The organism is Streptomyces huasconensis (assembly GCF_021028635.1).
Taxonomy (GTDB): Bacteria; Actinomycetota; Actinomycetes; order Streptomycetales; family Streptomycetaceae; genus Streptomyces; species Streptomyces huasconensis.
On record NZ_CP086119.1, the window covers coordinates 2,084,854 to 2,997,170 of the forward strand.

Consider the following 912,317-nt stretch of genomic DNA (forward strand, 5'->3'; position numbering starts at 1 on the left):
TGACCGTCCGGGTCACCAGGAACGACCCGACGAAGGACAGCAGCGCGAGCAGCAGCGGCAGCTTCCCCGGCTCGACGACGTTCCGGTACCACCAGTCACCCATGCGGCCATCCTCTGTCCGCGAGCAGTGATCCGCAGGGCGGGAGACGTGCCGGGGTAGCCTTCCGCGGTGTCCAGAACCTCCCCCGCCGACGGCATACGTTTCGCCTTCGGCACCCTCACCGCGCTCCCCGTCAGGGTGACCCGCTGGGACCGCGAAGCCGCGCGCGCGGGCATGCAGTGCGCTCCCCTGGCGGGCCTGGTGGTCGGCCTCTGCGCGGCCGGCCTCGGCGGCGCCCTGACGCTGCTCGGCGCCGGGCCGCTCCTCGCCGCCGTGGCGACCGCGGCCGTCCCCGCCGCCCTCACCCGCGGCCTGCACCTCGACGGCCTCGCGGACACCGCCGACGGCCTCGGCAGCGCCAAGCCCGCCGATGAGGCGCTGCGCATCATGAAGCAGTCCGACATCGGCCCCTTCGGCGTCATCACCCTGCTCTTCGTGCTGCTCGCCCAGGTCGCCGTGCTCTTCGAGCTGTACGAGCGGTCGTGGGCGGAAGGTGCCGTCGCCGCCGTCGTCTCGGCCGCCGCCGCCCGCCTCGCCCTCACCCTGGCCGCCCGCACCGGAGTGCCCCCGGCCCGCCCCGGCGGCCTCGGCGCCGCCGTCGCCGGGGTCGTCCCGCGCGGCCGTGCGCTGCTGGTCGCGGCGGTCGTCACGGGCGCGGCGGCGGGCGCGGGCGCGCTGCTCGGGCCGTACGGCATGGCGCGGACGGCGGCCTGTGTGGTCCTCGCGGTCGGCGCCGCCGAACTGCTGCTCCGCCACTGCGTACGGCGGTTCGGCGGGGTCACCGGGGATGTCTTCGGCGGCCTCGCGGAGATCGCGGCGACCACCGCTCTCGTGGTGCTCGCGCTCGGCTGACGCCCAGGGCGCCGAGACCCCGGCGTTCGCGACACCGCATCGAACACGCACGGTCAGGCGCACCGCAGCGCTCACGGGCGTAGGCTCGCGACGGGCTCACCCCTCAGCCCGTCGAAACTCAAGCGAAAGAGGACCTCACCACCGTGACTGCTCTGACTCTCAGCACCGCCGCCGCGTCCGGCCTGCGTGCCGACGCGATCGTCGTCGGTGTCGCGAAGGGCTCTGGCTCCAAGAGGGCTCTGGTCGTCGCGCCCGGCGCCGAGTCCGTCGACAAGGCGTACGACGGCAAGCTCGCGTCCGTCCTGGAGACCCTCGGCGCCTCGGGCGGTGAGGGCGAGGTGACGAAGCTGCCCGCGCCGGCCGGCTTCAAGGCCCCGGTCATCGTCGCGGTCGGCCTCGGCGAGGTCCCGGAGAAGGACGAGACCTACGGCACGGACGCGCTGCGCCGTGCCGCGGGTGTCGCCGCGCGCGCCCTGACCGGCGTCAAGAAGGCGGCGTTCGCGCTGCCCGTCGAGGACGCCGACGACATCTGCGCCCTCGGCGAGGGCGCGCTGCTCGGCGCGTACTCCTTCGTCGCCTACAAGGACCAGGGCGACGCCAAGTCCGCGAAGAAGAACGGCAAGGACGCCAAGGCGCCCCTCGCCGAGGCCGTCCTGCTCGGCGGCAAGCCGCGCGACAAGGCGTACAAGGCCGCGGTCGAGCGCGCCACCGCCGTGGGCGAGGAGCTGAACCGCGCCCGCGACCTCGTCAACACCCCGCCGAACGACCTCGACCCCGAGGCCTTCGCGGCGGTCGCCACCGCGGCCGCCAAGGAGCACGGCGTCAAGGTGCAGGTGCTCGACGAGAAGGCGCTCGCCAAGGGCGGCTACGGCGGCATCCTCGGCGTCGGCGCGGGCTCGGACGCCCCGCCGCGCCTGGTGAAGCTCTCGTACACGCACTCCAAGGCGAAGAAGCACCTGGCCTTCGTCGGCAAGGGCATCACCTACGACTCGGGCGGCATCTCGCTGAAGCCCGCCGGTCACAACGAGACCATGAAGTGCGACATGGCCGGTGCCGCGGCGGTCTTCGCCGCCGTCGTCGCCGCCGCGCGCCTCGGCCTCGAAGTGAACGTCACGGGCTGGCTGGCGCTCGCCGAGAACATGCCGTCCGGCTCCGCCACCCGCCCCGGCGACGTCCTGCGGATGTACAGCGGCAAGACCGTCGAGGTGCTCAACACCGACGCCGAGGGCCGCCTGGTCCTCGCCGACGCCATCGCCAAGGCCTCCGAGGAGCAGCCCGACGCGATCGTCGACGTGGCGACGCTGACCGGCGCCATGATGGTGGCGCTCGGCAACCGCACCTTCGGCATCATGGCCAACGACGACGCGTTCCGCACGTCGGTCCATGAGATCGCCGAGGAGGTCGGTGAGCCGGCCTGGCCCATGCCGCTCCCCGCCGAGCTGCGCAAGGGCATGGACTCCCCCACCGCGGACATCGCCAACATGGGCGACCGCATGGGCGGCGGCCTGGTGGCCGGCCTCTTCCTGAAGGAGTTCGTGGGCGAGGGCATCATCTGGGCCCACCTGGACATCGCGGGCCCCGCCTTCCACGAGGGCGCGCCGTTCGGCTACACCCCCAAGGGCGGCACCGGCACCGCCGTGCGCACCCTGGTCCGTCTGGCGGAGCGCACCGCCGCGGGTGACCTGGGCTGATCCGGGTACGTCGAGCAGGGCTCCGGACGACAGACGTCCGGAGCCCTGCTCGATTTCGCCCACAACGAAATTCGTACATTCGTACGCGGCAGAACCGCTGGAGACGGCTGATCGGACGTCTCACAGCCTGGCCCGGCGTCCCGCCTCCCCTCGACAAGTGCGAAGATGGGTTCTCGGCAGGACAGGGCCCCCACCAAAGGGCCGAAACAAGAGCGGCCGAATACCAGCCGACCGACCGGTCGTCCCCCACGCAGAGGGGTCCGGCGTACGGCGCACATGCATGGAGGACGTGACGTGGCGAACGACGCCAGCACCGTTTTCGACCTAGTGATCCTCGGCGGCGGTAGCGGCGGTTACGCCGCGGCCCTGCGCGGAGCGCAGCTGGGCCTGGACGTCGCCCTGATCGAGAAGAACAAGCTCGGCGGCACCTGCCTGCACAACGGCTGCATCCCCACGAAGGCGCTGCTGCACGCCGGCGAGATCGCCGACCAGGCGCGCGAGGCCGACCAGTTCGGCGTGAAGGCCACCTTCGAGGGCATCGACATCGCGGCCGTCCACAAGTACAAGGACGACGTGATCTCCGGCCTCTACAAGGGCCTCCAGGGACTCGTCGCCTCCCGCAAGGTGACGTACATCGAGGGCGAGGGCAAGCTCTCCTCCCCCACCTCGGTGGACGTGAACGGCCAGCGGATCCAGGGCCGCCACGTGCTCCTCGCGACCGGCTCCGTGCCGAAGTCGCTGCCGGGCCTGGAGATCGACGGCAACCGCATCATCTCCTCGGACCACGCGCTGACCCTGGACCGCGTCCCGGAGTCCGCGATCATCCTGGGCGGCGGCGTCATCGGCGTCGAGTTCGCCTCGGCGTGGAAGTCCTTCGGGACCGACGTCACGGTCATCGAGGGCCTCAAGCACCTCGTGCCGGTCGAGGACGAGAACAGCTCCAAGCTTCTTGAGCGCGCGTTCCGCAAGCGCGGCATCAAGTTCAACCTCGGCACGTTCTTCGAGAAGGCCGAGTACACCGAGAACGGCGTGCGCGTCACCCTCGCGGACGGCAAGACCTTCGAGGCCGAGGTCCTCCTGGTCGCCATCGGCCGCGGCCCGGTCTCCCAGGGCCTCGGGTACGAGGAGCAGGGCGTCGCCATGGACCGTGGCTATGTCCTGGTCGACGAGTACATGCAGACCAACGTCCCGACCATCTCGGCCGTGGGCGACCTGGTGCCGACCCTCCAGCTCGCGCACGTCGGCTTCGCCGAGGGCATGCTGGTCGCGGAGCGCCTGGCCGGTCTCAAGCCCGTCCCGGTCGACTACGACGGCGTGCCCCGGGTGACGTACTGCCACCCCGAGGTCGCCTCCGTGGGCATCACCGAGGCCAAGGCCAAGGAGATCTACGGCGCGGACAAGGTCGTCGCCCTCAAGTACAACCTCGCGGGCAACGGCAAGAGCAAGATCCTCAAGACCGCGGGCGAGATCAAGCTCGTCCAGGTCAAGGACGGTGCCGTGGTCGGCGTCCACATGGTCGGCGACCGCATGGGCGAGCAGGTCGGCGAAGCCCAGCTGATCTACAACTGGGAGGCCCTGCCGGCCGAGGTCGCCCAGCTCATCCACGCCCACCCGACGCAGAACGAGGCGCTCGGCGAGGCCCACCTGGCCCTCGCGGGCAAGCCGCTGCACTCCCACGACTGACCTCGGTCTCCGGCTGACCCCAGTCTCCGGGCGCGACGAGACGACGACCAGACTTCCGCAATTCTTGTAAGGAGCAACTGAAACCATGGCGGTTTCCGTATCCCTTCCGGCGCTCGGCGAGAGCGTCACCGAGGGCACTGTCACCCGTTGGCTGAAGGCCGAGGGTGAGCGTGTCGAGGCCGACGAGCCGCTGCTCGAGGTCTCGACCGACAAGGTCGACACCGAGATCCCCTCCCCGGCCGCCGGCATCCTGGCCTCCATCAAGGTCGCCGAGGACGAGACCGTCGAGGTCGGCGCCGAGCTGGCCGTCATCGACGACGGCTCGGGCGACGCGGGCGGCTCGGCCGCCCCGGCGCAGGAGGAGGCCCCGGCCGCTCCGGCCGCCCCCGCGCAGGAGGAGGCTCCCGCCGCCCCCGCGCAGCAGGAGGCCCCCCAGCAGCAGGCCCCCGCCCAGTCCGGCGGTTCCGCCGAGGGCACCGAGGTCACCCTGCCCGCGCTCGGTGAGTCCGTCACCGAGGGCACCGTCACCCGTTGGCTGAAGGAGGTCGGCGAGGAGGTCGCGGCCGACGAGCCCCTCCTTGAGGTCTCGACGGACAAGGTCGACACGGAGATCCCCTCCCCCGTGGCGGGCGTTCTCCTGGAGATCGTGGTCGGCGAGGACGAGACCGCCGAGGTGGGCGCCAAGCTCGCAGTCGTCGGCGCGCCCGGTGCCGCCCCGGCCCCGGCCGAGGAGGAGGCCCCGGCCGCCCCCGCGCAGCAGGAGGCCCCGAAGCAGGAGGCTCCGAAGCAGGAGGCCCCGGCCGCCCCCGCGGCTCCGGCCGCCGCTCCCGCCGCTCCGGCCCAGCCCGCCGCTGCCGCCCCGGCTCCGGCCCAGCCGGCCGCCCCGGCGCAGCCCGCGACCCCGGCCCCGGCCGCTCAGCCGGCGCCCGCCGCCCCGGCCCAGCAGTCCGCCCCGGCCGACGACGGCGCCTACGTGACCCCGCTGGTGCGCAAGCTCGCCTCCGAGAACGGCGTCAACCTCTCCGAGGTCAAGGGCACCGGCGTCGGCGGCCGCATCCGCAAGCAGGACGTCATCGCCGCCGCCGAGGCCAAGCAGGCCCCCCCGGCACCGGCCGCCGCCGCTGCTCCGAGCGCTCCCAAGGCCCCGGCCCTTGAGGCGTCGCCGCTGCGCGGCCAGACCGTCAAGATGACCCGCATGCGCAAGGTCATCGGCGACAACATGATGAAGGCCCTGCACTCGCAGGCCCAGCTGACCTCGGTCGTCGAGGTCGACATCACCAAGCTGATGAAGCTGCGCGCCAAGGCCAAGGACGCCTTCGCCGCCCGCGAGGGCGTCAAGCTCTCCCCGATGCCGTTCTTCGTCAAGGCCGCCGCCCAGGCACTGAAGGCCCACCCGGTCATCAACGCCCGGATCAACGACGACGAAGGCACCATCACCTACTTCGACGCGGAGAACATCGGCATCGCCGTCGACGCCGAGAAGGGCCTGATGACCCCGGTCATCAAGGGCGCGGGCGACCTCAACATCGCCGGCATCTCCAAGAAGACCGCCGAGCTGGCCGGCAAGGCCCGCGGCGGCGGCCTCACCCCGGACGACATGTCGGGGGCCACCTTCACCATCTCCAACACCGGCTCGCGCGGCGCCCTGTTCGACACGGTCATCGTGCCGCCGAACCAGGCCGCCATCCTCGGCATCGGCGCCACCGTCAAGCGCCCGGTCGTCATCAACCACCCCGACCTCGGCGAGACCATCGCCGTACGGGACATGACGTACCTCTCGCTCTCCTACGACCACCGCCTGGTCGACGGAGCCGACGCCGCCCGCTACCTGACCGCCGTCAAGGCGATCCTGGAAGCCGGCGAGTTCGAGGTCGAGCTCGGCCTGTAGTACCGGCGCCCGGTGAGGCTGTAACACTCGTCTCATCAGCACGTACGCCCCCGTCCGGAGTTATCCGGGCGGGGGCGTCGCCGTATTGTCTAGGGGTCACACGCCCTTGGGGCCCGCAGCCCCTGCCGGAGGAGCTCTCATGACCGCGCCCGTCGTTCACTCGCTGCGCGAACAGATCCGCGAGCACATCGTCGAGGGGATCGTCAGCGGGCGCTGGAAGCCGGGCGAGCGCATCGTGGAGCGGCGGATCGCCGTGGAGCTGGAGGTCTCGCAGACCCCGGTGCGCGAGGCGCTGCGGGAGCTGGAGACGCTGCGGCTCATCGAGTCCGCGCCCAACAAGGGTGTGCGCGTACGGAACTTGACCGCCGCCGACCTGGAGGAGAGCTACCCCGTGCGGGCGGGCCTGGAGGCGATCGCCGCCGAGCTGGCGGCCGAGCGGCTGGCCGAGGACTGCTCGGCCCTGGAGCCCCATGTCGCGGCCCTCTACGAGGCGGACCGGGCCTCGGACGGCACCGGCCAGGTGCGGCACACCGTCGCCTTCCACCGGGAGCTGGTGCGGGCCGCGGACAACTCCGTCCTGCTGCACACCTGGGAAGGGCTCGGCATCGAGGTCTTCACCGCGCTGTCGATCCGCTGGCTCGGCACGGTCCAGCAGTCGTACGCGGAGGAGCACGAGGCCCTGGTCTCCGCGTTCCGGCGGCGTGATCCGGCCATCGCGGAGCTGGTGAAGGCCCACGTCCTCGGCTGCGCCCCGCGCGCCTGAGCCACCCCCGCGCGCTCATCTGCGGGGTGCGTGCTCAGACGTGCTCCCACCTGCGCAAACCCTTCAAATCGAAGGCACCGCGTGCCCTCTTGCATGGCACCGGATGCCGACTTTCTCGATCCGGAGAAGTTTTTCCCTCAACGCTTTGATCGATCATCGATCAGGGGCTTACAGTCGACGACGGTCCTGCGACGGAGCCACACCAACGTTTCCGCGGCAGAGCCACACGCCCTGTCCTGCCAAAGACAACGGGCACCCCCACCCCTTACCGAACAGGGGACCCCCTCCGACTCAGGAAGGCGGCGCAATGACCGACCCCTCCGCAATCCAGCCGAGCGAGCTCGACCAGCTCCCGGACCGCGACCCCGAGGAGACCGCCGAATGGCAGGCCTCCCTGGACGCCGTTACTCAGGCGGCCGGGCCGCACCGTGCCGCGTACCTGATGCGCCGCACGCTGGAGCGTGCCGAGGGCGCGGGCCTGGCGCTGCCCAAGCTCCTCGAGACCGACTACGTCAACACCATCCCCACCTCCGCCGAGCCGTCGATCGACGGTGACGAGGAGATGGAGCGGAAGATCACCGCGTGGAACCGCTGGAACGCGGCCGCGATGGTGACCCGCGGCTCCAAGCACGGCGTCGGCGGCCACATCGCGACCTTCGCGTCCGCGGCCTGGCTGTACGAGACCGGCTTCAACCACTTCTTCAAGGGCAAGGAGTCCGGCGAGGCCGCCGGCTCCGGCGACCAGCTCTACATCCAGGGCCACGCCTCCCCCGGCATCTACGCCCGCGCCTTCCTCGACGGCCGTCTGAACGAGGCGCAGCTCGACAACTTCCGCCGCGAGTCGGGCGGCGACGGCCTGCCGTCCTACCCGCACCCGCGCCGCCTGCCCTGGCTGTGGGAGTTCCCGACGGTGTCGATGGGCCTCGGCCCGCTCTCCGCGATCTACCAGGCGCGCTTCAACCGCTATCTGACCAACCGCGGCATCAAGGACGTCTCCTCCTCGCACGTGTGGGCGTTCCTCGGTGACGGCGAGATGGACGAGCCCGAGTCGACGGCGGCCCTCGCACTGGCCGCGCGTGAGGGTCTCGACAACCTCACGTACGTCATCAACTGCAACCTCCAGCGCCTCGACGGCCCGGTGCGCGCCAACTTCCGCGTGGTGCAGGAGCTGGAGGCGCAGTTCCGCGGCGCCGGCTGGAACGTCATCAAGGTCCTGTGGGGCAACGCCTGGGACGAGCTGTTCCAGCTCGACACCACCGGTGCCCTGGTCCGCCGCCTGCGCGAGGTGCCGGACGCGCAGTTCCAGACGTACGCGACGCGCGACGCCGCCTACATCCGCGAGCACTTCTTCGGCTCCGAGCCCGCCCTCGTCGAGCTGGGCAAGCTGCTCAGCGACGACAAGATCAGCGAGTGCTTCCACCTCTCGCGCGGCGGCCACGAGGCCCGCAAGGTCTACGCGGCCTACCGTGCGGCGCTCACCCACAAGGGCGCGCCGACCGTGATCCTCGCGCAGACGGTCAAGGGCTTCACCCTCGGCAAGGGCTTCGAGTCCAAGAACGCCAACCACCAGATGAAGAAGCTGACGGTGGACGAGTTCAAGGACATGCGCGACCTGCTGGACCTGCCGATCCCGGACAGCGCGTTCGTCGACGGCCAGGTGCCCTACGGCCACCCCGGCGCCGACTCCCCCGAGGTCCGCTACCTCCAGGAGCGCCGCGCGGCCCTCGGCGGCCCGGCCCCGGCCCGCCGCACGCAGCCGCTGGCCCCGCTGCCCGCCGCCGCGGACAAGACGTTCGCCTCCTTCGACAAGGGCTCCGGCTCGCAGAACGTGGCGACGACCATGGCGTTCGTACGCCTGGTCAAGGACCTCGTACGCGACAAGGAGACCGGCAAGCGCTGGGTGCCGATCGTCCCCGACGAAGCGCGCACCTTCGGCATGGAGTCGCTCTTCCCCTCGCTCGGCATCTACTCGCCGAAGGGCCAGACGTACGAGCCGGTCGACCGCGACCAGCTGATGTACTACAAGGAGGCCAAGGACGGCCAGATCCTCAACGAGGGGATCACCGAGGCCGGTTCCATGGCGGACTTCATCGCCGCGTCCACGTCGTACGCGACGCACGGCGAGGCCATGATCCCCTTCTACATCTTCTACTCGATGTTCGGCTGGCAGCGCACCGCCGACCAGATGTGGCAGCTCGGCGACCAGCTCGGCCGCGGCTTCCTCGTCGGCGCCACCGCCGGCCGTACGACGCTGACGGGCGAGGGCCTCCAGCACGCGGACGGCCACTCGCCGGTGATCGCCGCGACCAACCCGGCCGCGCTGACGTACGACCCGGCGTTCGCCTACGAGATCGCGGCGATCGTCAAGGACGGTCTGCGCCGCATGTACGGCGAGGCGCTGCCGGGCGAGGACCCGAACGTCTTCTACTACCTCACCGTCTACAACGAGCCGATGCCGCAGCCCGCGAAGCCCGCGGGTGTCGACGAGGGCATCATCAAGGGCCTCTACCGCTTCAACACGGCGGAGTCCGCGGGCCTGTCCCCCGCTGCCAACGCCGCGCGCATCCAGCTGCTCGGCTCCGGCACCGCCATCCACTGGACGCTGGCCGCCCAGAAGATGCTCGCCGAGGAGTGGGGCGTGGCCGCCGACGTGTGGTCCGCGACGTCCTGGACCGAGCTGCGACGTGACGCCCTGGAGGCGGACGAGGCGCTGCTGCGCGGCGAGGAGCGCACCCCGTACATCCGTACGGCGCTGGAGGGCGCCCAGGGTCCCGTCCTGGCCGTCTCCGACTACATGCGCCAGGTCCCGGACCAGATCGCGCAGTGGGTCGAGCAGGACTACTCGTCGCTGGGCGCGGACGGCTTCGGCCTCTCCGACACGCGGGACGCGGCCCGCCGCCACTTCGGCGTCGACGCCGAGTCGATCGTCGTCGCGGCGCTCGCGCAGCTCGCCCGCCGGGGCGAGGTGCCCGCCTCCGCGGTGAAGGAGGCGCGGGCCAAGTACGGCCTGTAGGAACGCGGTACATGAGTGCGGGCCCCCGCTGTCGGCGGGGGCCCGCACTTTGTATGTGTGGCGGCATCATGGGGCCATGCGCGCTGCCCGCCTCATCAAGATGGTGCTCCTGCTCCAGTCCCGGCCCTCCATGACCGCCGCCGAGCTGGCCGCCGAGCTGGAGGTGTCGGAGCGGACCGTCACGCGGGACGCGCAGGCCCTGTCGGAGGCGGGCGTGCCCGTCTACGCCGACCGGGGGCGGACCGGCGGCTACCGGCTCATCGGCGGCTACCGCACGCGGCTCACCGGGCTGGGCCGCAGCGAGGCCGAGGCGCTGTTCCTCTCCGGGGTGCCGGGCGCGCTGCGGGAGATGGGCCTGGAGGACGCGGCCTCGGCGGCCCGCCTGAAGGTGTCGGCGGCGCTCATGCCTTCGCTGCGGGACGCGCCGCGCAGTGCCTCGCAGCGGTTCCATCTGGACGCGCCGGGCTGGTTCAAGGAGGCGCCCGCGCCCGAGCTGCTGCCTGCCGTCGCGGACGCGGTCTGGGACGACCGGCGGATCACCGCCCGCTACCGCCGCGAGGAGGCCGAGGTGGAGCGGGAGTTGGAGCCGTACGGGCTCGTGCTCAAGGCGGGCGTCTGGTACTTGTGCGCGCGGGTGCCCGACTCCCCCGGCTCGGGGCCGTACCGCGTGTACCGCATCGACCGGTTCACCGCGGTCGCCGTCGGCGAGGACCGCTTCGTACGGGAAGAGGCGTTCGACCTGCCCGGCTTCTGGGAGGAGCGGGCGGCGCAGTTCGCGCGGGCGATCCTGCGGGCGGAGGTCGTGGTGCGGCTCACCGGGGCGGGTGTGCGGCAGCTGCCGTACGCCACCGACCGGGCGGTGGCGCGGGAGGCCATGGAGAGCGCCGGTGAGCCCGACGCGTCGGGCAGGGTGACGGTCACCCTGCCCGTCGAGAACGAGGACGTGGCGTACACGCAGCTGATGGCGCTCGGCCCGGAGGCGGAGGTGCTGGAACCCGCCGCGCTGCGCGCCCGGTTCGCCGAAGCGGCGGCCCGCTCGGCGGCGCTCTACCGGTAGCCGGTGACGTCCGCCGTGTCGCTCTCCTGGTCGACCTCCGCGATGTACCGCCAGGCGTCGGGCGCGGAGCCGTCGACGTCCGTGAAGCCGTACTCCTTGGCGAGGCCGCCGCTGGAGAGCGAGGCGCCGTTGTGGCGTGCCACGTCGGGGTCGGCGGCGAGGGCGACGAGCGCCCGGCCGACGAAGGCGGGCGTCTCGGAGATCGCGAAGTGGGGGTTCTGCTTACAGCCCGCCCGCCAGTTCTCCTCGGTCACCTTGAAGTACGTGTCGAGCATGGCTTCGGAGCGCAGCCAGCCGGGGGTGAGGCAGAGCGCCGTGCAGCCGTACTCCTTGACCTCCTCGGCGAGACCGTGGGCCATGCGCAGCGGGGCGGCCTTGGCGAGGTCGTAGTAGAAGGGCTTGCGGTAGTGGGCGTCGTTGTACTCGGCGGTGCCGTCGGTGACCTCGACGACCAGGCCGCCGGGGTTCTTGACGAGCAGCGGCAGCGCGTACCGGCTGGTGATGATGTGCGTCTCGATGCCGAGGCGCAGGATGCGCAGCCCCTTGTCGAGGTCGTGCTCCCACATCCTCTTGTCCCACTCGACGTGGAGGTCGCCGCCCCAGATGTCGTTGACGAGGATGTCCAGACGGCCCTGTTCGCGGTCGATCCGCTCGACGAGGGCCTCGACCTGGGCGGGTTCCAGGTGGTCGGTGGGTACGGCGATGCCCGTGCCGCCCGCGGCGTCGACCAGCTCGGCGGTCTCCTCGATGGTCTCGGTGTCGCGGCCGACCTCGCTGGTGCGCTCGCGCGTGGTGCGTCCCGTGACGTAGACGGTGGCTCCGGCGCGGCCCAGTTCCACGGCCATGGCGCGGCCCGCGCCTCGGGTGGCACCGGCGACGAGGGCGATCTTGCCGGTCAGGGGCTGTGCGGGGCCGCCTGTGTGCTGTGTGGTCTCCATGCCCCTGAAGCTTCCACCAAAAGGCGACAACTCCTGTCGGTTTTTCCATGGGCATGTGCGCGCATAACGAGACAGCCGCATTCCGGCGTACTCCGCATGCGCCCCCACTCCCGAGGCCCGATGCTGGACCCGTGATGGACGAGACGGAGTTCTGGGAGATCGTGGACAGCACCCGCGAGGCCGCCAGCGGCGACCCCGAGGACCACGCCGAGCTGCTCGTCGAGAGACTGCTGGGGTACGACCCCGAGTCCGTCCTCGACTTCGCCCGCCACTTCGAGGCCCGCTACAACCGTGCCTACCGCTGGGACCTGTGGGGCGCCGCCTGGGTGCTGCTCGGCGGCGCGAGCGACGACGCCTTCGACTTCTTCCGGTGCTGGCTGATCGGTCAGGGCCGGGAGGTCTTCGAAGGCGCGCTGCACGACCCGGACGCGCTCGCCGACCTCCTGGACGACTTCGACGAGGAGCTGGACGGCGACGGCGAGGAGCTGGGGTACGCCGCGGAGGAGGCGTACGAACAGCTCACCGGCCTCGTCGCCCCGGACCTCGGCATCCTGCCCGCGCCGCCCGAACCGGCGGGCACGCCCGTCGACTTCGAGGACGACGCGTCGATGGAGCGCCGCTACCCGAAGCTGTGGGGCCGCTTCATGACCGACTGAGCCGGGGCCGTGCGGCGCGGCAGTGTGTGCCGCCGCCGATCCGCGCCTCGGGGCGCGTGGTGAACCGGGGGTCGGGGGGCTGGTGGGCCCGGGTCTCAGGTCCGGTCCTGGAGGCGGCCGGTCCGGTCCCGGGGTCTGCTCGTCCAGCCCCGGAGGCTGCTGGTCCGGCCCCGGGTCTGATAGTCCGGTCCCGGGGTCTGCTGGTCCGGTACCAGGGTCCGCTGGTCCCGTCCCGGAGGCCGCTCCTTCGGTCCCGGAGACTGCTAGTCGGGCCCCGGTGTCTGCTGGTCCGGCCCGGGAGGCTGCTCCCTCGATCCCTGAGGCTGCTCGTCCGGTCTCGGTGTCTGCTCGTCCGGCCCGGGAGGCTACCCCTTCGGCCCCGAAGGCCGCTCCCTCGATCCCGGAGGCTTGTCCGACCCCGATGTCTGCTCGTCCGGCCCGGGAGGCTACCCCTTCGGCCCCGAAGGCCGCTCCCTCGATCCCGGGGTCTGCTCGTCCGACCCCGATGTCTGCTCGTCCGGCCCGGGAGGCTGCTCCTTCGGCCATGGAGGCTCCTGCGGTCCTGAAGGCCGCTCTTCCGGCCCCGGAGGCTGCTCGGTCAGCCCCGGAGGCTGCCCGGCCACCCCCGGCAGCTCCCCCGCCCCCGGAACCCGCTCCCCCGCCCCCAGAGGCTCCTCCTCCGGTGCGAACACCATCATCGTCACGTCGTCCCGTACCGTGCCCGCGTAGCGCAGCACGTCCGACCACACCCGCTCCGTGAGGTCGGCCGGGTCGTCCAGGACGGTCGGGTCCGCCTTCACCATCGCGCTGATCCGGTCCGCCAGGGGATAGAACGTGCCGGACGCGTCGCGCGCCTCGCTCACCCCGTCGGTCAGGCCGAACAGCCGGTCGCCGGCGAGCAGCGGCACCGTCAGCTGTTCGGGCGGGGCCAGCCCCGCGATGCCGAGGCCGAGCGGTGGGCTCGACGACACCGGCAGCTCGGTGACCTCGGCTCCGCGCAGCAGCAGGGGCGGCGGATGGCCGCAGGAGACGACGCGGACGACGGAGGAGTCGTCGGGGAACTCCAGCAGCACGGCCGTGGCGAACAGCTCGGCGTTTTCGTCGTCCTCCGAGTCGACCACGAGCCTGCGGTCGAGGCGGGCCGCGACGCCCTTCAGGTCGGGCTGGTCGAGGACCGCCTCGCGAAAGGCGCCGAGCAGTGCGGCGACCGTGCCGACGGCGGCGAGCCCGTGCCCCCGTACATCGCCGATGAGGGCCCGCACGCTCCCCGGCCCCCTGCGTACGTCGAAGAAGTCGCCGCCGACCAGCGACTCGTGCTGCGCCGCCTGGTAGAGGCCCGCGAACCGCACCCGCCCCACGCGTTCCGGCAGTGGCGGCAGGACCGCGAACTGGGCCGCCTCGGCGACCGTGCGGACCGTGACGAGCTGGGCCTCGCGGCGGCTGCGCACCCAGGCGAAGACCACGCTGAGCAGGGCGATGAAGGCGATGGTCAGCTCGTCCCTGTTGCCGGGACGGCCGAGCCCGACGTCCGGCAGCGCGAGCAGCATGATCACCGTCCCGCCGAGCAGCGCGGTGGCGGCGGGCCCGTACGACAGGGCGGCCAGCGGCGGGGCCGCCGCGACCAGGAAGGTCAGGTCCACCGTCTCGGGGGTGATCCACTGGAGGAGGGCGGCCGCGACCAGGAGCAGCGGCGGGGGCCACCGCAGCCATGGCGGGGGCGGGGTACCGCGCAGTAACCAGTCGTTCTGCTCCGCGTCGCGTCGTCTGGCCGCAGCCCTGATCATCTGTTCACGCTCCTACGCGCACCACGACACCGCACGCCGGGCCGGTCCGTCGGGTGCGGGGTCCGGCAGTCCGTGCGGGGTCCCTCGGGTCACTGTGACGGGGTCTGGCAGGTCACAGCGGGCGGCCCATCAGCACGTCGTCCACGAACACGCCGTCCAGCAGGAACTCGCCCGGCAGTACGCCCTCGATCTCGAAGCCCTCCGCTTCGTAGAGCCTGCGGGCCGGTGTGTTGTGCCCGAGCACGCGCAGCGTGATGCGGACCGCGCCCTGCCGGCGCGCCTCGTCGACGGCCGCCCGGATCAGCCGGCGGCCGATCCCCCTGCCACGTACGTCCTCGGCGACGGCCAAGCCCTGGATCTGGCGGACGTGGGCGTTGGTGAGCAGCGGGGTCGGGTACCCGAGCTTCACATAGCCGACGAGCCGCCCGGCCAGTTCGGCGACGAGGTGGTCGTGGGGGCCGAACCGGTCGTTGAAGAAGGGCTCGTAGGGAGGCTCGGGACGAGGCTGCACCGCGTGCAGGGTGGACCACAGGGCGCGGTCGAGACGGGCGAGGGTGGCGTCGTCCTCGGGCAGCGCGGTACGTATGTGCATGTCCGTCATGGCGCCACTGTACGGCGGGACCGGCGCCGCCCACCGGGCCGTCCCCGGCAGCCGCCACCCGGTCCGTGACAGGCCCCGGCACGCCGTTCAGAGGCAGGATGGACCTATGGAACCCACACAGCCGCAGCGTTCCCCGCAGTCGTCAAGGGTGGCCGTCGCCGGTGCCTCCGGGCTCGTCGGCACCGCGCTCACCCGCTCCCTCGCCGCGGACGGGCACGAGGTGGTCCGGCTGGTGCGCAGGGCGCCCCGCGGCAAGGGCGAGGTGCGGTGGGACCCCGAGGAGGGGTACGTCGACGCGGTGGGCCTCACGGGCTGCACGGCGGTCGTCAACCTCGCGGGCGCGGGCATCGGCGACCACCGCTGGACGGATGCCTACAAGCGGGAGCTGCGCGACAGCCGGGTCCTGGGCACCGGCACCCTCGCCGCCGCGGCGGCCGCGCTCGACGTACCGCCACGGGTCTTCCTGAACGCCAGTGCGATCGGCTACTACGGGGACACCGGCCGCCGCGCGGTGGACGAGAGCGCCCCCGCCGGGGAGGGCTTCCTGCCGTCCCTGTGCGTGGAGTGGGAGGCGGCCACCGCGGCCGCCGAACGGGCGGGCATCCGCACGGTCCTGGCCCGCACCGGCCTGGTGGTGGCGCGCGAGGGCGGCGCCTGGGCGCGCCTGTTCCCGCTCTTCAAGGCGGGCCTCGGCGGCCCCCTCGGCAACGGCAGGCAGTACTGGAGCTACATCTCCCTGTACGACGAGGTCGCCGCGCTGCGCCATCTCCTCGACACGGAGTCGTTGGCGGGCCCGGTCAACTTGACGGCGCCCGAGCCCCTCACCAACGCCGAGGTGACGGCCGCGATGGGACGGGTGCTGAAGCGCCCGACGCTGCTCACGGCACCGGCACCGGCGCTGCGGCTGGTGCTCGGCGAGATGGCCGGCGACGTCCTGGCCAGTCAGCGGGTGCTGCCGAGGCGCCTGCTGGAGTCCGGCTTCACGTTCAGGTATCCCGGCATCGAGGAGACGCTTCGGGCGGCGCTGGAGCAAGACGGGGGCGCGGCACCAAAATAGAACGGAGGTTCTGACGTGTGCGACCGGCGTGCGACCGTGCCCGGGGGCATGCGCGACTGCCGTCGGCCCGGCCCGCTCCTACCCTCGTCCCGAAACCGCCGGGATTCCGGAGCCTCGCCGGGGGCATCAGCTTCCCACCAGCCCGCGCAACCTCTGGGAGGGGCACGTGCTAGAGCCAGCGCACCATGCGGATGTCGTCATCGTGGGGGCCGGGGCCGCGGGGCTCTCGGCCGCGCATCGGCTGACCAGCGCCGGTGTAACGACCGTTGTCCTGGAGGCCGCCCCTTACGTCGGCGGCCGTATGTCGACCGAGAAGGTCGACGGCTTCCGGCTCGACAGGATCGGGCAGCTGCTCTCCACCTCGTACCCGGAACTGCGCCGCACGCCGGGGCTGGACGCCCTCGTCCTGCGTCCCTTCGCACCCGGCCTGCTCGTGCACAGCGACGGCCGCCACCATCGCGCGGCCGAGCCGCTCCCCGGACGGAGTGGTCGGCACGGACGGAACAGGCGGAGTGGACGGAACGGGCGGAGCACAAGGGGCGCACTCACGGCAGCGCGCGCCCTCGCGAGCGCCCCCCGCGTACCGCGGCCCATACGCTCCGCCCCCGGCACGGCGCCCCGCGGCGCCACCCCGCTCGGCGGCCCCCTCGACCAGGCCCGGCTCGGCGCCGCGCTCGCCCGCCTCGCGGCGACCCCCGTCGAGCGCCTGCTGTCCCGCCCCGAACTCCCGGCGGCCCGCGCCCTGTCCGCGCGCGGACTGCCCTCCCGCACCATCGACGGCTTCCTGCGTCCGCTGCTCTCCGCCCTGCTCTGCGACCCCGGCCTGACCACCTCGAGCCGGTGCGCCGACCTCGCCCTGCACGCCTTCGCCCGCGGTCGGCTCTGCGTGCCGGAGGGCGGCGCGGAGGTCCTGCCCGACCTGCTGGCCGCCACGCTGCCGCCGGGCACGGTCCGCACCGGCGTGCGCGTCACCTCGGTGGCGACCACGTCCGTCACCACCGCCGAGCACGGCGAGATCGCCTGCCGCGCCGTGCTGCTCGCCACCGACGCCCGCGCCGCCGCCGAGCTGCTGCCCGGCCTGCGCGTACCGGCGTTCCACGAGCTGACGGTGTTTCATCACACCGCCCCGGAACCGCCGCTCGACGGGCCCGCGCTGCTCCTGGACGCCGACCGCGCGGGCCCGGTCGCCCACACGTCCGTCATCAGCCGCGTCGACCCCTCGCGCGCGCCCGCCGACCGGGTCCTCGTCTCCTCCACGGTGCTCGGCCCGCCGCCGGACGAGCGGAGTGTCCGCGCGCACCTCGCCACGCTGTACGGCGCCCCGACCGACCGCTGGGAACCCCTCGCCGTCCACCACACCCGCGAGGCCGTGCCCGCGATGCCGCCGCCGCACGACCCGCGCCGCCCGGTCCGCCTCCTCTCGGGGCTCTACGTCTGTGGGGACCACCGGGACACCAGCACCGTGCAGGGCGCCCTGCACTCGGGCCGCCGCGCGGCGCACGCCGTACTCGCCGACTTCGGCATCACACCGGCGCACGCCGAGGAGTCGGTGGCGACCGCGGCCTGAGCGGCCCGCCCCGAAACCGCCCTCCGGCAAAGCCCCCGCACCCCCACGCGGGGGCGTCCGCCCGCTCACCGCGACGCCCGGTCAGCCGAGGGCCGCGACCCGGTCGCGGTACCCCCGCACCGGCGCCGCGTCCCTGTATGGCTCAAGGCGGCGCTCGAACTCGCGTACGTACTCGTGGGCCCGGACCGACCGCATCTCCGCCGCGCCCTGCGCCGCCTCCGCGCCGAGCTGGCAGGCCTGTTCCAGCTCGCCGAGGCCGAGTCGCGCGGTGGCGAGCACCACCCGGCAGAACAGGCGGCTGCGCGCGAAGCCGGGCGCGCGCAGCTGGAGGGAGCGCTCGGCGTGCTGGGCGGCGGCGCGGTACTGCTGGAGGTCGCGGTAGCAGTGCCCGAACTCGTCCGCCAGCTGCGCCTCGTCGAAGAACCGCGCCCAGTACGGCACCTCGTCACCGGGGCGCGCCGCCGCCAGCGACCGCTCAGCCCGCTGGAGCGAGGCCGTGCAGGCCCGCGCCTCGCCCAGCACCCCGTGCCCGCGCGCCTCGGCGGCGTACAGCAGGGACTGCACGACGGGCGGCGCCGAGGAGCCGACGCCCTGCTGGGCGACGCGCGCGAGCTGCACGGCCTCGCGCCCGTGCCCGAGGTAGACGGCCTGGCGGCTCATCGTGACCAGCACATAGGAGCCGTAGGCCCGGTCGCCCGCCGCCTGCGAGAGGCGCAGCGCCTGCACGAAGTACCGCTGGGCGAGTCCGTGGGCCGCGATGTCGTACGAGGTCCAGCCCGCGAGGCGGGTCAGGTCGGCGACGGCCCCGAAGAGCCGCCGCCCGGCCTGCTCGCCGTAGGTGCCGCGGAGCATCGGCTCGGCCTCGTGCTCCAGGTAGCGGACGAGGGCCTGGCGGGCGTGGCCGCCGCCGTAGGCGTTGTCGAGCGCGCGGAACAGCTCGCCGACCGAGCGCAGCGCCGCGATGTCGCCGTTGGTGACGCGCTGCCCGGGGCCGCGGTCGGGCTCCCTGCGCCGACGGGGCACGCCGGGTCGGCCCTGGGCGGGCACGCGGGCGTGGCCCGGGTCGGTCTCGCCGCGCCCCACGCGCTCGTCGGGCCGGCCGATCAGCCAGTCCCTGCTGGGCACGACGAGCCCGGCCGGGGTGAACGCGATCTTCCGCAGTTCGGCGTGGCTGCCGGAGTCCTTGCGCCACAGGCCGCCGACGATGTCGACGGCTTCCTCGGGCGTGGCGGCGAACTCCAGCCCCGCGTAGACCGGCGCGCACGCGTCGAGGCCCAGGTCCTGGGCGGACAGGCGCCGCCCGAGGCGCCGGGTGAAGACCTCGGCGATCAGTGCGGGGGTGGTTCCTCGGGGCTGCTGGCCGCGCAGCCATCTGGTCACGGACGTCTTGTCGTAGCGCAGGTCGAGGCCGTGTTCGAGGCCGAGCTGGTCGACGCGGCGCGCGAGGCCCGCATGGGAGAACCCGGCTTCCGAGATGAGCGCTGCTAGCTGGCGGTTGGGAGTGCGCTGCGGGGGTCGTTCCGTCATCGGCTGTGCGGTCTCCTGCCTTCCGGGCCTGCCTTCTGAGCAGCCCTTATGGCCTCGTGAACGGCGCGAATGTAACGGCCATCACAGCCCCTGGATGCGGCTTCTCCAGCTGTTCATCCGATCGTGTGAGGAACCCGGGCCCGAGTTGCCCGCGCGGGTGGCCCGTACAGTGGCAGGGGCGCGATATGTGCACGGTGAATGTTCAGGGAGGCACCTGCCGTGAGTGAGTTCCGGTTCGTCCGCATGGGCTTCGGCCCGGACGCCGTGGAGTACCAGGAGGCGTGGGACGAGCAGCGCCGCGTGCACGCGGCCCGCTTCGCCGACGAGGTGCCCGACACCTGCCTGCTCGTGGAGCACCCGCCGGTGTACACCGCGGGCCGGCGCACCGAGGACAGCGAGCGCCCGCTGGACGGCACGCCCGTCATCGACGTGGACCGCGGCGGCAAGATCACCTGGCACGGCCCGGGTCAGCTGGTGGGCTATCCGATCCAGAAGCTGCCGCGCCCGGTGGACGTCGTAGCACATGTGCGGCGCCTGGAAGAGGCTCTTATCCGTACGTGTGCGGAGTTCGGCCTGGAGACCTCGCGTGTCGAGGGCCGCAGCGGCGTATGGGTCCTCGGTGACCCGGTGGAGCGGCGCCCGGCGCTCGGCGGCCTCTCCCTGGACTTCGACCCGCGCCTGACGGACGACGAGTTCGACGCCCGGTTCAACGGCCCGGAGTACGCCCCGTCCAACGCGGGCCAGCGCCGCGAGGACCGCAAGATCGCCGCGATCGGCATCCGCGTCGCCAAGGGCGTCACGATGCACGGCTTCTCGCTGAACGTGAACCCGGACAACACCTGGTTCGACCGGATCATCCCGTGCGGCATCCGCGACGCGGGCGTCACCTCCCTCGCGTACGAACTGGACCGCGACATCACCATCGCCGACGTGCTGCCCGTCGCCGAGCGGCACCTGCGGGACGTACTGGAGAACGCTGAGCTGAAGCCGCGGGTGGTGGAGCGGCAGGCGGAGGCGCAGGCCGAGCCCGCCGGGGCCTAGGGACACCCAGGGGGAATGCACCCCGTTGGCCAGAGGTTGGCGGGAAGTAAGCCCCACGACATGACGGGCGTACCCTGGTGGACGCCGAAGAATCGAAGCTACAGGAGCCGATGTGTCCGCAGTCGCACCCGACGGACGCAAGATGCTGCGCCTGGAGGTCCGGAACGCCCAGACCCCCATCGAGCGCAAGCCCGAGTGGATCAAGACGCGGGCGAAGATGGGCCCCGAGTACAACGCCCTGCAGAAACTCGTGAAGAGCGAGGGGCTGCACACGGTCTGCCAGGAGGCGGGCTGTCCGAACATCTACGAGTGCTGGGAAGACCGCGAGGCCACGTTCCTCATCGGCGGCGACCAGTGCACGCGGCGCTGTGACTTCTGCCAGATCGACACCGGCAAGCCGCAGGCCCTCGACCGCGACGAGCCGCGCCGCGTCGGCGAGTCCGTCGTCACGATGGACCTGAACTACGCCACGATCACCGGCGTCGCCCGCGACGACCTCGAGGACGGCGGCGCCTGGCTCTACGCCGAGACCGTGCGCCGGATCCACGCCATGACGGCTCAGCGCGCCGAGGGCTACACCAAGGTCGAGCTGCTCATCCCCGACTTCAACGCCGACCCCGACCAGCTGGCCGAGGTCTTCTCCTCGCGCCCCGAGGTCCTCGGGCACAACGTGGAGACGGTGCCGCGCATCTTCAAGCGCATCCGCCCCGGCTTCCGCTTCGAGCGCTCGCTGGAGGTCATCACGCGGGCCCGCGAGGCCGGCCTGGTCACCAAGTCGAACCTCATCCTCGGCATGGGCGAGGAGCGCGCGGAGATCAGCGAGGCGCTGCACGCGCTGCACGAGGCGGGCTGCGAGCTGATCACGATCACGCAGTACCTGCGCCCCACCCCGCGCCACCACCCCGTGGAGCGCTGGGTCAAGCCGGCGGAGTTCGTGGAGCTGAAGGAGGAGGCCGAGGAGATCGGCTTCTCCGGCGTCATGTCGGGCCCGCTGGTCCGCTCCTCGTACCGCGCCGGCCGCCTGTACCAGATGGCGATCGAGAAGCGCGGGGCGTACGTCGCCTCGCAGGCGGTGTGAGACCGGCACACGACGGCCGCGCGGGCACTGTGTGAATCCGCGCACAAGGAGCTACTGACTGGTACAGCCCGCAACGACGCGGTTCGTGCGATCCCCGCAGGTGAAGGGGGTCGTATGGACCGCGTCAGTGTTTGGGGGCGGGGCGTCGCGTGGCGTCAAGGTTTCATCGGCGTTTGACCACTCAGTCACGCCCTGGTAACACCAATCAGTGACCCTGGAGTCACCGCACGTACAGCCTTACCCCCAGCATTTGCGCCACCCTTACCCATAGCGCTCGCCCCCCCGAGCCGCTCCCCAGGAGGGCCCCATCATGCAGGCCGCGCCCGTACGCGCCACCGCCATCCCGTCCGTCACCGACGCCCTGCGCGCCGTCGAGTCCCTGTTGATGAGCGGCGGCCAGCGCACCGCTCGCCGCAACGCGTGGACTTCCGTCCTCGAGGACCGGCGCCGCGCCAAGGACCGGGTCGAGGCGCTGCGGGTCTTCGAGGACGGCGTGGCAACCCGCACGTCGTAGTCGGCCCCGGGGCCACGTAGACTTCACGACATGGCGAGGAAGGAAACCACCGCGGCGGATGCGGCCGCGGAGCCAGGGCGACTCAAGCAGATCGCTCTGACCTACAAGATGACCCGACGGGCCGACTCCAAAATCGGTCTCATCATCGCGGCTGTGGGAATCGTCACCTTTGGTGTCTTCCTCGCGATCGGCTTCTTGATCGGTCACCCGGTCTATCTGGGCATTCTCGGCTTCCTGCTCGCCTTCCTCGCGATGGCGATCGTCTTCGGACGCAGGGCCGAGCGTGCCGCCTTCGGACAGATGGAGGGCCAGCCCGGAGCGGCGGCCGCGGTGCTCGACAAGATCGGCCGCGGGTGGACGACGACCCCCGCGGTCGCGATGAACCGCAGCCAGGACGTGGTGCACCGCACCGTCGGCAAGGCCGGCATCGTCCTGGTGGCCGAGGGCAACCCGAACCGGGTGAAGGGCCTGCTGGCCGCCGAGAAGCGGAAGATGGCGCGCATCGTCTCGGACGTCCCGGTGCACGACGTCATCGTCGGCACCACCGAAGGCACGGTCTCCCTGAAGAAGCTGCGCACGACGCTGCTGAAGCTGCCGCGGGTGCTCACGGGCCCGCAGGTGACGGCGACGAACGACCGGCTGCGGGCGATGGGCGACCTGATGTCGAACATGCCGCTCCCCAAGGGCCCGATGCCCAAGGGCATGCGGATGCCGCGCGGCGGCCCGAAGGCACGCTAGTTCTTCCCTCTTCTGCCCTACGACGAGGAAGGCCCCGGAACCGAGTCGGTTCCGGGGCCTTCCTCGTCGTAGGGCAGTCGTAGGTCAGTTGCCGTCGTCCCGGTCAGATCCTGACCTGCACGGCGCGGGCGAGGCGGTCGTGGAGGCCGCGGCCGTCGCGGTCCCAGATCAGGGCGGGAATGGCGACGCACAGCAGGAGACTGCGGGCCAGCACCCGCCCGAAGCCGAGCCGGCCGCCGCCCTCGGCGACGACACGCAGCCGGAACAGGGCCTTGCCCGGGGTGCAGCCGACCGTGCCGACGGTCAGCAGGCTCATCACGAAGAAGATGCCGAGGGCCCAGTTGCCCATGGCCTGCTGGTCACCGCGGGCGAACAGACCGTATGCGATCACCATGCACTGGCCCCAGTCCACGGCGATGGCGCCGATGCGGCGGCCGGGGCGCGCGATCGATCCCGGCCCCTCCTCCGGCAGTCCGAGCTGCTCGCCCCGGTACCCGAAGTCGACTCCGGCGTCCTCCGCGGCCGCGCGCGGGCCGGACAGCCACGATCCGATTGCTTGCCTGTTGTCCACCCGTCCACGGTACTGCGCCCGGTTTCGTACGGGGACGCTCGGGTCAGATGTACGTGGGGCGGGCGGGGCCGGTGCGGGTCCCGGCCGCCGGGCATTCACCGCCGGGCCGGTTAACTTCGGCGAAACAAATGGGTCATGCTTGAGAAATCCCCCGTCCCTATGGTCGGGTCCCAGCGTGTGCCACCGCACTGGCCGCACCACGAGCTGCAACCCCGTCCCGCCCCGGGCGGGAGTAGGAGGAGTTGGATGTTGTTCCAGAACGCCGACGACGCGAAGAAGTACATCGCGGACGAGGACGTCAAGTTCATCGACGTCCGCTTCTGCGACCTGCCCGGTGTCATGCAGCACTTCACGATCCCGGCGGCGGCGTTCGACCCGGACGAGGAGCTGGCCTTCGACGGTTCGTCGATCCGTGGTTTCCAGGCCATCCACGAGTCCGACATGGCGCTGCGCGCGGACCTGTCGACGGCGCGCGTGGACCCGTTCCGCCGCGACAAGACCGTCAACATCAACTTCTTCATCCACGACCCGATCACCGGCGAGCAGTACAGCCGTGACCCGCGGAACGTCGCGAAGAAGGCGGAGGCGTACCTCGCCTCGACCGGCATCGCGGACACGGCCTACTTCGGCCCCGAGGCGGAGTTCTACGTCTTCGACAACGTCCGCTTCCAGACGTCGGCGAACGAGAGCTTCTACCACATCGACTCCGAGGCCGGCGCCTGGAACACCGGTGCGGTCGAGAACAACCGCGGCTACAAGGTCCGCTACAAGGGCGGCTACTTCCCGGCCCCGCCGGTCGACCACTTCGCCGACCTGCGCGCCGAGATCTCCCTGGAGCTGGACAAGAACGGCCTCCAGGTCGAGCGCCAGCACCACGAGGTGGGCACGGCGGGCCAGGCCGAGATCAACTACAAGTTCAACACGCTGCTGGCCGCGGCCGACGACCTGATGCTCTTCAAGTACATCGTGAAGAACGTCGCCTGGCGCAACGGCAAGACCGCGACCTTCATGCCGAAGCCGATCTTCGGCGACAACGGCTCGGGCATGCACGTCCACCAGTCGCTGTGGTCGGGCGGCACCCCGCTCTTCTACGACGAGCAGGGCTACGCCGGTCTCTCCGACACGGCGCGCTACTACATCGGCGGCATCCTCAAGCACGCGCCGTCGCTGCTGGCGTTCACCAACCCCACGGTGAACTCCTACCACCGCCTGGTCCCCGGCTTCGAGGCCCCGGTCAATCTGGTCTACTCCCAGCGCAACCGCTCCGCGGCCATGCGCATCCCGATCACGGGCTCGAACCCGAAGGCCAAGCGCGTCGAGTTCCGCGCGCCGGACCCGTCCTCGAACCCGTACCTGGCGTTCTCGGCGCTGCTCCTGGCGGGCCTCGACGGCGTCAAGAACAAGATCGAGCCGGCCGAGCCGATCGACAAGGACCTCTACGAGCTGGCCCCCGAGGAGCACGCGGGCGTCCCCCAGGTCCCGACCTCCCTCCCCGCGGTCCTCGACGCCCTGGAGGCGGACAACGAGTACCTCCAGGCGGGCGGGGTCTTCACGTCCGACCTGATCGAGACGTGGATCGACTACAAGCGGACGAACGAGATCGCGCCGATCCAGCTGCGGCCGCATCCGCATGAGTTCGAGCTGTACTTCGACATCTAGGCATCACTGTGAGGGCCGCTACTCCCGGGAGGGGTAGCGGCCCTTTCGGCTGAAGAGGCTCAGATGCCGTCGTACACCCATGAGCTGCCTGTCTGGCGGTACTCCTCCACGGGGATCGGTTCGACACCAGATCGCATGCGGGCGGAGTAGAGCAGGCCGTTGAGGTGGTCGACCTCATGGGTGAACGAGGCGGGCGAGACCGCGTTCGTACGCGGTCGTGATGGTCTCGCCGGCCAAGACCGTCGTCTCCACCGTGATCATCAAGGGGCGGGTACGAGGCCGCGTACGTCGAAGAAGCTCAGACAGCCCTCGTACTGTTCATCCACCTCTTCGGAGCGGGCGGTGATCCGCGGGTTGAAGAGGACCACGGCGGGGGCGTCACCGGGCGGCTGGACGACGGCGGCAGCACGTCCGATGCCGAGCTGCGGGGCCGCGATGCCCATGCCCTTGGCGAAGGGGTGGACCCGGCCGATCCGTTCCACGGCGGCGAAGAGTTCGCCCGTGATGCGTGCGGCCTCGTCGCATTCGGCGGGCAGGTCGAAGGCGCGGGCCGGTTCGACGAGGATGCCGGCGCCGTGTTGGACGATGCCGAGGTCTCGCATCTGCTGGTTGGGGCGCACGTCGATCACCTGCATTTCTCTCGAGGTGGACTGAGTCTCTTCTGAGGTGTTTTCGGGCCACTCGTACCGTCGGCGTGCGGCGGTGCTCACCGACCTGGCTGCCATCGGCGCCAAGCGGCGGGACGCCGAGCAGGTCCTGGCGTACGGCGAAGAGGCTCTCCGCCTGGCCCGAGCCTCCGGGTCCGGGTATGTCGCCCGTAGACTCCAGGCCCTGTGCGACGAGTTCGGTTCTTTGGGCCGCGACCCACGCGTGGCGGAGCTGGGGGTCGAGATCGCCGCTCTGAGCGCGCCGTGACGAGAGGGGTAGGCATGTCGCAGACCGAGGGTGCACGACTGTTCCGGGAAGCCTGGATCACGGGAGTTCGCCAGCACTTTCCGGGAGAGCCGAAGGCCGGCTACGTCACGCCCTGGGACGACACCCCACAGTGGGAGCGTGAGGCGGCGGGCTCCGTGTACGAGCAGGTCCGCCACTTCGTGGAGATCAGCGGAGGCACCACGGCCCGGCTGTCGCGGGAGCAGAAGAGCCGCTTCGTCGCCACATGCTGGACAGCCCAGATGTTCAGGCATTTCGATGAGCCGAAGCCGGGGTATGTGGCCGACTGGCCTGACCTTCCGACCTGGCAGCAGGAGACTGACGCGGACATTTTCGAGGCCATCGAGAAGTCGCTGGGCTGACTACCGGCGCCGTCCCGGATGGATGGCCACCGGGCCCCGCAGAAAGCGGACCGACGGGACCGGCGGGCCGCCGGTCGGGGTGGGGTCGCCCGGGGTCACCACCGCGCGGACGCCGTAGACCTCGGCGATCAGCTTCTCCGTGATCACCTCCGCCGGTGTGCCCGCCGCGTACGCCGTGCCCTCCTTGAGGATCAGTACGTGGTCGCAGAACATCGCCGCCAGGTTGAGGTCGTGCAGGGCGATCACGCTGGTGACGGGGAGGTCGGCGACCAGGGAGAGCAGATCCAGCTGGTGCTGGATGTCGAGGTGGTTGGTGGGTTCGTCCAGGAGGAGTTCGCGGGGTTCCTGGGCCAGGGCGCGGGCTATCTGGACGCGTTGGCGTTCGCCGCCGGAGAGGGTGTGCCAGGACTGGGCGGCGCGTTCGGTGAGGCCGGTGCGGGCCAAGGCCTCGCGTACCGCCTGCTCGTCGTGGGGCGTGGGGGCCGACCAGGCGCGGCGGTGCGGGATGCGGCCGAGCCGTACGACGTCTCGTACGGTCAACTCGGTCTGGGTGGTGGCGTGTTGTTCTACCACCGCGATACGGCGTGCCACCGCGCGGCGCGGTGTGGCGGCGAGCGGGTTGCCGTCCAGGGTGACCACCCCCGAGGCGGGGGCCAGGACGCCCGCCAGGATGCGCAGGAGTGTGGACTTGCCGGAGCCGTTGGGGCCGAGGAGGCCCACGGTGGCACCGGGTGGCGGGGCGAGGCTGACCCCGTCGACGATGAGCCGGCCGCCGGCCGCCCGGGTGACCCGGTCGGCGCGCAGTCCCGCCTCGGCCGCAGCCGTGGTTCCGTACGTCATGTCGTCGCCCCCCGTGTCCGGTACAGCACCACCACGAACGCCGGTACGCCGATGAGCGACGTCACGACGCCCACCGGGACCTCCTGCGGGTCCAGGGCCGTGCGGGCCAGGGTGTCCACCCAGACCAGGAAGACCGCACCGGTCAGCGCCGTGACCGGGAGCAGCCGGGCGTGACCCGAGCCGGTGAAGGCGCGGGCCGCGTGCGGCAGGACCAGGCCGACGAAGCCGATGGCGCCCGCCGAGCTGACCAGGACGGCGGTCAGCAGCGCCGTCGCGCAGAGCAGGACGAGGCGGGTGCGGGCCACCCGTACGCCGAGTGTCGCCGCCGCCTCCTGGCCGAACGCGAAGGCGTCGAGTGTACGGGCGTGACCGAGGCAGACGAGCAGGACCGCGGCGAGGACGGCCGCGCACAGCCCTACGTCCGTCCACCCCGCCCCGCTGAGCGAGCCGAGCAGCCAGAACAGCACGCCGCGGGTGGTCTCCGCGTCGCCCGCGGTGAGGATGACGAATGACGTCAGGGCGGAGAAGAGCTGCATCGCCGCGACGCCCGACAGGACGACGCGGTCCGTCGTGCCGCCGAGCGTGTGGCTCAGCAGGAGGACGAGCGCGAAGGAGCAGAGCGCGCCCACGAAGGCGCCCGCCGAGATCGACAGCGCTCCCCCGCCGACGCCGAGGACGACGACCGCGACCGCCCCGGTCGACGCCCCGGAGGAGACCCCGAGGACGAAGGGGTCGGCGAGGGGGTTGCGGAGCAGGGACTGCATGACGGCGCCGCAGACCGCGAGGCCCGCGCCGCAGACGGCGGCGAGCAGGGTGCGGGGCAGCCGCAGGTTCCAGACGATGCCGTCCCGGAGGGGGGTCAGCCCTGCCTCGCCCCAGCCGAGGTGCGCGGCGAGGGCCGAGAACACGTCGGGGACGGAGATGTCGGCGGGGCCGATGGTGACGGCGACCGCCATCGAGAGGACGAGCGCGGCGCCGCCGGCCAGCCACAGCAGCCCCTGCCGGGCGGCGGGGGCGGCCGGGCTCACTTCGCCAGTCCGAACTTCCGCAGCCCGGCGGCCACTTGCTCGATGCCGTCGACCGTGCGGATCGTGGGGTTCATGGCCTGACCGCTGAGGAGGATGTAGCGCTTCTTCTTCACGGCGGTGAGGTTCTTGGTCGCCGGGTTGGACTCCAGGAACTTGATCTTCGCCGCCGCGCTCTCCGCGGACTGCGACTTGCGGGTGAGGTCGCCGATGACGAGGACGTCGGGGTCGCGGTCGGCGACGGTCTCCCAGTTGATCTGGGGCCACTCCTCGCGGGTGTCGTCGAAGACGTTCTGCGCGCCGAGCGCGCGGGTGATGATGCCGGGGGCGCCGCAGCAGCCCGCCATGTACGGGGCGTCGGAGTTGGCGAACCAGTACAGGAGCGTCGCGTCGGAGGCCTCGATGTCCTTCGTGGCCTTCGTGACGCGGCTCTTCAGGTCCGCGATCAGCTTCTCGCCGCGCTTCTCGACGCCGAACACCTTGGCGAGGTCGCGTACTTCGCCGTAGACGGTGTCCATGGTGAGGGTCTTGACGCGCTTGCCGTCGCCGCCGCCGTCGTTGTCCTTGCCCGCGCAGTCGGTGGGCGAGACGTAGACGGGCACGCCGAGTTCGGTGAACTTCGTGCGGTCGGCGACGCCGCCCTTGCCGACGGTGTAGAGGAAGGAGGCGCTGACGAAGTCCGGTTCCTTGGAGAGGACCTTCTCCAGGGAGGGGTAGCGGTCGGCGAGCCGCTCGACCTTGGCGTTCTCCTTCTCCAGGTTCTTCAGGACCGGGTCGGTCCAGGTGCCGGTGCCCGCCATGCGGTCGGCGAGGCCGAGGGAGAGCAGGATCTCCGTGGAGCCCTGGTCGAGGGAGACGGCGCGCTGCGGCGGGGCCTGGACCGTGGCCTCCTTGCCGCAGGAGGCGACCGTGACGGGGTAGCCGTCGGCGCTCCTGCCCTCGGACTTCTGCGCGGCGCCGCCCCCGCACGCGGTGAGCGCGAGCAGTGCGGTACAGAGGGCGGCGGACATACGGGCTGTCGAGGACACGCGATCCCTTGAGTCTCACGGCTCATACGCGGAGCCTGGTCTGCGTCACGACCTCCGCCGCCCGGTGTGCGAGCGGAGGCGCCAGCAGGTCTTCGGACTCGGGATCGGCCGGGCGGGGCGCCTTCCCAGACGTCCGAAGACGCCCAGTGGCCGTGGCCCCGCCCGTCCCCCTCACCGCTGCGCGTCAGTTCCGGATTCGCACCGGATTCCCTGGCCCAGGTGTGGGTTTGACTGGCTTGCGCAAGTTATCACGCGCCCTCACCGGCCCTGCCCCGGCCTGGGCTCCCCCCGGTAGGTGCCGAAGGACCAGCGGTTTCCCTCCGGGTCCTGGATGCCGAACTCGCGACTGCCGTACGGCTTGTCCTCGATCTCCGTGGTGATCTTCACGCCGGCCGCGCGGAGGCGCTCGTACAGGTCGTCCACCCGGTCGGTGACGACGTAGGCGCCGGCGGTGCCGGGCTTCCCGCAGGCGGCGGTGGCGCTCTGCGGGTCGTACGAGCCGAGCATGACGCCGCCTCCCTCGGGCCAGTCGAGCTGGGCGTGGGCGATCCGGCCGCCGTCCTCGTAGACGGCCGTACGCAGGAAGCCGACGGTGTCGACGAGGAAGTCGATGAGGGCGGGGGCGTCCTGTGCCTGGAGGGCCGGCCAGATCGTGGGGGCGGGGGCGGTGAGCGGCTCGTGCCGCGGGGCCTCGGACATGCCGTCAGTGGTGTCGGTGGTGTCAGGTGTGGTGTTCATGGCTTCCACTCTTCGCCGTCGCCGTGCGCCCCGGCTTGGATATTCCGGCACTCCTCGGCCAGCCAGCCGGTGGGGCTCACCCCCGTGTACTGCCGGAAGTCCCGTACGAGGTGGGAGTGGTCGTAGTAGCCCGTGTCGGCGGCGACCCGGGCGAGGTCGGGCGGGCCGCCCGCCGCGACGGCGCGGGTCACGGCGCTCTTGGCGTGCTGGAAGCGCATCAGGCGCGCGGCCTGCTTGGGGCTCAGCCCGGTCTCGGCGCGGAAGAGGGCGGTCAGGCGGCGCTCGCTGAGGGCGACGTGCCGGGACAGGCCGCCGAGGGTGCCAGCGCCGCGGTGCCGGGCGAACCAGGCCCAGGCCTCGGCGACCTCGGGGCGCACGGCTCCGGCGGGCCGGTCCGCGCGCTGCCGCAGGTAGGCGGCGAGGGCGGCGAAGCGGTCCTCCCAGGTGTCCAGGGCACAGAGCCGCTCCCGGACCTCTGCGGCGCGGGCGCCGAAGACGTCGGTGCCCGCGGTGACGAGCTGTCCGGCCAGTTCGGCGGCGGGCAGGCCGAGGAGCGTGCGGGCGGCCAGCGGGTGCACGGCGAGCTGGATGCCTGCCTCGTGCTCGGGCTGGCGGACGTAGGCGGGGCTCTGGTGCAGGCCGCCCACGACGATGTCGGTGCGGACCGCGTCGGCGCCGGTCGCCTGGGCGGGCGTGCCGCCGGTGGCGATGGCCCCGTCCAGCGAGAAGATCACCGTCAGGTACGGCGAGGGGAGGCCGCGGTGCAGGGCGGGCTGCTGCCCCGCGGTGCGGTAGCCGACCGCGGAGACGACCATGCCGTCGAGCCGGGGAACGGCCCGCACGAACTCACGGGTGCCCATGCGTCCCAGTATGCGCGGCCCGCCCACCTCGCGATCGCCCGATGCGCGGCCCGCCCACCTCGCGACCGCCCGGTACGCCCCCGGCGACGCGGGGCCCTCTCCGCTACCCCTCACCACCCGCCCCATGCCCTCCCCGCCCGGTGACTTCGATCATGGGAATCGCGTGGCATCGCCCATAGCATGGCGCGCCGCTCCGGACGGGGCCGCACATCGCACTCAGGAACGGCGGGACACGGGAAACATGGCAGTACGAGCCAAGAACAGGCGGGCCTTCATCGTCGGTGGCGCGGGGGCGCTCGTCGCCGCCGTCCTCGCGGGCGGCGCGCTGTGGCCCGCGGGCGAGGCGACGGCGGCGGACGGCTCGGCCGCCACCGCCCGCGAGCTGTCGCACTGGCCGAAGCCGGTCGCGAGGAAGCTCGGCAAGGTCATCGCCGCCAACGACCACAAGGGCGCGTACGCCGTCTTCGACGCGGACAACACCTCGTACCGCAACGACCTGGAGGAGTCGCTGCTGCCCTTCCTGGAGATGAAGGGCGTGCTGACCCGCACGACCATGGACCCCTCCCTGAAGGTCGTCCCGTTCAAGGACACGGCCACGCACAAGGAGAGCCTCTACAGCTACTACAACCGGCTGTGCGAGGTGGACGACCAGGTCTGCTATCCGTGGGCCGCGCAGATCTTCTCCGGGTTCACGCTGAAGGAGCTGAAGGGGTACGTCGACGAGCTGCTGGCGTACAAGAAGCCGATCCCCGCTGAGTACTACGAGGACGGGAAGGTCACCAGGACCGAGGTGAAGCCGCCCGAGCTGTCGAACGGCATGCGGCAGCTCTACAAGACGCTGCGGGCGCACGGCATCGAGGTGTACGTGGTCAGCGCGGCCGGCGAGGACCTGGTGCGCATGGTCCTCGCCGACCCGAAGTACGGCTACGGCGTGCGGCCGCGGAACGTCATCGGGGTGTCGATGCAGCTGAAGGACCGCGAGACCGGCGAGGTCACCAGCTCCCGCAAGGAGATCGCCGAGGGCCGCTTCGGCGAGAAGGACCGCGCGAAGCTCGCCGGACGCGAGCTGACGCCGCACCTGTGGGCACCGCTGACCTGGTACGAGGGCAAGCCCGCGGCGATCAACACGTACATCGACGAGTGGAAGAAGCCGATCCTCGTCGCCGGTGACACCCCGGTCAGCGACGGTCCGATGCTGTTCCACTCGGCGGACGTGGAGCACGGCGGGGTACGGGTCTGGGTCAACCGCAAGGACGCGTACATGAAGCAGCTCGACGGGATGAAGCGGAAGAACGCCGAGCGGCAGCGCGAGCTGGGCCAGCAGGTGACCGCCGACAAGCGGTGGCTGACGGTCACCCCCGAGCAGATCCGCTAACCGCTAGCCGCGGGCCGCCCGGCCCCGCCCCGGGCGCTCCTCGGCCGTCGCCCACGCCGCCACCTGCTTGGCGAGCGGCCCGCCCGCCCTGGTCCAGGCGAAGTGGTCGAGGCGGGCGCCCGCCTCACGCGCCGTGTAGTGGCGCCTGGTGAGCCGGGCCCGGGGGACCTTGCCGAGCAGGTGGTCGAGGGCGGAGGCGGGGGCGAGGGTGTCGTGCTCGACGGAGACCGCGAGGACGGGCAGCTCCAGGGCGGCCAGGGCCGCTTCGTAGTCGCGCGCGGAGCCCTTGGCGGCGTAGCGGCCGGTGAGCCCCTGGTGGGCCCAGTCCCGCATGACGCCCTTGGGCTGGTTGCCGCCGAAGCCGAGGCGGGCGCCGGGCCAGCGGCCGAGCGCGGTCGCCGTCGCGGCGATCAGCACCTCGCCGAGGAGGAGACCGGGGGCGCGCAGCGGGCCGTACGCGCGGAACCAGACGGAGCCGGAGGCGACGAGCGCGACGCCGTCGACGGCCGGACCGGCGCCCAACGCTGCGTACAGCAGGGAGAGTTGGCCGCCCAGGCTGTGGCCGAGGAGGTACAGGGGCGGCTCGGGGCCCAGCTCGGCGCGGACGGCCCTGAGGATGGCGGGCAGGTCCTCCTCGACGAGCGTGCGGTACCCGTGGTCGTGCGTGCGGTAGCCGGGATCGCGCACGCGGTAGCCGTGGTCGCGTGCGCCGCGGCCGGTGGCGCGCGGTGTCGCCGCCTCGCCCTGGCCGCGCAGGTCGGCGGTGAGCACGGTGAGGCCCTCGCCGTGCAGGTGGCGGGCGAAGCCGCGGTAGAAGCGGGCGGGGGTGCCCATCGCCGGGAGGATGAGCACCGCGGGGGCCGGGGGCGGCCCGGGCGCCGGGCCCGAGCCGGACGGCAGGAAGCGTTCCGGGGCGGGCGCGCGCAGGGCGCGCACCGGAACACGGACGCCGTCCGGGAGTTCGGCGGTCGTCAGGAGCGGCAGTTCACCGACGGGTTCCGGCTGGGTCATGGGGCCCAGCATGTCCCATCGCACACATGAGCGCACGGGGCCACGCCGAACGGGCCCGTGGCGGTCAACTCCCGCCACGGGCCCAGGACTTGCTCACCGGTCAGAGTACATCCGGCCGGCGGCCTAGATGTGACCGGTCAGCGGCTGTAGCGCATCAGCGCGCGCACCATGTGGCAGGTGATGTCGGAGGGCGGATGGATGCCGACCTCCTCGGCCATGCTCCTTATCGTGGTGTTCTTCGCCTGGTTCGGCAGATGGACGCCCGAGTCGAGCAGGGCGATCGCCAGGCGCATGGCCTTCAGGCGGCGGTTGTGGTTGACGTACCACTCGCGGGGGCGTCCGGCGGGGAGCGCCTTCTTCTCCAGTGGTGCGTACGGCAGGTCGAGCAGTACGGGTCGGGAAACACGCTTGGTCGTCAGTGCGGCAGCGGGCACGGGCATCCTCCTGTCGCGGTCGGGACCCCCCGTCGGGCGCCCTCGAACACTACTGTGATTCTACTGCGGGGCACTGACAATCGCCGCTGGCCAGACGGCCTTTGGGGTGTTCGAATAAGGGCGTGCCGGGCGGCCTGGGGCGGGTGTTCCGGAGGTAGCGTGTGGGCATGGAGATCTGGATCAACCCCGCCTGCTCGAAGTGCCGGAGCGCCCTGACGCTGCTCGACGCGGAGGGCGCCGACTACACCGTGCGGCGCTACCTCGACGACGTGCCCACCGAGGACGAGATCAGCGCCGTCCTCGATCGCCTCGGCTTCGAACCGTGGGACATCACGCGGACCCAGGAGCAGGCCGCCAAGGAGCTGAACCTCAAGGACCGCGAGGCCTGGCCGCGCGACGCCTCGGGCCGCGCGCGCTGGATCAAGGCCCTCGCCGAGCACCCGAAGCTGATCCAGCGCCCCATCATCACGGCGGACGACGGCACGGCGGTGGTGGCCCGCACCGAGGAGGCGGTGCGGGACGCGCTCTCCCGCTGACGCCCCCGGGGACGCGCCCTCCCGTCGGCTGCCGTCACGCCGCCGCCGTACGGGAGAGGAACTCGGCCACAGCACGGTCGAGTTCGGCCGGGCGCGCGTGCGGGAGCGCGTGGTGCGAGACGCCGGGCAGGGTCGCCACCGTCGCGTCCGGGAGCAGGGCGGCGGCACGGGAGGCGACCTTGCGGACGTCGTGGGCACGGCTGCGGTCCCCCAGGAGGACCAGCGTGGGCGGGCGCAGGGTGCGCAGGGCGGCCGGGGCCGGGCGCGGGCCCATGACCGGCCTGGCGGCGGGGAAGGCGGCGGCGCGCTCCTGGAGCGCCAGCCAGTCGGCGTCGAGCGGGGCGCCGCCGGTCTCCCAGTCGAGGAAGGCGCGCGTCGCCCGCGCCGAGGGGCGCAGCAGCGTGGGCAGGGCGCGCAGCAGGTAGCCGGGGCGGAACCCGGCGAAGCACCGCGTGGGGTCGACGAGCACCAGGCGCCGCACGCGGCCGGGCGCGCGCAGGGCGTGGTGGAGGGCGATCCAGGCCCCGTACGAGTGGCCGCCCAGGTCGGCCGCCGGGATGTCGAGCCCGTCGAGCAGGGTGTCCAGCCAGGCCGTCAGGTCGGTCACGGTACGGACCGGCCGCTCGGCCACCGGGACGCTGCGCCCGGGGTCGCCGACCAGGTCGACGGCGAACACCCGGCGCGTGCGGGCGAGTTCGGCGGCGTTGGCGAACCAGCTCAGGCCGGTCGCGGCGCCGCCGGGCAGCAGCACGAGCGGGGCGCCGTCGGCGGGGCCGTGGACGGTGACGTGCGTGTGCCCGTAGGGGGTGGGCACGGTCCGCGTGGTGGTGCCCTCGGGCCACTTGGCGAGGACGGTGTCGTAGGCCGCCTGGAACGCCTCGGGGTCAGCCGGATCAGTCATGGGTGGGTCGGCCTCCTCGTATTATCTCGCCGAGCGAGAGAATATGCGAGGGAGACCATGCCGGACAGCCCGGACGCGGAGCTGGAGATCGTCCACCTCCTGCGCGCCGTCACCGTCGAACTGAGCCTGCGCACCGCCGACTTCGCCGTGCGCAACGGCATGCACCCCACCGACGTACGCGCCCTGATCCGCCTGATGGACGCGCGGCGGGAGGGCGCGGCCGTGACGGCGGGACGCCTCGGCGCGGAGCTGGGTCTTCACTCGGCGGGCACGACCGGCCTCATCGACCGCCTGGAGCGGCTCGGCCACGTCCGCCGCGTACGGGACGCGCGCGACCGGCGCCGGGTGCTGATCGAGATCGAGGAGCGGGCGGTGGCGCTCGGGCAGTCCTTCTTCCACCCCCTCATCGGGCGGACGGTGGACCTGCTCCAGGGGTACGACGAGCAGCAGCTCGCGGCGGTCAAGGGCTTCCTGGGCGGGGTCCTCGGCCATGCCCGGGAACCAATGTCCGGGGACCGATGGGGCATATAAGGCAAACCGTTACATAGACCCGCATAGCGTTGACAGCTCCGGAAGACGCAGAGCGAGAACGCGGAGAAAGGAGCGCGCCGTGCGGAGCTGGATGTTCGGGGGTGTATACGGAACGGTCCTCGCGAGCGCGCTGCTGGCGGCGCTGCACTCGGAGGGCGCCGCCTACACGCCCTGCTACGACGCGGCCTGGGTCATGGTGACCGCGGGCACGGCCGCGCTCGCGCACGGCTACGCCCACCACATGTCCACGCACCGGCCTGGCTCCGCCCTCCGCCGCTGGCGGCAGCTGGCCCGGGCGCTCCTCGACGAGTGGCCGGTCATCGTCGCCTGCTGGCCGACCGTGGCCCTGCTGCTCCTCGCCGGTGCCTTCCACTGGCCCGAGCCGGCCGTCACGTCCACCGGACTGCTGCTGAACGCCGCGCTCCTCTTCGGTTGGGGCACCCTCGCCGCGCTGCGGGCGGGCTGCCGGCGGCGCTCGGCGGTCCTGCTCGGCGTCGCGGACGCGGCGATCGGCGTCGCCATCGCCGTCGCGAACGCGGTCATCAAGTGACGTGAGCCACACCCGGCGCAGGTAACACGGGGTTCACATGAGGGCAACGGCCGGGAAATCGCGGATTGCCAGGCTGCCGCTCATCACCACGGCACCGCAGCACCCGCACGTTCTGCGCCGTACCGAACGTTTCAAGGATGAGGCCCCCGTGACCTTCAAGGCTGAGTACATCTGGATCGACGGCACCGAGCCGACGGCGAAGCTCCGTTCGAAGACGAAGATCCTCGGGGACGACGCGAAGGGCGCCGAGCTGCCGCTGTGGGGCTTCGACGGCTCCAGCACGAACCAGGCCAAGGGCCACGCCTCGGACCGGGTGCTCAAGCCGGTCTTCACCTGCCCGGACCCGATCCGCGGCGGCGACGACGTACTCGTCCTGTGTGAGGTCCTCAACACGGACATGACGCCGCACGAGTCCAACACCCGCGCCGAGCTGGCCGAGGTCGCGGGCCGCTTCGCCGCGCAGGAGCCGATCTTCGGCATCGAGCAGGAGTACACCTTCTTCGAGGGCGACCGCCCGCTCGGCTTCCCCGTCGGCGGCTTCCCCGCCGCGCAGGGCGGCTACTACTGCGGTGTCGGTTCGGACGAGATCTTCGGCCGCGACGTCGTCGAGGCGCACCTGGAGAACTGCCTCAAGGCGGGTCTCGGCATCTCCGGCATCAACGCCGAGGTCATGCCCGGCCAGTGGGAGTTCCAGGTCGGCCCGCTCGCTCCGCTGGAGGTCTCCGACCAGCTGTGGATCGCCCGCTGGCTGCTCTACCGCACCGCCGAGGACTTCAAGGTCTCCGCGACCCTCGACCCGAAGCCGGTCAAGGGCGACTGGAACGGCGCGGGCGCGCACACCAACTTCTCCACCAAGGCCATGCGCGAGGGCTACGACGCCATCATCACCGCCTGCGAGTCCCTCGGCGAGGGCTCCAAGCCGATGGACCACGTCAAGAACTACGGCGCCGGCATCGACGACCGCCTCACCGGCCTGCACGAGACCGCCCCCTGGAACGAGTACAGCTACGGCGTCTCCGACCGCGGCGCCTCGGTCCGCATCCCGTGGCAGGTCGAGGTGGACCGCAAGGGCTACATCGAGGACCGCCGCCCGAACGCGAACGTCGACCCGTACGTCGTGACGCGTCTGCTCGTCGACACCTGCTGCACCGCCCTGGAGAAGGCCGGTCAGGTCTGATCCCGCCGTGACCGTCACCGACGGGGGGCGTCCACCGATCGCGGTGGGCGCCCCCGCCGTCATCGCTCCATCTGCTTCAATGGGGGGCATGGGCAGCAGCAACCAGAACTCCGCGACGGGTCGTCATGACCTCGAGCCCTTCTGGCCCTCCCGGCAGCATCACGACTTCGACCGGATGTGTTGCCGCGCGACGAACGCGCGGGCCCTCTAAAGCCGTTCCCACGGCCTTCGCCCCGCGCGAGCACGACGTACGTCTGTTTCTCGACGACTCGACTCCTTCTTCGCGCGAAAGAGCTGACCTCACATGGCGAACTCCCGTACCTTCACCGCCGCCGCGACCGCCACCGCCGGTTCCGTTCCCGCCGCCCGGGGACGTCTGCGGGCCGTCGACCCCGACGAGCCCCGTCCCGCCGTGCCGATCGCCGACTTCCTGCCGCCGGGCGCCACGTGGCTGCCCGCACCGCAGCACACCCTGCCGACCCTGCCGGGTCAGCCGCCGATGGTCGGCTACCTCGTCCTCGTACCGGCCGGGCAGGCGCCCGCGGCGGTGCCGGGGCCACCGGAGCCGCGGGTGGCCAGGACGCCGGCCGACGGGCCGATCAGCGTCGATCCCGTCCAGCGCTCCGCCGAGGTCGCCGGACGCCCGCTCGACCTCACGTACCTGGAGTTCGAACTCCTCGCGCACCTCGTGGCGCACCCCCACCGGGTGCACACCCGCGACCAGTTGGTGTCGACGGTGTGGGGGTACGGGCACGTGGGCGACGGGCGCACCGTGGACGTCCACGTCGCGCGGCTGCGGCGCAAGCTCGGCGCCGAGCACCGCGGGACGATCCAGACGGTGCGGCGGGTGGGGTACAAGTACGCGCCGCCGACGCCGCGTTGAGCGAGGGTGCCGCCGCTCGCGCTCTCCGCTGGGAGCGGAAGGCGTTCCCCTGACCCCGTGACCAGGGCAGAGTCCTCCCCATGAGACTTCTGATACTGGGTGGTACCGAGTTCGTGGGCCGTGCCGTCACCGAGGCGGCGCTCGCCCGTGACTGGGAGGTGACCGTCTTCCACCGCGGCCGCCACGCGGCGCCCGACGGGGCGCGCGCCGTCCACGGCGACCGCACCGCCGAGGGAGGCCTCGCGGGGCTCGCCGAGGGCGAGTGGGACGTGGTGGTCGACACCTGGTCGTCGGCGCCGCACGTCGTACGGGACGCGGCGAAGCTGCTCGCGGGACGGGCCGGGCGGTACGTGTACATCTCCAGCGGTTCCGTCTACCGGTACCCGGGCGCGGCCGGCTCCGACGAGAGCTTCCCCGTGGTGGACGGCGACCCGGACGCCGAGGCGTCGGAGTACGCGCGGGACAAGCGGGGCGGCGAGCTGGCCGTGCTCGGCGCCTTCGGGCCCGAGCGGACGGTGCTCGCGCGGGCCGGGCTGATCCTCGGCCCCCACGAGAACATCGGCCGGCTGCCGTGGTGGCTGAACCGGATCGCGCGGGGCGGGCCCGTCCTCGCGCCCGGACCGCGGGACCTGGAGATCCAGTACGTCGACGTGCGGGACCTCGCGGAGTGGGTCCTCGACGCCGCCGTCGCCGGGCTGCACGGCGCGTACAACCTCGTCAGCCCCATGGGGCACATCACCATGGGCGAGCTGCTCGACGCGTGCGCGCGGGTGGTCGGCGGTGACGCGGAGCTGCGCTGGACCGAGCCCGACGTCATCCTGGAGGCGGGCGTCGAGCAGTGGATGGAGCTGCCGGTGTGGCTGGCGCCCGGGGAGCTGCACGACACCATGCACCGCACCTCTTCGCGGAAGGCGGTCGCCGCGGGGCTCAGGACGCGGCCCGTCATGGACACGGTCCGCGACACGTGGGAGTGGCTCCGCTCCATCGGCGGGACGCCGCCGCAGCGCCCCGACCGGCCGGTCCTCGGGCTCGCCCCCGAGAAGGAGGCGAAGGTGCTGGGCCTGTGACGTGACCCGCCCCCGGCGCGGTGTGCGCCGGGGGCGGGTACGTCCGCGGGGTGCCGTCGCCGGTGGGTCAGTGCGGCGCGTGCGCCCCGGCCGGGTGCCGCCCGGCGGACGCGGCGGGCGGGCTCTCCTCGCCGTGCGCGACCTTCGGCAGCCACGAAAGGGCGCGCGGCGTACGCCAGTTGCGCTCCCCCAGCAGGGCCATCACCGACGGCAGCAGGACCATGCGGACCACCGTGGCGTCACCGAGCTGCGCGACTTGGTGCGCGGCATCCACCCGCCGGTGCTCGCCGAGCGCGGCCTGGGCGACGCGGTGAAGGCCCTCGCGCTGCGGTTGCCGGTCGCCACCGAGGTCGACGTGGAGCTGCCGGGCCGGGCGGAGGCGCCGGTCGAGTCGGCCGCGTACTTCGCGGTGAGCGAGGCGCTGACCAACGCGATCAAGCACTCGGGTGCCGACCGCGTCTGGGTGGACCTGCACCACGGCGACGGCATGCTGCGCATCGCGGTCACCGACAACGGCAGGGGCGGGGCGGCGCTCGGGGCGGGGTCCGGGCTGAGCGGGGTCGAACGCCGGCTCGGTACATTCGACGGCGTACTGGCCGTCAGCAGCCCCGCGGGCGGTCCGACCATGGTGACCATGGAGATCCCTTGCGCGTTGTCCTAGCCGAAGACCTCTTCCTGCTGCGTGACGGCCTGGTGCGGATGCTGGAGGCCTTCGGCTTCGAGATCGCGGCGGCCGTGGAGAGCGGCCCCGAACTCACCAAGGCACTGGCGGAGTTGGAGCCGGACGTCGCGGTCGTCGACGTACGGCTGCCGCCGTCCCACACGGACGAGGGCCTGCAGTGCGCGCTGGCCGCCCGGCGGGCCCGGCCCGGGCTGCCCGTCCTGGTCCTCTCGCAGCACGTGGAGCAGTTGTACGCGCGCGAGTTGCTGGCCGACGGCACGGGCGGCGTCGGGTATCTCCTGAAGGACCGGGTCTTCGACGCGGCGCAGTTCGTCGACGCGGTGCGCAGGGTCGCGGCGGGCGGCACCGCGATGGACCCGCAGGTGATCCAGCAGCTCCTGTCCCGGCACGCCACCGAGCAGCCGCTCGGCGCGCTCACGCCGCGCGAGCGCGAGGTGCTCGAACTCATGGCGCAGGGACGGTCGAACGCGGCCATCGCCTCCCAACTGGTCGTCACGGAGCGGGCGATCGCCAAGCACACGTCGAACATCTTCGGCAAGCTCGGCCTGCCGGTCTCCGACGACGACAACCGGCGGGTGCTCGCGGTCCTGGCCTATCTGGACCAGGGGCGCTGAACGCGCCGGGCCCCTGATGCGTATGTAGCCGCATGGGACGCACCTCACGAAAACGATCAAAGCTGGCGCGGCGCCTGGCCGCCGCGTCCGCGGCTCTCGTCATGGGCGGCGGCGGCCTCGTCGCCGTCAACGTCTACGCCAACGCCGAGGAGGGCGCCGAACGGTCCTCCGCCCCGGCCGCCGGGCGGCCGTTGTCGACCATCAGCTGCCCGGACGTGGCGAATCAGCTGTCGGAGGTTCCACCGGGCGCGCGCGGCGCGGTGGACGACCGGCTCGCCGAACTGGACAGCCAGATCACGCGGGCCTACGACCGGTTCAGCAGGGCCGGGGACACCGGGGCCCAGAAGTCCGTGCTGCCGCCGCTGGAGGAACAGCGGCGCGGCACGCTCGGCGAGATCGAGGACGCCATGGACCGCGCGGGCTCCCGGCCCGAAGGGCTCGACAGCATGGCCCCGTGCACACTGCGGGCCTCCGACCAGGGGAAGGGTCAGGGGCAGGGGGAAGACCAGGACCAAGGGCAAGGCCAAGGCCAAGGGCAGAGCGGGAACGGCCCCGTGGCCGGTGACTTCGTCGACATCACGTCCGTCCGGCCCAACGTCCGGCGCCCGCCTGCCCGCCGCGGCGCCTCGCGCGGCACCTTCACCACCGACTGCGGGCGCAACGAGAACGGCAAGTTCAACCCCGACAACGTCATCGTCGCGCCGGGCGTGAGCAACGGCGCCCACCACATGCACGACTACGTGGGGAACCAGGCGACGGACGCGTTCTCCGGCGACGACGACCTCGCGAACGGCCGCACCAGCTGCCGCAACCAGGGCGACAAGTCGACATACTACTGGCCCGTGCTGCGGCTCCAGAACGGCGCGAACGAGGACGACGCCCAAGCGGACGGCGGCGGCAAGGACCAGAACGTCGGCGAGATCCAGACCCCGTCCTCCGCCACCCTGAAGTTCACCGGCAGCCCGGTGGGCAAGGTCGTCGCGATGCCCCGCTTCCTGCGCATCATCACCGGCGACGCCAAGGCCTTCACCAACGGCGACGCCAACGCCAACGCCTCTTGGAGCTGCACGGGCTTCGAGAACCGCCAGCTCAAGGACAAGTACCCGATCTGCCCCGAGGGCAGCAAGGTGGTGCGGACGTTCACCTTCCAGAGCTGCTGGGACGGGCGCAACACCGACAGCGCCAACCACCGCACCCACGTCGCCTTCGCCGACCCGCGGACCGGCGCCTGCCCGCGCGGCTTCCGGGCGATCCCGCAGCTGGTCCAGCGCGTGGTGTACGACGTGCCGCCGGGGCCCGGCTTCGCCGTCGACTCGTTCCCCGAGCAGCTGCACAAACCCGTCACCGACCACGGTGACTTCATCAACGTCTTCGACGAGCGGCTGATGCGGCGCGTGGCGAGCTGCGTCAACTCCGGGCAGCGCTGCACCTGACGCGCGCCCGGGGCTGCCCGCCTCACTCCGACCGGTGACCGTGGTGGCCGCCGCCGTGCTGGTCCGCGGCGTCCACCACGGTCCCCCCGAGCCGCTCGCGCAGCGCCGCGATGTCCTCGCGCCCGCCGACCGCGACCCAGCGCCCACCGACGAGGTACGTGCCGCCGTAGTCATCCGCCTCGTCGAGCCATTCGGCCTGGCCCCGGGCGTTGGCGAAGGTGACGAGGACATAGCGCCGGGCGCCGTTCTCACAGGTGGCCTGGCGCAGCTCGGCCGCGTCCGTCTGGACGTCCGCCCGGCACTTCGCCCTGGCCGCCAGCTGCTCCAGGCTGCCGCTCGCCGTGGCCGGCGCGCTGCCGCCCCCTGAGCCGCACCCCGCCACCGCGAGCAGTACTCCCACCGCCGCGCCCGTCACCGCGCTCCGCGCTGCCCTCATCGCCGCACCAGCCTCTCCCGGCGAGCCGAACCCGCCATCTTCCGCAGTTCCGTTACGTACAGGAGGTCACGGGGATACCGTGCGCCGCAGCCTTCACCCCAGGGGGTACACATGTCCGAACCGTCCCGTCGTTCCCTGCTCGGCACCGCCGGGGCCCTCGGCCTCGGCACCGCCCTCGGCGGGGTCCCGTTGCCGGCCCTCGCCGCCGAGGGGTCCGCGCGGACCCCCGCCTTCGATACGGATTCCGCGCGCGCCGCGCTCAACAGACTCCTGCCGCGTCACGCGGAGCAGTTCCGCCTCCGGCTCCGTCCCGCCGAGGGGCGTACGGACCGCTTCCGGGTCACCGGGGCCACCGGCCGGATCGAGGTGTCCGGCACGACACCCGCGGTGCTGCTCACCGGCGTCCACTGGTACCTGAAGTACGTGTGCGGCGCCCACCTCACCTGGAACGGCAGCCAGCTGGACCTGCCGCGCAGACTGCCCGCCCCCGCCCGGCCCCTGGAGCGGTCCACCTCGCTCCCCCACCGGTTCGCCCTGAACGACACCAACGACGGGTACACCGCGCCGTACGCCGACTGGGCGTACTGGGAGCGGATGATCGACGTACTCGCCCTGCACGGCTGCAACGAAGTCCTGGTCGTGGCGGGCGCCGAGGCCGCCTACCACCGGCTCCTGAAGGAGTTCGGCTACTCCGACGCCGAGGCCAGGGCCTGGCTGCCCGCGCCCTCGCACCAGCCGTGGTGGCTGCTCCAGAACCTCGCCGGATACGGCGGCCCGCTCTCCCAGCGGCTCATCGACGACCGCGCCGAGCTGGGCCGCAGGATCACCGGCCGGCTGCGCGCGCTCGGCATCGCGCCCGTCCTGCCCGGCTACTACGGGCACGTGCCCGACGGCTTCGTCGAGCGCAACGGCGGGGACGCGCGCGTCGTGCCGCAGGGCGTCTGGCACGGCTTCAAGCGGCCGGACTGGCTCGATCCGCGCACCGACGCCTTCGCCCGCGTCGCCGCCTCCTTCTACCGGCATCAGAAGGACCTCTTCGGCGCCTGCGACCTCTTCAAGATGGACCTGCTGCACGAGGGCGGCACCGCCGGCGACGTGCCCGTGCCCGACGCGGCCCGAGGCGTCGAAAGAGCCCTGCGCCGCGCGAGACCGGGGGCCGTCTGGGTGATTCTCGGGTGGGAATCCAACCCGCTGCCCGAGCTGCTCGACGCCGTCGACAAGAAGCGGATGCTCATCGTCGACGGCGTCTCGGACCGGTACGCGAGCGTCACCGACCGCGAGCGGGACTGGGGCGGCACGCCCTACGCCTTCGGCACCATCCCCAACTTCGGCGGACGCACCACGATCGGCGCCCGCACCCACCTGTGGACCGAGAAGTTCTTCGCCTGGCGCGACAAGCCGGACAGCGCGCTGGTGGGCACCGCCTTCATGCCGGAGGCCGCCGACCGCGACCCCGCCGCCTTCGAGCTCTTCTCCGAACTGGCCTGGACGAAGGAGCCCCTCGACCGGGCCGCGTGGTTCTCCTCGTACGCCGACTTCCGCTACGGCGCGCGCGACCGCGAGGCGCGGAACGCCTGGCGGGCCCTGCACGACACCGCCTACCAGCACACCGCCGTGGAGCGCAGCGACCCCCACGACTCCCTCTTCGCCGCCCGCCCCGACCTCGCGGCGAACCGTGCCGCCGAGTACGCGCCGCGCGCCCTGACCTACGACCCGGGCCGCTTCGACGCCGCGCTCGCCGGGCTGCTCGGGGTGGCGGGTCCGCTGCGCGGGAGCGCCGCCTACCGGTACGACCTGGTGGACGTCGCCCGGCAGGCCCTCGCGCACCGCAGCCGCCAGCTCCTGCCGCAGCTGCGGGCCGCCTACCGGCGCAAGGACCAGGACAGCTTCCGGGAGCTGTCGACGCTGTGGCTGCGGCTGATGCGGCTCTGCGACGAGGTGACGGGGACCGACCCGGCGTTCCTGCTCGGGCCCTGGGTGGAGGCGGCCCGGCGCATGGGCACGACCGACGCCGAGCGCGCCGAGTTCGAGCGGACCGCGAAGGTGCTGATCACCACCTGGGGCGAGCGCGCCACGGCCGACGGCGGCAGGCTCCACGACTACGGCAACCGCGAGTGGCACGGGCTGATGAGCGGCTTCTACGTGCCGCGCTGGCAGAAGTGGCTCGACGAGGTGGCGGACGCGCTGGCCGCGGGGCGCGCGCCGCGGCCGGTCGACTGGTACGCCTTCGAGGAGCCCTGGACGCGGGAGCGCGCGGACCACCCGCAGCGGCCCGTCGGCGACGCCCACCGCACCGCCTCGCGGGTCCGCTCCGTCCTCGCGCGGGCGCCCTACCAGGGGTCGGTGACCGTCACCGCCGAGCCGCCCGTCATGGCGCCCGGCGGCCACGCGCGCGTGGCCGCCGTCTTCCGCAACGTCAACGGGCTGCGCGCCACCGGCCGCGTCGACTTCGCGTTGACCGGGGTCGACGCGGAGCCGACCGGTCCGGTGTCCCTGCCGAGGGTCGCGCCCGCGGGGACCGGCAAGGTCACGTGGCGGGTGGACGCGCCGGACACGCCCGTGGACCGGCCGCTGCGCCCGCTGCCGTACGAGATCGCCGTGCGGTACGGCCCGGCGGGCGAGCGGCGGGTGCGCCACGTCCACGAGGGGACCCTGTTCGAGGCCGCTCCGGTGGGCGAGGGCTGGCGGACGTACACCAACAGCGCCGCCGTCTTCGGCGAGCTGGAGGGACGGTACGCGATCAACGGAGGCGGCGCCGATCTGTGGAGAGGCACCACCGAGTTCGGCACGCTGTACCGGCAGGGAGCGCTGCGCGACGGGGTCTCGGTGACGGTGCGGGTCGACGCGCAGGCGGTCACGGGCCCCTGGGCCAGGGCGGGCCTCATCACCCGCACCGCGCTGGCCGCCCCGGGGGCGAAGGGGTTCGTGAACCTCGCCGTCACCCCGGCCAACGGAGTCGTGCTGTCGTACGACACCAACGGCGACGGCACGCTGGACACCTACCAGCGGATCACGGGGGTGCGGGCGCCGGTGCTGCTGCGGCTCACGCGCGCGGGGAGCTCCTTCACCGGCGCCTGTTCGACGGACGGCGGGGCCACCTGGCGGACCGTCGCGACCGTGACCGTGCCGGGTGCGGCCGCCGCGCAGGACGTGGGGATGTTCATGAGCGCCACCGACGGTGGCGCCGGGGAGCGCGGGACCGTGGAGTTCAGCGGGTGGGCGGTGACGACGTAAATCACCCGTCGTACGTGCGTACTTGTGTGCGAGGGTGCGGGCATGGACGACGACTGGGAGAGGCGGGTCGACGAGGCCTGGGCCTCGTACGACACCTACGGCGAGGACCGGGACGCGGAGTTCCGCGCGCTGATCGACGCCCTGGCGGCGGAGTTGCCCGAGGGCGACCCCGCCGGCCTCTTCGAGCGGGCCTGCGCCTTCGACTCCACGGGCCGCTCCGACCGGGCCGTGCCGCTCTACCAGGAGGCACTGGAGCGCGGCCTGAGCGGCTACCGCAAGCGGCGCGCGCTGATCCAACTCGCCAGCTCGCTGCGGAACGTCGGCCGGGCCGAGGAGGGCGTCGCGCTCCTGGAACCCGAACTGGACGGTCCGACAGACGAGTTGGACGACGCCGTCCGTGCCGTCCTGGCCCTGCGCCTGGCCTCCCTCGGCCGCGAGCGCGAGGGCCTCGCCCTCGTGCTCGGCGCGCTCGCGCCCCATCTGCCGCGCTACCAGCGGTCGATGGCCAACTACGCCCGCGCGCTCGTGGAGCCCGGCCCGGCATGAGCCGGGCCGCCGGCCCGGCACGGAAGGACCACCGGTCCGTGCGGAGGTGACCAACCGACGATTCGCTCGTTTTGCTGAACGTGTCGTCGAATGTGCAGTCCAAGCAGCCGCAGTCCGCGAGCGCCAGCGGTCCCGCTCCCGTCGTCGACGTGGAGCAGGCCGAGGCCGCCCTCGTCGAGCACTACCCCCGCCTCGTCCGGCTCGCCTACCTGGTGCTGCCGCCGAGCCTCGGCCGCAACCGGCGGGTCCTGACCGCCCACGCCCTCACCCAGCGGGCCCTGCCGCGCGGCCGCACCTCGGGCGCGGCGGTCACCATCCCCACCCAGCAGGGCGCCACGGGCGGCGGCCATCAGCGGGACCCCGGATACGCCTACGTACGCCTTCAGGTGGTACGCGGCGCGCTCGACGCCGGGCTGCCCCTGACGTGGCGGTCCTGGCCCCGCCGCGCCCAGCTGCCCCCGCTGCTGCCGCAGGTCAGGGGGTTGCGGCTCTTCCCGCGGTCCGGGGGCGCCGATGAACTCGCCCTGGACCAGCGCCTCGCCAAGCTGTCGGGCGCCGCCCGCGCCGCCTACGTCCTGCGCGGCCTGGAGGGACTGGACGACTCCGGGGTGCGTACGGTCCTCGCGGCCGCCGGGTGCGACGACCCGGACGACGCGCTCGACGAGGCGGACTCCATCGAGGCGCGGTACGCCCTGCTGGCCTCCCCCGAGTTCGACCCCTGCTCCCTGCACGCGAGGCCGACCGACCTGATGCGGCGCAGGCAGCACCTGAAGGCGGCCGGGGTCGCGGCCCTCGCCACGCTGGTGTGCGGGGCGCTGCTCGGCCTGCCGGGCGACGGCTGGGGACCCGACGGCGCCGCCGCACCCCCGTACGCCCAGAACCCCGCTGCCCAAGCCGCCCTCGACCCGGGCAAGTTGACGGTCGCGGCCGCCGGGGCGTGGCGGCGGTCCGCGCGCACCGACTTCTCCGTGTGGCCCGCGCGCGGCGGCCTCGTCGACGACAAGGCGCTTCTGCGCCGCGCCCTCGCGGTCTGGGCGCGGCCCGGCGAGTCCGTCCAGGTCTCGGCCACCCCGGGCACGCCCTCCGGGGCGCCTCCCGGCCCGGCCCAGCTGCTGTACGCCGGGGAGGTCGACGCCGCGCGCGTGGTGCTGCTCTACGACGGGCTGCGCGTCGTGCGCTATGCCGAGCCCAAGGAGGGCACGAGCGGCGCCGCCCTCGACTTCGCCCGCGTGGACGGCGCGAGCGGCCCCGAGGCGAGCGCCCTCGTCGTCAACCGCGCGGACGGCAACGTCCGTTACCTGACGGCCCCCTGGGTGCGGTCCACCGCCGTGCGTGACCTGCTGAAGCCCGCCGGGCAGGCCCTCGCCCTGCGGCGCGACGCGGACGGCGTCACCGAGCCCTTCGCCGGCCCCGCGCAGGACGGCCGGTGCACGTCGTGGAACGCGCTGCGGATGCGCGACCACTCCGGTGCCGTGCGGATGGCGACCGACCTCGGTGAGCTGACCCCCGCCCGGCTGACCGCGGGCCGCCCGGAGGCGCCGCGCGAGGCCGCGCCCGCCGACTGGGCCAAGTCCGCGTGCTCCCTCGCCTCGGTGCGCTCGCACGGCGTGCGGTCCGTCAACTCCTGGGCGTACGCCCGGCAGACGCTCCCCGAGTCGGGCACCGCCGCCCAGTGGGTGTGCACCCGGGCCGAGACCTGGCGCGGGTCCGGCAGCCGGAGCCTCGCCCAGTTCCAGACGGCCGACGGGCCCGCGGGCGCCGTCGCGGCCAAGGCCGAGGACTCCCCGGCGTGCGGGCCCCGCGAGCCCCGGGTCCTCGCGGGCGTCCGGTGGAAGTCGCCGGGCGGCACCTGGTACCTCCTGGGCGCGGGCAGCAAGGACATCGCGTCGCTGGCCTCGTCCGGCGGCGACCAGGCGCAGGGCAACGTCCTCGCGGCCAGGACGGAGCGCACCGCCCGCGTCCGGCTGACCGGCGCCCTGGCGGACGGCACGAAGGTGTCGACCCTGCGGTGAGCGGCACGAAGGCGCCGAGGCCGCGGTGAGCGGCGGCCGGTGAACTTCCGGCCGCCGGCCTCTGTACCGCCCGCCTACCCGTCAGTACATTGACGGCATGTCTAATACGCACAGCCGGGTGCCCGAGCCCGTCGCGTCCGAGCACATACCGCTCAAGGCACGCAACGTCTCCTTCTCCTGGGAGGACACCCCGCTCCACTGGCTGCCGGACGACCCGTTCACCACGCACACCATCAACGTCCTGCACCTGCTGCTGCCCGCCGGTGAGCGCTGGTTCGTGCACGTGTACAAGCAGGTCCTGCCCCATATCCGGGACGAGCGGCTACGCGAGGACGTCATCGGGTTCATCGGCCAGGAGGCGATGCACGCGCAGGCCCACGACGAGGTCCTGCCGCACCTCAGGGCGCGGGGTCTCGATCCGACGCCGTACACCGCGCAGGTCGACTGGCTCTTCGAGAAGCTGCTCGGCGACCGGACGCTGCCGCCGGGCAGGGCACGCCACTGGTGGCTGATGGAGCGCGTCGCGATGATCGCGGCCATCGAGCACTACACCGCCTTCCTCGGCGACTGGGTGCTCAACGCGACGGAGCTGGACCGCAGGGGCGCCGACCCGACCATGCTGGACCTGCTGCGCTGGCACGGCGCCGAGGAGGTCGAGCACCGGTCGGTGGCCTTCGACCTCTTCCTGCACGTCGACGGCGGCTACCGGCGCCGCGTGCGGACCTGGGCGACCGCCTTCACCGCGCTGGTCTTCCTCTGGCAGCGCGGGGCGCGGTTCTTCATGGAGAACGACCCGACGCTCACCGACGGCAGGGCGAGCTTCAAGGACTTCCACCGCAGCGGGCGCGCGGGCACCCTGCCGACGACCGGCGCCATGCTCCGCTCCATCCCCCGCTACCTGAGCCGGAGTTACCACCCCTCCCAGGAAGGCAGCACGGCACAGGCGGTGGCCTACCTCGCCTCCTCGCCGGCCGCCACCGCCGCCGAGAGGGCAGCGGCCGGGCGGGAGGGCGTCTGACATGGCCCGCCTTGCCACCCTCGCCCTCGCCACCGGGGCGGCCGTCCTCGCCAGGCGGGCCCTGCGCCGCCGCATCGCGGCCTCGCCGCTGTGGCCGCTGCCCGCCCTGGAGGAGCCGGTGTCCGGACGGCCACGCCCCCGCCCGCTGCGGCTGCGGGTCGCCCGGCACGAACGCGTGGCCGAGGGTGTCGTCCGACTCCGCCTCGTGGGCGCCGGCCTGCCGCCGTGGCAGCCGGGCGCCCACCTCGACCTCGTACTCCCCTCGGGGCTCGTGCGGCAGTACTCGCTCTGCGGCGACCCCGGGGACTCCTCCGCGTACACCGTCGCGACGCGGCTGATCGGTGCCGAGCAGGGCGGCCGGGGCGGTTCGCGCGAGGTGCACGAGGGGCTGCGGGAGGGCGACGAGGTCACGGTACGGGGGCCGCGCAACCGCTTCCCCCTGACCGACGCGCCCTCGTACGTCTTCGTCGCCGGGGGCATCGGGATCACGCCGATCCTGCCGATGCTGCGGGCCGTTCAGGCCTCGGGGAAGCCGTGGCGGCTGCTCTACGGCGGGCGGTCGCGGGCCTCGATGCCGTTCCTCGAAGAGGTCGGCAGGCTCGGCGGGGCGCGGCCGGAGCGGGTCACCGTCGTCGCGCGGGACGAGGACGGGCCGCCGGACACGGCCGCCTTCCTGAGCGGGACGCCCGAGGGTACCGCCGTCTACGTATGCGGGCCCGAGGCCCTGATGGACGCGGTCGGCGCCGCGCTGCCCGCGGGGTGCTCGCTGCACCTGGAGCGGTTCGCGCCACGCGCGTCGTCCGGTGGCGACGCGCCCTTCGAGGTCGAACTGCGGCGCAGCGACCGCACGGTGGCGGTCGCCGCGGACGGCACGGTGCTCGCCGCGGTCCGCGCGGAGCTGCCGGACACGGCGTACTCCTGCGAGCAGGGTTTCTGCGGGACCTGTCGGCAGCGGGTCCTGGAAGGGGAGGTCGACCACCGGGACGAGCTGCTCACCGACGCCGAGCGGGCCGGTTCGATGCTCATCTGCGTCTCGCGGGCGCGCGGTGAGCGGCTCGTGCTCGATCTGTGAAGTGCCGGGCGGAGCCGGGCCGTCCGGAGGCTGGTTCCGCTCGGTAAGGTGTTCGTATGACTACCGGGGTGCGCCGCAGGATGGGTGTCGAGGAGCGGCGGCAGCAGCTGATCGGGGTCGCGCTCGAGCTGTTCAGCCACCGCTCGCCCGACGACGTCTCCATCGACGAGATAGCAGCGGCCGCGGGCATCTCGCGCCCGCTGGTCTACCACTACTTCCCCGGCAAACTCAGCCTGTACGAGGCGGCGTTGCGCCGGGCGGCCGAGGAGCTGGCCGAGCGGTTCGTGGAGCCGCGCGAGGGTCCGCTCGGGGCGCGGCTGCTGCGCGTCATGGGCCGCTTCCTCTCCTTCGTCGACGACCACGGTCCGGGTTTCTCCGCGCTGATGCGGGGCGGTCCGGCGGTCTCCGCGGGCGGCGGCTGCGCGGTGGGGACGGCGCCGACGACGAACGCGCTGATCGACTCGGTGCGCCAGGCCGCGTACGACCAGATCCTCGCGCACCTCGGCGTCACCGAGCCGCCCGCCCGGCTCGAACTCGTCGTGCGGTCCTGGATCTCGCTGGCCGAGACGACGGCACTGCTCTGGCTGGACGGGCGGCGTGTGCCGCGCGCGGAACTGGAGCTGCAACTCGTCCACGACTTCGCGGCGTTGACCGCGGTGAGCGCCGCCTACGACGAGGAGATGGCGGCGCTGCTGCGCGCCGTCCTGGCCGACGAGCCGGCCGACGGCCCGTTCGCCGAGCTGATCGGCCGGCTCGTCGCGCTGGCGCCGTAGGAGACCGGTGCGAGACCTGACCTTCCGCAGTGCGGACACGGCCGACACGGCCACCCTCGTCGGCCTCTACGACGGTGCGGCCCGCTGGATGCTGGAGCGCGGCATCGACCAGTGGAAGCCGGGCGGCAAGGACGCGCGGCACTTCCGGCGGCTGATCACCTCCGGGGCGCAGGAGGTGTGGCTGGCCGAGGAGGGGGCCGAGGCCGTCGGGGCGTACGAGCTGTGGTGGGACGACGAGGCGGCCTGGGGGGTGCGGGCTCCGGTGGCGGGCTATGTGCACCGGCTGATGGTGCGGCGCGGGGCGCGGCCCGGGACGGGCCGGGCGCTGCTGGCGCGGGCGGAGCGGCGGATCGCCGAGGCGGGGCGCGAGCTGTCCCGGCTGGACTGCGTCTCGGCCAACCCCCGGCTTCGTACGTACTACGAGGGGGCCGGGTACGCGGTGGTCGGTGAGCTGCCGGGGAAGGTGGCCGCCGACGGGAGCACGTACGGCGTGACGCTGATGGAGAAGCGGTTGTTCTAGCGGGTGCCGGTCAGGCGCAGGGCGAGGAGCGCGATGTCGTCGTCCCGGTCGTGGCCGAAGCAGGCGAGCAGGGTGTCGCAGAGGTCGGCGACGCCGAGCGGCGCGTCGGCGGCGACGGTGCGCAGGTGCTGCATGGAGACCGCGAGGTCGGTGCCGCGGGTCTCGATGAGGCCGTCGGTGACCATGAGGAGCCGGTCGGTGGGGCTCAGGACCGTCTCGGTGGGCGCCGGCCGGTCCAGGCCGAGGCCGAGGAGGGGCCCGCAGGCCGGCAGGTATGTGGCGGTGCCGGTGTCGCTGACGACGAGCGGCGGGATGTGCCCGGCGTTGGCGACGCGGGTGCGTCCGGTGGCGGGGTCGACGAGGGCCAGGCAGAGGGTGGCGGTCACGTCGGGGTGGTAGCGCTGGAGCATGTTGTCGAGGCGGTGGGCCAGTTGCCGGGGGTCGGATTCCTCGACGCAGTAGGCGCGCAGGGCGTGCCGGATCTCGACCATCACGGTGGCGGCGTCCAGGGAGTGGCCGACGACGTCGCCGATGGCGGTGAGGACGCCGCCCGAGGTGGGCAGCGCGGCGTAGAAGTCGCCGCCGATCTCCGTGTCGCTGGAGGCGGGTTCGTAGCGCACGACGACTTCGGTGCCGGGGACCTGGGGCACGTGGGTGGGCAGGAAGCTGCGCTGGAGCGTGAGCGCGATGTGGCGTTCCATCTCGTACATGAGCAGTCGCTCCGCGGCGAGCGCGGTGGCGTGGGCGAGCCGCCCCACGAGACGCCCGGTCTCGGGGGGATGCCGGGCGTACGTGGGGGTGGCCAGGCACACGGGGGCGCTGCCCTCGCGGCTGCGGGCCAGGGCGAGCCGGGCGCCGTCGGGCGGGCCGGTGCCGCCGACCGGCTCGGCCGGGAAGAAGCCGGGCGGCCACAGCGGGGCGGGCGCGACGGTGCTGCGCACGCCGACGTGGCCGGACATGACGCGCAGGATGAGGCGGGCCACCGCTTCGTGCGCGCCGTCGTCGGGCAGTGAGGTGGTGGCCCGGCGCCGGGACAGGCCCCGGTGCATCGCGCCGTCGTCGGCGAGGATGAACGCGGCGGCGGGGCTCTTGGTGAGGCGGTCGGTGCCCGCGGCGGCGGCGTCGGCCAGTTCGCGCGGGCAGCGGGCCGACTGGACGTCGAGGATGGTCTCGGCGAGCCGGGTGAGGTGCCCGGCCTCGGCTTCGGCGTCGCTGCGGTGGCGGGCGCCGCGGGCGGCGGCGCGGACGACGGCCTGGATCTCCGCCGGTTCGGCGGGCACGGTGAGGTAGGCCTCGCCGCCCGCGTCGAGGCCCAGGCAGCGGTCGGCGGGGGCGACGCGGGCCGCCGAGAAGTGCACGACGGGCAGGGCGGCGGTGCGCGGAGCCTCCTTGAGGCGGCGGCAGAGTTCGAAACCGCTCATGTCGGGCAGGCCGACGTCGACGAGCGCCACGTCGGGCAGGGCGCCCGCGCGGTGGAGGGCGTCGAGTTCGGCGAGGGCCTCCTGTGCGCTGGCGGCGAGGATGACGCGGTGGCCGTCCCGGCGCAGGACCGCGCCCAGCGCGTATCGACTGGCGGCGACGTCGTCGACCACCAGAATCGTGGTGTCTGCCTTGCCGTTGCTGCTCAAGCGGGGCCCCTTTGGGGCAGGTCGGTGGGGCGGGCCCCCTTCGGGCCCGCCCGACCAAGCTAACGCCCTACGGCGCGCTCCGGGAGTAGACGGCGACGGTCCTACCGGGAACGGTGAAGATCCCCGAACCCTTCTCGTAAAAAGCGGACTTGACGGTAGAATCTGCGCCCTTCGCCTGGACGGGATGCAGTGCGTAGGCCGTTCCGGCGAGCGACCCGATCCGCTGCTGCCGCGTCTGCGGGGTGGCGTTGAAGATCACCACGATGCCGTCGCCGCCATCGCTGCCGCCGGCGCGCAGGGTGATGACGCCGGGTGTCTCCTCGGGCCCCGAGAGGGGGAAGGAGACCGTGCGCTGCACGTCAGCGGCGGTGCCCCGGCCGAAGGCGGGCTCGCTCGCGCGAATCCTCAGCAGGTCCCGGTAGGCGGCCGAGGCCGCCTCGATCTCCGCGCAGCCGACCCGGACGGACGTCAGCAGCGGCTTGGCGTAAGGCCACTTGGGCTTGTTGTCGGCGGCCGGTGGCAGGCCCCGTCCGAAGCCGTTGCCGTCGCGGCAGTCCCAGTGCAGGGCGTTGAACCAGTCGCCGCTGTCGTAGGAGTTGCGGTCCAGGGACTTGGAGCGCAGCCGGTCGGTGCCCGCCTGGGAGAGCGCGGGGCCCTGGGAGAGCGCGGCGGTCGCCATGGCGAGGACCTGCATGCGGGCGCGGTCCGCGGGCGTGGCCGTCGTGGGCAGTTTGAAGGCGAGGGAGTCGAAGAGGGTCTCGTTGTCGTGGGCGTCGGCGTAGGCGAGGGCGTCGCCGGGCGCCGCCGCGTATCCGGCCGGGGCGCCGTTGTAGTCGACCTCGGAGCCCTTGACCCGTCGGCCCGCGGAGTCGGTGAAGGTGTAGTCGGCGAGGTTGCCGGTGAGGCCCACCTTGATCAGGTCCTGGTAGTGCAGCAGCCGGGCCTTCTGCTCGGCGGGGGTGCCGTTGGCCTTCGAGGAGTTGGGGTCGGTGTAGAGGCCGCTGGCGAAGCCCTGGACGCCGGGGTCGTCGTCGAAGGGGCCGCCGCCGCGCACCGCGTCGCGGGCGCGGTCGGAGAAGGTGGCGATGCCGGTGCCCGCCATGTTCCTCTGCGTGGCCTGGACGAAGCGGGCGTCGTCGGCGATCTCGCCGAAGTTCCAGCCCTCGCCGTAGAGGATGATCCGCTTGCCGTCGACGCCGTCCTTGGCGGGGGTGAGCGCGTCGAGGGCCTTGCGGACGGCGAGGATGTTGGCCTTGGGGTGGTGGCCCATGAGGTCGAAGCGGAAGCCGTCGACCTTGTACTGCCGGGCCCAGGTGACCAGGGAGTCGACGACGAGCTTGCCCATCATGGCGTTCTCGGGCGCGGTGTTCGCGCAGCAGGTGGAGGTGGCGACGGCGCCGTCGGCGAGCAGGCGATGGTAGTAGCCGGGCACGATCTTGTCGAGCACGGACTTGGGGTCCTGGCCGCTCGCCGCCGTGTGGTTGTAGACCACGTCCATGACGACGCGCAGCCCGTCGTCGTTGAGCGCCTTGACCATCTGGCGGAACTCGCGGGTGCGGCGGGTCCCTTCGGGGTCGGTGGCGTACGACCCTTCGGGCACCGTGTAGTGGAAGGGGTCGTAGCCCCAGTTGTACGCGTCGTCGGCGGCGACGGCGGCCACGCACTCCTGCTGCTTCTCGGAGTCGGCGGGATAGGCGGTGAGGTCGCAGCCGGGGGTCTTCTGGTCGGCCTCGCGCTCGGGGATGGTCGCGATGTCGAAGGCGGGCAGGAGATGCACGTACGACGTGCCGGCCGCGGCCAGTTTCCGCAGGTGCCGTGTGCCCTTGCTGCGGGCGTCGGTGAAGGCGAGGTACGTGCCGCGGTGGCGGGCCTTCGCGGTGCGGTCGGTGGCGGAGAAGTCCCGGATGTGCAGTTCCTGGATCTGCGCGTTCCGCAGGGGTACGGCCTTCGGCTTCTTCAGGTTCCGCCAGCCCTTGGGGGCGAGGGTCTTGGCGTCGAGGTCGACGGCGAGGCTGCGGGTGGAGTCGGCGGTCAGGGCGAGCGAGTAGGGGTCGGTGACCTTGTTGGTGACGACCGCGCGGGCGCTCGGGGAGAAGACCTTGACGGCGTAGCGGTAGGGCTTGCCGGTCCAGCGCTCGGGTCCGGTGGCGGACCAGACGCCGCTCGCGTCGTCGCGCCGCATCCGCACGCGCTCGCCGTCGAGTTCGAGGGCGACGGACCGGGCGGTGGGGGCCCATACGGAGAGGGTGACCCCGCCCTCGCGGAAGACCGGGCCGAGCGTGGCCCTGGTGGCGCGGGCGGCGTACAGGTCGTCGAGGACGCCGTGGATCTGGACGCCGGTGGCGGTGGTGAGGGTGCCGTCGGGCTGCTGCCGGGTGAGGACCACCTGGCCGGTGAGGTCCTCGGCGGTGTGGGCGCGGTCCTTGGGGGCGACTTCGTAGGCGGCGTACGCGGACAGGTGCGGGAATCTGGCGCGCTGGGCGGCGGAGAGACCGCCGGGGATCTTGCGGAGGACCGACTTCCGGCCGGTTCCGGTGAGTTCGCCGTCCCGCACGGCGAGTTCTCCTTCGGGGTCGGCGACGAGCGTGGCGGTGGCCGCCGGGTCGCCGTCCTCCGGGACGGCGACGGTGGAGTGGTCGATCCACTGGGCGGTCGACTTGGTCAGGTCGAGGGGGGCGGTGTCGGGGGGCGGTGCCGCCCCGGCCGGTATCGCGGCGAGGAGGGCCGCGGCGAGTGCGAGGACGGTGCCGGTGACCGCCGCGGTGCGGTGCCTGTGCTGGGCCATGACGGGGGAACGTACCGGGAGCGTGGCCTTGCAGCAAGAGTTTGCAGGGCGGGGCGGTGCGGGGGGGGTCGGCACCCTGCGGTGCGGCGACGTCTGCGGGGTGCCCGTGGGTGGCGGGTGCGGGTTGCCCTGGGCTGGGCACGCAGTTCCCCGCGCCCCTGGGCGGGGCCGTTCGCCACGCTCCGTTGCATCGCACCCCCGCCTGCGGCGCGCATGCGTCTGCCGGGTGCCCGTGGTTGGCGGGTGCGGGTTGCCCTGGGCTGGGCACGCAGTTCCCCGCGCCCCTGGGCGGGGCCGTTCGCCACGCTCCGTTGCATCGCACCCCCGCCTGCGGCGCGCATGCGTCTGCCGGGTGCCCGTGGTTGGCGGGTGCGGGTTGCCCTGGGCTGGGCACGCAGTTCCCCGCGCCCCTGACGGGGGCGGTGTGCCATGCCCGGTCGCAACCCCACCGGAGGTAGAAAGTGGGTTGCAAGGGCTTCCGCAAAAGCTTGCAAGGCTGTTAACTTCCTGCCAGCCCGGCAGCCGTCGATGGGACGGACGGTACAGCGGGTCCATCCCTCAGGAGTTCACCATGCGACGTGGCATATCGATCGCCGCCGCGGTCTGCGCCCTTGCGCTCACCGCCTCCGCCTGCGGCAGCGATGACGAAGGCTCGACCGGCAAGGCGAAGGACGCCAAGGACATCTCCGGCTCCCTCACCTACTGGGACACCTCGGACGCCACGACCGAGGCGCCGGTCTACAAGAAGCTGATCGCCGAGTTCGAGGACAAGTACCCGAAGATCGACGTCAACTACGAGAACATCGAGTTCGCGTCGATCGAGCAGAAGTTCAAGTCCGCGGCGAAGACCGGCAAGGGCGCCCCCGACGTGATGCGCGCCGACGTCGGCCTGATCCCCGAGTACGCCTCGCTGCACTACATCGCCCCGCTGGACGGCACCCTCGCCCTCAAGGGCGGCACGGACGACTTCACCGAGGGCCCGCTGAACACCACGAAGTACCAGGGCAAGACGTACGGCGTCCCGTCGGTCACCGACACCCTCGCGATCCTCTACAACAAGAAGCTCTTCAAGAAGGCCGGCATCGCGAAGCCGCCCACCACCTGGGACGAGTTCATCGCGACGTCGAAGACCATCAAGAAGAAGACCGGCGTCGAGGGCACCTACCTCAACCCCGACTCCTACTTCCTGCTCCCCTTCCTCTACGGCGAGGGCACCGACCTCGCCGACCCGAAGGCGAAGAAGATCACGATCAACTCGCCGGAGGCCGTCAAGGCCGTCACCACGGCGAAGAAGGTCTACGACCAGGCCTCCGCCAAGGTCGACTTCGCCAACGCCTACGACAACATGCAGACCTCGTTCAAGAACGGCGAGGTCGCCATGGTCATCCAGGGCCCCTGGTCGGTCACCGACGACCTGTCGGGCACGGCCTTCAAGGGGAACGAGGACAACCTCGGCTTCGCCCCGGTCCCGGCCGGCTCCACCGGCAAGCCGCAGGCCCCCACCGGCGGCCACGACCTCACCGTCTACCAGGGCTCGAAGAACCTGGACGCCGCCTACCTCTTCACGCAGTTCATGACCTCCTCCAAGAGCCAGCAGAAGATCGCCGCCGAGACCGCGACGCTGCCGACCCGCGAGTCCGCGTACACCCCCGAGGTCACCAAGGACGCCCGCATCAAGGGCTTCCACCCGATCATGAAGACCGCGCGGCCGCGCGTGGCGCTCCCCCAGGTCGGCAGCCTCTTCACGCCGCTGGTGCAGCAGTACACGAAGATCCTCCAGGGTGACGTCTCCGTGAAGTCCGGCCTCGACGCGGCCGCCGAGGACTTCAAGAAGCTGCTCCCCGGCTACACCATCGGCAGCTAGGGCAGGCAGAGTTGATCACCGCGCTTCGCCACTCCTGGCAGAAGTACTGGTACGCGTGGGCGATGGTGGCTCCGGTCGTCATCGTCCTCGCGGTGCTGGTCCTGTATCCGCTGGGCTACGGCTTCTACCTCTCGCTCACCAACGCCAACGAGGCGAACGTGGCGCGGGACATCGGGGCCTTCCACGCCCCGGCGACGTACAAGATGGTCGGGCTCGACAACTACTGGTCGATCCTCTCGGGCGCGGACGGCGACTTCTATCCGCGCCTGACCTGGACGATCGTCTGGACCATCTCCTGCGTCGCCCTGCACATCGCGATCGGCATGGGCCTCGCGCTCCTGCTCAACCGCAAGATGCGCGCCAAGCTCCTCTACCGCGCCCTGCTGATCCTGCCGTGGGCGGTCCCCGCCTTCGTCGGCGTCTTCGCCTGGCGGCTGATGCTCAACTCGCAGTACGGCGTCTTCAACGAGATGATCACGGCCGTCGGTCTGCCCGCCCAGAACTGGCTGGCCACGCCGCTCGCCCAGAAGACCGCCGTCATCATGGTGAACGTCTGGATCGGCGTGCCCTTCAACATGGTGGCGCTCCTCGGCGGCCTCCAGTCCATCCCCAAGGAGCTGTACGAGGCCTCGGAGATGGACGGCGCCTCCCCCTGGCAGCGCTTCGTGAACGTCACGCTGCCGGGCCTGCGCCCGGTCACCAACACCGTGGTGCTGCTCGGCTGCATCTGGACGTTCAACATGTTCGCGGTGATCTACCTGCTGCTCGGCCAGAACACCACCGGCGAGGCGGACATCCTCGTGACCTTCGCCTTCCGCAAGGCGTTCACCGGAGTGTCCGACTACTCCGGCGCCGCCACCTACGGAATCGTGATCCTCGCCCTCCTCCTCGCCTTCTCGACCTTCTACCGCCGCCGCCAGCTCAAGACCGAGCAGGCCTGAGGGGGCCCGTCACCATGACCTCAGCAACCACCCACTCCCCGGCTCCCACCGGGGCCCTCGCCAGGACCGCGGACGGGCCGCGCGCGAAGAAGGTCCGCGGCCGCGAGGAGCGCTCGCCGCTCGCCTCCGTCGCGCTGCACGGCACGCTGATCGTGGCGAGCCTGATCGCCGCCTTCCCCGTCGTGTGGATCTTCTTCATCTCGCTCGGCCCGAAGACGGCCTGGCAGAGCCCCGGCGAGGTGCTCGGCAACCTGAGCCTGGACAACTACGCCAAGGTCCTCACCGACACCGACTTCCCGCAGTGGTTCGGCGCCTCGGTGATCGTCGCGGGCGGCACCACCCTGCTCGGCGTGTTCCTCGCGGCGACCGCGGGCTACGCGGTGTCCCGGATGCGGTTCCCCGGCCACCGGCAGCTGATGTGGTCCTTCCTGGTCACCCAGATGTTCCCGATGGCCGTCCTGATCGTGCCGCTCTACGAACTCCTGGCCCGCTTCGACCTGATCGACAACTACCTGGGGCTCATCCTCACGTACGCGACGACCGCGGTCCCCTTCTGCGCCTGGATGATGAAGGGCTACTTCGACACCATCCCGCACGAGATCGACGAGGCGGGACGCGTCGACGGCCTCACCCCCTTCGGCACCTTCTGGCGGCTCATCGTGCCGCTCGCCAAGCCGGGCCTCGCGGTGACGGCGTTCTACAGCTTCCTCACGGCGTGGGGCGAAGTGGCGTACGCCTCCCAGTTCATGGGCGCCGACCATTACACCCTTGCTGTCGGAATCCGTACCTTCGCCACCGAATCCCGGGCAGACTGGGCCATGATGACTGCCGCCTCGGTGATCATCCTGGTTCCGGCGACGCTCGTCTTCCTTCTGGTCCAGCGCAACCTGGTGTCGGGCCTGACGGCCGGCGGCACCAAGTCCTGACCCGCTACGCCACCGTCAACTCCCGCACTCCTAAGGGACTTCATGACCCAGCACGTCACCGCCGCGCCCGCCCACACCGACTCCGTGCCGAGCCGGGAGTGGTGGCGCGACGCGGTCATCTACCAGGTCTACCCCCGCAGCTTCGCCGACGGCGACGGCGACGGCATGGGCGACCTGCCCGGCATCCGGGCGCGCCTGCCGCACCTGCGCGACCTGGGTGTGGACGCCGTCTGGCTCTCCCCCTTCTACGCCTCGCCGCAGGCCGACGCCGGCTACGACGTGGCGGACTACCGCGCGGTCGACCCCATGTTCGGCACCCTCACCGACGCCGACGACCTCGTACGCGAAGCGCACTCGCTGGGCCTGCGCGTCATCGTCGACCTGGTGCCCAACCACTGCTCCGACCAGCACGAGTGGTTCAAGCAGGCGCTGCGCGAGGGCCCGGGATCGCCGCTGCGCGACCGCTTCCACTTCCGTCCGGGCAAGGGCGACGACGGGGAACTGCCGCCCAACGACTGGGAGTCCATCTTCGGCGGCCCGGCGTGGACGCGCGTCGAGGACGGCTCCTGGTACCTCCACCTCTTCGCGCCCGAGCAGCCCGACTTCAACTGGGACCACCCGGCCGTCAAGGACGAGTTCCGCTCCATCCTGCGCTTCTGGCTCGACCTCGGCATCGACGGCTTCCGCATCGACGTCGCGCACGGCCTGGTCAAGGCGGCGGGCCTGCCGGACATCGGCCACGAGGAGCAGGTCAAGCTGCTCGGCAGCCAGGCCGTGCCGTACTTCGACCAGGACGGCGTGCACGAGATCTACCGCGACTGGCGCAAGATCCTCGACGAGTACACGCGCGAGGACGGCACCGAGCGCATCGCCGTCGCCGAGGCGTGGACGCCGACCGTCGAGCGCAGCGCCCTGTACCTGCGCCCCGACGAGCTGCACCAGGCGTTCAACTTCGAGTACCTGACGACCGAGTGGGACGCCGAGGCGCTGCGCGCCGTCATCGACCGCTCCCTGGCCGCGATGAACTCCGTGGACGCGCCCGCCACCTGGGTGCTCTCCAACCACGACGTCGTACGCCACTCCACGCGCTTCGCCGACGGCGACGAGGCCCGCGGCCTGCGCCGGGCCCGGGCGGCGACGCTGCTGATGCTGGCGCTGCCCGGCTCCGCGTACATCTACCAGGGCGAGGAACTGGGCCTGCCCGAGGTCACCGATCTGCCGGACGAGGTGCGCCAGGACCCGGCGTTCTTCCGCTCCACCGGGCAGGACGGCACGCGGGACGGCTGCCGGGTGCCGCTGCCGTGGTCCGGTGAGCGCGCGCCGTTCGGCTTCGGTCCGGTGGAGGGCGGCCCGAGCTGGCTGCCGCAGCCCGCGTCGTGGCGGGAGCTGACGGTGGCGGCGCAGACCGGCGACCCGACGTCGACGCTGGAGTTCTACCGCTCCGCGCTCGCCGTGCGCCGCGAACACCCGGCGCTGGGCGCGGGCCGCGGCGTCGAGTGGCTGGACGCCCCCGAGGGCGTGCTGTCCTTCCGCCGCACCTGCGCCGGGTCGGTGTTCGTCTGCACGGTGAACCTCACCGGCTCCCCCGTCACGCTGCCCACCCCCGGCACCCTGCTCCTCGCCAGCGCGGACGTGACGCCGGGCGCCGACGAGACCGTGGTGCCGGCCGATGCAACGGTCTGGTGGGCAGCCTGAGATGCGACCGGTACAGTCCAATCCTGTGACCGCACGGCTAGCCGACATCGCAGCCCAGGCGGGGGTCAGCGAAGCGACAGTAAGCCGCGTGCTCAACGGCAAGCCGGGCGTCGCGGCGGCCACCCGTCAGTCCGTGCTCGCCGCACTCGACGTACTGGGCTACGAACGCCCGGTGCGGCTGCGGCAGCGCAGCGCGGGCCTGGTCGGGCTGATCACGCCGGAGCTGGAGAACCCCATATTCCCCGCGCTCGCCCAGGTCATCGGGCAGGCCCTTACCCGGCAGGGGTACACGCCGGTCCTCGCCACCCAGACGCCCGGCGGCTCCACCGAGGACGAGCTGACCGAGATGCTGGTCGACCGCGGGGTGGCGGGCATCATCTTCGTCTCGGGGCTGCACGCGGACACCTCCGCCGACATGCAGCGCTATGAGCAGCTGCGGGCGCAGGGCGTGCCGTTCGTCCTGGTGGACGGTTTCTCGCCCAAGGTGCAGGCGCCGTTCATCTCGCCGGACGACCGCGCGGCGATGCGCCTGGCGGTCACGCACCTGGTCTCCCTCGGCCATACCCGCGTAGGACTGGCGCTGGGTCCCAAGCGGTTCGTGCCGGTCCAGCGGAAGATCGAGGGTTTCGTCCGCACGATGCAGGACCAGCTGCACCTGACACCGGAGGAGATCGAGGCCGATCTCATCCAGCACTCCCTCTACACCCTGGAGGGCGGCCAGGCGGCGGCCGCGGCGCTGATGGACCGCGGCTGCACGGCCATCGCGTGCGCCAGCGACATGATGGCGCTCGGCGCGATACGGGCGGCCCGCCAGCGCGGCCTGGAGGTGCCGGACGACGTCTCGGTGGTCGGCTTCGACGACTCGCCGCTGATCGCGTTCACCGATCCACCGCTGACCACGGTGCGCAAGCCGGTGCCGGCGATGGGGCAGGCGGCGGTGCGTACACTCCTGGAGGAGATCGGCGGGACCCCCGCCCCGCACAGCGAGTTCGTCTTCATGCCGGAGCTGGTGGTTCGCGGTTCAACCGCTTCCGCGCCCAGGCGCCCCTAGGGGCCCTGGGGGCCGTGGCCTGGTACTTCCGACGGAGAGAATGCGGTCCGGACCCGACCAGGGGATGATCGGTCGGAGGACGGGGATCTGGCAGACTCTGTGCCTATGGGTGAGACGACCGTGACAACACTTGAGGGCCGGCAGGCGCCCACCGCTTCACCCATCGCGGGCGAGGAGGACGACCGCAATGGGCGGAACCTCCTGCGCCGCCTGCGGACCCCGCGCCGTCCCCGGCTGTGGTTCGAGATCCTGCTGATCGCGGTGAGTTACTGGACGTACTCCCTGATCCGCAACGCCGTCCCGGAACAGAAGGCGCAGGCGCTGCGCAACGCCGACTGGATCTGGCGCGTCGAGCAGGACCTCGGGATAGCCGTCGAGCGGGGCGTCAACCACGCCGTGGACTCGGTGACCTGGCTCATCGTCGGCATGAACTATTACTACGCGACGCTGCATTTCGTGGTGACGCTCGGCGTCCTGGTGTGGCTGTTCCGCTGCCATCCCGGGCGGTACGCGGCCACGCGGCTGGTCCTCTTCGCGACGACGGCGGTGGCCCTGGTCGGCTACTACCTGTACCCCCTGGCGCCGCCCCGCCTGATGAACGGCACCACCTTCATCGACACGGTCCTGGTCCACCACACCTGGGGCTCCATGGCCTCCGGTGACCTGAAGAACATGTCGAACCAGTACGCGGCGATGCCGTCGATGCACATCGGCTGGTCCCTGTGGTGCGGCCTGACGATCTTCGCCCTCGCCTCGGTGCCGTGGGCCAAGGTGCTGGGCCTGCTCTACCCCGCGACGACGCTCGTGGTGATCGTGGCCACGGCCAACCACTTCTGGCTGGACGCGGTGGGCGGCCTGCTCTGCCTGGCCTTCGGCCTCACGGTCACCCGCCTCTGGTACGGCGCACTGCCGCACGGGCTGCCGCGTGACGTGGACACGCTGCCGCTCAAGGTGTAGCGCCCCGAAGGAGCGCGGGGAACTGCGCGAGCAACCACACCCCAGCCGCACCCGCCGACACACAGCACCCGGCAGACGCCCAGGCGGAGGCCCATCGCGTACGGCGCACAGGTCGAGCCCGCGCCGCTACGCCCCGTAGAACCTCTCCTCCACCACCGCCCGCGCCCGCCTCGTGATCCTCCGGTAGTCGTCCAGCATGTCGCCGACGTGACCCGCGTCGTAGCCCAAGTACCGGCCCACGGCGGCCAGCTCCCGCCCCCCGGAGGGAAACGTGTCGCCCGCCCTGCCGCGTACCAGCATCACCGCGTTGCGTACGCGGGTCGCGAGGACCCAGGCCTCGTCCAGGGTCGCCGCGTCCTGGGCCGGAATGAGGCCCGCGGCGCAGGCGGCGGCCAGGGCCTCGCGGGTGCGGGTCGTGCGCAGGCCGGGTTCGGCCCAGCCGTGGCGCAACTGGAGGAGCTGGACGGTCCACTCGACGTCGGAGAGGCCGCCGCGCCCCAGCTTGGTGTGGAGCGTCGGATCGGCGCCGCGCGGCATCCGCTCCGCCTCCATGCGGGCCTTCAGGCGGCGGATCTCGCGGACCGCGTCCTCGCCGAGGCCCTCCGCGGGGTAGCGCAGCGGGGAGATCAGGTCGATGAAGGCGCGGCCCAGCTCCTCGTCGCCCGCGACCGGTTCGGCGCGCAGCAGCGCCTGGGACTCCCATACGAGGGACCAGCGGCGGTAGTAGGCCTCGTACGAGCCCAGCGTGCGCACCAGCGGGCCGCTCCTGCCCTCCGGGCGCAGGTCTGCGTCGATCGCCAACGGCGGGTCGGAGGAGGGCAGTTGCAGCAGGCGCCGCATCTCCGCGACCACCTTCGCCGCCGCCTTCGCCGCCTCCTGCTCGTCGGCGCCCTCGCGCGGCTCGTGCACGAACAGGACGTCCGCGTCCGAGCCGTAGGCCAGTTCGTGGCCGCCGAAGCGGCCCATGCCGATGACCGCGAACCGGGTCGGCAGCGTGTCGCCCCAGCCCTCGCGGACGACCGCACGCAGGGTGCCCGCGATCGTGGCGGCGGTGAGGTCGGAGATCGCGTCGCCCACCCGGTCCACCAGCGCGCCCGGGTCGGCCTCGGCGGGGCTCTCCTCCGTCCCGTACGAACCGATGATGTCCCCCGCGGCGGTGCGGAACAGCTCGCGGCGGCGCACCCCGCGCGCCGCCGTCACGGCCTGCTCGGCGCCGTCGGCGCGGCGCACCGCCGCCAGGATCTCCTGCTCCAGGTGGGCACGGCCGCGCGGCACGAGACCGCGCTCGTCGCCGAGGAGGGCGACCGCCTCGGGGGCGCGCAGGAGCAGGTCGGGGGCGAGGCGGCCGGCGGAGAGGACGCGGGCGAGGTTCTCCGCCGCGGCCCCCTCGTCGCGCAGCAGCCGCAGGTACCAGGGGGTCTTACCGAGGGCGTCGGAGACCTGGCGGAAGTTGAGCAGGCCCGCGTCGGGGTCGGCGGAGTCCGCGAACCAGCCGAGGAGGACGGGCAGCAGCGTGCGCTGGATGGCGGCCTTGCGGGAGACGCCCGAGGCGAGCGCCTCCAGGTGGCGCAGGGCGCCGCTCGGGTCCGCGTAGCCGAGCGCGACGAGCCGCTCGCGGGCCGCCTCCGTGCTCAGCCTCGCCTCGCCGGGGGCGAGTTGGGCGACCGCGTCGAGCAGCGGGCGGTAGAACAGCTTCTCGTGCAGGCGGCGCACGACGGAGGTGTGCCGCTTCCACGCGCGGTGCAGCTCGGTGATCGGCTCCGTGCGCATCCCCAGGGAGCGGCCGATGCGCCGCAGGTCCGCGTCGTCCTCGGGCACCAGGTGCGTGCGGCGCAGCTTGTACAGCTGGATGCGGTGCTCCAGGGAGCGCAGGAAGCGGTACGCGTCGTCCAGCTGGGCGGCGTCCACCCGGCCGACGTAGCCGCCCGCGCCGAGCGCGTCCAGGGCGGCGAGCGTGGACCCGCTGCGGATCGACGCGTCGCTGCGCCCGTGCACCAACTGGAGCATCTGTACGGCGAATTCGACGTCCCGCAGCCCGCCGGGCCCGAGCTTCAGCTCCCGCTCCACCTCTCCCGCCGGGATGTTCTCGACGACCCTGCGGCGCATCTTCTGCACGTCCGCCACGAAGTTCTCGCGCTCGGCGGCGTGCCAGACCAGCGGCGCGAGCGTGGCGACGTACTCCTCGCCGAGCGCCAGGTCGCCCGCGACGGGGCGGGCCTTGAGCAGCGCCTGGAACTCCCATGTCTTCGCCCAGCGCTGGTAGTAGGCGAGGTGGCTGGAGAGGGTCCGCACCAGCGGGCCGTTCCTACCCTCGGGGCGGAGGTTGGCGTCGACGGGCCAGATGGTGCCCTCGACGTTCGTCTCGGAGCAGATCCGCATCATGTGCGAGGCGAGCCGGGTCGCGGCGCGCAGCGCCTTGCCCTCGTCGGCGCCCGCCACGCTTGCCCCGCCTTCAGCGGGCTCGGCGACGAAGATGACGTCGACGTCGGAGACGTAGTTCAGCTCGTGGCCGCCGCACTTGCCCATCGCGATGACCGCGATCCTGCACTGCGCGGCGTCACCGGGAGCCGCCGCGCAGGCCATGGCGAGCGCCGCGCGCAGCGTCGCCGTCGCGAGGTCCGCCAGCTCGGCCGCCGCCTCGGCGACATCGGTGGTGCCGCACACGTCACGGGCCGCGATGGCCAGCAGGCAGCGGCGGTAGGCGACGCGCAGCGAGACGGGGTCGGTGGCCTCGGCGAGGCCGCGCTCGAAGTCCGCGACGCCGGGGTGCAGGTCGGCCGATTCGTACGTGGCCAGCGCCCGCCAGTCGCGGGGGTGGCGGGCGAGGTGGTCGGCGAGGGCCTCGGAGGCGCCCATCACCCCGAGCAGGCGGTCGCGCAGGGGCTTGGCGGTGACGAGGGTGTCGAGCAGTTCGCGCCGCCCGGCCTCGTCCTCCTGCGCCTCCACGAGCCGGACGAGGCCGAGCAGCGCCAGGTCGGGGTCGGCGGTGGCGCCCAGGGCGTCCAGGAGCAGCGGGTCGGAACGGACGGCGGTCAGCTCCGGGGCGTCCAGAAGCCGCTCCGCCGCGGACGGGTCGGTGAAACCGTGCCGCAGCAGCCGCGTGAACGTACTGCTTCTGCGGCCTTGCGGCAGCGTCATGGTCTCGCGCCTCCGTTCGATCACTCCTGGGCCCGAGCCTACGGCCTCTCCGCCGCGTTCCGCCCCGTGGGCCCGCCGCGCCTGATGTACTGCCGGGCATGGAATACACACTCGAAGTGATCCCGCTGCCGGTGAGCGACATCGACCGGTCGAGAGACTTCTACCGCGACAAGCTCGGCTTCCACGTCGACATCGACGCCGAGGTGATGCCGGGCCTGCGCATCGTCCAGCTGACGCCGCCCGGTTCGGGCTGTTCCATCGCCCTCTCCGACACCCTCTGGGACACGATGGACGGCCCGGCGCCCGCCGCGGGTTCCTACCAGGGGCTCCAGCTGTGTGTGGCCGACGCGAAGGCGGCGCACGCGGAGCTGACCGCGCGCGGCCTTGACGTCTCCGAGCCGGTGCAGCACGCGCCGCAGGACGGCGGCACGTTCATGTACTTCAAGGACCCGGACGGCAACGGCTGGGCGATCCAGGAGTACCGGGTGCGCGCGACCACGCCGCTGCGGGAGGCGATCGTCGACGCCTCGTAGCGCGCGAGAGCCAGGGAAGAGCCGCGGGCGCGTCTGCTCACTGATCCGGCAGACGCGCCCGCGGCGTTTTCGTGCTTGCGTGGTCGGCTCGCGCCGCTCCCCGAGGCTCTACGAGGCTCCCGTGCGCTGCTTCCAGGACCCCGCGAGAGCGGCGTGAGGGTAGGGGTGGAACCGGGGGTGGGTCGCGGGACCGCCACCGGGGGCGGCGGACGCGTTGTTGTCGCGGACGCTTCGACGGCTGCGCGCCGACGCCTCGTGCACACGCGCCAGCCGGTTCGCCTGGCGCTCCACCTCCTGACGGCGCCGGGCACGCTCCCAGGCGGCGCACCACCGCCGCACCTCGACGCCGTCGGTCACCTCGCACACCCGCAGGAAGGCCATGAGCTGTGCGAGGCCGAGCACGGACTTGCCCGCCAGCATCCGCAGCACCGTGCTGTGCGGCAGCTCCCCGTGGCGGCCGGCCCGGCGTTCCATCTCGTCGACGGGCATCGCGCCCGCCTTGTGGTAGAGCTTCCGCAACTCCTGGGCCAGCCCCTCACGGTCGTACACCCGGTCCGGCTCGGGCACACCGGCCCCGGGGTTCCTCCGCCGGTGCTCGGCGTAGCGAGCGGCCTGCCACAGCCGCCGCGCCTCGCCGACCGGGGCTCCGCAGGCGCGGGCGTACGCCTCCACGACCGGCAGGCGGGGAATGCGGTACCCGCTCGCGGCGCGGGAGAAGGTGGTGGCGGAGAAGGCGTGCCCGGACGTCTCCGCCATCTCCCGGTGGCTCAGGCCCGCCGCCCGGCGTTGCCTGCGCAGCCACTCCGCGAGCCGCTCCAGGTCCGGGTCGCAGGCGGGAATCGAGCGCTCTGGGCGTGCCATGGCCGGCCCGGGTCACCGCGCTTCGGCCGTGACCGGAGCGCGTCGCGCCAGGTGGGCGCCGATCAGGCCGCATGTCGCCAGGACCTCCGCCACCACGATGACGGGCATTCCGGTGACGGCCAGCGCGACGCCCAGGACCAGGACCACGACGACGATGACGGTCTGCTTGCCGTCCAGCCGGACGGAGGGCTCGGGCGCGATGCACGCCGGACGCCGGTGTGAGTGCATGGGGTACCTCTGGATCTCGAAGGGCCGGGTGTCCACCCGGCTCAGCCACGGACTGTTGCCCGACGGGGCGCCGACGAACGAGCGCCCGTCGGCGACTCGGCAACATGGTGGCACCGCGTCCCGAAGCCCTCACGGGGTTGATGCAGCCCCGCCCCATTCACGCGACCGCCACGCGGCTCAGTGGCGTCCAGTACCGCGTTGATGCACTCACGCCCACGCTGACCAGAAAAATTGGTACTCCGCTCGGGAACCTCCCGGAAGAGGCCTCCCGCACGGCCCGAATATCCCGGACAGCCCGGTCCTCCTACAGCACCGGCAGGTTCTTCCGCAGTTCGAAGGCCGTGACCTCGCTGCGGTACTCCTCCCACTCCTGCTTCTTGTTCCGGAGGAAGAAGTCGTACACGTGCTCGCCCAGCGTCTCGGCGACCAGCTCCGACTTCTCCATGAGCGCGATCGCCTCGCCCAGGTTCTGCGGCAGCGGCTCGATGCCCATCGCGCGGCGCTCGGCGTCGGAGAGCGCCCACACGTCGTCGTCGGCGCCCGGCGGGAGTTCGTACCCCTCCTCGATGCCCTTCAGCCCGGCGGCGAGCAGCACCGCGTAGGTCAGGTAGGGGTTGGCGCCCGAGTCGATCGAGCGGACCTCGACGCGCGCCGAGCCGGTCTTGCCCGGCTTGTACATCGGCACGCGGATCAGCGCGGAACGGTTGTTGTGTCCCCAGCAGATGTACGAGGGTGCCTCGCCGCCCGCGCCCGCCGTGCGCTCGGAGCCGCCCCAGATGCGCTTGTAGGAGTTCACCCACTGGTTGGTGACGGCGGAGATCTCGGCGGCGTGCCGCAGCAGGCCCGCGATGAAGGAGCGGCCGACCTTGGAGAGCTGGTACTCGGCACCGGACTCGTAGAAGGCGTTGCGGTCGCCCTCGAAGAGGGACAGATGCGTGTGCATGCCGCTGCCGGGGTGCTCGGAGAACGGCTTCGGCATGAAGGTGGCCTGCACGCCCTGCTCCAGCGCGACCTGCTTCATGACCAGGCGGAACGTCATGATGTTGTCGGCCGTGGAGAGCGCGTCCGCGTACCGCAGGTCGATCTCCTGCTGGCCCGGCGCGCCCTCGTGGTGGCTGAACTCGACCGAGATGCCCATGGATTCGAGCATCGTGATGGCCTGGCGGCGGAAGTCCATGCCCACGTTCTGCGGGGTGTGGTCGAAGTAGCCGGAGTTGTCGGCGGGCGTCGGGCGCGAGCCGTCCAGCGGCTTGTCCTTCAGGAGGAAGAACTCGATCTCGGGGTGGGTGTAGAAGGTGAAGCCGAGGTCGGAGGTCTTGGCGAGGGCGCGCTTCAGTACGTAGCGCGGGTCCGCGAAGGAGGGGGAGCCGTCCGGCATCAGGATGTCGCAGAACATGCGGGCGGTGCCGGGGGCCTCCGCGCGCCAGGGCAGCACCTGGAACGTCGACGGGTCCGGCTTGGCGATCATGTCCGACTCGTACACCCGGGCGAAGCCTTCGATCGCCGAGCCGTCGAAGCCGATGCCCTCGTCGAAGGCCTGCTCCAGCTCGGCCGGGGCCACGGCCACCGACTTCAGGAAGCCGAGGACATCCGTGAACCACAGGCGTACGAACCGGATGTCGCGCTCCTCCAACGTACGGAGCACGAATTCCTGCTGCTTGTCCATCTTCCGCTTCCACCCATCCTTGCTGGTCAGGCCATCCTTGCCGGTCAGGCCGCCTGCTCCCGCACCATGTGACACCTCGGGCACACGAGCATCCCACCACGCGGTTTCGAACGCGTTGCGGGTCCGTGGCGCGTGCCGCTCTGTGCCCATAGTGCCTGCTGATGGGCCGCGCTGTAACGGCGGCGGGGTACCGCCGCGGCCGTGGCTCGCTGGAGGGGGGCGGCGTACGTCTGCCGGCTCGGGTGGTCCGGGGGAGCGGCGTGCGTCTGTCTGTCGGCTCGGGTCGTCCCGAGGGGGCGGCGTGCGTCTGTCTGTCGGCGCGGGTCGTCCCGAGGGGGCGGCGTGCGTCTGTCTGTCGGCGCGGGTCGTCGGGGGCGGGGGTCGCGGCTTCTGTTCGTGGGGGGCCGGGCTCGTCTCCCGGTTCGGCTGCGTTTGGGGCGCGTCTCCCGTTCGTCGGGGGGCGGGGCCGCGGCGGTATGTCCGTCCTCGCCATCTTGGCGTCGGCGCCTCGCCGCTTCGGGGCCCGGCGTCGCACCACTGTGCTCCGGGCGGACATACCGCCACGTCCCCTCAGGTCGCACTCACGGCTGCGGACCGGTGGGCCACCGTGCCAAGGCCCCTACGGGAGCGCAGCACCGCCGGATGACGGGCGGGTCGGTGGGAGATGTCCTTGCGGGGCGCCCGGTGGCGTTCAGGGGCCGCCCCGCCCCACCCCCCGCCGGGGAACCTCACGCCAGCCGCCCCAGGTCCTCCCGGCGGAGCCGCCCCCGCAGCGGCTCCCCGGCCACGTACCGCTCGATCTCGGCGGCCGCGTACTCCCCGAGCCGCCGCACCTCGCTCCCCTGCGCGCCCGCGATGTGCGGCGTGACGAGGACGTTCGGGAGGGTCAGCAGGGCGTGCCCCGCGGGCAGCGGCTCGGGGTCCGTGACGTCCAGGAACGCGTCGAGGCGGCCCGTGCCGCACTCCCGGGCCAGCGCCTCCGTGTCGACGAGTGAGCCCCGGGCCGTGTTGATGACGCAGCCCCCGTCCGGGATGAGTCTCAGCATGGCCTCGCTCAACAGGCCGTGCGTCTCGGGGAGTTGCGGCGCGTGCACCGTGACGATGCCGCTGCGGGCGCACAGTTCGGGGAGCGGGGACAGCTCGGCGCCGAGCGACGCCGCCTCGGCGGGCGTCACGTAGGGGTCCGTGAGGAGTACGCGATACCCCGCGTCCGAGGCCCGCAGCGCGGCGATCACGCCCCGCCCGATGCGGGACGCCCCGATGACGCCGACGGTGCGCGCGTCGGCCCCGGTGCGCTCGGTGAACGGCGGCCACCCGGCCGCGTACCCGGCCGCCGTCCGCAACGCCCCCTTCGCCGCGAACGTGATGGCCGCCAGCGTGAACGCCACCACCGGAGCCGCGTTGGCGTCCGCCGCCGAGGAGACGACGATGCCGCGCTCCCACACCGCCTCCGTCACCATCGCCTTGACGGACCCCGCGGCGTGCACGACCGCCCGCAGGCGGGGCGCGTACGCCAGGACCTCGGGGGTCAGCGGCGGGCACTCCCAGCCCGTGACCAGGATCTCCGCCCCGGCGAGCACCCGGCGCGACGCGGCCCCGGTGAGCGGCCCGGTCAGGACGCCGGGAGCCAACTCCACGCGGGCGCCGAGCCGTTCCCGCAGGTCGGGAGGGAAGACCCGGGCCGCGACGTCGGCGCCCATCGCCAGGGCCGTGATCGGCGGGCCGCCGGCCCGCTCCGCCTGCTGTGCCTGATCTGCCACGCGTGACCGTCCCTCGTAGAAACCGGTTACCCACCAGTGCCCGGAGGCTAGGACCAACCCGGGAAGACGGTCAAGATACGCCCGGGCAAAGGGGGTTGACCGAGGACAGTAACCGCTTTAGATTCCGGGCACCTTATTCCGACGACGGAGGGGTTGCCGTGCCGACGGTGACGAAGAACCGGGCGGAAACCGAGGCGGTGAAGCCGCCCGACAGGCGTGACAACAGGGCAAGCGGCCGCAAACCACCCCACGGCGAGCTGCGGAAACGGTTTCAACGCACCCGCCTCCTGGTCCTCCTCATGGTGCCGGGGCTGGTGTACTTCCTGGTCTTCCACTACGGCGCCTTCGTCGCCAACGCGGTGGCCTTCAAGGAGTACGTCCCCTTCGACGGCCTGTGGGCCAGCCCCTGGGTCGGCACCGCGAACTTCGAGCGCATGTTCGGCGACCCGGACTTCTGGCACGCGACGTGGAACACCCTGTTCATCGCGGTGCTCCAGCTCGTCTTCTTCTTCCCGGCGCCGCTCGCGCTCGCCCTGCTCCTGCACAGCCTGACCTCGGACCTGCTGCGCCGCTTCACGCAGTCCGTGATCTATCTGCCCCACTTCCTGTCGTGGGTCGTCGTGGTCGCGCTCTTCCAGCAAGTGCTGAGCGACACCGGCCTGTTGAACACGTTCCTGAGCGACTCCGGGCTGCACACCGTCGACATCATCGGCAACCCGGACGCGTACAAGCCGCTCGTCGTGTTCGAGGTGATCTGGAAGGACGCCGGGTGGGGGACGATCATCTTCCTCGCCGCGCTCATGCAGGTCGACGAGCAGCTGTACGAGGCGTCCGCGATCGACGGGGCCGGGCCCTGGCGCCGGTTCTGGCACGTCACGCTGCCGGGCATCCGGCCCATCATCGTCCTGCTGCTGATCATGCGGCTCGGCGACATCCTCTCCGTCGGCTTCGAACAGATGCTGCTGCAACGGCAGTCGGTCGGCCCGGAGGTCGGCGAGGTGCTCGACACCTTCGTGTTCTGGCAGGGCATCGTCGGCGGCGACACCGGATACGCGGCCGCCGCCGGACTGTTCAAGGGCGTCGTCGGCGCGGCGCTCGTCTTCGCCGCCAACCGGGTCGCCCACCGGCTCGGCGAGCAGGGGGTCTACAAGTGAGTGCAGGACACGTCTCCAGGCCCGCCTGGATGGAGCGGCCCCGGTTCGCCACCCAGGCCGCCAAGGCCGTCGCGGTCGCGGTCGTTCTCGCGCTGGTGCTCGTGCCGTTCCTCGTCATCGTCTCGACCTCGCTCGCCTCCAACCGCGAGGTCGTGGAGAACGGCGGCTGGGTCCTGTGGCCGAGCGACCCGACGCTGCGTGCCTACCGCACCATCCTCAGCGGCGGCATCGTCACCAAGGCGCTGGGTGTGAGCGTGGCCCTCACCGTCGTGGGCACGCTGTTCTCCCTGGCGTGCACCACCTTCCTCGCGTACGCCCTCGCCCGCCCCGGTGTCTTCGGCGGCAGGCCCGTCCTGCTGCTCGTCCTCTTCACCTTCCTCTTCCCGCCCGGCATGATCCCCGCGTTCCTGCTGGTCAAGGGCTTGGGGATGATGGATACGTATGCCGCGCTCATCGCCCCCGTCCTCATCAACGTCTTCAATCTGATCGTGCTGCGCGGCTTCTTCCAGGGCATTCCCGAGGAGCTGTACGAGGCGGCCCGGCTCGACGGCGCGGGCGACTGGCACATCCTGTGGCGCATCGTGCTGCCGCTCTCCAAGGCGGCCCTCGCCGTGGTCTCCCTCTTCTACGCCGTCAGTTACTGGAACGCCTGGTTCCATGCCTCGATCTACATGGAGTCGGACCACTGGCCGCTCTCCCAGGTGCTCCGTACGTACGTCATCGGCGGCTCGCAGATCGCCGACACGGGGCTGAGCGAGGCCGGCCTGGTCTCCGCCCCGCAGACGACGCAGATGGCCGTCCTGGTGATCGCCACCGTGCCGATCCTGGTCGTCTACCCCTTCCTCCAGAAGTACTTCACCAAGGGCGTGCTCACCGGCGCCATCAAGAGCTGATCCCCGCGTATCACCGTCGTACAGAAGGGCTCATCCCTGTGTCCGGTTCCTCGATGTCACGGCGCACCCTGCTGCGCTCCATAGCCGTCGGCGGCGCCGCCCTGGCCGCCCCTTCCGTCCTCACCGCCTGCTCGACCGGCTCCGGCGGTGGCGGAAGCGTCTCCAACGCGGGCAAGAAGGCGGTGCCCTGGCCCGCGTACACGCCCACCGGCGGCCCCGCCCCCGACCTGGCGCCGACCGAGGAGGGCGTGCAGGCCGGGTACACGAAGTACCCCGAGAAGCTCGTCCGGGCGACGGCCGAGAAGCCGGGCGACGGCAAGCAGAAGGTCAAGGTGCTGACCATCACGTACGGCACCCCGCCCAAGCCGGTCGGCCGCAACGCGTACTGGCAGGCGGTGAACGAAGCCCTCGGCGTGGAGATCGAGTTCACCGTCGTGCCGGACGCGGACTTCCGCGCCAAGATGTCCACGCTGATGTCCGGCGACGACCTGCCCGACATGATCAACTTCGGTGGCGGTTACGTCCTGCCGAGGGAGTCGCAGTTCGTGAAGGCGCGCTGCGCCGACCTGAGCGAGCACCTGTCCGGCGACGCCGCCAAGGACTACCCCCACCTCGCCGGCATCCCGACGTACGCGTGGGAGGGCATGGGCCGCATCGCCGGGCGCATCTACGGAGTGCCGGTCGAGCGCGCCAAGGTGCAGGGCGCCATGTTCATCAACCGCGAGGCCTTCGACGAGGCCGGCTACCGGCCCGGCATGTCCGCCGCCGACTTCCGGGCGATGGCGAAGGAGGCGTCCCAGGGCAAGCGGTTCGCCCTCGGCGCGTCCACCGTGGGCTTCTTCGGATACCTCTACCACGCGATGTGGCACGGCGCGCCCAACCAGTGGCAGATCAAGGACGGCAAGGTCATCGACATGTACGGGACCGACGCGTTCAAGGCCGCCCTGGAGTACATGGCCCGGCTGCGCCGGGACGGCTCGTACAACCCCGACGCCACCTCGATCTCCCAGGTGGACCTGAAGACGCAGTTCCACAACGGCACGGTCCGCTCGATGACGGACGGCTGGGGCGCCGTCATGTCCAACGCCCAGGGCATCAAGGACGAGTTCACGCTCGACGTCGCCGAGCCGTACGCGGTCGACGGGGCCACCCCGGTCTACCAGCAGAACCGCGGCTGCTTCGGCTACACCGTCATCAAGAAGGCCTCCAAGGAGCGCGTGCGGCTGATGCTGCGCGTACTGAACTGGCTCGCCTCGCCGTTCGGCACCAAGGAGTACGAACTGACGCACTACGGCGTCGAGGGCACCCACTTCCGGTACGACAAGGCGGGCGACCCGGTCGCCACCGAGCTGGGCCTCGTCGACTCGCGCACCAACCTGCCCTTCCCGTACCTCATGGACGCGCCCCAGCCGCTGTACTTCCCCGGCTTCCCCGACCTCACGAAACGGCTGCACGCCTGGCAGAAGAAGGTCGTGCCACTGCTCGTCCCCGACGACCACTGGGGCCTGATGTCGGACACGTACAACCGGCAGAGCGCCACGATGGACCAGATCATCACGGACGGCGTCACGGCGGTCGTCGCCGGGCGCAAGAAGCTCTCCGACTGGGACGGCATCTACGAGAAGTGGCGGTCCCAGGGCGGCAAGCGCTCCGCCGAGGAGTTCCTGAAGGAGTACGAGGCCGCGCACTGAGCCGGGCGCGGGGCGCGGGATGATGGGTCCGGGGCGATGCCGTCGGGGGCAACGGCGCCTCGGGCCAGTGGGGTTGCCGAGTGAGGGAGACACATGGGAGAGCGAGTCACCATCCGCGACGTGGCCGCGCGCGCGGGCGTCTCCGTAGCGACCGTCTCGCGGGTCCTCGCGGGCAACTACCCGACGTCCACGGCGTCGCGCGCCAAGGTGCTGCGGGCCGTCAAGGACCTGGACTACGTCGCCAACGCGCACGCGCGCGCGTTGGCGGGCGCCGGGCGCAAGACGATAGCCGTGCTCATGCTCGACGTGGTGGGCGCCTTCTACGCGCAGGTCGCCCAGGGCGTGGAGATGGAGGCCGCCCAGCACGGCCGGCTCACCCTCGTCGCCTCCACGGGCAGCGACACGGCCCGCGAGCTGGCCCTGGTCCAGATGATGCGCGAACAGGCCGCCGAGGCCGTGATGCTGGTGGGCGGGGTCACGCAGGACGACGAGTACCGCCGGCGGATGGCGCGCTACGCCGAGGTCCTCGCGGCGGCGGGTTCCCGGCTCGTGCTGTGCGGCCGCCCCGCGCCGGCGCCCGACGTGCCCGCGCTGGTCGTCGAGTACGACAACGAAGCGGGCGCCCACGCCGTCACCAGCCACCTCCTGGGCGCCGGCCACCGGCGGATCGCCCTGATCGGCTACCAGCCGGGGAACACCACGGGCGAGGACCGCCTCGCCGGGTACCTCCGGGCACTCGCCGACCACGGGGTGGAGCGTGACGAGGCCCTGCTCCACGGCGTCGGCTTCGGGCAGAACCACGGCTACCGGGCGATGCGGGACCTGCTGGAGCGGGCGGACGGGAGACCGGACTTCACGGCGGTCTTCGCGGGGGACGACCGGGCCGCGGCGGCGGCGATTATCGCGCTGCGGGAGTACGGGCTGCGGGTGCCGCACGACATGTCGGTGGTGGGCTACAACGACGACCCCGTGGCCGGGGACATCACGCCCGGCCTGACGACCGTCCACATCCCCGCCGAGGAGATGGGCCGCACGGCGGTGCGCCGCGCCCTGTCCGGTGCGCCGCGCACGGGCCAGGAACGGCATGTGCTGGGCACGCACATCGTGATCCGGGAGAGTGTGCGGGCGGTGCGGGGGGCTGCGGAGGGCTGAGCGGTGCGTGTCGGCGCGGGCCGCGCCCTCAGGAGCGCGCGGCGAGGATCGCCGCCGCCACGTCCGCGGGACGGTCCCGCATCACCAGGTGCCCCGAGGGCGCGGCGATCCGGCAGGTCCCGCCGAGGCGGGCGGCCAGCCCCCGCTGGCGGGCGAGCCACTCCCCCGAGCCCCCCGCGTACGCCGCGAGCACCGTCACCGGCACCCCGCCGGGCAGCGGCGCGGCCCGCCGCAGCTCCGCCAGCTCCACCGCCACGTCGCCGTACGTCATGTACTCCAGGAGCGCCGCCCGCCACACCCGCCCGCTCCCGTACACCCCCGCCCAAGGAGTCGGCGCCGCCAGCCTCCGCAGCGCGGGCCCCACCGCCCGCGGTACCCCTGTCGCGCACAGAAACGCCCCGCACGCGCGCGTGCCCGCCACCCGCGCCCCGCGAGGCACCCGCACCCGTGGCCGCTCCTCCACGCTGGAGTCGACCAGGACGAGCCCCGACGTCCGCTGCGGATACAGCCGCGCGAACGCCTCCATGTGGAACCCGGCGAGCGAGTGCCCCACCACCGTCGCCCGCGCCGCGCCGGGGCCCACGGCGTCCAGCACCCGCAGGACGCGTTCCGCCTCGCCCCGCAAGGAGGGCGCCACGCGCGCGTGGCCGCTCAGTCCGAGCCCGGGGCGGTCGAAGCGGACGACGGTCCGGTGCGGCGCGAGCAGCGGCACCACCGGGTCCCAGTCGAACCAGCCGAGCCCGAGCCCGGCGCTCAGCACACACACCGGCCCGCTCCCCGTCACCTGGACGTGGTGCGGCACTCCCCCGACGCGTACGAACGTCATCCGCGCCGCTCGGACGAGGACGAGGACGCGGACGCTGGCGCGGCGGCGGCCAGGGACCACGCGAGGACCACGGTCCACACGGCGATGAACAGCACCTGGAGCCGCTGCCCGGCCCCGAGCCCCCACGTCCCGCGCCCCGCCTCGATCGCGGCGACGCAGGCCAGGGTCCAGGCGGTGGCGGCCAGTTCGAGGCCGACGAGGGCCGGGCCGGTGCGGGCCAGGGCGGGCCACTCCCCCGCACCGCGCCGCGCCGCGACGGTGAGCAGCGCCATGCCGAGCAGCGCCCCGCCCATCGCGAGGGCGCTGCTGACGGCATGCGCGGAGTGCGTCCAGGGGACGGCGCCCGCCGCCTCCCGCGCGGCACAGGCGGCGTCCGCGGTCGGCGCGCAGCTCAGCGGCAGCCGGGAGTCGACCGCGGTGGCGGCCCCGTACAGCGCGAGCCCGAGCCAGCCCGCCGTGGCCCACCCGCGGCGCGGCAGCCACACCAGGGCGCCGACCGCCGCCGCGAGGACGCAGAGCCCCGCCAGCAGGTCCGCGGTGCGGAAGAACGTGCCGTACGGCTGGTCCTCGGCGGCGAGTTCACTGACGTACGTCTGGAAGGGCGACAGGCCGGTCGTCAGGAACGCCTCGAACGCCCAGGTGGTGTACAGGAGCGCGCCGAGCAGGAGGAGGCCCGCGAGGGCGAGGCGGGGCCGCCGTCGGCCGCCGGCCCGCTGCCGCGTCGGCTGTGAGGGCATGGGGTCGGCCGCCGTCGTGGAGGGGAAGCTCGGGGGGCTCATGCTAGGCCGCCGGGTGGGACGGCCGGTGTTCCGGGTGGACCCACCCCGGTTTGCGGAACGTGAGGAAGGCCGCGGGTGCCAGCACGCCGAGGGCGAGCAGCCCGCCGCCGACGATCAGCAGATAGCGCCACAGCGGCCCCTCGCCGAACTGGTCCGGCGGCACGAACCCGATGGCGAGCGCGAGGACCGACGCGACGAAGCCGACGCCCGCGACGAGCGTCACGGCGGGGACCACGAAGCCGCGCGGCACGTGCGGCTGCGACGTACGGAGCCGCACGACGGCCACGAACATCAGCAGGTAGGCGATGAGGTAGATCTGCACGGTGACGACGGAGAACATCCAGTAGGCGCTCGACACGTCGTCACTGAAGGCGTACATGACGCCGATCAGGGTGGTGACGACGCCTTGGGCGACCATGATGTTCCGGGGGACGCCCGCCTTGTTGAACTTCTGGAGGACAGGCGGCAGATAGCCCTCCTGCCGGGAGAGCGCGACGAGCCCCTTGGCGGGCCCCGCGAGCCAGGTGAGCATGCCGCCGAGCGCCGCCATGACGAGCATGACGCCGACGACCTTCGTCATCCAGCCGATGTGGAAGTGGTCGAAGAACGCCTGGAAGGCCTGCATCAGTCCGGCCGTGAGGCTGAGGTCCCCGGACGGCATGACCCAGCTGATGGCCAGGGCCGGGAGGACGAAGATCAGCAGGACGAGACCGGTGGCCAGGAAGATCGAGCGCGGGTACTCGGCCCGGGGGTGGCGCAGCGACGACACGTGGACGCCGTTCATCTCCATGCCCGCGTAGGAGAGGAAGTTGTTGACGATGAGGACGAGGCTGGCGAGTCCGGTCCAGGGCGGCAGCCAGTGGTCGGCGCTCATCGGCGCGGCGGACGGGTTGCCCTGCCCCAGGAAGACGATGCCGAGGGCGACGAGGACGACGCCGGGGACGAGGGTGCCGATGATCAGCCCGAGGGAGGAGAGCCCGGCGACGGTCCTGGTGCCCCGGCAGGTGATCCACACGCCCGTCCAGTAGATGACGACGATGACGATCGCCACGTAGAGGCCGTTCTCGGCGAGGCCGGGGTCGATGACGTAGGCGAACGTCGAGGCGACGTAGGCGAGCAGGCTCGGGTAGTACGCGATGGTCATGGCGAACTGGCACCACACGGCGACGAAGCCGAGGGGCTTGCCCAGCGCCTCGCTCACCCACCGGTAGATGCCGCCCGACCAGCCGGAGGCGAGTTCGGCGCCGACGAGGGCGGTGGGGAGCAGGAAGACCACGGCGGGCAGCAGGTAGAGGAAGACCGCCGCGAGTCCGTAGAGGGCCATCGAGGGGGACGGGCGGAGGCTGGCCACGGACGCGGTGGTCATGAAGGCGAGCGTCACCCAGGAGATGAACTGCCGGGGGATCGCGGGGTCCGGCTCCGGGAGGGTGTCGGCGCCGGTCCGCCCCGGTTCGTCGTCCGTTGTCGTCATGCGTTCATGATCGACGCAGGGGCGGGAGCCCGCATGTCGTCCCATACCCGGTGGGGGTAGGGTGCCCCCATGGTGAGGACGGGGAACCGCACGGGGCACGGGCAGTGGCTGCTGCTCGCCGCGCTGCTCCTCGGGATCTTCACCATGCATACGTTGGGGCATCCCTCGGGGGGTCACTCTTCGGGGGGCCATGCCTCAGGGAGCCATGCCTCGGGGGGTCATGCCTCGGGGATTCACGCCTCGGGTGAGCACTCCTTGAGCGGGGGGCATGGGGCCGGCCATGCGCTCGCCGCGGCCGCCTCGCACGCCGGGGCAACCGGGGACGCGGTCCAGGAAGCGCGGCCGGAACCGCCCTCTCCCGACGGGGCGGCGGGCACAGGCGGGGGCATGGGCATGGAGCCGCTCTCCGTCTGCCTGGCGGTGCTGCTGGGGGCCTTCACGCTCGTCCTGCTGGTACGGGCGGGACTGGTGCGGCCGGGCGGGACGCTCGCCCGCGCCCCCGCGACCGCCCGCCCGAGCGCCCCGCGGCCCGAGGCGCCGCCGCCCCGTGTCCTGCTCGCCCGTCTGTCGGTGCTGCGCATTTAGGCCGCGCGCCGGCTGCTTCGCGCTGCCCGGAGAACTCGTGGGATTCCGGTGGGAACCCATGGGTGCCGAGCGGTGTGCCTGAAGCAGCGGATGCGCCCATTCGCACGCACCACCATGACGAGGTGTCACCCGACGATGCACGACAACCACGAAGAGCGCTTCGACCACCTCCGGTACGCCGAGCCGCGGCGCACCGCCTCCCGCCGGGCCCTGCTCGGCGCCACGGCCGCCGCCGCCGTGGCCGGTACGGGAATCCTGACGGCCTGCTCCGGCTCCGACGCGGGCGGCGGCCACGGCGACGGTCACACCGGGAGCGGCGGGTCCGGCACGTCCGGTCCCAAAGGGGAGTATGTGGACCCGGCGGGCCCCGAGGTGGCCGCGGCCGAGAAGAGGCGGGGCCGGGGCGACCGGGTCCGTGAAGTGAAGCTGATGGCCATGGAGACCGGCGTCGACCTCGGCGGCCCCGAGGTCCGCACATGGGCGTACGGGGACGCGCTGCCCGGCAAGGAGGTCCGCGTCACCGCGGGCGACACCCTCGCCCTGACCCTCGCCAACCACCTCCCGGAGCCCACCTCCCTGCACTGGCACGGCATCGCCCTGCGCAACGACATGGACGGCGTCCCCGGCCTCACCCAGCGGGCCATCAGGCCCGGCGCGGACTTCACCTACCGCTTCACGGTGCCGGACCCGGGGACGTACTGGTTCCATCCGCACTCCGGCACCCAGCAGGACCGCGGGCTGTACGCCCCCTTGATCGTCGAGGACCCGAAGGAGCCGCTGGAGTACGACAAGGAGTGGGTGGTCGTCCTGGACGACTGGGTCGACGGAGTGGACGGCTCGACCCCGGACGGCGTGCTGGCGGAGCTGAGCAAGGGCATGGCCGACCACGACGGGGGATCGAGCGGGGGCGGCGCCGGAGAGGGCGGCATGGACCACGGCGGCCACGGCATGTGGCACGCGGCGGCGCGGACAGAGCCGTCCCCGAAGCCGAAGTCGAAGTCGAAGCGGTCCTCCGGGCCCTCGCGGATGATGATGGGCGCCAAGAGCGACCTCCTCGGGGGCGACGCGGGCGACGTCGCCTACCCGCACTACCTGATCAACGGCCGTGCGCCGCAGGCCCCCTCCGAGTTCCGCGCCCGCCCCGGCGACCGCATCCGCCTGCGGATCATCAACGCCGGCGGTGACACGGCCTTCCGAGTGGCACTCGGCGGCCACGAGATGACGGTGACGCACACCGACGGCTTCCCCGTGGAGCACGCGAAGACGGACGCGCTGCTGCTCGGCATGGGCGAGCGGTACGACGTCCTGGTCACCGCCGAGGACGGCGCCTTCCCGCTGACCGCGGTGGCCGAGGGCAAGAAGGCGGCGGCGCTCGCGGTGCTGCGCACGGGCGGCGGGGCGGCGCCGTCCGCGTCGGCCCGGCCCGAGGAGCTGCGGGGCCGCCTCCTGACGGCGGACAAGCTGCGGGCGGCCGAGTCCGTCGCCCTGCCGCCCCGCGAGCCGGACCGCACGATCCGGCTCCGCCTGACGGGCGGCATGGCGAAGTACGACTGGGCGTTCGACAAGAAGCCCTACTCCCCCGGCCGGCGCCATCCGCTGCGCGCGGGCGAACGGGTCCGCCTGGTCTTCACCAACTCCACCTCGATGTGGCACCCGGTCCACCTCCACGGCCACACCTTCGCCCTGGCGAACGCGGCGCGCGGCCCCCGCAAGGACACCGCGATCATCGTCCCGAACGGCACGCTGACGGTGGACTTCGACGCGGACAACCCGGGCCTGTGGATGATCCACTGCCACAACGTGTACCACGCGGAGGCGGGCATGATGACGGTCCTGGGCTACCGCACCTGACGGCAGCCGCCGGCCCCGCCGCCAGGGAAGATTACGGATGAGGCGGGGCTCCCGGACCTCCTCCCCGGGAGCCCCGCCGCCGGGCACGGCCCCACCGGACAGGTGGCGCTGTCCTGGAGAGCGGGACAATTGCCGGTCAATCTGGATCTGACCACCGTCACCTTCAAGGACGCGGACGGTGCCGAGGCGCAGAAGATCTTCGACGGCGACCTGCCGAGGGAGCTGGCCGGCAAGCTGCTGCCCGGCAAGGAGGCCGTCGCCACGTACGCCGTGAGCCTGCCGGACGACGCCGCGAGGGCGCTGGAGGTGCAGGTCGAGCCCGGCTTCCTCCGTTACGACAGCGCCACCTGGGCAGGAAGCTCAGGCTGACCTGCGGCGGCGTTGCGCGCGCTCGCGCACGTGAGGCCGCCCGGCAGGGCATCGCGTCGCTCTGACGATTACACTGGGCCCGTGCCTCAACTACGTCTCGCCCTGAACCAGATCGACTCCACCGTCGGCGATCTCGCCGGGAACGCCGAGGCGATCGTCCGCTGGACCCGGCACTCCGCCGAGCAGGGGGCGCATCTCGTCGCGTTCCCCGAGATGGCGCTGACCGGGTATCCCGTGGAGGACCTCGCCCTGCGGTCGTCCTTCGTCCAGGCCTCGCGGGACGCGCTGCACGCGCTCGCCGCCCGGCTGCACGACGAGGGCTTCGGCGAGCTGCCCGTCGTCGTCGGCTACCTGGACCGCACCGAGGAGGCCAAGCCGCGCTACGGCCAGCCCGCGGGCGCGCCGCGCAACGCCGCCGCCGTGCTGCACCGGGGCGAGGCCGTGCTGACGTTCTCCAAGCACCACCTGCCGAACTACGGCGTGTTCGACGAGTTCCGCTACTTCGTGCCGGGCGAGACCCTGCCGGTCGTCCGGGTGCACGGCGTCGACGTCGCCCTCGCCATCTGCGAGGACCTGTGGCAGGACGGCGGCCGCGTACCGGCCACCCGCAGCGCCGGGGCGGGCCTGCTGCTCTCCATCAACGCCTCGCCGTACGAGCAGAACAAGGACGACCAGCGGCTCGAACTGGTCCGCAAGCGGGCGCAGGAGGCGGGCTGCACCACCGCGTACCTCGCGATGATCGGCGGCCAGGACGAGCTGGTCTTCGACGGCGACTCGATCGTCGTCGACAAGGACGGCGAAGTCATCGCACGCGCCCCGCAGTTCGCGGAGGGGTGCGTGGTCCTGGACCTCGACCTGCCCGCCGCCGCGCCCGTGCCGCCGTCCGGTGTCGTCGACGACGGGCTGCGCATCGAGCACGTCACGCTCTCCGAGGAGCCCCTGCCCGCGTACGAGGCGGAGCTGACCGGCGGGTACGCCGAGCGGCTCGACGACGACGAGGAGGTGTACTCGGCGCTGGTCGTGGGCCTGCGCGCGTACGCCGCGAAGAACGGCTTCAGCAGCGTCCTGATCGGGCTCTCCGGCGGCATCGACTCGGCGCTCACCGCCGCCATCGCCTGCGACGCGCTGGGCGCGCGGAACGTCTACGGGGTGGCCATGCCGTCCCGTTACTCGTCCGAGCACTCCATCGGCGACGCGGAGGAGCTGGCGCGCCGCACGGGGCTCAACTTCCGCACGGTGCCGATCGCCCCGATGTTCGACGCGTACATGGGCTCGCTCGGGCTGACCGGCCTTGCCGAGGAGAACCTCCAGTCGCGCCTGCGCGGCACGATGCTGATGGCGATCTCCAACCAGGAGGGGCACATCGTGCTCGCGCCCGGCAACAAGTCGGAGCTGGCGGTGGGTTACTCCACGCTGTACGGCGACTCCGTGGGCGCGTACGGCCCCATCAAGGACGTCTACAAGACGGCGATCTTCCGGCTCGCGCGGTGGCGCAACCGCGCGGCGCAGGAGCGCGGGCAGACACCGCCGATCCCGGAGAACTCCATCAGCAAGCCGCCGAGCGCGGAGCTGCGCCCCGACCAGGTCGACACGGACTCGCTGCCCGACTACCCGGTCCTCGACGGCATCCTTGAGCTGTATGTCGACCGGGACCAGGGCGCCGACGCGATCGTGGCCGCGGGCTTCGACCGCGAGCTGGTCACGAAGACGCTGCGGATGGTGGACACGGCGGAGTACAAGCGCCGCCAGTACCCGCCGGGCACGAAGATCTCCGCGAAGGGCTTCGGCAAGGACCGCCGCCTCCCCATCACCAGCCACTGGCGCGAGACCGCCTCGGGCTGAGACCGGCGGCCCCGACGCGCCGCCCGCCCTCGGGAACCGTCAGCGGTGGGACGGCTCCCGGGGGTGCGCCGGCCCCGAGGCCACCAAGCGCGCCGGCGACGAGGCGGGCGTCGCCCGGCGGTCCACCGCGTAGGCCGCTCCCGCGACCGCGAGGCCGAGGACGGCGAGGATCGCGCCCGTCAGCGCCGGTGATGTCACGCCGAAGCCCGCCGCGAGGGCGAGGCCGCCGATCCAGGCGCCGCCGGCGTTGGCGAGGTTGAAGGCCGCCTGGTTGGCGGAGGAGGCCAGGGACGGGGCCGCCAAGGCCTTCTCCATGACCATCAGCTGGAGCGGCGAGCCCGTGGTGAACGCCGCCATGCCGAGCAGCGTCACCGCGAGCGCCGCGCTCCACGCGCTGCCCATGAGCAGCGGGAAGAGGGCGAGGACCACGGCCAGCGCGGTGAGGCCGCCGAAGAGGGTTCCGCGCAGGGAGTGGTCCGCGAGGCGGCCGCCGAGGAGGTTGCCCGCGGTGGCGCCCACGCCGAACAGCGCGAGCAGCACGGTGACGCTGGACTCGGCGTAGCCCGCCGCGTCCGTCAGCATCGGCGTGATGTAGCTGTACGCCGAGAAGAGCGCGCCGAAGCCCGCGACGGTCGTACCGAGCGCCAGCCACACCGGCACGCTGCGCAGCGCCCGCAGCTCGCCGCGCAGGCCCACCGCGTCGCCGTGGCCGTGGTCGGCCGGGACCAGGAGCGCGAGCGCGGCGATGGCGACCAGGCCGATCGCGCTGACCGCGAGGAACGTGGCGCGCCAGCCGAGCTGCTGCCCCATGGCGGTGGCGACCGGCACGCCGACGATGTTGGCGACGGTCAGGCCGAGGAACATGAGCGAGACCGAGCGGGCCTTGCGCTCGGGGGCGACGAGCCCGGTGGCGACGACCGCGCCGACGCCGAAGAAGGCGCCGTGCGGCAGTCCGCTCAGGAAGCGCGCGGCCAGCAGCGACGTGTTGTCGGGGGCGACGGCGGACAGGGCGTTGCCGACGACGAACAGCACCATCAGGCCGATGAGGACCCGGCGGCGCGGCAGCTTCGCGGTGACGGCGGCGAGCAGCGGGGCGCCGATGACGACGCCGAGCGCGTACGCGGAGACGAGGTGTCCGGCGGTCGGGATGGATATGTGCAGGTCGTCCGCGACGTTGGGCAGCAGGCCCATCATCACGAACTCGGTCGTGCCGATGCCGAAGGCGCCCACGGCGAGGGCGAGCAGGGCCAGGGGCATGAAGAAGTACCTTCCACGGAAGCTGGGGGCAGCGCGGGGGAGAGCGCGGGGAAATCCGTAAGTTTACGTACGGAACAAAGTCGCGGGTACCCAGTATTCCGTCAGGTCACGTCCGAGAGGTCGAAAGCGGGCGACGGGGACGTTACGACGACAGGTCCACCCGCGCCGCGATCGGCAGGTGGTCGCTGCTCGTCTCCGGGAGGGTCCACGAGGAGACCGGCTCGACGCCCTTCACCATGATCTGGTCGATGCGCGCCATCGGGAACGACGCGGGCCAGGTGAAGCCGAAGCCGTCGCCCGCGGCGCCCTGGGTGGACCGCATCTGGGAGGTGACCGCGTTCAGCGCGCGGTCGTTCATGGTGCCGTTGAGGTCGCCGAGCAGGATGACCTTGCCGAGCCCCTCGTCGGCGATGGCCTCGCCGAGCGCGTCGGCGCTGTCGTCGCGCTGGTTGGCGGTGAAGCCCGCGTCGAGCTTGACGCGCACCGACGGCAGGTGCGCGACGTAGACGGCGACGCCGCCCTTGGGGGTCTCGACCGTCGTGCGCATCGCGCGGACCCAGCCCAGCTTGATGTCCACGGGCCGCGTGCCGGAGAGCGGGTACTTGCTCCACAGCCCCACCGTGCCCTCCACCGCGTGGTACTTGTACTGCTGCGACAGCGCCTGCTCGTACGTGGGGACGGCGTCGGCGGTGAGTTCCTCCAGGGCGATCACGTCGGCGCCGGACGCGGCGACGTCCTGGACGGTGCCGGTCGGGTCGGCGTTGTCCGCGTTGACGTTGTGCGTGGCCACCGTGAGGTCGCCGCCCGCGCCCGACTTGTCGCTGATGAGACCGCCGAACGAGTTCAGCCAGATGATCACCGGCAGCAGCAGGGCGATCAGCGCGGTGGCGGACTTGCGGACCACCGCGACGACGAGCAGCACCGGGATGAAGACGCCGAGCCACGGCAGGAAGGTCTCGGTGAGACTGCCGAGGTTGCCGACGTTGTTGGGGATCTGCGCGTGGAAGAGCATCACCAGCGCGATGAGGCCCGCGGCCCCCGCCGTGACGAGACCGCGCTTCCAGATGCCCGGGTCGCCGCGCCAGCCGTCGAGCAGGCGCCGGAACCGGGACCCCGGACGCTCGGGCTCCGAGCCGTCGCTGCCCGTCTCCGTCATATACGCCTGCGCCATGCCTTCGTCGCCTCACTGCCTGCCGTACACACCGTCTCGGTCCGCCCCTGAAACCCTAGGGGATGAACGGTGTCGTCCCTGCCGTCCACGACGGCCGTACAGGCACCATGACGATCGGGGCGGCTCGGCAGGTTCCTGAACAGCGCGCGGGAGCGGACGCTGTGACGAAACCCGCATATCTCCCGTGCGCCGCGCCCGCCTGCCTCCCGGGCGCCGCGCACGCCCAGCTCCCGGGCGCCGCGCCGAGCCGTCAGGACGGAGGCCGCAGGCCCTCCAGGACGGTGTCGACGATCCGGGCGGCGAGTCCGTCCTCCAGGGGCGCGTCGGGCCGCATGACCGTGCGCACCAGCATCGGCCCGACCAGGAGGTCGTTGGCCATCTCGATGTCCACGTCCCCGCGCAGCTCGCCGTCGGCGACGCCCCGCCGCAGCACTTCGCAGGTGACGCGGCGGCGGGGCTCGACGACAGTGGCGTGGTACGCCGACCAGAGCTTGGGCAGGGCCTTCATCTGCGCGAAGACGTTGTGCAGCAGGGCCGAGGAACGCATGTTCAGGCCGCGCCTGCGCAGCCCCTCCAGGAGGCAGACGAGGTCGTCGCGCATCGAGGTGCCGGGCAGCTCGGGGTCCGGCTCCTCGAAGACGCGCAGCACGTCGACGAAGAGGGCCTCCTTGCCGTCCCAGCGCCGGTAGATGGTGGCCTTGCCGACGCCCGCGGTCCGGGCGATGCGCTCGATGGACAGTTCGGTGAGCGGCACGCCCTCCTCCAGGAGCCGCACCACCCCCTCGATGATGGCCTGCTCCACGGCCTCGCTCCGGGGACGCCCCCGGGAGGCCCTGGCGTGCTCGCCCCCCTTGGCGATGTCGACCACGTCGTCTCCGTCTCTCTGCGCGCCGGCTGCCCCGGCGATTCTCCCTCAGCGGCCGACGGCGCCCGCCGGCTCGCTCTCCCGCTCCCGGGGGCCGGGCTCCGGCGGCGTACGTCCCGGCAGGAACAGGAAGACGACCACCGTGCCGATCGCGGCGACGCCCGCGCCCCACAGCGCCGTGACGTGCATGGCGTGCAGGAACGAGTCGTAGGCGGCGGTCACCAGGGGCTCGCCCCGGGGGCCGAGCTTCGCCGCGACGCCGAGGGTCGCCTCGATGGACTCGCCCGCGGTGTGCCGGGCGCCGGCGGGCAGCAACGTCAGCTTGTCCTCGACGCCGTTGCGGTACGCGGTGGACAGCACCGAGCCGAGGACCGCGATGCCGAGCGCGCCGCCGACCTGCCGGAAGGTGTTGCTGAGCGCGGAGGCGGAACCGGCCTTCTCGCGCGGCAGGGCCTGCATGATCACCACGCTGGTGGGCGTCATGATGTGGGCCATGCCGGTGCCCATCAGGAAGAAGATGACCTCCAGGACCCAGATCGGCGTATCGGCGTCGAGGGTCGTGAAGGACGCGAGGGTCGCCATCACCAGGAGCAGGCCGCCGGTGCACACGGCCCGTACGCCGAACCGGTCCACGACCAGGCGGGCGCGCGGCGCGAAGATGAGCTGGGCCACGGCGAGCGGCAGCATCAGCAGGCCGGTCTGCAGCGGCGAGTAGCCGCGCACGCTCTGGGTGTAGAAGACCGAGAAGAAGGTGACGCCCATCAGCGCGAAGAAGACGAGCGCTATGGCGCTGATCGCGGCCGAGAAGACGCGGTTCTTGAAGTACGAGACGTCGACCGACGGATGGTCGCAGCGCTTCTCGTACAGCACGAAGGCGACGAGGACGGCGAGGCCCGCGAGGGAGGTGCCGAGCACGGCAGGGTCGGTGAAGTCGGCGAGCTGGCCGCCCTTGATGATGCCGTAGACGAGCAGGACGAGGCCGACGACGGAGAGGACGACGCCGACGAGGTCGATGCGGCCGGGCCTCGGATCGCGCGAGTCGGGCACCAGCCAGACCATCAGGGCGACCGCGATGATCACGATCGGTACGTTGATGAGGAAGACCGAGCCCCACCAGAAGTGGTCGAGCAGGACGCCGCCGGTGATCGGGCCGATGGCGATGGCGAGGCCGACGCCGCCCGCCCAGATGCCGATGGCCTTGGGCTGCTCGTCGCGCTCGAAGACGTTCATCAGGACGGCGAGCGTGGCCGGCATCACGAAGGCCGCGCCGAGGCCCATCAGCGCGCGGAACGCGATGAGGTGGACGGGCGAGCCGGAGTGCGCGGCGAGCGCCGATCCGATGCCGAAGACGACGAGCCCCGCGAGCAGGACCTTCTTGCGGCCGAGCCGGTCGCCGAGCAGGCCCGCGGTGAAGAGCAGGCCCGCGAAGACGAGCGTGTAGGAGTTGATCGCCCACTCCAGCTCGCCCTGGGTGGCGCCGAGGCCGGTGGGTTCGGGGGTGGAGATCGTCTTGATGGCGACGTTCAGGATCGAGTTGTCGAGGACGACGATCAGCAGGCTGAGCATCAGCACGCCGAGGATCGCCCAGCGGCGCCGGTGCACGGCCTCCGGTACGCGGGGTGGTGTGGTGGGGGTGGGGGTCGACATGTGATCCACCGTAACGCCAATACGATACGGAACCGTCTCGTATTGGAAAGACTTTACCCGCGGACGCCTGTCGCCGTGGGGGCCCACTAGCCGCCGGGTACCAGCTGGTGCCACCATGGGGGGTGATCCGGGGACGCCGTCAGGGCGCCTCGAGATGACAGAAGGAGCCGTTGCGATGACGCAGCTCTCGGCTGCCCAGAAGAGCACCGACGCCCCGCGAAGCCCCGACAGCAGCAAGGCGCTGTACGGCGGCAAGGGCACCCGGCGCATCACCGTGCGCGACATCACCGCCGCCAAGGAACGCGGCGAGAAGTGGCCCATGCTCACCGCCTACGACGCGATGACCGCGTCCGTCTTCGACGAGGCGGGCATCCCCGTCATGCTCGTCGGCGACTCGGCGGGCAACTGCCACCTCGGGTACGAGACCACCGTGCCCGTCACCCTCGACGAGATGACCATGCTGTCCGCCGCGGTCGTACGGGGCACCTCGCGCGCCCTGATCGTCGGCGACCTGCCCTTCGGCTCCTACCAGGAAGGCCCCGTCCAGGCCCTGCGCTCGGCGACCCGCCTGGTGAAGGAGGCGGGCGTCGGCGCGGTGAAGCTGGAGGGCGGCGAGCGGTCGCTGGCCCAGACCGAACTCCTCGTCCAGTCCGGCATCCCCGTCATGTCCCACCTCGGGCTGACCCCGCAGTCCGTGAACACGATGGGCTACCGCGTACAGGGCCGCGGCGAGGAAGCGGCCCACCGGCTGCTCCACGACGCCAAGGCCGCGCAGGACGCCGGCGCGTTCGCGGTCGTCCTCGAACTGGTCCCCGCGGAACTGGCCGTCGAGGTCACCCGCTCCCTGCACATCCCGACCGTCGGGATCGGGGCGGGCGCCGAGTGCGACGCGCAGGTGCTGGTCTGGACGGACATGCTGGGCCTCACCGGCGGGAAGATGCCGCGTTTCGTCAAGCAGTACGCGGATCTGCGCGGCGTCATGACCGACGCGGCGAAGGCGTTCGCCGAGGATGTGGTGGGCGGGGCGTTCCCCGCGGCGGAACACGCGGTCCACTAGTCCACTGGGCGTGGCGCCTCGGCCGGGGGTCGCCGCACGGCACAGCGGCAACTGAACCATCGCGGTCCACTGGGCGTGGCGCCTCGGCCGGGGGTCGCCGCGCGGCCCAGCGGCAACGGAACCATCGCGGTACAACGGCAGCCCGCCGGTCGTCCCCCGTCGGCGGGCTGCCCCTTCCCTCCGGGGGGCTTCGGTCTTTGGTGACCCGGGGGCCATCCCCTGCCCCGCCGCTCCGCGGCGGTCGCTTGCCCACCCACCCACCCGTTACTCGGCGGGTGAGAGAGATCCGCGCGGAGCGACGGGACAGGGGGCAGCCGCCGAGTAACGGGCGGGCGGGTGGGAGAGGTCCGGCGCGGAGCGACGGGACAGGGGACAGCCCCCGAGTAACGGGCGGGCGGGTGGGAGAGGTCCGGCGCGAAGCGGCGGGGCAGGGGGCAGCCGCCGAGTGCCGGGTACCCCCGGCCCACAACCCCTCGTACCCCCCTGTCGGCAGGATGTCGGCGGTTTGTCGGTGCCGCCTGACACCTTGTACCTCATGACGCGAATCGACAAGAACCCCGGCGGCGCAGGGAGCGCGGTCACCGTAAGGGGACTGGTCAAGCACTACGGCGCGACCAAGGCACTGGACGGCGTGGACCTGGACGTACGCGAGGGCACCGTCCTCGGCGTGCTCGGCCCGAACGGCGCCGGCAAGACCACCCTCGTACGCTGCCTGTCCACCCTGATCACCCCGGACGCCGGCACCGCCGTCGTCGCCGGGTACGACGTGACCCGCCAGCCCCGCCAGCTCCGCCGGGTGATAGGCCTGACCGGCCAGTACGCCTCGGTGGACGAGAAGCTCTCGGGCCGCGAGAACCTGTACATGATCGGCCGGCTGCTCGACCTGCCCCGCAAGGAGGCCTGGTCCCGGGCCGACGGCCTCCTTGAGCGGTTTTCCCTCACCGAGGCCGCCAAGCGCCCGGCGCACACGTACTCCGGCGGCATGCGCCGCCGCCTCGACCTGGCCGCCTCCATGATCGGCAGCCCGGCCGTGCTCTATCTGGACGAGCCGACGACCGGCCTCGACCCCCGCACCCGCAACGAGGTGTGGGCCGAGGTCAAGCGGATGGTCGCCGACGGCGTCACCGTGCTGCTGACCACCCAGTACATGGAGGAGGCCGAGCAGCTGGCCTCCGAGCTGACGGTCATCGACCGCGGCAAGGTCATCGCCAGCGGCGGCATCGACGAGCTGAAGGCGAAGGTCGGCGGCCGCACCCTGCGCGTGCGCCCCGCCGACCCGCTGGAGCTGCGCCCGCTCGCGAACGCCCTGGACGACCTCGGGCTGACCGGCCTCGCCACCTCCACGGTGGACGTCGAGTCCGGCACGGTCCTGGTCCCGATCCTCAGCGACGAGCAGCTGACCGCCGTGGTCGGCGCGGTCACCGCGCGCGGCATCACGATCGGCTCGATCGCCACCGAACTGCCCAGCCTGGACGAGGTGTTCCTCTCCATCACCGGCCAGAAGGCCGGCGCCCCGCAGGACGCCCGCCCCGCACTCGAGGAGGTTGCCGTATGAGCAGCACCACTCTCGCGCCGCCGCCCCTCGCCCGGGGTCAGGAGGCCGACGCCCGCATAGGCCTGCGCGCCCACGTACGCCACACGAGCGCGCTGGTACGCCGCAACCTGCTGTGGATACGCCAGGACCCGGAGTCGATGTTCGACGCGGTCCTGATGCCGATCGTCTTCACGCTCCTGTTCGTGTACGTCTTCGGCGGCTCGATCGGCCAGGCCCTCGGCGGCGGTCAGGACGAGTACGTGCAGTACGTGGTCCCCGGCATGATGGCGATGATGAGCATGAACATCGCCATGGCCGTCGGCACCGGCTTCAACCAGGACTTCCAGAACGGCATCATGGACCGCTTCCGCACCCTGCCGATCGGCCAGGGTTCGGTGCTCTTCGCCAAGATCGTGGTGGAGGTGATGCGGCTGCTCATCGCGACGACGATCATGATGATCGTCGGTGTCCTCGTGGGCTTCGACATCACCCACTGGGGCGGCCTGTTCGCCGCCGTGGGCCTCTCCGCGCTCTTCGGCACGGCCATCATGTGGATCTTCCTGGTCCTCGGCGTCTCGATGAAGAGCGCCCAGTCCGTGCAGGCGATGGGCTTCCTGGTCCTGATGCCGCTCCAGTTCGGTTCGTCGATCTTCGCGCCGACCAAGTCGATGCCGGGCTGGCTCCAGGCCTTCACCGACTACAACCCGCTGTCCTCGCTCGCGGACAGCGCGCGCGGCCTGATGCTCGGCGGCCCCATCGCGCACGACGTGTGGGTGACGGTCGGCTGGTCGGCGGCGCTGACGCTGGTGATGGCGCCGATCGCCATCCACAAGTTCCGCACCAAGAGCTGAGCCGGTCAGCGGCTCCGTGCCGTCACCGTGCACAGGGCGGTGGCCTCGTCCAGCGTGAGGCCGCCGCCCTCGGCGTACGCGGCCTCGTACGCGGCGGGGCCGAGCGCGGCGCGGGCGAGCCGGACGGCGTCGTCGCGGATCTCCCGCTCCATCGCGTTCGCGTAGTGGCCCTCGGGCTGCTCCCGCGCGGCGACCGCGAGCAGCCGGGCGGCGTCGGCGGCGCGGCTGCCGCCGTCCAGGGCGGCCAGGGCGCGGGCGGCGATGCGCAGCTGGATGGCGACGCCCTGCGGCGCGACCATCAGCGACAGGGGCGCGCGGGCCTCCTGGATGGCGACGCGTGCCGCGGCGACGCCCTCGGCGCACCGGCCGCCGAGGGTGTCGAGCCAGGCCTGGAGGCCGAGCACGACGCTGTCGAAGACGGCGTAGCCGACGACATTGAACTCCTCGCGCAGCCACCGCAGATGGTCCCGCGCCTCGTCGAGGCGGCCGGTGCGGCCGAGCGTGCCGACGAGGAAGAGCCGGGCGGCGGGCAGGGCCTCGACCGCGTGCACCCGGCCGCTGTTCGCGAGGACCTCCCGCAGGATCGCCTCGCCGCGGTCGAAGCCGTCGGCCGTCTCCGTGAGGACCGAGCCGAGGCGGGCCTTGAGCAGGGCGACCTGGCTCTGGGCGCCGAGTTGTTCGGCGTAGGTGACGGCGGCTTCGTAGTCCTCGGCGGCGAGGGCGAAGCGGCCGCAGCGCTCCCGTGACTCGCCCCGCGCGGAGAGTGCCTCGGCGATGCCCCAGGCGTCGCCGAGGCGGGTGAAGCCGCGCAGTGCCTCGTCCGCGTCGCGGCTCGCCTGGCCCGCCCGGTCGGCGTGGCCGGCGAGGAGGTTGGCGCGCATCTGGAGGGCGCCGGCCAGTTCCCAGGCGTAGCCGAGTTCCCGGCAGGTCTCGACGGTCTTGTCGAGGGTGACGCGCAGCAGCTCCGCGTCGCCGCCGAGCATGACGGCGAAGAACCAGAGGCTGCCCGGGATACGGCAGGTCTGCGGCAGCCCCGGCCGGTAGGCCTCCCTGATGCCGCGCAGCCGCTCCTCGGCCTGCGGCGTCTGCCACGCCTCCATGTCCATGTCCATGCAGGCGAGGTCGATGAGGCGTACGCCGCGGCGCGCCTCTTCGAGGACCTCGGGGCGCATGGGCGGCGGCGCGGCCGTGCACGGTTCGTGGAGCGGGCGGGCGGGTTCGACGGGCGGGGCGAAGGGGTCGGGGCCGAGGGCCATGGCTTCGCGGGACCAGTTGCGGGCCTCCAGGCGCAGGCCGCGGATCTCCCAGAACCAGCAGAGGGACAGCACCAGGCAGAGCGTCTCGTGCTCGTCCCCGGCGGCCACGGCGTGCCGCAGCGCGGTGCGCAGGTTCTCGTACTCGGCTTCGAGGCGTGCGACGGCGGCGAGCTGTCCGCTGCCGCGCAGTTCGGGGTCGGTGGTCCTGGCGACCTCGCGGTAGTGCACGAGGTGCGCGCGCTCGGTGGCGGCGCGGTCCCCCGCTTCGTCGAGCCGTTCGCCCGCGTACTCGGCGACGGTTTCGAGCAGGCGGTAGCGCATGCCCGCGCCGGGCAGGGGCGAAGGGGCGGCGACGACGAGGGACTTGTCGACGAGGGAGCCGAGCAGGTCGGCGACGTCGTACGGGCTGCCACCACCATCATCGCTGACACCGGGGTCACCACGGTCACCGCTGTCACCACCGTCACCGCTGCCGCCACCGTCACCACGGTCGGCGCCCGCGCAGACCGCCTCCGCGGCGGCGAGGTCGCAGCCGCCCGCGAAGACGGACAGCCGCCGCAGGACGGCGCGTTCGGGGGCGTCGAGCAGGCCCCAGGACCAGTCGACGACGGCCCGCAGCGTCTGCTGGCGGGGCAGGACGGTACGGGCGCCGCTGGTCAGCAGCCGGAAGCGGTCGTCGAGCCGGTCGGCGATCTGACGCGGGGTGAGCAACCGCAGGCGGGCTGCGGCCAGTTCGATGGCGAGCGGCAGGCCGTCGAGGCGCCGGCAGATCTCGGCCGCGGCGGCCGGGTCGTCGTCGACGGTGAACCCGGGCCGGGCGGCGGCCCCGCGCTCGGCGAACAACCGCACCGCGACCGGCTCGGGCAGCGGCTCCACGGGCCGCAGCGACTCGCCGGGCACGCCGAGGGGTGCGCGGCTGGTGGCGAGGACGGTGAGGCCCGGGCAGCGGGTGAGGAGTTCGTCGGCGAGGCGGGCGGCGGCCTCCACGACGTGTTCGCAGTTGTCCAGGATGACCAGCATGCGGCGCCCGGCGCAGTGCTCGACGAGCCGTACGACGGGATTCTCGACGTGCCGCTCCGCCAGGGCCCGCATCTCCTCGGCGCCGGCGCCGCGCAGCACGGTCTCGCGGGCGCCGAGCGCGCTCAGGACGGCCTCGGGGACGTCCGCCGGGTCCTCGACGGGCGCGAGTTCGGCCAGCCACACGCCGTCCGGGATGTCGTCGGCGAGGGTCTCGGCGGCCTCCTGGGAGAGCCGTGTCTTCCCGGCGCCGCCGGGGCCGAGCAGCGTGACGAGCCGGGCCCGCCCGAGGTCGGCCCGCAGCGCCTCGATGTCGGCCTCGCGCCCGACGAAGGAGGTGAGGCGGGCGCGGAGGTTGCCGGGCGTCCGGGGCCGCGCCGGCGGCGTCTCGACGGGCGCGGACGCCGGGGACGGCGTGGACGGCTGGGACGGCGAGGGTGACGGGGCGTGCAGCAACTCCCCGTGCAGGGCGCGGAGTTCGGGCCCGGGGTCGGCTCCCAGCCGGTCCGCGAGGGCGCGTCGTACGTCCTCGTACGCGGCGAGTGCCTCCGCGGGGCGGCCGGCGTCCCGCAGCGCGCGCAGCCGCAGGGCCTGGAGCGGCTCGTCCAGGGGGTGGGTCGCGCAGAGGGCGGTGAGGTCGGGCAGGACCTGTGCCGCCCGGCCGAGGGCGAGGGCGGCGGTCAGTGCGGCGCGGCGGGCGTCCAGACGGCGCGCCTGCCAGCGGGCGACGTCGGCCGTGCGGTCCGGCAGGTCGGCGAGGGGCTCGCCGGTCCACAGGGCGAGCGCGTCGTCGAGCAGGGCGGCCGCCTTGGCCGGGTCGCCGTCGGCCAGGGCGCGGCTGCCCTCGCCCACCAGCCGGTCGAAGCGGAACACGTCCACGTCGTCGGGGTGCGCGCAGAGCCGGTAGCCGCCGTCCGCCGAGGCGACGCTGTCGGCGCCCAGGGTCCTGCGGAGCCGACCCACCAGGGCCTGGAGGGCGCCGCTCGCGTCGGCGGGCGGGTCGGCGCCCCACACCTCGTCCACCAGGGCAGCGGCAGGCACGGAACGGCCCGCGCGCAGGGCGAGCGCCGCCAGGAGGGCGCGCAGGCGCGCGCCGCCGACGGGAACGGTGGTCCCGTCGGCGCGGACAGCTCGGGTCGGCCCGAGAACGCGGTAACGCACCGGATCATTGTCCCTTCCGCCGCGGCGCGTCGCGCCGTCGGCCCCGCCCGGCCGCCCGGGCCACCGCGCTCCCCGCCCGGCGCCCCTCAGGTCTCCCGGACGTCCAACTCCACCAGAACGCCGGTCTCCTGCCGCGGATTTCCCGGCTCCGGTCGCGCCCGGGTCAGGTCCTCGTCCCGGAACCACTTGGGACACGCCTCGACGGGGCGCAGCCACCGCTCGCCCGGCACCGGCGCGTACGTCTCCGATCCCTCGACGGTCTGGGCGAAGCCCTGCGTGACGACATGGATGGCGCGGACCCGGCCGACCGTGTCCGGCCACCGGCCGCTGTGCCGCTCGACGGTGAGCAGACCGGCGAGGCGGGCCCGCTCGGGCCAGGGGCGCGGGCGGGCCCACGGAACGGTGACACCGCGGGCCTGGACGACCGAGGGCTCCCACGGCTCCTCGAACTCGCCGCCCCCGCCGCCCCCGTAATCCGCGCCGTCCCCATAATCCCCGTAATCCGCGCCGCCCCCGGACCAGTCCCCCTCCAGTGTGTCCAGCGCCACCACCGGGCCTTCGATCTCGCTGAGGTCCGGCGCCCAGCCCGCATCGCCCAGGCGGTCGCCGTCGACCAGCAGCGGCCACGCCACCTCGTCCCCCACGGCGAACGGCTCCCCGCAGCACTCCATCTGCCAGTCCGCGTACATCACCTTCCACAGCGCCATGGCTCCCAGCCTCCCGGAACTCACCGGCACGCGCGAGACGTTTTCGCCGTACGCCCGCTACGGTCGGGCAGATCCCCCCGCGACCCCAGGAGCCCGCCCCATGACCACCGCCCCCATCCGACGCGACGACCGGCGGATCAGCCCCGTCTTCCTCGGGATCGCCGCCGTCACGGCGGTCTCCGGCTGGGCGGCCTGGACCGGCTTCTCGGCCAACCCGGGGCTCGCCGTGTTCCTCTTCGTGACGGCGGCCTGGATCGTCTCGCTCTGCCTGCACGAGTACGCGCACGCCCGCACGGCCCTGCACAGCGGCGACATCACCATCGGCGCGAAGGGCTACTTGACGCTGAACCCGCTCAAGTACACGCACGCGCTGCTCAGCATCGTGCTCCCCGTCCTCTTCGTGATCATGGGCGGCATCGGCCTGCCCGGCGGCGCGGTCTTCATCGAGCGGGGCCGCATCCGGGGCCGCTGGAAGCACAGCCTGATCTCGGCGGCGGGCCCGCTGACGAACGTGCTGTTCGCGGTGGTCTGCACCGCCCCGTTCTGGCTGGACACCCTGGACGGCGTGCCGGACGCGTTCCGCTACGCCCTCGCGTTCCTCGCCCTGCTCCAGGTCACGGCGGCGATCCTGAACTCGCTGCCCGTTCCGGGCCTCGACGGGTACGGCGTGATCGAGCCCTGGCTGTCGTACAAGATCCGGCGGCAGGTGGAGCCGTTCGCGCCGTTCGGGCTCCTCGCGGTCTTCGCCGTGCTGTGGATTCCGGAGGTCAACGGCGCCTTCTTCGACGCGATCGACGCGGTCCTGCGCGGGCTCGGCGTCCACGAGTGGGACACCTACTGGGGGCGGGACCTGTACCGCTTCTGGGACGGCACGGAGGAGGTTCCGCCGGCCCTCAGCTCGTAGCGGCGGCGTCCCGGCGCGTCTTGGCCCGCCGCAGGTAGAACCACGCCATGTTGGACGAGAGCCCGGCGAGCAGCACCCACACGACACCGAGCCAGCTGCCCTGCACGAAGGAGATCACGGCGGCGGCGACGGCGAGCGCGCAGACCACGAGGGCGTACAGAGCGAGGCGGGGCATGGGGGTCGGCTCCTGTCGGGGCGAGGCGTTGCTGACGTACCCCTCCAGTGTCCCCCATGCCCGCGCCCGCCCCGCCACGTCCCTCCCGGGCCCCTCCAGGGACCCGTCAGGCCCCTAGACGTCGGTGATCCGCAGCCCCGCGTGCGCCTTGTAGCGGCGGTTGACGGAGATCAGGTTGGCGACCAGGGACTCCACCTGGTGGGCGTTGCGCAGCCGGCCGGCGAAGACGCCGCGCATGCCGGGGATGCGGGCGGCGAGCGCCTGCACCACGTCCGTGTCGGCGCGGCTCTCGCCGAGGACCATGACGTCGGTGTCGATCTCCTCGACGTCGGCGTCCTGGAGCAGCACGGCCGACAGGTGGTGAAAGGCGGCCGTGACGCGCGAGTCCGGCAGCAGGGCGGCGGCCTGCTCGGCGGCGCTGCCCTCCTCGGGCTTGAGGGCGTAGGCACCCTTCTTGTCGAAGCCGAGCGGGTTGACGCAGTCGATGACGAGCTTGCCGCGCAGCTCCTCGCGCAGGGCTTCGAGGGTCTTGCCGTGGCCGTCCCACGGCACGGCGACGATCACGACGTCGCTGCGCCGGGCGCACTCCGCGTTCTCGGCGCCCTCGACGCCGAGTCCCAGCTCCTGGGCGGCGGCCTGCGCGCGCTCCGCCGCGCGGGAGCCGATGATCACCTTCTGGCCGGCGCGGGCGAGGCGGTAGGCGAGGCCGCGCCCCTGGTCGCCGGTGCCGCCGAGGACACCGACGACGAGCCCGGACACGTCGGGCAGCTCCCAGGGGTCCTTGGCCGGGGCCTTGGCGGGAGCGTTCTGCGCACTGTCTGTAGAGGTCATGGGGCGACCTTACTCAGCGGTCACAGCCCGCTACACCAGTTCCCCCAACGGGATGCGCCGGAAGGTGATCGTCTCGTACGCGCTGAAGTCCCCCGTCTCGTAGAGGAGCCCGACATTCTCCTCGTCGAGGCGTACGAGATCGGAGTACGCGGCCGGCAGGCCGTCGACGGTGTGGGCGCTCTGCCAGGTGGTGCCGCCGTCGGTGGAGCGGCGCACGGTCATCAGGGCGCGGAAGCCGGGGTCGGCGGGGCCGGAGAAGAGGAGCACGTCGGGGTCGCGCACCTGGAGGACGCTGCCCTCGACGACGGGACCGGTGAGACCGGCCTGTGGTCGGAAGGGCCTGACGAGGCTGCGGCCGCCGTCGCGGGAGTGGGCGTCGGCGCGGTTGCCGGGGGACGGGGAGTCGTTGCGGGTGTTGAAGTAGACGCGCCCGTCGGGGAGTTCGGCGGCGGTGGTCTCGTTCACGTTGATGTAGCCGTTGGTGTTGTCGTCGACGTAGCCGATGCGCCAGGTGGCCCCGGAGTCGTCGCTGAGCAGGCAGTGGCCGCCGTTGTACTTGCCCTCGGTGCCGTTGTCCGTCCCGGAGGGCGGCAGTGAGTGGTTGGCCGGGACGACGACGCGGCCGGTGGTGAGCTGGATGGCGTGGCCGGGCGTGGTCGCGTACCACCGCCAGTTCGCCTTCTTCACCTGGCCGGTGATCTCGCGCGGGGCGGACCAGGTGCGGCCGTCGTCGTCGCTGTGCTGCACCCACATGCGGCGCCCGGCGGCCGCGGAGACCTTGCCGCGGCGGATGGCGTCCTCGGTGGCGAAGGCGGCGTTGCGGACGTGGACGAGCAGGACGCGGCCGGTGGCGAGGACGACGGGGGCGGGGTTGCCCGCGAGGTCGGCGCCGTTCTTGCCGACGACCTGGAGCGGGCCCCAGGTGCGGCCGCCGTCGGTGGAGCGCCTGAGGACGATGTCGATGTCGCCGAAGTCCTCCGAGGAGCCGACGCGGCCCTCGCAGAAGGCGAGGACGGTGCCGTGGGCGGTGGTGACGACGGCCGGTATGCGGAAGCTCGCGTACCCCTCGCGGCCCGCCCGGAAGGGAACAGACGTCTCATGAGTCATCCCCCGCCCTTCCCCACTCCGGGGGAATTCCGGGTGAACTCCCGGTCACGACTGACGTGTCGGGGCAGGATGCGACGCCATGGACGCCGTACGGGTGGCACTGCTGCGCGAAGTGCTCGCGGGGACCGAGTGGCTCGGCGCCACGCGCCGCTTCGCGGGGACCCTGCGGTCGTCCGTGGTGCCGCACGGCGGCGGGCTGCTGCTCGTCGGGACGCGGGCCTACGAACCCTGGCACCTGGCCGCCCACCTGGTGGACGAGGCCGCCTGGTCCGGCACACCGGAGCTGCGGCCCACCCTCGTACGGCACCGGGTCCTCGCCTCCGATCCCGCGCACCTGTCGACGGGGCTCGGCCGGATCGAGGCCGCGCGGCGCGGGGAGACGCTGCTGGTCGTGGCGCCGGACGCGCCGGACGCCGAGCTGCTGACGCGCGTGCACGACGCGCGGCAGGCCGGTGCGACCGTCCTCGCGCTCGGCTCCGGGGACGGTGACCTGGGCGCCCTGTCCCACGAGGCGCTGACCGTCCCCGGTGAGGACTCCGGAACGGCGCACGACCTCGACCTGGACACGGTGCAGCACCTGGTGAGCGCGGCGGCCGGGGAGAACGCCCTGCCCGCGCCCCGGGGCCGCCGCCGCTTCCGCGACCGCCTCTCCCGCCTCGCCGACCAGCTGACGTCGCCACCGCCGACGCGGTGGTGAGCGGGCTCCGGGGCTGCGGAAATTCGGTTGCCCGCCGCGTCGGCCGCCGCTGAACATGAGTTCTCGTGTCTCTCTCCTCGGTCCTTCCCGACCTCTCCCCCTGGCGCTCCACCCGTGACTTCCGGCTGCTGTGGGTGCAGGGGCTCGTCACGTACTTCGGCAGTTTCATGGCGATGGTCGCCCTGCCGTTGCAGATCAAGGAGCTGACGGACTCGCCGCTCGCCGTCGGCGCGATGGGCGCGGTGGAGCTGGTGCCGCTGGTCGTCTTCGGGCTGTACGGCGGTGCGCTCGCCGACGCCGTGGACCGGCGCAAGGTGATCCTCCTCAGCGAGGCCGCGCTGGGCCTGCTGGCCGTGGTCCTGCTGGTGAACGCGCTGCTTCCCTCCCCGCTGCTGTGGCCCCTGTACGTCGTCGCGGCGGGCGTCTCGGCGCTCTCCGGACTCCAGCGCCCCGCGCTCGACTCCCTGATGGCGCGGATCGTGCCGCACGACCAGCTGACGGCGGCCGCCGCCCTGAACTCGTTCCGCTGGAACGTGGGCGCGATCGCAGGACCGTCGCTCGCGGGCCTCGTCGTCGCCTACGCCGGGCACGCGTCAGCGTACGCCGTGACGGTCGCCGGCTTCACCGTCTCGGTCCTGCTGTGCACCCGGCTCTCCCCCGCGCCCGCCGCGCACGACGCGGAGAAGCCGTCCCTGAAGGGCCTCGCCGAGGGCGCGCGGTACGCGTGGTCACGGCCGGTGCTCCTGGGGACGTACGCGGTGGACATGGCGGCGATGTTCTTCGCCTTCCCGAACGCGGTCTTCCCCTTCCTCGCGGACGAGCTGGACGCCGAGTGGGCGCTCGGCCTGATGTACGCGGCCGGGGCGGTCGGGTCGCTGCTGCTCGGCCTCACCAGCGGCTGGACGTCGCGGGTGCGGCGGCACGGGCTGCTCGTGGTGTTCGGGGCGGCGGGGTGGGGGCTCGCGATCACGGCGGCGGGCTGGTTCTCGAACGTGTGGGTGGTGCTGGGGTGCCTGGCGCTGGCGGGCGCCGGTGACATGGTGAGCGGACTCGGCCGCTCCACCATCTGGAACCAGACGATCCCCGACGAGCTGCGGGGCCGCCTCGCCGGCATAGAGGTGCTGTCCTACAGCGTCGGCCCGCAGCTGGGGCAGGTCCGCGCGGGCGCCGCGGCCGGCTGGACCGGCACCCGGTCCGCCATCTGGTCCGGCGGCCTCGCCTGCGTGGCCTCGGTCGCCGTCCTCGCGGCGGCGCTGCCGCGGCTCGTCTCGTACGACGCGACGACGGACGCGGACGCGAGGCTGCGCCGCGAGCGGGACGCGGCGCGGGCCGCCTCGTCGTAGCTGCCGGGGCGTAGCCGCCGCGTCGCAGCCGCCGGGGCGTTCAAAGCCTCTCCGGGGCCTCCGGGGGCTTCCGGTCCCGGCCCCTCACGGCGGACCGCCGAGAACGGGGCCGGTCGAGAACGGGGCCGTCCCGCCGAAGCCCCCGAAGGGGTCAGTCGTCCTCGCCCCGCCCCACCGTGTCGTGCCACCGCGGGTCGTTCTCCCATTCGAGATTGCGCTCCGCCGCCGTCCGCATCGCCTGCTCGGCGTCCGGGCGTGAGGCGTAGGGGCCCATCCGGTCCTTGCCGGGGCAGTCGGGGCCCTCCTCGACCTTCTTGTGCTCCAGGCAGTAGTACCACTCGCCCGGCTTGCCGACCGTCCGCTTCTTGAACAGTGCCATGACCGCCCGCTCCTCTCCCGCCGGATGCATCCTCGATCATCCGGCACCCGTCTCTGACGCCATGCTGCCCCACGACGGCTGGCTAAACTCGCTCGCATGTCTGGCCAGTCACTCCTCGTCCCGGGGGAGCTCTCCCCCATCCGTTCCGTACCCGGCAACATCAGGCGCCCGGAGTACGTGGGAAAACCCGCCCCCACCCCCTACACGGGGCCCGAGGTGCAGACCCCCGAGACCATCGAGCTGATGCGTACCGCGGGCCGCATCGCCGCGCGTGCCATGGAAGAGGCCGCGAAGCACATCGCGCCCGGCGTGACCACCGATGAGCTGGACCGCGTCGCGCACGAGTACATGTGCGACCACGGCGCCTACCCCTCCACGCTCGGCTACCGCGGCTTCCCGAAGTCGCTGTGCAGCTCGGTCAACGAGGTCATCTGCCACGGAATCCCGGACTCCACCGTCCTCAAGGACGGCGACATCATCAACCTCGACGTCACGGCGTACATCGGCGGCGTGCACGGCGACAACAACGCCACCTACCTCGTCGGCGACGTCGACGAGGAGTCCAGGCTGCTCGTCGAGCGGACCCGCGAGTCCCTCGACCGCGCGATCAAGGCCGTGAAGCCCGGCCGCCAGATCAACGTCATCGGCCGCGTCATCGAGTCGTACGCCAAGCGGTTCGGCTACGGCGTCGTACGTGACTTCACCGGTCACGGCATCAACTCGTCCTTCCACTCCGGACTGGTCATCCCGCACTACGACAGCCCGCACGCGACGACCACCATCCGGCCCGGCATGACGTTCACGATCGAGCCGATGCTGACGCTCGGCACGCACGAGTACGACATGTGGGACGACGGCTGGACCGTCGTCACCAAGGACAGGAAGCGGACCGCGCAGTTCGAGCACACGCTGGTGGTGACGGACACCGGGGCGGAGATCCTCACGCTTCCCTGAGGCGCCGGAGCCGCCGTGAGCCGCAGCGGTGGTTGCCCGGTCCTGGGGCGGGTAGCGTTTTTACCGACAGGACGTCGGGAACCAGTTGACTTAGGTAAGCCTAACTTGCCATGATCTCCTCACGGTCGCTGGTTCCCGCCACCCGTCATCCGGCTCCCTGGAGGTCCCTCATGGATACGCCGTCCACGCCGCTCGCCCCGGTCACGCCCGTCGCGCCCTTCGCGCCTTCTGCGCCCTTTTCAACGGTCATCCGCACCGCGTCGCACGAGCAGCACACCGAGGCCGAGACCTCCACATTCATGAGCGACCTGCTCGGCGGCCGGCTCGGCGTCGACGCCTACGCCCGGTACACGGAACAGCTGTGGTTCGTCTACCGCGCCCTGGAGGACGGCGCCGAGGCGCTGACCGAGGACCCCGTCGCGGGACCGTTCATCCGGCCCGAGCTGCTGCGCGTGCGCGAGCTGGAGCGCGACCTCGCGCACCTGCGGGGCGCGGACTGGCGCACGGGCCTCACCCCCCTGCCCGCCACGGCGGCGTACGCGGCGCGGGTCGAGGAGTGCGCGCGCACCTGGCCCGGCGGCTATGTCGCCCACCACTACACCCGCTACCTCGGCGACCTCTCCGGCGGCCAGATCATCCGCGGCAAGGCCGAGCAGACCTGGGGCTTCGCGCGCAAGGGCGACGGCGTGCGCTTCTACGTGTTCGAGGGCATCGCCAACCCGGCCGCGTTCAAGCGCGGGTACCGCGAACTGCTCGACGGGATCGACGCGGTCGTCACGGACGAGCTGGAGAAGAAGCGGATCGTGGACGAGTGCAAGCGCGCCTTCGCCCTGAACACCGCGGTCTTCCGCGAGCTGGGCGAGGAGTTCCCGCTCAGCGCGTGAGCCGGCCCATGCGGAGCCGCCGGCCCATGCGGCGGCACCGGACTATGCGACGGCACCGGACTATGCGACGGCACCCGCCCGGACGAGGCGGACCCTGCCGCCGACCTCGATCCAGCCGTCCGGTCCCGGCGCCGTGAGGATCTGTGAGCCGCGCCCCTGCGTGATGTTGAGGGCGCGGCTCAACGCGTGCGTGAGCAGGAGTGCCGCCGCGCCCGTCGCCTCGTCCTCGTCGATGCCGTCGTCCCGGCCGGGGAAGGCCCGCGCGCGCACCCGCCCGGCGGCCTCGTCCTCCCACGCCCACGCGTAAAGCCACTCCCCCGGCGGCGGCACCTCCAGCGCGTCCACCTCCGCGGCCGTGCCGTACCGCCGCAGGGTCCGCGGCGGCGCCCACTCGGCGCGGGCCGTGATCCAGCTGAACTCCCCGTCGTGCCGGGCCGCCACCGCACCTGCCCGCGTGCGCAGTTCGGCCACGTCGAGCAGCCAGGAGGTGCCGACGCAGGGGTGGCCCGCGAAGGGCAGGCGCAGCGTGGGGGTGTAGATGTCGATGGCGCCGCGCTCCGGGTCGTCGACGAACACCGTCTCGCTGAAGCCGAGTTTCCTCGCGAACGCCTGGCGGTCGACCACGGCACGCATGCGGGCCCCGTCGCGCACGACACCGAGTTCGTTGCCGTGCCGACCGTCGGGCCCGCAGAAAACACGCAGCACGTCGAACGTGCCGGATACCTCGAAGACGCCGGGTGGTTCCGTCCCGCCGAGTGGTTCAGTCACCCGGGTATTGAACACCCTGGTATCGCGCCCGGGCGCCCGGGCGCGGCGCCATCACGCCAGTTCGGTGCCCCGCTTGCGCCGGGCGGCATACACCGCGCCCGCACCCGCCGCCACGGCCGCGCCCGCCGTGCCGAGCAGCGCGGCCGAGGGGAGGCCGGAGCCGGTGGCGGCCAGCGCCCCCGCGTCGCCGAGCGCGGCGGCTCCGGTGCCACCGCCCACGGTGTCACCGCCCACAGAACCGGAGCCCTTGGTTCCGGCGGCGTCGGTCGCCTCGGCGGCGGCGGGGAGTTCGGCGCCTTCGGAGAACGACAGCGCGACTGTCACCGGGTCGATCCGCTGGCCCGCCTTGTAGATGGAGCCGACGGTGCCGTTGGCGAACTGCTTGGCGCCGGCCGCCGTGAAGGCCGCGGGGACCTTGGTCAGCCGGACGACGTCGCCCTTGGCCCGGTACGAGGCCTTGGAGAGGTCGAGCGTCGCGAACTTGACGTCGTTGTTGGTGCCCTTGGGCGTGGTGACGTCGACGGTCAGGGTGCCCTTGGCGCCGTTCGCCCGCACCTTGAGGTCGCTGAACTTCATGTCGATGCCGTGCGCCTTGTACGTGAAGCGGACGCTGCCGCCGAAGGACGCGTCGACCTTCTTGGCGCCGGAGTCCACGGACGCCTTGGCGTGGGGGAACTTGTAGCCTCCGGAGATCTTCTGCGCCCCGCCCGCGACGGTGACCTTGCCGCCCGACGAGATGTAGGCGCGGAAGGACTTCTTCAGGCCCCAGGAGAGGCTGCCGTCGACGACCCGGCCCGCGGGGCGCCCGGGGACGGTGGGTGTGCCGGTGGGCACCGTGGTCCGCGTGGGGGTGGGCGCGGGCTTGTCGGTGGGCTTGTCCGTGGGCTTGTCGGTCGGCTTGTCCGTCGGCATGCCGGTCGCCGCCTTCACTGTGAGGGTGGCCGGGTCGAGCTTGTCGCCCGCCTGGTACATGCCGTTGAACGCCTTGGCGCCGTCCGCCGTGAGCGTCGCCGGTATGTCCTTGAAGGTCATCGCGCCGCCTTCGCCCTGGCCGGGCCGGACCGCGCCCAGGTCGAGGGCGGCGAGGTCGATGTCGTTCTGCGTGGCGCCGTTCAGGGTGACGTCGGCCTGGATGGCACCGGTCTTGCCCTCCGTGCGCACCTTCACGTCGGCGATCTTGATGTCGAACCGGTGGGCGGTGGAGGCGAACCGGACCGCGCCCTTGAACGCGGTCGCGGTGGCGTGCGTGCCGGTGTCGTACGTCCCCGTGCCGCCGGTGAAGGTGAACGCCCCGTTGTCCGGCGCCTGCTTGGCGCCGTCCGTCGCCTCGATCGTGCCGTGGGCCACGCCCACGACGTACTTGCGGAAGGACTCCTTCAGGCCCCAGTCGAACGTGCCGTCCTTGAGCTCCAGCTTCGGCGGTGCCGCCTTGCCGCCGCCGTCGGCGGCGAGCGCCGGGAGCGCGAGGGCGGACGCGCCGAGCGTGACGGCCGTGGCGACGGCTGCCGCGAGGACGAGGGGACGACGGTTCCTGGGCATGGTCAGGCTCCTCCTTGGGAGAGGTGGGAGTAGGGAGAGTTGAGGGAGAGACAGGGAGTGGGGAGGGGCGAAGTGAGGCGTGCCGGTCAGGACCCCGGCGTGTCCGTGCCGTCCCGCGCCCGCTTCTTGCGTACGACGCCGAACGCGACCGCCGCCGCGAGCAGCACCGCCACGCCCGCGCCGACGCCGATCGGCACGGCGTTCGAAGAGGAGGCGGAGGTCTCCGTGGTGTCCTCGGCCCCGGAGGCAGCGGTCCGCTTCGGCTGCGGGGCCGGGCTCGCGGAGGAGCCGAGGTCCGGGAGGGCGGGCAGCGTGGCGTCCGCGTCGAGGGCCACGGCGAGGGAGAGCGGGTCCATGTCGGCGCCCGCCTTGTACATGCCGCCGAAGGCCTTGGCCCCGGTGGCGGTGAGCTTCGAGGGCGCCTCGGTGAGCGAGACCAGGCCGTCCTTGGGCCGCAGTTGCTTCTGGGAGGTGGCGAAGGTGACCAGCGGGGCCTTCTTCATGACGCCCGTACCGCCACCGCCGCCGTCGACGTCCGCGTACAACGTCCCCTTCCCGTCCTTCAATTCGACGGCGAGCTTGCTCAGCGTGAGGTCGAGGCCGTGCTCGCCGGTGAAGCGGACGGCGCCCGCGAAGTGCGCGGCGAGGCGCCGCCCCTTCGCGTCGTACGTGCCCTTGCCCCGAGGGAAGCGGAGGAGCGCTCCCCCGTCCTCGGCCCCGCCCGAGAGCTTCCACGCGCCCTGGGCGATGGAGCCGGTGACGTACTCACGGAAGGTGCGGCGCACTCCCCAGTCGACGGCCCCGTCCTCTATGCGGCCCGCCTTCTGCTTGCCGTTGCTCTGTGCGTCCTTGCCTGCCGCGGGCTTCTTCGGGGCCTTTTCCGCCACCTCGCCCGTCACCTTCCCCGGCCCGGACTTCGCGACGAGGTCCGTCGAGAGGCTCACCGGGTCGAGGGCCGTGCCGGCCGGGTAGTAACCGGCGAAGGCCTTGGCGCCCTGTGCAGTGAGCTTCGCGGGGAGGTTGTTGAGGGCGATCGGTCCGGTGCCGCCCTTCATGTTGATCCCGCCGACGTCGAGCACGGCGATCGGCACCTGTGCGGCCGACGTGACCTTGCCGGTGCCCTTCTCCTTGCTGACCATGTCGGCGTAGAGCGTTCCGGAGCCGCCGGAGACCCGCACCGTGGGGCGGCTGATCGTCAGGTCCAGCTCGTACGAGCCGCCCTTCTTGTGCCCGGTGAAGCGCACGCTTCCGGAGAACCCGGCGCGGAAGGCCCCGCTCCGCGGGTCGTACGTGCCCTTCGCCGAGTGGAAGCGGAACTGGCCGCCGCCGACGGTCGCGGCTCCGCCCTGGAGCGTCGACGCGCCCTGGGCGATGGGCCCGGTGACGTAGCTCTGGAAGGAGGACTTGATGCCCCAGTCGAGCCGCCCGCCTTGGACCGTGCGGCCTTCCGCGTGCGCCGCGGTCACCGGCAGCAGTGCTCCGAGCAGTGCGGTCAGCACGGCCACGGCTGCGGTACGGGTCCGGGAACGGAAACGGGGGCGTGCCGGTCTCGACGGTCTCGCCTGTCTCGACGACAGCATGGGGCTCCTCCACGACGGCAGGGCTAGTTAATTAGGTAAGGCTAACCTAAACTACGATCGCTCCAGCTGAAACCCCGCGGTCTCCAGACCTCAACCGCACGACAGGACGGTGGACTTCGGTGCGTATGCCGCGCTCACTCCGTATCGCCGGCGCGTGGGCCGCCACGCTCGCCCTCGGGCTCACGGCATGCGCCGCCCCGGACGGCGACACCTCCCCGGGGCCGCGCAAGGCGGTGGCACGGGACGCCGCGCCCGACCGGGTCGAGCCCCTGAAGAGCAGCGCGGAACCCGAACTGCCCGCCACCGTCACCTCCGCCGACGGCCGCCGGGTGACCGTGCGGGACACCGCCCGCATCGTGCCGCTCACCGGCAGCCTCAACGAGATCGCCTTCACCCTCGGGCTCGGCGAGAACGTCGTGGCGCGCGACATCACCGCCACCTTCGAACAGGCCGAGAAGCTGCCGGTGGTGACGCGCGCCCACGACGTCTCCGCGGAGAGCGTGCTCTCGCTCAAGCCGACGGTCGTCCTCGCCGACACCACCACCGGGCCCGCCGAGGCCATCGACCAGATCCGTGACGCGGGCGTCCCCCTCGTCGTGTTCGACCCGGCGAAGAGCCTCGACGACGTGCGCCCGCGGATCGAGGCGGTGGCGAAGGCCCTGGGCGTCGAGAAGTCCGGCGCCGAGCTGACGCGGCGTACGGAGCGGCGGATCGACGCGGTCCGCGCGGGCATCCCCGCCGGGGCCGGGAAGGAGCGGAAGAAGAAGCCGCGGGTGGCCTTCCTCTATCTGCGCGGTTCGGCCTCGGTCTATCTGCTCGGCGGCCGCGACTCCGGGGCGAGTTCGCTCCTGGAGGCGGCGGGCGCGGTCGACGCGGGCAAGGAGTCGGGGCTGAGGAAGGACTTCACGCCGATCACCAGCGAGGCGCTCGCCGAGGCCGCGCCCGACGCGATCCTCGTCATGACGAAGGGCCTGGCCTCGGTGAACGGCGTCGACGGTCTGCTGAAGGTGCCCGGGGTCGCCGAGACCCCGGCCGGCCTGGACCGCCGCGTCGTCTCGATCGACGACGGAGTGCTCCTCAACTACGGGCCACGAACGGACCAGGTGCTGAAGTCCCTGGTCGAGCAGCTTTACGGGGACGCCAAGTGAGCCTGCCCGCCCAGGCGTCCGCCCCGGCCGCCCCCGAAGCACCCGAGGCCCCCGCCACTCACGCCGGAGCGGCTCCGCGCCGCCGCCGGACGACCGCCCTCCCGCTGACCGCTGGGCTGCTCGCCGCCCTCTTCCTGCTCTGCCTCCTCTCCGCCGGCGTCGGCGCGTACGAGATCCCGCTCGGTGACGTGCTCTCCTCGGCCGGGCACCGGCTCGGTCTCGGCGGCGCCCCGCTGGACCGCGTCGGCGAGAGCGTGCTGTGGAACGTACGCCTGCCCCGCGTCGTCCTCGCGCTGCTCGTCGGCGCCTCGCTCGGCTGCGCGGGAGCCTTGATGCAGGGCGTGTTCGGCAATCCGCTCGCCGAGCCCGGCGTCATCGGGATCTCGTCGGGCGCGGCGGTCGGCGCGGTCGCCTCCATCGCGCTCGGGCTGAACTTCCTCGGCAACTGGACCGTCACCGTCAGCGCGTTCGCCGCCGGGCTCGTGACGGTCCTCCTCGTGTACGTGATGTCGCGCGAGGGCGGCCGGACGGAAGTCGTCACGCTGATCCTCACCGGCATCGCCGTGAACGCGTTCGCGGGCGCGCTCATCGGCCTGTGCGTCTTCTTCGCGGACAACGCGCAGCTCAGCCAGATCACCTTCTGGCAGCTGGGCTCGCTCGCCGGGGCGACCTGGCCGAAGGTGCTGGCCGTGCTGCCGTGCGCGCTGCTCGGCCTGGCCGTCGCGCCGTTCTTCTCCCGCCGGCTCGACCTGCTGGCGCTCGGCGAGCGGCCCGCCCGGCACCTGGGCGTGGACGTCGAGCGGCTGCGGCTCGTGCTGGTCCTCGTGGTGGCGCTGCTGACGGCGGCCGCCGTGGCCGTCGCCGGGATCATCACCTTCGTGGGGCTGCTCGTCCCGCACCTGCTGCGGATGGTGGTGGGCCCCGGGCACCGCTTCCTCGTGCCCGGCAGCGCGCTCGGCGGCGCGGTGGTCCTCGTCGCGGCCGACCTGGCCGCGCGTACGGTGGCCGCGCCCGCCGAGCTGCCGCTGGGTGTGCTCACCGCTCTCTTCGGCAGCCCGTTCTTCTTCTGGCTGCTGCGCAGGACCCGTCGCAGGCAAGGTGGTTGGGCATGATCGGGCAGCTGGGCAGGAGACTCCTCGCGGGGCGGGCGCGGGCGCTGCCGGGGCCGAGTGCCGCCGGTGACGTGCTCGCCGAGGCCGAGGGGCTGCGGGTGCGGCTCGGCGGCCGCGAGGTCCTCGCGGGGGTGTCCGTGGCCGCCCGCGCGGGCGAGGTACTGGCCCTGGTCGGGCCGAACGGCGCGGGCAAGTCGACGCTGCTGGCCGCGCTCGCCGCCGACCTGCCGGCCGAGGCGGGAACCGTACGCGTCTACGGGCGCCCGGCCGCCGACTGGCCCGCGGCCGAACTCGCCCTGCGCCGGGCCGTGTTGCCGCAGTCCGCCGCGCTCTCCTTCCCCTTCGCGGTCGAGGACGTCGTACGGATGGGCCGGGCGCCGTGGGCCGGGACACGCCGGGCGGACGACGACCGGATCGTGCGCGAGTCGATGGCGGCCACCGAGGTGGCCGACTTCGCCGTACGCCCGTTCTCCGCGCTCAGCGGCGGCGAGCGGGCCCGCGTCGCGCTCGCCCGCGTCCTCGCCCAGCGCGCCCCGCTGCTGCTGCTCGACGAGCCGACCGCCGCGCTCGACCTGCGCCACCAGGAGCTGGTCCTCGGGATCTGCCGGGCGCGGGCCGCCGCCGGTGACGCGGTCGTGGTCGTCCTGCACGACCTGGGCCTCGCGGCGGCGTACGCGGACCGGGTCGCGGTGCTGCGGGGCGGGACGCTCGCGGCGGAGGGCGCCCCCGGTGACGTATTCGAGGAGGGGCTGCTCTCGGAGGTGTACCGGCAGCCGGTCGAGGTCTTCCCGCATCCGCGCACCGGAGCCCCCGTGGTCACTCCCCGCCGCCACCCTTGACCGGCGCTTTGCCTGGCCATGGGCGGGCCATCAGCCGCCCGTGACCGGCCTGTGAGCAGGGGCGGAACGCGGAGGCGACTTGAGAGCTGAATCACGGAACGGACGGGTATCGGCGAGGTAAGGGTCGGTTAAGTTAGGTCCGCCTCACCGGCTTGCGGTGGGGCCCCGGCACTCGTCCGTGACCCCGCTTGGAGCCCTCTATGCGACCCGTGCGCCCCGCCCGCCTGTCCGTCGTCACCGCCGTCGCGACCGCCGCGGCCCTGACCGCCGTCACGGGCTGCACGGAGAAGAGCGACGCCAAGGGCGGCGGCGCGAACACCGTGCGCGTCACCGCCACCGACGACGCGTGCGAGGTCTCCAAGAAGAAGCTCTCCGCCGGTCACGTCGAGCTGGCCATCGAGAACAAGGGGTCCAAGGTCACCGAGGTGTACCTCCTCTTCCCCGACGACCGCATCGTCAGCGAGCGCGAGAACATCGGCCCGGGCACGAAGCAGAGGCTCACCGCCGAGGTGAAGGCCGGTTCGTACGAGATCGCCTGCAAGCCCGGCATGAAGGGCGACGGCATCCGCCAGAAGGTCACCGTCACGGGCGGCGGCACGACCGCGAAGCGCGACCCGCGCCTGGACAAGGCCGTCGCCGCCTATCGCGAGTACGCCCAGGAGCAGGCCGACGCGACGCTGCCGAAGGCGAAGGTCTTCACCGACGCGGTGCGCAAGGGCGACCTGGCGGCCGCGAAGAAGGCGTACGCCGACTCGCGCATCGGCTGGGAGCGCACCGAGCCGGTCGCCGAGTCGTTCGGCGACATCGACCCCAGGGTCGACGTCCGCGAGGACGGCCTGGAGGAGGGCCAGGACCCGGAGAAGGAGTGGACGGGCTGGCACCGTCTGGAGCGGGCCCTGTGGCAGGACAAGAAGATCGGCAAGCGGGAGAAGGAGCTGGCCACCCTTCTCGACAAGGACCTGAAGGACTGGCAGGACCGCGTCGGCAAGGCCGTCATCACCCCGACCTCCATGGCCAACGGCGCCAAGGAGCTCCTCGACGAGGTCGCCACCGGCAAGGTCACGGGCGAGGAGGAGCGCTACTCCCACACCGACCTGGTCGACTTCAAGGCCAACGTCGAGGGCGCCGAGAAGTCGTACGAGCTGCTGAAGCCGGTGGCCGCCGAGAACGACAAGAAGCTCACCGAGGAACTGGACAAGCAGTTCGCGGCCCTGGACAAGCTGCTGGACAAGCACCGCGAGGGCGGCCCGGACTCCTACGACTTCGTCTCCTACGACAAGCTCGGCAAGGCGGACGTCAAGGACCTCCAGGACGGCGTGAACGCCCTCGCGGAGCCCCTGTCGAAGCTGGCCGCGGCCGTCGTGACGTCCAAGTAGCGGCAAGGGGACATCGATGGCCGAGGACACCACGGAGCACACAGAGAACACGGCGAACGCGAAGGGCACGGAGGGCACGCGTACGCCGTCGCGGCGCGCGCTGCTCGGCTGGGGCGGCGCCGGGCTCGCGCTCGGCGCGGCGGGCGCGGGCGGCGCGGTGGCCCTGACCCGCTCCGGTGACGCGGTGGCGCCCGCCGGGGACGCCGGGGCGGCCGTGCCCTTTCACGGTGCGCACCAGGCCGGGATCGCGACGGCCGTCCAGGACCGGCTGCACTTCGCGGCGTTCGACGTGAAGACGGACGACCGCGAGGAGTTCGTGCGGCTCCTCAAGGAGTGGACGAAGGCCGCGGCGCGGATGACGGCCGGGCACACGGTCGGTGCGGGCGCCCACGGCGGGCTCGCCGAGGCGCCGCCGGACGACACCGGCGAGGCGCTCGGTCTGCCGCCGTCCCGGCTGACGCTCACGATCGGCTTCGGCCCCTCCCTGTTCGAGCGGTTCGGCCTGTCCGGCAGGCGGCCGGAGGCCCTGGTCGACCTGCCGAAATTCCCCGGCGACAACCTCGACAAGGCCCGCAGCGGCGGTGACCTGTGCGTGCAGGCCTGCGCGGACGACCCGCAGGTCGCCGTGCACGCCGTCCGCAACCTCGCCCGCATCGGCTTCGGCAAGGTCGCGGTGCGCTGGTCGCAGCTCGGCTTCGGCAAGACGTCGTCGACGACGCCGGACGCGCAGACGCCTCGTAACCTGTTCGGCTTCAAGGACGGCACGCGCAACGTGTCGGGGCGGGACGGCGCGGCGCTCGCGCGGCACGTGTGGGTCGGCGAGAAGGACGGGCCGGAGTGGATGGCGGGCGGCTCGTATCTCGTGGCGCGGCGCATCCGGATGAACATCGAGACGTGGGACCGGACCTCGCTCGGCGAGCAGGAGGACGTGTTCGGGCGGGACAAGCGCGAGGGCGCTCCGGTCGGCAGGGCCAAGGAGCACGACGAGCCGTTCCTGAAGGCGATGAAGCCCGACGCGCACGTCCGGCTCGCGCACCCCGACGCCAACGGCGGGGCGACGATCCTGCGGCGCGGCTACTCCTTCACGGACGGCACCGACGGCCTCGGCCGCCTGGACGCGGGGCTGTTCTTCCTCGCCTACCAGCGGGACGTGCGCACCGGGTTCATCCCGGTCCAGCGCAACCTGGCGCGCTCCGACGCGCTCAACGAATACATCCAGCACGTGGGTTCCGCGGTCTTCGCGGTCCCGCCGGGCGTCCGCGACGAGGACGACTGGTGGGGCAGGGGCCTGTTCACCGGGAAGGCATGAACGGATGTTCAGCTTCGGCAACTATCTGATAGGTCTGCGCGAGGGACTTGAGGCCAGCCTGGTCGTCTGCATCCTCATCGCGTATCTGGTGAAGACGGGGCGGCGGGACGCGCTGGTGCCGGTCTGGGCCGGCATCGGCGTCGCGGTGGCGCTGGCGCTCGGCTTCGGCTGCGCGCTGACCTTCGGCTCGCAGGAGCTGACGTTCCAGGCCCAGGAGGCGCTCGGCGGCTCGCTGTCGATCATCGCCGTGGGCCTGGTGACGTGGATGGTCTTCTGGATGCGGCGCACGGCACGGCACTTGAAGGCGGAGCTGCACGGCAAGCTCGACTCGGCGCTGCGGATGGGCACGGCCGCGCTGGTGGCGACGGCGTTCCTCGCGGTGGGCCGGGAGGGCCTGGAGACGGCCCTGTTCGTGTGGGCGTCGGTGCGGGCCTCCGGCGACGGTTCGCACGGGCCGCTGATCGGCGTGGTCCTCGGGCTGCTGACGGCGGTGGTGCTCGGCTGGCTGTTCTACAAGGGCGCGGTCCGCATCAACCTCGCGAAGTTCTTCACCTGGACCGGCGCGATGCTGGTCGTCGTGGCGGCGGGCGTCCTCGCGTACGGCGTGCACGACCTCCAGGAGGCGGAGTTCGTCGGCGGACTGCGGGACAAGGCGTTCGACATCAGCGGCACGATCCCGCCGGACAGCTGGTACGGCACGCTGCTGAAGGGCGTGTTCAACTTCCAGCCCGATCCGACGGTGGTCCAGGTCGTGGTCTGGCTGCTGTATCTGGTGCCGACGCTGATGTTCTTCTTCGCCCCGGCGCGGACGGCGGCCGAGCCCCCTGCCGGGGCCGAGGCGGCCGTGCGGCCCCGGTAGGGTTCGGGCCCGGTAAGGGCGTAGGTGAAGGGACCCCATGAGTAAGGTGCGCAGGCTTCGCGGTCATGGCCGTCCGGTCGCGGCGGCGGCAGCGGTGACCTCCTTGGCGATGACGGCGACCGGTTGTGTGACGGTGCACGGCGAGCGGGAGGTGCTCCCGGCGGCGACGAAGGCCGAGGCGGCCCGGGCGCTGAAGGACTTCCTCGCCGCGTACAACAAGGCGGACAAGGAGCTGGACCCGGCGCTCGACGCGGCGCGGATCACGGGTCCGCTGGGCGCCATCAACCAGGCGGGCCTGAAGTCGCGGGGCGTGCAGCACCCGGAAGGCAACAAGCACCATGTGCCGCTGGAACTGACGGACGTGACGTACTCGATCCCGAAGAAGGCGGGCTGGCCGCGCTGGTTCCTGGCCGACACGAAGGCCAACCGCCGCGCGGACCTGCGCTGGCTGTGGGTCTTCACCAAGGCGGGCCCCGACGACCTGTGGCGGGCCACCTACCTGAACCTGGTGTCGCCGAAGAAGATGCCCGAGCTGAAGAAGGACGCGGACGGCTGGGCCGAGCCGGTGGACGTGGCCGCGAAGAACCTCGCGATATCCCCCGCGAGGCTCGGCAGGAAGTACACGTCGTACCTGAAGTCGGGCGGCGAGGACTTCGCGCCGGGCGACCACACGAGCGGCTGGAAGGCGATCCGCGACAAGAACGGCAAGCGGGCCGGTCTTGCGGTGCAGTACATCGACGAGCCGCAGAACGCCGGTTCGTTCGCGCCGCTGGGGCTGCGCACTGAGGACGGCGGGGCGCTGGTGTTCTTCTCCACGCGCCACTACGAGAAGCAGACCGCCTTCAAGGGCCTGAGCCCACGGGTCGACGCGGACGCCAAGGCCCTGCTCAAGGGCGAGGTGCGGCAGTCCCTGCTGCTGACGCGGGCCGCCAACCAAGTGGTCGTGGACCCGCTGCGGTCCGGCGGCGGCAAGGTGACGTTCCTCGGCCGCATCCAGGGGCTGACGGCGGCGCAGGGCGACTAGTCCCGGGCCGCGCCGTGCCTCAGCCCCGCAGCGGCCAGGCGGCAGTGTCCTCCTGGGGCTCCCCCGCGACCCGCGCGCACTCGTCGGTGAGCGTCTCCAGGAGCGTCAGGGGGTCCGGCAGCGGATGCTCGGGGCCGCGCACCCAGCGCACGTCCAGGTCGCCGGGGAGCCTGGCGGGCGGCACCAGGACGTACGAGCCGCGGCAGTGCCAGCGCAGGCCCGGGTGTTCGTCCATCGTCTCGGGGTGGCAGTCCAGCTCGCACGGCCACCACTCGTCCTCGTCCTCGGGGGTGCCGCGGGTGGCGGTGTAGAAGAGCATCCGGTCATCGCCCGACTCGGCTACGGGGCCGACGTCGATACCGGCCGCGAGCAGGCGCCGCAGGGCCTCGCGGCCGGCGGCCAGCGGCACGTCCAGGACGTCGTGGACCATGCCGGTCGCGGTGATGAAGTTGGCCTGCGGCTGGTGGCGGGCCCAGCGCTCGATCTGGCCGCGGTCGGTCGTGGACTGCGTCTGCCAGGCGAAGGAGACGGGGTGGCGGGCCGGCGTGGGGCAGCCGATGCGGTCGCAGGAACATCGGTAGCCGGAGGGGTACGCGGCCGGGGCGAGGGGCAGCCCGGCCCCCGCGGCGGCGAGGAGCAGGTCCTCGCGGGCCCGGTCATCCGCAGCCGTGTCCTTGGGGCGACGCCGGAGCCACTGGGAGATTTTGCCCTGTCCGCCGGACCGGCTGCCGAACTCCGCGCCCATCTAGCCCCTCACCTCGCCGTTGTGCCGAAAGCATGACCCATGGTCCCACCATCCTGCGCCTCTGGGGGCCGGAGCCCGCATCCGGGGTGCTCGGGGCGATGCCGACGGCGGACCATATGGACCGACATTGTGTGGCACGTGTCGATTTGCCCCCCTACGGTGTCGCCATGGTCATTAGGACTGCGCTGACCGGCCTGACGGCGCTGGCCCTCACGGCGCCGAGCGGCTTCCTCGCACCGATCGAGTGGGGGCGCGACCCCCTGACCGTGGACGCGCTGCCCCGCGTCGTCTACACGGCGCACCGCGGCGGCGCCCTGGAGGTGCCGGAGAACAGCATGGCGGGGCTCCGGGCGGCCTACCAGCGGGGCACCGCCCAGGTCCTCGACTTCGACACGCGGATACTGCGCGACGGCACGCTGGTGGTCATGCACGACGAGACCCTGGACCGCACCACGTACGCGGCGGGCCCGGTGCGGCTGCTGGACCGGTACGCCTGGCACGGTGTGCTGCTGCGGCCCGCCCCCGCGCTGCCCGGCCGGTGGCGTCCGGAGCGGGCGCCGACGGTCGAGGAGGTCCTGGACCGGTTCGGCGGGCGGATCATGCTGATGCTGGAGGCCAAGGACCCGCGCAGCATCAGGGAGCTGGCCCGGCTGATCCGGGCCCGCGGCCTGGCCCGCTCGGTCTTCGTGAACTCCAACAGCCCCGCGGTCGCGCGTCAGGCCCACCAGCTGGGTCTGCTGACCCAGCTGTGGCGCTCCAAGGCGCAGATGCGCACCGACCGGCCCGCGCGCTGGCGGGAGTTCGTGGACGTCCTGGACGTGGACTACAAGGCGCGCGACCGCGACCTGCTGCGGGCGGTGAACTCGGGCATCCCGCGCGTGTGGGCGCACACGGTGACCACGGCGCGCCAGCGCGACCGGGTGCTGCGGCTGGGCTGCAACGGCGTCATCACGGACGCTCCGGGGCTCCTGGCGCGGACGCCGGTCAAACGGCTCGCGCGGACGCCGGCCAAGCGTCCGCGGGCACCGAGGCGGGCATGACCAGGTGGGGGGCACGATCAGGCGGGGCGGGCGTGATCAGGCGGGGCGCGGGGCGATGCCGTAGAGCGCGTACTCGACGAGCGTGTCGACGTATTCGTGGGTCAGGGGGCCCGAGCGCATCAGCCAGCGCTGGGCGAGCGGGCTCGCCCACAGCTCCAGGGCGATGCGGGGGTCGACGCCGGGCATGACCTGCCCCGCGTCCTGGGCCCGGCGCACCCGGTCGACGAAGAGCTGGAGCTGCGGTTCGAGGAGTTTCTCCACGAACTCCTGGCCCAGCTCGGGGTTGAGCAGGCCCTCGGCGGCGAGCGCGCGGTAGGGGGCGTCGTACTTGGGGTCGTTGAACTCGTCGACGGTGGCCCGCATCACGAACTTGAGGTCGGCCTCCAGGTCCCCCGAGTCGGGGATCTCGGTCTGGACCGTGTCGTGGCCGGCGCTCGCGGCCTCGGCGGCCTGCTCGGCGAGGTCGAGGAAGGCGTCGAGGAGCACGGCGCCCTTGGACGACCACCAGCGGTAGATCGTCTGCTTGCCGACGCCCGCGCGGGCCGCGATGGCCTCGATCGTCAGCTTGGCGTAGCCGACCTCCTCGACGAGGGCGAGGGCGGCGTCGTAGATGGCGCGGCGCGAGCGTTCGCTGCGGCGCGTGGAGTCAGGGGCGGTCTTCTGGGCCATGACATCGACAGTAGCAGCGCCGAACCGAGACGTACCGTCTACACAAGACGTGCCGTCTCGTCCGGCTACCACCCGTTCGGTGCACTGCGCGAAAGCCCCGCGAGACCCCACCATGACAGCAACTGCCCCACAGGAGGCGGCTGCTGCCTCACCATGGACAGCAGCTGACCCGTACCCGGGCAGCTCTCGACCCAGCGGTATGTGAGGAGCCTTCTTTGTCCCGTTTTCCTCGCTCTCCTCGGCGCGCCACACCCCGGCGCTATCTGATGTGCCCACCGGCACACTTCAAGGTGACGTACTCCATCAACCCCTGGATGGACCCCGCGAAGCCCGTCGACGTCCCGCTCGCCGTCGCCCAGTGGGAAGACCTGCGTGACCGCTACCGCTCGCTCGGCCACACCGTGGAGGAGCTGACCCCCCGCCCGGAGCTGCCGGACATGGTCTTCGCCGCGAACGGCGCGACCGTCGTCGAGGGGCGGGTGCTCGGCGCGCGCTTCGCCTACCGCGAGCGCGAGGAGGAGGCCGCGGCCCACCTGGAGTGGTTCCGCGCGCACGGCTTCACCGAGATCCACGAACCCGTCCACATCAACGAGGGCGAGGGCGACTTCGCCATCACCTCCTCGTACGTCCTCGCCGGACGCGGCTTCCGGGCCAGCCCCCTCTCGCACGGCGAGGCACAGGAGTTCTTCGGCCGCCCGGTGATCGGGCTCGACCTCATCGACCCCCGCTACTACCACCTGGACACCGCGCTCGCCGTCCTGGACGACGCGGCGGACGAGGTCATGTACTACCCGCCCGCCTTCTCGCCCGGCAGCCAGGCCGTCCTGCGGCGCCTCTTCCCCGACGCCGTGATCGCCGAGAAGCCCGACGCCGAGGCGCTCGGGCTCAACGCCGTCTCCGACGGACTCCATGTGCTGCTCCCCCAGGCCGCGTTGGGGCTGTACGAGCCGCTGCGCGAGCGCGGCTACGAACCCATCGGGATGGACCTGAGCGAGCTGCTCAAGGGCGGCGGCAGCGTGAAGTGCTGCACGCAGGAGCTGCGGGCCTAGCCCTTTCGCAGCTCCGCCGGGCAGAGCCGGCGCGGCGCGTCGTCGCCCTTGAGGCGGGCGTCGACGCAGCCGCCCGGCAGCCCCTGGTACGCCGTGGTGCCGAAGTTGGCCGTCACCGTCAGCGCGCCCTTGCCGAAGACGGTGCGCTGGACGGTGCGGTCCTTCGTCAACTGCCGGAAGGAAGTGAGCCGTTCGGCACCGGCCGCCTTGTGCAGGGGTGAGAAGTACTTCTGCAGGGCGGCCATCTCGGCGCCGTGCTTCTTCAGCGAGGGGCCGTCCAGGACGTAGTTGAGGGGCGTGTTGTAGAGCATGGCGAGCAAGGCGCGGGTGGTCTTCTGGGCGGGCAGCTTCTCGTACGAGAGTTCCCAGCGCTCGGTGTTGACCAGTGAACCGTGCAGCGCGGTTTCGTACAGCGGGGCGCGGTAGCGGGGGTCGTACATCGCCTTGGCCAGGTCGGCGGGGAGGTCGACCGGCTTGAAGAAGACGCCGGGGGCGTTCTCCGGGTAGTAGCCGCCCCACTTCTCGCGGTCCTTCTGGAGCTTCCACATGCCGTCGGCGACCGGGGTGGCGCCGCCGTGGTCGAAGGCCAGCACCTTGTTCGCCCACGCCTGGGCGGTCTCCGAGCCGAGGACGAGTCCGGTGTCCGCGATGCGCCGCATCCGCGCGAGGCGGTTCGCGCGGTCCTGGGCCTTGGTCATGCGGTGGCCCTTGCCGTGGTCGCGGAAGAGTTCGCCGGTGGCGTCGACGTCGAGGAAGTAGCTGTCGGCGCCGTTGGCGACCATCGAGCGGGTGCGGTCGGCGAGGTGGTGGTGCTTCTTCTCCGCCTGCTCGAAGGCCTGGGAGCTGAGGTAGCAGCCGCGCCCGCCGAAGCCGGTCACGGGGCTGCCCTTCGCGTCCCGTACGCAGAAGTCCGGGTAGACGGTGCCGGGCCAGATCGCGTTCGGGGCGTCGGCGGTCTGCGGGTCCTGGCCGTTGGCGAAGGAGTCGTAGGGGCCGATGAGGTACCCGGCCTTCTTCGCGGCGCTCACCGCCGCCTGGTCCGGGTACGGCTTCCCGTCGTAGCCGAGCCACATCCGGTCGACGCCGAGCTTTTTCAGCTGCTCGATCCCGGCGGGCTTGCGGGCCTCCCCCCAGGTGTAGGCGTGGAAGGCGCCGAGGAGGCGGCCGGTGGCGGGGTTCTTCGCGATCTTCCGCTTGAGGCTGCCGAGTCGGCCGCGCTCGGCGAGGTAGGAGCGGTAGTCGGCGGCGGGCGCGACCGGGTTGCCGTCGGTGAGGGCGAAGGTGACGGAGTAGGCGCGGGTGCCCTCGCCGCCGTCGAAGGTGTGCTCGGCGGTGGCGCGCAGCCTGCCACCGGGGGCGGTGAAGCCGAGGGTCGTGCCGATGTCGGTGGGGGTGAGGTAGCTGACGCCGGTGCGCCTGCCGAGGGAGTACCCCCACAGCGGCAGGGTGAGATCGGCGCCGACGTCCACGGTGCTGCCCGCGAGGCCGCCCTTCCCGGTGGTCCAGAAGGCGTCTCCGACGGGGATGTCCAGGCCCTCGCCGCGCGGGAGCTGGAGGGCGGACGCGGCGGCGTCGGTGCCGGTGACGGGCCAGCTGACGGAGGTGTCGCGGTGCGCCGTCAGCCGCAGCGCGAGGCGGCCGTGGTCGGTGCGGGCGGTGACGTCGAGGCCGCGCTCGGGGTAGCTCCAGCGGGCCTGCCGCCCACCGGTACGGGTGACCGGTCCGGGGCGGCCGAGGTCGGTGCCGGCGGCTTCGGACAGGGTGAGGTCGCGGCCGTCGCGGGTGTGGGCCCGTACGGCGAGGGTGGCGGTGTCCACGGACGCCGTGCCGCCGTCGACGGCGAGTTCGACCCGGTGGCCGCGGGCGGGCCCGGCGCCGGCGGTGAAGGCGTAGGTGGTGGCTCCGGCCGCGGTGAGGGCCAGGGCGACGGCGGAGGCGAGGAAACGGCCCCGCGGCCGCCTGCGGGCGTGGCCGGGGGAACTGGTCGTGGCAGTCATGGGGACGTGGATAGTCACCGCTTCTAAGAGGGATGTGAGAAAGCGGGTGAGAAGCGGGTCAACCGCGCTTGCCTCGGGTCCTCGTGATACCAATGCGGGCGCGCGGGAACCGCAGACGGTTCTTTCGCGTCGTCGCTCCACGAGAACCGAACAGCGGGCCCACCCGGGCCCCGGGGGAAGAAGAGGTATCAGCGCAGTGAATCGCATGCGCACGTCCGTCGCGGTCCTGGCCACCGCAGGAGCACTCACCGCAGGTCAGCTCGGTATGGCGGGGGCCGCGTCCGCGTCGGAGGGGCCGTCCGCACGGGCCGCGTCGGCCGCGCCGAGCGCCGCTCCGCGCACCGCGGGCTGCCCGATCGACATCGTCTACACGTCCCGCTTCCAGATCGACCGGAACGGCTGGGTCACCAATGGAGGCCTGTACTTCGGGCTGAAGAACAAGAGCACCAAGAGCTTCAAGAAGGTCTCCTTCACGGTGACCAACGTGAAGAACATCCGCTTCGGCCGGGCGACGCCCACGGGCGGCAAGGTCACGCACAAGACGTCCAAGACCGTCACCGTGTACGACAAGAGCCTCGCGGGCAAGGCCAAGCTCGGCGTCAAGGTGCGGACGCGCCTGCTGAACAAGAACACCTACAAGGTGAAGTTCGCCGTGCGCGGCAACGGCTGGAACTGCTCCGTCGACCAGGGCACCTGGGGCGCCTGAGTCACCCCTCGGACCGGGGCGGCCACGCGTCGCCCCAGTCCGTGTCGCGTGCCGCGCGGTAGAGGGGGCCGTGGCGCTTGGTCACGGTCACCCTGCTCAGTTGCTCCTCGGCCTCGCACAGGTCGAGGAGCACCTGGCCCTTGCGGATCTGGGGCCTGCGGATCACCCGTCCCGTCGGCGGGACGGGGTCGAAGCGGGTCGCCGCGACGTAACTGAACTTCTCGTCCTCGTACGCCAGTGAGCCGCCCTTGACCTGGCGGTGCAGGGACGACCTGCTGACGCGCGCCGAGAAGTGGCACCAGTCCGTGCCGGGCTCGATGGGGCAGGCCGCGCTGTGCGGGCAGGGCGCGGCGACGCGGTATCCCGCCGCGATCAGCCGGTCCCGTGCCTCGATGATGCGCGTGTAGCCGTCGGGGGTGCCCGGCTCGACGATGACGACGGCCTGCGTGGCCGCGGCGGCCGCCGCGTCGACGACCGAGCGCCGGTCGGCCTCGGTCAGCTCCTTCAGGACGTACGACACGGTGACGAGGTCGGCGCCGTCGAGGGTGAGCGCCGCGCCGATACGGGAGCGGCGCCACTGCGTGGACCTCAACCGCGGGGCGGCTTCGGCCAGTTCGCGTCCGAGGGTGAGCGCGGGCTCGGCCCAGTCGAGGACCGTGACGGGGCGTTCGCCCTCCCAGGTCGCCGCGGCGGCCCAGACCGCGGCGCCGGTGCCGCCGCCGACGTCCACCTGGCTGCCGGGCGCCCAGCCCTCGGGGGCCGCGTCCGCGAGGGCGGTCAGCGCGGAGCGGACGGCCTCGAAGGTCGCAGGCATGCGGTAGGCCGCGTACGCGGCGACGTCGGCGCGGTCGCGCAGGATCGGCGCGTCGGTGGGGGTGCGGCCTCGGTAGCTGGCGATCAGCCGCTCGACGGCCTGCGCGGCCCGCGTGGGCGGCACGCCGTCCAGCGCCCTCGCGAGGGCGCCGCTCAGGATTTCCGCCGGGGAGTCGTTCAGATCGCTCAGGTCGTTCACCCAGCGAGTCTACGGGGCGGTGTTCGTTCCCCTTTAGGGGCGCGGGGAACTGCGCGAGCAACCCCCGAAGAGCCGCAGACGCGTCTGCTGAGTCACCCGGCACACGCGTCTGCGGCTTTTCCTGGGCTGAGCGCGCAGTTCCCCGCGCCCCTTACGGGGCACGAACACCGCCCCCAGGGGCGCGAGGAACTGCGCGAGCAACCACAACCCACCCGCAAACGCATCTGCGCAACAACCCGGCACACGCGTCCGCGGCTCCTCCTCGGCTGAGCGCGCAGTTCCCCGCGCCCCTCACGGGGCCGCCGCGCGGGCCAGTCTCGTGGCTGCGGCCGCGCGGGGGCCGTTGTCCGGTGGCCTGCGCCGCGGATGCACCGTGTTCCCGAGAAGAACCAGGAACGTGTCGGTCGCCGCGTCGATGACCAGGGACGTTCCCGTGAAGCCCGTGTGGCCGGCCGCGCCGCGGCCCGCCAGTTCGCCCATGAACCACGGCTGGTCGATGCCGAAACCCAGGCCGGAGCCGGTGAACAGCAGCTCGGCGAAGTCGGGGCCGAGGATGCGGGCCCTGCCGTACGAGCCGCCGCACAGCAGGGTGCGGCAGAACACCGCCAGGTCGCGCGCCGTGGAGAAGAGGCCCGCGTGCCCGGCGACACCGCCGAGCGCCCACGCGTTCTCGTCGTGCACGACACCCCGCAGCATCCCGCGGTCGGCCTTCGCCCACGGCCTGCGCTGGTCCTCGGTCGCCGCGGCGTCCGGGCGGGGCCCGAAGCCGGTGCGGGCCATGCCGAGCGGCCGGGTGATGCCCTCGCGGACGAGGGCGTCGAGGGCGCGGCCGGTGACGCGCTCCAGGACGTGCTGGAGCAGCAGCATGTTCAGGTCGGAGTAGACGTACTCCCCGGGCTCGGTGACCGGCGCCTCCGCGTGCAGGGCCGCGAGCCGCGAGGCGTGGTCCGGACAGTCGTACAGAGGGAGTTCGGGGCGCAGTCCCGAGGTGTGCGTGAGCAGCTGGCGCACGGTGATGCCGTGCGCGGCGGCGGCCCGGAACTCGGGGACGTACGCCCCGACGAGCGCGTCGATGCCGAGCGTGCCGCGCTCCAGCTGCTGCACGGCGGCGACCGTCGTGAAGAGCTTGGTGAGCGAGGCCACGTCGAAGGGCGTGTCCGTGCGCATCGGCACGCGCCGCTCGGGCGGCAGCTCGACGCCCGCGTCGGTCCGCGGGTCGTACGAGGCGTAGCGCACCGCCCAGCCCGCCGCGGCCTCGGCCGCGATCACCGGGCCGCGGCCCACGGTCACCACGGCGCCCGCGCACCAGGGCCGCGGCCCCCGGGTCAGCTCGCGCACCTCGGCGACGAGGCGGCCGATCTCGTCCGGGTCGAGACCCGCGCGGTCCGGGGTGCCGGTGCGCAGGAGCCGTGGTGCGCTCAGTGGTCCGCCTCTTCCGTGGGCCGCTGCTGCCAGGGGCGGCACAGTCCCACGAAGCAGGCGATGGCCGCCAGCGCGCAGACCAGTTGGACGACGGCCATCGGGACGGCCGTGTCCTCGCCCGCGATGCCGACGAGCGGCGAGGCGATCGCGCCGATGAGGAAGGAGGTGGTGCCGAGGAGCGCGGAGGCGGAACCGGCGGCGTGCGGGGTGCGGGTGAGGGCGAGGGACTGGGTGTTGGGCATGGCGAGGCCCATCGCCGACATCAGGACGAAGAGCCCGGCGGCGACGGGGAACAGGCCGACATCGCCGAAGACGCCGCTGGTCATGAGCAGCAGCGCGGTCGCGGCGACGGTGATGGCGGTCAGGCCGGACGCGAGCACCTTGTTGAGGCTGACGCGGCCGACGAGGACCTTGCCGTTGAGCTGGCCGGCGGCGATCAGTCCGACGGAGTTGACGCCGAAGAGGAGGCTGAAGGTCTGCGGGGAGGCGCCGTAGATCTCCTGGATCACGAAGGGCGAGGCGGAGATGTACGCGAAGAGCGCGGCGAAGGCGAAGCCGCCCGCGATCATGTAGCCGGTGAAGACGCGGTCGGCCAGCAGCGACTTCATGGTGCGCAGGGCTTCGAGCGTGCCGCCGCTGTGCCGCTTCTCGGGGGCGAGGGTCTCGGGCAGGCGCCGCCACACCAGGAGGGTCAGCGCGATGCCGACGCCGGTGAGGACGACGAAGATGCCGCGCCAGTCGGTGAAGCGCAGGACCTGGCCGCCGATGAGGGGCGCGACGACCGGGGCGACGCCGGAGATCAGCATCAGGGTGGAGAAGAAGCGGGCCATCTCCACGCCGTCGTACAGGTCGCGGACGATGGCGCGGGCGATGACGATGCCGGCCGCCCCGGCGAGGCCCTGGAGGAGCCGGAAGCCGATGAGCAGCTCCGCGGTGGGCGCGAAGGCGCAGATGGCGGTGGCGAGGATGTAGACGAGCAGGCCGATGAGGAGCGGGCGGCGGCGGCCCCACTTGTCGCTCATCGGGCCGACGACGAGCTGGCCGAGGGCCATGCCCAGCAGGCAGGCGGTGAGCGTCAGCTGGATGGTGGCGGCCGGGGCGTGCAGCGCGTCGGTGACCTCCGGCAGGGCCGGGAGGTACATGTCCATGGAGAGCGGTGGGACGGCGGTGAGGCCGCCGAGCACGAGGGTGACCAGGGCCCCGGTGCGGCGGAGGGCGACGGAGCCGGGGGGCTCCGCCGCCTTCGGTATCCGGTGCTCTTCCGTGGTCTGCCCGCGCTCAGGCATCGCGCCCCTCCCCATCGTGTGGAATCCGCCGTCCATGGTCGCAGCTCCGGGCGCGTGCTCGGGACCCTCTCCCGTCCCGGCCGCCTCGCCCGACGGTTTGTGTGACGACCTGAAGTCCCACTCGTTTGGCTTCCATGCGGGGCCGTTCCGTCGGGTTCACCGGCCCCGGTTCGCGCGAGGAGCGGGGTGACGCGTCATGCGCCTGCACCGGTTGGCGCTGGTCGTGATCATCGGCCTCGCCGTCCTGGCCTTCACGGTGCCCGCGCCGCCCCCCGCGGCCGGTGGCGCGCGGTGCCGCGGCACGACGCTGGTCGGGGTGGCACACCAGGACGACGACCTGCTGTTCATCAACCCGGAGATCGCCGAGGACTTCGACCGGGGCCACTGCCTGCGGGTGGTGTACGTGACCGCGGGCGACGCCCATCTGGCGTGGGAGGGAGGGTATGCCGCCCGCCGGGAGCGGGGCGTGCAGCAGGCGTACAGCGCGCTCGCCGGGCGGCCGACGCGGCCCGGGGAGCCCAGCGCCTGGCAGGCCGCCCCGGTGCGGGTCGGCGGGCGGACCGTGCACGGGGTGCGCCTGGACAACGGACCGCTGCGGCCGGACATCCGGCTGCTGTTCCTGCGGCTGCCCGACGGCGGCTGGCGCGACGAGGCGTCGCGGCGCCGCACCCTGCTGGCGCTCTTCCGCTCGCAGGTCCGCTCGCTCCGCGCCGTGGACGGCTCCGCCCGGTACACGGAAGCGGCCCTGGTCGCCACCCTGGCCGCGCTCGTCGAGCGGTTCCGGCCCGACACGGTGCGCACCCTGGACTTCGCCAACACCGCGCTGAAGTCGTCCGGTGAGGAGTGGGCCGACCACAACGACCACGCGGTGACCGCCCGCTATCTGCGCCTGGCGGTGCTGCGGGCGCGCCCGGCAGGGGGGCCGCCGCGGCTGACGGGACACGAGGGGTACGGCAACGTCGTGCGCCCGCCCAACCTCGACGCCGCCCGGGCCGCCCGCAAGGCCGCCCTCTTCGGGCACTACTACATCCATGACGAGAGGCGGGCGGCCGGCTGCCCGGGGCATCACTGCGCGCCCACCAGGAAGGTGGCGGCGCAGTACGCCCCCTGGCTGGAGCGGGGGTACGCGCGCCCCCTGCCCGAGCCGCGCCCCGGCACCGTCGTCTCCTGGATCGGCTCCACGGCCGCCGGCTTCACCGACGCCGGGCTCTGTCTGACGCACGGCCGCGGCACGGTCCGCTCCGCGCCCTGCGCCGGCACGGCCCGCCAGCGCTGGCACCTCGCGGACGGCGTTCTGCGGGCGGGGGGCGCGGGGCGCGGCGACGGCGGCCGGCACTGCGTCCGCGTCAGGGGCCCGGCGGTGGCGCTCGGTCCTTGCGCCGACGGCTCACCGGCCCGGTGGGTGCTCACGCGGCGCGGGCAGTTGCGTACCCGCGAGGGCTGTCTGTCCCAGGACGACCTCCTGCGTCCGCGTCCCGCGCTGCGCCTGGCCGCGTGTGCTCCGGGCGATCCGGGGCAGCGCTGGTTCACCCGGTTCCGGTGCTCGGTCAACACGGCGACCACCCGTTCACCGTACGGAGTGCCCGTCGCGTTCCGGCGCGTGTGCTCACCCGAAGAGCCCCCGGGGCGTGGAAACGTGGCGGGCGTCACCCGACTGCCGACCTGAGCAAGGCTCGATGAAAATCTCCTTCCTGCTGCAGAACGCCTACGGGATCGGCGGCACCGTGCGCGCCACCTTCAATTCCGCCGGTGCCCTCGCCGAACGCCACGACGTCGAGATCGTCAGCGTCTGGCGCACGCACGACAGGCCCTGTCTGCCGCTCGGCGGAAAGGTCCGGCTGCGGCCGCTGATCGACAGACGCGAGGACGCGTCCCGCAACGACCTCGGCAGCGCGCTCCTCGGCACACCCAGCGCGCTGGTCCCCGCGGCCGAGGCGCACGGGGCCGGGTTCGACGGCCTCACCGACCGGCGGGTGGCCCGCTTCCTCGCCCGTACCGACGCCGACGTGGTGGTGGCCACCCGGCCCGGCCTGGTGATCTACCTGGCCGCGTTCGGCCGCCGCCACTATCTGCGGGTCGGCCAGGAGCACCGCGTCTACGGCACGCACGAGCCCGGCATCCGCGCCGCCCAGGACGCCGCCATCGCCGCGCTGGACGCGCACACCACCCTCACGGAGGCGGACGCCGCCACGCACCGCCGCCACCTCGCGGCGACGGGCACCCCGATCGTGGCGCTGCCCAACGCCTCGCCCCGACCGCCGCTCACCACGGCGCCGGACGGCGAGGCCCCGCTCGTCATCGCGGGCGGCCGCCTCATCCCGGTGAAGCGGTACCGCCTGCTCGTGGAGGCCTTCGCCACCGTGGCCGCCGCGCACCCGCGGTGGAAGCTGCGGATCTACGGCCGCGGGCACAGGCACGCCGCGCTGCGCGCCCGCATCGACGAACTCGGGCTGAGCGACCACGTCTTCCTGATGGGCGCCAATCCCTCCCTCGCCACGGAGTGGGCCAAGGGCGCGATCGCCGCCGTCACCTCGCGCGAGGAGTCGTTCGGCATGACCATCGTGGAGGCCATGCGGTGCGGCACCCCCGTGGTCGCCACCGACTGCCCCCACGGGCCCGCCGAGATCATCCGGGACGGCGAGGACGGTCTCCTCGTCCGCTCGGGCGACCGCGACGCCGTGGCCCGCGGTCTCCTCAGGCTCATCGAGGACGCCGACCTGCGACGCGCCATGGGCAGCGCCGCCCGCCGCAACGCCGAGCGGTACGCGCCGGAGCACATCGCCCGGCGCTACGAGGAGCTGTTCGACGAGCTGAACGCCACCTCCCCGCCCGCCCCTGTCCCCCTCGACCGCCGTGTGGTGGCCGGTGCCTGGCGGGCCCGCGCCACTACCGGGCGGACCCTGCGCCGGGCCGTGCTCGGGGTGCGGCGGTGGCGCACGAGGGGCCCGGGGCCGCTGCGCCCGAAGGCGGCGTGCTCGGTGAACGCGGCGGGCGATCTCGTCGTACGGCTGGAGCGGGCCGGGATGCCCGGCGAGGCGTTCACGCTGACGGCGACGCTGCGCGGCTCCGACGGCCCGGGCGGCGAGCTGATCGAAGTGCCGCTGGGGCGGCCCGAGACCGACGACGCGCCGTGGACGGCCGTGCTGGAACGCCGGGCCCTCCCGCTCGCCGAGGGCCGCTGGGACTTCCATGTGGTCCGCGCGGACGACGGGGCGCGGCGCCGCGTCGCCTCCTCGGCGGTCGAGCAGCAGGGCCTGCTGGGCCTGGAGCCCGTGCCGGGGGCGCCGTTCAGCTGGTGGATTCCGTACGCGACCGTCAAGAACAACCTCTCCGTACGGGCCTGGCGCCGCCCCGCGCACGCGGAGGCGGCCGCCCTGACCGTCGACGCGACGTCGTGCACGGTCGAAGGCGCCCTGTACGGCGCGCGGTTCGTGCCGGGGCAGCGCGCCCGCCTGCTCGCCGTGCCGCGCCGGGACCCGTCCGCCGCCTTCGAGACGGACGTGACGGCGCTGGGGGCGGGCCGCTTCCGGTTCCGTCTGGCGTACTCCCGGGTGCTGGAGGTCTGCGGCGGAGGGGAGGCGGAGACCGTGGACCTGGTGCTGCGGCTCTCCGAGGGGGCCGAGGCGGTCCGCGTGGCGCGCGTCATCGGTGACGTCGTCGACCGCAAGCGGACCGACGTGTATCCGGCCGCCGAACTGCCCGGCCCCCGGGACGGCGCCACCGCCTCGGTGCGGCCGCGCTTCACCGCCGCCAACGACCTGAGCCTGGTGGTCAGGGCCGCCCCGGGCGCCGGTTACGCGGGCCGCAGCCCCGGGTCGCCCGCCTCCGTCACGAACGACGCCGCCGTCCTGATGGGCGCCCCCGGGGTGGTGACCGAAGAGACCGTCTTGAAGTCCGCCCGCGCGGACTGACGGCCGAGGCCGACCGTGACGTAGCCGCGCCGTCCGTTGTAGAACTTCAGGTGCGGGTTGGCCTTGGTGTACGTGTCCCAGTTGGCGGGCTTGTCCGCGCCGTCCTTGCCGCTGGAGATGGACGTCGCGACGATCTCCGTGCCGAGGGTCCTGGAGGCGGGGTCGTCGAAGTCCGCCTTGATGTCGAAGGCGTAGCCGACGTGCACGTCGCCGGTGAGGACCATGAGGTTCTCCAGGCCCGCGGACCGCGCGCCCGCGAGAACCCGCTTGCGGGAGGCGCGGTAGCCGTCCCAGGCGTCCATGGAGAGCTTCGCCTGCGCGGTGAGGTCCAACTTGCGCTGGGAGAAGGTGACCTGCTGCGGGACGACGTTCCACAGGGCGCGCGAGCGGCGCCAGCCGTCGATGAGCCAGCGCTCCTGGGTGGCGCCGGTGATGGTGCGCCTCGGGTCGTCCGACTCGGGGCCCGGGGCGTGGGCCTTGTCGCCGTAGGCCTGGTCGGAGCGGTACTGCCGGGTGTCGAGGATGTCGAACTGCGCGAGGCGGCCCCAGGTCAGGCGCCGGTAGAGCTGCGCGTCCGGGCCCTTGGGCAGCTGGGGGCGGCGCAGCGGCAGGTTCTCCCAGTAGGCGCGGTACGCGGCGGCGCGGCGGAGCAGGAACTCGGCGGGCGGGTTGCCGTTCTCGTCGATGTCGTCGGCGTAGTTGTTCTCGGTCTCGTGGTCGTCCCAGGTGACGACGAAGGGGTGCGCGGCGTGGGCGGCGCGCAGGTCGGGGTCGGACTTGTAGAGGGCGTACCGCAGGCGGTAGTCCTCCAGGGTCACGGTCTCCTTGTTGAAGTGGGCGGGCAGCGTGCGGTCGGTGTAGTCGCGGGCGCCGCCGGTGGCGTTGACCGCGTACTCGTAGAGGTAGTCGCCGAGGTGGAAGACGACGTCGACGTCGTCCTGCGCCAGGTGCTTGTACGCGGTGAAGTAGCCGTCGTGGTAGGCCTGGCAGGAGACGGCGGCGAGGGTGAGGGCGCCGGGGCGGCTGCCGGGCGCGGGGGCGGTCCGGGTGCGGCCGGTCGGGCTGACCCAGCGGCCGGTCTTGAAGCGGAAGTAGTAGCGGCGGCCGCTCTCCAGGTGGTCCGCCTCGACGTGCACGGTGTGGTTGAACTCGGGGTGGGCGGTGACCGTGCCCCGTCTGGCGACGCGCCGGAAGCGGGCGTCGTGGGCGAGTTCCCAGTGGACGGTGACGCGCTCCTTGGGCAGGCCGCCGCCCGGCTGGTAGGGGGCGGGGGCGAGCCGGGTCCAGAGCAGGACCGAGGAGGGCAGGGGGTCTCCGGAGGCGACGCCGAGGGTGAAGGGGTCGTCCTTGATGCGGCGGGCGTCCAGCTCGGCGGCGGCCGCGACGCCCTCGGTGGGCAGGTCGGTGGCGAAGGCGAGCGCGGCGGCGGCGCCCGTGACGGTGAGGAAGCGGCGGCGCCCGAGGTGGCGGGCGGCGGCGCGGAGTTCGGGCGAGTGCGGCTGGGCTGCGAATGTCATGTGGCCCTCCCCTGACGATTGGTGTCAGGGGCATGTAAGTGGCGGGGGACGACATCCGCCTGTCACGTACACAACAGCCGCATGGCGGTCGGATGATGTCCGCGTGGACGCCCCTCCCGTACGCTGCGGGGCCATGAACGCTGAGCGAACCGACCTGCCGCACCCGCCGGAGAACGCCACGGGGCCCGCCCGGTCCGACCCATCGGACAGCACCGTGGAGCCCGCCGCCGACAGCGCCGTGGGAACCACCGTGGAGGGCGTCGCGACGGCCGGCGTGCTCGCCGAGGCGGAGAGCGTCGTGGAGACCGCCGTGGAGAAGCTCGCGGAGCCCGCCGCCCCGCGTACCCCGAGGATCGCCGTGGTGACCGGCGCCGGGTCCGGCATCGGCCGTGCCGTGGCACTTGAACTGCTGGCCGCGGGCTGGTCCGTGGCGCTCGCGGGCCGCCGCGCGGAGACCCTGGAGGAGACGGCCTCCCTCGCCTCCGCACGGGGCGGCGCCACGCTCTGCGTACGGACCGACGTGGCGCGGCCGGAGGACGTGGCGGCGCTCTTCGCCGCCGTACGGGAGCGCTTCGGGCGGCTCGACCTGCTCTTCAACAACGCCGGTACGTTCGGCCCCGGCGGCGTCCCGGTCGAGGAACTGCCCTACGACGCCTGGCGGCACGTCGTGGACACCAACCTCAACGGCGCGTTCCTGTGCGCCCAGGCGGCCTTCCGGCAGATGAAGGAGCAGGAGCCGCGGGGCGGGCGGATCATCAACAACGGGTCGATCGCGGCGCACGCCCCGCGTCCGCACTCGGTGGCGTACACGGCGACGAAGCACGCGCTGACCGGCCTGACGAAGTCCCTCTCCCTGGACGGGCGTCCGTACCGCATCGCCGTCGGACAGATCGACATCGGCAACGCCGCGACCGACATGACCGCCCGCATGCAGTCCGGCATCCTCCAGGCCAACGGCGAACTGGCGAGCGAGCCGGTGATGGACGTGGCGGACGTGGCGCGCACCGTGCGGCACATGGCGGAGCTGCCGCTTGAGGCGAACGTGCAGTTCGCGACGGTGCTGGCCACCAACATGCCGTACATCGGGCGGGGTTGACGTCTCGGCCGGGCGCCCTGCCGGCCGGGGGTGGCGTGTGGTGGCGCGGCCGGGCACGGGAGATCTCCACAAGTGGAATCGGACGTACCGCCTCAGGGTGGGGCGCCGGGCACCGTATGCTCGGCTCCTCTCCACGAGAACTTCACACTTGGAGCACTCCCTTGCGTATACGCACCATGGCCCCCGCGGTCCTCGCCGCCACCGCCCTGTCGGTGTCCCTGCTCGCCGCCTCGCCCGCCGCCGCGGCGACCGCGCGCCACCAGGGCGGGCTGCACCTCGGCTCCATCCAGTACGACAGCCCGGGCCGCGACACCCGCTCCAACTCCTCGCTGAACGCGGAGTGGGTGAACATCCACAACAGCGGCCGGTCCGCGGTCCAGCTCAAGGGCTACCGGCTGAAGGACGACACCGGCTACACCTACACCTTCGGCAGCTACAAGATCGGCGCCGGCAAGACCGTCAAGGTCCGCACCGGCAAGGGCACCGACGCCTCCGGCGTGCGCTACTGGGGCCGCGGCAGCTACGTCTGGAACAACACCTCCGACAAGGCCCGCCTGATCAAACCGAGCGGCTCGCTCCAGGACTCCTGCTCCTGGACGCGCAGCGACCGCGGGACCAAGAACTGCCACTGACCACCACCGAGGGGGAAGAGCGGGGCGGCCGGTCCGCGGCGGGCGGGGGCCGGCGGGAATGACCCGGGCCGCGGCACGGTTGCCCTGCGACATGACGACGAAGACTCCCCCCGGCTCCTCCCCCGCCGTGCTGCGCTACACGGCGTTCACGACCGACCCTTCCGGCGGCAATCCGGCGGGGGTCGTCCTCGACGCGGCCGGGCTCGACGACGAGGCGATGCTCGCGATCGCGGCCGAGGTCGGGTACAGCGAGACGGCGTTCCTCACCCCGGCCGCCGACAGCCCCGACAGCTCAGGCGGCTCCGACGGCCCTGGGCAGCACTACACCGCGCGGTACTTCAGCCCCAAGGCCGAGGTCCCCTTCTGCGGGCACGCCACCGTCGCCGCCGCGGTGGCGCTCGCCGAGCGGGACGGCGCGGTGACCGGTGACGGCGCGCAGGCCGCGTACGTCTTCGCGACCCGGGCGGGCAGCGTGCCGGTGGCCGTCTCCCGCGCGGAGGGCGCCGTGCGGGCCACGCTCACCAGCGTCACCCCGCACGTCGAGGAGGCCGCGGCGGACGACGTGGCCGAGGCGCTCGCCGCGCTCGGCTGGGACGCCGGCGAACTGGCCGCCGACCTGCCGCCGCGCATCGCCTTCGCGGGCGCCCGCCACCTGGTCCTCGCGGCCGCGACCCGGGAACGGCTGGCCCGCCTCGACTACGACTTCGCGCGGCTGGAGGCGCTGATGCGCCGCCTCGACCTCACGACCGTCCAACTGGTCTGGCGGGCATCGCCGTACGTCTTCCACGTGCGCGATCCGTTCCCGGTCGGCGGCGTCGTGGAGGACCCGGCGACGGGCGCGGCCGCCGCGGCCTTCGGCGCGTACGCCCGTGAACTCGCCCTCGTTCCCGCCGAGTCCGTCCTCACCCTGCACCAGGGCGAGGACATGGGACGGCCCGGTGTGCTGACGGTGACGCTGCGGGAGGGCGAGAAGCGGGTGCGGGTGAGCGGGGCGGCGGTGCCGGTCCCCGAGGGTCAGGCCTGACCCGTCTCGAAGTGGGTGATCCGGCCCGCGTCGTCGACGCTGAAGCGCCACTTCGTCCGCATCTCGCCCCACGTGTCGTTGCGGTAGGAGACGAGCAGCGTGCGGCCGGCGTCCGACTCCGACTCGACGTCCATGTGGCCGTTGGAGGAGAAGATCTCCCGCTCGGTCCAGTCGGCGACCTCCCGCTCGGAGCCGTCGTCGGACATGGTCGCGCCGGGCGCGAGCAGCGCCTCGAAGGCGGCCCTGTCGTGGGAGTTCACCGCGGCGACGAAGGCACGGACCGCGGGGTCGCCGAGCCGGTTTACCTGGATGCTCATGGGCTCACCGTCACACCGGGCCGCGCCCCGCGCCACCGGGCGGGGCGCGGCTCTCACCCGTACGGCCGCGCGGGCCGGGTGCGCGGCGCCGGTCCGGCGGACGGTGGGGAGAGGAGTGTTCCGCCACCGACCCCGGGAGCCCTGATGACCTGCTCGTGCCTGGACCGACGTGACCTCGGGCTGCTGTTGCTGCGCGCGGGGACCGGCGGTGTGCTCGCCGCCCACGGCGCCCAGAAGCTGTTCGGCTGGTTCGGCGGCGGCGGCCTGGAGGGCACGGGCGCCTTCATGGAGTCCATCGGGTACGCGCCCGGCAAGCGCAACGCCCTGACCGCGGGGCTCGCCGAGGCGGGCGGCGGCACGCTGCTCGCGCTCGGCCTCGCGACCCCGGCGGCGGGCTCCGCCGCGGCGGGCGCGATGGCGGGCGCCGCCGCCGTGCACGCGCCGCAGGGCTTCTTCAGCCAGGGCGGCGGCTATGAGTACCCGGCGTTCCTCGGCATGGTCTGCGCCGTCCTCGCCGTCACCGGGCCCGGCCGCTACTCCGTCGACCACGCGCTCGGCCACGGCCTCAACCGGGCCTGGATGGTGCCCGCGGCGCTCGCCGGGACCGCGGTCGGGGTGCTGGTGACGCTGGGCGCCAGGAAGAAGCAGGTCCGCGAGCGGAACGAGGGCGTCTCGCCCGAGGCGTAACCGCCGTGGCACGCTGCGGGCCATGGACGAGCACCCGCACCCGCGCCCTCCCGAGCCCCGGCCCGGTCCCCCGCAGGACTCCCCGGACCTGTGGGACACCATCGACCGGCTGTACGGCTGGCTCGACGCCCACAACGAACGCGCGCCCCAAGAGGCGCTGCTGCTGCGCATGTTGAAGCTCTCGGAGGAGGTCGGCGAGGTCGCGCAGGCGGTCATCGGCGCCACCGGCCAGAACCCGCGCAAGGGCACCACCCACACCTGGGACGACGTCCGGGCCGAGCTGTGCGACGTCGTCGTGACGGCCATGGTGGCGCTGCGCACCCTGACCCCGGACACCCGGACCGTCCTCACCGAGCACCTGCGGCGGGTGAGCGAGCGCTCCGAAAACCCTGTGCGGCGCGGCGGCTGAGGAGTTAGCGTCGCCGCCCATGACCGCTGACGACGATCAACCGCCCCGGCTCACGACGCTCACCTTCCACGGCCCGCTCTCCGAGGCCCGCGCACGGCGGCTCGTGGACCGCCTCGCGGCGGCCGGCCCCCGTACGGTTCTCGACCTCGGCTGCGGCTGGGGCGAGTTGCTGCTCCGTGTCGTCGGGGCCGTCCCGGGGGCCACCGGCGTCGGGGTGGACATCCAGGCCGAGGACCTGGCGCGTGGCCGGGCCGCCGCCGAAAAGCGCGGTCTGGCGGACCGGGTCGTCTTCGCCGAGGAGTCGGCCACGGACACCACGCGCGGCCCGGCCGACGTCGTGCTCTGCCTCGGCGCGAGCCAGGCCCTCAGCTCCGCCGCGCCTCCCCGCTCGACGGTCGAGGCGCTCCGCGCGCTGCGCGGCCTGGTCGCGCCCGGCGGCCGGGTGGTGCTGGGCGAGGGCTTCTGGGAGCGGACCCCCACCGGGGACGAGCTGGCCGCGATGTGGCCGGACGCCCGCGCCGACGAGCACCTGTCGCTCGGTGATCTGGTGGACGCGGCGGTCGAGGCCGGGTTCCGGCCGCTGTGGGTGGAGACGGCGAGCACCGAGGAGTGGGAGGAGTTCGAGTCCGGCTACCGCTGCGCCACCGAGGAGTGGCTCGCCGCGCACCCCGGCCATCCCTCGGCGGCCGCGACGCGGGCGCGGGTGGACGCGCAGCGCGCCGGCTGGCTGCGCGGCTACCGGGGCGTGCTCGGGCTGGCGTACCTCACCTTGGCCCCGGTCGTCTGAGGCGGGTTAGGGTCACGCGGTAAGGGCGGAACGGAACGGCACGCAGGAAATGGGGGCCGCACGATGGGCGCGCGGGTCACGGCGGTCAGCAGCAACGCCACGTACTCCTTCAGCAAGCCGAACCGCGAGAGCGTCACGCTGCTCGCCGGGCTCGGTGTCGAGGGGGACGTGCACGCCGGGGAGAAGGTCAAGCACCGCTTCCGGATGCGGCGGAACCCGGACCAGCCGAACCTGCGCCAGGTCCACCTCATCCACGAGGAGCTGTTCGAGGAGCTGGCGGCGGACGGTTTCGCCGTGGCGCCGGGCGAGCTGGGCGAGAACATCACCACGCGCGGCCTCGACCTGCTCGGCCTGCCCACGGGCGCGCTGCTGCGCATCGGCGGGGATGCCGTCGTGGAGATCACGGGGCTGCGCAACCCCTGCCGGCAGATCGACGGCCTCCGGGCCGGGCTCATGAAGAAGGTCGTCGGGCGCGACGCGAACGGCGCCGTCGCCCACCGGGCGGGCGTCATGAGCGTGGTCCGGCAGGGCGGCGAGATCCGCCCCGGCGACGCGATCGAGGTCGAGCTGCCCGAGGGCCCGCACCGGCCGCTCAAAACCGTCTGAGGCTCCCCGCCCGCTCCGGAGCCCTCGCGGTCACGGCTCCTGTCCGAACCACGTCTCGGCGAGCGCGTCGAGCGTGGGCTCGGGCGGGGCGGGCAGTTCCCGCAGATACCAGGGCAGATGGCTGTACACGTGGAGCAGTGTGTACGCGAGGAGTTGGCGCGGATCGTACGTCGTGCCGTACGCCTGCATGAAGCGGGGCAGGAGCCCCGGCTCGGCACGGGTGACGAAGAGCCCGACGCCCACGAAGTCGTACGCCGGGTCGCCGATCATGGCGGGCTCGAAGTCGAAGAGGCCGGTGAGGCGCCAGCCGTCGGCGGGGGCGGCGAGGTCGGCAGGTTCGACAGGTTCGACAGGTTCGACAGGTTCGACAACGAGATGCTGGCGCATGAACTCGGTGTGCAGCAGGGAGCGCCGCCGGTCGGCGGGCAGCGCCACGGAGTCCAGGAAGCCGGGGATCTGCTCCAGCCAGCTCTCGGGCAGGCCGCGCCCGCGCTGGCGGTCCACCGCGCCGGCGCGCTGCCCGGCGAGGAAGGCGTCCCAGTCGCCGGGGCCGAGGATGTCGGCGAGCGGTTCGTGGTCGAGGGCGTGCAGCGCGGCGAGGGCCTGCGCGGCGTCGGTGATGATCCGCTCCCGGCCGGCGCGGGGGATGCCGGGCCAGGCGGTGGCGAGGCCTGCGCCGGGCAGGCGGGACATCAGGACGTAGCGCCAGCCGTTGACGTACGCGCCGGTGTCATGGACCTCGGGGGTGGGGACGGGGAGCCTGCCCTGGACGTGGGCGAGGACGCGGGCCTCGGTGAGGCAGTCCTGGGCGTCGAGGGCGGGGTACAGCTTGAGCACGTGGCGGTCGCCGACCGCGTAGACGGCCTGTGAACCGTCCGCGTACCGCGTCAGGGGCGCGCCGCCCAGTCCGAGCCGTGCGCACAGGTCCGCGGCCCCGGGGCGCATGAGCGTGTCGTCCGGGACGACGCGGTCGAACTCCTCGTCCGTGGTCACCAAGGGCAGCATGATCCGCACCGTAGTGCCGGGCGGGGGGCGGCCACGAGTGGATTTACGGCGGTGGCGCGAGTAGGGCGGCGTCGGCGGCCCGGGTGACTCGTGTGCGGGCGGCGCCCCTTGGCCGGGCGGGGCGCCGCCCCGGTGCCGCGCGTCAGAAGACGAACGGCCCCGGTGACTGTGCCGACGTGGCGGTGCAGTTCACGGTGATGCCGAAGACGACGATCTTCAGGGACTTGCCCACGAGGCTGTCGCCCGCGGCGACGGTGCCGGTGAGCGGGCCGGTGGACACGGGGCTGCCGGAGGGGATGGCCGGGTTGCGGTTGCCGGTGAACGTGGTCGTCCCGGAGCCGTTCTTGGTGAGCGTGAGAGTCGACCTGACGGAGCCCGCGGCCACGTCGACGGGTGCCGTGATCGCCGAGGTGGACACCTGGATGGTGGCGCTGGTGCCGTTCTGGGCGGCGGTGAGGGTCGCCGTCCCGGAGCCGAACGATCCGCAGTCGAACGAGAGGGTGGCGCTCTGCGGCTCCACGGCTCCGGCCGCGGGTGCCATCGCGAGCGCGCCGACGGCGAGTACGCCGACGCCCAGAGCCGAGCCTATTCCTCTGCTTATTCCTCTGCCTCTGCCTGTTCCTCTGCTGAGCATGTCGTGTCGCATGGGGGGCCTGCCTTCATGGGCCTTGAGGGTAGGGGGCGTACAACACCGTTTATCCGTACGCGCCTTGACGGGGTGTCAGACGGCGGGTCGTCGCCCATTGAGGCACAGGCCACCGGAGGTGACAAGGCAGGCCCCCATGATTATTGACATGTCACGACCAAATCTGGCCGCACCAGCCGCTAGCCCTCCCCGTCCGTCGCGGCGGCGACTTCCTCGGCCAACAGATCGACGTACGCACCGGTCCACGCCTCGACCGTGGCGCGGTCCCACAGGTCGGTCGAGTACTCCAGGTAGCCGGAGAGGACGACGCCCGTGGGGATCAGACCGAAGTTGAACTCCGAGCGCGCGCCCGGCACGGCGAGGTCCTCCACCGCCGTGGTCACCCCCGGCAGCTCGATGTCCGTCTCCAGCGAACTCTGGTACTGGAAGCCGAGCGGCAGCCGGTCCGGGACCTCGGTGCCGAGCGCCTCGCGCAGCTCCGCCGCCACCGCCCGGATCGGCGCGGCGTGGTCGATGGCCCCGACCGCGCCGCGCGCCACCTGGTCCACCAGCGCCCCGAACGAGGCGGCCTCGCCGCCGCGCACGCGCAGCGTGAAGGAGGAGACGGTACAGGCCGCGAGCGCCTCGAACTCCCGCCGCTCGCGGTTGGCGTAGGAGATGGCGAGGACCACGTCCGGCTCCCCCGTCACCTTCCCGATCAGCCGTGCCAGAGCCGCCGCCGTCACCACGAACGGCGTGGTGCGGTGCCGCCGCGCCATCGCCTCCACCCCGGCCCGCACGTCCCGCTCCACCGTGAACAGCACCACGTCACCCGCGCCGCTCAGCTCCTTCGGGCGGGGCCGGTCCAGCGGCAGCGGCATGGCGAAGGGCGCTCCCTCCAGCTGCCGCGCCCAGTAGTCGACCAGGCGGCCCCGGTCCTGGGTGCGGCTGTGCTCCCGCTGCCAGCGCGCGTACTCCCTCGGCTGCGGCACGCTCTCCGCCAGGCCGTGCGGTGCCCCGGTGGCCGCCGCCCGGTACAGCGCGGCCAGTTCGCGCAGCAGGACGCTGACCGACCAGCCGTCGCAGGCGGCGTGGTGCAGGACGAAGAGCAGCGCCCAGCGGTCGCGTCCGGTGCGCAAGAGCCGGAAGACGGGCGCCAGTTCGGCGCGGATGTCGAAAGGCACCGCGGCTGTCTCCGCCGCCAGGCGCTCCCCCTCCGCCGCCGCCCGCGCCACCGAGCCGAGGCGCGCGAGAAGGTCCTCCTCGGGCAGCTCGACCGGCCGGGGGCGCAGTACCTCCTGCCGCCACTCCCCCGCGCCCGCGTCCTCCACGAGCCGGGTGCGCAGCGCCTCGTGCCGGGCGACCAGCCCGGTCAGCGCGGTGCGCAGGGCGGGGATGTCCAGCGTGCCCGTGAAGGTGAGGCGCATGGCCACGTTGTAGATCTGCGGGCGGGGATGGGTCAGGTGCCGGGTGATGAAGGCGCTCTGCTGAGCGGTGACGGGGGCGCTGGTGAGCACCTCGCCACCGGTCTCGGCGCCGCCTCGCAGATACGCCGCCATCGCGCGCAGCGTGGGGTCCTCGTAGAAGCGGGCGACGGGGTACTCGACGCCGAACTCCTCCCGCACCCTGTTGGCCAGGCGGATCGCCGTGAGGGAGTGGCCGCCCAGCTCGAAGAAGGAGGCGTCGGGGCCGACCGCGCCCGCGTCCAGCTCGAACTCCGCGGCCCACAGCTCCCGCAGGCGCGCCTCGACGTCGCTCGGCGCGCGGCGCGCGGGAGCGGCGGTGGGCGGCGCCTGCCGGGGCCCGCCCGGACCGGTGGGCGAGGTGATGAGCGCGGGGTCGGGCAGCGCGGCCCGGTCCAGCTTTCCGTTGCCGGACAGCGGCAGCGCGGGCAGGACCGCCCAGGCGCGGGGCACCAGGTGGTCGGGCAGCCGGGCGGCCAGCTCCCCGGTCAGGCGGTCGGCCAGCTCTTGGGGCGGTGCCGTCGCCGTCGCGGGTACGACGTACGCGGCGAGCCGGGCCTCGCCCCGCTGGTCGCGGCGGGGCAGGACGACCGCTTCGGCGACGCCCGCGAGGTCGCTGAGGGCGCGCGTGACCTCCTCGGGCTCGACGCGGAAACCCCGTATCTTCACCTGGTCGTCGCCGCGGCCCCGGAACTCCAGGGCCCCCGACGCGTCCCAGCGCACCAGGTCCCCGGTGCGGTACATGGTCTCCGTGCCGCCCAGCGGGTCGCGGACGAAGCGCTCCGCCGTCAGGTCGGGGCGGCCCAGATAGCCGGTGGCCACGCCCGGCCCGCCGACGTACAGCTCACCCACCTCCCCGGCGGGCACCTCGCGGCCTTGCGCGTCGAGCACCCGCAGCGTGACGTTGTCGACGGGGCGGCCTATCGGGATCGGCGCGTTCTGTGCGCCGGGGGTGTGGGCGGGTTCCACCGTCTGGGCCGTGCACAGCACCGTCGTCTCGGTGGGCCCGTACACGTTCACCGTCTCGTACGGGGTGCCGGGGCGCGGCCGGGTGCGCAGCACGTCACCGCCGAGCAGCAGGTGCCGCAGCGGTGGCTGGAGGTCGTCCGGCAGCGCGAGGACCGCCTCGCCGAGGGCGGTGGGCAGGATGGAGAAGGTGATCCGCCGGTCCCGGTACCAGCGGGCCAGGGCGGCGGGGTCCTTGCGGACCGTCTCGTCGGCGACGACGACCGTGGCGCCGGCGGTCAGCGCGGGCCAGATCTCCAGGACGGCGGCGTCGAAGCCCTGGCTGCACACGGCGGCGGAGCGGTCGTCCGCGGTGAATCCGAAGCGCTCGTGGTGCCACTGGCACAGGTCCACCACGGCCCGGTGCGGCACGGCCACGCCCTTGGGGGTGCCGGTGCTGCCGGAGGTGTAGATGGCGCAGCAGAGGGAGTCGGGGCCGGGCGCGGGGAGGAGCGGGGCGTGGTCGTCGTCCTCCGGTGCGGGTGCGGCGGCCACGTCGACCACGGCCGTGCCGGGCGGGGGCGTCGGCCGGGCGTCCGCGGGTTCGTCGCCGTCGACCACGAGGACGCGGGCGCCGCTCTCCGCGAGGATCGTCTCGGCGCGGGCCCTGCCCTGGCCGGGGTCCAGCGGTACATAGCCGTGGCCCGACTTGAGCGCGGCGAGCATGGCGACGACCAGGCCGGTGCCGCGCGGCAGCCACAGGGCGACCGGCGCGCCGCCGGCATCCCGCGCGCGCAGGACCGCCGCGAGCCGTTCGGCGCGCTCGTCCAGCTCGCGGTAGGTCAGCGACTCGCAGCCGCTGATCACGGCGGTGCGGCCGGGGGCCGCCTCGGCCCACCGGGACGCCAGGGCGTGGACGGTGCTGCGGGTGCGCTGCCGCACGCGTCCGCGCCGCCACGCTTCGGGGACGGCTCCCGAGCGGGCCTCGCCCACCGCTTCCGCGAGGACGCCACGGAACGTCCCGAAGAGCGCGTCGATCGTCGCCTCGTCGAACAGGTCGGTGTGGTACTCCAGGTGGCAGCGGATGCCGTCCGGCTGGTCGGTGAAGTACACGCTGAGGTCGGTCAGCGCCTTGTCGGGACCGGAGTCGAGCGGTGTCGCCCGCACCCCCGGCAGGTCGAAGCGGAAGGGGTCGCCCGGCTCGAACTCGGCGAGCGTCTGGAAGACGGGCGTCCGGTCGAGTGCCCGCGCGGGGTCCAGCTCCCGGACGACGGCCTCGAAGGGCACGTCCGCGTGGTCGTACGCGTCCAGGGCGACCGCTCGCACCCGGTCCAGCAGCGTGCCGAAGTCCGGGTCGCCGGACAGGTCCAGGCGCAGCGCCAGGGTGTTCACGAAGAACCCGACGACGTCCTCGTACGGCGGGGTGCGGTCCGACATGGGGGTGCCGACGACGAGGTCGTCCTGGCCGGTGACGCGGCCCAGCGCGGCGGCGTATCCGGCGAGCAGCGTCATGAAGAGGGTGCTGCGCCGCTCGCGACCGAACTTCCGCACCCGCTGTGACAGTTCGGGGGACAGCGTGCGGAACAGGGCGCGGCCGTTCGACGTCATGACGGCGGGCCGCGGCCGGTCGGTGGGCAGGGCGAGGACCGGCAGCTCGCCGTGGAGCGCCTTCTTCCAGTACGCGAGGTCCTCCGCCGCCTTCGCGCTGCCGAGCGAGTCGAGCTGGCGGCGGGCGTGGTCGGCGTAGGTGTGGGTGAGGGCGGGCAGGTCGGCGGCCGGGGCGCCCGGGAGGTGCGCGCGGTAGAGGGCGGAGAGGTCGCGGGCGAGGACGGCGGCCGACGCCGCGTCCATCACGATGTGGTGCAGGGACAGGACCAGGACGTGCCGCTCGGCGCCCAGCCGGACCAGCCGTGTGACGAACAGCGGTCCCTCCGCCAGGTCGAAGCGGCGCTCGCTCTCGGCCTTGAGGGTGTCGGCGACCGCGTCGGTGCCGGGGGCCGTCCCGTCGACGACCGCGAAGTCCGGCTCGCCGGGAGGCCGCGTGAACTGCCGCGCTTCATCGGCCACTTCACGGAAGACCGTGCGCAGCTGCTCGTGCCGTTCGACCAGCGCGCGCAGGGCGCCGCGCAGGGCGGTGACGTCCAGGGGGCCTTCGAGGTCGATGGCCTTGGTCTCGTTGTACGCGGTGCGGCCGGGGAGCATCCGCTCCAGGAACCAGACGCGTTGCTGGCCGGGCGAGAGGGGCGCGCCGGGGTCGGGCTCCGGGGTGGCCGGTGCGGGCGCGGCCGCCGTGCAGGAGCGGCGCAGCGCGTCGAGGTGGACCAGGCCGGCCCGCATCGCGGTGGGCTCCACGCCGAAGTCGACCAGCGCGACGACCTCGTCGGCGCCCGCGGCGCGCACCTCGTCGACGACGGGCCGCACGCTCTCGGGGCTGCCGATCAGGGCCCGCTGGTCGCAGTAGCGGTCGTAGGCGCGGCGGAAGACGACATCGAGGTCGTCCTCCGACATCGCCGACAGGTCGACCTGGTGGCCGAGGCTGTTGGCGACCCCGCCGAACAGGGACAGGGACGCCCGCATGTACCGGGAGAGCGGCTCGCGGGCCTCGGCGCGGGCGGCCGCGTGGTCGTCGGCGAGGTAGGTGTGCAGGAGCACGGCGACGTGCCCCGCGTCCGGGTCGAGGCCGTGCGCGGCACGCGTACGGCGGTACAGGGCGATGTTCTCGCGCAGCTGCTCGACGCCCTGCGTCATGAGGTTGGTGACGATGCCCAGGTCGTGGCGGGCGGCCAGTTCGTACGAGGCCGGGTTGCCGACGACGGCCGTGTACATGGGCGGGGTGTCCTGGACGGGCCGCGGGAACAGGCTCAGGTCGTTCTCCCCGGCGCCGGTGGTGCGGCGCACGGGCTCGCCGCGCCACAACTGCCGCACCTGGGCGACCTGTTCGTACATCGTCTCCTTGTGGGTGCCGAACCGCTCGGGGAAGAAGACGAAGTCGTTGGCGTGCCACCCGCTGGCGCAGCCGATGCCGATCCGGCCGCCGGAGAGGTTGTCGACCATCGACCATTCCTCGGCGACGCGGATCGGGTCGTGCAGCGGCAGCACGACGGAGCCCGCGTTGATGCGGACGCGGTCGGTCTCGCGGGCGAGCGCGGCGGCGAGCACGGCCGGGTTGGGGAAGAGGCCGCCGAAGGAGTGGAAGTGCCGCTCCGGAATCCACAGGGAGTGGAAGCCGTTGCGGTCGGCGAAGCGGGCGGTCTCCAGGAGGTGGTCGTACTTGCCGTGCCGGGGGCTGTTCTCGTCCTGCGGGTAGTCGCCGAAGAAGTAGACGCCGAAGTCGAGGGGGCGGGTGCGGGGCGCCGTGGGCCGGGCGGGGGCGGTGGCGGCGGCCGCGGCGCCGTTCCAGGCCATGGCCTGCGGCTTGGGCGTCGGCTCGGGTGCCGGCTTGGGCGTCGGCTTTGCCGGCACCTGGGCGGCCGGGAGTGCCCTCGCCTTCGTACGGAAGAAGCCGGCGTCGCGCAGCTCCCGCAAGGAACCCTTCACCGCGTCTGCGACGAACTCGATGTCGCCGTCGGTGTGTTCGGTGGAGAGGAAGAAGTTGCGCCACTCCCACACGTGCACGCCGCGGAGCATGAGGTGGTGGTAGAGCAGCTCCATGTCGGCGCGGTGCTCGAAGCGGAACATCGAGCCGAAGTGGCTCATGCTCAGCGCGAACTCCTCCTCCTCGAAGAAGGAGTTGAGGGTGCGGGCCAGTTCGTCGGTGCGGGCGTTCAGCCGCTCCTGGAGCCGGGGGCTGTGCTCCTTGAGGTGGGCAAGCACGGCGCGGGCGGCGACCATCGACACGGGGTGCTGGATGTAGGTGCCGCCGAAGAACGTCGTGTCGGCCGCCGGGTAGCTGTCGTCCCCGTAGCTCCAGTACCCGCCGTCGACGCCGTCCATGATGTCGGCGCGGCCCGCGATGGCCCCGATGGGGAAGCCGCCGCCGAGCAGTTTGCCGTAGGTGGCCAGGTCGGGGGTGACGCCGTACAGCTCCTGGGCGCCGCGCGGGGCGGGGCGGAAGCCGGTCAGCATCTCGTCGAAGAGCAGGACGATGCCGTGCCGCGCGGTCAGCTCGCGCAGCCGCCGCACGAAGGCCGCGGGCTGGAGCGAGGGGTGGCGGCTCTGCACCGGCTCGACGACGACGGCCGCGATGTCGCCCGCCTGCCGCTCGATGACGGCGAGGCTCTCCTCGCTGCCGTAGGGCAGGACCAGCAGGTCCGCGACGGCGTTCTGCGGGACGCCCGCGGACATGGGGACGGTGGTGAGGCCCTCGCCGCCGGTCTGCGGGGAGCGGCCGAGGACGTTGTCGTTGTGGCCGTGGTAGGCGCCCTCGAAGGTGATGATGCGGGAGCGTTTCGTGGCGGCGCGAGCCAGGCGGATGGCGGCGGAGTTCGCCTCCGTACCGGAGTTGGCGAAGGCGACCCGCTCCATGCCGGTCAGCTCGGCGAGCAGTTCGGCGGCCTCACCGGTCTCGACGTTGCGAGGGCCGAGCTGGATGCCGCGCGACAGGTGCTCGCGCACGGCCTCGGTGACGAAGTCCGGCTCGTGGCCGAAGAGCAGGACGCCGAAGCCCATGGTGATGTCGACGTAGCGGTTGCCGTCGATGTCCTCCAGCCACGAGCCCTTGGCCCGCCGCCCCGCGATCGGGTACAGCATCTCCTTGGTGGCGCTGCGGAAGCCGACCGCGGCCCGGCTGTCGGCGAGCACCCGGCGGTAGCGCTGAGCGATCCGCTTCGAGGTGGGCGTCTTCGCGGTGTAGCGGCGTACGAGGTCGTCGAGGTGGGCCCGCTGGGACTCGGGCGAGCCGCCGCGGACCATGCCGGAGGTGCGGGCCACCTCCAGGCGGGGGCCGTGCTGGGCAGGACGGGCGGCCTCGGCGGGGGGTGCCGGCGCCGGTCCGCCCATCTGTTCGGCGATGCGCCGCGACAGCTCGGCCATCGCGGCGAGATCCTCGTCGACCGCCGCGGAGACGGAGTGCCGGGGGGCGTTCATCGGTCCGCCCGGGCGCTCTGGGTGGCCTGTGCGGTCTGGGCGGTCTGCGCGGTCTGGGCCGCCAGCAGCTGGGAGAGCTGGCCCATCAGCTGGAGCTGCATCTGGGAGAGCTGGTGCACCTGGCGTACGAGGTCCTCGACCTCCTGGCGGGTGGCGTACTCGGTCCCGGCGACGGGGGCGGGGGCGGTGACCGGGGCGGGCGGCTCCGGGACCGTCGGCGAAGCCGCCGCTACGGGCGCGGGCGCGGGCGCGGGCGGGGCAAGTGTGGGCGGCTCAGGCGCGGGCGGCTCAGTTGTAGGCGGTTCAGACGTGGGCGTCGCCCCCGCCCCTCCCATCTTCCGCACGATGATCAGCGCCAGCCCTCTCGCCGACCCCGCCTCCTCGAACAGCTCCCGCATCGACACCTTGACGCGGTGCTCCTCCTCCAGCTCCCGCAGTACGCCGATCATCTGCAGCGAGTCCGCGCCGAGGTCGAAGAAGGAAGCGTCCTCGGCTATCTCGCTCGTGTCATAGCTGAGGTGTTGCGCCGTGACCTTGATGATGTGCTGGAGCACGCGCTCGACCGCTGCCTCGTCCTGTGCCACTTCGGCCCCATCCCTTGCCGGTTGTGCGGGCCGGGGAAGGTGGTTCTCCGGCCCTGTCCAGTAGTCCTTGTGCTGGAAGCGGTAGCCGGGCAGGGGGACCCTGCGGCCCGCCCCGCCCATGAAGGCCCGCCAGTCGACCGGCGCCCCGGCCCGGTGGAGGCCGGCCGCCGCGTCCCACAGCGGGGTGAGTCCGGCCCCGCGCCGCAGCGTCGGATACGCCGCCCGGTCCGGCAGCGCCCGCCGGGCGAGACCGCTGAGTGTGGTGTGCGGGCCCAGCTCCAGGAGCGTGGCGGTGGCCGGGTGCGACGTGGCGAGGTCGTGCAGGGCGTCGGCGAATCTCACCGGGTGACGCGTCTGCCGTACGACGTAGTCGGTGTCCGGGAGCCAGCCCGGCGGCCGGGTGCGTCCGTCGACGCCGCTCACGAACGCCACCTCGACCGGCCTGAACTCCACCTCGGCGCACAGCTCGCGCAGCCCGTCGAGGGCCGGGTCCATCAGCGCCGTGTGGAACGCGTGCCGCACCGGCAGCTCCCGCGCCGGGACTCCGCGCGCGGCCAGCAGCGCCTTCAGGCGGGCCATGGCCGGGGCCGGGCCCGCGAGGACCTGGCTGCGCGGGCCGTTAACGACGGCGAGTTCCACGCCGGGCACCTCGGCGGCCAGTTCCCCGGCCTCGCGCGCCTCGACCGGGACCGCGAGCATCATGCCGGGCGCGCAGTGGCCGCGCATGAGCGCGCCGCGCCCGGCCGTCAGGCGCAGCCCGTCCTCGATGCCGAGCGCCCCGGCCGCGTACAGCGCCGCGTACTCCCCCACACTGTGCCCGGCCACCACGCGCGGCGTGATCCCGGCGTCCTGCCACAGGCGGACCAGCGCGCACTGGAGGGCGAAGAGCGCGGGCTGTGCCACTTCGGTGGGCCAGGGCTGCTCGGTCCCGGCGTCCGCTTCCTGGCCCAGCAGTGGGGTCAGCAGGCTGTCGCCACCGGTGAGCGCGGCGTACTGCCGCTCGCAGGCCGCCAGGACCTCGCGTACGACGGGGAAACGCTCGTGGAGGTGGCTTGCCGCGCCCCGGTGGAGGCTGCCCTGTCCCGTGAAGAGGAACCCGGTGTCGGCCCCGTCCGTCCCGGTCGCCGCCGGTGGCGGGGCCGCCAGCCAGGCGTCGAGGGCGGCGGTGAACGCGGCCACCGTGTCGCCGCGGACCGCGAGGCGGTGCCTGCGGTGGGCGCGGCCGAGCGCCAGCGTCGTCACGACGTCGGCGGGGTGCGTGCCGGGGTGGGCGCGCAGGTGGTCGCGCAGGGCCCGGGCGTTGTCGGTGAGCGCGGCCTCGGTGTGGCCGGAGACGACGAGGACGTCCGGGGGCGGTGGGGTGCCGGTGGTGGGGCGGGGCGTTGGCTCGGGGGCCTCTTCCAGGACGACGTGGACGTTGGTGCCGCCGACGCCGAAGGAGCTGACGCAGGCCCGGCGGGGGGTGTCGCCGCGGGGCCAGGGCCGTGCGGTGTCGGGGATGTAGAACGGGCTGGCGGCGAGGTCGAGGGCGGGGTTCGGGCGGCGGAAGCCCGCCATCGGAGGGATGACGCCGTGCCGCAGCACGAGCAGCGCCTTGATGAGGCTCGCCAGGCCCGAACACACGTCCAGGTGCCCGATGTTGGCCTTGACCGAGCCGAGCGCGCAGTAGCCGGTGCGGTCGGTGTCGGCGCGGAAGGCGGCGGTGGCGCCCTCGAACTCGATGGGGTCGCCCTTGAAGGTGCCGGTGCCATGGGTCTCCAGGTAGCCGATGGTGTCCGCGCCGACGCCCGCCCGTTCCAGGGCGCGCCGGATGGCGCCGCGCTGGCCGTCGGCGCTGGGCGCGCTGAACGCCCGCTTGTCGGCACCGTCGTTGTTGACGCCCCAGCCCCGGATGACGCCGTGGATGTGGTCGCCGTCGGCGAGGGCCCGGTCGAGGCGCTTGAGGACGACGGCCGCGACGCCCGTGCCGCCGACGGTGCCGTCGGCGTCGGCGTCGAAGGGCCGCAGGCAGCCGCTCTTGGAGAGGATGGAGCCCTTGACGTACTGGTAGCCGACGACCTGCGGCACGTGGATGGCGGTGGCCCCGGCCACCGCGATGTCGCACTCGCCGTGGACGACGGACTGCGCGGCGAGGTACACCGCCGTCAGCGAACTGGAGCACGCCGTCTGGACGTTGAGGGCGGGCCCGGTCAGGCCGAGACGGTACGCGGCGCGGCTGGCGGTGAAGTCGGTGAAGTTCCCGACGGTGACCTGGAGCCCGGCCACCCAGTCGGCCACGCCGCCCGGCAGGACGTTGTGCTGGAGGTAGGTCTGGAGGGAGTACAGGTGGTAGCCGGTGCTGGCGTAGACACCCACCTGGCGGCCGTCCCCCGCCTCCCCTCCCGCGTACCCGGCGTTCTCCAGGGCGTGGTGGACGCACTCCAGGAAGAGTCGCTGCTGGGGGTCGGTGATGCGGGCCTCGTGCGCGCTCATGCCGAAGAAGCCCGCGTCGAAGCCCGCGATGTTCTCCAGGACGCCGCTGGCCCCGACGAATTCGTCGGCGCGGTACTGCTCCTCGGGCACCCCGGCCGCGGCGAGTTCGGCCTCGGTGAAGCGGCGGATGCGGTCGGCGCCGTCGCGGATCGTGCGCCAGTACTCCTCGGGGGTGTCCGCGCCGGGCAGCCGGAAGGACATTCCTACGACGGCCACCGCGTCGGGGGTGGCGCCGGGGGCGGCGGTGGTCATCGGGCCTCGCTCTCTACGGACGACGGCACGTCGCGTTCTCGCGCCGCGTCGGCCGGGGGCCGCTCCCGGCGGCCGTACCGCACCAGCACGACGAACATGGCGAGGCACAGGACGATCGCCGCCCCGTGCAGCAGGCCCACGACGTGCAGCGGACGGAAGTGGTCGAGGAGCGCGCCGCTCACGAGCATCCCGAGGCCGAAGCCGGTGTTCTCGACGGAGGCGGAGAGACCGAAGAGCCGGCCGCGCTGCGCGTCGGGGGCCGCCTGGAGCCGGCTGACGTAGGCGATCTCGGTGAGCCCGTCGGCCATGCCCGCCACCAGGGCCGCCGCGACGGCCACGCCCGTGGGCAGTCCGACGAAGACCACGATGAACGCGGCCGACATCACGCAGGCCCCGATCGCGAAGGCCCGCTCCCCGGGGCCCTGCCGCCCGCCGCGCCCGGCCCACCGGCCGCACACCTGCTGCATGACGATGTTGCCGATGGCCCAGGTGGCCCAGAACTGGCTGACGAACGTGGCCGGGTGGGCCGGGTCGAGGGCGCTGGAGTAGACGGGCAGGGCGACGTTGTGGGACGACGACCCGAGGCCGTCGGCGGCCCTGACGGCGATCATGACGGCGAGTACGGGGGCGGCGCGCAGCAACAGCAGCGACCCGGCCTGCCGCCGCCGCGCGGCTTTCTCGCCCCCGGGTTCGCGTTCTTCCGGTTTCTCGCCCCCGGAGTCGCCTTCTTCCGGTTTCCCGCCCCCGGAGTCGCCTTCTTCCGGCCCGGCGGCCTTCGTACGGATCGGCAGGGCGAGGAGGACGCTGGCCGACACCGCGAAGGAGGCGGCGTCGAGGGAGATGGCGGCGACGTAGCCGAACTGCGCGACCACGAGACCCGCCGAGGCGAACCCGGCGATCATCGCCAGTGAACGCCCGGTCGCGAGCAGCGAGTTGGCCCGGACCCGCAGCTCACTGCCGACGATCTCCGGGATGCTGCTGCGCAGGGCGACGCCCGAGAGGGTCGAGCAGAACCCGGTGACGACGGCGAGGACGTACAGCAGCCCCGCCCGCCCGGCCTCGGGAGCGATCAGCAGCGTTACCATGGCGAGGCACTGCGTGAGATCGGCGCCGACCATCAACCTCTTGCGGTCGTACGCCGAGACCAGCCGTCCGCTCACAAAGCCGGATACGACGCTGGTCATGAGACGTACGGCCATGAACAGCCCGGCGGCCAGGGCACTGTCGGTCACCTCGTAGATGAAGACGTTGAGGGCGACCATGTTCAGGTAACTGCCGTACGCCGAGACGCCGTTACCCACGACGAGCAGGCGAAAGTGCCTCAACGTTCCCCCTGGTCCGCCTCTGTACCGGCCGGCACCGGCCCGGTACCGGCCCGGCTGCCGCTTTTGCGCCGGTCTTGCACTGCGGCTTCACACTCACCCGCCCCGAAGCGCGCCTAAAGTCACCCGAGTTGGTGACTTGACAGGCCGGAAGGGACTCTGTAGCGCGGAGCCCCTACGGGACGCGTACGGAACGGCTAGGGGATTCCCGGGGCACTCCTACGGCCCGGCTACGGCACTCCCGCGGCTGCTCCTGCGGGGTCGCGGGGAGGGTCGCGGGGATTCCTTTCTGTTTCCGCACGGCCATGGTTAGATCAAACCGAGTCGCGGTCACAGCCTCGTAGAAGTCGCCAGTAGCCAGTCCCTCCCGGAGGGAACATGCCAGCAACCAGCCGCCCGCAGAGCGCCCCGGCGCTGTCCCACCGAGAGCGTCAGGTGCTGGCGCACATCGCGGCGGGCCTCTCCCACAAGCAGGTGGCACGGCGCCTGGGCATCAGCGTCCACACGGTGAGCACGTACCTGCGCCGCATCCGCAGCAAGCGCACGGCGCCGACGGTGGCGCACCTGATCCGGCTGAGCATGATGGAGGACGTGGCGGCGATGTCGTCGCCGGGGGTGCGGCCGGGGTCCTGAGGACGGGGCTACGGAGGGCGGGCGCGGCATGAGGTCCCCCGTGAGGCGAAGCGCAGACCTGTGCCCGGCCCGGGTACCGGGGTACGGCGGTGGCCCTGCCCCCTGCCAGGCCGGCCTCCTGGACGACCCTCTGTTCTAGCTGGTGCACCTCTCTTCATGTGCTCGGGGTGCCCTCATGCGCCCGGGGTGTCCTCATGTGCCCGGGGCCTCTTCATGCGCCCGGGGTGAGAAGGTCGAGGAACTGCTGTTCGGCGCGGACCACGACGCGGCCGTCAGCTTCCAGCGGCGGCTGTGGGGGCGCGGGCCGAGTGGTCGGCCTGCACTGTCGCGCTCGCCGCTGATCACCGTATCCACGTGGTGTACCGCACCATCGCGGACGCCCCCGGACCGACTACCTCCTCCATCCCCCCGACCGGGACCGGGCCGAGCTTCTCGCCCGCGGCGACGGTCATCTCATGGAACCCGGCCTTTGCTGGCCCGAACTCGTGGGGGCGGCAGACCAGGCGCTGCCCGGCGGCAGCACCGCCGATCCCCATACCCGCCTGCTGCCCCTGCTGCCCGCGTTCGGCGACCACGAGGTGCCCGCCGATGCCGTTGCCCGACTGGCGGCCGCGCTACGGTCCCGCACGGGCGTGCGGGACCCCGAGCGTCTCGCCGTCGCTCTCCTGGCGACTCAAGGGACTCCCAGTCCCGCGCGCTGGACGACGGCCGGCCACGGCTTCCTGGTCAAGGAGGGCGAGTACTCCTTCCGCAACCCCGCCAACCGCTTCGCGCTATCGCCCGAACGCCCGGCGCGGGTGGCAACGCGCTGGCACCGACAGGGGATTTGGCGGGCCGCCGCTCTTCGGCCTCCCGGCCTCGTTGAGTCTCCAGCCTCCCGACCTCGTTGTGTCTCTCCCGGGCGGAGAGCCGATAGTGGACGGCATGAACAGCACCGACACCCCTACCGACGCGCCGCTGCCCTTCACCGTCACCTTGCGGGCGGACGCGACGCCGACGACCCCGGCCCTGACCCTCCGCCCCTGGCGCGAGGAGGACACAGCGGCGCTGGTCGAGGGCCATCGGGGCGCCCCGGCGGACGCCTCCGCGTCGGCCCCCGCCATGAGGACCGAAGCGGAGGGCCTGCGCTGGGTCCGCCACCAGCGGAAGAGCTGGACCACGGGCGCCCGCTACGCCTTCGCCGTACTAGAAACGGAACGCGACGGCGGCGAGGGCCGGTTGCTGGGCCACGTGGTCCTCAAGGACACCGCACCCGGCAGGGCCAGGGCGGAGGTCGGCTACTGGACGGCGGTCCCCGCCCGCGGCCAAGGCATCGCCCCTCGCGCCCTGGAAACCCTGACGACCTGGGCCTTTACCACCTTCGCCCCCACGGGCCTGACACACCTGCAACTTCTCCACCAGGTGACCAACCCGGCGTCGTGCCGCGTGGCGGAGAAGACGGGCTACGCCTTCACGGACATCGTGCCGGCGTCACCACCGGACTACCCGGCGGACGGACACCTGCACGTCCGCCGGGCGGGCGGCTGAACTCGCGGGGCGGCGAGGGGGAGCGAGTACCTCGGCTCGCGCCTCCCGACGCGAGGGAAGAATCGCACGAGACCGGCACAGAATGGTCTCGTCTCTCCGCCGGCACGCTCGGCGGGACCACGCCCACTATCGCGGGAGGACGAAACTGAGATTCGCTACTCTTTCTCGGACAGCGCGGGTGCCGAGCGTTACATGACCCTTGACAAGGCAGCTGAAAAGTCCTGGCCGGAGGACGGCGTCAACAACGCCCTTTACCGGGCTGTAGCGCGGACGGTAGCAGTCGCCTGGCTACGGGAGGGTAGAGCTCCGGAGCGGTTGATGGTGGCATCCTGAGTCGAATGCACTATCAGCACAAAGCCGCCCAAGTGGCCTTCGGAATAGAGGTCTTGGCGCGCCCACCCACGATGACGAAAGCCAGCTGCTGGAGTCGGTTTCAGTCCGACGTCGGCGGCTTCGTGACGCCCTCCCAAAAGCTCACGCAGATCTACCGAGAAAAGAGGGAATATGACCATCAACATTTCCCGTCATGACTTCCCCGTGGACAACGTGGCCGAAGCCATGGAACCGATCGTAAAGAACGCTGAGGACGCGCTCTCCGAGCTGGAGACTTCCGAGTTTGACCGCTTCGACGCCCTGGATCTGTCACTCACGGTCGCTAAGTGGTCGTGCCTGTCCGATCCCGCAGTTCGGGAATTCCCGACCTGGCAGGCCTGGGTCACCGCCATGCAAATCGGATCTGGCTTGTTCATCTCGGGCGTGGCGCCCAAAGGACCTGTCCCCTGCCGTATCGGAAGTCACGGCGAGGTGAAGAATCTCCCCGCGACCGGACCCCAGGACTATCTGCACGCCGGCAACTGGCTCACTGCCTACTATCTGGCAGCGATCTGCCGCGAGAACGAGCGCCTCGACCAATTGGCTCGTGTGCCCGTACGGTTCCTCCGCGCTTCGGGCATGGAGTTCGACGAGTACATCTACGCGTGGGTGGAAACGCTGCAGAATGCCTGGTTCGGCCGCCAGGAGACCTGGGACACCTTGGCCACTGCCATCAATGGCACCGATCCCGCAGCTCCCCATATCGCCAGCGCCCAGCTCATGCTCAAGATTCTCTACCCGCCTTTGGAGGTTTTCCATCGATACCAGAGGCGAGATCCAGAACCGTTCAATGCAGCGCTTGCCCAGGCCGTCACCTGGCACAAGGAATACTGGACCGAAGACGAGACCCGGTCCAGGAGCGGCGAGGGCTTGATTGCTCTCGGCCCTCTAGCCATCGCATGCATGGCCTTTGATGCCGATATGCCGATCGAAGTCGAGTCCGAGTACCTGCCCATGGCCCTCCTGCAACGCAGCTGGGTAGGAGAATTCGACACCTGAGCACGGTGCAGAGTGAGCAGCCGGGGAACCCCGATCACATATTCGCCATAACGATCTGAAAAAAGAAGCGGATGACGGTGGCAGCGCAGGATTACGACAGCCAGTTGCTGGAGTCGGTGTCGGTGCGGCGCCGGCGTCTGCGGGATGCCCTGTTGTTCGGTGGCCAGCGGCAGCGACGGACCGTCGATGAGCGGCTGGGGAAGGCGTTCGCCGGGGTGGTGATCGCAGCCGTGTTGTGTGCCGGGTGTGTGGGGTGGTCGTTGAGCCGCACGAGCGGTACGAGTCGTACGGCCTTGAGCCGGGTCACCCTGGTCGGAGAGCAGTGACGGGTGGACCTTGTCCTTCCCTCCCAGGAGCCGCTAGGGCGCCGACGAAGCCCAGCCCCTGGGCGCGAACACAGTGAACGAGATCGGACGCGACCACGCCCTGCACCCACAGACCGGCGCCCGCCCCACCCAACTCGGCCCCGTAGCCCGGCCCGCACTCCACTACCCCCTGGGAGACGGCACCGACCCAGGCCCCTGGGCGACACTGCAGCAGCTCAGCCGGCACCTGAAGCGAACACAGGAGGGAGCGTGGCGGACGGTGCGGGGAGCTGATCCGGTCGGGGGCGAAGCGGCCGCCAGCGGTGCGGAGGCACATGACGGCCGAGTGCTAACGCTGGACTCGTCCGACAACCCTCCGCCGCCCAGAGGCCCTGACGGGCAGACGAGTCGGGCTATACGCCGGGTTCTGTGCCGCGGGCCCTCGCAGACGTCGCGGCGACGGCCACCCATCTGTGCGCCGCCTCGCACACCACGCCCCTGATCACTGAATCTGCCGCACGGTCAGAGAGTGGGCCCGCGACCGAGCAGATCACGCCACTCGCCCTTAACGCGTTGCGCCTGCAACTCCTGAGGCGAGAGTATGTTCGATACACTACGCGGCGTGAGTGGGGCGTGCGCGCACTGCGACGACCGAACAGGCCGGGCGCCCAACCAGTTGACGGGTTACGGGGTGGGTTCATGAAGTTCGACATGGGGATACGACCCTCGCGGTGCTGGGGAAGAGCACGGTGGGGTCCAGCGACGATCTCGGCACGCTGATCCATCTGCTGGTCCAGGCGGCCGAGCCCCTGGAAGGCAAGTTCAACGGCGCCGGCAAGGCGACCTTCGACTCGTTCAAGCTGCGCGCGGACGACATCACCGCGGACCTGAACGGGGCGCTGTCCTCGATCCTGGGCGGCCAGGCGGGCATGGACGAGGCCTTCGGTACAGGTGACGACGAGCAGGCCGACAACGCGCACCAGAACATGGGTGCGGCCAACTTCGAGGCCGCACGCTTCTCCGGCTGAGCTGCATCCGACCGACCGTTCACGCACGCTTCTCTCAGCCACAGGGGACTGTTTTGTCATGGCAAATCAGAATCGTCGTTCCTACGACACCGGCGCCTCGTCCGACGTACAGGGCGGGCTGCAGATCATCATCGGCCAGCTCGAACGCGTCCTCGGCGACCGCGACCGCGCCGTGAAGGCCGCGATGGCCGACTACCAGGCCGACGGCGTCTCGGACGAGTACCACGGCAAAGAAGTCCGCTGGAACAAGGCGGCGAACGAGGTGCGCGACATCATCCGCCTGGTGCGCGGCACCTTGGAGAAGAACGACGGCACCGCCCAGACGACGCTCGCCAGGGCGCGGGCCGCGGTCGACAACATCGGCTGACCGGCCCGCGGAACGGCAGGGCGACAGAAGCGGCTTTACGGGGACGTGTAGGGGGATTTGGCATGCCTGGGTGGGACATCTCGCCGTCCGGTGTGAATTCGGTGACCTCGCTGGTGCGGCTGGCGATGGACGACATGGCCAAGGACATCAAGGCTTACGTGACCGACGCGGAGAGCGCGGCGGCATCGGCCGGCACGCTCGGCACGTCCTTCTGCGGGGCCGCGCCCGTCGGCCCGATCGGCGACGCGCTGGCACGGTTCATGGTGGGGACGGAGAGTGATGTGCGCTTCCTCGGGAAGCGGGCGGCCAAGTCGGTGAACGGCGCGGTCGAAGCGACCAACCACTATGTGGCCGGGGACCTGGAGCAGGCCGCGAACGCGCAGGAACAGGCGGGCCAGGCACCTGATGTGACGGTGTTCCTGCCGACGGCTCGCCAAAGGGGTGTCGGCCCGTGGACATGATCAAGCCGGCCGGCATACCCCGGTTCATCGGTAACTGGGGGCAGTTGGCGAAGGATGTCTCCGGGCTGCGCAGCGACGCCATCGGTATCAGGAACGGCGGAGCCGACGTCCATTCGCGCTTCCAGATGCTGGGGGCGTACTACACCGCGCCGGAAGCCGACGACCTGTTCGCCACCACAAAGCCGGTGATGGACGAGGCGGACACCTTCGCCGCCCATCTGGAGACGGTGGCCGACGCACTGGACACCTTCGCCGCCGAGGCCCGCCCGCTCGCCGAGAAGCTGAAGACCTTGCGCGAGAACGCCTTCAAGTTCGTCGCCGACGTCGAAGGTGACGACGACTGGACGGACGACGAAGACAAAGTCGCCCGCAACAACGGGTTGTGGGCGGACGTGATCGCGGCCGAGAGCGCCTTCCGAGCCGCCGAGCGCCGGGCGGCCGACAAGATCTCGGCGATCGTGGGCGGCCCCAAGTACATCGAGGACGACGGAAGCCACAAGGCGACCGAGCAGACCGTGATGTACGGCTACGACGCCGATGTGCTCAAGCAGGCGGAGGAGTTGCCCTGGGGCAGTCCGGTGAGCGAGACGACCGCACCCGGCGACTTCAAAGGTCACCTGAAGAATTTCCTGTACGACGGTTTCGCCGTCGACGGCGCCGGGGCCACCCTCAAGGGCCTGGGGGCCCTGGTGGGGATCGGTGGCTCGGCCAAGGAGGCCTGGGGTCACCTCGGGGATGCCGCCATGGGCACCGGTTACTACCTGGTGACCCCCCTGGACTGGGCCATGGACCAGACCATGTTCGCGGACGAGGACACCGAGACCATGAAGCGGCAGAAGGCCGCCGCCCGGGAGTTCGGCAAGGCCATGGTGGCCTGGGACCAGTGGGAGGAGCACCCGGTCCAGGCGGCCGGGACCACCACCTTCAACGTCCTCACGCTCGGCGCCGGACCGCTGGGCGCACTCGCCAGGGGCGGCTCCGTCGCCGGCAAGGCGGGCCTCGGCGCGAAGGCCGCCGGGATCGGCGCGAAGATCGGCACGTACGCCGACCCGGTCTCAGCCGGGCTCACCGTGGGCGGCAAGGCGATCAGCAAACTGCCGACCGTCGCGGAGGTCACGTCCCGGATTCGCGCCGGGGTCGGCGCCACGGCCGGGATCCAGCGGGTACACAGCTCCCTCGAATTCGAGGGCACCAGGGTCCGCGTGGAGGACGGCGAGTTCATCCGCCTCGACGCGGAGGGCAACCCCATCAGGGACACGGCGCCGCACGAGAAATCCGCCGACGAACGGGCGGTCTCCGAGCAAGTCCCGCCCCAGCGCGAGCGTGCTCTGGTCGGCGCAGGGAACCGGGTGCCCGGAGCCAGTGCTCACGCGGCCGAACACCTTTCGCCACAGGCCAGTCACGAGCCTCCTGCCGGCAGAGGTACGGCGGATTCTCCACGAGGTAGGGGACACAACGACGTTGTGGGCTCGGCCGGGTCGCGGAGCAATGACACGCTCGGTCCTAGCAGCTCCAACGGTCAGGGAACCTCCGGTGACACGGGGCGTGTTCCCTCGGCGCGTTCTGGTGATGGGGCCGCCAACGGCCTTGACGCTCTGGATCAGGCGCGCGCCAACGCCACGGCCAGGCCTGACGGGGCTGTCCCGAGCCGGCCAGGGAAGGTTGAGCGCCCCAGCTTCATGCGGGAGGGCCCCAATCCCTACGGGCCTCGCGGGTCGCTCACGCTGGAGCAGATCGAGGAAATCCAGGTCTATCGGGCCAACCATGAGCCCGGATATTTCGAGGATTATTACAAGGACAACGGCAATCGCAAGAGGCTGAGTTTCAAGGATCAGAGCGGGTTCACACCGCCTCAGCTCACCCGGGCAAGCAAGAACTCCCCGTGGATCCGCGCCAAGGACGCCCCGGATCCCCCGTCTCCGCATTTCCTCGACGAGGATTACATACCTCTCGGAGAGGACACACTTACGAGTGCTTCCCGGCGTAACACTCTCCATAAGGCCGCCGAAGCCCGCCACCATGCTGTCCAGTGGGACAACCTCATGGAACGCCTGAAGAATGAAACAGGCGAGTATCACAAAGCCCAAGGAACCATTGATTCGGCCGCCCTCTGGGGCGAGGCAAAAGGCGCCTACAAGGAATCCCACACTCAGATGGGACACCTGACTGAAGAATTTGGCGAAGCAGCGGCAAGACACCACTATATCGCCGAAAATTACCCAGGCTTCAAGGATGAGACGCTCCTCGGCCCAAAGAATGGGAACGACCAATTCGACCAGGTATGGACAGGGAAGGACGGTCGAGTAGTCGTTGTCGAAGCCAAGAGTAGCGATAAAACCAGGCTGGGGAAGCGAAACCTTCCAGGCGGTAGACAGGTCTCCCAGGGAAGCAAGGAGTACTTCGACGACATACTCCGCCTCATGAAGAAGCGTGGCGAAGTTGAGGTCGTTGCCGCCATTGAGAAGGCCATCGCCGAAGGGAAGCTAGAATACGTCGTCGTCAAGGGAGGAAGGAACGCGGGTGCGTACACTGGCCTCCTGTATCGGCGCTTCGATATCAGCAAGGGAACTCTTTAGTGACCGCAATCATCTCCCGGCATGACCTGCGACCAGAGCCCAGCGCTGAGCAGTTGGCGGAGCGGCTGGGTACACACCTGAGCAAGGGCATCGACAGTCTCGAGGACTCCGTCGGCGCTGCCGGCTTGATCAACTCCCACTTCGACACGGCACTCCTGGTGCTGAACGCCCGCTGTGTCATCGATCCGCAAGCGGATGCGGTCGAGACGTGGGAGGCCGTCGTCAATGCGATGCAGCTGGGCTCGGCGCTGTTCGCCATGACAAGTTCGAGCGAGGGAACCGTTGAATGCCGTATCAACGGCAAGATGCGGACACTTCCGGTTGTCGGACCGCTTTCGACTGCCGATGCGGGTAAGTGGCTGACTGCTTTCTGGCTGGCGGTCATCTGCCGTGAGAGGCAGCGGATGACGCAACTGTGCGAGGTTCCGCTGGAGCGGCTGCGATCTCCGCAGGGGGAGTACGACGAGTACGTCTACCACTGGGTTGACACCCTGCAGACGTACTGGCTGCGGCGGCCGGGCCTCGTGGAGAAGTTGACTGCGACGTTTGAGGCGTCGAGCCCCTCAGTTGCGACGATCGCTCCGCGCGACCTACTGGACGGCGTGCTCTACCCGCCGATCAACCTCTTCTACCACTTCGTCCGGAAGGACGAGGCCGGCTTCAGCCCGGCCTTGGAGGAGGCATTGAAGCTGCACAAGGCGTACTGGACCATGGACGAGGACCGGGAGTCGGATATCGACGGCAGCGTCGCCCTGGGCCCCCTGGCGATCGCTTCCCTGGCGTACGACGGGAAGATCCCGATTGATGTCGAGTCCGATTACCTGCCCAAATACCTTTTGGAGCACGGTTGGTTGGGCGAGTTCCCCACATGAGGCGGATATGACCGCGGAGGTGTGGTGAAGAGCTCGTCGCTCTCGGGCACCGGTCGACCACGAAGAACAGAAGCGGATGACGGTGGCAGCGCAGGATTACGACAGTCAGTTGCTGGAGTCGGTGTCGGTGCGGCGCCGGCGCCTGCGGGATGCCCTGTTGTTCGGTGGCCAGCGGCAGCGGCGGACCGTCGATGAGCGGCTGGGGAAGGTGTTCGCCGGGGTGGTGATCGCGGCCGTGCTGTGTGCCGGGTGTGTGGGGTGGTCGTTCATTTCGCATCGGCTTATCGGGAAGAGCCCCTACAGCACATCAGTGCCGACTTCCCCGACGTCCGCGCCCTCCCCTTCTCCCTCCGCAACACCTTCCTCTCGATGATAGGTTCGAACGCGTGATATCTGCGGGGCCGTTGAGCCGCACGAGCGGTACGAGTCGTACGGCCTTGAGCCGGGTCACCCTGGTCGGAGAGCAGCGGCGGGTGGACCTTGTCCTTCCCTCCCAGGAGCCCGTCGGGCTCCTGCTGCCCGAAGTGCTGCGGCTGCTCGGTGATCAGACCGCCGGTCGGCCCATGCTGCGGCATCTCGTCACCGCGGACGGTTCGGCCCTCGCGCACGACAGCTCCCTGGAGTCCGCCGGGATACCGGACGGCGCCGTGCTGCGGCTGGTGCGGGCCGAGGACGCGCCCTCCGCGCCCGTCGTGCACGACGTCACCGATGAGGCCGCCGAGGGTCTGGAGGGGCGGGCCTGGCGGTGGGGGCCCGCGGCCCGGCGGGTGGTGGCCGGGCTTGCCACCGTCCTCTGGGTTCTCGTCGCCGGGGTGTTGGCTCGCGGTGAGTTCGCGTTGGGGGACGTGGGCAACGCCCTGGTGGGCGTCGCCGTTCTGGCCTGCGTCGCCGGGGTTGTGCTGGGGCGCATGAAGCGGCGGGGGCTCTCCGCCACGCTGATCGTCACCGCCGGGACGCTGGGTGCACTCGGGGCCTGGACGTTGGCCGACACCCATGCCTGGTCCGACGCCGTGCGGCTGGCAGGGGTAGGCCTGGCCGCGGTGCTGGTGCTGCTCTTCCTGGGGTGGTTCTCGCCGTTGGGGCGGGGCGGGTCGATCGGGGCCGGGGCCACCCTCGGCTGCCTGGTTCTGTGGGAAGCGTCCGTCGCCTCGCAGGGCGGGGCGCGGACCGTGACCGAGCAGGCCCGGATGGGGGCCCTGCTCGCCGTCGTATCCGTGGTTGTTCTTGGTGTGCTGCCGCGGCTCGCCCTGATGGCCTCCGGCCTTTCGGGGCTGGACGACCGGCGTTCTGGCGGGACGTCGGTGAGCCGTTATCGCGTCACTGCCGCGCTGACCGCCACCCACCGTGGACTGGCTGTCGCCACCGTCGTGCTGGCCCTCTCGGCGGCGGCCGCCGGCGTGCTGGTGCTCAAGGAGCCGACCGTGTGGACCGTGCTCCTCGCCGTGGTCACGGCGGTGGTGCTCGCGCTGCGGGCCCGGGCCTTTCCGCTGGTCGCCGAGGTGGTCGCGCTGTTCGCCGCCGCCGCCGCCGTCGTCGTGGCGCTGGTCGTGGTGTGGCTGGGGCGTTCCCCTGCCGCGGGCCCGCTGGCTGTCCTCGTCGTACTCGCCGTGATTCCGCTCGTGGCGCTCGCGGTGGAGCCGCCCGAGCACGTGCGGGTGCGGCTTCGGCGGGCCGGGGACCTCGTGGAGTCCGTGGGCGTGATCGCGCTGCTGCCGCTGGCCATCGGCGTGTTCGGTGTGTACGGGCGCCTGCTCGACACCTTCGCGTAGGGGGTCGACATGGTTCAGGAAGACGACTGGCAGCGGAACGTACTGAGGGATCTTGGAGCGAGCATCGGCCCGGCGGTCGAACCGGTCGACGTGCTCCGCGGAGCGGACAGTGACCGACGGCCCGCTCCCCAGCCGACGGCTCCGGCCCGCCCCGTACGTGGCGATGCCCGCCCCGTACACGGCAACGCCCGCGACCCCCGCATCCCCATGCCCACCCCCGAGCCCGTCCCCACCGTCGACCCCCGCCTGGCCCGCGCCCTGGGCAGCCCGCAGCACGGCAACTCCGCGGTCCGCCGCACAGGACGCTCGCTGCGCAAGCTCACCGCGTCGGCCGGCCAGGAGGTCACCGAGCAGACCCGGCTCGCCCGCGAGGTGCAGCAGCCGGTCACCACCGGCCGCGTCATCGCCGTCACGTCGATCCGGGGCGGGGTCGGCAAGTCCACCGTCTCCGCGCTCCTGGCCCGGACCTTCAACCACTACCGGCACGACCCCGTCCTCGCCCTGGAGGCCGACGCCGCGCTCGGCACCCTGCCGGTCCGACTCGGCGCCGAGTCGGTGCGCTGGGCCTGCGCGGACCTCGCCCCCGTCCTCAGCCCCGCCATGCGACTCACCGACGTCACCGGCTACCTGGTCCCCGTGACCGACGGCGGCTGGCTGCTGCCCGCGAGCCGGGGACGTGTCGGCGCCCCGCTCGACGTACCCACCTACCGCACCGTCACCCTCGCCCTGCGCCGCTACTTCGCCGTCACCGTGGTCGACTGCGAGACCCTGCCCGGCGAGGTGGCCCGCACCGCCATGGACACCGCCCACGCCCGCGTCGTCGTCGCCCCGATGACCGCCGAGGGCGTCGGCGGCACCCGCATCGTCCTGGACTGGCTGGCCCAGCTGCCGCACTCGGCCCTGCCCACCACCGTGGTCGCGCTGTCCGCCAACTCCCCCGACACCACACTGGACTTGAAGGCCGCCACCACGCATCTGCGAGAGACCGGGGCGGCCGTCGTCGCCCTGCCCTACGACCGCCATCTGGCCCAAGGAGGCCCCATCCACACCGGCATGCTCGGCCAGAACTCCCGGGATGCCGCCGTGCGGTTGGCGGCCGAGGCGATGGGGCGGGCGGTGCGGGTGCGATGACCCACCACCTGATCCACCGCCCGGCCCGCTCCACCCGGCCACTGGACACCACGCCCGAGCGCATCATCGAGCCGCCCCCGAACCTGCCCGAGGGCAAGATGGGCAACGCCGCCACCGCGCTCCTGCCCATGGCCGGCGTCATGGGCTCGGTCGTGATGATGACCGTCATCCGCAACAGCCAGTTCGCCGCCGTCGGCGCCATCGTCCTCGTCTTCGCCCTGCTCGGCGCGGTCGCCCTCTTCCTCTCCCAGCGCGGCAAGGCCCAGCGCACCCGGCGTGCCCAGCGCGAGCGCTATCTCGAGTACGTCGAGGAACAGCGCGAGGAACTGGGCGCCGTCGAGCGGGAGCTGCGGCGGCGGGCACGGGTCCTCAATCCGCCTCCGACAGCCCTGTACGACCTGGTGCGCGACCCGGCCCGGCTGTGGGAGCGACGCCGTCTCGACGCGGACTTCCTGCGCGTGCGGCTCGGTACCGGCGACGTACCCGTGCAGCGCCTGGAGATCGGGCAGAACTCGGGCAGCGGTGTGCTGACCCCGCCCGACCCCTTCATGCTGAACGAAGCACGGGCCCTGCAGCACCGGTTCATCACCGCCACCGACTTCCCCCTCATGGCGCCCCTGGACCGCGCGGGCAACGTCAGCGTCATCGGCGAACGCGAGGACGTACTCCGAGTGGCCCGGGCTCTGCTGATCCAGGCCGCCGTGACCCACGCCCCGGACGATGTCTCGATCGCGCTCGGCGTGCCCGGCGAACGCCTGGACGAGTGGGAGTGGACCAAGTGGCTGCCGCACGTCCTCGACACACTGCGGGACGACGGGCCGGTCGCCGCCCGGCGCATCGCGCCCAGCCTCGACCAGCTCGCCCGCCAGTGCGCCCCGGACCTGCGACGCCGTTCCTCGTACGCCGCCGAAGTGCGTCGCGGCCTGGCCGACCGCAACGCGCTGCGGATGAACGACCGGCTCCTGGTGGTCAGCGACTGCCACGGCAGCACGGCCGCCGAACTACCCCGCCCGGACACGGCCGTCGACCTCACCGGCATGGGCGTGACCGTGCTCCACCTGCTCGAGCAGCAGGTGCACGAACCCGATCAGGTGTCGGTGCGGATCACCGTCGACGGCGAGAAGGTCACTGTCGAGGACCTGCGCACCCCCGACGCGACGCCCGGCCACGGAACCACCGACGCGGTCAGCATTCCCGGCGCCGAAGGCCTGGCCCGCATGCTCGCCCCGCTGCGCCTGTCGGCCGAATCCGCCGCCGAGGGCACTCCGATCTCCGGCCCCGTCGACTTCCCCACCCTCCTCGGCATCGACGACCCGGCCGCCCTCGACCTGAAGCGACTGTGGGCGCCACGCGGCGAACGCGACTTCCTGCGCGTACCCATCGGCCTCAACGACCGCCATGAACCAGTCCTGCTGGACCTCAAGGAGTCCTCCGAGCTGGGCATGGGCCCGCACGGCCTGTGCGTCGGCGCCACCGGCTCCGGCAAGAGCGAGCTCCTGCGCACCCTGGTCCTGGCCCTGGTCGCCACCCACTCCCCCGAAGACCTGGCACTCGTCCTGGTCGACTACAAGGGCGGCGCCACCTTCGCCCCCTTCACCCAACTCCCGCACGTCGCCGGAGTCATCACCAACCTGGAGAACCAGGCCGGACTCGTCGAACGCGTCCACACCAGCCTGGCCGGCGAGGTCAAGCGCCGCCAGCAGGTCCTCAAGGACGCCGGGAACGTCGCGGACATCGGCCACTACGCCGCCCTGCGCGCCAAACATCCCGAACTCGACCTGGAGGCACTGCCCCACCTTTTCGTCGTCATCGACGAGTTCGGCGAACTCCTCACCGCCAAGCCCGACTTCATCGACCTGTTCCTCTCCATCGGCCGCATCGGCCGCTCCATCGGCGTCCACCTGCTGCTCTCCAGCCAACGCATCGAATCCGGCAAGCTCAAGGGCCTGGAGACCTACCTCTCCTACCGGCTCGGCCTGCGCACCTTCTCCGCCGACGAATCCCGCACCGTCCTGGACACGGTCGACGCCTTCCAGCTGCCACCGCTGCCGGGCTTCGGCTATCTCAAGGTCGACACATCGACGTATGAACGCTTCAAGGCGGGCTACGTCTCCGGCGCCCACCGCGGCCCGGCTCTGACCGGTCAGTCCGATCACGAATCCCTCGCCTGGCTCTATCCCACCTACAACACGGGGCAGGCCCCCCAGGCCGACGCGCCCGCCGAACCCGCCATGCGGGAGCGGGAAACCGGCCCGACGGTCCTTTCGGCCATGGTCGACCAGCTCTGCACCGCCGCTCCCCCCGTACGCCGCATCTGGCTGCCCCCGCTGCCCGACGCCCTCACCCTCGACCAGGCGGCCGGCCCCGTCCAAGCCTCCGAACGCGGCCTTCACCTCGCCCGGCGGGGCGATGACGCGATGCGCGTACCCCTGGGCGTACTCGACGATCCGGCCAAGCAGTGGCAGGAACCCTGGTTCCTGGATCTGACCGTCGCGGGCGGTCATACCGCCGTCATCGGCGGCCCGCAGTCCGGCAAGACGACCCTGCTGCGCACCCTCGCGCTCTCCCTGTCCCTCACCCACACCCCTGCCGACGTCGCCGTGTACGGCCTGGACCTGGTCGGCGGCGGGCTCTCCGCCCTGGCCGGTCTTCCGCACGTCGGCGGCATCGCGGGCCGCGCCGACCACGAACGCGCCGCGCGCACCGTGGCCGAGGTCCGCGCCCAACTCGCCCTGCGCGAAGAGCTGTTCCGCGAGTACGGGATCGACTCCGTCGACCAGCTGCGCCGCCTGCGGGCACGGGGCAGACTGACCGAACTCGGTTCGACCGACATCGTCCTGCTCATCGACGGATTCGGCGCGCTGCGCGACGAGTTCTCCGAGCTCGACGACACCGTCGCCGACCTCCTCAAACGCGGCAGCGGCTACGGCATCCACATCGTGGCCGGCATGCTGCGCTGGAACGACGTACGCATCGCCACCCAGTCCATGTTCGGCTCGCGTGTCGAGCTGCGTCTCAACGACCCTTCGGACTCGAGTGTCGACCGCAAGCTGTCCGAGACGCTGACCGCGGACACTCCGGGCCGGGTCCTGACCGACGCCAAGCTCTTCGCCCAGACCGCCCTGCCCCGCGTCGACGGCCGTCCCGCCACCGGCGACCTCGGCCCCTCCCTGGAAAGCGCGGCCCGCACGCTGCGGGCGAGCTGGCACGGCGAACTCGCCGCACCGGTAAGGGTGTTGCCCACCATGCTGCCCGCCGCGAAGCTGCCCTCACCCACCGCCGAGCCCTCCCGCCTCCCGCTCGGCGTCGACCAGGACGCCCTCGCCCCGGCCCACCTCGACCTGTTCGGCAGCGACCAGCACCTGCTGGTCCTCGGCGACAACGAATGCGGCAAGACGAACCTGCTGAAGCTGATCACCCAGCAGCTCATCGACCGCCACGGCGACAAGGACCTGGTCTTCGGCGTCTTCGACCCGCGCCGGGGTCTACGCGGCACCGTCCCCGAGCCCTACCGTGGCGGCTACGCCCACAACGCCAAGCTCGCCGCCGCCCTCGCCACCGGCATCGCGGGCGAACTCGAAAAGCGCCTCCCGGAGACCGCCGACCCCGACACGATCGCCGACGGGCCCGGCTTCACCGGCCCCCGCATCGTCATCCTCGTGGACGACTACGACATCCTCACCACCGCGGGCCAGCAGCCCCTGGCGCCCTTCCTGCCCTACGTCTCCTCCGCCCAGGACATCGGCCTGCACTTCGTCATCACCCGCCGCGTCGCCGGAGCCTCCCGCGCCCTGTACGAGCCCTTCCTCACCACCCTGCGCGAGACCGGCGCCACCGCCCTGCTCATGACCGGCGACCGCACCGAAGGCCAGCTCTTCCCCGGCCTCTACGCCTGTGCCCAGCCCCCGGGCCGCGGCACCTTGGTCCGCCGGGGCCGACGCCACCAGCTCATCCAGACCGCCCTCGCCCCGGAGACCGGCACGATCGACACGGAGACCCAGCGACCGTGACCAAGGACGTCATCGCCCTCACGCCCACGATGCCCGACATCAACGTCCTGCTCGCCGGGCTCTTCGCGGGCGGCCCTTCCCTGGGCGTCACCGGCGTGCACGAGGGAGCCGTCGTCCAGCTCTGCACCCCGACCGGCCGCCCTCTCGTCTCCGTCGAAGCGCCCCTCCTCATCCAGGTCCCCGGCGAGGCACAGCGCTTGCTCGGAGCCGAAGCGGCCGCCCCCCACGTCCCGTTCTGGTGGACCGAAGCCCGCGCCTCCACCGCCGTCGAGGAGGGTGAGCGGCTCGCCGGTTCGTTCGCCGGACGCCTTGCCGCCGTGCTCGACGGCACGGTCTGGCCGCCGGAAGCCGCCCACACAGATGTCGTCCCGCTCTCCCCCGAGACCGCGACCGCCGCCCCGGCACCGGACTCGGCGCCTCCCGCCGTCGACGTCCTCACCGACAAGGCCGCGGTCGTCATCCAGGACCGCCCCGTCGTGGCCATCACCAGTTGGCTGGCCGACGCCCTGCGCATGGCTGCCGCCGGCGACCTGGCCCTGCAGATCGTCACGCCACCACACACCAGGCTCACCCTGCCCACCCGCACCGCCTTGCACGGGCACCCCAACCGCTGGGTCGTGCAGGACCCCGACTGCGGGTACTACGACGGCCTCTCCGGTGCCGAACTCCACTGGCAGGACGGCCACTTCACGCCGGTGAGGTCCGCGGACGGAAACACCCGGGTGGCCGAAGCCTTCAAACCCAGGACCGCACCCGACGCTCCGGGCGCGCGCCAGCTGAGTTTCTCCCTTCACACGACCCACGCCGCAGATGAACACCTCCTGCTCGGCGGCGCCCTGGAAGCCGCCTGGCAGGCCCTCACCGGTACTTCACCGGCCGGATGGTCCACCGCCGAACCCATCTGCCTGCCCTGGTCCCGACGCCAGATGACCGAGCTGGCCCGCTCCCGCGCCCAGAGGTCCGCCCCCACGTGGCTGACCACCATCGGCTCCCCCGACCGCCCGGCCATCGCCACCACCCGCGTCGCCCACACCTCGTCGGGCATCGAGGAGCACATCGCCCTCACCCTCGGTTACGGCGCCGACGAAGCCCCGCCCCTGGACGCCGTCGCCCCGCTGGCCGAGATCCTCGCCACCGAGCACGGCCTGGCCTCCATGGTCACCACACTCCGCACCGCCGACCGGGACCTCACCGTCCCGCCCAGGTTCGAAACCCCGCCGATCCCCCTCGCCTTCACCCTGGGCGCGGACACAGTGCGCGAGATCGGCCGCGACCACGCACTGCACCCACAGGCCGGCGCCCGCCCCACCCCACTCGGCCCCGCGGCCCGGCCCGCACTCCACTACCCCCTGGGAGACGGCACCGACCCAGGCTCCTGGGCGACACTGCAGCAGCTCATCCGGCACCTGAAGCGGACACAGGAGGAAACGTGACGGACAGTGCGGGGAGCTGATCCGGTCGCGGAAGCGGCCAGTGGCGATGCGGAGGCACGTGGCGGCCGAGTGCTGCCGCTGGACCCCGGCAACCCCTGGCCGCCCAGAGGCCCTGACGGGCAGACGAGTCGGGCTGTACGCCGGGTTCTGTGCCGCGGGTCCTCGCGGACGTCGCGGTGACGGCCATCCATCTAGGGCCGGCATTGCTGCCGGCCTCGTGCGGTCTACCCGCGGACTCGGGCGGGCAGCCCTCGAACGTCCGCGCAGAGCGCGTGTTACCGCGCTCCTCTTGACCTTGCTCCAGGTGGGGTTTACCTAGCTGCCCAGGTCACCCTGGGCACTGGTGGTCTCTTACACCACCGTTTCACCCTTACCGAGGACCGAGGTCCCCGGCGGTCTGTTTTCTGTGGCACTGTCCCGCGGGTCACCCCGGGTGGCCGTTAGCCACCACCTTGCCCTGTGGAGCCCGGACGTTCCTCGGGAAGGTCCCCCGGAGGGGTCTTCACGCGGCCGTCCGCCCGGCTCGTCTGCCGTGCCGACCATGTTACCCGGCGGGCGACCCGCCCCGGCGCCGTGGCCGCCGTCGCCAGGACCGCCGCGCCCGAGGGGTGCCCTGGTCCGGTCCAGCGGGCCAATTCGCGGGGCGCCCCGCCGCGGGCGGCCCGGGTCCGCACTGTCTCAGGGGCGCAGGGCCCGCATGCCCTTCCGCCAGGCCGCGCCGAGGTCGACGCCGTCGGGGAATCGTCCGTAGATCTCCAGGATGACCATGCCGTGCCCGAACGCCCACGCGGCGCGGGCCAGGTCGGCGTCCCCGGCGCAGGCCCGCATCAGGGGGGCCGCGGCCCGCTCCTCCAGCCCCTCGGGCAGGGCGTGGCGTGGGAGGGGGCGTTCGGTGGCCAGGCGGTAGAGGTGCGGGTGGCGCAGGGCGTACGCGCGGTAGGCCTCGCTCAGGGCGTCGAGGGAGCCAGGGGCCTCGGCCTCGGCGGCTTCGCAGGCCGCGGCGGACTCGTCCAGCATCTGCGCGATCAGCTGCACCTCCACCGCGGACTTGTCGGGGAAGTGCTTGTAGAGCGAGGGTGCCTTGATGCCGAGCCGGTCGGCGAGGACACGCATCGTGAGCTTCTCGGCGCCGGACTCCTCGAGCAGGTCCCGGGCCGCGGAGACGATCTCCCTGGCCCGGGGGGTGAGGTGCTGCCCCCAGGTCGGGCGGGCGTCCGTCCCGTGCTGGTCCCCGTACGGGTTCCCGTGCCGGTCCCCCTGCTCGTCAGTCACGCTGGAAACCCTCCTTCGTACGCAGTCCGAAGCCGAAGGCGCGATCGTACGAGATGTGGGCGAGCCAGCCGCACAGTGCCGCGAGGACGGGTGCCCAGACCGCCTGCCCGACGGTGAGGAGGACGGCGATGAGCACGGCGGGGACCAGGGCCCGGTGGGCGGCGTTGTAGAACGGGACGGCGCGGGGCGGGAGTTGACCGCGGGCCATGTGGGGCGCGTCGCGCAGGCCGACCAGGAACGTCAGGTCGGGCGCGATGAGGAAGACGAGGGCGAGCGTACCCGCGGGCCAGCCGTGGTCGACGGCTTCCCGGACGGCGACGACGGACCAGAACACGGCATTGGCCAGCCAGGCGACGCGGCGGATGACGGTGAGGGTGGTCGGCTTGGCGGTTCGGGGCCCGCCGGTATGGGGCTCGCTGGTACGGGACCCGTCGGTGCGGGGCCCGCCGGTACGAGAACCGCCGGTACGGGGCTCGTCGGCACGGGGTGCAGCAATACCGGACGTAGCGGTATCGGACGTAACGGTGCTCATGTGGTCTCCGAGGTGGTAGCAGCTAACAGCGTTAGCCTCGCCCTCCCGCCAAGCTACGGCTAACGACGTTAGCCGTCAAGGCGTGGTGACGCCGACGATGCCGGCGAGCTCTCCGATCCGCCTGGGCCCGGTGGAACTGCTGCGCCACTCCGTGACCCTCGCCCGCGTCCGGCGGCTGACCGGGCTGGGCCTCCGACCTCGCCCGCCAGGAGGCCGTGATCAAGGAGCGCAGGGAGCGGCTGGGGAGTCTGCTGGCCGGCGCGGAGCGGGGGCGGTTGCCGCCCGAGGGGCCCATGTCCGCCACCCCCACGCGGGCGCGAGCCGGCCCCTCACGCGGGCGCGAACCGTACCTTCGCCGCCGTCGGGTCCGCCTGGGTGAGGCGTACGCGCAGGCGTTCGCCCAGGGGGAGGGCCGCCGGGCCGCCCTCGACGCGGGCCACGACCGCCGGGTCCGTCAACTGGACGGTACCGACGGCCGGTTCGTGGTCCTTCACGTCCACCACCACCGCGTCGAACAGCTCCCCGACCCGGTCCTTGAGCAGCGCCGCCTCGACGATGTCCACGCACTCGCGCTCCACCATGTTGCCGCGCCGGGTGCCCTCCGCCATCTCCTTGGGCAGCTCGTCCAGGGCGGCCAGGACCCACTGCGGGACCCCCGCGCCCGCGCACGCCGCGAGGCACAGCTCGGAGGCGTAGCGGTCGACGAGGCGGCGCAGGGGGGCGGTGCAGTGGGCGTAGGGGGCGGCGACCGCGGCGTGCAGGGTGTGTTCGGGGATCTCGCCGCCGCTGAACGCGGTGTATCCCGCGCCCCGCAGCAGCGTCGTGCACTCCTGGAGGAAGGCGGCGTGCTGTGGCTGCCGGGGGTCGAGGGAGCGGACGAGTTCCGCGTACGGGACGTGGTGCGGCCAGTCGACGCGCAGCGCCTTGGCGGTACGGCGCAGGCGGCCGACCGCGCCGTCGGGGGCGGTCGGCAGGGTCCGCAGGATGCCCGTACCCGAGGCGATCATGAGGTCGGCGGCGGCCATGCCGGTGAGCAGGGAGATCTGGGCGTTCCAGCCGTCGGCGGGCAGGGGTGCGCGGTAGGCGGGTTCGTACGTGCCGTCGCGCTCCACGATCTCCTGCTCGGGGACGTTGAGGGAGATGCCGCCGCGTTCGGCCTCCAGGCGCTCGCGCAGGGTCCCGATGTCGCGCAGCAGTGCGACCGGCTCCTCCGCGGTGCCGTCGTCGATGGCGCGCTGCACCCCCGCGTAGTCCAGTTTCGCCCGGCTGCGGACGAGGGCGCGGCGTACGTCGGTGTGTTCGGCGCGGCCGTCCTCGTCGAGGTCGATCGTCCACAGGGCCGCCGGGCGGCTCTGGCCGGGCAGCAGGCTGGCGGCGCCCTCGCTCAGGGCCGTGGGGTGCAGCGGGACCTTCTCGTCGGGGAAGTAGAGGGTGGTGACGCGGCGGTGGGCCTCGGTGTCGACCGCGCCGCCGGGTGTGACGTACGCGGCGACGTCCGCGATCGCGTACCGCACGCGGTAGCCGCCCGACTCGCGCCGCGACAGGTGCATGGCCTGGTCGAGGTCGACGGAGGTGGGCGGGTCGATGGTGAAGAGGGGGATGTCCGTCGCGTCGTGGTCCGGCAGCCGGGGCGCGGCGGCGGCGCGTTCCGCCTCCGCTAGGGCCTCGGCGGGGAAGGCGTCGGGGACGTCGAGTGTCGTGCGCAGGGCACGCAGCGCGGCCCGCAACGGAGCCTCCGCTGCGCCGGTCACACGGAGCTGGCGGCGCGGCATGACCCGAGCGTATGGCGGACCGCTGCCCTTGGCACGCCGGGGTGTTCCGCCCTCAGCCACGCAGGGCTGTGCCGCCCCGGCCCCTTCGCCGCCAGGCCGCCGCGGGCCGGTTTCCGCACCCCGTACCCTTTCGCAGGGGCCGCGCCCCTCCCCCGTACCGCCTAAGGAGATCCGATCGTGCTCGTCCTGCTGCCGCCGTCCGAAGGCAAGGCCTCGTCCGGGCGGGGTGCCCCGCTCCAGCCCGAGACGCTGTCGTTGCCGGGGCTCGCCGAGGCGCGGCGGGCCGTGCTCGACGAGGTGGTCGAGCTGTGCGCCGCCGACGAGGAGAAGGCGCGGCTCGTGCTCGGGCTCAGCGAGGGGCTGCGGGGCGAGGTCGCCAAGAACGCCGGGCTGCGCACGGCGGGTGCCCGTCCCGCCGGGGAGATCTACACGGGCGTGCTGTACGACGCCCTGGACCTGGCCTCGCTCGACGCCGCCGCCAAGCGCCGCGCCGCCCGGTCCCTGCTCGTCTTCTCCGGGCTGTGGGGCGCCGTCGGCGTGAACGACAAGATCCCCTCCTACCGTTGCTCGATGGGCGTGAAGCTGCCGGGCCTCGGGGCGCTCGGCGCCTACTGGCGTACGCCGATGGCCTCCGTCCTGCCCGAGGCGGCCGGGGACGGGCTGGTCCTCGACCTGCGGTCGTCGGCGTACGCGGCGGCGTGGAAGCCGAAGGGCGAGGTGGCGGGGCGGACGGCGACCGTACGGGTGCTGCACGCGCAGGTCGTGGACGGGGTCGAGAAGCGGTCCGTGGTCTCGCACTTCAACAAGGCGACGAAGGGCCGCATCGTCCGGTCCCTCCTGACCACGGGCGTCCGGCCGGAGAACCCCGCCGAGCTGGTGGAGGCGCTGCGCGACCTGGGGCACGTGGTGGAGGCGGAGCCGCCCGCTAAGGCGGGCAAGCCGTGGGCGCTGGACGTGGTGGTGCGGGAGATCCACTGACCGGTCCGGCCCCCTGTTGCAGCATGCGCAATGACCTTTGCGCATGCTGCGGACGCCGTGCAGGATGCCTGCATGGCCCGTATCTCTTCGCCGCCCACGCCGCCCACGCCCTCGCCCTCCGTGCTGGACCTCGCCCCCGTCGTCCCCGTGGTCGTCGTGGAGGATCTCGCCGACGCCGTGCCGATGGCGCGGGCCCTGGTCGCCGGGGGCCTGCCCGCGATCGAGGTGACGTTGCGGACGCCGGTCGCGCTCGACGCGATCCGGGCCATCGCCGCCGAGGTGCCGGACGCGGTCGTCGGCGCCGGCACGGTCATATCGACGCGGAACGTCGAGGACTCCGTGGCGGCCGGCGCCCGTTTCCTCGTCAGCCCCGGCTGGACGGAGTCACTGCTCGCGGCGATGCGGGGGTCCGGGGTGCCGTTCCTGCCCGGGGTCTCGACGGCCTCGGAGGTCGTGGCGCTGCTGGAACACGGCGTGAGCGAGATGAAGTTCTTCCCCGCGGAGGCCGCCGGCGGGACCGCCTACCTGAAGTCCCTCGGCGGCCCGCTGCCGCAGGCCCGTTTCTGCCCGACCGGCGGCATCACGGCCGACACCGCGCCGAGCTATCTCGCGCTGAAGAACGTCGGCTGCGTGGGCGGGAGTTGGATGCTGCCGTCCGACGCGGTGGCGGCGCGGGACTGGGCCCGCGTGGAGTCCCTGGCCCGGGAGGCCGCCGCCCTGCGGTGACACGAAGTGGCATGTAGGGATACGTGACGCTGCGCGAACTACCGCAGATGCGACGTGTCGTTCAGGAGCCGTACCGAGGCGTTGCCGTCGGCGTAGTAGGCCACCGCGGAGACCGAGGCCGCCGCGAGTTCCATGCGGAACAGGGACTCCGGTGGGGCGCCGAGCGCGAGCCGCACCAGCGTCTTGATGGGCGTGACGTGCGTGACGAGCAGGACCGTGCGGCCCGCGTACGCCGAGCTCAGCCGGTCACGGGCGGCCGCCACCCGGCGGGACACCGCCGCGAACGACTCACCGCCCGGCGGCGCCGCCTTCGGCGAGGCCAGCCAGGCGTTCAGCTCCTCGGGGTGGCGCTCGCGCACCTCGCCGAAGGTGAGCCCTTCCCAGGCACCGAAGTCCGTTTCGCGCAGGCCCTCTTCGAGGTGGACGTCGAGTCCGAGGCGGGCGGCGACGGTGCGCGCGGTCTCCTGGCAGCGCTTGAGCGGCGAGGAGACGATCGCCTGGATCGTGCCGCGCGCCGCGAAGGCGGCCGCCGCGCGCTCGGCCTGCTCGCGCCCCACCGCGGACAGCGACGGATCGGTGCCGCCGCTCCCGGAGAACCGCTTCTCGGGCGTCAGCGGGGTCTCACCGTGCCGCAGCAGTACGAAGGTGGCGGGCGCCCCGAGGTCGGCGGGGGCCGCCCAGCCGACGGGCGGGGTCCGCACCGCGCTGCTCGCCGCACGCCGGTCGGCACTCTCGCCCGAGGCCACGGCCTCACCGGCGCCGCCCGTCACTTCACCAGCAACCGCAGCCACGTCACCGGCCACCGCAGTCACGTCACCGGCCCCACCGGTCACCTCACCGCCCACCGCAGTCACGCCACCGGCCACACCAGTCACGCCAGCCCCAAGAACCCCGTCAGCCCCAGCCGACACCGCCGCCGAAGGCTTCGCCCCCGCCAACGCCGCCCGCGCCCGAGCCGCCCCCGCCGCCGCGTCCCCCGGCGGCCCCGACGGCTCCGGTGGCCCCGCAACGGCGGCGGCCGACCGGGCCGCCCTCGCGTCCAGTTCCGCCGTCGACGCCGACGGCGACCACGCCACGCCCCGCTTGCCCGCGTCCATCGCCTCGTTCGCGAGCCGGTCCGCGTGCTTGTTCCGCTCGCGGGGAATCCACTCGTACGTCACCTGGTCCGCGGGGAAGACCCGCGCCGCCTCGGCCGCGAGCGGCCGCATGTCGGGGTGCTTGATCTTCCAGCGGCCCGACATCTGCTCGACGACGAGCTTGGAGTCCATGCGGACGTGGACGGAGGCCGCCGGATCGAGCCGGTGGGCCGCCTTCAGGCCGGCCACCAGGCCCTTGTACTCCGCGACGTTGTTCGTCGCGACGCCGATGTACTCCGCGGCCTCCATCAGGGTCTCCCCCGTGGCCGCGTCGATGACCACCGAGCCGTAGCCCGCGGGCCCCGGGTTGCCCCGGGAGCCCCCATCGGCCTCGACGATGAACTCGCGCATGGAGCGGGGTCCTTACAGGCCGGACTCGGACGTACGGACCAGGATGCGGCGGCAGTTCTCGCACCGTACGACGGTGTCCGGGGAGGCCGCCTTCACTTCGTTGACCTCGGTGATGTTCAGCTCCAGGCGGCAGCCCTCGCAGCGCCGCTGGTAGAGCTTGGCCGCGCCGACGCCGCCCTGCTGCGCGCGGAGCTTGTCGTACAGCTTGAGGAGGTCGGCCGGGATGGAGGCCGCGACGACCTCGCGCTCCTTGGTGGCCGTGGCCGTCTCGCGGTCCAGCTCCCCGGCGGCGGCGTCCCTGCGGGCCGTCGCGTCGTCGATCTTCGACTGGATCGAGGAGACCCGCTCGGTCAGCTCGGCGACCCGCTCCTGCGCGGACTCGCGGCGCTCCATGACCTCCAGGACGACGTCCTCCAGGTCGCCCTGGCGCTTGGCGAGCGAGGCGATCTCGCGCTGGAGGTTCTCCAGGTCCTTGGGGGACGAGACCGCGCCGGAGTCCAGCCGCTGCTGGTCGCGGGCCGCGCGCTGGCGGACCTGGTCGACGTCCTGCTCCGCCTTGGTCTGCTCGCGGGCGCAGTCGCCCTCCTCGGTCGTCGCGGCGACGAGGAGGTCGCGCAGCTGCGTGAGGTCCTTCGTCAGCGACTCGATCTCGGCGTGCTCGGGAAGGGACCTCTTCTTGTGCGCGAGCTGCTGAAGGCGGGTGTCCAGGGCCTGGACGTCGAGCAGTCGGATCTGGTCGGCGGGCGCGGCGTTCAGTTGGGGGCTCCTGTTGAGTTCGGGGTTGAGGCCGCGTGGGCGGTCCAGGGGTCGGTGACCGTGTGCGAGACGTGGACGCGAAGGCCCCATCCGTTGCGGTCGGAGATCTGATCGAGCTGGGCTGCGGCCAGCTCGCACCAGGGCCACTCGGTGGCCCAGTGGGCGGCGTCGAGCAGCGCCAGCGGGGTGCGCTCGCGGGCCTCGGAGGCCGGGTGGTGGCGCAGGTCGGCGGTGAGGAAGGCGTCCACACCGGCGGCGCGCACGTCGTCGAAGAGGCTGTCGCCGGAGCCGCCGCTGACCGCGACGGTGCGGATGAGCGCGTCCGGGTCGCCCGCGGCGCGGATGCCCTGCGCGGTGGCGGGCAGCCGCTTCGCCGCGCGCTCGGCCAGCTCGGCGAGGGTCAGCGGGTGTTCGAGCTCGCAGATCCTGCCGAGCCCGCGGCGGCCGTTCCGGTCGGTGGGGTCCGGTACGAGGGGGCGTACGACCCGCAGGTCGAGGGCGCCCGCGAGCGCGTCGGAGACGCCCGGGTCGGCGCGGTCGGCGTTGGTGTGCGCGACGTGCAGCGCGACGTCGTTCTTGATGAGGTCGTGGACGACGCGGCCCTTGAAGGTGGACGCCGCGACCGTCGTCGTACCGCGCAGGTAGAGGGGGTGGTGGGTGACCAGGAGCTGGGCTCCGAGCCGCACCGCCTCGTCGGCGATCTCCTGGACCGGGTCCACGGCGAACAGGACCCGCGAGACCTCCGCGTCGGGGTCGCCGCAGACCGTGCCGACCGCGTCCCAGCTCTCGGCCAGATCGGCGGGCCACAGGGCGTCGAGGGCGGCGATGACTTCAGACAGACGGGGCACGGGGAAAGGCTACCTTCCCGCTGCGCTCGGCATGTCGTGCGTTGCTCACCGTGGTCCGGCGGCTACGGAACGCCCCATAGGGGGCGGGGCCCTGGCCCGGCTGCGGACGCGTCCGCCCAATTCTGCGCAGGCGCGTCTGCCGCGTTCCGAGCAGAGGCGTCCGCGGCTCGTCCGTGGTTGCTCGCGCAGTTCCCCGCGCCCCTGACGGGGCGGACCGCCCCGCGCAGCACAACCGTCCCCGCCGCCTCAGGTCATCCGGGACATCTCCACCCTTCTGTGTGAAGCGGACAGCCGTGCACCCCACGTCAGCGCGTACGAACCTAGCGTCGAAGGCGGAGGTGACACCGACCATGACAGCGGCAACGATCACGGTGGACGGTTCCTACGCGGCGCGGCTCGCACGACGGGGTGACTCCTGGTTCCCCGAGCGCTGGACCCTGGACTCCCCCGAGCCCTACGCGGTGCCGCTCGCCGGCCGGCAGCCCGAGGAGCCCGGCACCGAAGTGCTGCCGCTGAACGACGGCCGCGTCCTCATCCACCGCCTGGTGGACGGCCGCCACGCCTTCGCCCTGCTCTACCCGACGGGCCCGAGGACCGGCGAGATCGCCCTCGGCACCGTGGAGTGCGCGGGCGGGCTGAGACTGCTGCCGCCCGCCCCGGACGGCACCCGCGCCTACGCCCTCGCGGTCGGCGCCCGCTCGACGGACGTATGGCTGGTGGCGGGCGGCTCCTTCGGGCCCGAGCACGTCGCCGAGGTGCCGGGGCGCTGTTCGGGCGGCGTCTGGCTGGACCGCACGGGACGGCTCCTCGCCCTGGACCGGGAGTCCGCCGGGTGCGTCAAGACGGTGGCGGTCGACCTCGAGCGGGGCGGCGAGGTGTCCCCGCTGCTCCAGATCGCCGAGGGGAGCGACGACCGGCTGCTGCTCGCCGACGCGGACAGCGGCCTGCTCCTCATCCGTTCGAACGCGCCGGGCCACGACCGGCTCGGCTGGGGGGTGCTCGGCGGTACGCGCCCCGTCCGCTTCCCCGAGTCGCTGCGGCTCGCGGACTGCGCGGTCACGCCGTTCGCGATCCAGCCCGGGCAGACGCTCCTCCCGGAGGGCTGCGCGGTGGCGCTGCGGATCGACGGGGCGGCGGGCACCTGGCTCGGCATCTGGCGCCCCGCCGAGCGGCGCATGCGGCAACTGCCCGCGCCCGAGGGCTGGTTGGCGGGCGCGGGGCGCTGGACACCGGACGGCGTGCTGCGCCTTCCGTACGCGACGCGGGCCGTGCCGTGCGGTGTCGCGCGGGTGACGGCGCCTCCGCAGGAGCTGCCGGACGCTCCGCCGCTCACCCCGGCACCGCCCGTCGCGCCCCGGCCGGTGCCGCTGCAACAGGCGCCCCTCGGCGGGCGGGTGGCGGCCGGTTAGACTCGCCCGGCTGTACGAAGGATCTTCTTACGGGGTGAGCAGAGAGATGTCGACCGAGGCCATAACGAGGACGCAGACGGGGACACCGGCGGGGTCGCAGACCGAGCCGCAGTGGGAGACCCCGTGGGAGACCGACCCGCGGCAGGCGAGGGCCGCCGCCGCGACCACGCGGTCCGGCGCCGGCAGGCACCGCGGGCCGGTGGCCGAGCACGACGAGGCCACCGCGCCGAGGGGCCGCCACCGCAAGCAGCCGTCGGACTCCTGACGCACCGCACCACGCGCCACCACGCGCACCGCGTCACGGGAAAGCCCCGCCCAAGGCCGCCACAAGCGGACCCCGGGCGGGGCTTTCCTGCGTTTCCACCAAGAACCGCCTACCCCCGTTTCAGGCCGAGTATCTCGGCCGCCGCGAACGTCTCGGACGGGGGGCGCGCCGCGTAGTACGGCGAGATCAGCTCGTCCAGCTCCTCGAAGGTGAACGCCTCCTTCGCCGCGTCGAACTTCGCCGCCACCTTGGGACGTTCGACGATCGCGACCATCCCGCCGTGCACGACGAGCAGCTGGCCGTTGACGCGCGCGGCGGCGGGCGAGGCGAGATAGCCGACCAGCGGCGCCACGTGTTCGGGCGCGAGCGGGTCAAGCCGACCGTCCGCCGGCTCCTGGAAGCCCCGGAAGACGTCCTCGGTCATCCGGGTCCGCGCGCGCGGGCAGATCGCGTTGGCCGTCACGCCGTATTTCGCCAGCGCCAGCGCCGTCGACGTCGTCAGACCGACGATGCCGCCCTTCGCCGCCGCGTAGTTGGGCTGGCCCGCGGACCCGGCGAGGAAAGCCTCCGAGGAGGTGTTCACGATCCGCCCGTACACCGGGCCGCCCGCGGCCTTGGAGCGCGCGCGCCAGTGGACGGACGCGAAGTGGGTGGTGTTGAAGTGGCCCTTGAGGTGGACGCGGATGACCGAGTCCCACTCCTCCTCACTCATCGAGAAGATCATCCGGTCCCGCAGGATGCCCGCGTTGTTGACCAGGACGTCGAGCTTTCCGTAGGTGTCGACCGCCAGCCGGACCAGGCCGCGGGCCTGCTCGTGGTCCGCGACGTCGCCGGTGTGGGCCACGGCCCGCCCGCCCCCGGCCCGGATCTCGGCGGCGACCTCCTCGGCGGGCGCCGCCGACGCCTCGCCGGAGCCGTCGCGCCCCGGCTGCCCGAAGTCGTTGACGATGACGCTCGCGCCGAGCCGGGCCAGTTCCAGGGCCTCGGCCCGGCCGAGCCCGCGGCCCGCGCCGGTGACGATCGCGGCCAGGCCCTCGAGTGGCGGTGACTGCACAGACATCGGCGTCCTCTCAGATCTCGACGCACGTACGCAGGGAGGTCCCGGTCCGCATCTGGTCGAGGGCCTCGTTGATCTCGGTGAGCCGCACGCGGTGCGTGATCAGGTTCGCCAGGTCGATGCGGCCCGCCCGCCAGAGCGCGATGGCCCGCTCGTACGACTGGACGACGTCGCCCCCGCCGTACAGGGAGGGCAGGATGCGCTTCTCGTCGAAGAACAGCTCGAACATGTTGAGCCGGAGGTGGTCGTCCATGGCACCCGCGCCGACGACGCACAGCGTGCCGCCGCGCCGCGTCGTCTCGTACGCCGTGCGGGCCGTGGCGGACTTGCCGACGACCTCGAAGACGTAGTCGAAGCCCTCACCGGCGGTGATCCGCTGCTTGGCGTCGGCCAGTTCGTCGGGCGCGACCGCCTCCGTGGCGCCGAAGGTGAGCGCCGCCTCCCGGCGCGAGGCGACCGGGTCGACCGCAACGATCTGTGCCGCGCCCTTGAGCCGGGCACCCTGGATCGCGCAGATGCCGACGCCGCCGCAGCCGATGACGGCCACCGATGAACCGGCCCGCACGTCGGCGGTGTTGATGGCCGCGCCGAGCCCCGTGGTGACCCCGCAGCCGATGAGCGCGGCGATGTCGAAGGGCACGTCGTCCGGGATCGGCACGGCGCACCGGGCGTCGACGACGACCTCCTCGGCGAAGGTGCCGGTGCCCGCGAAGCCGAAGACGTCACCGCCGGGGCGCTTGAAGTTGGGGGTGCCCGCGTTCAGGAAACCGGCGAGACAGAGCTGGGTCTGGCCGCGCCTGCAGGCGGGGCAGGTGCCGCAGGCGGGGAGCCAGCAGAGGAGGACCCGGTCGCCCTGCGCGTGGCCGCTGACCCCGTCACCGACGTCGAGGATCTCGCCGGCGCCCTCGTGGCCGGGGACGAAGGGCGCGGGCTGCGGCAGCACGCCGTTCATCGCGGAGAGGTCGGAGTGGCACAGGCCGGTGGCCCGGACCCGTATCCTCACCTTGCCCGGCCCGAAGCCCGACGCCTCGACGTCGTCGAGGACTTCGAGCTTGTCCTGGCCTGTCTCGTGCAGTACGGCTGCGCGCATGGTGCGGCTCCTCTCGCGTACGAAGCTCCGGAAGCGGCCTGAAGCGACACGAAGCGGCTCGGCTCGGGGCGCGTCCCGAAGCGGCTCAGACGTGCTCGACGACGGTGTCGGCGAGGACCGGCGCGTCGTCCCGTTCGACCGCCGTGACCGTGGCCTGGACGCGGCCCTCGGTGCGCCACATGCGGATGCGCAGGGTCTCGCCGGGGAAGACGACCCCGACGAAGCGGGTGCCGTAGCCGCGCACCCGGGACACATCGCCGTCCAGTTGTGTGTCGACGACGGCCTTGAGGGTCATCCCGTACGTGCACAGGCCGTGCAGGATCGGCCGGTCGAAGCCGGCGAGCTTCGCGAACTCGGGGTCGGCGTGCAGCGGGTTCCAGTCGCCGGAGAGGCGGTAGAGCAGCGCCTGGTCCTCGCGGACGGGGCGCTCGACCTCCAGGTCGGGGTGGCCCTCGGGGGCGGGCAGCCGGGTGGAGGGGCCGCGGTCGCCGCCGAAGCCTCCTTCGCCGCGTACGAAGATCTGGGCGTCGCTCGTCCACAGCGGGCCCTCGGCGTCGGCGGCCTCGGAGCGCAGGACGAGGATCGCCGCCTTGCCCTTGTCGTACACCGCGGCGACCTTCGAGCTGGTCACGGCCTTGCCGTTGACGGGGATGGGGCGGTGCAGCGTGATGGTCTGGCCGCCGTGCAGCACCGCGGCGAGGTCCACGTCGACGCCGGGGGCCGAGAGGCCGCCCATGATGCCCATGCCGGCGCCCGCGACGGTGGCGAAGCTGGGCAGGACGTGCAGGCCGGACTCCAGCGTGTACCGCAGTTCGGCGGGGTCGGTGGCGGGGCGCCCCGCGCCGAGGCCCAGGTGGTAGAGCTGTACGTCCTTGTGGTCCCAGCTGATCTCGGCGGTCCGGGGTTCGGCGGCCACGGCCTTCGCGGCGTCAATGGGCATAGGGTGGCAGCTCCTTGGGCTCCTTGACCGGCGGCAGAAGACCTCGGTGAGGCCGTCCGCACCGTCGACCGCACCGAGGTCGCGACAGGGCCGTTCTAGAACGCGTTCCAGTCCGGCGTCCCATGTATAGCCGAGCCCCGGGAAGTTGTGAAGGCTCCGGACGCGTGCCGCCTGACGCGACGTCAGTTTCGTCGGTGTGACATATGTACCGGCCGCTTCCGTACAACCGGATCTGCCGCCGCCCCGCCCCGCTCCGTACCGTCGTCACCATGGACAGCAGCAGAGAGGCCCGCGCCGAGGGCCGGATCGCGTACGCATGGCGCGGACAGTGCCCGCGAAAGGGCGGCGGGGGCAGGAAGGGCATCGAGGTACCCGGCCCGCCGCCCACTGGCTTCGTCCTTTTGCCCTGGCTCCTGATGGGCCTCGGCTCCCTATCCCACCTCCTCCAGGGCAAGGCCCCGAACCCGTGGATCGGCGGCGTCGGCCTCCTCGCCTTCAACTCGCTCTACGTCCTCCTGGCCTTCCGCGCCTTCGACAGGAACCGGCGAGAGGCCCGCTCCACGCGGGTGGCTCTCGCCGCGCTCGGCCTGCTGACCGTCGCCCTCGCCGCCGGCTACGGCGGCAGCTGGCTGCTCTTCTTCCCCCTGCTCGGCCTGGCCGTGGGCGCCGTCGTGCGTGGGCGGGGCCTTGGTCCCCTCGGCCTCGGAGTGAGCGCGCTCGCGGGCGTCGTCGGCGGGTTCAGGGACGGCTGGGGCGCGGTGGGCATCGTGTACGGCACGTTCCTGTCCACCATGGTGACCGCCGCCATCCTCTCCCTGTCCGAGGCCGTCCACGAACTGCGCGACACCCGGGAGGAGCTGGCCCGCGCCGCGGTCGAGAAGGAACGCCTCCGCTTCTCCCGCGACCTGCACGACCTGCTCGGCCACACGCTCTCCGTGATCGTGGTCAAGGCAGAGGCCACCCGGCGTCTCGCCCCCCGCGACCTGGACGCGGCGCTCGGCCAGGTCACCGACATCGAGTCCGTCGGCCGGCAGGCGCTCACCGAGATCCGCGAGGCCGTCACCGGCTACCGCGAGGGCAGCCTCGCCACCGAACTCGACCGGGCCCGCGACCTCCTCGCCGCCGCCGGGATCGACGCCGAGGTCCACCAGTCCGGACCGCCCCTCCCCCCGCGTACGGCGGCGCTGCTGGGCTGGGTGGTCCGCGAGTCCGCCACCAACGTCGTACGGCACTCGGGCGCGCACCGCTGCGAGATCGAGGTCACCGGCACCACCGAGCGGACCCGCCTGGTGATCACGGACGACGGCCGCGGCGTAGGCTCGGGAACGCCCGGCAGCGGGCTGAGGGGCCTGGGCGAACGCCTCGCGGCGGCTGGCGGCTCCCTCATCTCGGGTCCGGCGCCCCGCTCCGGCTTCCGGGTCACCGCCGAGCTGCCGGTCGTTGAGACGGCCCCGGCGGGCGTACAGGCACACAAGGAGCGCACCCGATGATCAGAGTCCTGCTCGCCGAGGACCAGGGCATGATGCGGGGCGCGCTCGCCCTGCTGCTCGGCATGGAGGAGGACATCGAGGTCGTCGCCCAGGTCGCCGCGGGGGACGAGATCGTCGACGCGGCCCTGGCCGCCCGCCCCGACGTGGCGCTGCTGGACATCGAACTGCCGGGCCGCAGTGGCCTGGACGCCGCCGCCGACCTGCGCGAGGAGTGCCCCGACTGCCGGGTCCTCATCCTCACGACCTTCGCCAGGCCCGGCTATCTGCGCCGCGCCATGGAGGCGGGCGCGGCCGGGTTCCTCGTCAAGGACGGGCCCGTCGAAGAGCTGGCGGAGGTGATCCGCGGGGTGCTGCGGGGCGAGACCGTCGTCGACCCCGTGCTCGCTGCGGCCGCGCTCAGCGCCGGACCCAGCCCGCTGACCGGCCGCGAGACGGATGTCCTCAACGCGTCGGTGGACGGCGCCACGGTCGCCGACATCGCGGGCAGGCTGCACCTGTCGGAGTCGACCGTGCGCAACTACCTCTCGGCGGCCATCGGCAAGACCGGCACCCGCAACCGCGCGGAAGCGGTGCGGGAAGCCCGGCAGCGCGGCTGGCTCTAGACGGTGTCCCCGGCCGCCGCCCGCTGTGTCCGCGGCATCCACAGGAGCAGTACCACCACGCCCGCCAGCAGGATGAAGCCGCTCGTGCGGAACGCCATCGCGTAGCCGTCCGTCAGGGCCTGCCGTGACGTCGAGCCGTCCATCCGCGCCGCCGCGACCGTGGAGAGCACCGCGAGGCCGAGCGCGCCGCCCATCGTGCGGGAGGTGTTGATCAGGCCCGAGACGAGTCCGGCGTCGCCGGGTGCCGCCCCCGAGGTGGCCAGCGAGGCGAGCGGGGTCGTGGCGAGGCCCGCGCCGAACATCATCACGATGCCGGGCAGCATGATCGAGGTGACGTACGCGCCGTCGACCGTCATCGTCGACTGCCAGCCGAAGCCCGCGGCGGCCACCACGATGCCGAGCACGGAGACGTTCTTCGCGCCGAGCACCGGCATCACGCGCGGCGCCAGCATCGAGCCGAGGACGATGGTGAGCGAGGACGGGATGAGGGCGAGGCCCGCCTTCAGCGGGGAGTAGTCGAGGACGTTCTGGGCGTACAGCGTCATGAACATCCACATGGCGAACATGCCGCCGCCGCAGACGAACATCGCGGCGTTCGCGGCCGACACCGACCGCACCTTGAACAGCTTCAGCGGCATCAGCGGCACCTTCGTGCGGGCCTCCACCACGAGGAACGCCCCGAGCAGCGCGAGCCCGGCCACCAGCGGCACGAGGGTGGCCGCCGCCGTCCAGCCCTTCTCCTCGGTCTGCACGATCCCGTACGCGAGGGTGGCGAGCCCGGCCGTGACGAGCACCGCGCCCGGCACGTCGAGGCGGCGTGCCTGGCCCGCCCTGCTCTCGGTGAGCCAGGCGAGGCCCGCGACGATCACCAGGGCGCCGATCGGTACGTTGATCAGGAGCACCCAGCGCCAGGAGAGCAGGTCGGTGAGGACCCCGCCGACCAGGCCGCCGGCCGCGCCGCCGCCCGCGCCGACGGCCGACCAGACGCCTATCGCCCGGATGCGGGCGGGGCCCTCGGGCACGGCGGAGGTGAGGATCGTCAGCGTCGACGGCGCGAGGATCGCGGCGCCGAGGCCCTGCACCGCCCGCGCCGCGAGCAGCTGCCACTCGGCCTGCGCGAGGCCGCCGCCGAGGGAGGCGGCGGTGAAGAGGCCGAGCCCGAGGAGGAACATCCGCTTGCGCCCGAAGAGGTCGCCGGCCCGGCCGCCGAGCAGCATGAAGCCGGCGAAGGCGATGGAGTAGGCGTTGACGACCCATTGCAGCCCGATGGCGCTCATGCCGAGGTCGGCGCGCATCGAGGGCAGCGCGGTGTTCACCACCGACACGTCGAGGACGACCAGGAACTGGCCGGCGCAGGCGGCGAGCAGGACCGCCCACACCGGGGCGGACTTCTTCGGCGGGGCGGTGGCGGCGTCGGGCGTGTAAGTGGTGGAGGGCGTCTGGACCATGACAGCCATCCTCTCAAGCCGCGCAAGCCGCACGCATCGGAAATTGGCTGCACGCGCCTGGGCCGAAGGGCCTAGGACTCCGGGCCGCCCGCCCCGAAGGCCGCCGCGACACGCGCCTGGAAGCCGGGGCCAGCCCGCGCCTCTGCCTGCCGACGCAGCGAGCCCGACACCCCAGAAGCCCAGAGCAGCCCAGGCCCCACACCATGCCGCCGCAGCGGCACCCGGACCCCGAATCCCTGCCCCTATCTCCGCAGCAACGTCACCACCGCCGCCCCGCCCAGCCCGATGTTGTGCGCGAGCCCCACCCGCGCCCCCTCGACCTGCCGCGCCCCCGCCTCGCCCCGCAGCTGCCAGGTCAGCTCCGCCGCCTGCGCGATGCCGGTCGCGCCGAGCGGGTGGCCCTTGGAGATCAGGCCGCCGGAGGGGTTCACCACCCAGCGCCCGCCGTACGTCGTGGCGCCGCTCTCGACGAGCTTCCCGGACTCGCCGGGCGCGCAGAGGCCCAGCGCCTCGTACGTCAGGAGTTCGTTGATGGAGAAGCAGTCGTGCAGCTCGATGACGTCCACGTCCGCGATGCCGAGCCCCGACCCCTCGTACACCTGGCGCGCCGCCGCCCGCGTCATCGGCTGTCCGACGGCGTCGACGCACGAGCCGGAGGCGAAGGACTCGGCGGTGTCCGTCGTCATGGCCTGGGCGACGATCTCCACGGCACGCTCCGCCAGGCCGTGCCGCTCCACGAACCGCTCCGAGACGACGACCGCGGCGGCCGAACCGTCCGAGGTCGGCGAGCACTGGAGCTTGGTGAGCGGCCGGTGGACGGTCCGGGCGGCGAGGACCTCGTCGATGGTGTACGCGTCCTGGAACTGGGCGTACGGATTGTTCACCGAGTGCCGGTGGTTCTTGGCGCCGACCGCCGCGAGCTGGGCCTCGGTCGTGCCGTACGCCTCCATGTGCTCGCGCGCCGCGTTGCCGAAGATCTGCGCGGTGGGCGGGGTCCTCTCGAAGCCGTGCCGGGCGGCCATGATCCCGTAGTGGCGGGCCACCGGCGACGCCTTGAAGTCCGCCCCGTCGCCCCCGCCCCCGCCCCCGAGCGAGCCGCGCGCCATCTTCTCGAAGCCGAGCGCGAGCACGCAGTCGGCGATCCCGCCCTCGACGAACTGCGGGGCCATCATCAGCGCGGTCGATCCGGTCGCGCAGTTGTTGTTGACGTTGTAGACGGGGACGCCGGTCAGGCCCAGTCCGTAGACGGCGCGCTGCCCGGCGGTCGAGGGCTGGAAGCAGTAGCCGACGGCGACCTGCTCGATCCGGTCGTACGCGATTCCGGCGTCCTCCAGGGCCTTCGTGCCCGCCTCCTGCGCCATGTCCCAGTACTGCCACGCACGCGTCTCGGGCTTCTCGAACCTGGTCATGCCGACACCGACGACATAGCTCTTCACGAAGCGCTCCCCTTCAGCCACACGGCAGGCCGAGAATCCGCGACAGGGTAGAACACGTTCCATCTCGATGGAAGACTGACGAGGCGTCAGGCCACTCCCTCCGCCCGGGCCGGCGGCGAGTCGGTCAACAACAGGTCAAGGCTTCCCCTCGTACGACATCCATCGGAATAGTCGCCCGGGGTAACAGGTTCGGCTTACACGTACCCCTGGAGTGTCCGACCTTCCGCCCTGGAGGCCCCACGCAATGTCGATGACGACGACCCATCCACGCGGCATACGCGGAGTCGTCCCCGTACTCGCCTTCTCCGGCATCGTCGTCGCGGTGATGCAGACCCTGCTGGTGCCGGTCATCAAGGACCTGCCGGCCCTGCTGGGCACCGCCCCCTCGAACGCCACCTGGGTCATGACCGCGACCCTCCTCGCGGGCGCCGTCGCCACGCCGATCATGGGCCGCCTCGGGGACCTCTTCGGCAAGCGCAGGATGCTGCTCGTCAGCCTCGCCGTGATGGTCGTCGGCTCGCTGGTCTGCGGGTTCACCGACGATCTGCTCGTGATGATCGTCGGCCGCGCCCTCCAGGGCTTCGCCATGGGCGCCATCCCGCTCGGCATCGGCCTCATGCGCGACCAGCTGCCCCGCGAGAGGCTCGGCTCCGCGATGGCGCTGATGAGTTCCTCCATCGGCGTCGGCGGCGGCATCGCGCTGCCGCTGGCCGCGCTCGTCGCCCAGCACGCCGACTGGCACGCGCTGTTCTTCGGCGCCGCGGGCCTCGGCGTCCTCGCGATGGCGCTCACCCTCGTCTTCGTGCCGGAGAGCCCCATGCGGGCCAAGGGCACCTTCGACGTGCTCGGCGCTCTCGGCCTCTCCGCCGGGCTCGTGCTGTTCCTGCTGCCGATCACCAAGGGCAGCGACTGGGGCTGGAGTTCCGGCACCACGCTCGGCCTGTTCGCCGCCGCGGCCGTCGTCCTCGTCCTGTGGGGCGTGATGGAGCTGCGCGTGAAGGCGCCGCTGGTGGACCTGCGCACCACGGCCCGCCGCCCGGTGCTCTTCACCAACCTCGCCTCGATCATGGTCGGCGTCGCCTTCTACGCCGTCTCGCTCGTCCTGCCGCAGCTGCTCCAGCTGCCGTCCGCCACCGGCCACGGCCTCGGCCAGTCGATGGTCGTCGCGGGCCTGTGCGTGATGCCGCTCGGCCTGACGATGATGTTCACGGCGCCGGTCTACGCCCGCCTCTCGGCGAAGTACGGCCCGAAGACCACCCTCATCCTCGGCATGCTGATCATCGCCGTCGGCTACGGCACGGGCCTCGGCCTGATGAGCGCCGCCTGGCAGACCATCGTCGTCTCGGTGGTCCTCGGCGCGGGCATCGGTCTCGCCTACTCCTCGCTGCCCGCGCTCATCATCGGCTCGGTCGACCCCTCCGAGACGGGCGCGGCCAACGGCCTCAACACCCTGATGCGCTCCATCGGCACCTCCGTGTCGTCCGCCGTGATCGGCATGGTCCTCGCCAACACCGCGGACCACGTCGGCGGCGTCGCCGTACCGACCATGCACGGCTTCCGCGTCTCCTTCCTGATCGCCACGGGCGCGGTCGCCGTCGGCCTGCTCTTCGCCCTGCTGCTGCCCTCCGCCCGCCGCCCCGCCACGACGCAGCTGCGCGCCAGCAGCGAGGAGGACGCCAACCTGGAGCGCGCGACCGAGGCCCTCGCGGGCTTCCGGGGCCGGGTGCGCGGAGCGGACGGCGCCCCGGTGGCCCGCGCCAAGGTGACGCTGATCGACCCCCGCGGCAGGCAGGCGGGCGCCGCCCTCACCGACGACGAGGGCCGCTACGCCCTGGCCGTGCCCGCCGACGGCTCCTACGTCCTCGCGGCCACCGCCACCGGCCACGCGCCGCGCGCCTCGGCTGCGGCGTACCACGGGGCGGGCCGGCCGGTGCGGGTCGACCTGGCGCTGGCGGGTTCACCGGACGAGAGCGACGTCCCGGCCTGAGGCCGCGGCCCGACATACGTACGTACGCGGCACGCACCCCCGTCACCCCGGTGGCGGGGGTGCCGTGCATCATGGTCTGCATCATGGGCGCCGGACCCCCCATTCGTACGTATGACCTGGAGGAAACCGTGGCCGTGGCCGCCGACCCCACGCCGGAGGTCCTCGCCGCGTTCGAGGCCGCCAAGGGCTTCATGCCGCGCGGCGAGGGCCTCGCGCTGTACGCGGCCGCCACGCAGGCCGCCGCCCTCGGCCTGCCCCTGCTGGAGGTCGGCACCTACTGCGGCCGCTCCACGATCCTGCTCGCCGACGCGGCCCGCGCGGCCGGGGTGAGCGCGATCACCGTGGACCACCACCGCGGCAGCGAGGAGCAACAGCCGGGCTGGGAGTACCACGACCCGGAGACCGTCGACCCCGAGGTCGGCCTGATGGACACGCTCCCCACCTTCCGCCGCACCCTGCACCGGGCGGGCCTGGAGGAGCACGTGATCGCGGTCGTGGGCCGTTCGCCGCAGGTGGCGAAGGCCTGGGGCGGGCCGCTCGGCCTGGTCTTCATCGACGGCGGCCACACCGACGAGCACGCCACGGCCGACTACGAGGGCTGGGCGCCGCACGTCGCGGAGGGCGGGCTGCTCGTCATCCACGACGTCTTCCCCGACCCGGTCGACATCATGACCGGGCAGGCGCCCTACCGCGTCTATCTCAGGGCCCTGGCGTCCGGGGCGTTCACCGAGGTCTCGGCGGTGGACTCGCTGCGCGTGCTGCGGCGAACGGGAGCGGGGATCTGACCTCGCCGCTAGGCTCGCCCTCGTGTCGTACGTAGGTCCGGAATTCGATCCCTCCCAGCCGCCCCGCCGCCGCATCGGCCGCCCGCTGGCCGTGACGGTGGCCGCGCTGGTGCCCACCTGCCTGGCCGGCTGGCTGGTCTATCAGGCGACGAGCGGACCCGACGGGAACGGGCCGGCGAGATCGCTGCCGGCGCCGTCGAGCCCCTCCGCCGACCGCTCCACGCCCTCCGAGGCGGGCCCGCCCTCCCCGACGAAGTCCGACAAGGGGCGGGAAAAGGGCAAGGGGAAGGGCGAGGACGGCAAGGGCGACGGCAACGATTCGAGTACGAAACCGCCCACGCGCCGCCCCGCCGCCAACGGGCCCCTCAAGGGCAAGGTGGTCGTCGTGGACCCCGGGCACAACACGGGCAACTTCCGGCACACCGACGAGATCAACCGCCAGGTCGACATCGGTACGAACCGCAAGGAATGCGACACCACGGGCACGTCCACGAACGACGGTTACACCGAGGCGAAGTTCACCCTGGACGTGGCCCGCCGCCTGCGTACGCTGCTCGAACAGCAGGGCGCCACGGTCACGTTCACCCAGGACGGCGACCGCCCCTGGGGCCCGTGCGTCGACGAGCGCGCCCGGATCGGCAACGAAGCCCGCGCCGACGCGGTGGTCTCCATCCACGCCGACGGCTCGGGCGCGGGCAACCGCGGCTACCACGTCATCCTGCCCGCGAAGGTGAAGGGCGGCGCGGCCGACACCTCGCCGATCGTGGCCCCCTCCCGCGAGCTGGGCGAACGCATCGCCGGAAAGTTCCTGAGCGCGACGGGCAGCGCCCCCTCCAACTACGTGGGCGGCGGCACCGGCCTCGACGTCCGCAGCGACCTCGGCGGCCTCAACCTCTCCACCGTCCCCAAGGTGTTCATCGAGTGCGGCAACATGCGGGACGCGAAGGACGCGGCGCTCTTGAAGAGCGCGGAATGGCGGCAGAAGGCGGCGCGGGGCATTTCTGAGGGAATTGACGGGTTCCTGCGGGGATAGTGGACCTCCGCCGGATTGGCTCGTGAACGTCTCCGGTCCGAAGTGTGCACGTCTTTATGCCGAGCAGACACCCCGCCTGTTCGGACGATAATGTCCTCCGTACGATGGGGGGCCACCCCCGCGCTTCGCGCACGCGACACGACCGCGACTCAGGCGACAGCGACGCCTCCACCGACGAGACGACTTACGAAGGACCTGAAGTGAATTTCCGCTCTCTCACTCGAGGCGACGGCGTGGTGATCGCAGCAGCGGTGTTGCTGTTCATCGCCTCGTTCCTGGACGTCTTCGACATCGCCGAGGCTCCGGATTCGATGGACATGACGAACGCATGGGACAGCGGCCCCTTGCTGCTGAGCGTCACACTGGCCGGCATCATCGGCGCCGCGTGCATCATCATCTCCCGCGCGCTCCCGACGACCCCCAGGATCCTAGGTCTCGACCTCGGCCACTTCGGCGTCGCCTTCACCATCTTCGCGGCATGGAGCGCCCTCGGGCAGATCTTTGACGCGCCCGGCGGCCTGAACAACATGGGACAGGGGGGCGATGACGGTTTCGACTCCGGCGTCGGTCTCATTCTCTCGCTGATCGCGACTCTGGTCATGGCCGCCGGAGCGGTTCTCACCCTGGCCGTTCCTGCTTTCAAGGCCCCCCTCATGGGCGCCCCGCGTCCAGCCGCCCCCGGCCCCTACGGCGGTCAGCCGCAGGGTGGTTACGGCTACCCGGGCACCGGTGCCGGCCAGCCGCAGCAGGGTGCTCCCTACGGCGGCCAGCCCGGTCAGCCGCAGGGCCAGTCCTTCGGCGGTCAGCCGCAGCCGCAGGGCGGGCAGACCCCGCCGCCCGCGCAGGCGCAGCCGTCCGGTGACTTCTCGCCGTTCTGGTTCGCCGTGCCGGTGCCGCGTCCGCTGTACGCGGAGGACGGCTCGCCCACGCCGATCGCCGAACTGGCGCCGGGCACCTGGTACTTGGCCGTCGAGCAGCGCGGCGCGACCCTGGTGGCCCAGACGCAGGACGGCCGCCGCGGCGTTCTCCAGGACACCACGGGGATTCAGCGCGGCTGACCCCCACGGCACCTCGCGGCCCCTCGCCCTTCCGGGCGGGGGGCCGTTGTCGTACAGCGGCCTCCCACCATCCACCTGACGCCTCATCAAGGAATGACCGGGGGGCGCATGCGGCTCGGGCTCGCACTCGGCTTCTGGGGACGCGGCCTCGATCCCGGCCATCTCGCCCTCACCCTCGACCACCTCTCCGGCGGGCGGATGATGCTGGGACCCGGCTGTCCGGGCCACAGGTAGTCGAGAGCCGGTACGGCAGGCCCTTCCCGAAGTCGCCGGTGACCGCGACCCGGGAGTACGTCGCGGTCGTACGCCAGGCGCTCCGGCGTGAGGGCCCGGTGGCCCTTGAGGGGCGGATCCATCCGGTTCCGTACACGGGGGACGACGTGACCGGTCTGGGCAAGCCACTCAAGTCCAACCCCCTCCGCCCCCGCCTCCCCATCATTCTCGGCGCCGAAGGCCCCAAGAATATCGCCCAGACGACCCGGATCGCCGACGGCCTGCTGCCGCCGCACTTCCTCGTCGGCGCGGACGAACCTCTACGAGGCGTCGCTCACCAGGGTGCTGGCGCACTTCATCGTCGCGCTGATGGTGCGTGACGACGTGACCGAGGGCCTGCCATCCGTCAAAGCAATGCTCGGTTTCTACATCGGCGGCATGGGGCACGCCGCCCGCAACTTCCACGCCGACCTGATGGCGCGCATGGGGTACGAGGAAGAGGCGCGGCAGGTCCAAGAGCTGTTCCTCGCGGGGCGACACGAGGAGGCCGTGAGGGCCGCACCAGACGCGTTTACCGCCGAGATCTCGCAGATCGGGCCGCGCGAGCGGATCGCCGAGAGGCTCGACCTGTGGCGGGACCGCCCGGTCACGGACCTCCTGATTCTGAGACGTCGGACCCACGGACGTTACGGTCTTGGCCGAGCTCAACTCATAGATGCGTACGGCCCGTTGCTCAGCAGCCACAGCTTTCATCGCCTCAGCTAACGCCCACCCTGCTGCGACCTCAGCTTGACAGGCAACTCCAGGCGGCCATGCGGACCGTGACGGCCAGGCCCCCCGAGCATCTGTACGCCGGGGCCTCGTACGCAGCCTATGGCTGAGCTGATGGAGATAGCCAGGGGCGCGCTGGCACGGCTGGGGCTACGGCAGCGGCCACCGTCGCCAGTGATGATGAGTGACCCACCCGCCCAGAGTACCCGGAAGCCCGAGCGTAGGATGTGAGTAACAGATTTTCTCTGTTGGAGAGTTGAGACGTCAAGCGCCTTCCTCAACGGTGCGGGGACCTGGCGTGCTGCGGACACCGATCAGCGGCACACCGAAAGGGCCAGCGACGTTGGCGTGACTGAAAGAAAGCGGTTGACGTCGGCGTGAGCGCCTAATATCTTCACCCAAAGTTAATTTTGAACCAAGCACACTCACCCACTTGCTTTGAAAGGCGTTAACTGAAAAATGAAGAGACTTCGAGCGTCGCTAGCGATCGTCGGCCTGCTGGCAACGTCCCTCGTCGGCATCGGCGCTTCCAACGCAAGTGCCCAGCCGGCTGCCTGCACAATTCCCTTCGGGAGAAATGTTTCTGACGGCAAAATGTCCGCCGTCAAGAATTTCAGCCTTCGCACTGGCCCTTCGGCCGACTGTAACGTAACGTCACTTGTACCGAAAGGGAAGACGCTATACCTCTGGTGCTACGTTTTCAATTCGCATGGCAACCAATGGTTCCGCGTCCGCATTGCGGGCACAGAGATAGTGGGCTGGGCATACACGGACAACGTTCGTTGGGAATCGGGAGGCCTTGACCGCTGCCCGGGAGCGTAGTCGGACGTAGTTGAGAACCTCAGCTCTAAAGCTACCGACCCGAGACCAAGGGTCTCTTTCGAGGGCATAGCCGACGTACACGCCATCGAAGTAGCCGTCCCGCCCAAGATGTGATGCAGGGGATTATGCGTACCGGGCCTCGATGCGAGACCGGGCGATCTCCATAGAGGCGACACCCAAGAAGGTGTCCTAGCAACGTGGGTCGACTTCCTCAATCAGACAGAGCCGCCCTCCGCGACCTGGGGATATGAGGGCCTGATCCCCTACACCGTCTGGCGCAACGCCATCAAGTAGCTGTGCACGGTGTCCAGTTACTCGATGGCGTCGGCCAAAGAACCTACGAGTCCCAGTCGCGGGGCGGGCCTGATTATGGGCTCGTCCGCGCATCGGCACGGCTGCGTTTGATTTCGGTGTTGATCAACTCATGGCCGTCCGCACCGACGCCGATCTCGCACCTGGAACGACCTATGCGCCAATCCAGGAAGCGCCACATCACCGTCGCATCGAAGGTCTCAGCGCCGTCCATGAATTGAATGCGGCACCTTGCGCCGATCGCGGGCATCGCGTTGACCGAAAGGCGTTGGCCGATGCCGCGCACGAGCAGGGTACGGACCTTGTCGCTCCAGGGTGCAGCCCCCGGACCCGGTTTGGAACGGATGCCGATCAGGTCGGCGAGGAACACCTCTACGCTTTCCGCCTTGGACTCCGCACGGATCGCAAGAGGCCCGCGCTGGCCTCCGCCCCCCAAGCTCAAACTGCTGCTCTTGTCCAGCACACCCCAAAGACCGGCCCCCGCAGTCCGGGGAAACATGCCTGTTTCCGACCAGCCACTATCGTCTTCTCGCACGTACATAACCTGCAGTGGACTCGGCGCGGGCCAACACGGCAGCCGCTTGGTCATCTGGTACTTGGCCGTCGAGCAGCGCGGCGCGACCCTGGTGGCCCAGACGCAGGACGGCCGCCGCGGCGTTCTCCAGGACACCACGGGGATTCAGCGCGGCTGACCCCCACGGCACCTCGCGGCCCCTCGCCCTTCCGGGCGGGGGGCCGTTGTCGTACAGTCACCCGCCGACAGGCAACTGACAGGTCGTCAGCAACCAGGGGGCATGCGATGAGGCTCGGGCTCGCACTCGGCTACTGGGGGCGCGGCCCCGACCCCGGCCACCTCGCCCTCGCCCAGGAGGCCGAACGGCTCGGCTACGACTCGGTGTGGACCGCCGAGGCCTGGGGCTCGGACGCCTTCACGCCGCTGACCTGGATCGCCGCGCGGACCTCACGGATCAGGCTCGGCACGGCCGTCGCGCAGATGGCGGCGCGCTCCCCCGTCACCACCGCCATGCACGCCCTCACCCTCGACCACCTCTCCGGCGGCCGGATGATGCTCGGCCTCGGCCTGTCGGGGCCGCAGGTGGTGGAGGGCTGGTACGGGCGGCCCTTCCCGAAGTCGCCGCTGACCGCGACCCGGGAGTACGTCGAGGTCGTCCGCCAGGTGCTGCGCCGCGAGGGCCCGGTGGAGGTCGCCGGCCGCTTCCACGCCCACCCCTACCGGGGCGAGGACGGCACCGGCCTCGGCAGGCCGCTCAAGCCGATCACGCATCCGCTCCGGGCCGACCTGCCGGTCCTGCTCGGCGCGGAGGGGCCGAAGAACATCGCGCAGACGACGCGGATCGCGGACGGCTGGCTGCCGCTGTGCTGGTCGCCGACGCGCACGGACGTGTACGAGGCCTCGCTCGACGGCCTGCGGGAGGGCTTCACGATCGCCCCGATGGCGCGGGCGAAGGTCTGCGACGACGTCGCCGAGGGCCTGCTCCCCGTCAAGGCCATGCTCGGCTTCTACATCGGCGGCATGGGGCACGCCACCCGCAACTTCCACGCCGACCTGATGGCCCGCATGGGGTACGAGGAGGAGGCGCGGCGCGTCCAGGAACTGTTCCTCGCGGGCCGCGGGGAGGAGGCCGTGCGCGCGGTGCCGGACGCCTTCGCCGACGAGATCTCCCTGGTCGGCCCGCGCGGACGTGTCGCCGAGCGGCTGGAGCTGTGGCGCGCGGGCCCGGTCACCGACCTGCTGCTCCTCGCGCCGGACCCGCACACGCTGCGCGTCCTCGCCGACCTCAACTCCTAGGCGGCGCCTAGCCCTTTTTCAGCTCACCGGCCGACGGCACCTTGTCCTTGACCTCCGCCCCCGCGCCCTTGCCCGCGTCCTTCACGGAGTTGATGACGCCGTCGAAGGAGTTCACGATCGAGTCCGTCGACTCGCCCTTGCGGAGTTTGGCGGGCAGGTCCTTCAGGGAGTCGATGCCTGCGGTCAGGGGGGCCACCGCCTTGGCGAGGGTCGGGTCCCCCTGGGCGTTCTTCGTCGCCGCCTTCAGCCGGTTGTACGTGAACGCGCCCGCGAGGCCCGCCTTGACCAGTGCCGTGGTCCGGCCGTTCGCGCCCTTCTTGAACTTGCCCGCGCGGAACGGCTTCACGATCCACTGGTACGTGGCGCCCGCGGCGAGCCCCGCGTTGGCGACGAAGCGGGTCTTGGCGAACTTCTGCTTCTCGGCGGTGCTGGTGCCGGAGGGCGTTGCCGCGCTGTCCTTGTCGTCGCTGCCGCAGGCCGTCGCTCCGACGAGCAGGGTGCAGCACAGGGTGAGGGAGACTCCGGCACGGCGGACGGATACGGGGCTGGGCACGGCAGCGGCCTCCAGGGGTGAGCGGTCCTCCCCGCAGCGTCACCCCGGCCGGGAGGGATCGCCACCGGGGCGGGCCCGTACGGGTTTCGGCGGGCGCGAACCCGGTACCCGGCTCCCATGTCCCCAGGTCGACGCACACGCGGCAGCAGCGCAGCGCAGATCATCGTGGTCATCGCGGATGTCATGGCCCTGATCCTCGGGCTGTGGATTCTGATGTACCTCCTGGACGCCAATCGCGCCAACGACCTCGTCCAGTTCGTCCATGACGTGGCCCGCTGGCTCGCGGGGTGGTCCCATGACCTGTTCACCTTCGACGAGGCGTGGGCCAGGGTCGTCGCGGGCTACGGCCTCGCGGCGGTCGTGTACCTGCTGGTGGGCCACGCGATCGCGGGCCGCCTGCGCAGGTACTGAAAAACGCGCCGCGGGGAGGCGCCCCCAAAGGGGCGCGGGGACCTGCGCGCCCAGCCACATCGGGCCCGCAGGTCCACCCCGCACCTCAGCGAAGCGTCAGCCGCAGCACTCCGGGGCGAGGCCCCGCGGCAGCCGGTCGCCGGAGAAGACCGCGCAGGTCGCCTCGTCGCCGCCGAGCGCCGCCACCGCGAGGAGCAGGGAGCCCGCCGTCCAGGTGGTCAGCTCCTCGGGCCAGACCGCCTTGTCGTCGAAGACGTACCCCGTCCAGTACAGGCCGCTTTCCGGGTCGCGCAGGTGCTGGATGGACTGGAGGATCTCCAGGGCGCGGTCCGACTCCCCCACCATCCACAGGGCGAGGGCCAGTTCGGCGCTCTCACCGCCGGTGACCCAGTTGTTCGGGACGACGCAGCGCACACCGAGGCCCGGCACCACGAAGCGGTCCCAGCCCTCCTCGATGCGCGCCTTGGCCGCCTCGCCGGTCAGCGCGCCGCCGAGGACGGGGTAGTACCAGTCCATCGAGTAGCGGTTCTTGTCGAGGAACCGCTCGGGGTGGTGGCCGATGGCGTGCGCGAGGGCGCCGGCCGCCAGCTCCCAGTCGGGCTGCGGCTCCCCGCGCTGCTCGGCGACGGCGAGGGCGCAGCGCAGCGCCTGGTGGATCGAGGAGCAGCCGGTGAGCAGCGCGTCGGTGACGGGGGTGCCGTCGGCCTCCCGCTTCCAGCCGATCTGCCCGCCGGGCTGCTGGAGCGCGAGGACGAACTCGACGGCGGCGAACACGGCGGGCCACATGCGGTCCAGGAACGCCTCGTCGCCGGTGGCGAGGTAGTGGTGCCAGACGCCGACGGCGAGGTAGGCGCAGAAGTTGGTCTCGCGGCTCCGGTCGGTGACGTCGTGCGGCTCGCCGTCGGTGTACGCGGCGTACCAGGAGCCGTCCGGGTTCTGGTGGCGGGCCAGCCAGTCGTAGGCGCGCCCGGCGGCGGCGTGCTCGCCGGCGGCGTCCAGGGCCATGGCGGCCTCGGTGTGGTCCCACGGGTCGAGGTGGTGTCCGCGGAACCACGGGATGGCGCCGTCCTCGCGCTGGACGGCGAGGATGCCGCGTACCGTCGCCGTCGCCTGATCGGCCGTCAGAACACCGGGCAGGATGAGGTGTTCGGTCCGTTCGGGGCTCGTCACTTGGCGGCCACCGCGGCGTCGGCGTCCGCTGCGCCCACGGGCGGGTGCGGCTTGGTCGCGTACGCCACGAAGCTCTTGCCGACGACGGGGTTGAGCAGCCGCTCGGCGACGCGCGTGGCGAGGGGCTTCTTCATGATGTCCCAGACGAGCAGCTTGTGGTACGCCCGCACGGGCAGCGCCTTGTCGTTGTCGACGCCGAACGCGCACTTCAGCCACCAGTACGGGGCGTGCAGCGCGTGCGCGTGGTGCGTGCCGTACGGCTTGAGGCCCGACTCCCGCATCCTGGCGAGGAGTTCGTCGGCCTTGTAGATGCGGATGTGGCCGCCCTCGACCTCGTGGTACGCGTCACTGAGCGCCCAGCAGACCCTCTCGGGGCCGTAGCGCGGGACGGTGACGGCGATGCGGCCGCCGGGCTTGAGGACGCGGACCATCTCGGCGAGGACGCCCTTGTCGTCGGGGATGTGCTCCATGACCTCGGAGATGATCACGACGTCGAACGACGCGTCGGGGAAGGGGAGGTTGAGCGCGTCCCCCTCCATCGCGGTGGCGGTCGCGCCCGCCGGGGCCTCGCCCGCCTCCTTCATCGCGGCGAACCACTTGGCGACCTCGCGGATCTCCTCGGCGTTCCGGTCGAGGGCCACCACCCGCGCGCCGCGCCGGTAGCACTCGAAGGCGTGCCGGCCCGCGCCGCACCCCAGATCGAGGACGCGGTCGCCCGCGGCGAGCGGGAAGCGGGTGAAGTCGACGGTCAGCATCAGCGATGGCTCCCGGAGTGCGTCGGAGTGGCCGCGGTGCGGCCGGGGTTCGTGGCGGCGGAGCGGCGGATGGCCTCGCGGTAACGGTCGGCCGTTCCCTTGGCGGCCTGCGCCCAGGTGAACTTCCGCAGGACGCGCTCGCGGCCCGCGTGGCCGAGGCGGGCGCGCAGCTCGCGGTCGCCGAGGAGCCGGTTCAGGGCGGTGGCCAGCGCGCCCGCGTCACCCGGCGGCACCGCGAGGCACGTCTCGCCGTCGGGGCCCGCGACCTCCGGGATCGCGCCGCCGGTGGTCGCGACGAGCGGCGTGCCGGTCGCCATGGCCTCGGCCGCGGGGAGGGAGAACCCCTCGTACAGCGAAGGGACGCAGGCGACCTGCGCGGAGCGGACGAGGTCGACCAGTTCGGCGTCGGTGATGCCCTTGACGAACTCGACGGAGCCCGCGAGGCCGTAGCGCTCGATGGCCTGGGCGACGGGTCCGTCCTCGGCGCGCTTGCCGACGACGACGAGGTGGGCGCCGGGGTGCTCGGCGCGGACCTTGGCGAGCGCCTCGACGAGGTGGACCAGACCCTTGAGCGGGACATCGGCGCTGGAGGTCGTCACGATGCGGCCCGGCACCTCGGGCACGGCCGGGTCGGGCGAGAAGAGGCCGGTGTCGGCGCCGATGTGGACGACGTCGACGCGGTCCTCGCGCACCCCGAGGTGGTCGATGATCTCCTGGCGGGAGGAGCCGGAGACGGTGAGGATGGACGGGAGGCGGCGCGCGACGCGCTTCTGCATGCGGGTGAAGGCGTACCAGCGGCGGACGGACAGACGCCGCTTGAGGTCGGGCGCGGCGTCCAGCTCCAGCTGCCGGTCGACGGTGATGGGGTGGTGGATGGTGGTGACCAGGGGCGCGCCGAGGTCGCCCAACAGGCCGTAGCCGAGGGTCTGGTTGTCGTGCACGACGTCGAAGTCGCCGCGCCGGGCCCGCAGATGGCGCCGGGCGCGCAGGCTGAACGTGACGGGCTCGGGGAAGCCACCGGTCCACATGGTCGCCACTTCGAGCGCGTCGATCCAGTCGCGGTACTCGTCGCGCCTGGGCGTGCGGAAGGGGTCCGGGGAGCGGTAGAGGTCCAGGCTCGGCAGTTCGGTGAGCCGGAGGCCCTCCAAGCCCTCGCCCTCGTCGAGGACGGGGTAGGGCTGCGAGCCGATGACCTCGACGCTGTGGCCGAGCCGGGCCAGTTCGCGCGAGAGATGGCGTACGTAGACACCCTGGCCCCCGCAGAACGGGTTCCCCTTGTACGTGAGGAGGGCGATGCGCAGCGGTCGGTCGCCGTCGGCGTCGGAGCCCTTGCGGGGGCCCGCCTCCATGGCCTCAGCGGTCACTCTCGGCCCCCTTCTCCGTGCAGTTGTCCGCGAGGTTACGCCGGGACGGTAACCTAGAACAAGTTTCAGACTTGATCGCCGAGTGATCGCTGAGTGATCGCCGAACGCGCTCTGAATCTACCGGCAGGTAGGCGAGCTGTAAGGCCCGGATCAGGTGATTCGCGCCACGACATGCTCCCTGCCATGCTGTGCGATCTCGGGAGGCGATTTCCAAAGGGGCATCGACATGACAGCGGAGGCCAAGGCGGCGAACCCTGCGACGCCGCCCCTCACGGAGCGCCAGGAGGCGCGCCGGCGCCGCATCCTGCACGCCAGCGCGCAACTGGCCAGCCGCGGCGGCTTCGACGCCGTGCAGATGCGCGAGGTCGCCGAGGCGGCGGGCGTCGCCCTCGGCACCCTCTACCGCTACTTCCCCTCCAAGGTGCACCTGCTGGTGGCGACCATGCAGGACCAGCTCCAGCACATGCACACCACGATCCGCAAGCGCCCGCCGGGCGGTGAGACAGCCGCCGAGCGGGTCGCCGAGACGCTGATGCGGGCCTTCCGCGCCCTCCAGCGCGAACCGCACCTGGCGGACGCGATGGTGCGCGCCCTGACCTTCGCCGACCGCTCGGTGAGCCCAGAGGTCGACACGGTCTCGCGGCTGACGACGGCGATCATCCTGGACGCGATGGGCCTGCCGGAGCCGCCGAGCGCGCAGCAGCTCTCCGCCGTGCGGGTCATCGAGCACACCTGGCACTCCGCGCTGATCACCTGGCTGTCGGGGCGGGCGTCGATCGCCCAGGTGAAGATCGACATCGAGACCGTCTGCCGCCTCATCGACCTCACGGCCACGCCCCGCGCCTGACACCCGCGCCCGGGCCTCACTCCTCGGGCGGGAACACGGCCTCCCCGCTGTCGGCCAGCGTGAGGGTGATCGCCTCGACCGGGCAGCCCTCGGCGGCCTCCAGGACCCGCTCGTCGGCGTCCCGCTCGGGCGCCGCGGGGCGGGACTGCCGGGCGGAGTCCAGGGCGAAGGCGCCGGGCGCGGTGCTCACGCACATGCCCGAGCCGATGCAGACCGACCGGTCGACCTCGACGTGCCAGCGGTCGCCCATCAGGCGCCACTCCCCTCATGGCCGGCGGGCAGGTGGATCATCTTGTGCTCGAAGAACTCGCCGTACCCCTCGGGCCCGAACTCGCGGCCGAGTCCGGAGTTCTTGTAGCCGCCAAAGGGGCCGAGCATGTCGAGGCTGAAGGTGTTCACGGAGTACGTTCCGGTGCGCACCCGGCGGGCGACGTCGATGCCGCGCTCCACGTCGGCGGTCCAGACGCTGCCGCTCAGGCCGTAGTCGGAGTCGTTGGCGATCCGGACGGCCTCCTCCTCGTCGCCGTACGGAAGCAGGCAGATGACGGGGCCGAAGATCTCCTCGCGGGCGATGCGCATGGAGTTGTCGACGTCGCCGAAGAGGGTCGGTTCGACGTACCAGCCCTGGTCGAGCCCGGGGGGACGGCCGCCGCCCGCGAGGATCTTGGCGCCCTCCTCCTGGCCGATGCGGATGTAGTCCAGGGAGCGCCGCTGCTGCCGCTCGGCGACGAGCGGGCCGAGTTCGGTCGCGGGGTCCATCGGGTCGCCGACCTTGAGCGCGGACGCGGCGGCGGCGAAGGCGTCGGCGAACTCGTCGTAGCGGGTGCGCGGCACGAGGATGCGGCTCTGGGCCACGCACGCCTGGCCGTTGATCATCCAGGCGAACGGCACGATGCCGGCGACGGCGCCCGCCGCGTCGGCGTCGGGCAGGACCACGGCGGCCGACTTGCCGCCGAGTTCCAGGGTGACGCGGGTGAGGTTGCGGGCGGCGACCTCCATGACGCGCTTGCCCGCGGCGACGGACCCGGTGAAGGACACCTTGTCGACGCCGGGGTGCCCGACGAGGTACTCGCTGACCTCGCGGTCGGCCGAGATGATGGAGAGCACGCCTTCCGGCAGGCCCGCCGCCGCGGCGATCTCCGCGAGGACGTACGCGTCGAGCGGCGCCTCGGGCGAGGTCTTCAGGACCACCGGGCAGCCGGCGAGCAGCGCGGGGGCGAGCTTGGCGGCGGCGGTGAACTGCGGGACGTTCCAGGGCACGACGGCAGCGACGACACCCACCGGCTCGCGGCGCACGAGCAGCTTCCCGAGGATTCCGTCGCGGCTCTCCTCGTACCGGAAGTCGCGGGCGACGGTGAGCGCGGCGTCCCACACCATCATCGCGGCGAGGGCCTGCACCATCACGCTGGAGGTGTACGGGGTGCCGTTCTCGGAGCTGATGACGCGGGCGATCTCCTCGTGGCGCACCGCGAAGCCGTCCTTGATCCTGGTGACGACCTCGATCCGCTCGTCGAGGGACATGCGCGGCCAGGGGCCCTCGTCGAACGCCGTGCGCGCGGCGGCGACGGCGCGGTCCACGTCGGCGGGGGCGGCGTGCGGCACGCGGGCGAAGACCTGGCCGGTGTGCGGGGAGACGACGTCGATGACGTCCTTGCCGAGCGGGTCCACCAACTCCCCGCCGATGAACAGCTGTCCGTGTTCCACGAGCTCCGTCATGGCTGACTGCCTCCTGCGGGGGCTTTCCGACGCTGCTTCCTGGCGCTGCTTCCTGACGTTGTTTCAGAACTGATACCAGTTCCAGTTCGAGGAGTCCACGCGCCGAACCGCCCGCCGCCAACTGCGCCAGGATTCGGCGGACTTGGGCAGCCATTGAAACCAGTTCTAGTTATAGTGGGCATCCGCCGACGAGAGACGAGGCGCCCATGACCACCCCGCAGGTGACCGAACCGCCGGTGATCGCACACGGCGGTGGTGTCTGGAGCGTCAAGGTCCCGATCCCCGACAACCCCCTCGGCTGCACCCTCGTCCACCTCCTGGACACCGACGACGGCCCGGTCCTGATCGACACCGGCTGGGACGACCCCGCCTCCTGGTCCACGCTGACCACCGGGCTCGGTCTGTGCGGCGTCGCCGTCGAGGACGTACGCGGTGTGGTCATCACGCACCACCACCCCGACCACCACGGCCTGTCCGCGCGGGTCCGCGAGGCGTCCGGGGCGTGGATCGCGATGCACGAGGCGGACGCCTCCGTCGTGCGCCGCACCCGCGCCAACCCGCCCGAGCGCTGGTACGGCTACCTGGCCGCGAAGCTCACCGCGGCGGGCGCCCCCGCCGAGCACGTCGCGCCGCTCCTGGGCGCCCGGGACGCGGGCCGCCCGAGCCGACTGCCCGGCCTCGACCCGGCCCTGCCCGACCGCGGGATCGCCCCCGGCGAGCTGCTGGACCTGCCGGGCCGCCGCCTGCGCGCCGTCTGGACGCCCGGCCACACCCCCGGCCACGTCTGCCTGCACCTGGAGGAGGCCCACCCGGCGGGACTGCGCGGCACCGGCCGCCTCTTCTCCGGCGACCACCTGCTGCCCGGCATCACCCCGCACATCGGCCTGTACGAGGACCCGGACGACGACACGGTCACCGACCCTTCCCCAAGCTCTCGGCTCCGCTCGACCAGGGGAGACCCCATTGGCGACTACCTGGACTCCCTGGAGCGCGTCGGCCGCCTCGACCCGGCCGAGGTGCTGCCCGCCCACCAGCACGCGTTCACCGACGCCCCGGCCCGCGTCCGGGAAATCCTGGCCCACCACGAAGAACGCCTGACCGGCCTGCTCGCCCTCCTCTCCGAACCCCTCACCCCCTGGGACCTCGCCGCGCGCATGGAGTGGAACCGCCCCTGGGCCGAGATCCCCCACGGCTCGCGCACCATCGCGGTCTCGGAGGCCGAGGCCCATGTCCGGCGCCTGGTGAAGCTCGGGCGGGTGGAGGCGGTGGCGGGCAGCGACCCGGTGACGTACGTGGCGGTGTGACCGGGGGCGCGCGCCGACCGGCCGGTAGAGTGACCGGGTCGTCCTCACGTCCGCGCAGGGGGAAGCCGGTGTAAATCCGGCGCTGGCCCTTCCCCGAGCTCTCGGCTTGGTTCGAGCAGGGGAGGCCCCATTCCGCATACCGCTCGGCGGTAAGCCGGAAGGCCCGGCGCGGAACCGTGACCGGCTCGCTTCATCGGGACCCCCGATGAGCGGCACCGTCGAGGTATACGGAGCCGGAGCCGCCCGGAAGCCGTGCCCGCACGGTCCGTGCCGCCCCGCTCCCCGCAGGGAGAGGCAACCCGCCGCATCATGAACGTTCGCCGCAGCGCAGCGGTCCTGGCCGCCGTCGCCGTGTTCGGCTCGGCCGCCGCACCGGCCGCCTTCGCGGACGACGCCCCGTCGCCCTCGACCGCGCTCCCCTCGGGCCTGTACGGCAAGTCGGACCCGAAGTTCGACGGCGTCTTCCGGCAGTCGTACGCCCTGCTCGCCCTGGACACCGCGGGTGTCCGGCCCGCCCAGAAGGCCGTGACCTGGCTGACCGGGCAGCAGTGCGCGAGTGGTGGCTTCGCCGCCTACCGCGCCGACGCGAGCGAGCCGTGCAACTCCAAGACGCCGGTCGACAGCAACTCCACCGCCGCCGCCGTACAGGCCCTCGCCGCCCGCGGCGGCGACGACAAGAGCCAGGACAAGGGACAGGACAAGAGCCTGGCCAAGACGGTCGACAAGGGCGTGGCCTGGCTGAAGTCCGTGCAGAACCAGGACGGCGGCTGGGGCTACAACCCGGGCCTGCCCTCCGACGCCAACTCCACCGGCATCGTCGTCGGTGCCCTCGCCGCGGCCGGGGAGAACCCCGCGGACGTGAAGTCGCAGAAGGGCAAGTCGGCCTACGACGCGCTGCCGAAGCTCGCCATGGACTGCGCCAAGGGCGGCGGCGCCTTCGGTCTCGCCGACGCCAAGTCCGGCAAGCTCTCGCCGAACGCGGACGCCACCGCGGCCGGTGTGCTCGGCAGCCTCGGCAAGGGCCTCGTCGTGACGCCGGGCAAGAAGGCCGCGGGCGAGGCCCCCAAGTGCGCGAAGCCGGACACCGCCTCGCAGGCCGCGAGCAACGGCACGGGCTTTCTGCTGAAGCTGCTCGGCAAGCACGAGGACCACCTCATGTCCGCCATGCCGGGCGCAAAGGACCAGCCGGACCAGGGCAACACCGCCGACGCCGTGGTCGCCCTCGCCGCCGCCGGGCAGAGCGAGCAGGCCGGTAAGTCCGCCGAGTGGCTCGCGAAGAACTCCGCGGCCTGGGCGAAGCAGTCCGGCCCCGCCGCCTACGCCCAGCTCGTCTTCGCCGCCCGCGCGGCCGGCCTGGACCCCCGTGACTTCGGCGGCGCCGACCTCGTCGAGCGGCTGACCGCCCAGGGCCCGCCGCCGGAGAAGGGCTCCGCGTCGGACTCCGCCGCGGACGCCGACTCCGACGAGAAGAAGGAGGACGGCGGCGTCAGCATCTGGTGGATCATCGGCGTCGGCATGGTCGCCGGCATCGGCATCGGCTTCCTGTACAGCGCCAACCGCAAGAAGCAGCAGCCGTGACGCGGGGCCGGACGGGCCGGACTCGGGGCCAGGGGTGGCGCGGGCGCACGGCGGTCGGGGCGCTGCTCGCCGCGCTGCTGTGCGTCCTCGCCGCCGCGCCCTCCCCGGCCGCCGGCTACCGCTACTGGTCGTTCTGGGACCGGGACGGCGACACCTGGACGTACGCCACTCAGGGCCCCGGCACCGCCCGCCCCGAGGACGGTGCCGTGCAGGGGTTCCGCTTCGCGGTCTCGGCGAACTCCCAGGACGCCGCCAAGCCGCGCGGAGCGGCGGACTTCTCCGACATCTGCGCGAAGACGCCCGCCCGGGACGGCCGCAAGCGGGTGGCTCTCGTCCTCGACTTCGGTAGGCGCGAGGACGCCCCGCGCGGTGAGTCGCCGCCCGCACGGCGGGTGGCCTGCGCGCGGGTCGCGCGGGACGCCACCAGCGCGGAGGCGCTCGCCTCGGTCGCCGCGCCGCTGCGCTACGACAGCAAGGCGCTGCTCTGCGCCATCGACGGCTACCCGAAGTCGGGCTGCGGCGAGCAGGTCTCCGCGGACGGGACGGACCGCTCCCGCGCCGGGGAGAAGGAGCACCAGGACCAGGGCGGCGGCGGGCCCTCCGTGGGCCTGATCGCCGGGATCGCCGTGGTGGCGGCGCTCGGCGGCGCCGCGTTCTGGCAGACCCGGCGCCGTCGCGGCTGACGCGGCACCGGACTCGGACACGGACAGCACGATGAGGGACCTGACCGGCCATGCCCGCGCGGGCGGCCTCCTGAGCCGCCGCCGCGCCCCCGAGGCGCACCGGAGCAACGCCCTGCACCCGGGCGCCTGGTGGGTGTGGGCGCTCGGGCTCGGCACCGCCGCGTCCCGGACGACGAACCCGCTGCTGATCGCGCTGCTGATCGGCGTCGCGGGCTATGTGGTGGCGGCGCGCCGGACTGCGGCGCCGTGGGCGAAGTCGTACGGCGCGTTCGTGAAGCTGGCGCTGCTCGTCATCGGCATCCGGCTGGTCTTCGCGATCGTGCTCGGCTCGCCGATCCCGGGCACGCACGTCCTGGTGACGCTGCCGGAGGTCCCGCTGCCCGACTGGGCCAAGGGTGTGCGCATCGGCGGCCGGGTCACGGCGGAGGGCGTGCTCTTCGCGCTCTACGACGGGATCAGACTGGCCGGCCTGCTGATCTGTGTCGGCGCGGCGAACGCCCTGGCGAGCCCTTCGCGGCTGCTGAAGTCGCTGCCGGGCGCGTTGTACGAGGTCGGGGTCGCCGTCGTGGTGGCGATGACCTTCGCGCCGAACCTCATCGCGGACGTGCAGCGGCTGCGGTCAGCGCGGCGGCTGCGGGGGCGCTCCGACAAGGGGGTGCGGGGGCTGCTCCAGGTGGGCCTGCCGGTCCTGGAGGGCGCCTTGGAGCGGTCGGTGTCGCTGGCCGCCGCCATGGACGCGCGGGGCTTCGGCCGCAGCGCCGCCGTGCCCGCGGGCGTGCGCAGGGCCATCGCCGTGCTGACGCTGGGCGGCCTGATGGGCGTCTGCGTGGGGACGTACGGACTGCTGACCGCGCAGGGCGGCTCGTACGGCGTGCCCGCGCTGGTGGCCGGGCTGCTGGCGGCGCTCGCGGGGCTGCGGCTGGGGGGCCGACGTGCCGTGCGCACCCGCTACCGGCCCGACCGGTGGGGTGTGCGGGCCTGGCTGGTCTCCGGGTCGGGGATCGCCGTGGCGGGCCTGGTGATCTGGGCCGCGTCGTCCGACCCGGCGGCCCTGCACCCCGGCGTCGTACCGCTGATCGCGCCCGCGCTGCCGCTGTGGCCCGCGCTGGCGGTGCTCCTCGGACTGCTGCCGGCCTTCGTGGCGCCGGCACCTCCGACCCCGGCGCTTCCCTCCCCCGTATCGCCCGCATCCCCCGTATCAGCCAAGGAGACCTCATGATCCGCTTCGAGGACGTCTCCGTGACGTACGAGGGCGCTGCGGGGCCCACCGTCCGGGGCGTCGACCTCACCGTCCCCGAGGGGGAACTGGTGCTGCTCGTCGGCCCGTCCGGGGTCGGCAAGTCGACACTGCTCGGCACGGTCAGCGGTCTCGTGCCGCACTTCACGGGCGGCACCCTGCGCGGCCGGGTGACCGTGGCGGGCCGCGACACCCGTACCCACAAGCCGCGCGAACTCGCCGACGTCGTCGGCACGGTGGGCCAGGACCCCCTCGCCCACTTCGTGACGGACACCGTCGAGGACGAGCTGGCATACGGCATGGAGTCGCTCGGTCTCGCGCCCGCCGTGATGCGCCGCCGGGTCGAGGAGACCCTCGACCTGCTCGGCCTCGCCGACCTGCGCGACCGCCCCATCGCGACGCTCTCCGGGGGCCAGCGCCAGCGCGTCGCGATCGGCTCGGTCCTCACCCCTCACCCCCGGGTCCTCGTCCTGGACGAGCCGACCTCCGCGCTCGACCCGGCCGCCGCCGAGGAGGTCCTCGCGGTGCTCCAGCGGCTCGTCCACGACCTGGGCACGACGGTGCTGATGGCCGAGCACCGGCTCGAACGGGTCGTGCAGTACGCGGATCAGCTGCTGCTGCTCGCGGCGCCGGGCGAGCCGCCGGAGCTCGGCGACCCGGCGGAGCTGATGGCGCGCTCCCCCGTCTGTCCGCCGGTGGTCGCGCTCGGGCGTCTCGCGGGCTGGTCGCCGCTGCCGCTGACCGTGCGGGACGCGCGGCGCAGGGCGGGCGCGCTGCGGGAGCGGCTCGCGGACCATACGCCGCGCCAGGAGGAGACGGCCGTACGCCCCGTGGAGCGGCCGTCCGGCCGGTGGCCCCGGCTGCGCAAGGAACGTACGGACGGCACCGACAGGACGGCGGCGGCGCGCGTCGAACGCCTCGCCGTGCGGCGCGGCCGCGTCGAGGCGCTGCGCCGCGTCGACCTGACCGTGACGCCCGGGGAGACGGTCGCCCTCATGGGCCGCAACGGCGCCGGGAAGTCCACGCTCCTGTCCACCCTGGTCGGCCTCCTCGAACCCACCTCGGGCACCGTCCGCGTCGGCGGCGCCGTCCCGCACCGCACCGCCCCGCGCGAGCTGGTCCGGCACGTCGGCCTGGTCCCCCAGGAACCGCGCGACCTGCTCTACGCGGACACCGTGACCGCCGAGTGCGCCGCCGCCGACCGGGACGCGGACGCCGCGCCCGGCACGTGCCGCGCCCTGGTGAGCGAGCTGCTGCCGGGCATCGCGGACGACACGCACCCCCGGGACCTCTCCGAGGGCCAGCGGCTCGCGCTCGCCCTGGCGATCGTGCTGACCGCGCGCCCTCCCCTTCTGCTCCTTGACGAGCCGACCCGCGGCCTGGACTACGCGGCCAAGGCCCGCCTGGTCACGATCCTGCGGGGCCTCGCCGCCGAGGGCCACGCGATCGTGCTGGCCACGCACGACGTGGAGCTGGCCGCCGAGATCGCCCACCGGGTGGTGATCCTCGCGGACGGCGAGGTCGTCGCGGACGGCCCGACCCCGCAGATCGTGGTGTCCTCGCCCTCCTTCGCACCCCAGGTCACCAAGATCCTGGCGCCGCGGGAGTGGCTGACGGTGGCGCAGGTGCGTGAGGCGCTGGGCGCGGCGGGGGACGCATCGTGAACGCCGCGCCGCAGGCCCGGCCCGTCCGCCTCGGCCCCCGTTCGATCGTGGCGCTCGCGCTGGTCAGCGCGGTGGGGGTGGCCGCGTTCGGGTGGCCGCTGCTCGCGGACGGCGACTCGGGGATCGGTACGCACGCGGGGGACGCCCCCTGGCTCTTCGCGGCGCTGCTGCCGCTGCTGCTCGCCGTGGTCGTGGCGACCATCGCGGACGTCGGCCTGGACGCCAAGGCCATCGCCATGCTGGGCGTGCTGGCCGCGGCGGGGGCGGCGCTGCGGCCGCTGGGCGCGGGCACGGCGGGCATCGAGCCCATGTTCTTCCTGATGGTGCTGAGCGGGCGGGTGCTGGGCCCCGGCTTCGGGTTCGTGCTCGGGGCGGTGTCGATGTTCGCCTCGGCGCTGCTCACCGGGGGCGTCGGGCCGTGGATGCCCTTCCAGATGCTGTCGATGGGGTGGGTCTGCATGGGCGCGGGGCTGCTGCCGGGCGCCGGCACGCTGCGGGGCCGCGGGGAGCTGTGGCTGCTGGCCGCCTATGGAGCGGTGGCCTCGGTCCTGTACGGCACGGTCATGAACCTCCAGGGCTGGCCCTACCTCGGCGGCCTGGCCACCGGTGTCTCCTTCGTGCCCGGCGACCCCCTTGCGGAGAACCTGGCCCGCTTCGTCGCGTACTGCCTGGCCACGTCGCTGGGCTGGGACCTGCCGCGGGCCGTGGTGACGGTCGTCCTGAGCCTCGCGCTCGGGCCGGCCGTCCTGAAGGCGCTGCGGCGGGCCACGCGGCGGGCGGCTTTCGAGGCGCCGGTCACATTCGAGGCCCCCAAGCCGTAGGGGAAGTTGAGCACTGCGTGACATCGGCGGCGCGGATGCGTGAGGCGGCCCACAGGACCTAGGTCCTCTACTACGCGGGGCCGTACCTTTCGGACTTGACGTACACGCATCAATCACCGGCCTGACCTGGGGATTGAGAGCCACGTCACAGAGGGGACATTCGGCGGGGGTGCGACTTCCACTAGTAAAGGGGGGCATTGCGGCGGGCTTCCCGGCCTGTTTCTCTGGATGAGTCGCAAGGCGCCGACGCCCCCCACGGGACTCGGCGCCCTCGCATGTCCCCCACGTTTCACGGCGTGCCGCGACTCCCCCATCCCCCACCGGAAGGTCCTCTGTGTCCGCCTCGCTCATCCGCCGCATCGCTTCCCCGAAGAAGGCCATCACCGGCGGCATCGTCGCCGCAGCCGCCACCGGCATGGTCTTCGCCGCGGCACCGGCCCAGGCAGCCACCCCGACCACCGCGAAGGCCGCCGCTCCCGCCGCCGCCCCGACGTCCGCCAAGGCCATCGCGAAGAAGCTGATCTCCGACCCGGCGCAGTTCGCCGCGTTCGACAAGATCGTCTCGCATGAGAGCGGCTGGAACGTCAGCGCGACGAACTCCTCCTCCGGCGCCTACGGCCTGGTCCAGGCGCTGCCCGCCTCGAAGATGGCTTCGGCGGGCGCGGACTGGAAGACCAACCCGGAGACCCAGATCAAGTGGGGCCTCGACTACATGAACGACCGCTACGGCAGCCCCGTCGGCGCCTGGAGCCACTGGCAGGCCAACGGCTGGTACTGACCCGGCCCAAAGAGGCGGCACTCCCCACCCGGGGGGCGCCGCCTTTTTCGTACCCCCACCCGCGAGGGAACGCCCCCGACGGCGGACGGCCGCCATCGAGACGCGAGGGGACGTGCCGGTATGTCCGCCCGGAGCACAGCAAGCACACCCACCGAGCCCCGAAGCACCAGGGGGCGCCGCAGGCGATAGCGAGGACGGACATACCGGCGCGGCCCCGCCCACCCACACACCCGATGCGCGCCCCCACACGACCCGCACGCCCCACACCGACCCGCACCCCATCACCCCCGCACCCGCACCCCGCCCAGACACCGCCCCGCCCCACCAAGACGCCCCGCCCCCTACAACCGCTGCAAGATCGTCCCCGTAGCCACCGCACCCCCCGCACACATCGTCACCAGCGCGAACTCCTTGTCCCGCCGCTCCAGCTCATGCAGGGCCGTGGTGATGAGCCGCGCCCCGGTGGCCCCCACCGGATGCCCCAGCGCGATCGCCCCGCCGTTCACGTTGACCTTCTCCAGGTCCTGCCCGAAGACCTGCGCCCAGCTCAGCACCACCGACGCGAACGCCTCGTTGATCTCCACGATGTCGATGTCCTTCAGGGACATCCCGGCCTTGCCGAGGACGGCCCGCGTCGCGTCGATCGGCCCGTCCAGATGGAAGTGCGGGTCGGCGCCGACCAGCGCCTGCGCCACGATCCGCGCCCGCGGCTTCAGCTTCAGGGCCCGCGCCATCCGCTTGGACGCCCACATGAGGGCGGCCGCGCCGTCCGATATCTGCGAGGAGTTCCCGGCGGTGTGCACGGCGGTCGGCATGACCGGCTTGAGCCCGCCGAGCGCCTCCATCGACGTGTCGCGCAGCCCCTCGTCCCGGTCGACGAGCCGCCACATGCCCTGCCCCGCGGCCTGCTCCTCCTCGGTGGTGGGCACCTGCACGGCGAACGTCTCGCGCTTGAAGCGCTCCTCGGACCAGGCGGTGGCCGCCCGCTCCTGCGAGATGAGGCCGAGCGAGTCCACGTTCTCCCGGGTCAGCCCGCGCTTGCGCGCGATGCGTTCGGCGGCCTCGAACTGGTTCGGCAGGTCGACGTTCCACTCGTCGGGGAACGGCTTGCCCGGCCCGTGCTTGGACCCCGACCCCAGCGGCACCCGCGACATCGCCTCGACCCCGCAGCTGATCCCCACGTCGATGACGCCGGCCGCCACCATGTTGGCGACCAGGTGGGCGGCCTGCTGCGAGGAGCCGCACTGGCAGTCCACCGTCGTCGCCGCCGTCTCGTACGGAAGCCCCATGGTGAGCCAGGCCGTGCGCGCCGGGTTCATCGACTGCTCCCCGGCGTGCGTCACCGTGCCGCCGACGATCTGCTCGACGCAGTCGGCGTGGATGCCGGTGCGGCCGAGGAGTTCGCGGTAGGTCTCCCCGAGCAGATAGGCGGGGTGGAGGTTGGCGAGCGCGCCCGCGCGCTTGCCGATGGGGGTGCGTACGGCTTCGACGATGACAGGTTCCGCGGCCATGGGGCTGGTCCTCTCCGTCCATGTCCCGCGAGCCGTCCCGGCGGCTCGCGAGAGGAACTAGTACGCGTTCTAGTTCTCCCCAGCAGTCTGCTGAGCGGAGCCCCGGCGCCGCAAGGGTCTTGCACGCACCTTGCCCGGTACCCGTACGCAAACTGTCCGGCCATGAGCCTTGCCACTTGTAGAACCCGTTACTACGTTGCGGGCCAAGTCTCCTGACGGCCCATCAGCTACCTGTCGACACTGGAGTTGCCGATGACCTGTCCAGCGCTTCCCGACGGGTTCGACTTCACCGACCCCGACCTGCTCCAGGACCGCGTGCCCCTCCCGGAGTTCGCACGGCTGCGGCAGACGGAACCGGTGCGCTGGATCGCCCAGCGGCCCCGCGTCTCCGGCTTCGACGACGCGGGCTACTGGGCCGTCACGCGGCACGAGGACGTCAAGTACGTCTCCACGCGCCCGGAGTTGTTCTCCTCCCATCTCAACACGGCGGTCATCCGCTTCAACGAGAGGATCGGCCGCGACCAGATCGACGCCCAGAAGCTGATCATGCTCAACATGGACCCGCCCGAGCACACCCGGGTCCGGCAGATCGTGCAGCGCGGCTTCACGCCCCGCGCCATACGCTCGCTGGAGGACGCCCTGCGCGAGCGCGCCCGCTCCATCGTCGCGGCGGCCCTGGAGACCGCGGGCCCGGACGGCTCCTTCGACTTCGTGACGAACGTCGCCGTCGAGCTGCCGCTCCAGGCGATCGCCGAGCTGATCGGCGTCCCCCAGGAGGACCGCACGAAGATCTTCGACTGGTCCAACAAGATGGCGGGGTACGACGACCCGGAGTACGCCATCACCGAGGAGATCGGCGCCGAGGCGGCCATGGAGATCGTCTCCTACGCGATGAACCTCGCCGCGGCCCGCAAGGAGTGCCCGGCCAAGGACATCGTCAGCCAACTGGTGGCGGCCGAGGACGAGGGGAACCTCGCGGGCGACGAGTTCGGCTTCTTCGTCATCCTGCTCGCGGTGGCCGGCAACGAGACCACCCGCAACGCCATCACCCACGGCATGCACGCCTTCCTCACCCACCCCGGCCAGTGGGAGCTGTACAAGCGCGAGCGCCCCGCCACCGCCGCCGAGGAGATCGTGCGCTGGGCGACCCCGGTCGTCGCCTTCCAGCGCACCGCGACACAGGACACGGAGCTGGGCGGCGCCACGATCAGGCGGGGCGACCGGGTCGGCCTCTTCTACTCCTCCGCCAACCACGACCCCGGCGTCTTCGAGGACCCGGACGTCTTCGACATCACCCGCGACCCCAACCCGCACCTCGGCTTCGGGGGCGGCGGCCCGCACTTCTGCCTCGGCAAGTCCCTCGCGGTCCTGGAGATCGACCTCATCTTCCACGCGATCGCCGACGCCATGCCGGGCCTCCGGCTGACCGGCGACCCGCGCAGGCTCCGCTCGGCCTGGCTCAACGGGGTCAAGGAGCTGCGGGTCAGCACCGGCTGACGCACGGGCCAACGTCCGCGTTGCGGGACGCGTCCGGAGAAGTGAACCTGGCTCTCAGCCTCGCCTCTCCAAGACCTCGAACGGAAACGGTGGCCGTGGTCTTCGCCGACTTCCCGATCGTCCCGTCCGACAGCAGGCCCACCGCGCGGACGCCGCGGCAGTCGTCGTTCCGGGCGTTCGGCAGGCGGCACCGCGTCCCGCTGCTCGCCACCGCCCCCACCCTTCCCCTGTACGCGGTGTGGGCGGCGTTCCTCGCGACGGGCGGCGGGGACCTCGCCGCCCAGGAGGCCTGGGCACGGTTCGCCGCCGAGCACGGCACGGCCGCGTACGGCCTCTTCTGGTACGGCGGCATGCACACCGCCAACTACAGCCTGCTCTCGCCCCACCTGATGGCCCTGCTCGGGGTGCGGACGGTGACGGTGCTCTCCGGGATCGCGGGCGCCTGGCTGGCCGCCGCCCTCATCGAGCGCACCGGCGTCCGCCGGCCCCTCGGGCCCGCGGTGCTCGCCTCGTTCGGCGTGTGGTGCAACGTCGCGTCGGGGCGTACGACGTTCGCGCTCGGCCTCGTCCTCGCCTTCGCGGCCTGCCTCGCTCTCGTACGGGAGCGGCGCACGGCCCTCGCCGCGGCGTGCGCGGCCCTCGCCACCATGGCGTCCCCCGTGGCGGGCCTCTTCCTGCTGGTCGCGGGCGGCGGCTACTGCCTCGTGCGCGACTGGCCGCGCACGGCCGCGCTCAGCACGCCGCCCGTCCTGGTGGTGGCGGGCACGACCCTGCTCTTCCCCTTCTCCGGCGAGCATCTGATGCCCTTCGACCGGATCTTCCCGCCCGTGCTCTTCTCCCTCGCCCTCGTCCTCGCGGCCCCGCGCACGTGGCGGGTGCTCCGCTGGGGCGCGGGCGTGTACGCGGCCGGAACCGTGCTCACCTACCTCATCCCGTCCCCCATCGGTACGAACGTCGAGCGCCTCGCCGAGCTGGTCGGCCCCGCCGTGCTGCTCGCGGCACTGCTCGCGTCCGGGCTCGGGCGGCTGCGGCGGGCCGTCCTCGCGGCGGCCCTGGTGCTCTCCTCGGCGTGGGTGGCGCAGAAGACCGCCGACGACCTCGTGGTCTCCACGAAGGTGCCGCGCTGGGCGGCCGAGACGCACGGTGTGGTGCGGGAGCTGGAGCGGCTGGGCGCCGACCGGTCCCGTGTCGAGGTGGTCCCGGCCCGCAACCACCGCGAGGCGGCGGCGCTCGCCCCGCACGTGAACCTGGCGCGCGGCTGGAACCGCCAGCTCGACATCGAGCGCGGGCGCCTCTTCTACGACGGGACGTTCTCGGCGGCCACCTACCGGGCCTGGCTGGACAAGTGGGCGGTCGCATACGTCGTACTGCCCTCGGGTGAGCCGGACGGGTTCGCCGAGGAGGAGGCGGAGCTGGTGGCGCGGGAGCCCGAGTGGCTGGAGGCGGTGTGGCAGGACGCGAACTGGCGGATCTTCCGGGTGAAGGACGCGGTGCCGCTGGTCTCCGGGCCCGCCTCCGTGGTGCGCGGCACGGACTCCGATGTCGTGGTGCGCGTGCCCGAGCGGGGCGCGGTGACGGTGCGCCTCGTGTACTCGCCGTGGCTGCGGACCGAGGGCGCCTGCCTGGAGCGGCACGGCGAGTTCACGCGCCTGTCGGTGCCCCGGCCCGGCATGTACCGGATCAGCTCGGGCTACGGTCCTTCGCCGCGCCCTTCGTCGTGCCGGTGACCTGCGGTGCCCGCGCCCCGGCGACGGCCTCGCGGGGGCGGCTCGCGCGGGGCCCGGACAGCAGGTAGGTGAGGCCGAAGCCGGCGCCGACGACGGCCGCGCCGCCCACCGCGTCGAGCACCCAGTGGTTGCCGGTCGCCACGATCGCGGAGAGCGTCAGGAGCGGGTGCAGCAGCCCGAGCGCCTTGATCCACCCCTTCGGGGCGAGGACGGCGATGACCAGGCCGCACCACAGGGACCAGCCGAAGTGCAGCGAGGGCATGGCCGCGTACTGGTTGGTCAGGTCGGTCAGGGTGCCGTAGTTCGGCTTGGTGAAGTCCTGCACGCCGTGCACGGTGTCGACGAAGCCGAGGTCGGGCATGAGGCGGGGCGGGGCGAGCGGGTAGGCCCAGAAGCCGATGAGGGCGAGGACGGTCGCGAAGCCGAGCGCGGAGCGCGCCCAGCGGTACTCGGCCGGGCGGCGCAGGTACAGGACGGCGAGGACGCTGAGCGGCACCACGAAGTGGAACGACGTGTAGTAGAAGTCGAAGAACTCCTCCGGCCAACCCGCCCGCACCACCGCGTGGTTGACCCGGTGCTCGACGTCGATGCGCAGGAACCGTTCGAGCGCGTGGATCTGCTCGCCGTGGTGCTCGGCGGTGGCGCGGCCCCCGGAGATCGTGCCGCCGGTCGCGGCGAGCCTGACCTGCTGGTAGGCGGAGTAGCCGACGCGGATCAGGAGCAGTTCGAGCAGCAGGTTCGGGCGGGTGAGGGCCCGCCGCCAGAACGGGATCAGCGGCACCCGGCGCAGGCGGGCGGGGACCGGAGCGGCGTACTCCGTGGGGACGGGGTTCTGGTACCGCGGATCCGCGCGGGACAGGAACGGCACGGCGACGGCGGCGGCGAGCGCCGTGATCAGCACGAGGTTGTCGCGGACCGGCTCGGTGACCGGCATGTTCGGCAGCATCATCTGGGCGGGCAGCGTCGACACGAGGACGACGGCCACCGGCCACACGTACCGGTCGGACCGGCGCCCGCCGACCCGGCCGACCGCCGTGAAGAGCACCCACAGGAGCTGGTGCCGCCAGCCGGCCGGTGACACCGCGACCGCCACGCAGCCGGTGATCGCGACGGCGAGGAGCAGCTGTCCGTCCTTGGCGCAGCGCACGGCGCGGCGCAGGCCGACGCAGGCGACGGCGGCGCCGAGGGCCAGGAAGAGGCCGATCTCCAGAGGGCCCCGCAGGCCGAGGCGGAGCAGCATGCCGTGCAGCGACTGGTTGGCGTCGGCGTCGGGGTGCGCGCCGGGGCCCGCTCCCGCGAGGTGGTGGAACCAGTACGTCCACGAGTCGTGCGGCAGCGCGGCCCAGGCGAGCGCCGTGCACAGGGCGAAGCCCGCGCCGGTGGCGGCGGCGGCCTTCCCGCGGCCGGTGCACCACAGCAGCGCGGCGAAGAGCAGCAGGGCCGGCTGCAGCGCCGCGCCGACGCCGGTCAGGAGCCCGCCGGTCCGTTCGCCGCGCACGGCGAAGAGGCCGAGGAACACCAGCAGGACCGGGAGGACGCTGGTCTGCCCGAGGTGCAGGGTGTTGCGCACGGGCAGCGACAGGATGAGCAGGCTGATCGCCGCGGGGGCGGCGAGGAGCGCGGTGCGGCGGGAGACCGGCCGCGGCAGGGCGCGGGCGGCCACCAGGCCGAGCACGACGACGAGGCCGAGGGTGCCGAAGGTCCAGGCCCAGCCGAGGGCCTGCTCACCGGCGCGGGCGAGGGGCTTGAGGACGAGGCCGGCGAAGGGGGTGCCGGTGAAGGGGGTGCCGGTGAACCGGTCCGCGTCGTAGAGGGAGCCCTTGGCGTGCAGGACGCCGCGCGGCCCGAGCCAGGTCTCCAGGTCGGTGAGGCGCTCATCCTCGGGGGTGTGCAGGACGACGGCCGCCTGCCGGGCGGCCAGGACGGCGGCGAACAGCCAGAGGGCGACGCGGGCCGCTCCGATCCGCGCCCCGGGTCCGTCGCTGTGCCCCGCTTCCAGGGCTTCGGGCGTTCGCCTGTGCTCACCGTTCGCCATGCCGCGTCGCGCCTCCCGACCCGTTCGCCATGCCTGCGGCCCGACCGTGAGGGGCTCGGATGCGACCCCGAGAGTCGTGCGTCCCTCCTGAGGGACGCACGCGACCGCCCTTCCACCTGGCAGCCACTCCACTCTTTATCGGCTTTTGTCCGTTGTGCCCAACGCGGGGGCACGCCTCCCGGACACCTTCGAACGTCTGTCCACGGGGCGGCTTCGCGGGCCCTCCACATGCGGTTCCCGGCGGGGGCCGCGACATAGATCACAAGGGCAGCCCGTCCGGGCCACCGAAAGAAAGGCCGTTTGACCTGCGTAGAAGCCGTTTTCAGGCCCTATGCGATCACTTGGGTACTGTCCGTAATGCTGGCGAGTGCCCCTATGGTCGCTTTTCGGGCCACCCCGTTTCCGCCCCGGTTTCCGTTCCGGCTTCCGTTCCGTTTCCGCGGGTGGCCCTGTCCTTGTCGTCGACCGAAAGCGGGCGAGCGAACCCTTGCCGAGCGCCACCTCCCTCGCACCCCGGAAGCCCGAGCCCGCATCGGGGCCCCCAGCGGGGGCCCGGAGCGCGGCAGCACCGGGCGTCACCGTCACGGACCCCGCACTGGTCAAGCGCGCGGTGAAGGCGGCCGCCCTCGGCAACGCGATGGAGTGGTTCGACTTCGGCGTCTACAGCTACATCGCCGTGACGCTGGGCAAGGTCTTCTTCCCCTCGGGCAACCCCACGGCCCAGCTGCTCTCCACCTTCGGCGCCTTCGCCGCGGCCTTCCTGATCCGGCCGCTCGGCGGCATGGTCTTCGGCCCGCTGGGCGACCGCGTGGGCCGGCAGAAGGTCCTCGCCGTCACGATGATCATGATGGCGGCGGGCACGTTCGCGATCGGCCTGATCCCCTCCTACGCGACGATCGGCGTCTGGGCACCGGTCCTGCTCCTCGCGGCCCGCCTGGTGCAGGGCTTCTCGACGGGCGGTGAGTACGCGGGCGCCTCCACGTTCATCGCGGAGTACGCCCCCGACAAGAGGCGCGGCTTCCTCGGCAGCTGGCTGGAGTTCGGCACGCTCGCGGGCTACATCGGCGGCGCGGGCCTGGTCACGCTCATGACGGCGCTGATGTCCTCGGAGGACCTGGTCTCCTGGGGCTGGCGCATCCCGTTCCTGATCGCCGGCCCGATGGGCCTGATCGGCCTCTACCTGCGGATGCGCCTGGAGGAGACCCCGGCGTTCGCCGCCGAACTGGAGAAGGCCCACCAGGACGAGCAGACCCGCGCGAAGGTGCGCCTGCGCGACATGGTCACCGGCCAGTGGAAGGCCCTCCTCCTCTGCATGGGCCTGGTCCTGGTCTTCAACGTCACGGACTACATGCTGCTGTCGTACATGCCGAGCTATCTGACCAGCGAGCTGAAGTACGACGAGACGCACGGGCTGCTGGTCATCCTCGCCGTCATGGCGCTGATGATGTGCGCCCAGCCGTTCGTCGGCGCGCTGACGGACCGCGTCGGCCGCCGCCCGGTCATCGCGACGGGCTGCGCGGGCTTCCTGCTCCTCTCCGTCCCCGCCCTGCTGCTGATCCGCGACGGCTCGCTCTGGGCGATCGGCCTGGGCCTCGGCGCCCTCGGCCTGCTCCTGGTCTGCTTCACGGCGTCGATGCCCTCGACGCTCCCGGCCCTCTTCCCCACCAAGGTCCGCTACGGCTCGCTGTCCATCGGCTTCAACATCTCCGTCTCGGTCTTCGGCGGCACGACGCCGCTGGTGGTGACGGCGCTGATCGGGGCGACGGGCGACAAGATGATGCCCGCGTACTACATGATGGCGGCGGCGATAGTGGGCGGCATCGCGGTCTGGTACATGACGGAATCGGCGGGCAGGCCACTGCCGGGTTCGCCTCCGGCGGAGTAGCGGACGGGGCCCTGCGTGGGCCCCCACCTCAGCCGGGGCGGAGCCCCGTGCGACGGGCCGTCACACAAGGCCCGTCCGCCTTCAGCGCCTAGTATGCGAGCCGCCACCGACAACCACGCCTACAGGCAGCCGAAGGGAACGTACTCCCGCATGAGCCAGCAGCAGTGGAACTCCGTCGACGACTACTTCACCGGCCTCCTCGTTCCGCACGACGACGCCCTCACCGCCGCCCTGCGCGACAGCGAAGCGGCCGGTCTGCCGCGGATCAACGTGGCGCCCAACCAGGGCAAGTTGCTCCACCTCCTCGCCCTGACGCAGGGCGCCCGCCGCATCCTGGAGATCGGCACCCTCGGCGGCTACAGCACGATCTGGCTGGCCCGCGCCCTGCCCGCCGACGGCCGCCTCATCACCCTGGAGTACCAGCCCGAGCACGCCGAGGTGGCCCGCGGCAACCTCGCCCGCGCCGGGCTCGACAAGCTGACCGAGATCCGCGTCGGCCCCGCCCTGGAGTCCCTGGCCGTGCTCGCCGCCGAACACGGCGGGAACCCCGCGCCGTTCGACTTCGTCTTCATCGACGCCGACAAGGTCAACAACCCGCACTACGTGGAGTGGGCGCTCAAGCTCACCCGCCCCGGCAGCCTCATCGTCCTGGACAACGTCGTACGCGGCGGAGCCGTCGCCGACCCGGACGACACGGACCCGGGCGTGCGCGGCACCCGCGCCGCCCTCGACCTCATGGCGCGGCACCCGAAGCTGAGCACGACCGCCGTGCAGACGGTGGGCACCAAGGGCTACGACGGCTTCGCGCTGGCCCGCGTACTGGACTGACCCGCCCCGCCGTTCGCGGGGCGCGGCTCAACCCTCGTGGTAGAAGCCGACGTTCACGCTCCGCGGCCCCGACCTGTCCTGGATGACCACCTCGCCCGAACCGCCCCGGGGCAGCGGCGCCCCACCCCCGTACGCGAGGGGCCGCGCCGCTCCCCCGGACAGCATCCGCACCTCCGAGGCCGGGTCCGGGTTCGAGCCGCGCAGCCAGGTCACGGACCAGGACCCGTCGGGCCCGCAGCGGAACTCCAGGTGCACCCGGGAGACGAACAGCCAGTCCTCGGGCGTCACCAGGCGGCACACGCTCGCGTCACGTCCCACGCGCAGCACCGCGCCCGCTTCGCTCGGTGCCTCGGCCATGAGCATGCCCGCGGTCGCGCCCGCATCCACCCCGGACACCGAAACCATCGTCAGCTCCAGCACGTACGTACGCTCCTTCAACTCGGGGCGGCGCGAGCAGGGTTGGCCCTCGCGCGCTGCGGCATCTTAAGACGCTCCCCGGGCGGGCGCACGGTCCTCCGCACCGCGTCGGACCGCCGAGCCCGTTTGACGGTCCGCTTCCTGGCAACTCGCCCCCGGGACAGGTGCGAGGCCGCACGCCGTCCTTCGCATCGCCAGGCTCACCCCGGGAAGGCACGCATCCATGTCCACAGTCATGATCATCGTTCTGATCGTGGTCGTCGTCGTCCTCGCCGCCGCCGCGTTCGCCATGCTGAGCCGCAGGCGCCAGAACGGAGGCGGCGGCAGCCTCAAGCGCCGCTTCGGCCCCGAGTACGACCACGCGGTCGCCCGGCACGACGGCGACACCAAAGCGGCCGAGCGCGACCTCAACGAGCGGGTGAAGCGGCATGGTTCCCTGCGGCCGCAGCCGCTGGACCCCGCCACGCGCCTGCAGTACTCCGACCGCTGGACCCTCGCCCAGGAGCGCTTCGTCGACTCCCCGCGCGAGGCCGTGGCCGAGGCGGACCGGCTCATCGCCGAGCTGGCCGCGGTCCGCGGCTTCCCCGACGCCGAGCACTACGAGGACCAGCTCGACGCGCTCTCCGTGCACCACTCCACGCACGTCCACGGCTTCCGCAGGGTGCACCGCGCGGCGCTCGACACGACGGGCTCCGAGGAGGGCCGGGCCGGCACCGAGGAGATGCGCGCGGCCATGGTCGAGGCACGGGAGCTCTTCGACGCCCTGATCGCGGACGAACCCGACGGCCACTCCGCCACCCGCTCCGGAAAGCACCTGACCGGCAAGCACACCACCGGCAAGCGTTCGCACGGCATCACCGGAAGGGGAGTCCAGCATGGCTGACATCGCCCGGCACGACACCACTCGGCCCGACACCGCCCGACCCGACACCACTGGGTCCGGCACCGCCCGTCCCGACACCGCCCGGCACGACACCACTGGGTCCGACACCACTCGGTCCGGCACCGCCCTGTTCCCGCCCGGGGAACGCGACAAGCTGAGCCTGCGCCTCCAGAACGCCGTCAGCGGCTTCGTCGACGGCCCGCGCGGCGCGGTGGAGGAGGTCGACCACGTCCTGGAAGAGGCCATCGCCCGCCTCTCGGAGACGCTGGCCGAACGGCGCCGCACCCTGCGTTCCTCCTGGCAGACCACGCCCGCCCAGCCCGCGGCGGGCGGCGGCACCCCGGCCGCGGGCGTCGCGCCGGGCGGCGCCCTGGCCACCGAGGGCGCCCCCGCCCCCGAGGCCTCGGCCACCGACACCGAACAGCTCCGGCTGGCCCTGCGGGACTACCGCGAGACGGCCGAGCGCCTGCTGCGGCTCTGAGCCCCGCGCGGCCGTACGGCAGGATGGCGGCATGAGCATCGTGAAGATCAACGCCCTCACCGTCCCCGAGGAACAGCGCGAGGTCCTGGAGAAGCGCTTCGCGTCCCGCGCGGGCGCGGTGGAGAACTCCGACGGCTTCGAGTGGTTCGAGCTGCTGCGCCCCATCGAAGGCACCGACCAGTACCTCGTCTACACCCGCTGGCGCGACGAGGCCTCCTTCCAGGCGTGGATGGAGGGCCCCATGAAGGCCGCGCACCAGGGTGGCGGCGAGGGCGGCGAACGCCCCAAGCCGGCCGCGTCCGGCTCCACCGTCTGGTCCTTCGAGGTCGTCCAGCAGGCCGCGCCCAAGAGCTGACCGGCACGATCCCTGCGGCGCCCCGCAAGCCAATTCGCTTGCGGGGCGCCGTCCTTGTGCCCGCAGAATGACGTCATGGACGCCATGACCGAAACCCGTGCCCCCGCCGCCACCTGGTCCGTCGCCCCCGAGGCGCACGACTCCCCCGTGGCCGCCGCCCTGTGGCGCGCGTACTACACGGAGGTCAGCGACCGCTGGTACCTCCTCCACGAGGGCCGCCGGACCGACCCCGAGGAGCTGGAGCGCGAGGTGGCCGCGGAGACCGGGGCGGATCTCGCGCCGCCGGCCGGGGTGCTGCTCGTGGCGCGGTACGGCGGGGAGCCCGTCGGCACGGCGGGCGTCCGGCTGCTCGACGCGACGACCGCCGAGCTCAAGCGCGTCTTCCTGCGCGAGGACGCGCGCGGCAAGGGCGGCGCCGCCGTCCTGCTGGCCGCCGCCGAGGACGCGGCGCGCGCGCTCGGCGGAGAGCGGCTCGTCCTGGACACCCGCACCGACCTGGTGGAGGCCCGCGCGCTGTACGCGCGGCACGGATACGAGGAGATCGAGCCCTACACCGACGGCCCGTACGCGGAGCACTGGTACGGCAAGAAGCTGACGCCCTCTCCGTGGCCGACTCCCTCTCCGTGACCCCGCGAGGTGCCCCGGAGCCCTACACCGCCCGGAGCATCCTCGCCCCGTCCCGCGGCCGCTCGGACTCCGAGCCGCACAGCTCACCGCTCAGCTCCTCGACGAGCTGGGCCAGGTCGGTCGGGCGCCGCGGGTCCCACCAGTCACCGAGCAGTTCGGCCAGGGACTCCTCGCGGGCCTTCGCCAGCTTCCTCGCGACCTCCCGGCCGCGGTCGGTCAGCCGCATCTCCAGGCCCTGCCGTTCGGCGAGGCGCCGCTCTTCCACCTGGCGGGCGGCGGCGGTGATGACGGTCAGCGGCACGGTGGTGCGTTCGGCGAGCACGGCCGGCTCCACGGTGCCGTGCCGGGCGATGCGCAGGAGCAGCCAGCTGGCGGCGGGCAGCAGGTCGTAGCCCGCCCGCGCGGTGATCTTCTCGTAGATCTCGCGCCGTCCCTCGCGGGTGCCGAGGACCGACAGGGCCCGCGCCACCTCGTCGTGGGAGGAGCGTTCGACGGGGTTGCTGGCCAGCGTCTGCGTCGTGTCGGGCGCGGTGACCGAGCCGCGCAGCTTGTCCTCGCGCAGGAACCAGGCGAGGAGGAAGGCCAGCAGGGCGACCGGCGCCGCGTACAGGAAGACGTCGGTGATGGACGAGGCGTACGCGTGCAGCGCGCTGGGGCGCAGTTCGGCGGGGAGGCGTGCGATGCCGCGCGGGTCGGCCTCCAGGGTGGTGACGCTCAGCCCCGGTGGCAGCTGCTGCCCGGCGAGGGCGTCGGTCAGCTTGTCGCCGAGCCGGTTGGTGAAGATCGTGCCGAAGATCGCGACGCCGAAGGAGGCGCCGATGGAGCGGAAGAACGTGGCGCCGGACGTGGCGACGCCCAGGTCCTCGTAGCTGACGGCGTTCTGCACGATGAGCACGAGTACCTGCATGACCAGGCCGAGACCGAGGCCGAAGACGAAGAAGTAGGCGCTCATCTCGGCGGTGCCGCTGTGCTCGTCCAGCTGGTGCAGCAGGAGCAGGCCGAGGGTGGTGACGGCCGTGCCCGCGACGGGGAAGACCTTCCAGCGGCCCGTCCGGCTGACGATCTGGCCGGAGGCCGTGGTGGACAGGAGCATGCCCGCCACCATCGGCAGCATGTGCACGCCCGACATGGTCGGCGAGACGCCCTGGACGACCTGGAGGAACGTCGGCAGGTAGGTCATCGCCCCGAACATCGCGAAGCCCACGATGAAGCTGATCACGGCGGAGAGCGTGAAGGTGCGGACGCGGAACAGCTTGAGCGGCAGCACCGGTTCGGCGGCCTTGCGCTCGACGGCGACGAAGGCGGCGGCGAGCACCGCGCCGAGCACCGCGAGGCCGATGATCTGCGGCGAGCTCCAGGCCCAGGTGGTGCCGCCGAGCGAGGCGACGAGGACCAGGCAGGTGGCGACGGACGCGATGAGGAAGGTGCCGAGGTAGTCGATGGTGTGCTTGGTGTCGCGGACCGGGATGTGCAGCGCGGCGGCGATGACGAGGAGCGCGATCACGCCGATCGGCAGGTTGACGTAGAAGACCCAGCGCCAGCTGAGGTGCTCGGTGAAGAGCCCGCCGAGCAGCGGCCCGAGGACGCTGGTCGCGCCGAAGACGGCCCCGAAGAGCCCCTGGTACTTGCCGCGCTCCCGTGGCGAGACGAGGTCGCCGACGATCGCCATGGACAGCACCATGAGCCCGCCGCCGCCCAGGCCCTGGAGTGCCCGGAAGCCGATGAGCTGCGGCATGTTCTGCGCCATGCCGCAGAGCGCCGAGCCGACCAGGAAGATCAAGATCGCGGTGAGGAAGAGCTTCTTGCGTCCGTACTGGTCGCCGAGCTTGCCCCAGAGCGGGGTCGCGGCCGTCGCGGCCAGCATGTACGCGGTGACGACCCACGACAGGTGGTCCATGCCGCCCAGCTCGCTGACGATCGTCGGCAGGGCGGTGGAGACGATGGTCTGGTCGAGGGCCGCGAGCAGCATGCCGAGGAGCAGCGCGCCGATGGAGACGAGGACACCGCCGGGCGGGTGCCCGTTCCCTCCGTGGCCACGCGACGGTTCGGGCCCCTGCTCCGCGGGGCGGGCGCTGACATCCTGCGTCATGGGCACCTCCTGGGCATCCGTGGTGGTGGGGGCGGGTGTGGGCCTGGCGGGGGGGTTCTCCCCCTCCATCGTGGTCCGTGTGACCGGTTATGGCCTGTTGAAGCATGGGTCTGCATAATCGGTCGGCGGGGTTCTCGGGGCGGGCGGGGCACGGGAGCGAAGGGGTGCGGCGGTGACCGGACACGACGGCCGGCAGGGCGGGCGGGCACAGTGGGAGGGGCCGCGGTGCGCCGAGTGCGGGGCGGCCCGCGCGGCCGATGGCTCCCCGCTGTGCGGCTGCGCCCGGCGCGCGGCGGACACGGCGTCGCGGACCCGCTCCGCGGAGTCGGCCGCGGCCGAGGACTTCGACCCTCTGCGGATACGCCCTTACGTGTCGCTGCCGGACCCGGAGGCGACGGCCCCGCTTCCGAGGCCCCTGGCGGCGACGGCCTTCACCGCTTCCCCGGACCCGACCACCGGCCCGCCGGAACACCCGGACCCTGCCCGGAACCCGGACCCCGCCGAGAACCTCACGGCACACCGGGGCTCCGCGCGCCGCAGGCGCCGCCTCCTGCTCGGTGGCGCCTGCGCCGTGGCGGCCGTGACCGCCGGCACGGTCTTCACGACCGGGCTGCTCTCGTCGGCCGCCGACCGGCCGACGCGGGACCGCGCGCTGCCGGGCGCCTCCGCCGCGGAGCCCGCGGGCCCGACGGAACCGGCGCCGTCCTCCGCGAAACCGTCCGCGTCCCCCAGGCCTCGGACGCCCGCCGCCACACCGCGCGGCACGACACCGCCCGTGCCGACCCGCTCGGCCCCGCCGCCGTCACCGTCACGGCCGTCGTCACCGCCGCCGTCGACGGCGCGCGCGACGGGCTCGGTGGACGCGACGCCGCCGCGCGGGCCCACCGGGGCGGCGACCCTCAGCCAGGGCGACCGGGGCCCGGAGGTCGCGGAGCTCCAGGGGCGGCTGGCCCAGCTGTTTCTGTACGTGGGCGAACGCGACGGCTCGTACACCCGCCAGGTCACGGCGGCGGTGCTCCGCTACCAGTGGGCGCGCGGCCTCACCTCGGACGAGCCGGGCGCGTACGGCCGTCAGACGCGCCGGAGCCTTGAGTCGGAGACGAGGGAGCCATAAGTCCCGTGATCGGCGACGCGGCGCCGGGTATACGGCTCCGCGTGAAAGATCTCCGCACCATTCCGCAGCCGTCGAACGCCCCCACTCCCCTCAAGAAGGCCCTGACCACCCCGCTCCTGTACTTCTTCATCCTCGGGGACGTACTCGGCGCGGGCGTGTACGTCCTTGTCGGCCAGGTCGCCGCCGACTCCGGCGGCGCCGTCTGGGTGCCGCTGGTCGTGGCGCTGTGCCTCGCGCTCCTGACGGCCGCCTCGTACGCCGAACTGGTGACCGCGTACCCGCGTGCGGGTGGCGCTTCGCACTACGCGACCTTGGCGTACGGGCCCTTCGCCGGGTTCCTCGCCGGGTTCTGCATGCTCGCGGCCGGGATCGTGTCGGTCGCCGCGCTCGCCCGGGGATTCGCGGGCGACTACCTGACGGAGTTCGTCACGCTTCCGGTGGTGCTTGTCGTCGTCGTCTTCCTGGCCGCGCTGGCGCTGCTGAACGCGCGGGGCATCCGGGAGTCGACGCGGGCCAACGTCGTCGCCACCGTCATCGAGGTGAGCGGGCTGCTGCTGGTGATCGGGCTCGGCGTCTGGATCGTGCTGCGCGGCGACGGCGACCTGGGCAGGCTGACGCAGCTGGGTACGGAGAGCCACGGGCCCGCGGCGGCCGTGCTGAGCGGGGCGGTGCTGGCGTACTACTCGTTCGTCGGGTTCGAGACGTCCGTCAACGTGGCCGAGGAGACGCGTGACCCGCGCCGTTCGTATCCGCGGGCGCTCTTCGGCGCCCTGATCACGGCGGGCGCGGTGTACGCGCTGGTCGGCGCCGCCGCGGCGGCGGCCGTGCCGACCGAGCGGCTGGTCTCGTCCAGCGGGCCGCTGCTCGAAGTGGTGCGGGAGGCGGGCGGTGTGCCGACGGAGCTGTTCGGCGCCGTCGCGCTGGTGGCGGTCGCCAACGGCGCGCTGCTCACCGGCATCATGTCGTCGCGCCTCGCCTACGGCATGGCGCGGGACCGGCTGCTGCCGGGCTTCCTGACGAAGGTGCTGCCGGGCCGGCGTACGCCGTGGGCCGCGATCGCCGCCACGACGGCGCTCTCCCTGCTCCTCGCGCTGACCGGCGACGTGGCCACGCTCGCCTCGACGCTGGTCCTGCTCCTGCTGGTGGTCTTCTTCATGGTCAACACCGCGACCCTGGTACTGCGCCGCCGCGACACGACCGCGCGGGCGGACCACTTCCGGGCACCGACAGTGGTACCCCTCCTCGGGGCGGCGTCCTGCGTGGCACTGGCGACGCAGATCGAGGCCGAGGTGTGGCTGAGGGGCCTGATCGTCCTGGCGGTCGGCGCGGCGTGCGGCGCCGTGGCGGCGGGACGGCTGCGGCGGGGGGCGTGACGGAGCGCGAGGGCCGGGGGGCCTTGCTTCTCACCCCCGGCCTCGGTCTCGGTCTCGGTCTCAGCCGAACGTGAGCCGGATCAGCCCGTCCCCCGCGTCGGTCACGCCCACCCGCGTGAGGTCGTCCACATGCACGGTCGGGCCCAGCGCGGCCGCCCGTGGGCCGACGCCCACCACCCGCATGCCCGCGGCCTGTCCCGCGCGGATTCCGGCCTCCGAGTCCTCGAAGACCACGCAGTCGGCGGGGTCGAACCCGAGCGCCGCCGCACCCTTGAGGAACCCCTCGGGGTCCGGCTTGCTCGCGCCGACGCTCTCGGCGGTCACCCGCACGGCCGGCAGCGCCAGCCCCGCGGCGGCCATCCGCCCGGTGGACAGGGGCACGTCCGCGGAGGTCACGAGCGCGTGCGGCAGGTTCAGCCGGGCCAGCGCGGCCATGAAGGCGGGGGCGCCCGGCACCGGGACGACGCCCTCCATGTCGGCGGTCTCCGCGGCGAGCATCTCGCGGTTCTCCGCGTGGTTCTCCGCCATGGGCCGCCCGGGGAGCAGCACCGCCATGGACGCGTAGCCCTGACGGCCGTGGACGACCTTGATGACCTCGTCGAAGTCGAGTCCGTGCCGGTCGGCCCAGCGCCGCCAGCAGCGCTCGACGACCGCGTCCGAGTTGACGAGGGTGCCGTCCATGTCGAGGAGGACGGCCCGGGCGGTCAGTTCAGGGGCGGCATGCGTGGCCGTCATCGCCGTCATCGACGTACTCCAGAGCCATGGGGGTCCGCGGCCATGGGGTCCCGCGGAGGGAAGATCCAAGGCGGCTCCGCCCGCCGGTCAGGGAGTACGGGCGGAGCCACTTTGTTCCTGCACGGTACAAAACGAGGGCGGCAAAAGCCAACGCCGCAGGTCACAGGAGTCAAGGCCCGCGAAAACGGGCAACGTCACGCAATCGCCTCGTACAGGCTCCAGACGCCGAGGCCGAGCATCAGCAGCGCCGCGATCTTCGTGATGAGCGCCAGCGGCACCCGCTTCATCAGCGCCTTGCCGCCGACGATGCCGATCCCCGCGACCGCCCACAACGCGAGCACGGCGCCGAGGCCCACGGAGAGCGGGTCGTCGTAGCGCGCGGCCATGTTCGCGGTCATGATCTGCGTCAGATCGCCGAACTCGGCGACCAGGATGAGCATGAAACCGGCCCCCGAGACCTTCCAGAAACTCTGGTCCTCGGGCTGCTTGACCTCTTCCTCCTCACCGGCCCCCTTCAGGAGCAGCATCGCGGCGCCGCCGAGGAAGAGGACGCCCGTCAGCGCGTGGACCAGCTGCTGCGGCAGCAGGGTCAGGACGCTGCCCGCCGCGACGGCGAGCACCACGTGGACCGTGAAGGCGGCGGCGACACCGGCGAAGACGTACGAGGCGCGGTAGCGCGTGCCGAGGACGAGTCCGGCCAGGGCCGTCTTGTCCGGCAGCTCGGCGAGGAAGACGACGCCGAAGACGAGCGCCATCACACTGAAGCTGATCAAGGGTTCCTCAATCGGTCGGGGCCGCCCCACCGAGAGTGTTCCACCGCTTCGCGTACGACACCTCGGCACGGCAGCACACAGGAACGCACGCGGACGCGCACGTCGGGCACTGCTTGCCGAAGGTCTCGCTGGCCTGCCCCACAGGGCCTGCCTCCGGGCGCCGGCTCAGACGAGCTGAGCAGTATGTCGACGGTCCGGCGAAGAGCTACTCCCCTTCTGCGCCCCCCATCGTACGGGACGGCGCACGGCTGACGGCCAGGGACTTTGGGCCCGCGCCGGAGCGCCGCAGAGTGACCTGGATCACTCGAACGCAACTCCCGCCCCACTCAATGCACATGACGGCTCGCCAGAACCATTGAACTCTGCACCTGATTGACGCGACCCTGTCATCATCCACACATCCACCGGCAACCCGGCCCCGCAAACATGACCGCCCCACCGGTCAACTTCCCCCCACGAACAAGGGAGTTCGCATGTCCACTGTCTACGCGCGTCGATGCCGCCCGGCCGCTCTCGGCGTCACCGCCCTGCTGGCCTGCGCGGCCGTCCTCACCACCGGCACCCCCGCCCAGGCCGCTCCCCCGGAGCCGGTGAGCGCCGCCACCGCCCGTACCTACCTCGGCGAGCTGACCGTCAAGGCGGAAGGTTCCTCCGACGGCTACAGCCGGGACAAGTTCCCGCACTGGAGCACGCAGTCCGGCACCTGCAACACCCGCGAGGTCGTCCTCAAGCGCGACGGCACCAACGTCCAGCAGGACGCCAGTTGCGCGGCGGTCTCCGGCACCTGGAAGTCCCCCTACGACGGCGGCACCTGGACCGCCGCGTCCGACGTCGACATCGACCACGTCGTGCCGCTCTCCGAGGCCTGGAAGTCCGGCGCGAACAGCTGGACCACCGCGCAGCGCCAGGGCTTCGCCAACGACCTGGCCCAGCCGCAGCTCATCGCGGTCACCGACAACGTCAACCAGGCCAAGGGCGACCAGGACCCCGCCGAGTGGATGCCGCCCACGGCCTCGTACCACTGCTTCTACGCCCGCATGTGGGTCGACGTGAAGCACCACTACAAGCTCACGGTGAACACCGAGGAGAAGAGCGCCCTGACCTCGGTCCTCAACGGCTGCTGAGCCTCCGCGCCCGCCGGACACGCCGGAATCAACCCGCCCGCCTCCGGCGTTCCGTACCGTACGGGGCGACGGAGGAGGGTGATCGCCTGTGGCACGGCTGCGTCTGGGACCACTGCTGAGGTACGTCGATGGCTCCGCGGCGACCGTCTGGGTCGAGACCGACCGGCCCTGCGCCGCCGAGGTGCGGTGCGCGGACGGCGCGTGCGGCTCGGCGCGCACCTTCCGGATCGCCGGGCACCACTACGCCCTGATCCCGGTCACCGGCCTGACACCGGGCACCGAGACGGCGTACGAGGTGCGGCTCGACGACGCGGATGACGGGGACGGCGCGGGTGACGCGGAGGGCACGCGCACGGTCTGGCCGCTGCCCGGCGCCCGCTTCCCCGCCAGCACCATCCGCACGCCCGCCGGGGACGGCGCCGACGCGCTGCGCGTGACGTTCGGCTCCTGCCGCTGGGCCGCGCCGCCCTCCGGTGAGCACGACCCCGTGGGCCCGGACGCCCTGGACACCCTCGCCGCCCGCATCGCCGCGGACCCGGACGGGGAGCGCCCGGACGTCCTGCTGCTCCTCGGCGACCAGGTGTACGCGGACGAGACCTCCAAGGCCACCCGGCGCTGGCTGGCCGCGCGCCGGGACCTCGCCGAGCCGCCGGGGGCCCAGGTCGCGGACTACGAGGAGTACACGCACCTCTACGACGAGTCCTGGCTCGACCCCGAGGTCCGCTGGCTGCTGTCCACCGTGCCGAGCTGCATGGTCTTCGACGACCACGACCTGATCGATGATTGGAACACCAGTGCGGCCTGGCTCGCCGAGATGCGGGCCACGCCCTGGTGGCGCGAGCGCATCCTGAGCGGCCTCATGTCGTACTGGGTCTACCAGCACCTCGGCAATCTGCGCCCCGACGAGCTGGCGAGCGACCGAGTCCACGCCGCCGTGCACGCCACGCCCGACGGCACGGAGGCGCTGCGCGCCTTCGCCGCCGCGGCGGACGCGGACCCCACCTCGGCGCGGTGGAGTTATCGGCGGGACTTCGGGCGCGTACGCCTGTTGATGGTCGACACGCGTGCCGCCCGTGTCCTGGCGGAGGACCGGCGCGCCATGCTCGATCCCGGCGAGGCGCAGTGGCTGCGCGACCAGGTGCTCGACGGCGCGGGCGGCGTCGACCACCTCCTCATCGGCACGTCGCTCCCCTGGCTGCTCCCGCACCTCATCCATGACGCCGAGGGGTGGAACGCCGCGCTGTGCCGCGGCGAGCGGGGCGCCCGCTGGGCCCGCTTCGGCGAGAAGCTGCGCAGGGGCTCCGACCTGGAGCACTGGTCGGCCTTCCCGTCGTCCTTCGAGGCGCTGACCTCCCTGATCGCGGAGGTGGGCTCGGGCGACGACGCCCCGGCGACGATCTGCGTGCTCTCGGGCGACGTCCACCACGCCTACGTCGCCGAGCCGAGCTGGCCGACCGGCTCCGGCCCCGAGGCGCACGTCCTGCAGCTGACCTGCTCCCCCGTGCACAACTCCATCCCGAAGTCGATCAGGCTCGGTTTCCGCTTCGGCTGGAGCCGCGTGGGCCGGGCGCTCGGCCGCCGCTTCGCCCGCCACGCCGGGGTCACCCACGCGGGCATCGACTGGCACCGCACGGGCGGCCCCTGGTTCGGCAACCAGCTGATGACCCTGACCCTGCGCGGCCGCTCCTCCCACCTCCGCCTCGAACAGGCCCGGACGACACCCGGCGGCGGCACACGCCTGGAGACGGCGGAGGAACGCCGGCTGGCGTGAGGGCGGTGGCGGGCGGGACCGTCGGGCCTACGGCGTCCCCGGTCTCGCCCTGCCCCGCCCCAACGTGACACACCCCACACCCGCAGCTGTAACCTCCACCGCCTCTTCGGCATCAGGGGGGTCCGGCGGCATGATGATGCGGACCGTCCGCTTCCAGCGTTCGTACGCGTTCTCTATGCCCCGGGAGTCACGCCTTTGTCCGCATCTCTGCCCGCGCCGCGCCCGCCCGCACCGGATGCGGCCGCCCTCGCCCTGGTCGGCGCGGGACCTCGCGGCACCAGCGTGCTCGAACGGCTCTGCGCGTCGGCGGCCGAACTCCTCGCCCCCGGGACGCACCTGACGGTCCATGTCGTCGACCCCTCGCCGCCGGGCCCCGGGCGCGTCTGGCGGACGGCGCAGCCCGCCGAGCTGCTGATGAACACCGTCGCCTCACAGGTGACCCTCTTCACCGACGAGAGCGTCGACTGTTCGGGCCCGATACGACCGGGCCCCAGCCTGTACGAGTGGGCGGCCGCGGGACGCGTGCCGGGGCTCGGGCCCGACGACTATCCGACCCGCGCCTGCTACGGCCGCTATCTGGAGTGGGTCTTCGCCGAGGTGGTGCGGGCCGCCCCCGGCTCGGTACGCGTCCTGGTCCACGCGGCGCGCGCCGTGCGGCTCGACGAGACCGAGGGCGGCCTCCAGACCCTCGTACTCGACGACGGTCGCGAACTGTCCGGGCTCGCGGCCGTCGTCCTGGCGCAAGGACACCTGCCGACCCGCCCCGCCCCGGACGAGGAGCACCTGGCCCGGCACGCCGCGCGGCACGGCCTGCGCCACTTCCCGCCCGCCAACCCGGCCGACCTGGACCTCTCCGCCGTCACCCCCGGCGAACCGGTGCTGCTGCGCGGCCTCGGCCTCAACTTCTTCGACCACATGGCGCTGCTGAGCACGGGCCGCGGCGGCCGGTACGTGCGGGAGCCGGACGGCGCCCTGCGCTACGAACCGTCGGGCCGCGAGCCGAAGTTGTACGCGGGCTCGCGGCGCGGCGTCCCTTACCAGGCGCGCGGGGACAACGCCAAGGGTCCTTACGGACGACATGAGCCCGCCGTCCTCACCGACGACGTCATAGCCCGCTTCCGCAAACGCGCGGACAGCGGCGACGCCCCGGACTTCCTGGACGAGATATGGCCCCTGGTCGCCAAGGAGGTGGAGACGGTCTACTACGCGGCGCTGCTCACCGCGCGGGGCGACACCCCGGAGAGCGTCGAGGGCTTCCGCGCACGGTTCCTCGCCGCCGCCCACCAGAGCCCCCGCGAGTCCCTGGTGCTCGACGGGGCGGGGCTCGCGGAGGGCGACCGCTGGTCGTGGGACCGGCTCTCGCGCCCGCACCCCGCCCGCCCCTTCGCCTCCCCCGAAGAGCACCGCGCCTGGCTCCTCGCCCACCTGCGCGAGGACGCCGCGCAGGCCGTGCTCGGCAATGTCGCGGGCCCGCTGAAGGCCGCGCTCGACGTCCTGCGCGACCTGCGCAACGAACTGCGCCGCGTCGTCGACCACCGCGGTGTCTCCGGCGCCTCGCGCCGCGCGCACCTCGACCGCTGGTACACCCCGCTCAACGCGTTCCTCTCGATCGGCCCGCCGCGCCGCCGCGTCGAGGAGATGACGGCGCTGATCGAGGCGGGCGTCCTAGACGTGCTCGGTCCGCGCCTGAGCGTGCGGCCGGACGGCGGGGCGTTCCTCGCGCACTCCCCGGACGTACCGGGTTCCGATGTGCGCGTCACCACACTGATCGAGGCCCGGCTCCCCGAGCCGGACCTGCGCCGCACGGCGGACGACCTGCTCGCGGCGCTCCTCGAAGCCGGCCAGTGCCGCCCCCACACCGTCGACGGTCACGAGACGGGAGGACTGGACGTGACCGCGCGCCCGTACCACCTGATAGACCGTCAAGGGCGGCCGCACGCACGGCGGTTCGCGTTCGGCGTGCCCACGGAAGGGGTGCACTGGGTGACGGCCGCCGGCGCCCGGCCCGGCGTCGACTCGGTCACCCTGTCGGACGCCGACGCCATCGCGCGGGCCGCGCTGCGCACCGCCACCGGGCGCGCAGGAACATCACCGGAGGGGGAAGCGGAACCTCCGAGTGACCGAATGTTGAACTTGCAAGCACTAATGAGGTGACCCTAATCTTGGGCCTCCGCTCGGTTCCGTCCCCAACCGAAGGAGTCCTCCACCATGACCAGACGCCTCGACAGCGCCCAGCCCTACGCCCTGGGCCTGTTCCGCATAGTGATCGGGCTGCTCTTCGCCTGCCACGGCGCGGCCTCCCTCTTCGGCGTCCTCGGCGGCGCCGGCGGTGACGGCAGCACCATCGACGCCGGCACCTGGCCCGGCTGGTACGCGGCCGTCATCCAGCTCGTCGGCGGCGGCCTGGTCCTCCTCGGCCTCGGCACCCGCGCCGCCGCGTTCATCTCGTCCGGTTCGATGGCCTACGCCTACTTCAAGGTCCACCAGCCGGAGGCGCTGTGGCCCATGGAGAACGGCGGCGAGGCCTCGGCGATCTTCTGCTGGGCGATGCTGCTCCTCGTCTTCACCGGGTCCGGCGCGTTCGGCGTGGACCGCCTCTTCGCCGCACGCGGCACGAGCGAGGACGACAAGACCTCGGAGCGCGCCCCGGTCACCGCCTGACCCCCGCCGCGCCCGGCCACGTGACGGCGCCCCCTTTCCCGTACATACGAGGGAGGGGGCGCCGTCATGTACGGGCTTGGTCCTTAACGGGGTGAACGCGGCCCGGCGTACAGATGAGCCCCCAGCGGAGCTGCGCCGTCACGTGCGGCGTACGCTGTACAGCTGTCAATCAGGCCGCCCCTGCCGTTCCCCGCGACGCAGCGGCAACGCGCTGCCGATCGGGGAGACAACGGGGAGTTGTGGTGCTGGAGAGTGTGGGGGCGCTGACCGGCAGCCCATGGATCTACGCGGTCGTGGCCCTGTCCGTTCTGTTCGACGTCTTCGTGCCGGTGCTGCCGAGCGGCGTCCTCGTGATCATGTCGGCCACCGCGGCGGCCGCCGCGGGCACCGGCCGCGTTCCGCACAACGTCCCCGACATCCTGCTGCTCACCCTCAGCGCGGCCACCGCGTCGGTCCTCGGTGACATGGCCGCCTTCCGCCTGGCCTGGCGCGGCGGCGACCGCCTCGACCGCGCCATCGCCCGCTCCCGCAGGCTGACCACCGCACAGGAACGGCTCGGGGCTGCGCTCTCCCGGGGCGGTGGCGTCCTCTTCGTCATCGCGCGCTTCGCCCCGGCTGGCCGCTCGATCGTCTCGCTCGGCGCAGGCGCGGCCCACCGCAAGCTGCGGGAGTTCCTGCCGTGGTCCGTGCTCGCGGGCCTGGCCTGGGCCGGCTACAGCGTGGCGCTCGGCTACTTCGGCGGCCAGTGGCTCGGCGCGACCTGGCTCGCCACGGGCGTCTCCCTGCTCGCGCTCTTCGCGGCGGGCTCGGTGGCGGCGTTCCTGGTACGCCGCCCGAGGCCGACGGGCTGAGCGTGTTTTAAGAGCGGCATGGCTACGGGGGTGGCCATGACCCGGGAAGACGACGGTTGCGGGGGCCTACGACGCGCGGGCCCCGCGCACCTCAAGCCCGGCGAGCAACTCCGCGGTCGCCTCGGCCACGGCGTCGACGGCCCGCTCGAAGACCTCGCGGTTGTGCGCGGCCGGGGCGCGGAATCCGGACACCTTGCGTACGTACTGAAGCGCGGCGGCCCGGATCTCCTCCTCGGTGGCGTCGTCGGGGATGGCGGGCGGACGGAGCGTCTTGATGCTTCGGCACATGCCTCCAGCTTGCCACCGCGGGGCGGGGTGCGAGGCGGGGCTCAGCGACACCGCCCACGCCCCCGGCCCCACGCCCCCAGCCCGGCGCCCCGGCGCCGGGAGCCCGACCGACGACTCAGACCACCCCCCGTGTCACCCACTCCCTCAATTCGAACGGGAGTACCATTACATCCGTGCCTCCTTCCGCTTCCCCCGACTTCCCGAGCGACCTCCTCGCCGCCCAGGAGGAACTGCACCAGGTCCGCTCCGAACTGCTGGCCCTGCTCAAACGCCTGCCCTGGTCCGTCGTCCCCCTGGACGGCTTCAGCGACACCGGCGGCTGGCGCAGCGTGGAGCGCCCCGCCTCTCCCGGCTGGACGCCGGACGAACAGGCCGAGGTCGAGAAACTCCGGGCGCGGGAGCGGGAGTTGGCGGTCATCGTGACCTGCCACCAGTACTGGGAACAGCTCTCGGGCCCGGACGTGGTCACCGCAAGGGCACGCCTCAAACACGCCCACGACCCCACCGAGGCCCCCGACCCCGCCGACCACTGAACGGAGCCGGTCAGCCGAGGCAGCCGGCGCGGCCCTCGTCGTGAAGGCGTTCGAGGACCCGGACATCCAGCGCCGACACCTCAAACGAGCCGACTCCGAAGCGGAGACCTGGCAGTGGAGCACGCGGTGGCAGCAGGGCCGGCAGGACGAAGCAGCCGCGCACGGCCCGCGGCGCGGTGTCTGCTCCCGCGCCGTCCCGGACGTACGGCTCCGAGCACGGAAAGGCCCCTCAGACGATCAAGCCTGAGGGGCCCAAAACAGGCTCACACCTGCTACTTACCACCCGGTGGGCGCGGACGGTTTCGAACCGCCGACATCCTCCTTGTAAGGGAGGCGCTCTACCCCTGAGCTACGCGCCCGGGACGAGTGGACAGCCTACCTTGCCGCAGGCAGTGCCTCGCAAACCCCCGCCCCACCCGACCGGCGCCCCGACTCCGCGGAACGCAAAGTCACTGTGCGTACGGCGAACTAACCGGCCCGTGTGTTCGTCCTTAACCGGTGGGAGAATGTGACACCGGGCAGGGCGATGACAGCACGGGAGAGGGATAGTGACGGCGACACCTTGGCAGCCGTACACACCGGACGGAGCGGGGGCCGACACCACGACGTCAGCGCCGGCGCCCGCGGACGCGTCACGGGCCCGCGCCGGTCGGTCCCGCGGGAGCGCGCGTCACGGCCGCCGTGGCGCGGCCCTGCGTGAGGTCCGCACCCTGCTCACGCTCGTCACCCTCGTACCCCTCTCCCTCCCCCTGCTCGCCGCCACCGCCCCCGCCGCCTTCGCGGGCGGCGGCACGCGCCGGTGGTTCGGCGGCCGCGGCGAGAGCCTGCGTGCCGAGGCGCAGGCCGCGAAGGACGCCGCTGCCGCCGCCTTCTACGAACTGGACACCGCCCAGCGCGATCTGCGCATCTCCATCGAGACGATCACCGCCGTCGACTCCACGCCCGCGGCCCGGCGCGCCGTCTCCGACTTCGAGGCCATCGGGCACCGCATCGACGAGGTCAGCCACCAGTACATCAGCGCGGTGGACGCCCACGACCTGGACCGCGACGACCTCGACTCGGCGGTCGCGGCCCGCGCCCGGACCGAGCTGACGCGGGCCAAGGACGAGCTGGCCAGGACCAAGGGCGAGCTGGAGCGCTTCCAACAGGGGCTCGGCCCGCTGCTCGACAAGGCGGAGACCCAGCTCGCCCGCCTCGCCCCGGCGGTCGAGCGCGCCCGCCAGACACTGCTCGCCGCCAGCAACGCCCTCGACGCGGTACGAGCGGCGGGGCTGAAGGCCGATGATCTCGCCGCCCGCCTGGCCGCCCTCGGCCCGGAGCTGACCAAGCTCAACCAAGGAGCGGGACGGCACGGCGTACCGGAGACGCTCCAGCGCGCCGACCGCGTGCAGCGCGACGCCGAGGCCGTGCGCGCCGAGGCCGAGCGCCTGCCGGAGCGCGCCGCCGAGATCGACCGGCGGCTCGTGTCGCTGCGTACCCGCGCGGAGGCCCTGACCACCCGCAGCGGCCAGGTCGAACCGGTCCTCAGCGAGCTGCGCCGCCGGTTCACCCTCGCCTGCTGGCAGGACCTCCAGCGGGTGCCCGACCAGGCGGCGGAGAGCGTCCGCCAGGCGGAGACCAAGCTCAAGGAGGCCCAGCAGGCCCGCGAGGAGCAGCGCTGGCCGGACGCCACCGCCCTGCTCTCGACGGTCCGCGCGCTGCTGAACTCCACGGACGAGGCGGTCTCCGCCGCGGGCGACCGTCTGCGGCGGCTCAACGCCGTGGCGAAGGACCCCCAGCAGGAGATCGACCGCACGCGCTTCGCGATCCGGGACGCGCAGCGCCTCGCGATGACGGGCCGCCAGACCCCCGAGCCGCGCCACGCCCGCCCGCTGGACGACTCGGTGGCCCGCCTGGACCGCGCGGTGGCCGCCCTGGAGGGCCGCCACCCCGACTACTGGCACTTCCTCACCGAGACAGAGGCGGTCCGCTCGACGGTCGCGCGCGTGGTCGCACAGATCCGGGAGGAGCGGGGCCACGGCGCCTGATGGCGGGCCGGCACCACCCTCAGCCGCAACAACCCCCGCCACAGCAACCGCCGCCCCCGCCGGCCGCGGCCGAAGGACCGGAACCGGAGCCGGACGCCGTCCCGCCCACAGCCACCGTCGACAACAACTTCACCGTGTCCTCGTGCCCCTCCGGGCACACCGCGGGGTCGGCGGACTCCGCCATGGGCCGACTCAGTTCAAACGTGTCGCCGCAGGAGCGGCAGCGGTATTCGTATCGAGGCATGGGCCCAGGCTAGCGGGGCTCCCCGGCCCTGGGCGACGTCCCGAGGAACGCCCGCAGGATCTCCTCGCCCGCCGCGATTCCGCGCTCGGGCAGCACGGTGAGGCCGGGGGCCACGAAGCCCGTGTCGGCCAGTTCGCCGTGGCCGGGGCGCCAGGCACGGTCCGCCGCGAGCAGCAGATCGGTGTCGAGCAGCGAGTCGCCCGCGGCGAGGATCTCGTCCGCGTCCACCCGCCCCGCGACCTCCCGCAGCGCCGCGCTCTTGGTGAGCGGTTTCGGCACCGCGTAGAGCTTGCGGCCCTGGAGCGAGACCGTCCAGCCGCGCTCCTCCGCCCAGGCGGCGAGTTCCTTCACCCAGCCGTCGGGCAGCAGCGCGCGCTCCACGACCAGGTACGCGAAGAGGTCCTCGGCGACGCGTTCCTTGAGCAGCCAGGCCGGGTCGGCGGTGCGCACCAGGTGGGCGCGTACTTCGTCGAGGGAGGCGGACTCGTCGGCGAGGCGGCGCGCCACCCGGGCCCGCCAGTCGGCGTCGGAGACCCCGTCGACGAGGATGTGCCCGCCGTTGGCGCAGATCGCGAACCGCGGCGCGGGCCCCGGCAGCCGGATGCGCCCGTACTGCTCGCGCGTCCGCGTGGTGGTCGGTACGAAGACCGTGGTGCGGGCCAGCTCGTCGAGGAGCCCGGCGGCGGTCTCGGTGACGTACGACAGCGGCAGGCCCTGGTACACCTCGACGCAGAGCAGGCGCGGCGCCTCGGCGTCGGGCATGGTCAGGCCGAGAGCGGTGGCGGAGTAGATGAGCGTGCGGTCGAGATCGCTGGCGACGAGCTTCGTCACTGGGAGGCCTCCGGCCGGTCGTCGGCGCCGCCCGCGGCGACGGCCTTGCCGTCCGCCCCCGTCGCGCCCCGCGTGTACTTGGGGTGGATCAGTCCGACGCAGCTGTAGGGGAGTTCGCCGACCTCCTCGACGGGTACGCCCCGCTGTTCGGCGAGCAGGCGTATGTGGTCGAGGTCCGCTCCCGCTCCCGCGCGGGCCAGGATCTTCCAGGGGACGCGGCGCAGCAGCACGCGGGTCGTCTCGCCGACGCCCGGCTTGACGAGGTTCACGTCGTGGATGCCGTACTCCTCGCTGATCCGCTCCACCGCGGCCCAGCCCTCCCAGGTCGGCGTCCGGTCGGCGGAGAGCGCCTCCTTGACCTGGGCCTCCACCGCGTCGGTGACGTCGTCGAAGCGGGCCACGACGGCGTCGACGAAGTCACGGGAGACGTCGGCGTCGGCCAGCTCGCGGTAGAACTTCGCGCCGTGGAAGTCGTCCGGGCCGACGAGGTCGGCGCGCAGGACGGTGCGGGAGATCAGCCCGGAGACGGTGGAGTTGAGGCAGGCGGAGGGGATGAGGAAGTCCTCGCGGGTGCCGTAGGTGCGCACGCACGAGCCGGGGTCGGCGAGCACGGCGATCTCGGGGCTGAAGCCCACCGCACCGCCACCGGCCTCGAACTCCGTGATCGCGTCGGCCAGTTCGCGCGTGATCGCGCCCTTGCCCGTCCAGCCGTCGACGAAGACGATGTCGGCGGGGTCGTGGTGGGCGGCCAGCCAGCGCAGCGCGTTGGCGTCGATGCCGCGGCCGCGCACGATCGACACGGCGTAGTGCGGCAGGTCGAGGCCGTGCCGGTGCGCGGCCCAGCGGCGCATGAGGACGCCGACGGGGGTGCCCGCGCGGGCCAGCGACACCAGGACGACCGGACGCGGAATGGGGGTCCCCCCGCGCTTTCGGCTGTGGGGGAGCTCGGCGAGGACGATCTCGGTGACGGTGCCGACCGCCTGGGCGATGCGGGCGGCGGAGGTGTCGAGCGCGGCGTGGAACAGCGCCTGGTAGCGCTCGCTCGGCTGGTACTCGACCGGCAGCGACTCGGCGTAGTGCGCGCCACCGCTCTGTATCGCCTCCTCGCGCTCCTCCGTGGGCGCTTCGAGCGTCACGGCGGAGAGGTCCTGGAGCAGCCAGCCGACGTCTTCGGGCGCGTACGAGGAGAAGGCGGGGCCGCGGAGGGGCTCGGGCAGCATGGGGGACCTTTCGGGGGCGGGCGCGCCCCGCGGGGGAACGTACGAGGGGACGACGGCCAGCAGCACGTGCCCGGTGTGCGCGGCGAGCCGCGCCAACAGGCCGTCCGGCGCGTGCAGGCGAGGCGTGTCCGCGACGGAGTCCACGACCGCGACGACCGCGTCGAAGCCGCCGCCCGCGACGTTGTACGCGAACCGGGGCGCGGCCTCGTCGGCGGGATCGTCGTGCGCGGGGAAGACGAGGCGGGTGCGGATCGCGTAACCGGGGTCGTCCACCGCGAGCACGGGTGAGCGGGTCGTGGTGGAGAACCGCACGTCGGCGCCGCCCAACCGCCGCTCCAGCTCCACGCCGAGTGCCAGCGGCGCGTACATCAGCTCCTCGAAACCGAGGACGAGCACGCGGCCGCGGCGCGCGCCCTCGGGCAGGGCGTCCGCGATCCGCTCGGCCATGCCGGGCAGGGCGTCCCGGAGCCGGGCGCGGTGCGCGGGCGTGAAGCCGTGCCGCCCGCCGTCGGGCAGCCCGGCGGGCCAGCCCAGCTCGACCCGGGTGATCGTCCCGCGCTCCCCGGTGGGCGGCGCGGCGGGGGCCGTGTCGTACTCGGCGACCAGCGCCTGCCCCTTCTCCAGCACACCGTCGGGCAGCCGCACCGTCCCGGACGCCAGTGCGATCAGGTCGACGCGGGCGCCGATCTCACGAGCGAAGGCGGCCAGGCGGCCCTGGTCCTCGGGTGAGCGCATGTCGACCAGCGCGACTATCACGTACCGCTCGCGCGGGAAGCGTGCGTGCAGGGCGCGGATGGTGTTCAGGACGGTGTTGCCGGTGGAGAACTCGTCGTCGACGAGGACCAGCGGGCCGTCCCCGGCGAGGAGCCGGGGGTCCTCGGGCAGCAGGAGGTGCGAGGTGGCGTGGGAGTGGGACTCCTCGAAGCCGCCGGCGCGCTCGACGCCCTCGACGGGGCGCCGCGTGGAGTGCAGGTAGGGCGCGAGGGCGAGGCCGTCGGCGACGGAGTGGCCGAGGCCGGTGGCGGTCTCCGCGTAGCCGAGGACGACGGCGCGCCGGGCCTCCTCGTCGCCGAGCAGCTCCCGCACCCGGACGCCAAGGCCGTGCCCGGCGCCGTGGACGACCGAGGGGTGCTGGGGCACGTGTTTGCCGAGGACGTTCGAGACCAGGAGGTGGGCCCGCTTGGGGTTGCGGCGCAGCGCGAGCCCGAGCAGGCCGGGCAGCGTCTCGTCGCCGTCGAGCCCGACCCCGAGCCGCTCGGCGACCCAGCTCCCGGACCACACCGCGTCTTGTGGCACGTACGTCATGTTCCTCGCGTTCATCAGCCGGGCAACCCGGCGGTCAGCAGTTCCACGAAGCCGATGTCCTCCTTGGCGACGCCGAAGACCTCGGCGCGCCGCAGGGTCCGCTCGGCCCAGGCGCGGTGCGGCTTCACTTCGTTCATCTTGTTCGTGTACGACGAGCGCAGCACTCCGCCGCCGCCCCGCTCCGGACGGAGGATGTCCTCGGCGTCGCTGAACTCCTCGTGGCTGACGACCGACAGAGCGTGGACGGGCAGCACGTGCGAGGGGTGGATGCAGGTCTTGCCGAGCAGGCCGTTGGCCCGGTCCAGCTCGATCTCGCGGAGCAGGCCGTCCATGTCGTGCTCGATGAGGGCCTGGCGCAGCTCCTCCGCCCGTCCCTGAAGGAAGGGGCTGCGGCGCAGCTGCGGCTTGAACATCCTCTCCTGGACGCGGAAGTACTCCCACACGGGCCCGGTCACGGTGAACCCGGTGCCGTCGGCCCTGCCGAGGACGTTCACCACGTCGGCGATGACGGAGGCCACGATCTGCACGTCGTACGCGGTCATGTCCGGCGGCCTGCGCAGGCCGTAGGCGGAGCAGAAGTCGGTGACGCCCAGGCGCAGCGCGAGGACGCGGTCGCGGTACTTGTCGACGGTGCGGGCGATGCCTGCCAGGGTCTCGGCGCGGCTCTCCAGGTGCAGCAGCTCCGGCGACTCCAGGACGGGCATGGCGAAGAGCCGCCGCCCGCCGAGGGCGTCAGCCGCCGCCTCCGCGACCGTGAGGGCCTCCAGGAACGGCACTCCTCGTTCCTCGGTGAACTTGGGCAGGACGAATCCGGACAGCAGCCGCAGGCTCGGGCCGAGCCTGCGGGTGAGGTCGGGAATCTGCTCGGCGGCGCGGACCCGGACGAAGAGCAGCGGGGGTTCCACGCCTCTGCCCGCCAGGTCGGCGAACTGCCGGACGAGGTTCTCCTCGGCGTCGGCCACCTCGGCGTCGTCGATGGAGTCCTCCAGGCAGACCACCATGGACGTGACGCCGCGGCCGGCCTGCTTCAGGATGTCGTCGGCGAGGCGGGGGCGGGTGGCGGGGCTGTAGAGGGTGGCACCCAGCGCGGACGCGAGCAGGTGGGGCGGGGAGTCCGCGGTGAAGGCACACGGCTCCCGGTGGAAGAGGCGCTGCCGCACCTCTGGGGCGATGTGCCCGAAATGACGCATGAGTTTCCCCTGTGGTCGCCGTATCGCCTGTTCCGTCGGCATGGAGCGATGTTCCGTCGGCCTCGACCGATGTTCCGTCGGCACGAACCGTTCTGATGTGGCCGGTAATAGTACGTAGGGGAGGGTGTCAGGGGTTCCCGCCGGGCATGAACTTCAGGTAACCCGGCCATGTCGCACACGCTCACCACACAACCGTCGCACGCTCGCACCACCCGCAGGTCAGGCGCCTGCCGACGCGGCAGGAGCCTTCTGCCCCCCACGTTGTCCCGCCCGTGCGGGGGAAGGCAGGATGATCGCATGACGCACGCGATGCTGAAGGGGTCCAACGTCCCTCTCGAAGCCACGGCGGTCCGCGCCGTGCTGCGCTGGACCCCCGGACAGGGCGTCCCCGACGTCGACGCGTCGGCGCTGCTGCTCGGCGGTGACGGCCGGGTCCGCTCCGACGAGGACTTCGTCTTCTACAACCAGCCGCGCCACCCCGGCGGCACGGTCTGGCGGCTCGGCAAGAAGCGCGTCGCCGAGGGCCTGACCGACACGATCCAGACAGATCTGGGCGGCATGGAGGCCGCGGTCGACCGGGTGCTCCTGGTCGCGTCGGCGGAGGGCGTCGCCTTCGAGCACGTCCCGGCGCTGCGCATCCTGCTGTACGACGCCGCGGTCGCCGAGGGCGAACCGCTCGCCTACTTCGACATCACTCCGCAGACCGGCGAGGAGACGGCGCTGATCTGCGGGGAGCTGTACCGCCGCGGCGAGGGCTGGAAGTTCCGGGCCCTCGGCGAGGGGTACACCAACGGCCTGGAGGGGCTCGCCTCCGACTTCGGGATCTCGGTGGACGACTCGGAGTCCGCGGAGCCCACCACGGTCGCGTCGGGAACAGCCTTCCCGCAGTCTCAGCAGCAGCCCGCTCCCGGGGCGACTTTCCCCCAGCCTCCGCGGCAGCCGGCGCCGCAGCCCCAGCCGTCCATGGGCTCCATGGGCCCGGCCCAGCCGTCGGTCGCGCAGCCGCTGCCGCAGCCCTCCGTGGCCCAGCCGCTGCCGCAGCCCTCCGTGGCGCAGCCTTCCGTGGCGCAGCCTTCCGTGGCGCAGCCGGGGGGTCACCTCGCGCCGCAGCCGCCGGCGCAGCCCGTGCAGCCTGCCTACGGCTATCCGCCCGCGCCGCCCAGCCACCCGGCGCCCCAGCCCGCGTACGGCTATCCGCCGGCGGCGCCCACTCAGCCCACACCGATCGGCGGGCCCCCGCCGATGCCGCCCCCCGCCCAGCCCTCGTACGGCTATCCGCAGCCGGTGGTGGCCCCGGTGCCGGACCCGAACTTCCGGCTGCCTCCGCAGGGCCCGCAGTTCCTGCCGCGCTGAGGCGTCGCGGGGCGCGGCGGAGTCATCGCCGGGCCCGCGGGCGCGGGGCGCGGGCTCAGCCCACCTTGGTCTTGTAGCCCCTCCCCCACTGCAGCCCCCAGCCGTACAGCCGGTCGAGTTCGGCCTGGAATCCGTAGACGAACTTCACCTCGCGGCGGACGACCAGTTCCCCCTTGACGTTCTCGATGGAGACGACCGCGCACGAGCGGGCCTGCGGCTGGCGCTCGTCCAGGTCGATCTCGATCCGCGGCCCGTTGCTGGGATAGAGCGTGACCTTCGCCTGCGTACGGTCGAAAGCCGGCGTCTGGTCGTAGATGTACGCGAAGACCAGCAGCCGCTTGATGTTCTCGCGGTGGTCGAGGTTGACGTAGATCGTCTCCCCGGAGGGCGAACCGAACCGGTCGTCACCGCTGAGCTTCACGTACGGCGGCGCGTTGAGGTCGCCGAAGAAGCCCCCCAGCGGTTGTACGACACCCTTGGCGCCGTCCATCAGCTCATACAGGCAGCCGATGTCGAGGTCGACGTTGACCACGCCCTGGGTGTGCGCCTGCACCACGTCGGGCTGGAACATCTTGAGCGGGTGCCGCAGCAGCCCGCGGGACCTGCGGTCCTTGCCCATGAAGTCGGACGTCCGCATCTGCCAGGACAGGTTCACGCGCAGATTGCCGGTGGCCGCGCCCTGTTTGCTGAGCGAGACGGTGGGGTTCCGCTTGGTCAGTTCGATGGAGTGGGTCGCGGCGCCGCCCGAATCGAAGTCCATCGAACGCCCTCGCCACAGACCGTCCCAGAAGGACATGCCGCCCCCAAGTGTCCTCGTGCCGCATACGTCTGCCGGCTGTCTGCCGGTGGTGCCGGCCGGATATGACCGGCGGGGCGGCCCCGAGGACTCGTCCTCGATGGCCGCCCCGCTCAGAGCGTTCCTCACCCTGGCCGCTGTCACACTCCGGAGTACGGAATCGGACAGCTCGGCAAGGGAATCGGTCAGTGATCAGCCGGCGTCAGACGCCGGACGAAACCTCGGTCTTCTCACCCGCGCTGCCCTGTCCCTCGGCCGCCGCGAGCCGCTTGTTGCGCAGCACGGACGAGACGAAGGACCAGCCGATCAGGATGACGCCGACCGAACCGGTGATCAGCTCGTGGATCTCGTACTGGATGGTGACGAGGAGGATCACGGCGAGGGCGCCGATCGCGTAGTGCGCGCCGTGCTCCAGATAGACGTAGTCGTCCAGGGTGCCCTGGCGGACCAGGTAGACGGTGAGCGACCGGACGTACATGGCGCCGATGCCGAGGCCGAGCGCCATCAGGACGATGTCGTTGGTGACCGCGAAGGCACCGATGACGCCGTCGAAGGAGAACGACGCGTCCAGGACCTCCAGGTAGAGGAACATGAAGAACGCGGCCTTGCCCGCCATCACGACGGCGGACACCTGCTTGCCGCTCTTCTTGGCCTCTTCCTCGGCCTCGTGCTCGCGCTCCTCCTCTTCCTCCAGCTTGTTCTCGAAGTAACCGGAGAGGCCGCCCACCACGAGATAGGTGATGAGTCCCGCGACACCGGAGATCAGGACCGTCTGCGCCTTGTCCACATGGACACCGCCGTGCTGGTGGGCCTGGGTGGCGAAGGTCATCGCGGTGATCAGGAGCACGATGAGCGCGATGCAGACCGACAGCATGTCGACCTTGCCGAGCTTGGCCAGCGGACGCTCGATCCAGCCCAGCCACTTGATGTCACGGTCCTCGAAGACGAAGTCGAGGAAGATCATCAGGAGGAACATGCCACCGAAGGCGGCGATCGACGGGTGGGCGTCGGTGACCAGCTGCTGGTACCGGTCCTTGTCGTTGAGCGCGAGGCGCACCGCCTCGATCGGGCCGGTCTTGGCACTGATGGCGACAATGACGACGGGGAAGACCAGCCGCATGCCGAAGACCGCGATCAGGACACCGATGGTGAGGAAGATCTTCTGCCAGAAGGCACTCATCTTCTTCAGGATTCCGGCGTTGACCACCGCGTTGTCGAAGGACAGCGAGATCTCGAGGATGGACAGGATCGCGACGACGCCGAATCCTGCCCACCCCCCGTAGAGCACCGCGGCGACAAGGCCGAGCGCGGTCACCGCGAACGACCAGCCGAAGGTTTTCAAAATCACTGGTTACCCAATCGTGTGTGTACGGGCTCCCGTTTGGCGGTCTCCCCCGCGCCGGTCCCCGGCTTTACGAAACGTTGACCCCGAAGTCTAGAGCGATACCTCGCAGGCCCGACGCGTACCCCTGCCCGACGGCACGGAACTTCCACTCGCCTCCGTACCGGTACACCTCGCCGAAGATCATCGCGGTCTCCGTCGAGGCGTCCTCGCTCAGGTCGTACCGCGCGAGTTCCTGCCCGTCCGCCTGGTTCACCACTCGGATGAACGCGTTGCTGACCTGACCGAAGGCCTGCCCGCGATTGTCCGCGTCATGAATCGACACCGGAAAGATGATCTTGTCGCAGTTGGCCGGGACCTTGGAGAGGTCAACCAGGAGCGACTCGTCGTCCCCGTCGCCCTCACCGGTGAGGTTGTCGCCGGTGTGTTCGACGGAGCCGTCGGGGCTCTTCAGGTTGTTGTAGAAGACGAACCACTCGTCACCGAGGACCCTGCCCGCGTTGCACAGCAGCGCGCTGGCGTCGAGGTCGAAGGGGGCGCCGGTGGTGGAACGCGCGTCCCAGCCGAGGCCGACCAGGATCTGGGTGAGGTTCGGTGCGGCCTTGGAGAGGGAGACGTTGCCTCCCTTGGCGAGTGTGACGCCCATGTTCGTGGTCCTCCCCGAGGTGACGAGAGTGCCCCCGAGCCGACGGGGACACAGGGTGATGAGCACGTCCGGCGCCGCACCTGATGTGTGTGCGACGCCGGACGACAAGGCGGAGGCTGCTCGGCTCAGACGCTGACGCCGAGACTCAGACGTTGACGCCGAAGTCCTGCGCGATGCCGCGCAGGCCCGAGGCGTAGCCCTGGCCGACCGCGCGGAACTTCCACTCGGCGCCATGGCGGTACAGCTCGCCGAAGACCATGGCGGTCTCCGTCGAGGCGTCCTCGGAGAGGTCGTACCGCGCGATCTCCGCGCCGCCCGCCTGGTTCACGACGCGGATGAACGCGTTGCGGACCTGGCCGAACGACTGCTGACGCGTCTCGGCGTCGTAGATGGAGACCGGGAAGACGATCTTCTCGACGTCCGCGGGCACCGAGGCCAGGTCGACCTTGATCACCTCGTCGTCGCCCTCGCCCTCACCGGTGGTGTTGTCACCGGTGTGCTCGACGGAGCCGTCGGGGCTCTTCAGGTTGTTGAAGAACACGAAGTTCTGGTCACTGCTGACCTTGCCCTCCGCGTTCGTCAGGATGGCGCTGGCGTCCAGGTCGAAGTCCGTACCGGTGGTGGTGCGGACGTCCCAGCCGAGGCCGACCAGAACCGCGGTCAGGCCAGGCGCCTCCTTGCTCAGCGATACGTTGCCGCCCTTGCTGAGGCTGACTCCCACGAGTCCTCCCAATTGGTGTCCAGGGGCGGGGAGCCCCAAGCGTTGCGTTGCATCGGATCAACGTGTGGATACTAGTGACCGGTTCCCGGCCGCCACAGGCTCTGCACCTGAAGAATCACAGGGTGTCGCCCCTGACAAAACCAAGGGTTCACCGAGGCCGAGAAGATCGACCGGATTCAGCGGTCGGATCAGGTCGGATCAGAGCGTTTCGAGGGCCTTGACGTACTCGTTCAGGTCACGCGCGTCGGGCAGGTCGTTGACGACGCTCCAGCGCACGACGCCCTCCTTGTCGATGATGAAGGTGCCGCGCACCGCGCAGCCCTTCTCCTCGTCGAAGACGCCGTACGCGCGCGAGACCTCGCCGTGCGGCCAGAAGTCGGAGACCAGCGGGTACTCCAGGCCCTCCTGCTCGGCGAAGACGCGCAGCGTGTGGATGGAGTCGTTGGAGACGGCGAGCAGCTGGGTGTCGTCGTTGACGAACTTCGGCAGCTCGTCGCGGAGCGCGCACAGCTCGCCCGTGCAGACGCCGGTGAACGCGAACGGGTAGAAGAGCAGCACCACGTTCTTCTCGCCGCGGAAGTCGGAGAGCTTCACGGTCCGGCCGTGGTTGTCCTTGAGCTCGAACTCCGGGGCCTTGGTGCCGGTCGCGATTCCAGCGAGCGCCATGACTACGCATCCCTTCGACGGGGCCCCTCGGGTGGGGCCGTTCGGGTGACACCCACCCTACGTCCGTCGATCTACGCCTTTCGGGCCCATACGCCTCGCATACGCCCGCGTCCATGCGTGAGGCCCCCGCCGACGGATGGTGTCGGCGGGGGCCTCACGGCTGTCTCTGCTGGGTTCGCGGCTCGGCGCGCGTGGCTAGCGCTTCTTCGCTGCCGCCTTGGGCGTGACCAGGCGGGTACCGCTCCAGTCCTTGCCGGCGTTCATGCTCTTGGTCTGGGACAGGCCCGCGGTGGTGGCCGCCTCACCGATGTCGCTCGGCTCGACGTAGCCGTCACGACCGGTCTTCGGGGTCAGCAGCAGGATCTGGCCGCCGTCCTCCATGTACGCGATGGCATCCACCAGCGCATCAGTCAGGTCCCCGTCGTCCTCACGGAACCAGAGCACCACGGCATCAGCCACGTCGTCGTAGTCCTCGTCGACGAGCTCAGTGCCAGTGGCCTCCTCGATGGCCTCGCGGAGCTCCTGGTCGACGTCGTCGTCGTAGCCGATCTCCTGGACCACCTGGTCGGGCTGGAAACCAAGCCTTACGGCAAGGTTCGTCTCCGCGTGGTCCGCGGTCGCGCTCACGGATTGCCTCCTGATCATGTTTTTCGGGAATGCCTTCAGCCACGCGCGTGCGCGGGGCGTTGGCCGTAGTCCACACGGGCGGGACGGATCGCGCAAGTACCCGGCCGCCGAGACCGCCGAAACGGTGACGTTCCCGGCCGTGTCGCCGCAACTGCCGCCTCATCCGTACGGACCGAACGGCTCTGCGAAGCGGCTAGGCAGGATGGGCGTATCGTTGCGATTTGGTCGAGCCTACCCCAGGGACAGCCCGGTGAACGTCTCGGTTACCTCTCGGTAGAGATGACGTCCGCGTCAGTCGGGTACACGATGGGGAGCGGTGCAAGGCCAGGCAGAACCCCCAGGTGCAAGCCCCAACAGCGAAGGAACAGCGTGGCTTCCGGCTCCGATCGCAACCCGATCATCATTGGCGGCCTGCCGAGTCAGGTCCCGGACTTCGATCCCGAAGAGACCCAGGAGTGGTTGGACTCCCTTGACGCCGCGGTCGACGAACGCGGCCGCGAGCGGGCCCGCTACCTGATGCTCCGGCTGATCGAGCGCGCACGCGAGAAGCGCGTGGCCGTTCCCGAAATGCGCAGTACGGATTACGTCAACACGATCGCCACCAAGGACGAGCCGTTCTTCCCCGGCAACGAGGAAATCGAACGCAAGGTTCTGAACGCGACCCGTTGGAACGCCGCGGTGATGGTCTCGCGCGCCCAGCGCCCGGGCATCGGCGTCGGTGGCCACATCGCCACCTTCGCTTCCTCCGCCTCCCTCTACGACGTGGGCTTCAACCACTTCTTCCGCGGCAAGGACGAGGGCGACGGCGGCGACCAGATCTTCTTCCAGGGGCACGCCTCCCCCGGCATCTACGCCCGCGCCTACCTCCTGGACCGGCTCTCCGAGCAGCAGCTCGACGCGTTCCGCCAGGAGAAGTCCAAGGCGCCCGACGGCCTGTCGTCCTACCCCCACCCCCGGCTGATGCCGGACTTCTGGGAGTTCCCGACGGTCTCCATGGGCCTTGGCCCGCTCGGCGCGATCTACCAGGCGCGGATGAACCGCTACATGGAGGCGCGCGGCATCGCCGACACCTCCAAGTCGCACGTCTGGGCGTACCTCGGTGACGGCGAGATGGACGAGCCCGAGTCGCTCGGCCAGCTCTCCATCGCCGCCCGCGAGGGCCTGGACAACCTCACCTTCGTCGTCAACTGCAACCTCCAGCGCCTCGACGGGCCGGTGCGCGGTAACGGCAAGATCATCCAGGAGCTGGAGTCGCAGTTCCGCGGCGCCGGCTGGAACGTCATCAAGCTGGTCTGGGACCGCAGCTGGGACCCGCTGCTCGCCCAGGACCGGGACGGCATCCTGGTCAACAAGCTGAACACCACGCCCGACGGTCAGTTCCAGACGTACGCGACCGAGACCGGCTCCTACATCCGCGAGCACTTCTTCGGCGACGACCACCGGCTGCGCGCCATGGTCGAGAACATGACCGACGAGCAGATCCTGCACCTGGGCCGTGGCGGTCACGACCACAAGAAGGTCTACGCGGCGTACGCGGCGGCCAAGGCCCACAAGGGCCAGCCGACGGTGATCCTCGCCCAGACGGTCAAGGGCTGGACCCTCGGCCCGAACTTCGAAGGCCGCAACGCCACGCACCAGATGAAGAAGCTGACGGTCGACGACCTCAAGCGCTTCCGCGACCGCCTGCACATCCCGATCACGGACAAGCAGCTGGAGGACGGCGCCCCGCCGTACTACCACCCCGGCCGGGACTCCGAAGAGATCCAGTACATGCACGACCGCCGCAAGGCCCTGGGCGGTTACGTCCCGACCCGCGTCGTGCGCGCCAAGCCCCTCCAGCTCCCCGAGGACAAGGCGTACGCGGCAGCGAAGAAGGGCTCGGGTCAGCAGTCGATCGCCACCACCATGGCGTTCGTCCGCATCCTCAAGGACCTCATGCGGGACAAGGAGATCGGCAAGCGCTTCGTGCTGATCGCCCCCGACGAGTACCGCACCTTCGGCATGGACGCGTTCTTCCCGAGCGCGAAGATCTACAACCCGCTCGGCCAGCAGTACGAGGCCGTGGACCGCGAGCTGCTCCTCGCCTACAAGGAGTCGCCCACGGGTCAGATGCTGCACGACGGCATCTCCGAGGCGGGCTGCACCGCCTCCCTGATCGCCGCGGGCTCCGCCTACGCCACCCACGGCGAGCCGCTCATCCCGGTGTACGTCTTCTACTCGATGTTCGGTTTCCAGCGCACCGGCGACCAGTTCTGGCAGATGGCCGACCAGCTGGCACGCGGTTTCGTCCTCGGTGCCACCGCCGGCCGCACCACGCTGACCGGTGAGGGCCTCCAGCACGCCGACGGCCACTCGCAGCTGCTCGCCTCGACCAACCCGGCCTGCGTCGCGTACGACCCGGCCTTCGGTTACGAGATCGCGCACATCGTCAAGGACGGCCTGCGCCGGATGTACGGCCCTGACAGTGAGGACGTCTTCTACTACCTCACCGTCTACAACGAGCCCATCCAGCACCCGGCCGAGCCCGAGAACGTGGATGTCGACGGCATCCTCAAGGGCATCTACCGCTTCAAGTCGGGCGAGCAGGGCGCCATTCCCGCCCAGATCATCGCGTCGGGTGTCGCCGTCCCCTGGGCGGTCGAGGCCCAGCAGATCCTCGCCTCGGAGTGGAACGTCAAGGCGGACATCTGGTCGGCCACCTCCTGGAACGAGCTGCGCCGCGAGGCCGTGGACGTGGAGCGCCACAACCTCCTGCACCCCGAGGAGGAGCAGCGCGTCCCGTACGTGACGCAGAAGCTGTCCGGCGCCGAGGGCCCGTTCGTGGCCGTCTCCGACTGGATGCGGAGCGTCCCGGACCAGATCGCCCGCTGGGTGCCCGGCACCTACCAGTCGCTCGGCGCGGACGGCTTCGGCTTCGCCGACACGCGTGGCGCGGCCCGCCGCTTCTTCCACATCGACGCCCAGTCGATCGTGGTGGGCGTGCTGACCGAGCTGGCCCGCGAGGGCAAGGTCGACCGCTCCGTCCTGAAGCAGGCGATCGACCGCTACCAGCTCCTGGACGTCGCGGCCGCCGATCCCGGCCCGGCCGGGGGCGACGCGTAACGCACGTCCCGGACGCGCTGACGCAGGTTCCATCCGGAGGGTGACGGGGCACGGGTCCCCGTCGCCCTTCGGCGTTTCCTACGATGCGCCCATGAAGCGACAACCGGCACAGATCCGTTGGGAGCGGCGCACTCAACGCCCTCTCCTCGCGCTCGCGGTGGCGTTCGCCCTCGCCTACGCCGTGCCGATCGTGATGCCCGACGCGAGCCGGACCGTCACGAAGACCTGCACGTCCGTGGAGTGGTTCGTCTGGGGCGCGTTCGCCGTCGACTACCTCGTACGTATCCTCCTCACCGATCAGCGGCGGCGCTTCGTCCGCACGCACTGGCTCGACCTGTGTGCCGTGCTCCTTCCGATGATTCAGCCGCTGCGGTTGCTGCGGCTCGTCTCCACGCTGCTGCTCGTCGGCCGGCGGGCCCGCATGGCGTCGCAGATCACGCTGACGACGTACGTCGTGGGTTCGGTGGTGGGCCTGCTGATGTTCGGTTCCCTGGCGGTACTCTCCGTGGAGCGGGACTCACCGGACGGGAACATCAAGACGCTGGGTGACGCCGTGTGGTGGTCCTTCACCACCATGACGACCGTCGGCTACGGCGATCACGCTCCGACGACGGGACTCGGCAGGGTGCTCGCGGTCGGGTTGATGCTTTCCGGCATCGCACTCCTCGGTGTGGTCACCGCGAACATCGCGGCGTGGTTCATCGCCAGGTTCGAGAAGGACGATGTCGAGGAACGACGCCAGACGGCCGCGATCGAGGCGTTGACGGCGGAGGTGAAGGCGCTGCGCGCGCAGGTGTCGGCTCTGTCGGGGGCGGGGGCAGGGGCGGTGACCGAAGCGGGCGCAGGGCCGGAAGCGGTTTTGGGCTCGGACTCTGGCCCTGGCCCTGGCCCCGGTCCTGGCTCTGGCTCTGGCTCTGGCTCTGGCTCTGGCTCTGGTAAGCCTGGCTCTGTGCCCCGCCCCGCGTCCGCCGAGGGCTCCATCGGGCAGGCGGGGCCTCTCGGCGGGACGGGGATGCGCTGAGCCGGGGCGGGTGCCCGTGTCGGAACATGCCGTCCAACGCGGTCGCCCCCGGTATCCGTATGAGTGCGAGGAGGGTGTCGATCGCGCCCAAGAGGAGGGCGGCCAGGGCCGGTGCCGACCGGGCACCGGCCCCACTGCGGCCCAGGGCGAACCAGCCGCACACGATCGCCACGGGGCCGAGGATGATCCCCAGCACGAAGAACCCGGCGATCGCGCAGACGGCCCCTACTATCCCGAGCATCGCGCGGTCCGGCCCACTCCGCGACCACGTACGGCCGCGTGAGCGAGGGTGCACGCGCGTGGCGTGTCCGAAGCCCGCCATCATCACTCCTTGACCCAGCCGGTTCGGCTCAAGACCGCGAGTACCCCGCTTCACCGCTCCCAGACCTTGAAGGCCCGGACGCGATAAGGAGATTCGGGCGCCCAGGTGCCGCTGCCCGGGTACGTGTTGAACTCCCCGGTCTCACCGCACCTCGCTGATTGGTACGTGGTGACGGGCCGGCCGGTGCGGTTGGCCAGAGCTTGCGCGCTGCCCCCCTCCGGCAGCGTGATACAGCTCTCGATGTCGATCTCGGCCAACTCGTATGTATGCCGAGCGCCCTTGAACTGTGCCTTCTCCCAGAGGCAGAGTTCGCCGGGCCCGCATCCGCGGAGCGTCGGCGGCGCCGCGGCCACGGCGTGCGTGGGTGACAGGATCACCGCGGCGAGTAAGGCGGCGGTGACGGTCGTGGGCATGGTCGTGGGCATGGTCGTACGCATGTGTTCAACCCCCGTGCAATCTGGCTCAGTTGTCCGCGTCGTGCGGATCGCATGTCTGAACTCTGGACCGCCCGACCGTGCCATCGGAAGGGGTACGGATGTGCGTCACCCGGATAGGCGAAAGCCCCCCAGAATATCCCGGAGGGGCTTTCCCTGACTTTTGCCGCCGAACGGCCGTGCGCGGACACGCCGCTCGCCTTATGCCCTAAATGTGCGCTACGCCTGCACCCGCTTCGGCGTTGGTTCCGCGCTTGGCGAGGAACGCGACGAAGACCGCCACCACCGCGACCCCTGCGGCGACCAGACAGGCCAGACCCATGCCCGACATGAACGTGTCGTGCGCGACCGAGGTGATCTGATCGGCGACCGACTGCGGCGCCTTCGGCGGGACGGGCGCCATGCCGACCTGGACGGCTTCGGCCGCCTTGTCGAGGTCGGCGGGGCCGAGCGGCGGCAGCTTCGCCTCGGCCCAGTTGTCGGCCAGGTCGTTGTCGACCTTCGAGGCCATGACGGCGCCGAGGACCGCCGTGCCGAGGCTGCCGCCGATCTGCATCGCGGCCTGCTGAAGACCGCCGGCCACGCCGGAGAGCTCCATCGGCGCGTTGCCCACGATGACCTCCGTCGCACCGACCATCACCGGCGCCAGCCCGAGGCCGAGGAGCGCGAACCAGAGTGACATCAGGCCACTGCCGGTATCCGCTTCCAGCGTGGACATGCCGTACATGGCCACGGCGGTGAGCAGCATGCCGCCGGCCAGCGGGAGCCGCGGGCCGGCCTTGGTGATCAGGGCGCCCGCCAGCGGCGATCCCACGATCATCATGCCGGTGAGGGGCAGCAGGTGCAGACCGCTGTCGACGGGGCTCATCCCGTGCACGTTCTGGAGGTAGAAGGTCACGAAGAAGAGTCCACCCATGAAGGCGATGGCCATCAGCACCATGAGGACCACGCCCGCGGACAGCGCCACGGAGCGGAACAGGCCCAGCGGGACGAGTGGTTCCTTGACCTTCGACTCCCACGCCGCGAAGAGCGCGAAGCTCGCCACGGAGGCCGCTATGAACGTCCAGGTCAGGCCGTCGCCCCAGCCCCATTCCGGGGCCTTGATGAGCGCCCAGACGAGGCAGAACATGGCCGCGGACAGCAACCCGATGCCCGGGAGGTCGAAGGACCGGGGAGCGTTCTCCGCGCGGTGGTCCTTGAGGATGAACAGGCCGAGCCCGACGGCGAGGACGCCGACCGGGACGTTGATGAAGAAGACGGACTGCCAGTTGACGTGCTCGACGAGCAGACCGCCGAGGATCGGGCCGCCCGCCGTGGACGCGCCGATCACCATGCCCCAGATACCGATGGCCATGTTCAGCTTCTCGGCCGGGAAGGAGGCGCGGAGCAGGCCGAGCGCGGCGGGCATCAGCAGGGCGCCGAACAGCCCCTGGAGGACGCGGAAGGCGACCACCGGAGGGATGGTGTCCGACAGCCCGATGGCCCCGGAGGCGGCGGCGAAGCCGATCACGCCGATGAGGTACGTCTGCCGGTGCCCGAAGCGGTCACCCAGCTTGCCCGCGGTGATCAGCGAGACGGCGAGCGCCAGGAAGTAGCCGTTGGTTATCCACTGCACCTCCGCGAAGGTGGCGCCGAGATCGGACTGAATGGCGGGGTTGGCGATCGCCACGATGGTGCCGTCCAGGGCGACCATCATCACGCCGATCGCGACAGAGAAGAGCGTCAGCCAGGGGTGACCGCGGAGCCCCTTGGCCGGGGTCGGAGCGGACACGGGCTCCGGTGCCTCGTCCGCCTTGTCGGCGGTGGTCTGACTAGTCATGCGATCAGGCTAGTGACAGCGACTGACAGTTGACAAACCATGCCACTAGTCAGTAACTGACATGAAGCCACGGATATGCTGAACTGGGCAAACAGTCAGAGAGGGCCATGGCGTGAGAACCGGGCAGCGAACGACAGAACCCACGGAACTTGAACCCGCGGGACCCCGGGCCAAGCCCACTGAAGACCCCTCGCCGGGCCCTGCGGCGCCCGGACTGCGGGAGCGCAAGAAGCAGCGGACCCGTGACGCCCTGCTGCGCGCGGCGCTCGAACTCTTCACGACCAAGGGGTTCGAGGAGACGACCGTCGACGAGATCACCGACATCGTCGAAGTGTCCCAGCGCACGTTCTTCCGCTACTTCGCGAACAAGGAGGAGGCCGCCTTCGCCGTCCAGGAGATGGTGGAGGCGCGGTTCGTCCAGAGCCTGCGCGAACGCCCCGCCGAGGAAGCGCCGCTCGTGGCGCTGCGCGGGGCCACTCTCGGCGCCTGGGAAGCCATGGGGCAGTCGATCGAGGAGGTCGTGCCGGTCGAACTGCACATGAGCACGTACCAGATGATCGAGTCGACGCCTTCACTGCTCGCCGCGCACCTGCGCCGCTCCATGGAGACCGAGGACGAGATCGCCCGGGTGATCGCCGAGCGCGAGGGGCTGGACGTCGACAGCGATCCGCGACCGCGCGTGGCCGTGGCGGCGTTCAGCGGCGTGATGCGTGTGACGGGCCGACTGTGGGGCGCCGGCGAGGACACCAGCGTGGAGTCGATCCGCGAGCTCACCGAGCAGTACCTCGATCACCTCGGGCCCGCACTGGCGGGGAACTGGCGCACTCCCTAGTCGCCGCCCGCCACCTCCTGCGCGCGCCACTCAACCAGCGCGGTTTCGCACTCCCGTTGGACACGGGAATGGGCGCGCCGCGTCACGCACGCGCGTGGCACACCGGGGCGTACGTTTCACACACAGAGCGTGACAAAGTGCTTCGATATGTGCCCGCCGTGCCTCAATTAACCCTCCGGAAACGTGATCTGCATCACGGGATGCACGGTATGTATCTGGGTTCTCCTAGGGTGTTCCGCAGTGACTTCCTTCGACTCATCCCCACAACTCAACGCCTGGCGCGCTCTGCTCGCGCTGGCCGTCGTGTTCGTCATGCTGGCGACCACGGGCTGGACCGCCGTACGGAACAACAGGGGCGATTCGTCGCCTCTGGAGGCCGCGATCTCCGCCTGGGAGCGGGGGAAGGTCGGCGGGCGCTCGCTGCCCGACCCCGATGCTCCCGCCGCCCGGCTCAGTCATTTCTTCGCCTCGCTCGACACGAAGCAGCGCAACCAGCTGGCCGCCCGTTACCCCCTCGCGGTCGGCAACATGAACGGTGCGCCCGTCGAACTGCGTTATCGCGCGAACCGCATCGCCCTGGGGCAAGCCAGGAAGGTCGAGCGGGAGCGTATGCGGGACAAACGCCTCTCCCCGCTGGGGCAGCAGGAGGCCGAGCGCAGAATGAAGCGGTTCGGCGTCATGATGCGCCCCGAGCGCCAGGTGCTCGCCTTCGACCCCATGGGTTCCGGTCGCATGGCCGAGGTCTTCGGAGACCTCGACAAGGCCGGCCGCGTCTCAGTCGTGGTGCCCGGCGTCGACACCAATGTGCTGACCTTCGAGCGGACCTTCCGCAAGTACTCGGCGCCGGTCGGCATGGCCAAGGCGCTCTACCGCGCGGAGCACTCCGTGAACCCCCGCGCGCGTACGGCCGTGATCGCCTGGGCCGACTACACCGCGCCCGTGGGCATCGGAGTGGACGCGGCCACGGCCATGCGCGCCGAGAGCGGGGCCGTACGCCTCGACTCCATGGTGCGCGCCCTCCCGGGGCGCTCACCGGTCGCGCTGTACTGCCACAGCTACGGCTCCGTGGTGTGCGGTGTGGCCGCGCGCACCCTGCCCTCTCGGGTCACCGACATCACGGTCGCGGGCAGCCCCGGCATGCGTGCCGACAAGGCGTCGCAGTTGGGCACAGGGGCCCGGATCTGGGCCGCTCGGGACAGCGACGACTGGATTCAGGATGTGCCCTACATGGAGGTCGGCGGGCTCGGTCACGGCGCCGACCCTGTGTCCGGCGGTTTCGGCGCGCGGGTGCTGTCCGCGACGGGTGCGGCGGGACACACCGGCTACTTCGAACCGGGCACGGAGAGCCTGCGCAACTTCGCCGAGATCGGCACCGGTGCGTACGACAGGGTGCAGTGTGCGAGTGGGGATGACGTCTGCCGGAAAGACATTTCCGGCGAGGCGGCGGCCTGACGCGCGTAGAAAGAGACGAAACAGTGGCCCGCCGCAGGAGGGACGGAGGCGCGCGTGCCGCCTACGATGAGCCGCATGGGTGACGTACTGGCCGGATTTCATGCCGCCTGGGAGTTCGAGTCCGACTCCGTGCTCATCCGCTTCGAACGGGGAATCCGCACGCCGAAGCTCTACCAAGCGCTCGGTGAACGGCGTATCCCGCATGAGGCGATCGCAGCGGTGACACTCTCCCCCGGGAAACGCGGGACCGTCGTTCTTCATGCCGTGCCGAGACCCGGCGCCGATCCTCTGATGGAGGCGGCGGCGGGCCAGCTCAAGGACGGCTGCGACCCGTACCGATTGGTGCTGCCCGCCGAGCGCGAGACGCTCGCGGAGTACTACGCCGATGAGCTGCGAGCACAGCTCCCCCCGGATGACGGCGGCCCACCGGATCGCTATCTGGTGGCCGCCCCCGAGGCTCCGCTGCAGTTCAAGGCGTACGACGGCAAGGCGTCCTTCGACGGCAAGCTGGTCTCCTTCCGGTGGTTCTGGACGGGCGCCTCGTCGGCGAAGTGGAAGGCCGGCGACCAGAGCTTTCCCGTCACGGCTCTGAGTGGCATCGAGTGGCGCTCCCCGGAGGTCTTCGAGGGCCATCTGCGGCTGCTGCGGCGTGATACCCCGGTGGCGCAGCCCGCGCAGGCCGATCAGGACCCGGCGGCCGTCGTCTTCGGCCTGGGGTACGGCCCGGTCCACGAGTCCCTGCCGTTCGCCGCGTCGATCCTCGCGGCGATCCGGACCTCCGGCCCGGCCCTCACGTCCGACGGCGTCGGAGCCTCGCCCGTGCCGGCCGTGCGCCGCGATCCGGCGGACATCGCGGACCGCATCCGGCACCTGGGCGATCTGCACCAGGCGGGACTGCTCACGGACCAGGAATTCACGACGAAGAAGGCCGAACTGCTGGCCGAGCTGTGACCGCTCGCCCCCACGGGTGCCACCTGCTGCCACCTCTGGGGCGAGGGTGATACCTGGGTATGAGGCCCGGTCCAGCTCCCCGGTATGACGGCGCGGGGGATGCTTGATGCCTACGCTGATCGGGCTATGAGCAGCGCGAAGACACCTCCCGATCAGGGCCCCGACCGCCCGGCCGACAAGCCGGGTGGACGCGGGGCCGCCCTCCGGCGTGCGACCACGGCGGTCGTGGACGGGCTGCGGACGGCGGGGGCCTCGCTCTCGACACCCGCGGGCTCGACCGAGCCGCTGCTGGCGAGCGCCCCCAAGCGCTGGGTGCGGATGCTGCCCCACCTGATCGCGCTGGGCTTCGTCGCCACCCTCATCCCGGTCACCGTCCAAGTGCTGACGCATGACTACGGGGTGGCTGGTGGCCTCGCCGGCGCCCTGGCAGTCGCCCAGGCCGCCCCGCTGCTGCTCGCGGTCACCCGGCCGCTTCCCGCGTGGTGGATCGTGATCATCGCGGATGTCATGGGCGCAATCATCACGATGGCCTCGGACCCCGACCGCCCGGGGCCCTGGACCCCCATGATCGTCGTGGGGTATGTGGTCCTCTGCTGTGCGCTGTCCCTGCGGGAGTCCCGCCGCACCCTGCTCGGGGTCTGGCTGGTGACCGTGGTCGCCGGACTGGTACTCGGGGCGTTCCACGGGGGCGACGGCCAGGACACCGGCGTGCTGCTGATCGTGCTGAGCGGGGCCGTGCTGCTGCTCGGCGCCCTGCTCCGTGAGCGCGGCGACGCCCGGCGCAAGCTCGTCGAGCAGGAGACCATCAGCGAGACCGAGCGCTCCCAACGCACCCTGCTTGAGGAGCGGGCCCGCATCGCCCGTGAATTGCACGACGTCGTCGCCCACCACATGTCGGTCATCACGGTCCAGGCGGACTCCGCGCCCTACCGCCTCGACGGCCTCCCCGACGCGGCGCGCGAGGAGTTCGGGAGCATAGCGGCGAGCGCCCGGGAGTCCCTCACCGAGATGCGGCGGCTGCTGGCGGTGCTGCGCAGCGAGGGCGTGAACGGCGAGCGGGCGCCCCAGCCCGGCCTGGACCGCCTGCCGCACCTGGTCGAGGCCACGGTGCGGGCAGGCATACCGATCGACCTGTCCCGCCCGGAGCTGGCGATCCTCACGCACCTGGCCAACGTGTCACCGGCCGTGGACCTCTCCGCGTACCGCATCGTGCAGGAAGCCCTGTCGAACGTGATGCGTCACGCGCCCGGCGCCAGAACCAAGATCACGCTCAGTCTGGACGACGAGAACCTCCTCATCCTCGTGGTCAACGGCCCGTCCACGGAGCCCCCCTCCCCGCTGGAAGGCACCGGCACGGGCCACGGACTCATCGGCATGCGTGAACGCGTACGGTTGGTCGGCGGCACGGTCGACGTCGGGCCGCTGCCCGACGGCGGCTTCCGCGTCGCCGCCCGGCTCCCCCTGCTCCCGAAGGACTCCGGCACCGCATGACCATCCGCGTGATCATCGTCGACGACCAAGCCATGGTGCGGGCCGGATTCGCCGCCTTGCTGGCGGCGCAGAGCGACATCGACGTCGTGGGTGAGGCACCGGACGGCAAGAAGGGCGTCGAGGTCAGCCGCAGCACCCATCCGGATGTCGTCCTGATGGACGTCCGCATGCCGGAGATGGACGGACTCGCCGCGGCCCGCGCCCTGTTGAACCCCCCGCCGGGAGTGGTGCACCTGCCCAAGGTGCTCATGCTCACCACATTCGACGTGGACGACTACGTGTACGAGGCCCTGCGCGCCGGCGCCTCCGGGTTCCTGCTCAAGGACGCGCCGCCCGCGGACCTGATCTCGGCCGTCCGCGTGGTGGCCTCCGGCGAGGCGCTGCTCGCCCCCTCGGTGACCCGGCGGCTGATCGCGGACTTCGCGAAACAGCGTCCCGCACCACGCAAGGACCAGTCTCTCCAGCTCAACGGCCTGACGCCGCGTGAGACCGAGGTACTGGTGCTGATCGCCCGTGGCCTGTCCAACCAGGAGATCGCCGAGCGCCTGGTGCTCGCCGAACAGACGGTGAAGACCCATATCGGCCGCGTGCTCAGCAAGTTGGGGTTGCGGGACCGCGCCCAAGCCGTGATCTTCGCCTACGAGTCGGGCCTGGTCACGCCGGGCGAACAGTAGCCCACCCCTACCTCGGTATCACCACCGCATACCCCGGTATCACCTGCGAGTTGGCTCCCCGGTGTGACGTGCCGTCGCACACCGTCTCCCTACCTTTCGCTGCGTCAGGCGATAGCGCGCCACGAAGCGGGGAGGGAGACCGGCCATGCGGATGCGGTCATGGAAGGCACGGAGCAAGAGGGCACTGGTCGCCGCCGCGCTCACGACGACGGTCGTCGCGGGTACGGCGGGTTGGACCGTCGGCAATGAACAGCGGCCGCTCACGGGCCCGCCTCCGGGCACGCATGCCTGGCGCGCGGACCATTCCCTGGGGGTGCGACTGCCGGACCCCGCCACGACTTCCCCGACCCGGATCGCCGCGTTCTTCGACAGGCTGAGCACCGCCCAGCGCCGGGAGCTGGTGGCACGGCACGCCTCAGTCGTCGGCAACCTCGACGGCGCCCCAGTAGCCCTCCGGTACGAGGCCAACACCCGATCCCTCAAAGCTGAGCGGGCGCGGGAGCAGGCTCGGTCGGCTGATCCCGGCCTCACCGCCCAGGACCGTGAGCGGGCCCGGGCCCTGATCGTCCGTTACGGCGAACTGCTTGCCCCGGGGCGGCAGATATTGGCCTTCGACCCGCGCGGTCGGGGGCAAGTGGCCGAAGTGTACGGCGACTTGGAGCGGGCCCGGCATGTCTCCGTCGTCGTGCCCGGCTCCGACATCGACCTGACCACATTCGACCGCTCCAAGAGCGCGTACGGCACGCCGGCCGGAATGGGCCGCTCCCTGTACGCGGCGGCCGACGGCCGCACGGCCGTGGTGGCCTGGGTGGGATACACGACCCCGGTCGGCCTCGGCCCCGATGCCGCCACCGGCCGCCTCGCCGAAGCGGGAGCGCCGCGCCTCGCACGCTTCACGCAGGGCCTGATGGCGACAGGCGCCCCAAGACCCGCCGTGTTCTGCCACAGCTACGGCTCGGTGGTGTGCGGCCTGGCCGCGCCCCGCCTCGCCGCCACCGACCTGGTCGTGCTCGGCTCCCCCGGCATGCGGGCGGACAGCGTGGCCGACCTGCACACCGACGCCCGCGTCTGGGCCGCCAAGGACGACAGCGACTGGATCGGCAAGGTGCCGAACGTCGAGCTGTTCGGCCTCGGCCACGGCGAGGACCCGACATCCCCCGGCTTCGGCGCCCGGCGCGTCCCCGCCGAACAAGCCAAGGGCCACACCGGCTACTTCACCCCCGGCACGGACTCCCTGCGGGCCTTCGCCCGCATCGCAGGCGGGTCCGACTCCGCCGGCGCCAACCGGACCACTGGAGCAAGGACATGAGCTTCCCCCTCCTCAACCCGCTGCGCGGAGCGGCAGCCACCATCGACGCCAAGACTCCGGCCCACCGCGACCGGGCCATAGACGGGCTGCGAGCCTTGGCCCTGCTCGCCGTGCCGACCGGGCACTGGCTCCTGGGCGGCTTCACCCTCGACACCGGGGGCGCGCTGCACAACGCGAGCCCGTTGGCCCCGTTCGGCTTCTTTGCCCCGCTCAGCTGGGTGCTCCAGATGCTGGGCATCTTCTTCCTCGTGGGCGGCTATGCCTCCACGATGTCGTACCGGCGGGCGGTGGCCCGCGGCGAGTCGACGGGCGCCTGGCTCGGCGGGCGCCTCGCGCGGCTGGGCCGGCCGGTCCTGGGAGTCACAGCGGTCTGGGCCGCGCTACTTCCGGTGCTGTACACGCTGGGAGTGCCGGGCACGACTCTGCGCACGGCGTCCACGCTGGTCATACAGCCCCTGTGGTTCGTGGGCGTCTACACGGTGATCACGGCCCTCACCCCCTGGTGCATACGGGCGGTGGAGCGGCTGGGGGCCTGGTCCACGTTGCCTCTGCTGGGTTCGGTCGCCGTCGTGGACTTCCTGCGCTACGGGCCGTTCGCTGAGGCCATGCCGTCCTGGCTCTCCCTGCTGAACCTGCTGCCGGGCTGGTTGTTCGCCTACCAACTGGGCATCGCCTGGGGCGAGAAGAGGCTGGGCAGGCGCGGGGCCTGGCTCCTGCTGGCCGGCGGCATCGCCCTCTTTGCCGCCCTGCTCCTCGTCTTCCACTACCCGGCGTCGATGGTCGGCGTCCCCGGCGAGGTCCGCACGAACTCACATCCGCCGTCCCTGCTGGTTCTTGCCCTGGCCGCCGCGCAGAGCGGGGCGGCGATCCTGATGCGGGACCGCATCGGCCGCCTGTTGCGCAGGCCTGCTCTGTGGGCGCCGGTCGTCGTGATCAACCTGTCGGCGATGACGATCCTGTGCTGGCACCAGACAGCACTGCTGGCCACGGCCATGCCCGGCTCCTTCCTCGGCGCGGTGCCGGGGCTGACCACGGGTCCCGACACACTGGGCTGGATAGCGGCTCGGATCGCCTGGCTTCCGGTTCTCGCGGCGCTGCTGGTGCTGATAGGCCGGTACGCCCGAGCCTTCGAGGCGCCGTGGAAGCGCGTGAGCCACGCCGGGCGGGCACTCGCCGGGGTCCTGGCGGCCGGGTTCGCAATGTTCGCCCTGGGCCTCACGTGAGCCGAGCCCTCGGCCGCTGCCTCGGCCTTGGTCCCGGCCTCCTCGAAGCCCCGCAAGCATCACGTCCAAGGCCTCCCCGAAGTCCCACAGACGGCCGCGTTCACGGCCTCCCCGAAGCCTCCTGGGTGCCGGCGTACATGCCGATCTTGTAGTCGAGGACCGCGAGGGTGTCCTGCAGCTCGGCGATGCGGGTGCGGACGTCGTGCCGGGTGCGCTCCAGAAGCTCCTGGCGCTCGGTGAAGGTGTGCTGGCCCTCGCGGACCAGTTCCGCGTACCGGACCATGTCCGCCACTGGCATCCCGGTCAGGCGGAGCTTGCCGACGAAGGCCAGCCAGTCCAGGTCGCGGTTGCGGTAGCGGCGCTGGCCCGTGTGGGAGCGGTCGATGTGGGGCATCAGGCCGATCCGCTCGTACCAGCGCAGGGTGTAGGCGGTGAGGCCGGTGAAGGCGGCCACCTCGCTGATCGTGTAGTGGTCTTGCCCCTCCGGGCGCGGGAGCCCGGCGGGTGCTGAGGCACAGGGGCCGGCCCCCGGGGCCGGGCCGGCTGGTGCGGGCGTGGTGGTCTCCATCACCGTCATGTGCCTCACGCTAGAACCTTGGAGTGCGCTCCAAGCAAGTGGAGTCCAGGGAAATCAGGGGGCATCTCATTTCTTGGTCATCGGCGGCCACCGGGCGTGACAGTACTCATGGAGGAGGAATTAGGCTCTTGGGCATGCAGAGCTTGGGGATGATCGAGAACTGGCCGGTGCCCACCGCTGCCGCGGCTGTCGTCCGTGCGGACGGTACCGTCGCCGGAACACACGGGCCGACGGACCACCGCTTCGCCCTCGCTTCGGTCACCAAGCTCCTCGCGGCGTACGCGGCACTGGTCGCGTATGAGGAAGGGGCGGTCGAACTCGACGAGCCCGCCGGGCCTGAGGGGTCGACGGTGCGGCACCTGCTCGCGCACACCAGCGGGCTCGCCTTCGACGAGCACCGGGTGATGTCGGCGCCGGGGACGCGGCGGCTGTACTCCAACGCGGGGTTCGAGGTGCTGGGGGATCACATCGCCAAGGCGACGGACATCCCGTTCGGGGAGTATCTGCGGCAGGCCGTGCTGGAGCCGCTCGGTATGACCGCCACCGCGTTGGAAGGTGAGGGGTCGCCCGCCAAGGACGGGGTGTCCACCGTCGACGACCTCGTCAGATTCGCCGCGGAGGTGCAGGCACCTCGGCTGCTGGACGCGCGGACGGTGGCCGCCGCGATGACGGTGACGTATCCGGGGCTGAAGGGCGTGCTGCCGGGGTACGGGCATCAGAACCCCAACGACTGGGGGCTCGGGTTCGAGATCCGGGACTCCAAGGCGCCGCACTGGACGGGCAGTTCGTCTTCGCCTCGAACGTTCGGGCACTTCGGGCAAGCCGGGACATTCCTGTGGATCGACCCGGACGCGGGGGCGGCCTGTGTCGCCCTCACCGATCGGCCCTTCGGGCCGTGGGCCGTCGAGGTATGGCCCACGTTCACCGACGCGGTGCTCGGGGAGCTCTGAGGGGCCGCGCTCGGGGACTCCGAAGGTCGGCAGGTGCGCTCGGGGGCGTGGGAGCCCCGGGGCTCCGGGGGCCCAGCGGCTCCGCACCGGTCACCATCGCCCCGCACGGGCTCCGCACCAGTAACCACCGCCCGTGGCGCCTTCCCCCCTGGCGCCTACCCGCCCGTCATCTCCCACACCAGCAGTTCCGCCGACGCATCGCCCGTGGCCACCGCCTCCAGGCCCGGCTCGGTCGTGATCCGCGCCGAGTCGCCGGCGGCCAACCGCTCCTCTCCGAGCCGTATGTCGCCGCGTACCAGGTGGAGGTAGGCGAAGGGGGAGTCCGGCAGTGCGGTGCGTTCGTTCGGGGCCAGGCGGCGGGTGTGCAGCAGGGCGCCCGCGCCGGGGATCTCGTAGGGGGTCGAGTCGGCGATGCCGTGAATGACGGCGTAGGACGGGTCGCCGCCGGCGGAGAGGGGGGCCAGCCACATCTGGATGAAGACGAGAGGAGCCTTGCCGTCGTTGCGTTCCACGTGGCGGACGCCGCCCGCCGCGGACAGGTGCTGGACATCGCCGGGGCGGACCAGTGACTCGTGGCCCGTCGAGTCGCGGTGGGTCAGTTCGCCCTCGACGACCCAGGTGACGATCTCGGTGTGGCTGTGCGGGTGTTCGTCGAAGCCCGCGCCGGGCGCGAGGCGTTCTTCGTTGCAGGCCAGGATCGCGCCGAAGCGGAGGTTGTCGGGGTCGTAGTGGGGACCGAAGGAGAAGGCGTGGAAGGACTCGATGCCGGCCGCCGCCTCCCCGCCGCGGTACCGGTCGCCGGAGCGCCGTACATCAATCACGCACCCCACGTTAGCCCCGGCACCGCACGTGCCCGTCCCGATAAGGCAGTCTTGTCCCGTGCCCGAACCCTCAGCGAATGAAGACCACCAGGAGTCCCGGCCGGGGTCCCCGCCCGGTTCCCACCACCAGGAGCCGGGAGCCGGGCCCCGCCAGGACCGCCGCACCCCCCACGCGCACACCGCGACCCTCAAGCGCCTGGAGAAGTCGTCAGGGAGTCTCGCGGCGCAGGCCATCGCGCGCATGGACGAGACACTGTCCTGGTACCGGGCGATGCCGCCGGAGAACCGCTCCTGGATCGGCTTGGTGGCGCAGGCCGGTATCGCCGCGTTCACCGAGTGGTTCCGGCACCCGGACGCGCCGCAGGCCATCTCCACCGACGTCTTCGGGACCGCCCCCCGCGAGCTGACCAGGGCGATCACCCTGCGCCAGACCGTGGAGATGGTACGTACGACGATCGAGGTGATGGAGTCCGCGATCGACGAGGTGGCGGCCCCGGGGGACGAGTCCGTTCTCCGCGAGGCGCTGCTCGTCTACGCCCGCGAGATCGCCTTCGCCACCGCGCAGGTGTACGCGCAGGCCGCCGAGGCACGCGGTGCCTGGGATGCCCGGCTCGAATCACTGGTCGTGAACGCGGTGCTCTCCGGGGAGGCCGATGAGGGTGCCGTCTCCCGCGCCGCCGCGCTCGGCTGGAACTCCCCCGAGCATGTGTGCGTGGTGCTCGGCACCGCCCCGGACGGGGACAGCGAGCTGACCGTCGAGGCCATCCGTCGTGCCGCGCGGCATGCGAAGCTCCAGGTGCTGACCGGCGTACTCGGCGCACGGCTGGTGGTCATCGCGGGCGGCAGCGACAACCCGCTGGCGGTCGCGAGAGCGCTCATCGGGCCGTATGCCGCCGGGCCGGTCGTGGCGGGGCCGATCGTTCCGGATCTGCTCGCCGCCACGCGTTCCGCGCAGGCCGCGGCCGCCGGGCTCAAGGCGTGCTCGGCCTGGCAGGACGCCCCGCGCCCCGTCCTCGCGGACGATCTGCTGCCCGAGCGAGCGATGGCCGGTGATCCGGCGGCCCGCCAGCAGTTGGTGGAGGAGATCTACAGACCGCTGGAGGAGGCGGGCTCCGCGCTCCTGGAGACGCTCAGTGTCTATCTGGAGCAGGCGAGCAGCCTCGAAGGGGCGGCCCGAATGCTCTTCGTCCACCCCAACACCGTGCGCTACCGGCTTCGACGTGTGACTGACGTCACCGGCTGGTCGCCCTCCGATGTGCGTTCCGCGTTCACGCTCCGGATCGCGCTCATCCTGGGGCGTCTGGCCGACGGGGAACCCCAGTCGTAACGTTTTTGTGGGGCTCCTACAATTCCCCCAGCCGTTCTTCGTCCCTGTCCCCACGGGCGGCCAACGCCGTCGACAAGAGAGAGTGTGAGAGTGCTCGTACTCGTCGCTCCCGGCCAAGGCGCTCAGTCGCCCGGCTTCCTGACCCCCTGGCTCGACCTCCCCGGCGCGGCAGACCGCCTCGGTGCCTGGTCGGACGCCATCGGGCTCGACCTTGCCCACTACGGCACCCAGGCCGACGCGGACGCGATCCGTGACACCGCCGTGGCCCAGCCACTGCTCGTGGCCGCCGGTCTGCTCTCCGCCGCGGCACTGGGTGACATCGCGCCGGGCGCGGTCGCCGGACACAGCGTCGGTGAGATCACGGCCGCCGCGTACACCGGTGTGATCGGTGATGACGACGCCCTGCGCCTGGTGCGCAAGCGCGGTCTCGCCATGGCCGAGGCCGCCGCCGTCACCGAGACCGGCATGGCGGCGCTGCTCGGCGGAGATCCCGAGGTCACCGTCCCGCACCTGGAGAAGCTCGGCCTGACACCGGCCAATGTGAACGGCGCGGGCCAGATCGTGGCCGCCGGCACCAAGGAGCAGCTGGCCGCGCTGGAGGCCGCCAAGCCCGAGGGGGTGCGCAAGGTCGTCGCCCTCAAGGTCGCGGGCGCCTTCCACACGCGCCACATGGCGCCGGCGGTGGCCCAGCTGGAGGAGGCCGTCAAGGACCTCACTCCCGCCGACCCGAAGTTCACGTACGTCTCGAACCGCGACGGCAAGGCGGTCGCGACGGGTGCCGAGGTGATCGAGCGCCTCGTCGGCCAGGTCGCCAACCCGGTCCGCTGGGACCTGTGCATGGAGACGTTCCAGGAGATGGGCGTCACCGCGCTGATCGAGGTGTGCCCTGGTGGCACGTTGACCGGTCTCGCCAAGCGGGCGCTGAAGGGCGTCAAGACGCTCGCGGTGAAGACCCCCGATGACCTCGACGCGGCCCGCGCGCTCGTCGCCGAGCATTCCTGAGCCGACGACAGACAAGGAGCCGTAGCGCATGTCGAAGATCAAGCCCAGTCAGGGCGCCCCGTACGCGCGGATCATGGGCGTCGGCGGCTACCGGCCCACCCGTGTCGTGCCGAACGAGGTGATCCTGGAGACGATCGACTCGTCCGACGAATGGATTCGCTCCCGTTCGGGCATCGCCACCCGCCACTGGGCCTCCGACGAGGAGACCGTGGCCGTGATGTCGATCGAGGCGGCGGGCAAGGCGATCGCCGACGCGGGCATCACGCCCGAGCAGATCGGCGGCGTCATCGTCTCGACGGTCTCGCACTTCAAGCAGACCCCGGCCATCGCGACCGAGATCGCGGACAAGATCGGCGCGGGCAAGCCCGCCGCGTTCGACATCTCCGCGGGCTGCGCCGGCTTCGGTTACGGCCTGACGCTGGCCAGGGGTATGGTCACCGACGGCTCGGCCGAGTATGTGCTGGTCATCGGCGTGGAGCGGTTGAGCGACCTCACCGACCTGAGCGACCGCGCGACGGCGTTCCTCTTCGGTGACGGCGCCGGTGCCGTGGTCGTCGGCCCCTCCAAGGAGCCGCGGATCGGCCCCACGGTCTGGGGCTCGGAGGGCGACAAGTCCGAGACGATCAAACAGACCGAGTCCTGGGAGGCGTACCGCAACGGCGCCCCCGACAAGTTCCCTGCCATTACGCAGGAAGGCCAGGCGGTGTTCCGCTGGGCCGTGTTCGAGATGGCGAAGGTCGCCCAGCAGGCGCTGGACGCGGCCGGAATCACCGCGGACGACCTGGACGTCTTCATTCCGCACCAGGCCAACGAGCGGATCATCGACTCGATGGTGAAGACTCTGAAACTGCCGGAGCACGTCACGGTCGCCCGTGACGTGCGCACCACCGGCAACACCTCGGCCGCCTCGATCCCGCTCGCGATGGAGCGGCTCCTGGCGACCGGCGAGGCGAAGAGCGGCGACACCGCGCTCGTCATCGGCTTCGGGGCGGGTCTCGTGTACGCCGCCACGGTCGTTACCCTCCCCTAGGCGTCACGTACGGATCATCCGGTCCGAACCCACGACGTCACACCCTCTCGATACGTAAGAAGGAGCGCCAACATGGCCGCCACGCAGGAAGAGATCGTTGCCGGTCTCGCGGAGATCGTGAACGAGATCGCCGGCATCCCGGTCGAGGACGTCCAGACGGACAAGTCCTTCACCGACGACCTGGACGTCGACTCGCTGTCCATGGTCGAGGTCGTCGTCGCCGCCGAAGAGCGCTTCGACGTGAAGATCCCGGACGACGACGTCAAGAACCTCAAGACGGTCGGTGACGCGACCGACTACATCCTGAAGCACCAGGCCTGATCAGGCCGTGCTCAGTCGCCACCCGGCGGTGGCGCCGCTGATCCCCTCAACACCGTGGAGAAATTTCCTGTGAACTCGACCAATCGCACCGTGGTCGTCACCGGTATCGGCGCAACCACACCGCTGGGTGGCGACGCAGCCTCGACGTGGGAGGGCCTGCTCGCGGGCCGTTCCGGCGTCAGCTTGCTGGAGCAGGACTGGGCAGCCGAGCTGCCCGTCCGTATCGCCGGTCAGATCGCCGTGGAGCCGGGCGAGGTCATCCCGCGCCCGCAGGCGCGCAAGTTGGACCGTTCGGCACAGTTCGCGCTGATCGCGGCGAAGGAGGCCTGGGCCGACGCGGGTTACACCGCCAAGGCCGGCGAGGACGCCGCGGTCGACCCGCACCGCCTCGGCGCGGTCATCGCCTCCGGCATCGGCGGCGTGACCACGCTCCTGGACCAGTACGACGTGCTCAAGGAGAAGGGCGTACGCCGCGTCTCCCCGCACACCGTGCCGATGCTGATGCCCAACTCCCCGGCGGCCAACGTCGGCATCGAGCTGGGCGCCCGCGCGGGCGTCCACACCCCGGTGTCGGCCTGCGCCTCGGGCGCGGAGGCCATCGGCTACGCGATCGAGATGATCCGCACCGGCCGTGCCGACGTCGTCGTCGCGGGCGGCACGGAGGCGGCGATCCACCCGCTGCCGATCGTCGCGTTCGGCAACATGATGGCGATGTCGAAGAACAACGACGACCCGCAGGGTGCCTCGCGCCCCTACGACGCGGACCGCAACGGCTTCGTGCTCGGTGAGGGCGCCGGCGTGATCGTCCTGGAGTCCGAGGAGCACGCCAAGGCCCGCGGCGCCAAGATCTATGTGGAGGCTGTCGGCCAGGGCATCTCGGCCGACGCGCACCACATCACCCAGCCCGAGCCGTCGGGCAACGGCATCGCGGCCGCGCTGCAGAACCTGATCGACTCGACGGACCTCAAGCCCGCCGAGATCATGCACGTGAACGCGCACGCCACCTCGACGCCGCAGGGTGACGTCGCGGAGATCAAGGCGCTGCGCAAGGCCTACGGCGACGACGTCGACCACATGGCGATCTCCAGCACCAAGTCGATGACGGGTCACCTGCTCGGTGGCGCGGGCGGTGTGGAGACCGTGGCCACGGTGCTCGCGCTCAAGAACCGCGTCGCCCCGCCGTCGATCAACATCGAGAACCTCGACCCGGAGGTCGACGCCGACATCGTCCGCGACAAGGCCCGCCCGCTGCCCGAGGGCCGCATCGCGGCGCTGAACGACTCGTTCGGCTTCGGCGGTCACAACGTCGTCCTGGCGTTCAGGACCGTCTGAGCACAGGCGACCGCCTGAGATCACACGGCCGTCTGAGCACAGGCGAACCGTCTGAGCACACCGGCGATACGTATGTGAAGTGCCGGTACATATGTGAAGGGGCCCCCACCGCTTGCTCGGTGGGGGCCTCTTCGTGTCGACGCCACCGCGATCAGACGACCTGGTGCAGCCAGCGCACCGGCGCGCCCTCGCCCGCGTACCGGAAGGGTTCCAGTTCGTCGTCCCAGGGCTTGCCGAGGAGCTTGGCGAGTTCGGCCTCCAGGTCGCTCTCGCCGCGCTGCGAGCGGGCCAGGGCGGCGCGGAGGCGGTCCTCGGGGATGAGGATGTCACCGTGCAGGCCGGTCACGGCGTGGAAGATGCCGAGATCGGGCGTGGCGCTGTACCGCTCGCCCTCGGCGGTGGCGCAGGGCTCCGCCGTGACCTCGAAGCGCAGCAGATCCCAGCCGCGCAGGGCGGAGGCGAGCTTGGAGGCGGTGCCCACCGAGCCCTGCCAGCTGAATTCGGATCTCCAGGTGCCCGGCGCCGCGGGCTGCCTGATCCAGTCGAGGCTCACACGCGCGCCGAGTACGCCCGCGACGGCCCACTCGACGTGTGGGCACAGCGCGCGCGGAGCGGAGTGCACGTACAGAACTCCACGTGTCGTCACCGGGACCTCCAGTGTGGGTCGAGGTTCGCCTTCCCCAGCGGCCTCGCGCCCGTGCCGAGCAATTTTCCCCAAATGCTAGAGAAACCTGGGAAAAGGGGACAGATGTGACGTGATGTAATTTAGCGGAACCACAGCAGCGGGGCGTCACCGGGTGGATCACCCGCCTGTCGCCACCCGTGACAGCAGGGCCAGGCGGCTACGGGGCGAGGCTACCGTGCGGCGGTGCAAGGAGGGTGACGTACCGTCGGTCCGGGGGCCAGGAAACTCCGACCTTTCACCCGGCGGGGCGCAACCCCGGGCACGCGCACGACGTCACGTTGAACGACAGAGGGGACCAGGGGATGCGCAACCGCAGGCACCGCTCACGCTCGCGCGGCGCCGTCGCTCTCGCGGCGGCGGCCCTGCTCGGCGCCGGGACGCTCACCGCGTGCGACGCCCAGGGCGGCAACGCCTCGGCTCCCGGCCCGTCCGCGCACGGCAAGCCGTCGCCGAAGCCGACGCCCACCTGGGACACCACGCCCCGTTCGCTGGCGGCCGTCGGCGACTCCATCACGCGGGGCTTCGACGCCTGCTCGGTGCTCTCCGACTGCCCCGAGGCGTCCTGGGCGACCGGCACCGACCCCGAGGTGAGGAGCCTCGCGACGCGGCTGCTCGGGAAGGGGCGGGCCGCCTCGCACAGTTGGAATCACGCGAAGAGCGGCGCCCGCATGGCGGATCTGCCCGAGCAGGTCGCCCGGGCCGTCACCGTGCGGCCCGAGTTGGTGACGGTGATGGTCGGCGCCAATGACGCGTGCCGGCCGACGGCCGCCGCGATGACGCCGGTCGACGAGTTCCGCGACGACTTCGAGCAGGCGATGCGCACCTTGCGCCGCTCCCTGCCGAAGGCGCAGGTGTACGTGGCGTCCGTGCCGAATCTCAAGCGGCTCTGGTCGCAGGGGCGCACCAGCCCGCTGGGCAAGCAGGTGTGGAAGCTGGGCATCTGCCCCTCGATGCTGGGCGATCCGGACGACCTCAGCGCCACCGCGGCGGAACGGCGCGACACGGTGCGGGAGCGCGTGGTCGCGTACAACGAAGTCCTTGAGGACGTGTGCGACAAGGACCGCCGCTGCCGGTACGACGGCGGCGCGGTCTTCGACTACCGCTTCGACGGCGACCAGTTGAGCCACTGGGACTGGTTCCACCCCAGCAAGAACGGGCAGTCGCGGCTGGCCGAGCTGGCCCACCGGCAGGTGACGGCGCGCAAGCCTGCCGCGTAGGCGGGGTGGGGCAGAGGCCGTCCGGGCATAGGGTCGCGGGCATGCGCAGCGAACTCTTCGGCACGCTCCCCGACGGCACGCCCGTCCACCGCTGGATTCTGGAGAGGGGCGGGGTCCGGGTGCGCGTGCTGACGTACGGCGGGATCGTGCAGTCGGTGGAGGTTCCGGACCGTTCCGGTGTGGTGGCGTCGGTGGCGCTGGGGTTCGAGGGGCTCGAGGGGTATCTGGGCCATCCCGGGCCGTACTTCGGCGCGCTGGTGGGGCGGTACGCGAACCGGATCGCGGGCGGCACCTTCACGCTCGACGGCCACACGCACCACCTCGCGCGGAACGACGGGCCGAACAGCCTGCACGGCGGTGAGCGCGGCTTCGACAAGCACGTCTGGGACGCGGAGCCGGCCGGTGACCACGGGGTGCGGCTGTCGCGGGTGAGCCCGGACGGCGAGGAGGGCTATCCGGGGCGGCTCACGGTCTCGGCGACGTACGCGCTGGACGCGGCGGGCGCGCTGAGCATCGTGTACGGGGCGACGACCGACGCCCCGACCGTCGTGAACCTCACCAACCACACGTACTGGAACCTCGCGGGCGCGCGCTCCGGCAGTGCGCTCGGGCACGAGGTGCGGATCGCCGCCTCCCGGATCACCCCGACGGACGACGCCGGAATTCCGACGGGAGCGTACGAGGACGTGGCGGGGACGCGCTTCGACTTCCGTGCGGCGCGGCCCGTCGGGCCGGGTCTCGACCACAACTACGTGCTCGACAAGGGCGTCACGGCCCGGCCGGCCGAGGTGGCCGCGCTGCGCGACCCCGCCTCCGGCCGCGCCCTGACCGTGGCGACGACGGAGCCGGGGCTTCAGCTGTACACGGCGGATCACTTCGCGGCGGACCTGCCGTTCGCGCCGGGTGACGGGATCGCTCTGGAGACCCAGCACTTCCCCGACTCCCCGAACCGGCCGCGGTTTCCGTCCACGGTGCTGCGGCCGGAGGAGGTGTACCGGTCGGAGACGGTGTACGGGTTCTCAGTGCGGTGACGCTCCCCGCACCAGTGGCTTCGGACATCAGTTCATCGGCGACGCACCGCGGGTCGAGGTGGACGGACGGGAACGTGACGCCCGACACCGGGGCCGTCAAAGCCGTGCTTCTCCGCCCGCCGCGCTCATCGCGCGCCGCGCTCATCGCGCCTTCGGCAGCTGCTGGGTCGCGCAGTGGATGCCGCCGCCGCCCTCGCCGAGTGCGTTCACCGGGACCTGGGCGACCTCGCGGCCCGGGTGGAGGTCCCGCACGATCGCGGCGGCGGCGCCGTCGGCCTTCTTGTCGCCGAAGCGGGGCATGATCACGGCGCCGTTCGCCACGTAGTAATTGACGTAGCTCGCGAGGAAGTCCGGGCCACGGCGGCCGATGTCGTCCGGTTCGGGGAGGTCGACGAGGTCGAGGGTCTTGCCGCGGGCGTCCTTCGCGGTGGCCAGGGTGGCGCGGGCCTGCCGGTAGGCCCGGGTCCAGACGTCCTCGGCCGCCGTCGAGGGCGGGGTGCTCATGACGACCACGCCCGGTGCGGCGAAACGGGCCAGCGCGTCGATGTGGTGGTCCGTGATGTCCTTGCCCCTGACACCGTCCACCCACAGCACCTCGGTGACGCCGAAGAGACGCTTGAGCGCCCGCTCGACGCCGTCGCGGGACATGCCGGGGTTGCGGTTGGCGTTGACCAGCGAACTCTCCGTCGCGAGCAGCGTGCCCGCGCCGTCGACCTCGACGGCGCCTCCCTCTCCGACGATCGGCGCCTCGATGCGGGGGACGCCCCGGTCGGACAGGATGCGCCGCGCGACGTGGCGGTCACGGGTGTGCGGCTGTTTGCCGCCCCAGCCGTTGAAGTTGAGGTCGACGCCGGCGACGCCGTCCGGGCCGAGGACGAAGCTGGGGCCGGTGTCCCGCATCCACAGGTCGTCCACCGGCACCGGCAGGATCTCGACCCCGGAGCCGCAGGCCCGCCGGGCGCCCTTCGCGTCCCGTTCGTCGGCGAGCAGGGTCACCGGTTCAAACTCGGCGATCGTGCGGGCAATCCGCGCGATGTCCTCCCGTACGGCATGGACGTACGTCTTCCATATGCGGCGGCTCGGCCAGGACATGTACGTCAGCTCGTGCGGACTCGCCTCGTCCGGCATGCGGTACGCGGCCGCGGCGTCCGGCCTCTCGCCCGGGCCCTCGCTTGGGTCGGCGCCGCATGCGCCGAGAGTCGCGCCGAGGGCCGTGAGGGCGCCTGCCTTCAGGGTCCGCCGCCTGGAGGGCGTGTCCGGTTTCAATGTCAGCTCCCGACTGATCCTGACTGAAATTTCAGTCAGGATGAGCGTAAGGCATGATCGGAGGCCGGAACCAGTCGATCCTTCAGTCGATTCCTCAGGCAGTGGAGTACGCGAATGCCGGACAGGCCCACCCAGATCCTCGAAGCCGCCGCCCGGCTGATCGCCCGGCGCGGGGTGCGTGGACTGCGCGTCGAGGAGGTCTCCGCCGAGGCCGGGGTGTCGACCGCGCTGATCTACTACCACTTCAAGGACCGCGCGGGCCTGCTCCGCCGCACTCTGGAGTTCATCACCCGCCGCGCGGTCCGCTACACCGACGCAGCGCTGCACGCCTCCGCCGACCCGCGCACCCGCCTCACCGACCTGCTGCTTCTGGAACTCCAGGACACCCCTCGCGTACGGGAGAACAGCGCCGCCTGGGGCGAGCTGCGCGCCACCGCCGTCTTCGACCCGGACCTGCGGGAGCAACTGGCCGCCGCCACCGAGGAGTGGGCCGACGACCTGGCGCACCTGGTCCGGCAGGCACAGGCCGCCGGGCAGGCCGCGGCGGGCGTCGACCCGCGCGCCGCCGCCGAGCGGCTCACCGCGCTGGTCGAGGGGGTGAGCGAGCGGTGGCTGAGCGGCACGACGTCGCTCGACCGGGCGCGGGAGCTGCTGCGGGGGGCCGTGGTGCTGGAGCTGGGACAGCTCTGAGGCGGGGTGCGATGGGGGGCGTGGGCGGGGCTGAGCCCTGGCCGTCATGACCGGTGCGACGAGTCCGGTGGGCGAGGTGCCGCCGATCGCGGCGACCGGGGCGTAGAGCCGTCGGCGGTCGCTACGACGAGAGCGCGGCGCGGGCGCCGACCCGCAGGGGCGTGCGCGCGGTGAGGGCGACCAGGTGGGTGGGTCGCGACGCCGCCGACGGGCATGGCGGTGCCGTAGCTGGCGAGGAGCCCCGCGACCAGGATCGCGGTCACGGGTACGGAGGGATCGGCCTCCGCTCGCGGCCGTTCCGCCGCTGTGGCCGCGCCGGAACGGCGCCGGAGAGGGACAGCGGCGGGGCGGCGGTGGCCGACGTCACGCCGCGGTGGTGGTCGTGGTCATGGGCCGGATCGCCGCGGTACCCGCCCTGCACCCAGACGCGGCCTCCACGCTGCTACCCCGTCTACACGCTGCCGCCCCGCCCGGCCCACATACCCGTGAGAGCCCGGCACCGGGTTCTCACCTCAGCAGGCCGCGCACATACCGCCCCAGCACGTCCCGCGCCGACTCCGGCGTCTGGTGCCCCACCAGGACCTGTGCGGTGAGGCCCTCCGTCAGGGCGAGCAGGGCGCGGGCCTCGGCCGGTGGGTCGAGGGTGGCGGAGAGTTCGCCGGTGTCCCGGCCGTAGCCGAGCAGCCAGACGAGGAGGTCGTGCAGCTTGGCGTAGGTCTCGCGCAGGACCGCCGCCAGGTGTTCGCTCACCGCCGCGTGCGCGACGAAGGCGCCCCAGACCTGCGCCTCCGCCCTGTCCTCCGGGTCGACCAGCGCGAGCGCGGACAGGGTGCGGTCCAGCAGGGTCGTGGCCGAGCGGGGCGCGTCGGAGGTCTCGATGCGGGCCTTCGCGCGCTCGCCGATCCGCTGCGAGATGTCCTCCAGGGCGAAGAGCAGCATCTCGTCCTTGGTGCGGAAGCAGCGCTGGACGGCGCCCATCGACACCCCCGCCTGGGTCGCGACGTCACGGAGGCTGACGGACTCCATCCCGGAGCGGGCGATCAGGAGGCAGACCGCTTCGGCGATGCGGCGGCGGCGGTCCTCGTAGTCGACCTGCTTGGGCATGGGGTGGCCTCCCGACCTTTTCGATGCGGTTGCATCATATCCCGTTCGCGGGGCATGATCGGGCGAGACCCGTTCCGATGCGACCGCATCGGAATGTCGGAAACACGCTGCACAGACACGCTGCACAGGCAGCAGGACAGGAGACACACCATGGCAACGAGCACCAAGAAGCCCTCCGAGGGGCTGCTGGCCCTCTTCGGCCTCATCCTGCTCGTGCAGGGCTTCGGCTCCGCGATCACGGAGGCCGCCTGGGACACCGCCTTCGGCGTCTCCGCCCTGCTGCGGGAGGCCCACGCCCCCGCGTGGACGGATCTGCTGGTGGGCGTCGCCGGGTGTGTGCTGCTCGCCGTGGCGGCGCGTCACCGGATCGCGCGGAAGACGCCGTAGCGCCCGCCCCTCCCGTCCCGCGATACTTCCGCCACCCCACCGGTTACGGAAGGAATCGCGTGCGTACTCGATCTCTCGCGCTGTCCCGCTTCGGTGCCCTCGGCGCCGCCGCCCTGCTCGCCGGCCTCACCGCCCCCGCGACCGCCACCGCCGCCCCTGACCCCGACGGCCGTTCCGCCACCGTCGAGGAGCTGCGCCTCGACCGCGCCGCACCCCAGGAGATCCTGCGGCGCGGCGGATTCGACTCCGTCGCCCCGGAGTTCGCGCGTGCGCTCCGCAAGGCCCGCTCCTACGACCAGGCCCGGCGTCTCGTCGTACGGGAGGGCAGGGCGCTGTGGGACCGTGCCGTGGACCGGGCACAGGGGCGCGGGCCCGCCCGGGGGGACCTGAGCCGGGACGACGACCGGCCGCTGTACTGGGCGCGGCTCGGGATGACGCGGGAGCTGCGGCAGTGGGAGCCGGGCCGCTTCTCGCTCGACGAGCGCCGACGGGAGCGGCTCATACGGGCGCTGGAGTCCGCCTCGCGCGGGCAGGACGACGTACGTCTGCCGCACGGGCGGGGGCACATCAAGCGAATTCTGGTGACCGGGTTCGACCCGTTCACGCTCGACCGGGACGTGCGCATCAGCAATCCGTCCGGTGCCACCGCGCTCGCGCTGGACGGCACGACGATCCGCACCGCGGAGGGGCCCGCGCGCATCGAGGCGGTCACGTTCCCCGTCCGCTGGCAGGACTTCACCGACGGTGCCGTGGAACGGGCGCTGCGGCCGCACCTCCCGCGCGTCGACCTCTTCACCACCATCAGCCAGGGGCGGGTCGGCCGCTTCGACGTCGAGCGGACCAACGGGGCCTGGCGCGGCGGCTTCCCCGACAACGAGAACGTCTCCAGGACGGAGACCGTGCCGGTGAACGACCCGGTCTCGCAGCCCCAGTGGACGTCGACGACCCTCCCGTACAAGAAGATCGTGGAGGGCGGGACGGGCCGCTTTCCCGTGTACGACAACACCTCGGTGACCGAGATCCCGGCGGGCGGCACCGAACCCGTGGTCCGGCCCGGCGGGCCCACCGAGGGGTCGACGGCCCGGGCGGGCGGCGGCGGGGACTATCTGTCCAACGAGATCGCCTACCGGGCGACGCTCCTGCGGGACCGGCTCGGGTTGCGCGACCGGCTGCCCGGCGGCCATGTGCACACGCCCGTCCTGCAGTTCGGTCCGGGGAACACCGACCCGGCGACGGGTGCCGTCACCGACCCCGGCTTCGTACGGAACCGCCTCGACATCATCGCTCAGGTGAGGGGCATCCTGCGGGTGGCCGCGTCGGAGTCCTGACCGCCACGGCCAGCCGCGTCGCCGTCGTCCGAACCGTTCTCGCCCAGCATGTCCCGTGCCATCAGCGTCGCGCCCGCGACCGCCCCCGGCATCAGGAAGACCGCGACGAACGGCACCAGGAAGGCGACGGCGAGCGGCGTGCCGAAGCCCCAGGCGAGCTGCTTGCGCGAGCGCAACAGGGCGAGCCGGTCGCGCAGTTCGACGCCCCGGCGCTGGAGGGCGACCGCGGTCAGCTCCTCGACCAGGAAGAAGCCGGTCACGCAGAAGCCGATGACGGGGACGACGGTCTGGCCGACGACGGGGATGAAGCCGAGCGCGAAGAGCAGGACGCCCCAGACGGCCGCGCGGACGACGATGCGCAGGCTGTCCCGCGCGGAGATCCACAGCTCGCGCCAGAGCGGGAGGCCGGACTCGGGGGCGTGGCCCGACTCGGCGATGTCGACCTTCTCGGACAGCGACTCGTAGAAGGGCTGCCCGATCAGGAGCGTCACGGCGGTGAAGGTGAGGACGGAGAGCAGCAGCGCGAGGGCGAAGAGCAGCGCCGTCAGGAAGCCGCGGAAGAGGCCCTGCCACGGGGAGGACCAGTCGTCGGCGAAGGGCGTGGCCCAGCTGACGGCGTCGTCTCCCCAGAGCGCGAGCGCGACGAGCGCCCCCGCGTACAGGACGAGGGTGATGAGACCGGGCAGCAGGCCCATCCCGTACTGCTTGCCGTGCTGGGCGACCCAGCGCTGGCCCTTCATCAAGTAGCCGAAGCCCACACCGAGATCACGCATGCGGCACACCTTAGCCGCAGGCATGCGGCACGCCTCAGCCGCAGGTGGGGGGCGGCCGAGGACACGCGAAGGGCAGGCGGAGGGCACAGCGCAAGGCTCGGACAGCGAGGGCACAGGGAGGGGCACAGGGCACGGCAAAGGGCCGCACCCCGCTTCGGGGTGCGGCCCTCGCATGTGGGCGAGCGGTGGGTCAGGCGACCGCGAGCTCGACCTTGATGTTGCCGCGCGTGGCGTTCGAGTAGGGGCACACCTGGTGCGCCTTCTCGACCAGGGACTGCGCGGTGGCCGCGTCCACGTTCGGGATGGAGGCGGTGATCGCCACCTCCAGGCCGAAGCCGCCGGACTCGTTCTGGCCGATGCCGACCTTGGCGGTCACGGTCGAGCCGGAGATGTCGGCGTTCTCCTTGCGGGCCACGACGCCGAGGGCGCCCTGGAAGCAAGCGCTGTACCCGGCGGCGAACAGCTGCTCGGGGTTGGTGCCCGCGCCGCTGCCGCCCATCTCCTTCGGCGGGTTCACGACGACGTCGAGCTTGCCGTCGTCACTGGCCACGCGGCCGTCGCGGCCGTTCTCGGCGGTGGCGACCGCGGTGTACTTGACGTCGATCTTCTGGATGGACATAACTGCCGATTCCTCCCGATACATGCCGCGGCGCGCGCCCACAACCACGGCCAGGTGGAATCACATTATCGGATGACGGAAGTAGGGGTCGGAGGCGCGGGCCGTCGACCGCAGGCCGCAGACCACAGACCACAGACCGTGAGCCGGAGACCGTGGGCCACCGGGCGTCGTCTCAGGCGAGGGAGACGATCATCTTTCCGGTGTTCGCGCCGCGGAGCATGCCGAGGAAGGCCTCCACGCCGTTCTCCACGCCCTCGACGACCGTCTCGCTGTACTTCAGCTCGCCCGAGCGGACCCAGGCGCCGACCTCGCGGACGAACTCCGGCTGGAGCGCGTTGTGGTCCTGTACGAGCATGCCCTGAAGGCGCAGGCGCTTGCCGATGACCAGGGCGAGGTTGCGCGGGGCGGGGGTCGGCTCGGTGTCGTTGTAGCCGGCGATCATGCCGCAGATGGTGACGCGGCCGTGCACGTTCAGTCGGCTGATGGCGGCCTCCAGGTGCTCGCCGCCGACGTTGTCGAAGTAGACGTCGATGCCGTCGGGGGCGGCCTCCTTGAGCTGCTCGGCGACCGGCTTGTCGTCCTTGTAGTTGAAGGCGGCGTCGAAGCCGTACTCCTCGACCAGGAGCTTGACCTTCTCGTCGGAGCCCGCCGAGCCGATGACGCGCGAGGCACCCTTGAGCCTGGCGATCTGGCCGACCTGGCTGCCGACGGCACCGGCGGCGCCGGAGACGAAGACGGCGTCGCCCTCCTTGAAGGAGGCCACTTCGAGCAGCCCGGCGTACGCGGTCAGGCCCGGCATGCCGAGCACGCCGAGGTAGGCGGAGAGCGGCGCGGCCTGCGCGTCGACCTTGGTGGCGTACTGGGCGGGCACGGAGGCGTACTCGCGCCAGCCCGCGAAGTGCAGCACGTGGTCGCCCACGGCGAAGCCCTCGGCGTTGGAGGCGACGACCTCGCCGACCGCGCCGCCCTCCATGGGCTGGTCGAGCTGGAACGGCGGGACGTACGACTTCACGTCGTTCATCCGGCCCCGCATGTACGGGTCCACGGAGAAGTGGAGGTTGCGGACCAGGACGCGGCCCTCGGCGGGGGCCGCGACGGGGACCTCGCGCAGGGCGAAGTCTTCCGGGACCGGCCAGCCGTTCGGGCGGCGGACCAGGTGCCATTCACGGCTGACGGAGGGAAGCTGCTCGGGGGTGACGGACATGCGGGCGTCCTCCTAGGAAATGCAGAAATGCTTGAGGTTATGAAACAACCATGCTCCTGGATATTTCATGATGTCAAGTAAGTGGGTAACCTGAACGCCATGGCCACCAGGAGCAGCACGCGTGCCGCCGACAGCCCGCGTACCCCTTCCCCGCGAGCCGATCCGCTGACGCGCGAAGTCGTCGAGCTGATCGGCGAGGTCGTGGGGCGCTACCACGAGGAGTACGAGGAGGCGGCGGCCGGGCACGCGCTGACGGGCGCGCAGGCACGCGTCCTCGGCCTGCTCTTCCTCGAACCTATGCCCATGCGCCGCATCGCGCAGAAGCTGAAGTGCGAGCCGTCGAACATCACCGGCATCGTCGACCGCCTGGAGGCGCGCGGCCTCGTCGAGCGGCGGCCGGACCCCGCCGACCGGCGCGTGAAGCTGGCGGCGCCCACCGCCGAGGGCGCCGAGGTGGCACGCGGCCTGCGCGACTCCCTGAACTTCGCACGCGAACCGCTGGCGGGGCTCACGCATGAGGAGCGGCTGTCGCTGCGGGATCTGCTGCGCAGGATGCTGGGTGAGCAGGCGTACTGACAGGCGGGGGACCCTGCTAGTCGCGGAGCGAGGGGCGCCTCCTGGCCGTCGCCAGCATGCCGACGGCCAGGACGGCACAGGAGGCGGCCAGAGCCGTGAGTGAAGACGCCGGGTACAGAATCCATGCCCCTGGTTGCGGCCTGCCGCCCGAGCGCCAGCCTGCCGCCGCACACAGCAAGGGGATCACCGCCAGGACGGTACCCGCGACTCTGTGCCCCATCACTATGCGGAACATCAGGGCGAGACCGACGTAGATGGTGATGTTGCGCCCCAGGACAAGCATGAGACCGGAGGACCACACCAGGTGGCCGACGGCTCCGACGGCCAGGCCCGTCACGGCGACGGCGCCGCCGAGGAGGGCGTCCCTGGACTGGATCGCCCGGCACGCCACGCTCTCGGCGTGCAGGTCTCCGCGTCCCATGCCGTTCAGGAGGACCACGGCCGGGAGAAGCGTGATGATGTGGCCGACGAGGAACGTGCCCGACTGGCCGGCGAGGGCTGGTACGGGCAGTTCCGCGTTTCCGATGAGCGAGCCCAGCACGACCGTCCCGGCCAGGACCGCCGCTACGGCTCCAAGGCCCCTGGCCCGCAACCACCAGATCATTGCGCCCTCTTGACGAAACGAAGCTGCGGCTTGACCTCACACGAGCGAATGGCCCTCGTGTTTGCCTGATACCAGGCCAGTTGAATGGCGTGCGGTTGTTTCATGGCCTGCCTGGCCAGCGCGAATTCCTCCGGGAGGACCTTGGTGCTGACCGTTTCGGCGGGCATTCCGGTCTTCATGAGGAGCCAGGCAGCGACGGGACCGGCGGCGGCGTCACCGAAATAGGGGTCCCCCCGCTCGGCACAGACAGGCGTGGGAGGCAACATTCCCGAGACGACGGCGACGGGGACGGCCGCGGCCTCGGTCCTGGGCTCAAACCCCAGCTTGGCCTCACCGCTTTTCGCGACCGCCGCCATGGTGAAAGCCCGCGGCACGGCGACGCCTTCCTTGCGCAGTTCGGCCACGGTCAGCCGCGTCTGAGCCCGTACCATCTCGGCCTCCGGGTCCATCTCGGGCCACAGACAGATCCGGGGCTCGGCGCCTTCGCAACGGAGCGAGCCGACCGGGCGGTCCTTGACCGGATCCGCCGAGAGCCCCTTCGTGATCTGCGCGGCACCGAGGAATCCACCCGCGGTGACAGCCAGGGCCAAGATGACCGCGAGGCCGTCTCTGCCACGGTGCATCACCACAAGGGCCCCGATGATCACCGCACCGGCGAAGACGAGGGCACCCCAGATCGCTCTCATGTCGATGGTCTGGTCGATCGAACAGCAATTGCTGAGCCCGCCGCCGACGAGATGCCGGATCCAGAGGATGCTCCACGAGACGGGATAGGCGTTGATGACGAAGCTGACGACGAGAGCCAGCGGAACCGAGATGACGGCGTTCCACTGGCGCCCCAGGAGGTAGCCGCAGAGCGTGTTGGCCAGCAGCAATGAGATCTCCGCGGCGAGCATGCCGAGGTGCGGGACGCCGAGGCCCGCGTCGGCGGCCACGGAGGTGATGAACAGTGCCGTGGCCGTCCCGAGCGCTCCCATGACCAGCACCGGCATGAGGACGGGAAAAGCGATGGCGAGCGGAGAACGGGACGGCGCCTGCGCGAACACCCTCCCCCGCTTCAAGCGGGCCCCCTCCCACGCGGCTACGGCGGCACAGGCGGGGCCGATGAAACGCAGGGCGAAGGTGGCGTTGGCGCTGACCGAAGGCCAGTAATGGGGGGTCACCCAGCGGGTCATGTCGTCGCCGAGAGCGAGGAACACGAACCCGATGAGCGACCGGCGTTCCATCCCGCCGTTCCAGGCGGGCGGCATCAGTGCTGGTCAGAGCCCTTCCGGTGTTCCAGCGTCCCGTCGTGTCCGGGGGGTGTGGCGGACGGGACGGATCGCGGCACACGCTGAGGGCCGTCCCAGCAGCTCGCTGGGTCCCGGTCCTCGTCCTCATGGAGTTGCGATGCGTACGCGTCTTGCCACCCGTTCCGCCCGTCTCGCCCTCACCGCCGTCGCCGCGGCGGCCCTCACCGCCACCGCCACCGGGACCGCTCCGGCCGCCGACGGCCGGAGCAAGGCCCCCGTCGAGCAGCTCTGCGGCACCAACGACCTGACCTTCAAGCTCACCGAGAAGACGCAGGCGGGCGGCTACTTCCTCATCACCGCCAAGGCCCGCCCCGGCATCACCTGCTACCTGGAGGGCACCATCCCCTCCGCCTCCTTCGGGTCCTCCCCCGCCTCGGAGGTCACGCCCGTGGAGCAGGCCGTCACCGAGTCCGTGAAGCTCTCCGGATCCACCGCCGCCTACGCCGGCATCACCCCGAAGACGACCAACGACGACTACGGCACGGAGTACGAGCGACTGTTCCTCGGCATCGCCGGGGACGAGACCGGTGCGATCACCCTCAAGCTGCCCAGCCCCACACTGGTGGACAAGCCGGGCGCCACGAACTGGCACGCCGACCCGGCCGACGCCGTCCCCTTCACTTCACGAGGAGCGGTCCTGTTCACTTCATGAGGAGCGGTCTTGGCAGCTCTCGGGCGAGCGGACAGCGCTGTGGGCGCTAGTCGGAGAGCGTGGAGTACGCGGACACGGTGGTGTAGGCCGCCTCGGCCCGCCGTCCTTCAGGGGTCCCGGAGGGGGCGTGGGCGAGGAAGTCCCGGGTGCCTCCCGTGAAGGTGACGGTTCCTTCGGTGAGGACGGTGACGGTGTCGGCTTCTTCGGCGAGGTCGGCGACGTCGTGGGTGGACATCAGGACCTGGACCTCGTCGGTGGCGAGGTGAAGGATCAGATCGCGGAAGACGCGGCGCTGGGTGGGGTCCATGCCGGCGGTCGGTTCGTCGAGGAGCAGGACGCGGGCGTCGTGGACGAGGGCGGAGGCCACGCCGACACGCCGCAGCTGGCCGCCGGACAGCTGCTTGGTCTTCACGTCGGCGCGGTCCTTCATCTGGACGCGGTCGAGGGCGGTGGCGGCCGCGGTCCAGGCGTCGGCGCGGTTCATGCCCTTGAGCCAGCCGGTGTAGGCGACTTGCTCGCGGGCGGTGAGGCCGGTCATGGCGGTGATGGTCTGGGGCATCCAGGCGACCCTGGTGCGGTACTCCCGGGAGGTCGAGGGCAGGCGCCCCAGGCGCACGGCGCCGGTGGTGGGTTGATTGACGCCTGCGGCGAGCTTCAACAGGGTCGATTTACCTGCGCCGTTGGGGCCGAGGAGAACGGTGAACCCGTCAGGTGTGGTGTACGTGAGCTGGTTGAGGATGCGGGGCTTGTTGCGTCCGTAGGCGTACGACACGGTGTCGAGTTCAACGGGCATGTGCGCGGGGCCTTTCACAACGTGCGGCGGACGCGAGCCTGAGAGACCAGGCCGCCGACAAAGACGGTCGAGCAGAGAGCGAGGGCGGGGAGGCTGGAAGGGGCGTGCAGGGTCACTGCCCAGGGCCAGGGGCGGTCGAAGTCGGCGTAGCCGAGGAAGATGATGGCGAACACCCACCCGACCGGCGCCACCGCGGACGCCTTCGGGTGCACCGCTCCGGCGAGGAGCATGAGCCCCGTGAGGAAAGCTGTGTTGCGGCCGGCCATGGTGGCCTCGTCGGAGCCGGAGAGCGCGCCGATGACCAGGCTCACCGCCACCGCGGCCAGCACACACGCGGTGACCAGCAGCGTGTCCAGACGTCGCAGGTTCCGCGCGCCCACCACCTCGGCTTCGACGAGCCGCTGCTCCAGGCAGTGACCGAGCGTCGAGGTGATCACCAGCGGGATCATCTGCATGAGGAAGACCCGGTTTCCGCCCCCGCTCAGCATGCCGGGCAGCTCGATGGCCCGGTCGTGCGCGACGGCGACGATCAGCGTGAACGCGGCCATGCCCGGAAGGAGGACAGGGAGCAATCGGCGGGCCTTGACCCACCAGTTCACCGCTTCGCTCCCTGGCCGACAAGGCGGCACGCCTTTTCCTGCTCCTCGTGGAACCAGGCCGTCTGCTGCTCGGCGGGCAACTTCAGGGCGTTGCCGGCACGCTCCTTCACCTTCTCCAATACCTGGCGGGGGTTCTCGAAGACGCCGCCGTACTCTCCCCTGCGCCAGGCCAGGTAGGCCCGGTCGACATTGATGACCGAGGCGGCCCACAGCATTGCGGCGTCGTGATTGACCACGTAGTCGGCGGAGGGCGCTGACTCGTACGAAACGGGGAAGGCGCAAGGGAAGGTGACGCCGGTACGCAGGACGGCGTAACGGATGGCAGTCATTCCTCCGCCCAGTTCTCCGGCCTGCCGGGAGAGAGGGAGCCACCACGTCGTGTCCGACGATCTCTTCCTGTCCCGGCCGTTCAGCAGACTGTCGGAGACGGTGCCGGGCATGCGTACCGCCACTCCTGCGGCGCGGAGCCGGGTCACCGACTCGACGATCTCGGCGCGCACTTGACCGAGCTTTCCGACCGCGCCGCCGGTCTCGGCCATGCACACGCGCGGGGCGCTGCCGGTGCAGCGTGCGGCGGCGTGCCCCGAACTGACGGGGCCGTCCGCGATGGCCCACCCGGATGCGACGTCAACGCATGACGCCATGACCGCGACGGCCGCGGCACCCGCCGCACCACGTATCGCCCACTGCCTTCCGCGCGTTGAGCGAATCCACCAGGTGCCCACCGCGGCCGCCAGAGCCACGATGAACAAGAGCGGGACGAGCAGGGTGGCGGCGCCGTATTCCTCACCGAACGCAAGGTCTGTGTCCAACTGCCCCGAGGAATGGCGCGGCCACACCGGGTCGTCCATCTTCACGGTCTCGGCGATCACGTAGAACACGGCGACGGCGGACAACGGGGCGGAGATCACCCGTGGGGCGAGCTGGCCGAGAGCGCATCCCAGCACGGCGTACGCGCACACGATGCCCATGGCCATGAAGAGGGGCGCCAGCGCGGCCGGGGTCGGCATGAGCCGGGTCTCGATCAGACGCATCACCACCGGCAGCGCGAGCACCAGCCAGCCGGCGCCGATGACGGGCAGCAGGGTGTGCGCAGCCACGCGGTAACGGGAACGTCCGGGGGCTAGCTGCCACACGCCGTCCCTCTTCAGCCGACCACCTTCCCACACGGCGAGGCCGATCGTGATGGCGTAGGCGAAGACGTAGAAGTAGGACAGGGCCAACTGCACCTGCTCGGGTGCCCAGAGCGGGCCCGCGATCACTTCCTCGTACGAGTCTTCGAGGTGCAGGGCGTGGAAGTAATAGAAGGCGACGATGCCGAGCCATATGGGTGCGGTCCATACGGCCGGGGTCGTGCGCAGTCGGGTGCGGAGATTCAAGGAAGCGAAGCCGCTCTCTGTTCGTGAAGGTCTTCGACCCGAGGCTCTTGTCGAGGCTGAACGGAATGGCCTGGTGCAGCTGCGCGTCGAGGGAGCGCCCCGTGGCTCCGTCCATCGTGCAACCGGTGGACTTGAGCTCCGTGTAATCGTTGTCCGCCCAGTGGCGGGACTCCTTGCTCACGGTGGACGCGTCGTCACCGTCTCGGTGGTGTCGCCGACTGGAACGGTGTTGTCAGCAGCGGCAGTGACGGTAGCGGTCAACAGCCTGCCCGCCCGCCAAAGCGCTGACTCGTACCGTGGAGGTACGGGTGAGCATGCGACGGCTGTTCGTTGCAGTGGACATGGTCCTGGAGTCCCCCTCCATCAAGATGGCTTTCGTGCATGACAACAAGAACCACGCCTGGCGAGTGTGATGGGGTTGTGCCCCTTCGGTGAAGATCACTTAAGCAGGAAGGGGAGTTACGTACCGTGACGCCGGTCACACTTCAGGCAATGGAGACGGAAAAGTCCGGACCATGACCGCGCGTTACCTGCACCACCACAGGAAGCGGTCGCACCGCTCTTCCGGTTCCGGTTCCGGGGTGGGCCGGGGGTCCTCGGAGGCCGGCGGGGGCGTGGTGGGGGCAGGCGCGTCGGAGCCGTCAGGAGTGCCCGCCGGGGCGCCGGGAGCGGTGGGCGAGGAGCCGTCCGGGCGCCCGGCGTCCGGGGTCCCGCCCTGCCCCTGCCGCTCCTCCGTGTCCGCCCGCTCCTCGTCCCGCCCCTGTTTCCGGTTCTGCTTCCGGTCCTTCTCCCGCTTCTTCTTCCCGTCCGCGCCCTTGCCGTCCTTGCCGTCCTTGTCGTCCTTGTCGTCCTCGTCCTCGGCGGCGGACGCCGAGGACGAGGTGGCCGTGCCGGCCCCCGTCACACCACCGCCCGGGCCCCCGCCGGTCCCCGGGGACGGGCTCCGCCCGGCCTCGCCGTCCGGGGCGGAGGCGGCGGACGGGTCCTCGGAGCGGCCCTCGATGCCCAGCTCGGCCAGGCTCAGGCCGCCTGCCGCCAGCGCGAGGCCCGCGGTGGCGAGCAGGACCTTGCGGCGCCTGCGGCGGTGCGCGGCCTTGCGACCACGCTCCTTGCGGCCGCGCCCGCCCCGCCCCCGCTCACCCCTACCGCGTTCGCCCCTCCCGCGCTCACCCCTACCGCCTTCCTTGCGGCGGGAGCGGGTGCGCGGGGACTCCTCGTCGTACGGGTCGCTGTCGGCCTCGCCGCCCGGTTCCCTCCCCGCGGCGGCGGCCTGCGCGTACTCCCGGCGGGCTTCGGCCGGGGTTCCGCACCCCGGGCAGGCGAGGGCTCCGTTGAGGTGCCTGCGGCACGGGTGGCAGTAGTCCATGAGGCATGGAGGCTAGGTGCCGCGCGCGCAAGAGCGGAAGCGGCCGCTGTGAATGTTGTGTGCGGAATCAACAACTCCGGCTCGATGGCGGCATTGTCAGTGGTGGGAGGCACGATCGGGGGCATGACGCAGACCTCTTCGGGCGCGCTGCGCGCCCTTGCCCATGAACACCTTCCCGCCGACATCGCCGAGCGGTGGCTCGGGCTGCTGCGGCCCGGCCTCCGGCTCACCGCGGCGGGCGGGGACGACGCGGTGGTGGGCCAGTTGGGCGGGGAGCCCCGGCTTCCGCGGGACGTGGAGTGGCCGGTGTGGGAGGGGAACGGCCCGTTGTCGTTCATCGCCTCGGTGGACTGCGCGGCTCTGCCCCAGGGGGCGCTCGACATACCGTTCCCCGCCTCGGGCACGCTGTCCTTCTTCTACTTCGACGGCCAACTGGACGACGGCGAGACCGTGGTGGACCCGGCCGACGCCGAGACACAGGCCGGGGCCCGGATCGTCTACGTGCCCGCGGGCACGCCCGCCGACGCGCGGACCACGCCCGAGGAACTCGACGCCTACCCCCACATCCCGCTCACCGCGCACGCCGACCTGACCGTCGCGGAGGCCACGCACCCCCGGATTCAGCAGGCTTTCGCGCCGGAGGCCGAGCCCTTCGAGGAGTACGAACACCCGGTGTGTTCGGAGGAGTTCACCGACGCCCTGTGGGAGTACAACAGCGAAGTGGGCCACCAGCTCGGCGGCACCCCGCAGTCGGTGCAGGGACCCGTCGAGCTGGAGGTCGCCCACGGGGCCCTGGGGCCGGACACCGACTGGCACGACCCCCGGCTCGCCGACGAGGCGGAGCAGTGGGTGCTGCTGGCCCAGTTCGACTCGGACGACGCGGCGGACATGATGTGGGGCGACATGGGCTGCCTCTACTGGCTCATACGCCGCACCGATCTGGCGGACCTCCGCTTCGACCGGGCGCTGTTCACCTGGCAGTGCTGCTGACCCGGCCCGGCTCGGGGGCCTGGGCGCGGCCGAGCAGCCCCCTCAACCGCCGTGCGCGCAGGACCAGTTCCAGCTCGAAGCGGCGGTCGGGGTCGTCCACCTCGTCGCCCCACAGCTCCCTTATCTGCCGCAGGCGGTAGCGGACCGTCTGGGGGTGGACACCGAGGCGGGCCGCGACCTCGGGGGCGCCGCCTCGGGTCTCCAGCCAGGCGAGGAGGGTCTCGGCGAGGCGGCGGCCGTGGGCGGGCCCGCAGTGCTCCAGCGGGGCCAGGCAGCGGCGGGCCAGGTCCTCGATCAGCTCCTCGGGCTGCAGGAGCACCAGGGCCTCGGTGTGCTCGGTGCAGTGCAGGACCTCACCGGCGGGCAGCAGGCCGCGCTCCATGAGCCCCACCGCCGCCTCCGCCCAGCGCAGCGACTTCGCGGCGTCGGCGAGCGGCACGGGCGGGCCGATCGCCCCGGACCAGCCGGTCATGGCGCGGCGCAGCAGCTCGGGGCGTCCGGCCGCCTCGGGGTCGGGCACGACCATGCGGGGCTGTTCGGCCTCCATGTCGAGGAGGACGCCCTCCCCGACGGCGGGTGCCACGGCCTCGGGGGCCGGCCGCAGCAGGACGCCCACGGCGACCCGCTCGGGCAGCTGCCAGCCGACGCGTGCGGCGCGCTCCCCGAGGGCGTTGCCGAAGGGGGCGGCGGGGCCGGACGACGACCCGCGGCCCGTGCCGGTGGCGTGCGCCGTGCCGCCGGGGTCGGCGCGGCGCTCCGAGAGCAGCAGTTCCATGAGCTTGCGTTGCAGCCGCAGCCGCTCGCCGGCCTCGCGGGCGGCGGCCTCGGCGTAGCCGCGTACGGACTGGTCGACCAGGCCGTCCAGGTACTCGAAGCCGGACTCGGCGAGTTCGTACATGGCCGGGGGCGGGATCTCGATCTGCTGGCCGATCTCGGCGAGGCGGCGCCAGGCGAGGCGTACGCCGAGTCGGTAGATCGCCTGGAGCGAGTCGAGGCTGCGGCCGTGCAGGCCCTCGCCGCGGCCGAATTCCTGGAAGACCTCCAGGTGGTAGCGGGGCCGCCCTTCCTGGGACGCCAGCTGCTGGACGAAGCCCTCCAGGGCGCGGCGGATGCCGACCAGCGCCATGGGCTCGCCCGAGTCGTCGAGGACGACGGGCAGGCCCGGGTACTCGGCGCGGATCTCGCGCAGGATGTCCTGGGCGAGGGCGGGGACCTCCTCCAGGGCGAGCGCGGCGAACCGCCGCACCTGCCGGGGCGGCACGTCCCGCCAGGCGGAGCGCGACGGCGCGGCGCTCTGGCCCGGCTCGGCGGCCCCGGTGGGCTGGGTGTCGGTCACGGCCACGGTGGCTCACTGCCCCCGCGACGGCGCGTCGTAGTGCACCAGCGGTGTGTTGGGCTGCTCCGGTGTGGCGTCCAGGAGCGCGACGATGCCGAAGGCGGCGCCCACGGCGAGCAGCGCCCCGGCGGCGACGGTGAGTGATGCGGCGAGCAGTCGGTGCATGGCGAGGGCCAGCCTCTCTGTCGGAGGTCGTCCCCACCCCGGGCACACAGTCCGGGCCACGGCGCACGGTGGCGCCGCGGAGTCTGTGTCGTACAGTCCCAGCCGGCCCCGTCCGGCTGGGCCCCAGTCTCTGCATCCATTGACACCTAGTCAAGGGTGCGCCTACGGTTCCCGGCCCATACGTACGGCTCGGTAACACTTCTCCCGCCCTTAGCCCAGGAGTGCCCCCATGCGCCGCACCACCTCGCCCTTTTCCCTGATCCTCCTAGGCCTCGGCGCGTTTCTTCTGGTCCTGGCACCGATGCTGGCCTGGTACGTCGAGCCCCGTGCGAAACGCACGCCGACAGATATCGACACCATTACGGTTTTCAAGGGGAAGGGCAGCTACTTCGACACCAAGAAGATCAAGACGGTCCATGACAAGAACCTCACGATCACCCGCCAGGTCCGCGGCGACGTCGCCGACAGCGAGGAGAGCGGGCGGGCCGTCTGGGACGTGGTGACCTCCGTCGACCCGGACGCGTCGCTGCCCGCCGCCACCCCGCACGACGCGCTCCAGTGGACCAAGGAGCGCTGGGTCACCGACCGCAGGACGAACAAGCCGGTGCACTGCTGCGACGAGGAGCCGTACTTCGAGGGGGAGGCGTACCTGAAGTTCCCCTTCGACGTGGAGAAGCGCTCCTACCGCTGGTGGGACAACACGCTCGGCGCGACGGTGCCGCTCACCTACCGGGGCACGAAGAAGATCCAGGGGTACGAGGGCTACCGGTTCACGGCGACGGTGAAGCCCCACAAGACCGGCACGCGTCAGGTGCCGGGGCGGCTGGTCGGCCAGCCGAAGAAGAGCCAGGTGATCGCCGACGAGTACTACGCCAACCACGGCATCGAGCTCGTCGCCGACCGGCGCACCGGCCGGATCATCTACGCCGCGATCGGGCCCCGCAAGACGCTGCGCGCGCCCGGCTCGGACAAGGACGCGAGGGTGCTGCTCGACAGCGAGCGCATCGCCTTCACCCCGGCCACGCAGAAGGCGCAGGTCAAGCTGGCCAAGGACGACAGCGACCGGCTGAAGCTGGTCGGTGAGACTCTTCCGGTGGTCACCGGGGTACTCGGCGCGGTGCTCGCCCTGGCCGGTGCCGTCTGGGTCGTACGAGGACGCCGGGACGACGGCGTGGAGGGCCCCGGAGGCCACGGGAACGGCCCCGGCGGGGACGGCGGATCGGCGGAGCCCGGGAGTCCGCATCCTGGGACGTCCACGACGACCCTGCAGTCCAGCACGATGTGATGAGACGTCAGCCGGGAAAAGGCCGGAAATTGTCACCTCGGTGAGTAGACCCGCGGTAAGGGGCAGCGAAAACTAACCACCCCCACCCCAGCACAGTCCCCGCACCACCCCCGCACAGGCCGGACACAGCACCTCCGCGACGGCCCCACGTCGCGCGGCCCGGCCGCCGCACCACTCAGCACCGCCCCGCAAGCCCCCCGTACCACCGCGCAAGCACCCCTGCACCGCCCCGCGCAAGCACCACCGAAGCACCGCCCAAGCACCGCCAAGCACCACCAAAGCACCGCACAGCAGGACCGTTTCGCCCGCCCGGACCCCCCACAGTTCCGCACCCTGAGACGAGTTGGAGCACGCATGCCCCAGCACGTACCGTCCTCGCTGCGCGAGGCCTCCCCACGGCACGCGCAGCGCCCCCCGGCGCCTCCCCCACAGCCGCGCCGGATCGTCTTCCTCGCCCACCGCGACCTCGGCAATCCGGCCGCGGGGGGCTCCGAACTGCTCGTCGACCGGCTGGCCGACGGGCTCAGCAAGCTGGGTCACCAGGTCACGCTGCTGTGCGGCGGGCCCGCGGCCTACCGCGACTACCGCGTGGTCTCCGCCGGTGGCGACCTCGGTCACTACCTGCGGGCGCGCTCCGCCTTCACCCGGCAGGTCGGCGACTGCGACCTGCTGGTGGAGGTCTGCAACGGCATGCCGTACCTGGCGCCGCTGTGGCACCGCGGGCCGACCCTGTGCCTGGTCAACCACGTCCACACCGATCTGTGGGGGATGCGCTTCCAAGGCGCGCTCGCCCCCGCGGCCCGGCTCGGGCGCAGGCTGGAGCACTGGGCCCTGTCGGGCGCGCAGCGCGGCAACCTGCTGGTGGCCGTCTCGCCGTCGACGGCCACGGCCCTGCGCGCGATCGGCGTGGACCGCGAGCGCATCCGCATCGTGCACAACGGCGTGGAGGAGCCGGGCCCGCTGCACGCCCGCTCCGACGAGCCGCTGTTCCTCGCGATGGGGCGCCTCGTCGAGTACAAACGGATCGATCTCCTCCTGCGACTGTGGGAGCGGGTGCGGCCCGTGACCGGCGGCCGGCTCGTGATCGTGGGTGACGGCCCCGAGCGGCCCCGCCTGGAGCAGCTCGCCGGTCCCGGCGTGGAGTTCCGGGGCCATGTCTCCGAGGCGGAGAAGCACCGGCTGCTCTGCGAGGCCTGGATGCTGCTGCATCCCTCGGCCGTGGAGGGCTGGGGCCTGGTCATCACCGAGGCGGCGACCCGCTCGACGCCCTCGGTCGGCTTCGACGTCCCCGGGGTCCGCGACTCCATCGAGGACGGCGTGACCGGCCTCCTCGCGCGCGGCGAGAGTTCCTTCGCCGCCGCCTGGTGCACGCTGGCGCTCAGCGGCGAGCGCCGCAGGGCGCTGGGCAAGGCCGCCGGCGAGCGGGCCGCGCAGTTCCGCTGGGGCAACACGGTCCGGCAGTTCCAGGCGGTGGCGGCCGAGGCGGTCGCCGCCCACCACGCGCCCACCGGGCCCCCGACCCCGCAGGGGACATAAGTGAAAGACCCGTCCCTGCGTCGCTCCGTCACGCTCTTCCGGGCGTTCCTGCGGGAACAGCAGGAGCCCGAGCGCTGCTACACCCTCCTCGCGAAGGACGCCGCCGACCAGGTGGAGGCGTACGTCCCGGTGAAGGACCGCGTCGTCGTCGACATCGGCGGCGGAGGCGGCTACTTCACCGAGGAGTTCCGGCGGCGCGGCGCGCAGTGTCACCTCTTCGAGCCGGACCTCGCCGAGATGACCGCGGCGGGCACCAAGCCCCCCGAGGGCTCGGTCGTCGCCGACGGCTATCTGCTGCCGCTGGCGGACGCCGTCGCCGACGTCACGTTCTCCTCGAACGTCCTGGAGCACGTCGACGACCCGCAGACCTTCCTGAGCGAGATGGTCCGGGTCACCCGCCCCGGCGGGCTGATCTATGTCTCGTTCACCAACTGGCTCTCCCCCTGGGGCGGTCACGAGTGGGCGCCCTGGCACTACCTGGGCGCCGACCGGGCCCGCGCCCGCTATGAACGACGTACCGGAAAAGCCGCGAAGCACACGCTCGGCGAGAACCTCTTCGCACACCACGTCGGAGCCACCCTGCGCCAGGTGCGGGCCCGCGACGACGTGGCCGTGGTGTCGGCGCGCTCACGCTACTGGCCGTTCCTGGCCGGGGCGATCACCAAGGTCCCGGGTGTGCGCGAGGTCGCGACCTGGAACCTCCTCCTCATACTCAGGCGGTGTCCATGACCACGGTCCAGGCCCCACCCCCGGCCGCCGTAAGACCCACGACCGACGCCCCTGAACCCTCGCGGGGGCCGCGCTCGCGGCGCTGGCTGCTCGGGTTCTGGGCCGTGGTGCTCGTGGCGTTCCTCGCGGTGCGACCCGGGCGGATGACGTTCGACACCAAGCTCGGTGTCACCGTCGACCCCTGGCAGTTCCTCTCCGACCTCGGCCAGCTGTGGCACGACCGCGGCGGCTTCGGCGGCATCCAGGACCAGTACGTCGGCTACGCGTTCCCGATGCTGCCGTTCTACGGCCTGGCCGACCTGGTGCGGCTGCCGGTCTGGCTGGCCGAGCGGCTGTGGCTGTCGCTCATCGTGGCGGCGGCCTTCTGGGGCGCCCTGCGGCTGGCCGAGCGCCTCGGCATCGGCAGCCGTCACAGCCGGCTCCTCGGCGCGGTGGCGTACGCGCTGTGGCCGACGTTCACCGTGGTGGTCGGCTCGACGTCGGCGGCGGCGCTGCCCGGCGCGGTCCTGCCGTGGGTGCTGCTGCCGCTGGCCGACCCGCGGCTCAGCGCGCGCCTCGCCGCGTGCCGCTCGGCGCTGATCATCCCGTTCATGGGCGGCGTGAACGCGGCGGCGACCCTCGCGTCCCTGCTGCCGGTGGCCCTGTACCTGCTCTCCCGCCCGAACGGCCCGCGCAAGCGGAAGCTGATCACCTGGTGGGTACCGGGCGTCATCCTCGCCACCGCCTGGTGGATCGTGCCGCTGCTCATGCTGGGCATCCACGGCGAGAACTTCCTTCCGTACGTGGAGAACTCGGCGACCACCACCGGCACCATGTCGGCCACCGAGACGCTGCGCGGCGCCGGTAACTGGGTCGCGTACCTGTACTTCGGCGAGGCCTGGCTGCCGGCCGGCTGGACGGTGGCGACGGCCGTCGTGACCGTCGTCTGCTCGGCGTTCGCGGCCGCCCTCGGTCTCGCGGGGCTCGCCCGGCGCGATCTGCCCGAGCGGCGCTGGCTGGTCCTGACCGTCCTGTCGGTCGCCCTGATCACGCTGGCCGGGTACGGCGGCGCGTTCGGCGCGCCCTTCCACGAGACCGTCCAGTCGTGGCTGAACGGCGGGCTCGTCCCCTTCCGCAACATCTACAAGTTCCAGGCGGGCCTCGCGCTGGCCCTCGTCCTCGGCCTGATGCATCTGGTCGGTGTCGCCGCGCAGGCGCGCGGGGCGCGGCCGGTGCGCGGCAGGCGGTACGCGACGCTGATCGCGGCGGTCCTGGTGCTGCCGGGGCTTGCCTGGCCGTACCTCAACGGCTCGATCCTGCAGCCCGGTTCGTTCCAGAAGCTGCCGACGTACTGGCAGGCGACGGCCGACTGGCTGGAGAAGTACTCCCCCGACTCGCGTGCCCTCGTCGTCCCGGCGACCGCGCACGGCATCTACACCTGGGGCTCCCCCATCGACCAGCCCCTCGACGTGCTCGCGGAGTCCCGCTGGGCGCAGCGCGACTACGTGCCGTTCGGCACGCCGGGCAACCGCCGGGCGATGGACGCGGTCGAGCAGGCGCTGATGACCGGCGGCGAAGTGCCGGGCCTGAGCGACTACTTGACCCGCGCCGGGCTGTACTACGTCGTCGTGCGCAACGACCTCGACCCCGACCAGGTCGGCCACGTCCCGACCGCGACGGTCAAGCGCACCCTGGAGGAGTCCGGCTTCCGCCGCGTCACCGGCTTCGGCCCGAAGATGACCGGCGGCGTCATCCCCGACGACACCCCGCTCCAGGTGGAGGGGCTCTACCCGCGCCACCGCGCGGTGGAGGTCTACGCCCCCGGCGAGGGCGCCGAGCGCCCCGGCCAGGCGGGCCTGAAGCCGGTCTCCAACACGGCGGTGGTCAGCGGCGGCCCCGAGTCGCTGCTGCCGCTCTCCGCCGACCCGGCGATGCGCGACCGCCCGGCCGTGCTGACCGGCGACAACCACCCGGGCGTCGGCACGCCGGGCCTGCTGGCGGTCGGTGACGGGCTGCGCCGCGCCGACACCCGCTTCGGCCTGGTCAACACCAACACGTCGTACACCTACGGCCCCGACGAGCGGAACGCGCCCGACGCGGTCCAGGACCCGGGCAAGAAGCCGCACCAGATCCTGCCGACCGACGGCGTGGAGCACCAGACCACGGCGGAGCTGCGCGGCGCCAAGTCGGTGACGGCCTCCTCCTACGGCAGCTGGCTCTTCCACCTGCCGCAGTACGACCCGGTGAACGCCTTCGACGGCAACCCGGCCACCGCCTGGGCGGAGGGCGGCTCCGGCTCGTCGGGCGGCGAGTGGATCAAGGCCGAGTTCGATTCCGCGACCACGGTCCCCTCGTCCTTCCGCGTGACACCGCTGCCGCAGAACAGCGTGCGGTCGGCGCCGACGCGGGTGCGCGTGGAGACCGAGCGGGGCTCCGTCACCAGCACGCTCCAGCCCAACGGCATGGCGCAGCGCGTCAAGGCCCGTCCCGGCACCACGGAGTGGATCAAGATCACGATCGTGGAGACCCAGGAGGCGCGCCCCGGCCTGACCGGCGCGGGCTTCTCGGAGATCAGCCTCCCCGGCGTGCGCGTCACCAAGCTGCTCCAGCTGCCCAAGGACGCGCGGAAGGCGGCCGGCGCCGACGCGACGACGTACTCTCTGCACCGCTCCTCCGACCCGAGCGCCCTCTCGCCGGTCAACACCGAATCGGGCCTGCACCGCCGCTTCACGACGACGGGCGAGGGCGCGTACGAGGTGAAGGCGAGCGCCGTGGCCGTGCCGGGCCCCGAACTGGACGAGCTGCTGTACAAGGTGGCCCCGGAGCAGAAGCCGCGGATCACCGCCACCGCGGACTCCACGGCCCGGCTCGGCAACGGCCTGTCGCCGCGCAACCTCACCGACGGCGATCTGACGACGGCGTGGATCGCGGGCACGGACAACCGCCCGGTGATCCGCCTCAAGTGGCCGGACAAGCAGCCGGTGGGCGAGATCGTGCTGCCCGGCGCGGGCGGCCTGTCGACCCGGCCCGAGAAGATCGAGATCAGCTCGCCGGACGGCGCGGCCACCGCGGGCGTGGACGAGCACGGCAACGCCCGCTTCGCCCCGATCACCACGGACCAGATGGACATCACCATCACGAAGACGGCTCCGCTGACGGTCCACAACCCGGTGGCGGACGACGACCTCAGGCTCCCGGTCGGCCTCACGGAGGTCTATGTCCCGGCCCTCGACAGGTACCGCACCCCGCAGCCCGACGCCTCGGAGCGCTTCTCGCTCCCCTGCGGCCAGGGCCCGGTGATGTCGATCGACGGGAAGCTGTACGAGACGAGCGCCAAGGGCAAGGTCGCGGACCTCACCGAGCGCAGGCCGGTCGAGGTCGGCCTCTGCCAGCGGGGCAAGAAGGACACGGCGGTCCGGCTCGACGCCGGAGCGCACAGCGTGGAGACCGGCGACGCGGGTCCCCTCGCCGTCATGGACGCCTCCCTCACCCGGGGCACCCCCGGCACGGTGGACGAGACCGCCCGTGAGCTGAAGGTCAAGGACTGGCTGGGCGACCGCCGCGAGGTGAGCGTCGGCGCGGGAGCGGCCTCGTACCTCACGACGTACGAGAACGTGAACGACGGCTGGAAGGCGACCCTGGACGGCAAGGAGCTGAGCCCGCTGCGGCTGGACGGGTGGCAGCAGGGCTGGCTCGTCCCCGAGGGCGAGGGCGGCACGGTCAAGCTCACCTACGAGCCGTCGCGGACCTACGAGATCGGCCTGATCCTGGCCGGGGCCGGTGTCCTGGCGCTGATCGGTCTCGTCATCCTGTGGCGCCGTGAGCGCAGCACCGATGCCTTGGTGCCCGCGCCGCCCGCGCCCGGCCCGGTCCTCGGCACGGTGGCGCTGACGCTGGTGGCCGCGGTGATCGCGGGCCCGTTCGCCCTGCTCGTCCCGGCGCTGGCCCTGCTGGCCTGGTGGCGTCACACGCTGCTGGTGCCGGTCGCCTTCGTGGCGATGGCGGGCGCGGGTGTCGTGGCGGCGACCGGGGCCGGGGAGGCGGTCAGCGCCGACCGGGGCGCGTTCGGCCCGCTGGCCCAACTCCTCGCGCTCATCGCGCTGTTCGCGGCGCTGGTGACCGTGAAGGAGCGGCAGGCGCGGCAGGACACCGCCGATACGTTGGTGTACGGACCGGGCGATGGCCCCGCTCCGGGGCAGCCGGCCCCGCCGGCCCCGGCGCATCCCGGGGTGGGCCCGACGGTCTCGGCCCGGGGGCCCGAGCCGGCCGGTCCCGGTCCCGGCCCCGGCCCCGGCCCCGCTCCGCAGAGCGACGCCACGGCCCGCTTCCCCCGGCACAAGCGCACACCCGGCTCAGGAGAAGGCACGCAGCGATGACCGCACTGGAACACCCGGCACGGCGTGCGGACGGCCCCGGCCGGCCGCCCGCGCGCGTGCCGTTCCCCGTCGTCGACGAGGTCTCCCGGCACTGCCTCCAGGAGGAGGAACCGGAGACCGTGCACATCGAGGTGCACCTGCCGGGCACCCCGGACCGCGACCGGCTGAGGGCCGCGTTCACCGAGGCCCTGCGCCGCCATCCCCGCATCCTGATGCGGGAGGCCAAGGGGCCCTGGTACCGCCGCCGTTACGAGTGGGAGCTCACCGCCGAGCCGGACACCGAGGTGGTGACCTTCCCGGCGCCGGAACCGGACGCCCTGGAGCGGGCCCGCGAGCGGGCGCTTGCCGAGGCGCCGCCGCTGTCGGCCTCCCCGCCCATCCGCCTGGAGGTCGTGGCGGCCGAGCCCGGCCCCGGGGCCCCTCCGGGCGCAGACCCCGGCGCGGTCCTCTTCCTGACCATCAACCACACCGCCCTGGACGGCCCGGCCTGCCTGCGCGTCCTCGCGACGGCCGCCGAGCTGTACGGCGGCCGGGACAACTCCCCGGCCGCGCCGCCCACCCGTACCCCCGAGAGCACCGGGGCCGCTCCCCCGCCGCCCGACGCCGCCGCCGGCTGGGCGCCGCCCGCCAGGGTCGCCCGGGGCGCGCCGGAGCCCTCCCCGGGCAACGGCATGCTGGTCGCGGAGCTGCCCGTGCCGCGCCGCCCCAAGGGCTCGCCCTTCACCGTGAACGACCAGCTCATGGTGGCGACGGCGCTGATGCTCACGCACTGGAACCGCGAGCACGGCGCGCGGCCGAAGCCCCTGCGCATCACGATGCCGGTGGACGACCGCCCCCGCGACGCGACCATGCCGATCGGCAACGGCACCCGGCTCGTCGAAGTGCCGTTCAGCGCGGCGGAGTTGGCGCACCGCGACTGGACCCCGGAGGCCATCGGCGCGCTGCTGCGGCGCACCTCCGACCGCACCCGCGCGCTGAAGGCCCTGGACCGGCCCCAACTGGGGCGCGGCGCCGCGTTGTTGACCGCCCCGGTGCTGCCGGTGACGCTCAGGGCGGCTGTCACCCGGGGGCTGCGCCGGGCCGCCGCGCCCTGGACGTCGACGACGTTGCTGAGCAACATCGGCCGCATCCCGTACGCCCTCGACTTCGGTGACGCGGGCCGCGCGCACGCCGTGTGGTTCTCCGCCCCGGCCCGCCTGCCGCGCGGCCTGACCGTGACCACGGCGTCCACCGCGGGCCGGCTGCACCTCGCGCTGCGCTGGTCGAAGACGCTGCTCAGCCAGGGTGACGGGGCGCACCTACGGGAGCTGTTCGAGCACTACCTCCACGCGACGGAGCAGACCGTGACCGACGGGACCGAGGAGGGGCCGAAGTGACCACCGCGACCGGCGGGCGGCCCGCCGGGCTCCGCGACTTCTACGAGAACCCGGCCGTCCCGGTGGCGTCGGGCGACGCCCGCAGCCTGCGCCAGGCCCGCATCCTCGCCGCCGCGCTCGGCCCGGCCACCTCCCGCACCGCCACCGTCCTGGACATCGGCTGCGGCGACGGCACGGCCGCCGCGACCGCCGCGCCGCTGCTCGCGGGCCACCGGGTGATCGGCGTGGACTGGTCGCAGGACGCCCTGAAGCGCGCCCACGCCCACCTGCCGTACGTCGTACGGGGTGAACTCAGCGACGGCGGGCTGCCGTTCGCGGACGGCGCGGCCGACGCCGTCCTGTTCAGCGAGGTCATCGAGCACCTCGTGGACCCCGACAGCGCGCTGGACGAACTGCGGAGGGTCCTCAGGCCCGGCGGGCACCTCATGCTGTCCACCCCCAACCTCGCGGCCTGGTACAACCGCGGGCTGCTGCTCGCCGGGGTGCAGCCGGTCTTCTCCGAGGTGAGCCTGCGCGGCATCCACGGCCGCCCCGGCAAGGAGGTCGTGGGCCACCTGCGGCTCTACACCGCCCGCGCGCTGCGGGAGTTCGTCGCGGCGAGCGGCTTCCGGGTCGTGGGCCTGTCGGGCGCGCCCTTCCACGGCGTGCCCCGCCCGCTGCGCGCCCTGGACCGGCTCGCCTGCGCCGTCCCGAGCGCCGCCTCGATCCTGCTGCTGCACGCCCGAAAGGCCTGAGTCCCATGTGGTGGGGTGTGGCCGCGGCGCTGCTCGCGAACCTGCTCTACAGCACCGGATTCGTCCTGGAGAAGCGGGCGTTGACCGCCATGCCGTCGGTCAGCGTCCGCAAGCCCCTGCGGCTGCTGCGGCAGGTCCTCGGCAGCCCGTTGTGGCTCGGCGGCTCGCTCGCCCTGGCGGCGGGCTTCGGCGCGCAGCTGATGGTGTACCGGACGCTGCCGATCGCCGCCGCCCAGGGCATCTTCGTGTCGGGCCTGGTCCTGCTGCTGCTCCTGTCCTCGGCGCTGCTCGGCGAGCGGACCTCGGGGCGCGAGCGGTACGCGGTCGGCGCGATCCTCCTCGCGCTGCTCATGGTGGTGCTCTCGCTCAGCGAGGACAGCGACACGGTCGGCCGTGACGCGCCCGTGCCGCTGGTCCTCACCGTCTGCCTGCCCTCGCTCGCCGCCGGGGTCTGGCTCTACGGCTCGGCGGAGCGCCGCGCGAAGCACCGCCACCGCATGCCGTCGGCGGGCGTCGAGTACGGCGTCGCGGTGGGGCTGCTGTACGGGGTCAGCTCGCTGGCCATCAAGGGTGTCTCCAGCCACCTGACGACCCGGAACCCCGGCGGCGCGCTCGTCGACCTGCTGCTCTCGCCCTACCCCTACCTGCTCCTGTTCACCGGGGCGTTCGGCCTGGTCATGTCCCAGGCGGCGCTCCAGCGCTGCCGGGCCTCCCTGATCGTCCCGGTGTGCACGACGGTGACGGCGCTGTTCACGGCGGTCCTCGGCACGCTGGCGTTCGGCGAGGCCCTGCCGCACGACCCGGTGCGCCTCGCCCTGCGCATCGCGGGCACGGTGCTCGCGGTGTCCGTGCTGCTCGCCATGCCCAAGCATGACGCGCCCCCACCTCAGTCCACCGCCCCGCCCAAGGAGTTGACAAGCGGATGAACCCCGAAGACCCGCTGCTGAAGATCCTCGCCTGCCCGCTCGACAAGGGGCCGCTGCACCTGCTCGCCCCGGACGAGCCCGTCACCTCGCAGGAGGGTTCCCTCGTACCGGAAGAGGCGCTCTACAACCCGCGGCTGCGCCGCCGCTACCCGGTGATCGACGGCATCCCGCAGCTGCTGCCCTCCTCCGGCGAGCAGGTCCCGGAGGACGAGCACGAGCAGCTGCTCAAGCGAATATCCCCGTGACGGGGAGGCCGCCCATGACGCTCGCCGCGCGCCTCGCGCCCTATGTCCCCGACCGTCTCATCGCCTCCCTGGCCCGTCTCGTCTATCCGCGCTTCGAACCGGAGCTGGCCCGTCTCGGCGACCTGTGCCCGCCGGACTGCGGCACCGCCGTGGACGTCGGCGGCTGGTACGGCCCGTGGTCGCGCCGCCTCGCCGGGCGGGCCCGCCGCGTGGTGACCGTCGAGCCGGTGCCCCGCCTCGCCCGGCTGCTCGCCGCGAGCACGCCCGGCAACGTCCGCGTCGTCCACGGCGCGGCGACGGACCACCGGGGCACGGCCCGGCTCTGGCTGCCGTCCGGGGACGAAGGCCGGCGCGGCGTGTCATCCCTGGTCCGCCGCGACATCCACGCCACCGCCGTCGACGTGCCGTGCCTGACCCTGGACGGGCTCGGCCTGCGCGACGTCGGCTTCGTCAAGATCGACGTGGACGGCAACGAATTACCGGTGCTGCGCGGCGCGCGCGAGCTGATCGCCCGTGACCGTCCGGCGCTCTTCATCGAGCTGGAGGCCCGCATCCAGCCGATCGCCCCCATCGTGGACCTGCTCACCCGCCACCACGGCTACCGCGGCTGGGTCCTGCCGGGCGACACCTGGCTGCCGCTGGCCGCCTTCGACCTGGAGGCGCACCAGGAGGACACGGCTTACGTCGTCTCGCAGGGCCTGCTGCGCCGGGTCCTCACGCCCCGCCGCCCCCGGTACGTCAACTCGGTGCTGTTCCTCCCGGAAGGGCGCCGCCCGGGCGCGTTCGCGGTGCGCGACGATGGGGCGCATGCCCGCTAGCGCCTCCTCGCCCTCCGCCCCGTTCACCCCGCTGGACTTCCAGCTGGTCCTGCTGCGCCGCATGGCCGACCACAACCCCGGTCTCGTGGAGGACGCCCGCCGCGCACTGGGCGCCTCCCTCGCCCAGATGCGCGAGGCCAACCGCCGCTGGCAGGCGATGGCGCGGGGGGCCCGCTCGCGGGGTGCCGCGGCGCGCTACCGCTCGGTCCTCGGCACCCCCGAGTCGACCGCCCGCCGGCAGATCGGCGACCTGGAGTGCGAGGCCCTGCTCTGGCCGGTGCCGCTCTGGCCGGATCTGCGCTTCGAGGTGCTGCTCGCGCCGAACGGGGCGGTGTGGAACGTGGGGGCACCTCCCATGCTTTTCGAGCTATGGGGGAGGCTGGTGCGCGCACCGGAAGTGGCGGGGCCGGAGCTGCGTACGGTCGAGGACCTGGCCCCCTGGTCGTGCACGGTCGACGAGGCCGCGCGGGCCTTCGCCCCGGCCCGGCCCATGGAGGGCACGGCGCCGACGCGGTGGCGCCTGGCGTTCACCGCGCCGGACGGGAGCGGTGAACGCCGGCGGTGCGTCGCGGAATTCACGTGGGGTCTGCTGCAGCGGGTGGAGGGCGTACCGGCGGGCGCGGGGCCGCCCGGCTCCTGACGGGCAGGCCGCTGGTCCTTCCCGCCGTGGGCAAGGGCCAGTATGAGCCACACCCCCGCCCATGTCCGATCGTCCCAATATCTGCTTATGATTCAGCGGTGTTCGATTCACGGCACATCAGGACGTTCCACGAAGTGGTCCGGGCCGGGTCGTACTCGGCGGCCGCCCGCTCCCTCGGCTACACACAGCCGGCGATCACCCAGCAGATGAAGGCCCTGGAACGGTCCGTGGGCACCCCCCTGTTCACCCGCGTCGGGCGCCGCATGCGGCTGACCGAGGCGGGCGAGGCGCTGTCGCGGCACGCGGGGATCATCCTGGACGACATCTCCGCCGCCCAGCAGCAGATGAACGCGATCACGCGGCTGCGCTCGGGCCGGGTGCGGGTCTGCGCCTTCCCGAGCGCCAACGCCACCCTCATCCCGGAGGCCCTGGCCCGCCTCGCCTCGGGTCATCCGGGCGTGCGCGTGGAGCTGCTTGAGGACGAGCCTCCGGAGTCGCTGCGGCGCGTGGTGCGCGGCGAGTGCGACATCACGCTCGCCTTCACCTATCCCGGCCTGCACGAAGAGGTGCCGGACGAGCTGGCGGAGATCCCGCTCCTGGAGGACCAGCTGACCGTGCTGCTGCCCACCGGGCACCCCATGGCGCGCCGCCGCTCGGTCAAGCTCGCCGAGCTGGCGGAGGAGCGGTGGATCGCCGGGTGCCCGCGCTGCCGGGCCAACTTCCTGCACGAGTGCGCCGAGCTGGGCTTCGCGCCCGACATCGCCTTCACCACCGACGACAACCTGGTGGTGCAGAGTCTGGTCGCCGAGGGGCTCGGCATCGCGATGATGCCGGGGCTCGTCCTGAACTTCCTGTGCCACCGCAAGGTGACCGGCCGCGCCCTGGACCCCGCCTCGCGGCGCAAGGTGTCGGCGTACGTCCTCAAGGATCATCTGCGCATCCCGGCCACCGCGCTGGTGCTGGACGAGCTGAGGACGGTGGCGGCCAACCGCGTCGGCTGCTGAGCCGAGGCTCCTGTCGCCGTCCGGCGCCCTCGCGTGGGCGCCCGGAAGGCTCGCGCCCGCCCCGATCCATAAGCGGGAGTTTCGGGGTCGCCAAGAAACTGTCGTTGGACGTGATGGATCGGGCGGCGCCACGCTGCCGGTATGACCTCTCCGACCGTGTACCCGGCCGCCCGGACCACAGAGCGCCTCGACACCCTCGTCGCCGACGTGCGCGAGGCGGTCGGGCGCGGACTGCCTCCCGACCTGACCGCGTATCTGGTCGGCGAGCGGCTCGCCCCGCACCTCGGCGCCGCCGACCTGCTCACCGACGAGCAGTGCGAGGGCGACCCCGAGCGGTACCGCCAGCACGTCCTGCACGCCGAGCAGGACGGCAGTTTCTCGATCGTGGCCCTGGTGTGGCTGCCGGGGCAGCGGACCTCCGTCCACGACCACGTCTCGTGGTGCGTCACCGGGGTGCACGAGGGCGAGGAGCACGAGCGGCGCTACCGCCTCGTGCCCGCCGCCGAGCCCGGCGGCACGGGCCGCCTCGTCGCCACGGAGGACGTCGTCAACCCGCTGGGCGCGGTCTGCGGCTTCGCGCCGCCCGGCGACATCCACCGGGTGTGGAACGCCTGCGGCACGCGCGCGATATCCCTCCACATCTACGGCGCCGACATAGCCCGCCTGGGCAGCAGCGTCCGCCGGGTGTACGACCTGCCGGCCGACCGGTAATGGCCCTGCTCGGAGAACGCGCCAGGACCCGCACCGCGCCCCTCACCACGCGGGTCCGACGGCCGCACGGCAAGCTCCCCGGCCTGGCCCTGGACGCCGCGGGCGTCGCCATGGCCTGGGGCGTGCACCGGCTGGTGCCCGGTGTCCCGATGCTCACCGCGGCCGTGGTCCTCGGCATCGTGGCGGCCCATCTGCCGGGCTCCGCGCGGCACTTCGTACGCGGTCCCGGCAAGGCGGGGCTGACGTTCGCGGCGAAGCGGCTGATGCGCGTCGGGATCGTGCTGCTCGGCCTGAAGCTGAGCCTGGACGACGTGCTCGGGCTCGGCTGGTCCTCGGTCGTGATGGTGCTCGGCGTGGTCGCCGTGACCTTCTCCGGCACCTGGTGGCTGGGCCGCCGCATGGGCCTGCGCGGCGACCAGCCGCTGCTCATCGCCACCGGCTACTCGATCTGCGGCGCGTCCGCGATCGGCGCGGTCAGCGAGGTCTCCGAGAGCGACGAGCGGGACACGGCGACATCGGTGGCCCTGGTGACGCTGTGCGGCACGCTCGCCATCGCCGTACTCCCGCTGCTCCAGCACCCGTTGGGCCTGACCGACGCGGAGTTCGGCCGCTGGGTCGGGGCGAGCGTGCACGACGTGGGGCAGGTCGTGGCGACCGCGCAGACGGCCGGTTCCGGGGCGCTCGGCGACGCGGTCCTGGTCAAGCTGATGCGGGTCGCGCTGCTCGCGCCGCTCGTCGCGGCCGTCGCCCTGTCGGTGCGGGCCCGGTCGCGCTCCCGCGCCGCCACCCGGAGCGGGACGGCGACGGCAGGCGCCCGGCGGCCGCCGCTCGTGCCGCTCTTCGTCGCGGGCTTCCTCGCCATGGTCGTCCTGCGCACCACCGGGCTGCTGCCGGGCGGCGCGATCGACGCCGCGCAGCTGGCACAGGAACTCCTCCTCGCCGCCGCCCTGTTCGGCCTCGGCAGCGCGGTGGACCTGCCGTCCCTGACCCGCACGGGCGGCCGGGTCGCGGCGCTCGGCCTGGTGGCGTGGGGCGTGATCGCCGGGATCTCGTACGTGGGTGTGGTGCTGACGTACTGACCGGCACCCCACCCTTCCCGCCGCCTTCCACCACGAGGAGGCGGCGGCCTGGCCGCTTCCCGGGCAACGCCGCGTCACCCTGTGTGAGACTGCGTGTACCCCGCACAGGCCGAGCAGACTCCGAGGAGTACGAGACGTGGACCCCCTCTTCCCGACCCTGTCCGCCCCGCACGCGCGGGATTCCGGTGAGGCCCTGCGGTTCGGCGACCGCGCCCTGAGCCACGGCGAACTCGCGGCGGCGTCGGGCGCGCTGGCGGCCCGGCTGGGCGGGGCGGACCGCGTCGCCGTCTGGGCCACGCCCTCCCTGGAGACCGCCGTCGCCGTGGTCGCCGCGCTGCGGGCGGGCGTGCCCGCCGTGCCGCTCAACCCGAAGTCGGGCGGCGGCGAACTGGCGCACATCGTGGCGGACAGCGCGCCGTCCCTCGTGCTGGCCGAGCCGGGCGTCGTGCTGCCGCAGGCGCTGGCCGATCTGACGCGGCACGACGTCGACGTGGAGGTACGGGGCTTCGAGGCGCCCTTCCCGGAAGCCGCGCCCCCGGAGCCGGACGACCCGGAAGCCCCCGCCTTGATCGTCTACACCTCCGGCACCACCGGCCCGCCCAAGGGCGCCGTCCTGCCCCGCCGCGCGATCGCCACCACGCTGGACGCCCTGGCGGACGCCTGGCAATGGACCGGCGACGATATCCTCGTCCACGCCCTGCCGCTGTTCCACGTGCACGGCCTGATCCTCGGCACGCTGGGCCCGCTGCGGCGCGGCGGCAGCGTGCGCCACCTCGGCCGGTTCAGCACCGAGGGCGTGGCGCGCGAGCTGGGCGCCGGGGCGACCATGCTGTTCGGGGTGCCGACGATGTACCACCGGATCGCCGAAGCCCTGCCCGGTGAACCGGAGTTGGCGAAGGCGCTGGCCGGGGCGCGGCTGCTGGTGTCCGGTTCGGCCGCGCTGCCGGTGCACGACCACGAGCGGATCGCGGCGGCCACGGGACGCCGCGTCATCGAGCGGTACGGCATGACGGAGACCCTCATGAACACCAGCGTCCGCGCGGACGGCGAGCCGCGTGCGGGCGCGGTCGGCGTGCCGCTGCCGGGAGTCGACCTGCGGCTGGTCGACGAGGCGGGCGAGCCGCTCCCCGCGGACGGCCCGGAGGCGGTCGGGGAGATCCAGGTGCGCGGCCCGAACCTCTTCACCGGGTACCTGAACCGCCCCGACGCGACCGCCGCGGCCTTCGCGCCGGGCGGCTGGTTCCGCACGGGCGACATGGCGGTGCGCGACCCCGACGGCTATGTGCGGATCGTCGGCCGCAAGGCCACCGACCTGATCAAGAGCGGCGGCTACAAGATCGGCGCAGGCGAGATCGAGAACGCGCTCCTCGCCCACGCCGGGGTGCGGGAGGCCGCGGTCACCGGCGAGCCGGACCCCGACCTGGGCGAGCGGATCGTGGCGTGGGTGGTGCCCGCCGACGCCGACGACCCGCCCGCCGCCGCTGAGTTGGCGGACCACGTGGCGTCCTCGCTCGCCCCGCACAAGCGGCCCCGGGTCGTCCACTACCTCCAGGCTCTGCCCCGCAACGACATGGGCAAGATCATGAAGCGTGCCCTGGGGAAGGAGGACAAGGCCTGAAGCGGGGGTGATCACTTCACCCCCACCGCCCGGATGATCTCCTGCGTCACGGACCCGCCCCGGTCGTCACGGGCCGAGGCCCGCAGCGACACGGACGCGGCGCCACCGGGAACCCGCAACTTCCCTCCCCAGGAGGCCTTCTCGCTGGCCTTGTCCAGGACGACCGCCTTCCAGGTCTCCCCCTCGTCGTACGACACCGACAGCTCGCCGCGGCCGATGCGCCCGGTGTCCGCCGCCCCCTTGACGTACTCCGCGAAGATGCCGACGGGCACGGTCCGCCCGCCGCGCACGTCGCCCGAGAGGGACGTGCCGATGTCGAAGCCGAGGTTGAGCAGCGGGAGGCGGGTCTTCCGGTCCGCCGGGGTCTCCTTCGAACTGAAGGTCCACTCCGTGTGGCCCTTCGTGGCGAGGTGCCACCGCGCTGCGTCGAGAGTCGTGTCGGTGACGACCTTGTAGCTGCGTTCGGCGGGGTCCGCGTCCCCCACGTGCACTGCGGAGCCTTCGCGCCGGTCGGCGCTGACCCCGTCGACGAAGACCTCGCTGACCTGCGTCATCGACGCCTCGTTCCACACGTCGCCGAAGCCGGTGTGGTCCGGGCCCGAGTCGCCCCAGCCGGGCACGTCGAACTCCAGGGTGCCGCCGCGGCGCGTCTGGCCCCGGCCGAGGCCGGTGCCGAGCCAGGGGTGCAGGACGGGCCTGAACCAGTTCAGGCCGGTCCGCGTGCCGCCCTCATAGGTGACGAGTCCGCCGCGTTCCTCCAGGGCGCCGGGCCCGGTGGAGACGGACTCGTGCCACAGCTGCCCCCGGCCCGTGGACACGTACTCCGTCCGCTCGGCGGGCAGGGCGACCTTCTCCTGGAAGCCGATGCCGACCGGGAAAGTGCCGGTGACCGAGTAGCGGAACTCACTGCCCAGTGCGGGCTTCACCGCGTGGAACTTCGTGTCCAGCACGGCGATCTCACCCTTGCCCGGCCGGAAGGTCAGGTCTTTCGGTACGGCCTGTTCGTGGCCCTCGGAGAGGTCGTAGACGTACGGCGTGTCGGCCGTCCCGGTGCTCTCGGCCGTCCCGCCCGCCTGCGCCGCCGCGAGGAGCCGGGCCCCGTCGGCGGCGTCGACCGCGGCGATCTGGAGCGGCCGGTCGGCGTTGCCGTCCGTGCCGAACCAGGCGGTCAGGCGTCCGGGCCGGTCGTCCGTCACGAACAGCGCGGCGGCGCCCGCGTCCTGCGCGGCCTGCCCGAGCCGCTCGGCGGTGACCGCGCCCGTGCGGCGCACGACGGCCGCCTTGCCGCGCACGTCCCGGCCCGCGTACGCGTCCGGGGTGCCGTCGCCCACGTCCACCAGCGCCCACCTGTGCCGTCCCTCGGCGATGGTCCCGCCGGGCTGGGCGACGGCCTCGCGCAGGCCCTTCACCGCCACGCGGGGCTTGCCGAGACGCCACACCGTGCGGTACTCGAAGGTGCCGTCGGTGACCTCGGCGGTGGGGGCGGCGAAGACGCTGTCGTACTTCACGGGCACCTGGACGGCGCCTTGCAGCTCGGCGCCGCCGGCCTTCCTGGCGTACTCCATCAGCAGGTGCCGGGTCTCGGTGCGCCGGCCGACCTCGGCACTGACCTCGCGCAGCTTCCGCCCGTCGAGGGTGATTTCGCGGTCCCGGTCGAGGCCGATCTGCGGGTCGGCGAGGAAGCCGAGGCCGAGCGAGTCCGCGCCCCGGGCGCCGCGCACGTCGAGGAAGGACGACACGGCGTACGTCCCCGGCCGCAGGCGCAGTTTCAGGGTGCCGGAGTCACCGACGGCGGCCGGGAGCGGGTCGGCGCCCTCGGTGAGCCGCTGCACCACCAGGTCGGCCGGGGCGGGGGCGCCGGCACGGTCCTTGACGTGCACGGTGAGCGTGTACCGCTCCTCCTCCTTGACCAGGCCGAACGCCGTCCGCGCGACCGGCTCGCCGCCCGCGCTCGCGACGACGTGGCCGCTGGTGTTGCCGACGGGCGCCGCCGCCCCGTCGCCGGTGACGGTGGTCGAGGCGGTGCCGTGGGCCGGGACGGTGAGGGTGGTGTCGGCGAGGCCGGCGACCCCGTCGGCGGCGCCCCGCACGCTCAGGCTCAACGTGACCGGCTCGGCGGCGGAGTTGGCGTACGTGAGCTTCCTCGTCACCGGTTTGTCGTCCTCGTACGGCCAGGCGTGGAAGCCGAGGTCGACGCTGCCGGTCGCGGTGATCCGCGCGTCGACGGCACCGGGCACGCCGACCCGCCCGGCGCCCAACGTGTATACAGAGGCGTCGAGTTGTGCGGAGGTGGACATCAGGGCGTCCTTGAGCCGGGCGCCGCTCCAGCCGGGGTGCTTCTCGGCGAGCAGGGCGGCCGCCCCCGCGACGTGCGGGGCCGCCATCGACGTACCGCTCATCTCCGTGTACGGGCCCTCGCCCCCGGTGAGCCGGGAGCGGGCCGCGAGAATGCCGACGCCCGGCGCCGACAGGTCCGGCTTGAGCGCGTGGTCGCCCGCGCGGGGCCCCCGGCTCGTGAAGTAGGCGGCCCGGTCGGCGGAGTCGACGGCGCCGACGGTCAGCGCGGAGTCGGCGGCGCCGGGCGAGCCGATGGAGGAGGGCGCGCCGGCGTTCCCGGCCGCGACGACGAAGAGGGCGCCGGTCTCCTTCGAGAGCGTGTCCAGGGCGGCGGCCATCGGGTCGGTGCCGTCGCTGGGCTCCTGCGAACCGAGGCTCATGGACACGATCTCGGCGTCGACGTCCTTGGCGGCCCACTCCATCCCCGCGATGACCGCCGACTCGCTGCCGAAGCCCTCGTCGCCGAGCACCTTGCCGACGGCGAGGGAGGCGCCGGGCGCGACCCCCTTCTCCTGGCCGCCTTCGGAGGCGGCGCCGCTGCCGCCGACGGTCGACGCCACATGGGTGCCGTGGCCGTTGCGGTCGGCGACCTCCTCGCCGGGGACGAAGCTGCGGCTCTCGGTGACCCGGCCGTCGAGATCCGGGTGCCCGGCGTCGACGCCGGTGTCGAGGACGGCGACCGTCACGCCCTTCCCGGTGAGCCCGGCCTCCCAGGCCTTGGGCGTGCCTATCTGTGCGTTGCTCCGCGCCATGTCCGCCTCGACGCGGCCGTCGAGCCAGACCTTCTCGATGCCGGACGCGTCGTCGCGCAGGGAGCGCCACAGGGCGGCGGGCCGCTCGGCGGTCACGGCGACCCCGCCGACGCTCGGCAGGGCCCGCACCTCCTCGGCGCCGCGCGGCACGGGGCGGGCGGCGCCCCGGGCGTTCTTCTCGTACGTGACGATGAGCGGAAGCCGCGCCCGCCCTGCCGTGCCGCGGGCGGCGAAGCCCTGCCGGATCAGCTCACTGACGTCGAACAGCCGCTCGTCCAGCATCCCGGAGCGCAGATACGGCCGCGCCTCGTCCGGTACGACGGTGGCGTGGCCGCCCGCCACCTGTGTCCGCACGGCTCCGGTCGCCCCGGCCGGGCGGTCGACGGTGACGGTCCGTCTGCCGCCGGGCAGCGGGGTGACGGTGACCTTGTCGCCGGTGATGAGGGTGACGGTGGCCGGGGTGGCGGTGGCCGGGGTGGTGGTGCGGGCGGGGGCCGGAGCCTTGGTGGGGGTGGCGTCGGTGGTGCTCTGCCCGGCGGGCAGCAGGGCGGACACGAGACCGACGACGGCCGCGGCCCCGGCTCTTCGCCGCGCGGGGGCTCTCGTCATGGGGCTGCCTCTCTTCGTCGGGTCCGGGCAGGGGTGGCGCCGGGCGCTGCGAAGAGTGTCAGGGGCCTTGTGCGGTACGGGAGTTGCCCGTGCGGTGGCGGAAAACCGCCAGGGGGAGCAGCCGCCTGGCGGGGCGCCGGGTCGGGTGCCAGGTGGGACGAGGTACCGGAGTCGGCCGGGGGCCCCGCTGAGGGCGCCGCCCCGCACACGCCACCCGCACCACACCGCCCGCACACCCCACGCGCACACACCACCCGTACGGCCGCACCCCGCGCGGCTCAGCCCAGCGCGCGGGGCGGCCGCGGGCGCCGCACGATGCGAGACAGGGCCGCCGACCGTCGGCCCGTACGGTCTGCGCTCTCGGGAGGACCACCTGCCATGACCGTCAGTCTGGAGCACTTGCGCCGCTGCCACATCGCCGTCGACCTGGGGGCCGCGCGGACCCGGGTGTTCGTCAAGGGCGCGGGCCTCGTCGTCGACGAGCCGAGCGCCGCCGCCGTGAACACCCGCACGGGCGCCCTCATCGCGGTCGGCCAGTTCGCCGAGCAGATGACGGGCCGCACACCGGGCTACATCCGCGTGGTCCGCCCCGTGTCCGGCGGCACCGTCGTCGACATCGAGATGGCCCAGCGGATGCTGCGCCACCTGCTCGGCGAGAAGCTCCGCCGCGCCCTGCGCCGCAAGCCGCGGCTGCGCGCCGCCGCCTGCACCCCGCACGACGCGGACCCGCTCGCGCAGCGCGCGGCCATCGAGACGATGGTCGGGCTCGGCGCCCGCCGGGTCGAACTGGTGGACACGCTCATCGCGGCCGCCGTCGGCTGCGGCCTGCCCGTGGAGCGCCCCGAGGCGACGATGATCCTGGTCTGCGGCGCCGCCACGACCCAGGTCGCGGTGCTGTCCATGGGCTCGATCGTGACGGCCGAACGCATCCCCGTGGGCGGCGAGGCCATCGACCACGCGATCGTGCAGCACCTGCGCCACCAGCACGAACTGATGCTGCCCTCCCAGTCCGTACGCCCCCTCCAGCTCGCCCTGAGCGGCAACGGCCTCACCCCGCACGGCCCGGAGTCCACGGAGATCCACGGCAGGGACGTCGCGACGGGCCTGGCCCGCTCGGTCCACGTCGACACCGCCGCCGTGCGCGACGCCATCCACACCCCGCTCACCGCCGTGCTCGACGGCATCGGCAAGGTGCTGCGGGACTGCCCGCCGGACCTGGTCGCCGACCTCGCGGACCGCGGGATCATGATGGTCGGCGGCAGCGCGCGGCTCCCCGGACTCGACCAGATGCTGCGGGACGCGACCGGAATGCCCGTGCAAATCGCGGAACGGCCGGACGTGTGCGCCGTGCTGGGCCTCGGTGCGATGCTGGAGGGCAAGATCCAGCCGCTGGTCCTGGACCCGCTGTCCGGCTGACCGGCGCGCTGTCCCGACACGGCGACACGGAGTGCGTGACCGAGATGCCCGACGGAGCGGACGTGCCGCTGCCCCCCATGCCGCTGCTGGAGGCGGTCCTGAGCGTCGGCACGGACCTCGAACTGCGTGCCACGCTCCAGCACATCGTGGACAGCGCGGCCCGGCTGACGGGGGCAGAGCACGGCACGCTCGGCGCCGGTGCCGGTGCCGGTGGGGCCGGTGGGGCGCCGGAGACCTTTGTGGCGGGCGGCCCCGGGCGGGGCCCCGTCGAGGAGCCGGGCGGCGACGTCATCCGCGTACCGATCCCCGACCAGGACGAGGTGTTCGGCGACCTCGTGCTCGCGAAGAAGACGGGTGCGTTCACGGCCGAGGACCGGCAGCTCCTGACGGTCCTGGCGAGCCAGGCGGGCATCGCGATCGGCAACGCCCGCCTGTTCGAGGCGGCCCGGCAGCGGGAGCGCTGGATCGAGGGGGCGGCGGCGGTCACCACGGCCCTGCTCACCGGTGAGGCCGCGGCCGACGCGCTGATGACGGTCGCGGACCGGGCCCGCACCCTCGCGGGCGCGGCGGCGGGCGTGATCCTCCAGCCCACCGAGGCGGGCGGCATGCGCATCGTCGCCGCCGCCACGGACGGCGCCCCCCACGGCTGGGGCGCCTCGGCGGGCGACCGCACCAGGCCCGCCGACCTGACACCCTCGGCGACCGCAACGCCCCCGCCGGGCGAAGAAGCCCGGAGCGAGAGGAAGCACCGGCCGAAGAAGCCCACACCCGACCGGCCGTCGCGAGCCGATGCTCCCCCACCGAACGAACCCGCCCACGCGGAGCAGCCCCCACCGAACGAACCCGCCCACGCGGAGCAGCCCCCACCGGGCGAACCCGACCGCGCGGAGCAGCCCCCACCGAACGAACCCGCCCACGCGGAGCAGCCCCCACCGAACGAACCCGCCCACGCGGAGCACACCCCGCTAAACGAACCCGCCCACGCGGAGCAGCCGCCGCCCAATGAACACGACCGCCCGGAAGAGCCCTCACCGAACGAACGCGCCCACGCGGAACAGCCCCCACCGGGCGAACCCGCCCACGCGGAGCAGCCCCCACCGAACGAACCCACCCCCGCCGAGCACTCCCCGGCCCAAGACACCACCCCCACCCCGGCAGGCACGCCGCCGCCCACCCCCTCGCGCCCTCCTCTGCCCCCACCCCCCGGCTACAACGACCTCATCGGCACCACCATCGAACCCGGCAGCGCAGTCCTCGCCCAACTGCTGGGCGGTGAGCCCGTGTTCATCGAGGACTCCGCGACCGACCCCCGGATGACGACCCACGTACGTCTCCGGTTCGGGCCCAGCATGATGCTGCCGCTCCAGGCCGGCGGTCGGCTCATCGGGACGCTCGCGTTGCCCCGCAGGCGGGGCGCGCCCGCCTACACCGCCGCCGAGCGGCTGCTCGCCACGCAGTTCGCCTCGCAGGCCGCCCTCGCGCTCGTCCTCGCCGACGCCCAGCAGAGCAGGGAGCGCCTCGCGGTGTTCGAGGACCGCGATCGCATCGCCCGCGACCTGCACGACCTCGTCGTCCAGCGGCTCTTCGCGACGGGCATGATGCTGGAGTCGACGCGCCGCAAGGCGGGCTCGCCGAAGGTCGAGGCCACCCTCGACCAGGCCGTCGACGAGCTGGAGTCCACCATCCAGGAGGTCCGCACGGCCATCTTCGCCCTCCAGCAGCCGCCCGCCGACGCCCCGACGACCTTCCGCGGCAAGGTCCTGCGCGAGACGGCGGGCGCCGCCGCGATCCTCGGCGTCCAGCCCTCGGTGCACTTCGGCGGCGCGGTCGACACCCGGATCGCGGACCCGGCGGCGAGCCATCTCCTCGCCGCCCTGCGCCGCGCCCTGGCGGCCGTGTCGCGCCGTACCGGCGTCACCCGGGTCGATGTGGCGGTCGACGCGCGGGCCACCCTCCCCGACGGCCGCGACGGCGTACGCCTGACGGTGTACGACGACGGGGACACGGACGGCGTGAAGGCGGGCACGACGGTGACCTGGCAGGCACCGCTGTAAAAGCAGCCCGGCGGCCCCGTGTCAGAGCGCGACCACCGTCACCTCCGTGGCCTTGACGCTGGTCCACACCTCCGCCCCGTCGGCGAGGCCGAGTTCGGCCGCCGCCTGCGGAGTGATCTCGGCGACCAGGTCGGGCGCCTGCCCCGAGGCGACCAGCACCCGCAGCCTGCTCCCGGCCGCGGTGATCTCCCGTACCGTCCCGCGCCACACGTTGCGCGGACTGCCCTCGGGCCTGTCGCGGTGCACGGAGACGGCCTCCGGCGCGATGACGGCGAGCGCCCGCGTGCCCTCGGCCGGCGGGTCGGCGACGACCAGCCGCCCCTCCCCCGCCAGGACGAGCGTGCCGTCCGCGGCGGCCGTGCCCGGCCAGGCGTTGCGGCCGAGCATGCGGGCCACCCAGGGGGACCGCGGATGCCGGGTGACCTCGGCGGGCGGCGCGTCCTGCAACGTCCGCCCGTCGTCGAGTACGAGGACCCGGTCGGCCAGCGACACCGCCTCGACGGGGTCGTGCGTGACGACGAGGCAGACCCCGCCGAAGCCGTCGAGGTGGCGCCGCAGGGTGTGCCGTACGTGGGCGCGGGTGGTCTGGTCGAGGGCGGCGAGCGGCTCGTCCAGGAGCAGCAGCCGGGGCCGGGCCGCGAGCGCCCGCGCGAGGGCGACCCGCTGGGCCTGCCCGCCGGACAGTTGCGCGGGCCTGCGGTGCGCGAGGTGGCCGACGCCGAGCCGGTCCAGCCAGGCCTGCGCCTCGTGGCGGGCCCGGGCGCGCCGGACGCCCTGGGCGCGCAGTCCGTAGGCGGTGTTGCCGAGGGCGTTCAGGTGCGGGAAGAGCGCGCCTTCCTGGGGCACCCAGGCCACGCCCCGGCGGTGTGGCGGCAGGGCGGTGACGTCGTGGTCCCCGAGACTCAGCCGGGCGTGGGCGCGGGGGGTGAGGCCGAGGAGGGCGCGCAGGAGGGTGGTCTTGCCCGCGCCGTTGGGCCCGACGACGGCGATGGTGGTGCCGGGTGCCGCGTCGAGGGTCAGTTCGTTGGCGCCGGTGACGGCGGCGCGCAGGCCCCATTTCTCCTGCGGGCCGTCCTTCTGCGGGCCGTCCTTCTGCGGGCCGTCCTTCTGCGGGCCGTCCTCCTGAGCGCCGCTCTTCTGCGGGCCGCTCTTCTGCGGGCCGTCGCCCTGTGAAGCTGCGGCTTCGGCGAGCGGGCCGGGCCCGCCCCGAGCCCCCTCCCCCGCCCCCACCGAGCCGTCCCCCGGTGCCGCGGCCGGCCCGGCGGTCCGCAGGGTCGCCCCGGCCGACCACCGCCCCCGCAGTCCGATCAGCACGGCCATGGCGATGGCGAGCAGCAGCAGCGACAGGGAGGTCGCCGCCTCCGGGGAGTCCTGGAGCAGCAGGTACACCTGGAGCGGCAGCGTCTGCGTGGTCCCGGGGAGGTTGCCCGCGAAGGTGATCGTCGCGCCGAACTCGCCCAGCGCCCGCGCCCAGGTCAGCGCGGCCCCGGCGACGAGCCCGGGCGCGACCATCGGCAGCGTGACGGTGAGGAACACCCGTACGGGAGAGGCCCCCAGCGACGCCGCCGTCTCCTCGAAGCCGGGCCGCAGCCCGCCGAGCGCGCCCTCCAGGCTGATCACGAGGAACGGCATCGACACGAACGTCGCCGCGACCACCGCGCCGGAGGTGTGGAACGGCAGCACGATCCCGAACGTGCTCTCCAGCCACGGCCCGAGCAGCCCGCGCCGCCCGAAGCCGAGCAGCAGCGCGACGCCGCCGACGGTCGGCGGCAGCACCATGGGCAGCAGGACGAGGGACCGTACGAAGGCCTTGCCGGGGAAGTCCACGCGCGCGAGCAGCCAGGCCAGCGGCACCCCGAGCAGCAGGGAGAGTCCGAGCGCCCAGAAGGACACCAGCATGGACAGCTTCAGGGCCTGGGTGACCCCGGGCGCGGAGAGGTGGGTGCCCAGGTCACCCCACTCGGTGCGGACGAGGATGCCGATGAGCGGCATCAGCAGGAACGCGACCGCGAGCACCGCGGGCAGCGCGAGGGCCAGCGGCGTCGGGGGACGGCCCGTCGAGCGGGTGAGCGGACGGGGGCGGGGGCGGCTCATCGGCGGTCCTGGGGTCGGTGGTCTGACACGGGGCGTACGACCGGGCGCCCGCTGCGAGGAGGCGGAGGCGTACGACCGGGCGCCCGCTGCGGGGAGGCGGAGGGCGCCCGGAAGTCGAAGTCCCGCAAGGGGAAGCCGGGCCGGCTTCCCCGGCCGCGGCCGCCCGCTACGGCTTCTGGAAGCCCGCGTCCCGCAGGATCTTCTGCGCCTCGGAACCGCCGAGCCACTTCACGAACGCGGCGGCGGCAGCGCCGTGCGCGGACCCCTTGAGGGTCGCGGCGGGGTAGGACGCCACGGCGTTCTGCTCGGCCGGGATCTCGACGGCGTCGACCTTCCCGGGCGCGGAGGCCGCGTCCGTCCGGTAGACGATGCCGGCGTCGGCCTCGCCGAGTTCGACCTTGCTCAGCACGGAGCGGACGTTGGCCTCCTTCGACACGGGCTTCACCGCGACGCCCTGCCGGTCGAGGACCTCCTTGCTGTAGCGCCCCACCGGCACGGTGTCGTCCGCGAGCACGACCTTCAGGCCGCGGCGGGCGAGGTCCTTCAGTCCCTTGACGCGGTCCGGGTTGCCCTCGCGCGTGGCGATCACCAGCCGGTTCTTGGCGATCACGGTCGGCGCGCCGGTCTCCGCCTTCAAACCGTCCATGGTCTTCGTGTCCGCCGTGACCAGCACGTCGGCGGGCGAGCCCTGCTTGACCTGCGCGGCCAGCTCCTGCGAACCGGCGGCGGAGACCGTGAGGTCCGTGCCCGGGTGGTCCTTCTCGTACGCCTTCTCGGCGGTGGCGAAGACATCGGTGAGGGAGGAGGCGGCGAGGATCGTGAGGCGGACGTCCTTGCCGCCTCCCTTCTTGCCAGCGCTGTCGTCGTCACCGCCGCAGGCGGCCGCGAGCGGGACGAGCAGCGCGACGGTCGCGGCGGCGCGGCGGACGGCAGGGGACTTCGGATGGATCGGGAACATGGGTGGGGCTCCTCGCTCAGGCGCGGTCGATGTGCACGCTGGTGGACTTGACCCGGGCGGTGGCCTCCACGCCGACCTCCAGACCGAGTTCCTCCACCGCCTCCCGGGTGAGCAGCGAGACCAGGCGGTGCGGACCCGCCTGGATCTCCACCTGGGCGGCCACGTCACCGAGCTTCACGGCGGTGACGATGCCGGGGAAGGCGTTGCGGGCGGAGGTGTACGGGACGTCGCCCTCGGCCGCGCCGCCGCTCTGCGCGATCTCGACGGAGAAGGCGGCCAGGTCACGGCCGTCGATGAGGCGCCGCCCGCCCTCGTCGCGGTGCGTGGCGACCCGTCCGGCGTCCGCCCAGCGGCGGGCGGTGTCGGGGCTGACCCCGAGCAGACGCGCGGCCTGCCCGATCGTGTAGGACTGCATGTGCGACAAGATAAGCCCGATCAGGCGGCATCTGAAATATTCAGGGCGTTCCTCCATGGCAGATGCGAGCCTGCATGGCGAAAGCTACAAGAGCGTGACTGCCGCAGGTCGTCAGGCATATCTCGCCCCGGTCGGCCAACTCGCCCCCGCATGGCACTCTTCGGCAAGCGCGACCCCAAAGACGACCCCAAGGATCAACACGAGGACGACGGTGACGGCGACCGGTCCGACATTGACACCGACCCGGGGCCCGGCGCCGGCCCGGGCCCCGAGGTCGAGGAAGCCGCCCCCGACGAGCCCACCGATCTGCCCGCCCGCTCCTGGTGGTCGGTGCTGCGGCGCACCGGCAAGGAGTTCCTGGACGACGACCTGCCGGACCGGGCCGCCGCCCTGACCTACTACGGCGTGCTGTCGCTCTTCCCCGCCCTGCTCGTCCTGGTCTCGATCCTCGGCGTGATCGGGAAGAAGGCCACCGACTCCGTCCTGGACAACCTGGACAAGCTGGCCCCGGGCCCGGTGCGCGACCTGCTGAGCGACGCCGTACGGCAACTGGAGGACAGCGGCGGCACCAGCGGCGTGGTGGCCATCACGGGTCTGGTCCTCGCCATGTGGTCGGCCTCGGGTTACGTGGGGGCCTTCATCCGCGCCTCCAACGCCGTCTACGACCTCCCCGAAGGCCGCCCGATCTGGAAACTGACGCCCCTGCGCATCGCCCTGACGCTGATCCTGATGGTCCTGCTGGCCGTCAGCGCGCTGCTCGTGGTCTTCACGGGACCCCTCGCCGAACGCGCGGGCGGCGCCATCGGACTGGGCGACGAGGCCCTCACCGCCTGGTCCATCGCGAAGTGGCCGGTCCTCCTGATCATCGTCATCCTGATGATCGCCCTGCTCTTCTGGCGGGCCCCCAACGTCCGCAGCCCCGGTTTCCGCTGGCTGAGCCCCGGCAGCGTGCTCGCCGTACTCCTGTGGCTGCTGGCCTCCGGCGGCTTCGCCCTCTACGTCGCGAACTTCGCCTCGTACAACAAGACGTACGGCACGCTGGCCGGTGTCGTCATCTTCCTGGTCTGGCTGTGGCTGTCGAATCTCGCCATCCTGCTCGGCCTGGAGTTCGACGCCGAGCTGGCCCGCCAGCGCGCGATCAGCGGCGGCATGCCCGCCGAGGAGGAGCCGTACGTGGAGCCCCGCGACACCCGCACCTGGCCCCACCCCCGCGACTCCCACCACCCGGACCCGGCCTCCTGACCCGGCCCCCCGGCCCGGGGCCGTGACCCGTTTTCAGCACCCGTCGACCTTTTCTCGGAGAAAACGGGTGACCTGACAGGTTTGTGTTCGTTTAAGACGTGTCGGGTCAATGAAGGCACTCGCGTGCCCGCTGGAGTAAGGGTGTCGGATGGCGACCTTGTGTCGGCCGGCCGTTTCGGTTCCGGAATACGTCATCACCATGGAGGACACGCTTGAGCTGGCACGCTCGCGGCATGCTGACCATCCTCAGCTGCCCCTCGCGTTGCGGCTGATCGAGAACACCGGGGTACGGACCCGGCACCTCGTGCAGCCGATCGCCGAGACGCTCATGCACCCGGGCTTCGAGGAGCGCAACCGGCGGTACGCGGCCGAGGCGAAGGCCCGGGTACCGCTGGTCGTGCGGCGCGCGCTGGAGGACGGCGAGCTGCGGGCCGCGGACATCGACATGATCATCTACGTGTCCTGCACCGGCTTCATGATGCCGTCGCTGACCGCCTGGCTGATCAACTCAATAGACTTCCGGTCCACCACGCGCCAACTGCCGATCGCGCAACTGGGCTGCGCGGCGGGCGGGGCGGCGATCAACCGGGCGCACGACTTCTGCACCGCCAACCCGGGAGCGAACACGCTGATCGTGGCGTGCGAGTTCTGTTCGCTGTGCTACCAGCCCACCGACCTCGGTGTCGGATCACTGCTGTCCAACGGCCTGTTCGGCGACGGCGTGGCCGCCGCCGTCGTACGCGGCACGGGCGGCCACGGCATCCGGCTGGAGCGCAACGGTTCGTACCTCATCCCGGAGACGGAGGAGTGGATCGCGTACGACGTACGGGCGACCGGCTTCCACTTCCTGCTGGACAAGCGCGTACCGGGCACCATGGAGCCGCTGGCGCCCGCGCTGTCCGCCCTCGCCGACGAGCACGGCTGGGACGCCGCCGACCTCGACTTCTACATCGTGCACGCGGGCGGGCCGCGCATCCTCGACGACCTGAGCACCTTCCTGCGCGTGCCGCCGGAGGCGTTCCGCCACAGCCGGGCCACCCTCACCGAGTACGGGAACATCGCGAGCGCCGTCGTCCTGGACGCGCTGCGCCGGCTCTTCGACGAAGGGGGCGCCGCGGACCAGGCGCGCGGCCTGCTCGCCGGGTTCGGCCCCGGCATCACCGCCGAGATGGCACTGGGCCGGTGGAACCGCACGCCGCGCCCCGCGCCCCGGGAGACCCGATGACGGCCCATCCGCTGGTCACGGCGGCGTCGGACAGCGGCCTGGTCGTGCCGCCCGGTGAAGGCCGCACCCTGCGTGCGGCCGCCCAGGACGTGACGTTCAAGGTGACCGGCGGGCAGTCGCGCTTCTCCTCGAGCTTCGAGGTGCGCGTACCGCCGGGCTTCGACGTCGGCGCCCACGTGCACACCCGCAGCGAGGAACTGTTCTACGTCCTCGAGGGCGAACTGGACGTGCTCGCCTTCGAGCCGCGCGTACGCACCGCGGACAGCTGGCGGGGGTGGCGGTCGCCGCGGGGCGATCGCGTGGTCCGCGCCACGCCCGGCACGGTCATCCTGGTCCCGCCCGGCTGCCCGCACGCCTTCGCCAACTCCAGCGGCGCCCCGGCCCGGATGTTCTTCCAGTCGTCCCCGCCCCCGGACCACGAACGCTATTTCGAGGAACTCCTGGAGATCCTCTCCGCCGACGGGCCCGTGGACCACGAGGCCATCGCCGCACTCCGCCGCCGCTACGACATCGAGCAGCTCACACCGCTGCGCCACGATCCGCCGACGCCGAGCCGGCCATGACGAGGAGCCAGTGATGCAGGACGAGACCGCCCCGCTGTACGACGTGTCAGACCTGCCGGCCCTCGAATTCGACCCCTTTCTGCGCCAGGCGTCGCAGACCGCCCCGGTCATCCGGGTCCGGCTGCCCCACGGAGCCCCCGGCGAGTGCTGGCTGGCGACACGGCACGACACCGTCCGGTTCGTCACCTCTGATCCGAGGTTCAGCCGTGACATCGTCGGCCGGCCGCTGCCCACCATGAACAGGTACCTCATCCCGCTGGACCGGGCGGTCAGCTTCGTCGACCCGCCCGACCACACCCGGGTCCGCTCCGTGGTCGCCTCGGCGTTCAACCGTTCCGGCATGGCGGCCCTGCGCCCCCGCGCCCAAGCCGTGCTCGACCGGCTCGTCGCCTCCATGGTCGAGGCCGGACCACCCGCCGATCTCATCCAGCACGTGACCTCGCCCTTCCCCATGCACGTCATCGGAGTGGTGCTCGGTGTGCCGGAGGCCGACCGGCCGCGGCTGTGCACGTGGGCGAGTGCCATCCTGACCCGGGCGAGGGACGAGGCGGAGGTCGAGGGCGCACGGCTGATCAGGGAAGAGGCCAGCGCCTACTTCCTCGAACTCTCCCGCGAACGCCGGAGCCGACCTCAGGACGACCTCATCAGCGACCTGGGGGCCGCTGTGGACAGCGGCAGGATCGAGGAGGAGGAACTCCTCGCCCTGACCACGCTGATGGCCCTCAACGGCTGGCACGCAGTGCGCAACCACACCTCCAACATGGCCTACCTCCTCCTGACCGAGGACAGCCTCAGGAGCCGCCTGCGGTCCGACCCGCAGGCCGTGCCGGCGGCCGTGGAAGAACTGCTGCGCTGGATTCCCCACAAGCACGGCGTGGGACAGGCCCGCATCGCCACCGAGGACGTGGAGGTGGGAGGCGTCCTGGTCCGCCGCGGCGAGGCCGTCTACGTCTCGTACGTGGCGGCCAACTGGGACGACCGGTGCTACCCGGAACCGCACCGCATCGACATCGACCGCGAGGGCCCGCCCCACCTCGCCTTCGGCTACGGCCCCCACCACTGCGTGGCACCGCTGCTGGCCCGCATGGAAGCCGAACTGCTCCTGACCACGCTGCTCACCCGCCTGCCCGACCTGCGCCTGGCCGTCACCCCCGAGAACGTGCCCTGGCAGAAGGACGTACTCATCCGAGGACCGGTGACACTGCCGGTCACGTGGTAGTCGGTCAGGGCTCGGGCGTACCGACCGGAGCGCTGCTCGCTCAGCCAGAAGGCCCCGACCGGGGAGACGATCCACAGCGTGTCGCTCATCGCGGGGCGGCCGACCGAGGGGCACAGTAGGCGCAGGTGGAATCGTTCCTGCGCCATGACGCTCTGGTGGGGCGGGTGGGACTCGAACCCACGGCCGACGGATTATGAGTCCGCTGCTCTAACCGGCTGAGCTACCGCCCCTAACGGCGCGTCGCGCACATTTGTGCGCGCCGTCTGCCGCAGCATAGCCGCTCATACGATCTCCTGCTTCGCATGGTCGGCAACGCTCGACCATGATGACCTCAGGGCGGCCCGCGCGGTTCCACCGGGCACGAAAAAGACCCCTGAGAGGTTCCTCAAGGGTCCTTCCGTACAGCTCTCCCGACTGGACTCGAACCAGTAACCTGCCGGTTAACAGCCGGCTGCTCTGCCAATTGAGCTACAGGAGACCGAGCTCCCCCGACTGGACTCGAACCAGTAACCTGCCGGTTAACAGCCGGCTGCTCTGCCAATTGAGCTACAGGGGATCGTCTCGTTTTGCATCGAACGCACCTACCTGGGAACTCTCCGGGCGGCGGGCGCTCGCTGCGACACATACATTAGCGCAAGCAGGGGGGTGCTCCGCCAATCGGTATCCCCTCGGCCGACCAGCGGGCGAGCGAAAGACCAGCGACAGACGCGTGACAGCCGTGCGACAGACGTGCGACGCCGACGCAAGGAAAGGGTGGCAGCCATGCGATACCGGCTCACATTCGTGGCGGGACTGGCTCTCGGGTATGTGCTCGGGACCCGGGCCGGACGCGAGCGATACGAGCAGTTGAGGAAGTCCGCCCGCCAGATCGCGCAGAACCCGGCCGTGCGCAACACCGTCGAGTCCGCGGGCCAGCAGGGCCGCGAGGTGGCGGGCAAGGCCTTCCATACGGTGTCGGAGAAGATGGGCGACCGGATGCCCGACTCGGTCGCCGACCGGGTGCGGTCGCTGCGCGAGCGCGGGCAGGGCTCCGCCCAGGACGACTGGGGCACGAGCAACACCTAGGCGGCGGGGCGCGAGCCAACCCCTGCCCCCCCGGACCACCGGTGGCCTCCGTGCCGCCGGTGGTCTTGTGCCGCCTGGGGTGCGGGACACCTGGCGCGGTGCGGCAGAATTCCTGGCATGGGGATAGTCGCAGGGTTGGACAGTTCGCCCGATTTCACGCGCATCGTGGTCTGTGACACGGACACGGGCGCCGTACTCAAGCAGGGTTACGCCCCGCATCCGCTGGAGAGCGCGGAGGGCGGCGGCCGGCCGTCCGACGTCGACCCGCAGGCCTGGCTGCTCTCCCTCGGCGAGGCGGCGGGCGGCGGGCTGCTCGAAGGCGTGCAGGCCATCGGCGTCTCCGCCCAGCAGAACGCGCTGGTGCCGCTGGACGGGCACGGCAACACGGTGCGGCCCGCGCTCGTCGGCAACGACCGCCGGGCGCAGGTGGCCGCCGTGGACCTGATCGACGGCCTCGGCAGCCGCGAGGCCTGGGCGCAGGCCGTGGGGTGCGTGCCCCAGGCGGCGCAGCCCGTGACGAAGCTGCGCTGGCTGGCCAGGACCGAGCCGGAGGCGGCGCGGCACGTGGCCGCCCTCATGCAGGCCCCCGACTGGCTGGTCTGGCAGCTCCTGGGCCGTCCCGCGCGGCGTACGACCGACCGCGGCGGGGCCTCCGGCACCGGCTACTGGTCGGCGGCGACCGGCGCGTACCGCCCGGATCTCGTCGAGCTGGCGCTCGGGCACCAGGCGATGCTGCCCGAGGTCATCGGTCCCGCCGAGCCCGCCGGGACGACGCCCGAGGGGCTGCTGATCTCGGCCGGCACCGGCGAGACGATGGCGGCCGCCTTCGGGCTCGGGGTGCGGCAGGGCGACGCCGTGGTGTCCCTCGGCGCCTCGGGGTCGGTGATGGCCGTGCACCACGAGGCGCTGGTGGACGCGCGCGGGATGATCACCTCGCTCGCGGACGCCACCGGGATGCATCTGCCGGTGGTGCACACCATGAACGCGGTGCGGGTGCTGCGCGGCACCGCCGAGATGCTGGGCGTCACCGATCTGGAGGAGCTGTCCGCGCTCGCCATGAAGTCGACGCCGGGGGCGCACGGCCTCGCGCTCCTGCCTTACCTGGAGGGCGAGAAGACCCCGAACCTGCCGCATGCCGCGGGGACGCTGACCGGGCTGCGGCGCGAGTCGATGAAGCCGGAGCATCTGGCGCGGGCCGCGTTCGAGGGCATGCTCTGCGGGCTCGGCGACGCGCTCGACGTGCTGCGTGTGCGCGGGGTGGACGTGCGGCGGGTGTTCCTGCTGGGGGCCGCCGCCGAGCTGCCCGCCGTGCAGGCGGCGGCGCCGATGCTCTTCGGCACCCAGGTCGTGGTGCCGCAGCCCGCGGACTACGCCGCGATCGGCGCGGCGCGCCAGGCCGCGTGGGCGCTGACCGGTCAGCTCCCGCTCTGGCAGGGTGCGGCGGCGCAGATCTTCGAGCCGGGCGAGGAACTGGCGGTGGGTCAGGCGGTGCGTCAGCAGTACACGACGGTCCGGGAGCAGGCGCACCCCGGCGCGTTCGCCTGACCCTCGCTCAGCTCCGCGGGAGCACTTCGCGGCCCTTGGGCGGACCCAGTTGTTGACCGGGCCTGAATTTTGACCCGGTCATGGGTTAATCGGTTGTCGCTGGGCGGGTCGGGTGTCGCAGGATAGGGGGCGACCTCGCCCTACGTGCCGACACCCGACTCCTCGAGAGACCGAGCGTGCTCATACGACTGCTGCGGACGTACCTGCGTCCGTACAAGAAACCGATCGCCCTGCTGGTGCTGCTGCAGTTCCTGCAGACGTGCGCCGCGCTGTATCTGCCCACCCTGAACGCCGACATCATCGACAACGGTGTCGTCGAGGGGGACACGGGTTACATCCTCACCTTCGGCGGCATCATGATCGCCGTCACCGTCGTGCAGATGGTCTGCAACATCGGCGCCGTCTTCTACGGCGCGCGGACCGCCTCCGCCCTCGGGCGCGACATGCGGGCCGCCGTCTTCGACCGCGTGCAGTCCTTCTCCGCGCGCGAGTTGGGCCAGTTCGGCGCCCCCTCGCTCATTACGCGGACCACCAATGACGTTCAGCAGGTGCAGACGCTGGCCCTGATGTCGTTCACGCTGATGGTCACCGCGCCCATCATGTGCGTCGGCGGCATCGTGATGGCGCTCGGCCAGGACGTGCCGCTCTCCGGTGTCCTCGTCGCCGTCGTGCCCGTCCTCGGCATCAGCGTCAGCCTCATCGTGCGGCGCCTGCGTCCGCTGTTCCGCACCCTTCAGGAGCGGCTCGACACGGTGAACCGGGTCCTGCGCGAGCAGATCACCGGCAACCGCGTCATCCGCGCCTTCGTGCGGGACGCGTACGAGAAGGAGCGCTTCCGCGAGGCCAACGCCGACCTGACCGACATCTCGCTCGGCACCGGCAAGCTGAACGCGCTGATGTTCCCGATCGTCATGACCGTCGTGAACATCTCGTCGGTCGCGGTCGTCTGGTTCGGCGCGCAGCGCATCGACAGCGGCGCCATGCAGATCGGCGCGCTCACCGCGTTCCTCGCCTATCTCATGCAGATCGTGATGTCCGTGATGATGGCTACCTTCATGTTCATGATGGTGCCGCGCGCGGAGGTCTGCGCCGAGCGCATCGAGGAGGTCCTGAGCACCGAGAGCAGTGTGGTGCCGCCCGCCGACCCGGTGCGCGAGCTGCGCCGCCACGGCCACCTGGAGATCCGGGGCGCGGGCTTCCGCTACCCCGGCGCCGAGGAGCCCGTCCTCAAGGGCATCGACCTGGTCGCCAGGCCCGGTGAGACGACCGCCGTGATCGGGTCGACCGGCAGCGGGAAGTCGACGCTGCTCAGCCTCGTACCGCGGCTGATCGACGCGACCGAGGGGCAGGTCCTGGTCGGCGGGGTGGACGTGGGCGCCATCGGGCCCGCGCTGCTCGCCCGGACCGTGAGCCTCGTCCCGCAGAAGCCGTACCTCTTCGCGGGCACGGTCGCCACCAACCTGCGGTACGGCAATCCGGACGCGACGGACGAGGAGCTGTGGCACGCCCTTGAGGTCGCGCAGGCCAAGGAGTTCGTGACGGGCCTGGCGGAGGGGCTGGACGCGCCGATCTCGCAGGGCGGCACCAACGTCTCCGGAGGTCAGCGCCAGCGGCTGGCCATCGCGCGCACCCTCGTACAGCGGCCGGAGATCTACCTCTTCGACGACTCGTTCTCCGCGCTCGACTACGCCACCGACGCCGCGCTGCGCGGCGCCCTGTCCCGCGAGACGGCGGAGGCGACCGTCGTCATCGTCGCCCAGCGCGTCTCCACCATCCGGGACGCCGACCGCATCGTGGTCCTCGACGAGGGCCGGGTCGTGGGCACCGGCAGCCACCACGAGCTGATGGCGGGCAATGAGACCTACCGGGAGATCGTGCTCTCCCAGCTGACGGAAGCGGAGGCCGCGTAATGGCTGGTCCTGGCGGACCGATGATGGGCCCCGACTCCCGGTCCATGGACTTCAAGGCCTCCGGGAAGCGGCTGCTCGCGCAGTTCCGGCCGGAGCGCGCCACGATGTACGGGATGATCGCGGCCGGAGTCCTCAGCGTCGCGCTCTCCGTGCTCGGCCCGAAGATCCTCGGCAGGGCGACCGACCTGCTCTTCGCGGGCATCGTCGGCCGGGACATGCCGGACGGCCTGACGAAGGAACAGGCGATCGAGGGCCTGCGCGCCAGGGGCGAGGGCGGCATGGCCGACATGCTCACCGGCGTCGACTTCACGCCGGGCGAGGGCATCGACTTCGGCGCGATGGGCGAGGTCCTGCTGCTCGCGCTCGGCACGTTCCTCGCGGCCGGTCTGCTGATGGCCGTGGCGACCCGGCTCTCCAACCGCGCCATCAACAAGACGGTCTTCCGGATGCGTGGCGACGTACAGGAGAAGCTGTCGCGGCTGCCGCTGTCGTACTTCGACAAGCGGCAGCGCGGCGAGGTGCTGAGCCGTGCCACGAACGACCTCGACAACATCAACCAGACGCTCCAGCAGACGGTGGGCCAGCTCATCAACTCGCTGCTGACGATCATCGGCGTGCTGATCATGATGTTCTGGGTGTCGCCGCTGCTCGCGCTGGTGGCGCTGGTCACCGTGCCGCTGTCGTTCCTCGTGGCGACGAAGGTCGGCAAGCGCTCTCAGCCGCAGTTCGTGCAGCAGTGGAAGACCACCGGCAAGCTGAACGCGCACATCGAGGAGATGTACACCGGGCACGCCCTGGTGAAGGTGTTCGGCCGGCAGGAGGAGTCGGCGAAGGCGTTCGCCGAGCAGAACGACCAGCTGTACGAGGCCGGGTTCAAGGCGCAGTTCAACAGCGGCGTCATGCAGCCGCTGATGTTCTTCATCTCCAACCTCAACTATGTGCTGGTGGCCGTGGTGGGCGGTCTGCGGGTCGCGTCGGGCTCGCTGTCCATCGGTGACGTGCAGGCCTTCATCCAGTACTCGCGGCAGTTCTCGATGCCGCTCACGCAGGTCGCCTCGATGGCGAACCTCGTGCAGTCGGGCGTCGCGTCCGCCGAGCGGGTCTTCGAGATCCTCGACGCGCAGGAGCAGGAGGCCGACCCGGTGCCGGGCGAGCGTCCCGCGAGGCTGAGCGGGCGGGTCGAGATGGAGCACGTCTCCTTCCGCTACGCCGAGGACAAGCCGCTCATCGAGGACCTGTCGCTGGTCGTGGAGCCCGGCCACACCGTCGCCATCGTCGGGCCGACCGGCGCGGGCAAGACGACGCTCGTCAACCTCCTCATGCGGTTCTACGACGTGACGGGCGGGCGCATCACCCTGGACGGCGTCGACATCGCCCGGATGTCACGGGACGAGCTGCGGGCCGGGATCGGCATGGTCCTCCAGGACACGTGGCTGTTCGGCGGCACCATCGCGGAGAACATCGCGTACGGCGCGGCGAAGGAGGTCACGCGCGAGGAGATCGAGGAGGCGGCGCGCGCGGCCCACGCGGACCGCTTCGTGCGCACGCTCCCCGACGGGTACGACACCGTGATCGACGACGACGGCACGGGGGTGAGCGCGGGCGAGAAGCAGCTCATCACCATCGCGCGGGCGTTCCTCTCCGATCCGGTGATCCTGGTGCTCGACGAGGCGACCAGCTCGGTCGACACCCGCACCGAGGTGCTCATCCAGAAGGCGATGGCGCGGCTCGCGCACGGGCGCACGTCCTTCGTCATCGCGCACCGGCTCTCCACGATCCGCGACGCGGACACGATTCTGGTCATGGAGGACGGGGCGATCGTGGAGCAGGGGACGCATGATGCCTTGCTGGCGGCCGGTGGGGCGTACGCGCGACTCTATGCGGCGCAGTTCGCGGAGGCGGTGGCCGAGGTCGACTAGGGGCGTCGTGGGGGGTGTCGGGGTTCTGCGAGTGCCGGTCTCGTGTGGCTGAGCGCGCGGTTCCCCGCGCCCCTGACGGGGGCGCTTCCTGGGCGGAGTGCTTCAGTCCAGGTAGCCCCTCAGCTGGTCCGCGAACGCGTGGTCGCGGAGTTTGTTGAGGGTCTTGGACTCGATCTGGCGGATGCGTTCGCGGGTCACGCCGAAGATGCGGCCTATCTCCTCCAGGGTGCGGGGGCGGCCGTCCGCGAGGCCGTAGCGCAGCTGGACGACCTTGCGTTCGCGCTCGCCGAGCGTGGACAGGACCGCCTCCAGGTGCTGGCGGAGCAGCAGGAACGCGGCGGACTCCACGGGTGAGGCGGCGTCGCCGTCCTCGATGAGGTCGCCGAGCGCGACGTCGTCCTCCTCGCCGACGGGCGCGTGCAGCGAGACCGGCTCCTGCGCGAGGCGCAGCACCTCGCTGACCCGCTCGGGCGGCAGGTCGAGCTGGGCGGCGACTTCCTCGGGCGTGGGTTCGTACCCCCGCTCCTGGAGCATGCGGCGCTGCACGCGCACGACGCGGTTGATCAGCTCCACGACGTGCACGGGCACGCGGATCGTGCGGGCCTGGTCGGCGAGGGCGCGGGACATGGCCTGGCGAATCCACCAGGTCGCGTACGTGGAGAACTTGTAGCCGCGGGCGTAGTCGAACTTCTCCACCGCCCTGATCAGGCCGAGGTTCCCCTCCTGGACGAGGTCGAGCATGGTGAGGCCGCGGCCCACGTAGCGCTTGGCGACGGAGACGACCAGGCGGAGGTTGGCCTCGATGAGGCGGCGCTTGGCCATCCGGCCCCTGACGACCAGTTTGTCGAGGTCCAGGGCGAGCTGGGAGTCCAGGTCGGGGGTGTTGCCCAGCTTCTCCTCGGCGAAGAGGCCCGCCTCGACACCGCGGGCGAGTTCGACCTCCTCCGCCGCGGTGAGCAGGGGGATGCGGCCGATCTCGCGGAGGTACTGGCGGAAGAGGTCGGAGGACGGGCCGGCGGTGTCGGTGCGGCCGCGGGGGGCGGGGAGGTCGGCGGTCTCGGGTTCCAGGGGCTCGGGGGCGTCCGGGGGTTTGGGGGAGCCCAGGGCTTCCGGGGGTTCGGCGGCTTCCGGGGCTTCCAGGGGGTCTGCGGCCTCCGGAGCTTCCAGGAGGGCGGTGGCTTCCGGGCCTTCTGAGGGCTCTGGGGTGTCGGGGGCGTCCGTCGCCTCCTGGGCCGCCATGGACTCCGGGTGCAGCGGGGCGCGGCTCTGCGGCGGTACCGCCTCCAGGACGTCGGCGGCCGGGTCCACGTCCGCATCCCTGTCCGCTGACGCTTCCGCTCGCGCGGCGGTGTCGGTCTGGGTGAGGGTCTCGGTCTGCACGGGGGCGACCTCCAGGGTGATCGCTGCTGAGGCGTGCGGCAACGGGAGAGGGACGACGGCCTCGCCGCTGTCCGTCCCGGACACGATGGGTGGAACCGCGGGGGTCTCGGGCCCGCTGTCAGCGGGCCGGCCGCGCTCCGAGGACTCAGGCACCGCAACCCAGTGTGGGGTACGACACACGGCCGCCACGAGGGGCGTGCGGTGACTTTTTGCGTCCGTTCCGTGACCGCGTGGTGACCGGACCGGTGTCCGTACGGCTACATGTCGGGTAACCCTTGGCCTCGGGGCCACGCCCCTAAAGGGCGTCGGCCCCGCGATCGCGCAGCGCCTGGCCGTACTGCTGGAGGACCCACAACTCGTTCTGCACGGCGGTCAGTCGCTGGGGGTCGCCGCCCGCGCCGAGGCGGGCGAGGCTGCCCTGGACGTCGCGGATGCGGCGGTCGACGGCGCGCAGCCGGACCTGGACGAGCTGCACGCCCGCGTACACCTCGTCGACGGTCTTGCGCAGGATCGCCTCGACGGCCAGCTCGGTGACCATGCGGCGGACGGTGTCGTCGGGCGCGGCGTCGCGCACGCGCGCGAGGTACGCCTGGGCGTCGGCGATGCCCGCCTCGGCGCCGCCCGCCTCCTCGATGCACTGGCGCACGGCCGCGTAGGGCGGGGCGGTGAACTCGTCCACTCCGTACGCGTCGAAGGCCGGGGAGACCAACTGGGGGTACTGGAGGGCCAGTTTGAGCAGCTCGCGCTCGGTGCGGTGGGCGGGGCTGCGCAGGGTGAGCGCGGGGCCGCTGGGCGCGGGCGGTCCCTGCGCGTACGCCTGCTGGGGCCTGCCCGGCGGCTGCGCGGGGCCCCGGCCGCCGCGGTCGCGGGCCCAACGAGCCAGCTGCGCCACGCGCTTGACCACGAACTGCGTGTCGAGGATGCCGAGCATGCCGGCGAGCTGCACGGCCACCTCGTGCTGCGCGCCGCTGTTCTTGATGCGGGCCACGACGGGTGCCGCCTCGTCCAGGGCGGCGGCACGGCCCGCGGGGGTCTCCAGGTCGTACCGGGACACGATCTGGCGCAGCGCGAACTCGAAGAGCGGCGTACGGGGCTCGACGAGGTCGGCGACCGCCTCGTCGCCCTTGGCGAGGCGCAGCTCGCAGGGGTCCATGCCCTCGGGCGCGATGGCGATGTACGTCTCGGCGGCGAACTTCTGGTCGTCCTCGAAGGCGCGCAGGGCGGCCTTCTGGCCCGCCGCGTCGCCGTCGAAGGTGAAGATGACCCGCGCCGAGCCGTTGTCCATCAGGAGGCGGCGCAGGATCTTGATGTGGTCGCCGCCGAAGGCCGTGCCGCAGGTCGCGATGGCGGTGGTGACGCCGGCGAGGTGGCAGGCCATGACGTCGGTGTACCCCTCGACGACGACCGCGCGGGAGGTCTTGGCGATCTCCTTCTTGGCCAGGTCGACGCCGTACAGCACCTGGCCCTTCTTGTAGATCGGGGTCTCAGGGGTGTTGAGGTACTTCGGGCCGTTGTCGTCGTCGCGCAGCTTGCGGGCGCCGAAGCCGACGACCTCGCCGCCGATGTCGCGGATGGGCCACATCAGGCGGCCGCGGAAGCGGTCGATGGGGCCGCGGCGGCCCTCCTGGGAGAGGCCGGAGAGGGTCAGCTCCTTGTCGCTGAAGCCCTTGCCGCGCAGATAGCGGGTGAGATGGTCCCAGCCGGCCGGGCTGTAGCCCACGCCGAAGTGGGCGGCGGCGGCCTGGTCGAAGCCGCGCTCGGCGAGGAACTTGCGGCCGATCTCGGCCTCGGGGCTCTCCAGCTGGTCCACGTAGAACTGGGCGGCGACCTTGTGGGCCTCGACCAGGCGGATGCGCTCGCCGCGCTGGTGGCTGGGGTTGTACCCGCCCTCCTCGTACCGCAGGGTGATGCCCGCCTTGGCGGCGAGGCGCTCGACCGTCTCCGAGAAGGTGAGGTGGTCGATCTTCATCACGAAGGCGATCGTGTCGCCGCCTTCCTGGCATCCGAAGCAGTGGAAGAGACCCTTGCTCGGGCTGACCTGGAAGGACGGGGACTTCTCGTCGTGGAAGGGGCACAGGCCCTTGAGGTTTCCGCCCCCGGCGTTGCGCAGCTGGAGGTAGTCGGAGACCACGGCGTCGATCGGGACCGCGTCCCGAACCGCCTTCACGTCCTCGTCATTGATCCTGCCTGCCACGTACGAATACTACGGCTCGCCTGTGACACTCCCGCCCCGGCCGCCGCCCCGTCCTCACCCGAGCAGCGACTCCAGGGGGACGGACGGGTCCGCGAGCCGCTCGATGTCCGGGCGGGCACCCGTGCGGATCAGCTGCTGGACGGTCTCCGTGACCTCCCACACATTCACGTTCATCCCGGCCAGCACCCGGCCCTCACTCAGCCAGAACGCGATGAACTCCCGCTTCCCGACGTCCCCGCGGGCCACCACCTGGTCGTACGTGCCCGGGGGCGCCCAGCCCGAGTACTCCAGGCCCACGTCGTACTGGTCGGAGAAGAAGTACGGCACGCGGTCGTGGCGGACCTCTTGGCCGAGCATGGCGCGGGCGGCCGCCGGGCCGCCGTTCAGGGCGTTGGCCCAGTGCTCGACGCGCAGTCCGGTGCCGAAGAGCGGGTGGTGCCGGGCGGCGACGTCGCCCGCGGCGTAGATGTCGGGGTCCGAGGTCCGCAAGGAGGCGTCGACCAGCACGCCGCCGCCGTGCGCGGCCTCGGCCAGGTCGAGGCCCGCGGCCTCGGCGAGGGCCGTGCGCGGGGCGGCGCCGATCGCGGCGAGCACGTCGTGCGCGGGGTGCTCCTCGCCGTCGTCCGTCTGGACGGCGAGAACCATGCCGTCCTGGCCGACGATCTCGGTGAGCGAGGCCCCGAAGTGGAAGCGCACCCCGTGCTCGGCGTGCAGGTCGGTGAAGACCTGGCCGAACTCGGGGCCGAGGACGCCGTGCAGCGGGGTCGGCTCCCGCTCGACGACGGTGACCTCCGCGCCGTACTCCCTGGCGGCCGCGGCGACCTCCAGACCGATCCAGCCCCCGCCCGCGATCACCAGGTGGCCGTTGTCCCTGCCGAGGGCCGCGAGGACCTGGCGGAGGCGGTCGGCGTGGGCGAGGCGGCGCAGGTGGTGGACACCCGCGAGGTCCGTGCCGGGGATGTCCAGGCGGCGCGGCTCGGCGCCGGTGGCGAGGAGCAGCTTGTCGTAGTGGACGGCGGTGCCGTCGCCCAGGCGCACGCTCCTGGCCGCGCGGTCGATGGCGACGACGGGCTGGCCGAGGTGCAGCTCCACGTCGGCTTGCGCGTACCACCCCGGTTCGTGGACGAAGACGCTGTCGCGCTCCTCCTTGCCGAGGAGATAGCCCTTGGACAGGGGCGGGCGCTCGTAGGGGTGGTCACGCTCGTCACCGATGAGGATCACCCGGCCGGTGAAGCCCTCGGAGCGGAGCGTCTCGGCCGCCTTGGCGCCGGCCAGACCTCCTCCCACAATGACGAACGTCTGATGCGCGTCGACCACTTGATGCCTCCTTGCCGGGGGGTGCCGGGGGTGTCCCCCGGGAAAACACGGCCTTGCCGCCACAGGGAGCGTCCCGCACGGAGCGTGATGGGGGAAGGGGGCGTGGCCTCAAGAGGCCACTTTTCGTCACGCCCTGTGGTCACTCCATGGTCACCGACCGGTGATCCCTTGCTGTCTCGCCGACAGGCGCGTGTGCAGCGCGCGGGCCGCCGCGTCCGTGAGTGACGCGATCTGATCGATCACGACGCGCCGCGCGGCCCGATCGTCGGGCGCCGCGTCGTACAGCGCCCGGAACTGGGGGTCCAGGCCCTCGGGGGCGCGCGCGGTGAGTTTTTCGGCGAGTTCGGCGACGACGACGCGCTGGTCGGCGCGGAGCCGCTCCTGTGCGGGGCGCTGCATCACGTAGAGGTCGGCGACGGCCTTGAGCACCGCGCACTCGTGCCGCGCCGCGCGGGGCACGACGAGTTCGGCGGCATACCGCGAGAGGGGTCCTCTGCCGTACCGCGCGCGGGTGGCGGTCTCCGCGGCCAGGCAGAAGCGGCCGATGAGCTGGCTGGTGGCGTCCTTCAACCGGGCCTGGGCGACGGCCGATCCGTCGTATCCGTGCGGCCACCACTCCTGTTCCAGGAGGCGGTCGAGGGCCTGGGCCAGCTCTTCGGGGTCGGTGTCCGCGGGGACGTAGCGCCCGAGGGCCACGGTGTAGATGTCCTGCCGCTCCGGTTCGGCGTGCAGCGCGTTGGGGTCGATGTGGCCGGCGTGCAGGCCGTCCTCGAAGTCGTGGACCGAGTACGCGACGTCGTCCGACCAGTCCATGACCTGGGCCTCGAAGCAGATGCGGTGCCCCGGGGCCTCCTTGCGGACCCACTCGAAGACCGGGCGGTCGTCCTCGTAGACCCCGAACTTCGAGGATGCCGGGTCCGTGGGGTGGGCGCCGCGCGGCCAGGGGTACTTGGTGGCGGCGTCCAGGGCGGCGCGGGTGAGGTTGAGGCCGACGCTGACCGGCTCGCCGGTGGCCTCGGAGCGCACGAAGCGCTTCGGCTCGATGCGGGTGAGCAGGCGCAACGACTGGGCGTTGCCCTCGAAGCCGCCGCAGTCCGCCGCCACTTCGTTCAGCGCCTGTTCGCCGTTGTGCCCGAAGGGCGGGTGGCCCAGGTCGTGGGAGAGGCAGGCGGTCTCCACCAGGTCGGGGTCGCAGCCCAGGGCGGCGCCCAGCTCGCGGCCCACCTGGGCGCACTCCAGGGAGTGCGTCAGCCGGGTGCGGGCGCTGGCGTCCCAGGCCTGGCTCCGGGTGCCGGGCGTGACGACCTGGGTCTTTCCGGCGAGCCGGCGCAGCGCGGCGGAGTGCAGCACGCGCGCGCGGTCGCGCTGGAACGCCGTACGCCCCGGTCTCTTGTCGGGCTCGGCGGCCCACCGCTCGACGGCGGCCTCGTCATAGGCCGCGCAGGCGTCGTGAACCTCGTGCCGCGCGTTCGGCGCGGTGCTTTCCGGGGTGCTCTCTGCGCTGCTCGCTTCGGCGCTTTCCGGGGTGTTCTCTGGACTGCTTGCTTTGGTGCTTTCTGGGGTGCTCGCTGCGGTGCCTTCCACGGTGCCTTCCATGCACCGACAGTAGACGCAAGCAGTGACAAAGGGGATCTGGTCTTTCGTCAGACGGCGGTGAGGCGGTGCTGTTCGGCCGTCCACGCTCCGTCGGGCGCGCGGGCCTCGTCGTAACGGTGCAGGACCAGGTGGGCCAGCGTCGGGTGGGCGCCGAGCGGGGGCGCGGCGATCCAGGGGGCGGCGGACGCGCTCTGGGTGGCGAAGCGGCCCGGCGCGGTGAAGTAGGCGGCGACGGCGGTACGGGTCCGGCCCTCGGCGGCCAGCGCGGCGAGCGCCTCGGGCACGGTGCGGGCACAGGCGTCGGTGGGCGCGGCGTAGGCCGGGACGACGGGGACGCCGAGGCGGTCGGCGAGCAGCTTCGCGGCCCGCCCGGTGTCCGCGGCGGACCGCGGGTCGCGGGAGCCCGCGGCGGCGAGGACGACCGCGTGGCGGCGGCGTGCGCTCGCGCTGAGGGGATGCGCGGGCCAGCCCGCCTCGACGAGCCGGGAGTGCAGCGCCGCGGCGAGCATCGGGTGCGGGCCGAGCGGGGCGGCGACGCGGGTGGCGAGGTGGGGGGCGTCGGCGGCGGCCGCCGGGATGTCCCGCTTCACGTGCTGTCCCCGGCTCAGGAGCAGGGGGACGAGCACGGCGCGGCCGCCTTGCTGTGCGGCGAGGGTGTCGGTGAGCAGGGGCTCGTTCAGCTCGATGTGCCCGAGGCGGACGTCCAGGCCGGGCCGCTGCTCACGTATCCGCTCGGCGAGGGCCGTGACGGTGGCGAGGGCGCGGGGGTCGCGGCTGCCGTGCGGGACGAGGACGAGGGTGGGGCGGGGGTGGGGGTCTTGGCGGGAGCCGTGGCGGGGGTGTGGTGCTGGGTGGCGGCTGCTGTCGGGGGCCGGGCAGCGGCTGCTGTTTTCGGGGGCCGGGCGGCGGCTGCCGTCGGATGAGATGAGGCTGAGCCGGCTGCCGAGCCGGCTGGTGATGTGGTCCATGAGGTGCGCCGTACTGTCGAGGTGAGTGCTGCCGGACTCGTCGTGAAGAGCGTTCGACGGCGTCATGGACCGAGGATGGCCGGGGCAGATTGCGGGGGCGTTGCGCGGCCGTGACGGCTGTTTTCGGGGGGCTCACGGTGGGGTCCCGGGATTGGTCAGGGCTCGGGATCGGGGATGGGTCAGGGCTCCGGGTCGGGGATGGGTCGGGGGTGTTTCAGGGTCAGGCCCGGGGTGCGGGGCGCGCTCGTCGTCGGTGGGCTCGCTTACGGTTGGAGGAGCGATCGGATCGGGGGAGGTCCGAGGGGGTATGGGGGGCGAGACGTCTATGGACCAGAAGAATCGGCGCTGGTGGGAGCGGTTGCGGGGGTCGGCGGCGGCGCGGCGTGAGGGCGCGGCGGGGCGGTGGCGTCCGGGGCGGTGGGAGCGCACAGGACCAGTGGAGCGCTCGGGGCGGTTGGAGCGTTCGGGGCGAGCGGAGCGTGCGGGGCGCGTGCGGCGCCCGGCGTGGTTGCGGATTCCGCGGACGCGCAAGGGGCAGCGGCGGGCCGTGCAGGGGGTGATGGCGCTGTGCGTCGTCGCGCTGCTGCCGGCGACCTGGCTCTTCGTGACGACGGACAGCAAGATCGGCTCGGTCGCGGACGCGCCGCCCGCACGGGTCGCGATGGTCTTCGGCGCCGGGCTGTGGAAGGGCGAGCCCTCTCCGTATCTCGCGCACCGGCTGGACGCGGCGGCCGAGCTGTACCGCGCGGGACGGATAGAGGTCGTGCTCGTCACGGGCGACAACAGCCGCGAGGAGTACGACGAGCCGGACGCGATGCGCGCCTATCTGAAGAAGCACGGCGTGCCGGACCGGCGGATCGTGAGCGACTACGCCGGGTTCGACACGTGGGACTCCTGCGTGCGCGCCAAGAAGATCTTCGGCGTGGACCGGGCGGTGCTGATCAGCCAGGGCTTCCACATACGCAGGGCGGTCGCGCTCTGCGGCGCGGCGGGCGTCTCGTCGTACGGCGTCGGGGTGGACGCCGTGCACGACACGACCTGGTACTACGGCGGAGCGCGGGAGGTATTCGCGGCGGGCAAGGCGGCGCTGGACGCGACGCTCCACCCGGACCCGCGCTTCCTGGGCCCGCGAGAGCGGGGCGTGGAACGGGCGCTGGCTTCGGGGCGGTGAGTCCTGGGGGCTCGGGTGCCCCGAAGGGGCGCGGGGAACCGCGCGCCCAGCCACGACACACTCGCAGGTGCCTGGCCGCGCTCCAAACCGGCAAAGTGTCCGTCCACCGGCGGCTCGGGGCCGTACCTCACAGTGAGGCGCGGGCATGGCTGAGATCGGCTTACCGCGTGCGTAACGCGAGCACGTCCGGGCACGTAACAAGAGCGGCGGACGCTGGGCGGCATGCACTCCACGGCGACACCCGCGACACCGGCGACCTCCGCGACTCCCGCGGCCACGGCGGTGACGGCGACCCACTGCCCCTACTGCGCGTTGCAGTGCGGGATGGGGTTGACGGCGGGCTCGGATGGTGGCGTGGAGGTCGTGGAGCGCGCGGCGTTCCCCGTGAACAAGGGTGCCCTGTGCGGCAAGGGACGCACCGCGCCCGCTCTGCTCTCCTCCCGGGTGCGCCTGACCGAGCCTCTCGTCCGATCCCACGCCACGGGCAAGCTCACGCCGGCCACCTGGGAGGAGGCCCTGGACCGGATCGCCGACGAGCTGTCCCGTGCGCGTGCGGAACACGGCCCGGACGCGTGCGGGGTCTTCGGTGGAGGAGGGCTGACCAACGAGAAGGCGTACGCGCTCGGCAAGTTCGCGCGGGTGGCGCTCGGCACCTCGCAGATCGACTACAACGGACGGTTCTGCATGTCGTCGGCGGCGGCGGCCGGCCAGCGGGCGTTCGGGCTCGACCGGGGGCTGCCGTTCCCGTTGGCGGACATCCCGCGCACCGGCTGCGTGATCCTCGTCGGGTCGAACCTCGCCGAGACGATGCCGCCCGCCCTGCGGTACCTCACGGAGCTGCGGGAGAACGGCGGCACGCTGATCGTCGTGGACCCGCGCCGGACGCGCACCGCCGAGCAGGCCGACCTGCATCTGGCGCCGCGTCCCGGCACGGACCTCGCCCTGGCGCTCGGCCTGCTGCACCTGGTCGTGGCCGGGGGCCGCACGGACGAGGCGTTCATCGAGGAGCGGACGGCCGGCTGGGAGGAGGCGCGTGCCGCGGCGATGGCGCACTGGCCGGAGCTGGTCGAACGGATCACCGGCGTGCCGGTGCCCCAACTGCGCGAGACGGTACGCATGTTCTGCGACGCGGAGACCTCGATGGTGCTCACCGCGCGCGGGCCCGAGCAGCAGTCCAAGGGCACGGACACCGTCGGGGCGTGGATCAATCTGTGCCTCGCCACGGGCCGGGCAGGGCGTCCGCTGTCCGGGTACGGCTGCCTGACCGGGCAGGGCAACGGCCAGGGCGGGCGCGAGCACGGCCAGAAGGCGGACCAACTCCCCGGCTACCGCAAGCTGACGGACCCGGCGGCGCGGGCGCACGTGGCGGAGGTCTGGGGCGTGGACCCCGATTCGCTGCCGGGCCCCGGGCGGTCGGCGTACGAACTGCTCGACGCGCTCGGCGGGGACATCAAGACGCTGCTCCTGATGGGTTCCAACCCGGTCGTGTCGGCGCCGCGGGCCGCGCATGTGGAGGAGCGGCTGCGGTCGCTTGACTTCCTCGCGGTGGCGGACGTGGTGCTGTCCGAGACGGCCGAACTGGCGGACGTGGTACTGCCGGTGACGCAGTGGGCCGAGGAGACGGGGACGGTGACGAACCTGGAGGGCCGGGTGCTGCTGCGCCGCCGGGCGGTGTCCGCGCCCGACGGGGTGCGCAGTGACCTGGAGGTGCTGCACGGGCTCGCGGAGCGGCTCGGTCACGGCGAGAAGTTCCCCACCGATCCGCGGGAGGTCTTCGAGGAACTGCGCCGGGCGAGCGCGGGCGGGGCCGCGGATTACTCCGGCATCTCGTACGAGCGGTTGAGGGAGGGGGAAGGCGAGGGGGTGTTCTGGCCGTGCCCTCGAGGCGAGGAGGGAGAGGGGAGCGCGGAGGGCGCGGACAGGGCGCAGGGCGCGGAGGGTGTGCGGGGTGCCGAGGCCGTGCATCCAGGGACGCCTCGGTTGTTTCTCGACCGGTTCGCGACGGAGGACGGGCGGGCGCGGTTCGTGCCGGTCGTGCACCGAGCCGCCGCCGAGGAGCCGGACGCGGAGTATCCGGTGCTGTTGACCACCGGGCGGGTGCTCGCGCAGTACCAGTCGGGGGCGCAGACGCGGCGGGTCGAGGAGCTCAACGCCGCCGCGCCCGGGCCGTTCGTGGAGGTCCATCCACGGCTCGCGGCGCGGCTCGGGATAGCGGAGGGCGAGGCGGTCGCCGTGGTGTCGCGGCGTGGCCGGGCGGTGGCTCCGGCGCGGGTCACGTCGGCGATCCGGTCGGACACGGTCTTCATGCCGTTCCACTGGGCGGGCGAGGGGCGGGCCAACTCCCTGACGCATCCGGCGCTCGATCCCGTGTCGCGGATGCCGGAGTTCAAGGTGTGCGCGGTGCGGCTGGAACCGGTGGAGTCCCCGAGCGGGACCGAGGCCGCCGCGCCCACGGACAAGGCCGAAGCCGGCGCGCCCACGGACACGGCCCGGGCCACTGGGGGCCCGGGCCCGTCGGGGCGGGGTTAGGAGGGGATGCGGGTCAGCAGGTGCGGCCGATGTACCAGGCGCCGTCGATGTCCCCGGCTTCGCCGATCCAGGTGACGCCCGGGCCCACGCACTTGGTGGTGTTCGGGCCCCAGTCGTCGATCTCGACCAGGATCTTCGAGCCGTCGCTCGTGCAGTGGTTGTAGTAGGCGTCGCTATGGGTCTCGTAGAACCCGCAGGGGTTCTGGATGGCGGTCGGCGAGACGGCGGTGGCGGTCGCCGCCATCGACATGCCGAGGGCGAGGGTCACGGCTCCGACGAACGCGGGCAGGGAACGGCGAACTCGCACGAGACGACTCCTTCTTGAGGACGTGGTCGTGGTGCTCACGCACCGATCGCGTGCACCGGAAGGGCACGCGCAGAGTCTCGTGCCCGTGACGTTGTGTGGTCGCGTGATGTCGTCCGTATGGGTGGTGGAGTACGCCGGATCGAGTGCGTCGGCGTTTGAGCTGCGGTTTTTGTCTTCTGGGGCGGGTGTGGGGCGCGGTGCGCATGGGGCGGGCCGTCGCTGCTGCAAGCCGTCAATCGACTCGCCGCGTACGGAGCCGCCGCTCCGGGCCGGTCACTCGGCGGTCTCCCGCCGCACCCACTCCAGGTAGGCCGGGCTCCCCTGGACCACGGGCGTGGCGATGATCTCAGGGGTGTCGTAACCGTGGGTCTCGGTGAGCCAGGCCTCCAGGGCGCCGTAGCGGGCGGCGGTGGTCTTGAGGAGTATCTGCCATTCGCGGGCGGTCTCGATCTCGCCCTCCCAGCGGTACACGGAGGTGACGGGGCCGTTGATCTGCGCGCAGGCCGCGAGCCGCGCCCGGATCGCGCCGTACGCGAGGTCCCGGGCCTTGTCCTCGGCGTCGGTCGTGGTCAGCACGGTCAGTACGGTCGCCGCGGTCTGTGTGGCGGTCACCCCGGTCGGCTCGGGCCGTGCGTCCTCGACTGCCTGCGCGGGCCGATCGGTCTGTGCGGGCCGCGTCATCGGTTCGTCGTCCATACGCCGATTGTGCACAGCGGCGGCCAGGGGCGAGCGTCCAGGCCGAAGGTCCCCGGCATGGGGGTTTCCGTGCTCCTGGGCGTGGTTGTTACATAATCTCCCGTTTTCTGTGATGGGCGGTTCCTACCGTCGACAGCGGTGGCCGGTCTCCGCGCCGGGCCTCCGGCGCGGTCCCCACGGCCGGCCGCCACCAGCCCCGTCGGCCTCCGCACGAGTCAGCCACGCCATGAACCCGATCCACAGCCACCGTCGCCCCGCCGCCCGTCTCCCCACCGCCCGTCGCCCCTTCCTTCGGCGCCCCCTCCTTCGGTGCCGGGCCTCCTCCCGGCGCCCGCTCCCCCCGTGCGCCGCTCCCCTGGCCGTCCTCGCCTCGCTCGTGACCCTCGTGTTCGCCGGGTGCGCCGGATGTGCCGGGCCCGACGGCCTCGATTCCGGCGAGGCCGCCCCGCCGGTCTCCGCGCAACCGCGCCCGGAGGTGGTCTGGCCCGCCTGGTCGGGTACGTCGCCGCGGGCGCCGGGCGCGGACGCCGCCACGCGCCAGCCGCCGCCGAAGCCGCTCAAGGGTCTGCCGCGGGTCGGCTCCGCGGGTCTCGCCTCGCTGAACGTCCACGCCGTCCTGCGTGCCGATCCGCGTACGCGGCCGCTGGCCGGCCGGAAGCTGATCGACCGGCCGGGGCGGGCCGGGCTCAGGCGGCCCGCGTTCCTGGACCTGACCGGCGACAAGAAGCCCGAGATGCTGGTCGCCGCGGACACCGAGAGCGGGCGGAACGTCCTGGCCGTCTACAGCGCGCACGGCGGCAAGGTCTACCCGGTCCTGCTCACCTCCGGGCGGCGGATGAGCGTCGAGACGATCGGCGCCGACCTGCTCGTCCGCATGCCGTGCGCGGAGGGCGGGGACCAGGCCGTGCGCTTCCACTGGGACGGCGTGCGAATGTCCACGGTCAGCGACTTCAGGGACCTCACGAGTGACCGGGGTCGCCCCAAGCGGCGGGGCGGCCAGGGCGATCCCACGGAGAGGGCGGAGCCGGGCCCGGCCGGGCCCGCGTCCCCCTGCCTGTCGTCCACCCGGCCGCCGGGAGGGCCCTGATGGCGCTCAGGATCGCGAGGCCACTGATACCGCTGATGCCGCTGCTGCCGCGCAAGGCCGCGGCGCCCCGCTCCGGCGCGCGCGCCCCGCTCAACGCCCTCGGGCTGCGCTGGAAGATCACCGCGCTGCTCGCCGGGGGCTGCGCCGTGGTCGCCGCGGCCATCGGGCTGCTCATCCACCACGCCCGGCTGGACCAGGTCGCCGGGAACGCCCGGTCGGGGGCCACCGCGCAGCTGGTCCGCGTACGGCAGTTGTACGAACTCACCGGGCAGGTCGACCAGGGGGACACGGACGCGGTGATCGACGCCCCGGACCTGCCCGCGCCGCTGCGGCGGGCGGCGCTGGCCGGGCGGCGCGCCACCTACCTCGACCTCTCCTCGGACGACCCGTGCGTCTGGGCGGCGCGGCCGGTCGGCGGCCGGACCCGCCACGTCCTGTCCGTCCGCGTGCCGCTGCGCGAACAGGCCGCCGAGGTGGCCGAGTTCGACCGGCGGGTCATGCTCTCCGGCGGCGTGGTCGTGGCCCTCGCGGCGCTCGGCGGCGCCGGGCTCTCCAGCAGGCTGAGCCGTGAACTGCGCACCGCGGCGGCGATCGCGCGGCGCATCAGCCAGGGCGAACTGGACGCCCGTATCAACCACCCCCGGCCGCCGGGTGTGCGGCACGGCCGGGACGAGGTGGCCGAACTGGCCACCGCCGTCGACACGATGGCCGCCTCCCTGCAACAGCGTCTGGAGGCGGAGCAGCGCTTCACCGCCGACGTCGCGCACGAGCTGCGCACCCCGCTGACCGGACTGCACACGGCGGCCGAGCTGCTGCCGCCGAGCCGCCCTACGGAGCTGGTGCGCGACCGGGTCGACGCCCTGCGCGCCCTCACGGAGGACCTGCTGGAGGTGGCGCGGCTGGACGCGGAGGTGGAGAGACCGGACCTGGAGACGCATCCGCTGGGGCGGCTCGTCGAGGCGATCGCGGAGCGTGCGGGCGGCTCGGCGGCCGCGTTCACGGCGCGGGGGACACAGGCCGCGTACGACACGTTCGTACGCACCGACGTGCGCCGCCTGGAGCGCATCCTGACGAACCTCGTCGCCAACGCGCGGAGGCATGGCGGCGAGCCGGTCGAGGTGTGGGTCGAGGGCACGGAGGTCACGGTGCGCGATCACGGACCCGGTTTCCCCGAGTGCCTCCTGAGGGACGGCCCGCAGCGCTTCCAGACCGGGGCGCGCGAGCGGGGCCAGGGCACCGGCCTCGGACTGACCATCGCGTTCGGCCAGGCCCAGGTGATCGGCGCCCGTATCGGCCTCTCCAACGCGGCGGACGGCGGCGCGGTGGCGGCCGTCAGCCTGCCCCGCGCCTGACTCCACGCGGCCGCCGCCTCCCTCCTCGTCCCCCCAACCCGAACCAACCCCTAACTCCCGTACGGGCGGGTCGCCTTGGCGCTGCGCAGGGCCCAGCCCCACCAGGACAGCTGGTCGAGCAAGGTCTTGGCGGCGGCGTCGGGCCCCGTCGGATCGTGGTGGTTGCCGGCGTCGTCGAAGAGGGCGCCCGCGTTGTGGAAGGAGACGGTGTCGCGGATGGTGACCGTGTGCAGTTCGGCGAAGACCGGGCGCAGGTGCTCGACGGCGCGCAGGCCTCCGGAGAGCCCGCCGTAGGAGACGAAGGCGACGGGCTTGGCCTCCCACTCGGCCTTGTGCCAGTCGATGACGTTCTTCAGGGACGCCGGGTAGGAGTGGTTGTACTCGGGGGTGAGGACGATGAACGCGTCGGCGGCGGCCAGCTTCGGGGTGACCTTGGCGAGTTCGGCGGCCACGGCGGCGGACGGGCTGAAGGAGAGGGAGGTCGGCAGGTGGACCTCGGCGAGGTCGACGACATCGACGGAGAGGTCGGGGCGTTCGCGGACCCGGGCGAGCAGCCACTCGGCGACGATCGGCCCGAAGCGGCCCTCACGGTTGCTGCCGACGATCACGACGACGTGGAGCGGCTTCTCCGCCTCCCGGGCAGCGGAGGCGGCGGACAGGAACTGGGGGGACGTGGTCTCAGTCATGGGCCAAGCCTCATAGTTAAACCATGGTTCAGGTCAAGCGCTCCTGGTGACTAATCTGAACGGCATGACCGCGCACCTCGCACCGGACGCCAAGGAAGCCACCGTCGGAGAGCTCGCCGCACGCAGCGGAGTCGCCCCTTCCGCCCTGCGGTTCTACGAACGCGAGGGGCTCATCACCTCCCGCCGCACCCCGGGCAACCAGCGCCGCTACAGCCGCGACACCCTGCGCAGGGTCGCGTTCATCCGCACCTCGCAGCGGCTCGGCATCCCGCTCGCCACCATCCGCGAGGTGCTCGGCCTGCTGCCCGAGGACCGCACGCCGACCCGCGAGGACTGGGCGAGGATCTCCGAGTGCTGGCGCACCGACCTCGACGAGCGCATCCGCACCCTCCAGCGGCTGCGCGACAACCTCACCGACTGCATCGGCTGCGGCTGCCTCTCGCTCGCCAAGTGCGCGCTGACCAACCCCTGGGACGAGCTGGGCGAAAACGGCCCCGGGCCGCGTCGGCTGCTGGAGGAGAAGGAAGTCCGGTGCGGCGCATCGACTCGGTCGCGTACGAGATCGACGAGAAGGTGATGGCGAGGGTCGCCGCGGTCTACGAGGACGTTCCCTGGGACACGGTCTGAGCCGGTCGGCGCACCGGGTCACCCATTCACAGGCGCCGAGCACGTTCTTCGGAATCTCGCCACCGAAACGCCGGTGACCTGCTGGAACTCTCCCGCCGACGGTCCGGAGTTCCCCCATACGGCGGCTTCTGCGACGCCTTCCCGATGTCGCATCAGGAGGCGTGTCCCGCCGAGTGCCATTTACCTCGGTAGAGCGGGGCTCGACCGACGCAGCGGCACTTGGGGGTGCCGCGGGGCGCGTCCCGCGAAGGCCTCGGAGGAACGAGCACCATGCGCAACGCCCGCCTGCTGTCCGGTACCGCGCTCGCCGTAGCGGCGGCGGGCGCCCTGGCCGCCCCCGCGACCGCCGTCCCCGCGACCGCCGCCCCCACATCCGCCCCTGACGTCTCGGTCGTCCCCAATGTCTCCGCCGTCCCCGTCGGCGGCCTGAAGATCCAGCCCGCCACCGTCACCCCCGGTTCGGCCGTCACCGTGCGCACCACCGCCTGTGGCACCGGCGGGACCGCCGCGGGGGACGCCAGCGCGGTCGGGGCGGGCACCTTCACCCTGGCGCCGGGCAAGCGTCCCGAGGACGTGGTCGGGCGGTTCGAGGTGCCGCCGTCCGCGCAGCCGGGTACGTACGAGATCGTCGCGAAGTGCTCCGGTGCCGGAGGCGCCGCCGTGAAGAACAAGCAGGTCGCGGGCGACCTGGTGGTGACGATCACCTCCACAGCGGCCGCCGCGGAGCAGCCGCGGCCGCACCCGAGGGGACATGTGAAGACGGGGGTCGGCGGCGCGCTCGGTCCCGACCCCGTGCAGACCGCGGCGGGAGTGGCGGCCCTGGCCGTCGCCGCCGCGGGCGGTACCTGGCTCCTGCATCGCCGGGCGAGAGGCGACAGGATCTGACGGACACCCTCCGCTGTCCACCGGTACCGCCGCCCCCGCCCCCTCCCGGCCCGTGTCCCCTCGTGGGCGGGGAGGGGGACGAGGCCCCGGCCCCGACCGACCCCGAGGGGGACCGCCGTATGCGCGACAGGACCGGCAACACCGTCATAACGACCGTCAGCCTCGTGGCACTGTGCTCCGGCGCCTGGCTGCTGAGCAGCGGCACCGCCTCGCACCCGCCGCCCCAGCCCTCCCCCGCGCAGGCCGCCCCGAGCCTGCCCGGCCACCACCGCCCCGAGCCCGGCACCGCGGCGCTGCCGCCCTCCCCGCCCGACCGCGTGCGGATTCCGGCGATCGGCGTCGACGCGCCCCTGATGGGACTCGGGCTGACCCCTACGGGCAGCCTCGACGTGCCGCCGTCCGAGCGGAAGAACCTGGCCGGCTGGTACGAGGCGGGCACCACGCCCGGCGAGCGGGGCACCGCCATCGTGGCGGGCCACGTCGACAACAAGGAGGGCCCGGCGGTCTTCTACGCGCTCGGCGCGCTCGACAGGGGCCGCACCATCGAGATCGAGCGCAGGGACGGCAGCGTGGCCGTCTTCACCGTCCACGCGATCGAGGTGTACGACGCGAAGGACTTCCCCGACGAGAAGGTGTACGGCGCCGCCGCGCGCCCCGAGCTGCGGGTCATCACCTGCGGCGGCAAGTACTCGAAGCAGACCGGCTACCAGGGCAACGTCGTCGTCTTCGCGCACCTGACGGCGGTGCGCTGAGCGAGGGGGCGGGTCCGCGCCTCACGCCACCCACTGCTCGTACGCCATCTTCACCACGAGCCCGAAGACCGTGGTCAGCAGCACGATCCGGACGAAACCGCTGCCCTTCTTCAGCGCCGTGCGCGCGCCGAACATGCCGCCCGCGAGGTTGAAGAGGGCCATCAGCGCGGCCAGCCGCCACAGGACGGCGTCCTGCCAGGCGAACATCGCGAGGGCACCGGCGTTGGTGCAGCAGTTGACGATCTTCGCGGTGGCGGAGGCGGCGACCAGGTCGAGGTGGAGGACGGCGGTCAGGGCGAGCACGAGGAAGGTGCCCGTGCCGGGTCCGATCAGGCCGTCGTAGAAGCCGATGCCGAGGCCCGCGAGGCCGATCGCGGCGAGAATCCGCTTCGGCGAGGCGGGCTCCGCGGCGGGCGCGGTGCCGAAGGCGGGCCGCAGGATCACGAAGGTGCCGACGGCGACCAGCACCACCATGATCACGGGTTTCAGTACCTCGGTGCTCATGCCCGCCGCGAAGAAGGCGCCGCCCATCGACCCGGCGAGCGCGGCGAGGCCGATCCGTACGGCGGTGGGCACGTCGACGGGGGTCTTCTTGACGTAGGTCAGCGCGGCGCCGGTCGTGCCGACGATCGCCACGGCCTTGTTGGTGCCGAGGGCGTGCGCGGCCGGGGTACCGCCCGGCAGGCCGAGCAGGAGGGCGGGGAGCAGCAGCAGTCCGCCGCCGCCGACCACGGCGTCGATCCAGCCGGCCGCGAGGGCGGCGAGGCAGAGCACGACGACCGTGGTCATGGATATGTCAGGCATGATCGCGACCCTACGGAGGCGGTGCGGCCGTCGTCCACGCGGGACAGGGAGAGTTGAGGCTCTTCTGAGGTGTGCGCGCCGCGCCTCACACCCGCCGCTCGCGGCCGCTGAGGGCACCGTTCCCCGAGAGAAACAACCCGGTCCCGGCCGGGAAACACCCGCCCCGCAGGCTGCTGAGCATGACATCCACGGCAGTGGTGATCGGCGCGGGCCTGGCCGGCGCCCGCGTAGCGCAGCGCCTCGGCGCCGAGGGCCCCGAAGGCATCCAGGGCGCCCACGGCCTCGACACCGTACTCATCGGCGAGGAGGACCACGCCCCGTACAACCGCGTCCTCCTCGCGGAGGTCCTCGCGGGGCGGTACGGCGCGGACGTGATCGCCCTGCCGAAGCCGGCCGGCACCACCACCCTGCGCGCCCGCGCGGTCCGCATCGACCGCGCGGAACGGCGGGTGCACTGCGACGACGGCACCGTCGTCCCCTACGGCACCCTGATCCTCGCCACCGGCTCCAACCCGGTGCTGCCGCCCCTGCGCGGTCTGTTCGCACCCGGCGCCCGTGAACTGCCGGGCGGGGTGCACGCCTTCCGGACGATGGACGACTGCCTGGCCCTGTCCGGGGCCGTGTCCCCCGGCACCCGCGTCGTCGTCATCGGCGGCGGCCTGCTCGGCGTCTCGGCGGCCCGGGCGCTGGCCGGGCGGGGCGCGCAGGTCGTCCTGACGCAGCAGGCCGAGCGGCTCATGGAGCGCCAGCTGGACCCGGCCTCCTCGGAGCTGGTGCGGGCGCACCTGACCGGCCTCGGCGTCGAGGTGCACACCGAGTGCCGGGTGCGTGGTGTCGGCGTCACCGGTGGGGCCGTGCGCAGCGTGGAGCTGGCCGACGGCTACTCGCTGGACACCGATCTGACGGTCCTCGCCTGCGGCGTGCGCCCCCGTACGGGTCTGGCACTGGCCGCCGGGCTCGACGTACGCAAGGGCATCGTCGTGGACGACCGGCTGCGCACCTGTGACCCGCACATCCGGGCGATCGGTGACTGCGCGGAGCACGCGGGCCGCGTCTACGGCCTGGCGACGCCCGCCCTCGAACAGGCCGACGCGCTCGCCGACGATCTCCTGGGCCGCGCCGCCGCCCCCTACACCGGCAGCCGCATGCTCACCCGCCTCACCCTCACCGGGCCGGGGCCGGGATCAGGACCGGCACCGGGGCCCGGGCCGCTGGACCTGGCGGCGTTCGGCGACCCGGAGCCGCGCCCCGACGACGACGTCATCCAGCTCGCCGACGCCACCCGCGGCACCTACCGCAAGGTCGTCGTCCGCGGCGACCGCCTGGTCGGCGGCGTCCTGCTCGGCGACCTCGCCTCGGTGGGCGCGCTCGCCCGCGCCTGGGAGGCGGACGACCCGCTGCCCGACGACGACAGCCCCCTGCTCGACCTGCTCACCCATCCCCAGGCTCTCGACTTCGTTCGAGCAGGGGAGACCCCCATCGGAGGCCGCTGACATGCCGACATCCCCGAACCCCGCACACCTCCCGCAGGCCCCGCAGGCCCCGCACCGGCGCCCCGCGATCGTGCTCGTCGGCCACGGCATGGTCGGCCAGCGCTTCCTGGAGGCCGCCGTCGAGCGCGGTCTCGCGGCGAGCCACCGGATCGTGGTGCTCTGCGAGGAGCCGCGCCCCGCCTACGACCGCGTGCAGCTGACCTCGTACTTCTCCGGCCGCACCCCCGGCGAACTCTCCCTGACCGACCGGGAGTTCCTCGACGCGCACGGCATCGAGCTGTACGTCGACGAGCCCGCCGAGCGCTTCGACCGCGCGGCGAAGACGGTCACGGCCCGCTCCGGGCGGGTCTTCCCGTACGACACGCTGGTCCTCGCCACCGGTTCGTACCCCTTCGTGCCGCCCGTGCCGGGCAAGGACGCGGCGGGCTGCTTCGTCTACCGCACCATCGAGGACCTCCTCGCCATCGAGGAGTACGCGAAGAAGCGCGCGACGACCGGCGCGGTGGTCGGCGGCGGCCTGCTCGGCCTGGAGGCCGCGGGAGCGCTGCGCGGCCTCGGACTCGCCACGCACGTCGTGGAGTTCGCGCCGCGCCTGATGCCCGTGCAGGTCGACGAGGGCGGTGGCGCGGCGCTCCTGCGCACCATCACCGGCATGGGCCTGACCGTGCACACCGGCACCGGCACGCAGGAGATCGTGACCGGCGAGGACGGCGCGGTCAGCGCCATAAAGCTCTCCGACGGCAGCGAACTCGCCACCGACCTGGTCGTGTTCTCCGCGGGTGTCCGCCCGCGCGACCAGCTCGCCCGCGACCACGGCCTGACGGTCGGCGAGCGCGGCGGCATCACCGTCGACGAGCAGTGCCGCACCAGCGACCCGGACGTGTACGCGATCGGTGAGTGCGCGCAGGCCGTGGACGGCCGCGTCTACGGCCTGGTCGCGCCCGGCTACGAGATGGCGCAGACGGCCGCCGCCGCCATCGCCGCCGACCGCGAGGCGCGCTTCACGGGCGCCGACCTGTCGACCAAGCTGAAGCTCCTCGGTGTCGACGTCGCCTCCTTCGGCGACGCGCACGGGACGGCCGAGGGGTGTCTGAACGTCGTCTACTCCGACTCGCGTTCGGGCACGTACAAGAAGCTGGTGATGGGCGCGGGCGGCGAGCTGCTCGGCGGCGTCCTCGTCGGCGACGTGGAGGCGTACGGTCTGCTGCGCCCCCTCACCGGGACCGTGCCGCCGCTGCCGCCCGAGCAGTTGGTGCTGCCCGCGGGCGCGGGCGCCCCCGTCGCGCTCGGCCCGGAGTCGCTGCCCGGCTCGGCGGTGATCTGCAGCTGCCACAACGTCACCAAGGACGCCATCCAGGCCTGCGCCACCCTGCCCGAGGTCAAGAAGTGCACCAAGGCCGGTACGGGTTGCGGCAGTTGCGTGAAGGTCATCGGACAGCTGCTCCCGCACTCCGGCGACAAGGGGCTGTGCGACTGCTTCGGACAGACTCGCCAGGAGCTGTACGAGATCGTCCGCGTCCTGCGGATCACGTCGTTCCGCGCGCTGCTCGACGGACACGGGCGGGAGGCGGCGCGCGGCGGCGAGGGCTGCGAGGTGTGCAAGCCGACGGTCGGTTCGATCATCGCCTCGCTGGCCCCGACGATCGGCGCCGAGGGCCACGTCCTGGACGGCGAGCAGGCCGCGCTGCAGGACACCAACGACCACTTCCTCGCCAACCTCCAGAAGAACGGCTCGTACTCGGTGGTCCCCCGCATCCCCGGCGGTGAGATCACCCCGGAGAAACTCATCGTCATCGGCGAGGTGGCGCGGGACTTCGGCCTCTACACGAAGATCACCGGCGGCCAGCGCATCGACCTCTTCGGGGCCCGCGTCGAGCAGCTGCCGATGATCTGGACCCGGCTGGTGGACGCCGGCTTCGAGTCCGGGCACGCGTACGGCAAGGCGCTGCGCACGGTGAAATCCTGCGTCGGGCAGACCTGGTGCCGCTACGGCGTGCAGGACTCCGTGCGCATGGCCATCGACCTGGAGCTGCGCTACCGCGGCCTGCGGGCGCCCCACAAGCTGAAGTCGGCGGTGTCCGGCTGCGCCCGCGAATGCGCGGAGGCCCAGTCGAAGGACTTCGGCGTGATCGCCACGGCGAGCGGCTGGAACCTGTACGTGGGCGGCAACGGCGGCGCCACCCCGCGCCACGCCGACCTGCTCGCGCAGGACCTCGACGACGCGGAGCTGGTGCGCCTGATCGACCGGTTCCTGATGTTCTACATCCGCACCGCCGACCGCCTGGAGCGCACCGCGGCCTGGCTGGAGCGGATCGACGGCGGCCTGGACCATGTACGCGATGTGGTCGTCCACGACTCGCTAGGCATCTGCGCCGAGCTGGAGGCGCTGATGGCGGATCACGTCACGCACTACCGCGACGAGTGGGCCGCGACCCTGGACGACCCGGAGCGGCTCGCGCGCTTCGTGTCCTTCGTGAACGCGCCGGGCGTGCCGGACCCGACGGTCGGCTTCGTCCCGGAGCGGGACCAGATCAAGCCGGACCTGCCCCTGCTCTCCCTCAGCCCCCGGCCCCTGGAAGGAGCCTCCCGATGACCACCGCTACCCGTGCGGCACGCGTCCAACTCCGCCTTGACGACGACTGGTTCGAGGTCTGCGAGCACGCCCGGCTGACCCCCGGCCGGGGCATCGCGGCCCTGCTGCCCGACGGCCGCCAGGCGGCGCTCTTCCTCGACCGCGAGGGACGCGCGTACGCGATCGACAACCGCGATCCGTTCACGGGCGCCGCGGTGCTCTCGCGGGGCCTGCTCGGCTCCCGGGGCGGGCGGCCGTTCGTCGCGTCGCCGCTCCTCAAGCAGCGGTTCGACCTGGAGACGGGGCGGTGCCTGGACGACGACGAGGTGGCGGTCACCGTGCACCCCGTACGCATCGCCTGACTACCCGCCCCCACAACCGTCTTGACCGATCGTTCCAGATAGCCCTACTGTCTCGACGTGGCCAGGACCAAGGAATTCGATCCGGACGCCGCGCTCCAGTCGGCCCTAGAGCTGTTCTGGTGGCGTGGCTACGAGGCGACGTCCATGGCGGACCTCGTCGAGGCGCTCGGCATCGGGCGCGCCAGCATCTACGCGACCTTCGGCAACAAGCACGACCTGTACCTGAAGGCCCTGGAGCGGTACGGCGAGCAGCAACGGCCCCTCCTGCTCGCCGAGCTGGCGCAGCCCGGCCCGGCGCTGCCCGCCGTACGCGCGGCGGTGCGGCGCTTCGGCGCGGAGGCCACGGCCGAGCGGCGCCGCCTGACCGGGTGTTTCGTCACCAACACGGCGGCCGAGCTGGCCCCGCACGACGCGACGGCCGCCCGGGTCGTCGAGCGCAACTGGGACCGCGTCGAGACCCTGCTGCACTCCGCGCTCGTCCGCGCCCAGGCGCAGGGCGAGCTGCCCGCCGACCGCGATCCGCTGACGCTGGCCCGCATGCTGCTCGTCCTGTTGCAGGGCCTGCGCGTGGTCGGCAAGGCGTCGGCGGACCCGGCGCGGGTGCGGGACGCGGTGGAGCAGGCGCTGACCCTCCTGGACTGAGCCCCGACCCGAAGGCGCCCGCGCCTCGGCCGCACTTCGGCCCACGCTTCTCATGCCCTGATATTGAACCGATCGGTCAAGAAAAGAGCTGTCATGACGTCCACGTCTGTCACCCGTTCCCGCTTCACCGGCCGCACCGTCCTCGTCACCGGCGCCGGTTCCGGCCTCGGCCGCGCCATGGCCCGGGCGTTCGCCGCCGAGGGTGCGAACGTCGTCGTGGCCGGGCGCACCGCAGCCTCCCTGGAGGAGACCGTCTCCCTTGTCGAGGCCGCCGGCGGCACGGCGCTCGCGGTCACCGCCGACGTGTCCCGCTCGGCGGACATGACGGCCCTGGTCGCCGCGACCGTGGACCGCTTCGGCTCCCTGGACGTGGCCGTCAACAACGCGGGCATCGCGCGCGCCGGGCAGCCGGTCACCGAACTGTCCGAGGAGGACTGGCGCGCCATGCTCGACATCAACGTCACCGGCGTCCTGCTCGCCCTCCAGGCCGAGGTCAGGCAGATGCGCGCGCAGGCCACGGGCGGCACGATCGTCAACATCGGCTCGAACCTGGGCGCCCACCACAGCTTGCCCGGCACGGCGGCGTACGGAGCGACCAAGGCGGCGGTCTCCGCGCTGAGCCGCGCGGCTGCCGCCGAGCACATCCGCGACGGGGTCCGCATCAACACCGTCAGTCCGGGGGCCGCCGACACCACCATGTCGCTGCGCCCCGGCGAGAGCGAGGCCGACCGCGCGGCGCGCATGAAGGAGGAGTCGCCGCTGGGACGGGTCTCGACGACCGAGGAGGTCGCCGCGGCCGTGCTGTACCTGGCGTCGGACGAGTCCGCCTCCGTGGTCGGCACGGACCTGGTCATCGACGGCGGCGCGGCGGCCTGAGCGGCACCCTGCTGCCTGGGCTGTGCGCGCTGAGCCGCCGGTACGCATCTCCACCATTTCCGTCCGGCTACCGCAAGCCCGACGCCTCGAACACCCCCCGCGCCCCCGCCCCGTCGGCCCGCGCGATCAGCCTGCTCAGCTCGGTGTAGCCCGTCCTGAGCAGTCCCGCCTCCCGCGCGGCGCGGGCGCCCCGGTCCAGCCGGTGCAGGAGCAGCGGATCGGCGACGAGGACGCGGGGGTCCAGCTCGACGCGGTTCCCGAGCGAGTCGCACAGGACCAGCCGCGCCGCCACGCCGTCGCTGTACCGCACGGCCGTCAGCAGGCCGGTGCAGACGTGCCGGCGGCGGCCGAGCCCCCGCACGGCGAGCCAGCCGGGGCCCGCCGTCACCCGCGCGGGGTGCAGCACCCCGTACAGCAGCGCGGCGAGCCCCCACCACAGGGCGAGCCGAGGCGCGGCGAACGTGCCGTTGGCCACGTCCAGGAAGACCACGAGCCCGAGGAGCCCCAGCGCGCACAGGGCGGCGGAGCGCACCTCGGCCGTCCAGTTCCGGTCAGTCACCGTGTCCGCCGCGCCGCCCGCGGTCCGGTGTCCGCCGTGCCGCGCCGTACCGCGCCGGGTGGCGCCCCGGATCGTCCTGTCGTGTCCCATGTGCGGCACGGTAGGCCGCGCCGGACGGCCGCCGCGCCGTCCTTGACGCCGCGCATACACCCGTGGCGGACACCTTGACGGAGCGCTGACGCGCCGCGCGCCCGGAGGGTGACACTCGGCCGCAACCCCTCTGTCGTAATCACCGCGCATGGTTGATCGTTGGGCCGACACGTACAGGCACTCCGACTCCGGCACACGTACAGCACTCCGACATCACGCAGGGGGACGACCGGTATGACCATCAGCCGCAGGACACTGCTCGGGACCGGCGCGGCACTCGGGCTGCTCACCGCGTGCGGGTCCAACACGGGGCGGGACGGCGGGGGTCCGGGCGGCAAGGGCCCGCGGCTCGCGCAGTGGTACCACCAGTACGGCGAGGCGGGCGCCGAGCAGGCCGTGAAACGGTACGCCGCCGCGTACGACAAGGCCGACGTCCAGGTGCAGTGGCGGCCCGGCAACTACGACGAGCAGACCGCCGCGGCCCTGCTCACCGACTCCGGGCCCGACGTCTTCGAGGTCAACGGCCCTTCCCTGGACCAGATCCGCAAGGGGCAGGTCGTCGACCTCACCGACCTCTTCGACGGGGTGAAGGACGACTTCAACCCGGTGGCGCTCGCCCCGAAGACGTACGACGGGCGGATCTGGGCCATCCCCCAGGTCGTCGACATGCACCTGCTCTACTACCGCAAGAGCCTGCTCGACGACGCGGGCGTCCAGCCGCCCCGCAGCCTGGAGGCGCTGGTCGACGCGGCGAAGGCGCTGACGACGAAGAAGGTGAAGGGCCTCTTCCTCGGCAACGACGGCGGTGCGGGCGCCCTCGGCGTCACCCCGCTGTACGCGGCCGGCCTCACCTCCGTCACGGAGGACGGCGAGGTCGGCTTCGACGACCCGGCCGCCGCCCGCGCCCTCGGCAGACTGCGCCAGCTGTACGCCGACAAGTCGCTGCTGCTCGGGGCGCCCTCCGACTGGTCGGACCCGTCGGCGTTCACCCAGGAGCTGACCGCCATGCAGTGGTGCGGTCTGTGGGCGCTGCCCGCCGTACGCGAGGCGCTGGGCGACGACTTCGGCGTCCTCGCGCTGCCCGCCGAGGGCCCGGACGGCAGGCCGGCGCTGCCCGTGGGCTCGTACGGCGCGGCGGTGAGCGCCCGCAGCGGCCGCGAGAGGGAGGCGAAGGACTTCGTGAAGTGGCTGTGGATCGACAAGACGGAGTACCAGCAGGACTTCGCGCTCTCCTACGGCTTCCACATCCCGGCCCGGCTCTCCCTCGCGAAGCAGGCCGCCAAGCTGAAGGAGGGCCCGGCGGCGGACGCCGTGCGCTACTCCACCGCGTACGGCTACGCCGAGCCGCTGCTGTGGACTCCGGCGAGCCGCACCGCGTACCAGGACGCGCTGAGCCGGATCATCAAGTCCGGCGCGAACCCGGAGAGCGAGCTGAAGTCCGTCGTGCGCGAGGTGCGGGCGGAGCTTGACCGGGCCAGGAAGAAGCCGTGAGGCGAGTGTCGGAACCCGGGAAGGCGCTCGGGAAGCCGGTCGGGAAGGCGCCTGGGAAGCCGCTGGGGAGGGCGCCTGGGAAGCCGCTCGGGACGCAGAACCGCACGCTGTGGTTCTGGGTCTTCGTGGGCCCGTTCTTCCTCGGCCTGGTCCTCTTCACCTACGTACCGCTCGCCTGGAGCGTCTATCTCAGCTTCTTCGACGCCCACAACACGGTCTCGCCGACGGACTTCGTCGGCCTCGACAACTACGCGTCGATGCTGCGGAACGAGGCGTTCACCGACAGCCTCATCACCTTCGCGGTCTTCTCGGCGTTCATCGTGCCCACCACCTTCGTCGTGTCCCTCGCGCTCGCCCTCATGGTCAACCGCGTGCGGCGGGCGCAGGCGTTCTTCCGGTCGGTCTTCTTCCTGCCCGCCGCGTGCAGTTACGTCGTGGCGGCGCTGATCTGGAAGCTGTCGATCTTCAACGGCGTGCGGTTCGGGCTCGCCAACACCGTCCTCGGCTGGTTCGGCGCCGAGCAGATCGCGTGGCTGTCGACGACGCAGCCGCCCTGGTACTGGCTGGTCATCGTCACCGTGCGGCTCTGGCTCCAGGCGGGCTTCTACATGATCCTCTTCCTCGCGGGCCTCCAGCGGATCTCCCCCACCCTGTACGAGGCGGCGGCGGTGGACGGGGCGCGGCCCGGTTGGCAGGTCCTGCGCCACATCACGCTCCCGCAGCTGCGCGCCACCTCGGTCGCGGTGACGCTGCTGCTGGTGATCAACGCCTTCCAGGCCTTCGACGAGTTCTACGCCCTGCTCTCGGACTCCCAGGGCTATCCGCCCTACGCCCGCCCGCCGCTCGTCTACCTCTACTACACGGCGCTCGGGCAGGAGCAGAACCTCGGCTTCGGCAGCGCGGGCGCGGTGATCCTCGCGCTGATCATCGCGGTGGTGACGGTCGGCCAGGCACGCTGGTTCGGCCTCGGCGGAAAGGAGGACTGAGCACGATGGACGACGCCCTGGTCCGGGCGGGCCGCGCGCTGCGGGTGGCCCTGCTGATCGCGCTGGCCGTGCTGTTCCTGATCCCCTTCTACCTCCTGGTCCGCAACGGCCTGGCGTCGGAGCGGGACATCACCTCTCCCGACTGGACGTTCTTCCCGTCCACCCTGCGCTGGTCGAACCTCACGGAGCTCTTCGACGACCCGACGGTGCCGATGGCGCGCGCCCTGCTCAACTCGTCGCTGATCGCGCTCGCGACGACCCTAGGCACGGTCGTCCTCGCCTCACTCGCCGGGTACGGCCTGGCCCGCATCCCCTACCGCCACGCCGACCGCGTGTTCTACGCGATCCTCGGCACGATGATGGTCCCGGCGGCCGTCACCTTCGTGCCGAGCTTCGTCCTGGTCTCCTCCCTGGGCTGGGTGTCGACCCTGCGCGGCCTGATCGTCCCCACCCTCTTCTCGGCCTTCGCGTGTTTCATCTTCCGGCAGTACTTCCTCGGCTTCCCCCGGGAACTGGAGGACGCGGCCCGGGTGGACGGCCTCGGCCACTGGCGCACGTACTGGCGCGTGGTCGTCCCGAACTCCCGGCCCGTCTTCGCGGCCGTCGGCACGATCGTGTTCATCGGCGCCTGGAACTCCTTCCTGTGGCCGCTGGTGATCGGCCAGGACCGGGACGCGTGGACGGTCCAGGTGGCGCTGGCCACCTTCACGACGTCCCAGGTCATCCGCCTGCCCGAACTGTTCGTCGCGGCAGCGGTCTCGATCGTGCCGCTGCTGGTGGTCTTCCTGTTCTTCCAGCGGTGGATCGTGGCGGGGATGGAGAGGTCGGGGATCGACGACTGAACCCGCCTCATTCCGGTTCGGTCAGGTCCTCCATCAGCTCGGGGAGCTTGCGCAGCCTGGACAGCGTCTGGTTCAGCAGCCGTACGGCCGTGTCCGCCCGCTGCCGGGCGACGGGGTGCGCGACGGACGCCGCACGGCTCCGCTCGGCCAGCTCGCCGAGGAGGCCGCCGAGCCGGCCGGAGGCCGCGTGCAACTCCTGGACACGGGTCTCAATGAGGTCGACCAGGGCCTCTGGGGTGAGGGCGGGCGCCACGACAGCGGGTGCGGCGGGGACCGGCGCGGTCACGACGGAGCCGACGGGCGGCGCGGGCGCGGGCACGGATGTGGTAGTCGGCACGAGGGCGGCGGTGGTCAGGGTCGGTGGTGTCGCCGCCGTCGGCAGGGGCACCGAAGGCGCCGCCGCCTTGCGTGGCCGCGTCCCGGTGTCCTTGGGGAACTCGGAGTCGAACCAGAGCGGTGTCATCTCGCGGCCCACCAGCTCCTTCCCCGAACTGCTGACGCGCCAGGGCCGCCGGTCACCGTCATCCATGGCCGCGGCCAGGGACTTCAGCAGGCCGGCCGCCGCCTGCCGGCTCTTCTCGTAACGCAGGGCCTGGAGGCAGTTCATGACCGTGCGGCGGGAGCGGCGGACCCGCTCCCCCGTGTCGGCGATCGCCTCCTGTCCGTCGAGCGAGCCGCGGTCGGCCTCGATGATGCCGAAGGAGGCCAGCCAGTGGGCCGCACGATAGGACACCAGTTCGTCGAAGGCGGCGTCATCGGTGTCGGCGGCGGCCAGCAGCTCCGGCAGCCTGCGACCGGAGAGGACGATGCCCTCGCGGGCCCGTGTGGAGAAGACCTGCCCCACGCGGGGGTTCCAGGGCATGGGGTAACTCTCGGACGTGAGCGCGGACCAGGTGCGGGCCCGCTGATTGATCTCGGGGGTCTTGAGCTGTGACGGCGGATTCTCGCTGAGTGCGCGCCGCAGCAGGAGTCGCTTGCGCGGATCGACCGGGAACAGCTCCTGGAGCAGCAGCATCGAACGCAGGTCGCGAAGCTCGGAGACCGTCATGTCGGCTGTCGCTTGCGGGAGTTCACGGATCGGCGCGATCCCCGAAAGCACCTCGGCCGTCTTCTCGTCCATGGCGCCCTGGGCCACGTACATCCCCAGCACGCTCCGCCCCAGCGCGCGCGAGCGGTCGAGGGCGTCGAACTCCAGCGGCGGGTGCACGTGGTCGCGCCGGTTGTTCATCTGCACGATGCGGTAAAGCCGCTGCGGGGTCGGGGTGCCGATCACGAGGTGCGCGTCCACCACCGCGATGGCGGCGGCCCGTCGCGCCCGTGAGCCGCTCGTGGGGTCGAGTTCGTCGTCGGCCGTCTCCGCGTACTCCCGGTTGAGCACGGCGGAGAATTCGGGGAGCCAGTCGCGGGGGTCGCAGATGACCTCGTCCCCGTCCCGCTCCAGTTTTTCCGCCGGGACTCCGGCCAGCACTTCACCGGACGTCAGACGGAAAATCGATTGCCTTTTCTGTGTTCGATTATTCCCTCGAACTGCCATCCAGCCCCAGTAGGCGTCAGGGTAGAGCGGGTTACCGTTTTCATCCTTTTCGGGATTCTGTTCGAGACGCACTTGCTGAGGAACGTACATTCCGGGATCTTGCTGCCCGTTGAGTACGAGATCCTCCTCAAGGTCATACGGGCGGACCCGGTCCCGCCGCTTCAACGCGTCCGCCGCGTCCTCGGCGTTCAAGATCAGCGCCCGCCGGTCCGCCACCGTGCTTTCCAGTGCGGCGAGGCAGATCTCACGCCCGTCGTCGTCGACGCCCATCCACGGCCGGACCGAGGCGAGCGTCCGCTCCGTCCCCCTGCCGACCGTCGGGTCGGCGACGGAGCGCCAGATCGAACTGATCCGTTCGTTGTGTCCCCACTGCACGCCGCCGACACCGTGCATCCGGACGACGGCGACGACCATGTCACCGGCATCCGTCCTGATGCGCCGGACCGCACCGCTTTTGAGCGTGCGCAGGCCCTGGTCGTCGGGTTCGCTCAGTGTGTCCTCGGGGTCGACGATGAAAGGGGCGATGTTCTCCAGGGCGCCCCGAGGCACGTTGACGCCCTCAGTGGCCAAGACGGCCTCGATCCAAGCCCCTTGCTCCTTCCGGGAGACCGGAATCGGGAACGGCTTGTCGCTCACGGTCTTGCTCATGCCTTGCCTCGTATCATTGGGGGTCCTGAAGTCGGTCGATGGCCCACTGGAGGGTCAGGCCCAACCCCCGGTAGGCCGGGTTTCCCGTTCGCGCCTCTTCCGCCGCGCAGCCGACCTGCGCGACCCGCAACCAGTTCGCCATCCGCTGACGGCGCGCCGCGTTCGCCCTCGCTTCGGCAATCTCACGTTCTTCACGCCGGATTTCGTCGTCCGGTTCGTCGGAAGAGTGGCCGGGCTCGGGGAATGAAGGCATGATGCATCTGGCCCTTCGGAAAGGCGCGGCCGTACGTCGGCCTACTGGCCAACACCCGTTCCGCAGAGGCGTTTGGGACAGCAAGGATGCTGCCAGAGGAGCGGGTAGGATTATCGGTTCTGCGGCAAACAGCGACCGCTATGGGGGACGAGGCGAACTCCTGCTCCCATGCCGGGCGCGGACTTTCCCGGCTATGCCTACGCCTACGAACGTGGTCGACCGGCCGTTCCGGTACGCCATGGGAACCGCAAGGAGTCCATTAGTAAAAACAACCGGCGAGCACAGCCAGATGTCAGCCCCGCCGGATATGCACGAACTGACGTTCCATATTGACAAGTTGACGACTTGCCGATATAGCCCTTACGCCCCGCTCACCGCCGTCAACAACGCCAGTGGTGCCGCCGCCGACTTCGATTCCAGGGCGCACGCGTGCGGGTACGGGACCGGTACCGGGTACGCCCCCTTGTCGTAGCCCGCGAGGACCTCCGGGAGGCGGCCGTCTGTGGTGGTGGCCGCCGCGACCAGGCCGCGCGCCACCGTGCGGGCCTCGTCGTGGAGGCCGTAGCGCGCGAGGCCCAGCGCGATCAGGGCGTTGTCGTGCGGCCACACCGAACCGCGGTGGTAGGAGAGCGGATGGAACGCGGGCTGCCCGGCCGCGACCGTCCGTACGCCCCAACCCGAGAAGAAGTCCGGCTCCAGGAGCCGTCGGCCCACCGCCTCGCCGTACTCCTTGTCGAGCAGCCCCGACCACAGCAGGTGCCCGGCGTCCGAGGCGAGCGCGTCGACCTGGTGCCCCTCGCCGTCCAGCGCGAGCGCCGGGAAGTTCTGCCCCGGCATCCAGAAGTCCCGCTGGAAGCGGTCCCGCAGATCGGCCGCCGCCTGCGCGAGCAGATCCGCGTACACGGGGTCGTCCCAGACGGTCCGCGCCAGCCAGGCGGTGCGGCACAGGGCGTCGTACGCGTACCCCTGCGCGCCCGCGGCCATGACCGGCCCGCTCGCCTCGCTGCCGTCGGCGGAGCAGATCGCGCCGGGCGAGTCCTTCCAGTTCTGGTGGGCGAGGCCGCCCCGGTCCGCGCGGTAGACGAGGTAGCCGCGCGAGGTGAGCCCGCCGTGGTCCAGCATCCAGCCGACGGCGGCGCGCGCGGCCGGTTCGAGGCGGCGGGCGAGCGCGGTGTCCCCCGCCTGCTCGGTGTACGCGCCGAGCAGCACCAGGAACAGCGGCGTCGCGTCCACCGAGCCGTAGTAGCGGCCGAACGGCACCTGCCCGAAGTGGGCGAGTTCCCCGTGCCGCACTTCGTGGACGATCTTGCCGGGCTGGGCGACCGCGCCCCGCACGGCCTGTGTGGCCTGCGTCGCGGCGAGCGCGGGCAGCGTCGCCGCCGCCAGACGCGGCACGTAGGGCAGGGCGAAGAGCGAGGTCAGCGCGGCATCACGGCCCCGCAGGGTGAGGAACCAGGGCACGCCCGCGCCCGGCACGCTGAGCGCCTCGCCGTCCGGTCCCGTCGCCGGGACCCTCAGCACCGCGAGGTCGGCGATGCCGCGCGCGCAGACATCGGCGAGGGCGGGCCAGCTGCTGATCAGCGTGAGACCGGACCACAAGTCCTCGCGCAGCGCGTCGAGTTGGCGTACGGCCTCGGCGGGCGAGTCGGGCGGGTGGGACTCCGCCTCCCCATGCGGAGACGCGGCGGCACGGAGTGCCACCTCGACCGTGTCGTGCGCGTCGAGCTCCAGCGTCCATACGAGGCGCCGCGCGCCGCCGCCGGTCTCCTCGACGGCGTCCGGCGCGGGGTCGGCGGTCACCGTCGTGCGGGCCCGCCACTCGCCGCGCCGGTATCCGAACTCGACGCCCCGCACACCGTCCTCGCCGTCCAGCGCCCGCCGGGCCCTGACGGCGCCCGGCTTGGCGTACGTACGGTGGTCGGCGCGCAGTTCGAACTGGTCGGTGAAGTCGGCGTCCACGGTCAGCGCGATCCGCACCCGGGTCGCCACCGGGCGGTTGCTCACGACCCGCAGGGATTCCACGAACGCGCCGTCCGCCACGGCCTGTTCGCGCAGGAGGGTGTACGCGGGCGGCTCCTGGCGGCCCCCGCGCGGCACGAGCACGCAGCGCGCCGTGTCGCCGGCGGCCGCGGACGTCCCGACCGGCGCGAGGAGCTCGGGCACGGCTCCGTCGACGGTCAGCTGCCAGCGGCTCAGGTGCCGCGCGTCCCGTACGAACAGGCCGTCGGGCCCTGTGCCACCGCCTCGCGCGCCGCCGACCCCGCTGATGTCGCCGCCCGCGCCGACGGCCACGAAGGTCCGTCCCCGCACCAGCAGCCGATGCCGGTCACTCATGCCCCCACCCCTCTTCCGCGGAATGTTCCGCGGACTCATCCGCGAACTCCTCCTCGGGCGCCCCGCCGGGCTCCCCTTCGGCTCCTTCGAAGAGCCCGTCCCGCCCCGCGTACAGCAGGTCCAGCGTGAGCGCCGCCGTCCAGCCGAAGCCGCGCGCGCCGCAGCCCTCGCCCGTGTACGGATGCACGTACTCGGCGAAGCCGGACGTGTCCGCCGCGTCGAGCATGGCCGCGCGCAGCCCGTCCGCGAGGGCCCGCTCGCCGTGCAGCCGAAGCCCCTTCGCCACCAGCCAGTTGGTGTTGAACCACGCCGGGCCGCGCCAGTAGCGGCGCGGGTCGAAGGCGGCCGCGGTCAGGTCGTGGCTCGGCACGAGCCGCGCCGTGCCGCCGAGTCCGAAGTGCGGGCCACGGGCAGTGCGCACCAGGGCGGCGGCGACGCCGGGCGGCAGCGCGGGCAGCGCCAGGGGGATCAGTCCGGTCACGCCGCGCTCGCCGATGAGTTCCCCCGAGCGCAGGTCGCGGCAGAGGAACAGCTCCCGGCCCGGGTCCCACAGGCGTGCCACGAGAGTTCTCGTGAGGGTCCGAGCGCGGGCTCGGTGTTCGTACGACCGGGCCGCCGCCGCGCGGCCGCCCAACTCGGCCTCGATCAGGGCGAGTGCGTGCTCCGAGGCGATCAGGAGCGCGTTGAAGGCGGGGTCCTCGACGCGGAACGCGCCCGCCGAGGCGCCCGGGCCGGTCGCCTCGGGTCCCGTCACGTCCGCGTACCCCCGGTCGCGGTAGTCCGCCGCGAGCCGCACGTACCGTCCGTAGTCCGCGTCGGTCGGCCGGTCCTCGGGCGCCCCGTGGGCCAGGTCCGCACGGCGGTAGGCGCCCGGCTCGACCGGGTCCACGCGGCTCAACGGGCCGTCCCAGCAAGGGCTGTTGTCCATGCCCTGCTCCCACGGGTGCAGCACGGCGGCCAGCCCAGCCCCGCCCGCGTCCCTGCTCTCCAGCAGATAGCGGTGCCAGGCGGCGAGGCGGGGACGGAGGCGGGCGAGGAAGGCTCGGGCGCGGGAGAGACCGGGGTCGGCGCGGTGCACGAGCCAGGCGGCGAGCGCGTGCACCGGCGGCTGCACGATGCCGGAGGTCTGCACGTCGGCGGGGGCGCCGGCCGTCCGGCCCGCGGTGGTGGAGCGCCAGAAGTCGGGGCTCGGGAAGTACGCGCCGAGGGGGACGGCGTCGTTGAACACGATGTGCGGGACGCGGCCGTCACCCCACTGGGCGGCCAGCAGCGTCTCCAGCTCCAACTGGGCGCGCAGCGGCGACAGGTGGCGCAGCCCGATCGCGATGAAGGCGGAGTCCCAGGACCACTGGTGCGGGTAGAGCGCCCGGGACGGCACGGTCGACGTCCCCGTCCAGTTCGCCCACAGCACCTCGGCGGCACGCTCCCGCAGCGGCTCCCGCGACGGCTCCGGCAGCGGCTCCCGCGACGGCTCCGGCAGCGGCTCCCGCGACGACGTGGCGGTGGCGCGGTGCGCGAGGTGCTGGGTGGTCGTGCTGCGGTCCACGCGGGTCTCCCGGAGGCTTTCGACGTCCCGTCGGTTCGGTGGCGGTCACCCTAGGGTTACGTCTACTTCACACGCAAAACCCAATATGTAACGCTGAGTTGACGAGCACAAGGGTGCGCGTCCGGCCCGTACGGATACGTCACGCGGGCCGCGCGCGGACGTACGGTGAGCGCCGACGAAGGCACGTTCGAACGGGGAGGGACCCATGGGCTCGGCAGGCCGCAGCACCACCACGGAAGGCCCCGCGGCCCCGAGGCGAGGGGCCCCCGGGACGGGCGACGGCACCGGGCCCTCCGCGCGCCCCCTCCCGCGCGTCCGCGCCGCCGCGGGTCAGCCCGGCGCCGGCGAGCTGCTGCATCTCGTGCGCAGCGGCCGGGCCACCACACGCGGCGCCCTTCAGGAGGTCACCGGCCTGTCGCGGGCCACGGTGGGGCAGCGGCTCGGGCGGCTGTTCCGGGCCGGATGGCTGCGGGAGGAGGCCGGGCCCCCGGCGGACTCGCCGCTCGGCGGGCGGCCCGCGCTGCGCCTGGAGTTCGACGAGACGCACGCCGTGGTGCTCGCCGCCGCGCTGGAGACCCGGCACGCCCGCACCGCCCTGCTCACCCTCGGCGGCGAGATCATCGCCGAGGACACCGGGCCCCTCACCGTCGAGGACGGCCCCGAAGCGGTCCTCGGTGACCTGGGGGCCCGCTTCGGCGAGCTGCTGCGCGCGACCGGGCGGCCCGCCGCGTCGGTCTGCGGCATCGGGCTCGCGGTGCCGGGCCCGGTGGACACCGCGACGGGCCGCGTCGTCCAGCCGCCGATGATGCCGGGCTGGGACGGCCACGACATACGGGCCCGCCTGCGCCGGGCCCTCACCGAAGCCCTGCCCGCCACCTCCGCCACCGCTACCTCCACCGCCCTCCCCGACCCCCCTCTCCCCGTCCTCCCCGACCTCCCCGTCCTCGTAGACAACGACGCCAACCTCATGGCGTACGGCGAGCAACGCGCCCACTACCCGCACTGCGCGGCCTTCGCCCTGGTCAAGGTCTCCACCGGGATCGGCGCGGGCGTCGTGGTGGACGGCGCCGTCTACCGGGGCATCGACGGCGGCGCGGGCGACATCGGCCACATCCGCGTGCCGCAGGGCGCGGACGCCCTGTGCCGGTGCGGTGCGCACGGCTGTCTCGCCGCCGTGGCCAGCGGCGGCGCGGTGGCCCGCAGGCTCACGAAGGCGGGCGTCGCGGCGGCCTCCGGCTCAGATGTGCGGGCACTCCTGGAGGCGGGCCACCCCGAGGCCGTACGGTTCGCGCGCGAGGCGGGGCGGCACGTCGGGGAGGTCCTGGCGACCGTCGTCACCCTGCTGAACCCGGGCGTTCTCATGATCGCCGGGGATCTGGCCGGAACCCCCTTCCTGACGGGCGTCCGCGAGCTGCTCTACCAGCGGGCCCTGCCCCGGTCCACCGCCCACCTGGAGGTCGTCACGTCCCGCCTCGGCGAGCGCGCGGCGCTGATCGGCGCGGCAACGCTCGTGGTGGAGCACTTGTACGCACCCGGGCGTGCGGAGGAGCGGCTCGCCGCGCTGGGGGTGTAGCGGTGGGCGGGCCGCGTCGGGCGGGGTCTCCCGCGGCGGGCGCCGACCGTCCGGATGGTGACATCGGGCCTCTTCAAACGGCGTGATTCTCGCCACCCCTGATCGCTCTTGCGCTCAGATGAGCGCTTTCTGGGCGGCTGCACTTCTCCAAGGGGTGGCACTGAGTGCCAATGCTCGATCATTCAGGAGGTGAACTCACATCTGAGATTATCTCGCTCGTTTGAGCGTTTGCCAGGGTCTACGGGGGTTGCGACTTCAAGACTTGAACACAAGCTCTGGCCCTCCCCTACCGCCGAGTCACTTTCGATCTAGCGGCGGACGGGTGGTTACGGCCGCATGACGCGCAAGTGGACGTACCCAGGCGCCTTCGATCTGGGTATGTTCCTCGCCGTCAGGGCAGCCACCGAGTCCTCGAGGAGTCGAGACCCGTGTCGGAAAACAAAGATCCCCACGTAGCTCACACGAGTGAGACGACCGCGGCGACCGAGGAGGTGAAGTTCGTTTACGACTTCACCGAGGGCAACAAGGACCTCAAGGACCTTCTCGGCGGCAAGGGCGCGAACCTCGCCGAGATGACCAACCTCGGGCTGCCCGTTCCGCCGGGCTTCACGATCACCACCGAGGCGTGCAAGACGTACCTCGACAGCGGTGAGGAGCCGGCGGCGCTCCGCGACGAGGTCAGCGCGCACCTCGACGCCCTCGAGAAGAAGATGGGCAAGAAGCTCGGCCAGGCCGACGACCCGCTGCTCGTCTCGGTCCGCTCGGGCGCCAAGTTCTCCATGCCCGGCATGATGGACACGGTCCTGAACATCGGGCTCTCCGACAAGTCCGTGACCGGCCTCGCCAAGCAGTCCGGCGACGACCGCTTCGCGTGGGACTCCTACCGCCGGCTCATCCAGATGTTCGGCAAGACCGTCCTCGGCGTCGACGGCGACCTCTTCGAGGACGCGCTGGAGGCCGCCAAGAAGGCGAAGAAGGTCGCGGTCGACACCGACCTCGAAGCCGGTGACCTCAAGAAGCTGGTCACCAAGTTCAAGAAGATCGTCAAGACGGAGGCCGGGCGGGACTTCCCGCAGGACCCGCGCGAGCAGATGGACCTCGCGATCCGCTCGGTCTTCGAGTCGTGGAACACCGACCGCGCCAAGCTCTACCGCCGCCAGGAGCGCATCCCGCACGACCTCGGCACGGCCGTCAACGTCTGCTCGATGGTCTTCGGCAACCTCGGCCCGGACTCCGGCACGGGCGTCGCGTTCACCCGCGACCCGGCCAGCGGCCACCAGGGCGTGTACGGCGACTACCTCCAGAACGCGCAGGGCGAGGACGTCGTGGCGGGCATCCGCAACACCGTGCCGCTCGCCGATCTGGAGCAGATCGACAAGAAGTCGTACGACCAGCTCATGCAGATCATGGAGACCCTCGAAACGCACTACAAGGACCTGTGCGACATCGAGTTCACCATCGAGCGCGGCCAGCTGTGGATGCTCCAGACCCGCGTCGGCAAGCGCACCGCCGGTGCCGCCTTCCGCATCGCCACGCAGCTCGTCGACCAGGGCCTGATCGACGAGGCAGAGGCGCTCCAGCGCGTCAACGGCGCCCAGCTCGCGCAGCTGATGTTCCCGCGCTTCGACGCGGACTCCAAGGTGCAGCAGCTCGGCCGCGGCATCGCCGCGTCGCCGGGCGCGGCGGTCGGCAAGGCGGTCTTCGACTCGTACACCGCCATCAAGTGGTCGCGTTCGGGCGAGAAGGTCATCCTGATCCGCCGCGAGACCAACCCCGACGACCTCGACGGCATGATCGCCGCCGAGGGCATCCTGACCTCGCGCGGCGGCAAGACCTCCCACGCGGCGGTCGTGGCGCGCGGCATGGGCAAGACCTGTGTCTGCGGCGCCGAGGAGCTGGAGGTCGACACCAAGCGGCGCCGCCTCACCGCGCCGGGCGGCATCGTCGTCGAGGAGGGCGACGTCGTCTCCATCGACGGCTCGACGGGCAAGGTCTACCTCGGCGAGGTGCCGGTGGTCCCCTCCCCCGTCGTCGAGTACTTCGAGGGCCGCATGCACGCGGGTGCCGACGACGCCGACGAGCTGGTCGCCGCCGTGCACCGGATCATGGCGTACGCGGACCGGGTGCGCCGGCTCCGTGTCCGGGCCAACGCGGACAACGCCGAGGACGCGCTGCGCGCCCGCCGCTTCGGCGCGCAGGGCATCGGCCTGTGCCGCACCGAGCACATGTTCCTCGGTGAGCGCCGCGAGATGGTCGAGCGCCTCATCCTCGCCGACGCGGACGAGGAGCGCGAGGACGCCCTGAAGGAGCTGCTCCCGCTCCAGAAGCAGGACTTCGTGGAGCTGTTCGAGGCGATGGACGGCCTGCCGGTCACCATCCGCCTGCTCGACCCGCCGCTGCACGAGTTCCTCCCCGACATCACGGAGCTGTCCGTCCGGGTCGCCCTCGCCGAGTCCCGCAAGGACGCCAACGAGAACGACCTCCGCCTCCTCCAGGCCGTCCACCGCCTGCACGAGCAGAACCCGATGCTGGGCCTGCGCGGCGTACGCCTCGGCCTGGTCATCCCGGGTCTGTTCACCATGCAGGTGCGGGCCATCGCGGAGGCGGCGGCCGAGCGGAAGAACGCCAAGGGCGACCCGCGCGCGGAGATCATGATTCCGCTCGTCGGCACCGTCCAGGAGCTGGAGATCGTCCGCGAGGAGGCCGAGCAGGTCATCGCGGAGGTCATCGAGTCCACCGGCGTCGAGCTGAAGCTCGCCCTCGGCACGATGATCGAGCTGCCGCGCGCCGCGCTGACGGCCGACCAGATCGCGGAGGCCGCCGAGTTCTTCTCCTTCGGCACGAACGACCTCACGCAGACCGTCTGGGGCTTCTCGCGGGACGACGTGGAGGCCAGCTTCTTCACGGCGTACCTGGAGAAGGGCATCTTCGGGGTCTCGCCGTTCGAGACGATCGACAAGGACGGCGTCGGCAAGCTGGTGAAGGACGCGGTCAAGGCCGGCCGCGCCACGCGCCCCGACCTGAAGCTCGGCGTCTGCGGCGAGCACGGCGGCGACCCGGAGTCCGTGCACTTCTTCCACGAGGTGGGCCTGGACTACGTCTCCTGCTCCCCGTTCCGCATCCCGGTGGCCCGCCTGGAGGCCGGCCGCGCCGCCTCCCACTCGGTGGGCAGCGACCACCGGTAGCAGACCCCGGAGCCGCCGCCGTGTCCCCGACCCTCAACCGATGCGGCGGCGGCTCCGGTCCACGATGAAGGGGCGGCACCCTGTGCGGGGGTGCCGCCCCTTCGGGCATTCCCTGCGGAGACTGTCAAGGCAATCCGCTGACCAGCCCAAACGGCGTTTGCTGGCGTTGGTTGTCGTTGAACCTGCGCGAAGCCGTTGTGCCCTCGTTGTGCCCTCCACCCGTGGCCATGGCCAGCACGACACTGCTTAGGCCAAGCGCTTAGAAGGGCCCTAGGCTCTTTGTAGGAACTACGCTCCTGACCTGCATGTGAGTCAGGAGAGCTGAACGGTCCTGAGTCACTTCGATCCGCATTCGACAGGGGCAGTCCAGCCGAAACGCGGACTGCCCCTGGTACACCTTCTGATCCGTAGCTCTATGTGGATCGGTCGCGAACGGTCGTACCGGCCAATCTACGGCCCTGAAGGGACGCTATCGGATGCGGTCGGTTCCTGCGGTTGCTGTACTTCGCTGCTGTACTGCGTCGGCGCCGAGCAACCTTGGGTGTACGCCTGCACCCCCACCCATGCAGTGATCGTCGTGGCGCATCCCGTGAGGAACGAACCAGCTCCCATCATGAGCGCAGTAGCAGTCGTGGTTCCCCTCGCAGTTCTTTGAGTAGGCTCTTCCTGAACAGGGGTGAGTGGATCCATCTCATCCTTTCCGGGGCAGCTCGAACGAGTTGCGCTGGTCGGCCCCATCCGTCACGTCTCCCCAGACCCGGATGGGGTCCTCTTCAGGCCACGAAAGCTAGCAGGGCGCGCGCCCGCTTCCGCTCCTTTCGAGAAGCGCTCTTGCCTCGTGCTGACCACACCCAAAAGGTGTACACCAGGTCCGCGCCTACAAGGCCCTGGTCTGCACGTATGCCTGGTTACGACCACCGCAGAAAATTGCGCTCATCGCAACTGTCCTGCAATCCACGCAGATCGGTGCACATAAGCGTTGAAACCTGCGTCCGAGGTTGGCTGAATATGATCGGACACTGACTCGCCCACACATACCCACCACTCACCCCAGCTCCCATCCCGTCCGCCGTCGACCCACACACCGTGGAGCGGGCGTGGTTCCGGGCGTCAAGGTGGAGCGCGCCACTGTACGAACGCCCTTGACGCCCTGGGCCGCGTCTGCTCGGCTCTGCCTGGGTCGACGGTGGACGGGATGGGAGCCCCCGCGCACGCCACAACGGGCCCGCGGGCGAAGACGGCGCCCCCTCCATCCCGGTGCCGGCTGATCCCCCGCCGGAGGCATCGTTTTGACCGTGGGCCGCGCGATGCGGTGATCGACTTATGGCTTCCGGCCCTATCCACATGTGGGCGCGCGTCGGCGGCGGCAGCGCCGAGCGGGCCGAAGGCAGGAGCGCGGGCGCAGCCAGAGCCGGGAAGCGCGCCCGGCGGAGCGGAGCGCAGCCGGGTGCCTTGATGGGGCAGGGTTAGTTATTCCGACATCTCAGGGGTTCTCATGGGTACGGCCGAAGGCACTGCGCCGCTCCCCCGCTACGCTGATACGCACCACGTCTACGAGACGATTCGTGCACGGCTCGCCTCTGGCGAGTACGCCCCCGGTGACAAGATGCCCTAAGAGCGAATGCTCTCGGAGGAACTTGGCATCGGCCGGACGGCGCTTCGGCAGGCGCTGGCCCGACTCCTGGCCGAAGGCGCCTTTCCGTTGGGTCAAGCTCCAGCTCTGGGACGTGGAACCGCCCGGCGTGGAACGCTTCGAGCATCATGTGGTGAAGCTCCACCACGTGGCCATCACGGCGGTTCTGGACGACCAAGACCGCGTACTGATGATGTGGCGTTACCGCTTCGTGCCTCAGCAATGGGGCTGGGAGCTGCCCGACGGCATCGTGGATGAGGGGGGAAGAACCCTCACAAACGGCGCTCCGGGAAGTCGTGGAAGAGACGGGTTGGCGGCCGAAGTCCGTAGAGCACGTGGTCACGTTTCAGCCCATGGTCGGCATGGTCGACTCGCCTCACGAGATCTTCGTGGGCCATGGGGCCGAACAAGTCGGTCCGCCGACCGACTTGGAGGAAGCGGGGCATATCGAGTGGGTTCCTCTGGCCGACATTCCAGGGCTGATGGCCCGTGGTGAGCTGATGGGCTCAGGCACTCTCGTGGCGCTCCTCCACATCCTGGCTAGCCGCGGCAAGCAGGGAGCTACAGCCGGGCACTGAGCATGTCGACGCGGCGGCGCTGCCGCACCGAGCCGGTGCGGCTCGCCAGCAAACGAGCTTGCCGTAGGTGAGTGTTCGCGTCGTCGTACTCGGCTCGCGTCAGATGCGCTTGCGCAAGGTCTGCGTGGAGACCAGCTTTCGCTCGCACAAAGGACGGGTCCGCCACCTCAAGCGCGTCGTACAGGCTGGTGACGGCGTCTTCGTCGCCGAGTAGAGCGAGGACGTTGCCGCGCCACCGTGCGAGGTGGGCGCCGTTGAGGAAGATGCTCAGCATGTCCGGGTCGCGGTCCTCCGAGCCGGGCGGAATGCTCGCCGTGGCCGTATCGAGCGCGCGCCGGCAGTCGTCCGGCATTCCGGCATGGGCGCACATCTCCGCTTCGGCCGCGAACAACCACGCACGCAGACGTGGGGAACCCGCCTGGCCAACGGTGCGTTGCGCGTCGCGGACCAGGTCGACGCCGAGCGCCGACCGACCTGCCTCGCAGAGGACGTACGCCTGCTCTGCCATGGCGTGCGCGAGGTACATCGGGGCCTCAGCATCCCGCGCCGCGCGCTTCGCGAGTTCGTAGTGCCGCCACGCCCGTTCGACCGCTCCCGAGTCGATTGCCTGCCATGCGGCAAGGATCGACGCTCCCGCAGGGCAAGCGCTACGGGACGACGAGTGCTCGGTAGCACCGCGAAGTTCAGCGCATCTTCAAGGGCGCCGAGGTGTCCCGTCATCTGATCTACGAGCCCGGACGCGATGGTTTGCATGCCCGACGGATGCGATGTCAGAGCGCCATGACGGTATGAAGTTGCGGTGTGACCGACCCCGGCCGGCGCACATACGGCTTCTTAAGAACCGTTTCATCCCGCGCAGTCGCGCCCCGCATCCGTCGATGCCTTGTTCACCCGCCGTGCGTTGGCCTGCGGCGGCTCTGGTCTCGACGGTCCCACGCGGATCTGTCCATGGGCCCGGGACGATGTCGCGGTCACAGCCCGATGATCCGGGCCCTGCCGCCGCACAGCCGGGTCATGTCATCGACATCCGACGTGAGGATGGCGACCGGGCCAGGCTGACGCAAGGCCGCTTCCGCGACGGTGGCGTCGATCGCGTACTTGTGTCCGTGCAAACCGGCGCCCTTGAGTAGTTGGGCCGCCGCCTTGGCCGCTGCCTCCGTGATCGGCTCCACCTTGACCCGGGAGAGCGCCCAGTGCAGTCGGGGCAGGTTCACCCTGACGTGGCTCACCTCAACGATGGTGTTGGCGCTGACGACAAGGTCCGCCCCCATGTCATGGAACACCTGGAACATCGCCAGAACCTTCCGGTCCTGCGCCACCCAGGCCGACAGCCCTTCGCTGTCCAGGACGACGGTCTCAAGGTGCCCGCTCACACGGCGCTCACGCCGTCGGCGGCCGACGTCGTACCGAAGATCCGCGCCCGCGCCTCGGCCAGCTCTTCCTCACTGAAGGCACCGTGCTCGTCTGTGTGGCTGCGCAGGTCGGCCCCTAGGAGCTGGTGCCGGATCTGCCTGGCGACCGCTGCAGCCACGTAGCCGGAGACGTTGTCCGTGATCTTCTTCAGCTCCGCCACCTGCTCGGTGGGGAGGGTCACCGTGATGCGTGTGGTGTCAGCCATAGCCCTAAGCATACTGCGGTATGCGCGCTAGATGCTGTCTGTTCCCCGCAGTCGGTCCGGTCAACGGCAGTCGGGGCGTGTCCGTTCGAGCAGGGGCTCAGCCGGGCAGTCGTACGACGCGGCAGTTCTGGGCCTCACCGTAGTGCTGCACCGTACGGTTGAGGCCCAGGGAAGAGGCGGGCAACAGTATGGCGCCCACCGGCCTCTGAGTGGTTCCATCATCTGATCCAGAACACCAACGCCAAACCCGCTGCCTTCGCACGCCTCACCGGCGCCTGATGCCACGACGGCCCCACGGGCATCACCGTTGCTGTAAGAAAGTCAGCCACACACTCCTGGGCCGGGGGGTGCCGCCCCTCCGGCATCGTCAGCGGAGGCGACTTCCCGCCCGGTTCTCCGCGAGCTTCCGGGTCTTCCTGGTGGTGGCCGACTCGGCGAGCAGGGCGAGTACCGCGGGCGACGTCGACGCCTCGGCCAGGAAACGCTGCATCCAGGCCGTGACCTCCGCCAGCTCGGCCGGGGTCGGCACGTGACCGTCCCTCACGGACAGGTAGAACAGCCAGTCGTCGATGCGGCGGCGGATGAACGCGCGGTGCCCCTCCACCCGGAACCGGGCGATCTCCGGCAGCAGTTCGTCCGACCACCGCCGGAACTCGGCAGGGCCGGTCGCTTCCTCGCGATCTCGTCCACGAGGGCGACCACCGCCACCTTGGCCCCCATCTCGTGCGGGTCGCGCCGGATCGTGGCCACCATCGCGCGGTCCCGGTCCCGGTCGCGGCTCGGTGACGAAGCGGCCGCGGAGACGACGCGCAGGTACGCGGCCGTCCGGGCGTGCTCGTCCGCGACGGCCTCGTCGACATCCACGTCGCCGATGCCGGCCTCCGCCAGCAGCTCGGCCACATCGGAGCGCAACGTCATCGCTTCATCCCCCTTGCCTACGTGCGTACGTACGTACGTGAACTACGTGTGCTCGCAGGGTGGGCCGCGGCGGGGATCAGCCGCCCGAGGTGTCCAGTTCCGCGTCCTCGCCGACGCCCGCGCAGTCGTAGGGGTCCTTCAGCCAGCCGTCCGGCAGGACCACGCGGTTGTTGCCCGACGTACGCCCGCGGGGGCCGTCCGCGCCCACCGGCCACGGCTGGTCGAGGTCCAGCTCGCCGAGGCCGTCCTCCAGTTCGGCCAGCGACGAGGTGATCGCGAGGCGCTTGCGCATCTCGGAGCCGACCGCGAAGCCCTTCAGGTACCAGGCCACGTGCTTGCGGAAGTCGATGACGCCGCGCGACTCGTCGCCGATCCACTCGCCGAGCAGCGTCGCGTGGCGGAGCATGACCCGGGAGACCTCGCGCAGGGTCGGCGCCTGCGGGGCGCCCGTGCCCTCGAAGGCCGCCACCAGGTCGCCGAAGAGCCAGGGGCGGCCGAGGCAGCCGCGGCCCACGACGACGCCGTCGCAGCCGGTCTCGTCCATCATGCGGATGGCGTCGGCCGCCGACCAGATGTCGCCGTTGCCGAGCACCGGGATCTCCGGCACGTGCTCCTTCAGGCGGGCGATGGCGTCCCAGTCCGCCGTGCCGCCGTAGTGCTGGGCGGCGGTGCGGCCGTGCAGGGCGATCGCCGTCACGCCCTCCTCGACCGCGATGCGGCCCGCGTCCAGGAAGGTGATGTGGTCGTCGTCGATGCCCTTGCGCATCTTCATCGTCACGGGAAGGTCGCCCGCGCCGCTGACCGCCTCGCGAAGGATCGCGCGCAGCAGGGGCCGCTTGTACGGGAGCGCGGAGCCGCCGCCCTTGCGCGTCACCTTGGGGACGGGGCAGCCGAAGTTCAGGTCGATGTGGTCGGCCAGGTCCTCTTCCGCGATCATGCGGACGGCCTTGCCGACGGTCGCCGGGTCGACGCCGTACAGCTGGATCGAGCGCGGCTTCTCCGTCGCGTCGAAGTGGATCAGCTGCATCGTCTTGTCGTTGCGCTCCACCAGGGCGCGCGTGGTGATCATCTCGCTGACGAAGAGGCCCTTGCCGCCGGAGAACTCCCGGCACAGCGTCCGGAACGGCGCGTTCGTGATGCCCGCCATGGGGGCGAGCACGACGGGCGGCTGTACGGTGTGCGGGCCGATCGTGAGGGGCTGGGACGGCATCGGGGCTCTCCGGGACGGACGACGGGACCCTCTATTGTCCCTCACTCCCCGGACTGCCCTCACGCCTGCTCCTCGCACGGCTCCACCGGCTCTCCGGACGGCTCCGCCTGCTCCTCGGACAGCTCCGCCAGCCGTTCCAGGCGCTCTTCCGTCTCGTCGTCGGCGGGGACGTACGCGATGAGGCGGTGCGCGTGCGCCAGCGGCGCCATCCACAGCATCCGGTGCTCCAGGCGCAGCAGCCCCACATCGGGGTGCTGGTAGCGCTTGACGTGCGGGGACATCGTCGCCACCTCGTGCCGCTCCCACAGTGCGCGGAACTCGGCGGACACCCCGAGCAGCCGGTCCCGCAGCTCCCGCCAGGCGGGCTCCGCGCCGTGCTCGGCCATGGCCGCGCGGAACTTCGCGGTCAGGTCCCGCAGCATCTCGTCCCGGTCGAGGAAGGTCTCCCGCCACCTCTCGTCGGTGGCCAGGAGCCACAGGCAGTTGCGGTCGCGGGGCTCCATCGCGCCGAAGTCGCCGAAGACGTGGGTCCAGGAGCGGTTGTGCGCGAGGACGTCGTAGCGGCCGTTCTGCACGGTCGCCGGGTAGGGCGCGACGCGGTGCATGAGGCGTTTGACCTGCGCGGACAGCGCCGTGCACTCCGCCTCGGGGTGCGGGTCGACGGCGCCGCCGAGGGCGAAGAGGTGGGCGCGTTCGCTCCGGTCCATGAGCAGGGCGCGGGCGATCGCGTCGAGGACCTGCGCCGAGACCTTGATGGGCCTTGCCTGCTCCAGCGAAGTGCACACCCGTTGGGATACGCAGCTACAACAGTCACCCTAGACGACGCAAGCTTCGCCCGGAAGCACCGAACGGGGCTTGTGACGTGGTCAGTTACGCGCAGAACGAGGACTTAACGGCGGTCACGATGTTCGCGGCCTGGTCGTCGGCGAGGCTCGGCACGGTGCCGCCCTCAAAACGAAGCTTGGCGTTCTTCTGGACGGTCGCGGCATCCTTGCCGCTCTTCAGGTCCGAGCAGACGTTTCGCGCGCGGTCTACGGCGCGAGTCTCCTTGACCACTAGCCCCGGCTCTATGGTCCGCAGCGCGCGAATCAACCGCGCGGTCTGTGCGGGGTCCGGTGAGGGGATGCCGCTGCTTGCCGCGGGCTTGGACGGCTTCTCGTCGGGCGCCTTGTCTGCCTTGGCTGACTCCGTAGCGGTCGGCTTGGGGTCGGGGTTCGCGTTGTTGCTCTTGTCGTCCTCAAACAGACTCAGCACCCCACCGAAGACGAGCACCACCGCGCCCCCCACCAGCCAATTACGCGTTTTCGCTTTCAAGACCCCTCCCCGGATCACACGCAAGATCGCTAATCCCTATCACGGGCCGCCCATGGTGGGCGCACACTCCGGACATGGGAAAGCCCCGCCCGACGGGTGGTCGGACGGGGCTGGCACAGAGCGGTCAGCGTCGTGAGGGGTTCCAGCGGTACGCGGGCAGCTCATCCCATTGATTGCGCTGCGGATAGTTGTAGACGTGATCCGGGCACACGAAGTGGGTGTATCCGGCTCCACCACTGGCGCTCTGGACGTGGCCCACGATGATGGGGGCGAGAGTCCAGCACCCGCAGATTCCGCGGACGGGCGTGGGCTCGCTGGTGGCTCCCTCGCGGGTCACGCGGCCACCCGCTCTCGCTTCACGAGACTGCCGAGCGTCATGGTTGGAAAGTCGTAGTCCACGCCGAGTGCGGCGAACTCAACCGCCCACACCCGTTCCCGCTTCACGGCGGGCAGCTCTCGTGTGCGCTCGTCCTTGAAGATGGCGCGTACTTCCTCAGAAGACGGAGTGGTCCACGGGCGGGACCAGGGGGACGCGGCAGTCTCGGGCTGATTCGCGGCAAGGTATTCCGCGCTGTGGCGTCCGGGCCGGCGAGGGATGAGGACGGAGAGCACCCAGGAAAGGGCGCGGACGATAGGGTCACGCATGTCGTTTCAGCTCCCACAAGCTGTGCGGCGGAGCCTCGGCGAACCGGTCCTACGCGGTTCGTCGGGGCGTTTTTTTGTGTTCGGAGCATCACGCTAAGCCAACTCGTCTAACTCGTCTACCTGTCTAGGTGGTCTACCCGTCTAAGTCGCTCCGGATTGCCCGGTTGTCTACGCTCTCCCCATGCCAGACAGCCCGAGCGATCCGAGCGCCCCGCGAGCCCCCTACATGCGTGTACGGGATGCCCTCGCGGCTGATATCGCGTCGGGGAAGTACGCACCAGGCAGCCCGCTTCCGAGCGAGGCCGAGTTGTGTGAGCGGTTCGGGGTGGCGCGCGAGACGGCTCGCCGAGCGGTGCGGGTGCTTCGCGAGCGTGGGCTGATCCGGACTGAGTGGGGGCGTGGGTCGTTCGTTGCCGAGCGAGGCGACGAGAACGAGCGCCAGGGCGACGAGTAGCCCGCCCGTCCGCAGCTAAGGAACGCACGGGACGAGCGGGACCACGAGCGTCGGCGCTGTTACTGCGCCTCTGTCTCCAACGTCTTGCACACCTCGTGCATGCTCGGACGGTCGCGAGGCTCGGAACGCAACATGTCGTTGATGAGCCACCCGAGCGGCCCCGCAACGTTCACGGGGCGGTGTGTCCGGTCGGCTACTGCTCGCCGCTGTTCGGCTCGGGGCGCGTCGTCGGGGTACTCCACGTGGCGCCATCCGGTCGCCGACATGAACAGCGTTGCACCGAGCCCGTACACGTCCGCTTCCTGCGTCGGTGTGGCTTCCCCGAACTCCAGCACGCTGCGGGAGATCTCTGGGGCTTCGTAGTGGACGAGACAGCCCCGGTAAGGGAAGTCGAACCGTGCAGGGATCTCCGCGCCATGGGTCAAGGCCAAGTCGATGAGGGCCGCCCCGTGGGGCCCGTCGCCGATGATGAAGTGCGCCGGTTGGATGTCGCCGTGCGCATACCCCTTGTCGTGCAGTTCGGCGAGTGTGCGGGCGCACGACAGCGCGTCACGGATCGGGGGACGACTCAGGGAGTCCCGAGTACGGTACGGCTGCCACAGGGCTTGCAGATCGGTGCCCCTGTACCAGGGCTGCACGTTCCACGTGCCCTGGTCCCACACCCCGTACAGGGCTGCGGCCACGCCGAGTTGTTGCAACACGGCCCCCTCGCGGGCAGGGGCAAGAGCCGTCCATCCGACCGCTTCCCACTGGTCCGTCGCTGCGATGGGGTATCCGAGCTTCACGGCGTACTCGGCATCCTCGGTCCGCACATGCCACACGGTGGAGCCGCGCCGATCAAGCACGACCCGCGATTCCGTGGCGTTCACGATGGCGAGGACCGGCGCCGGAATGTTGGGGGGTTCGGGGGCTGACACGGGTGTCCTTTCAATGGAGCAGAGCTGATCCGCGAAACCTCCGGATCAGCTCTGCAACGGGTGCCCGGACGCTACTCCGGGGGGTTGATCACTGCTGGCCGTACGGGCGGCCACAGTCTGCGTCGCACTGCGCGGTGTTCTCGCCGTTCACAGTCCACAGGTCGTCCAGGACCAGGAAGCCGGCGGTCTTGATGGCCTGCACGGATGCGGTGACTTGCTCAACCGTGCGGCAGCCCGCTCCGGGCTCGGGGTTGTGGTGCAGGAAACGCCCCGCGAACTTCTGGCAGAAGTCGGCGTATGCCTCCGTGTGCAGGATGAAGGCATGCAAGCCGTCGTCCACGTCATCGCTCGGCATCATGCCGACGCTCGCCGTTGCGGCGGTTGCCACGAACGCCAACGCCTGATCGGTGATGGCTTCGGCCCGGTTCTGCGGGTGCTTGAACTGAAGGTGCACGAAGTGCGCGATGCTGCCGAACAGCTCGGCGTCGACGAGCGCGCGACCCGTCTTGAGTTCGTTCGCTACTGCGGTCATGGCGTGTTCCCTCCGGATTGGAGTGGTGCACTGCACGAACGCCCGTCCCTGCCGCTTCCCCTTGCCGAACGGGGGAGCCGGTTTGGAGTAGAGGGGCAGGGACGGGTTCCTACGAGACAGCGGAACTGCTCCCAGCACACGGGGTTTGGTACTGGGATCCGCTGCTGACTCACCCACCCTTTACGGGCTGTAGGGCAAGCCGACCCGCGCGACATGTGAGGCGCACGGGGGTGGTGCTCCGCTCTGTGCCACGACTGCCCCCGGTGGGGAGGAGGGGTTCATGCGACAGAGAGCGGAAGTCTTGCGGCGATTCACCCCGCGTCGGCTGCCTCGCCGAGCTGATTCAGGGGAAGCCTCTGCCCGTAGTCGTGCGCTCTCGTGGCTGCTCGCACCCGCGCGGCTTGGTACGGGAAAGTGAGCGTGTCGAGTTCGCCCATCGGCACCCATCGCACGGCGGACAGCTCATCGGCTGCGCTGTCGGGCAAGGCCACCGCGGCGGCCTGGTCGTGGTCGAGGGTTCCTCCGTCAACGACGATGTTGTACCCCTCGGCGCTTGTTCCGTCCTCGCTCGCCGGTACTTGGTCGATCATGAGCGCGTGCGTGATGTGGCGCCTTACTCCGGTCTCCTCAAACAGTTCGCGGACCGCAGCGGCAGCGATTGTTTCGCCCTGGTGGACGCCACCGCCGGGAAGCTGCCACCCCCGAACGTCGTCCGCGTGCTTGTACCGGGGTTTGACCATGAGTACGTCAAGGTGCCGATTGCGGAGCAGGACCACGGCCCCGATGCGGCGGCGGGGCGGTTTAGCGGGGTCAATGTCAGCGTGTGCCATTGGGGCTCGTCTCTCTGCTAGGCGTGTGGATCTCCGCCACTGGGTGGGGGTCGGTCTTGCTCGCCGGCCCGTCCGGAAGCGGGGAGATCAGCGGTATGGGTGGCGAAATGAGCATGCGTCCGACCACGGCGCACGTGACGAATGCGGCTGCTACCAGGAGCACTGTCCGAACACGTCTCACGAGCTGTGCCCCGCACTCGCACGTTCGCGATGGTTCCGCCACCACTCCAGCGGACGGGGCTTGGGGCGGCTCTGCGTTCGGGGTGGGGGTTCCTGAGACGGACGTATCGGGGGTTCGTCCGCGGGGACGTCCACGGGGGCGACCCATAGGCAGTACGTCCCGGTGTGGTCGGCCGCAGCGAGCGTCACCGGCCAGCCGTCACGGAGTTGGTCGTGTGCGGCTTGCCGTCTCTCTGCATCGGCGCACCAGGCACGCAACTCGGTGGGCGCGTCGGGGGCACCTTGGGGAAGGTCGAGCGCCACCAGGACGCCGGACTCAGCACCCCGCCCACCACCGAGCCACGGCGCATCGGGCTCCGGGTCGAGCTGGTCCGCGATGCGGTGGGCCTGGTTGCCCATCCACCGCATCATGATCCCGAGATACGGCGTCCGGAGCGTGTCCAACACGATGCGGGTGTAGCTCCCAAACCCCACGGGACCAGTGCCGACCACTTCGCCGTGATACTCGCGGCGGGTTGCCGTTGTGCGCTGGTGTCCGTCCACGTTCACGGCTCGGCTCCGATCTCTGTTGATCTCTCCTGCCTCTACGCAACCGCTTGGCCACGCTGAGCGGTACCGTGGAAGCGGGGCCGAAGTATGAAAGCCATGAACGCCGAACTGTCTGCCGGGAGTTGAGGGCATGGCGCCACGCACGCGTACGCCGAACTTGGATCTGGCGCGGCTGCTTGATCAGGCCAGATGGAGCCGGTCTCAGTTCGCGATCATCGTCAATCGACTGGGAGCGGAAGCCGGATTGGCTCTCCACTATGACCAGTCCGCTGTTTCCCACTGGGTTAGCGGGACGATCCCAAAGGCCCCGGTCAGGCGCGTGATCCTTGAGGCGTTCTCTCGAAAGCTGCACCGCACCGTGACGCACGCTGAAGCAGGGCTTCCGGTCGCACCGTCTGACCAGGCCCCGCCGGGCGTCGACACTGTGGAAGAACTAGTCGACCTAGGGAGGGCCGATATGGACCCCACTCGCCGCGGTGTCATCGCCGCGGGCGGTCTGTTCTCAGCAGCACTAACCGTGCCACTGTTCGCCGACGTGGCGCGAGCCGCTGAAGCTGCACCAGTAGCTCCGGGTAAGGCCACGGTTCGAATTGGGGCGGGGCAAGTCGAGTCGGTACGCCGGATGACAGAAAAGATCGCGGACATCCTGGACGAGCTAGGGGGGGCTCACGCCCGCCCCATGGCCGCTGCCTTTCTGGTCCACACGGTGGCCCCGTGGCTCCGCGCCGAGGCTTCCGCAGGTGTCAGGAAAGATATGTACGCCGCAGCCTCTGACCTGACCTACCTAACCGGCTGGATGGCCATGTACGAGCGGGACCACCGCACCGCCCAGGAGTACTACACAAGGGCGCTGGAACTCGCCGGGTACGCAGATGATCACGTGACCTACTGCCGGACACTGCGGGGCATGAGCCTTCAGGCATCCAACCTCGGATACGGCCCACGGGCCTTGCAGCTTGCGGACTCGGCAGCGGAGGCTGCACCAAAGGGCGGCCCAAGGCTTAGCGCCTTTCTGACCGGACAGCAGGCTCACGCCGCGTCGATGGTTGGCGACCACAGACGCGCAAGGCGCTTGCTGGCGGATACTGAAGTAGCACTGATGAAAGCCGACAACCGCCGCGAGTCCATCGGGGGTTACGACCATTCGGCCTACGCGTTCCACGTCTCCCATGTGCTCTACGAAGGGAAGGACCTTCCCGGCTCGATCAGTGCGCTTCAACAGGCGCTGAGGGTGCAGCCTAAGCATGAACGTCAAGGCCGGGTGCACTTCAACGCCGTACTTGCCCAACGTCAACTGCAATACGGGCATGTCGATGCAGCATGCGAGTCGTGGAGAAGATTCCTAGACGACTACGAGCAAATTTCATCTGCCCGCGGGGATGAGCACTTCGAGACCATGCGGCTCCGCCTGAAGCCCCACGCCCGCACCAATGCTGTGCGAGCCCTTTCCCCGCGAATTACTGAAGTCGCGCGGCTGAAGGCTTAAGAGATATCAGCAAGCCCCGCCACACCAGCCATGACGTGACGGGGCTTTCTGCTGTCAGGCAGCTAGCCCAAACTCGCGAAGCGCCCTGATAACGAGCAGCGGTGGCGGCCCAAGCTCGGGCGTGCGGTCGGTCAGATAGACACCCCATGCCCCGCGGCGTCCGGGAACCTTGTGCACGCTGACGCCGTACCGAGCCGTGCCCCCGTGCCGGACCAGCACCGCAGCGAGCCGCTGCACTTCGGCGAACGCGTCGCCCCTGTCATCCCGGCCGAGGACGAACGTACGGGCGCTCATGCGGCTAGCAGCATGGTTGCGGCGGGTCGGTGGCATCCGTAGGCGCACGCCGTCCATGGCTCGTCCCACTGCACCCATAAGCCCGTTTCAGGGCTACGAACCCACTCGACCGAGCCGGCGAGCCCTTCCGTCTGCCGGTCCCGCGCCAGCACCCGGAACCACCTGTGTTCCGCCATGGCGCGCAGCAGTCGCGCGACCGTTCCCCCTTGCGCATCCAGGGTGACGGACAGGTCCTCGCATGACCTGATGCGCGTCTCCCCGAGCACTGCGGGCAGCTCGGGGCACGTGCCCCACTCGCCCTCACTCTTGCCCCCGTTGACCCCGCCACGCATGGGCACGATCACGGTCGTCTGTACTCGGAACTCCTCGCAGTGCGTAACCATGCGATGACGGTAGTACACGAGTTCGATATACGGAAGGGCATATTCATGCGCGCTACAGCCGACGTTCCGGAGGCCGCTCGCCCCGCGTCTGCGAGGTGACAGGACGCGATGACCACCGATTTAGTTGCAGAAGTCGGGCAAGATCTTTTAACTTTGTAGGACTGCAACAAAGTGTTGATGGCGCACGAAAGGGCCCCCCGCCAAGGCGGAGGGCCGTTACTTTACGTGACGCAGGTGGCGCACGCCTGGCTACGCTCGTCAGCCCACACAGTGCTACCGGGACAGCGGGCGCTCGGACGCTGGACGGTTCCCCGAGAGAAGTAGCGCGGCCTCGCCGGGTCGACGCGTCACGGTGGCGACAGTCCGTCCCGCGGCGTCGCAGACGTGAATGTCCACCAGTTCGCCGCAGCGGGTCACAGTCACGGTTCCGCCGTCCCTGGTCGGCAGAGTCACCATGCGCGTGCACCAGCCCGGTACAGCTCGGAGAAACGATTCTTCCCCTTCACCCGAGCCTGCTTGACCTGGTTCGGGGTCACGCCCATGTCATCTGCCAGCACTGCGTCCGGCTCGTCACCGTAGAACCCGACCGGTGCAATGCCGTGGTCACCCTTGAGTACGTGGCGCTGCCGGTCGCTCAACAGCCCCAGTGCGCGGTGGACTTGCTCTCGAATCACGCGGCGGCGGTGGCTGGCAATGTCGGCCGAGTCCACCAGGTCCGCGGGTACGCCCATCTCCTGCGCGATCACGTCCCCGAGGGTGAAGCTTTCACCGTGCCTCGCCCCGTTGAACGGCCGGTCCAAGGAGTCGATGCCGAGCCACGACAGCCGAGCCGCGTAGGCAAGTTCAGGGCTGAGCTTTTCCGCGCCCATTTCTTCTGACGCTGCGATCTTCTCGGCGTCGTACGGGTCGCCGGCTGCCATGCACAGTGCTTGCTCAAACCGCTTTGCGGTATAGACGCTGACCCCGGGGCGGGTCGCCTCGCGTCGCGCGTCAGCCATGGCCCGGGTAAGGCTCCGGTCCATGTGCGCCATGAATTGTGCGGGGTCGTCCCCAGCAAACTCGCCGATTGCTTCCCATACTGCTATCCGCCCCACCTGCGCGAGGTCTTCCACCAAGTCCGTGTCTGTGTGTCCACTGGTGGTGGCCAACCTGCGGGCGCGAGCATTCACGAGTTCTTCGGTTTCCCGAATTACCGACGACACCGCGTCAAGGTCATTGCTCTTGGCGTCGGCAATTTGGGCATGCGTAAGCTGAGTCAAGGGGCACCGTTCCGGGTGGGATTTGTTGGCCCCTGTAGGGACCGAGGGTTTCCCGGAACGGCGAAGAAGGGCCCATAAGAGGGCCTTGTCGCTTATCCAATGCGCATGGGTGAGGGCATGAAAAAGCCCCGTCCCGGGTGGTGCAGGACGGGGCTTGCGCATTGCCTTATCGCTGCTGCATTCAAGCTTTCGCCAGAATGCAAGGCAGCGGCAAAGGTGTTACTACGGACTTTTAGGGATGGGCTAGGGCAAACCTCGGACTTCGCCACCCGAGTCGAGATCTAGCGGTCACGCCCGGTAAATTCGACGGCTCCGCTTCCTTCTCAGGTAGGAACTGGGAAGGAAGCGTGCACTGCGTGGGGATGAGAAACGGTCGGTGCCGGTGACCTGTCCGTGATCTGAGGGTGCGCAACCGCAGGGGCGGTTCAGCAGTCATACTTGGGCAGTTTTTGGTTACTGTCAGTGCAAGACGCCCGCTGGTAGCCGCAACAGTGTGTAGCTAGAAATCAGCGCCGTACAGGCTGCCCCAAGATCGTCCGCCGATCTCTGCTGCTGCCTCGATGGGCACCCCGTAGAGCGGCCACGTCATGCACCGCTCAAACTCCCGGGCGATCTCCTCGGCCTCCTTCGCGGGAGCCGACGCCAACAGCTCGTCATGAATTGGCAAGCGGCAGTATTCGAGCAGACCGGCGCTTTCGACATTCAGCATGGCTTGGCCGAGAACGTCCCGCGCGACGCTTTGGCAAGCGTAATTGACCACGGCATAACTCCGGTCCCGGTCCAGTGGGAGCCTGCGGCCCGTGGACGAGACAAAGACCATGCCGTTTTGGAAAGCCTGACGCTGCCAGCGCGAGGACGCGCGCTTGATCTCAGGGAAAGCCCTGTCGTAAGCGGCGACGGCTTGCGCAATCTCGGATTCCGTGGCACCGGTCTGCCTCGAAATCGTCTTGATTCCACCGCCGTACACCTTTCCAAAACCGGCCCCCTTGAATACCTTCCGGTCTTTCGCGGTGGCCTGGTCGCCCTTGATGAGGCGTGCGGTATAGGCGTGGATATCGAACTTCTCGCCACCGCTTAGGAATCCCTCTTTCATGCGGCGGACGTTGGCGAGGGCCGCGAGGACCCGCATTTCAATTGCCTGAAAGTCGGTGGAGATCATGACGTGTCCGGGCTCGGCGAGGATCGCGCGCCGGATCACGTGGTCCGAACTCGGGAGCTGGTGCAGCCCGTCCGTCACCGACATACGGCCTGTCCGCGCCGCGAGGGGCGCTATCACCGCGTGCAGCCGTCCCGCGGCGGACAGCTTGGTCATGAACCGCTCGGCGTACGACGTGCCCCACTTGTTCGCGCGCTTGGCCCGAAGTACCGCGTAGGCAAGGGGGTTTGGCTCGCGGGCCCCGATGCGCTGCCAGTCCCGGTCAAGGTCCGCGAGGGGCAGCAACACGGCTTTGTCCACCTTGAGCGCGCCCGCGTCGGTGCGCTCGGTCAGCGTCTCGCCCATGCCTTGCAGCGCTTCCGCCACCTGTCCGGGGCTGCCGACCGACGCAACCCCGTACCGGGCTGCAACGGCGCCGTACTTCTCGGCCTCCTCGGCGAGCCGGCGCGCGAGCGGGACCGCATAGTCCTGGTCCACCAGCAGCCCCGTGCGCTGCATCGTCGCGCAGAGCCTCGCTAGCTCGTGTTCGTACGTGACGAGCTGATCCCGCACGCCGAGCCGCGCAAGTTCCCGCCGCAGCACGGGGGCGAGCCGAGCCGTCAGGATCACGTCGAGACCGGCATAGAGCAAATAGGTTGGGTGCGTCAGCGGGATTCCCGCCCACCCGGTTTCTTTGGTGAACCCGAGCGAGTTGAAAACCTTTGTAAGCCCCCCTTGCGTGTCCGGGGCCGCCGGGTCCACCCACTTTGCCGATAGAGGCTTGAGCGCCGTTCCTGCCCCACCCTCGGAGGGCTGCCGCGGGTCGATAAGGGCCGCGAGGATGCGGGTATCTGTCGTCCACGGCGTCAGGTCTTCCATGGGAATTCCGGCGCACTGCCCGAGGACGAGCCAGTCATACGACGCGTTGTGAATCAGAATTTCCCGGCAGCGCAAGAGAGCGTCACGGGCGTACGACTCGTGATATCCGCCCCGCTCGTACAGGATCACCCACGCGTCGCGCTCGTCACCGAATTGCACCGTGCGCAAACGAAACGAGGGGCTGAATATCTCCAAACCCGTGGTCTCGGTGTCAACGGCGATGGGGCCCCGCTCGCGCGCCCGGTAAAGCCACTTCCAGAACTCGGCTAGATCCTCGGTGGTCTCGGGAACGTGCACGGTGACGGTCTCGCCGGCTATCTCGTGCCGTAGCTCGATCATGCTTCCCCCCGAAAGCAAAAAAGGGGCCGCCCACCTGGTCAAGGTGAACGGCCCCGCATGTGTATGGGCTAGCTTCCGAAGATTCCCGGGCCGGTCTGTTCGGGGCTCTCGTCAGCAAGGCGCAGACCACCGAGGGAAATACCTCGCTTGGTGCGCTTCTTAATGGCTCCGCGTTCCTCCATGGCGGAATAGAACGCCTGCCGTGTCCACCGCTCGCGCCCGGGAAGGTTCTCCGCCTCGCACCAGTCCAAATAGCTGTTGAAGGCGTCGTTCCCGCTCATGCTCACCGCGTCGTCGGCCCACTCCAGAACACCCGGCAGGAAGCCCGCGAGCGGGTCCGAGGTCTCTCGGTACTCCTGCGACGCGCCCGTGATGACCTGCGGGTCTCGCAGTCCCTCGCGGTACCAGGCCACCGCCCCACGGACCGCCCATGCGGCGATTCCCTCGGACTCGGCGAGCAGCTTCCTATCTAGCGCGGGGTCGCGCTCGGCGGGGGCAAACCACCGCGTGAAAGGCAGCAACTTGACCCGTCGCCAAAGTCCCTCATCCTGTGATTTGAACTTGGGCTTATGGTTCGTGGCGAGCAGCAGCAAAAAGGACGGGCGGAACTCGAAAAACTCCTGACGCAAGAACCTTGCCGAGATCATGTCCTTACCGGTGACCCGCTTAAGGATTGATTCCGACATGGGCTTACCGCTCTCGCCCTCGGACGCCATAACGAGCCTCGCGCCACGCAAAGCGGCAATATCGTTGGGGATACCGCCGCTCTTGCGTTCCTCGAATGTGCTAAACGGAGTCGTCCGGGAAATGGCGCGGAAAACGGAAGTCAGCGTGTCCACGAGAACGCTTTTACCGTTGGCGCCCTTGCCCCACAGAACCGAAAATGCCTGTTCCGTGGTGTGGCCTGTGATGCCGTAGCCGACCATGCGCTGAATGTACGCGGGCATGTCCGGCATCCCGGGAAAGATTTCCTCTAGGAATGCTTCCCACCGCGGGCACGTGGCCTGCGGGTTGTAGTCGATATCGAGCGCGTACGTCAGTAGGTCGGCCTGGTCGTGCGGGCGCAAAAGTCCCGTGCGGAGATCGACCGTCCCGTTGGCGAAGTTCAACAGGTCGGGGCGGTCGTCAAAGTCGGTCGCGGAAATGGACACGTTGGGCACGGAACACAACTCGGTCAGCAGCGCGTCAATGCGGGAAGTCATCGTGAACCCGCGCGCTAGCTGGTTCTGTCCCGCGAGGACGAGCGCGGCCCCCATGCGGTGGATTTCCTGCCTCACCCGCATATCCGAGCGGACCCAAATACGGCCGTTCCACGTGTAGAAACCGAGCCCCGCCGCATGCCGGATGGTGCCGTTGTTGAACGCGACCAGGGCGTGAGCGTTCATGGCGTCGCTCTCGCCGTACTGGCCCACAAGGTCCGACAGGATGCGCGCGGCCTCGCTGCCCTGGTCCCGGGACACCGAGTCGGCCCCCGTGCGCGTCGCCAACTCGGCGGACCGCTCGTCGGCCTGTACGTCAGCGCTTTGACGTACAGGGCGAGCCGACTTAACGGCACGGTGCAACTCGGCGGGGAACCCGCTCGGGTCGCGTGCACGCCAGTCGGTCAGGTCGTCGCCCTGGTGGGGCATGTCGAGCGCGTACGCGGTGACCCCGTGGGCGGTCAGCCCCTCGGCGAGACGCTGCGAAAACCCGTTGCCCGCACGGTCGTTGTCGCCGCAGATGATGACGAGCTGTCCGCGCAGACCCTCGGCGAGTTCGGCAACCAGCTCGGGCGAGCCGGCGAGCGAGGCACCGCGGACCACCACCGCGTCATAGCCCACGGCAACGGCGGTCAGACCGTCCCCGGGGCCCTCGGTGACCAGGACCGTGCCGTATCCGCCCTGACCCCGCATGACCCCGTACGGGGCCCACCTGAACCCCTTGGGGTTCATCAGGGACACCCACCGCCCCGGACAGTCGCCCGTCAGGTCCCGCCCCTGTAGCCCGCGGGTCGTCCCGTCGAACCCCAGCAGGGGGACGGTCAGGCGAGCAAACGAGCGGTAAGCGCGGGACAGGTGCGGGAAGTCCTTACCGGCCGAGCCGTCGTCCACGCCGAGCCCGAGTTCCGCGGCGGTCTCCAGGTCGAGCCCGAACCGCTTCGCGAGATAGTCCCGGGCCCGCGCGGACCACTCGGCCGCGTAGTCGCCGAGGGCGAGCGAGGCACGGTCCACGTAGGCCGCGAGTGCGGCAGTCTGCGCGACGGGGACGAGCTGCGGGCGTCCGGCGGGGACCGTTGCCCCGGGGCCGGTCGCCTGAAAGAGGTCTCCCCACCCGAGCCGTACCGCGGCGATCACGTCGGCCGTGTCACAGCCGGCCCGGCACGTAAGACGAACCTTGTCGTCCGCACCCCGCCAGATACGCAGCGAGGGCCGCGAATCCTGGTGGGCGGGGCACAGCGCCGAGTACCCGCCGTCCGCCTCGCTGGACACCGACTCGAACCGCCCCAGCAAATCAGCGAACAGCACGCGCGCTCACCCCCGAGGGGACGTTGCGGCGGTAGTCGCCGACCAGGTGGCCGAGGTCCCGCACGGTGGTGGTCAGGTACCACCGGGACGTGTCGAGCCCGCGCAGCGAGACAGACCAGCCGTACAGTGCCGCGAATTCCTGCGTCGGCATCCCGAGGGCAAGCCGTATTCGGGTCCACGTCCGCACCGACACGTGCACTCGGCCCATGGCGACGGAGTGACCGCGCACCTTCCGTACGACGATTCCGTACGGGAATCCCGCGTGCCTCGCCTCGATCTCCGCCTGACGAATCCACGTGGGCACGGCGGGACTCTTGGTGTTCTTCGCTTCCAGCACGAACGGGGCCGCGTGGATATCGCCCACGTCCCGCGCGCCTTCCTGCGCGGCTCGGCGGACGTTCGCCCCGTTCGTCGGGTCGTGAAACTTCCCGTGCGCGTCCACCAGGCCGAGGAACGCGTTTAGGTAGTCGCGTACCGCGCTCTCCCACGCGGTGCCCTTTGCTTTGTTCGGATTAGCCATCGTCGCCCACCCGCTGAATACGGGCTCCGCGTCCCATGGCGTGGGCAGCGGCAGCGAGATACCGAATCCAATCCGGCCGCGCAGTGTAGTCAGGGTTCAGGTGCAAGGTGTCGCCCTCGCCGAGGGCCCGCACGTCGCCGAGTGATGGTGCCTGGTGCTTAGAAATAGTGATTTTCACGAATCCCCCCATACGAAAGGGCCGGACAGCACCACACGGGTACGTCCGGCCCTTTACGTCTTGCGTATTTACTGGTCTCGCTCGCCCGTCGCGTCGGGCAGGATCAGCCGGACGTGTTCGGCGGAAATCCACTCGGAGCGCAGAGAGCGCCGCTTAGTGAACCCGGACTCAATTCCCGTCGGCCGTACGAGCAGCATCGGCCGGAGCCGACCGCCCTCTATGCGGGTCGTGACCCGTCGTACGAGCGCGTCCGCGAGCCGAACCCGGTTCCCCTGTCGTGCGGCATAGGCCACCAGGTCCCCCGGATACAGTTCCTCGCCGGCGTAGTCCGTGATTACGCCTCTCTTCCCCATGCGTCCCCCTAGGAATATCGCTGTGCGTCAGCAGGTGTCGAAATGCCGCGTAAGCCTGCGGCGGGCACACTCCATTGCCAATGGCCTTGAGCTGTTCGCGGCGGTTAAGTCCCGGGACGGTGGTCACCCATCCGGGGATTCCCATAAGCCACTCGGCGAACTCGGCCGTAACGCGCACTCCGCCGCGCGGACCCTTTTCGGTCGGGGCGGGAGCGGGACAGCCGGTCAGTTCTTCCCATCGGCGGATTGCGGGCAGGAACTCGCCCCACCATGCGGAAGGAGAATGACGAACGTCCGCAGGTTCATCCCACCCGTTCGTTTCGGGGAATTCCCCGGGCCCCCCGTCGCGTCTGAGGCGGTCGGAGTAGGGCAGTAGGTAACAGGCTTCATCGGCGAGGGTGGCAGCGTGCGGGCGGCGACGAATCCCCGCGAGGGGCGTTTCCCAGTACGAATATGCGGGTGTTGCGCCCCGCCATTCGTCCCAAGATTTGCGGTCGGGGTTTTCAGGCACGGCGAGGCAGAACCATCGGTCTCGCTGGTGGGGGGCACCAATTGCGGATGCGCGATAGCAACACCACCGACTGTTGTACCCGATCTCGGCCAGCTCCCCGAGAACGTCCGGCATTCCGCGGCCTCGAATGACTGCAACGTTTTCCAGGAACACGAGCCCCGGTCGAATTGTGCGAATGGCTTCGGTGACGTGCGTCCAGATACCCGAGCGCGTGCCATTGATTCCCGCCCCTCTTCCTGCAATGGAAATGTCCTGGCACGGGAACCCGGCCGTAATGGTGGTGATCTCTCCCGCGAGGGGCGACCAGTCGATTTGCGTTATGTCCCCCAAGTTGGGGGCGTGCGGATAGCGTGCCGCGAGAATCTGCGAGGCTGCCGGATCGGTCTCGGCGACGTATCGCACCTGGTCACCGGTCAGCCGCTCGACCGCGAGGCCGAGCCCGCCATAGCCCGCGCACAGCTCAAGAATGGGCATGTGATTCCCCTCGGGAGGGGCAGGAAAGGGAGCCCCGGGAATATCCGTCCGGAGCCCCCTCACCGCCACGGGACTAGTAAGCGGGCTCGTCGGCGATAGCGTCCGACCACGCCTTGAGAACGCGAATTACCGGCTTGCGGTAAGACACGTCACGGCCCTTCTTGGTGGTGTACTCCACGAGTTCCAGTTCAATGGAGCACAGAGCCTCGCCCCCGATCTTGTCGAGCGCGTTTTCCACCTGGTAAAGAACCTCGGCCAGCTTCCAAGAGCCGGTCTGGAGCTTGAAAAGGCCAAGGTCGTAATCCTCGGCGAGGCGGAACGAAACAGCGATGGACGGAGACGGACCGCGCTTCGACTTAGCGGCGGCCTTTCGGTCCTCCATCAGCTCGGGGCAGCGGCACGGCTTGCCCTTGTCCTCGTCCGGGGAAAGGAACTCCACCCCGTCGCAGTGGTGGATAAGCGCCGAGCCGTTCCACAGCTTTAGGTCCGAGGAAATCGCGTCCGGGCCGGAAAGGACTACCTGCACCTTGTCCCGGGTGGTCAGAACCTCAATGAAATTTTCGGAAGTGGGATCGGTCTCGACCGGAGTACCGCCCATGAGCTGAGCGATAGCGTCGGCAACCGCCGGGTCGCCGGTCGTCACGCGCCACTCGGAAAGAGCGACCGGAAGGTTGTCCACCTGCTTGCCGCCGTGAAAGCGGCCCACCGTGTCGTCAGAAAACGACTGCTTCGGCTTGGCGTTCGGGTCGGTCTCGAAAATGCGAAGTGCCATGGTGCTAGGTCCCCCTGGTTTTGGGCATGAGAAAGGGCGAGCCGATTCGGTTCGGCCCGCCCTGGTGGTCTGGTGCGGGATTAGGCGCGGCGCTGCGTTCCGGTGATGAGCCGGCGGGCGCTCTCGGCAATCGCTCGGCCGAGCACGGTCTTAGAGATCTCGCGGTCCCACGTGAACACGCGCCGCAGCGTCAGGAACACGTCGAAAACCTCACGGTCGATACGCACGGGCTTGAAAGCCCAACCGTCCGGGGTGATGTGGAGAACCGCCGCGCCGTCGAATTCCGGCATGGGCTCGGAAGTCCCGTCCGGGGCAATGATCTTGTCGGCGTGCGCATAGGCAGCCATCTGCAACGCCACGTCGGGATAGGTGGACTTGGAAGTCTTCCAATCCACAATCAGTGTGTGCCACTCGCCGGACACGTGGTCGGGCTTTCCGTCCTCGCCGAGCCGAACCCGCAGGATCGCGTCAAAAGAGCCCGCGTACTCGTGCGAGTCGGACCACGCAATGTCTTCCGCGCGGACCAGCTCGGGGCGCACCGTGTCCAGGAAGTCGGCGAACCCCGCCCGGTACGGCTCTAGATCGGGGTGTACGCGGCCGATGGCCTCGCCCCGGATCATCCGTTCAAACAGGTCGTGCGCCTCGCTGCCGATCCTTGCGCGGAGCTTGGTGTACCGCGAGTGGGCGTTCCGCAGGTAGTCCACGGCCCCCGCTTCGTCCCGCTCGGCAATCGACGCCACGGCGGGCAAGTTCGACACGGCAGCTTCCGCAGTCATCCGAGCAGCCCACCAGACCAAGAACGGCTTGGGCAGCATCGCGACGACGCTGGTAACGCCCGGGTACTTGATTGCGGTTACCGGGTCCACGTACCACCGTGAGCCCCCGCGCTGAATCGTCCGGATGGCTCCGGGCATTGGTTCCCCCTCGTATTGCTGTGCTTGGAAGCGACCAGCGGGCGAGGGGTGATGAGGTGACGAAATAGCCTTACTTTTTTGGTGAACAAGAAAAAACCAAGAGAAAGAAAGACAGGGGTCACTTTCACCACCCCGTCACCCGCTGGTCAGCGGCGGACCGCGAGCGCGTCCACCAGGGCGTCAAGGTCGGCGACCGTGCCCGCGTTCGGGATCGTCACGTCCGCCGGGTACGCCTCTAGGTCGAGTTCGGAGACGTGCCGCGCGGCCTCGCCCCCAGCAGTCGCCCCGGATCGCTCGATGCGGACCATGAGCGCCCCCGCGCACCGCAGTGCGTCCGCCTCGTTCGCGTACCGCACGTCAGAGACCACGACGGGCAGGGACCACCGGTCAGCGGTCGCCACCTTGTCCAGCGCCATGCGTAGCCAGAAATCCGGGTCGTCCGCCCGGACGGTCTCGCCGAGGTTCTGCAACGTGCGCCGCACCTCGGGATAGGCGGTCTTCGCGCGGTCCCATCCGAAGCGGCGCACCACGTCAGACAGACGGATCGGAAGCGAGCCGTAAGACGTGCTCTCGGCCCCAACGATGGGGTCGAGCCGTAGGGCGGAGTCCTTGAGCGGGTCCGCGAACGCCACCCGAACGAACTGGTAGCGGCTCACGAGCCGAGCGGCGGCGGTGTCCTTCCCTGCCCCCGCTCGGCCCATGAGTGCGACGTGCCGATAGCTCACGCGTCGGCCTGGTGGTCGTCGTCCTGGCGCTCGTCGAGCGTTCCGCCCTCGCCGGCCTCCGTGGTCTTGGCGTTCTCGGCTCGCTGGACAACCTCACCCGTACCGAGCACCGCGGCGACCAGGCCGAGGACGAGAGCGCTCGGCAGCTCGGGGACGTAGTGGGCGACCAGGGCCAGCGCGGCGACTGCCATGGCGTAGATACGGGCCGGATGCGTCTTGATGAACTGCATAGGTGTCCCCCCGGAAGTTGCTGTGTGTGAACGCTCGGGCGTTTGCGTTCCCGAGCTGGTCCCCGCCGAGGGGGACCGCTGTTACGGGCAGTCGTCAGACCGCCGGGACCCTGAGTGCCGTCCACGTCTTTGCACCCGGCCACCCGTCCGCGTCGCCCCCGGAAAAGCCGCGCTTTCGCTGCCACTTCGCGTAGCTCTTGCGGTCCGCGTCAGTCCACCGCGGACCCGGGCCCTCGATGTACGCCGAACAGCCCTCGGCAACGAGCCGCTTGCCCATGGCTGCGATGAGTGGCGAGCGGGGCGAGGACTTGAACCAGTCCGTGCCCGGGAACGGCGCATACTTCGGGGCGGGCTCGGGCGGCTTGCCCCCGGCCGCCTTGACGATGCCGGGAAAGATCACGTCTCGGAACTGCCGCTGTCGGGCGTCACCCGGGCATGCCGTGCCCCCCGCACTCCACTGTGAGTGCATGCGGTGTGTGCCAAAACCGGGATCGCTTGCGCTGCGGCAGATGCGCAGCGGAATCCCGTGGTGCTTGTGCATCCACACCCCGAGCTTGATGAGCGCGGATACCTGCGCGTCGGTCCACCGGTCGGTGTGCTTCAGGTTGCTTGCGGTCTCTACAGACACCGCGCCCGTTCCGTCGCCTCGCCGATTGGCGTGCATGTTAGCGTCCGCTCGGGTCTGCGTGCCGATGAACTGGAATACGTCTCCGTCGAACTCCACGTAAAAGTGAGACTCAAGGTTGGTCGAGTCCCGCCAGTACTCGTAGGTACGGCGACCGGTCCACGGGGCGGCAATGCTGTGCAGGATCAGTTGGGTTGGGCGAATGGGAGCCTGTGCGTCTCCTTCGGGCTGTACTTCCATTCGCTTCGCGTTCGGATACCAAGTCACATGCTCTCCCTTGTGTTTGGGCATGAAAAAGCCCCGCCCGGTGAGCCCGGAACGGGGCTGACGTTTCTGGTCGGCCCTCTAGCCGGCGAGGCGCGCGACGGTCAGTCCGGCGGCAACCACGGTCGCAACGGCGGTGATCAGGGCGACGGGCAACACGAACTTGCCCCGCTCGCTCTCCAATCCACGGATACGCGTTTCGTGATCCTCTAGCGTCTCGTCCACAGATTCCCCCTGTTGTCCGAGCCGCTGCACGTCGCCACGGAGACCTACCACTTCATCGTAGATTTCACGGGCTCCGATACGTACGCCTAGAGGCTCGTCCTGGTCGTCATTCATCAGACTGCGACTCGACTTCTCCAGCAGTAATGACGGTCACACCGTCCCCGATTCCGGATTCAGGTGAACCTACCGCCACTTGGGGCGGGTCCCGGTACAGCAGATAGCCGGGAAGAAGCTTGGCTATCTCAGATGCCAGTACCGATATCTCCTCCTGTGTCAAAGTAGCTCCTATATAGAAACAGACGGGTCAACAGGCGGGTCGGGTTTCAACCCTGCGTCAAGGGGCGTTCCATTGTAGGAAGTCGCTCGGAGCGTCAACGTTTGCCGAACACTTCCTTCTGCGCCCGATGTACGAATGCCAATTACCCATGCGAGTGTGTCAAGACTGGCACCCGTGTAATCCACGACCCGTATGACGTCTCCGAGCTGGATACGGGGGTCAGGAAGGATCTCGACTTCCCCAATGAGGGGCAGCGGGTAGGCTCCTGCATCGCGCAGAACCGACGCGACAGCGGAGGCAGACTTGGAATCCTGAATCCATCCACCGGGGTCGTGCTCGAACTCCTGGACACCGTAAATCTTCTGGCTATTGGTGTTCCATGCTGCTGACCAGTTGTCCGAGGGTGATGCCCCGGAATCCACGCTCGGCGTCAGCAGAGTAACCGGCCCATCAAAAAGCGTCGTCGGCGTAAGCCATACCGAAGTCTTGCTTCGGTTGAACATTTCCAAGACCAGCGCCCCCGCCTCGCGGGTGACCTTGACTTCGACGGCACCGTATACCACCGTTTCCCCGGCTCTCTCCGTGGCGAAGCGAATACAGTCAGGGGCGAGTTCGTTGGCTGTAAAGGGGGGCGACGTATCTAGCTCTTCGTCCCCGTAGTCCCAACTCATTGTGTAGCTACCGCCGGCCGGGATCTCCCTCATGTGGGGAGTGGTTTTTTTCGTCGTCGCTTTGTTGGCCTTCACCCGGAACCAGTTTGACCACTTCACAGAGCAGTGATTACGACACGCATCGATTTCTTCCGTGATGGAGAGCGCGGCGATTTCGCGGGCAGAGGTAACCGTGAGATCGGCTCTTGATGGCGCGACCGCCCACCGGGACCCATTACGCCAATGAAAGATGCCGTCCCCGTCGAAAGCGGCAGTGGATAGTGTCGCCTTAGCTATGGACGTGATCACCTCCCAAGAGCTGCCGCTCACCACCGGGATCACACGCAAAGGGACGTTCGGCTCATCTAGTCGAGCGGACTTTTTCCATTTCCCTTTCTGTGTGGCATCTGCCAGGTTCGCCGGGCGCTTTGCGAGTTGTGAAACCTGAACGGCTTCTACCCTCAATCCCCCGATGCGTAGAATCACATTCCCAAGGGCACCTGCCGGGATAGCGCTCCCCGCTGAACCAAGCTTTATGATCTCTTCGGTACCGTCGGGGTAGCCTAGAATTGCCTCGGCGGTGGCCACCCCGGTCGATGAAAACTTGAGCCACATACCAAAGAAGAACCGCCCGAACTGATACATGTCCACGACGGTCGACACCACAGACGAGTTTGTTATGAGGTTCGGATCGGTCCCGTTCGTGTACGAGATCGTCCCCCCATCGGAGAAATCAACCTGCATGCTGGTATAGACGGGCGCCGCTGTCCCGCGCACCCAGGAAAGCGAAAGATCTAGGGTTCGGGTGCCACTGGTTACGCCCGTATTATCCACCCACGCTTCGAGAAAAAACCCTTCGGAGTGATGGCGGTTAACGGAACGCTTTTGCGGCGCATACTCCGCCTTCGTGGTGCCCTTAGACGAGCCCTGGACAGCACAGTCCCAAGGCGCATTCGTCTTAGGCCACGCAGACCAATCGCCTGAGAGCGACTTGAGGAAGCCAATATTGGCAGCCGCGCCGCCGTGCATGCTCGCGTAAAGCAATGCCTCTTTCCGGGGCGGCGGGCACGTATGGATACCCGCTCGCTGCAAAAGATGATCCACACACCACGTTGGTGAAGACACCCAATTGGTGGCGCTCCCGAACGGAGTATCGGGGTCGATACCTCCCGAGGGGCGGGGCAGCGAAGCCGGCTGACGCAACCGCTCGGCACCATCCAGGGCCGTGACGCTCACTGTGTCCGTGCCCGACTGCGCCGAGCGAGCCCGCACACTGCCGCGGAATGTGGGCACGGCCTGGCCACCGACGCCCCACCCATGTACGACAGACTGCCCCGGCCGCACCACATCCCCCGTTGCGCGGGGTGCCCACGGGCCGTACAGGGCGGGTGCCGAACGCCCATTGGTTCCGCCCAGCGTCAGCGACAGTTGCGCACTAGACGACCCGCTGTATGCGCGCATGGCGTCGGGCAAATCGGTGCCGTAGCTCTGCTCCAGCGTCCACGACTGAACCTGTGCGGACATGTCCTTGCCGCCGAGCCGCACCGTCTGACTCGGCTGCCGCTCCCCGGAGTTGAGAGCCGAAATCAACTCAGCGCTACCCGGACGCACTTGTCACCTCCACCAAGCTCAACGACACATCGCGATAGGACCCGTTACCGGGCATCGCTGCGTGGCTGTAGTCCGTGATGCTCATGGCGGGACAGCCCTCGCCGAGCGGTGGAACGGCACTCTCCGCCGGCTGGTACAGGCTGAGCACCGAAGCGCCGATGGCATGCGTGCCCGCGGCGGCCAACCCCACCATGGGCGTCACGAACGCCATGTCTGCGGAGACCCCACCAGCCAAGGGGCCCTTGCTGGCGTCCGCCCACGTGACCCATCGGCGGTCGTCAGTGGCCGAGTGCCACAACAGACGGAGGGTTGCCCCCACCACGTCAGCGAATGCAGGGGCCCACCACCAGACCGTCATACCCGGGGTCACCGGGAAGCCCGGCCACGTGGGGTGAGTCCACGACAATTCGGCACCTGCGGTGGCGTCCACCGTCGCGGGGCCGCCAAAGGCGAGCAGCCCACCCGAGGACACTGACCAGTGCCGCGCCGAACCCTGCCCGAGCGATTGAGTGCCCCCGAGCAGATTCCGTGTGAGGGGGTCGAGCACCGCCACGGGCCCCGGACCATCGATTCGCCGTGCTAGCCGGTCGATGCGTGACGCGTCGTCCGGGTCCATGCCCGACCATGAAAGCGACATGCGACGCGGGGCGGTGGGTGCCGACCAGGTCGTGACAGCCCCGCTGAGAGACCGGAACTCAACTGCACCCATATCAGGGGAGCGGTCGAACTTGCTCGCTCCGTCCTGAATCTCGTACAGAGAACCGGGGTGCCCTATCCACATCCCCAATGCGTTCACCTCCTATCAAGTTGTCGCTGTCCGAGGGCAGCGACCCGGGCCAGTTCCTCGTGCCCGACCTTCAACACAATGTCGCGCTGGTGCAGCTTTTGCGTTTCGGTCAGGAAGTCCCAAAAGTCGTCATACCGAGTGAGACTGTATTTCGGCTGGTAGTGCGGAACAGCAGCAATCTTGTGCTGAATATGCTTCGGCAGGTCCACAATGCTGCGTATTCGCTGATCGAGCGCGGGTTGCCCGTCCTCGATGCCCTCAACAATTCCCGCAGGAATCCAACGGCCGATCCTGTCACGCATCACGCGGGACGGACTGTTGATATCCAAAGCCTCGGCGATCGGTCCGGGAATGACGGACTTAGCCCACCCGATCAGCTTGTCTTTCAGCCAACCTCCCATGTCCTTGATACCTTGCCAGATGCCTCGGGCCAGGTCTGCACCCTTATCAACCAACAGGTCCTTGAAATCTCCAAGGTTTTTCTTGATGCGCCCGGGAAACCCGCGTATCCAGTCTGTGAAGTCTCCTAGCTTCTTCTTTGCTTCACGACCGAATTCGGCGACTCCGCGCACCGCGTTGACAAAAGCAGTGCCAAGCTTTCCGGCGAAACCGATTATGTCGCCGATCCATCCAATCGCGGTCCCGATAGCCGAGAACAGCGCGGAAAAGACCGGTCCGGCGAGTCTGAGGACCACCGGTATCACGGCTCCGAGAAGTTCAGCGGCCAGACGTGCGACCCACGAAATCACGGTAGATACCGCAGAGATCAAGGGTTGCGCCTTTTGTGCCGCCTCTTGCAGTCTGGAGCCAATCGAGCGTACGGCGGGAGTCACCCGTGTTGTTATGAATTCCGCAAGCGCCGCGAGTATAGGCTGTACGTTCCCATAGACAGCGGTGTATATGCCCATCACTGCGGGCAGCACAGTTCCGGTAAATATCAGTGCCAGAGTCGTCAGCACAGGAACTACCGCACCGGACACCGCCGAAGCAAGCGACATGAAGGCAGGAAAAAGCTGTGTCGAGACGACCGACCAAACGCCTTGCAGCGAAGGAAGAAAGCTCGTAGTGAACAGCTGCCCGAGCGCCGAAAAGCTCGGCCCAAGCGTGTCGCGGGCAGAACTTCCGAGCCCTGCGAGTGTCAGCCCGAATGCGGTTACCGCGCTCCCGCCGGCTCCTGAAGAGAATGATCCGAGGAAACCCCCTACGGAAGCCTTGGCCGCACCGAGGGCCGGTCCCACCACATCACGTGCTGTGGAGGCAAGGGATGTCATCGGGGGCAGTACTTTGTTCCCGATGAAATTGGTTAGCGCTACCTCCGCGGTGCGCTTGAACTGCTCTATCCGGGCGCCTGCCCCGCTGTGCAGAGCGTCACCCATCTTGGTAGCGGCGTTGGATGTGTCCCCAAGTGCCTTAACTGCGGTCTTAGGGTCCATCGCGAGAAGCGACCTACCAAGATCCTCGGCCTTAGTTCCGAAGAGCCCGACGGCTACTGCGTTTTGCTCGGCAGGGTCCTTAATGGACTTGATTCCGTCTAGGACTTGTTGCAGGCCCTCGCGGGCTCCCGCGCCGCCCGCAGCAACCTTGCGCGTCATTTCCTCGGCGTTTAGGCCGATTGCCTGGTACGCCTCGGTACTGGTCTTAGACCCGTCGGTTGCCCGGATCTGAAATTCCTTGAGCGCATCGGCCATGGTGTCCGTGTCGCGCGCACCAGCAGCCATACCCTGAGCCATGAGACCCATTGCTTCAGCGCCGCTAAGGCCGAGATCACGGAACTTCGTGCTGTACTCATTGATGGTGTCCGCCATGTCATCGGCGCGCGGGCCCATCTTTTGCATGCCTGCGGTCAGCAGATCGAGCGCTTCATTACCATCTTTCGCAAGACCGGTTTTGAGCATCTGGCCGACCGCATTCGCAGTTTGACCCAGATCGAGTTCAAAGGTCTTCGAAAGATTCGTTACCTTCCCGGTTATCTCCTCGATCTGTGCATTAGTGGCTTCGGGCGGCATGATGCCCGAGCGCATTACGTCTGTGATCGCGCCCGCGGCTTCCTCTACGGAATCAGTAATCCCGTGCGCGTAGAGCTGTCCCGCAGCCTCGCCGTACTGCTTGGCCTCAGCTGGAGTCGACCCGAGCTGTGCCTGAATCTTGCCGTTGATGGCTTGCTGGTCTAGAGCGTTCTGAAAGCCCTTGATCAGTACTGCGCCAGCAGCGACGCCGATAGCCGCAAGTCCGCCTTTAAGGGCTCCGCCCATTTTGGATTTGAAGCCCTCGCCGGCTGCCCCGCCCGCATCCTGCCCGGCGCTTTCTGCGGGGCCCGTAACCTGCCTTTGAAGCTCGGCCGCGAACCCCTCGACTTCGGGGACAATGGACACATAGCCCATTCCCACTTCAACAGCCAAACCGGATCACCCCCCGTTATCCGGCTGGAACCGCGCGAGATATCCAGCGACCTCGCGCACGTCGCGATTTGTCCCACCGATCCGGTCCGTACGGACACCAGGGCGGGGAATAGGCTGCGGTCGCTGGCTCGGGCTTTTCGCCCCCGCGTTCCCGCGCTGCCAATTAGCCTCGCTCAAGCGGTCATGCACCGCGGCGAGTAGTTGCGTCTCCAGCGTCCAGGCGGAATCTGGGCCCGCTATCGTTCGGGCCAACGCAGAATCGGACGGAAGATTGACCACCAGGGCCCGGAGCCGACGCCAGGTGAGCCCCGATCCGGGGCGGAATACGTCTCGCAGATCGGTACCGTAATACCGCTGCAAATCGGCTTCTATGGCCTCGCCGTGCTCATTCAGGAGTCGGCAGAGGCCGAGGATTCCCCCAGGGGCGTCCCCTCGTGCTTCTGCCACTGCCTGAAAAGCTCACCGAGGGCCGCAAGCGGAGCCGGGACAGAATCGAACTGCTCCCACTGGTCGTCAAGTCCGTGCCTAAGCAGAGTCTCAATATCAGTGGCACTCGGGTTGTCCACGTTCACGGCCTTGAGGATCGCCTTATCCAGCTCCCCAGCGGCGGGCATGGCGAATGTCTGCCCCGCCAGAGTGAACCGGAAAGGCTCCTTTCGGGCCTCCTTGACCCACACGTCAAGGTCAAATGCGTTGCTCATGTTCTGCGCCTCTTACTGATCTGGATGAAACGTTTCTGTGTGGGATTACGCCTCGGGCGTCGTGCCCCACGCGGGGTCATCGCTGTACTTGATCGCCACCGTTTGGTCAGGACCCGGGTAGGCGGTAATAGTCAGCTCGTAGGCCACGGCCTCGTCACCCTTATACGCAATGTCACCGGTCTCGGTGACCTCGCCATCCGGAATCACAATCCGGATATGAGACGTACCGTCGATAACGTCGAATCCAAAAGTCCGACGGTCCGGACCCGGGGCCTTCACCTCAAGAATGTGCTTGCCGTTAGTCGTGGCCACTTTTGAGCCCTTGTGGTAAAGCTCAAGAACCGTCTTGCTGGTCTCGATGGCAGTAAAGGAGAATGACATTTCGCTGGACGAAATGACCTTTCGGACAGTGGCGCCGCCCTGCCAAGCCTTGATCTCCGTGGTGTCCGCGGAGTTGGATTCGGCGATCCCCTTGTCCGAGATCCAACCGATATCCGTGAACGCCTTATCCCAATTGCTCGTCGCGTCGGTCGGAAGTGTGGACTTAGGTGCGGCCACATAGGCAGCACCCGTAACGGCAATGCGCACAGCGTTAGCGTTTAGAGGCATGGGTGTCCCCTCTTGAGAAATGGATTTTTGGCGTGATTTTCTTGCCGCAGTGGTAGCATCCCGCGCATGGATGCAGGAATAGCAGTGGTTCTTGGGGCTGTCTCCGCGGCGATAGGAACAGGCAGCGGGGCTTTGTTCACAGCTTGGGCCCAAAAGAACAGTGCGGCGACAAACGCGCGCGCCGAACATCTACGTCAACGACGGGAACCCCGTGAAACTTCGTACCGTGAGCTTGGGTCAGCAGTAAATTCCCTACTGACTCTGTTTGCGTACCCGACGGAATCCTTAACCTTCACCGAAGAACACGAGGTCCGGGTAGAGGAAGCCGTGGAAACGATCGCAGGCAGAAGCGTTGATGTCTCGCTGAAAGGGCCCGCCCCGGTAGCCGAAGCCGCGGAGAAAGTCATCGGGGACAGCAGGGCTGTTCTAAGGGCTTATCAACACGCCTTTGCTTCAATGACCGTTGCTATGCGGGCCAGAGGTAGGGGCGAGCTGGAGCCCCCAAGACTTTCGGACATCGTAAGCCCGCCCATTGGGGAATTGCAGGGATGCCTGTTCAGTGCAGACGAGTCCCTAAATGAGTTTCTTGCTTTGGCTCGGATTGCGCTTGATGACGATGGAAGCCGATGATCTACAGCACCCGCCCCCGCATGTGGATTTCAACGGCGTACGCGTAGCGAGCCTGGCCGGACTCGGAATCGGGAAGCCACTGCGGGCCCCCGACTTCCGTCACGGTGTAGACCGTCACCCCGCCGCGGACTCCGGGGATGACCCCGAGCAGTCCGCGGGCCAGGGCGCACAAGTCGTACGCGGCGGCTTCGGTCTCGGCCCACGCGTGCACGTCCAGCCGGGCCCGGTCCGATACGACGGTCTGCCGCGTGCCCCCGATGCGCTGCACCCGGACGAATACCGGGGGTCGCGGGGACGGAATGCGGGAGACGACGGGAACGGGCTTACCGTGCGCCTTGAGAGCGCCCCGCAGATAGACCGTGACGACCGCCACCGCATCCGGCATGACGACCACCGGTCTAGTCACTACCGGCGCCGTCCATGCCCCGCAGCAGCGCGCTACGGGTGCCCTCGGCGTCGTTGTGCTTCTGGTAATTCCCGATGACCGCAGCACGCCAACGGCGGGGCCCCAAAGCCGAGTCGGTCCGGAACTCCCCGCCCGTTGCTGACTCGGCCGAGGATGCGATACGCCCCGCGATGCGCTCGACTTCCCGCCCCGCTTCCGGGGTGCGCATCAGCGAGCGAATGCCGTTCATGTTCGGCCGGAAACGCATCAGCCGGCCACCTCCTTAAGCCGTGCCTCTACGTGGTGCAGTCGCCCCCCGACGACCCACCGCGCAACGTCCCCGTCGGTCTCCAGCAGTCGGCCCATGGCAACCACGCGGTCCCCGGGGATCAGGTCGATATCGACCCCTCGGCGCGTGGTCAGCCGTAGGCCCGTGGTCACCGCGGGGCGGTCCCCGTCGTCCTCGGTGGACGTGTCGGGCTGGACGGACACCCGCCGGACGGTGGTCCTGGTCGCGCTCGACCAGTCGCGTTCGGATGTGGTGTTGCCGTACCGGTCCACCACGAACGGGGCCCGCAGGATCACGACCGTCTGTGTGTAGTGGAGCGTGGTCACCAGGGCCGCCCCTTGCCGAGCTGGACCACGGCAGCGCGCGGCTGGTACCGGGCGAGGGCGTCCCGCTCGATGGGGGCGAGGCTCGCGCCGATGGTCTCGGCCGCGTAGGTCACGGACACGCTGCCCACGGACTCTTGCCGGAGATCGTTCGGGTTGGTCAGCACCCGCCCCGCGAGGGTCAGCACGATTGCCCGCACGGGGGCGGGAACCTCGGCGTACCCGTGGGAGTAGGTGACGACCGCGGAGCCGTACGAGCCGGCGAGCCACAGTTCATCGCGCCATAGCCGGTACTCGTCCGCCCGCAGTTCCCGCCCGCCCGCGCGGACCAGCTCGACCGCAACAACGGGCCGTTGGGGCAGGGTGACCACCTGGTCCCGGGGAGCGAGAGCGACCGTCGTCGTGCCCCGGGTGAAGCGCTGCCGTGCCTCGCTGCGGACGATGGCGGACGCGGTGTCGAGCACCAGGGCGGCCCCCTCGGGCAGCTCGTCCGGCTCGCGCTGCAACCACGCGGCCAGCTCGTCGAGCGTGGCCAGTGCGGGGAGTGCCATAACGCGTTACCTCCCCTTCGCTATTTCACTGTCTGAGCGCCGCACGCCAGACACCGCGAAACGGTCCGCGGGGCCCCGGAGGAATCGAGAACCGGGAAGCTCTCGACCCTTGCCGGGGCACCGCAGGAATCCGTGTGCGGAATCTTCGGGGCGGACGCTGCCCGCTTACGCGGTGGCATTCCGTCCCCTCCCGTTACTTGGCGAGAACGCCGTTGAGGCGGGCAGCACCACGGCCACCGAAAACGGCAAGACCGGTGTAGAACTCAATCCGGGTGCGGTAACTCGGCTTGGACTCCAGCTCGCCGAGGTCCGTCACCTGAATACCGCCGTTGGTGAGACCGGTCACCGCGCGGTCGTCCTCGGCCTGGCCGAAGCGGACCGCATAAACGCTGGACGCGTCCGTTGCCGTGCCCTGCGTCTCCGTCTGCGGAAGAATGTCCGCGCCCGCGGCAGTCTGGCCCGGGTCGAGCAGCGGCACCCCGTTATAGGTCGCGACGACCTTTCCGGTAAGCGCCTCGCGGACCATCTCGTAACCGCCGATCCGGCGGGCAGCCGACTTGACTCGGGCGATTACGCCCGCGTTGGCGTAGAGCGCGCCGTTAGAGGCGTTCAGGCCCGGGACCTGCGCAATCAGCCGGTCCAGCAGGTCAAAGAACGCCTGCGGGTCGTCCTTGCCGTCACCCACAATCGGAGCGCCGTTCTCCCCGGCGGAAATGACCTGAGCGCCGACCAGTCGCTTACGCAGACCGTCGAAACCCTTCGGCTCGGTGGCAACGTCACCGTTGAAAAACGCGTCCTGGAAACGGTACGCGGCGGCCTTGATCTTCATGCGGGTCTGAATGGCTCGCTGGTCATTCAGATTGCCGCGGGTGCGAACGATGAACTTGTCCACGTCGGCGTCACCGCCGAGAATGACCAGAGATTCCGACTTCTGGTTTACCGTGCCCGTGGACTCGGAATAGCCCTCGTTCACCGAACGGAACTGGACTCCGGGCAGCGTCGCTTCCTCGTTGTACGAGTAGGAATTGCCCTGAATGGTCAGCAGCGGCAGCCGGTCCAGAACGCTGGATTCCTGTACGAAAGTCTCGATGACGCCCCGCTGAAGGTCATCGGTCGAGAGCTTGGCAGCCTCGGCAAGAGTCAGTGCCATGTGTTGAATTCCCCCTGATTTTGGGCATGAAAAAGGGGACGGCGCCTATTGAAGGTGCGTCCCCTGGAATGGGTGGCAGGAACGTTCCTGCGGGAAGGTTCCTTACGCGTCGTACGCGCGGCGCAGACGGTCAAGCGGGGTCGCCGGCTCGGGCTCGGCGGACTCACGCGGACCCGCGCCCACGTCGCCCCACGACCGCGCGGGGTCGGTCTCGGCGACCGCAAGGTAAGGCTTGTCCTTGACGAGCTGGTCCACGGCAGCAGCCACCGCGGCAGCGTCGATATCGCCCCCGGAGCCGGCGAGCGTGGACACGTCCAGCAGCGCGAGGGCGTCCGCCGGATCACGGAGCTTGCCCGCAGCAGCCGCGCGCAGCTCGGCGCGGACGAGCTGTTCCGTGAACTCCTGCCGGATCTCCGCGCGCATCGCGTCAAGGTCGGTGCCCCGGGTCGCCGCGTTCGAGCGGCGGAGCCGTGCCGCTTCCGCCTCTGCGTCGGTGGCTCGCTTCTCGGCAGCCGCGCGGGCGGTCTCGGCGGTCTTCACCGCGTCGGCCTGGTCGCCCTCGGCCCCCTTGCCCGGCTCGCCCTGGCGCTCACTGCCGGTAGCCGTACCGGGCTCGCCCTGGTCGCCCTCGGGCCCGTTGCCCGGGGTGTTCTGCGGGTCGTCAGCCATTGGTGTTCCCCCCCTGGTGGTTCACACGATGTATCCGTGTTTCTTCAACATGGCTATTTGGTGCTCGCGGTTGTTGCCCGCAAGTTTGAAAATGGTCTCTGGCATTAGCCGCGCCTCGCGGGCCCGTGCGTACTTCTGGCCCGGGACTTTCTCGAACGTGGCACCCATGGCCTTAGCCCCGATGCCGCGTTTGGTGGTGCCCTCGGTCGTGACCTTCATCGGCCCTCGGCCGGTTACGGCGGTGGCCATTCCTCGGCGGGCGTTGATGATCTGACCGAGGTCCGCCCCGCGCTCAAGTGCCTTGACCCCCGCTTCACCGAGTCGCTTCCGCTGTTCGGCGGGGCTCATCTCACGGAACAAGTCCTCGGGACTCTTGCTCGCTTTCCACTCGGCATCGGTCATCGGCTCCATACCGCAGTCACATCGGGGATGCCGTTTGAAGCCCGTGGAATAGCTGTATTGCCGACCCGACAGGATGATGCACCGAGCGCACGCGGGCAGCCGCACAACGCGCACGTACGAAATACAGCGCGGGTGCGCTGCCATGCCGATGGTCGTAGCCGTTCGGGACGCATCGGCAATCTGCGTGCTCGCCATCATGGCCATTTGGGTAAGCCCTCGGGCTGCCGCGAGTTCGGCACTCTCGCCGGCTGCCAGTGCCCGAGCCGTTGTGATGGCCGGGAGTTGCAGCAGTGAGGCGAGGGGGCGACCGTCCGCAGCGATGCCGACCAGGGCCGCGGGGTCGAGCAGACCGAGCGGAGCCGCAACGGCACCTTGGACCGCCATAGCGGCACCGACGAACGCTTGGGCCCCCTGTACGGCGGAGAGCTGTCCGGCGGTCACCGCGGCGAGGATTGCCCGCCCCGCCTCTCCCTGCATGGCGGACAGAATGCGGTCCGCGGGAACGCCCCGCCAAAGCCCCTGTATCGCCTCCACAACGGCCCGGGAAACGCTCTGGACTTGGGTGTACCGCTCGGCCGCCATCTCCGCCATGCGGGACACTAGGCGGCCCCCTCGGCGTCCTCGGGTTCGTCGGCCTGGTCGTCGCCCTCGGCCTGGTCGGGCTTCACCCCGAACAGCGCGGACATGTCCCCGCCGAGGATCGCGCCCGCCGCATCCGTGCGCATGGTCTTCCACCGTGCGATTTCGTCCGGGGTCACGCCCGGAATCCGCTCCCAAAGGGCTTCATCCGGAACACCGATACTCTTCAACTTCACCAGCGCATCGGAGTATTGGGCGTCACTGCGGAACTGCGGGTCTCGCCACACGACGGAGCCGAGCGCGAGGGATTCCGCGCGCCGAGCCTCGCCCTGCGCCATGGCCTCAAGGCGCATGATTTCGCGGAGCGCCGATCCGAAGTGCCGTTGCATCTCGGACACCTTGGCAATCAACCCGGCTTCCGAAGCGGCGAATCCGTCCGGGCTCACGTTGACGAGCTGCCCCGCTAGATAGCTTGGCGGGGTGCGGGTCTGCGCGGCGATGTGCTGCACCGCCACTTCAATAACCTTGAGATAGTTCTCAAGATCAGCGGCGGAGAACTCGGCGATTTGCGCGCCCTGTTTCTCAAGCCACAGCAGACGGTCCGACCGGAAGCGGTCTAGAGGTAGATCCTCCTCGCCGACCACTTCACCCGACTCGGGGTCCACGATTTCCCGGACGGGCCGATCCATTCCGAGCACCGCACGGGCAGGAAGGGCGAGGCCGTCCGAAGCGGTCATGAGGTGAGCCCACAACGTATTGACGGCATCCTGTAGCGGAAGAACCGTCGCAATCTCGCTGCGGGGCTTTCCGTGCAACCGCGAGCGGTTCGGCAGCTCGACCAGCGGCACCACCTTGAGCGGGTTCGGAATGTGACTCGGCTCGCCCCGCAAAAGTCCCGCAGTGCGGCCCGTCCACCTTCCGCCCTCGCGGGTCGGACGCTGCCACCGATAGACCATGGTCGGCGTGAACAGCGTTGCAAACTCGGTGTCGTAGTCCCTCCATGTCATCAGCCCCGCCTTACGGAGCCGGCGACGACCAGGGACGTACTCAACTATCGCGCTCCCGGCATGCTGAAAGGTGATCTCAACTGCCATCGGCGTTGTTCCAAACCAGGGCGTACGAGCGCCCCGTAATCAGCGCTTCCAACAGCGCTAGACCGATCTCCACATCGGCTTCCGAGCGCTTCCACGCCTTACCGGCTTCCTTGTCTATCGACCCGTCGTCCAACCGGAACCCGATAGGCATAAGCCGCTCAACCGTGGCATCCGGCACGACCGCACACCAGTTGTCGGAGAACTCATCGAAAAGCCCACCGGTCTGCGTGCTGAACTCCGGCGACGTGAACAACAGCGGGCGGTCCCCCTCGTACGCCTTAGACCACTTCCGGGCTTCGTGCCTGCGGCGCTGTAGCTTGCCGTACAGCCGTTCCGTCATCTGTAGCGGTGTTTCCGCCATGCTTCCCCCTTGTGCTAAGCGCTCGCCGCACGGGGCCGCTTGAGCGGTCGGCGGACATACCCGTCAAGCGCCATGACCGTAGCGGCGATACCGTCAATACGCGCGCTCGACTTCCCGCGGTCGGGTTTCACGGGACGCAAGTTGTCGTTGCCGTCCCGGTACACCTCGACCACGCTTGCATTCCAACGCAGGATCGCGTTTCCCCCGTGGTGTAGCTTGCCCTCGCGCAGCAGCCTTTCAAGTTCCTTGCTGCCGGGGCTCATTCCTAGATACGTCTGCGCAATCGGCACCAGGTCCACACCGCGGGTTTTCGCTTCAACCCGCTGGACGAGCTGACCGGCAAACATCCTGTCGTAGCTAATTCGCTGAACGTCCAGCCGACGACAGTCCGCGATGATCTGTCTTTCAATCGCGCCGTAATCAATTGCATCGCCCTCGGTGAGGGTCAACAGCCCGTCGTCCGCCCAGTGACGCAACGGGACCTGTAGCTGTGCCTCTAGCTCGTCTATGCGTTCCTCGGGCAGCCAAAAGCGGGATATCAACTCCAGCTCGACCCCGGGTTTGCGGGACTCGACCGCGAGCACCCACGCCGAAAGGTCGGACACCGCGGACAGGTCCACCCCGCCCCATGCCCGCCGATAGCGGAACCGTTGCTCGTCCACGGCCCCCGCGTTCTCGTCCCACAGCGGAAGCGGCAGCCATCGCGAGGACGAGCGCATACGGCGATTCAGGGACAACCGGCAGAACGTAGGGAAGTAGCTAGGGGTGGACTTGGCCTTAGCAGCCTCGCGGCGCATGTAGGCGAGCGAGGGCGAGACACCCAACCCCGGATTGGCCTTACGCCATGTCTCCTCGGTATAGGGGTCGTCGCCTTCCTCGGCAGCCCAAATGACCCCGTAATGCCCGGGGTCGGAAATCACGTCGTCCGCACAGCGGCGGGTGTACGTGTGTTTCTCGTCGTAAATGCTGCCCTCGGTGCCCTCATCAGCAGTCGTGATGTAGACGACCAAAGGTTGGTCACGGGCACCCGTGCCGGTCTCGATAGCGTCGATAAGGTCACGGCGCTTATGCACGTGGACTTCATCGACAATCGCGCCGCTCACGTTCAAGCCGTGGGCGGTCTCAGCAATTTTGGAAAGGGCCCGGAAGACACCGCCGGTACGGGGAACGCGGATAAGCCCGCGGAGCACTTCAACACGACCGCGGATAGCGCGACTTGTCAGCGCCATGCGCTTAGCGTCGTCAAAGACTCGCTCTGCCTGCGGCAGTGAGCCGGCTGCCGCGTAGACTTCCGCGCCTATCTCGCGGTCGGCGAGCAGCAGCACCAGGCCGATACCCGACGACAGCGTCGATTTTCCCGCCTTACGGGGAACCTCGATCCACACCGTTCGGGCCACGCGGACGGGCCGCCCCAACTCGGGGTCGAGCCAGAGCCAACCGAAAATCGGCGCGATGATCCAGACCTTTTGCCACGGGGCGAGTTTGAGCGGAGTCCCGCCCCACCTGCCCTTGGTGTGTTTCATGGTCTCGATAGCCGCAATGGCTCGGCGGGCGGCGGGCACATCGAAATATGCGCCCTCGCGCTGCGGGGCTTGGTGGGCGAGGACGAGCGGACGGGACTTCACCGCGTCGGCTATCTCGTCCTCGGTGAGCCCGAGTTCTAGCAGTGCCTCATACGGGACCGGCAGCCCGTCAGTCAAAGATCCCGTCGTCATCTGCGCCCCCGCTTTCCGGCGGGGTAATCCGCGTGGCTGCCGCGGGGCTAAGCCCGAGTTCGCCGACCAGCGACCGGAAGTGATTCCGGTACTGACCAGCAATCGTCACCCACGGGGACTTGACGTTCCCGCGCTCCGTCTCGACCACCAGGCCGGTACGGCTCAACTCGCGCTCGGCCTGCCAGAGTCGGGCGACCGTCACGCAATACTCAATAGCTGTTTCTCGCTGCGGGTCCGTGAGACCAGCGGAGTGCACCAGGGCGGGAATCGTCCTCGCCCATACGTCCGCCGCTTTCACCCGCACGTCGCCTGACGCGTCCCCGGGCAGTAGCTCGGACCAATCCGGCTCGACCGGTGACAGCGGGGCGAACCGTGCGCCCTCGGAATTGCGGTCAGGGCGGTAAGTCCCCTCCCTGACTGCCTGAATATGGGGTTTGGGCTTTTGCCCGGGAACGGCCACGGAAAGTCACCTCCACCGAAACGGGCCAATGAGCCACGCAAGTTTTTTGCCTCCCTGCCGATCTGGAGCGGGAGGAGAGGGGAGTACCCCCCTGATCAGCGTCACCAGCGGCGAGGCTTGATGCGCTCGGCAGCCCAACCGCCCGGTTGCCGCTTAGCGGTCTCGCGGTTGTGACACGTCGCGCACAACGGACGGAGCCTGTTGAACGCGTCAGGATCGGCGACCCCTTGCGCCACCAGCTCACGCCGAGCCGTAGGAAAGTGATCGGCAACCGTGGCCGTGCGACCGCACAGCAGACACCATGGGTTCCGGTACAGGTACGCCTTACGCGTGCGCTGCCAACGCGTTGTGTAGCCCCGCTCTGCACTCGTCCCGCGCTGCTGCTCGGCCTCGCGTCGGTGCTTCTCACAGCGGCCCCCTGTGGTCAGTTCGGGGCACCCGGGGACGCTGCACGGGGGGCGGGGTTTGCGGGGCAGGGGTCACCTCCTTTGCCGCAGGGGGCATAGCGTCCGTGAGACGCGAATGACACAAACGAAAAGTGACAACGAAGGGGATAGGCGGGCGCGTTACTCATGTGGTCCGCTCCGTACATGGCACCTGACAAGTCCACTGCGCCCGTGTTCGAGCTCCGTTGCGGCGGGCTCCACTTGACCGTTCAGCGCGTGCCCGTATGGCTCGTGTCGCTCGTCACCGCAGCAGGCGGCATCGGAGCCGCATGGTGGGCACAGCAGTGAGGTTGGGCGGACACCGGGCTGCCAGTGGCAGCCGGTACAGTGGTGGTAAGTCCTAGGAAGGGAGGTGCGATGCCGAAGACGGAGAGGTTCTACACCCCACGCGCGGCCATTCTGGCGAGCCTCCGAGCCGTGGATGACTTGCTGGATGACTGGCACACGCGCCCACTCACGGATCCATCGTTGGGCACCGGCGAATTCCTCAGGGCGGCAACGGAACGCATTCGGGCAGCGCCTTCGGACGTTGCTGCGCCGTTCGACTGGGCAGTCACTCTTGGCGGTCTCAGCGTCCAGGTGGAGTGCAAGAGCTATGGGCATGTCAGAGAGGCCCGAAGCCGCCTACGCCGAGCGGCGGACGCGCTACACGCAGCACAGAGCGCATCCGAGCGCCGCACGGCAGTCGGCGAGTTCCTGGCAGCACTGGCCGAGTTGGTTGCACAGGTCTTTGCCTACCTCGTGCGCGTCCTGCTGCGCTTGCTCTCCCGTCTCCTCGGTTGCATCTCCACCGACGATGTACGCGTGTCGACCCCCGTCCCGCTAGAACGAACACCCGAGATCACCCCCCGAGGGCCGAACTCTGCCTTCCCCGTGAACACACACCGGGGCGGGCACCACCGCAGCACGCCGGGGAGCGTTGTACTCGCTGCGTAAGTGACCCGCCGACCGCTCAAGGTCGGAAGGTTCAAGAACATGTTCTCCCTGCCCGAGACGGCTCCGTGGGGGGCTGTCGTGTTCCTCGCCGCACTCGTCATCATCGTGTTCGGCGTCCGTAGTCTCGCCCGTGCCATCTGGCCCCAGACGTCCGCGCACCGCAAAGAAGTCCTCTTGGAACGACAGCGGCGGCAGGAACGCGAACGGCAGCGCAAGGCAGCCGAACGGCGTCGCCGTGAAGCACTCCGCGAACGGCAGCGCGACCAGAACCAGCGGAAGCGGCAGCAACTCGAAACCTCCGAGTAACCCGTGCCGGGGGCGGGGCCAGAGCAGTTCCCGCCCCCGGGTAGGGCGCCGAGACGCCACGCATGTAGGCATGCATTACAGCGCAGGGTGTGGGGGGGGCGAACCCCCATTGCAGCCGGTTTCGGAACGGGCCCGTGCTCGTACGTCTCTTCAACCTGACTGATGTACGGCAACGGTGCCCCCGAAATCCGTAGCGGTCTTGAGCTGGTGGCACGGACGGCAGAGCACTTGAACGTTGGACGTCACGTCCTCGCCCCCGAGGGACAGCGGGCGCACATGGTCCACGTCCACTCCGTCCGCGGGGAAGTCGCCCAAGCACCAGTCGCACCAGGCCGAGCCCCGTTCCTGCACTAGCCGGCGGAGCCTCGCGGCAGCAGCGTGCCGATTCGCTCGTCTTTGTCCCCGCGCTCGTCGGGTGCGGACGCTCGGGCGCCCCTCGTACGCAGCGTGGTGAGCCTTGCAGCGGCCCCGATGGGTCGCGGGCTCGGTGCAGTCGATACAGCGCATAGCGCCCCCCTTGGTGGGTCGGGCGACCGCATGGGCAACATGCCGTTGCCCGTGGGCGCGGTTACGTTGCACATGCGGTTGCTCGTCGTCGTGTGCCCGCCCCCGGACTCGAACCGGGGAACTCTGCGGATTGCGTACGGGTCTCCCCGAAGGGGCCGGTACCGCGCACCTCTAGCCGTTGGGTCAGCGGGCTTGGTCGTCGTCCTGGCGCTCGTTGACGAACGTCGGGACGACATGGGGACCGCACGGTCTTACGACCCCGTTCAGCGCCCCGAGGGGCGGTTACTGGTGGGCGGTGCGGTCCCCGCGCGTTGCCTCACGACCCCTGCGGCTACCCCGGGCGGGGTGCGTGGTGCACGGGCAACGCTGGTGAGAGAGAGTCGGGCACTCGGTCCGCCGTTTTCCCCTTGGGGTGGGTGCGCGGTATTCCCGCTCTCTCTTGCCCCAGTAGTAGGGACCGAAGGTTTCCCGAGGGCCGAGGGGTGTCGGGATGACGACAGAGACCCCGGTTTCTCTTCTCTCTTGGTTTTTCTTGCTTTCCCTAAAAAGTGTCGAAATTCGACACCCTCAACACCTCTTCGCCTCTCGCTGTGGGGCGTCCCCGCCCGAGGGCGAGCCGACGGGGCCACGCGCCCGGGAATGGTCAGCAGGAAGCCCCGGGCGGTCACGATGGACCGACCGGGGCTCTCGCGGCTAGCTGTACTGCAACCGCATACAACCGGATGACCTAGCCGCGCGCCGAACTGTACCGGGCTACGCGGCAGCGCTCTCCTTGGGTGCCGCTGCGATCATGCGCCGTTCCGCAACAGTCTTGGGACGGGTTAGCCGCTTCCGCTCGCGGGGCGGTGCTCCCCACTCGATCTTTGCGCGTTCTACGGATGGAAGTCCCTTACGAGCAGGGCTGATCATCACGCGCAACCCTTGCTCTGTCAGCAGCGTGCGGCGGGTGTCCTGGTCAGCTCCGTCCCACAGTTCGAACATGAGCGTCTTCGTGGGCTCGAACGTGGTGGTGACCTCGGGACTGTGCTCGGCTGCCAGTCGCTCAATGGTCGCTTTGGTGTCAGTGAGCTTGGCCGCGAGGTCTTCCAGCGCAGGACCGTCCACCAGGGCGATTGCCTTCACGATGCGTTGCCGGGACGCTTCCAAGTCTGCCAGCGCTGCGGAGTGGTCTACCCCGCCCGAGTGCACTTTCCGCATAACGGGATCAAGTCCGAACCGCTCGCGGTAGTCGGCGAACACGAGCGGTTCCACCACGTCTGCCATGATCGAACCGCAACCGTTCCCGCACTTGTAGAGCGGCTTATTACGACTCGACTTCCCGCCGTTGAAGCCCCCGTCACACTTGGCGCACACCAGGAACCCGGCGAGGAACGGCGCATCAGACCGGGGCACGTTGGACTCCGGGCGGGCAAGTTGCTTCAACTTCGCTTGCACCCGCGCGTACGTCACAGCGTCCAGTACTTCGGGAGCGAACTGGACGGGGGTGACTCCGTCGTCCTGAACGACTAGTTCGCCCTTGTGCTTGCGCCACCCTCGGAGCGTCACGCCCATGAGCAGCTTCCGCCACTGCTGTCGCCCGATGGGCAGTCCCTCGCACGAGTTGGACAGGTTGCCAGACTCGGAGAGCAGTACCCCGATGCCCTTGATGACCAGAGGAATCATGGCGCTGTCTGCGTCAAGGTAGGCGGGGGCTTTGGGGTGCTCGCGCACAGTCTTGAACGGGAACGGGGCGAACCCCGAGATCCACCGCCCCTGCTCGCGACGTTCCTTGTGCGCGGACAGGATGCGTTCCTTCATCATCTCGCGTTCCCACTCGGCGAGGGCAACGAGGATGAGCGCGATTAGCCGTCCGCCGGGGGTTCCGGTGTTGAGTGATCCGTCCGCCGTGGCGAGGACGACCCGCTTACTGGGGGTCCCCTCTGCCCACTCGACCAGTTGCAGGAACTCGCGCACGCTGCGGCTGTATCGGTCCAGTTTCCACGCCCAAACGTGAGTGGGCTGGTACTCCATGAGCCCGGACATGCCCTCGCGGTCAGCGAGAGGGGTAGCCCCGGAGACTCCGTCATCTATGAACACCTCGGCGGTCTCAGGGTCGAACCCCGCGGCACGGATGGAGTCATGACAAGCGCGGAGCTGAACGTCCAGCGACGTAGACGCGTCATCCGACCGAGACAGCCGAAGACTGATCGCAATACGCACTTCGGGGCGGAACGTGGGCGGGACGGCGACGGGCGCGGCAGAGGTCATGGTGGTCGTAGGGACCATGGGATTCCCCGATGTTCTCGGGGGTGTGCCGCTCGCTCGCTAGTAGGCCCGATCCTCTCGGTATCCCGAGGGGGGTCTACTTAGAGCCACGTGTACCAGGTGACGCCCACGGAGGAGAGCTGCGCGACCTCCTCGCGGCGCAGCCCCGGCGTGCGCCGTCTCGTGCCGCGCGGCAGCCCCACCTGCTCGGGCGTCACGCGCTCTCGGCGGCTGCGGAGGAAGGCGGCGAGCTCCTGCCCACGGATGTCTGCACCGGTCACGGCAGCCAGGCTGCCGGATGCCGCAGCCGGTTTCCAGGTGGGCCTGGTACCAGGATAAGGAGACTCTGGTACCCCTCTGCGGGCCGCGACAGCCTCGTCGCCGTGACTCTCCAGCCCCCCACCGAAAAGTCCCGCCCCGAGCCCGCCCACGCCACCGAGCCCACCGCCACAGGTCCCGCGCCCTCCGCCACCAGCCCCGCCCCGCTGACACCCCTCACGCCGCTGGGGCTGCTGACCGTCCTCCTCGGCGCCTCCCTCTCCAGCATCGACTTCTTCATCGTCAACGTCGCCCTGCCCGGCATCGGACGCGACCTCCACGCCTCCCCCGCCACGCTGGAGATGGTCGTCGCCGGGTATGCGCTGGCCTACGCCGTGCTGCTCGTCCTCGGCGGGCGGCTCGGTGACGCGTACGGGCGCCGGAAGCTCTTCCTGTGGGGCGTGGCCGCGTTCGGTGTGACCTCGCTGGCCTGCGGGCTCGCGCCGGGCGCGTGGTGGCTGGTGGGGGCGCGGGTGGCGCAGGGCGCCGCCTCCGCGCTGATGCTGCCGCAGGTCCTCGCCACCATCCACGCCACGACGCGGGGCGAGCGGCGTGCGAAGGCCGTCGCGCTGTACGGCTCGGTGAGCGGGCTCGGTGTGCTCCTCGGGCAGGTGCTCGGCGGTGTCCTGGTCGCCGCCGACCTCGCGGGCACCGGCTGGCGCATGGCGTTCCTCGTCAACGTGCCCGTCGCGGTCGCCGCCCTGCTGTGCGCCCTGCGCGCGGTGCCGGACAGCCGGGCCGAGCAGCCCCGCCGCGGCGACATCGGCGGCACGCTCCTGCTCGGCGCAGCGCTGACCGCCTTGCTCCTGCCCCTCTCCGAGGGACGGGCCACGGGCCGGCCCCTCTGGTCGCTGCTGACGCTCGCCGCCGCCCCGTTGCTGGCCTGGGCGTTCCTGGCCGTCGAACGCCGCGCGGAACGCACCGGCGGCAGCCCGCTGCTGCCTCCGTCCCTCCTGCGCGAACCCGGCGTCCGCAGGGGCCTCCTCCTCGGGCTGCCGATCTTCATCGGGTTCAGCGGCTGGATGTTCGTCAGCGCGGTCATGCTCCAGCGGGGCCTCGGCTACGGCGCGCTCAAGGCGGGCCTGACGGTCGTCCCGATGGGCGTCACGCAGATCGCGGCGTCGATGTGCGCGCCGCGCCTGGTGGCACGGCTCGGCAGCCGGGCGATGACGCTGTGCGCGCTGGTGCACGGGGCGGGCCTCGTGGTGCTCGCCCTGACGGTGCTGTGGCTGCCGTGGTCCTCGCTCGGCCCCTTGGTCCTCGCCCCCGGCCTGGCCCTGTGCGGCCTGGGGCAGGGCGTCGAACTCGCCCTCTACTACCGGATCGTGCTCGCCGCGGTCCCGGCGGCGCGGGCGGGCGCGGGCAGCGGCCTGGCGGCCACCGTGCAGCAGTCCTGCCTGGCGGTGGGCGTGGCGACGATCGGTTCGCTCTTCCTCGCGCTGGTGCCGGCCCTCGGCATGCGCGAGGCGTTCGCGGTGGTGCTCGGGGTGCAGTGCGCGGGCCTGCTCGTCCTGGCGGTGCTGAGCCTGGGCCTGCCGCGCCGCCTGAACTGAGCCGGGGCCGGACCGCCACGGGCCCCCGAAGCCGGGCCGCCACGGACCCCCGAGGCCAAGCGCCGCCACCCAGAAGACTGCCCACCGACCCGAAGGCCCCCCACCGACCCGAGAGCTACCGTCACCTACATGCCCGATGAACTCACCCCCCGCCGACGGCTGCTCGTCCTCGCGATCTGCTGCATGAGCCTGCTGATCGTCAGCCTCGACAACACCATCCTCAACGTCGCGCTCCCCTCCATGCGCAAGGAGTTCGACGCGAGCGTCTCGGGCATGCAGTGGACGATCGACGCGTACGCCCTCGTCCTCGCCTCGCTCCTCATGCTGGCCGGCTCCACCGCCGACCGCGTCGGCCGCCGCAAGGTCTTCAAGACGGGCCTGGTCGTCTTCACCCTCGGCTCCGTGCTCTGCTCGCTCGCACCGAACCTCGAAGCCCTGGTGGCGTTCCGCATGGTCCAGGCGGTGGGCGGCTCGATGCTCAACCCCGTCGCCATGTCGATCATCACCAACACCTTCACCGAACCCCGCGAGCGGGCCCGCGCCATCGGCGTCTGGGGCGGTGTCGTCGGCATCTCCATGGCGGCGGGCCCGCTGGTCGGCGGGCTGCTCGTCGACTCGGTCGGCTGGCGCTCGATCTTCTGGGTCAACCTGCCCGTCGGCGTCACCGCGCTCCTGCTGACCATGCGGTACGTCCCCGAGTCCCGCGCCCCGAGGCCGCGCCGGCCGGACCCGGTCGGACAGCTCCTGGTGATCGTGCTGCTCGGCGCGCTGACGTACGCGATCATCGAGGCGCCCGCCGTGGGCTGGACCTCCCCGCTGACCCTCGCCTTCGCGGGCGCGGCGCTGCTGGCCCTGCTCGGCCTGCTCGCCTACGAACCGCGCCGCGCCGAGCCCCTCATCGACCTGCGCTTCTTCCGGTCGGCGCCGTTCAGCGGGGCGACGGTGATCGCGGTCTGCGCCTTCGCGTCCCTGGCCGGCTTCCTCTTCCTGTCCACGCTGTACCTCCAGGACGTACGCGGCCTCGACGCGCTCCACGCGGGCCTGTGGATGCTGCCGATGGCGGCCATGACGTTCGTCTGCGCGCCGCTGTCGGGCCGCCTGGTCGGCAGCCGCGGGCCGCGCCTGCCGCTGCTGATCGCGGGGGCGGCGATGACGCTCTCGGGCGTGCTCTTCGCCGCGTTCGAGGCGGAGGACTCGGGCGGCACCCGCTTCGCCGCCTACGTCCTCTTCGGTCTGGGCTTCGGCTTCGTCAACGCCCCCATCACCAATACGGCGGTCGCCGGGATGCCCCGCGCCCAGGCGGGCGTGGCCGCGGCGGTCGCCTCCACCAGCCGCCAGATCGGCCAGACGCTGGGGGTGGCGGTGATCGGCGCGGTCCTGGCGTCCGGGGTCGCCTCGTCCTCGTACGCGACCGACTTCACGGAGGCGAGCCGCCCCGCCTGGTGGATCATCGCGGGCTGCGGCCTGGCGGTCCTGGCCCTCGGGGCGCTGTCCAGCGGGCGGTGGGCGCGGGAGACGGCGGAACGGACGGCGGAACGCCTGAAGCCACAGGCAACGCATGACAGATGACAGATATTGAAATCTGTCATCTGTCATGTCATCGTGGAGGCATGCGCACTCTCCCCCTCGGCTCCACCGGCCCCCGCACCTCCGTCCTCGGCCTCGGCTGCATGGGCATGTCCGCCCTCTACGGCGAGGCCGACCGCGCGGAGTCCATCGCGACCATCCACGCCGCCCTCGAAGCGGGCGTCACGCTCCTGGACACCGGCGACTTCTACGCCATGGGGCACAACGAACTGCTGATCGGCGAAGCCCTCCGCACCGCCCCGGCCGCGCGCCGCGACCAGGCGCTCACCAGCGTCAAGTTCGGCGCCCTGCGCGACCCCGACGGCGGCTGGTCCGGGTACGACGGGCGGCCGGCCGCCGTCAAGAACTTCGCCGCGTACTCCCTGCAGCGCCTCGGCGTCGACCACATCGACGTCTACCGCATCGCCCGCCTCGACCCCGACGTCCCGATCGAGGAGACGGTGGGCGCCATCGCCGAGCTGGTCGAGAAGGGGTACGTGCGGCACATCGGCCTCTCGGAGGTCGGCGCCGACACGATCCGCCGGGCCGCCGCGACCGCCCCGATCTCCGACCTCCAGATCGAGTACTCCCTCGTCTCGCGCGGCATCGAGGCACAGATCCTGCCGACGGCCGCCGAGCTGGGCATCGGCGTCACGGCGTACGGCGTGCTCTCCCGCGGTCTGATCTCCGGCCACTTCACCCGCGACCGGCAGCTGGCCGCGAACGACTTCCGCGCCATGAGCCCCCGCTTCCAGGGCGAGAACCTCGACCGCAACCTCGACCTGGTCGACGCCCTGCGGAAGATCGCCGAGCGGAAGGGCGTCAGCGTCGCCCAGACCGCCATCGCCTGGGTGCTCGCGCAGGGCCCCCGGCACGGCGCGGCCATCGTGCCGCTGGTCGGCGCGCGCCGCCGGGACCGGCTCGACGAGGCCCTCGGCGCGCTCGGCGTGACGCTCGACGACGCCGACCTGGCCGCGATCGAGGCGGCCGTGCCCGCGGCCGCGGTGGCCGGCGCCCGCTACCCGCAGGCGCAGATGGCACACCTCGACAGCGAGCACTGAGCCGTCCACGGGTACGGTCTAGGGCATGGCAACCGCGGCACCCCTGACCCCCGAGCGCATCCTCGAAGCGACCGAGGAGGTCTTGCGCAGGCACGGCGCGGCCAAGGCCACGGTCGTCGACGTGGCCCGCGCGCTGGGGGTGAGCCACGGCACGGTGTACCGCCACTTCCGTACGAAGGCGGAGCTGCGCGGCGCGGTCACGAAGCGGTGGCTGGACCGTACGTCCGTGGCGCTCGCGGGCATCGTCACCGGCTCCGAGCCGCCCGAGGCGAAGCTCCGCCACTGGCTCGCGGGCCTCTTCGACGCCAAGCAGCACAAGGCGGGTGACGACCCCGAACTGTTCGCCACGTACACGGTGTTGACGGAGGAGAACGGCGACGTGGTGAACGACCACATCGCCGAACTCACCGGCCAGCTGACCGCGATCATCCGACAGGGCGTGGCCGACGGCGACTTCGCCTCCCCCGACCCCGCCCTGTCGGCCCGCGCGGTCTTCGACGCCACCTCGCGCTTCCACGACCCGTGCTACGCCCCGCACTGGTCCCGCCCCGGCATCGACGAGGCGTTCGCCGCCGTACTGGACCTGACGGTGCGGGGACTGCGGGCCTAGGCCCTGTCGCGAGAGACCCTGGGCAGCTCCGACTGCTCCAGGCGGCTTCGACTTCCCTAGGCGGCTTCGACGCTGATCTTGTCCGCGCCGATCCGCTCGATGCGTGCCTGGCCCCACGCGGCCAGGGATTCCAGCGCGGCGTTGAGGGATACGCCGTGCTCCGTCAGTGAGTACTCGACCTTCGGCGGCACCACCGGGTACACCTTCCGGTCCACGAGGCCGTCCTCCTCCATCTCCCGCAGGTGCTGGACGAGCATCTTCTCGCTGACACCCGGGAGGCCGCGCCGCAGCTCCGCGAAGCGGCGCGTTCCGTGCTCATGGAGCTCCCAGAGGATCAGGGACTTCCACTTGCCGGTGACGACGTCCATCGCCGCGTCGATACCGCAGAAATAGGGGCCCTGTCGTGCCGATGTCGCCATGCGAGCCTCCACGTCGCCCGGGGGGTGCTCACCTGCGGGTGAGTACCGCACTTAATGGTCCGTACTGGTCAACCCTACTGACTCCGCTGAGGATTGAGGCATCGACCGACTCGACGGACTCGACAGACTCGAGAAGTCTCGACGGAGGAGTGACATGACGGAGAACCACCGTACCCACGTGAGCGTCCTCGGACTCGGCGCGATGGGCGGCGCGCTCGCCGAGGCACTGGTCAAGGCGGGGCTGCGGACGACGGTGTGGAACCGCTCGGCGGGCAAGGCCGGCCCGCTCGTGGCGCAGGGGGCGACGGAGGCGGCATCGGCCGCCGAGGCGGTCCGGGCGAGCCGGCTGGTGATCACCTGCCTCTTCGACCACGACTCGGTGCACGAGGTGCTCGACCCGCTCGTCGGCGACCTGGCCGGACGGACGTTGATCAACCTGACCACGACCAAGCCCGAGCAGGCACGGCAGCTGGCGGCCTGGGCCGCCGAGGCCGAGATCGCCTACCTGGACGGCGGCATCATGGCGGTGCCGTCCATGATCGGGCAGTCGGAGGCCTCGATCCTGTACAGCGGCTCGGAAGAGGTGTTCCGTGAGCACGCGGCGCTGCTCGACCTGTGGGCGACCAGTACCTACTACGGCGAGGACGCGGGGCTGGCGTCCCTCTACGACTTCGCGCTGCTCTCGTCGATGTACGTGATGTTCGCGGGGTTCATGCACGGTGCGGCCCTGCTCGCGCCGGCCGGGGTGCCCGCGGGGCGGTTCGCGGAGATGGCCGCGCCGTGGCTGACCGCGATGACCGGGGAACTCGCGCGGTTCGCCGAGGTCATCGACGGCGGGGACTACACCGTCCCGGGGCAGCAGAGCCTGGACTTCTCCGACCTCGGGTCGTTCATCGAGGCGAGCGCCGAGCAGGGAGTGAGCGCCGAACCGATCGCGATGGTCCAGCGGCTCATCCAGCGCCAGGTGGACGCCGGCCACGGGACGGAGGGGTTCGCCCGGATCATCGAGAGCCTCAGGCATCCGGCCGCGTGAGCCGGGGGGGGCGGTGACCGTCGTGCCATGCGCCGCGTCCCCGGCCCTTCCCCGTGGCCCTGAGCCCTGCCCCCTGCCCCCTAAGCCCTCGCCCGCATCAGCAGATGCCCCCGGCGGAACCGCTCCCCCTCCCACGGCTCCCGCAGCATCCGGCCGACCTCGGTGAAGCCCGTCTCGCCGGCCAGGTCCGCGAGGCCGTCGACGGGCCAGCGGTACGCCGTGGTCACCCTGTGGTCGAACTCCGTGACCGGGCCGCCCTCCGACTCGAAGAAGGCGAGCAGGAGCAGACCACCGGGGGCGAGCACCCGGCGGAACTCCTCGAAGCAGCCCCGCACTTCCTGCGGCGGCGTGTGGATGACCGAGTACCAGGACACGACGCCCGCCAGTCCGCCGTCGGGCACGTCGAGCGCGTCCATCGACCCGACCTCGAACCGCAGCTCCGGATAGGCCTCACGGGCGAGGCCTACCATCACCGGCGACAGGTCGACGCCGAAGACGTCCAGCCCCATCGACCGCAGCAGGGCGGTGACGGGGCCGGGGCCGCAGCCGACCTCGGCGACAGTGCCGTTGCCCTCGGCCCGCACGTGGTCGGCGAAGGCGGCGAGCAACGCGCGGTCCAGGGAAGGGCCGTTGAGGTCGGTGCGGTCGATTCCGGCGTACTCGACGGCGATGGCGTCGTAGGCGTCCGCCGTCGTGGCGAGGTGCGGGGAGGTTTCTGTCATGGGTGGAGACCTTAGGGGCCGCCTCTGACACCCACGCCCACACCCCCTCCTCCACAGCCCTCCCTCTACAACCCTCCCTCTACAGCCCCTCCTCCGTCGGCCGGTGCTCCACGTACTCGATCACCGTCCCGTCCCGGTGCCGCGCGGTGAACCCCGAGCCCGTCGGGACCTTGATCAGCGGCTCCGTGATCTCCGCGCCCTCCGCCGCCAGCCGCTCCAGGTACGCCCGCGCCGAGTCCACCAGCAGCGTGCCGTGCGTCGCGCGGAAGGGGGCCAGGGTCTCCTCCGTGCCCTCGATCAGGAGGAAGGCGCCGACCGCCGCGAGGGCGAGGTTCTGCTCCGGGTACGTGAACCACATGTCCCGTTCCGTGCCGAGCAGCCGCTCGTACGAGGCCGCCAGCGCGTCCAGCGTGCCGGGGCCGGTGTAGACGCGGAGGAAGGGGCGGGGGGCGGGCAGGTCCGTGGAGTCGTTGTGGCGGCGCCACATCGTCGGGGTGTCAGTCATGGGACCAGCCTCATTCCGGCCGACTGCCGCTGCCAGAGAGGCATTTGTGGGGGTGAGCCCAGGTCATAGGCTGAGGCCATGGCGACCACGGCGGCGACCACAACACCGACACCGACACCGAGCCCGGCGGCAACCTCGGCGCTCCGGTCCGCACTCGGCGGCTTCCTGCGCGCCCACCGCGAGCGCCTCACGCCCGGTGACGTCGGGCTGCCGGGCACCGTCCGCCGCCGCGCGAAGGGGCTGCGCCGCGAAGAGGTCGCCGTGCTCGCCGGGGTCTCCGTGGCCTGGTACACGTGGCTGGAGCAGGGCCGCGTGGACACCTCCCGGCAGGTGCTCGACGCCGTCGCCCGCGCCCTGCGCCTCGACGACGCCTCGCACCGGCACGCGCTGGCCCTCGCCGGGTTCGCCCCCGCGCCGGGCGCCGAGCCGCCCGCGCACGGCCCCGAGCTGCGGGCCGTCCTCGACAGCTGGCCCGACAGCCCGGCGCTGCTGCTGGGCCCCGCCCTGGACATCCTCGCCTGGAACCGCGCCTACGCCACGCTGTGGCCCGACCCGGCGGTGATCCCCGAGGAGCGGCGCAACCTCCTGCTCCTGCTGGTCACCGACGCACCGCATCAGCGGCTGCTGCCCGGCTGGGAGCCCGTCGCCATGGACCTGTACCGGCACCTGCGCACCCGCGCCGACCGCCACCCCGCGGCCGACGGCTTCCGGCGCCTCACCGCGCGGCTGCGTGCCGACCGGCCGGACCTGGCGGAGTGGTGGGCCTGCCGCTCGGTCGGCGACTTCGCCCCGCGCACGGTCGAGATCGTCCCGGAGGGGAGGGGTGGCGTGCCCCGCGCATACGGCATGACCCTGCTCCTCGCCCCCCAGCCGCAGGACGCCGCGATCCTCGTGCAGACGCACACGCAGACGGCGAAGCCCCCGGCTCCGTAGAGGAACCGGGGGCTTCCGCACGACCTCACGCAGCGGACGTCCGCGTGTCAGCAGCCCACGAGGCGCGCGGCGAGGTAGCCCTCGATCTGGTCGAGGGAGACGCGCTCCTGCTTCATGGAGTCACGCTCGCGGACCGTCACGGCGTTGTCGTCGAGGGTGTCGAAGTCGACGGTGACGCAGTACGGCGTGCCGATCTCGTCCTGGCGGCGGTAGCGGCGGCCGATGGCGCCCGCGTCGTCGAACTCGATGTTCCAGTTCTGCCGCAGGGCGGTCGCGAGGCCCTTGGCCTTCGGGGACAGCTCGGGGTTGCGGGAGAGCGGGAGCACCGCGACCTTCACCGGGGCGAGGCGGTGGTCGAAGCGCATGACCGTGCGCTTCTCCAGCTTGCCCTTGGCGTTGGGGGCCTCGTCCTCGATGTAGGAGTCGAGGAGGAAGGCGAGCATGGTGCGGCCGACACCGGCCGCGGGCTCGATGACGTACGGGGTCCAGCGCTCGCCGGCTTCCTGGTCGAAGTACGACAGGTCCTGGCCGGAGGCCTTGGAGTGCGCCGACAGGTCGTAGTCGGTGCGGTTGGCGACGCCTTCCAGCTCGCCCCACTCGCTGCCGCCGAACTGGAAGCGGTACTCGATGTCAGCGGTGCGCTTGGAGTAGTGGGAGAGCTTCTCCTTCGGGTGCTCGAACCACCGCATGTTCTCCTCGCGCAGGCCGAGGCCGGTGTACCAGTTCCAGCGCTGCTCCATCCAGTATTCCTGCCACTGCTCGTCCTCGCCCGGCTTGACGAAGAACTCCATCTCCATCTGCTCGAACTCGCGGGTGCGGAAGATGAAGTTGCCGGGGGTGATCTCGTTGCGGAAGGACTTGCCCATCTGCGCGATGCCGAACGGCGGCTTGCGGCGCGAGGTCTGCTGGACCTGGGCGAAGTTGGTGAAGATGCCCTGAGCGGTCTCGGGACGCAGGTAGGCGACGGAGCCGCTGTCCTGGGTGGGGCCGAGGTGGGTGGAGAGCAGGCCGGAGAACTGCTTGGGCTCGGTGAACTGGCCCTTGGTGCCGCAGTTGGGGCAGTTGATGTCCGCGAGGCTCTCCGGGGCGCGGCCCTTCTTCTCCTCGTACGACTCCTCCAGGTGGTCCGCGCGGAAGCGCTTGTGGCAGGAGGTGCACTCGGTGAGGGGGTCCGTGAAGGTGGCGATGTGGCCGGAGGCCTGCCAGACCTCGGAGGCCAGGATCACGGACGAGTCGATGCCGACGACATCTTCGCGCGAGGTGACCATGTAGCGCCACCACTGGCGCTTGAGGTTCTCCTTCAGCTCGACGCCCAGCGGTCCGTAGTCCCAGGCGGCGCGCTGGCCGCCGTAGATCTCACTGCACGGGAAAACGAAGCCACGGCGCTTGCTCAGGCTGACGATGGTGTCGATCTTGTCGGCGGCCACGGTGCTCTCTTCATAAGACGGTGGGCGAGGCGAATGCCTCAGGTTACCGGCGGCCCGACCCCCCTAATCAAATCGGTTCCCCACAAGCGGTCCCGAGCCCTCCGCCGGGCCCTCCGCCGAGGCTCTCGCCGGACCCCTTGTTGACAATCGTTTCCACATTTGTTGAAAATGAGTGTCATGAACGTACGACGACGCCTGATACCCACCGCCGCCCTCGCCTCCGCGACGGTCCTCGGCCTCACGGCGCTGACCGCCTGCTCCTCCTCCGCCGCGGACGACAAGGACGGCAAGCTCGACGTGGTGGCGTCGTTCTACCCCATGCAGTACCTCGCGGAGCAGATAGGCGGCGACCACGTCTCCGTCACGAACCTCACCGAACCCGGCCAGGAGCCGCACGACCTCGACGTCTCCGCCAAGCAGCGCGGACAGCTCGAAGAGTCCGACGTCGCCCTGTACCTCAAGGGGCTCCAGCCCGCGGTCGACGACGCGATCGACCAGTCCGGCATCGAGACCAAGGTCGACGCCGCCTCCCTGACCGGCATGGAGAAGCACGGCACCGAGGTCGGCGGCCACGCGGACGAGCACGACGACCACAAGGACGAGCACGGCGAAGAGGGCCACGAAGGGCATGGCCACGGCCACTCCCACGAAGGCTCCGACCCCCACATCTGGCTGGACCCGGTGAAGTACGCCGAGGTCGCCGAGGGCGTCGGCAAGGCCCTGGAGAAGGCCGACCCGGACCACGCGTCGACGTACAAGAAGAACACCGCCGAGCTGGTGAAGAAGCTCGATGGCCTGAACAAGCGCTTCGAAGACGGCTTGAAGAACACCAAGGCGCCCGCCCCGAAGGTCTTCATCACCACCCACGCCGCCTTCGGCTACCTCGCCGAGCGGTACGGCCTCACCGAGGAGGCCATCAGCGGTCTCGACCCCGAGGGCGAGCCGAGCGCCAAGCGCGTCAAGGACCTCCAGAAGATGGCGAAGGCCGACGGCGTCACCACGGTCTTCTACGAGACGCTGGTCAGCGACGAGACGGCCAAGACCCTGGCGAAGGACGCCGGCCTGAAGACTGATGTACTCGACCCGATCGAGGGCATCACCGGGAAGTCCAGGGGCGACGACTACATCGAGGTCATGGACTCCAACCTCCAGGCCCTGCGGAAGGCCCTGGGCGCCAAGTGACCCCACCCCCTGTGGCTACGGAGGCACGAGCCATGAGCAAGCACACCGCATCCGGTGAGGCGGAAGCCGTCATATCCCTGCGCAAGGTGACGGCCGAGCTGGGCTCGCGCCCCGTGCTGCGCGGCATCGACCTCACCGTGGGCCGCGGCGAGGTCGTCGCCCTGCTCGGCGCCAACGGCTCGGGCAAGTCCACCGCCGTGCGCACGGTCATCGGCCAGGTCCCGGTCAGCGGCGGCGAGGTCGAGATCTTCGGCACCCCGCGCCGCCGCTTCCGCGACTGGGCCCGCGTCGGGTACGTCCCGCAGCGCACCACCGCCGCGGGCGGCGTCCCCGCCACGATCAGCGAGGTCGTCACGTCGGGGCGGCTCTCCCGGGCCCGCTTCGGTCTGCTCCGCAAGGCCGACCGCGAGGCCGTCGCCCGCGCCATCGACCTGGTGGGCCTGGCCGACCGCGCCAAGGACTCCGTGAACGCCCTCTCCGGCGGCCAGCACCAGCGGGTCCTGATCGCCCGCGCGCTGGCCTCCGAACCGGAGCTGCTGATCATGGACGAGCCGATGGCGGGCGTCGACCTGGCGAGCCAGGAGGTCCTCGCGGCCACCCTGCGCGAGCAGGTCGCGAAGGGCACCTCGGTGCTGCTCGTGCTCCATGAACTGGGGCCGCTGGAGCCGCTGATCGACCGCGCCGTGGTGCTGCGCGACGGCTGCGTCCTGCACGACGGGCCGCCCCCGCGCGCCGTCGGCCAGCACGCCCTGCCCGGCCACGACCACGTCCACCCGCACCCCGCCGACTCCGAACCGGTCCGTACCGGCCTGCTGACCTGAGGGCGAGCAAGAACGATGGAAATCCTCGAATACGCCTTCATGCAGCGGGCCCTGCTCGCCGCCGTCCTGGTCGGCATCACCGCGCCCGCCGTCGGCATCTACCTCGTGCAGCGCCGCCAGGCCCTGATGGGCGACGGCATCGGCCACGTGGCGATGACGGGCGTCGGCCTCGGCTTCCTGCTCTCCACGTCCCCGGTGTGGATGGCGACGGCCGTCGCGATCGTCGGCGCCGTCGTGATGGAGCTGATCCGCTGGTACGGCAAGACGCGCGGCGACATCGCCCTCGCCATGCTGTTCTACGGCGGCATGGCGGGCGGCGTCATGTTCATCAACCTCGCGCCCGGCGGCTCGAACGCCAACCTCCAGTCGTACCTCTTCGGCTCGCTCTCGACGGTCTCCGAGGAGGACGTCACGGCGATCTGCCTGCTGGCCGCCTTTGTGGTCCTCGTCACGGTCGGGCTGCGCCGTCAGCTCTTCGCGGTCAGCCAGGACGAGGAGTTCGCGCGCGTGACCGGGGTGCCGGTCCGCGCCCTGAACCTGCTCACCGCCGTCACCGCCGCGGTCACCGTCACGGTCGCCATGCGGGTCGTCGGCCTGCTCCTGGTCTCCGCGCTGATGGTGGTGCCGGTGGCGGCCGCGCAGCAGCTCACCCGCAGTTTCGCGGCGACCTTCGCGATCTCCGTGGCGATCGGCGTCTGCGTGACCATCGGCGGCACGACGACGTCGTACTACCAGGACGTGCCGCCCGGCGCGACGATCGTGCTGCTCACCATCGGTGTCTTCATCGCCCTGACGGTGCTCGCGACGCCGCTGGCCCGGCGCAGGGCGCGGGCCGTGGCCGCCGCGGAGGCCGCCGGCGATCCCGCGGAGTGTTCGGTTCCGGCCCAGCCGGCGGGCAAGCGCTGACTCGGGTTCCGGGCGACCTGGCACAATGGCCCGGCAGGCCCAGACCAGAGCGCAGACGCGAGGAGACAACCGTGGGAGCCCCGGTTCGAGGCAGGTCCACCCGCCAGCGCGCGGCGGTGGCCGCGGCACTCGACGACGTGGACGAGTTCCGCAGTGCGCAGGAGCTGCACGACATGCTCAAGCACAAGGGCGACTCGGTCGGACTGACCACGGTCTACCGCACGCTCCAGTCCCTCGCCGACGCAGGTGAGGTCGACGCGCTGCGCACCAGCGACGGCGAGACGGTCTACCGCCGCTGCTCGACCGGCGAGCACCACCACCACCTGGTCTGCCGCGTCTGTGGCAAGGCCGTGGAGGTGGAGGGCCCGGCCGTCGAGACGTGGGCCGAGACGATCGCCGCCGAGCACGGCTTCGTGAACGTGGCGCACACGGTCGAGATCTTCGGGACCTGCGCGGACTGCGCCAGCAAGTAGCCGCCGCTTTCGGGTGTACGAAGGGGCCCGCGCCGTCACGGTGACGGCGCGGGCCCCTTCGTGTGCGGATGCCTAGCTCTCGGCGATCTGCTGCTCGTTGGGGATCGCCCCGCCGAAGCGGCGGTCGCGCCCGGCGTATTCGAGGCAGGCCCGCCACAGGTCCCGGCGGTCGAAGTCCGGCCACAGCACGTCCTGGAAGACCATCTCGGCGTACGCGCTCTGCCACAGCAGGTAGTTGGAGGTGCGCTGCTCGCCGCTGGGGCGCAGGAACAGGTCGACGTCCGGCATGTCCGGGTAGTACAGGTACTTCGCGAACGTCTTCTCGCTGACCTTCGACGGGTCGAGGCGGCCCGCCTTGACGTCCTCGGCGAGGGCCTGGGCGGCGTCGGCGATCTCGGCGCGGCCGCCGTAGTTCATGCAGAAGTACAGGGTGAGCTTGTCGTTGCCCTTGGTCTGCTCCTGGGAGATCTCCAGCTCCCTGGCGACCGACTTCCACAGCTTGGGCATCCGGCCGACCCACCGCACGCGGACACCCAGCTCGTCGAGCTGGTCGCGGGTCTTGCGGATGAAGTCGCGGTTGAAGTTCATCAGGAACTTCACCTCGTCCGGGGAGCGCTTCCAGTTCTCCGTGGAGAAGGCGTAGAGCGAGATCGCGCCGACGCCCATCTCGATGCCGCCCTGGAGGACGTCGAGCACGCGCTCCGCGCCGACCTTGTGCCCCTCGGTGCGCGGCAGCCCGCGCTCCTTCGCCCACCGGCCGTTGCCGTCCATGACGATCGCCACGTGCTTGGGCACCAGCTCGCCGGGGATCTTCGGCGGCCGTACGCCAGTGGGGTGCGGCTCGGGGGTCTTGTACTCACGGCGGGACCGTCCGAGGATTCCGCGTCGTGCCATGGGGCTCTCTCTCCTACGTGACCGAAATCGGTGGTGCTGCTCAGCCCGGCCCAGCCCGGCTCAGCCTGGTTCAGCTCTTCTCTACGTATCGCAGAGACCGCAGCCCGCGCTCCAGGTGCCAGTGCAGATAGGCCGAAACCAGCCCACTGCCCTCGCGCGCGTGCCGCGCCTCGCACGCGTCCGCCGTCTCCCAGTCCCCCGTGAGCAGCGCGCCCAGCAGGGTCAGGGCCTCCGCCGACGGTACGACGCTGCCGGGCACCCGGCAGTCGACGCAGACGGAGCCGCCCGCCGCGACCGAGAAGAACCGGTTCGGTCCCGGCAGACCGCACTTGGCGCAGTCGTTGAAGCTGGGCGCGTAGCCGTTCACGGCGAGGGAGCGCAGCAGGAACGCGTCGAGGACGAGGTGCGGCTCGTGCTCACCCCTGGCGAGGACCCGCAGCCCGCCCACGAGCAGCAGATACTGCTGTACGGCGGGCTCCCCCTCGTTGTCGGTGAACCGTTCCGCCGTCTCCAGCATGGCCGTGCCGGCGGTGTAGCGTGCGTAGTCCGTCACGATCCCGCCACCGTACGGAGCGATGGTCTCGCTCTGAGTGCACAGTGGCAGGCCGCGCCCGACCAGTTCGCTGCCTCGCGCGAAGAACTGCACGTCGACGTGGGAGAACGGTTCGAGCCGCGCCCCGAACTTCGACTTGGTGCGCCGCACGCCGCGCGCCACGGCGCGTACCCGGCCGTGACCGCGCGTGAGCAGCGTGATGATCCGGTCCGCCTCACCCAGCTTCTGGGTGCGCAGCACGATGCCGTCGTCGCGGAACAGACTCATGGGCCCATTCTCGCGTACGCCGGGAGGTCACAGGTCCTGGGGGAGCAGCGGGGCCTCGCAGTGTGCGGCCAGGGAAGGAAACCCCGCGTGGTACCGCCCCGGACCGGTACCGTACGAGAGGTCAGCCCCATCCGCACCGGAGGCCCCTGTGAGTGCCCCGCCCGACGGCCCGTACGAGCCCTTGATTCCGATGCCCGAGCTGACACCCGACGCACTACGGGCAGCGGTGGCCCGGATCGCGCCCAGCCGGATTCCCGCGCTCACTCAACACCTCTTCGAGGCGACGACGAACGCCCAGCAGACGCAGAGCCTTGCTCCCCTGCGTGCCTTCATCCACTCATGGGCGGTCTTCGTCGCGATCGAACGCCATCCGCAGCGCGCGGCCCGCCTGCGCGAACTGGAACGGCTGGTGAACGCGGCGGAGCGGGACCCAACAGACGCCATCATCGAGATCCGCCGTATCCGGGACGAGGCGGAAGCCGAGGCCGGCCTGTGACCGACTGGTCCTGGGACTGGAACCCGAGCGAGGAGTACCTCACCGACGGAGTCCCGCCGGGTGTCGTCGCCGAGGTCGAGCGGCTGACCACCGAGCTCGCGGCGCTCGGACCGGACTCCGTCAGGGTCGGCCGGCCGTTCGACCGTGAAGGCGGGCTGCGCGAGTTCGACCTCCTCGGCGGGCGTGGCTTCATCAGCTTCCTGCCAGTGCCGCGTCATGAGTGCGTCTGCGTCTGCAACATCACCTGGTACGGCTGAGCGTCAAGGCACCTCCCCCCGGCTCCGCGCGTTCGCGTACGCCGTCGCCGCGCGGAGCCGCTCCGCCGCCGTCGCCGTGCGGATCGCCTCCGGGGCGCAGTCCCATTCCCGGCCGCCGCCGTAGGGGCGCAGCTGGACGTAGGGCCCCTCGTAGCCCATGACCCTGCCGACGCGTCCGTTGCGGGTGTCGACGACGTACGAGCCGACGGGCGGGTCGACGGGATGGGTCACGACGCCCCCCTCAGGGCAGCGGCCAGGCGCGCGGCCACGTCGGCGGAACACCCGCCCAATTCGATGCGCGGACACGGCGCCTCCCGGGCGACCGACGCCGGGTCGATCCGCAAGGACGGCAACGTAATTCCCGCTCGTACGAGTGCGGCGCGCAATTCCCTCAATGTTTCCTCCGCCAGTTCGACGCATACCACTGCGTGGCGCTTTGATTCCGCCGTCACGTCACTCCCCTTCGTCTGCGGCTTTCACTCTTCGTGCCCCTACGGTGACGCACTGCATCTACACTTGGCAGGAGTCTGTCCTCTACAACTGGAGGGCAGGGGAAGGCGGTTGGCCATGGCCAATGGTTCACGTCAGGCAGCGTGGGAGTTCTTCGGCGCGGAGCTGAAGAGGCGTCGGGAGGACGCGGGGTTCAGTCAATCGGTCCTGGGCACAAGGGTTTTCGTCTCCGGTGGATACATTGGCCAGTTCGAGCAGGCCATTCGCAAGCCGCAGCTGGATGTGGCGCAGCGGATCGACGCGGCGCTACAAACCGATGGCTTTTTCGAGCGAATGTGCCGGAAGCTGATCGATGACAAGCGGTATGCGGACTATTTCGCGGCGGTCGTGCAGCTGGAGGCGCTGGCGACGCGAATCTGCGAGTTCGCGCCGACGGTGATTCCGGGGCTGTTGCAGACGGCGGAGTACGCACGTGCGGTCACGCTCGCGGCGAACCCCTTCGTCACGGACGAGTACGTCGAGGAGAAGGTGACCGCGCGGCTGGAGCGGGCGCGCATCCTCAAGGACGCTACACGGCCCGAGTATTGGGTCGTGCTGCACGAGAACGTGCTGTACATCCCGGTGGGCGGTCCGGCCGTCATGGCCCAGCAGTTGAGCCATGTAGCGACGCTGATGCGTGAACGGCAGCTGTTGCTGATAGTGCTTCCGTACGATGCGGGGGCGCACGCCTCGATGGCTGGGGATCTGCGGCTCATGGAGTTCGAGGACGCACCGCCGACCGCCTATACAGAGACGTCGTTTTCGGGAACCCTCATCGACGAACCGGTAGTGGTGAAGCGCGCACAGCGCACATACGATCTGCTCAGGGGCGCCGCGATGTCGCCGGAGGCGTCCCTCGCCCTGATCGAATCGGCGGCTGAGGACTACAAACGATGCGCAAGTACGACCTGAGCAGCGCCCGTTGGCACAAGAGCAGCTACAGCAACGGCGAGGGCGGCAACTGCGTCGAGGTCGCCCGCGACTTCGTCGGTGCCGCCCGCTGGCGCAAGAGCAGCTACAGCAACGGCCAAGGCGGCGACTGCGTCGAGGTCGCCGACGGAGTCCCCGGTGTCGTCCCCGTGCGGGACAGCAAGGTTCCGCACGGTCCCGCCCTGGTGATCGGCGCCGCCGCGTGGCAGGCGTTCGTCAGCGGCGCGGCCGCGGCGGACCGGCGGTGAGTCCGCTCAGCACCAGCACTGGCACCAGCGAGCCCACCTCCCGGCCGCGATGTCACCGCCAGGGGTGCGGCGTGGGCAGGAAGTGCACGTCGTAGCGGTCCTGTTCGGAGCGGAGGCCGTCGAAGGACTCCAGGCCGTGCTGAATCCGCCCCAACGCGCGGAAGTAGCCGAAGCGCTCGACGCCCGGCGTCAGCACGGCCAGCAGCCGGGCGGTGGAGCCGCGCGCCGCGCCGAACGCGTGCGGCACGTGCGGCGGGACGACGACGAGACCGCCCTCCTCCACGGTCGACCGCTCTCCGCCGAGCAGGAACTCGGCGGCGCCCTCGGCGACGTAGAAGAGTTCGTGCGACAGGGCGTGGAAGTGCGGGCGCGCGCCGTCGGCCCCCTCGCCGAGGGTCAGTGCGTTCGCGCCGAGCGCGCCACCGGTCTCGCTAGCGTCGGCGAGGAGCGAGAAACCGCCGCCGTGCGGGAGGGGAACGTGCTCGGCGTCGGCGGGGCGGCGGACGAACGGCGGGAGCGCCTCGGGGTTCTCGGCGGGTGTGACCACGGTCGGTCCTGGCCTTTCGGGGGCGGGGTGGGAGGGGCACCGCCATTCGAACCCGGGAAGCGGGCGCGTACCACCGGTTGTTGTCGCCCACAGAAATCACGGATCGTGATCAATCCGGGGCGGGGGGACGGGGCATGGAGCTGCGGCAGCTGGAGTACTTCGTGGCGGTGGCCGAGGAGGGCGGGTTCGCGCGTGCGGCCGAGCGCTGCGGGGTCGTGCAGTCGGCGGTGAGCCAGCAGGTGCGGCGGCTGGAGCGGGAGTGGGGCTTGCCGCTCTTCGCGCGGTCCACGCGGCGCGTACGGCTCTCGGGGGCGGGCGAGCGGCTGCTGCCGGAGGCGCGGGCCGTGCTCGCGGCGGCCCGGCGGACCCGGCAGGTCGCCGCCGATGTCGCGGGCGGCTCGGACGGCGTGCTGCGGCTGGGCGGGGTGCAGGGCCCCGGCGGCCGGCTGTTCGGCGTACTGCACGAGCTGGCGGAACGGGCGCCCGGCCTCCGGGTCACGCTGCGCCGCCTGCCGCCCGCCGAGCGGCTCGCGGCGGTACGGGCGGGCGAACTGGACGCCGCTTTCGTCCGTGCCCTGGACGCGGCCCCCGGCCTGGAGCTGCTGCCGGTGTGGAGCGACCCGCTGTACGTGGCGCTGCCGGCCCGCCATCCGCTGGCCGAGGGGCCGGGCCTGACGCTCGCTCGGCTGACGGCGGCGGGGCTGCCGCTGCGGCTCGCGCCGCGCGAGAACAATCCGCCCTTCCACGACCTGATCACCGGGGCCCTGCGCGCGGCGGGGGCGCAACGGCCGCTTCTGGGACCGCCGTTCACGACGCTCCAGGAGACGCTGACAGCCGTCGGCGGCGCGGGCGAGCCGTCGTGGACCGTGTTCTACGAGGTGAACGGCCTGCCGTCGCTGCCCCGGGTGGCGGTACGGCCGCTGCCGGGCCCCGAGGTGGTGACCAGCCTCGCCGTCCGGCCGGGGCCGCCGGGCCCGGCCCTGCGCGAGCTGCTGCTCGTCACCACGGCGAGGGAGGGGGCGGACCCGTCCGGGCAGATCCGGGGGCCGGCCGGGGAGCTGAGCGCGAGGGCGCACGCGTCGTGACCGCCGACCTCGGCTTCTACGCGGCCTTCGCCACGCGTGGCGAGATCCTCGGTACGGGCATCGGTGCCGGCCCGGCCGCGTGGGAGGCCGCGCTGGGGCCGGATCACCTGGACGATCCCGGCGAAGGGACGCTGCGCCGGGACCACGGACTGGTGGAGCTGTCCTTCTCGGCGGCGGAAAAGCCCCTGGGCCGCTCCAGCTCCCGCCCCTTCTCCTGCTACGGAATCAGCGTGCAGGTCCACCGGCTGGCCCACGACGCCCCGACCGCGTCCCTGGTGCCGTCGGCCCTCGTACGGGAGTACGGGGAGTTCACGCCGCGCGTCCGGTTCGAGGAGCTGCGGTCCGCGATCCTCTCCCTGGGGTGCACGGTCGAGCCCGAGGACCTCTCGGCGGACATCCACCGCTACCGCGTGCCCGAGTCCGGCGCCCGCGTCTTCGTCATCGACGACCCGGACCCCTACGGGGACGGCCAGCACGACACCGACGACCCGGAGACGGCCCAGGCGGGCGACGTATGGGCGTTGAGCGTGTGTCCGGCCTGGTGGGGCGCTTCCCCGTGACGTCCCCGGTGGCCCAAGATGCACCCATGAAGAGTGACTTGTTCTCCAGTGACCACATGGCACAACCGGCCCTCGCCCCCGGGATGACCCTCCAGAACGCCAAGTCCATCAAGTACGCGGTGCACGGCGAGATGTTCGCGCGGCAGGGCGCGATGATCGCGTACCGGGGTGATCTCCAGTTCGAACGCAAGGGTCAGGGCGTGGGCGGCATGCTCAAGCGCGCGATGACCGGGGAGGGGCTGCCGCTGATGGCGGTGCGCGGCCAGGGCGAGGCGTGGTTCGCGCACGAGGCGCAGAACTGCTTCATCGTCGACGTCGAACCGGGCGACGTCCTCACGGTCAACGGCCGCAACGTCCTGTGTTTCGACGCCACCCTCTCGTACGAGATCAAGACGGTGAAGGGCTCGGGGATCGCCGGTGGCGGACTGTTCAACAGCGTCTTCTCGGGCGCGGGCCGCCTCGGCCTGGTCTGCGACGGCAACCCGCTGGTGATCCCCGTCTCGCCGCAGCAGCCGGTGTACGTCGACACGGACGCGGTGGTCGGCTGGACCGCCGACCTCGCCACGTCCCTGCACCGCTCGCAGTCCATCGGTTCGATGATCCGCGGCGGCTCGGGCGAGGCGGTACAGCTGATGCTCCGGGGCGAGGGCCACGTCATCGTGCGGCCGAGCGAGGTGACGCCGCAGAAGGCGCAGCAGCACTGAGTGCTGCCGCGCCGACGGCGGACGGCTCCCCCGGGAAGGGGGGGGTCAGGCGGCCTGGCCGGCCCGCTGCTCGTACCCGGCGAGGCGGACGCAGACGGTCAGGCCGTGCATGGCCTGCTCCACCTCGGCGAGGCCCGGGAAGCTCGGGGCGATCCGGATGACGGCGTCGCGCGGGTCGTCGCCGTAGGGGTGCGTGGCACCGGCCGGGGTCAGCACGATGCCGGCCTCGGCGGCGCGGCGCACCACGTCCTTGGCGCAGCCGTCGGGGACCTGGAGGGTGACGAAGTAGCCGCCCTTGGGGGAGGTCCAGGTGGCGAGGCCGGTGCCGCCCAGCTCGGCGTCGAGGATGCGCGCCACCGCCTCGAACTTGGGCTGGAGCAGGGCGCGCTGGCGCTCCATGTGGGCGCGTACGCCGTCGGCGTCCCGCAGGAACAGCGCGTGGCGCAGCTGGTTGATCTTGTCGGGGCCGATCGAACGCTTCTGGTTGTTGGCCAGCAGCCACTTGACGTTGGCGGGCGAGGAGCCGAAGAAGGCGACGCCCGCGCCCGCCGCGGTGATCTTGGAGGTGGAGCCGAAGACGAACGCGCGGTCCGGGTTCCCCGTCTCGGCGCAGGCACCGAGCAGGTCGGCCAGCTCGGCGGGCTCGTCGGTGAGGTGGTGGACGGCGTAGGCGTTGTCCCAGAAGATCCGGAAGTCGGGGGCGGCGGTCTCCATGCGGGCGAGGCGGGTCACGGTCTCGTCGCTGTAGACGACGCCGTCGGGGTTGCTGTACTTCGGCACGCACCAGATGCCCTTGACCGCCGGGTTCTCGGCGGCGAGCCGCTCGACCTCGTCCATGTCGGGCCCGTCGGCCGTCATCGGCACCGGGATCATGTCGATGCCGAACCGCTCGCAGAGCGCGAAGTGCCGGTCGTAGCCGGGCACGGGGCACAGGAACGCGACGCGCTCCTGGTCCACCCAGCGCGACTCGGCGCCGGGCAGCACGCCGAGGAGGGCGTGCACCAGGCAGTCGTGCATCAGCTCCAGGCTGGAGTTGCCGAGGGCGAGGAGCTGGGCGACGGGCACCTGGAGCAGCTCGGCGAAGATCTCGCGCAGCTCGGGCAGGCCCTGGAGGCCGCCGTAGTTGCGTACGTCGGTGCCGTCGGCGGCGGTGTGGCGGCCGCCGGGCAGGCCGAGCAGGTCCGCGCTGAGGTCGAGCTGTTCCGGCGCGGGCTTGCCCCGGGTGAGGTCGAGGGAGAGGCCGCGGGCGGCGAGCTGCTCGTAGTCCTTCCGGGCCTGCTCAAGGAGTCCGGCGAGGGCCGGGGCGGCGTCGGGGCTCAGCTCGGTGGTCATGGTGGTGCCTCTCGCAGGTGGGGCTTCGGGGGTCGGAGGGGGGCGGCGTGGTCGGGCCGGGAACCGCGTGGACGGTTCGCGACTGCCGAGAATACAAACCGGCTCCCCGCCCCGCCCCGAGCGCCCGCTCCACGAGACGCCCCGTGGGGGTGAAACGCGCTGTGCGGGGCCTTGACCGGCCTCCCCGCCCCTCCTATGGTCGCCACGCCACCCATGACGTAGGACGTGGGACGTCCGCCCGGAACAGGGGGCATCCCCAGGGACCCCGGGCCCCAAGGGAACAAGGGAGACACCGTGAGCGACCTGATCCCTCCGACGGCGGCGCGCGGCACCGCCCCCGACCGCCGCTCCTTCCTCCGGTACACCGGCGCGCTGGGCGCGGCCGCCGCCGTCACCGGCACGCTCTCCGCCTGCTCGGCGGGTCCCCAGTCCACCAACGAGACCGGTGGCGGCGGCCAGGGCGGCGACTCCACGCTCACGGCCGTCATCGGCTACGGCAACGACGGCAGCTGGGACCCGACGCAGACCGCGTCCGCCTTCGCCATGGCGGGCAACGAACACATCTACGAAGGGTTGCTCGGCACGGACCCGATCAGCCGTGAGCCCTATGCCGCGCTCGCCACCGAGATCCCGAACGACCTCAAGGCGACGACGTGGCGGTTCGCCCTGCGGCCGGGCGCCAAGTGGCACGACGGCAAGCCCGTCACCGCCGACGACGTGGTGTTCGTCTTCGACCGCATCCTGGACCCGAAGACGCAGACCCTCGCCAAGGGCTTCTTCGCGAGCTGGCTGAAGGAGGTCAGGAAGACCGACGCGATGACCGTCGAGCTGATCCTGAAGTTCCCCTTCCCCGACGGCGCCGCGCGGCTCTCCCTCGCGAAGATCATGCCGAAGCACGTCTTCTCCCGGCCCGGCGCCTGGGAGGACGCGACCAAGGGCAAGGCGGTCGGCTCGGGCCCGTACCGGCAGACCGCGCACCACCCGAAGTCGAACACCACCTTCGAGGCCTTCGAGGACTACAACGGCCCGCGCAAGGCCGCCTTCAAGAAGATGAACTGGCTGACGATCGTGGACGCCGCGCCGCGCGTCGCCAAGATCTCCGGTTCCGGCGCGGACGCGGAGATCGCCGACAACATCCCGTACGCCAACATCGCGCAGCTGACGAAGAGCGGCATGACCGTCGAGGGCGGCGCCGGGATGAACAACCTCTTCCTGCTCTTCAACACCGCGCACAAGCCGTTCGACGACGTACGCGTGCGGCAGGCCCTGCACTACGCCATCGACCGCGACAAGATGATCGAGGCCGCCCTGAGGGGCCACGGCAAGGCGGCCACCTCCTTCCTCGACGAGGCCAACCCCTCCTACCGGCCGGCCAGGACCGTGTACGCGTACGACCTGGCGAAGGCCCGGAAGCTGCTGAAGGAGGCGGGCGTCGGCAAGCTGAGGGTCAACCTCATGGCCGTCAACGTCAGCTGGATCGTGGACTGCCTGCCGACCATCCAGGACGGCTGGGAGAAGCTCGGCGTCGAGGTCACCCTCGACCCGCAGGAGACCACCGCCGTCTTCACCAAACTGGACCAGAAGAAGGACTTCCAGATCGTCGCGGCCGCCTCGAACCCCAACCAGTTCGGGCTCGACGCCGACCTGATCATGCACTACAACTACGGCCCCCAGAACCTGTGGATGGGCTACGCCCGCTGGGCCGGGAACCCCACCGCCAAGAAGCTCTTCAAGGACATGGAGCAGGCGACCCGCGAGCCCGAGGCGGGCCGCAAGAAGGCCATGATCCAGGAGTACATCGACGTCATCGCCGAACAGGCGGTGCTCTATCCGGTCGTGCACAACGAACTCATGACGGCCTGGGACCCCAAGAAGATCACCGGCGTCCGGGCGCAGCCGTACCCGGGGATCAACCTCCTCCAGGCCAAGTGGGCCTGACGTACCGCCGGTTCGGGAGGCGCACACCGTGACCGCAGTCCTCACCATCCTCGCCCGCCGCATCGCCCTGCTCGTCCCGCTGCTGCTCGGCATCGTGCTCTTCGTCTTCCTCGTGATGCGGTTCTCGGACGTCGACCCGGCCTCCGCGTTCTTCCAGGGCGCCAACCCGACCCCCGAGCAGTTGCGGCAGTTCCGGGAGGAGAACGGCCTCCTCGACCCGCTGCCCGTGCGCTACATCGCCTTTGTCGGGGACCTCCTCCAGGGCGACATGGGCATCAGCGTCCTCAACCGCTCCCCCGTCCTCGACCAGGTCACCACCGCCCTGCCGCTCACCATGCAGCTGACGTTCCTGGGCCTGGCCATCGCGGTCGTCCTCTCGCTGACCCTCGGCGTGACCGCCGCGATCCACCGCGACCGGCTGCCGGACCAGCTCATCCGCGTCGTCTCCCTGACCGGTGTCGCGGCGCCCGGCTTCTGGCTGGCGCTGCTGATGATCCAGTACCTGGCGGTCCACCTCGGCTGGTTCCCGACCGGCGGCTACATCAACCCCGCCGACTCCTTCACCGGCTGGCTCAGGACCATGACGCTGCCCGCCCTCGCGCTCTCCCTGCCGGTGGCGGCCGGCCTCACCCGCGTCATCCGCACCGCCGTGGTCGAGGAGCTGGACAAGGACTACGTCCGCACGGCCATCGGCAGCGGCCTGCCGCCGGTGGTGGTCGTCGGCCGCAACGTCCTGCGCAACGCCCTCATCAACCCGCTCACCGTGCTCGGCCTGCGCGTCGGCTATCTGCTGGGCGGCGCCGTCGTCATCGAGACGATCTTCTCGCTGCCGGGCATGGGCAAGCTGATGATCGACGCCGTCAAGAACGGCGACCCGGCCGTCGTCCAGGGCGTGGTCATCACCACCGCCGTCGGCTTCGTCGTCGTCAACCTCGTCATCGACGTCCTCCACCTCCTGGTCAACCCGCGTCTGAGGGGGACGAGCTGATGCTCATGACCCGCAAGCAGCTCACCGACCGCCTCGCCGTCCCCGGCATCCGCCTGCGCTCCCTGCGCAAGCTGCCCCTCCTCTCCCGGATCGCGGTCGGCGTCATCGGCGTCGTCGTCCTGGTCGCCCTCCTCGCGCCCCTCATCGCCCCGCACGACCCCCTCGACCAGCAGAGCCAGGCCGACGGCACCGGCCACCCCTCCGCCCGCCACTGGATGGGCCAGGACAGCCTGGGCCGCGACATCCTCAGCCGCCTGATGTACGGGGCGCGCTGGTCGCTGGCGATCGGGCTCGGCGCGACCCTGCTCGCGCTGGTCGTCGGCGCGCTGATCGGGGCCGTCGCGGCGACCTCCCGCAAGGCCGTCGACGAGACGCTGATGCGGTGCCTGGACGTCGTCATGGCGTTCCCCGGCATCGCGCTCGCCGCCGTGCTCGTCGCGGTCTTCGGCGGCGGCATCACCGTACTGATCTGCGCGATCGCGTTCCTGTTCACCCCGCCGATCGCCCGCGTCGTACGGGCCAACGTCCTGGACCAGTACGGGGAGGACTACGTCACCGCCGAACGCGTCATCGGCGCGCGCACCCCGCACATCCTGATCCGGCACGTCGCCGTGAACTGCGCGGCGCCCATCCTGGTCTTCTGCACCGTGCAGGTCGCCGAGGCCATCGTCTTCGAGGCGTCGCTCTCCTTCATCGGCGCGGGCGTGCGGCCACCGGACCCGTCCTGGGGCAGCGTCATCGCCGACGGCAAGAACATGGTCCTCATCGGCGGCTGGTGGGCGACGGTCTTCCCCGGCCTGCTCATGCTCGTCACCGTCCTCGCCCTGAACATCCTCTCCGAGGGCGTCTCCGACGCGTGGGCCGCGCCCTCCACCCGCGACGTGCCGCCGGGCGCCGCCCGCGACGACGACCCCCTCGAAGCCCCCGAGCCCGGCACCGGCGAGGTCCTGGAGCTGCCCGGCCTCGCCGAGGCCTCGGAACGGCTGCGGGCGCGGGCCCGGCCCCTGCCGTGCGGCGCGCCGGTCCTGGACGTACGCGACCTGCGCATCGCCTTTTCCGGGCGGCACGACGGCGTGGACATCGTGGACGGCATCTCCTTCGCCCTGCGCCCCGGCGAAGTCCTCGGCCTGGTCGGCGAGTCGGGCTGCGGCAAGTCGCTGACCGCGCTGACGGTGATGGGCCTCCAGCCCAAGGGCGCCCGGGTCAGCGGTAGCGTCACCTTCGACGGCCAGGAGCTGACCGGCCTGCCGGCCCGGGCCCGGCGCCGCCTCCTCGGCCACGACATGGCGATGATCTACCAGGACGCCCTGTCGTCCCTGAACCCGGCGATGACGGTCCGCTCCCAGCTCAAGCAAGTCGTACGCAGGGGAGGCCGCCGCACCTCCGCCGAACTGCTCGACCTGGTCGGCCTGGACCCCGACCGCACCCTGCGCAGCTACCCGCACGAACTCTCCGGCGGCCAGCGGCAGCGCGTCCTGATCGCCATGGCCCTCTCCCGCGACCCCAAGCTGATCATCGCCGACGAGCCGACGACGGCGCTCGACGTCACCGTCCAGGCACAGATCATCGAACTCCTGCTGCGGCTGCGCGCGGAACTGGGCTTCGCGCTGATCCTCGTCTCGCACGACCTGGCACTCGTCGCCGACGTCACCGACCGGGTGGTGGTGATGTACGGCGGGCAGATCGTCGAAACAGGCGTCACCGCCGACCTCGTGGGCACCCCGGCACACCACTACACCCGCGGCCTGCTCGGCTCGGTGCTCTCCCTGGAATCGGCACGGCAACGCCTCACCCAGATCAAGGGCGTGGTCCCGTCCCCGGCGGACTTCCCCCCGGGCTGCCGCTTCGCGGACCGCTGCCCGCTGGCGACGGCGGTGTGCACGGAGGTGCCGCCGCCGCTGGTAGGCGCCCCAGCCCACGAGACGGCATGCCACCACCCGGCAGCGCCCCGAAGGGGCGCGGGGAACTGCGCGCCCAACCCCCACACACCCGCACCACCCCCACACGACCAGCCACCCCCATCCCCCAGGGCCGCGGGGGACTTCGCACCCGGCCCCCAAGACCCCGCCCGCCGGGAGCCCCGCTGATGCCCACCCCCCTCGTCGAACTGACCGACGTGCACGTCACGCACAAGACCCGCTCCGGCACCCCCCTCTCCCGCGACCGCGTCCACGCCCTCACCGCCGCCGACCTGACCCTCGCCCCCGCCGAAACCCTCGGCGTCGTCGGCGAGTCGGGCTGCGGCAAGTCCACCCTGGCCAAGGTCCTGGTCGGCGTACAGCGCCCGACCACCGGAACCGTGTCGTTCGAGGGCAGCGACCTCTGGACGATGAGCCCCGCCGCCCGCCGGACGGAGATCGGCACCCGCACCGGCATGATCTTCCAGGACCCGTCGACCGCCCTGAACCGCAGACTGCCGGTCCGCCAGATCCTCCGCGACCCCCTCGACGTGCACAGACGAGGCACGCCACGCGACCGCGACGCCCGCGTACGGGAGTTGATGTCCCTGGTCGGCCTGCCGAAGGCCCTCGCGGACGGCCTCCCCGGCCAGCTCTCCGGCGGCCAGCGCCAGCGCGTCGCGATCGCCCGCGCGCTCGCCCTCGAACCGGACCTGGTGATCGCCGACGAGCCGACGAGCGCCCTCGACGTGTCGGTGCGCGCCCAGATCCTCAACCTCCTCCTCGACCTGAAGGAACGCCTGGGCCTCGCCCTCGTCTTCGTCTCGCACGACATCCAGACCGTGCGCAGGATGAGCGACCGCGTGATCACCATGTACCTCGGCCGGATCGTGGAGGAGGCCCCGGCCGCCGCCATCCCGGACCGCGCCCGGCACCCGTACACGCGCGCCCTGTTCTCCGCCACGCCGGGCCTGCTCGACCCCATCGACCCGATCCCGCTGTCCGGCCCGGTCCCGTCGGCGACCCGGCCGCCGAGCGGCTGCCCGTTCCGTACGCGCTGCTGGAAGGCGGACGAGACGTGCGCCGAGGTGATGCCGGGTGTCGAGACGGCGGGCGCGGGGCATCGATTCCGCTGTCACCACCCGGTGGACGAAGGACAGTCGAGCCACGATCTCGCCACGCAGGCCGCCGCCACGGCCCGAACACCCAGGGAGCGCCCATGACCCTTCCCACCTTGCTGACCGGTGTCGTCCCGCCCGTCTGCACCCCGCTGACACCGGACCGCGAGGTGGACACCGCGTCCCTCGTACGGCTCGTCGACCATCTGGTCAGGGGCGGCGTCAACGGCCTCTTCGTGCTCGGCTCCACCTCGGAGGTCGCGTATCTGACGGACCGGCAGCGCGCGCTGGTCCTCGACACCGTCGTCCGCCACGTCGGCGGCCAGCTGCCCGTCCTCGCCGGGGCGATCGACATGACCACGCCCCGCGTCCTGGACCACGTGCGGGCGCTCGCCGAGGCGGGCGCCGACGCGGCCGTGGTCACCGCGCCCTTCTACACCCGCACCCACCCCGCCGAGATCGCCCGCCACTTCCGGCTCGTCGCGAGCCGCTCACCGGTGCCGGTCCTCGCGTACGACCTGCCGGTGTCCGTGCACGTGAAGCTGAGCGCGGAGCTGGTCCTGGAGCTGGCCGGGGAGGGCGTACTGGCGGGCCTGAAGGACTCCAGCGGCGCGGAGGGCGCCTTCCGGAGCGTGGTCACGGGGAAGCGGTCGCTGCCCCGGCAGTTCAGCGTGCTGACCGGTTCGGAGCTGACGGTCGACTCGGCGCTCGCGATGGGCGCGGACGGGGTGGTGCCGGGGCTCGGGAACGTCGACCCCGAGGGATACGTACGCCTCCACGCCGCCGCCCGCGCGGGCGACTGGGAGCGGGCCCGGGCCGAACAGGAGCGGCTGTGCGGCCTGTTCGGAATGGTACGGGCGGGCGACCCGGCACGGATGGGCGGCAGCTCGTCGGCGCTCGGGGCGTTCAAGGCGGCCCTGCACCTGCGCGGCGTGATCGCCTGCCCGGCGACGGCGGAGCCGCAGATCCCGCTGTCCCGGCAGGAGACGGAGACGGTGGGCAAGTGCTTGGCGGCGGCGGGGCTGCTCTGAGCACCTGCTCCTCGGCGTGGCTGCCCGGCCGGCACACCCGGGCGCTTGTGCGCCGTTGCCGCACCGAACTCAACAGCCACCCACGCGAGACGCTCGGCTGGAAAACCTCCAGCCGAGGGTCACCAGAGCGTCGGGTCGTTCTTCTTCCATATCAACGCGAACGCCTGCTTCTTCAAGTTCTTCGCCTTGTTCGACTGCTTCATCAGCGTGATAGTCGTACCCGACCTGTCGGACTGCGCCGACATCACTCGGCCCCCGGAACCATAGGAATAGATCCGCCGGTCGTTCAGGAGCCACCACTGCGACTTCGACTTCCTGTTGCACGTGTACTGTCGCACGGCCGCGCCCGACTTCTTCGTCTTCGGGTAGAGGCACTTGCCGGACTTCCGGTTCTGGATGGCATAGCGGGGCTGCTGCGCCGGCGAGCCGCTGTTGAGCCACAGGACGTTCCACCGCTGCCCCGTGGACTTCTTGTTGCACTTGCGCAGCTTCAGTGCGGCCTTGTTCTTCTTCGAGTTGTCCAGTGAAAAGCACAGACCGGCCTTGCCGTACACCTTCGTCAGCCCTGTGTTCTTGTACGGGTCGCCTGCCGCCGCGGCCCCCGCAGGCGCCGCCGTGCCGCCCAGCACCACCACCGCGGCTCCGGAGACCACCGCGGCCTTCAGCATCTGCTTCATCATGACCCTTCCCTCAGCGCCGCCTACAGGCCGCGAATGTCGAACTTCTGATCCTCACCGGTGCCCGTCGACAGCTTCGCGGTCGTCAAAGCGCTGCCCGGCTTCTCATCGACCGCTGTGATCACCAGCCCTGATCCCCGGTTGCTGAACCGGCTGTCGCGGATCGACCACTGCCCCTCCTCGCCCTCGGCGCACCTGCCCTGAACCACCCGGGCCCCGGGCTTGCCGTCCAGAGCGCGGAGGCACTGGCCCGTACCGTCGTCGCGGATCTGGTACCAGTTCCGCCCCTCCGCACCGGTCTCGACGCGGGTGAGCGTGAACGTCTGGTGGCGCCGGCCGGGCCGCGCACACGGGGCCAGCTCCAGCGATGCCACACGCCCCGCGTCCGAGTCCGACGACCAGCACAGACCCGGTTTGCCCAGCACCTTTTCCAACTGGATCGACGCATACGGGCTCTTCTTCGTCCCAACGGTGGCCGCGTCCGTGTCCGGCTCCTGAGCGCCGCCCGCGCACCCGGCCACCAACCCGGCCGAGGCCACCGCCCACGCCACACCACGCACCACCGGCCGCACCGCGCACCTCCAAGTCGAACAACCCAACAGCGGGAAACGCTACGCAGAGGGGTCACTTCGCGGTATTGGCTTACGGGGCAGCGCACTTGGGGGCAGTAGACCTCCGCCCCGTACGATGGCCGCCATGCCCAAACGCCCCCTCGTGCTCGCCCTCGCCCTTGGCGCCTCCGCCGGCGCGGCGATCCTGGCCTTCCAAGGCCTGGCAAGCGACTCCCCTGAACCGGCTCCTCACGCCGGCAGCGCGTCCTGCCGTGGCGTGGCCGCCGCCTACCCCGAAAGCATCGGCACCTTCCGGCGCACCTCCGTCGACGCCGCCGCCGCAGCGGCCACCTACGGCGATGGAGACCTCACCTTGCGCTGCGGGCTGCCCGCGATGCTGCCCACCGCGGAGATGTGCGTGAGCATCGGAGGCGTCGACTGGGTCCTGAAGAAGGAAGGCGAGGGCTCGCGGGACAAGACGATCGTCACCTACGGCCGGTCCCCGGCCGCCGAAGCCGTCCTCGGCCCGGACGTCCCCACCGATGTCGCGCTGGTGGAGCTGTCCACCGCAATGAAGAACCTCCCGAAGAACGACCGCCGCTGCATTGACGCGACCACCCCCGTCCCCACCGCCGCCTCCGATCAGGGGCATCGCGCGGAGGGCCCGCACCCCTAGGGGTGCGGGCCCTCCGCGCGAGCGCCTCTTCACTCCTGAATCCCACCGCAATCTCTGTCGGCGACGATCAGCAGCGCGGCAACGCCCAGTCCTCCAGGAACGCCATCGGATCGGCTTCCATACCGAGCACTTCGGCGTATCCGTCATCGAGGTGCGAATCGCTTGAATTCGCCGTCACGTCTCTGCGAGTGCAGCAGGGGTCCTCGCACAGCACGTGGTGCAGCAGCACAGACAGCACAGCGGCATCAAGCCGGGAAGGCACCGACAGCTTCTCCAGGACTCTGGCCGTGTGTGCTTTGACCGTACGCTCGGCGATGCGCAGTTCGCGGGCGAGTTCTCGATTGTTCATGCCTGTACCGAGGAGCAGGAGAACTTGCCGCTCTCTGCGCGTGAGCCGTCCGAGTTCCACCGTCTCGGCGATCGGATCACGCCCCGGGACCCGGTAGGGGCAACTGCCGCTCATTTTGGTTGAATTGCTTTCTAACACATATCCCCCATGAGAAGTGCGACTCGTCCGGCACTCCGGCGCAAGCCGCTGGCAAATCAGAGAGGGCAAGTCGTCGTCACGTGACACCCCGAACGACGTATGCCCTCAACATCCGCGGCTACGCCCGGTGTTAGGGCGGCCGGGCTGCCACATTCCGATAGGACAAGGTGACCTCCTGGTCGAATCGATACCGTCCCCGTGCACGGTCAATACCGCCAAGCCGGGTCGGAGCCGACGGCCGGTGAGCATGGGGTGGGCCTGTGAGCCGTGAAGAGCGAGAGGCTCGACTGATCCGCCTCCCCTGAAGGCAGCAGGCGTGATCGCAACACGCCAGTTGGAGCACTTCAGCGGTTCGGACAGGTCTTGCTCGTCGGTGATGTGTCGTCGTAGGACGAGACAGCCCGGTAGCCGTCACTCCGGTGCGAGGAGGCGGTCGCCCGACTCATGCAAGCGCGCAAGGTCTGGCCTCGTCACCGTTGGCAACGTGTCCGGTCGTCCGTACATCGTCCACCCCATCTCGACAGCCGGAACTTGAGGCACTGCCGTGGGATGGCACACAGCCGCACTCCTGGGGAAGAGGCGTGAGCAGGGCTGGGGGCACAGCAGCATCTCCTTCATGAGGCAGCCGGGTGCTCCGCCGGCGTGGCCGGACCCTTCCTTCCTCGTTCGCATCGAGCAAGGCGGTGAAGGGGCTGTTTCACTGCGCAGCGCGTGATCGCGACACGCCTGCCGAAGCACCTCAGAAGTATCGGATAGTGCCTGGTCGTCGGTCGGGTGTTGTCTCAGGGCGAGACAGCGAGAGGCGGCTGGGCAGGAGGTGCGTCGCGTTCCATTGACGCGGACGCGCCCGGAACTGCTCCTCCCCATAGATCACGACCACCCCGTTGAGGCGCAGAAACGGACCGATGCAGAGGCGCCCGCCTGGTCGAGCCTGCTCGTTTCGCCAGGAGCCGGTTGGTCGTCCCGACCCTTACTTCATGTAGATCTTTGTGCACGCTCAGCCACCTGTCAACAATTTGGAAGACCTAGAAGCGCGGTCGAGACAGTTGTCACCTCGAAGCGCAGCGCTCCTGGCGTCGCGCCCGCTCCTGCATCGATCGGCGGGACCTGCGCCTGACTGGCCATCGGCTACAAGGCGGCGGGAGAGGTCCCCGGAGGCGGGCCGGCCGGCGTCCGTTCCGTATGGAGGACCCGCCGACCGCCACGGATGTCCTCGACGCGCGGGGTCGAGGTCGGCGTCGGCATGAATGTGGCGACGAGGCGTCTGCCTGGACAGGACAAGTCCGAATGGAGTGCCGAGAGCGGGCCGACAGGGGCCAAGCACGGGCCGCCAGGGCCCGGACATCGCGGATCTCGAAAGCGGAGCCCGAAGCGGCGCGCGGCGGCCCTGACGGCATCGTTCAGAGGCCGGCGCGGGAGCTGCCCTCGCGAGCCTGGCGACGCGGACGTCAGCGCCCCTGTCCGGTACGAGTGGAAAGGCTGCGAACCAGCTCGGTGACGATCTGCCGAATGGAAGGCTGCACCCGCAGCCGGCCGACGATGTGGCTGCGGTCGTGCTCTTGGGGGAACCACGAGGGCTGAGACGGCTGACGATCCGCGCCGGCCAGAACTGAAGCATGGCGGGGCAGGCCCTACTCGCGTTGCGTGGGCTTCAAGGGTGGCACAGGCGAGGGTGAGCGAGGGTGGCGGTGAGCATCGCGGCAGGGATCTGGAGGGTGAACAGGCCCGCGATGAGGAAGATGAAGCCCATGTCGACGGCGTCGGCGATCGCGCCGGAGGCGGAGACGTACCAAGCGATGGTGAACAACAGCAGGCAGGCCGTGTAAAGGCTGGAATCGACGGTGACGGCCTTCCAGCGCGGCGCGGTGGGGGTCATGCGCCGGGCGAAGGTGAGGGCGACAGTGGCCAGGAGAGCGAAGCCCCACAGGCGGGCGCCGGCGAAGTCGCCGAGGTCAGACGCCTTGTTCCCCGAGGCGGTGAGCAGGAGGAGGCCCATGACGGCCTGGACGAGGAGCGAGACGGCCACGACCTTTGCCGCGTAGGCGGCGGAGCGGAGCCATGAGACAGTCATGGGCTTCTCCTTCTGTACTGGGCCGGAGGGTCACCGACCTTTCGTGCTCAGTGTGTCACCGGGCCGGTCAACGTTGCGTTACGGGGGGCCAGTTGGCCTAGTAGCCGCCGTGGCTGCCGATCCGAGAGGTCTCGCAGGCCGCCTTGAACAGGCACTTGATGTCGCCCATCTTCGACCTGTGCACGGCGCGGCTGGAGTGCTTCTTGCCCTTGTAGCCGTAGAGGTACAACTCGTGATCGGGCGCTCGCTTGTAGTTGCCTTCGGCGTAGTAGCTGCCGGACCGGGACAGACGCAGGTTGGCGTTGACGCCGATCCCTCCGCGCTTGCAGAACGGGTCCTTGGCTTCGACGCTGAAGCGCACCGAGCGGGTCTTGCCGTTGAACTTGCTCATGGTCTTGAACTTGATCTTCTTGGTGCTGGCCTTACGGGTCTCGACCAGGCGGGAGTTGCTCTTCTTGTAGACGCGGGTCTTGCCGGTCTTGGCCTTGTGGGTGACGTCCTTGTGCTTCCACGAGACGTTCGCGAACACACCGGCGCGGAAGGTGGGGCCGGAGACCTTCTTGCTGAAGCCCCGGCTGTCACCCGCGTACTTGTAACCGCCGGCGTACTTGCATCCGGAGATCCTCTTGGCCCAGCTCGGGACGTACGCCCACGTCTGGCGGATGAAAGAACGCCAGGTGATCTTGGTGTTGGTGTACTTCTTCGCCCTGGCCTCGATGGACCTGGCGGTGACGGCCAGGCCGGCGGCGTCCTGGGCAACCGGGATGGTGGTGTTCAGTCCCCAGGCCCCGCCCGCCTCTCCATCAGCGGTGATCCGGTAGAACGGCTCGCTCCCGGGGGTCACGTGGGCGTCGCGGAAACTGTTGTCGCTGGTGGTGGCTATCGGCCGGTCGTCCTTGTAGACGGTGTAGGTACCGCCGAGGTCGGGCCAGGACAGGTCGGCGAACTCGGTGGTGGCCGCCCATCCGGCGCGCGCGTTCTTCTCCGGCGAGTCGGCCAGGGTCGCGTCGGCCAGGACCGGGCCGACGCCCGGCACCGACAGGATGCGGCTGGTGGAGGCGACGCCGTCCAGCGTGGACAGGGTCCGCACTCCCGCCAGAGCACTGCCGCCCTTGGTGGCGGTCGTGAACTGACCCGTGTCCGCGTCGAGGGTGATCAGCGCGGCCTGGGAGGCGGCGGCCGGAGAGGCGGCGGCCGGGGCTCCTTGGGCGGCTCCGGCGAGGATCGTCAGGGGTAATGCCGCGGCGACCGCGTACCGCGCTGTTTTGATCGGGCGCATGGGGCTGCCTTCCTGTTCGAGTGGATGATCTTGCAAACGTACCCGTCCCGAACAGCGGTGCGACATTGTCTAGTTGGGCGTTGCCCTACAGGGCACCCTCAAGCCTCATCGGGCCTTGCGGGCGGTGGCGACCATGGCGTCGAGCATCTTCCGGTTGATCTCACCGGACGAGGAGGCGGCGATGCGATGCTTCGCGTCGATCACGACGGTGAAGGGAACGCCCGGGGCGCGCAGGACCCCTTTGGGGAAGGCCAGAGTGGCGCGGCCTGTGCCGTCGTGGAGGTTGGGGTAGGTGATGTCGTACTCCTGGGCGAAGGTCCGGCCCGCGCCGGCCGAGTTGTCCTGGTCCAGGCCGACCACCGCGACGCCCTCTCCCTTGTGCTTGTTGTGGTAGTCGACGAGCATCGGCGTCTCGATACGGCAGGGCCCGCACCAGGAAGCCCAGGCGTTGAGAACGATGATCTTGCCTTTGTGGTCGGCGAGGTCGAACGGCTTGCCGTCGATGGTGGTCCCCGTGATACGCGGCGCGGGCGGCCGGTGGGCCGCCTCGATGCTCATCGTGCCGTCTTTGTCGTTGAAATGCCGCCCGGGCTGGGCATCGGGACTGTCGATCACGGAGACGGCCGTGATGCCGGCGGCAACCAGCGCGACAGCGCCGGAAAGGAGCACAAGGGAGCGGCGGGGGGTTTTCATCGGGGCAAGTCCTTCGATACGTACGGTGGTTGGCCGCCTCATGATCTCAGCGGCCTGGGGGCACCCGCGCCGGGGTGCCCCCAGGAGTCCGGTTATCCGACGCCGCCGAAGGCCTTGTGGCCCTTCTTCGGGTACTTCCAGGAGATGTAGTACTCGCCCGCGCTCATGCTCTTCCAGTCGGCCATCCACTCGACGTTCTTGGCCGGCTTGTTCTTCAGCCGCTGGATGACCGGGTCCTTCCCCTTGACCTTCTTGTAGAGGGTCGCGGTGAACTTGGTCCTCCCGTTGCCCTTGATGCCGAAGTGCAGGAAGTGCTTGCCTTTGGAGACGTGGTACGCCTTGGAGTGCTGGGACGACTTGCCGTTGGTGGTCCACTTCTTGTGCCAGGTTCCGGCGGCGTAGGACGGGCCTGCGACGCCGAGGGTGACGCCTGTCGCACACGCTACAGCGACGAGGCTCTGGGCTATGCGGTGGTTGCGCATGATTTCTCCCGTTCATTGGCAGGAACCACCCGACCTTAGGTCGGGCGAACGGGACTGTGGCAGTGTCCAGTTGGGCGCTGCCCGAAGGGGCAACGGCATGAGCGCGAAACAGCTCCAGCCGGGTGATCGTCGGTCCGGGCTCAGCTCAAGGCGCTGGCGAGATAGGCGTTGCGGGTCCTGATGAGGCGGGGCATGTACCAACGCAGGACCGTGCGGTCGGCGACGCGTCCGAGAAGTCCGAACGGCGAGGCGAATTCGATGACGTCCCTCATCACGGTGCCGCCGGTGCCATCCGGTTCGAAGTGATGGCTGTGCAGCCATCGCTTGAAGGGACCGGCCTCCTGCTCGTCCACGAAGCACCGGGGCGGGTCGTACGACGTGACGCGAGCGGTGAGTCGCCAGGTCAGACCGAAGTGGCGGGCTTCGAAGGTCACCGTGTCGCCGAGCGCAAGGCCCCCTCGGGTCCTCCCGCCGACCGCCCGCTCCGACGAACCGGCCATCGACTGTGTGTGCGCCTCCACGTCGAGGCACGCCTCGAACACCCGCTCCGGGGGTGCGGCGACGGCTGTCACGATTTCGAAGTACGGCATCGAGTCATCCTAGAGGGGCGGCACAACCGCCTCTGGACGCCACGCACCTTCGGACACTGCCCACGCGGACGATGCCCCCAGGGCGGCACCCGAACGTCCAATACCGCACAACTGCACGAATTCCTACGGTGTTTCACGTCCGAGATCACACCAGCAAGGAGCAATCGTGCGCATTCGCACCGCAACCGTAGCCACTGTCGCCGCCCTCGCCGTCGCGGCTCCCGCCGGCATCGCCTTTGCCGGCACCCCCGCCGGCGACTCTCCCGCCGTCTCCGCCACGAACAAGAAGCCCGCACAGCTCACCGTCAAGGGCTACATCAAGGCTCTCAAGGCCGACAAGTCCCCGGCCGCCGCCAAGACCCTCAAGGCGTTCAAGAAGCTCAACGACGGCAAGAAGCAGTACGCCTTCGTCAAGCTGCTCCAGAACCGCGACGTCTACGAGGCCGTTGTCGGCGGGACGAAGGGCACCCTCAAGAACGGCACCCGCACCAGCACCAAGCAACTCAACTCCCCTGTCAAGGTCACCAGCAGCACCGTGGTGGCGAAGAACGACAAGTCCGGCCTGCGCGTCGTCACCTTCACGGTGACCGAGCGCATTTACGACATCCCCGTGACCAGCGAGCGGATCTCCGTCAGGTACACCCTCAAGGGCAAGAAGAAGATCACCGACCCGTCGGCCTCCACCAAGATCACGAACACCAACAAGGCCATCACCATCAAGGCCCCCAAGACCACCCCTGTTCGCGTCAAGGGCACCACCGTCTCCGGCCACTCCACGATCAAGGCCACCGGAACCGTCAAGTCGTTCGGCAAAGGCGTCACCAAGAAGGCCGACAACCGAATCGGCCTGAGCTCCTACAGTGCCTCCATCGTCACCCGATAAGTGTGTGGGGGCTGCGTTCGCGTGCGGCTGTCCGACCACGCGACAGCGGACATGGTCCACGCGTTGATCGACCGCACGTATGCGCACCCCCTCATCGGCCCCTCACACCCTCGGGGCCACCACCCCCGTCTCATATGCCACGATCACCAGCTGCGCCCTGTCGCGGGCGCCCAGCTTGCCCATGATGCGGCTCACATGCGTCTTCGCCGTGAGCGGGCTCAGCCCCAGCGTCTCGGCGATCTCCGTGTTGTTCAGGCCGCGCGCGACGAGGGCGAGAACCTGCCGTTCGCGGTCCGAGAGGCCGTCGGGGCCACCGCCGGTCGCGAGCCCGGTGGCGTCCGGCGCCCGCAGCACGCGGGCGATCAACCGCGCGGTCGGGCCCGGCGAGAGCAGTGACTCGCCGGCGGCCACCGTGCGGATGGCGTCGAGGAGATCGGCGGGCCTGGTGTCCTTGACCAGGAATCCGGACGCGCCCGCCCGCAGCGCGTCCACGACGTGTTCGTCCGTGTCATACGTCGTCAGCATCAGGACCTTCACGCCCGCGAGGTCCTCGTCCGCCGCGAGGAGCCGCGTCGCCTCGATGCCGTCGAGGTCGGGCATACGGATGTCCATGACGACGAGGTCGGCCCGTGCCGAGCGGGCCAGCTCGACCGCAGAGCGGCCCGTGCCCGCCTGACCCACCACCTCCATGTCGGGCGCCGAGTCGACGAGCATCGCGAACGCCGCGCGCACCAGCGTCTGGTCGTCGGCGAGCAGCACGCGGATGGACGGGTTCATGCGAGGCCTCCCAGCGGCGCGGACACGAGGGGCAGCACGGCGGACACCAGGAAGCCCCCGTCCGGCCCCGGCCCCACCTCCAGGGTTCCGCCGACGGTACGGGCCCGCTCCCGCATCCCGACGAGGCCGTACCCGGGAGCGGTGCCCGAAGGCTCGCGCGCGCCGACGCCGTCGTCGGCGACCGTCACGTTCAGCGCCGCGTCGGCTGTCGTCACGTCCACCCGGACGGTGGGCGCGGGGCCCGCGTGCCGCACCGCGTTGGTCAGCGCCTCCTGCACGATGCGGTACGCGGCGGCGCCCACCGCGGGCGGTGCCTGGCAGTGCTCCACGTCCCGCCCGACGCTCAGCTCGACGCGGGCCCCCGCGGTGCGGGCCGCGTCGGCGAGGCCGGGCAGGGAGTCGAGGCCGGGCAGCGGGCCCCTGGCCTCGTCGGCGCCCTCGTCCTCCGTACCGGACCTGAGCACCTCCAGCGTGGCGCGGAGTTCGCCCCGGGCGGTGCGGCAGGTCTCGGCGACGTCGTCGAGCGCCTTGGCGACGGCCGCGCGGTCCAGGCGGTCGGGGTCGGCGGCGAGGACGTGCGCGGCGACGGACGTCTGGACGCCGACCAGGGTGATGCTGTGGGCGAGCAGATCGTGCAGGTCGCGGGCGACCCGCAGCCGCTCCTCCGCGACCCGGCGGCGCGCCTCCTCCTCGCGGGTGCGTTCGGCCCGTTCGGCGCGCTCCACCACGGAGGCCACGTACTGGCGATGGATGCGCACGTACACGCCGAGCAGCAGGAAGGAGACGATCCAGCCGGTGATGCGCAGCGACTCGGCGCCCTCGGCCAGGCCCTCCGAGAACTTGACGCCGAGCATGATCCCGATGACGCACGCACCGACGATGACGGTGTTGCGCGGCCGCGACCGGGAGGCGACGGTGAACAGGCCGGCCATCGACACGGCCATGGGCGCGGTGTGGTTGGCGTCGATGGAGTGGTAGGTCAGCAGGATCGCCATCAGGGCGACCATGACGCGCATCGGGGCCCGGCGGCGCCACACGATGGCGATGTGCGCGACGAGCAGCAGCGCCCAGCCCAGCGGGCCGGGCGGGTCGCCGTTGTCCCGTACGACCTGCACGATCACGACGGCGCTCGCCGCCATGGCGAGGGCGAACAGGGCATCGGTGCGCAGCCGTTCGCCGGGGGCGGCGGGACCGAGGACGCGCTCGATGAGGTTGCGGCGGGCGGGGCCCGGCGCGGTGGCCGGGCCCCCGGCGGGTGCTTCCGCCGGTTCAGCGGGTGAGTCCACCCGCCCATCTTCGGGTACGCGGGCGCCCCACCGGGAGAGGAGGGACGCCCGCGGGAAGGGCGGGATCACGGTGAGGCCACTCGGACGGGTTCGGTCTCAGGCGCGGCGGGAGCCGCGGGACGGGGCCGGGACAGCGGGCCCGGCCACCACACCTTGCGGCCGAGCGCGACGCTCGCGCTGGTCACCAGGTACGTACGCACCAGGAAGGTGTCCAGGAGCACACCGACCGCGATGACGAAGCCCAGCTGGACGAGTTGGACGAGAGGCATGTTGGTCAGGACGGCGAACGTCGCGGCGAGCACGAGTCCGGCGGAGGCGATGACGCCGCCGGTGGTGCGCAGCGCGGTGAGGGCGGCCGCCCCCGGCTCGGCGCCCTTGAGGCCCTCCTCCCTCATGCGGTGCATCAGGAAGATCCCGTAGTCGACACCGAGCGCGACGAGGAAGACGAAGGAGAGCAGCCCGAGTCCCGGGTCGGTGCCCTCGAAGCCGAGAAGCGGTTCGAAGACGAGTCCGGCGATGCCGAGCGAGGCGCCCCACACGGCGACGACCGCGGTGAGCAGCAGCAGGGGCGCGACGAGGCTGCGCAGCAGGGCGACCAGGACCAGCAGGACGGCCGCGAGCACGAGCGGTACGACGATGGCCCGGTCCCGGGCGTTGGTGTCCTTCAGGTCGAGTTGCTGGGCGCTGGGTCCGCCGACGTACGAACCGTCGAGTCGGTCGCGCAGCGTCTTGATGGTGGCGCTCTCCCCCGCCGACTCGGGCGCGGACGAGGCGAGGACGGAGATCTCGGTCCAGCCCTTGGCGGTACGTCCCCGCTCCGCGCTGTCGACGCCCCTGGTGCCCCGGATCTCGGCGAGGGCGTCGGAGGCACGGGCGGCGGGGGTCATGACGGTGATGGGCTGGGTTCCACGTTCGGGGTAGGCGGCGGCGAGGGTCTCCATGGCCGCCACCGAGTCGGGGGTCTTGGTGAAGGAGTCCTCCTGCTTGAGGGCGCCGGGCAGGTTGAAGGCGCCGAGGGCGAGCGCTCCGAGCAGGACGGCTCCGGAGGCGAGCACGGCGAGCGGCCTGCGCCCGGCCGAGCTGCCCATGGCGGCGAAGAGGGAGCGCCGCTGCTTGGGCGTGCTGCCGAAGGCGGGGACCAGTGGCCAGAACACGCGCCGCCCCAGGAGCACGAGGATGGCCGGGAGCAGCGTCAGCATGGCCGCGAGCGCGCTGAGCACGCCGACGGTGCCGAGCGGGCCCATGCCCCGGCTGCTGTTGAGGTCGGCGGCGAGCAGGCAGAGCAGGCCCGCGGCGACGGTCCCGGAGGAGGCGAGCACGGCGGGCCCGCAACCGCGCAGGGCGGTGACCATGGCGTCGTAGGGCTGTTCGATCCTGCGTAGTTCCTCGCGGTAGCGGGCGACGAGGAGCAGGGCGTAGTCGGTGCCGGCACCGAAGACGAGGATGGTCATGACGCCGGCGCTCTGACCGCTGACCGCGGTGCCGAAGGCCTGGTGGAGTCCGTAGGCGGCGGCCATCGCGAAGTAGTCCGCGACACCGGCGACGGCGAGCGGCACGAGCCACAGGAACGGACTGCGGTAGATGAGGATGAGCAGCAGGGCGACGACCCCGGCGGTGGTGTAGAGCAGGGGCCCGTCGAGGGAGTTGTAGACCTCGCTCGCGTCGGTGTCGAGGGCGCCGTTCCCGCCGACGTCGACGCTCAGCCCGCCGTCGCCCCGGGCGACGTCCCGCACGTCGCCGACGAGGGCGTCCCGCTTCTCCTCATCCTGTCCGGGCTCGGTGGTGGCGACGGGATACATCAGGGTGGTGCCGTCTTTGGAGGGCACGCCCTTGGGCTCGGCGACGAGTTCGTGGGCCCCTGATATCTCGGCGACCTGTTTCCCCGCGGTCTCACGATCTGCGGCGGTCAGCCCGCTGTCACGGTGATAGACGAGCACCAGCTCGGTGGCCTCCCCACCCGGCAACTGGCTCTGGATCTCGGCGACTTCGGTGGACCCGGCGCTCGCCGGGAGGTAGTCGACGGGCCGGTCCTTCTGGACGTCACCGAGCTTGGCGGCGAAGGGCGAGGCGATCGCGAGGACGACGATCCACAGCCCCAGGAACACCCAGGGAACGGCGCGTCGTCGCCCTCGTGACGCGGTGATGGACGGTTCGGCCCCCATGACGGGCCTCCTTCGGCAGGGACGACAGGTTCGCCCCCAACCCTTCCGGGAAGCACGCCTCGATCCGTCGGGCGCGGGACCGAGTTGCCGGTTACACCCCCAGGAGGCGCGGACCGGCGACTACTCCCGGCGGAGTACGCCGGGCCTCCGGCCGGATACGGGTGTGACGCCCGGGGCCCTCAGGGGAGCCCCGCCCGCACACGGACACGCCCCGCGCAGACCTGCGCGCTTCGCCGTCAGGACGGCGTCCGCGCCGTCGCCAGCAGTCGGGTCACGTCCTCGGAACAGATCGTGAGCGCGCACCCGGCCGTGGCCAGGACGTCGCGTTCCGCGGGGGTGTACGGGCCGTCGGCCAGGGCGATCCGGGCGCCCTGGAGGAGCAGTGCCTCGCGTCCGGCGGGGGCGAGGTGCGGGGCCAAGGGGCCGAGTGCCTCGTGGAGTTCGATGGCGAGGCCGGGCGCGCAGTCGGGCTCGGTGGCGCGGCCGGTGTCGGCGGCGAGCGCGGCGACGAGGGCGACGAGCTGCTCCTCGGAGCAGTCGTCGTAACCCGCGGTGCGCAACGTGCCGATGGCCGTGTCGAGCGCGGGCCGCGCGGTGGCGCCGCCCGCGGAGAGCACGGCGAGGACCACGGTGTGGACGGCGTCGCGCAGCATCGCCGAGAGCCGCGTGGTGGTGGGGTGGTCCAGGACGTCGGGGTCGGAGAGTTCCTGGCAGGCGGCGCACTGGATGACGGGCCCCGCGGCGCCGCGCGGCACGACCGGCAGGCCGAGCAGGACGAAGCGGCGCCGCCCGGTGAGCCGCTGGTAGTTGCGGTCGCCGCCGCAGGCGGGGCAGAAGAACTCGCCGTCGCCGACGGCGTCCCAGGCGGTGTGCATCCCGATCACCCGCCGGCACAGGGCCCGTCCGCGCGAGACGGGCCTGGCGGAGATGCGGGCTTTCCGGTCGTTCGGTCCCCGTTCTGAAAGCACCACGCACCTCCGTAACTCCCCGGCCGCATTGCCGTGTTGGCGTGATGTTAGCCACATCGGTGATGCGGCGTCAGCCTCTCGCACAGGAGAACGAGCGGGAGGTGGCCGGGAGACGACGCGGCCCCGCCCGCCACAGGGGCGGGCGGGGCCGGTGGAACAGCCGGGGGGAAGTCAGCGCGCGGCGCGGTTGACGGCCGACACGACGGCCTTCAGCGAGGCGCGCGTGGTGTTCGCGTCGATGCCGATGCCCCACAGCACCTTGTCGCCGATCGCGCACTCGATGTACGAGGCGGCCTGCGCGGACGCGCCTTCGCTCATCGTGTGCTCCTGGTAGTCCAGCAGGCGTACGTCGATGCCGATGCCCTGCAGCGCGTCGAAGAACGCGGAGATCGGGCCGTTGCCGGAACCGGTCAGGACGGTGTCGGCGCCGTCCAGCGTGGCCTCGACGGTGAGGGTGTCGACGCCGTCGGTGTCGGTCGTCGTCTGCCCGTTCTTGACCTGAATCCGACCCCAGGGGTTCTGGGGGTTCGGCAGGTACTCGTCCTGGAAGACGCTCCAGATCGCCTCCGGGGTGACTTCGCCGCCCTCGGCGTCGGTCTTCGCCTGGATGATCCTGGAGAACTCGATCTGCATGCGGCGCGGCAGGTCCAGCTTGTGGTCGTTCTTCAGGACGTACGCGATGCCGCCCTTGCCGGACTGCGAGTTGACGCGGATGACGGCCTCGTAGGAGCGGCCGACGTCCTTGGGGTCGATGGGCAGGTACGGCACGGCCCACTCGATGTCGTCGACGGTCTTGCCCTGGCCCGCGGCCCGGGCCTCCAGCGCGTCGAAGCCCTTCTTGATGGCGTCCTGGTGGGAGCCGGAGAAGGCGGTGTAGACGAGGTCGCCCGCGTAGGGGTGGCGGGGGTGGACCTCCATCTGCGTGCAGTACTCGTACACGCGCCGGACCTCGTCGATGTCCGAGAAGTCGATCTGCGGGTCGACGCCCTGCGAGAAGAGGTTCATGCCCAGCGTCACCAGGTCGACGTTGCCGGTGCGCTCGCCCTGGCCGAACAGGCAGCCCTCGACGCGGTCGCCGCCGGCCATGACGGCCAGCTCGGCGGCGGCGACGGCGGTGCCGCGGTCGTTGTGCGGGTGGATCGACAGGCAGACGAACTCGCGCCGGGAGAGGTTGCGGGACATCCACTCGAAGCGGTCCGCGTGAGTGGAGGGCGTGGAGCGCTCGACCGTGGCGGGCAGGTTCAGGATGATCTCGCGGTCGGCGTCGGGCTGCCAGACGTCCATGACGCCCTCGCAGACCTCCAGGGCGAAGTCCAGCTCGGTGTCGGTGAAGATCTCGGGGCTGTACTGGTATCCGAACGTCGTACGGTCGTCCAGCAGCTTGTCGGCGTACTCCATGACCAGCCGGGTGCCGTCCAGGGCGATCTGCTTGACGGCGTCGCGCGAGCCGCGGAAGACGACGTCGCGCCAGACGGGCGCGGTCGCGTTGTACAGGTGGACGGTCGCGCGGCGGGCGCCCTTCAGGGACTCCACGGTGCGCTCGATCAGCTCTTCGCGGGCCTGCGTCAGGACGGAGATCGTCACGTCCTCGGGGATCGCGTCCTCGTCCTCGACGATGGAGCGCACGAAGTCGAAGTCGGTCTGGCCCGAGGAGGGGAAGCCGACCTCGATCTCCTTGTAGCCCATGCGTACGAGCAGGTCGAACATGGCGCGCTTGCGGGCCGGTGACATGGGGTCGATCAGCGCCTGGTTGCCGTCGCGCAGGTCGGTGGAGAGCCAGCGGGGAGCGACGGTGATGCGCTGGTCCGGCCAGGTGCGGTCGGGGATGGCGACCTGCTCGTACTGGCCGTACTTGTGGATCGGCATCGACGTGGGGCGCTGGAAGTTCGGCATGTGCGGGGCTCCTCGGAAGTGTCCTGAAGGACGGCCGACGGTCTAAGCGCAACGCCGAACTCCGCGGGGAGGGGGTCGGCCTCGACTACAGGCCCTCGCCGCGGCAGCTAAGGAGAAGCAGCCCGAATCGCATGATGTGCCGCAGCCTAGCCGAGCCGCGCCATTCGCGCGGGCCCGTATCAGTATGCGGGACCGGCGTCGGATAAACCCTCAGTGGTGAGCAATCCCTCTATTTCAGGAATCATGGTTGCGGCTAGTGACAGACGCATCACCCAGTGCCACATTGCCGCCATGACCGCCAACCCGGCAGGCCGCGAGCCTGTCTTCTGCACCATCGTGCCGCCCCACGTCCTGGACAACCTCGCCCGGCACCAGGACCCGGCGCGCGCCGCGTCCGCCCGCCGCACCCTGGAGCGGGACGCCGTCGAGCGCACCCGCCGCCGCCTGACGAGCGCCATCGGCGCGTCCGCGGTGGCCCTGCCCGAGGGGGCCGCGGCCGACAAGCCGCACCGCACGGTCCACGACGCCGGGCACCGCACCGAACTGCCGGGCCGCAAGGTGCGCGGCGAGGGCGACGAGCCCGGCAAGGACGCCACCGTCAACCGCGCGTACGCGGGGCTCGGCGCCACCTTCGAGCTGTTCCAGAAGGTCTACGAGCGCAGCTCCATCGACGGCAACGGCCTGCCGATGACCGCGACGGTCCACTACGGCGAGGAGTACGGCAACGCCTTCTGGAACGGCGAGCAGATGGTCTTCGGCGACGGCGACGGCGAGATCTTCCTCGACTTCACCATCGCGGTGGACATCATCGGCCACGAACTGACCCACGGCGTCGTGCAGTACACGGCGAACCTCACCTACTACGGCCAGTCCGGCGCCCTGAACGAGTCGCTGGCGGACGTCTTCGGCTCGCTGATCAAACAGCACTCGCTCGGCCAGACCGCCCAGGAGGCCGACTGGCTGATCGGCGAGGGTCTGCTCGCCCCGGGCGTCTCCGGCAAGGCCCTGCGTTCGCTGAAGGAGCCCGGTACGGCGTACGACGACGACGTGCTCGGCAAGGACCCGCAGCCCGCCGACATGGACCACTACGTCAAGACGGACCGCGACAACGGCGGCGTGCACATCAACTCCGGCATCCCCAACCGCGCCTTCTACCTGGTCGCCGAAGCGCTCGGCGGTCACGCGTGGGAGCGGGCCGGCCAGATCTGGTACGCCGTGCTGACCGGCGGCGAGCTGGCGGAGGACGCATCCTTCGAGGACTTCGCGAAGCTGACGGTGGCCGCCGCCCGCCAGAAGTACGGCGAGGGCAAGGAGCTGAAGGCCGTCACCGACGCGTGGTCCACGGTCAAGGTACCGGTCTCGAACGGCTGACGGCCGCTACCGGCCGCCCCCACGGTGGAGTAGACAGGAGCCATGCGTATCCAGGTGAAGCGCACGGGCGGATTCGCGGGCATCGACCGGCACGCCGAGGTGGACACCTCCGCGCTGGCCGATGCCCCCGAGTGGCACGTGCTGGCGGAACAGGCCTTGGCCGACGGTCGCGACACGCCCGTCATCGGGGTGCCGGACGGCTTCCAGTACCAGCTGACGGTGGACGGGCGCACGGTGTACTGCTCCGATCCGCGGCTGACGGAACCGCAGCGGAAGCTGATCTCGCGCGTACTGAAGGAGGGCGCGTAAGCCTTAAGGAGGGCGCGTAAGAGGGACCAATAAAACCTGAGCGTTGTTCATGTTCTCGTGGCACGCCCATTGACTTCCGTACTCGCCAGTACGGAAGATCCCGCCCATGGCAGCGACTGCGGCGAGCCCCCTACCCCCCTTTCCCCGCGACTTCCTGTGGGGCGTGTCCACCTCGGCCCACCAGATCGAGGGCGCCGCCGACGAGCGCGGCGCCTCGGTGTGGGACGCGTTCACGGCCGTGCCGGGGCACGTGAAGGACGGCACGACGGCGGCCGTCGCCTGCGACCACTACCACCGCTACCGCGAGGACGTGGCGCTCGTCCGCGACCTCGGCGTGGACGCCTACCGCTTCTCGGTCTCCTGGCCCCGCGTGCTGCCCACCGGCTCGGGCCGGGTACACCCGGCGGGCCTGGACTTCTACGACCGCCTCGTCGACGAGCTGTGCGCGGCGGGCGTGCGGCCGGTCCCGACCCTCTTCCACTGGGACACCCCGCTGGCCGTGCAGGAGGCGGGCGGCTGGCGCAGCCGCGACACCGCCGAGCGCTTCGCCCAGTACGCGGCCGTCGTCGCGGCCCGGCTCGGCGACCGCGTCGACCGGTGGATCACCCTCAACGAACCCGCCGAACACACCCTGCTCGGCCACGCGCTCGGCCGGCACGCGCCCGGCGAGCGGCTCCTCTTCGACGCGCTGCCGGTCGCCCACCACCAGCTCCTCGCACACGGCCTCGCGGTACGGGCGCTGCGGGCGGCCGGCGGGCGGGACATCGGCATCGCCAACTCGCACGGCCCGACCTGGCCCGCCTCCGACGCCGAGGAGGACACGGCCGCCGCCGACTTCTACGACGTACTCCTCAACCGCCTCTTCGCGGACCCGCTCCTGCTCGGCCGGTACCCGGACGGCTGCGGCGAGGTGATGCCGTCGCACGACCTGGACGCGGACCTGACGGTCATCTCCGAGCCCCTCGACTGGTACGGGATCAACTTCTACCAGCCGACGAAGGTGGGCGCCCCGCTCAAACAGCCGTCACCCACCGAGTTCTCGGGCCTCACGCTGCCGCCCGAACTCCCTTTCGCGCCAAAGGAGATCGAGGGGTATCCGACGACGGACTTCGGCTGGCCGGTGGTCCCCGGCGCTCTCACCGAACTCCTGACCGCCTTCCGCGACCGCTACGGCGAGCGCCTGCCGCCGCTCGTCATCACCGAGAACGGCTGCTCGTACGGAGGTCTCGACGACCAGGAGCGGATCGCCTACCTGGACGGGCATCTGCGGGCGCTGCACCGGGCGCTGGAGGCGGGCGTCGACGTGCGCGGCTACTTCGTCTGGTCGCTCATGGACAACTTCGAGTGGGCGGAGGGCTACCGACAGCGCTTCGGCCTCGTCCACGTGGACTACGACACGCTGGAGCGCACCCCCAAGGCGTCCTACCACTGGCTGCGCGAGGCCCTGCGGGCGCGGCGCGGATGACCGCCACCGCGCTGCGGGAGCCCGGCGAGCGGGTCGGCCGGGGGTGGACGGCTTCCCTGTCGCTCGCCAACGGCGCCATCTGGGTGGGTTGGTACGGCCCGCTCCAGATCCTGCTCGCGGTGCAGGCCGAGGAGCTGGCCCCGGCGGGCACGTCGAAGGAGACGGTGCTCGCCTGGGTGACGGGCGTCGGCGCGGTCGTCTCCCTGGCGGCCAACCCCGTCTGCGGCGCCCTGTCGGACCGTACGACGTCCCGCTGGGGGCGGCGCACCCCGTGGATCGTGGCGGGCGCGGCGGGTGGCGCCGCCGCGCTCCTGCTGCTGTCGGCGGCGGACTCCGTGTGGTGGATGGCGGGCGGCTGGTGCCTGGTCCAGCTCACCCTGAACGCGGCGTTCGCCGCCGTCACGGCCGCCGTGCCCGACCGGGTGCCGCGCCGCCAGCGGGGCGCGGTCGGCGGCTGGCTGGGGGCGGCGCAGCTGCTCGGCGTGGTGGCGGGGACGGGGCTGGCGACGGTGGCGGGCGGCACGGTCGCGGGGTACGCGGCGTGTGCGGTGTTCACCGCGGCGGGCGTGCTGCCCTATGTCGTACGCCATCGCGACCTGCGGCTGTCGGCCGCCGACCGCCCGCCGTGGCACTGGCGGGGCTTCGTGCGGGGCTTCTGGCTGAGCCCCCGGCGCCACCCGGATCTGGCCTGGGCCTGGCTGACCCGCTTCCTGATCAACGTCAGCAACTCCGTGGTGCTGCTCTACCTCCTGTACTTCCTCCGGGACCGGCTGCACCACGAGGACCCCGAGGGCGGCGTGCTGATCCTGACGGCCGTGAACGGTGTGACGATGCTCGCCACCGTCGTGGTGGGCGGCGCCTGGTCCGACCGGGTGGGGCGGCGCAAGCCCTTTGTGCTCTGGGCGGGCACGCTGATGGCGGCGGCGACGGGGCTGCTGGCCCTGTGGCAGACCTGGCCGGGCGCGCTCGTGGCGGCGGCGCTGCTCGGCGTCGGCTTCGGCGTCTTCACCTCCGTCGACTTCGCCCTCATGACGGACGTCCTGCCGAAGGCCCTGGACCGCGGCAAGGACCTCGGCGTCATCAACATCGCCAACTCCCTGCCGCAAGTGGCCGCCCCGGCCCTGGCGGCGCCCGTCGTCACCCACCTCGGCGGCTATCGCGTGCTGTACCTGACGGCGGCGGTGATCGGCCTGGCGGGGGCGGTCCTGGTGACGCGGATCAGGGGCGTGGAGTGAGCCCGGCGGCGACGGAGGCCGCGGCGGCGTCCGGGGTGTCACCCGCGGCGACGGCGAAGTCCCGCAGGGTTCCCGCGAGCACGTCGTCCGGGGTGTGGTCCCCCAAGACGTAACCCGCGCGGACCAGTTGGGCGAGGCCGTGCATGGAGGCGAAGAGCTGGCGCACGAGCAGGTCCGGGTCGGCGTCCGCCCGGAAGCGGCCGGCGGCGACGCAGCGGCGGATCGCGTCCCGCGGGAAGCGCAGCATGAACGTACCCATGCGGCGGTCGTCGTCGGAGAGTTCGAACCCGGCGAGCGCGGAGCCGCCGAACATGACCGCGTAGACGTCGGACTCGGCGCGCGCGAACTCCTGGTAGGTCCGGCAGAGTCCGGCGAGTTCGGCCACCGGGTCCGTGCCCCGCTCCAGGCCCTCCGCCTCCGCCCGGGCCCGGAACCGTTCGAAGCCCTCGCGCATGACCTCGCGCACCAGCCCGGGCATGGAGCCGAAGTGGGTGTACACGGCCATCGTCGAGGCCCCGACCCGGCTGACCAGGCGTCGTGCGCTGAGGGCGGCGGGCCCCTGCTCCGCGAGGACGCGCGCGGCCTCGTCGAGGAGGAGACGGCGGACGTCGGACGCGTCGCGTTTTCCGGTGGACACCGACGAAGCATAACTCCGTTATGAAAATAACAGCGTTATGCTGCTGGCGGCGCAGCGGCGGGACGGGGGTCCACCGCTGCGCCTCGTCGTCCGCCGGGCCGCGGGCCCGGCGGGCTAGAAGCCGAGCTTGCGCAGCTGGCGGGGGTCCCGCTGCCAGTCCTTCGCGACCTTCACGTGCAGGTCGAGGAAGACCGGCGTACCGAGCAGCGCCTCGATCTGCTTGCGGGACCTGATGCCGACGTCCTTGAGCCGCTTGCCCTTGGGGCCGATGATGATGCCCTTCTGGCTGGGCCGCTCGATGTAGACGAACGCGTGGATGTCGAGCAGCGGCTTGTCCGCGGGCCGGTCCTCGCGCGGCAGCATCTCCTCGACCACCACGGCGATGGAGTGCGGCAGCTCGTCCCGCACGCCTTCGAGCGCGGCCTCGCGGATCAGCTCGGCGACCATGACCTGCTCGGGCTCGTCGGTGAGGTCGCCCTCGGGGTAGAGCGCGGGGCCCTCGGGCAGCAGCGGCACGATGAGGTCGGCGAGCAGGCCGACCTGCTGGTCGCCGACGGCCGACACCGGCACGATCTCGGCCCACTCGAAGCCCAGCTCCTTGCCGAGCTGGTCGATGGCGATGAGCTGCTCGGCGAGCGTCTTGCTGTCGACGAGGTCGGTCTTGGTCACCACCGCGATCTTCGGCGTCTTCTTGATGGAGGCCAGCTCCTTGGCGATGAAGCGGTCGCCGGGGCCGAGCTTCTCGTTCGCGGGCAGACAGAAGCCGATGACGTCGACCTCGGCCCAGGTGGTGCGCACGACGTCGTTGAGCCGCTCGCCGAGGAGCGTGCGCGGCTTGTGGAGCCCGGGGGTGTCCACCAGGATCAGCTGGGCGTCCGGGCGGTGCACGATGCCCCGCACCGTGTGCCGCGTGGTCTGCGGCTGGTTCGCCGTGATGGCGACCTTCTGGCCGACCAGAGCGTTCGTGAGGGTGGACTTGCCCGCGTTGGGGCGGCCGACGAAGCAGGCGAAGCCGGCCCGGTGGGCGGCCTCGGACGGCTCGGCTGATGACGGGGTACGAACGCTCATGGCGCCCATTGTCCCTGATCCCGGGAGCCCCGCCGCACCGCCGGTCCCCGCGGGCCCGCTGCCGGTTCCCATCCGGGGCCCGCGACCGCCTCCCGTACCCGGGACGTCAGCCCGCCTCGACCCGCTCCCGGACCTCCCCGTCGACCCCCGCGAGGAAGACCGGCGTACCGGCCCCGCCGAGGTCGCGCACGGCCGCGAGGTCCTCCGTGGTCAGGGCCTCGGCACCGGAGACCACGGCGGCGGCCTCCAGCGACTCGGCGCCCGAGGCGACCGCCATCGCCACGGCGGTCCGCAGCGCGGACAGCCGGAGCGACTCCAGGTCCACGGTCCCCGCCACATAGGTGCGGCCCGTCTCGTCCCGCACGGCCGCGCCCTCGGGCACGCCGTTGCGGGCCCGGGCCGAACGGGCGAGGGTGACGATCTTGCGGTCCTCGGGACCGAGGTCGGTGCTCTGCGTCATGGCACGAGCATAAGGAGCACCCCACCCACCCCGGGAGCCACCCCGGCCCGGCCGCGCAGCGGCTCAGCGGGGGGCCGTCACACCGCCCGCGTCGCGGGGGCGCTCAGGGGCGGTCGAGGCGTAGGCGGTGTGCTCGGGGCAGGCCCGCGACCACCAGGTCGTACGAGTCCTCGATGAGTTCCCTGAGCTGCCGGTCGGGGAGGGCTCCGTCGACCGTCACCGTGTTCCAGTGGCGTTTGTTCATGTGCCGGCCCGGGACGATCTCCGGGTGCGCGGCCCGCAGCTGGACCGCCAGGTCCGGGTCGCACTTGAGGTTGACGGTGAGCGGGCGTCCGCCGAGGGCCGAGAGCGCGAACATCTTTCCGGCCACCTTGAAGACCGAGGTCTCCGGCGTGAAGGGGAAGTCCTCCACCGCGTCGTTGAAGGAGAGGCAGAACGCCCGCAGCTCGTCGGGGGTCACTCGGGCTCCTCCTGCGCGGTCGCGCCGGAGGGGGCGACCGGCTCCACCAGCACCGTCACGATCTTGTTCCGGCGGCCCGCGGCGGACTCCGCGGTGAGCCTCAGCTCGCGGGCGTCCGGCAGCGGCACGACGGCCGAGGCGCCCGCGATCGGGACGCGGCCCAGCTGCTTGGCGAGCAGGCCGCCGACCGTCTCCACGTCCTCGTCGTCGAACGCGTCGAGCCCGAACAGCTCCCCGAGGTCGCCGATGTCGAGCCGCGCCGTCACGCGGTAGCAGCCGTCCGCCAGCTCCTCCACGGGCGGCAGCTCACGGTCGTACTCGTCGGTGATCTCGCCGACGATCTCCTCCAGGATGTCCTCGATCGTGACGATGCCGGCCGTGCCGCCGTACTCGTCGATGACCACGGCCACGTGGTTGCGCTCCTGCTGCATCTCGCGCAGCAGGTCGCCCGCGTTCTTCGTGTCGGGCACGAAGGTGGCGGGGCGCATCGCCGTGGAGACCAGCTCGGACTCGCTGTCGCGGTTGATGTGCGTCTTGCGGGCCAGGTCCTTCAGGTACACCATGCCGACGATGTCGTCCTCGCTCTCCCCCGTCACGGGTATGCGCGAGAAGCCGGAGCGCAGCGCGAGGGTGAGGGCCTGGCGGATCGTCTTGAAACGTTCGATGGCGACGAGGTCGGTGCGCGGCACCATGACCTCGCGCACCAGGGTGTCGCCCAGCTCGAAGACGGAGTGCACCATGCGGCGCTCCTCGTCCTCGATCAGGGACTCCTTCTCGGCGAGGTCGACCATCGCGCGCAGCTCGGCCTCGGAGGCGAACGGGCCGCGCCGGAAGCCCTTGCCGGGCGTGAGGGCGTTGCCGATCAGGATCAGGAGCGGCGGGATGGGGCCCATGATCCGGGCCAGGGGCAGCAGGACGTACGCCGACGCGGTCGCCGTGTTCAGCGGGTGCTGGCGGCCGATGGTGCGCGGGGAGACGCCGACGGCGACGTAACTGACGAGGACCATCACGCCGATGGCGATGGCGAGGGCCTCCCAGGTGCGGTCGAACTCCTTGAGGCACGCGTACGTCACCAGGGCCGACGCGGCCATCTCGCACGCCACGCGCACCAGCAGCGCCACGTTGAGGTAGCGGGTCGGGTCGGCGGCGACCTGCGCGAGCTTGGCGCTGCCGCGCCGCCCGGAGCGGACCGCCTCGTCGGCGCGGAAGCTGGAGACGCGGGCGATGCCCGCCTCGGCGCACGCCGCGAGCCACGCGACGACGACCAGGGCGACGGCCCCGGCGATCAGCTGGAAGCTCATGGCGCTAGGAGACGGTGGGCGCCGGGGAGGGGCCGGTGAGGCCCTTCTCCGCGCGCCAGCCGTCGACGATCGCCGCCTGGAGGCCGAACATCTCGGCCTTCTCGTCGGGCTCCTCGTGGTCGTACCCGAGCAGGTGCAGCACTCCGTGGACGGTCAGGAGCTGCAGCTCCTCGTCCATGGAGTGCCGCGTGGGCGCGTCCTTGCCCTGCTGGGCGGCGACCTCGGGGCAGAGCACGATGTCGCCGAGGAGTCCCTGCGGGGGCTCCTCGTCGTCCTTCATGGGCGGGCGCAGCTCGTCCATGGGGAAGGACATGACGTCCGTGGGCCCGGGCAGGTCCATCCACTGGATGTGCAGCTGCTCCATGGCGTCGGCGTCCACGACGATCACCGACAGCTCGGAGAGCGGGTGGATGCGCATCCGCGCGAGGGCGTAGCGGGCGATGTCGAGGATCGCCTGCTCGTCGACCTCGGTTCCGGATTCGTTGTTGACGTCGATCGACATGGTGGTGCTGGTCTACTTCCCGTCGCGGCTGTCGTGCTGCTCGTACGCGTCGACGATACGGCCGACCAGCTTGTGCCGTACGACATCGTGGGACGTGAGCCGGGAGAAGTGGATGTCCTCCACGCCCTCCAGAATCCGCTGGACCTCCCGCAGACCGCTCTTGGTGCCGCCCGGCAGGTCGACCTGGGTGATGTCACCGGTGATGACGATCTTGGAGTCGAAGCCGAGGCGGGTGAGGAACATCTTCATCTGCTCGGCGCTGGTGTTCTGCGCCTCGTCGAGGATGATGAACGCGTCGTTGAGCGTGCGGCCGCGCATGTACGCGAGCGGGGCGACCTCGATCGTGCCCGCCGCCATCAGCCGCGGGATCGAGTCGGGGTCGAGCATGTCGTGCAGCGCGTCGTAGAGCGGGCGGAGGTACGGGTCGATCTTCTCGTACAGCGTGCCGGGCAGGAAGCCGAGGCGCTCGCCCGCCTCGACCGCGGGCCGGGTCAGGATGATGCGGTTGACCTGCTTGGACTGGAGCGCCTGGACGGCCTTGGCCATGGCGAGGTACGTCTTGCCCGTACCGGCGGGGCCGATGCCGAAGACGATGGTGTGCTTGTCGATCGCGTCGACGTACCGCTTCTGGTTCAGCGTCTTGGGGCGGATGGTGCGTCCGCGCGACGAGAGGATGTTCTGGGTGAGGACCTCGGCGGGCGTCTCCTGCGCGCCGCCGCCGTTCTCGTCCGCCCTCAGCATGGCGATCGAGCGTTCCACTGCGTCCTCCGTCATCGGCTGACCGGTGCGGAGCACCAGCATCATCTCGTCGAACAGGCGCTGGATGAGGGCGACTTCGGGGGCCGCGCCCACGGCGCTGATCTCATTGCCCCGGACATGGATGTCGGCCGCCGGGAAGGCCTTCTCGATCACGCGCAGGAGAACGTCGCCGGAACCGAGGACGGTCACCATCGGGTGCTTCGCCGGGACCGTGAAGTGGGCTCGCGCCTGGTCCTGCGCCGTGTGAGTCGTGGGTGTCTGAGTCATGGGCCGGCTCTGAAGGCCTGCTCATCCTCCTTGTGCGGGGCTTGTGGGCCGCTCGACAGCCTTGTACTGCCAAGAGTACGACGCGGCACTGTCAGTGCCGTAGGGCTTTTCACCGGTGGCCTGCTAGGCCGACCTGAACCCGATCGTCGGCACCGCCCTGCGCAGCGGCCACGGGCGGCTCTGGGCCGGGAGCAGCTCCTCCAGGAAGCTGTACCGCCGCAGCGCCACGGGGTCCTGTTCGTCGAACTCGCGTACGCGCCGCCACCAGGCCCCGACCTCCGCCCAGCCGGGCGCGGAGAGCGAGCCGCCGAACTCCTGCACGGAGAGCGCGGCGGTGAGCCCGGCGAAGGCCAGCCGGTCGGCCAGCGGCCACCCGGCGAGGGTGCCGGTGACGAAGCCCGCCACGAAGACGTCGCCCGCCCCGGTGGGGTCCAGGGCCTCGACCTCGATCGCGGGCACGTCGGCGGTCTCGCCGGTCCGCGCGTCCACCGCGTACGCCCCCTCGGCGCCCAGCGTCACCACCGCCAGCGGCACGTGGTCGGTCAGGGCCCTGGCCGCGGCCCGCGGGCATGACGTACGCGTGTACCGCATCGCCTCCTCGGCGTTCGGCAGGAACGCCTCGCAGTGCTCCAGGTCGGCGAGGCCGGTGAGGTCCCAGCGCCCGGTGTCGTCCCAGCCGACGTCGGCGAAGATCCGGGTGCCGCTGCGGGCGGCCTGCGCGATCCAGGGGGCGCGGACGCCCGGTGTCAGCGACGCGATGGCGGCCCGGGCGCGGGGCGGGCAGCAGGGGGCGCCGCCGTCCGGGGCGTCGGCGTCGGGGGGCGGCTCGTGGCCGTGGCTGACCATGGTCCGCTCGCCTTCGTACGCCATGGAGACCGTCACGGGGGTGTGCCAGCCGGGCACGGTCCGCGACGAGGCGAGGTCGATGCCCTCGCCCCCTTCGAGGGCGTCCCAGCAGTACTCCCCGTAGTGGTCGTCGCCGAAGGCGGCGGCCAGGGACGTGTGCAGGCCGAGGCGGGCGAGCGCGGTCGCCATGTTGGCGACGCCGCCGGGGCTCGACCCCATGCCGCGCGCCCAGGACTCGGTCCCGCGCACGGGCGCGGAGTCGAGCCCGGTGAAGATGATGTCGAGGAAGACCGTGCCGGTGAGGTAGACGTCACAGGCCGGATCACCGGCTCTGCGGGTCGCCTTCAGCGGATCGACGGTGGGCTGTACGGATACGACCATGCAGGCAACGTAACGGACGACGCGCCCCGGGGCGGGGGATACCGGTGTGCCGCGGGGTGCGGGCGCTACCAGCGCGGCACCGCGGGAGTCGTCCAGCGGGGGTCGGCCACCCGCATCGCCGCCGCGTCGTCCCGCTCCCGCAGGGCGCGGAAGTCGTCGTCGAGCCAGCGCGCGTGCAGCGCGGCGAGCCTGGCGTGGTCGAGTTCCACGCCGAGGCCGGGGGTGTCGGTGACGGCGATCGAGCCGTCCGTGAACCGCGGGCGCGAGGTCAGGACGTCCTCCAACTGCCAGGGGTAGTGCGTGTCGCAGGCGTGGTCGAGGCCGGGCACGGTCGCCGCCACGTGGGTCATCGCCGCGAGGCTGATGCCCAGGTGCGTGTTGGAGTGCATGGAGACGGCGACCCCGAACGTCCGGCACACCGCGGCCAGCTCCCGCGTGCGCCGCAGCCCGCCCCAGTAGTGGTGGTCGGAGAGGACGACCTGTACGGCGCCCTTCGCGAAGGCCTCCGGGATCTCCTGGAAGGTGGTCACGCACATGTTCGTGGCGAGCGGCACGGAGGTGCGGGCCGCGACCTCGGCCATGGCGGGGGTGCCGAGCGCGGGGTCCTCCAGATACTCCAGTACGTCCCCGAGTTCGGCGGCGACCTTCAGCGAGGTCTCCACGGACCAGGCGCCGTTGGGGTCCAGCCGCAGCGGTCTGCCCGGGAACGCCTCGGCGAGGGCGCGGACCGCGGCGATCTCCTCGTCCGGCGGGAAGACGCCGCCCTTGAGCTTGTACGACCGGAAGCCGTGGCGCTCGGTGAACAGCCGGGCCTGAGCGACGATCCCGGCCGGGTCGAGGGCGGCGCCCCAGCCGTCGTCCGGCTCGCTCGCGCGGTCCGCGGGGTGCTCGGCCCACTTGTAGAAGAGGTAGGCGCTGTACTCCACGGCGTCCCGCACCTTGCCGCCGAGCAGGGCGTGCACGGGCAGCCCGAGGGCCTTGCCGAGCGCGTCCAGGCAGGCCACCTCGAACCCGGAGACGACGGAGAGCCGCAGCTTGTCGGCGCTCCGCGCACCGCGCAGACCGCCGACGTCGACGGCGTCGTCGACCCGGGCGGCGTCGACGGCCACCTCGTCCGCGAGTGTGAACAGCCGGTTCACGTCGGAGACCTTGCCCCCGGGCAGCCGGGCGGCCAGGGACCGCGCCGGCTCCAGGTATGCGCTGTCGCCGTAGGTCTCCCCGATCCCGGTCACCCCGCCCGCCGTGACCACCTCGACGATGAGGCGCGGCGTGTAGGGCTGGTGGACGCCCTGGGTGTTGAGCAGCGGTGGATCGGCGACCAGGACCGGGGTGAGGCGGACATCCGTGATGACCAGGCTCTGTCCATACATGAGAACGGAGACTAGGTATGCGGACAGGGGCCGTCAATGGTGCGGGACGGCTCCGCCGGTCGAGCGGCGCGGGGCGTTACAGCTCCGCCTCGATCAGGTCCGCCGCCCGTGAGGTGCCGCCCTCCGCCCGGACCTCCGCCTTCAACCGCGCGCAGCGCGCGGCGACTTCGGGGTCGGACACCAGGGCCAGCAGCGTCGACCGCAGGGCGTCACCCGACGCGTCCGCCGTGTCCAGGCGACGCGCCACGCCCAGCTCCACCAGCCGGTCGGCGTTTACCGGCTGCTCGGCCCCTTGCGGTACGGCGATCATCGGCACCCCGGTGTACAGCCCCTCACTGGAACTGCCCATGCCGGCGTGGGTGACGAACGCGTCGGCCTGCTCTAGGACCGCCAACTGCGGCACCCAGGAGCGGACTTCGATGTTCGCGGGCAGCTCCGCGCCCAGCTCGGCCGGGTCGACGTGCTTGCCGATCTGGAGGACGACGTGCCAGCCCGGCAGCTCCCCGAACGCGGCCACGCAGTTGCGGTAGAACTCCGGCTGCCTGGTGTACGCCGAGCCGAGCGAGACCAGGAGCACCTTCTCGGCGCCCTCGGGACGCGCCCAACTCCCTTGCCGCGCGCGGTCGCCGAAGCACGGCCCGACGAAGTCGACCCGGGGATCGACGGTGTCCGCGTACGGCTGCATGGCGCGCGGGATCGTGGCGAGGGCGCGCGGCGGAACCCCCGAGAACCGGCCTGCGTCCAAGGTGGTGGCCCCGCACCCGGCGAGCCACTCCGTGAAGCGGGCCTCCAGGGCGGCGGCGCCCGGCAGCCGCGCGAGGGCCGCGCCGATGTCCTCCTGGTAGCTGCCCCAGGCGACATAGGTGGGCGAGAGCTGGACGACGGGCCGCCCCTGCGCCTCGGCGAGCGCCCGGCCGACGTACGCGCCGATGTCGTACAGGTACAGGTCGGCGGGGTCGTCGTCGTAGACCGCGCGCAGCCGCGGGAGCACCGCCATCGCGTCGTCGAGGAAGAGCGCGCTCGCCTCGATCGGGTCGTCGGGCCAGATGTTGTCGCGGTGCGGGAGCGTCGAGTCGTACGGGACGAGTGCGGCGCCGGTGGGTTCGATCAGCCCGGCGGTGGCGGGGTCGTTGGCGTACGTCACGCGGTGGCCGCGCGCGGCCAGCTCACGGATGATCTCCAGGCCGGGCAGCACATGGCTGACCATCGGGACGCCGATCATGGCGATGTGGGCACGCCGGCGGGAGGGTCCACGGGATGACATGAGAGTCCTTCGCGTACAGAAGTCACGGATCAGGGACAGGCGCGACGGGCCGCCGCCTCCGCCCCGAAGGGCGGGCGGGGGCCACGGAAGGCCGTGTCAGCCGTAGATCTGCGCGATGGAGTGCATACCGGGACCCTAGGCCCGGCGCCGGTGCTCAGTCGAACGAATAAGCCTCGACCTCGGCGAGGTAGCGCGCCCGCAGCTCCTCGTCCGCCGCGTCCCGGTCGAGGAAGGCGGCCTCGAAGGAGTTCCGCGCGAGGGTGCGCAGCTGCTCCTGGCCGATGCCGAGCGCCTCGCGCACGGCATGGAAGGTGTCGTCGACGTACCCGCCGAAGTAGGCCGGGTCGTCGGAGTTGACCGTGCACATCAGCCCGGCGTCGAGCATCCGCGCCAGCGGGTGGTCCTCCAGCATGTCGATGGCGCGCAGCCGGACGTTGGAGAGCGGGCAGAGCGTGAGCGGCACCCGCTCGCGGACCAGGCGTTCGACCAGCTCCGGGTCCTCCATGCAGCGCAGCCCGTGGTCGACGCGCTCGACGCGCAGCACGTCCAGGGCCTCGGTGATGTACGCGGGCGGGCCCTCCTCACCGGCGTGCGCGACGAGCCGCAGCCCGAGGGCGGCGGCGGCCTCGTACACCTCCTTGAACTTGACCGGCGGGTGGCCGACCTCGGCGGAGTCCAGGCCGACGCCGATGATCCGGTGGAGGTGGGGCCTGGCGGCCTCCAGCGTCTCCATCGCGGACTCGGCGGACTGGTCGCGCAGGAAGCACATGATGAGCCGGGTGGAGACGCCGTGCCGCTCCTCGCTGCGCTCCAGCGCGCGGGACAGGCCCTCGATGACGGTGGCGATGGGTACGCCGCGCGCGATGTGCGCCTGCGGGTCGAAGAAGATCTCCGCGTGCCGCACGCCCTGGGCGGCGGCGCGGGTGAGGTAGGCGTCGGCGAGTTCCTCGAAGTCGGCCTCGGTGCGCAGCACGGCCATCAGGCTGTAGTAGAGGTCCAGGAAGGACTGGAGGTCCTCGAAGAGGTAGGCCTCGCGCAGCTCTTCGGTGTCGGCGTAGGGCAGCTCGACGTGGTTGCGGGCGGCCAGCGCGAAGGCCAGCTCGGGTTCGAGGGTGCCTTCGATGTGGAGGTGCAGTTCGGCCTTGGGGATCGGCATGGTGCGGTCTCGCTCAGTTCTGTGCTGGGTGTGCGGGGGGGCTCAGGTTCGCTTGGGGAGGGGCACGCGCATCAGGTCGCGGGCGACGGTCAGTTCGCCGTCGAACCCGGCGGCGCGGGCCTGCTGTTCGTAGACGCCCGGGTCGGGGTAGCGCTGGCTGAAGTGCGTCAGCACCAGGTGCCGCACGCCGGCGTCGACGGCCACCCGCGCGGCCTGACCGGCCGTCAAGTGGCCGTGGTCGACGGCCAGTTGCTCGTCCTCGTCGAGGAACGTCGACTCGATGACCAGCATGTCGCAGCCCTCGGCGAGCGCGTACACGCCGTCGCAGAGCCGGGTGTCCATCACGAAGGCGAAGCGCTGCCCGCGCCGCACCTCGCTCACCTCGTCCAGCGTGACGCCGCCGAGGGCGCCCTCCTTCTGGAGCCGCCCGACGTCCGGCCCCCTGATGCCGCGCTCGGCCAGCAGCTCCGGCAGCATGCGGCGCCCGTCGGGCTCGGTGAGGCGGTAGCCGTACGACTCGACGGGGTGGGAGAGCTTGCGCGCGTCGAGGGTGTACGAGGCGGTGGCGGCCAGCGGGCCGTCGACGGCGACCGGGGCCTCGGCGAGCGCGACGGTCTCGCGGTAGGCCGTCGCGTACCGCAGGCGGTCGAAGAAGCGCTGCCCGGAGGCCGGGTAGTGGGCGGTGACGGGGTGCGGGACCCGGTCGAGGTTGAGCCGCTGGATCACCCCGGCGAGGCCGAGGCTGTGGTCGCCGTGGAAGTGGGTGACGCAGATCCGGTGCAGGTCGTGCGCGGCGACCCCGGCGCGCAGCATCTGCCGCTGCGTGCCCTCGCCGGGGTCGAACATGATGCCCTGGCCGTCCCAGAGCAGCACGTAGCCGTTGTGGTTGCGGTGCCGGGTCGGGACCTGGCTGGCGGTGCCGAGCACCACCAGTTCACGTACGGACAAGAGGGAGCGGCCCCGCTATCCGGGAGGCCACTGGAGGCCGCGGCCGCCCAGGACGTGCGCGTGCGCGTGGAACACGGTCTGGCCCGCGCCCGTACCGGTGTTGAAGACGATGCGGTAGCTCTCCGCCTTCTCCTCGGTGGCGACCTCCTGGGCCTCGCGCAGCACATCGGCGGCGATCTGCGGCTCGGCGGCGGCCAGGGACGCGGCGTCGGGGTGGTGCACCTTGGGGATGATCAGGACGTGCGTGGGGGCCTGCGGGTTGATGTCGCGGAAGGCGAGGGTCGTCTCCGTCTCCCGGACCACGGTCGCCGGCACCTCACCCGCGACGATCTTGCAGAACAGGCAGTCGCTTCGCGCTTCGCCCGCCATGGGCCCGGCCTCCTCAGGAGCAGTGATCGGTACGCACGGAATGCTATCCCTCCGCGTCTCGCGGCGCGGAGGGATACCGGGCCTACGGCGCCCAGGGCAGGGGCGGCGCGCTCTTCGCGGGGTTCTCCGCCAGCGCGGCGAGCGCGATGCGCACCGCCTCGTCCAGCTGCGGGTCGCGGCCCGCCGCGTAGTCGTCGGGGGTCATCACGACCTCGACGTCGGGGTCGACGCCGTGGTTCTCCACCCCCCACTCCTCGCCCTCCGTCCAGAACGCGTACTTGGGCTGGGTCACCAGCGTGCCGTCGACCAGGTGGTAGCGGCTGTCGATGCCGATGACGCCGCCCCACGTGCGGGTGCCGACCACGGGGCCGATGCCGAGGGCCCGGATCGCCGCGTTGACGATGTCGCCGTCGGACCCGGAGAACTCGTTGGCGACGGCGACGACGGGCCCGCGCGGGGCGTCCTGGGGGTAGCTGAAGGGCCGTGAGCCGCGCGGCAGGTCCCAGCCGACGACGCGGCGCGCCAGCTTCTCCACGACGAGCTGGGAGGTGTGGCCGCCGCGGTTCTCGCGGACGTCGACCACCAGGCCCTCGCGGGCGACCTCGACGCGCAGGTCCCGGTGGATCTGCGCCCAGCCCGGCGCCTGCATGTCGGGGACGTGGAGGTAGCCGAGGCGGCCGCCCGAGCGCTCGTGGACGTAGGCCCGCCGGTCGGCGACCCACGCGTGGTAGCGCAGCGGCTCCTCGTCGTCGACGGGGACGACCACGGCGTGCCGGGGGTCGCCGCCGCCCGAGGGCGAGACGGTCAGCTCGACGGGTTTGCCCGCGGTGCCGACGAGCAGCGGTCCCGGCCCGGTCACGGGGTCGACGGGCCGGCCGTTGACCTCGATCACCGCGTCGCCGGGGCGGACCGCGACGCCGGGGGCCGCCAGCGGGGAGCGCGCCGCGGGGTCGGAGGTCTCCGAGGGCAGGACGCGGTCGATGCGCCACAGGCCGTCCTCGCCCCGCGACAGGTCCGCGCCGAGGAGCCCTTGCCGGAGCGCGGAGCCGCCGCCCGAGCCCCCGGGCACGACGTACGCGTGCGAGGTGCCCAGCTCGCCCTGCACCTCCCAGAGCAGGTCGACGAGGTCGTCGTGGGTGGCGACGCGGTCGAGCACCGGGCGGTAGCGCTCCAGTACGCCGTCCCAGTCGACGCCGCCCATGTCGGGCCGCCAGAAGTTGTCCCGCATGAGGCGGCCCGTCTCGGCGTACATCTGGCGCCACTCGGCGGCCGGGTCGACGGTGTGGCGGATGCGGGTCAGGTCGACGGAGATGTTCGAGTCGCTGTCCTCGTCGCCCGAGGCGCGCCGGTCGCTGGGCACGACCTTCAGCTTGCCGTCGGTCCACAGCAGGACCCGCTTGCCGTCGCCGGTGACCGCGAAGTGGTCGGCGTCGGCGGCCAGTTCCTCCACGCGGCGCTGGGCGAGGTCGTACCGTTCCAGCTCGGTGTGCGGCTCCGGATCGGACGGGGTCGCCCGGGAGGCGCCGAGCACGCCCCGCACCGGGTGGCGCAGCCAGAGCAGGCCGTCCTTGGCGGCACGCAGCGTCGTGTAGCGGGCCGCCTCGACGGGGAACGCCACAATGCGGTCGGCGAGCCCGTCGAAGTCGACGCGGGTGACGGGCGCGCCCTCGCTGTCGGGCGTCTCGGCGCCGGGGCTGTCCTGCCCCTCGAAGGGCCGGCCGTGCCGCTGCGGCCCGAACGGGGACGGCGTGGTCGCGGCGAGCGTGAGGAGGTACGGCCGGGAGCCGCCGACGAAGGCGAGGTCGAAGACGTGCTCGTCGTAGACCGGGTCGAAGGCGCGGGCGGAGAGGAAGGCGAGGTGCTTGCCGTCGAGCGTGAACGCGGGCGAGTAGTCGCGGAAGCGCAGCGGGGTCGCCTCGGACACCGACAGGTCGGCGGTGTTGGCGAGTTTGAGCTGGCGCAGCGGGCTCGGGCCGGGGTGCGACCAGGCGAGCCAGGCGGAGTCCGGCGAGAAGACGAGCCCGGTGACGTCGCCGTCCTCGCTGCGGTCGACCTCGCGGACCTCGCCGCTCTCCCGCTCGACGAGCAGGACGCGCCCGTCGTGCGAGGCGACGGCGGCGCGGCTGCCGTCCGGTGACATGGCGAGTCCGAGGACCCGGCCGAGCTGTCCGGCGGCGAGCCTGCGCGGGGTGGCGCCGGGCGCGGGGCCGGTGGCCGGGGCGAACTCCAGCGCCTCGTCGCCCTCGGCGTCGGTCACCCACACGACGTGCTCCTCGCCCGCCACGCGGAAGGTGCGGGGCAGCCGGGCGCGCACGCCCGGGGTGGCGGCGAGCGCGCGGGCCGGGCCCTCGCGGTGCGTGACCCAGTGCACGGAGCCGCGGACGGAGACGGCGCTGCCGCGGCCGGTGTGATCGGGCGCGGCGGCCCCGAACCAGCGGGCGGCGGACACGGGGTGCGGCTGGAGGTCGGTGCGCTGGCCGCCGAGGCGGATGTCGAGGCGGCGCGGTTCGGCGCCGGTCAGGTCGTCCAGGAGCCAGAGCCGGCCGGCGCTCGTGTAGATCACGCGGGTGCCGTCGGTGGCGGCGTGCCGGGCGTAGAAGCCGTCGAGCGGCGTGTGGCGTCGCAGGTCGGAGCCGTCGGGCAGGGACGAGTAGAGGGCGCCGACGCCTTCGTGGTCGGAGAGGAACGCGAGCCGCTCCCCCACCCACAGCGGGTACTCGATGTTTCCGTCCAGCTCTTCGTGGCGGCGTACGAACTCCGTGTCCGGCGCCTCGCGGAGCCACAGCTTGCCCGCGGTGCCGCCGCGGTACCGCTTCCACCAGGCGGCCTCCCGTCCGAGGGGGGCGGTGACCAGCAGGACCTGACCGTCGGGGCCGTGCGTGACGTTGCCGACGAGGCCGTAGGGCAGGGTGGCGGCGGGTCCGCCGTCCAGCGGCACGGCCCGCGCCCAGCTGCGGTTCCACGAGGCCTGGCCCGCGGCGGAGACCGCGAGGACCTGTCCGTCGGGGGTCCAGCCGCGCACGCCCGTCTTCCAAGTGCCCCAGTGCGTCAGCCTCTTGGAGGGGCCGCCGTCGACGGGAGCGACGTGCACCTCGGGTGCCCCGTCGCGGGTGGACGTCCAGGCGACGGTGGTGCCGTCCGGGGAGACGCGGGGGTGGTTCACGGGTACGTTGTCGGCGCTGACCCGCCAGGCGCGGCCCCCGTCGAGCGGGGCGACCCAGACGTCGTCCTCAGCCGTGAACGTGGCCAACTCGCCGTGGATGTGCGGATACCGGAGGTACGCAGTCTGTGTCACACCGTCCAGCCTAGGCAGGCGCCGGGCGGCCCGGAAGCGGTTTGGATCACTTCGGCCGGGGCGGGCCGCCCGGCGGGCCATGTCACTTCCCCGGCAGGCAGTCGCAGGTCGGGGGCGGCGGGTCGGGAGTGACGGTCACCGTCACGGTCACCGTGGGGCGGGGCTCGGGACGGTCGTCGGAGGGCGGGGGCTGGGAGGGCGGCCGGTGGGAGGAGCCGGGCGGGGACGGGGTTCCGCCGTCGCCGGCATCGCAGTTGCCGAGCACGTCGACCTGAAACCACTCCTTGCCGTCGACCCTGGCGGTGAGGTTGCCGCGTACGCAGCGGTCGTCGACGAGGGAGGACACCCTGCCCTTGATGGTGATGTCCTTGTCGTCATCGGACTCGCCCTGGCAGTCCACCTCCACGACGGCCTTCTCCGAGGGACCGCCGCTCTTCGGGGTCACCCGGTCCTGATAGCGGGCGGTGCAGCTGAGCCACGCCACGTCGAGCTTCTGGCGCTCCAGCTCCTTGGTGCCCATCCGGTCGGTGGTGAGCGCGACCGCCGCGGTGTTCAGGCCGCCGTTCACCGGATCACAGGCGGTGACGCCGAGCGCGGCGGCGCCGGCGAGCCCGACGGCGTACAGAACAGGCGTACGCCGTCGCCCCGCGTTCCCTTGCCGTAGTCGTCTCCATGCCCCCATACAGGGCAGAGTGCCACCCTCTGTGCCGGTGCGGTAGACCGCTTGCGGCCATCTGGCCACCGAGGGCGGCAGAAGGCGGAGGTCCGGTCAGGTCAGGACCAGCGGCCCGTGCGTCCGAGGAGCAGCGCGGTGGCGGCGGTGCCGGCGGTCGAGGTGCGCAGCACGCTGCGTCCCAGGCGGTACGGCTTCGCGCCGGCCTCGGCGAAGGCCGCCAACTCGTCCGGGGAGACGCCCCCTTCGGGTCCCACGACGAGCACGATGTGCCCGCTCGCCGGGAGTGCGGCGGTGGCCAGCGGCGCACTGCCCTCTTCGTGCAGGACGGCCGCGAAGTCGGCGCCCGCGAGGAGGGCGGCGACCTGCTTGGTGGACGCCGCGTCGGCGACCTCGGGGAAGCGCACCCGGCGCGACTGCTTGCCCGCCTCGCGCGCGGTCGCCCGCCACTTGGCGAGCGCCTTCAGGCCGCGCTCGCCCTTCCACTGCGTGATGCAGCGGGCGGCGGCCCACGGCACGATGGCGTCGACACCGGTCTCCGTCATGGTCTCGACGGCGAGTTCCCCGCGGTCCCCCTTCGGCAGCGCCTGTACGACGGTGACGCGGGGCGACTCCTCGGGCTCCTCGGTCACCGGGTCCATCCGTACGACGAGCCGGTCCTTGCCCTCGGTGTCGAGGACCACGCAGTGCGCCCACCGTCCGGCGCCGTCGGTCAGGACGACGTCCTCCCCGGCGCGCAGCCGCTTCACGGAGACGGCGTGGCGTCCCTCGGGGCCGTCGAGTACGTACGGCCCGCCGCGCTCCGCCTCGAACTGCTCGACGACGAAGACGGGGGCGGTCACGCGGCGCCGCCCTGGCTCCCGGCGGCCAACGCGCCCTGGGCCTCGGCGAGTTCGGCCGCGAGGACCTCCACGAGCTGTCCCGCGGGCAGCTCCCGGGCGAGCCGGTGGCCCTGCCCGGCCCACAGCGCCATGCCCTGCGCGTCCCCGGCCTTCGCGGCGGCCTTGCGCAGGCCGCTGGTCAGGTGGTGCACCTCGGGGTAGGCGGCGGGGGCGTACGGGCCGTGCTCGCGCATGAAGCGGTTGACGAGGCCGCGCGCGGGCCGCCCGGAGAAGGCCCGGGTCAGCTCGGTCCGCAGGAAGAGCGGATTGGTCATGGCCTGCTTGTGCAGGGCGTGGGCGCCCGACTCGGGCGTGACCAGGAACGCCGTGCCGAGCTGCGCGGCGTCGGCGCCCGCCGCGAGGACCGCGGCGATCTGCGCGCCGCGCATCAGGCCGCCCGTGGCGACCAGGGGGATCTGCACGGTCTCGCGGACCTGCGCGACGAGGGAGAGCAGCCCGATCCCGGCGCCGTCGGCCTCGGGGTTGTCGCGGTGGGTGCCCTGGTGCCCCCCCGCCTCGATGCCCTGCACGCACACGGCGTCGGCACCGGCCCACTGGGCGGCCTGTGCCTCTTCGGGCGTGGTGACGGTGACGACGGTGACGGTGCCGACCCGCGCGAAGGAGTCGAGCACGTCACGCGTGGGGCACCCGAAGGTGAAGGAGACGACCGGCACCGGGTCGTCGAGCAGGATCGCGAGCTTGGCGTCGTACCCGTCGTCGCGCCCGCTGTCCGGGTCGCCGAGCTGCGTCTCGTACCAGGTGGCCTCACCGGCGAGCTGGCTGCGGTAGACGTCGACCGCGGCGGCGTCCGCGGTGTCGGGCTGCGGCATGAAGAGGTTGACGCCGAAGGGCCGCGAGGTCAGGCCCCGCAGCTGCTTGATCTCCTGGTACATCCCGTCGGCGGTCTTGTACCCGGCGGCGAGATACCCCAGGGCGCCGGCCTCACAGACGGCCGCGGCCAACTGCGGACAGGACGCGCCGCCCGCCATGGGGGCCTGCACGATCGGATGGCGGCAGAGATCGCTGAGCACGGAGGACATACCCGCATCGTCCCACGCTCTTTGAACCGCACCGAATCGCACCCCGCACCGGCGCACGCCACCTCGCGTGCCCACGACCGCCCGCCGGCGCCTGCAGACCGTCCCGGGCTGGTCGCGCAGTTCCCCGCGCCCCTTCAGGGGCGCGGGAACTGCGCGACCAACCACACACAACCCGCGGCCAAAAACAGAGCGCCCCCGGCACGGGAAGACCCGCCCCGGGGGCGCAACAACCGCTCAAGGCGCTACCGCCCGTTAAACGCATCCTTCAACCGAGAGAACAACCCCTGCTGCCCCGGCTGAAACTGCCCCGTAGGCCGCTCCTCGCCCCGCAGCTGCGCCAGCTCCCTCAGCAACCGCTCCTGCTCGGCATCGAGCTTGGTCGGGGTCAGAACCTCCACGTGCACGATGAGGTCACCACGCCCACCACCCCGCAGATGCGTGACACCACGCCCATGCAGCGGCACCGACTGACCGGACTGCGTGCCCGGCCGGATGTCGATCTCCTCAAGACCGTCCAGCGTCTCCAACGGCACCTTCGTGCCGAGCGCCGCCGCGGTCATCGGAATGGTGACCGTGCAGTGCAGGTCGTCGCCGCGCCGCTGGAACACCGCGTGCGGCAACTCGTGGATCTCCACGTACAGGTCACCGGCGGGGCCGCCACCGGGCCCGACCTCGCCCTCACCCGCGAGCTGAATCCGCGTGCCGTTGTCGACACCGGCGGGGATCTTCACGGTCAGCGTCCGCCGCGACCGGATGCGGCCGTCACCGGCGCACTCGGGGCACGGCGTCGGCACGACCGTGCCGAAGCCCTGGCACTGCGGGCACGGCCGCGAGGTCATGACCTGCCCGAGGAAGGACCGCGTGACCTGCGACACCTCGCCGCGGCCGCGGCACATGTCACACGTCTGCGCGGAGGTCCCCGGCGCGGCACCCTCACCGCTGCAGGTCGTACAGACGACGGCCGTGTCGACCTGGATGTCCTTGGTCGTCCCGAAGGCCGCCTCGTCGAGGTCGATCTCCAGGCGGATCATCGCGTCCTGGCCGCGGCGCGTACGCGAACGCGGCCCCCGCTGCGACGCCGTCCCGAAGAACGCGTCCATGATGTCGGAGAAGTTGCCGAAGCCACCGGCCCCGAAACCGCCCGCGCCACCGCCGCCGCCCGCCTGGGACAGCGGGTCGCCGCCGAGGTCGTAGACCTGCTTCTTCTGCGGGTCCGACAACACCTCGTAGGCGGCGTTGATCTCCTTGAAGCGCTCCTGAGTCTTCGGGTCCGGATTCACATCCGGGTGAAGCTCACGCGCCAGCCTCCGGAAGGCCTTCTTGATCTCGTCCTGGGAAGCGTCGCGGCGCACGCCGAGTACGGCGTAGTAGTCCGTGGCCACTTACGACTCCGCCAGGATCTGTCCGACGTAACGTGCCACTGCGCGTACTGCTCCCATCGTTCCCGGATAGTCCATGCGGGTCGGTCCGACCACGCCTAGTTTGGCGACTGCCTCGCTGCCCGAACCGTAGCCGACCGAGACCACGGAGGTGGAGCTGAGGCCCTCATGGGCGTTCTCGTGACCGATCCGTACGGTCATGCCCGAATCCGTCGCCTCGCCAAGCAACTTGAGGAGCACGACCTGCTCCTCAAGGGCCTCGAGAACGGGGCGGATCGTGAGGGGAAAGTCATGCCCGAAGCGGGTGAGATTGGCGGTGCCGCCGATCATCAGCCGCTCCTCGGTCTCCTCGACGAGTGTCTCGAGGAGGGTGGAGAGCACCGTCGAGACGGTGCCGCGGTCCTCGGCCTCGAAGGCCTCGGGCAGGTCCTGCACCAGCTGCGGGACGTCCGCGAAGCGACGGCCCGCGACCCTGCTGTTGAGCCGCGCCCGCAGGTCCGCGAGCGACGACTCCCCGAAGGGCGCCGGGCAGTCGATCATGCGCTGCTCGACCCGGCCGGTGTCGGTGATCAGGACGAGCATGAGGCGCGCGGGAGCGAGCGAGAGCAGCTCCACGTGCCGCACGGTCGACCGCGTCAGCGAGGGGTACTGCACGACGGCGACCTGCCGGGTGAGCTGCGCGAGCAGCCGCACCGTGCGCCCCACGACGTCGTCGAGGTCGACGGCGCCGTCGAGGAAGTTCTGGATGGCGCGCCGCTCGGGGGCGGTCATCGGCTTGACCCCGGCGAGCTTGTCGACGAACAGGCGGTAGCCCTTGTCCGTCGGGATGCGCCCCGCGCTGGTGTGGGGCTGGGCGATGAACCCCTCCTCCTCCAGCGCCGCCATGTCGTTGCGCACCGTGGCGGGAGAGACGCCGAGACGGTGCCGCTCGGTGAGCGCCTTGGAGCCGACCGGCTCCTCCGTCCCGACATAGTCGTGGACGATGGCGCGCAGCACTTCGAGCCTGCGTTCACTGAGCATCGCGCACACCTCCCAAACGTCGTCCGTCGCGGTGATCCCCTGCGTGGACCGCTGCCTGGCACTCAACGCGGGTGAGTGCCAGCCTGTCAAAGGGTCAGTGTACGGGCGTCGGGTACGGACCCGGCAAGGCCGGACCCGCACCCCGTTGCGCGTGCCCGGAGCCCGGTTGGTCATGCCACGAGCCGCCGCAGCGGTTAGCGTCACCGTATGGACGTGGAGCCGGCATGGGAAGCGGCGGGCTGGGAGCGGCTCGCACCGCGCGTGGGACGGTGCCGCCTGCCGGTGTGGGACTGCACGGCGGGGCTCGTCGTCGGTGACGAGGCGGCCCTGATGATCGATGCCGGGGCGAGCCTGGCCGAGGGCGCGGCGCTGCGGACGCGGGCCAGGGAGCTGCTCGGCGGCGGTCGTCGCGTGACGCATCTCGCGTTGACGCATCCGCACTTCGACCATGTCCTCGGGGCCGCGGCCTTCGCGGGCGTGGAGGTGTACGGGGCGGTGGGCATCGACACGGTTCTCGGCAAGGGCGGCGAGGAGCTGTGCGCGGACGCGGTGCGGCACGGCCTGGAGCGGCGGGCGGCGGCGGAGGCGGTCGATCTCCTGGTCCACCCCCACCACCTGGTGTGCGGGGAGTGGACGCTCGACCTCGGCGGCGGCGTCCAGGTCCTCCTCGCGAACGTCGGCCCCGGCCACTCGGGCCATGACCTGGCGGTCCTGGTGCCCGGCGGGGACGACGGGGGCGGTGCGGACGGCGGGCGGGAGATCGTCTTCTGCGGCGACCTCGTCGAGGAGTCGGGCGAACCGCAGGCCGGTCCGGACGCGGTGCCCTCGCGGTGGCCGGCGGCGCTGGACCGGCTCCTGGAGCTGGGCGGCGAGGACGCGCGGTACGTGCCGGGGCACGGTGCGGTGGTGGATGCGGCTTTTGTCCGTGCGCAGCGCGCCACACTGGCGGCACGTTCCGGCGTGTCGTAGCGGCGGTCCCGCCCGCTCTTCCTATCGTCGGCGGAATGCGCCAGTACTCCGCCGATCTCACCCCGCCGTGGAAGAAGCCGAAGCCCGTCCCGGAGGTGGCGGCGGACGCCGGCCTCGTGGTGGAGGAGCTGAGCACCGGTTTCTGCGGGGCGGTGATCCGCTGCGAGAAGACCGCGCAGGGCCCGACGGTGACCCTGGAGGACCGCTTCGGCAAGCACCGCGTCTTCCCGATGGAGCCGCGGGGGTTCCTCCTGGAGGGCAGGACGGTGACGCTGGTCCGCCCGGCCGCGGGCGCGGCGCCGGTACGTCCCTCGCGCACCGCCTCCGGTTCGGTGGCCGTTCCCGGCGCGCGGGCCAGGGTCGCCCGCGCGGGACGCATCTACGTCGAGGGCCGCCACGACGCCGAACTGGTCGAGCGGGTCTGGGGCGACGACCTGCGCATCGAGGGCGTCGTCGTCGAGTACCTGGAGGGGATCGACGACCTCCCGGCGATCGTCGCGGAGTTCGCCCCCGGCCCCGACGCGCGGCTCGGCGTCCTCGTGGACCACCTCGTCCCCGGCTCCAAGGAGTCCCGCATCGCGGCGGAGGTCACCGGCGACCACGCCCTGGTCGTCGGCCACCCCTACATCGACGTGTGGGAGGCGGTGAAGCCGTCCTCGGTGGGCATCGAGGCGTGGCCCCGGGTGCCGCGGGGGCAGGACTGGAAGACGGGCGTGTGCCGGGCACTGGGCTGGCCGGAGAACACGGGGGCGGCGTGGCAGCGCATCCTCGGCTCGGTACGCAGCTACAAGGATCTCCAGCCGGAGCTGCTGGGCAGAGTGGAAGAACTGATCGACTTCGTGACGCATCCGTAGCGGAGGAACTGGCGGGCAGCCGGGCGGCACGGGCCCACCCCCGGCCGCGTACCCCTGGCCCCAGCCCCCGGCGCCACTAATCCACCAGCCCCCGCACCACCGCGTCCGCCAGCAACCGCCCCCGCAACGTCAGCACCGCCCGCCCCGCCGCGTACGGCGCCGCCTCCAGCAACCCCTCGTCCCGCGCCTTGCGCGCCGCGGCGAGCCCGGCCTCCTTCAGCAGCGTCAGCGGGCAGCCGTCCACCAGCCGTAGCTCCAGCAAGATCCGCTCCACCCGCCGGTCCTCCTCGGAGAGCACCTCACGCCCGGCGCCGGGCGACCGGCCGCCCGCCAGCGCCGCCGCGTACGCCCCGGGGTGCTTCACGTTCCACCACCGCACGCCCCCGGCGTGGCTGTGCGCCCCCGGCCCGGCCCCCCACCAGTCGGCGCCGCGCCAGTACAGCTCGTTGTGCAGGCAGCGTCCCGCCTCGGACGTGGCCCAGTTGGACACCTCGTACCACGAGAAGCCCGCCCGCCCGAGGACCTCGTCGGCGATGAGGTACCGGTCGGCGTGGACGTCGTCGTCCGTCATCGGCACCTCCCCGCGCCGGATGCGCCGCGCGAGCTGCGTACCCTCCTCGACGATCAGCGCGTACGCACTGACGTGGTCGGGCCCGGCCCCGATCGCCGCGTCCAGCGTGGCCCGCCAGTCGTCGTCCGTCTCGCCCGGGGTGCCGTAGATCAGGTCGAGGTTCACGTGGTCGAACCCGGCCGCCCGCGCCTCGGCGACGCAGGCCTCGGGCCGCCCCGGCGTATGCGTACGGTCGAGGACCTTCAGCACATGCTGCTTCGCGCTCTGCATGCCGAAGGAGACGCGGTTGAACCCGCCCTCCCGCAGCTCCGCGAGGTACGCCTCGTCGACCGACTCGGGGTTCGCCTCGGTCGTGATCTCCGCGTCGTCCGCGAGACCGAACTCGTCCCGTACGGCCGCCAGCATCCGTACGAGATCACCCGCCGCCAGCAGCGTCGGCGTACCGCCCCCGACGAAGACGGTCCGCACGGGCCGCGGGTCGTCGCCGAGGACCTTCCGCGCGAGCCGCACCTCGTCGGTCAGGGTGTCCGCGTAGTTGTCGCGGGAGGCGAGCACACCGCCCGAGCCGCGCAGCTCGGTGGCGGTGTAGGTGTTGAAGTCGCAGTAGCCGCAGCGCGTGGCGCAGTACGGGACGTGCAGGTAGAAGCCGAGGGGGCGGGAGGCCGCGCCGGCCAGGGCGGACGCGGGCAGCGCGCCGTCCTCGGGCATGGGCTCGCCATCGGGCAGTGCGGAAGGCATACCGTCGATTGTCCCGCACCGCCGGAGCGCGAACGCCTACTGCGCCTGGAGCACCAGCAGCGCCAGGTCGTCGTCCGGCGGCCCCTCCGAGAACTCGTGCACGAGCCGCCGAATCCGCTCCGCGACGAGCGCCGCGTCCAGCCCCGCACAGCCGGCGAGGGCCTGCGCGAGGCCGTCGCCGTCGTCGAACTGGAGCCGCCCCGAGCGCCGCTCGGTCACGCCGTCCGTGACGCAGAGGAGGGTGTCGCCGGTCAGCAGGTCGAAGCTCTCGCTCGTGTACGCCTCGTCGTCGATGACCCCGAGCAGCATCTGCGGGCTCGCCGCCGACCGCACCTGCCCGTCCGGCGACAGGAGCAGCGGCAGCGGGTGCCCGGCGCACGCGAGGGTGCAGCGCACGCCGCCCTCGTGCGGGATCAGCTCGCCGTAGAGGAGGGAGAGGAAGCGTGAGGTGGGGCCGTCGGCCGGTACGCCCTGGCCGCCCGCGACGGCGACCACGGCGGCCGCCGCGTCGGCGGCCTCGGTCGCGTCGTCGAGGAGCAGCTGGTTGAGGCGGTCGAGCACCTCGGCGACCTGGTAGCCCTCGCGGGCGAGCAGCCGCAGCCAGGGCCGGACGAGGCCGATGACGACGGCCGCCTCGGGCCCCTTGCCCTGGACGTCGCCGAGCGCGAAGCACCAGCGCCCGTCCCCGGCCTGGAAGACGTCGTAGAAGTCGCCGCCGGGGCCGCCCTTGTCCCGCGGCTCGTACACCAGTCCGCTCTGCACGCCGGGGATCTGCGCGACCTTGCTGGGCAGCAGCCCGCGCTGGAGGACGCGGCTGATGTTGGCCTGGCGCTGGTAGCGGCGGGCCGTGCTGACGGCGAGGGCGACGCGGCGGCTGAAGTCCTCGACGAGGCCGGTGACCTCGTCGGGGAAGCGCATCAGGCCCGCCCGGCCGATGACCAGCGTGCCGAGCGTCCGGCCGCCCGCGATCAGGCGGTACGCGAGTGCCGTGCCGGACCTCTCGTCCGCGAGCGCCTCGCCGGGCCAGCGGACGGGGAGGGCGCCGGTGCCCGCCGCGTGGGGCAGGTGGGGCGGGTCCTTCTCCAAGACGCGGCGCAGTTCCTCCACCCGCTGCTCGCTGGTGTGCCAGACCCGGGCGAGGCGCGCGCCCGGTCCGCCCGCGGTCGCGCGCGCCGGACCCTCCGAGGCCTCGTCGAGCCAGACCGCGCACCAGTCGGCGAGCCGCGGCACGAGCAGTTGTCCGGCGAGCGCGGCGACGAGGTCCTCGTCGAACTGCCCGGCCAGCAGGTCGGAGGCCTCGGCGAGGAAGCTGAGCGCCCCGCGATTGACCCAGTCCGTCTCGTGCGTGACGCGCCTGGGCAGCGGCGCGAGGATCTCGGCGGCGCGCAGCCCGCGCTTCAGGGCCTGGTCACCGTCGTACGCCTCGATCTCCTGGTCGGCGGGGACGCCGTCGACGGGGAGGCGGCCCCAGACGGTCTTGGTGCCCGTGCGGTAGGTGATGCCCCAGGACTCGGAGAGGCTCGCGACGAGTTGCAGGCCCCGGCCGTACTCGGGGGTGCCGGGGAGCGCGGGGCTGCCCTGCTCGCCGCGGACGGCGCGGGAGGGGTGGTGGTCGGAGACCTCGATGACGAGGGCGTCGGTGTCCTCGCCGGGCCCGGCCTCGTCGAGGCGGCACAGCAGTTCGACCGCCGTGCCCGCGTGCACGACGGCGTTGGTCACCAGTTCGCTGACGAGGAGCACCGCGTCCTCGGCGAGGCGGTCGGTGACGCCGGCCGCCGCGGGCACGCCCAGCTCCGTCCAGTCGGCGAGCGCGGCGCGCACGAACCTGCGCGCGGCGGCGGGCGCCAGCGGGTTCCCGGGCAGGGACGTGCGCACCACCGCCGGGGGCCCCGGTCGGCCCGGGTCCTCGGCACAGGCGCGGGCTTCGGTCTCCCTTTGCATCGGAATGGACCCCACGTGCGGCTCCTGAGCAGTTCGGTCGAATACGCCTCAGGCGACACCGACAGGGTGACAGACTGGCGGCGCCCATAAGCACCGAGTCACCGAAGTGGGCCGCTATGAGTGAGAACAGTGCTACGCCGGCGCCCGGAACCGGACGGATTCCGGCCCCGGCGCCGCCGCCCGTGCCCACACCGCCCGCCGCGCCCACCGCGCTCCCACCCGCCGATTCCCCCTCCTCATCCCCATCCCCATCCCTGCCTCTCTCGTCCCTCCCGCCCGCGGTCCTCGCCGAACTGCGCCCGCTGCTCGCCGCCATGCGCGGCGCCCGGGACGGCGACTTCACGAAGATCGCGCCGGTCGGCGAGGGCATCACCGCCGAGCTGTACACCGTCTTCAACGAAATGCTCGACCGGTCACGGCACTTCGACGCCGAGCTGTTCCGCGTACGCCGGGAGATCATCCGCCACGGCCGCCTGGACGAGCGGTTCACGGCGAGCCCGGGGCAGGGCAGGTGGGCGGACCGGGTCCACGAGGTCAACTCCCTGCTGGACTCGCTGGTCGCCCCGGCCGCGAACGCCACCCGGGTGCTCAACGCCGTGGCGGGCGGCGACCTCACCCAGCGCGTCGACCTGCACGACGGGAGCCGGGAGCTGCGGGGCGACCTGCGGCGCCTCGGCCGCGCCGTGAACACGATGGTCGACCAGCTGTCCCTGTTCACCGGCGAGGTGACGCGGGTCGCCCGCGAGGTCGGCACGGAGGGGCGGCTCGGCGGGCGCGCCAAGGTGCGGGGCCTGTCGGGCAGTTGGCGTGACGTGACCGAGGCCGTCAACACGATGGCCGCCCGGCTCACGGCCCAGGTCCGGGACATCGCGCTGGTGACCACGGCGGTCGCGCGGGGTGACCTGACGCGCACCGTGACCGTCGAGGCCACCGGTGAGCTGCTCGAACTGAAGCTGACCGTGAACACCATGGTCGAGCAGTTGTCCGCCTTCGCCGCCGAGGTGACGCGGGTGGCCCGCGAGGTCGGCACGGAGGGGCAGTTGGGCGGCCGGGCGCAGGCGCGGGGCGTGTCCGGCGTGTGGAAGGACCTCACCGACAACGTCAACCTCATGGCGTCGAACCTCACCTCGCAGGTCCGCAACATCGCCCAGGTCACCACCGCCGTCGCCAACGGCGACCTGAGCCAGAAGATCACCGTGGACGCCCGGGGCGAGATCCTGGAGCTGAAGTCGACCGTGAACACGATGGTCGACCAGCTCTCCGCCTTCGCCGACGAGGTCACCCGCGTCGCCCGCGAGGTCGGCACCGAGGGCAACCTCGGCGGACGGGCCCAGGTGCGGGGCGTCTCCGGCGTATGGAAGGACCTCACCGACAACGTCAACTTCATGGCGGACAACCTCACGTCGCAGGTCCGCAACATCGCGCTGGTCTCGACGGCCGTCGCCCAGGGCGATCTCGGCAAGAAGATCACGGTGGAGGCGAAGGGCGAGATCCTGGAGCTGAAGACGACGATCAACACGATGGTCGACCAGCTCTCCGCCTTCGCCGACGAGGTCACCCGCGTCGCCCGCGAGGTCGGCACGGAAGGCAACCTCGGCGGGCAGGCCCAGGTGCGGGGCGTCTCCGGCGTATGGAAGGACCTCACCGACAACGTCAACTTCATGGCGTCGAACCTCACCTCGCAGGTCCGCAACATCGCCCAGGTCACCACCGCCGTCGCCAACGGCGACCTCTCCAAGAAGATCACCGTGTCCGCGCGCGGCGAGATCCTGGAGCTGAAGGACACCGTCAACACCATGGTCGAGCAGTTGCGCGCCTTCGCCGACGAGGTGACGCGCGTGGCCCGCGAGGTCGGCACGGACGGGCGGCTCGGGGGCCGCGCGCAGGTGCTCGGCGTGTCGGGGGTCTGGAAGGACCTGACCGACAACGTCAACTACATGGCCGACAACCTCACCGGGCAGGTCCGCAACATCGCGCAGGTCGCGACCGCCGTCGCCCAGGGCGACCTGTCCAAGAAGATCGACGTGGCCGCGCGCGGCGAGATCCTGGAGCTGAAGACCACCATCAACACCATGGTGGACACGCTGTCGTCGTTCTCCTCCGAAGTCACGCGCGTGGCCCGCGAGGTGGGCTGCGAGGGCCAGTTGGGCGGCCAGGCCCGGGTCGAGGGCGTCTACGGCACGTGGAAGCGGCTGACGACGAACGTGAACGAGCTGGCGCTGAACCTCACCACCCAGGTCCGCGCCATCGCCGAGGTGGCGTCGGCCGTGGCGCAGGGCGACATGACCCGCGCCATCACCGTCGAGACGCGCGGCGAGGTCTCGGAGCTGAAGGACAACATCAACCTCATGGTCTCCAACCTCCGCGAGACCACCCGCGCCAAGGACTGGCTGGAGTCCAACCTCGCCCGGCTGGCCGGTCTGATGCAGGGCCACCGGGACCTGATGGAGGTCGCCGATCTGATCCTGCGCGAGCTGACGCCGCTGGTCAACGCGCAGTACGGCGCCTTCTTCCTGGCCGACCCGGACACCGCCGACGGCCCGGCGCCCACGCGCGTCACCGCGAAGGGCCTCGCCTTCATCGCGGGCTACGGCGCGGCCCAGGGCTCGGTCGTCGACACGGGCGGGATGCCCGCGCAGGGCCTGGTGCGCCAGGCGGCCCAGGAGAAGAAGCGCATTCTGGTGGAGGAGGTGCCGCCGGACTACATCAAGATCCATTCGGGGCTCGGCGACGCGGCGCCCGCCACGGTCGTCATCATCCCGATCCTCTTCGAGGACAAGCTGCTCGGCGTGATCGAACTGGCGACGTTCTCGCGGTTCTCCGACGTCCACCTGGCCTTCTTCGACCAGTTCGTGAACACCATCGGCGTCGCGATCAACACCATCATCGCCAACTCCCGTACGGAGTCACTGCTCGGCGAGTCCCAGCGCCTGGCCACCCAGCTCCAGGAGCGGTCGGACGAACTCCAGCGCCAGCAGGCCGAGTTGCGCCGCTCGAACGCGCAGCTGGAGGAGAAGGCCGCCCTGCTCGCCACCAGCTCGCAGTACAAGTCGGAGTTCCTCGCGAACATGTCGCACGAACTGCGCACGCCGCTCAACTCCCTGCTGATCCTGGCCCGGCTGCTCTCCGACAACCCGGACGGACACCTCTCCGACCAGGAGGTGCAGTTCGCGACGACGATCCACCGCTCGGGCTCGGACCTGCTCCAGCTCATCAACGACATCCTGGACCTGTCGAAGATCGAGGCCGGCCGGATGGACGTACGCCCCAAGAGGCTGCCGCTGACCAAGGTCCTCGAATACGTCCACGCGACGTTCCGCCCGCTCACCCTCGACCGGGGCCTCACCTTCGAGGTGTCGGTCGGCGACGACGTGCCGCGCGAGATGTTCTCGGACGAGCAGCGCCTCCAGCAGATCCTGCGCAACCTCCTGTCGAACGCCGTCAAGTTCACCTCGTCGGGCGGCGTCGAGCTGCGGGTCAGCCGCGTCGCCGACACCTCGGCCGACCGGGAGGCCCACGACCACGCCGACCTGCTCTGCTTCGCGGTCAGCGACACCGGCATCGGCATCCCGGCCGAGCAGCTCCCGGTGATCTTCGAGGCGTTCCAGCAGGCGGACGGCACCACCAACCGCAAGTACGGCGGCACCGGCCTCGGCCTCTCCATCAGCCGCGAGATCGCGGGCCTGCTCGGCGGCCGCATCACCGCCGAGAGCCGCCCCGGCGAGGGCTCCACCTTCTCGCTGTACGTCCCCGTGGTGCACCCGGGCCACGGCGCGGCCGCCGTCGCGTACGCCGCGTCGCACAGCCGGCAGCTGCCGCAGCCCCAGGAACACGCCGCGCTGCGGCCGCACACCACCCTCGAAGCGGACGACAGCCGGCCGATGCCCGCCAAGCTGGAGGAGTGGAAGCGAGGCCGCGCCGGCCGCTTGCTGCCCGGCCGCAAGGTGCTGATCGTCGACGACGACGTCCGCAACGTCTTCGCCCTCACGCACGTGCTCAGCCGCGTCGGCATGCCCGTCCTGTACGCGGAGAACGGCCGCGAGGGCATCGAGACCCTGGAGCGCAACCCCGACGTCGACCTCGTCCTGATGGACATCATGATGCCGGAGATGGACGGCTACGAAACCATGGCCGCCATCCGCCGCAACCCCCGCTGGCAGGGCCTGCCCATCGTCGCCCTCACCGCGAAGGCCATGCCCGGGGACCGCGAGGAGGCCATCTCCCGGGGCGCCGCCGACTACGTGCCCAAGCCCGTGGACGTGGACCAGCTCCTCGGGGTCGTCTGCGCCCTCCTCGATCCCGAGGGCACACCGGGAGAGCGCCCCGGGCACCCCCGCCCGTCACCGGCCACCGATTGAGGCAGCGCCTTCACGGCCTCGCGTCACCCGGTGCCGTCAGGCATGCCTCCCGGCCCGGCGGGCGGCTACGCCTCGCGCGAGCCCGCGTACATCTCGTCGATCAGGTGCTTGTACTCCCGCTCGACGACCGGCCGCTTGAGCTTCAGGCTGGGCGTCAGCTCGCCGTGCTCGACGTCCAGGTCGCGCGGCAGGAGACGGAACTTCTTGATGGTCTGCCAGCGCTGGAGGCCTTCGTTGAGCTGCCGCACATAGCCCTCGACCAGCTCGACCGTGGCGGGGGCGGCGACGACCTCGGCGTAGGACTTGCCGCCCAGGCCGTTCTCCTCGGCCCAGGCGAGGATCGCGGGCTCGTCGAGGGAGATCAGCGCGGTGCAGAAGTTCTTGTCGGCGCCGTGCACCAGGATGTTCGAGACGTACGGACACACCGCCTTGAACTGGCCCTCGACCTCGGCGGGCGCGATGTACTTGCCGCCGGACGTCTTGATCAGGTCCTTCTTGCGGTCGGTGATCCGCAGATAGCCGTCGACCGACAGCTCGCCGATGTCCCCGGTGTGGAACCAGCCGTCCGACTCGAGCACCTCGGCCGTCTTCTCCGGCAGGCCGTGGTAGCCCTCCATGATGCCGGGGCCGCGCAGCAGGATCTCGCCGTCGTCCGCGATGCGCACCTCGGTGCCGGGCAGCGGCTTGCCGACGGTGCCGGTGCGGTAGGCCTCACCGGGGTTGACGAAGGAGGCGGCGGAGGACTCGGTCAGGCCGTACCCCTCCAGGATGTGGATGCCGGCGCCCGCGAAGAAGTACCCGATGTCGGGCGCGAGCGCGGCCGAGCCGGAGACGGCGGCGCGCAGCCGCCCGCCGAAGGCCTCGCGCAGCTTGGCGTAGACGAGCGAGTCGGCGACCTTGTGCTTGGCGCGCAGCCCGAAGGGCACCGAGGCGTTGCCGGTCCTGCGGAAGTTGTCCTGGCTGACCTTCGCGTACTCGCGGGAGACCTCGGCGGCCCACAGGAAGATCTTGTACTTGGCTCCGCCGCCGGCCCGGGCCTTGGCCGCGACGCCGTTGTAGACCTTCTCGAAGATGCGGGGCACGGCGGCCATGTACGTCGGCTGCACCACCGGCAGGTTCTCGATGATCTTGTCGACGCGGCCGTCGACGGCGGTGACGTGCCCCAGCTCGATCTGCCCGGAGGTCAGCACCTTGCCGAAGACGTGTGCGAGCGGCAGCCACAGGTACTGCACGTCGTCGGCGCTGAGCAGGCCGGTCGCCGCGATGGCCTTCGCCATGTACGACCAGTTGTCGTGCGGGAGCCGCACACCCTTGGGCCGGCCCGTGGTGCCGGAGGTGTAGATGAGCGTCGCGAGCTGGTCCGCGGTGATCGCCGCGACGCGGTCCTTGACGAGCGCGGGGTTCTTCTCCAGGTGGGCGGCGCCGCGGGCCTCCAGCTCGGCGAGCGTGAGCACCCAGCCCTCGGGGTCGCCCTCGGCGGCGGACGCGCCCTCGGCGTCGATGACGACGACGTGCCGCAGCTCGGGCAGCTCGGCGCGCTTCGCGCGGGCCTTGGCGAGCTGCGCGGCGTCCTCGGCGATCAGCACCCGGCTGTCGGAGTCGGCCACGATGTACGCGGACTCCTCGGCGTTGGTCTGCGGGTAGACGGTCGTGGTGGCCGCGCCCGCGCACATGATGCCGAGGTCGGCGAGAATCCACTCGACCCGCGTGGAGGAGGCGAGGGCGACCCGGTCCTCCGGCTGGAGCCCGAGTTCGATCAGCCCGGCGGCGATGGCGAAGACGCGGTCGGCGGCCTGCGCCCAGCTGAGCGCCTTCCAGTCGTCGGGGCCCTCTCCGGAGGCCGCCGGGACGGGGTAGCGGTAGGCCTCGGCGTCCGGCGTGGCGGCCACGCGCTCCAGGAGGAGATGCGCCACGGAAGGCGGACGGTTCTCGATCAAGGTCTGTGTGTCGCTCATCTGTGTGTCGCTCACGACATCCTCCGGGGCCCACGACGGTGCGGCGATCTTGCTGGCGGCTGCTTCTGCCTTCTGTTCTGCTTCTTACATCCCTGTCGGCTACTTGTTTAACTTGTGAGTAACCTACGAGTGGTGATCAGAGTAGAGCGCGGATGCCCGGTGCGTAAGGGGCTGCTGCCTGTCACTTCCTCCAGACACCCAAACGGAACGCGCCCACGCGCCGAACGCGCCGCGGGCCCGGCGCTGGTGTGCGCCGGGCCCGCGTGGCAGCGGCCGGTCGACGGCCGCGGAGGCTACTTCTTCGCCTTGCCGCCGCCGCTGTCGTCGCTGGACAGCACCGCGATGAAGGCCTCCTGAGGGACCTCCACGGAGCCGACCATCTTCATCCGCTTCTTGCCTTCCTTCTGCTTCTCCAGCAGCTTCCGCTTACGGGAGATGTCACCGCCGTAGCACTTGGCGAGGACGTCCTTGCGGATGGCGCGGATCGTCTCGCGGGCGATCACCCGGGAGCCGATCGCGGCCTGCACGGGCACCTCGAAGGCCTGCCGCGGGATCAGCTCGCGCAGCTTGGCGACGAGCCGCACGCCGTACGCGTACGCCTGGTCCTTGTGCGTCACGGCGGAGAAGGCGTCGACCTTGTCGCCGTGGAGCAGGATGTCGACCTTGACGAGCTGCGCGGACTGCTCGCCGGTGGGCTCGTAGTCCAGCGAGGCGTAGCCGCGGGTCTTGGACTTCAACTGGTCGAAGAAGTCGAAGACGATCTCCGCGAGCGGCAGGGTGTAGCGGATCTCGACGCGGTCCTCGGAGAGGTAGTCCATGCCGAGCAGGACGCCGCGCCGGTTCTGGCACAGCTCCATGATCGAGCCGATGAACTCGCTGGGCGCGAGGATCGTGGCGCGCACGACCGGCTCGAAGACCTGGTCGATCTTGCCCTCGGGGAATTCGCTCGGGTTGGTGACCGTGTGCTCGCTGCCGTCCTCCATGATCACGCGGTAGACCACGTTGGGGGCGGTGGCGATCAGGTCGAGCCCGAACTCGCGCTCGAGCCGCTCCCGGATCACGTCGAGGTGCAGCAGCCCGAGGAAGCCGACGCGGAAGCCGAAGCCGAGCGCGGCCGAGGTCTCCGGCTCGTACACCAGCGCGGCGTCGTTGAGCTGGAGCTTGTCCAGGGCCTCGCGCAGGTCCGGGTACTCCGAGCCGTCCAGCGGATACAGACCCGAGAACACCATCGGCTTGGGGTCCTTGTACCCGCCGAGGGCCTCGGTCGCGCCCTTGTGCAGCGAGGTGATCGTGTCACCGACCTTGGACTGACGGACGTCCTTCACGCCGGTGATGATGTAGCCCACCTCGCCGACGCCGATGCCATCGGCCGGGGTCATCTCGGGGGACGACACACCGATCTCAAGCAGCTCGTGCGTGGCCCCGGTGGACATCATCCGGATGCGCTCACGCTTGTTGAGCTGGCCGTCGACGACTCGTACGTACGTCACGACGCCGCGGTAGGAGTCGTAGACCGAGTCGAAGATCATCGCGCGCGCCGGGGCGTCCGCGACGCCGACCGGCGGCGGGATCTCGGCGACGACCTTGTCGAGCAGCGCCTCGACGCCCATGCCGGTCTTCGCGGAGACCTTCAGCACGTCCTCGGGGTCGCAGCCGATGAGGTTGGCCAGCTCCTCGGAGAACTTCTCCGGCTGGGCGGCCGGCAGGTCGATCTTGTTGAGGACGGGGACGATCTTGAGGTCGTTCTCCATCGCCAGGTAGAGGTTGGCGAGAGTCTGCGCCTCGATGCCCTGGGCCGCGTCGACCAGGAGGATCGTGCCCTCACAGGCCGCGAGCGAACGCGAGACTTCGTACGTGAAGTCGACGTGGCCCGGGGTGTCGATCATGTTGAGGATGTGGGTACTGCCCTGGTCCGGGCCCTCGTTCGGGGCCCAGGGCAGACGCACCGCCTGGGACTTGATCGTGATGCCGCGCTCGCGCTCGATGTCCATGCGGTCGAGGTACTGAGCACGCATCTGCCGCTGCTCCACCACCCCGGTGAGCTGGAGCATGCGGTCGGCGAGCGTGGACTTGCCGTGGTCGATGTGCGCGATGATGCAGAAATTGCGGATCAGAGCCGGGTCGGTACGGCTCGGCTCGGGCACATTGTTAGGGGTCGCGGGCACGCAGGGTCCTGTCTCTTGAGGCGCCTGTAGCCTCGGGTCGGATCTATACGTAGCTTCCATGGTCCCATGGGTGGCGCACTGCGCTCGGTTTGGGCCGCTCCGAGATGGGCTGGTACCGTGGACAGCTGTGTCTCGTAGCCCTCTCAAGCGTCGAGGCGCGTGTCATAACACTCATCTGCAGTACCTCTGCAGTACCTGAACCTGAAAAGGCTCTTTCGTGGCGAACATCAAGTCCCAGATCAAGCGGATCAAGACCAACGAGAAGGCGCGTCAGCGCAACAAGGCGGTCAAGTCTTCCCTGAAGACCGCGATCCGCAAGGCCCGCGAGGCCGTTGCCGCCGGTGACACCCAGAAGGCCGCCGAGCTCACGCGTGAGGCCACGCGTCAGCTCGACAAGGCTGTCTCGAAGGGCGTCATCCACAAGAACCAGGCCGCCAACAAGAAGTCGGCGCTTGCTTCGAAGGCCGCGTCCCTCCAGGGCTGAACCCCTTGCCCCGGCTAGCGTGCCGGGGAGCTGATCAATCCTCCCGCGAGGCAATTCGAGCCCTCTACCTCGATTCGCGGACAGACCACGCAGTACGCCACGCTGCGACGATGCCCCCGGACCCACTCCGGGGGCATCGCTGTATCACGGGGGCCCCGTAAGGGGCGCGGGGAACTGCGCGACCAGCCACAGACGGGCCTCGGAGACCAACGCACCTCGCCACCCCCAAGACGCCCTGTCAGGGGCGCGGGGAACTGCGCAACCAGCCACGCACGGGCCCGCAGAGACCAACACACCCCGCCACCCCCAAGACGCCCCGTCAGGGACGCGGGGAACTGCGCAACCAGCCACAGCCGACCCGCAGCTACCAACCGCCCACCCAGCGGAGCTCAACGCCCCCCAGCCCGCGCCGCCCGCGCAACAGCAACCACAGCCTTCTCCAACGCGTACTCCGGATCATCCCCCCCACCCTTGACCCCGGCATCGGCCGCCGCAACAGCGGTCAACGCCGCGGCCACACCATCCGGCGTCCACCCCCGCATCTGCTGCCGCACCCGGTCGATCTTCCAGGGCGGCATCCCCAGCTCACGAGCAAGATCGGCCGGCCGCCCACCCCGCGCGGAGGACAGCTTCCCGATCGCCCGGACACCCTGCGCAAGCGCACTGGTGATCATGACCGGGGCGACACCGGTCGACAGGGACCACCGCAACGCTTCGAGCGCCTCGGCGGCCCGCCCCTCCACGGCCCGGTCGGCGACGGTGAAGCTGGAGGCCTCCGCCCGTCCCGTGTAGTACCGCCCGACGACCGCCTCGTCGATCGTGCCCTCGACGTCCGCCACCAACTGGGACACCGCGGAGGCCAGCTCACGCAGATCACTGCCGATCGCGTCGACCAGGGCCTGACACGCCTCGGGCGTCGCCGAACGGCCGAGCGTGCGGAACTCGCTCCGTACGAACGACAGCCGGTCGGCGGGCTTCGTCATCTTGGGGCAGGCGACCTCGCGCGCCCCCGCCTTGCGGGCCGCGTCCAGCAGCCCCTTGCCCTTGGCCCCGCCCGCGTGCAGCAGCACGAGGGTGATCTCCTCGGCGGGCGCTCCGAGATACGCCTTCACGTCCTTGATGGTGTCCGCCGGCAGATCCTGCGCGTTCCGCACGATCACGACCTTGCGCTCGGCGAAGAGCGAGGGACTGGTCAGCTCGGCGAGCGTGCCGGGCTGCAGCTGGTCGGAGGTGAGGTCGCGTACATCCGTGTCCGCGTCGGCGGCCCGGGCGGCCGCGACCACCTGCTGCACGGCGCGGTCGAGGAGCAGATCCTCTTGCCCCACGGCGAGCGTGAGCGGCGCGAGCGGATCTGACGAAGCGGCGGTATCTGTCTTCCTGGCCATCGCGGTCAAGCATCCCACGCGCCACTGACAGCCGGTGTCGGGCGCCGTTTCCGATATCGGACAATGGATCGGTGACCGACGTACGACATGTCTTGGTGCTGCCCGACCGCGACGCCGCGGAGGAAGTCGCCGCAGAAGTGCCCGACCGCTTCGGTGTCGCCGAGGAGCCCCAGCTCGTCCGCGACGCGCTGGCCGGCGAGGACGACGCCGAGGACGCCCAGTGGCTGGTGGTGGTCGAGGACCCCGAGTCCCGCCTGGACCGCACCGCACTCGACGACCTGGCCGCCTCTTACGAGGGCTGGCTGGAGACTCCGTGACGGACGGCGCCCGCCGACGAACACACTCCAGGTCCCGGCGTGGCGAGTTCCGGCAGGGCGACTTCCGGCACGGCGCGTTCCGGCACGGCGCGTTCGGGTCTCCCCGGCCAGCCGTGCGGCGGGCGACGGCGGTCAGGACTTCGGGACGACCTGGATGTCGAGGTCGATCGTGATGCTGTGCCCGACGGCCGCGATGCCCCGCGCCAACATCGTCTGCCAGGTGATCGTGAAGTCGTCGCGGTGCAGTTCGGTGGTGGCGCGGCAGGCCACGCGGGTCTCGCCCTCCAGCCCCTGACCGACCCCGAGGTACTCGGTGTCCAACGTGACCGTGCGCGTCACACCATGCAGCGTCAGACCACCCGAGACGGCCCACCGGCTGCCGCCCTTGTGCACGAAACGGTCGCTGTAGAACTCCATCGTCGGGAAGCGCCCCACGTCGAGGAAGTCGCCGGACCGCAGATGGTCGTCCCGCATCTGGACCCCGGTGTCGATCGACGCGGCGTCGATGACGACGTGCATCGCGGACTCCTCCATGCGCTCGCCCATCCTGATGGCGCCCGCGAAGCTGTTGAACCGGCCGTGGATGCGGGCCAGCCCGATGTGTCGCGCGGTGAAGCCGATGGACGAGTGCAGAGGGTCGACCTCCCAGTCGCCGGCCTCCGGCAGGGCGGGCGGCTGGGCGACCTGGAGCGTGACATCGCCGAGCGAGGCGTGGGTGTCCTGGCCGACGGTGGCGCTCCCCCGGTACGGAGTGAACCCTTCCGCCGAGACCACGAGGCGGTAGTCCCCGGCCGGAACAGTCGTGACGAACGCCCCGTAGGGGTCCGTCCCACCCCCGACCACCTTGCGCCCCATGGCATCGGTGACGGCGAACTCCGCGTTCCGCACCGGCTCGTTGACCGGGTCGAGCACCCGGCAGCTGAGCACTCCCGCGTCCGGCGGCACCCTGAGCGCCGACAAGGGCCCCGTCCGTCCCACCCGATTCGTACGGTTTCCCAGCCAACGGCCGAACACGCGCGACACACCCCCGCATTACTTGACAACACCTGCAAACTACAGCGAATGCGTATTCGACCACCGTTGCGGCATTCGATGCAACACGGCCATACATCGCGGGAATACCTCCTATGCGTGGGAAGTGTCGTGAGTCGCCCGAATTGACGTGCCAGCAGGCCCCGGGTCGGCGGGCCCCGGGCCGGCGGGCCCAGCGGGGACGGCAGGCCTAGGGAGGCCGGGTGACGGTTCCGAACCGTGGGGCCGCTTCCCGACCCGCGCCCGACCGTGCGGCCGAGCCCACCACCGCGATCGAGCCGTCCACGTCCGTGCGCAGCACCCGCGCCCCTTCAGCCCGCAACGCGGCGACCGTGACGGGTGCCGGGTGGCCGTACGAGTTCTCCGCGCCGCAGGAGATCAACGCCAACCTCGGCGCCGTCCGGCGCAGCAGCTCCGGATCTTGGTGTGCCGAGCCGTGATGGGCCACCTTGAGCACGTCCACGGAGGCGAGCGAGGCGGCGGCTGGGGTACGCAGCAGCGCGCGCTGGGCCGGTGGCTCGAGGTCTCCGAGCAGCAGCAGGGTCAGCCCTGCCGCCCGCACGAGCAGCGTCACGCTCGCGTCGTTCGGCCCCTCGGGCGACGGCGCCGGTCCGGCCGGGGGCCAGAGCACCTCCCAGTCCAGGCCCGCCGCACGCCGCCGCTCCCCCGCCACGGCCCGGGTCACCGGAACGCGCTCTGCCGCCGCCTGCTGCCGCACGAACTCCGCCTGCTCCGGAGGTTCCTGGAACCCCGTCGTCTGGATGCCGCCCACCTGCCTCCCCCGCAGCACCCCCGGCAGCCCCGCGACGTGGTCGGCGTGGAAGTGGGTCAGCAGCACCAGCGGCACACGCGTGACCCCGAGCGAACGCAGGCAACGGTCGACCGCCACCGGGTCCGGCCCCGCGTCGACGACCACGCCGGCGCCGTCGCCCGCCGCCAGCACCGTGGCGTCGCCCTGCCCCACGTCGCACATGACCATGCGCCACCCCGGCGGCGGCCAGCCCGCGATCACCCGGACGAGGGGCGGCGGTTGGACGATCGTCAGGAGGAGCAGCAGGACACAGGCCGTGGCGAGCCATGGACGCCGCACGAGCCTGCCGCCCGCCAGGACGAGCACCACCGTGACGAGCGCGAGCAGCAGCCCGCCACGCCATCCGCCCGGCCAGTCGACCCCGCTGCCGGGCAGTGCCGCCCCCGTGCGGGCGATCTCCGCGATCCACTCGGCAGGCCAACTCGCGCCCCACGCCAGCGCCTTGGCCACCGGCATCGCCACCGGCGCCGCCGCCAGCGCCGCGAAACCGAGCACGGTGGCGGGCGCCACGGCGAACTCCACGAGAAGGTTGCACGGCACCGCGACCAGGCTCACCCGGGCGGCCAGGACGGCGACGACGGGCGCGCACACCACCTGCGCTGCGGCCGCGGCGGCCAACGCGTCGGCGAGCCGCGGCGCCATCCCCCGCCCCCGCAACGCCACACTCCAGCGCGGCGCGAGGGTGAGCAGGGCCCCGGTGGCGAGGACGGAGAGCAGGAAGCCATAACTACGGGCCAGCCACGGGTCGTACAGGACGAGCAGCAGCACGGCCGCGGCGAGCATCGGGATCAGCGACCTGCGCCGCCCGGTGGCGATGGCGAGGAGTGCGATCAGCCCGCACGCCGCGGCCCGCAGCACACTCGGGTCCGGTCGGCAGACGATGACGAACCCGAGGGTGAGCAGCCCGCCCAGCAACGCGGTCGCACGCAAAGGGATGCCCAATCTGGGCGCCACACCACGCCGTTCGACCCGGTGGGCGAGGCCCGGTGGCCCGATGAGCAGGATGAGCAGAATGGAGAGGTTCGTTCCGCTTACGGCGAGCAAATGCGTCAGGTCGGTCGCCCGGAACGCCTGCTCCAACTCGACCGGTACCCGTGACGTGTCGCCCACCACCAGCCCCGGCAGCAGTGCGCGGGCGTCGGCCGGCAGCCCGTCGGTGGCCTCCCGCAGCCCGGCCCGCAACTGCCCGGCGAGCCGTTGCGCCCCGGACGGTGCGCCGACCACATGCGGTGCCCGCTCCCCCGAGATCCGGAGCACCGCCGCGACCTTGCCGCCCTCCGGCAGTGGCGGCGCCAACCGGGCGTCCACCCGCAACCGGGTGGAGGGCAGCAGCGCGAGCCAGGAGTCTTCGGGGCGGGGCCGGGCGGTACCGGCCGAGCGGGCTCGCGGCCCCGGCGGTGTCGTGCCCCGCACGATGACCAGGACCGGGGCCCGCGTCTCGGTCGCCGTGCCGTCCGCCTTCGTGACGCGGACGACGTCGGCGTTCAGGAGGACGCCGTGCGGCATCGCGTGCGCGCTCGCGACCCGGGGCCGAGTGCGCCGGGGGTCCGCGGTGACCACCAACTCCGCCTCCACCTCCGCGTACGCCCGCGCCAAGCCAGGAACCGGCCCCCGGTGCAGATCCGCCCCATGCAGCGCCGCTGAGCCACCGGAGGCGGCGGCACAGAGCAACGCGGCGGCCACCGACAGCCGCCCCCACGGGCGCCCCGGCCCCGAAGCCGGACCTGCAAACGGCCTCACGGGCGGTCCCGGAAGCTGCCTCACGGGCGGCCCCGGAAGCGGCCTCCGCGAACGTCGCGTCCCCGAGGGCCCGGCCCACCGCCCCTGAGCCGTCCACATCACCAGCAGCACACCGGCCGACGCCACACAGATCCCCACCGTGGCGACCGCCCACCGGGGCGGGGCGTCCAGCAGCAGCGCGGCCGCCGCCCAGGCCGCCAGCGCGGGCGGCACCAGCCGGAGGTCGACCGGCCCCTCCTGCCGCGGGTGCGAGGCGCCGAGGCGGTGACCCGACGAGGCATGCACCTCCGCACGCGCCGTCGCCCCGGTTCGGGACCCGGACACCGGCGTCATGGCCGTACGAGATCCTGGAGATCGGCGTAACGCCGGTCCCCGATGCCGTTGACCTCGCGCAGCTCTTCGACGGAGCGGAAGCCGCCGTGCTCGGTGCGGTAGTCGATGATGTGCTGCGCCAACACGGGGCCGACTCCCGGCAGTTGGTCGAGCTGCTCGGCGGTCGCCGTGTTGAGTCCGATCGGGCCTGCGGCCTCCGCCCCCGCAGCCCCCGCCGAACCAGTGCCCGGGGCGGCACCGACTCCGCCGGGTCCGCCAGGCCCGGGCGGCGGCGCCGGCTCGCCGACCACCACCTGCTCACCGTCCACCAGGAACCGCGCGCGATTGAGACCGCCCATGTCGGTGCCGGGACGGGCCCCTCCCGCCGCCCGCAGCGCGTCGGCCACCCGAGACCCCGCGGGCAGCCTGTGGACACCAGGGCGGCGGACCTTCCCGCTGACGTCCACGACGATCCTGCCGCCCGAACCGGCCGCCGCACCCGGACCGCCCGCCGCGCCCACTTCGCCCCTCCCGGCCGCCGAGGCGCGCCCCGCCTCCGCCGGAGGCCCCGCCGACGGAGCCGGTTCCACACCGCGCTCCGCGGCGGCGCCCGCCTCGCGCACGATGTCCGGGGGCTGCACCGGCCTCGCCCGCCCCGTCCAGAAGTGCTGGGCCGCGAAGACGGCGGCCACGGCGAGGACCACGACCAGCGCGACCACGCCACGCCGCTCGAGCCCGCACCGCGACTGGAACCACACGGGTAACCGCTCCCGCACCGCGAGCCCCATCCGCTCCCGCCGCGAAAGCCCGGCCTGCGCCTCCCCGTCCACGACAGGCCGTCCGACGGGTTCCGCCTCGGCCGCCGAGGCAGCCAAGGGCCGCACCCCACCACCAGCCGCCTCCACCACCGGCCCGTCCTCGTCCTCGCCGCCCGGCAGCAGCGCCGCATCCGGCCCCGCCACGTCGAGCCGCACCGAAGGAGACGAACGCGGAGGCACGGCCCCGAAAGGCGCCGACGACGGAACCGGCGAGGACGAGGGCGAGGGCAACGGCTGGGAGTCGGCGAAGAGTCTCCCCGCACGCAGCCGAACCGCCTCCGCCTCCGCCTGTGCCCGCGCCCGCACCTCCGCCGAGCCACGGCCGTGCCGGACCCGCGCACGGCTGTGCCGGTGCCGCACACGACTGTCCGAAGCCGGACCGCGACCAGGGCCGCTCGTCGGGGAAACTGTCCGAGATGTCCGAGAGGGTGAACGCAGTGAAGTCATGCCGACGACGGTAGGCACCACCGCGGCACAATGTTGATCTTGGTCAATTCCCGTGGATTACCCGGCAGTTGTGGATAACTCCGTCACCCGCACGTGGGAATTCCCGCAGCGATCCTCACCACGGCGAGACCACGACCCCCAGCAATCCAGGCCCCGTATGCGCCCCGATCACCGCGCCCACCTCGCTCACATGCAGCTCCGCGAGACCCGGCAGCCGATCCCGGAGCCGGTCCGCGAGGGCCGCCGCCCGTTCCGGCGCCGCGAGGTGGTGCACCGCGATGTCCACCCGGCCCGCCCCGGCCCGCTCGGCGGCGATCTCCTCCAGGCGGGCGATGGCCTTCGACGCCGTGCGCACCTTCTCCAGCATGTCGATACGGCCGCCGTCCAGCTTCAGGAGAGGTTTCACGGCGAGCGCGGAGCCCAACAGCGCCTGCGCGGCGCCGATCCGGCCGCCCCTGCGCAGATAGTCGAGGGTGTCGACGTAGAAGTACGCGGACGTGCCCGCGGCACGCTTCTCGGCGGCCGCCACCACCTCCTCCGCCGCTTCGCCCGACTCGGCGGCCTCCGCCGCCGCGAGGGCGCAGAAGCCGAGGGCCATCGCGACCATGCCGGTGTCCACCACCCGCACCGGCACCGGCGCGTCCTTCGCCGCCAGGACGGCGGCGTCGTACGTACCGGAGAACTCGGCGGACAGGTGCAGCGAGACGATGGCCGTGGCGCCCGCCTCCGCCGCCTGCCGATACGTCTCCGCGAAGACCTCGGGGCTGGGCCGGGACGTGGTCACCGACTTCCGCTTCTGCAGCGCCAGGGCGAGGGAGCGCGCCGAGATCTCGGTGCCTTCCGCCAGCGCCTGGTCCCCCAGGACCACGGTCAGCGGCACCGCGGTGATGCCGTGCCGCTCCATCGTCCGCTGCGGCAGATAGGCCGTTGAATCCGTGACGATCGCGACATGGCGGGACATGGGCTGGAGATTACCTGTCCGGGCCGCGGGACGGCAGCCCGGCCCCTGCTCGCCCTGCCCACTCCGCCCGCCCCGCCTCTGGGGCGTTCCCCGCGTCACGGGCGGCTCAGGTCGTGCTCTCGGGCTTGGCCTTCTTCTGCCACGGATACGTGGGGGCCGGGGTCGGCGGCGTGATCGCGGGCCGGGCGGGCTCCTGCGCGGGCTGCGCGGCGGACGAGGGCTCCGACCAGGTCTGCTCGCCGCCCGTGGCGGACTCCGCGGCGGGCTCGGGCCAGGCGGCGGGGGTTTGCGCGGGCGGCGGTTCCGTCGCCCAGTGACGCAGGGCTCCCGCCTCCATGTCGATCTGTGTGCGGAGCGATTGCAAGTCGTCGTCCGCGAACCGGCTGGCGCGGTCGCGCGCCACCCAGCGCAGGGAGTCCGCCGCCTGGGTGATGTGCTCCGTGCGCTCCTTCAGCTCGGGGAGGCGCTCGGCCACGGTCGCCTTGTCCGGGTCCCGCTCCAGACGCCGCAGCTCCTCGTCCAGCTCGTGCCCATGCGCGCTGAGCCGGTCGAAGAGGCCGAGGCTCTCCTTCAGGGAGGCGTCCTCGACGGAGCCGGCCTGTAGGACGTCCTGCGTGCTCCGCATCGAGGTGCGCAACTTCAGCCGCAGCTGGGCCAGTTCTCCTGCGGTGCCGACCTGGGCGAAGCTCTTCGCGCGCAGAGTGGTGTCCTCCACCGTGCGGCGGGCCTCCGAGATGGTGCGGTCCACGCCGCGCTTGGCCGCCCGGACGACCTTCACCGTGGCATAGACCCCCACCACCAGGAACAACACGACGAGCAGCGCCACGATCGCGCCCAAAGCTCCCATGACGCTCCTCTCCGCGTTCTCTACGTTTCTCCGCGCTCAACCAGATCCAGGTGTGCCCGGACCCGGCGTCCAGCTGCTTCCTCCACCGTAAACGGAGAAGGCAGGCCGGAGGTTCCAGCAGAACCCCCAACCTGCCCGTAGGGGAAGACCCCTATGCCACCTCACCCACCGGCGCGCGCTACGCCGGAACGATGTTCACCAGCTTCGGCGCCCGCACGATCACCTTGCGGATGCCCGCGCCGTCCAGCGCGGCCACGACCTTCTCGTCGGCCAGGGCGACCTTCTCCAGCTCCTCGTCGGAGATGGACGGCGAGACCTCCAGGCGCGCCTTGACCTTGCCCTTGATCTGCACGACGCAGGTCACGGACTCGTCCACGACGAACCCCGGGTCGGCGACCGGGAAGTCCTGGTGGACGACCGAGTCCGTGTGGCCCAGCTTGCGCCACAGCTCCTCGGCGACGTGCGGGGCCAGCGGCGCGATCAGCAGCACCAGGCGCTCGGCGACCGAGCGCGGCACCGGCCCGGCTGCCTTGGTCAGGTGGTTGTTCAGCTCAGTGATCTTGGCGATGGCGGTGTTGAACCGCAGGCCGTCCAGGTCCTGGCGGACGCCGTCGATCGCCTTGTGCAGGGCGCGCAGGGTGGCCTCGTCGATGTCGGCCTCGGCGACGTCCACGACGGTGACCTCGCCGGTCGACTCGTCGACGATCAGACGCCACAGGCGCTGCAGCAGGCGGTACTGGCCGACGACCGCGCGGGTGTCCCAGGGGCGGGACACGTCCAGGGGGCCCATCGCCATCTCGTACAGGCGCAGGGTGTCCGCGCCGTACTCGTCGCAGATCTCGTCCGGCGTGACGGCGTTCTTCAGGGACTTGCCCATCTTGCCCAGCTCGCGCTTGACCGGCTCGCCCTCGAAGAAGAACTTCCCGTCGCGCTCCTCGACCTCGGCCGCCGGCACCGGGAAGCCGCGGCTGTCCCGGTAGACGTAGGCCTGGATCATGCCCTGGTTGTACAGCTTGTGGAACGGCTCGGCGGACGAGATGTGCCCCAGGTCGAACAGGATCTTCGACCAGAAGCGCGCGTACAGCAGGTGCAGCACCGCGTGCTCGGCGCCGCCGACGTACAGGTCGACGCCGCCGGTCGGCTGCCCCTCGCGCGGGCCCATCCAGTACTGCTCGACGGCGGGGTCGACCAGCCGCTGGTCGTTGCCCGGGTCCAGGTAGCGCAGTTCGTACCAGCAGGAACCGGCCCAGTTGGGCATCGTGTTGGTCTCGCGGCGGTACTTCTTCGGGCCGTCGCCCAGGTCCAGGGTGACGTTGACCCAGTCCTCGTTGCGCGACAGCGGCGTCTCCGGAGAGGTGTCCGCGTCGTCCGGGTCGAAGGTGCGCGGGGAGTAGTCGTCGACCTCCGGCAGCTCCAGGGGCAGCATCGATTCGGGCAGCGCGTGGGCGATGCCGTCCTCGTCGTAGACGATCGGGAAGGGCTCGCCCCAGTAGCGCTGGCGGCTGAACAGCCAGTCGCGCAGGCGGAAGTTGACGGTTCCCTCGCCGATGCCGCGGGTGGCCAGCCAGCCGGTGATGCGGGCCTTGGCGCCGGCGACGTCCAGGCCGTCCAGGGAGACCTCCTCGTTCGAGGAGTTGATCAGCTTCGCCTCGTACGAGGAGAAGGCGTCGTCCCAGGTGGTGGTGTCGGTGCCGCGGTCGTCCGAGGGCTCCACCACGCAGCGCATCGGCAGGTGGAAGGCGCGCGCGAAGGCGAAGTCGCGGCTGTCGTGCGCCGGGACGGCCATGATCGCGCCAGTGCCGTAGCCCATCAGGACGTAGTCGGCGATGAAGACGGGGACCTGCTCGCCGCTGACCGGGTTGGTGGCGTAGACGCCGGTGAAGACGCCGGTCTTCTCCTTGGCGTCGGCCTGCCGCTCGACGTCGGACTTCGACGCGGCGAAGGCGCGGTACTTGGCGACGGCCTCGGCGGGCGTGGCGTGGCCGCCGGTCCACACCTCGTGGGTGCCCTCGGGCCAGGCCGCGGGGACGACCTTGTCGACCAGCTCGTGTTCGGGCGCCAGGACCATGTAGGTCGCGCCGAACAGCGTGTCCTGACGGGTGGTGAAGACGGTGATCGCGTCGCCCTCGGTGCCCACGGGGAAGTTCACGCGGGCGCCTTCGGAGCGGCCGATCCAGTTGCGCTGCTGCAGCTTGATGGCCTCGGGCCAGTCCAGCGCGTCCAGGTCGTCCAGCAGGCGGTCGGCGTAGGCGGTGATGCGCATGTTCCACTGGCGCAGCTTGGCCTTGAAGACGGGGAAGTTGCCGCGCTCGGAGCGGCCGTCGGCGGTGACCTCCTCGTTGGCCAGGACGGTGCCCAGGCCGGGGCACCAGTTGACCGGCGCGTCGGAGGCGTAGGCCAGGCGGTACTGGCTCAGGACGTCCGCGCGCTCGGCGGCGTTCAGCTCGCTCCACGCGCGCGTGGAGCCCGGCACCGCGCGGTCACCGCTGTCGAACTGCGCGACCAGGTCGGCGATCGGGCGGGCCTTCTTGGCGTCGGGGTCGTACCAGGAGTTGAAGATCTGTACGAAGATCCACTGGGTCCACTTGTAGTAGTCCGGGTCGATCGTGGCGAACGAACGCCGCTTGTCGTGGCCCAGACCCAGGGCGCGCAGCTGGGCCTTCATGTTCTCGATGTTGGCCTCGGTGGAGACCCGCGGGTGCGTGCCCGTCTGCACGGCGTACTGCTCGGCGGGCAGGCCGAAGGCGTCGAAGCCCAGGGTGTGCAGGACGTTGTGGCCGGTCATGCGCTGGAAGCGCGCGAAGACGTCCGTGGCGATGTACCCCAGGGGGTGGCCGACGTGCAGGCCCGCTCCGGAGGGGTACGGGAACATGTCCATGATGAACTTCTTGGGCTTGGCGGCCAGCGCCGCCTCGGCCTCGTTCCGCGCGGCCATGTCGCCGCTCGGGTTCGGCGCCTCGTAGGTGCCCTCGGCGTCCCAGAAGTCCTGCCAGCGTGCCTCGATCTCAGCGGCCAGAGCGGCCGTGTAGCGGTGCGGCGCGGCCACCTCGGAGGCGGCAGCAGAATTCGTCTCGCTCATGATCCTCAAAGCTCCATCGATCGTCTCTGCCTGCGGAATTGACCGTTCTGGTCAAAGCTGGTCAAACAAAAATGCCCCTCGCACAGGAGGGGACGCCGCGCCGATTCCGACCGCGATTCACCGGCGGTCGGGACTGATCAGCGCGGCCCGCTAAGCAGAAGGCGTACGGCACGCATGGCGTCAGGGTACCGCAGCGCCCGCACGGCCCGCGACGAGCCGGTACCCGGAGCCCCGCCAGGCCCCCGGTCCGCGCCCCTTGGCCAAGGGTTACTCCGCGTACCGACCACTATCGGGGCAACACCAAGAGCGCATCGCGCTTTGATAACAACGCAATAACTCAAACCCCGTACCCATCGGTATGGAGCGACTTAGCATGCGGCGGGACCGAACCATTTCGGAGCCGCCCCATGAACCCTCTGCACCCTCCGCACGCTCTGCGTTCGCTGCACCGTCTGCACCCACAGCGCCGAAGCCGGTTGCTCGGTGCCGGAGCCCTGCTCCTGATACCCCTGCTCGTCGTCGTGGGCAGCGACGGCTTCCGGGCCGCCCTGGACTTCACCACCGGCGTCCTGTGCCTGGTGTCCCTCACCGCCGCCGTCCTCTGGGGCCTGGTCGCCACCGACCGCCTCTTCCTGCGTTCGCGCCAGCGGCTGCTCGCCCAAGCCGTGCACCGCGCCACGGCGGTCGCCTCCGTCGGCTTCCTGTTGCTGCACGGCAGCGTCAAGATCGCCCTCGACCACGTCTCGCTCCTGGGTGCCCTCGTGCCCTTCGGGCTCGGCGTGAGCGGCAGCGCGGGGCTCATCGGCCTCGGCTCGCTCGCGGGCCTCCTCATGGTCGCCACGAGCGTCACCGGAGCCCTGCGGAGCGCCTTCGCCTCCCCCGCCCGGATCGCCTCCCGCTGGCGCGCGCTGCACATGCTGGCCTACCCCGCCTGGTGCACGGCGCTGATCCACGGCCTGTACGCGGGCCGGCCGCCGAAGCCGTGGGTGACCGCCATGTACTGCCTGTGCCTGCTCGCGGTCGCCGGGGCCGTCGCCCTGCGCGCGGCACCGCCCCCGGTCAAGCGGAAGGTCGCCGCCCGCGTCCTGGCCCTGCTCGAACCGGAACCCAAGGGCTCGCGCCGCGCCCGCCCACCCGCGCGGGACACCGCTTCCGCCCCGCTCCCCGATACGTCGGCCGACGCCGCCCCCGCCCCGAACCCGGCCGCCGGCATCTGGGCGGCCTACCGCGCACTGGCCCCCACCCCGCCCGCGCCCCCGCGCCCGGCGGGCCCCCCGCCCCGCTCACAGCCCACCGACCGCTGGCCCACGCCCTCCCCGCTACCACCCGCCGAAGCCCCGTACGTGGCCCCCGAGCCCACGTACGACACCGCCTACGCCCCGGCATACCAACCGGCCCACGATCCCACCCACGACCCCGCGTACGACAGCGGCCCCGCCACCGAACCGCTGCCCCGGCCCTTCCAGGCCCCCAGCTCGGGCGAGCCCTGGAACGCCGCCCCCGGAGGCCACCCGTGAACGCGTCGCTGCCCGATGTCCCCGAAGTCCGCGTCGTCGGGCTGCCCCTGCTCACCTCGGGCTTCGACCTGGTCGAACGCCTCGATCTCGCCATGCACCTGAAAGTGCACGGCCCCCTCGAACCGATGGCCGGCGAGCCGCTGGCCCGCCTCGCCGAGCAGATCGCGTTGCGCGGCCGGGGCGGCGCGGGCTTCCCGTTCGACCGGAAGCTGCGGGCCGTCGCCGACGCGGCGATACGTCGAGGCGTACGCCCTGTTGTGGTCGTCAACGGCAGCGAGGACGAACCGGCCTGCCGCAAGGACACCGTCCTGATCAATCGCGCCCCGCACCTCATCCTGGACGGCGCCCTGCTCGCCGCCGAGGCTCTCGGCGCCCGCACCCTCGTCATCGGCGTGACCCGTGACTCGACCGAGGCGTCGATGCGCACCGCCCTCGCCGAGCGGGGGCTCGGCGACCGACGCGGGTCGGCCCTTCGCGCGCGCGTGCAGCGCAACCCGGTGCGCATGGTCACCGGGGAGTCGTCCGCCCTGGTCCGCTCCGCCGACGGCGGCCCCCCGCTGCCGCCGGGCCGCAAGGCGCGTACGTCCGAGTACGGCGTGGGCGGCGCGCCGACCCTGCTCTCGAACGCGGAGACCTTCGCCCAGCTCGCCGTCGCCGCCCGGATCGGCGCCGACCGCTACTGCCGCACCGGGCTGCGCGAGGAGCCCGGCACCGTCCTGCTGACCCTCGCCGGAGCGGTCACCCGGCCGATGGTCGTCGAGGTCCCCACCGGAGTACCGCTGCGCTACGTCCTCCAGCTCGCCGGCGCCCCCGCGCTCCCCCAGGGCGTGCTGACGGGCGGCTACCACGGCAAGTGGCTCGACGGCGTCACGGCGAACGAGGCGGTCATCTCCCGTGCCGCCCTGGAGGCCTGCGGCGGCGCGCTCGGCGCGGGCGCGGTCCTGCCCATCGGCGAGGGCACCTGTCCGCTCGGGGAGTCGCTGCGCGTCGCGCACTGGCTGGCTTCGGAGAGCGCCGGGCAGTGCGGCCCCTGCTACCTCGGCCTGCCCGCGGCGGCCCGCGGCCTCGCGGACGTCCTCCAGGGCGGTGGCCCCACGGCCCTCGAAGCGCTGCGCGAGGTGACGCGGACCGTGAAGCGGCGCGGTGCCTGCAAGCATCCGGACGGCTCGGCGGCCTTCCTGGAGTCGACGATCGCGGCGTTCACGGACGACCTCGCGGCGCACGTGCTGGGCGACGGCTGCGGCCGCCCCGTCGCGGGTGTCCTGCCCCTCCAGGCGGAGGCGCCTCCGGCGCAGGCGCCCAGCGGCCGCAGGCTGGCCGTCGACTGGACGCTGTGCCAGGGCCACGGCCTGTGCGCGGACATCGTCCCGGAGCTGATCCAGCTGGGCCCGGACGGCTTCCCGTCGGTCGCGGAGGCCGCCGTACCGCGCTACTCCGAAGCGCGCGCCTCCCGTGCGGTGCGCCGCTGCCCGGCGCTCGCCCTACGCATCGAGGAGGACCCGGCACCGGTGACCCGCCCCGCCCTGCCCACAGCGCTGCCGCCGGGCCGTGGCCGCAGGGCACTCGGCAGCGGCCGGCAGTAAACGGCCGGCAGTAAACCGCGACAAGGAGAACCAAGAAGAGCCACCGGGAAGCGGGCGGAAACAAGAAGCGGGCCACCCGATCCGGGTGGCCCGCTTCTCATCTGCTGTGGAGCTAAGGAGAATTGAACTCCTGACCTCCTGCATGCCATGCAGGCGCTCTACCAACTGAGCTATAGCCCCTTGCTTGTGTCCGCCCGGTTTCCCCGGCGACTCCCCAAACATTACACGGTCACCCCCGTGCTCCACCAAATCGTTTCCGGTCTGGCCCGATAGCGCCCGATAAGGCCGGTACTGTCAGCCTCCGTGACCGTGATCGCGTTCGCCGCCGCCCGCCGCCGCGTGCCTCTCGCCGCCGGAGCCTGCCTGCTCTCCTTCACGGCCTTCTGGCTCGCGCAGCGCGCCGCCGACGTCTCGATGATCGACCTGATGGTCTACCGCGCGGAGGGCGAGACCGTACGCGCGGGCGGCGACCTCTACGCGTTGCGCACCACCGAAGCCCACCTCCCGACGACCTACCCGCCGTTCGCCGCGCTCCTGTTCACCCCCCTGACGCTGCTGGACACCCCGGACATGCGCATGCTCGCGACGCTGGGAAACCTTGTCCTGCTGGTCGCCTTCGTGGCCCTGTCCCTGCGGCTCATCCTCGAAGAGCGGCTCATCCTCAAAGAGCGCTTTGCCCTCGAAGAGCGGCACGCGCGCGTGGAGGCGGTCCTGTGGGTCTCCGCGCTCGCCGTCTGGTGCGAGCCGGTGTGGACGACGCTGCGCTACGGACAGATCAATCTGCTGCTCGCCGTGCTCGTCCTGTGGGACCTGTCACGTCGCCCCGGCCATCGCTGGGCGGGCCTCGGCATCGGCCTCGCCGCGGCGGTCAAGCTCACGCCCGCGCTGTTCGCGGTATTTCTGCTGCTGACCGGCGCCGCCGAGGCGCTGCGGCGCGGGGTGTGGCGGCCCGCCGTGCGGCACGCGTGCGTGGCCGCCGTCTCGTTCGCCGGGGCGACGCTCCTCGCGGCCGCCGTCCTGCCCTACGACTCACGGCGGTTCTGGACGCGGATGGTTTTCGAGGCGGGCCGGGTGGGGCTGGCGGAGGACACGGCGAACCAGTCGCTGCGGGGCGTTCTCGCCCGGCTCCTGCACAGCGCGGACCCCGGGCCGTGGTGGGCGATGTCGGCGGCGGTGTCCTGCGCGCTCGGCCTCGCCGCCGCGGTGGCCGCTGCGCTGCGCGGGGAGCGGGCCCGGGCCGTGCTCTGCTGTGCGGCGACGGCGCTCCTGGTGAGCCCGGTGTCGTGGTCGCACCACTGGGTGTGGTGTGTGCCGATGGTGCTGGCCCTGGGGGTCGAGGCGGCGCGACGGGGCGGCCCGCTCCGGTGGGCGGCGGCCGGGGCCGCATGCCTGGTCTTCTGCTCGTACGCCCTGTGGTGGGTGCCGCATGGGGCGGGACGGCTCGAACTCGCCCAGAACTATGGCCAGATGACGCTGTCCGGCCTCTACGTGCTGACCGCTTCGGCGTTTCTGCTGGCCGCTCTCGTTCCCGTCGGCCGGTCTCAGGCGGTGGCGAAGGAGTAGAACCGCTTGAGGGTGCAGTGCTCGTCGAGCAACCGGCCGTAGATCGGCTCCCCTTCGAGCTCGCGGTAGGTCTCGATGGGGTCGCCTTTTATGATCAGCGCCCGTGCGCATTCCTCGCACCAGTACTGGTAGTCGTTGTTGACCGGTTCCATGTCGCGGACGATCGGCGTGCCACTGTCGCACCAGTCGCATTTCCGCCTGTGTGCCCCCATCGATCAGCTCCAGCTGTGGCCGCAGGCGGTGCAGACATAACTGACTCCGCCGTTGTCGCCGAGTACCTGGGCGACGTGGACCGAGCCGCAGGAAGGGCAGTTGAGGAGAGTGCGGAGCGCGTGGCGTTCTCGTGTCGCCGTCGCGTCGAAGAGGTGGTCGACCTCTTCGAGGATGCTCGCAGGCATCGCGCTCTCCCTCCCGTCGGGCTGCGTTCCCCTTCCGGCTGTCCGATTCTGCCACGGCCCGAGCGGACCGGTCAGCGACCCAGGGGTGGTAAAAAGAAAATCCCGCCCCCTGACGGGGACGGGATTTCCGGGACTGTGGAGCTAAGGAGAATTGAACTCCTGACCTCCTGCATGCCATGCAGGCGCTCTACCAACTGAGCTATAGCCCCTTGCGCCACGCGGTGGAACCGCTCCGGCGTTTCGCCCCGCTCTGCGGGGCGAACAAGAAGAACTTTAGCCTGCGACCAGCCGGAATGTGAAATCCGGGTCCGGCCGCCCCCGGGGCAGGGCTCCGGAGGCGCTCAGTCGTCGTCGCCGAGCACCGGTTCCGGCAGCGTGCCGGCGTTGTGCTCCAGCAGGCGCCAGCCGCGCGCGCCCTGGCCGAGGACCGACCAACAGCAGTTGGAGAGACCGCCGAGCCCCTCCCAGTGGTGGGACTCCAGGCCGAGGAGGCGGCCGATCGTGGTGCGGATGGTGCCGCCGTGGCTGACCACCACCAGTGTGCCGTTGTCCGGCAGCTTCTCGGCGTGACGCAGCACGACGGGAGCGGCGCGGTCGGCGACCTCGGTCTCCAGCTCACCGCCGCCGCGGCGCACCGCCTCGCCGCGCTTCCACGCGGCGTACTGCTCGCCGAAACGGGCGATGATCTCGTCGTGCGTCAGGCCCTGCCACGCACCGGCGTACGTCTCCCGGAGGGCTTCCTCGTGGGTGACGGACAGGCCGGTGACGGCGGCCAGCTCGGCAGCCGTGGCCGCCGCCCGCCTGAGGTCGGAGGCGATGATCGCGTCCGGCTTCAGGGAGGCGAGCAGCCGGGCGGCGCGCCGGGCCTGACCGACGCCTGTCTCGGTCAGCTCGATGTCCGTGGAGCCCTGGAAGCGGCGCTCCAGGTTCCAGGCCGTCTGGCCGTGCCGCCACAGGATGATCCGGCAGCCGCGGTTGCTCACCGCAGCTCACCGTCCAGGTCAGCCTCCTCGGCGGCCTGCTGCTCGGCGTGCTCGGCGCCCTTGCCGCGGGTCGCCTTGGCGTCCTCGGGCAGGCCGATCTCGGGGCAGTCCTTCCACAGGCGCTCGAGGGCGTAGAAGACACGCTCCTCGCTGTGCTGGACGTGGACCACGATGTCGACGTAGTCGAGCAGGATCCAACGGGCGTCGCGGTCGCCCTCGCGACGGACCGGCTTGGCGCCGAGCTGCTTGTTCAGCTGCTCCTCGATCTCGTCGACGATGGACTTGACCTGGCGGTCGTTGGGTGCGGAGGCGAGCAGGAACGCGTCCGTGATCGACAGCACGTCGCTGACGTCGTACGCGATGATGTCGTGCGCGAGCTTGTCGGCAGCCGCCTGGGCGGCGACGTTGATGAGCTCGATGGAGCGGTCCGTGGCGGTCACTGGTGAGCTTTCCTTCAGATGGTCAAGACACCCCAAGGGTCTCACGGACCGCCGCCCGCTCCCCAGACGATTACGTCACCGCCTCCGCGGACCCGGTTCTCACCCCGCCGTGTAGTCCTGTCCGAGGACCACGGAGACGTCCGCGTTCGGTGCCGTCCTGCCCTTGCGGACCACGCTCGTCGGCAGGCCGAGGGTCTTGGCGACCTCGGTGGCCCGCGCCTTGTCGGCCTCGTCGGCGTATGTGATCTGTGAGGTGGGACGGGCCGCGGTGCCCGTGCCGGCGTCGACGAAGGCGTAGCCGCCGTTGACCAGGGAGACGCGGGCGTCCTGCGCAGCGCCCTTGGAGCCGGAGGCGTTCTGGACGCCGACCCGCAGGGCCGCGCCCTGCTCCGGGGCCTTCACCGCGCCGCCGAGGACCTCCTTGACCACGGTGTCGCCGGCCTTCTCGGAGAGGGTGCCGTCCGACCGCACCGGCAGCAGCGTCGTCTTGTAGTCGCCGCCCTTCGCGCGCTCGGCGAGCTTGGCGAGGAAGGTGCCGAGGTCCTTCTCCTTGAGCGAGGGGTCGAGGATCTGGGCGAGCGACTCGACGGTGGTGGTGGCCCCCTGCGGGTCCGACGAGAGCTTGCGCAGGATGCCCCGCATGACCTGGCCGAAGCGGGCCAGCTGCGCGCTCTCGCCCTCGCCGGGCGCGCGGTAGGTGGCGTAGGCGACGGCCATCTGGCCGCTGAGGGTCTGCTGCTCGCCCTTCTTCACGAGGGGCGCTTCGCCCTTCTTCGCCTTCGGGTCGGGCACGTCGGCGTCCGTGTCGACGTCGATGGTGCCGACCAGTTCGACGAGGTTGTTCAGGAACGGGGTGTCCAGGCGCCAGGTGCCCTCGACCTCGGTGCCGAGCACGGTGTCGATCGACTCGCGGGTGCCCGTCGAGCCGTCGTCGTCCACGGACTTGCCGAGCGTCGTCGCGCTGCCCTCGTCGTCCGACACGGCGAGGGAGTTCGGCAGCAGGACGGTGGCGCCCTGGCCGGTGGTGGCGTTGTTCACCAGCAGGGCGGTGGAGGTGCCGCCGCCCTTGGTGTCGTGCAGGTGTACGACGATCACGTCGCGCTTCTGCGGGCCGGTCGCGTCGGCCGCGCCGCCCGTGCCGTCGGACTGGCCGGGCAGCTTGCCCGCGAACCACAGGTAGCCGACGCCGCCCGCGATCACCAGGGCGAGGACCACGACGAGCGCGACGACGCGGGAGCGCCCGCGCCGCTTGGCCTCCTCGCGCCGCTCGGTGCGGCTCTCGGTGAACTTCAGCCAGTCGATGACGTCTTCAGAGTCCTCGTCCGGCTCCTCGATGAACGAGAACTGCTCGGTCTTGTACTCGGGCTGCTTGTGTCCGGGCTGCTCGTACCCCGGCTGCTCATCCTCGCGCCGCGATTCGGGTTCCGGTGCCGGCTCAGGTTCAGGTTTCGGCTCGGCCCGACGCGGCGGCGAAGGCTGATGTTGCTGCTGCTGAGGGACCCAGGCGGTGTCGTACGGGGTCGGGGCGGCGCCCTGCGCGTCGTACGCCTGCTGCTGTCCCCCACCGGCATACGGGTCATATCCGTACCCCTGGTACTGCTGGGGCACCTGCGGCTGCTGTTGCTGCTGCACCAGCTGATACACCGGCTGTCCGTACTCGTCGTACCCGACGACCTGGTACTGGTCGGCCGCGTACCCGGCGCCGTACCCGGCGGTGTGCCCGGCCGCGTACTCACCCGCGTACTCGCCCGCATACGGGTCGCTGCCCGCATAAGGGTCGTACTGTCGGTCGTTCACCGGTGGTGCCCCTCTCGGCTCATTCGCCGCGGTACAGCTCGCGCTTGTCGATGTAACGCACCACACCGTCCGGCACCAGGTACCAGACGGGATCGCCCTTGGCGACCCGGGCGCGGCAGTCCGTGGACGAGATGGCGAGGGCCGGGACCTCCACCAGGGAGACACCGCCCTTGGGGAGTCCGGGGTCGGCCAGCGTGTGGCCGGGCCGGGTGACCCCGATGAAGTGCGCGAGGGAGAACAGCTCTTCGGTGTCCCGCCAGGTGAGGATCTGGCCGAGCGCGTCGGCGCCCGTGATGAAGAAGAGGTCCGTGTCGGGGTTGAGGGCGCGCAGGTCGCGCAGCGTGTCCGTGGTGTACGTCGCGCCGCCGCGGTCGATGTCGATGCGGCTCACCGAGAACTGCGGGTTCTCGGCGGTCGCGATGACCGTCATCAGATAGCGGTCCTCGGCCGGGGACACCCGCTTGTCGCTCTTCTGCCACGGCTGTCCGGTCGGCACGAACACCACCTCGTCGAGGTGGAACTGCGCGGCGACCTCGCTGGCCGCCACGAGGTGTCCGTGGTGGATCGGGTCGAACGTTCCGCCCATGACGCCGAGGCGGCGCTTGCCGTTGCTCACCGGACCGGCACCCGGAGAGATCCCCGGGCCGGTAGGCATGTCCTGCTCTCCCATGCGTGCAGACCCTACCGGCCCGGTGGAGGGGCCCCGCTCCGGTCCCCGGTGGTTGCTAGCGGTCCCGGTTGAAGCGGGTGGTGATCCACAGGAGCAGCATGAGGGCGACGAAGGCGCCGCCGCCGGTGAGGAGAGGGCTGAGGCTTTCGTGGTCGCCGCCGTGCTCGCCGCCCTCGGAGGCGAGAGTGACCAGCTGGGCGGCGGTGCTGTGGAGGCTCATCTCAGGCAGGACCTATCCGGGGGTGGGATGGACATAAGGACTTCCGGGCCATCGTAAGCGGGGGCCCGGCTCCGGCTCACGCCGACTCAGCTCTTGTGGCCCTCGTCGCCGCCGCTCCGGTGGCCGTCGCCGCCGCCCCGCTGGTCCTCCTCGCCGCCGCGGCGGTACCCGCGCAGCAGGAACCAGCCCACCAGGACGCACCCGACGACCATGACGATCAGCACGACCCGCAGCAGATTGCCGGGCCCCTGCCGCTCCGCGGCCTTGGCCGCCTCGGTGAGCCAGACGGCCCCAGCGTTGTGCTCCATGACGGAAGACTCCTTCTGTGTGCTGCCCTGTCACGGTATCTCCGCCTAGGCTGGAGCCCACCTCGGGGGCACAAGAGGACCAGACATGGGGGAATCGGCATGACCGACGGCAACCACCACGACGGCGGCGGGGACGGCATGGGGCACGAGCGTGTCCCGAGCCGGCAGCGGCGGCGCTTCCCCGGCATCTCCTCGCGGGCCTACGAACATCCGGCCGACCGCTCGGCCCTGGTGGCCCTGCGCAGGCTCAGCGGGTTCGACACGGTCTTCAAGGCCCTCAGCGGCCTGCTGCCCGAGCGCAGCCTGCGGCTGCTGTTCCTGTCCGACTCCGTGCGGGTCTCGGACGCGCAGTTCGCGCACCTGAACACCATGCTGCGGGACGCCTGTTACATCCTGGACCTGGAGAAGGTCCCGCCGATGTACGTCAACCAGGACCCCAATCCGAACGCGATGTGCATCGGTCTCGACGAGCCGATCATCGTGGTGACCACGGGCCTGGTCGAGCTGCTCGACGAGGAGGAGATGCGGGCGGTCGTCGGCCACGAGGTGGGGCACGCCCTCTCCGGCCACTCCGTCTACCGCACGATCCTGCTCTTCCTGACCAACCTCGCGCTGAAGGTCGCGTGGATTCCGCTGGGCAACGTCGCGATCATGGCGATCGTGACGGCGCTGCGCGAGTGGTTCCGCAAGTCGGAGCTGTCGGCGGACCGGGCGGGCCTGCTGGTCGGCCAGGACCTGACGGCCTCGATGCGCGGCCTGATGAAGCTCGCGGGCGGCAACCACCTGCACGAGATGAACGTCGACGCGTTCCTGGAGCAGGCCGAGGAGTACGAGGCCGGGGGCGACCTGCGCGACTCGGTCCTGAAGATCCTGAACATGCTGCCGCGCACGCATCCCTTCGCCACCGTCCGCGCCGCCGAGCTGAAGAAGTGGGCGGAGAGCCGCGACTTCCAGCGGATCATGGACGGCCACTACCCGCGCCGCGACGAGGACAAGGACACCTCGGTCTCCGACTCCTTCCGGCAGTCGGCCTCGGCGTACGCGGACGACGTACGCAACAGCAAGGACCCGCTGATGAAGCTGGTCAGCGACATCGCGGGCGGCGCGGGCGACCTCGGCGGGAAGCTGCGCGGGAAGTTCACGGGGCAGGGCGGCGGCGACACCTCCAAGGACGGGTGACCCGGGCCGCGGACGGGTGACCCGGGCCGCGCCCCTCACGGCGAAGGCTGGGCGGCAGCCGCCAGCGAGCCGCAGACCGCCGTCGCCTTCCCCGTCTCGTACGGATCGGTGGCGGCCGGGCCGCCCGCCTTCGCCCGCTGCCCCGCGAGCAGCGGGCGCAGCCGGCTCGCCGTCTCGTCCGCGCAGCTGAGCGGGCCGGCCCGGGCGGCGGAGACCAGCAGCTCGGCCCGGTGCGTGCGCAGGTCGTCGCGGTCGAAGCGGAACCGCAGCTCGCGCCGGACGGTGAACAGCGACGCCTTGGTGCCGTCCTCGCGGGCGGCGGGCCGCAGCGCGTACACGAACGTGTGGTCCGAGGTGACCTCCAGCGCGTTCCGGTCCGTCTCGGCGGCCCGCAGGGTGCCGCGGACCCTGGCCCGCTCGTCGGCGAGCGCGGCCCTCGCCCGGTCGAACCGCACCAGCCAGCCGGTGGGCGCGTGCCGCTCGTCGGCGGCGGGGTGCGCGAAGCTGCGGTCGAACTGGCCGTGCTGCGCGGGGTCGAGCAGCGGCCGCACGGCGCCCGGTGAGCCGCCGGTGAGCGTGTCCGGGTCGAGCGAGGAGGCGATCAGGTACTCCCTGGCGGTGGTCAGGGCGGCCCTGACCTGGCTGTTCGAGAAGTGCGCGGTGCGGCGCACGGCGGGCAGGCCGACGCCCTCGGCCCCCGCCGGGAACCGGGCGGCGGGGCTGTGCGCGTAGAGGTCGGCGACCCGCGTGGAGCCGGGCACGCTGCCCTGCGGGGCCAGCGGGATCACCGTCATCCGCAGCGGCTGGGGCCGCTTGGCCTGGGGGGCCGGATACGGATGCCGTATGCCCATGTAGATGGCCGTGCCGAAGGCCAGGGCGATCAGCACGACGAGCAGCAGGGCCTGCCGGGACAGGCCCCGGTGCAGGGCGGGGCGGCGGCGCACGGCGCGGGCGTGGTCGGTCATCCGCTCCCGCGCGGAGAACTCCTGGAGACGGGCGGCTCGCACGAACGACTCGTCGAAGACAACGGATCGGTACTCGTCCTCACCACCGTCGGGGCCGCCCTCGGGTGTCCCCGCGGGTGGGTCTCCTGACTCGCCCATACCTTCAGAGTAGGTCTCCGGGCGGTCGGGTAAACGCCGTGGTCCGCGTCAAGTTCCGCCGGCTCCTCACGGGGTGCGCGGCACCGCGGGGGCGGGCGGCCGGCCGAACTCGGCGGCGGCCGACGGGTCGGCCGGGCCCTCCGTGTCCGTCTTGTCGGTGCTCTGGCCCACCTCGGTGGAGGCGGGCGCGGGCACGCGGTCCTGGCGGCCCGAGGAGGCGCCGCGGTAGACGGCGGCGAAGGCGAGGGCGACCATGCCGATGCCCATCAGGAGGGCGAGCATCCAGGCCACGGGGCGGTGCCAGCGGGCGCGGCCGGGGTGGCGTCCGGGGCGGGCGTACCCCGCGTCCGGGGTGTCGTGTTCGTAGGCGTCGTCGAAGTCGTCGTGGCCGAATCCGTCGTCGTCCGGGCCGAATCCGTCGTCGTAGAAGTCGTCGTCGCCCGCGTCGCGTCCCCGGCCGCGGGGGCGGCCCCGGCGGGCCTCGGCCTCGGAGGCCTCCGCGCGCGCCTGGGCGGCCGCCAACAGCCGCTCCACGGCGGTCGGTTCATGGATCCGGGCGGCCCGTACGAAGTCCTCGTCGAAGACCACGGAGGCGAACTCTTCGTCCGCACCCCCGCGGTCGCGGTCGTCGTCGGGCTCCCAGCCGTCAGGGAACGACGGCGTGCCCCCCACGTCCTCCGGCACCCTCCCAGCGTAGACCGGGGAGGGGCAATTTGGGCAGCCCGTAAGGGAATTCGGCACCCGGAGGTGTCACCGCACGTGGCCGTCGCCCGTCACGATGTACTTGGTCGACGTCAGCTCCGGCAGGCCCATCGGCCCGCGGGCGTGCAGCTTCTGCGTGGAGATGCCGATCTCGGCGCCGAAGCCGAACTGGCCGCCGTCGGTGAAGCGCGTCGAGGCGTTCACGGCGACCGTCGTGGAGTCGACGAGCTGCGTGAAGCGGCGCGCGGCCTGCTGCGAGGTGGTGACGATGGCCTCCGTGTGCCCGGAGGTCCACAGCCGGATGTGCTCGACGGCCTGCTCCAGGGTGTCGACGACGGCGGCCGCGATGTCGTACGAGAGGTACTCGGTCTCCCAGTCCTCGGTCGTCGCGGGCACGACGGTGGCCTTGGAGCCGTCCCCATAGGTGAGCACGCGCTCGTCGGCGTGCACGGTCACCCCGGCCTCCGCGAGGGCGTCCAGGGCGCGCGGCAGGAACGCGTCGGCGATGTCCCGGTGGACGAGCAGCGTCTCGGCGGCGTTGCAGACGCTGGGCCGCTGCGCCTTGGAGTTGATCAGGATGTCGACGGCCATGTCGATGTCGGCGGCGGCGTCGACGTACACATGGCAGTTGCCGGTGCCGGTCTCGATGACCGGGACGGTGGACTCCTCGACGACGGTCTTGATCAGCGAGGCGCCGCCGCGCGGGATGAGCACGTCGACGAGGCCGCGGGCGCGCATCAGCTCGCGTACGGAGTCCCGGCTCTCGCCCGGCACGAGCTGGACGGCGTCGGCGGGCAGGCCCGCGCCGTGCACCGCGTCGCGCAGGACGCGCACGAGCGCGGTGTTCGATTCGTACGCCGATGACGAGCCCCGCAGGAGCACGGCGTTGCCGGACTTCAGGCAGAGGGCGGCCGCGTCCACGGTGACGTTCGGGCGGGCCTCGTAGATGATCCCGACGACGCCGAGGGGGACGCGGACCTGGCGCAGGTCGATGCCGTTGGGGAGCGTGGAGCCGCGGACGACCTCGCCCACCGGGTCGGGCAGGGCCGCCACGTCGCGCACGTCGCCGGCGATGGCGCGGACCCGCTCCGGGGTGAGGGTGAGCCGGTCGATGATCCCCTCGCCGGTCCCGGCCTCGCGGGCGCGCTCGATGTCCTTGGCGTTGGCGTCGACGATCTCGGCGGTCCGCACCTCCAGGGCGTCGGCGATCGCGAGCAGCGCGTCGTCCTTGGCGGCGCGCGGCAGCGGCGCGAGCGTGGCGGAGGCGCCGCGGGCGCGGTAGGCGGCCTGGGCGACCGGCGAGAGGTTGTCGTAGGGCGAGACGGGAGAGAGCGACGTCATGTCCGCAGGGTAATCCCCGCGCGCGGGGCGTTCACCCGGTGTTCCAGTCCCCGAGACCGGGCGGGGGCGGGCGTGGGACGACGGCTCAAAAGAGCCGCCTCGCCGCGGGCGTCAGAACGGATGTACGCCCACCGGCGCGGCCGGCAGCGGACCGTACCCCTCCGCGATCCGCTGGTGGTACGTGTCGCGGTCGATGACTTCCAGCCCCACGATCTCCCACGGCGGCAGCTGCGCGCTCTGCCGGTGCTCGCCCCACAGCCGCAGCGCGACCGCGGCGGCGTCGTGCAGGTCGCGGGCCTCTTCCCAGTAGCGGATCTCGGCGTGGTCGGGGGCGTACCGGCTGGTGAGGAGGAAGGGGTGGTCGTGGGCGAGCTGTTCGAGGCCGCGGCGCAGCTCGTTCAGCGGGGCCTCCGGGCCCGAGACACTCAGGGTGACGTGCCACAGGCGGGGCGTCTGAACCGTCTCGCCCTCCGCCGTCCCGCGCGCCGGGTTCTCGTGCCCGGCGTGCGCCTCGCTCTCGTACGCCTCCCCCGCGGCGACGCTCGTCAGCGCCCGCTCAGCCGAGCCGCGGGACGCCGCCCCTGGGCGCACTCGTCTCACGACGGCCTCCTTCACGCAGTGTCGGTGCGGACACGCAACGGTCGTACGGAACTGTCTTCAACAAAGTTGACCAGCCCGAGCCGTCCCGCGGGGCGGTTTTGGGGAGTTTCACCTTCCGCGGAGCACCCGCCGCGGCCGCGCACGGCGGTTTTCGGCCGGGGCGCGGCGGGCTATCCGTGGAGCAGGACGAGGTCGTCGCGGTGCACGACCTCCCGCTCGTACGCCGGTCCGAGTTCCCGCGCGAGATCCCGCGTGGAGCGGCCGAGGAGCTGCGGCAGCTCCTTCGCGTCGAAGTTCACCAGGCCGCGCGCGACGGCCCGCCCCGCGGTGTCCCGCAGCTCTACCGGGTCGCCCGCGGTGAAGTCGCCCTCCACCCCGGCGATCCCCGCGGGCAGCAGCGACTTGCGCCCCTCCACGACCGCGCGCACCGCCCCGTCGTCCAGGGTGAGCGCGCCGCGCGGCTCGGAGGCATGCTGGAGCCACAGGAGCCGGTCGGCGGAGCGGCGTCCCGTGCGGTGGAAGTACGTGCCCGTGGCGCGGCCCGCGAGGGCGTCACCGGCCTGGCTCGCGGAGGTCAGGACGACGGGGATGCCGGCGGCCGCGGCGATCCGCGCGGCCTCGACCTTGGTGACCATGCCGCCGGTGCCGACGCCCGCCTTGCCCGCGCTGCCGATCTCGACGTGCGCGATGTCGGCGGGGCCCCGCACCTCGGCGATGCTGGCGGTGCCGGGCTTGGCGGGGTCGCCGTCGTACAGGCCGTCGACGTCGGAGAGCAGCACGAGGAGGTCGGCGTGGACGAGGTGGGCGACGAGGGCGGCCAGGCGGTCGTTGTCGCCGAAGCGGATCTCGTCGGTGGCCACGGTGTCGTTCTCGTTGACCACGGGGAGCGCGCCCATGGCGAGCAGCTGGTCCAGGGTGCGGGACGCGTTGCGGTGGTGGGCGCGGCGGGCCATGTCGTCGGAGGTGAGGAGCACCTGCCCGACGCGTACGCCGTACCGCGCGAAGGAGGCGGTGTAGCGGGCCACGAGCAGCCCCTGGCCGACGCTGGCGGCGGCCTGCTGGCGGGCCAGGTCCTTGGGGCGCCGTACGAGCCCCAGCGGGGCCAGACCCGCGGCGATGGCACCGGAGGAGACGAGCACGATCTCGCGCTCGCCGCCGCCGCGGCTCTTGGCCAGGACGTCCACGAGGGCGTCGACACGGTCGGCGTCCAGACCCCCCGAGGCCGTGGTCAGGGACGAGGACCCGACCTTGACGACGACCCGCTGGGCCTCTGCCACCGACTGCCTTGCCGCTGTCACGCGCTTCCCCAAATGATCCCGATGGTGCCGGACCTGCAATCTACGTGAGGGCGTACGGGTGGCGCCCCCGCGTTCCGAGGGGCGGACCGGAGCGGCCCCGGGCCCCCGAGGGAAAAAACACCCCCGGGGTTCAGTCTCCTTTGCCCCTTTTTCCGGTGATTGCCGTCACGGAAGATTGCTACGGAGGCGCCGCGCGTCATACGGTCAGTGGTCGACTTCCCCCCGTTGACTCTTCATCCCCCCTTCATCCCCGCCAGGAGCCCACGCCCGTGCCCTCTGCCGGACTCGTTCCCCGACGCATCGTGCAGCTCTCCGCGCTGTTCGCGATGCTCGCGCTCTTCGCCACCCAGCTCGTGAGCGCGCTGCTCCCCTATGTCCCGGTGTTCGTCGCCGCGGCCGCCGCGAACCTCGCGCTCGACATCTATCTGCAGTACAAGCAGCCGGGCCTTCTCTCGCTCCTTGGCAAGATCCGCTTCGACGTCACGGTCCGCCAGCTCCTGCGCGACATGCTGGTCCTGGTCGGCCTGCTGCGCATCGACGGCATAGAGCCGCTGGCCGAGCAGTCGCCGCTGACGATCACGCTGCTCGCGTTCTACGCCCTGCACTTCGGCTGCCAGGCCATCGCCGTGATGGTGCGCCGCAGCCGCGCGCTGCCGATCGTCACGCGCAACATCGACGCCTCCGCGCTGCACCTGACGGCCGCTCCCCCGCGCATCCTCTCCCGCCGCCAGGCCCACCGCCTGCTGACGTTCTCGGTGCCCTCGACGGTGGGCCTGCTCCTCACGGCGGCCACCACCCACGCGTACTGGGGCGGCATCGGCCTCGGCGTCTCCCTCGCGCTCATCGGCGGCGGCGCGCTGTACCTCGCCACCTGGCTGCTGCCCAAGAAGCGGGCGAAGAACGACGAGCGGGTCATGGAGTGGCTCGACCAGTGGCTGGCCGACTACAAGCCGACCGTGGCCATGTACTTCTCGGGCGGCACCACGTCCGCGTACCAGGCGAACATGTGGCTCTCCACGCTCTCCAAGCTGGACGGCAAGCCGCTGATCGTGCTGCGTGAGCGGTTCATGGTGCAGAAGATCGACGCGACGGACGTCCCGATCATCTGCTTCCCGAAGGTCGCGACGATGTTCTCCCTGGAGACCTCGACGCTGAAGATGATGCTGCACCCGGCGAACGCCGCGAAGACCTCGCAGGTGCTGCGCATCCCGACGATCAAGCACGCCTTCATCAACCACGGCGAGAGCGACAAGCTCTCCTCCTGCAACCCCTACGCCAAGGCGTACGACGAGGTGTGGGTGGCGGGCCCCGCGGCCCGCGACCGCTACCAGCTCGCCGACATCGGCGTCGACGACAAGGACGTCGTGGAGGTGGGCCGCCCGCAGCTCTCCCCGATCCTGCCGTTCTCGGGGGCGCCCACGGGCCCGTACACGACCGTTCTGTACGCCCCCACCTGGGAGGGCTGGGACGGCAACCCCGGCAACACCTCGGTGGTCCTGGCCGGCGAGAACATCGTCCGCGAGCTGCTCGCCGACCCGGGCGTGCGCCTGCTCTACAAGCCGCACCCGATGACCGGCTCGCAGGACCCGCGCGCGGGCGCCGCCAACGAGCGCATCAAGGCGATGATCCTCGCGGCCAACGCCAAGCGCTCCGGTGCCCGTCCCGGCCCCGAGGCCGCGGCCGAGCTGGAGCGCCGCACCGCCGCCCTGGACGAGCTGACCGCCCGGAAGTTCCGCAAGAGCGCGGACGAGCAGGAGCGGATGATGCTCCAGGGCGCCCCGGACGGCGACGCGCAGGCCGCCGTGGCCGAGGCGACCGCCGCGTGGGAGGCCGCGTTCTGGGCGTCCTTCCCGGCGTGGGAGCACCAGATCATCACGGGCGCGCGCCCGGCGATCTTCTCCTGCTTCAACCAGGCGGACCTGCTGATCAGTGACGTCTCGTCGGTCGTCTCCGACTGGCTGAGCAGCGAGAAGCCGTACGCCGTCGCCAACACGGCCGGCATGTCCGAGGCCGAGTTCCGCGCCAGCTTCCCGACGGCGTCCGCGGCGACGATCCTCACACCCGAGGCGGACGGCGTGGCGGCCCTCCTGAAGGCCGTGCGCGCCCCGGAGCTGGATTCCCACGCGGAGGCCCGCGCGGAGCTCAAGGAGCACCTCCTGGGCCCCTCGGACCCGCCCTCCCTGGCCCGCTTCAACGCGGCGGCCATCGCCCTGTGCGCCAAGGCCGACGCCCGCCGCGCCCGCATGGCCTCCCGCATCGACGCGGACATCCCCGGCCAGCGCATCGCGGAAGAGGCGGCCGAGGAGACGGCACAGGACCCCTCGGAGTCGAACGGCGCGGAGGACTCGGTCTCCGCGTGAGCGCCTGACGTACGACGAGGAAGGGCCCCGGAGCACATGCTCCGGGGCCCTTCCTCGTACCGCTTGACCGGCGTACCGGTTCTAGAACGGCTCGAAGTCGTCGTACGCGCGCTGCGCCTCGTCCCGCTCCGCCTCGCGGTCCCTGCGGCGCTGGGCGGCCGGGCGGGGGGCCTCCAGGCGGTGGTCCTCGCCGCGGCGGCCGAGCATCTCGGCGCCCGCCATCATGGTGGGCTCCCAGTCGAAGACGACCGCGTTCTCCTCGGGGCCGATGGCGACGCCGTCGCCGGCGCGGGCGCCGGCCTTCATCAGCTCGTCCTCGACGCCGAGGCGGCTGAGACGGTCCGCGAGGTAGCCGACGGCCTCGTCGTTGTTGAAGTCGGTCTGGCGAATCCAGCGCTCCGGCTTCTCGCCGCGCACGCGGAAGATGCCGTCGTCCTCGCGCTTGACCGTGAAGCCGGAGTCGTCGACGGCCTTGGGGCGGATGACGATGCGGGTCGCCTCCTCCTTCGGCTTCGCGGCACGCGCGGCGGCGACCAGCTCGGCCAGGCCGAAGGACAGCTCCTTGAGGCCCTTGTGGGCGACGGCCGACACCTCGAAGACGCGGTAGCCGCGCGCCTCCAGGTCGGGCCGGACCATTTCGGCGAGGTCCTGGCCGTCGGGCACGTCGATCTTGTTGAGGACGACGATGCGGGGACGGTTCTCCAGGCCCGCGCCGTACTGCCGCAGTTCCTCCTCGATGACGTCGAGGTCGGAGACGGGGTCGCGGTCGGACTCCAGGGTCGCCGTGTCCAGTACGTGGACGAGCACGCTGCACCGCTCGACGTGCCGCAGGAACTCCAGGCCGAGGCCGCGGCCCTGGCTGGCGCCCGGGATGAGGCCGGGCACGTCGGCGACGGTGTAGACGGTCGATCCCGCCGTCACGACGCCGAGGTTCGGGACGAGCGTCGTGAAGGGGTAGTCCGCAATCTTCGGCTTGGCGGCGCTCAGCACGGAGATCAGCGAGGACTTGCCGGCGCTCGGGTAGCCCACCAGGGCGACGTCGGCGACGGTCTTGAGCTCCAGGACGAGGTCGCGCTCCTCACCGGGCACGCCGAGCAGCGCGAAGCCGGGGGCCTTGCGCCGGGCGGAGGCCAGCGCCGCGTTGCCGAGGCCGCCGCGGCCGCCCTGGCCCGCGACGAAGGTGGTGCCCTGGCCGACCATGTCCGCGAGGACGTTGCCCTCGCGGTCCATGACGACCGTGCCGTCCGGGACGGGCAGGACGAGGTCCTGGCCGTCCTTGCCGGAGCGGTTGTCACCGGCGCCGGGCTGGCCGTTGGTGGCCTTGCGGTGCGGGCTGTGGTGGTAGTCGAGCAGCGTGGTGACGTCCTGGTCGACGACCAGGATCACGTCACCGCCACGGCCGCCGTTGCCGCCGTCCGGGCCGCCGAGCGGCTTGAACTTCTCACGGTGAACGGAGGCACAGCCGTGGCCTCCGCTACCCGCGGCGACATGCAGCTCGACGCGGTCCACGAAGGTGGTCATGGTTCAGTGCCTCCAGGGGAAATGTGCGTGGGGTGTCTCTTGCGTAACACGCGAAAGGCGGACCCGCTTCCCCGCCGGGGAAGTGAGGTCCGCCTCGCGAAAAGAACCGATCAGGCGACCGGAACGATGTTCACGACCTTGCGGCCACGGTGCGTGCCGAACTCGACCGCGCCCGCGTCCAGCGCGAACAGGGTGTCGTCCTTGCCGCGGCCGACGCCCGCGCCCGGGTGGAAGTGGGTGCCGCGCTGGCGGACCAGGATCTCACCGGCGTTGACGACCTGACCGCCGAAGCGCTTCACGCCGAGCCGCTGAGCATTGGAGTCGCGACCGTTCCGAGTGGACGATGCGCCCTTCTTGTGTGCCATCTTGTCTCAGTCCCTTACTTCGCAGCCGTGGGGATACCGGTGACCTTGATCGCCGTGTACTGCTGGCGGTGACCCTGGCGACGGCGGTAGCCGGTCTTGTTCTTGTACCGAAGGATGTCGATCTTGGCACCCTTGTGGTGGTCCACGACCTCGGCGGTGACCTTGATGCCGGCCAGCACCCACGGGTCGCTGGTCACGGAGTCGCCGTCGACCACGAGCAGGGTCGAGAGCTCGACCGTGTCGCCAACCTTGGCCGTGGGAATCTTGTCAACCTCAACGATGTCGTCGACAGCAACCTTGTGCTGGCGACCACCGCTGCGCACGATGGCGTACACGCGGATCTCTCTCTCGCTCGGAACGGAACCCCCGCAGTCCAGCCACCCGCCGGAAGCAGGCGGCCTCTCCCGACCCGGAAGCAGTGCCCGCGGTTCGGGAGGAAAAGGGTTTACAGGGGGCGGGCGTGCATAGGAACACGCCGACGGTCAAGGTTACGGGGCCCACCCGGACGGGTCAAACCGGGCCCCGCGCCCCCGCGTCCCCGCAGTCATCGGGTTGGCTTCTCGCCGTCCGGCGGCAGCGGCTTGACGCCCTTGCACAGGTCCGTCTGGTCGGCGGCGCCCGGCCAGGCCACGGCCCGCGTGCGGGTGAAGTGCGACCGGTACGTGTCGTGCACCGAGTCGTCGTCGATCTTGACGATCGCCTCGTCGTTCTCGCGCAGCGCGGGTGCCGTGTAGTTCTGCGAGCCGGTGAACGACACCTTGTTGCGCTTGCCGTCGTACATGCCGTCGATGAGCAGGTACTTCGAGTGGATGATGAAGGGCGTCGTCAGTTTGGCGCCGGGGGTCAGCGGGTCCCTGTCGTCGTTGTAGCAGCGTACGGAGGGGCCGCCAGGCTTGTGGAGCTGTTCCCAGGTGCCGGGGGTGCCGCCCTGGCTCTTGGCGCTGTCGCTCTCCGCGTACAGCAGGCTCACGTCGCAGCCGGCCTTCTTCAGGGAGACCAGCTTGTCGGCGATCTGCTCGCGCGTGATCTTGAAGATGGCGGCGCGGACCTTCGTGCGCTGCGTCACCCCGGCCGCGTCCTTGTAGGTGCAGCGGATGTTGTTCATGACCGAGTACATGGTGTCGGTCTCGTTCACCGTGCCGTTGCGCGGGAAGAAGTAGGCCTTGTAGCGGCCGCTGCTGACCGTGCGGTAGTCCCAGCCCTGCCAGTTCCTGCCGAGCATGTCCGTGAAGTAGTCGGCGTACGCGTCGTACATCGCCGGGTTGTTCGGCAGCAGCAGCGCGTCGTTGAAGAACTTCGTGTGCGCCGACGGCGTGGAGTTCGACGTGGTCTGCACGACGACGTCCCTGGCCCCCTCGACCTGCGAGAACAGCCAGAACTTGTTGTGCATGATCGACTTGCCGTACCGCGGGTCGCCGAGGCACGACTTCCCGGCCGGGCAGAGCCGCACGAAGGACGGGTTGGCGGCGTTCGTGCCGAGCGCCGTCATGAGCCGGGCGTACGCGCCGTTCGCCGGCCGGTCGGACTTGCTGCTCTCGTCCAGCAGGACCTGGACGTGCACACCACGCCGCTTGGCGGCGACGAGCGCGTCCACGATCGGGGTCTCCCACACGTGGTAGACCGCGACCTTGATCGTCGAGCCCGGCACCGCCGAGTTCGTCAGCTCGATCAGCCGGGTGCGGATCGCGTGCTGCTGGTCTACGTCGCCCTTCGGGTCGTTGAAGATCGGGCCCTCGGTCCAGGTCGGCGTCGGCGTCCCGTCCGCAGAGGCGGTGCCCGCCGTGCCCACGGCCTGGATGCCCGCCGCCGACAGCACCGTGGCCAGGGCCACCGCCTGGCGGCCGCCCTTGACCGGCTTCACCGCACGGTGCCGTCCCGTGCCTCGCAGGCGCGTGTGCGCCATGTGTCATCCCTCCCTGACGCGGGCGCACGGGCTCCCCACGCGCGCGCTCACGTCCCTGTTCATCCGTCAGACCGCATGAGTTTTACAGGTGTTGCCCGGTGCACAAAGGCCAGGGGGCCCGCTTCACGCTTTCGGGCTGCGGTGCGGTCGTTTTCCGGACAGACCGGCACCACCCTGTACGCACTCCTCCGCCCGCGCTCTTCTGCCCGCACACTGTCCGCACAGACCGGTGCCCCCCTGGCCGGTCCTTGCGGGCGGTCAGGGGGGCACCGGTTCGCGGAAGCGGTCAGCTCTCGCCGGCGGCGCTCGCGGAGACACCGGACGGCGTCTGCTCCGCCGCCGCGGCCTTCTTCGCCGTCGCCTTCGACGCCTTCTTGGCCGTCGTCTTCTTGGCGGCCGTCTTCTTGGCCGCGGTCTTCTTGGTGGCGGCCTTCTTGGCCGTCGCCTTCTTGGCGGTTTTACGCGCCGTCTTCTTCGCCGGAGCGGCTTCCTCGGCGGGGGCCTCGGCCTCCGCCACGGGCTGCTCCGCCTCGGCCTTGTCCGCCTCCGCCTGCTTCGGCTCGGGCTGCTTCGGCTCGGCCTTCTCCGCCGACGGGACGACCACCACGGCCGCCTCCTCGGACGCGGTCGGCGCCGTGGCCTTGCGCACCGCACGGCGGCGCGGACGGGCGGGAGCGGCGTCGGCGGCGGGCGCCTCGGCCACGGGCGGAGCCACCGGCTCGGCGGGCTCCGCCACCGGCTCGGCCTTCGGAGCCGGGGTCACGATGACCTCGGCGGCCTCGGCTTCGGCACTCTCCGCTGCCTTCGGCGAACCGGCGGGCGACGTCGCCTTGCGGACGGCACGGCGGCGCGTACGTCCCTTCGGGGCGGCGTCGTCCTGCGCGGGCGCCGCGGCGGGCGCCTCGTGGGCCGCCTCGACGGCCTCCGGGGAGCCCACGATGGGGTCCTCCACGGCCGGTGCGGCGGTGCGCGCGACATCGGACTCGACGACCGGGACCTCGGCCCTGGCGGCCTCCTCCTCGGCCCGCGCCTCGGCCCGCGCCTCGGCCCGCGCGGCCCTCTCCGCTGCCTTCTCGGCGGCCTTGGCCCGCTTGCCGGACCGCTTGGGGGCCTCCGCCTGCGGGGTCTCCTCGGGGGCGGCCTCGGCACGCGGGGCGCCCGCCGGGGCGGAAGCCCGCCGCGTCGCCCGGCGCCGCGAGCGGCCACCGCGCGAAGCGGCTGCCTCGGCCTCGGCCGCGCTGCTGTACAGCTCCTCGTCCGGGACGAACTCGGGCTCGGGCAGCGCCACCGGAGCGGCGGCCTCGGCGGCGACCTCGGCCTCCGTCTCGACGCCCTCCAGCTCCTCGGTGTCGGCCTCGTGCTCGTGGGTGTGCTCGTGGCCGTGGTCCTGCTGGTCCGCGCCACCGCGACCGCGCTTCTTGCGCTTGCCGCCGCCACCGACGGAGGTCGGCTGCTCCATGTGCACGATGACACCGCGGCCGTTGCAGTGCACGCAGGTCTCGGAGAAGGACTCCAGGAGCCCCTGGCCGACGCGCTTACGGGTCATCTGGACCAGGCCGAGCGAGGTCACCTCGGCGACCTGGTGCTTCGTACGGTCGCGTCCGAGGCATTCGAGCAGGCGGCGCAGGACCAGGTCGCGGTTGGACTCCAGGACCATGTCGATGAAGTCGATGACGACGATGCCGCCCAGGTCGCGCAGGCGCAGCTGGCGCACGATCTCCTCGGCCGCCTCGAGGTTGTTCCTCGTCACGGTCTCTTCGAGGTTGCCGCCCTGACCGGTGAACTTGCCGGTGTTGACGTCGACGACGATCATCGCCTCGGTCTTGTCGATCACCAGCGAGCCGCCGCTCGGCAGCCAGACCTTGCGGTCCAGGGCCTTCGCCAGCTGCTCGTCGATCCGGTACGTCGCGAAGACGTCGACCTCGGACGTCCACCGCGAGAGGCGGTCGGCCAGGTCGGGCGCGACGTGCGAGACGTATCCGTGGATGGTCTGCCACGCCTCGTCACCGCTGACGATGACCTTGGAGAAGTCCTCGTTGAAGATGTCGCGGACCACGCGGACGGTCATGTCCGGCTCGCCGTACAGCAGGCTCGGCGAGCTGGTGGAGGCCGCCTTCGCCTTCTTCTGGATCTCTTCCCACTGCCCCTGGAGACGCTCGACGTCGCGGCGCAGCTCGTCCTCGCTCGCGCCCTCGGCGGCGGTGCGCACGATGACGCCCGCGTCCTCGGGGACGATCTTCTTGAGGATGGTCTTCAGACGCGCGCGCTCGGTGTCGGGCAGCTTGCGGCTGATGCCGGTCATCGACCCCTCGGGGACGTAGACCAGGTAGCGGCCGGGGAGCGAGACCTGGCTGGTCAGGCGGGCGCCCTTGTGGCCGATCGGGTCCTTGGTGACCTGTACGAGGACGGACTGGCCGGACTTCAGGGCGGACTCGATGCGGCGGGGGCCGTTGGCCATGCCGAGCGCCTCGAAGTTGACCTCACCGGCGTACAGGACCGCGTTGCGGCCCTTGCCGATGTCGATGAACGCGGCCTCCATGGACGGCAGGACGTTCTGCACCTTGCCGAGGTAGACGTTCCCGACGTACGAGGTCGCCTGCTCCTTGTTGACGTAGTGCTCGACGAGCACGTTGTCTTCCAGGACGCCGATCTGGGTGCGCTCGCCGTTCTGGCGTACGACCATCACGCGCTCGACGGCCTCGCGGCGCGCCAGGAACTCCGCCTCGGTGATGATCGGCACGCGGCGGCGGCCCTGCTCGCGGCCCTCGCGGCGGCGCTGCTTCTTGGCCTCCAGGCGGGTCGAGCCCTTGATGGACTGGACCTCGTCGGCGCCCGTGCCCAGCTCCCGCTCTTCCTTCTTGCGGGGCTCGCGGACCTTGACGACCGTACGCTCCGGGTCGCTGTCGCCCGGCTCGCCCTCGGCGGAGTCACCGGCGCGACGGCGGCGGCGACGGCGACGGCGGCTGCTGCTGGAGCCGGTCCCGCCGTTCTCCGAGGCGGCCTCGTCCGACTCCTCGGAGTCCTCGGCGGCCTGCTCGGCGGTGTCCTCGGCGTCCTGTTCCGCCTGCTCGGCGGCGACCGTGGCGACGGCGTCGTGGTCGTCGTCGGACTCGGACGCGGTGTCGTGCTGCTCGCCGTCCTGGTCGGCCAGGTCACCGCGGCGACGGCGGCGGCCGCCACGGCGGCGACGGCGGCCCTGGCGCTCGCCGGACTCCTCCGTGTCGTCGTCGTGGTCGGCGGCGTCGGCGGAGGCCGGCTCGGCGATCTCCTCGGCCTCGTCGGCCGACGGCTCCTCGGCGGCCTTGACCGGCTCCCGCTCCTCGACGGCGGCGGGCTGCTCGTCGGCGGCCCGACGGCGGCGTCGACGGCGCGGGGCCGCCTCCTCCTCCGCCACGGGGGCGGCGGGCTCCTCGGCGGGCTCCCGCACGGCCTCGGCCGCGGCCGCCGCGGCGGCGCGCTCCGGGGTCTGGAACATCGGCTCGGCGAACACCGGTGCCTGGAAGACGGCGACGGCGGGGCGGGCGGGCGTGCGGCCGCCCTCGGCGGAGTCGTCGGCGACCTGGGCCTTGCGGGCCTTGTGGCCTGCGGGCGCGGAGAATCCGACGGCCGCGGTCTTACGGGTGGCGCGGCGGCGACGGCCGCGGGGGGCGTCGTCCTCCACGGCCTCGGCGGGGGCTTCCTCGACCGGGGCGACCGGGGCGGCAGGCGCCTCGGCGGGCTTCTCGGGCGCCTGGTCGGCAGCCTTGTCCGACGCCTGCTCGGGGGCCTGCTCGGCGGCGGGCGCGGCGGTGCCACGGGTGGCGCGGCGGCGCGTACGGCGCGGCGCGGCGTCCTCGACGGCGGCCGGCTCGGGCTCGGGCTCGGCGGCGGCGGCCTCAGCGGCGACCGACACGGCCTCGGCGACCTCAGCGGCCTGCGGAGCACCAGCGGGGGCGGACGCACGGCGGGTGGCACGACGGCGACGCGGCGCCGGAGCGGCCTCCTCCGCCACAGCCTCGGCAGCCTCGACCGGCGCGGCAGCCTCGGCCGCCACTGACACGGCCTCAGCCACCTCAGCGGCCTGCGGAGCACCGGCAGGAGCGGACGCACGACGGCTCGCGCGACGACGCGCACGCGGCGCCGGAGCGGCCTCCTCGGTCTCCTCCTCGACGGCGGCAACCTCGGCGGGCGCGACAGCCTCGGCGGCAACCGTCACGGCCTCGGCGACCTCAGCGGCCTGCGGAGCACCGGCAGGAGCGGAAGCGCGGCGGGTGGCACGACGGCGACGCGGCGCCGGAGCGGCCTCCTCCGCCACAGCCTCGGCAGCCTCGGCAGGCGCGGCAGCCTCAGCGGCGACCGACACGGCCTCAGCCACCTCGGCACCCTGCGGAGTACCTGCGGGAGCAGACGCGCGGCGGGTCGCACGACGGCGACGCGGCGCCGGAGCGGCCTCCTCGGTCTCCTCCTCAACGGCGGGCTCGGCGGCGGACGCGGCGCTCTCGGTCACCTCGGCGGCCTCGGCGGCCTGCGGCGCACCGGCCGGCGCGGAGGCGCGGCGGGTGGCACGGCGGCGGCGCGGCGCGGGGGCGGCCTCCTCGGCCGCGGGCTCGGCGACCGGGGTGGTCCCGGCCACCTCTTCGGTCTCCTCGACCTCGTCGACCGGGTCGGCCGCGTCGGGCAGGCCGACGGCCTGAACGTCTTCGGCGGCGGGGGTGGCCGGTATGGCCGGGGCCGTGGCTTCGGCGGTGCCCGCGGGCGGTCCCGCGGGGCGCGACGCGGCGCGGCGCCGACGGCGCGGCGGCAGGGTGTCGCTGGGGCTGTTGTTCTGCGATCCCTCAGTGGGGTCGTTCGGCTCAAGCATGCGGGCGGTTCTCCCGTCACGCTCCCGGGCGCCGCGCCTGTCCGGTGATGTACGCGGCTCGCGCTAGGTGCGCGGGGCCGTCATCCGGGGGCGGGGGCGCCGCACGGGAGCTCTCTATGTCTTGTCTCGCCGGTTCCGTACGCCCAAGTGCGGACGGCCTGGCGAAAGTCTCGGTCAGTGCGCTGCCCGACCCAGGTGGCTCCCGAGTACGAGGGCTGCGCTTTGACGTACGTCCCTAACGGGGGCCTTCCGGCACCGGCGCCGTCGCGGCGGCAGCTACGGCGGCCGTGGGTGATGCGGCCGTGGCTGCCTCGCGGTCGGGCGCGAGCGGGTCGGTCACCGTGCCGGTCTCTTCATCGAAAAGCCCCTGCGCCAGCCTGGTCACCGCTGCGGGGACCGGCGGCGCCAGGTCGGCCACAGCTCGGAGACCGGACAGGACGTCGTCAGGTCGTACGGCAGGTGTCACGTGCCGAACAACCAGCCGCAGTATCGCACAGGGCTTGTCGGTCGGCCTATCGGTGTCGTGCGTGACCGCTTCGCCGTCGGTGATCGCTTCCAGGCTCACGACGGCCTCGCGCGCGTCGAAGGTGCGCATGCCGTTCTTCGTGCGGCGCTGCACCTCGACCGTGTCCGCGGCGCGGAACAGCTCCGCCGCGCGCTGGGCCTGTGCGGGCTCCACGCCGTCCAGGCGCAGCTCCCAGACGGAGGCGGTCAGCCGGTCGGCGAGGCCCGAGGTGCGGGACTCGACGGCGTCGGTGATGTCCAGACCGTCCGGCAGCGACTCGTCGAGCAGCTCGCGGAGCTGGTCGGGGTCGCGCGGCGCGGTGAGCGCGATCTCCAGGTACTCGGCCTCACTGCCCGTGCCGGTGGGTGCGGCATTGGCGTACGACACCTTCGGGTGCGGGGTGAACCCCGCCGAGTACGCCATGGGCACCTCGGCGCGGCGCAGCGCACGCTCGAAGGCGCGCTGGAAGTCACGGTGGCTGGTGAACCGGAGGCGGCCGCGCTTGGTGTAGCGCAGGCGGATGCGCTGCACCGCGGGTGCGGGCGGCGGGCCTTCGGGCTGTCGCTTGCCCAGTGTCGTTCAGTCCTTCGTGAGAGCGGTCGTACTGCTACCTAGAGTACGTGCCCCGGGCGCCACAGGTTCCCGCCGGGCCGCCGGTACCGGGACCGGCTCCTGGGGCGGGACCGCCACCGGCACCGCCTGCTTCGCGGTGCCGAACAGCATGCGGCGCACGTCGGCCCGGGCCTGGCGCACGCTCTCCCGTGCGGAGGCCAGGGCCTGGCGGGTGGCGCGGCGGACCTCCTTGACGGCCTTGGCCGCGGGGCGCCAGACGGCGTCGCGGACCATGTGGCCGACGGGGGTCAGGACGGTGCGGTAGGCCCACCGCACCGGCTCGACGAAGATCCACCGCAGGAGTTTGGCGAGGAAGCGGCCGACGACCAGGGAGAGGTGTCCGGCGACGCGCCAGGCGTGCCCGAGCGCGTCCCCGACCTCCCGCGCGACGACGGCGACGGCGCGCCCGAGCGGCGCGAGCACCCAGCGCCACACGGCCACCACGGGGGCGACGAGGAGCCAGCGGCACAGGGTCGCCACGACGGTCCAGATGCCGCGGCCGAGCCACGCGGCGCCGGCGCCGATGCCCCGGGCCAGCCAGGCGAGGCCATGTCCGGCCGGCGTCAGGACCGACCGGTACAGCCACACCGCGGGCACCACGAACAGCACCCGCCCCAGCCACGCCAGCGCCACCCCGACCGGCACCACCACGTACCGCCAAAGCCCCACCCACGGCCACACGAACACGGCCTTGAACAGCCACGTCAGGACGGCACCGACGCCCCGCCCGGCCGCGGCGGCCCCGGCGCCGAGGACGCGGGCCAGCCAGGCGATGCCATGGCCGATGGGGGTGAGCACGCGCGCGTAGAGCCAGGCGGCCGGGATGGCGACGAGATGCCGCCACAGCCAGGCGCAGCCCGCGGCGATGCCGAGCGCGGTGACGGCGATGCCTCGTCCGATGCCCCGGGCCAGCCACGCGATGCCGTGCCCGACCGGCGTCAGGACCGACCGGTACAGCCACACCGCGGGCACCACGAACAGCACCCGCCCCAGCCACGCCAACGCGACCCCGACCGGCACCACCACGTACCGCCAAAGCCCCACCCACGGCCACACGAACACGGCCTTGAACAGCCACGTCAGAACGGCACCGACGGCACGCCCGACCGGTCGCAGCCCCCTGAAGTACAGGAAGCGGCCGCACACCGCGAGGGCGTCCCAGGCGAGGCGTACCGGCACGACGAGTACGAGCACGACGATGCGTACGGGCAGTCGGATAGCGACGGCGAGGCAGCCCTCGGCCTGCGGGGGGTGCCGATCGGCCTGCCCCGGCGGCTGCGGCTGTTCCGCTCGGTGGGCAGGTCGTTTTTCCAGGTCCATGTCGTCCTAGACGCGTGGGAGTTCGGTTTGTATCCAGTACCGCAGTTTTCCGCCCCGCTCGTCCTCGAAGACGCCGCCCGAGGCCTCGATGACCTTGCGGGAACCGGTGTTGTCGGTGTCGCAGGTCACCAGCACGGATTGCAGGCCGAGTTCGGCGGCGTGCGGCAGGCAGGCGCGGAGCATCCCGGTGGCGTGGCCGCGGCGGCGGGCGGTGGGGCGGACGTCGTAGCCGATGTGGCCGCCGTACTCGCGCAGGAAGCGGGTGGCGATGGTGTGCCGGATGGCGATGCGGCCGAGGTACTCGCCGCCGTCGGTGTACCAGAGGGTGGTGACGGGGACGCCGAGCTGCCCGGCGGGCTGCTCGGCGGCGGAGGTCACCTCGGCGACGTACCGCTCGAAGACGGCGGGGTCGTGCCACTTCTCGCCGTACTCGCGCAGGGTGGCTCCGAGCGTCGTGTCGTCGCCGGGCCCGCCGCGCCCCTCGGCCCGGAACTCCTCCATCGCGGCGATGAAGGAGCGGTGCACCAGACCGGTGGGCGGGGCGAGTTCGGGCATCTGAGCCGCCGTTACTTCACGACCGTGAGCGGCAGCAGCTTCTTGCCGGTGGGGCCGATTTGAATTTCGGTCTGCATGGCGGGGCACACACCGCAGTCGAAGCACGGCGTCCAGCGGCAGTCCTCGACCTCGGTCTCGTCGAGCGAGTCCTGCCAGTCCTCCCAGAGCCAGTCCTTGTCGAGACCGGAGTCCAGGTGGTCCCAGGGCAGGACCTCTTCGTACGTGCGCTCGCGCGTGGTGTACCAGTCGACGTCGACGCCCATCTCGGGCAGCGTCTTCTCGGCGCAGCGCATCCAGCGCTCGTAACTGAAGTACTCGCGCCAGCCGTCGAAGCGGCCGCCCTCTTCATAGACGGCGCGGATGACGGCGCCGATGCGGCGGTCGCCGCGCGAGAGCAGGCCCTCGACGATGCCGGGCTTGCCGTCGTGGTAGCGGAAGCCGATGGAGCGGCCGTACTTCTTGTCGCCGCGGATCTTGTCGCGGAGCTTCTCCAGGCGGGCGTCGGTCTCCTCGGCGGAGAGCTGCGGGGCCCACTGGAAGGGGGTGTGCGGCTTGGGGACGAAGCCGCCGATCGAGACCGTGCAGCGGATGTCGTTCGAGCCGGAGACCTCGCGGCCCTTCTGGATGACCTTCGTCGCCATGTCGGCGATCTGCAGGACGTCGTCGTCGGTCTCGGTGGGCAGGCCGCACATGAAGTACAGCTTCACCTGGCGCCAGCCGTTGCCGTACGCGGTCGAGACGGTGCGGATGAGGTCTTCCTCGGACACCATCTTGTTGATGACCTTGCGCATGCGCTCGGAGCCGCCCTCGGGGGCGAAGGTCAGGCCCGAACGGCGGCCGTTCCTGGTCAGCTCGTTGGCGAGGTCGACGTTGAAGGCGTCGACGCGGGTCGAGGGGAGGGACAGGCCGATCTTGTCCTCCTCGTACCGGTCGGCGAGGCCCTTGGCGACCTCGGCGATCTCGGTGTGGTCCGCGGAGGAGAGCGAGAGCAGGCCGACCTCTTCGAAGCCGGTCGCCTTGAGACCCTTCTCGACCATGTCGCCGATGCCGGTGATGCTTCGCTCCCGCACGGGGCGCGTGATCATGCCGGCCTGGCAGAAACGGCAGCCGCGGGTGCAGCCGCGGAAGATCTCGACGGACATGCGCTCGTGGACGGTCTCCGCGAGCGGGACGAGGGGCTGCTTGGGGTAGGGCCACTCGTCGAGGTCCATGACGGTGTGCTTGGACACGCGCCACGGCACGCCCGAGCGGTTCGGCACGACGCGGGCGATGCGGCCGTCCGGGAGGTACTCGACGTCGTAGAACGCCGGGATGTAGACGCTGCCGGTCTTGGCGAGGCGGAGGAGGACCTCCTCGCGGCCGCCGGGGCGGCCCTCGGCCTTCCAGGCGCGGATGATCTCGGTCATGTCGAGCACGGCCTGCTCACCGTCGCCGATGACCACCGCGTCGATGAAGTCGGCGATCGGCTCGGGGTTGAAGGCCGCGTGGCCGCCGGCGAGGACGATCGGGTCCTCGACGGTGCGGTCCTTGGACTCCAGCGGGATGCCCGCGAGGTCGAGGGCGGCCAGCATGTTCGTGTACCCCAGCTCGGTGGAGAAGCTGAGCCCGAAGACGTCGAAGGCCTTGACCGGGCGGTGGCTGTCCACCGTGAACTGCGGGACCTGGTGCTCGCGCATGAGCGCCTCCAGGTCGGGCCACACGCTGTACGTGCGCTCGGCGAGGACGCCCTCGCGTTCGTTCAGCACCTCGTAGAGGATCATGACGCCCTGGTTGGGCAGCCCGACCTCGTACGCGTCGGGGTACATCAGCGCCCAGCGGACGTCGCAGCTGTCCCACGGCTTGACGGTGGAGTTCAGCTCACCGCCGACGTACTGGATTGGCTTCTGCACATGCGGGAGCAGAGCTTCGAGCTGTGGGAAGACCGATTCGACAGACATCGCGAACCTTCATGAGCCGGCAGGGGTGACCATCAAGCGTACCCCGGCGTTCAGCTGCCCAGAGCCGCCCGGATTTTCGCCCGCGACGCCTTGGCCCACACCGCAGGCAGCTCGCGCTCACGCTCGGCGGCGACCGCTTCCTCCTGGCCGTACAGCAGCCCCCAGGTGAAGGCGCTCTCCCCCGCCAGGTGGGCCTGGGTGCCGAGGGTCCGCACGGCCTCGCGGGCGACCACGCTGTCCTGGTGGTCGCCGAGCAGGCTCTGCACGGCCTTCATCCGCTTCGCGAAGCGCGTGGCGGGCGCCCCGAGCGCGGGGGTGGCCGCCTCGCCCGCGTACCGGGCGCGCTTGGCGGCCTTGCGGGCCTCGTGCATGGCCCGGTCGCGTTCCTGGCCGGGGGCGAGCGCGAGGGCGTGCTCGACGCGGGTGGCAAGGCGGGCGTAGTCCTTCAGGAGCGCCTTGGGGAGCGCCTTGCGGGGCGGCGCGGAGGCGGCCGGGCGCAGCGGGGGCGCGGCGAGCAGGGCGTCGAGGGTGTCCAGGAGCGTGAGGTAGCGCTCGCTGTCCAGGACGGCGAGGGTGCCGCGCCGGGCGTCGGCGCCCCGCCCGGTGGACCAGATGCGCAGCCGCGCGTCGACCGGGCCGAGGAGGAGGGTCTTCGGCAGCGCGGCGACGCGGTCGGCGAACCGGGCGGCGAGGACTTCCTGGTCGCGGTCGACGCCCAGCTCCGCCGCGAGCCACTTCAGTTCGTCGCCGACGGGGTCGGTGACGGTGCGGTCGAGGATCTTCCGGTACGACTTGAAGGCGCTGCGCATGCGGCGGGTGGCGACCCGCATCTGGTGGACGGAGTCGGGCAGACCGCGGCGGACGGCGGGGTCGAGGGAGACGATCGCGTCGCGCTGGGCGCGGAGGTAGGCGAGGAGGTGGTCCCCGGCGGTGCCGCGGCCGCCGCCGACGGCCTCCCGCACGGCCTCGGCCACGGCTTCGCTCTTGCCGGCCTTCTTGCCGAGGCGGACCGCTCCCTCGGCGGGCGCGAGTGGGGCCTTCTCGGCCTTGCGGCCCTTCGGCGCGGTCTGCGCCAGGGCCCGGGCGAGTTTCGAGGCCGAGGTGGAGCGGCGTACGCCCGCCTTCTTCAGCTTCTTCTCGATCTTGTCGAGGAGCGCGGGGTCGCCGTCGTCCGCGAGCTCCACCTCGATCTCGGACCACGCGGCCGCGCCACCGCCCTTGGTGAGCCGCTCGGCGCGCACGGCGTCGATGCTGACCTCGGCGAGCAGGTCGCCGTCGGCGTCGACGAGGTGGCGCAGGTCCCGGGCGGACAACAGGCGTACGAGGGGGACGAGTTCGGCCTCGCGGACGCGGGAGCGCACCAGGTCGAGGAGGGCGGGCGGCACCTCGTCGGAGAGCGGCGCGTGGATCTCGTCCCGTACGCCTTCGGCGAGCGACACCGGCAGCTTCAGGTGCCAGCCCTCGTCGGCGCCGCCGGTGCGGCGCCGCAGGGTGATGGAGGCGGCGGCCAGGCGCTGGTCGGGGGTGTCCCAGTAGACGGCGTCCAGCTCGACGACGCCCTTGTCGAGGACCTCCCCGACCCCGGGCACCCCGGTCAGGTCGGGCAGCTCCGCGTCCGCCCCGATGTCGTACTTCCGCTCGACCTCGCGCTTCGTCTCCGCCATGTATTGAATCTAGACCCGAAAGACGAAACCAAACGTGCGGGCGGAGATGCGGCGCAGCGGACTTCAGCGGGTCACGCGGACATCGGGCGCTGCACCTTGATCGACTGGAGCAGTCCGACCGCCACCCAGACCGCGAACATCGACGAGCCTCCGTAGCTGACGAAGGGCAGCGGGAGGCCCGCGACCGGCATGATGCCGAGCGTCATGCCGATGTTCTCGAAGGACTGGAAGGCGAACCAGGCGATGATGCCGGCGGCGACGATCGTGCCGTACAGCTCGGTGGTCTCGCGCGCGATGGCGCAGGCCCGCCACAGGACGACGCCGAGCAGCAGCAGGATGGCGCCCGCGCCGACGAAGCCCAGCTCCTCGCCCGCGACGGTGAAGACGAAGTCGGTCTGCTGTTCGGGGACGAACTGTCCGGTGGTCTGCGAGCCGTTGGTGAGGCCGGTGCCGGTGAGACCGCCGGAGCCGATGGCGATGCGGGCCTGGTTGGTGTTGTAGCCGACGCCCGCGGGGTCGAGCGCGGGGTTGGCGAAGGCGGCGAAGCGGGCGATCTGGTAGTCGTCGAGGACGCCGAGCTGCCATATGGCGATGCCGCCCAGCGCGCCCGTGCCGAGCAGGCCGAAGACCCAGCGGTTGGAGGCACCGGAGGCGAGCAGCACCCCGAGGACGATCATCACCATGACCATGACCGAGCCGAGGTCGGGCATCAGCATGACGATCATGACCGGTACGGCGGCGAGGCCGAGGGCCTGGACGACCGTGCGGTGGTCGGGGTGCTCCTTGTCGCCCGCGTCGACCCGGGCGGCGAGGAGCATCGCCATGCCCAGGATGATCGTGACCTTGCAGAACTCGGAGGGCTGGAGCGACTGGCCCGCGATGACGATCCACGCGTGGGCGCCGTTGATGGTCGCTCCGAGCGGGGTCAGGACCAGCAGCACCAGGAAGACCGAGATGCCGTAGAGGATCGGCACGGCGGTGCGCAGCGTGCGGTGGCCGAGCCAGACCGTGCCCGCCATCAGGGCGAGTCCGATGCCGATGTTGATGACGTGCTTGATCAAGAAGGCGTACGGGTCGTCGCCGACGAGCTCGGTGCGGTTGCGGGTCGCGGAGTAGACGAGCGCCGAGCCGATCGCGGAGAGCGCGAGCGCGGCGAGGAGCATCGGCCAGTCGAGCCGGCGCACTATCGAGTCGCGGGCCAGCAGCCGGGACATGTGCGAGCGCTCGGGGCCGTACCCGGAGACGGAGAAGCCGCTGTTGGTCATCAGTCGCGCCTCCAACCGGCCGGTGCGCCGGCCAGTTCCTGCTGCTCGTCCTTGGGCTTGGGCGCCTCGGGCTTGTACGGCTTGACCTTGGGGGCGTCGATGGAGCCGTCGGGCTGGATCTTCGGCAGGGTCTTCTGCGGCTCGGGCAGGAGCGCCTTCTTCAGGTCCTGGTTGCCGCTGTCGTCGAGGCCGTAGATCGCGTCGTAGATCTTGCGGACGGCGGGTCCGGAGGCGCCGGAACCCGTACCGCCCTGGGAGATCGTCATGACGATCGAGTAGTCCTTGGTGTAGGTCGCGAACCACGAGGTGGTCTGCTTGCCGTAGACCTCGGCGGTACCGGTCTTGGCGTGCATCGGGATCTTCTCCTGCGGCCAGCCGCCGAACCGCCACGCGGCGGTGCCGCGCGTGGCGACGTCCGCGAGGGCACCGTCTATGTCCTTGCGCAGCTCGGCGTCCATCGGCAGCTTGCCGTGGGCCTTGGGCTTGATCTCCTCGATGTGCCGGCCGTCGGCGCTGATGATCGCCTTGCCGACGGTGGGGTCGTACATGGTGCCGCCGTTGGCGATGGCGGAGTAGATCGTGGCCATCTGGATCGGCGTGACGAGGGTGTCGCCCTGGCCGATGGAGTAGTTGACGGAGTCACCGGCGCGCATCTTCATGCCTTCGAGGCAGTTCTCGTACGCGATGCGCGCGGCGTAGTCACCGCCACTCTTCTTGCCCTGCTTGCACCAGGCGTCCTTGTTGGCCTTCCAGTAGTCCTTCTTCCACTGGCGGTCGGGGACGCGGCCGGTGACCTCGTTGGGCAGGTCGATGCCGGTCTCCTTGCCGAGGCCGAACTGGTGGGCGGTCTTGTAGAACCAGTCCTTGGCGTCGGGCCGGGGCTTGTTGCCGCCGTCCTTGTTCCACTGGTCGTGCGCGAGCTTGTAGAAGACGGTGTCGCAGGAGACCTCGAGGGCCTGGCCGAGGGTGATGGAGCCATGGCCCTTGGACTCGAAGTTCTTGAAGGTCTGGCCGCCGATCGAGTACGAACTGGGGCAGGGGTAGCGGTCGTTGAACCGGTAGCCCGCGTTGACGGCGGCGGTCGTCGGGATGACCTTGAAGATCGAGCCGGGGGCCGCCTGGCCCTGGATGGCGCGGTTGAGCAGCGGGTAGTTGGACTTCTTGCCGGTGAGCTTGGCGTAGTCCTTGCCGGAGATGCCGCCGACCCAGGCGTTCGGGTCGTACGTCGGATTGGAGGCCATGGCGACGACGCGGCCGGTCCTGTTCTCCATGACGACGACGGCGCCCGCGTCGGCCTTGTAGTTCTCGCCGGTGTTCTTGTCGAACTCCTGGCGGGCCTTCTTCATCGCGTCGTTCAGCCAGTACTCGGAGACGGCCTGGACGCGCGCGTCGATGCTGGTGACGACGTTCGCCCCCGGCTTCGCCTCGTCGGACTCGGCCTTGCCGATGACGCGGCCGAGGTTGTCGACCTCGTAGCGGGTGACGCCCGCCTTGCCGCGCAGCTGCTTGTCGTACGTGCGTTCAAGACCGGAGCGGCCGACCTGGTCGGAGCGGAGGAACGGGGAGTCGGTGTCCTTGGCCTTGTTGATCTCGTCGTCGGTGACGGGCGAGAGGTAGCCGAGGACCTGCGCGGTGTTGGACTTGCCGGGCGCGGGGTAGCGGCGCACGGCGGTGGGCTCGGCGGTGATGCCGGGGAAGTCCTCGGAGCGCTCGCGGATCTGGAGGGCCTGCTTCGGCGTGGCCTCGTCGGTGATCGGGATGGGCTGGTAGGGCGAGCCGTTCCAGCAGGGCTGCGGGGTCTTGGCGTCGCAGAGGCGGACCTTGTCGGCGACGTCCTTGGGGTCCATGCCGAGGACGTCGGCGAGCTTGGCGAGGACCGCCTTGCCGTCGTCCTTCATCTTCATCAGGTCGGTGCGGGACGCGGAGACGACGAGGCGGGTGTGGTTGTCGGCGATCGGCACGCCACGGGCGTCCAGGATCGAGCCGCGCACGGCGGGCTCGACGACCTGCTGGACGTGGTTGCCGGAGGCCTCCTTGGCGTACTCCTCGCCGTTGCGGATCTGGAGGTACCAGAGGCGGCCGCCGAGGGTGAGCAGGAGGGAGACGACGAGGATCTGGATGACGATGAGACGGATCTGGACGCGCGGGGTCCGTCCGGTCTCCGGGATGTTCGTCACTGCTCCCCTCCCCTGGTACGTCCTTCGGTGCGGTCGGCGCCACGTCCTTCGGTGCGGTCGGCGCGGTGCTTCGCCGTCACAGGCGCTTGACCCCCTTGATGCGTCCGGCGCGTGCGACGCGGGCCTTGGCCGCCTTCGCCCGCAGGCCGCCGCGCTGGTTGCCGATGCTCAGCCCGGTGCCGGAGGCGACCCAGCCGGAGGAGACGTCGGCGGCGGTGTTGGCGTGCGAGCCCTCGCCCAGCGGGTCGTTCTCGGCGCGCCGGGCGAGCGCGATGATCAGCGGCACGGTGAAGGGCGCGAGCAGCAGGTCGTAGAGCACGGCGGTGAAGAGCAGCCCGACCAGGCCCACGTGGCGGGCGGCGGTGTCCCCGACGAGGGCGCCCACGCCCGCGTAGAGCAGGGTCGATCCGACGGCGGCCCCGACGACCACGGCGAGCGGGCCGGTGGCCGAGCGCAGCCGCCCGCTCTCGGGCTTGGCGAGGCCCGCGAGGTAGCCGACGACGCAGAGCACCAGCGCGTACCGCCCGGCGGCGTGGTCGGCGGGCGGGGCCAGGTCGGCCAGGAGGCCCGCGCCGAAGCCGACGAGGGCACCGCCGACGTGGCCGTAGACCAGGGCGAGGCCGAGGACGGTGAGCAGGACGAGATCCGGCACGGCGCCCGGCAGCTGGAGCCGGGCCAGGACGCTGACCTGGATGACCAGGGCGACGACGACGAGGGTGGTGGAGAGCAGGATTCGGTTGAAGCGCATGGGTCCGGTCTCCTACTGCTCGTCGTTGCCGGTGTCGTCGGCGTTGCCGGTGTTGCCGGTGTCGTCGGCCGCACCGTCCGCCGGGCCGTCTGCCGTGCCCTCGGCCGCGCCGTCCTCCGGCTTGCCCGACGGGGTGGCCGTGACGGTCACCGTCGGGATCGGCTTGGGCTTCTCGGGCTTCTTCGGCAGGACGGTGTCGCGCGGGTCCTCGCGGGGCGCCTCGACCACGACGCCGACGATGTCGAGCTTGGTGAACCCGACGTACGGCTTCACGTAGACGTTGCGGGTGAGGTCGCCGCCGGAGGGGTCGACGCGGACGACCTCGCCGACCGGTACGCCGGGCACGAACGGCCGGTCCTTCTGCGAGCCGAAGGTGACCAACCGGTCGCCCTTCTTGACCTTGGCCTTGCCGTTGAGCAGCTGGACGGAGAGCGGGCGGTCGCCCTGGCCGGTGGCGAAGCCGAGTTCGTCGGTCTTCTCCATGCGGGTGCCGACGGTGAAGTCGGGGTCGTTGGCGAGCAGGACGGTGGCGGTGCCCGGACCGACGGTGGTGACGCGGCCGACCAGTCCGTCGGCGTTCAGGACGGTCATGTCGCGCTTGATCCCGTCGTTGGCCCCCGCGTCGATGGTGACGGTCCAGGAGAAGCCCTGGGCCGCTCCTATGCCGATGACCTCGGCGCCCTTGATGCCGTACTGCCCGGCGCCGGCCTTCTTCAGCATGCCGTCGAGCTGGCGCAGGCGGCTGCGGTTGCGGTCGTCGCTGCCGAGCTTCGCCTTCAACGCGGCGTTCTGGCGCTCCAGTTCGGCGATGCGGTCGTGACGCTCGCCGGAGTCGCGGACCGCGCCGATGGCGTTGCCGATCGGGTCGACGGCGGAGGACATCCCCTCCTCGACCGGACCGAAGACGCCGGCGGCGGCCCGGCGGGCACCGTCGACCGGCGAGTCCTCACCGCCGCGGATGTCCACCGTGATCAAAGCGAACGCGATGGCGATCAGCAGTACCAGGAGCAGCCGGCTCTCTCGTGTGTCCCTCACGTGCGGCGGCGTGCCTTCCTCAATCGGATTCCGTGGCCACTGCGGGTTCCACGGGGTTCTGGGGAATTGTTCTGCCTTGCCTGAATTCTGCTCTTGCCTCTATATCAACGATCCGCCGTACGAGGTGGCAGGCACTCGTACGGCGGATGTTCTACGGTCGGATCATCTGCGGGGCTGGGCGTCCAGCACCTGCTGCAACGCCTCGAACTCCTCGACGCACTTCCCGGAGCCGAGCGCCACGCTGTCCAGCGGGTCCTCGGCGATGTGGATGGGCATGCCGGTCTCGCGGCGCAGCCGCTCGTCGAGGCCGCGCAGCAGGGCGCCGCCGCCGGTCAGGACGATGCCGCGGTCCATGACGTCACCCGACAGCTCGGGCGGGCACTTGTCGAGGGTCGTCTTGACCGCGTCGACGATGGCGTTGACCGGCTCCTCGATGGCCTTGCGGACCTCGGCGGCGGAGATGACGACGGTCTTGGGCAGCCCGGAGACCAGGTCCCGGCCGCGGATCTCGGTGTGCTCGTCGGCGTCCATGTCGTACGCCGAACCGATGGTGATCTTGATCTGCTCGGCCGTGCGCTCACCGAGGAGGAGGGAGTACTCCTTCTTGATGTGCTGGATGATCGCGTTGTCCAGCTCGTCGCCCGCGACGCGGATGGACTGTGCCGTGACGATTCCGCCGAGGGAGATGACGGCGACCTCGGTGGTGCCGCCGCCGATGTCGACCACCATGTTGCCCGTGGCCTCGTGCACCGGCAGGCCGGAGCCGATGGCGGCCGCCATGGGCTCCTCGATGATGTGCACCTGGCGCGCGCCGGCCTGCGAGGAGGCCTCGATGACCGCGCGGCGCTCGACTCCGGTGATGCCGGAGGGCACGCAGACGACCACGCGCGGGCGGGCGAGGTAGCGCCGCTTGTGGATCTTGAGGATGAAGTAGCGGAGCATCCGCTCGGTGATCTCGAAGTCGGCGATGACGCCGTCCTTCAGCGGGCGGACCGCCACGATGTTGCCGGGCGTGCGCCCGATCATCTTCTTCGCTTCCGCGCCGACCGCGAGGATGCCACCGGTGTTGGTGTTGATCGCGACGACGGACGGCTCGTTGAGTACGATCCCCCGACCCCTGACGTACACCAGCGTGTTGGCGGTCCCGAGGTCGACAGCCATGTCACGGCCGATGAACGACATGTTGTTCCCCATGAGGATGCGTCTGGCCTTCCCTATTGGAGCTTGTGATGGCTTTTTAGGTAGGCGAGGTGGGTGCTGAGTGGCAGTGGAGGCTTCCATCGTAGTCTCGGCCGCGCGAAGACGGCGCGAGGGTCTTCGCCATTGTCAGCAGATGATGTGCCGCCCCGCTCTTGGAGACGTGCCATCGGGGGCACGGGTTCCCCCAATTGGGGCGCATACGCCAGTGGACGGCCGAATCGCTCCGGCCGTCCACCTCGTGACGGCGTGTCGCTGACGCGCCGTCAGCGACGGCATCCGCAAGACGGTGAGAAGTTACGCCACGCCCGGGAAGAAGATCTTCAGCTCGCGCTCGGCGGACTCCTCGGAGTCCGAGGCGTGGATCAGGTTCTCCCGGACGATCGTGCCGAAGTCGCCGCGGATGGAGCCCGGCGCGGCGGCGATCGGGTCGGTGGGACCGGCCAGCGCGCGCACGCCCTCGATGACCCGCTCGCCCTCGACGACGAGCGCGACGACCGGACCGGACGACATGAACGCGACCAGCGGCTCGTAGAACGGCTTGCCCTTGTGCTCGCCGTAGTGCTGCTCCAGGGTCTCCTGGTCCAGCGAACGCAGCTCCAGCGCGGAGATCGTCCAGCCCGCCTTGCGCTCGATGCGGCCGATGATCTCCCCGATCAGGCCACGACGGACGGCGTCGGGCTTCAGCAGGACGAGGGTGCGCTGGCTCATGTGCGGCTCCAAGATATTCACCAGAGGTGTTCTTACGATCGGTCACGATCGCGTCGTGGGATTGGGCCGCACGATACCGGGGGCGGCTACGCGGTGTTACCTCCGGCCTCCGCCTGGCTCTCCGCCATCGCCGCGAACCGGGCCTTGGCCTCGTCGACCTGGCGCCCGAAGTGGACCGACGCCCACCACAGGCCGGCGAAGACCGCGCCCATGATGAACATCATCGGCACCACGAAACCGCTCACGATCAGGGCGATCTGCAGGGCCCAGCCCAGCTGCACCCCGCCCGGCCGGGTGATCACACCGCACAGCAGCACGCACAGCAGCATGGCGATGCCGCTGACCGTCCAGACCGTGCCCATGGACAGATCGGGGTCCTTCATGGCCACCAGGCCGGCGAAGCCGATGACGAAGAACTCGCCGATCAGTGTCGAAGCGCAGAGCGTACGCACAAGAGTCAGCCCCTCCCCAGGAGCAGTCGGGCCTCGCCGACCGTGATGACGGAACCGGTGACGAGGACGCCGCCGCCCGAGAACTCGCCCTCTTCCTCGGCGAGGGTGATCGCCGCCTCCAGCGCGTCCGGCAGGCGCGGCTCGACCTGGACGCGCTCGTCGCCGAAGACCTCGACGGCGATCGCGGCCAGATCGTCCGCGCTCATCGCGCGGTGGCTGGTGTTCTGCGTGATGACGACCTCGGCGAAGATCGGTTCGAAGGCCTCGAGCAGCCCCCGCATGTCCTTGCCGTCGCTCGCGCCGACCACGCCGACGAGGTTGCTGAAGTCGAAGGCCTCGCTGATCGCCGCGGCGGCGGCCCGGGCACCCGCCGGATTGTGCGCGGCGTCCAGGACGACGGTGGGCGAGCGGCGGACGACCTCCAGGCGGCCCGGCGAGGTGACCGAGGCGAAGGCCTTGCGGATGGTGTCGATGTCCAGCGGGCGGGCGTGCTGCGAGCCGATGCCGAAGAACGCCTCCACGGCGGCGAGCGCCACCGAGGCGTTGTGCGCCTGGTGCTCGCCGTGCAGGGGGAGGAAGACCTCTTCGTACTCCCCGCCGAGGCCGCGCAGGGTCAGGAGCTGGCCGCCGACCGCGACCCGGCGGGCGACGACGCCGAACTCCAGGCCCTCGCGGGCGACCGTGGCGTCGACCTCGACGGCCTTCTTCAGGATCACCTGCGCCGCGTCCACCGGCTGCTGGGCCATGACCACCGTCGCGCCCGGCTTGATGATGCCGGACTTCTCCGTGGCGATCTCGCCGGGCGTGGAGCCCAGGCGGTCGGTGTGGTCCAGGTCGATGGGGGTGAGGACGGCGACCGAGCCGTCGAGCACGTTCGTGGCGTCCCAGCTGCCGCCCATGCCGACCTCGACGACGGCCACGTCCACCGGGGCGTCCGCGAAGGCGGCGTACGCCATGCCGGTGAGGACCTCGAAGAAGGAGAGGCGGTACTCCTCGCGGGCGTCGACCATCTCCACGTACGGCTTGATGTCCTGGTACGTCTCGACGAAGCGCTCGGCCGCGATGGGGGCGCCGTCCAGGCTGATCCGCTCGGTGATCGACTGGACGTGGGGCGAGGTGTACCGCCCGGTGCGCAGGTCGAAGGCGGCGAGCAGGGCCTCGATCATCCGGGCCGTGGACGTCTTGCCGTTCGTCCCCGTGATGTGGATCGAGGGGTACGCGCGCTGAGGCTCGCCGAGGACGTCCATCAGCGCGGCGATGCGGCGGACGGAGGGCTCCAGCTTCGTCTCGCCCCAGCGGCCGGCCAGCTCCGTCTCGACCTCGCGCAGCGCCTTGTCCACCTCCGGGTCGGTCGGGCGGGCGGGGATGTCGCCCTGCGGCGGACCCGCCTGGGCACGCAGGGTGCGGCTCCCCGCCTCGATGACCGCGAGGTCGGGGTCGCGGTCCGTCTCGGCGCCCACGATGTCCTCGAAGGCGGCGTCGGGGTCGGTCGGGCGGTCGTCGTCGTGCGGGGGGAGGTCACTCACGTACGCCAGTCTACGGAGCGGCACCGACACTCGGCGTCCGGACCGGCCGGAGGGGACCGGTCCGCCTCGTCGGGACTTTAGGCCCGTCCGATTCGGGACGTTGGTCCCTCCGCTTCGCGGGGCCGCCCGGCAGACTTGCGATCATGGACATAGGTATCGATCTCGGCACGGCGAACACCCTTCTCTACGTCCGCGGCAAGGGGATCGTGCTCAACGAGCCGTCCGTGGTCGCCGTCCGGTCGGACCGGGGCGGCAAGGGCAAGGTGCTCGCCGTCGGCATGGAGGCCAAGGAGACGATCGGGCGCACGCCCGGGTCCATCACCGCCATCCGCCCGCTGCGGGACGGCGTGATCAGTGACTACGAGGCCGCCGAGGAGATGATCCGGCACTTCGTGCGCAAGGCTGTGCCGGGGCGGCGCACCCGTATCCGCATGGTGGTGTGCGTGCCGAGCGGCGTCACGCCCGTGGAGCGGCGCGCCATCGTGCACGCGTCGCAGCGGGCCGGGGCACGGGCCGTGCACCTCGTGGAGGAGCCGATGGCCGCCGCGATCGGGGCGGGGCTGCCGGTCGCCGAGCCGCAGGGGTCGATGGTCGTCGACATCGGGGGCGGCACGACCGAGGTCGCCGTCGTCTCGCTGGGCGGGGTCGTGACGGCGCAGTCGCTGCGGGTGGGCGGTGACCGGCTGGACCAGGCGATCACCGATTTCGTGCGCAAGGAGCACTCGCTGCTCGTGGGTGAGCGCACCGCCGAGGACATCAAGGTCGCGATCGGCTCCGCGTGGCCGGTGCCGGGCGAGGAGGAGTTCGAGGGGCGGACGTTCACCGTGCGGGGCCGGGAGAAGGTGGGCGGGCTGCCCAAGACCGTGGACCTGACGGTGCGGGAGGTGCGGAGCGCTGTCGACGAGCCCGTGGAGCACATCATCGCGGCGGTCAAGACGACGCTGGAGGAGTGCCCGCCCGAGCTGTCCGGGGACATCATGGAGCACGGCATCGTGCTGACCGGCGGCGGCGCCCTGCTCCCCGGCCTCGACCTGCGCATCGCCTCGGCCACCGGCATCCCGGTGTTCGTGGCCGACGACCCGCTGGACAGCGTCGCGCTGGGCTGCGGAAAGTGCGTGGAGGACTTCGACGGTCTTGAGCGGATGATGTCGGCGGCGTGATCCGGGGGGCTCAGGTCAGTTCGCCCGCCGGAAGGCACGCACGGACCTCGTACGCCCCGTCCGCCGGACCCGCCGAGAAGTCGCCGCCCACCGCCCTGATCCGCTCCGCCATGCCGGTCGTGCCGATGCCCGCCGAGACCGGGGCGGTGGCCGGGCGCGTGGCGGGCAAGGCGTTGCGCACCGTGATGCCGAGGCGGCCGCCCGCCACGTCCACCCGGACGGTGACGCGCTCCCCCGGCGCGTGCTTCGCCGCGTTCGTCAGGCACTCCTGGACCACGCGGTGGACCGCCGCCTGCCGCAGCGGGGAGAGGCGGTGCGCCACCGGGTCGATCAGGAGTTCCACGGGGCTGCCCGCGTGGCCGCTACGCTCGGCGAGTTCGGGGAGGGCGTCGAGGCCGGGGGTGGGGGTGCCGTCCACGCCGCGCTGGACGATGATCTCGTTCAGCATGCGGTGCGCGCTGCGCGCCGTCTCCGACAGCTCCTCGAAGCCGTCCGCGAAGGGGCCGCCCTCGGCCCGGCGCGCGAGCACCTGGGAGCGCACGCTCAGCAGCGTCAGCTCGCGGCCGACGAAGTCGTGCACGTCGCGGGCGATGCGGGCCCGCTCCTGCTGGACGGCGTGCAGGGTCTGCGTCTGCGCGCGCTGCGCCTCCAGGGCGCGGACGAGGTCCTGCCGGTTGGCGGCCACGCCGACGCCCGCCGCGAGCACCCCGACCGGCACGACGAGGCTCAGGAAGTCGCCGAGCGTCTCGCCCCGGTGCGGCGGCCAGCCGGGCAGCTGGAACAGCGCGTAGGCGAACGCCACATAGCCGATGACGCCGAGCGTCCCGGCCCGGCGGCCGCGGTACCGGCCCAGGGAGTACAGCGCGAACTGCACCAGCGTCAGCTCGAAGAGCCAGCCGAGCAGGAACAGCGCGACGGCGTACGTCAGCCAGGGCGCCGCGCGGCGCAGCATCAGCGAGGCGGCGCCCGCCGTCAGGACGAGGGCGGCCAAGGGGCCGTTGAGCGGGTTGTCGGCCGCGGCGAGGCCCGGCACGTCCAGGCTCATCAGCGCCAGCGCGCTCAGCGCCGTGAGCAGGTCCACCGTCCTGGGCGCCTGGGCCCAGCGCCCGGCGAGGCGACGGCCGGTGGCCGCCGCCCGGCGCAGCGCCTGGACGGCGGGACGGTCGTGCATGCCCTCCATCATCCAAGGTCTTTCGACCCGATTCATCTGACTTATGGCCCTGATGTGGTGATGTGCGGCACCATCCCCCGGCGCGGCGGCCGGGCCGCGACCGGTCCCGAGGGTCAGATCTGACCATGTGGTACGCCCAGAATTCCGTCCGTCGGACCCATCAGCTCGCCGGTGACGCCGGGGTCCTGCTGTGGACCGCGCTGTGGGCCGCCGCCGCCGTCATGGCGTACCGGCTGGCCTGTCTGCTCGCCCTCCCCCGTGCCCTCCAGGAGCACGGGGCGCCCATCCCGCTGGTCGGCGGGCGCCTCGACACGGCGGTGCGCCGCGTGGCGGGCGCCGTCGACGCCATGGACCCGGTGGCGGTGCGCACCGCGGTGGCCGTGGGCGCCGTCGCCCTCTTCGTCGTACCCGTCGGCCTGGTCCTCGTGGTCTGGCTGCCGCGCCGGGTGCGCTGGGTGCGCCAGGCGGGTGCGGCGCGGGACCTGGCCGCCACCGACGACGGCCGGGACCTGCTGGCCCTGCGCTCGCTGCTGCGGCCGCTGGACGAGGTGGCCGCCACCGCCTCGGAGATCCCGGACGCGACACCGGGCAGCCTGGCCTGGGGCTGGCGGCACGGCGACCCGGAGATCCTGGACGCCCTCGCGGGCGCGGAGCTGGAGCGGCTGGGGCTCGAACCGCCGCCGCGCGAGGACGGCCCGGCCGAGGTCGTCGAGCACCAGGTGGAGCTGATCGGCCCCGCGGGCCCGGTCGACGAGCCGTCGGCGGACGCCCGTCCGGTGGGCTGAGACGTCACAGCCGTCAGGTCGCGCGCCTGTACGACGAAGGCCCCCGGGGCGGCCGTGAGCCGGTCCCGGGGGCCTTCGCCATGACGCGCGCGGAGTTACGCGGCCGGCAGCGCCTCCAGCTGCGCCGTCAGGCGGGCGATGTCGGCCTCCGCCTTCGTGAGGCGCCCGCGGATCTTCTCCACGACCTGGTCGGGAGCCTTGGCCAGGAACGCTTCGTTGCCCAGCTTCGCCTCGGCCTGCGCCTTCTCCTTCTCGGCGGCGGCGAGGTCCTTGGCCAGGCGCTTGCGCTCGGCCTCGACGTCGATCGTGCCGGACAGGTCGAGCGCGACCGTGGCACCGGAGACCGGCAGCGTCGCCGTCGCCGTGAAGGCGTCGCCCTCCGGCTGGAGGCGAAGCAGCTGGCGGATGGCGGCCTCGTGCGGGGCGAGCGCGGTGCCGTCCAGGGTCAGCCGGGCCGGAACCTTCTGGCCGGGCTGGAGCCCCTGGTCGGCGCGGAACCGGCGCACCTCGGTGATGACCTGCTGCAGCGTCTCGATCTCCCGTTCGGCGGCGGCGTCGCGGAAGCCGCTGTCGGCGGGCCAGTCGGCGATGACGAGCGACTCGCCGCCGGTCAGCGCCGTCCAGAGCGTCTCCGTCACGAACGGCACGATCGGGTGGAGCAGGCGCAGCGTGACGTCGAGGACCTCGCCGAGGACGCGGGCCGAGACCTTCGCGCCCTCGCCGCCCGCCATGAACGTCGTCTTGGACAGCTCGACGTACCAGTCGAAGACCTCGTCCCACGCGAAGTGGAAGAGCGCGTCGGAGAGCTTGGCGAACTGGTAGTCGTCGTAGAGCGCGTCGACTTCGGCAACGGTCGCGTTCAGGCGGGAGAGCACCCAGCGGTCGGTGGCGGACAGCTGCTCGACCGGGGGCAGGTCGCCCTCGATCGTGGCGCCGTTCATCATCGCGAAGCGCGTGGCGTTCCAGATCTTGTTGGCGAAGTTGCGCGAGCCCTGGACCCAGTCCTCGCCGATCGGCACGTCGGTGCCCGGGTTGGCGCCGCGGGCGAGCGTGAAGCGCAGGGCGTCGGAGCCGTACTTGTCCATCCAGTCCAGCGGGTTGACCGCGTTGCCGAAGGACTTCGACATCTTCTTGCCGAACTGGTCGCGGACCATGCCGTGCAGCACGATCGTGTGGAACGGCGGGGTGCCGTCCATCGCGTACAGGCCGAACATCATCATCCGGGCGACCCAGAAGAAGAGGATGTCGTAGCCGGTGACGAGGACGGAGTTCGGGTAGAACTTCGCGAGCGACTCCGTCTGCTCGGGCCAGCCCATCGTGGAGAACGGCCACAGGCCGGAGGAGAACCACGTGTCGAGCACGTCGTTGTCCTGCGTCCAGCCCTCGCCGGTGGGGGCCTCGTCGTCGGGTCCGACGCAGACGACCTCACCATTGGGGCCGTACCAGACGGGGATGCGGTGGCCCCACCAGAGCTGGCGCGAGATGCACCAGTCGTGGAGGTTGTCGACCCAGTCGAAGTACCGCTTCTCCATCTCCTGCGGGTGGATCTTGACCTTGCCGTCGCGGACCGCGTCACCGGCGGCCTTGGCGAGCGGGCCGACCTTGACCCACCACTGCATCGACAGACGCGGCTCGATGGTGGTCTTGCAGCGCGAGCAGTGGCCGACGGAGTGCGTGTACGGGCGCTTCTCGGCGACGATGCGGCCCTCGGCGCGCAGCGCGCCGACGATGGCGGAGCGGGCCTCCAGGCGGTCCAGGCCCTGGAAGGGGCCGTGCGCGGTGATGACGGCGTGCTCGTCCATGACCGCGATGTTCGGCAGCGAGTGGCGCTGGCCGATCTCGAAGTCGTTCGGGTCGTGGGCGGGGGTCACCTTGACGGCGCCGGTGCCGAACTCGGGGTCGACGTGCTCGTCGGCGACGACCGGGATCGTGCGGTCGGTCAGCGGCAGCTTGATCTGCTTGCCGACGAGGTGCTTGTACCGCTCGTCGTCGGGGTGGACCGCGACGGCGGTGTCGCCGAGCATCGTCTCGGCGCGGGTGGTGGCGACGACGAGCGTCTCGTCCCCCTCGCCGTACGTGATCGACACCAGCTCGCCGTCGTCGTCCTGGTACTCGACCTCGATGTCGGAGATCGCCGTCAGGCAGCGCGGGCACCAGTTGATGATGCGCTCGGCGCGGTAGATCAGCTCGTCGTCGTAGAGCTTCTTGAAAATGGTCTGGACGGCCTGCGAGAGGCCCTCGTCCATGGTGAAGCGCTCGCGCTCCCAGTCGACGCCGTCGCCGAGGCGGCGCATCTGGCCGGAGATCTGGCCGCCGGACTCGCCCTTCCACTTCCAGACGCGCTCGATGAACGCCTCGCGCCCGAGGTCGTGGCGGGACTTGCCCTCCTTGGCCAGCTCGCGCTCGACCACGTTCTGCGTGGCGATGCCCGCGTGGTCCATGCCGGGCTGCCACAGGGTCTCGAAGCCCTGCATGCGCTTGCGGCGGGTGAGGGCGTCGATCAGCGTGTGCTCGAAGGCGTGGCCCAGGTGGAGCGCGCCGGTGACGTTCGGCGGGGGGATGACGACGGTGTACGGCGGCTTCTCGCTCTTCTCGTCGGCGGAGAAGTAGCCCCGTTCTACCCAGCGCTCGTACAGCGGCCCCTCTACCTCGGCCGGCGCGTACTGGGTCGGCAGTTCGGGAGTGGTCGCTGGGGGCTGCTGCTGAGCGTTCTCGGTCACGCGGTCAGTTTAGAGGGGTGACGGAGCGGTCCCGAAACCGGAATGTTCGATATTGCTTGCGGTACGGGGCTCCACGGGGGCCGTACGTCGTCCAGGATGTCGGGGACACATCAGAGTTCCGAGGGGGACCCCACGATGAGCCACAACCAGCCGGGCCCGTACGACGGTCAGCAGCCGGGCCCGTACGGGCAGCAGCCCGGCCCGTACGGGCAGCCGCAGCCCGGCCCGTACGGGCAGCCGCAGCCCGGCCCCTACGGGCAGCCGCCGCAAGGGGTTCCGCCGCAGCAGCCCCAGCCGGGCTACGGCTACCCGCAGCCCCCGCAGCAGGCGCCCCAGCAGGGCGGCTTCGGCCAGCCCGGCCCCTTCGGGCAGCAGCCCCAGGGCCCGTACGGGCAGTTCCCGCCGCCTCCGCCTCCGCCCGGCGGCGGCAAGAAGAAGACCGGCCTGGTCATCGGTGCCGTCGCGGTGGTGGCCGCGCTGGGCGTCGGCGCGTACCTCCTGTTCGGCGGGGGCGGCGGCTCGGCCTCGGTCGAGGACGACGGGGCGCACAAGCTGGTGCCACCGGCCTCGGTGGGCGCGTACAAGAAGGGGAGCGACGCCAACTCGCCCGACGACGGCCCGCTCGGCTCCGGCGACAAGAAGAACGCCGAGGAGATCGGCATCAAGAACCCGGAGAACGTGGCGGCCTCGTACGAGTCGGGCGAGGCGTTCAAGGGGAAGCAGATGAGCTTCCAGGGGATGTACGGCGAGATCGACGACCCGGAGCAGGCCGTCGACGACGGCTTCGCCAAGGCTGGCGAGAACGCTGAGAAGGAGTCGGACGACAGCGCGGGCGACGGCGAGAAGGTCGAGCTGGTCGGCAGCCCCGAGACCGTTGAACCCGACGGCCTGGACAACGCCGTCATGAAGTGCCAGACCGCCAATTTCAGCGATGACGGCAAGCCGGTGAAGCTGCCGATCTGCATCTGGGCCGATCACAGCACGTACGGCATCGTCTTCGGCATCGACCTCGCGGCGATGATGAAGGGCGGCGGCGGCATGGCCACCGACGACGTCGCCTCCTTCGCGGCCGATCTCCGCGAGGCGGCGCGTGTGAAGGCGTGATCCGTAGCCGAAACCATGTGCATGTACGCGTTTTCCTCGTCCAGTCACTGATGCGGCCTTGCGGGGATACGCTCCGTACTGACTGGCTCACACCGCGAGGGAGACGCATCATGACTGTGATGCTGGAACGACCGACGACAGACGGCACCGACCCCCACCGCTTCGAGGAGCTGCGCAGGGCCCTCGAAGAGCTGAGCGTGCCCGCCGGCTTCAACGCCGAGATCATCAGGGGGAACATCGTCGTGTCACCGTGGTCGAAGGCGTACTACCTCGACGTCATGGATCTCGTCTGTGACCGACTGCGTCCTCACCTCCCCGAGGAACACCGGATCAGCTCGGCCCCCGCGCTGTACGTGTTCCCCGGGGTCGAGCGGGCTTACGGCCCGGACATTCACGCGGCCCACCGGCGGACCCGCCTGACCACGAGCAACCAGCTGGACGGCGATGGGCTCTCCTTCGTCGCCGAGCTGACCTCCCCCTCCACCCGGGACGACGACCTCACCGACAAGGTCGAACGGTACGGAAAGGCGGGCGTACCGATCTACCTCCTCCTCGACATGCAGGAGGAACTGGCCACCGTCTACTGGTCACCGACCGCCAAGGGGTACGAGTCCCACCTCACCGCCCCGTTCGGCAAGACGGTCCGCATCCCGGCCCCCTTCGACTGCGACCTCGACACCAGCGGGTTCCAGGCGCCGACGGAATCCACGGACGGCGTGGCCCACGAGATGTGAGGGCCCGCTTCGGGCCTTCACACGGCGGACACCACGTCCGCGCTATGGAACAGCCGTTCAACAACTGCGCATCGATCCGCTCCCACCGCCCCGCCCTCCCCCGCTCGTCCGAGAGGATGTTCGGAACGCGTAAGCATCGGGAGGGAACCCCAGTAATGAGCTACCACCAGCCGGGCCCATACGGCGGGCAGCCGCCGCAGCAGCCCGGGCCGTACGGCCAGCAGCCGGGCCCCTACGGCCAGCCGCCGCAGGCCCCGCAGCCCGGCTACGGCTACCCCCCGCAGGCTCCCCCGCCGCACGCCCCCCACCAGGGCGGCTACAGCCATCCCCAGCAGCCCGGCCCCTACGGGCAGGTCCCGCAGCAGGCCCCCTACGGGCAGGTCCCACCGCCCCCGCCCCCGCCCGGCGGCGGCGGCAAGAAGAAGACCGGCCTGGTCATCGGCGTGGTGGCCGTGGTGGCCGCCGCGGCGGTCGGCGGCTACTTCCTCCTCGCGGGCGGTGACGACGACAAGGGCGGCGGCAAGAACGGCGGTTCGTCGAACGTGGCGGACGGCGGCGGCGACTCCGGCGTCAAGGACGACGGCCCGCACAAGCTGACGACGCCGGAGACCGTCCTGACCGACTACAAGAAGAACCCGACGCGCTCCAGCGGCCTCGACAGCGTCGACCTCGACAAGGCCGAGGCGGCGGGGGTGAAGAACCCCAAGGACGTGCGGGCCCAGTACCAGTCGGGCACCAAGGACAACCCGATGGCGCAGAAGGTCCTGAGCTTCGGCGGCGTCTACGGCGACATCGAGGACCCCGAGGGCGTCGTCGACCACATGTTCACGAACGCCGAGAAGGAGGCGAAGGACGGCACGAGCAGCGGTGGCGAGCAGGTCACCCTGGTCGGCAGCCCGATGGAGTACACGCCGGACGAACTCGGCGGCGCCGTCCTCAAGTGCCAGGAGATGAAGGTCGACCTCGGCGGCGGCGCGGGCACGGCCGGCTCGACGGCCGGTGCCTCCGGACCGAGCGAGATGTCCGCCGCGACCTGCATCTGGGGCGACCACAGCACCATCGGCTACGTCGTCACCACCGACGTGGCGAGCGCCCTGTCCGGCCAGAGCGCCGACCTCGACGAAGCCGCGACGACGACGGCCAAGTTCCGCGGCGAGGTCCGCGTCAAGCGCTGACACCACTCGGCGGGCCGGTCACAGCCCCCGAGCCGGTGGAGAGGGCCCGGTGATCCCGCCGGGCCCTCTTGCGTCACGATGTCGGGAACACATAAGCATTTCGGAGGGGAAACCCATGAGCTACCACCAGCCGGGCCCATACGGCGGGCAGCAGCCCCAGCAGCCCGGGCCGTACGGCCAGCAGCCGGGCCCCTACGGCCAGCCGCCGCAGGCCCCGCAGCCCGGCTACGGCTACCCCCCGCAGGCTCCCCCGCCGCAGCCCGGCTACGGCTACCCCCAGCAGGCCCCGGGCGGCTACGGCCAGCCCCAGCAGCCCGGCCCCTACGGGCAGTTCCCGCAGCAGGCCCCCTACGGGCAGGTCCCGCCGCCCCCGCCCCCGCCCGGCGGCGGCGCGAAGAAGGCCGGCCTGATCATCGGCGCCGTCGCGGTCGTCGCCGCCCTCGGTGTCGGCGCGTACTTCCTGTTCGGCGGCAGCGACGGCGGAGGCGGTTCCTCCGTGGCGGACGACGGGCCGCACAAGCTGGTCACGCCCGAGACGCTGCTGAGCGAGTACGAGAAGGACGCCACGCGGGCCGGCGGCTTCAGCTCCAGCGACCTCGAGGCCGCCGAGAAGGCCGGGGTGAAGAACCCCGAGGACGTCGACGCCGGCTACAAGACGGAGGCGGGCGACAACCCCTTGGCGCAGAAGGCCATCCAGTTCATGGGTGTCTACGGCGAGGTCGATGACCCGGGCAAGGTCGTCGACGGCATGTTCGCCAAGCTCAAGAAGGACTCCATGGAGCCCGGTGGCTCGGACAAGGGCCGGCTGGTCGGCAGCCCGAAGGACTTCAGCACGGACGAGGCCGTCCTGAAGTGCCAGGAGTCCGTGATCGAGAACAAGGGCCCGAGCACCGGCTCGTCCTCCGGCCCCAAGGAGGCCCACATGCCGGTCTGCATCTGGGGCGACCACAGCACCGTCGCCGTCGTCGTACCGGTCGAGGTCGCCGACGCCCTGGCGGGCAAGGTGTCGCTCAAGGACGCCTCGGCCACCGCGCTCAAGGTCCGCAAGGAAGTCCGCGTCAAGCTCTGACGCGAGGAACGACACGGCACCGCCGCACCACCAACGAGGGGAACCCCACGCAGTGAGCTACCAGCAGCCCGGCCCGTACGGCGGCCCGCCGCCCCAGCAGCCCGGCCCCTACGGGCAGCCGCCCCAGGGCGTCCCGCCGCAGCAGCCCTATGGGCAACCGGGCGGTTACGGCCACCCCCAGCAGCCCGCCGCCCCCTACGGGCAGCACCCCCAGCAGCCCGCCCCTTACGGGCAGTACGCCCCGCCCCCGCAGGGCGGTGGCGGCAAGAAGACCGGGCTCATCATCGGCGCCGTCGTGGTCGTCGCCGCGGCCGCGGTCGGCGGCTACTTCTTCTTCGCCAAGAGCGACGGCTCCTCGGTCACCGACGACGGCAAGACGTACAAGCTGACGGCGCCCGCGACGGTCCTCGGCAGCTACAAGAAGCTGGAGGGCTCCGACGAGGGCCGCGGCATGTCCTCGAGCGACCTGGCGGACCTGGAGAAGCAGGGCGTCAGCGACCCTGAGAACGTCCACGCCGCGTACCAGCACGGCGAGGGCGCGGCCATGAAGTCCCTCAACTACTCCGGTGTGTACGGCGAGGTGGACGACCCGGAGAAGGTCGTCGACGCGATGTTCGCCGAGATGGAGAAGAACTCCGTGAACGGCTCCGACGGAGCCATGAAGCTCATCGGCGACCCGGAGGAGTTCACCCCCGACGGCTTCGAGAACGGCATCATGAAGTGCCAGAAGGCCGAGTACAAGATGGGCGAGGCCGGCGCGGACGACGCGGGCGTCCCCAACAGCTTCCAGACCCCGATGTGCGTCTGGGGTGACCACAGCACCGTCGCGTACGCCATGTACTCCGACGCCGCCGCGACCCGCACCGGCGCGGACATCGCGCTGAGCGACGTCGCCACCCAGGTCGCCAACCTCCGCGACGACGTACGCGTCGAGGTCAAGTAGTCCCCACCCGCACGGCGAACACGACGAACACAACCAACACGACGAAGGGGCGCCCGGTGATCGAATCGCCGGGCGCCCCTTTCGCGTACGTACGCGGAGCCGCGGGAGCTACGCGGACTTCTGCTCCCCGGCGCCCGGCCCCCGCACCTCGCGCGGCACCAGCGTCGGGTTCACGTTCGAACGGACGACGTCCGCGGTGATGACGACGCGGGCGACGTCCTTGCGGGACGGCACCTCGTACATCACCGACTGGAGGACTTCCTCCATGATGGCGCGCAGGCCGCGCGCGCCGGTCTGGCGCAGGATCGCCTGGTCGGCGATGGCCTCCAGGGCCTCGCGCTCGAAGTCCAGCTCCACGCCGTCGAGTTCGAACAGGCGCTGGTACTGCTTCACGAGCGCGTTGCGCGGCTCGACGAGGATCTGGAGCAGGGCCTCACGGTCGAGGTTGTGGACGGAGGTGATCACGGGGAGGCGGCCGATGAACTCGGGGATCATCCCGAACTTCACCAGGTCCTCCGGCATGATGTCCTCGAACTGGTCCTTCTCCTCCAGCTCGCGCTTGGAGCGGATGGTGGCGCCGAAGCCGATGCCCTTCGCGCCCGCCCGCGACTCGATGATCTTTTCGAGGCCGGAGAAGGCACCGCCCACGATGAAGAGCACGTTCGTCGTGTCGATCTGGATGAACTCCTGGTGCGGGTGCTTGCGGCCGCCCTGCGGCGGGACCGAAGCGGTGGTGCCCTCCAGGATCTTCAGCAGAGCCTGCTGGACGCCCTCGCCCGAGACATCGCGCGTGATCGACGGGTTCTCGCTCTTGCGGGCGACCTTGTCGATCTCGTCGATGTAGATGATCCCGGTCTCGGCCTTCTTGACGTCGTAGTCGGCCGCCTGGATCAGCTTGAGGAGGATGTTCTCGACGTCCTCGCCGACATAGCCCGCCTCCGTCAGCGCCGTCGCGTCCGCGATGGCGAACGGGACGTTGAGCATCCGGGCGAGCGTCTGTGCCAGGAGCGTCTTGCCGGAACCGGTCGGGCCGAGCAGCAGGATGTTGGACTTCGCGAGTTCGATCGCGTCGTCACGGCCCTGCGCGCCGCCGTTCTCGCCGGCCTGGACCCGCTTGTAGTGGTTGTACACCGCTACCGAGAGGGCCTTCTTCGCGGGCTCCTGGCCCACGACGTAGCCCTCCAGGAATTCGTAGATCTCGCGAGGCTTGGGCAGTTCCTCCCAGCGGACCTCGCTCGTCTCCGCGAGCTCTTCCTCGATGATCTCGTTACAGAGGTCGATGCACTCGTCGCAGATGTACACACCGGGGCCTGCGATGAGCTTCTTGACCTGCTTCTGACTCTTTCCGCAGAACGAGCACTTGAGCAGATCGCCGCCGTCACCGATGCGTGCCACGAGGTGCTTCCCCTTCGCCTGGGAGACGCCACGTTCAGCGGCTCCTGGTGCCTCATATCCGACGGTACCTTGCCGGGCCCCCCGTTCGGGCCCCCCTTGGCACGGTTCGCTTCGACGCGAGTCGTGCGCGAACCATGCCAAGAGCGGCAGATGCTACAGCGCCGCGTCAGACGACCGAGGCGTTGTTCATCTTCCGGGTGGAGATGATCTGGTCGACCAGGCCGTACGCGAGCGCGTCCTCGGCCGTGAGGATCTTGTCGCGCTCGATGTCGTCGCGGATCTTCTCGATCGGCGTCGTCGAGTGCTTGGCCAGCATGTCCTCCAGCTGCGCGCGCATCCGGAGGATCTCGTTGGCGGCGATCTCCAGGTCGGAGACCTGACCGCGGCCCGTCTCGCTGTAGGGCTGGTGGATCAGGACGCGGGCGTTCGGGAGCGCCATGCGCTTGCCCGGCGTGCCGGCCGCGAGCAGGACCGCGGCGGCCGAGGCGGCCTGGCCCATGCAGACGGTCTGCACGTCCGGCTTGACGAACTGCATCGTGTCGTAGATGGCCGTGAGGGCCGTGAACGAGCCGCCGGGGCTGTTGATGTAGATCGAGATGTCGCGGTCCGGGTCCATCGACTCCAGGCACAGGAGCTGCGCCATGACGTCGTTGGCGGAGGCGTCGTCGATCTGCACGCCGAGGAAGATCACACGCTCCTCGAAGAGCTTCGCGTACGGGTCGTACTCACGCACGCCCTGCGAGGTGCGCTCGACGAAGCGCGGGATGACGTAGCGGGACTCGGCGCGGGCGCCGGTGAACTCGGCCTGCGCGGCCGGGCCGAGCTCGGCCTGGGTTCGGGCGTAGAGGCCGCTGCCGGGGTGGTTGTTCATCTCTCTTGGTCTCCTGAGGAGCGTGGGCTGAGGTTTCGGCTGTCGGGGCGCTGAGGGGTGCCTCAGGCTCCCGTGCCGCCCCCGCCCGGCATGCCGGCGGCGGTGGGCATGATGTCGTCGATGAGGCCGTACTCCTTGGCCTCCTGCGGGTCGAACCAGCGGTCGCGGTCCGAGTCGCGGGTGATCTGCTCCACGGTCTGGCCGGTGTGGTGAGCGGTCAGCTCGGCCATGCGGCGCTTGGTGTGCAGCAGACGCTCGGCGTGGATCTTGATGTCCGACGCGGAACCGGCGAGGCCCGCGGAGGGCTGGTGGATCAGGATCTCGGCGTTCGGCAGGGCGAAGCGCTTGCCGGGCGTACCCGCGCTGAGCAGGAACTGGCCCATGGAGGCCGCCATGCCCATCGCGATCGTCACGACGTCGTTCTTGATGTACTGCATGGTGTCGTAGACCGCCATGCCGGCCGTGATCGAGCCGCCGGGGCTGTTGATGTAGAGGAAGATGTCCTTGTCCGGCTCTGCGGCGAGAAGCAGCAGCTGCGCGGTGATCTTGTTGGCAATGTCGTCGTCCACGGCCTGGCCGAGGAAAATGATCCGCTCGCCGAGCAGTCGGTTGTAGACCTGGTCGCCGAGGCCACCACCGATGGAGGGGTCGCCGGCGGCGGAGGGCATCAGATTCGTCACGTATCCACCTGCTCGTCTTACGACGGCGCCGGGCCGTCTCACGTCTTCAGCTGGGGCTGGGACCCCGCGTGCCAGCCGCTCCGGGGCGGCTCCGGGGACTCCCCTGCCCTCGTATTCATGGACCCTAACGCGCGGGCCCCTCCGGGGAATCCCGCAGGGCCAACTGTTCGCTGTGAGCGCAGGTAGCGCCCCGTAAGGGGCGCGGGGAACTGCGCGGTCGGCCCCCGCCGGGGCGCGGTCGCGTCTGCCTCGTCAGGGTCTACGGCGAGTGCGGGTCGTTCGTGGTCGCTCGCGCAGTTCCCCGCGCCCCTGACGGGGCACGGCATGGGCCCCCGGGATCGAGATCCCGGGGGCCCATGCTGCGTGCGTCAGAGCGAGGCGGCTCAGGCCTCGGTCTTCTCCTCGCCGGAGGCGGCGGGGGCGTCGGCCTCGGCGGTGGCGGACTCGTCCGTCTCCTCCTCGTCGCCGTCGCTGAGGTCGATGACCTCACCCTTCGTGTCCTTGACCGTGGCGGCCTCGACGACGACCGCGAGGGCCTTGCCGCGGGCGACCTCGCCGACCAGCATCGGGACCTGGCCGCCTTCGACGACGGCCTGGGCGAACTGGTCGGGGGACATGCCGGAGGACTGCGCGCGACGCATGAGGTGCTCGGTGAGCTCCTCCTGGTTCACGTTCAGCTTCTCCTTGTTGACCAGCTCGTCCAGGACGAACTGCGTCTTGATGCCCTTCTCGGCCTGCTCCTTGGTCTCGGCGTCGAACTCTTCCTCGGTCTTGCCCTGGATCTCCAGGTACTTCGCGAGGTCGAGGCCCATCTGGCCGAGCTGGTGGTTGACCAGGTTGTGCTTGCGGGTCTGGATCTCGTCCGCGAGGAGCTTCTCGGGAACGGGGACCTCGACCAGCTCGAGGAGCTTCTCCAGGACGCGCTCCTGGGCCTGCGTGGCCTGGTCGAACTGCTTCATGTTCTCGAGACGCTTGCGGCTGTCGGCCTTCAGCTCGTCGAGGGTGTCGAACTCGGAGGCGAGCTGCGCGAAGTCGTCGTCCAGCTCGGGCAGTTCGCGCTTGGCGACCTGGGTGACCTTGACGGTGACCTCGGACTCCTTGCCGGCGGCCGAGCCACCCTTCAGCTCGGAGGTGAAGGTGGCCTCGCCACCGGCCTCCAGACCCTTCACGGCGTCGTCGATGCCTTCGAGCAGCTCGCCGGAGCCGATCGTGTAGGAGACGTCCTTCGCGACGCCGTCCTCCAGGACCTCGCCGTCGACCTTGGCCTCCAGGTCGATCGTCACGACGTCGCCGTCCTCGGCGGCACGCTCGACCGGGGACGTGGAGGCGAAGCGCCCGCGCAGCTCCTCGACGGCCTTGTCGACGTCCTCGTCGCTGACCTCGACCGCGTCGACCTCGACCTCGATGCCGGAGTAGTCCGGGATCTCGATGGTGGGGCGTACGTCGACCTCGGCGGTGAAGTTGAGGGTCTCGTTGTCCTTCAGCTCGGTGATGTCCACCTCGGGCTGACCCAGGACGTTGAGCTCGGCCTCGTTGACCGCCTCGGTGTAGAACTTCGGAAGCGCGTCGTTGACGGCCTCCTCCAGCACGGCCCCGCGGCCGAACCGCTGGTCGATGACGCGGGCCGGGATCTTGCCCTTGCGGAAGCCCTTCACCGTGACCTGCTGGTTGATCTTCTTGTACGCCGCGTCGAGGCTGTCCTTGAGCTCCTCGAAGGGCACCTCGACAGTGAGCCGAACCCGGGTCGGGTTCAGGGTCTCCACGGCGCTCTTCACGGTTGGTCTCCTTGGTGGGCTGACTGCTGGTTTCTGCCCGGATCAGAGACACACGGGCACACAGCTTGCATAGTAACGGCAAGCGGGAGCCGACCCACAATGCGATCTTGCGAGGGAGACCTGCTGGTCGGGGTGGCGGGATTTGAACCCACGGCCTTCCGCTCCCAAAGCGGACGCGCTACCAAGCTGCGCCACACCCCGTCGGTGCGACACGTAGGGTACATGCCCACAGGCCGTACGGCCCCCGCTGTACCGGGACCGCGGCAGGGGGTGTGCGGCGAAGCCCGCGGACCCGCTACGATGCCTGTCGTGCCGCGGCCTCACGGCCCCGGTGCGCATATGCGGGCGTAGCTCAATGGTAGAGCCCTAGTCTTCCAAACTAGCTACGCGGGTTCGATTCCCGTCGCCCGCTCCAGACGACTCAGGGCCAGGTCAGAGGCTGTTTCCTCCGCCTGGCCCTGATCGCTTTCCGGGGTCCCGTTCAGTCCGCCGTGTCCCCCGCGTGCCCCTCCGGCTTTCGATCTTGCTTCTTCTCGGGCCTCCGGGACTTCTTCCGCCCCTTCTTCACCAGGCCGCTCACGGCCTCGGCGATCAGCCGGTCACGGTCGGCGCTAGCGTGCTGGTAGATCAAGGCAGCCCGAGCCGTACTGTGACCCATTCGAGACATCAGCTCCCGTGTGCTCGCGCCCGTGGACGCGGCAAGGGTGTTCCCTGTGTGCCGGAGATCGTGGAAGTGCAGGCCGTTGACTCCGGCGTCATCGCACGCCTTACGCCACAGCTTGTTGAAGTGGTTCCGGCGTGGAGTCGCTCCCTTGACGCCGAGGAAGACGCGACCGTCGGCGCCCGGCTCTGCGAACTGCTTCAGGTGATCCCGGATATCCGCCACGATCACGGCCGGAATGGCAACCGTGCGCTTGCCCGCGGCGCTCTTGGGCGCCTTGATCTCGCGCTTGCCATTGAACAGCTCAGCCACCGCGCGGCGTACCCGGACGGTGCCGCGATCGAGGTCAATGTCCCGGCGGTGCAAGCCGACCAGTTCACCCCAGCGCAGGCCGAGGAATCCGGCGAGGAGGACGAGCGCCCGGTAGCGGGGCTGGATCGCGTCGGCGAGGGCGTAGACCTCTTCGATGGTCGCGGTCGGCCGCTCCGGGGTATGCACAGTGCTCGCGCCCTTGATCTGGCACGGGTTGCGCCTGATCATCTGATCCGAGACGGCCGTAGCCATGATCGCTCGCAGCAGGGCGTACGCCTTCGCAACAGTGGTCGGCCCAGTGCCGGACGCGAGCTTTTCGGCACGCCAGCGACGGACGAGCGGGGGCGAGATCTCCGCGACGTTGACGGCCCCGAAGGTCGGTTCGAGGTGGTGCTTTAGGAGCGAGCCGTAGAGCTGACGCGTGGTCGTCGTGATCTCCCGTTCCATGACCCAGGATGTGGCGTACTGGCCGAACGCGACCTTGCCCGCATCTGGGTCGTGCCAGTCGCCCCGGCGCATCTCGGTTTGCTTGTCGGCGAGCCAGGCGTCAGCGTCCTTCTTCGTGCGGAAGGTCTCCGGGGCCGGTCGGAGCTGCCCGTCAGGGCCGACGTAGCGGGCCTGGTAACGGCCTGAAGCGAGCTTGCGGACCCGGCCGAACTGTCGACGCTTCCCAGCCATTAGGCAGCCACCCCCAGCCGCTTCCGAGGCTCTACCGTGTTCGCGTTGATGAAGGCGATTACCGCGCTCTCGGGAATCCGGACGTGTCGGCCGACCTTGACGTACTTAATCCGGCGCTCCTCTATGAGGCGGCGCGAGAAGCGGACCGACGTGTTGAGGAATTCGGCGACCTGGTAGACGTCGAGGTATCGATCATTCATGCTGCGGCTCCTTCCGAGGCGCGTTGGTCTTGCAGTGCTTCGCGTGCGGTCTCGCGGTTCAGTTGGATGTCACGGGCAATCGATGCGGCGAGGACGGATTCGCCCGGGGTGTGGCCGTGCCCGGCGTACTGCCAGTCGGCCAGGAGCAGGACGGTGTCCGGCTCCCAGTCGTCAAGGCCGAGGGCTTGGCGTTCCTGGGCGGCGCGGAAGTCGGCGCGTGCCTGGCGGAGTTCACCGAGAGTGGTGGAGTAGTGGCGGGACTTCGAGGAGAAGTGGCCGCGGAAGCCGAGCATGTGAGCCCAGGCCCAGAGCCGACGATCCGGGTAGAGCGGATCGAGCAGCTTGCATGCTTCGATCAGGCGGCGGGCGTGGTCGGGAACGCCGTGGCGGCCGAGTTCGGCGAGTTCGCCGATGCGGCGGTCGAGGGTGCCGGTGTTCTCGGCGGCTTTGGTGGCGTACTTGGCGACGTAGGAGGCGACGGCTTGTTCGGTGATATCGGAGCCGTCGCCGAAGGCTTTGACCGGGCGTACGTCGAGTTGAGTGCCCCATTGGAAGGTGCGGGCCGGTTGGTCGTCGGCGGCGGGCACGGAGACCGAGGTGTATGAGTGCGTGGCGGCGGCGCGGATGGCGTCGGTAAGCAGGTCGACGTGCGCCCATGACGGGGGCGGGGTGCCGGGTCCGTCGGGTCCGTCGAGGCGGATCACGGCGTGGAAGTGGATGGCTCCGCGCTTCTGGAACTCGGCGACCTTGCCGTAGGAGAGGCGGGCGGCTTCCTTCAGTTCGCGTTGGGTGAGTCCGGCGCGGGCGGCGATCTCGCGGCGTAGCCGGGTGGTGAAGCGCATCCACAGGTTGCCCGCGTGGTTGTTGAAGAGGACCGCTCCCGCGTAGTCGTAGGTCGCCGGATCGAGGGCCGTGCCAAGGGCGGGGTCGTCGGCGGGATGGCGGGTGCCGCAGTGGCAGGCACCGCGGTTAGGCCGGTTGTGGACGGGGCCGAAGGAGGGGGCGGTGAAGGTGGCGAAGACGCGGGGGTGGTCGCGGACGGCGGCGGGGATGTCGCGGCGGTCGTCTCCGACGAGTCCGGCGCGGATGAGGTGGTAGGTGTCCCCGGCGTACGTCCAGGCGCAGGAGGGGCAGCGGGAGGCGCGGCGGTTGCCGCAGGCGAGGCGGAGCCGACCGCCCGGTTCACCATCGGTGGAGTAGTGGTGCAGGGTTTCGCCGGTCGTCTTGTCCTTGGCCAGCGTCCAGCCGGTGAGGTGGATCGGGTCGGAGCATCCGCCCGTGCGGCGGATCTGGTCTTGCCAGCGGTCGAAGTCGTCGGCCGAAGCCACCCTCAGCAGGTCGCCGAGGGTGGTCGGGTCGAGCAGCGCGTCAGACACGGGCGCCCTCCCGCGTACGTGTCGTGCGGGTGTGGCCGGTGCCGTGGCAGTCCGTGCAGTGGGCGGTGATGGTGTGCAGGTGGCCGTGGCGGTCGCGTCCGCCGCGGGTGACCTTGACGGAGGCGAAGCCGTCGCAGGTGGGGCAGATCCGCGGTGTGGGTCGGGCGTGCTCGGGCATGATGGGACTTCCCTTTCGGGTCCGGTGATCTGGGAGGGGTTCAGGCGCCCGGGGCGGCGGAAGTTTGGTGACCGAGGCCGCCCCGGGGGCCGCTAGCGCGTGTTGCGCCTGCCGTGGCCCTTGTCCGCGTACATCGCTTCATCGGCGGCGGACAGGGCGTCGGTCAGGGTCGGGAGCGGCAGGAAGCCGGAGTGGCAGCAGCCGACCGAGGCGGAGACCGGCAGGACGTGCCCGTGATGCTCGACGGGGGTGTCCAAGGCGGACCAGAGGTCGAAGAGGTCGGGAGTGCCGTCGGGGCGGGTGACGATGGCGGCGAATTCGTCCCCGCCAAGACGGGCGGCGATTCCATGGCGCCCACACCAGTCGCTCAGCCGCTGAGCGGTGGCGGTCAAGACCGCGTCTCCGGCTGCGTGGCCGTGGGTGTCGTTGATGGCCTTGAAGTCGTCGAGGTCGACCAGGAGCACCAGGGCGTTCGGGTTTTTGGCGATGAGGCGTTCGGCGCGGGCGGTCCATCCGGCGCGGGTGTGCAGGCCGGTCAGGGGGTCGCGGCGGGCGGTGGCCAGACGGTGCCAGAGGAGTCCGCTGTGCAGGAGCCAGCCCAGGGCCGGTAATCCCGCCGCCGCCATCATGGTCGTGTCCATTGAGGTCACCGGCCCTTCTGTATGTCGCGGACCAGCAGGCGCAGCACGACTGTGATGACCGCGATGGAGACGGCGGTGATGGTGACCGCGAGGAGCAGGGAGACCAGCACCGCGCCGACGACCAGGACCACGGCCGTACCGGCGCCGACGAGGGCGAGCACGTTGCCGGGGGTGATCTGCATGGTCGGGCGGGAGGACGCCACGACGGGGGCCGGGGCGGGGGTCTGGTTGTGGCAGGAGCACGCGGTGGGGGTGTGCGGGTGGCCGGGCAGTGCCGCGGTGGTGATGATCGGGGTGATCTCGCAGGTCGGGGTCGGGTTGGCCGGGATACGGGGTTCGAACATGGGTTGATCTCCCTTCACTTGGTGGTGGTGGCGGTGTCGATGGCGGGGGCAAGGACGCTGTCGGCAAGGAGGTAGCCGCCGAGGAGCAGGACGACCACGAGCCACCAGGGCGGGCGGACGAGCTTGACGCCGACCAGGCCCAGGCAGGCGAGGAAGAACCACAGCGGAACGGACATGTGCCTGTCTCCTTCGGGTGTCAGCGGACGCGGCAGCGGTGGCCCTGGGCGGCGACCATGGCGGCGGCGGAGTTGTCGTACTCGGCCGACCAGCCGCAGTCCTCAGCGGCGCAGGCGGCGACGTAGGCGATGTGGCCGCGCTTGCCGTGGGAGGTGCCGACGGTGACCTGGCCGACGCGGCGCAGTTCGCGGAAGATCCGGTAGATGCCCATGGGGGTTGTCCTTTCGTCAGGTGAGTTGGGCGGCGATGGCGTCGGCCATGGGGGCCGGGACGCCGAGGCGGGCGCGCAGGGTGTCGCTGTCGATCGAGGTACCGGTGCGGGAGTGGTGGTCGTCGGCGACCTTGCGCGCGTGGTCGATCAGCGCTGCCGGGACCTGCGGGAGTACCGGCACGGGGTCGGGGACCGGATCGGGCGCAGGAGCCGAGACGGGCAGGGCCGGGGGTGCCTCTTCGGCAGCGGCCTGGACGCGCCGCGGGGCGGGGTCCGGCTCGGACTTCTGGGCCGAGGAGTCCGGTTCAGCGGGTGCCGATGCGGGCGTAAGTTCGGGTGAGTGAGCGAGCAGCGTGCCGCCGAGGAAGGCCAGCGCGGGCCATCCGGCGACTCCGAAGCGCAGCCAGGCGGGCGGGTCGGCGAGGTCGAGGAATCCGGCCGTGGCGACGTTGGCGCCCAGTGAGGCGATCAAGGCGATCAGGAACCAGCACCAGGCAAGGCGGGACGAGCCGCCGTTGCGCAGGCGGCGCCAGGCAGCCACAAGCAGCAGGTCAACGGAGACGGGGTAAGCCCACGCCTTCCAGCCGGTCTGTCCGGCCGCGGCAGCCAGGTCGTGCAGGTGAGCGAAGGACAGCGCACCAGCGATCACGGCTTGGATCAGGACCGCGTCCAGGCGGATCGAGCGGGCCATGTCTTCACCTCCTTCACAGGGGTTGGAGCCGGGACGGGGCGGGGAGTCGTGTCCAGCCGCCCGGTCCCAGCGGTGATCAGGTGGTGGGCGCTTCGCCGCTGCCCCAGCAGGTGAGGCACAGGGCGGTCTGTTCGTCGGTGGTGGCGCGGCCTTTGCGGGCGCCGACGCGGACGGTTTCGGTGGTCTCGCCCTTGCCCTTGCAGTCCGGGCACTTCTTCGCCCGGGGCGTGGCGGCCGACTTGCGGGCGCGTGCGGCCATGAGCGGGGCTCCTCTTCTGTGATCAGGCATGGAGGGGGTAGGGACGTGGCGCGAGACGGTCACGCCGACCGGTGAAGCGGGGAGAGATCAGGCGGCTTCTACGACGGCTGCAGGCGCCTTCGGATCGGCGTCGACCAGCGGCCGGAAGCGGTCCAGTTCCGGAAGATCCGGGGTGAGATGCGCGTGCTTGTTGCAGGCGGATACCGCTTGGCGCATCGAGGTGTGCGGGGTGCGGATGCGGTTCCACTCGCCGGTGGAGTAGCCGACGATGGCCATACCGCGGCGCGTGTTGGGGATCTGCGTGGCGGCGAAGACCGCGTGCGGGGAGATGTCGCCGAAGGTCATCTTGGCGGTCGACTCGTCGTTGACGCGGTGCACGATCCGGCCGGTCAACTGGGCGCGGAGCATGGTGATGCCGTCGCCAAGTTCGGAGCCGAAGCGCTGGCCGTAGATGTCGAGGAACATGCCCGCGGCGCGGCCGAGCTGGGCCAGGCGGACCAGGGCGGTGATGATCCGGTCCCTTTGCGGATCGTTGCGCTTGGCGCTCATGGCCAGTTCGGCGATCTCGTCGATGGTGATCACGACGGGGACCGGGCGCAGGGTTTCGGGGAGGTCCCAGATGTTCGCGGCGATCTCCGCGTCCGGGGTGTCGGCGCTGATCCGCTGTTCGCAGCGGATGAGTTCGTAGATGTTCTCCATGCGCACCACGAGCGCTTCCAGGAGATCGGCGGCATCGTCGCGGTTGTCGGCCAGCGCGGAGAAGCGACGGGCGAACGGCCCTAGTTCGATCTTCTTGCAGTCGATGCCGACCAGCGCCACCGGCTGTGAGGCGAGTTCCTTGATCACGGTGCGCTGGAAGACGGACTTGCCCGACTGCGTAGCGCCAGCGGTCACCGAGTGCGGCGTCTCGCGGTAGTCGCGGTAGTGCACCGAGCCGTCTTCCACCAGCGCCACCGGGATCTTCAACAGGGCACGGTCCGTCTTGACCGGCATCTGTACGTGCTTGAGGACATCGAAGCCGGTCAGCGTGAGTTCGATGACGCCCGGCTTGACCTCACGCGAGATGACCTGGTGAACGGCGAAGGAGTGCCGTAACCGGTCGGCGGCGGCTGAGAACTCGAAGGCGTCCTGACCGGGCCACATCTTGATCCGCAGCTTCACCCCGGTACGGGTTGGGCGCAGCCACAGCAGCCGCGGCACCCTCTGACGGGGAACCTCCCGCCTGAACATGCGCGCCATGGCCAGGCGGAACCGGGATGCCGGCATCGTCAGGTGACAGGCGTCCATCACGTCCGCGTAGCGCAGTCGGATACGCACCACCGTGAAGACGATCCCGAAGCTCATCCAGTACCAGGCGGGGCGCCGCCACCGCAGAAGACCCGCGGTAGCGACGACCAGCAGAACGGAGGCGATCAGCCAGCTCATGATCAGGCAGCCTTCGGCTTCGAGGCGCCAGCCGAGAGAGCGGTGACCGCGACCGCGCGGAAGGCGATCCCGTGCCGCTTCTGGCCGTTGAACTCGTTTTCCCACGGCGAGGCCACCAGGCCGGTCAGGGCGACCAGCGAGCCCATGGCCAGGTCCTCGGAGATGCCCGGCTGCGGAACGGTGACCTTCAGGATCTCCACCTCGTCGTTGGCGGAGAACATCACGTCCACGGTCATCAGCGTGACGCCATCAGCGTCCGTGGCGATCTCACCGGTACGACGGTCCTTGACCTTGGGCTGAGGCGCCTTGGCCACCATCACGGTAGCGGCGGAGGTGTCGACGGGAATCTGACGCATCGTCTGTTCTCCTGATCTCGAAGCGAGTTGACCGGCTAGCAACCGGTGAGATCAGGAAACCGCCAAAAGGGTGGGACCTATCACCGACCCTATGGACGTTTGGGGACGTTCACGCTAACGTCAAAACGTCCCAGCGTCCCAGCAGTTGGCGGGAGTCGGCATGGCGAACGAGCGCTTACGAGCAGCTATCTCCGCAAAGGGCGAGACCATCCAAGCCGTGGCCGATCACGTCGGCGTCGACCCGAAGAGCGTTGAGCGGTGGATCTCCAAGGACCGCACACCTCACCGAACGCACAGGTGGAAGGCCGCTGGTTTCCTGGGGGTCGATGAGGTCTACCTCTGGCCGACGGTTGAGAAGCAAGCCGAGAGCGCCAGTACGTCTGAGCTGATCACGTACTACCCGCACCGAGGCGCGGTCCCAGCGTCCTTGTGGTCGTCACTGATCGCGCAGGCATCGAGCCAGATCGAGATCCTTGTGTACGCCGGACTGTTTCTCTTCGACGGGCATCCCGATCTACCCGACCAATTGGCCGACAAGGCGAAGGCGGGGGCACAGGTCCGCATCCTGCTCGGAGATCCTGACTCCGAGATGATCCGCCAGCGAGGCGAGGAGGAAGGAATCGGTGATGACTTGGCCGCACGAGCGCGCATCACACGGCGCTATCTCCAGCCAGCGACCACCACGCCTGGGGTAGAGGTTCGGTTGCACGACACGATCCTCTACAACTCGATCTACCGTTTCGATGACGATGTGTTGGTGAACCCCCACGTACTCGGGGCGCCAGCAGGGCAGAACCCCGTTCTGCACTTTCGCTACTTGCCTGGAGCCCGTACCTTCCGGCACTACATGCGGAGCTTTGACTACGCGTGGGAACGCGGGCACACCGAGCGTCCCCGAGTTGCCTGAAACATGCGACGCTGGAGGCATGGCCCGCATCGACTACTTCAATGATCCACATGCCCCGAAAGCGAACAGCATTGTTCCATCGGTGACTGCTGTCGCGCTGAACGAGGCCGGTGCCGTCCTGCTCATCCACAAGACTGACAACGATCTGTGGGCCTTGCCTGGCGGTGGGATCGATGTCGGCGAGTCTGCCGCGGACGCCGCTGTGCGGGAGACCAAGGAAGAGACCGGCTTCGACGTCGAGGTGACGGGGCTGGTCGGCCTCTACACGAACCCTGCCCACGTCATGGCGTACGACGACGGTGAAGTGCGCCAGCAGTTCTCGATTTGCTTCGTGGCAAGCATCATCGGCGGAGAGCTACGTACGAGCAGCGAGAGCAAGGAAGTTGCCTTCGTGCCCCCGAGCAGGCTGGACGAACTGAACATCCACCCATCCATGCGCATGCGGATTGATCACGGCCTAGCCGACAGGCGCGAACCCTACATCGGTTGATCATGTAGGCGAGCAAGAGTCCGCTCAACAGCGGCGCCCAGGTACGGCCGAGCCTTGCTGATCGCCGTGTGGACCTCAGAGCCAGGCTTGTAACGGACCAAGATTTCTTCCATACGCTGATCGAAGTCGAAGGACTGACCGGCCGGACCGGTCGTCATGTCGGCGTAGATCAGCGCATCGAGTACCGGCGAGTCCTCGCGATCATAGACAGCCAGCTCGGCAGACAACCCGCGCTGTTCAGCCTCGTACACGGCTCCGGAGTGGTGGGCGACCAGACGCACAAGTCGATCAGGTGCCCCCAACGACTCCAGGTGGCGAGCCCCGTCCAAGGGGTGGAAGCCCGTCTCACGCAGCTCAGGGGCGTAGCCGAGATCGTGAAGCCAGGCAGCGGCGATGAGGAGGTCTCGATCGGATTCCTGCACGGCGGGGGTGGCCTCGCGAGCGCGTTGTGCCACTGCTTGGGTGTGCAACCAGCGGTTTCCGAGTGGCGGAAGCAGCGACTCAGCCAGTTCGGCGGCTCCCTCGGGGGTGTCCAGTGCAGAACGCATGAATCGCACCGTAGCCCAGTCGAGCAGTCGGCCGACAGCCCCTCACCGGGCTGCCCGAGAGCGGCGCGGTAGAACTTTCCCTAGTTCATCAAGGCTCGCTGCGCTCGCGGCCGTCCATGGCCAGCCGCGAGCGCCAACCATCCCGTCCCGGGGCTTCGGCCCCTGGTTGCGCGGGTGAGCCCGCCGCGCACCGCCGCCGCGATCCGGCCTTGGGGGGAAGACCTCAAAAGCCGTAGGACGCCAAGCACACGCACGGACACAAACACCCCAACAAGCCCCCAGACCCGAGCCGCCCCCGAAGGGGATCAATCCAAGGACCGAGGGCCGCACACAGCGCGGCGGCGCCGGACGGCCGCCGCCACGCTGCCTCTATGTCTCCGCCACCGGCTGCGCGGCGGCGCCCGCCCGTCGCCCCACACAGCGGCCAAAACCCAGCACCGGGCCATAAGGCACAGGGGATAGCCGCACAGCAGGTCACAGATGCTTTGGGTTACCGAATAGGCCGGATCGCGGCGGCGGCACACGGCGGGCTAACCCACTACCCGGGGCCGCTGCCCCAAGCCCGGATGGTCGGCCCCGCCATGGCCATGAGCGGTCCTAGCGCGCACGCCTCGAAGGCAGCAGGAAGACCACCCCGCCTCGCACCGGGCAGGCCCGCACGCCCAGCCAGGCCCGCGGCAGCACCCAGCGCGCGCCAGCACCGGACCACCCTGCCGACTGTGGACCACCACTCGCCGCGGTGAGCAGGAGGCGGGGAAAGGGTGAGGTGAGGTGGGGGTGGGGAAGGTGGGGGCTGGGGCGGTCGGCTCCACGGCTTTAGGCAGCCACTTTGGGGCGAGCCTCTAAGATCATGGCCCCAACGTCGTGCATTAACGGGCAGGTCCACAGACTGCCCGACTCGCCGGAAGCTTAAGGGGCCATGATCACTCGCCCCAAAGCAGCTCCCGCCCAAAGCCGCTCCACCGACCGCGTGGGCCACGAGGAGGCTGAGACGGGCCGGGGGGAGGCGCCAGCAGCCTGGTAGGCCGGGAGAGCGGAGCCTGTGCCCCCTGCGTGCCCGATCGAGCGGGAAGCTACGGGGAACGACGGGGAGCCGCGGTGAGCACCCCGGGAACCCCCAGGTCAGCAGCTCACCAGGTCAGGCGGGGTGCACGTACGCGATCTTCCAAACTAGCTACGCGGGTTCGATTCCCGTCGCCCGCTCTGCAGCCCCTCGGCCCGGCCCGCTGTTCCCAGCGGGCCGGGCCGACGGCTTTCCGGGCCGCCGCGTCGGCCGGGGGCTAGAAGCTGATCGAGTTGATCGTCTCCGCCAGTTCGTTCAGGAACCGGTTTATGGAAGGCGCCATACCGGTCGAGGCGAGGAAGAAGCCGAAGAGCACCGCGACGATCGCGGGCCCCGCCTTGAGCGACCCCCCGCGGATCAGCACCACGAGAATGATCGCCAACAGCAGTACCACTGACAGCGAAATGGCCACACTGATCACACCCTAGGTCGGTCGCTCTCCCGGCCCGGGGGGTACGGCCCCGCACACCCCCGCCACCGACCATCGTGCCACCAACCCGCCCGCGGTATGCGGCCCGTGACACATCGTCGGCCAAAGCTTTCCGCCCCCCGCGCGCGGGGCGCCCTCCGGGGGCGCGTGAGCGGCGCATCCGGGCACAGTAATTCGATGGCCCGCACACGCCGGGAACACGGCGGGAACGCGGAGGGAACGCGGCGGGAACCCGCCGAGAATTCAGGCTTGATCGTTTCCATCACCACACACGGCGTTCGCAGGAAATTCGAATTGTTGCCGGGGGCACATCGGAAGCGCGCCGGATGCCGACAAGGCATCCGACCAAACGGACATTCCACCGGAGTCGCCTGCGGGCGTTATGCACCATTTAAGCCGGATGAATTGTGACGTACAGGGCGCCTTGCCGTCACATCTCTTTGTCTACATGCCTGTTCACTCGCCTGTCTGCGTGCGCGATTCCCGGGTAGCCGGAGCCGGAAAGCGGTAATCGGCTCCGGGATTGACAGGGATTGAGTTGACGAAAGCGACGAGGGTTTTACGAAGACAGCGCCGCGACGCTAGGGTGCGTCAGATGTTCCACGCTGCCACCACCCCCGTAGGCGCAGTGCGGTCCCGGATCGTCTCACCGAGCTCTTGGTGGGAGGGCCTGTGACCAACTCGGTGCACCCGCACGGACGCCACCGGGCGCCGCTCCCGCCGGTCCAGGTGCCCGCGGCCGGACCCCCGCCCCCACGCACCCACCATCCGATCCCGCAGGCCGCCGCCGCTCCCCCCACCCCGGTCGGCCACCGCGCCGCCGCCCGGGCGGCGAAGCCCGCCAAACAGCGCGACGCGTTCTTCGACAACGCCAAGTACCTGGCGATCGTCCTCGTGGCGATGGCCCACGCGTGGGAACCCCTGACGGATCACAGCCGCGCCGCCGAGGCGCTGTACATGACCGTCTACACCTTCCACATGCCGGCGTTCATCGTGATCTCCGGCTACTTCTCGCGCAGCTTCGACATGCGGCCCGACCGGCTGCGGCGGCTGGTCACCGGTGTCGCCGTCCCCTACGTCATCTTCGAGGTCGCCTACACCCTCTTCAAGCGCTGGGCGGACGACGACCCGGCCCAGCCGATCAGCCTGCTCGACCCCTGGTACCTCACCTGGTTCCTGGTCGCGCTCTTCGTGTGGCGGCTCACCGTGCCGCTGTGGAAGATCGTGCGCTGGCCGCTGCCGCTCGCGCTGGCCATCGCCATGCTCGCCGTGATCTCCCCGGACATCGGTGACGACCTCGACCTCCAGCGCGTCCTGCAGTTCCTGCCGTTCTTCGTGCTCGGCCTCTGCATGAAGCCCGAGCACTTCCAGCTGGTGCGCCGCCGCGAGGTGCGCGTCCTGTCCGTCCCGGTCTTCGCCGCCGCGGTGCTCCTCGCCTACTGGGCGGCGCCCCGCATGACGTCGGTGTGGTTCTACCGCCGGGACAGCGCCCAGGAGTTGGGCGTGCCGTGGTGGGTCGGCATCGTGATGACGCTGGCGCTGTTCGGCTGCTCCGCGGTGCTCACCGCGTGCTTCTTCGCGTGGGTGCCGCGCCGCAAGATGTGGTTCACGCTCCTCGGCGCGGGCACGCTGTACGGCTACCTCCTGCACGGCTTCCTCGCCAAGGGCTCCCGCTTCTGGGGCTGGTTCGAGGAGTACGAGTGGCTGCACAAGCCGCTGGGCGAGATCTTCGTGACGGTGGTCGCCGCGACCGTGGTGACGCTGCTGTGCACGCCTCCGGTACAGCGGGTGTTCCGTTTCGCGATGGAGCCCAAGATGGAGTGGGCCTTCAAGCGCGACGCGGCGGAGCTGGCGCGGGAGCGCGCCAGGTCGGCGTAGCGGCAGGGGTCAGCGCAGTCCCAACAGGGCGCGCAGGGCGGCGTACTTCGCCGTCAGGCGCGCCCTTGTCGTGTCGTCCAGGACCGCGAGGCGGGCCGGGTCCGCGTTGTGGGCCAGGTCCGCCTCCTTGACGAGGCGGGCGCCCGGCGTCGCGAGGACGCGTTCCGCGTACGCCTGCGGGGACTCTCCCGGGATCTTGGTGAGCGCCCGCACGATGGCCTTCGTGCGCGGGGTCAGCGGGGCGTGCCGCAGCCACTCCTCCGTGAGCGCGGCGTCCTCGACGGAGTCGTGCAGCCAGGCCGCCGCGATCTGGTCGTCGTCGCCGCCCCTGGCCCGCACCCCCTCGGCCACGGCCTGGAGGTGTTCGGCGTAGGGGCGGCCCGCCTTGTCGGTCCGGGTGGCGTGGGCCTCGCGGGCGAGGGCCTCCACCGCGGTGAGTGAAAGCGGCTCGCGGTCCGGGGCGGCGGGTGTCATGCCGCCGACCTTAGTGCCGCCCGCGCCGGGATCGTCGTCGCCGCCAGGCCGAGGACGAGGACCGCGCCGACGAAGGAGCCGTACACCAGCGGCGGGATGTAGGGGGCTTCGCCGGTCAGGCCGTTCATCATCGGGACGAGTGTGGCGAGGGCGATCGCCGAGCCGATGGCGATGCCCGCGACGGCGACGATGAGCGCCTCCCAGCGGATCATCCGCATCACCTGGCGGCGCGTGGAGCCGATCAGGCGCAGCGTGCCGAGTTCGCGGCGGCGGTCGAGGACCGTCATCACCAGGGTGTTGACGGCGGCGACGGCCGCGAAGCCGCCGAGGACGGCCGCCATCGTCGTGTTGGCCCAGGCGTTGAGTTCGGCGTCCATGGACTGGGCCGTGGTGTAGCCGTCGCGGTCGTGGAGGGTGCCGAGGCCGGACAGGGCGTCGGCGGAGCCGCCCTCGGTCCAGATCTCGTGGGTGAAGGGCGACGTGACGTGGTGCTTCAGGCCGGCGGCGGGCAGGGTGACCTGGGAGAGGCCGAGGCCCCTGCCGTACGTGGCCACGACCTTCGGGGAGGCCTTCGTACCGTCGGGCAGGAGGATGTCGAGGCGGTCGCCGACCTGGACGCGCGCGGCGTGGGCGAGCGCGGAGTCGACGGCGATGTCGCCCGTGCCGAGCCGCAGGGCGCCGGTCTCGACCGACAGGTCCTGGACCTTGGCCAGGTCGGTGGCCGAGCCCGTGATGCCCTGCGCCGACGCCGAGGCGAGCAGGCGGTCGCCGACCGAGTACTGCGGGACGATGACGGACGTCTTGAGCCGTCCGACGGCGGAGGTGACCCCGTCGGCGCGGGCGGCCTTCGCGACCGCGCCGGGCGCGAGGCCCGCGTCGGAGGAGACGATGTGGTCGGCGGTGATGCCCGCGCGCTGCTGGTCGGCGGCGGCCTTGTCGGTGCTGGTGTGCAGGAAGACGAGCACGGAGGAGAAGGCCATGGCGAGCACGATCGGGGTGATCGCGGAGGCCAGGCGGCGGGCGTTCGTACGGGAGTTGGCGGCCGCCAGCGAACCGGGGGCGCCCGCTCCGCGCAGCGGGAGGCCGAAGAGGACCGCGCAGCCGCGGGCGACCAGCGGGCCGAGCAGGGCCATGGCGAGCATGAAGAGCATGACGACGCCGAGCGCCGCGTTCGCCGCGTCCTCGCCCGTGGTCTGGGCGGCGATCCCCGCGAAGGCGACGCCGCCGCCCAGCGCCACGACACCGATCGGGGTGCGGATCTTGCCGAGCGGCAGCCGCTCCACGGCGGCCTCGGCGAGCGCCTGGCCCGGCTTGACGCGGGAGGGGCGGCGCGCCGCCAGGTAGCCGGCGAGCAGGGCGGTGATGACCGTGACGCCGACGGCGGCGGTGAACGGGATGCCGGACACCGTGAGGTCGACGGCCTCGGGGATCGCGCCCTTCTCCTTCAGCTGCCCGAACCACCAGCGGGCCAGGGCGATGCCGGGCAGCAGTCCCGCCGCGCCCGCGAGGGGGGCGACGAGCAGCGACTCGGTGGCGATGGTGCGGCGGATCTGGCGCGGGGTGGTGCCGATGGCGCGGAGCAGGGCGTATTCGCGGGCGCGCTGTCCCACGGAGAGCGCGACGGTGCCGGCGGCGGTGAAGACGGCGACGAGGGCGGCGATGCCGCCGAAGGAGCCGCCGAGGCCGGTCAGCATCTCCTTGGCGTAGGCGACCCCGGAGTCCTCGACGGCGCCGCGGTCGTCGCCGGTGTGGACCTCCGCCTTGCCGCCGAGGGCGTGGGCCACCCGGGACTTGAGGGTGTCGGCGGTGACGCCCGGCTCGGGCAGGACGGCGATGGCGTCGACGCGTCCGGGGTGCCCGGAGACGCGGACCGCCTCGGCGTCGGCGAACCAGGCGGTGGGGGCGGCCCGCCCGGCCGCGACGGTGCCGGAGACGCGGAAGGCGCGCGGGCCCTCGGCGGTGGTGAGCGTGACGCGGTCGCCGACGCGGGCGCCCGGCGTGGCGAGGGCCACCTCCCCGGAGCGCGGCGCGCGGCCCGCGGTCAGCCGCTCGCCGGTGAAGGCGGTGGAGCCCCAGCCGTGGGCGGTGACGGTCCGGTCGCCGGAGCGCACGGGGAAGGTGACGTCCGCGACGGCGGTACGCGCGCCGGGCACGGCGGCGGCCTTCGCGACGAGGGCGTCGTCGAGCCGGGCGCGGTCGGGCAGCGGGATGCTCGCCTCGGTGCGGTCCTCGCCGCTGCCGGTGACGTAGTGGGCCTCCTGGTCGGCGGCGGCGACCACGGGGGCGGCGGCGTAGCGGACGGGCGGCACGGAGGCGCGCAGGCCGGTCTCCAGGAGGATGCCGCAGGCGGCCACGATCAGCGAGGCCATCATCAGGGCGACGAAGGTGCCGGCGAAGGCGGCGGGCTTGAAGCGGACGGCCGCGCGGGCGAGGCCGTTGGGCACGTACGCCATTACGCGGCCACCCCCGCGTGGGCGGGAGCGGTCAGGGCGGTCATGCGGGCGGCGATCTGCTGGGCGGAGGCGCGTTCCAGGCGGTCGACGAGGGAGCCGCCGGCGAGGAAGAGGACGCGGTCGGCCCAGGCCGCGGCGGCCGGGTCGTGGGTGACCATGACGACGGTGGCGTCCATGGCGTCGACGGCCGAGCGCAGCAGGCCGAGGATCTCGGTGGCGGTGGTGGTGTCGAGGGCGCCGGTCGGCTCGTCGGCGAAGATCACGTCCGGTTCGGTGACCAGGGCGCGGGCGATGGCGACGCGCTGCTGCTGGCCGCCGGAGAGCTGGCCGGGGCGGCGGCTCCCCTTGTCGCCGAGGCCTACGCGGGTGAGCATCTCGGCGGCCTTGCGGCGGTCCGGGCGGTGTCCGGCGAGGCGCATCGGCAGGACGACGTTCTGCTCGACGGTCAGCGAGGGCAGCAGGTTGAACGCCTGGAAGACGAAGCCGAGGCGGGAGCGGCGCAGCGCGGTGAGCTTGTTCTCGCTCATGCCGGTGATCTCGGTGCCGCCGAGGCGGACGGTGCCGGAGGTGGGCCGGTCGAGTCCGGCCGCGCACTGGAGGAACGTGGACTTGCCCGATCCCGAGGGTCCCATGACGGCGGTGAAGCTGCCGCGGGGCAGGGCGAGGTCGATGCCGGCGAGGGCGTGCACGGCGCCGGCGCCACGGCCGTACTGACGGCGGACACCGCGCAGTTCGACGGCCCAGTCGCCGGGCCGGGCACCCGGCATCGGCGGCGTCACGACCGCTCCCGCGCGCTCTTCGGTCCGGTGCTTCCGTCGCAGCCCCATGGCTGTGCCGCCTTCCGTTCGTACATCCCTGATCGATGTCTCGAACCTATGGATCAAGGGGCGGTACGGACCATGAGGACGGCTGGCGAACCGGGGGTGGGGTTAACCCCAGGGGTGGGTCATGACGAGGGCCCGGGACCCCCCCCACGGTCCCGGGGCCTCGCGCCCCGCGCGTCAGGTGCCGACGGCGCCGAAGATCAGGCTGCCCGGGGCGTCCAGGTCCGGGGAGTAGAAGAACTCCCGTACCGCGCGGATGAACTCGTGACGGCTGATGAACCCGTCGCCGTCGGTGTCCAGCTTGGCGAACGCCTCCAGGGCCGTCGGGTCGGCGATGGCCCAGGCCTCCAGGTACTGCTTGAACTCCGCCTGGCTGACGCTGTCGTCGCCGTCGGTGTCCATGACGTCGAAGAGGGCGTGCGGGAGGCCTTCGACCAGGTTGAAGCGGCTGGTGTCGACGGCCGCGAAGCGGCACGCGAGGTGGTACTGGTCCCTGGAGAGGCGGCTTTCGCCGTCCGCGTGGCGCAGCAGCTCCATCCAGTACATCTGGTAGGCGACCCTCAGCGTCTGTGCCCTGCGGTCACTCTTGCCGATCTTGTAGGCGACCAGGAGACGGTCGATGATCCTTTCGTAGTCCGCCCACTCGACGTAGCCGTCGGCGTTGGTGTCGGCGACCTCGAAGAGTCGGTCCAGCTTGATGGCGATCGGATCGGCGGTGGTGGTCATCAGCACTTCCTCACTGGAGACGGCCTGATGCGGAGACGGCTCCGGCCGGTGCGCCCGGAACCCCGCTGAACCTCGCCGCCCGGCCGTCGGCCGAAACGGGGTGGGAAGCACGAAGCGCCCCAAACCACTCGATGCGGTGGCCCCTCGACAGTGCGCTCGCCCAAAGTCGTTTGGTAATCTAATTATTGACGCGTTCTTGACGCTTCCTTTGCCTTGACGGCGTACCCGTCGTTGTCCCCACCCCACAGGAGGAACGGGCCCATCGGACACGCAGACACCCTGATAGCCATGGGCGGCGCCTTTCTCGCCGCCGCCGTGCTCGCCCGCCTCGGCGGGCGCATCGGACTGCCCACCATCCCCCTCTTCATCCTGGCCGGGATACTCCTCGGCCCCCACACCCCCGGCGTGGTGCTGGTCTCCGACCCCCACGACCTGGAGATGCTCTCGGCGCTCGGCCTGGTCCTGCTGCTCTTCTACCTGGGCCTCGAATTCCACCTGGACGACCTCAAGGCGGGCGGCCGCAAGATGGCGCTCGCCGGCGGCACCTATCTGGCGCTGAACGTCGGCGCGGGCCTCGGCTTCGGGTTCGCGCTCGGCTGGGGCACCTCCGAGGCCCTGGTCCTCGCCGGGGTGCTCGGCATCTCGTCCTCGGCGATCGTCACGAAGGTGCTGGTCGACACCGGCCGCCTCGGCAACCCGGAGACGAAGCCGATCCTCGGCATCATCGTCGTCGAGGACATCTTCCTGGCCCTCTACCTCGCGGCGCTCCAGCCGGTCCTGTCCGGCGCCGACAGCCTCGCCGCCGCCGTGCTCGACGGCGGCAAGGCCTTCGGCTTCCTGCTCCTGCTCGCGCTCGCGGCCCGCTTCGGCACGCGCGTCGTCGGCCGCCTCTTCGCCACCCGGGACGACGAGCTGCTCGTCATCTCCTTCCTCGGCGCGGCCGTCTTCGTCGCCGGGGTCTCGGAGTGGTTCGGCGTCGCCGACGCCATCGGCGCGTTCATGGTCGGCCTGATGCTCGGCAGCACCGCGTCGGGCGAGCGCATCCGCACCCTGGTGCATCCGCTGCGGGACGCGTTCGGCGCGATCTTCTTCTTCGCGTTCGGGCTCTCCATCGACCCCGGTGACCTGCCGACGGTCCTGTGGCCGGTGCTCGCGGCGGTCGCCGTGACGCTCCTGATGAACGTCCTCGCGGGCCTCGGCGCGGCGCGCGTGTACGGCTTCGGGGCGGGCCCCGCGGCGAACATCTCCACGACACTGCTGGCCCGCGGCGAGTTCGCGCTGATCCTCGCCACGATGGCGGCGGGCGCGGGCCTCGACGAGCGGCTCTCGCCCCTCATCGCGGGGTACGTCCTGCTGCTCGCCGTCCTCGGCCCGCTGGCCGCCGGGCGCTCGCGGTGGCTGGCGCGGGTGCTGCCGGGCGGGCGTGACTACGCGGTGGCGGGGCCCGGTTCGCCCGGGAAAAGGGAGCGGGCCTCGGCGAGCAGGGTGCCGTAGTCGGAGCCGTAGGTGACCGCTGCCGCGAACAGGGCGTCGACGGCGGCTTGCAGGGGGTCGCCCTCGACGGCCGCGTAGAGGGCGGGCAGCGCCAGGAACTGCTGCCGGATCGCGGCCGTGGGCCACCGGAGAGCCGGGGGCACCGTGGTGTCCGGCACGTTCGGGTCACCGAGCAGGTGGGGCGCCACGGAGTCCCGGTCGTGGAAGGGCGGGGGCAGCGGCCGCCCGTGCTCGACGGCGTCCAGGGCCGGGGCGATCCAGTCGACGCCGTCGAGTCCCGCCTTCTCGTAGGCGCGGCGCATCGCCCAGCGGGCGGCGGCGCGTTGGCCCTCCGGAGGCAGGCGGTCCAGGGCGTGGAGCAGGTGCGGGGCCAGCTCCCGCAGCCCGGCCACATTGCCGCGCAGGTCCAGGAGGCGTCCGGTGGGGAGTCGGCCGCCCCACTCCCGGCGGAGCGCGTCCTCGGCGGCGACTCGCTCTCCCTCGCGGGCGCGCCGCTCGGCCTCGGCGCGTTCCTCGGGGGTCGGGGGCGGCGGCTCCTTCCTCGCGAGGTCGTGCCAGTACGCGGCGCCGGTGCTGGTCTGCTTGATCAGCCGGTCCGGGGCGGGCTGCGCGGGCCAGAACTGCAGCAGGTGCCGCTCGATGACGAGCCCGTCCAGGCACTCCAGTTCCCGCTCCACGGCCTCGGACATGCCGCTGACGCAGTGCCGGACACGGTGGTCGACCATGTCCAGGGCCAGCGGGAAGCTGCCGTCGCCGGCCCACAGTTCGAGCGACACCTCGGGGGTGACGGGCCGGAAGGAGACCTCGGTGATCTCCTCCCAGCTCTCGTCCGGTTCCGGCTCCGTCCCGTGCAGTTCGACGGTGCAGCCGATGGGGCCGGTGTGCAGTCCGGACGTCAGGAAGAGGTAGCCGGGCACGGCCGCGCCGCACAGGCCCGTCGTCTGCCCCGCGCGTGGCGAGTACGAGGCGTCTCCGCAGGGGTTCTCGGGGTCGCTCACCACGTAGAACTGGCCGTAGCTCACGCGGATGTCGCCGCTGAACAACGTACGCATTCACGCCTCCCGGCAGATCAGCAGCAGCGCCCTGTCGTCGTTGACGTCCTTCGCGACCGCCTCGATGAGGTGCCAGGCCGCGCCGTGGAAGCCGCCCGCCACATAGCGGTCGGCTTCGCCCGTGAGGCGGTCGATGCCCTCGGCGATGTCCCGCTCCGAGGTCTCCACGAGGCCGTCGGTGAAGAGCATCAGCACGTCGCCGGGGCGCAGCACGCCCTTGACCGGGTCGAACTGCGCCCCGTCGTAGACACCGAGGAGCGGGCCGTGGCCCGTCTTCTCCTCCCAGCGGCCGCTGCCCGCGCTGAGCTGGAGGCCCGGCGGGTGTCCGGCGGAGAAGAGTTCGTAGTCGCCGGTCTCCAGGTCGAGGACCAGGTGGATGGAGGTCGCGAAGCCCTCGTCCCAGTCCTGGCGCAGCAGGTAGCCGTTGGCGGCGGGGAGGAAGGAGTGCGGGGGCAGCGAGCCGAGGAGGCCGCCGAAGGCGCCGGACAGGAGCAGGGCGCGCGACCCGGCGTCCATGCCCTTGCCGGAGACGTCGGTGAGGACGACCTCCAGGGTGCGGCCGCCGTTGGTGCGGGCCGCGACGACGAAGTCGCCGGAGAAGGACTGCCCGCCGGCCGGGCGCAGCGCCATCTCGCGGTGCCAGCCGCGCGGCAGTTTCGGCAGCTTGCTCTGGACGCGGATGCGCTCGCGCAGGTCGAACAGCATCGTGCTGCCGCCGCGCCAGGGCACGCCGACCCGGCTGCGGAACTGGGCGATGATCAGCCCGAAGAAGCCGCAGGCGGCGACCACCAGGACCACGCCGGGCGTGACCCGCGAGGGCCCGTCGGTGTACGGGCCGAGCTGGACGGACTCGACGATCAGCGCGACCGCGGACGCCGCGTACAGGCCGAGGAGGCTGGCGGGGCGCAGCAGCAGGCCGCCCGCGACGATGGGCAGGACGAGGGCGGCGGGCGCGCACCACACGCTGTTGAGGATCGTGCCCGCGGTGATCAGCGGGACGGTCAGGAGGAGTCCGGTCAGGGCGACCCAGTCGGAGCCGTCGCCGCGGAAGTAGTCGACCCCGGATTTGCGCAGCACGATGCGGGCCCGGTGCAGCCGCTTCTTCATCCGGGCCGTGAACGTCTCGGCCGCCGCCCGCCGCTCGCCGCGCTCGCGCCGGGCGCGCCCTGCTCCTCGTACCTCCATTGCTCGTGGACCCTATCCAGCGGGCCGCGTACTTCGCACGGGAGGTCCCGGTTGTCCCCCGCCGAAGGCGCTTCCCAAAGGGGGCGCGGAGGACGGTTCCGGACACCGAAATCCGGTCGCTCCGGTGGTGCCGCCCTGGTAGGCATGGCATATGACAACCGACTTAAGAGTGCTCGCGGAGAGCGAATGGGCGTCCTGGTACGGGGCGTTGGACCTGGCGTTCGGCGGGGTGCCCGAGGCGCCGCAGGAGCAGGAGCTCTGGCACGACCTGGTCGAACGCGACCGGTCGCTCGGGGTGTGGGACGGGGACGCGTGCATCGGCACGACGTCGGCGTTCTCCTTCCGGCTCTCGGTGCCGGGGGGCGCGCTGGTGGACGCGGCGGGCGTGACGATGGTGAGCGTCGCGGCCACGCACCGGCGGCGCGGGGTCCTGACGTCGATGATGCGGCGGCAGTTGGACGACGTACGTGCCAAGGGTGAGCCGCTGGCCGTGCTCACCGCCTCCGAGCCGGTCATCTACGGCCGGTTCGGGTACGGCGCGGCCACCTCGCAGATGCAGGTCACCATCGACACGACCCGGGTGCGGCTGTCCGTCCCGGCCGGTACGGATGACGTACGTCTGCGCTACGCCGTGCCCGCCGACGTCCATGCCGCGTGCGAGGAGCTGTACGCCCGCCGCGTCGTCGAGCGGCCGGGCATGCTGGCCCGCCGGCCGGGCTGGGAGCGGCACGGGCTGCTCGACCCGGAGAGCGACCGCGCCGGCGCGTCACCGCTGCTGTGCGTGGTGGCGGAGCGCGCGGGTGAGCTGGTCGGATACGTACGGTTCGCCATCAAGCCGGACTGGGAGTGGCAGGGCCCCAAGGGCACGGTCCGCGTGCGGGACATCGAGGCACTGGACCCGGCGGCGTACGCGGCGCTGTGGCGGTTCCTCTTCGACATCGACCTGACGTCGTCGGTGGTCGCGCGCAGCCGTCCGGTGGACGACGCGCTGCTCCAGCTCGTCTCGGACGTCCGGCGGTGCGACATATCGGTGCGGGACTCGCTGCACGTGCGGCTCGTCGAGGTGGGGGCGGCGCTGGAGGCGCGTACGTATCAGGCGCCGCTGGACGTGGTGTTCGAGGTGGAGGACGCCTTCTGCCCCTGGAACGCGGGGCGTTGGCGGCTCACCGGGGACGCCAAGGGCGCGTCGTGCGCGCGTACGCGGGACGCGGCCGACCTCGCCCTGTCGGTGCGGGAGTTGGGCGCCGCGTACCTCGGGGGCGTCTCCCTCACGTCACTGGCGGGCGCGGGACGGGTACGGGAGCTGCGGCAGGGGGCGCTGGCCGAGGCGTCGGTGGCCTTCGGCTCGGACGTGGCGCCCTGGCTGCCGCACGGGTTCTAGCGGGGGGCCGCGGCGGGCTGCCGCTGCGGGGACTCCGCCTTGCGGGTGGCGAGGTAGAGGGCGATCAGCCAGCCGAGGACCGACGCGCCGAAGAAGAGGTTGATGAGGAGGACCAGGAAGCGGTGCGGGGCGTCCCGGTTGTAGGCGATGAGGGACGGCAGCAGGTAGAAGGCCAGGAAAAGGACGCCGACCGCGATGGCGATCGGGCCGTCCAGCCAGTCGATCCCGAACACGAGTCCCCCTGAGTGCTTTCTGAGTGCTGAGCTGCTGAAATGCTGAGCTGCTGAAATGCTCAGTGATCTTAACCGGCGGGTCAGTTGGGCCGCTGGCAGTGCGGGCACCAGAAGAGGTTGCGGGCGGCGAGGCCTGCGGTGCGGATCTCGCCGCCGCAGATGTGGCACGGCTGGTTCGCCCTGCGGTACACGTACACCTCGCCGCCGTGGTCGTCGACGCGCGGTGGGCGGCCCATGGCCTCGGGGGTGTGCTCGGGCCGGACGGTGTCGATGCGGTTGAGGCGTACACCCTCGCGCATCAGCTCCACGAGATCCGCCCAGATCGCGTCCCACAGCTCCTCGGTGAGGTCCTTGCCCGGGGTGTACGGGTCGATGCCGTGCCGGAAGAGGACCTCGGCGCGGTAGACGTTGCCGACGCCGGAGACGACCTTCTGGTCCATGAGGAGCGCGGCGATGCTGGTGCGGCTGCGCGAGATCCTGCGGTACGCCTCGGCCGGGTCGTCGCCGTCGCGCAGCGGGTCGGGGCCGAGACGGTCGTGTATCGCCTGCTTCTCGTCGTCCGTGATGAGCGCACAGGCGGTCGGGCCGCGCAGGTCGGAGAAGTACGTGTCGTTCAGCAGGCGCAGGCGGACGGTGTCCGTGGGGGGCGGGGCGGGGGTCTCGCCGAGGGTGTACTTGCCGAAGAGGCCGAGGTGGACGTGGACCCAGTCGCCTTCCCCGAAGCCGAGGAAGAGGTGCTTGCCGTGGGCTTCGGCGGTCTCCGGCACCCGGCCGTCGAGCAGCGCGGCACTGTCGGAGAACTTGCCCTGCGGGCTGCGGACCGCCGCCGGGCGGCCGACGAAGCGCTCCCGGTGGTCGGCCGCGAGACGATGAATGGTGTGCCCCTCCGGCACGGGGTCCCTCCGGGGGTGGTGCGGGTCGAAGAATCGCCTATGACGGCTCGTCCTCAAACGCCGGACGGGCTGGAGACGCGGCTCCCGCCCGCCCGGCGAAGGGTCCTGCTACGACTGCGGGTGGTGCGCGGGGATCGGGGGCAGCTCCCCCGTCTCCTCGTACGCCGACAGCATGTCGATGCGGCGCGTGTGGCGCTCCTCGCCCGAGTACGGCGTGGTCAGGAAGATCTCGACGAACTTCGTCGCCTCTTCCCGGGTGTGCATCCGGCCGCCGATCGAGATGACGTTGGCGTTGTTGTGCTCACGGCCGAGTGCCGCGGTCTGCTCGCTCCAGGCAAGGGCGGCCCGTACGCCCTTGACCTTGTTCGCGGCGATCTGCTCGCCGTTGCCGGAGCCGCCGATGACGATGCCGAGGGCCTCGGGGTCCGCGGCGGTCCTCTCCGCGGCCCGCAGGCAGAACGGCGGGTAGTCGTCCTGGGCGTCATAGATGTGGGGCCCGCAGTCGACGGGCTCGTGGCCGTGGCTCTTGAGCCATTCGACCAGGTGGTTCTTGAGTTCGTAGCCGGCATGATCCGAGCCGAGGTACACGCGCATGCGTCCGAGTGTGGCATGTCGCGCCACCGGTGGCCGCGACCGGGGCCGGGCCCTCGGCAGCCAGGTCCAGGCCAATCGGCTGGAATGCAACGATCCGGATTCAGGACTTCCGTCCCGATCGCTCCTGAGTTTGAATGCGGGGGCTCGTGACCCGAGAACTTAAGGATTCGTCCATGACCTCGCAACCCTCCCTTGCGAAGGCAGACAGCAACCCCTCATCCCCTGGGGATACGCGGTCTGGCGGCAGTGGTGACACCGGCGACACCGGCGACGGCCTGAAAGCGGGTCTCAAGAACCGCCACCTCTCCATGATCGCGATCGGTGGCGTGATCGGCGCCGGTCTCTTCGTCGGTTCCGGCTCCGGCATCGCCGCCGCCGGGCCGGCCATCCTCGTCTCGTACGCCCTCGTCGGCACCATGGTCGTCATGGTGATGCGGATGCTGGGCGAGATGGCCGCCGCACGGCCGACCTCCGGCTCCTTCTCCACCTACGCCGACCAGGCGCTCGGCCGCTGGGCCGGGTTCTCCATCGGCTGGCTGTACTGGTTCTTCTGGGTCGTGGTGCTCGCGGTGGAGGCCACCGCGGGTGCCGTGATCCTCAACGGCTGGATACCCGCCGTCCCGCAGTGGGGCTGGGCGCTCATCGTGATGGTGGTGCTCACCGCGACGAACCTCGTCTCCGTCGGCTCGTACGGTGAGTTCGAGTTCTGGTTCGCGGGCATCAAGGTCGTCGCGATCGGCGCGTTCGTCGTCATCGGTCTGCTCGCCGTCTTCGGCGTGCTGCCCGGCTCCGACAACCCCGGCGCCGGTTTCGCGCACCTCACCGACGCGGGCGGCTTCATGCCGAACGGCGCGGGGGCCATCCTCACCGGCGTCCTGATGGTCGTCTTCTCCTTCATGGGCAGCGAGATCGTCACGCTGGCGGCCGGTGAGTCCGAGGACCCGCAGCGCGCGGTCACCAAGGCGACCAACAGCGTCATCTGGCGCATCGGCGTCTTCTACCTGGGCTCGATCTTCGTCGTGATCACGCTGCTCCCGTGGAACGACAAGTCGATCACCAAGGACGGCAGCTACGTCGCCGCGCTCAACTCGATCGGCATCCCCCACGCCGGTCAGGTCATGAACGTCATCGTGCTCACCGCCGTGCTGTCCTGCCTCAACTCCGGCCTCTACACCGCCTCCCGCATGGCCTTCTCGCTCGGCCAGCGCGGCGACGCGCCGAAGTCCTTCGCGCAGACGAACAAGCGGGGCGTGCCGGTGGCCGCGATCCTCGGCTCCGTCGTCTTCGGTTTCGTCGCCGTCTGGTTCAACTACCAGTGGAAGGACACCGTCTTCGACTTCCTGCTGAACTCCTCGGGCGCGGTGGCCCTCTTCGTGTGGCTGATCATCAGCTTCACGCAGCTGCGGATGCGCGGCATCATCCTGCGCGAGGAGCCGGAGAAGCTCGTCGTGAAGATGTGGCTCTTCCCGTACCTGACGTGGGTCACCATCGCGATGATCTCGTTCGTCCTCGTCTACATGCTGACCGACGAGACCGGACGCAAGCAGGTGCTGCTCTCGCTCCTGGCGGCCGCGTTCGTGGTCGTGTTCTCCGTGGTGCGGGAGAAGATGCGCGCCCGCGAACAGGCCTCTGCCTGACGTTCCTTGCCGGGTCCCGCGAAAAGCTGACGGAGTCTGTCAGCTTTTCGCGGGACCCTCTCCGTTGTCGGACAGTCGTACGCGGCCCAGGCGTACGCGGCACAACGGAGGTACCCCGTGGAACTCACCGCACAGCGATTCGTCTTCCGGCCCGGCGACGACGGATACGACGAGGAGATCGCCGGGTTCCAGACCGGCTTCACGACGCGGCCCGCCCTGGTCGTCGGCGCCGAGACCACGGACGACGTGATCGCCGCCGTGGCCCACGCCGCCCGCCACGCGCTTCCCGTGGGGGTGCAGGCCACCGGGCACGGGCTGCCGGGGGCCTCGGAGGGCGGCGTCCTGATCAGTACGCGGCGGATGGACTCCGTGCAGGTCGATGCCGCCGCCCGCACGGCCACCGTCGGCGCCGGGGCCCGCTGGGGCCAGGTCGTCGAGGCGGCGGCGCCGCACGGGCTGGCCCCGCTGAACGGCTCGGCCCCGAGCGTGGGCGCCGTGTCGTACACGCTCGGCGGCGGCCTCGGCATCCTCGCCCGCACCTTCGGCTACGCGGCCGACCACGTCCGCTCCCTCGACGTCGTCACCGCCGACGGCACGCTCCGCCACGTCACGGCCGACAGCGACCCCGACCTGTTCTGGGGCCTGCTCGGCGGCGGCGCCACCCTGGGCGTGGTGACGCGGCTGGAGATCGGCCTGGTGCCGGTGGCACGGCTGTACGGCGGGGCGATCACCTTCGACGGGGCCACGACGGGCCCGACGGCCCTGCTGCGGGGCTACGAGGAGTGGACGCGGACCCTGCCCGAGAAGCTGACCTCCTCACTGGCGGCGGTGGTCTACCCGGAGATCCCGCAGCTGCCGCCGCACCTGCGCGGCCGCTACCTCGTCTCGGTGCGGGTCGCGTTCACGGGCCCGGCGGACGAGGGCGAGCGGCTGGTGGCGCCGTTGCGCGCGCTCGGGCCCGCCGCGTCGGACACGCTGCGGGAGATGCCGTACACCGAGAGCCCCACCATCCACAGCGACCCCGACTTCCCGCACGCGTACTACGGGGACAGCGTGCTGCTGAGCGGCCTGGACACCGACGCGGCCGGTGAGCTGCTCGCGCTGACCGGGCCGGACGCCGACGCGATGCACGTCGTACAGATCAACCACCTGGGCGGCGCGCTCGCCCGGCCCGCACCGAACGCGGTGCCCTTCCGCGAGGCGGGCTGGCTCGTGCGGCTCCTCACCCCGCTGAGCGGAGTCGATGTCACGGCCGCGCGGGAGCTGCACGCGCGGGCGTTCGAGCACGTGGCGGACGCGACCCTGGGCCGCTCGCTGAACTTCGCGTTCGGCGGCGCGGACCGGCCGCAGGGGCTGTACGACGCGGATACGCGAAAGAGGCTCGCCGAGCTGAAGGCCACGTACGACCCGGCGAACCTCTTCAGGCGGAACTACAGCGTCCGTTAGTGGGCTGGGCCTCGCTCAGCGGTCGAGCAGCTTCCACGCCGTGGGCAGCACGCCCATCGCGAGCGCGGCCTTCAGGGCGTCGCCGATCAGGAAGGGCGTGAGCCCGGCGGCGACGGCCTGGGTCAGCGACATGCCGGTCGCGGCGGCGAGGTAGGGGACGCCGACGGCGTAGATGATCGCGGAGCCGAGGACCATCGTGCCCGCGGTGCGCACCATGGAGCGGTCGCCGCCGCGCCGGGCGAGGGCGCCCACCACCGTGGCGGCGAGCAGCATGCCGAGGACGTAGCCGAGGGAGGGGGCGGCGACGCCCGAACCCGCCTGCGCGAACCACGGCATGCCGGCCATGCCGACGAGGGCGTACAGCGCGAGGGAGAGGAAGCCGCGGCGGGCGCCGAGCGCGGTGCCGACGAGCAGCGCGGCGAAGGTCTGGCCGGTCACCGGCACCGGGGAGCCCGGCACGGGCACCGCGATCTGGGCGGCGATGCCGGTGAGCGCGGCGCCGCCGAGCACGAGGACCGCGTCCTTCGCGCGGGACGCGGGCAGCAGGTCGGCGAGGACCTGGCCGGGGCGGGTGGTGGCAGCGGCGATGCTCATCGGGACTCCGCGGGGACGTGGGCGGGTTGGACGTGTTGACGCTATCCCAGGCGGGGCCGGCGCCACACGGTCTCCGGGCGACAACCCGGGGGCGGGGCGTTGGTGGGCTCCGTACAAAGGACTTCGCGTACACCCCGTACGGCGTGACGCTCGTCACGGAGGTGGGCGGGTGGGTGGCCCGTTTTGCGCGGAGGGCTGTGGCCCGGGGAGACTGTGGAGTCCCGCCAAAAGTTTTCCGGCCCCCAGAGCACCCCGAGAGCAGCGCTGAGCACCATGCACGACCCCCAGGCCACGGCCTCCCCCGCCGGGGACGGGCCGCTCGGAACCGCCGAGCCCCTCGGCGCCGAGAAGGCCGAGAAGGAACCGCTCGGCGGTGGGCTCAAGCAGCGGCATCTCACGATGCTCGGGCTCGGCGGGGTCATCGGGGCCGGTCTGTTCGTCGGTTCGGGGGCGGGGATCGCCGTCGCGGGACCCGGCATCGTCGTCTCGTATCTGATCGCGGGCGCGCTCGCGATGTGCGTGATGCGGATGCTCGGCGAGATGTCGGCGGCGATGCCCGCGTCGGGCTCCTTCTCCGTGCACGCGGAGCGCGCGCTCGGCCGCTGGGCGGGGTTCAGCGTCGGCTGGCTCTACTGGTTCCTGCTGGTGGTCGTGCTCGCCGTGGAGGCGACCGGCGCCGCGCAGATCGCCCACGGCTGGGCGCCCGCGGTGCCGCAGTGGGCCTGGGTGCTGATCTTCATGCTGGTCTTCACGGGCGCCAACCTCGCGGCGGTGAAGAACTTCGGCGAGTTCGAGTTCTGGTTCGCGGCCCTGAAGGTCTTCGCGATCGTCGCCTTCCTGGTGCTCGGGCTGCTCGCGGTCTTCGGGGCGCTCCCGGACACGGACCCGGTGGGCCTCACGCACCTCACCGGCGACGGCGGTTTCCTGCCCAACGGCTGGGAGGGTGTCGTCTCCGGCGTCCTCGCCGTCGTCTTCGCCTTCGGCGGCCTGGAGGTCGTCACGATCGCGGCCGCCGAGTCCGACGACCCGGTCCGCTCGGTGGCCCGCGCGGTACGCAGCGCCGTCTACCGCATCCTCTTCTTCTACGTCGGTTCGATGCTGGTCATCGTGACGGTGCTGCCCTGGACGGCGCAGCGGGCGGGCGCCAGCCCGTACGTCACGGTCCTCGACACGATCGGCGTGCCGTCCGCCGGGACGATCATGAACATCGTGGTGTTCGTGGCCCTGCTCTCGGCGCTCAACGCCAACCTCTACGGGTCTTCCCGGATGGTCTTCTCGCTGGCCGAGCGCGGCGAGGCGCCGAAGGCCCTGCTGACGGTGTCCGGCGGCGGGGCGCCGCGCCGCGCGGTCCTCGCGTCGGTCGCCTTCGGCTTCGTATCGGTCGTCCTCAATCTGAAGTGGCCGGACTCAGTCTTCCTCTACATGCTCAACGCGGTCGGCGCGGTGCTGCTGTTCGTATGGGCGCTGATCGCGGTGTCGCAGCTGCGGCTGCGCCGGCGCATCGAGCGGGACGCGCCGGAGCGCCTCGTTCTGCGGATGTGGGCCTTCCCCTATCTGACCTGGGCGGCGCTGGCCGCGATGGCCGCCGTGCTCGTCCTGATGCTGAGCGACGACGGGGCGCGGCCGCAGCTGTTGTGGTCCGCGGGGGCGACGGGCCTGGTGCTCGCGGTCGCCGGCCTGCGGGAGTGGCGGGAGCGGCGCGCGGGGCGGTCCGGACCAGGCGTGAACAACCTGTGAACATTCTGTGTTCATTCCTTCACGACGTGTAGGCGTCGTGTCCGTATAGCGGTCCACTGTTCCCTGTCAGCGGTACAGGACTTCAGACTGTGGGCCCGCTCGTCCCCCCGTCTCGGCTACTGAACAGGGCACGCCCATGTCTCGGACGTCCACCCAGCAGGACGCAGCACCAGCGCCTGACCCGGCAGCATCTGATGCGGCACCCAAGGTCGACTCCCCGCTCGTCCACGGCCTCAAGCAGCGGCACCTGTCCATGATCGCGCTCGGCGGCGTCATCGGTGCCGGGCTCTTCGTGGGCTCCGGAGCGGGCATCGCCGCGGCAGGTCCCTCGATCGTCCTCGCCTACGCCGTGTCCGGCGCCCTCGTCATGCTCGTCATGCGCATGCTGGGCGAGATGTCGGCCGCCAACCCGGCCTCCGGCTCCTTCTCCGTCCACGCCGAGCGGGCCATCGGCCCCTGGGCGGGCTTCACCGCGGGCTGGGGCTTCTGGTTCCTGCTCTGCGTCGCCGTCGGCCTGGAGGGCATCGGCGCCGCGAAGATCATGGTGGGCTGGTTCCCCGACAGCCCCGAGTGGGCTTGGGTCGCCCTCTTCATGCTGGTGTTCTGCGGCGCCAACCTGACCGCCGTGAAGAACTTCGGCGAGTTCGAGTTCTGGTTCGCCGCGCTGAAGGTCGGTGCCATCACGCTCTTCCTCGGCATCGGCGTCCTCGCGATCCTCGGCATCCTGCCCGGCTCGGACACCCCCGCCCCCGGCCTGGAGAACCTCACCGGCGAGGGCGGCTTCATGCCGAACGGCACGGACGGCCTGATCATCGGCCTCCTCGCCTCCGTCTTCGCCTACGGCGGCCTGGAGACGGTGACGATCGCCGCCGCCGAGTCCGAGAACCCGGTCCGCAGCGTCGCCAAGGCCGTGCGCACCGCGATGTGGCGCATCGCCCTCTTCTACGTCGGCTCCATGCTGGTCGTCGTCACGCTGCTGCCGTGGGACAACAAGGACGTCGCCGCCAAGGGCCCCTACGTCGCCACACTCGACCACCTGGGCATCCCCGGCGCCGGCCAGATCATGAACGTCATCGTCCTGATCGCCCTGCTCTCCGCGATGAACGCCAACATCTACGGCGCCTCGCGCATGTCGTACTCCCTGATCGTGCGCGGCCAGGGCCCGAAGGTGCTCGGCCGGGTGTACAGCGGCGTGCCGCGCCTGGCGGTGCTCGCCTCCTCGGTCTTCGGCTTCGTCTGCGTCCTGCTCAGCTACTGGCGCCCCGACGACGTCTTCCCGTGGCTGCTCAACATGATCGGCGCGATGATCCTGGTCGTCTGGATCTTCATCGCCGTCTCGCAGTTGATCCTGCGCCGCAGGACGGAACGCGAGGAGCCGCAGAAGCTGGTCGTGCGGATGTGGGCGTACCCCTTCCTGACCTGGGTGGCGCTGGCCGCGATGGCGTACATCTTCTACCTGATGACGGAACAGCCGGACACCCGCAAGCAGCTGCTGGCCACGGGAACGCTGACGCTGTGCCTCGCGGTGATCGGGTACGTGCGGCAGAAGCGGGCGGAGAAGCAGGAGAAGCCGGCGGCGACCGCCTGATCGTCCGGCCGAGGCGTCGCGGCCCGCGGCTGTTACCTTCTGCGGGCCGCTGACGTGCGGCGCCGGAGGTACGGGGGGGCGACGCATGAGGTGGGACGGGCAGAGCGGGCAGGACCGCGCGGGCACACGGCTTCCGGACGGCATGACTCCGCCGCGGCGCCCCCGTCGACTGCCCCGGCTGCCCCCCGCCTCACCCGGGCGGCACCGGCTCAACAAGCTGTTCTACGTCGCCGCCGTGCTCGGCATCGGCACCAGCCTGTGGGCGTACTGGCTCACGTACACGGACCTGCGGGACCGGGCGGCGAGCGAGGAGCGGATAGCCGAGGCCTGCGGCGGGATGCTCGACGCCGAGGCGGTCATGGAGCTGCGGGGCGGATTCGGCAGGGCCGTCGCGTGGGGCGCGGGCGGCGGCGCGCTGCAGCCCGGCGCGACACCGCGGGAGTGCCGGGTCGGCTGGGACCGCGGCCGCAACGGCCACCAGGGCTCCTTCTCCCTCCTCGTCCGTACGCCCGAGGACCCGACGCCGATGCACCTGGTCGGCGACAGCGTCCGGCTTGAGCCGTTCGGCCACCGGGGCACTCTCGCGTCCCGCCCGGCGGACGTGACACGCCGGGCCGATCACGCCGAGCCGCGACCCCTCGGCGACGGGGCACTGGGCCATTACACCGACGACGCCGTCACGGTACGGACCGACTGCGCGGCCGGGAAACCCTCGGCCTTGCAGGTCACGGCCAAGGCCGGATACGACGACGTGTCGGACGCCGACCGCGAGATCCTGGCCGGTCTCGCCCGCGACTCCCTGACCCGGGCCGCGGCCCGGCTCGGCTGCCGTATGCCCCGACTCCCGGAGGTGCCGGACGAGGTGCGCGGCCCCGGGCGAGAGCTCAGCGCCCCGGAGACCGCGCGCGCCTCGTGCGCCTGGTACGCCCGCCACCTCGACGACACGCGGCGCGGCCGTCTGCCCGACCGCCTGCTGGAAGCACCCACGGGAGCCGGGAGCACGAAGGAGACCTGCCTGCTGGCGGTCAGCCCCCGCGGCGTGCGCGCGACCACGCCGCACCTGAGCGGCTCCCAGCGGCGCCTCACGGACAGCGCGCTCACCCACTCGCCCTGGTGGATGCGGACGGCCTCGTTCTTCGGCGCCGAGGCGCGGTCCGTGGCCGTGCACGACTACGACGAACCGCACGCCGCCAGGCCGGGCACCGCGGGCGGCGGGGAGGGCCTCGGTGCCTGGTGGGCCTCCTCCGTCTGCGACGGGCGCCCCGCCGTCCACACCCTCACCGTCAGCTATACGTACGACAACCTCACGCGCGACCGGCTGCGCGCCCTGTTCCGCGCGTACGTCGACGACATCACCGCCCGGCGGGGCTGCACCGACGTCACCTTCCCCGCCCCGGCCGCCTTCCGCTGAGCCCGGCCGTACACCCGTCTTCAGCCCTAGGTCGAAGGGCCGATCCCCCCTGCCCTGCCGAAGCCCTCACCTGCTGCTAGCCTGCACTTGCACATCGTTTGCAATAGGTAGCAACAAGCAGTAGTTATGCAGTCGGAGGGCTCGGACATGGCCATTTACACGCTTCCTGAACTTCCGTACGACTACGCGGCGCTCGAACCGGTCATCAACCCGCAGATCATCGAGCTGCACCACGACAAGCACCACGCGGCGTACGTGAAGGGCGCGAACGACACCCTTGAGCAGCTGGAGGAGGCACGCGACAAGGAGACGTGGGGGGCCATCAACGGCCTGGAGAAGAACCTCGCCTTCCACCTGTCGGGCCACATCCTGCACAGCATCTACTGGCACAACATGAACAGCCCCAAGGACGGCGGCGGCGGCGAGCCGCTGGCCGCCGACGGGGTCGGCGAGCTGGCGGACGCGATCACCGAGTCCTTCGGCTCCTTCGCCAAGTTCAAGGCCCAGCTGACCAAGGCCTCGGCGACGACGCAGGGTTCGGGCTGGGGCGTGCTCGCCTACGAGCCGCTCAGCGGCCGCCTCATCGTCGAGCAGGTCTACGACCACCAGGGCAACGTCGGCCAGGGCTCCACCCCGATCCTGGTCTTCGACGCCTGGGAGCACGCCTTCTACCTGCAGTACAAGAACCAGAAGGTGGACTTCATCGAGGCCATGTGGCAGGTCGTCAACTGGCAGGACGTCGCCAAGCGTTACGAGGCGGCCAAGCAGCGCGTGAACAGCCTGCTCCTGGCCCCGTGAGGCGCGCCGCCCCCGTGAAACGTCCTGCCTCGTGATCGTCTTCTCAACTTTCGCCGAGGCGGGCGGATAGAGGAAAGACCCCCGTGAGGACGTGACTCACGGGGGTCTTTCGGTGGCCGGCGTTCCGGTGCACCGTGGCATGCATGGTGGACGAGAAACACTGCCCGACCTGTCGGCAACTGCACCTCTTCCGCAAGGTCACCCCTGCCGAGGAGGCCCACATCGCCGGGCGCGTCGGGCTCGCGAAGGCCCGCGGCTTCTGGCGCTGCACCAACCCCGGCTGCCGCTGGGTCCAGCCGTACCACGTGCAGAGCCAGGGGTTCCGGCTTCCCGAGGAGACCTTCGGCTAGCGCGGGCCCGCCGCGGGCGCGGGTCAGTCGAAGATGGGGCCCTGCGTGCGCGTCCGCTTGATCTCGTAGAAGCCCGGCGTGGAGGCGACGAGCAGCGTGCCGTCCCAGAGCCGCGCCGCGGCCTCGCCCTTGGGGGCCGGGGTGACGACCGGGCCGAAGAAGGCGATCTGCTCGCCGTCGGCGCCGGGGACGGCGATGACCGGCGTACCGACGTCCTGGCCGACCTTGTCGATGCCTTCCTTGTGGGAGGCGCGCAGCTGGGCGTCGTAGGTGTCGGAGTCCATGTGGTCGGCGAGGCCGGCGGGCAGGCCGACGTCCTCCAGCGCGCCGACGACGGCCTCACGGGTGGCGCCCTCGCCGCGGTTGTGGAAGCGGGTGCCGAGCGCGGTGTAGAGCTTGCCGGTGATCTCCTGGCCGTGCTCCTGCTGGGCGGCGATGACGACGCGGACCGGGCCCCAGGCCTTGGTCTCGAGCATCTCGCGGTACTCCTCGGGCAGCTCGTCGAGCCTGTCCTCGTTCAGGACGGCGAGGCTCATCACATGCCAGCGGACCTCGACGTCGCGGACCTTCTCCACCTCGAGCATCCAGCGCGACGTCATCCAGGCCCAGGGGCACAGCGGGTCGAACCAGAAGTCGACCGGGGTCTTGGCCGCCGCGCTCGCGGCGTTCGTGTTCTCGGACATGTCTCTCCCTAGGGGATGTGTTCGGCGCCTGGGGAGGGGAACGTCGGGGGCCCGTCGGGGCATTCCCGGATGTCGGCGGCCGACGGCCCATGCGAGGATCAAAGCCGTTCGCAGGAGTCAGGCGAGTCCCGCGAGCGAGTCATGCGAGTCATGTACGTCATGCAAGTCAGCTGAGTCATGCGAGTCCTGCGAGTCACAAGGGAGTGCCGCCCGTGCCCGGTGAGAATCTGTCCCGCGACGAGGCCCGCGAGAGGGCCGCGCTGCTGTCCGTCGATGGCTACGAGGTCTTCCTGGACCTGCGCTCGGCGGTCGGCGAGAGCGGTCAGGAGCCGCGCACCTTCCGCTCGGTCACCACGATCCGCTTCCGTGCCGAGCCGGGCGCCGCGAGCTTCGCCGACCTGATCGCGCCGAGCGTCACGGCCCTCACGCTCAACGGCAAGGACCTGGACCCGGCCGCGGCCTTCGACGGCACGCGCATCGCGCTGGAGGACCTCGCCGAGGAGAACGAACTGGTGGTGGACGCCCAGTGCGCCTACAGCCGCACCGGTGAGGGCATGCACCGCTTCGTCGACCCCGAGGACGGCGAGGTCTACCTCTACACGCAGTACGAGCCCGCGGACTCCCGCCGCGTCTTCGCCAACTTCGAGCAGCCCGACCTGAAGGCCCCCTACCGCTTCGAGGTGCGGGCCCCCGAGGGCTGGACGGTCTGGTCGAACGGCGTCGGCGAACTGACCGACGGCACCTGGCGGTTCGCCGAGACCAAACCGATCTCGACGTACATCACGGCGATCGCGGCCGGCCCCTACCACCACGTGACGGACACCTACGAGCGCGTCCTCCCCGACGGCACCCGCCTGGAGATCCCCCTCGGCGCGATGTGCCGCAAGGGCCTCGCCCCGCACTTCGACGCCGACGACATCTTCCTCGTCACCAAGCAGGGCCTGGACTTCTTCCACGACCACTTCGACTACCCCTACCCCTTCGGGAAGTACGACCAGGCCTTCGTGCCGGAGTACAACCTCGGCGCGATGGAGAACCCGGGCCTGGTGACGTTCCGCGAGGAGTTCGTCTTCCGCGGCAACGTGACCCAGGCGTCGTACGAGCGCCGGGCCAACGTGATCCTGCACGAGATGGCCCACATGTGGTTCGGCGACCTGGTCACCATGCGGTGGTGGGACGACCTGTGGCTCAAGGAGTCCTTCGCCGACTTCATGGGCTCCTTCTCGATGGTCGAGGCGACCCGCTTCACCAACGGCTGGATCACCTTCGCCAACAACCGCAAGTCCTGGGCCTACCGCGCCGACCAGCTACCCTCCACCCACCCCATCACGGCCGACATCCGTGACCTGGAGGATGCCAAGCTCAACTTCGACGGGATCACGTACGCCAAGGGCGCCTCCGTCCTCAAGCAGCTCGTGGCCTACGCGGGCCGGGACGCCTTCCTGGAGGGCGCCCGCCGCTACTTCAAGCGGCACGCGTACGGCAACACCGTCCTCGGTGACCTGCTCTCGGTCCTGGAGGAGACGTCCGGCCGGGACATGTCCTCCTGGTCGCGGTCCTGGCTCCAGACGGCGGGCGTCAACTCCCTGACCCCGCAGGTCATCCTGAACGCGGACGGTCGGATCACCGAGCTGTCCGTGCTCCAGGAGGCCGCCGAGTCCCACCCCGAACTGCGCCCGCACCGCGTGGCCGTGGGCCTGTACAGCAGGACGCCCGGCGGCGGCCTGGAGCGGTACGCCCGCGCGGAGGTCGACGTCGACGGCCCGCGCACGGTGGTCGCCGAGCTGGCCGGTGAGGCCGCCCCCGAACTCGTCCTGGTCAACGACGACGACCTGACCTACTGCAAGATCCGCTTCGACGAGACCTCCCTCGCCACGCTGCGGGAGCACCTCGACGACCTGACCGACCCGCTCGCCCGCGCCCTGTGCTGGTCCGCGCTGTGGAACCTCACGCGCGACGCGCTCATGCCCGCGCGGGACTTCATCGGCCTCGTCCTGCGCTTCGCGGGGCGCGAGAGCGACATCGGCGTGCTCCAGATGCTGCACACCTGGGCCAGGACCGCCCTCACGCAGTACGCCGCGCCCGACTGGCGCGAGGAGGGCGGCCGGGCGATCGCCGAGGGCGCGCTGCGGGAGCTGCGCCTGGCGGAGCCGGGCAGCCAGCACCAGCTGACGTGGGCCCGGTTCTTCGCGGCGGTGGCCACCTCGGCGGCCGATCTCCAGCTCCTGGAGGGCCTGTTGGCGGGCACGGCCAGGATCGACGGCCTGGAGGTCGACCAGGAGCTGCGCTGGGCGCTGCTCGGTCCGCTGGCCGCGCACGGCACCGCCGACGAGCGGGTCCTCGCGGCCGAGCTGGCCCGCGACGACACGGCCTCCGGCAAGCGGCACCAGGTGCGGTGCCTGGCCGCGCGCCCCTCGGCGGCGGTCAAGGCGCAGGCGTGGGCCGCCGTGGTGGAGTCGGACGCGCTGTCCAACGCGCTGGTCGAGGCGACGATCGCCGGGTTCGCGCAGCCGTCGCAGCGGGAGCTGACCCTGCCGTACCTCACGAAGTACTTCGAGGCGATCGAGCGGGTGTGGGCGGAGCGGTCCATCCAGATCGGCATGGACGTGGTGCGAGGGCTGTTCCCGCATCTCCAGGGCGACGAGGCACTCGCCGCCGCGGACGCGTGGCTGGCCGCCCATGAGGATGCCGCTCCGGCCCTGCGCCGCCTGGTCCTGGAGGCCCGTGACGACCTGGCCCGTTCGCTGCGGGCCCAGGCGTGCGACGCCGGAGCGGGGGCCTAGACCGGCGGCCGGGGGCGCACTCCACCGGGCCTGCGGGGCATGGCCCGGGGCGGCCGGGGCAAAGACTCATCGGCTGTCGAACGTCCGTGCTTTAGGGCGAGGTTGTCCGGGTTTGACGACGAGTGTGTAACAGCGGTTAGGGGGCGGAGTGCGGGCGGGAACGACCGGGTCATGAACCACGACACCCCGGTCTCCCCGCTCCCTCTCCAGCGCCTCGCCGACATCCGGCCCCGCGTCCTGAGCACCGCCCAGCTCCGCGAGCACGGCGTCTCCACCGCGGCCGCGGGCGCGCGCTGCCGCCCCGGTGGCCCCTGGCAGCAGCTCCTGCCGGGCGTCTGCCTGCTGCACCCCGGTCCGCCGACCAGCGAGGAGCGGCTGCACGGCGCCCTGCTCTACGCGGGGCGCCCGCCGACCCGCGAGGCCGGTGCCGTCCCCGCCCAGCCCGCCCCGGGCCGACCGCACGCCCCGTACGCGGAGGCGATGATCACGGGCCTCGCGGCGCTGACCCTGCACCGGTTCTCGTCCGCTCCCCCGCTGCTCTCCCTGGACCGCATCGACGTCCTGGTGCCCCGCACCCGGCGGCTGCGTTCCGCCGGGTTCGTGCGGCTCGTGCGCGGTGTCGGGCTGCCGGCGCCCGAGCAGATCACGGGGCTTCCGGTGGCTCCGGTGCCGCGTGCTCTGGCCGACGCGGTGGCGCAGCTCGCCGACGCGGGCACGGTGCGCCTGCTGCTCAGCGAGGCGGTGCGCGGTGGGCACTGCGAACCGGCGGCCGTGGTGCGGGAGTTGAGCGGCGCCCGGCTGCTGAACCTGCCGCATGTCGTGGACGCCGTGGACTCGCTGCTCGCCGAGGGGCGGGCCATCGCGGAGGACCGGCTGTACCGGCTGGTGACCGAGCACGGCCTCCCGGACCCGGTGTGGAACGTCGACCTGCGGCTCCCCGGCGGCCCGCACCTCGGCGGCGTCGACGCCTACTGGCCCGACCACGCCGTCGCCGTGGAGCTCGACACCCGCGCGCCGCGGCAGGCGCCGTCCCGGGGCGACGACACGCTGTGGTCCGAGTGCGCCCGCAGGCGCGAGCACTTGGAGCGGCTCGGCGTCACCGTCGTCCACCTCACCCCGAAGAAGCTCCGGGACACGCCGGAGCAGCAGGCGACCGTCCTGCGGACCGCGCTGATGGCGTCGACGGACCGTGACCCGGCGGCGTATGTCGTGGTGCTGCCCCGTTAGCGCGCTGCGGCGCGACGACCGTGACAGTGACGGTGTCCGCCGGCGGTTCAGCCTTTGCGCAGCACCAGTTCCGTGTTCCGGTCCTCCGCCTCGCCGCCCAGCGCGGGCTTCGCGCCCGGGGCGTTGAAGGACAGCTCGCGGTAGAGCGCGGCCAGGCCGGTCTGGGAGAGGTCGGTGAAGTCCGTGCGGTGCGGGGCGGCGGACTCGATGAGCGTGGTGAACAGGGAGATGGTGCCGTCGTGGTTGTCACTCAGCTCCACGACCCGCGCGAGCTGCGGGAAGTCGATGTGGGAGGCGGTGGAGACCTCCCAGAAGGAGCCGTGCGGCGTGTGGTGGGGGGTGATCGCGTTCTTGTGGCTGTGGCCGTTGACCCAGGCGACGACGGACCGGTGGCGGCCGAGCAGCGCGAGGATCTCCTCGCCGCCGTGCCGGGCCTCGCCGGGGCGTGCCGGGTCGTGGCGGAGGTTGCGCATGGTGCGGCTGGTGTGGTGGCTGAAGACGACGACGTACGAGGGTCCGCCGTCGCGCCGTTCGTTGGCGGTCAGCTCACGGTCCAGCCAGCGCAGCTGGGCGGTGCCGAGCGAACCCTCGTAATGGCCGCCGGGGTCGGTCGTGTCGAGACTGATGCCGAGCACGTCGTCGCTGATGCGGAAGGAGTAGTACTGGGTGGCGGAGGCCAGGTTCTCCTCGGTGTAGCCGTGGCCGACGGGCCCGGCGCCCCTGTGGGCGGGGTCCAGGTGCGCCTCGACGTACTCGGCGGGGGTGAAGGGCGCCCGTGACGCGTCCGGCGTCACGGACCGCATGCGCCGCGCCTCGCTCTTGAGCAGCTCCTTGAAGTGGGCGCCCTTGGGGTCGCGCCCCTTCTTCACGGCCTTCCACAGGGCGGCGCCGCGCGTCTCGTCGAGGGACATCAGCTTCTTGCCGCCGACGGCGAACTCGGTGAAGTACGGGTCCTTCGGGGCCCAGCAGCCGCCGGGCAGCGCGTCGTGGTTGCCGACCGTGGAGTACCACGGCAGGCCGAGGCCCGGGCTGTTGACCTCGCGGACGGCCGCGTCGAGGAAGCCGTGCAGGCGCGGGAAGCCGAGCGCCTTGTCGGCGTCGCGCAGGGCGGCGTCCGGGTGCCAGTACAGCTTGAGGCCGCTGTCCTGCACGCCTTCGTAGCGGCGCGGGTCGCCGGTGTTGGGGGTGATGCGGCCGCCGCTCATGACCTTGAGATACCAGTCGAGTTCGGCGCGGGAGTTGTTGTCGGTGTTGTCGCCGGTGGTGACGACGCAGTGCAGGGGCGCGCCGGTGGCGGGTGCGCCGCGCAGGGCGTTGACGCGCTCGACGAGGGAGACCGCGCCGGCCACCGACAGCGACTCGTGGGGCCGCCAGGCGCTGGCCGTCTGCGCGCGCAGGTACTCGTACCGCAGGGGGTGTTGTACGTCGACGAGGTGCAGGTCGGTGAATTGCACGAACGCGGCGAGCGCGGTCCTGCGCCGCTCCCGCCCCGGCTTCGCCGCCGCGAGGTCGCCGCGTACGACGCGCGGCCAGGCGGGGCCGTCGCCGAGGCGCCGGTAGCCGGAGGTGCCGCGCGGGGCGGCGACGGTGCGGAGGGTGGTGCCGTTCTTGTACGGCATGAGGGGCGCGGCGGGCGCCGGCCGGGAGCGGGGCACGGTGGCGTGGCTCGCGGGGGCGGCGCTGCCGGAGCCGGCGCCGGGTCCCAGCGCGTAGCCGATCCCGGCGGAGAGGGTGACCGCGCCGGCGGCGGCGAGGACGGAGCGGCGGTCGAGGCGGACCGTGGCGGGTGCGGTGGCGACAGAGCGTATGCGCGGCATGCGCGGTCTCCCCGGGTGCGAACGCGTCGACAGTGGTCGCGGGGGCCCGGGGCCGGGATGCGGCCCGTGAACTTCCCGCTCTTACTGGATCGTTGGCATCGGGGGTGACCTGTGTGTGAACGAGACCACAACGAGCGGCGCCGATCACCGTACGTGGATCACGGGGTACCCGGCGCGGTCACGCACCTCTTCCCCGGCGGAGAGGAAGCGGTCACTCCGTGTTCATCTTCCGGGGAAGGGGAGGCGCGTCGGGGGCTCACCGGCCCGGGTCGGCGGGGTGGTGGAGGTGTCCGTTCCGGGGGCGGGCGCGCCACAGTTCGAGGCCGATGTCGACGAGTCCGACGCGGTCGAGGTCCGCGACGGACTCCAGGGGGTGCCAGGCCGCGAGGTCCGTGGAGCCGTCGGTCTCGTGGCGCAGTTCGCCGCCGGTGACCCGGCCCTCGTACACGATGCGCAGTCCGTGGAAGTCGGCGACGGCGCCGAGCCTGCGCGGGTAACGGCGGCGCAGGGAGTCGACGCCGAGGAGGGTCACCGGTTCGACGACGTAGCCGGTCTCCTCGTCGGCCTCGCGGATCACGGTGTCGTAGGGGTCCTCGCCGTGGTCCATGCCGCCGCCGGGCAGCGTCCAGCGTTTGCTGCCGTCGCCCGCCACCCAGCGGGCGAGCAGTACCTGTCCGTCGCGTACACATACGGCGTAGGCCGCCACCCTGAGTTCCTTGTGCACGGACCGACGCTAGTCGCCCACGGCCGGATCGGCAGGAGAGTGGACGATGCGGGCCGGGCCCCGCCCCCCTCCTGGGGCGCCACGGGGAGGGTCGCGGGCGGTGGGCGCGGCGGCCGGTAGCAGTAGGCCCAAGTCCCCCTATAGGCCGCCTTGTCCACCATGGCGTATGGCGGGATTGCGTCACGTCCTGATCACGGCTCGGACAACTCTCCCCAAAGACCTGTCACTTACGTAAAGCTGAGCGGTCATCCGGCCCCGGATTCCGGACCTTCGCGGACACCGGGCCGGATGCCGTATGGACCCTCCTCCCGACTTACGTACAGGGATGCCGATGCCCAGATCCAGTTCCAGCGCGAGACCCCCGGTCTCGGGACGCGCGCCCCGCCTCGCGATAGCCATCGGCCTCACGGCCGCGCTCTGCGCGACCGGGGCCGCTCCCCTGGCGTTCGCGGCGGACGACACGCCCGTGCCCGAGCCCAAGTCGGCCGCGGGCAAGCTCGGCCCGGCCGACGCCGGCCTGCTCGCCGAGGCCAAGGCGGACGGCGAGAAGACCGTCACGATGATGGTCGCCACCGCGCCCGGCGCCACCGAGCGGGTCGCCGACCAGCTCGACGCCGTCAAGGGCGGCTCGGTCGGCCGCACCTACGACAAGCTCGGCTACGTCCGCGCGACCGTGCCGACCGGCAGGGCCGACGCCGCGATCAAGTCGGCCGCGAAGCTGTCGTCCGTGCACGCCATCGACCTGCGCCACGAGATCGAGCTGGACGACCCGACGCCCGCCGCCGACCGCGCCAAGGGCGCGCAGACCGCCGCGCGGGGCACGTATCCGGGCCCGGGCAAGAACACCCCGGCGAAGAACCCGTACAACCCGGCCGCCGAGACCGGTGCCGTCGACTTCGTGCAGAAGCACCCGAAGGCGGACGGCCGCGGCGTCACCATCGGCATCCTGGACTCCGGCGTCGACCTCGGCCATCCGGCGCTGAAGAAGACCACCACCGGCGAGCGCAAGATCACCGACTGGGTGACGGCGACCGACCCGATCGTGGACGCCGACGGCACCTGGCGCCGCATGACCGACGCGGTCAGCGGGCCCACCTTCACCTGGGACGGCAGGACCTGGAAGGCCCCCGCGGGCTCCTTCCAGGTCAACCGCTTCCGCGAGTCGGCCACCACGGGCGGCGACGCCAAGGGCGACATCAACCGCGACGGCGACACCACCGACAGCTGGGGCCTCCTGTACGACGCGGCGGCCGGCACCGTCCGCGTCGACCTGAACGACAACAACGACTTCACCGACGACGAGACGATGAAGCCGTACAAGGACGGCCACCAGGTCGCCTACTTCGGCAAGGACAACCCGGACACCGACGTCGTCGAGCGCGTGCCGTTCGTCGTCGAGATCCGCAAGGACGTCCCCACCGACCCGTACGGCGGCGACTGGGTCGGCAAGAAGGCCGACTTCGTCAACGTCGGCGTCATCGAGTCCGAGCACGGCACGCACGTCGCGGGCATCACCGCGGCCAACGGCCTGTTCGGCGGCAAGATGAACGGCGCCGCCCCCGGCGCCAAGCTGGTCTCCTCGCGCGCCTGCACCTGGACCGGCGGTTGCACCAACGTCGCGCTCACCGAGGGCATGATCGACCTCGTCACCAAGCGCGGCGTCGACATCGTCAACATGTCGATCGGCGGCCTGCCCGCCCTCAACGACGGCAACAACGCGCGCGCCGAGCTGTACACGCGCCTCATCGACACCTACGGCGTGCAGCTGGTGATCTCCGCGGGCAACTCCGGCCCCGGCGCGAACACCATCGGCGACCCCAGCCTCGCCGACAAGGTCATCTCCGTCGGCGCCTCGATCTCCAAGGAGACCTGGGCCGCCAACTACGGCTCGGCCGTGGAGAAGAAGTACGCGATGATGAACTTCTCCTCGCGCGGTCCGCGCGAGGACGGCGGCTTCACGCCGGTCATCTCGGCGCCGGGCTCGTCCATCAACACCACGCAGACCTGGCTGCCGGGCTCCCCGGTCGCCGAGGCCGGCTACCAGCTCCCCGCCGGCTACTCGATGCTCCAGGGCACCTCGATGGCCTCCCCGCAGGCCGCGGGCGCCTCGGCGCTGCTGCTCTCCGCCGCCAAGCGCGCGAAGGTCGACCTGACCCCGGCGACGCTGCGCACCGCACTCACCTCGACCGCGGACCGCATCCGCGGCGAGCAGGCGTACGCCCAGGGCACCGGTCTGATCGACGTGCCCGACGCCTGGAAGTCCATCAAGGACGGCGCGAAGGCCCACACGTACACCGTGAAGGCCCCGGTCGACACCGCCCTGGAGCAGGAGCTGAAGAAGCCCGGCACAGGCATCTACGACCGTGAGGGCGGCCTGAAGACCGGCCAGAAGCGGACGTACGACGTGACGATCACCCGCACCTCGGGCCCGGACCGCGGCGTCCGCCACGAGCTGGACCTCGTCAACAACCACGACAAGACCTTCCGCCTGCTCGGCGACGACGACATCACGCTGCCGCTGAACAAGCCGGTCACCGTCAAGGTCCAGGCGAAGGCCGCCTCCGCCGGTCTGCACAGCGCGATCCTCACCGTCGACGACGAGCGCACCGAGGGCATCGACCGGCAGATCATGTCGACCGTCGTCGTCGCGGCGCCGCTCGCCAAGCCGTCGTTCACGTTCGAGGCGGACGGCTCGGTGCAGCGCAACAGCACCACGTCGTACTTCGTCACCGTGCCGAAGGGCGCCAAGTCCCTGGAGGTCGCCCTCGGCGGCCTGAAGGGCAAGAGCCAGACGCGCTTCATCGCCGTGCACCCCTACGGCGTCCCGGTCGACTCCACGTCGTCGATCGTCTGCTACCCGAACTACGAGAACCCGGCCAACACCTGCCGCCCGGACCGGCGCGCGTACGCGGAGCCGCAGCCCGGCGTCTGGGAGATCGAGGTCGAGTCGCGCCGCACGTCGCCGCTGCTCGACAACCCGTACGAGCTGAAGGTCTCCGCGCTCGGCGTCGACTTCGACCCGGCCGTGCAGACGGTCCCCGAGGCGAAGGTCGGCACCCCGGCGCCCGTCGCCTGGAAGGCCACGAACAACTTCGCCGCGGTCGAGGGCAAGCTGAAGGGCGGCTCGCTCGGCTCCGCCAAGTCGGCGCGGCCCAGCATCGGCCAGGACGCCACGCAGACCACCACGGTGGAGGTGCCCGCGGGCGCGGAGCGGCTCGACGTCGTCATCGGCTCGCCGGCCGATGTCGCCGCCGACCTGGACCTGGCCGTCAAGAAGGACGGCAAGGTCGTCGGTTCGTCGGCGGAGGGCGACTCGGAGGAGTCCGTGAGCCTGACGAAGCCGGCCGCCGGTACGTACACGATCGAGGTCGTGGGCTACTCGGTGCCGACCGGCTCGACCGCCTACGACTACCGGGACGTGTTCTTCTCGGACGCGCTCGGCAAGGTCACGGTCGACGACTCCAAGACGGTGAAGCTCGGCACCGGCGCCTCGGCGCAGGTCGAGGCCACGGTCGAGGCGAAGGCCCCGGCCGCCGAGGGCCGTGAGCTGTTCGGCGAGGTGTCGCTGGTGAACGCGGGCGGCACGGTCGCCGGCAACGGCAGCGTGAAGATCGAGAAGGTCACGCCGTAACGGTGATCGACTGATCCGGAACGCCGGGAACGCCGGGTGGGCTCGTGTGAGCCCGCCCGGCGTCTCTCATTCCCGGCACCGGATGCCCGCCGAGCCCGGCAGGGCCTTGAGGATCATGCGGCGCAGCTCGTCGCCGTCGTTGCCCGTGGCCCAGCTGTCCGGTTCCGCCGCGCCCTTGGGGACGGTGATCAGGGCGCGGTCGCCCTTCTCCAGGCGCGGGTCCACGTCATGGCTCATCGGGAACGTGACCGTCCGGTCGCCGGACGCGGGCTTGATGTGCCGCGTCACCTTCAGCGTGATCCGGTCCCGCGCCGCGCCCGGCACCGCGTCGACCGCCGTGACCGTGCCCTGCACGATGAGCCGCGAGCACGCGACGACGCCCTCGGCGGTGCGGGCGGCCTCATGTCGCGCGGAACCGTCGCCCCGCTCGTCGGGCGCCGCCGCCTTCGCCCCGCTCCCGTCCGCGTCGCCACCGGCCCCGGCTCCCCGGCCCGCGTCCACCGCCAGCCAGCCCATCCCGCCGATCACGGTGACGGCGGCCGCCGCCGCGGCGACCGCGCCGAGGGCGACGGTGAACCGCCGGCGGGCCGTGCGCGGGGCCCTCAGCGGGACGACCCGTTCGGGCGGTGCCTTCGGGGCGGCCGCCAGCGCCGCGCCGATCACCCCGAGCCGCTCCCGCAGGAGTGCGACGTCCGCCACGGCCGCCGCGTGCTCGGCGGCGAAGGCGGGGTCGTTCAGCGCCTCCTCGGGCACGGGGTCATCCGTGATCGCCGTCATCAGCGCGTCGACGTCGTCCTTGTCGGGCACCGTCACACCACCTCCCCCTCGTGCAGCCGCGCCCGCAGCAGCCGTACCGCCGTGTGCAGCCTGCTCTTGACCGTGCCCTCCGGGATGCCCAGCTCCGCCGCGATCGCCCGGACCGGCAGATCGGCGTAGAAGCGCAGCACGACGACCTGCCGCTGGGCGTCCGGCAGCTCCCCGAGGCCCTGCGCGACGGCCATCGACAGGGCTCGTGACTCCGCGCCGTCCTCGTCCGTGGTCTCCCGCCACAGCACGGCGAGCCGCTCCCCCAGCCGCTCCTGCCTGCGCCGGGCCCGGTGCCAGTCCATGGCGAGGTTGGAGGCGACGACGGCCGCCCACGCGGAGACGTCACGCGGTGCCTCGCGCCCGTCCGCGGCGCGCTCCAGGAGCTTCAGCCTGACCTGCTGCACCCCGTCCGGCAGGTCGGCGTGCGGCACCCCGCCGAGCGCGAGCACCGCCCGTACCCGGTCCTCCTGGGCCGGATCGAGCGGATCGAGCGGATCGTGCGGGTCGAGCGGGTCGAGCGGGTCAGGCGGATCGGGCGGATGCGGCCGGTCCGTCTCCTGCCGCCGTGCCGCCCGGCGCGTCCCGATGCCCAGCAATGTGCCTCCCCCAAGCCGGCCTTTCCCCTACGACGCCCGGGCGGCCCGAAACGTTCACGGCGAGTGTGGCGTCCCGCACCTCGGACAATGGATTGGACAACCCGGGCCTGGAGAGACGCATGATGGAGCCACCCCCCACAGACCGGCCGAGGTCACGAGGCCGCACGCACATACGGAGGAAGTCCCTGTGAAGGTCGGAATCGTCGGAGCCACCGGTCAGGTCGGCAAGGTCATGCGCAAGATCCTGGTCGAGCGGGAGTTCCCGGTCGACGAGCTGCGCCTGTTCGCCTCGGCCCGCAGCGCCGGCACGGTCGTGGACGGCGTGACCGTCGAGGACGCCTCCACCGCCGACTTCAGCGGCCTGGACATCGTGCTGTTCTCCGCCGGGGGCGCCACCTCCAAGGCCCTCGCCGAGAAGGTCGCCGCGCAGGGTGCCGTCGTGATCGACAACTCCTCGGCCTGGCGCATGGACCCCGAGGTCCCCCTCGTCGTCTCCGAGGTGAACCCGCACGCGGTCGCCGACCGCCCCAAGGGCATCATCGCCAACCCGAACTGCACGACGATGGCCGCGATGCCCGTCCTCAAGCCGCTGCACCTGGAGGCCGGTCTCGAAGCGCTGGTCGTCGCCACCTACCAGGCGGTGTCCGGTTCCGGCCTCGCCGGGGTGGACGAGCTGTTCGAGCAGGTCAAGAAGGTCGGCGAGGACGCCCCGAAGCTCACCCACGACGGCTCGGCGGTCGACTTCCCCGAGCCGGACAAGTACGTGGCCCCGATCGCGTACAACGTCCTGCCGATGGCGGGCTCCATCGTCGACGACGGTCTGAACGAGACCGACGAGGAGCAGAAGCTGCGCAACGAATCGCGCAAGATCCTTGAGATCCCCGGGCTGAAGGTCTCCGGCACCTGCGTGCGCGTGCCCGTCTTCACCGGCCACTCCCTCCAGGTCAACGCCCGCTTCGCGCGTCCGCTGAGCCCCGAGCGCGCCACCGAGCTGCTCTCGGAGGCCGAGGGCGTCGTCGTCACGGACGTGCCCACGCCGCTGGTCGCCGCGGGCAAGGACGACTCGTTCGTGGGCCGCATCCGCAAGGACGAGACGGTCGACAACGGCCTGGCGTTCTTCATCTCCGACGACAACCTCCGCAAGGGCGCGGCGCTCAACGCCGTGCAGATCGCGGAGCTGGTGGCGGCCGAGCTGAAGGGCTGACCCCGGCCACGCCCGGAACGGGGGGCGGTCACCCTTCGCGGGTGGCCGCCCCTTTCGCGCACGCCACGGCCACCAGCGCGAGTCCAGCGAGTGCGCCGCCCAGCCACAGCGCGTCACCGGCCCCTCGGCTGTCCGCGACCCGGCCGCCCGCGAAGGCGCCGAGCGCGATCGCCACGTTGAAGACCGCGGCGAAGAGCGCCGAGGCGGCCTCGCGGGCGTGCGGCGCAGCGGCCATCACCCAGTTCTGGGCGGAGACCGAGACCCCGCCGTACGCCAGGCCCCACGCCACCAGCAGCGCCGCCGACGCGAGGAGCGAGCCGCCCGCGGGCACCAGCAGGAGCACCACCGTGCCGAGCCCCGCGCAGAGGGCGAGCAGGGCCCGGCGCGGGTCGCGGGCGGCGACGGCGCCGCCCGCGAAGTTGCCGACGATGCCGGCCGTTCCGTAGGCGAGCAGCAGCCCGCTGATCAGCCCCGCGCCGATGCCGGGCACCCGCTCCAGGACGGGCCGTACGTAGGTGTACGCGGCGAAGTGGCCGGTGACCAGGAGCGTCACGGCGAGCAGCCCGGCCCGCAGCGGTCCGATGCGCAGCAGCCGCGCGAAGGCGCCGATCCGCACGGCCTCACCGGCGGGCAGCGCGGGCAGGGCCGTGGCGAGCAGCGCCGCGACCGCCAGGGAGAGCGCGGCGAGGGCCGCGAAGCCCCAGCGCCAGCCCGCCACTTCGCCGAGGAAGGTGCCCGCGGGGACGCCGAGGACGGACGCCACGGCGATCCCGCTGAAGATGACGGCGGTGGCGCGCCCCGCGGCCGCCTCCTCGCGGACCAGCCGCACCCCGAGTCCGGCCGCGATGGCCCACACGCCGCCGATGCAGACGCCGACCAGGACGCGCGCGACGAGCAGGACGCCGAAGGCGGGGGCGAGCGCGGAGGCGAGGTTGGCGGCGGCGAGCAGCGCCATCAGCGCGCTCAGGACCGTACGGCGGTCCGCGCGGCGCACCGCGACGGGCAGCAGCAGGGCGGCGAGCGCCGCGACGAGGCCCGGCAGGGTGACGGCGAGGCCCGCGGTGCCGTCCGTCACGCGCAGGCCCGAGCCGATGGAGGTGAGGAGGCCGACGGGGAGCATCTCCGTGGTGACGACGGAGAAGGTGGCGGTGGCGACGGCGAAGACGGCGGGACCGAGGGGAGTGCGGCCCACAGGAGCCGGGGGTGTGGGGGTTTGTGTGCTCTGCGACATGACATCCACCCTGGGCCGGGCCGGGGCGGGGAACAACGCGGAAGATCTCATCCTTGTATGAGCCGGGCTCATTGATGAAGCGGTGCGAGTGGCGTGGGGGTGGCGTGCGAGTGACCGGGCTGGACATCCGTGGGCTGGAGTGTTTCCTCGTGCTCGCCGAGGAGCTGCACTTCGGGCGGACCGGCGAACGGCTGTACGTCTCGCAGAGCCGCGTCAGCCAGCTGATCGCCGCCCTGGAGCGCGGGATCGGCGCCCGGCTCGTCGAGCGCACGAGCCGACGGGTGCGGCTGACCCCGCTCGGCGAGCGCTTCCTCGCCGAACTGCGTCCCGCGTACGAGGAACTGACGTCAACGGTGGAGCGGGCGCGGGCGGCGGCGCGGGGCGTCGAGGGCACGCTGCGGATCGGCTTCCAGGGGACGGCGGACGCCCGTCTGATGCGGGCCATCGCGGAGTTCCAGGAGCGGCACCCGGCGTGCGTGACGGAGATCGTGGAGATCCCCTTCGCGGACCCGTTCGGGGCGGTGCGCCACGGTGCCGTGGACGCGGCGATCGTGCTGCTGCCGGTGGCCGAGCCGGAGCTGGTCCTCGGGCCCGTCTTCTCCAGGGAGCGGCAGACCGTCGCCGTGTCGGTGCGGCACGCGTTCGCGGGGCGGGAGTCGGTGACCGCGGCGGAGCTGAAGGAGACCCCGCTGATCGCGGCGACGGCGCCCGCGCCCGCGTACTGGCGCGCCGCGCACGCCCCTTCGGACGTCCCGGCGCCCGCGGTCCGCACGCTCCAGGAGGGGCTGACGCTGGTGGCGGCGGGCCGGGGCGCGATGCTGCTGTGCCGGCCGACGGCGGACTACCACGGCCGCAAGGACGTCACGTTCGTGCCGGTCGACGGGGTGCCGGAGTCGGTGCTCGGCATGGTGTGGCACCGGGACGGTCGGACGGCGCGGGTGCGGGAGTTCGCGCGGGTGCTGGCCGGCGCGGGCCGGGGGTGAGCGGGCGTCAGGTGGGCCTGCGCACCTCGAAGTGGAAGCAGCCGTACTCCACGGCGCGCACGTGCACGAGGGCGACCTCCGGGTCGGCGAAGGCCTCGTCGAACGCGGTGTCGAAGCCCTGCGTCTCGTCGCCGGGGATCTCCAGGAGCCGCCCGCCGACGATCTGCCCGCGCGCGTTGTAGCGGCGGAGCGTCCGCAGCGCCCCGGCCCTGGCGAAGGGGTATCCGGCGCGCTCCCCCGCCGGTCCCGGGCACGGGTCGGCGTGGATGAAGACGGGGCCCTGCTCGTCGTAGGCCCCGGGCGTGGCACCGGTCTCGGCGGCCCAGCTGCGCAGGGGCGCGTACGAGACGAGGGCGACGCGCTCCCCGGGGGCGACCGGCCGCAGGCAGCAGCGCAGCGGGGAGCCGCCCTCGTGGTCGACGTACGGGACGCAGGGCCGCCCGGCGTCGTCGACGTCGCGGAGCCGGGCGAGGGCGTCGGGGGTGATGGGGAGGGGGGTGTAGGCGGTGGCGGGGCGCGTGACGGTGTCCATGGGTCGAGCCTCGCGCGCGGGGGGAGGGCGCGGCTGGCGGTTTTCGGACGTGGCGCTGCACGACCGCGTCCCTACCCGACGCCCCACGACCCCCGGCTGTTCAGCTCGGCCGCGTCCACGCCGGTGGTCCTGCGGTACGCCGCGCTCAGGTCGGCCAGTTCGCGCGGCGTCAGGACGTCCTCCACGCGCTCGAAGCCGTCCGGGGCCCGCTCCGCGACCGCCTGGAGGACACGGTCGGCCGGCATGTCGCGGTGGGCCGTGACGAGGGCGTTGACCGCCTCCCTGCGCACCTCCTCGTAGGCCCGCAGCCCCGCCTCGCGGTCGGGCGAGGTGTACGCGAGGCAGCGGGCGAGGACGCGGGCGTCCAGGACGGCCTGCGAGCCGCCGTTGGAGCCCACCGGGTACATGGGGTGCGCGGCGTCACCGAGCAGGGTGACCGGGCCCCGGCCCCAGTGGGGCAGCGGGTCCCGGTCGACCATCGGGTACTCCAGGATGTGCCGGGTCGAGGCGAGGAGCGCGGGGACGTCGAGGTCGCCGAGGCGCCACCCCGCGTAGTACGGCAGGACGTCCGAGAGCCGCCCGGAGCGGTTCCAGTCGGCGGGACCGGCCATGGCGTGCCGGCGCGTGCGCGGGAACCGCACCTCCGCCACCCAGTTGAGCAGGGCCCTGCCCCGCTCCTCGGCCGCCCGCAAGATCGGGTAGACGACGAGCTTGGCGGCGGCGTTGCTGCCCGCCACGGCGACCACGCGCCCGCCGAGCACCGGATGCCACTCGGTGACGCCGCGCCACATGCGGATGCCGTTCCACAGGGGCGGCCCCTCGCCGGGGTGCAGCATGGCCCGTACCGCCGAGTGCAGGCCGTCCGCGCCGACCAGGGCGCGCGCCCGCACCGCGTGCTCCCGGCCGCGCGGCACGTCCCGCAGGATCACCCGCAGGCCGGCCCCCTCGCGCTCGGCGAGGCGGACGAAGGCGGTGCCGGTGTGCACCACATGGTCGCCGAGCCGCTCGCGCACCGCGGCGAGCAGCAGGAGGTGGAGGGCGCCGCGGTGCAGGGAGTACTGCGGCCAGTGGTAGCCGGCCGCGAGGCCGCGGGGCTCGCCCCAGACGCGGTTGCCGTGCCGGTCGAAGTGGACCATGGCGTCCGGCGCCACCGCGGTCGCGGCCAGCTCGCCGCCGAGCCCCAGCTCGGTCAACTCCCGTACGGCGTGCGGCAGGAGGTTGATCCCCACGCCGATCGGGCGCAGCTCGTCGTTGGCCTCCACCACGCGTACGCCGATGCCCGCGGCGTGCAGGCTGAGTGCGGCGGTGAGCCCGCCGATGCCCGCGCCCGCCACGAGTACGTCGATCATGACTGTCGCGCGGCCGGGCAGGCGCCGCCCGGCCCCTCGGTCCCCAGCATCTCCCGCATCCCCCTGTGGTCCCCGTGGTGCCCGTGGTCCCCGGCGGGTGGTCGTCGGGCCGTGGTCTGCGGCCTGCCCGGGCCGGGGCGGTCGCGCGGAGCGTAGCGGCACGGCAAGGGGAGAACAATGGCCCGGGCGGACACGTGAACCCGCATGGAAGGATGGCCGGAAACACCACAAGTCACACCCCCCGAATGACAGAACCATCCGTCTGACAGACCACTCGTCGTACCCGAGGAGATGACCGCGTGCCCGGCACCAATCTGACCCGCGAAGAGGCGCAGCAGCGGGCGAAGCTGCTGACCGTTGACTCGTACGAGATCGACCTCGATCTCTCCGGAGCACAGGAGGGAGGCACCTTCCGGTCCGTGACCACGGTGCGCTTCGACTCCGCCGAGGCGGACGCGGAGACCTTCATCGACCTGGTGGCCCCCGCGGTCCACGAGGTCGTCCTGAACGGTCACTCGCTGGACGTGGCCGCGGTCTTCCGCGACTCGCGCATCAGGCTGCGGCACCTGGCGGCCGGTCCCAACGTGCTGAAGGTCGTCGCCGACTGCGACTACACCAACACCGGTGAGGGCCTGCACCGCTTCGTCGACCCGGTCGACCAGCAGGCGTACCTGTACACGCAGTTCGAGGTGCCGGACGCGCGCCGCGTCTTCGCCAGCTTCGAGCAGCCGGACCTGAAGGCGACGTTCCAGTTCACCGTGAAGGCGCCGAGTGGCTGGACGGTGATCTCCAACTCGCCGACGCCCGAGCCCAAGGGCCCCGACGGCGACGTCTGGGTCTTCGAGCCGACGCCGCGTATCTCGACGTACATCACGGCCCTGATCGCCGGCCCGTACCACGCGGTGCACTCCTCGTACGAGGGTCCGGACGGGCAGTCGGTGCCGCTCGGCATCTACTGCCGCCCCTCGCTCGCCGAGTACCTCGACGCGGACGCGATCTTCGAGGTGACGCGGCAGGGCTTCGACTGGTTCCAGGAGAAGTTCGACTACGCCTACCCGTTCGCCAAGTACGACCAGCTCTTCGTGCCGGAGTTCAACGCGGGCGCGATGGAGAACGCGGGCGCGGTGACCATCCGCGACCAGTACGTGTTCCGTTCGAAGGTGACGGACGCGGCGTACGAGACGCGTGCGGAGACCATCCTCCACGAGCTGGCCCACATGTGGTTCGGCGACCTCGTGACGATGGAGTGGTGGAACGACCTCTGGCTGAACGAGTCGTTCGCGACGTACACCTCCATCGCCTGCCAGGCGTACGCGGAGGGCTCGCGCTGGCCGCACTCCTGGACGACGTTCGCCAACTCCATGAAGACGTGGGCGTACCGCCAGGACCAGCTGCCGTCCACGCACCCGATCATGGCGGACATCCGTGACCTGGACGACGTGCTGGTCAACTTCGACGGCATCACGTACGCCAAGGGCGCGTCCGTGCTCAAGCAGCTCGTCGCCTACGTCGGCATGGACGAGTTCTTCCGGGGCGTGCAGGCGTACTTCAAGGCGCACGCGTTCGGCAACACGCGCCTGTCCGACCTGCTCGGCGCGCTGGAGGAGACCAGCGGGCGCGACCTGAAGACGTGGTCCGCCAAGTGGCTGGAGACGGCGGGCATCAACGTCCTGCGCCCGGTCGTGGACGTCGACACACGCGGCGTCATCACGTCCTTCGCGGTCAAGCAGGAGGCCCCGGCGCTGCCGGCCGGCGCCAAGGGCGAGCCGACGCTCCGCCCCCACCGCATCGCCATCGGCCTCTACGACCTGGACGAGGCGTCCGGCAAGCTGGTGCGCACCGACCGCGTGGAGCTGGACGTCGACGGTGAACTGACGGCGGTGGACGCGCTGGTGGGCAAGGCCCGCCCCGCGGTGATCCTGCTCAACGACGACGACCTCTCGTACGCGAAGGTCCGCCTGGACGCCGAGTCCCTGGCGTTCGTCACGGACCACATCGGCGACTTCGAGGCGTCGCTGCCGCGGGCGCTGTGCTGGGCCTCGGCGTGGGACATGACGCGCGACGCGGAACTGCCGACGCGGGACTACCTCTCCCTGGTGCTCTCCGGCATCGGCAAGGAGTCCGACATCGGCGTCGTGCAGTCGCTGCACCGCCAGGTGAAGCTGGCCCTCGACCTGTACGCGGCGCCCGCCCGCCGTGAGGAGGCGCTGACGCGCTGGACGGAGGCGACGCTGACCCACCTGCGGGCGGCGGAGCCGGGCAGCGACCACCAGCTGGCGTGGGCCCGCGCGTTCGCCGCGACGGCCCGCACGGACGCGGACCTGTCCCTCCTGGAGCGGCTGCTCGACGGCTCGGAGACGATCGAGGGTCTGGCCGTCGACACGGAGCTGCGCTGGGCGTTCGTGGGCCGGCTCGCCGCGACGGGCCGCCTCGACGAGGCGGGGATCGCGGCGGAGCTGGAGCGCGACAAGACGGCGGCGGGCGAGCGGCACGCGGCGTCCGCGCGGGCGGCGCGGCCCACCGCGGAGGCGAAGGCGGCGGCCTGGGCCTCGGTCGTGGAGTCGGACACGCTGCCCAACGCCGTGCAGGAAGCGGTGATCGGCGGCTTCGTCCAGACCGATCAGCGGGAGCTGCTCGCGCCCTACACGGAGAAGTTCTTCTCGGCGGTCAAGGACGCGTGGGACTCCCGGTCCCACGAGATGGCCCAGCAGATCGCCGTCGGCCTCTACCCCTCGCTCCAGATCTCCCAGGCCACGCTGGACGCCACGGACGCGTGGCTCGCCTCGGCGAACCCGTCCGCGGCCCTGCGGCGCCTGATCTCGGAGTCGCGGTCGGGGGTGGAGCGGGCGCTGCGGGCGCGGGCGGCGGACGTGTAGGGGCCTCGGGGGCGGCCGCCGGTGATGTCGGCTGCGGGCCGTCGGGGGGTTCCGCCGCTCCGCGGCGGGCTTGCCCACCCACCCACCCGTTCACCCCGCATCGGTCCCGAACCGAACCCCCGCGCCCCGCAGCTTCCGGCTGCGGGGCGCGGCTGTTCTCGGCGGCCGGTGAGGGCAGGCGGGCCGCGCCCCGGCACCGCCGGGTGCCGGGTGCCGGGCGGATGATCCACCCCTGCACCGCCGAGTGTCGGCCGGGTGGTCCACCCCGCACCACCGAGTGCCGGACAGACGGCCCACCCCACACCACCGAGTGCCGGACAGACGGCCCACCCCACACCACCGAGTGCCGGACAGACGGCCCACCCCCACACCACCGGGTAACGGGCGGGCGGGTGGGAGACACCCGCGCGAAGCGCGGACCAGACCGGACACAACCCGCACCCGACAACACCCCCACCCCTACACCGCCGAGTGCCGGGCGGGTGGGTGGGAGACCTCCGCGCGAAGCGCGGCACAGGCCAGACCCAGCCCGCACCCGACAACACGGCACCCCACCGCCCCCCCACCCCCTACCCCCGCCCCACCACAACCCCCCGCAACGCCCCCAGCACCCGAGACACCCCCACCCCACCCGCCGCCCCCCTCCGCACCGCCGCGATCACATGCCGCCGCGGCCGGTCCTCGGCGAGGTCCCGCATCACCACCCCATCCCTCCGCACCGCCGCCATCCGCGGCACCAACGCCACCCCCATCCCCGCCTCCACCATCGCGAGGATCGCCGTCCACCCGGAAGCCGAGTGCGCCTGCTCCGGCGAGAACCCGGCCCCCTCGCACGCCGCCCGCGTGATCTCCGACCAGGGCCCGCTGCCGCCGAAGATCCACGGCTCCCCCGCCAGATCGGCCAGCCGCAGCCCCTCGGCCGCCGCCAGCGGATGGCCGGCGGGCAGCGCCACGTCCAGGGGGTCGGCGACCAGCGACTCCCGGGTGAAACGCGTGTCCGCGTCGGGCGAGGCAGGCGCCTGCACCGCGAGGGACAGCGCGACGTCCACCTCCCCGGCCGCGAGCAGCTCGTACGCCTCCGCCGCCTCGGTCTCCCGTACCCGTACGGAGATGCCCGGCGCCGCCTCCCGCAGCGCCCGCACGGCCGGCACGACGAGCGCGGGCACGGCGGTGGAGAACGCACCGACCCGCACCTCCCCCGCCTCGCCCTGGGCATACGCCGCCAACTCCGCGTCGGCCCGCTCCAGTTGGGCGAAGACCGCTTCCGCGTGCCGCAGCACGAGGTGGGCCGCGTCGGTCAGCCGCACCCGACGGCCGTGGGCCTCCAGGAGCGGTACGCCGAGCTGCTTGGCGAGGTTGGACAGCTGCTGCGACACCGCCGAGGGCGTCATGCGCAGCACCTGCGCCGTGGCCGTGACGGTGCCCCGTTCGCTCAACGTACGCAGGATCTGCAGCTTCTTGATGTCCCACTCGCTCATGGGGTCAACGTACCGACCGTTCATCGGCTCATCGGCCGGCGCGGCCCGCGCCGAGCACGACCCCGCCGAGGATCAGCCCCATGCACAGCACCTGGAGCCACCCCATCGCCTCACCGAGGAGCGCGAAGGAGAGCAGGGCCACGCAGACCGGCTGGAGGTAGTAGACGACCCCGGCGCGCGCGGCGCCGACTATCGAGACGGCCTTGTTCCAGGCGAAGAAGGCGAGTGCCGAGGAGACCACGCCCACGTACAGGAGCGGGGAGACGGTGCCGACGGTCGGCTCGAACCCACCCTGCACTCCGTAGCTGACGGCGAACACCGGGAGCAGCATCAGCGCGCCGAGCACGAACGTCGAGAAGAGGAACGGCAGTCCGCCCACCTCCGCGGGCTTGCGCCGCAGCAGCGCGCTGTAAGAGCCGAAGCAGAGCGCGGCGGCGATGATCCACAGGTCGCCGACCGCGAGGTCCATGGCGAGGGAGCCCTTGCCGACCAGCAGCAGGACGCCCGCGCAGGCGACGAGCATGCCGGTCACGCGGCGCGCGCCGAGCCGGGCGCCGCCGAGGCGTTCGTGGACGGCCATCAGGACGGGCGACGCGGCCATGATCATGCCCATGTTGCCGGCGGTGGTCGTCAGGCCGGCCTGGTTCACGAGGGTGTTGTAGACGGCCACGCCCAGCAGGGCGGCGAGGAGCAGGAAGCGCAGGTGCGCGCGGAGCACTTTCCGCTGCCGCCAGGTCTCCCGGGCCGCGAACGGCGCCACGGCCGCGATGGCGATGATCCAGCGCCAGAACGCGTGCTGGATGGGCGGGACGCTGTCGTGCAGGGCGCGGGAGGTGACGAAGCTGCCCGACCAGACGACCGTGGCGAGAGCGGCGAGGGCGAGGCCGGCGCCAATGGGGCGGGCTGCCGGGTGCGCGGCCGGTGCGGTCCGTGCGGGGGTCCGGTCGAGGAGTGCCACGGGGTATCCCTTTTCTCTCTCCCCGGCTCCGCGGGGCCTCGCTGTCGTGTGCGGGACAACCGTCGCACCCCCTCACCCATCACGTCCATCGAATCTTTCCGGGGTTAATTTAAAGTTGAGCTGAACGTTCAAGGGCCGCCCGCACCGCTTCCGCGTCCGCCTCCTCCCCGGCCCACGCCACGTATCCGTCGGGCCTGACCAGGAGCGTCGTACGCCGGTCGCCCGACCAGTGCGCGACCACCGCCCGCCCCGCCTCCCGCCGCACACCACGCGGCACGACGAGGACGAACTCGCCCGCTCGCAGCAGCTCGTACAGGCGGCCCTCCGCCAGCGCGAGGTCGGGCACCCGCCGCCCGACGAGGCGGTGGGCGCCCCGCGGGGCGGGGTAGGCGAAGCCGATGCCGGTGATCTGGCCGACCGCCTTGGCGCGTACGGCGGGGACCCCGGTGACGAGCGCGGCGAGCGCGGCCCGCGTCCCGCGCGTCCACGGGCGCTTGGCCATCGCGAGCCGGACGAGTGCGCCGCTGGAGCGCAGGACCGCCCTGCCGACCGGGTGCCGCTCGGCGTGGTAGGTGTCCAGCAGACCGTCCAACAGGGCGCCCGGCGCACGGCCGTTGACGGCGGCGGCCAGCTTCCAGCTCAGGTTGGCGGCGTCCTGGAGGCCCGTGTTCATACCCTGCCCGCCGGCCGGGGAGTGGACGTGTGCGGCGTCCCCGGCCAGGAAGACCCGGCCCACGCGGTACGCGGGCACCTGCCGCTCGTCGCTGTGGAAGCGGGACATCCAGCGGGGGTCGTGCATCCCGAAGTCCCGGCCGAGCGCCGCCCGCACGATCTCCTTGACCTCGTCGAGGCCGAGCGGCTCGCTGTCGGCGACGTCGCGGGCGCGGTTCCAGCCGATGACGCGGTGATAGCCGTCGGCGAAGGGCGCGAGGAAGGCGAAGGCGTCACCGACGGCGTTCACGGTGAGCAGCGTCGGCGGCCGCTCGGCGAGTCTGACGTCGGCGAGGACCAGCGAGCGGATGACGGACCTGCCGGGGAAGGGCAGCCCGACCGCCTCCCGCACCGCGCTGCGCAGGCCGTCGGCGCCGACCGCGTAGGCGGCGCGCAGCGTGCCCGACTCGCCGTCCGCACCCCGGAGTTGGAGGGTCACCCCGTCGGCGTCCTGCGTGAGGCCGGTGACCTCCGTCCCGTACGCGAACCGCACCCCCGCCTCCTCCGCGCGCCGCTTCAGGACCCGCTCGACCTCGTACTGCGGCAGGACCAGGACGTGCGGGAAGCGGGAGGGCAGCGGCGCGAGGTCGAGCGTGAGGCGGTCGAAGAGGCGCATCGTGGCGAGCGCCTTCCCCTTGGCCTCCAGCTCGTCCGCGAGGCCTCGGGCGTCCAGCTGCTCCAGGGTGCGGGCGTGCACGACCAGCGCGCGGGAGAGGTTGCTGATGCCGGGCGCCCGCTTCTCGACGAGGGTGACGGGGACGCCCGCCGCCGCGAGGTCCCCGGCGAGCAGCAGCCCGGTGGGTCCCGCCCCCACGACCACGACGCCGCCGGTGCCGTCATCGTTCGTAGAACCGTTCATGGCCACCTCCTGGTGCCAACACTTGTTGGTCAACATTTGTTGGTCAACGCTTGTTGGCCACGCTAGAACCGTCCCCCTGGACTGTCAACAGGTGTTGGCCTACGTTTGTTGGCATGACCGACAGAGCACCCGCAGCCCTCACCGACACGTCCGACGCCGCGCCTCGCCGCTCCGACGCCACCCGCGCCGGCATCCTCGCGGCGGCCCGCGAACGGTTCGCCGCCGACGGGTACGAGCGCGCCACGATCCGCGCCATCGCCAAGGACGCGCGGATCGACCCGTCGATGGTGATGCGCTACTACGGCAGCAAGGAGGGTCTCTTCGCGGCCGCCACCTCGGTCGACCTGCGGATGCCGGACTTCACGCGCGTGCCGCGCGAGGAGGTGGGGCGGCTCCTCGTGACCCATTTCCTGGATGTGTGGGAGGACGCGGGCCAGCTCACCGCGCTGCTCCGGGTGGGCATCACGAACCAGGCGGGCGCCGAGCGCATGCGGGAGATCTTCGCCCAGCAGCTGCTGCCGGTGGCGCGCGGGGTCTGCCCGGACCCGGCGCAGGCGCCGACGCGGGCGGCGCTGTGCGCCGCGCAGGTGCTCGGCCTCGCACTGACGCGCTATGTCCTGCGGTTCCCGCCGTCGGCCGAGCTGACGCGGGAGGAGGTCACCGACTGGCTGGCACCGACGCTCCAGCGCTATCTGACGGCGGACCGGCCCTGAGGGCCCCTGAACGCACGCCGAGGGCTCGGTCCACCGCCGTGCGCGACATGCGCGTACGGCGGTGGACCGAGCCCTCGGGAGAGGCTACGGCCGGGTGGCTCAGCCCTGCTTCTGCTGCTTGCGGGACTTGTCGCCGACCATCACGAGGCCCGCGATCACCAGGAACAGCACGATGGGCGCGGCGACGTAGAGGCCGAGCGTTTCGACGACACTCAGGCGGGGGGCCGGGTCGTCGCCATCGTCGCGCGTGAGCGCGAGCGCGGGGGACGACATGAGCAGCATCATCAGCGTCGTGCCGGAGGCCAGGGCGCCGGCGCGCAGAGCGTTCTTCTTGTCCACGGTGCAAACGTAGCGAACTCCTAAACGGGGTGCGCGTCCGGGGGTGCCGTACGGGCGGCCCCGCCGGCCCCACCGCCCCCGCCGCCCTCCCGGAAGACGGCCATGAACGCGTGCAGGCGCGGTGAGGCGGCCAGTTCCTCCAGGGTGACGGGGCGTCCGGTGGCGTCGGCGAGCGGCAGCCGCCAGTTGGGGTACTGGTCCCAGGTGCCGGGGAGGTTCTGCGGGCGGCGGTCGCCGACCGCGTCCGGCAGCCAGACGCCGATCATGCGGGCCGGGGTGGCGAGCAGGAAGCGGTGCAGGGCGCGGATCTCGTCCTCCTCGCTGCCCGTGCCGCCGGGCAGCATGCCGAGCCGGGAGAGCAGGCCGAGCCACTCGCGCACGTCGAGGGTGGCCTCGTGCCGCTCCTCGGCCAGGGGGCGGGTCAGCAGGCCCAGGTCGTGACGGAGCCGGACGTGCTCTCCGGTGAGGCGGGCGGCGGTCGGCGGCAGGTCGTGCGTGGTGGCGGTGGCCACGCAGTCCGCGCGCCAGGCCCCGGCGGGCAGCGGGTGGCCGGTGCCCGCCCAGTCCCGTTCGAACCAGAGCACGGAGGTGCCGAGCACGCCGTGCTCGCGCAGCGTCTCGCGCACCCCCGGCTCGACGGTGCCGAGGTCCTCGCCGATGACGAGGGCGTCCGCGCGGTCCGCCTCCAGGGCGAGGACGGCGAGCATCGCCTCGGCGTCGTAGTGGACGTACGTCCCCTCGGTGGGGTCGCGGCCCTCGGGCACCCACCAGAGGCGGAACAGCCCCATGACGTGGTCGATGCGCAGGGCTCCCGCGTGCCGCAGCAGACCGCGTACGAGGGCGCGGTACGGGGCGTAACCGGACTCCGCGAGGCGGTCCGGGCGCCAGGGCGGCAGGCCCCAGTCCTGGCCGCGCGCGTTGAACGCGTCCGGCGGGGCGCCGACCGTCATGCGCGGCGCGAAGTGGTCCTGCTGGGCCCAGGCGTCGGCGCCACCCGGGTGCACGCCGACCGCGAGGTCGTGCACCAGTCCGATGTCCATGCCGGCCTCGCGGGCGGTGCGCTGGGCGGTGGCCAGCTGGGCGTCGGTGAGCCAGGCGAGGCGGCAGTGGAAGTCGACGCGGTCCATCAGCTCGCGCCGGGCGCGGGCGGTCGCGGGCGAGGCGGGGTCGCGCAGGGCGGCGGGCCAGGAGTGCCAGTCGGGGCCGTGGACCTCGGCGAGGGCGCACCAGGTGGCGTGGTCCTCCAGGGCGGGGCCCTGTTCGGCGAGGAAGGCGTGGTACTCGGCGCTGCGGCCGGGGCCGAGGGGCACCTCGTGGAGCAGTTCGAGGGCCGCGCGCTTCAGGGCCCAGACGGCGTCCCGGTCGATCAACTCGCCCTGGCGCAGCACCCCTTCACGCAGCGTCCCGGCACGGCGCCGCAGGTCTTCGGCGCGCTCGCGGGCCTCCCCGGTCAGCCGGGCGTACTCCGGGACGGCCTCGACGCGCAGGTGCACGGGGTCGGGGAAGCGGCGGGAGGAGGGGCGGTACGGGGACGGGTCGCTGCCCGGCCCTCCGGGCACGCCCGGCACGGCGGCGTGCAGCGGGTTCACCTGGACGAAGCCGGTGTTCAGGGCGTGGCCGGACCAGGCGGCCAGCTCGGCCAGGTCGCCGAGGTCGCCCATGCCCCAGGACGCGTGGGACAGCAGGGAGTAGAGCTGGACCAGCAGCCCGTGCGCGCGGCGCGACGGCGTCTTGATCCGGCGAGGGGCGGCGATGAGGTGGGCCTCGGCGCGGCGCCCGTCCGGGCTCCGTACGAGCAGCCGGTGCACGCCGGCCGGCAGCCCCGCCCAGCCGTCGGCCCCGGCGGCGGCAGCCGTGGGCACCGCCCACTCGATCACCTCGCCCCGCTCCGTCTCCACCCGCACCCGGCTCCCCGGCGGCAGCTCCGCGAGGGGCGAGGCGCCGGACAGTACGCCGTCCGTCCAGGCGACCACCGTCGGCGGGAGCAGCCGCTCGGCCAGGTGCGCCTCGCGCGCGGCGAGGGCGGCGCGGATCGCCTCGGGGCCGCTCGCGTCCACGTCGAGCGCGGCGAGGGCCGCGACGACCGCGGTGTCACTGGCGGGGACGGTGCGCCCCGGGGACGGGGAGTAGGAGGTGGCCACTCCGTACGCGGCGGCCAGCCGGGAAAGGGCCATCAGACCCCCATGGGGTCCAGGCCCGAGGCCGTACCGGTGGCGGTGGGCTCGCTGGTGAGGGGGGCGGCGTCGGCGAGGGGCGGCTCGCTGGTGAGCGGCGCGGCGTCGGCGAGCGGCGGCTCGCTGGTGAGGGGCGGCTCCAGGCAGGTGCAGGAGGAGGAGCCTTCGAGGCCCGAGTCGGGGCCGGAGACCTGGCGGGCGCCCGGGTCGGCGGCCCGGCGTGCGCCGCGGGCGGAGAGCGGGTGGGCGCCACGGCCGGAGATCAGGTGCGTCTCGGGGGCGGGGACCTGTTTGGAGAGGGCGGAAAGGAGAAGGTTGGCGGAAGCGGCCACGTGGGGGCTCCTAGTCAGGGGGCGGGTCACGGCAGCCCTACCCACTGTGCGGGGCCACAGACCTATAGCGTGCACCAACGTGACCCTGGTCACAATCGCTTGTCCGTGCGGGAGTTGTTCCCCCGGCACCCCCGCACCACTGCCCGCAGGTTCCGCGAGGAATCCACACCTCCCCTTCACTCCCGTTGACACCCCCGCCACCTCAGTGGTGGGCTCACTGCCACACCTGACGTCAGGGGCCCCAGGCGCCCCGGAGAACGAGGAGCGGGCGTGCAGTTGCGGCGCAGGAAGGGCGCGGTCGCCATCGCGGCCGCCGTCATCGCGGGTGCGCTCGGCGGCGCGCCCGGCGCCTTGGCCATCCCGGAGCCCGGCGGGCCGGGTGCTCCGGCCACCTCCCCGGACGGCGGCGGCACCGGCTCCGGTGACCGTGGGAGCGGTGCCGCGCTGCCGTCCGTCTGGCCGCGTCCCCAGTCGATGGAGGGCGCCGGGGGCGCCGTCACCGTGGGGGACGACGTCGTCGTCGTGACGGCGGCCGACGACGGCCGGGCCTTGGGTGACGACGTCGACCCGTACGCCCTCGAAGCGCTCCGCGCAGTGCTGCGCGACGCCGGTGCCCGCCGTATCACCGAGGTGGGCGACGGCGATCCGCTGCCCGCGGGCGACACCCTCGTCGTCCGCGTCGGGGGCCCCGGCGCCGACCGGGCCCTGCGCGCCCTCGGTGCCCGCGACCACGGCGACCTGCCGTCGGGCGGCTATCGCCTGGCCGTGGGCCGCGTCGACGGCCGCGCCACCGTCGCCCTCGCGGGAGCCGGCGAGGACGGCCTCTTCCACGGGGTGCAGACCCTGCGGCAGCTCTCCGGTGGGGCGGCAGGCGCGGCGCGGGGCGCCCGTACCCTGCCCGGCGTACGCGTCCGCGACTGGCCGGGTACCGCCGTGCGCGGCCTGACCGAGGGGTTCTACGGCACCCCCTGGACCCGCGAGCAGCGCCTGGCCCAGCTCGACTTCATGGGCCGCACCAAGCAGAACCGCTACCTCTACGCCCCCGGTGACGACCTCTACCGCCAGGCCCGCTGGCGCGAGCCCTACCCCGCGGACCAGCGCGCGGACTTCCGGGCGCTCGCCGCCCGTGCGAAGGCCAACCACGTCACGCTGGCCTGGGCCGTCTCCCCCGGTCAGGCGATGTGCATGGCGTCCGACAAGGACGTCAGGGACCTCACCCGCAAGATCGACGCCATGTGGGCGCTCGGGGTGCGCGCCTTCCAGCTCCAGTTCCAGGACGTCAGCTACAGCGAGTGGCACTGCGAGCGGGACGCCGAGACGTTCGGCAGGGGCCCGGAGGCCGCCGCGAAGGCGCAGGCCCGGGTGGCCGACGCCGTCGCCGCGCACCTGGCCGCGCGCCACCCGGGTGCCGATCCGCTGACCCTGATGCCGACCGAGTACTTCCAGGACGGCACGACGGCGTACCGCGCGGCTCTCTCGGCCCGCCTGGACCGCCGCGTGCAGGTGGCCTGGACGGGCGTCGGCGTGGTGCCCAAGACCATCACGGGACGCGAACTGGCGGGCGTCCGCGCGGTGTTCGGCCCGCACCCGCTGGTCACGATGGACAACTACCCGGTCAACGACTTCGCGCAGGACCGCATCTTCCTCGGCCCCTACACCGGCCGCCAGCCCGCCGTCGCGACCGGCTCGGCCGCTCTCCTCGGCACGGCCATGGAGCAGCCCGCCGCCTCCCGCATCCCGCTGTTCACGGCGGCGGACTACGCCTGGAACCCGCGCGCCTACCAGCCGCACGCGTCGTGGCTCGCCGCGATCGACGACCTCGCGGACGGCGACCCCAAGGCGCGGGGCGCGCTGCGGGCCCTGGCGGGCAATGACGCCTCGTCCGTGCTGGGCGCGGAGGAGTCGGCGTACCTGCGGCCCCTCATGGACGAGTTCTGGCGGGCCCGCGCGACGACGGATCTCACCCGAACGGATGCTTCCGCGCGGCGGCTGCGCGCGGCGTTCGGCGTGATGCGGGAGGCGCCGCGGCGGCTCTCGGGCAGCGCGCTCGACCGCGAGGTGCGCCCGTGGATCGAGAAGCTGGGGCTCTACGGCGAGGCCGGTGAGGCCGCCGTCGACATGCTGCGCGCGCAGGCGCACGGTGACGGCGCCGCCGCCTGGCGCGCCTCGCGCGAGCTGACGAAGCTCCGCGAGGAGCTGCGGACGCGCGGGGTCACCGTCGGCGAGGGCGTCCTCGACCCGTTCCTGGCGCGGGCCCAGAAGGCGTACGCGGCCTGGGCGGGGCTCGACGGCGGGCGGGCCGCGGACGGCGCGACGGCGCGGTTCGGCCGGGAGCGTCCGCTCGCGGCGGTGACGGTGCTGACCGACCCGGGCAGCAAGGGTGGCGTCGAGGCGCATGTGCCGGGCAAGGGCTGGCGGCGCGTCGGGACCCTCGCGGAGAGCGGCTTCACCGAACTCCACCTCACCCGGACGGATGGCCGTGACGGCGGCGGCGCGAAGAAGCAGGGCGGGGGCGTGCGCGCCGACGCCGTACGCGCCGTCCTCACCGACGGCACGGGCGCGGTGCGCCATGTCGTCCCCTGGTACGCCGACGCCCCCGGGGTCCGGCTCTCGCTGGCCCGCACCGAGGCCGACGCGGAGATCGGCGGGAAGCCGCGCGAGGTCACGGCGAAGCTGCGCTCCCTGCGCCCCGGCACCCTGCGCGGGCGGGTCGAGGCCAGGGCGCCGAAGGGCATCGAGGTGCGGGTGCCGGAGCGGACCACGCTGCCGCGCGGCACCGAGGTCGAGGTGCCGGTCGAGATCAGCGTCGCGGCGGACGCGCGCGCGGGGACGTACGAGATCCCGGTCTCCTTCGGGGGCGAGAGCCGCACGGTGTCGGTCCGCGCCTTTCCGCGCACGGCGGGCCCGGACCTGGCGCGCGGCGCGAAGGCCTCGTCGTCGGGCGACGAGACCAAGGACTTCCCGGCGTCGGCCGCCAACGACGGCGACCCGGCGACCCGCTGGTCCTCGCCCGCCGAGGACGGCGCGTGGTGGCAGGTGGAGCTGGCGGAGCCGGTGCGGCTCGGCCAGGTCGTGCTGCGCTGGCAGGACGCGTACGCGGCGCGGTACCGGGTGCAGACGTCGGCGGACGGCAGGACGTGGCGCACGGCCGCGACCGTGCGGGACGGCAAGGGCGGGCGCGAGGCGGTCCGCATGGACGCGCGGGACACGCGCTACCTGCGCGTCCAGGGCGACGAGCGCGCCACCCGCTTCGGCTACTCGCTCTGGTCGGTGGAGGCGTACGCGGTCGACGAGGGGCGGCGGCCGCGCGGCTGAAGCGCCGCGCGGCCCCGGTCAGGGCCCACGTACGACAGAGGCCCGGATCGTCCGCTAGGCGGAAATGCCATCGATCCGGGCCATCGCGTCGTCCGCGCCGAACGGTTGCAGGTACGGCAGCCAGCGCGGATCGCGGTGTCCGGTCCCGATGATGCGCCACGCGAGGCCCGAGGGCGGCGCGGGCTTGTGCCGCAGCCGCCAGCCGAGCTCCATGAGGTGCCGGTCGGCCTTGACGTGGTTGCAGCGGCGGCACGCGGCCACCACGTTCTCCCAGGCGTGCTGCCCGCCACGGCTCTTCGGAACGACGTGGTCGACGCTGGTTGCGACGCCACCGCAGTACATGCACCGACCGCCGTCGCGGGCGAACAGCGCGCGCCTGGTCAGAGGAACGGGCCCCCGGTAAGGGACCCGGACGAACCGCTTGAGGCGGACCACGCTGGGTGCGGGGACGGTGCGTTTCTCGCTGTGCATGAAGGCGCCGGATTCCTCGAGGCAGAGAGCCTTGTTCTCCAGGACGAGGACGAGCGCGCGGCGGAGCGGTACGACGCCGAGGGGCTCGTACGACGCGTTGAGGACCAGGACGTGCGGCACGGATGCCTCCTATAACGCCGGCGGCGCGTGGCTCGCGCCGGGACGATCTGTTGACAGTCTCCCCTCATGCCTGGTCGAAGCGCCAGCATGTGCCGGTAACGGGCTCGAAGTGTTTTCGACCACAGGCGACATGCCACCGGCACGTCACCTGCTTCCTGCCCAGGTGAGCCCTGTCTCTCCCTCGAACATGACAACGATCCACACACAATGCCCCGTTAGTGTGGTGTGTCTGCCCGCTTCCCCCCTTGACTTCTCGTCCGCCGGGCAGGCCGCGATACCTGGAGGTACCTGCCGTGTTCTTGTCCGTCCTGTCGGCAGCCGGAACGGACCCGGACGACACGTCGACGCCGAAGCCGCCCACGTTCGAGGACGCCCAGGAGAGCGCCGGGAACGCCGCGAGCTGGGTCGAGCAGAACTGGTCCACGTGGCTCGGCATCGGCCTGCGCATCGTGCTGATCGTCACGGTCGCGGTCGTCCTGCGCATCCTGGTCCGGCGCGCCATCACCAAGCTCATAGACCGCATGAACCGCACGGCGAACGCCGTGGACGGCACGGCGCTCGGCGGTCTCCTGGTGAACGCCGAGCGCCGCCGCCAGCGCTCGCAGGCCATCGGGTCCGTGCTCCGCTCGGTGGCGTCGTTCGTGATCCTCGGCACGGCCGCGCTGATGGTCCTCGGCGCCTTCGAGATCAACCTGGCCCCGCTGCTGGCCTCCGCCGGTGTGGCGGGCGTGGCGATCGGTTTCGGCGCCCGCAACCTCGTCACGGACTTCCTCTCCGGTGTCTTCATGATCCTGGAGGACCAGTACGGGGTGGGCGACACGATCGACGCGGGTGTCGCCTGCGGCGAGGTGATCGAGGTCGGCCTGCGCGTGACGAAGCTGCGCGGCGAGAACGGCGAGATCTGGTACGTCCGCAACGGCGAGGTCAAGCGCATCGGCAACCTCTCGCAGGGCTGGTCCACGGCCGGTGTCGACGTGACGGTCCGCCCGGACGAGGACCTCGACAGGGTGAAGGCGACCCTGGCCCAGGTCGGCGAGGACATCGCCAAGGACGAGCCGTGGAACGAGCGCCTGTGGGGCCCGGTGGAGGTCCTCGGCCTGGACAGCGTCCTGCTGGACTCCATGGTGATCCGCGTCTCGGCGAAGACGATGCCCGGCAAGTCCCTGGGCGTCGAGCGGGAGCTGCGCTGGCGCATCAAGCGGGCCTTCGACGAGGCGGGCATCCGCATCGTGGGCGGCCTGCCGCTCCAGCCGGGCGAGGACGCGGCGGCCGCGGACCCGTCGGCGGGCACGGCGCCCCCCTCCGCGTACGCCTCGACGACCTCCCCGCAGTCCCTGGCGGCCTCCCCGATACCGCCGCCTCCGCCGCATCTGTCGAAGTAGCGCGGCACGGCGTTCCTCCTGGAGGAGCAGCACCCCGTGCAACGCACCGCCCCCGCAGGTAACGACTTGGTTGCCGCGGGGGCGTTCGCTATTGACGGCCCGTTCACGGCCGCCTTACGGTCCTCACGAATTGGAAAGTTTCCTAACAGTTAACGGGCAGCCGAAAGGCCGGTGTCGTCATGGCAGCAGCAGGCAGCACTCCGGGGACGCCCGGCACGCCGCGCGTCCTGCGCGCCATGAACGATCGCGCCGTACTGGATCTGCTGGTCGTCCACGGCCCCCTCACCCGCACCCGCATCGGTGAGCTGACCGGCCTCTCCAAGCCGACCACCTCGCAGCTCCTCGGGCGGCTGGAGGCCGCCGGGCTCGTGCACACCACCGGCAGCCTCAGCGGACGGCCGGGGCCCAACGCCCTGCTGTACGAGATCGACCCGGGCGCCGGGCACGTCGCCGCCCTGTCCGCCGACCCGACCGGCATCACCGCGCTCGTCGCCGACATCACCGGCACCGTCCTCGGCACCGAGCGCGTGGAGGCCGACGCCATCGCCGACGACGTGCGCCACCGCACCGCCCAGCTCGTCGCGGAGGCCGTCGACGGAGCGCTGCGCCAGGCGGGCCTCGGCCACGACGACCTGCGGGCCGCGGTCATCGGCACCCCCGGCGCCATCGACCCGCACACCGGCCAGCTGCGCTACGCCCCGCACCTGCCGGGCTGGCACTCCCGCACCCTGCGCGACGACCTCGCCGCGGTGCTCGGCACACCGGTGGCGATCGAGAACGACGTGAACCTGGCCGCGGTCGCCGAGCAGTACGAAGGCGCCGCCCAGGACCACGACAACTACGTCCTGGCCTGGCTGGACGAAGGTGTCGGCGCCGCCATCGTGCTCGGCGGCACCCTGCTGCGCGGCGCGACCGGCGGCGCGGGCGAGATCGGCTACATGCCGCTGCCGGGCGCCCCGCTGGTGCGCGGCGGCCCGGAGGCCACCCTCGGTCCGCACGGCGGCGGGGGCGGCTTCCAGAGCCTCGTCTCGGCGCCCGTCGTCCGCGAACTCGCGGGTCCCGACGCCTCCCTGGCCGACGCCTTCGCCGACGACACGATCCTCGCCGAGGTGGCCCGCCGGCTGGCCACCGGCATCGCCGCCGTCATCGCCGTGGTCGACCCCGAGCTGGTCGTCCTGTCCGGCGCGGTCGCCCAGGCGGGCGGCGACAAGCTGCGCGGACGCGTCGAGGAGGAGCTGACGGGCCTCGCCCTGCCCTGCCCGCAGGTCCGCGTCAGCGAACTCGACGGCGACCCGATCCTCACCGGCGCGCTCCGCTCGGCCCTCACCCAGGCCCGGGACCAGGTCTTCGACACCGCCTGAGCCGCGCCCGCCCGCCCGCAGCAGCTCCCGTAGCCGTTCCCCTCCCCGTAAAGGAAGCCCGCCATGCCGCGATGGCGCATGCCCACCCGCGCGTCCGCGGCGCTCGCCGCAGCCGGATTGTTGCTCTCCGGCTGCGCCAACCCGAGCGTCGGCAGCGCGAACGACGACCCGGCCGCGCCGGTCACCCTGAAGTTCTGGCACGGCTGGGCCACGCCCGGCGAGGTCAAGGCCATCGACGACAGCATCGACCGGTTCGAGGAGCTGCACCCCAACATCGAGGTGGAGGCCACCGGGAACGTCACCGACGCCACCGTCAACCAGGCGCTGCGCGCGGGCGGTGACAAGGCCCCGGACGTGGTGTCGTCCTTCACCACCAACAACGTGGGGCAGTACTGCGACTCGGGGATGTGGGTCGACCTCGACCCCTTCATGAAGAAGACGGGCGTGGACAAGCGGAAGGTCTTCCCGAAGACGCTGCTCGACTACACCAGCTACCAGGGCAACCAGTGCGCCCTTCCCCTCCTCGCCGACGCCTACGGCATGTACTACAACAAGGACGCCTTCGCCGAGGCCGGCATCAAGCGCCCGCCGCGCACGATGTCCGAGTTCGAGCGGGTCGCCAAGAAGCTCACCGTGCGCCGCGGTGAGGACTCGTACGAGCGGGTCGGGTACATGCCCAACTTCCGGCTGTACCAGAACAGTCCGGACCGGCTCTTCGCGCAGTGGGGCCCCCGGTACTTCGACGGCGAGGGCAACTCGCGCCTCGCGAAGGAACCGGCGACGTACGACTTCCTGAAGACGGCCCGGCGGCTCGCGGCCGCGCAGGGCGGCTTCGACGACCTGGAGAAGTTCCGGCTCACCTTCGGCGACGAGATGTCCAGCCAGAACGCCTTCCTGACCGGCAAGCTCGCCATGCACCTGGACGGCGAGTGGCGCGGCCTCATGCTGAAGGACGCCAAGGCGAAGTTCGACTGGGGCGTCGCGCCGCTGCCCGTCCCCGACGACCAGGCGGAGACGTACGGGCGCGGCTTCCTCACCGGCACGGTCGCCGGCATCGCGCACAGCAGCAAGCACCAGAACGCGGCGTGGGAGCTGGTGAGGTTCCTGACCACCGACACGGACCAGGTGGTGGACTTCGCCAACGCCATCCACAACGTGCCGTCCACCTACGCGGCGCTCGACTCACCGCGCCTGGACGCCGACCCGACGTTCCGCACCTTCTTCAAGATCCTGGAGAACGAGCACAGCGAGGCCCTGCCGCCCTCCACGAACGGCGGCGCCTACGTCGTCTCGCTGATGGACTTCGCGTACTCCGTCGAGGCCGGGCACACCACCGACCTCCGGGCGGGGCTGCGCAGACTCGACGAACAGATCGACGCCGACACGCTCCAGTCGAAGAGCTGAGGACCCCGAGCCATGGCACGTTCCCTGACCCTCGCCGGCCCCGCGGCGCGCCGCAGACTGCGCACGCTCGGCTTTCTCTCCCCCTGGCTGGTCGGCTTCAGCGTCTTCTTCGCGTACCCGCTGATCGCGACCGTCTACTTCTCCTTCATGCACTACAACCAGATCAAGGAGCCCACCTTCGTGGGCCTGCGGAACTGGGAGTACGTGTTCGACCAGATGCCGCTCTTCGGACCCGCCCTGTGGAACACCCTGTGGCTGGTCGTGATCATGGTGGCGCTGCGGGTGGTCTTCGGGCTCTCGCTCGGACTGCTCATCACGAAGATCAAGACGGGTGTCGGGTTCTTCCGCACCGCCTTCTACATCCCGTACCTGGCCCCGCCGGTGGCCGCCACCGTCGCCTTCGTCTTCCTGCTCAACCCGGGCACCGGCCCGGTCAACGAACTCCTCGGCGCCATCGGGGTCTCCGGGCCGAACTGGTTCAACGACCCGGACACCGCCAAGCCCTCACTGGTCCTGCTCTCCCTGTGGGGGATCGGCGACCTGATGGTGATCTTCATGGCCGCGCTGCTCGACGTCCCCAAGGAGCAGTACGAGGCCGCGGAGCTGGACGGCGCCGGGGCGTGGGCCAAGTTCCGCTACGTCACCTGGCCCTCGATCACGCCGATCGTGATGTTCGCGGTGGTCACGGGTGTCGTGCAGACCATGCAGTACTACACGCAGGCCCTGGTCGCCGGGAAGGTCGCCTCCGGGGTCAACATCGGCCCGGGTTCGGTGATCCAGCCCGGCTATCCGGAGCACTCGACCCTCACGGTCCCCCAGCTCGTCTACTCGATGGGCTTCCAGAACTTCAACACCGGCGCCGCGTGCGTGCTCTCGCTCGTGCTCTTCGCCATCGCCATGGCCGTGACGTCGCTCCTGATGCGCAAGCGCTCCGGGCTGCTCTCGGCGGAGGACTGAGGACTCATGACGACCACCACTCTCAGCGCACCGGCCGCGCCCGGACGCACCGCCCCGCTCCGGGGCCCCGCCGCCGCCCGCGCCCGCCGCAAGCGCGTCCTGCACTGGATCGCCGTCCACAGTGTGGCGATCGCGGTCGCGCTGCTGTTCGTCCTGCCGTTCGTCTTCGTCTTCCTGACGTCGGTGATGAGCGACGCGCAGGCGATGAGCGGCGAGCTGTGGCCAGACTCCTGGCACTGGTCCAACTACAAGGCGGTGTTCGACACCCCCGGCTTCCTCGACTGGTGGCGCAACTCGCTCCTGTACGCGGGCCTCGGCACCCTCTTCACGGTCTGCTCGGCGATACCCGTGGCGTACGCGCTCGCCAAGTTCCGCTTCCGCGGCCGGCGCACCGCGATGATGCTCGTCATCTCCACGATGATGCTGCCGCCGCAGGTCATCGTGATCCCGATGTACCTGGTGTGGGCGCAGCAGCTGCACCTGTCGGGCACGCTGTGGCCGCTGATCATCCCGATGGCGTTCGGCGACGCGTACTCGATCTTCCTGCTGCGGCAGTTCCTGCTGACCATCCCCAAGGAGTACATCGAGTCGGCGAAGGTGGACGGCTGCGGCGAGTTCCGTACGCTCGTCAAGATCGTCGTGCCGATGGCCAAGCCGGGCATCGCCGCCATCGCGCTCTTCCAGTTCTTCTACTGCTGGAACGACTACTTCGGGCCGCAGATCTACGCGGCCCAGAACCCCGGCGCGTGGACCCTCTCGTACGGCCTGGAGTCCTTCAAGAGCGCCCACAGCGTCAACTGGAACCTGACGATGGCGGCGACACTGCTCGTCATGGCGCCGGTCATCCTCGTCTTCTTCTTCGCACAGAAGGCCTTCGTCGAAGGCGTCACCCTCACCGGAGTAAAGGGCTGAGACACGCAATGAAGCTCGCAGTGGTCGGCGGAGGGTCGACCTACACACCCGAACTCATCGACGGCTTCGCCCGTTTGAGGGACACGCTGCCGATCGAGGAACTGGTCCTGGTCGATCCGGCCGCCGACCGCCTCGAGCTGGTGGGCGGCCTCGCGCGGCGCATCTTCGCCAAGCAGGGGCACCCGGGGCGGATCGTCACCACGTCCGACGTGGACGCGGGTGTCGCGGATGCCGACGCGGTCCTGCTCCAGCTGCGCGTCGGCGGGCAGGCGGCCCGGCAGCAGGACGAGACGTGGCCGCTGGAGTGCGGCTGCGTCGGCCAGGAGACGACCGGCGCGGGCGGCCTGGCGAAGGCCCTGCGCACGGTCCCGGTGGTCCTGGACATCGCCGAGCGCGTACGGCGGACCAACCCGGACGCCTGGATCATCGACTTCACCAACCCGGTCGGCATCGTCACGCGGGCGCTGCTCCAGGCCGGGCACAAGGCGGTCGGGCTGTGCAACGTGGCGATCGGCTTCCAGCGGAAGTTCGCGAAGCTGCTCGACGTCGCGCCGGGCGAGGTGCACCTCGACCACGTGGGGCTCAACCACCTGACCTGGGAGACAGGCGTACGTCTCGGGGGTCCGGGCGGTGAGGACATCCTGCCCAAGCTGCTCGCCGAGCACGGGGACGCGGTCGCCGAGGACCTGCACATGCCGCGCGCGATCGTCGACCGGCTCGGCGTCGTGCCCTCGTACTACCTGCGCTACTACTACCAGCACGACGCGGTGGTCGAGGAGCTGAAGACGAAGCCGTCGCGTGCCGCCGAAGTGGCGGCGATGGAGCGGCAGTTGCTGGAGATGTACGGCGATCCGGCGCTCGACGAGAAGCCGGAGCTGCTCGCCAAGCGCGGCGGCGCCTTCTACTCGGAGGCGGCCGTGGACCTGGCGGCGTCACTGCTCGGCAACGGTGGCAGCCCGTACCAGGTGGTGAACACCGTCAACAACGGCACGCTGCCGTTCCTCCCCGACGACGCGGTGATCGAGGTGCAGGCGGCGGTGGACGGCACGGGTGCCAGGCCCCTGCCGGTGGAGCGGCTGGACCCGCTGTACTCGGGGCTGATCGCCCATGTCACCGGGTACGAGGAGCTGGCGCTCCAGGCGGCCCTGCACGGCGGCCGGGACCGCGTCTTCAAGGCACTGCTCGCCCATCCGCTGGTCGGCCAGTACGCGTACGCCGAGCAGCTCACCGACCGCCTCGTCGCGCACAACCGGGAGCACCTGGCGTGGGCGTAGGCACGAGTGTGCTCGCGATCGACGCGGGCAACAGCAAGACCGACGTCGCGGTGGTCGCGGCCGACGGCCAGGTCGTCGGCGCGGCCCGCGGCGGCGGGTTCCAACCGCCCCAGGTCGGTGTCGAGCCGGCGGTGGACGTGCTGGCCGAGGCGGTGACGCGGGCGCTCGCGCAGGCGGGCACCGACTCCGTGGGCCACGTCTCGGCGTGCCTGGCCAATGCCGATCTCCCGGTGGAAGAACGAGAGTTGACGCAAGCGCTGCGGCGCCGCGGCTGGGGCACGTCGGTGCGGGTCCACAACGACACCTTCGCCGTGCTGCGCGCCGGGCTCCTGGAGGACGCGGAGCCGCGGGGCGTCGCCGTGGTGTGCGGCGCGGGCGTCAACTGCGTCGGCATGCTCCCGGACGGGCGCACCGCCCGCTTCCCGGCGATCGGCCGCATCTCCGGTGACTGGGGCGGGGGCGGCGGCCTCGCCGAGGAGGCGCTGTGGCACGCGGCGCGCGCCGAGGACGGCCGGGGCGGTCCGACCGCGCTGCGCGAGGCGCTGCCCGCGCACTTCGGGCTGCCGTCTATGTACGCGCTGATCGAGGCGCTGCACCTCGGGCACATCGCCCCGGCCAGGCGGCATGAGCTGACGCCGGTGCTCTTCGCCACGGCGGCGGCGGGCGACGCGGTGGCGCGTTCGCTGGTGGACCGGATGGCCGACGAGGTCGTCGCGATGGCCACGGTGGCACTGACCCGCCTCGACCTGCTGGACGAGGAGACCCCGGTCCTGCTGGGCGGCAGCGTCCTGGCGGCCCGCCACCCGCAACTGGACGGCCGGGTGCGGTCTTTGCTGGCCGACCGGGCCCCCAAAGCGATCCCCCGGGTGGTCACCGCCCGCCCGGTCCTGGGAGCGGCACTGCTCGGCCTCGACGAGGCGGGGGCACCCCCGGAGACACACGCGCGCGTGCGAAGCCATTACGAAGGGGGCACACCCACACACCGGGGCTGACGGCTCCGGCCGCCGGTAGGCGCGCGTGCGAAGCCATGAGGACGACGCGGCGTCGCGCGGGGGGACGGCGCCAACTGGGCGCCGGGAGCGCGGAGTCCGGGGAGGGCGGCTCTCCCCGTACGGCCGGGCGGGGGCGGCCACCCCGGCGCACGCGCGCATGCACGGCCATGGCGGACGCGACGCGCGTCGCGCTTCCCGCACCCCGTCCCCTGGCCGCCCTCCAACTCCGCTCAGCAGACGAACAGTCCGGGACGCGGCACCGCTCGGTACCGGCTAAGCGGAGGCACCCCCGGCGTACACGCGCATGCGCGGCCATGGCGGACGCGGCGCGTGTCGCGCTTCCCGTTCCCTGGCCCCCCGCCACTCGACTCCGTGCGAGGGACGCTCAGTCTGGGACGCGGCATCACTCGGGACCGGCCAAGCGGGGGCGCCCCCCGGCGCGTACGCGCACGCCGCGGCCATGGCGGACGCAGCGCATGTCGCACTTCCCGCTCCCCCCGCCCCCAACTCCCCGCACCGGACGCACAGTCCCGGACGCGGCACCGCTCGGGACCGGCCAAGCGGGGGGCACCCCCCGGCGCACACCGGCGCCGACCTCCGTTTCCGATCGCGCCGTGCGCGCGGGCGGGAACCGAACCTCTCCCTCATACGTGTTCAAAGGCAGGGGTTCACGCAAGATCGAGACAAGACCTGTGCGGATGTCGGTCCCTGCGGCGATACTTGCGGCCGTGCACTTCTTCCCGCGCCGCGCGCGTCGGGTGGAAGCAACCGTCCGATGACCAAGGGGGAGGTCGAGGCCAGGTGACATATCCGCCGAATGGCAGCGCGGCGCCGCCCGGGGCACCCGCGCGGCCGGCGCCGACGACGCCCGCCGTCCCGCCGCAGGCACCGGGCGCCCCCGCCGCGCAGGGGCCGCCGCCCCGGCCGCCCGCCGCCGCGCCCCGCCGCACGGCCTGGGCCGAGGGCACGGACCGGTTGCGCGCCGCCGCGACCACGGAGCCGGGCAGGCTGCGCATCATCGGTGCCCTCCTCGCCCTGCTCGTCGTGGCATTCGGCGCGGTCACCGCCTGGCAGATGACGGAGCGTTCCACCGCCGCGGACGACGTGCTGCACCGCAGCCAGCCGCTGAGCGCCGACGCCGCGGCCATCTACCGCTCCCTGGCGGACGCCAACACCGCGGCGTCCAGCGGCTTCCTGGCGGGCGGCCAGGAGCCCGCGGCCGTCCGCCAGCGGTACGAGCGCGACATAGAGCGGGCCGCGCAGAAGCTCGCGACCGCCGCGTCGGCCGCGGGTTCGGACTCCTCCTCGGCCGCGGCCGTCCGCAAGCTGAACCAGCTCCTGCCCCAGTACACGGGCCTGATCGAGCGCGCCCGCGCGAACAACCGCCAGGGCCTGCCGCTCGGCGGCGCCTATCTGCGCTACGCCAACGCCACGATGCAGACGCAGATGCTCCCGGCCGCCGAGAAGCTCTACAAGGCGGAGAACGCCCGCCTGTCCTCCGACTACGGCGACGCCAAGCCGTACCCCTGGTTCGCCATGGCGCTCGGCGTCCTCGCGCTCGCCGCCCTCGCCTGGGCGCAGCGCCGCAACTACCGCCGCACCAACCGGGTGTTCAACCACGGGCTGCTCGCCGCGACCGCCGCCACCACCGTCGTCCTGCTCTGGCTCGTGGTGGGCCACACCGTCGCCCGCTCGGGACTCGACGACTCGTACGACCACGGCGTGCGGTCCCTTAACGTGCTGAACGACGCCCGCATCAGCTCGCTGAAGGCGCGGGGCGACGAGAACCTCACGCTGGTGAACAGGGGCGCGGAGACCACCGAGGTGAAGGGCGAGCCGCAGGACAAGTTCGACGTCTCCTACCGCGCGCAGATGAAGCGGCTCGGCGACGGCGACAGCGGACTGCTCGGCCAAGCGGCCGCGCTCGCCAAGAACACGCCCGGCGAGGGTCCCGTCCGCACGGCCGTGAAGAACGTGGGCGTCTGGCAGGACCGTCACAAGGAGGCCCGCTCCAGTGACGACTCCGGTGACTATCAGGGAGCGCTCGACAAGGTCATAGGCTCCAAGGACGGCCAGGGCGCCGAGCCGACCGGCGAGTGCTTCGACAACGTGGACGCGGCCCTGGACCGCGCTCTCAGGCACGAGCAGAGGGAGTTCCAGCAGGCGGCCGAGGACGGCAGGGGCGCCATGACGGGGCTGCCGGCCGGCGCCGCCGTGCTCGCGGTCCTCGGCGCGGCGGCCGCCGTGCTCGGCATCGGCCGCAGGCTTTCGGAGTACCGGTGATGGGGTCAGAGGTGGAAGGGGGCGCGCAGACGATGCGTACACGACGTGGCACGGTCAGGCTGCGCGGCTGGGGCGGAGTCGGCGCGATGGGGGCCGCCTGCGTGCTCACGGGGGCGCTCGCCCTGGCCCTCCCGCACAAGGACGGCGGCGCGGGCGCGAAGGCGGCCGACGGCGGCTCCGGTGTCACGGTGGCCGCGCGCGCGGACGCCGACGACTGCAACGACCGGAGCCCGCGCCCCTCGGGCAAGGACGGCCCGGCGATCGACGCCATCAAGAACCGCGAGGTCAAGAAGCTCGTCGTCGGCGTCGACCAGAACAGCTACCGCTGGGGTTACCGCGACCCGAACAAGAAGGGCGGCGCCCTCGAGGGCTTCGACATCGACCTGGCGCGCGAGATCGCCGAGGAGATCTTCGGCGACCGCGACGCCGTGGTGTTCCGCGCCATCCCGACCAATCAGCGCATCCCGGCCCTCCAGAGCGGGCAGGTCGACATGGTGGTGCGCACCATGACCGTCAACTGCGAGCGCCTGAAGGACGTCGACTTCTCCACGGGGTATTTCGAGACGGGCCAGCAGGTCCTCGCCCCCAAGAAGTCCGGCATCACGGGGTACAACGACACGCTCAAGGGCAAGAAGGTGTGTTCGGCGGAGGGCTCCATCGCCCTGGAGGAGCTTGAGAAGAAGAGCTTCGGTGCCGATATCTCCACCACGGTGCCGAACCAGCTCGACTGCCTGGTCCGGCTCCAGCTCGGGGAGGTGGACGCCGTGGTGACCGACAGCGCCCTCGCCGCGGGCCAGGCCGCGCAGGACCCGACGGTCGAGCTGAAGGGCGACAAGCCGTTCACCACCGAGTACTACGGCGTGGCGATGAAGAAGGGCTCGGAGGACCTGGTGCGCCGGGTCAACAAGGTGCTGGAGGAGTACCGCGCGGACGGCTGGCAGAAGTCCTACGACAAGTGGCTCAAGGGCGGCCTCGGCAAGGTGTCGGGCCCACCGGAGGTCGACTACCGCGACTGACACGACCGGCACGACGGGCGCGACCGACACGATCGGTACGACGGACGCGACCGGCGCGGGCAGTCGACCTGATACGACAGCAGAAGTGTTGCGGCAACGCAGAGCGGAGAGGTGATCGATGAGCGTCACGGAACCCCCCGGTCCGGTGATGGACCGGGACGAGGTGGACCGTGCGCTGGCGCGGCTCGACGCCGAGCACGAGGCGATCGAGACCTCGCTCCTCGCCCTCCAGGACCACGCGGGCCGACGGCTCCTCGAAGGAGCCGCGCTCACCGGCGTCACCCAGGAGCGCTGGGCGGCCACGGAGCGCCGGATCACCCTGCTCTGGACCTACTTCGACGCCTACGCCAGCGCCCTGCGCGCCGCGCACGACGTGCGGGCCCGCAGGCGCTGGCCCAGCCGTGACGACCTGGCCGAGCTGACGGAGCTGCTGCGCGGCGAGTCGGTGACCGTCGCGGGCGGCTCCGAATCCGGCCCCTCCCCGTCGGTCACCGGCCCCGCCAGGCTCAGCGAGCGGTTCACGCTCGAAGAGCTGGTGGCCCGGATGAACGACCTGTACGCGCACTCCCTCGACATGGTCGTCGCCGCCGACGCCGTGTGGTCGGCGCTGCCCGCCCGCATCGACCTGCTCGCCGCCGAGCTGGCCCGCACCCGCCAGCTCGCGCACTCCGTCGGCGTCCGCCCCGGGGAGCACCCCGCCGGTGACGACCTGGAGCGCATCACACGCGCGCTGACCGCCCTGCGCGAGCAGGTGATCAGCGACCCGCTCGCCTTCTGGCAGCGGGCGGAGGGCAGTTCGGCGCCCGGCGGCGGCCGCGCGCACACCGACCGCTACGACCGTGAGGCGCGCGCCCTGGAGGAGGTGCGCCGCGAGATCGACGCGGTGCTCACCGTCCGCCAGGACGCGGAGGCCCGCCTCGGCCGGCTGCGGGACGTGCTCTCCCGCGCGGACCGCACCCTCGCGGAGGCCCGCAGCGCCCGCGGTGAGGTCCTCGCCAAGATCGCCGCCTCGGAGGTGCCCGCTGTCAGCGGCCCGCCCACCGCGCTCCAGGAGCAGCTGGCGATGGCCTCCGACTACCGCAGGAACGCCCAGTGGCACCGCCTCTCCCCGCTCCTGGAGTCCCTGGAGGAGAAGGCGGAGGACGAACTGCTGCGCGCCCGCGAGTCGTTGACCGCCGTCACGGCTCCGCTCGCGGTCCGCGCGGAACTGCGCGGCCGCCTGGACGCGTACAAGGCGAAGGTCGCCCGGCACGGCCACGCCGAGGACCCGCTCCTGGTCGAGCGGTACGACGCGGCGCGCCGGATGCTGTGGAGCGCGCCCTGTGATCTGCGCGTGGCCGAGCAGGCGGTGCTGCGCTACCAGCAGGCGGCCGCCGAGGTGCTCGCGCCGAGGGTCCCGCAGCAGGGCGGGACCGCCGACCGGAGGGGGGAAGCGTGAGCCCGCGGCAGTGTCAGCGGCCCGGTTGCACGGGGTCGTACGAGGATGTCGGCGGCGGCGAGCTGTACTGCGACACGTGCGGTCTCGCCCCGGTCGTCGCGCCGGACCGCGGGGTGAGTTCACCGCCGACGGGCATCACGGGCGGCGGCAAGGGGGCGCGGGGCTCCGGCAGTTCCAGCACCCGCTCGTCGTCCCGCTCCTCACGTGCCTCGTCCCGTTCGTCCCGTTCGCAGTCCTCGCGCCGGTCGGTCTCGGGGCGGCTCTCCCGCTCCCTGTCGGGTGCTTCGGCATCACGTTCGGTGTCGGTGCGCAGCTCGGGGTCGGCGTCCTCGTCCTCGGGGCGCGGGCGCCTCGGCGTCGGCCTGGTCACCGTGCCGGACGTGCCGCGGCCCGACCCGCGCGGCGCGGTGCAGCAGAACCCCGAGGTGCCCGAGCGCAAGCGGTTCTGCTCGCGCTCGGACTGCGGGGCGCCGGTGGGCCGCGCGCGCGGGGAGCGGCCCGGCCGGACCGAGGGGTTCTGCACCAAGTGCGGCCACCCCTACTCGTTCGTGCCGAAGCTGAACCCCGGCGACATCGTGCACGGCCAGTACGAGGTCGTGGGCTGCCTGGCGCACGGCGGTCTCGGCTGGGTCTACCTCGCCATCGACCGGGCGGTGTCCGACCGCTGGGTGGTCCTCAAGGGCCTGCTCGACACGGGCGACCAGGACGCGATGGCCGCCGCGATCTCCGAGCGCCGCTTCCTCGCCGAGATCGAGCACGCCAACATCGTGCGGATCTACAACTTCGTCGAGCACCTCGACCAGCGCACCGGCTCCATGGACGGCTACATCGTCATGGAGTACGTGGGCGGCAAGTCCCTGAAGGAGATCGCCAACGGCCGTCGTACACCCGACGGCAGGCGCGATCCGCTGCCGGTCGAGCAGGCGTGCGCGTACGGCATCGAGGCCCTGGAAGCGCTCGGGCACCTGCACAGCCGCAATCTGCTGTACTGCGACTTCAAGGTCGACAACGCCATCCAGACCGAGGGCCAGCTCAAGGTCATCGACATGGGCGCCGTCCGCAGGATGGACGACGACGAGTCCGCGATCTACGGCACGGTGGGCTATCAGGCCCCCGAAGTCGCCGAGGTGGGGCCCTCGGTCGCCTCCGACCTCTACACGGTCGGGCGCACCCTCGCCGTGCTGACCTTCGACTTCCAGGGCTACACGAACGTGTTCGTGGACTCCCTGCCCGACCCCGACAACATCGAGGTCTTCCGCCGGTACGAGTCGTTCTACCGCCTCCTGGTGCGCGCCACCGACCCCGACCCGGCCCGCCGGTTCGCCTCCGCGCAGGAGATGGCCGAGCAGCTCACGGGCGTCCTGCGGGAGGTCGTCGCGCTCCAGACGGGCAAGCCGCGCCCCGCGCTCTCCACGCTCTTCGGCCCCGAGGTGAAGGTCACCGACACGGAGCTGTTCGCGGAGTTGCCGGGCGAGGTGTCGCGCCTCGGGGTGCGGCCGGTCGTCCCCGCGGGTTCGGGCGCCCGGCGTGAACTGCCGCCCGCGCCCCCGGTGACGGCGATCGTGCGGCCCCTGGACGCCGCGGCGACCGCGCTCGCGCTGCCGGTGCCGCACGTCGACCCGAACGACCCGAACGCCGGCTTCCTGGCCGGGCTCATGGCGTCCGCGCCCGCCGAGCTGATCGCCGCGCTCGGGGCGGTGCCCGCCGACTCCGTCGAGCTTCAGTTGCGCGCCCTGCGCGCCCGGCTCGCCATGGGGGAGCTCGCCCCCGCCGCCGAGGCCCTCGCCGACCTGGAGCGGCGCCACCCGGACGACTGGCGGGTGGTCTGGTACCGGGGTGTCGCGGCCCTGGCCACCGGCGACTTCGAGAGCGCCGCGCTCTCCTTCGACGCGGTCTACGACGCGTTCCCCGGCGAGGCCGCGCCGAAGCTGGCGCTCGGCGTGTGCGCGGAGGTCCTCGGCCAGCTGGACAACGCCGCCGAGTACTACCGCCTGGTGTGGGCCACCGACCCGAGCTATGTGAGCGCCGCCTTCGGGCTGGCGCGGGTGCAGCTCGCCGCCGACGACAGGGCGGGCGCGGTGCGCACCCTGGAGTCGGTGCCGGAGTCGTCCATCCACTACACCGCGGCCCGGATCGCGGCGGTGCGGGCGCGTCTTCGCCGTCGTATGGAGGGTCAGGCGGCGTCGCCGGGGCCGGCGTTCCTGGACGACCTGACGGCGGCGGCGGGGCAGATCGAGGCGCTCGCGGGCTTCGGTCTGGACGCGGTGCGCAGGGAGCGCCTGGCGACCGAGGTACTGGGGACGGCGCTCGACTGGGTACTCTCCGGTAGGCACTCTGGCCACGCATCCGCGCCACCGGCCGCCACCGGAACGCGGACCGTGCTGCTCGGCAGTGATCTGGACGAGCGCGGTCTCCGGTTCGGCCTGGAGCGTTCGTACCGGACACTGGCCCGGCTCGCACAGGGTGGCGAGGAGAGGATCGAACTGGTGGAGCGGGCCAACCGTTTCCGCCCCCGGACGTGGGTGTGAGTGATGTCGCAGATGCCCCAACTGTCTGCCTGCCCCAGCTGTGAGGAGCCGCTGGAGTCGGGTGACCTGTTCTGTGGTGCGTGCGGGTACGACCTGTCGGCGGTGCCGGCCCGCCCGGCCACCTCGCCCAACGGTGCGGCGGGCACGGCCGACCGGCCTGCGGAGTGGCCCGTCGCCCCGGAGGTGGACAGCTCCGACACCCCGGCACCCACCCACCTGCCCACCGACTTGGCGGGCACCGACTCGGCGGGCACGGAGCTGACGGAGCCGGACGAGTACCCGTTGCCCGCCCCGGCCGCTCCAGCCGCCCCGGCGGCCACGCCCGTGCCGGACGCCACCGCCGACCCGCGCACCGCCGCGCCCGAGGCCGTCGCGCCCGCGGGCACCGCGCTCTGCGTGGCCTGCCGTTCGGGCCGCGTCGACCCGGACGGGTACTGCGAGAACTGCGGGCACGCCCAGCCGCGCGAGCGCGACCACATGGAGCAGGAGCTGGACGCGGTCGCCGCGGTCAGCGACCGGGGGCTGCGCCACCACCGCAACGAAGACGCGTTCGCGATCTCCGCGGCCGCGCTGCCCGACGGCTCCCCCGCCGTCGTCGCGATCGTCTGCGACGGCGTCTCCTCCGCCACCCGCCCCGACGAGGCCTCGCTCGCCGCCTCCCGCGCCGCCGACGAGTCCCTCCGGGCCGCGTTGGAGCGCGGGACGCACCCGCAGCAGGCCATGCACGACGCCATCCTCGCGGCGGCCGACGCCGTCAACGCCCTGGCGGACGAGCCCCCGGCCGCCCGCGAGCACAGCTCCCATCAGAACGCGCCCGCCTGCACCCTGGTCGGCGCGGTCGTCGCCGGTGGCCTGCTCGTGATCGGCTGGGTCGGCGACAGCCGCGCCTACTGGGTCCCCGACGACCGCACCGGGCCCGCCGTCCGCCTCACCGAGGACGACTCGTGGGCCGCGCAGATGGTCGCCGCGGGCCTGATGAACGAGGCCGAGGCGTACGCCGACGAGCGCGCGCACGCCATCACGGGCTGGCTCGGCGCGGACGCGTACGAACTGGAGCCGCACACCGCTTCCTTCAAGCCGGACCGCGCGGGTGTGGTGGTGGTGTGCACGGACGGACTGTGGAACTACGCCGAAGCCGTCGAGGAGATGGCGCGGGCCGTGCCCACCGACGCCGCGGCCAGGCCCCTGCACAGCGCGCAGGTCCTGGTCGGCCACGCGCTGGACGGCGGGGGCCACGACAACGTAACAGTGGCGGTCGTCCCGTTCCCGTGCGCGCCGCAAGGGGCAGGATCGGCCTAGCGTCGTACGGGGGCCGTGCACCGGGGCCGCCGAGGTCGTGAGTATCCGGGGATCTGAGGGGGAGCAGCATCCATGGCCATTTTCTCGAAGTCGAACGTGCCGCAGTTCTCGGTCGACGTCTACCAGAACGAGTTCCTGCCGGAGGGCGGCCGCGAGGTCCACGCCATCGCGACGGTGACCTCGACCGGGGGCGGGACGATCGGCTCCGCGGTGAGCGCGCCGCATCTGTACTCGGCGGGGCAGGGGCCGGACGCCGCCGTGGCGGTCATGGTGGACTGCTCCGGCTCCATGGACTACCCGCCGACGAAGATGCGGGGCGCGCGGGACGCCACGGCCGCCGCGATCGACGCCCTGCGCGACGGTGTGCGCTTCGCGGTGATCGGCGGCACCCATGTCGCCAAAGAGGTCTACCCCGGCGGCGGACGCCTCGCGGTGGCCGACCCCACCACCCGCGAGCAGGCCAAGCAGGCGCTGCGCGGGCTCAGCGCGGGCGGCGGCACGGCGATCGGCACCTGGCTGCGGCTCGCCGACCGGCTGCTCGCCTCCGCCGACGTCGCCCCGACCGCGGTGCGCCACGGCATCCTGCTCACCGACGGCCGCAACGAACACGAGTCGCCCGAGGACCTCAGGGCCGCGCTGGACTCCTGTGCGGGCCGCTTCACCTGTGACGCCCGCGGCGTCGGCACGGACTGGGAGGTGAAGGAGGTCACGGGGATCGCCTCCGCGCTGCTCGGCACCGCCGACATCGTCGCCGACCCGGCCGGGCTCTCCGCCGACTTCACGCGGATGATGGAGACGGCCATGGGCAAGGAGGTCGCCGACGTCAGCCTGCGGCTGTGGACACCGGTGGGCGTGGAGATCCAGTTCGTGAAACAAGTGGCGCCCACGGTCGAGGACTTGACGGGCCGCCGCACGGAGGCCGGGCCGCGCGCCGGCGACTATCCGACGGGTTCCTGGGGCGACGAGTCACGCGACTATCACATCTGTGTGCGCGTGCCCGGCGCCGACCTCGGCCAGGAGATGCTCGCGGCCCGGGTCTCCCTGGTCGTGCCGCAGGGCGACGGCACCCCGCAGACCCTGTCCCAGGGACTGGTGCGGGCGGTGTGGACGGACGACATGGCGGCCTCCACCTCCATCAACCCGCAGGTCGCGCACTACACGGGCCAGGCGGAACTGGCCCATGTCATCCAGCAGGGACTCGACGCCCGCAAATCGGGAGATCTCGACGGCGCGACGGCGAAGCTCGGCCGCGCCGTCCAGCTCGCCGCCGCCTCCGGCAACGCCGATACCGCGAAACTGCTTTCGAAGGTGGTGGACGTGGTGGATGCCGCGGAAGGTACTGTTCGATTGAAGGCGAAGGTCGCCGAGGCCGACGAGATGACCCTCGAAACCCGGTCGACGAAGACCGTTCGCGTGAAGAAGCAGTCGTGAAGAACGTGTGGAAGCAGTAGCGCGGCGCCCCGGCGCCGTGGACCAGTCAGACGCAGTACGTACGGCCCGCGGGCCGGAGAAGGAGAGGGGGAAGCGCCGACATGCCGACCTGCCCGAACGGACACCAGTCGGGTTCCGACGACTGGTGCGAGGTCTGCGGTCACCGCATGGCCGGTGCCGTACCGCCGCCGCCTCCCCCGCCGCCGCCCGCGGCCGGCTACGGCTATCCTCCGCCGCCTCCCGGCCAGAACCCGGACTTCTCGCAGCCCGGCCCCGGGCGCCCGCATCTGGCCGCCGTGCCGGACCCGGCGCCCGAGCCGGAGCTGTGCCCGCAGTGCCGCACGCCCCGCGAGGCGAACGCGCCGTTCTGCGAGGAGTGCCGCTGGAACTTCCTGACGAACACCGCGACGTCCTACACCCCGGCCGCGCCGATCCGGCCGCTGCCGAACACCCAGGGCGGCCCCGGCGCGCCCCCGCCGCGCGCCGGCCGGCCCTTCCAGCAGCCGCCGCCCGGCGGTCACCCCGGGCAGGACGCGTACGAGTACCAGGGCTCGCGTCCCTCGCAGATGAACCGGCCGGCCGAGCCGATCCCGCCGTTCGGCAACGGCACCGGGAACGGCCCTGGCGGCGGTCCCGGTCAGGGTGGTCCGGGCCAGGGCGGTCCCGGCCAGGGTGGTCCCGGCCAGACCCCGCCCGGCGCCCCGCAGGCCTTCCAGCAGCCGGGTCCGCCCCCGCAGCCGGGTCCGCCCGCGCCGCACGCGTTCCCGCAGGAGACGGGCGCCTCGCAGGGCCCGCCTCCCCCGCCGCAGCCCGGCTCCGGAGGGCCGTCCTTCGGCGGTGGCAGCGGCGGTGACGACGACTGGGTGATCTCGCCGCCGTCGTCCCCGGCTCCGCCGCAGCAGCCGTTCCAGCGGCAGGACGTCTTCCAGCCGGTTCCGCCGCAGCAGCAGGCCCCACAGCATCACGCGCCGCAGCAGCAGGCGCCCCAGCAGCAGCCTCAGCACCAGGCCCCGCAGCACCAGGCTCAGCAGCAGCCGCAGCCGCAGCAGGAGCACCCGCAGCAGCAGGCCCCGCAGGGACCCGGCACGTGGACGGCGACGATCGGTCCGGACCGCGAGTACTTCCGGGCGATGATGCAGCGCAGCGGCCCCGAGGCGTCGGGCCTCAACCTGCCCGCGTACTCGCCCGAGCAGCAGCGCCCGCTGGCCGGCAACCAGATCACCATCGGCCGCCGCCGCCACTCCACGGGCGACACCCCGGACATCGACCTGTCCGTGCCCCCGGAGGACCCGGGCGTCTCGCACCAGCACGCGATCCTGGTCCAGCAGCCGGACGGCAGCTGGGCGGTCGTCGACCAGAACTCCACGAACGGCACCACGGTCAACGGCGGCGAGGAGCCCATCCAGCCGTTCGTCCCGGTGCCGCTCCAGGACGGCGACCAGGTGCACGTGGGCGCCTGGACGACGATCACGGTCCGCCGCGACTAGCGGGCCCCGCGGCGGGCGGTCACGTCACAGCGGCCAGGCGTACGGCCCTTCGGGGTCGTCCAGCCAGGCCCACTCGTACCGCCCGCGCACGGACACCCCGAAGCGTTCGCGCACCGGGCGGCCCTCGCGCTCCCACAGCGCGAGCGCCTCGTGCGGGTCGAGACTGCCCGCGGTCAGCTCCAGCAGGAACCGGAAGAGTTCGTTCTGCAGGGCCCTGCGCGGCAGCCCCCCGATGTACGGCTCGTGCGGGGCTCCGGTGCCGCCGCCGCGCAGCGGCACGAAGTAGGCGGGCGTGTGCAGGAAGCGCCCCTCGGCGTGCTCGGCGTCCTGGACGGTCAGCGCGATCAGCCCGGTGGCCAGCGGCGCGAGGATGCGGGCGCCGGGGGCGCACTGGGCGAGCCACAGCCGGGGCACCGAGGTGAGGGTGCAGGTGACGATGATCCGGTCGTACGGCGCCCGCTCGGCGCAGCCGACCGCGCCGTCCCCGGTGATCACGGCGGGGCGGTGGCCGGCGTCGGCCAGATGCCGCCGCGCGGACTCCGTGATCTCCGGGTCCAGGTCGACGGTGGTGACGTGGTCGTCGCCGAGCCGGTGGGCGAGCAGGGCGGCGTTGTAGCCGGTCCCGGCGCCGATCTCCAGGACGCGGTCCCCGTCACGTACCCGCAGCTCGGTCAGCATCAGCGCCATCAGGGACGGCTGGCTGCTGGAGGAGACCAGCTCGCCGTCGCGCACCCGGGTGGCGAGGGGGACGTCCTCGTAGGCCCCGCGCACCCAGCGGGCGCGGCGCTCCGGGTCGGGGTCCTCGCCCCACAGCCGTTCGTGGGCCCCGCCCGAACCGGCGCTGTAGTAGTACGGCACGAACAGGTGGCGCGGCACCGCCTCGAAGGCCTCCCGCCAGGCCGGGTCGTCCCGCCAGGCCCCGCTCGCCTCGATCTCGCGCACGAGGGCGGACCGGGCCTCGGCGACGAGTGCAGGATCGGGTTCCATGGCTCCACTGTGCTGCGCGGACGCCGCCGATGCGAGTGGCGGGAGGGCGCGCGGCCGGTGGCCCGGGAGCGGGTGGTCCTAAGCCTTCCGTCCTCGGTCGTGCCGTCTGAGACCATGGACGGTGTGAAAGAGATCCCACGCGGCACGCTTCAGGAGCAGACCTTCTACGAGCAGGTCGGCGGCGAGGAGACCTTCCGGCGCCTGGTGCACCTCTTCTACCAGGGGGTCGCGGAGGACCCGCTGCTGCGGCCGATGTACCCGGAGGAGGACCTCGGCCCGGCCGAGGAGCGCCTCGTCCTCTTCCTGATGCAGTACTGGGGCGGCCCGCGCACCTACAGCGACCACCGCGGCCACCCGCGGCTGCGCATGCGGCACGCGCCGTTCACCGTGGACCGGGCGGCGCACGACGCCTGGCTGAAGCACATGCGCGCGGCCGTCGACGAGCTGGGCCTCTCCGAGGAGCACGAGCGGACGCTGTGGAACTACCTGACGTACGCGGCGGCGTCGATGGTGAACTCCGAAAGCTGACCGCCCCCGCCGGGACCGCGGGAACCCACCGACGGGACCGCGGTGACCGGCGTCCCCGCTCCGATATCCGTGCACTTCGTCCCGCCCCACCCCTTTCCCCGACCGCCCGCTGTCTGAAAGCATTCGAACAGACTGCTGGGGGGCGGCGGCGTACAGGCGCGGGTTTCCGTTGATCACGGGCCCATGAGCGCAGGGCACGCGAGCACGGGGGTACGTCCGGGTGACGGGGTTCGTTCTGCTGCGCGTGCGCGCCCATCGGCTGCTGCTCGCCGCGGCCCTCCTGGCCGTGCTGCTCACCACGGCGATCCTCACCACCCTCGCCGCGTTCTCCGGGGCGATCGGCGACGCCGCGCTGCGGCACACCCTGCGCACCCGGTCCGCGGCCCCGGCCGCGCTCGTCGTACGCACCCAAGTCCCGGCCGGTGAACAGGAGGCGGCGCGGCGGGTGGTGCGCGAGGGGGCCCGGCGCACCTTCGACGGGCTGCCGGTGCGGCTGCGTTCCCTGGCCCGCTCCGGGACGTACGCGCTGCCCGGCGCGGCGCGCGGCGACCAGCCCGACCTCACGCGGCTCGCCGCCCTCGACCGGTCCGGAATCCGGCTGACCGAGGGGAGTTGGCCGGGCGGCGCCCCCTCGGGTGACGCGAAGGGGCCCATCGAGGTCGCCGTCCCCGAGACCGCCGCCGCCAGGCTGCGCCTTGGCCCCGGCGCCCGGCCGCTCACCCTCACCGACCGCCTCACGGGCCACGACGTCACCGTCCGGGTGACCGGCGTCTACCGCCCCGCCGACACCGCTGACCCGTACTGGCAACTGGACGAGCTGGGCGGACGCGGCCTGCGCAAGGGCGACTTCATGACGTACGGGCCGCTCCTCGTGGACCCGGCGGTCCTGACCGGCTCACGCGTCTCGGCGGACGGCACGCAGTGGCTGGCCACCGCCGACTTCGGGGCCGTCACCACCGAACGCGTCGGCGCGCTGCGGGAAGCGGCGCGGAAGGGCCCGGCCGCGCTCGCGAAGAAGTCGGCGCTGGGCGGCAATCCGAGCGCCGCGACCGCGCTGCCCGACGTCCTGGACCGCGCCGAGCGGGCGCTGCTCGTGTCCCGCTCCACGCTGCTGATCGTCGCCCTCCAGCTGATCATGCTCGCCGGGTACGCGCTGCTCCTCGTCGCCCGGCTGCTCTTCGCCGAGCGCGGCGGCGAGACCGAGCTGCTGCTGGCCCGCGGCGCCGCGCGGGGCCGCGTCGTCTGGTTCGCCGCGGTGGAGGCGCTGCTGCTCGCGCTGCCCGCCGCCGTCCTCGCCCCGCTCCTCGCGGGCCCGTTGACGGGGCTGCTCGCGGGGCAGGGCGCCCTGGCGCGGACGGGTCTGCGGCTGGACGGGGCGGCGGGCGCGACGGTGTGGGCGGCGGCCGCCATCACCGCGTCCGGCTGCGCGCTCGCGGTCGTCGCCCCCGCGCTGTCGGCCACGTCGGGCCGGCGGTCGGCGCCGCGCCGTTCCGTTCGGGCCTCCGCGCTGCCCGCGCCGCTGCGGGCCGGGGCGGACGTGGGCCTGCTGGTGATCGCCGCCGTCGCGTACTGGCAGGTGAGCAGCCGTACGTCGGGGGCGGGCGCGCTCACCGACGACCGGTCGGGGCGCCTCGGCGTGGACCCGCTGCTGGTGGCGGCGCCCGCCCTCGCGCTGCTCGCGGGCACGGTGGTGACGCTGCGGCTGCTGCCGCCCGCCGCCCGGGTCGCCGAGCGGTACGCGGCGAAGGGGCGGGGCCTGTCGGGAGCGCTCGCGGGCTGGCAGCTGAGCAGGCGTCCCCTGCGCGGGGCGGGTCCGGTGCTGCTGCTGGTCCTCGCCGTGGCGATGGGCATGCTGGCGATCGGGCAGGGTGCGTCCTGGGACCGGTCGCAGGAGGACCAGGCCGACTTCCGGGCGGGCGCCCCGGTCCGCGTCCTCGGCAGCCGTGTGCCGGACGCGGAGCAGGCCCGGGTCTTCGCCGCCCTGCCCGGGGTACGCGGGGCCGCGCCCGCCGCCCGCTTCCCCATGGACCTGTCGGACGACCGCCAGGCAACGGTCCTCGCCCTGGACCTCGCCCGGGCCACCCCCGGCATGCTCACGCGCGAGGACGGCGGGAGCGGGGAGGAGATCGCCGGGGCCCTGGCAGCAGAAGGACGAGGGCCGGAAGGCCGGGCGTCCGGCGGGAGTTCGCCCGTGCGGGCCGTGGTGACCGACGCGTTTCTACGGGCGAGCGGGGCGCGGGTGGGCGCGCGCCTGGACGTGCCGGCCGGGAGCGGGGAGCTGCCGGTGCGGATCGTGAAGGCGGTGCGGCAGGTGCCGACGGCGGGGACCGGAGGGAGCGGGCCGGACGGGGTCGCCGCCGCCACCGACGGCGGCGCCGTCCTGCTCGACCTGCCCGCCGTGAACGCCCGGCTCACCCGCGCCGGGGAGAAGCCGCTGGCGCCCACCGAATGGTGGCTCACGCCGCGCCCCGGCGCCGCCGACCGGACGGCCGCCGCGCTGCGGGCCCGCCCCGACATCGACCCCGAACAGGTCCTCGTACGCGAGGAGATCGCCGACGAACTGCGTGACGATCCGCTCGGCGCGGGCCCGCAGTCCGCGCTGCTCGCGGTCGCCGCGGCCGCCGCTGCGCTGGCCGCCGTCGGCTTCGCGGTGAGCGCGGCGGCGTCGCTGCGGGAACGCTCCGCGGAGTTCGCCGTGCTGCGCGCGCTGGGTGCGCCGCGCCGCAGGCTCGCCCGGCTGATCGCGGCGGAGCAGGGCTTCCTGCTCGGGCTCGCCCTGCTGGTGGGGCTCGGGCTCGGCGCGGTCCTGACCCGCGCCGTGGTCCCGCTGATCGTCCTCACGGGCGACGCGGCGCAGCCGGTCCCGCCGGTCCTGGTGGAGCTGCCCCTGTCCCATGTGGCCGCCCTGCTCACCGGAGTGGCGGCGGTTCCCCTCCTGATCGTCGCGGCCCTCGCGCTGCGCCGCGGCGACCCGACGGTGTCCCTGCGCCACGAAGGGGGCAACTGACATGCCCGCCCGCGTCGTCGCCCCCTGGGTCCGCACCCGGCTGCGCGCCGCCCCGCTGTCCGCCGTGGCGCTCGCCCTGCTCGTGACGGTGACCGCCTTCCTCGCCGCGCTCTTCCCGCGCGCGGTCGACTCGTACGAGAGCGAGGGCGTGCGCACCGCACTCGCCGACGCGGGTCCCGCGCGCACCGGCATCGAACTGACGGCCCAGGCCCCGGGACTGGAGCGGGATCAGCGCGTACGCGAGGACACGCTGCGCCCCGCGCCCCTGCGACACCAGTACGAGGAAACCCTCAAGGCCCTGCCCGCCCCCCTCCGCCCGGACCTCGCGCAGTCGACGTACGGCGCGCGCACGGTCAAGTCGCCGCCGGTCCTGGACCGCTGGCTGCCCCGGCTCGGCCCGCTGCCCCCGGAGTTCACGCTGGCCGCCCAGGCCGGTCTTGGCTCGCACGCGCGGGTGCGCGAAGGGCGGCTGCCCACCGGGAAGCTGCCCGACGGCAAGGGCGTCACCTCGGACAGCCGCCGCGTCGAGGCGGCCGTGACGGCGGACACCGCACGCGTCATGCGGTTGAAGGTGGGCACGGACATCCATCTCGGCTCCACACTCGGCCACCCCGTCACCGTCCGCGTCACGGGCATCCTCGAACCCCTGCGCCCCACGAGTTCCTACTGGTCGTACGATCCCGTGCTGCGCACCCCCGCCGAGGTCACCGTGCCCCGTCGGCCCCCGCAGAAGCGCTGGCACGCCGGGCTGCTCCTCGCCCCGGAGGCCGGACCGTTCCTGCCGGCCGTCGACCCGACCCCGCAGCGGTACTGGCGTGTCGCCCCCGACCCCGGCGCCCTCACCGCCCGTGACCTGCCGACGCTCAAGAGCCGCGTCGCGTCGCTCGAAAGCGGGCCGCTGCTCACCCGGATGCGTTCCTTCACGGACCCGGACGCGCTGCTCTCCACCGACCTCGACAAGGTCCTCACCGAGCACGCGGGGCTACGGGACGCCGTCACACCGATCGTCGCCGTCGCCGCCTATGGAGTGGGCGGGGTCGCGGCCGTCGTCCTGTTGATGACCTGCGCGCTGCACGCGGGCCGACGGCACCGCGAACTGGCGCTGCTGCGGGCGCGCGGCGGTGCCGTGCGCGGCATCGCGGGACGGCTGCTCGCCGAGACGTCGGTGGTGGCGCTGCCCGCGGCGGGCGCCGGGCTGCTGCTCGCCTTCCTCGCCGTACCGGACGCGCGTGCGTGGCCGTCGGTGGGGGCGGCGGCCGGGGTGTGCGCGCTGGCGTGCGCGGCGCTGCCGGTCCGGGCGGCGCTCACGCACCGCACGCCGCGCGCGCACGAGGACCGGGGCGACCTCGTCACGGCCCGGCCCTCCCGGCGCCGGACGGTGGCCGAACTGGTGCTGCTGGCCCTCGCGGTGGCGGCGGTGGTGTCGCTGCGGAGGCGGGGCGCGGGGGGCGGTGGCGCCACGGGGAGCGGGGGCCCGGGGGGTTCCGGGGGCGCGGGTGGGCCGGCGGGCTCCGGGGCTGCCGGGGGCTCGGGGGACTGGCTGCTGAGCGCGGCGCCGCTGCTCGTCGGCGCCATCGCGGCGCTTCTTCTCGTACGCCTCCACCCCGTGCCGCTGCGGCTGCTGGCGCGCCCGTTCGCCAGGCGGCGGGGCGCGCTCGGCTTTCTGTCGGTGGCGAGCGCGGGGCGTGCGTCGGCCGCTCAGGTCCTGCCGTTGCTCGGTCTGCTCCTGGCGCTGACCACCGCGGCCTTCGGTGGTTCGGTGCTGGCCGGTGTGCAGGACGCCCGGGACCGCACGGCGCTCCTCGCGGTCGGCGCGGACGCCCGGGTGACGCGCGGCGGCGCGGCGCTGCCCGCCGCCGTCGCCGTGCAGCTGCGCCGTGCCCCCGGGGTGCGCGAGGTGGCTCCCGTACACATCGACTGGAACCTCACCCTGCCCGATGGCGCGACCGCGCCGCTGATCGCCGTGGACCCGGCGACGTACGCGCGGCTGAGCAGGTCGACGGGGCTCGGCCCGCTCGCCGAGGACGACCTGGCGGCGCCGCGCGCGAAGGGCTCCGCGGCCGTGCCCGCCGTCGCCTCCCCCGACCTCGCCCGCCGCCTCGGCCGCACGCCGCACACCTTCCGCACCCCTGCCGGGACGTTCACCGCGAAGGTCACGGCGGCGCGGGAGACGACGCCCGCCTTTCCCGCGCGGGGCGCGTTCCTCCTGGTGGACCGCCGGGCGCTGCCGACGGCGCGGGACACGGTGCTCCTTGTGACGGGGGCCGGGGTCACGCGGGAGGCGATCGAGGGGGCGGTGGCGAAGGCGTCCGGCGCGGCGGGAGCGGGGGCGCAACCGCCACGGCCCGCTCCCGAGATCAGCCTCCGCTCCTCCGAGCGGGCCGCGCTCACCGACTCGCCCCTCCAGTCCGGCGCCGAACGCGTGTACGTGGCCGCCGTCGCCGCCAGTACCGGCTACGCCGCGCTCGCCGTGCTGCTCTCCCTCCTGCACTCCGCCCGTCGGCGCTCCGCGCTGCTCTCCCGGCTGCGCACCTTGGGCCTGGGCGCGCGCCAGGGCTGGCTGCTGCTCGCGCTGGAGTCGCTGCCGCAGGCGCTGCTCGCGGCGGCCGGCGGCGCGCTGGCGGGCTGGGCGGCGATCGGCCTGCTGGCGGACGGGCTCGACCTGCGCCGTGTCGCCCTGGGGGCTGCCCGCGGCGGCCTCTTCGACCTGGGGACGGTCACGCTGCGGGCCGAACCGTGGTCCCTGCTGCTGCCCGCCGCCGGGATCGTCGCGCTCACCGCGGCGGTGGCGTTCGCCCAGGCGTGGTGGACGACCCGGCGTACCCCCGCCGCCGATCTGAGAACAGGAGACGACGACCGATGACAGAGACCGGCACAGCCGCGGCCGCCGGGCCCACCCCCGGCACCCCGAGGGCGTCGGCCGCCGCGCCCGCCCCCTCCCTCTCCGAGCTGGAAGCCCGCGCGACGGCCCACCGCGACCGCCCCGCCTATGGCCATGACGCGCTGATCACGTGCGACCGGCTGGTCCGCGTCTTCGCGGCGGACGGCATCGAGGTGCAGGCGCTCCAGGGCCTCGATCTGCTGGTCCGCGAGGGCGAGTTGATGGCGCTGGTCGGCGCGTCGGGCAGCGGCAAGTCGACGCTGATGAACATCCTCGCGGGGCTGGACGAGCCGACCGCGGGCGCCGCGCACGTCGCGGGCCGCAACCTCCTCGCGATGACCGTGAAGGAACGGCTCGGCTACCGTCGTGACGTGGTCGGCTTCGTATGGCAGCAGACGGCCCGCAACCTGCTGCCCTACCTGACGGCCGCTCAGAACGTGGCACTGCCCATGCAGTTGCACGGCGGCCGCGCCAAGAAGCGCAAGAAGAAGGCCGAACGCGCTCTGGAACTGCTGGAGTTGCTGGAGGTCGCGGACTGCCGCGACCGGCGCCCGCACCAGATGTCCGGCGGCCAGCAGCAACGCGTCGCCATCGGCGTGGCCTTGGCCAACGACCCCGCGGTCCTCCTCGCCGACGAGCCCACCGGCGAGCTGGACTCGCACACCGGGGAGCAGATCTTCGCCGCGTTCCGCACCGCGAACGAACAGCTCGGCACGACGATCGTCATCGTCACCCACGATCAGGCGGTCGCCTCCGAGGTCCGCCGCACGGTCGCCATCCGCGACGGCCGCACCTCCACGGAGGTGCTGCGCCGCACGGAGGTCGACGCCTCGACGGGCGAGGAGTCACTGATCTCCCGCGAGTACGCGATGCTGGACCGCGCGGGCCGACTCCAGCTGCCCGCCGAGTACACGGCGGCCCTGGAGATGCGCGACCGGGTGGCCCTGGAACTGGAGCAGGACCACATCGGCGTCTGGCCGGACGACACCGGCCGCCCGGTCCCACGCCCCACGGACGCGCGGCCCACGGACCCATACCCCACGGACCCACCTACGCGGGCGTGACCGAAAGCCCCTGGCTCCCGCCCCGTCGCACCGCGACGGACCCGTACGCCGTACGCAGCCGGAGCCACGCCCCCGAGGACAGCAGCGTCAGGGTGTCGCCCCGCAGGAACCCGAGCGACTGCGCGGCGTGCGCGGCCCGCACCGGCAGCTGGGTGTCGCCGATGGTCCGGGACCAGATCTCCCGGCCCACCCGATCCAGCTCGGCCCGCACCCGCCGCTCGGCGGGAAGCTGCTCGACGCGGGAGCGGAACTCGCCCACGGCGACCCGCACCAGCTCCCGCACGGCGTCCGGAACCGGAAGCCCCGGCTCCTGTCGCCAGCCGCCCCGCGGCGGCAGCACGCCCGCCCACGGCGGCCCGGTGACCGCCCCCGGCACGGCGGCGACCCCCGCCGCGGCCTCGGACCGCGCCGCCTCGCCCACGGACTCCAGGAACTCACCGGCGGAGACGGTGACGTCGAGCGTGGTGTCGAGCCCGTGTTCGTACGGCTTGGCGAGCCGCGCCGTGCGGATGGCGAGCACCTCGAACGACGGCGGCCGCCCGAACACGGCGAGCGTGTCCCCGACGGCCTGCAACCGCACCGCGGCGGCCTTGTCGTAGTGGATCAGCCGGGCCAGGAAGGCGGCGAGGTCCGCCGCCTCCCCGGCGTCGACGAAGCACAGCCGCGCGGTCATGCGGCGAGCGCCCCCGAACCGCCGTCGGCGGAGTCGTCGACGTACTCCTGGAGGAACTGCCGCTCCTCGGCGGAGATCCGCCGGGGCCGCTGCGCCTCCAGGTCGAAGGGGACGACCACGGTCGAGGCCCGCACATACACCTGGTCCGCGTCCTTGATCTCGTACGCGATGGTCAGGGACGCCGCGCCGATCTTCGTCACCCACGACTCGATGGTGACCGGCTCGTGCCGGTGCACCAACGGCCGTACGTAGTCGATCTCGTGGCGGGCCACGACCGAACCGCCGGAGAACGACGGGGACCCGTCACCGGGCGCCAGCCGGAACATGAAGTCGATCCGCGCCTCTTCCAGATACCGCAGGAAGACGACGTTGTTGACGTGCCCGAAGGCATCCATGTCCGACCAGCGCAGCGGGCACTGGTAGATGTGTCGAGCCACCGCCGCCTCAGCCTCGCGTCAGCTTCTTGTAGGTGGCACGGTGCGGACGGGCCGCGTCCGGGCCGAGGCGCTCGACCTTGTTCTTCTCGTACGCCTCGAAGTTGCCCTCGAACCAGAACCACTTGGAGTCGCCCTCGTACGCCAGGATGTGCGTGGCGACGCGGTCAAGGAACCAGCGGTCGTGGGAGACGACCACGGCCGCGCCCGGGAACTCCAGGAGCGCGTTCTCCAGGGAGGACAGGGTCTCGACGTCCAGGTCGTTCGTCGGCTCGTCGAGGAGCAGGAGGTTGCCGCCCTGCTTGAGGGTGAGCGCGAGGTTCAGGCGGTTGCGCTCACCGCCGGAGAGCACGCCCGCGGGCTTCTGCTGGTCCGGACCCTTGAAGCCGAAGGCGGACACGTACGCGCGGCTCGGCATCTCGACCTGGCCGACGTTGATGTAGTCCAGCTCGTCCGAGACGACCGCCCAGAGCGTCTTCTTCGGGTCGATGTTGGCGCGGCTCTGGTCGACGTACGAGATCTTGACCGTGTCGCCGACCTTGATGGAACCGGAGTCCGGCTCCTCCAGGCCCTGGATCATCTTGAACAGCGTGGTCTTGCCCGCGCCGTTCGGACCGATGACGCCGACGATGCCGTTGCGCGGCAGGGTGAAGCTCAGGTCGTCGATGAGGACCTTCTCGCCGAAGGCCTTCGAGAGGTTGTTGACCTCGACGACGATGTTGCCCAGGCGCGGGCCCGGCGGGATCTGGATCTCCTCGAAGTCCAGCTTCCGCATCTTGTCCGCCTCGGCGGCCATCTCCTCGTAGCGCGCCAGACGCGCCTTGGACTTGGCCTGGCGCCCCTTGGCGTTGGAGCGCACCCACTCCAGTTCTTCCTTGAGCCGCTTGGCGCGCTTGGCGTCCTTCTGGCCCTCGACCTTGAGACGGGTCTGCTTGGTCTCCAGGTACGTGGAGTAGTTGCCCTCGTAGCCGATGGCGCGGCCGCGGTCGAGCTCCAGAATCCAGCCCGCGACGTTGTCGAGGAAGTACCGGTCGTGGGTGACGGCGACGACGGTGCCGGGGTACTTCGCGAGGTGCTGCTCCAGCCACTGCACGGACTCGGCGTCCAGGTGGTTGGTGGGCTCGTCGAGGAGCAGCAGGTCGGGGGCTTCGAGGAGCAGCTTGCAGAGCGCGACGCGGCGCTTCTCGCCACCGGAGAGGTTGGTGACGGGCCAGTCGCCGGGCGGGCAGCCCAGCGCGTCCATGGCCTGCTCCAGCTGGGCGTCGAGGTCCCACGCGTTGGCGTGGTCCAGGTCCTCCTGGAGCTTGCCCATCTCCTCCATCAGCGCGTCGGAGTAGTCGGTGGCCATCAGCTCGGCGACCTCGTTGAAGCGCCTGAGCTTGCCCATGACCTCCTTCGCGCCGTCCTGCACGTTCTCCAGGACGGTCTTGGACTCGTCGAGGGGCGGCTCCTGGAGGAGCATGCCGACGGTGTAGCCGGGCGAGAGGAAGGCGTCGCCGTTGGAGGGCTGCTCGATGCCCGCCATGATCTTGAGCACCGTGGACTTACCGGCGCCGTTGGGGCCCACGACACCGATCTTCGCGCCAGGAAGGAAGCTCAAGGTGACGTCGTCGAGGATCACCTTGTCGCCGTGCGCCTTGCGCGTCTTGCGCATGGTGTAGATGTACTCAGCCAAGAGAAACCGTCCGGCAATCAGTGAGTGGGCAGATACACCCCATCTTGCCTGACGGCCACCCCCAGGCGGAAACCGGTTGGCTCTCCGCCCAGGGCGGCCGTCACGCGTGGTCGCCTTCCGGTGACCCGGTGTTCACTTCCCGGTGGGCGTCTCCGACGAGGCGTTCACCGAGGTCTTCTTCGGGCGGAGGAAGAACACCGCCGCGCCGCCGAGCAGGACGCAGCCCACGGCGATGCCCGCTATCAGCGGCGTATTGCTGGAGCTGCCGGTCTCGGCGAGGTCGCCGCCGCCCGAGGTGCCGCCCGCCGCCGCGGGGATCGGCTCGGAGGCGGTCTGCGCCTTCGTCCCGAACGCGGCGCCTTCCGTCCGGCAGTCGAGCACTCCCTTGAAGCGCTTCTGCACGCCGTTCGGCCCGGTGATCGTGAAGTCGTAGGCCTGGTCCTCCTGCAACGGGATCGTCACGGTCTGGGACGCCCCCGCCTTGATCGTGTGGCTGATGCCCATCAGGCTGAAGGTGAAGGGGGCGTCCCCCTTGTTGCTCGCCGTGATGTCCACGCCGCCCTTGGCGCAGTTCTTCTCCGCCGAGAGCGCCGGGACCGCACCCTTCGCCGCCCAGTCGGCCGTGGCCGTGGCCGACACGGTCGACTCGCTGGAGCCCGCGAGGATCTGCGTCTGGCTCCTGGTCTCGGAGGTGAAGGCCCTGCCGACCGGCACGGTGGTCGACGCCTGCACGAAGAGCGCGGCCGAGCCGTCCGGCGCGTCCTTCGGCACGTCGAAGTAGAGCCGGCTGCCGTCACGCGCCGACTTCACGCGCTTGCCGTCCCTGCCGACCACCTTCACCCCGCTCGCCGCGGAGTCGGCCGGTGGCGTCACCGTCACCGCCTCCGCGTCGGTCCGCACGGTGACCGGGCCGAGCCGCTCCCCCGCGCGTCCGGAGACGGCGGGCGGCTCCAGCGTCAGCGACGCCTTGGGCTCCACGCCCGCGCGGGCGCTCTTGTGCAGGTAGTCGGCGAGCTTCTCGGCCTGCGGGTCGACGGCGTCGACCCGCGCCCTGTCGGAGTACCGCCAGATCGCCACCTGGGTGCCGGCCGCGGCGGTCTCCTCGGTGAGCGAGGTCGCGCCGGCCTTCTTGGCGAGCGCCGCGAGATCGTTCACCTGCGGGTACGAGTGCTGGAGAATCCAGCGGATCTTGCCCGCGTCGCGGTTGCCGTTCAGCGACGTGCCGCTCCAGGGAGTCTCCTGGTACTTGGCGTCCTTCTGCGTGGGGTTGTGGATGTCGACGCAGTACGTCTGGAGGGTGCCGCCGTCTTCCACGGACATCTCGAAGAGCCCGGCGGGCACCTGCTGCGAGGTGCCGCCGTCCCGGACGACCGCCTGGCCGTACGTCTGCAGACCGCCCAGCGTCGCGGTCGCCCCGCCCCGGTGCTGCGGAGCCTCTTCGGCCGCCGCCGCGCCCGCGCCGGCCAGTGCCCCCGCGGCGAGGAGCCCCGATGCCAGGGTCACAGCGGCAAGGCGGGCGGCGCCTCGGCCGCGTATCGGCATCGCGGGTGAAGCAGTGACCGCGGACCGGGCGGCAACCGCAGAAAACGCAGAAAACACTGAATTCCCCTCCGGGCGGGACCCGTTCACGACGATGGGGGGTGGTCCCGCCAGCAGATCGAAAGGGGCAGGATCTCCCCTGCCACCTGCGTGGCATCTCCTGCCAACTGCCCCGTGAGCTACGTCCGGCATCCTAAGGAAGCCGCGCACCACGACCCTCAGTCATACCGTCGGATAAGCGATCCGACTCGGAATCGTTATCGCCGACACCCGCCAACACCCCTCCCGAGCTGCCCTTATCGACAAATCAACGGGCATTCCGCGTGGTGGGGGGCGGGGATGCCGCCGCGGCTCCAGCCTCGCCCCCGGCCCCGACATCGGCCCCGGTGCCGACGCGGCACAGCGGCCGCGCCGACACCACACTTGACGGTCCATCACACCTCCGCGTCAGCCCACCGGTTCGGGCTCGGGCTCGCGCAGGGGCGGGGGCTCCGTCAGCGCCGCGTCCGCCCTGCCCACCCGCCGGAACGCCGCGGTCCCGCGCGACAGATCGTGGCCGATGGCCTGCGCGTCGATGTCCGCCGAGGTCCAGTGCTGCCCGCCGCGCTCCTCGTCGCGCACCTTCAACCGCCCTTGCACGATGACCGGTTCGCCCACCGCTAGCGAGGCCTGCACATTGCTGCCGAGCGCGCGCCTGGCCCAGACCGTGAAGAAGTTGGTGTGCCCGTCGTTCCAGGTGTTCTTCACCGCGTCGAAGTACCGCGCCGTCACCGCGAGCCGGAACCGCGCCACCGGTCCCGACGGCAGCTCCCGGTACACCGGCGTCGTCGCGACGTTCCCCACCACGGTCACCATCGTCTCGTTCATGCCCTGCCCCTCCCGTACGTCCTTCGCCCGTCCGTCTTTGCCGCCGCGCCTTTCCGCGGCTGCGCTCTCAGACTGCACCGGTGCGGCCGAACCCGCTGGGCCCTGTGCGCTACCCACCGGTTGTGGATATCCCGGTCACTCGAAGGTGGCCTTCACCGAGCCCCGGCCGCGGCCCCGACTGCGGGACCGCGGCGTTCGCAGGCCTCAGCCGAGAGCCCCGCGCGTCATCCCGGAGCCCCCACGCATGCCCGTCACCCGCACGTACTGCTCCCTGACCTCCAGATACCGCAGCAGCTCGGCGGCCACCGGATCGAGGACCCGGGCCCGCCCGCACCCGGCCGCCGCCTCCCGAAGCCGCCGCTCCGCCTCCTGCCCGTACCGCCGCGCGGGCCCCCGTGTGGCCAGGCGGCTCGCCCACTCCACGCACGGGCCGCCCACGATGCCCGACAGCATCAGCAGCACCGGCACGCCGAGGTTCGGGTCGGCGATGCCGATGATCTGCCCCAGCAGCCAGAGCCCGCCCACGACCTGCAGCATCGACATCGCCGCCTGCGCGAGGACCGCCGCCGGCCACCAGTTGGGCCGCGGCGGACGACCGACCGGCACGCCCGCCGTCACCGCCAGCTTGTCGAGCGCCTCGGGCAGCCCTTCGGCGCCGCGCACCGCGGCCTCCCGCACGGCTTGTCCCCAGGGCACGGGCAGCCCCGCGGCCGCCTCGTCGGCCACCGTGCGCACGGCGTGCTCCACGCGCTGGCGCGCCGTCACCTCCTCGTCCACCGGAGGCAGGGCCACGGGCGTCACGGTGGCGCCGTGCGGCGAGCGCTGGGACTCGTACCACCGCCAGATCCTGAGCCAGGGGTCGCCGCACGCCTTGCCCGCGTGCCGGCGCCAGGCCCGCTCCGCCGCGTCCCCGGCCGCCGCGGCGCCCACCGCGTCCGCGAGGCGGTCGGCGAACTCCTCGCGGGCCTCCTCGCTGAGCCCGACACGCCCGCGGCCCCGGCGGGGCTGCGCGTCGACGTACACCGGACGCAGGCGTTCCGCCGCGGCGTCCAGGTCGGCGGAGATCCGGCGGACCGCGGCGCCCCGTTCCTGCGTGAACTGGCCGAGCGCCTCCCGCAGCTCACCGATGCCCTCGCCGGTCAGCGCGGAGATCGCGAGCACCGTGGCGCCCGGTTCACCGTGTTCGCCGAGTGCGACGCCGTCCTCGTCGAGGAGCCGGCGCAGGTCGTCGAGGACCTGGTCGGCGGCGTCCCCGGGCAGCCGGTCGATCTGGTTGAGCACTACGAAGGTGACCTCGGCGTGCCCGGCCATGGGCCTCAGATACCGCTCATGGAGCATCGCGTCCGCGTACTTCTCCGGGTCGACGACCCAGATGACGGCGTCGACGAGCTTGAGGATGCGGTCGACGTGCTCACGGTGCTCGCCGACGGCCGAGTCGTGGTCGGGCAGGTCGATCAGGACGAGCCCTTGGAGCTCGTCGGCGCCGGGGCCCTGGAGGGGGCGGCGGCGCAGCCGTCCCGGGATGCCGAGCCGGTCGAGCAGCCCCGCGGCGCCGTCCGTCCAGCTGCACCCGATGGGCGCGGCCGTGGTCGGTCTGCGTACGCCGGTGTCCGAGATCATCACGCCGGCGAGAGCGTTGAAGAGGGTCGACTTGCCGCTGCCCGTGGCACCCGCGATGGCGACGACGGTGTGCCGTTCGGAGAGCCTGCGCCGGGCGTCGGCCTCGTCGAGCACCCGGCCGGCCTCGGCGAGCGTGTCGCTGTCGAGGCGGGTGCGGGACAGCCCGACGAGTTCGCGCAGCGCGTCGAGCCGCGCGCGCAGGGGCCCGTCGTACGAGGTGGGGGGCGCGGCGGGGGCGTAGGCGCGGGTGATGGTGGCGGCGGCTTTCGAGGCGTCCGTGACGCGGCGGGCGATGAGGCCGTCGCCCCAGACGTCCGCGGAGTCGTCGGCGGAGTGCTCAGGGCCTCCGGCCGACGGGCTGGACTTCTGCTCGGCGCGACCGGAGCCATGCGCCGACCGCCCGGCTTCCCCGGGTGGCCGCACGCCTGCCGGACCGGCCGTGCCTCCCGCGCCCGCATGATCCGCCGTGCCTGTCGGGCCCGCTGCGCCTGCGGGGCTCACTGTGCCGACCGGGCCCGTGGGGCCACCTGTGCCGCCCGTGCTCGTCGGGCCGCCCGTGCGCCCCATGAGCCCCGCGCGCCCCGAAGCCGCCCCTTCGCGCTCCCCACGCGCCTCCCGCTCCTCCCGGACCGGCCGCTCCCCCCGTTCGCCCCGCTCCTTGCGCCGCTCCTCCCGCTCTTCCCGTTCCTCCCGCTCGTCGCGTTCGGTGTGATCAGTGACAGCAGTCACCGCGGTCACCTCTCCTTCTGCAGTACGGACAGGGCGGCGATCAGCTCGGCCTGGGGTTCGGGGTGCACGTCGAGGGCGTACAGGGGTGCGAGCCGCCGTTCGCGTTCGGCGGCGAGGACCTTCTCCAGGTACTCGGTCAGCAGGCGCCCGCCGCGGTCGCGCAGCCGGACCGCGCCCTGGGCGCCGATCCGCTCGGCGAGGATCTCCCCGGCCGCGCGGGCCCGGTGCCCGCCCATGAGAGCCGTGGCGAGCAGCGCGGCCACGACCTCGGGGTCGGGCAAACCGTTTCTGTCGATCTCCTCGAGGCCGCGCACCTCGTCATCGGCGTACTCCTCCAGGACGCGCCGCCATCTGCGGACGGCCATCCCAATGCGGTGCTCGGCGCTCTCCACCTCCGGGTCGCGGTCGTTGAGCCCCGGGGCGTTCGCGGCGGGTTCGCGCCGCCAGGCCTCGTCGACGCGCTCGTCGGCGGCGGTGACGGCGCACAGCAGCAGCGCCTCCAGGCTCTCGGCGATGGCGTCGAGCAGTTCGCCGGGCCCGCAGTCGAGCGGATAGCTGCGCCACCGCTTCAGGGCGTCGCCCGCCAGTACGCCACCGGCCTGCAACCGCTCCTTCACGCGCGCGTACTCGCTGTCGTACGCCTCGTCGACGGCGGAGGTGAGCCGCAGGGCGGCGGCGTACTGGGCGGCGACGGCGCCCGCCAGTTCGGGCAGCCGCGAGTCGAGCGAGTGCAGGACGCCGTGAGCCGTGCGGGCGATGGCGGCGGTGCGGGCGGCGGGTTCCTGGACCCGGTGGGTGAGCCAGGCGCGCAGCGGGGCCACGGCGGTGGCGGGGAGCAGCCCGCCGCCGCCCGCGGACTCGGGGAGTTCCGGCACGGTGAACCGCGGCACGTCGCCGAGCCCCGCCTTCGTGAGGAGGGCGCCGTACTGCCGTGACACCTCCGTCACGACCTGGTGGGGCACGCGGTCGAGGACGGTGACGAGGGTGGCGTCGTGCTCCTTGGCGGTACGCAGCAGATGCCAGGGCACCGCGTCGGCGTACCGGGAAGCGGTGGTCACCATCACCCATACGTCGGCCGCGGAGATCAGCTCGGCGGCGAGGCAGCGGCTGTGGGGGACGAGCGAGTCGACGTCGGGCGCGTCGAGGAGGGCGAGTCCGCGCGGCAGGGTGTGCGCGGTCTCGATCCGCAGGGCGCGTTCGGGTTCCTCACCGCCCCCGCCGCCGTCGCCGTACGTCGGCAGGTCGTCGTTGTCGTCGTCGCTGTCCCCCTCACCGCCCTGCGCGGACTTCTTCGGGGGCATCCACACGCGGGTCAGGTCGGGCAGGACGCGCATCCCGGCGAACCAGTGATGATCATCCGGATGGCAGACGAGCACCGGCGTACGCGTCGTGGGCCGCAGCACGCCCGCCTCGCTGACCTGCCGGCCGACGAGCGAGTTCACCAGGGTGGACTTGCCTGCCCCGGTGGACCCGCCGATGACGGCGAGCAGCGGCGCTTCGGGCGCCTTGAGCCGGGGCACCAGATAGTCGTCGAGCTGTGCGAGCAGCTCGTCCCGGTTGGCACGCGCGCGTGGCGCCCCCGGCAGGGGGAGCGGAAAGCGTGCGGCGGCGACACGCTCGCGCAGGGCGGAGAGTGCGTCAAGCAATTGAGGCCGTACGTCCAAGGTCACCACATGCGAAGAATGCCCAATTTTGATGGTTTTCTGAAGCATATGAGAGCCTCTGCGCGCCGATCGGACACCACAGAGGGAAGGGATGGCGGGGGCGCAGGCATAACGAGTGCACAACACCCGTGGCGTGAGGCGCCAAAAGCGATGCGAGATTCGCACCTGCCTGCGATTATCAGGACCGCTTCACCGAACCTCCACATCGCGGCGCGGAGGCGAAGCACCAGGGACAGGGACCCGGGAGCCCTATCCTTGTCCCCGGCAAGGTCACGGATCTCCCCCACATCCGAACCAACGCCACCGGCCACACCCGGCCCCCGTAGCTCAGTGGATAGAGCAGGCGCCTTCTAAGCGCTTGGCCGCAGGTTCGAGTCCTGCCGGGGGCGCTTCCGTCCATGCAGGGTTAGCCCCTCCCTCGAGGGGGGCGTTTTTGCTGGCCAGAGGCGTGCTAGCGCGTACGCCACAGCAATGCGGCGAGGCCAACAGCCACCGCGGCGGGGCCGTCGGTCCTCCGGCCAGGAACGGTTCCACACAGCCTGCGGCGGGTGTCCTTCCCGAGGTTCGAGGCGTGTCCTCTTGTCAAGGCAAATGGACATCCAGGTTGATGGAACGGTCGATCCCGCGCCACCCTTACGGCCAAGGCCTCTGCCCCCCTTCTCCGCCCTCCCCGAGCAGTGTTCGTCGACGACACTCCGAGGCCTTCATCACGTCGCGACCACCAGTACTACTCGGCGTCAGTGGTGGTGAGAGCGTAAGGCCGCTGCTGAGACGGAGCAGCGGATCGACGAGGGCACCAGGGAGCTTGGGGCCGGCTGGGCACACTCTGGCGATTGACCGGGGATCTCCCTCAGTGGCTGGGAAGCACTCGTAACCAGGGCTGATTCGCGCCTCCACAGCTGAGTTTCGAGAGAACCACTGCCGAGGTGCGGTCCGAACCACCGGCAATCCGAGACCCTTTCAGGAACCCCGTAAGGTGGCAAAATGCTTCCGCCACAGGGGGCCGTCGACACCACGTTGTCGGCGCCCGACGCCTTCGACATACCTGTTTTCGTGCGACGCAGTTCGCCGTTGGAGCCGGCGCCGAGGCCGACTGCTGCGATGCTGTCCCAGGCCAGCCAAGCATGGCCGACGCCTGCGGACATGCCGCCCGATGGCAACTACCTGGTCACCACGACGTGGCGCGACATCCTGGACGCCGCCGTCACGGTGGGCAGGGACATCGCGCCCTGGATCGCGGCCGTGCCCCAGCTGGCGCGCCGCGAGATCCTGGCCCGGCGCTACCCGCTCTCGGCGTACCTCATCCGCAGGCAGGCCGTGGTACCCCACCAGGACGGTGTGGGGCGTGAGGTTGTGCCGAGTGTCGTCTACACCCACGGGACAGAGAACTCAACGCGATCGGCCTTCGGCTACCACGTCGGGATGACCATGGCGGAGTGGGCCTGCCGTGGGCTCATGGGCCTCGGCCCAACCACCCATGCCGAAAGCGCGATACCTCCCGGCGCACTTACGGGATGGAAGCATTCCAAGAGCCTGCCCGACCTCTTCGGTACCCACAGCTCGACTTCCGACCTCTGGCTGGTGGAAGCGAAGGGAGGCCGCGTCCTCGGCTCACACAGCCGGCGGAAGGGGGCACGGCAACTGGACGTCGGCTCATTGGTGCCGGGCACACACCAGAAGGTGCTCTGCGGAACGAGTCTTCAGCGACGCCTCTTCATGATGATCGACATCGAGGCCGACGGCTCGGCGGCAGAGAAGACGGATTCGCCTATACAGGTCGATGACGAGGTGCTGGAACACGATGACGATGCGCTTGTGGAACTGGCACGCGCGCGCATGCTCACGTATCTGGCCCTCGTGTCTCTTCCTCGAGGCAGTCTGACGGTGACTGCCGTGAGCGATTCGCTGAATGACATAGCCTCCCGCCGCACAGGGGGCCTCGTGCAGTTGCTGGAAGGTGACGACACGACCTCCGCTTTGCGACGCGATCTGGACCACGAGGCAACCGGTTCGGACATCGTCCAGCGGGAGGGCATCGACATGCTGACCGCCAGACTGCCGGGCACCGACCTCATGATCGGTATGTCTCGACGGCTCTTCGGCGCCTGCCGGGGACTGGCGGGCGCGGAGGCGGCTATGGTCGCGGAGATCGAGGAGACCTCCGCCATGCGCCACTCTGAGCTGCGGACGATCCGACCGCTCATCGAGGATGTAGCCGCCGTCCCGGCGCTGCCAGGCGATGTGAGCGAGCGACGGTACGAGAAGCACCTGAGCGAACGACATGAACAGGTACGGGGTTATCGCGATCGTCGGCGGGGCGACTTCCGTCAGGCAGCTCGACGCGGCTTCACTGCTGGCAAAACAAGCTCCTGGGAGCGCTTCATCGAGATCACGCCCCGGCTAACGAGTCCGGCGGAAGATGGGTACTTGGAAGCCGCGACGCGGGACACGTACTTGGCAGTCGAACAAGAGTCGCTCGACCTGGACACTGGAGCATTCTGAGAGCGAGGGCTCTCCAAGGGATGCCGGGGGCACAAGACGCATGTCAGGCAGCCCACCGATACCTGGTACGAGCCAGCCAGGGGTCAAGTATGAGGAGTTCACCACTCGCGCCAACGGATACGCCGACGAACGGACGGCACGAGTATTGGTCTGCGTATGGCCGAGCATCTGGACACCTCCTATGTCAGCTCGACCTCGGTGAGCTCATGCCCTCAAGAAGATCGGCGAGACACTCATGAGGCGATCTCACGGCCTGTGACGCGAGCCGATGGCACAGCGGGTGCTCCCAGCGCTGCGTGGCCGAGTAACTGAGCCGACGAAGATTCCCGATCCCGGCACACTTCAGATCCTGCTTCGAGTGCAGCCGTCTCGGAGTGCCCTTAAGAGCAGCGTTGACGGGCCGTCACCGGCACCGGATTAGTCACACCATCGGATGGTTCCGATGCTATGGCGGTATCCGGCCCTCAGGATGACCGTTTCTCTGCTGACACACGACCTCAGCAAGGGAGAACGCTGCTGTGAGCTTCGGATCGAAGATGCCACCGGAGAAGCGCGCCGAGCTATCCGACCTGGTCATTGCCCACACAAAAACGACACAAGAGTTGAGCGACGAGCACGAGGTACCACGCAAAACCATCGAGAGCTGGGTTCAGAAGCGCAGGCGGGAGCTGGGCATCCCCCTTTCGTCACGCGGTGGCGACCGTAGCCTCACGCCAAGCGCCATCCGCAAGATCGAAAAGGAGAGGGAGGGCCGGAAAGCCGCAGAGGCCAAGGCGGAGTCCTTGAGCGGCGAGCTGACCGTTGCCCGAGCGCAGCTGGCACGCCTACGCGAGACCCTCTGTGGGATGCAGGTGACGCTGGAGTACTACATGCGGCAGCGGCCTACGGGCGGGGACGCCACCCTGTGACCGCGGCCGTGCCGACCGAGGCGGACAGGTACGAGGCCGGCCTTGCCTCCCGTGTAGCCCCAGGAGTGCGGCGGTTCGGCACCACGGCCTCCCTCATCGGCCCGGCCGGAAGCGCGACTACCTGTCGGGCCATCAAGCGACACTGACCAAGGCTGCGCGCATCCCGGGGATCCGGATCAACGGCCACGGACACCGCCCGCACCACGTTGCCGCACTCGGGCCCGCGGCGGTGAGGTACCGCCGCGCCTCGAGACGGAAGCAGCAGCGATCTCGCCCCGCCGAGTCCAGCAGCTGAACGTGGGAGACCTCGGTGAGCCTCCGGTTCGCCTTTTGGGGCATGCGGTCCGCGGCCGCGGCAGCGAGGCGGGCGTCCGCCAGGGGTCAGCCGCCCAGCGCCGTCAGCCGGGCGACCGCACCGCTGCCGGGGACCGGCGGCCGCAGGCGTTCCGGATGGTGTCGCACAGCGGGTCCTGGCCTGGGCACCGCCGCTGGTCGGCTCCAAGGTGTCCTCGTTGGTCAGCAGTTGGACGGTGTACCGGTCGCTCAGGGGCGGAACAGACCGAGGAGGCGTGGTAGTCGACCACCACCAGTGCCTGACGGCCCACAGTGAGCTGCCGGTAGAACTGTTCGCGGCTCGAGGCGCGGTACGGTGCGGCCTACACCGACCCCGCCCCATACAACGCCTCGATCTCGCTCGCATACGCCGCCACCACCGCCCGCCGTTTGACCTTCAGGGACGGGGTGAGCAGCCCGTTCTCCTCCGTGAAAGCGCCCTCTATCACCGCGAACCTGCGGATCGACTCGGCCCTGGAGACCGCCGCGTTGGCGTGGTCCACCGCCTTCTGGATCTCCGCTGTCAGCTGCGGGTCACGTGCCAGCTCCGCGAGGGGTGTGTCCTTGGGGCGCTTGCGTACGGCGAGCCAGTGGTCGACGGCCTCGGGGTCCAGGGTGATGAGCGCGGCCACGTACGAACGGTTGTCCCCTACGACGATGCACTGCCCCACGGGCGGGCGGCTGCGCAGGCGGTCCTCCAGGACGGCGGGCGAGACGTTCTTGCCGCCGGAGGTGACGATGATGTCCTTCTTGCGGCCGGTGATGGTGAGGTAGCCGTCCTCGTCGAGCGCTCCCAGGTCGCCGGTGGCCAGCCACTCGCCGGTGAGCACGGCGTCCGTCGCCGCCGGGTCGTTCCAGTAGCCGCTGAAGACGATGCCGCCCTTGAGCAGCACCTCCCCGTCGTCGGCGATGCGTACGGCCGTGCCGGGCACGGGCAGGCCGACCGTGCCGGGGCGTGGCCTCAGCGGGGGTGTGAGGGTGGCGGCGGCCGTGGTCTCCGTCAGGCCGTAGCCCTCGTAGATGATGATCCCGGCGGCGTAGAAGAAGAGGTTGAGGTCGCGGTCCAGGGGGGAGCCGCCGCTGATCGCGTACCGCAGGCGGCCGCCGACCTCCTTTCGGATGCGGCGGTAGACCAGGAGTTCGTACAGCGCCCAGCCGAGGCGCAGCCCCAGGGAGGGGCCGGGTTCGCGCGGGTCGAGGAACTTGTTCAGGTACGCCTCGGCGAAGCGCACCCCGATGCGCTCGGCCCGGTCGAAGGACGCGGCGCGGCCGATCTTCTCGGCGGTCGCCCGGCCGGTGTCGTGGATCTTCTCGAAGAGGTACGGGACGCCGACGAGGAACGTGGGCCTGAAGGCGCGCAGTTCCGGCCGCAGTTCGTCCGGCTTGATGCTCGGGCAGTGGCCGACCTCTATGCGGGCGAGCATGCAGGCTATCTGGAGGGTGCGGCCCAGTATGTGGGCGAGCGGCAGGAAGAGGAGCGTGGCGGCGACCTGGCCGGTGATTTCCTTGAAGACGGGGTGCAGCAGCTCGACCGTGTTGGCGGCCTCGGCGTGGAGGTTGCCGTGGGTGAGGACGCAGCCCTTGGGGCGGCCGGTGGTTCCCGAGGTGTAGCAGAGGGTGGCGATGGTGTCGGGGGTGAGCGCGGCGCGCCGCTTCGTCACCTCCTCGTCGGGCACGCCCCTGCCCAGCAGCGTCAGTTCCGCCAGCGCGCCGCCGTCGAGGTGGCGGACGCGTGTTCCACCGGATGTACGGAGGGCCGCCTCGGCGGTCGCCGCGTTCTCCGCGGTCTCCGCGATCAGGAGGCGGGCGCCCGAGTCCCGGACGATCCACTCGATCTGCTCCGCCGACGAGGTGGCGTAGATGGGGACGCTCTGGCCGCCCGCCGCCCATATCGCGAAGTCCAGGACCGCCCACTCGTAGCGCGTGCGCGACATCAGCGCGACCCGTCCGCCCGGTTCGAGGCCGTCGGCCAGCAGCCCCTTGGCCGTCTCCGTCACTTCGCGCGCGAAGGCCGCCGCCGTCACGGGGCACCACCGGCCACCCTGCTTGCGGCGCAGCACCACGGCGTCCGGGGCCTCTTCGGCGTTGGTGAAGGGGATGTCAGCGGTGCTGCCCGTGGTGGCCCGGGCGGCCAGCGGGGCGGTGCGGGCCTCGCGCACGGTGCCGTGCGCGTCCCTGACGAGTTCGACCCGGGCGCGGTCCGCGAGGCCGGTGCGGCGCTGAGCCCTTCTCAGATCCTTGCGTACGCCCATGACGGCTCCCGGGGTCCACGGAACTGCTGACGCGGACGTCAACTTACTCGCCCGTAAGGAAAATTCAATGGGCCGGACATCGGCAGTCGTACGCGTATCCGTACGCTGCCACGGAGCAACTGCCGCAAGGCGAACCGGGTGAGGAGACGACCGTGGCGGACGCCATCAGCAGGATCGCCGGGCTGGATTTCGCGAGCGTCACCCCGGAGCGGTTCGCCCGCATCGTGAAGGACCTCTCCGGCAAGGAGATAGCCGCGATCGCCCGCGACGGAGCGCTGCGCAAGCGCGTCCTGGACGAGGTGTTCGGGCGCATGGAACGGCAGTTCAGGCCGGAGGCGGCCGGCCCGCTGACGGCGCTGCTGCGCTGGCGGATCACCGGCAGCGGCGGCAACCCCGAGGCCGTCTACGAGACGCGGATCGCGGACGGGGTCTGCACGGTGCGGGAGGGGCGTTCGGAGGCGGCGCCCCGCGTCACGTTCGTGCTGGGTGACGCCGAGTTCCTCAAGCTCGTGTCCGGCAACGCCAGCCCCGTCACGCTGTTCATCCTGCGCAAGGTCAAGGTCGTGGGCGATGTCGCGCTGGCGGCGGCCCTCACCCGGTACTTCGACATCCCCAGGCCGGGGGCGTGACGTAACCGGCGACGGAACGGGACGCACCGCTTCGGGGTGCCGGGGCCGCGTGGGGCGCCGGCCGCTCAAGGCCGGGGTGAGCTGCGCCGATGTAGGGCCCATGACGTCTACGTACTCGTTCGGCTCCTCCGGTGTCCGTACCACGGAGCCGCTGCCCGTCGACGCCCGGAGCGAGCGATGGCGGGCGGCCGCGCGGCTCGGGCTCGCCTTTCTGCCCGCCCTCGTCGTCGCCTTCGCCGGGTTCCAGCGGCGGTGGATGTCCGACGACGGTCACATCTACGTGCGGACGGTGCGCCAGGTGCTGGCGGGCAACGGGCCCGTCTTCAACACCGGGGAGCGGGCCGAGTCGTCCACCGGAACCCTGTGGCAGTGGCTGCTGGTCGCCGCCGGGGCGCCCGGCTTCGACATCCCCACGGCCGCGATGTACGGCGGGCTGTTCCTCACCGCCGCCGGCTTCGCGCTGGCCGCGGCCGCCGCGCTGCACCTGCGCGGCGGGGACGGCCTCCTGCTGCCCTGCGGCGCCCTCGTGCTCCTCGCGTTGCCGCCCGTCTGGGACTTCGCGACGTCCGGCCTGGAGACGGGGCTCGCGACGTGCTGGATCGCGGGCGCCTGGCTGATGCTCGTCACCCGGCCCCGGGAGCTGTCGACCTGCGTGGTGCTGGGGCTCGGCCCTCTCGTGCGGCCGGATCTGGCGCTGGTGTCGCTGGTCTTCCTCGCCGCCCAGTGGGCCGTGGCGCGCCCGTCCTGGCGCGGGGTGCTCGCGGGCGCGGGCGCCGCGGGGGCGCTGCCCGTCGCGTACGAGATCTTCCGCATGGGCTACTACGGCCATCTGATGCCGCTGCCGGGCGTCACCAAGGAGGCCTCGCGGAGCCTGTGGTGGCGGGGCGCGGACTATCTCGACGACTTCGCCGGTACGTACCTGCTGTGGCTGCCGCTGCTGATGATCGTGGCGGGTCTCCTGGCGTCGGGGCGGATGCGCGGGCGCGTCGTCGTGACGGCGCCCGTGGTCGCGGGGGCGCTCTGCTGGCTCTACGTCATCAAGGTGGGCGGCGACTTCATGCACGGGCGGATGTTCCTGCCGGGGCTGCTGCTGATGCTGCTGCCGGTCTTCCTCGTGCCCGTCACGCGCGCGTGGACGATCGTCGTCGCCGGGGTCGCGGTGTGGGCCGCGACGTGCGCGGCCGTGCTGCGGGTGCCGTACGAGGGGCGGATCGGGCCCGGCGGGATCGCGGACGAGCGGGGCGTGTACGTCCAGCAGAACGATGCCCCGCACCCCGTGCACCACACCTTCGCGGGGCAGCCGGGCAACATGGCGTACGCCGGTCTCGTGCGGGAACGGGCGCGGGACGGGGCCCCCACCCTGCTGCTCGCCCGCAGCCCGGTCACGGCGGCCCGGCCCGGGATCACGGGGGTCTACAACACGCTCGGCTTCAGCGGTGCCGTCATCCCGCTGTCCGGCGCCGCGCTCGACCCGATCGGGCTCGCCTATCCGCTGGCGGCCCACTCCCAGCCCATCAACGGCCGGGTGGGGCACGACAAGCGGCTCCCCGACGAGTGGATCGTCGCCGACCGCGGGGTCAGGGGCGCGCTGCCCGAAGGGCTCGACCCGAAGCGCGTCGCGGCGGCCCGGCGCGCCCTGCGCTGCGAGCCGTTCGCCGAGCTGCGGGCGGCCACGCGGGCGCCGCTGACGGCCGGGCGGTTCTGGCGGAATCTGACGGGGGCGGCGGGGCTCACGGCGTTCCGGTTCCCCAATGATCCGGTGCGGGCGGAGCGGGAGCTGTGCGGGTAGCCGCAGCGGGGGCGTTGGTGTGGGGCGTTTGACCCCCTGCCCTGCCCTGCCACGACCCCGGGGGAACGCCGGCGGCTGATCTCAGGGATAGGTGATCGGGTTGGTGTAACTCCGATGAATGACGGTTCCAGCGCTGTTGTACATGACGAATGTCGCGTATGCCGTCAGCCGTGTGAAGCGTGAGGCATCTGCGGTCGCCTGTTTCGAGGGCGTCTCACCGCAGGGCCTGAGACTGGTGGATGCCACTGCCTCGCCAGTGACCCAATCGATGAGGGAGACACGGTAACCGGCGCAATTACTGGGCGGGCGATGAACGGTCGCCTGGCCGACGAACGTCGAACTGACCAAGGCCAGGCATATCCGGGAGTCGGAGTTGATGGTGGTGCTGCACTGCTGCTCATCGACTGTCGCCCGGGCGGGGGACAGGGTTTCTGAGGCCTGGGCGGAGGACGCGGCGGCCGGAACCGCTCCCGCCCCCATGGCCAGAATTACGGCACCGAATAATGCCGGAAATAGACGCCGCATAACGCTCCTCGGTTTTGTGGAATTCCCCGCTGACGCCTCCCGAGTCTGGCCGCTGTGTGCCACGCCCACAAGGCCGTGGACAAACAGCGCCAAGGCCGCGGCCAAGGATCTTGCTAAACACTCCCTGAAGTGCCGCCAGACCTGTCACTGGCCCGAGGCGCACGTCCGTGGTGCGATGGAACCGGGGGCGGAAGGGAGAGCCATCATGCCCGCAGTGCAGCGAACGAGTGTCGCGGCCTCGGTGTCCGTCCGCCCGCTGGTGGAGCCGGACCTGGACCGGGCCGACGAGATCTTCAGGGTCGCCTTCGGAACCTTCTTCGGGGCCCCTGAACCGGAGACGTTCTTCGGGGCCGCCGACTATGTCCGCACCCGCTGGGCGGCGGATCCGCAGGCGGCCTTCGCGGCGACCGTCGAGGGCGAGGTCGTCGGATCGAACTTCGCCGCCGACTGGGGCAGCGTCGGGTTCTTCGGCCCGCTGACCATCCGTCCGGACCTGTGGGACCAGGGCATCGGCAGGCGCCTCATGGAACCGGTCATGGCCTGCTTCGACACCTGGCAGAGCCGCCACGTCGGCCTGTTCACCTTCTCGCACAGCCCCAAGCACCTGGAGCTGTACCGCCGGTACGGCTTCTGGCCCCGGTTCCTCACCGCCATCATGAAGAAACAGGTGGCCGCCCGCGCCACGGCCCCCGGCCGCGTGCTGTACGGCGAGCTGAGCGCCGCCGAGCGGCCCGCCGCCCTGGGCCTCTGTCGCGCGCTGACAGGAGCCGTGTACGAGGGCCTGAGCCTGGAGCGCGAGATCACGGCCGCGCAGGCACAGGGGATCGGCGACACCGTCCTCCTTCAGGGCGCCGGCTCCGGCCTCGACGGTCTGGCCGTCTGCCACTGCGGCGCGGGGTCGGAGGCCGGCGAGGACGTGTGCTACGTCAAATTCGGCGCCGTACGCCCCGGCCCCGGCGCCGCGGAACGGTTCGAACGGCTCCTGGACGCGTGCGAGCGGCTGGCCGCCGAGAAGGGACTGGGGCAGCTGGACGCGGGAGTGAACCTGGCCCGCCAGGATGCCTACGGGCGCATGGTCGCCCGCGGTTTCCGCACCTGGCTGCAAGGCGTGACCATGCACAAGCCCAACGAACCCGGCTACAGCCACCCGGACGCCTACGTGATCGACGACTGGCGCTGAGCCCACCCCTCGTACGCGGCTGCGGGGCCGTCCCCGCCCCGGTCAGGACACCACGTCCTTGCGCGCGAACCCCCGGAACGCCAGCGCGAACAGCACCAGCGCGTACGTCACCGAGATCGCCGAGCCCTGGATCATGCCGCCCCACTCGGGGCGGGCCTGGAGGACGTCGGCCCAGGCGAACTGCCAGTGCGCGGGGAGGAAGTCGCGCCAGTCCTCCAGCGCCGTGACCGCGTCCAGGACGTTGCCGACGATCGTCAGGCCGACCGCGCCGCCGACCGCGCCGAGCGGGGCGTCGGTCTTCGTCGACAGCCAGAACGCGAGCCCCGCGGTGACCAGTTGGGAGACGAAGACGTAACCGACGGCGATCAGCAGCCGCTGGGCCGCCGTGACCGCGGGCAGCTCGCCGCCGGTCGGGATCTCCAGGGGGCCCCAGCCGTACGCCATCGTCCCCACCGCCAGCGCGACCAGCGGGAGCAGCACCAGGGCGGCGGCGCTGAGGGCGAGCGCGACGGTGAGCTTGGACCACAGGAGGCGGGCGCGCGGCACGGGCGCCGCCAGCAGATACCGCAGGGAGGACCAGCTCGCCTCGGAGGCGACGGTGTCCCCGCAGAACAGGGCGACGGGGATGACGAGGAGGAAGCCCGCGGAGACGAACAGGCACGTCGCGGCGAAGTTCACACCCGACGCGGTGGCCGTGTCCATCAGCGTCACCGCGCTGTTGCGCTCCCCCGGCGACCCGGCGACGGCGAACGCGATGACGAGCACGACGGGCAGCAGCGCCATGACGGCGCCCATCACGAGCGTGCGGCGCCGCTTCAGCTGGCGGACCGCCTCGACGCGCAGGGGCAGGGTCCGTCCGGCGCGGTAGCCGGGGGCGGTGGGGCGCTCCAGGGTGGGGGCGCTCATGCGGTGCCTCCGATCAGGGTCAGGAAGGCGTCTTCGAGGCGGCGGTGCGGGCCCAGGGAGTCCACGGGCACGTCGAGGCGGACCAGTTCGGGCAGCAGCCGCGCGGCGCCCGCCTCCGGGGTGCCGTCGAGCCGCACCAGGAGGCCGTCGTCGGCGCGCACCGCCGAGGCGACGCCGGGCAGCGCGGCGATCTTCTCGACCAGTGGGTCGGAGATGTCCCGCGCGAGGCCGACGAGGAGCGTGTCCCCGGAGCCGATGATCTCGGCGACGGGGCCCGCCTGGACGAGGCGGCCGCGGTCCATGACGACCAGGTGCGTGCAGGTCTGCTCGACCTCGGCGAGGAGGTGGCTGGAGACGATGACCGTGCGGCCCCCGCGCGCGTAGCGGATCATGACCTCGCGCATCTCGCGGATCTGCGGCGGGTCCAGGCCGTTGGTCGGCTCGTCGAGGATCAGCAGGTCCGGCAGGCCGAGCATGGCCTGGGCGATGGCGAGGCGCTGGCGCATGCCCTGGGAGTACGTCCGCACGGCGCGGGACAGGGCGTCACCGAGCCCCGCGATCTCCAGCGCCTCGGTGAGGTGGGCGTCCTCGGCGGGGCGTCCGGTGGCCTTCCAGTACAGCTCCAGGTTCTCGCGGCCGCTGAGGTGCGGCAGGAATCCGGCGCCCTCGACGAACGCGCCGACCCGGGAGAGGACGGGCGCCCCCGGCCGGATCGCCTGCCCGAAGACGCGGATCTCGCCCGCGTCGGGCCGGATCAGGCCCATCAGCATGCGCAGGGTCGTGGTCTTGCCCGCGCCGTTCGGCCCGAGGAGGCCGAGGACCTGGCCCTTCTCGACGCGGAAGGAGACGTCACGGACGGCGTACCGGTCGGCGGACTTCGCGTACCGCTTGGTCAAGTCCGTGATCTGGAGCGGCACTTCGGCGAGGGCGGGGTCGGGCGCGGGCGCCGTGGTGCGCCGCCGCCCGGTGATCAGCAGGCCGAGGGCGATGACCGCTCCGGCGGCCGGCAGCCACCACACCCAGGACGGCAGCGGCACGGCGGCGGTCTTCACCCCGGCGGCCGTCGGCACCGTCAGGTCGCCCTTCAGGGAGACGGTGTACTTGGCGGGTTCGACCGGTGAGGCGTACCCGAGGTCGGTGGAGGCGAGGACGAGCCGCAGCCGGTGGCCCTTCTGCACCTCGTGGTCGATGGCGGGCAGCCGCAGTTCGACGTCCTTGCCCTGCCGGGCGCCCTCGACGCGTACGGGGGCGACGAGTTGGGAGGGCAGGACCTGCTGTTTGCCGCCGGGCCCGACGTCGTACACCTTCGCGAAGAGCACGGCGTCCTCGCGCGTGGACGTCACATGGGCCCGCACGGTCGGTGTGCCGGTGATGCGCAGGTCCTTGCCCAGCGGCTTCGACTCGAACTTGGCGTGCTGCCCGGGGAGGTCCAGGGAGACGCCGATGCCGAGGGTGGAGAGCCGGGAGAGGCCTGTGCCGCCGAGTCCGGGGAGGGTGGAGACGGCGGGCGGGCTGGCGCCCGCGGGGTTGTCGAAGGTCTGCTCGCGCCCGCGGAGCGGCACCGCGCGCGGGCCGCTCTCCAGGCCGGGGTACGTGTCGCCGCTCGCGCCCCGCAGCTGGGCCGCCCCGTCGGTGGAGTCGACGCCTCCGGTGCGGGTGACGCGGAAGGCGGGGCCGGTGTCGGCGCCCTTGTCGCCCTTCAGATAGCGGTCGAACCAGGTGCCGACGCGCTTCTCGACGCGCCCGCGCTCGGCCTCGCGCTCGCCGCCGTCGTGGCCGCCCGCGATCCAGTCGACCGCCACGGGCGCGCCGTTGGCCCGGACCGCCCGCGCGATGGCGTCGCCCTGGCCGAGCGGGAAGAGCGAGTCGGTCTGGCCCTGGGCGAGATAGGTCGGCACCTTGATGCGGTCGCCGACGGCGGCGGGACTGCGCGCGGCCAGCAGGTCACGCGCCTTCGCGTCGGGCTTCCCGGCGACCGCGACGCGGTTGTACATGGCGCACAGCTGCTTCTCGAACTTCTCGCAGCCGCCCCCGGTGTTGATGAACGAACCGGTCCACAGCTTCTTGAAGACGCCGTCGGGGAAGAGGGCGTCCGCGAGGTTCCAGTAGGTGATCTGCGGGGCGATCGCGTCCACGCGCCGGTCGTGCCCGGCGGCGAGCAGCGACACCGCGCCGCCGTACGAGGCTCCGGTGACGCCCACGCGCGGGTCGCCCGCCTTGTCGAGCCGGACCTCGGGGCGCTTCGCCAGCCAGTCGATCAGCTGCGAGACGTCGGCGACCTCGCCCTTGGGGTCGTTCAGCCCGATCTTTCCGGTGGACTTCCCGAAGCCGCGCGCGGACCACGTCAGGACGGCGTAGCCCTCCCGGGCCAGTTCCTCGGCCTGGGTGCGGACGTCGGCCTTGCTGCCGCCGAAGCCGTGGCCGATGAGGACGGCGGGGCGCTTGGTGTCCGCGTCCCCCGCCGTGAAGTACGAGGTGTCGATCTTCGCGCCGCCGGTGCGGAGCACGCGGTCCGACCGGTGCACCGCCGGGCCGTCGTCCGACGCCACCGCCGTCCAGGTGCCCGCCCCCGCGAGCACCACGACGGCGGCCACGGCGGCGATGAGCCGGCGTGGTCCGGGGAGCCGGGGCCTGGGCAGTCGTAGATCCATGCGTCAACCGTACGGGCGGCCACCGACAACCGGGGCAGCCGCCGGTCTGAACTGTGCCGACTCCCCGGGGAGTAGACTCCGCGCCCGCCTACCGCAACCGTGGTACGCCGGGAGAACGGACAACGAGGGGTGGTTCACCTCGGACGGGTGGGACTTCGGCTGAGCGGGACCTACCGCGTCAGGGGTGAACCTACGCTGCACCTATGACATCTCCGGCCTCGCCCCGCACCTCCCCGGCCTCCCTCGCCACCGGCCAGCGCTCGCTCGGCGACCCTTCCGTCCGCTTCCCCCTGTGGCCGCCGCTCACCGGCGGGTGTCCGGTGACCAGCACGGACAGCGTGTCGTACCCGGTCGAGGTCGACTACGCGTACGACAAGGTGCCCGCCGACCTCTTCACCGCCGCGCCCGGCGGCCCGCGCGGCCACGAGCGCTGGGCCCCGCTCCTGCCGCCGCTGCGCGCGCCCGGCCTCGGCGAGGGCGGCACGCCGCTCGTCCCGCTCGGGGACGGGCTGTGGATCAAGGATGAGTCCCGCAACCCGACCTGGAGCCACAAGGACCGCATCAACCGCGTCACGGTGAGCGCGGCGGCCGGCGCGGGCGCGGAGGGCGTCGTCGTCGCCTCGTCGGGCAACCACGGCGCCTCGGCGGCGGCGTACGCGGCGCGGGCGGGCCTGCGGTGCGTGGTGATCTGCTCGGCCGGGACGCCGCCCGCGGTCGGCGCGTTCCTGCGGGCGTACGGCGCGGTGATGCTCCAGGTGCCGGAGGACGCGCGATGGCCGCTGCTGCGGCGGATCGCGGAGCGGTTCGGCTACCACCCGGTGAGCAACGTGACGCCCACGCACACCGGGCACGCGTTCGGACCCGAGGGCTACAAGACGCTCGCCTACGAGATCTACGCGGAACTCGGCGTGCCCGCCGCGGTGTTCGTGCCCACCGGGTACGGCGAACTCCTCTTCGGCGTCTGGAAGGGCTTCGCGGAGCTGGCCGCCCTCGGTCTCGCCGAGCGGGTGCCCCGCCTCTACAGCTGCGAGCCGGGGGCCGGGGGGCCGCTGGCGGCGGCCGTGCGGGAGGGCGTGCCCGCGGCGCGGGTCCCGGTCGCCGAGACGGCGGCGTACGCGATCGACTGCGCGGTCGGCGGCTACCGCGGGGTGGTCGCCCTGCGGGAGAGCGGGGGCCGGGCGCTGCTCGTCTCCGACCCGCAGATGGTGGCGGCGCGGGCGGAGCTGGCGCGGGCGGGGCTGTGGGCGGAGCTGTCGGCGGCGGCCGGGCTCGCGGGCTACCGGCAGCTCGGGGAGGAGGTGGCCGACGGGCCCGTGGTGTGCGTGTCCACGTCGAGCGGCTTCAAGGACCGTGACCTGCTGGAGGCGGGCGGCTCGGCGGTGGTGGACCCGGAGGACTGGGCCGAGGTGGAGCGGCGGGTGGGGAGGGGCTGAGGTCCGCCTCCGGGGGGTTCTTTCCCCGAGCCCGCCCCTTCCCGAAGCTTGCGGCTCCGCCGCCCGGCGACCGACGGCCGGGCTGGGGCGGAGCCCCTCAGCCCTGCCCGTCCTCCGGCACGCTCACCAGCCACCGCGTGTCCCGGCGGGGCCGCAGGTACAGCGCCCAGTACAGCGTGGCCACGAGCACGATGCCGCCGGTCCACACCAGGTACTCCGTCTCCTGCCGGCTCAGCACGTACGCGAGGACGGCGATGAGCACCACCGGCACGGCGGGCCACAGCGGCATCCGCCAGGCGGCCGCGTGGCCATGGGAGCCGCGGCGGGCCAGCAGCGCGGCGACCGCCACCAGGAGGTACATGCCGGTCACGGAGACGCCGGTCACGCCGTACAGGGTGTCGAGGTTGACGAAGCACAGGAGCGCGCCGGGCACGCCCACCAGGAGCGTGGCGATCCAGGGGGCGCCGGACGCGCCGAGCTTCGAGAGCGCCTTGTTGACCGGCGTGGGCCATGCCTTGTCGCGCGCCGAGGCGAACAGGACGCGGGAGTTCTGGATGACCATGACGATGCCCGCGTTGATGATCGCGAGGGCCACGCAGAGGCTGACGAACGTCCCCACGGCCGAGTTGGACCAGGCCGTCACCATGGCGCTGATGTCGCCCTCGGTCAGCGCGGTCAGGCTCTCCGCGCCCATGGTGATCGCGATGACCGGCACCAGGATGATCACGGCGGAGATGCCGAGGGTGGCGAGGACGGTGCGGGCGACGTTGCGGCGCGGGTTCTCCAGCTCCTCGGAGAGGTAGACCGCCGTGGAGAAGCCCTGCGTGACGAAGAGGGCGATGGCGAGACCGGAGACGATCAGCATGGCCGTGACGGCGTCGACGCCGCCGGGGCCGGAACCGGCCACCGACAGGTCGACCAGGCTGCCCGCGCCCCGCTCGGCGTGGGCGAAGCCGAGGACGGCCACGACGCCCGCCGCGACGACTTCCAGGACCAGGAAGATGCCGGTGATCCAGGCGTTGGCGCGCAGGTCGAGCAGGCCCGCGAGGGTCGCGCAGATCATGACGCCGGCGCCCGCGTAGGACGGGTCGAGGTGGACGACCGGCGCGAGGTAGTCCGCCGTGCCCATGGCGATGACGGGCGGCACGATCATGACGACGAGCAGCGACAGGACGAAGACCAGCCAGCCGGCCAGGCGCCCCGCCATCGTGGAGACCATCGCGTACTCGCCGCCCGCGCTGGGGATGAGGGTGCCCAGCTCGGAGTAGCAGAACGCGACGCCCACGCAGAGCAGGGAGCCGATCGCGATGGTGAGCGCGGTGGCGGTGCCGAGCGAGGAGAAGAGGTCGGGGACGACCACGAAGAGCGTGGAGGCGGGCGTCACGCACGACAGCGTGAGCAGGGTGCCGCCGACGACGCCGATGGAACGCTTGAGCTTCTGGGGAGTTCCCGGGACGGCCAGGGCCACCGGGGGCGCGGCGGTGGGCGACGGGAGCGGGCGGAGCGTGTCGGTCATGAAGCGCGATTCCGATCGACTCGTACGGCAGGAGATGCGGCGGGAGCCCTATCGCCTCCGAAGGCTTCTGAGCTGGTGTTTCGGTGGCTCCCGGCGGGTCATCGAACCCCGGCGATAACCGGAACGTCAACGGTCATTTACCTACGGAATCCGCAGCGTGCCCGCACCCCAAGTCGCCTCGCTTTCGCAAGAGTTTGCCCACTGGGGCCCCAATGAACATGCCGACACCGAATATGACCTTCGTATTGCAGGCGTATGAACGCGACTGCTTTCACTGCCCGGATTGCGCCCTGTGCACGGGAACCGCAAGAGAGGCGCCAAAAAAGAATCGGGGCCGTCCGGAATCCGGACGGCCCCGCTCTACGCGCTGTCACCCACAGATGACTCAGTGGTTGCGCGGGAAGCCCAGGTCGACCCCGGCCGGCGCGTCCGACGGGTCGGGCCAGCGCGTGGTGACGACCTTGCCGCGCGTGTAGAAGTGCGTGCCGTCGTTGCCGTAGATGTGGTGGTCCCCGAAGAGGGAGTCCTTCCAGCCGCCGAAGGAGTGGTAGCCCACCGGCACCGGGATCGGCACGTTGACGCCGACCATGCCCGCCTCGATCTCCAGCTGGAAGCGGCGGGCCGCGCCGCCGTCGCGGGTGAAGATCGCGGTGCCGTTGCCGAACGGCGAGGCGTTCATGAGGGCCACGCCCTCCTCGTACGTGTCGACCCGCAGCACGCACAGGACCGGGCCGAAGATCTCGTCCTGGTAGGCCTTGGCGGTGGTCGGTACGCGGTCGAGCAGCGAGAGGCCGATCCAGTGGCCGTTCTCGTGGCCCTCCACCGTGTATCCGGTGCCGTCGAGGACGACCTCGCAGCCCTCGGCCGCGGCGCCCGTGACGTACGAGGCGACCTTGTCGCGGTGGGCGGCGGTGATGAGCGGGCCCATCTCGGACGCCGGGTCGTTGCCCGGGCCGATCTTGATCTTCTCGGCGCGCTCCTTGATCTTCGCCACCAGCTCGTCGGCGATGGAGCCGACCGCGACGACGGCGGAGATGGCCATGCAGCGCTCGCCCGCGGAGCCGTAGGCCGCGGAGACGGCGGCGTCGGCGGCCGCGTCCAGGTCGGCGTCCGGCAGGACCAGCATGTGGTTCTTGGCACCGCCGAGCGCCTGCACGCGCTTGCCGTGGGCGGAGGCGGTGGCGTGGATGTGGCGGGCGATGGGGGTCGAGCCCACGAAGGAGACGGCCGCCACGTCCGGGTGTTCGAGCAGGCGGTCCACGGCCACCTTGTCGCCATGGACGACGTTGAAGACGCCGTCCGGCAGCCCGGCCTCGCTCAGCAGCTCCGCGATCTTCATCGACGCCGACGGGTCCTTCTCCGACGGCTTCAGGACGAAGGTGTTGCCGCAGGCGATGGCCAGCGGGAACATCCACATCGGCACCATGGCCGGGAAGTTGAACGGCGTGATGCCCGCGACGACACCGAGCGGCTGGCGGATGGAGGAGACGTCCACGCGCGAGGCGACCTCGGTGGACAGCTCGCCCTTGAGCTGCACGGTGATGCCGCAGGCCAGGTCGACGATCTCCAGGCCGCGCGCGACCTCGCCGAGCGCGTCGGAGTGCACCTTGCCGTGCTCGGCGACGATCAGCTCGGCGATGGCGTCGCGGTTGGCGTCGAGCAGCGCGCGGAACGTGAAGAGGATCGCGGTGCGCTTGGCGAGCGAGGAGGTGCCCCAGGTCGCGAAGGCCTCGCGGGCCGCGGCGACGGCGGCGTCCACCTCGTCGACGTCCGCGAAGGCGACCCGCGTGGTGACGGCGCCGGTCGCCGGGTCGGTGACCGGGCCGTACGTGCCGGACGCGCCCTCGACAGTCTTGCCACCGATCCAGTGGTTGACGGTCTTCGTCATGACAAGCATCCCTACTCTCACAGGTGGCGGCGTCGGGCAGCGACGTGCCGGTCGTACTCTTCCCTGGCCTTGACCGCGGACGCCCGGGTCGCCGTCTCGGCCACGGGCACATCCCACCACGCCTGCGCCGGGGGCGGGCCCGACACTGTGTCTGCGGTTTCCGTCTCCACATAGACACATGTGGGACGGTCCGCGCCCCGCGCCTCGCGCAGGGCCTCCCGCAGGTCACGCACCGTTTTGGCGCGCAGGACCCGCATCCCGAGCGAGGCGGCGTTGGCGGCGAGGTCGACGGGCAGCGGGCCCTGGCTGTACGACCCGTCGGCCGCCCGGAAGCGGTAGTCCGTGCCGAACCGCTCGCCGCCCACGGACTGCGAGAGACCGCCGATGGAGGCGTAGCCGTGGTTCTGGAGGACGACGACCTTGATCGGCACGTTCTCCTGGACGGCGGTGACGATCTCGGTCGGGTTCATCAGGTACGTGCCGTCGCCGACCAGCGCCCACACCGGGCGCCCCGGTGCGGCGAGCGCGACACCGATCGACGCCGGGATCTCGTATCCCATGCAGGAGTAGCCGTACTCGACGTGGTACTGCCGCGCCGACCGCGTCCGCCACAGCTTGTGCAGGTCGCCCGGGAGCGACCCGGCGGCGTTGATGACGACGTCCTCCTCCGTCACCACCGCGTCGAGGGCGCCGAGGACCTGGGCCTGCGTGGGCCGCACGTCCGGCTCGTCCGCGAGGTAGGCGGCGTCGACGCGCTGCTCCCAGCGCGCCTTGTCGCCCCGGTACTCCTCGCAGTAGGCGGGCTCGACGCGGTGGCCGCGCAGCTCCCGCGTGAGCGCCTCCAGGCCGGCGCGGGCGTCGGCGACGAGGGTCGTGCCCGCCATCTTGTGCGCGTCGAACGGGGTCACATTGAGGTTGAGGAAGCGCACCCCGGGCTGTTCGAAGAGCGTGCCGGAGGCCGTGGTGAAGTCGCTGTAGCGGGTGCCGACGCCGATCACCAGGTCGGCGGCGCGGGCCAGTTCGTTCGCGGTCGCCGTGCCGGTGTGGCCGATGCCGCCGACGTCCGCCGGGTGGTCGAAGCGCAGGGAGCCCTTGCCCGCCTGGGTGGAGGCGACGGGAATGCCGGTGGCGTCGGCGAACTCCTTGAGGGCGTCCTCGGCGGCACTGTGGTGGACGCCGCCGCCCGCGATGACCAGCGGCCGCCGCGCCTCGCGTACGGCGGCGACGGCGGCGGCCAGTTCGAGCGGGTCGGGAGCGGTCCTCCGTACGACCCACACCCGCTCGGCGAAGAACTCCTCGGGCCAGTCGTGGGCCTCCGCCTGCACGTCCTGCGGCAGGGCCAGCGTGACGGCGCCGGTGTCGGCGGGGTCGGTGAGGACCCGCATCGCGGCGAGCGCGGCGGGGATCAGCGCCTCGGGGCGGGTCACGCGGTCGAAGTACTTCGAGACGGGCCGCAGGCAGTCGTTGACCGACACGTCGCCCGCGTACGGCACTTCGAGCTGCTGGAGCACCGGGTCGGCGGGCCGGGCGGCGAAGATGTCGCCGGGCAGGAGGAGGACCGGCAGCCGGTTGACGGTGGCGAGCGCGGCGCCCGTGACGAGGTTGGTGGCGCCGGGCCCGATGGACGTGGTGACGGCGTGGGTGGCCAGGCGGCCGCACTGCCGGGCGTACCCGACGGCGGCGTGCACCATGGCCTGTTCGTTGCGCCCTTGATGGAACGGCATGTCATCGGCGTACTCGACGAGGGCCTGCCCGATGCCCGCCACGTTGCCGTGGCCGAAGATGCCCCAGGTCGCGCCGATCAGCCGCTGCCGCACACCGTCCCGCTCGGTGTACTGGCGGGACAGGAAGCGTACGAGCGCCTGGGCGGTGGTGAGCCGGATGCCGGTTCGCGGCGGCCGCGTCATCGGTAGCCCTCCGTGTGGTCGGGGTGGAAGCGGATCCGCCATTCCCTCTCCTCGCCGGGCCCCGCCATCACGTTCAGGTAGTACATGGCGTGGCCGGGCTGGGCGACGGAGGGGCCGTGCCAGCCGTCGGGCACGAGCACGGCGTCACCGGTGCGGACCTCGGCCAGCACATCGGTGCCGCCCTCCCGGGAGGGGAAGACCCGCTGATATCCGAAGCCTTCCCGCCCGTCCCGCGCCTCGATCTCGAAGTAGTAGATCTCCTCCAGCTCGGCCTCGACGCCCGGGCGGCGCTCGTCGTGCTTGTGCGGCGGATACGAGGACCAGTTGCCGCCCGGCGTGACCACCTCGACGGCGATGAGGCGGTCGCAGTCGAAGGCGTCCGCGGCGGCGAACCCCCGGACCTCGCGGGCGCAGGTGCCGCTGCCGCGGCTTTCGACGGGAACCTCCGGCGCGGAGCCGTAGCGGGCGGGGAGTCGACGCTCGCACTTCGCTCCTGCCAGGGCGAAGCGGCCTCCCGCGCCGGAGGCGATCTGGATGTGGGCATCACGGGGCACGTAAGCGAAATCGGAGACTCCGCTGAACACGCTCTCCCGGCCCAGGAGTTCGATGATCCCGCCTTCCGCGTGCACCGTACAGCCGCCGGTCAGCGGGAGCACGATCCATTCGCTTTCCCCCGTGGCGAAGGAGTGGATGCCACCGGGTCCGATCTCGACGACGCGCAGCGCGGAGTACGTCCAGCCTGCCCGTTTCGGATCGATGTCGACGGCGTACGGGCCATCGGCCGCACTGCCTTTCGGTACGTACGTCATGTGAGCCTCCTTGAGCCCCTGTGCTCCGCTAGAGCAGCCCCGCGGCGGTGTCGACCGCCCCCGCCACGTCCCCGTCGGGCGGATACAGCAGCGCCCTGCCGACGACGAGCCCCCGCACCGTGGGCAGGCGCAGGGCGCCGCGCCACTTCTCGTACGCGGCGTCCTGATCGTCCCCGATGTCACCGCCGAGCAGCACCGCCGGCAGGGTCGACGTCTCCATGACGCGGGCCATGTCGTCGGGGTTCTCGGTGACGGGCACCTTCAGCCAGGTGTACGCGGAACTCCCGCCGAGTCCCGAGGCGATGGCGATGGACGTGGTGACGGCCTCGGCGCTCAGGTCGTTGCGCGGCGGCCCGGTGCCGCCCGGTCCCCCGCGGCGGGTCAGGAAGGGCTCGACGAAGACGGGCAGCCGGCGTGCGGCCATGGCGTCGACGGCGCGCGCGGCGGAGTGCAGGGTGGTCAGCGATCCGGGGTCGTCGTAGTCGACGCGGAGCAGCAGCTTGCCCGCGTCGAAGCCGAGCCGTGCGAGGTCCTCGGGGCGGTATCCGGTGAACCGGTCGTCCAGCTCGAAGGAGGCCCCGGCGAGGCCGCCGCGGTTCATCGACCCGAGGACGACCTTGCCGTCGAGGGCGCCGAGGAGCAGCAGGTCGTCCAGGATGTCGGCGGTGGCGAGCACGCCGTCGACGCCGGGGCGCGAGAGCGCGAGGCAGAGCCGTTCGAGGAGGTCGCCGCGGCGGGCCATGGCGAACGGTTCGCCCCCGACGCCGAGGGAGCCGCGTGCGGGATGGTCCGCGGCGATGATCAACAGCCGCCCGCGGCCCCCGAGCAGCGGCCGCCGCACCCGTCGGGCGGCGGCTTCGGCGACGGCTTCGGGGTGGTGGGCACGGGTACGGCTGAGGGCGGCGACATCAACGACTCGGGTCGGCCGACCAAACCCTGGTGCGCCAAAATCCAGCCCCTCCGGCGTCCGGCCCCCAAAATCCAGCTCCTGCGGGTCCCCCCGGACGGAGTCTGGGGGAGTTTGAGGAGCGGGGCCCGGGGCGGAGCCCCGCGGAGGGTGCCCCTGACCGGCGCTCACAACACACCCCCCGTTTCCACCGCCGAGGCGACCTCGCCAGCAAACGGCATCGCGGACGAACACTCCAGCCGCGACGCCACGATCGCCCCCGCCGCGTTCGCGTACCGCATCATCCGCTCCAACTCCCACCCCGCGAGCAGCCCGTGGCACAGCGCCCCGCCGAACGCGTCGCCCGCGCCGAGGCCGTTGAGCACGGTCACCGGCAGCGGAGGGACCTCGGCCGACTCTCCGGCGCGGTTCATCGCGAGGACGCCCTTGGGGCCCTGCTTGACCACGGCCAGTTCGACCCCCGCGTCGAGCAACGCCCGCGCGGCCGCCCGGGGTTCCCGCTCCCCCGTGGCGATCTCCACCTCGTCGAGGTTGCCGACGGCGACCGTGGCGTGGGCGAGGGCGGCGGCGTAGTGGGGCCGGGCCTCGGCGGGGTCGCCCCAGAACATGGGCCGCCAGTCGAGATCGAACACCGTCACCCCGGCCGAGCGCGCGGCCAGCGCCGCCAGCGTCGCGGACCGGCTCGGCTCGGCGCACAGCCCGGTCCCGGTCATCCAGAAGATCCGCGCCGCCGCGATCGCGCCGAGGTCGAGTTCACCCTCGTACATCTCCAGGTCGGGTGCCTTGGGCAGCCGGTAGAAGTACAGCGGGAAGTCGTCCGGCGGGAAGACCTCGCAGAACGTCACCGGTGTCGGCAGCCCCGCGACCCCGCTCACCCAGCGGTCGTCGACCCCGAACTCCCGCAGCGCCCGGTGCAGATAGGTGCCGAAGGGGTCCTCGCCGGTACGCGTGATGAGGGCGACGCGCCGGCCGAGGCGGACGGCGGCGACCGCGACGTTGGCGGCCGAGCCGCCCAGGAACTTCCCGAAGGTGGTGACCTCGGCGAGGGACACCCCGCTCTGCAGCGGATACAGATCCACGCCGATCCGCCCCATGGTGATGACGTCGTACGGCTCTGTCGGGTCCGTCACCCTGCACTCCCTCTCGGCGGCGCCTGCCCCAGGTCTAATCCCGCTCCCGGAGCCCTGTCAACATTTTGTCCTTACATTCGGACCAATCCTCGGCATCTCCTTGACACCCTTCCGAGGCGGCCTGAAGGCTTGCCGGCATGACGACGCTGTCTCGCATCCGGATCGGTTCGGCGCCCGACTCCTGGGGCGTGTGGTTCCCCGAGGACCCCCGGCAGGTCCCTTGGCGCCGCTTCCTCGACGAGGTCGCCGCCTCCGGTTACGAGTGGATCGAGCTCGGCCCCTACGGCTATCTGCCCACCGACCCCGCCGAGCTGACCGACGAGACGGCCCGCCGCGGCCTCAGGGTCTCCGCGGGCACGGTCTTCACGGGCCTGCACCACGGCCCCGCCGTCTGGGAGAAGACCTGGGCGCACGTCGCCGACATCGCCGCCCTCACCCGGGCCGTGGGCGCGCGGCACCTCGTCGTCATCCCCTCCTTCTGGCGTGACGACAAGACGGGCGTGGTTCTGGAGGACCGCGTTCTGACGCCCGCGCAATGGCGCGAACTGACCACCCAGACCGAGCGCCTGGCCCACGAGGTCCGCGAGCGGTACGGCCTGCGGGTCGTCGTCCACCCGCACGCGGACACGCACATCGACACCGAGGAGAACGTCACCCGCTTCCTCGACGCCACCGACCCCGACCTCGTCTCGCTCTGCCTGGACACCGGGCACTACGCGTACTGCGGCGGCGACAGCGTCGAACTCATCGAGACGTACGGCGAACGCATCGGCTATCTGCACCTCAAGCAGGTCGACCCGGAGATCCTCGCCGCCGTGCGCGCGGAGGAGGTGCCGTTCGGGCCCGCCGTGGCCCGCGGCGTGATGTGCGAGCCGCCCGCCGGGGTGCCGGACCTCGGGCCCGTCCTCGCCGCGGCGCAGCGGCTCGACGTCGACCTCTTCGCGATCGTCGAGCAGGACATGTATCCGTGCCCGCCGGACAAGCCGCTGCCGATCGCCCGCCGCACCCGTGCCTACCTGCGGTCGTGCGGGGCCTGAGGACCCCCGGCGTCCTGCGGTCGCCCGACGGGCGGCCATCGGCGCGGTGACCCTGCTGCTCGGCTTCGGCCGGCCGGCATCCCCCTCATGCGTCACTTCCGTCCTAAACACGCTTTTCTTGTCACACATGTCTCATGTACGCGGTCCTTGCGTCACAGGCGGACGACAGCCGCTCCCCGATGGTCACTCTGTGTCGTTCATGGGGCACAGGCTGAGTGATCGCCGCGCTCGCGCCCAGTTCCCCCGTCGGCCGCTCCGGCCGCGCTGGACGCGCGCAGGGAGGTGCCACCCATGACCGACCGCAGGCTCTGGTCGTACAAAGAGATCGCCGCGCACATCCGGGTGCAGCCCGACACCGTGCGCTCCTACCGCAAGCACGGTCTGCTGCCCGACCCCGACCACGTGGAGGGCGGCAAGCCCTACTGGTACGCCGACACCGTCCGCGCGTGGGTCGCGTCCCGCCCGGGCAACCGGGGACGCAGAGACTGACCGCCGCGACCGGGATCGGATCTCGTTGAGAAATACCCCCTAGGGGTATAGGGTGAGGCATGTCAGGAGGCCCCGGGGGCTCCGGGGCCTCCTCCTGCACATGACGTCGCATACCTACACACGCCTCCCGAGGAGAACGACATGAGCGCCCAGACCGAGCTCCCGCAGGCCGCGTCCGAGACGACCGGCTCCTGCTGCTCCCCCAGCGGTTCCTGCCACTCCGGCGGCGCGGCCGAGACGCCGGAGGGCTCCGTCACCACGGTGTACGAGGTGAAGGGCATGACCTGCGGCCACTGCGAGGGCGCCGTCTCCGAGGAGATCTCGGAGCTCGCGGGCGTCGGCTCCGTCGCGGCCGTGGCCGCCACCGGCCTGGTCACCGTGGTCTCCGCGGCCCCACTGGACGAGGCCGCGGTACGCGCCGCGGTCGACGAGGCGGGCTACGAACTCGTCGGCGTCAAGGCCTGAGCCACGGGCGGGACGGCGGGCCCGCCGCCGCCCCGCCCGGCCGGAAGTAGTACCAAGGAGTCATGACCGAAGTCTCCGAAGTCGAACTCGCCGTCGGCGGGATGACCTGCGCCTCCTGCTCGTCCCGCATCGAGAAGAAGCTGAACCGCGTGGAGGGCGTGACCGCCTCGGTCAATCTCGCCACCGAGAAGGCCAAGGTCTCGTACGCCGACGGAGTCGACGTCGCCCAGCTGATCGCCCTGGTCGAGAAGCTGGGCTACACGGCCGAGGAGATCGTCCCGCCCCCGCCGGAACCCGAACCGGCCCCCGGGGCCCCGGCGGCCGAGGGCGCGCCCGCCCCGACCACCGCCGACATCACCGAGCCCGACACGCTGCGGCAGCGCCTGACCGTCTCCGCGGTCCTCTCCCTGCCCGTCGTCCTGCTCGCGATGGTCCCCGCCCTCCAGTTCGACAACTGGCAGTGGCTCTCGTTGATCCTCGCCGCGCCCGTCGTCGTCTGGGGCGGCCTGCCCTTCCACCGCGCCGCGTTCACCAACCTCCGGCACGGCGCGGCGACCATGGACACGCTCGTCTCGGTCGGCACCCTCGCCGCCTTCGGCTGGTCGCTGTGGGCGCTCTTCCTCGACGACGCCGGGATGCCCGGGATGCGGCACGGCTTCACCTTCACGGCCTCGCCCGGGGACGGCGCCTCGACCATCTATCTCGAAGTGGCCTCCGGTGTCGTCACGTTCATCCTGCTCGGCCGCTGGCTGGAGGCCCGCGCCAAGCGGCGGGCCGGCTCCGCCCTGCGCGCCCTGCTCGAACTGGGCGCCAGGGACGTCGCCGTACTGCGTCCCGACGGCACGGAGGAGCGGGTCCCGGTCGGGCGGCTGGCCGTCGGCGACCGGTTCGTCGTACGCCCCGGGGAGACCATCGCGACCGACGGCACCGTCGTCGAGGGCGCCTCGGCGGTCGACGCCTCGATGCTGACCGGTGAGTCCGTGCCGGTCGACGTCGGCCCCGGCGACACCGTCACCGGGGCGACCGTGAACACCTCGGGGCGCCTGGTGGTGCGGGCCACGCGCGTCGGCTCCGACACCCAACTGGCCCGCATGGCGCGGCTCGTGGAGGACGCGCAGACCGGCAAGGCGCAGGTGCAGCGCCTCGCCGACCGGATCGCCGGGGTGTTCGTACCGGTGGTCCTGCTCATCGCGGCCGGCACACTCGCCGCCTGGCTGGGCGCCACGGGTGACGTGACGGCCGCGTTCACGGCCGCCGTCGCCGTGCTGATCATCGCCTGCCCGTGCGCGCTGGGCCTCGCCACCCCCACGGCCCTCATGGTCGGCACCGGGCGCGGCGCCCAGCTCGGCATCCTCATCAAGGGCCCCGAGGTCCTGGAGTCCACGCGCCGCGTCGACACGGTCGTCCTGGACAAGACGGGGACGGTGACCACGGGGCGCATGGAGATGCAGGACGTGCACGCCGCCGGGGCCGCCGAAGGAACGGACGAGAAGCAGCTGCTGCGCCTCGCGGGCGCCCTGGAGCACGCCTCCGAGCACCCCGTCGCCCGGGCCGTGGCGGGGGGCGCCGCCGAGCGGCTCGGCACCGCGGTCGGCCGGTTGCCGACGCCGCAGGGGTTCGAGAGCGTCCCCGGGCTCGGGGTGCGCGGCACGGTCGAGGGGCATGAGGTGCTGGCGGGGCGCGAGCGGCTCCTCGCGGAGGCGGGGGTCACGGACCTGGACACGCTGATCCCGCTGCGGGAGAAGGCGGAGGCCGCCGGGTGCACGGCCGTGCTCGTCGCCTGGGACGGCGTCGCGCGCGGCGTGCTCACGGTCGCCGACGCCGTGAAGGAGACGAGCCCTCGGGCGGTGCGCGAGCTGCGGGCGCTCGGCCTGACGCCGGTACTGCTCACCGGTGACAACAGGGCCGTCGCCGACGCCGTGGCGCAGGCCGTGGGGATCGCCCCGGACGCCGTGTACGCGGAGGTCCTGCCGCAGGACAAGGTCGACGTCGTGGCGCGGCTGCGCGCCGAGGGCCGGGTCGTGGCGATGGTCGGGGACGGGGTGAACGACGCGGCGGCGCTCGCCACCGCCGATCTGGGCCTGGCGATGGGCACCGGCACCGACGTGGCGATCGAGGCGAGCGACCTGACGCTGGCGCGTGGGGACTTGCGGGTGGCGGCCGATGCCATCAGGCTCTCCCGCAAGACCCTCGCGACCATCAAGGGCAACCTCTTCTGGGCCTTCGGCTACAACGTGGCCGCGCTGCCGCTCGCCGCGGCCGGGCTCCTGAACCCGATGATCGCGGGCGCCGCGATGGCGTTCTCCTCGGTCTTCGTGGTCACCAACAGCCTGCGTCTGCGGACGTTCTCATAAGCCCTTCACAGGACCGTTTCAGCATCCTCACGCGAGCGCACAGATCCCCATATCGGTGCTCTTGCGCATGTTCGAGACATATGCAAGAGACGCAGATCACAGTGATCCGAACGTAACCATCTTGGGGGGTCGCGAGTCTAATGGGACGATGCCGGAAGATGTCTTGGGGGACGTCTTCTGACATCGGAGGACATCTTGGGGGATGTCCTTGGCATGCGTTGGCCGGGGCACGTGCGTCGGGGAGCTTTGAGCGGCCCTCCCGTCGGTACGCGTCCCGGCAGACCGCAGCGCACCACAGACGCCCGGCCGGATCCCGTGGGGGGAATCCGCACCGGGAAAAAGGGAAGCGCCCCGGCCGTCGACCCGTGGGGGGATCGACGGCGGGGCGCTTCTCGCTTTTGAGCCGCAGATGAGGGAGCGCCCCGAAGGGGCGCGGGGAACTGCGCGACCGGCCCGATCCGGCCCGCAGTTCCCGAAGAAAGATCAGCGACCCTCGACCGGGACGAAGTCCCGCAGCACCTCGCCGGTGTAGATCTGGCGCGGGCGGCCGATGCGCGAACCCGGCTCCTTGATCATCTCGTGCCACTGCGCGATCCAGCCCGGCAGGCGGCCCAGCGCGAAGAGCACGGTGAACATCTCGGTCGGGAAGCCCATGGCCCGGTAGATCAGGCCGGTGTAGAAGTCCACGTTCGGGTAGAGCTTGCGCTCGACGAAGTAGTCGTCGGCCAGCGCGTGCTCCTCCAGCTTGAGCGCGATGTCGAGCAGCTCGTCGGACTTGCCGAGCGCCGAGAGGACGTCGTGCGCCGCCGCCTTGATGATCTTCGCCCGGGGGTCGAAGTTCTTGTAGACGCGGTGCCCGAAGCCCATGAGCTTCACGCCGTCTTCCTTGTTCTTCACCTTGCGGATGAAGGTGTCGACGTCGCCGCCGGAGGCCTGGATGCCTTCCAGCATCTCCAGGACCGACTGGTTGGCGCCGCCGTGCAGCGGGCCCCACAGGGCCGAGATGCCGGCCGAGATCGAGGCGAACATGTTCGCCTGCGAGGAGCCGACCAGACGCACGGTGGAAGTCGAACAGTTCTGCTCGTGGTCCGCGTGCAGGATCAGCAGCTTGTCGAGCGCGGCGACGACGACCGGGTCCAGCTCGTACTCGGCGGCGGGCACCGAGAAGGTCATGCGCAGGAAGTTCTCGACGTAGCCGAGGTCGTTGCGCGGGTAGACGACCGGGTGGCCCTGCGACTTCTTGTACGCGTAGGCGGCGATCGTCGGAAGCTTGGCGAGCAGGCGGATCGTCGAGAGGTGACGCTGCTTCTCGTCGAACGGGTTGTGGCTGTCCTGGTAGAACGTCGACAGCGCGCTGACCACGGACGACAGCATGGCCATCGGGTGGGCGTCGCGCGGGAAGCCGTCGTAGAACCGCTTGACGTCCTCGTGCAGCAGGGTGTGCTGCGTGATCTCGTTCTTGAACGAGGCCAGCTCGTCGACCTTCGGCAGTTCGCCGTTGATCAGCAGGTACGCCACCTCGGTGAAGGTGGAGCGCTCGGCCAGCTGCTCGATCGGGTAGCCGCGGTACCGGAGGATGCCCTGCTCACCGTCGAGATAGGTGATGGCGGATTTATAGGCGGCGGTGTTGCCATAGCCGCTGTCCAGGGTCACCAGACCGGTCTGGGCGCGGAGCTTCCCGATGTCGAAGCCCTTGTCACCGACGGTCGAATCGATCACCGGGTAGGTGTACTCGCCATCGCCGTACCGCAGTACTACAGCGTTGTTACCGTTCTCGCTCACGTCATCCCTCACCGACGTTGTGCCTCTTCTTCGAGGTGCCCTGACTGTCTCTACCATCCCCCATTTGGCCCTGGAGAGTGCACTCGGGGTCGACCATTGGGCCTATTGGCGGCACTCAGTGCCGCCAACCTGCTCATCCTGCCCCCTTCGCCCCGGTTCCGGAAGTGCTGTGTGACGTTTGCGACTCATTTGATCGATCAAATGGGTTCGCACCCCGTCACGGGGCCTCTCCGCGGTGCCCCGAGAGCCGGAAATCCAGTGCCGTACAACGCCTGCCCGCAGAGACCGTGCGTACGGCCTGCCCCAGAGCTTTGCGCGAACCGACGAGGACCACCAGCTTCTTGGCGCGTGTCACCGCCGTGTAGAGCAAGTTGCGCTGCAGCATCATCCAGGCGCCCGTGGTGACCGGGATCACCACGGCCGGGTACTCGCTGCCCTGGGAGCGGTGGATCGTCACGGCGTACGCGTGGGACAGCTCGTCCAGTTCGTCGAAGTCGTAGGGGACTTCCTCGTCCTCGTCGGTCAGGACGGTGAGCCGCTGCTCGTCGGGGTCGAGGGCGGTGACGACGCCGACCGTGCCGTTGAAGACGCCGTTCCGCCCCTTCTCGTAGTTGTTGCGGATCTGGGTGACCTTGTCGCCGACGCGGAAGACCCGCCCGCCGAACCGCTTCTCCGGCAGGCCGGGCCGGGCGGGGGTGATGGCCTGCTGGAGGAGGCCGTTGAGGTTCCCGGCGCCCGCCGGGCCGCGGTGCATGGGGGCGAGGACCTGGACGTCGCGGCGCGGGTCGAGGCCGAACTTGCGGGGTATGCGGTGGGCCGCGACGTCCACCGTGAGGCGGCCCGCCTCCTCGGTCTCCTCCTCGACGAAGAGGAAGAAGTCCTTCATGCCCTGGGTGAGCGGCGGGAGGCCGGAGTTGATGCGGTGGGCGTTGGTGACCACGCCCGACTCCTGGGCCTGCCGGAAGATGCGGGTGAGGCGGACGGCGGGGACCGGGCTGCCCTCGCCGAGCAGGTCCCGCAGGACCTCGCCGGCGCCGACGCTGGGCAGCTGGTCCACGTCGCCCACGAAGAGCAGGTGGGCGCCGGGCGGCACGGCCTTCACCAGCTTGTTCGCCAGGAGCAGGTCGAGCATCGAGGCCTCGTCGACCACGACCAGATCGGCGTCGAGGGGCCGCTCCTTGTCGTACGCCGCGTCGCCGCCGGGCTTCAGTTCGAGCAGGCGGTGGACCGTCGAGGCCTCGGCGCCGGTGAGTTCGGCGAGGCGCTTGGCGGCTCGGCCGGTGGGGGCGGCGAGGACGACCTTGGCCTTCTTGGCGCGGGCCAGCTCGACGATGGAGCGGACCGTGAAGGACTTGCCGCAGCCGGGGCCGCCGGTCAGGACGGCGACCTTCCGGGTCAGCGCGAGCCGCACCGCCGCTTCCTGCTCGGGCGCCAGCTCGGCCCCCGTACGCCCCGCGAGCCAGCCGAGCGCCTTGTCCCAGGCGACGCCCTGGAAGGCGGGCATGCGGTCCTCGGGGGTCTTCAGGAGGCGGGTGAGCTGTCCGGCCAGGGAGAGTTCGGCCCGGTGGAAGGGGACCAGGTAGACGGCGGTGATGGCGTCGCCGCCGGCCGGCCCCGGGACGGGTTCGCGGACGACCCCCTCTTCCTCCCCGGCGAGTTCGGCGAGGCAGTCGATGACGAGGCCGGTGTCGACCTGGAGCAGCTTCACCGCGTCCGCGATGAGGCGCTCCTCGGGGAGGTAGCAGTTGCCCTGGTCGGTGGATTGCGAAAGGGCGTACTGGATACCGGCCTTGACGCGCTCCGGGCTGTCGTGCGGGATGCCGACCGCCTGGGCGATGCGGTCGGCGGTGAGGAAGCCGATGCCCCAGACGTCGGCGGCGAGGCGGTACGGCTCGTTCTTCACCACGGAGATCGAGGCGTCGCCGTACTTCTTGTAGATCCGCACGGCGATGGAGGTGGAGACGCCCACTCCCTGGAGGAAGACCATGACCTCCTTGATGGCCTTCTGCTCCTCCCAGGCGGCGGCGATCATCTTGGTCCGCTTGGGGCCGAGGCCGGGCACTTCCACGAGCCGCTTCGGCGCGGTCTCGATGATGTCGAGGGTGTCCACGCCGAAGTGGGTGGTGATCCGGTCGGCCATCACGGGGCCGATGCCCTTGATGAGGCCGGAGCCGAGATAGCGGCGGATGCCCTGGATGGTGGCGGGCAGCACCGTCGTGTAGTTCTCCACGGTGAACTGCTTGCCGTACTGCGGGTGGGAGCCCCAGCGGCCCTGCATGCGCAGGGACTCGCCGACCTGGGCGCCGAGCAGCGAACCGACGACGGTGAGCAGGTCGCCGGCGCCGCGGCCGGTGTCGACGCGCGCGACCGTGTAACCGGTCTCCTCATTGGCGTACGTGATGCGTTCGAGGACTCCCTCGACCACCGCCGTCGCTACAGGTGGACTCGACATGATCCGACGCTACCGCCCGGCACCGACAGCACGGACAGCCTGTGGACAACTGTCGCCTGTGGACGACTTTGGGAGGGAAGCGCACGGCGGCCGACACACGAGGGGGCCCGGTCCGTCGACCGGGCCCCCTCGGCCCCTCCCCCAGTGCCAGAAGCCCCCCGCAATCCCCCCGGATTTCCCCCTCGGAAAGTCCTGACAGCAAGTACGACACGCGTCGTGCCCGAAGGGTTGCACGGCGTCGCGGAGAAATTTCGCGGAGGGCGTGCGGTGCGCGGTTTCGGGGTGCCGACGCGCGGGGGCGGACGTAGCGTTTGACCCAGGAGTGCTGATGTCCGGTCGGACACCCCCTGTCGAGCTGCGAGAGCCTGGAGAGATGATGTTCGGTGTCGTCACGAAGATGAGCAGGCCGGTGGCCAAAGCGATCTCCAAGAGGACCGGCCTCCCGGTGCAGACCGTCACCCGCGGCATCGAGATGCTCGCCCCCGTGGTGATCGCGGTGGTCTCCAAGAAGGCGGCGCGCCGGAAGGGCGGCAAGGGCTAGCCCGCCGGGGGGCGTCCCTCACGCGTACGCGGTGAAGCGCTCCGCCGTCTCGCGCAGCACCTCTGCCCCGTCCCGCGCCCACAGCGCCTCGTTGAAGATCTCGACCTCGACCGGGCCGTCGTACCCGGCGTCCTCCACGCATGTCCGGATGGCCTTGAAGTCGACGCTTCCGTCGCCCAGTTGCCCCCGACCGAGCAGCACGCCCGCGGGCAACGGCGTGATCCAGTCCGCCAGTTGGAAGGCGTGCAGCCGGCCGCCCCGCCCCGCCCGCGCGATCTGCGCGGGCGCCTGGTCGTCCCACCACACGTGGTACGTGTCCACGACCACGCCCACCTGGTGTGCGGGGAAGCGCTCCGCCAGGTCGAGGGCCTGCCCCAGCGTGGAGACCACGCAGCGGTCGGCGGCGAACATCGGGTGCAGCGGCTCGACGGCCAGGCGTACGCCCCGCTCCTCCGCGTGCGGCCCGAGGACCCCGAGGGCCTCCACGACGCGCTCCCGGGCCCCGGCCAGGTCACGGCTGCCGGGCGGCAGACCGCCCGAGACGAGGACCAGGGTGTCGGTGCCGAGGATTGCCGCCTCGTCGATCGCCGCGCGGTTGTCGTCGAGGGCACGCGCGCGTGCCGCCTCTTCGGTGTCCGTGAGGAAGCCGCCCCGGCACAGGCTGGTGACCGTGAGGCCCGCGTCACGCATGAGGCGGGCGGTGCGCTCGACCCCGTACTCCTGGACCGGTGCGCGCCACAGGCCGACGGCGGGGATGCCCTCCTTGGCGCAGCCGTCGGCGAGTTCGGGGAGGGAGAGCTGCTTGACGGTCTGCTGGTTGACGCTGAGGCGGGTCAGTGGCAGCGCGGCGGTGCTCATTGCGGTACTCCATGGACGGTCAGCAGCGAGCGCATCCGGGACGCCGCCAGGGCGGGGTCGGGGAACAGGCCGAGGCCGTCGGCCAGTTCGTAGGCGCGGGCGAGGTGCGGGAGCGAGCGGGCCGACTGGAGGCCGCCCACCATCGTGAAGTGTGTCTGGTGCCCGGCCAGCCAGGCGAGGAACACCACGCCGGTCTTGTAGTGGCGCGTGGGGTTCTCGAAGAGGTGGCGGGAGAGGGCGACGGTGGGGTCGAGGAGGGCGCGGAAGGCCTGCGCGTCACCGGTGTCCAGGACGCGCACCGCCTCGGCGGCGAGCGGCCCGAGCGGGTCGAAGACGCCGAGCAGCGCGTGGCTGAAGCCGTGGCCGTCGCCCGCGATCAGCTCGGGGTAGTGGAAGTCGTCTCCGGTGTAGCAGCGCACGCCCCGCGGGAGGCGGCGGCGCAGGGCGACCTCGCGGTCCGCGTCCAGGAGCGAGATCTTGATGCCGTCGACCTTGTCGGGGTGGGCGGCGATGACGTCCAGGAAGGTGTCGGTCGCCGCGTCCAGGTCGGCCGAGCCCCAGTAGCCCGCGAGGGCGGGGTCGAACATGGGGCCGAGCCAGTGCAGGATGACCGGCTCGCTCGCCTGGCGCAGGAGGTGGCCGTACGTCTCGGCGTAGTCGTCCGGCGAGGCGGCCGCGGCGGCGAGGGCGCGCGACGCCATCAGGATCGGCTGGGCGCCGGCCGCCTCGACGACGGCGAGCTGCTCCTCGTACGCCTGGACGATCTGCGGCAGCTTCGCGGGCGATGGCAGCTGGTCGGTGCCGACGCCGCAGGCGATGCGGCCGCCGACCGCCTTCGCCTCGGCGGCCGAGCGGCGGATGAGTTCGGCGGCGCACGGCCAGTCCAGGCCCATGCCGCGCTGGGCGGTGTCCATGGCCTCGGCGACGCCCAGGCCGTGCGACCACAGGTGGCGGCGGAAGGCGAGCGTGGCGTCCCAGTCGACGGCGGCGGGGCCGTCCGGGGAGACGTCCGCGAAGGGGTCGGCGACGACGTGGGCGGCGGAGAAGACGGTGCGGGAGGTGGGCGGCGGGCCGCCGGCGGCGATCCGGAGGGGTTCGCCGCGCGGGGTGTACGCGCGCGTGCCGCCTCCCTCGGCCGGCAGCAGCACCTGGAGGGGCCCGGTCACAGCTCGATCTCCGGTACGTCGAGGCGGCGGCCCTCGGCGGAGGACTTCAGGCCCAGCTCGGCGAGTTGCACGCCGCGCGCGCCCGCGAGGAGGTCCCAGCGGTAGGGCGCGTCGGCGTAGACGTGCTTGAGGAACAGCTCCCACTGCGCCTTGAAGCCGTTGTCGTACCCGTCGGGGCCCTGGTTGTCCGGGACCTCCTGCCACTGGTCGCGGAAGGAGTGGGGGGCGGGCAGGTCGGGGTTCCACACCGGCTTCGGTGTCGCGCCGCGGTGCTGTACGCGGCAGCCGCGCAGCCCGGCGACGGCCGAGCCCTCGGTGCCGTCGACCTGGAACTCCACCAGTTCGTCGCGGTGGACGCGCACGGCCCAGGAGGAGTTGATCTGCGCGATGATTCCGCCGTCCAGTTCGAAGACTCCGTACGCGGCGTCGTCGGCGGTGGCGTCGTAGGGCTTGGCGTGCTCGTCCCAGCGCCGCGGGATGTGCGTGGCGGTCAGCGCCTGGACGGTGCGTACGCGGCCGAACAGCTCGTGCAGGACGTACTCCCAGTGCGGGAACATGTCGACGACGATGCCGCCGCCGTCCTCGGCGCGGTAGTTCCAGGAGGGGCGCTGGGCGGACTGCCAGTCGCCCTCGAAGACCCAGTAGCCGAACTCGCCGCGCACCGACAGGACGCGGCCGAAGAAGCCGCCGTCGATGAGCCGCTTCAGCTTGAGCAGGCCCGGCAGAAAGAGCTTGTCCTGGACGACGCCGTGCTTGACGCCCGCGTCCCTGGCCAGCCGGGCGAGGCCGAGGGCGGCGTCCAGGCCGGTGGCGGTCGGCTTCTCGGTGTAGAGGTGCTTGCCCGCGGCGATGGCCTTCTTGAGGGCGTCCTCGCGGGCGGCGGTGACCTGCGCGTCGAAGTAGATGTCGACGGCCGGATCGGCGAGGACCGCGTCGAGGTCGGTCGAGAAGTGCTCCAGGCCGTGCTGTTCCGCGAGCGCGCGCAGCGCGTGCTCCCTGCGGCCCACCAGGACCGGCTCGGGCCACAGCACCGTGCCGTCGCCGAGGTCGAGGCCGCCCTGTTCGCGCAGGGCCAGGATCGAGCGGACGAGGTGCTGGCGGTGGCCCATGCGTCCGGTGACGCCGTTCATGGCGATGCGCACCGTCTTGCGTGTCACGAGAGTCCCTCCGTCAGCGGGTGGCGAGCGCTTTGCGGTGTGGCGGGCGCTTTTCGTGCGTGGCGTGCGCTTTTCCGGTGTGGCGGGTGCTTTTCCGGTGTGGCGGGCGCGGCACGCTCGGCGTGCACCGAAGTCCTGAGGTCGCAGCAAGCGCTTTCTATCCATGGAGAAGCTAGCCTGCCGCACAGGGTTCGGACAAGGGTGCCGGGCCGGCGCAGTGACCGGAGGACGACGAGATGACCGTGACCCTGGCGGACGTGGCGGCGCGCGCGCAGGTCTCCCCCGCCACCGTCTCCCGCGTGCTGAACGGCAACTACCCCGTGGCCGCCGCCACCCGTGAGCGGGTCCTGCGGGCCGTCGACGACCTCGACTACGTCCTGAACGGCCCCGCGAGCGCGCTCGCCGCGGCCACCTCCGACCTGGTCGGCATCCTCGTCAACGACATCGCCGACCCCTTCTTCGGGATCATCGCGGGCGCCGTGCAGTCCGAGATCGGCGGGCCCGGCGGCCGCGCGGGCGGGGAGCGGCTGGCGGTGGTCTGCAACACCGGCGGCTCCCCGGAGCGCGAGCTGACCTACCTCACGCTCCTCCAGCGGCAGCGCGCCGCCGCGGTGATCCTGACCGGCGGCGCCATCGAGGAGGCCGAACACGCCGCCGCGATGGCGGGGAAACTGCGGCGCCTCGCGGAGGCGGGCACCCGGGTGGTGCTGTGCGGACGGCCGCCCTCGCCGGGGACCGACGCGGTGGCGCTCACCTTCGACAACCGCGGCGGCGGCCGGCAACTCACCGCGCACCTGCTGGGCCTCGGCCACCGGCGCGTCGGCTACATCGCGGGCCCCCGCGAACGCAGTACGACCCGGCACCGCCTGGAGGGCCACCGCGCGGCGCTGGCCGCGCACGGCGTCGAGGACGACCCCGCGCTCACCGTGCACGGCCCCTACGACCGGCGCTCCGGGTACGACGCGACCGTCGAACTCCTGCGCCGCGCCCCGGAGTTGACGGCCGTCGTCGCCGCCAACGACACGGTGGCGCTCGGCGCGTGCGCCGCGCTGCGGGACAAGGGGCTGCGCATCCCCGACGACGTCTCGGTGGCGGGCTTCGACGACCTGCCGTTCAGCGTCGACGCGGTGCCCGCGCTCACGACGGTACGGCTGCCGCTGCACGAGGCGGGGGCGCGGGCGGGACGCATCGCCATGGGCAAGGAGGAGCCGCCGCCGGGGGGTGTGGCGACGGTGCACGGGGAGTTGATGGTGCGGGGGTCCACGGCGGGGCCGCGGTAGGGGCGGCTCGGCTCTTGGGCTCGGACTCTTCGGCTCGGCTTCTCCGGCTCGGGCTCACCGGCTCGGGCTCATCGGCTCGGCTTCTCCAGCTCGGGCTCACCGGCTCGGGCCCCTCGGCTCGGGCTCATCGGCTCGGGCCCCTCGGCTCACACCAGTCCCCCGATCACCTTCACCCCCTCCACGATCTGCGTCGGGCTGCCGGCCGCGTAGCCGAGGACCAGGCCCGGCCGGTGCGGGAGCTGGGTGTGCCAGGAGAGGGGGTGGACCTTGACGCCGTGGGCCAGGGCGGCGGTGGCGAGATCGGCGTCGGAGCCCTCGTACGTCCGTGCGTCCAGGGTGATCATCAGGTGCAGCCCGGCCGCCGCGCCGTGCACGACCGCCCCCGGCAGATACGTGCGGATCGCGCCGATCATCGCGTCCCTGCGCCTGCGGTGGTGCCTGCGGATGAGCCGCAGATGGCGTTCCAGGTCGCCGGAGGCCATGAGGTGGGCGAGGACGAGCTGCGGCAGGGCCGCGTTGCCGAGGTCGATCAGGCGCTTGGCGTCCACCAGCGCCGCCCGGTACGCGGGCGGCGCGAGCAGCCAGCCCAGGCGCAGGGCGGGCGCGAGGAGCTTGGAGACGCTGCCCGCGTAGCAGACGTGTTCGGGGAGCTGGGCGCGCAGGGCGGGGACGGCGGGGCGGTCGTAGCGGTGCTCGGCGTCGTAGTCGTCCTCGATGACGAGGCCGCCGTCGCGGGCCCAGTCCATCAGCTCGCGCCGCCGACCGCCGCCGAGGACCACGCCGGTGGGGAACTGGTGGGCGGGTGTGAGCAGGACGGCCCGGGCGCCGGTGGCGCGCAGCGCGTCGACGCGGACGCCGTGGGCGTCGACCGGGACGGGCGGGGTGCCGAGCGGGCGCAGGTGCTGGCGCACGCCGAGTGATCCCGGCTCCTCGACCGCGACGTCCGTGATCCCCTCGGCGCGCAGTACGTCGACGAGCAGCCGCAGGGCCTGGGCCGTGCCGTTGACGATCATCACGTCGTCCGGGTCGGCGACGATCCCGCGGTTCAGGGAGAGCCAGCGCGTGACGGCGGCGCGCAGGGCCGGGGTGCCGCGCGGATCTCCGTACCCGAAGTCGGAGGGTGTCAGCCCGGCGAGCACGGCGCGCTCGGCGCGCAGCCAGGCCGCGCGCGGGAAGGCGGCGAGGTCCGGCAGCCCCGGGGCGAGGTCGACGCGGGCGGGGGCGGCGCGCAGGGCGTCGAAGACGCCGAGGTCGGGCGGGGCGGTGAAGAGGTCGGGGCGGCTCGTGGGGGCCGCGGAGGCCGCGCGGGCGGCCGCCGGCCGAGGCGGTGGTGGTGGCGGTACGGCGACGACGACGGTGCCGCCCCGGCCCCGCCCCGCCACGTGGCCGTCCTCGGTGAGCCGACGGTAGGCCTCGGTGACGACGCCGCGCGAGACGCCGAGTTCGGCAGCGAGGGTGCGGGTGGCGGGGAGCCGGCTGCCGGTGGTGAGGCGGCCGTCCGCGATGGCCTCCCTGACCCGCCGCGCCAGCCAGTCGCCGAGGCCGCCTCTCGGCGCCTCGCGGGGGTCGAGCTGGAGGAAGTCGGAGGTGGCGGCAGCCTCGGTGACTCCGGCCCGCGCGGTCGGCCCACTCTGGCCGCCCCGAGTTATGGACCAGTCGGGAGAAGATCCATTGGACCTGTTCATGGAGCCATTGTGGCGACAGGGTCGAGGCATGGAATTCCTCCTCACCTCCCTCGTCGTCTGTGTGACGCCCGGCACCGGCGTCCTGTTCACGATCGCGGCGGGCCTCTCCCGCGGCACGCGGGCCGCGGTGATCGCGGCCGTCGGCTGCACGCTGGGCGTCGTCCCGCACATGGTGGCCGCGATCACCGGCCTCGCGGCGCTGCTGAACGCCAGCGCGGTCGCCTTCCAGACCCTCAAGTACCTGGGCGTGGCCTACCTGTTGTACATGGCGTGGAGCACGCTGCGGGACAAGAGCGAGCTGACCGCCGAACGGGAGAGCGAGCCGCGTTCGGCGGGCCGCACGATCCTGACGGGCGTGCTGATCAACATCCTCAATCCGAAGCTGACCCTGTTCTTCTTCGCGTTCCTGCCGCAGTTCGTGAGCACCGACGAGCCCTACGCGTTCTTGCGCATGACGGAGCTGAGCGCGTACTTCATGCTGATCACGTTCGCGGCCTTCGTGGCGTACGGGCGCTTCGCGGCGGCGATGCGGAGTCACGTGATCTCACGCCCGCGGGTGGTGAGCTGGATGCGGCGCACCTTCGCGGTGGCGTTCGCGGCGCTGGGGGCGCGGCTGGCGTTCCTCTGAGCAGCTGCGCTGCGCCTGCTGCGTACCGCCGTGTCCCTGGAGGTCCGGATGTCGTTGACATCACCGGGAAAAGGAGGCTCATATGGCAGTCATGGTCATGGATGCACCTAGCGCCTGGGACGTACTGGACGGCGTCAACCTCCCCCGCGGCTACCGCGTCGAGATCACCGAGGGGAAGATCATCATGACGCCGCAAGGCGAATACCGGTGGAAAGTCATCCTTGAGGCCGCCCCTCAGATCAAGCAGCAGCTCGCCGCCCGCGGTGACATCCTCTCGGACGTCATGATCGACTTCCCGTCCAGTCAGTACGGTTACGCGCCGGACCTGGCGGTCATCGCGCCCGGCGCGGAGCGCAACAGCCGTGGCCGCTTCGAATGGCACAGCCTCGAAGCGGTGCTCGAAGTCGTCTCGGAGAGCAGCCGGGACAACGACTTCGCCAAGAAGGTCCGCCTGTACGCCGAGTGCGGCATCCCCGTCTACGTGGTGATCGACCCCGAGGCCGGGATCTGCACCGTCCACCGCCGCCCCACCCGGACCGGGGCGTACGAGGACGAGACGGAGGTCCCGTTCGGCGCGGACCTCGTCCTGCCGCTCGCCGGGCGGGAGATCACCGTCAAGACGGAGGGCTTTCCGAAGGCCGGTGACCTCGGCTGAGGGGGCGGGCTTGACCGCGGGCACATGGCCGCGCCTACTGTCGGGACCATGAAATTCGCCTTCTCCACCCTCGGTGTGCCCGGTCTGCCCATCCCCGACGTGCTGCGCCTCGCCACCGAACACGGCTATCAGGGCGTCGAACTGCGCGCGCACCCCGAGGAGCCGGTGCACCCCGGGCTCGGGCTCGTCGAGCGGGCCGACGTGGCCGCCGAGTTCAAGGCCGCCGGCGTCGAGATCCTCACCGTCGCGGGGTACGCGCGCGTGGCGGCCCCCGGTGACGACGAACCCGTCCTCGACGAGCTGAACTCCCTCGTCGGGCTCGCCCGTGACCTCGGCGCCCCCTTCGTCCGCGTCTTCCCCGGCGGCGGCCAGGACCAGGACGAGGCGGAGGCCGACGCGACGGCCGCGCGGCGGCTCGGCACCGCCGCACGGTACGCCGCCGACGCCGGCGTACGCATCCTCGTCGAGACCCACGACTCGCACCGCACCGGCGCCGACGTCACCCGCGTCCTCGGCACGGTCGGGCACCTCCAGGTCGGCGCCCTGTGGGACGTGATGCACACCTGGCTCGGCGGCGAGTCCCCCGCCGACACCTTCGCCGCGCTCTCCCCCTACCTCGGCTACGTCCAGGTGAAGGACATCGCCTCGGCGGACGACACGACGCCGCTCGCGCTCGGGGCCGGCGCCCTGCCGCTCGCCGAGTGCGTGGACGTGCTCAGCGCGGAGGGCTGGGACGGCTGGCTGTGCTGGGAGTACGAGAAGCGGTGGTACGAGCAGGCAGCGCCGCTGGCTCAACTCCTCGGCCCGGGGCGTGACTTCCTGTCACGCCTCGTGTCCCGCTCCGGCTGAGGCCACCGCCCTTCACGGACGTCTCGGTTGTCCCCTTCGAGAACGAGGTCAGCGCGACGCCGCCCACCAGCAGGGCGGCCGCGCACCACCTCAGGGCGCTCACCGACTCGCCGAGCACCAGGGCCGCGCCGGACACCCCGAAGACCGGGACGAGCAGGGAGAACGGGGCGACGGTGGACGCCGGGTGGCGGCGCAGCAGGTAGCCCCAGGCGCCGAAGCCGAAGACCGTGGTGATCCAGGCGACGTAGACGATGATGCCCGCGCCCGGCCAGTCGAGGGAGCGCAGCGCCGCCAGGTCCCTCGACGGCCCCTCCCACAGCAGGGAGAGCCCGAGCAGCGGCAGTACGGGGACGGTGCTCACCCACACCATGAAGTTCAGGGCGTCGGGCGGGGACGCCTTGCGGGTCAGGACGTTGGAGACGCCCCAGCAGGCCGCGGCGCCGATCAGCAGCGCGAAGGCGGTGAGCGGCCCCGTCTCCCCCTCGTCGACGGCGGCGACCGCGATGCCCGCGAGGGCGATCACCATGCCCGTCACGCGGACCCGGCCCGGCCGTTCGCCGAGCGCCACGAAGGCGAAGAGGGCGGTGAAGACGGCCTGGATCTGGAGCACCAGGGACGACAGGCCCGCGGGCATCCCCGCGTCCATGCCGATGAAGAGCAGCCCGAACTTGACCACGCCGAGGACGAGTCCGACCGCCACCACCCACTTCCAGGCCACCTTCGGCCGCCCCACGAAGAAGACGGCGGGCAGCGCGGCCACCAGGAAGCGCAGGGCGGAGAACAGCAGCGGCGGGAAGTGGTCGAGACCCACTTCGATCACGACGAAGTTGACGCCCCAGACGGCGGTGACGAGGACGGCCAGGCAGACATGAGCGGGTCGCATGCGTCGAGGATCACCCGGCCCGACCGTGTAGGACCAGCACGGATTTCTGCATGATGGGATGAAGCACTGCTAATGAATGGTGCCGATGAAACGGGAGGCCCTCGTGCTCGATCTCGCCCGGCTCCGTGCCCTGCACGCCGTCTCCGTGCACGGCACCGTGGGCGCCGCCGCCACCGCGTTCGGCTACACCCCGTCCGCCGTCTCCCAGCAGATCGCGAAGCTGGAGCGGGAGACGCGCACCACCCTCCTCGAACGTCGTGGCCGGGGTGTGGCGCTCACCGAGGAGGCGCTCCATCTCGCCGATACGGCGCGGCAGTTGATGGCCATCATGGAGCGCGCCGAGACGGAGCTGGAGGAGCGGCGCGGGGTGCCCGCGGGGCGGCTGACCATCGCGGCGTTCGCCTCGGCGGCACGCGGGCTGCTGCCGGGGGCGCTCGCGGAGCTGGCCCGGCGTCATCCGGCGCTCGACGCCCGTATGTCGGAGATCGACCCGCATCTTTCCATCGACCTGGTCGCCAAGGGCGCGGTCGACGTGGCCGTCGTCCACGACTGGGACATCGCGCCGCTGCCGACTCCGCCCGGCGTCGAACAGGCCGTCATCGGGGACGACTTCTGCGACCTCGTCGTCCCGGAGGGGCACCGGCTCGCGGGGCGTACGTCGGTGCGGCGCGCGGAGTTGAAGGACGAGCGGTGGATCACGCAGCCGCCGGGGCTCGTCTGCCACGAGTGGCTGGTGCGGACCCTGCGGGAGGCGGGCTGCGAGCCCGACATCGCCCACCAGGCGGAGGAGAACCCGACGCTGGTCGCGCTCGTCGCGGCGGGGCTCGGCATCGCGCTCGTGCCGCGGCTGGGGCGCGGCCCGATCCCGGACGGCGCGGTCACCGTCCGGCTCGATCCGGTGCCGGTGCGGCGGCTGTACGCGCTGTGGCGCGCGGGGGCGGCGCGGCGGCCGGCCATCACGGAGACGGTACGGGTGCTGCGGGCGCGCTGGGCGGAGTGACGGTGCCCCGTGGCTTCGGGTGCCGCAAGGGCCTCTCCCACCCACCCGCCCGACATCCGGCAGCCGAACCGTCCCGAAGAGTCCGCCGCCGAGCCCTCCCCGCGCCCCGCCCCTCCTTGACCGGTGGAAATCCTCGGGATATCCGTGAACCCCCGAAAGTTTCCTCCGGCCCCACCAGGAGCACCCGTGCCCCAGCCCGACGACGGCCCCGACGACGGCCCCGACGACGACCGGCTCCTCGGCCTGATCTCCAAGATGTCCCTGGAGGAGAAGGTCGGCCAGCTCTTCGTGATGCACGTCTACGGGCACACGGCCACCGACCCCGACCCGGAGGACGTCGACACCAACCTCAGAGAGCTCGGCGTCCGCGACGCCGCCGAACTCATCGCCCGCTACCGCCTCGGCGGCGTCATCTACTTCGGCTGGGCCCACAACACCCGCTCCCCGCACCAGATCGCCGCGCTCTCCCGCGGCATCCAGGAGGCCGCGGCGAAGGCCCTGCCCTCCGGCGTGCCCGTGCTGATCTCCGTGGACCAGGAGCACGGCGCCGTGGCCCGCGTCGGCGCCCCCGCGACGCTGCTGCCGGGCGCGATGGCCCTGGGCGCCTCTGGTTCGCACGAACACGCGCGCGAGGCGGCCCGGATCGCCGGGACCGAGCTGCACGCCCTCGGCATCCGCCAGGACCACGCCCCGGACGCCGACGTGAACATCGACCCGGCCAACCCCGTCATCGGCGTACGCTCCTTCGGCGCGGACCCGGAAGCCGTCGCGGGCTTCGTGGCCGCGCAGGTCGAGGGCTACCGGAGCGCGGGCATCGCGACCGCGGCCAAGCACTTCCCGGGGCACGGCGACACCACGGACGACAGCCACACCGAGCTGCCGCACATCCACCACACCCGCGAGGAGTGGGACCGTTTCGACGCGCCGCCGTTCCGGGCCGCGATCGCCGCGGGCGTGGACTCCGTGATGACCGCGCACATCGTGGTGCCCGCCCTGGACCCGTCGGGCGACCCGGCGACACTCTCGTACCCCATCGTGACGGGCATCCTGCGCGAGGAGCTGGGCTACGACGGCGTGGTCGCCACGGACTCGCTGGCGATGCGCGGGGTCCGCACGAAGTACGGCGACGACCGCGTGGCCGTACTGGCGCTCAAGGCGGGCGTGGACCAGCTGCTCAATCCGCCGCGGCCGCAGGTCGCGTGGGACGCGGTGCTCCGGGCCGTCGGGGAGGGCGAGCTGACGGAGGAGCGGATCGAGGAATCGGTTCTGCGGGTGCTGCGCATGAAGGCGCGGGTAGGGCTGCTGCCCGAGGACGGCACCGCGCCCAACACGGCGGCCGCCGCGGCCACCGCGGTGGACTCCGTGGTGGGCTCCCCCGCCCATCGCGCCGCCGCCGACCGCATCGCCGAGGCGACGACCACGCTCCTGGAGAACCCCGGGGGTCTGCTGCCGCTCTCGCCCGACACGCATCGCGACGTGCTGGTGGTCGGCGCCGACCCCCGTTCGCCGTCCGGTACGACGGGCCCGCCGACCGCGGTCCTCGCCGACGCCCTCACCGGCCTCGGCTTCACGGCCACCGCCCTGTCCACGGGCACCGCCCCGGACGCCACGGCGGTGGACAGGGCCGTGGCGGCGGCGCGGGGCAAGGACGCGGTGCTCGTGACGACGTACAACGTCGCGACGCACACCACCACGGCCCGCGACAACACCCAGGCCGCCAACACCGCCTTGGACACGGGCCCCGCCACCCAGGACACCCCGGCGGCCGAGGACGGCCAGAGCGCCCTGGTCGCCGCCCTGAAGGCCACCGGCGTCCCCGTGATCACCCTCGCCGTCCGCAACCCCTACGACGTGGCCCGGCTCCCCGCCGTCGACGCCGCGCTCGCCGCGTACTGCTGGACGGACGTCGCACTGCGCGCCGCCGCCCGGGTGATCGCGGGCCGCGCCGCCCCCCGCGGCCGGCTGCCGGTGCCGGTGCGGCGGGCGGACGACCCGGCGCGGGTGCTGTACCCGATCGGCCACGGGCTGACGTACTGAGCCGTACGCCGGCCCGCGCACCGCGGGGCGCCGCAGACCTCACGGCCGCAGCGTCTGCTCCTTCTTCACGTCCCGCCGGTCGAGCTTCGCGTCGTACGGGGCGAGCGGCTTGCCCGTGGGTGAGGCGACCCCGGCCCACGCCTGGATGCGCTGCGTGGCCTTCGCCTTCTCGTCGGGGACGAGCTGCGAGACGGTCGCGCCGTGGTTCGCGCCGGGCGCCGTGAAGACGTGGCTGTCGTGCTTGGCTCCCCGCGCGGGACGGAACTGCTCGGCGCCGTACGGGTCGTACTCGCCGTAGACGTACATCATCCGGTGGGCGTTGTGCCGCACCCAGGTGTCGATGTCCCGCATCGCGTGCGGCGTGAACCGCATGGGGATGTCGCGCGGCACGAAGGCGCGGGGCGGCTGGTAGCCGTAGCGGCTCAGGGCGCCGAGCCAGGGCTGGCGGATGGTGGGCGCGCCGAGTTCGGTGCCCGCCTGGTAGTAGTACGGCGTGTAGGGCGCGAGGCCCTTGTCGGTGTACGAGGACCAGCCGCCCACCGAGTCGACGTAGTCGAAGAGGGCCTGGTCGGTCATGGTGGCCGCGTCGGGGATGGTGCCGCAGGCGGTGGCGGCGGGCTGGTACTGCCAGAAGCCCCAGACCAGGTCCATGACGACGGCCTCGAACGCCTTGTCCAGCGTGCCGACGGTCGTGAAGGTGTGGCCCTCCGCCTCCGCGTACGCGGCGAGCTTGCGCGACAGCGGTTCCCTGCGCACCAGCGCCTCGCGCTGCACGGCCTGGATGCGCTCGCGGCACTCCTTGGTGCCGACGTTCGCGAGGAACGTGTCGTAGGCGGAGTCCTCCTTGTCGACGACGTCGTTGGGCGCGACGTAGGAGACGATGCCGGCCATGTCGCGCGGGTAGAAGCGCTCGTAGTACGTGGCGGTCATGCCGCCCTTCGAGATGCCGGTGGCCAGCCACTTCTTGCCGTAGATGGGCTTGAGGGCCCGGTAGATGCGGTGCTGGTCGGTGGCCGCCTGCCAGATGTCGAGCTTCGACCAGTCGGCGGGCTCGGGGCGCGAGGGCGTGAAGAAGCGGTACTCCATGGAGACCTGGTTGCCGTCGACGATCTGCGTGGGCTCGCGGCGGCTGGGGTTCGTGGAGACGCTGTAGCCGCTGGTGTAGTAGACCGTGGGGCGGCTGGTGTCCTTGTGCAGGACCGTCAGGCGCTGCTTGAACGTGCCCTTGGAGGGGCGGCGGTGGTCGACCGGCTGGGTGTAGTTCAGGACGAAGAAGCGGTAGCCGGGGTAGGGCTTCTCCTCGATGAGGCTCATGCCGGGTATGGCGAGCAGCCTGTCCTTGATGTCCGTCGTCCCGGTGGCGGCCGGTTCCGCGGCCGTGGCGGCTCCGGTCGTGGCCGCTCCGGCCGTCGTCGCTCCGGCCGTGCCCGCCGTGCCTATCAGCACCACGAGCGACAACAGCCATCTGAGCACCTTGCGCATGCACCCTCCCCTGTCGACACAGCAACGCCCCGGAACCTAACGGAGCGACTGGACCCACACCAGGGGGAGTTATGCGGCAACTGCGGACGTCAGCAGAGAATCCAGCCCGTACTGACCCCGCGCCCCGAGACCGACCCCGTCACGCGCACGCACCGGTGGCCGGCGTGGACCGTCACGGGGCCCGCGCGCCGGGCGTAGCGCCCCTTGTCGCGCACGGGGCGGCTGCCGCGCGCCTGGACGCTGACGGACATGGTCTTGCGGGCGCCGGCGCGCTTGGCGGTGGTCACGGCGCAGACGTAGCCGCGGGTCTTGAAGACCTCGACCTTGCCGGTGCTGAAGGCCAGCGTGCGGACCTTGTGGCCGACGCACGGGCCCCCGAGGGCGAGGGCGTGGGCGGCGCCGACGCCGGGGCCGGCGAGGGCGAGCAGGACGGCGGCGGCGAGCCCGGCGGCGCCGAGCGTCAGCCGCCGTCGTATCCGGCCACGGCCGCGACCACTGCTCACGTGTTCCCCTCCTGCCCCTGCGGCATCAACGTACTGATGTACGGACGCAGCCCACCGCCCCCACGGTTGCGGCGACCCCCGGTTTTTCTGCCCCGCCCCGCCCGGTCCCGCTCGCGCCGCGGCTCAGGCGATCTCCACCGGCTCGCCCACGAACGTCCGCCACAGCTCGGCGTACCGCCCGCCGCGCGCGAGCAGTTCCTCGTGCGTGCCGTCCTCCGCGACGCGCCCCTGGTCCATGACGACGACGCGGTCGGCGCGGGCGGCGGTGGTGAGGCGGTGGGCGACGACCAGCGTGGTGCGCCGGCCCGCGATGCGGTCGGTGGCGTGGTTGACCTGCGCCTCGGTGGCGAGGTCGAGCGCGGCGGTCGCCTCGTCGAGGAGCAGGATGTCGGGGTCGACCAGCTCGGCGCGGGCGAGCGCGATGAGCTGGCGCTGACCGGCGGAGAGGTTGCGGCCGCGCTCGGTGACCTCGTGGAGGTAGCCGCCGTCGAGGGTGGCGATCATGTCGTGCGCGCCGACCGCGCGGGCGGCGGCCTCGACCTCGGCGTCGGTGGCGTCGGGCCGGCCATAGGCGATGGCGTCGCGGACGGTGCCCGCGAAGAGGTAGGCCTCCTGCGGCACGACGCCGAGCCGGTGGCGGTAGGCGGTGAGGTCCAAATCGCGCAGGTCGGTGCCGTCCACCGTCACCCGCCCGCCGGTGGGGTCGTAGAAGCGGGCGACGAGCTTGACCAGCGTCGACTTGCCCGCGCCGGTCTCGCCGACGAAGGCGACGGTCTGCCCGGCCGGGATGCGCAGCCGCACGTCGGCGAGGGCCTCCTCCTCGCCGTTGTAGGCGAACCGCACGTCCTCGAAGGCGATCTCGCCGCGCAGCGAGAGGACGTCCAGCGGCTCCTCGGCGGCCTTGGTCGACGTCGGCTCCTGGAGCAGCTCCTGGATGCGGCCGAGCGAGACGGTGGCCTGCTGGTAGCCGTCGAAGACCTGAGAGAGCTGCTGGACGGGCGCGAAGAACAGGTCGATGTAGAGGAGGTAGGCGACGAGCGCGCCGGTGGTCAGCGTGCCCGCCTGGACACGGCCCGCGCCGACGATCAGTACGGCGACGACGGCGGCGGACGACAGGAACTGCACGAACGGGAAGTAGACCGAGATCAGCCACTGGCCGCGGATGCGGGCCTGGCGGTAGCTGTCGCTGTTGCGGGCGAACCGCTCGGCACCGGAGCGCTCGCGCCGGAACGCCTGCACGATGCGCAGCCCGGCGACGGACTCCTGGAGGTCGGCGTTGACGGCCGACACGCGCTCGCGCGCCAGTTCGTACGCCTTCACGCTCGACTTGCGGAAGAAGTACGTGCCGACGATCAGCACCGGCAGCGTGGCGAAGACGACCAGCGCCAGCTCCACGTCGATGACGAGCAGCGCCACCATGATGCCGAAGAACGTGACGACGGAGACGAAGGCGGTGACCAGGCCGGTCTGGAGGAACGTGGACAGCGCGTCCACATCCGTGGTCATCCGGGTCATGATGCGCCCGGTCAGCTCCCGCTCGTAGTAGTCGAGCCCTAGCCGCTGGAGCTGCGCGAAGATCTTCAGCCGCAGCGCGTACAGGACCCGCTCGCCGGTCCGTCCCGTCATGCGCATCTCGCCGGTCTGCGCCGTCCACTGCACGGCGACGGCGGCGAGCGCGAGCCCGGAGGCGGCCCAGACGGCACCCAGCGCGAGCTGGTTGACGCCCTCGTCGATGCCGTGCCGGATCAGGACGGGCAGCAGCAGGCCCATGCCCGCGTCGACGGCCACCAGGAGCAGGCTCAGCAGCAGCGGCAGCCCGAAGCCGCCGAGCAGCCTGCGCAGGCCGTACGACTCCTCGGGGCGCACGGCCCGCGCCTCGTCGACGCCGGGCTTGTCGTCGGCCGGGGGCAGCGCGTCGACCTGCGCGAGCAGCTCGGGCGTGGACGGCATTCCGGACAGCGCGGTGTCCCGGGGTTCGCGGTCGCCGGTCCACAGGGCGGGCGTGATGCCGCGCTCCGCGTCGAACTCGGCGTCCAGTTCGTCGCGTACGGAGGTGTCCTCGGGCACGTCGGCCCGCAGCGCGTGGCCGGGCGAGACGCCGCCCAGCTCGTCGGGGTCGGTGAGCAGGCGCCGGTAGAGGGCGGAGCGCTCCTCCAGCTCCTCGTGGGTGCCGATGTCGGCGAGGCGGCCGCCGTCGAGGACGGCGGTGCGGTCGGCGAGGTTGAGGGTAGAGCGGCGGTGCGCGATGAGGAGGGTGGTCCGGCCCGCCATGACGCCGCGCAGCGCCTCGTGGATCTCGTGCTCCACGCGCGCGTCCACCGCCGAGGTGGCGTCGTCGAGGACGAGCAGGCGGGGGTCGGTGAGGATGGCGCGGGCGAGGGCGATGCGCTGGCGCTGGCCGCCGGAGAGGGTCAGTCCGTGCTCGCCGACCGTGGTGTCGTACCCCTCGGGCAGCTCGGATATGAACCGGTCGGCCTGAGCGGCGCGCGCGGCGGCCTCGATCTGCTCCTGGGTGGCCTCGGGACGGCCGTACGCGATGTTGGCGCGGACCGTGTCGGAGAAGAGGAAGGAGTCCTCGGGCACGAGACCGATGGCGGAGCGCAGGGAGTCGAGCGTCAGCTCGCGCACGTCGTGGCCGCCGATGAGGACGGCGCCGTGCGTCACGTCGTAGAAGCGGGGCAGCAGCAGCGAGACGGTGGACTTGCCGCTGCCGGAGGAGCCGACGACGGCGAGGGTCTCGCCGGGGGCTATCTGGAAGGTCAGCCCGTCGAGCACGGGGCGGTCGTCCTCGTACGCGAAGGCGACGTCGTCGAACTCGACGGTGGCCGGGGCGTCGGCGGGCAGCTCCTTGGTCCCGTCACTCATGCTCGGCTCGGTGTCGATCAGCTCAAGCACGCGCTCGACGCCCGCCCGGGCCTGCTGCCCGACGGTGAGGACCATGGCGAGCATCCGCACCGGGCCGACGAGCTGCGCGAGGTAGGTGGAGAAGGCGACGAACGTGCCGAGCGTGATCTCCCCGCGCACGGCGAGCCAGCCGCCGAGGGCCAGCATGGCGACCTGGCCGAGCATGGGGACGGCCTGGAGGGCGGGGGTGTAGCGGGAGTTGAGGCGGATGGTCCGCATCCGGCCCGCGAAGAGCTTGCGGCCGACCTCCCGCAGCTTCCCGGTCTCCTGGTCCTCCTGCCCGAAGCCCTTCACCACGCGTACGCCGCTGACGGCGCCGTCGACCACTCCGGCGACGGCGGCGGCCTGGGCCTGCGCGTACCAGGTGGCGGGGTGCAGGCGGGTGCGGGAGCGGCGGGCGATGAACCACAGGGCGGGGGCGACGGCGAGCGCGACCAGGGTGAGCGGCAGCGAGAGCCAGGCCATGATCCCCAGCGAGATCACGAAGAGCAGGATGTTGCCGATGGTCATCGGCAGCATGAAGAGCAGGCCCTGGATCAGCTGGAGGTCGCTGGTGGCGCGGCCGACGACCTGCCCGGTGGACAGCTCGTCCTGGCGCCGCCCGTCGAGCCGGGTGATCGTCCCGTACATCTCGGTGCGCAGGTCGTGCTGGACGTCGAGGGCGAGTCGGCCGCCGTAGTAGCGGCGGATGTAGGTGAAGACGTAGACGAGGAGGGCGGCGCCGATGAGCGCGCCCGCCCAGGGGCCCATGGAGCGGCCGCCGCCCTGGCCGTCCTCCCCGATGACGTCATCGATGATCACCTTGGTGATCAGGGGGACGACGGCCATGACGGCCATGCCGGCGAGCGAGGAGCCGAGCGCGAGCACGACGTCCTTCGGATACCGCCAGGCGTATCCGGTGAGTCGCCGCGCCCATCCCCGTTGCTCTGTCACGTGCTGCCTCCCGTAGACCTGACCTGCCGAGAGGCCCAACGCGGCGGGACGCGGATTTCATCCCGCCGCAACAAAGACGGCGCCGCCGTCAGCTGCCGGGCACCGCCACGAACGCCTCACGCGGCGTGTCCGTGGGGACGTAGCGCTGCGCGGCCGGGGTCTGGGGCGTCAGGTCCTTGTGGATGGCCTTGGCGACGCCCTGGATGGTGGCGACCCCGTAGTTCATGGTGCTGTTGCCGTGCGTGAGCACGGAGATCGTGTAGTCGTGGCCGCCGCCCTTGAACGCGCCGATGCTGTGCACACGCCAGCCGTGCGTCGACCGCTGGAGCCAGCCGTTCTTGACGTGTATGGCGACGCCCGAGGGCGCGCCCGCCGGGGTGCCCCAGCGCTGCGAGGAGACGACCTTGCCCATCAGCTTCAGGATGTAGGCGCGCGCGTTGTCGCTCAGGACGGAGTTCTTGGCGGTGAACAGCGCGAGGAGCTTCTGCTCGTCGGCCGCGTTGATCCGGGTCAGGCCCCAGTAGCCGTCGGCTCCCGGCACGGTCTTCGTCATCTTGGCGGCCTGGAGGAAGGCCTTGATCTTGGCGGTGCCGAGCTGGCGCCAGAGCGTGCTGGTCGCCGCGTTGTCCGACGTGGTGATCATGGCGTGCGCGAGGTCCGACTCGCGCTCGGTCAGCTTCCGGTCGGTCTTCTTCGCGTCCCACAGGAGCGTGGCGAGGACGGTCGCCTTGACGACGCTGGCCGAGTCGAACGAGGTGGTCGAGCGCAGCGTGCAGGTCGTCTTCGTGGTGCGGTCGTACAGCCCGACCGCGACGGTGCCCTTGCGGTTCTTCAGCGCGGCGGTGATGTCCTTGGTGAGCTTGGCGGCCAGGCCGGCCTGCGCGGAGGTGCAGCTGACGGTCGGCGCGGGCGCGGCGACGGCGGGCGCGGCCCCCGCGACGGCGCCGAGCGGCACGAGGACGCCTGCGGCGAGCCCGGCGGAGAGCATGCGGGCGCGCCGGGATATCCCGGACACCGGGTGGTGCGTCATGAAGTGTTTCCCATCCCCTTGATCCGTACGGGGTCCCCCGTGGGCCCGCACAAGCGCGCCCCCGGCGCGCTCGCCACAGATGACTCGCCGGGGGCGGGGATGGTTGTACGGAGGGGGTCAGCCCCCGGCAAGATGCGTGGGCGCGAACATCCGCAGCACCGCCGGGAGCACCACCACGGAAGGCCCCGGCTCGGCCAGCGCCTTCGCGAGGTCGTCCCGGAGCGTCTCCGGGGTCGTCCGTACGCCCGGCACCCCGAAGGACTCCGCGAGCGCCACGAAGTCCGGGCGGGCCAGCTCCGTGCCGGTGGCCTCGCCGAAGGCGTCGGACATGTACTCGCGCAGGATGCCGTAGCCGCCGTCGTCGACGATCAGCCACGTCACGTTCAGCCCGTACTGCCGCGCGGTGGCCAGCTCCGCGATCGAGTACATCGCGCCGCCGTCGCCCGAGACGGCGAGGACCGGCTGTGAGGGGTCGGCGACGGCCGCGCCGAGCGCGGCCGGGAAGCCGTAGCCGAGGCCGCCCGCGCCCTGCGCCGAGTGCATCGTGTTGGGGCGCCGCGCGTCGAACGCCGACCACGCCCAGTAGGCGAGGATCGTCATGTCCCAGAAGGACGGTGCCGCGTCCGGCAGCGCCTCGCGCACGGAGGCGAGGACCTGCTGTTCCAGCGTGAGGTCCTGCGCGGCGATCCGCTCGCGGACCCTGGCCAGAACCGCCGCCACCCGCTCGGGCGCCGACGGGTCCTCGCGGGGCGCGTCGATCGTCTCCAGGAGGGCCGACAGCGCGAGCCGCGCGTCCGCGTGGATGCCGAGCCCGGGGTGGTTGGACTCCAGCTTCCCCGCGTCCGCCTCGATCTGGATGACCCGGCCGCGCGGCTTGAACGTGTGGTAGTTCGAGGACAGTTCACCGAGGCCCGAGCCGACGACGAGCAGGACGTCCGCGTCCTCCAGGAAGTCGGTGGTGTGGCGGTCCTCCAGCCAGGACTGGAGGGACAGCGGGTGCTCCCAGGGGAAGGCGCCCTTGCCGCCGAAGGTGGTGACCACCGGGGCGTTCACCAGCTCCGCCAGCGCGAGGAGCTTGCCGGAGGCGTCCGACCGTACGACACCACCGCCCGCGATGATCGCCGGCCGCTCCGCGCGCGTGAGCAGGTCGGCGGCGACGGCCGTCAGCTCGGGGCGGGGCACGACCTCGTCGGGCGTGGCGTCCATGGCCGTGACGACCGGCAGCGTCGTCCCCGCGAGCAGCACGTCCTGGGGGATCTCCACCCAGACCGGGCCGTGCGGCGCGGTCAGCGCGGACTCCCAGGCCGCGGCGATCGCCGACGGGATCTGGGAGGCCGTGCGGACCGTGTGGACCGACTTCACGATGTCGCGGAAGGACGCCTGCTGGTCGCGCAGCTCGTGCAGATAGCCGTGCCGGCCGCCGCCGAGCCCCGCCACCGGCACCTGACTGGCGATGGCGAGGACCGGCGACGAACCGGCCGCCGCCTCCTGGAGCGCGGCGAGCGAGGTCAGCGCGCCGGGCCCGGTGGACAGCAGCAGCGGGGCCACCTCACCGGTGATCCGGCCGTACGCGTCCGCGGCGAACCCGGTGTTGTTCTCGACGCGCAGGCCCACGTATGACAGCGACGAGCGGCGCAGCGCGTCGAACATGCCGAGCGCGTGCTGGCCCGGGAGGCCGAAGACGGTGGTGGCGCCGAGGCCGGCGAGGGTCTCGACGACGAGGTCGCCGCCGTTGCGCCCCGGGGGCGGGTTCAGGGCGGCCTCCGTCTGGCGCGGCGTGGGGCGCAGCACCAGGTCGTGGTCGTGGGTCATGCGGCGTCTTCTCCTTCTCGCCCGGGCCACGGCCCGGCGGGGGTTCCCGGAGGCGTTCGGCCGGGCGTTGGGGCCGCCGGGCCGCGCACGGCCCGGCGTGCCACGGTGTCCGACGGCCTCGCGGCGCGGGTTACTTCGCGGTCTGCTCCCCGCCGGAGGCGCGGCCGGCGGCTATCTGCCTGCTCATGATCGTCGTCAGTTCGTACGCCGTGTGGGAGGCGGCGACCGCGGTGATCTCCGCGTGGTCGTAGGCCGGGGCGACCTCGACGACGTCCGCCGAGACGAGATTGCAGGAGGCGAGGCCCCGCAGGATCTCCAGCAGCTCGCGGGAGGTCATGCCGCCCGCCTCGGGGGTGCCGGTGCCGGGCGCGTGGGCCGGGTCGAGGCAGTCGATGTCGATGGAGATGTACAGCGGGCGGTCGCCGATGCGCTGGCGCAGCTGGTCGGCGACCTCGTCGGCGCCGCGGCGGTAGATGTCCGCCGAGGTGACGATGCCGAAGCCCATCTTCTCGTCGTCGGTGAGGTCCTTCTTGCCGTACAGCGGGCCGCGCGTGCCGACGTGGGAGAGCGCCTCGGTGTCGAGGATGCCCTCCTCCACGGCACGGCGGAACGGCGTGCCGTGCGTGTACTCGGCGCCGAAGTACGTGTCCCAGGTGTCCAGGTGGGCGTCGAAGTGCAGCAGCGCGACCGGGCCGTGCTTCTTGGCCACGGAACGCAGCAGCGGCAGCGCGATGGTGTGGTCGCCGCCGAGGGTCATCATGCGGGCGCCGGAGCCGAGGAGGTCGTCGGCGGCGGCCTCGATGGTCTCCACGGCCTCGTTGATGTTGAACGGGTTGGCGGAGATGTCGCCGGCGTCCGCGACCTGCGCGAGCGCGAAGGGGGAGGCGTCCTGCGCGGGGTTGTAGGGGCGCAGGAGGCGGGAGGCCTCACGGATCGCGTTGCCGCCGAAGCGGGCGCCGGGGCGGTAGGAGACACCGGAGTCGAAGGGCACACCGACCACGGCGACGTCGGTCTTGCCGCCCACCTCGTCGAGCCGCGGCAGTCGCGCGTACGTCGCCGGGCCCGCGTACCGGGGGATGCGGGAGGAGTCGACGGGGCCGCGGGGGGTCGTCGGGTTCTCGGCGCTGCTCATGGTCGGTGTTCCTCCTGCTGGTGCGAGTACTGCGTTTCAAGTGTCGCGCGCCCCACTGACAATGGGCCGCGCGAAGATCTAGACGGCCGCCGGAGCCCGCGGTTCCGTGGCGTCCCGCCCGGCGAGGCGTTCGCGCCAGGCGGCGAGCACGGCCGCGTCGGTCGGGCGGGTGGCGAGGGAGACGACGACGTACACGGCGAGCGAGGTCAGCAGGCCGTAGTAGACCGGCTCGGTGGCGAGGATGCCGTACCCCCACATGAGCCCGATCACGGACAGCCCGCCGGCGGCGACGGCGGCGAGCGCGCCGGGCGCGGTGCCGCGGCGCCACAGCAGGCCGCCGAGGATCGGCACGAGCAGGCCGCCGACGAGCAGGTTGTAGGCGACGGTCAGCGCCTCGACGACGTCGTTGAGCGCGATGGCGATGACGATCACGGCGACGCCCATGATGAGGATGAAGGCGCGGTTGCCCTTGACCTCGTCGTGCCCCTCGCTCTCCGGGGCGGCCGCTCCCCGCAGGCGCGACCAGATGTCGTTGTTGGCGACGGTCGCGCAGGCGATGAGCGCTCCGGAGGACGTCGACATGACGGCGGCGAGGGCGGCGGCCAGGACAAGTCCCCGTACGCCCATGGGCAGTTCGTCCTTGACGATGGTCGCGAAGGCGGCGTCGGCGCTCGGCAGCTTCGGGTACATGACCTTGGCGGCGGTGCCGATGACGGCGCCCGCGATCGCGTAGACGAGACAGTAGGTACCGGCGACGGTGCCGCCGTAGCGGGCCACCTTGTCGCTGCGCGCGGTGAAGACGCGCTGCCAGATGTCCTGCCCGATGAGCATGCCGAAGGTGTAGATCAGCACGTACGTGAAGATCGTCTCGCCGCCGATGCCCAGCGGGTCGAAGTACTCGGTGGGCAGCTTCGCCCGCATCTCGCCGAACCCGCCCGCCTTGACGACGGCGATGGGCAGGAGCAGCAGGAGCACGCCGATGGTCTTCACCACGAACTGCACCATGTCGGTGAGGGTGATGGACCACATGCCGCCGAGCGTCGAGTAGGCGACGACGATCGAGCCGCCCAGGATGATCGCGAGCGTGCGGTTCATGTCGAACAGGACGTCGAAAATGGTGGCGTACGCGATGGTCGAGGTGACCGCGAGCATCAGCGTGTACGCCCACATGACCACTCCGGAGATGACGCCCGCGCGCCCTCCGTAGCGCAGGTCCAGCATTTCGGAGACGGTGTAGACCTTCAGGCGCGCGATGCGGGCCGAGAAGAACACGCTGAGCGCGAGGAGCCCGAGGCCGATGGTGAAGACCATCCAGGCGCCCGAGAGCCCGTACTGATAGCCGAGGCCGACACCGCCGATGGTGGACGCCCCGCCGAGGACGATGGCGGCCATGGTCCCGGAGTACATCCACGGCCCGAGGCGGCGCCCGGCGACCAGGAACTCGCTCTTGGACTTGGCGCGGCGCATCCCCCACCAGCCCATCGCCAGCATCCCGGCGAGATAGACGACGATCACTGTGTAGTCGACGGCCATAAGGGGGGCCTCCTTCGCGCACCTCGGTGGCGTGTCGTGCAGATGGGGTGAGGACCGCCGCGGGGACATCCGCCCGTACCCGCGGCCTGCGGTCGGCACGACCCTAGGTGGCCGGAAAGCAACCCTGAAGTGTACGTTTCTTCCACTTACCGTGACCGAGATGGATGGAACGCCCACCATGGCCGACCTCACCGGCTCCCGGGGCCCCGCGGCGCCCCCGACCCCGCCGGTCCCGCTCGCCGCGCTGCTGGCCCGCGAGGAGCTGGGCCTGCGGCAGATCGCGGGCCCGGACGCGGCGGGCACGGCCGTGCAGTGGGTGCACACCTCGGAGATGGCGGACCCGTACCCGTACCTCCTCGGAGGCGAACTGCTGCTCACGGCGGGCGTCCACATCACCGGCCATGAGGGGGCACAGTCTCACCTCGACCACTACGTGACCCGCATCGTCGCGGCGGGCGGCGCGGCCCTCGGCTTCGGTGTCGCGCCGGTCCACGACACCGTGCCCGCGGCCCTGGTGGCGGCCTGCGAGCGGCACGGCCTGCCCCTCCTGGAGGTGCCGCCGCAGACCACGTTCAGCGGCGTCGCCCGCGCCGTGTGGCGGCTGATGAGCGAGGCCCGGCACATGGAGCTGCGCCGGGTCGCGGAGGCGCAGCAGGGCCTGGCGACGGCCGCCGCGCGGCCCGACCCCGTCCCGGCCGTCCTGCGCCAGCTCGCGGCGCGGCTCGGCGGGCTCGCGGCGCTGTACGGGCCGGACGGCACGGAGCTGCAGGCCGAGGGACGCGCGCGGCAGGGGGCCCGGGAGGGCCTGCGGGAGCTGACCGGGGTCGTACGGCGCGCCACGCCCGCCGCCCCGGCGTCCGCCGCCGACACCGCCGGGACCACGCACCTCGCCGCGTACGCGCTCGGCGGCGGCCGCGGCTTCGCGCTCGGCGTCGCCACGGAGGGCCGCGCACCGGGCGACCACACGATCGCGGGAGCGGCGGTGGTGCTCCTCTCCTTGCTCACCGGTGAACACCAGGGCGCCTCCGAAGCGGCCCGCTCGGCGGCGCTCGTACGGCTGCTCCTGGGGGCCGCCCCCGAAGAAACCGGGCTTCTCCTGGGCAGCGACATGTGGACCGTCGTCCACGCGCGCGGGGAGCGCACCCCGCTGGCCGCGCCCGCGCTCGCCGCGGCGCTCGGCACGGGCCTGGTCGACCCGGGCGAGGAGGTCGTCCGCCTGCTCGTCCCCGCCGACCGCGCACTCGCCCCGGTGGAGGGCTGGCTCCTGGGTGTCTCCGCCCCCGCCGCCCCGGCCGGTCTTGCGGCGGCCGACGCCCAGGCGGCCCGCGCCCTGCGCCGCGCGGAGGCCACGCGCCGCCCCCTCGTGCGCCACCACGCGAACGGCCTCGCCGCGCTGGTCGCCCCCGAGGAAGCCGCCGCCCACGCGCGCGTGCTGCTCGCTCCCCTGGGCGAGAACACCACCTTGCGGGAGACCCTGCGCACCTGGCTCTCCCTGCACGGCAGCTGGGACCGCACGGCGGTCGCCCTCTCCGTCCACCGCAACACCGTCCGCCAGCGGATCACACGCTGCGCGGCACTGCTGGACGCGGACCTGGACGATCCGGACGTACGCATGGAGCTGTGGTTCGCCCTGAACGCGGACCGCTGACGCCTGGGCGAGAGGCCTTGCGGAGCAGCGGTGCGGTCAGCCGCACCCCGTGGCCGGGCGCCCGCCTCATGATGCGCTCCCCCTGTGCCGGACAGGCTGGGCGGCATGAGACTTCCCGACAAGGGTCGTGCCGCGCCGGCCCACAACGAGACACGCGGGCTCCTGCGCACGGCTAATGGCTGTCGTGTTCTCGTGGCGGTGTGCCTGCCCGCTGCCCCTTCTCCACGACGACGAACTGCCCCATCATTCCGGCGTCTTCGTGCGCCAGCAGATGGCAGTGGTACATGTACGGGGTATCCGGGTCGGCGGGCCCCTCGAATCGCATCGCGAGCTCCATCGTCGTGCCGTTCGGCAGGAACACCGTGTCCTTGGCCCCGCGCAGCTCGGGCGGTGGCACCTCGCCGTTCACCTTGAGCACCCGGAACTGGACGTCGTGCACGTGGAAGTTGTGCGGCATGCCGTTGCGGTTCCGGACAGTCCACGTCTCGGTGGTGCCTCGCGTGACGGTCTCATCAATTCGGTCCATCTTCATCGCGCGCCCATTGATCCCGGACTCCGCCAGGTCGAAGAACCGCCCGCGCGCCGGGTTCTTGCCGTCAGGCACCTCCAGCTCACCCAGTTGCCGCGGAATGTCGCCAGAAGCGCGCAGCTGCTTCGCGGCCCGCAGCTCCAGGACGTCGAAGGAGTCGTCGCCCCCATTGAACCGCTGCTCCCAGGAACTCCCGTAGTTGTCCTGCGGGAAGCTGCGCAGGACGGTCTTCTCGCCCGGCTCCATGCGCACGACGATCTCGGCCCGTTCGCCGGGTGACAGCTGTATCCGCTGCATGCGGGCCGGCTGCTGGAGAAGACCACCGTCCGTGCCGACCAGTGAGAACGAGCGGTCGTCCGGGAAGCCGAAGTCGTACGTGCGGGCCGTCGAGGCGTTGAGCAGCCGCAGTCGGATCAGTTCGTCGCCGACCTCCTGGTACGGGCGGAGCGTGCCGTTGACCATGGTCCGGTCGCCCAGGAAGCCGACGTGGCGCATCATCTTGTGACCGTGGTCCAACTTCGCGCCGTCGAATTTGACGTCCTGCACGATCACCGGCAGATCATCGACGCCGTACTTCTTGGGCAGTGTGAGCCGCGCGGACTGCTTGTCGTCGACAAGGAACATTCCCGCGAGGCCGCGTTGCACGTGCTTCTCCGTCACGCCGTGCGGGTGCGGGTGGTACCAGAGCGTCGATGCAGGCTGATCCACGGTCCAGTGCGGACTCCACCTGCCGCCCGGCCTGACCATCTGGTGCGGGCCGCCGTCCATCTTCGCTGGTAGGTGCATGCCGTGCCAGTGCACCGTCGACGCCTCGTCCAGGCCGTTCCGTACCCGCACGCGGACCTTCTCCCCACGCTCCGCGCGCAGCGTCGGCCCCAGGTAGTCGCCGTTGAACCCCCAAGTGGGTGTCTTGCGGCCGTCCTCGAACTCCTTCTCGCCCGCCTGCATCCGCAGGTCGAACACTCGGGTGCCGTCCCTGTCCACACGGGACTTCGCGAGCGCAGGTATCGCCAGTTCATTGTCGAACCGCTCCTCGCCGACCGTGCTGACCTTGGCGTCGTTCCACAGCCAGAGGACACCGCCGCCGACAGCCAGCGCTACGACGGCGACGAACGATCCGAACACGATGAGTAAGCGCTTGAGGGGGGACATGCCTCAAGCTTCGCGGCGGGGCCCGCCCGGCACATCGGGGAACGCCCCCGATCCGACCCCCACATGGACCCCGAAGGTCCTCAGGGTTCCGCCCCTGAGAGGAGCCGGGCCCGCGTGATCACCGCGACCTGTTGCGAACACCGCCCGAGGCCCCACTCCTGCGTGAGCTGTCCTGGGGTCGATCAACAAACCCCGCCCAGCGCAGAACCCTCGTCCCGCACAATAGGAGCCATGTCGATACCCAGCCGTGCCGCGCTCGTCGATCACCTCGTCCGCACCCGCATCGCGGGCGACGTCGCCACCCCCCGCGAGAACAACCTCAGCCACTACAGGAAGCTCGCGAACGGCGACCGCCACTACTGGCTCGGCCTGGAGCTCGGCGACCGCTGGAGCGACGAGCAGGACGTCCTCGCGGTGATGGCCGAGCGCTGCGGTGTCGTCGACGACCCCGGGCACCGGCAGGGGCAGGACACCATCGACCCGGAGCTGACGGTCGACGCCCTGGAGCGCATGGCGGCCCGCCTGCGCAAGGCGGCCGCCGGCAGGGAGAGCGTCCTGTTCGCCACCGGCCACCCCGGAGGCCTGCTCGACGTGCACCGCGCCACGGCCGCCGCCCTGCGCGCGGCGGGCTGCGAGATCGTCGTGATCCCGGACGGTCTGATGGCCGACGAGGGCATGGTCTTCCAATTCGCCGACGTGGCGGTCCTGGAGCGCGGGGCGACGCTGTGGCACACGCACTCCCCCGAGCCGATGAACGCGATCCTGGACGGCCTGGAGCGCGAGGGCCGCCCGCAGCCGGACCTGGTGGTCGCCGACCACGGCTGGGCGGGCCGCGCGGGCCAGCGCGGCCTTGACTCGATGGGCTACGCGGACTGCAACGACCCGGCGCTGTTCATCGGCGAGGCCGAGGGCACCGTACAGGTGACGGTGCCCCTGGACGACCACGTGACGAGCCCGCGCCACTACGACCCGATGACGGCCTACCTGCTGAACGCGGCGGGACTGACCCCCGGCTCCTGACCCGGACCCGGCGTGGGGTCCAGGTAGACCCGCCTGATCGAGGGGAAGCGCTCCTGGAGGCGCCTCGCCATGCGGTCGCAGGCCCGCTCCACCTCCCCGGCCGTCGACACGTCCCGGAAGTCCACCTTCGCGGCCACCAGGGCCTCCTTGGGCCCCTGGAGGAGCGTGGTCAGCTCCAGTACGTCGACGACATGCGGGTCGGCGAGCAGTTCGGCCCGCACCGCGTCCCGCATCTCCTCCGGCAGCGGACGACCGATCAGCAGTTCGGAGTTGGCGTGGCCGAGCACCCAGGCGACGTACACCAGCAGCACGCCGATGCAGAGCGAGGCGACGCCGTCCCACACGCCGGACCCGGTGAGCTGCCCGCCGAGCAGTCCGGCCGCGGCGAGCACGAGGCCCGCGAGCGCCGCCGAGTCCTCCATGACGACGGCCTTGACCGCCGTGTCGGGGGTGTGGCGCAGATAGCGCTTGAGACGCACTCCGTAGCGGTCGGCTTCGCCGCGCGCCTGCTTGAGGCCGGTGCGCAGGGAGTAGCTCTCCAGGAGGAAGGCCACCGCGAGGACGATGTACGAGATGAGGGGGTCGCCCGGTTCGCGGCCGTGGGTGAGGGTGTGGATGCCGTCGTAGACGGCGAAGACGCCGCCGCCGACGAAGGTGGCGACGGAGGCGAGCAGCGCCCAGATGTAGCGGGCGCCTCCGTAGCCGAGCGGGTGTTCCTCGTCGGCGGGCCGTTCGCCGGCCTTGAGGGAGACGAGCAGCATCAGCTCGGTGACGGTGTCGGCCACGGAGTGCGCCGCTTCGGAGAGCATCGCGCTCGATCCGCTGATGGCACCGGCGACCGCCTTGGCCAGGGCGATGCCGAGGTTGGCGACGGCGGCGACGATGACCGTGAAGGTGCTCTCGCCGCCGCCCTCGGGCTTCTCTGACGGGTGCTCATTCATGTATCGGACGGTAAGTCCGATCACGGCGGAATGCGAACCTCCTCTTCCGCAACGCGCCACGCCCGTCACCGCGGGACGCGCACCACGCCCTCCTGGATGACGGTGACCGCGAGGCGCCCGTCCTGCGTCCAGATCCGCGCCTGCCCGAGGCCCCGGCCGCCCGAGGCGGACGGCGACTCCTGGTCGTACAGCAGCCACTCGTCTGCGCGGAAGGGCCGGTGGAACCACATCGCGTGGTCGAGCGAGGCGCCGACGACGTCCCCGACCGCCCAGCCGCCCCGCCCGTGCGCGAGGAGCACGGAGTCGAGGAGCGTCATGTCGGAGACGTACGTGGCGAGACAGACGTGCAGCAGCGGGTCGTCCGTCAGTTTGCCGCTGGTCTTGAACCACACCTGGGAGCGCGGCTCGCGCGGCTGCCCGACGGTGCCCCAGGGCGGCACGTCGGCGTAGCGCAGGTCGACGGCGGCGCGCGCCTCGATGAGCCGCTCGGCGACGGGCCCCGGCAGATGGCGGGGCAGCATCTCGGCTGCGGTCGGCAGCGTCTCGGGGTCGGGCGCGTCCGGCATCAGGGCCTGGTGCTCCAGGCCCTCCTCGTACGTCTGGAAGGACGCGGAGAGGTGGAAGATCGGCTGCCCGTGCTGGACGGCGACGACGCGCCGCGTGGTGAAGGAGCGGCCGTCACGGATGCGGTCGACGGTGTAGACGATCGGCGCGCCGGGGTCGCCGGGGCGCAGGAAGTACGCGTGCAGGGAGTGGGCATGGGGGCCTCCCCTGCTCGAGCGAAGCCGGGAGCTTGGGGAACTGTCGGCGGGGACGGTGCGCCCCGCGGCGACCAGGGCCTGCGCGGCGACCTGGCCGCCGAAGACGCGGGGCACGAGCGCCGAACGGCTCATGCCCCGGAAGATGTCCTCCTCGATCTGCTCCAGGTCGAGCAGGTCGAGGAGGGCGTCAAGTGCCTGGTTCATGAAGGTAGTTCTACCGGGCCTCTACGGAGGAAGCCGCTACAGGCCCATGTCCTTGGCGATGATCATCTTCATGACCTCGCTGGTGCCGCCGTAGATGCGGTTGACGCGGTTGTCGGCGTACAGACGGGCGATGGGGTACTCGTTCATGAAGCCGTAGCCGCCGTGCAGCTGGAGGCACTTGTCGATGACGCGGTGCGCGACCTCGGTGGCGAACAGCTTCGCGGAGGCGGCCTCGGCGGCGGTCAGCTCGCCCGCGTCCAGGGCCTCCAGGGCGCGGTCGACGACGGCCTCGGCGGCGTCCACCTCGGCCTGGCAGGCGGCCAGCTCGAACTTGGTGTTCTGGAAGGAGGCGACCGGCTTGCCGAAGACCGTGCGGTCCTGGACGTACTCCTTGGCGAACCGGACGGCGGCCTTGGCCTGCGCGTAGGCGCCGAAGGCGATGCCCCAGCGCTCGGAGGGGAGGTTGCTGCCGAGGTAGTAGAAGCCCTTGTTCTCCTCGCCGAGGAGGTCCTCGACGGGCACCTTGACGTCGACGAACGCCAGCTCGGCGGTGTCGGAGGTCTTCAGGCCCAGCTTGTCGAGCTTGCGGCCGACGGAGTAGCCCTCGGACTTGGTGTCGACGGCGAAGAGGGAGATGCCGAAGCGGCGGTCCTCGGCGGTGGGCGCGGAGGTGCGGGCGCAGACGATCACGCGGTCGGCGTGGACGCCGCCGGTGATGAAGGTCTTGGCGCCGTTGAGGACGTAGTGGGTGCCGTCCTCGGAGAGCTTGGCGGTGGTCTTCATGCCCGCGACGTCGGAGCCGGTGCCCGGCTCGGTCATCGCGAGGGCCCACATCTCCTCGGCGGAGACGAACTTCTCCAGGTAGCGCTTCTTCTGCTCGTCGGTGGCGAGCATCTTGATGTAGGGCAGGGCGAGCAGCACGTGGACGCCGGAGCCGCCGAAGCTGACGCCCGCGCGGGCCGTCTCCTCGTACTGGATGGCCTCGAACTTGTGCGTGTCCAGGCCGGCGCCGCCGAACTCCTCGGGGACGTTGATCCCGAAGAGGCCCAGCTCGGCGAGCTTGTAGTAGAACTCGCGGGGCACCTGACCGGCGGCGAACCACTCGTCGTGGACCGGCACGACCTCGGCCTCGATGAAGGCGCGCAGAGTCTCCCGGAACGCCTCGTGGTCCTCATTGAAAACGGTACGGCGCACGGAGAACTCCCTCTGCCTACTGCCTACGTCGACTCAGCGGACTAAGCGCTTGCTCATAGGGAGGTTACCCGGCGGTCACCAAGAGCGTCCAGAGACGCACATCACTCCGCGGCCGCCGCCGCGAAGGCCCCGCGCGCGAGGCGGTGCAGCAGCTCCGCCATGCCCGCCCGGCTCGGCAGCACGTCGCGGCGGCTGAGGTGCGGCGTGGAGTTCAGCAGCCCGAAGACGGCGTGCACGGCGACCCGCGCCGCCTTCTCGGCGAGGTCCGGGTAGACCTCGCGCACCACCTCCACCCAGATCTCCACGTACTGCCGCTGGAGCTGGCGGACCAGCTTGCGGTCGCTGTCCCGCAGGCGGTCCAGCTCGCGGTCGTGCAGGGTGATCAGGGAGCGGTCGTCGAGGGCGAAGTCGATGTGGCCCTCGATGAGCGCGTCAAGCACCCGCTCGGGTGCCCCGTCCGTGTCGGCCAGACACCGCTTGCCCCCCGTCAGGAGCTGACCGCTGATGCCGACCAGCAGCTCGGCGAGCATCGCGTCCTTGCCCGCGAAGTGCCGGTAGAGACCGGGTCCGCTGATCCCCACGGCGGCCCCTATCTCGTCCACCCCGACGCCGTGGAAGCCGCGCTCGGCGAAGAGCCGGGCAGCCTCCTTGAGGATCTGCTCGCGGCGGGTGGGGGCGTCGGTTCTGGTGGCCATGGAATTAATTCTAGACAGGCCGGTTAGCGCTCGTTAACCTGAGGGAAACGCGTTAACGCTCATTAACCGATCCGGGCGTGACCGGGCGTCCGGGTGGACCGAGCAAGGGGGCTCGAACTGATGCGGCAGGCACCAGTGCTGACGAGCGCGGCTGATCCCGCGTCGGAGGCGTGGCGGGCGAACGAGACGGCGCACTCCGCCCTCGTCGAAGAGCTGCGGGCCAAGCTCGCGGCGGCCGCGCTCGGCGGCGGCGAGCGGGCCCGCGCCCGCCATGTGGCGCGCGGCAAGCTGCTGCCCAGGGACCGCGTGGACACGCTCCTCGACCCGGGTTCGCCCTTCCTGGAGCTGGCACCCCTCGCGGCCGAGGGGATGTACGGCGGGGACGCCCCGGCGGCCGGAGTCATCGCCGGGATCGGCCGCGTCTCGGGCCGCGAATGCGTGATCGTCGCCAATGACGCCACGGTCAAGGGCGGCACGTACTACCCCATGACGGTCAAGAAGCACCTGCGCGCCCAGGAGGTGGCCCTGGAGAACCGCCTCCCGTGTCTGTACCTCGTCGACTCGGGCGGCGCCTTCCTGCCGATGCAGGACGAGGTTTTCCCCGACCGCGAGCACTTCGGGCGGATCTTCTACAACCAGGCGCGGATGTCGGGCGCGGGCATCCCGCAGATCGCCGCGGTACTCGGCTCGTGCACGGCGGGCGGGGCCTATGTCCCGGCGATGAGCGACGAGGCGGTGATCGTGCGCGAGCAGGGCACGATCTTCCTCGGCGGCCCGCCCCTGGTGAAGGCCGCGACCGGCGAGGTGGTGACGGCCGAGGAGCTGGGCGGCGGCGCGGTCCACTCGCGCACCTCCGGCGTCACCGACCACCTCGCCGAGGACGACGCGCACGCGCTGCGCATCGTGCGGAACATCGTGGCCACCCTGCCCGCCCGCAAGGAGCCGCCGTGGGCGGTGCGGCCCGTGGAGGAGCCCAAGGTCGACCCCTTGGGGCTGTACGGCGCGGTGCCGGTGGACTCCCGCACCCCCTATGACGTCCGCGAGGTCATCGCGCGCGTGGTGGACGGCTCCCGCTTCCAGGAGTTCAAGGCGGAGTACGGCACGACGCTGGTCACCGGCTTCGCGCACCTCCACGGCCACCCGGTCGGCATCGTCGCGAACAACGGCATCCTGTTCTCCGAGTCCGCCCAGAAGGGCGCCCACTTCATCGAGCTGTGCGACCAGCGCGGCATCCCCCTGGTCTTCCTCCAGAACATCTCCGGTTTCATGGTCGGCAAGGACTACGAGGCGGGCGGCATCGCCAAGCACGGCGCCAAGATGGTCACCGCCGTGGCCTGCACCCGCGTGCCGAAGCTGACGGTGGTGGTCGGCGGTTCGTACGGCGCGGGCAACTACTCCATGTGCGGCCGGGCCTACAGCCCCCGCTTCCTGTGGATGTGGCCGAACGCCAAGATCTCCGTGATGGGCGGCGAGCAGGCCGCCTCCGTCCTCGCCACGGTCAAGCGCGACCAGCTGGAGGCGCGCGGCGAACAGTGGGCGGCCGAGGACGAAGAGGCCTTTAAGGACCCGATCCGCGCGCAGTACGAGGAGCAGGGCAACGCCTATTACGCCACGGCCCGCCTCTGGGACGACGGCGTGATCGATCCCCTGGAGACCCGGCAGGTGCTCGGCCTGGCCCTGACGGCGTGTGCGGGCGCCCCCTTGGGCGAGCCCGGCTTCGGCGTCTTCCGGATGTGAGGGGCGGGACGATGAGCGACTTCCAGACCACCTCGGGGAGAGGGACCATGTTCGACACGGTGCTCGTCGCCAACCGCGGCGAGATCGCGGTCCGCGTCATCCGCACACTGCGGGCGCTCGGGGTCCGCTCCGTGGCCGTCTTCAGCGACGCGGACGCGGACGCCCGCCATGTGCGCGAGGCCGACACGGCGGTGCGGATCGGCCCGGCGCCGGCCGCCGAGAGCTATCTGTCCGTCGAGCGCATCCTCGCGGCGGCGGCCGCCTCCGGCGCCCAGGCGGTCCACCCGGGGTACGGCTTCCTCGCGGAGAACGCCGTGTTCGCGCAGGCGTGCGCCGACGCCGGGCTCGTCTTCATCGGGCCGCCCGCCTCGGCGATCGAGCTGATGGGCGACAAAATCCGCGCCAAGGAGACGGTGAAGGAGGCCGGCGTCCCGGTCGTCCCCGGCTCCTCCGGCAGCGGCCTGACCGACGCCGAACTGGCCGCCGCCGCGCGCGAGATCGGCACCCCGGTCCTGCTCAAGCCGAGCGCGGGCGGCGGCGGCAAGGGCATGCGCCTGGTGCGCGACGAGGCCGTGCTCGCCGAGGAGATCGCGGCGGCCCGCCGCGAGGCCCGCGCCTCCTTCGGCGACGACACGCTGCTCGTGGAGCGGTGGATCGACCGCCCCCGGCACATCGAGATCCAGGTCCTGGCGGACGGCCAGGGGAACGCGATCCACCTCGGCGAGCGCGAGTGCTCCCTCCAGCGCCGCCACCAGAAGATCATCGAGGAGGCGCCCAGCGTCCTCCTGGACGAGGCCACGCGCGCGTCGATGGGCGAGGCGGCGGTCCAGGCGGCCCGCTCCTGCGGGTACGCGGGCGCGGGCACGGTCGAGTTCATCGTGCCGGGCAAGGACCCCTCCTCGTACTACTTCATGGAGATGAACACCCGCCTGCAGGTGGAGCACCCGGTCACCGAGCTGATCACCGGCCTCGACCTGGTCGAGTGGCAGCTGCGGGTGGCCGCCGGGGAGCGCCTGCCGTTCACCCAGCAGGACATCACCCTCACCGGGCACGCGGTGGAGGCCCGGATCTGCGCCGAGACCGTGTCCGTCAAGGCGGGCTCCCGCGGGTTCCTGCCCTCGGGCGGGACGGTCCTCGCCCTGCGCGAGCCGCAGGGCGACAGCGTGCGCACCGATTCCGGGCTGAGCGAGGGCACGGAGGTCGGCAGCCTCTACGACCCGATGCTCTCCAAGGTCATCGCCTACGGCCCCGACCGCGCCACGGCCCTGCGCAAGCTGCGGGCCGCCCTCGCCGAGACGGTCACCCTGGGCGTGCCGACGAACGCGGGCTTCCTGCGCAGGCTGCTGGCCCACCCGGCGGTCGTGGCGGGCGAGTTGGACACCGGTCTCGTGGAGCGCGAGATGGACGGCCTGGTCCCGGACGGCGTGCCGGATGAGGTGTACGAGGCGGCGGCCGCCGTGCGCGAGGCCGCGCTCGCCCCCTCGGGGGGCGGCTGGACGGACCCGTTCTCCGTGCCGAGCGGCTGGCGGCTCGGGGGCACCCCGGTGCCCGTGACGCACTGGCTGCACGCGACGGGACAGGAACCCGTCACCCACCGGCTGCGGGGCAGCGGCCACACGGTCACCGCCGACCACGTCTCGGTCACCCTCGACGGCACCCGGCACACCTTCCACCGCGCCGGCGACTGGCTGGGCCGGGACGGCGACGCCTGGCAGGTGCGGGACCACGACCCCGTGGAGGCGAGCCTGACCGGCGCCGCGCACGCCGGGGCCGACGCGCTCACCGCCCCCATGCCGGGCACCGTCACGGTCGTGAAGGTCTCCCCCGGCGACCGGGTGAGCGCGGGTCAGAGCCTGCTGGTGGTCGAGGCGATGAAGATGGAGCACGTCATCGCCGCCCCGCACGCCGGCACGGTCACCGAGCTGGACGTCGGCGCGGGCACCACGGTCGCCATGGACCAGGTCCTCGCGGTGGTGCTCCCGGACGACGAGACGGACGAGGAGGCGGAGGCATGACCACCGCAGACGACACCGCAGACGACACCGCGGGCGCCACGACAGCCGCCCCCGCCGGGCTCCCCATGACCGTCCGGGACCCGGAGCTGCCGCCCCGCGTCCGCATCCACGAGGTCGGCGCCCGCGACGGCCTGCAGAACGAGCAGTCGGTGGTCCCCACCGAGATCAAGGCGGAGTTCATCCACCGCCTCGCCGACGCGGGCCTGACCACCGTCGAGGCGACCAGCTTCGTCCACCCCAAGTGGGTGCCCCAACTGGCCGACGCCGAGCGGCTCTTCCCGCTCCTCGGCGACCTCCGGGGCGTGCGCCTGCCGGTCCTCGTGCCGAACGAACGCGGCCTGGAGCGGGCGCTCGCGCTCGGCGCCGACCGCGTCGCCGTCTTCGCCAGCGCCACCGAGTCCTTCGCCAAGGCCAACCTCAACCGCACGGTGGACGAGGCCCTCGCCATGTTCGACCCGGTGGTCGCCCGCGCGCGGGAGCACGGGATGCACGTCCGCGGCTATCTCTCGATGTGCTTCGGCGACCCCTGGGAGGGCCCGGTCCCCGTCGACCAGGTGGTCCGCGTCTGCCGCGCGCTGCTCGACATGGGGTGCGACGAACTGAGCCTCGGCGACACCATCGGCGTGGCCACGCCGGGCCATGTGCGCGCCCTGCTGACCGCGTTGAACGAAGCGGGGGTCCCGACCGACCGGATCGGCGTCCACTTCCACGACACGTACGGCCAGGCGCTCGCCAACACCCTGGCCGCGCTCCAGCACGGCGTGACGACGGTGGACGCCTCCGCGGGCGGTCTCGGCGGCTGCCCGTACGCGAAGAGCGCCACCGGCAACCTCGCCACCGAAGACCTCGTCTGGATGCTGCACGGCCTCGGCATCGACACCGGGGTCGACCTCGGCCGCCTCTGCGCCACCAGCGCCTGGATGGCCGGCCACCTGGGCCGACCCAGCCCGTCCCGCACCGTCCGCGCCCTGACCCACCAGGAGCAGTGAGAGAACGATGGACCACCGCCTGAGCCCCGAGCACGAGGAACTCCGCCGCACGGTCGAGGCGTTCGCGCACGACGTGGTCGCCCCCAAGATCGGCGACTTCTACGAGCGCCACGAATTCCCGTACGAGATCGTCCGCGAGATGGGCCGCATGGGCCTGTTCGGCCTGCCCTTCCCCGAGGAGTACGGCGGGATGGGCGGTGACTACTTCGCGCTCGGCATCGCCCTCGAAGAGCTGGCCCGCGTCGACTCGTCCGTGGCGATCACCTTGGAGGCGGGCGTCTCGCTCGGCGCGATGCCGCTGCACCTGTTCGGCACCGAGGAGCAGAAGCGGCAGTGGCTGCCGAAGCTGTGCTCCGGCGAGATGCTCGGCGCGTTCGGCCTGACCGAGCCCGACGGCGGCTCGGACGCGGGCGGCACCCGCACCACGGCCGTGCGCGACGGCGACGAGTGGGTGATCAACGGTTCGAAGTGCTTCATCACCAACTCCGGTACGGACATCACCGGCCTGGTCACGGTCACCGCCGTCACCGGCCGCAAGGCCGACGGCCGCCCGCTGATCTCCTCGATCATCGTGCCGTCGGGGACGCCGGGCTTCACGGTCGCGGCGCCGTACTCGAAGGTGGGGTGGAACGCCTCGGACACCCGCGAGCTGTCCTTCTCCGACGTCCGCGTGCCCGCGGCGAACCTCCTGGGCGAGGAGGGCCGGGGCTACGCCCAGTTCCTGCGCATCCTGGACGAGGGCCGCGTCGCCATCTCCGCGCTCGCCACCGGGCTGGCGCAGGGCTGCGTGGACGAGTCGGTGAAGTACGCCAAGGAGCGGCACGCCTTCGGCAGGCCGATCGGGGCGAATCAAGCCATCCAGTTCAAGATCGCGGACATGGAGACGCGGGCGCACATGGCCCGGGTCGGCTGGCGGGACGCGGCCTCGCGCCTGGTCGCCGGGGAGCCGTTCAAGAAGGAGGCGGCGATCGCCAAGCTCTACTCCTCGACGGTCGCCGTGGACAACGCCCGCGAGGCCACGCAGATCCACGGCGGGTACGGCTTCATGAACGAATACCCCGTGGCCCGGATGTGGCGGGACTCCAAGATCCTGGAGATCGGCGAGGGCACCAGCGAGGTGCAGCGGATGCTCATCGCGCGGGAGCTGGGCTTCGCGGGCTGAGGCGGGGCCGGGCCTCGCCCCGGCGGGCGGGCGTCGAGGGACCCCCGAGGCCGGAGTGAGCTTAGGCTAGCCTAAGCTCTACTTCCGGCCAGTGGCCCCGGCCGGTCCAGTGGCCTCCGGCCGCCGTACCGTCACGAAAGCAGAGACCCCCATGTCCCAGCCCCGCTCCCTCCAGCTCTCCCGCCGCGGCATGCTCGCCGCCGGCGGCGCCCTCGGCCTGACCGCCGTCCTGGCGGCCTGCGGCAGCGAGAAAAAGGACGGGGAGAAGAAGGGCGGTGCGGCCAAGGCGGGTCCCTGGAGCTTCAAGGACGACCGCGGGAAGACGGCCGAGCGCGAGGCGACGCCGAAGAACATCGTCGCCTTCACCGGCGTCGCCGCCGCCCTGTTCGACTACGGCATCGAGTGCAAGGGCGTCTTCGGCCCGACGAAGACCAAGGACGGCAAGGCCGACGTGCAGGCCGGCGACATGGACGTCAGCAAGCTGACGGTCATCGGCAACGAATGGGGCCGGTTCAACATCGAGAAGTACGCGGGCCTCGCCCCCGACGTGCTGATCTCCACCATGTTCGACGCCAAGGGCACCCTCTGGTACGTGCCGGAGGAGAGCAGCGACAAGATCCTGAAGCTCGCCCCGAGCGTCGGCATCAGCGTCTACGACCGCCAGATGACCCAGCCGCTCCAGCGCATCCTCGCGCTCGCCGAGTCGCTCGGCGCGGACGTGAGGTCCGACAAGGTCGTCAAGGCGAAGAAGCGCTTCGAGGACGCCTCCGAGCGGCTGCGCAAGGTCGCCAAGGCGCACAAGGACATCAAGGTCCTCGTGGGCTCCGCGAGCCAGGACCTGTTCTACGTCTCCGGCTCGAACCTCTCCGCCGACCTGGAGTACTTCAAGGCGCTCGGCGTGAACATCATCGAGCCGCCGGAGAAGGCCAAGAAGGCGTCCGGCGGCTGGTTCGAGAACCTCAGCTGGGAGAACGTCGACCAGTACGACGCGGACCTCATCATGATGGACAACCGCACCTCCGCCCTCCAGCCGGCCGTCCTGGACGAGTCCAAGCCGACCTGGCGCAAGCTCCCCGCCGTCAAGGCCGGGCAGGTCATCCCGCGCGTGACGGAGCCGATCTTCTCGTACGCCAAGTGCGCGCCGATCCTGGAGGACCTCGCGGACGCGATCGAGAAGGCGAAGAAGCTCAAGAAGAGCGCCTGACCTCCGCACGGCACCACCGCACAAGCGCGCCGCCGCACCACCGCGCCGCCGCACAGCCTCACCGCCCGCCCCCTCCGTTCGCGGAGGGGGCGGTTCTGCTTTTCCCGAAGGGCCCCTTTCCCCGGGACCCCTTTTCCCGGGAGCCCTTCTCCCGAGGGACCCCGGACGGTAGAAGTTAAGTTAGGCTTACCTAAGTTGCACCTCGGGAGGACAGTCCATGCGCTCGCACCTGCTCAGTGACACCACCGCGGAGCGGTACCGCAGCTCCGTGACCGAAGGAGTCGAGCGGGTGGCCGCCCGACTCGCCACCACACCCCGCCCGTCCACCGGCGTCACGGCCGCTGAACTCGCCCGCCGCGTCGAGGCCGTCGACCTGGACGCGCCCCTGCACGACACCATCGCCGCGCTCGACGAACTGGACGAGCTGTACCAGCGCGACGCGATCCCCTTCCACCACCCCCGCCACCTCGCCCACCTCAACTGCCCGGTCGCCATCCCCGCCGTCCTCGCCGAAGCGGTCGTCTCCGCCGTCAGCTCCTCGCTCGGCACCCGAACCCAGTCCGCGGGCGGCACCCTCATCGAGCGCCGCCTCATCGACTGGACCTGCGAGCGCCTGGGCCTCGGCCCGGCCGCCGAGGGGGTGTTCACCGGCGGCGGCGCCCAGTCCCACCTCCACGCCCTGCTGCTCGCCCGCGAGGAGACCAAGGAGCAGGACCCCGCCCGCCTGCGCGTCTTCGCCTCCGAGGCCGGTCACGTGGGCGTCCGGCAGGCCGCCCGGCTGCTCGGCCTCGGCGAGGACGCCGTGGTGGTGATCCCCACCGACCGGAACAAGCGCATGCAGACCGTGGCCCTCGCCCGTGAGCTGGAGCGCTGCCGCCGCGACGACCGCTCCCCCATGGCGGTCGTCGCCACCGCCGGCACCACCGACTTCGGCTCCATCGACCCGCTGCCCGAGATCGCCGAGCTGTGCGCGCGGTACCGCACCTGGCTGCACGTCGACGCGGCGTACGGCTGCGGGCTGCTCGCCTCCCGCAGGAACCGGCACCTCCTCGACGGCATCGAGCGCGCCGACTCCGTCACCGTGGACTACGACAAGTCCTTCTTCCAGCCGGTGAGTTCCTCGGCCGTCCTGGTCCGCGGCAGGGTGCGCGGGCGCCTCCCCGACCAGGCCGGCGAGTCCCCCGGAACCACCCGGCGCCTCGACGCCCTGAAGCTGTGGATGACGCTGCGCGTGATGGGCGCGGACGCCATCGGCGACCTCTTCGACGAGGTCTGCGACACGGCCACGAAGGGCTGGCGCGTGCTCGCCGCCGACCCCCGCTTCGACGTCGTGGCCGAGCCGCAGCTCTCCACGCTCGTCTTCCGCTACATCCCCACCGCGATCTGCGCCCCCTTCGCGATCGACCGCGCCAACCTCTACGCCCGCAAGGCCCTGTTCGCCTCCGGTGACGCCGTGGTGGCCGGCACCAAGGTGGGCGACCGCCAGTACCTGCGGTTCACCCTGCTCAACCCCGAGACCACCACCGCCGACATCACGGCTGTCCTCGATCTGATCGCCGGCCACGCCGAGCGGTACCTGGGAGGAGAGACCCTTGACCGCGCCTGCTGACCCCCACCGGCCCTCCGTGGCGTACGACTTCACGCTCCGCCCGCTCGACCCCCTGACCGACGCCGAACTGGTGCACGGCTGGATGACGCACCCCAGGGCCGCGTGCCGGCAGATGCGGGGCGCCACGCTGACCGACGTCGAGCGCGCGTACATGGCGATCGCCGCCTCCGACCACCAGGAGGCGTACCTCGGCCGGTACCTGGGCGTGCCGTGTTTCCTGATGGAGCGGTACGACCCCGCGTACGTGGAGTTGGCCGGCCTCTACGAACCGCTCCCCGGCGACGTCGGCATGCACTTCTTCACTGCCCCGCCCGAGGTGCGCGTCCCCGGCTTCACCCGCGGGGTGCTCAGCGCGGTGCTGCGCGAGCTGTTCGCCGACCCGGCGACCGGGCGGGTCGTCGTCGCCCCCGCCGTGCGGGACACTGCGGTGCTCGCCCGCAACGCGTCCGTCGGGTTCCGCGCCGAGACCGTCATCCAGAAGCCGGAGAAGGAAGCCCTGCTGAGCTTCTGCACCCGGGAGCGCTTCTTCCAGGGCCTCGGCGAGACGGCACTCCACCGCAGCGGGGCAGCGGTACCGTCGCGCGTCTGACCAACGGAGCCGGTCGGGACGCCTCGGGACGCCGAGGAACCCGATCGCGTCAAGCCGATGGGGCTCGGAAGACGGTCCTTCCGAGCCCCATCCTCGTACGCCGTGTGTGTCGTCATGTCATGTTGCGGGCCAGGGCACCTGCGGCGACTTGTAGTAGCCGAAGCCGAGCGCGTCCCAGCGCGGGGCCTGCGCGGCGAGCCGCACCTTGTACTTCTCCCAGTCGTGTGTGGCCGCGGGCGACCAGCCGAGTTCGGCGATCCCGGGCAGGCGCGGGAACGCCATGTGGTCCAGGTGCGCGGAGGTCGAGAGGGTCTCCGTCCACAGCGGTGCCTCGACGCCCAGGACCGCGTCGGCGGGCGCCCCCTTCAGATACGTGGCCGGGTCCCAGTCGTACGAGCGCTGCACCTCGACCAGACCGGCCCAGGTCAGGCCGAGCGGGGTGTCCTTGGTGTACTTCATGTCGAGGTAGGAGCGGTCGGCCGGGGAGAGGACCAGCTTGGTGCCGTTCTTCGCGGCGTTCACGACCTGCTCGCGCTCGGCGGCGCCGGTCCTGTCGTATCCCCAGTACTGGGCGACGGCACCCTCGGCGGGCCTGGCGCCGGTCAGCTGGTGCCAGCCCATCACCTTCTTGCCGTACTTGGCGACGATGGGCTGCACCTTGTCCATGAAGGCGACGAAGTCCTCGTGGCTGGTGGAGTGCGCCTCGTCACCGCCGATGTGGAGGTACTCACCGGGTGTCAGGGCGGCCAGCTCGCGGATCACGTCGTCCACGAAGTCGTACGTGACGTCCTTCTTGACGCACAGCGAGCTGAAGCCGACGGCGGTGCCGGTGTAGAGGGGCGGGGCGACGCCGTCGCAGTTCAGCTCGGCGTACGAGGCGAGGGCCGCGTTGGTGTGCCCCGGCATGTCGATCTCGGGGATGACGTCCAGGTGCCGCGAGGCGGCGTACGCGACGATCTCCTTGTACTGCGCCTTCGTGTAATAGCCGCCCTTGCCGCCGCCGACCTGTGTGGAACCGCCGTACGTGGCCAGGCGCGGCCAGGAGTCGATGGCGATGCGCCAGCCCTGGTCGTCGCTCAGGTGCAGGTGCAGCTTGTTCATCTTGTAGAGCGCCGCCTGGTCGATGTAGCGCTTGACCTGCTCGACGGTGAAGAAGTGCCGCGAGACGTCGAGCATCGTGGAGCGGTAGGTGTAGCGCGGCATGTCCTTGATGGTGCCGCCCGCGATCCGCCACGGGCCGCGCTGCCTGCTCGTCTTCTCGACGACGGCGGGCAGTTGCTGACGCACCGTCTGGACACCGTGGAAGAGCCCGGCGTCCGACCAGGAGGTGATGGTGAGGGAGCCGCGGGTGGAGATGACCCGGTAGCCCTCGTTGCCGAGGACCTTGTTCGCCGGTTCGGCGCTGAGCCGCAGCCGGATGCCGTCGCCGCCCGCGCCGGTGACGACCGGGAGCTTGTAGCCGGTGGAGGGGCGCAGCACCTGGGCGAGGTACTCGCCGACGCGCCGCTCCTCGGGCCGGTCGACGCGGATGCGGGTCCTGGCGGTGATCTCGTATCCGGCGCCGCCCGGCTCGGCCGACAGGGGCGCGGGCACGATCTGGCCGAGCGGGGTGACCGCGGGCTTCGGCTTCGCCGCGGGGGCGGGAGCGGCGGCGAGGGAGGAGATGCCGGCGGCCGCCACGAGCAGCAGTGAGCCGAGCAGCCGTGATGTCCTGTGGTGCGTTCTCACAAGCGGGTCCCTTCGACGGGGGCGCAGCTGTGGTGCGGACCGTTCGAACGGTTCCCATTGGTAACCCGGCCCTCACGGGGGGTCAAGGGGGTGTGGACCACCTCCCCCGGGGGGCGGTGCGAGAATCCCCGCATGGCGGAAATCATCCAGCGCGACGGGACCTGGACCTTCGACGGACAGACGCTGCGGCTGGTGCCCGGCCACGACAAGAGCGTCTCCTTGCTCCGCAAGACGCTCGGCGAACTGGCCCTGCCGCTGGAGGCGTTGGCGGGCATCGCCTTCGAGCACGGGAAGAAGTCGGGCCGCCTGCGGCTGCGGCTGCGCGACGGCGCCGACCCGCTGCTCCAGGCGACGGGCGGCAAGCTGACGGACTCCGGCGACCCGTATCAGCTGCTCGTGGAGCCCGACCGGTACGGCGTGGCGGAGTACCTGGTCGACGAGGTGCGGGGCGCCCTGCTGATCGAACAGGTTCCGGCTGCCCCCTGCACGGCCTACCTCCTGCCCGGCCCGCCCGTGCCGCTGTCCGTCTCGGCCGGGGACGGCACCGCGAGCTTCGACGGGGAGCGCGTCCGCCTGGAGTGGAACTGGAAGACGGAGGAGGCGAAGTCGGCGTCCGGCACGAGGTCTCTGGCGCTCGCGGACATCACGGCGGTGGAGTGGCAGCCGGCGGTCGGCCTGGAGAACGGCCACCTCCGTTTCACCGTGCGCAACGCCCCGACCAAGGCCCCGCCGAAGTACGACCCGAACGCGGTGGAGCTGTGGGGCTTCAAGAAGGACCCGCTGATGGCCCTGGTCGCCGCCGCGGTCCAGGCCCGCCTGCCGCACCCCGCGGCGCCCTCCGTCCCGGCGGCCGCGGAGGACGCGCCGCCCGCCGCCCCACAGGCGACGGCCCCGGCACCCTCGGCCGAGGACCACGACACCCTGCTGCGCCGCCTGCGCGAGCTGGGCGAGCTCCACCGGGCGGGGGTCCTGACGGAGGAGGAGTTCACCGCGGCGAAGCAGGCGGTCCTGCGCCGCATGTAGGCCAGGCGGGGCGGTATCGCGCGCCCATTCGGCACGTCCCTGCCCGATTCCGGGCAGGATTCTTGCGAAAGAGGCGAAGATCCCCCAGGATCATCGAGTGCACGACGACCTGGTGGACCACCTCACCCGCAGCACCCCGCTCCAGCGGGGCGAAGCCCTGCGGGTCATCCAGGACGTGCTGGCCTACTTCGACGAGACGACAGAAGACTTCGTCCGTCGCCGCCACCGCGAGCTGCAGGGTCAGGGCCTGCTGAATGCGGCGATCTTCGAACAGATCTCGGCGGACCTGGCATACCGCGCGGTCGCGCCGCCGGAGCTGAGCCTCCGGCAGCTGCGCCGCATCATCTACGGCTAGGACACCCTCTATGTGTGGAATCGTCGGTTATATCGGCAAGCGTGACGTCGCCCCGCTGCTCCTCGAAGGCCTCCAGCGCCTGGAGTACCGCGGCTACGACTCGGCGGGCATCGCGGTCACCGCTCCCAAGGCCACGGGCCTGAAGACCGTGAAGGCCAAGGGCCGCGTCCGAGACCTGGAGGCCAGGCTCCCCGCCCGCTTCAAGGGCACCACCGGCATCGCCCACACCCGCTGGGCCACCCACGGCGCCCCCTCCGACGAGAACGCCCACCCGCACCTCTCCCAGGACGAGAAGGTCGCCGTCGTCCACAACGGCATCATCGACAACGCCTCGGAGCTGCGCGCCAAGCTGACCGCCGACGGCGTCGAGTTCCTCTCCGAGACGGACACCGAGGTCCTCACCCACCTCATCGCCCGCTCCCAGGCGGACACCCTGGAAGAGAAGGTGCGCGAGGCGCTGCGCCACATCGAGGGCACGTACGGCATCGCCGTCCTGCACGCCGACTTCAACGACCGCATCGTCGTCGCCCGCAACGGCTCCCCGGTCGTCCTCGGCATCGGCGAGAAGGAGATGTTCGTCGCCTCGGACGTCGCCGCGCTCGTCTCCCACACCCGCCAGGTCGTCACCCTCGACGACGGCGAGATGGCCACCATCAAGGCCGACGACTACCGCACGTACACCACCGAGGGCTCGCGCACGACCGCCTCGCCGACCACCGTGGAGTGGGAGGCCGAGTCGTACGACATGGGCGGCCACGACACGTACATGCACAAGGAGATCTTCGAGCAGCCCGACGCGGTGGACCGCGTGCTGCGCGGCCGCATCGACGACCGCTTCTCCACCGTGCACCTCGGCGGCCTCAACCTCGACGCGCACGACGCCCGCAAGGTGCGCCGCGTCAAGATCCTCGGCTGCGGCACCTCGTACCACGCGGGCATGATCGGCGCCCAGATGATCGAGGAGCTGGCCCGCATCCCCGCCGACGCGGAGCCGGCGTCCGAGTTCCGCTACCGCAACGCGGTCGTGGACCCCGACACCCTCTACATCGCGGTCTCCCAGTCCGGTGAGACGTACGACGTGCTGGCCGCCGTCCAGGAGCTGAAGCGCAAGGGCGCCCGCGTCCTGGGCGTGGTCAACGTCGTCGGCTCGGCGATCGCCCGGGAGGCGGACGCGGGCGTGTACGTCCACGCGGGCCCGGAGGTCTGCGTGGTCTCCACCAAGTGCTTCACCAACACCACCGTCGCCTTCGGCCTGCTCGCCCTGCACCTCGGCCGCATCCGCGACCTGTCGGTCTCCGACGGCAAGCGGATCATCGAGGGCCTGCGCAAGCTGCCCGGCCAGATCTCGGAGATCCTCAAGCAGGAGGACGAGATCAAGAAGATCGCCAAGAGCTACGCCGACGCCCGCTCGATGCTCTTCATCGGCCGGGTCCGCGGCTACCCCGTCGCCCGCGAGGCCTCGCTCAAGCTCAAGGAGGTCTCGTACATCCACGCCGAGGCCTACCCCGCCTCCGAGCTGAAGCACGGCCCGCTCGCCCTCATCGAGCCGGCCCTGCCGACCGTCGCGATCGTGCCGGACGACGACCTGCTGGAGAAGAACCGCGCCGCCCTGGAGGAGATCAAGGCCCGCAGCGGCAAGATCCTCGCGGTCGCGCACCAGGAGCAGGAGAAGGCCGACCAGACGATCATCGTTCCGAAGAACGAGAACGAGCTGGACCCGATCCTGATGGGCATCCCGCTCCAACTCCTCGCCTACCACACGGCGTTGGCGCTGGGCCGGGACATCGACAAGCCGCGCAACCTCGCGAAGTCGGTCACCGTCGAGTAGGGCCACTCCCCTGCACGAACCGCATGTGAACGACCCCCTGCGCGTGCCACCGGCGCGCAGGGGGTCGTCCCTCAAGGAGCCGGGGTCGCCCATTGCCCCGGCCCGCGCCCTCGGCATCCGGCGGCCGTCACCCTCCGGGCCGACAGGGCGGTATGCCGGCGACCTGTATGTACCCGCCCCGAGGGCGCGAACCACCTCTACGCGCCAGTAGATTTATCGCTCAACGAGTCTGGTAAGCAGGGGACTTGGCCTGGTACGCAGGGGACGTGCGGAGCGTCAGGGGATGACGACGACGGGACGCTGCGCGCGTCGCGCCAGCCGCCCCGCGACGGAGCCGAAGATGCGCCCGACGATGCCCTGCGTGGAGCCGACGACGATCGCGTCCGCGCTGTACTCGCGGCCGACCTCCTCCAGCTCGTGGCAGATGTCGCCGCCGCGCTCGACGAGAATCCAGGGCACCTCGGCCAGATAGTCCGCGCAGGCCAGCTCAAGGCCCAGGACCTCGGTGCGGTGATCGGGCACGTCGACGAAGACCGGCGGCTCGCAGCCCGCCCACACGGTGGTGGGCAGCCGGTTGGCGACATGGACGATGATCAGGCCCGATCCCGAGCGGTGGGCCATGCCGATGGCATAGGCGAGGGCGCGTTCACTGGAGGTCGAGCCGTCGAAGCCGACGACGACACCGTGCCGGAAGGCCGGATCGCAGGCATGACGTGGTTCTTCCGCCGCTCGGGGGGTCGCTGTCGGATCGGCGACCTGCCGCTTGCGGTCCGCGGGTTCGAAGAATTCGTGACCGGCCATGGGTGTCTCGGCGAAGGAGTCCTCTGTGGGAGGGTCTGCTGTTCAGATGGTGCGGCAGTTCAGGCGGTTCGGGCAGTTCAGGCGATTCAGGAGCGCGAAGCCCGGAATCGGGTCCGGGAATCTAGTCCGGGAATCATCTTCCCAACCCCATACCCCCAAGGGTACGGCGACACTCCTCCTCTGCCCAGAGCCTGCGGGGAGCCCGTGCGGGCCCGCGCCGGGCTGTGCACAGGGCCTCCCGGCGTTCACCGGAGCATGCATGAGCCTCGCCCGTATGGCAATGGTTGCTGCCTCCTACAGGCGGTTTGCGCACCCGTCCGGTGCCACCCTGCCGCCCGCCAGTGACCGGCCGCCCGGCCGCGCGTTGAACTCCGGTACGCCACCCCTCACAGGAGCACTCCGTGCCTGGTCCCCCGGCCCTGTCCCCCTCGTCCCCGCCCGGCCGCAAGCGCCGCGCCGCCTCCGCGGCCCGCGCCCGGGGCCCCCGGCGGACGCCCGCGCAGGACTCGGTGGGGGACGTGGTCCGCTGGGCGGCGTTCAGCTGCGTCCTGGTTCCGGTCGTCCTTGTGGGGTACGGGACCTCCCTGGCGGGGGCGGGCGGCGCGGCACTGGGCCTGGCGGCCGTCACCGGGGTCTGCCGGGTGCTGCTGCGGCAGTCCGAGCGGGGCGCCGCGCGGCAGCTCGCGGAGCAGAGCGGCGGGCACCGCGGACGGCACAGCAGGACGGGCACAGGGGCGCACCGGGGCGTGCGGTACGGCTCAGAGAGCACACCGGTCGACTGACCGATTCGCACACACACTCCCGTAGGTTTTCAGCCAACTTCCGGGGGACGCGCTTTCCTTGGCCGAACACGCCCTCCACCCCGGTCCCACCAGGACTGAAAGGTGCGCCAAGGGCCTGCGCACCCTACGGGGACCGGCCACGGAGCAGAGGCACACTTCCCTGTCGGGCCCACGAGTGCAACGCTTCGTGATCGAATGCTTCACGCCAAGTTGCCATGTCGACAATCTGCCGGGTGCTGAACTGGTCACCCCGGCAGCACGGGACACAGTAGATTCGATCTTGACTGTATTACGGCGGGGGACTGGTGGAGGACCGAGGGGAAACGTGCAGCAGCGACAGGCCCAGCAAGCACGTAAAAAACGTCAAGCAGGTCAGGAACAGGGAGCCGCTACGCCCGAGGGGGGTTTAGCACCATGAGTCACGACTCCACTGCCACGCCGGAGACCACGGCTCGCAAGCTCTCCGGGCGCCGCCGCCGGGAGATCGTATCGGTGCTGCTCTTCAGCGGTGGTCCCATTTTCGAGAGTTCCATACCGCTCTCCGTCTTCGGCATCGACCGGCAGGACGCCGGTGTCCCCCGCTACCGGCTGCTGGTGTGCGCCGGCGAGGACGGACCGCTGCGGACCACCGGCGGTCTCGAACTCACCGCGCCGCACGGCCTGGAGGCGATCGGCAGGGCGGGCACGGTCGTCGTACCCGCCTGGCGGTCGATCACCTCGCCACCGCCGCCGGAGGCGCTGGACGCACTGCGCCGCGCGCACGAGGAAGGCGCCCGCATCGTCGGGCTCTGCACCGGCGCGTTCGTCCTCGCCGCCGCGGGACTGCTCGACGGCCGGCCCGCGACCACCCACTGGATGTACGCGCCGACGCTCGCGAAGCGCTACCCGTCCGTCCACGTGGACCCGCGCGAGCTGTTCGTCGACGACGGGGACGTCCTGACGAGCGCCGGCACCGCGGCCGGAATCGATCTCTGTCTGCACATCGTGCGCACGGACCACGGCAATGAGGCGGCCGGCGCCCTCGCCCGCAGGCTCGTGGTGCCGCCGCGCCGCGCCGGCGGTCAGGAGCGCTACCTCGACAGGTCTTTACCCGAGGAGATCGGCGCCGACCCGCTCGCCGAGGTCGTCGCCTGGGCCCTTGAGCACCTCCACGAGCAGTTCGACGTGGAGACGCTGGCCGCGCGCGCCTATATGAGCAGGCGGACCTTCGACCGCAGGTTCCGCTCCCTGACCGGGAGCGCTCCCCTGCAGTGGCTGATCACCCAGCGGGTGCTCCAGGCACAGCGGCTGCTCGAGACCTCCGACTACTCCGTCGACGAGGTCGCGGGCCGCTGCGGCTTCCGCTCGCCGGTCGCGCTGCGGGGCCACTTCCGGCGCCAGCTGGGCTCCTCCCCCGCCGCCTACCGGGCCGCCTACCGCGCCCGCAGGCCGCAGGGCGAGCGCTCGCCGGATTCCGCCCCGGCCTCCGCGCAGACCGTGCCCACCCTGGTGGAAGCGGGTCCGGTGCCGACCCAGACCCGGCGCACGGCGGCCGCGGGCGCGTTCGGCCCGACGGCCTCCCTGTCCGCCGAGCCCGGCAAGCCGCACTCGGACGTGTACGCGCCGGGCCGTCCTCCCGTGCCCGGTCAGAGGAGTGCGCCGTAGGGTTGGACGCATGAACGATCGCATGGTGTGGATCGACTGCGAGATGACCGGGCTCTCGTTGACGGATGACGCACTTATCGAGGTGGCCGCACTGGTCACCGACTCGGAACTGAACGTGCTCGGCGAAGGTGTGGACATCGTGATCCGCCCGCCGGACGCGGCGCTGGAGACCATGCCCGAGGTGGTGCGCGCGATGCACACCGCCTCGGGGCTCCTCGACGAGCTGGCCGGCGGCACCACGCTGGCCGACGCCGAGGAGCAGGTCCTGGCGTACGTACGTGAGCACGTCAAGGAGCCGCGGAAGGCTCCGCTGTGCGGAAACTCGGTCGGCACCGACCGCGGCTTCCTGCTGCGGGACATGGCGACGCTGGAGGAGTACCTCCACTACCGGATCGTCGACGTCTCCTCCATCAAGGAGCTGGCCCGGCGCTGGTACCCCCGGGCGTACTTCAACAGCCCGGACAAGAACGGCAACCACCGCGCGCTCGCCGACATCCGCGAGTCCATCGCCGAGCTGCGCTACTACCGCGAGGCGATCTTCGTCCCGCAGCCCGGACCGGACTCGGACACCGCGAAGTCGATCGCGGCCAAGCACGTGCTGGCCGCGGAGTAGCCTGCGCGGACCCTCCCCGTACGGCTCTGTACGGGGTCTGTACGGGGTCCGGGAAAAGGTGTGCGCGAGCACCCCTTCGGACCCTGTACACTTTTTCTCGGCCGGTCGGAAGAACGACAGACGACCGGACATGGTGGGTGTAGCTCAGTTGGTAGAGCACCTGGTTGTGGTCCAGGTGGCCGCGGGTTCAAGTCCCGTCACTCACCCTGAAGGAAGGGCCCCGGTTCGAGAGAACCGGGGCCCTTTCCGCGTACCCGGGCACCGACGGGCCGTCAGGACGAGTCCCGCTCCACCAGTTCCGTCGGGAGCACCAGCTGGCGTCGCTCCAGGCGGCGCGCGGCCACCGGGCGGTCGTCGGCGATCTCCGCGAGGAGCAGGTCGATCATGGCCCGGCCCATCTCCTCGATCGGCTGCCGGACGCTGGTGAGCGGCGGGTCCATGTGGCGGGCGATCGCCGAGTCGTCGAAGCCGACCAGCGCCACGTCCTCGGGTATCCGGCGCCCCGCCTCCCGCAGCGCCTGCCGGGCGCCCGCCGCCATCACGTCGGAGCCAGCGAAGACCGCGTCCAGCCCGGGGCAGGCCGCCAGCAGCTCCCGCATCGCGCGGCGGCCGCCCTCCTCCGTGAAGTCGCCCTGCACGATCAGCCGCTCGTCGACCGGGCGGCCGGCCTCCCGCAGGGCCGCGCGGTAGCCGTCCAGGCGGCGCTGGGCCCCGTACACGTCGAGGCGGCCGGTGATGGTGGCTATGGAGGTGCGGCCGCGGGCCAGCAGGTGCTCCACCGCCGAGCACGCCCCGGCGAAGTTGTCGGAGTCGACGGAGGGCAGCGCCTCGTCGGCGGAGCGGCGGCCGCTGATCACCGCCGGGATCTCCAGCTGGCTCAGCAGCTCCGGCAGCGGGTCGTCGGCGTGCACGGAGACCAGCAGCACGCCGTCGACGCGGTGGGCCGCGAGGTACTGGGCCAGGCGCTGGCGCCGCTGGTCGTTGCCCGCGAAGATCAGCAGAAGCTGCATCTCGGTCTCGCCGAGCTGGGCGCCCACCCCGCGCAGCACGTCGGAGAAGTACGGCTCGGCGAAGAACCGGGTCTCGGGCTCGGGCACGACCAGGGCGACGGCGTCCGTGCGGTTGGCGGCCAGGGCGCGGGCCGCGGTGTTGGGCACGTAGCCCAGTTCCGCCACGGCGGCCTCGACGGCCGTCCGGGTGGCCGCGCTGACCCGCGGCGAGCCGTTGATCACGCGGGAGACCGTCCCGCGGCCCACTCCCGCCCGCGCGGCGACCTCCTCCAGAGTCGGCCGTCCGCCGCCGCGGCCGCGCGCTGCGTGACCTGCCATTGTCCGCCTCCCGTCACCCGTCCCCCGGCCAGGAATGTAACAGCCTGATCTTTTCCGGGCGCCCGGCCGGGAACGCCGGGCGTCCCGTAACAGCCCGATAACCGAGGACAGGACTCTCTGCCGGGTCCCTTGACACCCCAGCCCCCAGCCACAAGTCTTCGACACATCACCTGTGGGAGCGCTCCCACACTACTCTGGACGTACACATCCCGCACGTTCCCCGCCCGAGCCGCAGAGTGAACCAACGGGCCCAGCAGTGCAGTTGGCCGGGGGGTCGGCACGTCAGCAACAGGAGGACGTCATGCGCAGCAGTTCCCGCCGGACCCGCGGCATCGTGACCTACGCGGCCGTGACCGCGCTGGCCACGAGCCTGCTGGCCGCTTGTTCGAGCGATGACGACAGCGGCTCAGCGGACGGCGACGGCAAGATCACGCTCAATGTGGGCACGTTCGGCGTGCTGGGCCTCAAGCAGGCAGGCCTGTACGAGGAGTACGAGAAGGCCCATCCGAACATCCGGATCAAAGAGAACGTCATCGAGCGGAACGACGCCTACTACCCGAAGCTCCTCACCCAGCTCCAGTCGGGCGCCGGGGTCAACGACGTCGCGGCCATAGAGGTCAGCAACATCACCGAGGTGGTCCAGACCCAGGGCGCCAAGTTCGAGGACCTGGGCAAGGCCGAGGGCGTACAGAAGTCGACGTACCTCGACTGGAAGTGGAAGCAGGCCACCACCGAGGACGGCAGGACCATCGGCCTCGGCGTCGACATCGGCCCGACCGCGCTCTGCTACCGCAAGGACCTCTTCGCGAAGGCCGGGCTGCCCACCGACCGCGAGAAGCTCGCGAAGGAGTGGGCGGGCGACTGGGACAAGTACGTCGCGATGGGCGAGAAGTACATGAAGAAGGCGCCGGACGGCACCAAGTTCGTCGACTCCGCCTCCAGCGTCTACAACGCCGTCTTCGCGGGCGCCACCGAGCGGTACTACGACAAGAGCGGCGAGGAGATCTACGAGAAGAGCCAGGGCCGCAAGGACGCCTGGGACGCGGCGATGAAGGTCGCCCGGGGCGACATGTCCGCCAAGCTCAAGCAGTTCGACCCGACGTGGGACCAGGGCTTCGCCAACGGCAAGTTCGCCACCGTGGCCTGCCCCGCCTGGATGGCCGGTTACATCCAGGAGAAGACGGGCCCCGGCGGCAAGGGCAAGTGGGACATGGCCAAGGCCCCGACGGACGGCAACTGGGGCGGCACGTTCCTCGGCGTGCCGAGCGCGGGCAAGCACAAGAAGGAGGCGACCGAGCTGGCCGTGTGGCTGACGCGGCCCGAGCAGCTCGCGAAGGTCTTCGCCAAGCAGGCGAGCTTCCCATCCACCCCGTCGGTCTACGACACGCTGAAGCCGTCCCCGGCGACCAAGGCGTACTTCAGTGACGCCCCCATCACGGAGATCTTCGCCGGCATCGCGAAGAACACCCCCGCCGCCGTGTACGGCATCAAGGACGCCCAGATCGGCCAGTCCATCACGGACATCGGTGTGCTCCAGGTGGAGCAGCAGGGCAAGTCCCCGGAGGAGGGCTGGAGCGCCGCCCAGAAGGAGATCAAGGATGTTCTGGGACAGTGACGCCCATGTCCGAGACCGCTGAGTACGCCGAGACCGCGTCCCCCGGCAAGGGGGACGCGGCCCCGGCCGCGTCCGGGAGCCGCCAGGCCTCCCCCACGTCCTCGTGGCGCAGCCGCCTGTACCGCTGGGACATCAAGGCGTCGCCGTACCTCTTCGTCGCGCCCTTCTTCCTCTTCTTCGGAGCCTTCGGCCTCTTCCCGCTCCTCTACACCGGGTGGGCCTCGCTGCACCGCCTGGAGCTGACCAACCTCGACGACAGCACCTGGCTGGGCCTGGAGAACTACACCAACCTCCTCCAGAGCGACTACTTCTGGAACGCGCTCGGCAACACCTTCACCATCGGCGTCATCTCCACCGTGCCCCAGCTGGCCATGGCGCTCGGCATCGCGCACCTGCTCAACTACAAGCTGCGCGGCTCCACGCTGTGGCGGGTGGCGATGCTCGCGCCGTACGCCACCTCCGTGGCGAGCGCCTCGCTGGTCTTCACCCTGCTCTTCGCGTGGGACGGCGGGATGGTCAACTGGCTGATCGGGTCGGTGGGCATCGACCCCGTCAACTGGCGTGAATCGTCGTGGGGTTCGCAGTTCGCCGTGTCGTCGATCGTCATCTGGCGGTGGACCGGGTACAACGCGCTGATCTACCTGGCGGCGATGCAGGCCGTGCCGCACGACCTGTACGAGTCGGCCTCGCTGGACGGCGCCTCGCGCTGGCAGCAGTTCCGGCACGTGACGATCCCGATGCTGCGGCCGACGATCCTGTTCACGGTGGTCGTCTCGACCATCGGCGCGACCCAGCTCTTCGGTGAGCCGCTGCTGTTCGGCGGCACGGCCGGGTCCAAGGGCGGCGCGGACCACCAGTTCCAGACGCTGGGGCTGTATCTGTACGACCAGGGGTGGATCAACGGCCACCTGGGCCGGGCGTCGGCCGTCGCCTGGCTGATGCTCGTACTCCTGCTGCTCATCGCCGCGGTCAACCTGCTGATCGCCCGACGCCTGAGGAAGGACCGATGAAGTCCCGCACCCCGGGCCGGACGTCCCGCCCCATGGGCCTGAAGGCCGGCCGCACGATGCACGCGGGGCCGCTGACCTACCTCGTCCTCGCGGTCTTCACCGCCGTCTCGCTGGCCCCGCTGATCTGGACGGCGGTCGCCGCCTCGCGCACCAGCGGGCGGCTCGCGCAGACGCCGCCGCCCCTGTGGTTCGGCGGCAACCTCTTCAAGAACCTCGAACGGGCCTGGACCGAGGCGAGCCTCGGCGACGCGATGCTCAACACCACGATCGTGGCGGGCAGCATCACCGTCGGCACGGTGCTGTTCTCCACGATCGCCGGATTCGCCTTCGCCAAGCTGAAGTTCCGGTTCAGTGGGGCGCTGCTTCTGCTCACCATCGGCACGATGATGGTGCCGCCGCAGCTGAGCGTCGTACCCCTGTATCTGTGGGTCGCCGACCTCCAGTGGACCAACCAGCTCCAGGCGGTGATCCTGCCGACGTTCGTGAGCGCCTTCGGTGTCTTCTTCATGCGGCAGTACCTGCTGCAGGCGCTGCCGAGCGAGCTGATCGAGGCGGCGCGGATGGACGGGGCGAGCAGCCTGCGCGTCATCTGGCACGTGGTGTTCCCGGCGGCGCGGCCCGCGATGGCCGTGCTGGGCCTGCTGACGTTCGTCATGGCCTGGAACGACTTCCTGTGGCCGATCATCGCGCTCAACCAGTCGAACCCCACCGTCCAGGTGGCGCTCAACTCCCTCGGTACGGGCTACATCCCGGACCGGGCGGTGATCATGGCGGGCGCGCTGCTCGGCACGCTGCCGCTGCTGCTCGCGTTCCTCCTGTTCGGCAAGCAGATCGTGAGCGGCATCATGCAGGGCGCGGTCAAGGGCTGAACTCCCCGGGAGCCTCCGGGCTCCCGGGCTTCCCCGCCCTCACCTCCCCTTCGCCTTCCTCCTCGTACCCCTTTCCTCTCTTCCGTGGGAGCGCTTCCATGTCCGAATCCCTCGCCTTCCCCGCCGGTTTCCTCTGGGGCGCCGCCACCTCCGCGTACCAGATCGAGGGCGCCGTGCGCGAGGACGGCCGTACCCCCTCCATCTGGGACACCTTCAGCCATACGCCGGGGCGCACGGTCGGCGGTGACACCGGTGACGTCGCCGTCGAGCACTACCACCGCTACCGCGACGACGTGGCGCTCATGGCGGAGCTGGGCCTGACCGCCTACCGGTTCTCCGTCTCCTGGTCGCGGGTGCAGCCCACCGGGCGCGGCCCCGCCGTCCAGCGCGGCCTTGACTTCTACCGGCGCCTGGTCGACGAGCTGCTGGCCAAGGGCATCGCGCCCGCCGTGACGCTCTACCACTGGGACCTGCCGCAGGAACTGGAGGACGCGGGCGGCTGGCCGGCGCGCGAGACGGCGTACCGCTTCGCCGAGTACGCGGGCTTCGTCGCCGAGGCGCTGGGCGACCGCGTCGAGTCCTGGATCACGCTCAACGAACCGTGGTGCAGCGCCTTCCTCGGTTACGGCTCCGGCGTGCACGCCCCCGGCCGCACCGACCCCGCGGCCGCCCTCCAGGCCGCGCACCACCTCAACCTCGCGCACGGCCTCGGCACCCAGGCGCTGCGCGCCGCCCTGCCCGCCCGCTCCCGCATCGCGGTGAGCCTCAACTCGGCGGTGGTCAGGGCGGTCTCCGACGCCCCGCAGGACCTGGACGCCCGGCGGCGCATCGACAACCTCGCCAACGGCGTCTTCCACGGCCCGATGCTGCACGGCGCCTACCCGGCCGACCTGCTGGCGGACACCGCGCGGGTCACCGACTGGTCCTGTGTCCGGGACGGCGACCTGGCCGCCATCCACCAGCCGCTGGACGCGCTGGGGCTCAACTACTACACGCCCGCGCTGGTGTCGGCCGCTCCCGAGGGCGGCAGTTCGAGCGCCGACGGGCACGGGGCGAGCGACCACTCCCCCTGGCCCGCGGCCGAGGACGTGGCCTTCCACCAGACGCCGGGCGAGCGCACCGCGATGGGCTGGACCATCGACCCTACGGGGCTGCACGAGCTGATCATGCGGTACACGCGAGAGGCGCCGGGGCTGCCGCTGTACATCACGGAGAACGGCGCGGCCTGCGACGACAAGCCCGACCCGGACGGCCGCGTGCACGACCCGGAGCGCATCGCCTACCTCCACGGCCACCTGGCCGCCGTCCGCCGCGCCCTCACCGACGGCGCCGACGTCCGCGGCTACTACCTCTGGTCGCTCCTGGACAACTTCGAATGGGCGTACGGCTACAGCAAGCGGTTCGGGGCGGTGTACGTCGACTACGAGACGCAGGCCCGCATCCCGAAGTCCAGCGCGCACTGGTACGCGACGGTCGCCGAGGCGGGTGTGCTGCCGAGGGAGCCGGCGCTGGACTGAGGTGGGGGGCGGTGGGGTGACGGGGGTGGTCTGTGCGGCTGCGGGCTGGTGGGGGCTCGTCGCGCAGTTCCCCGCGCCCCTGACGGGGCGCCCACCGCAGCCCCGTCAGGGGCGCCCCCGATGCCTCCGCCGCCGCCCCACCACACCCCTACGGCCGCCGCCTCCCCGCTGAATCCACACCCGCACCTCCGCCCCGCCGAGCACCGAGCAGCCGACCCGCACGTCACCACCCGTCGCCTCCGCCAGCCGGCGCACGATGTCCAGGCCGAGGCCCGTGGAGCCGTCCGCCCCCGAACCCGCGCCCCGCGCGAGCGCCGCCTCGGGGTCGGCGATCCCCGGCCCCGCGTCGGAGACCAGGACGATCACCGCGTCCTCAGCGCTGTGCACGTCCACCGCAAACGCCGTGCCCTCGGGCGTGTGCCGGAAGACATTGCCCAGCAACGCGTCGACCGCGGCGACCAGTTCGCCCCGGGCCACCGGGATACGCACGGGCCGCTCCACCCCGGCGACGCGCGCCTCGCGCCCCTCGTCCTCCGCCAGCGCCGACCAGAAGGCCATCCGCTCCCGGATCACCTCGGCGGCGTCACACCCCGCCCCGGCACCGGCCGCCGTGCCGGTCCGCGGCTTGGCCTCCCGCGCCGTGCGGATGATCGTGTCGACCTCGCGCTCCAGCGTCTCCACGGCCGTCCGCGTCTGCTCGGCCGCGGGGCCGTCGCCGAGCGAGGCCGCGTTCAGCCGCAGCACGGTCAGCGGGGTCCGCAGGCGGTGCGAGAGGTCCGCCGCCAGCTCCCGCTCGTTGGCGAGGAGCTGCACCACCTGGTCCGCCATGGAGTTGAACGCCACCGCCGCCAGCCGCAGTTCGGTCGGCCCCTCCTCCGGCACCCGCGCCCCCAGCTTCCCCTCCCCGAGGTCGTGCGCGGCCCCCACCAGCCGCTTCGCCGGCTGGACCATGCGTACGCCGAGCCGGTCCGCGACCGCCACCGAGCCGATGACGAGCGCGACGCCGACCCCGGCGAGGACCAGCCACGCCGTGGTCACGCCCTTGCTGACCTCGGCCTCGGGGACGTAGATCTCCACGACCGCCGTCCCGGAGCTGAGCGCGGTCGGCTGGAGGACCACGAAGCCGCCGGGCACCCCGGTGGTCCTGGCCCGGCCCTCCTCACGGGTGGCCGCGACGGCCCGCGCGTCGGCCCGCGGGTCACCGACCTCGAAGGCGGGGGCGCCGCCGACGGCCGGTACGTGGACGGCCATCCGCCCCTCACCGCCCGCCTCGGACGTGGCGACGGCCCGGGTCAGCTCCTCGCGGTCGGTGGTGATGGAGAGCGTGGGGCCCATGCCCGCGGCGTGCCGCTCCGCGTTCGAGAGGGCGCGGTCCCTGGCCATCTCCTTGACGACAAGGCCGAGGGGTACCGCGAAGGCCACCACGACCATCGTCGTGACGGCCAGGCAGACCTTGACGAGGGCCCACCTCACGGCGGCGAGTCCGCCGCGGGCGGCTCCAGCTTCACGCCGACGCCGCGCAGGGTGTGCAGATAGCGGGGCCGCGCGGCGGTCTCGCCCAGCTTCCGCCGCAGCCAGGACAGGTGTACGTCGATGGTCTGGTCGTCGCCGTAGCTCTGCTGCCACACCTCGGCGAGGAGTTCCCTGCGCGGGACGACGACGCCGGGCCGCCCGGCGAGGAAGGCGAGCAGGTCGAACTCGCGGCGGGTCAGGTCGAGCCGCGCCCCGTCCAGCTCGGCCCGGCGGCGCAGCGGGTCGATGCGGAGCCCGCCGACCCGCAGGACGTCGCTCGACGGCGCCTCGCCGGCCGTGCCGCGGGCGCGGCGCAGCACGGCCGCCATCCGCGCCGACAGGTGTTCGACCGAGAAGGGCTTGGTGAGGTAGTCGTCGGCGCCGGCGTTGAGGAGCCGTACGACCTCCGCCTCGTCGTCCCGCGCGGTGGCGATGATCACGGGCACGTCCGTGATGCCGCGCAGCATCTTCAGCGCCTCCGATCCGTCGAGGTCGGGCAGGCCGAGATCGAGGATCACCACGTCGAAGCGGAAATGGGCGACCTCCCGCAGCGCCTCCAGGGCCGTGCCGACGCTGCGCACGGTGTGCGAGGCGTCGGTCAGATGCCGGATGAGGGCGGAGCGCACGAACTGGTCGTCCTCGACGACGAGCACACTTGCCATGGGCGGCACCGTACGCCATATGGAGGAACGCGGTCCTCGCGGGACAACACCGCGCCCCGTGGTGCAGGATGGCCCGCGATGCGCAGAGGACTCGTACACGCAATCGCATGGTCGCTCGCCACGGGCGCGGCGGTCACGCTGTCGTGGTGGGGCGTCCACACGGTCCTGACGGGCACCGCCTACGACCCGCCGCGCGCCCTCCCGCCGGCGGCCGACGGCGCCGGCTCGGACCGCGCGGAGGCGCTGTCGTCCTCGACGCACCGCCCCGCCCCGCCACCGGCCGAGAAGTCACCGCCGTCCCGCAAGCCCACGGAAACCGCCCCGCGAGCCCCGAAGTCCCCCGAGCCCGGCAGAACCCGCACCAAAGCGATGCGGAATGACGCGCCTTCGCCCATCGGTCCGGGAACGGGAGCCGGAAGGGTGAAGAGCTACAGCACCAAGGGCGGCCGGGTCGTCCTCGACCTCGGCGCGCACTCCGCGAGCCTGGTCTCGGCGACCCCCGCGGCGGGCTGGTCGGTGCAGACGTGGAAGCAGGACACGTGGATACGCGTGGAGTTCGCCTCGGGCACGGACAGGCTGACGGTCTTCTGCGCCTGGCACGACACCGCGCCCCGCGTCGAGATCAACACGTACTGAACCGGAATCGACACGTCACCTGAAGACGGAGGGCGGCGGCGCCGGTGAGGCGACCGCGCGGGCGTCCGTCACGGCGGCGGCTCCGCCGCTGAAGTCCCGCAGCCCGCGCCCGTGTTCGACCCTGGCGGGGTGCGGGTCGCTCGCGCTGCGCCGGGTCAGCTCGGCGACGGGCAGTGCCGCGTCGCAGCCGAGGAGCACGGCGTTGCCGAACCGCTTGCCGCGCAGCACGGCGGGATCGGCGACGAGCGCGAGTTCGGGGAAGAGCGCGGCGGCGGTGGCGAGCTGGCCGCGCAGATGCGCCAGCGGCGGCCCGTCGGCGAGGTTGGCGGCGTAGTACCCGCCGGGCGCCAGGACCCGGCGTATCTCGGCGAGGAACTCGGTGCTGGTGAGGTGCGCGGGGGTGCGGGCGCCGCTGAAGACATCGGTGATGACGAGGTCCGCCCAGCCGTCGGCGATCTTCGCGAGGCCTTCGCGGGCGTCGGTGCCGCGCACCCGGACCCGGGCCTGCGGGTCGAGCGGCAGCTCGCGCCGGACGAGCTGGATGAGCGCGGTGTCGCGCTCGACGATCTGCTGGGTGGAGCGGGGACGGGTCGCGGCTATGTACCGGGCGAGGGTGAAGGCGCCGCCGCCGAGGTGCACCGCGCGTATCGGCTTGCCCGGGGGCGCGACGAGGTCGGCGATGTGGCCGATCCTGCGCTGGTACTCGAAGTCGAGGTACGTGGGGTCGTCGAGGTCCACATGGGACTGCGGGGCGCCGTCCAGGAGCAGCGTCCAGGCCCGCGGCCGGTCCCGGTCCGGCATGAGTTCGGCGAGCCCGCCGTCCACCTTCTCGACGACGGCCTCGGACACCGCTTCCCGGGCTCGCCTGTTCCTCGCCATCAGACCATTATCGGCGTACGCGGACGGAGGGGCCCGGCGGCGGTGCGGGGGCGGGGCGGCGGGAGCGGTCAGCGGCAGTTGTCGGCGGCCTCGATGGTGCGGGCCGCCTGGCCGAGCGCGGCGCGCAGGACGGCGGGGTCGGTGACGGGGTCGGTGGCGCCGCTCGGCGGCAGCAGCCAGCCGGTGCCCGCGACCGGCGGCTCGGGGACGGCGGGCCCGGCGTCCGGTTCCCCGGCCCCGGTCTCCGCGGTCAGCCGCATGCCGTGCCCGGAGGTCTGCGTGCAGGCGCTGCCCGGCAGGTCCCAGCCGTCGGCGGTGCCCGGCGGGACCAGGAAGCCGAGGGTGTCGCAGCTCCCGTCGTGCAGGACGGGCCCGATGGTCTCGCCCGCGCCGCGCCGCAGGATGTCGACCGCTTCGAGCCCCTGCCGGGCCGGGACGGTGACCAGGTCGCAGCACTCGTCGTCACAGGGGTCCGCGTCGTGCGGTGGCGCGCTGCCGTCCTGGGTGGGCCGGTGCCGCGCCGTCGTCCGTGAGGCCGAGGACGCGCCGCTGTCCGTACGGGAGTCGCTGTTCTGCATGCCGATCTCCAACAGGGGGACCCCTCCGCGCGAGTGCGGGAGTTGTTCTGGTCTCCCACTCCGCATGGTTCAACGCGAGTCGGCGTCAACAGGCACTGCGGCACGCCGCCGCAAAGGATGGCAGTTCATGGCAGATCGCGGGTGAGATATCCGGTTTGTAGCCAAACCCTGCGTGTCGAACGCGTCACAGCCGGTACGTTCGTGCTCCGCCGGAACAGGGGGCAGCCCCGCGAGAATCCCGTGCGCGGGTGCCGCCTCCAGTGCGCCAGCGTGTGCGCGGTCCGGCACGCTCCGCACGAGAGGGTCCGGCCATGGCGTCGTCATCGATGGCATCGTCAACTCAGTCCCGGCGACCGAACCTTGCCTTCCGGCAGCTGCGCGGACAGCGCTCACCGGGTGAGTTCGCCGCGGCGGTCCGGCGGGCCGCGCGCGAGATCGGCGAGCGTGTCAGCTGCGACGCGCGCTACGTCGGACGCGTGGAGGCGGGCGAGATCCGTTGCCCCAACTACGCCTACGAGCGGGTGTTCCTGCACATGTTCCCCGGCCGGACCCTGGCCGACCTGGGGTTCGCGCCCCGCGCGCAGGTCCGCGGCAGGGGGGCGCGCGCCGGCACCGGGGCGCCGCACGGGCCCGGCACCCCACGGAGCACCCGAAGCACCACTGGCACCACCACCAGCACCAGCACCAGCACCAGCACCAGCACCACCACGAGCACCACGAAGACCCCGCACACCACGATCCAGTTGTACGAGTCCCATCCGTCCGGGTCCGACCCCCGCGCCTGCGATCCGTACGCGATCCAGACTCACGAGGAGAGCGACGTGCAACGTCGCGCGTTCATGACCGGCTCCACCGCCACCGTGGCCACCGCGTCCCTGGGGCCCATCGGCCTCGCCCTGAGCGGGCCGGCCGAGGCCGCCGCCCGGCGCGGCCGCAGGATCGGCGAGGCCGAGATCGGCGCGGTCGAGGAGGCCGTGCGCAAGATCAGGCTGCTCGACGACCGGCACGGCGCCGACGGTCTCTACCGGCGTGCAGCCGCCCCGCTGCGCACCGCCTACGCCCTGCTCGACGCGGGCACCACCCGGCAGTCCGCCTCGGAGCGGCTGCACGCGGGCGCCGGTGAACTGGCCATCTCCGTGGGCTGGCTGGCGCACGACTCGGGCCGCTTCGACGACGCCCGCTCGCACTACGCCGAGGCGCTCGCCACGGCCCGGGTCTCCGGTGACAGCGCCCTGGAGGCGCACGCCTTCTGCAACACCGCCTTCCTCGCGCGCGACGCCGGGCGCCCCCGGGAGGCCGTGCGCGCGGCGCAGGCGGGTACCAGCGCCGCGCGGCCCGGCGGCTCGCACCGGCTGCTCTCGCTCCTCGCGCTGCGCGAGGCCGGCGGTTGGGCGGGGCTCGGCGACCGCGCGGGGTGCGAGCAGTCGCTGGCCCGCGCGCACGCCCTCTTCGACCGCGGCCCCTCGGACGCCGACCCGGAGTGGATGAGCTTCTACGGCCCGGCCGAGCTGGCGGGCCTGGAGGCGCAGTGCTGGTCGGCGCTCGGCGAGTGGGAGCGGGCGGCCCGGCACGCGCGGCGCGCGGCGGCCACGGCCTCGGCGCAGACCCCGCAGTTCACCCGGAACATCGCGCTGTACACCGCCGAGCTGGCCGACGACCTGGCCCGCGCGGGCTGCCCCGACGAGGCGGCGACGGCGGGCCTGCGGGTGCTCGCGCTCCTCGACGAGGTGCAGTCCTCCCGCATCCAGTCGATGCTCGCGACGACCGCGCGGGTGCTCCTTCCGCACCGCAGGGCCTCCGGGGTGGCCGGCTTCCTGGAGCGGCACGCCGCGCTGCCGCTGGCGCGGGCCGTGTAGCCGTACATCACAGGCGTACGTATGGGCGGGGCCGGTCAGGCCAGGTGGCCCGTCTCGTTCCACGACTCGATGGCGGGCTCCCCGTAGGCCCAGCCGAGGACCGAGAGGGATGTCGGGTTGAGGCGGATGCGGGCCGCGAAGCCGATGTCGAGGCCGAGCCAGCGCGCGCCGATGACCCGCAGGATGTGGCCGTGCGCGAAGACCAGCACGTCGCGGTCGGCGCTCCTGGCCCACTCCACCACCTCGTCCGCGCGGGCGGACACCTGGGCCAGCGTCTCGCCGCCGGGGACGCCGTCGCGCCAGATGAGCCAGCCGGGGCGGACCGCCTGGATGTCGGCCGGGGTCATGCCGTCGTAGTCGCCGTAGTCGAACTCCATGAGCGTGTCCCACGGGCGGGCGCGGTCCCCGAAGCCGGCGATCTCGCAGGTCTCCCGCGCGCGGGAGAGCGGGCTCGTGCGCACCTCGACGTCCGGCAGGCCGTCGTAGGGCGCGCGGTGCAGGCGCTCGCCCAGGAGTTTCGCGCCGCGGCGCCCCTCTTCGAGGAGCGGGATGTCCGTCCTGCCGGTGTGTTTCCCGGACAGTGACCATTCCGTCTGTCCGTGCCGGGCCAGCAGGATGCGGGGTGCCATGGGGGACCTCTTCACGTTGCTCTCAGCGGCTTCCGCGCCGCTGTCTCGCTGCTCTGTGCGGGCAGGGGGCGCCCGCCCCTCCATCATCGCCCACCTGTGATCGACGGCTCGTCCCGGCCCGCAACCCCTCGGTCGATCCCTGCGTCCCCTACGAGGGGGTTCCCCCGCGGGCCTCGCGTACGCCGTAAAGTGACGCGGCGGCCGAGACCGAGTGAACAGAGATGATGGGGGACCGCCCGGATGCCGAAGAAGGACGTACCAGGCACCGGCCGCATAATCGGACACCGCCTGCGCTGGTGGACCGAGCTGCCGCTGATCGTGCTGGTGTACGCCGCGTACTCGGCGGGGCGGCTGCTCGCGCGGGGCGATGTCTCCAGCGCCGTCGACCACGGGATCGGCATCCTCAAGGCCGAGCGGTCCCTGGGGATCGACGCGGAGAGCCCGCTGAACCGTATTTTCACCGACCACGCCTGGATCGGCGTGCCGGCGGACTTCTGGTACGCCTCGCTGCACTACCTGGTCACGCCCGCCGTGCTGGTCTGGCTCTTCCGCAGCCGGGCGGTGCATTACCGCGCGGCACGCGCGTGGCTGATGATCTCCACCCTGATCGGCCTGGTGGGCTTCACGCTCCTGCCGACCTGTCCGCCGCGGCTGCTGAGCGCGGGCCACGGCTTCGTCGACACCATGGCGCAGTACAGCGACTACGGCTGGTGGGGCGCCGAGGCGAGCGCACCGCGCGGGCTCGGGGGCATGACCAACCAGTACGCGGCCATGCCGAGCCTCCATGTCGGGTGGGCGCTGTGGTGCGGCGTGATGCTGTGGCGGCACGGGCGTTCGCCGCTGGTGCGGACAGCCGCGGTCGCCTACCCCCTCGTCACCACGCTCGTCGTGATGGGCACCGCCAACCACTACCTCCTCGACGCGGTCGCGGGCGCCGTCGTGATGGGCGTCGGGCTGCTGCTCGTACGGCCCGTGCAGCGGCTCGCCGAGCCGGTGATGGACCGGCTGCGGGAGCGGTTCATGCGGCCGGCCGCGGTCCCGCCCGTCGCCGTGCCGTCGGCCGCGGCCTCGTCCGTCACCGTGCCGTCCGCGTCGGTTTCGTCCGTCGCCGTGCCGTCCGGCGCGGCCTCGTCCGTCACGCCGGCCGCCGCCGCGTTCTCGTCCGTCACCGTCTCTTCCGCCACAGGGTCCTCAATTGTCAGTGGCGAGTGCCAGACTTCGCCGGGTGAGCGATTTCCCCGACAGCGCAAGCAGAGTGCCTTCCCGGGCGCCGGGCCCGGCGCCCACCCCGCCGACGCGGGGGACGGCGCTGCGGCACCGTCTCGCTGAGCTGCGCGGCGGCGACGTCCCCGCACAGCCGCTGGACGCCCGCGCGCTCGCCGCGCTCGCGGCCAACCCCGGCTGCCGACGGCGCGCGCTCCTCGACGGAGCGGGCGTGGACAAGACGGCACTGGCCCGTTCGCTGGGCTCGCCCTCCGGCTTCGGGCAGTCCCAGTTCGCGTTCATGCGGGGCAACGCCTTCGAGGCGCGGGTCAAGGCGGACGGCGGCGCGGAGCTGCTGCGGCTGACCCATGGCCGCCTCGGCGGCGGTCCCGAGCCGGTGCCGGGCGAGTCCGCCGTCCCCGACCTCGCGGCGGCGGGCCCCGAGGGCCGGGCGGCGCGCACGGCGCTGGCGCTGCGCGAGGCCACGGAGTCCGGCGGCTGGACGCTCCTGGACCACCCCATGCTCGCGCTGGACGTCGCGGGGACGCCCGCCTTCCTGGAGCCGGACGCGGTGGTCGTCCATCCGGACGGCGGCTGGACGGTCGTGGAGATCAAGTCCTTCCCGATGATCGACGGTTCGGCGGACGCGGCGAAGGTGGGCGCGGCGGCCCGCCAGGCCGCGGTGTACGCGCTCGCGCTGGAGCGGGTGGCCGCGCGCCTGGACCCGGCGCCGCCCATCCGGCACCACGTCCTGCTGGTCTGCCCCAAGGACTTCTCGAACCTCCCCACGGCCTCGGCGATCGACGTCCGCAAGCAGCTGTCGGTGACCAGGCGCCAGTTGGCCCGCCTCACCCGGGTCGAGGACATCGCGGCCCAGCTGCCCGAGGGCACGACCTTCGATGTCCGGCGCCCCGCCGCCGAGCTGACGGCGGCGGTCGAGGCGGTCCCCGCGACGTACGCCCCCGAGTGCCTCTCCGCCTGCGAGCTGGCCTTCCACTGCCGGACCCGTGCCCGCGAGAAGGACGAGGTGACGGCCCTGGGCCGCTCGGTCCGGGGCGAGCTGGGCGGTCTGACGACGATCGGCGAGATCCTCGCGGCGGCCGCGGGCACCGCCGGCGACCCGGACGACCCGGCGGTGGCGACGCTGCGCAGGGCGGCGGCGCTGCGGTCGGAGGCGCTGGCGGGCGCGGGCGCCTCCGGAGCCGCGTGATGACGGAGAAGGGCCACCCATGTCGCTGATCGACAACCTCGCCCGCCTGGAGGCCGTGGACACCGGGCGTGCGCAACCGCGCGCGACGGTGTGCCACCGGCACCTCTCCCCGCGGCCACTCGTCCTGGTCCCGCTGACGACCGCCGGCGAGGCGGGCGCGCCCCTCGGCGCGCTCGTCGGCACGGAGCGCACCTCGCCCCGCCTCCTCGTCGTACCGCAGCCCCGCGACCGCGACCTGCGCTTCACGTTCCTGGCGCAGCTCGCGGAGACCGTCCTGCCGTACGTCGAGTCGTTCGCGGACGAGGTCGAGGCGGCCGAGCGCAGCGAGACCGACCCCGAGACCGGCAAGCGCGTCAAGGTCGAGGTCGACCTGTGCGCGGACGCCCCGCAGTTGATCGTCCCGAGCCGCGCCGGCATCGAGTTCGTACGGCTCCTCGGCCGCTCCATGCGGTTCCGGCGCACCGCCGAGCAGGACCCGGACGCGCCCTACCCGGCCCCGCCCCGCGTGCCCCTCCTCGGCCGCTGGCTGACGCACTTCGGGGAGCGCGCCCGTGTCCCCGGCTCGTCCCTGCTTCTCGCCATGACCGAGCTGCTCTCCCGGCACTGGGCCACCGGCCAGTCCAGCCTGGAGGACCAGCACCTGGGCGCCCTGCTCGCCTGGATCGAGGCACCGGAGGGCACCTCGGGCGCCGAGGCCGCGCTCCGCGCCGAGCTGGCACGCGACAAGGACGGCCAGCTGCTGTGCCCGCCCGCGGGCCCGGCCACCGACCCGGCGTTCGACAACGACCTGCTCGCCCCCGCCATCGAGCGCTACGACCGCGCGCGCACCGCCCTGGCCGCCGCCGAGGACGGCGTCGAGGCGGACGCGCGGCTGGCCGGGCTGACCGCCGCCGAGCGGGAGATCCAGGCCCTGATCGAGAGCAGGACCCGCCCCACCTGGGACGCGGTGTGGCGCGGCCTGGACGCCCTGTGCACGCTGCCCGCGGCCGCGCACGACGCGGACCGGTGGACCCGTGACCGCTGGTCGTTCACCGGGCACCGCGACCGGGTGACGGCGGGCGAGCCCCCGCAGCCCCGCGTCGACGACGCGATCACCGCGGCGAACAAACTGGCCACGCGGGAGCGCGAGCAGGCCCGGCTCGACGCCCAGGAGGCCCTCGACGACCCGCTGGTGATGGCCGGCCGCCGGCTCGTGGGCGAGGCCTTCGCGGGTGAGGTCACCGAGGTCGTCATGGCGTACAGCGAGGCCAGGAACCCGAGGCCGCGCCCGCTGATCACCGTCCGCACGGACGACCGCCCGCACCTCGGCGAGCGCACGAAGGTGTACCGCTCGCTGCAAGGCAAACCGCAGACGGCCGAGTTCGTGGCGTACGAGAGCGAGGGCGCCGGGGGCGCGGTCGTGCTGCGGCTGCTCGACAAGATGGGCCGCGGCAAGGAGCCCAACGCGGGGTCGGTCCCCGAGAAGGGCGAGCGGATCTGCTGGACCCTCTTCGAGCACGAGCAGCGCGGCGGGCCCACGCTGCCCGACCCGGAAGCGACCCCGTGGACCCACGGCGGCCCGCCGTCGGACACCCCGGAGAGCCCTGACCCCGTCACCGCGGAGGACACCCTGTGATGCAGCTCGCCCCGCCCGCGGGCCACGCCTTCGACCCCGGCGCCGAGGCCGCGCGCGCCACGGACGCGATCCTCCACGACACGCTGCACGGCACGCACCGCGGCGTCGTCGTCGACTCCCCGCCCGGCGCCGGCAAGTCGACACTGGTGGTCCGCGCGGCACGGGAGCTGGCCGCGGCGGGCCACCCCCTGATGGTGATCGCGCAGACGAACGCGCAGGTGGACGACCTGGTGCTGCGGCTCGCCGAGAAGGACCCGGAGCTTCCGGTGGGCCGCCTGCACAGCAGCGACCCGGACCCCTACGACAAGGCGCTCGACGACCTGCCGAACGTCCGCAAGTCGACCAAGGCGGGCGACCTGGCCGGTCTGGACGTGGTCATCTCGACGGCCGCGAAGTGGGCGCACGTCAAGGCGGACCAGCTCGACGCGCCGTGGGGGCACGCGATCGTCGACGAGGCGTACCAGATGCGGTCGGACGCGCTGCTGGCCGTGGCGGGCCTCTTCGAGCGGGCGCTGTTCGTGGGCGACCCGGGGCAGCTGGACCCGTTCTCGATCGTCGGCGCGGAGCAGTGGGCGGGCCTTTCGTACGACCCCTCGGCCTCCGCCGTGGCGACGCTGCTGGCCCACAACCCCGAGCTGCCGCAGCACCGGCTGCCGGTGTCGTGGCGGCTGCCCGCGTCGGCGGCGCCGCTCGTCTCCGGCGCGTTCTATCCGTACACGCCCTTCCGCAGCGGCACGGGTCCCGGCGACCGGGCGCTGAACTTCGCGGTGGCGTCGGACGGTTCGGCGGCGGACCGGGTGATCGACGAGGCGGCGCGGGCGGGCTGGGGGCTGCTGGAGCTGCCCGCGCGGAACACGCCGCGTACGGACCCCGAGGCGGTGCGGGCGCTGGCCCAGGTGGTGCGCCGCCTCCTGGACCGGGGCGGCGCGGCGACCTCGGAGCGCGCCCCGGACCCGGCCCCGCTCACGGCCGACCGCATCGCCGTCGGCACCGCGCACCGCGACCAGGCGGCGGCGGTCCGCGCGGCCCTCGCGGAGCTGGGCGTCACGGACGTCACGGTGGACACGGCGAACCGTCTCCAGGGCCGTGAGTACGACGTGACGGTCGTCCTGCACCCGTTGTCCGGGCGCCCCGACGCCACCGCCTTCCACCTGGAGACGGGCCGCCTGTGTGTCCTGGCGTCCCGCCACCGGCACGCCTGCATCGTGGTCTGCCGCGCGGGTGTGGACGCCCTGCTCGACGACCACCCCTCCACGGAGCCGGTTCAGCTGGGCGTCACGGTGAAGTTCCCGGACGGCTGGGAGGCGAACCACGCGGTTCTCGCGCGGCTCGCGGAGCATCGGGTGCGGTGGCGGTCTTGAGCGGCGGAGGCCTTGCCGCGGGGCGCCGACCCGTCTGCCGGGTTCTGGGGGCGTGGCGTCTGCGGGTCCTCGTGGGCTGAGCGCGCAGTTCCCCGCGCCCCTTACGGCGGTGAGCCCGCGCCCCTTACGGGGCTGCCCCCTTGTGGGGCAGGGGACAATGGGAGATGGCCCGACGCCGCGCGGGCGGCACGCACCGTACGAGGAGGATCCACCATGGCGGAGCCCGAGCGGCCCCGGACCGAGCAGCGCATGCGCCCCGCGCCCCTGCTCTTCGAGCCGGCGGAAGCGGCGTCCGACCCCGAGCACTTCTTCGACCTGGAGTCGATCGAGGACCCGCGGGAGTTGCTGGACCGCGCGACGGAGCTGACGCACGCGTTCCGTGCCGCGACGGACCGGTCCGTCGAGTTCCAGGCGATGGCTGCCGCCCAGCTCGCCGACCCCCGCCGCTTCGACCGGCTGACGCCCGCGGGGATCGCGGAGCGCGCCGAGTGGACCGAGGACTACGCGAAGAAGATGGTCGAGTTCGGCCGGGACCTGCTGCGCGGCGGCGCCGACCGGCAGGCGTAGGGCGACCGGCAGGTGTAGGGCGAAACAATCTTCCGGCATATGCCGGGAGGGCAAGGTACTCCCCACCGCCCGTCTCTGTCCCGGCTTTCGGCAACTCTCCGAACGCGGACGCTCACCAGCGGTAGACGTACCTGTCATGACCGCCCGCACCCGCCTCCGCACCCCCGCAGCCCCGTCCCCCGCCGGAACCGCCCGCGACGGCCGCCACGCCTGCGACCTCACCGCCGAGGGCGCCGCCTGGCTCGCCTCGGCCGAGACGTATCCGCGCAGCGCGCTCGCCCAGTGGCGCGCCCGGCCCACCGCGCCCGCCGTACTGCCCTGCGGCTCCGCCTTCGACGTGGTGAGCGTCCCCGCGGTCTTCGGCCGCCGGATGCTCGACCGCTTATGGGAGGAGGGCCCCGGCTCGGGCCCCGTCGCCGCGCAGCGCGGCCGCACGCTCCTGTTCGCCGCCCCCGGCACCGCGTCCCGCCTGCCCTCGCTCCTGGAGTGGGAGGAGTGGGGCCGCGCCGTCCCCTCCGTGCTCTGCCACGGCACGGGCGACGCGGTCACCGTGCCGCCGCTCACGGCCGCCGCCGAGGACGCCGGCCCCGGCGAGACCCGCCTCGGTTCGCGCTGGCTGGTGGCACCGGACACCCGCCATCCCTGGCTGCCGGGCCCCGAGGTGATGCTCTGGGCCTGCGTCCGCGCGGCCCGCTCGGCGGCCTCCTCCGCGGTCCGCGTATCGATTTTTCCTGGCGCCGATCAGGATGCTAAGGTCTACGACGTCAGCAGGCGCCGCTAGCTCAGTTGGTTAGAGCAGCTGACTCTTAATCAGCGGGTCCGGGGTTCGAGTCCCTGGCGGCGCACAGACAGCAGGAAGCCCCTCGCGAGAGCGAGGGGCTTCTTGCGTGTGCCGGGACGACAAGGGGCCCGGGGCGTCAGCCCACCGTGACCTTCACCGTCCAGGAACCCGACGCCGTCCGGCCCTCCACCTCGACGCGGATCGCCTCGCCCGGCACCCGGAAGGTCTCCCCCGTCTGCACCGGGGCGTCCGCCAGCTGCGGGTACACCGAGTCGCCCCAGCAGGACTCCGACTCCGGGTGGGCGTCGACGACCTCCACCGGACCGTCGCCGGAGGCCGTCCCGCCCCGCACCTCGTAGACGAGGACGCCCTCCGTGCACGTCGCGTGGTCGTTGCCCGCGGCGGCCCGCACCTCCAGGGCGATCGCGGAGTCCCGACCCGTACGGACCACGGCCAGCCGGGTGCCGCCGTGCGCCCCCCGCGGGAGGGGCGCCGCCAGCGGCTCCAGGGTCAGCCGCTGGGCGCCCGCCGCCACGCAGTGGACCTGCCGCGGCTCCAGCCAGCCCAGCTTCCACTTGTGCCAGGCGAAGAGGTCGGGGGCGAGGCCGAACTGGCTGCCCATGACGTCCCAGTCGCCCACGTGGGTGTCCCAGTCGCCCTCGCCGTCGGTCGGGCGGTGGTAGAGGTCGGGCAGATCGAAGACGTGGCCGGTCTCGTGGGCCAGGACGTTGCGGTCGGGCGGGTGGCGCTCGAAGACCGTGACGATGCGCCGGATGTCCGTGCCGTCGGCCCGCATGGGCCGGTCGAAGTTCACGACCTTCGTGGCGTCCGAGTCGACGCCGGGCGCGTCCGGGTCCGCGACGAAGTAGACGATGTCGTACCCGGAGAAGTCCACGCGCGGATCGGCGGCGGCCAGCGCGTCCCGCAGGTAGGCGGCGCGGCGCTGGGTGTTCCAGTCGCGCTTTATGGCGTACGCCAGGGAGCTGCGCGGCATCTGGACCCACTCGCGCTGCGGATGCGGCCGGAGCCGGAACTTTCCGTAGGAGGCCTGTTCGAAGAAGCGGCTGGTGGCGGGAAAGTGGTCGGCGGCCAGTTCCTCGGGCGTGGTCAGCGGCGGGGAGTCCGGGAAGGACAGGAAGACCATCACCGCGTCCAGGGTTCTGGCCGGCCGCGGATAGGCGGCGTTCCAGGTGTCGAGGCCCTCCGAGTGGTGTGCGGCGGTGCGGCGCAGGGCGCATGGTTCCGCGACGGGCTCGGCGACGGCGGGTCCGGCGACGAGCGAGGTCGCGGCCAGGGCGGTCAGCGAGGTGAACATCGCCGCGGTGCTGCGCAGTCGGTGGCTCCCTCCTGGCCTGGGGTTCCTCCCTCCACGGGTGAGTCCCCAAGGGGGGAGCTGACGCGGCACGTCGACCTCCGGGGTGCGGAATGCGGGACACCCCACCCACCTTGTGATGTTTCGTTGCAGTCCGCCCTGTTTGTCTGGTCCTTCCGGGTGAGCGGGGGACGGAGCCGCGACACCCCGACCGCTCACGGAACGTCACAAGTGATCGGGCCTTGCGGCAACCAGTTCACTGCCGAGCAGAAACGATCTGTCATCGCCCATGGAGTCCACTCGGTCCGGTGGCATGGCTGGATAGCCCTTCAGGCGGGCCTCTATGATCGGCACACTTTCCAGCGCGGGCCCGGCCCCACAACGCCGCCCGCCCCCTGCACGCCGCCCGACGAGACCTGTTCGAGAACAACTGCACTGCGGGAGCAAGCGGTGAACGGAACGTCCCAAGGGCCCACCCCCACGGCGGCCACAGCACCCGGCCGAGCCCGTCCTGCCGTCACGGAACGTGTCGCCACGGAGCGCGTCACCACGGAGCATGTCGCCATCGAACGTGCCGTCGCGGACTGCGCCGCCACGGAGCATGTCTCCATCCAGCGTGCCGCCACGGAGCGGGCCGCCACCGAGCAGCGCGGCCCGGAGCGGGCCGACTACCGCGGCGCCTTCGCGCACGCGCCCCTCCCGCTGGCCGTCGTCGACGGCGAGGGCCTGGTCGTCTGCGCCAACGAAGCCCTCGCCGCCCTCTTTGGCACCGGCCCCGGAGGGCTCGACGGCCGGGTCGCCGCCGACCTGGTCGACCTCACCTCCGACACCCGTACGTGGCACGCGTACCGCGAGGTGCTCCGCGGCCGGCAGGCCAAGCTGCGCTGCACGCGGCGCCTGAAACATCCCGACGGGCACTCGCTGTGGGTGCAGATCACGGTCACGCCGATGGCGGAGTCCGCCGAGCGGCGCGAGGACAGGACCGTCCTGCTCTCGGCCGCCGACATCAGCGCGCGCCGGGAGCTGCAGGCCCGGCTGCGCCATGTGCAGATGCACGACCCGGTGACGCGGCTGCCCAACCGCAACCTCTTCTTCGAACGTCTGGCCGCCGCCCTGGAAGCGGGCGCGTACGACGACACGAGCACCGGCCGGATCGGCCTGTGCTACCTGGACCTGGACGGGTTCAAGGCGGTCAACGACACCCTCGGCCACCGGGTCGGCGACCGGCTGCTCGCCGCCGTCGCGGAACGGCTCACGCGCTGTGCCGACCGGGCCGGGTGCAGCGCGGTCGCGGCGCCGCTCGTGGCGCGCCTCGGGGGTGACGAGTTCGCGCTCCTCGTGGAGGACTCGACCGGGACGGAACAGCTGGCGGACCTCGCCGACGCGGCGCTCAAGGCCCTTCAGGAGCCGTTCGACCTCGCGGGGCAGCGGCTCTCCGTCTCCGCCTCCATCGGCGTGGTGGAGCGGCGTGTCGCGGGCACCACCACGACGGGGCTCATGCAGGCCGCCGACACCACGCTGTACTGGGCGAAGACGGACGGCAAGGCCCGCTGGACGCTCTTCGACCCCGAGCGCAACGCCCACCGGATGACCCGGCAGACGCTCTCCAGCTCGCTGCGGCCCGCCGTGGAGCGCGACGAGTTCGTCCTGGACTACCAGCCGCTGGTGGGGCTCGCCGACGAGGGTGTGCGGGGCGTCGAGGCGCTGGTGCGGTGGCGGCATCCGCAGTTCGGGCTGCTGACGCCGAATCGGTTCATCGGATTGGCGGAAGAAGACGGCTCGATCGTGCAGCTCGGCCGCTGGGTGCTGCGGACCGCCTGCCGGCAGGCCCGGCGGTGGCAGGTCGCGCATCCCGAGCGGGAACCGGTCTTCGTGAGCGTGAACGTGGCGGTGCGTCAGGTGTGGGACTCCGACCTGGTCGCCGACGTGGCGGAGATCCTCGCCGAGACGGGGCTGCCGGCCCGGCTGCTGCAGCTGGAGCTGACCGAGTCCGCCGTCATGGGGTCGGCGGGCCGCCCCCTCCAGGCCCTCCAGGCGCTCAGCGACATGGGGGTGCGCATCGCCATCGACGACTTCGGGACGGGGTACTCGAACCTCGCCTACCTCAGCCGGCTGCCGGTGTCGGTCCTGAAGCTGGACGGCTCCTTCGTGCGGGGTTTCCAGTACGAGGAGGGGGAGACGCACACCAACCCTGCCGACGAGGTCATCGTCGAGGCGTTGGTGCAGCTGGCCCACCGCCTGGGGATCACGGTCACCGCGGAGTGCGTGGAGACGGCGGCGCAGGCCGCGCGGCTGCGGCGGATCGGTTGTGACACGGGGCAGGGCTGGCTCTACTCCCGCCCGGTCCCGGCGGACCGCATCGCCGCCCTGCTGCGCACCGCGACCGCCCCGTAAGGGGCGCCTCGAAGGGGCGCGGGGAACTGCGCGCTCAGCCCAATACGGCCCGCACCGGCCAGCACACAGGCCCACGCAGACCCGTCCGCCTACGACAGCACGCCCGCGCGTGCGGGCACACATGGGTTGCTCGCGCAGTTCCCCGCGCCCCTGACGGGGCGCCAAGCCCAGCCCCATACGGCCCGCACACAGGCCCACGCAGACGCGTCTGCCCACGACGGCACACCCGCGCGTGCGAGCAGACATGGGTCGCTCGCGCAGTTCCTCGCGCCCCCTACGGGGCGCCCCAAAGGGGCGCGGGGAACTGCGCGCTCAGCCCCATACGGCCCGCACCGGCCAGCACACAGGCCCACGCAGACGCATCTGCCCACGACGGCACGCCCGCGCGTGCGGGCACACATGGGTTGCTCGCGCAGTTCCCCGCGCCCCTGACGGGCTACGCCCGAGGCAACCCGTACGCGTCAGCGATCAGTTCATACGACCGCACCCGCAGGTCACCACTGTGCGCGTTGCCGGTGATCATGAGTTCGTCCGCTCCCGTCCGCTTCGCCAGGTCGTCCAGGCCCGTGCGGACCTGGTCGGCGGTGCCATGGATGACGTTGGAGTTCCAGCTGTTCACGAACTCCCGCTCCATCTCGTTGTACTCGTACGCCTCCGCCTCCTCGGGAGTGGGGACAAGGCCGGGGCGACCCGTGCGCAGGCGGACCATGTTGAGGGCGGCGGCCGCAACCTGGCGGCGCGCCTCGTTCTCGTCGTCCGTGGCGAGCGCCGAGACGCCGATGAGGGCGTAGGGCGCGTCGAGCACCGCGGAGGGCTGGAACGACTCGCGGTACAGGTCAAGCGCCGGGATGGTGTTCTGCGCGGAGAAGTGGTGCGCGAAGGCGAACGGCAGGCCGAGGACACCGGCGAGGCGGGCGCTGAACCCGGAGGAGCCGAGCAGCCACAGCGGCGGCCGGTGCCGGGACTGGACGCCGCCGGGCGAGGTCGCCTGGATCGGGCCGGGCACGGCGTGGATGCGCCGGTAGGGGTGGCCGTCCGGGAAGTCGTCGTCCAGGAAGCGCGTCAGCTCGGCCAGCTGCTGCGGGAACTCGTCGGCGCCCTCGCTCAGCCGGTCCGCGCGGCGCAGCGCGGCGGCGGTCGCGCCGTCCGTGCCGGGGGCGCGGCCGAGGCCCAGGTCGATGCGGCCGGGGGCCATCGCCTCCAGGGTGCCGAACTGCTCGGCGATGACGAGCGGGGCGTGGTTGGGCAGCATGACGCCGCCGGAGCCGAGCCGGATGCGGTCGGTGTGGGCGGCGAGGTGGGCGAGGATCACGGCCGGGGACGAGGAGGCGACGCCCGGCATGGAGTGGTGTTCGGCCACCCAGTAGCGGTGGAAGCCGCGGGCCTCGGCGAGCCCGGCGATCTCGACGCTGGTGCGCAGCGCGTCGGTGGCGGTGCGTCCGGCGCCGACGGTGACGAGGTCGAGGACGGACAGGGGGACGGGCGCGGTGCCGTGCCGCTCGCCGCGGGTGCCTTCGTCGCGGGTGCCGTCGCCGGTCGGGTCCACTGTCACTGGGGTGCCTCCTGCACTGCGTACGTATGTCTCGTGGGTACGCGAAGGCCAACAGGAGGCAGACTCCGTTTTATTCCCCGCACCGCGGCGGGCCCCCTGCCGGTACCGTGCCCGCCATGGCTGATCCCCTGAAGACGCTGGTCGACGGAGTCGAGGTCGAGGTGCCCAACACCATCCCCGACATCCGCGCCGCCCTGCCCGAGGACCGGCGCGCGGAGTTCGACCGGGCCATCAACGCCGCCGGGGTCGACGAGATCCACGCCGTGATGCGGCACTGGATGCTGGAGGCCGTGCCCGATCCGGACGCCGAGGCGCGGCTCGCGCGGCTCGCCTCCGACGAGGCCGAGCGGCGGGGGACCTCGTGAGCCCCCGTCACCGCCGGGGCCACCGGGTCACCTACGCGCCGCCCGCGGACGACACCCTCGCCAAGATGGGCAACGCCGAGGCGTTCCGCGCCGCGCTGGCGCGCACGATCGGCCGCGACCCGTACGGCCACGGCTCGACACCCGTACGGGGCGAGGAGGACCGCAGGGAGGCGACCGTCGAGGGCGCCATCGTCCTGTACTACGTCTCCGGGTCGGTGCAGACGTTAACGGTGGTCAGACTGATCCTCAGCCCCTAGGGGTACCCTCCGCCTGGACCACCGGTTCCTTCGTGAACAGGGAGCCGAGTTCGGGGGCGTTGAGCCTGCGCTCGGCGAGCCGCAGCGCCTCCCAGACCGTGACCTGGTTGGCCGTCAGGACCGGCTTGCCGACGGCCGCCTCCAGGTCGCGGACGTACGCCGCCGTGTGCAGCGCCGTGTCCGGCAGGAGGAGCGCGTCGGCGTCCGGGTGGTCGCCGGCGCGGGCCAGGGCGAAGACCTCCTCGCGGCCCCAGGTGCCGACCTCCGCCGCCGTGATGATGCCGCTCCCCCGCGTCGAGACGACCTCCAGGCCCGCCGACTTCAGGAACGCCGTGAAGTGCGCGGCCACGTCGTCCGGGTACGTCGCCGCGATCGCGACGCGGGCCGCGCCCACCTCGCGCGCGGCGTGGGCGAAGGCGAACGACGTCGACGAGGCGGGCAGGCCCGCCGTACGGGCGAGGGCGCGCACCTGGTCATGCGCGCCCTCCCAGCCGTAAACGAAGCTGCCGCTGGTGCACGCCCAGACGACCGCCTCCGCGCCGGAGAGCCGCAGCTCCTCGACGCCGGCGGCGAGCCGCGCGGGCGAGCCCATCTCCAGGAGCGCGTCGACCCGGTGCGCGTCCTCGCCGATGTCCGTGTGGACGACCTGCAGCCGGATGTCGCTGCCGAGCATCTGCTCCATGCGGGGGTAGTCGTCCTCGGCCGAGTGCCCCGGGTAGAGAAATCCGAGTGCCGTCACGTCCAGCCTCCTCCTTCTGCGGGTGGTACTGCCGGGGGTCCTGCCGGTGGGGCCTCGGGCAGGACCTGTGGGGACGGCGGAGCGAGCGGACTCGCGCCCGGCCGCGCCCCCGGGTCGATCAGTGCCTGATAAGGCCCTACCGCACGCGTACCCAGCCGACGCAGGGCCGACCACATCGTCACCTGGTTCGCCGAGATCACCGGCATGCGCAGTTCCGCTTCCAGTTGCGGGATCACGTCGTACGTGGGGAGGTTCGTGCAGCTGATGAAGAGGGCGTCCGCCCTGTCCTGGACCGCGCGGCGCGCCATGTCGGCCACGTCCCGGTAGGGGACCTTCCAGATGTGCCGGGTCAGCCCGAGGCAGCCGCGGGCCGTGACGGCCACGCCCGCCTCGGCGAGATACTCCTCCAGGGCCCGCGTCACCGACCAGGTGTAGGGCGTGACGAGGGCGATGCGCCGGGCGTCCAGTTCCGCCAGGGCCTCCAGGAGCGCGCCCGAGGTGGTGACGGAGACGACCGCGCCCTCGCGGGTCATCGCCTCGCACATCGCCCGCTCCCCCGCGATGCCGCCGACGAAGCTGCCCGACGTACACGCGTACGCGACGACTTCGGGCCCGGGGGCGGTCAGCGCGCGGACCGCGTCGGCGAGCGTCTCGTGCTCGCTGACCAGGCGCGCCAGGTCCAGGCCGACCTCGACGGGCACGTACGGCGTACGGGTGAGGTGGAGGGAGACCTCGTCCGGGACCCAGCGCCACAGTTCGCGGTCGAGGGCGAAGTCGAACGGGGCGACGACACCGATCCCGCGCTGCGGGTGAGGTCCGCCGAGAAAGGAGACATCCATGAGCAGGCCCCTACTTCGTGCGTGGTGATCAGGGACCGGCCGGGGGCCGGGGACGAGCTGCCCCGGCGACGGCGCCGGGACCTGCGGTGCGCACGGGCGTACGGGCGCACGGAACGTGATCGGATGGTGTCGCACCGCTTCCGCAGTGCCTCTGTTGACGAAGGTAGATTCGGGTGCCAGCGTGGTCAATCCGCGTCTTTCAGACGGCCGGCCCGTCCCTCCCCAGGAAGCGGAACGCCCTTGTCCACGACCACCGTTCTCGTTCTGGACGCGGAGCCGCCTGCGCCCCCGCCACGCCTCGGCGCCCTGACCGGCCGCGCCCGTGTCCTGCACACCGACGAGGCGGGCCTCGCCGCCCGACTGCCCCTCGCCGACGTGCTGTTGGTGTGGGACTTCACCTCGGACGCGGTGCGCCGCGCCTGGCCCGGCGAGGGCCCCAGGCCGCGCTGGGTGCACACCGCGAGCGCGGGCGTGGACCACCTGATGTGCCCCGAACTCGCCGCGTGCGACACGGTGGTGACGAACGCGCGCGGCGTCTTCGACCAGCCCATCGCGGAGTACGTCACCGCGCTCGTCCTCGCCCTGGCCAAGGACCTGCCGCGCACCCTGGAGCTCCAGCGCGAGCGCTCCTGGCGCCACCGCGAGTCACGGCGGATCGCGGGCACGCGCGCGTGCGTGGTCGGTTCGGGCCCGATCGGCCGGGCCGTCGCGCGGACCCTGAAGGCGCTCGGCATCACCACCGCCCTGGTGGGCCGCACGCCGGGCCCCGGGGTGCACGGCGCCGAGGAGCTGGACCGCCTCCTCGCGCGCGCCGACTGGGTGGTCTGCGCGGCGCCGCTCACCGACGAGACGCGCGGCATGTTCGACGCGCGGCGCTTCGGCGTCATGCAGCCCGCGGCGCACTTCGTCAACGTCGGGCGCGGTCCCCTCGTCGTCGAGGACGACCTGGTGGCCGCCCTGTCGAAGCGGTGGATCGCGGGCGCGGCCCTCGACGTCTTCGCGCACGAGCCGCTGCCCGCGGACAGCCCGCTGTGGACGGCGCCGGGTCTGCTCGTCTCCCCGCACATGAGCGGTGACACGGTCGGCTGGCGCGACGAACTGGGCGCCCAGTTCGTCCGGTTGTACGGCGCGTGGGAGGCGGGCCGGCCGCTGCCGAACGTGGTCGACAAGGAACGTGGGTATGTCCCGGGTCACTGATCTCGCCTAGGAGGCCGGATGTCCGAGCTCACGGATCTCACCGCCGTACGACTCGTCGACGGGTACCGCAAGGGCGAATTCAGCCCGGTGGACGTGGTCCGCGCCGTGCTGCGGCGGGCCGAGGAGACCCAGCCCCTGGTCAACGCCTTCGTGCGGATCGAGGCGCGGGCCGCCCTGGAACAGGCCGAGGCCAGCGCCGGGCGGTGGCGGCGCGGGGAGCCGCGGGGCCTGGTGGACGGCGTACCGGTGTCGGTGAAGGACCTCCTGCTGCTGCGCGGCGGCCCGACCCTGCGCGGCTCGCGGACCCTCCGCGCGGAGGGCACGTGGGACGAGGACGCCCCTTCGGTGGCGCGGCTGCGGGAGCACGGCGCGGTGTTCATCGGCCGCACGACCACCCCGGAGTTCGGCTGGAAGGGCGTGACGGACAGCCCGCTCACCGGCGTCACCCGCAATCCGTACGACACCTCGCGCACCTCGGGCGGCTCCAGCGGGGGCGGCGCGGTGGCCGTGGCGGTCGGCGCGGGCCCCCTGTCGCTGGGGACGGACGGCGGCGGCTCGGTGCGCATCCCGGCGGCGTTCTGCGGGATCTTCGCGCTGAAGCCGACGTACGGCCGGGTGCCGCTGTATCCCGCGAGCCCCTTCGGGACGCTCTCCCACGTGGGGCCGATGACGCGGGACGCGGCGGACGCGGCGCTGATGATGGAGGTGATCACGGGCCCCGACCCGCGGGACTGGTCCCAGCTCGGGGCGGTGGCCGGGAGCTTCCGCGCGGGCCTGGACGGCGGTGTGCGCGGGCTGCGCGTCGCCTACTCGCCCTCGCTGGGCGGGCAGGTCGCGGTGCGGCCCGCCGTCGCGGCGGCCGTGCGGCGGGCGGTGGAGTCCCTCGCCGCGCAGGGGGCGTACGTCGAGGAGGCCGACCCCGACTTCTCGGAGCCGGTGGAGGCCTTCCACACCCTGTGGTTCAGCGGGGCTGCGCGCGTCGTGCAGCATCTGGCGCCCGCCCAGCGGGAGTTGCTCGACCCCGGGCTGCGGGAGATCTGCGGGCAGGGCGCGCGGTACAGCGCGCTGGACTACCTCGCGGCGGTCGACGTCCGCACGGATCTCGGGCGCCGCATGGGCCGCTTCCACGCCGCGTACGACCTGCTGGTCACGCCGACGCTGCCGGTCACGGCGTTCGCGGCGGGCGTCGAGGTCCCCAAGGGCTCCGGGCACCGGCGCTGGACGGGGTGGACGCCGTTCACGTACCCCTTCAACCTCACCCAGCAGCCCGCGGCGACCGTGCCCTGCGGGGTGGACGAGGAGGGGCTGCCGGTCGGGGTGCAGATCGTCGGCGCGCGGCACACCGACACGGTGGTGCTGCGGGCGGCGCACGCGCTGTACGAGGCGGGGGCGGGCGGCGTGGCACCGCCCGCGCTGGGTTAGGCGCGCCGGAAGGCCAGCGTCTCGCCCTGGGCGCCCGCGCGCCACAGGTCGTTGCAGGCCTCGGCCATGCGGTCGAGGCCGTCGACGATCTGGCCCCAGACGATGCCGGGCACCCAGCCGACGTCGCCGTTCAGGAGCAGGTTGTTCCGTTCGTAGAACAGGGCGAGGTCGACGACGGTGGTGCCCGCCCGCACGCCGGCCTCGGGTTCGTAGCCGTACGCCGGTGTGCCCAACTCCGTGCCGGAGAAGGAGAAATAGCAGAGATCCCCCGGAATGGGGGTGACCGTCGGATTCTCCAGGGGCGGCTCGCGGTCCGCGAAGGCCGGGAAGAGGGCGTAGATCTCGTTGCGCGCGTACTTCGCGTGGTAGACGTCGGAGCCGAGCGGAAGCGCCTCCCACACCGCCGCGCAGGTCACCGGCGCCCGGTCGTCGAGCAGCTTCGCCGTGCACTGGACTCCCCGCCGCGCGAGGGAGACGTCGATGTATCGGTCTGCCATGAGATCCATGCTCCTCCCGGGGTCAAGAGCGCAACGATCGCATCAGGGGCCGGAATTGGTCGGCATACCTCGCGTCGAGTCGGGTAGCCGCGCGCCCATGGCTCCACCACTTGGGAACAACGAGGGAATCACTGGCAGAGCGGTCCGCCGCCGCGCCCTGCTCACCGGAGCGGGCGGGGCGGCTTTCGGCGCGTTCGGGCTCGCGGCATGCAGCAGGGTGCCCGAGGAGGGGAAGGTTCAGGGGGGCGACCTGCTGGAGCGGCTGCGCGACAGCGGCACGGTCAGGATCGGCGTCGCGGGCGAGGTCCCGTTCGGCTACATCGACGAGGACGGCGAGGTCACGGGCGAGGCACCGGAAATCGCCAAGGTCATCTTCCCCCGCCTCGGCGTGCCCGAGGTCAAGGCGGTGCCCACCAAGTTCGGCGCCCTGATCCCCGGTCTGACGCAGGCACGGCAGTTCGACGTGGTCTCGGCGGGCATGTACATCAACCCCACGCGGTGCGAGCAGGTCCTCTTCTCCGACCCCGACTACCGCATGCTCGACTCCTTCCTCGTACGGAAGGGCAACCCCCACGGCATCCGTACGTACGAGGACATCGCCGAGAAGGGCCTGAAGCTGGCGAGCGGCACCGCCTACGCGCAGATCGACTACGCCAAGGCCGCGGGCGTCGAGGACGTGCTCGTCCTGCCCGACCAGGTGGCGGGGCTCGACGCCGTGGCCCAGGGCCGCGTCGACGTCTTCGCCGGCACCAACGTCACCGTACGCATGGTGGTCAAGAAGAACCCGCGGGTCGAGGCGACGAGGCCCTTCCAGCCGGAGGTCGACGGCAAGCCCGCCTATGGCGCCGGCGGCTTCGCCTTCCGGCTGTCCGAGAAGAACCTGCGGGACGCCTTCAACAAGGAGCTGCACAAGCTCAAGCGGAGCGGCGAACTCCTGCGGATCGTCAGGCCGTTCGGTTTCACCGAGGCGGAGATGACGGATCTGACCGTGCGGAAGCTGTGTCCCTCGGCGAAGGGCGCCTCCTCATGATGTCGTCGGAGTTCCTCGGGAACTGGTTCCTGCCCGGCCTCTGGATCACCCTCCAGGTCACCTTCCTCAGCGCGGCCCTCGCCTTCGTGATCGCCTTCCCGATCGGGGTGCTGCGCACGCACCGGCTCTGGATCGTGCGGTTCCTCGCCGGGGCCTACTTCGAGATCTTCCGCAGCACGTCGTCGCTGGTCTTCATGTACTGGATCGCGTTCACGGTGCCGCCGGTGTTCAACATCAGTTTCCAGCCGATGTTCGCGGGCGTGCTGGCGCTCGGCATCACCTACGGGGCGTACGCGTCGGAGATCGTGCGCGGCGCGCTCGCCGCGGTGCCGTCCGCGCAGCGCGAGGCGGGCATCGCCCTGAACTTCACGCCGTTCCAGCGGCTGCGGCGCATCGAACTGCCGCAGGCGTGGCCGGAGATGATCCCGCCGTTCAACAACCTGCTCATCGAGCTGCTCAAGGGCACCTCCCTGGTGTCCCTCATCGCGGTGGCCGACATGACGTTCGCCGGTGACCTGCTGCGTCTCGTCACGAACGAGAGCGCGCCCATCTACACGCTGCTGCTCGTCCTCTACTTCGTCCTCGCGTTCGTCCTCACGCGCGGCATGCGGCTCCTGGAGCGGCACGCGAAGAAGCGGGTCGGCCGGGCGCCCGAGAAGACGGGCCTGTTCGGCGGGGTGCGCGCCACGTCGTCCATCGACGCCGTCACCGGCACGGGGGGTGCCAAGTGAACTGGAACTGGTCGCATGTCGACGACTTCATGCCGCTCTTCTGGGACGGCGTGCAACTCACCCTCAAGGCGCTGTTCTTCGGCACGCTGATCGCCTTCTCGCTCGGCCTGGTCTGGGCGATCGCGCAGCGCTCCGAGAGGAAGTGGATTCGGTGGCCGGTCACGGCGGTCACCGAGTTCATCCGCAGCACCCCGCTGCTGGTGCAGCTGTTCTTCCTCTTCTACGTGGTGCCCCAGTGGGGCCCGGCCAGCCCCTCTATGTCTCCCCTCACCACGGGCATCATCGGCCTCGGGCTGCACTACTCGACGTACACCTCGGAGGTCTACCGCGCCGGGATCGAGGGCGTACCGGCCGGCCAGTGGGAGGCGGCGACCGCGCTCAGCCTCTCCCGGCGCCGCACCTGGACGGCCGTCATCCTGCCGCAGGCGGTGCGCCGGGTGATCCCCGCGCTCGGCAACTACGTGATCATCATGCTGAAGGAGTCGCCGCAGATGGCCGCCATCGGCGCGCTCGACATGCTGGGCCAGGCCCAGGGTTACAGCCAGGCGACCTTCACCTACGAGGCGATCAGCGTGGTCGGTGTCGCCTTCATCGTCATCGCCTATCCGGCCTCTGTTCTTCTGCGAGTCTTGGAGCGTCGTCTTGTCCGCTGACAGCAGCACTTCCCAGGAAATCCCCAACCCCGCCGTCGACGGCAGCGAGCTGATCCGCTTCGACAAGGTCGTCAAGCGCTACGGCTCGAACACCGTCCTGGACGAGCTGGACTTCTCCGTCGCCTCCGGCAAGCACGTGACGCTGATCGGGCCCTCCGGCTCCGGGAAGACCACGATCCTGCGGCTCCTGATGACGCTGGTGAAGCCCGACGAGGGCACGATCAAGGTGGGCGACAGGTACCTCACCCATGAGGAGCGGGGCGGCAAGCTCGTCCCGGCCGGCGAGAAGCACGTCCGTGAGGTCCGCAAGAACATCGGGATGGTCTTCCAGCAGTTCAACCTCTTCCCGAACATGAAGGTGCTCCGGAACGTCACCGAGGCGCCCGTCAGCGTCCTCGGCCTCTCCAAGGACGAGGCGGAGGCGCGGGCGCGCGAACTGCTCGACCTGGTGGGGCTCGGCGACCGCTGCGACGCGTACCCCTCGCAGCTCTCCGGCGGCCAGCAGCAGCGCGTCGCCATCGCGCGGGCCCTGGCGATGCGGCCGCAGGTGCTGCTGCTCGACGAGGTGACGTCCGCGCTCGACCCCGAACTGGTGGCGGGCGTCCTGGACGTCCTGCGGGACATCGCACACACCACGGACATCACGATGCTCTGCGTGACCCACGAGATGAGCTTCGCCCGGGACATCTCGGACCAGGTCCTGATGTTCGACGCGGGCCGAGTCATCGAGTCCGGCCCCCCGGAACAGATCTTCACCGAGCCCGAGCATGAGCGGACGCGGGAGTTCTTGGGGGCGGTGCTTTGAGGGTTTGGGGCGGGAGGGGGGCTCTGGGCGTCCGCCCCGGGCACGGGCTCTGGGCGTTCAGGCCCCGGCGCGGGGCGTCCGCCAGGGCACCCGTCCGGGGCACGGCTTTGGCATATGCCGAAGTGGCGTGTTTCTGTCGGCAGGGGTGGAGCGCGTCGCCAATATGCTCAACAGGCGTCCCTTGTGCGCCACTTGGCGGCTATCGTGAGAGGAGGCCGACTGTCCGGAACCGCTCCACGCAGGGGGAAGCCGTGGCGTTGAAGCACAAGGCGACCGCGCCGCAGGACTCCGTCCAGAGCGCGCTGCGGGTGCTCGAGATCGTCGCCCGGCACGGTTCCGGCGTCGCCACCGTCGAACTCGCCCGCGAGACCCGCCTCCCCGCCGGCCGCCTCGCATCCCTGCTCCGCATGCTGCGCCGCGAGGGGTACGTCGAGCAGACCGCCGACGGGGCCTACGTCACCGGCCAGTGCCTCAGCCGGCTCGCCTCGGCCGACCACCACGACGAGGCGCTGCGCGAGAAGCTGCGGCGCACCCTGAACGGCCTGCGCGACTCCATCGGCGCCGCCGTCTACATCAGCCGGTACGTCGACGGCGAGGTCCGCGTCACCGACATCGCCGCCGGACCCCGCACCCCGGCGGTCAACGAATGGGTGGACTTCCGCTCCGCCGCCCACGCCAGCGCCGTCGGCAAGAGCCTGCTCACCCAGCTCGACGTGAACGGCCGCCGCGACCACCTCTCCCGCCACCGGATGGCCCGCCTCACCTCCCGGACGATCACCAACGAACGGGTCCTGCTCAATCGCCTCGCCGCCCAGCCCGCCACGGTCCCGGTCCTCGACCTCCAGGAGTACGCGGTGGGCACGGTCTGCGCGGCCGTCCCCATCACCGCGGGCTCCTCGGTCGGCTGCCTCGCCCTGTCCCTGCCGGTCGAGCACGCCCACCGCCTGCGCGAGGCGGCGGACACGCTGAACCGCGGGGCGGCGCCGGTGCTGCTCTCCCTGGCGATCTAGCGCGGCGTGGTGGCGTACCGGCATGGTCAGGAGCACCCTTTCGGGCCAGGTAGTATTTACGTGTCAGCAGGCGCCGCTAGCTCAGTTGGTTAGAGCAGCTGACTCTTAATCAGCGGGTCCGGGGTTCGAGTCCCTGGCGGCGCACTTGCGAATGCCGAAAGGGCGTTCCCGGCCTCCGGGGACGCCCTTTCGCGTACGTCCCGGCTCGCCCCGCCCGCGGGGGTGCGGAAAACCGCACCCCGACTCGACGGCAACCCCCATACCCTCGCCGACCTGCGCTTTCTAGCGTCTCTCCCATGGACTTCATGACTCTCGCCCTGCCCCAGGAACCCGTCGGCGGCATCGCCGGGTGGGCCGCCGACCTCGTGGACACCCTGGGCGGCCCCGGCGCCGGGCTCGCCATCGCGCTGGAGAACCTCTTCCCGCCGCTGCCCAGCGAGGTGATCCTGCCGCTCACCGGCTTCGCCGCGGGCCAGGGGGTGATCACCCTGTTCTCCGCGCTGTTCTGGACCACCCTCGGCTCGGTGGTCGGCGCCGCCGCCCTCTACGGCATCGGCGTGGCCTTCGGACGCGAGCGCATGCACGCCCTGTGGGCGAGGCTGCCGCTGGTCAAGGCCTCCGACCTGGAGCGCACCGAGGCCTGGTTCGCCCGGCACGGCACCAAGGCCGTCCTCCTCGGGCGGATGGTGCCGATCTTCCGCAGCCTGATCTCCGTACCGGCCGGCGTGGAGCGCATGCCGCTGCCGATCTTCCTGGCGCTGACCACACTGGGCAGCCTGGTCTGGAACTCCGTGCTCGTCCTCGCCGGCTACTGGCTGGGCGACCAGTGGGACACCGTCGGCACCTACGTGGGGGTCCTCTCCAAGATCGTCCTGGTCCTCGCGCTCGCGGCCGTCGCCGGGTACGTGATCGTGCGCGTACGGTCCCGCAACCGGACCCCGGTGGGTGCGGCCGCCCGCCACCGCCGCCGCGGCTAGGGGTCCGCTAGTGTCGGACGACGTGAAGCAGCCCGTGGCCGCCCCGTTCCTGCTCAGGGTCGCCGGCGTGCTCGTCGGCTGCCTCACCGCCGTACTGAACCTGCTGTACTTCGTCGTCGCGGGCGCCGTCCTCGGCGCCTTCCTGCTCTGGCCCCGCACCCGCCCCCGCGCCCACGCGCTGCTCGCCGCGGGCGCCCGCAGGCTCACCGGGGTCGAGCGGCGCCGCCGCTCCCTCTTCTTCCGCGACGCGTTCCCCGAGCACCGGGCCTCCGACCAGCAGATCCTGCGCTATCTCGCGGCCCGTACGTACTCCGGGCTGCTCTGCGCGGTCGTGGTCGGCCTGGTCGACTTCGGCGCGGTGCTCGCCGGGGTCTTCGCCGTGTCGCTCACCCACACCTCGATGACCTGGGTGGACGTGCTCGGCCAGGTCGTCCTCGGCGGCACCCTGCTCTTCCTCGCCGTGCAGGGCCTGCGCGCGCTCACCGAGCAGGACGCGCGGCTGGCCCGCGAGTGCTTCGGCCCCTCCGAGCGGGAACTCCTCCGGCGCCGCATCGACGAGCTGGCCACCAGCCGGGCCGCGGTGGTCCGTGCCGTCGACGTCGAGCGGCGCCGGGTCGAACGCGACCTGCACGACGGCGTCCAGCAGCGGCTCGTCGCCCTCGCCATGCTGCTGGGCAGAGCACGCAGGGGCCGCACCCCCGAGCACGCCGACGCCCTGCTCGAACAGGCCCACAAAGAGGCCCAGGAAGTCCTCACCGAACTGCGCGAGGTGGCCTGGCGGATCTATCCCACCGCCCTCGACAGCCTGGGCCTGCGCGAGGCGCTCGGCGGGGTGTCGGAGCGGTGCGCGGTGCCGGTGCGCATGGAGTACGACGTGCCGGAGCCGCTGCCGCCCGCCGTCAGCACAGCCGCCTACTTCGTCGTCTCGGAGGCCGTGAACAACGCCGCCAAGCACGCCTCCGCCGACGAGGTCTTCGTCCGCGTACACCGGGACGGGCCCTCGGTCGTCGTCCTCGTCCGGGACACCGGTGTCGGCGGCGCCGACCCGTCGGGCAGCGGCCTGACCGGGCTCGGCAGCCGGGTCGCCGCGCTCGACGGCACACTGCGTGTCGACAGCCCCCTCGGGGGACCCACCACGATCACCGCGGAGCTGCCGTGCGCGTAATCCTCGCCGAGGACTCGACCCTGCTGCGGGAGGGCCTGGTCCGGCTGCTCGCCGAGGAGGGCCACGAGGTGCTGGCCGCCGTCGGTGACGCGGAAGCACTCCTCGCGGAGGTCGAGGCGACCACGCCGGACGTCGTCGTCACCGACATCCGGATGCCGCCCGACCACACCGTCGAAGGCCTGCGCGCCGCGGTGCGCATCCGTGAACTGCGGCCGGAGATCGGCGTGGTGGTCCTCTCCCAGTACGTGGAACGCAACTACGCCGCCCAGCTGCTCACCTCCAGCGCCGAACGGGTCGGCTACCTCCTCAAGGACCGCGTCGCCCAGGTCGAGGAGTTCCTCGACGCGCTGGAGCGGGTGCACGCGGGGGGCGCCGCCATCGACCCCGAAGTGGTCCGGCAGCTGCTCATCCGCACCACTCACGCCGATCCGCTGACCCGCCTCACCCCGCGCGAGCGCACCGTCCTGGAGGCGCTGGCCGAGGGGCACACCAACGCGGCCATCGGGGAGAAGCTGCACATCTCGCTGAGCGCGGTCGAGAAGAACCTCAACGCCATCTTCGACAAGCTGGGCCTGTCCCGGACGACCGGCTACAGCCGCCGGGTCCTCGCGGTCCTGCGCTACCTGGAGTCCTGAGCCGAGCGGCGCGTCCGCCGCGCGGCCGGGGTCACGACAGGACCACGCCGTCCATGACCAGGGCCGCCACGAGCCCCGCCGCCAGGAGCCAGGTGCCGAGCCGCGTCCGGCCGCGGCGGCTCAGTTCGATCACCACGCCGCAGAGGATGAGCAGCAGCCCGTAGACCCCGACGACCAGCACCGACGAGCGGCTCGCCAGACGCAGCGCGAGGACCACCGCCGCCGCGGCCATCAGCAGCCCGGCCGCGGCGATGCGGGCGCGGCGGGCGCGGGCGGCGGGGGTGGGAGCAGAGGTGGCGGGGGTGGGAGTGGGAGTGGGGCCTTGGGGGTCGGTCTGGTCGGGCGCGCTCATGAGAGTGGATCGTAATCGCTCAGGCGAGCGGGCCGGGGTCATCCTCTGAGGTACGCGAGGACCGCCAGCACCCTGCGGTGGACGCCGTCGGCCGGGGGCAGATCCAGCTTCGCCAGGATGTTGCCGATGTGCTTGCCCACGGCCGCCTCGGAGACGACCAGTTGGCCCGCGATCGCGCCGTTCGACTTCCCCTCGGCGACCAGCGCCAGCACCTCCCGCTCGCGCGGCGTCAGCTGCTCCAGCGGGTCGCGCCGCCGCCGCAGCAACTGCCGTACGACTTCCGGGTCGACGACCGTGCCGCCCTCCGCGACCCGCGTCAGTCCCTCCACGAACTGCTCGACCTGGCCCACGCGGTCCTTGAGCAGATAGCCGACGCCGGTGCCGTCCCCGCTGTCCAGCAGCTCGGCGGCGTACGACCGTTGCACGTACTGGCTCAGCACGAGCACCGGCAGCGTCGGCCGCCGCGCCCGCAGCTCCACCGCCGCCCGCAGCCCCTCGTCCTGGAAGCCGGGCGGCATGCGCACATCGGTGACGACGACGTCCGGTTCGTACGCCGCCACGGCGTCCCGCAGCGCGTCCGCGTCGCCGACCGCGGCGACCGTCTCGTGCCCGAAGCGGCCGAGCACGCCGATCAGCCCCTCGCGCAGCAGCACGCCGTCCTCGGCGAGTACGACTCTCAGGCGGCGGGCGGGGGTTGAGGCTGGCGTCGGGGTTGGGCTTGGCACGGGATCTCCACGGACAGGACTGTCGGGCCGCCCGGCGGGCTGGTGACCGTCAGTGTGCCATCGAGGACCGCGAGGCGGTCGGCGAGCCCGGTCAGGCCCGTGCCGCGGGCCGGGTCCGCGCCGCCGCGGCCGTCGTCGCACACGTCGAGGCGGAGGACTCCGTCGGTGTGCGCGGCGGTGACGCGGGCCCTGGTCGCGCCGCTGTGCCTGCCGACGTTCGCCAGGGCCTCGCGCACCGCGAAGTACCCGGCGGATTCGACGGGTTCGGGCAGCCTGGGCAGCGGCGCCCCGTCCCCCTCTATGGTCACCGTCACGGGCACGGCCGAGCGGTCCGCCGCGTCCTCCATCGCCGCGGCGAGACCGTAGTCGGCCAGGACCTGCGGGTGGATGCCGCGGATCAGCTCCCGCAGTTCGGTCAGGACCCGGCCCGCCTCGTCGTGCGCGGCGGCGAGCTGCCCGGCGAGGGCGCTGCCGGGCTCGGCGTCGAGCCGGGCCAGGCCAAGGCGCATCGTGAGCGCCACCAACCGCTGCTGCGCCCCGTCGTGCAGGTCACGTTCGATCCGCCGCCGTTCGGCCTCGAAGGCGTCGACGAGCCGGGCCCGGGAGCGGGTCACCTCGGCGAGGTTCGCGGCGAGTTCGGACTCGCGCGGGGCGAGCAGGAGGCGGGCGAACGCGGCGCGGGCGGCGGCGTACGCGCCGAGCGGGTACGCCAGTACGGCCAGCAGGAGCAGGCCGAGGAGCGCGGTGCCGCAGGCCGCCGGGTAGGCGTCGACGAGCCACAGCTTGGCGGGGCGGATGTCGTGGCCGGGGCCGCCGGCGGTGGCGAGGTGCGCCGGGGCGGCGACGAGGAGGGCGGGGAAGGCGACGGTGGCGGCCAGGACGAGGAGGTCCAGGGGCCACAGGACGAGGGCGAACAGGGCGGCGTGGGCCAGCTCGCGCCACGTGGCCTGCTCCGTCAGGCGGAGCCGGAGCCATGCGTGGATGCCGGGGGTGTTCGGGGTGCGGTGCGGGGTGGGCGCCGGGTCGGGGTCGACTAGGCGCATCCGGCGCCGTTCCAGGGCGGCGAGGGGGACGCCGGAGAGGGCGAGGGCGGCGAGGAGGGGGATGCCGACGAGGACGAGCGTCAGGGCTGCGGCTACGGCGGTGAGGGCGGTGCCGACGAGGAACACGGCGGCGCCGAGGAGGGCTCCGCCGAGCAGGTAGCCGGCGCTGCGCCAGGGAGCACTGCTCCTGAGGTAGCCCCGCCCCCGCAACCCACGCCATACGCTCTCCCTCGCCATGGGGTCACGGTAGGGGGTGGGTGCCGGGGTTGGTGGGTGCGGCCGCTTGGGTTCGTTGTGGGGCGGGGCCGCGGGGGTATGTCCGTGCTCGCCATCTTGGCGCCGCCGCCCGGGTGCTGATCGGCTCCGTCACGGGGTTCCCCTGTGCTCCGCGCGCACATACCCCCACGTCCCCTCGGGCCGTCGGGCGACCGCGGGTTGTCGTCGCCTTCCGGCGCCGCCTCGGGTTCGGCTGTGGGGCGGGGCCGCGGGGGTATGTCCGTGCTCGCCATCTTGGCGCCGCCGCCCGGGTGCTGATCGGCTCCGTCACGGGGTTCCCCTGTGCTCCGCGCGCACATACCCCCACGTCCCCTCGGCCGCGCTTGCGACTGCGGGCCGTCGTCGGCTTCCGGCGCCGCCTCGGGTTCGGTCGTGGGGCGGGGCCGCGGGGGTATGTCCGTGCTCGCCATCTTGGCGCCGCCGCCCGGGTGCTGATCGGCTCCGTCACGGGGTTCCCCTGTGCTCCGCGCGCACATACCCCCACGTCCCCTCGGCCGCGCTTGCGACTGCGGGCTGTTGTCGGCTTCCGTTGCTCCTACGTCGGCGTCTCGACGCCGGGTCACGGGCGGGTGGGTGGGGAGATGTCCGGCGCGAAGCGGCGGGGTAGGGGAGGCTGCCGGGCAACGCAGCGTCATTGACGTTCCGTGCCGCGTACGCCGCGCGGGCGTGCGCGGCGTACGCGGGAGCTGCCACGGCTCAGAACTTGACGTCCGAGCAGGCGTAGAACGCGTTCGCCGTGTCCGCGACCGTCCAGACCGCGACGATCACATGGTGCCCGCTGCGGCCCCCGGGGATCGTGCCGCTGTGCGAGAGCGTCGCGGGCGGCTGCTGGCTGTTGTACGGGACGCTGAGGAACGGCGTGGTGTCCAGGGCGGCCCTGGTCACCGGCTTGCTGTCGTCCCAGCCCTGCTTGGTGATGTAGTACTTGAAGTCCGTGGTGCGGTGCCGGGCGGTGAACTGCCAGCGGAACGTGTAGCTCTGCCCGCCGCTGACCTGGGTCGCGGGCCAGGCCCCGCCGTTCGGCGTCCTGGGCGAGTTGAGCTGGTTGAAGCCGGCTATGCCCGCCGAGCAGATCTTGCCGTCCGCGGGCCCCCCGGCGGGGAAGCCCTTGGGTCCCTCGACGCTCTGCGGTTCGTACTGGATCGAGCCGCAGTTGGTCACCACACCCTTGGCGCAGTTGATCTGCCGGCTGGCCGGCAGGTCCGTGTAGCCGTGGCTGCTGGCGCCACCGGCGGAGAGCGCGAACGCGCCGACCGTGGTGAGGCCGACCATGGCCGCGTACACCTTTTTCTTACGCATGTGCCGCTCCTGACCGAACGTGGGGGTGTTCCGTGAGCCGTGCGCGCACTGCGGTCTAGACCAAGTTCAGGCTATGGCCGCGAGTTGAACATGTCCATACCAATCGCAGATTCAACTTACGGACGTGTTACGGCAGTTGCGTGAGGGTGCCGTCAGCGCTGGTCCGCGCGTGCCGTGCAGAACGCCACCGTCAGGTCCTTCACCAACGCTTTGCGCTCGTAGTCGTCCAGCTCCACCAGCCCCCGCGTCGTCAGCCGCGTCACGGTGTCCTCGACGGAGTCGACCACCGAGTTCAGGACGGTGTCGCGGTGGCGCGCGTCGAGCGCGGCCATCCGGCTGCGCTGCATCGCGGCGGCGACCTCGGGCGCGTACTCGATACGGGTCGGCTGCGCCGAGAACACCTCGACGCCGACCACCTCCGCCTCGGCCGCGAGCGCCCGGGTCAGCGCGGCGCCGACGGCATCGGCGTCGCGCAGGGTGGGCGCGTCCTCGTGGAACGCGTCAGCCGGCAGCCGCGAGAGCACCCGCGCGGTCGTTGCCTCCACGCACTCCCGCAGATACGCCTGGTGGTCCTCGACCGCGAGCGTCGCCCGCGCGGTGTCCTTGACCCGCCAGACGAGGAGGACGACGACGCGCAACGCGACCCCGCCCCGGTCCACGGCGGGCATCGGCTCACTCCGCCAGTGCCGCAGGCGTACGTCGACACGGCGGCGCAGCAGCAGCGGGTTGACCCACAGCAGGCCGGTACGGCGGACGGTGCCCCGGTAGCGGCCGAAGAGGCTCAGCACCCACGCCCGCCCGACGCGCCCCCGCGCCAGTCCGCCGAACCCGAAGAGGCCGAGCGCCCCCGACCCCGCGAGCGAGACCCACTGCGCCGCCCCGAGCCCGGCGCCCCCGTACCCGGGCAGTCCCGTCACCAGCCGCGCGGGCTCGGGCAGCACCCCCGCCCACCACAGCGAGAGCACGCATCCGGCGGCGCCCGCGCACCCGCCGAGCACCCCGGCGAGGCCGGGCAGCACCCGCGCCCGGCGCTCCACCAGTGCGGGGTCGACGTCGGGCACCGGGCGCGGCACGACCTCGGCGGAAGGCGCCGCCGGACGCCGTACCGCCTTCGGCTGCTCCCCGGTGCCCTGCCTGCGCCGCACCACGGCGGGCGCCAGGGGGACGCCCGTGACGTCGTCCGGGTCGTCGCGGAAGAGGAGGTGCACGGGGATCTCGGTGGTGGCCTCGCTCTGGATCACCCGCGCCGGCCGCGCCACGGCCGACTCGGACACCCCGCCGGTCCGCGGGGACTGGGGCTGTGAAGCTGCCGTCGCACTCATCCGTGCCTCCGCCTCGTTCGTGGCTCGGTCTCGCTCTTGTGTCGGTCTCGTCCGCGCGTGCGTCGACCCCGTCCATGCAGGCGTCGACCCCGTCCGTGCGGGCGCTGCTCCCGTCCGCGTGTGCGTCGAGTCCGTCCGCGCGTGCCTCGGCCTCATTCGTACGTGCGTCGACCTCGTCCATACATATGCCGGTCCCGTCCGCCGCCTGCCCCGTCTGTCCCACCTCCCCCGCACGGCCCCGGCCCTCACCGGAACAGCCTCCGCCACGTCTCCGGCCCCGGATAGCCGTCGGCCGCCGCGCCCCGCCAGCCCTGGGCGCGCTGGAACGCCTCCACATTGCGCCGGTCGCTCTCGCTCCACACCGGGCCCGGGCCCCGCGCGTAGTGCCTGCCGAAGCCCTTGCGGACCAGCTGCCTGCCGAGCCGCTCGATCGCCGCGTGCGACCGGCCGGGGCGGAAGACACCCCGGCCGGGATAGCCGGGCGCGCCCTGCGGACCGGCGCTGCCCGCGTGCGCGCCCGTGCTCGCGTCCGCCGCCGGGATGTCCCGTCCCTCCCCCTTCATCAGGTACGACCACGTCCTCGGCCCCGGCAGCCCGTCCGCGTCCGCGCCCCGCCAGCCCTGCGCCAGCTGGAACGCCCGCGTCGCCCTGCGGTCCGCCTCGGTCCAGCGCGGTCCGGGGCCCGAGCGGTAGAAACGCTGGCCATCGCGGGCGATCAGGGCCTTGCCGAGCCGCGTCACGTACGGGTTGTCCGCCCCCGGACCGAACGCCTTCGCGCCGGGGTACCGCGGCACGGCGGAGGCCGCGCCGATCACCTTGCCGTCCGCCGTGCCGTCCGCCGGGTCCTCCACCTCCCCCGCGCCCGCGGGGTCCTCGGCGTCCGCCACCCCTTTGAAGCGATAGGCCAGATAGCGGTCCGGGTTCGACCAGTAGCCATAAGGCGTCGCCCGTTTACGGGCGTGCGGCCGGGCCTGTTCATACGCCACGTAATGCGTCCGCGTACTGTCCGTCCACCCCCCGAAAATCGTCACGTGAGAGCCATTCGTGGGGTTCGCCGGATTGTGGAAGAGGAGCATGTCGCCGGGCTGGAGCTGCTCCTTGGAAATGCGGTCCGCGTACTTGTCGAGGCTCCCCGTCCATTCGTTGCCGCTCAGGTTCCACGCCATCGAGACGAAGCCCGAGCAGTCCTGGCGGTACCCGTCGGCCCAGTACGCGCTCATGCTGTACGGCACCCGCGCGGTGATCCACGCCCGGGCCCGTTCGATGATCTCCGTACGGGTGATCGTGCCGTAGGTCGAGGCCGCCGGGGTGCCCGAGCCCCCGTGCAACGGGCTGGCGCTGCCCTGTGGCGTGTCCGGTCCGTCCTCGGCCGGCCGGCCGTCGGACCCGGCCGGACGGGCATCCGGCCTGGTCGGCGGGGTGCCCGCCCCCGCGGCGGCCGCGGCGGGCAGCGCCTGGCCGCCGAGCACCGTGCCGGCCGCCGCCACGAGGACCAGGGCGCGGCGCGCGCCGTGCGCCGCCGGGTCTCCCCCGAGGCGGGTCGGCAGCGCGTGCGCCATCGAGCGCCGCCCATGGATACAGCCGGGACAGTCGCAGTCGCTCTCGGGGTCGAATTCCACGAATACCGGAGCGTCCTCCATGCGATTTCCCTCACACCCCTGAAAAGAATGTCCGCGAATCTGCACGTCCGTCAGTTTCTCAACTGTCCCGCGATACCGCATGTTGACGGTCCGAATGATGTATCGGCCCCGTCCGCCGCCCCTCGGGGGCGTCCTCGCCGCGCACTCGGGGCGGCGGGGGTGGTCCGGAGCACCCCGGCGCGTCCGGTAGAGTTCTCCAGGTCAGCAGGCGCCGCTAGCTCAGTTGGTTAGAGCAGCTGACTCTTAATCAGCGGGTCCGGGGTTCGAGTCCCTGGCGGCGCACAGACAGCGAAGGCCCTCCGTTCACGCGGGGGGCCTTCGTCGTGTCCGCGGCCCGCTACGGTTGCGCCATGGCGCGCGACATCCAGGAGCGGATCAAGAAGCTCATCATCGATTCCCGGCTGCCCTCCGGGGCCTCGCTCCCCACCGAGCCCGAGCTGATGGCGCGCCTGGGGGTCAGCAGGAACTCCGTGCGCGAGGCCCTCAAGGCGCTCCAGGCCATGGGGATCGTGGAGATCCGGCACGGTTTCGGGACGTATGTCGGTCCGATGTCGGTCGCGCCGATGATCGAGGGCCTCGCGTTCCGCACGGTCGCGGGCCACTACCGCGGCGAGGACAGCCTGCTCCAGCTGCTCGAGCTGCGCGAGGCCGTGGAGACCGGGCTGATCGCGCGCCTCGCGGGCCGCGTCCCGGCGGCCGACCTCGCCGAACTGGACGCCTTGGTGGACCGCATGGACGCCGAGGCCGCCTCCCCCGAGGGCGCCGTGCGCGCCGAGACCGACCGCGCCTTTCACGCCGCGCTCTACCGCGGGCTGGGCAACCTGCTCCTCGGCGAGGTCCTGGAGGCGTTCTGGGACGCCTTCCACAAGGTCCGCACCGATCTGGTGGACGTACCGCAAGATCCCCGGGTCACCTGCCGGCAGCACCGCGAGATCCTGGAGGCGGTGCGCTCGGGGGACGCCCTCCGGGCCGAGCGCGCCATACGGGAACACTTCGGCAACATTCGAACACGTTTGGGCTCACCTGCACCAAGAGACACCTCAAACAGCTCGTTTGACCGGTAAACGCCTTGTTTCGCTCTTGCGATCATGCTGAAGGGCGTAGAAACCTGTTCGGGAGCCGAGGGTTCTCATGAGGCGGACGGCATGGGGCAGTTGGGGGCCCGCGCGTCCGCGGCGGGGCGGGGATGAGGGCCCCGTACGTGCAGCGATGTCGAGGGGGGCATCAAGGCGACCGGAGGCGTGCCGGTCCCTGTCCGCGGGGACGGCGGCCTGCCACTGACACGTCCGCGAGGGTCATGGGGGACCCCGGCGGGCGGCTGAACCGAGAACACGCGGGCGACCGCGTGCGGGGGGATGACCATGACGTCGACGCCGACGGGGGCGCGGCACAACGACCCGTCAGAAACGGCCCGGCTCCGCGTACCACCGCACAGGACGGGCGGCTTCCGCCGCATCAACAAGACCCTGCCGCGGTACGACTACGAGCATTACAGCCGGCTCGCCGGGCCGCTGACCGAGCCGGACCCGAGCAGGCCCTACCGCGTGAGGTACCGCTCGCTGCTCTCGCAGGAGCCGCACAGGATACGGGCCGCGCTGATGCTGGGCGCGGCCCCGCTGCTCTCGCTCGTCCTGCTCGGCTGGCTGCTCCAGCCCGCACACTGGACGAGGCGGGAGTACGTCGCGAACGACTGGCTGCCCGTCCTCGACGTCGTCATGCTCGTGTCGATCGGCCTGATCGAGTTCTTCCGCTGCATGAACGTGCTCTCCAACGCGCACGCGACGCTCGTCGCCCGCGACCCGGTCCCGGTGGTCCCTCAGACCGGCACCAGAGTCGCCTTCCTCACCTCGTTCGTGCCCGGCAAGGAGCCGATCGAGATGGTGACGAGGACACTGGAGGCCGCGGTCCGCATCCGCCACCGCGGCCTGCTGCACGTCTGGCTCCTCGACGAGGGCGACGACCCGGAGGCCAAGGACGTCTGCCTGCGGCTCGGCGTGCGCCACTTCTCGCGCAAGGGCATCGCGAAGTGGAACACGGCGAAGGGCCCGCACCGCGCCCGGACCAAGCACGGCAACTACAACGCCTGGCTGGACGCGTACGGCGACGACTACGACTACTTCGCCTCCGTGGACACCGACCACGTACCCATGCCGAACTACCTGGAGCGGATGCTCGGCTTCTTCCGCGACGAGAACGTCGGCTTCGTGATCGGCCCGCAGGTCTACGGCAACTACGACAACTTCGTCACCAAGGCCGCCGAGTCGCAGCAGTTCCTCTTCCACGCGCTGATCCAGCGGGCGGGCAACGCCTACGGCGCGCCGATGTTCGTCGGCACGAGCAACGCCGTACGCGTCAAGGCGCTGCGGCAGATCGGCGGCCTGTACGACTCGATCACCGAGGACATGGCGACGGGCTTCGAGATCCACCGGGCGACGAACCCGCGGACGGGCCGGAAGTGGAAGTCGGTCTACACGCCCGACGTGCTCGCGGTCGGCGAGGGCCCCAACGCCTGGACGGACTTCTTCACCCAGCAGCTGCGCTGGTCGCGGGGGACGTACGAGACGATCCTCAAGCAGTTCTGGAAGGCGCCGTTCTCGCTGCCGCCCGGCCGTCTCTTCAACTACACGATGATGGTCATCTTCTATCCGATGGCCGCCCTGAACTGGATTCTGGCGGCGCTCAGTTGCGCGCTGTTCCTGGGACTCGGCGCGTCCGGCGTGAACATCGACCCGACCATCTGGCTGATGCTGTACGGCAACGCCTCGGCGCTGCAGATCGGCCTCTACGTCTGGAACCGCAGGCACAATGTCTCCCCGCACGAGCCGGAGGGCTCCGGCGGTGTGGCGGGCATGGTGATGTCGGCGCTCTCCGCCCCGGTCTACGCGCGCTCCCTGCTCGACGCGGCCCTGCGCCGCAAGAGCAGGTTCGTGGTGACGCCCAAGGGCGACTCGGCAAGCCCCGACACGCTGTTCGGGACCTTCCGCATCCACCTGTTCTTCATCGTGGTCTTCGGCGCCTCGATGGCCGCCTCCTTCGTGTACGGCCACGCCCACCCGGCGATGATCATCTGGGCCTCGTTCGCCCTGCTGATCACGGCGGCGCCGGTCTTCGTCTGGCGGTGGGGCATGCGGGAGGAGCGGCGGAAGGCGGCCCCGCTGCCGCCGGTCCCCGCACCTCCGCAGGGGCGGCGTCCGGCCCCGCACGCGCCTCGGCCAAGGCCCAGCTGGGCCTCCTCCGAGCAGACGCTGCAGATGTCCCGCAAGGAACTCGGGGGCCTCGGGGGACGTGAACGATGAGGGACCGTTCCGGTCGCCGCCGCGTCCGCCGCATCGCGATCGGCGCGGCGGTCGTCCTCGCGCTGGCGGGGATGAACGGCCCGTGGCTGTGGCGGGTGGGCTCCGAGAAGTACCACGACTACAAGATCAACCAGTCGGGGTACAAGGCCGACAACGGCCACTGGGACATCGTCGAGTTCCCCGAGGAGTACCGCCAGAACACCATCCACGCGGCCCTCCTGCACACGGGCAAGGTCCTGCTGGTCGCCGGTTCCGGCAACGACCAGGACAACTTCGACAAGAAGAAGTTCGACACCCGGCTGTGGGACCCGGTCAAGGGGACTATCAAGAAGATCCCGACGCCCACCGACCTGTTCTGCACGGGCCACACCCAGCTGGGCAACGGCAACCTGCTGATCGCGGGCGGCACACAGCGCTACGAGAAGCTGAAGGGCGACGTCACCAAGGCGGGCGGCCTGATGATCGTCCACAACGAGGACCCGGACGAGCCGAAGACGATCCCGGCCGGCACGAAGTTCACCGGCAAGAAGAACGGCAGGACGTTCGTCTCCCAGGACAACATCCTCGTGGAGAAGGCGAAGAAGGTCTTCGACAAGCGGACCGGGAAGTTCCTCCGTACGGAGGCCGGTCTGAGCCGGGTCTACGTCGAGGCGGCCAGGAGCGGCGCCGCATACGAGACGGGCACCCAGGACAACTACCGCGTCCACGGCATGAAGGGCACCGACCGGCGCAACGTCTACGGCATGGCCCAGAAACTCGCCCTGGACAAGAAGGACTTCCAGGGGATCAAGGACGCCTTCGAGTTCGACCCGGTCGCCGAGCGGTACATCAAGGTCGACCCGATGAACGAGGCCCGCTGGTACCCCACGCTGACCACACTGACCGACGGCCGCATCCTCTCCACCTCGGGCCTGGACGAGATCGGCCAGCTGGTGCCGGGCAAGAACGAGGTGTACGACCCGAGAACCAGGAAGTGGACGTACACCAAGGGCGTCCGGCAGTTCCCGACGTACCCGGCGATCTTCCAGATGACCGACGGCAGGCTCTTCTACTCCGGTTCCAACGCGGGGTACGGCCCCGCCGACGTCGGCCGCAAGCCGGGCATCTGGGACCTGCGGACCAACACATGGAAGGGCGTCCCGGGCCTGAGCGACCAGCATCTCCTGGAGACCTCCGGCACGGTCGAGCTGCCGCCCGCCCAGGACCAGAAGTACATGGTGGTCGGCGGCGGCGGTGTCGGCGAGTCCAAGCGGTCCAGCGAGAAGACCCGCGTCGTGGACCTGACGGCGGACGAGCCGCGGTTCGTCGACGGGCCCTCCCTGGAGAAGGGCACGCGCTACCCGCAGATCTCGACGCTGCCGGACGACACCGTCCTGATCTCCGGCGGCTCGCAGGACTACCGCGGGCGCGGCGACTCCGACATCCGCCAGGCGCGGATCTACGACGCGAGGACCGGGGAGATGCGCAGGGTCGCCGACCCGCTGGTCGGCCGCAACTACCACTCCGGGTCGGTCCTGCTGCCCGACGGCCGCGTGATGTTCTTCGGCTCGGACCCGCTCTTCGCCGACGAGGCCGACACCAAGCCGGGCGTCTTCGAGCAGCGCATCGAGATCTACACGCCGCCGTACCTCTACCGCGGTGCGCGGCCGGGCCTTGGCCGGGGGCCTGAGACGATCGAGCGAGGGGAGTCCGGTACGTTTCCGACGCGGCACGCGTCCTCCATCAAGACGGCCCGCTTGATTCGGCCGAGTGCGTCTACTCATGTCACGGATATCGACCAGACGTCGATCGCGCTGGACTTGAAGACGTCCAAAGGGGCGGTTTCCGTGACGGTTCCGAGGAATCGGAGTCTGGTGGAGTCCGGGTGGTACATGCTTTTCGTCACGGATGATCAGGGGACTCCGAGCCGGGCTCGGTGGGTTCGCGTGCCGTAGAGGTCAAATCGGGCGGGTGCGTGGGGAACTGCGGCTTTTCCTGGGCTGAGCGCGCAGTTCCCCGCGCCCCTTACGGGGCGCTCCCCTCAGCCGGCGTTTTTTGCGAGGCCGAGTGCGTACTCCGGCCACCACTCGCCCGCCTTGGGGCCGCCCCGGCACGTCCCGTCGGACTCCCCCGGCCGCTTGATCCACAGGTAGGCGTCGACGAGCGGATCGCCCGTCTCCGTCGTCGGCTCCTCGCCGAGCGCCCGCCCCGGCGGGTTGCACCACGGGTCCTTGCCCTTGTCGTAAGGGCCGTTGCCGTTGCGCCCGGTGTCGATGACGAACGGCTTGCCGCCGATCTTCGCCGAGAGCTTCTTGCCGTACTCCGTACTGGCCTCGGTGGTCTGAAAGTTGGCGACGTTCACCGAGAAGCCGTCGGCCCGCTCGACGCCGGACCGCTTCAGGGGCTCCCAGAGCGAGTCGGGGTTCTGCCAGCCCGCGTTGCCCGCGTCGAGGTACACCTTCGTGTTCTTCAGGGACGTGAGTTTCTCGATGGCGCCGCCGAGGAGGTCGTAGCGCTCCTCGTGGAACTGTTCCGGCGTGCAGTTGTCGACCATGTGCAGTACGGCGTCCGGCTCCAGGATCACCGTGGCGCGCCGGTCGCCGATGCCCCGGGCGACCTCGTCGACGAACGCGCGGTAGGCGTCGCCGTCGGCCGCGCCGCCGCCCGAGTACTGGCCGCAGTCGCGGTGCGGGATGTTGTAGAGGACCAGCAGGGCGTCCCGGCCGGCCTTCTCGGCGGCCTCGGTGAAGCCGCGCGCCTGGTCCTCGGCGTTCTCCGGGACGAGCCACTCGGCGACCGGCCGGCGGGCGATTCTCCGGATCAGCTCGGCGTCGTCCCGCTCGCCGTCCTTCTCGTACGCGGTGACCTGCCTGGCCGCGTTCCCCTCCGGGTTGACCCAGTACGGGTTCTTGCTCCTGGGCTGCTGCTCCGCGGGCGGCCCCGACGCGTTCTCCCCCGGGTCGCCACCGGAGGAGGAGCACGCGGACAGGAGCAGCGCGGCCCCCGCGAGCACCACCCCCGTCCTCACCCCCCTGGCCACGGAACGACGTCCGCGGCCGGTGTCGTTTCGGTACATACACTCCCCCTCGGGTGCACTGTCCGTATCCCCATCCTGACACAGCGCACCTCCGGCCAGCGGGTGTCGACAGGGACGGGTGTTGACAGGGACGCGACGCGCTGGGACTCTCCGTGACGACAAGTCCATACATCGAGGCGACGGTCGCCAGGAACCCGGTGCGAATCCGGGACGGTCCCGCCACTGTGACCGCGTACGCACGCTCGTACGCGGAAGTCAGGAACTGACCCGTCGTCCTCCTGCCATGGGGCGTGGAAACCCCAGAAGGAGGCCCACCCGGTATGTCCCTGCACTCCGCAGCTCCGCACACCGACACCACGGCGAGCCAGGCCGCCGTGACGCGGACCCGTGACTGGCTGATCGCCTCGGCCGCCGCGGTCGTCGCGCTCATCGCGCTCTACGCCGTCTTCATGGACAACGGCTCGCTGATCTCGGCGACCGGCGACTACCTCCACGAGTTCGCGCACGACGGCCGGCACCTCTTCGGTGCCCCGTGCCACTGACCGGGCGGACGGACATCAGCACCATGCCCTCAGCACCTTCCTCCCCTGTACTTCCCCTGCTCGGACGCGGTCTGGCCGCGGGCGGAGCGGCGGGTCTCACGGCCGGCCTCTTCTCCCTGCTGCTCGCCGAGCCGTTGATGGACCGCGCGATCCGCGCCGAGGAGAAGCGGGCGGCCGCCGAGGAGCACGCGCACGGCGCGGCCCAGGCCGTCCAGCACCACGAAGAGCTGTTCAGCCGCTCCACCCAGCACGGCGGTCTCGTCGTCACCGCGGTCGTCGCGGGCCTGGCCGTCGGCGTGCTGTTCGCCGTCGCGTACGCCGCGGTGCACCGGCGCGATCCGCGCGCCCTGCCGTGGCCGCGCGCGCTGGCCTTCTCCGCGGCGGCCTTCCTCGCGGTCTCGCTCCTGCCCGGGCTGCGCTATCCGGCGAACCCGCCGGGCGTCGGCGACGCGGGCACCGTCGGCGACCGCCAGGCGCTCTGGCTCGCGGCTGTCGTCATCGGCGTGCTCGGCATGTTCCTGGTGCGCCAGGTGTACGTGCGCCTCGCCGCGCGCCCCGAACCGGTGCGGCACATCGCGACGGCCCTCACCGCGGTCGCCGTCCTCGCGGCGCTCTTCCTGCTGCCGGGCAACCCCGACCCGGTGCCGGTCGACGCGTCGCTGCTGTGGGACTTCCGCATGCTGTCGCTGGCCTCGCACGCCCTGCTGTGGGCGGTGTTCGCGGCGGTCTTCGGCGGTCTCGGCGTGCGCGCGGCCAGAGGTGCCGCGACGACGGCTCCGGCCCCGGCACTGGCCGGGCGGCAGGCCGCCTAGCGCTACGGGCCGCCCCCAGGGCCTGTCTGACAATTCCCGTCGTCGCCCGGAGGGCGGCCTCGCGGCGTCAGGTGCGTGCTCTCGGCGTGCCGGGCGTAGGGCCTCGTACTGGATGTACTTGGCTCTGCGCCCGGTGCGGCGAGTGGGGGCACCCCCTGCTCGAAGAGCTCGGGGGAGCGTGCATGGCGTCGCGAGGCAGACGGGAATTGTCAGACAGGCCCTAGCGGCGTACGCCCGTGAGGTACGCCGAGACGATCACGTTCGCCGTGTAGGCGCGCGTGGCCCGGTCGAAGGTGCCGCCGCAGGTGATCAGGCGCAGTTCGGCGCGGCCCTCCTCATGGGGGCCGTAGGCCTTCCGCGCGTCGAAGCGGTCGCTGGTGACCACCTGGACGTCGTCGATCGTGAACCGGGCGACGGTGCCGTCGTCGCGGGTCACGTCGATCTTCTCGCCGGGGCGCGCCGCGCTGAGGTCGTAGAAGACCGCGGGGTCCGTCTCGGTGTCGACGTGGCCGACGAAGAGGGCCGCGCCGGGGGCGCCGGGGCGGGTGCCGCCGCCGTACCAGCCGACGGTGTCCCCCTGGGCGAACGGCGGCGGGTCGATCGCGCCGCGCGCGTCCAGGCCGCGGGCGGTCACCGGGGCGCCGACCTTGAGGGACGGCACCTCGACCCGCAGGGGCCGGGCGGGCGCCAACGGCTCGTGGGCGGGCGGCAGTTCGACGGCGTGGGGGCGGCCGACCGCCGCCACGTCGCCGGTCGCGGGCCCGGAGAGGCCACCGGGGAGGTTCGCGACGCCGCTGCCCCACAGCGCGAGGCCCACGAGGAGGATCGCCCAGGCGACGCCGGTCAGCAGGCGTCCGGACCCGGACGGGCGTTCGCCGCCGGACACGCTCACGTCCCGCCCGTCACTCGGAGCGGCGCCGGCGGACGCTGCGGAACGCCACGGCGACCGCCGCGACCCCGGCGAGGATGAGGCCGATCACGGCGTGCCGGGTGCCGGGTCCCGCCTCGTCGGCGCCGTCGGCCTCCGGGGACACCGCCGAGGTGAGGCGGGCGGTGCCGCCGCCACCGGCGCGCACCGGGGCGCTCGGCTGGGCGTTGCGCTGGATCACGCGGACGGTGCCGACGCCCTGGTGGGGGTGGCCGTCGCAGATGACGGTGAGTTCGTAGGACCCGGTGACGCCCTTGCGGATGGTGGCGGTGCCGTGGAGATCGTCGCCGCCCCGCCCGGTGAGCTTCGCCTCCCCCTCGAAGGCACCGGCGCCGGCCGATCCGGTGGCGCCCTCGCAGCCGCTCACACGCACCTCCACGGAGGCGCCGGGCGCCGCGCTCGCGGGGGTGACGGTGGCGTCCACGGAACCGTCCTCGTGGGCCGCGGCCACCCCACCGGGCAGGGCGACCGCTATGAGAGCCGCCACCCCGGCCGCACGAGGAGCGAGGGAACATATACGCATCGTGAACCTCCTGTCCTACGAGGTTCACGCCCTGCCCCGCTCCCCGCATCCCGGCAGCGGTCAAACGGGGGGCCGTGCGGGTGGTTCAGACCCGGTCGACGCCGGGACGTCAGGCCGGTGAGCACCACCCGCGCATGAATGAACAATTACAGGCACACACAATACGGGGGTAATACCTTTGTGTTCCGGACCTGACCCACGCCCGAGAGAGGGGGTCAGGACGCACCTGCCTACACCTGGAAATCCTTGCTGAACTCGACGAAATCGGCCCAGGAGGAGTCCGGGACGTCCAGAAATGCCCCCTGTCGGCGCTTGGAGTCCCGAACCAGAACCTTCTTCGGGAGGTTATCGGCGACTTCGACGCATGTATCCGACTTCGTGTAGCTACTTGTGTGCCAATTCGGCTCTTCATTCACGGTTTCTCCTTCCCATGCGCTCAAAATGCTGGATGGCCTTTAGGATCAGCTCCCTCGCGGGCTGCCCGTAGACGGCGGACCGTCGGTGAAACTCGAATGCCTTCCGGTATTGCTCGACTTCCCGCGGCTGCGTCACTGACATCTCCGCGGAGTAGGTCTCCACCATCACGAGCTTGTCGTCGAACATCGAGAAGGCATGTCCGATCCAGAGTTCGAGGGGGGCCGACCGTGGGACGATGCCCAGGCTGAGTCGAGGTAGCGCCATCACCGCTATCAGTCGGTCGAGTTGCGCCCTCATGACCCCCGACCCGCCGTGGTTCGAGTAGAGGGCCTGCTCACCAAGGAGCACGTTGAAGATCCGATCACCCTTATAGAGGTACGACTGTCGTTCAAGGCGCTTGGCCACGGCAGCCTCCGTGTCAGCCGGCGATTCATAGAAGTTCGACACCTGTTCGAAGATGACTTCCGCGTAGTCGGAGGTTTGGATGGTGCCCCAGATCGTGGAAGGGTCCCAGATCCTGAACACCTTCGTCTTCCGATAGAGCGGCAGGGACTTCTTCTGGCGGTTCTCAGTGCCTTCCTGGAGCTGCCGGCGCCACTCCATCCACAGTTCGTCTATGTGTCGGACGGTGGCGACCAGGTCCGAGATCTCGGCCGAGCGGCCGGTCTTCTCGCACCAGACCCGGATGTCGTCCTCACTCGCGTTCTGCTTGCCGTTCTCGATGCGAGAGACCTTCGACTCCTGCCAACCGGTGACAGCAGCGAAGGCCCGGCCGCTGGTGAACCCCGCGTCCTTGCGGAATCCACGCAGCCGGGCGCCCAACGCCTCGCGGGTCTCCTGTGCCTGGTTGTTCACTGCTCGGTCAGGGCTTGTACTCGGAGTGCTGGATTGCAGAGTCCCAGAGGAGGTCCCGGACACGGACGCATTCGGCGACCGTCTCGGGATCGTCGATCACTTCGGAACCGAGGACCCTTCCGTTCGCGTCGAAGTGCCCGACTGCCAGGAGCTTGTCGTCGAAGAGCCACCAGTCGTTGCCTTCGACCGGAAAGACCAGGCCCTCGGGCAACTTGTGGCGCGGCAACCATCGGATCTGCTCGCCGACTTCTTCGTTGAGCGGAGTTCCCTCGTGCTCCCAGCGGATGTACGGAGTGTGCGGCTCAGTCACCACGCGGACCCGCCGCACCGTCTTGCCCTCCTGGGTGAGCCCTCGGACCATCGTCAGCCACGAGTCCATGAAGGCGTTGTCGACCACTCCCGCGAGCCACTTCTCGTACGGCCCGTCCTCCAATGGCACTGAGTAGTCGTCCCTCAGCTCCAGATGGAAGGCATCGTGCGCGACAGCCTCAATGAGCCGGTTGCGCTCGGCGCTGGAGATCAGCTCCACGTGGTTCCTCCAGTAGGGCTGTGATCGCGGCCTTGGAGACCTCGACCACTGTCTCGTAGTCCGGAATCGACATCTGGGCCAGGGCCTCGGGATCGGTCACCTCCTGGCCCTGCACAACGTACGTACCACTCGGTGTGAGGACCATGAGCGGGTCCTCAAAACGCATGAACTGTCCAGAGGGAAGACCGTCCTTCCCCAGGTGCTCGAACAGCTCGGCGGGGACCTCCACCGCGGTCTTCCCCGCAGGGATGTCGAGCTGCATCCGAGGGTCGTCCAAGGCAATCCTCCAGCCCTGGACGAGGTAAGTGTCCTGGTCGGTGGCGTAGAGGGTAGGGCAGTCGCCCACTTTGGAGTTCTTACCAAGGAACCGTAGCTTCATGGTTGTTCTCCTGTCGTCTGCCTTGCGTGAGATTGCGCGGCGCCTCGATGGTCGAGGGCGCGTTCGGCGCCGTCAATCCGCTTGCTGCAAACTCGCGCAATCTTCTTGGTTGTTGGTCACGGGCCGCTCTACGGTCGTTCCGAACTCAGCAGCCAGGGAATCTGCAATTCAGTGCGGTACCCGAGGGGAGATGCGTGGTGTCCACCGTGGGCGAGACCAGCAACGCTTCGAGCATCGACGGACCAGCGATCTACGATGAGTTGATCGGGGACAGCACCGACAGCGCCCTTGCGACGCCACTGGGGACGACGACCCGCGATGAGATCGACGCGCGGACGCCCGCCCTGATCGGCCACCTGGAACGGCTTCTGGTTGAAGACCTGGGGGCGGACAGCGACGACATGGTCAAGGAGCTGTACCGCAGGGCGTACAAGCTGCTCGACCTGCGGCACCGGCCCACCCCTGACACGCCGGCCTTCGCCGCGTACTTCTTCATGCGCGATGTTGCCGGCCTGGCTCGACGCCTCCTGTGGATCTACAGCCAGAGGAGCGGGACGGGTGTCTCATGAGTCCCAGGGCGCAGCAGGTCATTTACGTCCTGACGCTGCTCGCCCTCATGCTGGCCCTCGGGCTCGGCATCGCAAGAGCCGGCGCCGACGCCCACTCGGCTGGCGGCAGTGGATCTTCCAGGGGCTCATGATCCTGGCCTGCTCGTCGGTCGGCGTAGCCCTCTGGGTCGTCAGCCAATGATCTTCCGCCCCCGCGAGTGAAAGTCCGCCGGCTCCCCCGTACGGCGTTGCCCTCGCGGGGGTGGAACTGAACGCCCACCCCGGCCAGCCATCCCCCGAAGAAGGGCAGCTCGTACCGGGGTGGGTCGCAAGTGCACGACGGCGCGGAGAACGTCTCTCCGCACAGCAGTTGCACAGAGAGGTCATTCCCATGTCCAGCAGCATCTACAACCTGCCCGTCACCGGTGCGACGTTCGAGAACTTCTGCGGCGGCAACCTCCAAGGTGAGCACGAGTCCTGCATCGAGGTGGCCGCGATCCCCGGCGCGGAGTCGGCGTTCGTCCTCACCGACAACAAGCCGGAAGGTGCGGGCAAGGAGCTGCGTTTCACCGCCGCCGAGGTGGACGACTTCGTCGTCGGCTGGGCGAAGAAGCGGGGCCTGGCGCTCTGAGTCCGGCGCTTCCCCACCAGGTGACGGTAAGGGTCGCCCCACTTCGGCGGGGCGGCCCTGCACTTCCCAGAAGGGCACGTATGAGCTGGCCAGGGCACTGGCACGGGTGTGGACCATGGATCGGAGCCGCGTTCGTGTACGCGCAGGAGGGCAGACGGCGGCCGGCACATCCCAACGGCCCGCCGATGGTGACAGGCCCTGAGGACACGAAGCACCAGGAACTCCTCGTTCGGTACCGAGCAGCCGCCGCGGAGTTCCAGACGGGCAACGTGCCGCCGATGATGACCGGCCACTGGCTGATGAGGCAGAACCAGGTCTCCGTCGACCTCACGTGGACGGATGTGGGAGGTGCCCTGGCCTGGATGCGGAAGCAGTACGAGGCGAACCGGCCGTTCGAGCGGGAGGACGGACGCCAGGCGTATGCCGATCTCGACGTGAAACTGGAGTACGCCGCCGACGTGCTGCCGCGCGGAGTCGACGTGTGCTGGGTGTACTACATCCCCTCGAAGAGCCTCTTCTCACTGTCCGTGGTGTGCTGCCCGAACAGGTTCCACCCTGAGATTTCCTGCCCGCTCCCCCCTTCGTGATCCTGCACAGAAGGAGGCGACGCAATGTCGCTGCGTCTCTTACTGCCCGAGAACGGCGTAACCGATCTGCTGACCTCGTGGCCGGATGAACCCCGCGTCTACGAGCGCGGTAGGACGGCCCTGGACGAGGTGGCCTCCGCGGAGGTGATCCGGGGCTACGTCTTCAGGGGGTGCGTCCCGGCCGACGAGATCGCCGTCGTCAAGGCGCCCAACCCGTCCCTGAACCAGAAGGCGTTCACCACGAATGGGCGGGCCGACCGCGCGAAGCTCGCGCGACTGTACGAGAGCGGTCACACGATCCGCCTCGGCAACCTCCAGCGCGTCATCCCCGCCATGGCCCAAGTCTCCCGGGACATCCAGCAGGAGACCGGGTGCTCGAACTACGTCCACACGTTCCTCACCCCACCGGCCAACCAGGGCCTGCGGCACCACTGGGACCAGCAGATCGCCGTGATCGTCCAGATCGCGGGCATGAAACGGTGGCAGCTCTGGGAGCCGCCGGTTGAGGCTCCGATGCGGGAGCACAACGAGAGCTGGCGTGTCTGGCGGGACGACTACATCCCCACCTGGGAGGCCACCGGCCCGGACGTGGAGGTCGACCTACAGCCGGGCCAGTCCCTCCTGTTGCCGCGCGGGTGGGTGCACAACCCGCACGTCGTTACGGACGAGGACAGCATCCACCTGACCTTCGCCATCCCGGAACGCACCCCGATGTGGCTGGCGGAGAAGCTGGTGGCGGATGCGATCGAGGACCCGGAGTTCCGGCGGATCATCCTCCCTGGCGATATCACCGGGGGCGCGTTGGTCGAGCGACTGCGTGCGGCTCGCCAGGCGCTTCGACGCCACCTGGACTCCCTCAACGTGGACGACCTCGTGCCGGCCGTTCGGCAAATGGCGCTTACAGAGCGGGAGTACTCCAGCTGAGATGCGTGAATGAACGGTTAGCGGCTGGGGCTCACCGATGTCGTGAGCCCCAGCGCAGGAACCTGCCCAGCCGCCATTGGCGACAAGGTGCGGTCTCATCGCAGGCCAGGGTGAATGAACTGACCGGCGTCCCTCTGGCTACGCTGTGGGCGTCGCGGCACAGTGTCGCCCCGGCACCCAGCAGGCCCTTGCGTACAGGAGACCGGCAACATGGCAGAGCGTAAGCCCATCGAATCGTGGCTGACCGACATGGACGGGGTGCTCATGCACGAAGGCATCCCGGTGCCAGGAGCTGATGCCTTCATCAAGAAGCTGCGTGACTCCGGCCGGCCGTTCCTGGTCCTGACCAACAATTCGATCTATACGGCGCGGGACCTGCACGCTCGGCTGAGCCGCATTGGTCTGGACGTGCCTGCGGAGAACATCTGGACCTCTGCTCTGGCCACCGCGAAGTTCCTGGACGACCAGCACCCTGGGGGCTCCGCCTATGTCATCGGTGAGGCCGGCCTGACGACAGCCATGCACGAGGTGGGGTATGTCCTGACGGATACCGAGCCCGATTTCGTGATCTTGGGTGAGACTCGAACCTATTCGTTCGAGGCTATGACCAAGGCGGTGCGGCTCATCAACGATGGCGCGCGGTTTATCGCCACGAACCCTGATGAGACGGGCCCATCTGCCGAGGGAGCGCTTCCCGCCACGGGAGCCGTCGCAGCGTTGATCACTGCGGCTACCGGTAAGAAGCCCTATTTCATCGGCAAGCCCAATCCTCTGATGATGCGGACTGCGCTCAACACCATCGGCGCCCACTCGGAGACGAGCGCAATGATTGGCGACCGAATGGACACGGACATTCTCGCTGGACTGGAAGCGGGGATGGAGACCTTCCTGGTGCTCACCGGCCTGACAGCCACTGCGGACGACGTCAGCCGCTTCCCCTACCGGCCGACCCATGTGAAGGACTCGATCGCGGACCTGGTCGACCTCGTGTGACCGACGGCCGCACAGGCCCTGAGGCCTGCCGATTCAGCCTAGATAGCAGGCGGAAACATAGCCGACCACACCGGTGCGCTTATTCTGCACAAGCTGCCAGGCGGCCGTCCTGCTGCCATCCGGGCACTGGACCGTGGGGCCGGAATCGGCCTGGTACCAGTACGCACAGTCACCCTGGTTGGCCCATCCGACGTGGTCCCCGCCCGGCCTGTTGCGCATGTGGATGCTGGTGCCCTTGAAGTCGGTGTGGGGACCGCCGATCTCGCACGCCGCTTGAAGGACTGCGGATTTGCCTGCTGCGGCGAGAGTCGGGACCTCCGCAGCATGTGCTGTCGAGCCGTACGTGAAGGCCCCGAAAGCGAGCGTGACAGCGGCCATGCTCGAAAGAAGAGATTTCATCATGTCGCAGTCGTACCGGTGGGTTCCACATGGCGGGAACGCCCGAGACAGCGAATTCACCCTTCTGGGTGACCAGATTCGCCGCAGGAACAATCAAGCGACGAGCACTCGTTAGGCCCTGCCCAACGAGCACGCCCCGCCAAAAGAAGACGTCTAACTAGCTCAAGCGGCCAGAGCAAGCCCCTCGCGCACCACTGAACCGACGTTTCCGCAGGTCAGGCCCAAACGCGTTGTGTGCGTGCCAGGCCCGCCGAGCACCACGTAGTCCGGGTCGTGGTCGGTCAGGACGTACCGTCCAGGTGTTCTCGACGGGCACTTCGAGGCCCATGCGGGTCAGCCGGGCCTGGAGGTCGCGCGCCGTGTAGATGCCATGAGGTGCACTCCTGCGGTGTACGGGTTGGCTGGGGCGCCGGGACAGCGCTGTGCCGACGCCTCCACCCTACGATCAGCTGCCGGTCGCCGACTTCCAGTCCTCCACGTAGCCGCGGAGGTTCTCCGATATGTCCGTCCAGTCCGGCTCGAAGATCTCGACGCCCTCCATGATCTTGTCGAGCGCGACCGCGTTCGCGTCGGTGGCCTTGACGTCCTTGCGGGCCGCGAAGCCGCCGCCGACCTCGCTGACCTGGCGCTGCGCCTCCCGGCTGAGCAGGTGGTCGAGGAGCTTCCTGGCGTTGGCGCTGTGCGGGGCCTTGGCGACGAGCCCGGCCGCGTAGGGCAGGGCGAAGGTGGTCCGCTTGCCGCCTTCCCTGGCGGGGAACCAGATCTTGAGGTTCGGCATGTCCTTGGACTGGGCGTGGTTCATCTGGACGTCGCCGTTGGCGGCGAGCAGTTCGCCCTTGTCGACCTTGGGCGCCAGCTTGCCGGTGGAGGCGGCGGGGCCGACGTTGTTGGCCTGGAGCTTCTTCAGGTACGCCATCGCGGGCTCGCGGCCGCCGAAGTCGTGCATGGCCTTGATGAGCACGGCGGTGCCGTCGCCCGCGACGCCGGGCGTGGAGTACTGCACCTTGCCCCGGTACGCGCTGCCGGTGAGGTCCTCCCACGTCTTGGGGGCCTTGCCGCCGGGCAGTTCCTTCTTGTTGTAGATGAAGCCGAAGTAGTTGTTGACGACGGAGGTCCACGTGCCGTCGGCGGCCTTGTCGGCGCCGTCGACCTCTTCGGAGCCCTTGGGCCGGTACGCCGTCAACAGCCCCTTCTCCGCGGCCTGTTGGATGAAGGGCGGCAGCGTGATGAGGACGTCGGCCTGCGTGTTGGACTTCTCGCGGACGGCGCGCTGCACCATCTCGCCGGAGCCGCCCTCCACGTAGTTCACCTTGATGCCGGTCTTCTTCTCGAAGTCCTTGAAGACACGGTCGTACCAGCCGTCGCCCTTCTCGCCCTTGAGGCCGTCGGCGCTGTAGACGGTGACGACGTTCTCGTCGGAGGCGGCGGAGCCGCCGCAGGCGGTGAGGGAACCGGCGAGGAGGAGACCGCAGGTGACGGCGGCGGCCGGGCGGAGGCGGCGGCGGACTCGGGTGGGGCGGGACATGGCGTTTCGTACTCCTTGGAGGGGTTCTCAGCGGTAGGAGGCGCGGGTGCGGACGCGGGAGACGGCGAGGAGGACGAGCAGCGTCGCGGCCATCAGGACCACCGCGAGGGCGGCGCCGGTGAAGGCCGAGCCGCGGTCGGTCGCCGCGTAGATCCGCACGGGCAGCGGTGTCCAGTCGGGCGGGTAGAGCATCATGGTGGCGCTCAGCTCGCCCATGGACAGGGCGAAGCAGAGCCCGGCGGCCGCGCTCAGGGAGGGCAGCAGCAGGGGCAGTCGCACCCTCCACAGGACGTACGAGGGGCGGGCGCCGAGCGAGGCGGCGGCCTGTTCGTACGCCGGGTCGAGGCGGGCGACGGCGGCGGAGACCGACTGGTGGGCGAAGGCCGTGACGAGGACGGCGTGGGCGAGGAGCACGATCCAGCGCGTGCCGTTGAGGAGCATCGGCGGCTCGCTGAACGCGACGAGGACCGCGAGGCCGACCACGACGGACGGCACGGCGACGGGCAGCATGAAGAGCGTGTCGAGGGTCTTCCCGAGGAACCGGGACAGCCCGGGTTTCGGGCCGCCGCCCCGCTTCAGCGACGCGGCGGCGAGCGCGGCCCAGGTCCCGGTGGCGAGCGCGAGCAGACTGGCGCCGACGGCGGTGACCAGGCTGGTGGTGAGGGCCTGGAGCGACTCCCCGCGGGTGGCCGCCGCGTAGTGCCCGGTGGTGAAGCCGGAGGGGAAGGCGCCCGACCAGTGCGCGGAGAAGGACGCCGCGAGGATCACCAGCAGCGGCAGCGCGAAGAGGGGCAGGAAGAGGACGAGGAAGAGGGCCCGCAGCGCCCACCTGCCCGCGCGGCTATGCACCAGCACGACGGCTCACCACCCGGTAGAGGCCGTAGAGGCCCATGGAGATGGCGATGTTGACGACGGCGACGACGCAGGCCGCCGGGTAGTCGGCTTCGAGCATGGCCTTGCCGTAGACGAGCGTCGGCAGGGTCGTGACGTCCTTGGCGCCGGTGAAGAGGACGATGCCGAACTCGTTCAGGCACATGACGAGGACGAGGCTGCCGCCGGCGGCGAGCGCGGGCAGCGACTCGGGCAGGATGACGCGCCGCACGACGCGTGCGGGCCGGGCGCCGAGGCTGGAGGCGACCTCGATCTGCGCCGTGTCGATCTGCGAGAACGCGGCGAGCAGTGGGCGCATCACGAAGGGCGTGAAGTAGGTGATCTCCGCGAGGAGTACGCCCCAGGGGGTCGTCAGGAACTGGAAGGGGCCCTCGGCGGCACCGGTCGCCTCCGTCCACACCCCGTTGGCCATGCCCTTCGTGCCGTAGACGAACAGCAGGGCCAAGGTGATCAGGAAGGACGGGAAGGAGAGGAAGACGTCGACGAACTTCGCCACGGCGTTCCCGCCGGGGAACGGCACGAAGGCGATGACCAGCGCCAGCGCGAACCCGAGCACGAGGCACCCCGCGGTCGCCCCGAGCGCCAGCCACACGGTGGTGCCGAGCGCCTCACGGAACGCCTCGGAGGCGAAGACGTCCGCGTACGGCCCAAGAGAGGTCCCGCCGCTGTCCGGCCGCACGGACTGCCGGACGACGAGGGCGAGGGGATAGAGGAAGGCGAGCGCGAGGAGGGCGGCGGGAGGCAGGGCCCACACCCAGCGGGGCACCGTGCACCGGGCCTCCGCTTTTCGCGCGGGGGCGGCCGGCAGCGTCGTACTAGCCATCGGTCACCTCCGCGGAGAGCAGCACCGCGTCCTGGGGCGCGAAGTGCACGGTGACCTCGTCCCCGATGCGGGGCGGCGTCCGCAGCTCCCGGACGTCCGCCTTGACCCGCTCGCCGCCCTCGCCCACTTCGACGTAGAGCCGGTGCGTGGCGCCCCGCCACTGGACCTCGGCCACCCGGCCGGTGAGGGCGTTGGGCCCGTCCCCGAGCCCGACGAGATGCGGCCGCACGCACAGCGTGGCCGCCGCTCCGGGCGCGGCCTCCCCCGTGTCGGCCTGCAGTTCGAAGCCGCCGAAGGACACCGCTCCCGCGCCGCCCACCGTCACCGCGAGGAGGTTCGCGTTGCCCACGAAGGACGCCGTGAACTCCGTGCGCGGGGTCCGGTAGAGCTGCTGGGGCGTTCCGCAGTCCTGGAGCCGGGCCCGGTCCATGACGGCGATCCGGTCGGCGAGGGTGAGCGCCTCCACCTGGTCATGGGTGACGTAGAGGATGGAGACGTCCGGCAACTCGCGGTGCAGGCGCGCCAGTTCCGCCAGCATGCCGGAGCGCAGCTGCGCGTCGAGTGCGGAGAGCGGCTCGTCGAGGAGCAGGACGCCCGGCCGGACGGCCAGCGCCCGCGCGATGGCGACGCGCTGCTGCTGGCCGCCGGACAGCTCGCGCGGGAACCGCTTGGCGTACGCGGCCATCCCGGTCATCTCCAGGGCCTCGGCGACGCGGCCGGGGATCTCGGCCCTGGCGGTCTTCCGCGCCTTCAGGCCGAAGGCGACGTTGTCCGCGACGCGCAGGTGCGGGAAGAGGGCGTACTGCTGGACGACCATGCCGATCCCGCGCCGGTGCGGCGGCAGCGCGGTGACGTCGCGCTCCCCGATGAACACGCGCCCCGACACGGGCCGTACGAAGCCCGCGACGGCCCGCAGCGCGGTGGTCTTGCCGGAGCCGGAGGGCCCGAGCAGGGCCATGACCTCGCCGGGCTCGACGGTCAGGTCGAGCGCGTCGAGGACGGTGGTCCTGCCGTAGGCGACACTGACCCGGTCGAAGCGGATGCCGCTGCTCATGGTCGCGCCCCGGTGGGCGGCGCGAGCAGGCCGGGCAGTTCGGCGACCGAGGCGAGGACGTGCGTGGCGCCGTGCTCCCTCAGCCGTGCCTCGCCGTGCGCGCCGGTCAGCACGCCCGCGACGACGCCCGCCCCGGCCCGCACCCCGCTCGTCATGTCGTACGCGGTGTCGCCCACGACGGCGACCTCCTGGACGCCCGCCACGGCCCCCGTGCGCAGGAAGGCGCTGAGCACCATGTCCGGGTAGGGCCTGCCGCGGCCGCCCGCGTCGGCGGGGCACAGGGTCAGCTCGACGAGGCCGCGCCAGCCGAGGGCGTCCAGGATGGCGTCCTGGGTGACGCGGGCGAAGCCGGTGGTCAGCACCACGGTGCGGCCCTGGTCCTTGAGCCGCTCGATGGCCTGCCTCGCCCCGGGGATCGGCGCGATCCGGCCGCCGTCGACCAGCTCCCCGTACGCCTGCTCGAAGGCGGTGTTGGCCCGCTGGGCGAGCGTCTCCTCGCCGAAGAGGTGCCGGAAGACGGAGATCTTGGACTCGCCCATCGTGGCGCGCACGTACGCGAGCTTCTCGGCGTGGCCGGCCGAGCCGGGCTCGACGCCGAGTTCGGTGGCGGCGGCGGAGAAGGCCTGCTCGACGAGGCCGCCGTCGGCGACGGTGGTCCCGGCCATGTCGAGCACGACCAGACCCACGGGGTGTTCCGGGAACCGCAACTCCCTCACCATCCCAGTTCGTCCGCGGTCGTCTCGGCGATCGCCGGTGAGCAGGTCATGCCGCGCCCGCCGGGCCCGGTGACCAGCCACACGCCGTCGCGCACCTGCTGGCGGTGCACGACCCGGCTCGTGTCGACGCACTGCGCGTACACCCCCGCCCAGCGCCGCGTGATCTTCGGCAGCGGGCGGCCGAGGAAGCCCTCGACGACCTCGGTGAGGTGGCCGTAGGGGTCCTCGACGGTGTCGAAGGCGAAGGGGTGTTCGTACTCGTGGGTGTCGCCGATGGTCAGGCCGCCGTCCGCGCGCTGCACCATGAGCAGCTGCATCTTGTGCGCTGCGGCGGTCGGGGCCTGCGCCTGCCCGGCGTTGAGCGCGTCGAGCGCGCCGGACGCGTACGCCGGGTAGTAGCGGAAGCTGTCGGCGTCGGCGACGGAGGTGGTGAGCGGTTCGCCTAGCGGCGCGGTCTGCATCATCTGGAGGCGGACGCGGCGCACGGGCAGGTCGGGACCGGCCAGTTCGCGCACGAGGCCGCCGAGCCAGGCGCCGGTGGCGAGGACGACGACGTCACCGGAGTGCACGTCGCCGTGGTCGTCGCGCACCGCGCCGGCGCCGACGACCTCGCGGACCTCGCGGCCGGGCAGGAAGGTGTAGCGCGGCGAGGCCAGGAGGGCTTCGCGCAGCCGCAGTTGGGCGGTGCGGGGCTCCACGGCGGCGTCGCGCTCGCACCACAGGGCGGCGAGGAAGTCGCCGCGCAGGGCGGGGTTGAGGGCGCGCGCCTCCTGCTCCCCGAGGAGCTTGTAGCCGCGGGCGGCGGCGTCCGGGCGGGCGAGCGCGGCCTCGGCGACCGCGCGCTCGCGTTCGGTGCGCACGAGAGTGAGGGAGCCGTTGGCGCGGAAGCCGAGCCCCGGCACGCGCGCCCCGATCCCTTCCCACAGCTCGCGGGCGCGCAGGGCGGTGTCCAGCTCCTCGCCGCCCGCCCGGCCGCTCACCCATATCTGCCCGAAGTTGCGCAGGGAGGCCCCGCGCGCCTCGCTCTCGCGCTCGATCTGTACGACCTCGTGGCCGCGTTCCACTGCGTGCCAGGCGTGCATGGTGCCCACCACGCCGGCTCCTACGACGATGACTCTCACGGCGGCAACGCTCCTGCGGGCGGGTGGCCCGCGCGGGACCGAACGGCAACGGGTCGGTGAACGGCCACCCAAGCTTGGACCAGACCCGTTACCGTCTCGTTATCCCGCCTGGCAGGTTGACGCCGTCGCGAGGTGTCTAGCCCTGGCCGCCCAGGTGCGTGGTGAACGAGAACCGGTCACCCCGGTAGAGCGTGCGCACCCGCTCCAGGGGGCGGCCCGCGGTGTCCCGTGACAGCCGGTGGATCAGCAGCATGGGCAGAGCGGGCGGCGTCCCGATGAGCAGGGCCTCGCGCGGGGTGGCGAGGACCGTCTCGATGCGTTCGTCGGCGTCGCCGAAGACGATGCCGAGCCGGTCGCGCAGGTAGGCGTAGAAGGAGGAGTCCGGCTCGAAGTCGCGGTCCAGGCGCGGCACCCGCGCCACGGACACGTATGTGCTCTCCAGGCCGGCCCGTTCGTCGTCGGCGAGCAGGACGCGTTCCATGTGCCAGACGGGCTCGCCCGCCTCGGCGTCGATCTCGGCGGCGAGCGCGGCCGGGCACGGGAAGCGGTCGAGGGAGATGAGGTGCCGGCCGGGCGTGCGCCCCTGCCTGCGTACGCCTTCGGTGTAACTCGCCAGGGAGAGCGGCTGCTCCAGCTTCGGTCCCGCGACGACGGTGCCACGCCCCTGCCTGCGCAGCCGCCCCTCCAGGAGGAGTTCGCGCAGCGCCTGCCGCACGGTCTCGCGCGCCACCTCGTACCGCTCGGCGAGATCCCGCTCGGTGGGCAGGGCCTGCCCGACCCCCAACTCGTCCGTGAGCGCGGCGATGCGGGCCTTCACGGCGTAGTACTTCGGGATGCGCCCGTGCTCGGGGATACCGGAGCGGACGGGGGCGCCGGGGGCCTGGCCGAGCAGGTGGGCGGGGGGCTGGGCGGGGTTCGGGGTGTCCACCGGGGGATGTTCCCAGACGTACGTGAACCGGGAGGTGAGCGGTGGGCCGGTGCGCAGGGCGTTGGGCGGGGCGGGCGGCTCAGCGGCCGGTCGCGCGGAGGCGGCGGTAGCGGGCCAGCAGGGCGGCGCCGCCGAGGAGGAGGGCGCCGGCGGCGGCCCCGACGCCGAGCAGGGTGGCGGGGCCGGTCTGCGCGAGCTGCTCGATCGTTTCGGGCGGCGCGGTGGACGGCTCGCGGGAGCCGGGGGTGTCGGAGGCGGCGGCATCGGGGGCGTCCGCCGCGACGGTGAACCCATAGTCATTGGAGTCGCCCACCCAGTCGCCGTCGTTCTCCCGGCGCTGCACCAGCGCGGCCGACGCCACGACGCGGTTCGGCAGGGCGTCGGAGGTGAAGGCGAGGCGGACCCTGACGGTGAGGGTCCGGGCGGGGCCGACGGTGAAGCCGGGGAAGCCGTCGTCGAGGACGCCGACGTTCTCGTCCTGGTCGGTCCTCTCGAACGGCACGGCCCGCCAGCGCGTCCCGTCGTGGAACTCCAGCCGGATCTGCTCCGGCAGCAGCGGCTGCCGCTGGCCGACGAGGACCAGGATGGGGTGGACCCCGACGCAGGGCTCGTCCGTGGCGTTGGTGAGGTCGATCGCCCACTCATGCCGGTCGCCGCCGGGCCGGTAGGCGGCGGGGCCCTCGTGGATGCGGGTGTCGAGGGGGAAGTCGACACGGTCGGCCGGGGCACAGCTGGGCGGCGGCCCGGCGGCGTGTGGCTGCCGCCGCACCTGCGGGACGGCACCGGGTTCCTCCGCGGCGGCGGGCGCGGCGACCACGGTGGACGCGAGGGCGGTGGCGAGGGCGGTGGCGGCGGTGGCGGCGACGCCGAAGGGAGGGGAACTACGGAATCGCATGACGGACCTTTGCCGGGACGGGAGCGGGCCTTGCCGGGGGCGGACGGACCTTGCCGGGGTGGGGGGGGGAGTGGGCTTGGCCGGTGCCGGGGGGAGCGGGCTTTGCAGAGGCGGGTGGGAACGGACCTTGTCGGGACGGGCGGGCTTGACCATGCCGGGCGGGCTTGACCTTGCTCGGACGGGCGGGCTTGACCTTGCCGCACAGGCTCGACCTTGCTGGGACGAGCGGGCTTGACCGTGCCGCACAGGCTCGACCTTGCTGGGACGAGCGGGCTTGACCGTGCCGCACAGGCTCGACCTTGCCGGACGGGCGGAAACGGACCGTGCCGGGCGGGCACAGCCCTTGCCCCCCCCGTGATCCGTACGCCAGAGAAGCGGCAGGCCGGGCCCCCGAGCCGTTGGCCGGGCGGCTTCCGTGCGCCCGGGGGTGGTGGGCGGCGGCGGAGAACGGTGGCCGGGGTCGCCGGTCACGGCCGCGACCCTCCCACGCCCTCACGGCCGTCCCGCGGCGCCACCCCCCGGTAGGCCCGATCGGACGGTCCAGAACCCCACGATCAGTTGAGATCTCGCCCGGCGTGCTGGGCCGAAGGCGCCGCGTCCGCGCGGCCGAACAGGGGTGCGAGGACCAGCTGGGCGGCGCCCTCCGCGACGGCGCGCTCCCCTCCCGGGGCGAGGGTGACCGGCACCTCCGCCTCCCCGCCACCGCGCCGGACGCGCTCGGCGACGACGGCGCCCACACCCCGTACGAACAGCCCATCCGCGGCGAACACCGTCCGCCCGCCCAGCAGGACGCGGTCGACGTCGAGCAGCCCGACCAGGTTCCCGGCGGCCGTCCCGAGCACCCGCGCGGCCTCCTCCAGGTCGCCTCGGGCGACGGCGGCCAGGCACAGCGCCTCGACGCACCCGCGGTCCCCGCACCCGCACAGCGGCCCGTCCAGCCGCAGCACCTGATGCCCGAACTCCCCCGCTCCGGTACGGGCGCCGCGGTGCAGCGCGCCGCCGAGCACGAGCCCCGCGCCGAGCCCGGTGCCCAGATGCAGATACGCGAAGGAACCGGAGGCGTCCTCACCGGCGAGGGCGAGGCCGAGAGCGGCGGCGTTGGTGTCCTTGTCCACGACCACCGGCAGCCCGAGCCGCCCCGCCAGCGCGTCCCGCAGCGGAAACCCGTCCCACTCCGGAAACCCGGTCACGCGCCGCAGCACGCCCGCCGCGTGGTCCAGCGGCCCGGGCAGCGCGACACCGACACCCCCGGGTCCCGGCACCGGGCCCGCCACCCCGTCCCCGACAAGCCCCCGCACCTCCCCGGCCGCCGCCTCCACGACCGCCTCCGCCCCCGCGCCGAAGTCCAGCGGGGCACGGCGCTCGGCGACCACCGCGCCGGTCAGGTCGACGAGGACCGCCCGCAGTTCGTCGCGGTCCAGGTGGAGGCCGACCGCGTGGCCCGCCTCGGGGACCAGGCGCAGAACCGTGCGGGGCTTGCCGCCCGTCGAGGCGCGGCGGCCCGCCTCCGCCGCAAGGCCCTCGGCCCGCAACCGCGCGGTGATCTTGCTGACGGCCTGCGGGGTGAGCCCGGTGCGCTCGGCCAGCTCCAGGCGGCTGATGCCCGCCGCGCCCGCCCCGCGCAGCAGGTCAAGTACGAGCGCGGCGTTGTGGCCGCGCAGCGCCGGCAGGTTCACTCCGGAGTTCGCCCAGTTCACGTACGACTTCACAGGGCCATTGTCCTGCTCGCTTGCACTTTGGCAACACCGTTGCTTAAGTGGAAGGCATGACTGGCACAGGCTCCTCAGGCTCCCCCCTCCGCGTCGGCCTCGTCGGGTACGGCCTCGCGGGTTCCGTCTTCCACGCCCCGCTGATCGCCGCCACCGAAGGCCTCGTCCTCGACACGGTCGTGACGTCGAACCCCGAGCGGCAGGCACAGGCCCGCGCCGAGTTCGGCGACGACCTGCGCTGCGCGGCCTCGGCCGACGAGCTGTGGACGCGGGCGGACGAGCTGGACCTGGTCGTCGTCGCGTCCCCGAACAAGACGCACGTATCGCTCGCGACGGCCGCCCTCAAGGCGGGCCTGCCGGTCGTCGTCGACAAGCCGATCGCGGGCACGGCCGCCGAGGCACGCGAGCTGGCCGCCCTCGCCGACGAGCGCGGCCTGCTCCTGTCCGTCTTCCAGAACCGCCGCTGGGACAACGACTTCCGCACCCTGCGGCAGCTTCTCGCGGACGGCGAGCTGGGTGACGTATGGCGCTTCGAGTCCCGTTTCGAGCGGTGGCGGCCGCAGCCCAAGGGCGGCTGGCGCGAGTCCGGGGACCCGCAGGAGATCGGCGGTCTCCTCTACGACCTCGGCAGCCACGTCGTCGACCAGGCCCTGGTCCTCTTCGGCCCGGCCACGAGCGTCTACGCCGAGTCGGACGTGCGCCGCCCGGGCGCGGAGGCCGACGACGACACGTTCATCGCGATCACCCACACGAACGGCGTCCGCTCGCACCTGTACGTGAGCGCCACCACCGCCCAGCTCGGCCCCCGCTTCCGGGCCCTCGGCTCGAAGGCGGGGTACGTGAAGTACGGCCTCGACCCGCAGGAAGCCGCCCTGCGCGAGGGCAGGCGCCCCACCACGCAGGACCCCTGGGGCGTGGAGCCCGAGACGATGTGGGGCCGGATCGGCTCCGGCGAGTCCCCGCCGACCGGCGGCGGCCGCCCCGTGCCGACGCTGCCCGGCGACTACCCCGCGTACTACGCGGCGATCGCCGACGCCCTGCGCGGCACCGGCGAGAACCCCGTCACCGCGCTCCAGGCCGCCGCGGCCCTGGACGTCCTGGAGGCGGCCCGCCGCTCGGCCCGCGACGGTGTGACGGTGACGCTGTGACCGCCGCGCCGCCCTCCGTGGAGGAGTTGGAGGCGCAGGAGCGCCGCCTGGTCCTGCCCCGCTTCACGTACGACGACGCGTGGGCGCTCGGCTCGCTCCTGGTGGAGCTGGCCCGCGAGCGCCGTGCCCCGGTGGCGATCGACATCACGCGCGGCGGCCAGCAGCTGTTCCACGCGGCGCTGCCGGGCTCGACCCCGGACAACGACGCCTGGATCGACCGCAAGCGCCGCGTCGTCGAACGCTATGGCTGCTCGTCGTACCTGGTCGGCGCCCGGTTCCGCGCCAAGGGCACGACCTTCGAGGACTCCTCCCGCCTGGACCCCGACACGTACGCGGCGCACGGCGGCGCGTTCCCGCTCGCGGTCGAGGGCGCCGGGGTCATCGGCGCGGTGGTGGTGTCGGGGCTGCCGCAGGTGGAGGACCACGCGCTGGTGGTGGCGGCGCTGGAGCGGTTCATCGCCGCCTGAGCCACCCTCGGCCCAGCAAAAAGCCAGCCCCGCACGGAACCGGGAAGTCACCGGGTTCTCGTGCGGGGCCGCTCACAGCGCGTGCGCGGTCAGACGCGGTTCAGGGTGTACGTACCCGTACCGTCCTGCCTGCCGCTGGAGTACTGGCGTACGGACTCCCCGTCCGCGTACCGGTCGTGGCCCATCATGGAGCCGGTGTACTTGTTCTGCACACCGATCTGCGAGCTCCCGGGCACATCACGGTAGATGTAGAACCGCTGGAGGTCGTCCTCCGTGCAGGGGGACGCCATCATCAGGGGCGCCTGGTCGGCGCCCGCGCTCTGCACGGGGATGGTGGCGCACGCCTGGTTGCCCAAGTTCCACAGGGTCGCCTCCATGACCCCGTCGCGCTCCGTCACGTTGCACAGGCGCCACTGGTCCAGGTTGCCGCTGAAGATCGTCGAGGGCCGCAGGCGGACACTGTCGGCCCTGAGGTGCGGCGCGCCCCAGGAGAGGGGTTTGCCGGGGACGGTGATCCTGTAGAGCTCGGCCCCGCAGCTGAGGTCGGCCTTCGCGATGGGCGCGCCGGCCTTCGCGCCGGGCCCGCCGGCCTTGGGCTCTCCGGCGACCTTGGGCTGTCCGGCGACCTTGGGCTGTCCGGCGGCCGTGGGCTGTCCGGCGGCCTTGCCGCCGGTGGCGGCCTGGCGCTGCGCGAGGCGGTCCCGCTTCTGCTGCGCCGTGGGCGGCACCGCACCCGCCGGGCGCTCGGCCTTGGCGGCGGGCGAGCCGCAGTCGAGGAGGCCCTGCGCCTTGGCCATGATGCTGTTCGCGGGCACGCTGTCCTGGCAGCGCACCGCGCCTTCCTCCACGGTGGTGAAGGTGGTGAAGTTGCCGCCGCCGGGGCCCTCGATCCACTGCAACGCCCAGCCGCCGCCGCTCTGTTGGACGCGGTTGCAGTTCAGGCTCGCGTACGTACCGGTGACCTTCTTGGTGCCCTTGTAGACGCCGTAGTAGCCGGGCTGGTTGAAGTTCCACGTGACCGCGTTCGACTCGGTGCTCGTGGAGGAGGCGTCGACCTTCACGCTCAGGCCCAGGGTCGCGCCGGCGGCGGTGAGGGTCTGGACGGGGAAGCTGCCCTCGAAACCGCCGGTGACGCCGACGGAGACCGAGATGACCGTCTGGGTGCTGGTGGTGACGACCTGGTTGCCGGTGGTGCCCTCGGTGACGAACCAGCCCTTGAAGTGGGTGATCGTCGGGGAGACTTCGGTGGACTTGATGTACGGCTTGCGGGTGCCGAGGTCGGCCGCCGTACAGGTGTCGCCGGGCTTGGCCGTCGTCGTGGCGGCAGCCGGTGGGGCGGTGGGTGCCGCGGCGGCCGGTGAGGCGGCGAGGCTCATGGCGGTGACCGCCAGGGTGGCCGCCGTGGCGGTCACCGCCGTGAATGATCTGCCGAAGCGGCTTACGGGCCCTATGGAGCGCAGCATTGCCGGTTTCCCCCTGGTCGCCTGGTCCTGTGTGTGTCCGGTCCTGTGTGTGCGGTCGGGGGTGAATGTAGTGGCCACAGGGGGTGGTGGCGTAAGCCCCGAACTGGCCACAAGGGATCACGGAGGGGCTTGTTCCGCCCCTGCGGCGGCCATCAGGGCTGGTGGGGGGAGTGGGCGGGGCGGCTTGCCCGTGGGGCCGACTTGCACCCGGGCGCCGCCTACGCGTCCTTCAGCTCCTGCCGCTGCCGCCCCAGCCCCTCGATCTCCAGCTCCACCACGTCCCCGGCCCGCAGATACGGCTTCGGCTCGGGCTGCCCCATGGCGACGCCCGCCGGCGTACCCGTGTTGATGACGTCTCCGGGGTAGAGCGTCATGAACTGGCTTACGTAGCGCACGACTTCTGCCACGGGGAAGATCTGCTCGGCGGTCGTGCCGTCCTGCTTCAGCTCGCCGTTGACCCAGAGTTTCAGGGAGAGCGCCTGCGGGTCGGGGACTTCGTCGGCGGTGACCAGCCAGGGGCCCAGCGGGTTGAACGTCTCGCAGTTCTTGCCCTTGTCCCAGGTGCCGCCCCGCTCGATCTGGAACTCCCGCTCGGACACGTCGTGCGCCACCGCGTACCCCGCGACGTGCGCGAGCGCCTGCTCGTGCGATTCCAGATAGCGCGCCGTACGTCCGATGACCACGGCCAGCTCGACCTCCCAGTCGGTCTTCACCGAGCCGCGCGGCACCAGCACGGTGTCCTCCGGGCCGATCACCGTGTCCGCCGCCTTGAAGAAGACGACGGGCTCGGCGGGCGGCTCGGCACCCGTCTCGCGGGCGTGGTCGTGGTAGTTCAGCCCGATGCACACGACCTTGCCGATGCGCCCGACCGGCGGCCCGACGCGCAGCCCCTCCGCCGCCAGCGGCGGCAGCACCCCGGCGCCCGCGGCGGCCCGTATCCGGTCGAGGGTGCCCGCGTCGGAGAGCAGCGTCCCGTCGATGTCCGTGACGAGCCCCGACAGGTCCCGCAGGGTGCCATCGGCGTCGAGCAGCGCGGGGCGCTCCGCCCCGGCCGTACCGACTCGCAGCAGCTTCATGGTCGAACTCCATTCCTTCGGTAGCCCGGCCGATGGATGCGGCCATCGGAGGTCAGGGGTTGGTCGATCGTCCAAGGTCGGCGTCCGCTCCGCAAGACCCCGTTCACGTACTGGACCCTTACCGGGCGGTAGCAAGGAGGCAGCGAGGAGCCAGCGAATAGGCGGTAATAGGGCGTTCCCCGTCACCCGGCCGCGGCCGCCAGCGGGGCGCCGCCCGGCATGTCCCGGTACAGCACCGCCCGCTCGACCGCGCTCCAGGTCGTGGTGGTCACCACGTACAGCGCGGCGGCGAGCGGCACCACGGCCACCGTGAACAGAGTCATGAACGACATCAGCGGCATCACCTTCGTCATGGCGGCCATGCCCGGCACCTGCGGGTCACCGGCCGACGGCTGCGGGGCGGCCACCATCTGCCGCTTGGTGCGTACGTAGGTGAAGGTGGCGACCGCCGCGACGACGGCGAACAGCGCCAGGTAGACCAGACCCGGCGCCCCGAAGACCCCGCCGTCGGCCAGCGCGTCGGTCCACCGGCCGCCCAGGGGCGCGGCGAGGAGCGTGTGGCCGAGCAGTCCGTTCGTCCCGCCACCGATGCCGGAGCCGGAGAAGAGGTGGTAGAGCAGGAAGAACGCGGGGAGCTGGAAGAGGCTCGGCAGGCACCCGGAGAGCGGTGAGACCTGCTCCTTGCGGTGCAGTTCGAGGACCGCCTTCTGCAGCTTCTCGGGGTTCTTGGCGTGCTTCTTGCGCAACTCCGCGATCTGCGGCGACAGCTTGGCGCGCGCTTTCTGGCCGCGGGCGGAGGCGCGCGAGAGGGGGTGGACGAGGAGGCGTACGCAGGCGGTGAAGAGCACGATCGCGGCGGCGGTGGCCGAGCCGTGGAAGAGGGGGTCGAGCAGGTCGGCGAGGTTCTCGACCAGTCCGGCGAACGCGGACATGAAGGCGGAGAACGAATCGGACAGGAAGTCGAACATGGCGGAGCCCTCCGAGGGTCTCGTCGTGCCGGGAGTGGAGGCGACGGCGGACAGCCGTGGCGTCGGCATGACGACCCGCGAGGGGCGGTGGTGCGGTGCGATCCCCTACGCGGCGGCCGTCAGGAGGGGACGGCCGGGCGCTCGGGGGCGCCTGCGGCCCCGGGCGTCGGGGTCGCGCTGGGGCAGGAAGGCGGTGCGCCGTTCCCGGTCGCGGATGGCCGTACGCACGCGGGTGCGGGGCACGGCGGGCGCGCAGCGCGCGGCGATCACGGAGCAGACGGCGAGGGCGGAGCCCGCGGCGGCGGTCGCGGCGAGCGCGACGGCGGCGGTCAGGCTGCCGGTGTCGACGAGGACGACCTCGACGAGCAGGAACAGGAGGAGCAGGGCCGGACGGGCGGCGACCTGCCAACTGCGCATGAGCTCTCGCACCAGTGGTCCCCCCTCTCCGCAGCCTGCTGCTCGTACCCATTGCCCCACGGACAGACAGCTCTGCCACAACAGACAGTCCCGTTATGACAGACAGTCCAGTTGTGACAGGCGGTCCATGTGACAGACAGTCCCGTTATACAGGATCGGTCTCGATCGGCTGAAGGAGGCGTCGAGGTCTGGCCAGGGCCCGGCTGACCGGGTCCGCGGGTTCCCGATCGAGTCCGGGGCCCGGCAGCATCTCCACGTCCTCGACCGGTACGAGGATGCCGCAGGCCGGGCAGTCGCCGACGACGCCCAGTTCCGTGCCGCACGCGCCATGGCGGAAGATCCGCAGGGGCTTGCCCTCGGTGAAGTTGTCACGGCCCCAGGCACCGAGCGCGCACAGGGTCCACCACAGCTGCCGGCCGCGCTCCGTCACGACGTACTCATGGCGCGAGGGAGTGTCCGCGCAGGGCCGCTTCTCCAGGACCCCGGCCGCGACGAGCGTCTGCAGCCGCCCCGCCAGCACGGCGCGCGGGATGCCGAGGTGCACGAGGAAGTCGTTGTAGCGCCGCACTCCATAGAGCGCGTCGCGGACGACGAGCAGGGTCCAGCGCTCCCCGATGACCTCCAGCGCGCGGGCCATCGAGCACTGCTGGGAGACGTAGTCCTTGCCGAGAGCCATGCGTCCACCCTAATCGAATCGAGGACAGCAGGTTCAATGAATGAACTTGCCCTGCTACGGTGATCCGCACCCTACGAGTTCATTCACTGAACCTGACTGTCGGACCATGGAGGCGCCCAGCCATGCCCCGCTCCGCCGTACCGGACGATCCCACCGCCCCGTCCCAGCCGACCTTGAGCCGGCCCACTCCGGCCCCGGGCGCGGCCCCTCGCACGGCCCACCACGCGGCCGCGAGAACGCCCCGCCCCGGCGCGACCCTCGCCGTCACGAGCGCCGCCACCTCCGTGGCCCTGATGACCTACACCGCGCCCGCGGTGATCCTCCCGGACACGGCGGCCTCCCTCGGCACCTCGCTCACCGACCAGGCCTGGCTGCTCAACGGCACCCCGCTCGGGCTCGCCGCGTTCCTCCTGGCCGCCGGCAGCGTCGCCGACGACCACGGCAGGCGGCGGGTGTTCCTGTGGGGCACGGCCGGGCTCGGCGTCACCACGACGCTGGGCGCGCTCGCGCAGACCACGCTGCTGTTCACCCTGGCCCGCATCGCCCAGGGCGCGGCGAGCGCGGCCATCCTCGCGACCAGCCTGGGCCTGCTCGTCCACGCGTTCCCCGCGGGGCACGGCCGCGTCAGGGCGACCGGCATCTGGGGGGCGTGCGTCAGCGGCGGCATCGCCGTGGGCCCGCTCCTCGCGGGCGCCATCGCCGCGGCCCACTGGCGTTGGGCGTACGTCGTGATGGGCGCCCTCTCACTGCTGGTGGCCGCGTTCGCGCCGCGCGCCCTGACGGAGTCCCGTACCCCGCGTGGCGGCCGGACCGACCTGGCCGGTGCGCTCCTGCTCGGCCTCGCGGCGACCGCGCTGGTGGCCGCGCTCACCGTGGGCCGCGACGGCTGGCTGCGCGCCCCGGTGGGGGCGCTGCTGCTGGCCGCCGTGCTGCTCACCGCCGCGTTCGCCGCCGTGGAGCGCCGCGCGACGGCGCCGGTCCTCGACCTCGGTCTGCTGCGCCGCCCGCTCTTCCTCGCGTCGTCCGTCGGCGCGCTGTTCACCGGCTTCTCCGTGATCGCGCTGTTCAGCTACCTGCCGGCGCTGCTCCAGCACACGATCGGCATGTCCGCGATGGGCGCAGCGTGGCTGATCTTCCTGTGGTCCGGGGCCTCGTTCGCCGTGGCGCTCCAGGCGAGGCGACTCGGCGGCCGGATCTCCGCGCGCCATCAGCTCGCCCTCGGCTTCGCGCTGCACGCCGTGGCCGTCCTGACGATGCTGGGCGCGGCCGCGTCCGGCTCCTGGCTCCGCCTCCTGCCAGGCCTCGTGATCTCCGGCGCGGGCAGCGGCCTCCTCAACGCGGCGCTCCCCCTGCTGGCCGTCGAATCCGTGCCCGCCGACCGCGCGGCGATGGGGTCGGGGGCCGGCAATACGGCGCGGTACATCGGTTCGGCGGCGGGCGTCGCCCTGATGATCGCGGTCTCCACGGCCTCGGGGGACCTCGCGCATGGAGCGGACGTGGCGATGGTGGTGTCGGCGGGGCTCGGGGTGCTGGCGGCGGCGGGGGTCCTGCTGCTGCGGGAGCGGCGGGGCTGAAACCGCTACCGGGGTCCTACCGGGGCCGCATGGACCGCAGGGTCCCCCACACGACGAGGCGGTACTTGGAGGTGTACTCGGGGGTGCAGGTGGTGAGCGTGATGTAGTACCCCGGCGCGCGGTACCCGTACCCCTCCCGCACCTCACTGCGCGGCACGTCCCGGATGACGCCCCCGTCGCGGGCGGAGGTCCGCGCCAGCCGCTTGTCGACGACGTACGTGTATACGGCACCGCGGGTCTCGACCCGCAGCTCGTCCCCTCTCCGCAGCCGGTTGATGTACCGGAAGGGTTCGCCGTGCGTGTTGCGATGCCCGGCGAGGGCGAAGTTCCCGGCCTGGCCGGGCCGGGCGGTGCGGGGGTAGTGCCCGGCGTACCCCTGATCGAGGACACCGCCCTTGCTGACGCCTTCGGCGACGGGGACGCGGACGCCGATCTCGGGGATGCGGAGGATGGCGTAGGCCTGGTCCCAGCGGGGAGCGGGATCGCCGGTACGTACGGAGGCCTCGCCGGAGGACCCGCCGCCCGGGGAGGAAGAGGCTTCCGAGGGCGGCGAGGACGACGAGGACCGCTCAGGAACCGAAACCCGCGGCGAAGCGGAAGGGGACGAGGAAGAGGACGACGACGACTCCCCCCACTCCTCCTCAAGGGCCAGGACCGTGCGCTCGGCGGCGGCGCGGGCCTGCCGGTTGGTCCACCACAGCTGATGGACGACGAACAGCAGGAGTACGAGCCCCAGCGTGACGGCGACCTCGGCCATGCCCCACAGCACGCGCACCCCGAGGGCCCGCCGGCCGCGCCGCCCCTGCTGCACCACCGGAACCGGAACCCGCTCCCGCACGACGCCTCCCTCACATCCCCGCGGCGGACGGCCGCCCGGAGGATAGGCGCTGCCTCCCCAACAATCCATGGCCGTCCCCGGCCAACCGATCCCAGACGCCGGACGGGCCCTCCTGCACGGGACCCGCTCGGCAGTACGGTGTCCCGTATGCGCCCCGAGAAGCCTGCCGCCGCTGCCGATCACGTCGACGCCGACCACATCGCCGAAGCCGCGCGCCTGGAACGCACGGCCGGCCTGTACCCGGAGGACGCCGAACACCTGCTCCTCCAGGCCGCCGCCCACCTCGAACTGGCCGGCGCCCGCGACCGCGCGACGGCCCTCTACGACCGCCTGCTGTCCGCGGACGCCGAGCGGCCCCCGGCCGCCCCCCTCCTGATCCGCGCCCTGAAGGCCTCGAACCTCTGGGAGTACGGCCACGAGGCGGAGGCGAGGGCGATCATCGAGGGCGTACGCACGGCGGCACCCCGGGACCCGGCGCCCTGGGTGATCGTCGCGGAGTCCCTCGAATCCCACGACGAACTGGAACAGGCCCACGCCACGTTCACGGAGGCGGCGACCCTGCTCGTCCCTGCGGGGACCCAGAACCCCCCGCACGCGACGCACCCGATCCTCTTCGGCCGCCACCGCGTACGCCGCATGCTGGGCGCCGACCACGACGCGTGGGACGCCCTGGCGGACCGCGTCTCCACGTCCCCCGTCCCGTTGGACGAACTGCACGACCCGAAGCGGACCTGGTCCCTCGGCTCGGAGAACCCGGCGGAACTCCGCGCGGAGATCACCCGCCTCCAGGCGGAACTGGGCTCCTACCGCCAGGCGTTGTCCCGCCCCTTCCCGGTGGCGATCCTGCACTGGCCGGAACCGGAACTGACGGAACTCCTGACGGCGTACCCGCCCCTCACCGCCGAATACCCCTCCCACGAGGAGCACTTGGCGACCATAGAGTCCTCCTTGCGCGAACTCTCCGCCTCCGGCACCCCGAACCTCGGCATCGTCACCGGCACGGTCCCGTCCTACGAGGCCTTCGCAGCCTCAGAATCCACCTCCCCCGCCAACCCGACCCTGCTCCCCCAGTACGCGACGACACTGGCTGCCCGGGGGCGGGCGGTGCCTTGGCCGCCGGAGGGGGCGGAGGGGTGTTGGTGTGGGTCGGATACGGCCTACAGGGCCTGCCACGGCGCGGGGTAGTTCACTACACAGCCCACAACTCGAAAGTGAATCGTGGAAGATTACCTCTTTGCTCCTGACGCCGCGGCGGCCACTGAGATCGCGGCATCAGCCTCCCGCGACGAGCCTGACATCGCCATCCGGGATGTGCTTGAGTGGTTCAGGAAACAACCCAACCTTGAGGATCGGTTCGGCTACGTCATCCGCCAGTCCATTGACGAAGTTCTCGACGGGCAACGCACTGGCCGATACAATATAGATGAACTCGAAAAAACCGAGAAGACATACCTCGGAACAAAAGTCGAAATCGTGACTCGCACAGAGTTCAATTTGGGTCACGGTGCACGGATGGATTATCTGGTCGCGGGTCATGAGCTCGACTCCAAGTTCACCATCGGCGGGAACTGGACCATTCCGCATGAGGCGAACGGGCACATATGCCTCCTAGTCAAGGCAAATGATCACAGGTCCAGTTTTCAAGTGGGCTTGCTTCGCATACGCGACGAATACCTGAATCTTGGAAGAAATAGAGACGGGAAGCGAACCCCTTCAGCCGCAGGCAGAGCAGCAATTGAATGGATTATCCCCTCCGGCAGAATCCCAGAAAATACTTTGCTCGCCCTCCCCGATTCGGAACGGCAGGCCATCTTTCACGCCTCAGCGGGGTATCGCGGTAGCGGCAATGGTGGTCAGCTGCGCACTAACGAGCTGTTTCGCCGCGTCCAGGAACGTCCAGTGAACCGGAACACGGTTCTGACAGTGGCCAGTCAGGACGACGGCCCAAAGCGGGTACGGGATGCGCGGAAGCATTTGCGTCCCGAGGGCATTTTGATCCTCGGCCATCAGAACCAGCATCCACACATTGCGCGTGATCTTGACCTCCCCGTTCCCGGGAAGGGTTCCTGGGTGTCCGTCCGGGTCACTCCAGCCGACAACACGGGATCTGCGAGAAAGACCACCCGGATCCGCGGACGCGATTACATGATCTGGCGTGAGGGCGACCCTGCCCCTGCAGCACCTCCGGCCTACTGATGGGGCCAGCGCGATGAAGGAAGAAGACACGACGCCGAGTCAACCGACATGGACGCCGCCCCCTGGATCCTGGGCGTCTTCAGCCGCCAGACGCCGCAACATGCAGGCCATCCGCAGCCGTGACACCAAGCCTGAACGGTTGATCCGCAGCCTCCTCCATGCGCAGGGGCTCCGCTACCGGGTAGCAGCAAAGCCGCTGCCCGGGCTTCGCCGGACGGCAGACATTGTCTTCCGCCCGGCGAAGCTGGCGGTGTTTGTAGATGGCTGCTATTGGCACGGATGCCCGGAACACTACGTCTCACCGAAAACCAATTCGGGCTACTGGTCGGACAAGGTTGCCCGCAACATGGCTCGCGATCGCGACACAGAGGCGCAGCTCAGGGAGGCAGGATGGACCGTACTCCGGTTCTGGGAGCATGAGCCTCCCGAAGACTGCGCCGTCAAGATCGCGGCGACAGCGATACATCTACGGGCAGCCAGACGCGAGGATCATAATTAACTCTCTTTCGCCTTCCGCGCAGCCTCAAACGCTGCGTAGATCTGCTCACCGACGGCCTGCGCGACTGGGGGCGGGAATGCATTGCCCACCTGTCGGTACGCCGCAGTCTTACGCCCCGAAAACCGCCAGATTGCGGGGAAGCCTTGGATCAGAGCGGCTTGAGTCACGGTGAGCTTGGGCCCTGCGGCGGCGAAAAGGTCTCGTTCCGCATCCTTCATCTCGTGCGGTTCATTGGCGACGCCCAGTCCGCACACGCCGAGGTCTGCCCAGGCCCGCTTAGCCCGTGTCGGGCCGAGGTCTGCACCTCCGTGCTTCTTCGATCCGCCGACCACCGTTGGCGCCACGCCTTCGAGGGCCTTCTCGTACCACTTCTTGAACGCGTTCTCTGCCCTAGGGTCGTCAGCAACCGCGTCGTAGCGGGCCCGCATCGAATCGTGCAGCGCCTCGCCGACAGTGACCTCTTCGTGCCCTTCCGGCTTTGCATGCTGGAACCACCGGGCATACTCGGGCTTCATCGCCACGAGAATGGCACGAGGGCGCAGTTGAGGGACCCCATACCTCTTTGCTTCGAGCACCTCCCAGTAGCACTCCTCGTAGCCCATTGACTCCAGCTGCTTGATGATCTCTTGCCGGTACTCGGCGAACTTGGGATCCAGCAGGCCGCGTACGTTCTCGATCATTACGGCCCTGGGGTCCAGCTCATCGACGAGCTCAAGCATCCGCGGGAAGAGGTCGCGCTCGTCATCGCGGCCGAGTTGCTTGCCTGCCGCAGAGAAGGGAGGGCAGGGCACGCCACCCGCTAGAAGGTCAAGCTCCCCTGGGGCCAGACCCAGGCTAGCCGAGTCAAACTCTCTGAGATCCGCTTCGATGACCGTGCAACCCGCCCACTCCGGATGTGCACTGGTGTTGACCCTGAGAGTCTCACAGGCGTCTCTGTCGATCTCGATCAAGGCAGCATGCTTGAAGCCCGCATTATGCAGACCGACGGCCTGCCCTCCGGCCCCGGCGCAGACCTCTACCGAGGTGTACTTGAGCTCATTCACGCGGGGCATGACCCCCTCCTTACCGATGCGCAGCGGCGGGCACTCTGCGCGCACCACCATCACAGAGGGTGACAGAACCCACTGACAACGAGACCTACCTAAGTGTGCAGCACGCGACACAGTTCGTTGAACGCACCCTCCGTCACTGCGAACACTTATACGATATTGGGCATGCGGACTCCTGCGTGGACTGAAGATGAGCTCGTGCTTGCCGGTGCGCTCGTGGTGAAGAACGGCTGGCACGAGCTGCGGACGGGAGACCCTGAGGTTCAGGAACTGTCGGAGCTGCTCCGTTCGCTGCCCCTGCATCCCGCAGAGGCCCAGGCCCTCCCTGGCTTCAGGTCTCCGGACAGTGTCAGCAGAAAGACCACTGACTTCGCCTCTAACCACCCCGGCTATAGCGGCAAGGGGACCCGGTGCGGTGAGCCCACGCGGCTGATGATCAGAGCCTTCATGGATCGCGAGCAAGAGATGCTCGCAGCCGCCGACGCGATCGAGGAAGGCATCGGCTCGGGGCAACTGCAGCTCATTCCACCCCAGCCGGACGAAGTCGACGAGGTCGGCTTCACCGCCGTCGAAGGCCGACTGCTGGTCCGTCGGGCGCTCGCGCGCGAGCGGGACCCGAAGCTTCGCCGACTGAAGATCAAGCAAGCTCGGCAAGGCGGCCGACCGCTGCGCTGTGAGGTCTGCGCCTTTGATTTCGCTCGCGCCTACGGACCGCTTGGAGAGGGTTACATCGAGGTGCACCACGTCACTCCCCTTCACGCTTCGGGGGTGCGGCCTACCAAGCTCGACGACCTTGCCTGCCTGTGCGCCAACTGCCACCGCATGTGCCACAAGACCCGGCCCGGTGAATCCTGGCGCACACCGGCCGCGCTGCGGGCGCTGATGCGTGCCTCTTCTCCGGATGGTGCTCATGCCGCATCAGCCCCGGCTTCGTAGCGCGCCTGCGCCTGGTCGAGCGTCTCGACCGGATCGAGTCCCTGCAGCGCAAGCCAGTACAGCAGGTCAGCGATCACGCCTGTGGCCGACGCCGCTAGCGCTGCGCGAGCCGACGGACCTTGCGGGCTCGCCCCGGCCAGGCGCTGATACGCCTCCATCACCGTCGCCGCACGGTGGGATCGCGGACACCGTCGCACGGGTGCCAGCGGAAGTTCACACCACACGACTTTGCCGGCAGCCGTCAGCCGGGTGCCCCAATCCAGGCTCATAGCGGCGAGGAGATGCAGCCCGCGTCCGCACTCTGCATCACACCCGCCGGAACCGACGATGGGCGTGAGGCTGCTCTCGTCATGCAGTTCCAGTCGGAGCCGGTCCACTCTCACCTCCATGACAAGGACCGCGGCCGTCCCGTGCCCTACATGCTGGATGGTGTTCGTCGCCAGTTCGGTCACTGCCAGCTCGGCCTCTTCGGCGGCAACACCAGCGCCCCATCGGCCGAGTGCACCTCGGACGGCCCTTCTCAGGTACCTGATCTCTTCCGGCTCGGCGCAGAACGGAAGCACGCAGCGCTCACCCGGCACAGCTTCGTCGTAGACAGCCATGACATCTCTCCCTCCGAGGCCACCCATTCACGCACTCACCGCAAATGGAGAGTGACTATGCGTAGCGACCCAGGAACACGAGTATGGCACTGAGAATTCTCGCTGTGTAACTTCTCATGCGACTCGATCGGGTGAATCCCGAGGGTTCGGCGCGCCTGCTGCGTAGCCTCGTTGCGGCCAGCGGGCAAAGAGCTCGCGGCACCAGGGAGGCATCCGACGTGTCCGCAAGGCCCACTACCCGCCGACGCCAGCTCGGCGCAACCTTGCGCAAGCTCCGGGCCCGCAAAGGCTTGACGCTGGAAGAAGCCGGTCTCCGCGTCGGTGTCTCGAAGGCAACGGTCAGCCGGTACGAGACGCGCGAAGGGCCCGTCAAGTGGCTGATCGTGGAGGCGCTTTGCCGCGCCTACGATGCCGCCGAGGCCGAGCGAAAGGCGCTTGTCTCACTGGCCAAGGACGCCAAGCAGCAAGGGTGGTGGAGATCTTTTTCGGACTCCATCCCGGAGAGCATGAACCTCTTGCTGACTTTGGAGGACGAGGCCTCACGCGAAGAACATTTCTCCTGCGTCTATGTGCCAGGGCTGCTTCAGACGCGCAGCTACACCGCCGCAGTGCAGCAAGCGAACGAGATGGAGCGGACTCCCGAGGACATCGAGCGACTCGTCGACATCCGCATGAAACGTCAAGAGATCCTCAGAAGCCCGGACCCGTTGCGGCTCTGGGCCATCCTCGACGAATCCGTCGTCCGACGCGTCGTCGGGTCGCCCGCCGTGATGCGAGAGCAACTGGAGCATCTGCTGCGGGCCAACGAATCCCCGCACATCACCCTGCAGGTACTCCCCTTCTCCCGGGGTGCTCATGCCGCCGCGCTCGGCAGCTTTGTCATCTTCTGCGGCCGTGAACCGTCTCTGGACGTCGTATACGTCGACCTGCACGTCGGCTCAGTGTTCATGGAGAAGGAAGAGGAACTGGACAGATACCGGCTTGCGTTCGATTATCTCCGCGCACAGGCACTGGATATGGCCGCCTCATCGGCCCTGATCGAGCGAGTTCACGAGGAGATGGCATGAGCACATGCCGCACTGCCGCCCACGACCCTGTCTGGTTCAAGTCGTCGTACAGCGGTGGCAATGAAACCGAGTGCGTCGAGGTGGCCCTCGCCGATGACGACGTGCTCATACGTGACTCCAAGCGACCCGGCGGCGCGCTCGTCGCCGTGCGGTCGGAGGCGTGGGACGGCTTTCTCGCGGGCGTGCACCGGGCGACGCTCGGTTAGCGTCCCCGCCTCTCCCTTGTCCTCGCTCGCAGCGGGCATAAGGTCGATGTCCGGCATTGACGACACCGGCGGCCGACCACGAGCCGCAAGGAGGGGAAGACCCTTGCCCTACGCCCCCCAAACCCCCCAAGACCGCACGTTCCTCGACCACGCCATCGCCAACTCCCGGCGTGCGTTGGAAGACGGTGGCAAGAAACCCTTCGGGGCCGTTCTCGTCGTGGGTGGGGAAGTCGTGGGGGACGGCACCAACGCCGTCGTCGAGTTGAATGATCCGACCGCGCACGCCGAGGTCATGGCCCTGCGGGATGCCGGGCGGCGGCTCGGGCGGTACTCCTTCGCTGATGGCGTGCTGTACGCGAGCAGCGAGCCGTGCCCCATGTGTCTCGTCGCCTGTTACTGGGCCGGGATTCCGCGGGTCGTCTATGGCGCCACCACCCGTGACGCCGCCCTCAACGGGCACGAGGACCTCCAGTTCTATCGCGACGTCGCGTTGCCCAACGCCGAGCGGCGGCTGGTGGACGAGGTGGCCGTGGGCGGTGCGCCGCGCTCGGCCGCCGTGGACGTTCTCACCGCGTGGGCGGCCGCGCAGCCCGGTCCCGTGGAGCCCAAGCTCTGACACCTCCCCCCAACACCTCCCGCCCAACACCACACCTCCCGCGTCGGCTTCCCGACGCCGCGCGTTAGCCTCGGGGCAAGGGAGAAAGACATCAGGGACGTACCAGTGAAAGGCGGGGCAATCATGGCGAGGATTCCGGGAGCGGTCGTGGCGGCGGGCGGGCTCGTCGGCGGGTACGGCGTCGCTCGGTTCACCAAGAAGCGGCCCCTCAGTGGGGTGGTCCTCGCCGCCGCCGGGAGCGTCGCCGCGCGGCAGTGGCGCGAGGCCGCCGGGGCGAAGACCGCCGCCGCGCTCAGCGCCGCGTACGTCGCCGGGTTCGCCGGATCGCATCCGCTCGCCAAGAAGGTCGGCGCCTGGCCGTCCGTCCTCGGGGTCGCCGGCGCCGTCGGCGTCGCCTCGTATCTGCTGGCCGACCGCCACCGCTGAACGAGCCGGGCGGCGGCTACGTACGTGAGCCCCTGAACGTCGCCCGGTACACCCCCGGCGACACCCCCACCCCGGCCGCGAAGTGCTGTCTCAGGGACGCGGCCGTGCCGAAGCCCGTCTCCGTGGCGATGCGGTCGACCGTGTGGTCCGTGGTCTCCAGGAGTTCGCGTGCCCGGTCCAGCCTGCGCTGCGTCAGCCACCGCATCGGCGTCAGGCCCGTCTCCTCGCGGAAGCGGCGGCTGAACGTGCGTACGCTCATCGACTCGACCCCCGCAAGCTCTGCCAGCGTCAGGGGTTCGGTCAGATGTGCCAGGGCCCAGGCGCGGGCGCCCGCCGTCGACGCCAGCCGCGGTTCCGCCAGCGGGCGTCGGATGTACTGGGTCTGGCCGCCCTCCCGGTGGGGCGGTACGACGGTGCGGCGGGCCACCTCCGCCGCGACCGCCGCGCCGTGCTCGGAGCGGATCAGGTGCAGGCACAGGTCGATGCCCGCCGCCTCGCCCGCCGAGGTGAGCACCTCGCCCTCGTCGACGTAGAGGACATCCGCGTCCACCTTCACCGCGGGGAACGTCCGGGCGAAGCGGTCCGACGACAGCCAGTGCGTCGTCGCCCTGCGGCCGTCCAGGAGGCCCGCCGCCGCCAGGACGAACGCGCCCGTGCAGATCGACGCCACCCGGCGGCCCTCCCGCGGGCTCAGCGCCGACACCAACTCGGGGGACAGGCCGCCCGGTTCCAGCTCCTCGTCGTACACGTGTGACGCCGGGACGATCACCGTGTCCGCCGCCGCCACCGCCTCCAGGCCGTGCTCCGCGTAGATCGGGAAATCCGCGTCCGTACGAATCCTGCCGGGCCGCGGGGCGCAGGTGCGGACGTCGTACAGGAGGTCGCCCGACGGGGCGCGTGCCGTGCCGAGCAGTTGGTGGACCAGGCCCAGTTCCATGGGGAGTACGCCGTCTCTGATCAGGACCGCGACCGTCGACCTCGTCACCCCGGCCTCCCCCGTCACCACCGCTCCCTCATCACCACCGCGCGGCTGCCCTCACGCTTTCACCGACGACAGCGGCTCCGCGATGTCCTCCAGCGACCGCCGCTCCGCCTTGACCGCGAACACCGCCGCCACCAGCCCCGCCGCGCACATCAGGCCCGCGCCGATCTGGAAGGCGAGCACCGTGTCGCCGACGACGCCCGACTCGGTCAGCTTGGCGAAGATCAGCGGGCCGCTGATGCCGCCGGCCGCCGTGCCGATCGCGTAGAAGAAGGCGATGGCCATGGCGCGGGTCTCCATCGGGAAGATCTCGGAGACGGTCAGGTACGCGCTGCTCGCGCCCGCCGAGGCGAAGAACAGGACCACGCACCAGCACGCCGTGAGCGTCGCCGCGCTCAGCGAACCCCGGTCGAAGAGCCAGGCCGTGACGAAGAGCAGGACGCCGGAGACGATGTACGTCGACGAGATCATGATCCGGCGGCCCACCGTGTCGAACAGTTTGCCGAGGAAGAGCGGGCCCAGGAAGTTGCCCGCGGCGATGACGGCGAAGTAGTAGCCGGTGCTGCCCGAGGGGACGTCGTAGAACTTGGTCAGGATCGCGCCGAAGCCGAACGTGATCGCGTTGTACAGGAACGCCTGGCCGACGAAGAGGGAGAGGCCGAGCGTCGCGCGCTTGGGGTAGTCGCGGAAGACGGTCTTCGCGATGAGGCCGAAGCCGATGCTCTTGCGCTGGTGGATGGTGATCTCACGGTCGGGCGGCGGCAGCGGTGCGCCCTTCTCCCGCTCGATCTCGCGTTCGACGGACGAGACCAGGGCCTCGGCCTCCTCGCTCCGGCCGTGGATGAACTGCCAGCGCGGGCTCTCCGGGACGTGGCGGCGTACGAGGAGGATCACCAGGCCGAGGACGACGCCCATGGCGAAGGTGAGCCGCCAGCCGAGGTCCTTCGGGAAGATGTCGGTGTTGAGCATGACGACGGAGAGCAGCGAGCCGCCGATCGCGCCGAGCCAGTAGCTGCCGTTGATGATGAGGTCGACGCGGCCGCGGTACTTGGACGGGATCAGTTCGTCGATCGCCGAGTTGATGGCCGCGTACTCGCCGCCGATGCCGAAGCCGGTCAGGAACCGGAAGAGGAAGAACCACCAGGCGTCGAAGGAGAGCGCGGTGAGGGCGGTGGCGCCGAGGTACACCGCGAGGGTCACCATGAACAGCTTCTTGCGGCCGAACTTGTCGGTGAGGCGGCCGAAGAACAGCGCCCCGGCGCAGGCGCCCGCCACATACAGGGCCGCCGCGATGCCGGTGACCTGGGCGGAGCTGATCGCCAGGCCGCTGCCCTCCTCGGAGAGGCGGCCGGCGATGTTGCCGACGGTGGTGACCTCCAGGCCGTCCAGGATCCAGACCGTGCCGAGGCCGATGACGATCATCCAGTGCCAGCGGGACCAGGGCAGGCGGTCCAGGCGGGCCGGCACGGCCGTGGTGACGGTGGCCTCGGAGCCCGGGCCGGAGCCCTGGCCGAGGCCGCGCTCCGGTTCGGGAGGCGGCGGCGGTGCGGCAGGCGTGGACGACGCGGTCATGGCGGGCGGCTCCTTCCGCTGTTCCCACGTCGCCGTACTGCCGCGCGCCTGCCGGGCACACTGGCCCCGCTGGCCCCGCTGCGAGACCTGCTGATCCCGCTGCGGGTCCTGCTGGCCCCGCTTCGGGTCCTGCGGGCCCCGCTACGGGCCCCGCTGGCCCCGCTACGGGCCCCGCTGCTGGTCGCGCCGCGCGGGCGACGGCTCCCTCGGCACTGAGCGAGCTACTCCAGAGTGCCCGGAAAACGCTTCCTCACGCGCGCCGGGCCCGCCGGTCGATCACCGGTCCGATCACCAGTCGAACACCGGTCGATCACCGGCGGCCCGCCCCGCTCACCCCACGAACAACCGCGACACCGCATAGATCGCGAGCCCCGCCAACGCGCCGACCACCGTGCCGTTGATCCGGATGAACTGCAGGTCACGCCCGATGTGCGCCTCGATCTTCTTCGAGGTGTGCTCCGCGTCCCAGCCCGCCACGGTGTCCGTGATCAGCGAGGTGATCTCGTCGCGGTAGGTCGTGACGACGTACACCGCCGCGCCCTCGACCCAGCCGTCCACCTTCTGCTGGAGCCGGCCGTCCTGCGCCATCCGGGCGCCGAGCGACAGCAGCGAGGCCCGCACCCGCATCCGCAGCTCGCTGCGCTCGTCCTCGGCGGCGGCCACGATCATCGAGCGTACGGCCGACCAGGCGGAGGCGATGAGGTCCTGCACCTCGCCGCGGCCGAGCACCTCCCGCTTCAGGCGCTCCACGCGCTCCCGCGTGTCCGAGTCGGACTGGAGGTCGGCGGCGAAGTCGGCGAGGAAGCGGTCGACGGCCCCGCGCGCGGGATGCTCGGGCATGTCCCGCATCTCGGTGACGAAGCGCAGCAGTTCCTTGTAGACACGGTCGCCGACCTTCTTGTCGACGAACCGCGGGGTCCAGCCGGGTGCCCCGCCCTGCACCGCGTCCATCACCGAGTCGGCGTGCTCCACCAGCCAGTCGTGGGCGCGTACGCAGACCAGGTCGACGACCCTGCGGTGGCCGCCGTCGGCGACGATCTTCTCCAGCATCTTCCCCATGCCGGGGGCGATCTCCTGGGCGTCGGCGCGGCGCGTGATGGCCTCGCCGACGACGGCCTGCACGTCGGAGTCGCGCAGGACCGTCAGCGCCCCCCTGAGCGCCGTGGCCAGTTCGGCCGTCACCCGGTCGGCGTGCGCCGGCTGGGCCAGCCAGGTGCCGAGGCGTCCGCCGATGCCCACGGCGTGCAGGCGGCCCCGTACGACGTCGGCGGAGAGGAAGTTCTCCCCCACGAAGTCGCCGAGGGAGGCGCCCAGCTGGTCCTTCTTGTTCGGGATGATCGCCGTGTGCGGGATGGGCAGGCCGAGCGGGTGCCGGAAGAGCGCCGTCACCGCGAACCAGTCGGCGAGCGCGCCGACCATGCCGGCCTCGGCGGCCGCCGCGACGTACCCCGCCCAGGCGCCGGCTCCGGAGTGCTGTGCCCATTTCGCCAATACGTAGACGAGCGCGACGAGGACGAGCAGTCCCGTCGCCGTGATCTTCATCCGGCGCACTCCGCGCCGCTTCTCCTCGTCGGCGGGGCTGTACGTGAACCCGCCGGGGGTCACCGGGGCCGCCGGGGCCGCCGGGCGTGCTCCGAACAGCCCGCCTTCACCCGACGTACGCCCCTCGTCCGGTTCATGCCCCTTCTCCGTATTTGCGCTCTGCACTCACTCCACCTGGCCCGTTCGCCTCGTCCGCGGTCTCGTCCGGGATTTCGTCCCCTCCGCATGGTCCCGCCTCATGTGTTCTCCGTCCCTTCCTCCCTACTCCTGGAACGAACGACAAGTTCCCGGCGTCTCTTTGGATGGAGGGGGGCACTGTCGGCCGCCTCACGGACCATGCCGCATCATGGGATGATCACACCGGAGCCTCGGGGCTCCCCCTGCCCGAGGAGACAGAGCCCGCATGACCAAGCGACACGGTTATGCCCTTCTCGCCGCGGTCATCGCGGTCATAGTGGTGATTTCCGCCGCCATATACGTCGGCGTCGCCGGCACCGACGACGGTTCGCAGGACACCATCAGCGCGGGTCCGCAGGGCCCCCGCAACTCCGCCGCACCCGCCTCCTCCGGCACCTGGGTCGGCTCCTGGTCCGCCTCCCCCGCGGGGTACGAACCGGGCACGGACCGCAAGGGCTTCGCGGGCCGCTCGATCCGCAACGTCGTGCACACCAGCGTCGGCGGCGACAGCGCCCGCATCACCCTGTCGAACCTCTACGGAACGACGCCGCTGAGCATCACCCACGCCTCCATCGCGCTGGCCTCCGCGTCGAACGACCCCGCGGCGGCCCCCGGCACGCTGCGCCGCCTCACGTTCAACGGCAACACCTCGGTGGTGATCCCGCCGGGCGCCCAGGTGATGAGCGACGGCGCCCGGCTGCGGGTGCCGCACGACAGCGACCTGCTGGTCACGACGTACTCGCCGACGCCCTCGGGCCCGGTGACCTACCACCCGCACGCCCGCCAGATCAGCTTCGTCGCCGAGGGCGACCGCACCGAGGACGCGGCGGGCGACGCCTACACCGAGCAGAGCCCCTACTGGCGCTACCTCTCCGCGGTGGACGTGCTGAGCACCGAGACCGACGGCACCGTCGTCGTCTTCGGGGACTCCATCACCGACGGCATCACCTCCACGATGGGCGCCAACCGCCGCTGGACCGACGTCCTCGCCGACCGCCTGCGCACCGAGTCGGACGCGCCCCGCTACGGCGTGGCCAACCAGGGCATCAGCGGCAACCGCGTCCTGTCCGACGGCAACGGCCGGCCCGCCGTCAACCCGTCCGGCCTCTCCCGCTTCGACCGTGACGTGCTGGACCGCACGGGCGTCAAGGCCGTCGTCATCGCCCTCGGCGTCAACGACATCCTGCGCAACCCGCACCAGAACGACCCGGACCGCATCGTCGAGGGCCTGCGCGAGCTGACCCGGCAGGCGCATACGCGCGGCCTGCGCGTCGTCGGCGCGACGCTGATGCCGTTCGGCGGCCACCGCGGTTACGAGCCCGCGCTCGAAGCGGTGCGCCAGTCGGTGAACGAGCAGATCCGCTCGGGCCGGGTCTTCGACGAGTTCGTCGACTTCGACCGCGCCCTGCGCGACCCGTACGACCCGCGCACGCTGCGCGAGCAGTACGACTCGGGCGACCACCTGCACCCGTCGGACGCGGGTTACCGCAAGATGGCGGAGACGTTCAACCTCTCGCACCTCAAGGGCTCGGCGGCGGCACAGCTCTGACGGCCCTTCGGCCGCCGCCCGGCGCCCCGCCGGCCCCTACTGCGATTCCCCGGGGCTGTCCTGGGGCACGTCCGGCGACCCGGCCGACCCGCCGGGCCCTCGCCCCTCACGCCGCTTCTCGCGCTTGCGCATGTGCAGCTCGTGCAGCTCCTCGTGCTTGAGGCGGTGCTGTTCGGCCCGTTCCCAGTGCGCCGCACGGCGCGCCTCGCGGCGCTCCAGCTTCTCGCGCCGCCGCTCCTCCTTGAGCCGCAGCTTCTCGGCCCTGCGCAGCTTGCGGTCGACGCCGACGCCGCCCATCAGGGCGAAGCCGGTGACGACCACGCGGGGCGAGCCGGGGGTGCCCACACCGGTCGCCTTGTCGTCGAAGCCGCCCATGATCCCCAGGCCGCGCACCACCACGTTCATCTCGGGCGGCACGATGACCTGGAGGCCGCCCATGACGGTGAAGCAGCGGATCTCCACGTCGCGCTCGCTGAAGTACGCCTCGCGCAGGTCGATCTCGCCGCCGCCCCACATCGCGAACGCGGTGAACTGCCGCCCGACGACCCAGCCGCCCTTGCGGCTGAACCCGCTCCAGAAGGCGAAGCCGCCGGACGACGACGGTTCGCCGTCCACCATCCGCGCCGCCCAGTCGGTGGCGGCCGGATCGTCGCTCACCGGCTGCTTCACCATGGACACCTTGGCCGCGCCGTGCGCGGGCAGGTCGCGGGTGATCGGCTCCAGCTCGCCGTAGGTGCGGGCCTTGTACGTGGCGTCGAGACGCTCCTCGAACTCCGACATGTCGAGGCGGCCCTCGGCCATCGCGTCCCGCAGCACTTCGGCGACCCGCTCCCGGTCGGCGTCGGAGGCCCGCAGATCGGGCAGCGCGGACCCGTCGGGCCCGTGAGAGGTTCCCCCGGAGGATGCAGCATCACTCATGAGGGCAGCCTACGAGGTCACCTTCCCCGCGTACATCTTGGCGATGACCGCCTCGATGTCCGGCTCCCTGACCGAGAGATCGGCCAGCGGATACCGGTCCGCGATCCGCGCGACAAGCGGAGCCGCTGACTCCGCCGCCGGGAAGGCGAGCCACTGGCGTGGCCCCTCCACCTTCACCACCCGCGCCGACTCGACCTCGATGGGCGGCAGTTCACGCTCCAGGTCGACGATGAGGGTGCGCTCGCTCTCGCCCACCTCGTGGAGGCCGGCGAGCGGACCGTCGTACATCAGGCGCCCGTGGTCGATGACCATCACGCGCTTGCAGAGCTGTTCGATGTCGGTGAGGTCGTGGGTGGTGAGCAGGACCGTGGTGCCGGACTGCGCGTTCAGGTCGCGCAGGAACTCCCGCACCTTCGCCTTGCTGATGACGTCCAGGCCGATCGTCGGCTCGTCCAGGTAGAGGACCTCGGGGTCGTGCAGGAGCGCCGCCGCGATGTCGCCGCGCATCCGCTGGCCGAGGGAGAGCTGGCGCACCGGCACGTCGAGCAGCGCGCCCAGTTCGAGCAGTTCCACGCACCGGTCGAGGTTCTCGCGGTAGCGGGCGTCCGGGATGCGGTACATGCGGTGCATCAGGCGGTACGAGTCGATGAGCGGCAGGTCCCACCAGAGCGTGGTGCGCTGGCCGAAGACCACGCCGATGCGCCGGGCGAGGCGGGTGCGCTCGCGCGAGGGGTCGATGCCGGCGACGCGCAGCCGTCCGCCGCTCGGGGTCAGGATGCCCGTCAGCATCTTGATCGTCGTCGACTTGCCCGCGCCGTTCGGCCCGATGTAGCCGACCATCTCGCCGCGCGGCACGGTGAAGGAGATGCCGTCGACCGCCCGCACCTCGTGCCGCTCGCGCCGCAGGAAGCCGGTCTTCCTGCGGACGTCGAAGACCTTCTCGACGCCGTCCAGCTCGATGAGGTCGGTTTCCATGAGGCGTCAGCTCCCTGTGCTGCGGTACGAACGAAGACCCGTGCGCCAGGCGAGCCCGGCGAGGGCGAGGCAGCCCGCGGCCACCAGCGGCGGTGTGAACGCCGTCCACACCGGCAGGTCGAGCGGATAGGGCCGCCCGAGGATGTACAGGGCGGGCAGCCAGTTCACGAAGGCCAGCGGCAGGACGAAGGTGACGCCGCGCACCAGCTCCTTGGCGAAGACGGTCGGCGGGTACTGGAGCAGCGTGGTGCCGCCGTAGGTGAAGGCGTTCTGCACCTCGGCCGCGTCCCGCGCCACGAACTGGAAGGCCGCGCCCGCCACGAACAGCGCCCCGAAGATGCCCGCCCCGCTGAGCAGCATCACCGGCACCGTCAGGACCTTCACCACGGTCCAGTCGATGTCCAGGATCACCAGGGCGTACGTGAGGACGAGCGCGCCCTGCGTCAGCCGGCCGATCCGGTGCAGCCCGAAGCGGTCGGCGGCGACCTGGGCGATGACCGGGGCGGGCCGGACGAGGAGCGTGTCGAGGGTGCCGTCGCGCACGCGCTTGCCGAGCCGCCCCATGGAGCCCAGCGAGAGGTCGGCGAGGCCGAAGGCGGTGCACGAGGCGCCGTACAGGAAGGCGATCTCCGCCAGCGAGTAGCCCCCGAGCCGGTCCACCTGGGAGAACATCAGCAGGATCGCCGCGAAGTCGAAGGCGGACACCGCGAAGTTGCCGAACGCCGTCAGCGCGAAGGACAGGCGGTAGGCCATGAGGGAGCGGACCCACATGGCGCAGATCAGCCGGTAGGCACGCACCCCGTCGCGCACCTGCGCCTGCCGGTGGCGCAGGCAGGGGCGCAGCCGGGGCAGCCCCGCCGAGCGGGACGGATCAGACGGACGGGATGGGCGGGTCGGCCGGGACGGGTCGGTCGGACGGGACGGGTCGGTCGGCCGGGGCGGGTCGGTCGACCGGGACAGGTCAGCAGGCCGGGACGCGTCAGTCGGCCGAGACGGGTCGGTCGACCGGGACAGGTCAGCAGGCCGAGACAGGTCAGTCGACCGAGACGAGCCGGTCGACCGGGGCAGGTCAGCAGGCCGAGACGAGCCGGTCGACCGAGACGGGTCAGCTGGCCGGGCCGTGTCAGTCGGCCGAGACGGGTCAGTGGGCCGAGACGGGTCGGTCAACCGGGACAGGTCAGCAGGCCGAGACAGGTCAGTCGACCGAGACGAGCCGGTCAACCGGGACAGGTCAGCAGGCCGAGACAGGTCAGTCGACCGAGACGAGCCGGTCAACCGGGACAGGTCAGCAGGCCGAGACAGGTCAGTCGACCGAGACGAGCCGGTCGACCGAGACGGGTCAGCTGGCCGGGACGTGTCAGTCGGCCGAGACGGGTCAGTCGACCGAGACGAGCCGGTCGACCGGGACAGGTCACTCGGCCGAGACGAGCCGGTCGACCGAGACGGGTCAGCCGGACGGGACGGATCAGTCGGCCAGGACGGATCAGCCACCCTGAACCACCACCCTCCGGGTCGCCGCGGCCTGGAGCAGCCGCCCCGCGCTCAGCAGCACCGCGGCCCAGCCGAGCTGGAAGGCGTACGCACGGACGAGGTCAAGGCCGGTGCGCTCGCCGAGGAACACATCGGCGGGCACCTGGAGCAGCGCCGACCACGGCAGCGCGCGGGCGATCTCGCCGAGCGCCCCGGGGAAGACGTTCAGCGGCAGCAGCATCCCGGAGAAGAAGGTGCCCGCGAGCAGCGCGATCTGGCTGACGCCCGCGCCGTCCATGGTCCAGAACGCGGAGAGCGCCGCCAGGAACCGCAGCCCGAAGCTGACCAGCATGCCGAGCCCGACGGCCGCGAGGAACGCGAGCCAGCGCAGCGGGTCGGGGGGCAGCGCCAGGTCGAAGACGAGGCCGCCGGCGGCCATCGGCAGGACACCGCGCCCGAGGAACTGGAACAGGGCCCGGCCCAGGTCGCTCGCCAGCCACCAGGCCTGGAGGTCGGCGGGCCGGTAGAGGTCGACGGCGATGTCCCCGGTGCGGATACGCTCCATCAGCTCGTTCTCGAAGCCGCCGCCCATCAGCGCCATGACGGTGAGCAGGGCCTGGCCGAGCCAGACGAAGGTGACGGCCTGCGCCTGGTCGTATCCGCCGAGGCCGGGCCGCTCGTCCCAGAGCGCGATGTAGGTGTAGGCGAGGATGAGCCCGAAAATGGTGTTGGTGAACACACCCGCCGCGGTCGCGGCCCGGTAGGTGGCGTATCTGCGGAACCCTCCCGCGGCGACGGCGGCGTACAGACGGAACCGTCCTGCGCGCACGTGCATCCCTTTCACAGTGGGCCTCGTCCCGAAGCGGGCCAAAGCGCAGGATCGTACTGTGACCGGGATCGCAGGCGCCACGCATTTTCGCCTCGGGGGCGTGTGCCTGGTGTCCACTCCTGTGGCGACAGTGTGCAATGGGGGTGACGAGGCGCACTGGACGTACGACGCTAACCGGGAGTTCCGCAAGACATGAGCGACGAGCCGCAGCAGCAGGGCCCCGCCGGGGACGGTGGCGAGGCCACCGGGACCGGCAAGGCCAAGAAGCCGAAGCGCCCCAAGCGCAAGGGCTGGCGGCGGATCTTCCCGACCTGGCGCATGGTGCTCGGCGGCTTCCTGCTGCTGGCCCTGCTCTGCGTGGGCGCCTTCCTGACCGGCTACTTCCTGGTGGACATCCCCCCGGCCAACGCCGCGGCGACCAAGCAGAGCAACGTCTACCTGTACGCCGACGGGACCGAGATCGCCCGCGACGGCAAGGTCAACCGCGAGAACGTCCCGCTCAAGGAAGTCCCCCTGCACGTCCAGCGCGCCGTCCTCGCCGCCGAGGACCGCGACTTCCACAGCGAGTCCGCGGTCGACCCGAAGGCGATGATCCGCGCGGCCTGGAACACCGTCACCGGCAAGGGCAAGCAGTCCGGCTCCACGATCACCCAGCAGTACGTGAAGAACTACTACCTGGGCCAGGAGCAGACGGTCAGCCGCAAGGTGAAGGAGTTCTTCATCTCCATCAAGCTGGACCGCGAGGTGAGCAAGGACGACATCCTCTCCGGCTACCTCAACACCAGCTACTTCGGCCGCAACGCGTACGGCGTGCAGGCCGCCGCCCAGGCGTACTACGGCAAGAACGTCCGGGAGCTGTCCACCGCCGAGGGCGCCTACCTCGCGACCCTGCTCAACTCCCCCAACGCCTACGACGTCGCCACGCACCCCGAGAACAAGCAGCGCGCGGCGGGCCGCTGGAACTACGTCCTGGACGGCATGGTCAAGGAGGGCTGGCTCGACAAGGCGGACCGAGAGAAGGCGAAGTTCCCGATGCCCGACGAGGCCAAGGGCGCGGCGGGCCTGTCCGGGCAGCGCGGCTATGTCGTCAAGGCCGTGGAGGACTACCTCACCAGCAACAAGATCATCGACGAGGAGACCCTCGCCAAGGGCGGCTACCGCATCACCACGACGCTCCAGAAGGACCGCCAGGACGCCTTCAAGAAGGCCGTCGACGACCAGGTGATGTCGAAGATCGACAAGGACGCCCGCAAGGTCGACCGCAACGTCCGCGCGGGCGGCGCCTCCATCGACCCGGCCACCGGCAAGGTCGTCGCGATGTACGGCGGCATCGACTACACCAAGCAGTACGTCAACAACGCGACGCGCCGCGACTACCAGGTCGGCTCCACCTTCAAGCCGTTCGTGTTCACCTCGGCCGTGGAGAACGGCTCGGTCACCCAGGACGGCCGCCCCATCACCCCGAACACCGTGTACGACGGCACCAACAAGCGCCCGGTGCAGGGCTGGAGCGGTGGCGCGTACGCCCCCGAGAACGAGGACCAGGTCAACTACGGCGACATCACCGTCCGCGAGGCCACCGACAAGTCCGTGAACTCGGTCTACGCGCAGATGGCCGTCGACGTCGGCTCCGACAAGGTCAAGGACACCGCGATCGCCCTCGGCGTCCCGAAGACCACCCCCGACCTCACCGCCTCCCCCTCCATCGCGCTCGGCCCCTCCACCGCGAGCGTCCTGGACATGACCGAGGCGTACGCGACCCTGGCCAATCACGGCAAGCACGGCACGTACACGCTCGTCGAGAAGATCACCAAGGCGGGTGAGGAGGTCGAGCTGCCGGAGCAGGACACCAAGCAGGCCGTCACCCGCGAGGCCGCCGACACGACCACCTCCATCCTGCGGAGCGTCGTCCAGGGCGGCACCGGCACCGCCGCCCAGGGCGCGGGACGGCCCGCCGCGGGCAAGACCGGCACCGCCGAGAACGACACGGCGGCCTGGTTCGCCGGCTACACCCCCGACCTCGCCACCGTGGTCGCCGTCATGGGCCAGAACCCGGACACCGGCGCGCACACCCCGCTGTACGGCGCGCTCGGCGAGGCCCGCATCAACGGCGGCGGCTACCCGGCCCGCATCTGGGCGCAGTTCACCAAGGCCGCCCTGGACGGCAAGCCGGTCAAGGACTTCGACCTGGAGCTGGGGCAGGGCGCGGACGTCCCCGTGCCGCCCGACCCGACCGCCACCGGCGGCACCCGCGCCCCGGAGACCGGCAAGCCCACCGACGGCGGCGGCCCCACCGACGGCGGCACGACGGACGGCGGCCCCACCGACGGCGGCACCACCACGGACGGCGGCACCGACACCGGCGGCCCCACCACCGGCGGCGGCACCGACACCGGCGGGCCGGCCACCGGCGGCCAGACGGGTGACCAGACCGACGGCGGCACCACCACGGACGGCGGCACCACCGACGGCGGAACAGCCGACGGCGGCACCCCCGGCGGCCCCACGGACGGCGGCACCGACGCGGGAGGAGCGACCGACGACGGCGGCGCCTCGGACGGCGGCGGGATCGGCCTGACGGACGGCTAGCACCGCCCGCCCCCCGCACCGGTCAGTGCCCCGAGGTCGCCTTCAGACCGACCACGGCCACCAGCAGCAGACAGACGAAGAAGATACGGGCGGCGGTGACCGGCTCCCCCAGGATCACCATGCCGAGCACCGCCGCACCCGCGGCACCGATGCCCACCCACACGCCGTACGCGGTACCGATGGGCAGCGACCTGGCGGCGTAGGACAGCAGCAGCATGCTCGCGACGATGCCCGCGCCCGTGAAGACGCTGGGCCACAGCCGGGTGAAACCGTCGGTGTACTTCATCCCGATCGACCAGCCCACTTCGAGCAGACCGGCGACGATCAACAGAACCCAGGCCATGACGGCACCTCCGACGAGTAGGACACGCGCCGAGCGCGTGTCGCCTGATGGGGATGCGTCGTCTTTGCGGAAACCCGGTACGGCGCGTCTCGTCGGGGTCCCTCCACGGTAGCAAAAGCATGCGGAAGGGGCTGGTGACCGTGGTCACCAGCCCCTTCGGCGCCGCCCGCGCGTACAGACCCGGGCGGCTACAGGTACAGGCCCGTCGAGTCCTCGGACCCCTCGAACCGGTCCGCGGCCACCGCGTGCAGATCGCGCTCGCGCATCAGGACGTACGCCACGCCCCGCACCTCGACCTCGGCGCGGTCCTCGGGGTCGTACAGCACCCGGTCGCCCGGCTCTACCGTGCGCACGTTCTGCCCGACGGCGACCACCTCGGCCCAGCCGAGCCGGCGGCCCACGGCCGCGGTCGCGGGAATCAGGATGCCGCCGCCGGAGCGCCGCTCGCCCTCGCTGGTGTCCTGCCGCACGAGCACGCGGTCGTGCAACATCCGGATGGGCAGCTTGTCGTCGTGGTGGGTCTTCTCGCTCACGCCATGAACTTACCTGCCCCGGCGCGCCATGAGGCCCTCCGGGGCAGTTGTCGCACGGCCGCGGCTCAGCGGTCGCGGCGCCGCGAGCCCACCACGAGCAGCCCGACGACACCCACGGCGACCAGCGCCACCGGGACGATCCGCTCGATACGGGGCGAACCGTCCTCCGCGACGAACTGGCCCCTCAGCTCCGAGACGAATCGGTTCGCCCCGACGTACGCCCGGCCCAGCGAGTTGTCCACGCTGGAGACGACCTTCGCCTTCGCGTCCCCGACGATCGTCTTCGGGTGGACGCGCACCCCGATCTCGTCGAGGGTCTCGGCCAGCTGGTCGCGCCGGCGCTTGATGTCCGCCTCGATCTGCGCAGGGGTCCTGGCATCCGACACCGCGCTGCCTCCAGGTCGTATCGATTGTGTGGACGTGATCTGTGACCACAGTCTGTCAGCTTCCCGCGCGCCGCACCCCACGGCACCCCTATGACGACCCCCATTACGCTCGACTCCGTCACCTACCTCCTGCCCCAGCCCACCACGAGGAGACCGAAGATGAGCGAGCGACTTCAGCCCGGCGACACCGCCCCCGCCTTCACCCTGCCCGACGCCGACGGCAAGGACGTCTCGCTGGCCGACCACAAGGGCCGCAAGGTCATCGTCTACTTCTACCCCGCCGCCCTCACTCCCGGCTGCACCAAGCAGGCCTGCGACTTCACCGACAACCTCGACGTCCTCGCCGCCGCCGGTTACGACGTCATCGGCGTGTCACCCGACAAGCCGGAGAAGCTCGCGAAGTTCCGCGAGCAGGAGAACCTCAAGGTCACCCTGGTCGGCGACCCCTCCAAGGAGACCCTGGCCGCCTACGGCGCCTTCGGCGAGAAGAAGCTCTACGGCAAGACGGTGACCGGTGTCATCCGCTCGACCGTCGTCGTCGACGAGGAGGGCAAGGTCGAGCACGCCTTCTACAACGTCAAGGCGACCGGCCACGTCGCCAAGATCATCAAGGACCTGGGCGTCTGACCGACGACTCCCCCGCTGGTCACACTGCGACAAAGGCCCCCCCCGGGGGCCTTTTGTTTGCACCGGCGATGTTCGAGCAGGTGAGCGGGAGGGAAATCCGGGGGCCTGTTGCCCCGGGGACCCCGGGGGAGCACGTCCGAAGAACGAAAGGAACCACTCCATGGCGGCCCACGACGACACCGCGGCCGACGCCGCGGCCGACACCGAGGCCATCAGACGCCACCGCACCCTGTTCCGGGCCGCCGACCGGCGCAAGAACCCGCCGCTGCGCCGCACCGACATCACGGTCACGGACGAGGCGGCGGTCAAGCGGGCGGTCAAGGCGGCCTCGCTCGGCAACGCCATGGAATGGTTCGACTTCGGCATCTACAGCTACCTGGCCGTCACCCTCGGCCACGTCTTCTTCCCGTCCGGGAACGAAACGGTCCAGCTGATCTCCTCCTTCGCCACCTTCGCGGTCTCCTTCCTGGTCCGGCCCATCGGCGGCATGGTGTTCGGCCCGATGGGCGACAAGATCGGCCGCAAGAAGGTCCTCGCCCTCACGATGATCATGATGGCGATCGGCACCCTCGCCATCGGCCTCATCCCCTCCTACGCCGCGATCGGCTTCTGGGCGCCGGCCCTCCTGATCTTCTTCCGCCTGGTCCAGGGCTTCTCCACCGGCGGTGAGTACGGCGGCGCGTCCACCTTCATAGCCGAGTACGCCCCCGACAAGCGCCGCGGCTACTTCGGCAGCTTCCTGGAGGTCGGCACGCTGGCCGGCTATACGGGCGCGGCGGGTCTGGTCCTCATCCTGAACACCACGCTCGGCGCGGACGCCATGGAGTCCTGGGGCTGGCGCGTGCCGTTCCTCGTCGCGGGTCCGCTGGGCCTCGTCGGCCTCTACCTCCGCCTCAAGCTGGACGAGACCCCCGCCTTCCAGAAGATGGAGGACGCCACCTACCACGCGGCCTCCGAGGGCGCCTCCGCGGTGGAGACCACCGCCAAGGGCGACCTGGCGAAGATCTTCCGGCAGCACTGGCCCATGCTGATCCTGTGCATCGCCCTGGTCGGCGCGTACAACGTCACCGACTACATGCTGCTGTCGTACATGCCGACGTACCTCTCCGACGAACTCGGCTACGACGACTCCCACGGCCTGCTCCTGCTCATCGGCACGATGATCGTCCTGATGCTGATCATCAGCCAGGTCGGCAAGCTCTCCGACCGCTTCGGCCGCAAGCCGCTGCTGATGACGGGCATGCTGGGCTTCCTGTTCCTCTCCCTGCCGGCCTTCCTCCTCATCAAGCAGGGCAGCCTGCTCGCGGTCGCCGCCGGCATGCTCCTGCTCGGTCTCTCCCTGGTCTGCCTCCTCGGCACGATGTCGGCGACGCTTCCGGCCCTCTTCCCCACGTCGGTCCGCTACGGCTCGCTCTCCGTGGGCTACAACGTCTCCACCTCCCTCTTCGGCGGCACGGCACCCCTCGTCATCACGTCCCTGATCAGCGTCACGGGCACGGACATGGTCCCGGCGTACTACTCGATGGCGGCGGCGGTCGTCGGCGTCATCGCGGTGGCCTGCATGAAGGAAACGGCCCAGAAGCCGCTGGCGGGTTCACCGCCGTCGGTGGAGACGAAGGAGGAGGCGGCGGAACTGGTAGAGGCCCAGACAACGGCCCCAAGGTTCTGACCTCCCCCTTCTCCCCCTCCCGGAATGGCCTGCCCCACCGCTAAATGGGGCAGGCCATTCCGCATTCCGGGCGTGACGGCCCGATTTTCGGTTCGTTACTCCGTACGGGGCTGCGAACGTGCGGCCGGATGCGGAGGAGAAGATGCCAGTCAGTCCGTACACCAGGGAACGCCTGGAGGAGGCGGCGAAGTCGTCGCGAACGTTGTCCGAGGCGCTAAGGAAGTTGGGGGTCGATCCGAAGAGCCCGACGCGGAGGTACGTCCGTGAACGGATGCGGAGGCTGGGAGTCGATACGTCGCATTTCCAGCGGGAGGGGACTCGGTGGACCAAGGAGCTCCTGGAGCCGGCGGTCGCCGCGTCGACCAGCGTGAATGACGTGCTGCGATACCTGGGAATCGAGATCGTGGGCGGTCACCACACGCACATCAGCCGTCGCATCAAAGCGTACGGAATCGATACGGCGCACTTCCAACAGCCGTCCCGGCGCGGCATCCCCAAGCAGCGCCGCACACCCGACCAACTCCTCGTCGAGCAAGAACCGACCGGCGCCCGGCGCATCCAGAGCGACCGACTACGACAGGCCATGGCCGAACTCGGCGTCGCGGAGCGGTGTGCGATGTGCGGGACGGAACCGCTGTGGCGAGGGCATCCCCTGCCACTGGAGGTCGACCACATCGACGGCAACTGGCGCAACAACAAGATCGATAACCTGCGGCTCCTGTGCCCCAACTGCCACTCGACCACTGACACGTACCGCGGCCGCGGCAAAGGCCGCCAGCCATGAGCGAGCCTGTCCACTACACGCGGGAACTTCTGACCGCGGCCGCGAAGAACTGCTCAAGCATCGACGAAGTCATCACCTTCGTAGGAGCACGCCCATACCGGGGTCTGCGTCGTCACCTGTTCAAACGCTTCGACGATTTCCGGATCGATGTCTCCCACATGCCACGTCATCTCCGAGGCGGCCCATGCCCGAAGCCGCCATCGGACGAACTCCGGCAGGCGGTTGCCCAGAGTTCATCGATTGCCGAAGCACTGCGCGCTTTGGGCATGCCGGAGAACAGTCGATTACGCACATTGCTGCCGCGGTGGGCCAAGGAGGACGGGCTCGATACGTCTCACTTCCTCGGCCAGGCCCACCAGCGAGGCAGGCCGGGGCCAACACCCGTGAAAAGAGCTGCGGATGTACTCGTCAAGCATGACGGGGCACATCGCACCAGGACCGCCCTGTTGCGTCGAGCCCTCCGCGAGATCGGCGTCCGCGAACTCTGCGACGAGTGCGGAACCCCACCCGAATGGAACGGACGGCCCATGACGTTGGAGGTCGACCACATCAACGGCGACTGGAGCGACGACCGGCGCGAGAATCTGCGGCTGTTGTGCCCCAACTGTCATGCGATCACCGACACGTGGTGCAGGGGCGGGAACCGGCGCCGCCCGTAGTGCAGCACGAGGACGTCGGTACCATGGGCAGGTACGCGGCCGTTGCTGAATGGTATAAGCAGAGGTTTTAGGTGCCTCGGGGCATTTGCCCATGTGGGTTCGACTCCCATCGGCCGCACATCACAAAGGGGCCGTCCGCTTCGGACGGCCCCTTCGCCATGGCTCAGCCCAACAACTCCCGCACCACCGGCACCAACCCCCGGAACGCCTTCCCGCGATGGCTGATCGCGTTCTTTGCCTCTGCCGTCAGCTCCGCGCACGTGCGCGTCTCGCCCTCCGGCTGGAGGATCGGGTCGTAGCCGAAGCCGCCGGAGCCCGTGGGGGCGGTCCGCAGGGTGCCTCGCATGCGGCCCTCGACCACCCGCTCCGTGCCGTCCGGCAGCGCCAGGGCCGCCGCGCAGGCGAAGTGGGCTCCGCGGTGTTCCGCGGAGATGTCGGACAACTGGGCCAGCAGGAGGTTCAGGTTCGCGGTGTCGTCGCCGTGGCGGCCGGCCCAGCGGGCGGAGAAGATGCCGGGGGCTCCGCCGAGGACGTCGACACACAGCCCCGAGTCGTCGGCGACGGCGGGCAGCCCGGTCGCCCGGGCGAGGGCGTGCGCCTTGAGCAGGGCGTTCTCGGCGAAGGTGACGCCGGTTTCCTTGACGTCGGGGATCTCGGGGTAGGCGTCCGCGCCGACGAGCTCATGGGTGAGGCCTGCGTCGGCGAGGATCGCCCTCAGTTCCGTGATCTTGCCGTTGTTGCGGGTGGCGAGGATGAGGCGGGTCATGCCCCCAGTATCCAGGGGGCACGGCGCGGGCCCGCTACGGCGTGCAGACCTTCGTCAGTTCGCCCGCCGCGTCGGTGACGGGGCCGACGTCCGGGGTGTTGTCGCCGTTCTTGATGGCCTCGCGGACGTTGTCGACGGCCTTGTCGAGGTCGTCGACGGCCTTGTTCACGTCGGTGTCGTCAGTCTTGTCGCTGATCTTGTCGAGGTTCTTGCCGATGTCGTCGAGGGCCCGGTCGGCCTCGGCGGGGTTGTCGGCGGCGTTCTCGACGGCCTGCTGCAGGTCGGTGACGCTGTCGGCGATGGTGTCCGCGGTCTGGACGCAGTCCAGGGCCTTGCTGACGGCGTCGCAGCCGACGAGGCCGGCGGCGGCCGGTACGGCGATCAGTGCTGTGGCGACAGCGGTGGCGATACGACGGTGACGCGCGGCCATGGTTGGGTCCCTCCCCGTGGGCGTACGGGCGCGCGGTTCTTCCGCACGCCCGTACTTCGTGACTACTTGTAACAACGCCCGTCAGGGGGTCGTTGGTTGCCTGCGTTACGCGACTCGCCGCCGCGCCGTGTCAGCGCGTCGCTTCGAGCGCCTCGCGCTGGAGGGCGGCGAGGTCCTCGCAGCCGCCGACGGCGAGGTCGAGGAGGGCGTTGAGTTCCTTGCGGTCGAAGGGCTCGGCCTCGGCGGTGCCCTGGACCTCGACGAAGCGGCCGTCGCCGGTGCAGACGACGTTCATGTCGGTCTCGGCCTTGACGTCTTCCTCGTAGCAGAGGTCGAGGAGGGGGACGCCGCCGACGATGCCGACGGAGACGGCGGAGACGGTGTCGGTGAGGGGCTTGCGGCCGGCCTTGACGAGCTTCTTGCCCTGGGCCCAGGCGACGGCGTCGGCGAGGGCGACGTAGGCGCCGGTGATGGCGGCGGTGCGGGTGCCGCCGTCGGCCTGGAGGACGTCGCAGTCGAGGACGATGGTGTTCTCGCCGAGGGACTTGTAGTCGATGACGGCGCGCAGGCTGCGGCCGATGAGGCGGGAGATCTCGTGGGTGCGGCCGCCGATCTTGCCGCGGACGGCTTCGCGGTCGCCGCGGGTGTTGGTGGAGCGGGGCAGCATGGAGTACTCGGCGGTGACCCAGCCTTCGCCGCTGCCCTTGCGCCAGCGCGGGACGCCTTCGGTGACGGAGGCGGTGCAGAAGACCTTGGTGTCGCCGAAGGAGATGAGGACGGAGCCCTCGGCGTGCTTGCTCCAGCCGCGTTCGATGGTGACGGGGCGGAGCTGTTCGGGGGCGCGGCCGTCGATGCGGGGCGAGGGCGTAGAGGACATGGGCTGAGCCTATCGGGACATGGGTGAGGGCCCTCCCCGGTCCGGGAAAGGGCCCTCGTCCGTGAACCCGAAGGGTTCAGGAACTCACATCATGTCTTCGATGTCGGCGGCGATCGGGTCGGCGTCGGTGCCGATGACGACCTGGATCGCGGTGCCCATCTTGACGACGCCGTGGGCGCCGGCGGCCTTCAGCGCGGCGTCGTCGACGAGGTCCGGGTCGCGGACCTCGGTGCGCAGGCGGGTGATGCAGCCCTCGACCTCTTCGATGTTGTCGATGCCGCCGAGCCCGGCGACGATCTTCTCAGCCTTGCTGGCCATGTGTTTCTCCCTGGTTCCAAAGGACGCGGCCCCCGGGCACGCCGCAGGTCGCTGTGTCACGTTAACGCACGGTTGGACCATCTTCGCGGGCGGTCGGGGCGCACGTACTCAATGATGACGATCAAGGTGTCGTCGCCCCGTGCCGGTTCGCGTCGGAGCGGCACCCCCAGCCGTTCCCAACTGGTCTACACCAGTTTAGGGCGACCGCCAAACCAGGCCTGTCCCGGGAGGACGCCGATGAGTTCCGACGCTGCCGCGGCCCCGCGGAAGAAGCCGCGGAAGAAGTGGTGGAACGGCCTGTTCCAGGGCCTGCAGAAGATGGGCCGCAGCCTCCAGCTGCCCATCGCGGTGCTGCCCGCCGCCGGCATCCTCAACCGTCTCGGCCAGCCGGACGTCTTCGGCGACGACGGGCTCGGCTGGACGAACGTCGCCAAGGTCTTCGCGGCGGCCGGGGGCTCCCTGCTCGACTCCTCGCTCGGTCTGCCGCTGCTGTTCTGCATCGGTGTGGCGATCGGCATGGCGAAGAAGTCGGACGGGTCGACGGCGCTCGCGGCGGTCGCGGGTTTCCTCGTCTATTACGCGGTGCTGCGGGCCTTCCCCGACGACTGTCCGACGGACACCACTTTCTCGGCCGCCGGGATGTGGGGCGGTGTCTGCGTCGCCGAGGACGGGACGGTGGCGCAGGCGGCGTACCAGAACCCGGGGGTCTTCGGCGGCATCGTGATGGGGCTGCTGGCCGCGTGGTTCTGGCAGCGCTACCACCGCGTGAAGCTGGTCGACTGGCTCGGCTTCTTCAACGGCCGCCGGCTGGTGCCGATCATCATGGCGTTCGTGGGGCTGGTCTTCGCGGGGCTGTGCGTGTGGATCTGGCCGCCGATCGGTGACGCGCTGACCAGTTTCTCGAAGTGGCTGGTGGATCTGGGCTGGCTGGGCTCGGGCATCTTCGGCGTCGCCAACCGGGCGCTGCTCACGGTGGGCCTGCACCAGTTCCTCAATACGTTCGTGTGGTTCCAGTTCGGTGACTACACGAAGCCGGACGGCACGATGGTGCACGGCGACATCAACCGGTTCCTGGCGGGTGACCCGTCGGCGGGCCAGTTCACCTCGGGGTTCTTCCCGATCATGATGTTCGCGCTGCCCGCGGCGGCGCTGGCGATCACGCACTGCGCGCGTCCCGAGCGGCGCAAGGTGGTCGGCGGCATGATGCTGTCGGTCGGTCTGACGTCGTTCGTCACGGGGATCACCGAGCCGATCGAGTACTCGTTCCTCTTCATCGCCCCGCTGCTGTACGCGCTGCACGCGGTGCTCACGGGGGTGTCGATGGCGGTGACGTGGGCGCTGGGGGTGAAGGACGGGTTCAGCTTCTCGGCGGGGCTGATCGACTACGTCATCAACTGGAGTCTGGCGACGAAGCCGTGGCTGATCCTGCTGATCGGTCTGGGCTTCGGGATCGTGTACTACTTCGTGTTCCGCTTCGTGATCGTGAAGTTCGATCTGGCGACGCCGGGGCGTGAACCGGAGGAGGAGGCGGAGGCGTTGGACCGGGAGCAGACGAAGGCCTGAGCGGGCCGCCCGGGCGGTGCTCCCGGCTCTCGGCAAGGCCCTCGGACCCCGGGTCCGGGGGCCTTTGGTCTGCCTTTTCCGGATATGGCCCAGCACACAGGAATCACAGGTTCCTTATGTCACCTTCACCGTGCTACAACAGGTCTACACCACTAATGGTGTAGACCACGCGGCCTTCTCGCCGCGTCCCCCGGAGACGCCGCCGTCCCCCACTTCCGTGTCCCCAGGCGGCGCCTTGCCCACTGGAGGAAGTTGTGTCCACGGCCAGTGCCGCCCCCGCGGCCAAGAAGAAGGGCTCCGGCGCGATGGCTGTCATGCAGCGCATCGGCCGCAGCCTCATGCTGCCGGTCGCCGTGCTGCCCGCCGCAGCCCTCCTGGTCCGTTTCGGCCAGGACGACATGCTGGGCCGGGAGTCCTTCCCGACCTTCATCAACAAGCTCGCGGGCTACATGGCGGCGGGCGGTGGCGCGCTGCTCGACAACATGGCGCTGCTGTTCTGCGTCGGCATCGCGATCGGCTTCGCGAAGAAGTCGGACGGTTCGACGGCCCTCGCGGCCGTGACCGGCTACCTGGTCTTCCAGAAGGTGCTCGCCACCTTCACGGACAAGAACCTGCCGAAGGTCGCCGCCGTCGTCGACGGCAAGATCGTCATGAACGAGGCGCCGGTCAACGCCGGTGTGCTCGGCGGCGTCGTCATGGGCATCATCGTCGCCCTGCTGTACCAGAAGTTCTACCGGACCAAGCTGCCCGACTGGGCGGGCTTCTTCGGTGGCCGCCGTCTGGTGCCGATCCTCTCCGCCTTCGCGGGTCTGGTCGCGGGCATCGTCTTCGGTCTGATCTGGCCGGTGCTCGGCACCGGCCTGCACAACTTCAGCGAGTGGCTGGTCGGTTCGGGCGCCGTCGGCGCCGGTGTCTTCGGTGTCGCCAACCGCGCGCTGATCCCGATCGGCATGCACCACCTGCTGAACTCCTTCCCGTGGTTCCAGGCGGGCACGTACAACGACGGCGGCACGGACTACCACGGCGACATCGCCCGCTTCCTGCACGGCGACCCCAGCGCGGGCCAGTTCATGACCGGCTTCTTCCCGATCATGATGTTCGCCCTTCCGGCGGCCTGCCTCGCGATCGTGCACTGCGCCCGTCCCGAGCGCCGCAAGGTCGTCGGCGGCATGATGTTCTCGCTCGCGGCCACCGCCTTCGTGACCGGTGTGACCGAGCCGATCGAGTTCACCTTCATGTTCATCGCCCCGGTGCTGTACGCGATCCACGCGGTGCTCACCGGTGTCTCCATGGCGCTGACCTGGGCGCTCGGCATGAAGGACGGCTTCGGCTTCTCCGCGGGCGCGGTCGACTTCTTCCTGAACCTCGGCATCGCGAAGAACCCGTGGGGCCTGGCCCTGGTGGGCCTGTGCTTCGCGGCGGTCTACTACGTGGTCTTCCGCTTCGCGATCACCAAGTTCAACCTGCCGACGCCGGGCCGCGAGTCCGACGAGGAGCTGGCGGAGCTGCAGAAGGCCGAGGCGAAGTAGCCCGCGGCGCAGCTGAACGGGGAAGGGCCGGGCGTTGGTCACCAACGCCCGGCCCTTCCCTTTCGCGTGTCAGACCTCGTACGTCACCCCGGGCGCCGCCAGCTCCGCCGGCCCCCCGTAGACCGCGCGCGCGTCCGCGAGGTTCACCCGGGGGTCCGTCCACGGCGGGATGTGGGTGAGCAGCAGCCTTCCCACGCCGGCGCGCTGGGCGCACTCGCCCGCCTCGCGGCCGTTGAGGTGCAGATCGGGGATGTTCTCCTTGCCGTGCGTGAACGCCGCCTCGCACAGGAACAGGTCGGTGCCGGAGGCGAGTTCGTCCAGGCTGTCGCAGCTGCCGGTGTCGCCGGAGTACGTGAGGGACCGGCCGCCGTGCTCGACGCGGATGGCGTACGCCTCGACGGGGTGGCGCACCTTCTCGGTGCGCACCGCGAACGGGCCGATCTCGAACGACGCCGGCTTGACCGTGTGGAAGTCGAAGACCTCGCTCATCGAGGAGGCCGAGGGCGTGTCGGCGTACGCGGTGGTGAGGCGCTGCTCGGTGCCCTCGGGGCCGTAGACCGGGATGGGGGCGCAGCGGCCGCCCTCGTGCCGGTAGTAGCGCGCCACGAAGTACGCGCACATGTCGATGCAGTGGTCGGCGTGCAGGTGGCTGAGGAAGATCGCGTCGAGGTCGTACAGACCGATGTGGCGCTGCAGCTCGCCGAGGGCGCCGTTGCCCATGTCGAGCAGCAACCGGAAGCCGTCGGCCTCGACGAGGTAGCTCGAACAGGCCGACTCCGCTGACGGAAACGACCCCGAGCAGCCGACGACGGTGAGCTTCATGAAGCTGGAACCTCCGCGCTGGCGAAAGAGCTGGGGGGTGGGTGTGCGGTCCGTCGAGCGTAAGGCGCAAAAGGCCTGGTCGCTCCTCCGTCACGGGCCGTTGTGGGCGAACTCACCTGCGCTGTCACCGGTTCGGGGGGCGTGCGGGGCGGGCGTGCGGGACGGGGGTGCGGTGGCGGGCGGGGCGGGCGGTACGGGGGGCGCCCCGGTACCGTCGTGCGTATGGACACGTCCTGGTGGCTCGCGCTGGCCGCCGTGGTGGTGCTCGCGCTGGTCGTCGCGCTGGTGGACGGCTGGGGGCGCGGCCCCCGGCGGCCGGGCACCCGTCCGCCGGGCCGCCCGCGGCCGCCGCGGGGGCCCCGGCGGCGGCTTCCCGCGCCGCGGCCTGCCGAGATCTGGTGGGCGCGGGTGCCCTATGAGGACGGCCCCGGCGGCAAGGACCGGCCGTGTCTGGTGCTGTCGGTGCGCGGGGAGGGCGCCCTGGTCGCGAAGATCACCAGCAAGTACCACGACGAGCGGGCGGGGGTGATCCCGCTGCCGCCCGGCTCGGTGGGCGACGCGCACGGTCGGCCCAGCTTCCTGGAGACCGACGAGTTGCGCCGCGTACCGCTGTGGGAGTTCCGGCGCAGGGCCGGGGTGGTCGATCCGGTGCTGTGGGACCAGGTCCGGTATCTGGCGGACTGATCCGCCGTGGCCGGGCCTCCGCCCCCGCGCCCTGCTCCTCGAACAGTCCTACGAAAGGCTTGCGGACAGCTCTGCGCACTCTGGCGGCTAGGCCCAGAGCTGGCCTTGCAGCGTCTCGATGGCCGCCTCGGTCGTCTCCGCGGTGTAGACGCCCGTCGACAGGTACTTCCAGCCGCCGTCGGCGACGACGAAGACGATGTCCGCGGACTCCCCCGCCTTGACGGCCTTCTTGCCGACGCCGATCGCCGCGTGCAGCGCCGCGCCGGTGGAGACGCCCGCGAAGATGCCCTCCTGCTGGAGCAGTTCGCGCGTGCGGGTCACCGCGTCGGCGGAGCCGACGGAGAAGCGGCTGGTCAGGACGGAGGCGTCGTACAGCTCGGGGACGAAGCCCTCGTCGAGGTTGCGCAGGCCGTAGACGAGGTCGTCGTAGCGCGGCTCGGCGGCGACGATCTTGATGTCGGGCTTCTGTTCGCGCAGGTAGCGGCCGACGCCCATGAGGGTGCCGGTGGTGCCGAGGCCCGCCACGAAGTGGGTGACGGAGGGCAGGTCCGTGAGGATCTCCGGGCCCGTCGTGGCGTAATGGGCGCCCGCGTTGTCGGGGTTGCCGTACTGGTAGAGCATCACCCAGTCCGGGTGTTCGGCGGCCAGCTCCTTGGCGACGCGGACGGCGGTGTTGGAGCCGCCCGCGGCCGGTGAGGAGATGATCTCGGCGCCCCACATGGCGAGCAGGTCGCGCCGCTCCTGGGAGGTGTTCTCCGGCATGACGCACACGATGCGGTAGCCCTTGAGCTTGGCCGCCATCGCGAGGGAGATGCCGGTGTTGCCGGAGGTCGGCTCCAGGATCGTGCAGCCGGGCGTCAGCCTGCCGTCCTTCTCGGCCTGTTCGACCATGTGCAGCGCCGGCCGGTCCTTGACGGAGCCGGTGGGGTTGCGGTCCTCCAGCTTGGCCCAGATGCGGACCTCGTCGGAGGGGGACAGGCGCGGCAGGCGCACGAGCGGCGTGTTGCCGACGGCGGCGAGCGGGGAGTCGTAGCGAGGCATCCGGGATCGGGCCTAGACCATGCCGCCGGCGACGGCCGGCAGGATCGTGACGTTGTCGCCGTCGGTGAGCTTGGTGGAGATGCCGTCGAGGAAGCGGACGTCCTCGTCGTTGAGGTACACGTTCACGAAGCGGCGCAGCTTGCCGCCGTCGACGATGCGCTCGGCGATGCCCGCGTGCCGCGAGTCGAGGTCGGTGAAGAGCTCGGCGAGGGTGTCGCCGCTGCCCTGGACGGCCTTCTCGCCGTCGGTGTAGCTGCGGAGGATGGTGGGGATGCGGACCTCGATGGCCATGGCTGAGGGCTCCTGTCGGGAGTGTTCAGGTGAAGGGGCGCGCGGCGGTCCGGCCGTGGTCGTGCACCGGTGTGCGCGGTCGTACGCGGGTCAGGCGCCGCGGCCCGTCGCTGGCCGTGCGGCGGCAGGGGTCAGCGCGAACAGATGGCGCTGCTGAGCCTGCACAGGTCGACGTGCAGACGCGCCACGAGCAGCATGCCCGGCATCTTGTCGCTCACGTCGTGGGAAACCATGCGCTCATCGTATCGATTCCCGGTCCGGGTCCTGGAATGTGATCTCAGATGGTGGACGCTTTCCGTCCATCACCTGGATGCGGGGAGGTACGTGACCGTCGGCGCCCCGGTCGCGGGGTGCACGGCGACCTCCGCCGTCACGCCGTACACCTCGGCGAGGAGGTCGCTGGTCAGGACCTCCTCGGGGGTGCCGGAGGTGATCAGCTCGCCGTCCCGCAGGACGTGCAGGCGGTCGCAGTAGTACGCCGCGAGATTGAGGTCGTGCAGGGCGAGGAGATTGGTGGTGCCGAGGCCGCCGACCAGGGAGAGGATCTCCAGCTGGTAGCGGATGTCGAGGTGGTTGGTCGGCTCGTCGAGGACGAGGACCGTGGGCTGCTGCACCAACGCCCGTGCCACCAGCGCGCGTTGGCGTTCGCCGCCGGAGAGCGCGGTGAAGGAGCGGTCGGCGAGGCCCTCGGCGCCGACGCGCGTCAGGGCGGCCGCCACCAGCTCCTCGTCCCGCGCGGTGTCGCCCTCCCAGAAGCGTTTGTGCGGGGAGCGGCCCATGGCGACGACCTGCCGCACGGTGAGGTCGAAGCCGGCCTGCCCGTCCTGCGGCACGGTGGCGACGCGCCGCGAGCGGGCCTTGGCGCCGAGCGCCGTCAGGTCGTCCCCGTCGAGGAGGACGCGGCCCTCGGTCGGGGTGAGCGCGCCGTAGACGCAGCGCAGCAGGGTCGTCTTGCCGCTGCCGTTGGGCCCGACGATGCCGACCGTCTCGCCGTCGGCGACGGTCAGTGAGACGCCGTCGAGCAGGCGGGCGCCGCCGGGGGTGGTGTAGCCGAGGTCCTCGGTGCACAGCTTCACGCGGGCGCCCCTTCGTGCGTACGGCTCCTGTGCAGCAGCCACAGGAAGAACGGGCCGCCGGTCAGCGCCGTGAGGACGCCGACGGGGATGTCCTGCGGCGCGGCGACCGTGCGCGCGGCGAGGTCGGCGGCGACCAGGAAGACCGCGCCCATCAGCGCCACCACCGGGAGCAGCGCGCGGTGTGCGGCGCCGACCAGCATGCGGGCGGCGTGCGGCACCATCAGGCCGACGAAGCCGATGGCGCCGCTGTACGCGACGAGGACGCCGGTCAGGAGCGAGGCGAGGACGAAGACGGCGGCGCGGAAGCGGGCGGTGTCCAGGCCGAGGACGGTGGCGCCCTCCTCGCCGACGAGCAGCAGGTCCAGCGGGCGGGCGAGCGCCACCAGGAGCGCGGTGCCCACGGCGAGGACGGCGCAGGGCAGGGCGAGCATGTCCCAGCGGGCGCTGCCGAGGCCGCCGAGCGTCCAGTACAGGACTTCCTTGAGGTGGTCGGCGCTGTCGGCGGTGACGAGGATGAGGCTGGTGAGGGCGGTGAGGATGTACGAGACGGCGACCCCGGCGAGGATCAGGCGCCCGGTGGCGAAGCCTCCGCCGCCGCCTCTGGCCAGGGCGTAGACCAGCACCAGGGAGATCAGCGCGCCGACGAAGGACGCGGCGGGGATCGTGACGGTGGTGCTGAGGGCGGTGCCCAGGCCGAAGATCCCGCCGAGCACGATCGCGCTGACGGCGCCCACGGAGGCGCCCGAGGAGACGCCGAGGAGGAACGGGTCGGCGAGGGGGTTGCGGACCAGGGCCTGGAGGACGGTGCCGATGACGGCAAGGCCGGCGCCGACGGCCGCGCCGAGCAGGACCCTGGGGAGGCGGACGTCCAGCACGATGGTGCGGAACGGGGAGGGTTCCGCCCGGCCGGTGAGGATCTCCAGGACCTGGCCGGGCGGGATGCGGACGGAGCCCAGGGCGAGGCCGGCGACAGTCGCTGCCGCGAGGGCCGCGGTGAGTGCCGTCAGGATCAAGAGGCGGCGCCCCTTCGACCCCCGTCTATCGCCCTTCGGGCTCGTCCTCAAACGCCGGACAGGCTCAGCAAGGGAGGTCACAGCTGGCCCGCCAGCTTCCTCACCGCCTCCGGTGCCCGTACCCCGGTGACCACGTCCGACAGCCGCAGCACCGCGAAGCGCTCGTTCTTGACGGCGGGGACGTCCGCGAGGGCCGGGTCGTCGAGGAGGCGCTTCTTCTTCTGGGCGACGGTCGTGGCGCCGTAGTCGAGGATGAGGATGACCTCGGGGCGGCGCTCGACGACCTTCTCCCAGGACGCGTCGCTGAAGGACTTGTCGACGTCGGCGAAGACGTTGCGGCCGCCCGCGCGCTCGATGATGTCGTTGCCGATGCCGCGGCCGCCCGCCGTGAACGCGGTCTTGTCGCCGCTGTCGTAGACGAAGACGGAGACCGGTTTGTCGCTCTTCGACTTCTCGGCGGTGGCGGCCAGTTCGCGCTTGGCCCCGCTCACCCACTTCTCGGCGCGCTCGCGCACCCCGAAGGTGGCGCCGACCTCCCGCACCTCGCGGTACACGTCGTCCATGGTGATCGCCCGCTTCGCGCAGCCCTCGACGTTGAGGCGGCTCTTGATCCCGGACTTGGCGAGGGCCGAGCGGCTGCGGCCGTCGCCCGCGAGGAAGGCGCTGGCGTAGCCGCCGTAGACGAAGTCGGGATTGGCGGCGAGCAGCTTCTCGTAGGAGGGGTACTCCTTGGCGAGCACGGGGACGGACTTGTACGCCTTCTCGTACTTCGGCAGGACCTTGTCGTCGAGGTAGGCGGTGCCGGCCAGGCGGTCCTTGAGGCCGAGTTCCAGCATCACTTCGGTGACGTGCTGGTTCATGGTGACGGCGCGCTTCGGCGGCGCCTCGTACGTGGTCTTCACGCCGCAGTTGGTGACGGTGTACGGGAAGCCCGGGGCCTTGGCGGCGGGCTTGGCGTCACCGGAGCCGGACGAGCCGCAGGCGGCGAGCGGGGCGAGCAGGGCCGCGGCGGTGAGCACGCGTAGGGCGCGGGACATGGCTGAACTGCCTCCTCCAGGGGATTTCCGCGTCCCCTGCGTTGTGTGGAGCAAAGGCGGCAGGTCAGTTCCTGACTCCCCCGCCCCGGAGTGGGGGTGGGGTCACAGTGGCGGGACCGTGCCGGGCTCGCACCGGCTTCCTGGGTCCTGCCGCCTCATGGGTAAAGCTCAGTATGCCTGTACGACCTTTACGTCTTCCTCGGTGACCTCGCCGTCCACGATCCGGAACGAGCGGAACTGGAAGGGGCCCGCGTCGTCGGTGTCCGCGGTGGAGACCAGGACGTAGTGGGCGCCGGGTTCGTTGGCGTACGTGATGTCGGTGCGGGAGGGGTAGGCCTCGGTCGCGGTGTGCGAGTGGTAGATGACCACCGGCTCCTCGTCGCGGTCGTCCATCTCGCGGTAGAGCTTGAGCAGGTCGCCCGAGTCGAACTCGTAGAACGTGGGCGAGCGCGCGGCGTTCAGCATCGGGATGAACCGCTCGGGGCGGCCGGTGCCCGCCGGGCCCGCGACCACGCCGCACGCCTCGTCGGGGTGGTCCTGGCGCGCGTGCGCGACGATCTGGTCGTGGAGGGCCTGGGTGATGGTCAGCATGGCGCCAGGATAAGCAGAGGGCCCGCGCCGTACCGAAGTGTGGTACGGGCGGGCCCGAATGCTGGACAGCGGCCTCTGCGGAGAGGTCAGTCCTTGGTGACGGAGACGCTGTCCGCGCCGATCTTGCGCTTGTTGAACGCGGCGGCCTGCGGGTTGCGGCTCTTGAGGACCAGGTAGGTGACCCCGAGGATCGCGGCCCAGACCGGGGCGGCGTACAGCGAGATCCGCGCGTCCTTGTCGACACCCATCATCACGATGACCATGCCGATGAACAGCAGGGCGAACCAGCTGGTGTACGGGGCGCCCGGGGCCCGGAAGGTGGACTGCGGCAGCTCGCCGCGGTCGGCCTTGCGGCGGTAGCGGATCTGGCAGGCCAGGATCATGATCCAGGCCCACATGCCGGAGATGGTGGCGAAGGAGACGACGTAGTTGAACGCCTCGCCCGGCCACTGGTAGTTGATCCAGACGCCGACCAGCATGAACGCGGCGGAGAACGTGGTGCCCAACAGCGGTAGGCCGTTCTTCGTGAGCTTGGTGAAGAGCTTCGGGCCCTGGCCGTTGAGCGCCAGGTCGCGCAGCATGCGGCCGGTGGAGTACATGCCGGAGTTGCAGGAGGAGAGCGCGGCGGTGAGGACCACGAAGTTCACGATCGCGGCACCGACGCCCAGACCCATCTTCTCGAAGGCGGCGACGAACGGCGAGACACCGGGCTGGAAGTGCGTCCACGGCACGACCGACAGGATCATGATCAGCGCGCCGACGTAGAAGACGGCGATGCGCCACGGCACGGTGTTGATGGCCTTGGGCAGAACGGTCTTCGGGTCCTTGGACTCGCCCGCGGTGACGCCGACCAGCTCGACGGCGAGGAAGGCGAACATCACGATCTGGAGCGTCATCAGCGTGGAGCTGATGCCGTTCGGGAAGAAACCGCCCTGGTTCCACAGGTGGGCCACGGTCGCGGTGTCCCCGGCGTCGGAGAAGCCGATGGTGAGGATGCCGACGCAGATCAGGATCATGCCGATGATGGCGGTGACCTTGACCATCGAGAACCAGAACTCCAGCTCACCGAAGAGCTTCACGGAGATGAGGTTCGCGCCGTACAGGATGACCGTGAAGACAAGGGCGTATGCCCATTGTGGGAACGAGTCGTGTGTCCAGTACTGCATGTACTGGGCGGCCGCTGTGACTTCGGTGATGCCGGTGACGACCCAGAAGAGCCAGTACGTCCAGCCGGTCACGAATCCGAAGAACGGGCCCATGAACTCGCGTGCGTACTCCGAGAAGGAGCCCGACACGGCGCGGTACATGAGCAGCTCGCCGAGTGCCCGCATGATGAAGAAGATGACGAGGCCCGCGATGGCGTACGCCAGGATGAGGCTGGGGCCGGCCTTGTGGATGGCCTTGCCCGCGCCGAGGAACAGGCCGGTGCCGATGGCACCGCCGATCGCGATCATCTGGATCTGCCGGGCTCCCAGACCGCGCTGGTAGCCCTCGCCCTCGCCGGACGGGCCGCCCGCGGCCTGCACGGCACCATTGCCGTCGTGCCCGTCGTGCTGCTCTTCGACCTGCACTGAGGTCATGGTGACGCCTTTCTCCATGCTGATCCGCGCCCGCGTCTCGCGTTGATGGCTGCGGATCAGGTCCTGATCCCCCCGGATGTATATGGAGTGCTACCGGCGGTCTGCCGGCCCGAGCGCCCTCGGTGACATGGGTGGCGTCACCGAGCGGTCGTGAAGATTTATCACGGCGGCAACAGTGAGGGAATCAGCCACCTGTGACGCACACCACAGGAAGAAGCGGACAAAGGTCTCTTCGTGCCGCAAACTCGGGCAATGAAGTGACGGGATCGTTATCCGGATTTGAGCGTCCGCTGAGCGAAGCACCGGCCACGTGAACGGAAGGTGTCCAGTACAGCAAATTTCGCTGCCCTATGCACCGGATTTCGGTCCGGCTCAGTCCAGCAACGTCCCGACCAGCGTCTCCTGCAGTCCGCCCAGCCAGAGGTAGGCCATCACCATCGGCTTGCGGGGGTCGGAGTCGGGGAGCCGGTAGAGCAGATCGGCGTCCTTCTCGTCGGTGACCTCCAGGCGGGTGCCGATCGCGAGCCGGAGGTCGTTGAGGGCGCCGAGCCAGTGCCGCGACTCCTCCACCGACAGTTTCAGGACAGCTCCGCCCTCGCCGGAGGACGCCATCGCGTCGAGCGAACGGATCACGACCAGCGCGTCGTCCCGCTTCTTGGCCCTCAGGTCATTCTCCGTGAAGCGGCGGAACTCGGCCGAATACGCCCGCAGTTCCTCGTCGCGTCCGACGTCCCCGGTCTCGCTGCCGGGCCCGCCGTACGCGTCCGGCAGCAGGCGCTGCATCACCGGGTCGGCGGGCGGCTCGCTCGGGCCCTCGGCGAACAGCTCCGCGAGGGGGTCGTCGGAGGGCTCGCCGCCCGGGCCCGGACCGATCAGCTCCAGGAGCTGCACGGCGAGGGAACGGATGATCGAGATCTCGACCTCGTCGAGCGTGACGGCGGCGCCGCCCCCGGGGATCGCTTCGAATTGTCCTGGCATCAGATGCGTCGCTGCTTCCGGTCCGCCGCTACTTGCGGTCCTGCTGGAGGGTGGCCCACAGCCCGTATCCGTGCATGGCCTGTACGTCGCGCTCCATCTCCTCGCGGCTGCCGGTGGAGACGACCGCGCGGCCCTTCTGGTGCACGTCCATCATGAGCTTGGTGGCCTTCTCCTTGGAGTAGCCGAAGTACGACTGGAAGACGTACGTCACGTAGCTCATGAGGTTGACCGGGTCGTTGTGCACGAGCGTGATCCAGGGGACGTCCGGCTCGGGGACGACGAACGCCTCCTCGTCCGAGGCCGGGCGGGTGATCTCTGCGGGAGCCGTACTCACCTGTCCCATGCTGCCACTCCCAGGGGGCAGGCGCACAAACGGGCCCGGAAATCGTCAGAGTGACGAGATGCGGGTAGCATCCTTCGCATGAACACAGCGGACCTTGGCCTGCCGGTGGACGTTCCCTCGACGGCCCTCTTCACGGACCAGTACGAGCTGACGATGCTCCAGGCGGCGCTGAAAGCCGGTACGGGCGAGCGCCGTTCGGTCTTCGAGGTCTTCACCCGCAGACTGCCCGAGGGGCGGCGCTACGGCGTCGTGGCCGGCACCGGCCGGGTCCTGGACGCCGTCGAGAACTTCCGCTTCGACGCCGGCGTCCTCGGCTTCCTGCGCGAGCGCGGCATCGTCGACGAGCCCACCTTGGAGTGGCTGTCCCGCTACCGCTTCAGCGGCGACATCTGGGGCTATCCGGAGGGCGAGGTCTACTTCCCGGGCTCGCCGATCCTGCGGGTCGAGGGGTCCTTCGCGGAGTGCGTGCTCCTGGAGACGGTGATCCTCTCCATCCTCAACCACGACTCGGCGATCGCGGCCGCCGCCTCCCGGATGTCCTCGGCCGCCGGGGACCGTCCGCTGATCGAGATGGGCGCCCGCCGCACCCACGAGCTGGCCGCCGTCGCCGCGTCCCGCGCCGCGTACGTCGGCGGCTTCGCCACCACCTCCGACCTGGCCGCCGGCTTCCGCTACGGCATCCCGACCGTCGGCACCAGCGCCCACGCCTTCACCCTGCTGCACGACAGCGAGCGCGACGCCTTCCGCGCGCAGGTCGACTCGCTGGGCCGCGGCACCACCCTGCTCGTGGACACCTACGACGTGACCGAGGCCGTCCGCATGGCCGTCGAGATCGCCGGGCCGGAGCTTGGCGCCGTGCGCATCGACTCCGGTGACCTGCTGCTCGTCGCCCACCGGGTGCGCCAGCAGCTGGACGAGCTGGGCGCGACGGAGACGAAGATCGTCGTCACCTCCGACCTCGACGAGTACGCCATCGCCTCGCTCCGGGCGGCGCCCGTGGACGCGTACGGCGTGGGCACGCAGCTCGTCACGGGGTCCGGGCACCCCACGGCCTCCATGGTCTACAAGCTGGTGGCCCGCGCCCACTCGGCCGACCCCAAGGCCCCGCTGGAGCCGGTGGCGAAGAAGTCGCTCGGCGCCAAGAGCTCCGTGGGCGGCCGCAAGTGGGCCGCGCGGCGGACCGATGAGCACGGCGTCGCCGAGGCCGAGGTCATCGGCACCGGGGCCGTGCCCGCCGAGCTGGCGGACGCCCAGCTCCTGGTCGAGCTGGTCAAGGGCGGCCAGGTCATCGCCCGTGAGCCGCTGGACGCGGTCCGCGACCGGCACGCCGCCGCCCGCGCCCGCCTGCCCCTGTCGGCGACGCAGCTGTCGCGCGGCGAGGCGGTCATCCCCACGGAATATCTCTGACGGACCCGGGCAGGTGCCCCTTCCCGCAACGCACGTGAAGTCTCTAGGCTCGTAGTCACCCCACCAAAGGACACCGCCCATGCGCCGCGCACTGATCGTCGTAGACGTGCAGAACGACTTCTGCGAGGGCGGCAGCCTCGCGGTGGCCGGTGGCGCGGACGTGGCCGCCGCCATCACCGAGCTGATCGGCCAGGCCCCGGCCTGCTACCGCCACGTGGTGGCCACCCGGGATCACCACATCGATCCCGGCGCCCACTTCTCGGACCACCCGGACTACGTGGACTCCTGGCCGCCGCACTGCGTCGCGGGCACGGAGGGCGTGGGCTTCCACCCGAACTTCGCCCCCGCCGTCGCGTCCGGCGGCATCGACGCGGTCTTCGACAAGGGCGCCCACTCGGCCGCCTACAGCGGCTTCGAGGGCGTCGACGAGAACGGCGTCTCCCTGGCTCAGTGGCTGCGGGAGCGCGAGATCACGGAGGTGGACGTGGTCGGGATCGCCACGGACCACTGCGTGCGCGCCACCGCGCTGGACGCGGCGCGGGAGGGGTTCCGCACGACCGTGCTGCTGGACCTGACCGCGGGGGTCGGCGGGGAGACGACCGAGCGGGCGCTGACCGAGCTGCGCGCGGCCGGGGTCGAGCTGACGGGCAAGCCCGTCGTCTGAACGACCGGGGCGCCGCTCAGCGCCGCAGCGCCCTGATCGGGTGCCACAGCTCCTGCAGGGAGTTGGGTGCCGTGCGCCATATCAGCCCGTCCGGGTGGTGCAGCACGGCCGTGACCTCGTCGGGGGTGGGCGGTTCCGCGTTGCCTCGCAGGTACACCGCCCGCAGGCCGAGGTTCCGCAGGCGGGTCAGCGCCCTCGCGCGGTTCGCGGAGTGCACGATCATCCTGACCGCGCCGCCCGATTCCACCGGGCTGGGCAGGGTCAGCGCCACCACCACGCTGCCGTTCGGCAGCTTGCAGAAACCTCCTGCGGACATGGTCGGTCACACCCCCGTCAATAAGAAGTACACAGCACGCACCTAAACACGATCGGCCGCCGCCCGCTAGAGGGCGACGGCCGATCATGGCTTGACCTGGGGAAACGCTGATTACTTCGTCGAGCGACCCACCTGGACCGTGATCGTCGAGCCGTCCTTCGGCTGCTTGATGATCTTGATCTGGGTGTTGGTGTCAGTGACCTTGACGCTGCCCGTGGGGTTCGAGGCGTACCAGTAGGTGCCCTTGCGGTCGTCGAAGACCGGGACGCCCTTCTGGGACTTGATCTTCAGCGCGACGTCCGCGTTGTGGAGCGTGAACGCGTCCGTGGCGTACTTGCTGAAGGGCGCGTCGAACGGCTGGATCTTGTTGCGCAGGAGCGAGCCGTCCTTCCACTTCAGCGGCTTGGCGTGCGCGTCCACCGGCAGGATCAGGCCCTGGCCGGGGTGCTGGCTGGTGTTGTTGTCCTTCTGGGAGGTGTCCCACTGCCAGATCATCAGGCCGGTCTGGTACGGGTAGTGCTCCACCCAGGCGGGGCGGGTCCCCGAGAAGCCGAAGTTGTACGGGCCGACCTTCAGGGTCTTGTCGTACGAGACGTACTGGCGGTTCTCGGCCAGGTAGTACTGGTCGTACTTCTTGGTGAAGGACTCGGCGATGCGGGAGAAGCCCTTCGACGTCCAGCCGTTGTCGTCGCCCTCGGCGCCGTCCTCGAAGAGCTTGGCGCCGTCCCCGGTGATCGTCAGGGCGTCGGCCGCGAAGCCCTTGCCGCCCGCGCCGCCGTCCGTGGCGTAGCGGAAGCGGAGGTCGATCTTCTTGCCGGCGTAGGCGTCGAGCGGGAAGACCAGCTTCTTGTACGCGCCCGAGACACCGGTCAGCGCGGGCTTGTCACCGGCGTCGCGGGTGATCGGCTTGCCGTCCGCGGTGCCGTCGACCGGCGTGTAGTTGGCGCCGCCGTCCGTGGAGACCTCGGTGTAGAGGTAGTCGTAGTTGGCCTCGATGTCCCACCAGCCCTGGAGGGACAGTTCGGCCTTGGTCTTGCCGGTCAGGTCGACGGAGCGCGTGAGGGTGTTCTTCAGGTCGTCGCCCTGGTCGCTCCACCACTGCTTCGCGCCCTCGGCGGGCTTCACGATCTTGGTGGTGACGGCCTTCTTCGGCAGGTCGACCAGGAGCGCCTGACGGTGGCGGGTGTTGTACTCCGCGACGCCCAGCTTGTGCTCGGAGGTGGTGGCCGCCTTCGCCTTGGCGTAGTCGAGCCAGCCCAGCTGGAACTTGTCCCAGGCGGTCATGTCGCCCGGCAGGTCACCGATGGAGTCCTTGCCGGTGCCGAGCCAGGAACCGGCGGACATCAGCGACCAGAAGCCGACCGAGTTCTCGCCCTTGCCCGTGGTGTCGTACAGGTCCGGCAGGCCGAGGTCGTGGCCGTACTCGTGGGCGAAGACACCGAGGCCGCCGTTCTCCGGCTGCATCGTGTAGTCGCCGACCCAGATGCCCGAGTCGCCGATCTGGGTGCCGCCGGCCTTGTTGTGGCCGGGGCCGGTCCTGCCCGCGTCGTTGCCGTACGCGTACCAGCGGTGGGCCCACAGGGCGTTCTCGCCCTCGGCGCCGCCGCCGGCCGACTCGTCCTCGCCCGCGTGGACGATCTGGAAGTGGTCGATGTAGCCGTCGGGCTCGTTGAAGTCGCCGTCGTTGTCGAAGTCGTAGCGGTCCCAGAGGTCGTACTTGGCCAGGTCCGCCTTGATCTGCGCGTCGGTGCGGCCCTGGGCCTTCTGGGCCTTGGTCCAGGCGGTCACGCCGTCCTTGACCGCGTCCCAGACGTTGGCGCAGTTGGTGTCGCCGCAGTAGTTAGAGCCGTAACGCGCCTCGTTGTAGTCGACCTTGACCCAGTCGGAGACCGCGCCGTCGACCGAGTAGCGGCCGGAGGAGGTCTTCTCGTAGTAGGTCTTCAGCGAGTGCTTGGTCTTGCCCTTGCTGTCCTTGCCCTCTCCGAAGTACAGGTCCTCGAAGTGCTTGCGGTTGTAATCCGCCTGCCAGGCCGTGCTGTTGTCCTTCGCCCTGTTGGGCTTGGCTATCTTGTTGTGCAGCGGGCCGGGCTTGCCGCCGTACTTCTTGACCGGCTGCTGCGGGCCCTCGGGGCCGTCCGGGTCGTACATGGTCGTGTCGTCGACCTTGTCCCCGAACTCCACCAGGATCGTGAAGATCTTGTCGGTCTTCTCGCGGCCCAGCTCGACGTACTTCTTGTCGTCGAGCTTGACGACCTTGGAGGCACCGCGCTTCTGCACCTTGGCGTCGCCCGCGACGACCTGCTGGAGGGCCGCCTTGCGCTGCTGCGCCTGCTGCTTGCTGAACGGCCCGTCGAGGTCGTGGTCGACGTGCGCCTTGGGGCGCGACGGGTCCTGCCGGTCGACGGCGGGCGCCGCGGCCGGGGCGCCGTCCCCGGGTGCGGCTGTCGCCGTCGTCGCCGAGTACGTCGCGGCGGCCGCGGCCACCGCGACGGCCACCGCCGTGGCTCTGAACGTGCGTGTTCTGGCTGTCACTTGATGAATGTCCTCCCCACGCGCCCGCGCGAATGGCGGACCGAGATCCCGGTCGGAGGAGGTCCGCGCGCGATGTACGCGTCACAAGTGACGACATTCGACCGGAAGTGCGAGAGAAAAGACAGTCCTTGACTTGCACAGGCCAAGTGCACTATGCGACCTCCGCATCCGGTATCCGGACAGGAGGGTGCTTCTCCACGGGGCCGGCCGATGGGCGCGCCGCGCCGTCCACTTGATGGACGCCATGAACCCGTGCGCCCCCTGTGCTGCGGCACCGTGGGTTAGGTCACGCTTACCGGCCGTTCTCGTCGGGCATGCAGCGTCGTAGAGTCAATCGACGGTGTGGCGCCGTACGCGGCGGCACATCCCAAGTCGCCGCCGTCGGGCACCCTTTGATTCGTATACCGCCAGCTCACTGCCGAGGACGGATCACGTCATGCCTCGTCCCATGCCACGTCCGACCACCGCACAGATCGCCTACGGTTCGGTGACCGTCGTCTTCTCCGCCCTCGCCATGCTGCTGCTCTCCCGCACCGCCTCGGGAGCCGGCGTCGCGGTGATAGCCGTGGCCGCGCTCGGCCTCGGCTTACTGGTCGCGCTGACGGTGCCCGCGCCCGCGCCGGAGGAGACGCCCGCCGCTCCCCCGGCCCCGGAGCGGGTCCCCGCGCAGCGCGCCGTGCTCGCCGACTCCGTACGCGAACCGGCGGGCCCCTGAAGCAGGAGCCCGCCGGTCGTGGTGCCACCGCACCGGGTCGTTCGCGCTAGACGCTGACCACCACCGTCTTGGCGGCCTTGTCGTGCAGGCCCTGTCGGTAGGGCTTGTCGAAGAAGCTCCAGCCGCCGCAGATCGCCGTCCAGATGCAGGCGCAGCAGAAGGCGAAGGGCAGCCAGAGCACGGCCGCGCGGGTCAGCGCGGTCTGCATGGTGGGCGTGGCGCCGTCCTCCAGGTTGGCGACGCGCAGGCCCAGCAGCTTCTTGCCGAGCGTCTGCCCCGTCTTGGAGATCATGACGGTGTCGTACGCGATGTAGAGCACGGCGGCCAGCAGCGACTGGCCGAACGACCGGCCCGTGTTCACCTTGTCCGGGTCCACGTCGTACTCGGACGTGTTGAAGAGCCAGGACAGCAGCCATACGACGATGCCCACCAGGACCATGTCGATGATGCGGGCGAGGACGCGCTTGCCGCTGTCGGCCAGCGGGGGCATGCCGGCCAGCGGGTCCTGCCCGCCGTAGCCGCCCGGGCCGCCGCCGTAGGGGTCACCGCCGCCCCCGTAGGGGCCGCCCCCGCCGTAGGGGTTGCCGCTGCCCCCGCCGTAGGGATCGCCCTCCGAGGGCGGGGGCGGGACTCCGTAGGGCGTGCCGCCGCCGGAACCCGGGGGTGTGTTCCCGTAGGGGGCGCCGCCGCCCGGGGGCGGGGTGTCGTAGGGGGAGCCACCGCCGGACCCGGGGGGAGGTCCGCCAGGTGGCTGCTTCCTGAACGGGTCGTCGTCCGGCGGCGGGTCCTGCGGCGGTTCGGTGCTCATGGCCCGAGTCGACCGCGCCGGCCCCCGCGCCGCATCCGGCGAGCGGCCGACCGGGTTACCCGACGGCGTGCGTACCCCTCACCCCACGGCGTACGTACGTGCGCTCATCGCGCGGCTCACCCGGCGACGAAGGTGTTGGCCGCCTTGTCGTGCCAGCACTGCCGCCACGGCTTGTCGAAGAGGCACCACAGCACTCCGACGACGCCGACCACCAGCAGGCCGGGCACGCTGTAGACGAGCCAGCGCCGCAGGGCCGCCGCGAACGTCGGCGGCTCGTGCTCCTCGATGTCCCGCACCTCGATGCCGCACACCTTCTTGCCCAGGGTGCGGCCCCACTTGGCGGTGGGCAGCGCCTCGTACACGACGCCGAAGAGCAGGAGGACGGCGAGGATGATGCCGAGGTAACCGGCGGTGGTGCCGTCGAGCAGCCAGACCGTGGTCTTCTCGCCCGACAGCTTCGCCGCGTCGATCTTGCTGTCCACGTGGTCGGCGGCCTCGGCGCCGAGCGGCAGGGCCGCGGCCCCGGTGACCGCCGCGAGGGCGACGCTGTCGATGAGCCGCGCCGCGAGGCGCCTGCCGAGTCCCGCGGGCCGGGCCGACGCCTGGGCACGGGCGGCGGCAAGGAAGGGGTCCTCGGTCACCGGCTTCCACGGCACGACCGGCGGCCCGTCGCCCTGCTGCGGGGCCTGGCCGGCGCCCGCGAGCTGGTGCACCTGCTGGGCCCAGGACTGCGAGCCCCCGCCGGGCCCCGCGGTGACGGGCGTCGACGGCGCCGGCGCACCGCCCTGCTGCGGCACGGTGGGCTGCGGGGCGGGCTGCGGCTGGGGGGTGGGCTGGGGCGCCGGGGCGGGGGCGGGAGCCTGGGCCTGCTGCGGTACGGCGGGCTGCGCGGGGGCGGCGGCTTGTGCGGGGGCGGCCTGCTGCGGGGTGGCGGCCTGGGCGTCCCGCTGCTCGGACGCGGGGCGCAGGGCGCGGATCGCCATGGTGCCGTCGGTCCGGGGCGCGGGGGTGGGCGCGGCTGAGGGGGTGGGCGCGGCCGCCGCGTCGGCGGGCTTCACCGGCCCCGTCGGGCGGCGGAACGTCACTGTTCCCTCACCGGCGGCCGGCTTCGAGGCGGCACCCGGCTTCGGCGCGCCCGGCCTGACCGCGCGGATCATGACCGTGCCCGGGTTGCTCTCGTCCGCGGGCGGCTCGGGCGCGGCCTCCGGCCCGGCGTCCGGGGTCTCGGCGCGCGGCGCGGCCTCGCTCGGCACGCGCGGGTCGGCCTGGCCCGGGGCGCCCCACGAGATGCGGCGCTCCTGTTCGCTGCCGAGGCCCGACTGCCGGGTGGCGTCGGCCTGCCAGGCGGTGGCGGGCTCGGGGCGGGCGCCGTGCTGGTCCTGGCCGCCCGCCACCGGGTCCTCGTCGAAGAAGTGCGGCCCGGTCTCCTCCACGGCGGGCGGCGGTGTCGGGGCGGTACCCGCAGCGGGGCCCGTGCCGGGCGGTGCCGGGAGGGGTTCGCCGTCGGACGGCGCGGGACGGCTCGTACCGGGCACCCAGGCGGCGCCGTTCCAGTACCGGACATATCCGGGAATGGACGGGTCGGGGTAATAGCCTTCGCGGGGCCTGTCGTCGCCTGGGGCCGGAGTTGGGGCGCTCATGTCCGTCGTCCCGTATCTGCTCGGGGGTCTTTTGAGGGGTCCACATCTATCAGACCTCCGTGGGCCACCGGGCGGGTCCGTCCCTTCGGACCACGATCCGGGCACGGTCCCCACACATCCCCCGCGAGCCCCACGTCCCCCGCCCGCGCCGCTCCGCGAAGCCGTCCGGGAAAATTCCGCCGAACCCGCGTAATGCTCCGGCGGCCACGCGCTCTCCACTCGTACGGGTCCGCTCCCAGGGCCCCTTCGAGAAGGGAAACGCACCGACATGCACTCCGTGGTGGAACGCGAGCTGGAAATCAAGCTGGTCCTCTCCCCGGAACGGGCCGTCCCCGTCCCGGCCCGACTCACCTACCGCACCGACGACCCCTACGCCGTCCACATCGCCTTCCACATCGGCTCCGAGCACCCCGTGCACTGGACGTTCGCCCGGGAGCTGCTGGTGGAGGGGGTGTTCCGGCCGTGCGGTCACGGGGACGTGCGGGTCTGGCCGACGAAGGTGGACGGCCGCAGCGTCGTCCTGATGGCGCTCACCTCACCGGACGGCGACGCTCTCCTGGAGGCGCCGTCGACGGCCGTCTCCGCCTGGCTGGAGCGCACCTTGCGGGTGATCCCGCCGGGCTCCGAGGGCGAGCGGCTCGGCATCGACGACGGCCTCGCCGAGCTGCTCGCACCCACCTCGGGCCGGGGCCGCGTGGACGAGTTGTGGCTGCGGGACCCGTGGCCCTCGGACGAGTCGGGGGACGGCGAGTGACCGGTGGGCGCGGTCCGAGAGCGTGGTCGCGCGGGGGTCAGAACAGCTTGCCCGGGTTGAGGAGGTGGTGCGGGTCGAAGGCGGCTTTGACGGCCCGCTGCATCTCCACTCCCACCGGGCCGATCTCGCGGGCCAGCCACTCCTTCTTGAGGACGCCGACGCCGTGTTCGCCGGTGATGGTGCCGCCGAGTTCGAGACCGAGGGCCATGATCTCGTCGAAGGACTCCCGGGCGCGCCGGGCCTCGTCGGCGTCCGCCGCGTCGAAGCAGACGGTGGGGTGCGTGTTGCCGTCGCCCGCGTGCGCGCAGACGCCGATGGTCAGGCCGTACTTCTCGCCGATGCGTTCGACGCCGTCGAGCATCTCGGCCAGCCTGGAGCGCGGCACGCACACGTCGTCGATCATCGTGGTGCCCTTGACGGCCTCAAGGGCAGTGAGGGACAACCGCCGCGCCTGGAGCAGGAGTTCCGACTCGGCGGCATCCTCGGCCGGGACGACCTGGGTGGCGCCCGCGGCCTCGCAGAGCGCGCCGACCGCGGCGAGATCGGCCGCGGGGTCCGGGGTGTCGAAGGCGGCGAGGAGGAGGGCCTCGGTGGTCTCGGGCAGCCCCATGTTCGCGAGCGCGTTGACGGCCCGCACGGTCGTACGGTCCATCAGTTCCAGCAGTGACGGGACGTGGCCGCCCTCCATGATCGCGCAGACGGCGTCGCAGGCGGCCGCCGTCGATCCGAACTCGGCGGCCAGCACCAGCTGTTGCGGCGGCTTCGGCTTCAGCGCGAGGACGGCGCGGACGACGATGCCGAGGCTGCCCTCGGAGCCGACGAACAGCCGCGTGAGGTCGTAGCCTGCGACGCCCTTGGCGGTGCGGCGGCCGGTGCTCATGAGCCGCCCGTCGGCGAGGACGACGTCGAGCCCGAGGACGTACTCCGCGGTGACGCCGTACTTCACGCAGCACAGGCCGCCGGAGGCCGTGCCGATGTTCCCGCCGATGGTGCACATCTCCCAACTGGAGGGATCGGGCGGGTAGTACAGGCCGTGTTCGCCCACCGCGCGGGAGAGCGCGGCGTTGACGACGCCCGGCTCGACGACGGCGATCCGGTCGACCGGGCTGATCTCCAGGATGCGGTTCATCTTGACGAGGGACAGCACGATGCAGCCGTCGGTGGCGTTGGCGGCGCCGGACAGGCCGGTGCGGGCGCCCTGCGGCACCACCGGGACGCGCAGCGCGGTGGCGGTGCGCATGACGTGCTGGACCTGCTCGACGGTGCGGGGCAGGACGACGACGGCGGGGGCACCGGCGTCGCAGAAGCTCGCCATGTCGTGGGAGTACGCGGACGTGACGTCCGGGTCCGTGAGGACCGCCTCGGCGGGCAGGCCCTCCTGGAGCAGTTCGATGAGGGTGCGGCTCATGATCACAGCGTCGCACCCGGGGCCATCGGTGTGAACCCGTGTGCGACGCCCTTCCCCGTGCCGGGATGTGCTCTTCGTATTGACGCACAGTGAGCGTCATGAAGCGTTACGGGTCCCCTCTGAAGCCCTACCGGTCCCCGCGGAAGCCTTACGGGTCCTCCCCGAAGCCTTACCGGCCCCCGATGAGGTCTTCGGTGCGGCGTGCGCTGGTCTTCTCCGCGGCGGGGTCGGTGGCGCTCGGGGCCGCCTATGTGCTGGTGCCGCTGGACCGCGGGGACGCCTCGCCGCCCGCGCTCGGGCCGGTGGGGCGGGCCCGGGTGGCCGTGGCGGCGGGCAGGCCGGCCGCGCCGGCGGATCTGGCGGCGCTCATCGGGGACCGGGAGGCGCACCTGCGGACGCACCCGCGGGACGAGCACTCCTGGGCGGTGCTGGGCTCGGCGTATGTGGCGCGGGGCGCGCGCACCGCCGATGTCGCGTACTACCCGAAGGCCGAACAGGCGCTGCGCACGTCGCTGCGGACGCGGTCCGCGGGCAACCCGGAGGCCCTGCTGGGGCTCACGGCGCTCGCCAACGCCCGGCACGACTTCCGGGCGGCCCGCATGTGGGGCGAGCAGGCGGTGCGGCAGGCCCCGAAGCGGTGGGCGGCCTACCCGGCGCTGATCGACGCCTATAGCGGGCTCGGCGACGCCAAAGGGGTCGGCAAGGCCCTGGACTCCCTCAAGAAGCTGGGCCCGCGCTCCGCCGTGAAGGCGCGCGCCGGGCAGGTCTACCGCGACCGCGGCTGGCGCGAGGACGCCAACGCGGCCCTGACGGACGCGGCGGCGCTCGCCGAGACCCCGGCGGAGCAGGCGGCGTCCCTGCACCGCGTCGGGGAGCTGGCCTGGGAGCGGGGCGAACCGGCCGTGGCGCTGCGCCAGTACGACGCGGCGCTCGCCGCCGATCCCGACCACCATGCCTCGCTGGCGGGCCGGGGCCGGGCGCTCGCGGCGCTCGGCCGTACGTCGGAGGCGCTGCACGCGTACCGCTCGGCGCTCACCCGGCAGCCGCTGCCCGAGTACGCGGTGGAACTCGGCGAGCTGTACGAGGCACTGAAGCTGCGGCCCGCCGCGCGCGCCCAGTACGACGTGGTGCGGGCGCGGGTGAAGGAGGAGAGTGCGGGCGGCGTCAACAACGAACGGGTGCTCGGTCTCTTCGAGGCGGACCACGGCGATCCGGAGACCGCCGTGGCGCGGCTGAAGGCGGAGTACAAGCGGCACGGCAACCCGCAGACGGCGGACGCGCTGGGCTGGGCGCTGCACCGCGCCGGTGAGGGCGAGAAGGGCCTGAAGCTGGTCACCAAGGCGATCGCCAAGGGCCCGCGCAGCGCGCTGTTCGCCTACCACCGGGGGGAGATCGAACGGCAGCTCGGCCGGTACGGGGCGGCGCGGCGGCACATCGGGGAGGCCCTGCGGACCAACCCGTACTTCTCGCCGCTGCACGTGCCGAGGGCGAAGCGGGCCCTGGCGGCGCTGGGCGAGCCGCCGGAGGGCGGCCCGGAGGAGGTGTACGAGTCGGCCCCGGCGGCGGCGCCGGGCCCCGAGCGTCCGCGGCGGACGGAGCCGGGCGGGTCGGCGCCCGGCTCCGCGCAGCGGCAGCCCTCGCGGCGCCAGGTCGCGCCGCGCCAGGCGTCGCCCCGTCCCTGGACCTCGCGCCGGGCCGCGCCGAGCACTCCGCGCCGGTCGTCCCCCTCGGCCCCCGCCCGCGTGCGCACGGCGTCACCCGGCCGCTGAGTCCGGGCCGGGCGGCGGGCCCCACGGTGCCTCCAGGGCGGCCCGCAGGGCGTCGGCCAGGTCCGCGCCGATGCGTGCGGCGAGCTGCTCCTCGATGCGGGCGAGGGCGGCCTTGGCCAGGCGGTGGGCGCGTTCCCCCTCGGCGGTGCGCCGGATCAGGCGCTGCCTCGCGGAGGCGGGGTCGGGGACCTGTTCGAGGATGCCGACGGCGACGAGCTGGTGCACGGCCTGGTGGGCGGTCTGCCGGGTGACGCCCATGCGCCGCGCCAGTTCGGAGACGGTGGTGCCCTCCTGGTCGAGCACGGAGCAGAGCTGCACCTGGGTCGGGGAGACCGGGGTCTCGCCGGCGGCCGCCATGGCCGCGGAGAGTCCCTCGTCGCACCAGCGGCGGGCCTCGCCGAGGAGTTGGGGCAGGTCGCGCTGGGTGGTCGGCATTTTTCCTCACAGATGTGCTCACCGGCTTGCTCACCGGCCCTCGCGAATGTCAGGCTACCTGACATTCCCTTTCCGGCATTCTCCGATCCAACTCCCCGGAGCCTTCCATGACCATCGAGTACGCCACGCGCTACCGGCCGGCCTCCCGCATCCCCGCCGACCCCGGCAAGCCCTACTTCATCGAGAAGGGCGAGGGAGACCGCGCCCACCTCTTCGGCGACCTGGTCACCGTCTACGCGGGCGGCGAGCAGACCGAGAACACCTTCAACTTCTTCACCGTCGAGGGCCCCAAGGGCGACCTCATCCCGGCCCACATGCACGCCGACACCCACGAGGTCTTCTACGTCACCCAGGGCGCCGTCCGGCTGTTCGTCGAGGACACCGAGGGCGTCCAGCAGGAGAAGCTGCTCACCCCCGGCGACTTCGGCTTCGTACCGAAGAACTGCACGCACGCCTACCGCATGGAGCGCCACCACAGCCAGGTCGTCGGCGTCGCCGCGGGCCCCGGCGGCACCTTCGAGCGGTTCTTCGAGAACCTCGGCGCGCCCACGGAGCAGCACGGCCTGCCGCACCGGCCGCTCATACCCGAGCCGCACAAGTTCGGCACCGTCCCGCAGGAGTACGACGTGAACTTCCTCCCCGGCCACCAGTGGCGCACCCGGTGACCGGGCCCGCGCTGCGGCGGCTGGTCGCCGCGCCCCACCCCGACCGGGCCCCGCTGCCGCCCGCGGCGGTGCGTGAGCCGGGCGTGCGCGAACTGCGCGGCGTGCCCTACCACCAGGCATCGGGCAGCCGCCCCCTGGAACTCGACCTGTGGCTGCCGGGTACCGCCCCGGCGGCCGGCCCGGCGCCGCTGGTGCTGTTCGTGCACGGCGGTGCCTGGCTCCAGGGGCGGCGCGACGACATGGGTCCGCGCACCCGGCAGTGGGCTCCGGGGCCGTTCGCGCGCATCGCGGCGGCGGGCTCCGCCGTGGCCTGCGTCGACTACCGGCTCAGCGGCGAGGCGGCCTTCCCGGCCCCGCTGGACGACGTCCGCGCCGCCCTGCGCTGGCTGGCCCTGCGCGGCCCGGAACTCGGCGTCGACGCCGGGCGGACGGTGGTCTGGGGCGAGTCCGCGGGCGGCCACCTCGCCTCGCTCCTCGCGCTGGACGAGCCGGGCGTGGCCGGTGCCGTGATCTGGTACGGGCCGAGCGATCTGACCGCCGCCCGAGGCCCGTTCCGCCCCGAGGACCCCGCCACCCCGGAAGCGCTCCTGCTGGGCGCGGCCCCGGCTGCCCTACCGGAGACGGCGCGGGCGGCCAGTCCGCTGGCCCGCGTCCGCCCGGGGGCGCCGCCCTTCCTGCTGGTGCACGGGGACGCGGACACGATGGTGGACCACTCGCACAGCGCGTCGCTGGCGGCCGCGCTGCGCGGGGCGGGGGCGGCGGCGGACCTGTGGACGGTCCCCGGCGCGGACCACGGCTGGCACGGCCTGCCCGAAGCCGAGGTGGAGCGGATCTTCACGCGCTCGCTGGACTTCGTACGCGCCCGCACGTCGAAGGCCTGAACGCCGGTCGCCGGACAGGACCGAGGGAGATCGGGCCTGTCCGGCGATGGAGGACGAACTGGGCGCAGCCCGCGATCGACGGCGCCCGAAGACTCCCCGGCGGCTAGAGGTTGCCCCGCTTCTCCTGCTCCCGCTCGATCGCCTCGAACAGGGCCTTGAAGTTGCCCTTGCCGAAGCCCATGGAGCCGTGCCGCTCGATCATCTCGAAGAAGACGGTCGGGCGGTCCTGGACCGGCTTGGTGAAGATCTGCAGCAGGTAGCCGTCCTCGTCGCGGTCGACGAGGATCTTCAGCTCGCGCAGGGTCTCCACGGGCACGCGGGTCTCACCGGCCCACTCGCCGAGCGTGTCGTAGTACGAGTCGGGGGTGTCGAGGAACTGGACGCCCGCCGCGCGCATCGTGCGCACCGATTCGACGATGTCGTTGGTGGCGAGCGCGATGTGCTGGACACCCGCGCCGCCGTAGAACTCCAGGTACTCGTCGATCTGCGACTTCTTCTTGGCGATGGCGGGCTCGTTGATCGGGAACTTCACCTTGAGGGTGCCGTCCGCGACCACCTTCGACATCAGCGCGCTGTACTCGGTCGCGATGTCGTCGCCCACGAACTCCTTCATGTTCGTGAAGCCCATGACCTTGTTGTAGAAGCCGACCCACTCGTTCATCTTGCCGAGTTCGACGTTGCCGACGCAGTGGTCGATCGCCTGGAAGGTCCGCTTGGCCGGCGGCTCGACCATCGGCTGCGCGGAGACGAAACCGGGCAGGTAGGGCCCGTCGTACCCGGAGCGCTCCACCAGCGTGTGACGGGTCTTGCCGTAGGTGGCGATGGCGGCGAGCACGACCGTGCCGTTCTCGTCCTTCTCCTCGTACGGCTCGACGATGCCGCGCGCGCCGTGCTCGACGGCGTACGCGTACGCGGCGCGGGCGTCCGGGACCTCGATGGCGAGGTCGATGACGCCGTCGCCGTGCTCGGCCACGTGGGTGGCGAGGAAGTGGCCCCAGTCGGTGGAGGCCTTGATGACGGAGGTGAACACGAAGCGGGCGGCGCCGTTCGTGAGCACGTAACTGGCGGTCTCGCGGCTGCCGTTCTCCGGTCCGGAGTAGGCCACGAGCTTCATGCCGAACGCCGTGGAGTAGTAGTGCGCCGCCTGCTTGGCGTTGCCCACGGCGAAGACGACCGCGTCCATTCCCTTGACCGGGAAGGGATCGGCCTCGCGCGCGGTGTCCGGGGAAGTGTGGGTGGTGGTCTCAGTCATGTGCCGAGGCTCCCGCCGATCCACAAGGTGCGCAATAGTTCGCGTTCTCAGTGGTCAAACTGTCCATTGGATGACCAGGATGGGCGGGCTATCTGTACATGATGACCACCCGGGAGGCCGCATGGCGATCGATCATCTGGACGGCAGGCTCATCGTGCTCCTGGCGCGGGAGCCGCGCATCGGGGTTCTGGAGGCGTCCCGCAGGCTCGGGGTGGCGCGCGGCACGGTGCAGGCGCGGATGGACCGGCTTCAGTCCAATGGAGTCATCCGCGGGTTCGGCCCGGAGGTCGACCCGGCGGCGCTCGGCTACCCCGTCACGGCGTTCGCGACGCTGGAGATCAAACAGGGGCAGGGCGCGGACGTGCGGGCGCACTTGGCGACCGTCGCCGAGGTGCTGGAGCTGCACACCATCACGGGCCACGGCGACATGCTCTGCCGCCTCGTGGCGCGGTCGAACGCCGATCTCCAACGTGTGATCGACCGGGTCGTGGGTTTTGATGGCATCGTCCGGGCCTCCACCGCGATCGTCATGGAGAACCCCGTTCCGCTGCGGATCATCCCGCTCGTGGAGCAGGCGTCCCAAGATGTCTGAGGAAGATCGCCGAGCCCGGGAGGAGCACTCCTGAGAGGCGAGGTGAGCACGTCGGTGGATTTCTGGGACTACCTCGGCGCCCGGCACGAACAGCTGCTGACGGACGCGTACCAGCACGCCTCGGCCGTCTTCCAGTGCATGGTCGTGGCCACCGTTCTGGGCGTGCTGATCGGCGTGCTCACCTACCGCAGCGGGTGGGCGGGCAACGTCGCCACGACGGTCACCTCCACCGTGCTCACCGTTCCCTCGCTCGCCATGATCGGCCTGCTGATCCCGGTCGTCGGGCTCGGCGTCGCCCCGACCGTCGTGGCGCTGACCCTGTACGGCCTGCTGCCCATCGTGCGCAACGCCATCGTCGGCCTGCGGGGTGTGGACCCCACGCTCGTCGACGCGGCGAAGGGCATCGGGATGTCCCGGGCCGCCCGGCTCTTCCGGGTGGAGCTGCCGATCGCCTGGCCGCCGATCCTCACCGGCATCCGGGTCTCCACCCAGATGCTGATGGGCATCGCCGCCATCGCCGCGTACGCCTCCGGGCCCGGCCTCGGCAACGTGATCTTCCGCGGCATCGGCTCGCTCGGCAGCAGGAACGCGCTCAACCAGGTGCTCGCTGGCACGCTGGGCATCGTCGTCCTGGCGCTGCTCTTCGACGCCGCCTATGTCCTGATCGGCCGGCTGACCATCCCGAGGGGTATCCGTGTCTGAGCCCACCGCGCCCGGTACCGCCGCCTCCGGGGCGACGATCGAGCTGGAGAACCTCACCAAGCGCTACCCGGGCAGCCCCGAACCGGCCGTGGACAGCGTCAGCATGGAGATCGGGGCGGGCGAGACGGTGATCTTCGTCGGGCCGTCCGGCTGCGGCAAGTCGACGACCCTGAAGATGATCAACCGCCTGATCGAGCCGACCGGCGGCCGCATCCGCATCAACGGCGAGGACGTCACCGACATCGACCCGGTGAAGCTGCGCCGCAAGGTCGGATACGCCATCCAGTCCTCCGGGCTCTTCCCGCACATGACAGTCGCCCAGAACATCGCCCTCGTACCGAAGATGATCGGCTGGGGCAAGGCCCGCATCCGCTCCCGGGTGGAGGAGATGCTCGACCTGGTCGGCCTCGACCCCGGCGAGTTCCACGACCGCTACCCGCGACAGCTCTCCGGCGGCCAGCAGCAACGCGTGGGTGTGGCACGGGCGTTGGCGGCCGACCCGCCGGTGCTGCTGATGGACGAGCCGTTCGGTGCCGTCGACCCGATCACCCGCGACCACCTCCAGGACGAGCTGATCCGGCTCCAGAGCGAGCTGCACAAGACCATCGTCTTCGTCACGCACGACTTCGACGAGGCCATCAAGCTCGGTGACCGCATCGCCGTGCTGCGCGAGCGCTCGCACATCGCGCAGTTCGACACGCCCGAGGCGATCCTCACCAACCCCGCGGACGACTTCGTCTCCGGTTTCGTCGGCGCGGGCGCGGCGCTCAAGCGGCTGAACCTGACGCGCGTACGCGATGTGGAGATCGCCGACGTGCCGACGGTGACCGTCGACGACCCGCTCCAGGACATCTTCGACAAGCTGCGCGGCGGCACCACCAACGAACTGCTCCTGCTCGACAAGCGGGGCCGCCCCTACAAGTGGCTGCGCCGCGGCGACCTGATGCGCGCCCGGGGCTCCCTGGCCCGCGCGGGCACCCTCGTCCACGACACGGTGACCCGCGACGCCACGCTGCGCGACGCGCTCGAAGCGGTGCTCACCGACAACGCGGGCCGGGTCGCGGTGACCGGGCGGCGCGGCGAGTACACGGGCGTGGTGGACATGGAGACGCTGCTGAACTCCGTCCACGAGATGCTGGAGGCCGACCGCCTCGACGCCATCGAGCACCAGCACGACCTGGAGGAGCAGCGCGCCCAGTTGACCCACCAGGAGCAGGAGGGCGCGGGTCCCGGCCCCGGGGGTCTCGGCGGGGCGGCGCGGGCATGAGGCCGCACGACCACCGCCCCGAGGGGGAGCACGAGGTCAAGGGCGTCGCCTTCCGTGACGCGGGCGGGAGCGAGCAGGAGGCGCCGCCGCCCCCGGCCGCGGGGCGGCAGGCGCGCCGGGTCACGTGGCAGAAGGTCACGTTCCTGCCCGCCGTCCTCGTGGCGGTCCTGCTGCTCACCTGGGGGTGGTTCCAGCAGACGGACCTGGACTCGATCTCCAGGAACGCGCTGGCGGACGGCAACGTCTGGCTCCGGCTCCGCCAGCACATCCAGCTGACCGTGATCTCCACCTTCTTCGTGCTGATCATCGCCATCCCGCTCGGCATCCTGCTGACCCGCGGGAAGCTGCGCAGGGCGGCCCCGGCCGCGATGGCGCTGGCCAACATCGGCCAGGCGACCCCGGCGATCGGCCTGCTGGCCCTGCTGGTGATCTGGCTGGGCATCGGCGAGAAGGCGGCCCTGATCGGCATCATCGTCTACGCCGTCCTGCCGGTCCTGTCCAACACCATCGCGGGCCTGAAGGCGAACGACCCGACGCTGCTCGAAGCGGCGCGCGGCATCGGCATGTCCCCGCTGGGCGTCCTCGGCAAGGTCGAACTCCCCCTGGCGGTCCCGCTGATCCTCGCGGGCGTGCGGACGGCGCTCGTGCTGAACGTCGGTACGGCGACGCTCGCCACGTTCGGCGGGGGCGGCGGCCTGGGCGACCTGATCACGACGGGGATGACCAACCAGCGCATGCCGGTCCTGCTGCTGGGCTCGATCCTGACGATCGTGCTGGCGCTGCTGGTGGACTGGCTGGCGTCGCTGGCCGAACTGTTCCTGCGCCCGCGCGGGCTGGAGGCGGGCTCATGAGGCCGACGACACGGACGACCGCCCTGGCGGTGCTGGCCGGCGCCCTGCTGGTGAGCTGCGGCCTGACCAGCGGCAGCCCCATGGTGGACGACGTGAAGCCCGGCTCCGTCGGCCGGGGCCTGCCCCTCAAGGGCGCCGATCTCACCGTCACGTCCAAGGAGTTCACCGAACAGCTGATCCTCGGCGCGATGATGGGCATCGCCTTCGAGGCGGCGGGCGCGAACGTGCTGGACCGCACCGGCATCCAGGGCTCGATCGGCGCCCGCGAGGCCGTCAGAAGCGGTGACGCGGACGCCATGTACGAGTACACGGGCACCGCCTGGATCACCTACCAGGGCAACACGGAGCCGATCGACGACCCGCGAAAGCAGTGGGAGGCGGTGCGGGACGCGGACCGGAGGAACGGCATCACATGGCTCGCCCCGGCCGCGCTGAACAACACGTACGCGCTGGCGACGAACGCGCGCAACGCGGCGAAGTACAGAACGAAGACGCTCTCGGACGTGGCGGCGCTGGCCAAGTCCGACCCGCAGGCCGTCACGCTCTGCGTGGAGAGCGAGTTCGCCTCGCGCGAGGACGGGCTGCCGGGCATGCAGAAGGAGTACGGGATGAGCCTCCCGGCCGGCAGCATCACCAAGATGGACACCGGCATCATCTACACGCAGGCGGCCAAGGGGGCGTGCGCGTACGGCGAGGTCTTCACCACCGACGGCCGCATCAAGGCGATGGACCTCACGGTGATGGAGGACGACAAGCGCTTCTTCCCCAACTACAACGCGGCCCCGGAGATCAACAGCAAGTCCCTGAAGAAGTACCCGCAGATGGCGGAGATCCTGGCGCCCATCACGGAGAAGCTGACCAACACGGTGGCGCGGGACCTCAACGCGAAGGTGGACGTGGAGGGCCAGGACCCGCACGAGGTGGCGAAGGACTGGCTGATCGCGGAGGGCTTCGTCAAGGAGTAGCCGGGCGGGGAGCAGCCGGGCCGCGGAAGTTACAAAGAACTGCTTGCAAAGAACTGCTTGCAAAGAAACCGTTGCAACCAACTCTTTGCATGGCTACGCTGACGGCATGACGGAACAGTCGCCGCCCCGCAACATCCACCGCCTCGACGCCCGCACACTGCGCGGCCTCGCGCACCCGCTGCGCATGCGGCTGCTCTCCTCGCTGCGCCTCGACGGCCCGGCGACCGCGTCCCAACTCGCCGCGCGCCTAGGCGAGTCGAGCGGGGCGACCAGTTACCACCTGCGCCGGCTCGCGGAGTACGGGTTCGTGGAGGACGACCCGGAGCGGGGCAAGGGGCGGGAGCGGTGGTGGCGTTCGGCCCACCAGGGCACGCGGACCGACGAGCACCTCATCCGCGACCCGGACCCTGAGGTGCGCGGCGCACTGAACACCCTCCTGCACGAGTACGCGACCCAGCGCGCCCAGGAGGTCTCCACCTGGATCGCCACCCGGCACGAGTGGTCACGGGAATGGGACGAGGCCGCGGACACCAGCGACTTCACCCTGGACCTGACGCCCGCGCTCGCCGCCGAGCTGGGCGACAAGGTCCACGAACTCGTGGAGAGCTACCGCGCGTTGGCACCCGAGGCGGACACACCGGACGTGGCCAAGGTGCGCGTCCACTCCCACATCTTCCCGACGCGGCCGAAGGCCGACGGCACCTGAGAGGGGCACGGCATGCATCCCGACGTACACCTGATGCTGCACCACACGCGCGCGACGGAGTTACAGCGCTCCGCACCCGTACGGAACCCCCGCTCCCGGCTCCGCGACCGGTGCGGCTGGACCCTGGTCGAACTGGGGCTGCGCCTGGTCAGCAGCTCGGGACCCGCGCGCCCTTCCGCAGGGCCCGCAGCGAGTCGACCGTTCCCTTCAATGTCGTGACCGGCACCAGCTTCAGGCCCTTCGGCAGCTCCGCCTGAGCGTCCGCGCACTCGGCCTTCGGGACCAGGAACACCGTCGCGCCGTCGCGCCGCGCGGCCTGTGTCTTCAGGGCGACGCCGCCGACGGGGCCGACCTCGCCGCCGGCCGTGATGGTGCCGGTGCCGGCGATCTTTCCGCCGCCCGTGAGGTCACCGCCGCTGCCGTCGCCGTCCAGCTTGTCGATGATGCCGAGCGAGAGGAACAGCCCGGCGCTCGGACCGCCGATCTTGCCGAGGTCGGCCTTGACGTCCACCTTCCCGGTGCCGTCGAAGCCGCTGGCCTTCAGGTACGACAGCGCCGCCTTCGTGGCGTCGTCCTGCGACCTCCGCATGTCGCCGAGGTTGTGCTTCTGGACTTCCTTGACGTCGTCGCCGGTCGGGTAGACCGAGTCCTTCGGCATCACCGCGCGGTCGGTGCGGAACCAGCCGTCGATCACGTCGCCGAGCCGTACGTCCATCTGCGGGCCGGTGGCCACGATGGTCGTCATGCGCAGCTCGCCCTTGGTCTCGCGGGTGGGCGCGCCGGTGATCGTGAGCACCGGCTTGCCCTCGTGCTCCCCCAGGACGTTCGCCGTGCCACCGGGCTGCGCCACGGCGAACGGCAGCGGCGCAAGTGCCGCGACGGCTAGCAGGGTCGCCACGGGCAGGGCGCAGACGGCGAGGGCCTGGGGGCGCGTGAAACGAGGGAGGGAGAAGACCACGGGATCAATCTAACGTGACGGGCGGGCGGCCCATCGAGCACGGCCCCGGCATGATCAAGCCCATCCGGCAATCGAGGACGGCGCGACCCATATCAAGCCCGTCCGGCGATTGAGGACGAGCTCGGCGCAGCCGGCGATCTCCCGGGCGCCCACAGACTCCGCTCGCCCCGCGGCCTCAGCGCAGCGCGTCGGCCACCTCCCGGGCCGCGTCCACCACCCGCGGCCCGACCCGCTCCGGCACGGAGTCGGCGAGCATCACCACGCCCACGCTGCCCTCTATCCCGGTCACGCCGACCAGCGGCGCCGCGGCCCCGCTGGCCCCTGCCTCCAGTTCGCCGTGGGTGAGCGCGTAGCCGGGGTCGGTCACCAGGCCCTGGCGGGCGGCCAGGATGGCGCGGCCCGCGGCGCCCCGGTCCAGGGGGTGCCGGAAGCCCGTGCGGTACGCGACGTGGTAGTCGGTCCACGTGGGTTCGACGACGGCGACCGCGAGGGCCTCCGTGCCGTCGACCAGGGTCAGGTGGGCCGTCGCCCCGATGTCCTCGGCGAGCGAGCGCAGCGCGGGCAGCGCGGCCTCGCGCACCAGCGGGTGCACCTGGCGGCCCAGGCGCAGCACGCCGAGGCCGACGCGGGCCCGGCCGCCCAGGTCCCGTCGCACCAGGGCGTGCTGTTCGAGGGTGGCGAGCAGGCGGTACACCACGGTGCGGTTCACGCCGAGCTTGTTGGACAGCTCGGTGACCGTGAGGCCATGGTCGGTGTCGGCCAGCAGCTTGAGGACGCGCAGTCCTCGGTCCAGCGTCTGGGATGTCTCCGCGGTCACGACGCCCACTCCTTTGGTGAGGGTCGGCGGCCTCCTCACGCGGCGGTTGCGCCGCCGGTCCCGTGGGCGACGCGCGTCAGAGGCCGCCGGTCGGAACACCGGCTGCGCTCCGCGGCGGCGCTGCCACGGGGCGTGTGCGTGTGCGGGGACACTAGCGAGCCCGTCCCGCTGAGCGGAAGACTCGGTCCAGAATCCGGGCATGGGGGCGCCCGCACCGCCCCCATCTGCCCCGTTACGCGTGGCGCGCAGATCCGGACAGGCGTACGACATCCGCACAGGCCCTCCCCACTCGGAACGCCCGCCTCCCGTGCCTCGCGGGAACGCCGGGGTCACTTCATGCGGGTGGCCCACTCCTGCACCTTGGCGATGCGCTGCCGCAGCTGCCCCGCCGTGGCCTCCGCGCTCGGCGGCCCGCCGCAGGTGCGCCGCAGCTCGGTGTGGATCACGCCGTGCGGCTTCCCGCTCTGGTGGACGTACGCGCCGACCATCGTGTTCAGCTGCTTCCGCAGCCCGAGGAGTTCCTTGTGGGAGACCACGGGCCGCCGCTCGGCCGGCAGTTCGAGGAGGTCGGCCTCCTCGTCCGGCTTCTTGCGGCTGTGCGCGATCTGCCGGGCCTGCCGCTTCTGGAGCAGCATCTGGACCTGGTCGGGTTCGAGGAGACCGGGGATGCCCAGGTAGTCCTGCTCCTCCTCGCTGCCCGGGTGCGCCTGCATGCCGAACTCGGCGCCGTCGAAGAGCACCCGGTCGAAGACGGCCTCGGACTCCAGCGCCTCGAAGGAGAACTGCTCCTGCTCGCCGGTGTCCTCGTCCTCCTGCTTGTTCGCCTCGTCCATCTCCTTCTCGGACTCGGCGTAGGGGTCCTCCTCGCCCTCCTTCTTCGGCTTGTCGAGGGCGTGGTCGCGCTCGACCTCCATCTCGTTGGCGAAGGTCAGCAGGTCCGGGACGGTCGGCAGGAACACGGACGCGGTCTCGCCGCGCCGCCGGGACCGCACGAAACGGCCGACGGCCTGCGCGAAGAACAGCGGCGTCGAGATCGTCGTCGCGTACACGCCGACCGCCAGGCGCGGCACGTCGACGCCCTCGGACACCATGCGGACGGCGACCATCCACCGGTCGGTGCTCGCGCTGAAGTCGTCGATGCGCTGCGAGGCGCCGGCGTCGTCGGAGAGGACGAGGGTGGCCTTGGCCCCGGTGATCTCGCGGATCAGCTTGGCGTAGGCGCGCGCGGAGTCCTGGTCGGAGGCGATGACGAGCCCGCCCGCGTCCGGGATGGCCTTGCGGACCTCGGTGAGCCGCGTGTCGGCGGCCTTGAGGACGTTCGGCATCCACTCGCCGCGCGGGTCGAGCGCGGTCCGCCAGGCCTGCGAGACGGCGTCCTTGGTCATCGGCTCGCCGAGCCGCGCCGCGATCTCGTCGCCCGCCTTCGTGCGCCACCGCATGTTGCCCGAGTACGACAGGAAGATCACCGGCCGCACGACGCCGTCGCCGAGCGCGCTGCCGTAGCCGTAGGTGTAGTCGGCGGAGGAGCGCCGGATGCCGTCGTTGCCCTCCTCGTACGTGACGAAGGGGATCGGGTTGGTGTCGGACCGGAAGGGCGTACCGGTGAGCGCGAGGCGCCGGGTCGCGGGCTCGAACGCTTCGAGGCACGCCTCGCCCCACGACTTCGAGTCACCGGCGTGGTGGATCTCGTCGAGGATCACGAGGGTCTTGCGCTGCTCGGAGCGGTTGCGGTGCAGCATCGGGCGGACGCCGACACCCGCGTACGTCACGGCGACGCCGTGGTACTCCTTGCTGAGCGGGCCAGCGCTGTACTCGGGGTCCAGCTTGATGCCGATCCGGGCCGCCGCCTCGGCCCACTGCTTCTTCAGGTGCTCGGTGGGCGCGACCACGGTGACCTGCTGCACGACATGGTGGTGCAGCAGCCACGACGCGAGCGTGAGCGCGAACGTCGTCTTGCCGGCGCCGGGGGTGGCGACGGCCAGGAAGTCTCGCGGCTGCTCCTGGATGTACTTCTCCATCGCCCCCTGCTGCCAGGCGCGCAGCTTGTTGGCGGTGCCCCAGGGGGCGCGGCCGGGGAAGGCCGGGGAGAGGTGGTGGGAGGAGTTGGCGGCGGCGCTGGTGGTAGTCACGGTCTCCGGGTTTTTACGGCTCGGGTACGTACGACAACCGGGCCACCCTACCGGTGAGCTGTTGCCGTACCGCCGGGTTCGGGGCGGCTGCCGGGGCGGGTGCGACGGGTGTCACACGAGGGGTCCATGAGGGCTCAGGGCCTGCGTTCCGTCAGCCGGGTGCCGATCCAGGCTCCCACCAGGGCGACGGCGGCCATCGGCAGGAAGACGGCCGCGAAGGCACCCGGATGCGACGCCGAGACCCCGTCCGTGCCGTGGCCCGCGCCCACCGTGCCTCCGCCGAGCGCGGCGAACGCGGCGCCGCCCACGGCGAGCAGCAGGACGTTCGAGAGCCCGTCGGAGATCTGGAGCGCGGCCGAGTTCGACCCCGCGTCCTCGGGCGCCGACAGCTGGAGCAGCAGCACGCTCGTGGAGGCGATGACCAGGCCCATGCCGAAGCAGCCGAAGCCCCAGGCGACCGCGATGATCCACACCGGCACGGCCTCGATGAGGACGGTGGGCGCGGCGGCTATGGACGCCGCGACGAGCACCATCCCCGCCGCCACGAGCCGCGTCCGGTGCGGCTCCATGCGGGGCCTCGACTGTACGTACGACCCGAAGGCCCAGGTCGCCCCGCCCACCGCGATCGAGAGCCCGGCCATGGTCGGGCTCAGCCCCCGCTGCGTGACGAGCATCAGCGGCACGAAGGACTCGGCGGCGATGAACGACCCCGCCGCCACCCCGCGCAGCAGCACCACGGAGGGCAGGCCGCGGGCGGCGCGGTAGGTGCCGCGCGGCAGCAGTCCGAGGACGGCGGGCACGAGGACGACGGCGCCGAGCACCGCCGGGAGCAGCGAGGACCACCGCAGGTCCTGACCCGCGTACTGAAGGAGCGCCGCGCCCAGCGAGATCCCGAGCGCGAGGCGGATGCGGCGCCGGTCGAAGGGCGCGACGGGCGCCGACGCGTCGACGGGCCCGGCGGCGGTCCGCCGTATCGCGGGCAGCGCGAGGGCGAAGCGGCACGACGACGAGGACGGGGATGCCGACGAAGACCCACCGCCACCCGAGATGCTCGGTGACTGTGCCGGACACCAGCGGCCCGACGACGGACGGCACGACCCAGCTCGCCGCGAAGGCCGCCATGATGGCGGGGCGGAGGTGTTCGGGATACGCCCGGCTGACGACCACGTACAGCGCGACGATGACGAGCCCGCCGCCGAGCCCCTGCACGGCGCGCCCCGCGATGAACAGCCACATCACGCTCGCGGTGCCGCTGAGCAGCAGCCCCGCCGCGAAGAGCGAGATGCCGCCCGCCAGCGGGCCGAGCGGCCCCCGCCGGTCGGCCCACTGCCCGCTGAACACCATGCCGAAGAGGCTGGTCGTGAAGTACCCCGAGAACGCGAAGGCGTACAGCGCGACCCCGTCCAGCTCCCGCGCGGCGACCGGCATCGCGGTCCCGACGGCGGTCGCCTCGAAGGCGATCAGCAGCACGACGGAAACGATGCCGATGCTGAGGGCGCGGTAGGGCCTGCCGAGGACACCGGGGCCCTCCGGGCGGGGCGGGGCGGTGGTCTCGGCGGCGACGCCAGTCTCGGTCATGCGCCTCAGGGTAAGAGGCGTGGGCGTGTTTTACCCCTGTCCGGAGGCGGGGGTTCAGTGGGCCGTTGGTCGTACGTCCGCGAGGAAGCGGGACCAGGTGGCGGGGGTGACGGTGAGGTGGGGGGCGGTGGGGGTCTTGGAGTCGCGGATGTGGATGGTGTGGGGGGTGGGGGCGGCGACTTCGACGCAGTCGTTGCCGTCACCACTGCTGCTGTGGCTGCTTTTGTGCCAGCCCTGGGCGACCTCTACGCAGTCCTCGCCGTTACTACTGCTGCTGTAGCTGCTCTTTCGCCAGTCCAGGGCGACTTCGACGCAGTCACCGGACTCGTTGCTGCTGCTGTAGCTACTCTTGAACCACTCCAGTCCAGAGGCGTCCCCGGCAGAAGCCTTGCGGATCATGTCTCTCCCAGCAGTTCCTCGATGAAGGCCAGCGACTCCCGTGGCGTGAGAGCCTGAGCCCGGATCATTCCATAGCGCAGCTCAAGGATTCTGAGCTGCTTCGGGTCTGAGACCGGACGGCTGTTGAATGCCCCTTCGGAGCGCCCCACGGCCGTACCGTCGCGAAACTTCAGCACCTCGATCAAACCGCCCATTCCCGCGTGATTCTCGCAGTCGAGCGGCATCACTTGGAAGGTCACGTGCCTCAACTGGGCCACCGCCGCCAGGTGTTCGAGTTGCCGCCGCAGCACCATTCTGCCCCCGATGGTGCGTCGGAGCGTCGCCTCTTCCTGCACGAAGCTCAGGGCCGGTGCGGGCGAGCGCTCGAAAATCGCTTGCCGAGCCAAACGTGCAGCCACATCCCGCTCCACTTGATCCTGTGAGTACGACGGTTGCCGCATCTCGAACAGCGCCCGCATGTGCTCCTCTGTCTGGAGCAACCCGTGGATGTTGTGGTTGCTGTAAAGCCCGATCTCGACCGCCCGGCCCTCCAGCTTCGCCAGGTCCCGCGCCTTCTTCGGATACCTGGCCTCCTTCATCTTCTCCTTCATGGCGGCGACCAGACCGCCCGCCCGCAACAGCTCATCCGCCATGTCCAGATACTCCGGCCGAGGAATCCGGACCCCGCGCTCGATCTTCCGGACCATGTCCTCCCCGTAGCCGACCGCGTCGGCGAACTCGGCCACCCGGAGCCCCATCGCCTCCCTCCGCAGCTTCAGATGGTGGCCGACCATTTCGACCGCCGCGCTGATCTCGTCCTCGGGGTCGACGTCCCAACCGGGTTCGTCCACACCGTCGTTGCGTTCTGCCACCGCGCCCACCTCCGACGTCCGTCCAGGTCCAACGCGCACTCGTACCCGTACGTCACCCAAGACAGCCGAGACAACGCGGGACAAGCGTGGGACAAACGCGATACGCACGGCCCGCAGCACTGTTCACGGCGCACTCGCACGGCCACTCTGAGTGACGTGAACCAAGAGACCGCCGGGGTGCAGAGCCCCGCCCCCACACACCAGTTCACGGTCCTGCTCTCCGCCACGCGAAGGGGCGCCCGCCTGGCCCGGCTGCTCGCGCGGGAGCAACTGCGCAGCTGGGGCCGCCCGTACGAGACCGCGGAGCACGTCGTCGCCGAGCTGGCGAACAACGCCGCGCTGCACGGCCATGTGCCCGGCAGGAGCTTTCGCCTCGCGCTGATGGTCACCGGGACGGATACGCTCCGTATCGAGGTGACGGACGCGAGGGCGGACCGGCACCCGCCGAGTACCGTCCGGCCGCCGCTGCCGGAGGCGGAGGCGGGCCGGGGCCTCCTCCTGGTGGAGGCTTTGGCGGACCGCTGGGGCACGGTGGACGGCCCCGTGCCCTGCAAGACGGTCTGGGCTGAGCTGGTCTCCCCACCCTCTTCGTCACACCGCTGAGGCCGCCGCCCGCAAGGCGGCGGTCGCCGTACCGTCCGAGATCGGGTCACCGTGTCCGAAGACCGCCGTGTCGACGTCCAGCTCGGCGAGCCGCCGCAGCGACGCGATGGCCCGGGCGCGGTCGGTATTGAAGACACCCAGCATGGTCTGACCGACGTTGGCGACCGCGTCGCCGGTGAACAGCGCCCTCGGTCCGGGCAGGTGAAGAGCGATCGAGCCGTCCGTGTGTCCGGGTACCGCGACCACCACCGCCCCGCCGCCGAACTCCAGCACGTCGCCGTCCTCCACCTCCCGGTCCACCCGGCACGGCGGGGCCGGCGGCAGAGGCGGAATGGATGCCCGGATCGGCTTCTCGAACTCCTCCAGTACCGGCGGTACGCCTGCCGCCTCGCCCCGGATCACCGGCGCCTCCAGCCGGTGCGCCACCACCTCCGCGCCGTGCCGGGCGGCGAGTTCGGCGGCCGAGCCCGCGTGGTCCTCGTGCCAGTGCGTCAGCACGATCCGCCGCAGTCTGCCGTCCAGCACTCCATCGATCAGGGCGGCGCAGTCCACCGTCCCGGTGTCGATCAGGGTCAGCCCGTCGTCGTCCCGCCACAGGTAGGCCGCTCCCACCGGGAAGCGGAGCATGCGCAGACTCGGCAGTATGTCGATCACGTCCATGGCCGCAGCCTGCACGGGGCCGCCCTCGCGGCGACAGCTTCGTTCGCTGACGGCACAGCGGACGGGAGGTGCGTGCGTCGGCGGAAGGGCAGGCCGCCGGTCAGTCGGTGCTCGGTTTCGCGAACTCCTCGATCAGTACGGGGTACTGCTCGCTTCCGTGCCCCGCGGCGATGGCGCGGTCCGCCATGGCCTTGAACAGCCGGGGGAGTTCGGCGTTGACGCCCGCCGCCTCGCTCTCCTCGATCAGGTGGGCCATGGACCGCGCGTCGGTCTCCAAGGCCGCGACCTCGGCCGGGAAGGAACCCTTGTCGATCTGCTCGGCGTAACCGGGCAGCCAGTCGGCGACACCGGCGGCCATCAGGCGTGCGAACGGCGCGTACGTCGCGGCGTCCACGCCGGCCGTCCTGAGCAGGGCGGTGCCCTGGAGCCAGGCGTTCAGGACGCTCCACATCATGGTCAGGCCGGCCACGTCGTACAGCGAGGCGAGGCCGGGGTCGGTGCCGAGGTAGGTGACGGTGCCGAGTGCTTCGAGTACCGGCTCGTGCGCCTCGAAGTCGGCCTGCGGTCCGCTGTGCAGGATGACGGCGTCGGCGGTACCGATGACCGGCGGGATGGCCATGATGGCGCCGTCGAGATAGCGGGCGCCGTGCTGTTCGGCCCACGCGGCGGTCTCCCTGGCCTGGGCCGAGTCGCCCGAGGTCAGGTTGACCAGCGTCGTGCCGTCCAGCTCGATGTCGCTCGCGCCGAGGAGTTCGCGTACGGCGGTGTAATCGGTGAGGCAGAGGATGGTCAGGGGGCCGGCCTTGAGCGCGTCGGCGACGCTCGGCGCCAACCGAGCGCCCTTGCACACGAGTTGGTCGGCCTTGGACGCCGTGCGGTTCCAAACGGTGGTGGGGTGCCCGGCCCTCAGGAACGCGGCGGCGAGCGCCTGGCCCATCAGTCCGAGCCCGACGACGGTCACGGGTGTTTCGCTTCGGTTGCTCATGACAGGATCTTCAACGTTCATACCGATGTGAAGGTCAAGCGAGGTCGCGATGCTGATCGGGGAACTGAGTCGCCGGGCGGGCGTCAACGCCCACCAACTGCGCTATTACGAGGCCCAAGGCCTGCTGGAGGCGGGCCGCGGCGCGAACGGCTACCGCGAGTACGACGAGAACGCCGTGCTGCGGGTGAAGCAGATCCGGCACCTGCTCGGCGCCGGACTCTCCTCCGAGGACATCGCCTACGTACTGCCGTGCGCGCTCGGGGAGGCACCGGAGCTGCCGGGGTGCCCCGAACTGCTGGCGTCGATGCGGTCGCGGCTGCGGCGGCTGGACGACCAGATGGCCACGCTCGCCCGGTCCCGCGAGGCGCTCGCCGACTACATCGACGCCGCCGAGCGCGTGGGCGGCGAGAACTACCCGCCCTTCGACGGCACCGCGTAGGCCCCTCCGGTCAGCCCATGCTGCGCGCGCCGTCCAGCGCCTCCCGGATGATGTCGGCGTGGCCCGCATGCTGCGCCGTCTCGCCGATGATGTGCAGCAGCGTGCGCCGGGCCGACCAGCGTGTGCCGGGCTTGGTCCAGGGGGCCTCCGGCAGCGGGTGGGTCACGTCTAGAGAGGGCAGCCCGGCGACGACTTCGTCGGTGCGGCGGGCGGCTTCGGCGTAGGCGTCCAGGACGCCCGCAAGCGTCTCACCGGGCAGCATGCGGAACTCATCCGCCCGCCGCGCCCAGTCGGCCTCGGTCATGTCGCTCACGCCGACCAGCGCCGAGGGGCCCTCCAGGATGAAGGCGCCCCACCTCCTCTCGACCGAGGTGACGTGCTTGATCAGCCCGCCCAGGCACAGCTCGCTCACCGTGGGCCGCTGCCCGGCCTGCTCGTCGGTGAGGTCGCGGGTGGTGTACCGCAGCATCTCCCGGTGCCCGGCCAACGCGTCCAGCAAATCGTTCATGGTCTCCGCCTTCCCGTACGTACTGCTCCGCTGTCAGGAAGCACGCTACGAGCCAACTAGGCCAACGTCAGGCCTACTTGAGAGTGGCGGCGGATTTGCACCCCGGCCCAGTTCATTGGGCCGGTTTGTCGCAGACCCGGGCGTGGTAGCCGGCGACGCGCCCCAACGTCTGATGGGCGCGGATAACGGTAATGAGGTCCTGCCAGTCTTCATGAGCGAGTTCTGCGAGGCCGGGCCACCGTAGCGACAGTGCGCGTCGTCCGGCGCCGGAGGGCGCGGACGTTGAACCCGGCAGTAGTGGCATCAGCAACGCAGGTCTTCGGGGTCGCGAAGTCCTCGAACTTCCACGTCTCACGCACCAGCCTGTGAGAATCCAATTCGGCGAGCGTCCACGGTGCCGTGTCGGGCCAGGTGAAGTCCACCAGTACGAGACGGCCACCGGGGCGCAGTACTCGGTGGTTTCCGGCGAGGAAAGCACGCCGGCCGGCCGGTCCGAAGTGGAAGGCGGCTTCCAGGCAGTGGACGCGGTCGATGCATCCCGGGGTGAGGTCCACTCCTGCGGCCTTCTCGCGAAGGCGGGTCAGGTCGGCGACCGCGAAGGAGACATGGGGCCGGTGGCCGAAGCGTTCGCGGGCCCGCTCGATCTGCTGGGGCTGGATGTCGGCGCCCAGTGCGTGGCAGGCTTTTTCGGCCAGACATGCTGTGGTGTGGCCGCGTCCGCAGGCGGCGTCCAGGACGACATTCCCCGGTGAGGTGTTCAGCAGCGCGAGCGACTTGCGAGCGAGAAGGGCATCGACAGGAAGGGAAGACAATGTGCTGGGAGCTGCTGATCGGTAAGTTGCGGGAAACCACGATCGTGCCGTGGTCGGCACAGGCCAGCGGCATGCACTCCGTATGCCCGGTTCACACGGACGACTGACGGCCCCCGGGGGCATCAGACGTCGTTTCTGACGGTGTGTCGCTCGCTGAGCCGTGCATGACTGATCTGGTGGAGCGGTTCGTGACGGAACTGCTCCGCAGGAGACGCCCTCCCACGTGAGTCTTGGCCGAGACGGACGTCATGGCGGACGAAACCGGCCACGCCTGAAAAGGCGTGGCCGGCACAATCTGAATGGCCATGGTGCGGAGATGACCATCAGCTGAACATCGGTTTGGCGAGTCGATGGCTCCAGTTTTGAGTCCTCTTTACCGGAGCATTCGATTCGTCAGAGGATTTCGATGTCCTTCACCTTCGGCGGACGGTGCGGGAAGGTGATGTCGGTCCACCGGTTGATGCGCACGGAGTCACCATTGGCGTCGTAGTAGATCAGGTCGTTGTTGCCCGTGGAGATGCGGTCGACCCACCAGTTGCCGAAGCCGGTGCGGCCCTTGTTGGCGTAGCAGTCCACGCTTGAGCGGCCGTCACCACTGTGCGACCAGATCTTTAAGAAGTTCTCGCCACCCCGGCATTCGACGTGGTCGATGGCGAAGGCGTTACCCGTGGGCATCACCACGGTGAACGCGGCGGCCGCAGCGATCGCCACGGTTGCGGAGCGGGCGACCCGCTTGGTTTTCGACAGCACAAGTACTCCCTTATTCGGGCCCGTACGTGGCCATTTGACGACCATTTCCGGGAGACGTTCTGCGCTTCCACAAAGACGATCGTCCAGGACTCCTGTACATGGCAATCTTTCAAATGGCGCACGGCCGAAACAAGTCGTCCAATGTCCTGATCAACGCCATTTGGGCTACCTGGCCCGGATCAAGGAACACACGCCGTCCGGCCGGATCATCACCCGCACCCTCTCGTACAACAGGCCCCAGCCCCGCACGGGCGCGCTCATGACCGACATCCACGCCACACCGGAGGGCCCCCATCGCGGACTGGACATCCCCACGGACGACCTGCCCCGGTACGCCTGAGCCGTGAGCCGTGAGCCGTAAGTCATGAACGGCACATGGCAGTCGCATTGCACGCCCAGCCATTCCCTTGAGCCCTCGCCGGGCCCCAACTACGTTCAAGGAGTCAGGTCACCGACTTGGCCGTGTGCCCGAGTGGCTGAGGGGCTGGACTGCAAATCCAGTTACGCGGGTTCGATTCCCGCCACGGCCTCTCCCGTGCGGGAAGTGGGCCTGGGCCCACCCCACCCGTGGGCCCAGGCCCGTACCGCCCCGGCCCCACGCTTCATAGCGTCAAGGGCATGGACACCACGCACCCCGCCCACAAAGACTTCGGCACCACCAAGAGCAGCGTCACGGTCTACGGCATCCTCAGCGTCGCCGCCCTCGGGGCGGTCGTCGTGGTGGCGGTCAGCGGCCTCCCGGTGAACACGTTCATGTGGGTCCGGGCGGTGCTGCTGCCCGTGGTCGCCGTACTGCTCCACCGGCTGGCCGTCTCCGCCGCCCAGGGCTCCCCGCGGGCCTTCGGCCGCCTGCGCACCCTCGCCGTGATCATGCCGGTCGCGATCATCGGCGTCGACCTGATCCCGGGCGTCTGCCCGCCCTGGTACGCCGTGACGCAGACCGCCTGCATGCTGCCGGTGCTCCGCGTCGCGTACCTCACCCGGAGCACCCCGCTGCGTACCGCCTTCCCGAAGGGGAAGTGACGCCTCAGGCCACCCGCGCCTCGTCCAGCCGCCCCAGGACCGCGTCCACCGTCTCCTCCACCGACAGCTCCGAGCTGTCCAGCCAGAGGCCGAGCCGCGGGGTCGTCTCGCGCAGGCCCGTGTCCAGGTCCTGGACCGTCCACGCGCCGTAGCCCGTCTTGCCGCGGCCGGCCTCGCGGGCGGAGACCACGTCGGGGCGCGGGGCGAGGACGACCACGTACAGGGGGCGCGTGCGGACGAGGTCCACGTATGTCCGCAACTGCTCGCCCAGGATGACGTCCTGGACGACGGCCGTGAAACCGGCGCGCGCGTACGCGTCCGCCGTGGACGCCGACAGGCCGTATCGAAGGGCGAGTTGGGCCTCCGCCTCTCCCCCGGCACCGGGCTCGTACTCCACGCCGCCCGAGACGATCATGCGGCGGTAGACGTCGCCCCGTACGTGCGCGGCCTTCGGCAGCCGCTCGGCCAGCGCCTGCGCCACCGTGGACTTCCCGGACGCCATGATGCCCGTGATGACGACGACGCCGTGCGGGACGGCGGGGGCCGTCACTGCGCCACCGCCGCCTGCGGGCGGATCGGGAGGCGGTTGACCGGGCGGCCCGTCGCCGCGCGCACCGCCGAGGCGATCGCCGCCGGGGAGGTGACCACCGGGACCGCGCTGGCCGCCTTCGCGCCGAAGGGGGCGACGACGTCCCGTTCCTCCACCAGCTTCACGATGCGGATGTCGGGGGTGTCCAGGGCGGTGGGCAGGGCGTACCCGGTGAGGTCGGGGTGGCGGACCAGGCCGCGCGGGGTGCGGAGGTTCTCCGTGAGCGCCGCGCCCACGCCCTGCGTGACGCCCGCCTCGATACGGGTCCGCAGCTGGGCCGGGTTGAGGATGCGGCCCACGTCCTGCGCGACGGCCAGCTCGACCACCCGTACGGAACCGATCTCGATGTCCACGTCGACCACCGCGCGGATCGCGCAGAACGCCATGCCCACGAAGGCGTCGCCCTGCCCGGCCTCGTCCAGCGGTTCGGTCGGATGGGGGCGGCACTGGGCCGTGGCCCACAGTTCCTTGCCGTCCAGCGCCTCGGTGACCGTCGTGGAGAGCACGCCGTCGTACGAGGTGATCTTGCCGTCGGTGATCTGGAGCAGCTCGGTGGACATGCCGAACGTGTGGGCCAGCGGCTGGAGCAGCTGCGTGCGGACCATCTTCGCCGCGCGCTCCACCGCGCCGCCCGACACCCAGGTGTGGCGGCCGCGGCAGCTCGGGCCCGCCGGGGGCTGGTCGGTGTCGACGGGGGCCACGCGCACGTCCTCGATGCCCAGCGTCTCCTGGACGATCTGGCGGGCCAGCGTCGTGAAGCCCTGGCCGGTCTCGACGGCCGCGCAGATCACCGTCGCGACGCCGTCGTGGACCTTCACCGTGGCGGTGGAGACCTCGTCCGCGCCTTCCGCGCCGAGCAGCTGGACCATGCCGAGGCCGTAGCCGACGCCGCGCCGCACGGCGGCCGGTTCGCCCGCGCCCTCGGGGCCGCCGGGCAGCAGCCATTCGTCCTCGGGGGTGTCCTTGGGCAGCTCGGGGAGGGGGAAGTCCCGTACGGCGGCGAGGAGTTCGGCCACCGGAGCCGGGCACGTCACCGTCTGGCCCGTGGGCATGATGTCGCCGGTCGCCATGGCGTTGCGCAACCGCAGTTCGGCCGGGTCGACGCCCAGCTTCTTGGCGATCTTGTCCATCTGCGCCTCGTACGCGGCGCACACCTGCATGGCGCCCTCGCCCCGGACGTGCCCGGACGGCGGGTTGTTCGTACGGACCGCCCAGCCCTCGATGAAGGCGTTCGGCACGACGTAGGGGCCGCAGGCGAAGGAGACGGCCGCGGCCAGGGCCTCCGCCGACGTGTCCGCGTACGCGCCCGCGTCCAGCAGGATCTGTGCCTCCACCTTCACCAGGCGGCCCTCGGCGTCCGCGTGGTGGCGGTAGCGCAGCAGGGTGGGGTGGCGGTGGGCGTGGCCGAGGAAGGACTCCTCGCGGGTGGCGGTGAGCTTGACGGGGCAGCCGGTCCGCAACGCCAGCAGACCGAGCGGGAGTTGGAAGCTCGCGTCCTCACGGTCGGCGGTGGCGCCCGGGACGCCCGTGACGACGACCTTGACCTGCTCGGCGGGCAGGCCGTAGCAGGCGGCGGCCCGGTCGCGGTCGGCGTGCGGGTCGGTGGAGGCGGCGTACAGCTCCACTCCCCCGTCGGGGCGCGGCACCGCGAGCCCCGCCTCCGCGCCGATCGGCGCCGGGTCCTGGCGGCCGATGCGGTACAGCCCCTCGACGACGAGCTCGCCCACCGCCTCCGGGTCGCCGTGCCGCAGCGGGATGTGGCGGATCAAGTTGCCGTCGGGGTGCAGCGGTTCGGCCTCGAAGGCCTTCTCCGGGTCGGTGACCGGTTCAAGTACCTCGTACTCGACGATGACGGCGGCGGCGGCCATGCGCGCCGTGTCGGGGTGGTCGGCGGCCACGGCGGCGATGGGCTCGCCGTGATGGCGTACGACGTCGGAGGCGAAGACCGGCCGGTCCGGCGTCCGGCGGCCGTGCAGCGCGTCACCGGGCACGTCCTCGTGGGTGATGACGGCGTGCACGCCCTGCATCTCCAGGGCGTGGCTGGTGTCGATGGAGACGATGCGGGCGTGCGCGTACGGGGAGCGCAGCACCGCCGCCCACAGCAGGCCCTCGGCCCACAGGTCGGAGGCGTAGGGGAAGGTGCCCTCCGTCTTGGCGCGGCACTCCGCCGGCGGCAGGGACGCGCCGATGCCGTGCGGCGGCACCTCGGCGCCGGGCGCGGTCACGGTGGTGGTCTCGTCGCTCACGCCTGGCCTCCGTCCTCGTACGGGGTCTGGTGGACGCCGCCCGCGCCCGGGGGTGCCTGGTGCGGGATGCGGGCCTCGTCGGCCCGCTCGTCCTGCGCGGCGGCCGTTTCGGCGGCGGACGCCTGCCGCTCGGCGACGACCTCGCGCACGGCGTCGAGCACGCCCCGGTAACCGGAGCAGCGGCAGAGGTTGCCGCAGAGCGCGCGGCGGGTCTCCAGCTCGCTGGGGGCGGGGTTGCCCTCCAGGAGGTCGTGCACGGTCATCGCCATGCCCGGCACGCAGAAGCCGCACTGCACCGCGCCGCACGCGGCGAGCGCGCGCTGGACGTCGGAGGGCCGCCCGTCGGCGGCCAGGCCCTCGACGGTGCGGATCTCGCTGCCCGCGGTGGTGGCGGCGGGCACCAGGCAGGAGGCGACGAGGCGGCCGTCCACCTGGACGTTGCAGGCCCCGCACTCGCCCTGCGAGCAGCCGTCCTTGGCGCCCGCGAGGCCGAGCCGCTCCCGCAGGACGTAGAGCAGGGACTCGCCGATCCAGGCGTCGGTGACGGGGCGGTCGGTGCCGTTGACGCGCAGGACGTAGGAGCCGAGGGGGTGGTCGTCGTGGTGCGGGTTGGGGGCGATGACGGGGGCGTCTTCGGCCTCGGGCGCCTCAGCCGGGTCGGCGGTTGCCTCTGCCGATGCCTCTGCGGTCTCCGTCGCCGTCTCTGCTGCCGCCTCTGCCGTCTCCGGTGCCGCGTCGTCCGTGTCGCCCGGCTCGGTGGTCTCCTCGACCTCGACGACCTCGGCGGCCGCCTCTTCCGGCTCGGGTTCCGCGGCGGCCTCGGGCGCGTCGCCCTGCTGCGCCTCCTGCCCGGCCTCCTCCTCGACGGCCTCCCCGGCCGCCTCGAACTCCTCCGTCGGCTCCGAGGACTCCAGGACGTCCGCGATCTCCGCGGCTTCGGCGGCCTCCTGAGCGGTCTCGACGGCGTCCCGGGCGGCTTCGACGGCCTGCGCCGCCTCCGCGGCCTGCGCCGCCTCCGCGGCCCGCGCCGCCTCGGCCCCCGACTGCCCCGGGGGCGGCACGCTGACCGCCCGCAGCAGCGTCGTCCGCTCGAACCGGCTCTCGCCCGGCTCCGGCTGCGGGGCCTCCGCGTGCTCCGGAGCCTCCTGAACCTGGTGCGCGGCCTCATACAGCTGCTGCGCGGCTTCCTGGAGCTGCTGCGCGGCCTCCTGGGGCGGCGTGCCCCAGGGCGCGCCGACGCCCGCGCCCGTCACCCACGGCGCGGGCGCGCCGCCGGGCAGGGTCGCGGGCGGAAGGGTGCTCCCTGCCCAGGCGTTCGACTGCGTACGCGCCGGGTAGGCCAGGTCGCCGCCGAGCGCGGACGCCGTGTACTCGCCCGACTCGTCCGGCAGATCACCGCCGGCGACCGGGATCGACCACTGCCCGGTGACGTCGGAGGAGGGCGCGGCGACGCCCTGCCCGTACTGCTCTCCGTAGCCGGGGTCGTAACCCTGCTGCTCGTACCCCTGGCCCTGCTGCTCGTACCCCTGTCCGTACGCCTGCCGCTCCGCCGCCTCGCCGTCGGTGAAGCTCCACTGACCGGTCGCCCGGGGGTCGTAGCCGTGGTGCTGCTGCTCCTGCTGAGGGGCGTGGGGCTGCTGGGCCGTGCCCGCGTCGGGCCAGCTCACCGTCGGACCGCCGCCCGTCACGCCCGTCACCTCGGGCGGCAGGACCCACGCGCCGGTCGCGGCCGGGTCGGTGGCGTCGGACGTGGTCGGGGTGACCGTTATCTGCGGCGGCACATAGCCGTGGCCCGGCGCGGCGAGCGGGGTGTCGAGCATGCCCTCGGGGAGCTGCACGAACGCCGTGGCGTCCGAGTCGTACTCGCCCTGCGGATGCGGCTGCCAGCCGCCGCCGTTGTGGGTGTTCTGGTCGTCGCTCACGACAGCGCCCTCCCCAGTGCTCGTCGGGCCAGCGCGGCGACGGTGCGCCGCAGGTGCAGTACGGCGGGCGTCAGCGGCTGTTCGGTGCCGTCGGCCGCCGGGGGCTGGTCGGGGATGCAGGCGGCGGCGACGTACTCGCCGAAGGCGGTGACCGCCTCCGGGACGAGGCTGCCGCGCTCGCCGTCCCAGTCGATGAGGGAGGCCACCCACTGCTCGGCCTCCAGGGGCCGCAGCGGCATGGGGGCGATGGCGCCGACCGCGCAGCGCACACCGCGCCGGGCGGGGTCGAGGACCAGCGCCACGGACGCGGTGGCCCGGCCGGGGCCGGTGCGCCCGGTCGCCTTGAGGAAGACCTGGGGGGCGTGCAGCAACGGCACGCGCACGAAGCCGATCAGCTCGCCGGGGCGGAGCATCTCCACGCCCGCGAGCAGGTGCGACACGGGGATCTCGCGGCGGGCGCCACCGGGTCCCGCGATGATCAGGACGGCTTCGAGGGCGGCGAGGACGGGCAGCGCGTCGCCGGTCGGCGCGGCCGAGGCGATGTTGCCGCCGAGGGTGCCCGCGTTGCGGATCTGGGGCGGTCCGGCGGCACGCGCGGCGGCGGCCAGGGCGGGGATCAGCGCGGCGAAGTCGGGGCGGCCCATGCGGGCGTGGGTGAGCCCGGCGCCGAGCAGGGCGTGGCCGTCCTGGTACTGCCAGCCGCGGATCTCGCTGATGCGGCCGAGGCCGACGAGGGCGGCGGGGCGCAGCTGTCCCGAGTTGACCGAGGTCATCAGGTCCGTGCCGCCGGCGACGGGCACGGCCGCGGGCATGGCGGTGAGCGCCGCCACGGCCTCGTCGAGCGTGGCGGGCAGCTTCACCGACCGCGGTGTCTGTGCCGCCTGCGGTGCGTGCGTGGTCAAACCGGCTGCCCCTTCCCGATGCCCGGCCGCGTACTTCACCTACGACGCGTACGTGAAGTGCTCGCCGTCCGCGACGTGTCGCCGTTACGCCTGTTCCGCCGTACGGTACGTGCTCCCAACCCGGACGTGGCAACTCTGGCACATCTTCGCAGGGGCCCGACGCGGGGGTCCGCTAGGAGGCATTCGTCCCCGGACCAGGGGGATATGCCGTTTTCGCACTGCTTACGGCGGCCCGCGACCGGAGCGCGGACCACCGGTTTCACGCACCCGGACGGGCCCTCACACGTTCGGGGGCGGCCCCTCGATCGGGCGGCCGAGGTCGGCGTTCGTCAGCCCTTCGGGGGCCGGTCGCCGCTGCCGGGGCAGCGGGCCGCCCGGGGGGCGGTAGTCGACGCCGAGGGCGTCGAGGCGCGCGTAATGGGCCGTCATGCGCCGCTCGAAGCCGGCGAAGTCCCGCTCGGCCGGGGCGGGGAGCCTGCGCCAGGCCACCTCGCAGAAGGCGGCCAGGCGCGGGAACACCTGGTAGTCGACGCGGTCCTGGTTCTCCATCACCTCGGTCCAGACGTTGGCCTGCGTGCCGAGTACGTGGGCGGCCTCCTCCTCCGTCAGCTCCGCGGGGACGGGTTCGAACCGGTAGACGTCTTCGAGCGTGCGGACGAATCCGATGGGCATCGGCTCGTCGGGGCCGCCGTCCTGCCGGTGGTCCAAGTAGACGTGCTGCTCGGGGCACATGACGACGTCGTGGCCCGCCTTGGCGGCGGCGATGCCGCCCCGGTAGCCGCGCCAGGAGGAGACGGCGGCGCCTTCGGCGAGGCCGCCCTCCAGGATCTCGTCCCAGCCGATGAGCCGCCGCCCGCGGGCGGTGAGCCAGGTGTCGAAGTGCCGGATGAACCAGCTCTGGAGCCCGTCCTCGCCGTCGACCCCCAGCTCCTTGATCCGGGCCTGCGCGGCGGCCGAGGCCTTCCACTGGTCCTTGGGGCACTCGTCGCCGCCGACGTGGACGAAGGTGGACGGGAAGAGGTCGAGGATCTCCTCGAAGACACCTTCGTAGAAACGGAGTACGTCTTCGGTGGGCGCGAGGACGTTCTTGCTGACGCCCCAGGTGTCCCAGACGGTGAGCGCCCGCGTGTCGACGACGTCGGTGTTGCCGAGGTGCGGGTAGGCGCTGATGGCGGCCTGCGAGTGGCCCGGAACGTCGATCTCGGGGACGACGGTGATGTGCAGGGAGGCGGCGTACGCGACGATCTCGCGGATGTCGTCCTGCGTGTAGAAGCCGCCGTGCGGACGCTCCTCCCACAGCGGGGAGTTGCGGTGGCCCCACTTGGAGCGGGCCCGCCAGGAACCGGCCTCGGTGAGCCTCGGGTGGCGCTTGATCTCCACGCGCCAGCCCTGGTCGTCGGTGAGGTGGAAGTGGAAGACGTTGAGCTTGTGGGCGGCGAGCAGGTCGAGGTAGCGGAGCACGCCGTCCTTCGGCATGAAGTGCCGGGCCACGTCGAGCATCATGCCGCGCCAGCCGAAGCGGGGCGCGTCCTCGATGACGCACGCGGGGAGCGAGTACGGGGTGCCCGGCCGCAGGTGCGCGCGCCGGAAGGCGTCGGGGCCGAAGAGCTGGCGGAAGGTCTGGGCGCCCCAGAAGACGCCGGGGGCCGCGCCGCCGCGGATCTCGACGCGGACCTCGTCGACGGTGAGCCGGTACGCCTCCGGCTCCAGGGAGGCGTCGATGAGCAGGAAGATCCCGAAAGAACCGGAAGAACCATGAGAACCGGAGTCGCCCGCGCCGTCGGCGCCGGGGGTGAGCGGGAGCCCGAGCGCGGCGCCGAGGGTGGCGCGCAGCCAGCGTTCGGTGGACTCGGTGCCGGGGCCCGCCCACAGGGTGGTGGCGGGACCGGCGGTGAAGGAGGAACCGGGCACGGCCTCGGCGTGTGCGGGCGCCGGGATGAGCTGCTCAAGGGTCATGCCGGGTAAGGCTGTCACGCGATCGCGCCACGCAAAAGGGGCGTTGCGGTACACGCAACGCCCCTGAAGCGAAGGGTCACACGGCGGACGAAGGGAACTGGAAAGGGGGGGGCTACTTCTTGCCGCCCTTGCCGTCCTTGCCGCCCTTGTCCTTGTCGCCGCCGGCGCCCATGGACTCGTAGATCTCCTTGCACATGGGACAGACGGGGTACTTCTTCGGGTCGCGGCCGGGGACCCACACCTTGCCGCAGAGCGCGACGACGGGCGTGCCGTCGAGCGCGCTCGCCATGATCTTGTCCTTCTGGACGTAGTGCGCGTAGCGCTCGTGGTCGCCGTCACCGTGCGACACCTGCGGCGTCGGCTCTACGAGGGTCCCCGTACCTGCCCCGCGCTCGGGCTCGGGCTCAAGAGTGCTCATAAGGGCCAAGGGTACTCACGCGCGCGGCGTCCCGTCGTTCGCATCGTGCGGCCCGGTGGGGGTTGCTCGCGCAGTTCCCCGCGCCCCTGAAGGGACGCGGGGACTGCGCGCTGAGCCCCCACCGCCCCGCAGACAAAAAACGAGCCCGCACCACAGCCCCCCCCTCAGGGGCGCGGGGAACTGCGCGCCAAGCCCCCACCGACCCGCACGCCACAGGAACCGCCCCCACCCGCCCGGCCCCGCGCAGCGGACACGTGCAGGACGAGCCCCACCAAAGCCACCCCCGCCGCCGCCCAAGGCAACGCACGGGCAGCGAGACCCACCGAAAGAGCGAGCCCCGCCAAGGCGGAGCCCACCGCACTGCCCAGGTAGAGCGCGGAGTTGTTCAACGCGAGAGCCACCGTGCCGCGCTCGGCGCGCAGGGCGAGCAACCGATGCTGCTGCGGCACCTGGAACGCCCACCCCGCCGCGCCCCAGACGACGAGCGCGGGGAAGGCGGCGGCGCCGAGCAGCGGCAGGGCGCCCATCGCGACGACGAGGGTGGCGACGATCACCGTCACCAGGAGCGTGACCCGGCCGGTGCGGTCCACCAGCGGCCCGGCGAGCACACTGCCGAGCACCCCGCCGATCCCCCACGCCCACAGGTACGGCGCCACCTGGCCCTCGCCCACACCACCGGAGGAGTGGAGGACGGGCGCGAGGTAGGTGTAGAGGCCGAGGCTCGCCACCGCCCCCAGGAAGGAGAGGCCCACGACGGGCAGCACCTTCCGGTCGGCGAGCGCCCCGAGCCGGGCCCGCACCGGCACCGGCGGCTCGGCGGGCACCTCCGGCAGCCCCACCGCGAGGCCCACGAGCGCGACCGCGCCGAGCCCCGTCACCAGCCACATCGTGGCCCGCCACGACGTGTGGCCGGCGAGCAGCACGCCCAGCGGGACGCCGAGGACCGTGCCCGAACTCATCCCGCCCATCACCAGCGCGAGCGCCCGCCCGCGCCTCTCCGGTCCCGCCAGCGAGGCGGCGGCGGCCGTGGAGAGCGCGGAGTAGACCCCGGCCCCGGCCCCCGCCACCGCACGCGCCGCGAGCAGCGCGCCGAGGCCGGGTGCCAGCGCGGTGAGGCCGTTGCCAAGGGTGAAGACGGTGAGCGCGACGAGGAGCAGCACGCGGGGCCGCATGCCGGACAGCAGCCCGGCGACGAGCGGCGCGCTCACCGCGTACGCGAGGGTGAAGACGGTGACCATCTGCCCCGCGAGCGAGACGGTCGTCCCCAGGTCCCCCGCGACGACCGGCAGCAGCCCCGCCATCACATAGGCGTCGAGCCCCAGGGCGAAGGCCCCCACCATCAGCAACCACACTTTGCGCACGCCGCTCAACTCCCTCGTCCTCCTCGTCGGTCCTGCCGGGCGAGGGAAACGTAGGCAGCCTCCGCATCCCGGGGGAAATGCCGGACGACGCGCATTTATGCTGGTGCGGCATGAATGACGAACGGCTCCGGGAACCCCTGGACGGCATCGAGCTGCGGCACCTGCGCGCCTTCCTCGCGGTCGCCGACGAGCTGAGCTTCACGCACGCCGCCGCCCTGCTGCGCACCGGTCAGCCCGCGCTCACCCGCGCCGTGCGCGCCCTGGAGGAGAGCCTCGGGGTGCGGCTCCTCGACCGGACCACACGGCGGGTCGCGCTCACCGGGGCCGGGCGGCGGCTGCGGGACGACCTCGCGCCGCTGCTGCGCCGGCTGGACGGCACCCTGCGCACCGCCGCCGGGGCCGAGCCGCCCGTGCTGCGCCTCGGCTTCACCTCCCTGCTGCCCGAGGCCTGCGCGGCCCTCGCCACCGGCTTCAAGGCGGCCACCGGGGCGGGCGTGCGCCTGGTGCGCGGCGACGCCCCGCTCGCGGGCCTGCTGTCGGGCGCCTGCGACATCGCGGTCGTCCGCGGCGACCTGCCGCCCGGCGACGCGGTGCGCTCACGCCTCCTCCTGCACGAGCCGCGCGTCGCCGTCCTCGCCCGTGACACGCCCGCGCTCGCGGGGCGCCGCGTCGTGGACTGGGCGGAACTCGCCGACCACCCCCTGGTCGTCAACACCGTCACCGGCACGACCACCCCCGACCTGTGGCCCGAGGGCCGCCGCCCCCGGCTCGCCTGCACCGCCCACAACTTCGACGAGTGGCTGGAGGCGGTCGCCGCGGGCCACGGCGTGGGCATCGCCCCGGAACCGGTGGCCCGCAGGCACTCCCACCCGGCCCTGCGCTACGTACGCCTGAAGAACGCGCCGCCCGTCGCCGTGCGCCTCGTGGTCCCGGCCCGGGACGCGCACCCGCTCGCCGAGCGGTACCTGGCGGACGCCGGTCAGTTCAGCGACGGATCGTCCGGATAGGTCGCCACCATCGCCAGCTCGCTGCGCTGGCGTCTGAGCACCGCGCGCCACAGCCGCTCCGGGTCCGGCGAGGAGACGTCGCCCGGCTCGGACTCGACCACGTACCAGGCGCCGTCCTCCAGCTCCTTCTCCAGCTGGCCGGGCCCCCACCCCGAGTACCCCGCGAAGATCCGCAGGCTGCCGAGGGCCGGGGAGAGCAGCTCCGGCGGGGCCTCCAGGTCGACGAGGCCGATCGCGCCGTGCACCCGGCGAAAGCCCACGGGGTCGACGCGGCCGGTGCGGTAGCGGATGCCGGACGGCGTGCCCTCCTCGCCGGGGATCACCGCGACGCCGAGCGCCGAGTCCAGCGATACGGGGCCGCCCTGGAAGACGACGCCCGGGGCCCCGGCCAGCTCGCCCCAGCCCTCCAGGATGTCGGCG

805 protein-coding genes, 15 tRNA genes, 1 other RNA gene, 10 pseudogenes and 4 riboswitches (2 of these 835 only partly in view) are annotated in these 912,317 nt (G+C 71.7%); of the genes and pseudogenes, 395 read left to right on the forward strand and 436 right to left on the reverse strand.

All coding sequences use genetic code 11. The features are described 5' to 3' along the window. Nucleotides 1–103 carry the 5' end (the start) of a hypothetical protein gene (locus J2N69_RS09385; protein ID WP_230900320.1) on the reverse strand. Its footprint begins 686 nt before the window's first position, so only the first 103 of its 789 coding nucleotides appear in the window; the start codon lies at nt 101–103; the stop codon falls past the left edge of the window. Between the two features lie 66 nt (nt 104–169). Between J2N69_RS09385 and J2N69_RS09390 the strand changes: the two genes are divergently transcribed. The 7 genes from J2N69_RS09390 to J2N69_RS09420 all read left to right on the forward strand — a co-directional run bounded on the left by J2N69_RS09390 (nt 170) and on the right by J2N69_RS09420 (nt 11,047). Then, the gene (locus J2N69_RS09390) at nt 170–952 is read left to right on the forward strand and encodes an adenosylcobinamide-GDP ribazoletransferase (RefSeq protein WP_230900321.1); all 783 of its coding nucleotides are present in this window, start codon (nt 170–172) and stop codon (nt 950–952) included. 143 nt (nt 953–1,095) lie between these two features. Further along, the gene (locus tag J2N69_RS09395) at nt 1,096–2,643 is read left to right on the forward strand and encodes a leucyl aminopeptidase (RefSeq protein WP_230900322.1); all 1,548 of its coding nucleotides are present in this window, start codon (nt 1,096–1,098) and stop codon (nt 2,641–2,643) included. Nucleotides 2,644–2,937: 294 nt separating this feature from the next. After that, nucleotides 2,938–4,326: a dihydrolipoyl dehydrogenase gene (lpdA, locus tag J2N69_RS09400; RefSeq protein WP_127910359.1), complete on the forward strand. Its 1,389-nt coding sequence runs from the start codon at nt 2,938–2,940 to the stop codon at nt 4,324–4,326. Nucleotides 4,327–4,411: 85 nt separating this feature from the next. Continuing rightward, complete coding sequence (gene sucB / locus J2N69_RS09405) at nt 4,412–6,214, forward strand: 2-oxoglutarate dehydrogenase, E2 component, dihydrolipoamide succinyltransferase (protein WP_230900323.1); 1,803 nt, start codon at nt 4,412–4,414, stop codon at nt 6,212–6,214. 139 nt (nt 6,215–6,353) lie between these two features. After that, entirely contained in the window at nt 6,354–6,977 is a 624-nt protein-coding gene (locus J2N69_RS09410) for a GntR family transcriptional regulator (protein WP_030786908.1), read from the forward strand. A 307-nt stretch (nt 6,978–7,284) separates the two neighbouring features. Next, nucleotides 7,285–9,990 carry a pyruvate dehydrogenase (acetyl-transferring), homodimeric type gene (gene aceE, locus J2N69_RS09415; protein WP_230900324.1) on the forward strand — a complete coding sequence of 902 codons (2,706 nt, stop codon included), beginning with the start codon at nt 7,285–7,287 and terminating at the stop codon, nt 9,988–9,990. A gap of 76 nt (nt 9,991–10,066) precedes the next feature. Further along, a complete protein-coding gene (locus J2N69_RS09420) occupies nt 10,067–11,047 on the forward strand; it encodes a helix-turn-helix transcriptional regulator (protein ID WP_230900325.1) in 981 nt (326 codons plus the stop codon). On the opposite strand, the gene J2N69_RS09425 is transcribed toward J2N69_RS09420, so the two are convergent. After that, on the reverse strand, nt 11,038–11,985 hold the full coding sequence (locus J2N69_RS09425; RefSeq protein ID WP_230900326.1) for an SDR family oxidoreductase: 948 nt from the start codon (nt 11,983–11,985) through the stop codon (nt 11,038–11,040). The two genes, J2N69_RS09420 and J2N69_RS09425, sit on opposite strands and share 10 nt — an antisense overlap. 134 nt (nt 11,986–12,119) lie before the next feature. Between J2N69_RS09425 and J2N69_RS09430 the strand changes: the two genes are divergently transcribed. Then, complete coding sequence (locus J2N69_RS09430) at nt 12,120–12,641, forward strand: DUF4240 domain-containing protein (protein ID WP_230904650.1); 522 nt, start codon at nt 12,120–12,122, stop codon at nt 12,639–12,641. A 446-nt stretch (nt 12,642–13,087) separates the two neighbouring features. On the opposite strand, the gene J2N69_RS09435 is transcribed toward J2N69_RS09430, so the two are convergent. Further along, on the reverse strand, nt 13,088–14,425 hold the full coding sequence (locus J2N69_RS09435) for a PP2C family protein-serine/threonine phosphatase (protein WP_330166804.1): 1,338 nt from the start codon (nt 14,423–14,425) through the stop codon (nt 13,088–13,090). 112 nt (nt 14,426–14,537) lie between these two features. After that, complete coding sequence (locus J2N69_RS09440; protein ID WP_230900327.1) at nt 14,538–15,026, reverse strand: GNAT family N-acetyltransferase; 489 nt, start codon at nt 15,024–15,026, stop codon at nt 14,538–14,540. A 106-nt stretch (nt 15,027–15,132) separates the two neighbouring features. On the opposite strand from J2N69_RS09440, the gene J2N69_RS09445 reads away from it, so the two are divergent. Together J2N69_RS09445 and J2N69_RS09450 are read left to right on the forward strand one after the other, a co-directional pair. Continuing rightward, a complete protein-coding gene (locus J2N69_RS09445; RefSeq protein ID WP_230900328.1) occupies nt 15,133–16,083 on the forward strand; it encodes a TIGR01777 family oxidoreductase in 951 nt (316 codons plus the stop codon). A 166-nt stretch (nt 16,084–16,249) separates the two neighbouring features. After that, nucleotides 16,250–17,650 (forward strand): FAD-dependent oxidoreductase, encoded by a 1,401-nt coding sequence (locus J2N69_RS09450; RefSeq protein WP_230900329.1) that lies wholly within the window; start codon nt 16,250–16,252, stop codon nt 17,648–17,650. A gap of 81 nt (nt 17,651–17,731) precedes the next feature. On the opposite strand, the gene J2N69_RS09455 is transcribed toward J2N69_RS09450, so the two are convergent. Next, nucleotides 17,732–19,177, reverse strand: coding sequence for a regulator (locus J2N69_RS09455; protein WP_230900330.1), 1,446 nt, complete (start codon nt 19,175–19,177; stop codon nt 17,732–17,734). A gap of 219 nt (nt 19,178–19,396) precedes the next feature. On the opposite strand from J2N69_RS09455, the gene lipB reads away from it, so the two are divergent. The 4 genes from lipB to J2N69_RS09475 all read left to right on the forward strand — a co-directional run bounded on the left by lipB (nt 19,397) and on the right by J2N69_RS09475 (nt 22,548). Next, nucleotides 19,397–20,218 carry a lipoyl(octanoyl) transferase LipB gene (gene lipB / locus J2N69_RS09460; RefSeq protein ID WP_230900331.1) on the forward strand — a complete coding sequence of 274 codons (822 nt, stop codon included), beginning with the start codon at nt 19,397–19,399 and terminating at the stop codon, nt 20,216–20,218. Between the two features lie 112 nt (nt 20,219–20,330). Then, the gene (locus tag J2N69_RS09465; protein ID WP_230900332.1) at nt 20,331–21,296 is read left to right on the forward strand and encodes a lipoyl synthase; all 966 of its coding nucleotides are present in this window, start codon (nt 20,331–20,333) and stop codon (nt 21,294–21,296) included. Nucleotides 21,297–21,606: 310 nt separating this feature from the next. Continuing rightward, nucleotides 21,607–21,810: an SCO2195 family GlnR-regulated protein gene (locus tag J2N69_RS09470; RefSeq protein WP_127912954.1), complete on the forward strand. Its 204-nt coding sequence runs from the start codon at nt 21,607–21,609 to the stop codon at nt 21,808–21,810. A 30-nt stretch (nt 21,811–21,840) separates the two neighbouring features. Then, nucleotides 21,841–22,548, forward strand: coding sequence for a DUF4191 domain-containing protein (locus tag J2N69_RS09475; protein ID WP_205039247.1), 708 nt, complete (start codon nt 21,841–21,843; stop codon nt 22,546–22,548). A gap of 103 nt (nt 22,549–22,651) precedes the next feature. On the opposite strand, the gene J2N69_RS09480 is transcribed toward J2N69_RS09475, so the two are convergent. After that, nucleotides 22,652–23,119, reverse strand: coding sequence for an RDD family protein (locus J2N69_RS09480; RefSeq protein WP_230900333.1), 468 nt, complete (start codon nt 23,117–23,119; stop codon nt 22,652–22,654). 249 nt (nt 23,120–23,368) lie between these two features. On the opposite strand from J2N69_RS09480, the gene glnA reads away from it, so the two are divergent. Continuing rightward, nucleotides 23,369–24,778 carry a type I glutamate--ammonia ligase gene (gene glnA / locus J2N69_RS09485; RefSeq protein ID WP_127909747.1) on the forward strand — a complete coding sequence of 470 codons (1,410 nt, stop codon included), beginning with the start codon at nt 23,369–23,371 and terminating at the stop codon, nt 24,776–24,778. Between the two features lie 260 nt (nt 24,779–25,038). On the opposite strand, the gene J2N69_RS09490 is transcribed toward glnA, so the two are convergent. Then, nucleotides 25,039–25,413: a peptide deformylase gene (locus tag J2N69_RS09490; protein WP_230900334.1), complete on the reverse strand. Its 375-nt coding sequence runs from the start codon at nt 25,411–25,413 to the stop codon at nt 25,039–25,041. 67 nt (nt 25,414–25,480) lie between these two features. Here J2N69_RS09490 and J2N69_RS09495 point away from each other — a divergent pair, with 67 nt between their 5' ends. Both J2N69_RS09495 and J2N69_RS09500 read left to right on the forward strand, forming a co-directional pair. Further along, nucleotides 25,481–25,693: a hypothetical protein gene (locus J2N69_RS09495; RefSeq protein WP_330166805.1), complete on the forward strand. Its 213-nt coding sequence runs from the start codon at nt 25,481–25,483 to the stop codon at nt 25,691–25,693. Nucleotides 25,694–25,707: 14 nt separating this feature from the next. After that, nucleotides 25,708–26,073, forward strand: coding sequence for a hypothetical protein (locus tag J2N69_RS09500; protein ID WP_230900335.1), 366 nt, complete (start codon nt 25,708–25,710; stop codon nt 26,071–26,073). Here J2N69_RS09500 and J2N69_RS09505 read toward each other — a convergent pair whose 3' ends face one another. From J2N69_RS09505 to J2N69_RS09525, 5 genes are all read right to left on the reverse strand, one after another. Further along, nucleotides 26,074–26,913, reverse strand: a complete 840-nt coding sequence (locus J2N69_RS09505) for an ABC transporter ATP-binding protein (RefSeq protein ID WP_230900336.1) — start codon at nt 26,911–26,913, stop codon at nt 26,074–26,076. Next, complete coding sequence (locus tag J2N69_RS09510) at nt 26,910–27,869, reverse strand: FecCD family ABC transporter permease (protein ID WP_230904651.1); 960 nt, start codon at nt 27,867–27,869, stop codon at nt 26,910–26,912. Before J2N69_RS09510 ends, J2N69_RS09505 begins: the two co-directional genes overlap by 4 nt. A gap of 68 nt (nt 27,870–27,937) precedes the next feature. Then, complete coding sequence (locus tag J2N69_RS09515; RefSeq protein ID WP_230900337.1) at nt 27,938–28,948, reverse strand: ABC transporter substrate-binding protein; 1,011 nt, start codon at nt 28,946–28,948, stop codon at nt 27,938–27,940. 84 nt (nt 28,949–29,032) lie between these two features. Further along, nucleotides 29,033–29,217: riboswitch (cobalamin riboswitch) on the reverse strand. 7 nt (nt 29,218–29,224) lie between these two features. After that, nucleotides 29,225–29,665 (reverse strand): VOC family protein, encoded by a 441-nt coding sequence (locus J2N69_RS09520; RefSeq protein ID WP_230904652.1) that lies wholly within the window; start codon nt 29,663–29,665, stop codon nt 29,225–29,227. 35 nt (nt 29,666–29,700) lie between these two features. Further along, nucleotides 29,701–30,564 carry a helix-turn-helix domain-containing protein gene (locus J2N69_RS09525; RefSeq protein WP_230900338.1) on the reverse strand — a complete coding sequence of 288 codons (864 nt, stop codon included), beginning with the start codon at nt 30,562–30,564 and terminating at the stop codon, nt 29,701–29,703. 241 nt (nt 30,565–30,805) lie between these two features. Between J2N69_RS09525 and J2N69_RS09530 the strand changes: the two genes are divergently transcribed. Then, complete coding sequence (locus tag J2N69_RS09530) at nt 30,806–31,939, forward strand: HAD family hydrolase (RefSeq protein WP_230900339.1); 1,134 nt, start codon at nt 30,806–30,808, stop codon at nt 31,937–31,939. 3 nt (nt 31,940–31,942) lie between these two features. Here J2N69_RS09530 and J2N69_RS09535 read toward each other — a convergent pair whose 3' ends face one another. Together J2N69_RS09535 and J2N69_RS09540 are read right to left on the reverse strand one after the other, a co-directional pair. Continuing rightward, on the reverse strand, nt 31,943–32,950 hold the full coding sequence (locus tag J2N69_RS09535) for an alpha/beta hydrolase family protein (protein ID WP_230900340.1): 1,008 nt from the start codon (nt 32,948–32,950) through the stop codon (nt 31,943–31,945). Between the two features lie 137 nt (nt 32,951–33,087). Further along, entirely contained in the window at nt 33,088–33,384 is a 297-nt protein-coding gene (locus J2N69_RS09540; RefSeq protein WP_392721111.1) for a hypothetical protein, read from the reverse strand. Between the two features lie 167 nt (nt 33,385–33,551). On the opposite strand from J2N69_RS09540, the gene J2N69_RS09545 reads away from it, so the two are divergent. Continuing rightward, nucleotides 33,552–33,920: an arsenate reductase family protein gene (locus J2N69_RS09545; protein WP_230900341.1), complete on the forward strand. Its 369-nt coding sequence runs from the start codon at nt 33,552–33,554 to the stop codon at nt 33,918–33,920. Nucleotides 33,921–33,954: 34 nt separating this feature from the next. On the opposite strand, the gene J2N69_RS09550 is transcribed toward J2N69_RS09545, so the two are convergent. Beyond that, entirely contained in the window at nt 33,955–34,821 is an 867-nt protein-coding gene (locus J2N69_RS09550) for an alpha/beta fold hydrolase (protein ID WP_230900342.1), read from the reverse strand. 57 nt (nt 34,822–34,878) lie between these two features. Here J2N69_RS09550 and J2N69_RS09555 point away from each other — a divergent pair, with 57 nt between their 5' ends. The 5 genes from J2N69_RS09555 (at nt 34,879) to J2N69_RS09575 (ending at nt 39,029) form a co-directional block, all read left to right on the forward strand. Beyond that, nucleotides 34,879–35,352: a MarR family transcriptional regulator gene (locus J2N69_RS09555; protein ID WP_230900343.1), complete on the forward strand. Its 474-nt coding sequence runs from the start codon at nt 34,879–34,881 to the stop codon at nt 35,350–35,352. A gap of 79 nt (nt 35,353–35,431) precedes the next feature. Further along, nucleotides 35,432–35,902: a hypothetical protein gene (locus J2N69_RS09560; RefSeq protein WP_230900344.1), complete on the forward strand. Its 471-nt coding sequence runs from the start codon at nt 35,432–35,434 to the stop codon at nt 35,900–35,902. Nucleotides 35,903–36,050: 148 nt separating this feature from the next. After that, entirely contained in the window at nt 36,051–37,079 is a 1,029-nt protein-coding gene (glnII, locus tag J2N69_RS09565) for a glutamine synthetase (protein WP_230900345.1), read from the forward strand. A gap of 304 nt (nt 37,080–37,383) precedes the next feature. Further along, the gene (locus tag J2N69_RS09570) at nt 37,384–37,962 is read left to right on the forward strand and encodes a winged helix-turn-helix domain-containing protein (RefSeq protein WP_230900346.1); all 579 of its coding nucleotides are present in this window, start codon (nt 37,384–37,386) and stop codon (nt 37,960–37,962) included. Nucleotides 37,963–38,042: 80 nt separating this feature from the next. Continuing rightward, entirely contained in the window at nt 38,043–39,029 is a 987-nt protein-coding gene (locus tag J2N69_RS09575) for an NAD-dependent epimerase/dehydratase family protein (protein WP_230900347.1), read from the forward strand. Nucleotides 39,030–39,096: 67 nt separating this feature from the next. On the opposite strand, the gene J2N69_RS09580 is transcribed toward J2N69_RS09575, so the two are convergent. Next, the gene (locus J2N69_RS09580; RefSeq protein ID WP_408056934.1) at nt 39,097–39,303 is read right to left on the reverse strand and encodes a hypothetical protein; all 207 of its coding nucleotides are present in this window, start codon (nt 39,301–39,303) and stop codon (nt 39,097–39,099) included. Here J2N69_RS09580 and J2N69_RS09585 point away from each other — a divergent pair. The 3 genes and pseudogenes from J2N69_RS09585 to J2N69_RS09595 all read left to right on the forward strand — a co-directional run. Then, nucleotides 39,268–39,690, forward strand: a pseudogene (locus J2N69_RS09585) (sensor histidine kinase); the annotation flags it as partial. The gene J2N69_RS09580 and the pseudogene J2N69_RS09585 overlap by 36 nt on opposite strands. Next, complete coding sequence (locus tag J2N69_RS09590) at nt 39,675–40,325, forward strand: LuxR C-terminal-related transcriptional regulator (protein WP_127909731.1); 651 nt, start codon at nt 39,675–39,677, stop codon at nt 40,323–40,325. The pseudogene J2N69_RS09585 and the gene J2N69_RS09590, both read left to right, overlap by 16 nt. Before the next feature lie 32 nt (nt 40,326–40,357). Next, nucleotides 40,358–41,758, forward strand: a complete 1,401-nt coding sequence (locus J2N69_RS09595; protein ID WP_230900348.1) for a DUF1996 domain-containing protein — start codon at nt 40,358–40,360, stop codon at nt 41,756–41,758. Between the two features lie 22 nt (nt 41,759–41,780). On the opposite strand, the gene J2N69_RS09600 is transcribed toward J2N69_RS09595, so the two are convergent. Further along, nucleotides 41,781–42,194, reverse strand: coding sequence for a hypothetical protein (locus J2N69_RS09600; RefSeq protein WP_230900349.1), 414 nt, complete (start codon nt 42,192–42,194; stop codon nt 41,781–41,783). A 111-nt stretch (nt 42,195–42,305) separates the two neighbouring features. Here J2N69_RS09600 and J2N69_RS09605 point away from each other — a divergent pair, with 111 nt between their 5' ends. The 7 genes from J2N69_RS09605 to J2N69_RS09635 all read left to right on the forward strand — a co-directional run bounded on the left by J2N69_RS09605 (nt 42,306) and on the right by J2N69_RS09635 (nt 51,369). Further along, complete coding sequence (locus J2N69_RS09605; protein ID WP_230900350.1) at nt 42,306–45,428, forward strand: alpha-N-acetylglucosaminidase; 3,123 nt, start codon at nt 42,306–42,308, stop codon at nt 45,426–45,428. A 42-nt stretch (nt 45,429–45,470) separates the two neighbouring features. Then, complete coding sequence (locus tag J2N69_RS09610) at nt 45,471–45,974, forward strand: tetratricopeptide repeat protein (RefSeq protein ID WP_230900351.1); 504 nt, start codon at nt 45,471–45,473, stop codon at nt 45,972–45,974. A gap of 71 nt (nt 45,975–46,045) precedes the next feature. After that, nucleotides 46,046–47,986, forward strand: coding sequence for a hypothetical protein (locus J2N69_RS09615; RefSeq protein ID WP_408056692.1), 1,941 nt, complete (start codon nt 46,046–46,048; stop codon nt 47,984–47,986). A gap of 97 nt (nt 47,987–48,083) precedes the next feature. Continuing rightward, entirely contained in the window at nt 48,084–49,004 is a 921-nt protein-coding gene (locus tag J2N69_RS09620; RefSeq protein ID WP_230900353.1) for a metal-dependent hydrolase, read from the forward strand. A 1-nt stretch (nt 49,005) separates the two neighbouring features. Continuing rightward, on the forward strand, nt 49,006–50,076 hold the full coding sequence (locus J2N69_RS09625) for a PDR/VanB family oxidoreductase (protein ID WP_230900354.1): 1,071 nt from the start codon (nt 49,006–49,008) through the stop codon (nt 50,074–50,076). Between the two features lie 56 nt (nt 50,077–50,132). Beyond that, the gene (locus J2N69_RS09630) at nt 50,133–50,849 is read left to right on the forward strand and encodes a TetR/AcrR family transcriptional regulator (RefSeq protein ID WP_230900355.1); all 717 of its coding nucleotides are present in this window, start codon (nt 50,133–50,135) and stop codon (nt 50,847–50,849) included. 7 nt (nt 50,850–50,856) lie between these two features. Then, nucleotides 50,857–51,369: a GNAT family N-acetyltransferase gene (locus J2N69_RS09635; RefSeq protein ID WP_230900356.1), complete on the forward strand. Its 513-nt coding sequence runs from the start codon at nt 50,857–50,859 to the stop codon at nt 51,367–51,369. Here the strand turns inward: J2N69_RS09635 and J2N69_RS09640 are convergent. Together J2N69_RS09640 and pulA are read right to left on the reverse strand one after the other, a co-directional pair. After that, entirely contained in the window at nt 51,366–52,997 is a 1,632-nt protein-coding gene (locus tag J2N69_RS09640) for a fused response regulator/phosphatase (protein WP_230900357.1), read from the reverse strand. The two genes, J2N69_RS09635 and J2N69_RS09640, sit on opposite strands and share 4 nt — an antisense overlap. A 67-nt stretch (nt 52,998–53,064) precedes the next feature. Beyond that, on the reverse strand, nt 53,065–55,782 hold the full coding sequence (pulA, locus tag J2N69_RS09645) for a pullulanase-type alpha-1,6-glucosidase (RefSeq protein WP_330166806.1): 2,718 nt from the start codon (nt 55,780–55,782) through the stop codon (nt 53,065–53,067). A 571-nt stretch (nt 55,783–56,353) separates the two neighbouring features. Here pulA and J2N69_RS09650 point away from each other — a divergent pair. The 6 genes from J2N69_RS09650 (at nt 56,354) to J2N69_RS09675 (ending at nt 63,216) form a co-directional block, all read left to right on the forward strand. Continuing rightward, on the forward strand, nt 56,354–57,646 hold the full coding sequence (locus J2N69_RS09650) for an extracellular solute-binding protein (protein WP_230900358.1): 1,293 nt from the start codon (nt 56,354–56,356) through the stop codon (nt 57,644–57,646). Between the two features lie 62 nt (nt 57,647–57,708). Further along, the gene (locus J2N69_RS09655) at nt 57,709–58,587 is read left to right on the forward strand and encodes a carbohydrate ABC transporter permease (protein WP_230904653.1); all 879 of its coding nucleotides are present in this window, start codon (nt 57,709–57,711) and stop codon (nt 58,585–58,587) included. A 14-nt stretch (nt 58,588–58,601) separates the two neighbouring features. Further along, nucleotides 58,602–59,513 carry a sugar ABC transporter permease gene (locus J2N69_RS09660; protein ID WP_230900359.1) on the forward strand — a complete coding sequence of 304 codons (912 nt, stop codon included), beginning with the start codon at nt 58,602–58,604 and terminating at the stop codon, nt 59,511–59,513. 42 nt (nt 59,514–59,555) lie between these two features. Beyond that, on the forward strand, nt 59,556–61,208 hold the full coding sequence (locus J2N69_RS09665; RefSeq protein WP_230900360.1) for a glycoside hydrolase family 13 protein: 1,653 nt from the start codon (nt 59,556–59,558) through the stop codon (nt 61,206–61,208). Nucleotides 61,209–61,233: 25 nt separating this feature from the next. Next, on the forward strand, nt 61,234–62,259 hold the full coding sequence (locus J2N69_RS09670; protein WP_269075601.1) for a LacI family DNA-binding transcriptional regulator: 1,026 nt from the start codon (nt 61,234–61,236) through the stop codon (nt 62,257–62,259). A 105-nt stretch (nt 62,260–62,364) separates the two neighbouring features. After that, nucleotides 62,365–63,216, forward strand: coding sequence for a phosphatase PAP2 family protein (locus J2N69_RS09675; protein WP_230900362.1), 852 nt, complete (start codon nt 62,365–62,367; stop codon nt 63,214–63,216). 126 nt (nt 63,217–63,342) lie between these two features. Here the strand turns inward: J2N69_RS09675 and J2N69_RS09680 are convergent, their stop codons facing one another. Further along, nucleotides 63,343–66,354 (reverse strand): bifunctional [glutamine synthetase] adenylyltransferase/[glutamine synthetase]-adenylyl-L-tyrosine phosphorylase, encoded by a 3,012-nt coding sequence (locus tag J2N69_RS09680; RefSeq protein WP_230900363.1) that lies wholly within the window; start codon nt 66,352–66,354, stop codon nt 63,343–63,345. Between the two features lie 98 nt (nt 66,355–66,452). On the opposite strand from J2N69_RS09680, the gene J2N69_RS09685 reads away from it, so the two are divergent. After that, nucleotides 66,453–66,887, forward strand: a complete 435-nt coding sequence (locus tag J2N69_RS09685) for a VOC family protein (RefSeq protein WP_230900364.1) — start codon at nt 66,453–66,455, stop codon at nt 66,885–66,887. 108 nt (nt 66,888–66,995) lie between these two features. On the opposite strand, the gene J2N69_RS09690 is transcribed toward J2N69_RS09685, so the two are convergent. The 4 genes from J2N69_RS09690 to J2N69_RS09705 form a co-directional block, all read right to left on the reverse strand. Then, a complete protein-coding gene (locus tag J2N69_RS09690) occupies nt 66,996–67,748 on the reverse strand; it encodes a helix-turn-helix domain-containing protein (RefSeq protein ID WP_230900365.1) in 753 nt (250 codons plus the stop codon). A gap of 12 nt (nt 67,749–67,760) precedes the next feature. Next, the gene (locus tag J2N69_RS09695) at nt 67,761–67,976 is read right to left on the reverse strand and encodes a hypothetical protein (protein WP_230900366.1); all 216 of its coding nucleotides are present in this window, start codon (nt 67,974–67,976) and stop codon (nt 67,761–67,763) included. Between the two features lie 304 nt (nt 67,977–68,280). After that, nucleotides 68,281–69,642, reverse strand: coding sequence for a glutamine synthetase family protein (locus tag J2N69_RS09700; RefSeq protein WP_030786766.1), 1,362 nt, complete (start codon nt 69,640–69,642; stop codon nt 68,281–68,283). A gap of 728 nt (nt 69,643–70,370) precedes the next feature. Beyond that, nucleotides 70,371–71,342 (reverse strand): hydroxyacid dehydrogenase, encoded by a 972-nt coding sequence (locus J2N69_RS09705; RefSeq protein WP_408056883.1) that lies wholly within the window; start codon nt 71,340–71,342, stop codon nt 70,371–70,373. A gap of 359 nt (nt 71,343–71,701) precedes the next feature. On the opposite strand from J2N69_RS09705, the gene J2N69_RS09710 reads away from it, so the two are divergent. From J2N69_RS09710 to J2N69_RS09725, 4 genes are all read left to right on the forward strand, one after another. Further along, the gene (locus tag J2N69_RS09710) at nt 71,702–72,556 is read left to right on the forward strand and encodes an ABC transporter permease (RefSeq protein ID WP_127913175.1); all 855 of its coding nucleotides are present in this window, start codon (nt 71,702–71,704) and stop codon (nt 72,554–72,556) included. Nucleotides 72,557–72,585: 29 nt separating this feature from the next. Further along, nucleotides 72,586–73,449: a carbohydrate ABC transporter permease gene (locus J2N69_RS09715; RefSeq protein ID WP_230904654.1), complete on the forward strand. Its 864-nt coding sequence runs from the start codon at nt 72,586–72,588 to the stop codon at nt 73,447–73,449. 53 nt (nt 73,450–73,502) lie between these two features. Further along, complete coding sequence (locus J2N69_RS09720; protein ID WP_230900368.1) at nt 73,503–75,140, forward strand: extracellular solute-binding protein; 1,638 nt, start codon at nt 73,503–73,505, stop codon at nt 75,138–75,140. A 93-nt stretch (nt 75,141–75,233) separates the two neighbouring features. After that, complete coding sequence (locus J2N69_RS09725; RefSeq protein WP_230900369.1) at nt 75,234–76,292, forward strand: LacI family DNA-binding transcriptional regulator; 1,059 nt, start codon at nt 75,234–75,236, stop codon at nt 76,290–76,292. A 28-nt stretch (nt 76,293–76,320) separates the two neighbouring features. Here the strand turns inward: J2N69_RS09725 and J2N69_RS09730 are convergent, their stop codons facing one another. The 3 genes from J2N69_RS09730 to J2N69_RS09740 are packed head-to-tail and all read right to left on the reverse strand — an operon-like array spanning nt 76,321 to nt 79,368. Next, entirely contained in the window at nt 76,321–77,118 is a 798-nt protein-coding gene (locus J2N69_RS09730) for an alpha/beta fold hydrolase (RefSeq protein WP_230904655.1), read from the reverse strand. After that, nucleotides 77,115–77,897 (reverse strand): DUF998 domain-containing protein, encoded by a 783-nt coding sequence (locus J2N69_RS09735; RefSeq protein ID WP_408056693.1) that lies wholly within the window; start codon nt 77,895–77,897, stop codon nt 77,115–77,117. The genes J2N69_RS09730 and J2N69_RS09735 overlap by 4 nt, the downstream gene beginning before the upstream one ends. A 1-nt stretch (nt 77,898) precedes the next feature. Beyond that, on the reverse strand, nt 77,899–79,368 hold the full coding sequence (locus tag J2N69_RS09740) for a glutamate/gamma-aminobutyrate antiporter GadC (protein WP_230900370.1): 1,470 nt from the start codon (nt 79,366–79,368) through the stop codon (nt 77,899–77,901). Nucleotides 79,369–79,755: 387 nt separating this feature from the next. Between J2N69_RS09740 and J2N69_RS09745 the strand changes: the two genes are divergently transcribed. From J2N69_RS09745 to J2N69_RS09760, 4 genes are all read left to right on the forward strand, one after another. Next, on the forward strand, nt 79,756–79,953 hold the full coding sequence (locus J2N69_RS09745) for a hypothetical protein (protein ID WP_230900371.1): 198 nt from the start codon (nt 79,756–79,758) through the stop codon (nt 79,951–79,953). 135 nt (nt 79,954–80,088) lie between these two features. Next, on the forward strand, nt 80,089–81,804 hold the full coding sequence (locus J2N69_RS09750; RefSeq protein ID WP_230900372.1) for a multicopper oxidase family protein: 1,716 nt from the start codon (nt 80,089–80,091) through the stop codon (nt 81,802–81,804). A gap of 129 nt (nt 81,805–81,933) precedes the next feature. Continuing rightward, the gene (locus J2N69_RS09755) at nt 81,934–82,173 is read left to right on the forward strand and encodes a hypothetical protein (RefSeq protein WP_230900373.1); all 240 of its coding nucleotides are present in this window, start codon (nt 81,934–81,936) and stop codon (nt 82,171–82,173) included. Between the two features lie 81 nt (nt 82,174–82,254). Beyond that, nucleotides 82,255–84,015 carry an NAD+ synthase gene (locus J2N69_RS09760; protein ID WP_230900374.1) on the forward strand — a complete coding sequence of 587 codons (1,761 nt, stop codon included), beginning with the start codon at nt 82,255–82,257 and terminating at the stop codon, nt 84,013–84,015. A gap of 39 nt (nt 84,016–84,054) precedes the next feature. Here J2N69_RS09760 and J2N69_RS09765 read toward each other — a convergent pair whose 3' ends face one another. From J2N69_RS09765 to J2N69_RS09780, 4 genes are all read right to left on the reverse strand, one after another. After that, nucleotides 84,055–85,272 carry an MFS transporter gene (locus J2N69_RS09765; RefSeq protein ID WP_230900375.1) on the reverse strand — a complete coding sequence of 406 codons (1,218 nt, stop codon included), beginning with the start codon at nt 85,270–85,272 and terminating at the stop codon, nt 84,055–84,057. Between the two features lie 142 nt (nt 85,273–85,414). After that, nucleotides 85,415–86,443 carry an endonuclease/exonuclease/phosphatase family protein gene (locus tag J2N69_RS09770; protein ID WP_230900376.1) on the reverse strand — a complete coding sequence of 343 codons (1,029 nt, stop codon included), beginning with the start codon at nt 86,441–86,443 and terminating at the stop codon, nt 85,415–85,417. Between the two features lie 250 nt (nt 86,444–86,693). Beyond that, nucleotides 86,694–87,302, reverse strand: a complete 609-nt coding sequence (locus J2N69_RS09775; RefSeq protein ID WP_408056884.1) for a TetR/AcrR family transcriptional regulator — start codon at nt 87,300–87,302, stop codon at nt 86,694–86,696. A gap of 54 nt (nt 87,303–87,356) precedes the next feature. Beyond that, a complete protein-coding gene (locus J2N69_RS09780) occupies nt 87,357–88,955 on the reverse strand; it encodes an MFS transporter (RefSeq protein ID WP_230900378.1) in 1,599 nt (532 codons plus the stop codon). A 175-nt stretch (nt 88,956–89,130) separates the two neighbouring features. Between J2N69_RS09780 and panB the strand changes: the two genes are divergently transcribed. From panB to J2N69_RS09795, 3 genes are all read left to right on the forward strand, one after another. Continuing rightward, on the forward strand, nt 89,131–90,012 hold the full coding sequence (gene panB, locus J2N69_RS09785; protein WP_230900379.1) for a 3-methyl-2-oxobutanoate hydroxymethyltransferase: 882 nt from the start codon (nt 89,131–89,133) through the stop codon (nt 90,010–90,012). Nucleotides 90,013–90,547: 535 nt separating this feature from the next. Next, on the forward strand, nt 90,548–91,567 hold the full coding sequence (locus J2N69_RS09790; protein ID WP_230900380.1) for an ATP-binding cassette domain-containing protein: 1,020 nt from the start codon (nt 90,548–90,550) through the stop codon (nt 91,565–91,567). Beyond that, nucleotides 91,564–92,397, forward strand: coding sequence for an ABC transporter permease (locus tag J2N69_RS09795; RefSeq protein ID WP_230900381.1), 834 nt, complete (start codon nt 91,564–91,566; stop codon nt 92,395–92,397). The genes J2N69_RS09790 and J2N69_RS09795 overlap by 4 nt, the downstream gene beginning before the upstream one ends. 5 nt (nt 92,398–92,402) lie before the next feature. Here J2N69_RS09795 and J2N69_RS09800 read toward each other — a convergent pair whose 3' ends face one another. Both J2N69_RS09800 and J2N69_RS09805 read right to left on the reverse strand, forming a co-directional pair. Next, a complete protein-coding gene (locus J2N69_RS09800) occupies nt 92,403–95,831 on the reverse strand; it encodes an AfsR/SARP family transcriptional regulator (RefSeq protein WP_230900382.1) in 3,429 nt (1,142 codons plus the stop codon). Nucleotides 95,832–95,917: 86 nt separating this feature from the next. Further along, nucleotides 95,918–96,538, reverse strand: a complete 621-nt coding sequence (locus J2N69_RS09805; protein WP_230900383.1) for a DUF6578 domain-containing protein — start codon at nt 96,536–96,538, stop codon at nt 95,918–95,920. A gap of 100 nt (nt 96,539–96,638) precedes the next feature. On the opposite strand from J2N69_RS09805, the gene J2N69_RS09810 reads away from it, so the two are divergent. Further along, on the forward strand, nt 96,639–97,442 hold the full coding sequence (locus tag J2N69_RS09810; protein WP_230900384.1) for a site-2 protease family protein: 804 nt from the start codon (nt 96,639–96,641) through the stop codon (nt 97,440–97,442). On the opposite strand, the gene J2N69_RS09815 is transcribed toward J2N69_RS09810, so the two are convergent. The 3 genes from J2N69_RS09815 to J2N69_RS09825 all read right to left on the reverse strand — a co-directional run bounded on the left by J2N69_RS09815 (nt 97,432) and on the right by J2N69_RS09825 (nt 99,555). Beyond that, nucleotides 97,432–97,617 carry a hypothetical protein gene (locus tag J2N69_RS09815; RefSeq protein WP_127910930.1) on the reverse strand — a complete coding sequence of 62 codons (186 nt, stop codon included), beginning with the start codon at nt 97,615–97,617 and terminating at the stop codon, nt 97,432–97,434. The genes J2N69_RS09810 and J2N69_RS09815 overlap by 11 nt on opposite strands. A gap of 114 nt (nt 97,618–97,731) precedes the next feature. Beyond that, nucleotides 97,732–98,448 carry an NADPH-dependent F420 reductase gene (gene npdG, locus J2N69_RS09820; protein ID WP_230900385.1) on the reverse strand — a complete coding sequence of 239 codons (717 nt, stop codon included), beginning with the start codon at nt 98,446–98,448 and terminating at the stop codon, nt 97,732–97,734. Nucleotides 98,449–98,478: 30 nt separating this feature from the next. After that, complete coding sequence (locus tag J2N69_RS09825) at nt 98,479–99,555, reverse strand: sialidase family protein (protein WP_230900386.1); 1,077 nt, start codon at nt 99,553–99,555, stop codon at nt 98,479–98,481. A 79-nt stretch (nt 99,556–99,634) separates the two neighbouring features. Here J2N69_RS09825 and J2N69_RS09830 point away from each other — a divergent pair, with 79 nt between their 5' ends. Both J2N69_RS09830 and J2N69_RS09835 read left to right on the forward strand, forming a co-directional pair. Beyond that, nucleotides 99,635–100,252, forward strand: coding sequence for a hypothetical protein (locus tag J2N69_RS09830; protein ID WP_230900387.1), 618 nt, complete (start codon nt 99,635–99,637; stop codon nt 100,250–100,252). Between the two features lie 65 nt (nt 100,253–100,317). Further along, nucleotides 100,318–101,595 (forward strand): MFS transporter, encoded by a 1,278-nt coding sequence (locus J2N69_RS09835; RefSeq protein ID WP_230900388.1) that lies wholly within the window; start codon nt 100,318–100,320, stop codon nt 101,593–101,595. Between the two features lie 151 nt (nt 101,596–101,746). Here J2N69_RS09835 and J2N69_RS09840 read toward each other — a convergent pair whose 3' ends face one another. Further along, a complete protein-coding gene (locus J2N69_RS09840) occupies nt 101,747–101,974 on the reverse strand; it encodes a hypothetical protein (RefSeq protein WP_230900389.1) in 228 nt (75 codons plus the stop codon). 96 nt (nt 101,975–102,070) lie between these two features. On the opposite strand from J2N69_RS09840, the gene map reads away from it, so the two are divergent. Together map and J2N69_RS09850 are read left to right on the forward strand one after the other, a co-directional pair. After that, complete coding sequence (map, locus tag J2N69_RS09845; protein WP_230900390.1) at nt 102,071–102,928, forward strand: type I methionyl aminopeptidase; 858 nt, start codon at nt 102,071–102,073, stop codon at nt 102,926–102,928. A 170-nt stretch (nt 102,929–103,098) separates the two neighbouring features. Next, nucleotides 103,099–103,812, forward strand: a complete 714-nt coding sequence (locus J2N69_RS09850) for a biliverdin-producing heme oxygenase (protein ID WP_230900391.1) — start codon at nt 103,099–103,101, stop codon at nt 103,810–103,812. Nucleotides 103,813–103,872: 60 nt separating this feature from the next. Here the strand turns inward: J2N69_RS09850 and J2N69_RS09855 are convergent, their stop codons facing one another. The 3 genes from J2N69_RS09855 to J2N69_RS09865 form a co-directional block, all read right to left on the reverse strand. Beyond that, nucleotides 103,873–104,580, reverse strand: coding sequence for a PhzF family phenazine biosynthesis protein (locus tag J2N69_RS09855; protein ID WP_230900392.1), 708 nt, complete (start codon nt 104,578–104,580; stop codon nt 103,873–103,875). Between the two features lie 51 nt (nt 104,581–104,631). Next, entirely contained in the window at nt 104,632–106,119 is a 1,488-nt protein-coding gene (locus tag J2N69_RS09860) for an HtaA domain-containing protein (RefSeq protein ID WP_230900393.1), read from the reverse strand. A gap of 86 nt (nt 106,120–106,205) precedes the next feature. Beyond that, nucleotides 106,206–107,699: an HtaA domain-containing protein gene (locus tag J2N69_RS09865; protein ID WP_408056694.1), complete on the reverse strand. Its 1,494-nt coding sequence runs from the start codon at nt 107,697–107,699 to the stop codon at nt 106,206–106,208. Nucleotides 107,700–107,824: 125 nt separating this feature from the next. On the opposite strand from J2N69_RS09865, the gene J2N69_RS09870 reads away from it, so the two are divergent. From J2N69_RS09870 to J2N69_RS09900, 7 genes are all read left to right on the forward strand, one after another. Then, nucleotides 107,825–108,847 carry a heme/hemin ABC transporter substrate-binding protein gene (locus tag J2N69_RS09870; protein WP_230900395.1) on the forward strand — a complete coding sequence of 341 codons (1,023 nt, stop codon included), beginning with the start codon at nt 107,825–107,827 and terminating at the stop codon, nt 108,845–108,847. A gap of 2 nt (nt 108,848–108,849) precedes the next feature. Next, a complete protein-coding gene (locus tag J2N69_RS09875) occupies nt 108,850–109,959 on the forward strand; it encodes a FecCD family ABC transporter permease (RefSeq protein WP_230904657.1) in 1,110 nt (369 codons plus the stop codon). Beyond that, complete coding sequence (locus J2N69_RS09880; RefSeq protein WP_230900396.1) at nt 109,956–110,798, forward strand: heme ABC transporter ATP-binding protein; 843 nt, start codon at nt 109,956–109,958, stop codon at nt 110,796–110,798. The genes J2N69_RS09875 and J2N69_RS09880 overlap by 4 nt, the downstream gene beginning before the upstream one ends. 209 nt (nt 110,799–111,007) lie before the next feature. Next, nucleotides 111,008–112,174: an iron uptake system protein EfeO gene (efeO, locus tag J2N69_RS09885; protein WP_408056885.1), complete on the forward strand. Its 1,167-nt coding sequence runs from the start codon at nt 111,008–111,010 to the stop codon at nt 112,172–112,174. 16 nt (nt 112,175–112,190) lie between these two features. Then, nucleotides 112,191–113,483, forward strand: a complete 1,293-nt coding sequence (gene efeB / locus J2N69_RS09890) for an iron uptake transporter deferrochelatase/peroxidase subunit (protein WP_230900398.1) — start codon at nt 112,191–112,193, stop codon at nt 113,481–113,483. A 4-nt stretch (nt 113,484–113,487) separates the two neighbouring features. Further along, a complete protein-coding gene (gene efeU / locus J2N69_RS09895; RefSeq protein ID WP_230900399.1) occupies nt 113,488–114,342 on the forward strand; it encodes an iron uptake transporter permease EfeU in 855 nt (284 codons plus the stop codon). Between the two features lie 37 nt (nt 114,343–114,379). Further along, nucleotides 114,380–115,366 carry an SCO2278 family lipoprotein gene (locus J2N69_RS09900; RefSeq protein ID WP_230900400.1) on the forward strand — a complete coding sequence of 329 codons (987 nt, stop codon included), beginning with the start codon at nt 114,380–114,382 and terminating at the stop codon, nt 115,364–115,366. 19 nt (nt 115,367–115,385) lie between these two features. On the opposite strand, the gene J2N69_RS09905 is transcribed toward J2N69_RS09900, so the two are convergent. After that, a complete protein-coding gene (locus tag J2N69_RS09905; RefSeq protein WP_230900401.1) occupies nt 115,386–116,111 on the reverse strand; it encodes a bifunctional DNA primase/polymerase in 726 nt (241 codons plus the stop codon). Nucleotides 116,112–116,278: 167 nt separating this feature from the next. On the opposite strand from J2N69_RS09905, the gene J2N69_RS09910 reads away from it, so the two are divergent. Further along, entirely contained in the window at nt 116,279–117,151 is an 873-nt protein-coding gene (locus J2N69_RS09910; protein ID WP_230900402.1) for a glycerophosphodiester phosphodiesterase, read from the forward strand. Nucleotides 117,152–117,187: 36 nt separating this feature from the next. Here J2N69_RS09910 and J2N69_RS09915 read toward each other — a convergent pair whose 3' ends face one another. Beyond that, nucleotides 117,188–117,820, reverse strand: a complete 633-nt coding sequence (locus tag J2N69_RS09915; protein WP_230900403.1) for a TetR/AcrR family transcriptional regulator — start codon at nt 117,818–117,820, stop codon at nt 117,188–117,190. A 215-nt stretch (nt 117,821–118,035) separates the two neighbouring features. On the opposite strand from J2N69_RS09915, the gene ddaH reads away from it, so the two are divergent. Further along, complete coding sequence (gene ddaH / locus J2N69_RS09920) at nt 118,036–118,869, forward strand: dimethylargininase (protein ID WP_336298592.1); 834 nt, start codon at nt 118,036–118,038, stop codon at nt 118,867–118,869. Here the strand turns inward: ddaH and J2N69_RS09925 are convergent. Further along, a complete protein-coding gene (locus J2N69_RS09925; RefSeq protein ID WP_230900404.1) occupies nt 118,866–120,866 on the reverse strand; it encodes a glycoside hydrolase in 2,001 nt (666 codons plus the stop codon). The genes ddaH and J2N69_RS09925 overlap by 4 nt on opposite strands. Before the next feature lie 205 nt (nt 120,867–121,071). Between J2N69_RS09925 and J2N69_RS09930 the strand changes: the two genes are divergently transcribed. Then, on the forward strand, nt 121,072–121,572 hold the full coding sequence (locus J2N69_RS09930) for a hypothetical protein (protein WP_230900405.1): 501 nt from the start codon (nt 121,072–121,074) through the stop codon (nt 121,570–121,572). A 1-nt stretch (nt 121,573) separates the two neighbouring features. Here the strand turns inward: J2N69_RS09930 and J2N69_RS09935 are convergent, their stop codons facing one another. The 3 genes from J2N69_RS09935 to J2N69_RS09945 all read right to left on the reverse strand — a co-directional run bounded on the left by J2N69_RS09935 (nt 121,574) and on the right by J2N69_RS09945 (nt 125,292). After that, the gene (locus tag J2N69_RS09935; RefSeq protein ID WP_408056695.1) at nt 121,574–122,584 is read right to left on the reverse strand and encodes a small ribosomal subunit Rsm22 family protein; all 1,011 of its coding nucleotides are present in this window, start codon (nt 122,582–122,584) and stop codon (nt 121,574–121,576) included. A 291-nt stretch (nt 122,585–122,875) separates the two neighbouring features. Next, entirely contained in the window at nt 122,876–124,048 is a 1,173-nt protein-coding gene (locus J2N69_RS09940) for a serine hydrolase domain-containing protein (protein WP_230900406.1), read from the reverse strand. Further along, the gene (locus J2N69_RS09945; RefSeq protein WP_230900407.1) at nt 124,003–125,292 is read right to left on the reverse strand and encodes a Bcr/CflA family multidrug efflux MFS transporter; all 1,290 of its coding nucleotides are present in this window, start codon (nt 125,290–125,292) and stop codon (nt 124,003–124,005) included. The genes J2N69_RS09940 and J2N69_RS09945 overlap by 46 nt, the downstream gene beginning before the upstream one ends. A gap of 196 nt (nt 125,293–125,488) precedes the next feature. Between J2N69_RS09945 and J2N69_RS09950 the strand changes: the two genes are divergently transcribed. Together J2N69_RS09950 and J2N69_RS09955 are read left to right on the forward strand one after the other, a co-directional pair. Continuing rightward, nucleotides 125,489–126,958, forward strand: coding sequence for a ricin-type beta-trefoil lectin domain protein (locus J2N69_RS09950; RefSeq protein WP_230900408.1), 1,470 nt, complete (start codon nt 125,489–125,491; stop codon nt 126,956–126,958). 10 nt (nt 126,959–126,968) lie between these two features. Continuing rightward, nucleotides 126,969–129,203: a glycosyltransferase family 4 protein gene (locus tag J2N69_RS09955; RefSeq protein ID WP_230900409.1), complete on the forward strand. Its 2,235-nt coding sequence runs from the start codon at nt 126,969–126,971 to the stop codon at nt 129,201–129,203. On the opposite strand, the gene J2N69_RS09960 is transcribed toward J2N69_RS09955, so the two are convergent. Continuing rightward, nucleotides 129,086–130,720: an alkaline phosphatase D family protein gene (locus J2N69_RS09960; RefSeq protein ID WP_230900410.1), complete on the reverse strand. Its 1,635-nt coding sequence runs from the start codon at nt 130,718–130,720 to the stop codon at nt 129,086–129,088. The genes J2N69_RS09955 and J2N69_RS09960 overlap by 118 nt on opposite strands. A gap of 310 nt (nt 130,721–131,030) precedes the next feature. Between J2N69_RS09960 and J2N69_RS09965 the strand changes: the two genes are divergently transcribed. The 3 genes from J2N69_RS09965 to J2N69_RS09975 all read left to right on the forward strand — a co-directional run bounded on the left by J2N69_RS09965 (nt 131,031) and on the right by J2N69_RS09975 (nt 133,472). Then, a complete protein-coding gene (locus J2N69_RS09965; protein WP_230904660.1) occupies nt 131,031–131,816 on the forward strand; it encodes an SDR family oxidoreductase in 786 nt (261 codons plus the stop codon). Nucleotides 131,817–131,977: 161 nt separating this feature from the next. Then, nucleotides 131,978–132,448 (forward strand): lamin tail domain-containing protein, encoded by a 471-nt coding sequence (locus J2N69_RS09970; RefSeq protein WP_230900411.1) that lies wholly within the window; start codon nt 131,978–131,980, stop codon nt 132,446–132,448. Between the two features lie 91 nt (nt 132,449–132,539). Continuing rightward, nucleotides 132,540–133,472, forward strand: a complete 933-nt coding sequence (locus J2N69_RS09975) for a PhzF family phenazine biosynthesis protein (RefSeq protein WP_230900412.1) — start codon at nt 132,540–132,542, stop codon at nt 133,470–133,472. On the opposite strand, the gene J2N69_RS09980 is transcribed toward J2N69_RS09975, so the two are convergent. After that, nucleotides 133,463–133,789: a nuclear transport factor 2 family protein gene (locus tag J2N69_RS09980; protein WP_230900413.1), complete on the reverse strand. Its 327-nt coding sequence runs from the start codon at nt 133,787–133,789 to the stop codon at nt 133,463–133,465. The genes J2N69_RS09975 and J2N69_RS09980 overlap by 10 nt on opposite strands. Nucleotides 133,790–133,933: 144 nt before the next feature. Between J2N69_RS09980 and J2N69_RS09985 the strand changes: the two genes are divergently transcribed. From J2N69_RS09985 to J2N69_RS10000, 4 genes are all read left to right on the forward strand, one after another. Then, complete coding sequence (locus J2N69_RS09985) at nt 133,934–134,476, forward strand: DoxX family protein (protein WP_230900414.1); 543 nt, start codon at nt 133,934–133,936, stop codon at nt 134,474–134,476. A gap of 22 nt (nt 134,477–134,498) precedes the next feature. Beyond that, entirely contained in the window at nt 134,499–134,885 is a 387-nt protein-coding gene (locus tag J2N69_RS09990; RefSeq protein ID WP_230900415.1) for a MazG-like family protein, read from the forward strand. A gap of 19 nt (nt 134,886–134,904) precedes the next feature. Then, nucleotides 134,905–135,672 carry an SAM-dependent methyltransferase gene (locus J2N69_RS09995; protein WP_230900416.1) on the forward strand — a complete coding sequence of 256 codons (768 nt, stop codon included), beginning with the start codon at nt 134,905–134,907 and terminating at the stop codon, nt 135,670–135,672. A 63-nt stretch (nt 135,673–135,735) separates the two neighbouring features. Next, complete coding sequence (locus J2N69_RS10000; protein WP_230900417.1) at nt 135,736–136,278, forward strand: MOSC domain-containing protein; 543 nt, start codon at nt 135,736–135,738, stop codon at nt 136,276–136,278. 30 nt (nt 136,279–136,308) lie between these two features. Here J2N69_RS10000 and J2N69_RS10005 read toward each other — a convergent pair whose 3' ends face one another. The 5 genes from J2N69_RS10005 to J2N69_RS10025 all read right to left on the reverse strand — a co-directional run bounded on the left by J2N69_RS10005 (nt 136,309) and on the right by J2N69_RS10025 (nt 149,974). Further along, nucleotides 136,309–137,283, reverse strand: coding sequence for an aminoglycoside phosphotransferase family protein (locus J2N69_RS10005; protein ID WP_230900418.1), 975 nt, complete (start codon nt 137,281–137,283; stop codon nt 136,309–136,311). A gap of 142 nt (nt 137,284–137,425) precedes the next feature. Further along, nucleotides 137,426–137,917, reverse strand: coding sequence for a hypothetical protein (locus J2N69_RS10010; RefSeq protein ID WP_408056886.1), 492 nt, complete (start codon nt 137,915–137,917; stop codon nt 137,426–137,428). A gap of 191 nt (nt 137,918–138,108) precedes the next feature. After that, on the reverse strand, nt 138,109–145,341 hold the full coding sequence (locus tag J2N69_RS10015) for a non-ribosomal peptide synthetase (RefSeq protein WP_230900420.1): 7,233 nt from the start codon (nt 145,339–145,341) through the stop codon (nt 138,109–138,111). Next, nucleotides 145,338–148,649, reverse strand: a complete 3,312-nt coding sequence (locus J2N69_RS10020; RefSeq protein WP_230900421.1) for a type I polyketide synthase — start codon at nt 148,647–148,649, stop codon at nt 145,338–145,340. The genes J2N69_RS10015 and J2N69_RS10020 overlap by 4 nt, the downstream gene beginning before the upstream one ends. Then, nucleotides 148,646–149,974, reverse strand: a complete 1,329-nt coding sequence (locus J2N69_RS10025) for an MFS transporter (RefSeq protein WP_230900422.1) — start codon at nt 149,972–149,974, stop codon at nt 148,646–148,648. Before J2N69_RS10025 ends, J2N69_RS10020 begins: the two co-directional genes overlap by 4 nt. Nucleotides 149,975–150,349: 375 nt before the next feature. Here J2N69_RS10025 and J2N69_RS10030 point away from each other — a divergent pair, with 375 nt between their 5' ends. The 15 genes and pseudogenes from J2N69_RS10030 (at nt 150,350) to J2N69_RS10100 (ending at nt 167,454) form a co-directional block, all read left to right on the forward strand. Further along, on the forward strand, nt 150,350–150,604 hold the full coding sequence (locus tag J2N69_RS10030; RefSeq protein WP_230900423.1) for a response regulator transcription factor: 255 nt from the start codon (nt 150,350–150,352) through the stop codon (nt 150,602–150,604). Nucleotides 150,605–151,528: 924 nt separating this feature from the next. Beyond that, on the forward strand, nt 151,529–152,131 hold the full coding sequence (locus J2N69_RS10035; protein WP_230900424.1) for a GNAT family N-acetyltransferase: 603 nt from the start codon (nt 151,529–151,531) through the stop codon (nt 152,129–152,131). Nucleotides 152,132–152,635: 504 nt separating this feature from the next. Next, nucleotides 152,636–153,502, forward strand: coding sequence for an immunity 49 family protein (locus J2N69_RS10040; protein ID WP_230900425.1), 867 nt, complete (start codon nt 152,636–152,638; stop codon nt 153,500–153,502). 77 nt (nt 153,503–153,579) lie between these two features. Next, nucleotides 153,580–153,828, forward strand: a complete 249-nt coding sequence (locus tag J2N69_RS10045) for a hypothetical protein (protein ID WP_230900426.1) — start codon at nt 153,580–153,582, stop codon at nt 153,826–153,828. A gap of 58 nt (nt 153,829–153,886) precedes the next feature. Continuing rightward, nucleotides 153,887–154,309 (forward strand): DUF6177 family protein, encoded by a 423-nt coding sequence (locus J2N69_RS10050; protein WP_269075664.1) that lies wholly within the window; start codon nt 153,887–153,889, stop codon nt 154,307–154,309. Nucleotides 154,310–154,506: 197 nt separating this feature from the next. After that, nucleotides 154,507–154,835: pseudogene (locus J2N69_RS10055) on the forward strand (hypothetical protein). A gap of 58 nt (nt 154,836–154,893) precedes the next feature. Next, a complete protein-coding gene (locus J2N69_RS10060) occupies nt 154,894–155,202 on the forward strand; it encodes a pore-forming ESAT-6 family protein (RefSeq protein ID WP_230900428.1) in 309 nt (102 codons plus the stop codon). A 62-nt stretch (nt 155,203–155,264) separates the two neighbouring features. Then, nucleotides 155,265–155,663, forward strand: a complete 399-nt coding sequence (locus J2N69_RS10065) for a DUF6507 family protein (RefSeq protein WP_230900429.1) — start codon at nt 155,265–155,267, stop codon at nt 155,661–155,663. Beyond that, nucleotides 155,660–158,239: a hypothetical protein gene (locus J2N69_RS10070; RefSeq protein ID WP_230904661.1), complete on the forward strand. Its 2,580-nt coding sequence runs from the start codon at nt 155,660–155,662 to the stop codon at nt 158,237–158,239. The genes J2N69_RS10065 and J2N69_RS10070 overlap by 4 nt, the downstream gene beginning before the upstream one ends. Beyond that, complete coding sequence (locus J2N69_RS10075) at nt 158,239–159,111, forward strand: immunity 49 family protein (protein WP_230900430.1); 873 nt, start codon at nt 158,239–158,241, stop codon at nt 159,109–159,111. The genes J2N69_RS10070 and J2N69_RS10075 overlap by 1 nt, the downstream gene beginning before the upstream one ends. A 76-nt stretch (nt 159,112–159,187) precedes the next feature. Then, complete coding sequence (locus tag J2N69_RS10080) at nt 159,188–159,484, forward strand: hypothetical protein (RefSeq protein WP_230900431.1); 297 nt, start codon at nt 159,188–159,190, stop codon at nt 159,482–159,484. A 31-nt stretch (nt 159,485–159,515) separates the two neighbouring features. Next, nucleotides 159,516–160,880 carry a type VII secretion integral membrane protein EccD gene (gene eccD, locus J2N69_RS10085; RefSeq protein ID WP_230904662.1) on the forward strand — a complete coding sequence of 455 codons (1,365 nt, stop codon included), beginning with the start codon at nt 159,516–159,518 and terminating at the stop codon, nt 160,878–160,880. A gap of 9 nt (nt 160,881–160,889) precedes the next feature. Beyond that, a complete protein-coding gene (locus J2N69_RS10090; protein ID WP_230900432.1) occupies nt 160,890–162,011 on the forward strand; it encodes a CpaE/TadZ family protein in 1,122 nt (373 codons plus the stop codon). Beyond that, complete coding sequence (eccCa, locus tag J2N69_RS10095) at nt 162,008–166,021, forward strand: type VII secretion protein EccCa (protein WP_230900433.1); 4,014 nt, start codon at nt 162,008–162,010, stop codon at nt 166,019–166,021. The genes J2N69_RS10090 and eccCa overlap by 4 nt, the downstream gene beginning before the upstream one ends. Then, the gene (locus J2N69_RS10100; RefSeq protein ID WP_230900434.1) at nt 166,018–167,454 is read left to right on the forward strand and encodes a DUF6177 family protein; all 1,437 of its coding nucleotides are present in this window, start codon (nt 166,018–166,020) and stop codon (nt 167,452–167,454) included. Before eccCa ends, J2N69_RS10100 begins: the two co-directional genes overlap by 4 nt. A 120-nt stretch (nt 167,455–167,574) precedes the next feature. Here the strand turns inward: J2N69_RS10100 and rnpB are convergent. From rnpB to J2N69_RS10125, 4 genes are all read right to left on the reverse strand, one after another. Further along, nucleotides 167,575–167,980, reverse strand: an RNA gene (rnpB, locus tag J2N69_RS10105) — RNase P RNA component class A. A gap of 152 nt (nt 167,981–168,132) precedes the next feature. Further along, nucleotides 168,133–168,621 carry a TetR/AcrR family transcriptional regulator gene (locus J2N69_RS10110; protein ID WP_230904663.1) on the reverse strand — a complete coding sequence of 163 codons (489 nt, stop codon included), beginning with the start codon at nt 168,619–168,621 and terminating at the stop codon, nt 168,133–168,135. Between the two features lie 97 nt (nt 168,622–168,718). Then, nucleotides 168,719–169,258, reverse strand: a complete 540-nt coding sequence (locus J2N69_RS10115; RefSeq protein WP_230900435.1) for a DUF4260 family protein — start codon at nt 169,256–169,258, stop codon at nt 168,719–168,721. 329 nt (nt 169,259–169,587) lie between these two features. After that, entirely contained in the window at nt 169,588–171,030 is a 1,443-nt protein-coding gene (locus J2N69_RS10125) for an RNB domain-containing ribonuclease (RefSeq protein ID WP_230900436.1), read from the reverse strand. Nucleotides 171,031–171,207: 177 nt separating this feature from the next. On the opposite strand from J2N69_RS10125, the gene yaaA reads away from it, so the two are divergent. Then, on the forward strand, nt 171,208–172,008 hold the full coding sequence (gene yaaA / locus J2N69_RS10130; protein ID WP_230900437.1) for a peroxide stress protein YaaA: 801 nt from the start codon (nt 171,208–171,210) through the stop codon (nt 172,006–172,008). 72 nt (nt 172,009–172,080) lie between these two features. Then, nucleotides 172,081–172,734 (forward strand): bifunctional 4-hydroxy-2-oxoglutarate aldolase/2-dehydro-3-deoxy-phosphogluconate aldolase, encoded by a 654-nt coding sequence (eda, locus tag J2N69_RS10135; protein WP_230900438.1) that lies wholly within the window; start codon nt 172,081–172,083, stop codon nt 172,732–172,734. Between the two features lie 38 nt (nt 172,735–172,772). On the opposite strand, the gene J2N69_RS10140 is transcribed toward eda, so the two are convergent. From J2N69_RS10140 to J2N69_RS10150, 3 genes are read right to left on the reverse strand one after another with little or no spacing between them, the layout of a single operon-like run. Continuing rightward, the gene (locus tag J2N69_RS10140) at nt 172,773–174,221 is read right to left on the reverse strand and encodes a bifunctional RNase H/acid phosphatase (RefSeq protein WP_230900439.1); all 1,449 of its coding nucleotides are present in this window, start codon (nt 174,219–174,221) and stop codon (nt 172,773–172,775) included. 12 nt (nt 174,222–174,233) lie between these two features. Continuing rightward, on the reverse strand, nt 174,234–174,977 hold the full coding sequence (locus J2N69_RS10145; RefSeq protein WP_194138277.1) for a zinc ribbon domain-containing protein: 744 nt from the start codon (nt 174,975–174,977) through the stop codon (nt 174,234–174,236). After that, the gene (locus tag J2N69_RS10150) at nt 174,974–175,825 is read right to left on the reverse strand and encodes a Nif3-like dinuclear metal center hexameric protein (RefSeq protein WP_230900440.1); all 852 of its coding nucleotides are present in this window, start codon (nt 175,823–175,825) and stop codon (nt 174,974–174,976) included. The genes J2N69_RS10145 and J2N69_RS10150 overlap by 4 nt, the downstream gene beginning before the upstream one ends. Nucleotides 175,826–176,175: 350 nt before the next feature. Here J2N69_RS10150 and J2N69_RS10155 point away from each other — a divergent pair, with 350 nt between their 5' ends. Together J2N69_RS10155 and J2N69_RS10160 are read left to right on the forward strand one after the other, a co-directional pair. Continuing rightward, nucleotides 176,176–177,234: a hypothetical protein gene (locus tag J2N69_RS10155; RefSeq protein WP_230900441.1), complete on the forward strand. Its 1,059-nt coding sequence runs from the start codon at nt 176,176–176,178 to the stop codon at nt 177,232–177,234. A 34-nt stretch (nt 177,235–177,268) separates the two neighbouring features. Next, nucleotides 177,269–177,499, forward strand: a complete 231-nt coding sequence (locus J2N69_RS10160) for a hypothetical protein (RefSeq protein WP_230900442.1) — start codon at nt 177,269–177,271, stop codon at nt 177,497–177,499. A 109-nt stretch (nt 177,500–177,608) separates the two neighbouring features. Here J2N69_RS10160 and J2N69_RS10165 read toward each other — a convergent pair whose 3' ends face one another. From J2N69_RS10165 to J2N69_RS10175, 3 genes are all read right to left on the reverse strand, one after another. Further along, complete coding sequence (locus J2N69_RS10165; protein ID WP_408056696.1) at nt 177,609–178,553, reverse strand: 3-oxoacyl-ACP reductase; 945 nt, start codon at nt 178,551–178,553, stop codon at nt 177,609–177,611. A 16-nt stretch (nt 178,554–178,569) separates the two neighbouring features. Beyond that, entirely contained in the window at nt 178,570–179,646 is a 1,077-nt protein-coding gene (locus J2N69_RS10170) for a Zn-dependent alcohol dehydrogenase (RefSeq protein WP_230900444.1), read from the reverse strand. Between the two features lie 85 nt (nt 179,647–179,731). After that, the gene (locus J2N69_RS10175) at nt 179,732–180,586 is read right to left on the reverse strand and encodes a MaoC/PaaZ C-terminal domain-containing protein (RefSeq protein ID WP_230900445.1); all 855 of its coding nucleotides are present in this window, start codon (nt 180,584–180,586) and stop codon (nt 179,732–179,734) included. 269 nt (nt 180,587–180,855) lie between these two features. On the opposite strand from J2N69_RS10175, the gene J2N69_RS10180 reads away from it, so the two are divergent. After that, entirely contained in the window at nt 180,856–182,076 is a 1,221-nt protein-coding gene (locus J2N69_RS10180; protein WP_230900446.1) for a sensor histidine kinase, read from the forward strand. Next, nucleotides 182,073–182,678 (forward strand): response regulator transcription factor, encoded by a 606-nt coding sequence (locus J2N69_RS10185; protein WP_230900447.1) that lies wholly within the window; start codon nt 182,073–182,075, stop codon nt 182,676–182,678. Before J2N69_RS10180 ends, J2N69_RS10185 begins: the two co-directional genes overlap by 4 nt. Here the strand turns inward: J2N69_RS10185 and J2N69_RS10190 are convergent. Next, nucleotides 182,675–184,126 carry an MFS transporter gene (locus J2N69_RS10190; protein ID WP_230900448.1) on the reverse strand — a complete coding sequence of 484 codons (1,452 nt, stop codon included), beginning with the start codon at nt 184,124–184,126 and terminating at the stop codon, nt 182,675–182,677. The two genes, J2N69_RS10185 and J2N69_RS10190, sit on opposite strands and share 4 nt — an antisense overlap. Before the next feature lie 242 nt (nt 184,127–184,368). After that, the gene (locus tag J2N69_RS10195; RefSeq protein ID WP_230900449.1) at nt 184,369–185,562 is read right to left on the reverse strand and encodes a lipid-transfer protein; all 1,194 of its coding nucleotides are present in this window, start codon (nt 185,560–185,562) and stop codon (nt 184,369–184,371) included. Nucleotides 185,563–185,806: 244 nt separating this feature from the next. Between J2N69_RS10195 and J2N69_RS10200 the strand changes: the two genes are divergently transcribed. The 5 genes and pseudogenes from J2N69_RS10200 to J2N69_RS10220 all read left to right on the forward strand — a co-directional run bounded on the left by J2N69_RS10200 (nt 185,807) and on the right by J2N69_RS10220 (nt 191,353). Continuing rightward, nucleotides 185,807–187,549 carry an MFS transporter gene (locus J2N69_RS10200; RefSeq protein ID WP_230900450.1) on the forward strand — a complete coding sequence of 581 codons (1,743 nt, stop codon included), beginning with the start codon at nt 185,807–185,809 and terminating at the stop codon, nt 187,547–187,549. A 191-nt stretch (nt 187,550–187,740) separates the two neighbouring features. Continuing rightward, nucleotides 187,741–188,334 (forward strand): class I SAM-dependent methyltransferase, encoded by a 594-nt coding sequence (locus tag J2N69_RS10205; protein ID WP_230904664.1) that lies wholly within the window; start codon nt 187,741–187,743, stop codon nt 188,332–188,334. A 22-nt stretch (nt 188,335–188,356) separates the two neighbouring features. Then, nucleotides 188,357–189,367: an N-acetylmuramoyl-L-alanine amidase gene (locus tag J2N69_RS10210; RefSeq protein ID WP_230900451.1), complete on the forward strand. Its 1,011-nt coding sequence runs from the start codon at nt 188,357–188,359 to the stop codon at nt 189,365–189,367. 200 nt (nt 189,368–189,567) lie between these two features. After that, on the forward strand, nt 189,568–190,425 hold the full coding sequence (locus J2N69_RS10215; protein ID WP_230904665.1) for a hypothetical protein: 858 nt from the start codon (nt 189,568–189,570) through the stop codon (nt 190,423–190,425). Between the two features lie 108 nt (nt 190,426–190,533). Continuing rightward, a pseudogene (locus tag J2N69_RS10220) lies at nt 190,534–191,353 on the forward strand (LLM class flavin-dependent oxidoreductase). A gap of 1,245 nt (nt 191,354–192,598) precedes the next feature. Here J2N69_RS10220 and J2N69_RS10225 read toward each other — a convergent pair. Then, nucleotides 192,599–193,006 (reverse strand): hypothetical protein, encoded by a 408-nt coding sequence (locus J2N69_RS10225; protein WP_230900452.1) that lies wholly within the window; start codon nt 193,004–193,006, stop codon nt 192,599–192,601. A gap of 336 nt (nt 193,007–193,342) precedes the next feature. Here J2N69_RS10225 and J2N69_RS10230 point away from each other — a divergent pair, with 336 nt between their 5' ends. After that, a complete protein-coding gene (locus J2N69_RS10230; protein ID WP_230900453.1) occupies nt 193,343–194,353 on the forward strand; it encodes an LLM class F420-dependent oxidoreductase in 1,011 nt (336 codons plus the stop codon). A gap of 7 nt (nt 194,354–194,360) precedes the next feature. Here the strand turns inward: J2N69_RS10230 and J2N69_RS10235 are convergent, their stop codons facing one another. After that, nucleotides 194,361–194,906, reverse strand: a complete 546-nt coding sequence (locus J2N69_RS10235) for a hypothetical protein (RefSeq protein WP_127908650.1) — start codon at nt 194,904–194,906, stop codon at nt 194,361–194,363. Nucleotides 194,907–195,023: 117 nt separating this feature from the next. Here J2N69_RS10235 and J2N69_RS10240 point away from each other — a divergent pair, with 117 nt between their 5' ends. Next, nucleotides 195,024–195,317 carry a hypothetical protein gene (locus J2N69_RS10240; RefSeq protein WP_230900454.1) on the forward strand — a complete coding sequence of 98 codons (294 nt, stop codon included), beginning with the start codon at nt 195,024–195,026 and terminating at the stop codon, nt 195,315–195,317. Between the two features lie 96 nt (nt 195,318–195,413). Here the strand turns inward: J2N69_RS10240 and J2N69_RS10245 are convergent, their stop codons facing one another. Genes J2N69_RS10245 through J2N69_RS10255 form a run of 3 tightly spaced genes read right to left on the reverse strand, consistent with a single transcriptional unit; the run spans nt 195,414 to nt 198,606 of the window. Then, a complete protein-coding gene (locus tag J2N69_RS10245) occupies nt 195,414–196,487 on the reverse strand; it encodes a prenyltransferase (RefSeq protein WP_230900455.1) in 1,074 nt (357 codons plus the stop codon). Further along, complete coding sequence (locus J2N69_RS10250; RefSeq protein ID WP_230900456.1) at nt 196,484–197,242, reverse strand: class I SAM-dependent methyltransferase; 759 nt, start codon at nt 197,240–197,242, stop codon at nt 196,484–196,486. The genes J2N69_RS10245 and J2N69_RS10250 overlap by 4 nt, the downstream gene beginning before the upstream one ends. After that, nucleotides 197,242–198,606, reverse strand: coding sequence for a glycosyltransferase family 4 protein (locus J2N69_RS10255; RefSeq protein ID WP_230900457.1), 1,365 nt, complete (start codon nt 198,604–198,606; stop codon nt 197,242–197,244). The genes J2N69_RS10250 and J2N69_RS10255 overlap by 1 nt, the downstream gene beginning before the upstream one ends. Before the next feature lie 226 nt (nt 198,607–198,832). Here J2N69_RS10255 and J2N69_RS10260 point away from each other — a divergent pair, with 226 nt between their 5' ends. Further along, entirely contained in the window at nt 198,833–199,453 is a 621-nt protein-coding gene (locus J2N69_RS10260) for a TetR family transcriptional regulator (RefSeq protein ID WP_230900458.1), read from the forward strand. Between the two features lie 16 nt (nt 199,454–199,469). Here the strand turns inward: J2N69_RS10260 and J2N69_RS10265 are convergent, their stop codons facing one another. Together J2N69_RS10265 and J2N69_RS10270 are read right to left on the reverse strand one after the other, a co-directional pair. Continuing rightward, a complete protein-coding gene (locus tag J2N69_RS10265; protein ID WP_230900459.1) occupies nt 199,470–199,703 on the reverse strand; it encodes a ferredoxin in 234 nt (77 codons plus the stop codon). Then, nucleotides 199,703–201,169, reverse strand: coding sequence for an aldehyde dehydrogenase (locus J2N69_RS10270; protein WP_230900460.1), 1,467 nt, complete (start codon nt 201,167–201,169; stop codon nt 199,703–199,705). Before J2N69_RS10270 ends, J2N69_RS10265 begins: the two co-directional genes overlap by 1 nt. A gap of 206 nt (nt 201,170–201,375) precedes the next feature. Between J2N69_RS10270 and J2N69_RS10275 the strand changes: the two genes are divergently transcribed. The 7 genes from J2N69_RS10275 to J2N69_RS10305 all read left to right on the forward strand — a co-directional run bounded on the left by J2N69_RS10275 (nt 201,376) and on the right by J2N69_RS10305 (nt 209,234). After that, on the forward strand, nt 201,376–202,473 hold the full coding sequence (locus J2N69_RS10275; protein ID WP_230900461.1) for an MBL fold metallo-hydrolase: 1,098 nt from the start codon (nt 201,376–201,378) through the stop codon (nt 202,471–202,473). 309 nt (nt 202,474–202,782) lie between these two features. Then, nucleotides 202,783–204,051 (forward strand): prenyltransferase/squalene oxidase repeat-containing protein, encoded by a 1,269-nt coding sequence (locus J2N69_RS10280; protein ID WP_230900462.1) that lies wholly within the window; start codon nt 202,783–202,785, stop codon nt 204,049–204,051. After that, nucleotides 204,048–204,734: an SCO2322 family protein gene (locus J2N69_RS10285; protein WP_408056697.1), complete on the forward strand. Its 687-nt coding sequence runs from the start codon at nt 204,048–204,050 to the stop codon at nt 204,732–204,734. The genes J2N69_RS10280 and J2N69_RS10285 overlap by 4 nt, the downstream gene beginning before the upstream one ends. A 31-nt stretch (nt 204,735–204,765) precedes the next feature. After that, nucleotides 204,766–205,953: an energy-coupling factor transporter transmembrane component T gene (locus tag J2N69_RS10290; protein WP_230900463.1), complete on the forward strand. Its 1,188-nt coding sequence runs from the start codon at nt 204,766–204,768 to the stop codon at nt 205,951–205,953. After that, nucleotides 205,950–207,635 carry an ABC transporter ATP-binding protein gene (locus tag J2N69_RS10295; RefSeq protein WP_230900464.1) on the forward strand — a complete coding sequence of 562 codons (1,686 nt, stop codon included), beginning with the start codon at nt 205,950–205,952 and terminating at the stop codon, nt 207,633–207,635. Before J2N69_RS10290 ends, J2N69_RS10295 begins: the two co-directional genes overlap by 4 nt. After that, nucleotides 207,632–208,456, forward strand: a complete 825-nt coding sequence (locus tag J2N69_RS10300) for an ECF transporter S component (protein ID WP_230900465.1) — start codon at nt 207,632–207,634, stop codon at nt 208,454–208,456. The genes J2N69_RS10295 and J2N69_RS10300 overlap by 4 nt, the downstream gene beginning before the upstream one ends. Before the next feature lie 334 nt (nt 208,457–208,790). Continuing rightward, nucleotides 208,791–209,234: an aggregation-promoting factor C-terminal-like domain-containing protein gene (locus tag J2N69_RS10305; RefSeq protein WP_230900466.1), complete on the forward strand. Its 444-nt coding sequence runs from the start codon at nt 208,791–208,793 to the stop codon at nt 209,232–209,234. A gap of 341 nt (nt 209,235–209,575) precedes the next feature. Here J2N69_RS10305 and J2N69_RS10310 read toward each other — a convergent pair whose 3' ends face one another. Next, the gene (locus J2N69_RS10310) at nt 209,576–210,745 is read right to left on the reverse strand and encodes a steroid 3-ketoacyl-CoA thiolase (protein WP_127912499.1); all 1,170 of its coding nucleotides are present in this window, start codon (nt 210,743–210,745) and stop codon (nt 209,576–209,578) included. A 252-nt stretch (nt 210,746–210,997) separates the two neighbouring features. On the opposite strand from J2N69_RS10310, the gene J2N69_RS10315 reads away from it, so the two are divergent. Beyond that, nucleotides 210,998–212,242 carry a cytochrome P450 gene (locus J2N69_RS10315; protein WP_230900467.1) on the forward strand — a complete coding sequence of 415 codons (1,245 nt, stop codon included), beginning with the start codon at nt 210,998–211,000 and terminating at the stop codon, nt 212,240–212,242. 89 nt (nt 212,243–212,331) lie between these two features. After that, a complete protein-coding gene (locus J2N69_RS10320) occupies nt 212,332–213,969 on the forward strand; it encodes a hypothetical protein (protein ID WP_408056698.1) in 1,638 nt (545 codons plus the stop codon). Here the strand turns inward: J2N69_RS10320 and J2N69_RS10325 are convergent. Continuing rightward, nucleotides 213,923–216,004, reverse strand: a complete 2,082-nt coding sequence (locus tag J2N69_RS10325) for a bifunctional glycosyltransferase 87/phosphatase PAP2 family protein (RefSeq protein WP_230900468.1) — start codon at nt 216,002–216,004, stop codon at nt 213,923–213,925. The two genes, J2N69_RS10320 and J2N69_RS10325, sit on opposite strands and share 47 nt — an antisense overlap. Nucleotides 216,005–216,491: 487 nt before the next feature. Between J2N69_RS10325 and proP (J2N69_RS10330) the strand changes: the two genes are divergently transcribed. Both proP (J2N69_RS10330) and J2N69_RS10335 read left to right on the forward strand, forming a co-directional pair. Further along, nucleotides 216,492–217,889 (forward strand): glycine betaine/L-proline transporter ProP, encoded by a 1,398-nt coding sequence (proP, locus tag J2N69_RS10330; RefSeq protein WP_230900469.1) that lies wholly within the window; start codon nt 216,492–216,494, stop codon nt 217,887–217,889. 150 nt (nt 217,890–218,039) lie between these two features. After that, nucleotides 218,040–218,717, forward strand: coding sequence for an O-methyltransferase (locus tag J2N69_RS10335; RefSeq protein ID WP_230900470.1), 678 nt, complete (start codon nt 218,040–218,042; stop codon nt 218,715–218,717). Nucleotides 218,718–218,744: 27 nt separating this feature from the next. Here the strand turns inward: J2N69_RS10335 and J2N69_RS10340 are convergent, their stop codons facing one another. After that, entirely contained in the window at nt 218,745–219,137 is a 393-nt protein-coding gene (locus J2N69_RS10340) for an FHA domain-containing protein (protein ID WP_230900471.1), read from the reverse strand. Between the two features lie 220 nt (nt 219,138–219,357). Here J2N69_RS10340 and J2N69_RS10345 point away from each other — a divergent pair, with 220 nt between their 5' ends. The 4 genes from J2N69_RS10345 (at nt 219,358) to J2N69_RS10360 (ending at nt 221,480) form a co-directional block, all read left to right on the forward strand. Then, the gene (locus J2N69_RS10345) at nt 219,358–220,017 is read left to right on the forward strand and encodes a hypothetical protein (RefSeq protein ID WP_127912493.1); all 660 of its coding nucleotides are present in this window, start codon (nt 219,358–219,360) and stop codon (nt 220,015–220,017) included. After that, the gene (locus tag J2N69_RS10350) at nt 220,010–220,498 is read left to right on the forward strand and encodes a hypothetical protein (protein ID WP_408056699.1); all 489 of its coding nucleotides are present in this window, start codon (nt 220,010–220,012) and stop codon (nt 220,496–220,498) included. Before J2N69_RS10345 ends, J2N69_RS10350 begins: the two co-directional genes overlap by 8 nt. Before the next feature lie 31 nt (nt 220,499–220,529). Then, the gene (locus J2N69_RS10355) at nt 220,530–220,853 is read left to right on the forward strand and encodes an antibiotic biosynthesis monooxygenase family protein (RefSeq protein ID WP_230900472.1); all 324 of its coding nucleotides are present in this window, start codon (nt 220,530–220,532) and stop codon (nt 220,851–220,853) included. Between the two features lie 75 nt (nt 220,854–220,928). Continuing rightward, entirely contained in the window at nt 220,929–221,480 is a 552-nt protein-coding gene (locus tag J2N69_RS10360; RefSeq protein WP_230900473.1) for a GNAT family N-acetyltransferase, read from the forward strand. 22 nt (nt 221,481–221,502) lie between these two features. Here J2N69_RS10360 and J2N69_RS10365 read toward each other — a convergent pair whose 3' ends face one another. Continuing rightward, nucleotides 221,503–223,569, reverse strand: coding sequence for an MDR family MFS transporter (locus J2N69_RS10365; RefSeq protein WP_269075602.1), 2,067 nt, complete (start codon nt 223,567–223,569; stop codon nt 221,503–221,505). A 172-nt stretch (nt 223,570–223,741) separates the two neighbouring features. Here J2N69_RS10365 and J2N69_RS10370 point away from each other — a divergent pair, with 172 nt between their 5' ends. Further along, complete coding sequence (locus tag J2N69_RS10370) at nt 223,742–224,683, forward strand: peptidoglycan-binding protein (protein WP_230900474.1); 942 nt, start codon at nt 223,742–223,744, stop codon at nt 224,681–224,683. 41 nt (nt 224,684–224,724) lie between these two features. Next, nucleotides 224,725–226,056, forward strand: coding sequence for an APC family permease (locus J2N69_RS10375; RefSeq protein WP_230900475.1), 1,332 nt, complete (start codon nt 224,725–224,727; stop codon nt 226,054–226,056). A gap of 60 nt (nt 226,057–226,116) precedes the next feature. Here the strand turns inward: J2N69_RS10375 and J2N69_RS10380 are convergent, their stop codons facing one another. Together J2N69_RS10380 and J2N69_RS10385 are read right to left on the reverse strand one after the other, a co-directional pair. Next, nucleotides 226,117–226,791, reverse strand: a complete 675-nt coding sequence (locus J2N69_RS10380) for an HAD-IA family hydrolase (protein WP_230904669.1) — start codon at nt 226,789–226,791, stop codon at nt 226,117–226,119. Nucleotides 226,792–226,985: 194 nt separating this feature from the next. Next, nucleotides 226,986–227,564, reverse strand: a complete 579-nt coding sequence (locus tag J2N69_RS10385; protein WP_127912892.1) for a TMEM165/GDT1 family protein — start codon at nt 227,562–227,564, stop codon at nt 226,986–226,988. 473 nt (nt 227,565–228,037) lie between these two features. Between J2N69_RS10385 and J2N69_RS10390 the strand changes: the two genes are divergently transcribed. The 5 genes from J2N69_RS10390 to J2N69_RS10410 all read left to right on the forward strand — a co-directional run bounded on the left by J2N69_RS10390 (nt 228,038) and on the right by J2N69_RS10410 (nt 233,971). Then, entirely contained in the window at nt 228,038–228,688 is a 651-nt protein-coding gene (locus tag J2N69_RS10390) for an HNH endonuclease family protein (protein WP_230900476.1), read from the forward strand. An 88-nt stretch (nt 228,689–228,776) separates the two neighbouring features. After that, on the forward strand, nt 228,777–230,459 hold the full coding sequence (locus J2N69_RS10395; RefSeq protein ID WP_230900477.1) for an alkaline phosphatase D family protein: 1,683 nt from the start codon (nt 228,777–228,779) through the stop codon (nt 230,457–230,459). A 195-nt stretch (nt 230,460–230,654) separates the two neighbouring features. Continuing rightward, nucleotides 230,655–232,613, forward strand: coding sequence for an FAD/NAD(P)-binding protein (locus J2N69_RS10400; protein ID WP_230900478.1), 1,959 nt, complete (start codon nt 230,655–230,657; stop codon nt 232,611–232,613). A 54-nt stretch (nt 232,614–232,667) separates the two neighbouring features. Then, nucleotides 232,668–233,120, forward strand: a complete 453-nt coding sequence (locus J2N69_RS10405; RefSeq protein ID WP_127908515.1) for a DoxX family protein — start codon at nt 232,668–232,670, stop codon at nt 233,118–233,120. Between the two features lie 242 nt (nt 233,121–233,362). Continuing rightward, complete coding sequence (locus J2N69_RS10410; protein WP_230900479.1) at nt 233,363–233,971, forward strand: DedA family protein; 609 nt, start codon at nt 233,363–233,365, stop codon at nt 233,969–233,971. Nucleotides 233,972–234,037: 66 nt separating this feature from the next. On the opposite strand, the gene J2N69_RS10415 is transcribed toward J2N69_RS10410, so the two are convergent. Next, on the reverse strand, nt 234,038–234,259 hold the full coding sequence (locus J2N69_RS10415) for a DUF2277 domain-containing protein (RefSeq protein ID WP_205033899.1): 222 nt from the start codon (nt 234,257–234,259) through the stop codon (nt 234,038–234,040). 173 nt (nt 234,260–234,432) lie between these two features. On the opposite strand from J2N69_RS10415, the gene J2N69_RS10420 reads away from it, so the two are divergent. Then, nucleotides 234,433–234,792 carry a hypothetical protein gene (locus tag J2N69_RS10420; protein ID WP_408056700.1) on the forward strand — a complete coding sequence of 120 codons (360 nt, stop codon included), beginning with the start codon at nt 234,433–234,435 and terminating at the stop codon, nt 234,790–234,792. A 287-nt stretch (nt 234,793–235,079) separates the two neighbouring features. Here the strand turns inward: J2N69_RS10420 and J2N69_RS10425 are convergent. Then, nucleotides 235,080–235,151, reverse strand: a tRNA-Val gene (locus J2N69_RS10425). A gap of 189 nt (nt 235,152–235,340) precedes the next feature. On the opposite strand from J2N69_RS10425, the gene J2N69_RS10430 reads away from it, so the two are divergent. Further along, the gene (locus J2N69_RS10430; RefSeq protein ID WP_408056701.1) at nt 235,341–236,819 is read left to right on the forward strand and encodes a coiled-coil domain-containing protein; all 1,479 of its coding nucleotides are present in this window, start codon (nt 235,341–235,343) and stop codon (nt 236,817–236,819) included. Between the two features lie 19 nt (nt 236,820–236,838). On the opposite strand, the gene J2N69_RS10435 is transcribed toward J2N69_RS10430, so the two are convergent. The 4 genes from J2N69_RS10435 to J2N69_RS10450 are packed head-to-tail and all read right to left on the reverse strand — an operon-like array spanning nt 236,839 to nt 241,609. Continuing rightward, nucleotides 236,839–237,063, reverse strand: a complete 225-nt coding sequence (locus J2N69_RS10435) for an FmdB family zinc ribbon protein (RefSeq protein WP_127908443.1) — start codon at nt 237,061–237,063, stop codon at nt 236,839–236,841. Nucleotides 237,064–237,072: 9 nt separating this feature from the next. After that, complete coding sequence (locus J2N69_RS10440) at nt 237,073–237,894, reverse strand: HAD family hydrolase (RefSeq protein ID WP_230900480.1); 822 nt, start codon at nt 237,892–237,894, stop codon at nt 237,073–237,075. Next, nucleotides 237,891–240,419, reverse strand: coding sequence for a phosphoribosyltransferase (locus J2N69_RS10445; RefSeq protein ID WP_272595818.1), 2,529 nt, complete (start codon nt 240,417–240,419; stop codon nt 237,891–237,893). The genes J2N69_RS10440 and J2N69_RS10445 overlap by 4 nt, the downstream gene beginning before the upstream one ends. A gap of 14 nt (nt 240,420–240,433) precedes the next feature. Beyond that, the gene (locus tag J2N69_RS10450) at nt 240,434–241,609 is read right to left on the reverse strand and encodes an HpcH/HpaI aldolase/citrate lyase family protein (protein ID WP_230900482.1); all 1,176 of its coding nucleotides are present in this window, start codon (nt 241,607–241,609) and stop codon (nt 240,434–240,436) included. Nucleotides 241,610–241,906: 297 nt separating this feature from the next. Here J2N69_RS10450 and J2N69_RS10455 point away from each other — a divergent pair, with 297 nt between their 5' ends. Further along, entirely contained in the window at nt 241,907–242,962 is a 1,056-nt protein-coding gene (locus J2N69_RS10455) for a TerD family protein (RefSeq protein WP_230900483.1), read from the forward strand. A 55-nt stretch (nt 242,963–243,017) separates the two neighbouring features. Here the strand turns inward: J2N69_RS10455 and J2N69_RS10460 are convergent, their stop codons facing one another. The 6 genes from J2N69_RS10460 to J2N69_RS10485 form a co-directional block, all read right to left on the reverse strand. Further along, complete coding sequence (locus J2N69_RS10460) at nt 243,018–243,758, reverse strand: TerD family protein (protein ID WP_127908441.1); 741 nt, start codon at nt 243,756–243,758, stop codon at nt 243,018–243,020. 202 nt (nt 243,759–243,960) lie between these two features. After that, nucleotides 243,961–245,106 carry a DUF475 domain-containing protein gene (locus J2N69_RS10465; protein ID WP_127908440.1) on the reverse strand — a complete coding sequence of 382 codons (1,146 nt, stop codon included), beginning with the start codon at nt 245,104–245,106 and terminating at the stop codon, nt 243,961–243,963. A gap of 64 nt (nt 245,107–245,170) precedes the next feature. Then, a complete protein-coding gene (locus J2N69_RS10470) occupies nt 245,171–245,746 on the reverse strand; it encodes a TerD family protein (RefSeq protein ID WP_230900484.1) in 576 nt (191 codons plus the stop codon). A gap of 145 nt (nt 245,747–245,891) precedes the next feature. Continuing rightward, nucleotides 245,892–246,467 (reverse strand): TerD family protein, encoded by a 576-nt coding sequence (locus tag J2N69_RS10475; protein WP_125512573.1) that lies wholly within the window; start codon nt 246,465–246,467, stop codon nt 245,892–245,894. Between the two features lie 198 nt (nt 246,468–246,665). Further along, nucleotides 246,666–247,133 carry a peroxiredoxin gene (locus J2N69_RS10480; protein WP_230900485.1) on the reverse strand — a complete coding sequence of 156 codons (468 nt, stop codon included), beginning with the start codon at nt 247,131–247,133 and terminating at the stop codon, nt 246,666–246,668. A 195-nt stretch (nt 247,134–247,328) separates the two neighbouring features. Further along, nucleotides 247,329–247,760: a DUF3052 domain-containing protein gene (locus J2N69_RS10485; protein WP_127908437.1), complete on the reverse strand. Its 432-nt coding sequence runs from the start codon at nt 247,758–247,760 to the stop codon at nt 247,329–247,331. A 369-nt stretch (nt 247,761–248,129) separates the two neighbouring features. Here J2N69_RS10485 and aceE (J2N69_RS10490) point away from each other — a divergent pair, with 369 nt between their 5' ends. Both aceE (J2N69_RS10490) and J2N69_RS10495 read left to right on the forward strand, forming a co-directional pair. Beyond that, on the forward strand, nt 248,130–250,862 hold the full coding sequence (gene aceE / locus J2N69_RS10490) for a pyruvate dehydrogenase (acetyl-transferring), homodimeric type (protein WP_230900486.1): 2,733 nt from the start codon (nt 248,130–248,132) through the stop codon (nt 250,860–250,862). A gap of 91 nt (nt 250,863–250,953) precedes the next feature. After that, entirely contained in the window at nt 250,954–251,883 is a 930-nt protein-coding gene (locus tag J2N69_RS10495) for a potassium channel family protein (RefSeq protein ID WP_230900487.1), read from the forward strand. Nucleotides 251,884–251,923: 40 nt separating this feature from the next. Here the strand turns inward: J2N69_RS10495 and J2N69_RS10500 are convergent. The 3 genes and pseudogenes from J2N69_RS10500 to J2N69_RS10510 all read right to left on the reverse strand — a co-directional run. Continuing rightward, nucleotides 251,924–252,208, reverse strand: a pseudogene (locus tag J2N69_RS10500) (small hydrophobic protein); the annotation flags it as partial. 47 nt (nt 252,209–252,255) lie between these two features. Further along, a complete protein-coding gene (locus tag J2N69_RS10505; protein WP_230900488.1) occupies nt 252,256–252,642 on the reverse strand; it encodes a peptidase inhibitor family I36 protein in 387 nt (128 codons plus the stop codon). A 205-nt stretch (nt 252,643–252,847) separates the two neighbouring features. Further along, nucleotides 252,848–254,458, reverse strand: a complete 1,611-nt coding sequence (locus tag J2N69_RS10510) for an MFS transporter (RefSeq protein WP_230900489.1) — start codon at nt 254,456–254,458, stop codon at nt 252,848–252,850. Nucleotides 254,459–254,672: 214 nt separating this feature from the next. Between J2N69_RS10510 and J2N69_RS10515 the strand changes: the two genes are divergently transcribed. The 7 genes from J2N69_RS10515 to J2N69_RS10545 all read left to right on the forward strand — a co-directional run bounded on the left by J2N69_RS10515 (nt 254,673) and on the right by J2N69_RS10545 (nt 262,390). Continuing rightward, nucleotides 254,673–255,290: a TetR/AcrR family transcriptional regulator gene (locus J2N69_RS10515; RefSeq protein WP_230904672.1), complete on the forward strand. Its 618-nt coding sequence runs from the start codon at nt 254,673–254,675 to the stop codon at nt 255,288–255,290. A 240-nt stretch (nt 255,291–255,530) separates the two neighbouring features. Beyond that, entirely contained in the window at nt 255,531–256,742 is a 1,212-nt protein-coding gene (locus tag J2N69_RS10520) for an alpha/beta hydrolase (RefSeq protein ID WP_230900490.1), read from the forward strand. Between the two features lie 75 nt (nt 256,743–256,817). Next, entirely contained in the window at nt 256,818–257,693 is an 876-nt protein-coding gene (locus tag J2N69_RS10525; protein ID WP_230900491.1) for a DUF4429 domain-containing protein, read from the forward strand. Between the two features lie 126 nt (nt 257,694–257,819). Continuing rightward, nucleotides 257,820–259,184 carry a sensor histidine kinase gene (locus J2N69_RS10530; RefSeq protein ID WP_230900492.1) on the forward strand — a complete coding sequence of 455 codons (1,365 nt, stop codon included), beginning with the start codon at nt 257,820–257,822 and terminating at the stop codon, nt 259,182–259,184. Further along, nucleotides 259,181–259,858 (forward strand): response regulator, encoded by a 678-nt coding sequence (locus tag J2N69_RS10535; protein ID WP_127908431.1) that lies wholly within the window; start codon nt 259,181–259,183, stop codon nt 259,856–259,858. Before J2N69_RS10530 ends, J2N69_RS10535 begins: the two co-directional genes overlap by 4 nt. A 145-nt stretch (nt 259,859–260,003) precedes the next feature. Further along, nucleotides 260,004–261,167, forward strand: a complete 1,164-nt coding sequence (locus J2N69_RS10540; protein WP_230900493.1) for an alpha/beta hydrolase — start codon at nt 260,004–260,006, stop codon at nt 261,165–261,167. Continuing rightward, nucleotides 261,164–262,390 carry an acyltransferase family protein gene (locus J2N69_RS10545; RefSeq protein ID WP_230900494.1) on the forward strand — a complete coding sequence of 409 codons (1,227 nt, stop codon included), beginning with the start codon at nt 261,164–261,166 and terminating at the stop codon, nt 262,388–262,390. The genes J2N69_RS10540 and J2N69_RS10545 overlap by 4 nt, the downstream gene beginning before the upstream one ends. Before the next feature lie 100 nt (nt 262,391–262,490). Here the strand turns inward: J2N69_RS10545 and J2N69_RS10550 are convergent, their stop codons facing one another. Then, nucleotides 262,491–262,967, reverse strand: coding sequence for a MerR family transcriptional regulator (locus tag J2N69_RS10550; protein WP_230900495.1), 477 nt, complete (start codon nt 262,965–262,967; stop codon nt 262,491–262,493). 134 nt (nt 262,968–263,101) lie between these two features. Here J2N69_RS10550 and J2N69_RS10555 point away from each other — a divergent pair, with 134 nt between their 5' ends. Next, nucleotides 263,102–263,917 carry a serine hydrolase domain-containing protein gene (locus tag J2N69_RS10555; protein ID WP_230900496.1) on the forward strand — a complete coding sequence of 272 codons (816 nt, stop codon included), beginning with the start codon at nt 263,102–263,104 and terminating at the stop codon, nt 263,915–263,917. Nucleotides 263,918–264,072: 155 nt separating this feature from the next. Here J2N69_RS10555 and J2N69_RS10560 read toward each other — a convergent pair whose 3' ends face one another. Then, nucleotides 264,073–264,738, reverse strand: coding sequence for a pirin family protein (locus tag J2N69_RS10560; RefSeq protein WP_408056702.1), 666 nt, complete (start codon nt 264,736–264,738; stop codon nt 264,073–264,075). A 58-nt stretch (nt 264,739–264,796) separates the two neighbouring features. Here J2N69_RS10560 and J2N69_RS10565 point away from each other — a divergent pair, with 58 nt between their 5' ends. The 5 genes from J2N69_RS10565 to fabF all read left to right on the forward strand — a co-directional run bounded on the left by J2N69_RS10565 (nt 264,797) and on the right by fabF (nt 269,750). Next, complete coding sequence (locus J2N69_RS10565; protein ID WP_230900498.1) at nt 264,797–266,065, forward strand: PucR family transcriptional regulator; 1,269 nt, start codon at nt 264,797–264,799, stop codon at nt 266,063–266,065. A gap of 90 nt (nt 266,066–266,155) precedes the next feature. Next, complete coding sequence (locus J2N69_RS10570; protein WP_230904673.1) at nt 266,156–267,067, forward strand: ACP S-malonyltransferase; 912 nt, start codon at nt 266,156–266,158, stop codon at nt 267,065–267,067. A gap of 28 nt (nt 267,068–267,095) precedes the next feature. Then, nucleotides 267,096–268,097, forward strand: a complete 1,002-nt coding sequence (locus tag J2N69_RS10575; protein ID WP_127908426.1) for a ketoacyl-ACP synthase III — start codon at nt 267,096–267,098, stop codon at nt 268,095–268,097. A 72-nt stretch (nt 268,098–268,169) separates the two neighbouring features. Then, nucleotides 268,170–268,418 carry an acyl carrier protein gene (locus tag J2N69_RS10580; RefSeq protein WP_205033926.1) on the forward strand — a complete coding sequence of 83 codons (249 nt, stop codon included), beginning with the start codon at nt 268,170–268,172 and terminating at the stop codon, nt 268,416–268,418. Between the two features lie 69 nt (nt 268,419–268,487). Beyond that, nucleotides 268,488–269,750, forward strand: a complete 1,263-nt coding sequence (fabF, locus tag J2N69_RS10585) for a beta-ketoacyl-ACP synthase II (protein WP_230900499.1) — start codon at nt 268,488–268,490, stop codon at nt 269,748–269,750. A 151-nt stretch (nt 269,751–269,901) separates the two neighbouring features. Here the strand turns inward: fabF and J2N69_RS10590 are convergent, their stop codons facing one another. Next, nucleotides 269,902–270,396: a DUF3145 domain-containing protein gene (locus tag J2N69_RS10590; protein WP_127908424.1), complete on the reverse strand. Its 495-nt coding sequence runs from the start codon at nt 270,394–270,396 to the stop codon at nt 269,902–269,904. A gap of 341 nt (nt 270,397–270,737) precedes the next feature. Here J2N69_RS10590 and J2N69_RS10595 point away from each other — a divergent pair, with 341 nt between their 5' ends. Next, nucleotides 270,738–271,652 carry an SGNH/GDSL hydrolase family protein gene (locus tag J2N69_RS10595; RefSeq protein ID WP_230900500.1) on the forward strand — a complete coding sequence of 305 codons (915 nt, stop codon included), beginning with the start codon at nt 270,738–270,740 and terminating at the stop codon, nt 271,650–271,652. A gap of 41 nt (nt 271,653–271,693) precedes the next feature. Next, nucleotides 271,694–272,683, forward strand: a complete 990-nt coding sequence (locus J2N69_RS10600) for an aldose epimerase family protein (RefSeq protein ID WP_230900501.1) — start codon at nt 271,694–271,696, stop codon at nt 272,681–272,683. A gap of 141 nt (nt 272,684–272,824) precedes the next feature. Here J2N69_RS10600 and J2N69_RS10605 read toward each other — a convergent pair whose 3' ends face one another. After that, nucleotides 272,825–273,949, reverse strand: a complete 1,125-nt coding sequence (locus tag J2N69_RS10605) for an agmatine deiminase family protein (protein ID WP_230904674.1) — start codon at nt 273,947–273,949, stop codon at nt 272,825–272,827. Nucleotides 273,950–274,063: 114 nt separating this feature from the next. On the opposite strand from J2N69_RS10605, the gene J2N69_RS10610 reads away from it, so the two are divergent. Next, complete coding sequence (locus J2N69_RS10610; protein WP_230904675.1) at nt 274,064–274,639, forward strand: TetR/AcrR family transcriptional regulator; 576 nt, start codon at nt 274,064–274,066, stop codon at nt 274,637–274,639. 507 nt (nt 274,640–275,146) lie between these two features. On the opposite strand, the gene J2N69_RS10620 is transcribed toward J2N69_RS10610, so the two are convergent. Further along, complete coding sequence (locus J2N69_RS10620) at nt 275,147–275,743, reverse strand: TetR/AcrR family transcriptional regulator (protein ID WP_230900502.1); 597 nt, start codon at nt 275,741–275,743, stop codon at nt 275,147–275,149. A 150-nt stretch (nt 275,744–275,893) separates the two neighbouring features. On the opposite strand from J2N69_RS10620, the gene J2N69_RS10625 reads away from it, so the two are divergent. After that, a complete protein-coding gene (locus J2N69_RS10625; RefSeq protein ID WP_230900503.1) occupies nt 275,894–276,130 on the forward strand; it encodes a hypothetical protein in 237 nt (78 codons plus the stop codon). 59 nt (nt 276,131–276,189) lie between these two features. Continuing rightward, complete coding sequence (locus J2N69_RS10630) at nt 276,190–277,458, forward strand: pyroglutamyl-peptidase I (RefSeq protein WP_230900504.1); 1,269 nt, start codon at nt 276,190–276,192, stop codon at nt 277,456–277,458. On the opposite strand, the gene J2N69_RS10635 is transcribed toward J2N69_RS10630, so the two are convergent. The 3 genes from J2N69_RS10635 to J2N69_RS10645 form a co-directional block, all read right to left on the reverse strand. Continuing rightward, nucleotides 277,416–278,231, reverse strand: a complete 816-nt coding sequence (locus J2N69_RS10635) for an EI24 domain-containing protein (RefSeq protein ID WP_230900505.1) — start codon at nt 278,229–278,231, stop codon at nt 277,416–277,418. The two genes, J2N69_RS10630 and J2N69_RS10635, sit on opposite strands and share 43 nt — an antisense overlap. A gap of 190 nt (nt 278,232–278,421) precedes the next feature. Further along, nucleotides 278,422–278,850: an organic hydroperoxide resistance protein gene (locus tag J2N69_RS10640; protein WP_230900506.1), complete on the reverse strand. Its 429-nt coding sequence runs from the start codon at nt 278,848–278,850 to the stop codon at nt 278,422–278,424. 172 nt (nt 278,851–279,022) lie between these two features. Further along, complete coding sequence (locus tag J2N69_RS10645; protein WP_230900507.1) at nt 279,023–280,054, reverse strand: NADP-dependent oxidoreductase; 1,032 nt, start codon at nt 280,052–280,054, stop codon at nt 279,023–279,025. 99 nt (nt 280,055–280,153) lie between these two features. Here J2N69_RS10645 and J2N69_RS10650 point away from each other — a divergent pair, with 99 nt between their 5' ends. Then, the gene (locus J2N69_RS10650; protein ID WP_230900508.1) at nt 280,154–280,630 is read left to right on the forward strand and encodes a MarR family winged helix-turn-helix transcriptional regulator; all 477 of its coding nucleotides are present in this window, start codon (nt 280,154–280,156) and stop codon (nt 280,628–280,630) included. A gap of 16 nt (nt 280,631–280,646) precedes the next feature. On the opposite strand, the gene J2N69_RS10655 is transcribed toward J2N69_RS10650, so the two are convergent. Further along, nucleotides 280,647–281,234, reverse strand: a complete 588-nt coding sequence (locus J2N69_RS10655; RefSeq protein ID WP_230900509.1) for a hypothetical protein — start codon at nt 281,232–281,234, stop codon at nt 280,647–280,649. Beyond that, a complete protein-coding gene (locus J2N69_RS10660) occupies nt 281,231–282,484 on the reverse strand; it encodes a DUF7224 domain-containing protein (protein ID WP_230900510.1) in 1,254 nt (417 codons plus the stop codon). Before J2N69_RS10660 ends, J2N69_RS10655 begins: the two co-directional genes overlap by 4 nt. Before the next feature lie 139 nt (nt 282,485–282,623). Here J2N69_RS10660 and J2N69_RS10665 point away from each other — a divergent pair, with 139 nt between their 5' ends. Next, the gene (locus J2N69_RS10665) at nt 282,624–283,178 is read left to right on the forward strand and encodes a DUF4232 domain-containing protein (protein ID WP_230900511.1); all 555 of its coding nucleotides are present in this window, start codon (nt 282,624–282,626) and stop codon (nt 283,176–283,178) included. A gap of 46 nt (nt 283,179–283,224) precedes the next feature. On the opposite strand, the gene J2N69_RS10670 is transcribed toward J2N69_RS10665, so the two are convergent. The 4 genes from J2N69_RS10670 to J2N69_RS10685 all read right to left on the reverse strand — a co-directional run bounded on the left by J2N69_RS10670 (nt 283,225) and on the right by J2N69_RS10685 (nt 287,315). After that, nucleotides 283,225–283,971: an ATP-binding cassette domain-containing protein gene (locus J2N69_RS10670; RefSeq protein ID WP_230900512.1), complete on the reverse strand. Its 747-nt coding sequence runs from the start codon at nt 283,969–283,971 to the stop codon at nt 283,225–283,227. Nucleotides 283,972–283,985: 14 nt separating this feature from the next. Next, on the reverse strand, nt 283,986–284,570 hold the full coding sequence (locus J2N69_RS10675) for a hypothetical protein (RefSeq protein WP_230900513.1): 585 nt from the start codon (nt 284,568–284,570) through the stop codon (nt 283,986–283,988). Further along, nucleotides 284,567–285,949, reverse strand: coding sequence for a hypothetical protein (locus tag J2N69_RS10680; protein ID WP_230900514.1), 1,383 nt, complete (start codon nt 285,947–285,949; stop codon nt 284,567–284,569). The genes J2N69_RS10675 and J2N69_RS10680 overlap by 4 nt, the downstream gene beginning before the upstream one ends. Nucleotides 285,950–286,475: 526 nt before the next feature. Continuing rightward, complete coding sequence (locus J2N69_RS10685; protein ID WP_230900515.1) at nt 286,476–287,315, reverse strand: SCO2400 family protein; 840 nt, start codon at nt 287,313–287,315, stop codon at nt 286,476–286,478. A gap of 123 nt (nt 287,316–287,438) precedes the next feature. On the opposite strand from J2N69_RS10685, the gene J2N69_RS10690 reads away from it, so the two are divergent. Further along, nucleotides 287,439–288,305, forward strand: coding sequence for a YwqG family protein (locus J2N69_RS10690; protein WP_230900516.1), 867 nt, complete (start codon nt 287,439–287,441; stop codon nt 288,303–288,305). Here the strand turns inward: J2N69_RS10690 and J2N69_RS10695 are convergent. Then, nucleotides 288,286–289,641, reverse strand: a complete 1,356-nt coding sequence (locus J2N69_RS10695) for a PucR-like N-terminal domain-containing protein (protein ID WP_230900517.1) — start codon at nt 289,639–289,641, stop codon at nt 288,286–288,288. The genes J2N69_RS10690 and J2N69_RS10695 overlap by 20 nt on opposite strands. 12 nt (nt 289,642–289,653) lie before the next feature. Then, nucleotides 289,654–289,806: a hypothetical protein gene (locus tag J2N69_RS10700; RefSeq protein WP_230900518.1), complete on the reverse strand. Its 153-nt coding sequence runs from the start codon at nt 289,804–289,806 to the stop codon at nt 289,654–289,656. A 229-nt stretch (nt 289,807–290,035) separates the two neighbouring features. On the opposite strand from J2N69_RS10700, the gene J2N69_RS10705 reads away from it, so the two are divergent. The 14 genes from J2N69_RS10705 (at nt 290,036) to J2N69_RS10770 (ending at nt 306,862) form a co-directional block, all read left to right on the forward strand. Beyond that, on the forward strand, nt 290,036–291,091 hold the full coding sequence (locus J2N69_RS10705; protein ID WP_230900519.1) for a cell envelope lipid trafficking protein PgfA: 1,056 nt from the start codon (nt 290,036–290,038) through the stop codon (nt 291,089–291,091). Nucleotides 291,092–291,445: 354 nt separating this feature from the next. Continuing rightward, complete coding sequence (locus tag J2N69_RS10710) at nt 291,446–292,627, forward strand: glycosyltransferase family 4 protein (protein ID WP_230900520.1); 1,182 nt, start codon at nt 291,446–291,448, stop codon at nt 292,625–292,627. Next, nucleotides 292,628–293,356, forward strand: coding sequence for a class I SAM-dependent methyltransferase (locus J2N69_RS10715; RefSeq protein WP_230900521.1), 729 nt, complete (start codon nt 292,628–292,630; stop codon nt 293,354–293,356). It begins immediately after the preceding gene. Continuing rightward, nucleotides 293,353–297,711 carry a DUF3367 domain-containing protein gene (locus J2N69_RS10720; protein ID WP_230904676.1) on the forward strand — a complete coding sequence of 1,453 codons (4,359 nt, stop codon included), beginning with the start codon at nt 293,353–293,355 and terminating at the stop codon, nt 297,709–297,711. Before J2N69_RS10715 ends, J2N69_RS10720 begins: the two co-directional genes overlap by 4 nt. Then, nucleotides 297,708–299,087: a condensation protein gene (locus tag J2N69_RS10725; RefSeq protein WP_230900522.1), complete on the forward strand. Its 1,380-nt coding sequence runs from the start codon at nt 297,708–297,710 to the stop codon at nt 299,085–299,087. Before J2N69_RS10720 ends, J2N69_RS10725 begins: the two co-directional genes overlap by 4 nt. Further along, entirely contained in the window at nt 299,084–299,821 is a 738-nt protein-coding gene (locus tag J2N69_RS10730; RefSeq protein ID WP_230900523.1) for a class I SAM-dependent methyltransferase, read from the forward strand. The genes J2N69_RS10725 and J2N69_RS10730 overlap by 4 nt, the downstream gene beginning before the upstream one ends. Before the next feature lie 17 nt (nt 299,822–299,838). Beyond that, nucleotides 299,839–300,747: a hypothetical protein gene (locus J2N69_RS10735; RefSeq protein WP_230904677.1), complete on the forward strand. Its 909-nt coding sequence runs from the start codon at nt 299,839–299,841 to the stop codon at nt 300,745–300,747. Then, nucleotides 300,744–300,992 (forward strand): Trm112 family protein, encoded by a 249-nt coding sequence (locus J2N69_RS10740; protein WP_230900524.1) that lies wholly within the window; start codon nt 300,744–300,746, stop codon nt 300,990–300,992. The genes J2N69_RS10735 and J2N69_RS10740 overlap by 4 nt, the downstream gene beginning before the upstream one ends. A 14-nt stretch (nt 300,993–301,006) precedes the next feature. Further along, a complete protein-coding gene (locus J2N69_RS10745) occupies nt 301,007–301,810 on the forward strand; it encodes an FkbM family methyltransferase (RefSeq protein WP_230900525.1) in 804 nt (267 codons plus the stop codon). Beyond that, nucleotides 301,791–302,450 (forward strand): hypothetical protein, encoded by a 660-nt coding sequence (locus J2N69_RS10750; RefSeq protein WP_230900526.1) that lies wholly within the window; start codon nt 301,791–301,793, stop codon nt 302,448–302,450. The genes J2N69_RS10745 and J2N69_RS10750 overlap by 20 nt, the downstream gene beginning before the upstream one ends. Before the next feature lie 98 nt (nt 302,451–302,548). Next, nucleotides 302,549–303,454 (forward strand): LysR family transcriptional regulator, encoded by a 906-nt coding sequence (locus tag J2N69_RS10755; RefSeq protein ID WP_230900527.1) that lies wholly within the window; start codon nt 302,549–302,551, stop codon nt 303,452–303,454. 141 nt (nt 303,455–303,595) lie between these two features. Continuing rightward, nucleotides 303,596–304,165, forward strand: a complete 570-nt coding sequence (locus tag J2N69_RS10760; protein WP_230900528.1) for a cysteine dioxygenase family protein — start codon at nt 303,596–303,598, stop codon at nt 304,163–304,165. Further along, on the forward strand, nt 304,165–305,244 hold the full coding sequence (locus J2N69_RS10765) for a YeiH family protein (protein WP_230900529.1): 1,080 nt from the start codon (nt 304,165–304,167) through the stop codon (nt 305,242–305,244). Before J2N69_RS10760 ends, J2N69_RS10765 begins: the two co-directional genes overlap by 1 nt. Nucleotides 305,245–305,380: 136 nt before the next feature. Continuing rightward, the gene (locus tag J2N69_RS10770; protein WP_230900530.1) at nt 305,381–306,862 is read left to right on the forward strand and encodes an acyl-CoA synthetase; all 1,482 of its coding nucleotides are present in this window, start codon (nt 305,381–305,383) and stop codon (nt 306,860–306,862) included. Nucleotides 306,863–306,873: 11 nt separating this feature from the next. Here J2N69_RS10770 and J2N69_RS10775 read toward each other — a convergent pair whose 3' ends face one another. Continuing rightward, nucleotides 306,874–310,560 (reverse strand): S8 family serine peptidase, encoded by a 3,687-nt coding sequence (locus J2N69_RS10775; protein WP_230900531.1) that lies wholly within the window; start codon nt 310,558–310,560, stop codon nt 306,874–306,876. 378 nt (nt 310,561–310,938) lie between these two features. Between J2N69_RS10775 and J2N69_RS10780 the strand changes: the two genes are divergently transcribed. Together J2N69_RS10780 and J2N69_RS10785 are read left to right on the forward strand one after the other, a co-directional pair. After that, nucleotides 310,939–311,976, forward strand: a complete 1,038-nt coding sequence (locus tag J2N69_RS10780; protein ID WP_230900532.1) for a rod shape-determining protein — start codon at nt 310,939–310,941, stop codon at nt 311,974–311,976. 35 nt (nt 311,977–312,011) lie between these two features. Beyond that, on the forward strand, nt 312,012–314,030 hold the full coding sequence (locus J2N69_RS10785) for a GAF domain-containing protein (RefSeq protein ID WP_408056703.1): 2,019 nt from the start codon (nt 312,012–312,014) through the stop codon (nt 314,028–314,030). Nucleotides 314,031–314,051: 21 nt separating this feature from the next. Here the strand turns inward: J2N69_RS10785 and J2N69_RS10790 are convergent, their stop codons facing one another. The 3 genes from J2N69_RS10790 to J2N69_RS10800 all read right to left on the reverse strand — a co-directional run bounded on the left by J2N69_RS10790 (nt 314,052) and on the right by J2N69_RS10800 (nt 317,497). After that, entirely contained in the window at nt 314,052–316,124 is a 2,073-nt protein-coding gene (locus J2N69_RS10790) for an ABC transporter permease (protein WP_230900533.1), read from the reverse strand. Between the two features lie 166 nt (nt 316,125–316,290). Then, the gene (modA, locus tag J2N69_RS10795) at nt 316,291–317,082 is read right to left on the reverse strand and encodes a molybdate ABC transporter substrate-binding protein (protein WP_230900534.1); all 792 of its coding nucleotides are present in this window, start codon (nt 317,080–317,082) and stop codon (nt 316,291–316,293) included. Between the two features lie 16 nt (nt 317,083–317,098). Next, a complete protein-coding gene (locus J2N69_RS10800) occupies nt 317,099–317,497 on the reverse strand; it encodes a TOBE domain-containing protein (protein WP_230900535.1) in 399 nt (132 codons plus the stop codon). A gap of 150 nt (nt 317,498–317,647) precedes the next feature. Here J2N69_RS10800 and J2N69_RS10805 point away from each other — a divergent pair, with 150 nt between their 5' ends. The 4 genes from J2N69_RS10805 to J2N69_RS10820 all read left to right on the forward strand — a co-directional run bounded on the left by J2N69_RS10805 (nt 317,648) and on the right by J2N69_RS10820 (nt 321,746). Next, nucleotides 317,648–318,739, forward strand: a complete 1,092-nt coding sequence (locus J2N69_RS10805) for a YihY/virulence factor BrkB family protein (protein WP_230900536.1) — start codon at nt 317,648–317,650, stop codon at nt 318,737–318,739. Nucleotides 318,740–318,887: 148 nt separating this feature from the next. Then, nucleotides 318,888–319,964, forward strand: a complete 1,077-nt coding sequence (locus tag J2N69_RS10810) for a type III polyketide synthase (RefSeq protein ID WP_230900537.1) — start codon at nt 318,888–318,890, stop codon at nt 319,962–319,964. Continuing rightward, the gene (locus J2N69_RS10815) at nt 319,961–320,527 is read left to right on the forward strand and encodes a cupin domain-containing protein (protein ID WP_230900538.1); all 567 of its coding nucleotides are present in this window, start codon (nt 319,961–319,963) and stop codon (nt 320,525–320,527) included. The genes J2N69_RS10810 and J2N69_RS10815 overlap by 4 nt, the downstream gene beginning before the upstream one ends. A gap of 13 nt (nt 320,528–320,540) precedes the next feature. Beyond that, on the forward strand, nt 320,541–321,746 hold the full coding sequence (locus tag J2N69_RS10820) for a cytochrome P450 (RefSeq protein WP_230900539.1): 1,206 nt from the start codon (nt 320,541–320,543) through the stop codon (nt 321,744–321,746). A 153-nt stretch (nt 321,747–321,899) separates the two neighbouring features. Here J2N69_RS10820 and J2N69_RS10825 read toward each other — a convergent pair. The 3 genes from J2N69_RS10825 to J2N69_RS10835 form a co-directional block, all read right to left on the reverse strand. After that, nucleotides 321,900–321,976: transfer RNA gene (locus J2N69_RS10825), tRNA-Ile, on the reverse strand. Nucleotides 321,977–322,151: 175 nt separating this feature from the next. Next, nucleotides 322,152–322,224, reverse strand: a tRNA-Asn gene (locus J2N69_RS10830). Nucleotides 322,225–322,229: 5 nt separating this feature from the next. Next, nucleotides 322,230–322,302 (reverse strand) — tRNA-Asn (locus J2N69_RS10835). A gap of 206 nt (nt 322,303–322,508) precedes the next feature. On the opposite strand from J2N69_RS10835, the gene J2N69_RS10840 reads away from it, so the two are divergent. From J2N69_RS10840 to J2N69_RS10855, 4 genes are all read left to right on the forward strand, one after another. Beyond that, nucleotides 322,509–322,811, forward strand: coding sequence for a YtxH domain-containing protein (locus J2N69_RS10840; protein ID WP_127912373.1), 303 nt, complete (start codon nt 322,509–322,511; stop codon nt 322,809–322,811). Nucleotides 322,812–322,928: 117 nt separating this feature from the next. After that, complete coding sequence (locus tag J2N69_RS10845) at nt 322,929–324,356, forward strand: FGGY family carbohydrate kinase (protein WP_230900540.1); 1,428 nt, start codon at nt 322,929–322,931, stop codon at nt 324,354–324,356. A gap of 176 nt (nt 324,357–324,532) precedes the next feature. Next, on the forward strand, nt 324,533–326,266 hold the full coding sequence (locus J2N69_RS10850) for an ABC transporter ATP-binding protein (RefSeq protein WP_230900541.1): 1,734 nt from the start codon (nt 324,533–324,535) through the stop codon (nt 326,264–326,266). Continuing rightward, a complete protein-coding gene (locus J2N69_RS10855) occupies nt 326,266–328,185 on the forward strand; it encodes an ABC transporter ATP-binding protein (protein WP_230900542.1) in 1,920 nt (639 codons plus the stop codon). Before J2N69_RS10850 ends, J2N69_RS10855 begins: the two co-directional genes overlap by 1 nt. A gap of 102 nt (nt 328,186–328,287) precedes the next feature. Here the strand turns inward: J2N69_RS10855 and J2N69_RS10860 are convergent, their stop codons facing one another. From J2N69_RS10860 to J2N69_RS10880, 5 genes are all read right to left on the reverse strand, one after another. Next, entirely contained in the window at nt 328,288–329,718 is a 1,431-nt protein-coding gene (locus J2N69_RS10860; protein WP_230900543.1) for an RNA polymerase sigma factor, read from the reverse strand. Between the two features lie 142 nt (nt 329,719–329,860). Beyond that, nucleotides 329,861–331,759, reverse strand: a complete 1,899-nt coding sequence (gene dnaG / locus J2N69_RS10865; RefSeq protein WP_230900544.1) for a DNA primase — start codon at nt 331,757–331,759, stop codon at nt 329,861–329,863. Nucleotides 331,760–331,813: 54 nt separating this feature from the next. Further along, nucleotides 331,814–333,076 (reverse strand): NAD(P)/FAD-dependent oxidoreductase, encoded by a 1,263-nt coding sequence (locus J2N69_RS10870; RefSeq protein ID WP_230900545.1) that lies wholly within the window; start codon nt 333,074–333,076, stop codon nt 331,814–331,816. 150 nt (nt 333,077–333,226) lie between these two features. Next, entirely contained in the window at nt 333,227–334,672 is a 1,446-nt protein-coding gene (locus J2N69_RS10875; RefSeq protein WP_230900546.1) for a deoxyguanosinetriphosphate triphosphohydrolase, read from the reverse strand. A 47-nt stretch (nt 334,673–334,719) separates the two neighbouring features. Beyond that, nucleotides 334,720–335,706 (reverse strand): sirohydrochlorin chelatase, encoded by a 987-nt coding sequence (locus J2N69_RS10880; RefSeq protein ID WP_230900547.1) that lies wholly within the window; start codon nt 335,704–335,706, stop codon nt 334,720–334,722. A 259-nt stretch (nt 335,707–335,965) separates the two neighbouring features. Here J2N69_RS10880 and J2N69_RS10885 point away from each other — a divergent pair, with 259 nt between their 5' ends. Both J2N69_RS10885 and J2N69_RS10890 read left to right on the forward strand, forming a co-directional pair. Then, nucleotides 335,966–336,811, forward strand: a complete 846-nt coding sequence (locus tag J2N69_RS10885; RefSeq protein ID WP_230900548.1) for a SanA/YdcF family protein — start codon at nt 335,966–335,968, stop codon at nt 336,809–336,811. Between the two features lie 222 nt (nt 336,812–337,033). After that, entirely contained in the window at nt 337,034–339,340 is a 2,307-nt protein-coding gene (locus J2N69_RS10890) for a molybdopterin oxidoreductase family protein (RefSeq protein WP_230900549.1), read from the forward strand. A 13-nt stretch (nt 339,341–339,353) separates the two neighbouring features. Here the strand turns inward: J2N69_RS10890 and J2N69_RS10895 are convergent, their stop codons facing one another. Together J2N69_RS10895 and cutA are read right to left on the reverse strand one after the other, a co-directional pair. Then, on the reverse strand, nt 339,354–339,647 hold the full coding sequence (locus J2N69_RS10895; protein WP_230900550.1) for a DUF6355 family natural product biosynthesis protein: 294 nt from the start codon (nt 339,645–339,647) through the stop codon (nt 339,354–339,356). Between the two features lie 273 nt (nt 339,648–339,920). Next, complete coding sequence (gene cutA / locus J2N69_RS10900; protein ID WP_330166807.1) at nt 339,921–340,343, reverse strand: divalent-cation tolerance protein CutA; 423 nt, start codon at nt 340,341–340,343, stop codon at nt 339,921–339,923. Between the two features lie 376 nt (nt 340,344–340,719). On the opposite strand from cutA, the gene J2N69_RS10905 reads away from it, so the two are divergent. Next, the gene (locus tag J2N69_RS10905) at nt 340,720–341,430 is read left to right on the forward strand and encodes a hypothetical protein (protein ID WP_230900551.1); all 711 of its coding nucleotides are present in this window, start codon (nt 340,720–340,722) and stop codon (nt 341,428–341,430) included. After that, nucleotides 341,430–342,782 (forward strand): sensor histidine kinase, encoded by a 1,353-nt coding sequence (locus J2N69_RS10910; RefSeq protein WP_230900552.1) that lies wholly within the window; start codon nt 341,430–341,432, stop codon nt 342,780–342,782. Before J2N69_RS10905 ends, J2N69_RS10910 begins: the two co-directional genes overlap by 1 nt. 50 nt (nt 342,783–342,832) lie before the next feature. Here the strand turns inward: J2N69_RS10910 and J2N69_RS10915 are convergent, their stop codons facing one another. Continuing rightward, nucleotides 342,833–343,468, reverse strand: a complete 636-nt coding sequence (locus J2N69_RS10915; protein ID WP_230900553.1) for an NADPH-dependent FMN reductase — start codon at nt 343,466–343,468, stop codon at nt 342,833–342,835. 64 nt (nt 343,469–343,532) lie between these two features. On the opposite strand from J2N69_RS10915, the gene soxR reads away from it, so the two are divergent. From soxR to J2N69_RS10930, 3 genes are all read left to right on the forward strand, one after another. Continuing rightward, the gene (soxR, locus tag J2N69_RS10920) at nt 343,533–344,045 is read left to right on the forward strand and encodes a redox-sensitive transcriptional activator SoxR (protein WP_230900554.1); all 513 of its coding nucleotides are present in this window, start codon (nt 343,533–343,535) and stop codon (nt 344,043–344,045) included. Between the two features lie 320 nt (nt 344,046–344,365). Further along, the gene (locus tag J2N69_RS10925) at nt 344,366–344,980 is read left to right on the forward strand and encodes a hypothetical protein (protein WP_230900555.1); all 615 of its coding nucleotides are present in this window, start codon (nt 344,366–344,368) and stop codon (nt 344,978–344,980) included. A 119-nt stretch (nt 344,981–345,099) separates the two neighbouring features. Then, nucleotides 345,100–345,732 carry a class F sortase gene (locus tag J2N69_RS10930; protein ID WP_230900556.1) on the forward strand — a complete coding sequence of 211 codons (633 nt, stop codon included), beginning with the start codon at nt 345,100–345,102 and terminating at the stop codon, nt 345,730–345,732. A gap of 21 nt (nt 345,733–345,753) precedes the next feature. Here the strand turns inward: J2N69_RS10930 and J2N69_RS10935 are convergent, their stop codons facing one another. After that, on the reverse strand, nt 345,754–346,536 hold the full coding sequence (locus J2N69_RS10935; RefSeq protein ID WP_127912272.1) for a sulfite exporter TauE/SafE family protein: 783 nt from the start codon (nt 346,534–346,536) through the stop codon (nt 345,754–345,756). Between the two features lie 179 nt (nt 346,537–346,715). Between J2N69_RS10935 and J2N69_RS10940 the strand changes: the two genes are divergently transcribed. The 5 genes from J2N69_RS10940 (at nt 346,716) to J2N69_RS10960 (ending at nt 352,481) form a co-directional block, all read left to right on the forward strand. After that, nucleotides 346,716–348,029, forward strand: a complete 1,314-nt coding sequence (locus J2N69_RS10940) for an NAD(P)/FAD-dependent oxidoreductase (protein WP_230900557.1) — start codon at nt 346,716–346,718, stop codon at nt 348,027–348,029. A 1-nt stretch (nt 348,030) separates the two neighbouring features. Then, complete coding sequence (nirB, locus tag J2N69_RS10945) at nt 348,031–350,622, forward strand: nitrite reductase large subunit NirB (protein ID WP_272595819.1); 2,592 nt, start codon at nt 348,031–348,033, stop codon at nt 350,620–350,622. Further along, on the forward strand, nt 350,619–350,963 hold the full coding sequence (gene nirD / locus J2N69_RS10950; RefSeq protein WP_230900558.1) for a nitrite reductase small subunit NirD: 345 nt from the start codon (nt 350,619–350,621) through the stop codon (nt 350,961–350,963). The genes nirB and nirD overlap by 4 nt, the downstream gene beginning before the upstream one ends. A gap of 57 nt (nt 350,964–351,020) precedes the next feature. Then, nucleotides 351,021–351,605 (forward strand): TetR/AcrR family transcriptional regulator, encoded by a 585-nt coding sequence (locus tag J2N69_RS10955; protein ID WP_230900559.1) that lies wholly within the window; start codon nt 351,021–351,023, stop codon nt 351,603–351,605. 93 nt (nt 351,606–351,698) lie between these two features. Further along, entirely contained in the window at nt 351,699–352,481 is a 783-nt protein-coding gene (locus J2N69_RS10960) for an SDR family NAD(P)-dependent oxidoreductase (protein ID WP_230900560.1), read from the forward strand. Between the two features lie 67 nt (nt 352,482–352,548). Here the strand turns inward: J2N69_RS10960 and J2N69_RS10965 are convergent, their stop codons facing one another. Next, entirely contained in the window at nt 352,549–353,130 is a 582-nt protein-coding gene (locus tag J2N69_RS10965; RefSeq protein ID WP_230900561.1) for a hypothetical protein, read from the reverse strand. Between the two features lie 234 nt (nt 353,131–353,364). Here J2N69_RS10965 and J2N69_RS10970 point away from each other — a divergent pair, with 234 nt between their 5' ends. The 3 genes from J2N69_RS10970 (at nt 353,365) to J2N69_RS10980 (ending at nt 356,449) form a co-directional block, all read left to right on the forward strand. Then, complete coding sequence (locus J2N69_RS10970; RefSeq protein ID WP_230900562.1) at nt 353,365–354,621, forward strand: ABC transporter substrate-binding protein; 1,257 nt, start codon at nt 353,365–353,367, stop codon at nt 354,619–354,621. 62 nt (nt 354,622–354,683) lie between these two features. Further along, nucleotides 354,684–355,607, forward strand: coding sequence for a carbohydrate ABC transporter permease (locus J2N69_RS10975; protein ID WP_230904681.1), 924 nt, complete (start codon nt 354,684–354,686; stop codon nt 355,605–355,607). Between the two features lie 5 nt (nt 355,608–355,612). Further along, the gene (locus tag J2N69_RS10980) at nt 355,613–356,449 is read left to right on the forward strand and encodes a carbohydrate ABC transporter permease (RefSeq protein WP_230900563.1); all 837 of its coding nucleotides are present in this window, start codon (nt 355,613–355,615) and stop codon (nt 356,447–356,449) included. Nucleotides 356,450–356,456: 7 nt separating this feature from the next. Here the strand turns inward: J2N69_RS10980 and J2N69_RS10985 are convergent, their stop codons facing one another. The 4 genes from J2N69_RS10985 to J2N69_RS11000 all read right to left on the reverse strand — a co-directional run bounded on the left by J2N69_RS10985 (nt 356,457) and on the right by J2N69_RS11000 (nt 362,698). Beyond that, nucleotides 356,457–358,631, reverse strand: coding sequence for a hypothetical protein (locus tag J2N69_RS10985; RefSeq protein WP_230900564.1), 2,175 nt, complete (start codon nt 358,629–358,631; stop codon nt 356,457–356,459). Nucleotides 358,632–358,644: 13 nt separating this feature from the next. Further along, the gene (locus J2N69_RS10990) at nt 358,645–358,884 is read right to left on the reverse strand and encodes a hypothetical protein (protein WP_230900565.1); all 240 of its coding nucleotides are present in this window, start codon (nt 358,882–358,884) and stop codon (nt 358,645–358,647) included. A gap of 360 nt (nt 358,885–359,244) precedes the next feature. After that, nucleotides 359,245–361,218 (reverse strand): amylo-alpha-1,6-glucosidase, encoded by a 1,974-nt coding sequence (locus tag J2N69_RS10995; RefSeq protein ID WP_230900566.1) that lies wholly within the window; start codon nt 361,216–361,218, stop codon nt 359,245–359,247. Continuing rightward, nucleotides 361,211–362,698, reverse strand: coding sequence for an MGH1-like glycoside hydrolase domain-containing protein (locus J2N69_RS11000; RefSeq protein WP_408056887.1), 1,488 nt, complete (start codon nt 362,696–362,698; stop codon nt 361,211–361,213). Before J2N69_RS11000 ends, J2N69_RS10995 begins: the two co-directional genes overlap by 8 nt. A 271-nt stretch (nt 362,699–362,969) precedes the next feature. On the opposite strand from J2N69_RS11000, the gene J2N69_RS11005 reads away from it, so the two are divergent. From J2N69_RS11005 to J2N69_RS11015, 3 genes and pseudogenes are all read left to right on the forward strand, one after another. Beyond that, nucleotides 362,970–364,337, forward strand: coding sequence for an ROK family protein (locus tag J2N69_RS11005; RefSeq protein ID WP_230900567.1), 1,368 nt, complete (start codon nt 362,970–362,972; stop codon nt 364,335–364,337). Nucleotides 364,338–364,765: 428 nt separating this feature from the next. After that, nucleotides 364,766–367,522, forward strand: coding sequence for a pyruvate, phosphate dikinase (gene ppdK, locus J2N69_RS11010; protein ID WP_230900568.1), 2,757 nt, complete (start codon nt 364,766–364,768; stop codon nt 367,520–367,522). A 1,495-nt stretch (nt 367,523–369,017) separates the two neighbouring features. Next, nucleotides 369,018–369,733, forward strand: a pseudogene (locus tag J2N69_RS11015) (NUDIX domain-containing protein). Here the strand turns inward: J2N69_RS11015 and J2N69_RS11020 are convergent. From J2N69_RS11020 to J2N69_RS11065, 10 genes and pseudogenes are all read right to left on the reverse strand, one after another. Further along, a pseudogene (locus J2N69_RS11020) lies at nt 369,717–370,474 on the reverse strand (XRE family transcriptional regulator); the annotation flags it as partial. The pseudogenes J2N69_RS11015 and J2N69_RS11020 sit on opposite strands and share 17 nt — an antisense overlap. A gap of 230 nt (nt 370,475–370,704) precedes the next feature. Further along, nucleotides 370,705–371,106, reverse strand: coding sequence for a PIN domain-containing protein (locus tag J2N69_RS11025; protein WP_230900569.1), 402 nt, complete (start codon nt 371,104–371,106; stop codon nt 370,705–370,707). Continuing rightward, complete coding sequence (locus J2N69_RS11030) at nt 371,103–371,351, reverse strand: hypothetical protein (protein ID WP_230900570.1); 249 nt, start codon at nt 371,349–371,351, stop codon at nt 371,103–371,105. The genes J2N69_RS11025 and J2N69_RS11030 overlap by 4 nt, the downstream gene beginning before the upstream one ends. A 367-nt stretch (nt 371,352–371,718) precedes the next feature. Further along, the gene (locus J2N69_RS11035) at nt 371,719–371,880 is read right to left on the reverse strand and encodes a hypothetical protein (RefSeq protein WP_230900571.1); all 162 of its coding nucleotides are present in this window, start codon (nt 371,878–371,880) and stop codon (nt 371,719–371,721) included. Nucleotides 371,881–371,891: 11 nt separating this feature from the next. After that, nucleotides 371,892–372,269, reverse strand: a complete 378-nt coding sequence (locus J2N69_RS11040; protein WP_230900572.1) for a hypothetical protein — start codon at nt 372,267–372,269, stop codon at nt 371,892–371,894. A 76-nt stretch (nt 372,270–372,345) separates the two neighbouring features. Then, complete coding sequence (gene dusB / locus J2N69_RS11045; protein WP_127911956.1) at nt 372,346–373,479, reverse strand: tRNA dihydrouridine synthase DusB; 1,134 nt, start codon at nt 373,477–373,479, stop codon at nt 372,346–372,348. Nucleotides 373,480–373,538: 59 nt separating this feature from the next. After that, on the reverse strand, nt 373,539–374,264 hold the full coding sequence (locus J2N69_RS11050) for an MmyB family transcriptional regulator (protein ID WP_230900573.1): 726 nt from the start codon (nt 374,262–374,264) through the stop codon (nt 373,539–373,541). Between the two features lie 85 nt (nt 374,265–374,349). Beyond that, on the reverse strand, nt 374,350–374,793 hold the full coding sequence (locus tag J2N69_RS11055) for a DUF732 domain-containing protein (RefSeq protein WP_230900574.1): 444 nt from the start codon (nt 374,791–374,793) through the stop codon (nt 374,350–374,352). 124 nt (nt 374,794–374,917) lie between these two features. Next, on the reverse strand, nt 374,918–375,130 hold the full coding sequence (locus J2N69_RS11060; RefSeq protein ID WP_230900575.1) for a hypothetical protein: 213 nt from the start codon (nt 375,128–375,130) through the stop codon (nt 374,918–374,920). Then, complete coding sequence (locus tag J2N69_RS11065; RefSeq protein WP_230900576.1) at nt 375,127–375,438, reverse strand: hypothetical protein; 312 nt, start codon at nt 375,436–375,438, stop codon at nt 375,127–375,129. Before J2N69_RS11065 ends, J2N69_RS11060 begins: the two co-directional genes overlap by 4 nt. A 226-nt stretch (nt 375,439–375,664) precedes the next feature. Between J2N69_RS11065 and J2N69_RS11070 the strand changes: the two genes are divergently transcribed. Then, complete coding sequence (locus tag J2N69_RS11070; protein WP_330166854.1) at nt 375,665–375,892, forward strand: GntR family transcriptional regulator; 228 nt, start codon at nt 375,665–375,667, stop codon at nt 375,890–375,892. A 59-nt stretch (nt 375,893–375,951) separates the two neighbouring features. Here the strand turns inward: J2N69_RS11070 and J2N69_RS11075 are convergent, their stop codons facing one another. The 3 genes from J2N69_RS11075 to J2N69_RS11085 all read right to left on the reverse strand — a co-directional run bounded on the left by J2N69_RS11075 (nt 375,952) and on the right by J2N69_RS11085 (nt 378,171). Next, a complete protein-coding gene (locus J2N69_RS11075) occupies nt 375,952–376,809 on the reverse strand; it encodes a protein kinase family protein (RefSeq protein ID WP_408056704.1) in 858 nt (285 codons plus the stop codon). Between the two features lie 88 nt (nt 376,810–376,897). Further along, nucleotides 376,898–377,341, reverse strand: coding sequence for a glycine-rich domain-containing protein (locus J2N69_RS11080; RefSeq protein WP_230900578.1), 444 nt, complete (start codon nt 377,339–377,341; stop codon nt 376,898–376,900). A gap of 311 nt (nt 377,342–377,652) precedes the next feature. Further along, on the reverse strand, nt 377,653–378,171 hold the full coding sequence (locus J2N69_RS11085; protein WP_330166808.1) for an NUDIX domain-containing protein: 519 nt from the start codon (nt 378,169–378,171) through the stop codon (nt 377,653–377,655). Nucleotides 378,172–379,030: 859 nt separating this feature from the next. Between J2N69_RS11085 and J2N69_RS11090 the strand changes: the two genes are divergently transcribed. Further along, nucleotides 379,031–380,386 (forward strand): tetratricopeptide repeat protein, encoded by a 1,356-nt coding sequence (locus J2N69_RS11090; RefSeq protein ID WP_230900580.1) that lies wholly within the window; start codon nt 379,031–379,033, stop codon nt 380,384–380,386. Between the two features lie 1,126 nt (nt 380,387–381,512). On the opposite strand, the gene J2N69_RS11095 is transcribed toward J2N69_RS11090, so the two are convergent. The 16 genes from J2N69_RS11095 to J2N69_RS11170 all read right to left on the reverse strand — a co-directional run bounded on the left by J2N69_RS11095 (nt 381,513) and on the right by J2N69_RS11170 (nt 400,004). Next, nucleotides 381,513–382,322, reverse strand: coding sequence for a sigma-70 family RNA polymerase sigma factor (locus J2N69_RS11095; protein WP_230900581.1), 810 nt, complete (start codon nt 382,320–382,322; stop codon nt 381,513–381,515). 499 nt (nt 382,323–382,821) lie between these two features. Next, nucleotides 382,822–384,675 (reverse strand): DNA polymerase, encoded by a 1,854-nt coding sequence (locus tag J2N69_RS11100; protein WP_230900582.1) that lies wholly within the window; start codon nt 384,673–384,675, stop codon nt 382,822–382,824. Between the two features lie 68 nt (nt 384,676–384,743). Beyond that, complete coding sequence (locus J2N69_RS11105) at nt 384,744–387,179, reverse strand: phage/plasmid primase, P4 family (RefSeq protein ID WP_230900583.1); 2,436 nt, start codon at nt 387,177–387,179, stop codon at nt 384,744–384,746. Next, on the reverse strand, nt 387,166–387,699 hold the full coding sequence (locus J2N69_RS11110; protein WP_230900584.1) for a hypothetical protein: 534 nt from the start codon (nt 387,697–387,699) through the stop codon (nt 387,166–387,168). The genes J2N69_RS11105 and J2N69_RS11110 overlap by 14 nt, the downstream gene beginning before the upstream one ends. Before the next feature lie 346 nt (nt 387,700–388,045). Then, on the reverse strand, nt 388,046–389,215 hold the full coding sequence (locus tag J2N69_RS11115; protein WP_230900585.1) for a DNA cytosine methyltransferase: 1,170 nt from the start codon (nt 389,213–389,215) through the stop codon (nt 388,046–388,048). Nucleotides 389,216–389,288: 73 nt separating this feature from the next. After that, on the reverse strand, nt 389,289–389,987 hold the full coding sequence (locus J2N69_RS11120; protein ID WP_230900586.1) for a recombination directionality factor: 699 nt from the start codon (nt 389,985–389,987) through the stop codon (nt 389,289–389,291). Between the two features lie 80 nt (nt 389,988–390,067). Then, nucleotides 390,068–390,853: a hypothetical protein gene (locus J2N69_RS11125; RefSeq protein ID WP_230900587.1), complete on the reverse strand. Its 786-nt coding sequence runs from the start codon at nt 390,851–390,853 to the stop codon at nt 390,068–390,070. Between the two features lie 194 nt (nt 390,854–391,047). Beyond that, the gene (locus J2N69_RS11130; protein WP_230900588.1) at nt 391,048–391,557 is read right to left on the reverse strand and encodes a deoxynucleotide monophosphate kinase family protein; all 510 of its coding nucleotides are present in this window, start codon (nt 391,555–391,557) and stop codon (nt 391,048–391,050) included. 65 nt (nt 391,558–391,622) lie between these two features. Next, nucleotides 391,623–391,856 carry a hypothetical protein gene (locus J2N69_RS11135; RefSeq protein WP_230900589.1) on the reverse strand — a complete coding sequence of 78 codons (234 nt, stop codon included), beginning with the start codon at nt 391,854–391,856 and terminating at the stop codon, nt 391,623–391,625. A 94-nt stretch (nt 391,857–391,950) separates the two neighbouring features. Continuing rightward, nucleotides 391,951–392,772 (reverse strand): peptidoglycan-binding protein, encoded by an 822-nt coding sequence (locus tag J2N69_RS11140; protein ID WP_230900590.1) that lies wholly within the window; start codon nt 392,770–392,772, stop codon nt 391,951–391,953. Between the two features lie 54 nt (nt 392,773–392,826). Continuing rightward, nucleotides 392,827–393,084 carry a hypothetical protein gene (locus tag J2N69_RS11145; RefSeq protein WP_230900591.1) on the reverse strand — a complete coding sequence of 86 codons (258 nt, stop codon included), beginning with the start codon at nt 393,082–393,084 and terminating at the stop codon, nt 392,827–392,829. A gap of 171 nt (nt 393,085–393,255) precedes the next feature. Next, complete coding sequence (locus J2N69_RS11150; protein WP_230900592.1) at nt 393,256–395,508, reverse strand: hypothetical protein; 2,253 nt, start codon at nt 395,506–395,508, stop codon at nt 393,256–393,258. Further along, nucleotides 395,495–396,124 carry a hypothetical protein gene (locus J2N69_RS11155; RefSeq protein ID WP_230900593.1) on the reverse strand — a complete coding sequence of 210 codons (630 nt, stop codon included), beginning with the start codon at nt 396,122–396,124 and terminating at the stop codon, nt 395,495–395,497. Before J2N69_RS11155 ends, J2N69_RS11150 begins: the two co-directional genes overlap by 14 nt. A 176-nt stretch (nt 396,125–396,300) precedes the next feature. Further along, nucleotides 396,301–398,694, reverse strand: a complete 2,394-nt coding sequence (locus J2N69_RS11160; RefSeq protein WP_230900594.1) for a phage tail tape measure protein — start codon at nt 398,692–398,694, stop codon at nt 396,301–396,303. Nucleotides 398,695–399,083: 389 nt separating this feature from the next. After that, nucleotides 399,084–399,395, reverse strand: a complete 312-nt coding sequence (locus J2N69_RS11165) for a hypothetical protein (protein WP_230900595.1) — start codon at nt 399,393–399,395, stop codon at nt 399,084–399,086. Nucleotides 399,396–399,440: 45 nt separating this feature from the next. Then, nucleotides 399,441–400,004, reverse strand: a complete 564-nt coding sequence (locus J2N69_RS11170) for a phage tail tube protein (protein ID WP_443049161.1) — start codon at nt 400,002–400,004, stop codon at nt 399,441–399,443. A gap of 66 nt (nt 400,005–400,070) precedes the next feature. On the opposite strand from J2N69_RS11170, the gene J2N69_RS11175 reads away from it, so the two are divergent. Next, the gene (locus J2N69_RS11175; protein WP_230900597.1) at nt 400,071–400,634 is read left to right on the forward strand and encodes a hypothetical protein; all 564 of its coding nucleotides are present in this window, start codon (nt 400,071–400,073) and stop codon (nt 400,632–400,634) included. Between the two features lies 1 nt (nt 400,635). On the opposite strand, the gene J2N69_RS11180 is transcribed toward J2N69_RS11175, so the two are convergent. The 11 genes from J2N69_RS11180 to J2N69_RS11230 all read right to left on the reverse strand — a co-directional run bounded on the left by J2N69_RS11180 (nt 400,636) and on the right by J2N69_RS11230 (nt 408,612). Continuing rightward, nucleotides 400,636–401,040 carry a hypothetical protein gene (locus tag J2N69_RS11180; protein WP_230900598.1) on the reverse strand — a complete coding sequence of 135 codons (405 nt, stop codon included), beginning with the start codon at nt 401,038–401,040 and terminating at the stop codon, nt 400,636–400,638. Then, nucleotides 401,033–401,287 (reverse strand): hypothetical protein, encoded by a 255-nt coding sequence (locus J2N69_RS11185; protein ID WP_230900599.1) that lies wholly within the window; start codon nt 401,285–401,287, stop codon nt 401,033–401,035. Before J2N69_RS11185 ends, J2N69_RS11180 begins: the two co-directional genes overlap by 8 nt. Then, on the reverse strand, nt 401,287–401,634 hold the full coding sequence (locus J2N69_RS11190) for a hypothetical protein (RefSeq protein WP_230900600.1): 348 nt from the start codon (nt 401,632–401,634) through the stop codon (nt 401,287–401,289). The genes J2N69_RS11185 and J2N69_RS11190 overlap by 1 nt, the downstream gene beginning before the upstream one ends. Next, the gene (locus J2N69_RS11195; RefSeq protein WP_230900601.1) at nt 401,631–402,182 is read right to left on the reverse strand and encodes a hypothetical protein; all 552 of its coding nucleotides are present in this window, start codon (nt 402,180–402,182) and stop codon (nt 401,631–401,633) included. Before J2N69_RS11195 ends, J2N69_RS11190 begins: the two co-directional genes overlap by 4 nt. A 193-nt stretch (nt 402,183–402,375) precedes the next feature. Continuing rightward, nucleotides 402,376–403,332 (reverse strand): major capsid protein, encoded by a 957-nt coding sequence (locus J2N69_RS11200; RefSeq protein ID WP_230900602.1) that lies wholly within the window; start codon nt 403,330–403,332, stop codon nt 402,376–402,378. Between the two features lie 102 nt (nt 403,333–403,434). Continuing rightward, nucleotides 403,435–404,001, reverse strand: coding sequence for a hypothetical protein (locus J2N69_RS11205; protein ID WP_230900603.1), 567 nt, complete (start codon nt 403,999–404,001; stop codon nt 403,435–403,437). Nucleotides 404,002–404,022: 21 nt separating this feature from the next. Beyond that, nucleotides 404,023–404,994, reverse strand: a complete 972-nt coding sequence (locus J2N69_RS11210) for a VG15 protein (protein WP_230900604.1) — start codon at nt 404,992–404,994, stop codon at nt 404,023–404,025. Nucleotides 404,995–405,002: 8 nt separating this feature from the next. Next, nucleotides 405,003–406,076 (reverse strand): phage portal protein, encoded by a 1,074-nt coding sequence (locus J2N69_RS11215; protein ID WP_230900605.1) that lies wholly within the window; start codon nt 406,074–406,076, stop codon nt 405,003–405,005. Then, nucleotides 406,066–406,437, reverse strand: a complete 372-nt coding sequence (locus tag J2N69_RS11220) for a phage portal protein (RefSeq protein ID WP_230900606.1) — start codon at nt 406,435–406,437, stop codon at nt 406,066–406,068. The genes J2N69_RS11215 and J2N69_RS11220 overlap by 11 nt, the downstream gene beginning before the upstream one ends. A gap of 14 nt (nt 406,438–406,451) precedes the next feature. Beyond that, nucleotides 406,452–408,152: a terminase large subunit gene (locus tag J2N69_RS11225; RefSeq protein WP_230900607.1), complete on the reverse strand. Its 1,701-nt coding sequence runs from the start codon at nt 408,150–408,152 to the stop codon at nt 406,452–406,454. Beyond that, nucleotides 408,130–408,612 (reverse strand): P27 family phage terminase small subunit, encoded by a 483-nt coding sequence (locus J2N69_RS11230; RefSeq protein WP_230900608.1) that lies wholly within the window; start codon nt 408,610–408,612, stop codon nt 408,130–408,132. The genes J2N69_RS11225 and J2N69_RS11230 overlap by 23 nt, the downstream gene beginning before the upstream one ends. Before the next feature lie 1,382 nt (nt 408,613–409,994). Between J2N69_RS11230 and J2N69_RS11235 the strand changes: the two genes are divergently transcribed. Continuing rightward, nucleotides 409,995–410,300: a hypothetical protein gene (locus J2N69_RS11235; protein ID WP_230900609.1), complete on the forward strand. Its 306-nt coding sequence runs from the start codon at nt 409,995–409,997 to the stop codon at nt 410,298–410,300. A gap of 150 nt (nt 410,301–410,450) precedes the next feature. Here J2N69_RS11235 and J2N69_RS11240 read toward each other — a convergent pair whose 3' ends face one another. From J2N69_RS11240 to J2N69_RS36645, 3 genes and pseudogenes are all read right to left on the reverse strand, one after another. After that, nucleotides 410,451–410,807 carry an HNH endonuclease gene (locus tag J2N69_RS11240; protein ID WP_230900610.1) on the reverse strand — a complete coding sequence of 119 codons (357 nt, stop codon included), beginning with the start codon at nt 410,805–410,807 and terminating at the stop codon, nt 410,451–410,453. A 753-nt stretch (nt 410,808–411,560) separates the two neighbouring features. Next, nucleotides 411,561–413,072: a recombinase family protein gene (locus tag J2N69_RS11245; RefSeq protein WP_330166809.1), complete on the reverse strand. Its 1,512-nt coding sequence runs from the start codon at nt 413,070–413,072 to the stop codon at nt 411,561–411,563. A gap of 83 nt (nt 413,073–413,155) precedes the next feature. Further along, nucleotides 413,156–413,446, reverse strand: a pseudogene (locus tag J2N69_RS36645) (hypothetical protein); the annotation flags it as partial. Between J2N69_RS36645 and J2N69_RS11255 the strand changes: the two are divergent. The 4 genes from J2N69_RS11255 (at nt 413,435) to J2N69_RS11270 (ending at nt 418,159) form a co-directional block, all read left to right on the forward strand. Beyond that, nucleotides 413,435–414,922 carry an MFS transporter gene (locus J2N69_RS11255; RefSeq protein WP_408056705.1) on the forward strand — a complete coding sequence of 496 codons (1,488 nt, stop codon included), beginning with the start codon at nt 413,435–413,437 and terminating at the stop codon, nt 414,920–414,922. The pseudogene J2N69_RS36645 and the gene J2N69_RS11255 overlap by 12 nt on opposite strands. A gap of 129 nt (nt 414,923–415,051) precedes the next feature. After that, on the forward strand, nt 415,052–416,491 hold the full coding sequence (locus J2N69_RS11260; RefSeq protein ID WP_230900612.1) for an MFS transporter: 1,440 nt from the start codon (nt 415,052–415,054) through the stop codon (nt 416,489–416,491). 41 nt (nt 416,492–416,532) lie between these two features. Continuing rightward, nucleotides 416,533–417,549, forward strand: a complete 1,017-nt coding sequence (locus tag J2N69_RS11265; RefSeq protein WP_230900613.1) for an aldo/keto reductase — start codon at nt 416,533–416,535, stop codon at nt 417,547–417,549. A 25-nt stretch (nt 417,550–417,574) separates the two neighbouring features. Continuing rightward, nucleotides 417,575–418,159: a TetR/AcrR family transcriptional regulator gene (locus J2N69_RS11270; protein ID WP_230900614.1), complete on the forward strand. Its 585-nt coding sequence runs from the start codon at nt 417,575–417,577 to the stop codon at nt 418,157–418,159. A 56-nt stretch (nt 418,160–418,215) separates the two neighbouring features. On the opposite strand, the gene J2N69_RS11275 is transcribed toward J2N69_RS11270, so the two are convergent. Beyond that, nucleotides 418,216–418,578 (reverse strand): winged helix-turn-helix transcriptional regulator, encoded by a 363-nt coding sequence (locus tag J2N69_RS11275; RefSeq protein WP_230900615.1) that lies wholly within the window; start codon nt 418,576–418,578, stop codon nt 418,216–418,218. A gap of 154 nt (nt 418,579–418,732) precedes the next feature. On the opposite strand from J2N69_RS11275, the gene J2N69_RS11280 reads away from it, so the two are divergent. Continuing rightward, a complete protein-coding gene (locus J2N69_RS11280) occupies nt 418,733–419,611 on the forward strand; it encodes an NAD(P)-dependent oxidoreductase (protein WP_230900616.1) in 879 nt (292 codons plus the stop codon). Between the two features lie 80 nt (nt 419,612–419,691). On the opposite strand, the gene J2N69_RS11285 is transcribed toward J2N69_RS11280, so the two are convergent. Beyond that, nucleotides 419,692–420,333: a class I SAM-dependent methyltransferase gene (locus J2N69_RS11285; protein ID WP_230900617.1), complete on the reverse strand. Its 642-nt coding sequence runs from the start codon at nt 420,331–420,333 to the stop codon at nt 419,692–419,694. A gap of 79 nt (nt 420,334–420,412) precedes the next feature. After that, nucleotides 420,413–420,838 (reverse strand): hypothetical protein, encoded by a 426-nt coding sequence (locus J2N69_RS11290; protein WP_230900618.1) that lies wholly within the window; start codon nt 420,836–420,838, stop codon nt 420,413–420,415. A 78-nt stretch (nt 420,839–420,916) separates the two neighbouring features. Between J2N69_RS11290 and J2N69_RS11295 the strand changes: the two genes are divergently transcribed. After that, nucleotides 420,917–421,771 carry a helix-turn-helix domain-containing protein gene (locus J2N69_RS11295; protein WP_230900619.1) on the forward strand — a complete coding sequence of 285 codons (855 nt, stop codon included), beginning with the start codon at nt 420,917–420,919 and terminating at the stop codon, nt 421,769–421,771. A gap of 47 nt (nt 421,772–421,818) precedes the next feature. On the opposite strand, the gene J2N69_RS11300 is transcribed toward J2N69_RS11295, so the two are convergent. Then, nucleotides 421,819–423,198, reverse strand: coding sequence for a glycine--tRNA ligase (locus tag J2N69_RS11300; protein WP_127911733.1), 1,380 nt, complete (start codon nt 423,196–423,198; stop codon nt 421,819–421,821). A 177-nt stretch (nt 423,199–423,375) separates the two neighbouring features. Between J2N69_RS11300 and J2N69_RS11305 the strand changes: the two genes are divergently transcribed. The 4 genes from J2N69_RS11305 to J2N69_RS11320 all read left to right on the forward strand — a co-directional run bounded on the left by J2N69_RS11305 (nt 423,376) and on the right by J2N69_RS11320 (nt 426,580). Then, nucleotides 423,376–424,380, forward strand: coding sequence for a metal ABC transporter substrate-binding protein (locus J2N69_RS11305; RefSeq protein ID WP_230900620.1), 1,005 nt, complete (start codon nt 423,376–423,378; stop codon nt 424,378–424,380). A gap of 32 nt (nt 424,381–424,412) precedes the next feature. Next, nucleotides 424,413–425,201: a metal ABC transporter ATP-binding protein gene (locus J2N69_RS11310; protein WP_230900621.1), complete on the forward strand. Its 789-nt coding sequence runs from the start codon at nt 424,413–424,415 to the stop codon at nt 425,199–425,201. Between the two features lie 15 nt (nt 425,202–425,216). Beyond that, nucleotides 425,217–426,107 carry a metal ABC transporter permease gene (locus J2N69_RS11315; RefSeq protein ID WP_230900622.1) on the forward strand — a complete coding sequence of 297 codons (891 nt, stop codon included), beginning with the start codon at nt 425,217–425,219 and terminating at the stop codon, nt 426,105–426,107. Nucleotides 426,108–426,178: 71 nt separating this feature from the next. Then, nucleotides 426,179–426,580 (forward strand): Fur family transcriptional regulator, encoded by a 402-nt coding sequence (locus tag J2N69_RS11320; RefSeq protein WP_205038233.1) that lies wholly within the window; start codon nt 426,179–426,181, stop codon nt 426,578–426,580. A 72-nt stretch (nt 426,581–426,652) separates the two neighbouring features. Here the strand turns inward: J2N69_RS11320 and J2N69_RS11325 are convergent, their stop codons facing one another. Both J2N69_RS11325 and recO read right to left on the reverse strand, forming a co-directional pair. After that, on the reverse strand, nt 426,653–427,474 hold the full coding sequence (locus tag J2N69_RS11325; RefSeq protein ID WP_127911740.1) for an isoprenyl transferase: 822 nt from the start codon (nt 427,472–427,474) through the stop codon (nt 426,653–426,655). Nucleotides 427,475–427,544: 70 nt separating this feature from the next. Continuing rightward, on the reverse strand, nt 427,545–428,294 hold the full coding sequence (gene recO, locus J2N69_RS11330) for a DNA repair protein RecO (protein ID WP_127911741.1): 750 nt from the start codon (nt 428,292–428,294) through the stop codon (nt 427,545–427,547). A gap of 190 nt (nt 428,295–428,484) precedes the next feature. Between recO and J2N69_RS11335 the strand changes: the two genes are divergently transcribed. After that, nucleotides 428,485–428,790, forward strand: coding sequence for a hypothetical protein (locus J2N69_RS11335; protein WP_230900623.1), 306 nt, complete (start codon nt 428,485–428,487; stop codon nt 428,788–428,790). Then, nucleotides 428,787–429,047, forward strand: coding sequence for a hypothetical protein (locus J2N69_RS11340; RefSeq protein WP_230900624.1), 261 nt, complete (start codon nt 428,787–428,789; stop codon nt 429,045–429,047). The genes J2N69_RS11335 and J2N69_RS11340 overlap by 4 nt, the downstream gene beginning before the upstream one ends. 3 nt (nt 429,048–429,050) lie before the next feature. Here the strand turns inward: J2N69_RS11340 and J2N69_RS11345 are convergent, their stop codons facing one another. Further along, nucleotides 429,051–429,278, reverse strand: a complete 228-nt coding sequence (locus J2N69_RS11345) for a hypothetical protein (RefSeq protein WP_230905024.1) — start codon at nt 429,276–429,278, stop codon at nt 429,051–429,053. A gap of 336 nt (nt 429,279–429,614) precedes the next feature. On the opposite strand from J2N69_RS11345, the gene J2N69_RS11355 reads away from it, so the two are divergent. Then, nucleotides 429,615–430,448, forward strand: a complete 834-nt coding sequence (locus tag J2N69_RS11355) for a helix-turn-helix domain-containing protein (RefSeq protein WP_230900625.1) — start codon at nt 429,615–429,617, stop codon at nt 430,446–430,448. After that, nucleotides 430,430–430,714 carry a DUF397 domain-containing protein gene (locus J2N69_RS11360; RefSeq protein WP_230900626.1) on the forward strand — a complete coding sequence of 95 codons (285 nt, stop codon included), beginning with the start codon at nt 430,430–430,432 and terminating at the stop codon, nt 430,712–430,714. The genes J2N69_RS11355 and J2N69_RS11360 overlap by 19 nt, the downstream gene beginning before the upstream one ends. A gap of 52 nt (nt 430,715–430,766) precedes the next feature. Here the strand turns inward: J2N69_RS11360 and J2N69_RS11365 are convergent, their stop codons facing one another. Continuing rightward, entirely contained in the window at nt 430,767–431,261 is a 495-nt protein-coding gene (locus tag J2N69_RS11365; RefSeq protein ID WP_230900627.1) for a cupin domain-containing protein, read from the reverse strand. Nucleotides 431,262–431,395: 134 nt separating this feature from the next. Between J2N69_RS11365 and J2N69_RS11370 the strand changes: the two genes are divergently transcribed. From J2N69_RS11370 to J2N69_RS11380, 3 genes are read left to right on the forward strand one after another with little or no spacing between them, the layout of a single operon-like run. Further along, the gene (locus J2N69_RS11370; protein ID WP_230900628.1) at nt 431,396–432,346 is read left to right on the forward strand and encodes a LysR family transcriptional regulator; all 951 of its coding nucleotides are present in this window, start codon (nt 431,396–431,398) and stop codon (nt 432,344–432,346) included. Continuing rightward, complete coding sequence (locus tag J2N69_RS11375) at nt 432,343–432,906, forward strand: hypothetical protein (protein WP_230900629.1); 564 nt, start codon at nt 432,343–432,345, stop codon at nt 432,904–432,906. The genes J2N69_RS11370 and J2N69_RS11375 overlap by 4 nt, the downstream gene beginning before the upstream one ends. 26 nt (nt 432,907–432,932) lie before the next feature. Further along, nucleotides 432,933–433,610 (forward strand): AIM24 family protein, encoded by a 678-nt coding sequence (locus tag J2N69_RS11380; RefSeq protein ID WP_230900630.1) that lies wholly within the window; start codon nt 432,933–432,935, stop codon nt 433,608–433,610. 45 nt (nt 433,611–433,655) lie between these two features. On the opposite strand, the gene J2N69_RS11385 is transcribed toward J2N69_RS11380, so the two are convergent. Further along, nucleotides 433,656–434,942, reverse strand: coding sequence for an aspartate aminotransferase type Ic (locus J2N69_RS11385; protein WP_230900631.1), 1,287 nt, complete (start codon nt 434,940–434,942; stop codon nt 433,656–433,658). Nucleotides 434,943–435,236: 294 nt separating this feature from the next. Between J2N69_RS11385 and J2N69_RS11390 the strand changes: the two genes are divergently transcribed. From J2N69_RS11390 to J2N69_RS11410, 5 genes are read left to right on the forward strand one after another with little or no spacing between them, the layout of a single operon-like run. Continuing rightward, the gene (locus tag J2N69_RS11390; RefSeq protein ID WP_230900632.1) at nt 435,237–436,880 is read left to right on the forward strand and encodes an ABC transporter substrate-binding protein; all 1,644 of its coding nucleotides are present in this window, start codon (nt 435,237–435,239) and stop codon (nt 436,878–436,880) included. Nucleotides 436,881–436,908: 28 nt separating this feature from the next. Further along, nucleotides 436,909–437,868: an ABC transporter permease gene (locus J2N69_RS11395; RefSeq protein ID WP_230900633.1), complete on the forward strand. Its 960-nt coding sequence runs from the start codon at nt 436,909–436,911 to the stop codon at nt 437,866–437,868. After that, nucleotides 437,868–439,955, forward strand: coding sequence for a dipeptide/oligopeptide/nickel ABC transporter permease/ATP-binding protein (locus J2N69_RS11400; RefSeq protein WP_230900634.1), 2,088 nt, complete (start codon nt 437,868–437,870; stop codon nt 439,953–439,955). The genes J2N69_RS11395 and J2N69_RS11400 overlap by 1 nt, the downstream gene beginning before the upstream one ends. Then, nucleotides 439,955–440,989: an oligopeptide/dipeptide ABC transporter ATP-binding protein gene (locus J2N69_RS11405; protein WP_230900635.1), complete on the forward strand. Its 1,035-nt coding sequence runs from the start codon at nt 439,955–439,957 to the stop codon at nt 440,987–440,989. The genes J2N69_RS11400 and J2N69_RS11405 overlap by 1 nt, the downstream gene beginning before the upstream one ends. Then, entirely contained in the window at nt 440,986–441,915 is a 930-nt protein-coding gene (locus J2N69_RS11410) for a dihydrodipicolinate synthase family protein (RefSeq protein ID WP_230900636.1), read from the forward strand. Before J2N69_RS11405 ends, J2N69_RS11410 begins: the two co-directional genes overlap by 4 nt. Before the next feature lie 119 nt (nt 441,916–442,034). On the opposite strand, the gene J2N69_RS11415 is transcribed toward J2N69_RS11410, so the two are convergent. Continuing rightward, nucleotides 442,035–442,595, reverse strand: a complete 561-nt coding sequence (locus J2N69_RS11415; protein WP_230900637.1) for an RICIN domain-containing protein — start codon at nt 442,593–442,595, stop codon at nt 442,035–442,037. A 20-nt stretch (nt 442,596–442,615) separates the two neighbouring features. Continuing rightward, on the reverse strand, nt 442,616–443,164 hold the full coding sequence (locus J2N69_RS11420; RefSeq protein ID WP_230900638.1) for an RICIN domain-containing protein: 549 nt from the start codon (nt 443,162–443,164) through the stop codon (nt 442,616–442,618). Nucleotides 443,165–443,288: 124 nt separating this feature from the next. Here J2N69_RS11420 and J2N69_RS11425 point away from each other — a divergent pair, with 124 nt between their 5' ends. Further along, nucleotides 443,289–443,819 (forward strand): DUF3515 family protein, encoded by a 531-nt coding sequence (locus J2N69_RS11425; protein ID WP_230900639.1) that lies wholly within the window; start codon nt 443,289–443,291, stop codon nt 443,817–443,819. A gap of 67 nt (nt 443,820–443,886) precedes the next feature. Here J2N69_RS11425 and J2N69_RS11430 read toward each other — a convergent pair whose 3' ends face one another. The 6 genes from J2N69_RS11430 to J2N69_RS11455 all read right to left on the reverse strand — a co-directional run bounded on the left by J2N69_RS11430 (nt 443,887) and on the right by J2N69_RS11455 (nt 449,421). After that, complete coding sequence (locus J2N69_RS11430) at nt 443,887–444,282, reverse strand: response regulator transcription factor (protein WP_269075603.1); 396 nt, start codon at nt 444,280–444,282, stop codon at nt 443,887–443,889. Between the two features lie 1,675 nt (nt 444,283–445,957). After that, nucleotides 445,958–446,377, reverse strand: a complete 420-nt coding sequence (locus J2N69_RS11435) for a hypothetical protein (RefSeq protein ID WP_230900641.1) — start codon at nt 446,375–446,377, stop codon at nt 445,958–445,960. 97 nt (nt 446,378–446,474) lie between these two features. Next, nucleotides 446,475–447,656, reverse strand: coding sequence for a hypothetical protein (locus tag J2N69_RS11440; protein WP_230900642.1), 1,182 nt, complete (start codon nt 447,654–447,656; stop codon nt 446,475–446,477). 105 nt (nt 447,657–447,761) lie between these two features. Beyond that, the gene (locus tag J2N69_RS11445; RefSeq protein WP_230900643.1) at nt 447,762–448,349 is read right to left on the reverse strand and encodes a TlpA family protein disulfide reductase; all 588 of its coding nucleotides are present in this window, start codon (nt 448,347–448,349) and stop codon (nt 447,762–447,764) included. Nucleotides 448,350–448,441: 92 nt separating this feature from the next. Continuing rightward, nucleotides 448,442–448,831, reverse strand: coding sequence for a hypothetical protein (locus tag J2N69_RS11450; protein ID WP_230900644.1), 390 nt, complete (start codon nt 448,829–448,831; stop codon nt 448,442–448,444). A 140-nt stretch (nt 448,832–448,971) separates the two neighbouring features. Beyond that, nucleotides 448,972–449,421: an SRPBCC family protein gene (locus J2N69_RS11455; RefSeq protein ID WP_230900645.1), complete on the reverse strand. Its 450-nt coding sequence runs from the start codon at nt 449,419–449,421 to the stop codon at nt 448,972–448,974. A gap of 166 nt (nt 449,422–449,587) precedes the next feature. Here J2N69_RS11455 and J2N69_RS11460 point away from each other — a divergent pair, with 166 nt between their 5' ends. Continuing rightward, complete coding sequence (locus J2N69_RS11460; protein ID WP_230900646.1) at nt 449,588–450,304, forward strand: hypothetical protein; 717 nt, start codon at nt 449,588–449,590, stop codon at nt 450,302–450,304. A gap of 102 nt (nt 450,305–450,406) precedes the next feature. Here J2N69_RS11460 and J2N69_RS11465 read toward each other — a convergent pair whose 3' ends face one another. The 5 genes from J2N69_RS11465 to leuA form a co-directional block, all read right to left on the reverse strand. Beyond that, nucleotides 450,407–451,081 (reverse strand): response regulator, encoded by a 675-nt coding sequence (locus J2N69_RS11465; protein ID WP_230900647.1) that lies wholly within the window; start codon nt 451,079–451,081, stop codon nt 450,407–450,409. Beyond that, nucleotides 451,078–452,367, reverse strand: a complete 1,290-nt coding sequence (locus J2N69_RS11470; RefSeq protein ID WP_408056708.1) for a sensor histidine kinase — start codon at nt 452,365–452,367, stop codon at nt 451,078–451,080. Before J2N69_RS11470 ends, J2N69_RS11465 begins: the two co-directional genes overlap by 4 nt. A gap of 65 nt (nt 452,368–452,432) precedes the next feature. Next, the gene (locus tag J2N69_RS11475) at nt 452,433–454,529 is read right to left on the reverse strand and encodes an MMPL family transporter (RefSeq protein ID WP_230900648.1); all 2,097 of its coding nucleotides are present in this window, start codon (nt 454,527–454,529) and stop codon (nt 452,433–452,435) included. A gap of 236 nt (nt 454,530–454,765) precedes the next feature. Further along, a complete protein-coding gene (locus J2N69_RS11480) occupies nt 454,766–455,497 on the reverse strand; it encodes a TerB family tellurite resistance protein (protein WP_408056709.1) in 732 nt (243 codons plus the stop codon). Between the two features lie 171 nt (nt 455,498–455,668). After that, nucleotides 455,669–457,390 (reverse strand): 2-isopropylmalate synthase, encoded by a 1,722-nt coding sequence (gene leuA, locus J2N69_RS11485; protein ID WP_230900650.1) that lies wholly within the window; start codon nt 457,388–457,390, stop codon nt 455,669–455,671. A gap of 291 nt (nt 457,391–457,681) precedes the next feature. On the opposite strand from leuA, the gene J2N69_RS11490 reads away from it, so the two are divergent. The 4 genes from J2N69_RS11490 to J2N69_RS11505 all read left to right on the forward strand — a co-directional run bounded on the left by J2N69_RS11490 (nt 457,682) and on the right by J2N69_RS11505 (nt 461,770). Continuing rightward, complete coding sequence (locus J2N69_RS11490) at nt 457,682–458,761, forward strand: M4 family metallopeptidase (RefSeq protein WP_230900651.1); 1,080 nt, start codon at nt 457,682–457,684, stop codon at nt 458,759–458,761. A gap of 42 nt (nt 458,762–458,803) precedes the next feature. Next, the gene (locus J2N69_RS11495; protein WP_127911178.1) at nt 458,804–459,070 is read left to right on the forward strand and encodes a protealysin inhibitor emfourin; all 267 of its coding nucleotides are present in this window, start codon (nt 458,804–458,806) and stop codon (nt 459,068–459,070) included. A 106-nt stretch (nt 459,071–459,176) separates the two neighbouring features. Further along, nucleotides 459,177–460,535: a GH1 family beta-glucosidase gene (locus J2N69_RS11500; protein WP_230900652.1), complete on the forward strand. Its 1,359-nt coding sequence runs from the start codon at nt 459,177–459,179 to the stop codon at nt 460,533–460,535. After that, a complete protein-coding gene (locus J2N69_RS11505; protein WP_230900653.1) occupies nt 460,532–461,770 on the forward strand; it encodes an MFS transporter in 1,239 nt (412 codons plus the stop codon). The genes J2N69_RS11500 and J2N69_RS11505 overlap by 4 nt, the downstream gene beginning before the upstream one ends. On the opposite strand, the gene J2N69_RS11510 is transcribed toward J2N69_RS11505, so the two are convergent. The 19 genes from J2N69_RS11510 to hrcA form a co-directional block, all read right to left on the reverse strand. Beyond that, complete coding sequence (locus J2N69_RS11510) at nt 461,754–462,407, reverse strand: TetR/AcrR family transcriptional regulator (protein WP_230900654.1); 654 nt, start codon at nt 462,405–462,407, stop codon at nt 461,754–461,756. The two genes, J2N69_RS11505 and J2N69_RS11510, sit on opposite strands and share 17 nt — an antisense overlap. 114 nt (nt 462,408–462,521) lie before the next feature. Further along, complete coding sequence (gene era, locus J2N69_RS11515; protein ID WP_391940107.1) at nt 462,522–463,484, reverse strand: GTPase Era; 963 nt, start codon at nt 463,482–463,484, stop codon at nt 462,522–462,524. A gap of 97 nt (nt 463,485–463,581) precedes the next feature. Continuing rightward, on the reverse strand, nt 463,582–463,935 hold the full coding sequence (locus tag J2N69_RS11520; protein ID WP_230900656.1) for a cytidine deaminase: 354 nt from the start codon (nt 463,933–463,935) through the stop codon (nt 463,582–463,584). A gap of 103 nt (nt 463,936–464,038) precedes the next feature. Then, complete coding sequence (locus J2N69_RS11525) at nt 464,039–464,395, reverse strand: MmcQ/YjbR family DNA-binding protein (protein WP_230900657.1); 357 nt, start codon at nt 464,393–464,395, stop codon at nt 464,039–464,041. Then, entirely contained in the window at nt 464,392–465,696 is a 1,305-nt protein-coding gene (locus J2N69_RS11530; RefSeq protein ID WP_230900658.1) for a hemolysin family protein, read from the reverse strand. Before J2N69_RS11530 ends, J2N69_RS11525 begins: the two co-directional genes overlap by 4 nt. 4 nt (nt 465,697–465,700) lie before the next feature. Continuing rightward, on the reverse strand, nt 465,701–466,198 hold the full coding sequence (gene ybeY / locus J2N69_RS11535) for an rRNA maturation RNase YbeY (protein ID WP_230900659.1): 498 nt from the start codon (nt 466,196–466,198) through the stop codon (nt 465,701–465,703). A gap of 12 nt (nt 466,199–466,210) precedes the next feature. Next, the gene (locus tag J2N69_RS11540; protein WP_230900660.1) at nt 466,211–467,224 is read right to left on the reverse strand and encodes a PhoH family protein; all 1,014 of its coding nucleotides are present in this window, start codon (nt 467,222–467,224) and stop codon (nt 466,211–466,213) included. A 123-nt stretch (nt 467,225–467,347) separates the two neighbouring features. Then, complete coding sequence (locus J2N69_RS11545; RefSeq protein WP_230900661.1) at nt 467,348–468,451, reverse strand: carbohydrate kinase family protein; 1,104 nt, start codon at nt 468,449–468,451, stop codon at nt 467,348–467,350. Between the two features lie 65 nt (nt 468,452–468,516). Then, a complete protein-coding gene (locus J2N69_RS11550; RefSeq protein WP_230900662.1) occupies nt 468,517–469,821 on the reverse strand; it encodes a glucarate dehydratase family protein in 1,305 nt (434 codons plus the stop codon). A gap of 76 nt (nt 469,822–469,897) precedes the next feature. After that, entirely contained in the window at nt 469,898–471,085 is a 1,188-nt protein-coding gene (locus J2N69_RS11555) for a macrolide family glycosyltransferase (protein WP_230900663.1), read from the reverse strand. 154 nt (nt 471,086–471,239) lie between these two features. Next, nucleotides 471,240–472,241 (reverse strand): adenosine deaminase, encoded by a 1,002-nt coding sequence (locus J2N69_RS11560; protein ID WP_230900664.1) that lies wholly within the window; start codon nt 472,239–472,241, stop codon nt 471,240–471,242. A 42-nt stretch (nt 472,242–472,283) separates the two neighbouring features. Continuing rightward, nucleotides 472,284–473,189: a ribonuclease Z gene (locus J2N69_RS11565; RefSeq protein ID WP_230900665.1), complete on the reverse strand. Its 906-nt coding sequence runs from the start codon at nt 473,187–473,189 to the stop codon at nt 472,284–472,286. A 15-nt stretch (nt 473,190–473,204) separates the two neighbouring features. Continuing rightward, nucleotides 473,205–473,558 (reverse strand): histidine triad nucleotide-binding protein, encoded by a 354-nt coding sequence (locus J2N69_RS11570; RefSeq protein ID WP_230900666.1) that lies wholly within the window; start codon nt 473,556–473,558, stop codon nt 473,205–473,207. 82 nt (nt 473,559–473,640) lie between these two features. Beyond that, on the reverse strand, nt 473,641–476,853 hold the full coding sequence (locus tag J2N69_RS11575) for a S41 family peptidase (protein ID WP_230900667.1): 3,213 nt from the start codon (nt 476,851–476,853) through the stop codon (nt 473,641–473,643). Between the two features lie 82 nt (nt 476,854–476,935). Beyond that, a complete protein-coding gene (locus J2N69_RS11580; RefSeq protein WP_230900668.1) occupies nt 476,936–477,535 on the reverse strand; it encodes a hypothetical protein in 600 nt (199 codons plus the stop codon). Between the two features lie 92 nt (nt 477,536–477,627). Then, nucleotides 477,628–478,368: a 16S rRNA (uracil(1498)-N(3))-methyltransferase gene (locus tag J2N69_RS11585; RefSeq protein ID WP_230900669.1), complete on the reverse strand. Its 741-nt coding sequence runs from the start codon at nt 478,366–478,368 to the stop codon at nt 477,628–477,630. Beyond that, entirely contained in the window at nt 478,365–479,447 is a 1,083-nt protein-coding gene (locus J2N69_RS11590) for a nitronate monooxygenase (protein ID WP_230900670.1), read from the reverse strand. Before J2N69_RS11590 ends, J2N69_RS11585 begins: the two co-directional genes overlap by 4 nt. A 242-nt stretch (nt 479,448–479,689) precedes the next feature. Then, nucleotides 479,690–480,829 carry a molecular chaperone DnaJ gene (dnaJ, locus tag J2N69_RS11595; protein WP_127911165.1) on the reverse strand — a complete coding sequence of 380 codons (1,140 nt, stop codon included), beginning with the start codon at nt 480,827–480,829 and terminating at the stop codon, nt 479,690–479,692. Continuing rightward, nucleotides 480,830–481,846 (reverse strand): heat-inducible transcriptional repressor HrcA, encoded by a 1,017-nt coding sequence (gene hrcA / locus J2N69_RS11600; protein WP_127911164.1) that lies wholly within the window; start codon nt 481,844–481,846, stop codon nt 480,830–480,832. Between the two features lie 207 nt (nt 481,847–482,053). On the opposite strand from hrcA, the gene J2N69_RS11605 reads away from it, so the two are divergent. After that, nucleotides 482,054–482,815, forward strand: coding sequence for an MBL fold metallo-hydrolase (locus J2N69_RS11605; RefSeq protein ID WP_408056710.1), 762 nt, complete (start codon nt 482,054–482,056; stop codon nt 482,813–482,815). 35 nt (nt 482,816–482,850) lie between these two features. Further along, the gene (locus J2N69_RS11610; RefSeq protein ID WP_230900671.1) at nt 482,851–483,669 is read left to right on the forward strand and encodes a DUF3097 domain-containing protein; all 819 of its coding nucleotides are present in this window, start codon (nt 482,851–482,853) and stop codon (nt 483,667–483,669) included. 76 nt (nt 483,670–483,745) lie between these two features. On the opposite strand, the gene hemW is transcribed toward J2N69_RS11610, so the two are convergent. Next, a complete protein-coding gene (gene hemW, locus J2N69_RS11615) occupies nt 483,746–484,978 on the reverse strand; it encodes a radical SAM family heme chaperone HemW (protein WP_230900672.1) in 1,233 nt (410 codons plus the stop codon). Between the two features lie 36 nt (nt 484,979–485,014). After that, nucleotides 485,015–486,919 (reverse strand): SpoIIE family protein phosphatase, encoded by a 1,905-nt coding sequence (locus J2N69_RS11620; protein WP_230900673.1) that lies wholly within the window; start codon nt 486,917–486,919, stop codon nt 485,015–485,017. Nucleotides 486,920–487,233: 314 nt separating this feature from the next. On the opposite strand from J2N69_RS11620, the gene J2N69_RS11625 reads away from it, so the two are divergent. Beyond that, nucleotides 487,234–491,277 carry a HAMP domain-containing protein gene (locus J2N69_RS11625; RefSeq protein WP_230904687.1) on the forward strand — a complete coding sequence of 1,348 codons (4,044 nt, stop codon included), beginning with the start codon at nt 487,234–487,236 and terminating at the stop codon, nt 491,275–491,277. 65 nt (nt 491,278–491,342) lie between these two features. Here the strand turns inward: J2N69_RS11625 and J2N69_RS11630 are convergent, their stop codons facing one another. Together J2N69_RS11630 and lepA are read right to left on the reverse strand one after the other, a co-directional pair. Next, complete coding sequence (locus J2N69_RS11630) at nt 491,343–493,232, reverse strand: AMP-dependent synthetase/ligase (protein ID WP_230904688.1); 1,890 nt, start codon at nt 493,230–493,232, stop codon at nt 491,343–491,345. A 293-nt stretch (nt 493,233–493,525) separates the two neighbouring features. Continuing rightward, nucleotides 493,526–495,397, reverse strand: coding sequence for a translation elongation factor 4 (gene lepA / locus J2N69_RS11635; protein ID WP_230900674.1), 1,872 nt, complete (start codon nt 495,395–495,397; stop codon nt 493,526–493,528). 217 nt (nt 495,398–495,614) lie between these two features. Between lepA and rpsT the strand changes: the two genes are divergently transcribed. Further along, nucleotides 495,615–495,881 carry a 30S ribosomal protein S20 gene (gene rpsT, locus J2N69_RS11640; RefSeq protein ID WP_127912635.1) on the forward strand — a complete coding sequence of 89 codons (267 nt, stop codon included), beginning with the start codon at nt 495,615–495,617 and terminating at the stop codon, nt 495,879–495,881. Nucleotides 495,882–496,270: 389 nt separating this feature from the next. On the opposite strand, the gene holA is transcribed toward rpsT, so the two are convergent. Then, complete coding sequence (gene holA, locus J2N69_RS11645; protein ID WP_230900675.1) at nt 496,271–497,266, reverse strand: DNA polymerase III subunit delta; 996 nt, start codon at nt 497,264–497,266, stop codon at nt 496,271–496,273. A gap of 71 nt (nt 497,267–497,337) precedes the next feature. Here holA and J2N69_RS11650 point away from each other — a divergent pair, with 71 nt between their 5' ends. After that, nucleotides 497,338–497,583, forward strand: a complete 246-nt coding sequence (locus J2N69_RS11650; protein ID WP_230900676.1) for a hypothetical protein — start codon at nt 497,338–497,340, stop codon at nt 497,581–497,583. 132 nt (nt 497,584–497,715) lie between these two features. Here the strand turns inward: J2N69_RS11650 and J2N69_RS11655 are convergent, their stop codons facing one another. The 6 genes from J2N69_RS11655 to leuS all read right to left on the reverse strand — a co-directional run bounded on the left by J2N69_RS11655 (nt 497,716) and on the right by leuS (nt 507,630). Continuing rightward, nucleotides 497,716–498,597 carry a YceI family protein gene (locus J2N69_RS11655; RefSeq protein WP_230900677.1) on the reverse strand — a complete coding sequence of 294 codons (882 nt, stop codon included), beginning with the start codon at nt 498,595–498,597 and terminating at the stop codon, nt 497,716–497,718. 208 nt (nt 498,598–498,805) lie between these two features. Beyond that, the gene (locus J2N69_RS11660; RefSeq protein ID WP_230900678.1) at nt 498,806–501,499 is read right to left on the reverse strand and encodes a ComEC/Rec2 family competence protein; all 2,694 of its coding nucleotides are present in this window, start codon (nt 501,497–501,499) and stop codon (nt 498,806–498,808) included. Further along, nucleotides 501,496–502,452, reverse strand: coding sequence for a ComEA family DNA-binding protein (locus J2N69_RS11665; protein WP_408056711.1), 957 nt, complete (start codon nt 502,450–502,452; stop codon nt 501,496–501,498). The genes J2N69_RS11660 and J2N69_RS11665 overlap by 4 nt, the downstream gene beginning before the upstream one ends. Nucleotides 502,453–502,858: 406 nt before the next feature. After that, complete coding sequence (locus tag J2N69_RS11670) at nt 502,859–503,704, reverse strand: DegV family protein (RefSeq protein WP_230900680.1); 846 nt, start codon at nt 503,702–503,704, stop codon at nt 502,859–502,861. A gap of 106 nt (nt 503,705–503,810) precedes the next feature. Beyond that, nucleotides 503,811–504,551, reverse strand: coding sequence for a hypothetical protein (locus J2N69_RS11675; RefSeq protein ID WP_230900681.1), 741 nt, complete (start codon nt 504,549–504,551; stop codon nt 503,811–503,813). A gap of 178 nt (nt 504,552–504,729) precedes the next feature. Beyond that, nucleotides 504,730–507,630 (reverse strand): leucine--tRNA ligase, encoded by a 2,901-nt coding sequence (gene leuS, locus J2N69_RS11680; protein WP_272595822.1) that lies wholly within the window; start codon nt 507,628–507,630, stop codon nt 504,730–504,732. Nucleotides 507,631–508,037: 407 nt separating this feature from the next. On the opposite strand from leuS, the gene J2N69_RS11685 reads away from it, so the two are divergent. Together J2N69_RS11685 and J2N69_RS11690 are read left to right on the forward strand one after the other, a co-directional pair. After that, nucleotides 508,038–509,147, forward strand: coding sequence for a hypothetical protein (locus J2N69_RS11685; RefSeq protein WP_230900682.1), 1,110 nt, complete (start codon nt 508,038–508,040; stop codon nt 509,145–509,147). Further along, on the forward strand, nt 509,144–510,730 hold the full coding sequence (locus tag J2N69_RS11690) for an NADH-quinone oxidoreductase subunit NuoF family protein (RefSeq protein WP_230900683.1): 1,587 nt from the start codon (nt 509,144–509,146) through the stop codon (nt 510,728–510,730). The genes J2N69_RS11685 and J2N69_RS11690 overlap by 4 nt, the downstream gene beginning before the upstream one ends. A gap of 107 nt (nt 510,731–510,837) precedes the next feature. On the opposite strand, the gene J2N69_RS11695 is transcribed toward J2N69_RS11690, so the two are convergent. After that, a tRNA-Ala gene (locus J2N69_RS11695) sits at nt 510,838–510,910 on the reverse strand. A gap of 123 nt (nt 510,911–511,033) precedes the next feature. On the opposite strand from J2N69_RS11695, the gene J2N69_RS11700 reads away from it, so the two are divergent. Next, nucleotides 511,034–512,293, forward strand: coding sequence for a glycosyltransferase 87 family protein (locus tag J2N69_RS11700; RefSeq protein ID WP_230900684.1), 1,260 nt, complete (start codon nt 511,034–511,036; stop codon nt 512,291–512,293). Here J2N69_RS11700 and J2N69_RS11705 read toward each other — a convergent pair. The 9 genes from J2N69_RS11705 to J2N69_RS11745 form a co-directional block, all read right to left on the reverse strand. Continuing rightward, complete coding sequence (locus tag J2N69_RS11705; RefSeq protein WP_230900685.1) at nt 512,272–512,505, reverse strand: hypothetical protein; 234 nt, start codon at nt 512,503–512,505, stop codon at nt 512,272–512,274. The two genes, J2N69_RS11700 and J2N69_RS11705, sit on opposite strands and share 22 nt — an antisense overlap. 3 nt (nt 512,506–512,508) lie before the next feature. After that, nucleotides 512,509–512,691, reverse strand: coding sequence for a hypothetical protein (locus tag J2N69_RS11710; RefSeq protein ID WP_127912586.1), 183 nt, complete (start codon nt 512,689–512,691; stop codon nt 512,509–512,511). Nucleotides 512,692–512,827: 136 nt separating this feature from the next. Then, nucleotides 512,828–512,900: transfer RNA gene (locus J2N69_RS11715), tRNA-Ala, on the reverse strand. A 132-nt stretch (nt 512,901–513,032) separates the two neighbouring features. After that, nucleotides 513,033–513,674: a histidine phosphatase family protein gene (locus J2N69_RS11720; RefSeq protein ID WP_230900686.1), complete on the reverse strand. Its 642-nt coding sequence runs from the start codon at nt 513,672–513,674 to the stop codon at nt 513,033–513,035. Next, entirely contained in the window at nt 513,671–514,114 is a 444-nt protein-coding gene (gene rsfS, locus J2N69_RS11725) for a ribosome silencing factor (protein ID WP_230900687.1), read from the reverse strand. The genes J2N69_RS11720 and rsfS overlap by 4 nt, the downstream gene beginning before the upstream one ends. Before the next feature lie 99 nt (nt 514,115–514,213). Beyond that, nucleotides 514,214–515,911, reverse strand: coding sequence for an LCP family protein (locus tag J2N69_RS11730; protein ID WP_230900688.1), 1,698 nt, complete (start codon nt 515,909–515,911; stop codon nt 514,214–514,216). A 19-nt stretch (nt 515,912–515,930) separates the two neighbouring features. Beyond that, nucleotides 515,931–516,581 (reverse strand): nicotinate-nucleotide adenylyltransferase, encoded by a 651-nt coding sequence (gene nadD / locus J2N69_RS11735; protein WP_127912583.1) that lies wholly within the window; start codon nt 516,579–516,581, stop codon nt 515,931–515,933. 55 nt (nt 516,582–516,636) lie between these two features. Beyond that, on the reverse strand, nt 516,637–516,801 hold the full coding sequence (locus tag J2N69_RS11740) for a hypothetical protein (RefSeq protein WP_167515991.1): 165 nt from the start codon (nt 516,799–516,801) through the stop codon (nt 516,637–516,639). Nucleotides 516,802–516,887: 86 nt separating this feature from the next. Then, nucleotides 516,888–517,109: a hypothetical protein gene (locus tag J2N69_RS11745; RefSeq protein WP_230905025.1), complete on the reverse strand. Its 222-nt coding sequence runs from the start codon at nt 517,107–517,109 to the stop codon at nt 516,888–516,890. Nucleotides 517,110–517,208: 99 nt separating this feature from the next. On the opposite strand from J2N69_RS11745, the gene J2N69_RS11750 reads away from it, so the two are divergent. Further along, nucleotides 517,209–518,288, forward strand: a complete 1,080-nt coding sequence (locus J2N69_RS11750) for a M48 family metallopeptidase (RefSeq protein ID WP_230900689.1) — start codon at nt 517,209–517,211, stop codon at nt 518,286–518,288. Nucleotides 518,289–518,323: 35 nt separating this feature from the next. Here J2N69_RS11750 and J2N69_RS11755 read toward each other — a convergent pair whose 3' ends face one another. The 5 genes from J2N69_RS11755 to proB all read right to left on the reverse strand — a co-directional run bounded on the left by J2N69_RS11755 (nt 518,324) and on the right by proB (nt 523,332). Beyond that, the gene (locus J2N69_RS11755; RefSeq protein WP_230900690.1) at nt 518,324–519,391 is read right to left on the reverse strand and encodes an SCO2583 family membrane protein; all 1,068 of its coding nucleotides are present in this window, start codon (nt 519,389–519,391) and stop codon (nt 518,324–518,326) included. Nucleotides 519,392–519,457: 66 nt separating this feature from the next. Next, nucleotides 519,458–520,075, reverse strand: coding sequence for an SCO2584 family spore wall biosynthesis protein (locus J2N69_RS11760; protein WP_230900691.1), 618 nt, complete (start codon nt 520,073–520,075; stop codon nt 519,458–519,460). A gap of 66 nt (nt 520,076–520,141) precedes the next feature. Next, complete coding sequence (locus tag J2N69_RS11765) at nt 520,142–521,434, reverse strand: glutamate-5-semialdehyde dehydrogenase (RefSeq protein WP_230900692.1); 1,293 nt, start codon at nt 521,432–521,434, stop codon at nt 520,142–520,144. A gap of 111 nt (nt 521,435–521,545) precedes the next feature. Further along, nucleotides 521,546–522,025: a hypothetical protein gene (locus tag J2N69_RS11770; RefSeq protein WP_408056888.1), complete on the reverse strand. Its 480-nt coding sequence runs from the start codon at nt 522,023–522,025 to the stop codon at nt 521,546–521,548. 179 nt (nt 522,026–522,204) lie between these two features. Continuing rightward, nucleotides 522,205–523,332, reverse strand: a complete 1,128-nt coding sequence (gene proB, locus J2N69_RS11775; RefSeq protein WP_230900694.1) for a glutamate 5-kinase — start codon at nt 523,330–523,332, stop codon at nt 522,205–522,207. Between the two features lie 269 nt (nt 523,333–523,601). Between proB and J2N69_RS11780 the strand changes: the two genes are divergently transcribed. Next, complete coding sequence (locus tag J2N69_RS11780; RefSeq protein ID WP_230900695.1) at nt 523,602–525,692, forward strand: hypothetical protein; 2,091 nt, start codon at nt 523,602–523,604, stop codon at nt 525,690–525,692. A gap of 81 nt (nt 525,693–525,773) precedes the next feature. On the opposite strand, the gene obgE is transcribed toward J2N69_RS11780, so the two are convergent. The 18 genes from obgE to folC form a co-directional block, all read right to left on the reverse strand. After that, on the reverse strand, nt 525,774–527,213 hold the full coding sequence (obgE, locus tag J2N69_RS11785) for a GTPase ObgE (protein WP_230900696.1): 1,440 nt from the start codon (nt 527,211–527,213) through the stop codon (nt 525,774–525,776). A gap of 110 nt (nt 527,214–527,323) precedes the next feature. Beyond that, nucleotides 527,324–527,578, reverse strand: coding sequence for a 50S ribosomal protein L27 (rpmA, locus tag J2N69_RS11790; protein ID WP_127912897.1), 255 nt, complete (start codon nt 527,576–527,578; stop codon nt 527,324–527,326). 14 nt (nt 527,579–527,592) lie between these two features. Beyond that, nucleotides 527,593–527,913, reverse strand: a complete 321-nt coding sequence (gene rplU / locus J2N69_RS11795; RefSeq protein WP_028813461.1) for a 50S ribosomal protein L21 — start codon at nt 527,911–527,913, stop codon at nt 527,593–527,595. A 209-nt stretch (nt 527,914–528,122) separates the two neighbouring features. Then, the gene (locus J2N69_RS11800) at nt 528,123–529,481 is read right to left on the reverse strand and encodes a phospholipase D-like domain-containing protein (RefSeq protein ID WP_230900697.1); all 1,359 of its coding nucleotides are present in this window, start codon (nt 529,479–529,481) and stop codon (nt 528,123–528,125) included. A gap of 286 nt (nt 529,482–529,767) precedes the next feature. Further along, nucleotides 529,768–534,321 carry an Rne/Rng family ribonuclease gene (locus J2N69_RS11805; protein WP_230900698.1) on the reverse strand — a complete coding sequence of 1,518 codons (4,554 nt, stop codon included), beginning with the start codon at nt 534,319–534,321 and terminating at the stop codon, nt 529,768–529,770. Between the two features lie 235 nt (nt 534,322–534,556). Further along, nucleotides 534,557–535,357 carry a TIGR03936 family radical SAM-associated protein gene (locus J2N69_RS11810; RefSeq protein WP_230900699.1) on the reverse strand — a complete coding sequence of 267 codons (801 nt, stop codon included), beginning with the start codon at nt 535,355–535,357 and terminating at the stop codon, nt 534,557–534,559. A gap of 48 nt (nt 535,358–535,405) precedes the next feature. After that, on the reverse strand, nt 535,406–536,758 hold the full coding sequence (locus tag J2N69_RS11815) for a hypothetical protein (RefSeq protein ID WP_230900700.1): 1,353 nt from the start codon (nt 536,756–536,758) through the stop codon (nt 535,406–535,408). Between the two features lie 6 nt (nt 536,759–536,764). Further along, entirely contained in the window at nt 536,765–537,313 is a 549-nt protein-coding gene (locus J2N69_RS11820) for a GNAT family N-acetyltransferase (protein WP_230900701.1), read from the reverse strand. A gap of 11 nt (nt 537,314–537,324) precedes the next feature. Continuing rightward, entirely contained in the window at nt 537,325–539,250 is a 1,926-nt protein-coding gene (locus J2N69_RS11825) for a TIGR03960 family B12-binding radical SAM protein (protein WP_230900702.1), read from the reverse strand. A gap of 50 nt (nt 539,251–539,300) precedes the next feature. Further along, nucleotides 539,301–540,914, reverse strand: coding sequence for a CYTH and CHAD domain-containing protein (locus J2N69_RS11830; RefSeq protein ID WP_230900703.1), 1,614 nt, complete (start codon nt 540,912–540,914; stop codon nt 539,301–539,303). Between the two features lie 71 nt (nt 540,915–540,985). Beyond that, nucleotides 540,986–542,179 (reverse strand): rod shape-determining protein RodA, encoded by a 1,194-nt coding sequence (gene rodA / locus J2N69_RS11835; RefSeq protein WP_127911811.1) that lies wholly within the window; start codon nt 542,177–542,179, stop codon nt 540,986–540,988. Next, a complete protein-coding gene (gene mrdA / locus J2N69_RS11840; protein ID WP_230900704.1) occupies nt 542,179–544,356 on the reverse strand; it encodes a penicillin-binding protein 2 in 2,178 nt (725 codons plus the stop codon). Before mrdA ends, rodA begins: the two co-directional genes overlap by 1 nt. Nucleotides 544,357–544,432: 76 nt before the next feature. Continuing rightward, nucleotides 544,433–545,104, reverse strand: coding sequence for a rod shape-determining protein MreD (gene mreD, locus J2N69_RS11845; protein WP_230900705.1), 672 nt, complete (start codon nt 545,102–545,104; stop codon nt 544,433–544,435). 12 nt (nt 545,105–545,116) lie between these two features. After that, entirely contained in the window at nt 545,117–546,139 is a 1,023-nt protein-coding gene (mreC, locus tag J2N69_RS11850) for a rod shape-determining protein MreC (RefSeq protein ID WP_230900706.1), read from the reverse strand. Between the two features lie 162 nt (nt 546,140–546,301). Then, nucleotides 546,302–547,321, reverse strand: a complete 1,020-nt coding sequence (locus tag J2N69_RS11855; protein ID WP_030362602.1) for a rod shape-determining protein — start codon at nt 547,319–547,321, stop codon at nt 546,302–546,304. A gap of 312 nt (nt 547,322–547,633) precedes the next feature. Next, nucleotides 547,634–548,047, reverse strand: coding sequence for a nucleoside-diphosphate kinase (gene ndk / locus J2N69_RS11860; RefSeq protein WP_127911807.1), 414 nt, complete (start codon nt 548,045–548,047; stop codon nt 547,634–547,636). A gap of 86 nt (nt 548,048–548,133) precedes the next feature. Next, on the reverse strand, nt 548,134–548,499 hold the full coding sequence (locus J2N69_RS11865; protein WP_127911806.1) for a DUF4233 domain-containing protein: 366 nt from the start codon (nt 548,497–548,499) through the stop codon (nt 548,134–548,136). A 5-nt stretch (nt 548,500–548,504) separates the two neighbouring features. Beyond that, the gene (gene folC, locus J2N69_RS11870) at nt 548,505–550,025 is read right to left on the reverse strand and encodes a bifunctional tetrahydrofolate synthase/dihydrofolate synthase (protein ID WP_230900707.1); all 1,521 of its coding nucleotides are present in this window, start codon (nt 550,023–550,025) and stop codon (nt 548,505–548,507) included. 143 nt (nt 550,026–550,168) lie between these two features. Here folC and J2N69_RS11875 point away from each other — a divergent pair, with 143 nt between their 5' ends. Further along, a complete protein-coding gene (locus J2N69_RS11875; RefSeq protein WP_230900708.1) occupies nt 550,169–551,185 on the forward strand; it encodes a rod shape-determining protein in 1,017 nt (338 codons plus the stop codon). A gap of 10 nt (nt 551,186–551,195) precedes the next feature. On the opposite strand, the gene J2N69_RS11880 is transcribed toward J2N69_RS11875, so the two are convergent. Beyond that, on the reverse strand, nt 551,196–552,356 hold the full coding sequence (locus tag J2N69_RS11880) for a sensor histidine kinase (protein WP_230900709.1): 1,161 nt from the start codon (nt 552,354–552,356) through the stop codon (nt 551,196–551,198). 125 nt (nt 552,357–552,481) lie between these two features. Here J2N69_RS11880 and J2N69_RS11885 point away from each other — a divergent pair, with 125 nt between their 5' ends. Further along, a complete protein-coding gene (locus J2N69_RS11885; RefSeq protein ID WP_230900710.1) occupies nt 552,482–553,141 on the forward strand; it encodes a hypothetical protein in 660 nt (219 codons plus the stop codon). Between the two features lie 95 nt (nt 553,142–553,236). Here the strand turns inward: J2N69_RS11885 and J2N69_RS11890 are convergent, their stop codons facing one another. Continuing rightward, nucleotides 553,237–555,861 (reverse strand): valine--tRNA ligase, encoded by a 2,625-nt coding sequence (locus tag J2N69_RS11890; protein ID WP_230900711.1) that lies wholly within the window; start codon nt 555,859–555,861, stop codon nt 553,237–553,239. Nucleotides 555,862–555,996: 135 nt separating this feature from the next. Here J2N69_RS11890 and J2N69_RS11895 point away from each other — a divergent pair, with 135 nt between their 5' ends. The 5 genes from J2N69_RS11895 to J2N69_RS11915 all read left to right on the forward strand — a co-directional run bounded on the left by J2N69_RS11895 (nt 555,997) and on the right by J2N69_RS11915 (nt 560,886). Then, complete coding sequence (locus J2N69_RS11895; protein WP_230900712.1) at nt 555,997–556,965, forward strand: hypothetical protein; 969 nt, start codon at nt 555,997–555,999, stop codon at nt 556,963–556,965. Nucleotides 556,966–557,075: 110 nt separating this feature from the next. Further along, nucleotides 557,076–557,699, forward strand: a complete 624-nt coding sequence (locus J2N69_RS11900; RefSeq protein ID WP_230900713.1) for a Uma2 family endonuclease — start codon at nt 557,076–557,078, stop codon at nt 557,697–557,699. 155 nt (nt 557,700–557,854) lie between these two features. Then, nucleotides 557,855–558,874 (forward strand): hypothetical protein, encoded by a 1,020-nt coding sequence (locus J2N69_RS11905; protein ID WP_230900714.1) that lies wholly within the window; start codon nt 557,855–557,857, stop codon nt 558,872–558,874. 115 nt (nt 558,875–558,989) lie between these two features. Then, the gene (locus J2N69_RS11910) at nt 558,990–559,943 is read left to right on the forward strand and encodes a hypothetical protein (RefSeq protein WP_230900715.1); all 954 of its coding nucleotides are present in this window, start codon (nt 558,990–558,992) and stop codon (nt 559,941–559,943) included. A 52-nt stretch (nt 559,944–559,995) separates the two neighbouring features. Then, nucleotides 559,996–560,886: a hypothetical protein gene (locus tag J2N69_RS11915; protein WP_230900716.1), complete on the forward strand. Its 891-nt coding sequence runs from the start codon at nt 559,996–559,998 to the stop codon at nt 560,884–560,886. Nucleotides 560,887–560,994: 108 nt separating this feature from the next. Here the strand turns inward: J2N69_RS11915 and clpX are convergent, their stop codons facing one another. From clpX to J2N69_RS11940, 5 genes are all read right to left on the reverse strand, one after another. Continuing rightward, nucleotides 560,995–562,281, reverse strand: a complete 1,287-nt coding sequence (clpX, locus tag J2N69_RS11920; protein WP_127913231.1) for an ATP-dependent Clp protease ATP-binding subunit ClpX — start codon at nt 562,279–562,281, stop codon at nt 560,995–560,997. Nucleotides 562,282–562,447: 166 nt separating this feature from the next. Continuing rightward, on the reverse strand, nt 562,448–563,152 hold the full coding sequence (locus J2N69_RS11925) for an ATP-dependent Clp protease proteolytic subunit (RefSeq protein WP_230900717.1): 705 nt from the start codon (nt 563,150–563,152) through the stop codon (nt 562,448–562,450). Between the two features lie 62 nt (nt 563,153–563,214). Further along, complete coding sequence (locus J2N69_RS11930) at nt 563,215–563,820, reverse strand: ATP-dependent Clp protease proteolytic subunit (protein WP_062774006.1); 606 nt, start codon at nt 563,818–563,820, stop codon at nt 563,215–563,217. A 395-nt stretch (nt 563,821–564,215) separates the two neighbouring features. Further along, the gene (tig, locus tag J2N69_RS11935; RefSeq protein ID WP_230900718.1) at nt 564,216–565,607 is read right to left on the reverse strand and encodes a trigger factor; all 1,392 of its coding nucleotides are present in this window, start codon (nt 565,605–565,607) and stop codon (nt 564,216–564,218) included. 124 nt (nt 565,608–565,731) lie between these two features. Further along, nucleotides 565,732–565,808 (reverse strand) — tRNA-Pro (locus J2N69_RS11940). Nucleotides 565,809–565,948: 140 nt separating this feature from the next. On the opposite strand from J2N69_RS11940, the gene J2N69_RS11945 reads away from it, so the two are divergent. Continuing rightward, nucleotides 565,949–566,022: transfer RNA gene (locus J2N69_RS11945), tRNA-Gly, on the forward strand. A 66-nt stretch (nt 566,023–566,088) separates the two neighbouring features. Here the strand turns inward: J2N69_RS11945 and J2N69_RS11950 are convergent. The 12 genes from J2N69_RS11950 to J2N69_RS12005 all read right to left on the reverse strand — a co-directional run bounded on the left by J2N69_RS11950 (nt 566,089) and on the right by J2N69_RS12005 (nt 573,116). Continuing rightward, nucleotides 566,089–567,258, reverse strand: a complete 1,170-nt coding sequence (locus J2N69_RS11950) for a tyrosine-type recombinase/integrase (protein WP_230900719.1) — start codon at nt 567,256–567,258, stop codon at nt 566,089–566,091. Further along, nucleotides 567,258–567,458, reverse strand: coding sequence for a helix-turn-helix domain-containing protein (locus J2N69_RS11955; protein WP_230900720.1), 201 nt, complete (start codon nt 567,456–567,458; stop codon nt 567,258–567,260). The genes J2N69_RS11950 and J2N69_RS11955 overlap by 1 nt, the downstream gene beginning before the upstream one ends. After that, the gene (gene repSA, locus J2N69_RS11960; protein ID WP_230900721.1) at nt 567,455–568,834 is read right to left on the reverse strand and encodes a replication initiator protein RepSA; all 1,380 of its coding nucleotides are present in this window, start codon (nt 568,832–568,834) and stop codon (nt 567,455–567,457) included. Before repSA ends, J2N69_RS11955 begins: the two co-directional genes overlap by 4 nt. Next, nucleotides 568,827–569,012: a hypothetical protein gene (locus J2N69_RS11965; RefSeq protein ID WP_230900722.1), complete on the reverse strand. Its 186-nt coding sequence runs from the start codon at nt 569,010–569,012 to the stop codon at nt 568,827–568,829. The genes repSA and J2N69_RS11965 overlap by 8 nt, the downstream gene beginning before the upstream one ends. Nucleotides 569,013–569,104: 92 nt before the next feature. After that, nucleotides 569,105–569,653, reverse strand: a complete 549-nt coding sequence (locus tag J2N69_RS11970) for a GGDEF domain-containing protein (RefSeq protein ID WP_230904690.1) — start codon at nt 569,651–569,653, stop codon at nt 569,105–569,107. Nucleotides 569,654–569,658: 5 nt separating this feature from the next. Then, the gene (locus J2N69_RS11975) at nt 569,659–569,997 is read right to left on the reverse strand and encodes a SpdD-like protein (protein WP_230900723.1); all 339 of its coding nucleotides are present in this window, start codon (nt 569,995–569,997) and stop codon (nt 569,659–569,661) included. A 14-nt stretch (nt 569,998–570,011) separates the two neighbouring features. Then, complete coding sequence (locus J2N69_RS11980) at nt 570,012–570,173, reverse strand: hypothetical protein (RefSeq protein WP_230900724.1); 162 nt, start codon at nt 570,171–570,173, stop codon at nt 570,012–570,014. 20 nt (nt 570,174–570,193) lie between these two features. Then, a complete protein-coding gene (locus tag J2N69_RS11985; protein ID WP_230900725.1) occupies nt 570,194–570,385 on the reverse strand; it encodes a mobile element transfer protein in 192 nt (63 codons plus the stop codon). A gap of 16 nt (nt 570,386–570,401) precedes the next feature. Continuing rightward, a complete protein-coding gene (locus J2N69_RS11990) occupies nt 570,402–571,076 on the reverse strand; it encodes a DUF2637 domain-containing protein (protein WP_230900726.1) in 675 nt (224 codons plus the stop codon). Between the two features lie 76 nt (nt 571,077–571,152). Then, nucleotides 571,153–571,335, reverse strand: a complete 183-nt coding sequence (locus tag J2N69_RS11995; protein WP_230900727.1) for a hypothetical protein — start codon at nt 571,333–571,335, stop codon at nt 571,153–571,155. Between the two features lie 87 nt (nt 571,336–571,422). Continuing rightward, nucleotides 571,423–572,760: an FtsK/SpoIIIE domain-containing protein gene (locus J2N69_RS12000; RefSeq protein WP_230900728.1), complete on the reverse strand. Its 1,338-nt coding sequence runs from the start codon at nt 572,758–572,760 to the stop codon at nt 571,423–571,425. Between the two features lie 2 nt (nt 572,761–572,762). Further along, entirely contained in the window at nt 572,763–573,116 is a 354-nt protein-coding gene (locus J2N69_RS12005) for an SCO3933 family regulatory protein (RefSeq protein ID WP_230900729.1), read from the reverse strand. A 160-nt stretch (nt 573,117–573,276) separates the two neighbouring features. On the opposite strand from J2N69_RS12005, the gene J2N69_RS12010 reads away from it, so the two are divergent. Both J2N69_RS12010 and J2N69_RS12015 read left to right on the forward strand, forming a co-directional pair. Then, on the forward strand, nt 573,277–574,023 hold the full coding sequence (locus J2N69_RS12010) for an XRE family transcriptional regulator (protein WP_230900730.1): 747 nt from the start codon (nt 573,277–573,279) through the stop codon (nt 574,021–574,023). 19 nt (nt 574,024–574,042) lie between these two features. After that, nucleotides 574,043–574,513 carry an NUDIX hydrolase gene (locus J2N69_RS12015; RefSeq protein WP_230900731.1) on the forward strand — a complete coding sequence of 157 codons (471 nt, stop codon included), beginning with the start codon at nt 574,043–574,045 and terminating at the stop codon, nt 574,511–574,513. Here the strand turns inward: J2N69_RS12015 and J2N69_RS12020 are convergent. Both J2N69_RS12020 and J2N69_RS12025 read right to left on the reverse strand, forming a co-directional pair. Then, the gene (locus J2N69_RS12020) at nt 574,501–575,061 is read right to left on the reverse strand and encodes an HD domain-containing protein (protein WP_230900732.1); all 561 of its coding nucleotides are present in this window, start codon (nt 575,059–575,061) and stop codon (nt 574,501–574,503) included. The genes J2N69_RS12015 and J2N69_RS12020 overlap by 13 nt on opposite strands. A 1,280-nt stretch (nt 575,062–576,341) precedes the next feature. After that, entirely contained in the window at nt 576,342–576,536 is a 195-nt protein-coding gene (locus J2N69_RS12025; protein ID WP_127910262.1) for a hypothetical protein, read from the reverse strand. 690 nt (nt 576,537–577,226) lie between these two features. On the opposite strand from J2N69_RS12025, the gene J2N69_RS12030 reads away from it, so the two are divergent. Then, on the forward strand, nt 577,227–578,432 hold the full coding sequence (locus J2N69_RS12030) for an acyltransferase family protein (protein ID WP_230900733.1): 1,206 nt from the start codon (nt 577,227–577,229) through the stop codon (nt 578,430–578,432). Nucleotides 578,433–578,441: 9 nt separating this feature from the next. Here J2N69_RS12030 and J2N69_RS12035 read toward each other — a convergent pair whose 3' ends face one another. The 4 genes from J2N69_RS12035 to J2N69_RS12050 all read right to left on the reverse strand — a co-directional run bounded on the left by J2N69_RS12035 (nt 578,442) and on the right by J2N69_RS12050 (nt 582,909). After that, on the reverse strand, nt 578,442–578,906 hold the full coding sequence (locus J2N69_RS12035) for an HD domain-containing protein (protein ID WP_230900734.1): 465 nt from the start codon (nt 578,904–578,906) through the stop codon (nt 578,442–578,444). Next, nucleotides 578,903–581,359, reverse strand: coding sequence for an ABC transporter permease (locus J2N69_RS12040; RefSeq protein ID WP_230900735.1), 2,457 nt, complete (start codon nt 581,357–581,359; stop codon nt 578,903–578,905). Before J2N69_RS12040 ends, J2N69_RS12035 begins: the two co-directional genes overlap by 4 nt. Beyond that, on the reverse strand, nt 581,359–582,186 hold the full coding sequence (locus tag J2N69_RS12045) for an ABC transporter ATP-binding protein (protein ID WP_230900736.1): 828 nt from the start codon (nt 582,184–582,186) through the stop codon (nt 581,359–581,361). Before J2N69_RS12045 ends, J2N69_RS12040 begins: the two co-directional genes overlap by 1 nt. Nucleotides 582,187–582,360: 174 nt before the next feature. Then, the gene (locus J2N69_RS12050) at nt 582,361–582,909 is read right to left on the reverse strand and encodes an EF-hand domain-containing protein (RefSeq protein ID WP_230900737.1); all 549 of its coding nucleotides are present in this window, start codon (nt 582,907–582,909) and stop codon (nt 582,361–582,363) included. Between the two features lie 288 nt (nt 582,910–583,197). Here J2N69_RS12050 and J2N69_RS12055 point away from each other — a divergent pair, with 288 nt between their 5' ends. After that, complete coding sequence (locus J2N69_RS12055; RefSeq protein WP_230900738.1) at nt 583,198–584,403, forward strand: cation:proton antiporter; 1,206 nt, start codon at nt 583,198–583,200, stop codon at nt 584,401–584,403. Here J2N69_RS12055 and J2N69_RS12060 read toward each other — a convergent pair. Both J2N69_RS12060 and J2N69_RS12065 read right to left on the reverse strand, forming a co-directional pair. Then, on the reverse strand, nt 584,337–585,455 hold the full coding sequence (locus J2N69_RS12060; protein WP_230900739.1) for a hypothetical protein: 1,119 nt from the start codon (nt 585,453–585,455) through the stop codon (nt 584,337–584,339). The two genes, J2N69_RS12055 and J2N69_RS12060, sit on opposite strands and share 67 nt — an antisense overlap. Then, nucleotides 585,456–586,640, reverse strand: coding sequence for a PP2C family protein-serine/threonine phosphatase (locus J2N69_RS12065; protein WP_230900740.1), 1,185 nt, complete (start codon nt 586,638–586,640; stop codon nt 585,456–585,458). 151 nt (nt 586,641–586,791) lie between these two features. Here J2N69_RS12065 and J2N69_RS12070 point away from each other — a divergent pair, with 151 nt between their 5' ends. Further along, nucleotides 586,792–588,021, forward strand: a complete 1,230-nt coding sequence (locus J2N69_RS12070; RefSeq protein WP_230900741.1) for a GNAT family N-acetyltransferase — start codon at nt 586,792–586,794, stop codon at nt 588,019–588,021. Here the strand turns inward: J2N69_RS12070 and J2N69_RS12075 are convergent. From J2N69_RS12075 to J2N69_RS12085, 3 genes are all read right to left on the reverse strand, one after another. Further along, complete coding sequence (locus J2N69_RS12075) at nt 588,018–588,254, reverse strand: superinfection immunity protein (protein ID WP_230900742.1); 237 nt, start codon at nt 588,252–588,254, stop codon at nt 588,018–588,020. The genes J2N69_RS12070 and J2N69_RS12075 overlap by 4 nt on opposite strands. Nucleotides 588,255–588,334: 80 nt before the next feature. Further along, nucleotides 588,335–589,147 (reverse strand): Fpg/Nei family DNA glycosylase, encoded by an 813-nt coding sequence (locus J2N69_RS12080; RefSeq protein ID WP_230900743.1) that lies wholly within the window; start codon nt 589,145–589,147, stop codon nt 588,335–588,337. Between the two features lie 108 nt (nt 589,148–589,255). Next, complete coding sequence (locus J2N69_RS12085; protein ID WP_230900744.1) at nt 589,256–589,741, reverse strand: ribose-5-phosphate isomerase; 486 nt, start codon at nt 589,739–589,741, stop codon at nt 589,256–589,258. Nucleotides 589,742–589,914: 173 nt separating this feature from the next. On the opposite strand from J2N69_RS12085, the gene J2N69_RS12090 reads away from it, so the two are divergent. Then, on the forward strand, nt 589,915–591,378 hold the full coding sequence (locus J2N69_RS12090) for an amino acid permease (RefSeq protein ID WP_230900745.1): 1,464 nt from the start codon (nt 589,915–589,917) through the stop codon (nt 591,376–591,378). A gap of 117 nt (nt 591,379–591,495) precedes the next feature. Beyond that, nucleotides 591,496–592,824 carry an FAD-binding oxidoreductase gene (locus J2N69_RS12095; protein ID WP_230900746.1) on the forward strand — a complete coding sequence of 443 codons (1,329 nt, stop codon included), beginning with the start codon at nt 591,496–591,498 and terminating at the stop codon, nt 592,822–592,824. Nucleotides 592,825–592,839: 15 nt separating this feature from the next. Here J2N69_RS12095 and J2N69_RS12100 read toward each other — a convergent pair whose 3' ends face one another. Further along, nucleotides 592,840–593,418, reverse strand: coding sequence for a biotin transporter BioY (locus J2N69_RS12100; protein ID WP_230900747.1), 579 nt, complete (start codon nt 593,416–593,418; stop codon nt 592,840–592,842). Nucleotides 593,419–593,691: 273 nt separating this feature from the next. On the opposite strand from J2N69_RS12100, the gene J2N69_RS12105 reads away from it, so the two are divergent. From J2N69_RS12105 to J2N69_RS12125, 5 genes are all read left to right on the forward strand, one after another. Then, complete coding sequence (locus tag J2N69_RS12105) at nt 593,692–595,155, forward strand: amino acid permease (RefSeq protein WP_408056713.1); 1,464 nt, start codon at nt 593,692–593,694, stop codon at nt 595,153–595,155. Between the two features lie 136 nt (nt 595,156–595,291). Beyond that, nucleotides 595,292–596,743 carry an amino acid permease gene (locus J2N69_RS12110; RefSeq protein ID WP_230900748.1) on the forward strand — a complete coding sequence of 484 codons (1,452 nt, stop codon included), beginning with the start codon at nt 595,292–595,294 and terminating at the stop codon, nt 596,741–596,743. An 85-nt stretch (nt 596,744–596,828) separates the two neighbouring features. Beyond that, nucleotides 596,829–598,154: a hypothetical protein gene (locus J2N69_RS12115; RefSeq protein WP_230900749.1), complete on the forward strand. Its 1,326-nt coding sequence runs from the start codon at nt 596,829–596,831 to the stop codon at nt 598,152–598,154. 147 nt (nt 598,155–598,301) lie between these two features. Next, nucleotides 598,302–598,952 carry a superoxide dismutase gene (locus J2N69_RS12120; RefSeq protein WP_062773926.1) on the forward strand — a complete coding sequence of 217 codons (651 nt, stop codon included), beginning with the start codon at nt 598,302–598,304 and terminating at the stop codon, nt 598,950–598,952. A gap of 143 nt (nt 598,953–599,095) precedes the next feature. Beyond that, complete coding sequence (locus tag J2N69_RS12125) at nt 599,096–599,302, forward strand: hypothetical protein (RefSeq protein WP_127910273.1); 207 nt, start codon at nt 599,096–599,098, stop codon at nt 599,300–599,302. A gap of 23 nt (nt 599,303–599,325) precedes the next feature. On the opposite strand, the gene J2N69_RS12130 is transcribed toward J2N69_RS12125, so the two are convergent. After that, complete coding sequence (locus J2N69_RS12130) at nt 599,326–599,985, reverse strand: mycothiol-dependent nitroreductase Rv2466c family protein (RefSeq protein ID WP_230900750.1); 660 nt, start codon at nt 599,983–599,985, stop codon at nt 599,326–599,328. Between the two features lie 212 nt (nt 599,986–600,197). Between J2N69_RS12130 and pepN (J2N69_RS12135) the strand changes: the two genes are divergently transcribed. Then, entirely contained in the window at nt 600,198–602,768 is a 2,571-nt protein-coding gene (gene pepN / locus J2N69_RS12135; protein WP_230900751.1) for an aminopeptidase N, read from the forward strand. Between the two features lie 171 nt (nt 602,769–602,939). Continuing rightward, nucleotides 602,940–603,995, forward strand: a complete 1,056-nt coding sequence (locus J2N69_RS12140; protein WP_230900752.1) for a hypothetical protein — start codon at nt 602,940–602,942, stop codon at nt 603,993–603,995. Between the two features lie 47 nt (nt 603,996–604,042). On the opposite strand, the gene J2N69_RS12145 is transcribed toward J2N69_RS12140, so the two are convergent. After that, nucleotides 604,043–605,812 carry a TIGR03767 family metallophosphoesterase gene (locus tag J2N69_RS12145; protein WP_230900753.1) on the reverse strand — a complete coding sequence of 590 codons (1,770 nt, stop codon included), beginning with the start codon at nt 605,810–605,812 and terminating at the stop codon, nt 604,043–604,045. 256 nt (nt 605,813–606,068) lie between these two features. Beyond that, nucleotides 606,069–606,536: an NUDIX hydrolase gene (locus J2N69_RS12150; RefSeq protein ID WP_230900754.1), complete on the reverse strand. Its 468-nt coding sequence runs from the start codon at nt 606,534–606,536 to the stop codon at nt 606,069–606,071. Between the two features lie 331 nt (nt 606,537–606,867). Here J2N69_RS12150 and J2N69_RS12155 point away from each other — a divergent pair, with 331 nt between their 5' ends. Beyond that, entirely contained in the window at nt 606,868–610,167 is a 3,300-nt protein-coding gene (locus J2N69_RS12155; protein ID WP_230900755.1) for a S8 family serine peptidase, read from the forward strand. Nucleotides 610,168–610,233: 66 nt separating this feature from the next. Here the strand turns inward: J2N69_RS12155 and J2N69_RS12160 are convergent, their stop codons facing one another. Then, on the reverse strand, nt 610,234–610,980 hold the full coding sequence (locus tag J2N69_RS12160; protein ID WP_230900756.1) for a hypothetical protein: 747 nt from the start codon (nt 610,978–610,980) through the stop codon (nt 610,234–610,236). Continuing rightward, nucleotides 610,977–611,570 carry an RNA polymerase sigma factor gene (locus J2N69_RS12165; protein WP_230900757.1) on the reverse strand — a complete coding sequence of 198 codons (594 nt, stop codon included), beginning with the start codon at nt 611,568–611,570 and terminating at the stop codon, nt 610,977–610,979. Before J2N69_RS12165 ends, J2N69_RS12160 begins: the two co-directional genes overlap by 4 nt. Nucleotides 611,571–611,757: 187 nt before the next feature. Between J2N69_RS12165 and J2N69_RS12170 the strand changes: the two genes are divergently transcribed. Beyond that, nucleotides 611,758–612,774 carry an aspartate-semialdehyde dehydrogenase gene (locus tag J2N69_RS12170; protein WP_230900758.1) on the forward strand — a complete coding sequence of 339 codons (1,017 nt, stop codon included), beginning with the start codon at nt 611,758–611,760 and terminating at the stop codon, nt 612,772–612,774. A 28-nt stretch (nt 612,775–612,802) separates the two neighbouring features. Here the strand turns inward: J2N69_RS12170 and J2N69_RS12175 are convergent, their stop codons facing one another. After that, nucleotides 612,803–614,005, reverse strand: coding sequence for an MFS transporter (locus J2N69_RS12175; RefSeq protein WP_230900759.1), 1,203 nt, complete (start codon nt 614,003–614,005; stop codon nt 612,803–612,805). A gap of 110 nt (nt 614,006–614,115) precedes the next feature. Here J2N69_RS12175 and J2N69_RS12180 point away from each other — a divergent pair, with 110 nt between their 5' ends. Beyond that, nucleotides 614,116–614,988 carry a LysR family transcriptional regulator gene (locus J2N69_RS12180; RefSeq protein WP_230900760.1) on the forward strand — a complete coding sequence of 291 codons (873 nt, stop codon included), beginning with the start codon at nt 614,116–614,118 and terminating at the stop codon, nt 614,986–614,988. A 7-nt stretch (nt 614,989–614,995) separates the two neighbouring features. Here the strand turns inward: J2N69_RS12180 and J2N69_RS12185 are convergent, their stop codons facing one another. Together J2N69_RS12185 and J2N69_RS12190 are read right to left on the reverse strand one after the other, a co-directional pair. Further along, entirely contained in the window at nt 614,996–615,520 is a 525-nt protein-coding gene (locus J2N69_RS12185) for a DUF1203 domain-containing protein (protein WP_230900761.1), read from the reverse strand. Nucleotides 615,521–615,591: 71 nt separating this feature from the next. Continuing rightward, nucleotides 615,592–616,869: a flavin-dependent oxidoreductase gene (locus tag J2N69_RS12190; RefSeq protein WP_230900762.1), complete on the reverse strand. Its 1,278-nt coding sequence runs from the start codon at nt 616,867–616,869 to the stop codon at nt 615,592–615,594. A 299-nt stretch (nt 616,870–617,168) separates the two neighbouring features. Between J2N69_RS12190 and pepN (J2N69_RS12195) the strand changes: the two genes are divergently transcribed. Next, nucleotides 617,169–619,745, forward strand: coding sequence for an aminopeptidase N (gene pepN, locus J2N69_RS12195; protein ID WP_230900763.1), 2,577 nt, complete (start codon nt 617,169–617,171; stop codon nt 619,743–619,745). Nucleotides 619,746–620,314: 569 nt separating this feature from the next. Here the strand turns inward: pepN (J2N69_RS12195) and J2N69_RS12200 are convergent. The 3 genes from J2N69_RS12200 to J2N69_RS12210 all read right to left on the reverse strand — a co-directional run bounded on the left by J2N69_RS12200 (nt 620,315) and on the right by J2N69_RS12210 (nt 623,751). Beyond that, nucleotides 620,315–621,223, reverse strand: a complete 909-nt coding sequence (locus tag J2N69_RS12200) for a LysR family transcriptional regulator (RefSeq protein ID WP_230900764.1) — start codon at nt 621,221–621,223, stop codon at nt 620,315–620,317. 28 nt (nt 621,224–621,251) lie between these two features. Continuing rightward, nucleotides 621,252–622,181: a DMT family transporter gene (locus J2N69_RS12205; protein ID WP_408056714.1), complete on the reverse strand. Its 930-nt coding sequence runs from the start codon at nt 622,179–622,181 to the stop codon at nt 621,252–621,254. 109 nt (nt 622,182–622,290) lie between these two features. Then, on the reverse strand, nt 622,291–623,751 hold the full coding sequence (locus tag J2N69_RS12210; protein WP_230900765.1) for an FAD-dependent monooxygenase: 1,461 nt from the start codon (nt 623,749–623,751) through the stop codon (nt 622,291–622,293). Between the two features lie 113 nt (nt 623,752–623,864). Here J2N69_RS12210 and J2N69_RS12215 point away from each other — a divergent pair, with 113 nt between their 5' ends. Next, nucleotides 623,865–624,464 carry a TetR/AcrR family transcriptional regulator gene (locus J2N69_RS12215; RefSeq protein WP_230900766.1) on the forward strand — a complete coding sequence of 200 codons (600 nt, stop codon included), beginning with the start codon at nt 623,865–623,867 and terminating at the stop codon, nt 624,462–624,464. Nucleotides 624,465–624,563: 99 nt separating this feature from the next. Here the strand turns inward: J2N69_RS12215 and J2N69_RS12220 are convergent, their stop codons facing one another. Genes J2N69_RS12220 through J2N69_RS12230 form a run of 3 tightly spaced genes read right to left on the reverse strand, consistent with a single transcriptional unit; the run spans nt 624,564 to nt 627,309 of the window. Beyond that, nucleotides 624,564–624,803 (reverse strand): hypothetical protein, encoded by a 240-nt coding sequence (locus tag J2N69_RS12220; protein ID WP_230900767.1) that lies wholly within the window; start codon nt 624,801–624,803, stop codon nt 624,564–624,566. 20 nt (nt 624,804–624,823) lie between these two features. Further along, on the reverse strand, nt 624,824–626,977 hold the full coding sequence (gene malQ / locus J2N69_RS12225; protein ID WP_230900768.1) for a 4-alpha-glucanotransferase: 2,154 nt from the start codon (nt 626,975–626,977) through the stop codon (nt 624,824–624,826). Then, nucleotides 626,977–627,309, reverse strand: coding sequence for a hypothetical protein (locus J2N69_RS12230; protein WP_230900769.1), 333 nt, complete (start codon nt 627,307–627,309; stop codon nt 626,977–626,979). Before J2N69_RS12230 ends, malQ begins: the two co-directional genes overlap by 1 nt. Nucleotides 627,310–627,579: 270 nt before the next feature. Between J2N69_RS12230 and J2N69_RS12235 the strand changes: the two genes are divergently transcribed. Next, complete coding sequence (locus J2N69_RS12235; RefSeq protein WP_230900770.1) at nt 627,580–630,624, forward strand: beta-N-acetylglucosaminidase domain-containing protein; 3,045 nt, start codon at nt 627,580–627,582, stop codon at nt 630,622–630,624. Between the two features lie 54 nt (nt 630,625–630,678). Here J2N69_RS12235 and J2N69_RS12240 read toward each other — a convergent pair whose 3' ends face one another. Beyond that, entirely contained in the window at nt 630,679–631,215 is a 537-nt protein-coding gene (locus J2N69_RS12240; protein ID WP_230900771.1) for an HNH endonuclease, read from the reverse strand. A gap of 293 nt (nt 631,216–631,508) precedes the next feature. On the opposite strand from J2N69_RS12240, the gene J2N69_RS12245 reads away from it, so the two are divergent. The 14 genes from J2N69_RS12245 (at nt 631,509) to J2N69_RS12310 (ending at nt 650,979) form a co-directional block, all read left to right on the forward strand. Continuing rightward, nucleotides 631,509–632,597 (forward strand): mechanosensitive ion channel family protein, encoded by a 1,089-nt coding sequence (locus J2N69_RS12245; RefSeq protein ID WP_230900772.1) that lies wholly within the window; start codon nt 631,509–631,511, stop codon nt 632,595–632,597. A 179-nt stretch (nt 632,598–632,776) separates the two neighbouring features. Further along, nucleotides 632,777–633,958 (forward strand): ROK family transcriptional regulator, encoded by a 1,182-nt coding sequence (locus tag J2N69_RS12250; RefSeq protein WP_230900773.1) that lies wholly within the window; start codon nt 632,777–632,779, stop codon nt 633,956–633,958. Nucleotides 633,959–634,021: 63 nt separating this feature from the next. After that, complete coding sequence (locus J2N69_RS12255; RefSeq protein WP_230900774.1) at nt 634,022–635,362, forward strand: ABC transporter substrate-binding protein; 1,341 nt, start codon at nt 634,022–634,024, stop codon at nt 635,360–635,362. Between the two features lie 12 nt (nt 635,363–635,374). Beyond that, nucleotides 635,375–636,319 carry a carbohydrate ABC transporter permease gene (locus tag J2N69_RS12260; protein ID WP_230900775.1) on the forward strand — a complete coding sequence of 315 codons (945 nt, stop codon included), beginning with the start codon at nt 635,375–635,377 and terminating at the stop codon, nt 636,317–636,319. Between the two features lie 6 nt (nt 636,320–636,325). Continuing rightward, on the forward strand, nt 636,326–637,231 hold the full coding sequence (locus tag J2N69_RS12265; protein WP_230900776.1) for a carbohydrate ABC transporter permease: 906 nt from the start codon (nt 636,326–636,328) through the stop codon (nt 637,229–637,231). Between the two features lie 8 nt (nt 637,232–637,239). Next, nucleotides 637,240–638,505: a 6-phospho-beta-glucosidase gene (locus J2N69_RS12270; RefSeq protein WP_230900777.1), complete on the forward strand. Its 1,266-nt coding sequence runs from the start codon at nt 637,240–637,242 to the stop codon at nt 638,503–638,505. Then, nucleotides 638,496–639,497, forward strand: a complete 1,002-nt coding sequence (locus J2N69_RS12275; RefSeq protein WP_230900778.1) for an N-acetylglucosamine kinase — start codon at nt 638,496–638,498, stop codon at nt 639,495–639,497. Before J2N69_RS12270 ends, J2N69_RS12275 begins: the two co-directional genes overlap by 10 nt. A gap of 801 nt (nt 639,498–640,298) precedes the next feature. Continuing rightward, complete coding sequence (locus J2N69_RS12280; RefSeq protein ID WP_230900779.1) at nt 640,299–641,780, forward strand: hypothetical protein; 1,482 nt, start codon at nt 640,299–640,301, stop codon at nt 641,778–641,780. 32 nt (nt 641,781–641,812) lie between these two features. Then, nucleotides 641,813–642,796: a glutamate ABC transporter substrate-binding protein gene (locus tag J2N69_RS12285; RefSeq protein WP_230900780.1), complete on the forward strand. Its 984-nt coding sequence runs from the start codon at nt 641,813–641,815 to the stop codon at nt 642,794–642,796. A gap of 118 nt (nt 642,797–642,914) precedes the next feature. Further along, nucleotides 642,915–644,234, forward strand: coding sequence for a coiled-coil domain-containing protein (locus tag J2N69_RS12290; RefSeq protein WP_230900781.1), 1,320 nt, complete (start codon nt 642,915–642,917; stop codon nt 644,232–644,234). Beyond that, complete coding sequence (locus tag J2N69_RS12295; protein WP_230900782.1) at nt 644,231–646,762, forward strand: serine/threonine-protein kinase; 2,532 nt, start codon at nt 644,231–644,233, stop codon at nt 646,760–646,762. The genes J2N69_RS12290 and J2N69_RS12295 overlap by 4 nt, the downstream gene beginning before the upstream one ends. 3 nt (nt 646,763–646,765) lie before the next feature. Beyond that, nucleotides 646,766–648,061 carry a PP2C family protein-serine/threonine phosphatase gene (locus tag J2N69_RS12300; protein WP_230900783.1) on the forward strand — a complete coding sequence of 432 codons (1,296 nt, stop codon included), beginning with the start codon at nt 646,766–646,768 and terminating at the stop codon, nt 648,059–648,061. A gap of 72 nt (nt 648,062–648,133) precedes the next feature. Continuing rightward, a complete protein-coding gene (locus tag J2N69_RS12305) occupies nt 648,134–649,492 on the forward strand; it encodes a vWA domain-containing protein (RefSeq protein WP_230900784.1) in 1,359 nt (452 codons plus the stop codon). A 101-nt stretch (nt 649,493–649,593) separates the two neighbouring features. Further along, nucleotides 649,594–650,979, forward strand: coding sequence for an FHA domain-containing protein (locus tag J2N69_RS12310; RefSeq protein WP_230900785.1), 1,386 nt, complete (start codon nt 649,594–649,596; stop codon nt 650,977–650,979). A 24-nt stretch (nt 650,980–651,003) separates the two neighbouring features. Here the strand turns inward: J2N69_RS12310 and J2N69_RS12315 are convergent, their stop codons facing one another. After that, nucleotides 651,004–651,966, reverse strand: a complete 963-nt coding sequence (locus tag J2N69_RS12315) for a methyltransferase domain-containing protein (protein ID WP_230900786.1) — start codon at nt 651,964–651,966, stop codon at nt 651,004–651,006. 114 nt (nt 651,967–652,080) lie between these two features. Here J2N69_RS12315 and J2N69_RS12320 point away from each other — a divergent pair, with 114 nt between their 5' ends. From J2N69_RS12320 to J2N69_RS12335, 4 genes are all read left to right on the forward strand, one after another. Next, nucleotides 652,081–652,494 carry a globin gene (locus J2N69_RS12320; protein WP_230900787.1) on the forward strand — a complete coding sequence of 138 codons (414 nt, stop codon included), beginning with the start codon at nt 652,081–652,083 and terminating at the stop codon, nt 652,492–652,494. Between the two features lie 220 nt (nt 652,495–652,714). After that, nucleotides 652,715–655,501, forward strand: a complete 2,787-nt coding sequence (locus J2N69_RS12325) for an FtsX-like permease family protein (RefSeq protein WP_230900788.1) — start codon at nt 652,715–652,717, stop codon at nt 655,499–655,501. A gap of 1 nt (nt 655,502) precedes the next feature. Continuing rightward, nucleotides 655,503–658,364, forward strand: coding sequence for an FtsX-like permease family protein (locus J2N69_RS12330; protein WP_230900789.1), 2,862 nt, complete (start codon nt 655,503–655,505; stop codon nt 658,362–658,364). Further along, nucleotides 658,361–659,446 (forward strand): ABC transporter ATP-binding protein, encoded by a 1,086-nt coding sequence (locus tag J2N69_RS12335; RefSeq protein WP_230900790.1) that lies wholly within the window; start codon nt 658,361–658,363, stop codon nt 659,444–659,446. Before J2N69_RS12330 ends, J2N69_RS12335 begins: the two co-directional genes overlap by 4 nt. Here the strand turns inward: J2N69_RS12335 and J2N69_RS12340 are convergent. The 7 genes from J2N69_RS12340 to J2N69_RS12370 form a co-directional block, all read right to left on the reverse strand. Then, nucleotides 659,433–660,119 carry a DUF8185 domain-containing protein gene (locus J2N69_RS12340; RefSeq protein WP_230900791.1) on the reverse strand — a complete coding sequence of 229 codons (687 nt, stop codon included), beginning with the start codon at nt 660,117–660,119 and terminating at the stop codon, nt 659,433–659,435. The two genes, J2N69_RS12335 and J2N69_RS12340, sit on opposite strands and share 14 nt — an antisense overlap. Then, a complete protein-coding gene (locus J2N69_RS12345) occupies nt 660,116–660,556 on the reverse strand; it encodes an acyl-CoA thioesterase (RefSeq protein WP_127911854.1) in 441 nt (146 codons plus the stop codon). Before J2N69_RS12345 ends, J2N69_RS12340 begins: the two co-directional genes overlap by 4 nt. 7 nt (nt 660,557–660,563) lie before the next feature. Then, a complete protein-coding gene (gene ettA / locus J2N69_RS12350; RefSeq protein ID WP_230900792.1) occupies nt 660,564–662,228 on the reverse strand; it encodes an energy-dependent translational throttle protein EttA in 1,665 nt (554 codons plus the stop codon). A 132-nt stretch (nt 662,229–662,360) separates the two neighbouring features. Continuing rightward, nucleotides 662,361–663,770: a Cys-Gln thioester bond-forming surface protein gene (locus J2N69_RS12355; RefSeq protein ID WP_230900793.1), complete on the reverse strand. Its 1,410-nt coding sequence runs from the start codon at nt 663,768–663,770 to the stop codon at nt 662,361–662,363. 444 nt (nt 663,771–664,214) lie between these two features. After that, nucleotides 664,215–664,634: a single-stranded DNA-binding protein gene (locus J2N69_RS12360; RefSeq protein WP_230900794.1), complete on the reverse strand. Its 420-nt coding sequence runs from the start codon at nt 664,632–664,634 to the stop codon at nt 664,215–664,217. A gap of 204 nt (nt 664,635–664,838) precedes the next feature. Further along, nucleotides 664,839–666,983: a YfjP family GTPase gene (locus J2N69_RS12365; protein WP_230900795.1), complete on the reverse strand. Its 2,145-nt coding sequence runs from the start codon at nt 666,981–666,983 to the stop codon at nt 664,839–664,841. Between the two features lie 5 nt (nt 666,984–666,988). Further along, nucleotides 666,989–668,656, reverse strand: coding sequence for a dynamin family protein (locus tag J2N69_RS12370; protein WP_408056715.1), 1,668 nt, complete (start codon nt 668,654–668,656; stop codon nt 666,989–666,991). A gap of 307 nt (nt 668,657–668,963) precedes the next feature. Here J2N69_RS12370 and J2N69_RS12375 point away from each other — a divergent pair. The 3 genes from J2N69_RS12375 (at nt 668,964) to J2N69_RS12385 (ending at nt 672,057) form a co-directional block, all read left to right on the forward strand. After that, nucleotides 668,964–669,036, forward strand: a tRNA-Arg gene (locus J2N69_RS12375). A gap of 595 nt (nt 669,037–669,631) precedes the next feature. After that, nucleotides 669,632–671,149: a hypothetical protein gene (locus tag J2N69_RS12380; protein ID WP_230900797.1), complete on the forward strand. Its 1,518-nt coding sequence runs from the start codon at nt 669,632–669,634 to the stop codon at nt 671,147–671,149. Nucleotides 671,150–671,667: 518 nt separating this feature from the next. Further along, entirely contained in the window at nt 671,668–672,057 is a 390-nt protein-coding gene (locus J2N69_RS12385; RefSeq protein WP_230900798.1) for a hypothetical protein, read from the forward strand. Nucleotides 672,058–672,713: 656 nt separating this feature from the next. Here the strand turns inward: J2N69_RS12385 and J2N69_RS12390 are convergent. Beyond that, nucleotides 672,714–674,642: an AMP-dependent synthetase/ligase gene (locus J2N69_RS12390; RefSeq protein ID WP_230900799.1), complete on the reverse strand. Its 1,929-nt coding sequence runs from the start codon at nt 674,640–674,642 to the stop codon at nt 672,714–672,716. A gap of 152 nt (nt 674,643–674,794) precedes the next feature. Here J2N69_RS12390 and J2N69_RS12395 point away from each other — a divergent pair, with 152 nt between their 5' ends. From J2N69_RS12395 to J2N69_RS12405, 3 genes are all read left to right on the forward strand, one after another. Further along, complete coding sequence (locus J2N69_RS12395) at nt 674,795–675,271, forward strand: SCP2 sterol-binding domain-containing protein (protein WP_230900800.1); 477 nt, start codon at nt 674,795–674,797, stop codon at nt 675,269–675,271. 100 nt (nt 675,272–675,371) lie between these two features. Further along, nucleotides 675,372–677,060: an arabinofuranosyltransferase AftB family protein gene (locus J2N69_RS12400; protein WP_230900801.1), complete on the forward strand. Its 1,689-nt coding sequence runs from the start codon at nt 675,372–675,374 to the stop codon at nt 677,058–677,060. A gap of 730 nt (nt 677,061–677,790) precedes the next feature. Further along, nucleotides 677,791–678,765 carry a GNAT family N-acetyltransferase gene (locus J2N69_RS12405; RefSeq protein WP_230900802.1) on the forward strand — a complete coding sequence of 325 codons (975 nt, stop codon included), beginning with the start codon at nt 677,791–677,793 and terminating at the stop codon, nt 678,763–678,765. A 42-nt stretch (nt 678,766–678,807) separates the two neighbouring features. On the opposite strand, the gene J2N69_RS12410 is transcribed toward J2N69_RS12405, so the two are convergent. Both J2N69_RS12410 and J2N69_RS12415 read right to left on the reverse strand, forming a co-directional pair. Further along, nucleotides 678,808–679,671 (reverse strand): ABC transporter permease, encoded by an 864-nt coding sequence (locus J2N69_RS12410; RefSeq protein ID WP_230900803.1) that lies wholly within the window; start codon nt 679,669–679,671, stop codon nt 678,808–678,810. After that, nucleotides 679,668–682,322, reverse strand: coding sequence for an alpha/beta fold hydrolase (locus J2N69_RS12415; protein ID WP_230900804.1), 2,655 nt, complete (start codon nt 682,320–682,322; stop codon nt 679,668–679,670). The genes J2N69_RS12410 and J2N69_RS12415 overlap by 4 nt, the downstream gene beginning before the upstream one ends. A gap of 203 nt (nt 682,323–682,525) precedes the next feature. Here J2N69_RS12415 and J2N69_RS12420 point away from each other — a divergent pair, with 203 nt between their 5' ends. Next, nucleotides 682,526–683,755, forward strand: coding sequence for a threonine synthase (locus J2N69_RS12420; RefSeq protein ID WP_230900805.1), 1,230 nt, complete (start codon nt 682,526–682,528; stop codon nt 683,753–683,755). Nucleotides 683,756–683,852: 97 nt separating this feature from the next. On the opposite strand, the gene J2N69_RS12425 is transcribed toward J2N69_RS12420, so the two are convergent. From J2N69_RS12425 to iolC, 6 genes are all read right to left on the reverse strand, one after another. Next, nucleotides 683,853–685,271 (reverse strand): APC family permease, encoded by a 1,419-nt coding sequence (locus J2N69_RS12425; protein WP_230900806.1) that lies wholly within the window; start codon nt 685,269–685,271, stop codon nt 683,853–683,855. Between the two features lie 385 nt (nt 685,272–685,656). Then, nucleotides 685,657–687,159, reverse strand: a complete 1,503-nt coding sequence (gene mmsA, locus J2N69_RS12430; RefSeq protein WP_230900807.1) for a CoA-acylating methylmalonate-semialdehyde dehydrogenase — start codon at nt 687,157–687,159, stop codon at nt 685,657–685,659. Nucleotides 687,160–687,176: 17 nt separating this feature from the next. Continuing rightward, entirely contained in the window at nt 687,177–689,066 is a 1,890-nt protein-coding gene (iolD, locus tag J2N69_RS12435; RefSeq protein WP_230900808.1) for a 3D-(3,5/4)-trihydroxycyclohexane-1,2-dione acylhydrolase (decyclizing), read from the reverse strand. Then, nucleotides 689,063–689,875 carry a 5-deoxy-glucuronate isomerase gene (gene iolB, locus J2N69_RS12440; protein WP_230900809.1) on the reverse strand — a complete coding sequence of 271 codons (813 nt, stop codon included), beginning with the start codon at nt 689,873–689,875 and terminating at the stop codon, nt 689,063–689,065. The genes iolD and iolB overlap by 4 nt, the downstream gene beginning before the upstream one ends. A 28-nt stretch (nt 689,876–689,903) precedes the next feature. Then, a complete protein-coding gene (locus J2N69_RS12445) occupies nt 689,904–690,830 on the reverse strand; it encodes a Cgl0159 family (beta/alpha)8-fold protein (RefSeq protein ID WP_230904693.1) in 927 nt (308 codons plus the stop codon). Between the two features lie 119 nt (nt 690,831–690,949). Then, nucleotides 690,950–691,876 carry a 5-dehydro-2-deoxygluconokinase gene (gene iolC, locus J2N69_RS12450; RefSeq protein ID WP_230904694.1) on the reverse strand — a complete coding sequence of 309 codons (927 nt, stop codon included), beginning with the start codon at nt 691,874–691,876 and terminating at the stop codon, nt 690,950–690,952. A gap of 173 nt (nt 691,877–692,049) precedes the next feature. Here iolC and J2N69_RS12455 point away from each other — a divergent pair, with 173 nt between their 5' ends. The 4 genes from J2N69_RS12455 to J2N69_RS12470 all read left to right on the forward strand — a co-directional run bounded on the left by J2N69_RS12455 (nt 692,050) and on the right by J2N69_RS12470 (nt 696,257). Continuing rightward, complete coding sequence (locus J2N69_RS12455; RefSeq protein ID WP_230900810.1) at nt 692,050–692,949, forward strand: sugar phosphate isomerase/epimerase family protein; 900 nt, start codon at nt 692,050–692,052, stop codon at nt 692,947–692,949. Nucleotides 692,950–693,240: 291 nt separating this feature from the next. Beyond that, a complete protein-coding gene (locus J2N69_RS12460; protein WP_127912920.1) occupies nt 693,241–693,438 on the forward strand; it encodes a MerR family transcriptional regulator in 198 nt (65 codons plus the stop codon). Nucleotides 693,439–693,579: 141 nt separating this feature from the next. Further along, nucleotides 693,580–693,903, forward strand: coding sequence for a heavy-metal-associated domain-containing protein (locus J2N69_RS12465; RefSeq protein WP_230900811.1), 324 nt, complete (start codon nt 693,580–693,582; stop codon nt 693,901–693,903). A gap of 62 nt (nt 693,904–693,965) precedes the next feature. Then, a complete protein-coding gene (locus J2N69_RS12470) occupies nt 693,966–696,257 on the forward strand; it encodes a heavy metal translocating P-type ATPase (RefSeq protein ID WP_230900812.1) in 2,292 nt (763 codons plus the stop codon). A 483-nt stretch (nt 696,258–696,740) separates the two neighbouring features. Here J2N69_RS12470 and J2N69_RS12475 read toward each other — a convergent pair whose 3' ends face one another. Both J2N69_RS12475 and recD2 read right to left on the reverse strand, forming a co-directional pair. Then, on the reverse strand, nt 696,741–698,039 hold the full coding sequence (locus J2N69_RS12475; RefSeq protein WP_167516009.1) for a citrate synthase: 1,299 nt from the start codon (nt 698,037–698,039) through the stop codon (nt 696,741–696,743). A 217-nt stretch (nt 698,040–698,256) separates the two neighbouring features. After that, a complete protein-coding gene (gene recD2, locus J2N69_RS12480; protein ID WP_230900813.1) occupies nt 698,257–700,491 on the reverse strand; it encodes an SF1B family DNA helicase RecD2 in 2,235 nt (744 codons plus the stop codon). A 328-nt stretch (nt 700,492–700,819) separates the two neighbouring features. Between recD2 and J2N69_RS12485 the strand changes: the two genes are divergently transcribed. Further along, nucleotides 700,820–701,032: a hypothetical protein gene (locus tag J2N69_RS12485; RefSeq protein ID WP_127913185.1), complete on the forward strand. Its 213-nt coding sequence runs from the start codon at nt 700,820–700,822 to the stop codon at nt 701,030–701,032. Between the two features lie 18 nt (nt 701,033–701,050). Here the strand turns inward: J2N69_RS12485 and J2N69_RS12490 are convergent, their stop codons facing one another. Genes J2N69_RS12490 through J2N69_RS12500 form a run of 3 tightly spaced genes read right to left on the reverse strand, consistent with a single transcriptional unit; the run spans nt 701,051 to nt 704,213 of the window. Further along, nucleotides 701,051–701,890, reverse strand: a complete 840-nt coding sequence (locus J2N69_RS12490) for a sugar phosphate isomerase/epimerase family protein (protein WP_230900814.1) — start codon at nt 701,888–701,890, stop codon at nt 701,051–701,053. After that, nucleotides 701,887–703,056, reverse strand: coding sequence for a dihydrodipicolinate synthase family protein (locus J2N69_RS12495; protein WP_230900815.1), 1,170 nt, complete (start codon nt 703,054–703,056; stop codon nt 701,887–701,889). The genes J2N69_RS12490 and J2N69_RS12495 overlap by 4 nt, the downstream gene beginning before the upstream one ends. After that, on the reverse strand, nt 703,053–704,213 hold the full coding sequence (locus J2N69_RS12500) for a Gfo/Idh/MocA family protein (RefSeq protein ID WP_230900816.1): 1,161 nt from the start codon (nt 704,211–704,213) through the stop codon (nt 703,053–703,055). Before J2N69_RS12500 ends, J2N69_RS12495 begins: the two co-directional genes overlap by 4 nt. 236 nt (nt 704,214–704,449) lie before the next feature. Between J2N69_RS12500 and J2N69_RS12505 the strand changes: the two genes are divergently transcribed. After that, the gene (locus J2N69_RS12505) at nt 704,450–705,493 is read left to right on the forward strand and encodes a LacI family DNA-binding transcriptional regulator (RefSeq protein WP_230900817.1); all 1,044 of its coding nucleotides are present in this window, start codon (nt 704,450–704,452) and stop codon (nt 705,491–705,493) included. A gap of 146 nt (nt 705,494–705,639) precedes the next feature. Here J2N69_RS12505 and pdxR read toward each other — a convergent pair whose 3' ends face one another. Further along, nucleotides 705,640–707,178 (reverse strand): MocR-like pyridoxine biosynthesis transcription factor PdxR, encoded by a 1,539-nt coding sequence (pdxR, locus tag J2N69_RS12510; protein ID WP_230900818.1) that lies wholly within the window; start codon nt 707,176–707,178, stop codon nt 705,640–705,642. A 28-nt stretch (nt 707,179–707,206) separates the two neighbouring features. On the opposite strand from pdxR, the gene J2N69_RS12515 reads away from it, so the two are divergent. The 3 genes and pseudogenes from J2N69_RS12515 to J2N69_RS12525 all read left to right on the forward strand — a co-directional run. After that, nucleotides 707,207–707,806 (forward strand): LysE family translocator, encoded by a 600-nt coding sequence (locus J2N69_RS12515; RefSeq protein WP_230900819.1) that lies wholly within the window; start codon nt 707,207–707,209, stop codon nt 707,804–707,806. Nucleotides 707,807–707,888: 82 nt separating this feature from the next. Then, a complete protein-coding gene (locus J2N69_RS12520; RefSeq protein ID WP_230900820.1) occupies nt 707,889–708,461 on the forward strand; it encodes a Uma2 family endonuclease in 573 nt (190 codons plus the stop codon). A 48-nt stretch (nt 708,462–708,509) separates the two neighbouring features. Further along, a pseudogene (locus J2N69_RS12525) lies at nt 708,510–709,202 on the forward strand (sugar phosphate isomerase/epimerase family protein); the annotation flags it as partial. Here J2N69_RS12525 and J2N69_RS12530 read toward each other — a convergent pair. After that, on the reverse strand, nt 709,177–710,193 hold the full coding sequence (locus J2N69_RS12530; RefSeq protein ID WP_230900821.1) for an EamA family transporter: 1,017 nt from the start codon (nt 710,191–710,193) through the stop codon (nt 709,177–709,179). The pseudogene J2N69_RS12525 and the gene J2N69_RS12530 sit on opposite strands and share 26 nt — an antisense overlap. 103 nt (nt 710,194–710,296) lie before the next feature. Here J2N69_RS12530 and J2N69_RS12535 point away from each other — a divergent pair, with 103 nt between their 5' ends. Further along, a complete protein-coding gene (locus tag J2N69_RS12535; protein ID WP_230904695.1) occupies nt 710,297–711,193 on the forward strand; it encodes a LysR family transcriptional regulator in 897 nt (298 codons plus the stop codon). A gap of 255 nt (nt 711,194–711,448) precedes the next feature. Beyond that, nucleotides 711,449–713,230, forward strand: a complete 1,782-nt coding sequence (locus J2N69_RS12540; protein ID WP_408056889.1) for a glycoside hydrolase family 3 protein — start codon at nt 711,449–711,451, stop codon at nt 713,228–713,230. A 39-nt stretch (nt 713,231–713,269) separates the two neighbouring features. Here J2N69_RS12540 and J2N69_RS12545 read toward each other — a convergent pair whose 3' ends face one another. The 7 genes from J2N69_RS12545 to J2N69_RS12575 all read right to left on the reverse strand — a co-directional run bounded on the left by J2N69_RS12545 (nt 713,270) and on the right by J2N69_RS12575 (nt 724,559). Beyond that, nucleotides 713,270–714,712: an alpha/beta hydrolase family protein gene (locus J2N69_RS12545; protein ID WP_230900823.1), complete on the reverse strand. Its 1,443-nt coding sequence runs from the start codon at nt 714,710–714,712 to the stop codon at nt 713,270–713,272. Between the two features lie 89 nt (nt 714,713–714,801). Further along, on the reverse strand, nt 714,802–715,215 hold the full coding sequence (locus J2N69_RS12550; RefSeq protein WP_408056716.1) for a hypothetical protein: 414 nt from the start codon (nt 715,213–715,215) through the stop codon (nt 714,802–714,804). A 123-nt stretch (nt 715,216–715,338) separates the two neighbouring features. Further along, nucleotides 715,339–719,052, reverse strand: a complete 3,714-nt coding sequence (locus tag J2N69_RS12555; RefSeq protein ID WP_230900824.1) for an ABC transporter ATP-binding protein — start codon at nt 719,050–719,052, stop codon at nt 715,339–715,341. An 88-nt stretch (nt 719,053–719,140) separates the two neighbouring features. Then, on the reverse strand, nt 719,141–720,040 hold the full coding sequence (locus tag J2N69_RS12560; RefSeq protein WP_230904697.1) for a serine hydrolase: 900 nt from the start codon (nt 720,038–720,040) through the stop codon (nt 719,141–719,143). A gap of 159 nt (nt 720,041–720,199) precedes the next feature. Continuing rightward, complete coding sequence (locus J2N69_RS12565; RefSeq protein WP_230900825.1) at nt 720,200–721,894, reverse strand: thiamine pyrophosphate-binding protein; 1,695 nt, start codon at nt 721,892–721,894, stop codon at nt 720,200–720,202. A 130-nt stretch (nt 721,895–722,024) separates the two neighbouring features. Continuing rightward, nucleotides 722,025–723,026 (reverse strand): agmatinase, encoded by a 1,002-nt coding sequence (gene speB / locus J2N69_RS12570; protein ID WP_127912185.1) that lies wholly within the window; start codon nt 723,024–723,026, stop codon nt 722,025–722,027. Nucleotides 723,027–723,104: 78 nt separating this feature from the next. Beyond that, on the reverse strand, nt 723,105–724,559 hold the full coding sequence (locus tag J2N69_RS12575) for a sodium:solute symporter family protein (RefSeq protein ID WP_127912186.1): 1,455 nt from the start codon (nt 724,557–724,559) through the stop codon (nt 723,105–723,107). 160 nt (nt 724,560–724,719) lie between these two features. Between J2N69_RS12575 and J2N69_RS12580 the strand changes: the two genes are divergently transcribed. Then, the gene (locus J2N69_RS12580; RefSeq protein WP_230900826.1) at nt 724,720–726,207 is read left to right on the forward strand and encodes a PucR family transcriptional regulator; all 1,488 of its coding nucleotides are present in this window, start codon (nt 724,720–724,722) and stop codon (nt 726,205–726,207) included. Nucleotides 726,208–726,379: 172 nt separating this feature from the next. Here J2N69_RS12580 and J2N69_RS12585 read toward each other — a convergent pair whose 3' ends face one another. Next, nucleotides 726,380–727,888, reverse strand: coding sequence for a multicopper oxidase family protein (locus J2N69_RS12585; RefSeq protein ID WP_230900827.1), 1,509 nt, complete (start codon nt 727,886–727,888; stop codon nt 726,380–726,382). Between the two features lie 231 nt (nt 727,889–728,119). On the opposite strand from J2N69_RS12585, the gene J2N69_RS12590 reads away from it, so the two are divergent. Continuing rightward, nucleotides 728,120–728,908, forward strand: a complete 789-nt coding sequence (locus J2N69_RS12590; RefSeq protein WP_230900828.1) for a phosphatase — start codon at nt 728,120–728,122, stop codon at nt 728,906–728,908. Here J2N69_RS12590 and J2N69_RS12595 read toward each other — a convergent pair. The 4 genes from J2N69_RS12595 to J2N69_RS12610 all read right to left on the reverse strand — a co-directional run bounded on the left by J2N69_RS12595 (nt 728,869) and on the right by J2N69_RS12610 (nt 732,703). Then, nucleotides 728,869–729,849, reverse strand: a complete 981-nt coding sequence (locus tag J2N69_RS12595) for a cation diffusion facilitator family transporter (RefSeq protein ID WP_230900829.1) — start codon at nt 729,847–729,849, stop codon at nt 728,869–728,871. The genes J2N69_RS12590 and J2N69_RS12595 overlap by 40 nt on opposite strands. Nucleotides 729,850–729,914: 65 nt before the next feature. After that, nucleotides 729,915–730,814, reverse strand: coding sequence for an acyl-CoA thioesterase (locus J2N69_RS12600; RefSeq protein ID WP_230900830.1), 900 nt, complete (start codon nt 730,812–730,814; stop codon nt 729,915–729,917). Nucleotides 730,815–730,850: 36 nt separating this feature from the next. After that, the gene (locus J2N69_RS12605) at nt 730,851–732,008 is read right to left on the reverse strand and encodes an acyl-CoA dehydrogenase family protein (RefSeq protein WP_230900831.1); all 1,158 of its coding nucleotides are present in this window, start codon (nt 732,006–732,008) and stop codon (nt 730,851–730,853) included. Between the two features lie 101 nt (nt 732,009–732,109). Then, a complete protein-coding gene (locus J2N69_RS12610) occupies nt 732,110–732,703 on the reverse strand; it encodes an SACE_7040 family transcriptional regulator (protein WP_230900832.1) in 594 nt (197 codons plus the stop codon). 120 nt (nt 732,704–732,823) lie between these two features. On the opposite strand from J2N69_RS12610, the gene J2N69_RS12615 reads away from it, so the two are divergent. From J2N69_RS12615 to J2N69_RS12645, 7 genes are all read left to right on the forward strand, one after another. After that, a complete protein-coding gene (locus J2N69_RS12615) occupies nt 732,824–734,440 on the forward strand; it encodes a carboxyl transferase domain-containing protein (RefSeq protein WP_230900833.1) in 1,617 nt (538 codons plus the stop codon). Nucleotides 734,441–734,487: 47 nt separating this feature from the next. Further along, a complete protein-coding gene (locus tag J2N69_RS12620) occupies nt 734,488–736,455 on the forward strand; it encodes an acetyl/propionyl/methylcrotonyl-CoA carboxylase subunit alpha (RefSeq protein ID WP_230904698.1) in 1,968 nt (655 codons plus the stop codon). Nucleotides 736,456–736,520: 65 nt separating this feature from the next. Next, nucleotides 736,521–737,444, forward strand: a complete 924-nt coding sequence (locus J2N69_RS12625; RefSeq protein WP_230904699.1) for a hydroxymethylglutaryl-CoA lyase — start codon at nt 736,521–736,523, stop codon at nt 737,442–737,444. A gap of 7 nt (nt 737,445–737,451) precedes the next feature. After that, nucleotides 737,452–738,606 (forward strand): acyl-CoA dehydrogenase family protein, encoded by a 1,155-nt coding sequence (locus J2N69_RS12630; RefSeq protein ID WP_230900834.1) that lies wholly within the window; start codon nt 737,452–737,454, stop codon nt 738,604–738,606. Nucleotides 738,607–738,757: 151 nt separating this feature from the next. Further along, entirely contained in the window at nt 738,758–739,810 is a 1,053-nt protein-coding gene (locus J2N69_RS12635; RefSeq protein ID WP_230900835.1) for an ABC transporter substrate-binding protein, read from the forward strand. Between the two features lie 217 nt (nt 739,811–740,027). Further along, nucleotides 740,028–741,419 carry a pyridoxal phosphate-dependent decarboxylase family protein gene (locus J2N69_RS12640; protein ID WP_230900836.1) on the forward strand — a complete coding sequence of 464 codons (1,392 nt, stop codon included), beginning with the start codon at nt 740,028–740,030 and terminating at the stop codon, nt 741,417–741,419. Beyond that, entirely contained in the window at nt 741,403–742,008 is a 606-nt protein-coding gene (locus tag J2N69_RS12645) for a GNAT family N-acetyltransferase (RefSeq protein WP_269075605.1), read from the forward strand. Before J2N69_RS12640 ends, J2N69_RS12645 begins: the two co-directional genes overlap by 17 nt. A 117-nt stretch (nt 742,009–742,125) precedes the next feature. Here the strand turns inward: J2N69_RS12645 and J2N69_RS12650 are convergent, their stop codons facing one another. Further along, nucleotides 742,126–743,736 carry a beta-N-acetylhexosaminidase gene (locus J2N69_RS12650; protein WP_230900837.1) on the reverse strand — a complete coding sequence of 537 codons (1,611 nt, stop codon included), beginning with the start codon at nt 743,734–743,736 and terminating at the stop codon, nt 742,126–742,128. Between the two features lie 132 nt (nt 743,737–743,868). Here J2N69_RS12650 and J2N69_RS12655 point away from each other — a divergent pair, with 132 nt between their 5' ends. From J2N69_RS12655 to glmS, 3 genes are all read left to right on the forward strand, one after another. Then, nucleotides 743,869–744,759, forward strand: a complete 891-nt coding sequence (locus J2N69_RS12655; RefSeq protein WP_230900838.1) for a DUF4429 domain-containing protein — start codon at nt 743,869–743,871, stop codon at nt 744,757–744,759. A 97-nt stretch (nt 744,760–744,856) separates the two neighbouring features. Beyond that, nucleotides 744,857–745,114 carry a hypothetical protein gene (locus J2N69_RS12660; RefSeq protein WP_230900839.1) on the forward strand — a complete coding sequence of 86 codons (258 nt, stop codon included), beginning with the start codon at nt 744,857–744,859 and terminating at the stop codon, nt 745,112–745,114. 10 nt (nt 745,115–745,124) lie between these two features. Continuing rightward, on the forward strand, nt 745,125–746,942 hold the full coding sequence (glmS, locus tag J2N69_RS12665; protein WP_230900840.1) for a glutamine--fructose-6-phosphate transaminase (isomerizing): 1,818 nt from the start codon (nt 745,125–745,127) through the stop codon (nt 746,940–746,942). Nucleotides 746,943–747,218: 276 nt separating this feature from the next. On the opposite strand, the gene J2N69_RS12670 is transcribed toward glmS, so the two are convergent. Then, nucleotides 747,219–747,743 (reverse strand): universal stress protein, encoded by a 525-nt coding sequence (locus J2N69_RS12670; protein WP_127911572.1) that lies wholly within the window; start codon nt 747,741–747,743, stop codon nt 747,219–747,221. Between the two features lie 401 nt (nt 747,744–748,144). On the opposite strand from J2N69_RS12670, the gene J2N69_RS12675 reads away from it, so the two are divergent. From J2N69_RS12675 to J2N69_RS12690, 4 genes are all read left to right on the forward strand, one after another. Then, on the forward strand, nt 748,145–748,525 hold the full coding sequence (locus tag J2N69_RS12675; protein WP_408056718.1) for a hypothetical protein: 381 nt from the start codon (nt 748,145–748,147) through the stop codon (nt 748,523–748,525). Nucleotides 748,526–748,939: 414 nt separating this feature from the next. Next, nucleotides 748,940–750,169: a GlxA family transcriptional regulator gene (locus J2N69_RS12680; RefSeq protein ID WP_230900841.1), complete on the forward strand. Its 1,230-nt coding sequence runs from the start codon at nt 748,940–748,942 to the stop codon at nt 750,167–750,169. A gap of 10 nt (nt 750,170–750,179) precedes the next feature. After that, complete coding sequence (gene orn, locus J2N69_RS12685) at nt 750,180–750,782, forward strand: oligoribonuclease (protein ID WP_205034441.1); 603 nt, start codon at nt 750,180–750,182, stop codon at nt 750,780–750,782. 133 nt (nt 750,783–750,915) lie between these two features. Next, a tRNA-His gene (locus J2N69_RS12690) sits at nt 750,916–750,988 on the forward strand. Nucleotides 750,989–751,054: 66 nt separating this feature from the next. Here the strand turns inward: J2N69_RS12690 and J2N69_RS12695 are convergent. Next, a complete protein-coding gene (locus J2N69_RS12695) occupies nt 751,055–752,110 on the reverse strand; it encodes a LacI family DNA-binding transcriptional regulator (RefSeq protein ID WP_230900842.1) in 1,056 nt (351 codons plus the stop codon). 301 nt (nt 752,111–752,411) lie between these two features. Here J2N69_RS12695 and J2N69_RS12700 point away from each other — a divergent pair, with 301 nt between their 5' ends. From J2N69_RS12700 to J2N69_RS12715, 4 genes are all read left to right on the forward strand, one after another. Next, nucleotides 752,412–753,725: an ABC transporter substrate-binding protein gene (locus J2N69_RS12700; RefSeq protein ID WP_230900843.1), complete on the forward strand. Its 1,314-nt coding sequence runs from the start codon at nt 752,412–752,414 to the stop codon at nt 753,723–753,725. A 5-nt stretch (nt 753,726–753,730) separates the two neighbouring features. Next, nucleotides 753,731–754,735: a carbohydrate ABC transporter permease gene (locus J2N69_RS12705; protein ID WP_127911576.1), complete on the forward strand. Its 1,005-nt coding sequence runs from the start codon at nt 753,731–753,733 to the stop codon at nt 754,733–754,735. After that, a complete protein-coding gene (locus J2N69_RS12710) occupies nt 754,732–755,604 on the forward strand; it encodes a carbohydrate ABC transporter permease (RefSeq protein ID WP_230900844.1) in 873 nt (290 codons plus the stop codon). The genes J2N69_RS12705 and J2N69_RS12710 overlap by 4 nt, the downstream gene beginning before the upstream one ends. Before the next feature lie 98 nt (nt 755,605–755,702). Further along, complete coding sequence (locus J2N69_RS12715; protein WP_230900845.1) at nt 755,703–757,121, forward strand: GH1 family beta-glucosidase; 1,419 nt, start codon at nt 755,703–755,705, stop codon at nt 757,119–757,121. Between the two features lie 105 nt (nt 757,122–757,226). On the opposite strand, the gene J2N69_RS12720 is transcribed toward J2N69_RS12715, so the two are convergent. Both J2N69_RS12720 and J2N69_RS12725 read right to left on the reverse strand, forming a co-directional pair. Further along, on the reverse strand, nt 757,227–758,594 hold the full coding sequence (locus J2N69_RS12720) for a sensor histidine kinase (protein ID WP_230900846.1): 1,368 nt from the start codon (nt 758,592–758,594) through the stop codon (nt 757,227–757,229). Next, entirely contained in the window at nt 758,591–759,295 is a 705-nt protein-coding gene (locus J2N69_RS12725; protein WP_230900847.1) for a response regulator transcription factor, read from the reverse strand. The genes J2N69_RS12720 and J2N69_RS12725 overlap by 4 nt, the downstream gene beginning before the upstream one ends. Nucleotides 759,296–759,373: 78 nt before the next feature. Between J2N69_RS12725 and J2N69_RS12730 the strand changes: the two genes are divergently transcribed. Further along, on the forward strand, nt 759,374–759,931 hold the full coding sequence (locus tag J2N69_RS12730) for a hypothetical protein (protein ID WP_230900848.1): 558 nt from the start codon (nt 759,374–759,376) through the stop codon (nt 759,929–759,931). Between the two features lie 15 nt (nt 759,932–759,946). Here J2N69_RS12730 and J2N69_RS12735 read toward each other — a convergent pair whose 3' ends face one another. Both J2N69_RS12735 and J2N69_RS12740 read right to left on the reverse strand, forming a co-directional pair. Continuing rightward, nucleotides 759,947–760,810 (reverse strand): spermidine synthase, encoded by an 864-nt coding sequence (locus J2N69_RS12735; RefSeq protein ID WP_230900849.1) that lies wholly within the window; start codon nt 760,808–760,810, stop codon nt 759,947–759,949. 68 nt (nt 760,811–760,878) lie between these two features. Beyond that, nucleotides 760,879–761,388: a hypothetical protein gene (locus J2N69_RS12740; protein ID WP_230900850.1), complete on the reverse strand. Its 510-nt coding sequence runs from the start codon at nt 761,386–761,388 to the stop codon at nt 760,879–760,881. Between the two features lie 311 nt (nt 761,389–761,699). On the opposite strand from J2N69_RS12740, the gene J2N69_RS12745 reads away from it, so the two are divergent. Further along, nucleotides 761,700–763,244, forward strand: a complete 1,545-nt coding sequence (locus J2N69_RS12745; RefSeq protein ID WP_230900851.1) for a twin-arginine translocation signal domain-containing protein — start codon at nt 761,700–761,702, stop codon at nt 763,242–763,244. Between the two features lie 35 nt (nt 763,245–763,279). On the opposite strand, the gene J2N69_RS12750 is transcribed toward J2N69_RS12745, so the two are convergent. Then, nucleotides 763,280–763,873 carry a histidine phosphatase family protein gene (locus tag J2N69_RS12750; protein ID WP_230900852.1) on the reverse strand — a complete coding sequence of 198 codons (594 nt, stop codon included), beginning with the start codon at nt 763,871–763,873 and terminating at the stop codon, nt 763,280–763,282. Nucleotides 763,874–764,113: 240 nt separating this feature from the next. Here J2N69_RS12750 and J2N69_RS12755 point away from each other — a divergent pair, with 240 nt between their 5' ends. From J2N69_RS12755 to J2N69_RS12785, 7 genes are all read left to right on the forward strand, one after another. Then, nucleotides 764,114–765,202, forward strand: coding sequence for a phosphatase PAP2 family protein (locus tag J2N69_RS12755; protein ID WP_230900853.1), 1,089 nt, complete (start codon nt 764,114–764,116; stop codon nt 765,200–765,202). Further along, nucleotides 765,099–766,286 carry a hypothetical protein gene (locus tag J2N69_RS12760; RefSeq protein WP_408056719.1) on the forward strand — a complete coding sequence of 396 codons (1,188 nt, stop codon included), beginning with the start codon at nt 765,099–765,101 and terminating at the stop codon, nt 766,284–766,286. The genes J2N69_RS12755 and J2N69_RS12760 overlap by 104 nt, the downstream gene beginning before the upstream one ends. A gap of 19 nt (nt 766,287–766,305) precedes the next feature. Further along, nucleotides 766,306–767,901, forward strand: coding sequence for a hypothetical protein (locus J2N69_RS12765; RefSeq protein WP_230900854.1), 1,596 nt, complete (start codon nt 766,306–766,308; stop codon nt 767,899–767,901). Next, on the forward strand, nt 767,901–769,262 hold the full coding sequence (locus tag J2N69_RS12770) for an AAA domain-containing protein (RefSeq protein ID WP_230900855.1): 1,362 nt from the start codon (nt 767,901–767,903) through the stop codon (nt 769,260–769,262). Before J2N69_RS12765 ends, J2N69_RS12770 begins: the two co-directional genes overlap by 1 nt. Nucleotides 769,263–769,475: 213 nt before the next feature. Beyond that, a complete protein-coding gene (locus J2N69_RS12775) occupies nt 769,476–769,829 on the forward strand; it encodes a hypothetical protein (RefSeq protein WP_230900856.1) in 354 nt (117 codons plus the stop codon). A 136-nt stretch (nt 769,830–769,965) separates the two neighbouring features. After that, nucleotides 769,966–770,610 (forward strand): bifunctional DNA primase/polymerase, encoded by a 645-nt coding sequence (locus tag J2N69_RS12780; RefSeq protein ID WP_230900857.1) that lies wholly within the window; start codon nt 769,966–769,968, stop codon nt 770,608–770,610. After that, nucleotides 770,601–770,674 (forward strand) — tRNA-Lys (locus tag J2N69_RS12785). The genes J2N69_RS12780 and J2N69_RS12785 overlap by 10 nt, the downstream gene beginning before the upstream one ends. A 72-nt stretch (nt 770,675–770,746) precedes the next feature. Here the strand turns inward: J2N69_RS12785 and J2N69_RS12790 are convergent. Beyond that, entirely contained in the window at nt 770,747–771,925 is a 1,179-nt protein-coding gene (locus J2N69_RS12790) for a M6 family metalloprotease domain-containing protein (protein WP_230900858.1), read from the reverse strand. A 447-nt stretch (nt 771,926–772,372) separates the two neighbouring features. Here J2N69_RS12790 and J2N69_RS12795 point away from each other — a divergent pair, with 447 nt between their 5' ends. Beyond that, nucleotides 772,373–774,316, forward strand: a complete 1,944-nt coding sequence (locus J2N69_RS12795; RefSeq protein WP_408056721.1) for a putative bifunctional diguanylate cyclase/phosphodiesterase — start codon at nt 772,373–772,375, stop codon at nt 774,314–774,316. 436 nt (nt 774,317–774,752) lie between these two features. Here J2N69_RS12795 and J2N69_RS12800 read toward each other — a convergent pair whose 3' ends face one another. After that, the gene (locus J2N69_RS12800) at nt 774,753–775,868 is read right to left on the reverse strand and encodes an LLM class flavin-dependent oxidoreductase (RefSeq protein ID WP_230900859.1); all 1,116 of its coding nucleotides are present in this window, start codon (nt 775,866–775,868) and stop codon (nt 774,753–774,755) included. A 116-nt stretch (nt 775,869–775,984) separates the two neighbouring features. Between J2N69_RS12800 and J2N69_RS12805 the strand changes: the two genes are divergently transcribed. Both J2N69_RS12805 and J2N69_RS12810 read left to right on the forward strand, forming a co-directional pair. Further along, a complete protein-coding gene (locus tag J2N69_RS12805) occupies nt 775,985–776,233 on the forward strand; it encodes a hypothetical protein (RefSeq protein WP_230900860.1) in 249 nt (82 codons plus the stop codon). A gap of 65 nt (nt 776,234–776,298) precedes the next feature. Continuing rightward, the gene (locus J2N69_RS12810) at nt 776,299–776,490 is read left to right on the forward strand and encodes a hypothetical protein (RefSeq protein ID WP_230904704.1); all 192 of its coding nucleotides are present in this window, start codon (nt 776,299–776,301) and stop codon (nt 776,488–776,490) included. Here J2N69_RS12810 and J2N69_RS12815 read toward each other — a convergent pair. Both J2N69_RS12815 and J2N69_RS12820 read right to left on the reverse strand, forming a co-directional pair. Continuing rightward, a complete protein-coding gene (locus tag J2N69_RS12815; RefSeq protein ID WP_230900861.1) occupies nt 776,480–777,229 on the reverse strand; it encodes a maleate cis-trans isomerase family protein in 750 nt (249 codons plus the stop codon). The genes J2N69_RS12810 and J2N69_RS12815 overlap by 11 nt on opposite strands. Further along, the gene (locus tag J2N69_RS12820; protein WP_230900862.1) at nt 777,226–778,068 is read right to left on the reverse strand and encodes a maleate cis-trans isomerase family protein; all 843 of its coding nucleotides are present in this window, start codon (nt 778,066–778,068) and stop codon (nt 777,226–777,228) included. Before J2N69_RS12820 ends, J2N69_RS12815 begins: the two co-directional genes overlap by 4 nt. 240 nt (nt 778,069–778,308) lie before the next feature. On the opposite strand from J2N69_RS12820, the gene J2N69_RS12825 reads away from it, so the two are divergent. Then, on the forward strand, nt 778,309–779,265 hold the full coding sequence (locus J2N69_RS12825; protein ID WP_230900863.1) for a D-2-hydroxyacid dehydrogenase: 957 nt from the start codon (nt 778,309–778,311) through the stop codon (nt 779,263–779,265). Nucleotides 779,266–779,283: 18 nt separating this feature from the next. Next, on the forward strand, nt 779,284–780,687 hold the full coding sequence (locus tag J2N69_RS12830; RefSeq protein WP_230900864.1) for an amidase: 1,404 nt from the start codon (nt 779,284–779,286) through the stop codon (nt 780,685–780,687). Here J2N69_RS12830 and J2N69_RS12835 read toward each other — a convergent pair. Continuing rightward, entirely contained in the window at nt 780,684–781,184 is a 501-nt protein-coding gene (locus tag J2N69_RS12835) for a DUF3830 family protein (protein ID WP_230900865.1), read from the reverse strand. The two genes, J2N69_RS12830 and J2N69_RS12835, sit on opposite strands and share 4 nt — an antisense overlap. 97 nt (nt 781,185–781,281) lie before the next feature. On the opposite strand from J2N69_RS12835, the gene ehuB reads away from it, so the two are divergent. The 9 genes from ehuB (at nt 781,282) to J2N69_RS12880 (ending at nt 788,190) form a co-directional block, all read left to right on the forward strand. After that, nucleotides 781,282–782,214 (forward strand): ectoine/hydroxyectoine ABC transporter substrate-binding protein EhuB, encoded by a 933-nt coding sequence (gene ehuB / locus J2N69_RS12840; RefSeq protein ID WP_230900866.1) that lies wholly within the window; start codon nt 781,282–781,284, stop codon nt 782,212–782,214. Then, on the forward strand, nt 782,214–782,945 hold the full coding sequence (gene ehuC / locus J2N69_RS12845) for an ectoine/hydroxyectoine ABC transporter permease subunit EhuC (protein ID WP_408056890.1): 732 nt from the start codon (nt 782,214–782,216) through the stop codon (nt 782,943–782,945). The genes ehuB and ehuC overlap by 1 nt, the downstream gene beginning before the upstream one ends. Continuing rightward, the gene (gene ehuD / locus J2N69_RS12850; protein ID WP_230900868.1) at nt 782,942–783,598 is read left to right on the forward strand and encodes an ectoine/hydroxyectoine ABC transporter permease subunit EhuD; all 657 of its coding nucleotides are present in this window, start codon (nt 782,942–782,944) and stop codon (nt 783,596–783,598) included. The genes ehuC and ehuD overlap by 4 nt, the downstream gene beginning before the upstream one ends. Further along, the gene (gene ehuA / locus J2N69_RS12855) at nt 783,588–784,403 is read left to right on the forward strand and encodes an ectoine/hydroxyectoine ABC transporter ATP-binding protein EhuA (RefSeq protein ID WP_230900869.1); all 816 of its coding nucleotides are present in this window, start codon (nt 783,588–783,590) and stop codon (nt 784,401–784,403) included. The genes ehuD and ehuA overlap by 11 nt, the downstream gene beginning before the upstream one ends. 251 nt (nt 784,404–784,654) lie before the next feature. Continuing rightward, nucleotides 784,655–785,413 (forward strand): IclR family transcriptional regulator, encoded by a 759-nt coding sequence (locus J2N69_RS12860; protein WP_230900870.1) that lies wholly within the window; start codon nt 784,655–784,657, stop codon nt 785,411–785,413. Between the two features lie 70 nt (nt 785,414–785,483). Beyond that, nucleotides 785,484–785,557: transfer RNA gene (locus J2N69_RS12865), tRNA-Lys, on the forward strand. A 152-nt stretch (nt 785,558–785,709) separates the two neighbouring features. Then, nucleotides 785,710–786,390, forward strand: a complete 681-nt coding sequence (locus J2N69_RS12870) for a DedA family protein (RefSeq protein ID WP_230900871.1) — start codon at nt 785,710–785,712, stop codon at nt 786,388–786,390. A gap of 22 nt (nt 786,391–786,412) precedes the next feature. Beyond that, nucleotides 786,413–787,555 (forward strand): sensor histidine kinase, encoded by a 1,143-nt coding sequence (locus J2N69_RS12875; protein WP_230900872.1) that lies wholly within the window; start codon nt 786,413–786,415, stop codon nt 787,553–787,555. After that, entirely contained in the window at nt 787,546–788,190 is a 645-nt protein-coding gene (locus J2N69_RS12880) for a response regulator transcription factor (protein WP_230900873.1), read from the forward strand. Before J2N69_RS12875 ends, J2N69_RS12880 begins: the two co-directional genes overlap by 10 nt. 31 nt (nt 788,191–788,221) lie before the next feature. On the opposite strand, the gene J2N69_RS12885 is transcribed toward J2N69_RS12880, so the two are convergent. The 6 genes from J2N69_RS12885 to J2N69_RS12910 all read right to left on the reverse strand — a co-directional run bounded on the left by J2N69_RS12885 (nt 788,222) and on the right by J2N69_RS12910 (nt 794,847). Then, on the reverse strand, nt 788,222–788,542 hold the full coding sequence (locus J2N69_RS12885) for a hypothetical protein (RefSeq protein WP_230900874.1): 321 nt from the start codon (nt 788,540–788,542) through the stop codon (nt 788,222–788,224). Nucleotides 788,543–788,580: 38 nt separating this feature from the next. After that, nucleotides 788,581–789,267, reverse strand: a complete 687-nt coding sequence (locus J2N69_RS12890; protein ID WP_230900875.1) for a LuxR C-terminal-related transcriptional regulator — start codon at nt 789,265–789,267, stop codon at nt 788,581–788,583. Then, nucleotides 789,219–790,547, reverse strand: a complete 1,329-nt coding sequence (locus tag J2N69_RS12895; protein WP_230900876.1) for a sensor histidine kinase — start codon at nt 790,545–790,547, stop codon at nt 789,219–789,221. The genes J2N69_RS12890 and J2N69_RS12895 overlap by 49 nt, the downstream gene beginning before the upstream one ends. A 735-nt stretch (nt 790,548–791,282) precedes the next feature. Continuing rightward, nucleotides 791,283–791,885 carry a lytic polysaccharide monooxygenase auxiliary activity family 9 protein gene (locus J2N69_RS12900; protein WP_230900877.1) on the reverse strand — a complete coding sequence of 201 codons (603 nt, stop codon included), beginning with the start codon at nt 791,883–791,885 and terminating at the stop codon, nt 791,283–791,285. Nucleotides 791,886–792,037: 152 nt separating this feature from the next. Then, nucleotides 792,038–793,207, reverse strand: coding sequence for an SPFH domain-containing protein (locus J2N69_RS12905; RefSeq protein ID WP_230900878.1), 1,170 nt, complete (start codon nt 793,205–793,207; stop codon nt 792,038–792,040). Nucleotides 793,208–793,452: 245 nt separating this feature from the next. Then, nucleotides 793,453–794,847, reverse strand: coding sequence for a peptidoglycan-binding protein (locus tag J2N69_RS12910; protein WP_230900879.1), 1,395 nt, complete (start codon nt 794,845–794,847; stop codon nt 793,453–793,455). Nucleotides 794,848–795,055: 208 nt separating this feature from the next. On the opposite strand from J2N69_RS12910, the gene J2N69_RS12915 reads away from it, so the two are divergent. The 4 genes from J2N69_RS12915 to glxA all read left to right on the forward strand — a co-directional run bounded on the left by J2N69_RS12915 (nt 795,056) and on the right by glxA (nt 800,077). Then, nucleotides 795,056–795,129 (forward strand) — tRNA-Lys (locus tag J2N69_RS12915). A gap of 68 nt (nt 795,130–795,197) precedes the next feature. Next, nucleotides 795,198–795,911 (forward strand): FadR/GntR family transcriptional regulator, encoded by a 714-nt coding sequence (locus J2N69_RS12920; protein WP_230900880.1) that lies wholly within the window; start codon nt 795,198–795,200, stop codon nt 795,909–795,911. 297 nt (nt 795,912–796,208) lie between these two features. Beyond that, nucleotides 796,209–798,143 (forward strand): glycosyltransferase family 2 protein, encoded by a 1,935-nt coding sequence (locus J2N69_RS12925; protein WP_230900881.1) that lies wholly within the window; start codon nt 796,209–796,211, stop codon nt 798,141–798,143. Further along, the gene (gene glxA, locus J2N69_RS12930) at nt 798,140–800,077 is read left to right on the forward strand and encodes a radical copper oxidase GlxA (protein WP_230900882.1); all 1,938 of its coding nucleotides are present in this window, start codon (nt 798,140–798,142) and stop codon (nt 800,075–800,077) included. Before J2N69_RS12925 ends, glxA begins: the two co-directional genes overlap by 4 nt. 86 nt (nt 800,078–800,163) lie before the next feature. Here the strand turns inward: glxA and J2N69_RS12935 are convergent, their stop codons facing one another. Continuing rightward, nucleotides 800,164–801,198: a glycoside hydrolase family 6 protein gene (locus J2N69_RS12935; RefSeq protein ID WP_230900883.1), complete on the reverse strand. Its 1,035-nt coding sequence runs from the start codon at nt 801,196–801,198 to the stop codon at nt 800,164–800,166. A 104-nt stretch (nt 801,199–801,302) separates the two neighbouring features. Beyond that, nucleotides 801,303–801,444, forward strand: a riboswitch (cobalamin riboswitch). A gap of 35 nt (nt 801,445–801,479) precedes the next feature. On the opposite strand from J2N69_RS12935, the gene J2N69_RS12940 reads away from it, so the two are divergent. Next, a complete protein-coding gene (locus J2N69_RS12940; protein WP_230900884.1) occupies nt 801,480–801,701 on the forward strand; it encodes a CbtB domain-containing protein in 222 nt (73 codons plus the stop codon). Between the two features lie 23 nt (nt 801,702–801,724). Further along, nucleotides 801,725–802,513, forward strand: coding sequence for a CbtA family protein (locus J2N69_RS12945; RefSeq protein WP_230900885.1), 789 nt, complete (start codon nt 801,725–801,727; stop codon nt 802,511–802,513). 220 nt (nt 802,514–802,733) lie between these two features. Here J2N69_RS12945 and J2N69_RS12950 read toward each other — a convergent pair whose 3' ends face one another. The 6 genes from J2N69_RS12950 to J2N69_RS12975 all read right to left on the reverse strand — a co-directional run bounded on the left by J2N69_RS12950 (nt 802,734) and on the right by J2N69_RS12975 (nt 806,144). Beyond that, nucleotides 802,734–803,399 (reverse strand): class F sortase, encoded by a 666-nt coding sequence (locus J2N69_RS12950; RefSeq protein ID WP_230904705.1) that lies wholly within the window; start codon nt 803,397–803,399, stop codon nt 802,734–802,736. 16 nt (nt 803,400–803,415) lie between these two features. Beyond that, entirely contained in the window at nt 803,416–803,964 is a 549-nt protein-coding gene (locus J2N69_RS12955) for a hypothetical protein (protein WP_230900886.1), read from the reverse strand. A gap of 230 nt (nt 803,965–804,194) precedes the next feature. Next, nucleotides 804,195–804,380 (reverse strand): DUF397 domain-containing protein, encoded by a 186-nt coding sequence (locus J2N69_RS12960; RefSeq protein WP_230900887.1) that lies wholly within the window; start codon nt 804,378–804,380, stop codon nt 804,195–804,197. Further along, nucleotides 804,373–805,236 (reverse strand): helix-turn-helix domain-containing protein, encoded by an 864-nt coding sequence (locus J2N69_RS12965; protein ID WP_230900888.1) that lies wholly within the window; start codon nt 805,234–805,236, stop codon nt 804,373–804,375. The genes J2N69_RS12960 and J2N69_RS12965 overlap by 8 nt, the downstream gene beginning before the upstream one ends. Before the next feature lie 7 nt (nt 805,237–805,243). Beyond that, on the reverse strand, nt 805,244–805,765 hold the full coding sequence (locus tag J2N69_RS12970) for a DUF6879 family protein (protein ID WP_230900889.1): 522 nt from the start codon (nt 805,763–805,765) through the stop codon (nt 805,244–805,246). After that, nucleotides 805,725–806,144 (reverse strand): hypothetical protein, encoded by a 420-nt coding sequence (locus J2N69_RS12975; protein ID WP_230900890.1) that lies wholly within the window; start codon nt 806,142–806,144, stop codon nt 805,725–805,727. Before J2N69_RS12975 ends, J2N69_RS12970 begins: the two co-directional genes overlap by 41 nt. A gap of 194 nt (nt 806,145–806,338) precedes the next feature. Here J2N69_RS12975 and J2N69_RS12980 point away from each other — a divergent pair, with 194 nt between their 5' ends. The 5 genes from J2N69_RS12980 (at nt 806,339) to J2N69_RS13000 (ending at nt 809,827) form a co-directional block, all read left to right on the forward strand. Then, nucleotides 806,339–806,713, forward strand: a complete 375-nt coding sequence (locus tag J2N69_RS12980) for a hypothetical protein (RefSeq protein ID WP_230900891.1) — start codon at nt 806,339–806,341, stop codon at nt 806,711–806,713. 370 nt (nt 806,714–807,083) lie between these two features. Further along, nucleotides 807,084–807,323: a DUF397 domain-containing protein gene (locus J2N69_RS12985; protein WP_230900892.1), complete on the forward strand. Its 240-nt coding sequence runs from the start codon at nt 807,084–807,086 to the stop codon at nt 807,321–807,323. 185 nt (nt 807,324–807,508) lie between these two features. After that, complete coding sequence (locus tag J2N69_RS12990; protein WP_230900893.1) at nt 807,509–807,910, forward strand: hypothetical protein; 402 nt, start codon at nt 807,509–807,511, stop codon at nt 807,908–807,910. Between the two features lie 24 nt (nt 807,911–807,934). Further along, nucleotides 807,935–808,834 (forward strand): cupin domain-containing protein, encoded by a 900-nt coding sequence (locus J2N69_RS12995; protein WP_230900894.1) that lies wholly within the window; start codon nt 807,935–807,937, stop codon nt 808,832–808,834. A gap of 210 nt (nt 808,835–809,044) precedes the next feature. Next, nucleotides 809,045–809,827, forward strand: coding sequence for an HAD-IIA family hydrolase (locus J2N69_RS13000; RefSeq protein ID WP_205034491.1), 783 nt, complete (start codon nt 809,045–809,047; stop codon nt 809,825–809,827). Nucleotides 809,828–809,860: 33 nt separating this feature from the next. Here J2N69_RS13000 and J2N69_RS13005 read toward each other — a convergent pair whose 3' ends face one another. From J2N69_RS13005 to J2N69_RS13055, 11 genes and pseudogenes are all read right to left on the reverse strand, one after another. Continuing rightward, the gene (locus J2N69_RS13005; RefSeq protein ID WP_230900895.1) at nt 809,861–810,205 is read right to left on the reverse strand and encodes a hypothetical protein; all 345 of its coding nucleotides are present in this window, start codon (nt 810,203–810,205) and stop codon (nt 809,861–809,863) included. 252 nt (nt 810,206–810,457) lie between these two features. Further along, a pseudogene (locus tag J2N69_RS13010) lies at nt 810,458–810,599 on the reverse strand (TIGR01457 family HAD-type hydrolase); the annotation flags it as partial. A gap of 72 nt (nt 810,600–810,671) precedes the next feature. Further along, entirely contained in the window at nt 810,672–811,751 is a 1,080-nt protein-coding gene (locus J2N69_RS13015) for a 2-aminoethylphosphonate ABC transporter substrate-binding protein (protein WP_230900896.1), read from the reverse strand. A 27-nt stretch (nt 811,752–811,778) separates the two neighbouring features. Next, a complete protein-coding gene (locus tag J2N69_RS13020) occupies nt 811,779–812,606 on the reverse strand; it encodes an ABC transporter permease (RefSeq protein WP_230900897.1) in 828 nt (275 codons plus the stop codon). After that, nucleotides 812,593–813,465, reverse strand: a complete 873-nt coding sequence (locus tag J2N69_RS13025) for a 2-aminoethylphosphonate ABC transporter permease subunit (RefSeq protein ID WP_230900898.1) — start codon at nt 813,463–813,465, stop codon at nt 812,593–812,595. The genes J2N69_RS13020 and J2N69_RS13025 overlap by 14 nt, the downstream gene beginning before the upstream one ends. Then, nucleotides 813,458–814,519, reverse strand: a complete 1,062-nt coding sequence (locus J2N69_RS13030; protein WP_230900899.1) for an ABC transporter ATP-binding protein — start codon at nt 814,517–814,519, stop codon at nt 813,458–813,460. Before J2N69_RS13030 ends, J2N69_RS13025 begins: the two co-directional genes overlap by 8 nt. After that, nucleotides 814,516–815,238, reverse strand: coding sequence for a phosphonatase-like hydrolase (locus tag J2N69_RS13035; protein WP_230900900.1), 723 nt, complete (start codon nt 815,236–815,238; stop codon nt 814,516–814,518). The genes J2N69_RS13030 and J2N69_RS13035 overlap by 4 nt, the downstream gene beginning before the upstream one ends. Next, the gene (locus J2N69_RS13040) at nt 815,232–816,356 is read right to left on the reverse strand and encodes a TIGR03364 family FAD-dependent oxidoreductase (RefSeq protein ID WP_230900901.1); all 1,125 of its coding nucleotides are present in this window, start codon (nt 816,354–816,356) and stop codon (nt 815,232–815,234) included. Before J2N69_RS13040 ends, J2N69_RS13035 begins: the two co-directional genes overlap by 7 nt. A 136-nt stretch (nt 816,357–816,492) precedes the next feature. Next, nucleotides 816,493–817,284, reverse strand: a complete 792-nt coding sequence (locus J2N69_RS13045; protein ID WP_230900902.1) for a GntR family transcriptional regulator — start codon at nt 817,282–817,284, stop codon at nt 816,493–816,495. A 79-nt stretch (nt 817,285–817,363) separates the two neighbouring features. Then, entirely contained in the window at nt 817,364–818,179 is an 816-nt protein-coding gene (locus tag J2N69_RS13050) for an LPXTG cell wall anchor domain-containing protein (RefSeq protein ID WP_230900903.1), read from the reverse strand. A gap of 554 nt (nt 818,180–818,733) precedes the next feature. Further along, nucleotides 818,734–819,888 (reverse strand): ROK family transcriptional regulator, encoded by a 1,155-nt coding sequence (locus tag J2N69_RS13055; RefSeq protein ID WP_230900904.1) that lies wholly within the window; start codon nt 819,886–819,888, stop codon nt 818,734–818,736. A gap of 56 nt (nt 819,889–819,944) precedes the next feature. Between J2N69_RS13055 and J2N69_RS13060 the strand changes: the two genes are divergently transcribed. Beyond that, on the forward strand, nt 819,945–821,036 hold the full coding sequence (locus J2N69_RS13060) for a Gfo/Idh/MocA family protein (protein WP_230900905.1): 1,092 nt from the start codon (nt 819,945–819,947) through the stop codon (nt 821,034–821,036). Continuing rightward, a complete protein-coding gene (locus tag J2N69_RS13065) occupies nt 821,033–821,503 on the forward strand; it encodes a heme-degrading domain-containing protein (protein WP_230900906.1) in 471 nt (156 codons plus the stop codon). Before J2N69_RS13060 ends, J2N69_RS13065 begins: the two co-directional genes overlap by 4 nt. 89 nt (nt 821,504–821,592) lie before the next feature. On the opposite strand, the gene J2N69_RS13070 is transcribed toward J2N69_RS13065, so the two are convergent. The 5 genes from J2N69_RS13070 to J2N69_RS13090 all read right to left on the reverse strand — a co-directional run bounded on the left by J2N69_RS13070 (nt 821,593) and on the right by J2N69_RS13090 (nt 826,103). Then, nucleotides 821,593–822,966 carry a hypothetical protein gene (locus J2N69_RS13070; protein WP_230900907.1) on the reverse strand — a complete coding sequence of 458 codons (1,374 nt, stop codon included), beginning with the start codon at nt 822,964–822,966 and terminating at the stop codon, nt 821,593–821,595. A 218-nt stretch (nt 822,967–823,184) separates the two neighbouring features. After that, a complete protein-coding gene (locus J2N69_RS13075; RefSeq protein ID WP_230900908.1) occupies nt 823,185–824,042 on the reverse strand; it encodes a fumarylacetoacetate hydrolase family protein in 858 nt (285 codons plus the stop codon). Nucleotides 824,043–824,224: 182 nt separating this feature from the next. After that, nucleotides 824,225–824,974, reverse strand: a complete 750-nt coding sequence (locus J2N69_RS13080; protein WP_230904706.1) for a YidC/Oxa1 family membrane protein insertase — start codon at nt 824,972–824,974, stop codon at nt 824,225–824,227. Nucleotides 824,975–825,115: 141 nt separating this feature from the next. After that, nucleotides 825,116–825,427: a DUF6412 domain-containing protein gene (locus J2N69_RS13085; protein ID WP_230904707.1), complete on the reverse strand. Its 312-nt coding sequence runs from the start codon at nt 825,425–825,427 to the stop codon at nt 825,116–825,118. A gap of 145 nt (nt 825,428–825,572) precedes the next feature. Further along, a complete protein-coding gene (locus tag J2N69_RS13090; protein WP_230900909.1) occupies nt 825,573–826,103 on the reverse strand; it encodes a winged helix-turn-helix transcriptional regulator in 531 nt (176 codons plus the stop codon). A gap of 122 nt (nt 826,104–826,225) precedes the next feature. On the opposite strand from J2N69_RS13090, the gene J2N69_RS13095 reads away from it, so the two are divergent. Then, complete coding sequence (locus J2N69_RS13095) at nt 826,226–827,677, forward strand: MFS transporter (protein ID WP_269075606.1); 1,452 nt, start codon at nt 826,226–826,228, stop codon at nt 827,675–827,677. Nucleotides 827,678–827,693: 16 nt separating this feature from the next. On the opposite strand, the gene J2N69_RS13100 is transcribed toward J2N69_RS13095, so the two are convergent. Then, a complete protein-coding gene (locus tag J2N69_RS13100) occupies nt 827,694–828,515 on the reverse strand; it encodes a class E sortase (RefSeq protein WP_408056722.1) in 822 nt (273 codons plus the stop codon). Between the two features lie 147 nt (nt 828,516–828,662). Here J2N69_RS13100 and J2N69_RS13105 point away from each other — a divergent pair, with 147 nt between their 5' ends. The 3 genes from J2N69_RS13105 to J2N69_RS13115 are packed head-to-tail and all read left to right on the forward strand — an operon-like array spanning nt 828,663 to nt 831,210. Further along, nucleotides 828,663–829,700 (forward strand): tetratricopeptide repeat protein, encoded by a 1,038-nt coding sequence (locus J2N69_RS13105; protein WP_230900910.1) that lies wholly within the window; start codon nt 828,663–828,665, stop codon nt 829,698–829,700. A gap of 33 nt (nt 829,701–829,733) precedes the next feature. Then, nucleotides 829,734–830,711, forward strand: coding sequence for a NaeI family type II restriction endonuclease (locus J2N69_RS13110; RefSeq protein ID WP_230900911.1), 978 nt, complete (start codon nt 829,734–829,736; stop codon nt 830,709–830,711). Nucleotides 830,712–830,724: 13 nt separating this feature from the next. After that, the gene (locus J2N69_RS13115) at nt 830,725–831,210 is read left to right on the forward strand and encodes a very short patch repair endonuclease (protein ID WP_269075607.1); all 486 of its coding nucleotides are present in this window, start codon (nt 830,725–830,727) and stop codon (nt 831,208–831,210) included. Here J2N69_RS13115 and J2N69_RS13120 read toward each other — a convergent pair. Next, entirely contained in the window at nt 831,207–832,262 is a 1,056-nt protein-coding gene (locus tag J2N69_RS13120; RefSeq protein ID WP_230900912.1) for a DNA cytosine methyltransferase, read from the reverse strand. The genes J2N69_RS13115 and J2N69_RS13120 overlap by 4 nt on opposite strands. A gap of 162 nt (nt 832,263–832,424) precedes the next feature. Between J2N69_RS13120 and J2N69_RS13125 the strand changes: the two genes are divergently transcribed. Beyond that, on the forward strand, nt 832,425–833,195 hold the full coding sequence (locus tag J2N69_RS13125; protein WP_230900913.1) for an HNH endonuclease: 771 nt from the start codon (nt 832,425–832,427) through the stop codon (nt 833,193–833,195). On the opposite strand, the gene J2N69_RS13130 is transcribed toward J2N69_RS13125, so the two are convergent. Beyond that, complete coding sequence (locus J2N69_RS13130) at nt 833,168–833,797, reverse strand: ATP-binding protein (RefSeq protein ID WP_230900914.1); 630 nt, start codon at nt 833,795–833,797, stop codon at nt 833,168–833,170. The genes J2N69_RS13125 and J2N69_RS13130 overlap by 28 nt on opposite strands. A 218-nt stretch (nt 833,798–834,015) precedes the next feature. Between J2N69_RS13130 and J2N69_RS13135 the strand changes: the two genes are divergently transcribed. The 4 genes from J2N69_RS13135 (at nt 834,016) to J2N69_RS13150 (ending at nt 836,112) form a co-directional block, all read left to right on the forward strand. Continuing rightward, nucleotides 834,016–834,864 carry a helix-turn-helix domain-containing protein gene (locus tag J2N69_RS13135; protein WP_230900915.1) on the forward strand — a complete coding sequence of 283 codons (849 nt, stop codon included), beginning with the start codon at nt 834,016–834,018 and terminating at the stop codon, nt 834,862–834,864. Beyond that, complete coding sequence (locus tag J2N69_RS13140; RefSeq protein ID WP_230900916.1) at nt 834,861–835,070, forward strand: DUF397 domain-containing protein; 210 nt, start codon at nt 834,861–834,863, stop codon at nt 835,068–835,070. The genes J2N69_RS13135 and J2N69_RS13140 overlap by 4 nt, the downstream gene beginning before the upstream one ends. A 103-nt stretch (nt 835,071–835,173) precedes the next feature. Continuing rightward, the gene (locus J2N69_RS13145; RefSeq protein ID WP_230900917.1) at nt 835,174–835,686 is read left to right on the forward strand and encodes a nucleoside deaminase; all 513 of its coding nucleotides are present in this window, start codon (nt 835,174–835,176) and stop codon (nt 835,684–835,686) included. Nucleotides 835,687–835,809: 123 nt separating this feature from the next. Next, nucleotides 835,810–836,112 (forward strand): hypothetical protein, encoded by a 303-nt coding sequence (locus J2N69_RS13150; RefSeq protein WP_230900918.1) that lies wholly within the window; start codon nt 835,810–835,812, stop codon nt 836,110–836,112. 16 nt (nt 836,113–836,128) lie between these two features. On the opposite strand, the gene J2N69_RS13155 is transcribed toward J2N69_RS13150, so the two are convergent. The 3 genes from J2N69_RS13155 to J2N69_RS13165 all read right to left on the reverse strand — a co-directional run bounded on the left by J2N69_RS13155 (nt 836,129) and on the right by J2N69_RS13165 (nt 840,307). Further along, the gene (locus J2N69_RS13155; RefSeq protein ID WP_269075608.1) at nt 836,129–837,097 is read right to left on the reverse strand and encodes a GlxA family transcriptional regulator; all 969 of its coding nucleotides are present in this window, start codon (nt 837,095–837,097) and stop codon (nt 836,129–836,131) included. 51 nt (nt 837,098–837,148) lie between these two features. After that, nucleotides 837,149–838,666, reverse strand: a complete 1,518-nt coding sequence (locus J2N69_RS13160) for an MFS transporter (protein WP_230900919.1) — start codon at nt 838,664–838,666, stop codon at nt 837,149–837,151. A 330-nt stretch (nt 838,667–838,996) separates the two neighbouring features. Beyond that, the gene (locus J2N69_RS13165) at nt 838,997–840,307 is read right to left on the reverse strand and encodes a DUF445 domain-containing protein (RefSeq protein WP_230904712.1); all 1,311 of its coding nucleotides are present in this window, start codon (nt 840,305–840,307) and stop codon (nt 838,997–838,999) included. A 304-nt stretch (nt 840,308–840,611) separates the two neighbouring features. On the opposite strand from J2N69_RS13165, the gene J2N69_RS13170 reads away from it, so the two are divergent. Continuing rightward, nucleotides 840,612–841,934 carry an SGNH/GDSL hydrolase family protein gene (locus tag J2N69_RS13170; RefSeq protein ID WP_230900920.1) on the forward strand — a complete coding sequence of 441 codons (1,323 nt, stop codon included), beginning with the start codon at nt 840,612–840,614 and terminating at the stop codon, nt 841,932–841,934. Between the two features lie 36 nt (nt 841,935–841,970). On the opposite strand, the gene J2N69_RS13175 is transcribed toward J2N69_RS13170, so the two are convergent. The 4 genes from J2N69_RS13175 to J2N69_RS13190 all read right to left on the reverse strand — a co-directional run bounded on the left by J2N69_RS13175 (nt 841,971) and on the right by J2N69_RS13190 (nt 846,132). After that, nucleotides 841,971–842,852, reverse strand: coding sequence for a DUF1707 SHOCT-like domain-containing protein (locus J2N69_RS13175; RefSeq protein ID WP_230900921.1), 882 nt, complete (start codon nt 842,850–842,852; stop codon nt 841,971–841,973). A 9-nt stretch (nt 842,853–842,861) separates the two neighbouring features. Then, a complete protein-coding gene (locus tag J2N69_RS13180) occupies nt 842,862–843,827 on the reverse strand; it encodes an ABC transporter ATP-binding protein (protein ID WP_230900922.1) in 966 nt (321 codons plus the stop codon). A 6-nt stretch (nt 843,828–843,833) separates the two neighbouring features. Then, entirely contained in the window at nt 843,834–844,679 is an 846-nt protein-coding gene (locus J2N69_RS13185) for an ABC transporter permease (protein ID WP_230904713.1), read from the reverse strand. A gap of 631 nt (nt 844,680–845,310) precedes the next feature. Next, nucleotides 845,311–846,132, reverse strand: coding sequence for an ABC transporter permease (locus tag J2N69_RS13190; protein ID WP_230900923.1), 822 nt, complete (start codon nt 846,130–846,132; stop codon nt 845,311–845,313). Nucleotides 846,133–846,318: 186 nt separating this feature from the next. Here J2N69_RS13190 and J2N69_RS13195 point away from each other — a divergent pair, with 186 nt between their 5' ends. Further along, the gene (locus J2N69_RS13195) at nt 846,319–848,715 is read left to right on the forward strand and encodes a transglycosylase domain-containing protein (RefSeq protein ID WP_230900924.1); all 2,397 of its coding nucleotides are present in this window, start codon (nt 846,319–846,321) and stop codon (nt 848,713–848,715) included. Nucleotides 848,716–848,737: 22 nt separating this feature from the next. Here J2N69_RS13195 and J2N69_RS13200 read toward each other — a convergent pair whose 3' ends face one another. The 3 genes from J2N69_RS13200 to J2N69_RS13210 all read right to left on the reverse strand — a co-directional run bounded on the left by J2N69_RS13200 (nt 848,738) and on the right by J2N69_RS13210 (nt 849,977). After that, nucleotides 848,738–849,058: a DMT family transporter gene (locus J2N69_RS13200; protein ID WP_127912809.1), complete on the reverse strand. Its 321-nt coding sequence runs from the start codon at nt 849,056–849,058 to the stop codon at nt 848,738–848,740. Nucleotides 849,059–849,110: 52 nt separating this feature from the next. Beyond that, nucleotides 849,111–849,181, reverse strand: a riboswitch (guanidine-III (ykkC-III) riboswitch). A 65-nt stretch (nt 849,182–849,246) separates the two neighbouring features. Further along, on the reverse strand, nt 849,247–849,591 hold the full coding sequence (locus J2N69_RS13205; protein WP_127912808.1) for a GroES family chaperonin: 345 nt from the start codon (nt 849,589–849,591) through the stop codon (nt 849,247–849,249). 65 nt (nt 849,592–849,656) lie between these two features. Further along, nucleotides 849,657–849,977: a DUF3618 domain-containing protein gene (locus tag J2N69_RS13210; RefSeq protein ID WP_230900925.1), complete on the reverse strand. Its 321-nt coding sequence runs from the start codon at nt 849,975–849,977 to the stop codon at nt 849,657–849,659. A gap of 159 nt (nt 849,978–850,136) precedes the next feature. Here J2N69_RS13210 and bcp point away from each other — a divergent pair, with 159 nt between their 5' ends. The 5 genes from bcp (at nt 850,137) to J2N69_RS13235 (ending at nt 853,834) form a co-directional block, all read left to right on the forward strand. Further along, nucleotides 850,137–850,604, forward strand: coding sequence for a thioredoxin-dependent thiol peroxidase (gene bcp, locus J2N69_RS13215; RefSeq protein ID WP_230900926.1), 468 nt, complete (start codon nt 850,137–850,139; stop codon nt 850,602–850,604). A 160-nt stretch (nt 850,605–850,764) separates the two neighbouring features. Continuing rightward, nucleotides 850,765–852,273, forward strand: coding sequence for a glycine betaine/L-proline transporter ProP (gene proP / locus J2N69_RS13220; protein ID WP_230900927.1), 1,509 nt, complete (start codon nt 850,765–850,767; stop codon nt 852,271–852,273). A 142-nt stretch (nt 852,274–852,415) separates the two neighbouring features. Continuing rightward, a complete protein-coding gene (locus J2N69_RS13225; RefSeq protein ID WP_230900928.1) occupies nt 852,416–853,057 on the forward strand; it encodes an HNH endonuclease signature motif containing protein in 642 nt (213 codons plus the stop codon). Continuing rightward, the gene (locus tag J2N69_RS13230; protein ID WP_230900929.1) at nt 853,054–853,716 is read left to right on the forward strand and encodes an HNH endonuclease; all 663 of its coding nucleotides are present in this window, start codon (nt 853,054–853,056) and stop codon (nt 853,714–853,716) included. The genes J2N69_RS13225 and J2N69_RS13230 overlap by 4 nt, the downstream gene beginning before the upstream one ends. A 35-nt stretch (nt 853,717–853,751) precedes the next feature. Next, nucleotides 853,752–853,834, forward strand: a tRNA-Leu gene (locus tag J2N69_RS13235). Between the two features lie 45 nt (nt 853,835–853,879). Here J2N69_RS13235 and rdgB read toward each other — a convergent pair. The 4 genes from rdgB to J2N69_RS13255 all read right to left on the reverse strand — a co-directional run bounded on the left by rdgB (nt 853,880) and on the right by J2N69_RS13255 (nt 856,107). Further along, entirely contained in the window at nt 853,880–854,482 is a 603-nt protein-coding gene (rdgB, locus tag J2N69_RS13240) for an RdgB/HAM1 family non-canonical purine NTP pyrophosphatase (protein WP_230900930.1), read from the reverse strand. 34 nt (nt 854,483–854,516) lie between these two features. After that, complete coding sequence (locus J2N69_RS13245) at nt 854,517–854,912, reverse strand: hypothetical protein (RefSeq protein ID WP_230900931.1); 396 nt, start codon at nt 854,910–854,912, stop codon at nt 854,517–854,519. A 130-nt stretch (nt 854,913–855,042) separates the two neighbouring features. After that, nucleotides 855,043–855,789: a ribonuclease PH gene (gene rph, locus J2N69_RS13250; RefSeq protein ID WP_127912803.1), complete on the reverse strand. Its 747-nt coding sequence runs from the start codon at nt 855,787–855,789 to the stop codon at nt 855,043–855,045. An 84-nt stretch (nt 855,790–855,873) separates the two neighbouring features. Continuing rightward, nucleotides 855,874–856,107 carry a PTS sugar transporter subunit IIB gene (locus tag J2N69_RS13255; RefSeq protein WP_127912802.1) on the reverse strand — a complete coding sequence of 78 codons (234 nt, stop codon included), beginning with the start codon at nt 856,105–856,107 and terminating at the stop codon, nt 855,874–855,876. Nucleotides 856,108–856,344: 237 nt separating this feature from the next. On the opposite strand from J2N69_RS13255, the gene J2N69_RS13260 reads away from it, so the two are divergent. Then, the gene (locus J2N69_RS13260; RefSeq protein ID WP_230900932.1) at nt 856,345–857,670 is read left to right on the forward strand and encodes a PTS transporter subunit EIIC; all 1,326 of its coding nucleotides are present in this window, start codon (nt 856,345–856,347) and stop codon (nt 857,668–857,670) included. 254 nt (nt 857,671–857,924) lie between these two features. Beyond that, nucleotides 857,925–859,199 carry a PTS transporter subunit EIIC gene (locus J2N69_RS13265; protein WP_127912800.1) on the forward strand — a complete coding sequence of 425 codons (1,275 nt, stop codon included), beginning with the start codon at nt 857,925–857,927 and terminating at the stop codon, nt 859,197–859,199. Nucleotides 859,200–859,268: 69 nt separating this feature from the next. Here J2N69_RS13265 and J2N69_RS13270 read toward each other — a convergent pair whose 3' ends face one another. Further along, nucleotides 859,269–860,021, reverse strand: coding sequence for an MBL fold metallo-hydrolase (locus tag J2N69_RS13270; protein WP_230900933.1), 753 nt, complete (start codon nt 860,019–860,021; stop codon nt 859,269–859,271). Nucleotides 860,022–860,243: 222 nt separating this feature from the next. Between J2N69_RS13270 and J2N69_RS13275 the strand changes: the two genes are divergently transcribed. Further along, nucleotides 860,244–860,705, forward strand: a complete 462-nt coding sequence (locus J2N69_RS13275; protein ID WP_230900934.1) for a type II toxin-antitoxin system PemK/MazF family toxin — start codon at nt 860,244–860,246, stop codon at nt 860,703–860,705. Between the two features lie 87 nt (nt 860,706–860,792). On the opposite strand, the gene J2N69_RS13280 is transcribed toward J2N69_RS13275, so the two are convergent. The 10 genes from J2N69_RS13280 to clpS all read right to left on the reverse strand — a co-directional run bounded on the left by J2N69_RS13280 (nt 860,793) and on the right by clpS (nt 868,655). Then, the gene (locus J2N69_RS13280; RefSeq protein ID WP_230900935.1) at nt 860,793–861,746 is read right to left on the reverse strand and encodes a PLP-dependent cysteine synthase family protein; all 954 of its coding nucleotides are present in this window, start codon (nt 861,744–861,746) and stop codon (nt 860,793–860,795) included. Nucleotides 861,747–861,758: 12 nt separating this feature from the next. Continuing rightward, nucleotides 861,759–862,037: a MoaD/ThiS family protein gene (locus J2N69_RS13285; protein WP_230900936.1), complete on the reverse strand. Its 279-nt coding sequence runs from the start codon at nt 862,035–862,037 to the stop codon at nt 861,759–861,761. Between the two features lie 131 nt (nt 862,038–862,168). Beyond that, a complete protein-coding gene (locus J2N69_RS36515) occupies nt 862,169–862,270 on the reverse strand; it encodes a putative leader peptide (RefSeq protein WP_320590866.1) in 102 nt (33 codons plus the stop codon). A 69-nt stretch (nt 862,271–862,339) separates the two neighbouring features. After that, the gene (locus J2N69_RS13290) at nt 862,340–863,113 is read right to left on the reverse strand and encodes an ABC transporter ATP-binding protein (protein ID WP_230900937.1); all 774 of its coding nucleotides are present in this window, start codon (nt 863,111–863,113) and stop codon (nt 862,340–862,342) included. Next, on the reverse strand, nt 863,110–864,126 hold the full coding sequence (locus J2N69_RS13295; protein WP_230900938.1) for a FecCD family ABC transporter permease: 1,017 nt from the start codon (nt 864,124–864,126) through the stop codon (nt 863,110–863,112). Before J2N69_RS13295 ends, J2N69_RS13290 begins: the two co-directional genes overlap by 4 nt. A 77-nt stretch (nt 864,127–864,203) precedes the next feature. Then, nucleotides 864,204–865,163 carry an ABC transporter substrate-binding protein gene (locus J2N69_RS13300; RefSeq protein WP_230900939.1) on the reverse strand — a complete coding sequence of 320 codons (960 nt, stop codon included), beginning with the start codon at nt 865,161–865,163 and terminating at the stop codon, nt 864,204–864,206. A 45-nt stretch (nt 865,164–865,208) separates the two neighbouring features. Next, nucleotides 865,209–865,329, reverse strand: a riboswitch (cobalamin riboswitch). A 2-nt stretch (nt 865,330–865,331) separates the two neighbouring features. Next, the gene (locus tag J2N69_RS13305; RefSeq protein ID WP_230900940.1) at nt 865,332–865,754 is read right to left on the reverse strand and encodes a M67 family metallopeptidase; all 423 of its coding nucleotides are present in this window, start codon (nt 865,752–865,754) and stop codon (nt 865,332–865,334) included. Between the two features lie 86 nt (nt 865,755–865,840). Next, entirely contained in the window at nt 865,841–867,334 is a 1,494-nt protein-coding gene (locus J2N69_RS13310; protein ID WP_230900941.1) for an amino acid permease, read from the reverse strand. 372 nt (nt 867,335–867,706) lie between these two features. Further along, a complete protein-coding gene (locus J2N69_RS13315) occupies nt 867,707–868,312 on the reverse strand; it encodes a DUF2017 domain-containing protein (RefSeq protein ID WP_230900942.1) in 606 nt (201 codons plus the stop codon). A gap of 28 nt (nt 868,313–868,340) precedes the next feature. Continuing rightward, complete coding sequence (clpS, locus tag J2N69_RS13320; protein WP_230900943.1) at nt 868,341–868,655, reverse strand: ATP-dependent Clp protease adapter ClpS; 315 nt, start codon at nt 868,653–868,655, stop codon at nt 868,341–868,343. 78 nt (nt 868,656–868,733) lie between these two features. On the opposite strand from clpS, the gene J2N69_RS13325 reads away from it, so the two are divergent. Beyond that, on the forward strand, nt 868,734–870,062 hold the full coding sequence (locus tag J2N69_RS13325) for a nicotinate phosphoribosyltransferase (RefSeq protein WP_230900944.1): 1,329 nt from the start codon (nt 868,734–868,736) through the stop codon (nt 870,060–870,062). Between the two features lie 79 nt (nt 870,063–870,141). Continuing rightward, on the forward strand, nt 870,142–870,726 hold the full coding sequence (locus J2N69_RS13330; protein ID WP_127912397.1) for an isochorismatase family protein: 585 nt from the start codon (nt 870,142–870,144) through the stop codon (nt 870,724–870,726). A 16-nt stretch (nt 870,727–870,742) separates the two neighbouring features. On the opposite strand, the gene J2N69_RS13335 is transcribed toward J2N69_RS13330, so the two are convergent. Continuing rightward, on the reverse strand, nt 870,743–871,042 hold the full coding sequence (locus J2N69_RS13335; RefSeq protein ID WP_127912396.1) for a hypothetical protein: 300 nt from the start codon (nt 871,040–871,042) through the stop codon (nt 870,743–870,745). Between the two features lie 111 nt (nt 871,043–871,153). Next, nucleotides 871,154–873,574: an immune inhibitor A domain-containing protein gene (locus tag J2N69_RS13340; protein ID WP_230900945.1), complete on the reverse strand. Its 2,421-nt coding sequence runs from the start codon at nt 873,572–873,574 to the stop codon at nt 871,154–871,156. A gap of 448 nt (nt 873,575–874,022) precedes the next feature. Between J2N69_RS13340 and J2N69_RS13345 the strand changes: the two genes are divergently transcribed. Next, nucleotides 874,023–874,289: a hypothetical protein gene (locus tag J2N69_RS13345; protein ID WP_230900946.1), complete on the forward strand. Its 267-nt coding sequence runs from the start codon at nt 874,023–874,025 to the stop codon at nt 874,287–874,289. 46 nt (nt 874,290–874,335) lie between these two features. Here the strand turns inward: J2N69_RS13345 and J2N69_RS13350 are convergent, their stop codons facing one another. Together J2N69_RS13350 and J2N69_RS13355 are read right to left on the reverse strand one after the other, a co-directional pair. After that, entirely contained in the window at nt 874,336–875,097 is a 762-nt protein-coding gene (locus J2N69_RS13350; RefSeq protein ID WP_230900947.1) for an RDD family protein, read from the reverse strand. 116 nt (nt 875,098–875,213) lie between these two features. Then, complete coding sequence (locus J2N69_RS13355; protein ID WP_230900948.1) at nt 875,214–876,737, reverse strand: RDD family protein; 1,524 nt, start codon at nt 876,735–876,737, stop codon at nt 875,214–875,216. A gap of 268 nt (nt 876,738–877,005) precedes the next feature. Here J2N69_RS13355 and J2N69_RS13360 point away from each other — a divergent pair, with 268 nt between their 5' ends. After that, on the forward strand, nt 877,006–877,491 hold the full coding sequence (locus tag J2N69_RS13360; protein WP_230900949.1) for an SsgA family sporulation/cell division regulator: 486 nt from the start codon (nt 877,006–877,008) through the stop codon (nt 877,489–877,491). A gap of 37 nt (nt 877,492–877,528) precedes the next feature. Here the strand turns inward: J2N69_RS13360 and J2N69_RS13365 are convergent, their stop codons facing one another. Further along, complete coding sequence (locus tag J2N69_RS13365) at nt 877,529–878,899, reverse strand: FAD-binding oxidoreductase (protein ID WP_230900950.1); 1,371 nt, start codon at nt 878,897–878,899, stop codon at nt 877,529–877,531. A gap of 182 nt (nt 878,900–879,081) precedes the next feature. Between J2N69_RS13365 and J2N69_RS13370 the strand changes: the two genes are divergently transcribed. Next, entirely contained in the window at nt 879,082–880,668 is a 1,587-nt protein-coding gene (locus J2N69_RS13370; protein ID WP_230900951.1) for a tetratricopeptide repeat protein, read from the forward strand. Here the strand turns inward: J2N69_RS13370 and J2N69_RS13375 are convergent. Then, entirely contained in the window at nt 880,654–881,103 is a 450-nt protein-coding gene (locus tag J2N69_RS13375; RefSeq protein WP_230900952.1) for a MarR family winged helix-turn-helix transcriptional regulator, read from the reverse strand. The two genes, J2N69_RS13370 and J2N69_RS13375, sit on opposite strands and share 15 nt — an antisense overlap. A gap of 107 nt (nt 881,104–881,210) precedes the next feature. On the opposite strand from J2N69_RS13375, the gene J2N69_RS13380 reads away from it, so the two are divergent. Continuing rightward, a complete protein-coding gene (locus tag J2N69_RS13380; protein WP_127910758.1) occupies nt 881,211–881,768 on the forward strand; it encodes a quercetin 2,3-dioxygenase in 558 nt (185 codons plus the stop codon). Further along, on the forward strand, nt 881,765–882,649 hold the full coding sequence (locus J2N69_RS13385) for an alpha/beta hydrolase (RefSeq protein WP_230900953.1): 885 nt from the start codon (nt 881,765–881,767) through the stop codon (nt 882,647–882,649). Before J2N69_RS13380 ends, J2N69_RS13385 begins: the two co-directional genes overlap by 4 nt. Before the next feature lie 103 nt (nt 882,650–882,752). Here the strand turns inward: J2N69_RS13385 and hppD are convergent, their stop codons facing one another. Next, entirely contained in the window at nt 882,753–883,901 is a 1,149-nt protein-coding gene (gene hppD / locus J2N69_RS13390) for a 4-hydroxyphenylpyruvate dioxygenase (protein WP_127910759.1), read from the reverse strand. A 121-nt stretch (nt 883,902–884,022) separates the two neighbouring features. Between hppD and J2N69_RS13395 the strand changes: the two genes are divergently transcribed. From J2N69_RS13395 to J2N69_RS13420, 6 genes are all read left to right on the forward strand, one after another. After that, nucleotides 884,023–884,493, forward strand: a complete 471-nt coding sequence (locus J2N69_RS13395) for an Lrp/AsnC family transcriptional regulator (protein WP_127910760.1) — start codon at nt 884,023–884,025, stop codon at nt 884,491–884,493. Nucleotides 884,494–884,547: 54 nt separating this feature from the next. Beyond that, nucleotides 884,548–885,195, forward strand: coding sequence for an ABC transporter permease (locus J2N69_RS13400; protein ID WP_230904714.1), 648 nt, complete (start codon nt 884,548–884,550; stop codon nt 885,193–885,195). After that, nucleotides 885,188–886,462, forward strand: a complete 1,275-nt coding sequence (locus J2N69_RS13405) for a betaine/proline/choline family ABC transporter ATP-binding protein (RefSeq protein WP_230900954.1) — start codon at nt 885,188–885,190, stop codon at nt 886,460–886,462. Before J2N69_RS13400 ends, J2N69_RS13405 begins: the two co-directional genes overlap by 8 nt. Continuing rightward, nucleotides 886,459–887,313: an ABC transporter permease gene (locus J2N69_RS13410; protein ID WP_127910763.1), complete on the forward strand. Its 855-nt coding sequence runs from the start codon at nt 886,459–886,461 to the stop codon at nt 887,311–887,313. Before J2N69_RS13405 ends, J2N69_RS13410 begins: the two co-directional genes overlap by 4 nt. After that, complete coding sequence (locus tag J2N69_RS13415) at nt 887,310–888,278, forward strand: glycine betaine ABC transporter substrate-binding protein (protein ID WP_230900955.1); 969 nt, start codon at nt 887,310–887,312, stop codon at nt 888,276–888,278. Before J2N69_RS13410 ends, J2N69_RS13415 begins: the two co-directional genes overlap by 4 nt. Before the next feature lie 106 nt (nt 888,279–888,384). After that, the gene (locus J2N69_RS13420) at nt 888,385–888,984 is read left to right on the forward strand and encodes an ArsR/SmtB family transcription factor (protein ID WP_230900956.1); all 600 of its coding nucleotides are present in this window, start codon (nt 888,385–888,387) and stop codon (nt 888,982–888,984) included. 148 nt (nt 888,985–889,132) lie between these two features. Here J2N69_RS13420 and J2N69_RS13430 read toward each other — a convergent pair whose 3' ends face one another. The 6 genes and pseudogenes from J2N69_RS13430 to J2N69_RS13455 form a co-directional block, all read right to left on the reverse strand. Continuing rightward, entirely contained in the window at nt 889,133–889,942 is an 810-nt protein-coding gene (locus J2N69_RS13430) for a S16 family serine protease (protein WP_230900957.1), read from the reverse strand. 175 nt (nt 889,943–890,117) lie between these two features. Continuing rightward, nucleotides 890,118–890,759 (reverse strand): IclR family transcriptional regulator, encoded by a 642-nt coding sequence (locus tag J2N69_RS13435; RefSeq protein ID WP_055702359.1) that lies wholly within the window; start codon nt 890,757–890,759, stop codon nt 890,118–890,120. 329 nt (nt 890,760–891,088) lie between these two features. Further along, nucleotides 891,089–892,888: a DEAD/DEAH box helicase gene (locus J2N69_RS13440; protein ID WP_205035511.1), complete on the reverse strand. Its 1,800-nt coding sequence runs from the start codon at nt 892,886–892,888 to the stop codon at nt 891,089–891,091. A 134-nt stretch (nt 892,889–893,022) separates the two neighbouring features. Further along, nucleotides 893,023–894,466 (reverse strand): annotated as a pseudogene (locus J2N69_RS13445) (MFS transporter). Between the two features lie 54 nt (nt 894,467–894,520). Continuing rightward, complete coding sequence (locus J2N69_RS13450) at nt 894,521–894,865, reverse strand: DUF397 domain-containing protein (RefSeq protein ID WP_230900958.1); 345 nt, start codon at nt 894,863–894,865, stop codon at nt 894,521–894,523. Further along, on the reverse strand, nt 894,862–895,716 hold the full coding sequence (locus J2N69_RS13455; RefSeq protein WP_230900959.1) for a helix-turn-helix domain-containing protein: 855 nt from the start codon (nt 895,714–895,716) through the stop codon (nt 894,862–894,864). Before J2N69_RS13455 ends, J2N69_RS13450 begins: the two co-directional genes overlap by 4 nt. A gap of 156 nt (nt 895,717–895,872) precedes the next feature. Between J2N69_RS13455 and J2N69_RS13460 the strand changes: the two genes are divergently transcribed. Further along, nucleotides 895,873–896,319 (forward strand): ATP-binding protein, encoded by a 447-nt coding sequence (locus tag J2N69_RS13460; RefSeq protein ID WP_230900960.1) that lies wholly within the window; start codon nt 895,873–895,875, stop codon nt 896,317–896,319. Here J2N69_RS13460 and J2N69_RS13465 read toward each other — a convergent pair. Both J2N69_RS13465 and J2N69_RS13470 read right to left on the reverse strand, forming a co-directional pair. After that, nucleotides 896,308–896,979 carry an MBL fold metallo-hydrolase gene (locus tag J2N69_RS13465; protein ID WP_230900961.1) on the reverse strand — a complete coding sequence of 224 codons (672 nt, stop codon included), beginning with the start codon at nt 896,977–896,979 and terminating at the stop codon, nt 896,308–896,310. The two genes, J2N69_RS13460 and J2N69_RS13465, sit on opposite strands and share 12 nt — an antisense overlap. Before the next feature lie 100 nt (nt 896,980–897,079). Beyond that, nucleotides 897,080–897,964: an NAD(P)-dependent oxidoreductase gene (locus J2N69_RS13470; protein WP_230900962.1), complete on the reverse strand. Its 885-nt coding sequence runs from the start codon at nt 897,962–897,964 to the stop codon at nt 897,080–897,082. Nucleotides 897,965–898,013: 49 nt separating this feature from the next. Here J2N69_RS13470 and J2N69_RS13475 point away from each other — a divergent pair, with 49 nt between their 5' ends. Continuing rightward, complete coding sequence (locus J2N69_RS13475) at nt 898,014–898,403, forward strand: MerR family transcriptional regulator (protein WP_230900963.1); 390 nt, start codon at nt 898,014–898,016, stop codon at nt 898,401–898,403. 10 nt (nt 898,404–898,413) lie between these two features. On the opposite strand, the gene J2N69_RS13480 is transcribed toward J2N69_RS13475, so the two are convergent. From J2N69_RS13480 to J2N69_RS13490, 3 genes are all read right to left on the reverse strand, one after another. Further along, complete coding sequence (locus tag J2N69_RS13480) at nt 898,414–898,911, reverse strand: DinB family protein (RefSeq protein ID WP_230900964.1); 498 nt, start codon at nt 898,909–898,911, stop codon at nt 898,414–898,416. A 209-nt stretch (nt 898,912–899,120) separates the two neighbouring features. Then, complete coding sequence (locus J2N69_RS36650; RefSeq protein WP_408056723.1) at nt 899,121–899,846, reverse strand: class I SAM-dependent methyltransferase; 726 nt, start codon at nt 899,844–899,846, stop codon at nt 899,121–899,123. A gap of 270 nt (nt 899,847–900,116) precedes the next feature. After that, nucleotides 900,117–900,473, reverse strand: a complete 357-nt coding sequence (locus tag J2N69_RS13490) for a beta/gamma crystallin domain-containing protein (RefSeq protein WP_055569966.1) — start codon at nt 900,471–900,473, stop codon at nt 900,117–900,119. A 160-nt stretch (nt 900,474–900,633) separates the two neighbouring features. Here J2N69_RS13490 and J2N69_RS13495 point away from each other — a divergent pair, with 160 nt between their 5' ends. The 3 genes from J2N69_RS13495 (at nt 900,634) to J2N69_RS13505 (ending at nt 901,496) form a co-directional block, all read left to right on the forward strand. Beyond that, nucleotides 900,634–900,813: a hypothetical protein gene (locus J2N69_RS13495; RefSeq protein ID WP_230900966.1), complete on the forward strand. Its 180-nt coding sequence runs from the start codon at nt 900,634–900,636 to the stop codon at nt 900,811–900,813. A 118-nt stretch (nt 900,814–900,931) separates the two neighbouring features. Continuing rightward, nucleotides 900,932–901,003, forward strand: a tRNA-Cys gene (locus tag J2N69_RS13500). An 88-nt stretch (nt 901,004–901,091) separates the two neighbouring features. Then, entirely contained in the window at nt 901,092–901,496 is a 405-nt protein-coding gene (locus J2N69_RS13505) for a hypothetical protein (RefSeq protein ID WP_230900967.1), read from the forward strand. Between the two features lie 4 nt (nt 901,497–901,500). Here the strand turns inward: J2N69_RS13505 and J2N69_RS13510 are convergent, their stop codons facing one another. From J2N69_RS13510 to J2N69_RS13540, 7 genes are all read right to left on the reverse strand, one after another. Next, complete coding sequence (locus J2N69_RS13510) at nt 901,501–901,998, reverse strand: AAA family ATPase (protein WP_230904715.1); 498 nt, start codon at nt 901,996–901,998, stop codon at nt 901,501–901,503. 44 nt (nt 901,999–902,042) lie between these two features. Next, a complete protein-coding gene (locus tag J2N69_RS13515; protein WP_230900968.1) occupies nt 902,043–904,331 on the reverse strand; it encodes a xanthine dehydrogenase family protein molybdopterin-binding subunit in 2,289 nt (762 codons plus the stop codon). After that, nucleotides 904,328–906,253, reverse strand: a complete 1,926-nt coding sequence (locus J2N69_RS13520) for a (2Fe-2S)-binding protein (RefSeq protein ID WP_230900969.1) — start codon at nt 906,251–906,253, stop codon at nt 904,328–904,330. The genes J2N69_RS13515 and J2N69_RS13520 overlap by 4 nt, the downstream gene beginning before the upstream one ends. Beyond that, nucleotides 906,250–907,155, reverse strand: a complete 906-nt coding sequence (locus tag J2N69_RS13525; protein ID WP_230900970.1) for an FAD binding domain-containing protein — start codon at nt 907,153–907,155, stop codon at nt 906,250–906,252. Before J2N69_RS13525 ends, J2N69_RS13520 begins: the two co-directional genes overlap by 4 nt. 279 nt (nt 907,156–907,434) lie before the next feature. After that, on the reverse strand, nt 907,435–909,111 hold the full coding sequence (locus J2N69_RS13530; RefSeq protein ID WP_230900971.1) for a beta-N-acetylhexosaminidase: 1,677 nt from the start codon (nt 909,109–909,111) through the stop codon (nt 907,435–907,437). Between the two features lie 112 nt (nt 909,112–909,223). Continuing rightward, on the reverse strand, nt 909,224–909,529 hold the full coding sequence (locus J2N69_RS13535) for a DUF3039 domain-containing protein (protein ID WP_055550135.1): 306 nt from the start codon (nt 909,527–909,529) through the stop codon (nt 909,224–909,226). A gap of 164 nt (nt 909,530–909,693) precedes the next feature. After that, on the reverse strand, nt 909,694–910,890 hold the full coding sequence (locus J2N69_RS13540) for an MFS transporter (RefSeq protein WP_230900972.1): 1,197 nt from the start codon (nt 910,888–910,890) through the stop codon (nt 909,694–909,696). A gap of 110 nt (nt 910,891–911,000) precedes the next feature. On the opposite strand from J2N69_RS13540, the gene J2N69_RS13545 reads away from it, so the two are divergent. Further along, nucleotides 911,001–911,897: a LysR family transcriptional regulator gene (locus J2N69_RS13545; protein ID WP_230900973.1), complete on the forward strand. Its 897-nt coding sequence runs from the start codon at nt 911,001–911,003 to the stop codon at nt 911,895–911,897. On the opposite strand, the gene J2N69_RS13550 is transcribed toward J2N69_RS13545, so the two are convergent. Next, nucleotides 911,870–912,317, reverse strand: the 3' portion of a protein-coding gene (locus J2N69_RS13550) for a YqgE/AlgH family protein (protein WP_230904716.1). It continues 152 nt past the right edge of the window; only the last 448 of its 600 coding nucleotides appear in the window; the start codon falls outside the window, past its right edge; it ends in the stop codon at nt 911,870–911,872. The two genes, J2N69_RS13545 and J2N69_RS13550, sit on opposite strands and share 28 nt — an antisense overlap.

Bases quoted from the DNA above. Each gene is read 5' to 3' on its own strand.
- J2N69_RS10030 (WP_230900423.1), top strand. From the start codon at position 150,350: ATGCCAGCAACCAGCCGCCCGCAGAGCGCCCCGGCGCTGTCCCACCGA.
- J2N69_RS11205 (WP_230900603.1), bottom strand. From the start codon at position 404,001: ATGGCTGACGACCCGCAGAACACCCCGGGCAACGGGCCCGAGGGCGAC.
- hrcA (WP_127911164.1), bottom strand. From the start codon at position 481,846: ATGCTCAGTGAACGCAGGCTCGAAGTGCTGCGCGCCATCGTCCACGAC.
- J2N69_RS09730 (WP_230904655.1), bottom strand. From the start codon at position 77,118: ATGACGTTCGTACGCGTCGGGGGAGTGCCGCACCACGTCCAGGTGACG.
- J2N69_RS09910 (WP_230900402.1), top strand. From the start codon at position 116,279: ATGGTCATTAGGACTGCGCTGACCGGCCTGACGGCGCTGGCCCTCACG.
- J2N69_RS11980 (WP_230900724.1), bottom strand. From the start codon at position 570,173: ATGTCCGTTCCGCTGTGGTTCTTCCTCGCCTGCCTGGGCCTGGTCGGC.
- J2N69_RS11430 (WP_269075603.1), bottom strand. From the start codon at position 444,282: ATGAGCGGCAGTTGCCCCTACCGGGTCCCGGGGCGTGATCCGATCGCC.
- J2N69_RS10710 (WP_230900520.1), top strand. From the start codon at position 291,446: ATGCCCCAGCACGTACCGTCCTCGCTGCGCGAGGCCTCCCCACGGCAC.
- J2N69_RS10740 (WP_230900524.1), top strand. From the start codon at position 300,744: ATGAACCCCGAAGACCCGCTGCTGAAGATCCTCGCCTGCCCGCTCGAC.
- J2N69_RS12540 (WP_408056889.1), top strand. From the start codon at position 711,449: ATGTCCCTGGAGGAGAAGGTCGGCCAGCTCTTCGTGATGCACGTCTAC.
- J2N69_RS13305 (WP_230900940.1), bottom strand. From the start codon at position 865,754: ATGCTGACCATCACCCAGGCCCTCCACGACCAGATCGTCGCGCACGCG.
- dusB (WP_127911956.1), bottom strand. From the start codon at position 373,479: ATGCCGTCCCAGCCCCTCACGATCGGCCCGCACACCGTACAGCCGCCC.
- era (WP_391940107.1), bottom strand. From the start codon at position 463,484: ATGGGCGCCATGAGCGTTCGTACCCCGTCATCAGCCGAGCCGTCCGAG.
- J2N69_RS11620 (WP_230900673.1), bottom strand. From the start codon at position 486,919: ATGCAAAGGGAGACCGAAGCCCGCGCCTGTGCCGAGGACCCGGGCCGA.
- J2N69_RS10555 (WP_230900496.1), top strand. From the start codon at position 263,102: ATGCAGAGCTTGGGGATGATCGAGAACTGGCCGGTGCCCACCGCTGCC.
- J2N69_RS12625 (WP_230904699.1), top strand. From the start codon at position 736,521: ATGACCGTCCGGGACCCGGAGCTGCCGCCCCGCGTCCGCATCCACGAG.
- J2N69_RS11440 (WP_230900642.1), bottom strand. From the start codon at position 447,656: ATGCGCCCGATCAAAACAGCGCGGTACGCGGTCGCCGCGGCATTACCC.
- J2N69_RS12050 (WP_230900737.1), bottom strand. From the start codon at position 582,909: ATGACCACCACCGCCGATCCGATCGCCATCAAGCTGGACCGACTCTTC.
- J2N69_RS12750 (WP_230900852.1), bottom strand. From the start codon at position 763,873: ATGGCACCCCGCATCCTGCTGGCCCGGCACGGACAGACGGAATGGTCA.
- J2N69_RS09475 (WP_205039247.1), top strand. From the start codon at position 21,841: ATGGCGAGGAAGGAAACCACCGCGGCGGATGCGGCCGCGGAGCCAGGG.
- J2N69_RS10505 (WP_230900488.1), bottom strand. From the start codon at position 252,642: ATGCGTACGACCATGCCCACGACCATGCCCACGACCGTCACCGCCGCC.
- J2N69_RS12590 (WP_230900828.1), top strand. From the start codon at position 728,120: ATGTCGATACCCAGCCGTGCCGCGCTCGTCGATCACCTCGTCCGCACC.
- J2N69_RS09660 (WP_230900359.1), top strand. From the start codon at position 58,602: ATGACCTCAGCAACCACCCACTCCCCGGCTCCCACCGGGGCCCTCGCC.
- J2N69_RS11305 (WP_230900620.1), top strand. From the start codon at position 423,376: ATGAACGTACGACGACGCCTGATACCCACCGCCGCCCTCGCCTCCGCG.
- J2N69_RS13160 (WP_230900919.1), bottom strand. From the start codon at position 838,666: ATGACCGCGTCGTCCACGCCTGCCGCACCGCCGCCGCCTCCCGAACCG.
- J2N69_RS13480 (WP_230900964.1), bottom strand. From the start codon at position 898,911: ATGAACGATTTGCTGGACGCGTTGGCCGGGCACCGGGAGATGCTGCGG.
- J2N69_RS12125 (WP_127910273.1), top strand. From the start codon at position 599,096: ATGGTGGACGAGAAACACTGCCCGACCTGTCGGCAACTGCACCTCTTC.
- J2N69_RS11265 (WP_230900613.1), top strand. From the start codon at position 416,533: ATGCGCACTCTCCCCCTCGGCTCCACCGGCCCCCGCACCTCCGTCCTC.
- J2N69_RS12830 (WP_230900864.1), top strand. From the start codon at position 779,284: ATGTCCGAGCTCACGGATCTCACCGCCGTACGACTCGTCGACGGGTAC.
- J2N69_RS12120 (WP_062773926.1), top strand. From the start codon at position 598,302: ATGGCCATTTACACGCTTCCTGAACTTCCGTACGACTACGCGGCGCTC.
- J2N69_RS12485 (WP_127913185.1), top strand. From the start codon at position 700,820: ATGTCCGGTCGGACACCCCCTGTCGAGCTGCGAGAGCCTGGAGAGATG.
- J2N69_RS11135 (WP_230900589.1), bottom strand. From the start codon at position 391,856: ATGCAGTTCATCAAGACGCATCCGGCCCGTATCTACGCCATGGCAGTC.
- J2N69_RS09815 (WP_127910930.1), bottom strand. From the start codon at position 97,617: ATGCCCCGCCTCGCTCTGTACGCCCTCGTGGTCTGCGCGCTCGCCGTC.
- proP (WP_230900927.1), top strand. From the start codon at position 850,765: ATGGCGGCCCACGACGACACCGCGGCCGACGCCGCGGCCGACACCGAG.
- J2N69_RS12730 (WP_230900848.1), top strand. From the start codon at position 759,374: ATGCGCAGAGGACTCGTACACGCAATCGCATGGTCGCTCGCCACGGGC.
- J2N69_RS09470 (WP_127912954.1), top strand. From the start codon at position 21,607: ATGCAGGCCGCGCCCGTACGCGCCACCGCCATCCCGTCCGTCACCGAC.
- J2N69_RS13070 (WP_230900907.1), bottom strand. From the start codon at position 822,966: ATGCTGCGCTCCATAGGGCCCGTAAGCCGCTTCGGCAGATCATTCACG.
- J2N69_RS12545 (WP_230900823.1), bottom strand. From the start codon at position 714,712: ATGCGCAAGGTGCTCAGATGGCTGTTGTCGCTCGTGGTGCTGATAGGC.
- J2N69_RS12390 (WP_230900799.1), bottom strand. From the start codon at position 674,642: ATGGGCGTACGCAAGGATCTGAGAAGGGCTCAGCGCCGCACCGGCCTC.
- J2N69_RS09865 (WP_408056694.1), bottom strand. From the start codon at position 107,699: ATGCTGTCGTCGAGACAGGCGAGACCGTCGAGACCGGCACGCCCCCGT.
- J2N69_RS13200 (WP_127912809.1), bottom strand. From the start codon at position 849,058: ATGGCCTGGGTTCTGTTGATCGTCGCCGGTCTGCTCGAAGTGGGCTGG.
- J2N69_RS12780 (WP_230900857.1), top strand. From the start codon at position 769,966: ATGACCGCCCGCACCCGCCTCCGCACCCCCGCAGCCCCGTCCCCCGCC.
- J2N69_RS12610 (WP_230900832.1), bottom strand. From the start codon at position 732,703: ATGGCCACCAGAACCGACGCCCCCACCCGCCGCGAGCAGATCCTCAAG.
- J2N69_RS09720 (WP_230900368.1), top strand. From the start codon at position 73,503: ATGTCACGGCGCACCCTGCTGCGCTCCATAGCCGTCGGCGGCGCCGCC.
- J2N69_RS11310 (WP_230900621.1), top strand. From the start codon at position 424,413: ATGAGCAAGCACACCGCATCCGGTGAGGCGGAAGCCGTCATATCCCTG.
- J2N69_RS12085 (WP_230900744.1), bottom strand. From the start codon at position 589,741: ATGCGCGTGTACCTCGGCTCGGATCATGCCGGCTACGAACTCAAGAAC.
- J2N69_RS11985 (WP_230900725.1), bottom strand. From the start codon at position 570,385: ATGGGCATCTACCGGATCTTCCGCGAACTGCGCCGCGTCGGCCAGGTC.
- J2N69_RS10800 (WP_230900535.1), bottom strand. From the start codon at position 317,497: ATGCAGTCCTACACGATCGGGCAGGCCGCGCGTCTGCTCGGGGTCAGC.
- J2N69_RS12520 (WP_230900820.1), top strand. From the start codon at position 707,889: ATGGCAGTCATGGTCATGGATGCACCTAGCGCCTGGGACGTACTGGAC.
- J2N69_RS12600 (WP_230900830.1), bottom strand. From the start codon at position 730,814: ATGAACCAGGCACTTGACGCCCTCCTCGACCTGCTCGACCTGGAGCAG.
- J2N69_RS11970 (WP_230904690.1), bottom strand. From the start codon at position 569,653: ATGGACACGACCATGATGGCGGCGGCGGGATTACCGGCCCTGGGCTGG.
- J2N69_RS10750 (WP_230900526.1), top strand. From the start codon at position 301,791: ATGGGGCGCATGCCCGCTAGCGCCTCCTCGCCCTCCGCCCCGTTCACC.
- J2N69_RS12405 (WP_230900802.1), top strand. From the start codon at position 677,791: ATGCCCGCAGTGCAGCGAACGAGTGTCGCGGCCTCGGTGTCCGTCCGC.
- J2N69_RS10690 (WP_230900516.1), top strand. From the start codon at position 287,439: ATGACGCAGACCTCTTCGGGCGCGCTGCGCGCCCTTGCCCATGAACAC.
- J2N69_RS09500 (WP_230900335.1), top strand. From the start codon at position 25,708: ATGTCGCAGACCGAGGGTGCACGACTGTTCCGGGAAGCCTGGATCACG.
- J2N69_RS12425 (WP_230900806.1), bottom strand. From the start codon at position 685,271: ATGACCGACACGCTCCGCCCGCTCCCGTCGCCCACCGCCGCGCCCCCG.
- J2N69_RS10745 (WP_230900525.1), top strand. From the start codon at position 301,007: ATGACGCTCGCCGCGCGCCTCGCGCCCTATGTCCCCGACCGTCTCATC.
- J2N69_RS10635 (WP_230900505.1), bottom strand. From the start codon at position 278,231: ATGCGTGATCTCGGTGTGGGCTTCGGCTACTTGATGAAGGGCCAGCGC.
- J2N69_RS10840 (WP_127912373.1), top strand. From the start codon at position 322,509: ATGCGATACCGGCTCACATTCGTGGCGGGACTGGCTCTCGGGTATGTG.
- J2N69_RS11885 (WP_230900710.1), top strand. From the start codon at position 552,482: ATGTGGTACGCCCAGAATTCCGTCCGTCGGACCCATCAGCTCGCCGGT.
- modA (WP_230900534.1), bottom strand. From the start codon at position 317,082: ATGTTCCCGATCCATCCGAAGTCCCCTGCCGTCCGCCGCGCCGCCGCG.
- J2N69_RS10455 (WP_230900483.1), top strand. From the start codon at position 241,907: ATGACGCACGCGATGCTGAAGGGGTCCAACGTCCCTCTCGAAGCCACG.
- J2N69_RS09985 (WP_230900414.1), top strand. From the start codon at position 133,934: ATGACCTGCTCGTGCCTGGACCGACGTGACCTCGGGCTGCTGTTGCTG.
- J2N69_RS13245 (WP_230900931.1), bottom strand. From the start codon at position 854,912: ATGGCCGCGCGTCACCGTCGTATCGCCACCGCTGTCGCCACAGCACTG.
- J2N69_RS12000 (WP_230900728.1), bottom strand. From the start codon at position 572,760: ATGAGCTGGCTGATCGCCTCCGTTCTGCTGGTCGTCGCTACCGCGGGT.
- J2N69_RS12335 (WP_230900790.1), top strand. From the start codon at position 658,361: ATGACAGAGACCGGCACAGCCGCGGCCGCCGGGCCCACCCCCGGCACC.
- J2N69_RS11280 (WP_230900616.1), top strand. From the start codon at position 418,733: ATGACGGAGAACCACCGTACCCACGTGAGCGTCCTCGGACTCGGCGCG.
- J2N69_RS10595 (WP_230900500.1), top strand. From the start codon at position 270,738: ATGCGCAACCGCAGGCACCGCTCACGCTCGCGCGGCGCCGTCGCTCTC.
- J2N69_RS12655 (WP_230900838.1), top strand. From the start codon at position 743,869: ATGGCGGAAATCATCCAGCGCGACGGGACCTGGACCTTCGACGGACAG.
- J2N69_RS09980 (WP_230900413.1), bottom strand. From the start codon at position 133,789: ATGAGCATCCAGGTAAACCGGCTCGGCGACCCCGCGGTCCGTGCCTTC.
- J2N69_RS12975 (WP_230900890.1), bottom strand. From the start codon at position 806,144: ATGAAGCTACGGTTCCTTGGTAAGAACTCCAAAGTGGGCGACTGCCCT.
- J2N69_RS09780 (WP_230900378.1), bottom strand. From the start codon at position 88,955: ATGTCGACCCCCACCCCCACCACACCACCCCGCGTACCGGAGGCCGTG.
- J2N69_RS12290 (WP_230900781.1), top strand. From the start codon at position 642,915: ATGAGCGTCACGGAACCCCCCGGTCCGGTGATGGACCGGGACGAGGTG.
- J2N69_RS13270 (WP_230900933.1), bottom strand. From the start codon at position 860,021: ATGAAGCTCACCGTCGTCGGCTGCTCGGGGTCGTTTCCGTCAGCGGAG.
- J2N69_RS12945 (WP_230900885.1), top strand. From the start codon at position 801,725: ATGCCCTCAGCACCTTCCTCCCCTGTACTTCCCCTGCTCGGACGCGGT.
- J2N69_RS13345 (WP_230900946.1), top strand. From the start codon at position 874,023: ATGCCACGTCCGACCACCGCACAGATCGCCTACGGTTCGGTGACCGTC.
- J2N69_RS11435 (WP_230900641.1), bottom strand. From the start codon at position 446,377: ATGACTGTCTCATGGCTCCGCTCCGCCGCCTACGCGGCAAAGGTCGTG.
- J2N69_RS09520 (WP_230904652.1), bottom strand. From the start codon at position 29,665: ATGTCCGAGGCCCCGCGGCACGAGCCGCTCACCGCCCCCGCCCCCACG.
- J2N69_RS10350 (WP_408056699.1), top strand. From the start codon at position 220,010: ATGGCTGACATCGCCCGGCACGACACCACTCGGCCCGACACCGCCCGA.
- J2N69_RS09805 (WP_230900383.1), bottom strand. From the start codon at position 96,538: ATGGCGCTGTGGAAGGTGATGTACGCGGACTGGCAGATGGAGTGCTGC.
- J2N69_RS11100 (WP_230900582.1), bottom strand. From the start codon at position 384,675: ATGATCGAGCTACGGCACGAGATAGCCGGCGAGACCGTCACCGTGCAC.
- holA (WP_230900675.1), bottom strand. From the start codon at position 497,266: ATGGCCAGGAAGACAGATACCGCCGCTTCGTCAGATCCGCTCGCGCCG.
- J2N69_RS12310 (WP_230900785.1), top strand. From the start codon at position 649,594: ATGCCGACCTGCCCGAACGGACACCAGTCGGGTTCCGACGACTGGTGC.
- J2N69_RS11995 (WP_230900727.1), bottom strand. From the start codon at position 571,335: ATGGCCGCACGCGCCCGCAAGTCGGCCGCCACGCCCCGGGCGAAGAAG.
- J2N69_RS12255 (WP_230900774.1), top strand. From the start codon at position 634,022: ATGCCGCGATGGCGCATGCCCACCCGCGCGTCCGCGGCGCTCGCCGCA.
- J2N69_RS10985 (WP_230900564.1), bottom strand. From the start codon at position 358,631: ATGAGCAAGACCGTGAGCGACAAGCCGTTCCCGATTCCGGTCTCCCGG.
- J2N69_RS11410 (WP_230900636.1), top strand. From the start codon at position 440,986: ATGACCCTTCCCACCTTGCTGACCGGTGTCGTCCCGCCCGTCTGCACC.
- nadD (WP_127912583.1), bottom strand. From the start codon at position 516,581: ATGGGAGAGCAGGACATGCCTACCGGCCCGGGGATCTCTCCGGGTGCC.
- J2N69_RS11090 (WP_230900580.1), top strand. From the start codon at position 379,031: ATGGCGCCACGCACGCGTACGCCGAACTTGGATCTGGCGCGGCTGCTT.
- J2N69_RS11605 (WP_408056710.1), top strand. From the start codon at position 482,054: ATGGACGTGGAGCCGGCATGGGAAGCGGCGGGCTGGGAGCGGCTCGCA.
- J2N69_RS10760 (WP_230900528.1), top strand. From the start codon at position 303,596: ATGACCTCTCCGACCGTGTACCCGGCCGCCCGGACCACAGAGCGCCTC.
- J2N69_RS12580 (WP_230900826.1), top strand. From the start codon at position 724,720: ATGGATGGAACGCCCACCATGGCCGACCTCACCGGCTCCCGGGGCCCC.
- J2N69_RS13035 (WP_230900900.1), bottom strand. From the start codon at position 815,238: ATGGTGAGGGAGTTGCGGTTCCCGGAACACCCCGTGGGTCTGGTCGTG.
- J2N69_RS13225 (WP_230900928.1), top strand. From the start codon at position 852,416: ATGCCAGTCAGTCCGTACACCAGGGAACGCCTGGAGGAGGCGGCGAAG.
- J2N69_RS13180 (WP_230900922.1), bottom strand. From the start codon at position 843,827: ATGGAAACCGACCTCATCGAGCTGGACGGCGTCGAGAAGGTCTTCGAC.
- J2N69_RS13120 (WP_230900912.1), bottom strand. From the start codon at position 832,262: ATGCCCCGCGTGAATGAGCTCAAGTACACCTCGGTAGAGGTCTGCGCC.
- J2N69_RS09515 (WP_230900337.1), bottom strand. From the start codon at position 28,948: ATGTCCGCCGCCCTCTGTACCGCACTGCTCGCGCTCACCGCGTGCGGG.
- J2N69_RS11660 (WP_230900678.1), bottom strand. From the start codon at position 501,499: ATGACGCCGGTGTCCGGGTCCCGAACCGGGGCGACGGCGCGTGCGGAG.
- J2N69_RS09505 (WP_230900336.1), bottom strand. From the start codon at position 26,913: ATGACGTACGGAACCACGGCTGCGGCCGAGGCGGGACTGCGCGCCGAC.
- J2N69_RS09680 (WP_230900363.1), bottom strand. From the start codon at position 66,354: ATGACGCTGCCGCAAGGCCGCAGAAGCAGTACGTTCACGCGGCTGCTG.
- J2N69_RS12020 (WP_230900732.1), bottom strand. From the start codon at position 575,061: ATGCGTTCTGCACTGGACACCCCCGAGGGAGCCGCCGAACTGGCTGAG.
- J2N69_RS10460 (WP_127908441.1), bottom strand. From the start codon at position 243,758: ATGTCCTTCTGGGACGGTCTGTGGCGAGGGCGTTCGATGGACTTCGAT.
- J2N69_RS09850 (WP_230900391.1), top strand. From the start codon at position 103,099: ATGGATACGCCGTCCACGCCGCTCGCCCCGGTCACGCCCGTCGCGCCC.
- J2N69_RS11415 (WP_230900637.1), bottom strand. From the start codon at position 442,595: ATGATGAAGCAGATGCTGAAGGCCGCGGTGGTCTCCGGAGCCGCGGTG.
- J2N69_RS10170 (WP_230900444.1), bottom strand. From the start codon at position 179,646: ATGCGCGCAGCCGTACTGCACGAGACAGGCCAGGACAAGCTCGAAGTC.
- J2N69_RS12630 (WP_230900834.1), top strand. From the start codon at position 737,452: ATGGACCACCGCCTGAGCCCCGAGCACGAGGAACTCCGCCGCACGGTC.
- hemW (WP_230900672.1), bottom strand. From the start codon at position 484,978: ATGCCTTCCGCACTGCCCGATGGCGAGCCCATGCCCGAGGACGGCGCG.
- J2N69_RS09915 (WP_230900403.1), bottom strand. From the start codon at position 117,820: ATGGCCCAGAAGACCGCCCCTGACTCCACGCGCCGCAGCGAACGCTCG.
- J2N69_RS11325 (WP_127911740.1), bottom strand. From the start codon at position 427,474: ATGGCACGACGCGGAATCCTCGGACGGTCCCGCCGTGAGTACAAGACC.
- J2N69_RS13470 (WP_230900962.1), bottom strand. From the start codon at position 897,964: ATGAGCAACCGAAGCGAAACACCCGTGACCGTCGTCGGGCTCGGACTG.
- J2N69_RS11950 (WP_230900719.1), bottom strand. From the start codon at position 567,258: ATGGCTGGGAAGCGTCGACAGTTCGGCCGGGTCCGCAAGCTCGCTTCA.
- J2N69_RS09765 (WP_230900375.1), bottom strand. From the start codon at position 85,272: ATGCCCCTGGCCCTGCTCGCCCTCGCCGTGGGCGCCTTCGGCATCGGC.
- J2N69_RS12410 (WP_230900803.1), bottom strand. From the start codon at position 679,671: ATGAGCGCCCCCACCCTGGAGCGCCCCACCGCCCCCGGCTACCGCGCC.
- J2N69_RS12260 (WP_230900775.1), top strand. From the start codon at position 635,375: ATGGCACGTTCCCTGACCCTCGCCGGCCCCGCGGCGCGCCGCAGACTG.
- hppD (WP_127910759.1), bottom strand. From the start codon at position 883,901: ATGACTGAGACCACCACCCACACTTCCCCGGACACCGCGCGCGAGGCC.
- J2N69_RS11805 (WP_230900698.1), bottom strand. From the start codon at position 534,321: ATGCTTGAGCCGAACGACCCCACTGAGGGATCGCAGAACAACAGCCCC.
- glmS (WP_230900840.1), top strand. From the start codon at position 745,125: ATGTGTGGAATCGTCGGTTATATCGGCAAGCGTGACGTCGCCCCGCTG.
- J2N69_RS13535 (WP_055550135.1), bottom strand. From the start codon at position 909,529: ATGAGCACTCTTGAGCCCGAGCCCGAGCGCGGGGCAGGTACGGGGACC.
- nirD (WP_230900558.1), top strand. From the start codon at position 350,619: ATGACCACCGCTACCCGTGCGGCACGCGTCCAACTCCGCCTTGACGAC.
- J2N69_RS09725 (WP_230900369.1), top strand. From the start codon at position 75,234: ATGGGAGAGCGAGTCACCATCCGCGACGTGGCCGCGCGCGCGGGCGTC.
- J2N69_RS11925 (WP_230900717.1), bottom strand. From the start codon at position 563,152: ATGAACAACCACCCCGGCAGCGGCCTCTACGCCCGAACCCAGGCCGAG.
- J2N69_RS11905 (WP_230900714.1), top strand. From the start codon at position 557,855: ATGAGCTACCACCAGCCGGGCCCATACGGCGGGCAGCCGCCGCAGCAG.
- J2N69_RS09550 (WP_230900342.1), bottom strand. From the start codon at position 34,821: ATGACTGATCCGGCTGACCCCGAGGCGTTCCAGGCGGCCTACGACACC.
- J2N69_RS09600 (WP_230900349.1), bottom strand. From the start codon at position 42,194: ATGAGGGCAGCGCGGAGCGCGGTGACGGGCGCGGCGGTGGGAGTACTG.
- J2N69_RS11275 (WP_230900615.1), bottom strand. From the start codon at position 418,578: ATGGCGACATCGGCACGACAGGGCCCCTATTTCTGCGGTATCGACGCG.
- J2N69_RS11080 (WP_230900578.1), bottom strand. From the start codon at position 377,341: ATGACCGCAGTAGCGAACGAACTCAAGACGGGTCGCGCGCTCGTCGAC.
- J2N69_RS12210 (WP_230900765.1), bottom strand. From the start codon at position 623,751: ATGAACGGTTCTACGAACGATGACGGCACCGGCGGCGTCGTGGTCGTG.
- J2N69_RS10765 (WP_230900529.1), top strand. From the start codon at position 304,165: ATGGCCCTGCTCGGAGAACGCGCCAGGACCCGCACCGCGCCCCTCACC.
- J2N69_RS12740 (WP_230900850.1), bottom strand. From the start codon at position 761,388: ATGCAGAACAGCGACTCCCGTACGGACAGCGGCGCGTCCTCGGCCTCA.
- J2N69_RS13505 (WP_230900967.1), top strand. From the start codon at position 901,092: ATGGACACCACGCACCCCGCCCACAAAGACTTCGGCACCACCAAGAGC.
- J2N69_RS11450 (WP_230900644.1), bottom strand. From the start codon at position 448,831: ATGCGCAACCACCGCATAGCCCAGAGCCTCGTCGCTGTAGCGTGTGCG.
- J2N69_RS09435 (WP_330166804.1), bottom strand. From the start codon at position 14,425: ATGATCAGGGCTGCGGCCAGACGACGCGACGCGGAGCAGAACGACTGG.
- J2N69_RS09535 (WP_230900340.1), bottom strand. From the start codon at position 32,950: ATGACCCAGCCGGAACCCGTCGGTGAACTGCCGCTCCTGACGACCGCC.
- J2N69_RS12920 (WP_230900880.1), top strand. From the start codon at position 795,198: ATGGCGCGCGACATCCAGGAGCGGATCAAGAAGCTCATCATCGATTCC.
- J2N69_RS12615 (WP_230900833.1), top strand. From the start codon at position 732,824: ATGCGGCAGGCACCAGTGCTGACGAGCGCGGCTGATCCCGCGTCGGAG.
- J2N69_RS09770 (WP_230900376.1), bottom strand. From the start codon at position 86,443: ATGGCGCAGGCGTATATGACGGAGACGGGCAGCGACGGCTCGGAGCCC.
- J2N69_RS13415 (WP_230900955.1), top strand. From the start codon at position 887,310: ATGAGGCCGACGACACGGACGACCGCCCTGGCGGTGCTGGCCGGCGCC.
- J2N69_RS12955 (WP_230900886.1), bottom strand. From the start codon at position 803,964: ATGCGTATATGTTCCCTCGCTCCTCGTGCGGCCGGGGTGGCGGCTCTC.
- J2N69_RS12905 (WP_230900878.1), bottom strand. From the start codon at position 793,207: ATGAGTGCGACGGCAGCTTCACAGCCCCAGTCCCCGCGGACCGGCGGG.
- J2N69_RS09950 (WP_230900408.1), top strand. From the start codon at position 125,489: ATGCGCCTGCACCGGTTGGCGCTGGTCGTGATCATCGGCCTCGCCGTC.
- J2N69_RS11505 (WP_230900653.1), top strand. From the start codon at position 460,532: ATGACCGCCACCGCGCTGCGGGAGCCCGGCGAGCGGGTCGGCCGGGGG.
- J2N69_RS12065 (WP_230900740.1), bottom strand. From the start codon at position 586,640: ATGGAGGTACGAGGAGCAGGGCGCGCCCGGCGCGAGCGCGGCGAGCGG.
- J2N69_RS09410 (WP_030786908.1), top strand. From the start codon at position 6,354: ATGACCGCGCCCGTCGTTCACTCGCTGCGCGAACAGATCCGCGAGCAC.
- J2N69_RS11110 (WP_230900584.1), bottom strand. From the start codon at position 387,699: ATGGCTAATCCGAACAAAGCAAAGGGCACCGCGTGGGAGAGCGCGGTA.
- J2N69_RS09810 (WP_230900384.1), top strand. From the start codon at position 96,639: ATGACCACCGCCCCCATCCGACGCGACGACCGGCGGATCAGCCCCGTC.
- J2N69_RS12910 (WP_230900879.1), bottom strand. From the start codon at position 794,847: ATGGAGGACGCTCCGGTATTCGTGGAATTCGACCCCGAGAGCGACTGC.
- J2N69_RS11875 (WP_230900708.1), top strand. From the start codon at position 550,169: ATGGACATAGGTATCGATCTCGGCACGGCGAACACCCTTCTCTACGTC.
- J2N69_RS10230 (WP_230900453.1), top strand. From the start codon at position 193,343: ATGAGGCTCGGGCTCGCACTCGGCTACTGGGGGCGCGGCCCCGACCCC.
- J2N69_RS09445 (WP_230900328.1), top strand. From the start codon at position 15,133: ATGGAACCCACACAGCCGCAGCGTTCCCCGCAGTCGTCAAGGGTGGCC.
- J2N69_RS11540 (WP_230900660.1), bottom strand. From the start codon at position 467,224: ATGACTCAGACACCCACGACTCACACGGCGCAGGACCAGGCGCGAGCC.
- panB (WP_230900379.1), top strand. From the start codon at position 89,131: ATGACGCAGCTCTCGGCTGCCCAGAAGAGCACCGACGCCCCGCGAAGC.
- J2N69_RS13025 (WP_230900898.1), bottom strand. From the start codon at position 813,465: ATGGCTAGTACGACGCTGCCGGCCGCCCCCGCGCGAAAAGCGGAGGCC.
- npdG (WP_230900385.1), bottom strand. From the start codon at position 98,448: ATGACCTCTACAGACAGTGCGCAGAACGCTCCCGCCAAGGCCCCGGCC.
- cutA (WP_330166807.1), bottom strand. From the start codon at position 340,343: ATGGACGACGAACCGATGACGCGGCCCGCACAGACCGATCGGCCCGCG.
- J2N69_RS11560 (WP_230900664.1), bottom strand. From the start codon at position 472,241: ATGCCGATCCCCAAGGCCGAACTGCACCTCCACATCGAAGGCACCCTC.
- J2N69_RS09925 (WP_230900404.1), bottom strand. From the start codon at position 120,866: ATGACTGCCACGACCAGTTCCCCCGGCCACGCCCGCAGGCGGCCGCGG.
- J2N69_RS10445 (WP_272595818.1), bottom strand. From the start codon at position 240,419: ATGACGTACGTGCCACAAGACGCGGTGTGGTCCGGGAGCTGGGTCGCC.
- J2N69_RS11825 (WP_230900702.1), bottom strand. From the start codon at position 539,250: ATGTCTGTCGAATCGGTCTTCCCACAGCTCGAAGCTCTGCTCCCGCAT.
- J2N69_RS12270 (WP_230900777.1), top strand. From the start codon at position 637,240: ATGAAGCTCGCAGTGGTCGGCGGAGGGTCGACCTACACACCCGAACTC.
- J2N69_RS10875 (WP_230900546.1), bottom strand. From the start codon at position 334,672: ATGGAAGGCACCGTGGAAGGCACCGCAGCGAGCACCCCAGAAAGCACC.
- J2N69_RS11455 (WP_230900645.1), bottom strand. From the start codon at position 449,421: ATGCCGTACTTCGAAATCGTGACAGCCGTCGCCGCACCCCCGGAGCGG.
- J2N69_RS12115 (WP_230900749.1), top strand. From the start codon at position 596,829: ATGAGGTGGGACGGGCAGAGCGGGCAGGACCGCGCGGGCACACGGCTT.
- J2N69_RS10015 (WP_230900420.1), bottom strand. From the start codon at position 145,341: ATGAACGCCCCCCGGCACTCCGTCTCCGCGGCGGTCGACGAGGATCTC.
- J2N69_RS13015 (WP_230900896.1), bottom strand. From the start codon at position 811,751: ATGTCCCGCCCCACCCGAGTCCGCCGCCGCCTCCGCCCGGCCGCCGCC.
- J2N69_RS12465 (WP_230900811.1), top strand. From the start codon at position 693,580: ATGAGCGCCCAGACCGAGCTCCCGCAGGCCGCGTCCGAGACGACCGGC.
- J2N69_RS10530 (WP_230900492.1), top strand. From the start codon at position 257,820: ATGAGCAGCGCGAAGACACCTCCCGATCAGGGCCCCGACCGCCCGGCC.
- J2N69_RS09705 (WP_408056883.1), bottom strand. From the start codon at position 71,342: ATGGGCGCCGACGTCGCGGCCCGGGTCTTCCCTCCCGACCTGCGGGAA.
- nirB (WP_272595819.1), top strand. From the start codon at position 348,031: ATGCCGACATCCCCGAACCCCGCACACCTCCCGCAGGCCCCGCAGGCC.
- J2N69_RS13000 (WP_205034491.1), top strand. From the start codon at position 809,045: ATGGCAGAGCGTAAGCCCATCGAATCGTGGCTGACCGACATGGACGGG.
- J2N69_RS09840 (WP_230900389.1), bottom strand. From the start codon at position 101,974: ATGGCACTGTTCAAGAAGCGGACGGTCGGCAAGCCGGGCGAGTGGTAC.
- J2N69_RS12895 (WP_230900876.1), bottom strand. From the start codon at position 790,547: ATGGCGAGGGAGAGCGTATGGCGTGGGTTGCGGGGGCGGGGCTACCTC.
- J2N69_RS11200 (WP_230900602.1), bottom strand. From the start codon at position 403,332: ATGGCACTGACTCTTGCCGAGGCTGCCAAGCTCTCGACCGATGACCTT.
- J2N69_RS09740 (WP_230900370.1), bottom strand. From the start codon at position 79,368: ATGACGACAACGGACGACGAACCGGGGCGGACCGGCGCCGACACCCTC.
- ndk (WP_127911807.1), bottom strand. From the start codon at position 548,047: ATGAGCCAGCGCACCCTCGTCCTGCTGAAGCCCGACGCCGTCCGTCGT.
- J2N69_RS10180 (WP_230900446.1), top strand. From the start codon at position 180,856: ATGGACAGCAGCAGAGAGGCCCGCGCCGAGGGCCGGATCGCGTACGCA.
- J2N69_RS10470 (WP_230900484.1), bottom strand. From the start codon at position 245,746: ATGGGCGTCACACTCGCCAAGGGAGGCAACGTCTCCCTCTCCAAGGCC.
- J2N69_RS13335 (WP_127912396.1), bottom strand. From the start codon at position 871,042: ATGTCCGCAGGAGGTTTCTGCAAGCTGCCGAACGGCAGCGTGGTGGTG.
- J2N69_RS10265 (WP_230900459.1), bottom strand. From the start codon at position 199,703: ATGGGCGACCGCTGGCACGTCGAGGTCGACCGGTCGGTCTGCATCGGC.
- J2N69_RS09880 (WP_230900396.1), top strand. From the start codon at position 109,956: ATGATCGGGCAGCTGGGCAGGAGACTCCTCGCGGGGCGGGCGCGGGCG.
- J2N69_RS09825 (WP_230900386.1), bottom strand. From the start codon at position 99,555: ATGACTCATGAGACGTCTGTTCCCTTCCGGGCGGGCCGCGAGGGGTAC.
- J2N69_RS10390 (WP_230900476.1), top strand. From the start codon at position 228,038: ATGTCCACTGTCTACGCGCGTCGATGCCGCCCGGCCGCTCTCGGCGTC.
- ybeY (WP_230900659.1), bottom strand. From the start codon at position 466,198: ATGTCGATCGACGTCAACAACGAATCCGGAACCGAGGTCGACGAGCAG.
- J2N69_RS10935 (WP_127912272.1), bottom strand. From the start codon at position 346,536: ATGCCTGACATATCCATGACCACGGTCGTCGTGCTCTGCCTCGCCGCC.
- J2N69_RS09795 (WP_230900381.1), top strand. From the start codon at position 91,564: ATGAGCAGCACCACTCTCGCGCCGCCGCCCCTCGCCCGGGGTCAGGAG.
- J2N69_RS12755 (WP_230900853.1), top strand. From the start codon at position 764,114: ATGCCGAAGAAGGACGTACCAGGCACCGGCCGCATAATCGGACACCGC.
- J2N69_RS11530 (WP_230900658.1), bottom strand. From the start codon at position 465,696: ATGAGCTTCCAGCTGATCGCCGGGGCCGTCGCCCTGGTCGTCGTCGCG.
- J2N69_RS10705 (WP_230900519.1), top strand. From the start codon at position 290,036: ATGCGCCGCACCACCTCGCCCTTTTCCCTGATCCTCCTAGGCCTCGGC.
- J2N69_RS09430 (WP_230904650.1), top strand. From the start codon at position 12,120: ATGGACGAGACGGAGTTCTGGGAGATCGTGGACAGCACCCGCGAGGCC.
- J2N69_RS10260 (WP_230900458.1), top strand. From the start codon at position 198,833: ATGACAGCGGAGGCCAAGGCGGCGAACCCTGCGACGCCGCCCCTCACG.
- J2N69_RS12320 (WP_230900787.1), top strand. From the start codon at position 652,081: ATGGACGGTGTGAAAGAGATCCCACGCGGCACGCTTCAGGAGCAGACC.
- J2N69_RS11335 (WP_230900623.1), top strand. From the start codon at position 428,485: ATGCCCGAGCTGACACCCGACGCACTACGGGCAGCGGTGGCCCGGATC.
- J2N69_RS10775 (WP_230900531.1), bottom strand. From the start codon at position 310,560: ATGACGAGAGCCCCCGCGCGGCGAAGAGCCGGGGCCGCGGCCGTCGTC.
- J2N69_RS09990 (WP_230900415.1), top strand. From the start codon at position 134,499: ATGGACGAGCACCCGCACCCGCGCCCTCCCGAGCCCCGGCCCGGTCCC.
- J2N69_RS11225 (WP_230900607.1), bottom strand. From the start codon at position 408,152: ATGACGACGGGATCTTTGACTGACGGGCTGCCGGTCCCGTATGAGGCA.
- J2N69_RS11065 (WP_230900576.1), bottom strand. From the start codon at position 375,438: ATGCGTGACCCTATCGTCCGCGCCCTTTCCTGGGTGCTCTCCGTCCTC.
- J2N69_RS12265 (WP_230900776.1), top strand. From the start codon at position 636,326: ATGACGACCACCACTCTCAGCGCACCGGCCGCGCCCGGACGCACCGCC.
- J2N69_RS10575 (WP_127908426.1), top strand. From the start codon at position 267,096: ATGTCGAAGATCAAGCCCAGTCAGGGCGCCCCGTACGCGCGGATCATG.
- J2N69_RS11500 (WP_230900652.1), top strand. From the start codon at position 459,177: ATGGCAGCGACTGCGGCGAGCCCCCTACCCCCCTTTCCCCGCGACTTC.
- J2N69_RS09545 (WP_230900341.1), top strand. From the start codon at position 33,552: ATGGAGATCTGGATCAACCCCGCCTGCTCGAAGTGCCGGAGCGCCCTG.
- J2N69_RS11545 (WP_230900661.1), bottom strand. From the start codon at position 468,451: ATGGTCGTATCCGTACAGCCCACCGTCGATCCGCTGAAGGCGACCCGC.
- J2N69_RS09830 (WP_230900387.1), top strand. From the start codon at position 99,635: ATGGACGCCGTACGGGTGGCACTGCTGCGCGAAGTGCTCGCGGGGACC.
- J2N69_RS11930 (WP_062774006.1), bottom strand. From the start codon at position 563,820: ATGCCCTCCGCCGCCGGCGACCCCTCCATCGGTGGTGGCCTCGGCGAC.
- rdgB (WP_230900930.1), bottom strand. From the start codon at position 854,482: ATGACCCGCCTCATCCTCGCCACCCGCAACAACGGCAAGATCACGGAA.
- J2N69_RS11210 (WP_230900604.1), bottom strand. From the start codon at position 404,994: ATGGCGGAGATGGCGGCCGAGCGGTACACCCAAGTCCAGAGCGTTTCC.
- J2N69_RS09675 (WP_230900362.1), top strand. From the start codon at position 62,365: ATGGGTGAGACGACCGTGACAACACTTGAGGGCCGGCAGGCGCCCACC.
- J2N69_RS13260 (WP_230900932.1), top strand. From the start codon at position 856,345: ATGAGTTCCGACGCTGCCGCGGCCCCGCGGAAGAAGCCGCGGAAGAAG.
- J2N69_RS09665 (WP_230900360.1), top strand. From the start codon at position 59,556: ATGACCCAGCACGTCACCGCCGCGCCCGCCCACACCGACTCCGTGCCG.
- J2N69_RS13360 (WP_230900949.1), top strand. From the start codon at position 877,006: ATGCACTCCGTGGTGGAACGCGAGCTGGAAATCAAGCTGGTCCTCTCC.
- J2N69_RS10580 (WP_205033926.1), top strand. From the start codon at position 268,170: ATGGCCGCCACGCAGGAAGAGATCGTTGCCGGTCTCGCGGAGATCGTG.
- J2N69_RS12870 (WP_230900871.1), top strand. From the start codon at position 785,710: ATGGACTTCATGACTCTCGCCCTGCCCCAGGAACCCGTCGGCGGCATC.
- J2N69_RS10965 (WP_230900561.1), bottom strand. From the start codon at position 353,130: ATGGGACACGACAGGACGATCCGGGGCGCCACCCGGCGCGGTACGGCG.
- obgE (WP_230900696.1), bottom strand. From the start codon at position 527,213: ATGACCACCTTCGTGGACCGCGTCGAGCTGCATGTCGCCGCGGGTAGC.
- J2N69_RS12505 (WP_230900817.1), top strand. From the start codon at position 704,450: ATGACCGTGACCCTGGCGGACGTGGCGGCGCGCGCGCAGGTCTCCCCC.
- J2N69_RS12670 (WP_127911572.1), bottom strand. From the start codon at position 747,743: ATGGCCGGTCACGAATTCTTCGAACCCGCGGACCGCAAGCGGCAGGTC.
- J2N69_RS10290 (WP_230900463.1), top strand. From the start codon at position 204,766: ATGAGGGACCTGACCGGCCATGCCCGCGCGGGCGGCCTCCTGAGCCGC.
- J2N69_RS13060 (WP_230900905.1), top strand. From the start codon at position 819,945: ATGACTGGCACAGGCTCCTCAGGCTCCCCCCTCCGCGTCGGCCTCGTC.
- J2N69_RS10885 (WP_230900548.1), top strand. From the start codon at position 335,966: ATGGACCAGAAGAATCGGCGCTGGTGGGAGCGGTTGCGGGGGTCGGCG.
- J2N69_RS10275 (WP_230900461.1), top strand. From the start codon at position 201,376: ATGACCACCCCGCAGGTGACCGAACCGCCGGTGATCGCACACGGCGGT.
- J2N69_RS11165 (WP_230900595.1), bottom strand. From the start codon at position 399,395: ATGAGCAACGCATTTGACCTTGACGTGTGGGTCAAGGAGGCCCGAAAG.
- J2N69_RS13285 (WP_230900936.1), bottom strand. From the start codon at position 862,037: ATGGCCATCGAGGTCCGCATCCCCACCATCCTCCGCAGCTACACCGAC.
- J2N69_RS09900 (WP_230900400.1), top strand. From the start codon at position 114,380: ATGAGTAAGGTGCGCAGGCTTCGCGGTCATGGCCGTCCGGTCGCGGCG.
- J2N69_RS10270 (WP_230900460.1), bottom strand. From the start codon at position 201,169: ATGACGGAGCTCGTGGAACACGGACAGCTGTTCATCGGCGGGGAGTTG.
- J2N69_RS12140 (WP_230900752.1), top strand. From the start codon at position 602,940: ATGAACCACGACACCCCGGTCTCCCCGCTCCCTCTCCAGCGCCTCGCC.
- J2N69_RS12790 (WP_230900858.1), bottom strand. From the start codon at position 771,925: ATGTTCACCTCGCTGACCGCCCTGGCCGCGACCTCGCTCGTCGCCGGA.
- malQ (WP_230900768.1), bottom strand. From the start codon at position 626,977: ATGGCCCTTTCCCGGCTGGCCGCCGCGTACGGAGTGGCCACCTCCTAC.
- J2N69_RS10080 (WP_230900431.1), top strand. From the start codon at position 159,188: ATGACGGTGGCAGCGCAGGATTACGACAGTCAGTTGCTGGAGTCGGTG.
- J2N69_RS10040 (WP_230900425.1), top strand. From the start codon at position 152,636: ATGACCATCAACATTTCCCGTCATGACTTCCCCGTGGACAACGTGGCC.
- J2N69_RS10175 (WP_230900445.1), bottom strand. From the start codon at position 180,586: ATGCCCATTGACGCCGCGAAGGCCGTGGCCGCCGAACCCCGGACCGCC.
- eccCa (WP_230900433.1), top strand. From the start codon at position 162,008: ATGACCCACCACCTGATCCACCGCCCGGCCCGCTCCACCCGGCCACTG.
- J2N69_RS09510 (WP_230904651.1), bottom strand. From the start codon at position 27,869: ATGGCGGTCGCCGTCACCATCGGCCCCGCCGACATCTCCGTCCCCGAC.
- J2N69_RS11120 (WP_230900586.1), bottom strand. From the start codon at position 389,987: ATGGCACTTCGCATTTTCGAGACCGACCCGAACGCCAAGCCGAAGCAG.
- J2N69_RS11115 (WP_230900585.1), bottom strand. From the start codon at position 389,215: ATGCCCATTCTTGAGCTGTGCGCGGGCTATGGCGGGCTCGGCCTCGCG.
- J2N69_RS11675 (WP_230900681.1), bottom strand. From the start codon at position 504,551: ATGGGAGCTTTGGGCGCGATCGTGGCGCTGCTCGTCGTGTTGTTCCTG.
- J2N69_RS10960 (WP_230900560.1), top strand. From the start codon at position 351,699: ATGACGTCCACGTCTGTCACCCGTTCCCGCTTCACCGGCCGCACCGTC.
- J2N69_RS10700 (WP_230900518.1), bottom strand. From the start codon at position 289,806: ATGCACCGACTGCTCGCCGCATCACTCACCGTCGCCGCCGGGGCGCTG.
- J2N69_RS12215 (WP_230900766.1), top strand. From the start codon at position 623,865: ATGACCGACAGAGCACCCGCAGCCCTCACCGACACGTCCGACGCCGCG.
- aceE (WP_230900324.1), top strand. From the start codon at position 7,285: ATGACCGACCCCTCCGCAATCCAGCCGAGCGAGCTCGACCAGCTCCCG.
- J2N69_RS09750 (WP_230900372.1), top strand. From the start codon at position 80,089: ATGCACGACAACCACGAAGAGCGCTTCGACCACCTCCGGTACGCCGAG.
- J2N69_RS13375 (WP_230900952.1), bottom strand. From the start codon at position 881,103: ATGCCGACCACCCAGCGCGACCTGCCCCAACTCCTCGGCGAGGCCCGC.
- J2N69_RS11705 (WP_230900685.1), bottom strand. From the start codon at position 512,505: ATGGGGGCACACAGGCGGAAATGCGACTGGTGCGACAGTGGCACGCCG.
- J2N69_RS10990 (WP_230900565.1), bottom strand. From the start codon at position 358,884: ATGCCTTCATTCCCCGAGCCCGGCCACTCTTCCGACGAACCGGACGAC.
- J2N69_RS12620 (WP_230904698.1), top strand. From the start codon at position 734,488: ATGTTCGACACGGTGCTCGTCGCCAACCGCGGCGAGATCGCGGTCCGC.
- J2N69_RS09685 (WP_230900364.1), top strand. From the start codon at position 66,453: ATGGAATACACACTCGAAGTGATCCCGCTGCCGGTGAGCGACATCGAC.
- J2N69_RS12190 (WP_230900762.1), bottom strand. From the start codon at position 616,869: ATGATCGACGTACTCGTGGCGGGCGCGGGCATCGGCGGGCTCACCGCC.
- J2N69_RS10000 (WP_230900417.1), top strand. From the start codon at position 135,736: ATGGGCGCGCGGGTCACGGCGGTCAGCAGCAACGCCACGTACTCCTTC.
- J2N69_RS12585 (WP_230900827.1), bottom strand. From the start codon at position 727,888: ATGTCCCCCCTCAAGCGCTTACTCATCGTGTTCGGATCGTTCGTCGCC.
- J2N69_RS11140 (WP_230900590.1), bottom strand. From the start codon at position 392,772: ATGCCCAAACACAAGGGAGAGCATGTGACTTGGTATCCGAACGCGAAG.
- J2N69_RS12805 (WP_230900860.1), top strand. From the start codon at position 775,985: ATGGCTGATCCCCTGAAGACGCTGGTCGACGGAGTCGAGGTCGAGGTG.
- iolC (WP_230904694.1), bottom strand. From the start codon at position 691,876: ATGGGGCGGATCGGCGTGGATCTGTATCCGCTGCAGAGCGGGGTGTCC.
- J2N69_RS13355 (WP_230900948.1), bottom strand. From the start codon at position 876,737: ATGAGCGCCCCAACTCCGGCCCCAGGCGACGACAGGCCCCGCGAAGGC.
- J2N69_RS11800 (WP_230900697.1), bottom strand. From the start codon at position 529,481: ATGGCGCACACGCGCCTGCGAGGCACGGGACGGCACCGTGCGGTGAAG.
- J2N69_RS10525 (WP_230900491.1), top strand. From the start codon at position 256,818: ATGGGTGACGTACTGGCCGGATTTCATGCCGCCTGGGAGTTCGAGTCC.
- J2N69_RS09790 (WP_230900380.1), top strand. From the start codon at position 90,548: ATGACGCGAATCGACAAGAACCCCGGCGGCGCAGGGAGCGCGGTCACC.
- J2N69_RS10660 (WP_230900510.1), bottom strand. From the start codon at position 282,484: ATGCCGCCCGCCTGGAACGGCGGGATGGAACGCCGGTCGCTCATCGGG.
- J2N69_RS13315 (WP_230900942.1), bottom strand. From the start codon at position 868,312: ATGCCAGGACAATTCGAAGCGATCCCCGGGGGCGGCGCCGCCGTCACG.
- J2N69_RS10200 (WP_230900450.1), top strand. From the start codon at position 185,807: ATGTCGATGACGACGACCCATCCACGCGGCATACGCGGAGTCGTCCCC.
- J2N69_RS12640 (WP_230900836.1), top strand. From the start codon at position 740,028: ATGCGCTCGCACCTGCTCAGTGACACCACCGCGGAGCGGTACCGCAGC.
- J2N69_RS11710 (WP_127912586.1), bottom strand. From the start codon at position 512,691: ATGCCTGCGAGCATCCTCGAAGAGGTCGACCACCTCTTCGACGCGACG.
- J2N69_RS12100 (WP_230900747.1), bottom strand. From the start codon at position 593,418: ATGAGCATCGCCGCTGCCACCACCCGCCCCGGCCAGGTCCTCGCCGAC.
- J2N69_RS12530 (WP_230900821.1), bottom strand. From the start codon at position 710,193: ATGCGACCCGCTCATGTCTGCCTGGCCGTCCTCGTCACCGCCGTCTGG.
- J2N69_RS10250 (WP_230900456.1), bottom strand. From the start codon at position 197,242: ATGCTGACCGTCGACTTCACCCGCTTCCCGCTCGCCGCGGGCGACCGC.
- J2N69_RS11465 (WP_230900647.1), bottom strand. From the start codon at position 451,081: ATGAACCCGTCCATCCGCGTGCTGCTCGCCGACGACCAGACGCTGGTG.
- pdxR (WP_230900818.1), bottom strand. From the start codon at position 707,178: ATGAACAGGTCCAATGGATCTTCTCCCGACTGGTCCATAACTCGGGGC.
- J2N69_RS09425 (WP_230900326.1), bottom strand. From the start codon at position 11,985: ATGGAGACCACACAGCACACAGGCGGCCCCGCACAGCCCCTGACCGGC.
- ehuC (WP_408056890.1), top strand. From the start codon at position 782,214: ATGTCGTCGGAGTTCCTCGGGAACTGGTTCCTGCCCGGCCTCTGGATC.
- J2N69_RS12400 (WP_230900801.1), top strand. From the start codon at position 675,372: ATGACGTCTACGTACTCGTTCGGCTCCTCCGGTGTCCGTACCACGGAG.
- J2N69_RS10855 (WP_230900542.1), top strand. From the start codon at position 326,266: ATGGCTGGTCCTGGCGGACCGATGATGGGCCCCGACTCCCGGTCCATG.
- J2N69_RS09655 (WP_230904653.1), top strand. From the start codon at position 57,709: ATGGTGGCTCCGGTCGTCATCGTCCTCGCGGTGCTGGTCCTGTATCCG.
- pulA (WP_330166806.1), bottom strand. From the start codon at position 55,782: ATGGCCCAGCACAGGCACCGCACCGCGGCGGTCACCGGCACCGTCCTC.
- J2N69_RS09960 (WP_230900410.1), bottom strand. From the start codon at position 130,720: ATGACATTCGCAGCCCAGCCGCACTCGCCCGAACTCCGCGCCGCCGCC.
- J2N69_RS10125 (WP_230900436.1), bottom strand. From the start codon at position 171,030: ATGCCGCGCCGCCAGCTCCGTGTGACCGGCGCAGCGGAGGCTCCGTTG.
- J2N69_RS09690 (WP_230900365.1), bottom strand. From the start codon at position 67,748: ATGGCACGCCCAGAGCGCTCGATTCCCGCCTGCGACCCGGACCTGGAG.
- J2N69_RS12990 (WP_230900893.1), top strand. From the start codon at position 807,509: ATGGTGACAGGCCCTGAGGACACGAAGCACCAGGAACTCCTCGTTCGG.
- J2N69_RS09455 (WP_230900330.1), bottom strand. From the start codon at position 19,177: ATGACGGAACGACCCCCGCAGCGCACTCCCAACCGCCAGCTAGCAGCG.
- J2N69_RS12045 (WP_230900736.1), bottom strand. From the start codon at position 582,186: ATGGGGCTGCGACGGAAGCACCGGACCGAAGAGCGCGCGGGAGCGGTC.
- J2N69_RS12155 (WP_230900755.1), top strand. From the start codon at position 606,868: ATGCCCAGATCCAGTTCCAGCGCGAGACCCCCGGTCTCGGGACGCGCG.
- J2N69_RS12200 (WP_230900764.1), bottom strand. From the start codon at position 621,223: ATGAGCGAGTGGGACATCAAGAAGCTGCAGATCCTGCGTACGTTGAGC.
- J2N69_RS10535 (WP_127908431.1), top strand. From the start codon at position 259,181: ATGACCATCCGCGTGATCATCGTCGACGACCAAGCCATGGTGCGGGCC.
- J2N69_RS12340 (WP_230900791.1), bottom strand. From the start codon at position 660,119: ATGACCGCGCGGCTGTGCTTCGTCGACGCCGGGGAGGCGGCGGACCTC.
- J2N69_RS11745 (WP_230905025.1), bottom strand. From the start codon at position 517,109: ATGGAGCACAACGCTGGGGCCGTCTGGCTCACCGAGGCGGCCAAGGCC.
- J2N69_RS10665 (WP_230900511.1), top strand. From the start codon at position 282,624: ATGCGTACGCGTCTTGCCACCCGTTCCGCCCGTCTCGCCCTCACCGCC.
- J2N69_RS12470 (WP_230900812.1), top strand. From the start codon at position 693,966: ATGACCGAAGTCTCCGAAGTCGAACTCGCCGTCGGCGGGATGACCTGC.
- J2N69_RS13530 (WP_230900971.1), bottom strand. From the start codon at position 909,111: ATGACCCTTGAGCAGCTCATCCCGGCGCCCGCACACGCCGAGGCCGTG.
- J2N69_RS11895 (WP_230900712.1), top strand. From the start codon at position 555,997: ATGAGCCACAACCAGCCGGGCCCGTACGACGGTCAGCAGCCGGGCCCG.
- J2N69_RS11245 (WP_330166809.1), bottom strand. From the start codon at position 413,072: ATGGTCCCTACGACCACCATGACCTCTGCCGCGCCCGTCGCCGTCCCG.
- J2N69_RS11685 (WP_230900682.1), top strand. From the start codon at position 508,038: ATGAACCCTCTGCACCCTCCGCACGCTCTGCGTTCGCTGCACCGTCTG.
- J2N69_RS10670 (WP_230900512.1), bottom strand. From the start codon at position 283,971: ATGCCCGTTGAACTCGACACCGTGTCGTACGCCTACGGACGCAACAAG.
- J2N69_RS12700 (WP_230900843.1), top strand. From the start codon at position 752,412: ATGCGCAGCAGTTCCCGCCGGACCCGCGGCATCGTGACCTACGCGGCC.
- J2N69_RS10845 (WP_230900540.1), top strand. From the start codon at position 322,929: ATGGGGATAGTCGCAGGGTTGGACAGTTCGCCCGATTTCACGCGCATC.
- J2N69_RS11240 (WP_230900610.1), bottom strand. From the start codon at position 410,807: ATGCGCTGTATCGACTGCACCGAGCCCGCGACCCATCGGGGCCGCTGC.
- J2N69_RS10720 (WP_230904676.1), top strand. From the start codon at position 293,353: ATGACCACGGTCCAGGCCCCACCCCCGGCCGCCGTAAGACCCACGACC.
- orn (WP_205034441.1), top strand. From the start codon at position 750,180: ATGAACGATCGCATGGTGTGGATCGACTGCGAGATGACCGGGCTCTCG.
- J2N69_RS10380 (WP_230904669.1), bottom strand. From the start codon at position 226,791: ATGACGGCCACGCATGCCGCCCCTGAACTGACCGCCCGGGCCGTCCTC.
- J2N69_RS12145 (WP_230900753.1), bottom strand. From the start codon at position 605,812: ATGCCGCGCATACGCTCTGTCGCCACCGCACCCGCCACGGTCCGCCTC.
- J2N69_RS13510 (WP_230904715.1), bottom strand. From the start codon at position 901,998: ATGGCGTCCGGGAAGTCCACGGTGGCGCAGGCGCTGGCCGAGCGGCTG.
- J2N69_RS10915 (WP_230900553.1), bottom strand. From the start codon at position 343,468: ATGACTGAGACCACGTCCCCCCAGTTCCTGTCCGCCGCCTCCGCTGCC.
- J2N69_RS13330 (WP_127912397.1), top strand. From the start codon at position 870,142: ATGCGCCGCGCACTGATCGTCGTAGACGTGCAGAACGACTTCTGCGAG.
- J2N69_RS11220 (WP_230900606.1), bottom strand. From the start codon at position 406,437: ATGGCGGAAACACCGCTACAGATGACGGAACGGCTGTACGGCAAGCTA.
- J2N69_RS13190 (WP_230900923.1), bottom strand. From the start codon at position 846,132: ATGCACGTGCGCGCAGGACGGTTCCGTCTGTACGCCGCCGTCGCCGCG.
- J2N69_RS10405 (WP_127908515.1), top strand. From the start codon at position 232,668: ATGACCAGACGCCTCGACAGCGCCCAGCCCTACGCCCTGGGCCTGTTC.
- J2N69_RS12680 (WP_230900841.1), top strand. From the start codon at position 748,940: ATGAGTCACGACTCCACTGCCACGCCGGAGACCACGGCTCGCAAGCTC.
- J2N69_RS13365 (WP_230900950.1), bottom strand. From the start codon at position 878,899: ATGAGCCGCACCCTCATCGAACTGCTCCAGGAGGGCCTGCCCGCCGAG.
- J2N69_RS12070 (WP_230900741.1), top strand. From the start codon at position 586,792: ATGACAACCGACTTAAGAGTGCTCGCGGAGAGCGAATGGGCGTCCTGG.
- J2N69_RS13475 (WP_230900963.1), top strand. From the start codon at position 898,014: ATGCTGATCGGGGAACTGAGTCGCCGGGCGGGCGTCAACGCCCACCAA.
- J2N69_RS10550 (WP_230900495.1), bottom strand. From the start codon at position 262,967: ATGACGGTGATGGAGACCACCACGCCCGCACCAGCCGGCCCGGCCCCG.
- J2N69_RS13140 (WP_230900916.1), top strand. From the start codon at position 834,861: ATGAGCACATGCCGCACTGCCGCCCACGACCCTGTCTGGTTCAAGTCG.
- J2N69_RS10995 (WP_230900566.1), bottom strand. From the start codon at position 361,218: ATGAGTGACCGGCATCGGCTGCTGGTGCGGGGACGGACCTTCGTGGCC.
- J2N69_RS12820 (WP_230900862.1), bottom strand. From the start codon at position 778,068: ATGGATGTCTCCTTTCTCGGCGGACCTCACCCGCAGCGCGGGATCGGT.
- J2N69_RS10435 (WP_127908443.1), bottom strand. From the start codon at position 237,063: ATGCCTCGATACGAATACCGCTGCCGCTCCTGCGGCGACACGTTTGAA.
- J2N69_RS10035 (WP_230900424.1), top strand. From the start codon at position 151,529: ATGAACAGCACCGACACCCCTACCGACGCGCCGCTGCCCTTCACCGTC.
- J2N69_RS09975 (WP_230900412.1), top strand. From the start codon at position 132,540: ATGACGACGAAGACTCCCCCCGGCTCCTCCCCCGCCGTGCTGCGCTAC.
- J2N69_RS10115 (WP_230900435.1), bottom strand. From the start codon at position 169,258: ATGAGCACCGTTACGTCCGATACCGCTACGTCCGGTATTGCTGCACCC.
- J2N69_RS09695 (WP_230900366.1), bottom strand. From the start codon at position 67,976: ATGCACTCACACCGGCGTCCGGCGTGCATCGCGCCCGAGCCCTCCGTC.
- J2N69_RS10310 (WP_127912499.1), bottom strand. From the start codon at position 210,745: ATGGCCGCGGAACCTGTCATCGTCGAAGCCGTACGCACCCCCATCGGC.
- J2N69_RS10360 (WP_230900473.1), top strand. From the start codon at position 220,929: ATGGACGCCATGACCGAAACCCGTGCCCCCGCCGCCACCTGGTCCGTC.
- J2N69_RS13095 (WP_269075606.1), top strand. From the start codon at position 826,226: ATGCCCCGCTCCGCCGTACCGGACGATCCCACCGCCCCGTCCCAGCCG.
- J2N69_RS10280 (WP_230900462.1), top strand. From the start codon at position 202,783: ATGAACGTTCGCCGCAGCGCAGCGGTCCTGGCCGCCGTCGCCGTGTTC.
- J2N69_RS11260 (WP_230900612.1), top strand. From the start codon at position 415,052: ATGCCCGATGAACTCACCCCCCGCCGACGGCTGCTCGTCCTCGCGATC.
- J2N69_RS12775 (WP_230900856.1), top strand. From the start codon at position 769,476: ATGGCGGAGCCCGAGCGGCCCCGGACCGAGCAGCGCATGCGCCCCGCG.
- J2N69_RS10295 (WP_230900464.1), top strand. From the start codon at position 205,950: ATGATCCGCTTCGAGGACGTCTCCGTGACGTACGAGGGCGCTGCGGGG.
- J2N69_RS10190 (WP_230900448.1), bottom strand. From the start codon at position 184,126: ATGGTCCAGACGCCCTCCACCACTTACACGCCCGACGCCGCCACCGCC.
- rodA (WP_127911811.1), bottom strand. From the start codon at position 542,179: ATGACCAACAGCGGCTTCTCCGTCTCCGGGTACGGCCCCGAGCGCTCG.
- J2N69_RS12175 (WP_230900759.1), bottom strand. From the start codon at position 614,005: ATGTCGCAGAGCACACAAACCCCCACACCCCCGGCTCCTGTGGGCCGC.
- J2N69_RS13050 (WP_230900903.1), bottom strand. From the start codon at position 818,179: ATGCGATTCCGTAGTTCCCCTCCCTTCGGCGTCGCCGCCACCGCCGCC.
- J2N69_RS11750 (WP_230900689.1), top strand. From the start codon at position 517,209: ATGACCGACGGCAACCACCACGACGGCGGCGGGGACGGCATGGGGCAC.
- J2N69_RS09745 (WP_230900371.1), top strand. From the start codon at position 79,756: ATGGGCATGGAGCCGCTCTCCGTCTGCCTGGCGGTGCTGCTGGGGGCC.
- J2N69_RS11070 (WP_330166854.1), top strand. From the start codon at position 375,665: ATGCGTGTACGGGATGCCCTCGCGGCTGATATCGCGTCGGGGAAGTAC.
- J2N69_RS11670 (WP_230900680.1), bottom strand. From the start codon at position 503,704: ATGTCCCGCCATGTCGCGATCGTCACGGATTCAACGGCCTATCTGCCG.
- J2N69_RS12055 (WP_230900738.1), top strand. From the start codon at position 583,198: ATGGGCGGCGCCTTTCTCGCCGCCGCCGTGCTCGCCCGCCTCGGCGGG.
- J2N69_RS12935 (WP_230900883.1), bottom strand. From the start codon at position 801,198: ATGTACCGAAACGACACCGGCCGCGGACGTCGTTCCGTGGCCAGGGGG.
- J2N69_RS10970 (WP_230900562.1), top strand. From the start codon at position 353,365: ATGACCATCAGCCGCAGGACACTGCTCGGGACCGGCGCGGCACTCGGG.
- J2N69_RS13465 (WP_230900961.1), bottom strand. From the start codon at position 896,979: ATGGACGTGATCGACATACTGCCGAGTCTGCGCATGCTCCGCTTCCCG.
- J2N69_RS11765 (WP_230900692.1), bottom strand. From the start codon at position 521,434: ATGACGTCGCTCTCTCCCGTCTCGCCCTACGACAACCTCTCGCCGGTC.
- J2N69_RS10890 (WP_230900549.1), top strand. From the start codon at position 337,034: ATGCACTCCACGGCGACACCCGCGACACCGGCGACCTCCGCGACTCCC.
- J2N69_RS13395 (WP_127910760.1), top strand. From the start codon at position 884,023: ATGGCGATCGATCATCTGGACGGCAGGCTCATCGTGCTCCTGGCGCGG.
- J2N69_RS10345 (WP_127912493.1), top strand. From the start codon at position 219,358: ATGTCCACAGTCATGATCATCGTTCTGATCGTGGTCGTCGTCGTCCTC.
- J2N69_RS12925 (WP_230900881.1), top strand. From the start codon at position 796,209: ATGACGTCGACGCCGACGGGGGCGCGGCACAACGACCCGTCAGAAACG.
- J2N69_RS12735 (WP_230900849.1), bottom strand. From the start codon at position 760,810: ATGGCGAGGAACAGGCGAGCCCGGGAAGCGGTGTCCGAGGCCGTCGTC.
- J2N69_RS13300 (WP_230900939.1), bottom strand. From the start codon at position 865,163: ATGTCCCGCGCCCTACGCGTGCTCACCGCCGCGGCCCTGCTCGCCCCG.
- J2N69_RS13030 (WP_230900899.1), bottom strand. From the start codon at position 814,519: ATGAGCAGCGGCATCCGCTTCGACCGGGTCAGTGTCGCCTACGGCAGG.
- J2N69_RS11820 (WP_230900701.1), bottom strand. From the start codon at position 537,313: ATGCCCGAACTCGCCCCGCCCACCGGTCTGGTGCACCGCTCCTTCATC.
- J2N69_RS11965 (WP_230900722.1), bottom strand. From the start codon at position 569,012: ATGCCCGAGCACGCCCGACCCACACCGCGGATCTGCCCCACCTGCGAC.
- J2N69_RS09440 (WP_230900327.1), bottom strand. From the start codon at position 15,026: ATGACGGACATGCACATACGTACCGCGCTGCCCGAGGACGACGCCACC.
- J2N69_RS11520 (WP_230900656.1), bottom strand. From the start codon at position 463,935: ATGACGCAGAGCACCGACCTCGGTCCCGAGGACCGCAAGATCGTCACC.
- J2N69_RS13370 (WP_230900951.1), top strand. From the start codon at position 879,082: ATGAGGTCTTCGGTGCGGCGTGCGCTGGTCTTCTCCGCGGCGGGGTCG.
- J2N69_RS13410 (WP_127910763.1), top strand. From the start codon at position 886,459: ATGAGGCCGCACGACCACCGCCCCGAGGGGGAGCACGAGGTCAAGGGC.
- J2N69_RS12300 (WP_230900783.1), top strand. From the start codon at position 646,766: ATGTCGCAGATGCCCCAACTGTCTGCCTGCCCCAGCTGTGAGGAGCCG.
- J2N69_RS12770 (WP_230900855.1), top strand. From the start codon at position 767,901: ATGCAGCTCGCCCCGCCCGCGGGCCACGCCTTCGACCCCGGCGCCGAG.
- J2N69_RS12810 (WP_230904704.1), top strand. From the start codon at position 776,299: ATGGGCAACGCCGAGGCGTTCCGCGCCGCGCTGGCGCGCACGATCGGC.
- J2N69_RS10065 (WP_230900429.1), top strand. From the start codon at position 155,265: ATGCCTGGGTGGGACATCTCGCCGTCCGGTGTGAATTCGGTGACCTCG.
- J2N69_RS09555 (WP_230900343.1), top strand. From the start codon at position 34,879: ATGCCGGACAGCCCGGACGCGGAGCTGGAGATCGTCCACCTCCTGCGC.
- J2N69_RS11005 (WP_230900567.1), top strand. From the start codon at position 362,970: ATGGGCTCGGCAGGCCGCAGCACCACCACGGAAGGCCCCGCGGCCCCG.
- J2N69_RS12835 (WP_230900865.1), bottom strand. From the start codon at position 781,184: ATGGCAGACCGATACATCGACGTCTCCCTCGCGCGGCGGGGAGTCCAG.
- J2N69_RS09625 (WP_230900354.1), top strand. From the start codon at position 49,006: ATGGCCCGCCTTGCCACCCTCGCCCTCGCCACCGGGGCGGCCGTCCTC.
- J2N69_RS10155 (WP_230900441.1), top strand. From the start codon at position 176,176: ATGACAGCGGCAACGATCACGGTGGACGGTTCCTACGCGGCGCGGCTC.
- J2N69_RS10185 (WP_230900447.1), top strand. From the start codon at position 182,073: ATGATCAGAGTCCTGCTCGCCGAGGACCAGGGCATGATGCGGGGCGCG.
- J2N69_RS12185 (WP_230900761.1), bottom strand. From the start codon at position 615,520: ATGGACACCGTCACGCGCCCCGCCACCGCCTACACCCCCCTCCCCATC.
- J2N69_RS11360 (WP_230900626.1), top strand. From the start codon at position 430,430: ATGCGCAAGTACGACCTGAGCAGCGCCCGTTGGCACAAGAGCAGCTAC.
- J2N69_RS10060 (WP_230900428.1), top strand. From the start codon at position 154,894: ATGGCAAATCAGAATCGTCGTTCCTACGACACCGGCGCCTCGTCCGAC.
- J2N69_RS13280 (WP_230900935.1), bottom strand. From the start codon at position 861,746: ATGCCTCGCTACGACTCCCCGCTCGCCGCCGTCGGCAACACGCCGCTC.
- J2N69_RS10355 (WP_230900472.1), top strand. From the start codon at position 220,530: ATGAGCATCGTGAAGATCAACGCCCTCACCGTCCCCGAGGAACAGCGC.
- speB (WP_127912185.1), bottom strand. From the start codon at position 723,026: ATGAGCAGCGCCGAGAACCCGACGACCCCCCGCGGCCCCGTCGACTCC.
- J2N69_RS12715 (WP_230900845.1), top strand. From the start codon at position 755,703: ATGTCCGAATCCCTCGCCTTCCCCGCCGGTTTCCTCTGGGGCGCCGCC.
- J2N69_RS11355 (WP_230900625.1), top strand. From the start codon at position 429,615: ATGGCCAATGGTTCACGTCAGGCAGCGTGGGAGTTCTTCGGCGCGGAG.
- J2N69_RS12900 (WP_230900877.1), bottom strand. From the start codon at position 791,885: ATGCGTAAGAAAAAGGTGTACGCGGCCATGGTCGGCCTCACCACGGTC.
- J2N69_RS11030 (WP_230900570.1), bottom strand. From the start codon at position 371,351: ATGGCTGACACCACACGCATCACGGTGACCCTCCCCACCGAGCAGGTG.
- J2N69_RS13450 (WP_230900958.1), bottom strand. From the start codon at position 894,865: ATGATCCGCAAGGCTTCTGCCGGGGACGCCTCTGGACTGGAGTGGTTC.
- J2N69_RS11295 (WP_230900619.1), top strand. From the start codon at position 420,917: ATGGCGACCACGGCGGCGACCACAACACCGACACCGACACCGAGCCCG.
- J2N69_RS09570 (WP_230900346.1), top strand. From the start codon at position 37,384: ATGGCGAACTCCCGTACCTTCACCGCCGCCGCGACCGCCACCGCCGGT.
- J2N69_RS11590 (WP_230900670.1), bottom strand. From the start codon at position 479,447: ATGTCCTCCGTGCTCAGCGATCTCTGCCGCCATCCGATCGTGCAGGCC.
- J2N69_RS11855 (WP_030362602.1), bottom strand. From the start codon at position 547,321: ATGTCGTTCATCGGCCGTGACATGGCTGTCGACCTCGGGACCGCCAAC.
- J2N69_RS10650 (WP_230900508.1), top strand. From the start codon at position 280,154: ATGGCCACCAGGAGCAGCACGCGTGCCGCCGACAGCCCGCGTACCCCT.
- clpS (WP_230900943.1), bottom strand. From the start codon at position 868,655: ATGGGACAGGTGAGTACGGCTCCCGCAGAGATCACCCGCCCGGCCTCG.
- eda (WP_230900438.1), top strand. From the start codon at position 172,081: ATGGCCCGTATCTCTTCGCCGCCCACGCCGCCCACGCCCTCGCCCTCC.
- J2N69_RS10780 (WP_230900532.1), top strand. From the start codon at position 310,939: ATGACCGTCAGTCTGGAGCACTTGCGCCGCTGCCACATCGCCGTCGAC.
- J2N69_RS11370 (WP_230900628.1), top strand. From the start codon at position 431,396: ATGGAGCTGCGGCAGCTGGAGTACTTCGTGGCGGTGGCCGAGGAGGGC.
- J2N69_RS10645 (WP_230900507.1), bottom strand. From the start codon at position 280,054: ATGTCCGTCACCCCCGAGCAGCTTCCCTCCGTCAGCCGTGAATGGCAC.
- J2N69_RS10240 (WP_230900454.1), top strand. From the start codon at position 195,024: ATGTCCCCAGGTCGACGCACACGCGGCAGCAGCGCAGCGCAGATCATC.
- J2N69_RS11570 (WP_230900666.1), bottom strand. From the start codon at position 473,558: ATGGCGGGCGAAGCGCGAAGCGACTGCCTGTTCTGCAAGATCGTCGCG.
- J2N69_RS10655 (WP_230900509.1), bottom strand. From the start codon at position 281,234: ATGATCTGGTGGTTGCGGGCCAGGGGCCTTGGAGCCGTAGCGGCGGTC.
- J2N69_RS13350 (WP_230900947.1), bottom strand. From the start codon at position 875,097: ATGAGCACCGAACCGCCGCAGGACCCGCCGCCGGACGACGACCCGTTC.
- J2N69_RS10820 (WP_230900539.1), top strand. From the start codon at position 320,541: ATGCAGGACGAGACCGCCCCGCTGTACGACGTGTCAGACCTGCCGGCC.
- J2N69_RS13255 (WP_127912802.1), bottom strand. From the start codon at position 856,107: ATGGCCAGCAAGGCTGAGAAGATCGTCGCCGGGCTCGGCGGCATCGAC.
- J2N69_RS10620 (WP_230900502.1), bottom strand. From the start codon at position 275,743: ATGCCCAAGCAGGTCGACTACGAGGACCGCCGCCGCCGCATCGCCGAA.
- J2N69_RS09735 (WP_408056693.1), bottom strand. From the start codon at position 77,897: ATGAGCCCCCCGAGCTTCCCCTCCACGACGGCGGCCGACCCCATGCCC.
- J2N69_RS11155 (WP_230900593.1), bottom strand. From the start codon at position 396,124: ATGGACCCGGACGACGCGTCACGCATCGACCGGCTAGCACGGCGAATC.
- J2N69_RS11400 (WP_230900634.1), top strand. From the start codon at position 437,868: ATGCTCATGACCCGCAAGCAGCTCACCGACCGCCTCGCCGTCCCCGGC.
- J2N69_RS10925 (WP_230900555.1), top strand. From the start codon at position 344,366: ATGCGCAACGCCCGCCTGCTGTCCGGTACCGCGCTCGCCGTAGCGGCG.
- J2N69_RS11475 (WP_230900648.1), bottom strand. From the start codon at position 454,529: ATGGGGGCCGAACCGTCCATCACCGCGTCACGAGGGCGACGACGCGCC.
- J2N69_RS09605 (WP_230900350.1), top strand. From the start codon at position 42,306: ATGTCCGAACCGTCCCGTCGTTCCCTGCTCGGCACCGCCGGGGCCCTC.
- J2N69_RS36650 (WP_408056723.1), bottom strand. From the start codon at position 899,846: ATGCCCCCGGGGGCCGTCAGTCGTCCGTGTGAACCGGGCATACGGAGT.
- J2N69_RS10325 (WP_230900468.1), bottom strand. From the start codon at position 216,004: ATGGCGAACGGTGAGCACAGGCGAACGCCCGAAGCCCTGGAAGCGGGG.
- J2N69_RS10640 (WP_230900506.1), bottom strand. From the start codon at position 278,850: ATGTCCATCCAGAAGATCGACGTCAAGTACACCGCGGTCGCCACCGCC.
- J2N69_RS11975 (WP_230900723.1), bottom strand. From the start codon at position 569,997: ATGTTCGAACCCCGTATCCCGGCCAACCCGACCCCGACCTGCGAGATC.
- J2N69_RS11145 (WP_230900591.1), bottom strand. From the start codon at position 393,084: ATGAATGACGACCAGGACGAGCCTCTAGGCGTACGTATCGGAGCCCGT.
- J2N69_RS10790 (WP_230900533.1), bottom strand. From the start codon at position 316,124: ATGAGCCGCCCCCGCCCCCGTCCGCTCACCCGCTCGACGGGCCGTCCC.
- J2N69_RS12285 (WP_230900780.1), top strand. From the start codon at position 641,813: ATGCGTACACGACGTGGCACGGTCAGGCTGCGCGGCTGGGGCGGAGTC.
- J2N69_RS12710 (WP_230900844.1), top strand. From the start codon at position 754,732: ATGAAGTCCCGCACCCCGGGCCGGACGTCCCGCCCCATGGGCCTGAAG.
- J2N69_RS12330 (WP_230900789.1), top strand. From the start codon at position 655,503: ATGCCCGCCCGCGTCGTCGCCCCCTGGGTCCGCACCCGGCTGCGCGCC.
- J2N69_RS10685 (WP_230900515.1), bottom strand. From the start codon at position 287,315: ATGGACTACTGCCACCCGTGCCGCAGGCACCTCAACGGAGCCCTCGCC.
- J2N69_RS12575 (WP_127912186.1), bottom strand. From the start codon at position 724,559: ATGGCCGTCGACTACACAGTGATCGTCGTCTATCTCGCCGGGATGCTG.
- J2N69_RS10815 (WP_230900538.1), top strand. From the start codon at position 319,961: ATGACGGCCCATCCGCTGGTCACGGCGGCGTCGGACAGCGGCCTGGTC.
- J2N69_RS12060 (WP_230900739.1), bottom strand. From the start codon at position 585,455: ATGCGTACGTTGTTCAGCGGCGACATCCGCGTGAGCTACGGCCAGTTC.
- J2N69_RS09870 (WP_230900395.1), top strand. From the start codon at position 107,825: ATGCCGCGCTCACTCCGTATCGCCGGCGCGTGGGCCGCCACGCTCGCC.
- J2N69_RS13545 (WP_230900973.1), top strand. From the start codon at position 911,001: ATGAATGACGAACGGCTCCGGGAACCCCTGGACGGCATCGAGCTGCGG.
- J2N69_RS10005 (WP_230900418.1), bottom strand. From the start codon at position 137,283: ATGCTGCCCTTGGTGACCACGGACGAGGAGTTCGACCGCGTCGTCCCG.
- J2N69_RS12035 (WP_230900734.1), bottom strand. From the start codon at position 578,906: ATGACACCCGCCGCCCCGGACCGCGAGCCGCTTTCACTCACCGCGGTG.
- J2N69_RS10415 (WP_205033899.1), bottom strand. From the start codon at position 234,259: ATGTGCCGAAGCATCAAGACGCTCCGTCCGCCCGCCATCCCCGACGAC.
- iolD (WP_230900808.1), bottom strand. From the start codon at position 689,066: ATGACGCGGCCGCCGCGAACCGGCATCCGGCTCACCACCGCCCAGGCG.
- J2N69_RS10805 (WP_230900536.1), top strand. From the start codon at position 317,648: ATGGCACTCTTCGGCAAGCGCGACCCCAAAGACGACCCCAAGGATCAA.
- J2N69_RS12380 (WP_230900797.1), top strand. From the start codon at position 669,632: ATGCTTCCGCCACAGGGGGCCGTCGACACCACGTTGTCGGCGCCCGAC.
- J2N69_RS09650 (WP_230900358.1), top strand. From the start codon at position 56,354: ATGCGACGTGGCATATCGATCGCCGCCGCGGTCTGCGCCCTTGCGCTC.
- J2N69_RS13090 (WP_230900909.1), bottom strand. From the start codon at position 826,103: ATGGCTCTCGGCAAGGACTACGTCTCCCAGCAGTGCTCGATGGCCCGC.
- J2N69_RS11630 (WP_230904688.1), bottom strand. From the start codon at position 493,232: ATGAGCGACACACAGACCTTGATCGAGAACCGTCCGCCTTCCGTGGCG.
- J2N69_RS12765 (WP_230900854.1), top strand. From the start codon at position 766,306: ATGTCGCTGATCGACAACCTCGCCCGCCTGGAGGCCGTGGACACCGGG.
- J2N69_RS10480 (WP_230900485.1), bottom strand. From the start codon at position 247,133: ATGGCGCTCGCTGGAATCGCGACCGGCACCAAGGCCCCGGAGTTCGAG.
- J2N69_RS10365 (WP_269075602.1), bottom strand. From the start codon at position 223,569: ATGACGCAGGATGTCAGCGCCCGCCCCGCGGAGCAGGGGCCCGAACCG.
- J2N69_RS11085 (WP_330166808.1), bottom strand. From the start codon at position 378,171: ATGGCACACGCTGACATTGACCCCGCTAAACCGCCCCGCCGCCGCATC.
- J2N69_RS11910 (WP_230900715.1), top strand. From the start codon at position 558,990: ATGAGCTACCACCAGCCGGGCCCATACGGCGGGCAGCAGCCCCAGCAG.
- J2N69_RS10315 (WP_230900467.1), top strand. From the start codon at position 210,998: ATGACCTGTCCAGCGCTTCCCGACGGGTTCGACTTCACCGACCCCGAC.
- J2N69_RS10600 (WP_230900501.1), top strand. From the start codon at position 271,694: ATGCGCAGCGAACTCTTCGGCACGCTCCCCGACGGCACGCCCGTCCAC.
- J2N69_RS12745 (WP_230900851.1), top strand. From the start codon at position 761,700: ATGGCGTCGTCATCGATGGCATCGTCAACTCAGTCCCGGCGACCGAAC.
- J2N69_RS11550 (WP_230900662.1), bottom strand. From the start codon at position 469,821: ATGTATGGACAGAGCCTGGTCATCACGGATGTCCGCCTCACCCCGGTC.
- soxR (WP_230900554.1), top strand. From the start codon at position 343,533: ATGACCGCGCACCTCGCACCGGACGCCAAGGAAGCCACCGTCGGAGAG.
- J2N69_RS36515 (WP_320590866.1), bottom strand. From the start codon at position 862,270: ATGGTTTCCCACGACGTGAGCGACAAGATGCCGGGCATGCTGCTCGTG.
- J2N69_RS09620 (WP_230900353.1), top strand. From the start codon at position 48,084: ATGTCTAATACGCACAGCCGGGTGCCCGAGCCCGTCGCGTCCGAGCAC.
- sucB (WP_230900323.1), top strand. From the start codon at position 4,412: ATGGCGGTTTCCGTATCCCTTCCGGCGCTCGGCGAGAGCGTCACCGAG.
- J2N69_RS13085 (WP_230904707.1), bottom strand. From the start codon at position 825,427: ATGCGCAGTTGGCAGGTCGCCGCCCGTCCGGCCCTGCTCCTCCTGTTC.
- J2N69_RS11990 (WP_230900726.1), bottom strand. From the start codon at position 571,076: ATGGCCCGCTCGATCCGCCTGGACGCGGTCCTGATCCAAGCCGTGATC.
- J2N69_RS10450 (WP_230900482.1), bottom strand. From the start codon at position 241,609: ATGCGTCATTTCGGGCACATCGCCCCAGAGGTGCGGCAGCGCCTCTTC.
- map (WP_230900390.1), top strand. From the start codon at position 102,071: ATGTCTGGCCAGTCACTCCTCGTCCCGGGGGAGCTCTCCCCCATCCGT.
- J2N69_RS11755 (WP_230900690.1), bottom strand. From the start codon at position 519,391: ATGGGCGAGTCAGGAGACCCACCCGCGGGGACACCCGAGGGCGGCCCC.
- J2N69_RS12940 (WP_230900884.1), top strand. From the start codon at position 801,480: ATGTCCCTGCACTCCGCAGCTCCGCACACCGACACCACGGCGAGCCAG.
- J2N69_RS11175 (WP_230900597.1), top strand. From the start codon at position 400,071: ATGGATGCAGGAATAGCAGTGGTTCTTGGGGCTGTCTCCGCGGCGATA.
- J2N69_RS11625 (WP_230904687.1), top strand. From the start codon at position 487,234: ATGCGCGGCGCCCGGGACGGCGACTTCACGAAGATCGCGCCGGTCGGC.
- glxA (WP_230900882.1), top strand. From the start codon at position 798,140: ATGAGGGACCGTTCCGGTCGCCGCCGCGTCCGCCGCATCGCGATCGGC.
- J2N69_RS10810 (WP_230900537.1), top strand. From the start codon at position 318,888: ATGGCGACCTTGTGTCGGCCGGCCGTTTCGGTTCCGGAATACGTCATC.
- efeB (WP_230900398.1), top strand. From the start codon at position 112,191: ATGGCCGAGGACACCACGGAGCACACAGAGAACACGGCGAACGCGAAG.
- J2N69_RS13325 (WP_230900944.1), top strand. From the start codon at position 868,734: ATGAACACAGCGGACCTTGGCCTGCCGGTGGACGTTCCCTCGACGGCC.
- J2N69_RS10020 (WP_230900421.1), bottom strand. From the start codon at position 148,649: ATGACCACCGCCGCCCCCGGCGCCACCCCCGACGCGGTGGCCGTCGTA.
- J2N69_RS12415 (WP_230900804.1), bottom strand. From the start codon at position 682,322: ATGGATCTACGACTGCCCAGGCCCCGGCTCCCCGGACCACGCCGGCTC.
- mmsA (WP_230900807.1), bottom strand. From the start codon at position 687,159: ATGACGAAGACCGTCAACCACTGGATCGGTGGCAAGACTGTCGAGGGC.
- J2N69_RS12315 (WP_230900786.1), bottom strand. From the start codon at position 651,966: ATGGAACCCGATCCTGCACTCGTCGCCGAGGCCCGGTCCGCCCTCGTG.
- recD2 (WP_230900813.1), bottom strand. From the start codon at position 700,491: ATGTCGAGTCCACCTGTAGCGACGGCGGTGGTCGAGGGAGTCCTCGAA.
- J2N69_RS13420 (WP_230900956.1), top strand. From the start codon at position 888,385: ATGACGGAACAGTCGCCGCCCCGCAACATCCACCGCCTCGACGCCCGC.
- J2N69_RS13170 (WP_230900920.1), top strand. From the start codon at position 840,612: ATGACCAAGCGACACGGTTATGCCCTTCTCGCCGCGGTCATCGCGGTC.
- J2N69_RS11830 (WP_230900703.1), bottom strand. From the start codon at position 540,914: ATGGCGGAGACGAAGCGCGAGGTCGAGCGGAAGTACGACATCGGGGCG.
- J2N69_RS12635 (WP_230900835.1), top strand. From the start codon at position 738,758: ATGTCCCAGCCCCGCTCCCTCCAGCTCTCCCGCCGCGGCATGCTCGCC.
- J2N69_RS11555 (WP_230900663.1), bottom strand. From the start codon at position 471,085: ATGTCATCCCGTGGACCCTCCCGCCGGCGTGCCCACATCGCCATGATC.
- J2N69_RS13080 (WP_230904706.1), bottom strand. From the start codon at position 824,974: ATGTCCGCGTTCGCCGGACTGGTCGAGAACCTCGCCGACCTGCTCGAC.
- J2N69_RS13150 (WP_230900918.1), top strand. From the start codon at position 835,810: ATGGCGAGGATTCCGGGAGCGGTCGTGGCGGCGGGCGGGCTCGTCGGC.
- J2N69_RS11740 (WP_167515991.1), bottom strand. From the start codon at position 516,801: ATGAGCCTCCACAGCACCGCCGCCCAGCTGGTCACTCTCGCCTCCGAG.
- J2N69_RS13075 (WP_230900908.1), bottom strand. From the start codon at position 824,042: ATGAAGCTGCTGCGAGTCGGTACGGCCGGGGCGGAGCGCCCCGCGCTG.
- J2N69_RS13230 (WP_230900929.1), top strand. From the start codon at position 853,054: ATGAGCGAGCCTGTCCACTACACGCGGGAACTTCTGACCGCGGCCGCG.
- J2N69_RS11490 (WP_230900651.1), top strand. From the start codon at position 457,682: ATGACCGCCAACCCGGCAGGCCGCGAGCCTGTCTTCTGCACCATCGTG.
- J2N69_RS10880 (WP_230900547.1), bottom strand. From the start codon at position 335,706: ATGACGCCGTCGAACGCTCTTCACGACGAGTCCGGCAGCACTCACCTC.
- J2N69_RS12360 (WP_230900794.1), bottom strand. From the start codon at position 664,634: ATGAACGAGACGATGGTGACCGTGGTGGGGAACGTCGCGACGACGCCG.
- J2N69_RS09715 (WP_230904654.1), top strand. From the start codon at position 72,586: ATGGAGCGGCCCCGGTTCGCCACCCAGGCCGCCAAGGCCGTCGCGGTC.
- J2N69_RS12110 (WP_230900748.1), top strand. From the start codon at position 595,292: ATGTCTCGGACGTCCACCCAGCAGGACGCAGCACCAGCGCCTGACCCG.
- J2N69_RS10540 (WP_230900493.1), top strand. From the start codon at position 260,004: ATGCGGATGCGGTCATGGAAGGCACGGAGCAAGAGGGCACTGGTCGCC.
- J2N69_RS11580 (WP_230900668.1), bottom strand. From the start codon at position 477,535: ATGGGGGCATGGAGACGACTACGGCAAGGGAACGCGGGGCGACGGCGT.
- iolB (WP_230900809.1), bottom strand. From the start codon at position 689,875: ATGACGTACGTACCGAAAGGCAGTGCGGCCGATGGCCCGTACGCCGTC.
- J2N69_RS10940 (WP_230900557.1), top strand. From the start codon at position 346,716: ATGACATCCACGGCAGTGGTGATCGGCGCGGGCCTGGCCGGCGCCCGC.
- J2N69_RS09630 (WP_230900355.1), top strand. From the start codon at position 50,133: ATGACTACCGGGGTGCGCCGCAGGATGGGTGTCGAGGAGCGGCGGCAG.
- J2N69_RS13195 (WP_230900924.1), top strand. From the start codon at position 846,319: ATGAGCGACGAGCCGCAGCAGCAGGGCCCCGCCGGGGACGGTGGCGAG.
- J2N69_RS12040 (WP_230900735.1), bottom strand. From the start codon at position 581,359: ATGGCGTACGTGCCCAACGGCCTCGCCCGCGCGGCCGTCCGCTTCAAG.
- J2N69_RS09995 (WP_230900416.1), top strand. From the start codon at position 134,905: ATGACCGCTGACGACGATCAACCGCCCCGGCTCACGACGCTCACCTTC.
- mreD (WP_230900705.1), bottom strand. From the start codon at position 545,104: ATGCGCTTCAACCGAATCCTGCTCTCCACCACCCTCGTCGTCGTCGCC.
- J2N69_RS11900 (WP_230900713.1), top strand. From the start codon at position 557,076: ATGACTGTGATGCTGGAACGACCGACGACAGACGGCACCGACCCCCAC.
- J2N69_RS11285 (WP_230900617.1), bottom strand. From the start codon at position 420,333: ATGACAGAAACCTCCCCGCACCTCGCCACGACGGCGGACGCCTACGAC.
- J2N69_RS11270 (WP_230900614.1), top strand. From the start codon at position 417,575: ATGGCAACCGCGGCACCCCTGACCCCCGAGCGCATCCTCGAAGCGACC.
- J2N69_RS12705 (WP_127911576.1), top strand. From the start codon at position 753,731: ATGTCCGAGACCGCTGAGTACGCCGAGACCGCGTCCCCCGGCAAGGGG.
- leuA (WP_230900650.1), bottom strand. From the start codon at position 457,390: ATGCCGAACTTCCAGCGCCCCACGTCGATGCCGATCCACAAGTACGGC.
- J2N69_RS09575 (WP_230900347.1), top strand. From the start codon at position 38,043: ATGAGACTTCTGATACTGGGTGGTACCGAGTTCGTGGGCCGTGCCGTC.
- J2N69_RS12130 (WP_230900750.1), bottom strand. From the start codon at position 599,985: ATGTCCGAGAACACGAACGCCGCGAGCGCGGCGGCCAAGACCCCGGTC.
- J2N69_RS11380 (WP_230900630.1), top strand. From the start codon at position 432,933: ATGAAGAGTGACTTGTTCTCCAGTGACCACATGGCACAACCGGCCCTC.
- J2N69_RS12090 (WP_230900745.1), top strand. From the start codon at position 589,915: ATGACCTCGCAACCCTCCCTTGCGAAGGCAGACAGCAACCCCTCATCC.
- J2N69_RS09905 (WP_230900401.1), bottom strand. From the start codon at position 116,111: ATGGGCGCGGAGTTCGGCAGCCGGTCCGGCGGACAGGGCAAAATCTCC.
- J2N69_RS11290 (WP_230900618.1), bottom strand. From the start codon at position 420,838: ATGACTGACACCCCGACGATGTGGCGCCGCCACAACGACTCCACGGAC.
- J2N69_RS12015 (WP_230900731.1), top strand. From the start codon at position 574,043: ATGGCCCGCATCGACTACTTCAATGATCCACATGCCCCGAAAGCGAAC.
- J2N69_RS11405 (WP_230900635.1), top strand. From the start codon at position 439,955: ATGCCCACCCCCCTCGTCGAACTGACCGACGTGCACGTCACGCACAAG.
- J2N69_RS12355 (WP_230900793.1), bottom strand. From the start codon at position 663,770: ATGCCGATACGCGGCCGAGGCGCCGCCCGCCTTGCCGCTGTGACCCTG.
- J2N69_RS09530 (WP_230900339.1), top strand. From the start codon at position 30,806: ATGGCAGTACGAGCCAAGAACAGGCGGGCCTTCATCGTCGGTGGCGCG.
- leuS (WP_272595822.1), bottom strand. From the start codon at position 507,630: ATGAGCGAGACGAATTCTGCTGCCGCCTCCGAGGTGGCCGCGCCGCAC.
- J2N69_RS10495 (WP_230900487.1), top strand. From the start codon at position 250,954: ATGAAGCGACAACCGGCACAGATCCGTTGGGAGCGGCGCACTCAACGC.
- J2N69_RS11185 (WP_230900599.1), bottom strand. From the start codon at position 401,287: ATGCGTTTCCGGCCGAACATGAACGGCATTCGCTCGCTGATGCGCACC.
- J2N69_RS09860 (WP_230900393.1), bottom strand. From the start codon at position 106,119: ATGCCCAGGAACCGTCGTCCCCTCGTCCTCGCGGCAGCCGTCGCCACG.
- J2N69_RS10910 (WP_230900552.1), top strand. From the start codon at position 341,430: ATGGCGCTCAGGATCGCGAGGCCACTGATACCGCTGATGCCGCTGCTG.
- J2N69_RS10070 (WP_230904661.1), top strand. From the start codon at position 155,660: ATGATCAAGCCGGCCGGCATACCCCGGTTCATCGGTAACTGGGGGCAG.
- J2N69_RS12010 (WP_230900730.1), top strand. From the start codon at position 573,277: ATGGCGAACGAGCGCTTACGAGCAGCTATCTCCGCAAAGGGCGAGACC.
- J2N69_RS13005 (WP_230900895.1), bottom strand. From the start codon at position 810,205: ATGGCCGCTGTCACGCTCGCTTTCGGGGCCTTCACGTACGGCTCGACA.
- rph (WP_127912803.1), bottom strand. From the start codon at position 855,789: ATGTCCTCTACGCCCTCGCCCCGCATCGACGGCCGCGCCCCCGAACAG.
- J2N69_RS13130 (WP_230900914.1), bottom strand. From the start codon at position 833,797: ATGGCTGTCTACGACGAAGCTGTGCCGGGTGAGCGCTGCGTGCTTCCG.
- J2N69_RS13175 (WP_230900921.1), bottom strand. From the start codon at position 842,852: ATGAGTGATGCTGCATCCTCCGGGGGAACCTCTCACGGGCCCGACGGG.
- J2N69_RS09955 (WP_230900409.1), top strand. From the start codon at position 126,969: ATGAAAATCTCCTTCCTGCTGCAGAACGCCTACGGGATCGGCGGCACC.
- J2N69_RS10625 (WP_230900503.1), top strand. From the start codon at position 275,894: ATGGCAACGAGCACCAAGAAGCCCTCCGAGGGGCTGCTGGCCCTCTTC.
- J2N69_RS12005 (WP_230900729.1), bottom strand. From the start codon at position 573,116: ATGCGTCAGATTCCCGTCGACACCTCCGCCGCTACCGTGATGGTGGCC.
- J2N69_RS11195 (WP_230900601.1), bottom strand. From the start codon at position 402,182: ATGGCACTCCCCGCACTGGCCACGCTCGACGAGCTGGCCGCGTGGTTG.
- recO (WP_127911741.1), bottom strand. From the start codon at position 428,294: ATGAGTCTGTTCCGCGACGACGGCATCGTGCTGCGCACCCAGAAGCTG.
- J2N69_RS10725 (WP_230900522.1), top strand. From the start codon at position 297,708: ATGACCGCACTGGAACACCCGGCACGGCGTGCGGACGGCCCCGGCCGG.
- J2N69_RS10010 (WP_408056886.1), bottom strand. From the start codon at position 137,917: ATGCTCAGCAGAGGAACAGGCAGAGGCAGAGGAATAAGCAGAGGAATA.
- J2N69_RS12460 (WP_127912920.1), top strand. From the start codon at position 693,241: ATGACCGACCGCAGGCTCTGGTCGTACAAAGAGATCGCCGCGCACATC.
- J2N69_RS12305 (WP_230900784.1), top strand. From the start codon at position 648,134: ATGGCCATTTTCTCGAAGTCGAACGTGCCGCAGTTCTCGGTCGACGTC.
- J2N69_RS13125 (WP_230900913.1), top strand. From the start codon at position 832,425: ATGCGGACTCCTGCGTGGACTGAAGATGAGCTCGTGCTTGCCGGTGCG.
- J2N69_RS11170 (WP_443049161.1), bottom strand. From the start codon at position 400,004: ATGCCTCTAAACGCTAACGCTGTGCGCATTGCCGTTACGGGTGCTGCC.
- J2N69_RS10140 (WP_230900439.1), bottom strand. From the start codon at position 174,221: ATGCGCGAGTTCATCGTCGAGGCCGATGGGGGCTCCCGGGGCAACCCG.
- J2N69_RS10545 (WP_230900494.1), top strand. From the start codon at position 261,164: ATGAGCTTCCCCCTCCTCAACCCGCTGCGCGGAGCGGCAGCCACCATC.
- J2N69_RS10980 (WP_230900563.1), top strand. From the start codon at position 355,613: ATGGACGACGCCCTGGTCCGGGCGGGCCGCGCGCTGCGGGTGGCCCTG.
- J2N69_RS12250 (WP_230900773.1), top strand. From the start codon at position 632,777: ATGGCAGCAGCAGGCAGCACTCCGGGGACGCCCGGCACGCCGCGCGTC.
- J2N69_RS12515 (WP_230900819.1), top strand. From the start codon at position 707,207: ATGGAATTCCTCCTCACCTCCCTCGTCGTCTGTGTGACGCCCGGCACC.
- J2N69_RS09610 (WP_230900351.1), top strand. From the start codon at position 45,471: ATGGACGACGACTGGGAGAGGCGGGTCGACGAGGCCTGGGCCTCGTAC.
- J2N69_RS09930 (WP_230900405.1), top strand. From the start codon at position 121,072: ATGCGCACGTCCGTCGCGGTCCTGGCCACCGCAGGAGCACTCACCGCA.
- J2N69_RS11955 (WP_230900720.1), bottom strand. From the start codon at position 567,458: ATGAATGATCGATACCTCGACGTCTACCAGGTCGCCGAATTCCTCAAC.
- J2N69_RS10610 (WP_230904675.1), top strand. From the start codon at position 274,064: ATGCCGGACAGGCCCACCCAGATCCTCGAAGCCGCCGCCCGGCTGATC.
- J2N69_RS09945 (WP_230900407.1), bottom strand. From the start codon at position 125,292: ATGCCTGAGCGCGGGCAGACCACGGAAGAGCACCGGATACCGAAGGCG.
- J2N69_RS13310 (WP_230900941.1), bottom strand. From the start codon at position 867,334: ATGACCTCAGTGCAGGTCGAAGAGCAGCACGACGGGCACGACGGCAAT.
- J2N69_RS11815 (WP_230900700.1), bottom strand. From the start codon at position 536,758: ATGGACCTGGAAAAACGACCTGCCCACCGAGCGGAACAGCCGCAGCCG.
- J2N69_RS11215 (WP_230900605.1), bottom strand. From the start codon at position 406,076: ATGGCAGTTGAGATCACCTTTCAGCATGCCGGGAGCGCGATAGTTGAG.
- J2N69_RS12595 (WP_230900829.1), bottom strand. From the start codon at position 729,849: ATGAATGAGCACCCGTCAGAGAAGCCCGAGGGCGGCGGCGAGAGCACC.
- J2N69_RS12565 (WP_230900825.1), bottom strand. From the start codon at position 721,894: ATGACCCACGACCACGACCTGGTGCTGCGCCCCACGCCGCGCCAGACG.
- J2N69_RS10090 (WP_230900432.1), top strand. From the start codon at position 160,890: ATGGTTCAGGAAGACGACTGGCAGCGGAACGTACTGAGGGATCTTGGA.
- J2N69_RS12995 (WP_230900894.1), top strand. From the start codon at position 807,935: ATGTCGCTGCGTCTCTTACTGCCCGAGAACGGCGTAACCGATCTGCTG.
- efeU (WP_230900399.1), top strand. From the start codon at position 113,488: ATGTTCAGCTTCGGCAACTATCTGATAGGTCTGCGCGAGGGACTTGAG.
- J2N69_RS10510 (WP_230900489.1), bottom strand. From the start codon at position 254,458: ATGACTAGTCAGACCACCGCCGACAAGGCGGACGAGGCACCGGAGCCC.
- J2N69_RS11385 (WP_230900631.1), bottom strand. From the start codon at position 434,942: ATGACCACCGAGCTGAGCCCCGACGCCGCCCCGGCCCTCGCCGGACTC.
- bcp (WP_230900926.1), top strand. From the start codon at position 850,137: ATGAGCGAGCGACTTCAGCCCGGCGACACCGCCCCCGCCTTCACCCTG.
- J2N69_RS09710 (WP_127913175.1), top strand. From the start codon at position 71,702: ATGGTGCCGGGGCTGGTGTACTTCCTGGTCTTCCACTACGGCGCCTTC.
- J2N69_RS13105 (WP_230900910.1), top strand. From the start codon at position 828,663: ATGCGCCCCGAGAAGCCTGCCGCCGCTGCCGATCACGTCGACGCCGAC.
- J2N69_RS11425 (WP_230900639.1), top strand. From the start codon at position 443,289: ATGCCCAAACGCCCCCTCGTGCTCGCCCTCGCCCTTGGCGCCTCCGCC.
- J2N69_RS11610 (WP_230900671.1), top strand. From the start codon at position 482,851: ATGCGCCAGTACTCCGCCGATCTCACCCCGCCGTGGAAGAAGCCGAAG.
- J2N69_RS12695 (WP_230900842.1), bottom strand. From the start codon at position 752,110: ATGGCAGGTCACGCAGCGCGCGGCCGCGGCGGCGGACGGCCGACTCTG.
- J2N69_RS10335 (WP_230900470.1), top strand. From the start codon at position 218,040: ATGAGCCAGCAGCAGTGGAACTCCGTCGACGACTACTTCACCGGCCTC.
- J2N69_RS13275 (WP_230900934.1), top strand. From the start codon at position 860,244: ATGGACACGTCCTGGTGGCTCGCGCTGGCCGCCGTGGTGGTGCTCGCG.
- J2N69_RS09700 (WP_030786766.1), bottom strand. From the start codon at position 69,642: ATGGACAAGCAGCAGGAATTCGTGCTCCGTACGTTGGAGGAGCGCGAC.
- J2N69_RS09420 (WP_230900325.1), top strand. From the start codon at position 10,067: ATGCGCGCTGCCCGCCTCATCAAGATGGTGCTCCTGCTCCAGTCCCGG.
- J2N69_RS12455 (WP_230900810.1), top strand. From the start codon at position 692,050: ATGACGACGCTGTCTCGCATCCGGATCGGTTCGGCGCCCGACTCCTGG.
- J2N69_RS09595 (WP_230900348.1), top strand. From the start codon at position 40,358: ATGGGACGCACCTCACGAAAACGATCAAAGCTGGCGCGGCGCCTGGCC.
- J2N69_RS11040 (WP_230900572.1), bottom strand. From the start codon at position 372,269: ATGACGTTGCGCTCCGATGTGGCCGAGCTGCTGGCGGAGGCCGGCATC.
- J2N69_RS11880 (WP_230900709.1), bottom strand. From the start codon at position 552,356: ATGCACGACCGTCCCGCCGTCCAGGCGCTGCGCCGGGCGGCGGCCACC.
- J2N69_RS13380 (WP_127910758.1), top strand. From the start codon at position 881,211: ATGACCATCGAGTACGCCACGCGCTACCGGCCGGCCTCCCGCATCCCC.
- J2N69_RS09490 (WP_230900334.1), bottom strand. From the start codon at position 25,413: ATGCAGGTGATCGACGTGCGCCCCAACCAGCAGATGCGAGACCTCGGC.
- J2N69_RS10930 (WP_230900556.1), top strand. From the start codon at position 345,100: ATGCGCGACAGGACCGGCAACACCGTCATAACGACCGTCAGCCTCGTG.
- rpmA (WP_127912897.1), bottom strand. From the start codon at position 527,578: ATGGCACACAAGAAGGGCGCATCGTCCACTCGGAACGGTCGCGACTCC.
- J2N69_RS12420 (WP_230900805.1), top strand. From the start codon at position 682,526: ATGACATCTCCGGCCTCGCCCCGCACCTCCCCGGCCTCCCTCGCCACC.
- J2N69_RS09525 (WP_230900338.1), bottom strand. From the start codon at position 30,564: ATGGGCACCCGTGAGTTCGTGCGGGCCGTTCCCCGGCTCGACGGCATG.
- ehuB (WP_230900866.1), top strand. From the start codon at position 781,282: ATGGCTCCACCACTTGGGAACAACGAGGGAATCACTGGCAGAGCGGTC.
- J2N69_RS13115 (WP_269075607.1), top strand. From the start codon at position 830,725: ATGAAGGAAGAAGACACGACGCCGAGTCAACCGACATGGACGCCGCCC.
- J2N69_RS12885 (WP_230900874.1), bottom strand. From the start codon at position 788,542: ATGAGCGCGCCCGACCAGACCGACCCCCAAGGCCCCACTCCCACTCCC.
- J2N69_RS12490 (WP_230900814.1), bottom strand. From the start codon at position 701,890: ATGAGCACCGCCGCGCTGCCACTGACCCGCCTCAGCGTCAACCAGCAG.
- J2N69_RS12725 (WP_230900847.1), bottom strand. From the start codon at position 759,295: ATGGCAAGTGTGCTCGTCGTCGAGGACGACCAGTTCGTGCGCTCCGCC.
- J2N69_RS12560 (WP_230904697.1), bottom strand. From the start codon at position 720,040: ATGCTCTCCGCCGGGCTCGCCGCAGGCGTCCTCGTGCCGCTCGGCGCC.
- J2N69_RS11445 (WP_230900643.1), bottom strand. From the start codon at position 448,349: ATGAAAACCCCCCGCCGCTCCCTTGTGCTCCTTTCCGGCGCTGTCGCG.
- J2N69_RS10205 (WP_230904664.1), top strand. From the start codon at position 187,741: ATGCCGCGCGGCGAGGGCCTCGCGCTGTACGCGGCCGCCACGCAGGCC.
- J2N69_RS11315 (WP_230900622.1), top strand. From the start codon at position 425,217: ATGGAAATCCTCGAATACGCCTTCATGCAGCGGGCCCTGCTCGCCGCC.
- J2N69_RS12985 (WP_230900892.1), top strand. From the start codon at position 807,084: ATGTCCAGCAGCATCTACAACCTGCCCGTCACCGGTGCGACGTTCGAG.
- J2N69_RS12105 (WP_408056713.1), top strand. From the start codon at position 593,692: ATGCACGACCCCCAGGCCACGGCCTCCCCCGCCGGGGACGGGCCGCTC.
- J2N69_RS11495 (WP_127911178.1), top strand. From the start codon at position 458,804: ATGCGTATCCAGGTGAAGCGCACGGGCGGATTCGCGGGCATCGACCGG.